Source organism: Nocardia sp. IFM 10818 (genome assembly GCF_054655275.1).
In genome coordinates, this window is record NZ_BAAHJH010000001.1 from 5838737 (window position 1) to 6761482 (window position 922746).

General features: G+C 67.9%; 791 protein-coding genes, 8 tRNA genes, 3 rRNA genes, 2 other RNA genes, 28 pseudogenes and 1 riboswitch (1 of these 833 running past the window's edge). Of the genes and pseudogenes, 384 read left to right on the forward strand and 448 right to left on the reverse strand.

What is annotated here, in order from left to right; translation table 11 throughout:
* Positions 1–773 carry the 5' end (the start) of an N-6 DNA methylase gene (locus ACYQ5L_RS27185; protein WP_459961099.1) on the reverse strand. 1225 nt of this gene lie to the left of the window's left edge, so 773 of the gene's 1998 nt are visible here — the first part of the coding sequence; the start codon lies at positions 771–773; its stop codon lies off the left edge, out of view.
* A 158-nt stretch (positions 774–931) separates the two neighbouring features.
* Here ACYQ5L_RS27185 and ACYQ5L_RS27190 point away from each other — a divergent pair, with 158 nt between their 5' ends.
* The 7 genes from ACYQ5L_RS27190 (at position 932) to ACYQ5L_RS27220 (ending at position 5375) form a co-directional block, all read left to right on the forward strand.
* Positions 932–1534 carry a hypothetical protein gene (locus tag ACYQ5L_RS27190; protein WP_459961100.1) on the forward strand — a complete coding sequence of 201 codons (603 nt, stop codon included), beginning with the start codon at positions 932–934 and terminating at the stop codon, positions 1532–1534.
* A 67-nt stretch (positions 1535–1601) separates the two neighbouring features.
* Complete coding sequence (locus tag ACYQ5L_RS27195) at positions 1602–2099, forward strand: hypothetical protein (protein WP_459961101.1); 498 nt, start codon at positions 1602–1604, stop codon at positions 2097–2099.
* Positions 2100–2153: 54 nt separating this feature from the next.
* Positions 2154–2471 (forward strand): hypothetical protein, encoded by a 318-nt coding sequence (locus tag ACYQ5L_RS27200; RefSeq protein ID WP_459961102.1) that lies wholly within the window; start codon positions 2154–2156, stop codon positions 2469–2471.
* 115 nt (positions 2472–2586) lie between these two features.
* Complete coding sequence (locus ACYQ5L_RS27205; protein WP_459961103.1) at positions 2587–3222, forward strand: DUF4352 domain-containing protein; 636 nt, start codon at positions 2587–2589, stop codon at positions 3220–3222.
* 95 nt (positions 3223–3317) lie between these two features.
* Complete coding sequence (locus ACYQ5L_RS27210; protein ID WP_459961104.1) at positions 3318–4583, forward strand: DNA sulfur modification protein DndB; 1266 nt, start codon at positions 3318–3320, stop codon at positions 4581–4583.
* 125 nt (positions 4584–4708) lie between these two features.
* Positions 4709–4942, forward strand: coding sequence for an AbrB/MazE/SpoVT family DNA-binding domain-containing protein (locus ACYQ5L_RS27215; RefSeq protein WP_459961105.1), 234 nt, complete (start codon positions 4709–4711; stop codon positions 4940–4942).
* Complete coding sequence (locus tag ACYQ5L_RS27220; protein WP_459961106.1) at positions 4929–5375, forward strand: type II toxin-antitoxin system VapC family toxin; 447 nt, start codon at positions 4929–4931, stop codon at positions 5373–5375. The genes ACYQ5L_RS27215 and ACYQ5L_RS27220 overlap by 14 nt, the downstream gene beginning before the upstream one ends.
* Before the next feature lie 50 nt (positions 5376–5425).
* Here ACYQ5L_RS27220 and ACYQ5L_RS27225 read toward each other — a convergent pair.
* Together ACYQ5L_RS27225 and ACYQ5L_RS27230 are read right to left on the reverse strand one after the other, a co-directional pair.
* Positions 5426–5648, reverse strand: a pseudogene (locus ACYQ5L_RS27225) (IS256 family transposase); the annotation flags it as partial.
* Entirely contained in the window at positions 5633–5854 is a 222-nt protein-coding gene (locus ACYQ5L_RS27230; RefSeq protein ID WP_459963689.1) for a hypothetical protein, read from the reverse strand. The gene ACYQ5L_RS27230 and the pseudogene ACYQ5L_RS27225, both read right to left, overlap by 16 nt.
* A 163-nt stretch (positions 5855–6017) precedes the next feature.
* Between ACYQ5L_RS27230 and ACYQ5L_RS27235 the strand changes: the two genes are divergently transcribed.
* Together ACYQ5L_RS27235 and ACYQ5L_RS27240 are read left to right on the forward strand one after the other, a co-directional pair.
* Positions 6018–7211 carry a zinc ribbon domain-containing protein gene (locus ACYQ5L_RS27235; protein WP_459961107.1) on the forward strand — a complete coding sequence of 398 codons (1194 nt, stop codon included), beginning with the start codon at positions 6018–6020 and terminating at the stop codon, positions 7209–7211.
* On the forward strand, positions 7208–8458 hold the full coding sequence (locus tag ACYQ5L_RS27240; protein WP_459961108.1) for a hypothetical protein: 1251 nt from the start codon (positions 7208–7210) through the stop codon (positions 8456–8458). The genes ACYQ5L_RS27235 and ACYQ5L_RS27240 overlap by 4 nt, the downstream gene beginning before the upstream one ends.
* A gap of 81 nt (positions 8459–8539) precedes the next feature.
* Here ACYQ5L_RS27240 and ACYQ5L_RS27245 read toward each other — a convergent pair whose 3' ends face one another.
* Entirely contained in the window at positions 8540–9058 is a 519-nt protein-coding gene (locus ACYQ5L_RS27245) for a hypothetical protein (protein WP_459961109.1), read from the reverse strand.
* Between the two features lie 147 nt (positions 9059–9205).
* On the opposite strand from ACYQ5L_RS27245, the gene ACYQ5L_RS27250 reads away from it, so the two are divergent.
* The 6 genes from ACYQ5L_RS27250 to ACYQ5L_RS27275 all read left to right on the forward strand — a co-directional run bounded on the left by ACYQ5L_RS27250 (position 9206) and on the right by ACYQ5L_RS27275 (position 20297).
* Positions 9206–9727 carry a DUF4365 domain-containing protein gene (locus ACYQ5L_RS27250; protein ID WP_459961110.1) on the forward strand — a complete coding sequence of 174 codons (522 nt, stop codon included), beginning with the start codon at positions 9206–9208 and terminating at the stop codon, positions 9725–9727.
* A 92-nt stretch (positions 9728–9819) separates the two neighbouring features.
* Positions 9820–10833, forward strand: a complete 1014-nt coding sequence (locus tag ACYQ5L_RS27255; RefSeq protein WP_459961111.1) for a hypothetical protein — start codon at positions 9820–9822, stop codon at positions 10831–10833.
* Between the two features lie 148 nt (positions 10834–10981).
* Positions 10982–13867 carry a helicase-related protein gene (locus tag ACYQ5L_RS27260; RefSeq protein WP_459961112.1) on the forward strand — a complete coding sequence of 962 codons (2886 nt, stop codon included), beginning with the start codon at positions 10982–10984 and terminating at the stop codon, positions 13865–13867.
* A 2-nt stretch (positions 13868–13869) separates the two neighbouring features.
* Complete coding sequence (locus ACYQ5L_RS27265; RefSeq protein WP_459961113.1) at positions 13870–18462, forward strand: Eco57I restriction-modification methylase domain-containing protein; 4593 nt, start codon at positions 13870–13872, stop codon at positions 18460–18462.
* 1 nt (position 18463) lies between these two features.
* Positions 18464–18937: a macro domain-containing protein gene (locus tag ACYQ5L_RS27270; protein ID WP_459961114.1), complete on the forward strand. Its 474-nt coding sequence runs from the start codon at positions 18464–18466 to the stop codon at positions 18935–18937.
* A gap of 148 nt (positions 18938–19085) precedes the next feature.
* Entirely contained in the window at positions 19086–20297 is a 1212-nt protein-coding gene (locus ACYQ5L_RS27275) for an HIRAN domain-containing protein (RefSeq protein WP_459961115.1), read from the forward strand.
* A 72-nt stretch (positions 20298–20369) separates the two neighbouring features.
* On the opposite strand, the gene ACYQ5L_RS27280 is transcribed toward ACYQ5L_RS27275, so the two are convergent.
* Complete coding sequence (locus ACYQ5L_RS27280) at positions 20370–20579, reverse strand: DUF397 domain-containing protein (RefSeq protein ID WP_459961116.1); 210 nt, start codon at positions 20577–20579, stop codon at positions 20370–20372.
* Positions 20576–21463 (reverse strand): helix-turn-helix domain-containing protein, encoded by an 888-nt coding sequence (locus ACYQ5L_RS27285; protein WP_459961117.1) that lies wholly within the window; start codon positions 21461–21463, stop codon positions 20576–20578. Before ACYQ5L_RS27285 ends, ACYQ5L_RS27280 begins: the two co-directional genes overlap by 4 nt.
* A 214-nt stretch (positions 21464–21677) precedes the next feature.
* Between ACYQ5L_RS27285 and ACYQ5L_RS27290 the strand changes: the two genes are divergently transcribed.
* From ACYQ5L_RS27290 to ACYQ5L_RS27305, 4 genes are read left to right on the forward strand one after another with little or no spacing between them, the layout of a single operon-like run.
* Positions 21678–21869 carry a hypothetical protein gene (locus tag ACYQ5L_RS27290; protein WP_459961118.1) on the forward strand — a complete coding sequence of 64 codons (192 nt, stop codon included), beginning with the start codon at positions 21678–21680 and terminating at the stop codon, positions 21867–21869.
* Positions 21870–21873: 4 nt separating this feature from the next.
* Positions 21874–22062 carry a hypothetical protein gene (locus ACYQ5L_RS27295; RefSeq protein WP_459961119.1) on the forward strand — a complete coding sequence of 63 codons (189 nt, stop codon included), beginning with the start codon at positions 21874–21876 and terminating at the stop codon, positions 22060–22062.
* 49 nt (positions 22063–22111) lie between these two features.
* Positions 22112–22306, forward strand: coding sequence for a hypothetical protein (locus ACYQ5L_RS27300; RefSeq protein WP_459961120.1), 195 nt, complete (start codon positions 22112–22114; stop codon positions 22304–22306).
* The gene (locus ACYQ5L_RS27305; RefSeq protein WP_459961121.1) at positions 22303–23172 is read left to right on the forward strand and encodes a hypothetical protein; all 870 of its coding nucleotides are present in this window, start codon (positions 22303–22305) and stop codon (positions 23170–23172) included. Before ACYQ5L_RS27300 ends, ACYQ5L_RS27305 begins: the two co-directional genes overlap by 4 nt.
* Positions 23173–23203: 31 nt before the next feature.
* On the opposite strand, the gene ACYQ5L_RS27310 is transcribed toward ACYQ5L_RS27305, so the two are convergent.
* Genes ACYQ5L_RS27310 through ACYQ5L_RS27325 form a run of 4 tightly spaced genes read right to left on the reverse strand, consistent with a single transcriptional unit; the run spans position 23204 to position 25579 of the window.
* On the reverse strand, positions 23204–23470 hold the full coding sequence (locus ACYQ5L_RS27310) for a hypothetical protein (RefSeq protein ID WP_459961122.1): 267 nt from the start codon (positions 23468–23470) through the stop codon (positions 23204–23206).
* Complete coding sequence (locus tag ACYQ5L_RS27315) at positions 23467–24963, reverse strand: WXG100-like domain-containing protein (RefSeq protein ID WP_459961123.1); 1497 nt, start codon at positions 24961–24963, stop codon at positions 23467–23469. Before ACYQ5L_RS27315 ends, ACYQ5L_RS27310 begins: the two co-directional genes overlap by 4 nt.
* On the reverse strand, positions 24960–25247 hold the full coding sequence (locus ACYQ5L_RS27320) for a WXG100 family type VII secretion target (RefSeq protein ID WP_459961124.1): 288 nt from the start codon (positions 25245–25247) through the stop codon (positions 24960–24962). Before ACYQ5L_RS27320 ends, ACYQ5L_RS27315 begins: the two co-directional genes overlap by 4 nt.
* Before the next feature lie 2 nt (positions 25248–25249).
* Entirely contained in the window at positions 25250–25579 is a 330-nt protein-coding gene (locus ACYQ5L_RS27325; protein ID WP_459961125.1) for a WXG100 family type VII secretion target, read from the reverse strand.
* A gap of 372 nt (positions 25580–25951) precedes the next feature.
* On the opposite strand from ACYQ5L_RS27325, the gene ACYQ5L_RS27330 reads away from it, so the two are divergent.
* From ACYQ5L_RS27330 to ACYQ5L_RS27345, 4 genes are read left to right on the forward strand one after another with little or no spacing between them, the layout of a single operon-like run.
* On the forward strand, positions 25952–27106 hold the full coding sequence (locus ACYQ5L_RS27330; RefSeq protein ID WP_459961126.1) for a DEAD/DEAH box helicase: 1155 nt from the start codon (positions 25952–25954) through the stop codon (positions 27104–27106).
* Entirely contained in the window at positions 27012–27704 is a 693-nt protein-coding gene (locus ACYQ5L_RS27335; RefSeq protein ID WP_459961127.1) for a hypothetical protein, read from the forward strand. The genes ACYQ5L_RS27330 and ACYQ5L_RS27335 overlap by 95 nt, the downstream gene beginning before the upstream one ends.
* A 43-nt stretch (positions 27705–27747) precedes the next feature.
* Positions 27748–32307: a helicase-related protein gene (locus ACYQ5L_RS27340; RefSeq protein WP_459961128.1), complete on the forward strand. Its 4560-nt coding sequence runs from the start codon at positions 27748–27750 to the stop codon at positions 32305–32307.
* Positions 32307–34538: a 3'-5' exonuclease gene (locus ACYQ5L_RS27345; RefSeq protein ID WP_459961129.1), complete on the forward strand. Its 2232-nt coding sequence runs from the start codon at positions 32307–32309 to the stop codon at positions 34536–34538. Before ACYQ5L_RS27340 ends, ACYQ5L_RS27345 begins: the two co-directional genes overlap by 1 nt.
* Positions 34539–34592: 54 nt before the next feature.
* Here ACYQ5L_RS27345 and ACYQ5L_RS27350 read toward each other — a convergent pair whose 3' ends face one another.
* The 7 genes and pseudogenes from ACYQ5L_RS27350 to ACYQ5L_RS27380 form a co-directional block, all read right to left on the reverse strand.
* Entirely contained in the window at positions 34593–34916 is a 324-nt protein-coding gene (locus ACYQ5L_RS27350; RefSeq protein WP_459963690.1) for a hypothetical protein, read from the reverse strand.
* A 111-nt stretch (positions 34917–35027) separates the two neighbouring features.
* Positions 35028–35711: pseudogene (locus ACYQ5L_RS27355) on the reverse strand (DUF1998 domain-containing protein); the annotation flags it as partial.
* 842 nt (positions 35712–36553) lie between these two features.
* Positions 36554–36730: pseudogene (locus ACYQ5L_RS27360) on the reverse strand (hypothetical protein); the annotation flags it as partial.
* 104 nt (positions 36731–36834) lie between these two features.
* Positions 36835–37269: a hypothetical protein gene (locus tag ACYQ5L_RS27365; protein WP_459961130.1), complete on the reverse strand. Its 435-nt coding sequence runs from the start codon at positions 37267–37269 to the stop codon at positions 36835–36837.
* 5 nt (positions 37270–37274) lie between these two features.
* On the reverse strand, positions 37275–38543 hold the full coding sequence (locus tag ACYQ5L_RS27370) for a hypothetical protein (protein ID WP_459961131.1): 1269 nt from the start codon (positions 38541–38543) through the stop codon (positions 37275–37277).
* Positions 38540–39529, reverse strand: a complete 990-nt coding sequence (locus ACYQ5L_RS27375; protein ID WP_459961132.1) for a DEAD/DEAH box helicase — start codon at positions 39527–39529, stop codon at positions 38540–38542. Before ACYQ5L_RS27375 ends, ACYQ5L_RS27370 begins: the two co-directional genes overlap by 4 nt.
* Positions 39526–42909, reverse strand: coding sequence for a hypothetical protein (locus ACYQ5L_RS27380; protein WP_459961133.1), 3384 nt, complete (start codon positions 42907–42909; stop codon positions 39526–39528). The genes ACYQ5L_RS27375 and ACYQ5L_RS27380 overlap by 4 nt, the downstream gene beginning before the upstream one ends.
* A gap of 1653 nt (positions 42910–44562) precedes the next feature.
* Between ACYQ5L_RS27380 and ACYQ5L_RS27385 the strand changes: the two are divergent.
* Both ACYQ5L_RS27385 and ACYQ5L_RS27390 read left to right on the forward strand, forming a co-directional pair.
* Positions 44563–45279 (forward strand): annotated as a pseudogene (locus tag ACYQ5L_RS27385) (UvrD-helicase domain-containing protein); the annotation flags it as partial.
* Positions 45280–45743: 464 nt separating this feature from the next.
* Positions 45744–45905 carry a hypothetical protein gene (locus tag ACYQ5L_RS27390; RefSeq protein WP_459961134.1) on the forward strand — a complete coding sequence of 54 codons (162 nt, stop codon included), beginning with the start codon at positions 45744–45746 and terminating at the stop codon, positions 45903–45905.
* Between the two features lie 71 nt (positions 45906–45976).
* Here the strand turns inward: ACYQ5L_RS27390 and rrf are convergent.
* The 3 genes from rrf to ACYQ5L_RS27405 all read right to left on the reverse strand — a co-directional run bounded on the left by rrf (position 45977) and on the right by ACYQ5L_RS27405 (position 51165).
* Positions 45977–46093, reverse strand: a 5S ribosomal RNA gene (gene rrf / locus ACYQ5L_RS27395).
* 122 nt (positions 46094–46215) lie between these two features.
* Positions 46216–49326: ribosomal RNA gene (locus ACYQ5L_RS27400) — 23S ribosomal RNA — on the reverse strand.
* A 322-nt stretch (positions 49327–49648) separates the two neighbouring features.
* A 16S ribosomal RNA gene (locus tag ACYQ5L_RS27405) occupies positions 49649–51165 on the reverse strand.
* Together the 16S, 23S and 5S rRNA genes form the textbook arrangement of a ribosomal RNA operon.
* 519 nt (positions 51166–51684) lie before the next feature.
* On the opposite strand from ACYQ5L_RS27405, the gene ACYQ5L_RS27410 reads away from it, so the two are divergent.
* Positions 51685–52827 carry a sugar porter family MFS transporter gene (locus ACYQ5L_RS27410; RefSeq protein ID WP_459961135.1) on the forward strand — a complete coding sequence of 381 codons (1143 nt, stop codon included), beginning with the start codon at positions 51685–51687 and terminating at the stop codon, positions 52825–52827.
* A gap of 11 nt (positions 52828–52838) precedes the next feature.
* Positions 52839–53114 carry an MFS transporter gene (locus tag ACYQ5L_RS27415; RefSeq protein ID WP_459961136.1) on the forward strand — a complete coding sequence of 92 codons (276 nt, stop codon included), beginning with the start codon at positions 52839–52841 and terminating at the stop codon, positions 53112–53114.
* An 18-nt stretch (positions 53115–53132) separates the two neighbouring features.
* Here ACYQ5L_RS27415 and ACYQ5L_RS27420 read toward each other — a convergent pair whose 3' ends face one another.
* Genes ACYQ5L_RS27420 through ACYQ5L_RS27440 form a run of 5 tightly spaced genes read right to left on the reverse strand, consistent with a single transcriptional unit; the run spans position 53133 to position 56223 of the window.
* A complete protein-coding gene (locus ACYQ5L_RS27420) occupies positions 53133–53840 on the reverse strand; it encodes an enhanced serine sensitivity protein SseB C-terminal domain-containing protein (protein WP_459961137.1) in 708 nt (235 codons plus the stop codon).
* Entirely contained in the window at positions 53827–54186 is a 360-nt protein-coding gene (locus tag ACYQ5L_RS27425) for a hypothetical protein (protein ID WP_459961138.1), read from the reverse strand. Before ACYQ5L_RS27425 ends, ACYQ5L_RS27420 begins: the two co-directional genes overlap by 14 nt.
* Entirely contained in the window at positions 54171–55607 is a 1437-nt protein-coding gene (locus ACYQ5L_RS27430; RefSeq protein WP_459961139.1) for a WXG100-like domain-containing protein, read from the reverse strand. The genes ACYQ5L_RS27425 and ACYQ5L_RS27430 overlap by 16 nt, the downstream gene beginning before the upstream one ends.
* Entirely contained in the window at positions 55604–55891 is a 288-nt protein-coding gene (locus ACYQ5L_RS27435) for a WXG100 family type VII secretion target (RefSeq protein WP_459961140.1), read from the reverse strand. The genes ACYQ5L_RS27430 and ACYQ5L_RS27435 overlap by 4 nt, the downstream gene beginning before the upstream one ends.
* Positions 55892–55893: 2 nt before the next feature.
* Entirely contained in the window at positions 55894–56223 is a 330-nt protein-coding gene (locus ACYQ5L_RS27440; RefSeq protein ID WP_459961141.1) for a WXG100 family type VII secretion target, read from the reverse strand.
* A gap of 290 nt (positions 56224–56513) precedes the next feature.
* Between ACYQ5L_RS27440 and ACYQ5L_RS27445 the strand changes: the two genes are divergently transcribed.
* Positions 56514–57770 (forward strand): IS1096 element passenger TnpR family protein, encoded by a 1257-nt coding sequence (locus tag ACYQ5L_RS27445; RefSeq protein ID WP_459961142.1) that lies wholly within the window; start codon positions 56514–56516, stop codon positions 57768–57770.
* A 5-nt stretch (positions 57771–57775) separates the two neighbouring features.
* Here the strand turns inward: ACYQ5L_RS27445 and ACYQ5L_RS27450 are convergent, their stop codons facing one another.
* The 3 genes from ACYQ5L_RS27450 to ACYQ5L_RS27460 all read right to left on the reverse strand — a co-directional run bounded on the left by ACYQ5L_RS27450 (position 57776) and on the right by ACYQ5L_RS27460 (position 61010).
* Positions 57776–58639 (reverse strand): alpha/beta fold hydrolase, encoded by an 864-nt coding sequence (locus ACYQ5L_RS27450; RefSeq protein ID WP_459961143.1) that lies wholly within the window; start codon positions 58637–58639, stop codon positions 57776–57778.
* Between the two features lie 337 nt (positions 58640–58976).
* The gene (gene tuf, locus ACYQ5L_RS27455; RefSeq protein WP_459961144.1) at positions 58977–60170 is read right to left on the reverse strand and encodes an elongation factor Tu; all 1194 of its coding nucleotides are present in this window, start codon (positions 60168–60170) and stop codon (positions 58977–58979) included.
* A 228-nt stretch (positions 60171–60398) separates the two neighbouring features.
* Positions 60399–61010 (reverse strand): GNAT family N-acetyltransferase, encoded by a 612-nt coding sequence (locus tag ACYQ5L_RS27460; protein ID WP_459961145.1) that lies wholly within the window; start codon positions 61008–61010, stop codon positions 60399–60401.
* Positions 61011–61272: 262 nt separating this feature from the next.
* On the opposite strand from ACYQ5L_RS27460, the gene ACYQ5L_RS27465 reads away from it, so the two are divergent.
* Complete coding sequence (locus tag ACYQ5L_RS27465; RefSeq protein WP_459961146.1) at positions 61273–61863, forward strand: TetR/AcrR family transcriptional regulator; 591 nt, start codon at positions 61273–61275, stop codon at positions 61861–61863.
* Positions 61864–62114: 251 nt separating this feature from the next.
* Here ACYQ5L_RS27465 and ACYQ5L_RS27470 read toward each other — a convergent pair whose 3' ends face one another.
* Positions 62115–62441, reverse strand: a complete 327-nt coding sequence (locus ACYQ5L_RS27470; protein WP_459961147.1) for a hypothetical protein — start codon at positions 62439–62441, stop codon at positions 62115–62117.
* A gap of 57 nt (positions 62442–62498) precedes the next feature.
* Between ACYQ5L_RS27470 and ACYQ5L_RS27475 the strand changes: the two genes are divergently transcribed.
* From ACYQ5L_RS27475 to ACYQ5L_RS27485, 3 genes are all read left to right on the forward strand, one after another.
* Positions 62499–62726 (forward strand): hypothetical protein, encoded by a 228-nt coding sequence (locus ACYQ5L_RS27475; protein ID WP_459961148.1) that lies wholly within the window; start codon positions 62499–62501, stop codon positions 62724–62726.
* 166 nt (positions 62727–62892) lie between these two features.
* On the forward strand, positions 62893–64398 hold the full coding sequence (locus ACYQ5L_RS27480; protein ID WP_459961149.1) for a leucyl aminopeptidase: 1506 nt from the start codon (positions 62893–62895) through the stop codon (positions 64396–64398).
* Between the two features lie 396 nt (positions 64399–64794).
* Positions 64795–65328, forward strand: coding sequence for a thioredoxin family protein (locus ACYQ5L_RS27485; protein ID WP_459961150.1), 534 nt, complete (start codon positions 64795–64797; stop codon positions 65326–65328).
* A gap of 34 nt (positions 65329–65362) precedes the next feature.
* Here the strand turns inward: ACYQ5L_RS27485 and ACYQ5L_RS27490 are convergent, their stop codons facing one another.
* Positions 65363–65698 (reverse strand): oxidoreductase, encoded by a 336-nt coding sequence (locus ACYQ5L_RS27490; protein ID WP_379205262.1) that lies wholly within the window; start codon positions 65696–65698, stop codon positions 65363–65365.
* 444 nt (positions 65699–66142) lie between these two features.
* Here ACYQ5L_RS27490 and sucB point away from each other — a divergent pair, with 444 nt between their 5' ends.
* From sucB to ACYQ5L_RS27525, 7 genes and pseudogenes are all read left to right on the forward strand, one after another.
* Positions 66143–67951 carry a 2-oxoglutarate dehydrogenase, E2 component, dihydrolipoamide succinyltransferase gene (sucB, locus tag ACYQ5L_RS27495; RefSeq protein ID WP_459961151.1) on the forward strand — a complete coding sequence of 603 codons (1809 nt, stop codon included), beginning with the start codon at positions 66143–66145 and terminating at the stop codon, positions 67949–67951.
* A gap of 11 nt (positions 67952–67962) precedes the next feature.
* Positions 67963–68862 (forward strand): TIGR01777 family oxidoreductase, encoded by a 900-nt coding sequence (locus ACYQ5L_RS27500; protein WP_459961152.1) that lies wholly within the window; start codon positions 67963–67965, stop codon positions 68860–68862.
* 126 nt (positions 68863–68988) lie between these two features.
* Positions 68989–69132, forward strand: a complete 144-nt coding sequence (locus ACYQ5L_RS27505) for a hypothetical protein (RefSeq protein ID WP_379196342.1) — start codon at positions 68989–68991, stop codon at positions 69130–69132.
* A 77-nt stretch (positions 69133–69209) separates the two neighbouring features.
* Positions 69210–69722 (forward strand): GNAT family N-acetyltransferase, encoded by a 513-nt coding sequence (locus ACYQ5L_RS27510; RefSeq protein WP_459963561.1) that lies wholly within the window; start codon positions 69210–69212, stop codon positions 69720–69722.
* Entirely contained in the window at positions 69719–70513 is a 795-nt protein-coding gene (lipB, locus tag ACYQ5L_RS27515) for a lipoyl(octanoyl) transferase LipB (protein ID WP_459961153.1), read from the forward strand. Before ACYQ5L_RS27510 ends, lipB begins: the two co-directional genes overlap by 4 nt.
* Before the next feature lie 97 nt (positions 70514–70610).
* Complete coding sequence (lipA, locus tag ACYQ5L_RS27520) at positions 70611–71648, forward strand: lipoyl synthase (RefSeq protein WP_459963562.1); 1038 nt, start codon at positions 70611–70613, stop codon at positions 71646–71648.
* Positions 71649–71879: 231 nt separating this feature from the next.
* A pseudogene (locus ACYQ5L_RS27525) lies at positions 71880–74023 on the forward strand (elongation factor G-like protein EF-G2).
* Here ACYQ5L_RS27525 and ACYQ5L_RS27530 read toward each other — a convergent pair.
* Both ACYQ5L_RS27530 and ACYQ5L_RS27535 read right to left on the reverse strand, forming a co-directional pair.
* Positions 74024–74128 (reverse strand): excalibur calcium-binding domain-containing protein, encoded by a 105-nt coding sequence (locus ACYQ5L_RS27530; protein WP_459963563.1) that lies wholly within the window; start codon positions 74126–74128, stop codon positions 74024–74026. It lies immediately after the preceding pseudogene.
* Positions 74089–74229, reverse strand: a complete 141-nt coding sequence (locus ACYQ5L_RS27535) for a hypothetical protein (RefSeq protein WP_459961154.1) — start codon at positions 74227–74229, stop codon at positions 74089–74091. The genes ACYQ5L_RS27530 and ACYQ5L_RS27535 overlap by 40 nt, the downstream gene beginning before the upstream one ends.
* Positions 74230–74322: 93 nt before the next feature.
* Between ACYQ5L_RS27535 and ACYQ5L_RS27540 the strand changes: the two are divergent.
* Together ACYQ5L_RS27540 and ACYQ5L_RS27545 are read left to right on the forward strand one after the other, a co-directional pair.
* A pseudogene (locus ACYQ5L_RS27540) lies at positions 74323–75065 on the forward strand (DUF4191 domain-containing protein).
* A 202-nt stretch (positions 75066–75267) separates the two neighbouring features.
* Positions 75268–76133 (forward strand): annotated as a pseudogene (locus ACYQ5L_RS27545) (alpha/beta fold hydrolase).
* A gap of 12 nt (positions 76134–76145) precedes the next feature.
* On the opposite strand, the gene ACYQ5L_RS27550 reads toward ACYQ5L_RS27545, so the two are convergent.
* From ACYQ5L_RS27550 to ACYQ5L_RS27565, 4 genes and pseudogenes are all read right to left on the reverse strand, one after another.
* Positions 76146–76922, reverse strand: coding sequence for a DUF6510 family protein (locus ACYQ5L_RS27550; RefSeq protein ID WP_459961155.1), 777 nt, complete (start codon positions 76920–76922; stop codon positions 76146–76148).
* 1036 nt (positions 76923–77958) lie between these two features.
* Positions 77959–78557, reverse strand: a pseudogene (locus ACYQ5L_RS27555) (molybdopterin-dependent oxidoreductase).
* Between the two features lie 156 nt (positions 78558–78713).
* Positions 78714–79640, reverse strand: a complete 927-nt coding sequence (locus ACYQ5L_RS27560) for an alpha/beta hydrolase (RefSeq protein WP_459961156.1) — start codon at positions 79638–79640, stop codon at positions 78714–78716.
* Positions 79641–79766: 126 nt separating this feature from the next.
* Positions 79767–80294, reverse strand: a complete 528-nt coding sequence (locus tag ACYQ5L_RS27565; protein ID WP_459961157.1) for an RDD family protein — start codon at positions 80292–80294, stop codon at positions 79767–79769.
* A 398-nt stretch (positions 80295–80692) separates the two neighbouring features.
* On the opposite strand from ACYQ5L_RS27565, the pseudogene glnA reads away from it, so the two are divergent.
* Positions 80693–82128: pseudogene (glnA, locus tag ACYQ5L_RS27570) on the forward strand (type I glutamate--ammonia ligase).
* 168 nt (positions 82129–82296) lie between these two features.
* Here the strand turns inward: glnA and kstD are convergent.
* Entirely contained in the window at positions 82297–83979 is a 1683-nt protein-coding gene (gene kstD, locus ACYQ5L_RS27575) for a 3-oxosteroid 1-dehydrogenase (protein WP_459961158.1), read from the reverse strand.
* A gap of 177 nt (positions 83980–84156) precedes the next feature.
* Positions 84157–84744, reverse strand: coding sequence for a TetR/AcrR family transcriptional regulator (locus ACYQ5L_RS27580; protein ID WP_459961159.1), 588 nt, complete (start codon positions 84742–84744; stop codon positions 84157–84159).
* 254 nt (positions 84745–84998) lie between these two features.
* Here ACYQ5L_RS27580 and ACYQ5L_RS27585 point away from each other — a divergent pair, with 254 nt between their 5' ends.
* Positions 84999–85823, forward strand: a complete 825-nt coding sequence (locus ACYQ5L_RS27585) for a tyrosine-protein phosphatase (RefSeq protein ID WP_459961160.1) — start codon at positions 84999–85001, stop codon at positions 85821–85823.
* 1 nt (position 85824) lies between these two features.
* Here the strand turns inward: ACYQ5L_RS27585 and ACYQ5L_RS27590 are convergent, their stop codons facing one another.
* The 4 genes from ACYQ5L_RS27590 to ACYQ5L_RS27605 all read right to left on the reverse strand — a co-directional run bounded on the left by ACYQ5L_RS27590 (position 85825) and on the right by ACYQ5L_RS27605 (position 87604).
* Positions 85825–86295: a TY-Chap domain-containing protein gene (locus tag ACYQ5L_RS27590; RefSeq protein WP_459961161.1), complete on the reverse strand. Its 471-nt coding sequence runs from the start codon at positions 86293–86295 to the stop codon at positions 85825–85827.
* Positions 86296–86407: 112 nt separating this feature from the next.
* Positions 86408–86569: a hypothetical protein gene (locus ACYQ5L_RS27595; protein ID WP_459961162.1), complete on the reverse strand. Its 162-nt coding sequence runs from the start codon at positions 86567–86569 to the stop codon at positions 86408–86410.
* 106 nt (positions 86570–86675) lie between these two features.
* On the reverse strand, positions 86676–86750 hold the full coding sequence (locus tag ACYQ5L_RS27600; RefSeq protein WP_371852076.1) for a 50S ribosomal protein bL37: 75 nt from the start codon (positions 86748–86750) through the stop codon (positions 86676–86678).
* A 29-nt stretch (positions 86751–86779) separates the two neighbouring features.
* Positions 86780–87604 carry an SDR family NAD(P)-dependent oxidoreductase gene (locus ACYQ5L_RS27605; RefSeq protein WP_459961163.1) on the reverse strand — a complete coding sequence of 275 codons (825 nt, stop codon included), beginning with the start codon at positions 87602–87604 and terminating at the stop codon, positions 86780–86782.
* A 482-nt stretch (positions 87605–88086) separates the two neighbouring features.
* Here ACYQ5L_RS27605 and ACYQ5L_RS27610 point away from each other — a divergent pair, with 482 nt between their 5' ends.
* The 4 genes and pseudogenes from ACYQ5L_RS27610 to ACYQ5L_RS27625 all read left to right on the forward strand — a co-directional run bounded on the left by ACYQ5L_RS27610 (position 88087) and on the right by ACYQ5L_RS27625 (position 92993).
* Positions 88087–89001, forward strand: coding sequence for an oxygenase MpaB family protein (locus tag ACYQ5L_RS27610; protein ID WP_459961164.1), 915 nt, complete (start codon positions 88087–88089; stop codon positions 88999–89001).
* Positions 89002–89071: 70 nt separating this feature from the next.
* Positions 89072–90727, forward strand: coding sequence for a CocE/NonD family hydrolase (locus tag ACYQ5L_RS27615; RefSeq protein WP_459961165.1), 1656 nt, complete (start codon positions 89072–89074; stop codon positions 90725–90727).
* Positions 90724–92085, forward strand: coding sequence for a M20/M25/M40 family metallo-hydrolase (locus tag ACYQ5L_RS27620; protein WP_459961166.1), 1362 nt, complete (start codon positions 90724–90726; stop codon positions 92083–92085). The genes ACYQ5L_RS27615 and ACYQ5L_RS27620 overlap by 4 nt, the downstream gene beginning before the upstream one ends.
* A gap of 30 nt (positions 92086–92115) precedes the next feature.
* Positions 92116–92993, forward strand: a pseudogene (locus tag ACYQ5L_RS27625) (lysophospholipase).
* Positions 92994–93026: 33 nt separating this feature from the next.
* Here ACYQ5L_RS27625 and ACYQ5L_RS27630 read toward each other — a convergent pair.
* The 3 genes from ACYQ5L_RS27630 to ACYQ5L_RS27640 form a co-directional block, all read right to left on the reverse strand.
* Entirely contained in the window at positions 93027–94463 is a 1437-nt protein-coding gene (locus ACYQ5L_RS27630) for a neutral zinc metallopeptidase (protein WP_459961167.1), read from the reverse strand.
* Positions 94464–94567: 104 nt separating this feature from the next.
* The gene (locus ACYQ5L_RS27635; RefSeq protein WP_459963564.1) at positions 94568–94912 is read right to left on the reverse strand and encodes an endonuclease/exonuclease/phosphatase family protein; all 345 of its coding nucleotides are present in this window, start codon (positions 94910–94912) and stop codon (positions 94568–94570) included.
* A gap of 32 nt (positions 94913–94944) precedes the next feature.
* Complete coding sequence (locus ACYQ5L_RS27640; RefSeq protein ID WP_459961168.1) at positions 94945–96300, reverse strand: zinc ribbon domain-containing protein; 1356 nt, start codon at positions 96298–96300, stop codon at positions 94945–94947.
* Between the two features lie 386 nt (positions 96301–96686).
* Between ACYQ5L_RS27640 and ACYQ5L_RS27645 the strand changes: the two genes are divergently transcribed.
* The 5 genes from ACYQ5L_RS27645 (at position 96687) to ACYQ5L_RS27665 (ending at position 99496) form a co-directional block, all read left to right on the forward strand.
* Positions 96687–97034, forward strand: a complete 348-nt coding sequence (locus tag ACYQ5L_RS27645; protein WP_459961169.1) for a glyoxalase superfamily protein — start codon at positions 96687–96689, stop codon at positions 97032–97034.
* 192 nt (positions 97035–97226) lie between these two features.
* Positions 97227–98117 (forward strand): hypothetical protein, encoded by an 891-nt coding sequence (locus ACYQ5L_RS27650; protein ID WP_459961170.1) that lies wholly within the window; start codon positions 97227–97229, stop codon positions 98115–98117.
* A 215-nt stretch (positions 98118–98332) separates the two neighbouring features.
* Positions 98333–98524, forward strand: coding sequence for a hypothetical protein (locus ACYQ5L_RS27655; protein ID WP_459961171.1), 192 nt, complete (start codon positions 98333–98335; stop codon positions 98522–98524).
* A gap of 256 nt (positions 98525–98780) precedes the next feature.
* Complete coding sequence (locus ACYQ5L_RS27660; protein ID WP_459961172.1) at positions 98781–99158, forward strand: ESX secretion-associated protein EspG; 378 nt, start codon at positions 98781–98783, stop codon at positions 99156–99158.
* Positions 99143–99496 carry an ESX secretion-associated protein EspG gene (locus ACYQ5L_RS27665; RefSeq protein WP_459961173.1) on the forward strand — a complete coding sequence of 118 codons (354 nt, stop codon included), beginning with the start codon at positions 99143–99145 and terminating at the stop codon, positions 99494–99496. Before ACYQ5L_RS27660 ends, ACYQ5L_RS27665 begins: the two co-directional genes overlap by 16 nt.
* 243 nt (positions 99497–99739) lie before the next feature.
* On the opposite strand, the pseudogene ACYQ5L_RS27670 reads toward ACYQ5L_RS27665, so the two are convergent.
* The 3 pseudogenes from ACYQ5L_RS27670 to ACYQ5L_RS27680 all read right to left on the reverse strand — a co-directional run bounded on the left by ACYQ5L_RS27670 (position 99740) and on the right by ACYQ5L_RS27680 (position 106129).
* A pseudogene (locus ACYQ5L_RS27670) lies at positions 99740–102753 on the reverse strand (bifunctional [glutamine synthetase] adenylyltransferase/[glutamine synthetase]-adenylyl-L-tyrosine phosphorylase).
* 290 nt (positions 102754–103043) lie between these two features.
* A pseudogene (locus tag ACYQ5L_RS27675) lies at positions 103044–104383 on the reverse strand (glutamine synthetase family protein).
* Positions 104384–104611: 228 nt separating this feature from the next.
* Positions 104612–106129, reverse strand: a pseudogene (locus tag ACYQ5L_RS27680) (alpha/beta fold hydrolase).
* A 303-nt stretch (positions 106130–106432) separates the two neighbouring features.
* Here ACYQ5L_RS27680 and panB point away from each other — a divergent pair.
* The 6 genes from panB to ACYQ5L_RS27710 all read left to right on the forward strand — a co-directional run bounded on the left by panB (position 106433) and on the right by ACYQ5L_RS27710 (position 111154).
* Positions 106433–107287 (forward strand): 3-methyl-2-oxobutanoate hydroxymethyltransferase, encoded by an 855-nt coding sequence (gene panB / locus ACYQ5L_RS27685; RefSeq protein ID WP_459963565.1) that lies wholly within the window; start codon positions 106433–106435, stop codon positions 107285–107287.
* Between the two features lie 209 nt (positions 107288–107496).
* Positions 107497–107979 carry a hypothetical protein gene (locus ACYQ5L_RS27690; RefSeq protein ID WP_459961174.1) on the forward strand — a complete coding sequence of 161 codons (483 nt, stop codon included), beginning with the start codon at positions 107497–107499 and terminating at the stop codon, positions 107977–107979.
* Positions 107979–108935 (forward strand): prolyl aminopeptidase, encoded by a 957-nt coding sequence (pip, locus tag ACYQ5L_RS27695; protein WP_459961175.1) that lies wholly within the window; start codon positions 107979–107981, stop codon positions 108933–108935. Before ACYQ5L_RS27690 ends, pip begins: the two co-directional genes overlap by 1 nt.
* Positions 108936–109829 carry a CHAD domain-containing protein gene (locus ACYQ5L_RS27700; RefSeq protein WP_459961176.1) on the forward strand — a complete coding sequence of 298 codons (894 nt, stop codon included), beginning with the start codon at positions 108936–108938 and terminating at the stop codon, positions 109827–109829.
* Between the two features lie 68 nt (positions 109830–109897).
* Positions 109898–110209 carry a hypothetical protein gene (locus tag ACYQ5L_RS27705; protein ID WP_459961177.1) on the forward strand — a complete coding sequence of 104 codons (312 nt, stop codon included), beginning with the start codon at positions 109898–109900 and terminating at the stop codon, positions 110207–110209.
* A gap of 162 nt (positions 110210–110371) precedes the next feature.
* Complete coding sequence (locus ACYQ5L_RS27710; protein WP_459961178.1) at positions 110372–111154, forward strand: DUF1963 domain-containing protein; 783 nt, start codon at positions 110372–110374, stop codon at positions 111152–111154.
* On the opposite strand, the pseudogene ACYQ5L_RS27715 reads toward ACYQ5L_RS27710, so the two are convergent.
* From ACYQ5L_RS27715 to rnpB, 4 genes and pseudogenes are all read right to left on the reverse strand, one after another.
* Positions 111148–112597, reverse strand: a pseudogene (locus tag ACYQ5L_RS27715) (RNB domain-containing ribonuclease). The gene ACYQ5L_RS27710 and the pseudogene ACYQ5L_RS27715 sit on opposite strands and share 7 nt — an antisense overlap.
* 16 nt (positions 112598–112613) lie before the next feature.
* Positions 112614–112946 (reverse strand): hypothetical protein, encoded by a 333-nt coding sequence (locus ACYQ5L_RS27720; protein ID WP_459961179.1) that lies wholly within the window; start codon positions 112944–112946, stop codon positions 112614–112616.
* Positions 112947–113439: 493 nt separating this feature from the next.
* Positions 113440–114402, reverse strand: a complete 963-nt coding sequence (locus ACYQ5L_RS27725) for a slipin family protein (RefSeq protein WP_459961180.1) — start codon at positions 114400–114402, stop codon at positions 113440–113442.
* 91 nt (positions 114403–114493) lie between these two features.
* An RNA gene (gene rnpB / locus ACYQ5L_RS27730) (RNase P RNA component class A) lies at positions 114494–114902 on the reverse strand.
* A gap of 191 nt (positions 114903–115093) precedes the next feature.
* On the opposite strand from rnpB, the gene ACYQ5L_RS27735 reads away from it, so the two are divergent.
* Complete coding sequence (locus tag ACYQ5L_RS27735) at positions 115094–115684, forward strand: alpha/beta hydrolase (RefSeq protein ID WP_459961181.1); 591 nt, start codon at positions 115094–115096, stop codon at positions 115682–115684.
* Positions 115685–115829: 145 nt separating this feature from the next.
* Here the strand turns inward: ACYQ5L_RS27735 and ACYQ5L_RS27740 are convergent, their stop codons facing one another.
* The 3 genes and pseudogenes from ACYQ5L_RS27740 to ACYQ5L_RS27750 form a co-directional block, all read right to left on the reverse strand.
* Positions 115830–116786, reverse strand: coding sequence for a YihY/virulence factor BrkB family protein (locus tag ACYQ5L_RS27740; protein ID WP_459961182.1), 957 nt, complete (start codon positions 116784–116786; stop codon positions 115830–115832).
* A gap of 68 nt (positions 116787–116854) precedes the next feature.
* Positions 116855–118081, reverse strand: a pseudogene (locus ACYQ5L_RS27745) (bifunctional RNase H/acid phosphatase).
* A gap of 98 nt (positions 118082–118179) precedes the next feature.
* A complete protein-coding gene (locus ACYQ5L_RS27750; RefSeq protein ID WP_459961183.1) occupies positions 118180–118917 on the reverse strand; it encodes a zinc ribbon domain-containing protein in 738 nt (245 codons plus the stop codon).
* 167 nt (positions 118918–119084) lie between these two features.
* Here ACYQ5L_RS27750 and ACYQ5L_RS27755 point away from each other — a divergent pair, with 167 nt between their 5' ends.
* Complete coding sequence (locus ACYQ5L_RS27755) at positions 119085–119525, forward strand: OsmC family protein (protein ID WP_459961184.1); 441 nt, start codon at positions 119085–119087, stop codon at positions 119523–119525.
* Positions 119526–119565: 40 nt separating this feature from the next.
* On the opposite strand, the pseudogene ACYQ5L_RS27760 reads toward ACYQ5L_RS27755, so the two are convergent.
* Positions 119566–120695: pseudogene (locus ACYQ5L_RS27760) on the reverse strand (Nif3-like dinuclear metal center hexameric protein).
* A 64-nt stretch (positions 120696–120759) separates the two neighbouring features.
* Positions 120760–121884, reverse strand: a complete 1125-nt coding sequence (gene cobC / locus ACYQ5L_RS27765; protein ID WP_459961185.1) for an Rv2231c family histidinol phosphate aminotransferase CobC — start codon at positions 121882–121884, stop codon at positions 120760–120762.
* Positions 121885–122288: 404 nt separating this feature from the next.
* On the opposite strand from cobC, the gene ACYQ5L_RS27770 reads away from it, so the two are divergent.
* The 4 genes from ACYQ5L_RS27770 to sigJ (ACYQ5L_RS27785) all read left to right on the forward strand — a co-directional run bounded on the left by ACYQ5L_RS27770 (position 122289) and on the right by sigJ (ACYQ5L_RS27785) (position 126044).
* Complete coding sequence (locus ACYQ5L_RS27770) at positions 122289–122789, forward strand: low molecular weight protein-tyrosine-phosphatase (RefSeq protein ID WP_459961186.1); 501 nt, start codon at positions 122289–122291, stop codon at positions 122787–122789.
* Between the two features lie 20 nt (positions 122790–122809).
* Positions 122810–123763, forward strand: coding sequence for an SURF1 family cytochrome oxidase biogenesis protein (locus tag ACYQ5L_RS27775; RefSeq protein ID WP_459963566.1), 954 nt, complete (start codon positions 122810–122812; stop codon positions 123761–123763).
* Positions 123764–124007: 244 nt separating this feature from the next.
* Positions 124008–124952: a cobalamin biosynthesis protein gene (locus tag ACYQ5L_RS27780; RefSeq protein WP_459961187.1), complete on the forward strand. Its 945-nt coding sequence runs from the start codon at positions 124008–124010 to the stop codon at positions 124950–124952.
* Positions 124953–125063: 111 nt separating this feature from the next.
* Positions 125064–126044 carry an RNA polymerase sigma factor SigJ gene (gene sigJ, locus ACYQ5L_RS27785; RefSeq protein WP_459961188.1) on the forward strand — a complete coding sequence of 327 codons (981 nt, stop codon included), beginning with the start codon at positions 125064–125066 and terminating at the stop codon, positions 126042–126044.
* A gap of 76 nt (positions 126045–126120) precedes the next feature.
* Here sigJ (ACYQ5L_RS27785) and ald read toward each other — a convergent pair whose 3' ends face one another.
* Together ald and ACYQ5L_RS27795 are read right to left on the reverse strand one after the other, a co-directional pair.
* A complete protein-coding gene (ald, locus tag ACYQ5L_RS27790) occupies positions 126121–127263 on the reverse strand; it encodes an alanine dehydrogenase (protein WP_459961189.1) in 1143 nt (380 codons plus the stop codon).
* A gap of 219 nt (positions 127264–127482) precedes the next feature.
* Positions 127483–128256 carry an MBL fold metallo-hydrolase gene (locus ACYQ5L_RS27795; RefSeq protein WP_459961190.1) on the reverse strand — a complete coding sequence of 258 codons (774 nt, stop codon included), beginning with the start codon at positions 128254–128256 and terminating at the stop codon, positions 127483–127485.
* 71 nt (positions 128257–128327) lie between these two features.
* Here ACYQ5L_RS27795 and ACYQ5L_RS27800 point away from each other — a divergent pair, with 71 nt between their 5' ends.
* The 5 genes from ACYQ5L_RS27800 to ACYQ5L_RS27820 all read left to right on the forward strand — a co-directional run bounded on the left by ACYQ5L_RS27800 (position 128328) and on the right by ACYQ5L_RS27820 (position 131620).
* Complete coding sequence (locus ACYQ5L_RS27800; RefSeq protein ID WP_459961191.1) at positions 128328–129287, forward strand: GlxA family transcriptional regulator; 960 nt, start codon at positions 128328–128330, stop codon at positions 129285–129287.
* A gap of 11 nt (positions 129288–129298) precedes the next feature.
* On the forward strand, positions 129299–129814 hold the full coding sequence (locus ACYQ5L_RS27805; protein ID WP_459961192.1) for a gamma carbonic anhydrase family protein: 516 nt from the start codon (positions 129299–129301) through the stop codon (positions 129812–129814).
* Positions 129815–129953: 139 nt separating this feature from the next.
* Complete coding sequence (locus tag ACYQ5L_RS27810; RefSeq protein WP_459961193.1) at positions 129954–130127, forward strand: hypothetical protein; 174 nt, start codon at positions 129954–129956, stop codon at positions 130125–130127.
* Positions 130128–130221: 94 nt separating this feature from the next.
* Positions 130222–130854 (forward strand): TetR/AcrR family transcriptional regulator, encoded by a 633-nt coding sequence (locus ACYQ5L_RS27815; RefSeq protein WP_459961194.1) that lies wholly within the window; start codon positions 130222–130224, stop codon positions 130852–130854.
* A 52-nt stretch (positions 130855–130906) separates the two neighbouring features.
* On the forward strand, positions 130907–131620 hold the full coding sequence (locus ACYQ5L_RS27820) for a SanA/YdcF family protein (protein WP_459961195.1): 714 nt from the start codon (positions 130907–130909) through the stop codon (positions 131618–131620).
* Between the two features lie 140 nt (positions 131621–131760).
* Here the strand turns inward: ACYQ5L_RS27820 and ACYQ5L_RS27825 are convergent, their stop codons facing one another.
* From ACYQ5L_RS27825 to ACYQ5L_RS27835, 3 genes are all read right to left on the reverse strand, one after another.
* On the reverse strand, positions 131761–132498 hold the full coding sequence (locus tag ACYQ5L_RS27825; RefSeq protein WP_459961196.1) for a sterol desaturase family protein: 738 nt from the start codon (positions 132496–132498) through the stop codon (positions 131761–131763).
* Positions 132495–133220, reverse strand: coding sequence for a FadR/GntR family transcriptional regulator (locus ACYQ5L_RS27830; protein ID WP_459961197.1), 726 nt, complete (start codon positions 133218–133220; stop codon positions 132495–132497). Before ACYQ5L_RS27830 ends, ACYQ5L_RS27825 begins: the two co-directional genes overlap by 4 nt.
* Before the next feature lie 66 nt (positions 133221–133286).
* Positions 133287–134795 (reverse strand): MFS transporter, encoded by a 1509-nt coding sequence (locus ACYQ5L_RS27835; protein ID WP_459961198.1) that lies wholly within the window; start codon positions 134793–134795, stop codon positions 133287–133289.
* 156 nt (positions 134796–134951) lie between these two features.
* Between ACYQ5L_RS27835 and ACYQ5L_RS27840 the strand changes: the two genes are divergently transcribed.
* Positions 134952–135764: an RNA polymerase sigma factor SigF gene (locus tag ACYQ5L_RS27840; protein ID WP_459961199.1), complete on the forward strand. Its 813-nt coding sequence runs from the start codon at positions 134952–134954 to the stop codon at positions 135762–135764.
* A 93-nt stretch (positions 135765–135857) separates the two neighbouring features.
* Here ACYQ5L_RS27840 and ACYQ5L_RS27845 read toward each other — a convergent pair whose 3' ends face one another.
* Entirely contained in the window at positions 135858–136823 is a 966-nt protein-coding gene (locus ACYQ5L_RS27845) for a DoxX family membrane protein (protein WP_459961200.1), read from the reverse strand.
* Positions 136824–136961: 138 nt separating this feature from the next.
* On the opposite strand from ACYQ5L_RS27845, the gene ACYQ5L_RS27850 reads away from it, so the two are divergent.
* The 3 genes from ACYQ5L_RS27850 to msrA all read left to right on the forward strand — a co-directional run bounded on the left by ACYQ5L_RS27850 (position 136962) and on the right by msrA (position 138870).
* Entirely contained in the window at positions 136962–137792 is an 831-nt protein-coding gene (locus tag ACYQ5L_RS27850; RefSeq protein WP_459961201.1) for an alpha/beta fold hydrolase, read from the forward strand.
* A 113-nt stretch (positions 137793–137905) separates the two neighbouring features.
* The gene (gene msrB / locus ACYQ5L_RS27855) at positions 137906–138361 is read left to right on the forward strand and encodes a peptide-methionine (R)-S-oxide reductase MsrB (RefSeq protein WP_459961202.1); all 456 of its coding nucleotides are present in this window, start codon (positions 137906–137908) and stop codon (positions 138359–138361) included.
* The gene (gene msrA / locus ACYQ5L_RS27860) at positions 138358–138870 is read left to right on the forward strand and encodes a peptide-methionine (S)-S-oxide reductase MsrA (protein ID WP_459961203.1); all 513 of its coding nucleotides are present in this window, start codon (positions 138358–138360) and stop codon (positions 138868–138870) included. Before msrB ends, msrA begins: the two co-directional genes overlap by 4 nt.
* Before the next feature lie 62 nt (positions 138871–138932).
* On the opposite strand, the gene ACYQ5L_RS27865 is transcribed toward msrA, so the two are convergent.
* Both ACYQ5L_RS27865 and ACYQ5L_RS27870 read right to left on the reverse strand, forming a co-directional pair.
* Entirely contained in the window at positions 138933–140660 is a 1728-nt protein-coding gene (locus ACYQ5L_RS27865; RefSeq protein ID WP_459961204.1) for a cutinase family protein, read from the reverse strand.
* 145 nt (positions 140661–140805) lie between these two features.
* Positions 140806–141405, reverse strand: a complete 600-nt coding sequence (locus ACYQ5L_RS27870; protein ID WP_459961205.1) for a TetR/AcrR family transcriptional regulator — start codon at positions 141403–141405, stop codon at positions 140806–140808.
* A gap of 74 nt (positions 141406–141479) precedes the next feature.
* On the opposite strand from ACYQ5L_RS27870, the gene ACYQ5L_RS27875 reads away from it, so the two are divergent.
* The 6 genes from ACYQ5L_RS27875 to ACYQ5L_RS27900 all read left to right on the forward strand — a co-directional run bounded on the left by ACYQ5L_RS27875 (position 141480) and on the right by ACYQ5L_RS27900 (position 147399).
* On the forward strand, positions 141480–142040 hold the full coding sequence (locus tag ACYQ5L_RS27875) for a maleylpyruvate isomerase family mycothiol-dependent enzyme (protein WP_459961206.1): 561 nt from the start codon (positions 141480–141482) through the stop codon (positions 142038–142040).
* A 30-nt stretch (positions 142041–142070) separates the two neighbouring features.
* Positions 142071–142802 (forward strand): DUF7873 family protein, encoded by a 732-nt coding sequence (locus ACYQ5L_RS27880; RefSeq protein ID WP_459961207.1) that lies wholly within the window; start codon positions 142071–142073, stop codon positions 142800–142802.
* A gap of 577 nt (positions 142803–143379) precedes the next feature.
* On the forward strand, positions 143380–145026 hold the full coding sequence (locus tag ACYQ5L_RS27885) for a CocE/NonD family hydrolase (RefSeq protein ID WP_379196214.1): 1647 nt from the start codon (positions 143380–143382) through the stop codon (positions 145024–145026).
* Positions 145027–145145: 119 nt separating this feature from the next.
* Entirely contained in the window at positions 145146–145808 is a 663-nt protein-coding gene (locus ACYQ5L_RS27890) for a DUF998 domain-containing protein (RefSeq protein WP_459961208.1), read from the forward strand.
* A gap of 241 nt (positions 145809–146049) precedes the next feature.
* A complete protein-coding gene (locus ACYQ5L_RS27895) occupies positions 146050–146460 on the forward strand; it encodes a nuclear transport factor 2 family protein (RefSeq protein WP_459961209.1) in 411 nt (136 codons plus the stop codon).
* A gap of 87 nt (positions 146461–146547) precedes the next feature.
* The gene (locus ACYQ5L_RS27900) at positions 146548–147399 is read left to right on the forward strand and encodes a hypothetical protein (protein ID WP_459961210.1); all 852 of its coding nucleotides are present in this window, start codon (positions 146548–146550) and stop codon (positions 147397–147399) included.
* 1 nt (position 147400) lies between these two features.
* Here the strand turns inward: ACYQ5L_RS27900 and ACYQ5L_RS27905 are convergent, their stop codons facing one another.
* A complete protein-coding gene (locus ACYQ5L_RS27905; protein WP_459961211.1) occupies positions 147401–148078 on the reverse strand; it encodes a FadR/GntR family transcriptional regulator in 678 nt (225 codons plus the stop codon).
* Positions 148079–148295: 217 nt separating this feature from the next.
* Here ACYQ5L_RS27905 and ACYQ5L_RS27910 point away from each other — a divergent pair, with 217 nt between their 5' ends.
* From ACYQ5L_RS27910 to ACYQ5L_RS27920, 3 genes are read left to right on the forward strand one after another with little or no spacing between them, the layout of a single operon-like run.
* Positions 148296–149762, forward strand: a complete 1467-nt coding sequence (locus tag ACYQ5L_RS27910) for an amino acid permease (RefSeq protein ID WP_459961212.1) — start codon at positions 148296–148298, stop codon at positions 149760–149762.
* Between the two features lie 14 nt (positions 149763–149776).
* Entirely contained in the window at positions 149777–150808 is a 1032-nt protein-coding gene (locus ACYQ5L_RS27915) for an asparaginase (protein ID WP_459961213.1), read from the forward strand.
* A gap of 22 nt (positions 150809–150830) precedes the next feature.
* Positions 150831–152252 (forward strand): aspartate ammonia-lyase, encoded by a 1422-nt coding sequence (locus ACYQ5L_RS27920; protein WP_459961214.1) that lies wholly within the window; start codon positions 150831–150833, stop codon positions 152250–152252.
* Here ACYQ5L_RS27920 and ACYQ5L_RS27925 read toward each other — a convergent pair whose 3' ends face one another.
* From ACYQ5L_RS27925 to ACYQ5L_RS27945, 5 genes are all read right to left on the reverse strand, one after another.
* Entirely contained in the window at positions 152253–153329 is a 1077-nt protein-coding gene (locus ACYQ5L_RS27925; RefSeq protein WP_459961215.1) for a serine hydrolase domain-containing protein, read from the reverse strand.
* A gap of 82 nt (positions 153330–153411) precedes the next feature.
* Positions 153412–154416, reverse strand: coding sequence for a YncE family protein (locus tag ACYQ5L_RS27930; RefSeq protein WP_459961216.1), 1005 nt, complete (start codon positions 154414–154416; stop codon positions 153412–153414).
* A gap of 128 nt (positions 154417–154544) precedes the next feature.
* Positions 154545–155924 carry an FAD-dependent oxidoreductase gene (locus tag ACYQ5L_RS27935; protein ID WP_459961217.1) on the reverse strand — a complete coding sequence of 460 codons (1380 nt, stop codon included), beginning with the start codon at positions 155922–155924 and terminating at the stop codon, positions 154545–154547.
* A 10-nt stretch (positions 155925–155934) separates the two neighbouring features.
* Positions 155935–156702, reverse strand: a complete 768-nt coding sequence (locus ACYQ5L_RS27940) for a S1 family peptidase (protein WP_459961218.1) — start codon at positions 156700–156702, stop codon at positions 155935–155937.
* Positions 156703–156948: 246 nt separating this feature from the next.
* On the reverse strand, positions 156949–158424 hold the full coding sequence (locus tag ACYQ5L_RS27945; protein ID WP_459961219.1) for a glyceraldehyde-3-phosphate dehydrogenase: 1476 nt from the start codon (positions 158422–158424) through the stop codon (positions 156949–156951).
* Between the two features lie 233 nt (positions 158425–158657).
* Between ACYQ5L_RS27945 and ACYQ5L_RS27950 the strand changes: the two genes are divergently transcribed.
* Entirely contained in the window at positions 158658–159554 is an 897-nt protein-coding gene (locus tag ACYQ5L_RS27950) for a bile acid:sodium symporter family protein (protein ID WP_459961220.1), read from the forward strand.
* 281 nt (positions 159555–159835) lie between these two features.
* On the opposite strand, the gene ACYQ5L_RS27955 is transcribed toward ACYQ5L_RS27950, so the two are convergent.
* Together ACYQ5L_RS27955 and ACYQ5L_RS27960 are read right to left on the reverse strand one after the other, a co-directional pair.
* On the reverse strand, positions 159836–161035 hold the full coding sequence (locus ACYQ5L_RS27955) for a lipid-transfer protein (RefSeq protein WP_459961221.1): 1200 nt from the start codon (positions 161033–161035) through the stop codon (positions 159836–159838).
* Positions 161028–161474 carry a Zn-ribbon domain-containing OB-fold protein gene (locus tag ACYQ5L_RS27960; RefSeq protein ID WP_459961222.1) on the reverse strand — a complete coding sequence of 149 codons (447 nt, stop codon included), beginning with the start codon at positions 161472–161474 and terminating at the stop codon, positions 161028–161030. Before ACYQ5L_RS27960 ends, ACYQ5L_RS27955 begins: the two co-directional genes overlap by 8 nt.
* Before the next feature lie 132 nt (positions 161475–161606).
* Between ACYQ5L_RS27960 and ACYQ5L_RS27965 the strand changes: the two genes are divergently transcribed.
* Positions 161607–162395 (forward strand): GTP-binding protein, encoded by a 789-nt coding sequence (locus tag ACYQ5L_RS27965; RefSeq protein WP_459961223.1) that lies wholly within the window; start codon positions 161607–161609, stop codon positions 162393–162395.
* Between the two features lies 1 nt (position 162396).
* Here the strand turns inward: ACYQ5L_RS27965 and ACYQ5L_RS27970 are convergent, their stop codons facing one another.
* Complete coding sequence (locus tag ACYQ5L_RS27970; protein ID WP_459961224.1) at positions 162397–164418, reverse strand: glucosidase family protein; 2022 nt, start codon at positions 164416–164418, stop codon at positions 162397–162399.
* Positions 164419–164429: 11 nt separating this feature from the next.
* Positions 164430–165914 (reverse strand): AMP-binding protein, encoded by a 1485-nt coding sequence (locus ACYQ5L_RS27975; RefSeq protein ID WP_459961225.1) that lies wholly within the window; start codon positions 165912–165914, stop codon positions 164430–164432.
* Between the two features lie 232 nt (positions 165915–166146).
* Here ACYQ5L_RS27975 and ACYQ5L_RS27980 point away from each other — a divergent pair, with 232 nt between their 5' ends.
* Genes ACYQ5L_RS27980 through ACYQ5L_RS27995 form a run of 4 tightly spaced genes read left to right on the forward strand, consistent with a single transcriptional unit; the run spans position 166147 to position 170724 of the window.
* Entirely contained in the window at positions 166147–167394 is a 1248-nt protein-coding gene (locus ACYQ5L_RS27980) for an extracellular solute-binding protein (protein WP_459961226.1), read from the forward strand.
* Between the two features lie 8 nt (positions 167395–167402).
* Complete coding sequence (locus ACYQ5L_RS27985) at positions 167403–168356, forward strand: carbohydrate ABC transporter permease (RefSeq protein WP_459961227.1); 954 nt, start codon at positions 167403–167405, stop codon at positions 168354–168356.
* Positions 168353–169231 carry a carbohydrate ABC transporter permease gene (locus tag ACYQ5L_RS27990; RefSeq protein WP_459961228.1) on the forward strand — a complete coding sequence of 293 codons (879 nt, stop codon included), beginning with the start codon at positions 168353–168355 and terminating at the stop codon, positions 169229–169231. The genes ACYQ5L_RS27985 and ACYQ5L_RS27990 overlap by 4 nt, the downstream gene beginning before the upstream one ends.
* Complete coding sequence (locus tag ACYQ5L_RS27995; RefSeq protein ID WP_459961229.1) at positions 169231–170724, forward strand: beta-N-acetylhexosaminidase; 1494 nt, start codon at positions 169231–169233, stop codon at positions 170722–170724. Before ACYQ5L_RS27990 ends, ACYQ5L_RS27995 begins: the two co-directional genes overlap by 1 nt.
* Before the next feature lie 68 nt (positions 170725–170792).
* On the opposite strand, the gene ACYQ5L_RS28000 is transcribed toward ACYQ5L_RS27995, so the two are convergent.
* Entirely contained in the window at positions 170793–172802 is a 2010-nt protein-coding gene (locus tag ACYQ5L_RS28000; protein WP_459961230.1) for a hypothetical protein, read from the reverse strand.
* Between the two features lie 35 nt (positions 172803–172837).
* Positions 172838–173713 (reverse strand): 5'-methylthioadenosine/S-adenosylhomocysteine nucleosidase family protein, encoded by an 876-nt coding sequence (locus ACYQ5L_RS28005; protein ID WP_459961231.1) that lies wholly within the window; start codon positions 173711–173713, stop codon positions 172838–172840.
* A 115-nt stretch (positions 173714–173828) separates the two neighbouring features.
* Between ACYQ5L_RS28005 and ACYQ5L_RS28010 the strand changes: the two genes are divergently transcribed.
* Complete coding sequence (locus ACYQ5L_RS28010) at positions 173829–174581, forward strand: NUDIX hydrolase (protein WP_459961232.1); 753 nt, start codon at positions 173829–173831, stop codon at positions 174579–174581.
* 49 nt (positions 174582–174630) lie between these two features.
* Here the strand turns inward: ACYQ5L_RS28010 and ACYQ5L_RS28015 are convergent.
* From ACYQ5L_RS28015 to ACYQ5L_RS28030, 4 genes are all read right to left on the reverse strand, one after another.
* Positions 174631–174705, reverse strand: a tRNA-Val gene (locus tag ACYQ5L_RS28015).
* 30 nt (positions 174706–174735) lie between these two features.
* The gene (locus ACYQ5L_RS28020) at positions 174736–175200 is read right to left on the reverse strand and encodes a peroxiredoxin (protein ID WP_459961233.1); all 465 of its coding nucleotides are present in this window, start codon (positions 175198–175200) and stop codon (positions 174736–174738) included.
* An 89-nt stretch (positions 175201–175289) separates the two neighbouring features.
* Positions 175290–175712, reverse strand: coding sequence for a DUF3052 domain-containing protein (locus ACYQ5L_RS28025; protein ID WP_379196378.1), 423 nt, complete (start codon positions 175710–175712; stop codon positions 175290–175292).
* Positions 175713–176064: 352 nt separating this feature from the next.
* Positions 176065–176622 (reverse strand): hypothetical protein, encoded by a 558-nt coding sequence (locus ACYQ5L_RS28030; RefSeq protein ID WP_459961234.1) that lies wholly within the window; start codon positions 176620–176622, stop codon positions 176065–176067.
* A 208-nt stretch (positions 176623–176830) separates the two neighbouring features.
* On the opposite strand from ACYQ5L_RS28030, the gene aceE reads away from it, so the two are divergent.
* The 9 genes from aceE (at position 176831) to ACYQ5L_RS28075 (ending at position 188608) form a co-directional block, all read left to right on the forward strand.
* Positions 176831–179701, forward strand: coding sequence for a pyruvate dehydrogenase (acetyl-transferring), homodimeric type (gene aceE, locus ACYQ5L_RS28035; protein WP_459963567.1), 2871 nt, complete (start codon positions 176831–176833; stop codon positions 179699–179701).
* Positions 179702–179746: 45 nt separating this feature from the next.
* Entirely contained in the window at positions 179747–181045 is a 1299-nt protein-coding gene (locus ACYQ5L_RS28040) for a PucR family transcriptional regulator (RefSeq protein ID WP_379196374.1), read from the forward strand.
* Positions 181046–181173: 128 nt separating this feature from the next.
* Positions 181174–182088 carry an ACP S-malonyltransferase gene (locus ACYQ5L_RS28045; protein WP_459961235.1) on the forward strand — a complete coding sequence of 305 codons (915 nt, stop codon included), beginning with the start codon at positions 181174–181176 and terminating at the stop codon, positions 182086–182088.
* A gap of 106 nt (positions 182089–182194) precedes the next feature.
* The gene (gene acpM / locus ACYQ5L_RS28050) at positions 182195–182494 is read left to right on the forward strand and encodes a meromycolate extension acyl carrier protein AcpM (protein WP_067541463.1); all 300 of its coding nucleotides are present in this window, start codon (positions 182195–182197) and stop codon (positions 182492–182494) included.
* A 9-nt stretch (positions 182495–182503) separates the two neighbouring features.
* A complete protein-coding gene (locus ACYQ5L_RS28055) occupies positions 182504–183754 on the forward strand; it encodes a KasA/KasB family beta-ketoacyl-ACP synthase (RefSeq protein WP_459961236.1) in 1251 nt (416 codons plus the stop codon).
* Between the two features lie 130 nt (positions 183755–183884).
* Positions 183885–185315, forward strand: coding sequence for an acyl-CoA carboxylase subunit beta (locus ACYQ5L_RS28060; RefSeq protein WP_459961237.1), 1431 nt, complete (start codon positions 183885–183887; stop codon positions 185313–185315).
* Between the two features lie 190 nt (positions 185316–185505).
* Entirely contained in the window at positions 185506–185694 is a 189-nt protein-coding gene (locus tag ACYQ5L_RS28065; protein WP_459961238.1) for a hypothetical protein, read from the forward strand.
* Between the two features lie 68 nt (positions 185695–185762).
* The gene (locus ACYQ5L_RS28070; RefSeq protein ID WP_459961239.1) at positions 185763–187526 is read left to right on the forward strand and encodes a penicillin-binding transpeptidase domain-containing protein; all 1764 of its coding nucleotides are present in this window, start codon (positions 185763–185765) and stop codon (positions 187524–187526) included.
* A gap of 104 nt (positions 187527–187630) precedes the next feature.
* Positions 187631–188608: an esterase/lipase family protein gene (locus tag ACYQ5L_RS28075; RefSeq protein ID WP_459961240.1), complete on the forward strand. Its 978-nt coding sequence runs from the start codon at positions 187631–187633 to the stop codon at positions 188606–188608.
* Between the two features lie 3 nt (positions 188609–188611).
* On the opposite strand, the gene ACYQ5L_RS28080 is transcribed toward ACYQ5L_RS28075, so the two are convergent.
* The 6 genes from ACYQ5L_RS28080 to ACYQ5L_RS28105 form a co-directional block, all read right to left on the reverse strand.
* Positions 188612–189025 carry a hypothetical protein gene (locus tag ACYQ5L_RS28080; RefSeq protein WP_459961241.1) on the reverse strand — a complete coding sequence of 138 codons (414 nt, stop codon included), beginning with the start codon at positions 189023–189025 and terminating at the stop codon, positions 188612–188614.
* 109 nt (positions 189026–189134) lie between these two features.
* The gene (locus ACYQ5L_RS28085; RefSeq protein ID WP_459961242.1) at positions 189135–189668 is read right to left on the reverse strand and encodes a DUF3145 domain-containing protein; all 534 of its coding nucleotides are present in this window, start codon (positions 189666–189668) and stop codon (positions 189135–189137) included.
* Between the two features lie 119 nt (positions 189669–189787).
* On the reverse strand, positions 189788–190600 hold the full coding sequence (locus tag ACYQ5L_RS28090; protein ID WP_459961243.1) for a serine hydrolase domain-containing protein: 813 nt from the start codon (positions 190598–190600) through the stop codon (positions 189788–189790).
* 18 nt (positions 190601–190618) lie between these two features.
* Positions 190619–192058, reverse strand: coding sequence for an amino acid permease (locus tag ACYQ5L_RS28095; protein ID WP_459961244.1), 1440 nt, complete (start codon positions 192056–192058; stop codon positions 190619–190621).
* 103 nt (positions 192059–192161) lie between these two features.
* Positions 192162–192425 carry a hypothetical protein gene (locus ACYQ5L_RS28100; protein ID WP_459961245.1) on the reverse strand — a complete coding sequence of 88 codons (264 nt, stop codon included), beginning with the start codon at positions 192423–192425 and terminating at the stop codon, positions 192162–192164.
* Between the two features lie 108 nt (positions 192426–192533).
* Entirely contained in the window at positions 192534–192944 is a 411-nt protein-coding gene (locus ACYQ5L_RS28105; RefSeq protein ID WP_459961246.1) for a MerR family transcriptional regulator, read from the reverse strand.
* A gap of 45 nt (positions 192945–192989) precedes the next feature.
* Between ACYQ5L_RS28105 and ACYQ5L_RS28110 the strand changes: the two genes are divergently transcribed.
* Both ACYQ5L_RS28110 and ACYQ5L_RS28115 read left to right on the forward strand, forming a co-directional pair.
* Positions 192990–193778, forward strand: coding sequence for an alpha/beta fold hydrolase (locus tag ACYQ5L_RS28110; RefSeq protein ID WP_459961247.1), 789 nt, complete (start codon positions 192990–192992; stop codon positions 193776–193778).
* Positions 193779–193945: 167 nt separating this feature from the next.
* On the forward strand, positions 193946–195136 hold the full coding sequence (locus ACYQ5L_RS28115; RefSeq protein ID WP_459961248.1) for a serine hydrolase domain-containing protein: 1191 nt from the start codon (positions 193946–193948) through the stop codon (positions 195134–195136).
* Positions 195137–195176: 40 nt separating this feature from the next.
* Here ACYQ5L_RS28115 and ACYQ5L_RS28120 read toward each other — a convergent pair whose 3' ends face one another.
* Positions 195177–196268 carry an RNA ligase (ATP) gene (locus tag ACYQ5L_RS28120; RefSeq protein ID WP_459961249.1) on the reverse strand — a complete coding sequence of 364 codons (1092 nt, stop codon included), beginning with the start codon at positions 196266–196268 and terminating at the stop codon, positions 195177–195179.
* Positions 196269–196436: 168 nt separating this feature from the next.
* Between ACYQ5L_RS28120 and ACYQ5L_RS28125 the strand changes: the two genes are divergently transcribed.
* Together ACYQ5L_RS28125 and ACYQ5L_RS28130 are read left to right on the forward strand one after the other, a co-directional pair.
* Positions 196437–197549 carry an agmatine deiminase family protein gene (locus ACYQ5L_RS28125; RefSeq protein ID WP_459961250.1) on the forward strand — a complete coding sequence of 371 codons (1113 nt, stop codon included), beginning with the start codon at positions 196437–196439 and terminating at the stop codon, positions 197547–197549.
* A gap of 13 nt (positions 197550–197562) precedes the next feature.
* Positions 197563–198129: a TetR/AcrR family transcriptional regulator gene (locus ACYQ5L_RS28130; RefSeq protein WP_459961251.1), complete on the forward strand. Its 567-nt coding sequence runs from the start codon at positions 197563–197565 to the stop codon at positions 198127–198129.
* Here ACYQ5L_RS28130 and ACYQ5L_RS28135 read toward each other — a convergent pair.
* On the reverse strand, positions 198126–198707 hold the full coding sequence (locus ACYQ5L_RS28135) for a DinB family protein (RefSeq protein ID WP_459961252.1): 582 nt from the start codon (positions 198705–198707) through the stop codon (positions 198126–198128). The two genes, ACYQ5L_RS28130 and ACYQ5L_RS28135, sit on opposite strands and share 4 nt — an antisense overlap.
* Before the next feature lie 153 nt (positions 198708–198860).
* Entirely contained in the window at positions 198861–199925 is a 1065-nt protein-coding gene (locus ACYQ5L_RS28140; RefSeq protein ID WP_459961253.1) for a phosphotransferase family protein, read from the reverse strand.
* A gap of 139 nt (positions 199926–200064) precedes the next feature.
* Between ACYQ5L_RS28140 and pabB the strand changes: the two genes are divergently transcribed.
* Positions 200065–202194 carry an aminodeoxychorismate synthase gene (pabB, locus tag ACYQ5L_RS28145; protein ID WP_459961254.1) on the forward strand — a complete coding sequence of 710 codons (2130 nt, stop codon included), beginning with the start codon at positions 200065–200067 and terminating at the stop codon, positions 202192–202194.
* 15 nt (positions 202195–202209) lie between these two features.
* Here pabB and ACYQ5L_RS28150 read toward each other — a convergent pair whose 3' ends face one another.
* Entirely contained in the window at positions 202210–202707 is a 498-nt protein-coding gene (locus tag ACYQ5L_RS28150) for a hypothetical protein (protein ID WP_459961255.1), read from the reverse strand.
* 120 nt (positions 202708–202827) lie between these two features.
* Between ACYQ5L_RS28150 and ACYQ5L_RS28155 the strand changes: the two genes are divergently transcribed.
* Together ACYQ5L_RS28155 and ACYQ5L_RS28160 are read left to right on the forward strand one after the other, a co-directional pair.
* Positions 202828–204720, forward strand: coding sequence for a TerD family protein (locus tag ACYQ5L_RS28155; protein WP_459961256.1), 1893 nt, complete (start codon positions 202828–202830; stop codon positions 204718–204720).
* Between the two features lie 147 nt (positions 204721–204867).
* Positions 204868–205650, forward strand: a complete 783-nt coding sequence (locus tag ACYQ5L_RS28160) for an SDR family oxidoreductase (RefSeq protein WP_459961257.1) — start codon at positions 204868–204870, stop codon at positions 205648–205650.
* Positions 205651–205815: 165 nt separating this feature from the next.
* Here ACYQ5L_RS28160 and ACYQ5L_RS28165 read toward each other — a convergent pair whose 3' ends face one another.
* The gene (locus tag ACYQ5L_RS28165; RefSeq protein ID WP_459961258.1) at positions 205816–206589 is read right to left on the reverse strand and encodes a hypothetical protein; all 774 of its coding nucleotides are present in this window, start codon (positions 206587–206589) and stop codon (positions 205816–205818) included.
* 156 nt (positions 206590–206745) lie between these two features.
* Between ACYQ5L_RS28165 and ACYQ5L_RS28170 the strand changes: the two genes are divergently transcribed.
* The 3 genes from ACYQ5L_RS28170 to ACYQ5L_RS28180 all read left to right on the forward strand — a co-directional run bounded on the left by ACYQ5L_RS28170 (position 206746) and on the right by ACYQ5L_RS28180 (position 210397).
* Complete coding sequence (locus ACYQ5L_RS28170) at positions 206746–207984, forward strand: MFS transporter (RefSeq protein ID WP_459961259.1); 1239 nt, start codon at positions 206746–206748, stop codon at positions 207982–207984.
* 4 nt (positions 207985–207988) lie between these two features.
* On the forward strand, positions 207989–208357 hold the full coding sequence (locus ACYQ5L_RS28175; RefSeq protein WP_067541431.1) for an ArsR/SmtB family transcription factor: 369 nt from the start codon (positions 207989–207991) through the stop codon (positions 208355–208357).
* A 426-nt stretch (positions 208358–208783) separates the two neighbouring features.
* The gene (locus tag ACYQ5L_RS28180) at positions 208784–210397 is read left to right on the forward strand and encodes a flavin-containing monooxygenase (protein ID WP_459961260.1); all 1614 of its coding nucleotides are present in this window, start codon (positions 208784–208786) and stop codon (positions 210395–210397) included.
* Positions 210398–210406: 9 nt separating this feature from the next.
* On the opposite strand, the gene ACYQ5L_RS28185 is transcribed toward ACYQ5L_RS28180, so the two are convergent.
* Complete coding sequence (locus ACYQ5L_RS28185; protein ID WP_459961261.1) at positions 210407–211444, reverse strand: alpha/beta hydrolase; 1038 nt, start codon at positions 211442–211444, stop codon at positions 210407–210409.
* 308 nt (positions 211445–211752) lie between these two features.
* Between ACYQ5L_RS28185 and ACYQ5L_RS28190 the strand changes: the two genes are divergently transcribed.
* Positions 211753–213135: a serine hydrolase domain-containing protein gene (locus ACYQ5L_RS28190; protein ID WP_459961262.1), complete on the forward strand. Its 1383-nt coding sequence runs from the start codon at positions 211753–211755 to the stop codon at positions 213133–213135.
* 328 nt (positions 213136–213463) lie between these two features.
* On the opposite strand, the gene ACYQ5L_RS28195 is transcribed toward ACYQ5L_RS28190, so the two are convergent.
* Positions 213464–216880: an AfsR/SARP family transcriptional regulator gene (locus tag ACYQ5L_RS28195; RefSeq protein ID WP_459961263.1), complete on the reverse strand. Its 3417-nt coding sequence runs from the start codon at positions 216878–216880 to the stop codon at positions 213464–213466.
* A gap of 186 nt (positions 216881–217066) precedes the next feature.
* Between ACYQ5L_RS28195 and ACYQ5L_RS28200 the strand changes: the two genes are divergently transcribed.
* Positions 217067–217483, forward strand: coding sequence for a PaaI family thioesterase (locus tag ACYQ5L_RS28200; protein ID WP_459961264.1), 417 nt, complete (start codon positions 217067–217069; stop codon positions 217481–217483).
* Positions 217484–217574: 91 nt separating this feature from the next.
* On the opposite strand, the gene ACYQ5L_RS28205 is transcribed toward ACYQ5L_RS28200, so the two are convergent.
* The 3 genes from ACYQ5L_RS28205 to ACYQ5L_RS28215 all read right to left on the reverse strand — a co-directional run bounded on the left by ACYQ5L_RS28205 (position 217575) and on the right by ACYQ5L_RS28215 (position 220156).
* On the reverse strand, positions 217575–217829 hold the full coding sequence (locus ACYQ5L_RS28205) for a hypothetical protein (protein ID WP_459961265.1): 255 nt from the start codon (positions 217827–217829) through the stop codon (positions 217575–217577).
* Between the two features lie 115 nt (positions 217830–217944).
* Positions 217945–219708 (reverse strand): AMP-dependent synthetase/ligase, encoded by a 1764-nt coding sequence (locus tag ACYQ5L_RS28210; protein ID WP_459961266.1) that lies wholly within the window; start codon positions 219706–219708, stop codon positions 217945–217947.
* A 94-nt stretch (positions 219709–219802) separates the two neighbouring features.
* Positions 219803–220156 (reverse strand): Rv2640c family ArsR-like transcriptional regulator, encoded by a 354-nt coding sequence (locus tag ACYQ5L_RS28215; RefSeq protein WP_459961267.1) that lies wholly within the window; start codon positions 220154–220156, stop codon positions 219803–219805.
* Between the two features lie 97 nt (positions 220157–220253).
* Here ACYQ5L_RS28215 and arsM point away from each other — a divergent pair, with 97 nt between their 5' ends.
* Together arsM and ACYQ5L_RS28225 are read left to right on the forward strand one after the other, a co-directional pair.
* Entirely contained in the window at positions 220254–221021 is a 768-nt protein-coding gene (gene arsM, locus ACYQ5L_RS28220; RefSeq protein ID WP_459961268.1) for an arsenite methyltransferase, read from the forward strand.
* Between the two features lie 55 nt (positions 221022–221076).
* A complete protein-coding gene (locus ACYQ5L_RS28225) occupies positions 221077–221460 on the forward strand; it encodes an ArsR/SmtB family transcription factor (protein WP_459961269.1) in 384 nt (127 codons plus the stop codon).
* Positions 221461–221463: 3 nt separating this feature from the next.
* On the opposite strand, the gene ACYQ5L_RS28230 is transcribed toward ACYQ5L_RS28225, so the two are convergent.
* On the reverse strand, positions 221464–221694 hold the full coding sequence (locus ACYQ5L_RS28230; protein ID WP_459961270.1) for a hypothetical protein: 231 nt from the start codon (positions 221692–221694) through the stop codon (positions 221464–221466).
* Positions 221695–221908: 214 nt separating this feature from the next.
* Between ACYQ5L_RS28230 and ACYQ5L_RS28235 the strand changes: the two genes are divergently transcribed.
* Positions 221909–222301 carry an alpha/beta hydrolase family protein gene (locus tag ACYQ5L_RS28235; protein ID WP_459961271.1) on the forward strand — a complete coding sequence of 131 codons (393 nt, stop codon included), beginning with the start codon at positions 221909–221911 and terminating at the stop codon, positions 222299–222301.
* Positions 222302–222341: 40 nt separating this feature from the next.
* On the opposite strand, the gene ACYQ5L_RS28240 is transcribed toward ACYQ5L_RS28235, so the two are convergent.
* Together ACYQ5L_RS28240 and ACYQ5L_RS28245 are read right to left on the reverse strand one after the other, a co-directional pair.
* The gene (locus tag ACYQ5L_RS28240; protein WP_459961272.1) at positions 222342–223604 is read right to left on the reverse strand and encodes an RICIN domain-containing protein; all 1263 of its coding nucleotides are present in this window, start codon (positions 223602–223604) and stop codon (positions 222342–222344) included.
* 44 nt (positions 223605–223648) lie between these two features.
* The gene (locus ACYQ5L_RS28245; RefSeq protein ID WP_459961273.1) at positions 223649–224785 is read right to left on the reverse strand and encodes a hypothetical protein; all 1137 of its coding nucleotides are present in this window, start codon (positions 224783–224785) and stop codon (positions 223649–223651) included.
* A gap of 859 nt (positions 224786–225644) precedes the next feature.
* Between ACYQ5L_RS28245 and ACYQ5L_RS28250 the strand changes: the two genes are divergently transcribed.
* The 4 genes from ACYQ5L_RS28250 to ACYQ5L_RS28265 all read left to right on the forward strand — a co-directional run bounded on the left by ACYQ5L_RS28250 (position 225645) and on the right by ACYQ5L_RS28265 (position 228998).
* The gene (locus ACYQ5L_RS28250; RefSeq protein WP_459961274.1) at positions 225645–227183 is read left to right on the forward strand and encodes a serine hydrolase domain-containing protein; all 1539 of its coding nucleotides are present in this window, start codon (positions 225645–225647) and stop codon (positions 227181–227183) included.
* Between the two features lie 152 nt (positions 227184–227335).
* Complete coding sequence (locus tag ACYQ5L_RS28255) at positions 227336–227524, forward strand: hypothetical protein (protein ID WP_459961275.1); 189 nt, start codon at positions 227336–227338, stop codon at positions 227522–227524.
* 14 nt (positions 227525–227538) lie between these two features.
* Positions 227539–228324, forward strand: coding sequence for a MerR family transcriptional regulator (locus tag ACYQ5L_RS28260; protein ID WP_459961276.1), 786 nt, complete (start codon positions 227539–227541; stop codon positions 228322–228324).
* Positions 228325–228422: 98 nt separating this feature from the next.
* On the forward strand, positions 228423–228998 hold the full coding sequence (locus ACYQ5L_RS28265; RefSeq protein ID WP_459961277.1) for a dihydrofolate reductase family protein: 576 nt from the start codon (positions 228423–228425) through the stop codon (positions 228996–228998).
* A gap of 691 nt (positions 228999–229689) precedes the next feature.
* On the opposite strand, the gene ACYQ5L_RS28270 is transcribed toward ACYQ5L_RS28265, so the two are convergent.
* The 9 genes from ACYQ5L_RS28270 to ACYQ5L_RS28310 form a co-directional block, all read right to left on the reverse strand.
* The gene (locus ACYQ5L_RS28270) at positions 229690–230670 is read right to left on the reverse strand and encodes a hypothetical protein (protein ID WP_459961278.1); all 981 of its coding nucleotides are present in this window, start codon (positions 230668–230670) and stop codon (positions 229690–229692) included.
* Between the two features lie 344 nt (positions 230671–231014).
* Positions 231015–231179 carry a hypothetical protein gene (locus ACYQ5L_RS28275; RefSeq protein ID WP_459961279.1) on the reverse strand — a complete coding sequence of 55 codons (165 nt, stop codon included), beginning with the start codon at positions 231177–231179 and terminating at the stop codon, positions 231015–231017.
* A gap of 107 nt (positions 231180–231286) precedes the next feature.
* Positions 231287–231562: a hypothetical protein gene (locus ACYQ5L_RS28280; protein WP_459961280.1), complete on the reverse strand. Its 276-nt coding sequence runs from the start codon at positions 231560–231562 to the stop codon at positions 231287–231289.
* Between the two features lie 305 nt (positions 231563–231867).
* Positions 231868–232455, reverse strand: coding sequence for a DUF7691 family protein (locus ACYQ5L_RS28285; RefSeq protein ID WP_459961281.1), 588 nt, complete (start codon positions 232453–232455; stop codon positions 231868–231870).
* A 944-nt stretch (positions 232456–233399) separates the two neighbouring features.
* Positions 233400–233780, reverse strand: a complete 381-nt coding sequence (locus tag ACYQ5L_RS28290; RefSeq protein ID WP_459961282.1) for a hypothetical protein — start codon at positions 233778–233780, stop codon at positions 233400–233402.
* A gap of 131 nt (positions 233781–233911) precedes the next feature.
* Positions 233912–234097, reverse strand: a complete 186-nt coding sequence (locus ACYQ5L_RS28295; protein WP_459961283.1) for a hypothetical protein — start codon at positions 234095–234097, stop codon at positions 233912–233914.
* A gap of 63 nt (positions 234098–234160) precedes the next feature.
* Positions 234161–234511, reverse strand: a complete 351-nt coding sequence (locus ACYQ5L_RS28300) for a P-loop nucleotide/nucleoside kinase family protein (protein WP_459961284.1) — start codon at positions 234509–234511, stop codon at positions 234161–234163.
* 5 nt (positions 234512–234516) lie between these two features.
* Entirely contained in the window at positions 234517–235455 is a 939-nt protein-coding gene (locus tag ACYQ5L_RS28305; RefSeq protein WP_459961285.1) for a tyrosine-type recombinase/integrase, read from the reverse strand.
* Positions 235456–235553: 98 nt separating this feature from the next.
* A tRNA-Ile gene (locus tag ACYQ5L_RS28310) sits at positions 235554–235627 on the reverse strand.
* Positions 235628–235743: 116 nt separating this feature from the next.
* On the opposite strand from ACYQ5L_RS28310, the gene ACYQ5L_RS28315 reads away from it, so the two are divergent.
* From ACYQ5L_RS28315 to ACYQ5L_RS28325, 3 genes are all read left to right on the forward strand, one after another.
* The gene (locus ACYQ5L_RS28315; RefSeq protein WP_459961286.1) at positions 235744–236172 is read left to right on the forward strand and encodes a nitroreductase/quinone reductase family protein; all 429 of its coding nucleotides are present in this window, start codon (positions 235744–235746) and stop codon (positions 236170–236172) included.
* A 175-nt stretch (positions 236173–236347) separates the two neighbouring features.
* Complete coding sequence (locus ACYQ5L_RS28320; RefSeq protein ID WP_459961287.1) at positions 236348–237367, forward strand: TerC/Alx family metal homeostasis membrane protein; 1020 nt, start codon at positions 236348–236350, stop codon at positions 237365–237367.
* An 89-nt stretch (positions 237368–237456) separates the two neighbouring features.
* Complete coding sequence (locus ACYQ5L_RS28325) at positions 237457–237912, forward strand: glycine-rich domain-containing protein (RefSeq protein ID WP_459961288.1); 456 nt, start codon at positions 237457–237459, stop codon at positions 237910–237912.
* 534 nt (positions 237913–238446) lie between these two features.
* Here the strand turns inward: ACYQ5L_RS28325 and ACYQ5L_RS28330 are convergent.
* The 10 genes from ACYQ5L_RS28330 to ACYQ5L_RS28375 form a co-directional block, all read right to left on the reverse strand.
* Entirely contained in the window at positions 238447–240216 is a 1770-nt protein-coding gene (locus tag ACYQ5L_RS28330) for an SDR family oxidoreductase (protein ID WP_459963568.1), read from the reverse strand.
* 18 nt (positions 240217–240234) lie between these two features.
* Positions 240235–241344, reverse strand: coding sequence for a PDR/VanB family oxidoreductase (locus ACYQ5L_RS28335; RefSeq protein ID WP_459961289.1), 1110 nt, complete (start codon positions 241342–241344; stop codon positions 240235–240237).
* Entirely contained in the window at positions 241341–242246 is a 906-nt protein-coding gene (locus ACYQ5L_RS28340; RefSeq protein WP_459961290.1) for a metal-dependent hydrolase, read from the reverse strand. The genes ACYQ5L_RS28335 and ACYQ5L_RS28340 overlap by 4 nt, the downstream gene beginning before the upstream one ends.
* Before the next feature lie 81 nt (positions 242247–242327).
* Complete coding sequence (locus ACYQ5L_RS28345) at positions 242328–242468, reverse strand: DUF6374 family protein (RefSeq protein WP_459963569.1); 141 nt, start codon at positions 242466–242468, stop codon at positions 242328–242330.
* A 10-nt stretch (positions 242469–242478) separates the two neighbouring features.
* The gene (locus tag ACYQ5L_RS28350) at positions 242479–244341 is read right to left on the reverse strand and encodes an APC family permease (protein WP_459963570.1); all 1863 of its coding nucleotides are present in this window, start codon (positions 244339–244341) and stop codon (positions 242479–242481) included.
* Between the two features lie 230 nt (positions 244342–244571).
* Positions 244572–245345 carry an N-acetylmuramoyl-L-alanine amidase gene (locus ACYQ5L_RS28355; protein ID WP_459961291.1) on the reverse strand — a complete coding sequence of 258 codons (774 nt, stop codon included), beginning with the start codon at positions 245343–245345 and terminating at the stop codon, positions 244572–244574.
* A 49-nt stretch (positions 245346–245394) separates the two neighbouring features.
* Positions 245395–245814, reverse strand: coding sequence for a MarR family winged helix-turn-helix transcriptional regulator (locus ACYQ5L_RS28360; RefSeq protein ID WP_459961292.1), 420 nt, complete (start codon positions 245812–245814; stop codon positions 245395–245397).
* The gene (locus ACYQ5L_RS28365; protein ID WP_459961293.1) at positions 245804–247180 is read right to left on the reverse strand and encodes an MFS transporter; all 1377 of its coding nucleotides are present in this window, start codon (positions 247178–247180) and stop codon (positions 245804–245806) included. Before ACYQ5L_RS28365 ends, ACYQ5L_RS28360 begins: the two co-directional genes overlap by 11 nt.
* 155 nt (positions 247181–247335) lie before the next feature.
* Positions 247336–248079 carry a hypothetical protein gene (locus ACYQ5L_RS28370; RefSeq protein ID WP_459961294.1) on the reverse strand — a complete coding sequence of 248 codons (744 nt, stop codon included), beginning with the start codon at positions 248077–248079 and terminating at the stop codon, positions 247336–247338.
* 218 nt (positions 248080–248297) lie between these two features.
* The gene (locus ACYQ5L_RS28375) at positions 248298–249287 is read right to left on the reverse strand and encodes a zinc-binding dehydrogenase (protein WP_459961295.1); all 990 of its coding nucleotides are present in this window, start codon (positions 249285–249287) and stop codon (positions 248298–248300) included.
* Positions 249288–249602: 315 nt separating this feature from the next.
* Here ACYQ5L_RS28375 and ACYQ5L_RS28380 point away from each other — a divergent pair, with 315 nt between their 5' ends.
* The 12 genes from ACYQ5L_RS28380 (at position 249603) to ACYQ5L_RS28435 (ending at position 258294) form a co-directional block, all read left to right on the forward strand.
* Positions 249603–249824: a hypothetical protein gene (locus ACYQ5L_RS28380; protein ID WP_459961296.1), complete on the forward strand. Its 222-nt coding sequence runs from the start codon at positions 249603–249605 to the stop codon at positions 249822–249824.
* A 13-nt stretch (positions 249825–249837) separates the two neighbouring features.
* Positions 249838–250098, forward strand: coding sequence for a hypothetical protein (locus ACYQ5L_RS28385; protein ID WP_459961297.1), 261 nt, complete (start codon positions 249838–249840; stop codon positions 250096–250098).
* Between the two features lie 101 nt (positions 250099–250199).
* Positions 250200–250559, forward strand: a complete 360-nt coding sequence (locus ACYQ5L_RS28390) for a hypothetical protein (protein ID WP_459961298.1) — start codon at positions 250200–250202, stop codon at positions 250557–250559.
* On the forward strand, positions 250556–251239 hold the full coding sequence (locus tag ACYQ5L_RS28395) for a hypothetical protein (RefSeq protein WP_459961299.1): 684 nt from the start codon (positions 250556–250558) through the stop codon (positions 251237–251239). The genes ACYQ5L_RS28390 and ACYQ5L_RS28395 overlap by 4 nt, the downstream gene beginning before the upstream one ends.
* 48 nt (positions 251240–251287) lie before the next feature.
* Complete coding sequence (locus ACYQ5L_RS28400; RefSeq protein WP_459961300.1) at positions 251288–251995, forward strand: hypothetical protein; 708 nt, start codon at positions 251288–251290, stop codon at positions 251993–251995.
* 336 nt (positions 251996–252331) lie between these two features.
* Complete coding sequence (locus tag ACYQ5L_RS28405) at positions 252332–254185, forward strand: sensor histidine kinase (RefSeq protein ID WP_459961301.1); 1854 nt, start codon at positions 252332–252334, stop codon at positions 254183–254185.
* Positions 254182–254595, forward strand: coding sequence for a roadblock/LC7 domain-containing protein (locus ACYQ5L_RS28410; RefSeq protein WP_459961302.1), 414 nt, complete (start codon positions 254182–254184; stop codon positions 254593–254595). The genes ACYQ5L_RS28405 and ACYQ5L_RS28410 overlap by 4 nt, the downstream gene beginning before the upstream one ends.
* Positions 254592–254945, forward strand: coding sequence for a DUF742 domain-containing protein (locus tag ACYQ5L_RS28415; RefSeq protein WP_459961303.1), 354 nt, complete (start codon positions 254592–254594; stop codon positions 254943–254945). Before ACYQ5L_RS28410 ends, ACYQ5L_RS28415 begins: the two co-directional genes overlap by 4 nt.
* The gene (locus ACYQ5L_RS28420) at positions 254926–255528 is read left to right on the forward strand and encodes a GTP-binding protein (RefSeq protein ID WP_459961304.1); all 603 of its coding nucleotides are present in this window, start codon (positions 254926–254928) and stop codon (positions 255526–255528) included. The genes ACYQ5L_RS28415 and ACYQ5L_RS28420 overlap by 20 nt, the downstream gene beginning before the upstream one ends.
* On the forward strand, positions 255525–256784 hold the full coding sequence (locus ACYQ5L_RS28425) for a cytochrome P450 (RefSeq protein WP_459961305.1): 1260 nt from the start codon (positions 255525–255527) through the stop codon (positions 256782–256784). The genes ACYQ5L_RS28420 and ACYQ5L_RS28425 overlap by 4 nt, the downstream gene beginning before the upstream one ends.
* A complete protein-coding gene (locus ACYQ5L_RS28430; protein ID WP_459961306.1) occupies positions 256781–258007 on the forward strand; it encodes a cytochrome P450 family protein in 1227 nt (408 codons plus the stop codon). The genes ACYQ5L_RS28425 and ACYQ5L_RS28430 overlap by 4 nt, the downstream gene beginning before the upstream one ends.
* Positions 258008–258156: 149 nt before the next feature.
* Positions 258157–258294 (forward strand): hypothetical protein, encoded by a 138-nt coding sequence (locus ACYQ5L_RS28435; RefSeq protein WP_459961307.1) that lies wholly within the window; start codon positions 258157–258159, stop codon positions 258292–258294.
* A gap of 1 nt (position 258295) precedes the next feature.
* Here ACYQ5L_RS28435 and ACYQ5L_RS28440 read toward each other — a convergent pair whose 3' ends face one another.
* The 7 genes from ACYQ5L_RS28440 to ACYQ5L_RS28470 all read right to left on the reverse strand — a co-directional run bounded on the left by ACYQ5L_RS28440 (position 258296) and on the right by ACYQ5L_RS28470 (position 268472).
* On the reverse strand, positions 258296–259093 hold the full coding sequence (locus tag ACYQ5L_RS28440) for an IclR family transcriptional regulator (RefSeq protein ID WP_459961308.1): 798 nt from the start codon (positions 259091–259093) through the stop codon (positions 258296–258298).
* 22 nt (positions 259094–259115) lie between these two features.
* On the reverse strand, positions 259116–260672 hold the full coding sequence (locus ACYQ5L_RS28445; protein ID WP_459961309.1) for a GMC family oxidoreductase: 1557 nt from the start codon (positions 260670–260672) through the stop codon (positions 259116–259118).
* The gene (locus ACYQ5L_RS28450; RefSeq protein WP_459961310.1) at positions 260669–262216 is read right to left on the reverse strand and encodes an APC family permease; all 1548 of its coding nucleotides are present in this window, start codon (positions 262214–262216) and stop codon (positions 260669–260671) included. Before ACYQ5L_RS28450 ends, ACYQ5L_RS28445 begins: the two co-directional genes overlap by 4 nt.
* Before the next feature lie 76 nt (positions 262217–262292).
* Positions 262293–263789: an aldehyde dehydrogenase family protein gene (locus tag ACYQ5L_RS28455; RefSeq protein WP_459961311.1), complete on the reverse strand. Its 1497-nt coding sequence runs from the start codon at positions 263787–263789 to the stop codon at positions 262293–262295.
* Entirely contained in the window at positions 263783–264919 is a 1137-nt protein-coding gene (locus tag ACYQ5L_RS28460; protein ID WP_459963571.1) for an aromatic ring-hydroxylating oxygenase subunit alpha, read from the reverse strand. Before ACYQ5L_RS28460 ends, ACYQ5L_RS28455 begins: the two co-directional genes overlap by 7 nt.
* Positions 264910–266049, reverse strand: coding sequence for an N-methyl-L-tryptophan oxidase (gene solA / locus ACYQ5L_RS28465; RefSeq protein ID WP_459961312.1), 1140 nt, complete (start codon positions 266047–266049; stop codon positions 264910–264912). Before solA ends, ACYQ5L_RS28460 begins: the two co-directional genes overlap by 10 nt.
* Before the next feature lie 2 nt (positions 266050–266051).
* Entirely contained in the window at positions 266052–268472 is a 2421-nt protein-coding gene (locus ACYQ5L_RS28470) for a GcvT family protein (RefSeq protein WP_459961313.1), read from the reverse strand.
* Positions 268473–268862: 390 nt separating this feature from the next.
* Between ACYQ5L_RS28470 and ACYQ5L_RS28475 the strand changes: the two genes are divergently transcribed.
* Complete coding sequence (locus ACYQ5L_RS28475) at positions 268863–269618, forward strand: class I SAM-dependent methyltransferase (RefSeq protein ID WP_459961314.1); 756 nt, start codon at positions 268863–268865, stop codon at positions 269616–269618.
* 3 nt (positions 269619–269621) lie between these two features.
* Here the strand turns inward: ACYQ5L_RS28475 and ACYQ5L_RS28480 are convergent, their stop codons facing one another.
* Entirely contained in the window at positions 269622–270575 is a 954-nt protein-coding gene (locus ACYQ5L_RS28480; protein ID WP_459961315.1) for a cytochrome c oxidase assembly protein, read from the reverse strand.
* 159 nt (positions 270576–270734) lie between these two features.
* Here ACYQ5L_RS28480 and ACYQ5L_RS28485 point away from each other — a divergent pair, with 159 nt between their 5' ends.
* On the forward strand, positions 270735–271001 hold the full coding sequence (locus tag ACYQ5L_RS28485; RefSeq protein WP_379195964.1) for a GlsB/YeaQ/YmgE family stress response membrane protein: 267 nt from the start codon (positions 270735–270737) through the stop codon (positions 270999–271001).
* 76 nt (positions 271002–271077) lie between these two features.
* Entirely contained in the window at positions 271078–271773 is a 696-nt protein-coding gene (locus ACYQ5L_RS28490; RefSeq protein ID WP_459961316.1) for a nitroreductase family protein, read from the forward strand.
* Between the two features lie 14 nt (positions 271774–271787).
* On the opposite strand, the gene ACYQ5L_RS28495 is transcribed toward ACYQ5L_RS28490, so the two are convergent.
* The 3 genes from ACYQ5L_RS28495 to ACYQ5L_RS28505 form a co-directional block, all read right to left on the reverse strand.
* Positions 271788–272714 carry an asparagine synthase-related protein gene (locus tag ACYQ5L_RS28495; protein ID WP_459961317.1) on the reverse strand — a complete coding sequence of 309 codons (927 nt, stop codon included), beginning with the start codon at positions 272712–272714 and terminating at the stop codon, positions 271788–271790.
* 137 nt (positions 272715–272851) lie between these two features.
* Positions 272852–273397, reverse strand: coding sequence for a hypothetical protein (locus ACYQ5L_RS28500; RefSeq protein ID WP_459961318.1), 546 nt, complete (start codon positions 273395–273397; stop codon positions 272852–272854).
* A 350-nt stretch (positions 273398–273747) separates the two neighbouring features.
* Positions 273748–275502, reverse strand: coding sequence for a hypothetical protein (locus ACYQ5L_RS28505; protein WP_459961319.1), 1755 nt, complete (start codon positions 275500–275502; stop codon positions 273748–273750).
* Between the two features lie 583 nt (positions 275503–276085).
* Here ACYQ5L_RS28505 and ACYQ5L_RS28510 point away from each other — a divergent pair.
* Together ACYQ5L_RS28510 and ACYQ5L_RS28515 are read left to right on the forward strand one after the other, a co-directional pair.
* Positions 276086–276331 carry a hypothetical protein gene (locus ACYQ5L_RS28510; RefSeq protein ID WP_459961320.1) on the forward strand — a complete coding sequence of 82 codons (246 nt, stop codon included), beginning with the start codon at positions 276086–276088 and terminating at the stop codon, positions 276329–276331.
* A 315-nt stretch (positions 276332–276646) separates the two neighbouring features.
* Positions 276647–277195, forward strand: a complete 549-nt coding sequence (locus ACYQ5L_RS28515; RefSeq protein ID WP_459961321.1) for a hypothetical protein — start codon at positions 276647–276649, stop codon at positions 277193–277195.
* A 455-nt stretch (positions 277196–277650) separates the two neighbouring features.
* Here ACYQ5L_RS28515 and ACYQ5L_RS28520 read toward each other — a convergent pair whose 3' ends face one another.
* The 3 genes and pseudogenes from ACYQ5L_RS28520 to ACYQ5L_RS28530 all read right to left on the reverse strand — a co-directional run.
* Positions 277651–278244 (reverse strand): TlpA family protein disulfide reductase, encoded by a 594-nt coding sequence (locus tag ACYQ5L_RS28520; RefSeq protein ID WP_459961322.1) that lies wholly within the window; start codon positions 278242–278244, stop codon positions 277651–277653.
* A complete protein-coding gene (locus tag ACYQ5L_RS28525) occupies positions 278241–278816 on the reverse strand; it encodes a MauE/DoxX family redox-associated membrane protein (protein WP_459961323.1) in 576 nt (191 codons plus the stop codon). Before ACYQ5L_RS28525 ends, ACYQ5L_RS28520 begins: the two co-directional genes overlap by 4 nt.
* A gap of 289 nt (positions 278817–279105) precedes the next feature.
* A pseudogene (locus ACYQ5L_RS28530) lies at positions 279106–279447 on the reverse strand (IS256 family transposase); the annotation flags it as partial.
* Positions 279448–279675: 228 nt separating this feature from the next.
* On the opposite strand from ACYQ5L_RS28530, the gene ACYQ5L_RS28535 reads away from it, so the two are divergent.
* Entirely contained in the window at positions 279676–280791 is a 1116-nt protein-coding gene (locus tag ACYQ5L_RS28535) for a site-specific integrase (protein WP_459961324.1), read from the forward strand.
* A 67-nt stretch (positions 280792–280858) separates the two neighbouring features.
* Here ACYQ5L_RS28535 and ACYQ5L_RS28540 read toward each other — a convergent pair.
* A tRNA-Asn gene (locus ACYQ5L_RS28540) sits at positions 280859–280931 on the reverse strand.
* 175 nt (positions 280932–281106) lie between these two features.
* On the opposite strand from ACYQ5L_RS28540, the gene ACYQ5L_RS28545 reads away from it, so the two are divergent.
* Entirely contained in the window at positions 281107–281352 is a 246-nt protein-coding gene (locus tag ACYQ5L_RS28545; protein ID WP_379196356.1) for a hypothetical protein, read from the forward strand.
* Between the two features lie 146 nt (positions 281353–281498).
* Here ACYQ5L_RS28545 and dnaG read toward each other — a convergent pair whose 3' ends face one another.
* Positions 281499–283427, reverse strand: a complete 1929-nt coding sequence (gene dnaG / locus ACYQ5L_RS28550; RefSeq protein WP_459961325.1) for a DNA primase — start codon at positions 283425–283427, stop codon at positions 281499–281501.
* 97 nt (positions 283428–283524) lie between these two features.
* Here dnaG and ACYQ5L_RS28555 point away from each other — a divergent pair, with 97 nt between their 5' ends.
* The 3 genes from ACYQ5L_RS28555 to ACYQ5L_RS28565 are packed head-to-tail and all read left to right on the forward strand — an operon-like array spanning position 283525 to position 285399.
* Entirely contained in the window at positions 283525–284115 is a 591-nt protein-coding gene (locus ACYQ5L_RS28555; protein ID WP_459961326.1) for an energy-coupling factor transporter transmembrane component T family protein, read from the forward strand.
* A gap of 58 nt (positions 284116–284173) precedes the next feature.
* Positions 284174–284722 (forward strand): biotin transporter BioY, encoded by a 549-nt coding sequence (locus ACYQ5L_RS28560; RefSeq protein ID WP_459961327.1) that lies wholly within the window; start codon positions 284174–284176, stop codon positions 284720–284722.
* Positions 284719–285399: an energy-coupling factor ABC transporter ATP-binding protein gene (locus ACYQ5L_RS28565; protein WP_459961328.1), complete on the forward strand. Its 681-nt coding sequence runs from the start codon at positions 284719–284721 to the stop codon at positions 285397–285399. The genes ACYQ5L_RS28560 and ACYQ5L_RS28565 overlap by 4 nt, the downstream gene beginning before the upstream one ends.
* 165 nt (positions 285400–285564) lie before the next feature.
* On the opposite strand, the gene ACYQ5L_RS28570 is transcribed toward ACYQ5L_RS28565, so the two are convergent.
* From ACYQ5L_RS28570 to ACYQ5L_RS28580, 3 genes are read right to left on the reverse strand one after another with little or no spacing between them, the layout of a single operon-like run.
* A complete protein-coding gene (locus ACYQ5L_RS28570; protein WP_459961329.1) occupies positions 285565–286833 on the reverse strand; it encodes a deoxyguanosinetriphosphate triphosphohydrolase in 1269 nt (422 codons plus the stop codon).
* A 3-nt stretch (positions 286834–286836) separates the two neighbouring features.
* Positions 286837–287502: a YdcF family protein gene (locus ACYQ5L_RS28575; RefSeq protein WP_459961330.1), complete on the reverse strand. Its 666-nt coding sequence runs from the start codon at positions 287500–287502 to the stop codon at positions 286837–286839.
* A gap of 32 nt (positions 287503–287534) precedes the next feature.
* Complete coding sequence (locus ACYQ5L_RS28580; protein WP_459961331.1) at positions 287535–288230, reverse strand: MBL fold metallo-hydrolase; 696 nt, start codon at positions 288228–288230, stop codon at positions 287535–287537.
* A gap of 64 nt (positions 288231–288294) precedes the next feature.
* Between ACYQ5L_RS28580 and ACYQ5L_RS28585 the strand changes: the two genes are divergently transcribed.
* The gene (locus tag ACYQ5L_RS28585; RefSeq protein WP_459961332.1) at positions 288295–290304 is read left to right on the forward strand and encodes a TPM domain-containing protein; all 2010 of its coding nucleotides are present in this window, start codon (positions 288295–288297) and stop codon (positions 290302–290304) included.
* A gap of 382 nt (positions 290305–290686) precedes the next feature.
* On the opposite strand, the gene ACYQ5L_RS28590 is transcribed toward ACYQ5L_RS28585, so the two are convergent.
* The 6 genes from ACYQ5L_RS28590 to ACYQ5L_RS28615 form a co-directional block, all read right to left on the reverse strand.
* Positions 290687–291292 carry a response regulator gene (locus ACYQ5L_RS28590; RefSeq protein ID WP_459961333.1) on the reverse strand — a complete coding sequence of 202 codons (606 nt, stop codon included), beginning with the start codon at positions 291290–291292 and terminating at the stop codon, positions 290687–290689.
* Positions 291289–292485 carry a sensor histidine kinase gene (locus tag ACYQ5L_RS28595; protein ID WP_459961334.1) on the reverse strand — a complete coding sequence of 399 codons (1197 nt, stop codon included), beginning with the start codon at positions 292483–292485 and terminating at the stop codon, positions 291289–291291. Before ACYQ5L_RS28595 ends, ACYQ5L_RS28590 begins: the two co-directional genes overlap by 4 nt.
* A 534-nt stretch (positions 292486–293019) precedes the next feature.
* Positions 293020–294456, reverse strand: coding sequence for a molybdopterin-dependent oxidoreductase (locus ACYQ5L_RS28600; protein WP_459961335.1), 1437 nt, complete (start codon positions 294454–294456; stop codon positions 293020–293022).
* Positions 294457–294799: 343 nt separating this feature from the next.
* Positions 294800–309409 carry an amino acid adenylation domain-containing protein gene (locus ACYQ5L_RS28605; RefSeq protein WP_459961336.1) on the reverse strand — a complete coding sequence of 4870 codons (14610 nt, stop codon included), beginning with the start codon at positions 309407–309409 and terminating at the stop codon, positions 294800–294802.
* A 6-nt stretch (positions 309410–309415) separates the two neighbouring features.
* On the reverse strand, positions 309416–310126 hold the full coding sequence (locus ACYQ5L_RS28610) for a DUF6875 domain-containing protein (RefSeq protein ID WP_459961337.1): 711 nt from the start codon (positions 310124–310126) through the stop codon (positions 309416–309418).
* Between the two features lie 215 nt (positions 310127–310341).
* Positions 310342–311733, reverse strand: a complete 1392-nt coding sequence (locus tag ACYQ5L_RS28615) for a glycine--tRNA ligase (RefSeq protein ID WP_379195691.1) — start codon at positions 311731–311733, stop codon at positions 310342–310344.
* 193 nt (positions 311734–311926) lie between these two features.
* Between ACYQ5L_RS28615 and ACYQ5L_RS28620 the strand changes: the two genes are divergently transcribed.
* The 3 genes from ACYQ5L_RS28620 (at position 311927) to ACYQ5L_RS28630 (ending at position 313784) form a co-directional block, all read left to right on the forward strand.
* The gene (locus tag ACYQ5L_RS28620) at positions 311927–312874 is read left to right on the forward strand and encodes a hypothetical protein (RefSeq protein WP_459961338.1); all 948 of its coding nucleotides are present in this window, start codon (positions 311927–311929) and stop codon (positions 312872–312874) included.
* Between the two features lie 193 nt (positions 312875–313067).
* Positions 313068–313367 carry an ArsR/SmtB family transcription factor gene (locus ACYQ5L_RS28625; RefSeq protein ID WP_067541339.1) on the forward strand — a complete coding sequence of 100 codons (300 nt, stop codon included), beginning with the start codon at positions 313068–313070 and terminating at the stop codon, positions 313365–313367.
* Between the two features lie 3 nt (positions 313368–313370).
* Positions 313371–313784 (forward strand): Fur family transcriptional regulator, encoded by a 414-nt coding sequence (locus ACYQ5L_RS28630; RefSeq protein WP_459961339.1) that lies wholly within the window; start codon positions 313371–313373, stop codon positions 313782–313784.
* A gap of 603 nt (positions 313785–314387) precedes the next feature.
* Here ACYQ5L_RS28630 and ACYQ5L_RS28635 read toward each other — a convergent pair.
* Complete coding sequence (locus tag ACYQ5L_RS28635) at positions 314388–315347, reverse strand: hypothetical protein (RefSeq protein ID WP_459961340.1); 960 nt, start codon at positions 315345–315347, stop codon at positions 314388–314390.
* 103 nt (positions 315348–315450) lie between these two features.
* Here ACYQ5L_RS28635 and ACYQ5L_RS28640 point away from each other — a divergent pair, with 103 nt between their 5' ends.
* Positions 315451–316074 carry a TetR/AcrR family transcriptional regulator gene (locus ACYQ5L_RS28640; RefSeq protein ID WP_459961341.1) on the forward strand — a complete coding sequence of 208 codons (624 nt, stop codon included), beginning with the start codon at positions 315451–315453 and terminating at the stop codon, positions 316072–316074.
* A 54-nt stretch (positions 316075–316128) separates the two neighbouring features.
* Here ACYQ5L_RS28640 and ACYQ5L_RS28645 read toward each other — a convergent pair whose 3' ends face one another.
* From ACYQ5L_RS28645 to recO, 3 genes are all read right to left on the reverse strand, one after another.
* Positions 316129–316536, reverse strand: a complete 408-nt coding sequence (locus ACYQ5L_RS28645) for a CesT family type III secretion system chaperone (protein WP_459961342.1) — start codon at positions 316534–316536, stop codon at positions 316129–316131.
* Positions 316533–317327, reverse strand: coding sequence for an isoprenyl transferase (locus ACYQ5L_RS28650; protein WP_459961343.1), 795 nt, complete (start codon positions 317325–317327; stop codon positions 316533–316535). Before ACYQ5L_RS28650 ends, ACYQ5L_RS28645 begins: the two co-directional genes overlap by 4 nt.
* 100 nt (positions 317328–317427) lie before the next feature.
* The gene (gene recO, locus ACYQ5L_RS28655; protein WP_459961344.1) at positions 317428–318207 is read right to left on the reverse strand and encodes a DNA repair protein RecO; all 780 of its coding nucleotides are present in this window, start codon (positions 318205–318207) and stop codon (positions 317428–317430) included.
* A 133-nt stretch (positions 318208–318340) separates the two neighbouring features.
* Here recO and ACYQ5L_RS28660 point away from each other — a divergent pair, with 133 nt between their 5' ends.
* Together ACYQ5L_RS28660 and ACYQ5L_RS28665 are read left to right on the forward strand one after the other, a co-directional pair.
* Positions 318341–318802, forward strand: coding sequence for a GNAT family N-acetyltransferase (locus tag ACYQ5L_RS28660; protein ID WP_459961345.1), 462 nt, complete (start codon positions 318341–318343; stop codon positions 318800–318802).
* A 108-nt stretch (positions 318803–318910) separates the two neighbouring features.
* Positions 318911–320332 carry an amidase gene (locus ACYQ5L_RS28665; protein ID WP_459961346.1) on the forward strand — a complete coding sequence of 474 codons (1422 nt, stop codon included), beginning with the start codon at positions 318911–318913 and terminating at the stop codon, positions 320330–320332.
* 244 nt (positions 320333–320576) lie between these two features.
* On the opposite strand, the gene era is transcribed toward ACYQ5L_RS28665, so the two are convergent.
* The 6 genes from era to ACYQ5L_RS28695 form a co-directional block, all read right to left on the reverse strand.
* Entirely contained in the window at positions 320577–321518 is a 942-nt protein-coding gene (era, locus tag ACYQ5L_RS28670) for a GTPase Era (protein WP_459961347.1), read from the reverse strand.
* Entirely contained in the window at positions 321515–321925 is a 411-nt protein-coding gene (locus ACYQ5L_RS28675) for a cytidine deaminase (protein ID WP_459961348.1), read from the reverse strand. Before ACYQ5L_RS28675 ends, era begins: the two co-directional genes overlap by 4 nt.
* Positions 321918–323243 (reverse strand): hemolysin family protein, encoded by a 1326-nt coding sequence (locus ACYQ5L_RS28680; RefSeq protein ID WP_459961349.1) that lies wholly within the window; start codon positions 323241–323243, stop codon positions 321918–321920. The genes ACYQ5L_RS28675 and ACYQ5L_RS28680 overlap by 8 nt, the downstream gene beginning before the upstream one ends.
* The gene (gene ybeY, locus ACYQ5L_RS28685) at positions 323240–323794 is read right to left on the reverse strand and encodes an rRNA maturation RNase YbeY (RefSeq protein WP_459961350.1); all 555 of its coding nucleotides are present in this window, start codon (positions 323792–323794) and stop codon (positions 323240–323242) included. Before ybeY ends, ACYQ5L_RS28680 begins: the two co-directional genes overlap by 4 nt.
* A gap of 22 nt (positions 323795–323816) precedes the next feature.
* Complete coding sequence (locus tag ACYQ5L_RS28690) at positions 323817–324887, reverse strand: PhoH family protein (RefSeq protein ID WP_379196350.1); 1071 nt, start codon at positions 324885–324887, stop codon at positions 323817–323819.
* Positions 324888–325087: 200 nt separating this feature from the next.
* Entirely contained in the window at positions 325088–325981 is an 894-nt protein-coding gene (locus ACYQ5L_RS28695; RefSeq protein ID WP_459961351.1) for a LysR family transcriptional regulator, read from the reverse strand.
* A gap of 185 nt (positions 325982–326166) precedes the next feature.
* On the opposite strand from ACYQ5L_RS28695, the gene ACYQ5L_RS28700 reads away from it, so the two are divergent.
* Positions 326167–327399, forward strand: coding sequence for an MFS transporter (locus ACYQ5L_RS28700; protein WP_459961352.1), 1233 nt, complete (start codon positions 326167–326169; stop codon positions 327397–327399).
* A gap of 102 nt (positions 327400–327501) precedes the next feature.
* Here the strand turns inward: ACYQ5L_RS28700 and ACYQ5L_RS28705 are convergent, their stop codons facing one another.
* The 7 genes from ACYQ5L_RS28705 to ACYQ5L_RS28735 form a co-directional block, all read right to left on the reverse strand.
* Entirely contained in the window at positions 327502–328242 is a 741-nt protein-coding gene (locus ACYQ5L_RS28705; protein ID WP_459961353.1) for a 16S rRNA (uracil(1498)-N(3))-methyltransferase, read from the reverse strand.
* Positions 328243–328246: 4 nt separating this feature from the next.
* On the reverse strand, positions 328247–329398 hold the full coding sequence (gene dnaJ, locus ACYQ5L_RS28710; RefSeq protein WP_459961354.1) for a molecular chaperone DnaJ: 1152 nt from the start codon (positions 329396–329398) through the stop codon (positions 328247–328249).
* A 38-nt stretch (positions 329399–329436) separates the two neighbouring features.
* Complete coding sequence (gene hrcA, locus ACYQ5L_RS28715; protein WP_459961355.1) at positions 329437–330477, reverse strand: heat-inducible transcriptional repressor HrcA; 1041 nt, start codon at positions 330475–330477, stop codon at positions 329437–329439.
* Between the two features lie 168 nt (positions 330478–330645).
* On the reverse strand, positions 330646–331212 hold the full coding sequence (locus ACYQ5L_RS28720) for a thioredoxin family protein (protein ID WP_459961356.1): 567 nt from the start codon (positions 331210–331212) through the stop codon (positions 330646–330648).
* Between the two features lie 4 nt (positions 331213–331216).
* On the reverse strand, positions 331217–332362 hold the full coding sequence (locus tag ACYQ5L_RS28725) for an epoxide hydrolase family protein (protein WP_459961357.1): 1146 nt from the start codon (positions 332360–332362) through the stop codon (positions 331217–331219).
* Between the two features lie 100 nt (positions 332363–332462).
* Entirely contained in the window at positions 332463–333245 is a 783-nt protein-coding gene (locus ACYQ5L_RS28730; RefSeq protein ID WP_459961358.1) for an alpha/beta fold hydrolase, read from the reverse strand.
* A gap of 100 nt (positions 333246–333345) precedes the next feature.
* On the reverse strand, positions 333346–334308 hold the full coding sequence (locus ACYQ5L_RS28735; protein ID WP_459961359.1) for an SDR family NAD(P)-dependent oxidoreductase: 963 nt from the start codon (positions 334306–334308) through the stop codon (positions 333346–333348).
* A gap of 142 nt (positions 334309–334450) precedes the next feature.
* On the opposite strand from ACYQ5L_RS28735, the gene ACYQ5L_RS28740 reads away from it, so the two are divergent.
* Both ACYQ5L_RS28740 and ACYQ5L_RS28745 read left to right on the forward strand, forming a co-directional pair.
* Positions 334451–335614 (forward strand): sensor histidine kinase, encoded by a 1164-nt coding sequence (locus ACYQ5L_RS28740; protein WP_459961360.1) that lies wholly within the window; start codon positions 334451–334453, stop codon positions 335612–335614.
* Positions 335615–335667: 53 nt separating this feature from the next.
* Positions 335668–336267 carry a response regulator gene (locus tag ACYQ5L_RS28745; RefSeq protein WP_459963572.1) on the forward strand — a complete coding sequence of 200 codons (600 nt, stop codon included), beginning with the start codon at positions 335668–335670 and terminating at the stop codon, positions 336265–336267.
* 338 nt (positions 336268–336605) lie between these two features.
* On the opposite strand, the gene hemW is transcribed toward ACYQ5L_RS28745, so the two are convergent.
* Together hemW and ACYQ5L_RS28755 are read right to left on the reverse strand one after the other, a co-directional pair.
* The gene (gene hemW, locus ACYQ5L_RS28750) at positions 336606–337826 is read right to left on the reverse strand and encodes a radical SAM family heme chaperone HemW (protein WP_459961361.1); all 1221 of its coding nucleotides are present in this window, start codon (positions 337824–337826) and stop codon (positions 336606–336608) included.
* A gap of 129 nt (positions 337827–337955) precedes the next feature.
* Positions 337956–338363 (reverse strand): SgcJ/EcaC family oxidoreductase, encoded by a 408-nt coding sequence (locus tag ACYQ5L_RS28755; RefSeq protein ID WP_459961362.1) that lies wholly within the window; start codon positions 338361–338363, stop codon positions 337956–337958.
* Between the two features lie 173 nt (positions 338364–338536).
* On the opposite strand from ACYQ5L_RS28755, the gene ACYQ5L_RS28760 reads away from it, so the two are divergent.
* From ACYQ5L_RS28760 to ACYQ5L_RS28795, 8 genes are all read left to right on the forward strand, one after another.
* Entirely contained in the window at positions 338537–338629 is a 93-nt protein-coding gene (locus ACYQ5L_RS28760) for an Ms4527A family Cys-rich leader peptide (RefSeq protein ID WP_354835468.1), read from the forward strand.
* Positions 338630–338748: 119 nt separating this feature from the next.
* Entirely contained in the window at positions 338749–340545 is a 1797-nt protein-coding gene (locus ACYQ5L_RS28765; protein WP_459961363.1) for a nitrite/sulfite reductase, read from the forward strand.
* Between the two features lie 15 nt (positions 340546–340560).
* Positions 340561–341271 carry a phosphoadenylyl-sulfate reductase gene (locus tag ACYQ5L_RS28770; protein WP_459961364.1) on the forward strand — a complete coding sequence of 237 codons (711 nt, stop codon included), beginning with the start codon at positions 340561–340563 and terminating at the stop codon, positions 341269–341271.
* On the forward strand, positions 341250–342176 hold the full coding sequence (gene cysD, locus ACYQ5L_RS28775; RefSeq protein ID WP_459961365.1) for a sulfate adenylyltransferase subunit CysD: 927 nt from the start codon (positions 341250–341252) through the stop codon (positions 342174–342176). The genes ACYQ5L_RS28770 and cysD overlap by 22 nt, the downstream gene beginning before the upstream one ends.
* Entirely contained in the window at positions 342176–343474 is a 1299-nt protein-coding gene (locus ACYQ5L_RS28780; RefSeq protein WP_459961366.1) for a sulfate adenylyltransferase subunit 1, read from the forward strand. The genes cysD and ACYQ5L_RS28780 overlap by 1 nt, the downstream gene beginning before the upstream one ends.
* A gap of 1 nt (position 343475) precedes the next feature.
* Positions 343476–344333, forward strand: a complete 858-nt coding sequence (locus tag ACYQ5L_RS28785) for a sirohydrochlorin chelatase (protein WP_459961367.1) — start codon at positions 343476–343478, stop codon at positions 344331–344333.
* Positions 344334–344531: 198 nt separating this feature from the next.
* On the forward strand, positions 344532–345179 hold the full coding sequence (locus ACYQ5L_RS28790) for an HAD family hydrolase (protein WP_459961368.1): 648 nt from the start codon (positions 344532–344534) through the stop codon (positions 345177–345179).
* A 149-nt stretch (positions 345180–345328) separates the two neighbouring features.
* Entirely contained in the window at positions 345329–346090 is a 762-nt protein-coding gene (locus ACYQ5L_RS28795; protein ID WP_459961369.1) for an SDR family NAD(P)-dependent oxidoreductase, read from the forward strand.
* 143 nt (positions 346091–346233) lie between these two features.
* On the opposite strand, the gene ACYQ5L_RS28800 is transcribed toward ACYQ5L_RS28795, so the two are convergent.
* The 9 genes from ACYQ5L_RS28800 to ACYQ5L_RS28840 all read right to left on the reverse strand — a co-directional run bounded on the left by ACYQ5L_RS28800 (position 346234) and on the right by ACYQ5L_RS28840 (position 357348).
* Positions 346234–348456 carry an Hsp70 family protein gene (locus tag ACYQ5L_RS28800; protein ID WP_459961370.1) on the reverse strand — a complete coding sequence of 741 codons (2223 nt, stop codon included), beginning with the start codon at positions 348454–348456 and terminating at the stop codon, positions 346234–346236.
* 548 nt (positions 348457–349004) lie between these two features.
* The gene (locus ACYQ5L_RS28805) at positions 349005–350591 is read right to left on the reverse strand and encodes an FAD-dependent oxidoreductase (RefSeq protein WP_459961371.1); all 1587 of its coding nucleotides are present in this window, start codon (positions 350589–350591) and stop codon (positions 349005–349007) included.
* A gap of 16 nt (positions 350592–350607) precedes the next feature.
* A complete protein-coding gene (locus ACYQ5L_RS28810; RefSeq protein WP_459961372.1) occupies positions 350608–351612 on the reverse strand; it encodes an AurF N-oxygenase family protein in 1005 nt (334 codons plus the stop codon).
* Between the two features lie 144 nt (positions 351613–351756).
* Positions 351757–352779, reverse strand: coding sequence for an Hsp70 family protein (locus ACYQ5L_RS28815; protein WP_459961373.1), 1023 nt, complete (start codon positions 352777–352779; stop codon positions 351757–351759).
* 334 nt (positions 352780–353113) lie between these two features.
* A complete protein-coding gene (locus ACYQ5L_RS28820) occupies positions 353114–354772 on the reverse strand; it encodes an N-acetylmuramoyl-L-alanine amidase (RefSeq protein WP_459961374.1) in 1659 nt (552 codons plus the stop codon).
* A gap of 268 nt (positions 354773–355040) precedes the next feature.
* Positions 355041–355481, reverse strand: a complete 441-nt coding sequence (locus ACYQ5L_RS28825) for a QcrA and Rieske domain-containing protein (protein WP_459961375.1) — start codon at positions 355479–355481, stop codon at positions 355041–355043.
* 91 nt (positions 355482–355572) lie between these two features.
* Positions 355573–356148: a DUF6529 family protein gene (locus ACYQ5L_RS28830; RefSeq protein ID WP_379202327.1), complete on the reverse strand. Its 576-nt coding sequence runs from the start codon at positions 356146–356148 to the stop codon at positions 355573–355575.
* Positions 356132–356728, reverse strand: a complete 597-nt coding sequence (locus tag ACYQ5L_RS28835) for a hypothetical protein (protein ID WP_459961376.1) — start codon at positions 356726–356728, stop codon at positions 356132–356134. The genes ACYQ5L_RS28830 and ACYQ5L_RS28835 overlap by 17 nt, the downstream gene beginning before the upstream one ends.
* Before the next feature lie 41 nt (positions 356729–356769).
* The gene (locus ACYQ5L_RS28840) at positions 356770–357348 is read right to left on the reverse strand and encodes a sigma-70 family RNA polymerase sigma factor (protein ID WP_379202323.1); all 579 of its coding nucleotides are present in this window, start codon (positions 357346–357348) and stop codon (positions 356770–356772) included.
* Between the two features lie 228 nt (positions 357349–357576).
* On the opposite strand from ACYQ5L_RS28840, the gene ACYQ5L_RS28845 reads away from it, so the two are divergent.
* The 4 genes from ACYQ5L_RS28845 (at position 357577) to ACYQ5L_RS28860 (ending at position 359850) form a co-directional block, all read left to right on the forward strand.
* Positions 357577–357903, forward strand: a complete 327-nt coding sequence (locus tag ACYQ5L_RS28845) for a hypothetical protein (RefSeq protein ID WP_379202321.1) — start codon at positions 357577–357579, stop codon at positions 357901–357903.
* 111 nt (positions 357904–358014) lie between these two features.
* On the forward strand, positions 358015–358236 hold the full coding sequence (locus ACYQ5L_RS28850) for a DUF397 domain-containing protein (RefSeq protein WP_459961377.1): 222 nt from the start codon (positions 358015–358017) through the stop codon (positions 358234–358236).
* A 71-nt stretch (positions 358237–358307) separates the two neighbouring features.
* The gene (locus tag ACYQ5L_RS28855; protein WP_459961378.1) at positions 358308–359057 is read left to right on the forward strand and encodes an SDR family oxidoreductase; all 750 of its coding nucleotides are present in this window, start codon (positions 358308–358310) and stop codon (positions 359055–359057) included.
* 40 nt (positions 359058–359097) lie between these two features.
* Positions 359098–359850, forward strand: coding sequence for an alpha/beta fold hydrolase (locus ACYQ5L_RS28860; RefSeq protein ID WP_459961379.1), 753 nt, complete (start codon positions 359098–359100; stop codon positions 359848–359850).
* Positions 359851–359880: 30 nt separating this feature from the next.
* Here ACYQ5L_RS28860 and ACYQ5L_RS28865 read toward each other — a convergent pair whose 3' ends face one another.
* The 4 genes from ACYQ5L_RS28865 to ACYQ5L_RS28880 all read right to left on the reverse strand — a co-directional run bounded on the left by ACYQ5L_RS28865 (position 359881) and on the right by ACYQ5L_RS28880 (position 364145).
* Positions 359881–361260 (reverse strand): bifunctional lysylphosphatidylglycerol flippase/synthetase MprF, encoded by a 1380-nt coding sequence (locus ACYQ5L_RS28865; RefSeq protein WP_459961380.1) that lies wholly within the window; start codon positions 361258–361260, stop codon positions 359881–359883.
* Between the two features lie 106 nt (positions 361261–361366).
* Entirely contained in the window at positions 361367–362350 is a 984-nt protein-coding gene (locus ACYQ5L_RS28870) for a DUF5996 family protein (protein WP_459961381.1), read from the reverse strand.
* Between the two features lie 56 nt (positions 362351–362406).
* Complete coding sequence (locus ACYQ5L_RS28875; RefSeq protein ID WP_459961382.1) at positions 362407–363054, reverse strand: FMN reductase; 648 nt, start codon at positions 363052–363054, stop codon at positions 362407–362409.
* A complete protein-coding gene (locus ACYQ5L_RS28880; RefSeq protein WP_459961383.1) occupies positions 363051–364145 on the reverse strand; it encodes an LLM class flavin-dependent oxidoreductase in 1095 nt (364 codons plus the stop codon). Before ACYQ5L_RS28880 ends, ACYQ5L_RS28875 begins: the two co-directional genes overlap by 4 nt.
* Before the next feature lie 253 nt (positions 364146–364398).
* Here ACYQ5L_RS28880 and ACYQ5L_RS28885 point away from each other — a divergent pair, with 253 nt between their 5' ends.
* Positions 364399–364755 carry a hypothetical protein gene (locus tag ACYQ5L_RS28885; RefSeq protein WP_459961384.1) on the forward strand — a complete coding sequence of 119 codons (357 nt, stop codon included), beginning with the start codon at positions 364399–364401 and terminating at the stop codon, positions 364753–364755.
* 466 nt (positions 364756–365221) lie between these two features.
* Here ACYQ5L_RS28885 and ACYQ5L_RS28890 read toward each other — a convergent pair whose 3' ends face one another.
* The gene (locus ACYQ5L_RS28890) at positions 365222–366175 is read right to left on the reverse strand and encodes an ARPP-1 family domain-containing protein (protein ID WP_459961385.1); all 954 of its coding nucleotides are present in this window, start codon (positions 366173–366175) and stop codon (positions 365222–365224) included.
* The gene (locus tag ACYQ5L_RS28895; protein WP_459961386.1) at positions 366172–366420 is read right to left on the reverse strand and encodes a hypothetical protein; all 249 of its coding nucleotides are present in this window, start codon (positions 366418–366420) and stop codon (positions 366172–366174) included. Before ACYQ5L_RS28895 ends, ACYQ5L_RS28890 begins: the two co-directional genes overlap by 4 nt.
* Before the next feature lie 815 nt (positions 366421–367235).
* Here ACYQ5L_RS28895 and ACYQ5L_RS28900 point away from each other — a divergent pair.
* Positions 367236–367736 carry a hypothetical protein gene (locus ACYQ5L_RS28900; RefSeq protein ID WP_459961387.1) on the forward strand — a complete coding sequence of 167 codons (501 nt, stop codon included), beginning with the start codon at positions 367236–367238 and terminating at the stop codon, positions 367734–367736.
* 5 nt (positions 367737–367741) lie between these two features.
* Here ACYQ5L_RS28900 and ACYQ5L_RS28905 read toward each other — a convergent pair whose 3' ends face one another.
* On the reverse strand, positions 367742–369586 hold the full coding sequence (locus ACYQ5L_RS28905) for an alkyl/aryl-sulfatase (RefSeq protein ID WP_459963573.1): 1845 nt from the start codon (positions 369584–369586) through the stop codon (positions 367742–367744).
* A 402-nt stretch (positions 369587–369988) separates the two neighbouring features.
* On the opposite strand from ACYQ5L_RS28905, the gene ACYQ5L_RS28910 reads away from it, so the two are divergent.
* Positions 369989–370597, forward strand: a complete 609-nt coding sequence (locus ACYQ5L_RS28910; RefSeq protein ID WP_459961388.1) for a TetR/AcrR family transcriptional regulator — start codon at positions 369989–369991, stop codon at positions 370595–370597.
* 16 nt (positions 370598–370613) lie between these two features.
* Here the strand turns inward: ACYQ5L_RS28910 and ACYQ5L_RS28915 are convergent, their stop codons facing one another.
* Together ACYQ5L_RS28915 and ACYQ5L_RS28920 are read right to left on the reverse strand one after the other, a co-directional pair.
* Positions 370614–371738, reverse strand: coding sequence for an acyl-CoA dehydrogenase family protein (locus tag ACYQ5L_RS28915; RefSeq protein WP_459961389.1), 1125 nt, complete (start codon positions 371736–371738; stop codon positions 370614–370616).
* A 9-nt stretch (positions 371739–371747) separates the two neighbouring features.
* Positions 371748–372911, reverse strand: coding sequence for an acyl-CoA dehydrogenase family protein (locus ACYQ5L_RS28920; RefSeq protein WP_459961390.1), 1164 nt, complete (start codon positions 372909–372911; stop codon positions 371748–371750).
* 129 nt (positions 372912–373040) lie between these two features.
* Here ACYQ5L_RS28920 and ACYQ5L_RS28925 point away from each other — a divergent pair, with 129 nt between their 5' ends.
* The 3 genes from ACYQ5L_RS28925 to ACYQ5L_RS28935 all read left to right on the forward strand — a co-directional run bounded on the left by ACYQ5L_RS28925 (position 373041) and on the right by ACYQ5L_RS28935 (position 376080).
* Complete coding sequence (locus tag ACYQ5L_RS28925) at positions 373041–373994, forward strand: patatin-like phospholipase family protein (RefSeq protein WP_459961391.1); 954 nt, start codon at positions 373041–373043, stop codon at positions 373992–373994.
* Positions 373991–374575: a TetR/AcrR family transcriptional regulator gene (locus ACYQ5L_RS28930; RefSeq protein ID WP_459961392.1), complete on the forward strand. Its 585-nt coding sequence runs from the start codon at positions 373991–373993 to the stop codon at positions 374573–374575. The genes ACYQ5L_RS28925 and ACYQ5L_RS28930 overlap by 4 nt, the downstream gene beginning before the upstream one ends.
* 104 nt (positions 374576–374679) lie before the next feature.
* Positions 374680–376080, forward strand: a complete 1401-nt coding sequence (locus ACYQ5L_RS28935) for a DUF1254 domain-containing protein (protein ID WP_459961393.1) — start codon at positions 374680–374682, stop codon at positions 376078–376080.
* 238 nt (positions 376081–376318) lie between these two features.
* Here ACYQ5L_RS28935 and ACYQ5L_RS28940 read toward each other — a convergent pair whose 3' ends face one another.
* Entirely contained in the window at positions 376319–377644 is a 1326-nt protein-coding gene (locus ACYQ5L_RS28940; protein WP_459961394.1) for a serine hydrolase domain-containing protein, read from the reverse strand.
* A 177-nt stretch (positions 377645–377821) separates the two neighbouring features.
* Between ACYQ5L_RS28940 and ACYQ5L_RS28945 the strand changes: the two genes are divergently transcribed.
* The 4 genes from ACYQ5L_RS28945 (at position 377822) to ACYQ5L_RS28960 (ending at position 380206) form a co-directional block, all read left to right on the forward strand.
* Positions 377822–378151 (forward strand): ArsR/SmtB family transcription factor, encoded by a 330-nt coding sequence (locus ACYQ5L_RS28945; RefSeq protein WP_459961395.1) that lies wholly within the window; start codon positions 377822–377824, stop codon positions 378149–378151.
* Entirely contained in the window at positions 378151–378840 is a 690-nt protein-coding gene (locus ACYQ5L_RS28950; RefSeq protein ID WP_459961396.1) for a cation efflux transmembrane domain-containing protein, read from the forward strand. The genes ACYQ5L_RS28945 and ACYQ5L_RS28950 overlap by 1 nt, the downstream gene beginning before the upstream one ends.
* A gap of 102 nt (positions 378841–378942) precedes the next feature.
* Complete coding sequence (locus ACYQ5L_RS28955; RefSeq protein WP_459961397.1) at positions 378943–379326, forward strand: helix-turn-helix domain-containing protein; 384 nt, start codon at positions 378943–378945, stop codon at positions 379324–379326.
* 73 nt (positions 379327–379399) lie between these two features.
* Positions 379400–380206, forward strand: coding sequence for a DUF1460 domain-containing protein (locus tag ACYQ5L_RS28960; protein ID WP_459961398.1), 807 nt, complete (start codon positions 379400–379402; stop codon positions 380204–380206).
* Between the two features lie 14 nt (positions 380207–380220).
* On the opposite strand, the gene ACYQ5L_RS28965 is transcribed toward ACYQ5L_RS28960, so the two are convergent.
* The 5 genes from ACYQ5L_RS28965 to ACYQ5L_RS28985 all read right to left on the reverse strand — a co-directional run bounded on the left by ACYQ5L_RS28965 (position 380221) and on the right by ACYQ5L_RS28985 (position 387095).
* Positions 380221–381498, reverse strand: coding sequence for a lipase family protein (locus ACYQ5L_RS28965; protein WP_459961399.1), 1278 nt, complete (start codon positions 381496–381498; stop codon positions 380221–380223).
* 197 nt (positions 381499–381695) lie between these two features.
* Positions 381696–382961 (reverse strand): CHAT domain-containing protein, encoded by a 1266-nt coding sequence (locus tag ACYQ5L_RS28970; RefSeq protein WP_459961400.1) that lies wholly within the window; start codon positions 382959–382961, stop codon positions 381696–381698.
* A 288-nt stretch (positions 382962–383249) separates the two neighbouring features.
* Entirely contained in the window at positions 383250–384719 is a 1470-nt protein-coding gene (locus tag ACYQ5L_RS28975) for a tetratricopeptide repeat protein (protein WP_459963574.1), read from the reverse strand.
* Between the two features lie 43 nt (positions 384720–384762).
* Entirely contained in the window at positions 384763–385785 is a 1023-nt protein-coding gene (locus tag ACYQ5L_RS28980) for a hypothetical protein (RefSeq protein WP_459961401.1), read from the reverse strand.
* The gene (locus ACYQ5L_RS28985) at positions 385782–387095 is read right to left on the reverse strand and encodes a hypothetical protein (protein ID WP_459963575.1); all 1314 of its coding nucleotides are present in this window, start codon (positions 387093–387095) and stop codon (positions 385782–385784) included. The genes ACYQ5L_RS28980 and ACYQ5L_RS28985 overlap by 4 nt, the downstream gene beginning before the upstream one ends.
* Before the next feature lie 148 nt (positions 387096–387243).
* Here ACYQ5L_RS28985 and ACYQ5L_RS28990 point away from each other — a divergent pair, with 148 nt between their 5' ends.
* Together ACYQ5L_RS28990 and ACYQ5L_RS28995 are read left to right on the forward strand one after the other, a co-directional pair.
* On the forward strand, positions 387244–387798 hold the full coding sequence (locus ACYQ5L_RS28990) for a lipoprotein LpqH (RefSeq protein ID WP_459961402.1): 555 nt from the start codon (positions 387244–387246) through the stop codon (positions 387796–387798).
* 90 nt (positions 387799–387888) lie between these two features.
* Positions 387889–388680, forward strand: a complete 792-nt coding sequence (locus tag ACYQ5L_RS28995) for a hypothetical protein (protein WP_459961403.1) — start codon at positions 387889–387891, stop codon at positions 388678–388680.
* 88 nt (positions 388681–388768) lie between these two features.
* Here ACYQ5L_RS28995 and ACYQ5L_RS29000 read toward each other — a convergent pair whose 3' ends face one another.
* Positions 388769–389659 carry an ABC transporter transmembrane domain-containing protein gene (locus tag ACYQ5L_RS29000; RefSeq protein ID WP_459961404.1) on the reverse strand — a complete coding sequence of 297 codons (891 nt, stop codon included), beginning with the start codon at positions 389657–389659 and terminating at the stop codon, positions 388769–388771.
* Between the two features lie 87 nt (positions 389660–389746).
* A complete protein-coding gene (locus ACYQ5L_RS29005) occupies positions 389747–390448 on the reverse strand; it encodes a TetR/AcrR family transcriptional regulator (RefSeq protein WP_459961405.1) in 702 nt (233 codons plus the stop codon).
* Positions 390449–391128: 680 nt separating this feature from the next.
* On the opposite strand from ACYQ5L_RS29005, the gene ACYQ5L_RS29010 reads away from it, so the two are divergent.
* Positions 391129–392226 (forward strand): AAA family ATPase, encoded by a 1098-nt coding sequence (locus tag ACYQ5L_RS29010; RefSeq protein ID WP_459961406.1) that lies wholly within the window; start codon positions 391129–391131, stop codon positions 392224–392226.
* Positions 392226–393509 carry a vWA domain-containing protein gene (locus ACYQ5L_RS29015; RefSeq protein ID WP_459961407.1) on the forward strand — a complete coding sequence of 428 codons (1284 nt, stop codon included), beginning with the start codon at positions 392226–392228 and terminating at the stop codon, positions 393507–393509. The genes ACYQ5L_RS29010 and ACYQ5L_RS29015 overlap by 1 nt, the downstream gene beginning before the upstream one ends.
* A 3-nt stretch (positions 393510–393512) precedes the next feature.
* Here the strand turns inward: ACYQ5L_RS29015 and ACYQ5L_RS29020 are convergent, their stop codons facing one another.
* Positions 393513–394274 carry an ankyrin repeat domain-containing protein gene (locus ACYQ5L_RS29020; protein WP_459961408.1) on the reverse strand — a complete coding sequence of 254 codons (762 nt, stop codon included), beginning with the start codon at positions 394272–394274 and terminating at the stop codon, positions 393513–393515.
* 167 nt (positions 394275–394441) lie between these two features.
* Here ACYQ5L_RS29020 and ACYQ5L_RS29025 point away from each other — a divergent pair, with 167 nt between their 5' ends.
* Together ACYQ5L_RS29025 and ACYQ5L_RS29030 are read left to right on the forward strand one after the other, a co-directional pair.
* Positions 394442–394852, forward strand: a complete 411-nt coding sequence (locus ACYQ5L_RS29025; protein WP_459961409.1) for a hypothetical protein — start codon at positions 394442–394444, stop codon at positions 394850–394852.
* 51 nt (positions 394853–394903) lie between these two features.
* Positions 394904–395338, forward strand: a complete 435-nt coding sequence (locus tag ACYQ5L_RS29030; RefSeq protein WP_459961410.1) for a T6SS immunity protein Tdi1 domain-containing protein — start codon at positions 394904–394906, stop codon at positions 395336–395338.
* A gap of 6 nt (positions 395339–395344) precedes the next feature.
* Here the strand turns inward: ACYQ5L_RS29030 and ACYQ5L_RS29035 are convergent, their stop codons facing one another.
* Complete coding sequence (locus tag ACYQ5L_RS29035) at positions 395345–396220, reverse strand: LLM class F420-dependent oxidoreductase (protein ID WP_459961411.1); 876 nt, start codon at positions 396218–396220, stop codon at positions 395345–395347.
* A 195-nt stretch (positions 396221–396415) separates the two neighbouring features.
* Here ACYQ5L_RS29035 and ACYQ5L_RS29040 point away from each other — a divergent pair, with 195 nt between their 5' ends.
* From ACYQ5L_RS29040 to ACYQ5L_RS29050, 3 genes are read left to right on the forward strand one after another with little or no spacing between them, the layout of a single operon-like run.
* Positions 396416–397360 (forward strand): ABC transporter ATP-binding protein, encoded by a 945-nt coding sequence (locus ACYQ5L_RS29040; RefSeq protein WP_459961412.1) that lies wholly within the window; start codon positions 396416–396418, stop codon positions 397358–397360.
* Positions 397357–398160 (forward strand): ABC transporter permease, encoded by an 804-nt coding sequence (locus ACYQ5L_RS29045; protein ID WP_459961413.1) that lies wholly within the window; start codon positions 397357–397359, stop codon positions 398158–398160. The genes ACYQ5L_RS29040 and ACYQ5L_RS29045 overlap by 4 nt, the downstream gene beginning before the upstream one ends.
* A gap of 1 nt (position 398161) precedes the next feature.
* Complete coding sequence (locus ACYQ5L_RS29050) at positions 398162–398989, forward strand: ABC transporter permease (RefSeq protein WP_459961414.1); 828 nt, start codon at positions 398162–398164, stop codon at positions 398987–398989.
* Between the two features lie 78 nt (positions 398990–399067).
* On the opposite strand, the gene ACYQ5L_RS29055 is transcribed toward ACYQ5L_RS29050, so the two are convergent.
* Positions 399068–399916, reverse strand: a complete 849-nt coding sequence (locus tag ACYQ5L_RS29055; protein WP_459961415.1) for a hypothetical protein — start codon at positions 399914–399916, stop codon at positions 399068–399070.
* 239 nt (positions 399917–400155) lie between these two features.
* Here ACYQ5L_RS29055 and ACYQ5L_RS29060 point away from each other — a divergent pair, with 239 nt between their 5' ends.
* The gene (locus ACYQ5L_RS29060; RefSeq protein WP_459961416.1) at positions 400156–400560 is read left to right on the forward strand and encodes a hypothetical protein; all 405 of its coding nucleotides are present in this window, start codon (positions 400156–400158) and stop codon (positions 400558–400560) included.
* Positions 400561–400565: 5 nt separating this feature from the next.
* Here ACYQ5L_RS29060 and ACYQ5L_RS29065 read toward each other — a convergent pair whose 3' ends face one another.
* On the reverse strand, positions 400566–401699 hold the full coding sequence (locus tag ACYQ5L_RS29065) for a DmpA family aminopeptidase (RefSeq protein ID WP_459961417.1): 1134 nt from the start codon (positions 401697–401699) through the stop codon (positions 400566–400568).
* A gap of 82 nt (positions 401700–401781) precedes the next feature.
* On the opposite strand from ACYQ5L_RS29065, the gene ACYQ5L_RS29070 reads away from it, so the two are divergent.
* Positions 401782–402192 carry a nitroreductase family deazaflavin-dependent oxidoreductase gene (locus tag ACYQ5L_RS29070; protein WP_459961418.1) on the forward strand — a complete coding sequence of 137 codons (411 nt, stop codon included), beginning with the start codon at positions 401782–401784 and terminating at the stop codon, positions 402190–402192.
* Here ACYQ5L_RS29070 and ACYQ5L_RS29075 read toward each other — a convergent pair.
* From ACYQ5L_RS29075 to ACYQ5L_RS29085, 3 genes are all read right to left on the reverse strand, one after another.
* The gene (locus ACYQ5L_RS29075) at positions 402174–402848 is read right to left on the reverse strand and encodes an isochorismatase family protein (protein WP_459961419.1); all 675 of its coding nucleotides are present in this window, start codon (positions 402846–402848) and stop codon (positions 402174–402176) included. The two genes, ACYQ5L_RS29070 and ACYQ5L_RS29075, sit on opposite strands and share 19 nt — an antisense overlap.
* Positions 402849–403012: 164 nt before the next feature.
* Positions 403013–404155 (reverse strand): isochorismate synthase, encoded by a 1143-nt coding sequence (locus ACYQ5L_RS29080; RefSeq protein WP_459961420.1) that lies wholly within the window; start codon positions 404153–404155, stop codon positions 403013–403015.
* Between the two features lie 9 nt (positions 404156–404164).
* Positions 404165–404968: an SDR family oxidoreductase gene (locus ACYQ5L_RS29085; RefSeq protein ID WP_459961421.1), complete on the reverse strand. Its 804-nt coding sequence runs from the start codon at positions 404966–404968 to the stop codon at positions 404165–404167.
* Positions 404969–405071: 103 nt separating this feature from the next.
* Here ACYQ5L_RS29085 and ACYQ5L_RS29090 point away from each other — a divergent pair, with 103 nt between their 5' ends.
* Entirely contained in the window at positions 405072–406718 is a 1647-nt protein-coding gene (locus ACYQ5L_RS29090) for a (2,3-dihydroxybenzoyl)adenylate synthase (RefSeq protein ID WP_459961422.1), read from the forward strand.
* 77 nt (positions 406719–406795) lie between these two features.
* Here the strand turns inward: ACYQ5L_RS29090 and ACYQ5L_RS29095 are convergent, their stop codons facing one another.
* From ACYQ5L_RS29095 to ACYQ5L_RS29130, 8 genes are all read right to left on the reverse strand, one after another.
* The gene (locus tag ACYQ5L_RS29095) at positions 406796–407029 is read right to left on the reverse strand and encodes a phosphopantetheine-binding protein (RefSeq protein WP_459961423.1); all 234 of its coding nucleotides are present in this window, start codon (positions 407027–407029) and stop codon (positions 406796–406798) included.
* A 6-nt stretch (positions 407030–407035) separates the two neighbouring features.
* Positions 407036–407872, reverse strand: a complete 837-nt coding sequence (locus ACYQ5L_RS29100; protein WP_459961424.1) for a siderophore-interacting protein — start codon at positions 407870–407872, stop codon at positions 407036–407038.
* Complete coding sequence (entS, locus tag ACYQ5L_RS29105; RefSeq protein ID WP_459961425.1) at positions 407872–409155, reverse strand: enterobactin transporter EntS; 1284 nt, start codon at positions 409153–409155, stop codon at positions 407872–407874. The genes ACYQ5L_RS29100 and entS overlap by 1 nt, the downstream gene beginning before the upstream one ends.
* Positions 409152–410135 (reverse strand): ABC transporter substrate-binding protein, encoded by a 984-nt coding sequence (locus tag ACYQ5L_RS29110; protein ID WP_459961426.1) that lies wholly within the window; start codon positions 410133–410135, stop codon positions 409152–409154. Before ACYQ5L_RS29110 ends, entS begins: the two co-directional genes overlap by 4 nt.
* 65 nt (positions 410136–410200) lie before the next feature.
* Entirely contained in the window at positions 410201–418243 is an 8043-nt protein-coding gene (locus ACYQ5L_RS29115) for a non-ribosomal peptide synthetase (RefSeq protein WP_459961427.1), read from the reverse strand.
* Between the two features lie 147 nt (positions 418244–418390).
* Complete coding sequence (locus ACYQ5L_RS29120; RefSeq protein WP_459961428.1) at positions 418391–419239, reverse strand: ABC transporter ATP-binding protein; 849 nt, start codon at positions 419237–419239, stop codon at positions 418391–418393.
* Positions 419240–419251: 12 nt separating this feature from the next.
* The gene (locus ACYQ5L_RS29125; protein WP_459961429.1) at positions 419252–420301 is read right to left on the reverse strand and encodes a FecCD family ABC transporter permease; all 1050 of its coding nucleotides are present in this window, start codon (positions 420299–420301) and stop codon (positions 419252–419254) included.
* Positions 420298–421311, reverse strand: a complete 1014-nt coding sequence (locus ACYQ5L_RS29130; RefSeq protein WP_459961430.1) for a FecCD family ABC transporter permease — start codon at positions 421309–421311, stop codon at positions 420298–420300. The genes ACYQ5L_RS29125 and ACYQ5L_RS29130 overlap by 4 nt, the downstream gene beginning before the upstream one ends.
* 288 nt (positions 421312–421599) lie before the next feature.
* Between ACYQ5L_RS29130 and ACYQ5L_RS29135 the strand changes: the two genes are divergently transcribed.
* Complete coding sequence (locus tag ACYQ5L_RS29135; protein WP_459961431.1) at positions 421600–422310, forward strand: DUF8020 domain-containing protein; 711 nt, start codon at positions 421600–421602, stop codon at positions 422308–422310.
* Positions 422311–422397: 87 nt separating this feature from the next.
* Here the strand turns inward: ACYQ5L_RS29135 and ACYQ5L_RS29140 are convergent, their stop codons facing one another.
* From ACYQ5L_RS29140 to ACYQ5L_RS29165, 6 genes and pseudogenes are all read right to left on the reverse strand, one after another.
* Positions 422398–422853, reverse strand: coding sequence for a type II and III secretion system protein family protein (locus ACYQ5L_RS29140; RefSeq protein WP_459961432.1), 456 nt, complete (start codon positions 422851–422853; stop codon positions 422398–422400).
* 62 nt (positions 422854–422915) lie between these two features.
* The gene (locus ACYQ5L_RS29145; protein ID WP_459961433.1) at positions 422916–423542 is read right to left on the reverse strand and encodes a TetR/AcrR family transcriptional regulator C-terminal domain-containing protein; all 627 of its coding nucleotides are present in this window, start codon (positions 423540–423542) and stop codon (positions 422916–422918) included.
* A gap of 59 nt (positions 423543–423601) precedes the next feature.
* Positions 423602–423880 (reverse strand): annotated as a pseudogene (locus ACYQ5L_RS29150) (FAD-dependent monooxygenase); the annotation flags it as partial.
* Positions 423881–424003: 123 nt separating this feature from the next.
* Positions 424004–426226: a catalase/peroxidase HPI gene (katG, locus tag ACYQ5L_RS29155; protein WP_459961434.1), complete on the reverse strand. Its 2223-nt coding sequence runs from the start codon at positions 426224–426226 to the stop codon at positions 424004–424006.
* Positions 426227–426264: 38 nt separating this feature from the next.
* Positions 426265–426672, reverse strand: coding sequence for a Fur family transcriptional regulator (locus tag ACYQ5L_RS29160; RefSeq protein WP_459963576.1), 408 nt, complete (start codon positions 426670–426672; stop codon positions 426265–426267).
* 286 nt (positions 426673–426958) lie between these two features.
* The gene (locus tag ACYQ5L_RS29165; RefSeq protein WP_459961435.1) at positions 426959–428452 is read right to left on the reverse strand and encodes an MDR family MFS transporter; all 1494 of its coding nucleotides are present in this window, start codon (positions 428450–428452) and stop codon (positions 426959–426961) included.
* A 337-nt stretch (positions 428453–428789) separates the two neighbouring features.
* Here ACYQ5L_RS29165 and ACYQ5L_RS29170 point away from each other — a divergent pair, with 337 nt between their 5' ends.
* On the forward strand, positions 428790–430022 hold the full coding sequence (locus ACYQ5L_RS29170) for a glycosyltransferase 87 family protein (RefSeq protein WP_459961436.1): 1233 nt from the start codon (positions 428790–428792) through the stop codon (positions 430020–430022).
* Positions 430023–430143: 121 nt separating this feature from the next.
* Positions 430144–434136 (forward strand): arabinosyltransferase domain-containing protein, encoded by a 3993-nt coding sequence (locus ACYQ5L_RS29175; protein WP_459961437.1) that lies wholly within the window; start codon positions 430144–430146, stop codon positions 434134–434136.
* A gap of 108 nt (positions 434137–434244) precedes the next feature.
* On the opposite strand, the gene ACYQ5L_RS29180 is transcribed toward ACYQ5L_RS29175, so the two are convergent.
* Both ACYQ5L_RS29180 and ACYQ5L_RS29185 read right to left on the reverse strand, forming a co-directional pair.
* A complete protein-coding gene (locus tag ACYQ5L_RS29180; RefSeq protein ID WP_459961438.1) occupies positions 434245–435396 on the reverse strand; it encodes an alpha/beta hydrolase in 1152 nt (383 codons plus the stop codon).
* Positions 435397–435542: 146 nt separating this feature from the next.
* A complete protein-coding gene (locus tag ACYQ5L_RS29185) occupies positions 435543–436454 on the reverse strand; it encodes a ketopantoate reductase family protein (protein WP_459961439.1) in 912 nt (303 codons plus the stop codon).
* 147 nt (positions 436455–436601) lie between these two features.
* Here ACYQ5L_RS29185 and ACYQ5L_RS29190 point away from each other — a divergent pair, with 147 nt between their 5' ends.
* From ACYQ5L_RS29190 to ACYQ5L_RS29205, 4 genes are read left to right on the forward strand one after another with little or no spacing between them, the layout of a single operon-like run.
* Positions 436602–437252 (forward strand): ABC transporter permease, encoded by a 651-nt coding sequence (locus tag ACYQ5L_RS29190; protein WP_459963577.1) that lies wholly within the window; start codon positions 436602–436604, stop codon positions 437250–437252.
* On the forward strand, positions 437245–438408 hold the full coding sequence (locus ACYQ5L_RS29195) for an ABC transporter ATP-binding protein (RefSeq protein WP_459961440.1): 1164 nt from the start codon (positions 437245–437247) through the stop codon (positions 438406–438408). The genes ACYQ5L_RS29190 and ACYQ5L_RS29195 overlap by 8 nt, the downstream gene beginning before the upstream one ends.
* A complete protein-coding gene (locus ACYQ5L_RS29200) occupies positions 438405–439154 on the forward strand; it encodes an ABC transporter permease (protein WP_459961441.1) in 750 nt (249 codons plus the stop codon). The genes ACYQ5L_RS29195 and ACYQ5L_RS29200 overlap by 4 nt, the downstream gene beginning before the upstream one ends.
* Complete coding sequence (locus ACYQ5L_RS29205; protein WP_459961442.1) at positions 439151–440137, forward strand: glycine betaine ABC transporter substrate-binding protein; 987 nt, start codon at positions 439151–439153, stop codon at positions 440135–440137. The genes ACYQ5L_RS29200 and ACYQ5L_RS29205 overlap by 4 nt, the downstream gene beginning before the upstream one ends.
* 19 nt (positions 440138–440156) lie before the next feature.
* Here the strand turns inward: ACYQ5L_RS29205 and sigJ (ACYQ5L_RS29210) are convergent, their stop codons facing one another.
* Complete coding sequence (gene sigJ / locus ACYQ5L_RS29210) at positions 440157–441077, reverse strand: RNA polymerase sigma factor SigJ (RefSeq protein ID WP_459961443.1); 921 nt, start codon at positions 441075–441077, stop codon at positions 440157–440159.
* Positions 441078–441280: 203 nt separating this feature from the next.
* Between sigJ (ACYQ5L_RS29210) and ACYQ5L_RS29215 the strand changes: the two genes are divergently transcribed.
* Positions 441281–442747 (forward strand): MFS transporter, encoded by a 1467-nt coding sequence (locus ACYQ5L_RS29215; protein WP_459961444.1) that lies wholly within the window; start codon positions 441281–441283, stop codon positions 442745–442747.
* Here ACYQ5L_RS29215 and ACYQ5L_RS29220 read toward each other — a convergent pair.
* The 4 genes from ACYQ5L_RS29220 to ACYQ5L_RS29235 form a co-directional block, all read right to left on the reverse strand.
* A complete protein-coding gene (locus ACYQ5L_RS29220) occupies positions 442734–443375 on the reverse strand; it encodes a response regulator (RefSeq protein WP_459961445.1) in 642 nt (213 codons plus the stop codon). The two genes, ACYQ5L_RS29215 and ACYQ5L_RS29220, sit on opposite strands and share 14 nt — an antisense overlap.
* 1 nt (position 443376) lies before the next feature.
* Positions 443377–444549 (reverse strand): sensor histidine kinase, encoded by a 1173-nt coding sequence (locus ACYQ5L_RS29225; RefSeq protein WP_459961446.1) that lies wholly within the window; start codon positions 444547–444549, stop codon positions 443377–443379.
* A gap of 5 nt (positions 444550–444554) precedes the next feature.
* Positions 444555–446723 carry an MMPL family transporter gene (locus ACYQ5L_RS29230; RefSeq protein ID WP_459961447.1) on the reverse strand — a complete coding sequence of 723 codons (2169 nt, stop codon included), beginning with the start codon at positions 446721–446723 and terminating at the stop codon, positions 444555–444557.
* A 92-nt stretch (positions 446724–446815) separates the two neighbouring features.
* Positions 446816–447514, reverse strand: coding sequence for a class I SAM-dependent DNA methyltransferase (locus ACYQ5L_RS29235; RefSeq protein ID WP_459961448.1), 699 nt, complete (start codon positions 447512–447514; stop codon positions 446816–446818).
* 160 nt (positions 447515–447674) lie between these two features.
* Here ACYQ5L_RS29235 and ACYQ5L_RS29240 point away from each other — a divergent pair, with 160 nt between their 5' ends.
* Both ACYQ5L_RS29240 and ACYQ5L_RS29245 read left to right on the forward strand, forming a co-directional pair.
* The gene (locus tag ACYQ5L_RS29240) at positions 447675–448982 is read left to right on the forward strand and encodes a M14 family zinc carboxypeptidase (protein WP_459961449.1); all 1308 of its coding nucleotides are present in this window, start codon (positions 447675–447677) and stop codon (positions 448980–448982) included.
* Between the two features lie 40 nt (positions 448983–449022).
* Positions 449023–449640 carry a TetR family transcriptional regulator gene (locus ACYQ5L_RS29245; protein ID WP_459961450.1) on the forward strand — a complete coding sequence of 206 codons (618 nt, stop codon included), beginning with the start codon at positions 449023–449025 and terminating at the stop codon, positions 449638–449640.
* On the opposite strand, the gene ACYQ5L_RS29250 is transcribed toward ACYQ5L_RS29245, so the two are convergent.
* The 8 genes from ACYQ5L_RS29250 to ACYQ5L_RS29285 all read right to left on the reverse strand — a co-directional run bounded on the left by ACYQ5L_RS29250 (position 449626) and on the right by ACYQ5L_RS29285 (position 455628).
* Complete coding sequence (locus ACYQ5L_RS29250) at positions 449626–450018, reverse strand: carbohydrate kinase family protein (protein ID WP_459961451.1); 393 nt, start codon at positions 450016–450018, stop codon at positions 449626–449628. The genes ACYQ5L_RS29245 and ACYQ5L_RS29250 overlap by 15 nt on opposite strands.
* The gene (locus ACYQ5L_RS29255) at positions 450015–450689 is read right to left on the reverse strand and encodes a class II aldolase/adducin family protein (protein ID WP_459961452.1); all 675 of its coding nucleotides are present in this window, start codon (positions 450687–450689) and stop codon (positions 450015–450017) included. Before ACYQ5L_RS29255 ends, ACYQ5L_RS29250 begins: the two co-directional genes overlap by 4 nt.
* 31 nt (positions 450690–450720) lie before the next feature.
* The gene (locus ACYQ5L_RS29260) at positions 450721–451206 is read right to left on the reverse strand and encodes a nitroreductase/quinone reductase family protein (protein ID WP_459961453.1); all 486 of its coding nucleotides are present in this window, start codon (positions 451204–451206) and stop codon (positions 450721–450723) included.
* 1 nt (position 451207) lies between these two features.
* On the reverse strand, positions 451208–452413 hold the full coding sequence (locus ACYQ5L_RS29265) for a lipase family protein (RefSeq protein WP_459961454.1): 1206 nt from the start codon (positions 452411–452413) through the stop codon (positions 451208–451210).
* 33 nt (positions 452414–452446) lie between these two features.
* Entirely contained in the window at positions 452447–453421 is a 975-nt protein-coding gene (locus ACYQ5L_RS29270) for an alpha/beta hydrolase (protein ID WP_459961455.1), read from the reverse strand.
* 125 nt (positions 453422–453546) lie between these two features.
* Positions 453547–453879, reverse strand: coding sequence for a hypothetical protein (locus ACYQ5L_RS29275; RefSeq protein WP_459961456.1), 333 nt, complete (start codon positions 453877–453879; stop codon positions 453547–453549).
* Positions 453880–454035: 156 nt separating this feature from the next.
* Positions 454036–454695 carry an RraA family protein gene (locus ACYQ5L_RS29280; RefSeq protein ID WP_459961457.1) on the reverse strand — a complete coding sequence of 220 codons (660 nt, stop codon included), beginning with the start codon at positions 454693–454695 and terminating at the stop codon, positions 454036–454038.
* 75 nt (positions 454696–454770) lie between these two features.
* Positions 454771–455628: a phytanoyl-CoA dioxygenase family protein gene (locus ACYQ5L_RS29285; RefSeq protein WP_459961458.1), complete on the reverse strand. Its 858-nt coding sequence runs from the start codon at positions 455626–455628 to the stop codon at positions 454771–454773.
* A gap of 48 nt (positions 455629–455676) precedes the next feature.
* Between ACYQ5L_RS29285 and ACYQ5L_RS29290 the strand changes: the two genes are divergently transcribed.
* From ACYQ5L_RS29290 to ACYQ5L_RS29300, 3 genes are all read left to right on the forward strand, one after another.
* Positions 455677–456264 (forward strand): TetR/AcrR family transcriptional regulator, encoded by a 588-nt coding sequence (locus tag ACYQ5L_RS29290; protein ID WP_459961459.1) that lies wholly within the window; start codon positions 455677–455679, stop codon positions 456262–456264.
* Positions 456265–456366: 102 nt separating this feature from the next.
* Positions 456367–457194 (forward strand): DUF4389 domain-containing protein, encoded by an 828-nt coding sequence (locus tag ACYQ5L_RS29295; RefSeq protein ID WP_459961460.1) that lies wholly within the window; start codon positions 456367–456369, stop codon positions 457192–457194.
* A gap of 201 nt (positions 457195–457395) precedes the next feature.
* A complete protein-coding gene (locus tag ACYQ5L_RS29300; RefSeq protein WP_459961461.1) occupies positions 457396–458454 on the forward strand; it encodes an alpha/beta hydrolase in 1059 nt (352 codons plus the stop codon).
* Here the strand turns inward: ACYQ5L_RS29300 and ACYQ5L_RS29305 are convergent.
* The 4 genes from ACYQ5L_RS29305 to hutH form a co-directional block, all read right to left on the reverse strand.
* Positions 458434–459777 carry a formimidoylglutamate deiminase gene (locus tag ACYQ5L_RS29305; protein ID WP_459961462.1) on the reverse strand — a complete coding sequence of 448 codons (1344 nt, stop codon included), beginning with the start codon at positions 459775–459777 and terminating at the stop codon, positions 458434–458436. The genes ACYQ5L_RS29300 and ACYQ5L_RS29305 overlap by 21 nt on opposite strands.
* Positions 459774–460988: an allantoate amidohydrolase gene (locus tag ACYQ5L_RS29310; RefSeq protein ID WP_459961463.1), complete on the reverse strand. Its 1215-nt coding sequence runs from the start codon at positions 460986–460988 to the stop codon at positions 459774–459776. Before ACYQ5L_RS29310 ends, ACYQ5L_RS29305 begins: the two co-directional genes overlap by 4 nt.
* 156 nt (positions 460989–461144) lie before the next feature.
* Complete coding sequence (gene hutU, locus ACYQ5L_RS29315) at positions 461145–462794, reverse strand: urocanate hydratase (protein ID WP_459961464.1); 1650 nt, start codon at positions 462792–462794, stop codon at positions 461145–461147.
* On the reverse strand, positions 462791–464353 hold the full coding sequence (gene hutH / locus ACYQ5L_RS29320; protein WP_459961465.1) for a histidine ammonia-lyase: 1563 nt from the start codon (positions 464351–464353) through the stop codon (positions 462791–462793). Before hutH ends, hutU begins: the two co-directional genes overlap by 4 nt.
* 128 nt (positions 464354–464481) lie before the next feature.
* Here hutH and ACYQ5L_RS29325 point away from each other — a divergent pair, with 128 nt between their 5' ends.
* The 8 genes from ACYQ5L_RS29325 to ACYQ5L_RS29360 all read left to right on the forward strand — a co-directional run bounded on the left by ACYQ5L_RS29325 (position 464482) and on the right by ACYQ5L_RS29360 (position 471607).
* A complete protein-coding gene (locus tag ACYQ5L_RS29325; protein ID WP_459961466.1) occupies positions 464482–465273 on the forward strand; it encodes an IclR family transcriptional regulator in 792 nt (263 codons plus the stop codon).
* A gap of 208 nt (positions 465274–465481) precedes the next feature.
* On the forward strand, positions 465482–466924 hold the full coding sequence (locus tag ACYQ5L_RS29330; RefSeq protein ID WP_459961467.1) for an ATP-binding protein: 1443 nt from the start codon (positions 465482–465484) through the stop codon (positions 466922–466924).
* A gap of 95 nt (positions 466925–467019) precedes the next feature.
* A complete protein-coding gene (locus tag ACYQ5L_RS29335) occupies positions 467020–467373 on the forward strand; it encodes a roadblock/LC7 domain-containing protein (RefSeq protein ID WP_459963578.1) in 354 nt (117 codons plus the stop codon).
* Positions 467370–467714, forward strand: coding sequence for a DUF742 domain-containing protein (locus ACYQ5L_RS29340; protein WP_067541109.1), 345 nt, complete (start codon positions 467370–467372; stop codon positions 467712–467714). The genes ACYQ5L_RS29335 and ACYQ5L_RS29340 overlap by 4 nt, the downstream gene beginning before the upstream one ends.
* A 64-nt stretch (positions 467715–467778) precedes the next feature.
* A complete protein-coding gene (locus ACYQ5L_RS29345; RefSeq protein ID WP_459963579.1) occupies positions 467779–468333 on the forward strand; it encodes a GTP-binding protein in 555 nt (184 codons plus the stop codon).
* Between the two features lie 14 nt (positions 468334–468347).
* Positions 468348–469565, forward strand: a complete 1218-nt coding sequence (locus ACYQ5L_RS29350) for a cytochrome P450 family protein (protein WP_459963580.1) — start codon at positions 468348–468350, stop codon at positions 469563–469565.
* A 19-nt stretch (positions 469566–469584) separates the two neighbouring features.
* Positions 469585–470799, forward strand: coding sequence for a cytochrome P450 family protein (locus tag ACYQ5L_RS29355; RefSeq protein ID WP_459963581.1), 1215 nt, complete (start codon positions 469585–469587; stop codon positions 470797–470799).
* Positions 470800–471190: 391 nt separating this feature from the next.
* On the forward strand, positions 471191–471607 hold the full coding sequence (locus tag ACYQ5L_RS29360; protein WP_459961468.1) for an NUDIX hydrolase: 417 nt from the start codon (positions 471191–471193) through the stop codon (positions 471605–471607).
* Here ACYQ5L_RS29360 and ACYQ5L_RS29365 read toward each other — a convergent pair.
* Complete coding sequence (locus ACYQ5L_RS29365) at positions 471595–472770, reverse strand: MFS transporter (RefSeq protein WP_459961469.1); 1176 nt, start codon at positions 472768–472770, stop codon at positions 471595–471597. The genes ACYQ5L_RS29360 and ACYQ5L_RS29365 overlap by 13 nt on opposite strands.
* Before the next feature lie 74 nt (positions 472771–472844).
* A complete protein-coding gene (locus ACYQ5L_RS29370) occupies positions 472845–473297 on the reverse strand; it encodes a carboxymuconolactone decarboxylase family protein (RefSeq protein WP_459961470.1) in 453 nt (150 codons plus the stop codon).
* A gap of 46 nt (positions 473298–473343) precedes the next feature.
* Between ACYQ5L_RS29370 and pdxR the strand changes: the two genes are divergently transcribed.
* Positions 473344–474792 carry a MocR-like pyridoxine biosynthesis transcription factor PdxR gene (gene pdxR, locus ACYQ5L_RS29375; protein WP_459961471.1) on the forward strand — a complete coding sequence of 483 codons (1449 nt, stop codon included), beginning with the start codon at positions 473344–473346 and terminating at the stop codon, positions 474790–474792.
* 88 nt (positions 474793–474880) lie between these two features.
* Here the strand turns inward: pdxR and ACYQ5L_RS29380 are convergent, their stop codons facing one another.
* Complete coding sequence (locus tag ACYQ5L_RS29380; RefSeq protein WP_459961472.1) at positions 474881–475054, reverse strand: hypothetical protein; 174 nt, start codon at positions 475052–475054, stop codon at positions 474881–474883.
* An 18-nt stretch (positions 475055–475072) separates the two neighbouring features.
* Between ACYQ5L_RS29380 and ACYQ5L_RS29385 the strand changes: the two genes are divergently transcribed.
* The 3 genes from ACYQ5L_RS29385 to ACYQ5L_RS29395 all read left to right on the forward strand — a co-directional run bounded on the left by ACYQ5L_RS29385 (position 475073) and on the right by ACYQ5L_RS29395 (position 477373).
* Positions 475073–475726, forward strand: a complete 654-nt coding sequence (locus tag ACYQ5L_RS29385; RefSeq protein ID WP_459961473.1) for a hypothetical protein — start codon at positions 475073–475075, stop codon at positions 475724–475726.
* A gap of 52 nt (positions 475727–475778) precedes the next feature.
* A complete protein-coding gene (locus ACYQ5L_RS29390; protein WP_459961474.1) occupies positions 475779–476654 on the forward strand; it encodes a DUF2268 domain-containing putative Zn-dependent protease in 876 nt (291 codons plus the stop codon).
* An 89-nt stretch (positions 476655–476743) separates the two neighbouring features.
* Positions 476744–477373 (forward strand): glyoxalase, encoded by a 630-nt coding sequence (locus ACYQ5L_RS29395; protein WP_459961475.1) that lies wholly within the window; start codon positions 476744–476746, stop codon positions 477371–477373.
* On the opposite strand, the gene ACYQ5L_RS29400 is transcribed toward ACYQ5L_RS29395, so the two are convergent.
* On the reverse strand, positions 477339–478580 hold the full coding sequence (locus ACYQ5L_RS29400; RefSeq protein ID WP_459961476.1) for an MFS transporter: 1242 nt from the start codon (positions 478578–478580) through the stop codon (positions 477339–477341). The two genes, ACYQ5L_RS29395 and ACYQ5L_RS29400, sit on opposite strands and share 35 nt — an antisense overlap.
* A gap of 86 nt (positions 478581–478666) precedes the next feature.
* On the opposite strand from ACYQ5L_RS29400, the gene ACYQ5L_RS29405 reads away from it, so the two are divergent.
* A complete protein-coding gene (locus tag ACYQ5L_RS29405; protein ID WP_459961477.1) occupies positions 478667–479140 on the forward strand; it encodes a winged helix-turn-helix transcriptional regulator in 474 nt (157 codons plus the stop codon).
* On the opposite strand, the gene ACYQ5L_RS29410 is transcribed toward ACYQ5L_RS29405, so the two are convergent.
* From ACYQ5L_RS29410 to ACYQ5L_RS29420, 3 genes are read right to left on the reverse strand one after another with little or no spacing between them, the layout of a single operon-like run.
* Positions 479141–479407, reverse strand: coding sequence for a DUF397 domain-containing protein (locus ACYQ5L_RS29410; RefSeq protein WP_459961478.1), 267 nt, complete (start codon positions 479405–479407; stop codon positions 479141–479143).
* On the reverse strand, positions 479313–479507 hold the full coding sequence (locus ACYQ5L_RS29415) for a DUF397 domain-containing protein (RefSeq protein ID WP_459961479.1): 195 nt from the start codon (positions 479505–479507) through the stop codon (positions 479313–479315). Before ACYQ5L_RS29415 ends, ACYQ5L_RS29410 begins: the two co-directional genes overlap by 95 nt.
* Positions 479497–480534, reverse strand: coding sequence for a helix-turn-helix domain-containing protein (locus ACYQ5L_RS29420; RefSeq protein ID WP_459961480.1), 1038 nt, complete (start codon positions 480532–480534; stop codon positions 479497–479499). The genes ACYQ5L_RS29415 and ACYQ5L_RS29420 overlap by 11 nt, the downstream gene beginning before the upstream one ends.
* A 61-nt stretch (positions 480535–480595) precedes the next feature.
* Between ACYQ5L_RS29420 and ACYQ5L_RS29425 the strand changes: the two genes are divergently transcribed.
* The 3 genes from ACYQ5L_RS29425 (at position 480596) to ACYQ5L_RS29435 (ending at position 482509) form a co-directional block, all read left to right on the forward strand.
* Positions 480596–480898, forward strand: a complete 303-nt coding sequence (locus tag ACYQ5L_RS29425) for a hypothetical protein (RefSeq protein ID WP_459961481.1) — start codon at positions 480596–480598, stop codon at positions 480896–480898.
* A 627-nt stretch (positions 480899–481525) separates the two neighbouring features.
* Positions 481526–481741 carry a winged helix-turn-helix transcriptional regulator gene (locus ACYQ5L_RS29430; RefSeq protein WP_459961482.1) on the forward strand — a complete coding sequence of 72 codons (216 nt, stop codon included), beginning with the start codon at positions 481526–481528 and terminating at the stop codon, positions 481739–481741.
* A gap of 72 nt (positions 481742–481813) precedes the next feature.
* The gene (locus ACYQ5L_RS29435) at positions 481814–482509 is read left to right on the forward strand and encodes a hypothetical protein (RefSeq protein WP_459961483.1); all 696 of its coding nucleotides are present in this window, start codon (positions 481814–481816) and stop codon (positions 482507–482509) included.
* Positions 482510–482528: 19 nt separating this feature from the next.
* Here ACYQ5L_RS29435 and ACYQ5L_RS29440 read toward each other — a convergent pair whose 3' ends face one another.
* Complete coding sequence (locus ACYQ5L_RS29440) at positions 482529–483347, reverse strand: bifunctional allantoicase/(S)-ureidoglycine aminohydrolase (protein ID WP_459961484.1); 819 nt, start codon at positions 483345–483347, stop codon at positions 482529–482531.
* A gap of 172 nt (positions 483348–483519) precedes the next feature.
* Positions 483520–484053 carry a hypothetical protein gene (locus tag ACYQ5L_RS29445; protein WP_459961485.1) on the reverse strand — a complete coding sequence of 178 codons (534 nt, stop codon included), beginning with the start codon at positions 484051–484053 and terminating at the stop codon, positions 483520–483522.
* Between the two features lie 205 nt (positions 484054–484258).
* On the opposite strand from ACYQ5L_RS29445, the gene ACYQ5L_RS29450 reads away from it, so the two are divergent.
* The gene (locus ACYQ5L_RS29450) at positions 484259–484687 is read left to right on the forward strand and encodes a helix-turn-helix domain-containing protein (RefSeq protein ID WP_459961486.1); all 429 of its coding nucleotides are present in this window, start codon (positions 484259–484261) and stop codon (positions 484685–484687) included.
* A 4-nt stretch (positions 484688–484691) separates the two neighbouring features.
* Here the strand turns inward: ACYQ5L_RS29450 and ACYQ5L_RS29455 are convergent, their stop codons facing one another.
* From ACYQ5L_RS29455 to ACYQ5L_RS29465, 3 genes are read right to left on the reverse strand one after another with little or no spacing between them, the layout of a single operon-like run.
* Entirely contained in the window at positions 484692–485297 is a 606-nt protein-coding gene (locus tag ACYQ5L_RS29455) for a hypothetical protein (protein WP_459961487.1), read from the reverse strand.
* The gene (locus ACYQ5L_RS29460; protein WP_459961488.1) at positions 485294–486364 is read right to left on the reverse strand and encodes a hypothetical protein; all 1071 of its coding nucleotides are present in this window, start codon (positions 486362–486364) and stop codon (positions 485294–485296) included. The genes ACYQ5L_RS29455 and ACYQ5L_RS29460 overlap by 4 nt, the downstream gene beginning before the upstream one ends.
* 5 nt (positions 486365–486369) lie before the next feature.
* Positions 486370–486855, reverse strand: a complete 486-nt coding sequence (locus tag ACYQ5L_RS29465; RefSeq protein WP_459961489.1) for a M78 family metallopeptidase domain-containing protein — start codon at positions 486853–486855, stop codon at positions 486370–486372.
* Between the two features lie 139 nt (positions 486856–486994).
* On the opposite strand from ACYQ5L_RS29465, the gene ACYQ5L_RS29470 reads away from it, so the two are divergent.
* Positions 486995–487453 carry a hypothetical protein gene (locus ACYQ5L_RS29470; RefSeq protein WP_459961490.1) on the forward strand — a complete coding sequence of 153 codons (459 nt, stop codon included), beginning with the start codon at positions 486995–486997 and terminating at the stop codon, positions 487451–487453.
* Here the strand turns inward: ACYQ5L_RS29470 and ACYQ5L_RS29475 are convergent.
* Positions 487443–488309: an LGFP repeat-containing protein gene (locus tag ACYQ5L_RS29475; RefSeq protein ID WP_459961491.1), complete on the reverse strand. Its 867-nt coding sequence runs from the start codon at positions 488307–488309 to the stop codon at positions 487443–487445. The two genes, ACYQ5L_RS29470 and ACYQ5L_RS29475, sit on opposite strands and share 11 nt — an antisense overlap.
* A 185-nt stretch (positions 488310–488494) precedes the next feature.
* Between ACYQ5L_RS29475 and ACYQ5L_RS29480 the strand changes: the two genes are divergently transcribed.
* The 3 genes from ACYQ5L_RS29480 (at position 488495) to ACYQ5L_RS29490 (ending at position 490837) form a co-directional block, all read left to right on the forward strand.
* Positions 488495–489412: an AraC family transcriptional regulator ligand-binding domain-containing protein gene (locus ACYQ5L_RS29480; RefSeq protein ID WP_459961492.1), complete on the forward strand. Its 918-nt coding sequence runs from the start codon at positions 488495–488497 to the stop codon at positions 489410–489412.
* A gap of 8 nt (positions 489413–489420) precedes the next feature.
* Positions 489421–490413: an AraC family transcriptional regulator gene (locus tag ACYQ5L_RS29485; RefSeq protein WP_459961493.1), complete on the forward strand. Its 993-nt coding sequence runs from the start codon at positions 489421–489423 to the stop codon at positions 490411–490413.
* A 232-nt stretch (positions 490414–490645) separates the two neighbouring features.
* Entirely contained in the window at positions 490646–490837 is a 192-nt protein-coding gene (locus ACYQ5L_RS29490; protein WP_459961494.1) for a hypothetical protein, read from the forward strand.
* Between the two features lie 9 nt (positions 490838–490846).
* Here ACYQ5L_RS29490 and ACYQ5L_RS29495 read toward each other — a convergent pair whose 3' ends face one another.
* Positions 490847–492196, reverse strand: a complete 1350-nt coding sequence (locus ACYQ5L_RS29495) for a lipase family protein (RefSeq protein ID WP_459961495.1) — start codon at positions 492194–492196, stop codon at positions 490847–490849.
* A gap of 255 nt (positions 492197–492451) precedes the next feature.
* Between ACYQ5L_RS29495 and ACYQ5L_RS29500 the strand changes: the two genes are divergently transcribed.
* On the forward strand, positions 492452–494311 hold the full coding sequence (locus ACYQ5L_RS29500) for a CocE/NonD family hydrolase (protein WP_459961496.1): 1860 nt from the start codon (positions 492452–492454) through the stop codon (positions 494309–494311).
* On the opposite strand, the gene ACYQ5L_RS29505 is transcribed toward ACYQ5L_RS29500, so the two are convergent.
* Complete coding sequence (locus ACYQ5L_RS29505) at positions 494281–496200, reverse strand: CocE/NonD family hydrolase (protein ID WP_459961497.1); 1920 nt, start codon at positions 496198–496200, stop codon at positions 494281–494283. The genes ACYQ5L_RS29500 and ACYQ5L_RS29505 overlap by 31 nt on opposite strands.
* A 193-nt stretch (positions 496201–496393) precedes the next feature.
* Positions 496394–496696 carry a hypothetical protein gene (locus ACYQ5L_RS29510; RefSeq protein WP_379198703.1) on the reverse strand — a complete coding sequence of 101 codons (303 nt, stop codon included), beginning with the start codon at positions 496694–496696 and terminating at the stop codon, positions 496394–496396.
* 141 nt (positions 496697–496837) lie between these two features.
* Between ACYQ5L_RS29510 and ACYQ5L_RS29515 the strand changes: the two genes are divergently transcribed.
* Positions 496838–497998, forward strand: a complete 1161-nt coding sequence (locus ACYQ5L_RS29515; protein WP_459961498.1) for a DUF5925 domain-containing protein — start codon at positions 496838–496840, stop codon at positions 497996–497998.
* Between the two features lie 169 nt (positions 497999–498167).
* Here the strand turns inward: ACYQ5L_RS29515 and ACYQ5L_RS29520 are convergent, their stop codons facing one another.
* Both ACYQ5L_RS29520 and ACYQ5L_RS29525 read right to left on the reverse strand, forming a co-directional pair.
* A complete protein-coding gene (locus ACYQ5L_RS29520) occupies positions 498168–499034 on the reverse strand; it encodes an LLM class flavin-dependent oxidoreductase (protein ID WP_459961499.1) in 867 nt (288 codons plus the stop codon).
* Between the two features lie 90 nt (positions 499035–499124).
* Positions 499125–499928 carry a LysR family transcriptional regulator gene (locus tag ACYQ5L_RS29525; protein WP_459961500.1) on the reverse strand — a complete coding sequence of 268 codons (804 nt, stop codon included), beginning with the start codon at positions 499926–499928 and terminating at the stop codon, positions 499125–499127.
* Between the two features lie 80 nt (positions 499929–500008).
* Here ACYQ5L_RS29525 and ACYQ5L_RS29530 point away from each other — a divergent pair, with 80 nt between their 5' ends.
* The 3 genes from ACYQ5L_RS29530 (at position 500009) to ACYQ5L_RS29540 (ending at position 502584) form a co-directional block, all read left to right on the forward strand.
* Positions 500009–500929 (forward strand): EamA family transporter, encoded by a 921-nt coding sequence (locus ACYQ5L_RS29530; RefSeq protein WP_459961501.1) that lies wholly within the window; start codon positions 500009–500011, stop codon positions 500927–500929.
* A gap of 1 nt (position 500930) precedes the next feature.
* On the forward strand, positions 500931–501860 hold the full coding sequence (locus tag ACYQ5L_RS29535; RefSeq protein WP_459961502.1) for an SMP-30/gluconolactonase/LRE family protein: 930 nt from the start codon (positions 500931–500933) through the stop codon (positions 501858–501860).
* A 112-nt stretch (positions 501861–501972) separates the two neighbouring features.
* Positions 501973–502584, forward strand: a complete 612-nt coding sequence (locus ACYQ5L_RS29540) for a hypothetical protein (RefSeq protein ID WP_459961503.1) — start codon at positions 501973–501975, stop codon at positions 502582–502584.
* 236 nt (positions 502585–502820) lie between these two features.
* Here the strand turns inward: ACYQ5L_RS29540 and ACYQ5L_RS29545 are convergent, their stop codons facing one another.
* The 10 genes from ACYQ5L_RS29545 to ACYQ5L_RS29590 form a co-directional block, all read right to left on the reverse strand.
* Positions 502821–503693 (reverse strand): lysophospholipid acyltransferase family protein, encoded by an 873-nt coding sequence (locus ACYQ5L_RS29545; RefSeq protein WP_459961504.1) that lies wholly within the window; start codon positions 503691–503693, stop codon positions 502821–502823.
* Between the two features lie 56 nt (positions 503694–503749).
* Complete coding sequence (locus tag ACYQ5L_RS29550) at positions 503750–504985, reverse strand: DUF1444 domain-containing protein (protein ID WP_459961505.1); 1236 nt, start codon at positions 504983–504985, stop codon at positions 503750–503752.
* A 164-nt stretch (positions 504986–505149) separates the two neighbouring features.
* Positions 505150–506157, reverse strand: coding sequence for a sugar phosphate isomerase/epimerase family protein (locus ACYQ5L_RS29555; RefSeq protein ID WP_459961506.1), 1008 nt, complete (start codon positions 506155–506157; stop codon positions 505150–505152).
* The gene (locus tag ACYQ5L_RS29560) at positions 506145–507317 is read right to left on the reverse strand and encodes a Gfo/Idh/MocA family protein (protein ID WP_459961507.1); all 1173 of its coding nucleotides are present in this window, start codon (positions 507315–507317) and stop codon (positions 506145–506147) included. Before ACYQ5L_RS29560 ends, ACYQ5L_RS29555 begins: the two co-directional genes overlap by 13 nt.
* A gap of 22 nt (positions 507318–507339) precedes the next feature.
* Positions 507340–508386: a substrate-binding domain-containing protein gene (locus ACYQ5L_RS29565; protein ID WP_459961508.1), complete on the reverse strand. Its 1047-nt coding sequence runs from the start codon at positions 508384–508386 to the stop codon at positions 507340–507342.
* Positions 508387–508412: 26 nt separating this feature from the next.
* Positions 508413–509426 (reverse strand): ABC transporter permease, encoded by a 1014-nt coding sequence (locus tag ACYQ5L_RS29570; RefSeq protein ID WP_459961509.1) that lies wholly within the window; start codon positions 509424–509426, stop codon positions 508413–508415.
* Positions 509423–510922 (reverse strand): sugar ABC transporter ATP-binding protein, encoded by a 1500-nt coding sequence (locus ACYQ5L_RS29575; RefSeq protein WP_459961510.1) that lies wholly within the window; start codon positions 510920–510922, stop codon positions 509423–509425. Before ACYQ5L_RS29575 ends, ACYQ5L_RS29570 begins: the two co-directional genes overlap by 4 nt.
* A gap of 27 nt (positions 510923–510949) precedes the next feature.
* Positions 510950–512140, reverse strand: coding sequence for an ROK family protein (locus tag ACYQ5L_RS29580; protein ID WP_459961511.1), 1191 nt, complete (start codon positions 512138–512140; stop codon positions 510950–510952).
* A 146-nt stretch (positions 512141–512286) separates the two neighbouring features.
* The gene (locus tag ACYQ5L_RS29585; RefSeq protein ID WP_459961512.1) at positions 512287–513882 is read right to left on the reverse strand and encodes an MDR family MFS transporter; all 1596 of its coding nucleotides are present in this window, start codon (positions 513880–513882) and stop codon (positions 512287–512289) included.
* A gap of 12 nt (positions 513883–513894) precedes the next feature.
* Positions 513895–514518, reverse strand: coding sequence for a TetR/AcrR family transcriptional regulator (locus ACYQ5L_RS29590; RefSeq protein WP_459961513.1), 624 nt, complete (start codon positions 514516–514518; stop codon positions 513895–513897).
* A gap of 149 nt (positions 514519–514667) precedes the next feature.
* On the opposite strand from ACYQ5L_RS29590, the gene ACYQ5L_RS29595 reads away from it, so the two are divergent.
* Positions 514668–515507 (forward strand): NAD(P)H-binding protein, encoded by an 840-nt coding sequence (locus ACYQ5L_RS29595; RefSeq protein WP_459961514.1) that lies wholly within the window; start codon positions 514668–514670, stop codon positions 515505–515507.
* A 12-nt stretch (positions 515508–515519) separates the two neighbouring features.
* On the opposite strand, the gene ACYQ5L_RS29600 is transcribed toward ACYQ5L_RS29595, so the two are convergent.
* Together ACYQ5L_RS29600 and ACYQ5L_RS29605 are read right to left on the reverse strand one after the other, a co-directional pair.
* On the reverse strand, positions 515520–516200 hold the full coding sequence (locus tag ACYQ5L_RS29600; RefSeq protein ID WP_459961515.1) for a tyrosine-protein phosphatase: 681 nt from the start codon (positions 516198–516200) through the stop codon (positions 515520–515522).
* A complete protein-coding gene (locus tag ACYQ5L_RS29605) occupies positions 516197–518797 on the reverse strand; it encodes a PEP/pyruvate-binding domain-containing protein (RefSeq protein ID WP_459961516.1) in 2601 nt (866 codons plus the stop codon). The genes ACYQ5L_RS29600 and ACYQ5L_RS29605 overlap by 4 nt, the downstream gene beginning before the upstream one ends.
* A 73-nt stretch (positions 518798–518870) precedes the next feature.
* On the opposite strand from ACYQ5L_RS29605, the gene ACYQ5L_RS29610 reads away from it, so the two are divergent.
* From ACYQ5L_RS29610 to ACYQ5L_RS29620, 3 genes and pseudogenes are all read left to right on the forward strand, one after another.
* Positions 518871–519323, forward strand: a complete 453-nt coding sequence (locus ACYQ5L_RS29610) for a MerR family transcriptional regulator (protein WP_459961517.1) — start codon at positions 518871–518873, stop codon at positions 519321–519323.
* Positions 519323–519436, forward strand: a pseudogene (locus ACYQ5L_RS29615) (iron dependent repressor, metal binding and dimerization domain protein); the annotation flags it as partial. The gene ACYQ5L_RS29610 and the pseudogene ACYQ5L_RS29615, both read left to right, overlap by 1 nt.
* Before the next feature lie 109 nt (positions 519437–519545).
* Complete coding sequence (locus tag ACYQ5L_RS29620; protein WP_459961518.1) at positions 519546–519890, forward strand: FCD domain-containing protein; 345 nt, start codon at positions 519546–519548, stop codon at positions 519888–519890.
* 27 nt (positions 519891–519917) lie between these two features.
* Here the strand turns inward: ACYQ5L_RS29620 and ACYQ5L_RS29625 are convergent, their stop codons facing one another.
* Positions 519918–522077: a zinc metalloprotease gene (locus ACYQ5L_RS29625; RefSeq protein ID WP_459961519.1), complete on the reverse strand. Its 2160-nt coding sequence runs from the start codon at positions 522075–522077 to the stop codon at positions 519918–519920.
* A gap of 218 nt (positions 522078–522295) precedes the next feature.
* Between ACYQ5L_RS29625 and ACYQ5L_RS29630 the strand changes: the two genes are divergently transcribed.
* Positions 522296–523150, forward strand: coding sequence for a CE1 family esterase (locus tag ACYQ5L_RS29630; protein WP_459961520.1), 855 nt, complete (start codon positions 522296–522298; stop codon positions 523148–523150).
* A 204-nt stretch (positions 523151–523354) separates the two neighbouring features.
* Here the strand turns inward: ACYQ5L_RS29630 and ACYQ5L_RS29635 are convergent, their stop codons facing one another.
* From ACYQ5L_RS29635 to ACYQ5L_RS29650, 4 genes are all read right to left on the reverse strand, one after another.
* On the reverse strand, positions 523355–523759 hold the full coding sequence (locus ACYQ5L_RS29635) for a hypothetical protein (RefSeq protein WP_459961521.1): 405 nt from the start codon (positions 523757–523759) through the stop codon (positions 523355–523357).
* A 221-nt stretch (positions 523760–523980) separates the two neighbouring features.
* Entirely contained in the window at positions 523981–524322 is a 342-nt protein-coding gene (locus ACYQ5L_RS29640) for a hypothetical protein (RefSeq protein ID WP_459961522.1), read from the reverse strand.
* A gap of 27 nt (positions 524323–524349) precedes the next feature.
* Positions 524350–527715 carry a CHAT domain-containing protein gene (locus tag ACYQ5L_RS29645; protein WP_459961523.1) on the reverse strand — a complete coding sequence of 1122 codons (3366 nt, stop codon included), beginning with the start codon at positions 527713–527715 and terminating at the stop codon, positions 524350–524352.
* Between the two features lie 138 nt (positions 527716–527853).
* On the reverse strand, positions 527854–528624 hold the full coding sequence (locus ACYQ5L_RS29650; RefSeq protein ID WP_459961524.1) for a hypothetical protein: 771 nt from the start codon (positions 528622–528624) through the stop codon (positions 527854–527856).
* 119 nt (positions 528625–528743) lie between these two features.
* Here ACYQ5L_RS29650 and ACYQ5L_RS29655 point away from each other — a divergent pair, with 119 nt between their 5' ends.
* A complete protein-coding gene (locus ACYQ5L_RS29655) occupies positions 528744–529961 on the forward strand; it encodes a TMEM143 family protein (RefSeq protein WP_459961525.1) in 1218 nt (405 codons plus the stop codon).
* Positions 529962–529966: 5 nt separating this feature from the next.
* On the opposite strand, the gene ACYQ5L_RS29660 is transcribed toward ACYQ5L_RS29655, so the two are convergent.
* Complete coding sequence (locus ACYQ5L_RS29660; RefSeq protein ID WP_459961526.1) at positions 529967–531547, reverse strand: peptide ABC transporter substrate-binding protein; 1581 nt, start codon at positions 531545–531547, stop codon at positions 529967–529969.
* A 298-nt stretch (positions 531548–531845) separates the two neighbouring features.
* On the opposite strand from ACYQ5L_RS29660, the gene ACYQ5L_RS29665 reads away from it, so the two are divergent.
* From ACYQ5L_RS29665 to ACYQ5L_RS29690, 6 genes are all read left to right on the forward strand, one after another.
* Positions 531846–532802 carry an NAD-dependent epimerase/dehydratase family protein gene (locus ACYQ5L_RS29665; RefSeq protein ID WP_459961527.1) on the forward strand — a complete coding sequence of 319 codons (957 nt, stop codon included), beginning with the start codon at positions 531846–531848 and terminating at the stop codon, positions 532800–532802.
* Positions 532803–532814: 12 nt separating this feature from the next.
* Positions 532815–533759, forward strand: coding sequence for a glycosyltransferase family 2 protein (locus ACYQ5L_RS29670; RefSeq protein WP_459961528.1), 945 nt, complete (start codon positions 532815–532817; stop codon positions 533757–533759).
* On the forward strand, positions 533756–534958 hold the full coding sequence (locus ACYQ5L_RS29675) for an ATP-grasp domain-containing protein (RefSeq protein ID WP_459961529.1): 1203 nt from the start codon (positions 533756–533758) through the stop codon (positions 534956–534958). The genes ACYQ5L_RS29670 and ACYQ5L_RS29675 overlap by 4 nt, the downstream gene beginning before the upstream one ends.
* Before the next feature lie 481 nt (positions 534959–535439).
* Positions 535440–535952, forward strand: a complete 513-nt coding sequence (locus ACYQ5L_RS29680; protein WP_459961530.1) for a hypothetical protein — start codon at positions 535440–535442, stop codon at positions 535950–535952.
* Positions 535952–537148 (forward strand): hypothetical protein, encoded by a 1197-nt coding sequence (locus tag ACYQ5L_RS29685; protein ID WP_459961531.1) that lies wholly within the window; start codon positions 535952–535954, stop codon positions 537146–537148. Before ACYQ5L_RS29680 ends, ACYQ5L_RS29685 begins: the two co-directional genes overlap by 1 nt.
* The gene (locus tag ACYQ5L_RS29690) at positions 537145–538083 is read left to right on the forward strand and encodes a GNAT family N-acetyltransferase (protein ID WP_459961532.1); all 939 of its coding nucleotides are present in this window, start codon (positions 537145–537147) and stop codon (positions 538081–538083) included. Before ACYQ5L_RS29685 ends, ACYQ5L_RS29690 begins: the two co-directional genes overlap by 4 nt.
* A gap of 3 nt (positions 538084–538086) precedes the next feature.
* On the opposite strand, the gene ACYQ5L_RS29695 is transcribed toward ACYQ5L_RS29690, so the two are convergent.
* Positions 538087–539181 (reverse strand): esterase-like activity of phytase family protein, encoded by a 1095-nt coding sequence (locus ACYQ5L_RS29695; RefSeq protein ID WP_459961533.1) that lies wholly within the window; start codon positions 539179–539181, stop codon positions 538087–538089.
* 97 nt (positions 539182–539278) lie between these two features.
* On the opposite strand from ACYQ5L_RS29695, the gene ACYQ5L_RS29700 reads away from it, so the two are divergent.
* Positions 539279–539677: a hypothetical protein gene (locus tag ACYQ5L_RS29700; RefSeq protein WP_459961534.1), complete on the forward strand. Its 399-nt coding sequence runs from the start codon at positions 539279–539281 to the stop codon at positions 539675–539677.
* 81 nt (positions 539678–539758) lie between these two features.
* Here the strand turns inward: ACYQ5L_RS29700 and ACYQ5L_RS29705 are convergent, their stop codons facing one another.
* Entirely contained in the window at positions 539759–540154 is a 396-nt protein-coding gene (locus tag ACYQ5L_RS29705; RefSeq protein ID WP_459961535.1) for a MerR family transcriptional regulator, read from the reverse strand.
* Between the two features lie 103 nt (positions 540155–540257).
* On the opposite strand from ACYQ5L_RS29705, the gene ACYQ5L_RS29710 reads away from it, so the two are divergent.
* Complete coding sequence (locus tag ACYQ5L_RS29710; protein WP_459961536.1) at positions 540258–541424, forward strand: MFS transporter; 1167 nt, start codon at positions 540258–540260, stop codon at positions 541422–541424.
* Between the two features lie 81 nt (positions 541425–541505).
* On the opposite strand, the gene ACYQ5L_RS29715 is transcribed toward ACYQ5L_RS29710, so the two are convergent.
* Positions 541506–542690: an FAD-dependent oxidoreductase gene (locus ACYQ5L_RS29715; protein WP_459961537.1), complete on the reverse strand. Its 1185-nt coding sequence runs from the start codon at positions 542688–542690 to the stop codon at positions 541506–541508.
* A gap of 202 nt (positions 542691–542892) precedes the next feature.
* On the opposite strand from ACYQ5L_RS29715, the gene sigK reads away from it, so the two are divergent.
* Together sigK and ACYQ5L_RS29725 are read left to right on the forward strand one after the other, a co-directional pair.
* Positions 542893–543552 carry an ECF RNA polymerase sigma factor SigK gene (gene sigK, locus ACYQ5L_RS29720; protein WP_459961538.1) on the forward strand — a complete coding sequence of 220 codons (660 nt, stop codon included), beginning with the start codon at positions 542893–542895 and terminating at the stop codon, positions 543550–543552.
* A complete protein-coding gene (locus ACYQ5L_RS29725) occupies positions 543545–544336 on the forward strand; it encodes an anti-sigma factor (protein ID WP_459961539.1) in 792 nt (263 codons plus the stop codon). Before sigK ends, ACYQ5L_RS29725 begins: the two co-directional genes overlap by 8 nt.
* 7 nt (positions 544337–544343) lie before the next feature.
* On the opposite strand, the gene ACYQ5L_RS29730 is transcribed toward ACYQ5L_RS29725, so the two are convergent.
* Positions 544344–545420: a fused (3R)-hydroxyacyl-ACP dehydratase subunits HadA/HadB gene (locus ACYQ5L_RS29730; RefSeq protein WP_459961540.1), complete on the reverse strand. Its 1077-nt coding sequence runs from the start codon at positions 545418–545420 to the stop codon at positions 544344–544346.
* Positions 545421–545616: 196 nt separating this feature from the next.
* On the opposite strand from ACYQ5L_RS29730, the gene ACYQ5L_RS29735 reads away from it, so the two are divergent.
* Entirely contained in the window at positions 545617–546561 is a 945-nt protein-coding gene (locus ACYQ5L_RS29735; protein WP_459961541.1) for a cyclopropane mycolic acid synthase family methyltransferase, read from the forward strand.
* Here ACYQ5L_RS29735 and ACYQ5L_RS29740 read toward each other — a convergent pair.
* Complete coding sequence (locus ACYQ5L_RS29740) at positions 546524–548179, reverse strand: S8 family peptidase (protein ID WP_459961542.1); 1656 nt, start codon at positions 548177–548179, stop codon at positions 546524–546526. The genes ACYQ5L_RS29735 and ACYQ5L_RS29740 overlap by 38 nt on opposite strands.
* A 168-nt stretch (positions 548180–548347) precedes the next feature.
* Here ACYQ5L_RS29740 and ACYQ5L_RS29745 point away from each other — a divergent pair, with 168 nt between their 5' ends.
* The 3 genes from ACYQ5L_RS29745 to ACYQ5L_RS29755 are packed head-to-tail and all read left to right on the forward strand — an operon-like array spanning position 548348 to position 551395.
* Complete coding sequence (locus ACYQ5L_RS29745) at positions 548348–550033, forward strand: tetratricopeptide repeat protein (RefSeq protein WP_459961543.1); 1686 nt, start codon at positions 548348–548350, stop codon at positions 550031–550033.
* 33 nt (positions 550034–550066) lie between these two features.
* On the forward strand, positions 550067–550501 hold the full coding sequence (locus ACYQ5L_RS29750) for a DUF6196 family protein (RefSeq protein WP_459961544.1): 435 nt from the start codon (positions 550067–550069) through the stop codon (positions 550499–550501).
* A gap of 33 nt (positions 550502–550534) precedes the next feature.
* The gene (locus ACYQ5L_RS29755; protein ID WP_459961545.1) at positions 550535–551395 is read left to right on the forward strand and encodes a haloalkane dehalogenase; all 861 of its coding nucleotides are present in this window, start codon (positions 550535–550537) and stop codon (positions 551393–551395) included.
* 16 nt (positions 551396–551411) lie between these two features.
* Here ACYQ5L_RS29755 and narI (ACYQ5L_RS29760) read toward each other — a convergent pair.
* The 6 genes and pseudogenes from narI (ACYQ5L_RS29760) to ACYQ5L_RS29785 all read right to left on the reverse strand — a co-directional run.
* Positions 551412–552141 (reverse strand): annotated as a pseudogene (gene narI, locus ACYQ5L_RS29760) (respiratory nitrate reductase subunit gamma); the annotation flags it as partial.
* The gene (gene narJ / locus ACYQ5L_RS29765; protein WP_459961546.1) at positions 552139–552825 is read right to left on the reverse strand and encodes a nitrate reductase molybdenum cofactor assembly chaperone; all 687 of its coding nucleotides are present in this window, start codon (positions 552823–552825) and stop codon (positions 552139–552141) included. The gene narJ (ACYQ5L_RS29765) and the pseudogene narI (ACYQ5L_RS29760), both read right to left, overlap by 3 nt.
* Positions 552822–554489, reverse strand: a complete 1668-nt coding sequence (narH, locus tag ACYQ5L_RS29770) for a nitrate reductase subunit beta (protein WP_459961547.1) — start codon at positions 554487–554489, stop codon at positions 552822–552824. Before narH (ACYQ5L_RS29770) ends, narJ (ACYQ5L_RS29765) begins: the two co-directional genes overlap by 4 nt.
* 31 nt (positions 554490–554520) lie before the next feature.
* On the reverse strand, positions 554521–558219 hold the full coding sequence (locus ACYQ5L_RS29775) for a nitrate reductase subunit alpha (protein ID WP_459961548.1): 3699 nt from the start codon (positions 558217–558219) through the stop codon (positions 554521–554523).
* A 16-nt stretch (positions 558220–558235) separates the two neighbouring features.
* Complete coding sequence (locus ACYQ5L_RS29780) at positions 558236–559417, reverse strand: nitrate/nitrite transporter (protein ID WP_459961549.1); 1182 nt, start codon at positions 559415–559417, stop codon at positions 558236–558238.
* Between the two features lie 140 nt (positions 559418–559557).
* Positions 559558–559853, reverse strand: a pseudogene (locus ACYQ5L_RS29785) (DeoR/GlpR family DNA-binding transcription regulator); the annotation flags it as partial.
* Positions 559854–559861: 8 nt separating this feature from the next.
* Here ACYQ5L_RS29785 and ACYQ5L_RS29790 point away from each other — a divergent pair.
* Both ACYQ5L_RS29790 and ACYQ5L_RS29795 read left to right on the forward strand, forming a co-directional pair.
* Positions 559862–560459, forward strand: a pseudogene (locus ACYQ5L_RS29790) (alcohol dehydrogenase catalytic domain-containing protein).
* Between the two features lie 124 nt (positions 560460–560583).
* Complete coding sequence (locus tag ACYQ5L_RS29795; RefSeq protein ID WP_459961550.1) at positions 560584–561300, forward strand: respiratory nitrate reductase subunit gamma; 717 nt, start codon at positions 560584–560586, stop codon at positions 561298–561300.
* Here ACYQ5L_RS29795 and ACYQ5L_RS29800 read toward each other — a convergent pair.
* Complete coding sequence (locus ACYQ5L_RS29800; protein ID WP_459961551.1) at positions 561221–561994, reverse strand: enoyl-CoA hydratase-related protein; 774 nt, start codon at positions 561992–561994, stop codon at positions 561221–561223. The two genes, ACYQ5L_RS29795 and ACYQ5L_RS29800, sit on opposite strands and share 80 nt — an antisense overlap.
* 317 nt (positions 561995–562311) lie before the next feature.
* Here ACYQ5L_RS29800 and ACYQ5L_RS29805 point away from each other — a divergent pair, with 317 nt between their 5' ends.
* The 6 genes from ACYQ5L_RS29805 (at position 562312) to ACYQ5L_RS29830 (ending at position 569972) form a co-directional block, all read left to right on the forward strand.
* Positions 562312–562746, forward strand: coding sequence for a hypothetical protein (locus tag ACYQ5L_RS29805; RefSeq protein WP_459961552.1), 435 nt, complete (start codon positions 562312–562314; stop codon positions 562744–562746).
* On the forward strand, positions 562746–564119 hold the full coding sequence (locus ACYQ5L_RS29810; RefSeq protein WP_459961553.1) for a hypothetical protein: 1374 nt from the start codon (positions 562746–562748) through the stop codon (positions 564117–564119). Before ACYQ5L_RS29805 ends, ACYQ5L_RS29810 begins: the two co-directional genes overlap by 1 nt.
* An 80-nt stretch (positions 564120–564199) precedes the next feature.
* A complete protein-coding gene (locus tag ACYQ5L_RS29815; protein WP_459961554.1) occupies positions 564200–565498 on the forward strand; it encodes a VWA domain-containing protein in 1299 nt (432 codons plus the stop codon).
* A 14-nt stretch (positions 565499–565512) separates the two neighbouring features.
* Entirely contained in the window at positions 565513–566631 is a 1119-nt protein-coding gene (locus ACYQ5L_RS29820) for an ATP-binding protein (protein WP_459961555.1), read from the forward strand.
* Positions 566628–569432 carry a DUF5682 family protein gene (locus tag ACYQ5L_RS29825; protein WP_459961556.1) on the forward strand — a complete coding sequence of 935 codons (2805 nt, stop codon included), beginning with the start codon at positions 566628–566630 and terminating at the stop codon, positions 569430–569432. Before ACYQ5L_RS29820 ends, ACYQ5L_RS29825 begins: the two co-directional genes overlap by 4 nt.
* A gap of 201 nt (positions 569433–569633) precedes the next feature.
* Positions 569634–569972, forward strand: a complete 339-nt coding sequence (locus ACYQ5L_RS29830; RefSeq protein WP_459961557.1) for a hypothetical protein — start codon at positions 569634–569636, stop codon at positions 569970–569972.
* Positions 569973–570045: 73 nt separating this feature from the next.
* Here ACYQ5L_RS29830 and ACYQ5L_RS29835 read toward each other — a convergent pair whose 3' ends face one another.
* Positions 570046–571248, reverse strand: coding sequence for a cytochrome P450 (locus ACYQ5L_RS29835; protein ID WP_459961558.1), 1203 nt, complete (start codon positions 571246–571248; stop codon positions 570046–570048).
* A 268-nt stretch (positions 571249–571516) separates the two neighbouring features.
* Between ACYQ5L_RS29835 and ACYQ5L_RS29840 the strand changes: the two genes are divergently transcribed.
* Entirely contained in the window at positions 571517–573070 is a 1554-nt protein-coding gene (locus tag ACYQ5L_RS29840) for an acyl-CoA carboxylase subunit beta (protein WP_459961559.1), read from the forward strand.
* 1439 nt (positions 573071–574509) lie between these two features.
* Here the strand turns inward: ACYQ5L_RS29840 and ACYQ5L_RS29845 are convergent.
* Positions 574510–575442, reverse strand: a complete 933-nt coding sequence (locus ACYQ5L_RS29845) for a hypothetical protein (RefSeq protein ID WP_459961560.1) — start codon at positions 575440–575442, stop codon at positions 574510–574512.
* A 228-nt stretch (positions 575443–575670) separates the two neighbouring features.
* The gene (locus tag ACYQ5L_RS29850) at positions 575671–576030 is read right to left on the reverse strand and encodes a hypothetical protein (RefSeq protein ID WP_459961561.1); all 360 of its coding nucleotides are present in this window, start codon (positions 576028–576030) and stop codon (positions 575671–575673) included.
* Positions 576031–576170: 140 nt separating this feature from the next.
* Between ACYQ5L_RS29850 and ACYQ5L_RS29855 the strand changes: the two genes are divergently transcribed.
* Positions 576171–576533 carry a hypothetical protein gene (locus ACYQ5L_RS29855; protein WP_459961562.1) on the forward strand — a complete coding sequence of 121 codons (363 nt, stop codon included), beginning with the start codon at positions 576171–576173 and terminating at the stop codon, positions 576531–576533.
* Positions 576534–576631: 98 nt separating this feature from the next.
* Here ACYQ5L_RS29855 and ACYQ5L_RS29860 read toward each other — a convergent pair.
* Positions 576632–576704: transfer RNA gene (locus ACYQ5L_RS29860), tRNA-Ala, on the reverse strand.
* Between the two features lie 113 nt (positions 576705–576817).
* Here ACYQ5L_RS29860 and ACYQ5L_RS29865 point away from each other — a divergent pair.
* The 7 genes from ACYQ5L_RS29865 to ACYQ5L_RS29895 all read left to right on the forward strand — a co-directional run bounded on the left by ACYQ5L_RS29865 (position 576818) and on the right by ACYQ5L_RS29895 (position 584596).
* On the forward strand, positions 576818–577522 hold the full coding sequence (locus ACYQ5L_RS29865) for a phosphatase PAP2 family protein (protein ID WP_459961563.1): 705 nt from the start codon (positions 576818–576820) through the stop codon (positions 577520–577522).
* Between the two features lie 126 nt (positions 577523–577648).
* Entirely contained in the window at positions 577649–578743 is a 1095-nt protein-coding gene (locus tag ACYQ5L_RS29870) for a serine/threonine-protein kinase (RefSeq protein WP_459961564.1), read from the forward strand.
* Between the two features lie 12 nt (positions 578744–578755).
* Positions 578756–578902: a hypothetical protein gene (locus ACYQ5L_RS29875; protein ID WP_379203872.1), complete on the forward strand. Its 147-nt coding sequence runs from the start codon at positions 578756–578758 to the stop codon at positions 578900–578902.
* A 10-nt stretch (positions 578903–578912) separates the two neighbouring features.
* The gene (locus tag ACYQ5L_RS29880; protein ID WP_459961565.1) at positions 578913–580112 is read left to right on the forward strand and encodes a hypothetical protein; all 1200 of its coding nucleotides are present in this window, start codon (positions 578913–578915) and stop codon (positions 580110–580112) included.
* Positions 580109–582319 (forward strand): GAP1-M domain-containing protein, encoded by a 2211-nt coding sequence (locus ACYQ5L_RS29885; RefSeq protein ID WP_459961566.1) that lies wholly within the window; start codon positions 580109–580111, stop codon positions 582317–582319. The genes ACYQ5L_RS29880 and ACYQ5L_RS29885 overlap by 4 nt, the downstream gene beginning before the upstream one ends.
* A gap of 307 nt (positions 582320–582626) precedes the next feature.
* The gene (locus ACYQ5L_RS29890) at positions 582627–583253 is read left to right on the forward strand and encodes a pyridoxamine 5'-phosphate oxidase family protein (protein ID WP_459961567.1); all 627 of its coding nucleotides are present in this window, start codon (positions 582627–582629) and stop codon (positions 583251–583253) included.
* Between the two features lie 98 nt (positions 583254–583351).
* Entirely contained in the window at positions 583352–584596 is a 1245-nt protein-coding gene (locus tag ACYQ5L_RS29895) for an MFS transporter (RefSeq protein ID WP_459961568.1), read from the forward strand.
* On the opposite strand, the gene ACYQ5L_RS29900 is transcribed toward ACYQ5L_RS29895, so the two are convergent.
* On the reverse strand, positions 584583–585761 hold the full coding sequence (locus ACYQ5L_RS29900; protein ID WP_459961569.1) for a cytochrome P450: 1179 nt from the start codon (positions 585759–585761) through the stop codon (positions 584583–584585). The two genes, ACYQ5L_RS29895 and ACYQ5L_RS29900, sit on opposite strands and share 14 nt — an antisense overlap.
* A 114-nt stretch (positions 585762–585875) precedes the next feature.
* On the opposite strand from ACYQ5L_RS29900, the gene ACYQ5L_RS29905 reads away from it, so the two are divergent.
* Positions 585876–586688, forward strand: coding sequence for an SAM-dependent methyltransferase (locus ACYQ5L_RS29905; protein ID WP_459961570.1), 813 nt, complete (start codon positions 585876–585878; stop codon positions 586686–586688).
* 27 nt (positions 586689–586715) lie between these two features.
* Here ACYQ5L_RS29905 and ACYQ5L_RS29910 read toward each other — a convergent pair whose 3' ends face one another.
* Together ACYQ5L_RS29910 and ACYQ5L_RS29915 are read right to left on the reverse strand one after the other, a co-directional pair.
* Positions 586716–587744 carry a polyprenyl synthetase family protein gene (locus ACYQ5L_RS29910; RefSeq protein ID WP_459963582.1) on the reverse strand — a complete coding sequence of 343 codons (1029 nt, stop codon included), beginning with the start codon at positions 587742–587744 and terminating at the stop codon, positions 586716–586718.
* Positions 587629–588288, reverse strand: a complete 660-nt coding sequence (locus ACYQ5L_RS29915; RefSeq protein WP_459961571.1) for a terpene synthase family protein — start codon at positions 588286–588288, stop codon at positions 587629–587631. Before ACYQ5L_RS29915 ends, ACYQ5L_RS29910 begins: the two co-directional genes overlap by 116 nt.
* A gap of 174 nt (positions 588289–588462) precedes the next feature.
* Here ACYQ5L_RS29915 and ACYQ5L_RS29920 point away from each other — a divergent pair, with 174 nt between their 5' ends.
* Positions 588463–589671, forward strand: a complete 1209-nt coding sequence (locus ACYQ5L_RS29920; RefSeq protein WP_459961572.1) for a UDP-N-acetylglucosamine--N-acetylmuramyl-(pentapeptide) pyrophosphoryl-undecaprenol N-acetylglucosamine transferase — start codon at positions 588463–588465, stop codon at positions 589669–589671.
* Positions 589672–589719: 48 nt separating this feature from the next.
* On the opposite strand, the gene ACYQ5L_RS29925 is transcribed toward ACYQ5L_RS29920, so the two are convergent.
* Positions 589720–590241, reverse strand: coding sequence for a PaaI family thioesterase (locus ACYQ5L_RS29925; protein ID WP_459961573.1), 522 nt, complete (start codon positions 590239–590241; stop codon positions 589720–589722).
* A gap of 55 nt (positions 590242–590296) precedes the next feature.
* Here ACYQ5L_RS29925 and ACYQ5L_RS29930 point away from each other — a divergent pair, with 55 nt between their 5' ends.
* A complete protein-coding gene (locus ACYQ5L_RS29930; RefSeq protein WP_459961574.1) occupies positions 590297–590746 on the forward strand; it encodes a winged helix-turn-helix transcriptional regulator in 450 nt (149 codons plus the stop codon).
* A 109-nt stretch (positions 590747–590855) separates the two neighbouring features.
* Positions 590856–591206 (forward strand): ribosomal subunit interface protein, encoded by a 351-nt coding sequence (locus ACYQ5L_RS29935; RefSeq protein ID WP_459961575.1) that lies wholly within the window; start codon positions 590856–590858, stop codon positions 591204–591206.
* 241 nt (positions 591207–591447) lie between these two features.
* On the opposite strand, the gene ACYQ5L_RS29940 is transcribed toward ACYQ5L_RS29935, so the two are convergent.
* The gene (locus ACYQ5L_RS29940) at positions 591448–592554 is read right to left on the reverse strand and encodes an esterase-like activity of phytase family protein (protein ID WP_459961576.1); all 1107 of its coding nucleotides are present in this window, start codon (positions 592552–592554) and stop codon (positions 591448–591450) included.
* A 122-nt stretch (positions 592555–592676) separates the two neighbouring features.
* Positions 592677–593537 carry a helix-turn-helix transcriptional regulator gene (locus ACYQ5L_RS29945; protein ID WP_459961577.1) on the reverse strand — a complete coding sequence of 287 codons (861 nt, stop codon included), beginning with the start codon at positions 593535–593537 and terminating at the stop codon, positions 592677–592679.
* A gap of 55 nt (positions 593538–593592) precedes the next feature.
* Here ACYQ5L_RS29945 and ACYQ5L_RS29950 point away from each other — a divergent pair, with 55 nt between their 5' ends.
* The 7 genes from ACYQ5L_RS29950 to ACYQ5L_RS29980 all read left to right on the forward strand — a co-directional run bounded on the left by ACYQ5L_RS29950 (position 593593) and on the right by ACYQ5L_RS29980 (position 602502).
* Positions 593593–595248 (forward strand): AMP-binding protein, encoded by a 1656-nt coding sequence (locus tag ACYQ5L_RS29950; RefSeq protein ID WP_459961578.1) that lies wholly within the window; start codon positions 593593–593595, stop codon positions 595246–595248.
* Positions 595245–596951 carry an AMP-binding protein gene (locus tag ACYQ5L_RS29955; protein WP_459961579.1) on the forward strand — a complete coding sequence of 569 codons (1707 nt, stop codon included), beginning with the start codon at positions 595245–595247 and terminating at the stop codon, positions 596949–596951. The genes ACYQ5L_RS29950 and ACYQ5L_RS29955 overlap by 4 nt, the downstream gene beginning before the upstream one ends.
* 36 nt (positions 596952–596987) lie before the next feature.
* Complete coding sequence (locus ACYQ5L_RS29960) at positions 596988–597179, forward strand: hypothetical protein (RefSeq protein ID WP_459961580.1); 192 nt, start codon at positions 596988–596990, stop codon at positions 597177–597179.
* A 226-nt stretch (positions 597180–597405) separates the two neighbouring features.
* A complete protein-coding gene (locus ACYQ5L_RS29965; RefSeq protein WP_459961581.1) occupies positions 597406–598071 on the forward strand; it encodes a hypothetical protein in 666 nt (221 codons plus the stop codon).
* 58 nt (positions 598072–598129) lie between these two features.
* Positions 598130–598300, forward strand: a riboswitch (M-box (ykoK) riboswitch).
* A gap of 346 nt (positions 598301–598646) precedes the next feature.
* Positions 598647–599381: a DUF8020 domain-containing protein gene (locus ACYQ5L_RS29970; protein WP_459961582.1), complete on the forward strand. Its 735-nt coding sequence runs from the start codon at positions 598647–598649 to the stop codon at positions 599379–599381.
* A 40-nt stretch (positions 599382–599421) separates the two neighbouring features.
* Positions 599422–601179 carry an ABC transporter permease gene (locus ACYQ5L_RS29975; RefSeq protein ID WP_459961583.1) on the forward strand — a complete coding sequence of 586 codons (1758 nt, stop codon included), beginning with the start codon at positions 599422–599424 and terminating at the stop codon, positions 601177–601179.
* A 39-nt stretch (positions 601180–601218) separates the two neighbouring features.
* On the forward strand, positions 601219–602502 hold the full coding sequence (locus tag ACYQ5L_RS29980; RefSeq protein WP_459961584.1) for an ABC transporter ATP-binding protein: 1284 nt from the start codon (positions 601219–601221) through the stop codon (positions 602500–602502).
* Positions 602503–602515: 13 nt separating this feature from the next.
* Here ACYQ5L_RS29980 and ACYQ5L_RS29985 read toward each other — a convergent pair whose 3' ends face one another.
* On the reverse strand, positions 602516–603532 hold the full coding sequence (locus tag ACYQ5L_RS29985) for a polysaccharide deacetylase family protein (protein ID WP_459961585.1): 1017 nt from the start codon (positions 603530–603532) through the stop codon (positions 602516–602518).
* Between the two features lie 123 nt (positions 603533–603655).
* On the opposite strand from ACYQ5L_RS29985, the gene ACYQ5L_RS29990 reads away from it, so the two are divergent.
* From ACYQ5L_RS29990 to ACYQ5L_RS30000, 3 genes are all read left to right on the forward strand, one after another.
* Positions 603656–604987, forward strand: a complete 1332-nt coding sequence (locus ACYQ5L_RS29990) for a putative glycoside hydrolase (RefSeq protein WP_459961586.1) — start codon at positions 603656–603658, stop codon at positions 604985–604987.
* A 147-nt stretch (positions 604988–605134) separates the two neighbouring features.
* On the forward strand, positions 605135–606457 hold the full coding sequence (locus tag ACYQ5L_RS29995) for a S1 family peptidase (protein ID WP_459961587.1): 1323 nt from the start codon (positions 605135–605137) through the stop codon (positions 606455–606457).
* 77 nt (positions 606458–606534) lie between these two features.
* The gene (locus tag ACYQ5L_RS30000; protein WP_459961588.1) at positions 606535–607284 is read left to right on the forward strand and encodes a glutamine amidotransferase; all 750 of its coding nucleotides are present in this window, start codon (positions 606535–606537) and stop codon (positions 607282–607284) included.
* Here the strand turns inward: ACYQ5L_RS30000 and ACYQ5L_RS30005 are convergent.
* Entirely contained in the window at positions 607262–608803 is a 1542-nt protein-coding gene (locus ACYQ5L_RS30005) for an MFS transporter (RefSeq protein WP_459961589.1), read from the reverse strand. The genes ACYQ5L_RS30000 and ACYQ5L_RS30005 overlap by 23 nt on opposite strands.
* Before the next feature lie 79 nt (positions 608804–608882).
* On the opposite strand from ACYQ5L_RS30005, the gene ACYQ5L_RS30010 reads away from it, so the two are divergent.
* Positions 608883–609506 (forward strand): TetR/AcrR family transcriptional regulator, encoded by a 624-nt coding sequence (locus ACYQ5L_RS30010; protein WP_459961590.1) that lies wholly within the window; start codon positions 608883–608885, stop codon positions 609504–609506.
* 191 nt (positions 609507–609697) lie between these two features.
* Here the strand turns inward: ACYQ5L_RS30010 and ACYQ5L_RS30015 are convergent, their stop codons facing one another.
* The 5 genes from ACYQ5L_RS30015 to ACYQ5L_RS30035 all read right to left on the reverse strand — a co-directional run bounded on the left by ACYQ5L_RS30015 (position 609698) and on the right by ACYQ5L_RS30035 (position 616014).
* Positions 609698–611071, reverse strand: a complete 1374-nt coding sequence (locus ACYQ5L_RS30015; RefSeq protein ID WP_459961591.1) for a dihydrolipoamide acetyltransferase family protein — start codon at positions 611069–611071, stop codon at positions 609698–609700.
* A gap of 14 nt (positions 611072–611085) precedes the next feature.
* Complete coding sequence (locus ACYQ5L_RS30020; RefSeq protein ID WP_459961592.1) at positions 611086–612069, reverse strand: alpha-ketoacid dehydrogenase subunit beta; 984 nt, start codon at positions 612067–612069, stop codon at positions 611086–611088.
* Between the two features lie 17 nt (positions 612070–612086).
* Positions 612087–613175, reverse strand: a complete 1089-nt coding sequence (gene pdhA, locus ACYQ5L_RS30025) for a pyruvate dehydrogenase (acetyl-transferring) E1 component subunit alpha (protein ID WP_459961593.1) — start codon at positions 613173–613175, stop codon at positions 612087–612089.
* 11 nt (positions 613176–613186) lie between these two features.
* Positions 613187–614641 carry a dihydrolipoyl dehydrogenase gene (gene lpdA / locus ACYQ5L_RS30030; protein WP_459961594.1) on the reverse strand — a complete coding sequence of 485 codons (1455 nt, stop codon included), beginning with the start codon at positions 614639–614641 and terminating at the stop codon, positions 613187–613189.
* Positions 614642–614820: 179 nt separating this feature from the next.
* Positions 614821–616014 (reverse strand): PucR family transcriptional regulator, encoded by a 1194-nt coding sequence (locus ACYQ5L_RS30035; protein WP_459961595.1) that lies wholly within the window; start codon positions 616012–616014, stop codon positions 614821–614823.
* 117 nt (positions 616015–616131) lie between these two features.
* On the opposite strand from ACYQ5L_RS30035, the gene ACYQ5L_RS30040 reads away from it, so the two are divergent.
* The 7 genes from ACYQ5L_RS30040 to ACYQ5L_RS30070 all read left to right on the forward strand — a co-directional run bounded on the left by ACYQ5L_RS30040 (position 616132) and on the right by ACYQ5L_RS30070 (position 634670).
* On the forward strand, positions 616132–616929 hold the full coding sequence (locus tag ACYQ5L_RS30040) for a tryptophan 2,3-dioxygenase (protein WP_459961596.1): 798 nt from the start codon (positions 616132–616134) through the stop codon (positions 616927–616929).
* Between the two features lie 4 nt (positions 616930–616933).
* Entirely contained in the window at positions 616934–618169 is a 1236-nt protein-coding gene (locus ACYQ5L_RS30045; protein WP_459961597.1) for a kynureninase, read from the forward strand.
* Positions 618150–619019, forward strand: a complete 870-nt coding sequence (locus tag ACYQ5L_RS30050; RefSeq protein WP_459961598.1) for a PaaX family transcriptional regulator — start codon at positions 618150–618152, stop codon at positions 619017–619019. Before ACYQ5L_RS30045 ends, ACYQ5L_RS30050 begins: the two co-directional genes overlap by 20 nt.
* A gap of 648 nt (positions 619020–619667) precedes the next feature.
* Complete coding sequence (locus tag ACYQ5L_RS30055) at positions 619668–626048, forward strand: type I polyketide synthase (protein WP_459961599.1); 6381 nt, start codon at positions 619668–619670, stop codon at positions 626046–626048.
* On the forward strand, positions 626045–627475 hold the full coding sequence (locus ACYQ5L_RS30060) for an aminotransferase class I/II-fold pyridoxal phosphate-dependent enzyme (RefSeq protein ID WP_459961600.1): 1431 nt from the start codon (positions 626045–626047) through the stop codon (positions 627473–627475). Before ACYQ5L_RS30055 ends, ACYQ5L_RS30060 begins: the two co-directional genes overlap by 4 nt.
* Positions 627476–627672: 197 nt before the next feature.
* On the forward strand, positions 627673–633744 hold the full coding sequence (locus ACYQ5L_RS30065; RefSeq protein ID WP_459963583.1) for an SDR family NAD(P)-dependent oxidoreductase: 6072 nt from the start codon (positions 627673–627675) through the stop codon (positions 633742–633744).
* A gap of 2 nt (positions 633745–633746) precedes the next feature.
* A complete protein-coding gene (locus ACYQ5L_RS30070; protein ID WP_459961601.1) occupies positions 633747–634670 on the forward strand; it encodes a TIGR03564 family F420-dependent LLM class oxidoreductase in 924 nt (307 codons plus the stop codon).
* Positions 634671–634689: 19 nt separating this feature from the next.
* On the opposite strand, the gene ACYQ5L_RS30075 is transcribed toward ACYQ5L_RS30070, so the two are convergent.
* Both ACYQ5L_RS30075 and ACYQ5L_RS30080 read right to left on the reverse strand, forming a co-directional pair.
* Positions 634690–635133 carry a PIN domain-containing protein gene (locus ACYQ5L_RS30075; RefSeq protein ID WP_459961602.1) on the reverse strand — a complete coding sequence of 148 codons (444 nt, stop codon included), beginning with the start codon at positions 635131–635133 and terminating at the stop codon, positions 634690–634692.
* Positions 635130–635360 (reverse strand): ribbon-helix-helix domain-containing protein, encoded by a 231-nt coding sequence (locus tag ACYQ5L_RS30080; protein WP_459961603.1) that lies wholly within the window; start codon positions 635358–635360, stop codon positions 635130–635132. Before ACYQ5L_RS30080 ends, ACYQ5L_RS30075 begins: the two co-directional genes overlap by 4 nt.
* A 458-nt stretch (positions 635361–635818) precedes the next feature.
* Here ACYQ5L_RS30080 and ACYQ5L_RS30085 point away from each other — a divergent pair, with 458 nt between their 5' ends.
* Complete coding sequence (locus ACYQ5L_RS30085; RefSeq protein WP_459963584.1) at positions 635819–636865, forward strand: replication-relaxation family protein; 1047 nt, start codon at positions 635819–635821, stop codon at positions 636863–636865.
* A 448-nt stretch (positions 636866–637313) separates the two neighbouring features.
* Here the strand turns inward: ACYQ5L_RS30085 and ACYQ5L_RS30090 are convergent, their stop codons facing one another.
* From ACYQ5L_RS30090 to ACYQ5L_RS30100, 3 genes are all read right to left on the reverse strand, one after another.
* The gene (locus ACYQ5L_RS30090; RefSeq protein WP_459961604.1) at positions 637314–637805 is read right to left on the reverse strand and encodes a DUF6301 family protein; all 492 of its coding nucleotides are present in this window, start codon (positions 637803–637805) and stop codon (positions 637314–637316) included.
* Between the two features lie 116 nt (positions 637806–637921).
* Complete coding sequence (locus tag ACYQ5L_RS30095) at positions 637922–640741, reverse strand: hypothetical protein (protein ID WP_459961605.1); 2820 nt, start codon at positions 640739–640741, stop codon at positions 637922–637924.
* Positions 640742–641618: 877 nt separating this feature from the next.
* On the reverse strand, positions 641619–642845 hold the full coding sequence (locus tag ACYQ5L_RS30100; RefSeq protein ID WP_459961606.1) for a helix-turn-helix domain-containing protein: 1227 nt from the start codon (positions 642843–642845) through the stop codon (positions 641619–641621).
* A gap of 182 nt (positions 642846–643027) precedes the next feature.
* Here ACYQ5L_RS30100 and ACYQ5L_RS30105 point away from each other — a divergent pair, with 182 nt between their 5' ends.
* The 5 genes and pseudogenes from ACYQ5L_RS30105 to ACYQ5L_RS30125 all read left to right on the forward strand — a co-directional run.
* Positions 643028–643204, forward strand: coding sequence for a hypothetical protein (locus ACYQ5L_RS30105; RefSeq protein WP_459961607.1), 177 nt, complete (start codon positions 643028–643030; stop codon positions 643202–643204).
* 2 nt (positions 643205–643206) lie between these two features.
* On the forward strand, positions 643207–643530 hold the full coding sequence (locus ACYQ5L_RS30110; RefSeq protein ID WP_459961608.1) for a hypothetical protein: 324 nt from the start codon (positions 643207–643209) through the stop codon (positions 643528–643530).
* A gap of 8 nt (positions 643531–643538) precedes the next feature.
* Positions 643539–643886 (forward strand): hypothetical protein, encoded by a 348-nt coding sequence (locus ACYQ5L_RS30115; protein ID WP_459961609.1) that lies wholly within the window; start codon positions 643539–643541, stop codon positions 643884–643886.
* A 362-nt stretch (positions 643887–644248) separates the two neighbouring features.
* The gene (locus tag ACYQ5L_RS30120; RefSeq protein WP_459961610.1) at positions 644249–644467 is read left to right on the forward strand and encodes a hypothetical protein; all 219 of its coding nucleotides are present in this window, start codon (positions 644249–644251) and stop codon (positions 644465–644467) included.
* 170 nt (positions 644468–644637) lie between these two features.
* Positions 644638–645648: pseudogene (locus ACYQ5L_RS30125) on the forward strand (recombinase family protein); the annotation flags it as partial.
* A 577-nt stretch (positions 645649–646225) separates the two neighbouring features.
* Here ACYQ5L_RS30125 and ACYQ5L_RS30130 read toward each other — a convergent pair.
* Positions 646226–646301 (reverse strand) — tRNA-Ala (locus ACYQ5L_RS30130).
* Between the two features lie 176 nt (positions 646302–646477).
* Here ACYQ5L_RS30130 and ACYQ5L_RS30135 point away from each other — a divergent pair.
* Positions 646478–648202 (forward strand): DUF222 domain-containing protein, encoded by a 1725-nt coding sequence (locus ACYQ5L_RS30135; protein ID WP_459961611.1) that lies wholly within the window; start codon positions 646478–646480, stop codon positions 648200–648202.
* 320 nt (positions 648203–648522) lie between these two features.
* Here ACYQ5L_RS30135 and ACYQ5L_RS30140 read toward each other — a convergent pair whose 3' ends face one another.
* Genes ACYQ5L_RS30140 through crcB (ACYQ5L_RS30160) form a run of 5 tightly spaced genes read right to left on the reverse strand, consistent with a single transcriptional unit; the run spans position 648523 to position 652998 of the window.
* Positions 648523–649263, reverse strand: coding sequence for a DsbA family protein (locus ACYQ5L_RS30140; RefSeq protein ID WP_459961612.1), 741 nt, complete (start codon positions 649261–649263; stop codon positions 648523–648525).
* A 45-nt stretch (positions 649264–649308) separates the two neighbouring features.
* On the reverse strand, positions 649309–650514 hold the full coding sequence (locus ACYQ5L_RS30145) for an MFS transporter (protein ID WP_459961613.1): 1206 nt from the start codon (positions 650512–650514) through the stop codon (positions 649309–649311).
* Entirely contained in the window at positions 650507–652147 is a 1641-nt protein-coding gene (pgm, locus tag ACYQ5L_RS30150) for a phosphoglucomutase (alpha-D-glucose-1,6-bisphosphate-dependent) (RefSeq protein ID WP_459961614.1), read from the reverse strand. Before pgm ends, ACYQ5L_RS30145 begins: the two co-directional genes overlap by 8 nt.
* A gap of 47 nt (positions 652148–652194) precedes the next feature.
* Complete coding sequence (gene crcB, locus ACYQ5L_RS30155) at positions 652195–652557, reverse strand: fluoride efflux transporter CrcB (RefSeq protein ID WP_379205330.1); 363 nt, start codon at positions 652555–652557, stop codon at positions 652195–652197.
* 9 nt (positions 652558–652566) lie between these two features.
* Positions 652567–652998: a fluoride efflux transporter CrcB gene (crcB, locus tag ACYQ5L_RS30160; protein ID WP_459961615.1), complete on the reverse strand. Its 432-nt coding sequence runs from the start codon at positions 652996–652998 to the stop codon at positions 652567–652569.
* 151 nt (positions 652999–653149) lie between these two features.
* On the opposite strand from crcB (ACYQ5L_RS30160), the gene ACYQ5L_RS30165 reads away from it, so the two are divergent.
* Positions 653150–654319 carry a lipase family protein gene (locus tag ACYQ5L_RS30165; RefSeq protein WP_459961616.1) on the forward strand — a complete coding sequence of 390 codons (1170 nt, stop codon included), beginning with the start codon at positions 653150–653152 and terminating at the stop codon, positions 654317–654319.
* 160 nt (positions 654320–654479) lie between these two features.
* Here the strand turns inward: ACYQ5L_RS30165 and ACYQ5L_RS30170 are convergent, their stop codons facing one another.
* Positions 654480–655976, reverse strand: a complete 1497-nt coding sequence (locus ACYQ5L_RS30170; protein ID WP_459961617.1) for an MFS transporter — start codon at positions 655974–655976, stop codon at positions 654480–654482.
* Between the two features lie 115 nt (positions 655977–656091).
* Here ACYQ5L_RS30170 and ACYQ5L_RS30175 point away from each other — a divergent pair, with 115 nt between their 5' ends.
* From ACYQ5L_RS30175 to ACYQ5L_RS30205, 7 genes are all read left to right on the forward strand, one after another.
* Positions 656092–656766 (forward strand): TetR/AcrR family transcriptional regulator, encoded by a 675-nt coding sequence (locus ACYQ5L_RS30175; protein WP_379205325.1) that lies wholly within the window; start codon positions 656092–656094, stop codon positions 656764–656766.
* Positions 656767–656799: 33 nt separating this feature from the next.
* Positions 656800–658098, forward strand: a complete 1299-nt coding sequence (locus tag ACYQ5L_RS30180; protein WP_459961618.1) for a D-arabinono-1,4-lactone oxidase — start codon at positions 656800–656802, stop codon at positions 658096–658098.
* Positions 658099–658233: 135 nt separating this feature from the next.
* Positions 658234–658458 carry a hypothetical protein gene (locus ACYQ5L_RS30185; protein WP_459961619.1) on the forward strand — a complete coding sequence of 75 codons (225 nt, stop codon included), beginning with the start codon at positions 658234–658236 and terminating at the stop codon, positions 658456–658458.
* A 10-nt stretch (positions 658459–658468) separates the two neighbouring features.
* Positions 658469–658786 (forward strand): hypothetical protein, encoded by a 318-nt coding sequence (locus tag ACYQ5L_RS30190; RefSeq protein ID WP_459961620.1) that lies wholly within the window; start codon positions 658469–658471, stop codon positions 658784–658786.
* Between the two features lie 87 nt (positions 658787–658873).
* On the forward strand, positions 658874–660430 hold the full coding sequence (locus ACYQ5L_RS30195; protein WP_459961621.1) for a BCCT family transporter: 1557 nt from the start codon (positions 658874–658876) through the stop codon (positions 660428–660430).
* Between the two features lie 58 nt (positions 660431–660488).
* Positions 660489–660938: a large conductance mechanosensitive channel protein MscL gene (gene mscL, locus ACYQ5L_RS30200; protein WP_459963585.1), complete on the forward strand. Its 450-nt coding sequence runs from the start codon at positions 660489–660491 to the stop codon at positions 660936–660938.
* 103 nt (positions 660939–661041) lie between these two features.
* Positions 661042–662598: an MFS transporter gene (locus ACYQ5L_RS30205; RefSeq protein ID WP_459961622.1), complete on the forward strand. Its 1557-nt coding sequence runs from the start codon at positions 661042–661044 to the stop codon at positions 662596–662598.
* Positions 662599–662605: 7 nt separating this feature from the next.
* Here ACYQ5L_RS30205 and ACYQ5L_RS30210 read toward each other — a convergent pair whose 3' ends face one another.
* Complete coding sequence (locus ACYQ5L_RS30210; RefSeq protein ID WP_459961623.1) at positions 662606–663268, reverse strand: GAF and ANTAR domain-containing protein; 663 nt, start codon at positions 663266–663268, stop codon at positions 662606–662608.
* Positions 663269–663388: 120 nt separating this feature from the next.
* A complete protein-coding gene (locus ACYQ5L_RS30215; protein WP_459961624.1) occupies positions 663389–664765 on the reverse strand; it encodes a YhgE/Pip domain-containing protein in 1377 nt (458 codons plus the stop codon).
* 144 nt (positions 664766–664909) lie between these two features.
* Here ACYQ5L_RS30215 and ACYQ5L_RS30220 point away from each other — a divergent pair, with 144 nt between their 5' ends.
* Both ACYQ5L_RS30220 and ACYQ5L_RS30225 read left to right on the forward strand, forming a co-directional pair.
* On the forward strand, positions 664910–665512 hold the full coding sequence (locus ACYQ5L_RS30220; RefSeq protein WP_459961625.1) for a TetR/AcrR family transcriptional regulator: 603 nt from the start codon (positions 664910–664912) through the stop codon (positions 665510–665512).
* Between the two features lie 56 nt (positions 665513–665568).
* Positions 665569–666198, forward strand: a complete 630-nt coding sequence (locus ACYQ5L_RS30225; protein ID WP_459961626.1) for a TetR/AcrR family transcriptional regulator — start codon at positions 665569–665571, stop codon at positions 666196–666198.
* Here the strand turns inward: ACYQ5L_RS30225 and ACYQ5L_RS30230 are convergent.
* A complete protein-coding gene (locus ACYQ5L_RS30230) occupies positions 666195–668327 on the reverse strand; it encodes a prolyl oligopeptidase family serine peptidase (protein WP_459961627.1) in 2133 nt (710 codons plus the stop codon). The two genes, ACYQ5L_RS30225 and ACYQ5L_RS30230, sit on opposite strands and share 4 nt — an antisense overlap.
* A 133-nt stretch (positions 668328–668460) precedes the next feature.
* Here ACYQ5L_RS30230 and ACYQ5L_RS30235 point away from each other — a divergent pair, with 133 nt between their 5' ends.
* The gene (locus tag ACYQ5L_RS30235) at positions 668461–669894 is read left to right on the forward strand and encodes a DUF4132 domain-containing protein (RefSeq protein ID WP_459961628.1); all 1434 of its coding nucleotides are present in this window, start codon (positions 668461–668463) and stop codon (positions 669892–669894) included.
* Here ACYQ5L_RS30235 and ACYQ5L_RS30240 read toward each other — a convergent pair.
* The 4 genes and pseudogenes from ACYQ5L_RS30240 to ACYQ5L_RS30255 all read right to left on the reverse strand — a co-directional run bounded on the left by ACYQ5L_RS30240 (position 669870) and on the right by ACYQ5L_RS30255 (position 673239).
* A pseudogene (locus tag ACYQ5L_RS30240) lies at positions 669870–671019 on the reverse strand (FAD-dependent oxidoreductase). The gene ACYQ5L_RS30235 and the pseudogene ACYQ5L_RS30240 sit on opposite strands and share 25 nt — an antisense overlap.
* Positions 671016–671507 (reverse strand): VOC family protein, encoded by a 492-nt coding sequence (locus ACYQ5L_RS30245; protein WP_459961629.1) that lies wholly within the window; start codon positions 671505–671507, stop codon positions 671016–671018. Before ACYQ5L_RS30245 ends, ACYQ5L_RS30240 begins: the two are co-directional and overlap by 4 nt.
* Positions 671508–671589: 82 nt before the next feature.
* Positions 671590–672273 carry a VC0807 family protein gene (locus ACYQ5L_RS30250; RefSeq protein WP_459961630.1) on the reverse strand — a complete coding sequence of 228 codons (684 nt, stop codon included), beginning with the start codon at positions 672271–672273 and terminating at the stop codon, positions 671590–671592.
* Between the two features lie 108 nt (positions 672274–672381).
* Positions 672382–673239: an SDR family NAD(P)-dependent oxidoreductase gene (locus ACYQ5L_RS30255; RefSeq protein WP_459961631.1), complete on the reverse strand. Its 858-nt coding sequence runs from the start codon at positions 673237–673239 to the stop codon at positions 672382–672384.
* On the opposite strand from ACYQ5L_RS30255, the gene ACYQ5L_RS30260 reads away from it, so the two are divergent.
* Complete coding sequence (locus tag ACYQ5L_RS30260) at positions 673138–673719, forward strand: TetR/AcrR family transcriptional regulator (RefSeq protein WP_459963586.1); 582 nt, start codon at positions 673138–673140, stop codon at positions 673717–673719. The two genes, ACYQ5L_RS30255 and ACYQ5L_RS30260, sit on opposite strands and share 102 nt — an antisense overlap.
* Positions 673720–673745: 26 nt before the next feature.
* On the opposite strand, the gene ACYQ5L_RS30265 is transcribed toward ACYQ5L_RS30260, so the two are convergent.
* Positions 673746–675083 carry an MFS transporter gene (locus tag ACYQ5L_RS30265; RefSeq protein WP_459961632.1) on the reverse strand — a complete coding sequence of 446 codons (1338 nt, stop codon included), beginning with the start codon at positions 675081–675083 and terminating at the stop codon, positions 673746–673748.
* Positions 675084–675265: 182 nt separating this feature from the next.
* Between ACYQ5L_RS30265 and ACYQ5L_RS30270 the strand changes: the two genes are divergently transcribed.
* Complete coding sequence (locus tag ACYQ5L_RS30270; RefSeq protein ID WP_459961633.1) at positions 675266–675925, forward strand: TetR/AcrR family transcriptional regulator; 660 nt, start codon at positions 675266–675268, stop codon at positions 675923–675925.
* Between the two features lie 2 nt (positions 675926–675927).
* On the opposite strand, the gene ACYQ5L_RS30275 is transcribed toward ACYQ5L_RS30270, so the two are convergent.
* A complete protein-coding gene (locus ACYQ5L_RS30275; RefSeq protein WP_459961634.1) occupies positions 675928–676404 on the reverse strand; it encodes a DUF3237 domain-containing protein in 477 nt (158 codons plus the stop codon).
* A 2-nt stretch (positions 676405–676406) separates the two neighbouring features.
* On the reverse strand, positions 676407–676853 hold the full coding sequence (locus ACYQ5L_RS30280) for an ester cyclase (protein WP_459961635.1): 447 nt from the start codon (positions 676851–676853) through the stop codon (positions 676407–676409).
* A gap of 87 nt (positions 676854–676940) precedes the next feature.
* On the opposite strand from ACYQ5L_RS30280, the gene ACYQ5L_RS30285 reads away from it, so the two are divergent.
* The gene (locus tag ACYQ5L_RS30285) at positions 676941–677597 is read left to right on the forward strand and encodes a TetR/AcrR family transcriptional regulator (RefSeq protein ID WP_459961636.1); all 657 of its coding nucleotides are present in this window, start codon (positions 676941–676943) and stop codon (positions 677595–677597) included.
* Here the strand turns inward: ACYQ5L_RS30285 and ACYQ5L_RS30290 are convergent.
* The 3 genes from ACYQ5L_RS30290 to ACYQ5L_RS30300 are packed head-to-tail and all read right to left on the reverse strand — an operon-like array spanning position 677594 to position 680134.
* Positions 677594–678478: a metal ABC transporter permease gene (locus tag ACYQ5L_RS30290; protein WP_459961637.1), complete on the reverse strand. Its 885-nt coding sequence runs from the start codon at positions 678476–678478 to the stop codon at positions 677594–677596. The two genes, ACYQ5L_RS30285 and ACYQ5L_RS30290, sit on opposite strands and share 4 nt — an antisense overlap.
* A 37-nt stretch (positions 678479–678515) precedes the next feature.
* On the reverse strand, positions 678516–679250 hold the full coding sequence (locus ACYQ5L_RS30295; protein WP_459961638.1) for a metal ABC transporter ATP-binding protein: 735 nt from the start codon (positions 679248–679250) through the stop codon (positions 678516–678518).
* Positions 679247–680134, reverse strand: a complete 888-nt coding sequence (locus ACYQ5L_RS30300; protein ID WP_459961639.1) for a metal ABC transporter substrate-binding protein — start codon at positions 680132–680134, stop codon at positions 679247–679249. The genes ACYQ5L_RS30295 and ACYQ5L_RS30300 overlap by 4 nt, the downstream gene beginning before the upstream one ends.
* A 224-nt stretch (positions 680135–680358) precedes the next feature.
* On the opposite strand from ACYQ5L_RS30300, the gene ACYQ5L_RS30305 reads away from it, so the two are divergent.
* The gene (locus ACYQ5L_RS30305) at positions 680359–680709 is read left to right on the forward strand and encodes a VOC family protein (protein WP_459961640.1); all 351 of its coding nucleotides are present in this window, start codon (positions 680359–680361) and stop codon (positions 680707–680709) included.
* 8 nt (positions 680710–680717) lie between these two features.
* On the opposite strand, the gene ACYQ5L_RS30310 is transcribed toward ACYQ5L_RS30305, so the two are convergent.
* Both ACYQ5L_RS30310 and ACYQ5L_RS30315 read right to left on the reverse strand, forming a co-directional pair.
* Complete coding sequence (locus ACYQ5L_RS30310; protein WP_459961641.1) at positions 680718–681191, reverse strand: hypothetical protein; 474 nt, start codon at positions 681189–681191, stop codon at positions 680718–680720.
* Positions 681192–681256: 65 nt separating this feature from the next.
* On the reverse strand, positions 681257–682537 hold the full coding sequence (locus ACYQ5L_RS30315) for a PucR family transcriptional regulator (RefSeq protein ID WP_459961642.1): 1281 nt from the start codon (positions 682535–682537) through the stop codon (positions 681257–681259).
* Positions 682538–682757: 220 nt separating this feature from the next.
* Here ACYQ5L_RS30315 and ACYQ5L_RS30320 point away from each other — a divergent pair, with 220 nt between their 5' ends.
* The 8 genes from ACYQ5L_RS30320 (at position 682758) to ACYQ5L_RS30355 (ending at position 690266) form a co-directional block, all read left to right on the forward strand.
* Positions 682758–683516 carry an ABC transporter ATP-binding protein gene (locus tag ACYQ5L_RS30320; protein ID WP_459961643.1) on the forward strand — a complete coding sequence of 253 codons (759 nt, stop codon included), beginning with the start codon at positions 682758–682760 and terminating at the stop codon, positions 683514–683516.
* Positions 683513–684238 carry an ABC transporter ATP-binding protein gene (locus ACYQ5L_RS30325; protein WP_459961644.1) on the forward strand — a complete coding sequence of 242 codons (726 nt, stop codon included), beginning with the start codon at positions 683513–683515 and terminating at the stop codon, positions 684236–684238. The genes ACYQ5L_RS30320 and ACYQ5L_RS30325 overlap by 4 nt, the downstream gene beginning before the upstream one ends.
* 1 nt (position 684239) lies before the next feature.
* A complete protein-coding gene (locus ACYQ5L_RS30330) occupies positions 684240–685121 on the forward strand; it encodes a branched-chain amino acid ABC transporter permease (protein ID WP_459961645.1) in 882 nt (293 codons plus the stop codon).
* Entirely contained in the window at positions 685118–686086 is a 969-nt protein-coding gene (locus ACYQ5L_RS30335) for a branched-chain amino acid ABC transporter permease (protein WP_459961646.1), read from the forward strand. Before ACYQ5L_RS30330 ends, ACYQ5L_RS30335 begins: the two co-directional genes overlap by 4 nt.
* Positions 686076–687323 (forward strand): ABC transporter substrate-binding protein, encoded by a 1248-nt coding sequence (locus ACYQ5L_RS30340; RefSeq protein ID WP_459961647.1) that lies wholly within the window; start codon positions 686076–686078, stop codon positions 687321–687323. The genes ACYQ5L_RS30335 and ACYQ5L_RS30340 overlap by 11 nt, the downstream gene beginning before the upstream one ends.
* Before the next feature lie 34 nt (positions 687324–687357).
* The gene (locus ACYQ5L_RS30345) at positions 687358–688119 is read left to right on the forward strand and encodes a DUF8020 domain-containing protein (RefSeq protein ID WP_459961648.1); all 762 of its coding nucleotides are present in this window, start codon (positions 687358–687360) and stop codon (positions 688117–688119) included.
* A gap of 221 nt (positions 688120–688340) precedes the next feature.
* A complete protein-coding gene (locus tag ACYQ5L_RS30350; RefSeq protein ID WP_459961649.1) occupies positions 688341–689585 on the forward strand; it encodes a glycosyltransferase 87 family protein in 1245 nt (414 codons plus the stop codon).
* 15 nt (positions 689586–689600) lie between these two features.
* Positions 689601–690266, forward strand: coding sequence for a hypothetical protein (locus ACYQ5L_RS30355; protein ID WP_459961650.1), 666 nt, complete (start codon positions 689601–689603; stop codon positions 690264–690266).
* Here the strand turns inward: ACYQ5L_RS30355 and ACYQ5L_RS30360 are convergent.
* Together ACYQ5L_RS30360 and ACYQ5L_RS30365 are read right to left on the reverse strand one after the other, a co-directional pair.
* The gene (locus tag ACYQ5L_RS30360; RefSeq protein WP_459961651.1) at positions 690251–691309 is read right to left on the reverse strand and encodes a hypothetical protein; all 1059 of its coding nucleotides are present in this window, start codon (positions 691307–691309) and stop codon (positions 690251–690253) included. The two genes, ACYQ5L_RS30355 and ACYQ5L_RS30360, sit on opposite strands and share 16 nt — an antisense overlap.
* Before the next feature lie 236 nt (positions 691310–691545).
* On the reverse strand, positions 691546–691947 hold the full coding sequence (locus tag ACYQ5L_RS30365) for a nitroreductase/quinone reductase family protein (protein WP_459961652.1): 402 nt from the start codon (positions 691945–691947) through the stop codon (positions 691546–691548).
* A 19-nt stretch (positions 691948–691966) separates the two neighbouring features.
* Between ACYQ5L_RS30365 and ACYQ5L_RS30370 the strand changes: the two genes are divergently transcribed.
* Entirely contained in the window at positions 691967–693010 is a 1044-nt protein-coding gene (locus ACYQ5L_RS30370; RefSeq protein ID WP_459961653.1) for an ion transporter, read from the forward strand.
* A gap of 74 nt (positions 693011–693084) precedes the next feature.
* Positions 693085–693780: a DUF899 domain-containing protein gene (locus tag ACYQ5L_RS30375; RefSeq protein ID WP_459961654.1), complete on the forward strand. Its 696-nt coding sequence runs from the start codon at positions 693085–693087 to the stop codon at positions 693778–693780.
* 55 nt (positions 693781–693835) lie between these two features.
* On the opposite strand, the gene ACYQ5L_RS30380 is transcribed toward ACYQ5L_RS30375, so the two are convergent.
* The 13 genes and pseudogenes from ACYQ5L_RS30380 to ACYQ5L_RS30440 all read right to left on the reverse strand — a co-directional run bounded on the left by ACYQ5L_RS30380 (position 693836) and on the right by ACYQ5L_RS30440 (position 704611).
* Positions 693836–694084 (reverse strand): hypothetical protein, encoded by a 249-nt coding sequence (locus tag ACYQ5L_RS30380; RefSeq protein ID WP_459961655.1) that lies wholly within the window; start codon positions 694082–694084, stop codon positions 693836–693838.
* Between the two features lie 252 nt (positions 694085–694336).
* Positions 694337–694709, reverse strand: a transfer-messenger RNA (tmRNA) gene (gene ssrA, locus ACYQ5L_RS30385).
* A 124-nt stretch (positions 694710–694833) separates the two neighbouring features.
* Complete coding sequence (gene smpB / locus ACYQ5L_RS30390) at positions 694834–695310, reverse strand: SsrA-binding protein SmpB (RefSeq protein ID WP_379199494.1); 477 nt, start codon at positions 695308–695310, stop codon at positions 694834–694836.
* Positions 695311–695411: 101 nt separating this feature from the next.
* Positions 695412–696089, reverse strand: a complete 678-nt coding sequence (locus tag ACYQ5L_RS30395) for a slipin family protein (RefSeq protein ID WP_459961656.1) — start codon at positions 696087–696089, stop codon at positions 695412–695414.
* A 349-nt stretch (positions 696090–696438) separates the two neighbouring features.
* Positions 696439–696511 (reverse strand) — tRNA-Glu (locus tag ACYQ5L_RS30400).
* Positions 696512–696626: 115 nt separating this feature from the next.
* Positions 696627–697208, reverse strand: coding sequence for a Uma2 family endonuclease (locus tag ACYQ5L_RS30405; RefSeq protein WP_459961657.1), 582 nt, complete (start codon positions 697206–697208; stop codon positions 696627–696629).
* 473 nt (positions 697209–697681) lie between these two features.
* Positions 697682–699532: pseudogene (gene recQ, locus ACYQ5L_RS30410) on the reverse strand (DNA helicase RecQ); the annotation flags it as partial.
* A gap of 145 nt (positions 699533–699677) precedes the next feature.
* Positions 699678–700583, reverse strand: coding sequence for a permease-like cell division protein FtsX (gene ftsX / locus ACYQ5L_RS30415; RefSeq protein WP_459961658.1), 906 nt, complete (start codon positions 700581–700583; stop codon positions 699678–699680).
* Positions 700583–701272, reverse strand: a complete 690-nt coding sequence (gene ftsE, locus ACYQ5L_RS30420) for a cell division ATP-binding protein FtsE (RefSeq protein WP_379199502.1) — start codon at positions 701270–701272, stop codon at positions 700583–700585. The genes ftsX and ftsE overlap by 1 nt, the downstream gene beginning before the upstream one ends.
* 56 nt (positions 701273–701328) lie before the next feature.
* Positions 701329–701523, reverse strand: a complete 195-nt coding sequence (locus ACYQ5L_RS30425) for an Rv3103c transmembrane domain-containing protein (protein ID WP_459961659.1) — start codon at positions 701521–701523, stop codon at positions 701329–701331.
* Positions 701504–702367, reverse strand: a complete 864-nt coding sequence (locus ACYQ5L_RS30430; RefSeq protein WP_459961660.1) for a mechanosensitive ion channel family protein — start codon at positions 702365–702367, stop codon at positions 701504–701506. Before ACYQ5L_RS30430 ends, ACYQ5L_RS30425 begins: the two co-directional genes overlap by 20 nt.
* Positions 702368–702370: 3 nt before the next feature.
* Positions 702371–703495, reverse strand: coding sequence for a peptide chain release factor 2 (gene prfB, locus ACYQ5L_RS30435; protein ID WP_379199508.1), 1125 nt, complete (start codon positions 703493–703495; stop codon positions 702371–702373).
* Positions 703496–703753: 258 nt separating this feature from the next.
* The gene (locus ACYQ5L_RS30440; protein WP_459961661.1) at positions 703754–704611 is read right to left on the reverse strand and encodes a helix-turn-helix transcriptional regulator; all 858 of its coding nucleotides are present in this window, start codon (positions 704609–704611) and stop codon (positions 703754–703756) included.
* Between the two features lie 165 nt (positions 704612–704776).
* Here ACYQ5L_RS30440 and ACYQ5L_RS30445 point away from each other — a divergent pair, with 165 nt between their 5' ends.
* A complete protein-coding gene (locus tag ACYQ5L_RS30445) occupies positions 704777–705373 on the forward strand; it encodes an NADPH-dependent FMN reductase (RefSeq protein ID WP_459961662.1) in 597 nt (198 codons plus the stop codon).
* Positions 705374–705522: 149 nt separating this feature from the next.
* The gene (gene hisN / locus ACYQ5L_RS30450) at positions 705523–706308 is read left to right on the forward strand and encodes a histidinol-phosphatase (RefSeq protein ID WP_459961663.1); all 786 of its coding nucleotides are present in this window, start codon (positions 705523–705525) and stop codon (positions 706306–706308) included.
* Positions 706309–706661: 353 nt separating this feature from the next.
* Here the strand turns inward: hisN and ACYQ5L_RS30455 are convergent, their stop codons facing one another.
* Positions 706662–708092, reverse strand: coding sequence for a glycosyltransferase family 39 protein (locus ACYQ5L_RS30455; protein WP_459961664.1), 1431 nt, complete (start codon positions 708090–708092; stop codon positions 706662–706664).
* A 193-nt stretch (positions 708093–708285) separates the two neighbouring features.
* A complete protein-coding gene (locus ACYQ5L_RS30460; RefSeq protein WP_459961665.1) occupies positions 708286–708582 on the reverse strand; it encodes a hypothetical protein in 297 nt (98 codons plus the stop codon).
* 231 nt (positions 708583–708813) lie between these two features.
* On the opposite strand from ACYQ5L_RS30460, the gene ACYQ5L_RS30465 reads away from it, so the two are divergent.
* The 5 genes from ACYQ5L_RS30465 to ACYQ5L_RS30485 all read left to right on the forward strand — a co-directional run bounded on the left by ACYQ5L_RS30465 (position 708814) and on the right by ACYQ5L_RS30485 (position 715858).
* Positions 708814–710208 (forward strand): acyl-CoA dehydrogenase family protein, encoded by a 1395-nt coding sequence (locus ACYQ5L_RS30465; RefSeq protein WP_459961666.1) that lies wholly within the window; start codon positions 708814–708816, stop codon positions 710206–710208.
* 27 nt (positions 710209–710235) lie between these two features.
* Positions 710236–711462: an acyl-CoA dehydrogenase family protein gene (locus tag ACYQ5L_RS30470; RefSeq protein ID WP_459961667.1), complete on the forward strand. Its 1227-nt coding sequence runs from the start codon at positions 710236–710238 to the stop codon at positions 711460–711462.
* 88 nt (positions 711463–711550) lie between these two features.
* Positions 711551–712297: a 3-keto-5-aminohexanoate cleavage protein gene (locus ACYQ5L_RS30475; protein ID WP_459961668.1), complete on the forward strand. Its 747-nt coding sequence runs from the start codon at positions 711551–711553 to the stop codon at positions 712295–712297.
* Positions 712294–714261: a molybdopterin-containing oxidoreductase family protein gene (locus ACYQ5L_RS30480; protein WP_459961669.1), complete on the forward strand. Its 1968-nt coding sequence runs from the start codon at positions 712294–712296 to the stop codon at positions 714259–714261. Before ACYQ5L_RS30475 ends, ACYQ5L_RS30480 begins: the two co-directional genes overlap by 4 nt.
* A 121-nt stretch (positions 714262–714382) precedes the next feature.
* A complete protein-coding gene (locus tag ACYQ5L_RS30485) occupies positions 714383–715858 on the forward strand; it encodes an AIM24 family protein (RefSeq protein ID WP_459961670.1) in 1476 nt (491 codons plus the stop codon).
* A gap of 36 nt (positions 715859–715894) precedes the next feature.
* Here the strand turns inward: ACYQ5L_RS30485 and ACYQ5L_RS30490 are convergent, their stop codons facing one another.
* Both ACYQ5L_RS30490 and ACYQ5L_RS30495 read right to left on the reverse strand, forming a co-directional pair.
* Positions 715895–717022, reverse strand: a complete 1128-nt coding sequence (locus ACYQ5L_RS30490) for a metallophosphoesterase (RefSeq protein ID WP_459963587.1) — start codon at positions 717020–717022, stop codon at positions 715895–715897.
* A 146-nt stretch (positions 717023–717168) separates the two neighbouring features.
* Positions 717169–717633: a T6SS immunity protein Tdi1 domain-containing protein gene (locus ACYQ5L_RS30495; protein WP_379199530.1), complete on the reverse strand. Its 465-nt coding sequence runs from the start codon at positions 717631–717633 to the stop codon at positions 717169–717171.
* A 73-nt stretch (positions 717634–717706) separates the two neighbouring features.
* On the opposite strand from ACYQ5L_RS30495, the gene ACYQ5L_RS30500 reads away from it, so the two are divergent.
* Positions 717707–718216 carry an ArsR/SmtB family transcription factor gene (locus tag ACYQ5L_RS30500; RefSeq protein WP_459961671.1) on the forward strand — a complete coding sequence of 170 codons (510 nt, stop codon included), beginning with the start codon at positions 717707–717709 and terminating at the stop codon, positions 718214–718216.
* A gap of 24 nt (positions 718217–718240) precedes the next feature.
* Entirely contained in the window at positions 718241–719134 is an 894-nt protein-coding gene (locus ACYQ5L_RS30505; RefSeq protein WP_459961672.1) for a M23 family metallopeptidase, read from the forward strand.
* Between the two features lie 3 nt (positions 719135–719137).
* Here the strand turns inward: ACYQ5L_RS30505 and ACYQ5L_RS30510 are convergent, their stop codons facing one another.
* Both ACYQ5L_RS30510 and ACYQ5L_RS30515 read right to left on the reverse strand, forming a co-directional pair.
* Positions 719138–720139: a hypothetical protein gene (locus ACYQ5L_RS30510; RefSeq protein WP_459961673.1), complete on the reverse strand. Its 1002-nt coding sequence runs from the start codon at positions 720137–720139 to the stop codon at positions 719138–719140.
* An 18-nt stretch (positions 720140–720157) separates the two neighbouring features.
* Complete coding sequence (locus ACYQ5L_RS30515) at positions 720158–720943, reverse strand: helix-turn-helix transcriptional regulator (RefSeq protein WP_459961674.1); 786 nt, start codon at positions 720941–720943, stop codon at positions 720158–720160.
* Positions 720944–721049: 106 nt separating this feature from the next.
* On the opposite strand from ACYQ5L_RS30515, the gene ACYQ5L_RS30520 reads away from it, so the two are divergent.
* The 6 genes from ACYQ5L_RS30520 (at position 721050) to ACYQ5L_RS30545 (ending at position 728778) form a co-directional block, all read left to right on the forward strand.
* Positions 721050–721892, forward strand: a complete 843-nt coding sequence (locus ACYQ5L_RS30520) for an SDR family NAD(P)-dependent oxidoreductase (protein ID WP_459961675.1) — start codon at positions 721050–721052, stop codon at positions 721890–721892.
* Between the two features lie 107 nt (positions 721893–721999).
* Complete coding sequence (locus ACYQ5L_RS30525) at positions 722000–723646, forward strand: acyl-CoA synthetase (protein ID WP_459961676.1); 1647 nt, start codon at positions 722000–722002, stop codon at positions 723644–723646.
* Positions 723647–724099: 453 nt separating this feature from the next.
* Entirely contained in the window at positions 724100–725761 is a 1662-nt protein-coding gene (locus tag ACYQ5L_RS30530; protein ID WP_459961677.1) for an acyl-CoA synthetase, read from the forward strand.
* Positions 725762–725826: 65 nt separating this feature from the next.
* Positions 725827–726402, forward strand: a complete 576-nt coding sequence (locus ACYQ5L_RS30535) for a hypothetical protein (RefSeq protein WP_459961678.1) — start codon at positions 725827–725829, stop codon at positions 726400–726402.
* 93 nt (positions 726403–726495) lie between these two features.
* On the forward strand, positions 726496–727983 hold the full coding sequence (locus tag ACYQ5L_RS30540; protein WP_459961679.1) for a PepSY-associated TM helix domain-containing protein: 1488 nt from the start codon (positions 726496–726498) through the stop codon (positions 727981–727983).
* An 87-nt stretch (positions 727984–728070) separates the two neighbouring features.
* The gene (locus ACYQ5L_RS30545; protein WP_459961680.1) at positions 728071–728778 is read left to right on the forward strand and encodes a DUF8020 domain-containing protein; all 708 of its coding nucleotides are present in this window, start codon (positions 728071–728073) and stop codon (positions 728776–728778) included.
* Positions 728779–728788: 10 nt separating this feature from the next.
* Here the strand turns inward: ACYQ5L_RS30545 and ACYQ5L_RS30550 are convergent, their stop codons facing one another.
* The 4 genes from ACYQ5L_RS30550 to galK form a co-directional block, all read right to left on the reverse strand.
* Positions 728789–729022 (reverse strand): hypothetical protein, encoded by a 234-nt coding sequence (locus tag ACYQ5L_RS30550; RefSeq protein WP_379199549.1) that lies wholly within the window; start codon positions 729020–729022, stop codon positions 728789–728791.
* 12 nt (positions 729023–729034) lie between these two features.
* On the reverse strand, positions 729035–730711 hold the full coding sequence (locus ACYQ5L_RS30555; RefSeq protein WP_459963588.1) for a sodium:solute symporter family protein: 1677 nt from the start codon (positions 730709–730711) through the stop codon (positions 729035–729037).
* Positions 730712–730880: 169 nt separating this feature from the next.
* Complete coding sequence (locus tag ACYQ5L_RS30560) at positions 730881–731312, reverse strand: group II truncated hemoglobin (protein ID WP_459961681.1); 432 nt, start codon at positions 731310–731312, stop codon at positions 730881–730883.
* Between the two features lie 70 nt (positions 731313–731382).
* Positions 731383–732492: a galactokinase gene (gene galK / locus ACYQ5L_RS30565; RefSeq protein WP_459961682.1), complete on the reverse strand. Its 1110-nt coding sequence runs from the start codon at positions 732490–732492 to the stop codon at positions 731383–731385.
* A gap of 468 nt (positions 732493–732960) precedes the next feature.
* Here galK and ACYQ5L_RS30570 point away from each other — a divergent pair, with 468 nt between their 5' ends.
* Both ACYQ5L_RS30570 and ACYQ5L_RS30575 read left to right on the forward strand, forming a co-directional pair.
* On the forward strand, positions 732961–734481 hold the full coding sequence (locus tag ACYQ5L_RS30570) for a diguanylate cyclase domain-containing protein (RefSeq protein ID WP_459961683.1): 1521 nt from the start codon (positions 732961–732963) through the stop codon (positions 734479–734481).
* Positions 734482–734532: 51 nt separating this feature from the next.
* Positions 734533–734970 (forward strand): hypothetical protein, encoded by a 438-nt coding sequence (locus tag ACYQ5L_RS30575; RefSeq protein ID WP_459961684.1) that lies wholly within the window; start codon positions 734533–734535, stop codon positions 734968–734970.
* A 13-nt stretch (positions 734971–734983) separates the two neighbouring features.
* Here the strand turns inward: ACYQ5L_RS30575 and ACYQ5L_RS30580 are convergent, their stop codons facing one another.
* From ACYQ5L_RS30580 to ACYQ5L_RS30605, 6 genes are all read right to left on the reverse strand, one after another.
* Positions 734984–735757, reverse strand: a complete 774-nt coding sequence (locus ACYQ5L_RS30580; RefSeq protein ID WP_459961685.1) for a DUF6319 family protein — start codon at positions 735755–735757, stop codon at positions 734984–734986.
* A 194-nt stretch (positions 735758–735951) separates the two neighbouring features.
* Complete coding sequence (locus ACYQ5L_RS30585; protein ID WP_459961686.1) at positions 735952–736353, reverse strand: hypothetical protein; 402 nt, start codon at positions 736351–736353, stop codon at positions 735952–735954.
* 128 nt (positions 736354–736481) lie between these two features.
* Positions 736482–736946, reverse strand: coding sequence for an SRPBCC family protein (locus ACYQ5L_RS30590; protein WP_459961687.1), 465 nt, complete (start codon positions 736944–736946; stop codon positions 736482–736484).
* 111 nt (positions 736947–737057) lie between these two features.
* Positions 737058–737936: an SGNH/GDSL hydrolase family protein gene (locus tag ACYQ5L_RS30595; protein WP_459961688.1), complete on the reverse strand. Its 879-nt coding sequence runs from the start codon at positions 737934–737936 to the stop codon at positions 737058–737060.
* Positions 737937–738049: 113 nt separating this feature from the next.
* On the reverse strand, positions 738050–740515 hold the full coding sequence (locus tag ACYQ5L_RS30600) for an MFS transporter (protein WP_459961689.1): 2466 nt from the start codon (positions 740513–740515) through the stop codon (positions 738050–738052).
* 131 nt (positions 740516–740646) lie between these two features.
* On the reverse strand, positions 740647–741306 hold the full coding sequence (locus ACYQ5L_RS30605; protein WP_459961690.1) for a phosphate signaling complex PhoU family protein: 660 nt from the start codon (positions 741304–741306) through the stop codon (positions 740647–740649).
* On the opposite strand from ACYQ5L_RS30605, the gene ACYQ5L_RS30610 reads away from it, so the two are divergent.
* From ACYQ5L_RS30610 to ligD, 3 genes are read left to right on the forward strand one after another with little or no spacing between them, the layout of a single operon-like run.
* The gene (locus ACYQ5L_RS30610) at positions 741287–741487 is read left to right on the forward strand and encodes a hypothetical protein (RefSeq protein ID WP_459961691.1); all 201 of its coding nucleotides are present in this window, start codon (positions 741287–741289) and stop codon (positions 741485–741487) included. The genes ACYQ5L_RS30605 and ACYQ5L_RS30610 overlap by 20 nt on opposite strands.
* Before the next feature lie 5 nt (positions 741488–741492).
* Positions 741493–742668 carry an AI-2E family transporter gene (locus tag ACYQ5L_RS30615; RefSeq protein ID WP_459961692.1) on the forward strand — a complete coding sequence of 392 codons (1176 nt, stop codon included), beginning with the start codon at positions 741493–741495 and terminating at the stop codon, positions 742666–742668.
* Positions 742669–742699: 31 nt separating this feature from the next.
* Entirely contained in the window at positions 742700–743653 is a 954-nt protein-coding gene (gene ligD / locus ACYQ5L_RS30620; protein WP_459961693.1) for a non-homologous end-joining DNA ligase, read from the forward strand.
* A 6-nt stretch (positions 743654–743659) separates the two neighbouring features.
* Here the strand turns inward: ligD and ACYQ5L_RS30625 are convergent, their stop codons facing one another.
* On the reverse strand, positions 743660–744535 hold the full coding sequence (locus ACYQ5L_RS30625) for a DMT family transporter (protein ID WP_459961694.1): 876 nt from the start codon (positions 744533–744535) through the stop codon (positions 743660–743662).
* A gap of 298 nt (positions 744536–744833) precedes the next feature.
* On the opposite strand from ACYQ5L_RS30625, the gene ACYQ5L_RS30630 reads away from it, so the two are divergent.
* On the forward strand, positions 744834–745748 hold the full coding sequence (locus tag ACYQ5L_RS30630) for an NAD-dependent epimerase/dehydratase family protein (RefSeq protein WP_459961695.1): 915 nt from the start codon (positions 744834–744836) through the stop codon (positions 745746–745748).
* 51 nt (positions 745749–745799) lie between these two features.
* On the opposite strand, the gene ACYQ5L_RS30635 is transcribed toward ACYQ5L_RS30630, so the two are convergent.
* The 3 genes from ACYQ5L_RS30635 to ACYQ5L_RS30645 all read right to left on the reverse strand — a co-directional run bounded on the left by ACYQ5L_RS30635 (position 745800) and on the right by ACYQ5L_RS30645 (position 750070).
* Positions 745800–746210 carry a secondary thiamine-phosphate synthase enzyme YjbQ gene (locus ACYQ5L_RS30635; protein ID WP_459961696.1) on the reverse strand — a complete coding sequence of 137 codons (411 nt, stop codon included), beginning with the start codon at positions 746208–746210 and terminating at the stop codon, positions 745800–745802.
* A 276-nt stretch (positions 746211–746486) separates the two neighbouring features.
* On the reverse strand, positions 746487–748952 hold the full coding sequence (gene hrpB, locus ACYQ5L_RS30640; protein ID WP_459961697.1) for an ATP-dependent helicase HrpB: 2466 nt from the start codon (positions 748950–748952) through the stop codon (positions 746487–746489).
* Positions 748953–749083: 131 nt separating this feature from the next.
* Positions 749084–750070: a GlxA family transcriptional regulator gene (locus tag ACYQ5L_RS30645; protein ID WP_459961698.1), complete on the reverse strand. Its 987-nt coding sequence runs from the start codon at positions 750068–750070 to the stop codon at positions 749084–749086.
* 131 nt (positions 750071–750201) lie between these two features.
* Here ACYQ5L_RS30645 and ACYQ5L_RS30650 point away from each other — a divergent pair, with 131 nt between their 5' ends.
* Positions 750202–750792 (forward strand): isochorismatase family protein, encoded by a 591-nt coding sequence (locus ACYQ5L_RS30650; protein WP_459961699.1) that lies wholly within the window; start codon positions 750202–750204, stop codon positions 750790–750792.
* A 428-nt stretch (positions 750793–751220) separates the two neighbouring features.
* Here ACYQ5L_RS30650 and ACYQ5L_RS30655 read toward each other — a convergent pair whose 3' ends face one another.
* From ACYQ5L_RS30655 to ACYQ5L_RS30670, 4 genes are all read right to left on the reverse strand, one after another.
* The gene (locus ACYQ5L_RS30655; RefSeq protein ID WP_459963589.1) at positions 751221–752021 is read right to left on the reverse strand and encodes an ABC transporter ATP-binding protein; all 801 of its coding nucleotides are present in this window, start codon (positions 752019–752021) and stop codon (positions 751221–751223) included.
* Complete coding sequence (locus tag ACYQ5L_RS30660; RefSeq protein WP_459961700.1) at positions 752014–753054, reverse strand: taurine ABC transporter substrate-binding protein; 1041 nt, start codon at positions 753052–753054, stop codon at positions 752014–752016. Before ACYQ5L_RS30660 ends, ACYQ5L_RS30655 begins: the two co-directional genes overlap by 8 nt.
* Positions 753051–753896, reverse strand: coding sequence for an ABC transporter permease (locus ACYQ5L_RS30665; RefSeq protein ID WP_459961701.1), 846 nt, complete (start codon positions 753894–753896; stop codon positions 753051–753053). The genes ACYQ5L_RS30660 and ACYQ5L_RS30665 overlap by 4 nt, the downstream gene beginning before the upstream one ends.
* 73 nt (positions 753897–753969) lie before the next feature.
* Positions 753970–754302 carry a winged helix-turn-helix transcriptional regulator gene (locus ACYQ5L_RS30670; RefSeq protein WP_379199590.1) on the reverse strand — a complete coding sequence of 111 codons (333 nt, stop codon included), beginning with the start codon at positions 754300–754302 and terminating at the stop codon, positions 753970–753972.
* Positions 754303–754367: 65 nt separating this feature from the next.
* On the opposite strand from ACYQ5L_RS30670, the gene ACYQ5L_RS30675 reads away from it, so the two are divergent.
* Entirely contained in the window at positions 754368–755189 is an 822-nt protein-coding gene (locus ACYQ5L_RS30675) for an SDR family oxidoreductase (protein ID WP_459961702.1), read from the forward strand.
* A gap of 6 nt (positions 755190–755195) precedes the next feature.
* On the opposite strand, the gene ACYQ5L_RS30680 is transcribed toward ACYQ5L_RS30675, so the two are convergent.
* The 5 genes from ACYQ5L_RS30680 to ACYQ5L_RS30700 all read right to left on the reverse strand — a co-directional run bounded on the left by ACYQ5L_RS30680 (position 755196) and on the right by ACYQ5L_RS30700 (position 761263).
* Positions 755196–756383, reverse strand: coding sequence for a lipase family protein (locus tag ACYQ5L_RS30680; RefSeq protein ID WP_459961703.1), 1188 nt, complete (start codon positions 756381–756383; stop codon positions 755196–755198).
* 343 nt (positions 756384–756726) lie between these two features.
* Positions 756727–756800 (reverse strand) — tRNA-Met (locus ACYQ5L_RS30685).
* Positions 756801–756873: 73 nt separating this feature from the next.
* Positions 756874–759087, reverse strand: coding sequence for a hypothetical protein (locus ACYQ5L_RS30690; RefSeq protein ID WP_459961704.1), 2214 nt, complete (start codon positions 759085–759087; stop codon positions 756874–756876).
* Between the two features lie 162 nt (positions 759088–759249).
* Positions 759250–760278, reverse strand: a complete 1029-nt coding sequence (locus ACYQ5L_RS30695) for a hypothetical protein (protein ID WP_459961705.1) — start codon at positions 760276–760278, stop codon at positions 759250–759252.
* Between the two features lie 52 nt (positions 760279–760330).
* Positions 760331–761263: an NADP-dependent oxidoreductase gene (locus ACYQ5L_RS30700; protein ID WP_459961706.1), complete on the reverse strand. Its 933-nt coding sequence runs from the start codon at positions 761261–761263 to the stop codon at positions 760331–760333.
* A 119-nt stretch (positions 761264–761382) separates the two neighbouring features.
* Here ACYQ5L_RS30700 and ACYQ5L_RS30705 point away from each other — a divergent pair, with 119 nt between their 5' ends.
* The 4 genes from ACYQ5L_RS30705 (at position 761383) to ACYQ5L_RS30720 (ending at position 764165) form a co-directional block, all read left to right on the forward strand.
* Positions 761383–762345: a GlxA family transcriptional regulator gene (locus tag ACYQ5L_RS30705; RefSeq protein ID WP_459961707.1), complete on the forward strand. Its 963-nt coding sequence runs from the start codon at positions 761383–761385 to the stop codon at positions 762343–762345.
* A gap of 73 nt (positions 762346–762418) precedes the next feature.
* A complete protein-coding gene (locus ACYQ5L_RS30710; protein ID WP_459961708.1) occupies positions 762419–763276 on the forward strand; it encodes an enoyl-CoA hydratase/isomerase family protein in 858 nt (285 codons plus the stop codon).
* A gap of 62 nt (positions 763277–763338) precedes the next feature.
* Positions 763339–763578, forward strand: a complete 240-nt coding sequence (locus ACYQ5L_RS30715) for a hypothetical protein (protein ID WP_459961709.1) — start codon at positions 763339–763341, stop codon at positions 763576–763578.
* Positions 763575–764165, forward strand: a complete 591-nt coding sequence (locus ACYQ5L_RS30720; RefSeq protein ID WP_459961710.1) for a TetR/AcrR family transcriptional regulator — start codon at positions 763575–763577, stop codon at positions 764163–764165. Before ACYQ5L_RS30715 ends, ACYQ5L_RS30720 begins: the two co-directional genes overlap by 4 nt.
* Before the next feature lie 233 nt (positions 764166–764398).
* Here ACYQ5L_RS30720 and ACYQ5L_RS30725 read toward each other — a convergent pair whose 3' ends face one another.
* Positions 764399–765424 (reverse strand): TIGR03617 family F420-dependent LLM class oxidoreductase, encoded by a 1026-nt coding sequence (locus ACYQ5L_RS30725; RefSeq protein WP_459961711.1) that lies wholly within the window; start codon positions 765422–765424, stop codon positions 764399–764401.
* The gene (locus tag ACYQ5L_RS30730; protein ID WP_459961712.1) at positions 765421–766671 is read right to left on the reverse strand and encodes a cytochrome P450; all 1251 of its coding nucleotides are present in this window, start codon (positions 766669–766671) and stop codon (positions 765421–765423) included. The genes ACYQ5L_RS30725 and ACYQ5L_RS30730 overlap by 4 nt, the downstream gene beginning before the upstream one ends.
* Before the next feature lie 227 nt (positions 766672–766898).
* On the opposite strand from ACYQ5L_RS30730, the gene ACYQ5L_RS30735 reads away from it, so the two are divergent.
* Both ACYQ5L_RS30735 and ACYQ5L_RS30740 read left to right on the forward strand, forming a co-directional pair.
* Positions 766899–768848, forward strand: a complete 1950-nt coding sequence (locus ACYQ5L_RS30735; RefSeq protein ID WP_459961713.1) for a sensor histidine kinase — start codon at positions 766899–766901, stop codon at positions 768846–768848.
* A complete protein-coding gene (locus ACYQ5L_RS30740) occupies positions 768845–769216 on the forward strand; it encodes a DUF742 domain-containing protein (RefSeq protein WP_459961714.1) in 372 nt (123 codons plus the stop codon). The genes ACYQ5L_RS30735 and ACYQ5L_RS30740 overlap by 4 nt, the downstream gene beginning before the upstream one ends.
* A 7-nt stretch (positions 769217–769223) precedes the next feature.
* Here the strand turns inward: ACYQ5L_RS30740 and glpK (ACYQ5L_RS30745) are convergent, their stop codons facing one another.
* Positions 769224–770732 carry a glycerol kinase GlpK gene (gene glpK, locus ACYQ5L_RS30745; protein ID WP_459961715.1) on the reverse strand — a complete coding sequence of 503 codons (1509 nt, stop codon included), beginning with the start codon at positions 770730–770732 and terminating at the stop codon, positions 769224–769226.
* A gap of 52 nt (positions 770733–770784) precedes the next feature.
* Positions 770785–771549 (reverse strand): IclR family transcriptional regulator, encoded by a 765-nt coding sequence (locus tag ACYQ5L_RS30750; protein ID WP_459961716.1) that lies wholly within the window; start codon positions 771547–771549, stop codon positions 770785–770787.
* A 276-nt stretch (positions 771550–771825) separates the two neighbouring features.
* Between ACYQ5L_RS30750 and ACYQ5L_RS30755 the strand changes: the two genes are divergently transcribed.
* The 3 genes from ACYQ5L_RS30755 to ACYQ5L_RS30765 are packed head-to-tail and all read left to right on the forward strand — an operon-like array spanning position 771826 to position 775922.
* Entirely contained in the window at positions 771826–772626 is an 801-nt protein-coding gene (locus ACYQ5L_RS30755; RefSeq protein WP_459961717.1) for an MIP/aquaporin family protein, read from the forward strand.
* A gap of 47 nt (positions 772627–772673) precedes the next feature.
* On the forward strand, positions 772674–774188 hold the full coding sequence (gene glpK, locus ACYQ5L_RS30760) for a glycerol kinase GlpK (RefSeq protein ID WP_459961718.1): 1515 nt from the start codon (positions 772674–772676) through the stop codon (positions 774186–774188).
* Positions 774189–774227: 39 nt separating this feature from the next.
* A complete protein-coding gene (locus ACYQ5L_RS30765; RefSeq protein WP_459961719.1) occupies positions 774228–775922 on the forward strand; it encodes a glycerol-3-phosphate dehydrogenase/oxidase in 1695 nt (564 codons plus the stop codon).
* 303 nt (positions 775923–776225) lie between these two features.
* On the opposite strand, the gene ACYQ5L_RS30770 is transcribed toward ACYQ5L_RS30765, so the two are convergent.
* The 26 genes from ACYQ5L_RS30770 to ACYQ5L_RS30895 form a co-directional block, all read right to left on the reverse strand.
* Positions 776226–776492, reverse strand: a complete 267-nt coding sequence (locus ACYQ5L_RS30770) for a hypothetical protein (protein ID WP_459961720.1) — start codon at positions 776490–776492, stop codon at positions 776226–776228.
* Positions 776492–778333: an acyl-CoA dehydrogenase gene (locus ACYQ5L_RS30775; protein ID WP_459961721.1), complete on the reverse strand. Its 1842-nt coding sequence runs from the start codon at positions 778331–778333 to the stop codon at positions 776492–776494. The genes ACYQ5L_RS30770 and ACYQ5L_RS30775 overlap by 1 nt, the downstream gene beginning before the upstream one ends.
* 3 nt (positions 778334–778336) lie before the next feature.
* A complete protein-coding gene (locus tag ACYQ5L_RS30780) occupies positions 778337–779452 on the reverse strand; it encodes an aminotransferase class I/II-fold pyridoxal phosphate-dependent enzyme (RefSeq protein ID WP_459961722.1) in 1116 nt (371 codons plus the stop codon).
* Between the two features lie 166 nt (positions 779453–779618).
* Positions 779619–780746, reverse strand: a complete 1128-nt coding sequence (locus ACYQ5L_RS30785) for an acyl-CoA dehydrogenase family protein (protein WP_459961723.1) — start codon at positions 780744–780746, stop codon at positions 779619–779621.
* Between the two features lie 204 nt (positions 780747–780950).
* Positions 780951–782516, reverse strand: a complete 1566-nt coding sequence (locus tag ACYQ5L_RS30790) for an MFS transporter (RefSeq protein WP_459961724.1) — start codon at positions 782514–782516, stop codon at positions 780951–780953.
* Positions 782517–782594: 78 nt separating this feature from the next.
* Entirely contained in the window at positions 782595–784835 is a 2241-nt protein-coding gene (locus ACYQ5L_RS30795) for an NAD-dependent epimerase/dehydratase family protein (protein WP_459961725.1), read from the reverse strand.
* Positions 784826–785440, reverse strand: coding sequence for a dTDP-4-dehydrorhamnose 3,5-epimerase family protein (locus ACYQ5L_RS30800; RefSeq protein ID WP_459961726.1), 615 nt, complete (start codon positions 785438–785440; stop codon positions 784826–784828). Before ACYQ5L_RS30800 ends, ACYQ5L_RS30795 begins: the two co-directional genes overlap by 10 nt.
* A gap of 11 nt (positions 785441–785451) precedes the next feature.
* Positions 785452–786564: a DegT/DnrJ/EryC1/StrS family aminotransferase gene (locus ACYQ5L_RS30805; RefSeq protein WP_459961727.1), complete on the reverse strand. Its 1113-nt coding sequence runs from the start codon at positions 786562–786564 to the stop codon at positions 785452–785454.
* Positions 786561–787874: an NDP-hexose 2,3-dehydratase family protein gene (locus tag ACYQ5L_RS30810; protein WP_459961728.1), complete on the reverse strand. Its 1314-nt coding sequence runs from the start codon at positions 787872–787874 to the stop codon at positions 786561–786563. Before ACYQ5L_RS30810 ends, ACYQ5L_RS30805 begins: the two co-directional genes overlap by 4 nt.
* Before the next feature lie 13 nt (positions 787875–787887).
* Positions 787888–789270 (reverse strand): wax ester/triacylglycerol synthase family O-acyltransferase, encoded by a 1383-nt coding sequence (locus ACYQ5L_RS30815; protein WP_459961729.1) that lies wholly within the window; start codon positions 789268–789270, stop codon positions 787888–787890.
* A gap of 46 nt (positions 789271–789316) precedes the next feature.
* Positions 789317–789718: a rhodanese-like domain-containing protein gene (locus ACYQ5L_RS30820; protein ID WP_459961730.1), complete on the reverse strand. Its 402-nt coding sequence runs from the start codon at positions 789716–789718 to the stop codon at positions 789317–789319.
* Positions 789719–789726: 8 nt separating this feature from the next.
* Positions 789727–790536, reverse strand: a complete 810-nt coding sequence (locus ACYQ5L_RS30825; RefSeq protein ID WP_459961731.1) for an SDR family NAD(P)-dependent oxidoreductase — start codon at positions 790534–790536, stop codon at positions 789727–789729.
* Positions 790537–790583: 47 nt separating this feature from the next.
* Positions 790584–791345, reverse strand: coding sequence for an SDR family oxidoreductase (locus ACYQ5L_RS30830; RefSeq protein ID WP_459961732.1), 762 nt, complete (start codon positions 791343–791345; stop codon positions 790584–790586).
* Positions 791335–793035, reverse strand: a complete 1701-nt coding sequence (locus ACYQ5L_RS30835) for a (2,3-dihydroxybenzoyl)adenylate synthase (protein WP_459961733.1) — start codon at positions 793033–793035, stop codon at positions 791335–791337. The genes ACYQ5L_RS30830 and ACYQ5L_RS30835 overlap by 11 nt, the downstream gene beginning before the upstream one ends.
* Positions 793032–794267 (reverse strand): isochorismate synthase, encoded by a 1236-nt coding sequence (locus ACYQ5L_RS30840; RefSeq protein ID WP_459961734.1) that lies wholly within the window; start codon positions 794265–794267, stop codon positions 793032–793034. Before ACYQ5L_RS30840 ends, ACYQ5L_RS30835 begins: the two co-directional genes overlap by 4 nt.
* A 20-nt stretch (positions 794268–794287) precedes the next feature.
* The gene (locus ACYQ5L_RS30845; RefSeq protein ID WP_459961735.1) at positions 794288–795040 is read right to left on the reverse strand and encodes a thioesterase II family protein; all 753 of its coding nucleotides are present in this window, start codon (positions 795038–795040) and stop codon (positions 794288–794290) included.
* Positions 795037–796146, reverse strand: a complete 1110-nt coding sequence (locus ACYQ5L_RS30850; RefSeq protein WP_459961736.1) for a saccharopine dehydrogenase NADP-binding domain-containing protein — start codon at positions 796144–796146, stop codon at positions 795037–795039. The genes ACYQ5L_RS30845 and ACYQ5L_RS30850 overlap by 4 nt, the downstream gene beginning before the upstream one ends.
* Positions 796143–800294, reverse strand: a complete 4152-nt coding sequence (locus ACYQ5L_RS30855) for a non-ribosomal peptide synthetase (RefSeq protein ID WP_459961737.1) — start codon at positions 800292–800294, stop codon at positions 796143–796145. Before ACYQ5L_RS30855 ends, ACYQ5L_RS30850 begins: the two co-directional genes overlap by 4 nt.
* Entirely contained in the window at positions 800291–807910 is a 7620-nt protein-coding gene (locus ACYQ5L_RS30860; RefSeq protein WP_459961738.1) for an amino acid adenylation domain-containing protein, read from the reverse strand. The genes ACYQ5L_RS30855 and ACYQ5L_RS30860 overlap by 4 nt, the downstream gene beginning before the upstream one ends.
* Positions 807911–807944: 34 nt before the next feature.
* The gene (locus ACYQ5L_RS30865; protein ID WP_459961739.1) at positions 807945–808907 is read right to left on the reverse strand and encodes a ParB/RepB/Spo0J family partition protein; all 963 of its coding nucleotides are present in this window, start codon (positions 808905–808907) and stop codon (positions 807945–807947) included.
* 644 nt (positions 808908–809551) lie between these two features.
* Complete coding sequence (locus ACYQ5L_RS30870; RefSeq protein ID WP_459961740.1) at positions 809552–810766, reverse strand: MFS transporter; 1215 nt, start codon at positions 810764–810766, stop codon at positions 809552–809554.
* Entirely contained in the window at positions 810748–812472 is a 1725-nt protein-coding gene (locus tag ACYQ5L_RS30875; protein ID WP_459961741.1) for an ABC transporter ATP-binding protein, read from the reverse strand. Before ACYQ5L_RS30875 ends, ACYQ5L_RS30870 begins: the two co-directional genes overlap by 19 nt.
* Positions 812469–814238, reverse strand: a complete 1770-nt coding sequence (locus ACYQ5L_RS30880; RefSeq protein WP_459961742.1) for an ABC transporter ATP-binding protein — start codon at positions 814236–814238, stop codon at positions 812469–812471. Before ACYQ5L_RS30880 ends, ACYQ5L_RS30875 begins: the two co-directional genes overlap by 4 nt.
* An 85-nt stretch (positions 814239–814323) precedes the next feature.
* Positions 814324–815985 carry a (2,3-dihydroxybenzoyl)adenylate synthase gene (locus tag ACYQ5L_RS30885; RefSeq protein ID WP_459961743.1) on the reverse strand — a complete coding sequence of 554 codons (1662 nt, stop codon included), beginning with the start codon at positions 815983–815985 and terminating at the stop codon, positions 814324–814326.
* Positions 815925–816551: an isochorismatase family protein gene (locus ACYQ5L_RS30890; RefSeq protein WP_459961744.1), complete on the reverse strand. Its 627-nt coding sequence runs from the start codon at positions 816549–816551 to the stop codon at positions 815925–815927. The genes ACYQ5L_RS30885 and ACYQ5L_RS30890 overlap by 61 nt, the downstream gene beginning before the upstream one ends.
* Positions 816552–816686: 135 nt before the next feature.
* Positions 816687–817388 (reverse strand): TetR/AcrR family transcriptional regulator, encoded by a 702-nt coding sequence (locus ACYQ5L_RS30895; RefSeq protein ID WP_459961745.1) that lies wholly within the window; start codon positions 817386–817388, stop codon positions 816687–816689.
* Between the two features lie 287 nt (positions 817389–817675).
* Between ACYQ5L_RS30895 and ACYQ5L_RS30900 the strand changes: the two genes are divergently transcribed.
* Positions 817676–818866 (forward strand): nucleotide disphospho-sugar-binding domain-containing protein, encoded by a 1191-nt coding sequence (locus tag ACYQ5L_RS30900; protein ID WP_459961746.1) that lies wholly within the window; start codon positions 817676–817678, stop codon positions 818864–818866.
* Between the two features lie 59 nt (positions 818867–818925).
* Here the strand turns inward: ACYQ5L_RS30900 and ACYQ5L_RS30905 are convergent, their stop codons facing one another.
* The 5 genes from ACYQ5L_RS30905 to ACYQ5L_RS30925 form a co-directional block, all read right to left on the reverse strand.
* Complete coding sequence (locus ACYQ5L_RS30905; RefSeq protein ID WP_459961747.1) at positions 818926–820716, reverse strand: carbamoyltransferase family protein; 1791 nt, start codon at positions 820714–820716, stop codon at positions 818926–818928.
* A 24-nt stretch (positions 820717–820740) separates the two neighbouring features.
* Entirely contained in the window at positions 820741–821259 is a 519-nt protein-coding gene (locus ACYQ5L_RS30910; protein WP_459961748.1) for a flavin reductase family protein, read from the reverse strand.
* Positions 821260–821376: 117 nt separating this feature from the next.
* Entirely contained in the window at positions 821377–822039 is a 663-nt protein-coding gene (locus tag ACYQ5L_RS30915) for a response regulator (RefSeq protein ID WP_459961749.1), read from the reverse strand.
* Positions 822040–822042: 3 nt separating this feature from the next.
* Positions 822043–823089, reverse strand: coding sequence for a sensor histidine kinase (locus ACYQ5L_RS30920; protein WP_459961750.1), 1047 nt, complete (start codon positions 823087–823089; stop codon positions 822043–822045).
* Positions 823090–823124: 35 nt separating this feature from the next.
* The gene (locus ACYQ5L_RS30925; protein ID WP_459961751.1) at positions 823125–824108 is read right to left on the reverse strand and encodes a UbiA family prenyltransferase; all 984 of its coding nucleotides are present in this window, start codon (positions 824106–824108) and stop codon (positions 823125–823127) included.
* Positions 824109–824308: 200 nt separating this feature from the next.
* On the opposite strand from ACYQ5L_RS30925, the gene ACYQ5L_RS30930 reads away from it, so the two are divergent.
* Positions 824309–825688, forward strand: coding sequence for a salicylate synthase (locus ACYQ5L_RS30930; protein ID WP_459961752.1), 1380 nt, complete (start codon positions 824309–824311; stop codon positions 825686–825688).
* 90 nt (positions 825689–825778) lie between these two features.
* Here ACYQ5L_RS30930 and ACYQ5L_RS30935 read toward each other — a convergent pair.
* Positions 825779–825852: transfer RNA gene (locus tag ACYQ5L_RS30935), tRNA-Met, on the reverse strand.
* A 510-nt stretch (positions 825853–826362) separates the two neighbouring features.
* Here ACYQ5L_RS30935 and ACYQ5L_RS30940 point away from each other — a divergent pair.
* Positions 826363–826896: a transglycosylase family protein gene (locus ACYQ5L_RS30940; RefSeq protein WP_459961753.1), complete on the forward strand. Its 534-nt coding sequence runs from the start codon at positions 826363–826365 to the stop codon at positions 826894–826896.
* Positions 826897–826985: 89 nt separating this feature from the next.
* Here ACYQ5L_RS30940 and ACYQ5L_RS30945 read toward each other — a convergent pair whose 3' ends face one another.
* Complete coding sequence (locus tag ACYQ5L_RS30945; RefSeq protein ID WP_459961754.1) at positions 826986–829979, reverse strand: UPF0182 family protein; 2994 nt, start codon at positions 829977–829979, stop codon at positions 826986–826988.
* Between the two features lie 169 nt (positions 829980–830148).
* On the opposite strand from ACYQ5L_RS30945, the gene ACYQ5L_RS30950 reads away from it, so the two are divergent.
* Positions 830149–830757 (forward strand): PPA1309 family protein, encoded by a 609-nt coding sequence (locus tag ACYQ5L_RS30950; RefSeq protein WP_459961755.1) that lies wholly within the window; start codon positions 830149–830151, stop codon positions 830755–830757.
* Here the strand turns inward: ACYQ5L_RS30950 and ACYQ5L_RS30955 are convergent.
* Positions 830754–831779, reverse strand: a complete 1026-nt coding sequence (locus tag ACYQ5L_RS30955) for a YlbL family protein (protein WP_459961756.1) — start codon at positions 831777–831779, stop codon at positions 830754–830756. The genes ACYQ5L_RS30950 and ACYQ5L_RS30955 overlap by 4 nt on opposite strands.
* 85 nt (positions 831780–831864) lie before the next feature.
* Here ACYQ5L_RS30955 and ACYQ5L_RS30960 point away from each other — a divergent pair, with 85 nt between their 5' ends.
* From ACYQ5L_RS30960 to ACYQ5L_RS30970, 3 genes are all read left to right on the forward strand, one after another.
* Entirely contained in the window at positions 831865–833259 is a 1395-nt protein-coding gene (locus ACYQ5L_RS30960) for a zinc-dependent metalloprotease (RefSeq protein ID WP_459961757.1), read from the forward strand.
* 131 nt (positions 833260–833390) lie between these two features.
* Positions 833391–834188: a TOMM precursor leader peptide-binding protein gene (locus ACYQ5L_RS30965; protein ID WP_459961758.1), complete on the forward strand. Its 798-nt coding sequence runs from the start codon at positions 833391–833393 to the stop codon at positions 834186–834188.
* 100 nt (positions 834189–834288) lie between these two features.
* Positions 834289–835638: an ABC1 kinase family protein gene (locus tag ACYQ5L_RS30970; protein WP_459961759.1), complete on the forward strand. Its 1350-nt coding sequence runs from the start codon at positions 834289–834291 to the stop codon at positions 835636–835638.
* Between the two features lie 149 nt (positions 835639–835787).
* Here the strand turns inward: ACYQ5L_RS30970 and ACYQ5L_RS30975 are convergent, their stop codons facing one another.
* The 3 genes from ACYQ5L_RS30975 to ACYQ5L_RS30985 all read right to left on the reverse strand — a co-directional run bounded on the left by ACYQ5L_RS30975 (position 835788) and on the right by ACYQ5L_RS30985 (position 838915).
* Entirely contained in the window at positions 835788–836021 is a 234-nt protein-coding gene (locus tag ACYQ5L_RS30975; RefSeq protein ID WP_379199704.1) for a WhiB family transcriptional regulator, read from the reverse strand.
* Positions 836022–836237: 216 nt separating this feature from the next.
* Entirely contained in the window at positions 836238–836624 is a 387-nt protein-coding gene (locus ACYQ5L_RS30980; protein WP_459961760.1) for a hypothetical protein, read from the reverse strand.
* Positions 836625–836764: 140 nt separating this feature from the next.
* Entirely contained in the window at positions 836765–838915 is a 2151-nt protein-coding gene (locus tag ACYQ5L_RS30985) for an ATP-dependent DNA helicase UvrD2 (protein ID WP_459963590.1), read from the reverse strand.
* A 269-nt stretch (positions 838916–839184) separates the two neighbouring features.
* Between ACYQ5L_RS30985 and ACYQ5L_RS30990 the strand changes: the two genes are divergently transcribed.
* Entirely contained in the window at positions 839185–840375 is a 1191-nt protein-coding gene (locus ACYQ5L_RS30990; protein WP_459961761.1) for a low temperature requirement protein A, read from the forward strand.
* Between the two features lie 26 nt (positions 840376–840401).
* Positions 840402–840653 (forward strand): mycoredoxin, encoded by a 252-nt coding sequence (locus ACYQ5L_RS30995; protein ID WP_459961762.1) that lies wholly within the window; start codon positions 840402–840404, stop codon positions 840651–840653.
* A gap of 86 nt (positions 840654–840739) precedes the next feature.
* Here ACYQ5L_RS30995 and ACYQ5L_RS31000 read toward each other — a convergent pair whose 3' ends face one another.
* From ACYQ5L_RS31000 to ACYQ5L_RS31020, 5 genes are all read right to left on the reverse strand, one after another.
* Positions 840740–841180, reverse strand: coding sequence for a DUF4189 domain-containing protein (locus ACYQ5L_RS31000; protein ID WP_459961763.1), 441 nt, complete (start codon positions 841178–841180; stop codon positions 840740–840742).
* 87 nt (positions 841181–841267) lie between these two features.
* Entirely contained in the window at positions 841268–842173 is a 906-nt protein-coding gene (gene nudC / locus ACYQ5L_RS31005; RefSeq protein ID WP_459961764.1) for an NAD(+) diphosphatase, read from the reverse strand.
* A gap of 32 nt (positions 842174–842205) precedes the next feature.
* Entirely contained in the window at positions 842206–843237 is a 1032-nt protein-coding gene (locus ACYQ5L_RS31010) for a potassium channel family protein (protein WP_459961765.1), read from the reverse strand.
* 126 nt (positions 843238–843363) lie between these two features.
* Positions 843364–847158 carry an ATP-dependent helicase gene (locus ACYQ5L_RS31015; protein WP_459961766.1) on the reverse strand — a complete coding sequence of 1265 codons (3795 nt, stop codon included), beginning with the start codon at positions 847156–847158 and terminating at the stop codon, positions 843364–843366.
* On the reverse strand, positions 847155–850922 hold the full coding sequence (locus tag ACYQ5L_RS31020) for an ATP-dependent helicase (protein ID WP_459963591.1): 3768 nt from the start codon (positions 850920–850922) through the stop codon (positions 847155–847157). Before ACYQ5L_RS31020 ends, ACYQ5L_RS31015 begins: the two co-directional genes overlap by 4 nt.
* A 116-nt stretch (positions 850923–851038) precedes the next feature.
* Between ACYQ5L_RS31020 and ACYQ5L_RS31025 the strand changes: the two genes are divergently transcribed.
* A complete protein-coding gene (locus tag ACYQ5L_RS31025) occupies positions 851039–851827 on the forward strand; it encodes an alpha/beta hydrolase (protein ID WP_459961767.1) in 789 nt (262 codons plus the stop codon).
* An 11-nt stretch (positions 851828–851838) separates the two neighbouring features.
* Entirely contained in the window at positions 851839–852132 is a 294-nt protein-coding gene (locus ACYQ5L_RS31030) for an MGMT family protein (protein ID WP_459961768.1), read from the forward strand.
* A gap of 9 nt (positions 852133–852141) precedes the next feature.
* Here ACYQ5L_RS31030 and ACYQ5L_RS31035 read toward each other — a convergent pair whose 3' ends face one another.
* Together ACYQ5L_RS31035 and ACYQ5L_RS31040 are read right to left on the reverse strand one after the other, a co-directional pair.
* Positions 852142–852933: an AfsR/SARP family transcriptional regulator gene (locus ACYQ5L_RS31035; protein WP_459961769.1), complete on the reverse strand. Its 792-nt coding sequence runs from the start codon at positions 852931–852933 to the stop codon at positions 852142–852144.
* Between the two features lie 208 nt (positions 852934–853141).
* The gene (locus ACYQ5L_RS31040) at positions 853142–853546 is read right to left on the reverse strand and encodes a DUF7144 family membrane protein (protein WP_459963592.1); all 405 of its coding nucleotides are present in this window, start codon (positions 853544–853546) and stop codon (positions 853142–853144) included.
* Positions 853547–853681: 135 nt separating this feature from the next.
* On the opposite strand from ACYQ5L_RS31040, the gene ACYQ5L_RS31045 reads away from it, so the two are divergent.
* Entirely contained in the window at positions 853682–856249 is a 2568-nt protein-coding gene (locus ACYQ5L_RS31045; RefSeq protein ID WP_459961770.1) for a winged helix-turn-helix domain-containing protein, read from the forward strand.
* 34 nt (positions 856250–856283) lie between these two features.
* On the opposite strand, the gene ACYQ5L_RS31050 is transcribed toward ACYQ5L_RS31045, so the two are convergent.
* Entirely contained in the window at positions 856284–858152 is a 1869-nt protein-coding gene (locus tag ACYQ5L_RS31050; RefSeq protein ID WP_459961771.1) for a glycoside hydrolase family 15 protein, read from the reverse strand.
* 116 nt (positions 858153–858268) lie between these two features.
* On the opposite strand from ACYQ5L_RS31050, the gene ACYQ5L_RS31055 reads away from it, so the two are divergent.
* Positions 858269–858868: a potassium channel family protein gene (locus ACYQ5L_RS31055; protein ID WP_459961772.1), complete on the forward strand. Its 600-nt coding sequence runs from the start codon at positions 858269–858271 to the stop codon at positions 858866–858868.
* Here ACYQ5L_RS31055 and ACYQ5L_RS31060 read toward each other — a convergent pair.
* Both ACYQ5L_RS31060 and ACYQ5L_RS31065 read right to left on the reverse strand, forming a co-directional pair.
* Positions 858777–860378 carry an MFS transporter gene (locus tag ACYQ5L_RS31060; RefSeq protein WP_459961773.1) on the reverse strand — a complete coding sequence of 534 codons (1602 nt, stop codon included), beginning with the start codon at positions 860376–860378 and terminating at the stop codon, positions 858777–858779. The two genes, ACYQ5L_RS31055 and ACYQ5L_RS31060, sit on opposite strands and share 92 nt — an antisense overlap.
* Complete coding sequence (locus tag ACYQ5L_RS31065) at positions 860379–860867, reverse strand: DUF1269 domain-containing protein (RefSeq protein WP_459961774.1); 489 nt, start codon at positions 860865–860867, stop codon at positions 860379–860381.
* A gap of 176 nt (positions 860868–861043) precedes the next feature.
* On the opposite strand from ACYQ5L_RS31065, the gene ACYQ5L_RS31070 reads away from it, so the two are divergent.
* A complete protein-coding gene (locus ACYQ5L_RS31070) occupies positions 861044–861802 on the forward strand; it encodes a VOC family protein (protein WP_459961775.1) in 759 nt (252 codons plus the stop codon).
* Here the strand turns inward: ACYQ5L_RS31070 and ACYQ5L_RS31075 are convergent.
* Positions 861781–862065 (reverse strand): WhiB family transcriptional regulator, encoded by a 285-nt coding sequence (locus ACYQ5L_RS31075; protein WP_459961776.1) that lies wholly within the window; start codon positions 862063–862065, stop codon positions 861781–861783. The genes ACYQ5L_RS31070 and ACYQ5L_RS31075 overlap by 22 nt on opposite strands.
* Positions 862066–862098: 33 nt before the next feature.
* The gene (locus tag ACYQ5L_RS31080) at positions 862099–862542 is read right to left on the reverse strand and encodes a hypothetical protein (protein WP_459961777.1); all 444 of its coding nucleotides are present in this window, start codon (positions 862540–862542) and stop codon (positions 862099–862101) included.
* Positions 862543–862762: 220 nt separating this feature from the next.
* Here ACYQ5L_RS31080 and ACYQ5L_RS31085 point away from each other — a divergent pair, with 220 nt between their 5' ends.
* Positions 862763–863644 (forward strand): alpha/beta fold hydrolase, encoded by an 882-nt coding sequence (locus tag ACYQ5L_RS31085; RefSeq protein ID WP_459961778.1) that lies wholly within the window; start codon positions 862763–862765, stop codon positions 863642–863644.
* A gap of 45 nt (positions 863645–863689) precedes the next feature.
* Here ACYQ5L_RS31085 and ACYQ5L_RS31090 read toward each other — a convergent pair whose 3' ends face one another.
* On the reverse strand, positions 863690–864511 hold the full coding sequence (locus ACYQ5L_RS31090) for a helix-turn-helix transcriptional regulator (protein ID WP_459961779.1): 822 nt from the start codon (positions 864509–864511) through the stop codon (positions 863690–863692).
* A gap of 314 nt (positions 864512–864825) precedes the next feature.
* Between ACYQ5L_RS31090 and ACYQ5L_RS31095 the strand changes: the two genes are divergently transcribed.
* Positions 864826–866574: an NTP transferase domain-containing protein gene (locus tag ACYQ5L_RS31095; protein ID WP_459961780.1), complete on the forward strand. Its 1749-nt coding sequence runs from the start codon at positions 864826–864828 to the stop codon at positions 866572–866574.
* 330 nt (positions 866575–866904) lie between these two features.
* Here ACYQ5L_RS31095 and ACYQ5L_RS31100 read toward each other — a convergent pair whose 3' ends face one another.
* Entirely contained in the window at positions 866905–867111 is a 207-nt protein-coding gene (locus ACYQ5L_RS31100) for a hypothetical protein (protein ID WP_459961781.1), read from the reverse strand.
* Positions 867112–867156: 45 nt separating this feature from the next.
* Here ACYQ5L_RS31100 and ACYQ5L_RS31105 point away from each other — a divergent pair.
* Positions 867157–867416: pseudogene (locus ACYQ5L_RS31105) on the forward strand (enoyl-CoA hydratase-related protein); the annotation flags it as partial.
* Positions 867417–867494: 78 nt separating this feature from the next.
* Positions 867495–868313 (forward strand): alpha/beta fold hydrolase, encoded by an 819-nt coding sequence (locus ACYQ5L_RS31110; RefSeq protein WP_459961782.1) that lies wholly within the window; start codon positions 867495–867497, stop codon positions 868311–868313.
* Here ACYQ5L_RS31110 and ACYQ5L_RS31115 read toward each other — a convergent pair.
* The 6 genes from ACYQ5L_RS31115 to ACYQ5L_RS31140 all read right to left on the reverse strand — a co-directional run bounded on the left by ACYQ5L_RS31115 (position 868282) and on the right by ACYQ5L_RS31140 (position 875665).
* Positions 868282–869118, reverse strand: coding sequence for an MmyB family transcriptional regulator (locus ACYQ5L_RS31115; protein ID WP_459961783.1), 837 nt, complete (start codon positions 869116–869118; stop codon positions 868282–868284). The two genes, ACYQ5L_RS31110 and ACYQ5L_RS31115, sit on opposite strands and share 32 nt — an antisense overlap.
* A 539-nt stretch (positions 869119–869657) precedes the next feature.
* A complete protein-coding gene (locus tag ACYQ5L_RS31120; RefSeq protein ID WP_459961784.1) occupies positions 869658–870440 on the reverse strand; it encodes a helix-turn-helix domain-containing protein in 783 nt (260 codons plus the stop codon).
* 254 nt (positions 870441–870694) lie between these two features.
* Positions 870695–872326, reverse strand: a complete 1632-nt coding sequence (locus ACYQ5L_RS31125; protein WP_459961785.1) for a dipeptide ABC transporter ATP-binding protein — start codon at positions 872324–872326, stop codon at positions 870695–870697.
* The gene (locus ACYQ5L_RS31130; protein ID WP_459963593.1) at positions 872323–873135 is read right to left on the reverse strand and encodes an ABC transporter permease; all 813 of its coding nucleotides are present in this window, start codon (positions 873133–873135) and stop codon (positions 872323–872325) included. Before ACYQ5L_RS31130 ends, ACYQ5L_RS31125 begins: the two co-directional genes overlap by 4 nt.
* On the reverse strand, positions 873129–874088 hold the full coding sequence (locus ACYQ5L_RS31135; RefSeq protein ID WP_459961786.1) for an ABC transporter permease: 960 nt from the start codon (positions 874086–874088) through the stop codon (positions 873129–873131). The genes ACYQ5L_RS31130 and ACYQ5L_RS31135 overlap by 7 nt, the downstream gene beginning before the upstream one ends.
* Positions 874085–875665, reverse strand: a complete 1581-nt coding sequence (locus ACYQ5L_RS31140) for an ABC transporter substrate-binding protein (protein ID WP_459961787.1) — start codon at positions 875663–875665, stop codon at positions 874085–874087. Before ACYQ5L_RS31140 ends, ACYQ5L_RS31135 begins: the two co-directional genes overlap by 4 nt.
* A 99-nt stretch (positions 875666–875764) precedes the next feature.
* Between ACYQ5L_RS31140 and ACYQ5L_RS31145 the strand changes: the two genes are divergently transcribed.
* Positions 875765–878077: an arylsulfatase gene (locus ACYQ5L_RS31145; RefSeq protein ID WP_459961788.1), complete on the forward strand. Its 2313-nt coding sequence runs from the start codon at positions 875765–875767 to the stop codon at positions 878075–878077.
* A 32-nt stretch (positions 878078–878109) separates the two neighbouring features.
* Here ACYQ5L_RS31145 and ACYQ5L_RS31150 read toward each other — a convergent pair whose 3' ends face one another.
* Positions 878110–878547 carry a YdeI/OmpD-associated family protein gene (locus ACYQ5L_RS31150; RefSeq protein ID WP_459961789.1) on the reverse strand — a complete coding sequence of 146 codons (438 nt, stop codon included), beginning with the start codon at positions 878545–878547 and terminating at the stop codon, positions 878110–878112.
* Between the two features lie 438 nt (positions 878548–878985).
* Between ACYQ5L_RS31150 and ACYQ5L_RS31155 the strand changes: the two genes are divergently transcribed.
* The 5 genes from ACYQ5L_RS31155 (at position 878986) to ACYQ5L_RS31175 (ending at position 886507) form a co-directional block, all read left to right on the forward strand.
* Entirely contained in the window at positions 878986–882672 is a 3687-nt protein-coding gene (locus ACYQ5L_RS31155; RefSeq protein WP_459961790.1) for a nitrate reductase subunit alpha, read from the forward strand.
* Positions 882673–882744: 72 nt separating this feature from the next.
* Positions 882745–884466, forward strand: coding sequence for a nitrate reductase subunit beta (narH, locus tag ACYQ5L_RS31160; RefSeq protein WP_459963594.1), 1722 nt, complete (start codon positions 882745–882747; stop codon positions 884464–884466).
* On the forward strand, positions 884463–885143 hold the full coding sequence (gene narJ, locus ACYQ5L_RS31165; protein ID WP_459961791.1) for a nitrate reductase molybdenum cofactor assembly chaperone: 681 nt from the start codon (positions 884463–884465) through the stop codon (positions 885141–885143). Before narH (ACYQ5L_RS31160) ends, narJ (ACYQ5L_RS31165) begins: the two co-directional genes overlap by 4 nt.
* Complete coding sequence (gene narI, locus ACYQ5L_RS31170; RefSeq protein ID WP_459961792.1) at positions 885140–885874, forward strand: respiratory nitrate reductase subunit gamma; 735 nt, start codon at positions 885140–885142, stop codon at positions 885872–885874. Before narJ (ACYQ5L_RS31165) ends, narI (ACYQ5L_RS31170) begins: the two co-directional genes overlap by 4 nt.
* A 27-nt stretch (positions 885875–885901) precedes the next feature.
* Positions 885902–886507: a maleylpyruvate isomerase N-terminal domain-containing protein gene (locus ACYQ5L_RS31175; protein ID WP_459961793.1), complete on the forward strand. Its 606-nt coding sequence runs from the start codon at positions 885902–885904 to the stop codon at positions 886505–886507.
* On the opposite strand, the gene ACYQ5L_RS31180 is transcribed toward ACYQ5L_RS31175, so the two are convergent.
* Positions 886504–886761 carry a three-helix bundle dimerization domain-containing protein gene (locus tag ACYQ5L_RS31180; protein WP_459961794.1) on the reverse strand — a complete coding sequence of 86 codons (258 nt, stop codon included), beginning with the start codon at positions 886759–886761 and terminating at the stop codon, positions 886504–886506. The genes ACYQ5L_RS31175 and ACYQ5L_RS31180 overlap by 4 nt on opposite strands.
* A gap of 184 nt (positions 886762–886945) precedes the next feature.
* Between ACYQ5L_RS31180 and ACYQ5L_RS31185 the strand changes: the two genes are divergently transcribed.
* Entirely contained in the window at positions 886946–887605 is a 660-nt protein-coding gene (locus ACYQ5L_RS31185) for a Uma2 family endonuclease (RefSeq protein ID WP_459961795.1), read from the forward strand.
* A 70-nt stretch (positions 887606–887675) separates the two neighbouring features.
* On the opposite strand, the gene ACYQ5L_RS31190 is transcribed toward ACYQ5L_RS31185, so the two are convergent.
* From ACYQ5L_RS31190 to ACYQ5L_RS31210, 5 genes are read right to left on the reverse strand one after another with little or no spacing between them, the layout of a single operon-like run.
* Positions 887676–888455: an SDR family NAD(P)-dependent oxidoreductase gene (locus ACYQ5L_RS31190; protein WP_459961796.1), complete on the reverse strand. Its 780-nt coding sequence runs from the start codon at positions 888453–888455 to the stop codon at positions 887676–887678.
* A gap of 21 nt (positions 888456–888476) precedes the next feature.
* Positions 888477–890222: an N-acyl-D-amino-acid deacylase family protein gene (locus ACYQ5L_RS31195; RefSeq protein WP_459961797.1), complete on the reverse strand. Its 1746-nt coding sequence runs from the start codon at positions 890220–890222 to the stop codon at positions 888477–888479.
* Between the two features lie 6 nt (positions 890223–890228).
* On the reverse strand, positions 890229–891887 hold the full coding sequence (gene casG / locus ACYQ5L_RS31200; protein WP_459961798.1) for a steroid-24-oyl-CoA synthetase: 1659 nt from the start codon (positions 891885–891887) through the stop codon (positions 890229–890231).
* Between the two features lie 17 nt (positions 891888–891904).
* Positions 891905–893062 (reverse strand): serine hydrolase domain-containing protein, encoded by a 1158-nt coding sequence (locus tag ACYQ5L_RS31205; protein ID WP_459961799.1) that lies wholly within the window; start codon positions 893060–893062, stop codon positions 891905–891907.
* Between the two features lie 11 nt (positions 893063–893073).
* A complete protein-coding gene (locus tag ACYQ5L_RS31210) occupies positions 893074–894447 on the reverse strand; it encodes a flavin-containing monooxygenase (protein ID WP_459961800.1) in 1374 nt (457 codons plus the stop codon).
* Between the two features lie 116 nt (positions 894448–894563).
* On the opposite strand from ACYQ5L_RS31210, the gene ACYQ5L_RS31215 reads away from it, so the two are divergent.
* Positions 894564–895196 (forward strand): TetR/AcrR family transcriptional regulator, encoded by a 633-nt coding sequence (locus ACYQ5L_RS31215; protein WP_379200617.1) that lies wholly within the window; start codon positions 894564–894566, stop codon positions 895194–895196.
* A 130-nt stretch (positions 895197–895326) separates the two neighbouring features.
* On the opposite strand, the gene ACYQ5L_RS31220 is transcribed toward ACYQ5L_RS31215, so the two are convergent.
* The 7 genes and pseudogenes from ACYQ5L_RS31220 to ACYQ5L_RS31250 all read right to left on the reverse strand — a co-directional run bounded on the left by ACYQ5L_RS31220 (position 895327) and on the right by ACYQ5L_RS31250 (position 903784).
* Entirely contained in the window at positions 895327–895470 is a 144-nt protein-coding gene (locus ACYQ5L_RS31220) for a hypothetical protein (protein ID WP_459961801.1), read from the reverse strand.
* 97 nt (positions 895471–895567) lie between these two features.
* Positions 895568–896374, reverse strand: coding sequence for a sirohydrochlorin chelatase (locus tag ACYQ5L_RS31225; RefSeq protein WP_459961802.1), 807 nt, complete (start codon positions 896372–896374; stop codon positions 895568–895570).
* Positions 896375–896670: 296 nt separating this feature from the next.
* Positions 896671–897816: pseudogene (locus ACYQ5L_RS31230) on the reverse strand (uroporphyrinogen-III synthase); the annotation flags it as partial.
* Positions 897813–898205, reverse strand: coding sequence for a nitrite reductase small subunit NirD (gene nirD / locus ACYQ5L_RS31235; protein ID WP_379200631.1), 393 nt, complete (start codon positions 898203–898205; stop codon positions 897813–897815). The pseudogene ACYQ5L_RS31230 and the gene nirD, both read right to left, overlap by 4 nt.
* Before the next feature lie 65 nt (positions 898206–898270).
* On the reverse strand, positions 898271–900841 hold the full coding sequence (gene nirB, locus ACYQ5L_RS31240) for a nitrite reductase large subunit NirB (RefSeq protein ID WP_459961803.1): 2571 nt from the start codon (positions 900839–900841) through the stop codon (positions 898271–898273).
* Positions 900842–900866: 25 nt separating this feature from the next.
* On the reverse strand, positions 900867–902324 hold the full coding sequence (locus ACYQ5L_RS31245) for a nitrate/nitrite transporter (RefSeq protein ID WP_459961804.1): 1458 nt from the start codon (positions 902322–902324) through the stop codon (positions 900867–900869).
* Positions 902325–902635: 311 nt separating this feature from the next.
* A complete protein-coding gene (locus ACYQ5L_RS31250) occupies positions 902636–903784 on the reverse strand; it encodes an MFS transporter (RefSeq protein ID WP_459963595.1) in 1149 nt (382 codons plus the stop codon).
* Positions 903785–903990: 206 nt separating this feature from the next.
* Here ACYQ5L_RS31250 and ACYQ5L_RS31255 point away from each other — a divergent pair, with 206 nt between their 5' ends.
* Entirely contained in the window at positions 903991–904662 is a 672-nt protein-coding gene (locus ACYQ5L_RS31255; RefSeq protein WP_379200637.1) for a FadR/GntR family transcriptional regulator, read from the forward strand.
* 200 nt (positions 904663–904862) lie between these two features.
* Positions 904863–906329 carry an MFS transporter gene (locus ACYQ5L_RS31260; protein ID WP_459961805.1) on the forward strand — a complete coding sequence of 489 codons (1467 nt, stop codon included), beginning with the start codon at positions 904863–904865 and terminating at the stop codon, positions 906327–906329.
* Between the two features lie 82 nt (positions 906330–906411).
* On the opposite strand, the gene ACYQ5L_RS31265 is transcribed toward ACYQ5L_RS31260, so the two are convergent.
* From ACYQ5L_RS31265 to ACYQ5L_RS31280, 4 genes are all read right to left on the reverse strand, one after another.
* A complete protein-coding gene (locus ACYQ5L_RS31265) occupies positions 906412–907263 on the reverse strand; it encodes a TIGR02569 family protein (protein ID WP_379200794.1) in 852 nt (283 codons plus the stop codon).
* Positions 907264–907414: 151 nt separating this feature from the next.
* Positions 907415–907612 (reverse strand): DUF4236 domain-containing protein, encoded by a 198-nt coding sequence (locus ACYQ5L_RS31270; protein WP_379200641.1) that lies wholly within the window; start codon positions 907610–907612, stop codon positions 907415–907417.
* 78 nt (positions 907613–907690) lie between these two features.
* Positions 907691–908878, reverse strand: coding sequence for an adenylyltransferase/sulfurtransferase MoeZ (gene moeZ / locus ACYQ5L_RS31275; protein WP_379200643.1), 1188 nt, complete (start codon positions 908876–908878; stop codon positions 907691–907693).
* Positions 908879–908995: 117 nt separating this feature from the next.
* Positions 908996–910150 (reverse strand): DUF3152 domain-containing protein, encoded by a 1155-nt coding sequence (locus ACYQ5L_RS31280; RefSeq protein ID WP_459961806.1) that lies wholly within the window; start codon positions 910148–910150, stop codon positions 908996–908998.
* Between the two features lie 359 nt (positions 910151–910509).
* Here ACYQ5L_RS31280 and ACYQ5L_RS31285 point away from each other — a divergent pair, with 359 nt between their 5' ends.
* Positions 910510–911175 carry an HTH-type transcriptional activator FasR gene (locus ACYQ5L_RS31285; protein WP_379200646.1) on the forward strand — a complete coding sequence of 222 codons (666 nt, stop codon included), beginning with the start codon at positions 910510–910512 and terminating at the stop codon, positions 911173–911175.
* Between the two features lie 185 nt (positions 911176–911360).
* Here the strand turns inward: ACYQ5L_RS31285 and ACYQ5L_RS31290 are convergent, their stop codons facing one another.
* The 3 genes from ACYQ5L_RS31290 to ACYQ5L_RS31300 all read right to left on the reverse strand — a co-directional run bounded on the left by ACYQ5L_RS31290 (position 911361) and on the right by ACYQ5L_RS31300 (position 913592).
* The gene (locus ACYQ5L_RS31290; protein WP_379200648.1) at positions 911361–911588 is read right to left on the reverse strand and encodes a DUF3107 domain-containing protein; all 228 of its coding nucleotides are present in this window, start codon (positions 911586–911588) and stop codon (positions 911361–911363) included.
* 97 nt (positions 911589–911685) lie between these two features.
* On the reverse strand, positions 911686–912387 hold the full coding sequence (locus ACYQ5L_RS31295) for a ferritin-like fold-containing protein (protein ID WP_379200650.1): 702 nt from the start codon (positions 912385–912387) through the stop codon (positions 911686–911688).
* Positions 912388–912557: 170 nt separating this feature from the next.
* Positions 912558–913592, reverse strand: a complete 1035-nt coding sequence (locus tag ACYQ5L_RS31300) for an alpha/beta hydrolase (RefSeq protein ID WP_459961807.1) — start codon at positions 913590–913592, stop codon at positions 912558–912560.
* Between the two features lie 466 nt (positions 913593–914058).
* Between ACYQ5L_RS31300 and ACYQ5L_RS31305 the strand changes: the two are divergent.
* The 6 genes and pseudogenes from ACYQ5L_RS31305 to ACYQ5L_RS31330 all read left to right on the forward strand — a co-directional run.
* Positions 914059–915624, forward strand: a pseudogene (locus ACYQ5L_RS31305) (DEAD/DEAH box helicase); the annotation flags it as partial.
* Between the two features lie 1190 nt (positions 915625–916814).
* Entirely contained in the window at positions 916815–918038 is a 1224-nt protein-coding gene (locus ACYQ5L_RS31310) for an Rv3212 family protein (protein WP_459961808.1), read from the forward strand.
* Between the two features lie 187 nt (positions 918039–918225).
* Positions 918226–918843, forward strand: a complete 618-nt coding sequence (locus tag ACYQ5L_RS31315; protein WP_459961809.1) for an acid phosphatase — start codon at positions 918226–918228, stop codon at positions 918841–918843.
* Positions 918840–919325: a GNAT family N-acetyltransferase gene (locus tag ACYQ5L_RS31320; RefSeq protein WP_459961810.1), complete on the forward strand. Its 486-nt coding sequence runs from the start codon at positions 918840–918842 to the stop codon at positions 919323–919325. The genes ACYQ5L_RS31315 and ACYQ5L_RS31320 overlap by 4 nt, the downstream gene beginning before the upstream one ends.
* Before the next feature lie 93 nt (positions 919326–919418).
* Positions 919419–919766, forward strand: a complete 348-nt coding sequence (locus ACYQ5L_RS31325) for a YciI family protein (RefSeq protein WP_459961811.1) — start codon at positions 919419–919421, stop codon at positions 919764–919766.
* An 8-nt stretch (positions 919767–919774) separates the two neighbouring features.
* Positions 919775–921016: an RNA polymerase sigma factor gene (locus ACYQ5L_RS31330; protein WP_459961812.1), complete on the forward strand. Its 1242-nt coding sequence runs from the start codon at positions 919775–919777 to the stop codon at positions 921014–921016.
* A 101-nt stretch (positions 921017–921117) separates the two neighbouring features.
* Here the strand turns inward: ACYQ5L_RS31330 and ACYQ5L_RS31335 are convergent, their stop codons facing one another.
* Positions 921118–921552 (reverse strand): hypothetical protein, encoded by a 435-nt coding sequence (locus ACYQ5L_RS31335; RefSeq protein WP_459961813.1) that lies wholly within the window; start codon positions 921550–921552, stop codon positions 921118–921120.
* Positions 921553–921657: 105 nt separating this feature from the next.
* On the opposite strand from ACYQ5L_RS31335, the gene ACYQ5L_RS31340 reads away from it, so the two are divergent.
* A complete protein-coding gene (locus tag ACYQ5L_RS31340; protein WP_459961814.1) occupies positions 921658–922620 on the forward strand; it encodes a diacylglycerol/lipid kinase family protein in 963 nt (320 codons plus the stop codon).
* Positions 922621–922746 lie beyond the last annotated feature (126 nt).

The following is a 922746-nucleotide window of genomic DNA, read 5'->3' on the forward strand; positions in this document are numbered from 1 at the left end:
AGGTCGCCCGAGCCCCAATCACGTTGCCCGTAGGGCGGATTGCAGAGCACAGCGTCGACCGCTAGATCAGGGAAGGCATCCGAGGCCAGGCTGTCGCCACTGCGGACGACGGGGGCCAGGCCGGCTTCGGCTTCGAGCAGCAGGCGGGTGCGCTCGACCTGGATCGGCAGGAGATCTTGACCGTACACCTCGCTCACACCCACTCGGGCTGCCGCCAGCAGCAATGATCCGCTGCCGCAGGATGGGTCGAGCGCACTGTGCACCGCCGGCGTCGCGGGTGAGATCAACAGCTCCGCCATAACCTTCGCGACCTCGGCCGGCGTGCTGTACACACCGGTGGCCGTGGTGTCCGCGAGCGCACGGTCGGCGAGCACGTCAAGCGCGGCACGGGTGCCGTGCTCGGCGGCTGCCCGCGCTATCGCATCCGGAATCCTCGCAGCGAGATCGGCATGCACATCGCCGAGCCCATCCATGACCCAGCCGTCGGTCGAGTACCGGAGCGCGGCCAGCACCAGCGCCACCGTGTCCGGTGTGGCGTGCGACCGCACCAACGCACGTAGCTCGGATATCGGCGTTTCCGCTGCCTCGACGCCGTGCTCGGCCAGCCAATCCTGCACCTCGTGCAGGTCGAATACCGGCCGGGCCTCGGTGCCGCCCGTGGCCGGTTTGGGGAAGTCGGCGTGCCGCCTCCGCCAATTGCTGACCGTCGCGCGCGTGACGCCGGCGAGCCTGGAGATCTCCGCGGCATTGACCCTCGATATGGGCTTCGACATGCCTCTCCTCTCGTTTACGTTCCCCCCACCCTGCTGCATGGGTGAGCAAAAATCAATCTCCATATTCGCGTTGACATAGCTTTCACGCACACCGTATGTTTTGCATCGTCGCCGCAGCGACCAGCTCGAAAACGATTGCTCAATGCCAGGAGGTAGACATGATCAGGCACCGCCGCTCGCAGCCCCGTGGACACCGCCGCTTGCACCGCGCCGGAGGCGGGCTCGCACTGCGACACGGCGACGATCTGAAGAAGCGCCCGGCGGGCATTCCCACGACCCGTTGCTTCGTCGGCAAGCGGCGGTATTTCGCACGGCGCGATGCTGAGTTCGTACTGGCCGTCATCGACCGCGGTAACACGGTCCGGCGCGAACAGCGGTCCTACCGCTGCCCGGTGTGCCACGGCTGGCATCTGACCAGCTGGTCGCTGGAGAAGTTCGAGGCCCGCGTGACGGTCGCGAAGGGGGCGACCGGCACGGCCGGGGCGCGGGAACGCCTCGATGCGGGTTCGACCGTCGCGGGCAGCGCGGCCGTGCGGGAACCCTTCGACCTCAGCTGGATCGTGCCGGACCCTTCGGTGGTACCGACACCGCTGGCGGTCGCCCTGCGAACCGCACCGATAAGGCGGGCCGAGGCGGCGCGAGCGCGGGCCGAAGCACTATCGGTCTCGAACAGTCGGCAGCGCAGCACGATTCGCATCACCCTCCGCGCCCGAGTGCACGGCGCACTCCATCGCATGATCCGGCGCCTCCGCCGGATCTGACCTCCAGCCCACCGACACCGCGGCCCGCCAGGAGCCGCGGCGATCACCCACGCCCACAGGACCCGTCATGACCAATCCGCCCGACCATCCGATCGATCTGCGGAAACCCGCTCAGCCGCCCGCACCCGCGGAGTCCGAGGCTCCGACGCCCTTCGATCCCGCCACCACTCCGTATCCCGCACCGTCCGAATCCGAGTCGGCCCCGCGCGACGTGTACCCCCGCCCGATTTCCGAGCAGTCCGCGCCGCCGCCGGTGCCCTACCCGCCCCACCGTCAGCAGTATCCGAACCAGCCCCATCCCTCCGACCCCCATCCGCCCCAGCCTTTTCCGTCCTACCCGTACTCGCCACAGCCCTATCCGGCTCAGCCCCAGCACTATCCGCAGCAGCCGCCCGTTCCGATGCTGAATGTGGTGCAGCAGAACGTGAATGCGGGTATCGGCCACGGCCCGATCGTCATCCGCCCCGCCTTCCCGCACACCGTGCACCTCATCCTCACGCTGCTGACCTGCGGGCTGTGGGCGCCCATCTGGCTCATCCACTACATCGTGTCCGGCAACCGCTGAGACCTGACCCGCCACGACCAACTCAACCGCAATACCGATAAGGAACCGAAAACCATGCACCGCACGCTCTTCACCGCTCTGATCAGCGCCGCCCTCACCGCCCTCACCGCGACCGGCATCGCCCACGCCGACCCGGCCACCAAGCTCCGCGAGGGCATGCAGGTCGTCGGCGAGGACGTCGCGCCCGGCACCTACTACACCCCCGGCCCCCGCGAGAAGGACTACGGCGCTTGCTTCATCGAGTGGCTGCCCTACAAGGGAGCCAAGTCCTCGGAGCTGCTCGATATCGAGTCCTACACGGGCGCTTCGTATGTCCGGCTCAACGCGGGTGACGTCATCGATGTGACCGGCTGCAGCTGGACCCTCGGATAGCCGATCCCGCTCCGGGTGCCGCCTCCGGCGGGCGGCACCCGGCAATTCCTTTCAGCGCCGTCATCGGTCCTCCGGCAGCTCGCCGAAGGCCGCGACCCACGCCTCAGGAGGCCGAATGTCCTACCAGCAGCCCCACCACCAGCAGCCCTACCAGCAGGGCCCCGTCCCGCCGCAGTATCCAGTGCCCGCCCCGCCCAAGAAGTCGAACACCCTCAAGATCATCTTGATCGTGCTCGCCGCGATCGTCGTCCTGTGCGGCATCGGCGGCGCCCTCACCGGCAAGAACGACAAGGCGTCCCGGGGCACTTCGCCCACCGGCAGCCCCGCCGCCGCACCCGCCGAGGACAAGCCGACTCCCGGCCTGAACACCCCCGTGCGCGACGGCAAGTTCGAATTCGTCGTCACCGAGGTCCAGTCCGGCATCCGCACCGTGGGCACCAACGAGTTCCTCCAGCAGACCGCCCAGGGCGCCTACACCATCGTCTCCCTCACCATCCGCAACACCTCCGACAAGCCCTACGGCTTCTCCCCCGCCAACCAGGACCTCTACGACACCCAGAACCGCAAGTTCGGCAACGACGCCGCGGCGGCCATCAACCTCCAGGCCGACACCAGCCTCTACGCGAACATCAACCCGGGCAACACGGTAACGGCCCAGATCGTCTTCGACCTGCCCGCCGACTCCACCCCCGACCATATCGTCCTGCACGATTCCATGTTCTCCGGCGGCGTCACGGTCTCGCTGCGCTGACCACTCCGCGCTCGCCCGATCGGGTCAGGCGCGGACCTGACCCGATCCATCCACCCGCACCAGCCAACGCACCCGCAACCCATCAGGAGACCACGATGACCATCGCGATCGATCCCCGATTCCTTTCCAAGCCACAGGATTCCAGCACCTATCTGGCCCTCAAGACGACCCAGGGCGGCCGGTCCGTCTACTCGACCCGCGTCCCGCTGCTCGACCTGCCCACCATCCTGCCGGTCCCCGACCCGAACAATGTCGACAAGGACAACCGCAAGGTCGATCGCCTGCACGCCAAACACTTCGGCGAATACCTGGACGCCAAACAGGATTGGGTGGCCCCCGCCCTGCTCGCCCGCGACGGCGGCGGCTGCGTCTTCGAGAAGGCCGATGACGACGGCCGGGTCGGCTATCTGACGGTGCCCTGGGCCATCGGCGGCATCGCCACCCTGCGCACCATCGACGGCCAGCACCGCGTCCTCGGCGTCTCCATTGAGAAGCAGCGCATCACCGACGCCATCTCCGCCATCGACCGCGAGCTGGCCCGCAAGGTCAGCGTGGAGAAGGCCGCGAAGCTGCAGGCCGAGCGGGACAAACTGGTCGAGCAGATGAATCGCCTCAAGCGCGAATACGTCGGCGTCGACATCTACGTCGAACCCGACCCGATCAAGGCCCAGCAGATGTTCGTCGACGTCGCCGACAACGCCAAGGGCATCAGCAGCGCCGTCCGCGCCCGCTTCGACAACTACAAGGTCGCCAACCGCACCCTCTCCGACGTCATCGATCACCCCCTCCTCAAGGGCCGTGTCGACGCCGAACAGGACCGCATGACCGCCAAGAACCCGAACCTGCTGGGCGCCAAGCACGTAGCCGACATCACCCGCGCGGTCATCGCCGGTGCCGGCGGTCGCATCAGCAAGCGCGCCGAACAAACCCTCACCGACGGCGAAGTCATCGAACAGGTCAAGGACTTCCTCGACGTCCTCTCCACCGCCTTCACCGACCTCGCCGCCATCACCGAGGAAGACCCCGAAACCCCCCGCACCCCAGGCGAACTCACCCTGTCCCAAAAACTCCGCCGCACCTCCCTGCTCGGCTCGGTCGGCATGCTCCGCGTCCTGGGCGGCGTCTTCCGCGAACTCCGCTCCGGCGACAACCCCGCCGACCTCGGCGACATCACCGAATTCTTCAAACGCCTCGACCCCCACATGTCCGCCCCGGTCACAGAATCCAGCCTCTGGCGCACCAGCGACGCCAACCCCGACTTCGAACCCGACGCCGCGGCCCCGATCATGCGAACGCAGAACATCGTGCACCTGGTGGGTGTGATCGCGGGGTGGTACCGAAAGGCGCCCGGTGGGCTGTAGAGCCGATGCTCGGAGTCCCCGCCGTTCCGCGAGATGACGCCACCAGCGGAGCACCGGAATGGCGGGCGCTCGCCCTCCATCGGCGCTATTCTTACTCTTACGCGTAAGAATCTTACGGAGGACTCATGCGGATCACCTCGAAGGGGCAAGTCACGGTGCCCAATGAGATTCGGAAGCAGCTCGGGTGGCATGAAGGTACCGAGGTCGAGTTCGTGGTAGACGGCAACACCGTGCGAATCGTCCGGATCGAGGGTGCCGAGACCCGGGGCCGCGCACTGGCTCGGAAACTACGCGGACGAGGGGGTGCAAGCGGCATGGGTACCGACGATCTGATGAGGCTGCTGCGTGGCGAAGAATGAACTCACCCTCCTCACCCAACCCGTCACGCTTGTCGACTCCTGCGTCCTCTTCGACCTGCTGACCGAGGACCCGAAGTGGTGCGAATGGTCGGAGTCCGCCCTGGCACAGGCTGCTGACGAGGGCCCACTGATCATCAACCCCGTCATCTACGCGGAGATCGCCGCAGACTTCACTACCATCGAGGACCTCGACGACGCCCTCCCCTCGACGGAATTCCAGCGTGAACCGCTGCCGTGGGACGCCGGCTTCCTCGCCGGCCAGGCCTTCGTCCGGTATCGCCGCCGCGGTGGCACAAAGCGATCACCCATCGCCGATTTCTACATCGGAGCCCACGCGGCCGTACGCGGCTACCGCATCCTCACCCGCGACACGACCCGGTACCGCTCCTATTTTCCCACGGTGCCGCTGATCGGCCCGGATTCGAACAGTTGAGGCATCCGATTCGGCCGTTCGAACTCTCACGCACCGACCTGGATACGCGGCTCCGCGAAGCGGAGATCCCTCATCGCCGCGATCGCACCGGGATGCACCGATTTCGGCAGCGCGGCAGGCGCATTCGCCGACTCGTGGAACGAGCATCTCTGTTCCCGGGTTTCGGGTAACACATCCCCGCAACGCCCATATTGACCCGAGCGAACCGCCACCGACCGACGGCCGTTCTCGTCGACCTGATCGGCGAACCGGTCGATTCAGACCGCGACCTCGGCCTGCGACACCCCGGCCACCGCACCGTCCGGATTGGAGCCGGCGCCACCGTCGATCACCTGTACATGGACGCACCCTCCCGCCCGGCGTTGGCGCGCCGAGACGATCGAAACCTGTTGATACTCAGATGATCCGGGAGGGTTCATGCTCCCGGTCATCGACAGGTTCCGATCATCGATCGCCGGGTACTTCTTCCTCGACGGCACATCTCCATCCTCTCTGACAGATGATGAAGTCTCCGAATATGCCGGGATTCAGACTGGTCTTGCTCGACGGGCACGGTGGCCGAGCGATCGCGGTGCCCTATTGTCCGGTCGGACTTGTCGGATCTTTGTCTTCGTGTCGGGTCATGTCGTTAATGTCGAGCGCATGGACGCGGTGCAGGTACAGAAAAAGCTCGAGCTCACTCCCGATGAGGATTTCATCCTCACGGTGTGGCAATACCGGATGATGCAGCGCGACATCGCCGCATCGAAGGGCAAGCACCTTCCGTCCAAGCGCGAAATCCGCAATGCCTTCCGCGACAAGGTGGTTGCGGCCATCGCGCAGCGCAACGAGGAAGACTGGTCGCCCGCTGTCGCCGAGGTTGTCAGTCAGATCTTGGTGGAGGGCGAGTCTCCGAATCTCGAGGCGCTCGAATCCGCTGGGCCAGAGATCTTCTCGGTGGTGGCGCGAAGGTCTCGCGCTCTGCTTCTGCTCATCGACTTGTATGGCTTCGAGCCCTGGGTGGAGGGCAAGTGGCAGAAAGCGGTACGCACAGAGGCTCTCATCGCAGCTCATGGATCGATGGACCAACTGCATCCCGAAGACCTCCATGCTGTGGAAACCGCATACAAGGTCGCGATCAAGAAGCTGTCGAAAGCCAGTAACTGGAGCAAGTTCGCGCTGCTCGCCGGGGCCGGCCTCGGACTCGGAGTCTTGACCGGCGGTCTCGCCGCACCAGCAATTGGGGGAGCGTACGGAGCGCTCGTTCTCGGCTATTCGGGCGCGGTGGCAACTTCCGCGGGCCTGGCCGCGATCGGCGGCGGATCCCTTGCCGCCGGTGGTCTCGGGATGGCCGGTGGCACCGCCATCATCACCGGTGTCAGCGGCGCGGTAGGAGCCGGGGCAGTCACGCTTGCGGGTAAGGCCGCCGGGCTCACAGCAGCTCGCATCGCTGCCGACGCCATCCGACTCCACGTCGTGACCCAGCTTGTCCTTCGCGATGTCGACGGCAACGAAGAGGCCGCGAAGGCTGTCATTGTCAGCCTCCGCGAGCGAGTCACCAACCTCGGCAAGACCGTTGCGGCCCTCGCCGAGCGAATCGACGATCTTCGTGCGCAGCTCGAGGCCAAGCAGGCGGAGGTGGACGCGGAGCGAGGTCAACGCCTGGCGGCCGAGGATCGCGTCGCCCGCTTCCGGGTCGTCGCCGACCGGCTCAAGGAGCGGGTCACCGGCCCTGAGAATGATGAACTTCAGGCCTTGCTGGCCGAACTCGAGGGCCTCGAGGGCGAGAAGAAGACCGTCGAGAGCCTTGCCCAAGGCGTCTCCATACTCGCAGACGATCTCGAGGATGCCGCGTGAGCACCGCCGACGGCAACTCCAGCGACCGGATCTCGCCGATCGATGACGACTACATCGGCAACTTGGACGCGCTCACGCGTGACCTCGACGACGTTGAAATGATCGCCGCCTCAGCGCTTTCCGGCGAGCCGATCGACCACGCGGTGCGAGAGCGCATCGCGAGCACTCCGACAGACCTCACCTATTCCGAACTCACAGCCCGTCATCAGGATCGGCGCGCGGTCGAGGGATGGGGCGATCCCGAAATAGCCGACATCCTCGACCCGATCGCACTGGAACAGCTCGATAAATGGCGGGCAGCCCAACGGACTACGTGGGAACGAAGCGACCTGGTGGTCGTCGGCATCTCCGGTCTCATCGGCGCACTCGGCAACCTGTACGACAACCACATGGACACTGCGGTCCTCAGTGGACTGTCGTTGTTGAAGAAGAGCGACCTGCTGCGCCGGTGGGAGAAAGAGGCCGCCCGCCTGCCCATCGATTACACCGGTCCGAAATTCGGCGGCCCGGCACATCGCGTCCGATCCGCCGGCCACGACATCGGGCGATTCTTCACCGCCCTCAATCAAATCCGCACCGGAACCTTCGAAGGAACCTGGTGGGAAGACGGGCACCGGATGATCGAATACGTTACGGCAACCCGCTCCGGTCTGCCGTTCACGCAAGCACCCGAGCCGCATCTCGCAGTCGCGCTGTTGCTGAAGCACTGGGCCGCCGACTTTGTCACACCGATGAACCTTCCGCTGCCCGGCTGGACACTTCTCTATGAGATGCCGAACTCCGACTTGCGGAAGTTCGCACATGACGCGTACGCCGGCACGAAATCCGGCAGCGGGCTGAATCTTCGCTCCGGAGTGTTGACACCTGGTCTGGGGATGGTCGCGACCGACGTCGTCGTGCGAACCCACTCACACCTCGGGGCCTACCGTTCCACAGGCACTGCACGCCTGACCACCACCGCGGGGGCCAAACACACGGAGATGCTGCTCGCCGCGCACTCGGTAGCCGGAGCGATCAGCTTATCGAAGACCGCCGCGGCAGCGATCGCTGGTGAAACCGTAGTTGCCGCTCGACATCTCAACATTCCGGTTCTCATGCGGATCGGCATGCTCGCGTTGAAAGTCCACTCCGATGCCGCAGCCCGCGCACAAACCGGAGCACTGTCGTGGGAACAGCTGCTCGCTGCCGAAGCCGCGACTTGGACCCTGCCAGAGGCAGTCACCATCGCGGACCTATTGACGAACTAGCGCACCGGCTCTCACACCCGGAAGTGAGCCTTGATCCACTGGTTCCACCTGACGTGTTCGGCGAGCAATGAGCTGTTCGGTTCAGCGCTTGACCGGTCGAATCTTCGACAGATAGTCGGGAATGAGTTCATCTGGAAGGCCTGCGACCCCGTCCAGCTCAGTACCGATCAGTGTCGCGTCAGCGTCATCGACCTGCAGCAGCGGACGGCGGAGCCGGATTGACCAAGCCCCTGGACGCTTGTCCGGGAAGGCATTCAACCTCGGCAGCAGCGTTGCGAGATCTACCCCGACGAGATAGGGGCACAGCTGATGAATTGTGATACCGCAGCCACGAGTGAAATCGCGCCCGGCGATCGTCACGGGCGCGTCGTACATACTGACCCGGGTGCTCACCTCAGCCGAACCTATAACCCTGGTCCGATCCCGCGTGGGGTTGTGCCAGCAACCACGCGTGGTCAGCAGCAGCAGACGATCGCCGGTTTGCAGTCGGTTCACCTCGGCGCGGTTCGTGGCGGGGAAGGCCATGCGCGATTCGCGCAGTACCCACGCAACAGCCTCCCGTTCACTGAGTATCAGCAGGTACGCGTTCGCCGGCGACATCCCAATCTCCCATGACCAGAGGCATCCTCTTGTTTCACACACAAAGATATTCGCCGACCGCATGACGCCCGCGCTTGCTTGCGTCTAACGTTGAGAAGTAGATCTTGTTCGGGTGGCGCGGTCGATGATGGGGAGGCGACGACAGCCTTGAGCGGCCAGTGGCATTTGGGCGACAAGGACCACCAGGGGTTCTATGGCGAGTGCTTCGTCCAGGCTCTCGCGGCGGCTGCCGGACTGCAGGCCGCCAAGCCCTATCCGGACTGCACCGGCATCGATCTGCAACTGACGCTGCCGACCGAGCGGGAGGGCGACTTTCCCCGGATGGAGGTACAGGTCAAGAGCTGGTCGAAACCGAAAGGCCGAGACGGCTACTGGCACTACCGTGGCCTGACCGAGAAGCAGTTCAACGCGCTCGCTGGAAGGCGGCGGGTGCCGCGGTTTCTGATTCTCGTCGTCGTCCCCGACTGCTCGACGCGATATGCGGTTGCTGCGGAATCCGGGCTGATGCTGGCTCATGCGGCATACTGGCGCTCGCTGGAGGACGAGGAACAGATTCCTGATCCGAGCACGATCGCCCACAAGAAGGTGCTGGTGCCCGAGGCAAATCTGCTCACTGTCGACACGCTGCTCGAGTTGTTCGCACCGCTGCGGGAAGTGCACGAGCCATGACCGAACCGTTGATGCCGATAGCGCCCGCATCCTTGAGCGGGTATCTGGCCAGTCGCGGATGGCGACGGGAGGGGACGTGGCGCGGAGCTCAGGTGTGGGAGCAAGTCGAGGTCGGACGGCTGCTCGTGCCGGCTCGTCTGGAGTATCCCGACGATGCGGAACTCCTGCACACCGCGGTCCGTCAACTCGCGAACATCGAAGGTCGCGCACCTTGGGAGGTCGCACTCGACATCGCCGAGCCCGAGATGGATATCCCGTCGTTCCGGCTGCAACCGGATACTCCGAGCGGAACGATTCCGCTCCCGTCGGCGCTCAAAGCGATGCAGGGCATTCACGATCTGTTGAAGGTCTCGGCGCAGACGGTTGAACTCGGAACGCGCCTGCTCTATGTCGGCCCCCGCTCCAAGCAGGTGGACAACTTCCTGCAACGGGTTCGGATTGGGACGACGCGCCCTGGGAGCTATATCTTCGACGCCCGCGTCCCGGTTTCAACTCCCGCCCAATTGACCCTCGACGCCGAGTGGAGCAATGAGCTGGCTGGACGTGTCGTGACGACCGGCCTCTTCAAAGCGGTGAACGCCGCGCACGCGGCCGCGGCCAGCGTCACACGTGGTGATGCCGGATTCGGATGTTTCGACGATGCGGTCGAGGAGGGGGTTTCCGCGAATCTGTGCGCCGCATTGGGCAATCTGGGTGGCGCTGAGAAGAATCGGCCATTCGAGATCGGCATTGCGTGGGCACGCTCCGAGACGGCGGAATTGCCCTCGCGCACCCTGTCATTCAGCCACCACATGGTGCGCGCACTGGTGTCGGCCAGTTCGGAGCTCGAGAAGCTCGCCAAATCGGGGCACGCCACCATTACCGGCATGGTGGAGACGCTGGACTGGCATGCGAACGAGGAGCCCCGCGTCCGTGTCAAAGGGGAACTTCAGACGAGAGCGGACACGTTTCAGCGCTCGATCTGGATTGTGTTGTCGCAAGAGGACTATCGGCGTGCATTCGCCGCGCAGGAGACACAGCGGCCACTGCGGGTGCGCGGGGAGTTGACCCCGGCGCGCAAGCGCCTCGAGATGCGCCCCGACCCGGACGGGTTCGAAGTGCTGTAAGGCGCGGTCCGTCGCGACCATGACCCACTTCACTCACGACAATTGCGAACTATCGGACGCGACAAGGGCGATACCTGCGGAAACACGTATTCGCCATCAACCGACACTAAGTTGAACAAAGACCATTGACCCACCAGGAGCGCCATTCATGACCGTTGTCGAAGAGCACGATCTCCTCAAAGTCGCACCCGGCTCGATTGTCGTGGTGCGGGACGAGGAGTGGCTGGTCACCTCGGCCGAGCAGGGCTCCGACGGCTGGCTGTTGCGGGTGCGCGGTCTGTCCGAACTGGTGGCCGAAACGACCGCGACGTTCTATTCCAGCCTCGATGACATCGAGGTGCTCGATCCGGCGAAGGCCGAGGTGGTCGCGGACGGTTCCTCCGGTTACCGGGATTCGCGGCTGTGGCTCGAATCGCTGCTCCGCAAGACGCCGTTCCCCTACGGCGATCAGACGCTGACCGTGTCGACCCGGATGTTGGCCGACTCCCTCGGATACCAGCGCGCCGCCGTCGCGAAAGCCCTTGATCCGCAGCATATCCGGCCGCGCATCCTGCTCGCGGACGCGGTGGGCCTGGGTAAGACGCTCGAGATCGGGCTGATCCTGTCCGAGCTGGTGCGCCGTGGACGCGGGGAACGCATCCTGATCGTGACACCGAAGCATGTGCTCGAGCAGATGCAGCACGAGCTGTGGACGCGGTTCGCGCTGCCGTTCGTCCGGCTGGACTCGGCCGGTATTCAGAAGGTGCGCCAGAAGCTTCCGGCGACACGCAACCCGTTCACCTATTACAAGCGGGCGATCATCTCGATCGACACCCTCAAAAGTCCCCGCTACAAAGCGCATCTGGAACGCCAGCATTGGGATGCGGTGGTGATCGACGAGTCGCACAACCTCACCAATGTGGGTACGCAGAACAATGAGCTCGCCCGGGTACTGGCCCCGAACACCGAGGCGTTGATCCTGGCTTCGGCCACCCCGCACAACGGCCGCGAGGAATCGTTCGCGGAGCTGCTGCGTCTGCTGGATCCGACAGCGGTCGCCGCCGACGGCTCGTTCACCAAGGACGATGTCGCCACGCTGCTCATCCGGCGGCATCGGCATCATCCGGAGGTCGCGGCCGAGGTGGGCAGCGACTGGGCCGAGCGCGCCGAACCGGTGCACCGGCTGGTTACTCCGTCGCCTGCGGAAGACGCGGTGGCACAAGAGCTTTCCCAGGTCTGGTTGCATCCTCGCTCCGGCAGCTCACCGTACTCGGGGGAAACCAAAGCCCTGTTCCCGTGGACGCTGGCCAAGGCGTTCCTGTCGTCTCCGGCCGCTTTGCACGAGTCAATCGACCAGCGGCGCAACAAGCTTCAGGACAAGAAGGCTCCGCGCGGACCGGAACAGCTGGGCGAGCTGGCGGCGCTGGACCGGCTGGCCGAGCTGAATGCCAAGGCGTTCAACGAGTCCGCAGGTAAGCAGGCCGCGCTGGTGGAGCGACTCCGTGAGATCGGCATCGGACCGAAATCCGCCATGCGGGCGGTGGTTTTCGCCGAACGTGTCGCCACCTTGAAGTGGCTCACCGAGCTGTTGCCGGGTGCGCTCGGACTGAAGCCGGAGAACGTCGTCATGCTGCACGGCGGGCTCTCCGATGTGGATCAGCAGGACATCGTGGACAGCTTCAAGCTGGAGACCTCACCGATCCGGGTGCTCGTCACCGGTGATGTTGCCTCTGAGGGCGTGAACCTGCACGCGCAGTGCCACAACCTGATTCACTACGACATCCCGTGGTCGCTCATCCGCATCGAACAGCGCAACGGCCGCGTGGACCGGTACGGGCAGAAGTTCCCGCCGGTGATCTCCTCGCTCATCCTGGAGCCGTCCGATCCCGAGTTCTCCGGTGATCTGCGCGTGCTGTCGCGCCTGCTGGAGCGGGAGAACCAGGCTCACACCACGCTCGGTGACGTGGCCTCGTTGATGGGCAAGCACAGCGTCGGCGACGAGGAAGCCGCCATCCGGGATGTGCTGGCGGGCAAGTCGACCCTCGAGGAGCAGGTGCGCAGTATCGAGGAGGTCGTCGAAGGCGATGATGTGGACGCCTTCTTCGCCCAGTTCGATCTGAGCGAAGAGGAGCCGCCCGCGCTGCCGGAAGCGCCGCGCCAAAGCCTCTACGCGGATGACATCAGCTTCCTCGACGAAGCATTGCGGGCTGCCTTCAATGATGTGCCGCATGCCGATCCGGCGGCCGGCGGCATCGGCTGGACCGTCCACGCCAACCACGGCATCGCCGAGCTCATCCCGCCGAAGGATCTGTGCCAGCGGCTCGGGCAGCTGCCGCAGAACTATCTTCAGCACGGTCAAGTGCTGAAGCGGCTCAAGCTGGCCACGTCCAAGGCTGTCGGTGACGCACAGCTGCGCGCCGCCAGGCAGGGCAAAGGCATCAATGACACCACCTGGCCGGAGGCGCACTTCCTCGGACCGCTGCACCCGGTGCTGGACTGGGCGAGCGATCGCGCGCTGAGCGCGCTGGGCCGCAATCAGATCTACGTGATCCGCGGTGAGGTGGAGGCGGTCACCATGCTGCTGATGGGCACCCTGATGAACCGGCGCGGCCAGCTCATCTCCCGTGTTTTCTCCACCGCCGTATTCCCGAATCCGGATAACCCGGTCTTCTGTCTTGTCGAACCCCTCGAAGATCTGGACTTCCTCATCGCCGAAACCGGATTGAAGCCCGGCACCGCGAATCCGGGTCCGGTCTCCGAGCCGGAGCAGTACCGCAGGCTCGTCCCGGTGGCCGTCGAACGCGCCACCGATGTCATGAAGATGGCTCTCGACGAGCAAGAGGAATTCGCGAAGCAGCGTCTCGCCCAATGGCGTAAGCGCGCCGACCGCTGGCATTCGGGCGCGGAGCAACTGGAGCTGTTCGGCAGCCGCAAGAACAAGGTGAGCAAACTGTCCCAGCGCATCGCCGAGGAACAACGCCTCGCCGAATCCCTCGCTCCCACCCAGCAGCTGGTGCGTCCCCTGCTCGTGATCGTTCCCGGTAAGGATCTGTAATCATGGCTTCCTTCGATTCCATCGTCATCGGCGAAGACTGGATCAGCGAGCACTACTTCACCACCGACTCCACGAAGGAGTCCTTCAACGGCAAGGTGATGGAGCTGCGCAAGCTCTGGGACGCCGAGGCCAAGGAGGACCGCCCGACCGTCCGTGCCTCCCTGCTGGCCGCCGCCCGTGACCTGCAAACGGCCCTCGCCGGTCTCGCCGAGAACCCGGACGCAGCGCCCAAAGCGCACGCGCAGGTCCGGGCGGCCCTTGGTTACCAGGGTGAGCTGACCTCCTTCACCGCCGAACGCGCCGGGTCCGATCTGGAGATCCCCGACGCGCAACTCCCCGGCGTGCCGAATGTGCTCTTCCTCCAAGCGAACCCGGTCTCCGCCATCGAAGATCTCCTCGATCCCGAGACCGGCTGGCTGATCACGCCCGGCACCGAGGACGGCAAGCCGATCGAAGCCGTCTCCAAGGCGGTCTCCGCGGCCTTCCGCTCCGACACCCCGCCCGCCTTCATCGTCGTCCAGGCCGGCCAGTGGATACTCCTCGCAGAAGCCGAACGCTGGGCCGAAGGCCGCTACCTGGCCGTGGACATGCTCGTCGTCGCCGAACGCCGCCACGAGGCCCGCGGCGGCGAAATCGACCGCGTCGCGGCCATCTTCGGCTACCAGGCCCTCAAAGAGGATGCCGACGGCAATATCTGGTGGACCGGCGCCCTGGAAGACTCCGTCAAACACACGGTCGGCGTCTCCAAAGACCTGCGCGAAGGCATCCGCCTCTCCATCGAGATCATCGCCAACGAGGTCGTCCGCCGCCGCCACGAACGCGACCTCACCATGGACGGCATCGACGGCCAGGAACTCGCCAAACACTCCCTCCGCTTCCTCTACCGCATCCTGTTCCTGCTCTACGCCGAAGCCTCCCCCGAAATGCAGGTCCTCCCCACCGGCGCGGCCGAATACGAGGAAGGCTACGGCCTCGACCGCCTCCGTGAACTCACCCTCACCGAACTCGTCTCCCAGCGCGCCCGCACCGGCACCCACCTCTACGACTCCCTGAAGAAACTCTTCGACCTCGTCGACACCGGCCACACCCCGAAGACCCGCGAACACATCACCGACGACCCCGCCCCCGGCCTCGAATTCAACCCCCTGCGCGCGGACCTGTTCTCCCCCAAGGCAACCGCCCTCATCGACGAGGTAAGCCTCGGCAACGAAGCCACCCAGCAGGTCCTCGAACACCTCCTCCTCACCAAGGAAAGCAAGGGCCGCAAGGGCGCCGACCGCGGTTTCATCAGCTACGCCGAACTCGGCATCAACCAACTGGGCGCGGTCTACGAGGGCCTGATGTCCTACACCGGCTTCTTCGCCGAGGAGGATCTGTTCGAGGTAGCCAAGAACGGCGACCCCGAAAAGGGCTCCTGGGTAGTCCCGGTAACCCGCGCCGACCACCTCTCCGAATCCGACTTCGTCCGCGCCGAGGATCCGAATACCCACGAACTCAAGCCGGTCGTCCACCGCAAGGGCACCTTCGTCTTCCGCCTCGCCGGCCGCGAACGCCAGCAATCCGCCTCGTACTACACCCCCGAGGTGCTCACCAAGTTCGTAGTCTCACAAGCCCTCGAAGAACTCCTCGACCAAAACGGCACCCGCACCACCCCGGAGGAAATCCTCCAACTCACCATCTGCGAGCCCGCCCTGGGCTCCGGCGCCTTCGCCATCGAAGCCGTCCGCCAACTCGCCACCGAGTACCTGAAGCGCAAGCAGGAAGACCTCGGCAAGCGAATCGACGCCGACAAGTACCCGATCGAACTCCAGAAGGTGAAGGCGCACATCGCCCTTCACCAAGTCTACGGAGTCGATCTCAACGCCACCGCCGTCGAACTAGCCGAAATCTCGCTGTGGCTCGACACCATGGTTGCAGGCTTACAGGCACCCTGGTTCGGTCTGCACCTGCGGCGCGGAAATTCGCTCATCGGAGCTCGACGAGCGGTGTACACACCGAACCTCCTCGCAAAGAAAGCCTGGCTGAAGACACCCGCCACTGACGTCCCTCTCGACGAAGAGATCGGCACGGGCATTCACCATTTCCTGCTGCCCGCTGAGGGCTGGGGTGCGGTAGTCGACACTGCCGAAGCCAAGACTTATGCCCCGGAGAAGCGGGAAGAACTGCGCCTTTGGCGCAATGAGATTCGCAAGTCGCCAAGCAAGGCGATCATCAAGCGTCTAGCTGCCTTGGCTCAACGTGCGGAACGGCTGTGGGAGTTCACTTCACGTCGACTCGAGATCGCGGAGGCCGAGATCCGGCGAGACCTCCACCTGTGGGGCTCGGAACCGGTAGAACACACCCCAGTCGTAACCCGAGAGCAGATCGAGAACGTTCTCAATAACCCGAACGGCGCTTACCAGCGCCTTCGGCGTGTCATGGACGCCTGGTGCGCCATCTGGTCCTGGCCGCTCACCACCGACACCGAGCCACCGGACTGGGACACATGGGTCGGCGGCCTGGAGGCCGTTCTCGGCATCGCGCCGAAGGAAACCGCCGCCGAACGCCGCGGCCAGCTGAGCATAGGCCGCGACGCCAACTGGCAGGAACTCGACGTAGCTGAAGAGAACGACCTGCTGCTTTCCCAAGCCGCTGCCGTGGGCCAGGTAATCCATCAATTCCCATGGCTGGCCGTTGCGCAGGAAATTGCCGAACGCGCGGGCTTCTTCCATTGGGAACTCGACTTCGCACATGCATTTACACGAGGCGGCTTCAATCTGCAGGTTGGCAATCCGCCCTGGGTGCGACCAGGATGGGACGAAGCAGGAATGCTTGCCGAGGTCGATCCCTGGTGGCAGTTGACGGACAAGCCCGCCGAGGACGTCAAGCGCCGAAAGCGTGACGAGACATTGTCGCACACTGGAGCCCTAATTGCATTGCTCGATGAGCGCGCTGAGCAAGCCGGAGCAAATGAACACCTTGGATCCAGCATTTATCGGCCAGCGCTGACAGGGCTGCAGCCGGACCTATATCGGTGCTTCATGGAGCAAACATGGCGGTCAATGAAGCCGAACGGAACTGTCGCACTCATTCACCCCGACAGTCATTTCACGGAACTGCGGGCAGCCATGCTGCGACGAGAAACCTATCGAAGACTGCGGCGTCATTGGCAGTTCCGAAACGAGCTTAGCCTTTTCGAAATTGACCATCACAATATTTTCGGTATCCACATCTATGCGCAACCGTCTGCAATAAACTTCCTGCACGGGTCGACCCTCTATCATCCCGAGACAGTCACAAGGTCATTTCAACACGACGGTTCAGGCTCCGCACCAGGCATAAAAGATGCGGACGGAAGGTGGGATATTCGCCCTCATGCGGAGCGAATAATCCATATAACCGAGGCACAGTTGACAACATGGGCAAGCCTCGTCGATGAACCCGGAACTCCGCCAAGTGAAGCGCGCATGCTTTATCCAGTGAACCGCGCGAGCGAGGACGTGTTACAGAAGATTGCAATGGCGCCGAGGCTTGGCGATGTTGTAAAGAACTGGTCACAAGGGTGGCATGAATCCGCCGATCGAAAGAAGGGCTACTTCGAAGCCCGCTCCGCAGTATCGGATAACTGGCGGGGAGTGATACTCCAAGGTCCGCATTTGAGCGTAGGCACACCGTTATTCAAGCAGCCCAACGAGACGATGCGAAACCGGCTGGACACTTCCCTTATCGATCTCGAATCAGTCGGCGAATCATTCATTCCACGTACGAGCTACCAGATCGCTAGACCATACGATGAATACATCGCGGCATACCCTCATTGGAATAATCAACCCAGCTGCGACTACTTTCGTGCCGCATGGCGCGAGATGGCAGAAACCGGAAATGTCCGAACAATGCATTCCGCGCTAATACCACCCGGACCGACCCACGTCAACACAGTCCAGACCTTCACCCTGATTGATCAGCCCTCTCAACTTGCTTTCATTGTCGGCGTGAGTCACTCAATCGTGACCGACTTTCTAGTCAAGGTCATCGGCAGCGGGCACATCAAGGCTTCGACCTGGTCACAGATACCGTTTCCCTACGAGCACGCCCTTACTCCTCACTTGGTCCATCGCACACTGCGGATGAACTGCCTCGTCAAACCGTATTCCACGCTGTGGGAGGACCTGTTCGACTCCAGTTGGAAGCTGGATTCGTGGACCCCCCATGTCGGCGTGGATTACGCGAATCGCGCGCAACTGGGTGCGGTCGATCAGAAATGGAGTCCGGCTGTACCGCTTCGACGTGCAGCCGACCGTCGTCAAGCCCTAATTGAGATCGATACACTCGTAGCCATCATGCTCGGCATAACCGCGGACGAACTCGTCACGATCTACCGCACTCAGTTCCCCGTCCTGCAGAGGTACGAACGCGAGGCCCTCTACGATGCGAACGGCCGACAGCTTCCCACCAAGCTGGCTTCCGAGTACCGCAAGAGGGGTTCCCTGAAGCCGTCCGATCTCACCGTCGACGGCATCACATACCAGGAACCTTTCGTCGGCGTAGACCGCGAACGCGATATGGAGCTTGCGCACAAGCACTTTTCCGCGCTGCTGGCGGGGATGGAGGAATGACGTGATCCGGGAGGAGCACGGCGATCTGCTCCGGGCGGAGGCGGATGCGCTGGTAAATCCGGTGAATACTGTCGGCGTCATGGGTAAGGGGCTCGCCCTGCAGTTCAAGCGCGCCTATCCGGAGATGTTCCGGGCGTATGAGCGCGCGGCGAAATCCGGTCAGGTGCGTGTTGGTGAGATGTTCGCGTGGGAGACGGGGGTGCCGGACGGCCCCCGGTTCATCGTCAACTTTCCGACGAAGCGGCATTGGCGCTCGGCGAGTCGGCTTTCGGATATCGAGGCAGGGCTTGCGGACATGGTTGCCGTGATCGAGAAGCTCGGCATTCGGTCGATTGCTGTGCCGCCGCTGGGCTGTGGACTCGGCGGGCTGGACTGGGGTGAGGTCGCGCCACTGATCGAGAGGGCCTTGGGGCCCGTCGCGGACACGGTGGATGTGCTCGTCTACCCGCCCGCAGACGTCTCCGCCCGCAGTTGACTGCCGGTCTTGCCGAAACACGTGGCGAATCCTGCTGGAACGTTTCGGCAAGACCCTCCGATCTCACAGTTGCCCACGTCGACCGCAGAACCGGATAGAGCTCGCGCGCACAGGCTTTCACAGAATGGCCGGAACAGGAGAACACCTTATGCACAACAGAGCGGGCGGATGGACACCGTACCCGTTGTGGACGCCGTCCGACGGCTGGGCCGGGCAAGAGGTGGTCGGGACGCACGCGTACCTGAACAATGTGCGGCAGATGTTCGGCCGGGGCTTCGATCCCGCGGGCTCCGAGCTGAATCGGACGGTTCAGCTCATTCCGGAGCCGGAGAACCCGCATGATCGGAATGCGGTGTCGGTCCGGTGCGAGAGCGGGACGATCGGTTATCTGCCCCGCGAGGATGCCGCGCGGTTCCAGGCTCCACTGCTGGAGCTGATGAGTCAGGGGTATATCCCCACGGTGAACACGCGGGTGTGGGCGCGCGAATACGACGACTGGGACGACCACGGTCGCAAGATACGGACGCTCCATGTGAACGCGAACCTGTATATCGCGGACCCGGACACCATGATCCCCTGTAACGATCCCCCCGCGCAGCCGTACACGCTGCTCCCGCAAGGCGGTTCGGTGCAGGTGGCGAAGACCGCAGATCATTTCGATGTGCTCGGCCACTACCGGCCACCGAACGGCGTCGGCTCGCTGATCGTGACCATGGAGCCGATCGAGCAGCGCACCGCGCGAACTACGAAACGGCTGGCCGAGATTCGCCTCGACGGCGCGCACATCGGGCAGCTGACGCCCGCGATGAGTGAGAAGTTCCTCCCCGCGGTCGATCATCTCCTGGCGCGCGGGCTGACACCCGCGATGTTCGCGGTGCTCAACGCCTCCCCCGTGTCCGCGACCGTGTCGCTGCGGGCGCAGAAGGCGTTCGAGCTATCGCCCGAGGTGTTGAACGGGCCGCCCGTGACGATTCCCGCACGCGGCGTACCCCGCCCGGCGCACGCCATCGGAGGCGCCACAACGAATCCCGATGACGCGCCGGCCGTGGAAGTACAGACCGCTACGACGGCCATGGGCAGCCGGATCACCGTCACCGAATCCCCCGCCGACCGGGTCGTGACCGTATCCATCGAGTTCGCCCAGCCACTGACCGCATGGCAGTCGCGGACCGCGACCGATGTGCTCGCCACGGGACAGCGGCTGCTGACCTCGAGCGGATTACCAACTCAGGCACCGCAACTCACCGCGACCAGCCTCACCTCGACGGCTCCGCTCGACCAAGCCCAACCCTTCGTCGACGCATTGCTGGGCATCGACGATTCGGATTTCGGCGCGGCACAGGAGTTCAACACGCGATAGTCGTCGAATCAGCGGCCTGACATCCGTCCATCCGGCGATTCCATCGTGGTTCGACGGCCGATCGTCGGCTGCCTAGACTGGGTCGAATCGTCCGGCCTGCACGGCTTGGTTGAACCGGTCCCACGCCGGGCCGTCGAAGACCAGCACCGGGCTGGCGGTTCCCAGCTTCGAATCCCGCACGCCGACCTTGCCCCCGATCAGGTGGGCCGCCTCGACGCACTCGCCACCCGAACTGCTACGACTCGACTTGAACCAGATGGCTCCGGACAGTTCGATATTCACTTCCGATACTCCTTGGCTATCGACAGCACAAGCTGCCTGGTCGCGGTCTCATTCAACGCTACCCGGCTGATCTCAGCGAACGCGTTCCGATACTGCGTCACCTCGGTCTCCCGTTCCAGGTACAAGTCTCCTGCGTATCCTTCCACGTAGACCATCGGCGGCTCGGTCAATCCCGTGGCGGACAACTTCGGAAACTCCAGTAGCACAAACGATCCCACGCGCGAGCCAAGGTGCCCCGGAGCATCGAAGGGCACCACTCGTACCGACAGGTTCGGCTGCTGCCCAACATCTGCCAGTCTCTCGAGTTGGTCGGCCATCACACCCGGGCCGCCGATCTGATCCCGCAGAACCGTCTCCGACAAGACGATGTCCACCATGAAATCGGGCTCCTCGAGTCGAGCCTGCCGCCGCACGGCCATTTCGACGCGCTTCTCAACCTGGTCGGATGGTTTGCCGGGGTACTCAGTCCATGCAACGGCTCGCCGGTACTCAGGCGTCTGGAGCAACCCCGGAACGATGGCCAACTTCCAGACCGCTAGTTTGCTGGCACCGTCCTCGAGCCCCATGTAATGGTCGAAGCCAGCGTTCATCTCGTCGGCATATGCGCGCCACCAGCGGCCGCCGGACTTCTGGGTCGTCCGAACCTCGAGTGCGAGCTCCAACAGCATTGACCTTTCCGGGTCGGTTGCCGCATACGCGTCGCACAGCGCGTTGATGTAGAGGTCGGAGACCTTGGTCGGCAACCCGTCTTCCATCCGCCCGATGGTCTGCGGTGATACCCCGATGACCCGACCTGCGGCGGACTGGTTCAACTTCTTCGCTTCTCGTAGACGCTTCAACTCCCGGCCCAAGGCTCTGCGGGCGAGCGTCGATCCGGTCCCCATCTCGTTAGCCTCACTATCGGATGCACTGGATTATGGAAAGCCCTGCCGTGGAAACACCCGTGCAGAAAAAGCGGTGCTACTACGACCCGATCGCGCGTTTTTCGATTTCAAACGAATGTGATTGGGAGTGTACTTGCCGTATTCCACGGAGACCGGGAATCCGGTCGGCCCGAACAGAATTGACCGCAGAGAAACGTTGGGGAGGTGACCCGAGATGCTCGACCTGCCGCCGATCAACCATGCCAAGGTGTCCGAATCCACGCTGACGACACCGCGCGCGCATCGAATCATGCAAGAGCACAGGCATTGTCCGATCTCGGTCTGCGCGGCGAAGGCGCAGGCCAGACAGAAACTGATCGCAGCGGGGAAACTGGTGCCCGCCGATGCCCCGCACATCGGGAGCTGAGCCGATGCTTGACAATCCTTCGTTCCATCAAATGCCCGACTATCCGGTTTTGAATCTCGAAGTGGCACAGCATGCTTTGAACCGGCATAAGGACTGCCCGGACGATTGCGAGGCGAAGCGCTATTTCAGCGACCTGGTCCCGTACCTGAAGCGCGGTCACAGCACCTGGAACATCTGGTCGCCACGCCGGTAGCGGCGGCCGCACCCGCTCCACAGCGAACCACCAACGGTAAGGCAGGACAATGATCGGAGAATTCACCTACCTCATGCTCGGCACCGGAATGGGAATCATCCTCGCCTGGCTGAGCACAGCGGTCCGCGGCGCCGGGCACGCCGCACGGCTCGAGCGGGGAACCACCGTCGCCGAAATACAGGCCCGCCTCGAACGGGAGGACCGCTACCGGCGGGCCGCCGCGACCGGCCGACACTGCACATGACCATCGTGGATCGGCCGAACCCGGTCCCGATGGTCCCGCACAACGGAGGCCGATCGAGATCAGTGCCGCCGGTGATGATCTCACCGCCCGACCGACTCGACGTGGCTACGCTGGGACGGGTGGATGGAAGCACCAGCGGTCCACCGGAGGGCCAGCGCCAACGCGGTGGACGATCACCCGGTAGACAACCATCCGGTGAGCGACCACCGGACGGCCAACCGCCGGACAGCGAACCGCCGGGACGACGGCAGGACCCGGCGCGACCGAGCATCATCGAGCTTGGGCCGGTATGGATTACGGCGATCGCCGCATTGATCACCGCGCTGGCCGGCGCCGGATTCTTCCTCGGCCGCGCGACGGATAACCGGTCGGAAACAACCGCCCAGCCCCCGCCTACCACGGTCACCCTGGCACCCTCGGTGTATCCCACCGCTCCCGCACCCAAGGCCGTGGATCCGACCGGCGCGGACACTCCGGACGATGCCCGAGCAGGCATGCTGATCGCAAGCTGCCCGGCCGTGGATTTACCTGTCGGACAATCGATGATCGTCAAGCCGCTGCCGCAGTGCCCCGCACCCGGCGATGCGCACGGAACCGGGATCTCGCTCGCCGTGACCGGCGTGACTTATGCGCAACTCCACGTGCAGGGTGCGACTCGTCAGGCATTCTTCAGCGGCTCGAATCCATCGTATGACGACTGTCAGAACGCCAGTCGCTACATCAATGGATCCTTTCTGGACGCAGGCGATTTCGTGGGCCAGTCCATCTGCGCCACTGCGTCCAGTTTCATGGTCGCCATCAGGGTTGTCGCCGTGGATAATTCGTTCGGGAGTGTCTCCCTGAGCCTGACGATCTGGCAGCGATGACCGCTTCGAGATCCTCCACCCGGTAAATGCGTCAGACCGCTGTGCCGCGGTTGGTGGTAAGCGGCGGAATGATGAGTAGGGAGTCCATCTCCTGACGTCGACATTTTTCGGCGAACTCGACTGCGCTGGCCGGGTCGTGCATGAACTTGTCGAAAGTGGACTGGTCGATCTCGTAATACTCTTCGTAGTCCACGATTTGAGCGCTGACCGGGATGGACAGATAGTGCTTTCCGGTCTCCTCTTCGATGCCGAGCGAGAACCAGTGGTCCCGGGACACGAACTTATCGTCGAATTTCATTTCGCTCCACCTGTCGTGACAACTGATACGTGGTAGTCGACGCCCGAAGTCATTCCGGGTGCGTCGATGATCGCCTCCCGGGCATCTCCGGGCAGTCTTCCGCCGGGGATCCATTGAGAGTTCGCGCCAGCCTCGTTGCCCGATGGTATCCGCAAGCCGTGCGCGTTGGGGTCCGGGATGTCGACGCGCACGAGGGTGTTGTTCTGCAGGAACCCGTCCTGGAGCCCGAGCGCCTTCTCGAGCGCCGCCCGGTCCCCTTTGGTCGCTACGAGCAGGGCGTCCGCCTCGGCCTTGGGCATGACGAATGATGTTCCGTCGCGCTGGCCGATACCGTATTTCGCCAGCCCCGTCTCGCTTTGGAAACGCACTGCGCCGTCCTCGAATTGGGCGAGGTGGTATTTGACGTAGTCGGGTGACAGGTACGTCGTGGGGTCGGGGCGGGAGCCTTTCGGGGTGGCGAGGATATCGTCCGCCACCTGCTGCGTCAGGCCACTGTCGGGTTCTCCACGGCGAAGAAACGGGAGCAGCTTGGGTCTTGCCGCGTCAACCCATTGGCCAACCTTGTCGGCGAGCGCTCGCGCCCGGCCGACGAGAGTCTCGGTGATCCGGGTCGCGATGGCGCGTGCCCTGGTCGCGAGGTTCGCGATGATGGTGGCGATGCGGCGGGCCTTCACCGCGATCCGGGCGGCCATGGCAGTGTTGCCGACAACCTCCGACAGGCCGGCGGTGACCGGTGCGAGCACGGCGAAGGCAACCTCGCCGGCGACGAACTCGACTGCGAATTCCTGGAGTTCTTCGAGGATTTCGTGATGCGCATCGTCGAGGTGCTGGGCATACTCACCGCAGGCGTCACCCACCAGCTGATAAATGTCACCGAGGTTGGTCAGGTCGGATTGGCGTTCGGTACACGCACCGATGGCCGCGGGGATCTCGTCGGATTGCTGGTTTTGCAGCAAACCCACAGCCCGGGGAACCCGGGCCGCCAGCAGACGATAGTCGGCAGCTGCTGTGTGCCAGGCTGTTTCAGCCGAGCGCAATTGGTCCTGATGACCGTTGGGCCACGCCCACCCCACCAGGTCTTTGACGATGGACCAGCCGAACGGCTCGGGGATGCCATCACCCGCTGCCGATGCCACGGAGTCGATCAGACAGGGCGTAGGCAGCAGCTGAGGTGGCGTCGGAGGTGACACGTTGCCGTGATCGGCGGCGGCCTCCGCGACGGCATGATTGTGAACCGAGATGGCGATCAGATCACGGGTCTGCCCGCAGGCGGTGGCGAGATGCCCCGAAGCCGACAGCGCCAGCCCGGCGGCCTGGTCGTAGGCGGCCGCCCATTCCTCTCCGACGCTGTCGCTGCCGGCCATACCCGCGTTGGCGGCCAGTACACCCACCAGACTTGTGTGCGTGGCCTGACCGTCGGTACAAATCTCCCCGAAAACCTCACCGGCGGAGTTGTATTCGTCGGCTCGGCAGAGAATCAGTGGAACGGTCACGGCCACATCCCCTGATTGGCGGGGCCGACCGCACCGTAGGCGCTGTGTGCGGCGTGTAGTTTGCCGCGCAGGTCACGCAGCGCCTCGCGCATCTCGGCGACCGCGGCGACGCGCTCGTCGTGCGCGGCCTTGTGCGCGACGGCAGCCTCGCCGGACCAGTCGACATGCAGTCCGTCGACGCGTTTCTCGATCTCGGCGATTCGGTCCTCGATGGCGGATTCGAGGGCAGCGGCGCCGTCGATCAGCCGCTGCAATCCGGTCAGGTCCACTCGGTAGTCGGCCACGGCTACACCACCGGTGGGAGGTCGAGGCTGGACCCGGCCGCCTCGATCGATCCGGCTCGGGCTCGGTCGGTGGCGGTGTATTCGGCGGCGGCCTGCCGCAGCAGCCCGGCATCGGTGCGGAAGGAGCCGACGATGCGGCGAGCACCGTCCTCCCAGTCGGTCCACGGATTCTCATGGGAGGTCGCGGCCGCACCCTGCCAGTCCGCGCCGAGGAACGCGCGAACTTCACGCATCTGTTTGTCCACCGAATCGGCGATCTCCCGCGCCAGCTGGTCAAGCTGGTCCGCGGTTGCTCGGAGCTCCACCGGGGTGACAGCAACCTCTCCTGCCATACCCAAGAGGCTAACTTCCAGCAATCACCGGTTGCGAGTCGGGTAAGACTCCGCTGAAGACCGCCGGTAAGCGGTCGCCAACTGGCTTAAGCCGCGCGGCGAGCGCCATATCGCCAGTGCATAGCCGGGGTTAAGTGCAGCGACCTAGGTTATGGTTGAGCGAACGACAATTTGCGGATGAAGGAGTGGCGTGACCTGGCCCCGACGGCGGTTCGAAGAGCCACTGCGGAACCCTCGCCCACAGCGAGGCGCCGGTCACACCAGACAGGTGGGATTTCCCACGCCCGCACCTGTTTCGCCTCGGGCGGGCTGATCGAATCGATTCGAAGTCCTGTCCGAATTTCATGACGTAGACAAGGAACCGAGGCGACCATGGGGGCCCTCCTACCGACCCTGCAGGCCAACCGTTTGCGGGAGGGATTGACCGATTACCTCGCTACTACTTTCGCACTCACCGATCCGGACGCGCAGGGCGCTCTGACCGACTTCGTCGGGCACCCGGTGTCGGGGATGTTCAAGGGGCCGTATGTGCGGCTGCGCCTGCCGTTCGCGTCGGCGCGCGGCAACTGGGGGATGCATCTGGACTGGTGGCCCGAGGGTTTCACGCCTTACGGCCACCAGGCGCGGGCTTTCGAACGGCTGTCGACGAAGTTCCAGCAGCGGCCGCAGCCGACCCTGGTCACCACGGGCACCGGCTCGGGTAAGACCGAATCGTTCCTCATCCCGATCCTCGACCATGTGATCCGGGCCAAGAAGGCCGGGGTCACTGGGATGAAGGCGCTGATCATCTACCCGATGAACGCGCTGGCCAACGACCAGGAACAGCGCCTGGCGAAATTGATCACCACGAATCCGGAGCTCGCGGGCGTCACCGCGGGCCTCTATACCGGTGAGCAGTCCTCCGGCGGCCGCACCATGGTCTCCGCGGACGGGCTGATCACCGATCGCAGGCTCATGCACGATTCGCCGCCGGACATCCTGCTCACCAACTACAAGATGCTCGACCATCTGCTGCTGCGGCCCGACCGGGCGGAGATGTGGCGCAAATCGGCGGATTCGCTGCAGTACGTGGTACTGGACGAGTTCCACACCTATGACGGCGCACAGGGCACCGACGTGGCGATGCTGTTGCGGAGACTCGGTCTGACCGTCAAAGCGCACTGGACCGAGGCATCCCCGGTCACGGCGGAGGACCGGGCGCGGCCGCTCGGGCGCATGACGCCCCTCGCCACCTCCGCGACCCTCGGCTCCAAGGCCGCGCCGACGGCAATGCTCGATTTCGCGCACACCGTGTTCGGCGAGACCTTTACGGCCGACACCCTGATCGGCGAAACCCGCCTGACGCCGCATGGAGTGGCTCGCCGACCGGGGCACCACGCTGGATGGCCTTTACAAACCGATACTCCCGCTGATCGAGACCGCTCTCCCGGAATTGGACAAGTTCGCCGCGGACTCGCCGTCCAATGCGGCGCTGACCGCGGCGGTGCTGGCCACCTTGTTCCGGCGCACCGAGAATCCGAGCGATGACCTGCGCCGCGCCGCTGCCGATCTGCGGATGCTCGAGCCCACCGAACAGCTGGACATGCTCAAGGGGCACGGCGAGGTGTTCGTCCCGCTGCTCACCGCCGCTGTCGACGCGGTATCGCTCGCCGACCTGACCGAGACGATCTTCCCCGCCGCCACCGCGGAGCAGGACTCCCCGCGCGCTCGCGCAGCCCGCCGGCGCTACCTCGACTACCTGTTCGCCGCGCTGTCGCACCTGCGCGCGGAGATCGGCCGCAGTGCGCTGAATGTCGATGTGCACCTGTGGATTCGGGAACTTTCCCGGATCGACCGAGCCGTCTCGAACGCCACCAGCTACCACTGGGCCGACGACGGCGCCGCCGAAGATCCGAGCATCATGTACCTGCCCGCCCTGTTCTGCAGGCATTGCGGGCGGTCCGGTTGGGGCGCTCGCCTCGCGCCGACCGGCAATTCACTCGACGTCTCCGACGAATCCATTCGCGCCCACCACGCTTCCGGCGGCGCCCGCTTCCGCGCGCTGATCTCGGCGCCATGGAGGCTCAACTCGGCAAGCAGGTCGAGGGCTGCGCTGGCTACGCATCGACGATCGCGAAATCAGTGACGAGGAACCGGATTCCGAAGGAGCGGAGGTCCTGGAAGGCCGGGTGCTGCCCATCCTCGTGCTGCACGGGTCCGAGGCCGAAGACAATTCGCAGAACGATATGTGCCCGGCATGCGGCAGCGTCGACGGCATCCGATTCCTCGGTAGCGCCGTGGCCACCCAGCTGTCGGTGGCCTTGTCGAGCATGTTCGGCGACGCCGAACTCGACGCCGAGGAGAAGAAGGCGTTGATGTTCACCGACAGCGTGCAGGACGCCGCGCACCGCGCGGGCTTCGTGCAGGTCCGCTCACACACCCTGAGTCTGCGTTCCACGCTGCGAAACGCCTTGGGCGACACGAACTCCGACTCCGGCATGATCACGCTGACCGAACTGTGCCAGGCGGTCATCGAACGAGCCGGCAGCGACCCCATGCGCCGCTACCATCTGCTGGCCCCCGATATCGTCGAGCACGACGAATTCACCGCCTTCTGGCAGCTCGACAAACCGGCAGCCGAACGCCGCAAGGCGAGCCGGAATGTGCAGCGGCGACTGCAATTCGACATCGACCTCGAGTTCGGTCTGCAATCCCGCCTCGGCCGCACCCTGGAACTCACCGGCAGCGTGGTCGCCGAGGTCGACCTCGGCTCACCCGAACGGGTCCGCCGCCTCGGAATGGCGGCGCTGAATGCCACGGCACACCAGCTGAACCTGAACGAGGCCGATTCCGAAACGGTGCTGCCTTGGGTCCGAGGGACCGTCGAACGCATGCGCACCCAGGGCGCGATCCGGCATCCGTGGCTGCGCAAATTCGTCGAGAAGGACGCCAATCGGCGATGGGTGTGGGGCGGCCGCCCCAAGGGGCAAGGTATGCCCGCCTTTCCCAAAGGGCGTCCGGCTCCGGCATTCCCCGCGTTCGGCTCTCGCACCATCCCGGAGGGTTTCGACCCCATCACCGCGGCCTCGTCGTGGTACGCCCGCTGGGCCTCACAGTGTCTGAACGTCTCCCCACCCGAGGGCGGCGCCCTGGCCAGATCCCTCTTCTCCGTGCTGGCCGAGCAGCGGATCCTGTCCGCCGCGCTGACCGAGAACGGCCACACCGCTTACGAACTCGGCGAGGACGCCGTCCTCGTCGGCGTACCCGAGCCCGATGACCTCCTCGGCGGCAAGCATCTCCTTGTCTGCGATGTATGCCAAACCCCCAACCCCGGCACCATGTCTGTCGTCGACCAATTGGAAGGCGCCCCATGCCTTCTCGTGCGCTGCCCCGGAACCCTGCACCGCGCCGCCCGCAAGGACAACTTCTACCGCACCCTCTACGACTCCTCGGAGATGAAGCGGGTGGTCGCCCGCGAGCACACCTCCCTGCTGCCGACCAAGACCCGGCTCGAATACGAGAACAAGTTCAAAAGCGGCGGCGCGGACCCGACCGCACCCAACGTCCTGGTCGCCACGCCGACCCTGGAAATGGGCATCGACATCGGCGACCTGTCCACGGTCATGCTCGGATCCATGCCGCGCACCGTCTCGTCGTATCTCCAGCGCGTCGGGCGCGCGGGCCGCCTCACCGGCAACTCGCTGGTCCTCGCCTTCGTTCGCGGCCGCGGCGAACACCTGCCGAAGCTCTACGATCCGAAATCCGTCATCCAGGGCGATGTCCGCCCGCCCGCGACCTTCCTCACCGCCGAGGAGATCCTGCAACGCCAGTACGTGGCCCACATCGTCGACAGGCTGGCCCGGCAACCGGGTGCCGAGGACCCGGTCGCCGCGCGCGCGGTGCTCGCGGGCTTCGATGAAGGCAGTTGGATGGCAACGCTTCTCGAAACCGCGGACGAGGATGCGGACGAGCTGGTCGACGGATTCCTCGCACAGTTCGGCGGCCTGCTCGACGCCGGCACCCGGGAAACATTGCGCGCCTGGGCGACACCGCCCGGCGGCGGCGCACCCAGCGGTCTGGTCGCGCAGTTGCGCGAAGCGGTGCACCGGTGGAACCGCGATGTCACCGAGCTCACCGCACGCCGCACCGCCATCGAGGCCGCCCTGCCGGAATTCGAGCAGCGCGCGAACTCACCGGCCGCCACCGACGACGACCGGCGCGATCTGCGCACCGCCCAGGGCACCATGCGCCTGCTCGGCGCGCACATCAACCGACTCACCACCGAGCACTGGGTCGGCGTCCTCGAACGCTACGGCGTGCTGCCCAACTACACCCTGCTCGACGATTCGGTGACCCTGGACGTCGGCATCACCTGGATCGACCCGGATACCAATCAGTACACCGGGGACTCGCAAAGCTATCAGCGCGGATCCCGCGTCGCGCTCACCGAATTGGCACCCGGCGCAACGTTTTACGCGCAGGGGCTGGCCGTTCAGATCGATGCCGTCGATCTCGGCGCGGGCGAGTCGAACATCCACACCTGGCGGATGTGCCCGCAGTGCGGCTGGGCGGGCATCAGGCACGCGGGTGAGGAAGCGCCCGCCCCGGTCCAGTGCCCGCGCTGCCACTCCGGGGCCATCGCCGACATCAGCCAGCAGCTGCAGGTGGTCGAGATGTCGCGGGTCTCCGCCGAGGTGCGGCGCGACGAAGCTTCCATCAGCGACGCCCGTGACGAACGCAAGCGGGAGACCTTCACCGTCATCACCGCCGCCGACATCGATCCGGACAATATCGCCAAACGCTGGTTCGTCACCAATCGCGATTTCGGCGCGGAATACCTGCGGCGCATGGACATTCGCTGGTTGAACATGGGCCGCAGGACCTCACAGGGCAGCAAGCGCACCATCGCCGGGACCGAGACGACCAATGGGCTGTTCCGAGTCTGCTCGGGCTGCGGCCAGCTCGACCGCTATGCCGGAACCAATCGCCCGAACGAGCACCGCAGCTGGTGCCGATACCGCAAGGCGACCGACGAAAAGCACGTCCGGGAAATCGCTCTCGCACGTAGCCTGCGCACCCAGGCCGTGCTGCTGCACCTACCGAGCTGGCTCGAATACGACCAGTTCGCGCACCCGAGTCTGAGCGCGGCGATTCTGCTCGGCTTGCGGCAGGTCATCGGCGGTTCCCCGGAACACCTCGACGTCGTCACCATCACCGACGCCTTGCACGCACCCAACCAGCGGGCCCTGCTCATCCACGACACCGTGCCCGGCGGCACGGGCTACCTCGCGGAATTCGCCGACGCCGCGAAGGTGTGGTCGGTGCTGGTGGCGGCGCGCCAGGTGGTCAAGAACTGCGAATGCGCACAACAGGACCGACTCGCCTGCCACCGGTGCCTGCTCCCCTTCGCACCTCCGCACGAACTCGACAAGGTGTCACGCCAGACCGCCGCGAAGGTGCTCGATGTGCTGCTCGATTCGAAGGACATCGAGCCCGTATGGGAGCGGTGGGCGGAGTTCATCACGGAGGAAGAACCCGCGAAGAAGGTCGGCAGCGAGGAATCTCCGCTGGAACGCGAATTCTACGTCGAGTTCATCAAGCGCCTGCGCGCCATGGGCGCCACCGTCAAGGAGAAGCCGGGAACCTACGGCAACTCCGCCACGATCACGCTGCCCGGCAAGAAGATTCGCACCTGGACGCTCATCCCCCAGGTGCTGATGGGCAACGCCAAACCCGATTTCGAGCTGAGCACCGTCGACTCGAACATCCCGATCATCGCGATCTTCGCGGACGGCCGCAGCTTCCACGCCATGCCGGGCAAGGACACCAACCGGGTTGCCGACGACGCCCAGAAGCGCGCCAACCTGCGCTCCGGCCCGGTCCTGGTCTGGTCGTTCGGCCATGAGGATCTACAGCGGTTCAAGAACAACGAGCCGGTGCAGCCCTCCTGGTACACCGAGCAACGCGCCAAGCTCACCATGAGCAACGGTACGCTGAAGCCCGCGGTGTTCAAGCTGGCCACCACCGCCGACCCGATCACCCAGCTCCTGGAGTTCATCTGCGATCCGGACCGGGAAGCATGGGCGAATGTGGGCCGCTGGCTGCCGCTCATGTTCATGCGCAAGGACCAGGCCAAGGGCGACGGCGCCGGCATCGCCGAATGGGCGCTCGACATTCTCGACGGCAAGCAGCCGTCGCTCGCTCCGGGAACCTATGCGTGCTGGTCGTATTCGGACGGCCCGCTCGCCGTCACAGCAGCGCTACGCACGGACACCAAGACCATCTCGGCTGTTCTCGCCCTGGACGATCGGGACGAGAAACTCGAGCTTCGCAACGGCGATGCATGGAAGGAGTGGCTACGGCTGTCGAACTGGTTCGGACTCAGTGACGGAAACCTCGTCACCACCCGAAACCTGCTCTCCGCCAACAGCGCCACACCCGATCACACGCCGGTCGCGACGGGGGACAATCTTTCCCTCGCATGGCAGCAAGTACTGGCCGAAACCATCTCCACCGCGGAGAAGGAACTCGTGCTCGCGCTGGCCGAAGCCGGGACGCCTGTGCCGATGCTGGGCTTCGAAACCGACGAGGGTGAAGTCATTGATCTGGGTTGGCCGGACGCCCGGATCGGCGTGCTGATCAACGACTACGCGGACACGGCTTCTACGATGTCCGAGCTCGGGTGGACGATCTGCCCGCCGGATCCGGCGCAGATCGTGGCGATCTTGAAAACGAACGGGGTGATGTGATGCCGAATATCGTGATGGCGACCAATACCAAGGCCATGGGGAAGCTCGACGGGTCCATCAAACGCAAGGTGTGGGATTTCCTCGAGAAGCTGCAAGTCGACGACACCACACCCGGCCTGCACATCGAACCGCTCAAGGGAGCCGTCGATTCCCGGGTGCGGACGGGGCGAGTCGACCTCCAGTATCGGGCGATCCTGTTCCGGATCGATCCCAAAGGCGGTGACACGACCTACATCTACATGGGTACGTGGAACCACGACGAGGCCAATGCTCTGGCCGAGCGCTCGACGCTGCGGGTCAATCCGATCACCGGCACCCTCGAAGGCATCATCGGCGAACTCAATGGCGAGGCCGATCGCAAGAAGCGCTCGGTCGTGCCCGATGTGCGTGGGGAGATCGGCAAGGCCGTCGCGGAGCAGAAGCAGCCGTACCTCGTCGGGTACACGCTCGCCGAATTGACCGAGCAGCTCGGTCTCGATCCGGTCCTCGCCGAGCGGGCGCTCGCCGCCACCGATGAGGACGCCATCGCCGAGCTCGCCGCCGAAGCCGAGAAGGCGGGCAGCTGGCAGGGCCACGCGTTGTTCGACCTTGCGCTCGGCATCAGCATCGACGACATCCGCGACAAATTCCGGCTCGACGAGAACCCGGTCGACGAGGCTCTCGACGAGGATTCCCAGATCATGGCCGCGCTCGATCATCCGGTGTCGAAGATGCAGTTCACCTATGTCGGCGACGATACCGAGGAATTGCGCCGCGTCATCGAAGGCGGCGATTTCGCGGCCTGGCGCATCTTCCTGCATCCGGAACAGCGCACCTATGCCGAGAAGGGCTTCAACGGCGCGTTCCGGCTATCCGGTGGCGCGGGCACCGGTAAGACGGTGGTCGCTATCCATCGCGCCCGGAACCTGTGGAGAAAGAACCCGGATGCCCGAATCGTCCTGACCACCTTCAACAAGACCCTCGCGATGGGGCTCAAAACAGATCTGAAGATGCTCGAGCCCGGTATCAGAATCGCGCACAAGCCGGGCGACCCCGGGGTTTACGTCGAGGGCATCGACAAACTCGCCAGCGACATCCTGAATCAGGCCGGGGACCTCGGGGCGGCCACCGAAGCGCTGTTCGGCGCCCGCTTCGATGTGACCTCAGCCCGCACCAACAAGGACAAGGTGTGGCGAGATGTCGTGCAGACGGTCAGCAGCGGGTTGGATCATCGCCTCGCGACGCCGGCGTTCCTCGACAACGAATACGTCGCGGTCGTCCTCGCCAACAAGGTGACCACGCTGGAGCAGTACGCGAAAGTGGCACGCGCCGGGCGCGGCGTGCGGCTGAGCCGCCCGCAGCGAATGGCCGTGTGGAAACTGGTGGACGCCTACCGGCGCCGCAGCCGCATGGACGGCAGTCTCAGTTTCCCGGAGGTCCTAGCGCTCGCCGCGGAATACCTGCGGCAGTGCGCGGATTCGGGCGCGCCGTTCCTCGCCGACCACGTGCTCGTCGACGAAGCGCAGGATCTGCATGCGACCCACTGGGCGCTGCTGCGGACCCTGGTGGCCGAGGGACCCAATGATCTGTTCATCGCCGAGGATTCCCATCAGCGAATCTACGGTCAGCCGGTGGTGCTGGGGCGCTTGGGAATCAAGATCCGGGGCCGGTCACGTCGTCTGACGCTGAACTACCGCACCACTGCCGAGAATCTGAGGTTCGCGGTCGACATCCTCTCCGGCGGGCAGTACCACGACCTGGAAGACGCGGATGAGTCGACCTTCGGCTACCGATCCGCCCGGACCGGACCGATACCGGAACTGCGCGCGTGCGATTCGGCCCTCGACGAGCTCAATGAGGTTGCCGACCAGGTGAAGAGGTGGATCGCCGAAGAGGTCGAGCCTTCGACGATCGCCGTGCTCACCCGCGGGCAGAACGACCGCAGCCAATTCGTGCGCGCACTGGGCGAACGTGGCGTCGAGGCCCGCGCGCTCGATGACAACCCGGCGACCTCGGGGCATGTCCAGGTGCTGACAATGCATCGTTCCAAGGGCATGGAGTTCTCGCGGGTGATTCTCGCCGGTATCGACGAAGCGCACGTGCCATCCAGGGCGGCTCTCAATACGGTGCCCGAGGAGGAGCAGTCCGAAGCGCTGCTGCGGGAGCGTTCGCTGCTGTACGTTGCGGCAAGCCGGGCGCGGGATGCCCTGGTGGTGACGTGGAGCGGTAAGAAGTCCGAACTCCTGGGCTGAGGCCCGAACATCGATGTCCCCGCGGGGCGCGGGGACATCGACATCATGATCGATTCAGGCTCGAATAAGCATGGCTGCCAACCGATCCGGATCCGTTTCCTCGACCCCGACGACCTGGTAGCCGTCGACCTCGAGACCGCGGTCACGGTCCGCGTCGACACCTTCGACCAGCGCGACGCCGACATCCGGCCAGACCGCCTCCACGGGCCAGTAATGCGTTCCCAGGTCGACGCCGATCTCGGGCTCGGCCACGCCCTTGCGGGACAGTGCGGCCAACAGGTCGACGACGGCTTTCGACATGAACACGGGGTTCACACCCCATGGCCCCTCCAGCTCGGAGGTGGTGCCGAGCACCTTCAGCTTCGCGAAGATCTCCAACGCTCCCGCACGCGAGAGCCGGTCGTGGACACGATCGTTGCGGAACGAGCGCAGGCAGCCGTAACACGAGGTCTCCGAACCGCAGTCGCAGGAACTGACCCGATCGACCGCGTGCTGGATGACCTTCTCGAGGTGCTCGGCGATCTTCTTCGCCGCCCCCGCCCCGGCCGGCACCGTATCGAAGAGCACGATGCTACGCCGACCGTCGGCACTCCACGACAGGGTGCCATCGATATCATCGCGGCTGATCTCCAACGCCTCGGACGCGCCTTCCAACAGCGCGTAGAGCACCGAGAGCCACTTCGATTCGGACTCCTTGTCGTAGGACATATCCGCGAAGGTGAACTCGGCGACGTCGGTCTCGTAGCGGTGCGCCAGCGAGACCACTTGCAGCGGGCCGCTACAGGAGCTCCCGTAACCGGCCGCGGGTGCGACCCCTTGTGCGGTTTCCCGGTGGCTGCCTGCGCCCATCCGCACCAGTCGCACAGCAGAAAGCCTCGGCCACCGCCATCGGAGATCACCGCCATCCTCGCGCGGGTGCCGGCCCGAGCCTGGATCTCGACGCCGACGGTCGACTGCCACTGGAAGGTCTCGGTCACGTCGCCAACGCTCTCGACGTAGCTGGATCCACCCCATACACGTTGCGGCGGTTCGGATTTCACCTCCTCGACCTGGCGATCGGCCACGAAGCCGAACTCCGGCACGACACAGGTGCGTATCTTGCCGAACTGCTGATCGCAGTTGGGGCACACCGCGGTCACATCGAGTCCGTGACCGCATTCGAAGCGATTGCATTCGCGGCAGACTCGATACTGGAGTTCCTCGAGCTCACGCTTCGGCAATTTGTGCAGCCCCCGCGAGGTCCAGACCTTTCCGCCCGCCACGATCTGATTGCCGGGCGCATAGTCGAAGATGGCTTGACCGAGATCCCGCGACAGCTCCAGCTTGCCGCCGATATCCCCTTCGCAGTGCGCGGTTCGCAGATCGACCGTGTCCACCGGGAAGCCGTACTTCGGCAGGATGTTCTTGTTCGCGAGATAGCCGATGAGCTGTCTGTCCTCGATGGTCCGCAGGGTCTTCTGCAGACGCCCCGCCAGCGAGTACTTCTGGGCGGCGGAAGCCTCCTCGATCAGATTCCGGAAAGTCGTCACGTCATTGCGGATGTCCTGCTCGGCGATGGCGAGCAACTCGCACAGCCGGCCTACCCACGAATCGTCGTCGACACCGATTGCCGCGGCGACATTCACCGGCAGTACGGCCCGCAAGGCTTCCCTGATTCGGAGCGGTACCGGTGTCAGGAAATCCCGGATCTGCGCGGCGGCCGAGTCCGCATCGCCGGGCCCGGGCTCGAAGAACGGACCCGCGTGTCGCCAGATGAGCCCGTCGCGCTCGAATCGATGCCGGAAGTACGCGGCCAGCGCGACCGAATGCGCATGCCTGCGCCCGATCCGCTCATTGTCGATGGGAATCCACGGGATACGCATCTCGCCCGCGATCATCGTTTCCGGCTTCTGGAACTTCGACAGATCGTGAGAGCTGCGCTTGGCATAGGTGAGCACCAGCGCGGCGGATGCCGCGCGGCGGCCCGCCCGACCGGCGCGCTGGACGTAGTTCGCGGTCTTCGGCGGCATATTTCGCAACACCACCGACTGCAGATCGCCGACATCGACGCCGAGCTCGAAGGTTGTCGAGCACGACAGCACGTTCACCTCGCCGGTGATGAATCTGCGCTGGATATCGGCGGCCTCCGTGGCCTCCCACTGCGCGGTGTGCTCCTCCGCGGACAGTGGCGCGGGGACCAGCGTCCGGTACATCGAGCGATAGTGATTCGAGTCCCGCTCCACCGGGGGCAGGACGAACTCGGTCAGCGTTCCGTCGCACGCGCCTTGGGGGCACAGGTTCCGAATGTTGTTGGCAGTCAGCCGACGACAAGCCGAGCACTGGTACCAGGTGCAGTCGTGGTAGCCCGGATCCGCAGTTGTTCATGATCGACCTGATAGACATCGCCGGCGAACTTGTCCCGCTCGAGCACGACGTAGCACTCCTGGACCAGGAACCGCCAACAACCGTCGAGCAGCTTGTCCGCGGGCAGGTGCGAGTCCAGCGCGGCCAGCACCTTGCGCGCGAACAGAATTCGATTGTTCGTCGTGCCCGGCCGACCACCCGGCAGCCAGCTGATGATGCGCCGGGTCCGATCCGAATCCATCGACCGGATCCGGATCCGGGTATTGCGCGGCTCGAATATCGCCTGTTTGATGTCCACCTCCGGGAGCAGGGTCATCGCGCCCTGCAGCCGGACGGTCTTCACCAACTCCTCGAGCAGTCCCCAGCTTTCGGCCGCCGAAAGCCCCAACTGCGTCAGGCCTTTCGGCGGCGCGGTCTCGAGGAGCGGAACAGCGATACCCGCATCATGCCAAGGCCCTCGAGCGATTGGCGCTGATCCATCGTCATCAGCTCGGCCATGATCCACGGATTCACCTCCCGCAGCATGCTGCGCCGGGTTGCCCGCTCATCGAAGTGCTGCGCCTTGACGGCGGCGGCGCGCACATCGGCGGCCAGATCCTCCACCGACAGCTCCTCACCGCCATTGCGCGGATCGAACAGTGCCTGCGTCAGGTAGCGCCGCTCCAGCATTCGACCGTAAGTACGCGCGAGATACGGTGCGGCGAAGGCCGCGGCCTGGCGTGAGTCGGAGAACATCAGCAGCTTCCGGCCCGCGCCGACCTGCTCGGCGGACTCGTCGCTCGCCGCGGGCAGATGCTGATAGAGCGCGGTGGTGATGACCGCCGGCGCGGCATTGACGTCGGTGCGCAGCCGGCGGATCACCTGTCGTGAACGAGCTCCGCATTCCGTGCACTTGCTCATCACCCGGGCCTGCGTGCCATGCTCCCGCACGCGCAGCACGGGCGCGCCGGGACATCGTGGACCGCCGCAGCCGCGCGATCGAGTCGTGAGCGCGCCGCAGCCGGTGCACAGCTGCCGGACGCCGGTCGACGCCTGAGAATCAGCATCCTCCGACAGCGTGACCTCGTCCTCGTCGACCACACCCTCGCTGTCGGAGTCGGTCAGGACCAGCCACCGTACCGATTCCGCGTTGTCGTTCGCGGCGGGCCGGAAGTACTGGCGGCCCTCGTGCGCGCTCAACTGCCCGGCCAAATGGACCGCCCCGCAACGCTGGCAGGTCCCGAACTCGAACACCGCGCGCCCGGTCTCGGGATCGATCTCGTGCCTTCCGAGAAATACTCGCGGCGCACCCTCGGTGAAACTGACGTACGCACCCTCGGTGGCGCGCACGAACATGTGATAGCGCGCCGACAACACCGGATTACCTTCAACATCCAGTACTTTCGAGCCGAGCGCGACGAGCGCCTCGAGTTTGATCGCGGCGTGCGGATCATCCGGCCACAGCTTGGCGGCGAGAGTGTGCACGTCGACCGGACCGCGGGACACGATCGCCTTCAGATCACTGATCCGGCGTTCGTCGTGCAGCGCGTCGGCGACATCACCAGCGGCGGAACGCGATCCGAGCGGGGACAGATCAGCGTCCGCGTCCGCCAATGCGATCAGCTCGTCGTCGTCGATGGTCCAGGTCGGCGCGTCCCGGCGCGGCAGTCGCGTCGCCGTCACCAGATCCTGCTGTCGCTCATCGTCGATGACGAATTCGAAGGAGCATCGAACAACTTGCGAGCGAACAAGGTGGCTTCGGCGCCTTGCGACTCCTCGGTGCTGCCGGTCAGCGAAGCCGACGTCGCGATGCACTGCAAGCTGGAACCCGGGGCGACACGTTCACGCAGACGCCGCAACAGCAACGCCACCTCCGAGCCCTGCGCACCGTCGTACACGTGCGCCTCATCCAGAGCGATGAATCGCCAGGTGCCCGCGTACTCGCCGTCGAAGAGATCGAGATCCGCGGGACGGAGCAGCAGGTATTCGAGCATGGCGTAGTTGGTCAGCAGAATATGCGGCGGGGTGGCGCGCATCTCCTGCCTGCTGAGCAGCTCGTTGGGCAGCCGCCGCTCACCCGGATGCAAGGCCCGGAACATGGATTCCGCCTCGGCGGGCGCCTCTTTCGTCTCCCCGGTGTAGCGGCCGAAGGTGAGATCTGGCATCTGCGCCAAGAGCTCACGCAGTCGCTTCAGTTGGTCGTTGGCGAGCGCGTTCATCGGGTACAACAGCAGCGCCCGCACGCCCGGGCCGAGAGTTCCCGCGGCCCGTTCGGCAACAAGCGCATTGAGGATGGGCAGCAGGAAGCTCTCGGTCTTTCCCGATCCGGTGCCGGTGCTGACCACCAGGTTCCGGCCTGCGACAGCTTTACGAACGGCAGTCTCCTGGTGCCGATACAGCGGCCGGTCCAGATTGACGGTGCCACCCAAGTCGGCGAACCCGGGATGCAGCACACCCTCGGAGATCAACTGCCGCAACGACATACCCGGCGCATAGGGCGGCGTGAGCTCGAGCAGCGGCCCCTTCGTCAGCAAGGTGGTCTCGTCCACGGCCCGATCGAACGCAGCCGCCAGACCCGGATCGCGCGGCGCCAGCAATGTCTTGAGATACCGCTTGTAGCCGGCCTCGATATCGGCGCCCGCGGCCAACGGGTCGAGTCGGTCGGTCATTCATGGTCTCCGATCAGGTCTCCATGGGTCACAAAACTGGCGATCGCATCGGCGATGAGCAAGTCCGTCGCAGCCATCGAGGGACAGAGATCCGCCATGCGAGCCCACGCCTCCCGCATTTCGGACGTCATCGGCGGGCTGTCGAACCGGCCGCGGGCATCCAACCGCGCCAGGGCCGCCATTGTCAGCGACTGCAACGACAACCACATCCACGGGTGTGCGACAACATCAACGCCGTCCAGCACCTCGTTGCGCGCACGGATCACGTCGTACATCAGCGGAGCGGCGTGCTTTATCCGCCGCAGCGCGACCGCCGTGCACGAAGTGAGGATGCCACGGGCAGGCTCGCGGACCCATTGTTCTCGCACGTGGAAGGCCGCGACGGTCGCGCTGGTCCGAGTGTCCCCGTCGAGCAGTGCGCCGGGCACCAGCCGGAAGGCCTCGAACATCGCGTCGACCTGATCGGGTGGGAACGAGTGCACGCGTTCGACATTCTGGTCGAAGACACCGACGCGCGGATCGCCCACCCGGCCTCGCAGCAGGTCGACCAGCCACTCCCCGCCCCGGTCTTCGAGATAGCCCACCGCTCTGGACCGTTCGGTGGGCAATGGCCCGAGTGTAGCGAGATCAGCGATTTCAGCCAGACATCCCACCCAAGGGTTGGCGTGCAGGCCCTCCCGCACGACCTCGGTCGAGTACCCGCGGTCGACCAGTCCCGTGCGAATCAGCAGCGGAACCATCTCATCCGCCGGAATGGTACTGCCGCCCAACGCCTCCAGTGCCGCGCGGGCGTCCGTGGCGAGCACCCGGATCAGCGAGCCGCGCAGGCGCTCGGTGGCCGTGTCGGACCGTTGGGCAGGCAATGTCGCCAGCGCCGCCCACACCTCGCTCATCGCTTCGGCCGATCGCGGGGCAGGACCTGCCGCTGCCAGAAAGCGCGACAGCTCGTCCCGCGCAGGGTCCTCATCGCGGACCCATCCGGATTGCGCGACCCGGATCGCAGCGGGTTCGGGCTTGCGCGGCGCCGGGATGCTGATCCACGGATCGTCCACGAATACCTGGACCAGTAGCGGCCCCGCGTCCCGCAACTCCTCCGGCAAGACCACCCGGCTGCCACTGATGGCGAGTTGTTCCGGTGGCCGCCATGGCGCCGTTGTGGCCCAGACGAAGGCTCCGAGATCCTCATCGGCGAGTGCATCGAAAACGAGCAGTCCATCCTCGATGCGCACACCGCCGCACAACCGCGCCGGTCTGATGTGAGCCATCGTGACCTGATGTGAGCCGCCCTCGGGATCATCGATCCGCGCAACCAACCTGCCCGCGCCGATCCGGCGTACGGTGTCGACAAAGACTCGGCTCGAGATCTGGAAGACGTTGTCCGCCGGAACATCCGGAACCTCGGTCTGCAGCACCGAACCCGACGAATCAAGCAGGGCGAAATCGACCACGACCTCCCCCGGCACCCGCGCGGCAATCAGCGCATGCGCCTCGAGATCGGCGGGGGCGAGCACATGTGCGGCGGTGCGCCATTGGGCGGGTGCGCCGATCACGTCGATCCGGGATTCGACGTGGGGCGGCTCGAGCACCAATTTGTGAACGTAATCCCCACTGCGAACCAGAATCTGAGATTCGCGGGCGTCGACATCGAATCCGACCGATTCCCGATCGACCGACAGCGGCGATTCACAAGCGATCCGGGTTGTACTGGGCGACAGACCACCGGGCACCGGAGAGCGGAAGTAGATGCCGTGGTCGACGGTGAGCCCTTCCGCCATGAACACCATGCACCGCAGATCCGACCCAAGCGGACCGCTCACGATCACCTCGAAATGTCCGAGTAGTCCTCGTGGCAGACCCTCGAAGGGGTCCAGGCAGGCATGGTCCGTGCTCGACTCCCACTCGTCGGTCACCAGCCACTCCGCACGGCCCGAACGGCGCACGCGAACGCGCCAGACCGCGGGCTCGGATCCCATATATGGCGGCAACGTCACGAGCGGCCTGGTGGAATACACCGAGAGCCCGCTCGCCGTTCGCACCCCGTCCAAGGCATCCCCGAGCTCGAGCGTTGGTGCGCCGACGGCGCGCACCTCCCGCACCGCCCCGAGCCCAACGCCCTTCCGGCGCAGCTGAATCGAGCCATGTCGGCTCAAATCGACGCAGTGCGCGAGCCAACCGCGCCACCCGGACGGCATCCGGATGTCCTCGTGCGAGGTCACCGGCTCGCCCGACACGGCATCGACGATGACGGCGTCATGGGGATGGACGGCGAGGACCACATCGCGCGGGAGCGCATGGCGGCGTGCGATGAAGCCGCCCTCGACGTCGAAGAGGAGCAGTGGATCATTCTTGTCCACCAAGGCAATTCGCTGCTGTGCCCCCGATGCGTCGTGACGTAGCACGACTTCGCGGACAGGTCTGGTCACCGGAACCGGTGTCAGTGGATGCTCACCGTCCATGTCCACGGCCCAGCCCCGCTCCGCGTACACCTCACGAGTGTCGCCGTCGAAGGAGACTTTCCACGGCAGCTCCGGCGCACTCAGGGGATACGGGATGCCGACAGTGATCTGGTCATCGTGCATGGAGTACGCGATCGCCGGTGACCTTCCGCGCGCCACCGATACGGTGCCCGCCATGCCGTTCCCGAACGGGCGTTCGCGTAGTCGTTCGATCAAGCCGTCGAGCAGCATGGAGGGCAGTCCGGTTGTCGATGTGTCCAGATCGAGGTCGTTCCATACGCCGGGATGCTCGGCCGTGAACTCGATGAAATCCAGGATTCGATCGATGATGTCCACGGCGATTTCTCCGCCCAGCTGCAGGAAGTTCCGCACCGGAACGTCGAGCTGGCCCATCCGATAGCCCATCCCGGGTTCGGTGAGCCATTCGAACACCGCAGCGCCGCTGGACGCACGCCCATGGGTCAGATGCTGTTCGATCACGTCGATCAGATCGCCGAGGCAATGCACAGGAATCCCGGCGTGCATTGCCATGATTCGGACGTAACTTCCGGCCAGTTCAGGGAACTCCCGCAGTCGGAATCGCCGCAGCAATCCACCCAGTTCGTTCCGTAGAATGTTCTCGAACTCGGGATCACGCTCGAGTCCCAACTCCGCCCAGAAGCTCTCCCAGTAACGCCCCTGCTCGTAGGAGAGGCCGGCGTGTCCGATGAGCGATGTCAAGGTCAACGCCGGAAACTTCCGCACCAACCGTCGGGGACCATGCGCCGGAACGATCTGGGCGGCGACTCGCCCATAGATCTCCTGCGCGCGACGAATATCGTCCTCGTCGAGATTGAGTTCGAAGAACAGTGCGACCCTGTCGAGTTCCCGGCCGAGCCTAAACTCCTCGTCACCTGCCAAATCCCACAGCAACGACCGCCCCACCGGAACTCCCCCAAATCGCTCGAAGTCTCGCCCTCAGACTTTCCCACATCCGTCCGACAAGTCATGAATTTCGAGCCGATGCAATCCGACTTGCGCCGACTCGGTCCAACCCGCGCATGAGGATCATGCAATTCCCACAATTCGAACATATTAGCGAAAATCGTGTTGATGGGCACGAAGCGCCACACCGTCCGCATGGCGACGTGCATGCTCCGAACCCCGATCGGGCAGGCGCCAGACCATGTCCGTGGAGATGCCCGCCTACATCGATCTGCACTGGCCGACGCTGTAGGCCGTTATCACGCTCGGCGGCTCGGCATCCATCGAGGAAGCTCGACAGTGCAGTGATCGAGCGCGAGGGGTTCACCGAGAAGGGGCGCATGGTGCGTCGAGAAGTTCGGCTAGCAGCACGACCAGTGTCGCCGCAGTGCCCTCCCGCACGTTCTCACTGCCTTGGATCTCATACCGCACGATTCGTCGATTCGGAGTCTCCTCCAGGCGTCCCCCATCGATGAGCTCCAGATTCTGCCCGCTTTGCCGACGGCTGCGGCCTTCTCTGCACTGAGCGCCGCCCTCGCCTCCGCAGCCGGATCCCTCCAGCCGGGCGCGATCGGGTTCGTCACCGGCTCAGGTGGGATGGCAGAGCATGAACAGATCCCCGACGTCCACCCGGCGGAACCCTCTGGTTGCAAGTTGAGCAATCAGGTCTTCCGTTGCGATAGGCCCGTTCGCGACAAGCATGCGAATTGCCTTCTGTAGCTCTTCTTTTCGGCCTTGCTTCACTGTTCCCCGGTGACACGGCTGTGCAGAACAGAACATGTTCACACACGCGCCGGGATCCTGCAGCCCGAATACCGAATCCGGGGACCTGCCTCGGCCCGAAGTGGACCTCTGACCGATCGTGCCATTGTCGGCGTTCCCGTATTCGCGCCGGTAGATCCGGAAATACATTGCTACACAGAGCAACTCAATCGATCAGCGGAATGAGCTCCAGCGCAGGGATGGCGCGAGCGGCCACCGCGCTGAGGGAGAAGGGGGACCGCGATGGTCGACATGAGGTTCGAGCGACGGCGTCAGTGGGTGGAGCGGCAGTTGGACGGCTTGCCGTTCTTGTCGGCTGCTCAGCGACGATTTCTGTCGGTGCCACTGATGCGAAGCGGTTGGCATGTGCTGATCGAGAAGGATCGCGGGCCTGCACTCGAAGGTCGCGCAGCCGCATTCGCAGTTGGTCCGGGTGGCGTATTCGCATTCGTGTTCACCGAGGGCATTCCACCGAGGACCGAGCTACGGGAGATCCGCAGGCGTGCGGAGGAGACCTTTGCGAACCTGACCTCGGGGCGAAACCGGTACGTGCCACACATGATCGACCTGATGCTCCTCATGAGCAGCGCTGTACAGACCGCGGCCGAGTCGCAGTTCATCGCAGCGGATCCGACATCTCTGCCACGTCAACTCTTCAGCGAAGCCAAACTGTCGAAACAGAGCGCACGTCAGATCGCCTTCACCGTCGCGGCCCGGAACACCTGGTTCGAGCTGATCTCCAGTGACAGTGCACCGGAGACCGAGGTGCTGGTGGGTGAAGCGCTCTTCACCACCTCATCGCTGCACGAGGACGAGCGAACGAAAGCACTTGTGCGGCCGTTCAAGGAGTGGATGACGTTCCTGGATCCGAGTCAGCTGGAGTTGGTGCACCGAAACTTCAACGGGCCCGCACGATTCAGCGGCCCGGCCGGCACCGGGAAAACCGTTGTGGCGCTGCACAGGATGGCGCGTCTTGCGAAGAACCAGCCAGGCTGGCTGCTATTTACCAGCTTCGTGAAAACCCTACCGGCATATCACCGATCGGGATTCCTGCGTCTCGCCCCGCACGCGGGTGACCGGGCGGAGTTCATTGGGCTGCACGCATGGACCTTGCGATTCCTCAACGACCGGAGGGTTACGGTCAATCTCCAGGAGGGGGCGGTCGAGAACGCGTTCAGCCGGGCTTGGCTCGACACTGCTCGCGATCTGCTCACACCGATCGAGCCGAGTCCGACGTACTGGAAAGACGAGATTCATCGAGTGATCAAGGGACGTGGGATCACTACCTTCGACGAATACAAAGGCATCGAGCGCGCCGGCCGCAACCGTCTGAGTCTCGACGGAGCTCGCCGAGAGATCGTTTGGGAGAGTCTGTTCCTGCCCTATCGGCGAAACCTCGAAGCCCGCAAGCTCGACGACTTCAACGACGTCATCGACAAGGCGATCACCGAGCTGCGGGAAGCACCGATCGACGATCCTTACGCGCTTGTCGTCGTCGACGAGGTTCAGGACTTCACGCTGATGGAACTGAAGCTGGTCCATCAGATCGCCGGCGGTAGCTCGGCTGCTCCCCTGCTTCTTGTCGGTGACGGCCAGCAACAGGTCTATCCCGGCGGCTGGCGGCTCTCCTCAGCAGGAATCCCGATCGTCGGCCGCGGCGCCGTACTACGCACCAACTATCGCAACCGCCAAGCGGTTCACGACTACGCCAAACAGGTCGACGCCACCAACACGGTGGACGACCTTGACGGAGCCCCGGCTTCGTCCTGCGCGACACCGATGTCGTCCTCCCCGGCGGCACCGCCAAGTCCGAAACCTTCCCGCGCCACGAGGCCGGTACCCGCCTCGTTCAAGCAATCTCCGATTGCGACATCGACCGTTCGGATATGGCTGTCATCACCGCTACGAACAAGGACTCCGACCGGTACCGAGCCGCCCTGCGCCGCGCGAACATCCCCACCTTGTCCCTCGAACACTATGACGGGACATACCAAGACGCAGTCAAGGTCGGCACAGTCCATCGCGCGAAGGGCATGGACTTCGCCGCGGTCTTCCACATCACCGAAGCACCATCGAAGCCACTCGAAGAGCTCACCGGCGCCGAACGCGATCGAGCGGAATTGACTGCGCGACAAACCATGGTCGCCCTGACTCGAGCACGGGACTACATCTGGATCGGATTCATCCAAGGCTGACTATCGGATTCCAATTCGCTGTAGATACGCGAAAGGCCCCCAGCTGATGCTGGGGGCCTTTGCGAATGATGTTCCGGCGGTGTCCTACTCTCCCACACCCTGTCGAGTGCAGTACCATCGGCGCAGGTGGCCTTAGCTTCCGGGTTCGGAATGGGACCGGGCGTTTCCCCACCGCTATAGCCGCCGTAACTCTATGAAACCAAGGGGTTCGGGGGCTTAGCCCCCGAAACTCCCCACACGGTCGGAGACCGGAGCCTCCAACACGGTGTGTGTTGTTTCAGATACCGCACAGTGGACGCGTAGCTTCTTTGTTGGTAAGTCCTCGGCCTATTAGTACCGGTCACCTGCACCCGTTACCGGACTTCCAGTTCCGGCCTATCAACCCAATGGTCTGTTGGGGGCCTTACCCCCTCGAGGGGTGAGAAACCTCATCTTGGAACAGGCTTCCCGCTTAGATGCTTTCAGCGGTTATCCCTTCCGAACGTGGCCAACCAGCCGTGCCCCTGGCGGGACAACTGGCACACCAGAGGTTCGTCCGTCCCGGTCCTCTCGTACTAGGGACAGCCTTCCTCAAGTTTCTGACGCGCGCGGCGGATAGAGACCGAACTGTCTCACGACGTTCTAAACCCAGCTCGCGTGCCGCTTTAATGGGCGAACAGCCCAACCCTTGGGACCTACTCCAGCCCCAGGATGCGACGAGCCGACATCGAGGTGCCAAACCATCCCGTCGATATGGACTCTTGGGGAAGATCAGCCTGTTATCCCCGGGGTACCTTTTATCCGTTGAGCGACACCGCTTCCACTTGCCGGTGCCGGATCACTAGTCCCGACTTTCGTCCCTGCTCGACCTGTCGGTCTCACAGTCAAGCTCCCTTGTGCACTTGCACTCGACACCTGATTGCCAACCAGGCTGAGGGAACCTTTGGGCGCCTCCGTTACATTTTGGGAGGCAACCGCCCCAGTTAAACTACCCACCAGGCACTGTCCCTGAACCCGATCAGGGTCCGAGGTTAGAGGTCCAATACGATCAGAGTGGTATTTCAACGACGACTCCCACCACACTGGCGTGTGGCTTTCACAGTCTCCCACCTATCCTACACAAACCGTACCGAACACCAATACCAAGCTATAGTGAAGGTCCCGGGGTCTTTTCGTCCTGCCGCGCGTAACGAGCATCTTTACTCGTAATGCAATTTCGCCGAGTCTGTGGTTGAGACAGCAGAGAAGTCGTTACGCCATTCGTGCAGGTCGGAACTTACCCGACAAGGAATTTCGCTACCTTAGGATGGTTATAGTTACCACCGCCGTTTACCGGGGCTTAAATTCTCAGCTTCGCGCCGAAGCGCTAACCGGTCCTCTTAACCTTCCGGCACCGGGCAGGCGTCAGTCCGTATACATCGTCTTACGACTTCGCACGGACCTGTGTTTTTAGTAAACAGTCGCTTCTCTCTGGTCTCTGCGACCCAACCCAGCTCCAGGAGCAAGTCCTATCACCAGATCGGGTCCCCCTTCTCCCGAAGTTACGGGGGCATTTTGCCGAGTTCCTTAACCACAGTTATCTCGATCGCCTTAGTATTCTCTACCTGACCACCTGTGTCGGTTTGGGGTACGGGCCGTGTACCAACTCACTAGAGGCTTTTCTCGGCAGCATAGGATCACTGAATTCGCCTCAATCGGCTACGCATCACGTCTCAGGCCATGTGTCGTGCGGATTTGCCTACACGACGCCCTACACGCTTACACCAGGTATTCCATCACCTGGCCCAGCTACCTTCCTGCGTCACCCCATCGCTTACCTACTACACCCAGGGTCTCGTGCAGCCGCTTTGAGCCTCCCGAAGGAGGTCTCGCCACATTTGGACGATTAGCACAGATGATTCGATATTTGGCGCGGGTACACGGGTACGGGAATATCAACCCGTTGTCCATCGGCTACGCCTGTCGGCCTCGTCTTAGGTCCCGACTCACCCTGGGCGGATTAACCTGGCCCAGGAACCCTTGGTCATTCGGCGGACGAGTTTCTCACTCGTCTTTCGCTACTCATGCCTGCATTCTCACTCGCATGGCCTCCACGGCTGGATCACTCCGCCGCTTCCCTGGCCATACGACGCTCCCCTACCCATCCGCACTCCTGGCCCGAAGGCAAGATAATGTGCGAATGCCGCGGCTTCGGCGGTGTACTTGAGCCCCGCTACATTGTCGGCGCAGGATCACTTGACCAGTGAGCTATTACGCACTCTTTCAAGGGTGGCTGCTTCTAAGCCAACCTCCTGGTTGTCTTCGCGACCCCACATCCTTTTCCACTTAGTACACGCTTAGGGGCCTTAGCCGCGATCTGGGCTGTTTCCCTCTCGACTACGAAGCTTATCCCCCGCAGTCTCACTGCCACGCTCTCACACACCGGCATTCGGAGTTTGGCTGACTTCGGTAAGCTTGTGGGCCCCCTAGGCCATCCAGTAGCTCTACCTCCGGCGTGAAACACGTGACGCTGCACCTAAATGCATTTCGGGGAGAACCAGCTATCACGGAGTTTGATTGGCCTTTCACCCCTACCCACAGCTCATCCCCTCAGTTTTCAACCTAAGTGGGTTCGGGCCTCCACGACGTCTTACCGTCGCTTCACCCTGGCCATGGGTAGATCACTCCGCTTCGGGTCCATAGTGTGCGACTACAGGGCGCCCTATTCGGACTCGCTTTCGCTACGGCTCCCCCACACGGGTTAACCTCGCCACACACCGATGACTCGCAGGCTCATTCTTCAAAAGGCACGCCATCACCCCACGTCGAAACGAAGGCTCTGACGGATTGTAAGCGCACGGTTTCAGGTACTATTTCACTCCCCTCCCGGGGTACTTTTCACCTTTCCCTCACGGTACTAGTCCGCTATCGGTCACCAGGTAGTATTCAGGCTTATCGGGTGGTCCCGACAGATTCACAGCAGATTTCACGGGCCCGCTGCTACTCGGGAGTCATCCACACAAGCCGTTGCGTTTTCGTCTACGGGATTCTCACCCTCTACGACAGGCCGTCCCAGGCCACTTCGACTAACACAACGGTTTCTGACTTGTGCCTAGTTCGGCAGAACTAGGAAGAATGATCCCACAACCCCGCATGGACAACACCTGCTTACTATCACATCCACACGGTTTAGCCTCTTCCGCTTTCGCTCGCCACTACTCACGGAATCACTGTTGTTTTCTCTTCCTGTGGGTACTGAGATGTTTCACTTCCCCACGTTCCCTCCACACGCCCTATATATTCAGGCGCGGGTAACACGACATCACTCGTGCTGGGTTTCCCCATTCGGACATCCTCGGATCTCAGCTCGGTTGACAGCTCCCCGAGGCTTATCGCAGCCTCCTACGTCCTTCATCGGCTCCTGGTGCCAAGGCATCCACCGTACGCTCTTACACACTTACTAACAAAGATGCTCGCGTCCACTGTGCAGTTCTCAAACAACACACCCGCACCGGATGGGATTCACAAGACCGTCAGAGTGAAAACCCTGGGGTATCAAGGAGATCCGGGCGGATCGTTTTTTGCCTGGAAAGAACGTCTGTTCTTTCAGGACCCAACAGTGTGTCGATATATCTTCTCCAACAACCACATGGGGTTGTTGTTGATGAGAAGAGGTTGTCAGCGTTCCACCCATGAGCGTCCGCAGTCCTACGTGTGAGGACTAAACGGTCTCTGGCACACCAGCTCTCACCTGTGTGAGGCGGTAGTGCAGAAGTGCTCCTTAGAAAGGAGGTGATCCAGCCGCACCTTCCGGTACGGCTACCTTGTTACGACTTCGTCCCAATCGCCGATCCCACCTTCGACGGCTCCCTCCCCGAGGGGTTAGGCCACCGGCTTCGGGTGTTACCGACTTTCATGACGTGACGGGCGGTGTGTACAAGGCCCGGGAACGTATTCACCGCAGCGTTGCTGATCTGCGATTACTAGCGACTCCAACTTCACGGGGTCGAGTTGCAGACCCCGATCCGAACTGAGACCGGCTTTAAGGGATTCGCTCCACCTCACGGTATCGCAGCCCTCTGTACCGGCCATTGTAGCATGTGTGAAGCCCTGGACATAAGGGGCATGATGACTTGACGTCGTCCCCACCTTCCTCCGAGTTGACCCCGGCAGTCTCTCACGAGTCCCCGCCATAACGCGCTGGCAACATAAGATAAGGGTTGCGCTCGTTGCGGGACTTAACCCAACATCTCACGACACGAGCTGACGACAGCCATGCACCACCTGTACACCGACCACAAGGGGGCCGTATCTCTACGGCTTTCCGGTGTATGTCAAACCCAGGTAAGGTTCTTCGCGTTGCATCGAATTAATCCACATGCTCCGCCGCTTGTGCGGGCCCCCGTCAATTCCTTTGAGTTTTAGCCTTGCGGCCGTACTCCCCAGGCGGGGCGCTTAATGCGTTAGCTACGGCACGGATCCCGTGGAAGGAAACCCACACCTAGCGCCCACCGTTTACGGCGTGGACTACCAGGGTATCTAATCCTGTTCGCTACCCACGCTTTCGCTTCTCAGCGTCAGTTACTGCCCAGAGACCCGCCTTCGCCACCGGTGTTCCTCCTGATATCTGCGCATTTCACCGCTACACCAGGAATTCCAGTCTCCCCTGCAGTACTCTAGTCCGCCCGTATCGACCGCAAGCTCGCAGTTGAGCTGCAAGTTTTCACGATCGACGCGACGAACCGCCTACAAGCTCTTTACGCCCAGTAATTCCGGACAACGCTCGCACCCTACGTATTACCGCGGCTGCTGGCACGTAGTTGGCCGGTGCTTCTTCTACAGGTACCGTCACTTGCGCTTCGTCCCTGTCGAAAGAGGTTTACAACCCGAAGGCCGTCATCCCTCACGCGGCGTCGCTGCATCAGGCTTTCGCCCATTGTGCAATATTCCCCACTGCTGCCTCCCGTAGGAGTCTGGGCCGTGTCTCAGTCCCAGTGTGGCCGGTCGCCCTCTCAGGTAAGCTACCCGTCGTCGCCTTGGTAGGCCGTTACCCCACCAACAAGCTGATAGGCCGCGGGCCCATCTCGCACCGATAAATCTTTCCACCACACACCATGCAGTGCGTGGTCATATCCGGTATTAGACCCAGTTTCCCAGGCTTATCCCAGAGTACGAGGCAGATCACCCACGTGTTACTCACCCGTTCGCCGCTCGTGTACCCCGAAGGGCCTTACCGCTCGACTTGCATGTGTTAAGCACGCCGCCAGCGTTCGTCCTGAGCCAGGATCAAACTCTCCGTTGAAGACTCTCAATCGATCCCGAAGGACCAATCAGAAAAATCACGTGAGTCCGAAAACCCAGCAAGATAACGCCAGCCGGAAATTAGCTGACTAAATGTCCGACCCTCACACGGGGGCAAGAGCCGGAACCAAATTAAATATTTGGCACTGACATTCATCGACACACTATTGAGTTCTCAAAGAACACACGCACACAGCATCTCGCGGATTCTTATCCGTTCGATTTCTGCGGCTGCTTCCAAAGCTTAGCCCAGACATTTCAGCGAAACAAATTCGCTGGTAGCCGAACCAATGTGATGGTCAGGCGCTCCTCGTCCAACCTCGTTGTCCCGGACCGCATTTCGCGTCCTGGTCGGTGTCCGTGTCGCTCTGACCTGGAATAATTTACGTGCCACGACGTGCGGAGTCAAATCGCTATCCTGACCAGCACTAACAAGTCGATAGCCGTGTCATGAGCCCGCATCGAGCCCCCGGCGGGGCATCATCAATTCACTGGCACTCTCACAGCAACAGGAGTCTGCGTGGACACATCGGCGGGCATGAAGACATCCGAAGGTGGACAGCCGGCGGGAGCGGACAACCTCGTACACGTCGTCTTCATTACCGCCGCGGCGGCAATGGGCGGATTCCTGTTCGGGTACGACAGCTCCGTCATCAACGGAGCCGTCGAAGCCATCCGGGACAGGTACGACATCGGGTCGGCGGCGCTGGCCCAGGTTGTCGCCATCGCATTGATCGGGTGTGCGATCGGGGCGGCGATCGCCGGGCGGATCGCGGACCGGATCGGACGCATTCATGTCATGCGAATCGCCGCGGCGCTGTTCACCGTCAGCGCACTCGGGTCGGCGCTGCCCTTCGCGCTCTGGGATCTCGCGATGTGGCGAGTGCTCGGCGGAGTGGGGATCGGGATGGCGTCGGTGATCGGCCCGGCCTACATCGCCGAGGTGTCACCGCCGGCCTACCGCGGGCGGCTCGCATCCTTCCAACAGGCGGCGATCGTCACCGGTATCGCGACGTCTCAGCTCGTGAACTGGGCGATCCTCACCTTCGCGGATGGCGAGCAGCGCGGAAAGATCGGCGGCCTGGAGGCCTGGCAGTGGATGCTCGGCGTGATGGTGGTGCCCGCGACGCTGTACGGACTGTTCTCCTTCGTCATCCCCGAATCGCCCCGATTCCTGGTCTCGGTGGGCCGGATCGACAAGGCGAAGAAGGTCCTCTCGGAAGTAGAGGGCAATAGCGTCGACCTCGATGCCCGGGTCCGCGAGATCGAGCGGGCCATGCACAGCGAACACCGATCCACCTTCCGCGACCTGCTCGGCGGCCGGTTCGGTTTCCTGCCCATCGTGTGGATCGGCATCGGGCTGTCGGTATTCCAGCAGCTGGTCGGCATCAACGTGGTCTTCTACTACTCCTCCACGCTGTGGCAGTCCGTCGGCATCGACCCGAAGAGTTCGTTCTTCTACTCCTTCACCACCTCGATCATCAATATCCTCGGCACCGCCATCGCCATGGTGCTCGTGGACCGGATCGGCCGGAAACCCCTGGCGCTCATCGGCTCGGCCGGCATGGCCGCGGCCTTGGCGGCGGAAGCCTGGGCCTTCTCCGCCAAGACCGGATCCGGCGACAGCGTCTCCTCCCCACCACACAGGGAACGGTCGCCCTGATCGCCGCCCACGTGTTCGTGCTGTTCTTCGCCCTGTCCTGGGGCGTCGTGGTGTGGGTCCTGCTCGGCGAGATGTTCCCCAACAAGCTGCGCGCCGCAGCCCTGGGCGTGGCCGCCGCGGCGCAATGGATCGCCAACTGGGTCATCACCGCCAGCTTCCCGAGCCTGTCGGATTGGAACCTCTCCGGCACCTACGTCATCTACACAGCCTTCGCCCTACTGTCGATCCCCTTCGTGCTCAGGTGGGTTCCGGAGACCAAGGGGAAGGCATTGGAGGAGATGGGCTGACGCGTATGCGGCTCCGAATCAGCGTGTCTGATAGATCGCGGGCAGAGCCAGGATCTGGCGGGTGAATTCGCTGTCGGTACCGGATTCGATGAAGAAGATCTCCACCCCGAAGTCGAGCTGTGCGTGCGATGCGATCTGCTGGATCAGGTTGGCCGTCCGATCTTTGACGGTCGAATCCTGATCCAGCAGTTCGATACCGAGGATGAACGTCGGCGACGCGTCATCGACCTGCATGAGTCCGAATCTGGCGGAGCGGATCTCACTGGCAGTCGCGAACTCACGGGTCAGGTGATGGAGGAAATCATCGGGGTGCCGGGCCGGCTGGCCGATTCTGATGTTCGAGCCAGCGGTCACCGTCCCGGAATCACCGCGCAGAACCGCAATTCCGGCGGGAGTGATCGGCAGGCCAGGCGCCGCTGCCCGCCAGTTCAATGCGATACCGACGCCAGGTGGCATCCGGTCCATCAGTTGAACGACCGGTAGCTTTGCCCACGAAACGTCCCCCGACGCGAGCCGGAGTTGTTCGGCCGAGGAGTACGCGGGGACATACTGCGCACCGTCGATCGTCACGCCGGGGAGGGCGACCGAGCCAGCCGACTCGTCATAACCCGCGGTCGGGATGTAGAGACTCGATCCCCGAATGCCGTCTAGCAGCTCAGCGTTCGAAACCCCACCTGCCTTGGCATCCGCGAGCAGGTGCTCGAGCGCGTTCTCAGGAAAGGCCATCGTCGGTTCCTTCAACCAGTATCCGCCGCAGGGTCTTCAGCTCATCGGTGAAGGCCAGGTTCACCTTCCGGCGCTCGTCGAGCTCTTTCCGGGAGATATAGAAGTCACCGATGTTCCGGCCACCGGAATACAGCTGCCGGACAAGCCGCGCCGCCTCCTCGACGACTTCCACGTCATCCGCATCGGGGTCGGCGAGAACTCGCACGATCGCCACGAACCGGGACCGCCAGTAGATGGCTTCGCGGTCCTGCTGCTCCTGCTCCAGCAAGGACACGACCCGGGATGCCGTTGCCGCGGCATCCTGCCGAGTTCGCCGGTACTTTTCACTGCTCATTTCAGCGGCCACGACCTCATGACTTCAGCACCTATGTTCCACGGCTCATGGATGTAAATCTGGTCCACTGTGCCACCCAGGTACACCCCGGACTGGTAGCCAACCGGGCCAACATACACTTCTGTACCCGCTGGGATCTTGATCTCGAAGACGGTGTCGATGGGCGAGGCACCTGTGTACTCACCCGTCTTCGGATCAATCCATTGGGGCTTCACCGCGGTGTCGATTCGTACATTGGCCACCGAGGAGGGTGGTTCGAAGGTGAACCATCGCCCGAACTCCTTGTCGGCGGTTCCACCCCGGTACATGACCACGTCTTCCTTCAAGACCACGCTGTTGTACCTGCCACCGGCGAAGGCCGCGGCCGGGTTGGAATCCAGTGCCGCCAGCGGTCCCGGGTTTTCGATCATGTTGAACTCGTAATGCGATGCGCCCGACCGTGAACCGTACACGGCCAGCCTGCTTCGAGCCGCCGTCACCCACTGGGAAACCTTGCCTCCCAAGGCACGTGCGCGCTCGACCAGTGCGAGGACTCGCGCCGCCACAGCGCGCGCCTTGGTGGCGAGCTCGGAGATGATCTTGGCGATGCGAGTGGCCCGGTAGGCCGCCCGGGCGGCCAGAGCCGCATTACCCGCGACCTCGGATATGCCGGCGGTCACCGGGGCGAGCACGGCGAAGAGCACCTCACCCGCGACCGCCTCGACGGCGAAATCCTTCAGCTCCTCCAGGATTTCGTGATGCGCGTCATCGAGATGCTGTGCGTATTCGCCGCACGAGTTGCCGAGCGCCGCACAGATATCGGCGAGCTCGTTCAGGTCCGTCTGTCGTTCGGTGCAGGCGGCGACGGCGGCGGGGATCTCCTCCGACTGCTGGTTCTGCAGCAGGCTCACCGACTGCGAGACTTGCTGCGCCAGGATGCGGAAGTCCGCGGCGGCGGTATGCCACGCGGTATCCGCGGCCCGCAACTGGTCCTGATGACCGTTGGGCCACGCCCATCCGACCAGATCCTTGACGATGGACCAGCCGAACGGCTCGGGCAGACCGTCGCCCGCCGCGGAAGGAACACTGTTCACGAAGCACGGTGGCGGAAGCAGTTGCGGCGGTTCCGGTGCAGGCACATCGCCGTGGTTGGCGGTGGCTTCGGCGACAGCGTGGTTGTGGACACCGGCCGCGATCAGGTTCCGTGTCTGGGCGCAGGCCGTCGCCAGATCCGCCGAGGCGGCGATGGCCAGTGATGCCGCTTGATCGTAGGCCGCAGCCCATTCCTGGCCGACGCTGTCGCTGCCCGCCATGCCCGCGTTGGCGACCAGCACGCCGAGCAGGCCCTCATGGGTGGTCTGCGCACCGGTGGCGATCGTCCCGAATATCTCGCCGGCAGAACGATATTCGTCGGCACGGCAGACGATGAGGGGAACGGTCGGCGTCGGGCTCACGGCCACATCCCCTGATTCACCGGACCGACCGCACTGTAGGCGGCATGTGCGGTCCGCAGCCGGTTGCGCAGGTCCTGGAGCGCTTCACGCATTTCGGCGACGGCCGCCACCCGCTCATCGTGTGCGTTCCGGTGCGACACCGCCGCGTCGCCGGACCAGTTGATGTGCAGCTCGTCGATACGCTTCTCGACCTCGGTGATGCGGTTCTCGATCGTGGTTTCGAGCGTTTGGGCGCCATCGATCAGGCGCTGCAAGCCGGGCAGATCCACCCTGTAGTCGGCCATCGCTACACCACCGGCGGGAGGTCGAGGCTCGAACCGGCGACCGCGACCGCTTCCGCCCGGGCGCGATCGGTCGCGGCGTACTCGTTCGCCGCCTGACGCAACAATCCGGCATCGGTGCGGAAGGAGCCGACGATGCTGCGAGCGCCGTCCTCCCACTCGACCCAGGGATTCTCATGAGAGGTCGCGGCCGCACCCCGCCAGTCCGCACCGAGGAACGCGCGAACTTCCCGCATCTGCTTGTCGACCGCCTCGGTGATGTCCTGCGCGATCTGATCAATCCAGCCTGCGGCCGCGCACAGCTCCTCCGAGCCGACAACAACCTCTCCTGCCACGCCGAAGAGGCTAACCCGCAGCTACACGATTTGTCGCGCCGCATCCAGTCCGGCTCCCCGTGCTTGCGCGCTCATCCGGCCTGGACGTCGGCGCGGAACGCGACGCTGTGATGACGGACACGAGAATCGGGGGTTGCGGGGGCGGCGGATCCACTACCCTTCGGCTGTGGCGGATAGGGATTCGTTCCGCGAACTCGCCGACGCCCTCAGGGGCGATCCCCTGAGGAGCAGCTTGCTGCGCTTGCGGATCTGTTTCGGCCCGGGGGCCATTCGAGGGCAGGCTGGCGCCGATGCCGGAGTGGCCGCGGCGGGCGCGGCGGGGAGAGACCGCGACGTATCGGGTGCGGGTGGAGTCGGTGCGGGCCAATGGGCGGATCTGGCGGGGGCTGGACGTTGCCTCGGATCTGTATCTCGATGAGGTGCACGAGGTGCTGCAGGCCGCCTATGGGTGGAAGGACAAGCAGCGGTATCGGTTCGGATCGGCGGCGGGGTTCGGGGATCGCGAGACCGAGCACTATTTGTGTCCGATCGAGAGCGGGCAGTGGCGGCAGGGGGTGCCGCAGGATGAGGTGCGGCTGGACGAGTTGCTGGTCGAACCCGGGGACGAGCTGTTTCATCGGTTCGATTCGGGGCAGGGGTGGCAGCGGGTGGTGCGACTGGAGGACGTGCGGGAGTTCGGGGCGGACTCGCCGCGGGCCGTATGCGTGGGCGGGGCACGGGATCTCGGAGCGGTCGATCTCGCGTTGAGTGTGTTCGGGCGCGGGGTCGCGGACGAGTCGGCGATCGACTGCGCCGAGCTGCCGGATGTCTTCGGCCGCATCATCGTGCCGCGGGCGTCGGGACGCACTCGGCGGCAGCTGCGACATCTGTTGGGGCAGGCCATGATCGACCTGCCGGTGCGAATGGACGCGAAGACGGCGGCGGCGGTTGTGCGGCCGTACTCGTGCCTGCTCGAGCATATCGGGATCGACGGGGTCGGGTTGAACGAGTGGGGTGAGCTGCCGCCGGCGACTGCCATGGCGATATTCGCGGAGGCCGCGATGAGCGAGCGGTGGATCAGGCGGCGCAGCGAACCGACGCCGATCGCCGAATTGCGGCGTACGGCTTATCAGTTCGGGCTGACGCGACAGGAGAGCCGGCGGCTGCGGCTGTCCGATGTCGGGTTGCAGGCGCTGGTGGATCCGGTGCTGTTGTGGTGGCATATCGCCGAATACGTGCCGTGCACCGCGCCGAAGCCGGCGGATCGGGATGTGGCGGCGCTGTATGTGCTCGCGGCGGCGACCGATACCGATGATCCCGCGGGCACCGCCGCGCCGCTGCTCGACGGGATGGGGCGGCGATTGGGCGCGCAGACCGTCAGCACCGGGCGCGATGTGGCGGGGATGATCTTCGAGACGCTGCGGATCTTCAAATGCCTGGGCATGACGCCGCGAGACCGCTTCTCGTACTACCGGATTCGGCAGCACGGCACGCGCATGTTCGCGCGGGCGGTGCTACAGCGATGGCCGAGAAGCGATCTGCGGCAGTGGCCCCGGACGGAGACCTGAATTCGTCAACCGGCAAGAACCGCACGGAGTTTCGCGGCGAATGCGTCGGGATCGCCCTGCTGGCCGTATTCGCCGCCGAGGAAGCCGGCGTGATGGCTCGGGAAGATCACCGGCTTGGTGCCCAGGCGTTCCGCGATGCCCTCACCGCCGCGGTAGGCCAGGGTGCCCTCGCCCTCGATGCCCACGGCGAGCACGACATTGGTGGTCGCATCGCGCAGAGCGTCGAAATCGTGCTCGTAGTGGGTGCAGGTGACGATGTTCTGGCCGACCAGTGGATCGTCGCGGGTGCCGTCGTCCTCGGTGGGCAGGCCGAACATGGCCGGATCGACCGGCTGATCACCGAAGTCGGCGGGAATCTCACCCTGAATCGACACCAGGCTGATGAACTTGGCCATCGCCGGGCCCAAGCCGTCACGCAGGTAGGTCTCGTGGATATTGGCGGTCGCGGCGAGCGCGTTCTCGCGATCCTCGAGGACCTGGCAGGCGGGCGGCTCGTGCGCGACCAGCGTGCGGACCTGCTCGGGATGCTCGGCCACCAGGGCGAGCGCGTTCACCGCGCCGCCGCTGCTGGCGAAGATGTCGACCTGGCCGCCGACGGCCTCGATCACCTTGCTCAGGTCGTCGGCGTGCTGATCGGGAGTGGATTCGCTGACCGGATCGGCCTTGGTGCTGCGACCGGTGCCGCGTGGGTCATAGGTGACGATGGTGCGGTCGGGGAACCGCGCGGCCAGGCTGACGAAACCGCTCGCGTCCATGGGCGAGCCGATCAGCAGCAGCGGCGGCTCGTCGGTGGCGGATTCCGGCTGCCGCACGTCATAGGTGAGGACGGCGCCGGGCGCTTCCAGGGTGAAGGTCTTCGGATCGGTCATGGTGGTCGCTCCTTCTCGGGGGTTCGCGATGTAGACGAGCGGCGGCCGTGAAACTCATCGGTCGGAGGGATCGGGGCGGTGCACCGATACCTGAGTGTGCCCGGTACGAACCACAATCCGAGTCTGCCTCGCGAGAGATCCGCCAGGAGGTGATCGACCATTGCCGTTTCGCTTCGCGCCCGGGTCGCCGATCTACTGGGCCGCCGCGTCCGGGCGGCCGCGGTCTGCGCCGCCATGACCGCGGCGTCGGACGCCGCCCGCGCGGGCGATCTGGAGACCGCCCGGCGCTGTGTGCTGCTGGCCGAGACGCTCGTCGCCGAAGCGCGAGCCCATCCGCCTACTTGATGATCTTGGTGATTTGTCCCGCCCCCACCGTCCGGCCGCCCTCGCGAATGGCGAACTTCAACCCGGGCTCCATGGCGATGGGCTGAATCAGCTTCACCGTCATCGAGACATTGTCGCCCGGCAGCACCATTTCGACGGCCTCCGGCAGCGTCACCACGCCCGTCACATCGGTGGTGCGGAAGTAGAACTGCGGCCGGTAGTTGTTGAAGAACGGCGTGTGCCGCCCGCCCTCCTCCTTGGACAGGATGTAAGCCTGCCCCTCGAATTCGGTGTGCGGAGTGACCGAGCCGGGTTTGATGACACACTGCCCGCGCTCGACCTCGTCGCGCCGGATACCGCGCAGCAGCAGCCCGACATTCTCACCGGCCTGGCCTTCGTCGAGCAGTTTGTGGAACATCTCGATACCCGTGACCGTGGTCTTGGACGTCTTCGGATGAATGCCGACGACCTCGACCTCCGCGCCCACCTTCAGCACGCCGCGCTCGATGCGCCCGGTGACCACCGTGCCGCGCCCGGAGATGGTGAAGACATCCTCGATCGGCATCAGGAACGGTCGTTCGACCTCACGGGCCGGGGTATCGATCCAGCTGTCGACGGCGCCGAGCAACTCGACGATCCCCTCGCTCCACTCGCCGGTCGGATCCCGCAGGGCCTGATACGCCGACACCCGGACGATCGGCGAATCGGCCTCGAAATCGTATTCGCTGAGCAGATCGGAGATCTCCAGCTCCACCAGCTCCAGAATCTCCTCGTCATCCACCATGTCGCACTTGTTCAGCGCCACAACGATTTTCGGCACGCCCACCTGACGCGCCAGAATGACGTGCTCCTTGGTCTGCGGCATCGGCCCGTCGGTGGCGGCCACCACCAGGATGGCGCCGTCCATCTGCGCCGCGCCGGTGATCATGTTCTTGATGTAGTCCGCGTGCCCCGGGCAGTCGACATGCGCGTAATGCCGGTTCTCCGTTTGATATTCGATATGCGCGATGGAGATGGTGATGCCGCGCTGCCGCTCCTCCGGCGCCTTGTCGATCGCCTCGAACGGGACGAACGGATTCAGATCCGGATGTTTACTGTGCAGCACATTGGTGATCGCCGCGGTCAGCGTGGTTTTACCGTGGTCGATATGACCGATGGTGCCGACATTCACGTGCGGCTTGGTCCGCTGATACTTCGCCTTCGCCACTGGGATTCCTCCTGCGCGCCGTGGATCCGAAGCGGGCGGCCGGGGGCTCGACACCGCGAGGCTGGCCCGACGACGGTGTCGTTCCCAGCGTATGAGCCGAGGCCGGACAAAGGTCGGGAACTGGGCGAATAGCTGTCCAGGCGCGTTGACGAAAGATGACTCGTCACAAGGACAAAAGGCGGCGGCCGATGAGACACCCGGTCTCGTGGCCGCCGACGCGACAGTGGGTCAGCCGCGGAACCACATGGGCCGCAACGTCGGACCGTTCTCCGGCAACAGGATCGGGTTGCCGTCGCGGACGAAGCCGCAGCGCTCGTACAGGCGGGCCGAGCGTTCGGTGCTGGCCTCCAGATAGGCGGGCACGCCGGCTTCGGAGGCGGCCTTCACCCGATTGGTGATGATCGCCGCGCCCGCACCCTTACCGCGGTGCTGCGGCAGCGTGACGATGACGTGGAGATAGCGGTGCGGGAAGACCGGCGGATGATTCGCCGCCACCGCGGCCGTGACCGCCGCCATGCGCCGGAATGGTTGCAGGCCGGTGTTTTCCGAGAGCTCGCGGGCCTCGGCGGCCTCCCGGTGCGCGCGGTCGAGGGAGGTCACGGTCTGCCACAGCGAGACCGCCCAGATGTCGTCGCCGGAGCCCGCCAGCCAGACCTCGTCGTCGCGCACGGCGTTCTCGATGAGGTCGTGGGCGTGCTGCATCCGGAACTGCTCGGCGACCTCGGCATGATCCTCGAGGATCCACGCGGTGACCACCTCGTCCAGCGCCGCCTCGGCGAAGACCGCCGCGACCGTATCCACTTCGTCCGCCTCGGCGCGGCGGACCAGCAACTCGCTCATTCCAACCTCCTGGTGTGAACAACGTTCTGAACACCAAAGTAGGAAGCACTAGCGGGACTTACGACCATTTCGTCACACTGGAAGATGTGATGAAATCGGGAACCGCCTGTGTGGTCTGCGGCGTACCGGCCGTGCAGCCCGAGCGCGGGCGGCGGCGCCGGTACTGCTCGCGGTCGTGTCAGGCGCGCGCCTACCGGGCCCGTCGCGATGCCACTCCGCCCCGCGGCGGCCACGGGGTACGCGGCTCAGCACCGTCGGAATCGTGCGAGCCGCAGTCGAATTGGCCGATCGCGAGGGCTTGGCGGGCCTGTCCATGCGCCGCCTCGCCACCGACCTGGGCATCGCCACCACCGGTCTGTACCGCTATTTCCCGGATCGGGACGCCCTGCTCGCCCAGATGGCCGAGTTCGCCCTCGCCGAAGCCCCGCCCCCGGCCACCGCGGGCGACTGGAGTGCCCGCCTGATCGCCGAGGCCCGCGCGGAATGGCGGCTCTACCGGCGCCACCCGTGGATGCTGCCCGTTCTCGCCCAGAACCGCCCGCCGATGGGGCCCGCGCTCCTCGACACCCTGGAACGCTCGTTCGCCGCCCTGGACGAGCTGGGCCTGCCGCCCGACACCATGCTCTCGATCTACCTGTCGGTCTCCGGCCTGGTCCAGGGGCTGGCGCTGCTCCCGGGTTCGGAGGGCGAACGCCTGGGCACCGGCTCACCCGCCGCCGAAGCCGAGCGCACGGCCACCCTCGAACAGGTCTCCCCGCGACCCACCCGACCCTCGCCAAGTACTTCGCTCCCGACGGCGACCAGCTGCCCGGCGATTACGACCGCTGGCTCGAAGAGGGTCTCGCGCTGCTGATCGACGGCATCGTCGCCCGCCACCTCACCCCAGCCGCGAAAAACTCCGCCCAGCGGGCTGACCGCGCTCGTCCGTGAACCCTCAGCCGGCCCCCATCGCCGACCGGGCCAACTCCCGCTCGATGGCATCGGGCGGGTGGAGACGACACCCATCACCGCCATTGCCAAACGGTCGGCGCCGACGACCTGAGCGCGCCGGCCGAAACAGCCACGGGCACACAACCGCCCGGCGCACGCGACCAGGGGATCGGCTCAGCGCTCGCCGGGTACCGCGGTCGGCGCGTCGGGCACATACGGTTCGGCATCGTCGCCGCCCTGCTCCTGCGGGATGCAGATCCAGCGGCCGTCGGGAGTCAGACCCCACTGCGCGACGATCCCATCGTGCGAGCAGTCATCGCCGACCTGATGCGGATCCCGGCCCTGCTCCTGCGGGATGCACACCCAGCGGCCGTCGGAGGTCAGACCCCACTGCGCGACGATGCCGTCGTGGGAGCAGTCGTCACCGACCTGATGCGGGTCGCGGCCCTGGCCCTGGGGTTCGCACACCCACGTCCCGTTGCGCAGATTCCATTGCGCCACAATGCCATCGTGCGAGCAGTCGTCGCCGATCTTGCGGGCCGCTGACCGGAGGTCGGTGTGGGCGGGGCGGTCGTCGGCTTGGGTCCGCCGGTGGGCGGGGGTGCGGGGGCCGCGGTGGTCGAGGTGACGGGCGAGGTTGACGTGGTCTTGGTGTCGGAGCCGCTGTCCGAGCGGTTCACCAGAACCCCGATCGCGAAGGCCACCGCGAGGGCCGCGACCGCTACCGCGGCGATGGCCACCGTGCGTGCGGTCTTGTTGCCCTTGTCCGGCGGTGGAGTGTCGTAGCCGCTCGGTGCCGTCATTGCCGATCCCTTTCGTCTCATGCGAACGCTGACCCGAAAGCTCGTGCGATCAGGCACGTTACTCCCATGCCCACCTGCTATGACGACCCGGTCCGACCTGGGGCGCGCCCGCCCGGCGACGGCTGGACACGCCCAGTAACGTGGGGCGCATGACAGCTGTTGCAGATCGTTCGCTCGGACCGGAACTGGCGCGCACCGAGACCATCGGCGAGGCCGATGTCCTCGTCATCGGACTCACCAACTCCGACGACGGACCCGCGATCGCCCCGGCCGACGCGTTCGGCGATGTGCTCGATGCCGACACCCGCGCGGCGCTGCTGACCGCACTGAACGCCGTGGGCGCGAAGGGCAAGTCGGAGGAGCTGACCCGGGTGCCCGCGCCCGCCGGACTGCCGGTGGACAGCGTGCTGGCCGTGGGCCTGGGCGCCGCGGACAAGGTCGACGCCGAGCAGGTCCGCAAGTCGGCCGGTGCGGCCGGGCGCGCCCTGGCCGGGTCCGCCACCGCCGTCACCACCCTGTCCGGCCTGGATCTGGGTGCGGCCGCGGAGGGCTTCTACCTGGGCGCGTACCAGTTCAGCACCTTCAAATCGGAGAAGTCCGCGCCGAAGCCGGGCGATCAGCCCGTGCAGCGGGTCGAATTCCTGGTTCCCGAACCGGGATTCGGTGAGGAGGCGCTGTTCCGCGCGCAGGCCGTGGCCGAAGCCGTCGCCACCGCACGCGATTTCGTGAACACCCCGCCCAATGCCCTGTTCCCGGCCGAATTCGCCAATCGCGCAGCCGAATTGGCCAAGGCCGCCGGACTGCACGTGGAGATCCTGGACGAGAAGGACCTGGAGGCGGGCGGTTACGGCGGCATCATCGGCGTCGGCAAGGGCTCCTCGCGCCCGCCGCGGCTGATCCGCATCACCTACGCGGGCGGCGATCCCAAGGTCGCTCTCATCGGCAAGGGCATCACCTTCGACACCGGCGGCATCTCCATCAAGCCGGCCGCCAATATGGAGAACATGACCTCCGATATGGGCGGCGCGGCGGCGGTCATCGCCACCGTCCTGCTGGCGGCCCGGCTGAGCCTGCCGCTCACCGTCACCGCGACCGTCCCGATGGCGGAGAACATGCCCTCGGCCACCGCGCAGCGGCCGGGCGATGTGCTCAGCCAGTACGGCGGCACCACCGTCGAGGTCATCAATACCGATGCCGAGGGCCGCCTCATCCTGGCCGACGCCATTGTGCGCGCCGCCGAGGACGAGCCGGACTACCTCATCGACGTCGCCACCCTCACCGGCGCGCAGATGGTCGCGCTGGGCACCCGCACCCCGGGCGTCATGGGCACCGACGAGTTCCGCGACCGGGTCGCCCGCATCTCGCAGGCGGTCGGCGAGAACGGCTGGGCCATGCCGCTGCCCGCGGAACTGCGCGCCGACATCAACTCCAAGGTCGCAGATCTCGCCAATGTCGCACCGCACCGCTGGGGCGGCATGCTGTCGGCGGCGATCTTCCTCAAGGAGTTCGTGCCCGAGGGCGTGCAGTGGGCGCACCTGGATGTGGCGGGCCCGGCCTACAACACCGGCGGGCCGTTCGGCTACATCGGCAAGGGCGGCACGGGCGTGCCGGTCCGCACCCTGATCGCCACCCTCGAGGACATCGCGGCGGAGTAGCCCCGAGTGCTGCACGGCCGCACCGACCTTCCGAGGGCGGTGCGGCCGTGCCGACCCTCCGAGGGCGGTGCGGCCGTGCCGACCCTCCGAGTGCCGTGCGGCCGTGCCGACCCTCCGAGTGCCGTGCGGCCGTGCCGACCCTCCGAGTGCCGTGCGGCCGTGCCGACCTCCAAGTGCCGTGCCGCCATGTCGACCCTCGAACGCCCCAGCCCGCAACGGGGTTCGGGGCGGAGGCCCCGACGGGGGCCTTGGGGCTGGCCCCCGACCACCGGGGGTCCGGGGCAGAGCCCCGGGGAAAGGCACGGCCGTGCAACCGAATTGCGGGCGTGTCATAATTTCAGACCGTTGTAGTCGATCGGCGGCTCACCGGTCCGGGCCGTTTCGGGAGGATCCTGGATGGCCACGCGCGCACTGGGCAAGCACGATTTTCAGCAGACGGTGACGAGCAATCACATTGTGCTGGTGAACTACTGGGCGGATTGGTGCGGCTGGTGCAAGCGGTTCGCGCCGGTGTACAAGGCCTCCGCCGAGACCCATCCGCAGATCGTGCACGCCACCGTCGAGGGCGAGGTGGAGCGGGAGCTCTCCGCCGCCATCCAGCTCACCGGCTTCCCGACCATCATGGCCTACCGCGAAGGGCTGCCGGTGTACAAGAACGCCGGCTTCCTGACCTCCGCGCAGCTGGAAGATGTGGTGCAGCAGGTCCTCTGGATGGATATGGACGAGTTCCGGCGCAAGAACGGCATCGAGCAGCAGGCCCAGCAGCAGCGGGCGCCGGCCGCGCGACAGGCCCCCCGAATCCGAACCGCGCCGGGTTGGCCGGCGGCGCGCCGCAATACGGCTGGCCGGGGCTGCGCACCCACTGACACGAGAAGAACAGGCCGCCGCCGGGTGTGTGCACCGGCGGCGGCCTTCGCAGTCGGCGGGTAGATCCCACGATCCGCCGACGGAGCAAGTGAGGACTTCAGATGCCCTCGAGGTCCGATCGCCGCCGCAGGATCCGGCGGCGGGCGTCGTAATCGCGCATGCGCTGCGGATAGCCGACCTTGCGCACGTCGTAGACCGGCACCCCGAGCGAGGCGGAAAGCCGCTGCGCGCCACGTTCGCCCACCACGCGCCGGGTCCACTCGCCATCGTGGGCCACCAGCACCACCGTCACATCGGTGACCGTGGTGCGCGGCTCGACATAGGCCTCCACGCCGTAATGCGTGCGTGCCCACTGCGCCAGATGCGCCGCGTCGGCGGCGTCCACACCGCGCGTGCGCATCGTGCCGCCGCGCAGCTTGTCCAGGAAACCCATCCGGGCAACCTCCTCTCCGGAAATCCCGAACTGCCGGAAATCCGGTCTGTCCTCCTTCGATGGTGCCGTGCTCCGGACCGGCGCGCCGCCTCGCGGACGAATCCGAAGCAAGACCACAGCCGGCGCTCAGCAACGCCTCAGCCGCCGCGACGAAAGATGTATTCGACGTATCCGATGGAAGTCACCGGCTATCACCGCTGTTCGGACACGCCCGATCGGCCTCACGATCGCGTTTGCGACACTGCAAGGTCGACCGAACCGCCGCCCTGTGACACGCCGCACCCGGCGAAGTGCAAGGATGGGTAGCTGGAACAAGAACCAACACGGATCTCCGGTGCCGCCGGAATTAATCGGTGACAATCGGGCCGCCACCACGACCAGTCGTGAACGCCCGCCGAGAGACGAACTGTTTAACCCGACGAGCAGTCAGAGGAGTCAACGGACATGGCCTTCTCCGTCCAGATGCCAGCTCTTGGTGAGAGCGTCACCGAGGGCACTGTGACCAGGTGGCTGAAGCAGGAAGGAGACACGGTCGAGGTCGACGAGCCGCTGCTCGAGGTCTCCACCGACAAGGTCGACACCGAGATCCCGTCCCCGACCGCCGGTGTGCTGGTCAAGATCGTCGCCAAGGAAGACGACGTGGTCGAGGTCGGCGGCGAGCTCGGTGTGATCGGCGAGGCCGGAGAGGCTCCGGCTCCGGCCGCTGCCCCGGCCCCGGAAGCCGCCCCCGCCCCTGCTCCGGCCCCCGCGCCGGAACCCGCCCCGGCCCCGCAGGCCGCCGCCCCGGCTCCCGCGCCCGCCGCGGCCGCGCCGGCTCCGGCCGCCGCCTCCGGCACCCCCGTGAAGATGCCGGAGCTCGGTGAGTCCGTCACCGAGGGCACCGTGACCCGCTGGCTCAAGCAGGTCGGCGATTCGGTCGCGGTCGACGAGCCGCTGCTCGAGGTCTCCACCGACAAGGTCGACACCGAGATCCCGTCGCCGGTCGCCGGCACCCTGCTGGAGATCACCGCGCAGGAAGACGACGTGGTGAACGTCGGCGGTCAGCTCGGCGTGATCGGCAGCGGCTCCCCGGCCGCCGCCCCGGCTCCGGCCCCCGCGCCTGCGCCCGCTCCGGCTCCCGCGCCCGCTCCGGCCCCGGCTCCGGCCCCGGCTCCGGCCGCCGCCGCTCCGGCCCCGGCTCCGGCCGCCGCCGCTCCGGCGCCTGCCCCGGCTCCCGCGCCCGCCCCCGCTCCGGCTCCGGCTCCGGCTCCGACCCAGAAGCCCGCTCCGGTTCCGGCCGGCGCCACCCCGGCCGACGAGCCGTCCTCCAACGGCGGCCCCTACGTCACCCCGCTGGTGCGAAAGCTGGCCGCGGAGAACGGCGTCGACCTGAACACCCTCAAGGGTTCCGGCGTCGGCGGCCGCATCCGCAAGCAGGATGTGCTGGCCGCCGCGGAGGCCAAGAAGGCTCCGGCTCCCGCCGCCGCTCCGGCCGCCGCCGCTGCCCCGGCCGCGCCCGCCGCCACCGCGGCCCCGCGCCCGGCCCTGTCGCACCTGCCGGGCACCACCCAGAAGGCCAGCCGCATCCGGCAGATCACCGCCACCAAGACCCGGGAGTCGCTGCTCACCACCGCGCAGCTCACCCAGGTCCACGAGGTCGACATGACCAAGGTGGCCGCGCTGCGCGCCCGCGCCAAGTCGGCGTTCCAGCAGCGTGAGGGCGTGAACATCACGTTCCTGTCCTTCTACGCCAAGGCCGCCATCGAGGCCCTGGCCGTGCACCCGAACGTGAACGCCTCCTACAACGAGGACACCAAGGAGATCACCTACCACTCGGTGGTCAACCTGGGTATCGCGGTCGACACCGAGCAGGGCCTGCTCTCGCCGGTCATCCACAATGCCAACGACCTGTCGCTGGCCGGGCTGGCGCGCGCCATCGCCGATATCGCCAACCGGGCGCGCAATGGCGGGCTGAAGCCGGACGAGCTGTCGGGCGGCACCTTCACCATCACCAATATCGGTTCGCAGGGCGCGCTGTTCGACACCCCGATCCTGGTTCCGCCGCAGGCGGCCATGCTGGGCACCGGCGCGATCGTCAAGCGCCCCATCGTGATCAGCGACAACGGCAACGAGTTCATCGGCATCCGCTCGATGGCCTACCTGCCGCTGACCTACGATCACCGCCTCATCGACGGCGCCGACGCCGGCCGCTTCCTCACCACCATCAAGCACCGGCTGGAAGAGGCGGCGTTCGAGGGCGACCTCGGCCTGTAGGCGGCAGCCGTATGAAGGTCGTGGTCGCCGGCTCGTCCGGGTTGATCGGGACGGCGCTCGTCGCGGCATTGCGCCGCGACGGGCACGAGGTCACCCGTCTGGTGCGCCGCCCCGCTCGGGCCCGTGACGAATTCCGCTGGGACCCGGCCAGTGCCGATCTGGACGACCGCGCGCTGCGCGGCGCCGACGCCGTGGTGAATCTCTGCGGCGTCGGCGTCGGGCGGCGGCGCTGGAACGGCAGTTTCAAACAGGAGTTGCGCGACAGCCGCATCGTCCCCACCGATGTGCTGGCCTCCGCCGCCGCCACCGTGGGCGTGCCGACGCTGGTGAACGCCAGCGCCGTGGGCTACTACGGGGGCGACAGCGGCGACCGCGTGGTCACCGAGACCTCGCCCGCCGGAACGGGATTCCTGGCGAGCCTGTGCCGGGACTGGGAGGCCGCCACCCGTCCGGCCGGTGATGCCGGGGTGCGGACCGTGCTGTTGCGCAGTGCCATCGTGCTGGCGCGGCACGGCGGGCTGCTCGGCATGCTGTACCCGCTGTACTCGCTCGGCCTCGGCGGGCGGCTGGGCAACGGCCGCCAGTATCAGCCGTGGATCTCCCTCGACGACGAGGTGGGGGCCATCATCTACGCCCTCGAGCACGAGTCGCTCTCCGGTCCGGTGAACCTGTGCGGTCCCGCGCCGGTCACCAATGCCGAGTTCACCCGCGCGCTGGGCCGCGCGCTGCACCGCCCCACTCCCCTGGTGGTGCCCGGCTTCGCGCTGCGGCTGGCGGTGGGCGAGTTCGCGGAGGAGGGAATCCTGCACGGCCCCAGGGCGATTCCCACCGTGCTGGAGGACGCGGGATACCACTTCCAGCACCCCACCATCGGCGCCGCGCTCGCCGCCACGGTCGCGTCCCCGCACTGAATCCGACCTAGAGGTGCCCCTGTTTCACACTGGACGGACGCCCGAGTAACCTGACCATAGCGATTGTCGATAACTCCTCTTACCGGACCCGAGGTTCGTACGGGCCACCGAACAAGGGGGTACTTCATGATCAAATCGATCATCGCCGAGCTCGTCGTCGCATTGGGCGTGCTGTTCGCGGGCAACGCCATGGCGAACGTCGACGACCCGGTTCACTGCGCGGGGCTCATCATGACTCCGGGCAAGCTGCTGCAATGCCTGGACGACTGACCGCGTCGCACATCACACCCCGTATCGATACCGTGTCCACCGTGAGCAACGACCCGACCGTGCTCGCGCCCGCCGATCTGCTGGTGCGCGATGCCCGCGAGAACGATCTGCCGGAGATCCTGGCGATCCACAATCACGCGATCGCCGAGACGACCGCCATCTGGGATACCGAACCGGCCGACCTGGCCGAGCGCCACGCCTGGTTCGAGGCGCGCCATGCCGCCGGCTACCCCATCCTGGTCGCCGAGATCGACGGCCAGGTGGCGGGTTACGCCAGCTACGGCCAGTTCCGGCCGAAGTCGGGATACCGGTTCTCCGTGGAGAATTCGGTGTACGTGGCCGACCGGTTCCACCGGCGCGGCGTGGCCACGGCGCTCATGACCGAACTGCTGGCGCGGGCGCGCGGCGGCGAGGTGCACACCATGATCGCCGCCATCGAGTCCAGCAACGCCACCTCCATCGCCCTGCACGAGAAGTTCGGATTCCGGGTGGTCGGGCAGCTGCCCGAGGTCGGGCTGAAGTTCGGCCGCTGGATGGATCTGACACTGATGCAGATCGTCTTCGCCGAGGGAGTAACGTCGCAATCGTGAGCGAAAGCACTACGGCCACGGCCCCGTTACCCCGTGGGGCATCGGCCCGCTTCGACGAAACACCCATGATCGTCGAGAATCTGGGCCTCATCGACTACCAGCGGGCGTGGGATCACCAGCGCGAGATCGCCGCCGAACGCGCCGAGGGACGCGGCCAGGACCGGTTGCTGCTGCTGGAGCATCCCTTCGTCTTCACCGCCGGCCGCCGCACCGAGGCACAGGACATGCCGATGGACGGCAGCCCGGTCATCGAGGTGGACCGCGGCGGCAAGATCACCTGGCACGGTCCCGGGCAGCTGGTCGGGTATCCGATCATCCGGCTGGCCGAACCGGTCGACGTGGTCGCCTATGTGCGCCGTCTGGAAGAAGCGCTGATCACCGTGTGCGCCACCCTCGGCCTGGAAACCGGCCGGGTGGACGGGCGTTCGGGCGTGTGGGTCGCCGCCGACGAGTTCCGGCCCGAGCGCAAGGTCGCGGCCATCGGGGTGCGCGTGCAGCGCGGGGTCACCCTGCACGGCGTCTCGCTGAACTGCAATTCGAGCCTGGACGGCTTCAACGCCATCGTGCCGTGCGGAATCCGGGACGCGGGCGTCACCACGCTGAGCCGGGAACTGGGCCGCGAGGTGACCGTCGAGGAGGTGCGCCCGCTGGCCGCCGACGCCATCATCCGGGCGCTGAACGGCGATCTGCCGGTCGCCGAGCACATCGTGACCCGCCCCAAGGCGGTCACCGAGGACACTGTCGACTGCTCGATGCCCCTCGCCGCAGCGGTGCCCGCCAAGGCCGAATGATCACGAGCGTAGGGTGGACAAAGTGACCTCCGTCGATACCCCGACATCGAACAACCCGGCCGCAGCCGACCCGAACGCGGCCTCCGCGGGTCCCTCCGTGGTTACGCAAGCTGCCGCCTCCGGGCCTGCCGCTGCGCCCGCCGGCCGCAAACTGCTCCGTATCGAGGCGCGCAACGCCGAGACCCCGATCGAGCGCAAGCCCAAGTGGATTCGCACCCGCGCCACCATGGGCCCGGAGTATTCCGAGCTCAAGGGCCTGGTGAAACGCGAAGGGCTGCACACGGTCTGCGAAGAGGCGGGCTGTCCCAACATCTTCGAATGCTGGGAGGACCGCGAGGCCACCTTCCTCATCGGCGGTGAGCAGTGCACTCGCCGCTGCGACTTCTGCCAGATCGACACCGGCAAGCCCGCCGCGCTGGACCGCGACGAGCCGCGGCGCGTGGCCGAGAGCGTGCAGGCCATGGGCCTGCGCTACTCCACCATCACCGGCGTGGCCCGCGACGACCTCGAGGACGGCGGCGCCTGGCTCTACGCCGAGACGGTGCGCGCCATCAAGGCGCTGAACCCGAACACCGGCGTCGAGCTGCTCATCCCCGACTTCAACGCCGTGCCCGAGCAGCTGGCCGAGGTGTTCTCCTCGCGGCCGGAGGTGCTGGCCCACAATGTGGAGACGGTGCCGCGCATCTTCAAGCGCATTCGCCCGGCCTTCCGCTACGAGCGCTCGCTCGCCGTGATCACCGCCGCCCGCGAGGCCGGCCTGGTCACCAAGTCGAACCTCATCCTCGGCATGGGCGAGACGCCGGAGGAGGTCACCCAGGCCATGCGGGATCTGCACGAGGCCGGGTGCGACATTCTCACCATCACGCAGTACCTGCGGCCCTCGCCGCTGCATCATCCGGTGGATCGCTGGGTCAAGCCGGAGGAATTCGTCGAGCATTCCCGCGCCGCCGAGGAGATGGGCTTCGCCGGCGTCATGGCCGGGCCGCTGGTGCGCTCGTCCTACCGCGCGGGTCGCCTCTACGCGCAGGCCATGCGGCACCACGGTCGCGAAATCGCGCCGGAGATGGCGCATTTGGCCGATGAGGGCACCGCTTCGCAGGAAGCCACCAGCGTTCTCGCGCGCTTCGGCTCGTAAGTCCTGTCGCAATCGAGAAATGTCCGCCCGGATGCATTCGCATCCGGGCGGATATTTCTGCACGGTGAAGCTCCGGAAACACGCCGAGGGAATGCCGGTTAACGCCATCTGGCCGGAATCGTGGACGCGATCGGCCCGGCGGTGGGAAGCTCGAAGTACGGCATCAATCGACCCCGGAGCGAGCCAGATGGTCGAGAGGACGAGCAGCCGGCAGGCGCCAATGGCAGGGCAATAACGGCCGAACGGCCGGAAGACATACGCAATGTGGTGCTGGTCGGGCACAGCGGATCAGGGAAAACCACATTGGTGGAGGCCCTCGCCGTGGCGACCGGAGCGGTGCCCAGAGCGGGCAGAGTCGAGGACGGCACCTGCGTGTCGGACTATGACGATATCGAGCAGCGACAACATCGGTCCGTACAGCTTTCGGTGGTGCCGATGCGGTGGGATCAGATAAAGGTCAACCTACTCGACACCCCCGGCTATGCGGATTTCGTCGGGGAACTCAGGGCCGGTCTGCGGGCAGCGGACGCGGCCCTTTTCGTGCTCTCCGCCGCGGCCGGAGTGGAGGGGGTGAGCGGGGCGACGCTGGCATTGTGGGAGGAATGCGCAATGGTCGGCATGCCGCGCGCCATCGTGCTCACCCATTTGGATACCGCGCGCGCCGATTTCGAGGACATGACCGATACCTGCCGGGAGATTCTCGGCGGCGGGGCGGCGGAAAGCATGCTGCCGCTGCATCTTCCGGTGTACGGGCCCAAGAGCGCCGACGGGCACCGGCCGGTGACCGGGCTCATCGATCTGCTGACCCAGCACGTGTACGACTATTCCGCGGGCGAGCACACCGAAACTCCGGCCTCCGAGGAACAACTGGAGTTGATGGCGGAGGCGCGCAATCGGCTCATCGAGGGCATCATCGCCGAGAGCGAGGACGAGACCCTCATGGAGCGCTATATCAGCGGTGAGGAGATCGATCTCGCCACGCTGGAGGCCGATCTCGAAAAAGCCGTCGCCCGTGGCAGTTTCCATCCGGTGCTGATCGCGGCGCCGCCGCCGGAGGGCGCCAGGCAGGGGCTGGGGACGATCGAGATTCTCGACCTCATCGCGCGCGGATTCCCCACCCCGCAGAACATCCGGTGTCCGCCACCGGCACGACGGGCAAGTCCGCTCCCCTGATCTGCGATCCCAAGGCTCCGCTGGCCGCCGAGGTCATCCGCACCGCCTCCGACCCGTACGTGGGCCGGGTGTCGCTGGTGCGGGTCTTCTCCGGCACCCTGCATGCGGACGATACCGTCCACGTGTGCGGTCACGGCCCCACCGAAACCGCGAATCACGATGCCGACGAACGCATCGGCGCGGTCACCGCTCCGTTCGGCAAACAACAGCGCCCGCTCGGCGAGGCCATTGCCGGCGATATCGCCTACGTCACCAAACTCTCCCGGGCCGAAACCGGGGACACCCTGTCCGCCAAGGACTCTCCGCTGCTCATCGAACCGTGGTCCATGCCCGATCCGCTGCTGCCGGTGGCCATCAAGGCGCACGGCAAGGCCGATGAGGACAAGCTCTCCCAGAGTCTGGGCCGCCTGGTGGCGGAGGATCCGACGGTGCGGCTGGAGCAGAATCCCGATACCCATCAGCTGGTGCTGTGGTGCCTGGGCGAGGCGCACCGCGACGTCGCCCTGGAACGCCTCCGCTCGCGCTTCGGCGTCCAGGTCGACGTCATCGATCACAAGGTGGCGCTGCGGGAAACCTTCGCCACCTCCGCATCCGGCCGCGGACGGCATGTGAAGCAGTCCGGTGGTCACGGCCAGTACGCCATCTGCGAGATCGAGGTCGCTCCCCTGCCGGAGGGGTCGGGCATCGAGTTCGTGGACAAGGTGGTCGGCGGCGTGGTGCCGCGCCAGTTCATCCCCTCGGTCGAGAAGGGCGTCCGCGCGCAGGCGCAGCGCGGCGTGGTGGCCGGATATCCGCTGGTCGATGTGCGGGTCACGCTGTTCGACGGTAAGGCGCACTCGGTGGATTCCTCCGACGCGGCCTTCCAGATGGCCGGCGGCCTGGCCCTGCGCGAAGCGGCCGCCGCCGCCCGCATCAGCCTGCTCGAACCCCTCGCCGAGGTCCGCGTACTGGTCGCCGACAGTTACGTCGGTCCCGTCCTGGGCGATCTGTCCAGTCGCCGCGGCCGCGTCCTCGGCACCGAGCCGGACAGTATGGGCCGCACCGCCATCCGCGCCGAGGTCCCGGAGTTGGAGCTGAGCCGCTACGCCGTGGACCTCCGCAGTCTGGCCCACGGTGCAGCGACATTCACCCGCACCTACGTGCGGCACGAACCGATGCCCGCGCAATTGGCGGACTCGATACGTGAGAAATCGAAGAGCTGACTAGTTCTCGCAGGCGACGCCGTCGCCGTCGCGATCGAGGGCCGGGCGGTATCCGGCCTCGCCCTTCAGGATGGGGGCGGCGCGGCGGCGCGCGCCTCGGAGCAGTTCTTGTAGTACACGTCCTGGGCGGCGGCGCTGTGCGCGCCCAGCACGGTGGCGGCCGTCAGGGTGGCGAGGACGCCGAATCCGGTCACGAGCTTCTTCATTCTGAGCACTGTGGCTTTCTTCGGCGGATTTCGAATCGGCCGGCGGATAGGTCGCTGCCGAGCTGCCGGTACCCGGCCACTATCCTGGGTGCCATGGCAGCAGGTAAGGGCGGCGCCAAGCCGTCGAAGGAAGCGAAGGCCGCGGCGAAGGCGGCGCGCAAACAGGCGTCGAAGGAGCGCCGCCAGCAGCTCTGGCAGGCGTTCCAGATGCAGCGCAAGGAAGACAAGGCGCTGCTGCCGCTGATGATCGGCGCGTTCGTCGGCGTGACGGTGCTCTTCCTGGTGATCGGTCTCCTCTTCGGATTGCAGTGGTTCCTGCTGCCGATCGGCCTGCTGCTGGGCGCGCTGGCCGCATTCATCATCTTCGGACGCCGCGTGCAGAAGAACGTGTACGCCAAGGCGGAGGGCCAAGCCGGCGCGGCCGCCTGGGTGCTGGACAATCTGCAGGGCAAGTGGCGCGTCACCCCGGGCGTCGCCGCCACCACCCAGCTCGACGCCGTGCACCGCGTGGTCGGGCTGCCGGGCGTCATCCTGGTCGCCGAGGGCTCCCCGCAGCGCGTGAAGTCGCTGCTGGCGCAGGAGAAGAAGAAGGTCGCCCGCCTGGTCGGCGATACCCCGATCTACGACGTGGTCATCGGCACCGAGAAGGATCAGGTGCAGATCAAGGATCTGCAGCGCTACCTGACCAAGCTGCCGCGCAATATCGACGCCAAGCGGATGGACCTCATCGAGGGCTCTCCGCGCTGGCGACCCGCGGCGGCCCGGCGCTGCCCAAGGGTCCGCTGCCCACCGGCGCCAAGATGAAGGGCGTGCAGCGCACCATCCGCCGCCGCTGACGAACAGCTCCGAGGCCCGCGTCCACTGAGGACGCGGGCCTCTTTTTGTGCGCATAACTGCTGGTAGAGGACGGATTCGGCTGTCGCCGCGCGGTTCTCGCGAAAAAGTTCGCGCGGGCGGGAACAAAGCTCCCGCTTCTAACCTTCTATAGATCAATAGCTGGTTAGAGATGCTGATCGGCTCGAGCGATAGGACGATGAGATGACGAACGTGCGCCACAACACCGTGGAGATCCAGGGCCGGCAGGTCTTCTACCGTGAGGCCGGCGATCCGGCGAATCCGACACTGGTGCTGTTGCACGGATTCCCCACCAGTTCGGCGATGTTCCGCAATCTGCTGCGCGACCTCGGCGAGCATTACCACCTGATCGCCCCGGACCACATCGGCTTTGGTCAGTCGGCCATGCCGAGCGTCGACGAATTCGATTACACCTTCGACAAACTCACCGAGATCACGCTGGAACTGCTCGACACTCTCGGCCTCGACCGGTTCGCCCTCTACATCCAGGACTACGGCGCGCCCATCGGCCTGAGCATCGCCTCGCGCAATCCGGAGCGGGTCACCGCGATCATCACCCAGAGCGGCAACGCGTACCTGGAGGGCTTCACCCCTTCTGGGAACTGTTGTTCGCGCACGCCGAGGATCACGTCACCCACGAACCCGCGGCCCGCAAACTGCTCGAACTCGACGCCACCGAATGGCAGTACCGGCACGGTGTCCCGGCCGACCGCCTGCCGCTGCTCAGCCCCGACACCTGGACCCTCGATCAGGCCTACCTGGATCGCCCCGGCAACAAGGAAATCCAGCTGAAGCTGTTCCGCGACTACAAGTTCAACCTCGACAAGTACCCCGGTTTCCAGAAGTACTTCGCCGAGCACCGCCCGCCGGTCCTCATCGCCTGGGGCGAGCACGACGAGATCTTCGGCGCCGAGGGCGCCCGCGCCTACCTGCGCGACCTCCCCGACGCCGAACTCCACCTGCTCGACGCCGGCCACTTCGCCCTGGAAACCCACGGCCCCGAAATCGCCGGTCTCATCCACGATTTCCTGACCCGCAAGCTCGCCTGACCACCCGTCGCGCTATGACCGGGCGCCGAGCAGCCAGCCGATCCGGTCATAGGCGAGCACCTGATAGACGATGAGGATCGCCGCGGACACCAGAGCCCACCGCGGCAATCCCGCCAGCCACAGCGCGGCCACCCCACCCCCGAGCACGAGCACCTCGACGAGCAGCCGCACCGGCCCGCTCACGGCCACGCTCGCCTCCCCGCTCCGGCTCGGATCCCCCGGCACCGCGAAAACACCCCACGCCATCGCCGCCAGAAACGGCAGCAGCACAACGAGAACGAACTTCCACGGGGCATCGACCACCCGCCACCCGAGCGCAGCGAACGACCCCAGCGCGACCAGCTCGAGCAGGAATCGCACGCCGAGCATCACGGGATTGAGCGACATGCCCCGCAGCCTAACCCCGAAATGTGAAACATCATCGACCGGGAACTGGTGGCGGCGACACGCCGCGGAACCCCGCCACCAGTTCCCGGTCGGTGTCGTTTCACTCCCCGGGACGGGAAGGCACAGGGAGGCGCCGGGGCCGAAGTCGAGCCAGCGCCCTGCGGGGGTGGCGGTCAGGCGGAGGACGATCGCGGAGCAATGCGCGCAGCGGGCCACGGTGCCGGGGCAGTGGATGTAGACGAGGGCGCGCGCCAGGGGTTCGACGACACCGCATGCGCCGCAACGACATCCGCAACCAGTGAGGTCGGCGGCGAAGATTTCCGACAAGGCACCGGCCAGCGCATTGCCGTCCAGGTGCGACTGCTCGTCGGCTCCGGTGGCGTAGGTGTAAGGGGTCGGCATGGTCACTTCCTGTCGGTCCGAAGCGTTCGGTCTTGATCATGGCCGGATCATGCCCAGCGGAAACCAGTGCTGCGGCGGCGAATTCGACGAAGGGAGTGGGGCCGCAGACGAAGCACGTGACATCGGGGGCAGGTGGAAGGGCGTAGGCGGCGATCTCCTCGGCGGTGAGGCGGCCGGCGGATCTGGTGAATTCGGGTGGGGTGCCGCGGGTGAACGCGAGGAGCAGGTCGATGCCTTCGGCGATCGGGACAGGCCCGGCGCCGCCGAGTCCACTGCCGCTCAGCCCTCCGCCGCTCAACCCGCCATCGCCGTCCGGCCCACTGACACTGCCCGCCCGATTGCGTCCGGCCGATCCGTCACCGTGGTCCGCCGCGCCGTCGTCCTGCCGATCGAATTCGCCGGGCCGACTGGATTCACCGAGGACGCTGCCCGCTTCCGCCCCGCCACCGTGGCCGGGGCCGCGCGGCCGATCGATTTCGCCCGGCGCATCACCGCCGCCGAGGGCGCTGTCCGGCCGCGGCCGATCGCCTTCTCGAGGCCGATTGCTCGCGGACGTGTGGTCACGTCCGACCAGCTCCTCGCGGTAGTACATGTCGGCGGGGTCTCGCAGGGAGTAGATCAGACGGAATCTACTGGTGTTTCCCGACTTTCGCCGAGCACGGAGCATGGCGGCGAGCGGCACTATGCCGGAGCCGCCCGCCACCAGGACGGCGGGGCCGCCGGTTTCCGGGTTCCAGACGAACCAGCCGCCGATGGGGCCGCGGACTTCTATCAGGGCGCCGACGGGGTAGTGGTCGACCAGGTAGCCGGAGACTTCGCCGTCGGGGACGCGTTGGATGGTGATCTCGACGGTGTCGCCGGCGGCGGGGCCGAGAGCGAGTAGCTGCGTTCGGCGCGGTAGCCGTCGGGAGCGGTGAGGCGGACGTCGAGGTGCTGGCCGGGGAGGTGGCCGGGCCAGCCGGGGATGCGGAGGGTGAGGGTGCGGGCGGAGGGGTTTCGAAGTGGGCCGCGAGGAGTTCGGCGGGCTGCCAGCGCATCAGTCGCCCTGGTATCGCTGCTCGCGCCAGGGGTCGCCGTAGCTGTGGTAGCCGGCGGTCTCCCAGAATCCGGATTCGTCGTGGTCGAGGAGCTGGATGGACTTGACCCACTTGGCGGATTTCCAGAGGTAGAGGTGCGGGACCAGCAGGCGGGCCGGGCCGCCGTGCTCGGGGTGCAGGTCCTGGCCGCCGTAGGTGTGCACGATCCACGCCTGCCCGTCGATGAGGTCCGCGAGGGGCAGGTTGGTGGTGTAGCCGCCGTAGCTGGTGATGTAGGCGAATTCGGCTTGGGTTTCGACGTTTTCGAGGAGGATGTCGAAGGAGACGCCCTGCCAGTCGGTGTCGAGTTTGGACCAGCGGGTCACGCAGTGGATGTCGACGTGCGGCCGGTCCTGCGGCAGCGACATGAATTGCGGCCAGCTCCAGCTGTATTGGCGGCCGAGCTCATTGGTGATGCTGAACTGCCAGCGGTTCAGGTCGATGCTCGGGGTGGGGCTACCGACAGGACCGGGAAGTCCTCGGTGAGGTATTGGCCGGGCGGCGTCCGGTCGCTGGGCGGGCGCGGGCGGCCCTGAAAGCCGGGCGAAAAGATGCTCATGCGATCGCTCCTCCGGAGAACGGCAGGTCACTGCATGGATCCACTGCGCTGGAGTCAGCGTACGCCCGTCCTCGGCGGAAACCCGGCCTTTCGGGCAGCCGTGAACGGTGTCCCGCGTTCACCCGGGCCGGTATCGCCGATTCGCCGGGAACTGGGTCAGCCCGCGTACTTCCCCAGGAACCGGACCACATCCGGAGTGATGGTGCGCCAGTACTCCTCGGTGTGCCCGCCCGGCGTCACCAGCCCGACCTCCGGGCGCGCGGTGGCGATGAACCGGCGGCCGCCCTCCACGAACTTGTCGCGGTCGCCGACCCACAGGCCGATCGGAGACGGGCCGAGCTTGTCGATATTGCGCAGCGGGTCGAGGGCGGCCCATTCCTCGGCATTGTCGAAGGCATTGCGCTTGCGCATCTCCGACCACGAGGTGATCAGCCCGGGCGAGATGGTGGCGATGGCCTTGGCCGGGCGACCGCGTTCGGTGCGCCGCCGCGAGTACAGCAGCGCCCCGAATCCGCCCATGGAGGTGCCGGTGCAGGCGAACGGTTCGCCGCCGGGCCCGCCGAGGCCGCGTTCGGCCAGCCAGCGCGGGGCGTCGTCGAGCAGCATGCGCATGGGGTCGTCGCCGCTGTGGTGCTCGTGCCAGTAGTTGTCGCCGCCGTCGACGGCCAGGAAGCCGAAGGCGGGCACCAGGCGGGCGGCGACCATGGCGGCCAGCACGCCGCCGAGGTCGCCGACGGCCGCCTCGTGGGCATTGCCGTGCAGGCCGTGCAGCAGCAGCGACATCGGCAGGCCCTCGGTGCGCACGCCCGGCGGCAGGATGGTGACCACATTGACCGCACGACCGCGCGCGGCGGAGTGCAGCCGCTCGGAGCGGATGATCGGCGCGATGCCGAGCAGCGTCTGCCCCGGCTCGTCCGAGATGTGTCCCGCGTGCAGCACCCGGCGCACGCCGTCGCCGCCGGTCGCGGCGTTCCCTCCGGCGCTCACCGCCGCTCCGGCCGCGGCCAGACCCAGCAGCCCCGTGGATGCGAACAGCGACCGCCTGCTGATCTTTCGCGCGGCAGCTCGATAGTTCTCACCCATTGATCCTCCAACAGCACAGCAACAGCTATCTGCCGTGGCCCGAGCTCAGCGGCCCGGCCACGGCAGACGGCCGCCACGATACCGATCGAAGGCAACGCGCGGTGAACGTTCGGCTACAGGTGATTCTTATCGGCCGTAGACCAGTGCGGTGCCGGTGGCGCGGTCGTGCATGCCGCGGCCGTCGCCATCGGTGAACAGGGCGGGGACGACGAAGACCAGAATGATCTGCCGGGCCAGGGCGCGCACGAATCCGACGGGCACGGCGGCGTCCACGCGGATGACGCGGATCTTGAGGAAGTACTGGCCGGGAGTGAATCCGAACAGGGTCACCGCGGCGATGCCGAGGACGAACCAGACCAGCAGCGTCGGCGTCGACAGCGAGCCCATGACCACCAGGAAGTCCGGCGGCGGCGCCTCGCCGGGCTGCAGGTTCATCTTGCTCACCAGCTCATCGGCATCGGGCCGGATGATGAGGGCCGCGAGGCCCATGGCGATGAACCAGTCCACCAGCAGCGCGGGCACCCGGCGCACCATCGGGGCGAGGGCGCCCACTCCGGATTTCGGCAGCCCCAGCTCCTTGCCCTGATAGTCGTTCGGATCGTTGCCGGAATCGGCGTTGGGTCCGGACAGCCAGGAGCCGGTGATGCGTGCCATGACCTCCACCTTATTCGGCGAGCGGACGGTGGCCGCAGGGCCCTCGCGATCCGGTCGCGGGCAACTTCTCGGCATACGAAGTAGCCGGAAAGCTGCCCAACCGTGAAAATTCTCACCGTGACCGGCCGCCACACGGTAAGACCCCTATCTTTTCAGCGTCTTAACAGCCTTCCCGCCGAGGTCGGTGGCAGGATGTCGGTGCTGGTCGAGCATCTTTCGATGACCGAAGCGGCTGTCTCGCGAACCCGGAGGCACCGTCGACCTCGGGGCCGGCACTACGTGTAACACTGGCGAAACACAGTCTTGATTGCGGGGAAACTTCGCGTCCATACCGTCTGGTCGCGACGAACCCATGCAGTCACCACACTGGCTGGGAACCGATCCGTAAGGAGTACTACGTGGCATTCAGCACTGCCGACGAGGTCATCAAGTACATCAAGGAGGAGGACGTCGAATACGTCGACGTTCGTTTCACCGACCTCCCCGGTGTGCAGCAGCACTTCTCGATCCCGGCAAAGGCGTTCACCGCCGACCTCGCTGAGGAAGGCCTCGCGTTCGACGGCTCGTCCGTCCGCGGCTTCCAGTCGATCGACGAGTCGGACATGCTCCTGCTCCCCGACTTCAGCACCGCTCGCCTGGATCCCTTCCGCGCCGCGAAGACCCTGAACCTGAACTTCTTCGTCCACGATCCGTTCACCCGTGAGGCGTACTCCCGCGACCCGCGCAATATCGCGCGCAAGGCGGAGGAGTACCTGAAGTCGACCGGCATCGCCGACACCTGCTACTTCGGCGCCGAGGCGGAGTTCTACATCTTCGACTCGATCCGCTACGACTCGGCCATGAACGGCGCCTTCTACGAGATCGAGTCGATCTCGGGCTCCTGGAACACCGGCGCCGAGTACAACCCGGACGGCACCCCCAACCGCGGCTACAAGGTGCGCAACAAGGGCGGCTACTTCCCCGTCGCCCCGTACGACCACTACGTCGACCTGCGCGACAAGATCTCGACCAACCTGCAGAACGCGGGCTTCGAGCTGGAGCGCGGCCACCACGAGGTCGGCACCGCTACCAGGCCGAGATCAACTACCGCTTCAACACCCTGCTGGGCGCGGCCGACGATCTGCAGCTGTTCAAGTACATCGTGAAGAACACCGCGTGGCAGGAGGGTAAGACCGTTACCTTCATGCCGAAGCCGCTGTTCGGCGACAACGGCTCGGGTATGCACGCCCACCAGTCGCTGTGGAAGGACGGCAAGCCGCTGTTCCACGACGAGGCCGGCTACGCGGGCCTGTCGGATCTGGCGCGTCACTACATCGGCGGCATCCTGCACCACGCCCCGTCGCTGCTGGCGTTCACCAACCCGACCATCAACTCCTACCACCGTCTGGTGCCGGGCTACGAGGCCCCCATCAACCTGGTGTACTCGCAGCGCAACCGCTCCGCTGCCGTGCGCATCCCGGTGACGGGCTCCAACCCGAAGGCCAAGCGCATCGAGTTCCGCGCGCCGGACTCCTCGGGCAACCCGTACCTGGCCTTCGCCGCCATGCTGATGGCCGGCATCGACGGCATCAAGAAGAAGATCGAGCCCCTGGCCCCGGTCGACAAGGACCTCTACGAGCTGCCGCCAGAGGAGGCCAAGAACATCCCGCAGGCCCCCACCTCGCTGGCGTCGGTCATCGACCGCCTCGAGGCCGACCACGACTACCTCACCGAGGGCGGCGTGTTCACCGAGGACCTGATCGAGACCTGGATCGACATCAAGCGCACCCAGGAAATCGCGCCCGTCAATCTGCGGCCGCACCCGTACGAGTTCGAGCTCTACTTCGACGTGTAAATCGTCGAACGGCAAGCGTTCTCGTGAAGCCCCCACCCGCTCCGGCGGGTGGGGGCTTCGCCCTTTTCGGGCGTCCTGGGCGCAGCCCTTTTCAAGCAAGCGTCGCGGGCGCAGCCCTTGTCAGCGGCCTTGGGCGCAGCTCTTTTCGGGCTCCTCGGGTGCGAAGCCCTATGAGTGGTCGGCGGCGTGGCGGGCGGCCAGGTAGGCGAAGACGAGGGCGGGGCCGATGGTGGCGCCGGGGCCGGCGTAGGTGTGGGCCATGACGGGGGCGCTGGCGTTGCCTGCGGCGTAGAGGCCGGCGATCGGCGAACCGTCTCGGCGGAGGACGCGGCCGGTGGGGTCGGTGGTCAGGCCGCCCTTGGTGCCGAGGTCGCCGGGGACGAGTTTCGCGGCGTAGTAGGGGCCTGTTTCGACGGCGCCGAGGTTGGGGTTGGGGTGTTGGCGAGGGTCGCCGTAGTAGCGGTCGTAGGCGCTGGCGCCGCGGTGGAAGTCGGTGTCGTGGCCGGTTCGGGCGAAACCGTTGAAGCGGCGGACTGTTGCCGTCAGGTGGTCGGCGGGGACGCCGATTTTGCTTACCAGTTCGGCCAGGGTGGGGGCGGTGGTGAGGGCGCCGGATTCGAACCAGGCGCCGGGGAGGGGCTGACGGGGTGGGAGGCCGGCGAAGGAGTAGCGGTTGCGGTAGCGCTGGTCGAAGATGAGCCAGGCCGGGAGGTTTTCGGCCGGGCCGTGGCCTTCGCCGTTGTCGCCGCCGTACATGCGGTGTGTCGCCTCCACGTAGGGGAGGGACTCGTTCATGAAGCGTTCGGCGCGGGCGTTGATGATGAGACTGCCGGGGAGATTGCGTTCGGACAGGCAGAACCAGGGCTGGCGCGGGAGGGGGATGGAGGGGCCCCACCAGGCGTCGGACATGAAGGCCACTGCGGCGCCGAGGGATTGGGCGGAGCGGATGCCGTCGCCGGTGTTGGACGCCGCGCCCACCGTCCATTCCGTTCCGATCGGCTCGCGCTGGTATTGCTTGCGCATGGCCTCGTTGTGCTCGAAGCCGCCGCTGGCGATGAGCACACCGCGGCGGGCGCTGATCACCTGTTCGATGCCATTGCGCCGCACCACGACTCCGGCAACGCGGTCGCCGGTGGTGCGCAGCTCGAGCAGCGGGGTCTCGAGCCACAGTGGAACGTTCGCTTGCAGCAGGCCGGCGCGGAGCATGGCGCTCAGGGCTTGACCGCGGGCCAGGAGGTGCTGGCGGAGCAGGTGTCCCTTGAGCCAGCGACCGGCCAGGCGCAGGCCCCGGAAGGGCGCGCGGGGGTTGCGCAGGCCCAGGTGCAGCTGACGGAAGTCGGCTTGGGTGAGGGCGACGTTCTTCGGGGAGGGGGCGTAGTCGGGTTCCAGGGTGGCCAGTTCCGGGCCGAGGGACTTCGCGTTGTAGATCCTGGGCTCGACCGAGCGGCCGGAGGCGCGTCCGCCGGGGGCTTCCGGGTAGTAGTCGGAATAGCCTGGGACCCATTGCAATTGCAACGGCGAATTGGCCATCAGGAAGTCGAGCGCCTCGGGGCCGCGATCGATGTAGGCGTTGATCCGGTCCGCGTCGCCGTACTCGCCGATGATGTGCGTGAGGTATTTGCGGGCGGCTTCGATATCGTCGCCCGGGTTCTCGCGTTCGAGAACGGAGTTACCCGGGATCCAGAGGCCGCCGCCGGATCGAGCGGTGGAACCACCCCAGTGCGTGGCCTTTTCGACGATGACGGTGGTCAGGCCATGGTGGGCGGCGGTGAGGGCCGCGGCCATACCGGCTGCGCCCGAGCCGACTACGACCAGGTCGAAACTGTCGGCGGGGACTGGATCGTGCTGCATGTGGAGCTCCAGGTTCATTCGTACAGTGCGGCAGTGGATTGTGCCGCGAAAATAGAGGGGGTCCGAGGGGGCGGCGCTCCGCGGGCGCCGGGCCACGGCCCGGGCCGATGATCATTGTGGCCGGATCGCCGCCGGCGAGCGCGTCGCGGCAAGCCATGCGGCCCACCGATCAGGACGTCAATCGCGCCAACGGTCGTCGAGGACAGCGGCGAGCGCGCCTTCGACGCAGATCGCCAGGGAGGCTCCGGAATCGGCCGGGGCGCGCAGCCATTGGAGGTAGCCGAATTCGGCGGCGGCGAGCATGAGGTGGACCAGCAGGCCGGGATTGCTGTCGGTTTCCGGGTCGCGGGACATGCGCCGGGCGATGAGGTCGACCAGGCGGGTGCGGTGTTCGGGGGTGATGAGGGCGACGCGGTCCAGCAGGTGCGGGGCGGTGCGGAAGGCGGCGCGCCATTGCTCGAGTTCCGCGGGGGCGAGGGTGGTGGAGCGAGTCAGGATCGATTGGGCGAGAGCCACATCGGCGGGTTCGGCGTCCGGGCGGGCCTCCAGCAGGTCGGCAATGCCGGCGCCGCCTTCGCGCACCGGGTCCAGCAGCAGGTCCTCCTTGCTGCGGACGTGCCGGAAGTAGGTGCTGGGCGAGATGCCGGCGGCCGCCGCGATCTGCTCGGTGGTGACGGCGTCGAATCCGTTGGCGGCGAACAAGGTGAAGGCCGCGTGCTGGATGTCGGCGCGGATCTGCTGTCGTTGCCGCTCACGTAGTGACATCGGCGCTCCTCCCGCTGTGTGCGACCAGATCGCACGATGAGAGTATCTCCAGATATGAGAGTTACTGTCAATAGCGCAGTTACATCCAGTCCCGGTCAGCGGCCGGAGGATCTCGCTGACCGACAGAACCGTCCCGTAACGCGGATCACACTCCTACTGTCCCGCGCATGAATTTCAATTCGCTTGTACGCGTTAAATTTTCAATAGTTTCCCTCACGGTTGCGGCACTGGCGGTATGCGGGGTGGTTGCGGCCGTGCCCGCGCCGACCGCGACCGCCGAGCCGGTCATGACGGCGGCGACGAGGATCGATTTGCAGGGCGCGGTGAATGTCCGTGATATCGGGGGTTATTGGACTTATGACGGGTCCAAGACAAAGTCCGGGAAAGTTATTCGATCGGATGCGCTGGGGAAGCTCACCGACGCCGATGTGGCCAAACTGGGGACTTTGAAGCTGCAGAAGGCGATCGATCTGCGCACGCCCGCCGAGGTGCAGGGCATGGGCGCGGATCGGCTGCCCGCCGGAGTTCCACTGGTGGCGCGGCCGATCGATGACACCGGCATGTTCGTGAAGATGTTCGAGGCGATTTCGTCGCGGGACCCGCAGAAGCAGCAGGATCTGCTCGGGGACGGCAAGGCCGAGCAGATCATGGGCGATGTGTACCGCAGCTTCTTCACCGCGGATTCGCTGAGCAAGTTCGGGCAGACCGTCAAGGACCTCGCGGAGACCAATACCGTCACGCTGGTCCACTGCACGGCCGGCAAGGACCGGACCGGCTGGCTGACCTATGTGGTGCTGCGCGCGGTCGGTGTGCCGGAAACGGTGGCGCGGCAGGACTATCTGCTGTCCAACCAGTACCGTCAGGCCGCCGACGCAGCGCTGCGCGACCAGCTGAAGCAGGGCGGGATCATGCAGAATCCGGATCTGCTCATCCCCTTGCAGGAGGTGCGCGACGCGTACCTGGATATCGCGGTCGAGCAGGTGGAGCAGGAGTACGGCGACTTCGGGAATTTCCTCACCGACGGGCTGGGCCTGGACGCCTGGACCATTCTGAAGCTGCGGAAGAACCTGGTCGGCTGAATCAGCCGAACCCCGGGCGGGCTATGGGCCCGAGGATGCTGAGGTCGAGATCGCCTGCGGCCTCGGTCCATCCGGTGGCGTGCAGCTCGTCCGGGGAGCCGACGCCGAGCGCGTCGTGCAGGCCGATGGCGGCGGAGCGGGCCAGGTCGATCAGGCTGCTGGGCGGGCGGGGCCACAGCAGGGTGCGGCGCCAATTCTCGATTTCCCGGTTCATGGCCGGGGCGGACCAGCCCAGATCGCGTAATCGTTGCGCGGCGGATTCCGGAATCGGTTCCGCGAGATAGTAATTGCCGGTCAGCTCGGCCGATAGCTTGATGTCGAACTGCTGAAACTGCACGTAGCGGTTGCCGGTGGCGGCGATGACCACCGTCGCCCGCGAGGGTAATTCTGCGAGTAATCGAGCCAGTGCCTGGACGAACTTATCCCATTCCGTTGTCACTGCCCGCTCGCTCTGCCCCCGCATGATGCCCATCGGGGCCGATCCTACGCCGTCAAATCGTCTGGGTCACTGCGAGTTCTACGGCGAAACACACAAGGGAGCCGCGGCTGCGTCGACTGTGCAGCCGCGGCTCCCGGGTGATCGGCTACCGCCGCGCGGCGCCGAGGACGGCGGTCGGAGCGTATCCGGCCAGCCGTACGTCGCGTTCCTCCCGGGTGAGGGTATGGCGCGCAACGAATTCCCGAATCTCACGGCGCAGCGCCTCGAACACCGAGGACGCCGGCGCAGTGCGAACGACAGCAGACATTCCGCTCATTGCACTCTCCCATTTGTGATTTCACGACATCTGGCAAATCATTCTTCCAACGTAGCGACCCGGCGGCCGTAAATCTCCCGTGAAAATTTACGCACCGTCAGGCACCAGGCCGTTTACCGTGGTTGGCCTTCTTCTTACGGCGGGCCCGCTTCTTGGAGGCACGCTTCGACATGGTTGTTCCACTCCGTTCGGTCGGGTGAGCTACCGCTCGGTGTCAGGCGAGCAGCGGCCGGTGAGCTTGGCCAGCCTGGTCCGCGCGGTCGCGTTGTCCACCAGCGCAGCCGGTTTCGCCGGTTCGCGGCGGTCGTAGTAGCCGCCGTTGATCACCGGGCGCTCGGGCGGGCAGTAGTCGGCCAGGATTTCGGCGGCCTCCGCGGGTGACGCGCCCCGGGTGTCGTAGATCCGCAGCAGCGGCGTGCGCACCGTGCCGGGATCGACGCTGACCACGCTGATCTCGCCATTGCACTGCTCGGCGAAGGTGCGGCCGAACATGGTCAGCGCCAGCTTGGCCTGGGCGTATACCGGCAGCGGCAGGTAGAACTTGTTGCGCGCCAGATCGTTCCAGCCGATGCTGCCGGCCTTGTGCATATCGGAGGACACGTTCACGACCCGGCCGCCGACCTCCGCCAGCAGCGGCGCGAGCAGGGTGGTCAGCAGCACCGGTGCGAGATAGCCGACCTGCAGGGTGATCTCGTGGCCGTCCTCGGTGAGGGTGCGGCCCTGCGGGCCCGCCATGGCGGCATTGTTGACGAGCGCGTCGAGCCGCTCGATCGTCCCGAGGACGGTCGCGGCCAGCTCACGCACCTCGCCCAGTCGCGCGAAGTCGGCGACCACCAGACGCAGGCGCAGCGGTTCGGCGCCGTCCTTGACCAGTTCTTCCAGAGCGAGGTCGCCCTCGGCCCGGCTGCGGGCGTGCACGAGGACGGTGGCGCCGTCGTCGACCAGGCGGCGCGCGAGGGCGAAGCCGAGGCCGGAGGTGGCGCCGGTGACGAGCACCGTGCGGGTCGGGTGCGGGAATTCGGACATGACTCCATCCATGAGGGGTCGGCGCACGGCGACTCGAGCCGCACGAGAATGCGGCCCGCCGCCACGCGCGATGAATTACGGAAATCGCCGAATGGCGAACCGGGTCGGGCGATGTGGGAGTGCGCGGAAGTCAGCGGAGCGGGGAACCGGATCGCGGAGGCTCGTCCTCGCTGCCGAATCCGGTGCGTTCCAACTCCGAGGGCACGACATCCCGGGAAACAGGCCATGCGACGCGGCGTCCGGATATCCCGGAGGCGCGGCTCAGCGCGACGGATGCTGCGCATGTGCGGGCCATGTCTACACCGAACCGGAATGGGCGGCGGGCGCGCAAGATTCGCGCCGCCGGATTTACGTTTCCTTTTCAGGGAGCCCTCGCCACGCTGTGACGGTTGCCACCGCGTCGATAGAGTGAGAAGATTTGAGCGTAACTCTCTCAGCCTGTCGGGATGGCGCCGTCAGGACAGTGATCAAAGGAGCTCACCGTGACCGCCGCACTCGCGCAGACCGATCATGAGACCCGGGCAACCCGCCCGGAACGCCGCCCATTCGGCCCGGACTCCCGCATGTGGCAGGACACCGGCCTCATCACGTTCTCGCTCACCGCCGGGTCCGCCTTCCTGCTGCAGACCATGGAGCCGACCATTGCCGCGGTGGTGGACGAGCACTCGACCTTCCGCACCGACGCCATGGGCCGCGCGGCCCGCAGCATCGCCTCGGTCATGATGTGGATCTACGGCGGCGAGGAGGCGCTCGCCGAAGCCGACCGGCTGCGCACCATGCACGCCACCCTGAACTCCACCGACGCCCATGGCGTCAAGCACCGCGCGCTGGCCTCCGGCCCGTGGGCGTGGGTGCTGCACACCGCCGTCTTCGCCTTCACCGAGGGCAACCGGTACTTCTCCAGCGCGAAGCTGACCGAGGCCGAGATCGAGGCGTACTACCAGGAAGTGGTGCAGCTCATGCGCAACTTCTCGGTGGCGCCCAAGGAGATTCCCGCCACGTATGCCGAGTGGCTGCCCTGGTTCGAGGATCAGCTGGAGAACCACCTCGTTCCCACGAACGTGGCCTACGACTACCTGAAGACGGCCCGAACCCTGGCCCCGCCCAAGCAGATCCCCGCTCCCCTGCGCCCGGTCTGGCGCGCCGCCGCCCGCCCGGTCGGCCGGTTGCAGTACTTCTTCACCGTCGGCACGACGCCCGAGGTCATCCGCGAGAAACTCGGCCTGGAGTGGACCGACAACGATGAACGCACCCTGCGCGCCCTCGGCTGGATGATCGGCCACACCGTGCCGCTGCTGCCCGAGCGCGTCCGCTACTTCCCCATCGCCTACGAGGCCCGCCGCCTGGAGCGCGACCGCGCCCGGCTGCGCAAGATGATCGACCTCCGCCCCGTCTGATCATCCCGTTACACCCTTTTTCCGGGGCTGGCCTGCGCGGGCAACACCGACCAAGGTCACTATGGTGAGCATGCGGATGGTGTTGTGGCGGGTCCTGGTCGGCCTGTTGCTGGTGGCGGGGGTTGTGGCGGCGCCGGGACGGGCGGGCGCCGAGACGGGCTATCAGTGGCGGCAGGAGTACATCACCGCGGCGGACGGGACCCGGCTGCACGCCGATGTGCTGCGGCCGGAGGGGCTCGCCGACGACGTGCGGACTCCGGTGATCATGACCGTGAGTCCGTACCGGGCGCATCTGGCGTATCTGAGCGACCCGCGACCCAAGGGCGGGCCGTCGACGGAGAACCTCGAGGTGGGGATGTTCCTCGCCGCCGGCTACACCTTCGTGATCGTGGACCTGCGCGGCTTCGGCGGCTCCAATGGCTGCCCGGACTTCGGCGGACCGGGCGAGCGGTCGGATGTGAAGGCGGCCGTGGAGTGGGCGGCGGATCAGCCGTGGTCGACCGGCAAGGTGGGGATGTTCGGCGTCTCGTACGAGGGCTGGACCGGCCTCATGGGGTTGGCCGAGAAGCCGAGGGGCCTGGCGGCGGTGGGCTCGTTCGAGCCGGTGGTGGATCCGTACGCCTACCTGTACATGCAGGGGGTGTCGTGGAAGTTCTCCGGCAAGCCGATCACCGAATACGGTGTGCGGCCGGGTGATTTCGCGGGGTTGGAGCATCTGCTGATCGCGACCACGCCCGCGCATTGGGCGGATTCGGCCGAGTACCAGGCGAATGCGATCAACTTCGACACCGCCTGCTATTCGAAGTACCTGAACGACACCACCGACCACGACGGGACCACCGCGTTCTGGCGTGACCGCGACCTGGTGGAACGCCTGCGCGGCAATACGATTCCGTTGTTCCTCGGCCAGGGCTTCGTGGACTACAACACCCGCGCGGACCGCGTCTTCCAGGTGTGGAACGGGCTCGGCGCGGGCGAACACAAGGCGTGGTTCGGGCAGTGGGGCCATCGCACCTGCCACACCAAATGCGGCACACCGCATTTCGACACCGAGCTGCTGGCGTTCTTCGACAGGCATGTGGCCGGTAAGGATGTGACGATCCCCGGACCGCGCATCACGGTCAGCCAGTTCGACGGCGGCTGGCGCTCGGAGCAGGCGTGGCCGCCGGCCGACAGCCGCGCGCTGACCGTCGATCTGCGCCCCGGTGAGTACATGGACCGCGGCCTGGTGCCCGGGGCCGATCGGGAGATCTGGACCATCTCGCAGCCGCTCGAATCGGATCAGCACATTTCCGGTGCGGCCTCGGCGACCCTGACGCTGGACGATCCCCCGCAGGCCGCCACGGTCACGGTCGAGGTCTACGACATCGCCCCGGACGGCCGGGCCACCAATATCACCCGCGGTATCGCGCCCGCGACCGCCACCACCCAGGTGCGGCTGCTGGCACAGGACTGGCCGGTCGCCGCCGGGCATCGCCTCGGATTCCGGATCACCGACGTGGTGGACGACGTCTGGTCGCACACCCCCGCCTTCGCCCGCGTCACCGTGACCTCGGCCCAGTTGCGGCTGCCGCTGCTGTCCGAGGTGCGCACCCCGGACCTGCAGGGCGGTCTCACCGAGGGCATCACCAAGTGGCGCGCCGAGCGGTCGACCACGCTCGCGCCGAATCTGATCGACAATGCAACGGTGACCGTCAACTTCCCGCCGAGGACCGGTGACCGATGACCCGAACCGCACCCGCCGCACCCACGGTCGACGATGCCACGGCCGAACGCCTGGCCACGGCCCTGCGCTGCGTCACCCTCTCGCGCGAGGATCCGGCGGAGACCGATCCGGTCGAGTTCGACCGGCTCGCCGAACACCTCGAAACCGCGTTCCCGCTGGTGCACTCCCAGCTGACCTGGGAGACCTTCGGCCACAGCCGGTTGTACCGGTGGGCGGGCACGCCCGACACCAGCAAGGTGGCGGCGATCCTGCTGGCGCACATGGACGTGGTGCCGGTGGACGATGAACAGGGCTGGACGCATCCGCCGTTCTCCGGAACCGTGGACGACGAGTTCATCTGGGGGCGTGGGGCGATCGACGACAAGAGCCGCGTGCTGGCGATTCTGGAGGCCGTCGAGGCGGCGCTGGCCGACGGCGTGCAACCGGAGCGCACCATCTACCTGGCCTTCGGCCACGACGAGGAGGTCGTCGGCGACGGCGGCGCCTCGCGCATGGCCGCGCGGCTGCGGGAAACCGGGGTGCAGGCCGAACTGCTGCTCGACGAGGGCGGCGTGATCACCACCGGCGTCGCCGTCGGCATCGAGCGCCCGGTGGCCACGATCATGGTGGGCGAGAAGGGTTTCGCGACCGTGCGGCTGTCGGTCTCGGCGGTCGGCGGCCACTCCTCCATGCCGGGCCGCCAGACCGCGGTGGGGCGGCTGGCGCGGGCCGTCGCCCGCATCCAGGACAATCCGTTCCCGCTGCGATTGACGCCCGTGACGGTCGATATGGTCACGCGCCTGCGGCAGGTCATGTCCGAGCCGCAGCGCACCCTGCTCGGGCTGGCGAAGGTGGCCGGGCCCGCCATCACCCGCATCCTCGCCATGCGGCCGCAGACCGAGGCCATGGTCCGCACCACCACCGCGCCCACCGTGATCCACGGCGGCGTCAAACCCAATGTGCTGCCGCAGCAGGCCGAGGCCTTCGTGAATTTCCGCATCCTGCCCGGGGATTCGGTCGCGGACGTGGTGGCGCACTGCCGCCGCGTGGTCCGCGACAAGCAGGTGACGATCGAGCTGCTCGGTTCCGCCTCCGAGCCGTCCGCCGACCCGTCGGCGGGTCCCGCCTTCGATCTGGTGGCGGAGCTGGCGCGCGAGGTCGTGCCCGGCATCGCGGTCACGGTCGGCATCGTCCCCGGCGCCACCGACTCCCGCCACTACGACGGCCTGGCCCTGACCCGCTGCAATTTCGCCCCGATCATTCTCACCGCGGCCGATCTCGAGCGCATTCACGGCACCGATGAACGCATCTCCCGCGCCAACTACGCCCGGCTGATCACTTTCAACCGCCGTCTCATCGACCGCCTCGCTCACTCCTGATCCGCAATAGTGCGACAATTCGGGCGGCACATGCTTCGTGGACGCGCGACGAAAGGGAGCGACGATGACCCGGACCGAGACCGGCGAATTCCAGGGCAACGGGGGCGCGTGTTCTGGCAGGCGTGGTTGCCCGACGGGGAGCCGCGCGCGGTGGCCGTGATCGTGCACGGGTACGCGGAGCATTCGGGGCGGTACGCACACGTGGCCGAGCGGTTGAACGACGCCGGGATCGCGGCGTACGCCCTGGACCACATCGGGCACGGGCGCTCGGACGGCGGGGTGAACGCCAATATCGAGTCGGCGGATGCGGCGGCCGACAATGTGGCGACCATGCTGTCGACGGCAGCGCGGCGGCATCCCGGACTGCCGAAGTTCCTCGTCGCGCACAGCATGGGCGGGCTGATCACCGCGTATCTGGCCACGCGGGCGCCGCTCGACGTGACCGGTATCGCGCTGTCGGCGCCGGCGGTCGATATCGACGCGGGCAATGCCGTGCAGAAGCTCCTCGCGCCGCTGCTGTCCCGGTTCACGCCGAATCTGCCAGTGCTGAAGATCGATTCGAATCTCGTCAGCCGGGATCCCGAGGTGGTGCGCGCCTACGACGCGGATCCCCTGAACTATCACGGCGGGCGCCGGCGCGCACGGCCACCGAGATGCTGAAGGCGGGCGACTTCGTCAAGGCGCACGCGAGCCAGCTGACGGCGCCGCTGCTGGTCCAGCAGGGCACCGCCGACGGGCTGGTGTCGATTACGAGCAGCGATGTGCTCGAACAGGGCGCGGGATCCACGGACAAGACCGTGCTGCGCTATGACGGGCTGTACCACGAGATCTACAACGAGCCCGAGCAGGACAAGGTGCTCACCGATCTCGTCAACTGGCTGGAAGCGCACATCCCCGCAGTCGGGTAAGAGTGCGGCACAGGCGGTTTCATTCGAGTTGCCTCAGTTGTAGGTGCTGAGGCAGGTCTGCTCACCATCCAGCACGCCCGTGCGGAAGGCTTCCAGGCGCACGAATCCGCTGGAGACGACCTCGCCGTTGACATCGCTGGCGGCCAGGCCGTCCGACAGCAATCCGGACACCGCCTCGTCGAGATCGTCCGCGGAGAGCCGGATATCGCTGCCGGGCTCACTGAGTGTGGTGGTGAAGGCTCCGGACAGGCAGGCGGTGCGCAGGCCCGCGGTGTCCGCGCCGGTGACGCCCAGGTCCCGATCCTGTTGTACGGCAAGCATGTACCGGGAGATGAGCAGGATGAAGGCGGTGTAGTCGCCGGACACCTCGGCGGGCAGCAGCTCCCCGCTGTCGTTCCCGCGGGAGAGCCTGGCCAGGTCGGGCACATCCATGCCGATCGTGCCGGTGGCCGGGCAGTACGAAACCGGGTCCGTGGCAGTCACATTCGCGCACGGGTCGACCCCGCTGTAGTCGAACAGCAGTTGCGACCGGACCGGATAGGCGCGCGCCAGGGTCTGCCCGACCAGATCCAGCGACTGGCGGTCCACCAGCAGCTGGGCGGATTCCTCGCCCGGCAGGAAGCTGGTGGGCAGGGTGCCGCGGCGCTGTTCCAGTTCGGCGCGGTCGATCTCGATACAGGCCTGGGCGCCGTCGGTGTAGCCGATCTGCACGGCCGTCACGCGTTCGAAGGCGGTGCCGTGCTCGTTCTCCGAGGCGCCGGGCTCCTGATCGCGCACGGCGATGGTCGCGCCGAGCACGCCGTTCAAACCGTCGGTGGTATTGATGGTGAAGTGCCGCGAATTCCCTTCCGCCACATGGCGAAGGAATACGCCTTCGAAGCAGTCGGCCTGCTGTTCGAGCACGACGGTCGGGGTGAGCATGCCATTGAGCCGGGCCATGGCCTGCAGGGCGTGGCCGTATTCGTGGGCCATGACCATGACCACGGACATCTGGCCGAACTTGCTCACCAGTTCCGGCAGCAGCACGCCGCGGTCCCAGCCGATGGACCGGTCCAGGGTGCAGTAGGCGGCATTGATCTGCTCGAAGGTGGTCTCGCGGCAGAAGTCCGGGGCCCGGCCGCGCGGGGCGGCGGCATCCCAGGAGATGAACCCGCTGGGCGGTTCGAAGCCGCCGGGGAAGAACTTCGGGTACTCCGCGCTCCAGAACTCCTGGAGATCGGCCATGGCATTGAGGGCCAGCCGGTCTTCGAGGCCGCCGTCGGTGTTCACGGCGGTGAGCGTGGTGTCCGGAACGCCGGGGCGTAGACCGCTCGGTCCGGTCGCGGAGGAGGAGCCGTTGATATCGAAGGGATTGTCCATCCCGCCCGAAAGATTCTCGGCGCCTTGCTTTATCGCGTCACAACCGGTGAGGGCAACCCCCGCCACCAGCAGAAACGCGACCAGCCCGGCCCGCAGTCGCGAAATCCGCATCTCGCCTCCCGAGTACCGCTCCGGGCAGGCCCCGCACCGGCCCGGGAACTCGGGACGGCGGACTCAGCAAACCCGGCGTCTTCGAGTATCCCCCGGTTTATCGCTCAAAGGCGCAGTCTCGCAACGACGGCGCGATGATCGGTGCCGGGGATGGTGATCGATCGAATTTCAGTGGCGTGCCCGCCCGCGACCAGCACCCGGTCGATGCCGATGAAGGGGCCGGAATCGGTCAGCGCGCCCATGGAGTCGCCGTCCGGCCAGGTCGGCAGCGCGCCGACGCCGAGCAGTTCGGCGGAATCGGCGTAGCGGCCGCGCAGCAGGTCGCGGTAGGGGGCGTGGTCGTAGGTGGCATTGAAATCGCCGCCGACAATGACCTTGCCCGGTGTCTGGTCGAGCAGGTCGCGGATGGTGCGGAGCCAGCACTCGAACCACTCGACAGTATCCAGAATCGTGGAATTCTATGGTCCTGGTTGACTCCGCCTCACGGCGAAGAAGCGGTACTGCATCCGCGTAGTTGTCGCTCCCGAAGATCGGCAGCCCGCACACCCCAGCGGGCACAAAACCGGCTGTCAACCTCCGCAAGAGTTCGCTCCTTGCGCAGATAACGGTAACCGTCCTCGACCCGGGAACGTCCCCGGCCGCTGCGGGCGGCATTGATATCGGCTAGGAGCTTCTTACCGCAGAACCGGCACACGAACCGCTTCTGGGAAGTCCTGTTTCGCTCGTCCACGTACCCGCAGCCGCAGCATTCCTGCGACGTGTACGCCGGATTCACCGCCGTGACGGCGATACCGTGGGACTGCTCGAGATCGGCGAGTTTCGCTTTCACCGCGGCCCGCCCGGCACGGGTCACGATGCGGTTCAACCGCTTCGACAACCCACCCATGCGGAAGTCCAGCGCCTCCACCACGAGCTCACGGATATCGCAGGCGGCCAGCCGGTTGAGGATCCGGTTCACCTCATTGCGCACGTAGGCGCGAATGCGGCGATTCAGGTTCCGAAACCGCTTGCAGCTGCTCGGTGCGATCCCGGCGCGTTGCAGCGCGGCAGCGAGCTCGGTGAGCTCGCGGTCGCGCTCGATCAACCACGAGTACAGACGCTGCCCCAAGATCCGGCCGTCGCTGGTGGTGAAGACATTCGTCAAACCCCAATCGGCCCCGACGATTTCACCGCCCGAACGCGGCGCTGCATCCGCCGACTTCTTCACCAGCCCGAACGACACCTCCCCGCCGCTGACGGTGACCTGACAGAAGTTGCGCACCTGCCCGGCCGCCTCGTCGAAGTAGCCGTAGCCATGCAACGGGATGTACACCGGCTGCCCTGTGACCAGGGTCGAGACCCGCACCCAGTAGTCACCGTGCGCGCCGGCGGCTTGGCCTACCTGCGCGATGGGGCCATCCATCAGCATCGTCCGAACCCGGCTCAAATTCGGGAACGGGTGACGGCGCAGCCACGCCTGGATAAGCTCTGCGGCGAGGGCTATCGCCCGGTCGGACACGGTGACCGCACCCTTGGCATCCAAGATGGGGTTCGTTGTCCACCACGCCCTGTACGCGTTGATCCGGTACAGCTGCATGCGGAGTTCTTCGTCGGTGAGGTCGAGTTCGCGAATCATGTCGCCGATACCGCGTTGCGCGCCAGCCAGCCAGGACTCCAGGGCGGCGTTGACCTGGTTGACGACCGACTTCCATTGCCGCTGCGACAAATAGCCGGGCAACGCCTTGGCTTCCTCGCCACCGATCCAACCCAGCTTGGTCACACCGTCCTTCAGCTTCCGCGTCTGGAGGTACTGCACATGCACCAGCCCGCGCTGCCACAGCGGCAGGATATCGGCCACCGCCGCGAGCTTGCCCGGGTTCGCCGTCGTCGGGAGCTGGTACCCACGCATCATGCCAAGCCCCCGATCCCGCCGTGGTCGATTGCATTCGGTGCTCCGTCCGGGACACTCACGGCTGGTGAGCTCGCGGGGAAGCTTTCGGTGACAGAACACTATCGCGGTGATCGAAAATCCGTTCGAGATCGGTCGAGCGAGTCGGGAATCGCCCGATTCAGCACGGAACTTGGTGTACCGCACGAAGGGCAGCAGTCATCGCCCTACCTGGACCGCGCTTCCACGGCGGTTGACTCGCGCCCGGTCAGGAGATGCCCCTGCACGCCCCGCTCCGATCGTGGCAGAGTCGATCGAGTGGGCGAAGACCTACGCCGCCCACCAGGACCGCAACCGTGAAAGGACACACCGTGAACGAGGCCGTCATCCCGATCCTGCGCGTCGCCGATGCGGCGGAGGCAGTCCGCTGGTACGAGCGCCTCGGTTTCACCAAGCAGTGGGAGCACCGCTTCGAACCCGGATTCCCCGCATTCGTCGAGGTCGCCCGGGGTGAGGTAGCGCTGTTCCTCTCCGAGCACACCGGCGACGCCCGCCCGGACACCCTGGTGTACCTGCGTGTCCGCGATATCGACGCCATCGCAAAGGAATTCGGCGTGGAACCCGAAGAGATGCCGTGGGCGCGGGAGATCGAGCTGAAGGATATCGACGGGAACCGGCTGCGCATCGGTACGCCGACCGAGTAGGCATCCGCACCCGCCTCCCATACGAATCACCACCGATCCGGGCACGCGCTGGAACCGGGTGCGGATTCCGCGCGTCCAATTCCGGTGAATGGAATTCGACAGGAAGGTCGAGGTCGTCGGACCCGACGGCCCGACACCGTTCCCGACGCATCCGATCGGCGTGGGCACGGCCGAGGCGATGGGAGGACGCCGATGGATCCGGAGGCATTGCGCCGCAACGCTCAACAGAGCCAGCGCGGCGCGGAGCAGGAACAGCGGCGGATATCGGGCAGCGCCGTGGACCCGGATTACGTGCAGCGCCTGGAACATTTCGGCGGCCTGTCCCACGAGCAGATCTACGCAGCCGTCCAAGCCATGAACCCGGGCGACATGCACACCGCCGCCGAGACCTGGGTGGATATCGCGGACAACCTCTGCGGCGACATCCACGGCCTGATCATCACCGTGCAGGGCGCACTCGCCGACGGTCTCGCGGGCCGGATCGCCGACGCCGCCGACATCGCGGCCCGCCAGTTCGCCGGCCAAGCCATGGACGTGGCGGAGATCCTGCACAGCACCGGCCATCGCATGGCAGCCGCCGCCTACGGAGCGGAGGCATTACGCAAAACCGTTCCCCCACCCCCGGTCCCCCTGCAAGGCGACCAATCCGACCCCACCGCAACCTATCTCGCCCTCATCCTCGGCGCGGCCCCCGGCGATGCGCACAGCTTCGAAGCCGCCCGCGAGGAGCAATACCGCCTCGCCCTCGCCGCCCTGGAAGCCAACTACATCCCGATCTACCCACCCGCCGGATCAGGCGTCCCCGCGTTCTCCCCGTCGAGATGCCCGGCGCGAACGGCGACGACCCCGCAGGCTCTGCGCCCGGCTCCTCCGCAAGCCTCGGCACCTCACCCGCATTCGTCAGCCCCGTCCGGCCACACCTCGCCCCTTCCGAACCGATCGGCTACGGCAGCACGGACGGCTCGGCCACCAGCCCAGCCGCCGCAACGACCACCGCCCCGGAACCGGCCCCCGCACAGTCGGTTCCCAGCGCAACCCATTCCGATACGGCCTCCTACTCCCCATCGCGCGACCGCGAGATAACCACCAAACCCGCAAGCGTCGACGACGCCGGCCGCCCACTTTCCCCACTCACCCCGGTCCCAACGGGCACTCCCTCCGTCCCCGGATCCCCCGGCAGTACTCCTGCCCCGCGCGCCCCGGGCCGCAGCCTCCCCGGACCCGCCACCCCCGGAACCCCCTCCACCCCATCCCTTTCCAGCCCTCCCCCACGCACCGCCAACCCCACCATGGGCTGGATGCCCGGCATGTACCCACCCGCGGCCCGCCCCACCACCGACTCCGACGCCGCCCACCCCACCCCCGCCTGGCTCATCCGCAACCGCGAACAGGAACTCCTCGGCACCCCACCCTCAGCCATCCCTGCCGTCCTCGGCGCCGACATCCCCTGCGCCCGAACCGACCTCACCACCGAGGACGATCCCACATGAAATGAGAACTCACCCCGGACGAGCTCCTCCCCGCCTCTGGCAGGAAGCCCACACCGACCGCGACCCTGCTCCTCCTGCGCACAGCAAGACGACCACCCCGGCACAGTCGAACCGCTGCCCTTCTTCGCACGGCTGGATCGTCGCAGCCTCACCCCCTTCGTGAACCTCGCAGCAAAACCGCACTCTCCCTGCCCCTCTCCGGCGCCCGCCAATGTCGCCGCGCCCGAACCGACCTCACCACCGAGGACGATCCAGCATGAAATGGGAGCTCACCCCCGACGAGTTCATTCACCTCTGGCAGGAAACCCGCACCGACCGCTACCCGTTTCCCCTGCGCCTGCGCTCCTCCTGCGTCTGGCAAGACGACTACGCCCACCTCACCCGCGCCTTGTCCGCCCGCCACCCCGCAGGCGCAGATCGCGACCTCACCACCGTCCTGCACCTCGCGGCCAACCCCGCAATCTCCCTGTCCCTCACCGGTACCCGCCGCCATCCCCTGCGCGCCTACGCCGCCATCGACAGGAATGCCGCTGTGACGTTGGTCCAACGTCCCAGCCGAGACCCCGGCACCGGCGCGAACATCGTCATCGAGGCGGGCACCCCGCTCTCGTGCCGAAAGTGTTCACGGCGGTAGCGGGCCCCACCCCCGCAGGCCACCTGCCCGCCCACACCGAAACCCGCGAATCCCTCCGCCGCCTCCTCGAATCCACCCTGCCCTCGAGCCACCCCGCAGCCGGGCTCCGAAAACTGCTCACCGCCCCGCGAGGCGCAACCGGCCACATCGCAGCCCACCACGCCCTCCGGTCCCCGACCCCCGCCCCTCCCGAATACCTGAGCTGGTTCGACGTCACCGCCGACGGCCGCTACACCTACCGCTACAACGGCCAGCGCTTCGCCATATCCCCCTGCGCCCCAGCAACTCTCATGCAGGAACTCACCCGCCTGTGCACTCCGCCCGCGCCCGCGCACTGACCGTCGATCAGCCTCACTCCGCCAGCGCGCCGCAATGTCATTACCTGCCAGAGCGCTTCAGGCCTTGCTCTCGGGGTTTCAAGCACACCGGTGCACCGGCCGACCGCGAATCGACGGCCGGGTAACAGGCACGACAGCGCAGGTCCGCAGCCGAGCCGGGGGTGTTGGGTACGGTTCGACGCGGTGACCTCCGATGACGCTGCCGGCGGTCCTCGTCGCGGTCGGGGCGGGGCTGGCGGCGGGCTAGTTCTCGCCGCCGAAAACCCGCTCCACCACCGTTTTCGCGCGGCGGGTGACCCGCATGTAGTGATCCAGGAATTCGCTGCCGTCGTCATTGGGCCAGCCGGCGACCCGGGCGATGGCCGAGAGCAGGCGGCCCGGACCGGGGAGTTGGTCGGCGGGTTTGCCGCGCACCAGGACCAGGGCATTGCGGGCCTTGGTGGCGGTGAGCCAGGCGTCGCGGAGCAGTTCGGCGTCGGCGGAGTCGATGAGTTCGGCCGCCTCGATGGCGTCGAGGGATTCCAGGGTGGAGGTGTTGTGCAGGGCGGGAACCTCGTGGGCGTGCTGGAGTTGCAGCAGTTGCACGGTCCATTCGATATCGGCCAGGCCGCCGCGGCCGAGTTTGGTGTGGGTGGCCGGGTTGGCGCCGCGGGGCAGGCGTTCGGAATCGACGCGGGCCTTGATGCGGCGGATCTCGCGGACCCCTTCGGGCGACATGCCGCCCGCGGGGTAGCGGATGGGATCGATGGTGTGCAGGAAGCGCACGCCGAGATCGCGGTCGCCCGCCACCTGGTGGGCGCGCAGCAGGGCCTGGACTTCCCAGGGCTGGGCCCATTGCTCGTAGTAGGCGGCGTAGGCGGCGAGGGTGCGGACGAGCGCGCCGTTGCGGCCTTCGGGGCGCAGGGCGGCGTCGACCTGGAGCGGCGGGTCGGTGCTGGGCGCGCCGAGCAGCCGCTGGACCTGTTCGGCAATGCCGATGGCCCATTTGACGGCGACCGTCTCGTCCTCGCCGGGGCGCGGATCGCAGACGAACAGGACGTCGGCGTCGGAGCCGTAGCCGAGCTCCGCCCCGCCGAGACGGCCCATGCCGATGACCGCGAAATCGGCGGGCGCGGGCCTGCCGAGTTCGACCTCGCTGGCGCGGATGGCGGCCTGCAGCGCGGCCTCGAGGGTGGCGATCCACACCGACGACAGCGCCGCGCAGACCTGCGGGACGTCGAGCATGCCGAGCACGTCGGCCGAGGCCACGCGCGCCAGTTCGTGGCGGCGCAGCGAGCGGGCGGTGGCGACGGCGCGTTTGGGATCGTTGTAACGTCCGGTGCCGGAAAGGATTCCGCGCGCGACATCGCCGGGCGCGGGCGCCAGCAGCAGCGGGCCGTCCGGGCCGTCGGCGTACATGCGGATGGTCTCGGGCGCGTTGATGAGCAGATCCGGCAGGTATGCCGAGGAGCCGAGCACGATCATCAGCCGCTGCGCGATCGCGCCCTCGTCGCGGAGTTCGCGCAGGAACCAGATCTCGTTGTCGAGCCCCTCTGAGACGCGCCGATAGGCGAGCAGGCCCGCATCGGGATTCGGTGTCTCGCCGAGCCATTCGAGCAGGGTGGGCAGCAGCAGCGCCTGGATGCGCCCCTTGCGCCCGACCTCGCCGGTCAGCGCCTTCAGATGCCCGAGCGCGTTCTCCGGCGCGACATAACCCAGCGCCGCCAGCTGCCGCACCGCCGCCTGCGGGCTGAGCCGCAGATTGTCGGCGTCAAGGCGCGCAACCGATTCCAGCAGCGGCCGGTAGAAGAGCTTGGCGTGCAATCGCCGCACCCGCATGGCATTGCGCTTGATCTCGCTGGTGAGCACGCCGACCGCGTCCTGCCGCCCGTCGGGCCGCATGTGCGCGGCGCGCGCCAGCCAGCGCATGCCCTCCTCGTCCTCGGGGGCGGGCAGGGTGTGGGTGCGCTTGAGCCGCTGCAACTGCAAGCGGTGTTCGAGCAGGCGCAGGAATTCGTAGGAGGCGGTGAGGTTGGCGGCGTCGTCGCGGCCGACGTAACCGCCCGCGGCCAGCGCGGTCAGCGCCTCCACGGTGCCCTGCACGTGCAGTGACTCATCGGCCTTGCCGTGCACCAATTGCAGGAGCTGGACGGCGAATTCGACATCGCGCAGACTGCCGTGCCCGAGTTTCAGCTCCCGCTCGCGCAGATCGGCGGGCACCAGATCTTCGACCCGGCGGCGCATGGCCTGCACATCGGCGACGAAGTCCGGGCGTTCGGAGGCCGCCCACACCATCGGCATGAGGGCGTCGCGATACTTCTCGCCGAGTTCGAGATCGCCGGTGGCGGGCCGCATCTTGAGCAGCGCCTGGAATTCCCAGGTGCGCGCCCAGCGCTTGTAGTAGGCGATGTGCGAGTCGAGGGTGCGCACCAGGGCGCCGGCCTTGCCCTCCGGGCGCAGTGCCGCATCGACCTCGAAGAACGCGGAGCTGGCGACGGTCATCATTTCCGCGGCCAGGCGGGTGGCGGTGGTGTCGGCCGGTTCGGCGACGAAGATGACGTCCACGTCGGAGACGTAGTTCAGTTCGCGCGCACCGCATTTGCCCATGGCGATGACCGCCAGCTGCGACGGCACCGGCCGGTCCGCGCACACCCGGGAGACGGCCACCGACAGCGCCGCGGTCAGCGCGGCGTCGGCCAGATCGGTCAGATGGCGTCCCACCCGCTGGTACGGCAGGACCGGTTCGTTCTCGACGGTGGCCGCCAGATCGATGGCGGCCAGCAGCATGAGCTGATCGCGATACTGCTTGCGCAGCAGCGCGATAGCCTCCGGTCCGGAGATACCGGCGCGGAACATCATGGGGCCGGCGTTGGGGCCGGTCTCCGGTTCCGCCTGGACCGCGGCCAGCAGGTCCGCCAGTAGCTCCTCGCGCGAGGGAGGTCGTGCCGCAGCGAATGCCAGGCGCCGGGATCGGCCACCAGGTGATCGGCGAAGGCGCTGGAGGATCCGATCAGCGCCAGCAGGCGGCCGCGCAGGGCGGAATCGGTGCGCAGGGCGGAATCCAGGATCTTCCAGTCGGTTCCGAGCCGCTCTCGTAAACGGATGAGGGTCAGCAGGGCCAGATCGGCGTCGGGGGAGCGCGACAGCGCCCACAGCAGCGGGACGCTCTCTACGTTGTCCCAGGCCAACTCTCGCAGCGAGTCGGCGGCAGTCGGCTCGAGCAGGCCGAGCCTTCCAACACCTGGGACAGCGGAACGGGCAGTCGGTGGCCGGACCATGTCCATCAAATTACATGTCACCTACTGGGGGCGTCCTGGGCAACCCTCTCATAAGGGACATCGTTGCCGGTTCGCCGCCGGGTCGATGCGGCGGAGGGAACTTCGCCGGGGTGGGGCGGAGCTACGGGGGTCGGCCTACGAGGCTGCGGCGGTTTGCTTCGCTAGAGGTGTTGGGGCTGTGTTCGATCTGTGGGAGACACCCCCACACACCCCGCGGGGGCGCCGCCCCCGCACCCCGCCGGGGCTGCGCCCCGGAACTCCCTTCCAGGGGAATCCGGGGACGGGGAGGGCTACAGGCCCAGGTACTCCTTGAGCTCGTAGGGGGTTACCTGGTTGCGGTAGCCTGCCCATTCGCGGCGCTTGTTGCGGAGGAAGAAGTCGAAGACGTGCTCGCCGAGGGTTTCGGCGACCAGTTCGGACTTTTCCATGTTCTTCAGGGCCTCGTCCAGGCTGGTAAGCAGTTCGCGGAAGCCCATGGCGCGGCGCTCGGCGGCGGTGAGCGACCAGACGTCGTCCTCGGCCTCGGGGGCAGTGTGTAACCCTTTTCGATACCGCGCAGGCCGGCGGCCAGTAGCACCGCGAAGGCCAGGTACGGGTTGCAGGCGCTGTCTGGGCTACGGATCTCGACGCGGCGCGAGGAGGACTTGTTGGGGGTGTACATCGGGACGCGGACCAGTGCGGAACGGTTGGAGCGGCCCCAGGAGGCGGCCGTCGGGGCTTCGCCGCCGTGCACCAGCCGCTTGTAGGAGTTCACCCACTGGTTGGTGACGGCGCTGATCTCGTGCGCGTGCTCGAGAATGCCGGCGATGAAGGCGCGTGCGGTCTCCGAGAGGTTGATCGGATCGTCCGGATCGTGGAAGGCGTTCTGCTCGCCCTCGAACAGGCTCATGTGCGTGTGCATGGCCGAGCCGGGGTGATCGGCGAAGGGCTTCGGCATGAACGTGGCGCGCACGTTCTCGTCGATGGCCACTTCCTTGATCAGGTAGCGGAAGGTCATGACATTGTCGGCCATGGACAGCGCGTCGGCGTAGCGCAGGTCGATCTCCTGCTGGCCGGGCGCGCCCTCGTGATGGCTGAACTCCACCGAGATGCCCATGGACTCGAGCGCGTCGATGGCGTGGCGGCGGAAGTTCGGGGCCTCGTCGTGCACGGCCTGGTCGAAGAAGCCGCCCTGATCCACCGGGATGGGGGTGGAGCCGTCCAGCGGGCCGGGCTTGAGCAGGAAGAACTCGATCTCCGGATGCACGTAGCAGCTGAAGCCGAGATCGGCGGCCTTGTTCAGCTGGCGGCGCAGCACGTGGCGCGGGTCGGCCCAGGACGGGGAGCCGTCGGGCATGGCGATATCGCAGAACATGCGCGCGGAGTGCTGGTGGCCCTTGGAGGTGGACCACGGCAGCACCTGGAAGGTGGACGGGTCCGGCTTGGCCACCATGTCCGCCTCGGAGACGCGGGCAAACCCCTCGATGGCCGAACCGTCGAAGCCGATGCCCTCCTCGAACGCGCCCTCCAGCTCGGCGGGCGCGATGGCGACGGACTTCAGATAGCCCAGGACATCGGTGAACCACAGCCGCACGAAACGGATATCGCGCTCTTCGAGCGTGCGGAGGACGAATTCCTTCTGACGGTCCATGACCGCGAGCGTAGGGAACCGGAGTTAAATCCGTGTTACATGGGGGATGCCAACTCTCGGGACTCTCAGGGGCTTCGCCCCCGAACCCCCGAAAACAGTCGCTACGCTCTCAGGGGCTGCGCCCCGAACCCCGCCGAACTCGTCGCTGCGCCCGCGAGCGCCACACTCCCGAACCCCCGAACTCGTCGCTCCGCCCGCAAGCGCGGGCGGAGCGGACCCGGGGTCGCCTCAGCAAGTGAGGCCCTGGGCGGGTTCCTTCAGGTCTACGAGGTAGGCCATTACCGGATCGTCTACGCACGACTCGCCCGAGAGGGCGATGGTGTGGCGGGTGCCCTTGTAGGTGATCAGCGAGGCGCCCAGTTGGTCGGCCAGGTCGACGCCGGCCTGGTAGGGGTGGCCGGGTCCTCCGTGGTGGAGATCACGACCAGTTTGGGGAGGCCGGGGATCGAAATGCGGTGGGGAGTGCTCGTATTGGGGACCGGCCAGGTGGCGCAGAGTTCCAGGGGGCGGCGTCGCTGCCGTGGCCGTCGTCGATGAAGGGGCCACGCGGCGGTATTCGGCGTCCTGTTTGGCGGCGACGGCGCGGTCGGTGACGGGCGGGTCGTCGACGCAGCGGATGGCGTTGAAGGCGTCGCCGCTGTTGTCGTAGGTGCCGTCCTCGCGGCGGCCGTCGTACATGTCGGCGAGGGCGAGCAGGGTTTCGCCGCGGCCCTGGGCGAGTTCGTTCAGGCCCTTGGTGAGGGCGGGCCAGAAGCGGGTGGAGTAGAGGGTCTGCTGGACGCCGGTGATGGCGTCGCCGTAGTGCAGGCCGCGGCCGTCCTCGGTGGGAACGGGCTTGTCCCACAGGGGGCTCACCAGTTCGCGGAATTCGGCGACGGCCTGGGCGGGATCCTGGCCGAGGGGGCAGGCGGGCTTGGCGGTGCATTCGGCGGCGTAGGCGTCGAAGGCCTTCTGGAAGCTGGCGGCCTGCAGCACCGATTCCTCGACCGGGTCCTGCTGCGGGTCGAGCGCGCCGTCGAGCACCATGGCGCGCACCTTGTCCGGGAACTTCTCGGCGTAGGTGTAGCCGAGGCGGGTGCCGTAGGAGTAGCCGACATAGCTGAGCTTCTCATCGCCGAGGGCGGCGCGGATCACGTCCATGTCCTGCACGACCTCGCGGGTGCCGACGTGGGCGAGGAAGTCCTTGCCGGTGCGCTCGACGCATTTGTCGGCGTACTGCTTGTTGTCGGCCTCGGCGGCGGCGATGCCCGCGGGTGAGTTGTCGGTATTCGGTTCGGCGCGTTCGGCGTCGTTCTCGGTGGCCGTCAGGCAGGTGATGGCGGGCAGTGAGGCGCCGATGCCGCGCGGGTCGAAGCCGATCCGGTCGAAGCGCTCGGACAGTTCGGTGCCGTCGGCGATGCCGGCCATGGACAGGCCGGGCACGCCCGGGCCGCCGGGATTGAACAGCAGCGAGCCGATCTTGTTACCGGTGGCCTTGATGCGCGAGATGGCGATCTGCGCCTGCGCCCCGTCCGGATTCTCGTAATCCACCGGCACTTTCACGCGCGTGCACAGGGCGTCGGCGGGCATCTCGTCCTCGACGAAATCGGCGCAACTGCCCCAATCCAGTTTCTGGCTGTAGTACTGCCCGAGTCCCGCGGGTGAGGTGGCCGACGGGTTCCCGTCCACCGAAAGGGAGCAGGATGTCGCCGCCAGCGCCAGCGCCAGCGCAAGGAGCGCGGCCCGGCCGGTTCGCATCAACGCCATGCCCCGATGTTGCCAGCTCCTCCGCCTCCCCCGATATTCGGCGCCCGGCTGAGAGCCGTTCACAGTTGGCAACGCGTGCCGCCGGATGGGAGCCGACCCGATTTCGGACGTACCCCACGAGTTACCCGGACCTTGCGAAATCAGTCGTCCCGTCACCGCAGGAGTTCGTCGCCACTGCGTGCGGGGGCTGGATGTGAGGAATTACATCCTCGAGCGGCAGCTCTGCGGTGGCACACTGAGGAAAGTCAGACAAACCCGGGGACCCGCGCATGGGCCTCGAGGAACGACGAAAGAGGGACGATGATGTCCGTATCCGATGCGGAAACCCCTGCCTACGGCGCCGCACCGACCAAGACTCCCGCGAAGCGCAAGACGCGCGTGCATCATCTGCAGCAGATGAAGCAGGCCGGTGAGAAGTGGTCCATGCTCACCGCCTACGACTACTCCACGGCCCGGCTGTTCGAAGAGGCCGGTATTCCGGTGCTGCTGGTCGGCGATTCGGCCGCCAATGTCGTCTACGGCTACGACACCACGGTCGCGGTGTCCGTCGACGAGCTCATTCCGCTGGTGCGCGGCGTGGTCAAGGGCGCGCCGCACGCGCTGGTGGTGGCCGATCTGCCGTTCGGCTCCTACGAATCCTCTCCGGAGCAGGCCCTCGCCACGGCCGTGCGCTTCATGAAGGAGGGCGGCGCGCACGCGGTGAAGCTGGAGGGCGGCGAACGCGTCGCCGACCACATCCACAAGATCACCGCCGCCGGCATCCCGGTAATGGCGCACATCGGCTTCACCCCGCAGAGCGTCAACACCCTGGGCGGCTTCCGGGTGCAGGGCCGCGGCGACGGCGCCGAGCAGCTCATCGCCGATGCCATCGCGGTGCAGGAGGCGGGCGCCTTCTCGGTCGTGATGGAGATGGTTCCGGCCGAGCTGGCCGGTCAGGTCACCCGCAAGCTCACCATCCCGACCGTCGGCATCGGCGCGGGCGTGGACTGCGACGCGCAGGTGCTGGTCTGGCAGGACATGGTCGGCTACACCAGTGGCAAGACCGCCAAGTTCGTCAAGCAGTTCGGCAATGTGGGCGCCGAATTGCGCAGTGCCGCAGCCACTTACGCCGATGAGGTGCGGCGTGGGGTGTTCCCGGGACCGGAACACAGCTTCTGAATCGACCGGCCACGGAGGGTGCGGAACGTAACAACTGATCTCGTAAGGTCCGGGTAACTCGTCGGGTACCCCCAAAATCGGATCGGCTCCCAACCGCTGGCACGCGTGCCCAACGGCGCACGGCTCCCCAGCCGTGCGCTGAAGGCGCGGAGAGGCGGGACAGTGGCAGACTCGATTCCACAGAGTCATCGATCGATCAAAGGGAACCAATGTCGAAAACCCGTTGGACGAGCATCCTCCGGAACCGGCGTGCGCCGTTGTTGCTGGTGGCCACGGCGGCGGCCGTCGCCCTGACCGCCGGCTGCGGAGGCGGTACGACCACCGGGTCCGGGCAGCCGAGCGGCTCCAGCGCGCCCAGCACCTCGAAGGCGCCGACCACCACCGGCGGCACCTCGGGCGCGCCCAGCACCGAGGGCGGCAAGGTCAGCGTCTCCGACGCGGCCGCCGTGCAGCTCTGCGATCTCATCCGCCCGCAGCTCTCGGATTGGCGGGTGCAGGGGCCGACCCTGGGCTCCATCGCGCTCAACACCACCGTGCACGAGTGGGCGCTGCGCAATGGCGGCATCAATGTGCAGGTGCTCGGCGACAAGGACGTGGTGGATCGCCTCATGATCGCCAATTGCCCGGATGTGCGGGATCAGGCGCTGTCGGCGCTGAACCTGCAGTCCATGGCCTCGGGAATCGCGTTCTGATGCGCACCCTGTATCCGCCGATCGAGCCGTACGAGCAGGGCCTGCTCGACGTCGGCGACGGCCAGCAGATCTATTGGGAGGTCAGCGGGAATCCGGCCGGCAAGCCGGTGGTGTTCCTGCACGGCGGGCCCGGCGGCGGTACCGCGCCGTTCCATCGGCAGTTCTTCGATCCCGCGGCGTACCGGATCGTGCTGTTCGATCAGCGCGGCTGCGGGCGGTCGGTGCCGCACATTGCCGACGGGGCATCGCTGGAGGCCAACACCACCTGGCATCTGGTGCGCGATATCGAGGCGCTGCGCACGCATCTGGGTGTGGAGCGCTGGCAGGTGTTCGGCGGCTCCTGGGGTTCGACGCTGGCGCTGTCCTACGCGCAGACCCATCCCGACCGCGTCACCGAGCTGATCCTGCGCGGCATATTCCTGTTGCGGCGCAAGGAAATCGACTGGTACTACAATGGCGCCGCGGGATTCGTGTATCCCGACGAGTGGGAGAAGTTCCTGGCACCGGTGCCGGAGTCCGAGCGCGGCAAGGATCTGGTCGAGGTCTACCACCGCTTGCTACATTCCTCCGACGAGAAGCTCGCCACCGACGCGGCGGTCGCGTGGTCAACCTGGGAGGGCGCGACGAGTTCCCTGCTGCCCCAACCGGATCGGGTCGCCGAATCGGCGGATCCGCGCTTCGCGCTGGCCTTCGCCCGCATCGAGAACCACTACTTCCAGCATCGCGGCTTCCTCGACGAGGGCCAGCTGCTGCGCGATATCGACCGCATCGCCCACATTCCCGGCGTCATCGTGCAGGGCCGCCACGACATGGTGTGCCCGGCCGTGAGCGCCTGGGATCTGCACCGGGTCTGGCCGAATTCGGAACTGCACCTGGTGCCCGACGCCTACCATGCCGCCGCCGAACCCGGCATCACCCACCATCTGGTGGAAGCCACGGACAAGTACAGGACATAAATGAGCACCACAGCCGGTCCCGCCCTGATCGCCGCCCTGAACGACGATGTGGACCGGCTGTGCGATGCCGAACCCGATGTGCGCGCGGACCTCCCGGACTCGGTACACCAGATGCGCGTGGCGACCCGGCGGCTGCGCAGTGTGCTGCGCTCCTACCGGCAGCTGTTCCACCGCGAGCAGGTCACCGAAATCCGCGACGAATTGCGCTGGCTGGCCGGGCTGCTCGGCGTCGCCCGCGACGCCGAGGTGCGCGCCGATCGGTTCGCCGCCCTGCTCGGCCAGAACGGCGTCCCCTTCGACGAGCAGACCGTGCCGCTGGGTGAGAAGTCCGCGCCCCACCCGGATTTCGGCGCCCAGCTCATCGCCGAACAGCGGTCCCGCTACGCCGAAGGACACCGGGAAGCGGTGCGGGCCTTCGACAGTCGCCGCTACCGCGCCCTCACCGACCGCCTGCACGCCATGGTCGACGCCCCCACCCTGCGCGCCGCCCACGCGGGCAAACCCGCCGCCGACTTCTTCACCAGCGTCCTCAAACACGACTTCCGCGACCTACGCCGCCTGGTCCGCGCCGAACCCGCCCTCTCCGAAGCCGAGCGCGTGGAACACCTGCACGACATCCGCAAGGCCGCCAAACGATTGCGCTACTCCGCCGACGCCGCCGCCGAAATCCTCGGCGACCCGGCCACCGCTCTGTCGAAGAACGCCAAACGCCTGCAAACCGTCCTCGGCGACCACCGCGACGCCGTCGAAGCCCTGGAAACCCTGCGCGCCCACGCCGCCGACGCCGACGAAGCGGGCTACCAACGCCTCTGCGACGCCGAGGAAGCCGCCGCCGCCAAGGCCCTCGAGCAATACCCGGCCGCCATCGAATTCCTCCGCCATCACGCCCTGTAAGCGGCCAACCGCCGTACTGACCTTGTCGTACGCTGTGCGGGAGTGAGTACGACAGGGGGAGATCGGCTTTGGGGAAACAGAAGCGGGACCGGCACCGGCGGATCCTGGAGACCTTCGAGAGTGTTCGGTCCATGCGTGGTGGCCCGCCGAAGGGCGCATCGGATGCCGAAATCGACCGATTCGGCGCCGAACAGAACGTCGCGGTGGTTCCGGTGGCCGTACGAGAGGTGATGCGGCTGATCGGAGCCGACCCCGGTCCGTGGTTCGTGGGCAGCGATTTCGGGATCAGGATGATCTCCGCCGGCACCAAGTGGCAGGCGGTCGCGACGGTCGAGGAATTGATCACGACATGCGGGACCCGCAGGGGATGCTGGTCCTGAGCAGCCATGGCGGCTACCAGTATTGCGTGATCGACGGGGCAGACCTCCATATGGCCGATCCACCGGTATGGCACATCCTCGAAGACACGCATGCGATACGCCAGTGCCCGCGCGTCTCGGACTGGTTTGCCGAATTCACCCCGAATCGAAGCGGTTCCCACCATGACTGAGCCAGACCTGCGCACACTGCTGCGCGCACATATTCCTGCGGAGTTTCACTCGGATATGGAAATGGCGGTCCGGGAGGGACTGCGGCTACGCCATGCGGGTGGCGGTAAGGAGATCATCGGCTATTTCGGTGGTCTTCCGGAGCTGCCGGACGGATTCCCCTGGCCCGGCGCCGATCACGGGCACTACGAGCACGTGGCCTCCATCGATCTCGGGAAGCTGCCGAGGCTGGATCTGAACCTTCCTTCCTCCGGACGGATTTCGGTATTCGGCGACACCGACGGCTGGTCGGGCGCGTTTCTGTACTTCCCCGATGACACCGTCCTGCGCGAGGTGCCGCTACCGCCGGATCTCGCGGCAGCGGACCGGATCATTCAGCGCACGGAAATGACCTACGCGGTGGTTCCGACGATTCCCCCGACACAGTGGTTCATCGAAAACCTCCTCGACGGCAAGGACCATGATGACGGTATCTACGAACAATTCGAAACGTTCGGCGATGCCTTCTTTTCGCACTCGTGGTCCTGGCATCAGCTCGGCGGATGGGCCACCGAGATCCAGGGTGAGCTGGACCGCGGGCTGCTGCCGGGCTCTGTCGCGGCTCGGCACTTCGAGCAGGCCCGCTCGTCAGGGCCGGTGCTGCTCGCGCAGTTCGACACCGATCTGGAAATCGGCATGGGCTGGGGCGATTGCGGAACGCTGTTCTGCTTCATCGCCCCGGAGGATCTGGCCGCGCATGACTTCAGCCGGGTCGACGTCCACTGGGAGTGCTATTGAGGAGTTGCCTCCGCGGGGAAGGTGAAGGTGACGGTGCGGGTGGTGGGGTCGGAGGTGGTGAGGCGGACTCGGACCTGTTTGCCTTCGGGTGGGGAGCCGGTGCATTTGGCGAGGACGGGTGGGTCGGCTACGAAGATTTCGGCGGGGCGGGTGCCGTTGGCTTCGCGGAGGACCACGGCGTCGAAGTCGGTGCCGAGGCGTTGGGCCAGGACGGTGGATTCGGTGAGGTCGAGGCAGGCGCGTTCGACCTTGCCGGCGGTGGTGTCGGTGCGGCGCATGGTGTCGGCGACGGTGGTGAGGCCGTCGCGGACCCACTGCGGGACCGGGGCGCCGGCGCAGTGGGACAGGCAGATCTCGGTGGCGTAGCGGTCGGCGAGGCGGCGCAGGGGGCGGTGACGTGGGCGTAGGGGGCGCCGATTGCGCTGTGCTGCACGGTATCCGGCTGCTGGCCGTTCAGGATGGTGTAGGAGGCGCCGCGCAGCAGGCCGGTGGCCTCGGACATGAGCACCAGGGCCGGCGGGGTATTGGGGTCCAGGCCGGCGAGCATGCGGCCGACCTGTTCGTCCGCGGGCCAGTCCACGCCCACCGCGGCGGCGGTGCGGCGCATGGATTCGATGGCCGCCGGAGCGGGCGGGGGCATGGTGCGCAGCAGGCCGAGGCGGTCGGAGCCATTGCCGTCGAGCATGATTCGGGCGGCGCAGATGCCGGTGAGCAGGGAGACCTGTTCGTTCCAGTCATCGGCGGCGGTACGGGGTTCGATCACCAGCTGCCAGTGGTTGTCCTTACCGTCCTCGTCGTGGCGGATGACGCTCTGGGCGGGCAGGCGCAGGCTGATGGCGCCGCGCTGCAATCCGGCCTCGATGCGCAGCCGGCCGAACGCCGGCAGTGCGGTGATGGACGGGTGCAGACGGCCGGCGTCGGCGTCGGCCTGCACGGTGGCGTAGTCGAGGCGGGCGCGGGAGCGCACCAGGGCGCGCTCGACCGAATACCGCAGCGGCTCGGCGTTTTCGTCGAGTTCGATGGTCCACAGGGCGGCGGCGCGATCGACCTCCGGAAGCAGGCTGGCGCGCCCCTCGGACAGGACCCGGGGATGTAGTGGGACAGTGCCGTCGGGAAAGTAGAAGGTCTGGCCGCGGGTCAGGGATTCGCGGGCCAACGGCCCGCCGGGTGTCACGAACGCGGCGACGTCGGCGATCGCGTAGTGCAGCAGGAATCCGGTGGCGGTGCGCTCCAGATACAGCGCCTGATCCAGATCCATGGCGCCGGGCGGGTCGATGGTGACCAGCGGAATGTCACGCCGGTCCGTTCGGGACCCCGCGAACGCGTCCACCGCGTCGCGGGCCTCGAGACGGCCTCGGACGGGTAGTCCGAGGCCAATCCGAATTCGGTTCGGACGGCGCCGAAATCAACCGGCGCCGACACGATCCTCTGATGCAGTTCCACTGCGCTGTGCTGTCCCTTACTGGAGGGCCAGCATGGTCCCGTTCAGCTGATCGAACGGACCGTACACGGTGAACACCACCCGGCCGGCCGGATACTGCGACGACAGCACCGCCGCCGAATCCAGCGAAGCGCCGAACGATGCGGCCGAGGGATGCGGCAGGCCCGCGATAGCCATACCGATGTGGTTGTTCGCCACCCACTGCGTATCCGCGGGGCTCAGATCAACCTGCCATCCACCCGGCAGCGGGGTCACCGCGACCGCCGAAGCGGATCCGGCGCCCAGCACAACCGAAACGGAAGCAGCAGCGGCGAGGAGCGCACCCGCTGCCAGTTTGCGAGCAATTCGCATATAGACGAGACCTGCTTTCCGACGTTCGTTGACACCCTTGCCCGTTGCCCTTCGCAACGGAACTTTCCAACGCGCAACACTTTATGACGACGATCACGTCCGGGGCCAGTTCCGAGCAGATCGCCCGCTCGACACGCCGAGCCGCGCCGATACGAATCGTGTGGCGCGTCGCCATTGTCGTCCAACCCGGCGGTTTGTGCACACCGTTACGAGAGCGGCGTCGCTCACGCCACCCGCACACGCGCCCGCGACGGTGAGCCCTAGCCACCGCGGCGTGACGCTAAACCCTTCGCGGCCCGCCTATCTGCCGCGAATCCCGCCCGGCAGCACCGCCGAGAGCCACTTGAACAAGTACGCGACGGCGAACAGCACGAGCACCGCCAGCGGCTGGATCAACATGGACACCGACATCGATCCGCACCTCATCCTTCATTGCCGGACGCGCCGGGATCCACTGCCCGCGGCGGCGCCGCTCTGTCATTCGAACTGGCTATTACCGGCGGGGTGTCGCGCCCGTCCGACCTGGCTCCGGAGGGCAGTTCCGCCGGAGTGGATTCGCCGAGCGCGGCCGGGGACCCGCGCGCCCAGGATCGTTTGCCACGGCCGGGAATTCCGTGCTCGTGGCCGACTCGGCGCCCGTGACCGGCGTGGCCGTACCCGTCTGCGGCTCGGCAACACCCTGCGCGGCCGCCGAGGGGCCCGGCGTCGCCCGCTCCAGGAACCGCAGCAGTTCCACCGGGAAGGGCAGCACCAGCGTCGAATTCTTTTCGGCCGCAACCTGTACGACCGTCTCCAGCAGCCGCAGTTGCAGCGCCGCCGGGGACTGCGACATGCGGGCGGCGGCATCGGCCAGCTTCTGCGAGGCCTGGTACTCGCCGTCGGCGGAGATGACGCGGGCGCGCCGCTCGCGTTCGGCCTCGGCCTGCCGCGACATGGAGCGCTTCATCGAATCCGGCAGCGCCACATCCTTGATCTCGACGCGGTCGATGTGCACGCCCCAGCCCAGGGCGGGCGAATCGATCATCAATTCCAGGCCCTTGTTGAGCTGTTCGCGATTGGAGAGCAGATCGTCGAGATCGCTCTTGCCGATCACCGACCGCAACGAGGTCTGGGCGACCTGGCCGACGGCGTACAGATAGTTCTCCACCTCGACGATCGCGCGCAGCGGATCGATGACCCGGAAGTAGACGACGGCGTCCACCCGCACGGTCACATTGTCGCGGGTGATGCCCTCCTGCGCGGGCACCGGCAGGGTGACGACCTGCAACGACACCTTGCGCATCTTGTCCACCGCCGGGATCAGCAGGCGCAGCCCCGGATCCCGCACCTCGCGCACCCGGCCGAGCCGGAACACCACGCCCCGCTCGTATTGATTGACGACCCGCATCCCCGCGGCGATCGCGGCCGCCACCGCGGCCACCGTCCCGGACGAGGCGATCAGTAAGAGTATTTCCATCGCGTGCCCCGCGAATTTCCCGCAGTGCCACGGATATCGGACCGCGGCCCACCATCCATCATGCACCCGGGCGCGGTCCCCCGGAAAGGGGCGGACGAGTCGGTCTGTAAGCCGGATCCTGTCCCCGGTGCGAGCACCGGGTGGCGACCATCCATCTGGACACACCGTTGCCGGGTGCCTCGAGCAGTCCACCCGCAGGCTCGGGCGAGCAGCCCTCGAACGCCTGCGCAGCCGCACTCTCGCGAATGCGACCTTCGACCTTGCTCCGGGCGGGGTTTACCTAGCCGCGCCGGTCACCCGGCGCGCTGGTGCGCTCTTACCGCACCGTTTCACCCTTACTGGCGTCACCACCAGCGGTTTGTTTTCTGTGGCACTGTCCCGCGGGTTGCCCCGGGTTGCCGTTAGCAACCGCCCTGCTCTGTGGAGTCCGGACTTTCCTCGGCGACGGGCGGCGGCATTCGCATGCCCGTTCCCTTCGCCGCGGCCGCCCGACCGACTCGTCCGCGGGACCCAAGGTACCGTAATGGGCCATGGAGCGTGTCGAGGTGGGGTTCCCCTCCGGTGGTGATCAATGTGCGGGCTGGCTCTATCTCCCGGACGGCCCGCCCAGACCCCGCCCGCTCGTCGTCATGGGACACGGCCTGGGGGCCGACCGGGAAATGGGCTTGACCGCTACGCGCGCCGGTTCGCCATGGCGGGAATGGCGGTGCTGGTGTTCGACTATCGGGGGTTCGGGGCGAGCGGCGGGGAGCCGCGGCAGGTGATCAATATCGCGCGGCAGCGCGAGGACTGGCATGCGGCCATCGCCTACGCGCGCACCATCCGGGGCATCGATGCGACGCGAATCGCCCTGTGGGGCAGCTCCTTCGGGGGCGGGCATGTGCTGTCGGTGGCGCCGGACGACCATTACATCGCCGCGGTGGTGGCGCAGTGCCCGTTCACCAGCGGCTGGTCCTCGGCCATGGCCAAGGGGCCGATCAGCCTCACCAAGACGGGCACCATCGCGCTGACCGACATGATCATCGGGCCGATCATCCGCAAGCCGATCAAGGCGCGGCTGGCGGGCAAGAAGCATTCCGCCGCGCTCATGAGCGCCGCCGACGTGCCCGAGGGCTTCGGGCGACTGGCCGAGGAGAGCAGCCAATACCGTCCGAAAGTCGCTGCCCGGGTGGGTGTGTCGACGCTCTTCGATTCCCCGCCCGCCGCGCCAAGGACATCAAGGCGCCGGTGTTCTACGCCATCTGCGACAACGACACCGTCGCCCCGGCGGGCCCGACGCTGAAGGCCGCCGAGCGCACCAAGCACGCTGTCGTGAAGCGATACCCCATCGGGCATTTCGACATCTACTTCGACGACTGGTTCGAGAAGGCCGTGTTCGACCAGACCGAATTTCTCTCCGCCGTCCTGCGGCCGTGATCGCCCGCGCCTCAGGCTTTCTCGTCATCGGCGGGATCACGGGGCGGTAGGAACGGTTCCTCCTCCGGCGGCAGGCCGCGCTCGATGCCGCGGGCCCGCGCCAGCTCGGCGTCGAATTCCGCACCCAGCAGGACGGCGATATTGGTGAGCCACAACCAGATCAGGAACACCACCACGCCCGCCAGCGAGCCGTAGGTCTTGTTGTACGACCCGAAATTCGCGATGTAGACGGTGAATCCGGCCGAGGCCGCCACCCACACCAGCACCGCCAGCACGCTGCCGGGCGTCAGCCAGCGGAAGCCCAGCTGCCTGGCATTCGGTGCGGCCCAGTACAAGAGGGCGAAAACCAGGCTGATCAGGACCGCGAGCACCGGCCATTTCACGATGCCCCACACCGTGACCGCCGTCTCCCCCAGGCCCAGCCAGTCCCCGACGCGGTCGGCGAGCCCGCCCGTCACCACCACGCCCACCAGGGTCGTGGCGAGCAGCAGGACCAGCAGCGCCGTCAATCCCACCCGCAGCGGCAGCAGCTTCCACAGCGGGCGGCCCTCGGGCATCTCGTAGATGGCATTGCTCGCCCGCATGAACGCGCCGATGTACCCGGAGGCCGTCCACAGCGCGATGAACACCCCGGCGATGGCCAGCGGTCCGGCCAGCGGCTTCGCCTGCTGCAACTCCTCGATGGCGGAGACCACCAGATCGGTGCCGCTGCCCGGCCCGACCTCCCGCACGGTGTCGACCAGCGACTGCGTCGGTTCCGGCCCGAGCAGCCCGAGCACGGCGATGAGCACCAGCAGTCCCGGAAAGATCGACAGCACGCTGTAATACGTCAGCGCCGCGGCCCAATCGGTGATGTTGTCCTTCTGGAACTCGGTGACGGTGCGCCGCAGCACACCCCACCACGACCGACCGCTCAGATCCGATGGACCGTGCGGCGCCCCGGACTCGCCCGCGACCGCTTCCCGCATGTGACTCACCTCCGACGCCGCCGACATACCCGGCAGCGCCGGGCGCAAACACCGGCGTCAGGCGGTGATCACAGGTAGGAGGTGTCGTTCACCAGCCGCACCGAGGATCCGCCGTCCGGATAGAACTCCGCGATCGACAGCGACGCCAGATCCAGGTGCAGGCGATACAGCAGCGACGGCCCCACGCCGAGAGCCAGTTGCAGCAACGTCTTGATCGGCGTGACATGGCTGACCACAAGCACATTCGCGCCCGGATACAGCGCCACCAGATCCCGCCGCACCCCTTCGATGCGCTCCCGCACCTGATCGAAGCTCTCCCCGCCCGGCGCCGGCAGCGCCGGATCCCCCAGCCACCGCGTGTGCAGCTCCGGATCCCGCTCCCGCGCCTCCGGGAACGTCAGCCCTTCCCACTCCCCGAAATCCGTCTCGATCAACCCGTCCAGCACCCGCACCGGCACGCCCAGCGCTCGCCCGGCGGCCTCGGCCGTCTCCTGCGCCCGCCCCAGCGGAGAGCACACGATCGCCTCGATCCCGCCCTTGCCCGCAAGCATTTTCGCCGCCCGGGCCGCCTGCTCCCGCCCCAGCTCCGTCAACGGCGGATTCCCCGCCCCGAATACCGCCGCTGCACCGACAATTCGGTCTGCCCGTGCCGCAGCAGCAGCAATCGCGTCGGCCGCCCGACAGCTCCGGTCCAACCCGGGGCCGCGGCCCCCGCGGACGCCGTCGCTGGACCGCCCGCGGCTGGAGTCCCGGTCGCGCTGTATTCCACGCCGCCCGCACCAGCTGCCGACTTGTCCTCGGCGCCTGTCGAGTCCGCACCGCCGGGTACCGAGTCGGCGGCCGCGGACGACTCCTGCGTCGACAGGGCGGTCCGCACCTCGTCGACGAGGTGCGCGTCGTCCATGGCCTCATTGGCCAGCCGGTCGGCGTGCGAGTTCTCCTTACGTGGAATCCACGCATAGGTCACCCGGTCGAATCCGGCCACCAGCTGCCGGGCCCGCTCGGCGAGCGGAATCATGGCCTCGTGCTTGATCTTCCAGCGGCCGGACATCTGCTCGACCACCAGTTTGGAGTCCATGCGCACCGACACCTCGCGGGCGCCCAGCTCGGCCGCCGCCTCCAAACCCGCGATCAGGCCGCGGTATTCGGCCACATTGTTGGTGGTGACGCCGAGGAATTCCTTGCGCTCGGCCAGCACTTGCGCTCGGTCGCCATCCCACACCACCGCGCCGTAGCCACGGCCCGGGATTACCGCGCGAGCCGCCGTCCGCTTCGACGATCACCTTGTCCGTCACCGCTCACCCTCCATGCCGGCGGGCGACCCGGAACTCGCGGGCCGCCAGTGCATTCCGACCTGCTGTCGATTCCTGTACCGCGCGGAGCGCGCGGTGATTCACAGTCCTGATTGCTTGGTGCGCACCAGGATCGCGTTGCATTCCGGGCAGCGGACTACCACGTCGGGGGCGGTCTTGGCGATGCGGGCGATCTCGCCGCGGTCGAGTTCCATGCGGCAGGCGCCGCAGCGGCGGGCCTGCAGCAGGCCGGCGCCGACGCCGTACCCGGCGCGCTGCTTGTCGTAGGCGGCGAGCAGGTCGGCGGGGAAAGCCTTGGCGAGGGCGGCGCGGTCGGATTCACAGCGCTGCTGGGCGACGGTCAGATCGGCCAGGGCGTCGTCGCGGCGGCGTTCGGCGTCGACCAGGTCCTGTTCGGCCTTGTCGAGGTTGGCGCCGGCGTGGTCGTGATCGGCGGCGGCGGCCTCGCGGCGCTCCATGACCTCGATGAGGTCGTCCTCGAGGACATTGCGGCGGCGTTCCAGGCTGGTGAGCTCGTGCTGCAGCTCGGACAGCTGCTTGGCGCCGACCGAACCGGCGGTCAGCATGCCCTTGTCGCGCTCCTCGCGCTTGCGGACGGCGTCGATCTCACCCTCGAGCTTGCGAATATCGCGATCGAGATCGTCGATGAGGATCTCCACCTTGACCGCGGCATCCTTGCGGGTCGTCCGTTCCGCCTCCAGCTGCCGCACCTCCTGCTCCTCGGGCAGCACCTTGCGGCGATGCTCGATCCTCGTCAGCTCGGCGTCGACAGCGGCGAGGTCGAGCAGCTTGGCCTGGATCGATGGTTCGGCATTCAACGCGGAAGGTCTCCTGGACGCTATGGACGGTTCAAGACTCCCACCGTACCCGCCCGCAGAGCCCGCAATGCCCAACCCCACCGCATGCTGGACATTCGTTCGGCGAGGACCTGGGCGGGTGCGGAAAACGCCGCGCGGCCGGGTGACGGATGTGACATCGTCGCCCTATGGGAGAGCATGTGTACGAGGTCGAGGTGACGTGGTCGGGCGAGACCACCGGGTACCGGTCCTATTCGCGGGACCACGAGGTGCTCGCGGCGGGGAGGCCGCCGATTCCCGCGACCTCCGACCCCAAGTTCCGGGGTAGCAAGGAGCGCTGGAATCCGGAGCAACTGCTGGTGGGGGCGCTGTCGGACTGCCACATGCTCTGGTACCTGCACCTGTGCGCGGAGGCGGGCGTGGTGGTGACGGGCTATCACGACACCGCGGTCGGAGTGATGGACGACGAGCGCTTCCAGCGGGTCACGCTGCGCCCCCGGGTCACCGTGACCGACCCGGAGATGATCGAGCTTACCCTGGGGTTGCACGAGGAAGCGCACAAGAAGTGCTTCATCGCCAATTCGGTGAATTTCCCGGTGGCGCACGAGCCCACGGTGATCGCGGGCTAGCCGACGACGGCCGCCGCTGCCTCTCGGTGGCCGCGGCTGATCAGCCCTCTGCCGCGCCGATACTCCACGGATCGGTGCGCTGCGTGGACACCCGCGTCCCCAGGGACGGCAGCGCCGCGCGGACAATGCCCTCCGCCTGTGCGCACCAAGGGAACTCGGTCGCCCAGTGGGCGGCGTCGACCAGTGCCGGACCGCCGGCGCGCAGATGCTCGTCGGCGGGGTGATGGCGCAGATCGGCGGTGACGTAGGCGTCCACGCCCAGCCGGGCGACCTTGCCCAGGAAGGAATCCCCCGCGCCGCCGCAGACCGCCACGGTCCGGATCACCCGATCCGGATCACCGGCCGCGCGCACGCCCCACGTGGTCGCGGGCAACCCCTTGCGCACGCGAGCGGTGAACTCCCGCAACGACTCCGGTGCGGCCAGCTCGCCGACGCGGCCGATGCCCAGACCCGACGGGAGCGCCGCCCGCTCGGTCACGTGATAGGCGGGTTCCTCGAACGGATGCGCGGCCCGCAAGGCCGCCAGCACCGCCGCGCGCTTGCCCGGGGATGCGACGACCTCGATGCGGTCCTCGTCCTCGACATGCAGTTCGCCGATCGCGCCCAGGGCCGGATTCGCGCCGTCGAGGGGCCGGAACTGCGCCGTTCCCGCTGCGCGCCACGCGCTGTCGTTGTAGTTGCCGTCCGCGCCCGCGCCCGCCGCGAACAGGGCGGCGAGCACCGCCTCGGTGTGGGTGCGCGGCGTCAGCACCGTCCATTTGTCCAGGGCGGTGAGCGGTTTGGGATCCAGCGGCCCGGTGACCGTCAGCCCGATGGCCTGCGCCAGCGCATCCGAGACGCCCGGGTCGGCGGAATCGGCATTGGTGTGCGCGGTGAACAGCGCGCATCCGGACCGGATGAGGCGGTGCAGCAGCGCCCCTTCGGCGTATCCGCCGCCACGGTGTCCACCCCGCGCAGCAGCAGCGGATGGTGCACCACCAGCGCTTGCGCGCCCCATGCGATGGCCTCGTCGACCACGGCCGCGGTGGCGTCCACCGCGAACAGCACCCGCGACACCGCGTCCTCGGGATCACCGCAGACCAGTCCCACCGAGTCCCACGACTCGGCCAGTTTCGGCGGATACGCCGCATCCATAGCCGCCATGAGATCCGCCAGCCGCACCGCCGTCACCACAACCGAACCTCCTCCGAGACAGTCACATTCATACGGACTTCAGCACATCCCCGATGGCGGCTCACAGCCCGATCTCCCGAATGGCCGCCACCAGCCGATCCACGTCGGCGGCGGGCCGCACCGCCAGCCGCAGGAATCCCGGCCCCAAGCCCGGAAAGGTATCCCCGCGCCGCACCGCGATACCCTTGTCCGCGAGCCGCTTCCGCAACAATTCCGCATCCGGGACCCGAATCAGCAGGAACGGCCCCCGGGCTCCGTGCACCTCGACCCCGAGCTCGCGCAACCGCGGAATCATCGCATTCCGATCAGCGGCAATGCCTTCCGCCTTCCGCTGCGACTCCGCCACCGCCCCCGGCTCGGCGGTCGCCGCAATGGCCTCCAACGGCAATGTCCCCAACGGCCAATGCGCCCGCCCGTGATTCAACCGCGCCAGCAGCTCCGGATCCCCGAGCACATACCCGCACCGCAATCCCGCCAACGCCCACGTCTTGGTCAGGCTCCGCAATACCAGCACATCCGGATAACTCTCCCCGGCAAGCGATTCCGGCTCCCCCACCACCGCATCGGCGAACGCCTCGTCCACCACCACGATCCGCCCGGGTCGCCGCAACCGCCGAATGCTCCCGGCCGAATGCAGCACCGACGTCGGATTAGTCGGATTCCCCACCACGACCAAATCCGCCTCGGCAGGTATCACCGCCGACTCCAGCGTGTAGGGCGGCTCCAGCACCACCCGTACGACCGGCACCCCGGCCTCCCGCAAGGCCAGCTCCGGCTCGGTGAACGACGGATGGATCACCGCCGCCAAGCGCAGCCCCCGGCCCTCTCCCGCCGCGCCACCGGGGCCCGCCCCCAACCGCGGCAGCATCGCGAACCCTTCCGCCGCCCCCGCCAGCAACAGCACTTCCTCCGGCCTCCGCCCATGCCGAGCCGCCACGGCCGCCCGCGCCCTCCGCTCGTCGTCGCCGCCCGGATACCGGCCGAGCTCGGTGAGCCGGGCCGCCAACCGCTCCCGCAACCACTCCGGCGGCGCGCTCCCCTGCACATTGACCGCGAAATCGACCATCCCCACCCGCGTCTCGACATCCCCGTGATGCCGCAGCTTCGCAAGGTCGACTTCCCCCGCCCCGGCGCCGCCAGCCGATGCGCTTGCCGCACTCCCAGCTTCGGAACCCGCGGGTGACACCGACGGCGGCGCGTCAGTCGCGCGGATGGCCGCGGCACCCGGTCGCGTTTCCGCAGCGGGGTCCGAGTCGCCGCGCGCAGCAAAGTCCGACTCATGGCCAGTGGCAGAGCCCACGTGGCGGCCAGCGACGGAGCGCAACTCGCCACCAGTGGCGGAGCTCGCTGCGCCGCTGATTGCGGGGCTCGCGGCGCGCGGGGCCACGCAGTCCGCTTCAGGCTCGACGATTCGGGGGCTCTCGCTCATCACCGCGGCGTCATCCACCGTCTCGGCGGCGGCAGGGCTCGAGGCACGGCGTACCGCGGCCTCCGGGGCGTGGGTGGCCGCGGGGGCCGGGGCGGGTTTGGCGGTGTCCTCCGGCACAGCGATCCACCCTACGTGGCCGGGTGCGGGGGCCAACCGACAGAATGGCTGTCGTGGGCGAGCTGCATGTGACCTTCATCTGCACCGGGAACATCTGCCGGTCTCCGATGGCCGAGAAGATCTTCCTGGCGCATCTCGAGCGCGCGGGGCTCGCTGACCGGGTGCGGGTGAGCAGTGCCGGGACGGGGAGCTGGCATGCCGGGGACGAGGCCGATCCGCGGACGAATGCGGAGTTGCGCGCGCACGGGTATCCGGTCGGGCATGCGGCGGCGGTGATCGGGGCCGATCACCGGGACGCGGATCTGCTGGTGGCGCTGGACACCGGGCATGAGCGGGCGCTGGCGCGGCTGGGGGTGCCGTTGGCGCGGCGGCGGTTGCTGCGCAGCTTCGATCCGCAGGCCGACGGGGCGGATGTGCCGGATCCGTATTACGGGGATCAGTCGGATTTCGTGCTGGTGCGCGAGCAGATCGAGGCGGCCGTGCCGGGTCTGCTGGACTGGGTGCGCGAGCAGCTCGGCGAACCCGTGCGGGGTGAGCGGGCATGAGCGGCTCGAGGCTTGCGGGGCTGCGGCGGCTCGGGTTCCTGCTGCGGCCCAGCTGGGTGATCCTGGCCGCGGTGGTCGCCGGGTTCGCGTATCTGTGTTTCACCGTGCTCGCGCCGTGGCAGCTGGGCAAGAACACCTCCACGTCGGAACGCAATCAGCGGATCGCCGACTCGGTGGAGGCCGCGCCGGTCGATATCACCACGATTCTCGGCGGTCCGGGCAAGGACACCGAGTGGCATCGCGTCACCGCCAATGGCAGCTACGTCCCCGATTCGACCGTCCTGGTGCGGCTGCGCCATCTCGACGGCGCGCCCGCCTATTCGGTGCTGGCGGCCTTCCGGCTCGACGACGGCCGCACGCTGCTCGTGGATCGCGGCCAGATCGCCGCGATCAATGGCACCCGCGCGCCCGAGATCCCCGCCCCGCCCACCGGCCCGCAGCATCTCGAGGCCCGCGTCCGCGCCTCCGAGGGCATTGTCGAATCCAAGCCGCCCATGACCGAAGACGGCTACCGCCAGGTCTATTCGACCGACACCGAACAGGTCGCCACCGTCCTCGGCCTCCCGCTCACCCCCATCCCCACCGACGGCCGCGGCGGCTACCTGCAACTGGACCCCGGCCAGCCCGGCGTCTTCACCCCCGTCGCCCTCCCCCAGCTGGACGCCGGCCCCTACCTCTCCTACGGCCTGCAATGGCTGGCCTTTGGCATCATGGCCCCCCTCGGCCTCGGCTACTTCGTCTACGCCGAACTCCGCGCCCGCCGCCGCGAACGCGCCGCCGCCCCAGCCGAATCCGCCGCCACCGCCGGAGCGCCCGCCTCGGCCGAGCCGAAAGCCGCTACCGCGCAGACGCCCTCGGCCGAAGCGAGCGCCCCCGCTCGGCCAACTCCGGCAACCGAGCCGAGCGCCCAGGCTCCGAAACCCACCTCCAACGAGGCCCGCCTCGCCGACCGCTACGGCGGCACCCGCCGCTGACCGCCCCGAAAAACCCCGCGAACCTACTCCCGGTCGAGTGCTCGCCCCGTCGTTCCAGCGCGTCCTGTGCCGGAATCCACCAGGCGGGGTGGAGCCCGGTCACGAGCACGCCTGGATGACGAACGGGACTTCGGTCCTGCCGCTCGGCTCACCCGCTCACGGCGGTTCCGGACCGCATGCCGGCGCGTTCGCTCACCGGGTGCACGGTGGCGGGGCGAATCGGGTGTTCGGCTAATCTCGCCGGGTGCGTGGGACTTCGACTGCGGTGGGACTGGTGCTGGGGTTTGCGCTGGATCGGGCCCTCGGCGATCCGCGCAGAGGGCATCCGGTGGCGGGATTCGGTTCGGCGGCACAGGCACTGGAGAAGGTGACCTATCGCGATCATCGGGCGGCCGGGGTCGTGCACGAGGCGCTGCTGGTGGGGGTCACGACCGGGCTCGGAATCGGCTTGTCGCGAGCGGTGTCCGGGAATCGCGCCGGGGAGGTGCTGGTGACGGGGGTGGCCACGTGGACCGTGCTGGGCGGGACCACGCTGGCGCGCACGGGGCGGGATATGGCGGATCGGCTCGAAGGCGGGGATCTGGCGGGGGCGCGGGCGTTGCTGCCTTCGCTGTGCGGGCGGGATCCGGAGGTGCTCGACGCGGACGGGCTGGCGCGGGCGGCGCTGGAATCCATTGCGGAGAACACCTCGGACGCGACGGTCGCGCCGCTGGTCTGGGGTGCGGTGGCAGGAGTTCCGGGGCTGCTCGCCTATCGCGCCGTGAACACGCTCGATGCGATGGTCGGGTATCGCAATGAACGCTACGGGCGGTTCGGGTGGGCCGCGGCGCGCACCGACGATGTCGCGAATCTGGTGCCCGCTCGGGTGAGCGGCGCGATCACCACGGCCCTCGCACCGCTCGTCGGCGGCCGGCCCGGCGATGCCCGGCGGGCGTGGCGGCGTGATGCGGCCCAGCATCCCAGCCCCAATGCCGGTGTGGCGGAATCCACCATGGCCGGGGCGCTCGGCGTCACCCTCGGCGGCAAGACCGAATACCGCCACGGTGTCGAGATGCGGCCCACGCTGGGCGACGGTCCCGCCCCGGTGGTCCGCGACCTGCGGCGCGCCGTCCGGTTGTCCGAGGCCGTGCAGCTCGCCACCGCTCTCGCCGCCGCGGCATTCGCCTGGACCCGCCGCCGCGGCGCGTAGTCGCCGACCCGCGCGACCGACCAGTCGGATTGGAATGTCACAGTTATCCGGTCTGTTTCGTCGATTCGGTGACTCGCCCGAATGGGCGAGTGGGAACGAACGGTGAGGGCTATGAGCAACGACGAACGGCGGGGTGTACCCGATCAGGCCGAGCTGGCGCGGCAGTTCGAGGAACATCGGAACTACCTGCGGCGGGTCGCTTACAGCACGCTGGGCAGCCTCAGCGACGCCGACGACGTGGTGCAGGAAGCATGGCTGCGGTTGCAGCGGTACTACGAGACCAGCCCGGAGGGCGCGGATATCGAGAACCTGCGCGCCTGGCTGACCACGGTCACCGGGCGGCTGGCCCTGGATCACCTCGGCTCGGCGCGGGCGCGGCGGGAGCAGTACGTCGGCGAGTGGCTGCCGGAGCCGGAGATCACCACCTGGGACGATCCGGCCGATCGGATCTCACAGGACGAGCGGGTCACCACCGCGCTGCTGGTGGTGCTGGAATCTCTTTCGCCCGCCGAGCGCACGGCTTTCGTCCTGCAGGACGTGTTCGGCATGACCGGCCCGGAGGTGGCGGAGGTGGTCGGCCGCACCCCAGCGGCCGTGCGCCAGTTGGCTTCTCGCGCCCGCAAACATGTCGAGGCCGGCACGCCGCGCTTCCCCGCCAGCCCGGACGAGCACGAGAAGGTGGTGTCCGCCTTCGCCGTGGCGTGGCGCTCGGGCGATCTGAGCGCGCTACTGGGCCTGCTCGATTCGGATGTCACCTTCACCGCCGACGGCGGCGGCAAGGTGCAGGCGTTCCTCGATCCGCTGCACGGCGCCGACACCGTGGCCAAGACCTTCCTGGGCTTCCTCAACCACGCCGCGCACGTGGGCGGGGCGTGGGGCCGCTCGGTGCTGGTCAACGGCCGCCCCGGGCTGGTGGTATTCGACGGCAAGCACACCGGTGTCTTCTCGTTCACCATCGACGAGGGCCGGATCACCAATATCGACGTGGTCCGCAACCCGGACAAACTGCAGAACCTGCCCACCGAGGGCGAGCCGGACTGGCAGCTCGGCAGCCCGGAATCCACCGAGGGCTCGGAAAACCCGGCCGACTGATCGCCGAAACGACGGGCCCGCAACCGGATTCGATCCGGCTGCGGGCCCGTCGCCGTCAGCACCGGGTCGCCCCGGATCAGCCTTTGCCCTGCGGGGTGCCGAGAATGCTCAGGAACGTCGTCTTGCCCGCGGGCTGCAGGCCGTGTGCCGCGGCGACTTCGCGGGAGAACAGCTGGCCGCCATCGGCCGTGAGCCCCTGAGCCAGACCGGGATCGGCGTCGCAGGCCGCGCGCCAGCCCTGATCGGCGATGGCGCGCGCATAGGGCAGGGTGGCGTTGGTGAGCGCCCACGTGGAGGTGTGCGGCACCGCGCCCGGCATGTTCGCGACGCAGTAGAACAGCGAATCCGCCACTCGGAAGGTGGGTTTCGCGTGCGTGGTGGGGCGCGAGCTCTCGAAGCAGCCACCCTGGTCGATGGCGATGTCCACCAGCACCGATCCGGGCCGCATACCCGCGACCAGGGTGTCGGGCACCAGTTTCGGGGCGCGCGCCCCGGGCACCAGCACCGAGCCGATCACCAGATCCGCCGCCAGCACCGTCCTCTCGACCTCGGCCGCATTGGAACCGAGCGTCGTGATGCGACCGCCGAACCGCGCGTCCAGCTCCCGCAGGCGCGGAATATTGGTGTCCAGCACGGTGACCCGCGCACCCATGCCGACCGCGACGGCCGCCGCGCTGCTGCCCGCCATGCCGCCGCCGAGCACCACCACATCGGCCTGCCGCACCCCGGGCACGCCGCCGAGCAGGACGCCCGCCCCGCCCTGCGGGGTCATCAGGTGGTACGCGCCGACCTGGGTGCCGAGCTTTCCCGCCACCTCGCTCATGGGTGCGAGCAAGGGCAGCGAACCATCCGCAGCCCGCACGGTTTCATAGGCGATGGCGGTGATCCCGGAGTGCAGGATCGCATCGGTGCACTCCTTGGAGGCCGCCAGGTGCAGGAAGGTGAACAGCACCTGCCCCGCTCGCATGCGCGGATACTCCTCGGCAATGGGCTCTTTCACCTTCAGCACCAGATTCGCCACGTCCCAGACATCGTCTGCCCTGGTCAGCAACTTGGCGCCGACCGCGAGGTAGTCGGCGTCGGCGAACCCGGAGCCGACGCCCGCGCCCTCCTCCACCACCACCTCGTGCCCGTGCCGCACCAACTCCCCGGCCCCCGCCGGCGTGAGCGCGACGCGGTACTCCTGCTCCTTGACCTCCCGTGGGACACCGATCCGCATACCGCCCATCGTGGACCAGAACCCCTGCCGCGGCCATGAGCGCCACGATGCGAGTTCGGATCCGCAATCCGATAGCAATCGGAGGGAGTGCGGGGCTGTGTCCCCGGACCCCCTTAGGAGGGAGAGGTGGCGGGGGCTGAGCCCCCGAACCCCCTCAGCCAAGCCGCCCGACCGAGCCGGGCGACAGTGGGACCGGCCTCAGGCGAGTCCTGCCCTGATTCAGGCTGTCACCGTGAGCAGTTCGCCTGCGACCGGGATGCGCAATTGGTCGGCGCGGCCGGCGTAGTCGAAGTTGCGGACGAGGTAGTCGAGGGATTCGGAGAAGTGGGCCCAGCCTTCGGCGTGCACGGGGACGATGAGGGCGTTGCCGAGGGCGGCGGCGGCTTTGACGGCGGTGCGGCCGTTGAGGGTGACGTCGATGTCGCCGAAGCGTTCGACATTGGCCGCGCCGACGTTCAGGATGGCGAGGTCGATGCGGCCGATGCGGGTGGCGATCTGCTCGACCAGGTCGACGGAGGCATTGTCGCCGGAGACGTAGACCGTGGGCTGTCGGTCGGCTTGCAGGACGAAGCCGGTGACCACGCCGGAGAAGGCTTCGGCGCCCTCGGGCCCGTGCAGGGCGGGCACGCCGGTGACGGTGACGTCGCCGATGCGCACCGACTCCCAGTTCCGCAGGCCCTGAACGCCTTCCATGCGGCCGGCGGCGTCGGGGGTGGACAGCACGCGATCGACCGTGGTCAGGAATTGCCGTCCGGACCTGTCCAGATTGTCGGGGTGCTGATCGTGCGAGAGCAGCACCACGTCCACCGCGCCGATGCGGTCCGCGGGCACGGCCGGGCCGGTCAGCTTGCGCAGCGTGATGCCGACGTCGTAGCTGCCGGGCTCATCGAACGTGGGATCGGTCAGCCAGGTCAGGTTGCCGTAGCGGAAGCGCACGGTGGGCCCGCCGATGTGCAGGATCTCGATGGTGGCGGAAGCGATCGTGTTCGTCATGGCGTCGAGTGTCGTCCGGGGGCAACCACTCCGACAGTGGCCCGAAGGCCGCATGTCGATAATATCGGGCCATGCATTCGGTGGCCGTGCTCGCGTTCGATCAGATCAGCCCCTTTCACCTGTCGGTGCCCAGCCTGGTATTCGGCCGCGTCGGCGCGGGCGAGGAGCACGGCACGCCCTATCAGGTCCGGGTGTGCGCCGAGAGCCCCGGAATCCTGTCCACCCCAGCCGGATTCGACATCATCGTGCAGCACGGCCTGGAGGCGATGCACGAGGCGGACACGGTCGTCGTACCGAGCTGGCAGCGGCACCGCCCGCTGCCCGACGCGAGCCGCGAGGCCCTGCGCCGCGCCCACGAGCGCGGAGCCCGCATCGTCGGCCTCTGCCTGGGTTCCTGGGCGGTCGCGGCCAGTGGTCTCGCCGACGGCCGCGAGCTCACCACCCACTGGTCCGCCGCCGCCGAACTGGCCCGCGCCTTCCCGGCGGTCCGCGTCCGCGCCGACACCCTCTGGTCCGATCACGGCGATGTGATCACCTCCGCCGGCGTCGCCGCCGCCCTGGACTGCTGCCTGCACCTGGTCCGCGCCGACCTGGGCAGCCGCACGGCCACCGACCTGGCCCGCGCCCTGGTTCTGGCCCCGCATCGCAGCGGCTCCCAGGCCCAGTACATCCCGGTGGCCGTACCCGACGCCCTCGACGACGATCCGATGGAGCACGCCATGGTCTGGGCCCGAACACATCTCGACGAAGCCATCGATCTCGACTCCTGGGCCCGCACCGCGCTCATGTCCCGCCGCACCTTCACCCGCCGCTTCCGCGAGCGCACCGGCTCCAGCCCGCAGCAGTGGCTGCTGCATCAGCGCATCGATCGCGCCCGCCTGCTGCTCGAATCCACCGACGACACCATGGACCGCATCGCCTCCGACGCCGGTCTGGGCACCGCGGTCAATCTCCGCCACCACTTCCATCGCGTCCTCGGCACCACCCCGGCAGCCCACCGCGCGCAGTTCCGCCTGCAACCCACCCGCTAGGTTCTGGAGCCATGATCATTCAGCTGGGCGAGCATTCGCCGGAGATCGATGAGAGTGCGTGGATCGCGCCCAATGCCAGCGTGATCGGGCGTGTGCGGCTGGGCGCCGAGGTGAGCGTCTGGTATTCGGCGGTGCTGCGCGGGGATATGGACGCGATCAGCGTGGGTGATCGGTCGAATATCCAGGACGGGTGCGTGCTGCATGCCGATCCCGGGTTCCCGTGCACGGTCGGCGCCGGAGTTTCGGTCGGGCACAACGCGATTCTGCACGGCTGCACGGTCGGCGACGATGTGCTCGTCGGCATGGGCGCCACGGTGCTCAATGGCGCGGTGATCGGCGCGGGCAGCCTCATTGCCGCCAATGCCCTCATTCCGGAGGGCGCGCAGATCCCGCCGGGTTCGCTGGTGGCGGGCATTCCGGGCAAGGTGCGCCGTGAGCTGGGCGAAGCCGAGCTGGACCGGATTCGCCTGAATGCCGCGGCGTACCTGCACAACACGAGCCTGCACCGGGCCGGTCAAGAGCGGTGACCGACGGGGGCCTGTGATAAGGACCACACTGAACAAGCGACCATATAACCCGCTGCTAGCATTCTCGATGCGTTCCCGGCGGCCCGGGTTATGCCGCCGCTTGCCGGGTGCGCGCTCGGGCTAGCAGGAGGTTTCAACGGTGTCGTACGAGCACGACGGTATGCACCGACGGCGGATCAGCGTGGCCGATATTGCGGCCCAGCCGGGGGGCATCGAGGCACTACAGCGCCGGGTTCACGAATTACGTTCCAGCGGTATCGATTTCGCGGCCAATGCGATCGAGAGCGAGATGGCGGCGCTGAAGCTGCACTAGCGGCGGGCCCCACGCCTGCACCGGTGAGGCAGTGAGATAATCGCTGCGCCCCAGCCGCAACGTCGCGGATGCCAACCGATCGACTGGAGACTCGATGCCGTCCGTGCCCGCCATCCTGCAACGCATTCTGGAAAAGCCGCGGGCCGAAGGCGAGCAGCTATTGGAGAGCGCGCTATCGGCGTTCCTCGACTTCGGGATCAAGCGAACCAGCATGGGCGAGATCGCGCGTCGCGCCGGGATCAGTCCCGCGACGCTGTACCGGCGGTTCGAATCCAAGAACGATCTGGTCGAGGCCGTGAGCGTGCGCGAGGCGCAGCAGTTCGTGGCCGAGATCGACAAGCGGGTGCAGGAGGTCGCGCACAATGGCGCCTCGGTCAGCGAGCAGCTGGTGGAGATCTTCGTCGCCTTCATCACCAATCTCGCCAACAACAAACTGCTGCAACGACTCCTGCGCACCGAACCGGACGTGATCCTGCCCCGGCTCACCACCGATGCCGGGCCGGTGCTGGCGGTCGGGCGCACCTACCTGGCCGAAAAACTGCGCACTCTCCAGGAATCCGGCAATGTGAACGACTTCGACGCCGAGCTGGTCGCGGAAGTGCTCGCCCGCCTCGGCCAGTCGCTGGTGCTCACCCCGGACGGGCTCATCCCGCTCGGCGACGAGCAGGCCGCCCGCGATTTCGCCCGCCGCACCATGCTGCCCATGGTCGGCGTGCAGCCGGACTGACCACAAGAGATCGTTAAGCCGATCCTGGGTGCGGCGCTGCCAGACTGACGCCATGAAGCTCCGACCCTTGCCGCAGTCCGTCCGCACCCGGGCCGCCACCTGGCTGCGGCCCCGCCGAATCGCGAAACTGGCGACCGCCGTGGTCCTCGCCGCACTCCTGGTGGGCGCCGGCTCGGTGCTGTGGGTCCGGTTCACGACCGACGAGTACCTCTACAGCGCGCCGAACGTCCCGAACGCCGATGTGGCGATCGTCTTCGGGGCGGAGGTCTACAGCGACGGCACGCCCTCCGAATTCCTCGCCGCCCGGCTGGATCTGGGCAAGCGGCTGCTCGACTCCGGCAAGGTGAAGGCGATCCTGCTCACCGGGGACAATGGGCGCGAGACCTACAGTGAACCCGACAGCATGCGCCGATACCTCATCGGCAAGGGCGTGCCCGCCGCCAAGATCGCGCTCGACTACGCGGGGTTCAGCACCTACGAATCCTGCGCCCGCGCGCACCGCATCTTCGGCGTCGGCAGCGCCATCGTGGTGACGCAGGACTTCAGCCTGCCGCGCACGGTGGCCCTGTGCCGTTCGGTCGGCATCGACGCCCTGGGCGTGGGCGATGACGGCCGCCGGCACGACACCACCTATCGGCGCAACTGGCTGCGCGATCAGCTGGCGACCACCAAGGCCATCTACTCGATTGTCGCGCAACCGGATCCGACCTTCCTGGGCAGGCAGGAGACCACCGTCCGCGATGCCATGGCGGCGGATCCGCGCTAGTCAGGGCCGATCCGACTCGGCCGAGTCCCGCTCCCCCGCCGTCTCGGCTCGCTCCGCGTCCCGCCCGGCGCGGTGGTGCTGCCGCCACTTCCAGCAGATCAGGCCCAGTACCGCGACCACCGCAGCAGACACTCCCTGGTTCAGGCTCCGGCGTGCAGCGCCTTCACCGTCGGCGAGCTTTCCACGGTGGCCGAGTCCGGGTAGGTGCGTAGTACGCGGTCGGCGGTGCCGGAGGTGGTCACGGTGAACCAGTAGTGCTCGTTCTTGAAGTGATGCAGGCGGTGATTGCGCCAGACCGCCTTGAAGAGTGTGGTTTTCGGCTTGTAGTCGGTGTGGATCAGGTAGTGCGTCCACTCGTAGTTCAGGCCGAGCACGCCGAGCACGGTCAGGAAGGTGAGGCCCATCCCGAGCCGGGGGAAGGCCAGCAGGCCGAGGGCGGCGAGGGCGGGCAGCAGCCACAGGAAGGTCTGCCACGGAATGAAGATGAGCGGGATCGCCCGCGGATCGGTGTGGTGCTCGCGATGTTTGCGAGCCAGTAGCGAATCCACGGTCACCGGGCCGAGAGTGCGCGGCCGCCAATGCAGGACGCAGACGTGGATGAGCCATTCGGTGAACGGGAACAGCGCCAGCATGATCACCGGGACCAGGGCGTCGGTCCACTGCCAGTCGCCGGCGAGAATGCGGGCGGTGAGCGCGGTGACCAGCATTCCGGCAATGATCCACGGCGAGGGATGTCGCAGGAATTCCCGGAAGGCCGCCCCGAGGGTCAACTGCTTGCGCCGCGGCCGGGCCTCCTCGGCGGCCAGCCGGGTGCGGGCCCGTGCGTCGATCGCGGCCTCCTTGGCGCGGCGATGTCTGATTCGCGTGGCGACGTTCATTGTTCCGTTTCCTCCATCCGGCGCATCACGGTCTCGAATTCCGTGCCCGCCAAAGCCAAGAGCTCGCCCGCGGACTCGCGAGCGGCGGCGCTGTCCCCGGCCGTCACCGCGGCCGCGAGCCGCCGATACCGGTCGATCTGCCCGACCTCGGCGGCCATGACGCCCGCGAGCGCGACGATCGCGGGTTCGTACACGGCCTTGAGGTTGTTGAACAGCAGCCGGTAGACGATCGAATCCGCGGCATCCACCAGGTGATCCCAGAAGCCGAGCGCCTCGATCTGCTGGGCCACCGGATCCGACTGCGCGGCAAGCGATTCCAGCGCGTTGCCGAGCTCGGCGGCAATCCGCGCGCCGCCGCGCGCCGCGGCCAGGGCCGCGATCTCGCTCCCCATGGCCCGCCGCGTCTCCAGCACGCTGCGAATCACCGCCGGATCCAGCCGCCCCTTGCGAATCAGCAAGCGCGGCAGCAGATCCAGGCCGGCATAGCGCCGGAAGTCGCGGACCGTGGTGGCCCCGCCCTGCCGGACCTCGACCAGCCCGCTGTGCGCCAGTCGCTGCAGCGCCTCCCGCACGGTCGGCCGCGACACCCCGAGGGCCTCGGCCAGCTGCCGTTCGGCGGGCAGCGCCGCACCCGGTTCCAGTTCCCCGTCGAGCACCTCCCCGACGAGTTGATCGAACACGGTGTCCGGCACGGTGCGCCGATCGATTCGCTTGATCGCCATGCCACCGACGGTACGATCCGAGTGGCCAGGTGGTCAAGTGGTCAGACCAATTTAGCTTTATCCAGGTCAGGTCGAGAACGGTGAGCCCGCACCCTCGGATCGGGTCTGCCCGCCCCGCCCGGTGACCGACAGCGGCAGCGCGATGTCCTCGAGCGCGCGGCCCTCGGCATCCACGGCCAGGGCCCGCGCGATCAGCCCGCCGGTGATCATGACCGCCGCGCCCATCAGGTAGCCCAGGAACAACCGGCCCGGTTGCGAGCCGTCGCCGATCAGCGCGCCGTAGATGCCCGGACCGAGCGCCCCCACGCACTGGCCGATGGCGAAGAACACCGCGATGGACTTCGCCCGCACCTCCAGCGGGAAGATCTCGCTCACCGTGAGATAGGCCGAGCTCGCACCCGCGGAGGCGAAGAAGAAGATGACGCACCAGCACAGCGTCTGGGTGACCGCATTGAGCCACCCGGCGTAGAACATGGCGGCGGAGCCGGCGAGCAGCACACCGGAGAGGATGTAGGTTCCCGAGATCATGGTGCGCCGCCCGACGGTGTCGAACAGATGCCCGATGGTGAAGGGCCCCAGCAGATTCCCGGCCGCGAACGCGATCAGGTAGATGGGTGTCTCGGAGGCGGGCACGCCGTAGAACTTGCCCAGTACCAGCGTGTAGGTGAAGAAGATCGCGTTGTAGAGGAACGACTGACTGATCATCAGCGAGGCGCCCAGTATCGCCCGCTGCGGATACTCGCGGAACAGTACCCGGGTCAGCGCCACGAAGCCGATCCGCTCGGCGGGCTTGACCTCCATGGCCTTCGACTCGTCGATCGGCGGCAGCTCGTGCCCGGTCGCCGCCACCTCCCGCTCGATGCCGGCGATGGTGATTTCCGCCGCCCGCTCGTGCCCGTGCATGATCTGCCAGCGCGGGCTCTCCGGCAGATGCCGCCGCACCAGCAGAATCACCACGCCCAGCACCGGGCCGATCAGGAATCCGATGCGCCAGCCCACCGACAAACTCATATGATTCAGCAGAATGTAGGTGCCAATGGTGCCGATAACCGCACCGGCCCAATAGGTTCCATTCACCGCAATATCAACTCGGCCGCGATACCGCGCGGGAATCAGCTCGTCGATGGCGGAATTGATCGCGGCGTACTCGCCGCCGATGCCCATGCCGGCGATGAATCGCGTGACATACAGGAATGCGATCCAGCCGGGCCCATTTCCCAGCGTGAACGCGGTGAGCCCGCTGCCGATCAGATACACGGCCAGCGTGATCATGAACAGATTCCGCCGCCCCAGCCGATCGGACAGATTGCCGAAAAACAACGCCCCCACCACTTCTCCGGCCAGATACACCGTCGCCATCAGTCCCACCGCGGTCGAGGACAGGGCCAGGGTCTCCGGTTCGGTCAGCGTCTCCGCCACCGCGCTGGCCACGGTGATCTCGAGCCCGTCGAGGATCCACGCCACCCCCAGGGCGACCACCATCCGGGTGTGAAAGCGCGACCACGGCAATCGATCGATACGCGCCGGAATCAAGGTCCGAACCGCGCCCTCCGCCACTTCCGGCGACCCCGACATCACGACCTCCCTGAAGTTGAAAACTGCAGTTCGGACTACCCGTCACCAATCCGGCCAAACAAACTGAACCCTACTTCAGTCTGTTATTACGTTTCGATAACACGGGATTGGGTATTCCAGGAAGGTCGGATTCTCTATGAGATCGAGGAGCAGCAGATGCCGATCACCGACGCTCGACCGAATCGGGCGGAACACACCGCCGACCCCTACGAGAACGTCGAACCCTGGTTCGACAAGATGGCCGCGCTGGCGCCGGATGACCCACAGCGCAGGCGAATTCGCGAGGAAGTCCTCGAGATATGCCGCCCGTTGGCCGAGCACGTCGCCCGGCGATTCAGCGGCCGCGGCGAGGAGTTCGACGACCTTTATCAAATCGCATCACTGGGATTGGTCCTCGCCGTCGATCGCTTCGACGTCACCCGCGGCAGCAACTTCCTCTCCTTCGCCGTGCCCACCATCATGGGCGAGGTCCGCCGGCACTTCCGCGACCACACCTGGGCGGTGCGAGTTCCACGGCGCACCAAGGAGATCCAGCATCGCCTCGGCCCGGCCATCGAGCTGCTGACGCAGCGGTACCGCCGCATGCCCACCGCGCGCGAACTCGCCGCCGAGCTCGAGGTCGAACTCACCGAGGTCACCCAGGCGCTGGTGGCGCGCAATGCCTACAAGGCTCATTCCCTCGAGGCCGCCTCGGATACCGACGAGGGCACCGTGCGCTCGGTCGTCAACACTCTCGGCGCAGACGAGCCCTGCTACACGCTGATGGAGGACGCCATGGCGGTGCGCCCGCTCATCGCCGAACTGCCCGAGCGGGAGCGCAGCGTGCTGATCATGCGTTTCTACGAGCACATGACGCAGTCGCAGATCGCGGCGCGCCTACACGTGTCGCAGATGCAGGTCTCCCGCATCCTGAGCCGCACCCTCGCGACCCTGCGCACGCAGGCGCTGAGCGACGGCCGCTGCTCCTGATCCCCCGCGTGGCTCGCGTACCCGATTCGGGTACGCGAGCTTTCGTTTATCCAGCTCCGGAAACCGCCTGCCCGGCCCCGCGAAACCGCCTGCCTAGCTCCGCGACACCCTGGTCTCGACGCCGTCGCGCACCGACTCGACCAGCCGCGTCCCGCGCTCCCGGGCCGTCGCCGCCAGTTCCGGTCCGCGGCCCTTGACCAGTTCGGCCAGTTCCGCCTCCCATTCCCGCACGGCCTCGGCCAGTTCGGCCTCCTTCTCACGCAGGGCCTCCGCCCAGCCGGGGCCGCGGTCCTTGGCCAGCTCGGCCAGCTCCGCGCCGCGTTCCCGGGCCAGCTCGGCCAACTCCGCGCCGCGCTCGCGGGCCAGCTCGGCCAGCTCCGCGCTCCGATGCCGCGCCGTCTCGGCCCATTCCGGCCCACGTTCCTTGGCGATCTCGGCCCATTCCGACCCGCGTTCGCGCGCCAGTTCGGCCAGTTCCGCACCCTTGTCCGCCGCCATTCCCGCCAGCGCCTTGGCGCGAATCGCCGTGTCGTGCAATTGTTCCGTCAAGGCCTCGCCGGTATCGCCGGATGCCCCGACCGGAATCGCCGCCGATACCGCGGCCGCCGCACTGCGCGCCGCCCGCCGCCCGCGCCAGCCCAGCGACGGCTTGCCCTCGGTATCGGCGCTCGCGATGAGCAGGCCCCCGAGCAGGCTCACATCCTTGAGGAACGCGTTGCGCTTGCTGGCCTTCCGCTCCGGATCCTTCTCCGCCCAGAAGTCCTGTTCGATCAGCGCCGAGGGCACCACCGTCGCCGCCAGCACCAGCGCCGCCGCCCGCGGCGCCCGCCCCAGGGCCAGCAGCACCCCGCCCACGACCTGCGCCCCGGCATTGATCCGCACCACCAGCTCCGGATCATCGGGCAGCTTCGCGCCGATGTCCTCGGTGCTGCGGTCCTTGGCCTGCCGCAACAGCACCCCCGCCACCTCGACCCGCTGTTCGGGATGCATCAAGGTGTCGACCCCATCCACCACAAACGCCGACGCCAGCAGCGGCCGCGCAACTCGTCGTAACAACATGAACATCCCCTTTATCTAGATTTGCCTACCGATCGACCGGATACCTCCCCAACCTCGAAGCAAACGCCGAGGACCGGTACGTCAGCGCGGGAAAACGAGCGGATCCATAATCAGGTAGGCATATGTTAACGTCGCGATATGGAGTCGATTCAGCAGCGGGCCGCGGCCTTCGCACGCGACCTGGACCGGAGACACCTGCGCGCGAACGGGCACGACTGGTCCTATTACCGTGGCGGACAAGGCATTCCCGTACTGCTCCTGCCCGGTGGGGCGGGCATCGCGATCAGCTGGCTCGACCTGACGCCCGCGCTGCTACCCGATTTCACCGTGCTCACCGCCGACTATCCCGCCACCGCAACGTCATTCGACGAACTCGCCGACGGCCTGATCGCCGTCCTGGATGCGGAGCACATCGAATCCGTGCACCTGGTCGGCCAATCCGCGGGCGGCATGCTGGCCGAGGTGCTCTCGCGCCGCGCACCGCGACGGGTGGCATCGATCGTGTTCACCGGCGCCGGCCTGTATGGGCCCGAAGACATCGATCGGCTGAAAACCCGTGTGGCAGCCACGGAATCGATGCCCTGGGCGGAGACCCGGGCAGCCGCCCGGCGAGCCTTGCGCGCCGCCTGGCGGGATTCCGCCGAAGCCGAATTCTGGGTCGGACAGGTGGACGCCGCCTACGACCGCGCCGGCCGGCAGGGTTCCGCCAATGCCCTGCGCTGGCTGCTCGATCTGGCCGAGCGCCTGCCCGAGTTGCCACAGCGGCCGCCGTGGCAGGGCCCCACCCTCATCGTCCGATCCGACGACGATCCGCTGATCACCGAGGCCCACACCGGGCGCCTGCGCGCACTGCACCCGCACACCGAATTCGAGACCTTCCCCACCGGGGGCCACTCCCTGCTGGTGACCCGGCCGGCCGATTACGCGGCCGTCGTCACCGGCTTCCTGCGGCGCCGGACAAGCGGATAGCCCGCGCGTACGCTCGGGACAGCGAGAGATGACGGAAGTATGACGTGGCCCGACAGCGGGGAAGGTCGGTGCGGGGGCGTCGGTTGTACGTGTGGCCGAACCGAGGAGGTCAAGTGGCGCAGGAATACAACCGGAATCCGGCGGCGGTCGCGGCGCTGTCGCCCGAGCAGTACCACGTTACGCAGGAGAACGGCACCGAGCGGGCGTTCACCGGCGAGTACTGGGACAACCACGAGCCCGGAATCTATGTGGACGTGGTGTCCGGGGAACCGCTGTTCGCATCGGTGGACAAATTCGACAGCGGGTCCGGATGGCCCAGCTTCACCAAGCCGATCGACGGCGGCAATGTGGTCGAGAAGAAGGATCGCAGCCATTTCATGATCCGCACCGAGGTGCGGTCCACGCACGGCGACAGCCATCTCGGGCATGTGTTCCCCGATGGGCCGCGCGATGCGGGCGGGCTGCGGTATTGCATCAACTCCGCGGCGCTGCGGTTCATTCACCTCGATAACCTCGAGGCGGAGGGCTACGGGCAGTACAAGACTCTCTTCACGAAGGAGGAAGCGTGACCGACACGCGCAAGGCGATTCTGGCCGGCGGATGCTTCTGGGGCATGCAGGATCTGATCCGCAAGCAGCCGGGAGTGGTGTCGACCCGGGTGGGCTACACCGGCGGGGTCAACGACCACCCGACCTATCGCAACCACCCGGGGCACGCGGAGGCCGTGGAGATCATCTACGACCCGGCGCGCACGGATTACCGGGCGCTGCTGGAATTCTTGTTCCAGATCCACGATCCGACGACCAAGGATCGCCAGGGCAATGACATCGGCAGCAGCTACCGGTCGGCCATTTTCTATCTCGATGACGAGCAGAAGCGGATCGCGCTCGAGACCATCGCCGATGTGGACGCTTCGGGGCTGTGGCCCGGCAAGGTCGTCACCGAGGTGACGCCGGCGAGCGAGTTCTGGGAGGCCGAGCCGGAGCATCAGGATTACCTGGAGCGGTATCCGGAGGGCTACACCTGCCACTTCCCGCGGCCGGGCTGGAAGCTGCCCAAGCGGCAGACGACCGCCTGATCGCCTGAAACGAGCACAGCCGCAGGTCGATGACCTGCGGCTGTGCTCGTTCGGTGGAGCGGTCAGTTGGCGGGAGTAGTGGTGACCGGCGCCGTCGTGGTGGTGGGCGCGGTGGTCGTCGGGGCGGTGGTGGTCGGCTGCGTCGTCTCCGGCAGCGCCACCTCCGCGGCGGTGGTGGGCGGGGTGGTCACCTCCGGGGCGGCGGTCGTGGTCAGCGGCACCGCGGGATCGGTGGTGGTCGGCGCGGTCGTCGTCGGCGGCGTCGTGGTGGGCGCGGTCGTCGTGGGCAGCGTGGTCGTCGGACCGGTGGTCGTGGTCAACGCCTTCGGGTCGCTACCCGGGGTGGTGGTGACCGTGGTGGTGCCCGACGTCGAGGTCGTGGTCGACGCGCCCGAGGTGCTCTCCGGCGCGGCGGCCAGCACGGCGGCATTGGCCGACGGCTTGGCGGTCGTGGTGTTCAGCTCGCCGGCCTGCGCCTTCTTCGCCAGCTCGGTGAGCCAGGCCGCCGCGTATTCGGCGGAGGTCAGCGGCTTGCCGTCCGCGGGGTTCGCATCGCGCCAGTAGTCGAAGTGGTGGCCGGTGCCGTTGGGGCCGAGGGTGAGCTTGTACGGGTCGCTCATGATGACCGGAATGGTGTTCTGGTTGGTCACGATGAGGCCCACGATCTCGTTGAAGATCTTCTGCGGCAGGTAGGCCAGCGGCGACATCTGTTCGGCCGCAATGGAGTCCGCGGCCGCGGGGGCCTTCTTCTCGCCCGGCTTGTAGGCCGGATCCGACACGCGCAGCAGCACCGTCAGGAAGGTCTCGTCGCTGGCCATCCAGTTCGGCTGCGAGGCGATGTCCGCGAACGCCGCCATGGCGATGCGGCCCAGCGCGGCGGCGACATCCTGTCCGGTCGCCGGGGTGAGTCCTTCGCGTTCCAGCTGATCGGCGTTCACCTGCCGGCCCACGTTCACCACCAGTTGCAGCAGCGAAATGTTCTGCGGCGCCGAGCAGGTCAGGTCGCCGTCGGAGCAGAACGAAGCGATCTTGCCGTTCAGTTTGCCGAAATCGCCGCTGGTGCCGGGCAGTGCGCCCTGCCCCGCCACCGGCTTCGCGCCGTTCTGATACTTCTGGTCGAACCCGTCGGGGTTGCTGAACGGATCCTGCGCGCCGATGAACGGGCCGTCGCCGGCCTGACGACCGGAGTCGGCGAGGATGACCACGCCGACCACATCGTCCGGATCGACGATTCCGTATTCACCGTTCTGGCCGGGTTCCTGATTTCCGATCTTCATGGCCACGCGGCGCACCACATCCGCGCCTTCGCTGTAGCCGACGATCGAGAACTTGGTATCCGGGCAGGCCGCCGAAATCTCGGTCATCACTCGTTCGGCATTGGCCACACCGGTGTTCACGGCATCTTCGTAGGTGGCCATATTCGCCGGGTAGGCGATATAGACGGCGGCATACGAATCGGGATCGACCGAACCGTCCGGCGCATTCACGACCGGGTCCAGCCATTCGCTGGAATGATCACCTGCCAATGCCGCGGGCAACTCCTCGCCATTGGCTCCCACCAGCAGTTTCGCCTCGCCGGTCCGCGGCGTGTCACCACGTCCGGCGACCGAGATGGTCACCATGTCATGGCATTCCGTGACCGAGGCTTTGAGCTGAGTTTCCGTGGTGTCATCCGGTGTCGACGACGTCACCGAAAACGTCGCTGCGACAGCCACTGCCACACCCAGAACCGCGGGTGCGGCGACGGCGGAGGCTATGCGATGACGCGCGAAAAAATCGCCAAGAGCCATGCCCTTATTCCCCATTCCAAGAACAACTACAAGCGGACGGACAGGCTCCCGACAGACCGGTCCACGAGTCACGGGGAACGTCGGAGTTGGACGCTCGAGTGTTACAACGGCGCTATTGCGGGCGCGTCACGAATTCGCTGAGCTGCTAACTCAGTCCGGCCACGGCCCGCATGGCGGCGCGGCCCCGCTCGGCGGCGGACGGGTCGTTCAGCAGCTGGATCTCCTCGTTGACCGACATCGCGGTGCCGATCAGGACGGTCGCGATCTCGCGCGGCGGCCGGTGCGGTCCGGGCAGCTCGGCCTGCGCGGCAGCCACTTCGGCCGCGAGGAAGGCGCGCCACTCGACGGCGACCGCGGCGAGCCGGTCCCGGAGCGCCCCGGGCCTGCCGTCGAGTTCGGTCGAGGCCGCGGTGACGAAACAGCCACCGGGAAACGGGCACTCGGCCAGGTACTCGATCCAGCCGTCGATCAATCGCGTCACACGATCCGTGCCCGGCGGGAATTCCGCCAGCGGTGCGATGACGGCCGCCCGGAAGATCTGCCCGGCTTGTTCCAGCGCGGCGGCTTGCAACTGTTCCCGGGACCCGAAGGGCCCGACCACGCCCGCCTTGCTCATGCCCAGCCGGTCGGCGAGCGAGCCGATGGTCAAGCCCTCCAGTCCGATTCGCGAGGCTTCGTCGACCGCCGTCCGCACGATCCGCTCCCGGGTGCGGGCGGCATCGGCGAATGAGCTACGCGGAGACATGAATCCGACTATAGCGTCCGATCGTTCGCTATAGTGATAGCGAACGATCGGACGCTAAAACCGGAGAATGCCTGATGAGCGAGCTACTACGACTCGATGCGACGGCCCTGACCTTGATCGGCCATGACATCGCCACCCTCGACGAGAGCGATCTCACCGCGCCGACGCCGTGCGCCGGGTGGAATGTCGCGGACCTGATCGACCACATGAACGAGCGGCACGAGCGGATCATCGAAACCGTGCTCGGCCCGCTCGATGAGCACGCCGCCGATCGGCGCGATGGCTTCGCCCGGATCGCGGCGCGCTGGATGGCCGCCATGGAGCAGACGGGCGATATCGTGCGGCTCCCGCAGACCGGGCCGATCCCCACCGATATGGTGCTGCGGATCCACTTCGTGGACATGCTCGTCCATCGCTGGGACATCTCGCGCGCGCTGGGCCGTCCGTGCCCGGTGCCCGCCCGCCTCACCGAGCTCGCCCTCCCCATGGCGCGGGCCACGACGGCGCCCGGCAGCCCGCTCAATGGACCCGGCGGCGTGTACCACGCTCGCCTGCCCGAGGATGCGTCGCTGACTCCCATGGACAATATCGCCGCACTTCTGGGCCGGGACCCGCGGCGCGAAAACCATTGGTAGGGCGCTCGTATCCGCCGCTACAGTTCCGGCATGACACGTTTGAATCAGATTGTCGCCGTAGAGAAAGGGATCAAGTCCCGGACCTTCTCCGAGCTCACCGAGGCCCATCACAAGCTGGGTAAGAACCCGCTGCTGAGCGGTATTTCGCGCACCTACCGCCCCAAGGACGAGGAGGGCGAGCAGCTGCCGCCCGAGTCGACGCGCGTACAGGTGAAGTCCGAGGAGGTCTTGAAGACCACGGCGGAAATCCTGACCAAACTGTTCGATGTCGTCGCGACCAAGGATTGGGCGAACTGCACCGCCCGCGCCGATGTGGTGGTCGACGGGCGCACACTGATTCAGGACGCGCCGGTCACCTATCTGCTGTTCCTGGAGAAGCAGCTGGTGGACCTGCACACCTTCGTGCGCAAGCTGCCCGTGCTGGATGCCTCGGAGTCCTGGGAGTACGACGCCTCCGCCGACTGCTACGCCACCGAGCCGGTGCAGACGGTGCGCACCAAGAAGATTCCGCGCAACCACGTGAAAGCCGAAGCGACGGAGAAGCATCCGGCGCAGGTCGACGTGTATCACGAGGATGTGGTGGTCGGCTACTGGCGCACCATCAAGTTCTCCGGCGCGCTGCCGGCCAAGCGCGTCAACGAGCTCACCGAGCGCGTCGAAAAGCTGCAGCAGGCGGTGAAGTTCGCCCGCGAGGAGGCCAATAATGCCGAGATCACCCAGCGCAAGCTGGGCGCGGACGTCTTCGGATATTTGTTTGGCTGACCGCCGCGCCACCGGCTACTGTCGGTGGTGCGCAAGGAGCGCAAGCTGAAACAGAAGTTCAATGTGACAGGCACAGCGGCACAGTGGAGGTTCGAATCCTCCTCCCGCCACGCACGGCGGGATAGCCCAACCGGCAGAGGCACCGCGCCCTCAAACTCACGTTATCGCTCCAGTTTCAGCATTCGCCGCCGAACGCCGAATCGAGAGAACGGTTACTCAACGTGAAGGCTGCGGGTTCAACTCCCGCCGGCCCAGCCACCAATGGGCCGTAGCTCAATCGCAGAGCGTCACGTCAACGTGAAACTGATCCCGTTCTTAAACGTGTCGGCGTGTTGCAAATGGGCGGACACCGAAGCCCCGGGGCAGGCTAGGCCCCGGGGTTTCTTCATGGGTTAGCGCAGATGAGACCGGTTGTTACGATGCCGGATTCGACGGTGCGGGTGGGCGACGAGCGGTAGCATCGAAGCCAGGCTGGCCTGACCATTCAAAGTCCTTGTGTCAAACCACATTTCGTGAGTCCTGCGCTGCCGTGATCACGAACGGTGTTCGGGCGGAACAGGATCGAAAGGATGCGGTCATGTCAGAGGCTCGTCAGTATCAGTTGCGCTTGCTGGCCCCCGACCAGGAGGCGATGGCCGACGCGGTCGTCCAGGCCCTGCTCACCGGCTCGACCGCCGGGGTTCCCGAATACCTGGCCGACGATATCGCCGCGGTGCGCGGTCAGAGCAGTCTCGGCGCGGTGACCATCCATCGCGAGAAAGGCGTAGCACTCGACGGGTTCGCCGCGCGGCCACTGCTCGGGGGCCCGCACCCGCTGATCGTCATGCCCGCGGGCTTGGACGCCACCGGCTGGAAGATGTACGCCGGAGCCATCGTTCGGCTGCTGATGCGCGGTTATGCCGTCGTCGCCTATACCGAGCGCGGACTGCCGGGCTCCGGGGGCGAGCTGACCGTCGCCGGGCCCGAGGACGTCGCGGACGGGCTCGCGGTAATCCATTGGGCCATCGGGAACGCCGACCTGAACATCGATGAGAATCGCATCGGCATGGCCGGGATCTCCTATGGCTCCGGCATCAGCCAGCTGGTGGCGAACAATCCCGAATCGAAGGTCAAAGCCGTTGTCGCCCTGAGTACTTGGGCGGATCTCGGCGAAGCACTCTACGACAACCAGACCCGGCACATTCAGGCCGCGAACGCCCTGGGCTCGGTCAGCGAGAATCCCAGTGCCGAACTGGAGAAGGTGCTCGCCGACTTCCAGGCCAACACCAATATCGAAGGGGTCCTGGACTACGCGAAACCCAGGTCGCCCGCGCAGATCCCGGAGCAGGACCTACGGCCCGTGCCGACCTTCTTCACCAGCTTCTGGCACGAGACGATCTTCCCGCAGAACCAGTTGCTCGCCTATTTCGACCGCTTCCCCGGCCCGAAGCGGCTGGACCTGGCGGTGGGCGACCATGGCGCGGTGGAGATTCCGGGTCTCATGCTGGGCGTGTACACCCGCACCACCGAAGCCGCCTACGACTGGCTCGACCACTATGTGCGCGAGCAGGACAACGACATCTCCCGGGACGGCGCGGTCCACACCGAGTCCATGCACGCCTTCACCTCGGCGGCAGCGCCGGATCTGCGCTCCTGGTCGCTTCCAATGCGCCGCTACCATCTCACGGCGCCGAACCCCGAATCCCCCGACGGCACGCTGACACTCAACCAGCCGTCCTCCTTCAGCCACAGCTTCCAGGCGGGCGAGAAGCAGGTCCAAGCCGTGGAGAAGCTCGTCTTCGACGGCTTCGCCGAGCGCCTGCTCATGCCCAAGCGCCAGCGCTTCGCGGAGGTCGACCGCACCGCGGCCGCGGTCTGGACGACCAAGCCCGCCTTCCTCAAACCACAGCACATCGCGGGCATCCCCGCCCTCGAATTGACCGTCACCCCCTCCAGCGAAACCGTCACCCTCGTGGCCTACCTCTTCGACCACAATCCCTTCACCGGCGCCATGCGCATCATCACCCATGCCGCCACCACCGTGCACAACCAGCAGCCCGGCCAGCCGAAACCGGTGCGGTTGCGCCTGCAGGCCACCGACTATCGCATTCCGGTCCTGCACCGCCTCGTGCTGATCATCGACCCGAAGGATCCGCTGTACGGCGATGAAACCGCTGCGGGCGCCACCATCACGCTGTCCAGCGGACAGGACGGGGCCTACATCGACATCCCTATGACATCCTGACCGGACTCCCGCCGAAAGCCCCGGGCCGGTCCCGGGGCTTTCGGCAGATCGGCGGTCAGTTTCGCGCGCCCGCACCGTCTTCATCCGTAGCACCGCACCACGCCGGATGGAGACTCGTCATGACCGTCACAGCCACCACCACATCGGCCCGCCGCCTGATCCCCGCCATCGGCGCCGGCTCCGCCCTGTTCATCACCGCGGGAATCATCGGCGGGCTCACCCGCGCGGGCTTCGACATGGTCAAGAACCCGCTGAGCCAGTTGAGCACCGGCGATCTCGGCTGGCTCAATATCGCCAACTTCGTCGTCTCCGGCCTGCTCATGCTGCTGGGCGCCTACGGCCTGCGCGAGGTCCTCCGCGGGCAGCCCGCCGGGACCTGGGGCCCGCGCTGGATCGCCCTCAACGGCGTCGGCCTCATCGCCGGGGGCGTCTTCGTCACCGATCCGGCCTTCGGCTACCCCGACGGCGCACCCGCACTCGCACCGGACACGCTGAGCTGGCACGGCTGGCTGCACGCCGTCGCACCGATCATCGGCATGATCGGCGCCGTCGGCGCCATGGTCGCCTTCGCCCTGCGCTGGCGCCGCGCCGGCCATACCGGCCTCGCGGTCTACACCGTCCTCACGATGATCGTTTATGTCGTCGGCGGCTTTTCGGTCCAGGCCACCCAGAACGCCGAGGGCTACTACAACTTCATCCCGCTGTGGATCACGGGCGTCATCGCCGCCGTCTGGATGATCGTGCTCTCCGCCCGAGTCCTGTCCGAAACCCGCGCGCAGTAACCGATTTCACTACTCACGGCGCGGCGTCGTCCCGGCGTAGGTCGACCCCGCGCCACCGATGATGGCCAGCAACGTCTTCCGCAGCCGCTGCACCTCGGCCCGCCCGCCCGGTCATGGCCGCAGGGGCCGCCCTGCTTTCGGCAACCGCGCCTCGATCGGCTTACCTCCGAGGTAATCGACGCGCCGCAGACCCTCTGCAAACATCGTCTGTGCCACCAGCCAGCGAGAGCAGGAGAACCGAATGACCGCCGCCGAGGCCACCCGCACCACCGTCGATGCCTTCCTCGCGGCCCGCGCCGCCGCCGACACCGCCGCCATGACCGCCCTGTTCGCCGACGAGGTCGACTGGGTGCTCGCCGAGAATCCCGACGTCCCCTGGATCCGTCCCCGCCGCACCGCCGCCGAATGTGCCGCCCAATTGGACGAATTGATGTCCCACGTGGTCCCCGAGGAGGCCTCGGCCACCATCGACACCTTCCTCGTCGACGGCACCGACGCGGCGCTCTTCGGACACGTCGCCGGTAAGGTCCGCGCCACCGGAAAGACCTTCGAAGGCCCCTTCGCCCTCCGCCTGACCGTCGAGAACGGCCGCATCACCCGCCACCACCTCTACGAGAACAGCCTCTCCATCGCCCGGGCCTGCACGCGGTGAGCACGCGCCGCTGATCGCTCGGCTGTCGGCTGTTTCCGTGGAAGATGGTGACCGGGCCATCTACTCGAGCGAGCCGGAGGAAACGAATTGTCCAGTCCCGCAGCTTCATCGCTGTCTTCAGGGGTCTCCGGTCGTGCGCTCGCCGTGGCGGCCGCCCTCGCCGCGGTGCTCGCCGCGGCCTTCGTACTCGCCCCGCGTCCGCTGGCGGCGAGCGGGCCGGGGGACGGCTTCGCCGATGCGGAGGACATTCGGGCCTCGTTCCGGGCGGCGTTCGTCGAGTATTGGGGTTCCGGCAGTGCGGAATTCCCGTCCGGGATGGCGCGGGTCGTGGATTTCTGGTTTCACTACCACATGGTCAAGGCGGTGATCGCGGCATTGCTGCTGGCCGTGCTCGTCTGGCTCGGCGTGCTGCTGTGGCGGGCATTCCTGACCGCCGGGGGTTTCGGCGCGGGCCGGAAGGCCGTTCTCGCGTCGGGCGGCGTGGTCGTCACGATGCTCGCGCTGTTCTCGGTGGTATTGGTCATGGCCAATATTCAGGGTGCGGTGGCGCCGTTCGCCTCGCTGTTCCCGATGCTGACGGACGGGGCTGCCGATGCCGAGCTCGCCGCGACGCTCGATCGGGTCCGGCAGGGGCTGGGCGACTCCACGGATCGCCCGACCGCACCCGCCCTCGAGGTGATGATCGACGACTTCGCCCGGTATCACGTGGTGATGGCCGTGATCGCCGCGATCGTGGCGGTCGTGCTCATCGGCCTGAGCGCGCTGTCGTGGATCGGCGTCGCACGCTGCTCCGATAGGCGGACGAGACGCGTACTGGGCTCGTTCGGCGCCCTCTCGGCAGTGCTGTCGCCGGTCGCGATCGTTGTCGCGGTGGCGAATACGACCACCGCGGCGGATTCGGCCCCGGCGCTCGCGGCGCTCTTCGAGGGCGGCTGGTGATTCAGTCGCCGATACGGGCGATGGTCTCGGCGACGCGTTCCAGGTGGTCGGCCATGGCGAGGCGAGCCCGTTCCGCGGAGCGGGCCTCGATGGCGCGCACGATGGCCTCGTGCTCGCGGTCGGAGTCGGCGCGGCGGTCCTGGGTCAGGTTGAGGAATTCGGACTGCACGTCCAGGGCGCGGCGGGTGTCGGCCACCATCGAGGTGAGCATGGTGTTGCCGCTGGCCGCGGCGATGGCGGTGTGCAATTCGCCGTCCAGGCGGACCCATTCGTGGGCGTCGGTGGTGGCGGCGAGCTGGTCGAGGATGTCGAACAGGCCGCGCAGCTGCTCGGGCGAGTGGCGGTCGGCGGCGAAGCCGGCGGCGGGGATCTCGACCAGCTGACGGGCTTCGATGAGGTCGCGGGCGTCGATGCCGGCGAAGGTCAGCTTGGCGCTCTCCTTGGTGGAGATGACGAAGGTGCCGCGGCCGGTGTGCGTTTCGGTGAGACCCAGAATGGCGCAGGCCTGCAGGGCCTCGCGGACCACCGGGCGGCTGACCCCGAATTCCTTGGCCAGGGCGATTTCGCCGGGCAGGCGATCGCCCACGGCGTATTCGCCGTCCTGGATCAGGCTCTTCAGTCGACGAAAGACCGCCTCCGTAGCGCCGATGCGCTGCACTTGTCCCTCTCCGACCGTCACGCGACCAGTATGGTGACTCGGCCGATGCGGCGCAAAAGCGCTCGGCCTGCGTTTTCACTGGGTGAGACGCTCGGCTCGCACCGGGTGGGACCCGCGGCATTGACAGCGGGTGTGATCCCAATTACCTTCTACCTGTCTTACAGCCTGACAGCCTTACTGCACGAGCGCTCACCTCCCCGCGCTCACGAGGACTGTCGGGGTCCGAGGAAGGTTTTCCATGCAGCACCAAGAACTGCCGCCGCCCGCGGCCGGCACCCCCGCGCCCCGAGTCGACCTGGGTGACGTCGGCTACCAGAAGGGCCTGCGCAAGCGGCACATGCAGATGATCGCCATCGGCGGTTCCATCGGCACCGGCCTGTTCCTCGGCGCCAGCGGCCGCATGGCGCTGGCCGGGCCGTCGCTGGCCATCGTCTACATCATCTGCGGCATCTTCACCTTCATGGTGGTGCGCGCCCTGGGCGAGCTGGTCATGTACCGGCCCTCCTCCGGCGCATTCGTCTCCTACGCCCGCGAATTCCTCGGTGAGCGCGGGGCGTACTCGGTGGGCTGGCTGTACTTCCTGAACTGGTCCACGACCCTGGTCGCCGACATCACCGCGGTCGCGCTGTACGCGCACTTCTGGTCGTTCTTCGTACCGGTGCCGCAGTGGGTGCTCGCGCTCATCGCCCTGGCGGTCGTGGTGGTGCTGAATGTCGTCTCGGTCCGGCTCTTCGGCGAGATGGAATTCTGGTTCGCGCTGATCAAGGTCGGCACCATTGTGGTGTTCATGCTGGTGGCCATCGGCTTCATCGTCACGGGCACCGCCATCGACGGCAATGTGCCCGGCATCTCCACCATTACCGACAATGGCGGTCTGTTCCCGAAGGGCCTCGCGCCCATGCTGACCATCGCGCTCGGCGTGGTGTTCGCCTTCGGCGGCACCGAGATGATCGGCGTGGCCGCGGGCGAATCCGACAACCCGCGCGCCGTGGTGCCGAAGGCCGTCAACTCCATCATGTGGCGGATCATCCTGTTCTACGCCGGTTCGGTCGTGCTGTTCACGCTGCTGCTGCCGTGGACGGCCTATTCCGGGGACGAGAGCCCGTTCGTCACGGTCATGAGCAAGATCGGCATTCCGCACGCGGGCGATGTGATGAACCTGGTGGTGCTGACCGCCGCCATGTCCAGCCTGAACGCGGGCCTGTACGCGACCGGCCGCACCCTGCGCTCGATGGCGGTGGCCGGGGCCGCGCCGCGCTTCGCCGCGCGGATGAACCGCAATGGCGTGCCCTACGGCGGCATTCTCATGACCAGCGCGGTCGGCATCGCGGGCGTGGTGCTGAACATGGTCATGCCGCACAAGGCTTTCGAGATCGTGCTGAATCTGGCCGGCCTCGGCATCGTCGGCACCTGGGCGTCGATCATGGTGTGCCACTGGATCTTCGTGCGCAAGGCCGAACAGGGTGAATACCAGCGGCCGGAGTTCCGGCTGCCGTTCGCGCCGGTGCTGAATATCGCGACGCTGGGCTTCCTCGTCGCGGTGGTGGTGCTGATGTTCTTCGACGAGGAGATCGGGCGGATCACGCTGGTCGTGTTCCTGGGCGTGGTGGCCGCCATGGTGGCGGGCTGGTTCCGGGTGCGCGGGCGGCTCGATCCCGAGGTGCTGGCGCCCATCGGGGCGAGTGACGAGGCCAGGGGCCTATGAGCGACGGTCTGGGAATGACCGCGGCACAGCGGGTTCCGGAGTTGCGAGTCGACCTCCTCTATACCGGGGGCACCTTCGGGATGATCGATCTCGGCGACGGACTGCGCCCGCGCTCCGGGATCGGCGGTGAGATCGCCGCCGTGGTGGATGAATTCGCCGCCGACCGCGGTATCGCCGTCACCCTCCGGTACTCCGAGCTCGACCAGGTCATCGACAGCGCCAATGCCGACGGCGGTACCGCGCGCCGCATTGGCGCGCGGGTGCGAGCGAATCTCGGCGCGACGCCGTCCGATGGTGTGATCGTCATCCACGGCACCGACACGATGGCCTACACCGGGGCCCGGATGGCCTTCGATCTGCACGACATCGCGGTGCCGGTGGTGCTTACCGGGGCGCAGATACCACTGGGACAGGCGGGCAGCGATGCCCGGGACAATCTGCGCCTGGCCCTGGATTCGATTGCCGCCTATCCGGATCCGGGCACCTTCATCGCCTTCGGCACCACGCTGCATCCGGCGGTGCGGGCCAGTAAGCGCAGCTGCGACGGCTACGACGGGTTCACCACCCTGCGGAAGTTCACGCCGCCCGCGCCGCCGGTCACCATGCCGGCCGGGACCGGTGAAACCCATTTGCCGGTGGGGCTTTTCACCGCGTTCCCCGGTATGGACCCGGACTTGCTCGACGCGGCCCTGCGCATCTATCACGGCGGTGTGGTGCTCGAATGCTACGGCGCGGGCACCATGCCGATGCACGGCTCGGCGACCGTCGAGGCGGTCCGGCGAGCCACCCGGCGCGGCACGCCCGTCGTCGTGATCACCCATTGCGACAGCGGCTCGGTCGATCTCGGCCTGTACGAGCCCGGGCGGGCCCTGCTCGAGGCGGGCGCCATCGGCGGCGGGGACATGACCCGCGAGGCCGCGCTCGCCAAGTTGTCCCATCTCGCCGGTCTCGGGCTGCCCGCGGCCGAGCTGCGCCGGTGGATGACCACCAATCTGCTCGGCGAACTCTCGAATTCCCCTGTCTCCCCATCCATCGACGAAGACTGAACGCGACCGCACGGAGCCGACGATGACCGCTGAAACCCGCACCGAAAACGATTCCCTCGGCACACTCGAGGTGCCCCGCGCCGCCTACTGGGGCATTCACACCGCCCGCGCGCTGGACAACTTCGCCATTTCCGGCGACAGCATCGGGCGGTATCCGGCGCTCATCGCCTCGCTGGCGGCGGTGAAACAAGCGGCCTGCCATGCCAATCGGGAACTCGGGCTGCTCGACGACCGCCGGGCGGAGGCCATCGAGGCGGCCTGCGCCGAGATCCGGGGCGGCGCGCTGCACGATCAGTTCCCGATCGACCCGATCCAGGGCGGCGCGGGCACTTCGACGAATATGAACGCCAATGAGGTCATCGCCAACCGGGCGCTGGAATTGCTCGGCCTCGAGCGCGGGACCTACTCCGAGCTCGATCCGCTCGATCACGTGAACCTCGGCCAGTCCACCAACGACGTCTACCCCACCGCGGTCAGACTCGCTGTCGTCCAGCACATTCGGCTGCTGGTGGACGCGCTGGGACGGTTGATCGATGAATTCGCGGGCAAGTCCGCCGAATTCGCCGATGTCATCAAAATGGGCCGCACCCAGTTGCAGGACGCCGTCCCCATGACCCTCGGCCAGGAGTTCGGCACCTTCGCGGTCATGCTGCGCGAGGACTGCGCCCGCCTCGAGGAGGGCATCGCCCTGCTGCGCGAATGCAATCTCGGCGGCACCGCCATCGGCACCGGAATCAATGGCCACCCCCGCTATTCGGCGCTGGCCTGCGCCCACCTGAGCGAGCTCACCGGCGAGCACGTGATCCCCGCCGAGAACCTCATCGAGGCCACCCAGGACTGCGGCGCCTTCGTCCAGGTCTCCGGCATTCTCAAGCGCGTGGCCGTCAAGCTCTCCAAGATCTGCAATGACCTGCGCCTGATGTCCTCCGGCCCGCTCACCGGCCTGCGCGAGATCAATCTGCCTCCGGTGCAGGCCGGTTCGTCGATCATGCCCGGCAAGGTGAACCCGGTCATTCCCGAGATCGTCAACCAGGTCGCCTTCGAGGCCATCGGCGCCGATCTCACCGTCACCATGGCCGCCGAAGCGGGCCAGTTCCAGCTCAATGCCTTCGAGCCGATTATCGGCTACAGCCTGCTGCGCACCACCGCCCACCTGACCGCCGCCGCCGACACCCTGGCCACCAAGTGCGTCACCGGCATCACCGCCAACCGCGACCTGCTGGAACAGAACGTCCACCGCTCCATCGGCATCGTCACCGCCCTCACCCCCCATATCGGCTATGCCGCCAGCGCCCGAATCGCCAAGCACGCCCTGCAGACCGGTCAACCCGTCAGCGAAATCGCCACGGAATTCGGCCTGCTCGAACCCGAAACGGTGAAAGCCCTACTCGCCCCGCACCGCCTGGCCGGCCTGCCCGCCCCCGAACCGGCCGCCAGTCTCTAGCTATCCGCACACGGCGTCGTGGATCATCCGATCCACGGCGCCGCCGGACGCGCCGGTGATCGAGAGCGTGATCCCACGGCTGCCGTCCGCACTGCGCAGGGCGTGCGAGCTGAATCCGTTGACGTACCCCTCGTGCCCGTAGGCCACGCACCCGTCGCCGAGGTAGTACTCGTAGATCCCGAGACCGTATCCGTAGGAACCGTTCACGGGCCGCACGGCACGCATCTCGTCCAGCAGGTGCGGCGGCAGCAGCCGCCCGCCGAGCAGTCCCGCCAAGAATGTATCGAGATCCCGTGCAGTGGAGACGATTCCACCCGCAGCCCAGACATACGAGGGATTCTGATCGGTCACATCGACCACCCCGCCGCCGTAGTCGTAATACGCGCGAGCTTTGGGCCCCAGGATGGTCTCCGCCGTCTGCGGAACGCTGGTGGCGAACATCAACAGCGGCAGCGTAATTCGAGCGTAAATGTTGGCGTGATAAGGCAGTCCCGAAACTCTCTCGATGAGCAGCCCCGCGAGAATGTAATTGGTATTCGAATACGCCCAGCTACTACCCGGCGTGAACTGCAACGGCTTACTGGTCGCCCAATACACGAAATCCGAAGGCTCCCAATCCCGCCGAATATCGGCCAGCGTATCGCGCACCAACGGCCCATGCCCCGCCCCGCCATTCAGGTAGTCAACCAGCCCGCTCGTCTGCCCGAGCACCATCCGCACGGTGATCCGAGGATCCACCCCATACTCCGGCAACCGATCCGCGACCGCGTCATCGAGCCCGATCCGCCCCTCCCCCACCAACTGCAGCAGTGCGGTAGCAGTCATGGTCTTGGTGACGCTCCCGATCCGGAACCGCCCACCCCCCAGCACCGGCACCAGCCACTCCATATCCTCCACCCCCGCCGACCCATCCCACTCCCCACCCGGCCCGTGCACATGAGCCTGCACCCCCGCGGCCCCCGCCGCGACAATGCGATCCAGCGCCCCCTGCCACCGCCCGGCATCAGCAGCGGCAGGAGTCTCAACAGCGCCCGCGAACACCATCGCGGCGGACAGGACGAGCAGCACTCGACGCATTTCGCGCACAGTAATACCCAGCAAACCCCGAGCATCGGCGACACGCGCAGCCGAGCCGGATGGGATCGGCAGTCGCCGCGAATCAGCCCGCTTCGCCCGGTTTCAGGACGGTCACGTTTCCGGCGAGGAAGACATTGACGTAGACCTTGTGGGAGGAGGGGTCGACGGCTACGGCTTGGGGGCTGTCGCCGACCAGGAGGGTGGCGGTGATGGCGTTGGTGTCGGTGTCGATGACGACGACGGGGCCGCCGTCGCCGCCTGCTTCCTTGGGGCGGACGTCGTTCTTGGTGAGGTAGAGGGCGCAGGCGGCGGGGTCGAGCGACATGCGGAACGGGGTGCCGCCGACCGGGATGGTGGCGAGCAGGCGGCCGGTCCAGGTGTCGATCACGGTGACCGAGCCGTCGTCGTTGGCGCAGTAGACGCGTTGGGTGGCGGGGGCCACGGCTACACCGCGGGGACGGCCGCCGCAGTCGAGGGTGCGGGCGATGGCGTTCGTGCGGGTGTCGATCACGGTCAGGCGGGAGGTGCCGAAGTTGGCCAGGTAGAGGCGGTTTCCGGCGGGGTCGAGTGCCATGTCGTCGGTGTAGGTGCCGATGGGGATGGCGGTGGTGACCGTGCGGGTGACCTGATCGATGACCGAGAGGTAGTCGGCGCCGAAATGCGAGACGTACAGGGAATTGGTCACCGGGTCGAGGGCGAGCACGTCCGGGCGGTTGCCGATGGCGATGGTGGCGGTGAGCGACTTGTCGTCGATATTGACGACCGAGATGGTCTGGGCCTGGTAGTCGGCGGTGTAGAGGGTGCGGGTGTCGGGGTCGAGCGCCAATCCCTGTGCGCCCGCGCCTACTTCGATCTTGTCGATGACCTTGTCGGTCCGGGTGTCGATGACCCAGACCAGACCGAGGAAGTCACTGGCGTAGAGGGCATGGGCGGCGGGGTCCACGGCGAACTTGCGGACCGTGCCCTGCATCGGAATGGTCGTGCCCACCTGGGTGGCCGGGCCGACCATCCCACCCTCGTCGGTATTCGAGCAGGCAATGCTGCCGGCCAGTGTCGCGCCGAGCACGATCGCGCGAACGACTGACATGAACGAGGGCATTCCGAGCCTCCTGCATCACCGGATAACCGGGCGTTGCGAACATTTCCCCCACACGATCGCGTCCCCGGCTTCCGATGTCTTCGAAACCTCGAGAATTCAGCTCGGATCGATAGCATTCATCCCCGTTCATCGCGGCGGACCGCCGTCACGGCCTTGCGGGCGGCCACCAGGACCGGATCCCAGACCGGGGAAAACGGTGGGGCATAACCGAGATCGAGGGCGACCATCTGCTCGACGGTCATGCGGGCGGTGAGGGCCACGGCGGCGATGTCGATGCGTTTGCCCGCGCCTTCGCGGCCGACGATCTGGACGCCGAGCAGGCGTCCGGTGCGGCGTTCGGCGAGCATTTTCACTGTCATGGGGGCTGTACCCGGAAAATAGCCGGAGCGGCTGGTGGATTCGATGACCACGGTCACGAATTGCAGGCCGGCGGCGCGGGCGTCCTTCTCGCGCAAGCCGGTTCGGGCCACCTCCAGATCGCAGACCTTGCTGACGGCGGTGCCCACGACGCCGGGGAAGGTGGCATAGTCCCCGCCCACGCCGGAGCCGATGATCTGGCCGTGCTTATTGGCGTGGGTGCCCAGCGGAATGTGGCGCTGCGAGCCGGAGACCAGATCGAGCACCTCCACGCAATCGCCTCCGGCCCAGATGTTTTCGTGGCCGCGCACGCGCATGGCAAGGTCGGTGAGCAGACCGCCGGAGGCGCCCAGGGGCAGGCCGGCGGCGCGGGCGAGATCGGTGGCGGGGCGGACGCCGATGCCCAGAACGACCACGTCGGCGACGTATTCGGCATCGGCGGTGGCGACGGCGCGTACCCGATTCGCGTCGTCGGTGCGGATCTCGACCACTTCGGCGTCGTCGATTACTCGAATGCCCATGCCCTGCATGGCCTTCCGGATGAGGACACCCATATCCGGGTCGAGGGTGGACATCGGTTCGGGGCCGCGGTTGAGCATGGTGACCTCATAGCCGCGGTTGATGAAGGCTTCCGCCATCTCCACCCCGATATAGCCCGCACCCACCACGATCGCGCGGCGACCCTCGGTGGACTCGAGCGTATCGATGAGCGCCTGCCCATCGTCGAGGGTCTGCACCCCGTGCACTCCCGCCGCGTCGATCCCGGGCAGCGGCGGCCGGATCGGCGTCGCCCCGGTGGCGATCACGAGTTTCCCGTACTCGGTCCAGCCCTCCGCACCGGTCTCCAGATCGCGAGCACGCACCCGCTGCCCGTCGATATCGATCTCGACCACCTCGGTCCGCAATCGCAGATCGATCCGCCGGGCCCGATGTTCCTCGGGCGTGCGCGCGATGAGCTGGTCTCGATCCTGCACATCACCCCCCACCCAATAGGGAATCCCGCACGCCGAATACGAGGTGAAATGCCCGCGCTCGAACACCACGATCTCGAGCTCGTCCGCCTTCTTCAACCGGCGCGCCTGCGACGCCGCCGCCATCCCGGCCGCATCCGCGCCGATGACCACCACCCGTTCGCTCATGCAGACCACGTTACGACCGGACGAAGGCCACATAGGCGGCGAGCCGGGTGTAGACGCCGGGGAATCCCGGGCGAGCACAACCGCTTCCCCACGACGCCAGCCCGGCGAGCACACCGTGCACGAGGGCGGGCCCACCGCTGTCGAAGTTGCAGGTGTCCTGGCCGGGCGCGGCGGCGCACACCATGTGCGCGGGATCGAAGGACGGACCGTAGGCGGCGGCGCAGGCCGAGTCCTCGATGATCGCGACCGTGGTGCGGCGGAGCCGGTCATTGGACGGATCCGCGGCGGAGGTCTGCCCCCAGCCCAGTACGAGGACCGCGGCGCCGGGCGCGTACAGACCGGGCCGATCCCGATCGGGCAGCGCGAGCGTGGCCCGTTCCGGCAGCGGCGGATCAATCGTGACTGTCGCAATGTCGTTGTAGCGGACAGGATTCGACTCTCCGCCCAGCGAAATGAACGCCGAATCCGCGTATCCGGGATGCACACGAATCGCGGTGGCCGTGACCGTCTCGCCCACATCGGTGGTCAGGTCCGCACGCCCGAAGGTCAATCGCAACAGCCCCGGCGCGGCCCGGAAGTGGTGCACGCAGTGCGCCGCCGTGACCACTGTCGTGGCGCTCACCAGTTGCCCGGCACAGAACTGCCCCGACGGCCGGAGCGGTTCCGCGGCAGGAAGCCGGACGGCCGCCAGCCACGGTGGCGGATCCGGCTCGATCGTCCCGCCGACCACCGCTCGCGCCGGCGCGGCCAGGCCCAGCGCCATCGCCGCGATCACCATGATCGAAGCGCGGTTCCATCGTCCAGCCATCCGGGAAGTAGTCATATCAAATGACTATTCTTACTGCTCACATCGGCGGTTCCCGGTATTGGGCGAGGCCGTGGCTTCTCCAATGCGAAAGCCCAGCGGGAACTCGGCTGGGAGCCGAGCTACCCGTCGTAGCGGGAAGGCTTCCGGAAGGAACTCGTATAACAGCGTTCGGCCGCCGCGGAAAACCGCGGCGGCCGAACGGGTTTCGGGTCCGAACTACGCGTCGGCAGCGACCAGCACGGGGGCATCCTCCTGCGCACCCGGTCGCGGGTACGTCGGGTATTCGATGCCCGAGATGTACTGCACCGTACGGACAACCTGGCACGAGTAGCCGAATTCGTTGTCGTACCAGAGGTACAGGATGGCGGTGTCGCCGTCGACGATGGTGGCGTTGGCGTCGACGATGGACGCGGCGCGGGATCCGATGAAGTCGCTCGAGACGACGTCGGTGGCCGCGGTGTAGTCGAGGTTGCGGCTCAGCGGACCCGACAGCGACACCTGGCGCAGGTACTCGAGCACTTCGCTCGTGGTGACCTCGCGCTTCAGCTGCAGGTTCAGGATGGCGACCGAAACATCCGGCGTGGGAACGCGAATCGAGTTTCCGGTGATCTTGGCCTTGAAGTCCGGCATGGCCTTCGCGACCGCCGAGGCGGCGCCGGTCTCGGTGAGCACCAGGTTGAACGGCGCGGAACGCCCACGGCGGTCGGCCTTGTGGAAGTTGTCCAGCAGGTTCTGGTCATTGGTGAACGAGTGCACCGTCTCGACATGCCCACGGACAATGCCGAATTCGTCATCCATCGCCTTGAGCGGCGGCACGATGGCATTGGTGGTGCAGGACGCGCAGGACACGATCTGCTCGGACTGGTCGAGCGCGAGGTGGTTGACGCCGTGCACGATATTCGGGACGTCGCCCTTGCCGGGCGCGGTGAGCAGCACCTTGGCGATGCCCGGCCGCAGGTGCTGCGACAGCCCCTGCCGATCCCGCCACTTGCCGGTGTTGTCGATCAGGATGGCGTTGTCGATCCCGAACTCGGTGTAGTCGATCGTGGTCGGGTCATCGCTGTAGATGAACTTGATCACACTGCCGTTGGCGGTGATCGTATTGTTCTCCGCGTCGACCTTGATCGTCCCGTTGAACTGCCCGTGCACCGAGTCCCGCCGCAGCAGCGACGCCCGCTTGGCCAGATCGCCCTCGCCGCCCTTGCGCACCACCACGGCCCGCAGGTTCAGCCCATTGCCCGACCCGGTCTTCTCGATGAGCAGCCGCGCGACCAGCCGCCCGATCCGCCCGAACCCGTACAGCACCACATCCCGCGGCCCCTGCGCCTCGGCCTTGTTGCCGCCGGTCACCTCCGCCAGCACCGCCGCGGTGAACTCCGGCACCGACAGCCCCCGCGCATCGGTGCGGTACGCCATGACCAACCGCCCGAGGTCGATCTTGCACGGCCCCAGATCCAGGCCGCTGAGCACCTCGAGGAACGGCAGCGTCTCCTCGACCGACAGCTCCTCCCCCTCGATCTGCCGCGCGAACCGATGCGTCCGCAGAATGCTGATCACCGACTTGTTCACCAGCGACCGGCTGTGCAGCAGAATCGTCACCCCCTTCTCGCGATACAGCCTTCCAATAATCGGAATCATCGCCTCCGCGGAAGCCTCGTGAGCGTTCCAGCGGTCAAGGTGGTCGTTAGTCAACACAAGTCCTCGGGGTTTCCTCGATCTGTTTGTCGATCGATGCTATCCAGGGCCGCACTATCACAAGGCTCCGCTACCCCCTTGTGAGGTCAGCCAGCCTTTCGGCGGTGATGCAGGCCACACGGGAGGTCACGCCGCACCGGGCCACCATCTCTTCGGGCTCGCGCTCGGCCGCACCTGTGGCTAACGTCGTCAGCCGGCGTTGTTCGGGGGCACGGTGAAAGGAGATCCACATGGGTTCAACGATTTTCGCGGTTCTATTGCCGATTGCGCTGGCGTTGATAATGTTCGGGCTCGGGTTGACGCTGACCGTCGAGGATTTCGCGCGGGTGCTGCGGTATCCGAAGGCGGCGGTGATCGCGCTCGTGTGTCAGATGCTGTTGTTGCCGGCGGTCTGCCTGGGCCTGATCTACCTGTTCGGGCTCGAGGGAGCGCTCGCGGCCGGGATGATGCTGCTCGCGGCCTCCCCGGGCGGACCTTCGGCCAATCTGTTCAGCCACATCGCGGGCGGCAATGTTGCGCTCAATATCACTCTGACAGCGGTGAATTCGGTGCTGGCGGTGTTCACCCTGCCGCTGGTGGTGGCCCTGTCCTTCAGCTTGTTCCTGGACGATTCGGAATCGATCGGCCTGCGTCCCGACAAGTTCGCCCAGGTCTTCGCGATCGTGCTGATCCCGGTGGCGGTGGGCATGTACGTCCACCACCGCTACACCGCCTGGTCCGAACGCATGCGCGGCGCCGTGAAGATCCTGTCGATCGTGGTCCTCGTCCTGGTGGTCACCGCCGCCGTCGCCAAGAACTTCGACACCCTCACCGAGAACATCGGCAAACTGGCCTCGATCTGCCTGCTCTTCGCCGTAATCAGCCTCACCGTAGGCTATTTCGCCCCCAAACTCTTCAAGGTCGAAACCGACGAAGCCATCGCCTCCGCCATGGAGATCGGCATCCACAACGGCGCCATCGCCATCGCCGTGGCCACCTCGGTCCTGCACAACAATCCGATGGCGGTCCCCGGCGCCGTCTACGGCGTCCTCATGAACATCCCCGCCGCCGCGGCCGCCTACCTCCTGGCGCGCCACACCCGCCGGACTCGGGCGGTCCCACAGCAAACCGCGACGGGCGCCGCCTGAGCCTTGGGCACGGTCCGTGACTACTCCGCTGCCGCGACCGGCATCCTGGTCGCGGCGAGGCCGCCGATTTCCTGCGCGACCGCTGCGGGATCGGCGGCGAGGGTGACATGAGCGATCTGGTCGAGGCGGCCGCGAATCGGGTGATCAGGTGGTTGCGTCGGATGTCCTCATCCCCGCAGCGTATTGATACAGACTTGTGCCTACGAAATCACCCCTGCCACAGCCACGATCGGTAGCCGAGAACCCACTCATGACCTGGGTTCTCGGCCGACTCGACAGGTTCAGCGGGTGACGATGGTCGCCGAGCCGTGGCCGAAAAGTCCTTGGTTCACGGCGATTCCCGCGCGGGCGTTCTCGACCTGGCGGCCGTCGGCCCGGCCGCGCAGCTGCCAGGTGAGTTCGCAGATCTGGGCGATGGCCTGGGCGGGGATGGCCTCGCCGAAGCAGGCCAGGCCGCCGCTGGGGTTGACCGGGATTCGGCCGCCCAATGTTGTTGCGCCGCTGCGCAGCAGTTCTTCCGCGCCGCCTACCTCGCAGAGGCCGATGTCCTCGTACCAGTCCAGTTCCAGGGCGGTGGACAGGTCGTAGACCTCCGCGAGGGACAGGTCTTCGGGGCCGAGGCCGGCCTCTTCGTAGGCGGCGTGGGCGATGGCGGAGCGGAAGGTGTGGGGCGGGGGTTCGACGGCCACGGCGGAGTCCGTGGCGAAATCCGGGAGATCGAGGACGGTTTTGGGGAAGGTCGGGGTGACCGTGGACAGGGCGCTGATGCGGACCGGGTCGGTGATGCCGCGGCGACGGGCGTAGTCCATCGAGGTCAGTACCAGCGCGGCGCCGCCGTCGCTGGTCGCGCAGATGTCGAGCAGCCGTAGGGGATCCGAGACGATCGCGGAGGCGGCGATCTCCTCGACCGAGACCTCCTTGCGGTAGCGGGCGTACGGGTTGTTCAGGCCGTGCCTGGCGTTCTTCACCTTGACCGCGGCGAAATCGTCGAGCGTGGCGCCGTGCAATGCCATGCGGCGGCGGGCGTACAGGGCGAAGTAGATGGGGTTGGTGGCGCCGAGCAGGTGGAAGCGCAACCAGTCCGGGTCGTCCCGGCGTTCGCCGCCGACCGGTTGGAAGAAGCCCTTGGGGGCGGCATCCGCACCGACCACCAGCGCTACATCGCACAATCCGGCCAGGATCTGGGCGCGGGCGTTGGCAATGGCCTGTGCACCCGAGGCGCAGGCGGCGTAACTGCTGGAGATCCGTGCACCCGACCAGCCGAGGGCCTGAGCGAAAGTCGCGCCGGAGACGAAGCCGGGGTAGCCATTGCGGATGGTGTCGGCGCCGGCGATGTACCCGACATCGAGGTGGTCGATGCCCGCATCGGCCAGCGCCGCACGGGCCGCGACCAGCCCGTACTCGACGAAATTGCGCCCCCACTTCCCCCATTGGTGCATGCCCGCGCCGAGGACGGCGACATCGCGATTCGTGTCAGTCATTGACCGGCCTCCACATCCACACCGTGTGCTCTGCCTCGTCGTCCTCGTACAGCGTGCCGACGGTCAACTCGACCGGCATGCCGACGGCCAGGTCGTCCACCGTGATGCCGCGCACGACCTGCCCGAGGATCACCATCTGCTCGACCTCGAGCTCCACGGCCGCGACCACGTACGGCTCGAAGGGATCCGGCGAGACATAGGGCGCGGGCGGCTTGTACCGGGCGTCGGCATACGACCAGATCCGGCCGCGCGTGGAAAACAGGTACTCGCCGAGCTCGGAGCCGTCGTGCGGACCCGTGCACCGGGGATTCCGGCAGGCCAGCGTGTTCTTCGGGAAATACGGCGTGCCGCAGGCGCCGCACCGGCTCCCCTTCAGCCGCACCGCGCCATCGTCCGCGGTGAACCAGTCCGCCACGGCAGGGCGTTGTTCTTTCTGCACAAGCCCGACGGTATAGGAACACGTTCTACTTTGGGGTGGAATTCCGCTCCGCCGACGCGCGGCCGACGGTACGGTGAGTCCAGATTGAGGATGCGCCGACCTCCTCGAGTCGATCTGGAGTACCGCAACGCGATGGGCACCAAAGCCATTGACCCGCAGTCGATCCGCAATGTCACCCTGATCGGCGATCCCGCCGAGACGACCCGGCTGATCCATCGGATCCAGCACAGTTCCGGCAAGCCCGGGTCCGGTTCGGCAGCCACGGTCACCTGGTCGGCGAACCACGTCGAGCACACGATTCGCCTGTCCGAACTGCCGAGCCGCACACCCATCGCCGGCCTGGAACGGTCGATCCGGGTGGCGGACAGCGTGATCGCGGTCGTGAACGCCGCCACCCACGGCATCCCACGCCTCGAAACGATGCTGCGAATCGCGGACGACCATCAAGTCGCGCGGCTGTGCCTGATCACCGGCCTCGATCACCCCGACGCCGACTTCGATCGGTGCGTCGGCGCCATCTCCGCTGTGCGCGGCGCGGTCCCATTGACGCTGCACAACCCGCTCGGCCTCGGCGCCGACTTCGAGGGCGTGATCGACCTGATCGCGATGTGGGGCCTCGAACCGCTGGCCGCCGAAATCTATGGCAGCCATTGGCAGATCGCCGAGCAGCGCTACCGCACCCTCGTGAAAAACCTGGTCGAACAGGGCAGTTCGGACCCAACCGCCTGTGGCTCGCGTGAGATAACCCTCGCCCAGCTCCATGGCCGCATCCGCTACCTCACGCGCATCGGCGACATTGTGCCCGTCCTGTGCAGCGCGTCTCCCACCAGCAATGACATGGCTCCGTTCCTGGACGCCATCGTCCGATACCTGCCCTCCCCCATGGACATCTGCCAACCAGAAGCCGCTCTCGACTACTGACTCAGGCCCCGGGCGGTCGCACCGCGAGATACACGCTGCTCCACAGTTGCGCCGCATTGGATTCGGTGACATCGGCGGTATTCGCCCCGAACGGGGTCGACCGGAATGCGCCGTTCTCGAATCGCCAGCCCCAGAGTTCGGAACTCCGCATATCCGCCGCCGCATTGATCGCACCCCACAGCGAGTCCTGGGCCGCCACCAGCCGATCCCGGACCGGGCCCGGCAGGTCGGTGCGCCGAAGCTGGCGTTCCAGACCGCTGGCGAATGCCGCCTGCACCCAGGACCAGACCACCGTGCCGTGATAGTCGTGCGTGGTGAACCGCGCCTGCAGATCCGGGCTCGCAAATACCGGGTTGGCCACGACCATCCCGGCTCCGGTCAGCAGGCCGAGCGGGAACGGGCGGATCAAGGTGCTCACCTTCGCCTCGAGTTCGTCGGGCGTGGGAGCGCCGAACAACAGGTCGAAGACATCGTCGGAGTGGACGATCGGGATCGGTTCGCCGTCCGCGCCGAGCGAAACTGCCGGGAATGTCACCGGATTCGGCCCGGCCGCCGGGGAGGGAACGCCGATGCCCGTGGCGTAGGCGTCGATCGCCTGCTGGGCCTGTCGCGGGTCGACGGTCACAGTGAACAAGCGCGGCGCCTCGGCCCGCCAGATCTTCGCATGCGGCGCGGCGAACGACAGTTCCAGGCGCGTTTCGTCGTCGAGGAATGGCGCGAGCACGCCGCTGTCCAGCAGCCGCGCCGTCGCCTCCAGCGCGGCGGGCACCAGGATGGCATTGACGTCGTACGGATAGCGACCGCCACCGAGCCCGATATCGCTGTCGCGCCACTGCCCGGAATCCCGGCCCGCCTGCAATGCGATCAGATTCCCGAACCGCGGATCGCCGGCGAAGGCCGCAGCGCTCGACACCACCAGCCGCAGATTGCGGACCAGGGCCTGCCCGAGGTCGCCGCGCAAATAGGCGTCCGCGCGTCCCGCGCCCGCCCGATCGTCGAGCAGGTAGGCGGCGGCAACCGGGGCGAGCAGATAGCTTTCGTCGACCATGTTGTAGTCGAGAATCGGCTCGCCGGTCAGCACCGCATTCTGCTGTTTCCGGGTGAGCACCGCGAACTCCGACAGGGACTCCTCGTGAGCGACAGTCCCGTCCGGGCCGAGCCTGGTCAGCACGGCCCGCAGGCCCGCCTCGGTCGCATCCGGGGCCAGCACAGGCATCAGCATCATCATCGAGATCAGCGTGTCACGGCCGAAATACGTGTTGTATTGCCAAGATCCGCCGAGAAACTTCTCCCGGTAGCTCAGGAAGGTGAGGGTGTTCCTCGCACTCTCGTTGTCGGCCTCCGAACCGTTCAACAGCTCGTTTCCCGCCAGCGGCGCGAGCGGTGTATCGCCGGTCATCGCCGTGACGCGCAGGCCGATCCGGCCGTCGGCACCCGCCGTGATCACCTCGCCGGAAGTCGCCGTGCCGTGCACGACCTCGAGACCGAGCCGGTAGCCCGGCCCGCCGTCGAGCCGGTCACGATCCCAGGTGAGGGTGCTTCCCGAAAGCGTCGGCGGTACAAGAACTTCGGCCGGTGCGATGCCCTTCTGGTTGTAGTCCCGCAGTACCCGGACATTCGAGAGCACGGCCTGCCGCACCGTCAGACTCGGCGCCGCGACCGACGCCTCGAACTCGATCCCGCGCCGCGGCCGCCCACGAGAGTCCGTATCCGCCCGCGCCTCCGGAGCTGCGTCGAGCTCCCATTCGGCCCCGGTGGCGAGCGGTTCGAACCACACCCCGGTTCCGCTGTTCCCCGCCGGAAACGCCACCACGATCCGCAGGTTCTGCCCCGACCGGAGCACCAGATGAGCCGCGCTCTCACCATCCCGGAAGAAGTAGTTGAGATTCGATCCCTCCCGCACCTGGAACCGAAAACCCGTGGCAGCGACATCCTTCGCCCCGGTATAGCCGGTTACCACGAACAGCGCCACAGCGGCGAGCAGCGCGACTCCGTACCTGCCGAACGACCTCGCCACCCGCATGATCGAGCTCCCTAGTCGACGTACTCCGATGTGTACAGCGATCGCAATTGGCGCTTGTAGATTTTCCCACTGTCGTCCCGCGGCAGTGCGTCGACGATCCGAATCGTGGTCGGAATTTTGTAGTCCGCCAGCCGCCCGGTCAGAGCGTCCCGGACGGCGTCGTCGCTGAGCCCCGAACCCGGACGCGCCACAATGTGCGCCGCCACCGCTTCACCGAGATCACCGGCATCGGGAATGGCGAATACGGCGGCATCGTCGACACCATCCAATGCCATGAGCGCATTCTCGACCTCAGCGGGATAGATGTTCACACCCCCGCGAATAATGATCTCGCTACTGCGACCGGTCAGATACAACCAGCCCTCGGCATCGACCCGGCCGATATCTCCCACCCAAATCATGCCTTCCACAAGACTTTCCGGCGCGCCCTGCCCCAGGTAGGTGAATGTCGGCCAGTAATCGGCCCCGCGCACATAGACCCGGCCGACCTCGCCGGCGGGCAGCGGCTTGCCGTTCTCGTCAGCGATGAGCACCGCCGACCCGTCAACCGGCCGACCGACGCTACCCGGGTGCTCGAGCCATTCCGCGGCGCTGATCCAGGTAATGGTCCCGGCCTCCGAGCATCCATAGAACTCCCACAACGCATCCCCCAACATGCTGATAGCAGCCCGTTTCACGCTCGGTGCACACGGTGCGGCCGAATGAATGACGTGAGTCAAGCTGGAAATGTCATAACGCCCGCGAATTTCCACCGGCAGCGACTGCACCCGCGACAACATGGTCGGCACCACCTTCACCTGCTGAATCCGATGCCGATCGATCAACCGCAGGAACTCCTCCCCCGTGAACCGCGGCATGATCACGATGTCCGCCCCCATCCGCAATCCCAAGACCGCCACCGCATTCGGACTCGTGTGATACAGCGGCCCCGCAACCAGCATCCGCACCCCCGGCCCCAACCCCATCCGCTGAGCCGTGGCCCCCGCGATCCCCAGCACCTGCTCCGCCGACATCCGTTCCCGCACCACCCCTTTGGGCGCACCAGTCGTCCCGGACGTGTAGGTCAACCCCAAACTGTCCGCAATAGCCCCCTCGACATGACCGAGCGGCTCCCGCTGCCCCTCGATCCACTCCTCCATCGTCGGAAAATCCACCACCATCGGCGTCACCGCGGCATCCGCCACGGCCGCTTCGACAACCGGCAGAAACTCGGCCTGCGCGAAGACCACCCGCACACCCGCGTCGCCGAGCACGTGCGCCACCTCCCGCGCCCGCCATCGCGTATTGACCGGCACCGGATTGGCCCCGCAATTCGCCGCCGCAAGCGAAATCTCCAGAAACTCAATCGAATTCCGAGCCATGATCGCCACCCGATCGCCGCGCCCAACCCCGGCCCCCACGAGCGCCGCAGCCAACCGCCCAGCCCGCTCGAGCACTTCGGATTGTGTACGGACGAGATCTCCACAGGTGACGGTCGGCGCGCTCGCGAGGCTCATGGTCAGCCAGTCTGGCACGAAATGCCGTGCCGCCCATCGATGTGAAGCAGCCCACATTCGGCTATTGAACGTGATCCAGGTTGATGCTAGAACTTGGTGGCATAACTCGCAATCACCGTTGCATAATTTGCAATCGCCGAGCGTGACTTAGAAGGTACCGATGTCGCACCGAGATTTCCGGCCCAGAGTCGTTGGCGGACTAACGAAACGCGCACTCATCGCTGGAGCGGCGATGTTCCTGTTCGCCGGATGCGCGCCGGTGCAGTCGGGCCCGGCGGGCGAGGGCGGCGACGCGAAGACCGGCACCGTCCGGGTCTGGCTGTTCGACGAGGCCAACCGCGCCCCCAAGGAGGCGGTGATCAACGAGGCCATCGCGGAATTCACCTCGGGCAAGCCGGATGTCGCGGTCGACGTGCAGTGGGTGCCGGTGGCGGCCCGCGCCGACAAGTTCGCGGGCGCGTTCAACGATCCGAGCAATGCGCCCGATCTCGCCGAATTCGGGAATACCGATCTCGCGGGGTATGCCGTCACCGGCGCGTTCGCCGATCTCAGCGCCGATATCGCGTCCTGGCCGGAGGGCGGGGACCTCATCGACTCGGTGCTCGACACGGCGAAATTCGAGGGCAAGACCTACGGGTTGCCGTGGTTCACCGGTATTCGCGCGTTGTACTACCGCACCGACGTGTTCACCGAACTGGGACTGCGACCGCCGGCGACGCTCGCCGAGCTCGCCGATACCGCCCGGCGCATCCGCGCCGCCAAACCCGAGCTGTATGGAATCGCGGTGGGCGGCAAGTACACCTACGCGATGCTGCCATTCCTGTGGGCACACGGCGGCGAACTCGCGGTCAATGACGGCTCCGGCTGGAACGCCGCGGTGAACTCGGATCGGGCGCGGGAAGGCATCACCCGCTACACCGAACTGATCCGTGACGACATCTGCCCGCCCGCCCAGTGCGCCGATCTCACCGGCACTCAGAGCGTCACCGCCTTCGCGGGCGGCAAAGCCGGCATGACCATCGGCGGCGACTTCAACCGCAAGGCCATGGATCAGGGCGCGGTCAAAGGCAATTACGCGGTGATTCCGCTGCCCGGCACCCGAGCCGATTCGGTCGCACCGGCATTCGCGGGCGGCAACCTGCTCGGCGTGTTCAAGGCCAGCGAACGGCGCGGCCTGGCCGTCGAATTCGCCGAGCTGCTGGCGGGACCGAAGTATCAGGAGAAGATGTACCAGGCGATGGGCAACCTGCCGACCTTGCGCGGCGTCCAGAGCAAGCTCGCGGCCAATGATCCGTTCCTGGCGCCGTTCGTCCAAACCCTGCAAGCGGGAACGAAGTTCGTGCCCAGCACGCCGGCGTGGTCGAAGATCGACAGCCAGAACATCCTGCCCACCGCGCTGCAGCGGATAGCCACCGGCGCCGAAGGTCCCGATGCGGCGCTGGACGCCGCGGCGGCCGAGATGAACAAGGCGTTCGAGTAGGCCCACCGATGGCTGTCCAAGAACTACCGGTGCTGAACCCGGCAGCCACGCCCGCCCCGAAACCCCGTCGCCTGAAACGAGATACCGTCACCGCGTGGCTGTACCTCGCCCCCGCCGGGTTGCTGCTGCTCGCGATCCTGGTGTATCCGATCTACCAGATCGTGCTGATCTCCTTCTACGACTACGGGCAGGAGCAGGCCGCGGGCGCGGCGCCGCTGCGCTGGGTCGGGCTCGGCAACTATCGCGCGCTGCTGGGTGACAGTCAGTTCTGGACGGTGCTGGCCAATACCTTCGGATTCGGCGCGGTCTGCGTGATCGGCGCGCTGACGGTCGGCACCGGTCTGGCGGTGCTGGCCACCCGGGTGCGCGCGCTGCCGCGCACGCTGTTGTTCCTCGCCGCGCTCGGCGCCTGGGCGACGCCGGCCGTCGCCGGTTCCTACGTCTGGCTGTTCTTGTTCGACACCGACTTCGGGTTGGTCAACGAGACGCTGTCCGGCATCGGATTCCGCTCGATGGAGGGCCACTCCTGGACCTACGGCACCTTCAGCGCGTTCGGATTGGTTGCCGCCGAGGTGATCTGGTGCTCGTTCCCCTTCGTCATGGTGACCATGTACGCGGGCATCAAGGCGATCCCGCGCGAGGTGCTCGAAGCCGCGGCCCTGGACGGCGCATCGACCTGGCGCACCACGATTTCGGTGATCCTGCCCATCCTGCGACCGCTGCTGTTCATCGCGACGGTGCAGTCGATCATCTGGGATTTCAAGATCTTCACCCAGATCTACGTGATGACCAATGGCGGCGGCGTGGCCGGGCGCAACCTGGTGCTCAACGTCTACGCCTACCAAAAGGCTTTCGCCGGACAGGAATACGGTCTCGGCTCGGCGATCGGCGTCATCATGACCCTGCTGCTGTTGTCGATCACAGGACTCTACGTCCGCACCCAGCGACGGAGCGAGCCATGATCGTGAAACCTTTGTCGCCCAATCGGACTCGCCCTCGCCGAGTAGGTCGTCTGATCACCGAAACGATCACCGTGGTGATCGCCGGCCTGGTCGCCTTCCCGCTGTACTGGATGGTGCTCTCGGCGATCAAACCGCCGGGCGAGATCCAATCGGCCACACCGAAACCGTGGACGCTCGCCCCCAGCTGGGACAGCTTCACCCGGGTGCTGTCGATGAACGGCTTCGGCCGCTACTTCCTCAACAGCCTGCTGGTCGCCGTTGTAGTGGTGGCATTCTCCCTGCTGCTGTCGTTCCTGTCAGCGGTGGCACTGACCCGCTTCCGCTTCCGCGGCCGGACGGTGCTACTGGTCATGATCCTGGTCGCCCAGATGATCCCGGTAGAGGCGCTGACGATTCCCCTGTTCTTCCTCATGCGCTCCATCGGCGACACCGCCCCCGCCTTCGGCCTCAACGAACTCGGCTCGATCATCCTGGTGGACTTGGTATTCAGCCTGCCTCTCGCGATCTGGCTGCTGCGCGGCTTCACCGCCGCGGTACCGATGGAACTCGAGGAAGCCGCCAAAATCGATGGCGCGAGCCGACTCCGATTCACCTGGCAGATCCTGATGCCGCTGGTCCTGCCCGGCCTGGCGGCAGTGAGCGTCCTGTCCTTCATCCACGCCTGGAACGACTTCCTCTTCGCCAAGACATTCATCATCTCCAAAACCGAAAACCAAACGCTGCCCCAAGCGGTCCTGGTGTTCTTCAAACCAGAGGACACCGACTGGGGCGCGGTAATGGCGGCCTCAACCCTGATGACAATCCCAGCGCTGGTGGTGTTCATCCTGGTGCAACGCAAACTCGTATCCGGTCTCGACGGGGCGGTGAAGGGCTGATGTCCAGTGATAAGGGGCTGATCCCAGGTTTCGACACCCTGCTCCCCCGCCCAGTCTCGGCCACCCCGCTACCCGGAACCTGCCCCTACCCCACCGACATCGTGGAGCACACCGACCCCACTGTCCCCGCCGAGGGCTACCGCCTGACCATCACGCCAACCGGCATCGAGCTACACACCTCCGATAACGCGGGCTCGTTCTACGCCCGGCAAACCCTACGCCAACTGGCCGGACCCGACGCCTTCCGCGCCGCCCCCATCCCCGGCCGGCCCCTCACCATCCCGTGCGGCGTCATCGAAGACCACCCCCGATTCGCCTGGCGCGGTTGCCTCCTCGACGTAGCCCGCCATTTCCGCACCAAGTCCGAGATCCTGCGCTTCATAGACCTCCTCGCCGCCCACAAACTCAACGTCCTCCAACTACACCTCACCGACGACCAAGGCTGGCGCATCGAAATCCCCGACTTCCCCCGCCTAACCCAAATCGCCTCCTGGCGAACAGGTTCCATGGTCGGCCGTCACGACGGCCCAGAACGCGACGGCCGCCCCCACGGCGGCTACTACACCACCGACGACCTCCACGAAATAGTCGCCTACGCCGCTGCCCGAGCAGTCACCGTAATCCCCGAGATCGACGTCCCCGGCCATACCCGAGCCGCCATAGCCGCCTACCCCGAACTGGGCCCCGCCCCCGAAAAGCCTTGGGGAGTCTGGACATCCTGGGGCATCAGCACAAGCCTCCTACACCCCTCCGCCCACGCGCTGGACTTCTTCCACCGCGTCTTCGACCACGTCCTCACCATCTTCCCTTCCCCCGTCATCGGCCTAGGCGGCGACGAAGCCCCCGGCTCCACCCCCGCCCACGGCCAATTCGTCGCCGACCTGGCGACCTACCTAAAATCTCGCGGCCGTACCCCTCTGGGCTGGGACGAGGTCCTCGACATCGACACCCTCCCACCCATGGTGATCGGAGTCTGGCGCGACGACGCCGAGGCCACCCGCGCCGCCCACGCGGGCCACCAGATCGTCCTATGCCCGGAAGACCACTTCTACCTAGATCATCGCCAGTCGGACCACCCCGACGAGCCCATCCCCGTCGGCTACCTCCACACCCTGGAACACGTCCACTCCTACACCCCACCGGACGATCCCCACATCCTCGGCCTCCAAGCCCAAATCTGGACCGAACACCTGGACACGGCCCGCCGCGTCGACTACGCCACCTTCCCCCGCCTCTGCGCAATCTCCGAAATAGCCTGGAGCCCACCCCCTCACGACTACACCGAATTCCTCCCCCGCCTCCGCGATCACCACCTCCCCCGCCTAGCCGCCCTAGGCGTCGAATACCGCCCCCTGACCGGCCCCCACCCCTGGCAAACCCGCCCCGACGTCCCGCACTCCGCCCATCGCCCCCTGCCGAACCGGAGTAACGCCCCGCCCGAACAATCACGTGCTTCTCCGGCAGTTTCCGTTCCAGGAACCTCCTCAGCTTGACAGTGCCGGGCCACAAACTGTTCCACGACAACGTGGACCTGATCACGAAATCCAGGTCTAGCGGTATCTCAGTTTGTTCTGGTGTAGGTCACGCCCGTCCGCACGCCTCCTGCCGACGGAGAACTTGTACACCAATTTCGCGCCCACCGCTGTCTGCGCTCCCGGTCACGAGCAATCCAGTCCCGGCCCTCGGTGGCCACCGCTTCGAATATCTGCAAGGCGCTCTCGAATGCCGAGAACTGCGCGTATCTCGCATCCTCAGGCTCGTCACCCGCCACCGTTCCGCCATCTCCTGTCTCTCGGGAGTACTCCCGGACTTCGGCGATGCAGGTGCCGTTGAGCAGGATCAGACGAAACGCTCGCTTGGTGAGGTTGTCGGTTGAGGGATGCCCGTCGGCCCGGAACTTCCGAATTCCCTTCTCCACTACAGAAGCCGATGCGACAGCATCATACGTGCACATCTGGCGCTGTTCATTTCGCACATCGCCGGTGGTGAAATTCAAATATGTTCGCGTAGTTCGCATTCCGTATTGAGTGAGCAGGAAGACATGAACCAGATAGGCCTCATAGCGGGGCGGCCCGTCGATGAACCTGGCTTTGCGGGCGTAGGGCGCCCGTTCGGTCATCACCACGTGCGTCACCAGGTCACGTTCGCGAAGATTCGCTCGCCGCAGCGCATCATTCTTGAGGTGAGTCTTGTCCAAGGCCAGCCAGCGCGCCATCTCCGCATCGGTCGGACGGTCAGCCAGAGCTTGGATCCACCAGTAATACTCTGTCAATTCTTCGGTTAGGAGCACTTCAGCATCCTGATCAAGCAGACCTCGTACTCGTGAGACCGAGCGAATGCGAGCGATACCGCGAATACCCCACCAGCCGCCAACCGCGAGGAGAAGGGCCATGAAGTGGCCGATGCCCGCCAATAAGATTGGTACGCTTCCCCACACCACTAAGCCAATGATCCGCAGGTTTGCGGCCCGTTGCGTACCGGATGACTCTGCCGTTGGATAGTAGTACTGTCGCCCAAACCGCGTGTCATGCCACATGATCAGCCACTTCAGCTCGGCGGAGCGACAGTCGTCAGCATCGTACTGCTGCTGAAGCCTACGTTTGAGACATTCTCGATAGCCTGCTGAAATTTCCCACAGACCGCTGGAATCCCCATCCCGAAAACACTTATCGACCAATTTGCCAAACTCCGTCTCCTGCAGATCGGGCCGCGGCACGCAATTCGCCCACGCGCTATCCGTATGCCGCACATGGGTTTGCCACACTGTGGTGCAACGTATCGCCAGACAGCAACCGACCACGATGGATACCACCCCGATCAGGGAGATGACGGTGATCCCATCGAGCAGCATGGACCCCATCGCCAGTGCTAGTGCGACAGATCCAAAGACCGCGTCCCGCCAGTCGGCAACCGAGGACGGAGTCGGCGGCGTCAACCATTTCGCCGGTGGTCGAGGATCAGCTTCGAAGAACTTCCACGCCCGCCTGGCCCGGTTGCCACTCATCCGTTCCACTGCGACCTGGTGTTTGCGCTCACCGGTAAGCCGCTCCTGCACAGCGCCACCGAGAATCAGGTCCATGTGCCTGGCGATCTCGTCTTGCCGATCCGCGTTCAATGCGCCGAACATCTGCAGCGCGGACGCCAGTTCCTGCTCGACAGATCCCTGACCGAACTCCGCGATGGCGTAACGCAGCAGCCTGTCGACTACCTCGAGCGCTTCCTGCCAATCATCTCTCGGCTCTTTTGCAGCCATGCTCATGACGATGCGGATATCGCGTGACTGCTCGGCGGTGATGTCGGTGAACGGACGGTCGCTGAGCACCGAAAGGACATAGAGGTAGGCGCGTTCGGTGGTCGCGTGACCGTTCATGACCAGATCGCGCAGGATTTCCTCCGCTTGGCGGGGACTGCCGCCGTCGATGTGCGCCCGGGCCACATCTTGCCTGTGGTCCGGTGAATCGCCGGAGACGTAGGTGTAGAACGTCGCATCGTGTAGAACGGCTCCGTCGAGTTGCACACCAACCTGCTGTCCGACATGCGCTTCGCCGGTCGCGGTGACGTCGCTGTCCACCGATATTCCACTTTGTGTGGGGTGAACGGCTGCATTCATATTTGCCCCCAGTTGAGCTGCACACCAACCTGCTTGTCGACCTTCGCCTGATCACGCGCGATCACCTTGCTGTTGATCGCCGGCAAGGTCGATGCCGGCGGAATGGGCGGGGCTGGCGTCGGATCAGGTTCCGAGTCGAGGAGAACGGCCAGCTCAATGGCGAACGCAGCAGCATTTTGCGCGGCGATCGATTGACCGCCTGCGCGGTCCGCACTCGCTTTCATCCCGTCCGCGTGGTCACTGATACCGCGGACCACAACCGCAGGCGCGTGATCGCCGAGGGCGGCCGCATGCGCGAACCCTGACCCCTCCATTTCCACTGCGATCGCGTCGTTGAAGGAAGAGCGGATGCGGCGAGCAAGTTCCGATGTGGTGGAGTTCAACACCACATCCCCCACTGCGATCGGCTCGAAGTGCACATCGGGCTCGGCCGCTCGTTCGCGCTCTGGCAGCGAGCTGTACCAGCTATTGCCTCTGCGCAGCCGCCGAGCCACCTGGTCGATCCGATGTGAAAGCTCCCACGAACGTGGCCGCACCAGAAACGCATCATCCTCACTGCGACCGCCCTGGTACGAATGCACCTTGGTGGCCACCACCACGTCACCGATGGCCAGCCAGTCTCGCAAGCCACCGGCGATGCCGACGAACATCATTGCAGCGGGCGAGAATTCGGCTCGCGCACGTTCGGTGAGCGCCGCCGCACTGGTGGTACCCGCCCCGGTGATCCCCACAGCCACACGATGCCCTGGACGTCCGGCGATGGTACCCACATCGAACAAAGTGCCCTTGTCGTGCGCATGCACTTCGATGTCGACCAGATGCCCCAGAACGGCGTCCTGTTCGACACCGAGGGCAGTCAGAATCACGATCATTGTTTCTCCCCAACGTGATCGGAGCGGAGCATCCATCGAGCCCCTCCGCTGAGCGACGCTATCCGCCTGTATGCTTTACGTCAATAGGACGTAAAGTCTCGAAGAGGAGGCGGACATGACCGAAAACAGCTGGCAAATCCCCGAAGTCGCCATCGCGGTCGACCTTGCTGTACTCACTGTGCGGGATGGCCGGCTGCAGATCTTGTTGGTAGAACGGGGAATCGAACCGTGGCGAGGCTTCCTCGCCCTGCCCGGCGGATTCCTCGACAACAACCGTGAAGACCTGGACACAGCGGCAGAACGTGAACTGGCCGAAGAGACCGGCCTGGACCTCGGCCACGCACACCTGGAGCAACTTCGCACCTATGGTTCACCGAACCGGGATCCACGCAGACGCGTGGTGACCGTCTGCTATTTGGCTTTCGTTCCCGACCTTCCAGCACCGGAAGCAGGCGGCGACGCGCGTGCGGCGGCATGGCTACCCGTCGAATCCGTACTGTCCGCTGGCGGTTCGGTACGCACCCGGCTGGCCTTCGACCACGAGCAGATCATCTCCGACGCGGTCGAGCGAGCCCGAAACAAACTGGAGTACACCACGCTCGCCACCCGGTTCTGCCCAGCGGAGTTCACCGTCACCGAGCTCCGCAGGGTTTACGAGATCGTCTGGGGCGAAACCTTGGACCAGCGGAATTTTCACCGCAAGATCACTAACACACAGGGAGCGTTGATCCCCACCGGGGAGCAGACCAACCGCCACGGTGGCCGCCCCGCAGCGCTCTATTGCCGCGGCCCCGCAGAAATCCTGCATCCGGCAATACTGCGCACAACCACCCAAAGCCAGCTCGAACAGAATCGATCCGAGATCTGATGGGAAATCTTGTTCGGACCGCCGGGCGGTGGTCCGAACAAGATTCTCATGGTGGGCGCAGAGGGGTTCGAACCCCCGACCGCTGGTGTGTAAAACCAGTGCTCTACCGCTGAGCTATACGCCCCGGGTGCGCCGGGTGTGACGGCGCAACGGTCTATGAATCTAGCGCGGTGAGCGCTTTCTCCCAAGCCTGCTGGTCACGGGGCTCTCCGGGGCCGTTCATTTCGGCGAAGCGGATGATGCCGTCCTTGTCTACTACGAAGGTGCCGCGGTTGGGGTAGCCGGATTTTTCGTTGAAGACGCCGTAGGACTGGGCTACTGCGCCGTGGGGCCAGAAGTCGGAGAGGAGGGGGAAGGTGTAGCCCTGTTCGGCGGCCCAGATTTTGTGGGTGGGCGGGGGGCCTACCGAGATGGCGAGGATTTCTGCGTTGTCGTTCTGGAACTTGGGGAGTTCGTCGCGGACCTTGCAGAGTTCGCCCTGGCAGATGCCGGTGAAGGCGAGGGGGTAGAAGACGATCAGGACGTTCTTCTTGTCGCGGAAGGACGAGAGGGTTACTTCCTGGTTGTTCTGGTCCTTCAGGGTGAAGTCCGGGGCGACTACGCCGACCTCTAGTGGCATGCGGGAACCTCCATCTGTCGGGCATTCGGGCAGGCGGCGACTCACCGGGGGTGAGCGCCGTCTGGCGAAAACCTTAGCGAAGACGCGAGTTAGCGCTGCTTCGAGGGCGTTTTGGGCTGGGTGAGTTTGGTACCGGTCCAGGTGCCGAGGCTTACCGGGGTGGTGGAGGTCAGGCCGGCCGGGGTGGCCGATTCTGCGATCTCGCTCGGGTCGACATGCCCTGGCTGGCCGGTTTTGGGGGTGAGGACCCAGACGACACCGTCGTCCGCGAGAGGAGTGATGACATCCATCAGCTCGTCCACGAGGTCGCCGTCGCCGTCCCGCCACCAGAGCAGTACGACGTCCACCACCTCGTCGGTGTCCTCGTCCAGGAGTTCGGAGCCGACGACCTCTTCGATATCCGCCCGCAGGTCGTCGTCGGTATCCTCGTCCCAGCCCAGTTCCTGAACCACCATGCCGTGTGCAATGCCAAGCTTCTGAGCGTAGTTCTGCGCGTCCGCCGCGGCGACCACGGTGGTGTCCTCCTCAACTCCCGAGACAATAGGTAGTTGCAAGCGAACATGGTTATGGGCTTCAGCGCAAGCCGATCGACCGAATTCGCACCCTAAATGTCTTATGTGAGACCCGAGAGTCTGTGCACCGACACGCCGCGCCGGACACATTTCGCCCGACACGCCGCCCATATTCGCCCCGCTCACAACCGGTTTCACCAGACGCGCGCTCGCTTCGCATCGCCTCCAGCGCATGAGTCATCCCGCAAGGCTCGCTTCGCATCGTCTCATGCGGATAGCGAGCCTCGCTTCGCGTCGGCTCGTGCGCGCTGCCAACCCACAGAGCTCGCTTCGCATCGGCCGATGCGAGTCGTCAGCGAGCGGGGCAGGTGCTCCGTACCGCATTGAGCGCGTCGTTGACCGTGCGGCTCGCCTCGTTCAGCGGCGCCACCGACGACGTCGACGACATCTTCCGCACCTCCGCCGCCAGCGCCCGGGCCGCGTTCACGTAGTCGGTCAGCTTCGTCGCCAGGTCCGTCGGCAGGTCCGCGCCCGACGCGTTCACCTGGGTTTCCACGGTGCGCGCCGCGTCGTCGAGGGCATTGGCCGCGGTGTCGCGCTTCTGCGCCTGGTCCGCGGTATTGCCGTCGTGGGCGTCGACGAAGTCGTTGTAGCGGTCGACTGCCGTCCCGGTGGTGGTGCGGAACGGATTGCAGTTGTCGGCTATCGCCTTCGCTTGGGCGGCGGCCTTCTTCGACGAGGTAGCCGCTGCCGAAGAGGAGGCCGCTTCGGCCCGAAACGACGTGGCCGCAGCCTGATCGGCTGTCGGGGTACCCTCGACCGAGTTGGCGCAACCTACGAGAACCAATCCCGCGCCAAGGGTCGCAGTAGTGCAAAACATCCCGAACCCACGCGGGTTCAGCAGCTTCATCGTCCTCCCCGTTCCGCCTAGGCCGGTTCCCTGGAGACCGTACTGGATTTCCGGCTGACATGATGACCTGGGACGCATCATGCACGAGGATGTGAGATGCGCCCCAAACCAATCGTTACGGGTATGCCGTCCATCAGCGGCTACCCGGGGTACTGACGCCATGATGTCCCACCCCTGTGTACGAGGAGCAAATGTCTTGACCGACCTGATGCACCCGATCTCTTCGTCGAGTCCCACAAACGGCCCGGCGCGCAAACCCCCGGCGGGGGGCCGGGTCCGAGTGATCCGCGAGGGGGTGGCGTCATACCTGCCGGACATCGATCCGGAGGAGACCAGCGAATGGCTGGACTCCTTCGACGAGATGCTCGACCGCGAGGGTCCGGGCCGCGCCCGCTACCTCATGCTGCGGCTATTGGAGCGCGCCGGGGAGCGCCGCGTGGCGATCCCCGCGCTGACCTCGACCGACTACGTCAACACCATCCCCACCGAGAACGAGCCCTGGTTCCCGGGCGACGAGGAGGTGGAGCGCCGCTTCCGCGCCTACATCCGCTGGAACGCCGCGGTCATGGTGCACCGCGCGCAGCGGCCCGGTATCGGTGTGGGCGGCCACATTTCGACCTACGCGTCCTCGGCGGCGCTGTACGAGGTCGGTTTCAACCACTTCTTCCGCGGCAAGGACCACCCGGGCGGCGGCGACCAGATCTTCATCCAGGGCCACGCCTCCCCCGGCATCTACGCCCGCGCGTTCCTCGAGGGACGCCTGTCCGAAGACCAGATGGACGGCTTCCGCCAGGAGTACTCGCACGGCGGGCCCGGCCACGGCCTGTCCTCCTACCCGCACCCGCGGCTGATGCCGGACTTCTGGGAATTCCCCACGGTCTCCATGGGTCTGGGCCCGATGAACGCCATCTACCAGGCGCGCTTCAACCACTACCTGCACGATCGCGGCATCAAGGACACCGCCGATCAGCACGTGTGGGCCTTCCTCGGCGACGGCGAGATGGACGAGCCGGAATCGCGCGGCCTCATCCAGGTCGCCGCCAACGAGGGCCTGGACAACCTGACCTTCGTCATCAACTGCAACCTGCAGCGCCTCGACGGCCCGGTGCGCGGCAACGGCAAGATCGTGCAGGAACTGGAGTCGTTCTTCCGCGGCGCCGGCTGGAATGTCATCAAGGTGGTGTGGGGCCGCGAATGGGACGCCCTGCTGCAGGCCGACCGCGACGGCGCGCTGGTGAACCTCATGAACACCACCCCCGACGGCGATTTCCAGACCTACAAGGCCAATGACGGCGCCTACGTCCGCGAGCACTTCTTCGGCCGCGACCCGCGCACCAAGGAACTGGTCAAGGGCCTGTCCGACGGCGATATCTGGAACCTCAAGCGCGGCGGCCACGACTACCGCAAGATCTACGCGGCCTACGCGGCGGCCATGGCGCACAAGGGCCAGCCGACGGTCATTCTCGCCAAGACCATCAAGGGCTACGGCCTGGGCAAGCACTTCGAGGCCCGCAATGCCACGCACCAGATGAAGAAGATGACCCTCGATGATCTGAAGGCGTTCCGCGACGTGCAGCGCATTCCGATCACCGATGCGGAGCTGGAGCGCGATCCGTACCTGCCCCCGTACTACCACCCCGGCCAGGACGCCCCGGAGATCCAGTACATGCTGGACCGCCGCAAGCAGCTGGGCGGTTTCCTGCCCGAGCGCCGCACCAAGGCCAAGCCGCTGCCGCTGCCGGGCGACGAGCCCTACCGATCCATCCGCAAGGGGTCGGGCAAGCAGTCCGTCGCCACCACCATGGCCTTCGTCCGCCTGATGAAGGAACTGCTGCGCGACAAGGAGATCGGCAAGCGCATCGTGCCGATCATCCCGGACGAGGCCCGCACCTTCGGTATGGACTCCTGGTTCCCGTCGCTGAAGATCTACAACCGCAACGGCCAGCTCTACACCTCGGTCGACGCGGAACTGATGCTCGCCTACAAGGAGTCGAGCGTCGGCCAGATCCTGCACGAGGGCATCAACGAGGCCGGTTCGACCTCGAGCTTCACCGCGGTCGGCACCTCCTACGCCACGCACGGCGAGCCGATGATCCCGCTCTACATCTTCTATTCGATGTTCGGCTTCCAGCGCACCGGCGACGGCATCTGGGCGGCCGCGGATCAGATGGCCCGCGGTTTCGTGCTCGGCGCCACCGCCGGCCGCACCACGCTGACCGGTGAGGGCCTGCAGCACAACGACGGTCATTCGCTGCTGCTGGCGTCCACCAACCCGGCGTGTGTGCCCTACGATCCGGCGTTCGCCTTCGAGATCGCCCACATCGTGCGCGACGGCCTGCGCCGCATGTACGGCGGCGGCGTGTCGAACGGCTATCAGGAGGCCCTGCCCGGCACCGATCCCGAGGCGCACTCGCAGCACCACGAGTTCGGCGGCGAGGACATCTTCTACTACATCACCCTCTACAACGAGCCGCAGCCGCAGCCGGCCGAGCCGGAGAACCTGGATGTGGAGGGCCTGCTCAGGGGCATCTACCTCTACAAGCCCGGCGCCGCCGGCGAGGTCCGCGCGCAGATCCTGGTCGCGGGCGTCACCATGCCCGACGGCCTGCGCGCCCAGCAGATGCTGGCCGAGGAGTGGGGCGTGCAGGCGGACGTGTGGTCGGTGACCTCGTGGGGCGAGCTCCGCAAGGAGGCCCTGGCCAAGGAGATCGCCAAACTGCGCCACCCGGAACAGGATCCGGGCCTGCCGTACGTCACGCAGGTGCTCTCGCAGGCGCAGGGCCCGTTCGTGGCCGCCTCGGACTGGATGCGCGCGGTGCCGGATCAGATCCGCCAGTGGGTCCCGGGCCGGTTCATCTCGCTGGGCACCGACGGGTTCGGCTTCTCCGACACGCGCCCCGCGGCGCGCCGGGTGTACAACGTGGACGCGGCCTCGATCGTGGTGGCCGCGCTGTCCGGTCTGGCCGCCGAAGGCAAGATCGACCAGGCCAAGGCCGCCGAGGCCGCCGCGAAGTACCGCATCGACGATGTGAACGCCGCACCGAAGGCGGCACCCGGTTCCGAGGGTGGCGACGCATAACGCACGATTAACACCGTGGAACGTAAACCGCCGAGGCCGCGCCGGATCAACGAAGGCTCCTCCGAACACGAGGTCTACCTCCCGACCGGCGCGCTCTCCCCGAACCGGCAGACCCGCGATCCGCTTCCCGACACGCTGCTCAAGCGGGTGAAGCAGTTCTCGGGCCGGCTGTCCACCGAGGCCGTGGCCTCGATGCAGGAGCGGTTGCCGTTCTTCGCCAATCTGGATGCCGCGCAACGCGCCGGCGTGCAGTTGCTGGTGCAGACGGCGGTGGTGAACTTCCTCGAGTGGTTGCAGGACCCGGAAAGCGATATCCGGTTCAGCCTGGACGCTTTCCAGGTCATCCCGGACGATCTGGCGCGGCGGCTGACGCTGCGCCAGACCGTCGACATGGTCCGGGTGGCCATGGAGTTCTTCGAACAGTGGCTACCGGCGCTGGCGCGCAACGACCGGCAGCTGGTGGCGCTCACCGAGGCGGTACTGCGATACGGGCGTGAGCTCGGTTTCGCGGCCGCCTCGGTGTACGCCAGCGCGGCGGAGTCCCGCGGCGCGTGGGACACCCGATTGGAGGCCCTCGTCGTCGACGCCGTGGTGCGCGGCGACACCGGCCCCGAAATGCTCTCCCGCGCGGCGACTCTCAACTGGGATGCCACCGCCCCCGCGACGGTCCTCGTCGGCACGCCCCCGAAGGATCAGGTGGCCGCCGTGGTCGGCTCGGTGCACGGCATCGCCGCCCGGCACGGCCGCAATGCCCTCGCCGTCGTGCAGGGCACCCGCCTGGTGATGGTCGTCAGCGGCCATCTCGGCGACACCATGTACCCCTCCCCCTTCCTGGCCGACCTGCTCGGCGAGGTCTTCTCCGACGGCCCCGTGGTCATCGGCCCCACGACGCGCACCCTGTCCGCCGCGCACATCAGCTCGGTGGAGGCCATGGCCGGTATGGAGGCGGTGGTGGGCTGGCGCGGCGCGCCACGCCCGGTGCACGCCTCGGAATTGCTACCCGAGCGAGCCCTGCTCGGCGATCGCGCCGCAGTGGAGGCTCTCAACGACAACATTGTGTTACCGTTGGCCGCCGCCGCGGACCTGTCCAATACCTTGGACGCCTATCTGGATTGCGGTGGAGCGGTCGAGACCTGCGCTCGGCAACTGTTCATCCATCCAAATACCGTGCGTTATCGGTTGAAGCGCGTGGCCGACATCACTGGTCGCGATCCGATGAATCCGCGCGATGCCTACGTGTTACGTATCGCCGCCACCATAGGCAGGCTGACACGAACCCGTAACGAATCACCTACTCCTACCTCAGAGATCCCAGTTGTCACAGATCCGAAAGAGGGGATGTAACGCGTCCACCGAATCGGACGATCGGCGCAACTCACCTCCCCTTTTGTGGACACCCCACAAAAGACCTCCGGAAGCTTCATTCGTGCCGACATCTCTGGAGACCGGCCTCACAGTGTTCTCTTAGAGGCGTGATCGCATTGCTCGCCCCTGGACAGGGCTCTCAGACACCCGGCATGCTCACCCCCTGGCTCGAACTTCCCGGCGCTGCCGATCGCATCGCGCTGTGGTCGAAGGCCTCGGGGCTGGACCTGCTGCGGTTGGGCACCACTGCGACCGCTGAAGAGATCACCGATACTGCGGTTACCCAACCGCTGGTCGTCGCGGCTGCCCTGCTTGCTTTCGCGGAAATCCCGCAGGAATCGCTTCCCGCGGACACCATCGTCGCCGGTCATTCGGTCGGCGAACTCGCCGCTGCCGCCGTCGCCGGAGTCATCTCCGCCGACGACGCCGTGGCCCTGGCCGCCCTCCGCGGTGCGGAGATGGCCAAAGCGTGCGCACTCGAGCCGACCGGCATGTCGGCGGTGCTCGGCGGCGACGAAACCGTCGTGCTCGCCCGGCTCGAGGAACTCGGCCTGATCCCGGCCAACCGCAATGCGGTGGGTCAGATCGTGGCAGCGGGTAAGCTCGGGGCGCTCGAAGAACTCGCGGCCAACCCGCCCGAGAAGGCTCGCGTTCGAGCGCTGCCGGTCGCCGGCGCCTTCCACACCGCGTTCATGGCTCCGGCCCAGGACGCTGTCACGGAGGCAATTTCCAAGATCGTGCCCGGCGAGCCGACGCGAGTGCTGCTGTCGAACTTCGACGGCCAGCCGGTCGCCTCCGGCCAGGATGCGATCGACAAGCTCGCCGCGCAGGTCACCCGCCCCGTGCGCTGGGACCTGTGCACCGAGACGATCCGCGCGGCAGGCGTTTCCGCGGTGGCAGAACTGCCGCCGGCGGGCACCCTGGTCGGCATCGCCAAGCGGGAGCTCAAGGGCACCCCGAACCTGGCGCTGAAGACACCCGCGGACCTCCCCGCGCTGGCAGAACTCACAGCCGCGGACTAGCTTGACTCGCGGTCTGCTCCACCAACGGCGATGGGGCGCGTAGACCGCGGCAGGAAATCAACACCCCACATCCCCACTACACGAAGACAAGAAGGGAGCCACCACAGTGGCCGCTCTGACCCAGGAACAGATCGTCGAAGAGCTCGGCAAGATCATCGAAGAGGTGACCGGCATCGAGCCCTCCGAGGTGACCATCGAGAAGTCCTTCGTCGACGACCTGGACATCGACTCGCTGTCGATGGTCGAGATCGCCGTTCAGACCGAGGACAAGTACGGCGTCAAGATCCCCGACGAGGACCTGGCGAGCCTGAAGACCGTCGGCGACGCGGTGGCCTACATCCAGAAGCTCGAGGCCGAGAACGCGGACGCGGCCGAGGAGCTCAAGGCCAAGTTCGGCGACAAGTAAGGCCGACACGTGACCACTCCTTCCACCTTGAATGGGAACTTCCCCAACGTCGTCGTAACGAGCATGGCGGCGACCACGTCGATCGCCGGTGACGTCGATGCGACGTGGAAGGGCCTGCTCAACGGCGAGAGCGGGATCGACGTCCTCGAGGACGACTTCATCGAGGAGTACAACCTTCCGGTTCGGATCGGCGGGCACCTGAAGGTGTCGCCGGACACGCTGCTGGATCGCGTCGAGATCCGCCGCATGGCTTATGTCGAGCGGCTCGCCATGGTCCTCGGTCGTGAGGTCTGGAAGAACGCCGGCTCCCCGGAGGTCGACCCGCTGCGGCTGGGTGTGGCCATCGGCACCGGTCTCGGTGGCGGCGATGCCCTCATCGATTCGGTCGACAAGCTGAAGAACGGCGGCTATCGCAAGATCTCGCCGCTGGCTGTTCAGATGGTCATGCCGAACGGTCCTTCGGCGGTCGTCGGTCTCGAGCTCAAGGCGCGGGCGGGAGTGATCACTCCGGTCTCGGCGTGCTCGTCGGGTTCGGAGGCCATCGCCAATGCGTGGCGGATGATCGTCATGGGTGACGCCGATATGGTCGTCACCGGTGGCGTCGAGGGCTTCATCGACTCGGTGCCGATCGCCGCGTTCTCGATGATGCGCGCCATGAGCACCCGCAATGACGATCCGAAGGGCGCCTCGCGTCCGTTCGACAAGGATCGCGACGGCTTCGTCTTCGGCGAGGCGGGTGCGCTCATGGTCATCGAGACCGAGGAACACGCCAAGGCACGTGGCGCCACCATCCACGCCCGTCTGCTGGGCGCGGGTATCACCTCCGACGGCTTCCACCTGGTGGCGCCGGATCCGGAGGGCAGCGGTGCGGCACGCGCCATGCAGCGCGCGATGCAGACCGCGGGTCTGTCCGCCAAGGACATCACCCACGTCAACGCGCACGCGACTGCCACCCCCATCGGTGACACCGCGGAGAAGAACGCGATTCACAAGGCCGGCGTCCAGCACGCCTCGGTCTACGCGCCCAAGTCCGCCCTGGGCCACTCGATCGGCGCCGTCGGCGCGCTCGAGTCGGTGCTCACGGTCCTCAGCATCCGGGACGGCATCGTCCCGCCGACGCTGAACCTGGACAACCAGGATCCGGAGATCGACCTGGATGTCGTGCACGGCGAGGCTCGCCGCCAGGACATCGAGTACGCGATCAACAACTCCTTCGGTTTCGGTGGGCACAATGTCGCGCTCGCCTTCGGCCGGTACTGACACCAGATCCGGTCAGTAAGACAAGCGGTCCCGGCGGGGGCTCGGATGGCGATCCCGCACCGAGTTCCCCGCCGGGACTTTGACATTCGCAGCCGCTTTCCGCGACCGCACTTCTCACCAGGAGTTTGCGATGACCATCATGGCTCCCGCGCATGCCGATACCGCCACCGATCCCCGTGACCCGCTGGGCCGGTTGCAGCGCTTCTTCGATCCCGGCACCGTGCTCCCGCTGCATCCCCGCGACAAGTCCGGCGTGCTCGCCGCCATCGGCGAGGTCGACGGCGTGCGCACCGTCGCCTACTGCTCCGATGCGACCGTGATGGGCGGCGCCATGGGCGTCGAGGGCTGCAAGCACATCGTCGATGCCATCGATACGGCCATCGAGTCCAAGATTCCCGTTGTGGGACTGTGGCATTCGGGCGGCGCCCGCCTCGCCGAGGGTGTGGAGGCGCTGCACGCGGTCGGACTGGTCTTCGAGGCCATGGTCCGCGCCTCCGGTCAGGTCCCCCAGATTTCGGTGGTGCTCGGCTTCGCGGCCGGCGGCGCCGCCTACGGTCCCGCGCTGACCGATATCGTGATCATGGCCCCCGAGGGCCGTATCTTCGTCACCGGCCCGGACGTGGTCCGCAGCGTCACCGGTGAGAACGTGGATATGGCGACGCTGGGCGGGCCGGTCACCCACGGCAAGAAGTCCGGCGTGTGCCATATCGTCGCCGATGACGAGGCCGATGCCATGCACCGCGGGCGGCGGCTGGTGTCGATGTTCGCCGAGCAGGGCGAATTCGATTTGGCCGCGGCGGCGCACGGCGATGTCGACCTCAAGGCCATGCTGCCGGAGTCGGCCAAGCGCGCCTACGACGTGAAGCCGATCATTCACGAACTGCTCGACAATGTCGGCGAGGAAAGCTCTTTCGAGGAACTGCAGGGCGGGTACGCCCGCTCCATCGTCACCGGCCTGGGTCGTCTGGGCGGGCGCACCGTGGGCGTGCTGGCCAACAACCCGATTCGCCTCGGCGGCTGCCTGAACTCCGAAAGCGCCGAGAAGGCAGCGCGTTTCGTGCGGCTGTGCAATGCCTTCGGCATTCCGATGATCGTGGTCACCGACGTGCCGGGCTATCTGCCCGGCGTGAGCATGGAATGGGAGGGTGTGGTGCGCCGCGGCGCGAAGCTGCTGCACGCCTTCGCCGAGGCCCGCGTGCCGCGGGTGACCCTGGTGACCCGCAAGATCTACGGCGGCGCCTACATCGCCATGAACGCCCGCGCGCTGGGCGCGACGGCCGTATACGCCTGGCCGGGCTCCGAGGTCGCCGTCATGGGCGCCAAGGCCGCCGTCGGCATCCTGCACAAGAAGGCCATCGCCGCCGCGCCGGAGGAGGAGCGCGAGGCGTTGATCGAGCGGCTGACCGAGGAGCACGAGCGGATCGCCGGCGGTGTGGAACGCGCCATCGCCATCGGTGTCGTGGACGAGGTCATCGACCCGGCCAAGACCCGCTCCACCATTGCCGCAGCGCTGGCCGCGGCCCCGGCCCGGCCCCAGCACAACAAGAACATTCCGCTGTAAGCAGTACGAACAGGGAACGCGGGCGGTCTCGCCGTTGAGACTGCCCGCGTTCTTGAAGGTGGAGTACCCAATCCGGCGGCGACTATGCACGCATCCCGCCGAGTGGGACGGCGGGCGGGTATATGGATTTGGTTGCCGTGGGCAACAACGTGGACATCGTGGCTTCACATGCCGCTTCTAGCGTTCCGGCATGTCCGAAACACTCGAGAAGCCCACGGAATCGGCTCCGGTGCGCCCGCCCTGGTATCGCTCCCTGTTCGCGCAACTCGCGGTGGCGGTGGTCGCCGGGATCCTGGTCGGCGAGCGGGTCGAACCTCTCGACGATCCGGATCCGATGTCGGATGCCGCCACCCGGCCGGCGGTACCCGAGTCGGCATGATGCTCGGTGCATCATTCGGCCGAGCGCGTCTGCCTGCTAATACGTGAAGGGTTGGTAGGGTCGCGACGGTGCGTACCCCCACCAGGATTGTCACCCTGCTCGCGGTGCCCGCATTGGCACTGGCCGCCTGTTCCTCGGGCCCGGAGCAGCCGGAGACGGTCGCCCGGCAGTTCGCCGAGGCGTTGAACGCCGATGATGTCGCGGCCGCGGCGGCGCTGACCGATGATCCGAACGCCGCCTCGACCGCGCTCGGCGGGCTCTACGACGGGCTGGGCCACGAGGTGCGCTTCGAGGTGCGCGAGTCCGGGAAGGACGGCGACAAAGGCACTTTCGATCTCACCGCCACCTGGAAGCTCGGGACCGGCGGCGAGCACGAGTGGTCCTACACCACCTCCGGCACCGCGGCCGAGTCCGACGGCTGGAAAGTGCACTGGGATCCGGCCACCGTCGCACCCGGCCTGGATCAGGGTCCGCTGTCCTACGGCCCCTCCTATCCGCAACAGCCCGCCCGGGTACTCGACTCGACGGGCGGCGAGCTCATGGCCCAGCAGGTCGTCACCCTCGTGCAACTCGCGCCCGGTGCGGACACCGGCGCGGTAGCGAGCCTGCTCGGCCCCATCGCCCCCGGCATTACCGCCGCCTCCCTGCAATCGGAACAGGACGGCGCACAGGGGAAGCCGATTACCGCGATCACCCTGCGCCCCGCCGATCTGGCCCCGATCGAAGCGCAACTCGCGGCCCTGCCGAATGTCACCCTGGCGCCGCAGACCCGGCTGCTGACCACCGACAAGTCGCTCGCCTCGCCGACGCTCTCGGGCCTCGCCGAGCTATGGCAGCAGAACACCGACGCCGCCGCCGGCTGGGCGGTGCGGGCGAAGACCGCGGATGGCAGCACCGTCCGTATCGCCGGACAGGATCCCAAGGCGACCACGGACATTCGGACCACGCTCGACCTCGCTCTCCAACAGGCCGCCGAATCCGCCCTCGCCCCGGTCGCGCAGCCCGCCGCGATCGTCGCCGTGCAGCCCTCCACCGGCAATGTGCTTGCCATGGCCCAGAATTCGGCCGCCGACGCGCAAGGCCCGATCGCGCTGACCGGGCTCTACCCGCCGGGCTCGACCTTCAAGACGGTGACCGTCTCCGCCGCGCTGCAAGCGGGCATCGTCACCCCGGATACCGTCGTCCCCTGCCCCGGCAGCGCGAATATCGAAGGCCGCCGCATCCCCAACGACAATAACTTCGACCTCGGCCAGGTCCCGCTGCACACCGCCTTCGCCCAGTCCTGCAACACCACCATGGGTCAGCTCGCGGTGCAGCTGCCCGCGGACGGGCTCACCAATGCTGCGGCCCAGCTGGGCCTCGGAATCGATTACGTCACACCCGGACTCACCACCGTCACCGGGAAGGTGCCGCCCGCCGAGACCCCGGCCGAACGCGTGGAAGCCGGGATCGGGCAGGGCAAGGTCACCGCGACGCCCTTCGGCATGGCGCTCGTCGCCGCCTCCATCGCGCATGGTTCCGTGCCCGCTCCGGCCATTGTCGCCGGGCAGCCCGGCACCCCGGACCGCGTACCAGCGGCACTGCCCGCGGGCATTGCCGAGCAGATCAAAACCATGATGCGCGAGACGATTACCGGCGGCACCGCCACGGCCCTGCGCGATATCCCGGGCTTGCTGGGCAAGACCGGCACCGCCGAGTACATCGACGACAAACATGCGCACGGCTGGTTCGTCGGCATCGACGGCGATCTCGCGTTCGCCGTATTCATCAGCGACGCCGGCAGTTCCGGTCCGGCGGTGGAGGCTGCGGGTCGAATGCTGCGCGCCCGCTAGCCGGGCGTTCATCACGCCGGCTTGGTCGGACGCACACATTCTCGAATCGTGTTCCGGCGTACGGCCATAGAGTGAGTGGTGCGCGTCACCCTACTTTAGATACCATGCGCTCTCTAACTTTATGGCTGACGCCGGTGCTCGTCATCCTGGCCGCGCTCGGGTACGGTCCGGCCCGCGCGGCGGCGGAACCCGCACCGCCCCATCATGTTCCATGGGGTCCGGTGGAGAATCTGGCCGGGATCCTGCCGCATGTGATCGACTTTCGCGGCACGCCCCCGGGGGCCAACGATTGGAACTGCAAACCCGGTGCGGCACACCCGGAACCGGTGGTGCTGATCTCGGGCACCAGCGGCGGGCCCGCGCAGAACTACCGGTACATCTCACCCTTGCTGGCCAACAACGGGTATTGCGTGTTCACGCTGACCTACGGCATCGATCCGAGCACGGTCGCGGGGATGCTCGGCGGGTTGTCGCTACCCGGGCATGCCGATATGCGCGCGGTGGCGGCGAACGAGCTGGCGCCGTTCATCGATCGCGTGCTCGCGGCCACCGGGGCCGAGCGGGTCGATCTCATCGGCCACTCCCAGGGGACGGTGATGCCGCGTTGGTACATCAATGTGCTGGGCGGGCATGCCAAGGTCGCCAAGTCCGTCAACATCACACCGCTGTGGAACGGCTCCACCCTGCTCGGGCTGAATCACCTGTACCACGCGCTGAACGGCATCGGACTGGGACCGGTGACCGATGCCGTCGTCGGGGTCTTCAGCAAGTCCGTGCTCGACTTCCTGTCCGGCTCCGACTATTTGAACACCGTCAATGCCGGCGACCCGTTCCCGGCGAGCATCGAGTACACCAACATCATGACCCGCTATGACGAGGCGGTCATCCCCTACACCAGCGGCATGGCGCCGCCCGCGCCGAACATCACCAATATCGTGGTCCAGGACGCCTGTCCCGCCGACTTCAGCGAGCACATCTTCATGGCCGCCGATCCGATTGTCGGACAGCACATTCTGAACGCGCTCGATCCGGCGCACGCGGAGCCGATCGACTGCGCCGGGGTGCCGCGCAACAGCGGCTAGCCGTCAGGAGATGAGGCGGACCTTGTCCTGGGATTCGTTCTGGCTGGCGCACTGCTGGAAGGGGTTGGGATCGCCCTGGCGTTCGCCGCAGACCCAGCGGATATTGTCGACGGTGACGGGGATATCGCCCTCGGGCTGCTGGTTGCGAGCCTCCGCGTAGGCGTTGACCACGGCCAGGGCGGTGGGGCAGAAGTCGGGGCCCTTGGTGGTGAACGCGACTACAGCGAGGCCGAAGGGGCCGGTGCCGCAGTGGACCGGATCGCCGAGGGTGGGAGTGTCGTCGGCGCGCACGGTGGTGCTGGGTGCGGGGGTGGTGTGGCCCTCGCGGGAGTCGGCATCGTCGGAGCAGGCCGCCAGGGTCAGGGCGAGCGCGCCGGCGGCGATCAGGGTGAGTGGACTACTGGTCCACCGCTTCAAGGGAAACTCCTTTCGTGGCAACCGGTTCGAGACCATCCGGGGTGGAGCGGCTCGGCGCGCTCGATTCGTGCGGGGTCACACAGCGGGGCAGGTCGCCGCGGCCGCCGGATCAGCCGACGTCGCGGCGCAGCCAGGTGATCTCGGCGCCTTCGCCGCCGAGGCGGTAGGGCTCGAGGGCATCATCCCAGGCGGTGCCGAGGGCGCGGTCGATTTCGGCGGCGATGTCGGAGGCGGAGTGGCGACCCTGAGCGCGGGCCGATTCGACAATGGCGCGCAGGCGCATCTCGCCGACCATGACATCGCCATTGGCGCTCATGGCGCCGTTCCAGAGACCGAGGCCGGGGACGAAGCTATAGCGTTCGCCGTCCACGCCTTCACTGGGGTCCTCGGTGACCTCGAAGTAGAGCACGGGCCAATCTCGCAATGCCTTGGCTAACCGGCCCCCAGTACCGACCGGACCGTACCAATCGGTGGTGGCACGCAGACTTCCCGAGGATGCGGACTGCGCGGTCCAGCGGAGTTTGGCGGGCGCCTTGAGCGTCGAGGTGAGCGCCCATTCGATATGCGGGCACAGCGCGGCCGGCGACGCATGAATGTAGACGACTCCAGACGTCGCCTCGGCGAACTGACTAGACGCGCGCACCACTGACACCTCCGGCTTCGACGAGGGACGTCTTCCCCAACGACCCCGAGAGCCGGCGTTGCCCGAGTTTACTGGAGTGCCCGGAGTTACGAGTGTTACTTCTTGGACGTGTCGGAGTTCTACGCAAACTCCGCGATCACGGCATCGCTGAGGGTCGGCCACGCCATCCGCGCCCAGTCACCGAAATTTTCGTCCGCCAGCGCCAGACACGCCATGCCGACGTCCGGGTCAACCCACAGAAAAGTACCGGATTGTCCGAAATGGCCATATGTTCCGGGCGAGTTCGAACCGCCCGTCCAGTGCGGCAATTTGTGATCGCGGATTTCGAAGCCCAGGCCCCAGTCGTTGGGACGCTGCGACCCGTAGCCCGGGAGCACGCCATTGCGATCCGGGAATTGCACTGTGGATGCTTCGGCGAGCAATTCCGCACTCACGATCTCGGGATTCAGCAATTCGACAGCGAACCGCAGCATGTCTGCGACCGAGGAGCGTGCGGCGTGTCCGGCGGACCCCGAGAGCGCCGAGGAGTTCATGCCGAGCGGCTCGAAGACGGCCTCGTGCAGATAGCGGGCGAACGGGATCCCGGTCTGCGCGGCCACGAAGTCGGCCAGCACCTCGAAGCCGGCGCTCGAGTAGATCCGTCGCGCGCCCGGTTCGGCCAGCACCTCGGTGGTGTCGAAGGCCAGGCCGGAGGTGTGCGCCAGCAGATGCCGCACGGTGGAGCCGGGCGGACCGGCAGGCTGGTCGAGTTCGACCGCGCCCTCCTCGACGGCGACCAGAACCGCGTACGCCACAAGGGGTTTGGTCACCGACGCGAGCCGGAACACCCGATCGAGATCACCCTCGGAGTCGACCACTCCCCTGTCCTTGACCGCGACACCCGCCGCCGCATGTCGAACCGGCCACCGTTGAATCTGCTCCAGCGCTCGCACACCAAGAGCCTACGAGCTTTATGGGAGGGGTTCGGGGACGGGGGGTTCGGAGCGGGCGGGCTTGTTCAGGGCGGAGCGGCGGCGGCCGTAGGTGAAGTAGACGACCAGGCCGACGGCCGACCAGAGGGTGAAGGCCAGCCAGGTCACGCCGGGCAGGTGAGCCAGCAGCCAGACGCACATGGCGACGCCGAGCACCGGGACCAGCGGGACCAGGGTGCGGAAGGTGCGGGGCAGATCCGGCTTGGTGCGGCGCAGCACCAGGACGCCGATATTCACCAGGGCGAAGGAGACCAGGGTGCCGATATTGGTGGCGTTCACCAGTTCACCCAGCGGGACCAGCGCCGAGAGGACGGCGACCACGCCGCCGACGACGAGCGTGTTGATGGTCGGCACCCGCTTGGCGCCGACGCGCGAGAGCACCTTCGGCATGAGCCCGTCGCGGGACATCGCCACCAGGATGCGGGTCTGGCCGTAGAGCACGGTCAGCACCACCGACGCGATGGCGATCACCGCGCCCGCAGCGAGAATGGTGGCGGGCCAACCCTTTCCGGTCACCTGCTCGAGAACGGTGGCCAGCGAGGCGCCCGAGCTGCTCACATCGTCCACGCCGACCGCCGCGACCGCGGTCAGCGCCACCAGCACGTATACCAGCGTGACGATGCCCAGCGAGATGATGATGGCGCGCGGCAGATCCCGCTGCGGATTCTTGGCTTCCTCACCCGCGGTCGACGCGGCATCGAAGCCGATGAACGAGAAGAACACCATCGACGCGGCCGCCCCGATACCCGCGACACCCGCGGGCGCGAACGGCTGCAGGTTATCGGAGTGGAAGGCGGTCACGGCCACAACCACGAAGAAGATCAACACCGAGATCTTGATGAGCGTCGTGATGGTCGTGACCCGCGCGCTCTCCCGCACGCCCTCCAACAGCACCGCGGTGGCAATGAGCACGACGACCGCCGCGGGCAGATCGATGATGCCGCCCTCGCTGGGCGCGGCCGACAGCGCTTCAGGAATCCGCCACCCGATCGTCGAACCGAGGAACTCGTTCAAATACGAGCCCCACCCGACGGCGACCGCCGCCACCGAAACGCCGTACTCCAGCAGCAGGCACCATCCACAGACCCAGGCGACAATCTCGCCCAACGTCGCATAGGTATAGGAGTAAGCCGACCCCGACACCGGCACCGCGCTGGCGAGCTCCGCATACGACAGCGCCGAGAACAACGCCGCCAACGCCGCGATCGCGAACGAGATCACCACCGCCGGCCCGGCCAGCGGCGCGGCCTCCCCCAGCACCACGAAAATTCCCGTCCCCAGCGTCGCCCCCACCGACAACGCGATCAGCGGAACCAGCCCCATACTCCGGCGCAATGCGCTGTGCTCCCCATCCGAGGCGAGCTGCTCAACAGGCTTCGTCCGCAGCAATGACGCGGTAATCCGATTCAGTCCCGGCACGTACGGCCACGCTACCTGGTCAAACCCCGCAAACCCGCACAGGGTCCACGTGTCCCCCACCCGTCAGCTACCCAACGGCACCGACTTCACCCACCCGGCGACTTCAACCGCCCTCATCCTCCTCATCGTCCTCGCAAACCTCGGTCGGCTTCGGATCCACTTCCGCGAGGTAGACGTAAGTAATGCCGTAATACAACCCGACCAGCACAAGAGCCACTACCAGCCAAGTCAGCAGCACCGCCGTGGACCCGCCGCCCCCTTCCCGCACAGACGCGGCGATCGAATACGGAACAATCACCAGCACCACAAGCCAGCAGATGGTGAAGACCACGAACCCCGGCCCCGCAGGCGGCTCACGCTCAGCCATGCCCGAATTGTCCGCCTGCCACGGGTTTCCGGCCACAGCCGCAGCTTCGCCACCGCCCGGCAGGCGCGAGACCGCTGCCCACGGGTTCGTATCGGGGCTCGCGAGCGATTACGCGTCCGCGGCGAGTTCGGGGTGGATGGCCGGTTCGGGGTTGACAGGGTTGGCGAGGAGGGATTCTCGGTGGCGGGCGAGGAGGGTGTGGCGGCGGGTGAGGTTCTCGATCTGGGATTCGAGGTGGGACAGGCCGTCGGCGACCACTTTTCGGGAGTGGGCGCAATGCTGGTAGCCGGTGTCGGTGGCGCACGGGAGGAGTTCGCGGATGGCGCGGGTGGGGAGACCCGCCTCGAGGAGGTCGCGGATGCGGGTGACGGTGGCGGGGGCGGAATCGTCGTAGGTGCGGTAGCCGTTGGAGTCGCGGTGCGGGACAAGGAGTCCCTGTTCCTCGTAGTAGCGGAGGAGGCGGGCGGGGACGCCGGTTCGCTGGGACAGCTCGCCGATCAGCACTGTGACCTCCCGCACATCGAATTGACCTTCACACCCATGTGAATCCCTAACGTCGGCGGCATGACGAACATTTCAGCACCGGCCCCCGTCCTCACCACCAGCGTCACCGGCTCCGGCCCGGCGATCGTGCTCGCGCACGGCGCCGGCGGCGGCATCGCGGCCAACTTCGGATCGCTGATTCCGGTGCTGGCGCCGCAGCACACCGTGATCGGGTCCGACTACCCCGCGGATGACACACCACTCGAACTGGATTCGCTCGCCGATGCTCTGGTGGCCGAGGCGGTGGCGGCGGGAGCCGAGGAGTTCACGATCATCGGCTATTCGCTCGGAACCGCGGTGGCCGTGCGCGCCGCGGTACGGCATCCGGACCGGGTGCGCGGGCTGGTGCTCACCGCCGGCTTCGCGCGAGCGGACAATCGGGCGCGCGCCAATGTGGAGCTGTGGCAGCGATTGCTGGCCACCGGTGATCGGGAACTGTTCGCCCGCGTCGCCCTGCTCGCCGGATTCAGCGCGGACTTCGTGAATGCGATTCCGGCCGACCAGCTTCCCGGCCTGCTCGACCAGATGGCCGCCGATGTCCCGGGCGGCACCGCCGCCCAGGCAGCCCTGGTCGCCGCGGTCGACATCACCGCGGACCTCCCCCACGTCGCGGTTCCAACCCTCGTCATCGGCCTGTCCGGAGACCTCCTCGTCGACCCCGCCGGCGCGCGCGAGCAAGCGGCCGCCATCCCCGGCGCCGAGTACCTCGAACTCCCCGGCGGCCATGTGGTGATGATCGAGCAGCCGGACCGCTGGCATGCCGCCATCCTCGAATTCCTGGCGCAATACCCGGCCACCGCGGCAGCCTGATCACCACGCGAAGCAGCCCGACCCCGAGCGGCACGGCTCGTCCATAGGGCGACGCAGCCCGATCAGCAGGCGATCCAGGCCCGACCGGCGAGATGGCATTCGGTGGGCGTGGGGGCGGTCGTCGCTGGGGTGGCATTGCTCGGTGGGGTCGATACGATCTGGGCATCATGAGTGCGCATGTTGAGATCCACGGCGAGGTGGAGTCCGGGTTCGGGCCGGTGGCTGATGCTTTTCGCCGGAACTTCTCCCAGCATGGGGAGATCGGGGCGGCGGTGGCCGTGTACGACGGGGATCGGCCGGTGGTGGATCTGTGGGCGGGGTATCGCGACCGGAGGCGGACGAAGGCTTGGGAGCGGGACACCATGGCTCCGGTGTGGTCGTCTACCAAGGGGATGACCGGGTTCGTGGTGGCGGCGACGGTGTCGCGGGGGTTGCTGGAGTACGAGGCGCCGGTGGTGAAGTATTGGCCGGAGTTCGGGGCGCATGGGAAAGAGTCGATTACCGTGCGACAGCTGCTGGATCATCAGGCGGGGCTGGCGGCGCTGGATCGGCCGGTGCGGTTGCAGGATATGGGGGATCTGGATGGGCTGGCGAGGATTCTCGCTGATCAGAAACCGTTGTGGCGGCCGGGGACTCGGCAGGGGTATCACCCGATTACGGCGGGGCTGTATCACGGGGAGTTGATCCGGCGGGTCGATCCGGAGCATCGGACGCTGGGGCGGGTATTCGCGGAGGATTTCGCGGGGCCGCTGGGGCTGGACTTCTATATCGGCCTGCCCGAGGAGATCTCGATGGACCGGGTCGCGGAGCTGTCGGCGACCGAGGGACTGGATGTGCTGCGGTATGAGCGGGATCTGCCGGTGCGCATCGGGATTCAGTTGTTCGCCAAGCGCGGGCTGTCGTTCCAGGCGCTGAACAGCCCGCAGGTCGGTGCGCCGGCGCGGGCGGCCCGGCGCGAATTCCTGGCCGTGGAGAGCCCGGCGGCCGGTGGTGTGGGTACGGCGCGTGCGCTGGCGCGGGTCTATGGCGCGGCCGCCGGAGCGACCGGTGAGCTGCCGGTCGACCGGGATGTGCTGGAGCGCTTGGCGTCCGCCGAGACCGCCGATGACGTTCCGGCCGAGGATCTGGTGCTGCTCACGCCCAGCCGCTACCACCTGGGTTTCCGGAAGTCGCGGGGCAGTTTCCGTTTCGGCTCGGACAAGCGCGCCTACGGCACCACCGGCTACGGCGGATCGTTCGGATTCGCGGACCCGGCAACGGGTCTGGGCTTCGGATATGTCATGAACCGGCTCGGCATGGCCGTGCTGGACGATGTCCGCTCCCGCAATCTGCGCGCCGCCCTGCTGCTCTGCCGTTGAGCCGATGGGCGGGCGGCCCGTGATCGGGCCGCCCGCTCGCTCACTCGTATTCGGTGCCGCCGTCGCGCAACAGGTAGGCATTGGAGACGATCTTGCCGATGGCGCGGCCGCCGAGAATCGGCGACTGCCGTTCCACCGCCGGGCGAACCACCAGGCCCTCACGGATATTCGCCTCCGACCCGGAGACGGTCTCCTTGCCTTCGGCCAGGTCCAGCAGCAGCTCGGCGTCGTACGGACCCTCGTAGAGCACCGGCACCCGTGGCACGGTGACCCCGAGATCCGCCAGGACAGCACCGATTTCGGCATGGCCGAGCCAGCGCGCCGGCTCCGGCGCGGGATCGATCACCACATCGAACAGCGCGAACCCGAGCGTCTCGTCGTGGGCGGCGGCCGCACCGTAGTGCAGGTCCTGCACGCCCGCGCCGTACACCTCGCCGAAGAACCCGACGCGAGCCAGGCCGAGCGCTTCGCTGAGCTTGCGCGCCGCCTCGACCAGCCCGAACTGCCGGATGGCGCGCCAGTACAGATTGCCGTCGGCGGGCACCAGCGCCAGCGACTGGCCGCCGAGTCCCTTGGAGGACACCAGCACCTGATCGCCCTCGCGCAGATAGGTCATCAGGCAGGCGCTGCCGTGGATCTTCTCGGTGGCGACGACCGGCTCCCCGGCCTCGAAGATGCCCGGGTAGCGCTTGATGTTCTCCACGTCGATCCAGCGGATCAGATCCGGCGCGGACTCCACCTGCCCGGACATCGAGACCGGTACCGGCGGTACCCATTTGGTGACGCCGAGCAATTCGGCGAAGTCCGTCCGATCGGCCTCGGCCGCGGCCAGATCGACGCCGGCCAGCGCGGCCGGCAATCCGACGATGCCCTGCGAGACCTCCCCGCGCAGCCGCACCGTCTTCACCCGATTCTTCTGGGACCCGGCGAGTTTCCCGGTCAGCCCGAGCTCGGTGATCAACTCCTCGGGCAGGATCGCCTGCTCCGGAATGTATATCGCATAGTCACCGGTCTTGAACTGCCCCTTGGCGATAACGGCGCGGTACAGCCCGACCTGGGCCAGCTCGAGCCGGTCCGCGTTGGCGTGCGGATGGACGAGCAATCGTTCGACGGTGACCTGCAGGGTTGACATCAGGAAATCCCCTCCTCTGGATCGCGTCAGCGTAGGTCCCGGCCCCGCGGCCGGTCCACGGGATTTCCAGCGGAATCGGCTTGACTAATTTTTTAGTCAGGATTAGCTTGGTGATCGCCAGCGGGCCACCCGATCGAGCGGGCGGCCGACGAACGAGGAGCGATTGCCATGCAGCGGCGTCAGTTCATGCAGGCCGGAATGGCCGTGGCGAGCGCCGTGCTCGCGGGATGCGGTTTTCCCCCGCGGCAGTCCCCCACCGGTGTGGAGGATGAACGTATGTGGCGTATGCCCGATGAGGCCGCCCGGCACCAGCGCACCTGGATGGCGTTCGGCGCGAGCGCGAAGATCTGGGGCGATGAGCTGCTGCCGGCGGTCCGCCGCGATCTGGCCGCCATCGCGCAGGCCATCGCCCGCTTCGAACCGGTGTCGATGCTGGTGCGCCCCGGCGAGATGGATCTCGCCCGCAACCTGCTCGGCCCGAATATCGAACTCGTCGAGACCCCGATGGACGACCTGTGGCTGCGCGACTCCGGCCCGGTCTTCGTGGCCGGCTCGCACAAGGCCGCGGTGAACTTCAACTTCAACGGCTGGGGCGAGAAACAGGACTACGACCAGGACGCCCGGCTGGCGGCCTTCATCGCCGGGCGGACCGGCGCCGAGTTGCTCGAAACCGATCTGATCCTCGAAGGCGGCGGCCTGGAGGTCGACGGCGAGGGCACGGCGATCATCACCGAGAGCTGTGTGCTCAACAACAACCGGAATCCGGGGTGGAAGAAGGCCGACGTCGAGGAGGAACTGCGGTGGCTGCTCGGCATCGAGAAGGTCATCTGGCTGCCGGGTATCGCCGGGCACGACATCACCGACGGCCACACCGATTTCTACGCCCGCTTCACCACACCCGGTGTGGTGGTGGCCGGGCTGGATCAGAACCCGGATTCCTTCGACTACGACGTGACCCGCCGCCACCTCGACATTCTGCGCGCGGCAACCGACGCGCGCGGGCGGCGGCTGCAGGTCGAGGTGCTCGAGGCGCCGGCCACGGTGCGCTCGGAGTGGGCGGGCGAGGATAACGAGGACTTCGCGGCGGGCTACATCAACTTCTATGTTTGCAATGGCGCGGTCATCGTCCCCGAGTTCGGGGATCCGATCGCCGATCGCGCCGCCGCGACCACCCTCGCGCGACTCTTCCCCGGAAGGCAGATCGTGCTGGTCGCCATTGATGCGCTGGCGGCGGGGGGCGGTGGCATCCACTGCACCACGCAGCAGGAACCCGCGCTGTAGAGAGAGGTTTTTCGTGTCCGACCGCCAGACCCGGATCCTGGAGGCCGCCGTCCACGTCATCGCACAGGACGGCGTCCGCGGCCTGCGCATCGAGAAGGTGGCGGCCGCGGCGGGAGTGTCCACGGCGCTGATCTACTACCACTTCAAGGATCGGCGGGGCGTGGTGCTGGCCGCGCTCGCGCACATCGATCACCGGGCCGCCTGCTACACCGACCGGACCTGCGCCGACGCGGACGCGCGCAGCCAGGTGGAAGAGGTGCTGCTGCTGGAACTCCAGGAGACCGAGGAGGTCCGGGAGAACAGCATCGCCTGGGGCGAGCTGCGGGCCAGCGCGGTGTTCAATACGGATCTGCGGGAACCGCTGCGGGTTTCGACGCAGTCGTGGACGGACTACATCGAATCCCTCATCCGGCAGGCGCAGGAAGAGCAGTCGGTGCCCGCGGGAGTCCATGCGGCCGATGCCGCGGAACGGCTGACCGCCCTGGTCGAGGGCCTGAGCGAGCGCTGGCTCAGCGGCTCGATCACCCTCGACCGGGCGCGCCGGTTGCTCTCCGGCGCGGTGGCCGCCGAGCTGGGCTAGACCTTCTCCACGTCGTGCACATGGTGCACGAGGTCGTGGATGAAGTAGATGCCCAGGGATTCCACGGTGAACCGGGAACCGTTGCTGCGCTTGGCCGTCCGGCCGAGTTCCTCCGCGGGCACCGCGGCGAAGGCGCGGGACACCGCCTCGGCGGCCGTGCCGAGTTCGGTCGCGACCGCGGCGGGCTGCTGGCTGCCGTAGTCCTCGGCAATGGCGGTGACGTCCTGATCCCAGTTGGCGAACATGGGAATTCCGGCGTCATCGATGGTCACCGACGGGTCGTAGCCGCCGATCACCGGCCCGGGCCGCGCGGACGCGGTGCGGGTGATATCGAGCCGATGCTCGAAGATGCGGCAGACGTCGCGGACATGGGCGGCGTACTCCAGGGCCGACCAGGTCGAATCATCCGGGCGCACAGCGGCGTCCGGGCGTTCGAGGGCGGCGCTCAGGCGCGCGGCGCTGTCGCGGGTGAGACCCGGGACCGCCTCGAACGAGGTGGCCGCCGGATCGAATCCGCAATCGGTGCAGGTGCGCTCGAGCACCCAGGTCCAGTCCTTGGCATCGGGAACGATCGACATGACCGATAATCTACGGTGTCAGAATCTTTTTGAACAGCAATATTCTGCCAACGCTCGGCAACATCGCGACAAGTTCGCGGCAGGGCCCACCGAGCAGACGAATCCGCCCCCGCCCGATGTTCTCGGACGGGGGCGGACAGGCGTGGACCGCGCTCAATCCATGAGCTCGTGCGCCTTCTCGAAGAGCTCCAGCGTGATGGCGTGCAGGAAGTCGCCAACCTGCTTGGGCGCCTTGCCCGCCGCCGCGCGCGCATACGTGCCTTCGAGGACGATGCCCAGCTTGAAGCAGGCCAGCACCGTGTACCAGGTGACCTGACTGATGTCGCGATCGGAGAACTTGGCGTAGTGGGCGGCCATCTCCTCCGGGGTGGGCAGGCCGCCGACCGCGCCGAGGCTGCCGACCAGGGCGGCCCCGGTGGTGCCGGGCTCGAAGCGGGTGGCGATCTGCCAGCCGAGATCCAGCAGCGGGTCGCCGATGGTGGACATCTCCCAGTCGACCATGGCGGCGACCTCCGGACCGTCGTAGCGGAACATCATGTTCGCCAGATGGCAGTCGCCGTGCAGGATGCCGGGGCGGGCCGCGGCGGGGCGATTGCGGTCCAGCCAGTCCCCGACGCGCTCGAGGCCGGGGATCTGCGGACCTCCGTAGCCCGCATTGGCGCTGTAGCCCTCGAGTTCGGAAAGCCAGCGCGGGACTTGGCGTTCCAGGAAGCCCTCGGGCTTGCCGTAGTCGGCCAGGCCGAGCGCCTCGTGATCGAGGGAGCCGAGGCGGGCGATGGCCTCGACGGCGGACAGGCCCATCAGGCGGCGGATCTCGGGATCGCCGGCGTGCAGTTCGGGGAGTTCGGTCTGCGGGTTGAAGCCGGTGATCGGCTCCATCAGATAGAACGCCGCGCCGATGAGGGCTTCGTCACCGCAGGCCGCGATGACCTTGGGCGCGCGGATGCCGGTGCCGTCGAGCGCGCCGAGAATGCGGGATTCGCGGCGGATGACATTGTTGCTGGCGGTGCGCAGATGCTTGGGGCCGCGACGCAGGACGTAGTCGCGACCGCCGCGGGCGAAGCGCAGCATGATGTTCTGCGTTCCGCCGCCGAGGGGTTTGACGCCGGTGAATTCGCCACCGGGCAAGCCCTGTTCATCCATCCATTTACCGACGATCGCGAAATCCACGACGTCGCGATCCACCTCGACCGGCTGCGCTACAGACATGCCCAACATTGTGCCGTAGGCCACCAATAGAACTGAAGGCATATGCCAGCAGTATCTACTCCCGAAGAATTCCCCCAGGTCAGGAGCATGCGTGTCGCGGGCACCGGTACGCGCCGGCCACTGCGGGTAGGCGTAATGTGCGTGCCAAATGCGCACGCTGCTGATCGACAACTACGACTCGTTCACCTACAACCTGTATCAGCTGATCAGTGAGGTGAACGGGACCGAACCCGTGGTCGTGCGCAATGACGAGGTGGCCAGGCTGGCCGAACTCGACCTGGACGGCTTCGACAACGTCGTCATCTCCCCCGGCCCGGGACGGCCGGATGTTCCCCGCGATTTCGGTATTTCGGCGGAGGTGATCGCGCGGGCGGAGCTGCCGTTGCTGGGCGTGTGCCTGGGGCATCAGGGGATCGTGATCGCCGCGGGCGGTGTGGTCGCCGCCGCACCGGAGGCGCGGCACGGGTATCCGGATCTCATCACCCACGACGGCAGCGAGCTGTTCGCCGATGTGCCGCAGGGGTTCACGGCGGTGCGCTATCACTCGCTGTGCGCGGCCGCGCCGCTGCCGGACGAGCTCGCGGTGACGGCCACCTCGCCCGACGGCGTGATCATGGGCGTCCGGCATCGCACCCGGCCGCAGTGGGGTGTGCAGTTCCACCCCGAATCCATTGCCAGCGAGCACGGCACGACGATTCTGCGCAATTTCGCGAAGCTGACCGAGGGGCGGCGGAAAGCTCCGATCGCCTTCCGAAGAACCGAAGCGCCGCAGCGCCTTTCGCCCTCATCTACGGAAGGGCGGCCGCTCGACGCCGGTGTCGAGTATCGCGTGGAGCAGATGGTGCTGGAGCGGGCCGTGGACGCCGAGATCGTGTTCGATCGGCTGTATGCCCGGTCCCCCAGCGCCTTCTGGCTGGACAGCGAGCATGTCGAACCGGGACTGGATCGGTTCTCGTTCCTCGGCGACGCCTCCGGACCGCTGGCGGAGACGGTGCGCTACCGGGTGGGCTCGGGGCAGGTGGAGGTCGAATCCGCGGCCGGGCGGCGCTTCGTTCCGGGCGGGGTGCTCGATTACCTGGCCGACGAGCTACGCCGACGGCGGATCGAATTCCCGGACGTTCCTTTCGATTTCGTCGGCGGCTATGTCGGATACCTCGGGTACGAGATGAAGGCCGATTGCGGCGCGACCGCGGCGCATCGCGCACCCACGCCGGATGCGCAGTGGATCTTCGCGGATCGGCTGATCGTGGTCGATCACGAGGCCGGGCGGACCCATCTGCTGGCGCTGGCCGAGGCGAATTCCCTTGCCGCCGCGCGGGAGTGGCTCAGCGCGACGGAAGCCATCCTGGAAACCGTTCCGAATTGGGAGAATCCGCCGGATGTGGTGCTGCGCACCGAGGAGCGCACCGTCGCGCCGCTGCTGACCCGGGGCCGGGACCAGTATCTCGCCGATGTCGAGGCGTGCAAACAGCAGTTGCACGCGGGCGAGTCCTACGAAATCTGCATTACCGACAGCGCGTACGTGCCCGCCAAGCCCACCGCCGGCAGTGCGGGCCTGAGCGTCTACCGCACCCTGCGCCGCTGCAATCCCGCACCGTACGCGGCCTTTCTGCGCTTCGCGGATCTGGAGGTGGCCTGCTCCTCCCCCGAGCGCTTCCTGAAGATCGATCGGGCGCGCACGGTCGAGAGCAAGCCCATCAAGGGCACCGCCCCGCGCGGGCACACCCCCGCCGAGGACGAGGCGCTGGCGGCCGACCTGGCCCTGAGCCCCAAGACCCGCGCCGAGAACCTCATGATCGTCGACCTGCTCCGCAACGATCTGGGCCGGGTCTGCGAGGTGGGTTCGGTGCACGTGCCGAAACTCATGGCCGTCGAGACGTATACGACCTTGCACCAACTGGTTTCGACCGTGCGCGGCACGCTGCGGCCCGATCACGACGTCATCGACTGCCTGCGCGCCTGCTTCCCCGGCGGCTCCATGACCGGGGCGCCGAAACTGCGCACCATGGAGATCATCGACGAGCTGGAAACCGAGGCGCGCGGCATCTATTCGGGCACCATCGGCTTCCTCGGCCTGGGCGGCACCGCCGATCTGAACATCGTCATCCGCACCGCCGTCCGCCACCATGGCCGCTGGCGCGTGGGCGCCGGCGGCGCGATCGTCCTCGACTCCGACCCCGAGGACGAGTACCACGAAATGGTCTGGAAGGCCGCGGCCGCGTTGCGCGCCCTGCCCGGCCTCGGCGTGACGCCGTCCGCGCCGCTCCCTTCGGCCTGACCGAGCGCCGGACGGTTACCTCCGCCGGCCTCGGGGCTTCTCCTGCGGCGGTTCGGGATCGGGGGTGGAGCGGGTGCCGGTGAGGCGGCCCAGGAGCGAGGCGCCGGGAAGTTTGTCGAGGCGGGTGAAGAGCTCCTCGGTGAGGGCGGTGACGCCCTCCAAGCGGGTGAGCATGCGGTCATAGGCCGCGAAGGCGGGTTCGGCCAGCGCCAGGGTGCGGTCCAGGCGGTCGATGGTGGAATTGAGGCGGTCGACCGCGATGGTCAGGTTCTCGATGAGATCGGGAAGCTGGGCGGCCAGCTGAACCGAGGCCGGTGGCAGGCGGACCGCGGTGTCGAAGGCGGTGCTGGCGGTGAGCTGGGCCGAGTCGAGGGCTTGGCCGGCGGCGGTCTGCGCGGCTTCGACGGCGGCCTGGGCGGCCGCCAGGATGTCGGCGGCGGTGGGGACGCGGGAGGTCTGGGGTTTGGCGCGCGCTGCCGGGGGCTTGCGGGCGGGGCCGGTCGGAGTGGTCATGGTTCCACTGTGCATCACGTAGTGGTGCGGGACTGTTTCGGATAGGGCACAGAGTGTTCCCACCGGGCTGTGCTGCGGCCCGGCGGGCGTGTCGGAGTCGCGTGGCAAACTTCGATCACAATGAAACTCACCAAGGGTGGCCATGCGCCGGTTCCGACATCGCTTCTGACGGTTGTCCTTTCGTGGCAGTCGGAGCACGAGGTGGATGCGCATGCCTTACTCCTGTCCGAGGCCGGGCAGGTGCGCTCGGATCGGGATTTCGTGTTCTTCAACGCACCGCGGCACGTGTCGCAGGCGGTGACGCTGGATCTGGAACCGGGGCCGGGAACCGCGCGACTGTCGGTATCGCTGCCGCGCACGGAATCCGAGGTGTCGCGGATCGTGCTCACCGGATCGGTGGAGGGCGGGTCCTTCACCGAGGTGCCGGGTCTGGTGCTGACGGTGTTCGACCACAATCGCCCGGTCGCCTGGTTCGAGATCGCCGATTCGGACGCGGTGCAGGCCATGATGTTCGGGGAGTTCTATCGCCGCGACGGGCAGTGGCGATTCCGCGCCATCGGGCAGGGGTGGGCCAGCGGGCTGGCGGGCATCGTGACCGAGTTCGGCGTCCAGGTGGACGAACCGGGGACGCAGACTCGGACACCGGATCAGGAGCAGCGCACGCCGGATCAGGCGCGGCAGACGCGGGATCGAGAGCAACGCACGGCCGATCGAGACCAGCGGACGCCGGACCGAGAACGGCGCACACCCGATCATGGTCAGCGCACACCGGATCCAGGACGACGCACGCCCGGTCGAGACCAGAGCACGCCGGACCGAGACCAGCCCGCGCCGGATCCGGACCAGCGCACGCCCGATCGGGGGCGCACGCCGGAATCCGGGCAGCGGATGCCGCGGCGCGGGTTCTCGCTCGAGCGCGAACGGCCGGAGATGCCACCGCCGCCGCCGCCGAATCCCGAACGCGCCGACTGGCATCCGGATCCGGAGCAGGCGGGGCGGCTGCGGTGGTGGGACGGGTCGGAGTGGACCGCGGCGACGCGGCCGCAGTTGCCGGTGGACGCCCGGCATTGCCCGCGGTGCGGGCGGCCGCGGCGGTGGCGGTTGTTCGGCGCGCCCGCCCCCTGCCGGGAGTGCGCCGGGGAGATCGACGACTATTTGCTGGCCTGGCGGGGTCGGGTCGAGCGGGTGCTGCGCACGGTGGGCACGCAGGGCGAGGACTGGGACGCGCTGTGGACGGCGCTGCGCTATCAGCAGATCGATGTGACGCGGGCGCTGGAATCCCTGCGGCCGCTCGCGCACGACCATGTGGAGCGGCTGGTGGCTTTCGCCTTCGCCGATGGCGCGATCGAACAGCCGGAGATGGAGGCCTTCGACCGGGCGGTCACCGCGTTCGCGCTGGGCGGGCCGCTCATCGAGGATCTGCGCCGGCGGATGCAGCGCGGCCGCATGCTCACCCGGTTGCGTTCGGGGGAAATGCCGGTGCTGCCGGCCACCGGGCTACATCTGGATCCGGAGGAGCAACTGCACCTGGATGTGCCCGCCATCCATATCCGCCAGCTGGCGCGCGGGCCGAAGCTCACCGAGGGACGCCTCATCTGCAGCAATAAGAAGCTGCGCTTCACAGGTTCCGACACCGGCGCCGAAATGCTGTGGACGCGTGTGGTTTCGGTGACGTCGGAGGGCGGGCGGGTGCTGGTCGCCGCCACCTCGGCGCGCGGCGGGGCGGTCTTCGAGGTGGCCGATCCCGATCATGTGGCGGCGACCATGGAAGGCGCGCTGCGTGTGGCGAAACGGCTCGCGCTCACCCCGGGCCGACGCGACACGCGTTCCATCCCACAGGAAGTCAAGGCGCAGGTGTGGCAGCGCGACGGCGGCAAGTGCGTGGAATGCGGGGACAGCCACTATCTGGAGTTCGACCACATCATTCCGCTCAGCCGCGGCGGGGCGACGAGCGCGGCCAACCTTCAGATCCTGTGCCGCGCATGCAATCGCGCGAAGGGTGCGCGGATCTGACGGCGGTCGCCGCGGCGTCATCCAACCGCACCGACGCGCGGACGGCGCTGGAATGTGGGCCGTCCGACACGATGCGATGAATCATGTTGAGTACCGGTTCGAATGGTCCTAGCGTCCGAGTAGAGCGCATCGGGAAGGGGATTCGACATGCAGGTAGCGGTATTGGGCGGGACCGGAGTGCTCGGCGCCCCGGTGGTGCGCGATCTGGCGGCGCGCGGCCACACCGTGCGCGTGCTCACCCGCACCCCGCCCGCGGATCCCGTGCCCGGAACGGTCCACCATCCGGTGGATCTCGCTACCGGGGCGGGCCTCGACGAGGCTCTCGAAGGCGTGTCCACGGTCGTCGACGCCGCCAACCACACGGGCGTGCGCAGCGCGAAAGTCCTGGTCGAAGGCGTGCGTTCACTGCTGGCAGCCGAGCAGCGCGCCGAGGTCGGCCATCACGTGGAGATCTCGATCGTAGGCTGCGATCAGGTGCCGTTCTCCTACTACCGTTCCAAGGTCGCCCAAGAACACGTGGTCACCCAGGGCCCGATCCCCTGGACCCTGGTGCGCGCCACCCAGTTCCACGAACTCATCGACCGGATCCTGGGCCTGTCCGCGAAACTGCGCCTGGCGCCGCACGGTTCGATGCGCTTCCAGCCGGTCGATGTGACAGCGGTGGCCGCCCGCCTCGCCGACGCCGTCGAAGCCGGACCGTCCGGCCGCGTCCGCGACGTGGGCGGCCCCGCCGTCCACACGCTGACCGAACTCGCCGCTGCCCGCCGCGCAGTGCTCGGCCGAACCCTCCTTCCCGTTCCGGTGCCGCCCCTGGGCCGTGTCGCCCGACGACTGCGCGACGCTGCGCTGTGCCTCGACGACAGTGGCGAGGCGGTGTCGTTCGACTACGCCGAATGGGTGCGGCGCCGGTACGGAAAACCGGGAACCTGATCCGATTTCGAATCGCTGACCTGCCTCCATCCTGGTCGCGCAGCACGCCTTCGAACATCGGGAATTCCCCCGATAAACCCCGTATTCGCGCCCGGGTCGAGTGCGCCGGAAGAGGTAGGCCCGAGCCGCCTGCCATCCGACTTCGAGCCGGTTCGTGTCGGCTGGTCAGCGCATGACGCGGCCGACGGCCGGTTCGGCGCAGAACTGGGCGGTGGCCTCGTCCGGTGTCAGGCCGAGTTCGGAGAGGCCGCCGTCGTCGGTGACCTCGCAGGTGTAGCCGGTGACCGCGCCGCTGCGGTCCTCGGTGGGGCGGACCTCGGCGGTGACGAGGGCGCGCAGGGCATCCGCGTCGAAGGTCCAGAATTCGATGTCCCAGCTGGCGTGGGCGGTGCGGGCGGAGACCACGGTGTATCCGGCTTCGGTGGTGTCGATGGCGATGCCGGCCAGTTCGCCGGCGCGGCGCATGTCGGGGGTGTCGGCTGTGGCGCGGTAGACGGCGTAGCGGGTGTTCGCTTCAGCGAGTGCCAGCGGGATCATGAGCTCGTCGCGGCCGTCGGCGTCGAGATCGCGCACGCGCGGGCCGGAGGGGGCGCTGGTGTCCTTCTCGGTGAGGGTCTGTAATCGGGCGCCGGTGCCGTCGAGCACGGTCACGGTGGTGACGGTGTGCCCGTCGCTGCCGGAGTGCCGGACCTCGAAGGAGAGCCCGGTGCTGTCGCGGGATTCCAGGAGGCAGTCGGGAGGCGTTGCGGCCGTGCCGATATCGCCGCACGGGGGTAGGTCCGAGACCGGCTCGCCCGGGCTCGCCCCGGTCGTGGGTGCGACGCCCGGTCCGGCCTCCGGCGCGCCGGATTCGGGCTGCGCGGTGCCGTGCACGGTGCAGCCGGTCATTGCCAGCGCCGAAACCGCGGCCAGGCAACAGGCCGCCAGGTGCCTCCCCATGAGGGCGAGGATAGCGACGATCTGCCTGGGCCAACGGGGAACAGGACAATTCGGCAAATTCGGTGCACAAATCGTGAGCAGGGACGATATCGTTCGCACCGCCCTTCATGAGACATCATGTGCACACCTGCGCACTCATTGGCCTATAGTGGGCGCATGATTGGCGTACTGCGGCACCGGAGGTTTCGGAGGTTGTACACCGCGCAGGTGGTCGCGCTGACGGGCACGGGGCTGCTGACGGTGGCTCTGGGACTGCTGGCCTACAACCTGGCCGGAGCGGACGCCGGGGTCGTCCTGGGAACCGCGCTGGCCATCAAGATGGTGGCGTATGTCGGTGTGGCGCCGGTGATTTCCGCGCTGGCCGAACGAGTGCCGCGGACCGTGCTGCTGGTGTCGGCGGATGCGGCGCGGGCCGGGATCGCGGTGTTGCTGCCGTTCGTGACGCAGGCGTGGCAGATCTACGTGCTGATCGCGCTCCTGCAGTCGGCGTCGGCGACGTTCACCCCCGCGTTCCAGTCGGTGATTCCCACGGTGCTGCCCGACGAGGAGGACTACACGCGAGGACTGTCGCTCTCGCGGCTGGCCTACGACCTGGAATCGCTGCTGAGCCCGATGCTGGCGGCGGCCCTGCTCACGGTGATCAGCTATCACCTGCTGTTCGTCGGCACGGCAGCGGGTTTCGTGGCCTCGGCGGTGCTGGTGCTCAGCACCCGGCTGCCGCGGCTCAGCGCCGATCGCTCGTCCGCGCCGTTCCCGCGACGGGTCACGCACGGGGCGCGCGTCATGTTCGACCGGCCGGTGCTGCGCGGCCTGCTGGCCATGAATCTGGCTGTGGCGGCGGCGTCTTCGCTGGTGATCGTGAATACCGTGGTGTACGTGCGGGATCGGCTCGGCGGCAGCAATACCGGCGTGGCACTCGCGCTGGGCTGCTTCGGATTCGGGTCCATGGCGGTGGCGCTGACCGCACCGCGCGCACTGCGCGCCTTCGGCGAACGCAGGTTCATGCTGACCGGCTGCCGGATCCTGCCGATCGGCTTGGGCGCGGCCGTGACGATTCCCCTGCTTCCGCCGGTCGCGGGCGCCGGATTGCTGGCCGTCACCTGGGCGGCCCTCGGCGCGAGCACCTCGATGATCAACACTCCGGCCGCCCGCCTGCTGCGCGCCCAGACCGATCCCGGTTCCCGCACCGCCGTCTTCACCGCGCAGTTCTCGCTCTCGCACGCGTGCTTCCTGCTCACCTATCCCATTGCGGGCACCCTCGGAGCAGCGGCCGGCCTGCCGATGACGGCGGTCACACTGGCCATCCTCGCTACACTGGCAGCTACAACAGCTGCCCGCGTCTGGCCGGTATCCGTGCCGGTGGGAGTCGAGGCGGTGGTAGCGGCAGGAAGGTGACTCGATGGTGAGCAAGAGCAATGCGAAGGCGTTGCCCTCCGCCAGCCTCACCCATCCGGTCGACCCGGATCAGGCTCGCCTGGACGCGGCGACCGCCACCTTCCGCATGCTGTCCGACCCCACCCGCCTGCACATCCTCTGGATCCTCGCCGACGCCGAGGCCGATGTCACCGCGCTTACCGAGGCCTGCGGCGCCTCCCGCACCGCGGTCAGCCAGCACCTGGCCAAACTCCGCTTCACCGGCCTGGTCGACACCCGCCGCGACGGCCGCCGCATCATCTACCGCATTCGCGACGGGCACCTGGCCCGCCTGGTCCGTGAGGGCCTGAATCACGCCGACCACGTGGTCACCGGCGAACCGGTCCACGAATAACGTTGGGCCGCACGCCTCCGGATCGGCTCGGCGGAGACGCCCCTCATTGACGCCTCCGCCCAAACCATGCACCGGCCTCACAGGAGGACGCCGGGCTCCGGCGAGTCACTTCTCGCCATAGGTTCATGATTCCCCCTCGCCCGGTGATCACACCACCGAAATCGCAAGTACGGCAATGTCATATCTGCGAAGTGTTCACCTCACCGGCCCCGCGCCCGCCGAGTGAGCCCCCACCGAGCTGGACGAGCGATCACCGGGAAACCATGGCGGCATTTCGCGAGTGCACCCCGCCACCAGTTCCCGGTCGATGATGTTTCACCTTTGTACGGGCTCCTGGTCAGTGGGACGAGGGGTCGCGACCTGGCATTCGGAACTCGACGATATGCCTATTCGAAATACCGCTAGACGAATGTTGAGAGGTCGCGCATGCATCCCAGCGCCGGGCAGGGCAGTCCCCACGATGTGATCATCATTGGCGCCGGATTCGCCGGACTCTATGGCGTCCATCAGGCGGCGCGGGCCGGGCTGAACGTGCTCGGACTGGAGGCCGGGGAGGATGTGGGCGGGACCTGGTTCTGGAATCGGTATCCGGGGGCGCGCTGCGATGTGGAGAGCGTGGACTACTCGTATTCGTTCGATCCCGAGCTGGAGCAGACCTGGACGTGGACGGAGCGGTTCGCGGCGCAGCCGGAGATCCTGGCCTACATCCATCATGTGGCGGATCGGTTCGGGCTCCGGGAGCGGTATCGGTTCAACCGGTTCGTGACGGCCGCGCATTTCGACGAGGCCGAGTCGATCTGGACGTTGCGCACCGAAGGCGGGGAGGAATACCGGTCCCGCTTCGTGATTTTCGCGACCGGCTGTCTGTCCGCGCCGATCAAGCCGAATATCCCGGGCGTGGAAACCTTTGCGGGTGAGGAGCTTTTCACCGCGCGCTGGCCGGAGGAAGGCGTGACGCTGGAAGGCAAGCGGGTCGGCGTGATCGGCACCGGGTCGTCCGGAATCCAGGTCTCCCCCATCATCGCGCGGCAGGCGCGGGCGCTCACCGTCTTCCAGCGGTCCGCCAATTTCAGTGTGCCCATGCCCAATCGGCCGTGGACCGCGGAGGAGCAGGAGCAGATCCGCGCGACATACCGGCAGCGGCGGGAGAAGTCGTTCTACGCACCGGCCGCGACGCCGCACCCCAGCTTGCAGACCAAGGCTCTGGAGCTGAGCGCCGAGGAACGCGAAGCGGCCATGGAGGATCGCTGGAATCGGGGCGGGGTGCTGTTCAACAAGGTCTTTCCCGATCAGAACAGCGATATCACCGCCAATGACCTGGTTCGCGAGTTCGCGGTGGCCAAGATTCGCGCCAAGATCGACGATCAGCGGGTGGCGGATGATCTGATCCCCACCGATCATCCGATCGGCACCAAGCGGATCTGCACCGATTCCGGCTACTACGAGATGTTCAACCGGCCCAATGTGTCGCTGGTGAACCTGCGGCGCGAACCGATCGAGGAGATCACCCCGACCGGCGTGCGGACCGCGGACAAGTTCATCGAGCTCGACACGCTGGTCTACGCCACCGGTTTCGACGCCATGACCGGTGCGCTGCTGCGCATCGACATCCAGGGCGCGCGCGGGTCGCGGCTGGCGGAGACCTGGGCGGACGGGCCGCTCACCTATCTCGGGTTCGGCATCCCCGGATTCCCGAATATGTTCAGCATCAACAGCGTCGGCACCCCGTCGGTCATGGCGAACATGGTGCTGCACTCCGAGCAGCAGCTGGATTGGGTACTCGCGCTGGTAGAACACTGTCGCACCAAGGGAATTCGCCGCGTCGAGGCCAGCACGGAGGCGGCGGTGAAGTGGACCGACCACCTCATGGAGGTCGCCGAGGGCACCCTCTTCGTGCGGGCCAACTCCTGGTACATGGGCGCCAATGTGGAGGGCAAGAAGCGCGTATTCATGCCCTACATCGGCGGATTCGGCACCTACCGCCGCTTCTGCGATGAGGAGCGCGACAACGGCTACCCCAACTTCGAACTCGGCGAGTAGCCGGAGGGATCAGGCGGGCAGGCCCAGTCCGGCCGCCAGCACCGGCCACGACTTCTTCAGGTCGTCCTGCCAGTAGCCCCAGGAGTGGGTGCCGGTCGGCTGGAAGTCGAAGGTGGCGGGAATGCCCAGCTGATTCAGCTTGGCGGCCAGGTTGTGGGTGCAGTAGTTGGTTCCGGCCTCGATGACGCCGCCGACGGTCACCTGATTGGCCAGGCCGCCCGGACCGGGCAGCGTGTGCGGGCCGTCGAGGGTGTCCCACTGGCCGGGGACGCCGGAACCGCTGGAGATGAACAGATTCAGCCCGCGCAGCTGGTCGGCGTGCACGTAGGGATCGTTCTCCGCCCACATGGGATCGCCCTTGGGGCCGTACATATTGTCGGTGTTGCCGCCGCCGGCGGCGACCACCAGATTCACCATGTCATAGCCCAGCGGATCGCTGATCTGCGCGCAGCCGCTGTAGGACGCGACCGACTGGTAGAGCCCGGGCTTCGCGATCGGCAGCTGCAGCACCGAGGTGCCCGCCATGGACAATCCGGCAATGGCATTGCGGCCGTTGGTGTTCAACGCGCGGTCGATGAGCGGCGGCAGTTCCTCGGTGAGGAAGGTCTTCCACTTGTTCACGCCCAGTGTGGGATCCGGTGCGCGCCAATCGGTGTAATAGCTGAATGCGCCGCCGACCGGTTGCACGACATTGACGTTCTTGTCGGCCAGGAAGTTCAGCACATCGGTCTGCTTCTGCCAGGTGGCCTTGTCCTCGCCGCCGCCGGCGCCATTGAGCAGATACAGCACCGGGGTCGGTCCCGAGGGGTCCGCGGCGCGCTGCACATCGACCTCGATGTTCTTGCCCATGGCCGCGGAGTAGACCTGGAGTTTGATCGTGCGGTCGCCGGTGGTCTCGCTCGACGCGATCCGCGAGCCGTCCGCGGAGGTGCCGGCGGCATTCAGCGCGGGCGCCGGAGCCGCGGTCGCGGCGCCCGCGGCGACCGGTAGCAGGACGGTAGCGGTCAACGCTACAACTGCGCCGCCCCAGGTCTTCGATACACGCACGCCGGATAACTCCTCAGCAAATCGGTGAATTTTCCAATCGGAAAGATCAACCGCTCACACTGCCGGAATGCGCTGAGCATTTGCTGGCCTAAAGCTGACAGCAGCCTGAGAGCGCCGTTACACAATCCCGGATCATCTCCCATCGCGCCGCCGGTGTGCGCCGGGTCACCACCGTGCGCGGCCGCGCCGACAGCGGCTGTCGGTGGACTGTCAGCGCGCTATCAGCGGCGGTCGGCACTGTGAGTGCACACCGGATGCCGGGCCGAAAACACCAGGGCCGGGCACGAACTGAGAGAAGGACTGAGGAAATGTCGAACGCTGAGCTGCCGAATGTCGCGCTGTCGGAGATCGTCGAGGCCACGGCCACCAAATTCGGGGTGCCCGGCATGGCGGCGGGCGTGTGGGTGAACGGACAGGCGGTGTTCGCCGCGCACGGTGTGACCAGCATCGAGAACCCGGTTCCGGTGAACGAGGACACGCTGTTCGCCTTGAGCTCGATCAGCAAGTCGTACACGGCGAGCGTGATCATGAAGCTGGTCGACGAGGGCCGGATCGACCTGGATGCCCCGGTGCGCACCTATGTGCCGGAACTGGAGCTGTCCGATGAGCGGATCGCCGCCCGGATCACCGTGCAGCAGCTGCTCAACCACACCGCCGGGCTGGAGTGGAGCATCATCAACGACACCGGCGAGGGCGATGACGGCCTGGCCAAGTTCGTCGCGGAGCTGAAGGCCATCCCGCTGATCGCCGAACCGGGCACCCGCGCCTCCTACAGCCAGGCGGGCTACAACCTGGTCGGCCGGATCATCGAGAACGTCACCGGGCTGACCTACGAGAAGGCCATTGCCACCATGATCCTGGAACCGGCGGGCCTGAACGCCACGTTCTTCGGCCGCGACGAGATCATGACCCGCCGCTTCGCCCTCGGCCACGAGCGCGACGAGGACGGCAATCTGGCGGTGCAGCGGGTGTGGAAGGGCACCCGCGCCAATAATGCGGGCGGTGGTATCGCCGCCACCGCCGCCGACCTGTTGCGCTGGGGCCGTGTGCATCTCGCCGACGGCCGTGCCGAGAACGGCGCCCAGATCCTGCCCGCCGCCCGCGTCCGCCAGATGCAGCAGCAGACCGCCGAACTGCGCGCCAGCGCCCTCGGCGACGGCTTCGGCCTGTGCTGGTTCCTCCGCGAGATCGACGGCGTGCGCACCTACGGCCACGGCGGTTCCGGATTCGGCCAATTCGCCGAACTGCTCATCGTCCCCGACCGCGATGTGGTCATCGTCGTCATGTCCAATGCCAGCCCCGACGGCCTGGGCGCCAACCAGTCCATCGTCCGCTGGGCGCTCGAGCACTACCTCGGCATCATCGACGCCGATCCGCAGCCCCTCCCCCACGACCCGGCCCGCGCCGCCGAGATCAGCGGCCAGTACGAGATCGACGCCATGACCGCCGTCATCGCCACCGACGGCGACACCCTCACCCTGGAGTGCAGGATCCGCCCCGAGATCCGCGCCGCCTCGGAAACCGAACTCCCCCAGGATCACCCGCCGTTTGTCCTCGGCCTCCTCCCGAACGACGAATACATGATCACCGAAGGCTCCTTCCAAGGCCAGCGCGGCTTCTTCAGCCGCAACGAATCCGGCGCCATCACCGGCTTCGACCTGGCCGGCCGCCTCTTCACCCGCACCTCCTAACCCCCCGCCCCGCACCCGACTTCGGCCGGGAATCGGTAGCCGCCTCCGCCAGGAGCCCACCCCCGATTCCCGGCCACCGGCATGCCCGCACTCGGCACCGCTACACCCGATCACTCCTGCGGAGCTTGTCTCGACGCAGTTGCCCAGCGGCGTGCAACCTGCTTTCCGCCCATGCTCGATCGTGCCGACGAGGCTGAGACCACCTGGGCAATGAGTACGCCACCGTCACGGCGCGCGGCGGACGTGTGAGGCCCTCGCGGCGGGACGGTGGCGTGGGCGGTGAACTAGCGGTGCAGCCTCGCGCGGCACGATGCGGGCGGCGACTGCGCTACGGGGTTGTCAGTGGTGGGGCGGAGGCTGCGGATAGGCGGTTCAGGGCTTCTTTCCGGGGCAGGACGGTGCCGCGGCGGTAGGCGGCGTCGAAGGCTTCCCGGCCGAGGCGGGTGACGAGTTCTGTTTCGAGGGTGTGGAGTTCGGGTTCGCCGGAGTCGAAGATGCCGCGGATGGCGACGGTGGTTCCGAGGGTGGTGGCGGCGGATTCCGGGGCGTCTTCCAGGAATTCGAGTGCGGCGAGGAGTTCGGCGGCTCGGGCGGTGGAGTGGGTCGTGGCGGCCGCGTCGCCGCTGGCGCCGATCCCGGACAGGACGTCCGGCAGGAGGGCGCGGGCTTGCGGGGCTTCGCCGGCGGTGAGGCGGTTGGCCATGCGGGCGAGGAGGATTCGATGGGTGGCGGACTGGACGGTGGCCGCGGGCAGGCGCTCGAGCAGCTGTTCCAGGTGGTCGATATCGCGGTCGGCTCGAGCGATGTCACCGGCACGGCGGTGGGATTCGGCGCGGAGGAGCAGGAGCAGAGCGGCCAGGCGGGCGTAGCCCAGGTCGGTCGCCAGGCGCTGCGCGGCTTCGATATCGCGCAGGGCCGCGGGCAGGTCCCCGGCACGCATGCGTTCATTCGCCAATTCGGTTCGGCTGGCCAGGATGTCGTCCTCCATGCCGAGTTCGGAGGCCACCGCCACAGCGCGGGAGAAGGCGGCGATGGCGGACTCGTGGTCGCCGCGCAGTGAGTGATCCCGGCCTTGGGCGAGCAGCGCCATACCCAAGCCCCAGCGATCACCCACGGTCCCGAAGCCGAGCAAGGCTTCTCGCCGGGCATCCGCACCGGCGGGCTGCTCACCGCTGCCGGTCAGCGCGATATCACGGGCGAAATGCGCACTGGCCCGCACCCAGGGATCGGGCCACCCCAGCGCCAGCTCGAGCTGACGCGCCCCGAGTTCGGCATTGCCGGTGCTCGACGCCAGCAGCGAGGCCCACAGCGGCAGCGCCGGGTGGAAGTGCAGCGCCCCGGTGTACTCGCTCTCCGCGAGCAGTGCCTCCGCCGCAGCGAACCCCGCCCCGCCGCCACCGGCCATCGTCTGAATCACCCGCAAGGCAACGCCCGTCGCCGCGGGCAGCGCATGGCCGAGCTGCAGCACCTCGGCGAGGGCGGTCTCGAACTGCGTGCTCATTCCGCGAATTCCCCAGTACCAGAACAGGGCACGCACGAACCGCGCCGCCTGTTCGGCCTCGGGTACCCCCGCGTGCCCGCCCACGACAGCGGCCTGCCCCACCGCGGCCGCGGATCGGTCCCCGGCGCACGGCGCAACGTTCATCGAGTGCATCGATTGATCCGAAACAGCCGCCGAGTCGGAACCGGCCGAGTCAGCGGCCGCCGCTCCGGTTACGGCGGATCCGGTGGTCGCCGCGCCGGTCGTTGCCGCGCCCGTGGCAGACGAGGCCGCGACCGACGAGGCCATGGCAGCCGAGGCCGCGACCGACGGGGCCGTGGCAGCCGGGGTTGCGGCGGAGTTGGCGGCCGGTGCATGACCGACCGGACTCGGGGCCGAGTTCGCGGAGGCAGAGGCAGAGGCGAGCGTAATGCGTAGGGCGGCGGCCATATTGGCGTGTTCAGCGTCGAAAACGGCTATGGCGTGGAGTTGTTCGCCGGTGCGGAGGAGAGGTTCGGATTCCTCGGCCACGGTGAGGAAGTGGGTGGTGAAGCGGGTGGTCAGGTTGTCGCCGGAGCGGGTCAGTTGGTCGGCGGCGTAGGCGCGGACGGTTTCGAGCATGCGGTAGCGGGGGTTGTCGTCGGCGGATCGGGTGACGATGGACTTCTCGACGAGGGTGTCGAGGGTGTAGACGATGTCGTCGGCGGGGAGGTCGGGGGTGGAGCAGATTGCTTCCAGGGCTTCCACCGTCGCGCCGCCGGGGAAGAGGGAGAGGCGGCGGGCCAGGGTTCGTTCGGGGTCTTCGAGGAGGTCCCAGCTCCATTCGACCAGGGCGAGCAGGGTGCGCTGGCGTGGGAGGGCGGTGCGGCTGCCGGAGGTGAGGAGGCGGAAGCGATCGTCGAGGCGGCGGGCGATCTGGTCGACGGTCATGGAGCGGAGTTTGGCGGCGGCGAGTTCGAGAGCCAGGGGGATTCCGTCGAGTTGGCGGCAGATCTCCACCACGGGGGCGACGGTGCGGTCGTCGAGGGTGAAATCGGGGCGGACGGACGTGGCGCGATCGATGAACAGCTGGATTGCCGAGAATTGTTGTGCGGCACCAGGTTCGGGAGTGCCGGCCGGTATTGCCAAGGGGTCCAGATGCCACAGGGTCTCGCCGGTGATGGCCAGCGGTTCGCGACTGGTGGCGAGGATGCGCAGGTGTGGCAGGCGGTCGAGGAGGTGTGCGGCCAGTTCGGCGGCGGCCTCGATGAGGTGTTCGCAATTGTCCAGGACCAGCACGGCGGCACCGACATTCAGGAGTTCGGCGAGGCGGGCGGTCTGGTCGGCGCGGCGTTCGTCGGAGCGGTCGTCGAGGGCGCCGGCTACGGCGTCGGCGAGCTGGTCGGGGGCGCCGACTTCGGCCAGGGGCACGAAAAAGACTGGGCCGCTGGTGTATCGGTCCATGGCCTCGAGCGAGAGGCGGGTCTTGCCCGCACCGCCGGGGCCGACAATGGTGACCAGCCGGGAATCGGTGAGCAAGCGGCCCAGTCGCTCCAGTTCGGTATCGCGGCCGACGAAGCTGGTCAATCGCGCGGGCAGCCGGTGGACGGCGGGTTCCCGTCGCGCCACGGGTGTTTCGAGTTCGCCGCGCAGCAGGGCCAGGTGGGTTTCGCGCAGCTCGGCGGACGGGTCGATGCCCAGCTCGTCATCGAGGCGTGCGCGCATCTCCTCGTACACCGCCAGTGCGTCGGATTGCCGCCCGGCCGCGGTCAGCGCCCGCATCCGCAGCGCCGCCAGCCTTTCGCTGAGCTGATTCTCCGCGGCCGCGGTCTCGAGTTCGCCGAGGATGTCGGCGTACCGGCCAATGCGCAGTTCGGCGTCGAAGCGATCCGCCATCGCCGCGGCGCGCAGGTCGTCCAGTCGCGCGGCGACCGCACGCACGAACGGCGCCTCGGCCACATCGCCCAGCGCCTCCCCGCGCCACAGGCTCAATGCTTCCCGCAGCAGCGAAGCCGCCGCCTCCGCGCGTCCGGCCGCGAGGTCCGTGCGCCCTTGCCGCACCAGGTCTTCGAACCGCTGCGCATCCAGCCGCACCTCCGGCAGCCGGTACCCGCCCGCCCCGAACTCCACGGTTCCCGCACCGCGCAGCGCCTTCCGCAACCGCGACACCAGCGCTTGCAGCGCACCCGCGGCCTCCGCCGGCGCATCCTCACCCCACAGCCCGTCGATGAGCGCCCCCACCGGCACCGCCCCACCGTTCTCGAGCGCCAGCCGAGCCGCCAGCATCCGCACCCTGACCCCGCCGATCTCCACCGGAGACCCGTCATCCGCGACAACCTGAACCGGCCCAAGCACACCTACCCGCACCGGGAGAGTCTCGCAGAACCCCGCCGGCGGCGACACTTCCGCTGCTCGGCGCCTTTACCCGACAGGTAATCGACCCGCCGCACTCCCTGCGGCAGAGTCGATCTCATGACCGATATCGAAACCGTCCTGGATCCCCTCGGCACACAGCTGTTCGCCACCATGCCATTCAGCGGAAAACTCGGCATCGAGGTGCTCGAACACGCCCCCGAGCTGGTGCGCAGCCGATTGGCCTGGGACGAATCGCTGTGCACGCTGGGCGGCACGATCCACGGCGGCGTGCTCATGTCGCTGGCCGATTCCACCGGCGCGGTCTGCGCATTCCTCAACCTGCCCGAAGGCACACAGGGCACCACGACCGTCGAATCGAAGACGAATTTCCTGCGCGCCGTCCGCTCCGGCTACGCCACCGCCTCGTCCCGCCCCATCCACGCGGGCCGCAGCTTCATCGTCATCGAAACAGAAATCCACGACGACGCCGGAAAACTCGTTGCCAAGGTCACCCAGACCCAGGCAGTACTCTGACGCCTACCGCCGGCTCGGGTTTCCAGGAGCGCCGACGGCCGACCCGCCCGCGCGGAGTTTCAGGGGAACCCCTGAGAGTTCCGGGAGTTGATTAAACCGGGGTGCACTCGATCGTCTCGAACTTGGCCTGCCCACGCCATTCCGGGCGGGCCGCGTACCGCGCCTGGTTCTTGCCCTTGCGCACCTCGACGGTGACGGCGGGCAGTGGATTTCCGGACCAGTCCTCCGCGGTACAGGTGTAGGTGTAGCTGACCTCGGCGTTCGCGGTGCCCACGGCGGTGAACGAGAGCGCCGACAGTCCCATGGCGGCGGCGACGGACCAGCGGACGATATTTCCAGTGCGCACGAAATCTCCTGCACGGATCGGGGTCACGAGCACGCCGATTCTCGCATGATCGTCGCGGATTCGCGGCGGGAGGCGAGATATCGGCTGCTCGAGCGCCTGTGCCGGGTGCTCCGGATCAGGCGTACAACTCTTCGATGACGCTCGCGTAGCGCTCGTTGATCGGCTTACGGCGCGGCTTCATGGTGGGCGTGAGGAATTCCCCGCCGGGCTGCCAGAACTCGCTCACGATGCGGAACTTCTTCACCTGTTCGATACGCGAGAGTTTGGCGTTGGCCTGGTCGATGGCCGCGCTGACGAGCCTTTCCACCTCAGGATTCGCCGCCAGCTCCGCGGGATCACAGGCAATGCCGTGCTTTTCGGCGAAGGCGGCGGCCGCGTCCGGATCCAGGGCGATCAGCGCGCAATTGTATTTGCGATTATCACCGATGGCGATGGCCTGCCCGATGAGCGGTGCGAACGCCTTGATCCAGTTCTCGATATTGGACGGCGACATATTCTTGCCGCCGGCATTGATGATGAGTTCCTTTTTACGGTCGACGATTCGCAGGTAGCCGTCGGCGTCGACTTCGCCGATATCGCCGGTGTGCAGCCAGCCCTCCGGATCGATGATCTCTGCGGTCTGTTTCGGCTGGTTGAGGTAGCCCTTCATGATGAGCGGCCCGGCCACCAGCACCTCGCCGTCCTCGGCAAGGCGGATCCGCATGCCGTCCACCGGCTTTCCGACGGTGCCCAGCCGCAGCTGTCCCGGCGGGCACAGCGTCGCCATACCCGACAGCTCGGACATGCCCCACGCGTCGCTGACCTCGATGCCGAGCCCGTTGAAGTAGCGCAGCAGCTCCGGCGAGACCGGCGCGGCGCCGGAGATGGCGACCTTGATGTCATTGAGGCCCAGCGCGGCGCGCACCTTGGACAGCACGAGCGCGTCGGCGATGGCGTGCTGAATGCCCAGCAGCGGGCTCACCTGCCCGCCTTCGAGCCGCGCGTCGGACACGCGGCGGCCGACGCCGACCGCCCAGTGCGCGAGTTTCGCTTTGGCGCCGGTGGATTCGGCCAGCTTGTCCTCGATACCGGTGCGCAGCTTCTGCCACACCTGCGGGACCGCGCCGAGCAGGGTGGGACGGCAGTCGGCCAGGCCCGGCGCGAAACCGGTGCGATCGGCGACGGTCGTGATGGTGCTGCCGACGTACATGCTCAGGTACAGCGCCGACCAGCGATCGGCAATGTGCGCGGACGGCAGGAACGACAGCACCCGCTCGGTATTGTCGGCGCCGGCCAGGGTGACGGTGGCCCGCACCATGGCGACCATATTGGCGTGCGTGATCTGCACGCCCTTGGGCGCGCCGGTGGTGCCGGATGTATAGATGAGGGTCAGCACGTCATCGGGTTGCACCGCGCGCCAAGCGGATTCGAAGTCGAAGTCGGGATCGGCCCGTGCGGTGAGGTCGTCGAGACTCATGGTCTCCGCATCGCCGCCGTCGATGCACACCACGTGCTTGACAGCTGTTCCCTTGCGCCCCTTGGTGATCACCGGCAGGAACTGGGATTCACAGACCACCACCTCGGCCCCGGAGTCGCCGAGCAGGTGCTGGAGCTGCTCCGGCGAGGAGGTGTTGTACATCGAAAACGGCACGGCCCCAAGGTGAACCACCGCGGTATCGATCGGATAGAACTCCGGCCGGTTGGCCAGCATGAGCGCGACCTTGCTGTCGCGCCCGACGCCCAGCGCCGCGAATCCGCCCGCCAGCGTCCGCACCTGCCGGCCCCAGTCGCCGAAGGTCAGCGTGCTCGCGTCCCCGGCCGTGCGTACCGCGACCTCTCCCGCATATCGGGCGATCGTCGCCTGAAACGCCGCGCACATGGTGACCGGTGCTGCTGTCATGGATCCGGGTACTCCTCGTTCGATCGGTTCGACCGCGCGTCAGCATACGCAGGGTGAACCGATTTGCCCGATTCCGGCAGCGAAAGCCCGTTTCTCAGCAGCAGTTCGGATCCAGCACCAGGCACAGTGCCGCGAGTGCGTCACGCCGGGCGCCGTGCTGCACGGTCATGCCCTGCCGCTCGGATTCCACGAAGCCGGCCTTGCGCAATTGCCCCAGGTGATGACTGACGGTGGACTCGGCCAGCTCCACGATGGCGGCCAGTTCGCCGGTGCTCATGGTGCGGCGGGCGGTGAGCAGGATCGACATGAGCCGCACCCGCGCCGGATCGGCGATCGCCTTGAGCCGCAGGGCGACTTCGAGCGCCATGGTGTCGTCGATCGGCTCCGCGGCAACCGGTACGCAACAGACCGGGGCGGACATGTCGATCACGGGCAGAGATTTGGGCACGAAACCACCCTACCGGGGATATTGACATATGTCGAAAGGGTGGCCATGCTGAAAGCGTCCGACTTATTCGATATATGTCTCACAGGTAGGCGAAGCCATGACCGACCCGAACGCGGACCAGATCTACGAGGCCGTACGTGCCCGATACGCCACGGCGGCAACATCATTCAGGCAGGAAGGCACCGGCTGTTGCGGTCCGGGCGGGTGCGGCGGCGCCGAGACCTTCGATGAAGCGGGCTTCGGCAATCGGCTCTACACCGCCGCCGATCGCGAGGCGATTCCCGCCGATGCGGTGGCCGCGAGTCTCGGCTGCGGCAATCCGACGGCGGTGGCCGAGTTACGCGCCGGGGAAACCGTCCTCGACCTCGGGTCCGGCGGCGGTATCGACGTGCTGCTGTCGGCACGGCGTGTCGGGCCGGAGGGCAAGGCCTACGGCCTGGACATGACCGATGAGATGCTGGACCTGGCCCGCGCGAACGCCGCGGCGGCCGGTGCGCGCAATGTCGAATTCCTGAAGGGCGCCATCGAATCCATTCCGCTGGCCGACGCCGCGGTGGACGTGGTCATCTCCAACTGCGTCATCAACCTCTCGCCGGACAAGTCCGCCGTCTTCGCTGAAACTTTCCGGGTGCTGCGTCCCGGCGGCCGCTTCGGCGTCACCGATGTGGTCGCCGAGGACCATCTCACCCCCGCCGACCGCGCCGCTCGCGGCGATTACGTCGGCTGCATCGCCGGCGCCCTGACCATGGCCGAGTATCGCACCGGCCTGGCCGCGGCCGGGTTCACCGAGATCGAACTCATCCCCACCCACCAGGTCGCGCCCGAGATGCACTCGGTGATCGTGAAGGCCGTCAAACCGCGTTAGCTCGGCGGCTGCACGGTGTATTGCCCGGCGATTGGATATGAGTCACTATCGATGAATGCCGAAAGCCGGGCGGCTGCACCTCACGGTCGTGCCCTCCACCTCCTGCGGAGCCACGCCCCTGACGCGAGCACCCCTGTCCGCCGCGGCCGCCACCACCCTGGCCCCCGCCTTCGCCGCCCTCTCCGACCCCCTGCGCCTCCGCATCCTCAGCATGGTCGCCGCCCACCAGGGCGGCGAGACCTGCGAATGCGATCTGGCCACCGCCTTCAATGCCTCCCGCCAAACCCTCGCCCTCCACCTGCGCATCCTCCGCGAGGCCGGCCTCCTCTCCCGCGAACGCCGCGGCCACCAGCTCTACTACCGCGTCGAACCCGAAGTGCTGCACCAGCTTTCCCAGCTCCTGGGCACAACCCTCGATTCGGTGTTCATCGACCGCTGATCCTCACAGCTGCACCGCGCCACATGCCGGGCAGGTCACCGCCCCCTCCTCGAAGTCCGCCGAACTCACCTCCACGGCCACCTTCTGCAGCCGATCCTTGATCTCCAGCACCCGCGCCTCGTACCGCAGATGCCCATCCAGCCAGGCCGACACCTCGAGCCCGCTCTCCGCCGCCATCCGCTCGAGGAACCGAGCCGCCGTCTCCCCCAGCTCAACCGTAATCGGCTTCCGCATAGCGCCAGATCCTACGAGCGCCGCACCCCCACTGCCGCCGAACCCCGCAAACCTGTCCGGAACGTCCCGACTGCAGATCTCTTCCGTGCCATAGTGATTCGATGTTCGGCCTGCGCCTTGCCGCTGTCGCCGCCATAGCGCTACCCGCGCTCGCGCTGACCGCGTGCGAAAGTTCCCCCGATTCAACCGATGCCACCGCATCGTCCGCCTAGCCGTGGAACTCCCCGGCACCTTCGCCGCCATCGCCCCCGTCAGCGGCGGCTTCATAGGCCAAACCGTCGAACCCCCCACCTACAAACCCACCACCCCCACCCCCGTCCTCACCTTCCTGGGCGGCCGCGACCGCACCATCGACCGCTTCGAACAAGGCATCACCCTCTGGCAAGAACGCCTATCCTGCACCCCCGCCACCACCATCGCGACCTTCCCCTGCGGCATCACCCTCACAACGGCAACCTGCGCCGACGGCAGCGAAGTCCAAACCTACCGCCTCCCCGAAATGTTCCACTACTGGCCGGGCGCAACCACCGGCGAACTCAACGACCCCACCGCCGGCCTCACCGCCACCGACCTGATCTGGGACTTCTTCAAAACCCACACCCGCTGACAACTTCTGCCGCAAGGCATTCGACACAATACGAAGCACCTCAAACGAATTCGAGTGTCCACCGCTGGCTGGCGTTGTCCTGCGCGGGGCGGGTGACGACGCGGAAATCGTTGGCCTCGGACTCATGGGCGTCCAGGAATCGGTTGGTGGACAGTTGTTGAATCGTGTAGATCCGCGGATTTCCTGCGATCGACAGCATGGCCCACCGTTGGGTGTCGTCGGTCTGCGCGAGGCGGGTGACGGCCCGGAAATCCTCGGCCGCCGATTCATAGGCGTCGAGATAGCGATCGGTCGACTTCTGCTGCAGGGTGTAGAGGCCTCCGATCGGCGCGAGCAGCCAGAACTGACTGGTGTCGGTTTGCGGCGGCCGGGTCACCACTCGATAGTCGTTCGCGGACGACTCGTACGCGTCGAGATAGCGATCCGTGAATTTCTGTTGCAGGGTATACCCGCCCCCGACCTGTGTCAGGACCCAGTACTGGGTTTCGTCGGTCTGCTGCGGACGGGTGACCGCGCGGAAGTCGTTGACGGACGACTCGTAGGCATCCAGGAATCGACCGTTGGACAACTGCCGGATCGTATAGGTCCGCGCCTCACCGGCAACGGGTGATACGACCCAGCGCTGTGTGTCATCGCCCTGCGCGCCGCGGGTGACGACACCGAAGCTCTCGGCCTGGTACGCATCGAGAAATCGTCTCGTGGACTTCTGCTGAACGGTATAGATCGCACCGATCGGCGTGAGCGCCCAGCGTTGGGTGTCATTGTTCTGCGCCGGGCGGGTCACGGCACGATGGTCCTCGCCCGCCGACTCGTAGGCGTCGAGGTAGCGCTGATTGACCTGCTGCTGGATCGTGTACCGCCCCTGCAAGGGCGGGTCGATCGCATTGGCGAGAAGGAGCTTCGGGTCGCGATGATTGGCGCCGTCGCGAACCCACCCGGGTGACCCCCACACCTCGAAATGCAGATGCGGTCCCAGTGAGGTGCCCTCGCTTCCGACGGCCGCGATCTGCTGTCCCGCGCGGACCTGGTCACCACGGGTGACGAGGATGTCCTCGTGCCGCATATGCCCGAAGATCAGATCGACGCCCGATTCGGCCTGCGCATTGAGCCAGATCCAATTCCCGAATCCGGATACGTCGCCCGGTGGCCGATCCCGTCCCTGCACGACAGTGGCGTCGACCGGCGCATGGATCGGCGTACCCAGCGGCGCCCCGATATCGATCCCGCGATGATCCGGCCGTTCGGGAGTCTGATAGTCCGACGTGATCCGAAAGCGGCTCGCGATCGGTCGGATAACCGCCATTGCCTTCCCTTTTCGCTCGGTGGATCCACGACTCCGGCCCGGTGTCAGCTCGGGCCGATCGCAACACCCTGATATGTCTCGTAATACGGGGAATCGGCGATTTTCCCGAATGCGTCGTAGCAGCGGATGAACACGTCCGTACCGTTCGAGCCCGACGGATGCCAGGACTCGATCTTGCAGTACCTGCCATTGAGGAAGGCCAGCGGCGCGGCGCCCGCCCACACCGAGTTGGGCGTGGATCGCAACGCGCTGTGATGCATGCGGTACAGCCCGACACCCCTGCGGAAAGCTCGATTGACACCGGGCGATTCGGCGATCGCGCCGGTGTTGTACGACCGCGCCGGCGTGTACGAGGCGGTATCCCATCTATCGGCGTAGGCGCGGGCGGCCTGGTGTGCGGGCGGACCGAGACGGGTGACCTCCTGGTCGTAGTTGAGAATGAAATCGGTGTCAACGCGGTCGGTTTTGTCCCACCCATGAACATCGATACGCAATCGCGTCCGATCGGTCGTTTCGACGGGCGGCAACGCCAGACAATGCGTGGCCCCCTCGCCGAGCGCGGTGACCTGGGCGAGCCCCGGATTGGAGGTACCGAGCCCTGGAAGAATCACCCGATAGACACCTTTGGACACGTGTTCGACCGTCGGCAGATCAGACAGCGCCGCATCGGATTTCAGTATCGCGGCCGCGCTCACCGAACTCTCGGCATAACCGCCGTGAATCGGCACCGGTATGCGCGCGATCCTCGCGCCCTTGTCCGCAGTCTGCAGAAATGCCCCGGTGCCCGATAGCCCCGGCCGGTCGAGCGAGATCCCAGTGAAGGAGAAGACGAACTGGGAATCCACACCGTGGCCGTCAGGATTGACACAAGCGACGAAAAAGCGCGTGCACCAGCCGGGGCCGTCGCGGTCCTTGCACGGCCAGGGCAGCGGGCGCGCGTAGAACTTGCTGCGAACATTGTCCGTACCGTAGGCAACGACCTGCGCCTGATACGGCCGAAGCACGTCGTGTGCGCCGACCGTCACGGCATACAGCCCAATTCCGGTGTGCTGCACCGCAATATGCGGCAGAACCCCGTCCGGCCGTGGCGAAGTGTAGGTGGGGTTCGGGTAATACGACTCGCCGAAGTCCGCACCCTTGCGCTCGGCCCAAGCAAATTCCTGGCATCCACTGATGGGCATGACGCCCCTCCCACCACCCGGCATTCGATCTCGGCGCCGAAAACCTGAAAGAGACGGCCCGAGTACAGGATTGCCCGACCAATGCTAGTGCACCAAGGGATTTATACGTTATCCGAATCAGCGTCGGTCCGGCGAGTTCTCCTACACAGCAATCAGTGTCGGCGAACAACGGCGAGCCTCCCCCGAAGGATCGGTTCGCCTTGCCTGCTACCGCAAGCCAGACTGCATACGTGGGCGGGCGGGGCTCGAACCCGCGACCAATGGATTATGAGATCAAAGGAGTCTGGCGCTGTCCTGACCAGCAAAAACGCTGCGTTGCGGCAAGTCTGACACCCAAATACATTGGTCTTCGAGACTAACTCATCGATCTTGCGCGAGACACGAACTTTGCGGCCACAGCCGCATTCGGCGGACTACCCGTGATGCGTCAACTGGAACCATCGCCCGGGACAGGCGTTCGGGCGGTGTGCCTGATCGCGGAATCGGCGATGAGTAAGGTCCTTCCGCCGTGACTACAGCGGCGATCACGAGCAACGCTACGGCGGCGCTGATTCGCCGGAGGGCGGAGGAACGTCTCGGAACCGATCCAAATCTCTGGCGCTGCTGTCATACGGAAAGGCTGTCAGCTGGCCTACGAGCGTCCACATGATTCGTTCGTCATCCAGCGTAGCGGGCGGCAAGAGGCCCATGGCGGAGATAAGAGGCCGCCTTCCGCTCCTGGGCCAGGCTGCCCCCGAAATCCATTCAGGGCTATGTCGTGATGTAGATCACGGTTGCAGTTGACCTTAGGTCAGGGTGGACGCTCTTCGCAGCGGCATGACGCCGACCGGGACACAACCGATTTCGAGGAGAAACCACCATGTCGATCGCCCTTTCCGCCCACGACGAGAGCACCCTGCGGACCGCCGCGTACGGCGCCGTGTCGCTGATGGCCGCCGCCACCGGCTCGCCCCGCACGGCCGCCACGAACGCCACCGTCGCCCTGAGGTCGGCGACCGGTCTGGTCGGGCACGTGCTCGCCGCGAATGTCAAGGACGTCGCGCTGCAGGGCAAGACCGTCGCCGAACTCGCCGACCGGGTACTGCCGGCCCTGACCGCGGCCGTGGAACTGCTCGGCAAGCAGGATCCGGTGGAAGCCGGCAACTTCCGCAGCACCATCCTGCTCGCCCTCGACGCTGCCCAGGGCGATCCCGAAAAGCCCAGCCCCGCAGCGGCCGAAATGGCCCGCAAGGTCGCCGCGGCCCTCGACGCCGCTGACCCGGTGGCTGCTGCGGGCGGTGCTGCCGTGCCGGAGTTCGGTGCTGGACAGGAGCGTCCGGAGCTGCAGCAGGTGATCGAGGAGATCGTCGATTCCGGGTTCGTCGGGGTGTCACTGCGCGTGAACGACGAGCGAGGCGAGTGGGTCGGCAGCGCGGGGTTGGCCGAGTTGGGCGGCACCGCGAAGCCGCCGATCGACGGGCATGTCCGGATCGCCAGCAACACCAAGACCTTCACCGCGACCCTGGTACTGCAATTGGTGGCCGAGGGCATGATCGGGCTCGATGTTCCGGCAGTGCACTACCTGCCCGAGTTCGGGCTGGACGAGAGGATCACGGTGCGAATGCTGTTGCAGCACACCAGCGGGGTCTTCAACTTCACCGGCGAGATCTACGAGGACGGGACGATCGTGCTGGGGATTCCCGCACCGGGCACCCCCTTGGGTGAAGAGTGGGCGGACAAGCGGTTCCACACCTACCGGCCGCAGGAACTGGTGGAGCTGGCGCTGTCCAAGCCGGCGAAGTTCGAGCCGGGCACGGGCTGGAGCTATTCCAACACCAACTACGTGCTGGCGCGGCTGCTGATCGAGAAGGTCACCGGCCGGTCCTTCGCCGAGGAGTTGGGGCACCGGATTCTGAACCCACTCGGGCTGTCGGGCACCGTGGCGCCGGAAACCTCACCGGAGCTCCCCGAACCGTATGCCCGCGCTTACTACCGCTACGAGCGGGATGGCGCCGAGAAGATCCTCGACGTCACCCGCCACAACCCCTCCTGGAACCCCTGCGGCGGTGACATGATCTCGACCACCCGAGACCTGCACACATTCATCTCCGCGCTGCTCAGCGGCAAACTGCTTCCGGCCGAACTGCTGGCCCAGATGTGCACACCGCACCCGACGGGCATCCCGGCCATGGACTACGGCCTGGGAGTGTTCGTGCGGGATCTGGGTCCCGACGGCGGCGCGGTCATCACCCACAACGGCGGCCACGCGGGCTACGCGACGCTGATGTACAGCACCCCCGACGGCTCCAAGACCATGACCGCCTTCCTGACCTGTGTGGACGACTCCGCTATGTCCATCGGCGTGCCGTTCCACGACGCACAGCAACGGCTCCTCGCCGAGGTGTTCGGCGGCGAGTAGACCGATCTCGATGACACCCACGCGATCGGCGCCACACCGCCCACGACCGGTGCGGTGTGGCCCGGCCACGCGTTCTGTCCGCCGGACCCGGCCCGGCGGCACTCTCCGGCTCATTCCAAATACCGCACCCCTATTGACTGTTCGAGGAACTCTTGAAATGCACACCTTGGAGGACGCGCGACCGAACGGAATCCTCGCGCAGCTGCTGGGCGATCGCCCTGCACAAGGACATCCGGCTCTCGATCGAGGACATCCGGCTCTCGATCGGGATGCACGTCGGCGTCACCTCGATCGTGGCGACGCTGGGCACCATCGCGTTTGTGCTGAATCTCCTCTCATGAGCAAGGCTGAGCGCATGAGGAACGGAGTCACGATCGGGCAGGCGGCGGCATTCGTCGGCGTCACGGTGAAGACAGTGCGGCATTACCACAAGCTCGGCCTGGTCGCCGAGCCCGAACGCGACACTTCCGGTTTCCGACGATACGGATCGGCCGAGTTGCTACGGCTGGTGCAGGTCCGGACACTGGCCGCCGCCGGGGTGCCGCTCGCCGAGATCGGACCCATGCTCGACGCCGACGCGACCTCGTTCGCCATCGCGCTGGCTGACGCCGAGCGGCAGCTCACCGCACGGATCGAGGAGTTGATCGCGCGGCGTGACACCCTGCACCGGCTCGCCGACGGTGACCGTGCCCTGCTGGGAGACCGCGCGGTGGCGCTACTGGGGCGGATGACCGGACTCGGCTTCCCCGCCGACGAGGTGGCGACCGCCCGGGAGGGCTGGGTTCTGGCCAAGGCACTGGTCCCGGACGGCTTCGACGACTACCTCACCCATCTCGACCGCGCGCTCGATGACCCGCAGTACGTCGCCCTGATCAAGCGCGCCGCGCAGGCCACGACCTGGGAACCCGACGACCCCCGCATCGCCGAGCTCGCCACCGCGATGGCCGACCACTACCTCGCCAACCCCGAACACCTGAAGGTAGTGACCGCCCTGCAAGCCCGCACCGACACCGCGGCCCGGTACACCCTCATCGCCCACCACGGTGAAGAACAGACCTCGGCCATGGCACGGGCTGCCGCGGTGTTGGAGACCAGACTCCGCGCCGCCGGCATCCGTATCCCCAAACCGGACACCCACTGACTTCGGATCAGAACAGGCTGTCACGGACCCGCAAACCCGCTCGGGCCGTCACGCCCGGGTAATCACCGGCGGTCTCCGCCCATATCTCAGGAGGAAATTTGACACGCGAACTGGTCTACACGGGATTCATGTCGCTGGACGGTGTAGTCGACTCACCAGGCGGCAAGGAAGAGGGACACCGCAGCGGCGGCTGGGTGATGGACACCGAGTTCGTTCCCGAGGCCTACTCGCTCAAGAGCGACGAACTCGCCGACACGACGGCACTGATGTTCGGGCGGCGCAGCTACCAGGCCTTCGCTCCGTTTTGGCGCGAATCCGCCGATCACGCCGCGTACAAGGGCCTTCCCAAGTACGTGGTCTCGACCAGCCTCACCGACGACGACCTCGTCGAGGGGTGGGGTCCGATCACGATCCTGCGGTCGCTCGACGACATCGCCGCGCTGAAGGCCGAGGACGGTGGTGCCATTTTCATCCACGGCAGCGCCGAGCTGGCCCGGCGCCTGTCGGACGCCGATCTGATCGACCGATACAACCTGCTCGTGTTCCCAGTGTTGCTGGGAGCGGGCAAGAGTCTGTTCAGCCGAGCCGACCACGACAAGCAGCAACTGCGCCTGCTGGAGTCGGCGACCTACTCCAACAGCGTGACCAAACTCGTCTACGACGTCGTGCACTGAGCATGAGTTACCGTACGGCATGTCCTGGCGTGCCGTACGGCAACGCGAGATTCAAGTGCGCTGCGCGTTCCCGCTTGTATCTCGGACCAGGCAGCACCCGGCTGATGGAGGTAGCCGAGTGGGCTTGTTTGTGAAATCGATTGGGCCGAAGGCTATCACGACATCACAGCCGTGGACCGTGACGGAAGGCTCCCCGGTGACAACACCGGCGTTCGGTGCACTGATCAGCGACCGCTCTGCGGCATTATGGGATGTCCGGCTGCCGTCGCCACGATCGGCCCGCACAGCAAATCTGGAACGTGTTCCCCGAGGGGTCACCTGTTGCCGGTGGTCCCACGACTGGCAACGTGGTGGTCCCTTCACGTTGGCAGGCGACAGATCTGGCTACCTCGATCCCGGAAGCGAGTCCGGTAGTCGGCTAACTGTTCGGATGCCCGTTCCGTACCGAGAGCGGGGCGGGGCAGGGTGGGGCGCGGAATTGTATGGGTGCCGCCCCCTGCCAGATTCCAGGGTCCGCGCGCCCACTCGACCGAATTTCCCTGCGCCGGTTTGCGATCAATGCCCGGCCCGGTGATGGAAATTCGGTCGGCGCGCCCCCTGGAATCTGGAGCCTCTGCGGCACCCTCGGCGGGCCGATGAGCGGGCAGGCGGTGGCCTGCCCGCCTCATTTCCGCGCCCCACCTCACCACTCCTAGAGACCGCCGGCATCGCGCGCCATGCGAAGTCCGGTCACGGCCGTGACAAGTAGGAGCCCCTCCGCCGCGATCAGGACGCCAAAACCCGGACCGAAGTGGACGGCCCGCGCAGAATCGCCGGTGTCCTGCCAGTAGTAGTTGTTGATGGCTTGTATCGTGACGAGCAGCGCCGAACCAAGCACGGCCCCAGCGGTAAAGAGCGTCCAGCAGCGCATCAGCGCGCGCGACACGGTGAGCCGATACTGGGTGACAATCGCCAACGCTATCGCCACCAGACTCGAAGTCGCGAACCAAACTATCCCGGCCCACGGCCGCCCGAACTCCCATGCATACGTGGCGCTGGTGGAACTCTCACCAGGGGGATACGACCATCGAATAGTTGTCTGCACAAGACAATTCGCGATTGCGACGACCACGCTACCCACCAGCAGGAAGGCACCCAGGAGGCGGTCCGAGATCGCAACCGGCGGCCCGAGCGTCGGCCGCGTGGTTGTCATCGACCCCGCTGTTGGCCGCGGTCTGACGGACACCATCGCACCGACCACAGCTGCGACGACGCTGAGCGCCACCTGCAATGCAGTGACCACCAACAGACCCAGCCGCAGGTACCCGCCGACGTCGTTGTGGAAATACTCGAAGACCAGAGTGTGGTCCACTGCTGAACTAACAGCGCCACCGAGTATCAATCCGAGCGCAAGGAACCCAACAGCCATGGACAGCACGGTGCGGCCGGAGAACAACAGACCGATCGCCACCGCAGCCGCGGCGACGGCGAACGCTGAGGGCAGGTAAGCGAGCATCATGGACCACCACGGACCGAATATCCCGTAACCGCCCAGCCGAAGCAGCAGCGACAGTATGAACTCAACAACCACCAGTACGGCACTGATTAGCAAGAGGACCGCGAAGCCCCGATATCGTCCGGTGGCACTGCTGGCATTTCCGGCCTCCCGGGACCCTTCGATTGGATCGGCCATATCTTCCCCCTGCGAAATGCGTGCTGGCGACCGGCCTAGCCACGAACCGAACCATCAGCCGCGCGGATTCGCCGATTGTGCCCCGTCAGCTGTCGCACCGGCAATTGATTCGGCCACAACCGAATTCCCTTAGCAGCGCCCTCGCCGTGGTGGGAGTGCACGCCCACCGCATACCGCCCTGACCGAAGCGGCTATGGACCACGGCTGCAAGGTAGCTACGTTGATGCCGGGATCGGTGTCGACGGGTGGGCTGGTAGAAATGGGGCGGAGCTCGTGCCATGTAGAAGATGGCACGGGCTCCGCTTGTCGGCGTTCAGTTGGTATTCGGTTGTGTCCGGAGTGGTTCAGCCGAACAAGGTCAGCTGGTGCTGGTGGGCTTTGCGGTCGCAGTCCTCGCGGCAGAGCTTGGCCAGCCGTTGCGTCGTGGTCTTCGATAGCTCGAAGTCGACGGCGAGCGCGACCCAGTTACGGCCCTGGTCGTACTGCTGTTGGATCTGCTTGCCCAGCATCAGTTGCTTGCGGCGGCTGAGTGGTTTCTTACAGGATGTTCCGAAACTGCAGCCTCAGTGGCAGCAAGCGCATCGCGGCTCGGAACTCCTGGTTGACGGCTGACCGGTCAGCCGGTTGAAATGGCCGAACCATGACAGACCATGACCCGACCGAACCAACCCTCGAAATCGCTCGCCAGCTCTACCCGGTTGGCCAGCACGTGACCGGCAGGGTCACGCTGATCCCCCGACCGGGCACCGTGGGGTTGTTCGTCGACTTGGGCACGGGCAAACCGCCATGGGGATTCGTCGACGTACTCCATCTCCCTGACATTCCAGACGAGTGGCCGGCCCTCGGCACCATCACCGAGTTCGAGGTCGTCCACCACACTCACGATGGTCACCAGGTCCGGCTCGTCCCGCTCGACCCTGCATACCGTTCACGTCCCCGACCGCCGATAGACGAGCAACGTCTATACGAGCTGAAGCAGCTCCTTTCGGGCGATCACGCATAGCCACGCCCCGGACAGTTACCGACACGGTCCCTTCCTCATGGTGCGTTCGCTGACACATCCAGGCAGCCGGACATGCAGACTGGGGCCATCAAATTTCGCCGATGCCAAGAGATCTCAGCCGCGCCGTCCGAAGGCATGGTCAGCGTGCGTACACGCCGACGGTGCTCTGCGGCTCACAGGCCCGAGACCGCCCATTATCCGGCCCAGAACACCATGATGTCTTTGTTGGCGGCCTTCGCTGCCCGCATCCACTTGATGCGTGATTCGAGATCTTCGTGCACGTCCACGCGCAACCTGGCACGCACCGCCGGATCCGAATTCTCCCACCGCTCGAGCTGATCGGCGCACAGCTGATTGCCCCAACTGCCGCCGTTGGCCCCGTCTGGTTCGGGCAGACCATGGCGCGACGCGAAGCTGTAGAGCAGATCGATTCTGCCCTCATCATCCATCCCCAACCTCCCGAAAGCCTTGTCGAGCCTCTCCTGGAACGAGTGGTGGAAGTCCTCTTCATCGATGTCCTCGCCGAAGTACGCGCAGATTCGCTCGCACGCGTCCAAGTATGCGTAACCGCAATCCTCGGTGTAAGGCCCGCCGTTGATGACAGCACGCAGCGCGCTCTTGGCATCGAGCGCCACGTCTCCGCACCCGCACATGCGCTCGCCGTCCTCCTCGGATTCATGCCAGTGCTCTGCGATCGCCTTGAACAGCGTCTCGTCCTTCGAACCGATGGCGGCCTCGACGGTAGCGCGATCGACCAAGTACACGGTCATTACGGAACTCATGGCGGCATCCTAAAACGACCGGCCGACAGGGCAACACGGTCCAGATGGTGCCGGTAACCCATCCGGGTGCGGCACCCGACGTCCGCCTGAGCCCGCAGGCATGTGCGGATATTGCGACGGTTCCGGGATAACCCGGGGCGTTGATCTTTGGTTTGGTCGTCCTGACCGCTGCAGGCCGCGCGGGAAGCGGCAATACAGGACGTTTCAACCGCTGCCCCACCCGTCGTGTCTCCGCAGGCCGCTGGGTCGACGAGACGATTCGATCAGGGGCGGTCGTGATCGCCAGATATGGCGTGTCTGGCCAGGCTCTGGATCAGCGGTCACAGTTGATCTCCGGGCCCTGGGCTGGCCGGTTCGGTCCGCACGGTCCGCGACAGTAGCGTACGTTTGCGCCACAGCCGTTCTCGCCGTCCCAGCTACGCTGAGCACACTCCTGCGCCCGCTACCAGGTAGACGGCGTAAAGACATGCAGCACCCGCAGGATTTTCTGGAACCACTGCCACCCCCGCCCGGGGGCGCCTTGCGGATTCATCGTGAAGCTGTCAGCGGGTGATCGGTCGGCCTGCTCGCTCGGCTGGGCATTCACTCGCCATCGACTCCTTCTGCTTGTTCCTGGCAACCGCCATTGTATTGGGTCTATATCGGCTATAGCGGGCCGGAGCACACCGCTCGATGATCGCCCTGGTACATCAACCGGCCGCAGCCTTCTCGCACACCTCGCTTCCGTAGTGCCAGCCGGCGCTGCGCAATCGGACCTTTGGACTGCACGGAATTCGGCATTACAGTGCGTTCGCTGGACACATCAGGAGATCTGCGGACGCGCTGGTCGGCGGGGCCAATATCCGCCGATACCGGCCGATCTCGGCCGCTCCGGTCGATTCCGAAGGCCCCCCGCGAGCTGATACCGGCTCGGTGAACAGCACCGTATGCGATGGCCGAGATCCCTAGAAGGCGAGTGGAATTCGGTCGCTCTCGATCGTGTCGCTGGTGATGCCTTGCAGGTTCCGCCGGAGATGGACAACGGCGAAGAACTCTTCCCCGCCCAACTCGGTGTCGAGGAAGATCTTCGTGACGTTGAAGACGAAGCTTCGTGTTTCCATGGGGCCGGCGGGTTTGAACTCGCGGATGGCGTGGTTCTTGATGTGGTCGTGGTCGCCGCCGAACGGTTCGTCGCTGTCATCCTCGAAAAGCGCAACGCTTTCAGCGAATCCATCGGCGAAAGCGAGGTCTGAGGAATTGAACGATGCGGTGTAGGTGACGGTGAACTCGATGTTGAAACCCACCGGCTTGGCGCTGATAGTGGGCTTCCCGACAAACGATGCCATGACTTGCTCCTCTGGGCTGGGGCTCATGCATTGCCCTGTAACCAGGCATGATGCGGCCCCAAGGTCTGCCGGTCATGAGTAGCTGGCTACTCGAAACCGGCGGACCAGTCATTTGCCGTACTAATACGCGCTCAGTTCTGAACGATGATGTCGACGACTTCCTTTGCGAATGAACCGATACCGGAGTCTAAGACTTCAGTACGGTAAGCCGCCCAATCAGCAAGCTTGGTGTGATCTCGCTCGGCACCGCGGCGGATCATCCTTTCGCGGATCACTTCTGGGGTAGCGCACATCCACACAGTGCGGACGTCCACCACTCGATCGGACCTTCTACTGATGTACCCCGACAAAGACAGTCCCTGGCGGTGAGCCGTCCGCACCTAGTCGATGAATGGTGCATCGACAATCACGGTGTGATGTTCGCCGACTCGCAGCGCGTTCCTCACCAACGTGTCGTAGATATGTGGCCCGAGTACTCGCCGATAGATCGCGCTGTCTCGATCATGCGGGTTACCGGTCAGCTCGGCCATCACGGATTCCTCGAGCGCCGGCGCGAAGGCGTCCTTATCCAACACGAGGGCTGACGTCTCGGTGGCCAGGAGCCGGGATGCACTCGACTTTCCGGCGGCGGGAAACCCGCATACGACTACGACGCCTCGAACGAACCCATGGACTGCATCCAGCAAGGCTGCGCAGGTCGTACCGGACAACGCGGGATGCATATCGGTCATGGGGTTCACCTAGAGTTTGTCGCGAGGCGGGCGCGGCGGTGTGCGGCCTTTGCGCGCTCGTCAGCAACGGACTTGCCGTAGCGATCGAGCATCTGCCGGGACCGCCAGCCCGCGAGCATCATGAGGTCTTGTTCCTGGCCTCCGTTGGCCAGCCAGGTGTGGGCGAACCAGTGGCGGAACTGGTGTGGGTGGATGTGGCCGATACCGGCTGCCGCAGCACGCCGTTCGAGCATCTGGCGGATGCCGTGGTCGGTCATGCGGCCTTGAACGCCCAGCCAGTGTGCTGGTTCATCCTTCTTGGCCTTGGGGTGCTTGGCGCGTGCCCGCAGGTACTTGCGGAGGGAAGCTCTGGTCTTGTCGCCGAACGGGGCGGTACGTGGTCGGCGCCCCTTCCCGAGGACAAGTGCGGTGTTCTCGGCAAAGTCCAGGTGGTCGACATCGAGTCCCGCGATTTCACCTGCGCGGCAACCAGTATCGGCGAAAAGCCGAATGATGGCGGTGTCGCGGAGGGCGTTGAATTCGGTACCGGAGCATTCAGCGAGCAACTGCCGGAGCGCATCGTCGGGCGGGACTGCGACGAGTTGCTCGGGCGCATCGGGAAGGGTCATCTTGTCGAACGGGTCGGCGTGGATGATGTCCTCTGCGGCAAGGTATTTGAAGAACTGCTGCAGGGCTCGGTAGTGGCTGCGGGCGTACTCCGGAGCGAGGGGACGGCCAGTTCGCTTGTTCGGGCGAGTCAGCAAGGACTCGATGAAGGCGCCGAGGTGGTCGCGGGTGATCTCGGGACCGGTTGTCGGCAAGTCGTTCTCGACGAGGAAGTCGATGAAGTAGTCGATGCGTACGAGGTAGCCGTCGATGGTGACCTTGCTGCGGTTCCGTCGACGTAGCTCAGTGGCGAAGTCGTCCTTCAGTTCCCGGAGATCGTCCAAGTTGAACGTCTCCATAGAGGCAGATCCTACGCCAGAATACAACGCTGGCGGAGCTTTGTACTCGAACGTCTTACGATCTTGACTGGCTGTTTATGCTGGTCAAGGGGCGAAAGTGGGGCGGGCGGGGCTCGAACCCGCGACCAATGGATTATGAGTCCACGGCTCTAACCGACTGAGCTACCGCCCCCGACCGCTGGAGATCTCCGCGGGCCTCGCGATGCTACCGCTTCGAGGGGGGCGATGCATACTCGGACGCGGGATGATCTTACGGTGGCGTAGGTAGGTCGCTCATTGGGAGGAATGATGGCGAATCTGTTCGTGCACGTGCTCAGGGCGCATCAGTGGGTTTATGAGAACAGTCGGGGGGTGGTGGGGCATCGGCTGTTGTTCGGGAATCCCACCTTGTTGTTGCGGACGGTGGGGAGGAAGACCGGCGAGGCGCGGACTTCGGCGCTGACGTATGCGCGGGATGGGCGGGATTTCATTGTGACGGCTTCGAACGGGGGGTCGGCGCGGCCGCCGGGGTGGTTGGCGAATGTGAAGGCCGAGCCGGAGTGTGAGATTCAGGTGGGGACGTCGCGGATGGCGGTGACGGCTCGGGCTACGTATCCGGATGATCCGGAGTATGCGCGGCGGTTCGGGTTGGCGGACAAGGTCAACCGGGGGCGTTATGCGCAGTATCAGAGGATGACGTCGCGGCCTATCGCTGTGGTGGTGCTCAGTCCCAGGTAGGGATGGAGCGAACTGGACAGATGAGTTAAGGGTCGGCTATCCTGTGGCGCAGAGGGGAGTACTTCCCAAGAATCATTCCGGTCAGTACGGGTTACGCGGTCGTGGCCCCCGGGTGGTTGCCCACGGACATGGGTGAAGGAGACCTCGGCTGGTTTGCCATGCCCGAGGAGGTCCTGTGAATTCGTCTGTTCTGGCTAGTTCTGCCGCTATCGAGAGTGTCGGTACGCCCTGGTTGTGGGGTGGAACGATCGCTGTCGTGCTGGCGCTGGTGGTGCTGGACTTCGCGCTGACGCGGAAGCCGCACGAGGTTTCCATGCGGGAAGCGATCGGGTGGACGGTCTTCTATATCGCGCTGCCGGTGGCGTTCGGCGTGTTCCTGTGGTTCAACAATGGCGGCACGGCGGGGATGGAGTTCTTCACCGGCTATTTGCTGGAGAAGTCGCTGTCGGTGGACAACCTGTTCGTGTTCATGCTGTTGCTGTCGGCGTTCGCGGTGCCTGCCGCGCTGGCGCAGCGGGTGCTGTTGTACGGCATTGTCGGCGCGCTGGTGTTGCGCGGCATCTTCATCGCGCTGGGTGCGGCGGCGCTGGCGACGTTGGATTGGGCGTTCCTGCTGTTCGGCGTGATTCTGCTGATCACGGCGGTGAAACTGCTGGCGGATGCGGCCGGCGGGCACGAGCAGGAAGTCGATATCTCGAAGATGCGCTCGGTGCGGCTGATGCGCAAGCTCATGCCGGTCACCGATGACTACCGCGGGACGCGGATGACCGTCATGGAGGCCGGGCGGCGCGCCCTCACCCCGCTGGCGCTGGTCGTCGCCGCGGTGATGGCCACCGACGTGGTGTTCGCCGTGGACTCGGTGCCCGCGGTGTACGGCGTGACCGGTGATCCGTTCCTGGTGTTCGCGACCAACGCGTTCGCGCTGCTGGGTCTGCGCGCCCTGTACTTCGTGCTGCACGCGGCGCTGTCGCGGCTGGTGCACCTGGCCTACGGCCTGGCGGTGATCCTCGCCTTCATCGGAGTGAAGCTGGTGCTGCACTGGGCGCACGGCATCTGGAGCGGGGTGCCGACCATTCCGACGGCGGCTTCGCTGGTGGTGATCGTGGTGGTGCTGGTGACGGTGACGCTGACCAGCCTGCGCGCCACTCGCGGCCAGGAGCCGGAGAAGGAAATCGAGCCCTCCACCACTGCCTGACCCCAGAATCGGCGCCATGCGGCCGATACCGGCCCGACGTACCGTGAAGCATGTTGCTGCAACGTTTTCGGCGCCCGGGGATCGACGAGATGAACGCTGTTGTGGACGCACTCGAGCTCCCGGACACCATCTTCAAGAAATGTCCCTGGGGGCCGCGGGAACTCGTGGAAACCGGTCTGCGCCAATGGTTGCGCTGCTGCGGGGCCGCCATGCGGGACGAGCAGGTGATCGGAATGCCGTCGCAGGCGGTCGACGAGGCCTGGCACGGGTTGATTCTGTGCACGCTGCGGTATGCGCGCTTCTGCGAGGCGGCGTACGGGCAGTTCCTGCACCACTATCCGGCCGATGAGGGATCGCGCGATACTTCGGCGGATCCGATGGTGGATCAGCTGGCCCGGACCGTCGTGGCGTGGTCGCTGGTGGCGCGGCCGGGTGAGGAGTGCGTGATCTGGGATCTCGACACCAGGGTCGGGGTGGAGGATCCGTGGGGCATTCCGGCCGAACGGGTCGCCTTCATCGAGCGCTCGCTGCAGGATCGAGCGTGATCGGAGACGGACGAGAGCCGGTGCGGTACAACCGCACCGGCTCTCACGTGTTGGCGGGCGTTACGCCTCAGCAGCCGCCGCCACCTCCGCCGCAGCCGCCGCCTCCGCCGCCGCAGCCTCCGCCGCCACTTCCACCGCCACTGTCTCCGCCGCCGCTGTGGCTTCCGTAGTCGCCGCCGTAGTTGCCGGAACTCCCGGAACTACCGGAGCTGCCCCCGGAGTATCCGGCCCACCGGCGTGAGCGATGGCGATGGTGATAGCCGCTCCGGCTGTCGCGCCACATCGCATACCCGCCGAACACCGCGGCGACGCCGATCAGGACAGCGATGGCGATTCCTACTGTCATCATGGGATTCCCCTCCCCCGCCCACCGGCTACCGGCCGAGTCCCCCTGACTGCGGCTCCCCCGAGCGAGCGGCACTTCCATTGTGCAAGCCGAAAGCTACTGGCGCACCGACCGCTTCGACAGCCCCAGCAATCTGGGGAACCCCACCGGGTGTGAAGGGACCACCCGGTGGGTACGCAGGGTGCCGGTTACGTCAGCTTCACCCGCGCCGCGAAGAACCGGGCGACCGCCGGCGCGAACCGGTTGAACCGGTACTGCATCCATGCCTCGGGCGTCACCGGAACCACATCCCGATCCCGTTCGACCGCCTTGACGATCTGCGCCGCCACCTTCTCCGGACCGTATCGCCGCGCCTGGTAGAGCTTGTCGTACTTCTGCTGCTTGGCGGCCTCCTCCTCGGCGGAGACGCCCGCGAAGCGAGTGGTGGCGACGATATTGGTGTGCACGATGCCCGGACAGATGGTGTGCACGCCGATCCCCTTGCCCGACAGCTCCGCTCGCAGGCAGTCGGAGAACATGAAGACCGCCGACTTGCTGGTCGAGTAGGCCGAGAATCCGCGCTGCGGCGTATAGGCCGCCATGCTGGACAGATTGACGATGTGCCCGCCGAGCCCGCGGTCGGCCATGGCCTTGCCGAAGGCGCGGCAGCCATTGATCACGCCGTGCAGATTGATATTCAGCACCCGGTCGAATTCGGCTGCGGGAGTGTCGAAGAAGTCACCGGCCTGGCCGACGCCCGCATTGTTGATGAGGATATCGGGCACGCCGTGCTCGGCGATGACCGCCGCGGCATGCTCGCTCACCGCGGCATCGTCGGACACGTCCAGCTGGTAGGCATGCGCCGTACCACCCTCGCGCGCAACGAGATCCGCGGTCTCCTTGGCCGAATCGAGATTGATGTCCGACAGCACCACCTCGGCCCCGCCGCGCGCGAACGCCAGCGCCGTCTCCCGGCCGATACCGCTGCCGCCGCCGGTGATGACCAGCAGCTGATCCTCGAATACCCGCTGCTCCCGGCCGACTTCGGCGCGACGCAGTGACCGCGGCATCACACCGGTGCGCAGCGCGTCGATGAGCTCGGCGGTCGCGGTGGCGAGCAGTTCGGGATGCGAGAACGGCAGCCAGTGCCCGCCGCCCACCTCGCGGCGATACAGCGTCGGCGCCCAGTCCCGGGTGTCGTCGTATCCGGCCGGCCGCACCGCCACGTCGCGGCGGGCGATAATGAGCTGCACCGGCACTTCGGTGCGGCGCTCACGCGGTTCGGCCATGCGGCGCAGGATGTTCGCGCGATAGATGCGCATCCCGTCGAAGAAGTCGCGGCGGAACTCCGGCCCGAGTTTGATGTTCTCCGGCGAGGTTTCGTTCATCAGCCCCACGAACCGCGACCACATCTTCTCGGTGCCCAACGGCTTGAGCACCACGCGCGGCACGCCCGGCGTCATGAACAGCCCGGTGTAGGTCGAGGACAGCAGTTGCGTGAGCGGACCCCACACCTTGCCGCGCGAGAGGTTCCCGCGCACCCACGCCCCGAGGTGATCCAGATTCGGACCGGACACCGAGGTGAAGGAGGCGATCCGCGCAGCCGCCTGCGGCTCGCAGACCGCTTCCCACGCCTCGACCGAACCCCAGTCGTGCGCCAGCACGTGCACCGGCCGATCCGGCGATACCGCGTCGGCGACGGCGAACAGATCGGCGGCGAAGTTCTCCAGCCGGTAGTCCTCGGTGCGATCGGTCCGGGTGGAGCGTCCGTGCCCGCGGGTGTCGTAGGTGACGACGTGGAAGCGGTCGGCCAGCAGTGGCACCACCCGATCCCACAGATGGTTGTCATCGGGCCAACCGTGCACCAGCACAATGGTTTCCGCGGACGGCTCACCGTACTCGTAGACGGCGAGCTCGAAATCCCCATTGCGGACGATGCGTTCGGCGGCGGGGATGATGGTCGATTGATCGGTCACGATCTTCTCCTGAAACGGGTGCTAGAGGTCCAGCACCAGGCGGTCACCGTCGCAACGGGATACACAGATGAGCATGTCGCCGGCGTCCCGCTCGGCAGCGGTGAGCACGGTGTCGCGGTGGTCGATGTCGCCGGAGACCACCCGCACCCGGCAGGTGCGGCAGAAGCCCTGGCGGCAGGAATACGGGCTGTCGGGGCGGACTTTGAGGACTTCCTCGAGCACCGACTTGTCCGCGGGAATCTCGACGATCTCGCCGGTGCGGGCCAGCTCGACCCGGAACGCGGTGCCGTCGACGACCGGCGGCGGCGAGAACCGCTCGGAATACAGTTCCACGCCCGGCATGTCGCGCACGGCGTCGGCGATGACCTGGGTCATCACCACCGGGCCGCAGCAGTAGACCGAGGTATCGGTGCCGACGCCCGGCAGCAGCGCCCGCGCGTCCGGCAGCCCGTGCTCGTCGTCGGTGCGGATGGTGACGCGATCGCCGAAACTCTCGACCTCGCCGAGGAACGGAATGGTGTCGCGGCTGCGGCCGGCGTACACCATCGTCCAGTCCACGCCCAGCCGGTGCGCCATGCGCACCATCGGCAGAATCGGCGTGATCCCGATGCCGCCCGCCACGAAATGCACTCGGGCGGCGGAGGATCCGTAACCGGGCAGTACGAACGGGAAGGCATTGCGCGGCCCGCGCACCGTGACCGGCGTACCGATCTTCAGCGCGTCGTGCACCTCCAGCGATCCGCCGCCGCCATCCGGAATGCGCCGCACCGCGATGCGATAGGCGTGCCGATCGGCCGGATCGCCGCACAGCGAGTACTGCCGCACCCGCCCGGACGGCAACTCCAGGTCCAGATGCGCGCCCGGCCGCCACTCCGGCAGCTTCCGCCCATCGGGCGCGGTGAGCAGCAGGCTGATCACATCGGTGTCGTGGGCCTCCACCCGGCGTTCCACGACCACCAGCGGCAGCCGCCGGTCGTCGACCCGGGCCGGCGGTTCCTTCCGATTGACGAAAGTGGTCCAGCGCAACCGGGATTCGGCGATGAAGTCCAGGACCCGGGTGGTGCGGTCGGAGCGGTCCTTGCCGTACAGGTCGAGCGGCGGCCGGCTGGGGACCGGTCGAGTTCCGCTCACGAGGCCATCATCCGGGCCGCCGGGGACTGCGCCAGATAGGCCACCGCCTGGGCGGTCGAGCCCACCGTCTCCGGGGTGTAACCCGGCTTGAACGTCGACAGCGCGCTCACCAGCAGCGACGGAACGCCCGGCACCGCACCGCGCCACATGGACGCGAAGATGCGGAGGATGAGCATCGGATAGCGGTGGTTCGGCAGGTTCGGGTCCTGGTGCACCAGGAACTTGGCGCCGCGCACCAGCAGCGCGATGAAGATCGGGAAGACCATCAGCATGAGCGCGCCCCGGCGGACATAGCCGACGTCGAAGTATTCGGCGACGTCGTGGGCGACCATGCGATGCTCGACCTCCTCGGCGCCGTGCCAGCGGAACAGGTCCAGCATCTGCGGGTCGGCGTCGAACTGCTCCAGATCGGCATTGAGCACCCAGTCGCCGAGCCATGCGAAGAAGTGCTCGAGGGCGGCGATGACGCCGAGCCGCTCGACCAGCTGCTGCTGTTGCGCGGCGGGCGTAGCCATCTCGCGCGGGCCGAGGGTCTTGCGGAACAGGTATTCCGCCTGCCGCACATAGGGTTCCACATCGTACCCGTGCGTCTTCAGCACCTCTTCGAGCGCCCCGTTGTGGCTCTCGGCGTGCATCGACTCCTGGCCGATGAACCCGATCATGGCCTCGCGCAGCTTCTCGTCCCGCACCAGCTCGAGCGCCTCCCCGAAGGTGACCAGGAACATGCGCTCGCCCTCGGGCAGCAGCATGCTCAGCGCATTGAGTACGTGCGACGCGATGGGCTCGTCCTTGATCCACACCGGCTCGGTGCGGGACCAATCGAACTGCACATTGCGGGCATGCAGGGCTACCTCACCGGGTTCGGTCACCACACGGCGGCCCAGCTTCGGAAGTAGCTTCATCGATACTCCTGGTGTTCGTATGTCCGTGACCGGGGCAAACCACCCGCAGCCACCGCATTGCTACGTGAGCGTAGCAACATTCTACCTATGTGTGGAACCAGGAGTTACATCTAGATTCCGCAGCCCGCCGGCCGGCAATTCCGCCATGCGCTCGAGCTGATCGGGCGTCAACCGCTTACCGAACACCGCCGCCTCGAGCAACCGACGACGAACCTCGCTGATCGGAGGTCGATCAGCTGTCCACGTGGACGTGCGGGCGCTGGGAGCGGCGAGGCACCGCCCGGCGCAGGATCTCGCGGGTCACCGGCGCCACTTCGCCTTCGCCGAAGAACATGAAGCGCAGGAGGTTGATCAGCGGGTTGCCTTCCGTCCATTCGAAGTACACGTGCGGGATGACGCCGGTGCGGTCGCGGATGGCCAGGAGGATGGCGGCGATGGAGTTGGGGACGGCGGCGGCTTCGACGCTCAGGATGTGATACTGGGCCACATCCACCTCGGTGACGAGCAGGTGGGTGCTGAATTCCGAAGGGTCCTTGACGATCACCTCGAGGAAGAGGATGGGCTCGGAGTCGGGGATGTGGCTTTCCCGGCGCTGATCGGCTTCCTTCTCGGCGTATTCCTCGGGCTGACGCTGATCGATGTCGTGGGTGACGATGCGGATCTCGCCGCGCGCGGCCAGGTCGTCGATGATCTGTCCGGCCTTGTCGTCGAAGGTCACTTCGACGGCGCGGAGTTCGAAGGCGCGGCGCGCCCGGGAAGCGAAGGACACCGCGATGATCGCGAGCACGAACAAGAGAGCCAGGTGCACGCCTTCGGGTTTGGCGATGATGTTGTCGATGGTGGTGTAGACGAAGATCAGCGACACCACGCCGAAGGCGATCACCCTGGCGCGCTGCTGTTTACGCCAGGCCGACAGCGTCACGGCCACCGCGGCCGAGGTGATCAGCACGAGGACGCCGGTGGCGTAGGCCGCGCCCTGCGCATCCACGCTGGCGTCGAAATACCAGGTGATTCCGAAGGCGACGGCCGCGAAAACCAGTACCAGCGGCCGGATTTGGCGCGCCCACTCCGGAGCCATGCCGAAGCGCGGCAGGTAGCGCGGCACCAGGTTCAACAGACCCGCCATGGCGGAGGCGCCCGCGAACCAGAGGATGGCGATGGTGCTGATGTCGTAGACGGTGCCGAAGGCATTGCCCAGATGCTCGTGCGCCAGATACGCCAGCGCCCGGCCATTGGCCGCACCGCCGGGCTGGAAGGCCGATTCCGGAATCAGGATCGTGGTGATGAAGCTGGACACGATGAGGAAGCAGCTCATGATGATCGCCGCGGTGGTCAGCAGCTTGCGGGCGCCGATAATGCGGCCGCGCGGGAAATCATCGGAATCGCCCGGATCGCCCTTGATCTGCGGCATGACGGCCACGCCGGTCTCGAAGCCGGACAGGCCCAGCGCCAGTTTCGGGAACACCAGCAGCGCCACGCCGATCATGGCGATCGGGCTGCCGTGCTGCGCGGTGAGCAGATGCCCCCAATCGGTCACCAGATGCGCGTTCCGGATCACCTCGATCACGCCGACGACGGCGACCACCAGATTCAATGTCAGGAACACCGCGACCAGCGTGACCGCAATGCCGATGGCCTCGGTGAAACCCTTCAGGAACACCGCCGCCAGCAAGGCCAGCAGCACGAGCGTGATGAGCAGATTGTGCCCGTGCATGAAATCCGGCGTGTACGGGTTCTCGACAATGTGCGCGGCGCCGTCGGCCGCCGACAAGGTCATGGTGATCGTGAAGTCGGTGGCCGCGAAACCCAGCAGCACCAGGATCAAGAGCTTGCCCCACCAGTTCGGCAGGAAGTTGGCGAGCATGGCGATGGATCCGCCGCCGTGCGGGCTCTCCTTGGCCACGCGCCGGTAGACGGGCAGCGCGCCGAGCAGGGTCAGCGCCACCAGCACGAGGGTGGCCAGCGGCGACAGCACGCCCGCGGCGAGCGCGGCGATGCCGGGTTGGTAGCCGAGCGTGGAGAAATAGTCGACGCCGGTCAGGCACATGACCTTCCACCACGGATGGCGATGCTCCTTCGGCGTGTGCTTGACCATCGGTCCGGGCAGCTGCGCCGCCTGCTCGCCGGCATCCTCGAGCAGCCAGGCGGCAAATCGCGAGCGGGACCGTTCAGCGGTCGTGGTCAAGTGTTTCCTCCCCGGAACCCGTCAGTCCGGTTACCCGAAACCAGCAATGTCGTGGCCAATTTACTCACGGCACACCGGACGGATAGCCGCACCGCGCCGTAAGCCGGGCGGGCCGGTGTGGTAGCCGGGCGGGTGCGGGACTAGCCGACGTACGCGGCGATGGCGTCGGCAATGGCGTGCGCGAATCGCGCCCGCCCGTCCGGGGATTCGATGAGCGCGGCATCACCCGGATCACGCATGTTGCCGCATTCCACCAGGGCCGTCGGGCGTTCGGAGAAGTTCAGCCCGGCCAGATCGGGACGCGGGTTCAGCCCCTCGGAGCCGATATAGGTCGACGGCACGAACCCCGCGCCGACCATGCTGTCGCGCAGCATGGTGGCCAGCCGCACGGAGGGCTCGCCCTGTGCGTCGTTCAACGGCGGCGACGAATGGGCGACATGAAAGCCGTGCGCCCCCGCTGCCGCGCCGTCCGCGTGAATGGACACCACGGCCGCCGCGCCGACGGTATTGCCGAGCGACCCGCGCTCGTTCACGCACGGCCCCACTCCGGTGTCGCTGTCGCGGGTCATGATCACCCGAATCCCCCGCAGCGTGAGCGCATCCCGCACGCGCTGCGCCACATCCCAGGTGAAGGCGTGCTCGGCGTAGCCGCTATTGCTGTTGGTGCCGGTGGTATTGCACGGTTTCGTCCCGCCGCGACCATCCGGGACATGCGCGTTGATGACATCGGGTTGCGCGGCGCCGCCGCCATTGTGGCCGGGATCGATCACGACGGTCTGCCCGAAGATCGGCTGCACGGGTGCGGCCGGGTGCGGGCCCGCACCCGTCGGCGCTGCCGCCGCCACACCACTCGCCGCGGTCAGGAGTGCACCGCAGATCGCCGCCATCGCCTTCATCCGTCGCTGTCGCACCATCCCACCGTAGGGGCAGATCGGCGGAAACACGGCCGGGACAGGCCGGAATTCAGGGTTCGAGCTTGTGCAGCAGATCACGCAGCGTGCGCAGTTCCGCCGCGCTCAACTCGGTGACGCGCGGCGGCGCGGGGTCGGGGGTGGCCAGCGCCACGGCCACCACCTCGCGGCCGGTATCGGTGAGCGACACCAGTTTGCGCCGCCGATTGGCCGCGTCGATCTCGCGCACGACCAGGCCGCGCTCCTCCAGATCGGTAATGGCCACGGTGGCCGCGGGGGCGTCCATGGTGGCCGCGTGTGCCAGCTCCTTGACGGTCAGCGGTCCGCCGCGCAGGCGACGCAGAATGCGTATCCGGCTGAACGGCAATCCGGTTCGCTCGATGACCGCGCGCCGGTAGACGTCGCGCGAATCCATCACCACAGCGGTGAGCATTCGCCAGACCTCATCGGGCGTGGGCGAGTCATCCGGCATGGGCGGGGGCCTTCTGTTCGAGCAATGGTGCGACGCGATCCCGGGTACCGTACGCCCACGCGGTATTGGCGGCCACGCCGAGCCCGGTGACAGCGGCGGTCAGCGCCGCGATGGTCCACCACAGACCGCCCCCGGACAGCGCACCGCACAGGGCCACGCCGATGCTGACGCCCACCTGCCGGCTGGTGGAGGCGACCGCCGAGGCCGCGCCCGCCCGATCCAGTGGCATACCGCTGACCGCGGCCGTGGTGATCGGGGCATTGACCATGCCGAAACCGATTCCGAAGACGGTGAATACGACGATCAGCAGCCAGATGGGGGTATCCGGGCGCAGCTGGGTCAGGCCCACCGCGGCCACCGTCATGAGCGCGCCCGCGGCCAGCAGCGAGGGCCGGGTGCCGCGCTGACCGACCAGGCGACCGGACAGTGGCGAGAAGATCAGCATGCCGAGCGCCATGGGCAGGTACAGCAGACCGGTGTGCACGGCCGAAAAGCCGCGGGCGCCTTGCAGATACAGCGACATGTCGAACAGGAAGGCGCCCAGCGCCGCGAAGGCGCAGATCGCGATCACGGTGGCCGAGGCGAACGGGAAGCTGCGGAAGAAGCGGAGATCGATGAACGGCGAGGGGTGCCGGGCCTCGTGCCACAGGAATCCGGCCAGGGCGGCGGCGGTCGCCAGGAAGATCACCGGTTGGCCTTCGATCAGGCCGAACACCAGCGTGAACAGCACCGTGACGGCCAGCAGCTGGCCGATCGGATCGATACCGCGGCGGGTGGCCGACTTCGATTCCGGCACAAAGACAGTCGTGAGGACGAGAGCGATCGCACAGATCGGCAGGTTGATCCAGAACACCGACTGCCAGCCCAGGCTATCGATGAGCCCGCCGCCGACCAGCGGGCCCAGTGCGGTCGAGATGCCCACCACCGCACCCCAGACGCCCACGGCGCGTGCGCGTTCCACCTTCCCGGTGAAGACGGTGGTGATGATCGACATGGCCACCGGATTCAGCATCGAGCCGCCGACGGCCTGCAAGAACCGTGCGCCGATGAGGATGTCGATGGTCGGCGCCAGACTGCACAGCAGCGAGCCGGTCGCGAAGACGAGCAGCCCGATCCGGAACATCCGCTTGCGGCCGAACCGGTCCGCGGTCGCGCCCGAGAGCATGAGCAGGCTGGCCAGCGTGAGCGTGTAGACGTCCACGATCCACTGCAACCGCGACACCGAAGCGCCCAGATCCGTCCGGATGGCCGGCAGCGCCACATTCACGATGGTCGCGTCCATCGATGAGATGAGCAGGCTGAGACAGCACGTCACCAGGATCAACGTCTTCCGATTCTTGCTCAGCTCACCGATAGTTGTAGACACACAATTATTGTGAAACTAAAACTATCCGCCCGGCAAGAGGCGCGCCCAGTGGCCCCCGTCACCCCGCCGAATCCGAAACAGCGCCGACCGGGAACTGGTGGCGGTGGCTACTCGGCCGATGCCGCCACCAGTTCCCGGTGATCGCATGTCCAGCATCAGAACTCGGCGAGGAGGTCGGCGAGGACGGTGGGGAGGGCGGCGAGGACGTCGTCGGTGTGTTCTTCGGAGGTGCCGTAGGTGTGGGCGGCGACGGTGAAGCCGGGGCCGAAGGAGGCCGAGGCCACTTCCGGGACGCCCAGATCCGACCAGCCCCATTTGGTGCCGGTGACGTGCGGGAGTTGAGCGGTGCCCCAGTCCTGGACGGTGCCGTCGATCGCGACCTCGCTCGGATCGGACATCCATTCGAGGACGGGGCTGTCCGGATCGCTGCGCAGTTTCACCAGGAGGAAGTCGGCGACGTCCGCGGTGCTGGTCGAGGACATGGCCCAGTCGTCGTTGCCGCGGGTGGCGGGCAGGTCGTATTCGGCGGCGATGGAGTCGATGGCGTACGGGTACTTCGCCGCGATCACGGCCGCCGCGTTGTCGTCGGAGTCGCGAATCATGCGCTCCCCCAGCTCCTTGTCCTGCGCCGAACCGTCACCGTGCCGCAGCGCGTAGTCGGCCAGGTAGAGCTTGGCGATGGACAGACCGGCCCGGGTCTCGGTCTCGTTCGCGGTTCCCCACCGCACACCCGGCACCACCGAGCGCAGCGAGATGGCCGTGCGCGCGGGCACCGGCTCGACCGCATCCGGCAGCGGCAGGGCGGGATTGGCCTCGCCCGGATCCGCGGCCGCCAGTGGCGCCAGCCAGGCACAGACCCCCACGGCGACCGCCCCGATCAACCCAGCTCGATAGCGCACAGCCACCTCCGCGTCGAGTTCGACCCGCATCCAGCTTGCCCGGCCGCAAGCCGGGGACCAGCAAAAACGTTCCCGACACGCCGGACCTGGGCACCAGGTCCGCCGGAACGAACCCGTGCGGCTCGGGCGGACCCGGCCACGAGACTCGACCGGACCTCTCATGAGGCCCGGCCGATCTGGCCTCGGCTCGGCCGGATCGGACCGACGACTCAGCCGGATCAGACCGTGAGGATGGTGCGGCCGATCGCGTTCCGGGCGGCAATGGCGGCATGCGCGGCGGCCGCCTGTTCGAGCGGGAAGCGCTGCCCGATCACGACCTCCAGCCGTCCGGCGGCGGCATCGGCCTGCGCCTGTTCGAACAGCGCGTTCCAGTCGACCTCGCCGGCGCTGATCTCGAACAGCGGGACGATCGCAATGTCGCGTGCCGCAGCGGCTTCGGTGTCGAAATCGGCGAATCCTCCTGCGGCATTGCCGTATCCGAGAATCCGGCCACCGGTCCCGACGGCCGCCATGGCCGCGCGTCCGATCTCGCCGCCCGCGCCGTCGAGCAGCACCTGCACACCGCCGGTGAGCTGTAGTACCTCATCCACCCAGCCGGCGGTCGAGTAGTCGACCACGGCATGCGCGCCGAGCCGTTGCGCCAGTTCGAGTTTGGCCGTTCCCCGGGCCGCCGCGATCACCCGCGCGCCCGCGTCGCGCGCCAGCTGGATCAGCAGCGTGCCCAATCCGCCCGCGGCGGCGGTGATCAGCACCCATTCCCCGGGCCGGATCGCGGCCCGGCCCATGACCGCCAATGCGGTCCGGCCGTCGTGCACCAGCGCCACCGCTTGCTCTACGGCGAGCCCTTCGGGAACGGCCACCAGGGTGTCGGCCTTCGCGAGCGCCTTCTCCGCATAGCCACCCGTGGGCGTCCCCCGGCCGATGCCGCTGGCGGCCGTCGCGGTGGCCACCCGCTGGCCGACCCATCCGGCGTCCACGCCCGCCCCGACCGACTCCACCACGCCCGCGACCGCCCCGCCCGGCACGAACGGCGGCTCGACCGGGAAGAAGTCCTTCGCCCACCCGCTGCGCATGCGGGTGTCGAGGAACATGACGTCGATCGCCCGCACGGCGACCACCACCTCCCCCTGTCCCGCCACCGGATCCGGCGCTTCCGTCACCACGAGCACCTCCGGCTCTCCGAACGCCGTGGCTTCCACAACCCGCATCGCACTGCCTCTCCATTCGACGTCAACCGACTCCCCCACCCTCGAACCTCGACGGCTGTTGAGGTCAAGCCGTGGCGGGCGGATTACGCCGCGGGCGAACGAACCGAACTACATTTGGCGCACGCCGCGTCATATTCACCGCGCAGTCCGGTGGCGTGTGGCCACCGCAACAATCCGGTTTTTCAAGCCCATGACCTCGGGATCCCGCTTCCCCCCGCTCGATTCTGAGTCATTTTCAAGACATAAAGCCTTGACTTCGAGTCACCACTCCTTTTACCTTCGATTCAGCAACGAACCAGCAATCCGGGAGATCCGATGCAGACGACCCAGCACCGCCTCGACGAGATCCGGGCGGCCACCGCCGCTCGCGAGGCCGCCAGACAGGCCGCCCAGGCCGCCGACGCCCGCTGGCGCGAATCGATCAGGAACGCCACCCTCTCCGGCGAACGCGTCTTCCTGATCGCCAAGGCCGCCGGCGACATCACCACCTCCCGCGTGTACCAGATTCGAGACGGCGTCCGCACGGGCAGCCGCTGAGCCCCACCCAGTCATGCTCAAGCTCTTCCTCATCGCCATCGCCGCCGTCCTCATCGCCATCACCGCCATGTCCGCCCTGCTCATTGCGGGCTGCGGATTCGTCTGGCCGAGCGTCATCGGCGGACTTGCCGACGAAAACGACACGGCTCGAACCTCGACCGCGGTTACCACCGAGCCGCCCACTCTGACGAACGCGGAACTCACCCTCATCACCCACGTTCTGACCCACGGGCGCGCGGTCGCCGTCCCCACGGAAAACAGCACCGGGTCGTGAGCCCGGCGCGGCACCATCGCGTGTTCAGCACGCGCCACCGCGCCTCGGACATGCCCCGCGCCCGAACCGGGAGTGAGACAGCTGCGTGCCATGATTGGACGGTGCACGAGCAGCTGAAACAGTGGGTGGAGGAGCTGACCGGGGGTGACAGCACCCGGGCCATGGCGGTGGTGACCGGGATTCCGCAGGCCACGCTGGCTCGGCATTTGGCCTTGGAGACGCCGCCGGTGGAAACGCTGATCGAGATCGCCCGGGCCTATTCGGCCAACCCGGTCGAGGTGCAGGTGGTCGCGGGGATCATTACCGAAGCCGAGGCGCAGCGCGCCGGATCCGGGAGTGCTATTCGGCAGGCCACCACCCGGCAGCTGCTCACCGAGTTGTTGCGGCGGGACAAAGAGGGCGACGAGCAGGGGAAGCGGAAGCCATCGCACGGGGAGGCCGGCGCGAGGTTGTTCCGGTGAGCAATGCCGTGCCGCTGCTGGCCGCAGCGCTCGCGCTCGCCGCGGCGGCGGTCCGGCTGCCGCGCTGGCGTGTGCCGGAATCACGGCCGTTCACGGTGGGTATCGCCCTGCTGGCCCTGTGGGCGATCCTGCGGACGCCCGCGGTGAATCGCCCGGCGAATGAATTGACCTTGCCCGGTGGGCATTTCGGCGGTCTGCCGGGGCTGGCCGCGGATGTCGCGCTGGTGGCGGCCGGCGGGTTGATCGGGGTGGCGGTGGCCGACGCGTGGGGACGGCCGGTGCTGAAGAAGGCGTTCTATGTGGGGTTGATCGTGGTCGAGGCGACGCTCTTGCTGACCTACGACCCGACGAATCCGACGGACCGGATTCTCGATACCCATTTGTGGATCCTGGCCATTGCCGGAATCGTCGGGAATGCCGCGGTCCTGGTGGCCGCGCTGCTGAGTTATCGCGATGTGCCGGAGCGGTTCCGGCTGCCGCTGGGGCTGTTCATCGCCGGCGGGGTCGCGGGGTTGGTGCTGGCGGTGATCCGGGTGGTGACACTGGTGCGGCCGACGGGGGCGCAGGTCGAGGCGTGGGCGCCGGTGGTGAGCATTCCCATCTTCGCGTTCTCGATCGGTTCGCTCATCGCCAGTGCACGCATGCGGCGGGCACCGGACCGCGAGCCCGCCGCACGATGACGGCGTGGCGCACCCGGGCGAACGGGCCGATTGGGTGAAGCTGTCCCGGTGACCAATGCCGTTCCGATTCTGGCCGCGCTGGTTGTGGCGGTGACGGTGACGATGCGGGCGCGGCGGTGGCCGAACCCGGAATCGCGGCCGCTCACCCTGGGGCTGGCGCTGCTCGGATGGTGGGCATTGCTGCGGACGCCGGCGCTGAACCGGTGGGCCGAGGAGCGCATCGATTCGGCGATCGGGTTGGAACTGCTGCCGGATGTGGTGGCCAGCGCCGCGTACGTGGCGGGCGGGACGCTCATCGTCATCTCGATCGCGCAGGCGTGGTGCAAACCCGGGTTGATCCGGGCGGCCTACACCATGCTCGTGATCGCGGAGGCGGCGATCTTGATCACCTATGACCCGAACGAGCCGGATGCCACGCTCGTGGATGCGCACAAGTGGGTGCTCGGCGTCATCGCGGTCGCCGTCAATGCGGCGATACTCGTGGCGGCGGCGATCAGTTACCGGACGGTGCCGGAGCGGTTCCGCACACCCATCGCGATCTTCATGGTCGGCGGTGCGCTCGGGCTGATCTTCGGTGTCGTCCGCTTGGTGACGCTGCTGTTGCCCGAGGTTCACCTGGGCGATTACAAGGGGCTGATCGGCGGTATCCCGGTGCTGGCGTACGCCATTGCCGCGCTCCTCGGCACCGCCCGCGCCGGAGCCGCGGACGACCCGGCCGCGGAGATCGACGAGTATCCCCTCGACCTGGAGGATTGACCCGGCCACCGCCGGGTGCTGCGGAAACGCCCGCGACACAGCAGATTACAACTCGGTTGCGCGGATCTTGCTCACCGGGATCGCGCTTGTGGCGGGGTTCGCCCTCGGGTAGCGCGGACCGTCTCAGAAGCCTATGCTCGTCCGCTAGGTTCGAATCCTCTTGCCGGTCCGCCTATTTGACGTGGCAACCGGCGGGGCTCGACCGCACCGGTGCAGCTGCCTCGGTGAACGTGAGTGCGGAAGTGCGAAAGCTTGTCGGAGTCATCGAATCCTCCGGACGGTGCGAACGAAGCCGTTCGGAGTGCGCGTCTGCCCGTTCGGACGCTGTGCACGTGTGTGGTGCTCACCGCCGCGGCGGTCGCGGCAGCGGTTTACGCCGCGCCGGAGGACTTTCGGATACCCCTGATCGCGGGCGGCGCGACGGCGGCGGTGTTGCTGTGCGCGGCCGTGACCATGGCGGTGTATTACCGCGGCCAGGTGGCGCGCGCCCGGGATACGGCGACCGCGGCCGAGGCTCGAACCCAGGAAGTCACGGCGACGGCCGAGGCGCGGGCCCAGGCTCGCATCGATTCCTATGCGGCCGAGGCGAACGCGCTGATCGCTGAGCTGCAGGCTCGCATCGAACCGCTGGAGCAAGCCCTCGCCGCCAAGGCGCGCGAAGCCAAGGACAGCGACAACCGCCGTGCCGCCGCCATGGCCGCCTTCGCGGGCGCGGCCGGGCGCATGCAGGCCATGAGCACCAGCATGCTGGCCGAACTGCGGGAGATGGAGCATCGGCACGCGGATCCGAAGGTGCTCGGCGATCTGCTGGAACTGGATCACCGCACCGCGCAGGCGGGCCGGCTCGCGGACAGCATCGCCGTGCTGAGCGGCGCGCGCACCGGGCGGCGCTGGGCCAAACCCATTGGCATGGAGTCCATTCTGCGCGGCGCCATGGGCCGCGTCGCGGGCTATCAGCGGGTGCGGCTGCGCGCCGTGGCCGAGATAGCCATTGCCGGTCACGCCGCCGAGGGCGTCATGCACGCGCTCGCCGAACTGCTCGACAATGCCTGCAACTTCTCGCCGCCGACCACCGAGGTGCACGTGTACGCGGCCGAGGTGCCGGCGGGCGTGGTGATCACCATCGAGGACAGCGGCCTGGTCATGAGCGAATCCGCGCTGCGCCGAGCCGAATCGACGGTCTCCGGCCAGGGCGACCAGAGCTCCGACCTGTCCTCGCTGTCCGGCACCCGCCTGGGTCTGGCCGTTGTCGGCCACCTGGCCCGCAAACACGAACTCACCGTGTCCTACCGGCCGTCGGCCATCGGCGGCACCGCTGTGGTCGTGGTGGTACCGCGCGAGCTCACCACCCGTCTGGAGCGCAACACCGGATCCCTCACGGCCGTGGCGACATTGCCCACCCGCCCGTCGACAGACATCCAGCGCACCCTCACCGACGGTCTCCCCTCCCGCACCACCGCGAGCGAGAGCCGCGAGCTCCCCTCCCGCGTGTCGGCGAGTGCCAGCCGGGAACTGCGGGCCGTTTCCGGCACGGGCGAACGCCGCGTGCTCCCGTCCCGCACGACAGCGGCGGAAAGCCACCACGAACTGCCCTCGCGCACGGACACCGGCGAAAATCTCGCGCTCCCGTCGCGTGCCGAGACCCGCGACAGCCGCGAGCTTCCCTCCGGCGCCGCCGCAGGCGAATACCGCGAGCTTCCCGCGGGCGCCGCCGCGGACGAGAACCGTGCGCTCCCCTCCGGCCCCGTCGCAGGCGAAAACCGCGAGACCCCCGTCCGCGCCGGGTATTCGGACATGGCACAGGGGGCCGCGGTGAGTCCTGCGCTGTCCTCGGCGGATACGGGTCTCTCCGAGAGTGCGCAGGCGCTTTTCGGGACTCCGCCGCCGCTGGCCGATCTCGATCCCGCGCATTCCGCGTACCCGCCGTCGGCCGATATCGCCTCTGTCTCAGGGCAATCCGCCGATACTCCCGCTTCCACCGGTTCCGGACTCCCCAAGCGACGTCGCGGCAGCACGTTGGCCGCCGTTCATCCCGACGGACTGTCCGCACCCGGTACGCCGCAACCTCTCTCTTCGTTCCGCCCGCCATCGCCCTCCAATATGGGCGCCTTCCAGCGTGCGATGAACGGCGGCGAGAATGGCGGCACCGCAACACCTTCCCCGTCCGCGCCCTTGGAGAACGATCGATGACACCCTCCGCCACGCAGCTGGGCTGGCTGCTGGAGCAACTGCTCGTCCGTACCCCGCGCGCCAGGCACGCCCTGCTGCTGTCCGGTGACGGGCTCAAGATCTGCCATACCTCAGAGCTGGGCAATGACAGCGCCGATCAGCTCGCCGCCATCGCCGCCGGTATTCAGAGCCTCTCGCACGGCGCCTCCGTGGAATTCGGCGACGGCCGCGGCGGTGTGCGGCAGTCCATGACCGAGTTCTACGGCGGCATCCTGTTCATCGTGGAAGCCGGTGTGGGCGCGCACATCGCGGTGGTCGCCGCCGAGGACGCCGATGCGGGCCTGGTCGGCCACAATATGCGGGAACTGGTGGAGCAGCTCGGTGAACACCTCGCCGCCGCGCCCAGAGTCCGGGGAGCGAGCGTGTCGTGACCAGGCCAGACGAGAATCCGGACCGGCTGTACACGCTGACCGGCGGCCGCAGCCGCCCGGATTCCGACGCCTTCGATCTCGTCACTCTCGTTGTGAGCGAATGCGATCCGTCGCCGGGCATGCAGTCCGAGCATGCCGCGATCCTCGATATGTGCCGCCGCCCCACCGCGGTGGTGGAGATCGCGGCGGAACTGCGGCTCCCGGTCGGCATCGCCACCATCCTGCTGTCGGATCTGCTGCACGCCGGGAAGATCACCGTGCGGCATCCGCGGTACACCACCGGCGCGTGGAATTCGCTGCCCGACACCACCACCCTGGAGAAGGTGCTCGTTGGACTCCGCAATCTCTGACCCCCGGCCCGCCCGCGCCGACGCACCGCTGAGCGCCAATGCCAGTCAGGGTCTCAAGATCGTCATCGTGGGCGGTTTCGGCGTGGGCAAGACCACCATGGTCCGCTCGGTCAGCGAAATCCGCCCGCTGGATACCGAAGCCACCATGACGCAGGTGGGCTACGGCGTCGACGATCCGACGCTCGCGCCCGGAAAGTCCACCACCACGGTGGCTTTCGACTTCGGCCGCATCACCATCGACGACGAGCACGTGCTGTACCTGTTCGGAGCGCCCGGGCAGGAACGCTTCTGGTTCCTGTGGGACCGGTTGTTCACCGGCGCGCTGGGCGCCATCGTGCTGGTGGATCCGCGCCGCATCACCGACTCCTGGTACGCCATCGACCGGCTCGAGCATCAGCGCACGCCGTTCATCGTGGCGTGCAACAACTTCGGCGACGCCGCCGGCGTGGACGAGGTGCGCGAGGCGCTGGACCTGGATCCGCACGTTCCGCTCATCGAATGCGATGCCCGCTACCGGGATTCCTGTAAGAGCGTGCTGATCACGCTCGTCGAATACCTCTACAATCCGGAGAATCCGCAATGACCTCGCCCGCGCAAGCCGGTGGCTGCCCGGTGCAGCACGGCGTCGTCCCGCTCAGCGGCCCCCGCTTCCACACCGATCCGCATGCCCTCTACCACGAGATGCGCCGCGACCACGGTGCGGTGGTGGCGGTGGAGCTGCCCGGCGGGGTGCCCGCCTGGCTGGTCATCGGCTATCGGGAGATGCATCAGGTCACCAATTCCCCGGAGCTGTTCCCGCGCGATGTGAGCCTGTGGAACCAGTGGGGCAATATCCCCGAGGACTGGCCGCTGCTGCCGATGGTCGGCCAGCCCATGCCGTCGATCTACTTCACCGCCGGGGCCGAGCACCGCCGCCATGTGGCCATGGTGGAACCCGCCCTGGAAGCGGTCGATCCCTTCGAATTGCGCCGTGTCACCGAGAATCTCGCCGATCGGCTGATCGATTCCTTCTGCGGCCGCGGCACCGCCGACCTGGTCGCCGAATTCTCCGAACCGCTGCCGGTGCTGGCGCTGGCCTGGCTCATGGGCATTCCCGACGAGGAGGGACCGCACCTGGCCTGGACCATGAAGACCCTGGCCGACGGCGGCGCGGATGCCCAAGCGGCGCACATGCAATTCGGTCAGGCCATGGGTCAGCTCGTCGCCCGCAAGCGCGCGGAGCCCGGCGATGACGTGGTCTCGCGCATGCTGGCCTATCCCGAGCCGTTCACCGACGAGGAGTACATGCTCGATCTGATGGCCGTGGTGGCCGCCGGTCAGCTGCCGACCTCGGACTGGATCGGAAACTCGGTGCGGCTCATGCTCACCGACGATCGCTTCGCCGCCGCCCTGGGCGGCGGCCGGCGCAGTGTCGGCCAGGCCATGAACGAGGTGCTCTGGGAGGACACCCCCACCCAGATCCTCGCCGGTCGCTGGGCTGCCCGCGATACCCGCCTGGGCGACAAGGTGATTCGCGCCGGCGACATGCTGCTGCTCGGCCTGGCCGCGGCCAATGCCGATCCGCATGTGCGCCAGCAGGTCTCCGATGCGGCCGTGTATACCGGCAACAGCGCGCATTTCGCGTTCAGCCACGGCGAATACCGCTGCCCCTTCCCGGCGCAGCATATTGCCGAGATCATTGCCCGGACCGGCATCGAGGTGCTGCTGGACCGGCTGCCCGATATCGAACTGGCCGTGCCGGCGCAGAACCTGATCCGGCGGCCCTCTCCGTTCCTGCGCGGAATGACTTCTCTACCCGTTGTTTTCAGCCCAGTTCGCGCAGTCGGAGGTTTCCAGTGAGTTCAGCATGCCCGCACGCCATCGCCATCGATCCGATGGTGGGCGACCTGGCCGGGGAGACCGCGCGGCTGCGCGCGGCCGGGGCGCTCACCCGTATCGAGCTGCTGGGGGTGCCCGCCTGGACCGTCACCGACCACCAGTTGGCCCGTCAGCTGCTGGTCGACACCCGGCTGGTCAAGGACATCAACTCCTGGGGCCTGTGGACCTCCGGCGTGGTGACCCGGCAGTGGCCGCTCATCGGCATGATCGATGCCGGGCGTTCCATGTTCACCGTGGACGGGGCCGAGCACCGGCGGCTGCGCATCAAGACCACTCAGGCGCTCACGCCGCGCCGGCTGGAAGCGCTGCGGCCGTCCATCGAGCGGCTCACCAAGGAACTCCTCGATGACCTGGAGGAAGCGGGCCGCGACGGCGCGGTCGTCGACCTCAAGCAGGTGTTCGCCTACCCGCTGCCCATGCGGGTCATCAGCGAGCTCATGGGCGTCGAGCGGTCCGATCAGGCGATGCTGCTGGAGTGGTACAAGAAGTTCTTCTCGATGGTCACCCCGCAGGACGAGCGCCTGCAGGTCATCGAGGACATGCACGTCTACTTCACCGAGATGGTCCGTCGCAAGACCGCCGCACCCGGTGACGATCTCACCAGCGCGCTCATCCTGGCCGACGAGGGCGGCGAGCCGCTCACCGAGGAGGAGGTGGTCGGCAATCTCAAGGCGCTGGTCGCCGCCGGGCACGAGACCACCGTCAGCCTCATCCTGAATGCCGTGCGCGCCTTGCTGACCCGGCCCGAGCAGCTGGCCCTGGTGCGCAGCGGCGAGGTGGAGTGGAAGCAGGCCATCGAGGAGACGCTGCGCTACGACGGGCCGGTCATCCACCTGCTCATGCGCTTCGCCACCGAGGACATCACGCTCGGCGACGCCGTCATCGAGAAGGGTGAGGGCGTGGTGATCTCCTACCGCGCCGTGGGCCGCGATACCGCCATTCACGGCGAGGACGCCGACGAGTTCGATGTCACGCGGCCGACGGCGAACCGCAATATCTCCTTCGGCTACGGTCCGCACATCTGCCCGGGCGCGGCGCTGGCCCGGCTGGAGGCGGCAATCGGCTTGCCCGCCTTGTTCGATCGTTTTCCGGGCCTGCGGCTGGCCGTGCCGCCGCAGGAGATCACCAATCTGCCGGTGCTCACGCAGAACGATGTGGCGGCCTTTCCGATCCATCTGTCCTGAAATGGCGGGCCCCCGTCGGCCGAGCATGACGGGGGCCTCATTCATAGTTGCTGAACATTTGCCCACTTCGGCTAAACTCGTTACTTTCGTAAAGGGTCAGGGTTCAGCAGCGGGTGAAGGGGTCAGCGATGTCAGGGCGGCACAGGAATTTGAACGCATCGACCATGCGGGTGGTGCTGCCGTTCGTCTTCGTACCGCTCTCATTGCTCGCGGCCGCGTTCCTCGGACTGGCGGCGGGCGTGCTGCTCGGGGTCTACGCGCCGGATTCGGTGCCCGTCCCGCACTGAGTCAGCCGGTGTAACCGAGCCGGCGGCCGATCAGCCGGCAGGATTCGACGGCCTGCGCGGCGATATCCGGAAAACGTTCCGGCGCAAGACGATACGACGGTCCGGAGACGCTGAGCGCGGCAATGATCCGGCCCTCGCTGTCCCGGATGGGCGCGGCGACGGCATTCAGGCCGATCTCGAGTTCCTCCTCGCAGGCCGCCCAGCCCCGCGCGCGCACCTGCTCCAGCTGCGCGCGCAGCACGCCGAGATCGGTAATGGTGTTGGGCGCGAAGGACTCCAGGCGACGGGCCAGCCGCGCGCGCAGATCCGCGGCGGGCAACTCCGACAACAGGGCCTTGCCGCTGGAGGTGGCATGCGCCGGGCAGCTCTGGCCGACCCAGGTCCGCAACGCGATACCGGCCGATCCGACCGCCTCGACCACGTTCACTATGCGATCGCTGTCGAGGATCGCCACATTGGTGGTCTCGCCGACGCGGGCGGCCAGGGCGTCGCACACGTCCTGGCTCTGCCGCGGCAGATCCAGATGCGCACTGGTGGATCCGGCCAGCCGCACCACGGTGAACCCGAGCCGGTATTTGCCGCGTTCGGAGAGTTGTTGCACATACCCGCGGGCTTCCAGCACCGCGATGAGCCGCGACACCGTGGATTTGTGCACCCCGAGCTCGGCCGCGATCTCGGTGACCCCGGCCGTCCCCAGTTTGGCCACGATCTCCAGGGCCGCCAGCGCGCGGTCTACCGACTGCACCGCTGCCGCGCCGTCTCGACGATTGCCGGACCCCTCGCCCGCTCGCGTAGCCATAACACGACCAGTGTAGGTGCCGCTAGGTTTTCGTCTTGATCAGCTCGGCGCACTTCTCCCCCATGGCCATGATGGTGATATTGGGATTCACGGCGGGCAGTTTCGGCATGGCCGAGGCGTCGACCACGCGCAGCCGTCGCACACCCTTGACCCGCAGCTGCGGGTCGAGCACCGCCATGGGGTCGGTGACCGCGCCCATGCGGGCGGTGGCGGCCGGGTGATAGACGGTGTTGTGGGTGCGGTGCATGTACTCGAGCAGCTCGTCGTCGGTGACGGCGTCCGGGCCGGGTGCGAGTTCGCGGGCCGCCCAGTCGCGCAGCGGGGACTGCTCGGCCATGCGGCGGGCGAGTCGGATGCCGTGCAGCATGACGCGCTCGTCGTGCCCGTCGGGATCGCTGAAGTAGCGCGGGTCCACCCGCGGCTTGTCGCGGAAGTCGCGGGAGCGCAGCCGCACCGTGCCGCGCGAATGTCCTTGCGTCACATTGGGAGTCAGACAGAAGCCATTGTCGGTGGTGGGATAGCCCCAGCGCACCGTGTTCATATCGAAGGGAACGCTGCCGTAGTGCATCATGAGGTCGGGTAGGGCGAGGCCGGCGACGGTGGTGGCGAAGACGCCGATCTCCCACCACTGGGTGCACGAGGTGATCATGGGCCGGGAGGCTTCCCAGAACACCAGGCCCTCGACGTGATCGTCGAGGTTGGCGCCTACTCCGGGTGCGTCCACGCGTACCGGAATTCCCATCTCCCGCAGGTGTTCCGCCGGTCCGATGCCGGAAAGCATGAGCAGCTTCGGAGTGTCGATGGCGCCGGTGCTGACGATCACCTCCCGCCGGGCGTGCACGGTGTCGAATCCGGTGAGGTCCGGTCGCCGATATCGCGCGCCGATGGCGGAATCGGTGTCGTCGAACAGGATCTCGCTGGTCCAGCAGCCGGTGCGCACGGTGAGATTCGGCCGCCGGCTCATGACGGGATGCAGGTAGGCACGAGAGGACGACTGCCGGATATTGTCGCCATCGGCATTGATCTGGAACCAGCCCGCGCCATTGCGCACGGTCTCGCCCCGATTGAATTGCACCGTGGGCAATCCCACCTTGGCGGCGGCCTCCAGCACCGCATAACCGCACGGGTCCTTCGGCGGCACATCGCGTATCTCGACCGGCCCGCTCCGGCCGTGATGTGCGGCCGCGGCCGTATTGCGTTCGAGCTTGGCCACATACGGCAGCAGCCCGTCCGCGCCCCAGCCGGTGGCGCCCATGGCTTCCCACTCGTCGAGCCCCTCGGCGGGCGGGTGGAAGGCGATGCACGAGTTGTGCGAGGAGCAGCCGCCGAGCACCTTGGCCCGCGAGTGGCGCAGGAAACTGTTGCCGCTGTCCTGCGGTTCCACCGGATAGTCCCAGTCGTAACCGGATTCGAGCAGGTGCATCCAGTCGGCCAGCCGCAGGATCCGGTCGTCGCCGACGTCGGAGGGACCGGCCTCCAGCAGGCAGACCGTCACCTCCGGGTCCTCGCTGAGCCGGGCCGCCACCACGCACCCGGCCGAGCCGCCGCCGACGATCACATAGTCGAAGGTGTCGGTCATGACACCACCCGCGCCGGTGCGGCGGCATGCGCGGCGAGCACGCCGATGACGCGAGTTCCCCGCAGCGCGTACCAGATCAGGCCCGCGGCCAGGATGGCGCCGATGTAGAGGAACGCGCCCCAGGTGTAGTACCAGGGACTGCCGTAGATGGCCGGGCGCGGCCACGCCAGGTTGATCGCCATGCCCAGGCCCCACAGCACGGCGAAGACATTGACCGCCATACCCCAGCGCCCCATGGTGAAGTACCCGCCCGCGGCCAGGTCTTCGGCGGGCCAGTTGCCGCGCAGCCGCTGATAGAGCATGGGCGCGGTGACGCCCAGGTACGCGAGGTAGATCATGATCACGGCAATGGAGGTGATCACCGTGAACACCTTCGGCTGACCGATATTGACCACCAGGATGAGCGCCGCCAGCAGGCCGATCACCACCGCGGGCACCACCGGCGTCTTGTGCTTGTCGCTCACCCGGGCCAGCTGTGCGCTGAACGGGAGCGCATTGTCGCGGGCCATGGCGAAGGTCAAGCGGATGGCGGCGGTGTGCACGGCCAGCGCGCACACGGTCACCGCGATGGCAATGCACACCAGCATGATCTTGCCCAGCGTGCCGCCCATGACCTGCTCGACGATGTATTGCAGACCGCCGCCCGCGGTGCCGAGCATCTCGTCGTCGAGATTCGGCGCGGACAGCACCGCGAACACCAGAATGGCGCCGCCGATCACGAAGGAGGCCAAGAGGGCTCGCAGAATCGCCTTGGGCGCGGTGCGGCGCGGTTCCACCGTCTCCTCACCGAGCGAGCTGGCGGTGTCGAAGCCGTACATGACGTAACCGGAAGCGAGCGTGGCGATCAAGAACGCGCCCAGGTAGCCGCCGCTCTGCTCGGCGCCGTAACCATTGGTGGAGAAGAAGACATCGGGGCCGCGGGTGACGTGCAGGCCCAGAATGATGGCAATGGCCACGGCCGCAATGAGTTCGATGAAGACGCCGGTGCTGTTGATCATGGCCATGAGACGCACCCCGAAGGCGTTCACCACCGTCGTGAACACGATGAGCACGGTGCCGAGAATAACGGCGTTGGTGGCGAAGTCGCGGGTTCCGCTGCCGTCGCCGATGATCTGGAATCCGCTCCACAACCGGGGCAGATTCAATTGCAGCGCCAGCACCACGGCCGCCAGGCTGACAATGGACGCGGTGAGCATGAGCCAGCCCGCCGACCAGCCGACGAACTGATTGCCCAGCTTCTTGGCCCAGTTGTAGACCGAGCCCGCCACCGGATACTTCGCCGCCAATTCCATGAAACAGAGCGCGACGGCGAACTGGCCGACGAATACCAGCGGCCAGGACCACAGATATCCGGGTCCGGCGGTGCCGTAACCGAAGTAGAACAGCTGGAAGGTGCCGGTGAGGATGGAGATATAGCTGACGCCGGCGGCGAAGCTGGAGAATTTTCCGATGCGGCGGCTCAGGGATTCCTTGTAGCCGAAGTCGGCCATGCCGTGGTCGGGGGCGATCGCCGTGGTTGGAGCGGGGGGACGGGTGGTCGTCATGACGGCCCAACTTTCAGAAAAATGATGCAAACGGGATTCGAGGCGAAGCCCTGAGAGTCCCGAGAGTTGGAAATATTCAGTTGTTTCCGGCGAACCAGCCGCCCACCGCGGGTGCGGTGTTGTGCCATATGTGTTTGGTCTCTTGGTATTCGGCCAGGCCGCTCGGGCCGAGTTCACGGCCGATTCCGGAGCGGCCGAATCCACCCCATTCGGCGGCGGGGGTGTAATAGCCGAAGTCGTTGAGCCAGACCGTGCCGTGGCGCAGAGCGCGGACCAGGCGCTCGCCGCGGGCCGGGTCGGCGGTGCGGACACCCGCGGCCAGGCCGTAGGCGGTGTCGTTGCCCAGGGCGATGGCCTCGGCCTCGGTGGTGAAGCGTTCGACGGTGAGAATGGGGCCGAACGTTTCTTCCTGGACGATGCGCATCCAGCGATGGCAGTCGTCGAAGATGGTCGGCAGGTAGTAGCTTCCGGATGCGAGCTCGGGATCATCCGGGCGCTTACCGCCGGTCACCAGTTTCGCTCCTTCGGAAATACCCAGGGCTACATAGGCTTCCACTTTCGCTCGATGCTGCTCGGAGACCAGCGGCCCGGTTTCGCTGGCCGGGTCCAGCCCGGGACCGACACGGATTCGCTCGGCTCGCCGCGCCAGTTCGGCCACCAAGCTCTCGGCGATGGACTCGTGCACGATGAGTCGTGTTCCCGCCGAACAGACTTGGCCGGAATGCAGGAACGCACCGGTGAGAACCGCGTCCACCGCACTGTCGAAATCGGCGTCGGGAAAGACGATGTGCGGGTTCTTGCCACCCAGTTCCAGTGCCACCCTGGTGATGTGAGCGGCCGCCTTGCGGGCAATCGCCTCCCCCGTGGCCGCACCGCCCGTGAAGGAGATCAGATCCACATCGGGCGTGTCCGTGAGCGCGGAACCGACTGTGGCCCCGCTGCTCTGGATCAAGTTGACGACCCCGGCGGGCACTCCGGCGCGATCGATGAGCCGCACCAGGGCAATGGTGCTCAATGGCGTGACCTCGCTGGGCTTGGCCACCATGGTGCATCCGGCGGCCAGTGCGGGCGCGATCTTCCACGACATTTGCAGCAGCGGATAGTTCCACGGCGCGATGAGCGCACACACCCCGGCGGGTTCGCGCACCACGCGGCTGATGATCGCCGGATCACCGGTATCGATGAGCCGGTCCGCGCCGGTGGCGGCCAGCCGGGCGTAGTACCGGAAGACCGCGATCACATCATCGATATCGATATAGCTCTCGCGCAGCGTCTTTCCGGTGTCCAGGGTTTCGATGCGCGCCAGCTCGTCGCGCGTCTGCCCGAGCAGCTCCGCAATGCGCTCCAGCACGGCGATCCGCCCGGCCACCGGCGTGCGCGGCCAGTCCCCGGTGTCGAAGGCGGCGCGGGCGGCGGCCACCGCGGTCACCGCATCGGCGCGATCGGCCTCGTCGACGGTGACGATCACGGCGCCGTCGGCCGGATTCACGATGTCGCGAGTGCCGCCACCGGCCGCATGCACCCACTTTCCGTCGATATACAGATTCGGCGCACCGCAGAGCTCGTCTAGCATTGCGCTTCGCCGATCCGCTTGCGGGTCCACTCGTGGAATTCGGCGATATGGTGCTCGGCGGGCACCAGCACCCCGCCCTTGCGATACGCCCGCGACGACATGGCCGGCTGGGTGCGTTCGCACGCCGCGAAATCCTGTTCGTTCACCCTGTGGAACAGTTCCACGGAATGTTCGAGCGCACCGCCGGATCGGACCACATCCGGCGCGTACAGCCAATCGCATTCCACGATCGTGCGGTCGTGCGCCATGGGGTACATGCGGTGGAAGATGACGTGATCGGGCACCAGATTCACGAATACCGTCGGCCGGATGGTGATGGCGAAATACTTGCGATCCTGCTCCGGCGCCAGATCGGGCAGCGGATCGAAACCGGCGCGGCCGTCGACGGTGAATCCGGCTATGCGCTCGCCGAATTCGGCGCCGCGGCCGACGTAGTACTGCGCGGCATATCCGCCGGCGAACTCCGGCAGCACCTCCACCAACTCGGGGTGGATGGTGGCGCAGTGGTAGCACTCCATGAAGTTCTCGACAATGAGCTTCCAATTGGCGGCCACGTCGTAGACGACGCGTTTGCCGACCATGAGGCGTTCCATGCCGTAGTGGTCGATGGCGGCGGGATCGCCGAGCCGGGCGGTGGCCGCACCCATGACCTCGGCCTCGAAGGACGGCGGTTCGTCGGCCAGGCAGACCCAGGCGTAGCCCAGCCATTCCCGCAGCGCGACCGGGACCAGGCCGTAGGCGACGCGGTCTATGGGGGCGCCCGAATCATCGTGCAGGGACTTGATATTGGGTGCGGCGACCAGCTTCCCGTCGAGTGCGTAGGTCCAGGCGTGATAGGGGCAGCGCAGGGTACGGCGCACCTGCCCTTCGGATTCCGTGCAGATCATGGCGCCGCGGTGGCGGCAGATATTCAGGAAGGCGCGCAGTTCGCCGTCCTGGCCGCGCACCAGCAGCACGCTCTCCCGGCCGACCTGGATGCGCCGGAAGGCGCCGGGCTCGTCGATGTCCGAGGAGCGGGCCGCGCAGAACCACATGCTTTCGAAGATGTGTTCCTGTTCGGCGCGGAAAACCGCCGGGTCGCAGTAGTACTCACCACCGAGGGTGGGGATCAGATCCGAGGTCACAGGGATACCAGCCTTTGCGGAGCGAACAGATCGATGGGGTGGCCGGTCGTTCCCGTCATGGCGAGCTCGGCGAGGATCTCCCCCACGACGGGGACGAATTTGAAGCCGTGACCGGAGAATCCGCAGGCGACGGTGACCGCGGCGTGCGCCGGATGGCGGGCGATGACGAAGTGCTGGTCGGCGGTATTGGAGTACATGCAGGTGGCGGTGTGGATGGCGCGCCCGGCGAGGGCGGGCAGCAATTCGGTGACGCGCGTGCGCATTTCGGTGATCTCGTCGGGATGTACCGTGCGGTCGATGGTTTCGGGGGTGCAGCGGGTGCCCTTGCGGAAGAAGGCGGTCTTCACGCCGCCGTCCGGGCCGTCGATGGCCGGGAAACCGTAGATCTGCGCGCCCGCGGAGTTTTCGGCGATGTAGATGGGGTCGTGTTCGAAGTTCTTGCTGCCGTTGACCGGGTCGAGCCAGTACATGACCTGGCGTTCGATCTCGATGGCGATGCCCAGATCGGCCAGCAGGCCGGGGGCCCAGGCGCCGGGACAGATCACCAACTGTCCGGCGGTATAGGTACCGGAGCCGGTGGTGACGGCGACGCCGCTGCCGCCGTCCGTCCAGTCCTCGACCTGTTCGCCGAAACGCAGGGTCGCGCCCGCCGCGGCGGCCAGCTTCAGGTGTGCGCCCACGGTGAGTTCGGGGCGCGCGAAGCCCGCCTGTTCCTCGTACAGCCCGATGAAGTCCGCGCCGGGCGTGAAATTGGGGAAGCGAGAGCGGATATCGCCGGCGCTCAGGATGTCGTGCGGCAGCGACCATTCCTCGGCGGCGCGGACACTGCCCGCCACGGTCTCGCAATCCGGCGGACCCACGTAGAGGCCGCCGGTGAGCCGGTAGACCTCGTCACCGGAGTCTCCGGCCAGCTGCTCCCACAGCTCGTAGGCGCGCAGCAGCAGCGGCACATAGGCGGGGTCCTCGAAGTAGGACTGGCGGATGATGCGGGAGCCGCCGTGGCTGGAGCCCTTGCCGTGGGCGGGCGTGAACTTCTCCAGGCCCAGGACGCGGTGGCCGGCGCGGGCGAGGTGGTAGGCGGCGGCGCTGCCCATTCCGCCCAGGCCGATGACGATGACGTCGTAGGTGTCGGGCATGGTTACCTCCGGATCAGCGACATCTCGGGATCGACCACGGGTTCGGTGTGCACTCGGCCGGTGAATCTGTGTGTCAGATAGTCGATTTCGACCGCATCGCCGGGCTGGACGGTGCTGGGCAGCCAGGCGTAGGCGATGGTGCGGGCGATGGTGGCGGAATAGCCCGCGCTGGTGACGTATCCGGCGACGGCGCCGTGCACCGTGACCGGTTCCTTGCCGAGCACGACGGCGTGCGGATCGTCGAGAACGATCGACCGCAGGATTTTCCCGGGCGGCGGGGCGGTTTCGAGGGCCTGCTTGCCGATGAACACCGGTTTGCTCATGCGGACGGCGAAGCCCACTCCAGCGGCCTCCGGGGTGTGTTCGGTGGTCATATCCGTGCCCCAGGAGCGGTAGCCCTTCTCCAGGCGCAGGCTGTTGAAGGCGATTCGCCCGGCGGCGATGACCCGATACGGGGCGCCGGCCTCCCACAGCAGATCCCACAGGGCCGCACCGTGTTCGGCGCTGGTGTAGATCTCCCAGCCGAGGTCGCCGACATAGGACACGCGCAACATGGTGACCGGAATGCTGCCCAGATAGGTCCGCAAGGCCTTGAAATACCCGAAGGCCTTGTGCGACAGGTCGTCCGGGCACAGCGGTTGCACCATCGCCCGAGCCTGCGGACCCCAGACGCCGACACAGCAGGTGCCACCGGTGATGTCGCGCAGGGTGACGCTGCCATCGCCGGGCAGGTGCCGGGTGAACCAGTCGAAATCCAGGGGGCCGTTCGCGCCGACCTGGTAGAGCCGCTCACCCAGCCGCGCCACGGTGAGATCGCTGCGGACGCCGCCGTTCTCGTCCAGCAGCAGGGTGTAGGTGACCGCGCCCGGCTTCTTGCCGACATCATTGGTGGTCAGCTCTTGCAGGAAGTCGGTCGCGCCCCGGCCGCTCACCTCGTAGCGGGTCAGCGGAGTCATGTCGTACATGGCGACATGCCTTCGGGTCCAGGCGGCTTCGGCGATCGAGATGGGCGAGTAGAACTGGTTCGACCAGTCGTCGCGAGGCGGGAAGCCGACGCCCTGCGCGGCGAGCTCGTCCACCAGACCGGCATTGGCCTCGAACCAGGCCGGGCGTTCCCAGAGACCGCCTTCGAAGCAGAACGCGCCCAGTTCCCGGTGCCGGGCATGGAACGGGCTGGTGCGCAGATCCCGTGGCGCGGTGCGGTATTGGTGCGGGTGAATGATGTCGTACACCTCGACGAAGGCCTGCACGCTGGTGCGCCGGATGAAATCCGGGCTGCGGGCGGCATCCTCGAAGCGATACAGATCGCCCTCGTGCAGATCGATTCCGGGTGTGCCGTCGACGATCCACTGCGCCACCGCGCGGGCGACGCCCGCCGAATGCGTCACCCACACCGCTTCGGCCACCCAGAATCCGGCCAGGTCGCGGTGCTCGCCCAGGAGGGGGAAGCCGTCCGGGGTGAAGGAGAAGATGCCGTCGAATCCCTCGTCGACCTTGGTGTCGCCGAGTGCGGGCAGCAGTGCGCGGCTCGCCGCCCAGGCGGGTTCGAATTCGGATTCGGTGAACGGGAGCATGGACGGCATCGGCTCGTTCGCGGTGTCGCGCAGCAGATCCGCCATATCGACCGGGCGCGGCTCGTGCCCGTAGTAGCCGATTCCGATGCGGTCGCCGTAGGTGCGGTAATAGAGGTCGGCGTCCTGGTGCCGCAGGATGGGCAGCGGTCGGCCGTCGAGCGCGGGAACCGGTGCGGTCTTGGCGAATTGGTGCGCCATGGGGACCAGCGGCACGGTGAGATCGACCGTGCGTCCCAGCTCGGCGCCCCAGAAGCCGGCGGCGCTGATGATGATATCGGCGGTGAACTCGGTGCCGTCGGCGGTGCGGACGCCCCTCACGCGTCCGTCCCGATGCAGCACCTCGATCACTTCGCAGTCACCGACGAAGCGCGCGCCGCGGGCGACGGCGCGGCGCGCCTGGTCCTCCGCGGCTCGTACCGCCAGTGCCAAACCGTCGGTGGGCGTGTGGAACCCGCCGAGGATTCGCTCCCGATCGAGCAGTGGGAACAGCTTCGCGCATTCCGCGGGGTCCAGCAGCCGGCCTTCGATGCCCCACGAGGTCGCCCAACCGTGCCTGCGGTGCAGATCGCGCCACCGCTCCGGCGTGGTGGCCACCTCCAGCCCACCGACCGGGTCGAAGGCTGCCATGGCGGTGAATTTCTCCACCGTGTACCGGGCCAGTTCGGCCATGGTCTTGGATCCATTGGTCTGGAACACCAATCCCGGTGCGTGCGAGGTGGATCCGCCCGTCCGGAACAGCGGGCCCCGATCCAGGACGGTGAGATCGGTCCAGCCCAGCCGGGTGATCTCCTCCGCCAGGCCCGTGCCCACGATTCCCGCACCGATGATGACGACTCGCGGCTGTATCACCGCGCCTCCAAGTTGTTGCGTATTGCGCACCAAGTGCCGTAATACGCAACTATGCTCCGCCCGGTCGGATAACCTGTCAACCGAAACGACGAAATACGTATTCCCTTTGTTTCCTGCACGTTTCGGGGTCCTGCCAGGGCCGATCCGAGGGCCGGGACGGCGTTGCGCGGCGACAGGCCGCACGCCACCTATCGGCGTACGGCTCCGCGCCCGCTCGGGGGGTCACGGCCACCCGCCCGCGGGACTCGACTACCCGCTCGCGGGACGCCGCCGCACACCCCACGGACCGCCGATCGCGGGCGCAGACTCGCCGGGCGGGGCACGCCGCGATCCGGGCAACCTCTGCCAAGATCAGCAACTGTCCCGCAACTACGCACAGTGAGGTGGGTGATGGCCGACCCGTTCGAGGATGGCGGCGCGCTGACCGCCGAGCGATTGCGACTGCTCGGCGAGATCCTGAACGGGCCCAGCATCGCGGTGCTGCGGACACTGGGCATCCGGCCCGAATGGCGCTGCTGGGATATCGGTTCCGGCGCGGGCCATATCGCCAACTGGATGTCCGCGAGCGGGGCCTCGGTCCTCGCCACGGATCTGCACACCGGACGCATCCGGGTGCCCGACACCGTCGAGGTGTCCGTCCACGACGTGTGCACCGATCCGCTGCCCGGGCAGTTCGATCTCATTCACGCGCGGCTGCTGTTCATGCGGCTGCCCGAGCCCGAGCGGGTGATCGCCCGGCTCGTCCCCGCCTTGAAGCCCGGCGGCGTGCTGGTGGTCTCCGATTGGGGTCGCCCGGAGGCCGACCCGGTCATCAATGCCCCCGATGCGACCAGCGGGGCGGCCGCCGAACGCGTCACCGGCGCGCTGCGCGAGGCGGCGGATGCGGCCGGCATCGATTTCGACTGGGCCCGGCGCACGCCCGCGGCCTTCCTCGCCGCCGGGCTGTCCACCGTGACCACCCATATCGCGAGCACCACCTGGACCGGCAACAGTTCCGGCTGCCGCCTGCTCGCCCTCTACAGCCGGCTGTTCCAAACCTCGCCCGCCGCAACGGCATCGCTGCGCGACGACGCCGCCGCGCTCACCCAGCCGGAACTGATGCTGTGGTCGCCGTGCCTGTACACCACCACCGGCAGGGCGCGCTAGCGGTCAGCGGCCGTGCAGGGTGCGCAGATAGGCGTTGTAGTCGCGCAGCTCGTCCTCGGCGGCCACGGCGGAATAGCGTTCGGCCCTGGCGTTCTCGCGCTGCTCGTCGCGGTGCCAGCGGATGGCGAAGATGGTCACGATGATCAGCGCGGCGGGCTCGCCGTACGACCAGGCCAGTGAACCGGCGAGCTTCTGATCGGCGAGAACGTCCACGGCCCAAGCGGCGGGCGGGTCGGCGAACAGGGCGATCATCGGGGTGGAGGCCATCATCAGGACGACGCCGATGAACACGTGCAGGGGCATCTCGACGAAGATGTCGAAGAAGCGGCCCAGATTGCTCTGCCGCATGGGCAGGGGTCCGGTCGAGAGCACCGGGATGATGAACAGCAGGCCGGACGCCAGGAACAGCACTTCGAGTGCGATATGACCGGGCCAGCGGGATCCGACGGTATCCAGCAGCGGGGTCAGATACAGGCCGTAATAGCTGAACAGGAACAGCGGGATGGTCACGCCGGGATGCAGGAGGATGCGGCCGATCCGGCTGCGCAATCCGGCCAGGGCGGCCACGAGCAGCACGCGGCCCGCACCGTGATGGGCGGTCGCGCGCAGGAGCAGCACGCCGGGCGACCCCAGGACCCACAGCGGCGGAATCGCGATGGACAGTGTCAGATGCTGGAACATCCAAATGCTGAAGAGCTTGTAGCCGTAACCCTCGACGGCCAATCCCGTGACCGCCACCAGCACAGCGCATCCGGTCATGAAGCAGGCGGTCCGCCACCACGGCCAGCCCCGCCCCGCCGCGCGCATTCGCCGCACGCCCCAGCCGTAGAGGACGGCCGCGACGATGCCGATCGCGGGCAGCACCGGCACGGGTTGCGGATTCCAGGCCAGCAAGGCGGGCAGCGTCGGCGCCACCTCCGGCAGATGAACCGCGCCCGCAATCACCATGTCCCGCATCGCTCCCAGACTCGCCATAATCTACGTAGCCAGATAGTAGATCATTCGATTCGCGGAGTTCAGACCGCATGGCACGCTGATGTATTGCGACACGCTCACTGGGTATTCCCACCCTGTTACCGTCGATTACGCGGAACCTCCAAAGCTAAGGAGCACGCCATGTGGGGCATCATCACCATGATCATCATCGGCCTCATAGCCGGTGCCATCGCCCGCCTCATAGTCCCCGGCAAAGAGGACTTCGGCTGGATCCTCACCATCGTCCTGGGCATTGTCGGCGCCTGGGTCGGCGGCACCCTGGGCAGCCTCGTCTTCGCCCCCCACGAATTCACCATCCGCCCACCGGTGGAACACACCTTCATCGGCGCCATCATCGGCTCGATCCTGATCCTATTGATCTACAAGTTCGTCCGCGCCCGCGTCTGAACCGCCGCGTCCCGGTCGGCCGATCCCCCGCGCGATCGGCCGACCCGAACGGTGCCCGCGACATACCCTGACCCCCATGACCAACGACACCGCGGCCCGGGAGCACACCCACCCCTTCGTGCCCTACCAGCCGCCCCGCCTCGACCAGGCCGAGGGCATCACACGCGGCACGGAATTCCACGCCTTCCTCGAATCCCGGCGCAGCGTCCGCTTTTTCGCCTCGGACCCGGTCCCGCGGCGGATGATCGAACTGGCCGTGGCCGCCGCCAATACCGCCCCGTCCGGCGCCCACCACCAGCCGTGGAAATTCATCGCCGTCAGCGATCCGGCGATCAAACACCGCATCCGCGAGGCCGCCGAACACGAAGAGCGGATCAACTACGAAGGCGGCCGGCTCCCCGAGGCGTGGCGGACCGCCCTGGCCCCCTTGGAAACCAGCTCCGACAAGTCCTATCTGGACGTGGTCCCGTGGATCGTGGTGGTGTTCGCCGAAAAAAGCACTCCCCTCCCCGACGGCACCCTTCGCAAGAACTACTACGTCAACGAAAGCGTGGGCATAGCCTGCGGCCTCTTCATAGCCGCCCTGCACACCATGGGCCTGGCCACCCTCACCCACACCCCCAACCCCATGGCATTCCTGAGCGAAATCCTCCACCGCCCCACCACCGAACGCCCCTACATCCTCTTCCCCGTCGGCTACCCCGCCCCCGACTGCGAAGTCCCCGCCCTCACCCGCAAACCCGATCCTCTCGAATTCTTCCCACCCGCCTGAGTCCCCGGAATCGCCTACCGAGATTGCGGTGCCCGCTGCTGGGCATCCAGAAGAGCCAGGTACAACCGAGTCGCGACAGCATCGAACGGCTCGGTTCCCGGGTCCGAATACGTCCGGGCGCCGGGAAGCGAGGCGGCATGGTCGCGTGCGGCGCCGGCCAAGGCGCCCATGATCCCGGCTGACCGCTGAATGGCCGACTTCTTGGCCCACGCAAGCTGTTTCGCGTTCTCCGGCAGGAGGGCCTCGCATGCCATCCGGAGGCAGAGCTTGTCGACCCGTTCTCCCGACCGCTCCCCGAAAAACACCGGGGCAGCCATGGTTTCGGCGGCATCCCAGAACCGGAGAGTCTGGAAGACATGAACGAACCGGTCCGCGTACCGGCCCACGACGCGCGCATAGAAGTCCGGTACGAGCCGGCGGTAGCGGAAGTTGCGGTCCGACTCGTCGCGAATGATCCGATCCAGCTCCTTCGTGGCCTGCGCAGACTCCACCGGATACCGCATCGCCTTGCCGCCACCGGCAATCGCATCGGCGCCGCTACCGGTCAGAATCGACCCGACCTCGAGACGATCCAGCGCGGGAAGCGTGGCCAGCAACGGAATCGCGTACGAAACCTCCCACAATTCCGCGATACCGAGCAACCGCACCGCTTCACCGGCCAACCCGGCCACCGCCTGATCATCGAGCTCGATGAGCTCGTGGGTGAGCCCCAACGCGTCCGCCGCAGCCGCCGCATTCTCCCCATCGGTCCCACCCGTGGCGACAACCGTCAGAGCATGGGGACGAACACCCAGCCGCACGGCCGCCGCGGCAACCAGGATCGAATCGACCCCTCCGGACAACAGCACAACCGGAGTGCCGGAATACGCCCGTAGCACAGCGTCCACCCGCGAGAGCGTCTCCCGCTCGAACACAATCGCGGCAGCGCCGGGATCGGTCAATGTGCGCCGCTGCGGATGAGGTGTACCGATATCCCGGATATCGGCGACGAATTGCATTGCGTCACCGGTCTGCTCGGCCCAGACCGCGCCCCCGTCCCCCTGCCCCGTCATCTCGCCGATCCTCATACCCTGGAACCCTACGAGATCGGTTCCGCACTGGGCCAACGAAACCGCAACTCCTCCCCCACCCCCAGCCCCCGCCACCGAGGTGCCAGCTCATCGAGCCGCCGCCCGATCCGCTCAAAGGCTTCCCGAACGTCCTCATCCACCTCCGCAGCCTTCGGAGCCCACTCCGGCGCCCGCACCGACGGATCATGCCTGCGCACCCAAGCCACAAGCGACAACCCCGCCAGCCGCTCCGACAAACTCATCTGATCCCCCTTGGCATGACCGCCCTCGCGCATCCTCTCCTCCCGCCTCCGCTGCCTCCGCCCCTCCCGCCGAGCCTCCCGCGGATCCTTCCTCCCCTCCCCCACCGCCCGGAACATCCCCCCACCCCGCGCCGCCCGCCCGAACACCGCATCATCCAACCCAAGCTCACACTCGACCACGTAATGCGCCAGATCATGCGGCACAAAATCGTGATACCCCGGCGCCGGATCCAACTCCCGCACCCCATAAACAGCATCCGCCACCACCGTCGAATACCGCCGCACCCCAGTCCGTTTGAACGTCACATCCACAAATCCCACGGTAATCCGCCCCCACCCCCGCAAGCACCCGATTATTCCCCTGCCGCAACTACCCGGCGACAAAAAAACCGGCCCCTGACCTCGCGATTTCTCGCCGGCCAGGGGCCGGATCAGGCTCCCCCATCTGGACTCGAACCAGAAACCTGCCGAGTATTTGCTGATGTCGCTACTATAGACAATCCCAGGCTGTCAACCTCCTTGCAAATCTATTGTGCGTCAATGTAATCCGAGCAAGCGACACAATCTTAGCCAACTCGGAACGACGAGACATAACTCGCATTTCTGGACACTTTCTGGCATCAGCGGTGACGCTGCAAAAAATCCGCCCGACGGAGCCGAATTCATCGCTGGCGCCGAAGTGCACCGGCATGAATCGGCCGTTTCGGTGTGTCGTGATAGGCGTGCACGCGGTCCAGCTCGGTCCTCCAGGCGAGTTGAAGCCCGAAATCGCTGCTGCCCAAGTGAAATCCTACAGCTACTGCCACCTCGCGAAAGAGCGTGCTTGGTTTGCCATCCGGGTCTTTCAACAGAGCGGTGAGCAGTGGCGCTTCTTCCGGTTGTGCTCGTTCGACAGCTATCAGCAGGCCGGAAAGCTCGCTCAGGCCGACTTGCACCTGCTCCAACAATTCGGTGACGGTCATACTCCGCTGGCGCGCTGCTGTCGCCTTAAGCACAGATGTCAGCCGGACGACGGGGTCTTCACAGCCCTGGCGCTGCGGTCGTTCAGCGACATCCCTGCGCACGGTAGCCGGGATCGTGTACTCGCTTAGGTGCTCAGCCACCCAGCCTTCGACCCGGATAAACCTCTCGTGGAATTCTAGTGGCCATCCGTTGCGTAGCTTTCGGATCACTGCAGTATTCAGCGCGAGAATCTCGTGTGCTGCCTGCAGATCATTATTCTGCTTCACCGTTTCCAGCCGTTCGACCAAGTTCATCGCGCGCCTGACTGCCTGAGGAAGTCGGATGACGGTGGGCCGCTCGACCTCCACTGGCTCGGGCCGTATCGGCCTGCGATAGGCTGGGTGTTTCAAGTGCCACTGCATGATCCGTCGAAACAGCCGCTTTTCCTCGTTCAAACCGGATCTGCTCAACAAGTTCAGCAACGCTTGATTGTTGCCACGGATGGTGCTGGCGGCTTGGCAGTCATCTCGATCCATCGCTGACGACAACTCGTCCAGGATCGGCCACAATGCGGCCGCCAGCTTGCGATCTGGTACCGGCTCCGGCCCGGAGAGGCCCGCGAGCAGATCGAGTTCCTCGGCTTTCGTATGGTCGACAGGGGCTTGCCGATCCGAGGGATGAGGTTCGTCTGTTGCCGATTCGGTCACGATGCCGGCACCGGTGAGCGTGCACTCCGCTAATGGAATCCAATCCGTCTGCGCCGAATAGGTTTCCATACGGACCAGCACCTCCCGTTGGCCGTCCCGGAACTCACAGCGAGCGCGCAGGATATAACCATCACGAGCCTTCAAAGCCTTGACCGGACCGTTGACGCCGGGACCAAAGATCCATTGGATGCTCTCGAAGCTGTGTCGCAGTTGCCCGTCCTGAATACGCCAGACATCCTCTGCGAGATCGGTGAACTGCACACGGACAGCGGACTTCTCGTGACGTACCAGCACTGACTCGCATCGACCACCGTGGATCGATATGTCACTGCGGCGCGCCATATTCGAGCAGCCACCGTTTCGGCGAGCCAGGAATACCAGATCGTTATAGACATATAGGTGGTCAGCACTGGTGGCGCCGACACCGTCGTAGCGCGGGCACACCGGCCCGTTCGGCCGATGAGCAAAATGTGATACGCGCAGGCCGTTTCGGGACCGACGGATGCGCAGTGGCCAGCCGCAGCCCCCGAGGAGGATGCCGCAAAAGAAGCCTTCATGGCGGTATCGACGCAGAACTCGGCCAGCCCCGTCGAAGTCAAGCGGCAAATACACTGGCAAGGTCGATTCCCGACTACCGACAACGGCCGTACGGATCAGTCGGTCATCGAGTAACCAACGTTTGTCTTCGACGATTTCAGCCGCTGCATATGGGTCCGATCGATGTCGGGTCGCCCTGGCATACTGTCCGCCTTCGAGGAATTCCCTCACGACTTCGCCCCTCCCGCCGCCCATCCACGCTTGGCTAGCCTGCGCTGCTCACTCAAGCGAAACCCTAACGCACACTTCCGATCTCCGCTGTCGTACCACCTACCGATATAGCTAAGCCAACGCGGCACCGAGCTACCGTTTCGAGTCATCGCCGGATGTGAGGTGAGGAATCCCTGTGGAGGTGTCGGTTCGATGTGTCACGCTGGTGGGGAGAACGAGCAAGCGGTATCCGGCGGCGCTGTCTCTGGTCGACTCGGCCGACGGAGGATCGGGAGATCGGCGAAATGCGTAGCTTCGAAGAGCAGTATGCGGACCTCATCGCGAGGGCGAAGCGAGTCGGTGCACGTGTGGTTCTGCTCCAGTGACGCGACACTCCATCTTGCTGACAAAGTCGGTCAATTGATTAGGTTGGCCGCCGGCTGGGCACGCCGATACCGACGCCCTGTATTTCAGCTACGGTCCCAATGTCAACTGCGCGATAATGGGCGACGGCACGGTCGGATGCGATGTATCTCCGGGTTACCACCTGCTAGTTCCGGTAGGACAAACGTTCCTACCCGTCCCCTTCGTCCCGGTCGGCCAGGTGGTCGTCGATCAACCGTGGTCGCCCGCCCATCCGGGCGGCGCGATCGGAGCCTTCACCCTGCCCGGCGGCAACCCGGACCTGAGCACCGTCAGAACCGGTCAGAGCGACTTCGGAGCCGTCTGGGTCGATCACGCCGGCGCGACCTGCTCGCGATCGGTCCGCCTGAACTGCTCATCCAAGGGGCACGGCTTCGCGATCGACTACGAACCCGGCGGACTATTGACGGGAATCTATATGGCCTGACACCCAGTCTGCCCCGAAGACACTCACGCCCATGAACGCGTTCGGGGCAGATCCTGCTCGCGAAGCCATTCACGCCATCGCGGCTTCCGCCACGACCCGACACCCCACGGTCGAGGCCCAACAGCACAGGCCCACATTCCCCAGCACAGCGTGTGATCGAGAGCCGCTCGGGTGTGCTGCACCATCGGGGAGGGTAGCGCTCGATGTCCGCCGGTGGGCCGCTGAGTTCGAATCGCCGCGGTATGCAGATGCTGAGCAAGGGGTTGTAATCCAGGACAGATCGTGGAATTGACCGCGTGATCTGTCGCCACGCGTTTGCTGACGGTCGACCTCCTCTACACTGATGGCTGGATATGTGGTGCGCTCGACGAGTTCACATTCGGAGACGAGGTGACCATGAAGTCCATTGTCACAATCGCGGGGACCGCTATAGCGTCGTTGGGGGTGCTGCTGTCGCCAGCAGGGACGGCCGATGCTTTACCGACGCAGTTGATGTTCGAGCCTGCCCCGTTCCAGGGCTCGCTTCCCTGGTGTAGAGGCACCGTCTACGCGACGTTTTCCCGGGAAGAGTATCCGCCCGGCGGGGGGCCGGCGCAGGCCAGGATGAATGTGGGGTTCGCCCCGGATTACAGCGTCGGACCGCCTCATCCCCTCTCGCTGTCGGCGGGCACGGTGTGCGCCGTGCGGTCGACAGTCACGATGCAGGATCTGCAAACCGGTCAATCAACCACCCAAACCGTGGAAGTACCGTGGTCGCCGGTATCCGGCGGTGTGTCGAAGGACGTCTTCATGCCCGCCTCGGGGCCGGTGGTAGGCATTGTGAGCACCAACCCCGTGCCGGACCAACTCACCATCGAGGTTTAGCATCGCAGATGCGCATGGATGCAGCACACCGGATAATGTTGCACTGCAATGACTTTGCAGGCAATGCGTCCTACGTCAGGTAGTCGATCGCGCATCGCAGAATATGCGAACCTGCACGCTCGGCGGGGCAGGCGAAGATTAGAGGCACACGGCGACACCGTCGGCAACCTGGATTTTTCCACTACAACAGTAATCGGCCCTGGAGGTAACCGCGCCCGTAGGATAACAGCAGTTCAGGTGGTTGCTTGCGTTAGCGCAGCATACTGACGAGCCGCAACAGTCATCATCCTCTTGGCAGGAGCGGTTAGGGTCTTCGGGGTTGTGGCATCGTGCCGCGTTGGCAGGGGTCGAGGCAAGCGCGGTCAATCCGAGTCCAGCGAGCAGGCTGTGCGCGGCCATCCGGAAGAACCCGCGGCGGCCTTGACTCCCGTACTGGAGGGTTTTGAGTGGATTGGTCATTTCCGGTCTCCTTGAGGTGGCGAAGTTGTGAGAGTGGTTGGACGCGGGACGGCTGTTTCTGTCAGGGACTGAAGCTGCGTCAGGCTGTGGACGTGCTGCGCTGGATTGGCCACTTTCCCGCTGGCGTCGACCGAGAGCGCGGCTGGGGTGGCCTGGATGCTCAACGCTCCCATGATCCGCCGGTCGGAATCGACGAGGATCCGGGCGTCGATGTCGTCATCGGTGAGCCGTGCCGCGTCAGGGGTAACCAACACCAGTGCCGCGTCTTGTAGTGGCCGCTGGCGTCCTTTCAGCTCGGTGAGCAGGGCATGGCATGGGCGACAGCGTGGACTGACGAACAGCAGCACAGTGTGCCCGTTCCACAACTCGCTCGAACGGATTGTTGCTCCCTCAGCGGTCGTAGCCGTGAACGACGGGATTGGGCTGCCAACCGCTGGGCCGAGGTGGCTGGGACCTGGCTGCAGGGTGGCCTTCGAATCGAGACTCTCCAAGACCTCCCCGATCTGGGATAGCAAACCCACCACGATCACGCCGAGGATGATCAGGAGAACTGATTGGGTGAGGATCAGGGCTATCCAGGGCCCACTCATGTTTTCCTCCGTGGGCTCGTCAGCTCGTGCAGGCTATGGGTCTGACCACGTAATTGGTAGGCACGAGTCACCAGCACGAGGCAGAGCAGAGCCCCGCACGTGGCGAGGATGACGGCCATTGTCTCGGGAACAGTGCGGGTCGGGTTCGCTGTCCACAGTTCGTGAGTGCGATCCGTTCGGGAGAGCACGGCGACGATCCCTGCCACCCCTGCCAGAAACAGGTTGCGGATCACCAGCATCCAGCTGATACGGCGGGAGCGACTGCCTGAGCAGCCACATTCGATTCGGCGGCCGCGTATCAGATTGACCGTCATCGCGACAGCGAACGAGATCAAACAAGTCACGACGAACAACGCAGCGGCGACGACGCCGACACCCGTCACCAACAAGACCGCCGCCGCGATTTCAGCAATCGGAAGCCACCTGCCGAGCAGTGTCGCCGTCGTATCAGACACCAACTCGTAGCTCACTATCGCTTGAGTGAAACGGTCTCTCGCGCCGAGTTTGACCACTCCCGCCCCGCCGACGACGACAACGAGGACCACACGCCCCACCAACAGAACCAGATCCATCGGTCAGCACCCAACGTCAAGTGACAGACATGTAGCAACACCTAGTCACGATCATAGCCAGAGAGCATGGGTCTTTTCCCTGAACGGCCCGAGAGTGTCCGGTTTAGGGTCTAAGCCTGCCTCCTTACCTGGTAAATCGGTTGCGCGCGTGCGTCATTCCAGCCGTGGTCGGTATCGGTCGTGCTGGATGCAGCGACATCCACCACTACTACGCGACAGTGGCGTAGACCGGCTTGAACCGCAGACGAGAACCCGAGAGAATTGCCAAAACCTGTGTATCGGTATGTTTTTAGGCGATCTTCTTCGGGCCGTCGACTGACGGCGTACGAGTGATGTCGCGGGGTCGTTCGAGGAGTTCGCTCCTTGTGGAATTAGGGCACCGTTACGGACGAGCGCGACTTGTTCAGGTGCGCTGACCTTGCGCCAGCGGGCTTGGGTGGCCTCGATCAGCTTGTAGGCCATGATGATTCCGGCCGGGCGGGCAGCTGGCCCCTTGGTGGCCTTCGTACGGAGCCGCCCGGTGGCGAAAGGTGGATTCGATCGGGTTCGTGGTCCGCTGGTGGATCTAGTGGTCCGGGTATCTGTAGAACTCGAGCAGCTCGTCGAAGTCGCTCGTGATCTTCGCGACCGCTGATTGTGACAGCCATCGCCGGGAATGCACCGCGGGTTTTGTCGATCGAACGTCGAACCCGGCACTCCAGCCGTTCGTGACGGCGGCGCTTTCTCCCGCCGCCACGAACGGCTGGAGTCGGCGTGAGATATATAGCTATGTGCGCGATAGCCGTCGGGGCACATCGGGCCGGGCGAACCAGCGAAGCGTTTCATCTTGCCCCTGACGGTCTACCGATGAGCACGCCCGTTGTGGCAGCTGTATCGGGCGCACCTGGTGAAGAAGGGCCGCGCCGCCGGCACCCTGCGCCAGTACGATCGGTGGGCAGAAATGCTGATGCGGGACTACGGATATCGCCGCATCGTGCCCGAGGAGTTCCGCACCGCCACCGCGGAGGCGTTCCTGGCCGAGGTCGCCGACGAGCACGGGCGCGGGTCGATGTTGACCGCGCGGTCGATGTTGTCGGGAATGTTCCGATACGCCGTGCGCAAAGGCCCGAATGATGTGAATCCGGTGCGCGAGGCCGAAATTCCCGAGAACGTGGACCCGAAAGGCCGTACCGGCGGGGCGGCGAGCATCGAGGTGGAAGAGCTGCGGTTCATTCTGGCATCGGTGTACTGGTCGACGGTGCCGTGTCCGCGCAAGCTCACCAAGGCCGAACAGAAGCGTGGAATCCGTTCCTACACACCACCGACCGTCGCCGAGTACTGCGAGGACGCGGACCTGGCGGACCTGATCGCGATCATGGCGGCCATCGGCCAACGCCCGAGTCAGGTGCTTGGGCTGGCATGGCCGTTCTACAACCGCAGGAAGAAAACGATCCGCACGGTCGGCAAGGTAGTCCGGGAGAGCGGCAAGGGACTGGTGCGGGTGGTCAAGGACAACGACCCGAAGAATCCGCAAGGCACGATTGCCCTTCCGGACTTCGCGGTGGAGGTCCTGGACCGACGACGGGACCGCCTCGAAGCTCGGAAGCGCGAGAACCCACCGCCGGCGAACTATGCGGTGGACCTCAGCTTTCCGTCGTTCGAGTGGACATTGCGTGATCCGGTGAACGTCAACCATCAATGGCAGCGGGTTCGAGAAGCGTTGGGGTTGCCCGATGATGTGGTTCCGTATTCGTTCCGCAAATTCATGGCGCTGCTGCTCGACGACGCCGGCTTGTCGGCGCGAGTGACCGCCGATGTGTTGCAGCACGCGGACCCCGCAATGACTCAGCGCAAGTACATGGCACGGGGGCGGGTCCACCACAATGCTGCGGCGTTGCTTCACGATGCGGTGATGAACGAGCCGAATGACTCCACCGATGAAGATCACGACGAAAACCAGCGTGCCCGGAGTTTCTGGACACTTTCTGGACGGTAGGGCGTTCCAGGTACGAATTCGGCCCCTGACCGGTGAATTACTCACCCTGGTCAGGGGCCGTTTTCTGCTCCCCCATCTGGACTCGAACCAGAAACCTGCCGATTAACAGTCGGCTGCTCTGCCAATTGAGCTATAGGGGATTGTTTCCCTGTCGGCCGCTCGGGCTGACGGGAAGAAACTTTAGCGTATGGGTTGTTCACTTCCCAAATCGTGGCTCTAGCTGGGGGGATGTGGTCGGTGGGGCGGATCGACAGGGGGGTGGGGTGTCGGGCAGGATGTAGGCGGCGGATGGGCTACTGGGAGGAGTTCTCGGAGATGCTGCGGTTGGTCATCGGTATCGCGGCCGGGTATGTGCTGGGCGCGAAGGCCGGGCGGGCTCGGTATGAGCAGATTAGTAAGACCACGCGAGCTATCAGTGAGAGTCCGGTCACCCGGAAGCTGGTGCAGGTGTCGCGGCAGAAGCTGGCGGACAAGTTGAGCACGCAGCCGAAGCTGGAGCCGATGGTGCCGCTGGATGAGCGGACCACCGTGCTGGTGCCGCACGATCAATTGCGGCGGTAGTTGAGGGAGGGGGCGCGACGCTTCGCGCGCGCCCCCCTTTGTTCGAGGATGCGTGTGTGACCTCCTGCGCGACGCTGCGCGCGCGAACCCCTGGTTCGAGGATGCGCGCGACCCACTGTTGTTGGACGCGCGCTGCGGACGACGCGCTAGCTGCGGACGCTGAAGTCGTCGGAGTTGCCCATGGCTTGCACGAGCAGGCTCTTGCGGTATTGCTCCAGGGCGACCAGGTCGCCGAACAACGCCATGTAGGCGTCGGGCTGTTCGGTGGAGGAGATGCGCTGGAGTTTGGACTTCAGTTCGGCGATCTGGCGGCCTACCCAGGCTTCTTGGGTGCGGGCCAGGACGCCGGTGATGAAGCGGGGGATGGCGTCGGCGGTTTTGACCGGTAGGGGTTCGGCGGCCAGTTCGGAGACCAGGGCGCGCAGGGTGAGGTCGTCGGTGTTGTCGGCGACGGCGTTGACCCATTCGGCGCCGCCGAGGCCCGCGGAGGCGCCGCCGGCTTCGGCGATGGCGGCGCGGACGGCCACGTAGGCGGGGTGTGTAAAGGCTTCGGGCTCCAGGGAATCGAAGATGGGGCCGGCGAAGGCGGGGTATTGCAGGGCCGCGGCGAGGGCCTGGCGCTGCGGGAGCATGACGGGATCGTTGGGGTTGGGGCGAGGGGCGGGCTGCTCGGCGATCGGTTGGCGCACTTCGCGATCGGGAACGGATTTGCCGCCGCCGCGGGCGAGTTTGCGGGCCTCGTCGCCGACGCGGCGGACCACGAGCTGGATATCGTCCCAGCCGACCCAGCCGGACAGCTTGGTGGCGTAGGCCTTTCGCAGGGCGTTGTCCTTGATCTGCGCCACCACCGGCACGGCCTCGCGCAGGGCTTGGACCTGCTGTTCGGGGCTCATGTCCTTGGTGACGGGATCCTGGTACTTCTCGACGATGCCGCGGATCACGAACTCGTACAGGGCGACTCGGCGCGCCACCAGGTCGCGGACCGCGCCGTCGCCATTGCGCTGGCGCAGCTCGCACGGATCCAGGCCGTCGGGGGCGATGGCGATATAGGTCTGGCCGGCGAGTTTCTGGTCGCCGGAGAAGGCTTTCAGGGCCGCGGCCTGGCCGGCGGCGTCGCCGTCGAAGGTGTAGATGATCTCGCCGCGCCAGAAGTTGTCGTCCATGAGCAGGCGGCGCAGGATCGCGAGATGTTCGTCACCGAAGGCCGTACCGCAGGACGCCACAGCGGTTTTCACGCCCGCCAGGTGCATGGCCATGACATCGGTGTAGCCCTCGACCACGATGGCCTGATGGCCCTTGGCGATCTCGCGCTTGGCGTGGTCCAGGCCGTAGAGCACCTGAGACTTCTTGTACAGCACCGTTTCCGGGGTGTTGATGTACTTCGCCGTCATGGTGTCGTCGTCGTACAGGCGACGCGCGCCGAAGCCGACGATATCGCCGCCGAGATTGCGGATGGGCCACAGCAGGCGGCGGTGGAAGCGATCCATGGGGCCGCGCTGGCCCTGCCGGGACAGGCCCGCGGCCTCCAGCTCCTTGAACTCGAATCCCTTGCGCAGCAGATGCTTCGTGAGGGTGTCCCACCCCGACGGCGCGTACCCGCAGCCGAACTGGCGCGCGGCATTGGCATCGAAGTTGCGGTCGGTCAGATACTTTCGCGCCGCCTCGGCCTCGTGCTCGCCCAGTTGCGCCATATAGAACTCGTGCGCGGCGGCATTGGCGGCGACCAGGCGGGCCCGGGTCCCGCGGTCGCGCTGCACTGAGGTGCCGCCGCCCTCATAGCTGATCTTGTAGCCGATCCGGTCGGCCATCTGCTCGACGGCCTCGATGAAACCGACGTGCTCGATCTTCTGCAGGAAGGCGAAGACATCGCCGCCCTCACCGCAACCGAAGCAGTGGTAGACGCCGAGATGCGGGCGCACATGGAACGACGGAGTCTTCTCGTCGTGGAACGGGCACAGCCCCTTCATGGACTGCGGGCCCGCGCTCTTCAACGCGACGTACTCACCAACGACGTCCTCGATCCGAACACGTTCACGAATCGCCGCGATATCGCGGTCAGGAAGTCGGCCGGCCACGCAGCGAGTCTAGCCGCGTCCCGGCGACTCGCTCGACCGGGACGCACGGCTGGACACCGGACCGAATGGCCGCTCGCCGCCATGCCAGGATCTACCGGTGCTCAGCCTCTATCACCCCGCCCGGACACCGGTGCACGCCGTCCCCGCCGGGACGAAGCTGCTGGTGCTCGCGGCGGCGGGCACGGCACTGTTCTTCGTCTCCTCGATCCGGTGGCTGGCGGTCGCGCTGACCGTGGTGCTCGGGCTGTACGCGCTCGCCCGGATTCCGTGGCGCGCGACCGCCCGCCAAACCCTCGGGCTGGCACCGTTCCTGGCGTTGATCATGCTGGCGCAGGTGATCTTCACCGGCTGGCAGGCGGCGGTGCTGGTCGGCGAACGCCTGCTCACGCTGGTATTGCTGGCCAATCTGGTGACCTTGACCACTCGCACCTCGGCCATGATCGACACCGTCGAGCAGGCGCTCGGCCCACTGCGACCGCTCGGCGTCCGGCCCGAGCGCGTCGGCCTGCTGGTCGCCATGACCATTCGCTTCATTCCCGTCATACGCGAACAGGCCGAACTGGTCCGGTCGGCCCAGCGTGCGCGCGGCATCGAGCGCAGCACGGTCTTCCTGGTCCCGCTGCTGATCCGCACCCTCCGCATGGCGGACAACGTGGGCGAGGCGCTCGACGCCCGCGGCCTGGACTGACCATCGCCCGGACAGACGCGCTGGTGGAGGCGGATCAGGATGCCCTTAGGATGCGTCGGTGCGAAGTAGGGATTTGGCGCAGATTGCGCTGTTTGCGGCGATTATGGTCGTGCTCGGGTTCTTTCCGCTGATTCAACTGCCGGGAGCGTTCGCGCCGTTCACTTCGCAGACCCTGGGCGTGATTCTCGCGGGGTCGATTCTGGGAGCCAGGCGCGGCGGGCTGGCGATTCTGCTGTTCGTGGTGCTGGTCCTGGTCGGGTTGCCGGTGCTGCCCGGCGGGCGCGGCGGGCTGTCGGTGATCTTCGGGCCGACCGGCGGGTTCGTGCTGGCCTATCCGATCGGCGCGTTCGTGATCGGACTGCTGACCGAGCGGCTGTGGAAGCGGTACAACCTGGCCATCGCGCTGGCGATCAACTTCCTGGGTGGGGCGATCGTGCTGTACCTCATCGGAATTCCGTGGATGGCGGTCGCGGCGGACATCCCGCTGAGCAAGGCGATCACGACCTCGGTGGCGTTCATCCCGGGCGATGTGGTCAAGACGGTGATCGGCTCGCTGGCCGCCATCGCGGTCCGCCGGGCCTATCCGCTGATCCCGGCGCGCGCATGATCGAGCTCACCGGCGTCTCGCATCGCTTCGGCGAGCGCGAGGTGCTGCGCGGGATCGATCTGACGCTGCGCGAGGACCGGATCGCCGTCATCGGCTCGAACGGCTCCGGGAAATCCACCTTCGCGCGACTGCTCAATGGTCTGCAGGTGCCGACCGAAGGCCAGGTGCGGGTGGACGGGCTCGATACCCGCAAGCAGGGCAAGGCGGTTCGCCGGCAGGTCGGTTTCGTCTTCCAGGATCCGGATGTGCAGATCGTCATGCCGACCGTGGCCGAGGATCTGGCCTTCGGGCTCAAGCATCACGGACTCGGCAAGGCGGAGATCGCCGATCGGGTCACCGAGGTGCTCGGCGAATACGGGCTGAGCGACTACCGCGATCACCCCGCGCACCTGCTCAGCGGCGGTCAGAAGCAGATGCTCGCCATCGCCGCCGTGCTGGCCGTGCGCCCGAGGTACGTGATCTTCGACGAACCGACCACGCTGCTCGATCTGCGCAACAAGCGCCGCATCACCACCCTGCTGCACGAACTCCCCCAGCAGGTCGTGGTCATCTCCCACGATCTCGACCTGCTCACCGATTTCGATCGCGTCCTCGTCTTCGACGAAGGCCGCATCGTCGCCGACGGCGCACCCGAAGCCAGCATCGCCCACTATCTGGAGATGCACTCGGCGAACTGAGGAACCGCGCCGTCCCCGTGTCGGCAACCGGTGGCCACGTATTCGACTCGGCTGGCCAGAGTTTCACTTGTCATCCCGGCATGTTCTCGGCCGGGATCCACACCGGCCGGATGGATTCCGGCCAAAAGCGCGCCGGAATGACGAAGCGGACTTTCGGCCAGAGGTTCAGGGAATTACCGCGGCGACTCGCTCCAACCGGCTCTCGGTATACGAGGCGATCTGGTCGACGATCACCCGCACTCGGGCGGTGTCGTCCTTCGCCGCCTCCCACCAGGGCAGCAGGAGACGGTCGAGACCGTTCGGGGCCACCGCCAGGAGGCGATTGGCCACCATGTGGATGCGTTCGCGCTGACCGGCTTGGCGCACTTGGTGAATGGGGTCGGACAGGACGTAGCGCAGGGCCACGGTTTTGAGGACGGCGACCTCGGCGGCGACTATGCGCGGGACTTCCAGGTCGGCGGCGTAGCGGGAGAGCTGGCGGGCCCCGAAGGCGGCGCGGGTGGCCTCGACCGCCGCGGTGGCGAAGCGGCCCACCAGGTCGCTGGTGAGGCGTTTCAGGGCTACCGAGGCGACCAGGGAACCGTCGTAGTTCGCGGCGGCGACCACCACGGGGAGTTCGGAGAGGCGGCCGGCGGCGGCGATGAGCTCGTCGGCGGTGAGGGAAGGGTGTTGGCGGGCGCCGAGCTCGGCCAGCGCGGCCTGCTCGAGGGGGTCGGACAGGGCGCGCAGATCGATGCGTCCGGCAATGATGCCGTCCTCCACGTCGTGGACCGAGTAGGCGACATCGTCGGCCCAGTCCATGATTTGGGATTCCAGGCATTGGCGGCGCTCGGGCGCGCCCTTGCGGACCCAAGCCAGGCGATCCATATCGACGTCGTAGGCGCCGAACTTCGTTCCGGGACCCGTTCTGCCCCACGGGTACTTGATGACGGCGTCGAGGGCGGCGCGCGTCGGGTTCAGGCCGTAGCTGTGGCCCTGGTCGTCGAAGACCTTGGGTTCCAGGCGGGTGAGGATGCGCAGGTTCTGGGCATTGCCTTCGAAACCGCCGTGGGCGTCGGCGAATTGGTCGAGCGCCTTCTCGCCATTGTGGCCGTAGGGCGGGTGGCCGATATCGTGCGCGAGACCGGCCAGGTCGACCAGGTCCGGATCGCAGCCGAGGCCGTCGGCAATGCTGCGGCCGATCTGCGCGACCTCCAGCGAATGAGTGAGCCGGGTGCGTGGGGTGTCACCGTCGCGCGGGCCCATGACCTGGGTTTTGTCGGCCAATCGGCGCAGCGCCGCCGAGTGCAGCACGCGCGCCCGATCGCGCGCGAACTCACTGCGCCGCGCGGGGGTCGGCGACCAGCTCAATCCGGCGGTGCGGCCGGTTTCGGGAACCAGGCGTTCCCGGTCGTGGTCGGTGTAGACCCGGTCGTAATCGATGCGCGTGTCCATGACTCACTGATCCGCGGTGTACTTGAAGTCGGCCGAATAATGGGTGAGCTTGTACCAGAGCAGGGCGAAGGTCTCACGGAAGATGCCGTGCGCCTGGGATTCCCGCGTGTACACCGCCGGACCGGTGCGGGTCGGCGCGGTCCATGCCGACAGCCCGGCGTCGCGGGCCATGGTGCGGGTGCGCAGGGAATGCCATGGGTCGCTCACCAGTACCACCGAGGTCTTCCCGCGCGCCAGCAGCGCTTTCGACACCGCCTCCACGCTCTGCAAGGTGTCCGAACCGGTTTCCACCGCCAGGATCCGATCCCCGTCGATGCCACGGGATTTGAGGTAGTTCTTCCCCGAGGCGGCCTCGGTGTAGTTGTCGCCGATCTGTTTTCCGCCGACGGTCACGATGAGCGGCGCCACGCCCTTCTGGAACAGCTTGTAGGCCTGGTCCAATCGCGCCTCGAATACCGTGGACGGCGTGCCGTCGTACTGCGCGGCCCCGAGCACCACGATGGCGTCCGCCGGCGAGTAGTCGGTGATCCGGGCCACCTGCCACACCCGCACCGCCGTCCCGCCCACCACCAGCACGCCCATGATGAGCGCCCCGGCCAGCAGCCGCTTGGCCCAGCGCCAGCTACCCGCGACGCAGCCGCGGGGTTCGTCGTCGACTTCCCGAGTCATCCATGCCGGTTCGGGGTCGCGGTTCCGGAGTTTTACCAACCGCGCCGCCGCCACTCGGGCAGTGCGGGGCGTTCGGCTCCGAGGGTGGTGTCGTCGCCGTGGCCCGGGTACACGACGGTGTCGTCGCCGTACCGGTCGAACAGTTTCGACTCCACATCACCGAGCAGTGAGGTGAATTCCTCCGGCGAACCGGTTTTCCCTACGCCACCTGGAAAAAGCGAATCGCCGGTGAAGAGATGGGTGCGGCCCTCGCCGTCGGTGAACGCCAAGGCCACCGAGCCGGGCGTGTGCCCGCTCAGATGGATGACCTCGAATTGCAGCGCGCCAATGCTGATCTTGTCGCCGTCCGCCAGGATCCGCCCCGGCGGCACGGGCAGCGACTCCGCGTCGAGGGCGTGCGCGGCCGTGGGAATCCCGGTCGCGGACACCACATCCTGCAGCGCCCACCAGTGATCCGGATGCCGGTGCGTGGTGACCAGCAGCTCGACCCGATCCGCGGCTTCCTGCCCGATCAGCTCGAGAATCCGCTCCGCCTCATTGGCCGCGTCGATGAGCAGCGCCGCGCCCGTACCCGCGCACTGCACCAGATAGACATTGTTGTCCATCCCGCCGACCGACATTTTCACGATGCGCGCGCCGGGCACCGAGCGCTGCTGCGGATTGGAGCCCGGGGAGACATGACCCGTGTACGGGGAATCGATCGTGATCACCTCACCGATCGTAGTCATCACCGCCGACACGGGTGGCGGGAAGAAACTCCTCGCACCCCATCGCGGCGGATAGATTCGAACCATGCCGCTCCGTAAGCAGCTGTCCGTGATCGCGACCGGCCTCCTGCTGGCCCTGTTCCTCGCCGCCGCGCCGGGCGCGGCGGAGGAGCCGCAACGGCTGCCCACCTATGTGACCGATACCGCCGGGGTGCTCAGCGCCGGGCAGACCGCGGAGTTGCAGACCGCCATCGACTCGCTCTATGCGCAGGATCACGAGCGGCTGTGGATCGTGTACGTGCGCGACTTCGGCGGGCTGGACGCGAATACCTGGGGTGATCGGACCGCGAACGCCTCCGGCTTCGGGGACCGGGACGTGCTGCTGTCGGTCGCGGTCGAGGATCGGGCCTACGCCTTCACCGGCACGGTGCCGGAGTCGGTCACCGACAAGGAATTGGATCGGCTGCTCATCGACAAGGTGGAGCCCAAGCTGCGCGCCGGCGATTGGGCCGGGGCCGGGCTGGCGACCGCGAACGGACTGTCGGAGGCGATGAATTCCGCCGAGGGCGGCGTGAGTTTCCGGACGATTCTGGTGCTGCTGCTGATCGTGGCGCTGGTGGTGGCGGCGCTGTGGTTCTGGTCGCGGATGCGGCGCAACCGGCGGCTGCGCGCCGAGGTGGAGGCCGCGCGGAATGTGGATCCGGCCGATACCAAGGCGCTGACCGCGCTGCCGCTCGCCGCCCTGGATACGCGGTCCAAGGAGATCCTGGTCGATCTCGACAACGCCATTCGGACCAGCTCCGAGGAATTGCGCCTGGCCACAGACGAATTCGGCGCCACCGCCACCGCGCCGTTCACCGCGGCCCTGCAAGCCGCGAAAGACGCGCTCGCCAAGGCGTTCTCGATCCGCCAGCAGCTCGACGACGATATTCCGGAGACCCCGGAGCAACAGCGCACCATGCTGGTGGACCTGATCGGCGGCTGCGGCCGCGCCGATCGTGAACTCGACGCCAAGGTCAGCGAATTCGACTCCATGCGCAACCTGCTCATCAATGCCGGGGACCGGCTGGACGCGCTGACCCGCGATGTCGTGGATCTCACCACGCGCGTTCCGAACTCCGAAACCACGCTGACCCGACTGCTCGCCGCGCACCCGCCGTCGGTGCTCGCTCCCGTCCGCGACAACGTGACCATGGCGAAGGAGCGAATCGCGTTCGCGGAGAGCAGCATCGAGCAGGGCCGCGACGCGGTGGCGAAGCCCGTCGGCCAGCAGGGCGGTGCGGTGGCCGCCATTCGCGGCGCGGAATCCGCTCTCGACGCCGCCCGCACCCTGCTGAACGCCGTGGACACCGCGGCCACCGATATCGAGCAGGCCCGCGCCGGATTGCCCGGCATCATCGAGGAACTGCGCCGCGACCTCGCCACCGCCGCCACTCTCGCCCAGCACGGCGGCCCCGACCTGACCGCGGCCACCACCGGCGCGCAATCCGCCCTCAACCAGGCGACCGCCAATGGTTCCACCAACCCCCTCGGCTCCTTCCAGCAGGCGGTAGCCGCCGACACCCTGCTCGACAAGGCGATCGCCGCCGCCACCGACCGCAAACTCGCCGCCGAGGAACTCGCCCGCCGCCTCGACCAGGCCCTCACCGCCGCCCGCTCACAAATCAACGCGGCCTCCGATTTCATCAGCACCCGCCGCGGCGGCGTCGACGCCGAACCCCGCACCCGCCTGGCCGAAGCCCAGCGCAACCTGGAACAGGCCCAGCAACTCGCCGCCTCCGACCCCACCCAGGCCCTGCAATTCGCCCAGCGCGCAACCGAACTCGGCGCCCGCGCCCTGCACACCGCCCAAGCCGCCGTCCGCGATTGGCAAGCCCAACAACAGACCAGCTCCAACTCCCAAGCCGGAGCAATCCTCAGCGGCGTCCTACTCGACGGCATGCTGCGCGGTATGGGCACCGGCTACCGCAGCGGCGGAGGTTTCGGCGGCGGAGGCGGTTTCGGCGGCGGAGGCCGCCGAGGCGGCAGCTACGGCCCCGGCTCCTTCGGCGGCTCCTCCGGCTCCCGCCGCATCAGCCGCGGCGGACGCTTCTGACCTGCACTGTCGCCGGCCGCCCCAGCCGTTCAACCGGCCGGACGTTCAACCCGTTGATCCAGCCCAGCCGCTCGGCGGCGGGAGCGGCGTCGGCCCGGATCCCGACGCCGCTCTCGCCGGTTCCGCGCGCCTCCGATCATGATCACCGGGAACTGGTGGCGGCATTTCGCGAGAAGCCCCCGCCATCAGTTCCCGGTCGGCGTATTTTCACTCCGCGTCACAGCCGGCCCAGCCGCTCGGTGGCGCAATTGTGTTCGGCCCGAACCTCCGTGCCGCTCTCGCCGATTGCGCACGCCACCGATCATGATCACCGGGAACTGGTGGCGGCATTTCGCGAGAAGCCCCCGCCACCAATTCCCGGTCGATGCATTTCACTTTCGGGTCAGAGCCAGCCGAGGCGTTCGGCGGTGCGGACTGCTTCGGCGCGGGTTTTGGTGCCGGTCTTGCCGATTGCGGCGGACAGGTGGTTGCGGACTGTGCCCTCGGAGAGGTGGAGGGTTTTCGCGATGGCGGCTGCTGTCGCGCCGTCGGCTGCGGCGGCGAGGACTTCGCGTTCGCGGGCGGTCAGGGGTGAGGTGCCGGCGGTGAGGGTTTCGGTGGCGAGGGCCGGGTCGACTACGCGCAGGCCCATATGGACGCGGCGGACGGCGTCGGCCAGTTCGCGGGCGGGGGTGTCCTTGACGACGAAGCCGTCGGCGCCGGCGTCGATGGCGCGGCGCAGGTAACCGGGGCGGCCGAAGGTGGTGACCATGAGGATGCGGACGCCGGGGTGGGCGGCGTGTAGTTGGGCGGCGGCCGAGATGCCGTCGAGGCCGGGCATTTCCACATCGAGCAGGGCGACGTCGGGGTGGGTGCGTTCGACGGCGGCGAGCACCTCGTCGCCGCGGCCGACTTCGGCCACGACCCGTAGGTCGGGTTCGAGTCCGAGCAGGGCGGCGAGTGCGCCGCGCACCAGCGCCTGATCGTCGGCGAGCAGCAGTTTGATCATTCCAACTCCCGTGTCGAGGCCGCCGGAAAGCTGGCCAGCACCTGTAATCCACCGCCCGGCCGGTTCGACACCGTCAGGGTGCCGCCGGTGGCCCGCACCCGTTCCCGCAGTCCGGACAAGCCGGAGCCGAATCGGATTCCGTCCGCCGTGCCCGCGCCATCATCGCTCACCTCGATACTGGTCGGCGACACCCGCACCGTGGCGTGCCGGGCTCCGCTGTGCCGCACGATATTCGTGACCGCCTCGCGCAGCACCCAGCCGAACACCACGCTGTGCCGGATCGGCAAGTCGTCGGAGTCCGGCAGCTCGGCATCGATCTCCGCCGCGCGCAGGGCCGTTCGCGCATTGGCCAGCTCCCCCGCCAGCGACATCTCCCGCAGCCCGCCCACCGTCGAGCGCACCCCCGCCAGTGATTCCCGCGCCAGCCGCTCCACATCCGCCAGCTCGGCCTTGGCCCGCTCGGGATCCAGCGCCAGGAGCCGTTGCGCCAGTTCCGTCTTCACCGTGATGACGGTCAGCGAATGCCCGAGAATGTCGTGCACATCCCGGCCCACCCGCAATCGCTCCTCCGCGATCGCCAGTTCCGTCAACCGCCGCCGCGCCTGATCCAACTGCTGATTCCGCCGGATCAACTGCCGGATCCCGCCCACCGCGACCGCCGCCAGCCCGATCGACTGCATCGACGCCCACGCCGGCCCCTCCCCCGCCACCAGTTGCGGCACCACCGTCGTCGCCAGAATCAATGCGATCAACACCGGCACCGCCCGCCGCACCGGCAGCACGAACGCGATGAACGACGCCGGATACACCGCCAGCCCCAGCGCGTCGAACCGCAGCGTGGCAGCCGCCGCAGCCATGAGCGCGGTCAGCACCACCAACGGCAGCACCACCAACCGCATATCCGGATTGGGCCACACCCCCTGCAGCACAACCGAACTCGACCGCTCTTCCTGCTCCGCCTTGTTTCCCCCGTCGACCTGCCGGTCCGGAACCCGCAACGCGAGCCAGAACGCTCCCACGTAGCAAACCCCGAACGCCACCACCACCGCCACCGTGTACCACCGCGCCGCCGCCCCTTCCAGCGCCCACGCCTCCCGCAGCGGATCGATCAAATAGACCGACCACACAGCGGCGAAGATCCACCCATATCGCCGCCGCCGCGCAATGCTCGCCCGCACCTCGCTGTCCCGCACACCGCCGGACGCTACCCGACCGAACCCGGCCCCGACCCCCCGCAACCCTCCGGCAACGACAACCTCACGCCTCATCTCCCGCCGCCGCACCACTGCCCGCCGCCCGACCCGCAATCTGCAACGTTCCAGGTCATGACCATCTCCTCGACAGATCCCGCCGAGGCCGGAGACAGGGCAGCAGCGCTCACACCCTCACCCTCCGCCACGACCGGCGACGATGCCCCCGATGTTCGTCACGCTTCACCTATGACAAACGTCATGATCACCACCGCCGTCCGAGCCATGCTGGGTCGGCATGCCCACCCTCGGGCCTCCACAGATTGGCGATCACCCGCGCGGAGTTGCTCGATCAGCCCACGACCCCTCGTCACCGGATTGGATGCCCGCATAGCCTCCGGTACGGCACTCGATAGCCGGCTCGGCCGCGAATCGAGCGAGCCGTGCGACGACGGGGCCGATCGATTCACCCTCCGAACGGCTACTGGTGCACATGCATTCGCGGTGAATGCCCGCACCACGACCGGCTCCGGTGGATCAGGCGGTGATGGTGATGGTGTGCAGGCCGCTGGGACCGTTCGGGAAGGGTGGGCGGGTGGTGGCGTCCTGGACTTCGCCGGAGCGGCTGGTCACGCGGGCCTGGATGGTGTGGTCGCCCGGCGGGAGGTCGATGATGGTGCGCCAGCGGCGCCAGGAGGCGGGGGACAGTTCGGCGCCGAGTTCTACTGGGATCCAATCGGTTTCGTCGATGCGGATTTCGACGGCGGAGACGCCCCGGGGTGGGGCCCAGGCGACGCCGGCGATGGTGTGCTTGCCGGAGCCGGGGGTGCCGCAGGAGGCCACGTCGATGCGGGCCTGGGGGGTGACGAAGAGGGGTTCGCTGGTCCAGCCGCGCTTCCACCAGTAGTCGACGTGGGTGTCGTCGGAGAGTTCGAGTTCGGTCAGCCATTTGGCGCCGGTGTACTGGCCGTAGAGGCCGGGAACGAAGACGCGGGCGGGGAAGCCGTGTTCGGGCGGGAGGGGCTCGCCGTTCATGCCGATGACGAGATAGCCGGGCCACTCGCCGGTGCGCAGGGGCTCGAGCGGAATGGAGATGGTGTAGCCGTCGATGGCGCGGGTCACCAGGCGGGTGGCGCCGGATTCGGGCACGGCGTGGTCGAACAGGTCGGTGAGGGGGACGCCGAGCCAGCGGGCATTGCCGGCGCGGCCGGAGCCCGGGGTGTTGTGCACGCAGACCATGACGGCGTCGAATTCGACCGCCTGCTCGGCCAGATCGCGCAGGGACAGGCGCAGCGGGTGGGCGACCTTGCCGGTGATGGACAGTCGCCAGTGGGTGGGGTCGATGCGGGGCGGGCGCGAGTTCACGTCGGCCACATAGAACTTGCCGATCGGGGTGATGAGCGGCGAGAGACCGGGCTCGGTGCCGAAACCGTCCTCGGGAATGGGGGTGTGCGCGGCCCGGGGACCGAGGCGTTCGACCTGCTCGCGATGGCGTTGGTCGGCGCGGCGCACCATTGTTTCGGCGGTGGCCAGCAAGCCGAGTCCGGTTGCCGCCCAGAGCAGCCCGCCGCGGAAGCGGCTCGGTGGGCGGAGCAAGCCCGAGCGCAGGACACCGGCGGCCGCGAGACCGCCGAGCGCGCCCGCCATCGACGGGTTCGGTCCGCGCAGCGCCGTGGCGGCGGCGCCCGCGCCGAAAAGCGCTGCGGCCGGGGTGCGCCAGCGATCCGGCAGGCCGCCCAGCACGGCGGAGGTCGCGACGGCGCCGAGGGCCACCCCGGCGCGCGTGGTCTCCTTGTCGTGTTCGCCCGACATGGCGATGATCGCCTCGACCACCTGCACGGGCGCGGTATCGGCCAGGACCCGGCCGACCCCGTCGATCAGCGACCCGCCCCGGGCGGCGGCGACCAGCTCGCCGGCGCCGAGCGCCCCCAGACCGACCGCTGCCGCACCCAGCAGCCGACCCTTACCGTTCACCGACACAGCTCGACCTTCCCTAACTCCGTTCGTGAAGCGCGTCGAATGTGCCGCACGCTTACACGACCTGGTGAATTGCTCCACCAGGGTTGGCCTGCAACCGTAGTCTCAGGTCTGCTCGTGGCAGTACCATCGCCCAGCAAGCCGGGGCTTACACGGTTTCCAGCGAGCGTTTAACGTCCGACGCAACTCGCCTAGACGATCCTGCAAAGCAACTGCCCGACCTACGGTTTGGTTTTCGCCGCACTCCGGGACTGCCTCAGGCTAGCACCGAATGACATGCCTCCACGCAGAATTCGGACCGGCCATCACCGTAGCCTGTCACGTCGGCGGCCCGGCGGACTCAGCGGCGCAGATACTCGTCGACCAGCGGTCCGATGAGGGCCAGCGCTTCAGGTGTGACCAGTCTGTTGTGACCGAATTCGACCGGATGATCGTGAATCGTGCCCGCGATGTACGGCCGCCAGGTGCTGACATTCGGGGTGGGATCGGTATTGCCGGAGGCGGTGAAGAACAGCAGGTCGCCGTCGAATACCTCGGGGCGGTGCTCGGCGATCTGGCGCAGCAGGTGTTGCAGATCGCTGTAGAGGTGGTCGATTTCGGTGGCGGAGAAGGGGACTCCGGAGGCCGCCAGGAGTTCGGCGGCGCGAGCGGGGGTGATGTCCTCGAATTCCGGTGCGATGTCGATACCGCCGAATTCGGCGAGCAGCATGGACAGCGGCGGGATGGCGGACTCGTCGGGGATGGCGACATCGGCGCGCGCGTCCATCATGATCAGCGAGGGCACCTGCTCACCGCGGCGGCGCAGTTCGACCGCCATGGCGTGCGCGAGCGGGCCGCCCGCGGAGTAGCCGAGCAGGTGATATGGGCCGTGCGGTTGGACGCGGCGGATCTCCTCCACATAGCGGATGGCGAGATCGCGCACGGTGCGGTCGGCGCTGCCGCCATCGGTGACGCCCGGGGACTGCAGGCCGTAGACGGCGTGCGAGCGGTCGATGTACTGCACCAATCCGCCGTAGCACCACGCCAATCCGACCGCCGGGTGCACGCAGAACACGGCCGGGCCGCTGCCGGTCGGGCGCATCGGCAGCAGGACGCGCATGGACGGTTCCACCTCGGGTTGTTCGGCGGCCCGAGCGAATCGGATGGCCAGGGCGGCCGGGGTGGGATCGAGGAACATCCATTGCAGGGGCATGGGGATGCCGGTCTGCTCGCGCACCCGGGTCACCAGCTGAACGGCCGCCATGGAGTTGCCGCCGATCTCGAAGAAGTTGTCGTCGATGCCGATTCGCGGGGCGTTCAGGATGGTTTCGAATGCGGTGGTGAGGGTGTGTTCGATCTCGTTGCGCGGGGCGCGGTAGACCCGCGCGGGTTGCGGGGCTCGCGGATGGGTCCTCACCACGGGCCCGTGCTCGTCGTGAGCCTTCACGGTGAGCGGCGGCAGCCGGTGGCCGGGGGTTTCGAGATCGCCGACCGGAGCGTCCGGGGTCGCGGCCAGCGCGGTGAGGAGGGCGACGAATCCATCGGCCATGGACTGGGCGGTCGATCGGTCGAACAGGTCGGTGGCGAAGGTGAGCGAGGCCGTGATGCCCGCCGGCGCGCCGGTCTCGCCGAACTGTTCGGCCAGCATCCATTCGAGATCGAACTTGGAACCGGGCGCGGGCGCCTCCAGGGGGCGAATGGCCAAGCCGGGCAGTTCGGTTCGCGCGGTTTGCAGGTTCTGGAAGGCGAGCAGCACCTGGAACAGCGGGTGGTGCGCGGTGGAGCGCACCGGCGCCAACGCCTCCACCAGGCGTTCGAACGGGAGGTCCATATTGCCGTAGACGGCCAGGTCATCCTGTTTCGTGGCGGCGAGGACGGTACGGAAATCGGCGGTGGCGTCGATGCGCGAGCGCAGCACCACCGTATTCACGAACATGCCGACGAGATCGTCGAGTTCACCGTCACCGCGTCCGGCCACCACCGAGCCGATGGCGATATCCGGTCGACCGGAAAGCCGCGCCAGCAGAATCGCCAGTGCCGCGTGCATCACCATGAACGGGCTGGCGCCGTGTGACCGGACCAGCACTTGCAGCCGGTCGTGAACCGTTGCCGGAATGGTGAATTCGATGCGATCGCCGATACCGGAGGGCAGGGCCGGGCGTTCCCGGTCGGTGGGCAGGGCGTGGACTTCGGGCAGACCGGCGAGGCGGTCGCGCCAGAACTCCAGCTGTTCGTGCGCGAGGCCGGCGGGGTCGTCGTCGGCGCCGAGCAGTTCTCGCTGCCACAGGGCGTAATCGGCGTATTGCAGCGGCAGCGGCTGCCACTGCGGCTGCGCTCCGGCCGTGCGGGATGCATAGGCCCACAGCACATCTCGTGCCAACGGGGCCATGGACCAGCCGTCGGCGCCAATGTGATGCACCGCCAGCGCGAGCACCGTGCGCTCCGGAGCCGTGTGCAGGATGCAGACACGCAGCGGGACCTCCCGCGTGATGTCGAATCCGCGTGCCAGTTGCGCGGTCAGCACCTCACCGATTGCCGCTGCGCCGACCTCGATCTCGGTGATCGGCGTGAGGCCCGGTGCGGCGGTCAGGATCTCCTGGTACGGCAAGCCTTCCGGACCGATCGGATAGATGGTCCGCAGGGTTTCGTGCCGCTCCACCACATCGTCGACGGCCGCGCGCAGGGCCACGACATCCAGCGCGCCTTCGATTTCGAACGCGCCCGGGATGTTGTAGATCGGCGAGCCCGGGTCGTAGCGATTCAGGAACCACATGCGCTGCTGCGCCGCCGACAAGGGAATTCGATCCGGGCGCGGCCGCGGGCCGAGGCGGGGGCGATCGGTGGCGGCCCCGGAGGTGAGCAGGGCGGCCAGTTCCGCCACGGTCGGCGCGTCGAAGAGGGCGCGCACCGGTACGGCGGTTTCCAGGGCCGCACCGAGCCGGGCGACCACGCGGGTGGCGATGAGCGAGTTGCCGCCGAGCGCGAAGAAATCGTCGTCGCGCCAGACTTGTTCGATGCCCAGCACTTCGGCGAAGACGGCAGCCACCGCCGCTTCGTGTGGGCCGGCGGGAGGCTGCCGGTCACCGGTATCGAGGTGCGGGGCGGGCAGCGCGTCGCGGTCCAGTTTCCCGTTCGCGGTGCGGGGCAGGTCGTCCAGCACGACGATGGCGGAAGGCACCATGTACGACGGGAGCCGTTGCGCCACGGCCTTCTTCAGCCGATTCGAATCGAGCGCCTCGCCCGATTCGGGCGCCACGCCACACGACTCGCCCGGTTCGGACGTCACGGCATTCCGCTCGCCCGATTCGGACGTCACGGCATTCCGCCCGCTCGGCTCGGGCACCACGTAGCCGACCAGCATGCCGCCGCGATCATCGTCCCGCACGAGCGCAACAGCGTGAGCGACGCCGGGTTCGGCGGTGAGCGCGGCTTCGACATCTCCTAGTTCGATGCGCAATCCGCGCAACTTCACCTGAGTGTCGGTGCGGCCCAGGTACTCCAGGTTCCCGGCTCGCCGCCGCACCAGATCACCGGTGCGGTACATGCGCTCTCCGGCCGCGAACGGATCGGCGACGAATCGTGCCGAGGTGAGATCGACGCGTCCGTAGTAGCCGCGCGCCAAGGCGATTCCCGCCAGGTACAGCTCGCCGACCACGCCATCGGGGACCGGACGCAAGCGGCCGTCCAGCACCAGTGCGCGCAGGCCGGGTGCGGGCGTACCGATGGTGATCGGATCGCCCGGGTGCAGCGGCGCGCTGCCGGTGGCCCATACGGTGGCCTCGGTCGGGCCGTAATCGTTGAAGTGCAGGCGTCCCGGTGCGGCCCAGGCCGCGACCAGCTCCGGCGGGCAGGGCTCGCCGCCGGTGATGATCATGCGCAGCGCGTCCAGCCCGGCCGGATCCACGGTCGACAGGGCCGACGGGGTGATGCCGATGTGCGAAACGCGTTCGCGGGCCATGAGTTCACCCAGGTCGGGGCCGGCGAACACGGTGGGCGGCGCGACCACGAGCGTCGCGCTCGCGCTCACCGCCATCAGCAGTTCGAGCACCGAGGCGTCGAAGCTCGGTGAGGCGACGTGCAGTACGCGCGAATCTCGGGTGATGCCGTCGCGTTCGCGCTGCGCCACAGCCAGATTCGCCAGGCCCGCATGGGTTACCACCACGCCCTTCGGCGCGCCGGTGGAACCGGAGGTGAAGATGACGTAGGCCGGATTGTCCGGACGTACTGTCCGCGAAGGCTTCTCGAAGTCCGCGGTGGATCGGGCGGCGGGCCCGTCCATGACCTGATCGTCCAGGCACCACCACTCCACCGTGCCCGGGAGCCGGTCGCGCTGGGTGGAGACCGTCAGGCCGAGCCGGACGCCGGAGACATCGATGATGCGGGCGATGCGGTCGGGCGGGTAGGCCGGATCCACCGGCACGAAGGCCGCCCCGGTGCGGGCGACCGCCCACACCGCGAGAATGGATTCGATCGAGCGGGGAATGCCCACGGCCACCAGCGTTTCCGGCCCTGCACCGGCGCGGGCGAGTTGTGCGGCCAGTAGTTCGGCGCGCTCGTCGAGCTCCCGGTAGGTCAGCTGCCGATCACCGCAGACGACCGCGACACCGTCCGGGTTGGCCGCGACGGCATCCGCCATGAGTTCGGCAAGCGTGCGCGGCGCCGCTGCGGGCGGCGCCGAGACCCGTAGTTCGTCTCGTTCGGCGCCGGTGAGCAGATCGATGTCGCCGACCGGCGAGTCCTGCTCAGCGGTGACTGCCGTGAGCAGTCGCAGCAGCCGATCGGCGAGCGCTCCGACCGTATCCTCGTCGAACAGGTCGGTGGCGTAGACGCAGCGCACCTCGAGACCGTCCGCCGTGCCGATCACGGTGAAGCTCAGATCAAACCGGCTGTTGGTCTGCGGCAGTTCCAGCGGAGCGACGGTCAGCTCCGGCAATTCCAGCTCGGGAATCACCAGGTTCTGGAACACCAGCATGACCTGCACGAGCGGATGCCGCGCCTCCGACCGCGCCGGCGCCAGCACCTCCACCAGCCGTTCGAACGGCACGTCGGCCTGCTCGAACGCGGCGAGATCACCGTCGCGCACCCGATCCAGCAGCTCGCCGAAGCTCTCCTCCGCGCGAATTCCGGTGCGCAGCACCAGCGTATTCACGAACATTCCGACCAGATCGTCGAGTTCGCGCCGCCCGCGCCCGGCCACCGGCGTGCCGATGACCACGTCCGAGGTTCCGCTCAATCGCGCCAGTACCGCCGCCAGCGCCGCGTGCACGACCATGAACGGCGTCGCACGATGGGCCCGGGCAATTCGCTCGATGGCGGTCGTGAGCGCGCCATCCATCCGGGTGGTCCGCTCCCCCGCCCGATGCGAGGCGCGCGCGGGCCGCGGCCGATCCGTCGGCAGCTCCAGGTGATCCGGAATCCCGGACAGGGTCCGCGACCAGTACCCGATCTGCCGTGCCAGCAGCGATTCCGGATCCGCTTCGGCGCCGAGCCGGGCGTGCTGCCATATCGCGTAGTCGACGTACTGCACCGGCAAGGGCTCCCACTCCGGTGTCTGCCCCTCGGCTCGAATCGCGTACGCCGCAGCCACATCCCGTGTCAGCGGCGCCATGGAGAACCCGTCCGTGGCGATGTGATGCGCGACCAGCACGATCACATGCTCGTCCGGGGCGATCCGGAACAGCCGCAGCCGCACGGGAACCGCCGCGGTGACATCGAATCCCGCTGTCACCGTGCGGGCTACCGCACCGGGCAGCTCCGCCACCGTCACCGGCTCCGGTTCGAGATCCAGCGGCACGCCGTCCACCGTCAGCACCCGCTGTCCACCCACGCCGTCGATGTCGGGGTACACCGTGCGCAGCGTCTCGTGCCGCTCGATCACATCGCGCAAGGCATTCCGTAGAGCGTCCTGATCCAGCCGTCCCGAAAGCCGCAGCGCCACCGGCACGTTGTAGGCGGGCGAGTCCGGGTCGTACCGATTGACGAACCACATCCGCTGCTGAGCCGGAGACAATGGCACCGGATCCGGCCGCGGCCCGCGCCCCAGCACCGGCTCCACCGACCCGGCCTCCGCGCCCGCCAGCCGTCGCGCCAGCTCCGCGACCACCGGCGCCTCGAACAACAACCGCACCGGAACGGCTACCTGCAATGCCGCACTCAATCGCGCCGACACCCGCGTGGCGATCAGCGAATCCCCGCCCAGCGCAAAGAAATCATCTCGGGCACCGACCCGCTCCTGACCCAGCACCTCGGCGAAGGTCTCCGCGACCAGTACCTCGGCCCCGGTCGGCGCGATGTATTCCGCCTGCGCCAGAACAGGTTCCGGCAGGGCTCGCAGATCGACCTTCCCGCTGCCGGTCCGAGGCAGCTCATCCAGCACCTGAATGCTCGACGGCACCAGATATCGCGGCAGCCGCCCGGCGATCCACGTGTGCAGTCGGCTCGCGGCCGTCGACTGCTGCGGCCGCACCGGCGACGCCGCCTCGGCCGCCGGGAACGAATCCGGTCCGGCAGTGTCGCCGGACAGCGTGACGTACGAGCACAGCGCCATGACGCCGAGAGTGGTCCGGTGCGCGATCGTGACGGCGGACTCCACCTGCGGGTGCGTCATGAGCACCGCATCCACCTCGCCGGGCTCGACGCGGATGCCTCGGATCTTCACCTGGAAGTCGGTGCGCCCGACATACTCGAAACCCGTTGGCGTGCAGCGCATCACATCACCCGTCCGATACAGGCGCTGACCGGCGGAGTACGGATCCGGGACGAACCGGGCGGCGGTGAGATCGGGACGGGCGGCGTAACCGCGGGCCACGCCGGGACCGCGCACATACAACTCGCCGACCGCGCCCAGCGGGACCGGGCGCAGCCAGCTGTCCAGCACGAGCAATGTCGTGCCCGGCACCGGGTGGCCGATGATCGATGCGGTGTCCGGGGTCATCGGGTCGCTGTAGGTGGCGGCGACGGTGGCCTCGGCCGGGCCATAGGTGTTCACCCAGTGGCGTCCCTCGCCCAGACGGGCGACGAGAGCGGGCGGGCAGGGTTCGCCGCCGGTGGCGATGGAACGGATGCCCCGGAGATCTGCGGCATCGAGAGTGCCCAGCATGGAGGGCGTGCAGATCAGGTGTGTCGCAGCGCTTTCCGTGATCGCGGCCGCCAATTCCGCGCCCGCGTTCGCCTGCGGCGGCGAAACCACCAGGGTGGCTCGAATCGCGAAGGTGGTCAGCCACACCGAGATCGCGGCGTCGAAAGCCGGATTGAGGCAGTGCAGTACACGGGCCTCGCGGTCGATCCGGCAGGAGGCGGCCGTCGCGGCCACCAAATTCGCCAGACCGGTGTGGGTGACCACGACGCCCTTCGGGGTGCCGGTCGAGCCGGAGGTGAAGACCACATATGCCGCGTGCTCGGGGCGCAGCCGTCCCAGCCGCTCGGCATCGGATACGGTGTCGCCGGGCAGTGTGCCGAGTTCGCCGGTGACCGCGGGATCGTCGAGCACGATCCACCGCATGCCCTCCGACACAGCCCGGTCCGAACCCCGGGTTCCCACCGGCGTCGCCGACTCACCCGATTCACCGTGCTCCATTACGGTCTCGATATCCGACGTCGTAATACCGAGAACCGCACCGCATTCCGCGGCCATCGCGGCTGTGCGAGCAGCGGGCTGAGTGATGTCGACTGGTACGAAGGCCGCACCCGTCTTCGCAATCGCCCAGATGGCCACCATGGCCGCCGCCGAGCGCGGCAAGCCCACCAGCACCGCGCGCTCGGGCCCGGCGCCCGCACCGATCAGCAAGCGCGCCAGCCGGTTCGAAATAACATCCAGCTGCCGGTAGGTCAACGGTCCCGGATCCAGGTCCGGGTGCGCCGTCAGGACGGCGGGCGTGTCGGGCGGTTCGCCGGCGGTCAGCAGTTCGGGGAGCAACCGGATGTGGTGGCCGAGCGCGCCGTGGGCGATCGACGGGGTGTCGACCGGGTCGGTGCTGCGGAGCCGGCTGGTGTGGCGGTGCGGGTCCTCGGTGAGGGCTTGCAGGAGGTGGGCCAGGCCCGCGGCGATGGAATCGGCCTGGGCGGGTTCGAAGTAGCGGGGTGAGCGGGTGAGTTCCAGGCGGAGACCGTCGGTGGAGTAGGCGGCCAGGGAGAGGGGGTAGTGGGTGCCGTCGTGGGCTTGGATACCGGTGACCGAGAGCTGGGCCTGGTGGGTGGCGGCGGTGAGGGAGGCGGCGTCCACGGGGTAGGACTCGAAGACGGTGGCGGTGTCGAAGAGCGGGCCGAGGGCGGTGCGGGCGTGGATTTCGTCCAGGCCGAGGAATTGGTGTTCGGCCAGGGCGGCCTGTTCGCGCTGGATGCGGGACAGGAGGGCGGCGATCGGTTCGGCCGGGTTCAGCGTGATGCGCACAGGAACGGTGTTCACCAGCATGCCGATCATGCGTTCGGCGCCGGGGAGTTCCGGTGGGCGGCCGGAAACGGTTGCGCCGAAGACGATGTCGGCGGAGCCGGTCAGTTCGCCGAGGAGGAGAGCCCAGGCGGCCTGCACGATCGTGTTGACGGTGACCTGGCAGTCCGCGGCGGTGGCGCGCAGTCGATCCGCCAAGCCTTCGGGCAACGGGACCTCGTGTGCGACAGGGGCGGTAGCGGCGCCGGCGCGCGGGGCGGTGGGGGCGACCAGGGTCGGGCCTTCCAGACCGGCCAGGGCGCGGGACCAGGCTTGGCGCGCCTTGTCGGTGTCGCGGTCGGACAGCCATTCGAGGTAGCGCCGGAACGGAACCGGCGCTCCGAATCCCTCGGCCGCTCCGCCGGTTTCGTACAGCCCGATGAGTTCGGCGAACAGCAGCGGCATGGACCAGCCGTCGAGGATCAGGTGATGGTTGGTGATGACCAGCCGGAATCTGCGCTCCCCCAGTGCGATGCACACGAATCTGATGAGCGGTGGTTCGTCGACCGCGAAGGGCTTGCGCAGCTCCGCCGCCGCGATCTCGTCGAGGTCGGTCTCGGACGCGCCGAAGGCCTCGCGGTACTCGCACGGCACCGGCACCTGCGCGGCGATCACCTGCACCGCGCGATCACCGGATTGGACGAACCCCGCGCGCAGCACGTCATGGCGGCGCACCAGCGCCTCGGCGGCGGCTCGCAGTCGTTCGATATCGAGGTCGGCCGCCACATCGATGACGGCCTGCACCGAGTATCCGTCGGAATCGCCCGCCGCCAGCTGCGCTCGGAACATCAGCCCGCGCTGCAAGGGCGTCAGAGGCCACACATCGTCCAGGTGTGCGTAATCGCGTTCCCACGACTCGATCTCGGTCTGCGTCGCATCCAGCAACGGCAGATCGCTGGGCGTGAGCCCACCGGCCTGCTCCGCCGCCACCAGCTCGGCGATCTCCCCGACCGCCGAAACCCATTCCCGCGCCAGCTCTTCCACCTCGGCGCGGTCCACGGCCTCCGCCGCGAACTGCCATACGGCCCGAATCCGCTGCTCCCGCTCGGATTCCAAGGTCACCGCATCCACCGAGACCACCGCCGCCAGCGGCATCTCCGGATCCGCGTGCCCGCCCAGCCGATCGGCCATCGACACCGGAACCCAATCCGCCTCGGCCGCCACATCCGGCAGCTGCCCGAGGTAGTTGAACCCGATCTGCGGCTCCCCCAACGCGGCCAGCTTTCCCGCCGTCCGCGGGTTCAGATACCGCAACAGCCCGAACCCGAACCCGCCCCGGGGCACGGCCCGCAACTGCTCCTTGACCAGCTTCACAGCGCCTTCGGCAGACCCGATCCGCGATCGCGCCGAATCCGATTCCGCGACAGCGGCGGCCGACACGAAGTCCGCGGCCTGGCCGGTGTCCGGACCCACCGAGATCATCTCGCCCGCCACAACCGGCCCGAGCCGGACGGGCACCTGCGAGGTGAACCAGCCCACAGTCCGCGACAGGTCCGCCCCCGGAATGGCGGCCTCGTCCCGCCCATGCCGCTCGACGGCCACCAGGGTTTCGCTTGCCGCAGCCTCGAATTGCCCGCGACCCGCACGCCACCGCGCCAATGCCAGAGCAAGCGCGGCAAGCAGCGCGTCCTCCACACCGCACCGGTACACGGCGGCAATCCGCCCGACCAGCGCGGCAGTTTCCGCTGCAGGCACCTCGACCTCGATGCGCCCGGCCGCACGGTGCGTATCCACCGCCGGATCCAACCGCCGCCGCCCCAGCACCGCGTCCGGAGCCAGAACCTCGCGCCAATACCCGAATTCGCCCAGCGGCCAATCCGGCACACCCACACGGTCCGCTGTGCCCACGGCCACCGGGACAGCGCCCGGAACAGCCTCCGCACCTCGCAACTCGTCCACGGCCCGCACAGGCCGCTCTACGACATCTCCCACGCCCGCTGCCGAAGCCCCGGCACCAGCAGCTTCGGGCACCGCCAGTGCCTCGGCAGCACCGGATTTCTCGAAAGCCTCGGGAGCTTCGAGAACTCTGGAACCCTCCGCAACCCCGCGCGCAGCAGCAGCTCTGAGCGTCTCGGACGTCTCGCGCGTCTCGGGCGTCTCGGGCGCTTCCGGAGATTCTGATTCCTCGGGATCTCCGGGAGACTCGGGAGCCGCAAGAGCTTTCGCTGCCGCAGTAGCTTCGCGCCTTTCCGGTGCCGCGAGAGCCTCGGATCCCTCGGAGGCCACCGCCGCTGCGAGTGCCTCGGATGCTGTTGCGAGGCGGTGGAGTGCGTGCGCCCAGGTGCGCATCGAAGTTCCGGTCGCGTCCAGCTCGGGCGTCGTCCCCGCCGAGGTCTGTGCCCAGGCGGACATGAGGTCGGGCAGGAGGATTCGCCAGGACACCGCGTCGCAGGCGAGGTGGTGCACCGCGATCAGGAGTCGGCCGGAAGCTTCGGGTCCGGCGTCGAGCCAGGTCAGGGCGAGCATGCGGCCCGCGCGCGGATCGAGGCGGAGAACCGCGGCGGCGAGTTCGCGCTCTATGAGGTCGGCCTCGACATCGTCTGCCGAGGCGCCGTTTTCGCCGCCCGGCGTCGCATCTGCGGCGGATGGCAGTGCGACGTCGCGCGTTGCTGCGATCCGGTCGGGCGGTTGCGGCGCACTGCTCACGGTGTCCGTCCGGTCGAGCCGCGTGATCAGGTCGGCGGCATCGGCCATATGCGGTGGCGGGACTTCGAATTCGGGGCCGGTCGCGGTGTCCACGATGCGGGTGCGCAACATGTCGTGGCGGTCGAGCAAGGCTTGGACGGTGTGGCGGAGTGCGTCCGGTTCGATGCCGGACGGAAGTCGCACCACCATGGATTGGGCGAAATGCTCCCAGCCGGGGCGGGCCAGCAGCCAGGCGGCAATGGGGGTGAGGGGCAGGCGGCCGATGCCACCGCCGGGGAGTTCCGGGAGTCGCTCGGTGCGGTCCTCGAGTTGATCGGCGACCGCGGCCAGGGCGGCGGGGGTGCGGTGCTCGAAGACCTCTCGGGCCGAGAAGACCAGACCGGCCGCGCGGGCGCGCGTGACGAGGGTGATGGCCATGATCGAATCGCCGCCGAGGGCGAAGAATGAGGTGTCGGGGCCGATGTCGGGGGTGCCGAGCACCTCGGCGAAGAGGGCGCACAGGGTGCGCTCGGTCTCGGATTCGGCCGCGCGGCGGTGAACCGGTTGGCGCACTATGGGTTCCGGTAGGGCGCGCCGGTCCACCTTGCCGTTGGCGGTGAGCGGGAGCGCGCCGAGAACCGTCACGGTGGCGGGCACCATGTACGGCGGCAGGCGACGGGTCGCATGATCGAGCAGGTCGGGCTCGCTGACGGTGACGCCGGCGTGCGGCACGACGTACGCCGCCAGCATGGCGCCGCCGCTCGGGGCGGGTCGCGCCACCGTCACCGCGATCTCCACGGCCGGATGGGCATTCAACGCCGCGTCGATCTCACCGAGTTCGACGCGCATCCCGCGCAGCTTGACCTGGAAGTCCCCGCGCCCGACATACTCGAGCACCCCGGACTCGGTCCAGCGCACCAGATCTCCGGTGCGATACATCCGGGCGCCCGCCGGACCCCAGGGCGCGGGCAGGAACCGCTCGGCGGTCAACCCCGGCCGCCCGGCATACCCGCGCGCCACACCCGGCCCGGTCACATACAGTTCCCCGGCGACACCGGTCGGCACCGGCCGCAGCCAGCGATCCAGCACCAGCATCCCGGCACCCGGAATCGGATCGCCGATGCCCGCGTTCTCCCCCGGCGCCAGGCCCTTGGTGTACGTCACGGCCACCGTGGTCTCACTGGGCCCGTACGAGTTCAGCAGATCCCGCCCAACCCCGAAGCGCGCCACGATATCCGGCGGCGTCGGCTCACCGCCCGAGGACACCGCCCGCACTCCGTCCAGCGCATCCGGTTCCAGCGTGGACAGCACCGCGGGCGTCGAGCACACCTGGGTGATCCCGTATTCCCTTACCAGCTGCGCCAATTCGGGCCCGAGCACCGGATCCGAGTCCGCCACGACCAGTGTCGTGCCGGACGCGAACGCCATCAGCCACTCCAGCACCGAGGCATCGAAACTCGGGTTCAGGCACTGTAGGACTCGCGATCCGGGCGCGACCCGATAAGCGTCCACAATGGCAGTCGCCAATCCGGCCAGACCGGCGTGCGTCACCACGACGCCCTTGGGCGTACCGGTGGAACCCGAGGTGAACACGATGTAGGCCGGATTCGCCACCCGCGCCGAGCCATTCAGCTCACCCGCGACGAGCGGCGCATCGAGCGCCTCCACGGCGGTCGGGGACACACCGTCCGCACCCTGCGGCCCGCCGCCGGTCGGGCCGGGCGCACCCGCGTCCAGCAGATCGTCCAAGGCGAGCCACCGCACCGATCGGGGCAACTCCGCGACGGACTTCTCGAACGTCAACCCGATCCGCGCACCGCATTCGGCAGCGATCCGAGCAACGCGCTCTCCGGGCATACCGGCGCCGACCGGCACGAAGGCGGCACCGGTCTTGGCCACCGCCCACAGCGCCACCATGGCTTCGATGGAGCGCGGAAGAGCCAGCAGCACAGCCGATTCCGGACCGATCGCCGAAGTCGGCACGACATCCGTCCCCAGCGTGTCACTGCGCAACAGCGTGCGCGCCAGCCGATTCGAGAGCGCGTCGAGCTGACCGTAGGTCAGCCGCCGGTCGCCGCACACCACGGCCACGCCATCCCGGCCGGCTTGTTCCAGCCCGGCCGCGAGAATCTCGGGCAGCAGCCGCGCTTGCGGAGCGGGCACACCGTGCGCCCCAGCGAGCAGCGGTTTCTCGTCCGCGGTGCAGTACTCCAGCCCGGCGAGCGGCGTATCCGCCTCGGCCGACAACAGCGAATCCAGCAGCGTCAGGAAGCGCCGGTGATGCCGGCCCAGCGAATCCTCTTCGTACAGGCGGGGATTCGCCGCGAAATCCACATGGATCGGCGCACCCGACCCGTGCTGATAGAAGTTGACGAACAGGTCCTCGATCGGCCCGGACGTCACCACGTGCAGGCTCGACTCCAGCCCCGCGAAGTCGATGCCCGCCGGGAACAACATGATGTTGATGACCGGCCCGACGAGCCCCCGCCCGAACTCGGGCCCGCCCGCGGTCCCGGCCTCCGGTCGCGCCGCTGCCGCGCCCTGCAATGCCGCCTCGTCCGGCAGTGCCGCCTCCTCGGACCGGGCCGCCTCGTCCGGCAGTGCCGCCTCCTCGGACCGGGCCGCCTCGTCCGGCAGTGCCGCCTCGCCGGACCGGGCCACCCCGCCGGACCGGGCCACCCCGCCGGACCGCGCCACCCCGCCGGACTGCGCCACCCCGCCGGACCGCGCCATCCGGCCGGACTGCGCCACCCGGCCGGACGGAGCCGCCCCGCCCGGGCGTGCGGCGGCACCGGCCGGTACCGCCACTGAATCTGCCGGTCGCGCTGCTGCGCCGGTCTCGCCTGTCCCGGCGGCACCCGGCGGAATCGTCTCCACCGCAGCGGTTTCCGCTCGGCCGGGCGCACCCGCGCGCATGTCCTCATGGCGGAATCGCTGGTGCCGCAAGGCTCCCGAGGCGGCGACCCGGATGGCGTCCAGGACCTCGCCCACAGCGCCGTCGCGCGGCACCCGCACGCGCAATGGCACCACATTGGCGATCATGCCGCCGGAGCGGCGCAGCATGGCGGTGGTGCGGCCGGACACCGGGAGGCTCAGAACCACGTCCTCGGTGGCGGTCATGCGGGCGTAGTAGAGGGCCACGGCGGCCATTACGAGGGTGGCCGAGCTGGTCTCGAAGCGGCGCGCCGCACTCTCCAGGCGTGCGGCGGTCTGCTCGGGGAGCTGGGCGCGGGCCTCGCGAGCCAGAGCGCGGGCGGGCGCGGTGGCGGAGACCAGGCTGCAGCGGTCCGGCATGCCGGCGGTGATCTCGTTCCAGTAGCGCTGGTCGGTGGTGAATCGCGACGATTCGCGATAGGCCATTTCGGCTTCGTGGACCTCCAGCAGGGAGGCGGCCGTGCCGGGCGGGGCCTGTTCGCCGCGGACAGCGGCGTTGTAGAGCTCCGCCACGCGATAGAGCATGGTGACCGAGCCGAAGCCGTCGATCAGGATGTGATGGCCGCGGGTGTACCAGAGGTGATGGTCCTCGCCCACCCGCAGCACCGTGGTCAGTCCGGTGCGCGCGCCGAGCAGGTCGATGGGCGCGGCGACATCGGCGCGCATCCATTCCAGGGCCGCCGCCACCGGTTCGGGCCGGTCGCGCAAGTCGAGGAATCCCACCGCCGGTTCGATATTCGGATCGACCATTTGGTATGGCCGGTCGTCGATATCCACCAGCCGCAGCACGCCCGAACCGAATTCACGTCCGGCAATCGCGGCCGCGCGGCGCAGGGCCGCCAGATCCAGGGGCCCGCGCATGTCGATGTACTGGGCCTCCGAGAGCGGCACGCTCGGGTCCAGCTGCTGCGCGTACCACATCCCCAGCTGGGCCGGGGACAGCGGGAATACCGTGGCGGTCTGCTCCGCCGCGAGTTCGCGGGTCATGACACCTCACCGGGTCGCGGGCGAGCAGTCGTCTTCGGGCTGTTCCTCGTACGCCGGCACCCAGGTGTCGGGACGAGAGGTCAAGCGCCCCACCATGACCGCTCGCACATGCGCGGGCACCATGGGTGCGAACTTGCGCACGTACGCGTTCATCCATTCCGGCTTACCGAGCAGGAACGGGAAATCGGTTGTCATCATCGAACGCACCACCAACATCGGCAGCGGCGCGTCCAATGGCCGAAAATCCTTGTTCCACAAGCCCGGCTGATCGCAACCCGGGTAAAATTGCCCGAGCATCGTCCCCTGTTCCACGAATTTGGTCTTGAATTCTTCGTGGATCTCATCGATGAGTGAATAGTCGGTAAGGTTCGGGAACACCGTGATCAATGCGCGCAGGACGGAGGTGGAACTGCCGTTCCCCGTGGGCAGTTCGGGATAAACCTCCAATGCGTCCTTGATGATCGCCCGCACCCACACGGGCCGCGGCTCCGCGGCCGGGACCTGCGCCAGCCACAGCAGATCGCGCCGCATGGACGGCCGGACATACGGGCACACGGGCCCGTCTCGACCCAGTTCGTCACTGGGACGGGTCAGAAAGGATTCAGCCCAAGATCGAAAAGCCGCTACCGTGGACCGGGCGGCTGGACAAGATGATCCGGTGTCCCCCAATGAGACCCATTGCAGCCCCGAGCGGGGGCCAGTAACACGCTCGCTCATGACTCACCTCGGCAGAATCGAGCTACAGCGAAGAGCGCCGTTGCCCATACACCTATTCCATAGTGCGCCGGTCATGGGTCGTTAACACGAGTAGTGCGATACCTGAATTACGCTTTAGCGCCCCAAATTTCGGGGGCAGATGAATAAAGAAAAGACCGGTCAGGCATTGACCGGTCTTTTCTGAATGCAACTGTCAGGTCGTTGCCGACCCGTTCTCAGGCGCCGATGAGACGGGCGGCCAGGTAGCCCTCTACTTGATCAAGAGCGATCCGCTCCTGCGCCATGGAGTCCCGCTCACGCACGGTGACCGCGTGATCCTCGAGCGTGTCGAAGTCCACGGTGATGCAGAACGGGGTGCCGATCTCGTCCTGACGACGGTAACGGCGGCCGATCGCCCCGGAATCATCGAATTCGACATTCCAGTTCTTGCGCAGCTGAGCGGCCAGATCCTTGGCCTTCGGCGACAGATCGGCATTGCGCGACAGCGGCAGCACCGCGGCCTTCACCGGAGCCAAGCGGCGATCCAGGCGCAGCACCGTGCGCTTCTCCATGACACCCTTGGCATTCGGCGCCTCGTCCTCGTTGTAGGCGTCCACCAGGAAGGCCATCAGCGAGCGGGTCAGGCCGGCCGCCGGCTCGATCACGAACGGGGTGTAGCGCTCGCCCGTGTTCTGGTCGAAGAAGCTCAGGTCCTGCCCCGAATGCTCGGAATGAGTCTTCAGGTCGAAGTCGGTGCGGTTGGCGACGCCCTCCAGCTCACCCCACTCGCTGCCCTGGAAGCGGAAGCGGTACTCGATGTCCACCGTGCGGGTGGAGTAGTGCGAGAGCTTCTCCTTCGGGTGCTCGTACAGCCGCAGGTTCTCCGGATCGATGCCCAGGTCGGTGTACCAGGCCATACGGGTGTCGATCCAGTACTGATGCCACTGCTCGTCTTCACCCGGCTTGACGAAGAACTCCATCTCCATCTGCTCGAACTCGCGGGTGCGGAAGATGAAGTTGCCCGGGGTGATCTCGTTGCGGAAGCTCTTGCCGATCTGGGCGATGCCGAACGGCGGCTTCTTGCGCGCGGTGGTCTCGATGTTCTTGTAGTTGACGAAGATGCCCTGCGCGGTCTCCGGGCGCAGGTAGTGCATGCCCTCTTCGGATTCCACCGGGCCCAGGTAGGTCTTCAGCATCATGTTGAAGTCCTTGGGCTCGGTCCACTTGCCCACGGTGCCGCAGTCCGGGCACACGATGAGCTCCATGGACACCGCATCCGGGTCGTCGAGCTTGTGCTTCTCGGCGTAGGCCTCCTGCAGGTGGTCCTGCCGGTGCCGCTTGTGGCAGTTGAGGCATTCCACCAGCGGGTCGTTGAACACCGCGACATGGCCCGAGGCCACCCACACCTGACGCGGCAGGATGATCGAGGAGTCCAGGCCGACCACGTCGTCGCGGCTGGTCACCATGGACCGCCACCACTGGCGCTTGATGTTCTCCTTGAGTTCGACACCCAGCGGCCCGTAGTCCCACGCCGACCGTGTGCCGCCGTAGATCTCGCCGCTCGGGTACACCAGACCCCGACGCTTGGCGAGGTTGGCGACGGTGTCCACCTTCGACTTGGGTGCCACTCGAGATATCTCCATCCGGTCCGGAAGATTGCAAGGGATTGGTTCAAGACTATCTGCACGGTGCTAGCCGTTTTACACCACCTGCGGTCCGAGTGCGGGATAGTGAAAAGGCATAGGCCGCCGAGCGCGGACCGCCGGGGAGGGCGTCGCGCGGTAGCGGCGGCGAGGGACGAAGTTCCGACGGGGGTCGGCCATGCAGAATTTTCCCTTCCAACAGTTCGACGACGCCTGGGCGCGGGCGGCCGAAACGCGCGCGCTGCGCGAGCAGCGGCGGAAGAAGCGCCTGATCGGCATTGCGGTGATCGGCAGTGTGGCGGCGCTGCTGGCGGTCGCCGTGGTCTTGCTGCCGCGGCTCGGCGGCGATGATCCCGCGAGCGCGGTGGCCACGACACGGCCGACCACGGCGCCCACGGCGACCGTCGATACCAGCCGCGTGGATCTGAATCACCCGTACGACGGCACACCCGCGGCGTCGTGGTTCGAAGGCGAGGCGGGCATCGTGCTGCCCGCGGCGGCACCGGTCGGGCGGTATTCGGCGGAGCAGGTCGCGTACGCCATGGAACGCGCGAAACTGCTGATCACCCTGTCGCGGCTCAATGCGTACACGATCCGCTATCACGACGCCGAGCCGGCGCTGAAACTGCTCGCATCGATCCATGCCGAGCGGGATATCCGGCCCCTGCTCGTGCCCGGCGACGAGGAGAAGACCTGGTGGCTGTTGGAGCGCGTGCATCCCGATTACGAGTTGCTGCCGGTGAAACCACGGGTCAACGGGTCGATGACGGTCGCGCTCAACGAGGAGGGTGAGCTGGTGGTGCACACCGATTACCTCATCGCCTACGCCTTCCATACCGATTCCCCGCCGAAGCTGACGGACTACTTCGAGATCATCTCGGTAGTCCGGGATCAGGTCGATTACCTCCTGGTCGACGACCAGAAGTGGACCGACGACTCGCAGGGGATGTGGATCGGCGACGCCAAAGGGTTCGCCTATTCGGTGAACTGTGAACTGGGCGGTGAGGGTTTCCTGGCGCCCAACTACAGCAACCCGCCCAGCACGTACGGCGGCACTCCGGATACCCGATCGCCGGAGTCGTACTTCGATCCGACCTTGCCGATCGCGACCGGAATCGACTGTTGAATCGGAGGCGCTTCGGACCGTTCCCGCGCGCCTATTTGACATGCACACCTGTGCATACGGATACTTGGCATCGATTTCCAATAAGGAGTTGGTTCCGATGACCACGGACAGCGGTGCACCTCTGCGGCGCTCCCGCGTCGCGACCGAGGCCCCGGCCGCGATCCCCCACGACCCATACCCGTACCGGTCGCCCATGCCGCCCGCGGTGCCGTCGCGCACGATTCTCGATTCCGCGGGAGAATTGCTGCGCGCGCTCGCCGCGCCCGTGCGCATCGCCATCGTGCTGCAGCTACGCGAATCACCGCGCTGCGTGCACGAACTGGTCGACACGCTCGGGGTGACGCAGCCGCTGATCAGCCAGCACCTGCGCATCCTCAAGTCGGCGGGCGTGGTGCGCGGCGAACGCACCGGCCGTGAAGTGATCTATGAACTCGTGGACGAACACCTGGCGCACATCGTGATCGACGCCGTCGCCCACGCCGAGGAAGGGTGACCCGTGGGAAGCACCGAGAAGACGGTGGGCGTCCGCAGCACCCGCCAGCGCAGCGCCATCTCCGCCCTGCTGGCGGACATCGACGAATTCCGATCCGCGCAGGAACTGCACGACGAACTCCGCAAACGCGGTGAGGGCATCGGCCTGACCACCGTCTACCGCACCCTGCAATCCCTCGCCGAAGCCGGCATGGTCGACGTGCTCCGCACCGACTCCGGGGAATCGGTGTACCGCCAGTGCTCCACCGGCCACCACCATCACCTGGTCTGCCGCAACTGCGGCAGCACCGTCGAGGTGGAAGGGCCCACCGTCGAAGCCTGGGCCGACTCCATCGCCGCCGAACACGGTTTCACCGACATCAGCCACACCATGGAAATCTTCGGCACCTGCCGCCCCTGCTCCAACGGGAAGCGCTGAAAAGACGCTGACGCTAGGTCGTGGGGGCTTCGCCCCCACACCCCCGGAAGAGAAATCGGGGGCAAGCCCCCGAACCCCCGGATCAAGGGCGGGCCCGACCGCAGCGCCCGCACAGCCGAACCCACAACCCCGCGCGGCCGGACCCACAACCTCGCGCGGCCGGACTCGCAATCTCGCGCAGCCGAACCCACAACCTCGCGCGGCCGGGCTCGCAACCCCGCGCGGCCGGGCTCGCAACCTCGCGCGGCCGGGCTCGCAGTCTCGCGCAGCCGGACCCACAACCTCGCGCAGCCGAGCTCGCAGTCTCGCGCAGCCGGACCCACAACCTCGCGCAGCCGAGCTCGCAGTCTCGCGCAGCCGGACTCACAATCTCACGCAGCCAGGCTCGCAATCTCGCGCAGCCGGACCCACAACCCCACGCAGCCGGACTCGCAATCTCGCGCAGCCGGACCCACAACCCCACGCAGTCGGGCTCGCAGTCTCGCGGAGCCGGGCCCGGAGCCCGGGGCGGCAAGCGTCGAATCTGGCGAGGGCGTACTTTCAAGTCCCTCGATACAACGCGCGCCCCGTGCAGTTTCTGCACGGGGCGCGTTGGGTTTTGGGTCAGGCGGCCGGGGCGAGTTCGGGGGCCTGGGTTGATTCGCGGGTGCGGAGGGTGGCGAAGGTGAGCAGGGCCAGGGCGGCGGCGGACCAGGTTAGGAGGACGGTCAGGGGGGTGGTGGCGGCGGCGCCGTCGAAGAAGGCTACCGAGCGGAGAAGGGAGGCGGCGGCGCCGGGCGGGAGGAGCTGGCCGAGGGCGCCCCAGGGCTGGGGGAGCATTTCGGGGGCGGAAGTGGCTGCGGAGAAGGGGTTTCCGATGAGGAGCATGGTGAGGGCGGCGAGGCCGATGCCGGGGCGGCCCAGGGCGGCGGCGAGGCCGACTACCGTGCCGGCTACGGCGAAGGAGACGAGGGCGGCGATGGCGGCCATGGTCAGGTAGTTGCCGGGGATGAGGGACAGCCAGCCTTGGACGATGGTCATGCTCAGAAGGCCGCCGGCGAGGGCGAAGCTGGTCACCCCGAGGGCGCGGGCGGGAATGGACGGGATGAGGAGGGTGAGCAGGACGCCAGCGGCTATGCCGGACATGACCAGGGGCAGGACCATGGCGCCGAAGCCACTGCCGCGCGGGTCGTCCGGGTCGGCGGCGACCACGTCCTCGGCGGGGGTGGGGACGGCGCCGGAGAGCTGCTGGGTCATGGCCGAAAGCTGCTGGGCCACAGCGGGACTGGCGGCGGAGGCGATCAGGGCGCGGGGCTGGGCGCCGGTGATGATGGCGCCGTAGACCTCGCGGTTCTCGATGGCGGCGCGGGCGGCGGGCTCGTCGGCGAAGGTGCGGATGTCGAAGGCGTCCGGATCGTGGGCGGCCAGTTTGCCGGCGACCGCGGCGGCCTGCGGGCCGGCGACGGCGACGGGGAGGTCGCGGGGGGCGATATTGGCGGCGGGCCAGGCGAAGGCGATGAGCATGACGGCCTGGATGAGGGCGGCGGCGAGTCCGAGGGCAACGGCGCGTTTTGTGGTGTTCATCAGGTCACTTCCAAAAAAGCGAAGGTTCGTTCTTTTTGTTGGGACAACCCTGACATCCAGCTGTCAGCTTGTCAAGAACGGATATTCGTTTTACTTTGGACGCATGCCCCGAGTCAGCGAAGAACACCTGGAACGCCGCAGGCAGCAGATCCTCGACGCCGCGCAAACGTGCTTCGCCCGCAAGGGCCTTCACACCACCACCATGCAGGACGTCTTCGCCGAGTCCGGCCTGTCCGCGGGTGCGGTGTACCGCTACTTCAAGTCCAAGGACGACATCATCTCGGCCCTCACCACCGAAGCCACGGTCGATCTACGGGCGTCCCTCAGCGAAGCCGTGCACAGCGACCCGCTCCCCACTCCCCCGGAACTCATTCGCACCATCGCCGAAACCATCGTCACCCTCAGCGCCCCCGGCGGCCCGGTGCGGCTCATCCCCCAGGCGTGGGCCCTGGCCCTCACCGATCCCAATATCGGCGATTACGTCCGCACCAATATCGGCGGCATCCGCCGGCTGTGGCGCGACTACGCCGAGCGCATGGTCGAGGTCGGCTGGCTCCCGCCGGACGCCGACACCGACGCCGTGGCCAAGGCCCTGCTCGGCGTGCTACCCGGATTCATCCTGCAATACCTCATCCTGGGCGACACCGATCCGGAAACCCTGGCCCGCGGCGTCACCCAGCTGTTCCCCGACTACCGCGCCACCGCCGGCCAAATCACCCACGGCTGAACAAGTTTCGAGGTTCACACCCCTGGTGTGCACCGGCCGCGAGGCGGCGGCCCCTCAGGGCAGCAAGCCCTGCCGCGCCCGCCCGGCTCCGGACAGCACGAGCAGCAGCATCGTCGCCAACGCCTCGTCGTCCAGCCCGGCGGCGGGGAAGGTGTAGCGCAGGATCACATCGGCCTGCTTGTCGTGGCCGACGACGGTGATGGAGCCGAACTGCAGCGCGGCATTGCGCTCGGCAACGCGCTTGTGCAGCTGCGGTTTCAGCGGGCGATCCCAGGCCAGCACGCAGGTCAGCGTGAGCACGTCGAGGCCGGGCGCGAGATTGACCGCGCGCAGCGAGCACAGCGCGCCGTCGAATTCGAATCCGAGGCCGCCGTCCTCGACGCGCACATCGACGTCGTAGCGCAGCAGGCAGGCCCCCGCCCGCGCCTGCAGCTCCTCGGCAGCGGTCAGCTCGTCGCTCACTTCACGCCGCCGAACCGGCGATCGCGCTTGGCGTACTCCAGGCACGCCTCCCACAGGTTGCGCCGATCGAAATCCGGGAAAAGCGTGTGCTGGAACACGAATTCGGCGTACGCCGACTGCCAGATCAGGAAGTTCGAGGACCGCAGCTCACCCGAGGGCCGCAGGAACAGATCCACATCCGGCATATCCGGTTCATCCAGATAGCGTGCGACGGTGGCCTCGTTCACCTTCTCCGGATCCAGCTCCCCCGCCGCCACCCGCCGCGCGATTTCCCGTGCGGCATCGGCGATCTCGGCCCGCCCGCCGTAGTTCACGCACATGGTGAGCGTCATCACCGTATTGTCCTGCGTGAGCTCCTCCGCGATCTCCAATTCCTTGATCACGCTGCGCCACAACCGCGGTCGCCGCCCCGCCCACCGCACGCGCACCCCCATCTCGTGCATCTCATCGCGCCGCCGCCGGATGACATCGCGGTTGAACCCCATGAGGAACCGCACCTCATCCGGGCTCCGCTTCCAGTTCTCGGTGGAGAACGCGTACGCCGAAAGCCACTTCACCCCGATCTCGATGCACCCCTCCACGGTGTCCATCAACACCGCTTCCCCGCGCTCGTGCCCCGCGGTCCGCGGCAGCCCACGATCCTGCGCCCACCGTCCGTTCCCGTCCATTACGAGCGCCACGTGCTTGGGCACGAACTCGGCCGGAATAGCGGGCGGGGTGGCCCCCGACGGATGCGGCGACGGCGGACGCACGGTGCGCAGTGCTGTGGAGGGCTTACGGTTACCGATCACGCCACTATCCTGCCCGATGCCGGAACACGCCCGACTTCGACCACGGGATTCGCACGAGAACTCCACGAACTCCGCACATCGGCTCGGAGCGACCCGGTGATCAGCCGATTGCGGCGGCGGATTCGATCTGGTCGGCGGCCTCGTGCGGGCGGGTGCGCTCGATGAGGGGCAGGGTGCGGAGCTGGCGTTCGAGGTGCCATTGCAGGTGGGCGGCGATGAGGCCGCTGGCTTGGCGGCGCATGTGGTCGGGGATGGCGGTGACGCCGGACCAGTCGCCGCGGTGGAGGGCGCTCATGTGGTCGAGAACGCCGACCATGGGGGTGGCGGCGCCCGGGGGGCGGCAGTGGACGCAGACGGCGCCGCCCGCCGCGACGTGGAAGGCGCGGTGGGGGCCGGGGGTGGCGCAGCGGGCGCAGTCGTCGAGGGCGGGGGCCCAGCCGGCGAAACCCATGGCGCGTAGCAGGAATGCGTCGAGGATCAGTTCGTGGGGGCGCTGGCCGAGGGCGATGGCGCGCAAGGCTCCGGCGGTGAGGGTGTGCAGGCGGGGCGCGGGGGCGCGTTCCTCGCCGGCCAGGCGTTCGGCGGTTTCCAGGACGGCGCAGGCGGTGGTGTAGCGGCCGTAGTCGGCGACGATGTCGGCGGCGAAGGATTCGACGGTGTGCACCTGGGTGACCACGTCGAGGTTGCGGCCGGGGTGGAGTTGCACGTCGATGTAGGCGAACGGCTCGAGGCGCGCGCCGAATTTGGAACGGGTGCGGCGGACGCCCTTGGCGACCGCGCGGACCAGGCCGTGCTGGCGGGTCAGGAGGGTGACGATACGGTCGGCCTCGCCCAGCTTGTGCTGGCGCAACACCACCGCATGATCCCGATACAACCGCACCGCAACAGTCTCGCACGAAGGACCGACCGGGGAGCACAGTGTCGCGGGGCGTGTACCGGCCGCGGGTTTCGGCCGGGTGGCCGGCGATGGTAAATCGCTGGCCGCCGGGCTGGGGGGCGATCATGATGGGGCGGTGACCAATTCGGAAACGGTGTCCGGGGTAGTGCTGGAGGCGCAGCTCAGCGAGGAGCGGCTGGCATTGCTGGAGGAGCGGCTCGACGAGTACAACAGCGCGCATTCGCCGGTGCTGCGGCGGCTGAATCAGCTGCCCGAGCAAGGCGATGAGCCGGTGCAGGTCTACCTGCTCCAGGAGGGGCGGATGATCGGCGGGCTCACCGGGCGCACCTGGGCGGACTGGCTGGTCATCGATATGTTCTGGGTGCACGAGGAGCATCGCGGGGGCGGGCTGGGCGGACGGCTGCTCGCCGCCGCCGAGGAGATCGCCAAGGCGCGGGGCTGCACTCGCGCGCGCACCGAGACCTGGGATTTCCAGTCGCCCAAGTTCTATCTCGGCCACGGCTTCCGGATCGTCGGCGAGGTGCCCGACTTTCCGCCGGGCGCCGTCGAGTACATCCTCGCCAAAGACCTCGCCTGACGCGCGTCTCGGCGGGCTCGCACTCCCGTACCAGTCGGATGACAGGCATTGGACGTGTGACCAGAATCGCGCTACGTTTCCCCGGTACGGCAGGGAGACGGGGTTCACATGACGATGGCGTCGGTTGGCGAATACGGACTGGCGGAGCTGGCGGCGGCGCTGGCGAAGGGTGAGGTCACCTCGGTGGAGGCGACCGGCGCGGCTCTCGATCGGATCGAGGCCAGTCAGAGCACGCTCAATGCCTTCCGGATCGTGCGGCGCGAAGCCGCGCTGGCCGAGGCCGCCGCGGCGGACCGCAAGCTCGCCGCGGGGGAACGGGCCCCGCTGCTCGGGGTGCCGATCGCCATCAAGGACGACACCGATCTCGCCGGGACGCCCACGGCCTTCGGATGCGGCGGCGAGTTTCCGATGAAAACCGAAGACGCCGAATCGGTTCGGCGGCTCCGAGCGGCCGGCGCCGTGATCGTCGGCAAGACCAATACCTGCGAGCTCGGGCAGCTGCCGTTCACCAGCGGTGACGCGTTCGGGCACACCCGGAACCCGTGGAGCGCGGGACACACCCCGGGCGGCTCCTCCGGTGGGTCCGCGGCGGCCGTGGCGGCCGGATTGGTCCCCGCCGCACTGGGTTCCGACGGCGCCGGGTCGGTGCGCATCCCGTCGGCGTGGAACAACCTGGTGGGCATCAAGCCGCAGCGCGGGCGCATCTCCACCTGGCCGCTGCCCGAAGCGTTCCACGGGCTCACCGTGAACGGGCCGCTCGCCCGGACCGTCGCCGATGCCGCACTGCTGCTCGATGCCGCCGCCGGACCGCATCCCGGCGACAAGCACACGCCGCGCGCGCTGCGGGTCTCCGACGCCGTCGGGCGCGATCCGGGCCGGCTGCGCATCGCGCTCTCGCTGCGAATCCCGTTCACCGCCACCAGAACCGCGCTCGATCGCGAGGTGGAAGCGCGCGTCCACGCCACGGCGAACACATTGCGCCGCCTCGGCCACGAGGTGACCATCGCGGACCTGAACTACGGCGTCCTCATGGGCGCGACCTTCCTGCCGCGCTCCATGGTCGGCATCCGGGAGGCCCTGAACCGCCTGCCCGACGCGGTCGTGGACCCGCGCACCAAGTCCAATGCGCTCACCGGCCGCATCCTGGAACCGCTGCTGTTCGCCGCCCGCCAGGCGGAACCCTTGCTGCGCATGCGAATCGGCCGCTTCTTCCACGACCACGACATCGTCCTGGCCCCGACCACGGCCACCCCTCCCCCGGGCGTGCACGAGATCGACGGCATCGGCAACTGGGCCACGGACGCGCTCATCACCGCCGCGTGCCCTTACACCTGGCCGTGGAATGTGCTGGGCTGGCCCGCGGTGAACGTCCCCGCGGGCTTCACCGCGAGCGGCCTGCCGGTCGGCGCGCAGCTCATGGGTCCCGCCGACTCCGAGCCGCTGCTGGTTTCCGTTGCCGCCCAACTGGAATCCGAGCTGAAGTGGTACGACCAGCGCCCCACCGACTGGTGGAGCCGGCCCGTCGCGTGACCCGAATCCGCTGACCCGCACCGGATCCCGTGGCCGCAATCCCTTGCGGTGACGCCCCTGCCGAAGCACGCGGTCACCGCGCAGGAGGCACGCACGACCGCTGGAACAGCGCTCCCGGTCGGCTAAGCGCCTGCTCGAAAGTTCTCCCCGTCATTCCGGCGTGCTTTGGCCGGAATCTCGCACGGCGTGGTGGATCCCGGCCAAAAGCACGCCGGGATGACGAGTGGGACTTCTGTCCACACGCTTAGAAGCCGAGCTTGCCGAGCTGCTTCGGATCGCGCTGCCAGTCCTTGGCGACCTTGACGTGCAGGTGCAGGTAGATGCGCACGCCGAGAATGTGCTCGATCTGCTTGCGGGCATTGGTGCCGACCTCTTTGAGCCGCGCGCCGCCCTTGCCGATGATGATGGCCTTCTGGCTGGGGCGTTCGACGTAGAGCAGGGCGTGGACGTCGAGCATGCCGGGGGCGGAGCGCTTGCCCTCGGATTCGTCCTCGTTCTCCTCGCGCTCGAGCACCTCCTCGATGACCACCGCGAGCGAATGCGGTAGCTCATCGCGCACGCCCTCCAGTGCGGCCTCGCGAATGAGCTCGGCCATGAGGGTTTCCTCGGGCTCGTCGGTGAGCTCGCCGTCCGGGTAGAACGCCGGGCCCTCGGGCATCTTCGAGGCGATGACATCGATGAGCACCTCGACCTGCTCACCCTTGACCGCCGACACCGGCACCACATCGGCCTCGGGACCGAGCAGCTGGGAGACGGCCATGAGCTGGTGCGCGACCTGGTCGCGGTTCACCTTGTCGATCTTGGTGACCACGCCGAGCAGGGTGGTCTTGGGCGCCATCATCTTGACCTGCTCCACGATCCAGCGATCGCCGGGCCCGATCTTCTCGTCCGCCGGGATGCAGAGGGCGATGACGTCGACCTCGGAATAGGTATCGCGCACCAGGTCGTTGAGCCGCTGCCCGAGCAGGGTGCGCGGCCGGTGCAGGCCGGGGGTGTCGACCAGGATGAGCTGGGCGTGCTCGCGGTGCACGATGCCGCGGATGGTGTGCCGGGTGGTCTGCGGGCGCGAGGAGGTGATGGCGATCTTCTGCCCCACCAGGGCATTGGTCAGCGTGGACTTGCCGGTGTTCGGCCGGCCCACGAAACACACGAAGCCCGAACGGAATTCGTCCTTGGAATTGCTCACTCGTATACCTCCGACTCGGTTTCCAGATCGAAGCCCTCGGGAATGCCGGGCCGGGTCGCCGGATCGCCCTCCACGGGGCCCTCCAGCATTTCGAACACCGCGCCCTTGGCGTCGGTGAAAATGACTCGCGCCGAAGGCGATACCTCGCGCACCGCGGCCACGCCCTGATCGGAGAACTTGCCCGCGACCACGACCGCGCACTCGAATCCCTCGGCGCCGCTGGAGACGGCCGCCGCCACCGCGGCCTGCAGGGCGGTCAGCCGCAGCGCCGCCAGGCTCACCTCACCGGCCGCGTAGGTGCGCCCGTCGTGATCGCGCACCGCCGCGCCGCCGCTGCCGCCGGTACGCCCCATCGCGCCACGAGCGAGGATCAGCAGCTTGTTGTCCTCGGCATCCAATTCAATCATCGCCTTCTCCATCCTCGTGTGCGCCGCCGCCCGGCTTGTGTTCGGCCGGTTCGGTTTTGGCTTTGTCCGGGGCGCGCCGCACCACGACCGTGTGCACCCGCACCCGGCCGCGCGCGTCCGCGCCGCCCTCGCCGCGCAATTGCAGGCCGTGGATCACGGCCTTGGAACCCGGCAGCGGTACGCGGCCCAGGGCGTGCGCGAGCAGGCCGCCGACGGTGTCGACATCCTCGTCGTCGATCTCCATATCGAACAGCTCGCCCAGATCCTCCACCGGAAGCCGCGCGGAGACACGGTATTTGCCGTGGCCGATGTCCTCGACCGGATTGATCTCGTCGGTGTCGTACTCGTCGATGATCTCGCCGACGATCTCCTCCAGCACATCCTCGATGGTGACCAGGCCGGCGATACCGCCGTACTCGTCCACCAGCAGCGCCATATGGTTGCGGCGGCGCTGCATTTCATCGAGCAGGGCGTCCAGGGGTTTGGAGTCGGGCACGAAGACGGCGGGGCGCATGACCTCGCGCACCCGCACCTTCTTGCTCCGATCCGCGTACGGCACAAGGTCTTTCAGATACACGACGCCGAGAATGTCGTCGGCGTTCTCGCCGATCACCGGAATCCGCGAATGTCCGGACCGCACAGCCAGATTCATGGCCTGCGAGGCGGTCTTGTCGGCCTCGATCCACACCATCTCGGTGCGCGGCACCATGACCGCGCGGGCGGCGGTCTCGCCGAGCTCGAACACCGACTGGATCATCCGGCGTTCCTCGTCGTCCACCACGCCGCGCTCACCGGCCAGGTCCACGACCTCGCGCAGCTCGATCTCGGAAGCGAAGGGGCCGTTGCGGAATCCCTTACCCGGGGTGATGGCGTTACCGATCAGGATGAGCAACCGGCTCACCGGGCCCAGCATGGTCCCGATGGCCTGCAGGGGCAGCGAGGCGCCCAGCGCCAGCGAATAGGCGTGCTGGCGGCCGAGGGTGCGCGGCCCGACCCCGATCACCAGATAGTCGACCAGCACCATGACCGTCGCGGTCACCAGCAGCGCCTTGACCTCGCCCATCCAGTCCAGCAGCACCGCCGCCAGCAGCACCGTGGCGCTGATCTCGCACAAAATGCGCAGCAGCACCATGAGATTCACATAGCGCGGACGATCGGCGATGATGCGCTGCAATCGCGCCGCACCGGTGCGTTCGGCCCGCACCATATCCTCCACGCGGGCGGCGGAAATGGTGTTCAGCGCCGAATCCAGCGCCGCGAAAATGCCACCCGCGGGCACCAGCACAATGGCCAGCACCAGCAGTACGAATGAATTCACGCCGGGTCCAGCGGATCACCGGCATCGGTGAATCCGGTCTTGCCCAGCAGCCGCCGATCCCGCTCGGCCAGCTCCGCCCGCACCTGCGCCTCGCGCAGGCTCTCGTACCAGCCCTCCAGCAGCGAGGCCTGCAGCGCGAACATCTCCTTCTCGTCCTCGGGCTCGGCATGGTCGTAGCCGAGGAGGTGCAGCACGCCGTGCACGGTCAGCAGCGCGAGCTCGTGGTCCATGGAGTGGCCGGCCTTCTCGGCCTGCTGGGCCGCGAACTCCGGGCAGAGCACGATGTCGCCGAGCATGGAGGGGCCGGGCTCGGCGGCATCGGGCCGCCCGCCCGGCTCCAGCTCGTCCATGGGGAAGGACATGACATCGGTCGGACCCGGCAGGTCCATCCAGCGCATGTGCAGATCCGCCATGGTGTCGAGATCGACCAGCACCATCGACAGCTCGGCCGCCGGATGCACATCCATCTGACCGATCACGAACCGCGCGACGCTGACCAGCTCTTCTTCGGATACCTCGATACCCGATTCATTGGCGATCTCGATACTCACCGGGTAAGCGTATCGGCCGAGATCAGCGTCGCTCCGCGCGGCTCGCGGCACGTCGCTGCGCGCGGTTTCCCGGATAGTGGACCGCCGCGGGCGGGCGGCTCTCCGACTCGTACCGGTCATACGCGTCGACGATGGCTCCGACCAGCCGGTGCCGCACCACATCCGCGCTGGTGAGCTCGGAAATATGGATGTCGTCGATATCGGTGAGGATCTCCGTCGCCGCCCGCAGGCCCGATCGCGACCCGTTCGGCAGGTCGACCTGGGTCACGTCGCCGGTCACCACGATCTTGGACCCGAAGCCCAGGCGGGTGAGGAACATCTTCATCTGCTCGGCCGTGGTGTTCTGCGCCTCGTCGAGAATGATGAACGAATCATTCAGCGTGCGACCGCGCATGTACGCCAGCGGCGCCACCTCGATGACGCCCGCAGCCATGAGCTTGGGAATGGCCTCGGGATCCATCATGTCGTGCAGCGCGTCGTAGAGCGGGCGCAGATACGGGTCGATCTTCTCGTTGAGGGTGCCCGGCAGGAAGCCCAGCCGCTCCCCCGCCTCGACCGCGGGCCGGGTCAGGATGATGCGGTTGACCGCCTTGGTCTGCAGCGCCTGCACGGCCTTGGCCATGGCCAGATAGGTCTTGCCGGTACCGGCCGGGCCGACGCCGAACACAATGGTGTGCGCGTCGATGGCGTCGACATAGCGCTTCTGGTTCAAGGTCTTCGGCCGGATGGTCTTACCGCGCCGGGACAGGATGTCCAGGCTCAGCACCTCGGCCGGAGAGTCGGAGGACCCCTCGGTGAGCATGGAATAGGTGTGCCGGACGGCCTCCGGGGAGACGACGCGATTGCGGGCGGTCAAAGCCACCAGCTGCGCCACCACCCGCTCGGCCAGGGCCACATCGGCCGGCTTGCCGGTGAGGGTGACGGAATTGCCGCGCACATGGATGTCGGCATCGAGAAGCCGCTCGAGTTCACGCAGGTTCTCGTCAGCCGAACCCAGGAATCCGAACACCGACTCCGGTGCCAATTCGATGCTGGAACGAACGGTCCGCCCCGCCGGTCCGGACCCGTTGCCGCCGGCCCCGATGCCGGCAATGGGGGTGTTCTGGTCGCCGATTTCGCCTGGTGTTCTCAAAAGTGGCTATAGCCTGCTTTCCGGTCTCGAGCCTTTGCTTCGTTGATGAAAGTTTAGCGCCGACCACCGACACCGCCCAGTGAATATAGGGCTACCAGCTGCGAAGACGTCCAACCGTCACGGGCTCGAGCCGCGCCGGTGACCGGAACGGCCGCTGGACCTCAGCCCCGCCGGCCCGCCCAGGCGACGGTGAAGTCGCGAAAGCGGCGGACCGCCTCTGACGGCGCGGCGGACGGCGCCCAGACCATGCCGACTTCGCGCACGGCGATCGAATCCGCCAGCGGGAGCAGGACGAGTCCGGGATGCGGGGTGTTCATGGGGGCGTCGTCGAGCGGCAGGATCGAGACTCCCAGGCCGACCGCGATCAGCCCGGCGATGGTGGTGAGATTGCTGCACTCGAAACTGATGCGCGGACGGAAATCGGCTGCGGCACAGAGGTCTTCGAGGACATGGCGCATGCCGAAACCCGGATGCATGGCGATGAAGTCCGATTCGGCGGCGTCGGACAAGTGGACTTGGCGACGGGTGGCCAAGCGGTGGTCGGCCGGAACCGCCAGACCCAGCCGCTGATGTAGCAGGGGTCGCCAACCCACCCGAGGCGCAGTGGGTTTCGGGGAGACCAGTCCGAGATCGGCGGCGCCCGAGAGCACGAGTGCGGTGACGGTGTCGGCGGCGTCCTGGGCGAGAGTGAAGGTGACGCGCCCGGAGGTGCGGCGAAAACCCGCGATCAGTTCGGGCACCACGCGTGCGCCGAGCGAGTGCTGGAAGGCGAGCCGGACCACGCCCTGAGCCGGATTGGCGAGGTCGGCGAGCGCCATTGCGGCAGCGTCCATTTCGGCCTGGGCGCGGCGGGCGTGCTCATAGTAGACGCGGCCGAAGTCGTTGAGAGTGAGCCGTTTCCCGTGGCGATCGAAGAGCTGCACACCCAGACGCCGCTCCAGCCGGGCCAGCACGCGGGACAGAGTCGGCTGTGCGATGTGCAGCCGGTCCGCGGCAGCACCGACGCGCTCGAGTTCGGCGAGCGTGAGGAACCAGGACAGATCGTCGCTGGGCATATCGGCCTCCGGTGCGGCTCGGGAGGAGCGGTCCACGGTGCGGCTCGAGCCGATCGGACTTCGGTGCGACTCGTCACGTCCAACACTGCGGGCTTCGTGAACTACCTCTACTAATGCCATAAGTGCATGAACATCGAGATTATTATGCATTTCCTTTCGATGCACTGGTTATCCATGCTCAGAAAATGACCTCCACCGCCGCCGATGCGCCCGTCACCGCAGTCCCGCACGACCGCCGGATCACGCTCGCACTCTTCGCGGCGGGCCTCACCACCTTCGCCTCGATGTACAGCGCCCAGGCCCTGCTCCCGAGCCTGTCCGCCGCCTTCGGCGCGACCCCGGCACACGCCGCCCTGGCGGTCTCCCTGACCACCGGCCTGCTGGCCGTCGCGATCATCCCGGTGAGTATGCTGTCCGACCGCTTCGGCCGCACCCGTGTGATGCAGGTGTCCGCGGTGACAACCGCCGTCATCGGCCTCCTGCTGCCCTTCGCGCCGTCGCTGGAAACCCTGCTCACCGGCCGCGCCGTGCAGGGCATCGCCGTGGCCGGGGTGCCCGCGGTGGCGATGACCTACCTGGCCGAAGAGATCGGCGCGTCCGGCCTGGGCGCGGCCATGGGCGTCTACGTGGCCGGGACGAGCGTGGGAGGGCTTGCGGGACGGCTGATTCCGGCGGTCACCCTGGAAGCGGCCTCCTGGCGATGGGCCGCCGCGGCGGTGGCGGTGGCAGCGGCGGTGTGCACGCTGTGGTTCCTGAAGGCGCTACCGGAATCACGCGGTTTCAGCCCGCGCCCGCTCGGAATCCGCACGCTGGCCACGGATCTGGCGGGCCATCTGCGCCACCGCACCCTGCTGCCGCTGTTCGGATTGGCCTTCGTGCTGGCCGGCGGATTCACCGCGGTCTACAACTTCCTCGGCTACCGGCTCACCAGCTCCCCCTTCGAATTATCCGAGGCCACAGCGGGTTCGGTCTTCGTGATGTACCTCGCGGGCACCACCGCGGCAGCCTGCGCGGGACGGCTGTCCGACCGCCTCGGCCGCGCCGGAGTGTTGATCGCGGCAATCGGAACCATGGGCATCGGCCTGGCGCTCACCGTTCCCGATCGCCTGCCGCTACTCCTGCTCGGCGTATTGCTCTGCACCGCAGGCTTCTTCGCCGCACACGCGGTGGCCAGCGGCTGGGTCGGCGCAGCCGCCACCGGCAACCGCGCCGCCGCCTCCTCCCTCTACGTCTTCGCCTACTACGCGGGCAATTCGGTGATCGGCGGCGGCGCGGGCCTGGCCTTCGGCAGCCACGGCTGGCCCGGAGTGGCGATCTACGTCGCGGTCCTCGTCTGCCTCGCGGCAGGGCTGGCGGCCTGGCTGCGCATCACCACCCGTATCCGGACAGCCGCCGTCGTGGCAGCAGATCGCGGCTGAGGGCTCACGTCGCGGAATTCGTTCTCGCCCGCGCCTCTGCCCGGCCGCCAGCGCGGCACCCGAACAGCCCTGACGGGAAAGCTTGCCGCCCCACTGCGGTCTTCACCAGCGCGGTGTCAGCGCGCCGAGTGCGCCCAGCGCGACGGCGGCGGCCGTCGAGGTGCGGAGCACCGTGGGGCCGAGGAGGACGATGTCCGCGCCCGCTTCGGACAGTGCGCGCAGTTCGGAGTCGTCGAGGCCGCCTTCGGGGCCGACGATGAGGACGACTTCGGGGACACCTGCGAAAGGCAGGTCCGTGAAGCGGGATTCGCCGGATTCGTGGAGGGCTGCCACTATCGCGCCGTTGGCCTTGGCGGTGCGCACCAACTCGATCAGGTCCCGGGTGGCGTGCAGGTCTGCCACATCCGGGATGTAGGGGCGGCGGGATTGGCGGGCGGCCTGTTTGGCGGCGGCGCGCCATTTCTCGACGGCCTTGTGTGCCTTGGCTTCCCAGTTGGCGACACAGCGGGCGGCCTGCCAGGGGACGATGGCGTCCGCGCCTGCTTCCGTCATCAGTTCGACGGCCAGTTCGGAGCGGTCGTTCTTCGGGAGCGCCTGCACCACCGTCACCTGCGGGGTCACCGGCTCGGCGAGGCGGCGGTTCAGGACCTTCAGCTCGAGGCGGTCCTTCTGGGCCGCAACCACTTCCGATTCGGCGACCACACCGTGCCCGTCGGAGAGGGTGATGGGCTCCCCCGCCCGGATGCGGCGGACGGTGGCGGCGTGGCGGCCTTCGGGGCCGTCCAGGACCGCCGTCGCACCCGGGGCGGGGATCTCGTCGAGGTAGAAGACGGTGGCGGCCACCGGGTCAGCGTCCGCTGAAGGAGGCGCGCAGGCGGGCGAACAGCCCGCTGTTGTGCTCGGACTGCGTGGAGAGCACCTCGGTGCGCTCGCTGGCGCGCAGGCCCTTGTACTTGCGCAGCAGTTCGGTCTGCTTGGCGTCCAGCTTGGTGGGCACCACGATGTCCAGGTGGGCGATGAGGTCGCCGCGGGTCTGGGCGCGCAGTTTGGGCATGCCGTGGCCGCGCAGCACCGACGCCTCGCCGGGCTGGGTGCCAGCGGGGATGGTCAGTTCCACCGGGCCGTCGAGGATGGTGTCGATGACCACGGTGGTGCCGAGGGCGGCGTCCACCATGGGCACGCGAATGGTGCAGTGCAGATCGTCGCCGTCGCGCACGAAGGTGTCGTGCGGCTGCTCCACGATCTCGACGTAGAGGTCGCCGGCGGGACCGCCGCCGGGGCCGACCTCGCCCTGCGCGGCCAGGCGCACGCGCATGCCGGCGGCCACACCGGCGGGGATCGGCGCGGCGATCTCCCGGCGCGAGCGCACGCGGCCGTCGCCGCCGCACTTGCGGCAGGGATCGGGAATGGTCTCGCCCGCGCCGCGGCAGGTGGGGCACGGCCGCGAGGTCATGACCTGGCCCAGGAAGGAGCGCTGCACGCTCTGCACTTCACCGGCGCCGCCGCAGGTTTCGCAGCGCACCGGCTTGGAATTGCCATTGGTGCCCGCGCCCTGGCACAGATCGCACAGGATGGCGGTGTCGACGGTCAGATGCTTGGTGACACCGACCGCGCACTCCTGCAGCGACAGCCGGGTGCGCAGCAGCGAATCCGCACCGGGCTGCACGCGCCCGCGCGGCTTGCGCGGACCCGAGCCGCTCATGCCGCCGAAGAACGCCTCGAAGACATCGCCGAGGCCGCCGAAGCCCGCGCCGGAGAAGCCGCCGCCCATGCCGCCGCCGTTCTCGAGCGGATCCCCGCCCAGATCGACGATGCGGCGCTTCTCGGCGTCGGTCAACACCTCGTAGGCGGTCGACACCTCCCGGAACCGTTCCTGCGCCTCCGGATCCGGGTTGACGTCGGGATGCAGTTCACGCGCCAGCTTGCGGTAGGCGCGCTTGATCTCCTGGTCGGTCGCGTTGCGTGCGACGCCGAGCAGTGCGTAATAGTCCCGTGCCACTTGAGCTCTCTAGTCCTGTTTCGTCTCTGTCAGCGTGCTCACCTTTCGGAGAGCACCTCACCGATATACCGTGCGACAGCCGCGACCGATGCGATGGTCCCCGGATAGTCCATGCGGGTCGGGCCCAAAACCCCCATACCGCCTAGAACGGTACCGGGCATCCCGTATCCGGTGGACACCACGGCCGTGCCACGCATCTGCTCGACTTTGGTTTCCTCGCCGATCTGCACGGTAACCGTACCCGGATGCTGGGCGGCTGCCAGCAGCTTCAGCACGATGACCTGCTCTTCGAGCGCCTCCAGCACCGAGCGCAGCGAGCCGGGGAAGCCATTGCCCGCGAAATCGGAGGCATTGCGGGTGAGATTGGCGGTGCCACCCAGCACAAGCCGCTCTTCGGGATGCTCGACGAGGGTCTCCACCAGCACCGTCGACACCCGCACGAGCACATCGCGCAATCGGGCCGGCGCATGCTCGGGCAGTTCGGCGACCGCGGCGGAGGCGATGGCGAGACGTTTGCCCTCCATCGCCTTGCCGAGCATTCCGCGCAGTGCGGCCAGATCGTCCTCGCCGACCACATTGCCCAGATCGACCAGGCGCTGGTCGACGCGGCCGGTGTCGGTGATCACCACGAGCAGCAACCGCGCCGGATTGAGCGCCACCACCTCGATGTGCCGGACGGTGGAGGCCGACACCGTCGGGTACTGCACCATGGCGACCTGGCGGGTCAGCTGCGCCAGCAGCCGCACCCCGCGGCGCAGTACGTCGTCGAGGTCGACCCCGCTTTCCAGGAATTCCATAATGGCCCGCCGCTCGGCATTCGACAGCGGCTTGACCTCGGAGATGTGGTCGACGAACTGCCGGTAGCCCTTATCGGTCGGAATGCGCCCGGAGCTGGTGTGCGGCTGGGTGATGTACCCCTCGGCCTCCAGCACGGCCATATCGTTGCGGACCGTGGCGCTGGAGACGCCCAGATTGTGCCGTTCCACCAGGGTCTTGGACCCGATCGGCTCCTTGGTCGAGATGTAGTCCGCCACGATCGCACGCAGGACCTCGAGCCGTCGCTGCTCGGTACTCGACATGGGCCCCACCTCCTCGCTCGCCTTCGGGACGCGTGTCACCGCCTCGACGGTCTGGCAGTGATCACACGGATTCCCGGATATCCGAGTCCAGTTTAGTTGCCGATGGTCAAATTGCCTGCGCGCCGGTCGTCACCTGAACGACGCCGGCTCGTCACCTTCGGATCTTCGTCACTTCGGCTCGTTGCCGGGCTTCCATTTGATGCCGCAGCCGATGCTGGGGATGTGCGGTTCGGGGACCGGCTTTCCGGCGAGCACGAGATCGACGGCGGTGCGCAGGGTGGAGCCGTCGGAGGGCACCAGATTGCCGGGCCGGGCGGGATCGAATTGGCCGCGGTAGGCCAGCCGGCGGTCGGCGTCGTAGAGGAACAGGTCGGGCGTGCAGGCCGCGCGGAATTTGCGGGCGACCTCCTGGGTCTCGTCGATCAGGTAGGGGAACACGAATCCGGCGCGCAGCACCTGCTCGCGCAGGCGCTCGGCGTTGTCGTCGGGATAGCGCTCGGTGTCGTTGCTGCAGATGGCGATGGTGGCCAGGCCGCGTGGACGCAGTTCGGCCGTGATCTCGCCGAGCGCGATCTCGATGCGGCGGACGTAGGGACAGTGATTGGACAGGAAGATGACCAGCAGGGCCGGGTCGGTGTCGAAGCTGCCGAGCCAGACCTTCTCACCGTCCACGGCGGGCAGGGTGAAGTCGGGAGCGGGGGTGCCGATCGGGGTCATGAACGATTCGAGCGCCATTGTTTCATTGTGCGCCGGTCAGTTCGGTGAAGAAGGCGCGAATGTCGGCGACCAGCAGATCCGGGGTCTGCATGGCGGCGAAGTGGCCGCCGGTGTCGAATTCGGTCCAGCGGGCAATGGTATTGAGCTGTTCGGCGAAGCGGCGGATGGCCGGATCGGTCGCGAAATTGGCCACCGCGGTCGGGACGGTGGAGCGGGTGGGCTGGCGCTGGGCGTGCAGGGTCTCGTAGTACAGCTGGGCCGAGGAGCTGCCGGTATTGGTGAACCAGTACACCGAGACGGTGGCGAGCAGATGGTCGCGATCGACACGATCCGCCAGCGCGCCTTCGGTGCCGGTCCAGGAGTGGAATTTCTCCACGATCCAGGCCAGCTGCCCCGCCGGTGAATCGGCGAGGGCGAAGCCGAGGGTGTGCGGACGGGTGCCCTGGATCTGGAAATGCCCGCCGTCGGACAGCAGTCTGCCCACCAGCGCGAGCTTCGCCCGCTCACGATCGCTCAGGGTGGCGGCGACCTCATCGGTCATCCCGCCGAACGGTATGAACCCGAACCCGGCGGCATTGACGTGCACGCCGATCACCCGATCGGCGTCGAGGCGGCCGATATTCGGCCCGATGAAGGAGCCGAAGTCCCCGCCCTGCACGCCGTAGCGCGGATACCCCAGGCGGCGCATGAGTTCGGTGTACGCGCCCGCGATCCGGTAACTGTCCCAACCGGTATCCGCGGCCGGACCCGAGAAGCCGAAGTTCGGATGCGACGGAATGATCAGGTGGAATGCCGGGCCGCCGTCCTCGGGATCGGTGAGCGGTTCGATGACATCGAGGTACTCCAGCACCGAGCTCGGCCACCCGTGCAGCATGATCAGCGGCGTCGCATCGGATCGATGGGATCTGATGTGCAGGAAATGAATTCGCGCCCCATCGATCACGGTCGTGTACTGGGGATAGGCATTGATCCGCTGCTCCCAAGCGTGCCAGTCGAATCGCTTGGCCCAGTGCCCCGCCAGCTCCCGGAGATAGTCCACCGGCACCCCGCGATCCCAGCCCACCCCCGGAATCTGTGCGGGCCACCGTGTTTCACTCAACCGCTGCCGCAGATCCCGCCACTGCGCAGGCGAGATCTCGACCCGGAAGGGAACTATGTCGTCGAACATGACGATTTCCTCGCGTACGGGGCATGGAGCTCTGTCGGCAGCAGCGTAGACCCGGCGGCGATCCGACGCGTCCGAAACCGTGCGCGCCCGGATGCGGCGGCTACCCGCGCGCCGCCGCCGCCACGACCGCCGCGACCTCCGCGGGCCGGGTGACGAGGCCGGTGTGCGAGGCGTCGATCTCGCTGGTGTGCGCGCCCATCCGGTTGGCCAGGAAACGCTGCAGCGCGGGCGGGACGACGCGGTCGGCGGCCGAGACCAGGTACCAGTTGGGCGCCGACGTCCACGCCGGCGGGCCGGAGGGCTCGAAATTCGCGGTCGCCGCGAGCGGTTGCTGGTGCGCGATCAGGGTCGCGACGGTCGCGGCGTCGGCGTCCTGCGCGAAGACCGCGCCGAAGCTGCCGGGATCGACGACGGTGTCGACGCCCAGCCCGTCCTCGGCGAGGCTCGGCCGCAATGCCAGCGGCAGCCAGGAACCCGGGAAGCGGATCGGATCCACAGCGATCAGGCCGGTTTCGCCCGCGACGGGCGCGAGTGCCGCCACATAGACCCGGGATTCGACCTTGGGATCGTGGATCTGGGTGATCACCGCACCGCCGTAGGAGTGACCGGCCAGCACCACGGGCCCGGAGATGCCGTCGAGGACACGCTGCACGGCGGCCGCGTCACGGGCCGGGCCGCGCAGTGGATTGTCCACCGCCACAACCCGATAGCCGTCCGCCCGCAGCCTGTCCGCGACGCCGTCCCAGATCCCGGGGTCCGAGAAGGCGCCGTGCACCAGCACGATCGTCGGCGTGGACGCCGCGGTCGCCGGCGCCATCGGGGCGAGCGTGAGCAGCGAAGCCACGAAGGCGGAACGCAGAATTCGGGCCTCGAACGGTTTCATACAACTCCCCCACGACGGTGATTCTGCGGCAAGACGCTAGGGGGCAACGGGCGGAAATGTAGGTATTTCAGACGGTTTCCGCTGTGATGACCGTCATAGATCAGGCATGGGCGGTCTTGCCACCGTCGATGACCAATTGTGCGCCGGTGAGGTACGAGTGCTCGGACGAGGCGAGGGTGAGGGCGAAGGCGGCGATCTCGGCGGGCGTCGCGAGGCGGGCGAGACCTGGGATGTTCAGGCGGGCCCATTGGCGCATGAAGACCTGGTAGGCGTCGTCGGGAACGGCCTCCATTCCCGCTGCGCGGCGGACCAACTCGGTATCGGTGGTGCCCGGCACCAGGGCGTTCACCCGAATATTGTCTCCGGCGTAGTCGAGGGCCGCCGACTGGACCAGGCCCACCAGGCCGCGTTTGGCGGCCGTGTAGGCGGCGCGGCCGCCGTCGGTGGCGAGGGCATTGCTGGAGGAGGTGACGACAATGGTGCCGCCGCCCCCGCGAATCATGTGCGGCACCTGGTATTTCATGGCGAGGAAGGTGCCGCGCAGATTGGTCTCGACGACCCGGTCGAATTCGTCGGCGCTGTATTCGTGCAGCTTCTTCTGAATCGTGATGCCCGCATTGTTGAATGCCACATGCAGGCCGCCGTACTTCGCGACAGCCGTATCGACGAAGTCCCGGACTTCGGCTTCCACCAGCACATCCGCACGCAGATAGGTGGCCTCGCCGCCCGCCTCGCGAATCGCCCGTTCCACGGCCTGCCCGCGTTCGACGCGGCGGCCGCAGAACGCCACCTTCGCGCCTTCGGCGGCGAAGAGTCCGGCTGCCGCCGCACCGATGCCGGAGGTGGCCCCGGTAATGAGAACAACCTTGTTCTCGAAGCGCCGCAGGCCATTCGGTGCCGGGGACGGCGGATTGGAGTCGGCGCCCAACGCGACTCCGGCGGCGAGCCCGGCCGCACCCGCAACTACTCCGGACGCGGCCATAGCGCCCAGCATTTTCCGACGGCTGGGTTTCGCCGCCTTCTCATCGGAGTCGGCTGCGGTGGTGATCGTGTCGTCGCTCATGGCTTCCACTGTCGAGCGCGGCAGCGTCCGGCAGATCCACCCGGCGGCCCGGATTCCGGCCGGTGGGATGACCCGCCTCCTCCCTGGGTAGGAGATGCGCTCCGCGCGAAAAAGGCATGATGGCGACGTGGATTCAACCGGTATGACCCGAGGTGTCGACTGGCTGCTCGACGCGCGGTCACTCCCGGCGCGCATGGTCGTCCTGACCGTGCTCGCGGTCGGTTGCCAGCTGCTGCTCGTGGATTCACCCAGCGCCGTCGACTGGGCGATCGCGCTCGTCTCGATCGCGGCGACCGCAGGAGGAGTCCGCTGGCCGCTGGTCACCGCTCTGGCCACCACTGGTCTGCTGCTGATCGGTTTCGAATTCGGAGACGCCGGACCGCTCGTCGCCAAGGTCGCCGCCGGTATCGCGCTCACCGAGCTCGCGGCCCGGCGCGGCGGCGCGCAACCGCTGGTCGGCGCGGCCGCGCTCGGCGGTGCGTACCTGTTCCATTCGACCGGGGGCGCGGCCGCGACCGGCTATCGAGCGATCGTGATGGCAGGACTACCGCTCGTGCTGGGCTGGCTGCTGCGCACCGCGCGAGAGGCCCTGCACACGGCACGCCGGGAAGCCGCCGAGATCACCCAGCGCCGCCACGCGGAGGTGGCCGCCGCGCGGGCCTGGGAACGCACCGCCATCGCCCGGGAACTGCACGACCTGATCGCCCACCACGTGTCCTCCACCGTGCTGCGCGTCGGCGTCGCCCAGCTCGCCCTGCCCGATGCGCCGCAGGAGGTCCGCGAGGTGCTCGACGATGTGCACACCAGCGGTGTCCAGACCCTCGCCGATCTCCGCAAGCTGGTGATCATCCTGCGCGATCCCCAAGCCACCGGCGAATCCTTCATTGCCCCAACCGATCTGCCAGAGGCCCTGCACGCGGCCGTGGAACGCGCCCGCGCCCTCGGCTTGCGCGTCGAAACCGATATCGATGGCGAGATCACCGCGGTCGACGCCATGACCGCCCTCACGCTGCTCCGGCTCACCCAGGAAGGACTGGCGAATATCGCCAAGCACGCCGGACTGGACGCCAACGCGCGGCTGGGAATCACGGCCGGAACCGACGGCGTGAGCTTCGAACTCCGCGATCGCGGCGGCAATCCCGAGGCCGGCTCGCACGGATCCAAGCGCGCCGGATCGACGGGGCTCGGGCTGATCGGCCTCAGGGAACGAGTCGCACTGCTCGGCGGGACGCTGACCGCCGCCGCCCAGGACGTCGGCTGGCAATTGGCCGCGCATCTCCCCATCGAGGCACGGGAGTCGTTGTGACAGTGCGGATCCTGATCGTCGACGACCAGCAGCTGGTCCGTGCGGGCCTGCGCATGCTCTGCCAGACGGCCGCCGACCTGGAGGTCGTGGCCGAAGCCGCCACCGGCAGCGACGCCGTCCGCCTCGCCGCAGACCTGCGCCCCGACGTCGTCCTCATGGACCTCCGCATGCCCGGCATGGACGGAATCCGCGCCACGGCAACCATTCTCGCCGCCCATCCCGCAACCAAGGTGCTAGCCCTCACCACCTTCGACGACGACGATCACCTCTACCCCGCCCTAGCAGCCGGCGCCTTCGGCTTCCTCGTCAAAGACACCGCCCCCACCAAACTCATCGACGCCATCCGCCGCGCCGCCACCGGCGAACGCTCCTTCTCCGACGACGTCCTGCACCGCGTAGTCGGTTCAGCCGTCGCCGCCCGCACCGGCAATCCCCCCGACCCCACCACCCCCGCAACAGAATTGGGCCTAACCGACCGCGAGTCCGAAGTCCTCGCGCTGGTCGCCGACGGCTTGTCCAACGCGGAAATCGCCCAGCGCCTGCACATCGGCCTCACCACGGTGAAAACCCACGTAACGAACCTCATGGCCAAGACCGGAGCATCAAACCGAGTCCGCCTAGCCGTCATCGGATTACACGCAACCAACACATAACCCGCCACCCACCAGCACTGCATCCACAACACCCAACCCCCAAGATGCTGATGGCCCAAACAGCCCAGCCGGTGTGCCTGTGCGTTTGTCCGCCGAAGGCGAACTGTCAATGAACGGCAGGGATGACAGTTGGTGCATCAACTGTGTGGGTTCGGGGCCGTCTCGATTTTGGACTGAGTGGAGCGTGCGTCGGAGCGGGGGAGCGAAGCGGAGGAGCTCCGGCGTGCGCGGAGGGAGGGAAAAATCGAGACTGTCAGGCCCCGAACCCCGCCGGAGCGAAGCGGAGGCAAATCAAACACAGCCACGAGCGGTCCCGGGTGGATTGCCCCTCCCTGCTGTCAGGCGAGCAATGCGCGAACCACACCGTCCGCAAGCAACCGCCCGCGATCGGTCAAAATCAGCCGCTCACCGCACAGTTCGGCAAGCCCGTCCGCGATCACGCCCCCGGCCGCGATACGACCCGAGGCATCCAGCTCCCCGAGCGGCAGCCCCGTGCGCAGGCGCACGGTGAGCATGACCCGTTCGGTGTACCGCTCCTCGTCGGTGAGCGCCTCCCATCCGGCGGCCGGCAGCCCGCCGAGCGCCACCCGATCCGCGTAACGCGCAGGGTGTTTCACGTTCCACCACCGCATGCCACCGACATGGCTGTGCGCACCCGGCCCCGCCCCGAGCCAGTCGCCACCGTCCCAATAGCCGAGGTTGTGGCGGCAGCGGGCGTCGTCGTTCGCGGCCCAGTTGGAGACCTCGTACCAGCGCAGCCCCGCCGCCTCGAGGCGACTGTCGATGCGTTCGTAGCGAGCGGCGAGAACATCATCATCCGGGGCGGGCAGTTCGCCCCGGCGCACGCGGCGCGCCAGGGCGGTGCCGTCCTCGACGATCAGGGAGTAGGCGGACACATGGTCGACGCCCGCGCTCAGCACCGCATCCAGGCTGGCGTCGAGGTCCGCATCGGTCTCACCCGGCGTGCCGTAGATGAGGTCGAGATTCACATGCTCGAATCCAGCGGCGCGAGCCTCCTTGGCGGCAGCCACGGCCCGGCCCGGGGTATGAGTACGGTCAAGAATCTTCAGCACATGCTGCGCCGCCGACTGCATGCCCAGGGAAACCCGCGTGAACCCGCCTTCCAGCAGCCGCTCGAAGAACTCCGGCGAGGTGGATTCCGGATTGGATTCCGTCGTCACCTCCGCCCCCGGGGCCAGCGTGAAGTTCTCACGAATCGCGGTCATGACATCGGCCAGCCCGTCCCCGCCCAGCAACGAGGGCGTTCCCCCACCCACGAACACCGTCTCAACGGCAGGCACCGCACTCGGCAGCGCCGCGAACTGCTCTGCCGCCGTGGCCAATTCACCGCGCAGCGCCTCGAACCACGACTGCGGCGAGGCAGAGGTCCCCAGCTCCCCCGCGGTGTAGGTGTTGAAATCGCAGTACCCGCATCGAGTCGCACAGAACGGCACGTGAACGTAGATCCCGAACGGCCCACCCCCGAAATCGCGCAGCACCAGCCCGGGCTCATCGCCCGCCGGAGCGGTCACGCTGGTCGAGGTCGCGGTCGTCGTCACCCATCCAGTGTGACCGGTAGCCCACGTCACACCGCAGCCGCACCGTGCGCCCGCCCCGGCGAAGGAGTCACCACCACGGTGCTCGAGGACACCGAATGACCGGTCGCGCCGGGCGACCGGTCGCGCTCGTCAGTGGTCGACGACCGGGGTGTTCTGGCAGAAGGTGAGCAGCCAACGGCCGTCCTCCTTGGTCATGCCGTAGAGCGGGGAGCCTTCGGCCTGCAGTTCATCGTCGTGGTTGAAGTACTGCTGGCGGACCTTCACCGCGGCCACATCGGGGCGGATGAACCGCACGAAGAACGGCGTGTAGGTGGCGTAGCCGTCCTTGGTCGCGCCGACGATGACCTTGCGGGTGAACTCCGAGATCTCGTCGCGGCCATTGAGGAATTTGCCGCCGCCGGTGGTCCAGATCGCCTCCGGGTGGAACAGGGCGAGGAAGGCGTCGGCGTCCTCGGCGCGCTGCGCCTTCTCGACGGCCGCCACCACGGCATGAACGGCTTCGATCTCGGCGGCGGTGTCGATGTCTGCTGTTGTCATGACACCGATCTTTCAACCTGAAGGGCAGTCGAGGTCAACCCTTGCCGGTTTCGGGCGTTGATCTATGAGACGTGTCACAAATCAGGTCGGCTGTCCAGGCGATTTCCCGGTAAAGTGCGGAAAATATTGTCCGGCGGTCGGAGAAACCCCGCTGACATGGCACAATAACCCTCATGACCGGACTTGGAGTACGCCTCGTGGCACGCCGCCACGTCGACTTCAAGCGTGTCTGCAGCGCGAGCTGTCTGCCGGGAAGCCTCCGGTAGAACGGCTCCCATTCTCTCCGGGACGGCGTCGGTCGCGACGCCGCTAATGCCGGTTCGCTGATATCGGAGGCGTGAGCCAGCCCCTCCCGCCTGCCCGCAAGACCTTCAGGAGCAACCCGATGACGTCGAGTACCGACGCCGGTCCTTCCAGTTCCGAGAATGCCCGCCCCGAACGGCCGCAGCGGCCCGCCGGTGAGCGTCGCGTGCGGCCGGACCGTCCTCGTTCGGACGCGCCCGTCGCGCCGCGTGAGCGCACCGGCAAGCCGGTGCGGCGCAAGTCCGAGGGGCAGTGGGCGCTCGGCTACCGGGAACCGCTGAACGCCAATGAGCAGTCCAAGAAGGACGACAACCCGCTCAATGTGCGCGCCCGCATCGAGAACATCTACTCGAAGCAGGGTTTCGACTCGATCGACAAGAGCGATCTGCGCGGCCGCATGCGCTGGTGGGGTCTGTACACCCAGCGTGAAGAGGGCTACGACGGCACCTGGACCGGCGACGAGAACATCGACATTCTCGAGGCCCGCTACTTCATGATGCGGGTCCGCTGCGATGCGGGCGCGCTGAATGTGCGGCAGCTGCGCACCCTCGGCGAGATCTCCACCGAATTCGCCCGCGACACCGCGGATCTGTCCGACCGCGAGAACGTCCAGTACCACTGGATCGAGATCGAGAACGTGCCGGAGATCTGGCGGCGGCTCGAAGAGGTCGGCCTGCAGACCACCGAGGCCTGCGGCGACTGCCCGCGCGTGGTGCTCGGCTCCCCGCTGGCCGGCGAGTCCTTCGGCGAGGTCCTGGATCCGACGCCGGCGATCGAGGAGATCGTCAAGCGCTATATCGGCGACAAGAAGTACTCCAACCTGCCGCGCAAGTTCAAGACCGCCATCTCCGGTCAGCAGGACGTGGTGCACGAGATCAACGACGTCGCCTTCATCGGCGTCGAGCATCCCGAGCACGGTCCCGGCCTGGATGTGTGGGTCGGCGGCGGCCTGTCCACCAATCCGATGCTCGCCCAGCGCCTCGGCGCCTGGGTGCCCCTCGATGAGGTGCCGGATGTGTGGGAGGCGATCGTCTCGCTGTACCGCGATTACGGCTACCGGCGGCTGCGCACCAAGGCGCGCATCAAGTTCCTGGTCAAGGACTGGGGCATCGAGAAGTTCCGCGAGGTGCTCGAGACCGAGTACCTGAAGCGCAAGCTCATCGACGGTCCCGCGCCGGAGAAGCCGGAGCGGCCCATCGATCACATCGGCGTGCAGAAGCTGCGCAATGGCTTGAACGCCATCGGCTTCTCCCCCATTGCCGGACGCGTCTCGGGCACCATCCTGACCAAGGTCGCCGATATCGTGGCGAGCATCGGCTCGGATCGGGTGCGGTTCACCCCGTACCAGAAGCTGATCGTGCTCGACGTGCCCGACGACAAGGTCGAATGGCTCATCGAGGAGCTGAAACCGCTGGGGCTGCACGGGCGTCCGTCGCACTGGCGGCGGAACCTGCTGGCGTGCAGCGGCATCGAGTTCTGCAAGCTGTCGTTCACCGAGACCCGCAAGCGGTCGCAGGTGCTGGCGCCCGAGCTGGAGACCCGGCTGGCCGATATCAATGCCGATCTGGATGTGCCGATCACGGTGAACATCAACGGCTGCCCCAATTCCTGCGGCCGGTCCCAGATCGCCGATATCGGGTTCAAGGGCCAGCTGGTCGACGACGGCAATGGGAATCAAGTCGAGGGCTTCCAGGTTCACCTCGGTGGCAGCCTCGGGCTCGACAGCGGTTTCGGCCGCAAGCTGCGCCAGCACAAGGTGACCAGCGATGAGCTCGGCGATTACATCGAGCGCGTGGTGCGCAACTTCGTCAAGAACCGGGATGAGGGTGAGCGTTTCGCGCAGTGGGCTGTCCGTGCCGAAGAGGCCGATCTGCGGTAGTTGGAGGAAACAGCAATGACCACAACCAAACTCGCCGAAGCCGACCTGCGCGCCCTCGCGGAGAAGGGCGCGGCCGAGCTCGGGCCGGACGCCACCGCCCAGGAACTGCTGCGGTGGACCGAGGAGACCTTCGGATCCAACTACATCGTCGCGTCGAACATGCAGGACGCCGTGCTGGTCCAGCTGGCCGCGCAGGTGCGTCCGGGCGTGGACGTGCTGTTCCTCGACACCGGCTACCACTTCGCCGAGACCATCGGCACCCGTGACGCGGTGGAGCTGGTGTACGGCGTGAACATCGTCAACGTGCAGCCGGAACACACTGTGGCCGAACAGGATCAGCTGCTCGGCAAGGATCTGTTCGCCCGCGACGCCGGGGAGTGCTGCCGCCTGCGCAAGGTGGTGCCGCTGAAGAAGTCCCTGGCCGGTTACAACGCCTGGGTCACCGGCATCCGCCGTGTGGAGGCCCCCACCCGCGCCAACGCGCCCCTGATTTCCTTCGACGAGGCCTTCGGGCTGGTGAAGATCAATCCGATCGCCGCCTGGTCCGATGACGAGATGGCCGAATACATCGAGGCCAATGGCATTCTCGTCAATCCCCTTGTCGAGGAGGGATATCCGTCCATCGGTTGCGCTCCGTGCACACGGAAGCCGGAACCGGGATCCGATCCGCGAAGCGGCCGCTGGGCCGGCCTCGCCAAGACCGAATGCGGGTTGCACGCGTCATGACTTCTCTCGAAACCGACTTCGACACTCTCGCCGCGCTCGAGAGTGAATCGATCCACATCTTCCGCGAGGTCGCGGGCGAGTTCGAGCGACCGGTGATCCTGTTCTCCGGCGGCAAGGACTCCACCGTGCTGCTGCACCTGGCGATCAAGGCCTTCTGGCCCGCGCCGCTGCCGTTCGCGCTGCTGCACGTGGACACCGGGCACAACCTGCCCGAGGTCCTCGAGTTCCGCGACCACGTGGTCGAGAAGTACGGGCTGCGGCTGCATGTCGCCTCCGTCGAGGACTACCTCGCCGACGGGCGGCTGACCGAGCGCCCGGACGGTATCCGCAATCCGCTGCAGACCGTGCCGCTGCTGGACGCCATCAATGAGAACCGCTTCGACGCGGTCTTCGGCGGCGGCCGCCGCGACGAGGAGCGTTCGCGCGCCAAGGAACGCATCTTCTCGCTGCGCGACGCCTTCGGGCGCTGGGATCCCAAGCGGCAGCGGCCGGAGCTGTGGAACCTGTACAACGGCAAGCACGCTCCGGGTGAGCATGTGCGCGTATTCCCCATCTCCAACTGGACCGAGCTGGATATCTGGCGCTACATCGCCCGCGAGAACGTCGAGCTGGCCAGTATCTACTACGCGCACGAGCGCCCGGTGTACCTGCGCGACGGCATGTGGATGACGCCCGGCTCCTGGGGCGGCCCGCGCGAGGACGAGGAGCTGCTGATCAAGTCGGTGCGCTACCGCACCGTCGGCGACGGATCCACCACCGGCGCAATCATTTCCGATGCGGCCGACAACGAGGCGATCCTCGCCGAGGTGGCGGCCTCCCGGCTCACCGAACGCGGCGCCACCCGCGGAGACGACCGCGTCTCCGAGGCCGCCATGGAAGATCGCAAGCGAGAGGGTTACTTCTGATGTCCGACCTACTCAGACTGGCCACCGCCGGCAGCGTCGACGACGGCAAGTCCACCCTGGTCGGACGCCTGCTGTACGACACCAAATCCGTGCTAGCCGACCAGATCGACGCGGTCACCCGCGCCTCGGTCGACAAGGGCCTGTCCACGCCGGACCTGTCGCTGCTGGTGGACGGTCTGCGCGCCGAGCGCGAGCAGGGCATCACCATCGATGTGGCCTACCGCTACTTCGCCACGCCCAAGCGGTCTTTCGTGCTCGCCGACACCCCGGGGCACGTGCAGTACACCCGCAATACGGTGTCCGGCGCGTCCACCGCGCAGCTGGTGATCCTGCTCGTCGACGCTCGCAAGGGCGTCATCGAGCAGACCCGCCGCCATGCCGCCGTCATGGCGCTGCTGGGCGTGCCGAAGCTGGTGCTGGCCGTGAACAAGATCGACCTGGTCGATGATCCGGCCGGTGTCTTCGACAAGATCCGCGCCGAGTTCACCGAGCTGACAACAAAACTCGGCTGGGCGCCGGAGGATGTCGTGGAGATCCCGGTCTCGGCGCTGCACGGCGACAATGTGGCCTCCCGCTCGGAGAACACCCCGTACTACGACGGCCCCTCGCTCATCGAGCATCTGGAATCGGTCCCGGTCGATGCCGACAGCGCCCGCCACCAGGTCGGCCTGCGCTTCCCCGTGCAGTACGTGATCCGCCCCCGCACACCGGAATACCCGGACTACCGCGGCTACGCCGGTCAGGTCTCCGCGGGCACCGTCACCAAGGGCGACGAGGTCGTGGTGCTGCCCTCGGGCACCCGCACCACCATCGAGCGCATCGACACCGCGGACGGCGAACTGGCCTCGGCTCAGCCCGGCCGCAGCGTCACCCTCATCCTCGCCGACGACGTCGACGCCTCCCGCGGCGATGTGATCGTCGCCGCCGGTGACGCCCCCGAACCCATCGACACCTTCGACGCCACCGTCTGCTGGCTCGGCGACAAGCCCCTGCGCCCCGGCGCCCGCCTGCTCCTCAAGCACGGCACCCGCACCACCCAGGCCATTGTCGGCGCCTTGATCGAGCGCTTCGACGAACAGCACCTGGCCGCCGACCCCTCCCCGGAGTCGCTGTCCCTCAACGACATCGGCCGTATCTCGGTGCGCGTGGCCGACCCCATCGTGGCCGACGACTACAGCGTCAACCGCCACACCGGCAGCTTCCTGCTGATCGATCCGGCCGGCGGCAACACCCTCGCCGCGGGCCTGGTCGGCGACGCCCTCACCGCCGTCGAAGTCGGCCCGGAAATCGGAGTCTGAGATGTACCCGCCCGGCACCGGCGCACTCTCGGCCGTCCTGCCGGGCGGGCCGACCCTCCCGCCCCGCGAATCCGCCACGGCCGCACCGGCATTGATCGCGGTAGCCCACGGTAGCCGCGACCCCCGCTCCGCGGCCACCATGCACGCGGTCGTCGAACAGATCGCCGCCGCCCGCCCAACCGTGGACGTCCGCCTGGCCTTCCTCGACCTGAGCACCCCCTCCGTCGAACAGGTCGCAGACGCCGTCGCCGCTGCGGGCCACACCCACGCGATCGTGACTCCCCTCCTGCTGGGCAGCGCCTTCCACGCCCGAGTGGACCTCCCCGGCCTGCTGGCAGCCGCAGCGAACCGCAACCCCCGCCTCCACCTGACCCAGGCCGGCGTTCTGGGCCCCGATCCGCGCCTGGTCGGTGTACTGCGGGAACGGGTGCTGGCGACCCTCGCGGCCGATACGACCCTCGATACGGCACCCGAACGCGACACTCCCGCAATCGGTTCGGCGGCCGACCGGGTGGGCATCGCCGTGGCGGCCGTCGGTTCCTCGTCTCCGGCGGCCAATGCCCGCACCGCCGAGGTGGCGCGCCAACTGGCCGCACTCACCGGCTGGGATACCGAAATCTGCTTCGCCACAACAGAGCCGACAGTGCTGGAGGCGCTCGACCGGCTACGAGCCCGCGGCGCCGACCAACTCCTCGTCGCCCCCTGGTTCCTGGCCCCGGGCCTGCTGACCGACCGCCTCGTCGCCGCGGCCCCGGATCTCCTGCACGCCGATGTACTCGGTCCACACCGAGCGCTCACCGACATCGTCTGGGATCGCTACGAGTCGGCGCGCACCAACGCCCTCGCCCTATCAGCCTGACGCCCTCCCACCGGGAATATGTGAAACATCGCCGACCGGGAACTGGTGGCGGCGACACGCCGAAGAAGCCCGCCACCAGTTCCCGGTCGATGCTGTTTCAGACGAGCGGTGGCTCGGTTCGGTCGGCACGGGTTCGAGCGAGCCGAGAGCCGGTTGTCATCGCGGTGGCGCGTGCGGGCGGGCGGATACGCTGGGCGGATGATCAAGGCCGTAGTGTTCGATGTGGGTGAGACGTTGATCGATGAGACTCGGATTTGGAGTCGGTGGGCGGATCGGTTGGGGGTGCCGCGGTTCGCCTTGTTGGGGGTGATCGGGGGGATGGCGGCTACGGGGCGGCCGTTGGTGGAGGCGTTCGAGCTGGTGCGGCCCGGGATTGATGTGTGGGCGGAGGAGGCCGCTTGGGCGGCGGAGGAGCCGGAGGGGTTGCGGAACAACTTCGATGAAGAGGATTTGTATCCGGATGTGCGGCCGGCGTTGGCGGAGTTGCGGCGGCGGGGGGTGGCGGTGATCATCGCGGGGAATCAGCCGCCGCAGGCTAAGGCGGCGCTGGAGCGGATGGGGCTGCCGGTGGATGCGATCTATACGTCTGCGGAGTGGGGGTTGGAGAAGCCGGATCCGAAGTTCTTCACCAAGGTCGCGGAGGTGGCGGGGGTGGCTTCGGTGGAGATCGCCTATGTGGGGGATCGGGTCGATAATGATGTGCTGCCGGCACGGGAGGCGGGGATGCTGCCGGTGCTGATTCGGCGGGGGCCTTGGGGGTATTTGAGTTCGGAGTTGCCGGGGGCTTTGTACGCGAACGTGGTGGACGACCTGCACGCCTTGCCAGATCTGCTCGCGTCGGCCTGAGATTGGCGCCCGCTCGATCGGCGGGCGTCACAGCCCCTTTGCATGACACGTCAAACGCGAGGGCGGATTTCCGCCAGCGCGAGCCTTTCGACCGGAGTTGTATATGACGTGTCAAGTAAATCAGCTCTTCATCAAAGGGGAACGTAGTCATGGGATCTCGGTTCGAATCGAAGGTTGTTCTGATCACCGGCGCCACTTCGGGGATCGGTGCCGCGGTCGCTCGGCGGGTGGCCGCTGAGGGGGGTGCGGTCGTACTCGGCGCTCGGAGCAAGGACGCCGGGGATCGGGTGGCCGAGGAGATTCGAGCGAGCGGCGGGCGGGCATTGTTCGTGCCTGCCGATGTCACCGTCGAGGCGGATGTGGCGCGGTTGACCGAGGCCGCGATGAGCGAATTCGGGCGGCTGGACGGGGCCTTCAACAATGCGGGGGCGATCAATGCGTTCGGGCCGGTGCAGGACATCGGGGAGGAGGGCTGGCGGGCCGATATCGAGCTGAACCTGACGGCCGTGTTCTACGGTCTGCGGCATCAGGTTCCGGCGCTGATCGCCTCCGGCGGCGGGGCCATTCTGAACAATGCCTCGAATCTGGGCGTGGTCGGAATGGGTTCGGTCGCACCGTATGTGGCGGCCAAGCACGGCGTCGTCGGGCTCACCCGCGCGGTCGCGCTGGAGAACGCCGAGCTGCCGATCCGGGTGAATGCGCTGGTCTCCGGCGCGGTGGACACCCCGGCCTTCCGCGCGTCCATGGGCGCCACCCCGGAGGGCGAGGCGGCGATCGCCGCGCTGCACCCGATGGGCCGCATTGCCCGGCCCGAGGAGATCGCCGCCTTCGCGGCATACCTGCTCAGCGATGAGGCCAGCTTCATCACCGGCGCCGCGCTCGCCGTGGACGGCGGATTCACCGCTCGCTGAACATCATTCGGCGGCCGGATGCGACCGAGCCCACCATCGCGCTGGGCACTGGAGGCGCGAGGGTGGGCCGATCGTTCGCGACGACGGATGGCGCGGAGTGGACCACTACTCCACCGCCGTCCGCGTCGCCGTCCGATGCGGGGCTAGCGGTCGCCGCCCCCGCCGCCTCCACCGCCGCTGGCTCCGCCTCCCCCACCGCCGCCGGCTCCGCCGCCACCGGAACCACCGCCGGAATTGGTTCCGCCACCGCCGGTTCCACCGCCTCCGGTGGAACCGCCCATGCCACCACCGCCGGACGCGCCGCCACCACCACCGAGGCCGCCGGAGCCGCCACTACCCCCGGAGCCACCACCGGATGCGCCGCCTCCGCTGGTGCCGCCACCACCGTTGCCACCGCCACCGGTGCCGCCGCCTCCACTGCCGCCGGTCCCGCCACCGCCAGTGCCGCTTCCGCCTGTACCGCCACCACCGCTGCCGCCGGTCCCGCCACCACCGGTGCCGCTTCCGCCTGTACCGCCACCGCCGGTGTCGCCGCCGGAAGTGCCGCCGGTACCGGTGCCTCCACCGGAAGTCCCTCCGCCCGTGCCGGTTCCACCGGATGTGCCACCGGTCGTACCGCCGGAGGTGTCGCCGCCGGTCGTACCACCCGAGGTCGTATCGCCTCCGGTGCTGCCACCCGTGGCGCCGCCGGTCGTCGTCCCGCCGGACGTGGTGTCGCCACCGGTCGTGCCGCCGTCGGAAGGTGTTCCGCCGGTGGTCGTTCCGCCGGAGGCCGGATCACCGGTGGTCGTGCCGGTGCCCGTCGTCGGATCGGGAGCGGGGGCAGGTTCCGGGGCAGGAGCAGGCTCGGGCGCGGGTGCCGGAGCGGTCTCGGGCAGTGGCGCGGTCTCCGGAGCCGGTGCGCTCGGGAGGGTTTCGGCCGCGGGAACCGTTCCCGGCAGCTCGACCTGTCCGGGTTGCGGCAGGGCCGCGCCCGGCTGGGGCACCTCCGGGAGGTCGGGCAGGCTCACCGAGGGCAGCTGATTCGGAATCGTGCCGATGGCGGTGCTGAGCTCGGAGTACGGCCGGAACGGCAGCGGGTTGACGAAGGTCGCCGGGTTGGAATAGGTCCCGTTGCGGTAGATCGGCGGCTCGCAGCGATCGCCCGGACCATTGCTGGTGAAACCGCGGTTGCGGGTGGTGTCCACCGGTCGCCCGCCGACCCAGGTCTGGGTGACGGTGGGCGCGATCGGGCCGCGCATCGAGGCGGCGGTGACGGCATGCGCACCGCCGCCACCGTAGGCGCCGGTGACCTCGTCGTAGACGATCACATCGCCCTGAGCGATCCCGCCGCCGGGCGCGCCGACCGGTCCGGGCGCGGCCTGCAGGCCGGGCAGCCCGCCGGTGGGGCCGCCGAGCACGGTGGCCGCGGACATGGCCAGCGCGGAAGCCACCGCCGCACCGGAGAATACGGCCGCGCGCGGAGCGTACCGGCCGATGGCGGACCCGGTGTCGACGCTGCGGACGGCGGCGATGGCCGCGCCGATGGCCACGGTGTGCGCGGGATCGGGCGCCATGACAATGGGCCGGCCGAGATCCGACAGCACGCGCGCCACCTCGGCGGGGCGGGCCGCGCCGCCGATCAGCAGCACGCGATCGATATCGTCGAGGTGCAGTCCGGCGCGATGCACGCAAGAGCGGACCAGCCGTAGCGAGTTGCGAATATGCCAGCTGCGCAAGCGATTCGTATCGGAGGCGGGCACCACGGCCGAGACCGGCTGCGAGGCGCCCGGCGCGATGCTGCGGGCGTAGCGGGCGAGCAGGGTGCCCAGGGGGCGACCGCCGTACTCGTGCGAGCGTTCGGCGCGGCCGAGTATGCCGCGCTCCTCGGGATCCTCCTCGGTGCGCACCACCGCGATATCGAGGCTATTGCCGCCGAGGTCGTAGACCAGCGTCAAACCCGCTCCGGAGACGCCGTATTCGGCGTCGAGCCATTCCACCGCCGCCACGGGCTCGGGCATGAGCAGCACATCGGCCGCACCGGACCAGTCCAGCGCCCGCCGCAGCCGGGTGACGTATTTGTCGGGATAGCAGGCGGGATAGGTGGTGACGGCCGGCGCTTCGGGCGCATGCGTCTCGATGAGACCGTTCACCACGGTGGCCACCAGATCGGCCGGCGACCAGATGCGCCCGCCGATGACCACCGGATCCGGCTCGGTCGTGAGATCGGCGAAATCCGTGACAACCGGGGCGAATCGGGGAATTCCCCCGATCCTCGGCCCACCGGCGCTGTCGAATGTGACGGCCGTGCGCCGAACACGCACGGCGGGCCGGGTTCGTTCACCGGTCGTGGTCGCCCACACGGAGTTCACTGTGCCGATGCTCATGCCAAAGCCAACAGTCATCGCTATCCCGTCAACGCACCGAGACCACGGCCTCACGGGCGTACCAACCATGTGGTCGCGGTCGTTTTCCAAACAGCGCGTTCAGGTTAGCTGGCACATGCCGGATGTGAATATCGAATCGGGAGAAAAGATCTCGCGTCCGGTAGCGAAGTTGGCAAAGTACTGGTCAGGAAGCTACGTGGTCGCCACCGAGTCGAACTGGACACCAACACCATTCGCTTGTAGCTACAACACAGCGAACGAATAGTTGATACCAACCGGTTCGCAATGAGAGTCCGAAAAAGAAAACCGCAACGTCAGTTTGGGGGCGCGGAATGCCGATCACTGGTCGGTTGCTGCCGTGGAGTTCCCTACTCGCAACAGCTCATCGCCCGTGACTCGGAGTGAATTCGCCTCTACTGCCTCGGTTGTCGTTGCGGGCAAACGCAGTATTACAACTCACACAACACAATTCGAAATGAAAAAACAAACCGACCGCCCTCGCGAATAATCACCGGGGGCGGTCGGCGTTCGGACCGTTTCGGAGCAGCCTACCGACTGCGCACCAAGAGCGGCAGGCGTCGCCGCGGCCGGTTCACCGCGCCGCCGCGCACCACGTGCGGTTGACGCGCTCCGACCAGTCGGTCGAATTCATAGGCGCCACTACCGGGTTCGGCCAGCCGTCCGGCATTGAAATCGTCCACCAGCTGCCGCACCGTCTGCTGTGCGCAGGACTTGTTGGTCCCGATAAAGCCGGTCGGTCCCCGCTTGATCCAGCCGGTCACATACGCACCGGACACCACCGAACCTCCGGCGCTCTCCAGCACCCGCCCGTCGAGATTCGGGATGATCCCGACATTCTCATCGAACGGCAGCCCGGGCAGCGGCACGCCGCGATACCCGACGGAGGTCAGCACCAGACCGGTCTCCAGGAGGTCGGTGTCCCCCGTCGCCTCGGCCCGCACCACACCGTCGGCCCCGGCGACGAGCCGATTGCGCATCACCTCGACACCCGTCACATGGTCCACGCCCGTGAACGCCGTGGGCGCCGCCAGGTACCGGAACACGATCCGCTTGCGCCCGCCGGCCGGCCGCTCGGCCAGGCCGCGCAGCAGCGTCAGCTTCTGCCGCACCTGCTGCGGCATGTCCGCGGTCGGCTCGGGAATCTCGCCCTCCACCACGATGTCCACATCCGCGCCCAGCAGTCCCACGAATTCCGGGACCGTGAAGGCCGATTCCGCGGGCCCGCGCCGGCCGAGCACGACCACTTCCTCGATCTTGCTGCGCCGCAGCGCCGCCAGCGCCCGGGGCGCGACATCGGTGCCCGCCAGCAGTTCCGGATCGGTGGTCAGCAGCCGCGCCACGTCCAGCGCCACATTGCCGTTGCCGACGATGACCGCGCGCCGCTGCGTCAGATCGAAGTAGCGCCCCGCCTGATCGGGATGCCCGTTGTACCAGGCCACGAATTCGGTTGCGGATACGCTGCCCGGCAGTCCCTCACCCGCGACGCCGAGCTTGCGATCACTGGACGCGCCGACCGCGTAGACCACCGCGTGATGGTGCTCCAGCAACTCGTCGTGCGAAATATGCTCGCCCACGGTCAGATTCAGGTACGACCCGAATCCCGGCTGCGCGGAGATCACGTCGAACAGCTTGGACACCTTGCGGGTCTTGGCGTGGTCCGGTGCGACACCGAAGCGCGCCAGCCCGTACGGGGTGTTCAGCCGATCGATCACCGTCACCGAAACGCCCGGCTGCGTGAGCAATTCGTCGGCCGCGTACATGGCCGAAGGGCCCGAGCCGACAATGGCCACCCGCAACGGTTCCCGCCCGGGCTTGACCTCCGGCGCCGGAATCGGCCGGGCCAGCAGCGGCCGCGGCCGGGCCTGCCGATAGAAGTCGGCATTGATCTCGATGAACGGCTTCTGTTCGTCGGTGAGCTTTTTCGACGACACGATGGCGTCGACGGGGCACGCGGTGGCGCACGCCCCGCAGTCCACGCACGCCTGCGGATCGACGTAGAGCATTTCCGCCGTCAGGAAGTCGGGTTCATCCGGCGTCGGATGGATGCAGTTGACCGGGCACGCGTACACGCACGAGGCGTCGCTGCAACAGGATTGGGTAACAACGTACGGCACTGGACGTCCCTACCCCTCAGGCGACCTTGCCGGAGCGGATGGGCTCCGAACGGTAGCGCGAGGCCGGGCCATCGATGCCGAGAATCTTCCAGACCCGCTTGGCGATCGGGTTCATCAGCCCGATCTCGTGGGCCAGCGCCCGCACATCGATGAAGTAGTCGCTGAAGACCTGCTTGGCCTCCTTGGAGCCGTAGAACAGCTCCTTGCGCACCGACTCCGGGATGTCGAACTCCTGGAAGAACGCCTTGGGCGGGGTCGCGATGGAGCGGCCCAGAATCCACATGACGATCGGCATGGCGATGGAGAGCACGAAACGCTGCGGCATGCCCTGCTCGGGCACGTGCTGCTTGAGGAATTCGTGCGCGAAGGAGATGTGGCGGGCCTCCTCGGCGACGTGAATCGCCATGACGCCGCGCATGATCGGGTGCACATCCTCGCCGGAGCGCAGGATCTGCTTCTGGATGTGGTCGATCGGCTCCTCGCCGGCGAGCACGGCCATGAAGAACAGGTTCGGGAACATGACCGCCACGGGCACGCCGAAGTGGCGCAGCTGCCGCACGATCGGGCCCATGCCTGGGACGTCCGCGCCGATGCGGTTGACCATCTCCTGGAACATCAGGGTGTGGTTGAGCTCTTCGGCCATCTCATGGGTGCAGTACCGGAATTCCGGATCGCCATTGGGCAGCGAGAAGGTGTGCTGAACCATGCCGCTGATGAGGATGGATTCGAACTGCAGGCCCACCTTGGCGACATTGGCCTGGCGGTACTTGCCGATGGCGATCTTCTGCTCGTCGCTCAGCGCCAGGTACCACGGGTGGCGGCCCAGCGGATCGGCGGAACCGGGCAGGATCCAGCGCTCGGGCTTGGTGTTGGCGTCGAAGTCCGGGTTCTCCCAGTCGATGTCCTCGTAGGGATCGAAGTGCTTGTTGACCGATCCTTCCGACAACAGCAGCAGCTTCTGCGCGTACTCCTGCGCTTCGGCAACCACGGGATCGTCGATGGGTGTCGCGGTCGGAGACATCGTCGTCACCTCTCCAGTAGCGTGTTATCTGTACCCCATGGTTACAGCAAATCGGAGTACCGTCAACATGCGCTAGCAGGATGCTTGCACGAGTCGCCCTCGCGCGCCGAGTTTTGCCGAGCAAACCGGCCGGTAACCTGCGGATCAGAGAGCGGCGACGCGCGTCACACGCCGGAACAGGTCTGCTAGCACGTGATGGCGATGGGCCGCCGAATCGTGCGCGAGCACCGACTGCCGGGCCGCGATGGCCGCGCCGTCGGCAATGGTGCGCTCCGGATCCGGGGCCACGGTGACCGGCCGGGCCAGCTGTTCGGCCAGTACCTGGGCGACCTCCGGCGGGCGCGCCGCGCCGCCGACCACCAGCACCCGGTCCACGTCGGCCATGGTCACATCGGCGATGCGCAGGCAGCGATAGACCAGCTTCAGCGAGGCCGTGACGTGCTCGGTGCGCAGTTCCCCGGCGTCGGCGTCGTCGACCACCCGGGAGACGACCGGCCCGTCCGGCGCGCGCCGCAGCTTCCTGGCCACCAGTCCGCCGAAGGCCCGGCCGCCGAAGTCGGCGGAATGCTGCGGTATGCCGACGATCGGATTGCTGGGCGCGCCCGCGCCCACCCGCACCAGCGTCACGTCCAGTCCGGAGCCGCCGAGGTCGTAGACCAGCGCCAGGCCCGGCATGAGCGGACCGCGCTGGGCCTGCAGCCAGGTGGCCGCGGCGATCGGCTCGGCGAGCAGCTCGGCGCACCCCAGCCCCACGCCGTCGAGCGCCGTGCGCAGGTCGGTCACCAGATTCGCGGAGTACCCGGCCGGATGGGTGACCGCGATGCCGGTGTCCGGCCGCGAGCACTGTCCGGCCGGAGCCTTCCCCAGCACCTCCTCGAGCACGCTGTTGGCCACGGTGGCAATGAGATCCGCGGCCGACAGCGCCCGGTGACCGACCCGCGCGACCGGCGCACCGCGCTGGGTGAGATCGGCGAATTCGGTAATGACCCGCCCGTGCCGCGGAATACGGCCGACCCGGGCGGTGCCGGACGAATCGAAGGTCAGGGTGGTGCGCCAAGTGGTCGGCGGGGCTCCCCTGCGGCCCGGTGGGTATTTGCCCGCCCGGTCGGCCGCCGTAGCGCAGACCGTATTGACCGTGCCGATACTGAGTCCCACACCGAACGCCATCACATCCACCTCGATCGACGAGCCGTATATCGAAACCAGTACCGGCACCCGGTCCTGACCCGACCCGAATTCATGCAACTCCTGCGCCGGATGCTTGCCAACCACCGGACACGAAGTTGTCCGCAACTGCGCCTCTCCGCGGCGACAACCTTCGTGGCCAGGCAGGTGATGGAGGACATACCTTCAACCATCCCGGGTCGCGAAGTGTTTGCCCGGCTTCGGCCATTCGCCGCATACGGGATCAGAGCGGCCGAACGGTACGCAAGTGAGGGGAGGCAATGAAATACGCCCCCGCACCGGAGGATTCGGCGCGGGGGCGTACTCGGGAAAGCGACTACTTGGCCTGTGGCGTCAGGACCGACGAGGACAGCACCGACACCAGGGTGTAGGCCAGGTTGACCATGTCGGAGGCGACGCCGTTATTGCCCATGAGCATCTTGGCCAGCGGGCCCAGCATCTGGATGGCGGTCTGCACCAGGGCGCTCATCGACTCCACGTCGACCGTCTTGGAGTTCTTGTCCGACGGCGTCTGGCCACCCGGATTCGTTTGCGCGCCAGGGCTTGTCTGCGCACCCGGACCGGTCTGCGCACCCGGGGCCTGAGCGCCCAGGCCCGAGGGCACGCCCGGATTGCTCTGGCCCGGATTCGCCTGCACGCCCGGGCTCGTCTGCGCACCCGGCGTCGTGCCACCCGGGGCCGTGCCGCCCGGCGCCGGATTCTGCGGAGCCGAGACCGGTTTGACCGCCACCGGCGCTTCGAGAGTCGCCGGGCCGATGGCCGGCGGCGACGGCTCCTTGTCGGCGGGCATCGGTTGCGCCTGCGGCGCCTGCGGCTCTCCGGCCGCCTGCGGTTGTGCTTGCGGCACTTGGGGTTGCGGCGCCTGCGGCTCGACCGGAGCCGCGGGTGGAACCGCCACCTGTGGCGGCGCGGCCTGCGGCTGCGCCTCGGCTTGCGGAGCCGCCTGCGGCTGGGGCGCTGCCTGCGGCTGAGGCGCCGCCTGCGGCTGTGCTTCGGCGCCCGGCTGCGCCGGTTGTGCCTGGCCCGGCAGCGGCGCCTGCGGCGCCACCGGTGCGGGACCGTTCTGCGGCAGTGCCTGCGATTCGGGCGCTGGGGCCTGCGGCGGCACTTCGAACTGCGCGGGCTGCGCCGGCTGGGCGGGCTGGGTCTGCGGCGCGGGCGCGGTGCCGACCTGCTCGCCGCCCTCCGACGGAATCGACAGTCCGAGCAGATAGCCCACGATGCCGGTGGTGATCGTGACCGCGTGCCGCAGTTGGCCTTCCGGCGTCTCCAGCTGCGCCGCGTCCTCGGCATTGGCGCCGTTCCCCATTTCGAGGAAGACGTCCGGCACCCGGGTCAGCGCCGGTCCGGCCACATCGGCGCGGGTTTGCAGGCCGTCCACCGCGCCGTTGTAGGTGGCGGCCGGGAATCCGGCCTGCAGGTAGGCATCGCGCATGGCCCTGCTCGCGGCCAGCCCGGCTCCGGCCTGCACCTCATTGGCCTTGGCGTCCGGGATCGGCAGCTGCGGCACGATGAGGTGGAAGCCGCGGGCCTCGGCGGGCGCGCTGTCGGCGTGGATGCTCACGGCGACGTCGGCGCCGGATTGGTTTGCGGCGGCGGCCCGTTCGTCGATGCAGCCGCCCCAGCCGGTGTCGTCGGGACGGCTCAGCACCACGCGCGCGCCGAGTCCCTCCAGCGAGGTGCGCACCAGCTGTGCCACATTCCAGTTGACGGTGTGCTCGGGTATGCCGTTCAGCGTGGTCGTACCGCTGGTCTGGCAGGCCTTGGTGCCGCCGCGGCCGTCGGTGACCAGGCGCGCGACATCCTGATTGTGGTTGGGCCCCTGATGACCGGGATCCAGGAAGACGGTCTTCCCGACCAGCTTCTGGGGCAGTTCGGGCAGTACCGGATCAGCATGGGCGGTGACCGGCACCAGACCGGCCACTGTCGAGAATGCCGCGGCCGTGACGGCGGTGAAGATACCGGCCTTGACCATGTTCGGCTTCATACGCGGTGACGGCGCTCCCGGGAACGGGGCGCCCCTCCCTTCCCACTAGTAACACCAAACCCAGCTGTTAACTCTGGCAACTCCAGTTACCAATTAGCAAGCCACGTGATCGAACTGTTACCAGTGGTCAGAGGATCAGAAAGCGCTGATCAGCGGTACCGAGACAGCGTCGGGCAACCGACCACTTGCCCAACTATCCCGCAATTCCGGGCGGCCACCGGGGCGACGCGCCCGGGCGATTTGCCGGGACACGCCGCTACCCGGCGAGGATGCGATCTCCCTCGACTCGGACCGCGCGCGCGTCGAGGGCGCGCGGCGCGGGCCCGCCTGCCACGCTGCCGTCCAGATTGAAACTGCTGTTGTGGCATTTGCAGTTGATCTTGCCGTTGCTGACCTCGGCCACCTTGCAGCCCAGATGCGTACAGGTGGAGGAGAAGCCCTGGTAATTGCCCGCGGTGGGCTGGGTGATGACGGTGTCGCCCTTGATGACGCCGCCGCCCACCGGAACCTCGCCGGTGGTGGCGAGCTCGGCGCCCTGCTGCTTGTCCTGCTTGGCTCCGTTGTCGGACGCGGCCGAGGCATTGTCGTTGGCGCCGTAGGTGTCACAGGCGGCGACGGTCACCACGGCGGCGGCCGCGAGGCCGGTGGCGGCCAGGGCGCGCCGGCGATCGAGCTGGACAGGGGTGTGTTCGGTCATGGGAGTACTCCTCCGTCAGGGCAGACTCGTACCGTCGGCCGCTGCTTGTTCGACGTGTGGGCGGGGCGCGGGGTTCACCCGAAGGGCTGATTCAGGATCCGAACCCCTTGACCCGGAAATACCAGACCGCCGAAGTGAACCAGAGTCCGACGAATCCGGTGAACAAAAGCCCGCCCGCCACCGGAAGCGCCCAGCCGGGCAGTCCCTTGCGGGTGAGCAACAGCATCTTGGTCACGAAGATGCCGTAGATCAGGCAACCCAGCAGCGAATGCAGCAGGACGCGGGTGGTGTAGTCCTCGTAGCCGAAGGCGTAGAGGCAGTGCACGGCGACCGGCACGCTCACCAGCACCGCGATCCGGCCGGACCAGACGTGCAGGGGCGAAACCCACTGCCCGCCGCGGATTCCCGGGATCTGCCCGTACATGATGAGCGCGCTGACGACCTGGGTCACCGCCAGCACCACCACCACGGTCGCCAGCCAGGATTTCACCGCGCCCGGACTGGAGAAGCCGGCCAGGCTGACCGCGTAGCCGCGGGGTTCGTGGGTGGCGGCGTAGACGCCGACGACGATGGCGGTGGCCGCACCGGCCAGCACGATCAGCGCGATGGTGAGCGCGGTGGCGCGCCGGGCCGAATCGCGGGGCGTCGGATCAGAAATCGCGGTCATCGCCGTCGACCTTCCGTGCATTGGGGGCGAGATCCGGTGCGGGAACGGTGGATCCGTCGGCCTGGCGGCGGACTCCGGTGATGGAGCCGTCCGGGCGCACGATCCAGCTGTCGCGGCCGGAATCGGAGCGGGCCATGTACAGCCCGGCCGGGGCCTGTACGGGCGGTGCGTTGAATTCGTATTTCTTGTCCGCCAATGTCAGTGTGCCGCTGAGATTTTCACCTTCCAGTCCGGCTTCCAGACTGGAATTGCTGCCCGTCAATGTCATCCGCCCGGAACTGGCCGCGCCGCTGAGCCAGCTTTCGATGGAAACGCCGTCGCAGGCATAGGCGACCGCCTTCGCCCCGGTGACCGTGACCGATAGGGTGATGGGCCGCCCGGATTCGGTCCGGATATCGGTGACATAGTCCGCTTGTGCCGGAAATTCCGAATTAGCCGTGGTTTCAGCGGGATTCGGCGATGTCGCGGTGGGAGCATTGGCCGAGGGATTGTCGGGGCTGGTGACATAATCGGCAATGAGCAGCCCGCCGCCGAGCGCGGCGACAGCGGCCAGGGTGAGGAATGGTCCCGCCCGTTTCATGGCGTGTCCTTTACAAGCAGGGTCCCGAGAGCCGGGGCGAATCAGGCGCTGAGCGGCAGGCGGCGCAGCGAGCGGAGGGCGTAGTGCACGCGGGTCTTGACGGTGCCGACGGGCACGCCGAGATCGGCGGCCACGTCCTGGTAGGCGCGGTCGCGCAGGATGACCTGGACGACGGCGTCGCGTTGCGGATCGGGGAGGTGGGCGAGGAGTTCGGCGACCAGCAGGCCGTCGGAGACGGATTCGGCGAAGTCCGGTTTGGCGTGGCGGCCCTCGGCGAGCTCGCCGATCTCGTCCCAGCTGGTGTCGCCGGGGCGGGCGGCGCGAACACGGGCGATATCGGTGAGCACATTGCGTTCGATGGTGAGCAGCCAGGTGCGGACGCTGCCGCGGGCGGGATCGTAGGTGGCACACGCCTTCCAAGCCCGCAGCAGGGTTTCCTGGACGGCGTGTTCGGCGAGTCCAGTGTCACCCAGGCGGCGCACGGCACGCCAGTGCAACAGCGCTTTATCGGCGGCGAGTACGGCCGAAAGGCCGGAATCGGTACAAAGACGGGCACAATGAGAGGTGCAGCCGGGCGGGCCGGTGGGCACCGCGTCCGGGAGGGGTCGAAGTCTTCTCATGCCCTGAATATCGTTGGCGGTACCTGGAACGACATCGGTGGTTTCTGCCCAATTCCAGCGATCTCCCAAAACAGACCGAGTTTTCTGATAGACCCCTCCCCGGGAGATGCGGGGATCGCCCGAACCGCCCGGCCGTGAGGTTCGGGAGGTCCGCAAGCTCGAGGGAGGAAGACCGTGCGTGGACGCGCGCTTGGAACCGCGGGGGCCTTGGCCGCCGCACTGACACTGATGACATCCGGCCTCGCCGCCGCCGAACCGGCCACCGAGATCACGGTGGACGGCCTGTATCTGGTCAATGTGGATCTGCGGCCGGGGACCTATGTGGCCGACGGCGCCCCGGATCCGGCCACCGGCGGCTGCTTCTGGCGGCGGTTGTGGCACGTCCAGACCGAAACCGATTACAACGACCCGAACTTCTACATCATTGCCAGCGATTTCACCCGCACCAAACCGGTGCGCGTGGTGATCGAGGCCGGCGATGTCGCATTCAGCACCCAGAATTGCGGCGCCTGGCGGCTGGTCCCGGATAAGCCGCACACCGGTTCGTTCGGCTGACGACACGCCCGAATCAATTGGGATAAACCGGACATTGATGTAGAACGGTTTCTTTTGGGTACCCCCGACAGCGGCACCGCATCACGGTCCGTTCCCACCGGAGGTACGACAATGAACGAATCCGATCCGTCCCAGCATCTGCGATTCGCCTGGCGCAAGAGCAGCTTCAGCGGACCCAACGGCAATTGCGTCGAGGCGGCCCGGCTGCCCGACGGCTCCGTCGCCGTCCGCAACAGCAATGACCCGGACGCCGGCATTCTGCTGTTCCGGAGATCGGAAATGGCCGCGTGGATCGCCGGGTGCAAGGCCGGAGAATTCGACGATCTCGCCTAGGTCCGCGACAACCGGAGCACCGGAGAGCCGTCCCGCCGCCGGGGCGGCTCTCCCGTCGTAGGGTGGCCTGCATGACGAGGCGCAAGATTCTCATTACCGGCGCGAGTTCCGGGCTCGGCGCGGGCATGGCCCGCGAGTTCGCCCGGCGCGGCCGCGATCTGGCCCTGTGCGCGCGGCGGGAGCCGAATCTGGAGGAGCTGCGCGCCGAGCTGCTGGCCGCCCATCCGGGCATCACGGTCGCGGTGCGCGCCCTGGATGTGGACGATCACGCGGCGGTGCCCGAGGTCTTCGGCGAACTGCGCGACGAGCTGGGCGGCCTGGACCGGGTCATCGTGAACGCCGGCATCGGCAAGGGCGCGCTCGTCGGCACCGGGCGCGCATCGGCCAATCTGGCCACGGCCACCACGAATTTCGTGAGCGCCCTCGCGCAGGCCGAGGCCGCCATGAGCATCTTCCGCGCGCAGGACGCCGGGCATCTGGTGCTCATCTCGTCGATGAGCGCGGTGCGCGGGCTGCCCGGGAAGAAGGCGGCGTATTCGGCCGGCAAGGCCGGGCTGTCGGCGCTGGGTGAGGGGCTCGCGATCGAGTTGCGCCGCAGTCCGATCAAGGTCACCACGGTGCAGCCGGGCTTCATCGCCACCGAGCTGTCCGCCCGCGCCGGCGACGCCAAATTCGTTGCCCCGCTGGACAAGGGGGTGCAGGCCATGGTGGCCGCCATCGAACGGGAGGCGGTGCGCGCCTCGGTGCCGCAGTGGCCGTGGCGGGTGCTGGCGGCCGTCATGCCGGTGCTGCCGCGCGGCGTCATGGCGCGTATGGGCTGAACCCTCCCACGCCCGCCCGGCCCCAACTAGGTTTGCCGGCATGGCGAAATTCACGACCTGGGACGGCTTGCAGCTCAACTACACGGTGTGGGAGGGCGAGGGCGTGCCGGTGGTGCTGCAGCACGGCATCGTCGCCGATACCAATGCCAACTGGATGAGCGTGGGCGTGGTGGCGGCGCTGCAGCGGGCCGGGCATCACGTCATCTCCCTGGACGCGCGCGGGCACGGGCGTTCGGAGAAGCCGCACGATCCGGCGCGGTACTCCTGGCAGGCCATGGCCGCGGATGTGCGGGCGCTCTACGACGAGCTCGGGCTGGAGCGGGTGGCGCAGGTGGGCTATTCGATGGGCGGCGTCATCTCGCTGCTGGTCGCGGCGGCCGATGCGCGCGTCGAGCGGCTCGCGGTGGGCGGCATCGGTTCCGGTGTGGTGGACTGCGGCGGCATCGACTGGCGCGTCATCGCCGCCGAGGACATCATCACCGCCATGCGCGGCGACGGTTCCGCCGCGCGGCCGCTGGCGCGCATGTTCCGGATCCTGGCCGATGCGGTGGGTTCGGACCGGGAGGCGATCGCGGCGGTCGCGGCGGGGCTGAACGAGGCTCCCATCAAGAGCGTCGCCGAGATCGGCGTGCCGACCCTGGTGCTGGCGGGCGCGTCGGATCCGTTCGCCGCCGAACCCGAACGCCTGGCCGGTGCGCTCCCGGACGCCGGGCTCGCGGTGGTGCCGGGCGATCACCTGATGGCTGTCGCGGATCCGGGTTTCGCACAGGCGCTGGTCGAGTTCCTGGGCTGAACCGGGCTTTTCGATCCGGGTCTCCGATGGTCAGTACTGGCGGCGGTGCGGGACGAATTCCAGGGTGAGCAGCGCCGCCGCGGCGATGAGCACCTCGCGCATGCGGACCAGGACGAACCGCTGCTCGGCGAAGGCATGGAACTTGCGCAGGAAGCGGTACAGCGATTCCAGCCGGATGAGCGGGTCCCCCAGACGCACGGCCAGATACACCAGCTCGGCCGCCCGTGAGCGCCGCGTATCGGCGAAGAGTTCCGGAAAGGCCGCGAATGCCAGCGAGATTCGGGCAATGCCGTGCGCGCGGGCGTAGTCGACCAGATCGAGGATCATCCGCTCGTCCAGGCCGTTCGGCGCGTCACGCCGGCGCCAGGGCACGTCCAGGCTCAATTCCGTACCGTCGCCGGAGATTCCGTAGCGCTGGAAACCGGCGATCCGGCCGTCGGCATCGCGGGCCAGGACCACCAGCATGCCCGGATTCCGGCCGTCCAGCAGATGGTCGAGAATCATCGAGAACCCGCGCGTCTGCCGCCCGCTCCCCCATTCGTCGACAATGCCGAGCAGTGCCTGCCGTTGGTATTCGGTGAGCGCGGACTCGGACAGCACCTCGGTGGTGACGCCGGCATTGCGGGTGCGGCTGACCGCCTGCCGCAGATTGCGGAACCGGCGGCCGACCATATCGAAATCACCGACCTCCAGCACCACATCGCGGCCGACGGCAATGGCGCGCAGCCCGCGGTGGTCCCCGGCGCGCTGCTGCCACAGGCCGGTGAGCTCGGGGCTCGCGCCCAGCACCGCGAGCCGCCAGCCGTGCTCGGCCGCGAAAACCGAGAACTCACCGATCAATTCGGCGAAGGCGCGCCGGTCGCCGATGGGGTCGCCCGCGGCCACGGCAATCCCGAATCGCGTCCGATAGGCGATGGCCGCGGCGCCGTCGGCGGTGAAGAAGTAGCTCTTGGCGGAGTGCAATGCGAACGGGGCCAGCGGATCTCCCGTACTGCGCCGCACCAGCTCGGCCACCCGGGGCAGCTGCTCGGGCTGCGGCCGGCTGCCCACCGGCAGCACCAGCACGAATCCGCTGGCAGCCAGCAGGACGAACCCGAAGGCCGGATGGTGGTAGTGGTAGCCGAGATTCGCCGCCGCCAGCACCACGACCGCGGCGGTGAGGTGCGGCAGGGTGACCGGCCTGCGCAGGTGCAGCCCGCGCGCGAGGCACAGTCCCGCGATCGAGACCGCCAGGAACCACACGTGATCGGTGCCGTGCCGCGGGGTGCGCTCGGCCGCCCACACCAGCACCAGACTGCCGAGCACCAACACGCCGATGAGCGGCATGCGGGTGCTCGGCCCGGCCGAGAACGCCGTCTCGCGATAGCTGGTCAGGGTGGACGGCCGAGGGGCCGCGCGTTGCTCACCCATGCGTTCCCCGCCGCTCCCCCGGCCCGCCGACCAGCCGTTTCCCCATCACCGCTCCCTCCGCTCCTGCCCGACACACTATGTCGGACAAGCTCACCGGGGCATTCGGTTATTCCAGCCACTCCGGGGCCGGGCCCGCCAGCACCGGATCGGTGATACCGCCCGGGCAGGCCAGCGCCGGTGCGTCCCAGCCCGCCAGCTTGGCGCTGTTGGCGTAGACGGAGCGGAAGAATTCCAGGACCGAGCCCACCGGATCGGCGCTGGTGCGCGCCGCGTCGTAGGCGTAGTAGGCCGAACCGGCCTCGACCCAGTGGGCGGCGTCGGGCCGGATCGGCAGGTCGTGCAGACCGGCGGGCTCCGGATGGGCGTAGGAGTAGAAGGTGGGCGCGGGCACGGTGTCGTCGCCGTACCAGAATCCGGCGCTGATCTGTTCGCGCGAATACGATTCGCGCGTCGGCGCTTCCAGGGTCGCGGGCGGGCTGAGCTTGCGGTCGGAGAACCGCTGCACCGCGAGATCGAAGGAGTGCCAGAAGAATTGGACCGGGCTGGTCTTGCCCGAGTACGCGGCGCTGTGCTCCTCGAGAATGCGGCCCACCTGGCTCAGCACCCGGAAGGCCCGCCGCGCGGCCTCCGGATCGTAGTGATGGTGCTCCTCGTCCTGATCGAAGGGCCGTGTGTGATCGGGCAGCTTGTACGGCTGCGGCTGCGCGATGGCGACCTCCACGCCCACCTCGCGCAGGGCGCGCATGCTCTCGGTGTAGAAGCTCGCCACCGACTGCCCGCCCAGCGGCACCTCCGCCTCGATGCCCCGGTCGGTGGCAATGCGCAGCACATGGTCGAAGAAATCGAACTCGCAGGTGAAGACCGGTCCATCGGTGGCGGAGCCGAGCGGCACGGTGGTCCAGCCGCGCGCGGTGAGCCGGTAGGTCATATGCCACCAGTGATTGCGCCGGATGCCCTTGGCCAGGGCCACCTTGCCGATGATCTGCGAGTAGCGGTGCAGCGTCTCCTTGGTGGGCCGCCACTCCTCGTAGGGAAGGGACGGCAGCACCGCTGCGGTAGCGGCGCCGGGGCCAGCGGGGGTTTCGGCCATCTCCCTGCCTTTCGTCGTGAACGATTCGGCACAGCGTGTGCCATGGTACTCAGCTATCAGGTGGCAATGACGTCGGTGCGGCGGTTCGGGCGGCCGCGGTCACCACCCAGCAGTTGCTCGAAAGGCACCGGCTCGGCGTACGGATCGGTGTGCGCGCGGCCCGGCCGCTGAGCCAGCAGATCGGCGAATTCGCCTGCCGCGCGCTCGATTCGATCACTCAATCCGCTGTCGGGTCCGGAGCCCGCCGAACCCCAGTCCGCGGAGGCGGCGTACACCGAGGTGGGCACGACCACGGCGCGCAGATAGCTGAACAGCGGGCGCACCGCGTGCTCCAGGGCCAGCGAATGCCGGGCCGAACCGCCGGTGGCGGCGATGAGCACCGGTTTGCCGATGAGCGAATCCGGTTCCAGCACATCGAAGAACGTCTTGAACAGACCGCTGTAGGAGGCGCTGAAGATCGGTGTCACGGCAATGAGCCCATCGGCGCGCACGACCTTGTCGATCGCCTCGCGCAGCGGTCCGGCCGCGAACCCGGTGACCAGGTTGTCGGCCAGGCCGCGCGCCAGATCACGCAGTTCGATGACGTCGAACTCCACCTCCCGACCGGCCAGGTCCAGCTCGGCGGCGGCGATCAGGCGATCGGCCAGCAATCGCGTCGACGAGGGCTGGGACAGCCCGGCGGAAATGACGGCGATGCGGATCATGCCTCGGCCTCCTCGGCAGTCGCCCGGGCGGCGAGTCGCGCGGCGTGGGTCGGGCCGTCCGGGACGTGCGCCGGACGCAGGGTGTCGAATTCCTTGCGCAACACCGGGATCACTTCCTCGCCGAGCAGATCGAGCTGTTCCAGCACGGTCTTCAGCGGCAGGCCGGCGTGGTCCATGAGGAACAGCTGGCGCTGGTAGTCGCCGAAGGTCTCGCGGAAGGACAGCGTCTTGTCGATGACCTCCTGCGGGCTGCCGACGGTGAGCGGGGTCTGCTCGGTGAACTCCTCCAGCGACGGCCCGTGCCCGTAGACCGGGGCATTGTCGAAGTAGGGCCGGAACTCGCGCACGGCGTCCTGGGAGTTCTTACGCATGAAGACCTGCCCGCCCAGGCCCACGATGGCCTGGTCGGCCGAACCGTGGCCGTAGTGCTCGTAGCGGCGGCGGTAGAGCTCGATGAGCCGCTGGAAGTGCTCCTTGGGCCAGAAGATGTTGTTGGCGAAGAAGCCGTCACCGTAGTACGCGGCCTGCTCGGCGATCTCCGGGCTGCGGATGGAGCCGTGCCAGACGAACGGCGGCAGATCGTCCAAAGGCCGGGGCGTGGAGGTGAATCCCTGCAGCGGCGTGCGGTACTTGCCCTCCCAGTCCACCACGTCCTCGCGCCAGAGCCGGTGCAGCAGATGGTAGTTCTCGATGGCCAGCGGAATGCCGTCGCGAATGTCCTTGCCGAACCAGGGATACACCGGTCCGGTATTGCCGCGGCCCATCATGACGTCCACCCGGCCGCCGGCCAGGTGCTGCAGCATGGCGAAGTCCTCGGCGATCTTCACCGGATCGTTGGTGGTGATGAGGGTGGTGGCGGTGGACAGGATGAGGCGCTCGGTGCGCGCGGCCACGTAGCCGAGCAGGGTGGTCGGCGAGGAGGGGACGAACGGCGGATTGTGGTGCTCGCCGGTCGCGAAGACGTCGAGGCCGACCTCCTCGGCCTTCTGGGCGATGGTGACGATGGCCTGGATGCGCTCGCCCTCACTCGGCGTGCGGCCGGTGGTGGGGTCCATGGTGACGTCGCCGACGCTGAAAATTCCGAACTGCACGGGGGTCCTCCTCGGGCTCTCGTCCACATTTGGTGGACATAGCAACCAACTTAACCGCCGGGCATCCCGCGGTATTCCAGGTGTGACCTGGGCCACCATATCCCCCGCGCGCCACCCGCAAACTGTCTGCGACAACAATGAAACACGCAGTAGTGCAATATCTTTCGAAGTATCCTGAATATTCCCCGCGCAACAAGGCGCGCCGCGAGACGAGCAACATGCGGCCACAACCACGAACAGGGGGTAGATCCGCATGGCGGACATCACCGTCGGGACGGCATACGCCGTAGTCGTCACCGCGGTCGCCGACCCGAGGCAGATCAACGGCCTGGAATGGGACCGCGCCGTGGAGTACCTGCCGAGCCTGGATTCCCGCGCCATGCAGAACTGGGTCCGATCGCAGGAGAAGCGGGGAGCGACGGTCCGGCACGGGGTCGTCATCCCGGGCTCGCATGCCCGGGTCGCACCCCGCCAGCCCTATCGGGAGGTGTGCGTACCCGCGGCGGAGTACCAGTTGTTCAGCGCCGCCGTCCGCGCCCGCCCCCGCCTGGCCTTGGAAACCGCACGGCGGGAGGACGATTCCCGCCATCACTCACTGCTGTCGGCATGACCGCGAGAGGAGAAGGGGGCTCGAGCGCCCTGCGCCCGAGCCCCCTTCTCACTGAGGGGTGAGGCCGGACCCCCGAGCGCACTCGAGGATCGAGGGCGAAGCCCTGAGCACTCGCGGGGTTCGAGGGCGAAGCCCTGAGCACTCGCGGGGTTCGAGGGCGAAGCCCTGAGCACTCGTGGGGTTCGAGGGCGAAGCCCTGAGTGCTCTTGGGGGTTCGGGGGCGAAGCCCTGAGCACTCGTGGGGTTCGAGGGCGAAGCCCTGAGCGCTCTTGGGGGTTCGGGGGCGAAGCCCCTGAGAGCCCCGAGAGTTGGGGGTAGCACGGGACAGGCGGCCGGCGCGAATGACAGGTCGAATCGTTCGCTTAGCAGGCGAATTGCATTCATCATCTGGAATGATGCTGTTCCTGCCGTGCCCGGCTCAGTTCCCGTGCTACCTATTCAAGTCCCTATTCAGTTGTGGTGCAACTCATTTAATTGCGAACAGCGAGGCGTACACCAGGCGGTCGTGCTCGCCGACGAGCTGCCCGGTCAGACCGTCGCCCGTAACGGTGTGCAGTCGCAGGTCGAGGTAGCGCTCCTCCTCCACGGTCTTCACCTCGGTGGCGGCGGGCATCCACGACAGCACCCGCTCCACCTCACGCGCCCGCTCGCGCGCGAGTTCCGCACGCAGCGAGGCGAGATCGCGCGCCGCGAGGGGCTCGGGCTCCCCGGCCTGCGGCTCGGCCTGCCAGGCCGCCACGCCATAGGCGAAGCACACCAACGCCATCCACATCTCGGCGAAGTACCGCGGATCGGGCGCGATCTCCAGGCCCGCGAACTCCTCGCCGACGAAGAACAGCGCGCCCAGCTGCCCGGGCAGCAGCTCCAGCCGGCTGCGGAACTGCGTGAGCACCGCCCGCTTCCGGGTGAGGATCTGCTCCAGATGCCCGCGCGCGGGCAGGCCGTAACCGGCGCTGGTGGTCGAAATGTCGTGCCACAGCTTCGAATAGTCCTCGACGCCGCGCCGGGCCAGGGCCTTGGCGCGCAGCTCCACGGGCAGCACGAAGAACCACTGATCGCGCCCCTCCAGGTAGCCGCCCTGCGCGGCCTGCACGCAGACCGCGTCGTCGAAGCGCCGGGTCTCCCCCGCGCCCAGCAGCGCGGCCGAGCACAGCGCGTGATTCTGCGCGCCCTCCTGGATGTACCCGATGTGCAGCGGCACGATGGCCACGCCCGAGGGCGCGCCATTGTGCAGTTCCACGCTGCCGTAGCCGACGACGCGGTGCAGCTTGAGCCCCGAACGCGGCGGCACGATGCCCGGTCGCTCCGGGCCGTGAATGGGCACCATGGTGAGCGCGCCCGCGCGCTGCGGCTCGCCCAGCCGGTAGCCGGCCAGGTCGACGGGCGCGCGGACGAGGGTGTCGAGCCGGGTGGTGGTCAATGGATTGCTCCTTCCAGTCGGCCGGCCAGGAAGCGCAGCGCGGCGGCGCGAATCCAGGCCGCACCGGACGGGCAGTGGGCGAACAGCCACGGCAGCAACGCGGCGAAATCGTCCTGATGCCAGAACCCGTGCGCGGGCAGGGCGGGTGCGGGATCGCGCAGCGCCAGGGTGTCGCTGCCGGTGAAGGTGGCGCGGCACAGCGCGATCGGGGTGCGGATCTCGAGGTAGCGCAGCGTCTCCACCACGCGGGCGAGGTCGCCGGGCAGCCGGTTCTCGTAGCCGTCGGTGACGACGGCGACGAGATCGGTTCGGCGTCGAGCGCGTCGAGCAGTCCGACGGCCAGGTCGGTGGGCCCGTTCTGCCCGGCCCCGACCTCGATGACGGTGAGCCGCTCGCACACCTCCGCCAGCACCAGCCGCAGCGCCTCGGCCTGCGACAGCAGCGCCCATTCGCGATCGCCGTAGCCGCGCATGGATTCCGAGCCGTCCAGCACCAGCGCCACGTGCGCGGCCAGCCGCGGCAGGTCGCGGGTCGCCGCGGCGACGTAACCGGCCAGCGCGGGCCGCAATTCGGCGATCGGGCCGCCGCGGTACACGTGCACCAGGGTGGCCGCGATATCGCCGCGATTGGTGGTGGTGACGACCTGCTCCCGTTCCCGGGCGGGCTCCAGTGGCGCGATGGGCTGCCGGGGCAGCGGCGCACCGTAGGTTCCGGGCCGGTACAGCGCCCGCACCCGCTCGGCCGCGAGAGCCGGATTCGCACTGAACCGCAACACCTTCCGATGCAGCTCCGCGGAAACACCCATGCTCGGCACCGAGTCAGCGGCACTTCCCGATGAATCGGCAGCCGCCCCAGCCGAAACGGCACCGCCTCCCGATGAATCGGCAACGGCCCCAGCTGAAACGGCAGCGCCTCCGGCCGAAACAGCAACGCCCCCGGCCGCAGCGACGGTGTCTGCCGAGGCGGCGGTATCGGCCGAAGCGACCGCGACACTGTCCGCTGCGGCAGCGCTCTCGGCGAGCAGCCGGGCGCAGCCGCGGGCGGTCGCCTTGCCGAGCGCGTGCTCGAAGCAGTCGACCAAGGCCGGATGCCGGGCCGCGATGAGCTCCTCGGCCTCCGGATGGTCCAGCACGAAGGCGATCACGGCGCGCGTGACGTGCTTGTTATTGACGCGCATGCGGCGCAGCGCCAGCAGCACGGTCACGACCGTCATCGGCGGCAGCCCGAAAAGCAGTGCACGCGTGGTCTTCTCGAGGATGTCACGGCTGCCGTCGCCCATCCCGGCGCGGGAGGCGGCGAGGATCTGCAGCAGCACGCGGGCGCGCTGCTGCTCGTGCACGCCGGGCACCAGCGCCAGCAGCGCGTATCCCTCCGGATCGGCGGCGTAGGCCCGGCGGTGAAGTTCCGCATCGTCCCACGCGACGACACCGGCCCGGGACAGCACCAGGGGCGTGCGGTGGGTGCGGAGGTGGTCGAGCATGACTGCGGTGTTCATTCCCGAAGTGTAGGGATCCTCACACCAGCTGAGCCATTGATTTTCTTTGTGCTACAGACTATTTAGGGCTGTCACGGCGTGACGATCGCGAAATTGGGGTCCGGTTTGTCGAAAAGCCCCTTCAGCTGGGCGAGTACGGCGATATCGCCGTCGACCTTGATATCGCCCTTGGCAATGGCGTCCTGCATGGTGCCGCCGCCGATCATGTTCTGGATGAACCCGCCGCGGGTGAGGGTGATGGTGGCGTCGGGGGCGGGCAGTCCGTCATCCGGCCAGCGGTCGTAGTGGATGAGAACGCCATTGCGCAGTTCCGCGCGGTGCACGCGATCATTGTCGTCGCTGAACTTCCAGTCCGTGGTCACCTTCGTGTCCCAGGCCTTGGGGCCGTTGACGAACAGTGAGATGGCGTCGAAGGCCTGATCCACGGTCAGCGCCGCCAGCAGGCCCTTGGAGTTCGCGGAGGTGGGCGTGCCGAAGGAGCCGTTACGCAGCTCGTACGCGCCGGACAGATAGAAGTTGCGCCAGGTGGCGCACTCCGAGCCGTAGCCGAGCTGTTCGAAGGCGCCGGCCTCCAGGTCTTTCGCCTTCTTGTTGTCCGGGTCGGCGAAGATCACGTAGTTCGTCAGTTGCACGGCCCAGCGGAAATCGGCGTCGTCGTAGGCCTTTTGCGCCTTCTTCAGCACCTCGGTCGCACCGCCCATGGCATCCACATGGCGCTTGGCGGATTCGACCGGCGGATGCTCCCACAGGTGCGCCGGATTGCCGTCGAACCAGCCCATGTAGCGCTGGTAGATGGCCTTCACATTGTGGCTGACCGAACCGTAGTAACCGTGTGTGTTCCACTGCTTTTCGAGTGCGGGCGGCATCCGCATGGCCTCGGCGATCTCGCTGCCGACCATGCCGGTATTGAGCATGCGCAGCGTCTGATCGTTGAGGTAGCCGTACAGATCCCGTTGCGTGGACAGGAAATCCACGATCCGGTCGGTGCCCCAGATCGGCCAGTGGTGCGAGGAGAACACCACATCCGATTGGCGCGCATACAGATTGATGGACTCGGTCAGGTACTTGGACCATACGTGCGGGTCTCGCACCAGCGCACCGCGCAGGGTGAGGATGTTGTGCAGGGTGTGGGTGGCGTTCTCGGCCATGCACAGGATGCGGCGGTCGGGGAAGTAGAAGTTCATCTCCGACGGGGCCTCGGTGCCCGGCGTGATCTGGAAGACCATGCGGACGCCGTCGATGACGTGCTCCTCGCCGGTCTTGGTGACCGATACGGTCGGATCGATGAGGGTGACCGTGCCGACGGAGGTGGTCTGGCCCAGGCCCGCGCCGATCTGCCCCTTCTCACCGCGCGGCAGGGCCGCGCCGTACATGTAGGCCGCCCGGCGCGCCATGGCGGTTCCGGCGTAGATGTTCTCCGAGACCGCGTGCTCGAGGAATCCGGCGGGGGCGACCACCGGGCACTTGCCCGCGGCCACGTCCTCCCGGGTGGTCACGCCCAGCGTGCCGCCGAAGTGATCGACATGCGAATGCGAGTAGATCAAGCCGGTAACCGGTCGGTTGCCGCGATGCTTGCGGTACAGCGCCAGCCCTGCGGCGGCGGTCTCGACCGAGATGAGCGGGTCGATCACGACGACGCCGGTATCGCCCTCGATGATGGTCATCTGCGACAGATCCAGCCCGCGGATCTGATAGAAGCCGGGCGCGACCTCGTAGAGGCCCTGCTTGATGGTCAGCTGCGACTGCCGCCACAGGCTCGGATTGGCCGAGGACGGGCAGGAACCCTGCAGGAACCCGTAGGAGTCGGTATCCCAGACCACCTTTCCTTTGTCGTCGGTGATCACGCCCGGTTGCAGCGCCTCGATGAAACCCCGGTCCGCATCGGCGAAGTCGGTGGTGTCGGAGAACGGGTACATATCGGCGACCTTCCGATTGGCTTCGGCAATGGCATCGGTCGGATCGGTCTGCGTGGCGGACGGACTCACCTCGTCCGATGACCCGCAGGCGCTCAGCGCGCCGCCCACGCCGACGGCGGCCAGTGCCGCCGCGCCGACGCCGAGCATGCCGCGCCGGGACACCCCGCCGGGCCGAGCTTTGTCCGAGTTGTCGATTTCTTCGGACTTGTCATCGAGGGCCACCACGCGCTCCTGTCATTGATCGAGCAGGTACACGCGAACCAGCCAAACACTGATTAGCTGAAAGTTCGCGATACGACACTCACCCTACCTTCTATTGCAGTAACACTGCAATAGTGATCGCAGGCGCGATCGGCGAACCCGCTCTCGCCCGGCCGCGGCGCGCTGTGATCGGATACGGATATGAGTGACGACGGCACGACAGCTCGCCGCCGCAGGCGCAATCCCGAGCAGACCCGCCAGGCGATCCTCGACGCCCTGATCGAGGCGCTGCAGGCGGGGCGGTACAACCCGACCGCCAAGGAGCTGGCCGCCGCGGCGGGCATCTCCGAGCGCAGTGTCTTCGTGCACTTTCCGGATCTGAACGAGCTGCGCATCGCCGCCGCGAGCGCACAATCGGACTATGTCGAGACACTGCTCGTGGCACCGGATCCCGCGCTGCCGCTGGAGCAGCGCATCGACGCCGTGGTGCGGCAGAGCGAGGCCGTCTTCACCGCGCAGCGCAATCCCCGCCCGCTGGGCTTACTGGAGTCCAAGACGATTCCGGCGGTCGATGAGCGAATGCGGCTGACCGACAAGCGAATCCGCGAGGCCCTGGCGAACGCGTTCGCGCCCGAGCTGACCCGGGACGGTACGCAGGACCGGGAGCTGCTCGATCTGGTGGAGGCCACCTCCACCTGGGCCTACCGCCATCAGCTGGTCGATCGGCGCGGGCTGTCGCAGCGCGCGGCCTCCGCGGCCATCGGCCGGGCGCTGCGAGCCCTGCTCGATCCGGATCGAGCTCAGCGCTGATCGGGTTCGACGCGCCTCAGATCTCCACCATCTGATGATCGGCGACCGAGCGGCTCAGGTAGCGCAGGTGGTCGCTGGAGTCACCGAGGGTGTGCTCGATGGCGGTCAGGCGCGCGGTGTAGTGGCCGACCGGGTATTCGGCGGTCATGCCGATGCCGCCGTGCATCTGGATGGCCTCCTGGCCGATGTGCCGGGCGGAGCGGCCGATACGCAGTTTGGCTCGTGAGGCCACGACCGGGTCGACGATGCCGTCGGCGAGGGACATGGAGGCGTACAGGCTCATACTGCGCGCCAGTTCCAGTGAGACGTACATATCGGCGGCACGCTGGGTGAGCGTCTGGAAGGTGCGCAGCGGGACGCCGAATTGCTTGCGGGTCTTCAGGTATTCGGCGGTGAGCCGCAGGGACTCCTCCATGCAGCCGACGGCCTCGGCGCACAGGGCGGCCTGGGCGATGGCAATGGCGGCGGTGACGGCATCGGTGGCGTCGACGGGTTCGCCGAGGGGTTCGGCGGCTGCGCCGTCGAAGGCGATGTCCGCGCCGCGCAGCCCGTCGTGGGTGGCGAAGCCGGTGCGGCGCACGCCGGGGCCGGCCGGATCGACCAGGAACAGGCCGAGGCCGTTCTCCGACTGGGCGGTGACGATCAGCAGATCGGCGCAATCGCCATGCGGGACCGGGTGTTTGCGGCCGGTGAGCGTCCACGTCTCGCCGTCGCGAACAGCCTGGGTGGCGCCCGCGGCGGCGGGCCAGCGCAGGCCGGGCTCGGCGTGCGCGAAGGCCAGGCGCAGCTCGCCCTCGGCGACCTTGGGCAGCAGTTCCTTGCGCTGGGCGTCGGTGCCGGCGCGGGCGATGAGGCCGCCCGGCAGCAGGGCGCAGTCCAGCAGCGGTTCCGGCGCCAGGCGGCGGCCGAGCTCGGTCAGCACCAGCATGGCCTCGATGGGGCCCGCGCCCATGCCGCCGTCCGCTTCGGCGAAAGTCAGTCCGAGCAGGCCGATTTCGGCGAAGGTGCGCCACAGCTGCGGGTCCCAGCCCAGTTCGGTGCCGACGATTTCGGTGCGGCGCTCGGGGGTGTAGCCGCGGGCGAGCACGTCACGCACCGTGTCGCGCAGCATTTCCTGTTCAGTCGTGAGATCGAAATCCATGGCACTGCCTCACAATCCGAGGATCGTCGAGGCGATGATGCTGCGCTGCACCTCGTTCGATCCTCCGTAGATCGATGTCTTGCGGTAGTTCAGGTAGGTGGCGGTACTGCGGCGCGCCCAGTCCGGGTTCGACCCGTCCTCGCGGGCCAGGGAATCCGGTCCGGCGATATCGACGAGCAGTTCGGTGACGGCCTGCTGGAGTTCGGTGCCGCGCAGCTTGAGGATGGACGACACCGGATTCGGCTTGCCGTCGGCGGAGCCGGCGGCCACGCGCAGCTGCACCAGTTCCAGTGCCAGCAGCTCGTTTTCGAGCTCGGCCAGGCGAGCGGCGAACAGCGGATCGTCCAGCAGGGTCTGCTCGCCCAGCCGGGTCTGCTTGGCGTGCTCCTTGGCCAGCCACAGCCGGACCTTGGTCTGGCCGACGGCGGCGATGCCGGTGCGCTCGTTGCCGAGCAGGAACTTGGCGTAGGTCCAGCCCTGGTTCTCCTCGCCGACGAGCTGATTCGCCGGAACCCGCACGTTCTCCAGGAAGACCTCGTTGACCTCGTAGCCGCCGTCGATGAGTTCGATGGGCCGCACGGTCACGCCCGGGGTGTCCAGCGGAAACAGCAGCATGGAGATGCCGGCCTGCTTCTTGACCGCCGGATCGGTGCGCACCAGGCAGAACATCCAGTCGGCGTGCTGCGCCAGCGTGGTCCAGGTTTTCTGGCCGTTGACGATGTAGGAGTCGCCATCGCGCACCGCGGTGGTGCGCAGCGAGGCCAGATCCGAACCGGCCTCCGGCTCGGAAAAGCCCTGGCACCACCAGATGTCGAGGTTGGCGGTCGCGGGCAGGAAGCGCTCCTTCAGCTCCTGCGAACCGAAGTGCGCGATTACCGGGCCGATCATGTTGGCATTGAAGGTGAGCGGCTCCGGCACCGAGGCCAGCTGCAGTTCGTCGTGCCAGATATGGCGCTGTACCGGCGTCCAGTCCCGGCCGCCCCATTCGACCGGCCAGTTCGGCACGGCCAGCCCGTGCGCATTGAGGATGCGCTGACTGGTGACGATGTCCTCCCTGCTCAGGTGCTGCCCGTGCCGGGCGCGATTGCGGATCTCGGCCGGAATCTCGTTCCGGAAGAAGGCGCGGAGCTCGTCACGGAACGCGAGCTCGTCGTCGGTGAGCGCCAATTGCATGCGTTGACCTCCAGTTTCGTTCGACCGGGACACAGCCGGGCGGTGACCCCGTCGATGGCGAATATGATACATAGAAGGTCCAACGTCTCAAATACCCTTATACGATGAGATCGACAGAAGGGAGCATCCGTGCCGAACAGCGACCCCACGCTCGGCGTCGGGGACCTCGTCGCCCGCCGGCACCGGGAGGGCAGCAGGCCGGGCCGCCGCACCGACGGCCATCGATTGGCCCTGGTCATCGAGGGCGGCTCCGCGCGCGGCGCCTATTCACACGGCATGGCCATCGGGCTGGAAGAACTCGGCGTGCTCACCTGTTTCGATGCCGTCTACGGGGCGTCGGCCGGTGCGCTCAACGGCGCGTGGCTGCTCTGCGGGCGGGCCGGAATCGCCCGCCGGGCCTGGAATCCCGAGGTGATCAATCGCGTCATCTCCCCCGCGCGCGCCCTGCGCGGCGGCATCGTGGTCGACACCCGCTATCTGGTGCACACCGTCTACGAGCGCATCGTGCCCATGGATTTCCCGGCCATCCTGGCCAATCCGATCACCTTCCACCCCATGGCCACCGATGCCGACACCGGTGCGGCGGTGGATCTGCATTCCGGGCTCGCCGATGTCCCCGCGGTCCAGGCCGCGCTGCGCGCCACCACCTGCCTGCCGATCCTGGCCGGGCGGCCGGTGCGCATCGGCGGTCGTCGCTACGTCGATGCCGGGCTCTCCGAATCCGTGCCCATCCGAACGGCATTCGCACAGGGCGCCACCCGGGTGCTGGTGCTGCGCACCCGCCGGGCGAATGAAACCTCGCGCCCGCCTTCGGGATTGGAGAGCCGCGTGGTCGCCCGCTTCCTGGCCCGGCACGCGCCGGGCACCGTCGAGATCTGGCTGTCGCGCTCGGATCGCTATCAGCGCGACGAGCGCGAATACGCGACCGATCCGGCGGTATTGCAGATCCGCCCGCCGCACGGCGCACCCGATATCGGGCGCGTGGCTCGCGATCACGGCGTGCTGAGCCAGGCCCTGGAACTCGGCCGCGCGGCCACCGCCCGTGCCCTGGCCCCCTTCCTGACCCCTATGCTTTCCGCGTGAGCAGTGGCGTGGGGACCAGGACACCGGGGCGGCCGGCCTCGGCCAGTCCGGAGGATGTACTGAAGGCCGCCACCGCGGTATTCGTCGACGGCCAGCGCATCGACGTGAACGCCATCGCCACCCAGCTCGGCGTCAGCCGCGCCAGCGTCTACCGCTGGTTCGGCTCGCGCGACGGACTCGTCGGGGCGGTGCTGAGCCGCCAGCTCGAACGCATGGTGGCGCACACCGACCGCCGCTGCCGCAGCACCGGTGAGAAGCGCCTGGAGGAGGTGCTCAACACCACCGTGCAGTGGCTGGTCGACCACGATTCGCTGCGCACCTATTTCGACAACGAGTCCACCGCCGCGCTGCGCATGATCACCCGCAGCGACGGTCCGGTGCACCAGGCCGCGGTGGCCATGGTCGAGCGGCTCATCGAAAGCGCCGAGGCGCAGGGCTATCGGCCGCCGATCGAACGCGGCACCCTCGCCTACGCGCTGGTGCGGCTCTGGGAGGCGTTCCTCTACAACGACGCCGTGGCCGGATTCCGCGGCGATGTCGAGCGGCTGCGCCAGGTTCAGACCGCATTGCTGCGGGCCTGAGCGGACTCCGCTCGAAACACGGTCCGTCTCGGAAAGCGCCTCGGGTCGAAATAGCCGATCCATAGCTATGCTCCGGTGCAGCCATCCGACGAATGGAGAGCGACGTGCGGGAACCTCAGGTGACGCGGCGCGCGATGCTGGGCATGAGCGCCGCGGTCGTGACGGGCCTCGCTCTGGCCGCCTGCGGCTCGGACGACGAACCGAGTTCGTCCGGCGGCACGTCCGATGATCCGAAAGCCATTGCCGCCGACGCCTATACGTTCGGATACCCGCTGGTGCTCATGGACGCCACCCATGCGGCGCTGGGCACCACCAACCAGTTCGTGAACTCCACGACCCTGCCCACCCCGGCCGACCGGCTGCTGGTGCGGATGAATCTGGACACGCTCTACTCGCAGGCCTGGCTGGACCTGCGCGACGGGCCGCTGGTGCTGCAAGTGCCCGATATGGCCGATCGGTACTGGCTGCTGCAGATCCTGGACGCCTGGAGCAATACCCGGCAGAACCCGAGCAGCCTGCATCCGCGGACGGCGTCCGGGGTCCAGGCCCCGCCCTACACCTACCTGGTGGCCGGGCCCGGCTGGTCGGGTCCGGTGCCGGACGGGATGACCCGGCTGGATGTGCCGACCAATAGCGCCTGGGCAATCGGCCGTATTCAGGTCAACGGCCGCGAGGACGTGCCGCGGGTGCAGGAGCTACAGGATCGGCTGAAATTGGTGCCGCTGAGCGCCTGGTTGCGCGGCGAAACCGATTCCCCCGGCCGCCCGCTCGTCCCGGACCCGGGGCAGACGCCGCCGCCCGCACAGGTCGCCGCCATGGACGGCCCCACCTTCTTCGATCGCATGTGCGCGCTCATGGCCGCCAATCCGGCCGCGCCCGCGGATGCTCCCGCGCTGGAGCGATTCGCGACGATCGGCATCAAACCCGGTGCGACGACCGCGGGGCTCGCCGCGGAGGTGCTGAACGACGGTGCCGCGCACGCGAAATCGGAGATTCCGAAGTACGACGATCCCAGGACCAAGAAGGAGAACGGCTGGACCTTCTCCGCCGATCTGGGCGCCTACGGCACCAATTACGCGCTGCGCGCCCGGACCGCTATGCAGGGGCTGGGCGCGAATCTGGCGCAGGATGCGGTGTACCCCAGCATTTTCGGCAAGGCCGATGACAACGGCCAGGAAGTCCGCTATCGCCTGCACTTTCCGGCGGGGCAGCTGCCGCCGGTGGACGCCTTCTGGTCACTCACCGCCTATGACGCGAACAGCTATCTGGTGCCCAACGCGGCGGGCATCTACGCCATCGGGCACGAGGTGCCGATCGTGGTCAATTCCGATGGCACCGTCGATATCGCGGTGCAGAACGACGATCCGGGTATCGCTGTGCCCCAGGGCAATTGGCTGCCGATCCCGGAATCGGGAAACTTCTCGCTCACCATGCGGCTGTACGGGCCGAAGCAGGAGGTGCTCGACGGCGGCTGGAAACCACCGGCGCTCACCCCTGCTCGCTGACAGGCGTCGCCTCAGGCGAGACCCCAAGCCTTCAACAGGTAGGTGACGTTGGCGGCGAGAGCGGTCACCGAGTTCGCCAGGTCGAGCGCGGCGGAACCGAGGTTGATGATCGGCATAGCGTTCTACTTTCGATTCGGAGGCACAAGCGCCTTCCACCGTAGTTACGCGCGCTAACGACCTGCACCGTGAATCGACTCACCCTCGCCGGAGGCTATGGCCGGGCCCACAACTCGGCCGCTCAGCGGATGCCGGGCGTCGCGGGATCGGAACCGAAGCAGCCGACGACGTAACAGCCGGGCGGCCAGTCCGAGACGGGCGGGGCGAGCGGCTTGTCGAGGCAGGTCAGCAGGCCGCAACCGGGATAGGCCATGGGGCCCAGGCCGAGAGCGGCGAAGGTGGCGTCCGGATTCGAAATCTGCGGATCGGCCAGGCTGATATCGGGTTTCTGCTGGTAGGGGCCCGGATCGGCGAGCGTGGGCACGCGGAAGGACGCCTCCAGGGCGCGCAGCACCTCGTGCGGGAAGCTGACCGCGCTGCCCGGGACCGTGATGCCGGTCCAGCTGACCATGAGGCCCAGGCTAGGGACGATGATGTTGTCTTGGCGCATCATTCCCGACATCTGGATCGCATCGGCGGGCAGGCCCGGAAAGCCCGAGGCGCAGTCGGGGCCGTTGACCACGAACAGGAAGCCGTAGCAGTCATTGGCGGCGGTGGCGGTCGTGGTGGCCTCGGCCAGATAGTCCGCCGAGATCACCCGGGTGCCGTTCCAGTCGCCGTGGTTCATGACGAGCAGGCCCAGCTTGGCGAAGTCGTCGGGCGGGAGCACGAGATGGGCGTAGCCGTAGGTGTTCCCGCTGCGGTCCCGGGCCCAGTAGTAATCGGTCTCCGGAATGCCCAAGGGCTCGAAGAGGTTTCGTTGCGCGAAGGCTTGAAAGTCTTCTCCGACGGCCTGTTGCACCACATAGGCGAGCAGGTCCACGGCCCGCTGGCTGTACTGCCACGTGGTGCCCTGCTCGTAGGCGATCGGCATGGCGACGGCCTGGGCCACCACATTCGGATCGAGTTGTATCAGACCGGTGACGCCCTCCGAGGCGACCGCGACCTGCATGCCCGAGGTCTCGGTGAGCAGGCTGCGCACGGTGATCGCGCGATGCGCCGCATCACCCAGGCCCGCGGGCAGATAGCGGTCGATGGGATCGTCGACGCGCAATCGGCCCTGGTCCACCGCGATGCCGGCCACCATGGCCACCACGCTCTTGGTGCTGCTCCACATGTTCCACGGCATGCCGCCGGCGCGGTCATTGGTCGGGCCCTCGGCGATCAGGCAGTTGTTGCGGTACACCGAGAAGGTGAAGCGGGTGCGGTCGGCGGCGAATTCGGTCGCCTTGCGCAGGGCCGCCGAATCCAGGCCCACCTCTTCGGGTGTCGCCCGCTGCGGCTCCCGCCCGCTGCTGACCTCGCACCATTTCAGCCCATCGGGTGCGGCCTGCGCCGCGGGCATGACGACCAGCATCATCGCCGCCGCGAGCGCCGCCACCGATAGGCCCGCCAACCATCGAAACACCCAGTCCTCCTCTGCCGCACTTCCGTTCGACTCATCGGCAGTCTCGGGCACTCGTTATCGATTCGTAGCCCCCGAATTACAGGGGCGAAAGTTTCCGGGGCGGGTCCGTGACCTCGGTTTCCCCAGCTTCTGAGTACATAATTTTCTGAATACAGAATCTGATGTACTGTCTGTCCCGTGGACACGCTCCTGCACATCGACGCGCTCAGCCGGTTCGGTCATGCGCTCTCCGACTCGACCCGGACCCGCATCCTGCTGCGGCTGCGCACGGGTCCGAGTTATCCGTCCGACCTGGCCGATCACATCGGCGTCTCCCGGCAGATCCTCTCCAATCACCTCGCCTGCCTGCGTGGTTGCGGGCTGGTGGTGGCGGTGCCGGAAGGGCGGCGCAGCCGCTACGAACTGGCCGATCCGAAGATCGGCCACGCGCTCGCGGATCTGCTCGGCCTGGTGCTGGCCGTGGACCCGAACTGCTGCCCCGACGCCGCGTCGGACGGGTGCTGCTGATGAGCGCGCCCTCGGGCATGCCGTCCATCGCCGGACCATCGCCGCGGCGGCGCGCGGTGCTGGCCCGGCGCATCCGGCTGCTGGTCGCCGCGACCATCGCCTACAACGTCGTCGAGGCGATGATCGCGCTCGCCGAGGGAACCCGCGTATCCTCCACCGCGCTCATCGGTTTCGGCCTGGACTCGGTGATCGAGGTGTCCTCGGCGGCCGCGGTGGCCTGGCAGTTCTCCGCGCGCGATCCGCAGCGGCGCGAGCGAATCGCCTTGCGCGTCATCGCGTTCTCGTTCTTCGCGCTGGCGCTGTACGTGAGCGTCGACGCCGTGCGGTCGCTGCTCGGCCTCGGGGAAGCGCGGCACTCCCCCATCGGAATCGCCTTGGCCGCGGTGAGTCTGGTCGTCATGCCGGTGCTGTCGTGGGCGCAGCGCCGGGCCGGGCACGAGTTCGGTTCCGCCTCGGCGGTCGCCGATTCCAAGCAGACGCTGCTGTGCACCTATCTGTCGGCGGTGCTGCTGGCGGGTCTGCTGCTGAACAGCCTGCTCGGATGGTCGTGGGCCGATCCGCTGGCCGCGCTGGTCATCGCCGCCATCGCGGGCAAGGAGGGCCTGAATGCCTGGCGCGGCGACCCCTGTTGCGCCACACCGCCGCTCGGCGCCGCCGCGGCCGCGGACGACTGCGCCTGCTGCGACTGATCAGCCCGCGGTCTCGAGCCGCCACTCCCGCCCGATCTGGCGCAGCAGCACGGGACACACCAGCGCGTATCGCCGCGCATTCATGCGCTGACGCGCGAGCAAGTGCGGCGGCTGCTGACCGGCGTCACCGCGGATTTCGATCCGGGGCGCCTGCGCCACGCGGTGCACACCGTGTTCGGGCAGTCCCCGCTGGTCGATCCCCGGCTCCAGCGGGTGCTGTACGCGCTCGGCGAGAATGCCGAGATGGACGAGCTGGCCGATCGCGTCGGGCTCTCGCCGCGCCGGCTGTCCGCCGAACTGCTCGGCGGTCCGCTGGTGAAACTCCGCCGCTGGCATCGGCTCCGCGAGGCCGGTCTCCAACTGCCCTTCCTGCCGGCCGCCGAGGTCGCGGCCCGCACCGGCTTCACCGACCAGCCGCATCTCATTCGCACCATGGTCGCGCTGTGCGGGCGCACCCCCACCTCGAGTGCGGTGCACTGGCGCTGAGACTTGCCGGGCGGGTGGGCGGCATGGCTAGGGTGGGTGCGAGGGATTCGCTCTAGGAACCGCTGGAGGTACCGTGCACGTGATTCGCCGACTCCTGTTCGTCCTGCTCGCGCTGGCCGGATGCGTCGCGCTGACGCTGCCCGCGGCGCAGGCCACGCCGACGGTGAATCTCGACGATGCCACGGCGCGCAAGCTCGACGAGGCGCTGGCGGCCCGGGCGGGAGCGGGCGGCGTGAGCAAAGGGGAGCTCGCCGAGGTGGTCTCCCGGCAGTTCCTGGGCACGCCGTATGTCGCCAATATGCTCGTCGGCTCGGCGAATCAGCCCGAGCAGCTGGTCATCGACTTCCGAGGGCTGGATTGCTTCACGTATCTGGATTATGTGGCGGCGCTGAGCAAATCGAGTGATCGCGCGCAGTTCGTGCAGAACGTGGTGCAGCAGCGGTACGTCGACGGGCAGATCGATTTCGCGCATCGCAAGCACTTCTTCACCGACTGGGCGCACACCTCCCCGGTCAATGCCAGGGACATCACGGCCACGCTGAGCCCGCACGCGGTGACGGTGGACAAGGCGCTCAATGCGAAGGGTGACGGCAGCGCCTACCTGCCGGGTCTGCCGGTCGTGCAGCGCGGCATCACCTACATCCCGAGCCGGTACGTCGATCAGAACCTGGTCGGCCAGCTGCGCAATGGCGACTTCATCGGCGCCTACACCGACCTGCCCGGCCTCGATGTCACCCACACCGGATTGTTCGCGATGACCGCCTCCGGCCCGGTGTTCCGCAATGCGTCGTCCTTGGCCGCCAATAACAAGGTCGTGGACTCGCCGTTCTTCGACTATGTGAATTCGGTGCCGGGCATTGTCGTGCTCCGCGCCGAGTGATATCGGACCGAGCGTCAGTTTCCGGGCAGCGGGATATCGGCTTTGAAGCGCGGGCCGGGCGAGAGGCCGCGGAGGACGGCGCTGGTCCAGGCCACCGCGGGCGGCCAGCCCGCGACGGCGTTCACCACGTGTTCCGGTAGCGGCATGGTGTAGAAGCGCAGATCCGCGCCCCGGTTCCAGTAGTCGTTGACCGTCGGCAGTACCGCGGAGGTGGGGATCAGCTCGTCCCAGATTCCGTGCCACCAGAAAATGGGCGTATCCGGGATGTGCTTGCCCAGGCTGTTGTCCCGGAGAACCTGCATGACCGCCGGGGATGCCTCCAGGGATTTGCCCGGCTGGAAATAGGCGCTGATCGGGCGGTACATGCCGGTGGGGGCGATGGTGAGGACGCAGCGGCTGCGGAAATCGTCGAGGATGGCTTGGCCTTCCTCGGTCAGCAATTCCTCGGCATTGAAGGCGTCCGGGTATTCCCGGGACAAGGCGGCGAAGCCGAGCCACATGGTGAAATTGCTGATTCCGGTGAGGCCGGGCTGTTGCTGGATCGCGAAGCGGGCCTGCTCCACCAGATTGGCGGGCATACCGCCGATCGCGGTGCCGAGGAGTTGGACGTCGGGGGCGTAGGTTCGGCGGAGTTCGGCGGCGCGAATGGAGCCGGAGCCGCCGCCGGAGTAGCCGTAGAGGGCGATGCCGGAATTGGTCAGGCCCAGGCTGGGTTCGTTTTTCATGGCGCGGAGGCTGTCCAGCACCATCTTGCCTTCGTCGTAGGTATTGAAGGTATTGAACTTCCCGTCGAAGTCGGGGACGTTGATGGCGAAGCCCTGCGCCAGCCAGTATTGCGCCAGCGCGCTTTCCTTCATGGTGCCGACCTGCAAGGTATAGGACGGATTGCAGGAGGAGTCGGTGGAGTCGATGGCCTCCTGGAAGGAGACCACGGGGCGCGGGCTGCCGATCCACGGAATGCCCGGGGTGATCACCGAGGTCGCGGTGGCAATGGGGTTTCCGTGCACGTCCTCGCTGCGGTACAGCAGCTGTCTGGTGTCGACCGGGAACGGAATGCCGAGCAGCCGGGTCTGCACCGAGCGGGTGCGGATGATCTGGCCGGGTGCATACGATTCCAGGTCCGCCGGATCGTCGTACCACGGATCCTCGTCGGGAACCGGAATCGGCAGCGCGTCATAGAGCTGGGGCTCGGACGGCAGCTGCGGCAATTGATTCTGATCCGGCGGGAACACCGGCAGCGGATCCGCGACGGCGAGGCCACCGCCCGCCAGTGTCACGCACAGTGCGGTCACGGGAGTCGCAACCCATCGGCAAAGCCCCGACGCTTTCACCATCTGTCTCCATTTCGGCGAGGGCGTCGCCATTGACGCCCATACGAATCGGATATCAGTACACCGCGTGGCGTGCGTCACCCGTATCCGGAATTCGACAGACTTTCGGCGGCGCGTTTGGTCGAGTGCATAAATCCCGGCGCGATTCCGCCGATCGGTCAGCGCGCGTCGACGGTGGCGAACCCGGCCCAGACCAGCGGTGAATGCGCGATATCGCCGTTCTCCCGCCAGATCGACAATTGGGTGCGCTGCCAGTCGTTCATTGCGCCGACCGGGTCCGGGGACTCGTGGGCGGCATCGATCGCGCACACCGCCTGCTGCAGCGGGCGGCTGTCCGGCCTTGCACCGCCGAAGCGCTGCAAGGCCAGATCGGTGGGCAACGGCCAGCGACCCGCGGTCACAAGCTCCGCGCCCCCGGTGAGCATGGCGGCCACCAGGCCGAGCGGTTCGCCGAAGCGCAGATCGCCGCCGCTCTCGCAGGCGATGAGCGCGACCCGGCTCGGAATCGGCCAGAGCGCCGGGCCGCTGCGGGGATCATCGGACAGCGTGTGCGTGCCCAGCAGCAGATCCCGCGCGGACAGTGGGCGGTGGTCGCGCTGCGCGGGTGCGAAGCCCACGGTGTCCGCCGTGCACGCCAAATGCAGTGTGGCCGACTCACTCCGGCCCGACGCCGGCGCCGCCGCCGTCACATGGCCGACGTAGAGCAGCCGAGACGCCCCCGCCCGCAATGCTTCCCCGAGCCACGCCCGATCCACATCGGTGCGCCGGAAGGCCGCGACCGGATCGTCCACCCGCGGCGCCAACCGCTCCGCACCGGCGTACTCGGCCACTCGCACAGCCAGAGGCGCGGCCGAGTCCATCCGGCCGAGCACCGATCCGAGCGCGGAATCGGCGCGAAACCCCGGAATGCGCGGGTCCAGCACGGCGACCACCGGCAACTCCCGGGTCCGCTCCCAGGACCGGCCGATCCGCGCGGGCGCGTGCACGATCCCCGTCGGCGCGAGCACGCTCACATCGGCGATATCCACCAGCCGCAGTCCGGGATCCGGGGCGATCAGCTCCCACGGAATCTGCGCCACCCGCGGTGACGGCTGAATACGCAAGTGCGGCCGCACACCCCGCACAGAGAGCTCGTGCAGCTGCTCGGCCAGCCTGTACGGCAGGAACGCCGCCGAAAGCGCCTGCGCCAGCTCATGTTCCGCCTTATAGGAAGCCAATTCGCCAGTACCGAGCGCGGCTTCGAGCCCGCCGGGCACTCCGGGCGCGGGCAGCGCGGCCCCGAATCGCCGCACCACCTCCTCGGCCTGCGCCTCGGGCACTACGCCCACACCCGCCGCGGCACTGTCATCCACCCAGCGCCAGGTGACGTACAGATCCCCGGCATCCGCCATCCGCACCAGCGCGGTGGGCTGCTCAGCAGTCATCGTCGGACCTCCCGAGTAAGTACCTGGTCTGCGGTTCTCCGCGCCATTCCGGTGCGGGCTCTCCGCGCCATTCCGGTGCGTCCTCTCGTCATTCCTGCGCGTCTCTCGTCATTCCGGCGCGCTTTTGGCCGGAATCCACCGCGCCGTTGGAGATCCCGGCCAAAAGCATGCCGGGATGACGAGGCGGCATGTCGGGATGACGAGGAAACGCGCGGGGACGACGAGGAAACGCGCAGGGACGACGAGGGAGACTGCCGGGACGACGAGGGAGGCTGCCGTCTGCGCCGATCATGCGGGGATCACTCGGTTGTCGCGCAGTGGGCGGCCGTAGCGGTGTTCGGCGGCGGTGATCCAGTCGTCGAGGGCTATGTGCTCGCCGGGGGTGATGGCGATGCGGGGCGGGAGGGTGACCGGTAGGCCCGCGCTCGCGGCGACGGCGGCCAGGGCGGTGCCGAGTTGCAGGGCTGCGGGGAGGGGGGCGAGGTTCGGTTCGGGCGGGGTTGGGGGGTTGAGGGTGTCGTACGGGAGGCCGGGGGCGGTCAGGCGGTCGAGGTCCAAGGTGGTTCCCGCGCAGATTGTTTCGATGAGGTCGGCGAGCAGGCGGGCGTCGGCGGCCAGGTGGGCGTAGCGGAAGGCCAGGCGCAGGGCCGGGTCGGCCATGCGGCGGTTCCAGTTCTCGCGCTGGGCGCCGTCGGGGAGTTCGTAGCGGACGGCGTCGAGGGCGAGGGCCGCGGGGACGGCGAGGTCGAGCGCCCGCGGCAGGAGGGCGGGGGTGTTGTCGAGGAGAGGTTCGAGGAGGCCGGCGTGCCAGAAGTCGAGTTGGGCGCAGTGCAGGCCGAGGCCGCGGTCGGCATAGGTGCGGCGGGCGGCGGCCAGTTCGGCCTCGCCGGTGGCGTGGTCGCCGACGATGCACGCCACGGTGGCCAGGCGGACGCGGACGTCGGCGGCGTCGATTTCCGCACCGGACTGCTCGAAACGTTCCAGGGCCTGGCGGTATCGGGTGGTCGCCGTGCGGGCATCCTGCCGGTGTTCGGCGATGAAACCCATGACTTTCCAGCCGATTCCGGCGCGGTAGGCCAGGCCGGCCGCCTCGAAGTAGTCCTGGGAGGCGGTCAGCGGTGGTTCGGCTGCGTCGAAACGGCCGCTGCGGGTGTGCATCAGGGCGAGGTTCTGGCGGGTTTCGGCACTGCCGTCGAGGTCGCCGGCGGCGTCGAAGGCCTCGAGGGCCCGGCCCGCGAAATCCTCGGCGAGATCCCAGCGGCCGGTCTCGAAATGCGCGGCGGCCAGGTTCATCAAGGGATGACCGGCTTGTTCGGGTGCGAACAGCGTTGCCGCGTCCAGGGATTCGTTCGCCAATTCGATGGCGCGCGCCCACTGGTGCCGGTGCAGCGCTATGGCCGTCGCCGAGACGCCGCAGGCGAAGCGCAGATCGCCGGGGGCGTCGTCGGCGGCCAGCCCGGTCCGGGCCTGTTCGAGCACCTCCTGGGCGGCATCCAGGTCACCGAGGTGTTGCAGGGCCTGTGAGAGGCCGATCAACGCCCCGGGCCGCATGCGGGGTGCGTGGGCGGGCATCTGCCCCAGGGCTTCCCGGAATCTGGCCACCGCCCCGGCGTGATCACCGGAGTGGTCGGTCACCACCGCGGCATTGACCAGGGCGGCCACCCGCACGTCTCCGGTGGCCGCGCGCGCCGCATCCTCGAAGATGCGCAGGGCCGCACCGAGATCGCCGCGCGCCATGGCGTCGGCCCCGGCCCGCATCAGATCCCAGCCGGGCTCGGGCTCGCTCGTCGTCTCCGTCACCTCAGAAGTCCGAATCCTCCGCGGCGGCCGCGATCTCGGCGAGCAAGGGCGCGTCCGGAGCCTCGGCATCGGTCGCGGTACCGGCCGCATGGTGCAGGCGCGCGGCGGCGAATTCCCGGATCCGGCGGCGCAGTTCGGTCGCGGCCGGGTCCGGATCGGCGGGGACGCCGAAGCCGGGCAGGTGAATGTCCACGTGCACGGCGGTCGCGGACGGCACCACGGCTTCCCCGGTCCACGCGCCACCGGCGAGCTCCAATCCGGTCTGCTCTTCTCCCCCACTGGTTTCGATGCGCGCCCAGGGCCGCAGGTACGCCGGTACCGTGGCGGGCGCTCCGGGCGCGGCGACGGCGCTGACCGCGACCGTGGTGACTCCCGCATCGCGAATCACCTGCCAGGACACGGCCCGTTCGGAGGCGTCGAGCAGGCGCGGCGGGCAGCGCCGCCAGTCCCAGCCGCCGCTGCCCCGGGCCAGCACCAGCGCCCCCGGGTGGGCTTCGTCACCGGCGGCGAGGGCGTAATCGGCGGCGCGGGGGAAGGATTCGACCAGCGCGGTCACGGTCGGCACGATGGCGTCGGCGCCGTCGACCAGGTATTCGCACTCGGTGGTGAGGGCGGCGATGTCCTGATCGAGCAGGACCGGATCGAGCGCCGGGATTCCGTCCAGCGTGGAGGCGGGCCACCATTGGGATGCCCAGTGCGCGTACGCGAGTCGCCGGGCGCTCGCCGCCAGGGCGGGCAGCGCCGGCGCGGCCGTCAGCTCGGTCATGCGGCCGTCGTCCAGGGCGAGGGCGACGGGTTCGCCGTAGACGGCCCACACCCATTCCTGGGCCTGGTCGGTGTCGTGGATGACGGCGGCCGGAATCGGCTGTCCGGCCAGCACATTCCAGGTGAGATGCCCGCCCGCCACTTCGAGGACCATCACGTCCACGTCGGCGGTGGCGTCGAGCGCGGTGGGCGCGCCCGGCGGGGCGACGACCCGCAGGCCGTCGGCGTACTGCTGAATCAGCACAGTCGAATTCGTCATCCTGCCCTCGATTCCATCGGATCGAGTTCCGTTGTTCCCGGATCGCCCGCCACGGCCGGAGCCGTGGCGGCCAATGCCTTCTTCACCCGCTGGCGGTGGTCGAGAATGACCGACCGGGCCACGCCGTCGAGCACATCCCACAGTTCATCCGGTGTGAACACCGGCATATCGCGCACATCCCGGCCGTGCAGGCGCGGCCACAGCCGCCGTAGGTAGGGCCGCCACGGCACCCGCAGCTCGGCGGCGATGGCGGCCAGTGGTCCCGCATCCTCCGGCGCGTTCTCGCGCACGGTCATCCGGCGGGCCTGCAGCGCATAGGCTTCCCGCTGCCACCGGCCATTGACAATGCGCGCGGCCGCCGAATTCGACGCCGAGCCGTCGGCCGGTCGCAATTGCACCGCGAGCGCGACCCCGGCGGCGGCCGCCACCCGCAGCGATTCGTCCAGCAGCGCCCACGGCGCGCAGGCGCGCGCGATTTCGGCGGTCACGAGCTCGGGAATCGGCGGCAGCTCGGCGCGTTCGCTGGAAGCCTGCAGCACGGTGAACACCCGCTCGTGGATGGTGCGGTCGAACGGCAGGCTCAGGCCCGCCTTCGATGCCGAGGCGCCGACCGCGGGCGGCTGCGGCCGCGGATGCAGGGTGAGACCGAGCCGCTGCGCATTGTCGGTCTGCCACAGCCCGATTCCGATATGGGTGCCGACCAGCGCCGTCACCAGCTCGTCGAGCTCGGTGTCGCCGGCCGGTTCGCCGAATCGTCCCGCCGCGCAGGCGTCCAGCAGATCGGCCAGCGCGGCACTGTGATCCGGGGTGTCGGTGAGCGGCCGCCGCCGCCAGGCGGTGCCGATGAGCGCGGTTAGTTCGCGCGTGCGCTGCGGATCGGCCAGGTATTCCTTGAGGGCCTGCGTGGTGCGGCCCGCGGTCAGATCGTGGATCTCGCGCAGTGCGGCCTCGGCCGCGGCCCGATCCCGCATGAGATCCGGCATTCCGGACACGGTGGCGAGTTCGAAGCAGCGCTGGAAGTACAGATCCTGGGCATTGCCCTCGGTGATGCGCAGGGCCCGCCGCGTCTGCTTGAGCAGCGTGAACCAGGCGGCGGTCGCGCGCAGCACATCGGCGGCGGCGTGAATCCGGGCCGCCAGCAGCGTCGCCCCGTCCGCGCTCAGGATCGATCCGGCGCACAGGGGATGCTGCACCGGCCGGATCACCAGCGGATCCAGGATCAACTTCACCGTGCGCCGCAGTGGCCCGCCGTGTGGTCCGCTCAGCGCGTCCACACCGTCGAGGCGGCGCCAGACCTCATCCAGCACCATGGCCCGCGGTCGTCGCATTCGCCCAGGTTAGCGGAGTTTCCGGGTGCCGCGCGCGGCGAAAGTTGGGATCGGTAGGACGATCACCGATTCCTACTGTTCCGGCATCGGCTCCACCGGGAAGCCGAACGGACCAGAACGAGGAACCATCATGAACACCACGTCGATTCGCCTGACCGCCGCCGTCGCCGCCGCCTCCGCCGTCGCCCTGCTGGTGACGGGCTGCGGTGACAATTCCGGCAGCAAGCCCGCCACCACCGCCGCCACCTCGGCCGCTCCGGCGCCGGGCAGCACCGGGCCCGGCGCTGCCGAGCCGGCGGGCAAGTCGTCCGCCACGGTGGACGGCAAGGCGCTCACCGCCAAGTTCGAGACCACCTGCGTCGAGCAGGCGGGCACGCTGGCACTGGCCTTGACGGACACCGCCAATGCCACCTACGGCGAGCTCGCGGTGAGCGCGACCGTATCCGGCGACACCGTGCAGGCGGTCGGCATCGCCGGCAGCAAGGGCGGCGAGAACGGCCTGCCGTACGCGCTGGGCTTCGGCAATGGCATGCCGGGCGGTTCGGCCAAGGTCGTCAAGTCCGGCACCACCTACACCGTCACCGGTGAGGGCGTGGGCACGCCCGACCTCACCAATCCGCTGGCCGGGGCCAAGAACTCGACCTTCGAAATCACCTTCGCCTGCAGCGGCATCATCGGCGGCTGATCCCGCCCCGCCCCGCTCATGCCGTACGGCATGAGCGGGATTCCCCCTCTCCACCACATCGGCTCTCCCACCACTGATTTCGAGGACATCATGAAAACCCGCATCCGCGCCGCTGCTCTCGCCTTTCTCGCCGTCTCCTTCGGCTACTACTTCGTGCACATCCTGCTCTCCGACGACATGTTCGCCTGGGCGGGCTGGCAGATGGCGCCGCCGATCATCGCGATCACCTTGGTGCCCTTCGCTTTCGCCTTCACCGGCGACAGCATTCTGTCGGCGCTGACCGGCGCCAACAGCGCCGAGTTCCGGGATGGCCTGATCGGCATCGGCACGGTCGAATCCTTCCGGAACACCGGCGTCACGCTCAATGATCAACCGCAGGTGCGCATCGAATTCCGGGTCGAGGGCGCGGACGGCAAGACCTTCCCCTCGCACGCCACGATGATCGTCCCGCTCACCGAGCTGGCCCTGCTGCGCCCCGGCGTGGTGCTGCCGGTCCGCTACCTCCCCGGCCGCACCGACCGCGTCGAGGTCGACCTGTCCGGCGACACCTCGGCGGCGCAGCAGGCCATGAACGCGGCCATGATCCGCAAGGGTTTCACCACCCCCGCCAAGCTCGATATCGCCGAGCGCGGCATTCCCGCCCAGGCCGTGGTCCGCTCCCTGTCGGTCCCCGGCGAGATCCGCGACGGCCACACCCGCCTGGACCTGATCCTGCTGGTCACCCGCCCCGACGGCAGCACCTTCGAAACCCACACCGAGAAGTTCCTCCCGCCCGTCGGGGTCTCCCAGGTCCAGATCGGACGGGTGGTGCAGGTCCGCTATCTGCCCGAGAACGAGCAGGAGGTGGTGCTCGTCCTGGCTGCCAACGCGTCCATTCCATAACTCCCGCACCATCTTCCGATCACCCGAGAAGGCCGGACCCGTACACCCCGGGTCCGGCCTTTGGTCGTGATGATGGCCGGATCTCGGTCTATCCGGTCAGCCGCCAGCCCCGCGCGCGTTCGCGTTCGCGCCAGAAGTCCTGGTAGCGGCCGGGTTCGGTGAGCAGGGTGTGATGGGTTCCGCGCTGGGTGACGGCCTCCAGCCGCTGCATGGGCCCGGCCCAGGCGCTGAGGAAGCGGGCGAGGTCGTCGCCGGCGCGGCGATAGCGATCCTGCGCCCGCCCGGCCTGGCCGAAGGCCTTCACCACCGCGATGCCGTCGACGTACTCGACCACCGCGGCATTGACCTTGTCCAGCGCCGCGGTCCACCGCCGCATCTGCACTTCCTCGTCGCGCATCATGAATACGTTGATGGCGAACCAGAGCGCCAGGGGCGCAAGGCATATCAGAGCCAGGCGCCAGTCGAGCAGGAACAGGTACACCAGGGTCACGACCGGGAAGATCACCGCGGCCACCAGATCATTGAGCGCGTGGGCCACCACGTGGTGCACCGCGGCCACGTCATCGGACAGCGCCCGCTTCACCCGCCCGGAGCTGCGTTCGGTGAACCAGCCCAGCGGCACCCGGCCCAGCCGCGCGGCCATCTCGCGCCGAATCCGCAGGCCGACATCGGCATCCGCGATATGACCGAGGGTGTAGGCGGCGCCCGAGCAGGCGGTCCGCAGTGCGAATCCGGCCACCGCGACCATTACCCACAGCCACACCGCACCGCGATCGGCCGTTGTGCCGGTGAGGAATTCGCGCGCGATCTCGACCACGGCGAGATAGGGAGCCAATCCGGCGAGCGCCGCGACCGCCTGCAGTCCGGCTGCCACGGCCAACCGCCCGCGCACGGGTGCGAGCACCACGCCCAGTCCGGAGCCCTTGGTGGGCGGCGATTCCTCGACGACCGGGACCTGATCCATAACCGCTGTACTCATGAGCTCTCCACAGACGTATTAGATCACTGTTCTAATTTTGAGGCTACAGCGGAGTTCGCGGTGCCGGCAAGGGTGCGCGGGGTCGGCTCAGCGCTGGGCGGAACCTGCGGATTTCAATGCGTGCAGCCGGGCCTCGAGCCCGTCGAGCACACGGTCGAGGGCATAGCGGCAATACTCCCGGCGCGCGGCCGCGACCGCTTCGGCATCGCCGGTGAAGCGTGCGGCCAACTCTCGCATGCGCTCGGCTCCGGGCCCGGCTTGCGGATGGGTTTCGATCGTGCGCTGCAGGCCGGTCAGCCCGGTCTCGCCGCTGTCGACAGGCTGATCACCCAGCGCGATCAATCCGAGGCAGGTATTGAAGGCCACCGAGTAAGCGTCGGCCGCCTCGTCGCCCCATCCGGCCTCGATCATGCGGGTGACCCCCGCCTCCATGACCGGCACCAGGCCCTCGGTCTGCGGGCCGTTGCGCAGCAGCCAGGCCGCGACTCCCGGATAGCGCGCCAGCTCGTCGATCATCGGCGACAGCACGCCGGAAATCTGTCCCCGCCAATCGGTTTCCTCGATCGGCAGCGCCATGTCGGCGTAGATCCGGTCGACCACCGCCGCGCACACCCGGCCCCGATCGCCGACGTGGTGGTAGATGACCGACAGCGAGGTGTCCAGCCGGCCGGTGAGATCGCGCATGCTCCACCCGTCGATCCCGCGCTCCGCGGTCAGCGCCACGGCGGCCTCGACGATCATGTCGCGCGACAAGCCGGTGCGGTAGGCGCGCCTGGGAGCTTTGGACATTCCGCTGACCTCATCTTTCGCCGAGGAATTGGAACACCTATCCAACACTAGCCCGATCCCGCACTCGCCTGCGGCACCGGCGATCTCGGTGTATACCTGGGCGTGGGGGCCGGGCGGCTCGACGGTGATTCGGGCCGGAGCGAAATCCGCTGACCGGGCGCGGGACAACGAGGAATCCGACTGTGATCTACCAGCACAATGATCGGCCCGGCGACCGGGCGGGGGCGGACAACACTACCACTGCGAACTCCACAGCGGCGACCGCGGACACGAGTCCGGGGGCCGCGCCCACAGACCCCGCGACCGCGCCCACGGACTCCGCGACCGCGACCACGGGTCCGGGGACCATGACCACGGGTCCGGCGACCGCACCGACGGGTTCGGCGGCCCCGGACACAGCTTCAGCGACTTCGCACACCGCTTCCGCGAATACGCACACGGCGTCCACGAATACGCACACGGCGTCGGGCAATGCGCACAACGCGTCGGGCAATGCGCACACGGCGTCGGGCGATGCGCACGCGGCGTCGGGCGATGCGCACACGGCGTCGGCGAATGCCTCCGGCCCTGCGCCCGTATCGTCTGCCGCTGCGCCCGTCCCGCCGCCGGCGCTGGCCGCGGCGGACGCATTGCTCGAGCGCTGCACCGATTACCGCTTCGAACCCGCGGAGAGTCCGGCGGTGTCCGCGCTCGCACTGGCGGTCGGCGCGAACCTGCCGGTATTGCTCTGGGGCGAGCCGGGAATCGGGAAGACGGCCGCCCTGCGGCAGCTCGGCGCCGGGCTCGGCATCGCCGTCGAGACCGTGATCGCGAGCGTGCACGAGCCCTCGGACTTCTCCGGCCTGCCGATTGTCGGCCCGGATCCCACCGTGAACGGCGTGCCCATGGCGCCGCCGGACTGGGCGGTCCGGCTCGGGCGGGCCGGGCACGGCCTGTTGTTCCTGGACGAGCTGTCCTCCGCCCCGCCCGCGGTGCAGGCCGCCTTGCTACGCGTGGTGCTGGAGCGCCGGGTCGGCAGCCTCGATCTGCCTCCGCCCGTGCGGATCGTGGCGGCGGCGAATCCGGCGGCGAGCGCGGCCGACGGCTGGCATCTGAGCCCGCCGCTGGCCAATCGCTTCGTGCATCTGGATTGGGTGCACGATCCGGCGGTGGTGTCGCGGGGGCTGGCCGGGACCTGGCCGGCGGTGACGGTGCCGCGGGTGGATGCCGCGGCCGGGACCTCGGCGGTCGCCAAGGCGCGCGGCCTGGTGGCCGGATTCCTGTCCGCGCGACCGACTCTCACCCATCGGCTGCCCTCCGATACCGAGGAGCGAGGCCGGGCCTGGCCGTCGCCGCGCACCTGGGAGATGGTGGTGCGGCTGCTCGCCTTCGGATTCGCCGCGGGCGCGGACGATCAGGCGGTCGCGCTGGCGGTGTCCGGCGCGGTCGGGCCGGGCGCCGGACTGGAACTGCTGTCCTTCATCGCCGAGCTGGATCTGCCGGATCCGGAAGCGGTGCTGGCCGATCCGGCGGCCTTCGCGCTGCCGCGGCGCGGCGACCGGCAACTGGCCTTCCTCACCGCCGTGGTGGCGGCGGTGCAGGGCCGGGTGACGCGGGAACGCTGGGAGGCCGCCTGGGAGGTGCTGGGCAAGGCGGTGCATGCCGGATCACCCGATGTGGCGGCGCGCGCCGCCTTCGATCTGGCGGCGCTGCGCACCGGATTCGATTGGCCCGCACCGGCGGTGCTGGATGCCTTCATCGAGGTGCTGCGGCTGTCCGGGCGAATGCCGGCGCGCTGATGGACGTTTCGCGCGAGCTGGATCGGACCAAGTTGCTGGCGGCCAGGTTTCGCGCCGCCTCCGATCGGCCGTATCTGGCTACAGCCTTGTACGCGCTGACGATGGTGCCCTCCGAGCTGGTGCCGACGCTGGCGGTGGACGCTCGCTGGCGCTGCTATGTGAATGCGGAATTCGTTGCGAGCACCGAGGTTCCGGCGCTGGCCGGGGTACTCATCCACGAGGTGTCGCATCTGCTGCGCGCGCACTTCGAGCGGGCGGCGCAGCTCGCCGAGCCGGTGCATCCGATGCTGGTGAACATCGCGCAGGACTGCGAGATCAATGACGACCTGCTCGAGGACGGGCTGGCGCTGCCCGAGGGCGTGGTGCATCCCGGGCTGTTCGACTGGCCGGCGGGACGGCTGTTCGAGGAGTACCTGCGGCTGCTCGCCAAAGCCGTTGAGGACGCGAAGGATTCGGGTGGCTCCTCGGGTTCCGGGGATGATGACGGGTCCGGCTCGGCGGACCGTCTGGCCGACCGGTTCGGGTTCCCCCTGGGTCCGCGCAACGACTGCGGTTCCGGCGCGGTTCCGGGCGCCCGGCCCTGGGAGTCCGCCGCGGATGCGGAGACGCCCGCCGTGCACGCCGCCGAGGCCGCCGCCCTGCGCAAGTCCACGGCCGAGGCGATCCGCGCGCACGATCGCACCGCCGGTTCGGTCCCGGAAGGCTGGCTGCTGTGGGCGGATCAGACCCTCGAACCCGTCGTCGATTGGCGCACCCGGCTGGCCGGCGGTCTGCGCGAAGCGGTTTCGTGGGCCAGCGGCGCCATCGACTACACCCGCCGGCGTCCCGCGCGCCGCGGTGTCGCGGTGCCGCGCGTGGTCCTGCCCGCCCTGGCGCGGCCGCTCCCCCGGGTGGCGGTCGTCATCGACACCTCCGGCTCCATGCTGCCCGCGGACCTGGCCGCGGCCTATGGCGAGATCACCGGCATACTGCGGACCGTGGGCCTGGGCGGTGATCGCATCACCGTCCTGGCCTGTGACGCCGAGGTCCACTCGGTCCGCCGCATTCACCGCATCGAGGACATCGAGTTGCGCGGCGGGGGCGGCACCGATCTCACCGTCGGCATCGAAGCGGCGCTGCGGCTTCCGCACCGTCCCCAGGTCATCGTGGTGCTCACCGACGGCTATACCCCCTGGCCCGAAGCCGCGCCCGGAGCCCGGTTGATCGCGGTGCTCATCGGCGCCGATCCGCCGCGGCCGCCCGCGTGGATCGAATCCGTCACGGTCGAGCACGCCGGGTCCTGATCCTCAGGCCAGCAGCATGGCCGCTCCGAAATGCCCCTGCGCCATGGCCTCCTGCGCGGGCGTGCACCCCCGCTTGTTCACCAGATCGCGATCGGCTCCCGCGGCGAGCAGGAACATCACCACACCGGACTGTCCGTTGGCGGCCGCCACATGCAGTGCCGTGCGGCCCGCCCCGTCCCGGAAGTCGACCTCCACTCCTTCGTAGAGCAGCATCCCCACGATCTCGGCCCGCCCGTATTCGGCCGCCACGTGCAATGGCCGATCCGGTCCGGCCAGCGGGTCCGCCCCGAATCGCAGCAGGACCCGAACCATCTCCGAATCGCCTACGGCACAAGCCATTCGGAGCGGAGTGCCGTGACGCTCCGCCTGTGCCTCGACATTCGCCCCCACGCCGAGCAGGACCTCCGCGATATCGGCCCGCCGGCTCTGCACGGCCCGATGCAGCGGCGTGAACTGATTTCGCGGATCCCGGCGGTTCGGGTCCGCCCCGCACCGCACCAGCTCTCCCATTTCCTCGACCGCGGCGACTCCCTCGCGCTGCAATGCGCGTTCCATCCGCTGCGCTATCCACGCCTGATATCCCCCGAACAGCAAGGCGAAGCACCCGTCCGCCGTTCCCCCCAGCGCCACCAGCGCCCGTTCCCGCTCCACCGCGACCTCATCGTGCGCGGGCGCCGTCACCCGCCCGTCGCGATACCCGACCTCATGTTCCGCGCCCTGGCACAGCACCTTTTTCGGCATGAGCAACACGCGCCATGGTCGCACTCGGCTCATTCCGGCGCAATGGGATTCGGCAGCGCTCGAATTCCGGTACCGGCGAAGGGATGTCGAGTGCGGCGGCCGTCAGCGGAGTGTCGGTGGGCTGTCAGCGGGGGCGGCGACAGTGTGCAGTACGCCGGATGCACCGCGCGGAGACCGATAGGGAGACAACGATGAACACCGTCACGCTGAGCAAGGACGACCAGCACACCCTGCAGACCGCGGCCTACGGGGTGGTCGCACTGCTGGCCGCCGGGGATGCCGAGTGGAAGATGTCGGCGCGCATCGGGGCGGCCGCCGGGAATGTGGTGCGGACGGCGACCGGGCTGGTGGGTCACGTGCTGAACGACAAGCGGCCGCGGCCGTACCTGAAGGGCCGCACGATCGCCGATATCGCGGACGTCGCGCTACCGGCGATCACGGCCTCGGTGCGGATCCTCGAGGCCCAGGCGCCCGGCGAGGTGGAGAACTTCCGGCGGACCATCGCGACCGCGATCGAGGCGGCCGACTGCTGCCTCGAGGGCCGGGCCAATCCGGCGGCGACGGAGATCATGCGGAAGATCGCCGGGGCGCTCGCGGGCTGAGGTGCAGACTGGGCGGTCGGGAGAGGGTCGGGCCTCTGGTTGGATGGGCACGTGACGAGCGTGCCCTTCCGACTGATCGAATCCGTCCGCATCGACCGGATCATGCCGGCGTGGGCGGAGCACTTCCCGCAGTTCGACACGGTGGTCGGCTATACCGACCTGGGCCACGCCTTCCTGATGAGCAGCCGCACCGGCGAGTACGGAGTGCTCGACCCCTACAGCGCCGGCGCCAAACGCTACGGCGTCTTCACCGAGGTCACCGACTTCATCGACAAGGTCCTCTTCGACCCGTCCTTCGTGACCTACGTCCTCCAGCCCGACCATGTCGCCGCGATCCGCAAACGCCTGGGCCCCCTGGCTGCCGATGAGGTGTACATCGCCACCCCCTACCCCTTCCTGGGCGGCTCCGAGCACCCCGACTCCTACGACAAGGGCGGAGTCTGGGTCTTCTTCGACCTCGTGGCCCAAGCGCACGGCTTCGAATAACCTCGCCTACCCGAGTTCGGCCAGCCGCGGAACCACGGGCGCAACACGGTCGATCCATGCCGCGGGCGACCCACCGGGCGGCATGACAATGGCGGTATCGATCCCGAGCTTGGCGAAATCAGCCATACTCCGGACGAATTCGTCACGCCCATTAGGGTTTTCATACGGGTAGTACGCGAGCACGGTCTTGCGGATCTCCTCGTGATCCCGTCCCACCTCATCGCAATGCCGCCGCAACACCTCGAGCTTGTGCTCGACCTCCGCGCGATCGGAGGCGAACACATTGCACGCATCCCCGTACTGCGCAACCAACCGCAACGTCTTCCGCTCCCCCGCCCCACCGATCAGCACCTTGGGCCGATGCAACGGCTGCGGCGCGCACAAGGTCTCCGCGAGCTGGTAATGCTTCCCCTCGAACGGCCCATTGTTCTCCGGATCCCACATCTGCCCGCAGATCCGCAACGCCTCTTCGAGCCGCTCGAACCGCTCGGCAACCGGCGGATACGCAACCCCCAGCGCCCGATGCTCCCGCTCGAACCAGGCCGCCCCGATCCCCAGCGCCGCCCGTCCGCCGGACAGCACATCGAGCGTGCTGACAATCTTCGCGAGCAACCCCGGATGCCGGTAGGTCACCCCGGTGACCAACAGCCCGAGTTCGATCGAGGACGTGTGCGCCGCCATGAACCCGAGCGTGGTGTACCCCTCCAGCATGTTCGACTCCGCGGGCAACCCGGTCGGCTCGATCTGAAAGAAGTGATCCATGAACGACAGCCATGTCGCCCCCGACGCCTCCGCCGCAACCCCGACCCTCGCCAACTCCCCAGCGATAGCCGTTGCGCCCCCGTCGATCTCGAATATGGGCAAATGAAATCCGAGCTCCATGAGTTCCTCCGATCCAGTCGATGCCCTCATTCTTCTGCCCCGCCCCCACCGCTTCCACGGACTGTCGATCCCTTGCTATCCACCCCGACTTGTGTTGCCCGCCATCGATCGGCACGGGGCGGTTCCAGATGACGCGCCGATGGCCGGCGTGGCGGTTGCCGGATGTTGTCGGGACTGGCCCCTAGGGTGCGTGACGTGGCGGTGTCAGCAGAGGATTCGGTATTGGTGGCGGCAACGGGACTGGTCAAGCACTTCGGTGAGGTCGAGGCCGTGGCCGGGATCGATCTGGCCGTGCGGCGCGGCGAGGTGTTCGGGTTGCTCGGTCCGAACGGAGCGGGGAAGTCGTCGACCATGCGGATGATCGGGTGCGTTTCCCCGCGCAGTCGTGGCGAGTTGCGGGTGCTGGGGCTGGATCCGCAGGTGGCGGGGCCGCGGGTGCGGTCGCGGCTGGGTGTGGTGCCGCAGCAGGACAATCTGGATGGCGAGCTGACCGTCAGGCAGAACCTCGAGATCTACGGCCGGTATTTCGGGCTGTCCAAGGCCGCGGTGCGAGCCAAGGCGACCGAACTGATGGAATTCGCTCAGCTGTCCGAACGCGGCGGGGACCGGGTGGAGTCGCTCTCGGGCGGGATGCAGCGGCGGTTGACCATCGCGCGGTCGCTGGTCAACGACCCGGAACTGCTGCTACTCGACGAACCGACCACCGGCCTGGATCCGCAGGCCCGGCATGCGCTGTGGGACAGGCTGTTCCGGCTCAAGACCGCAGGCGTCACGCAGATTCTCACCACCCACTACATGGACGAGGCCGAGCAATTGTGCGACCGGCTGGTGGTCATGGACGGCGGCCGGATCGTGGCCGAGGGTTCGCCGGCGGACCTGATCGCCCGCTACTGCACGCGCGAGGTGGTGGAGTTGCGCTTCGCCGCCGGCGAGCACGACACCGCCGTGCGCCGGGTCGACGGCGTGGGTGACCGGCTCGAAGTGCTGCCGGATCGAATCCTGGTCTACGACAACAATGGTGAGGCGGCCCTCGAACAGGTTTATGCGCGGGGTTCGCGGCCGCTGTCGAGCCTGGTGCGGCGCGCCACGCTCGAGGATGTGTTCCTGCGGCTCACCGGCCGGACGCTGGCGGATCGATGACGACGACCTCCACGGGCCGCGTCGTCGGCGCCTGGCGGGGCGCCTGGCTGCGGGTCGAGGCGTATTGGGCTTGGTATCGGCGGTATTGGACGGCCACGCTGTTCTCGTCCACGGTGCAGCCGCTGCTGTTCCTGCTCACCATGGGCCTGGGTGTCGGCTCCCAGGTGGATGCCGGCGCGGCGACGGGCGGGGTGTCGTATCTGCGGTATATCGCCCCCGCGCTGCTGGTGGCGGGCGCGATGCAGCAGGGGATCGCCGATTCCGGGTATCGGGTGCTGTCGGGCTTCACCATGCAACGCGACTTCGTCGCGGTGACCGCCACCCCGGTGACACCCGGTCAGATCCTCGGCGGCCATCTGCTCTGGAACGCCGTGCTGCTCACCCTCACCGGGTCCGTGTACGCGCTCGTCGCAGCGCTTTTCGGGGCGTGGTCGAATGCCGGTGTGCTCGCGGTCGTCGGGGTGGGCGTGCTGACCGGGTTGGCGTCCGCGACCCCGATGACCGCGCTGGCGGCCCGGACCTTCGACGAGGGCGGCCGTTTCGCGCTGGTCTTCCGGTTCCTGGTACTGCCCATGACCCTGCTCGCGGGCACGTTCTTCCCCATCACGGCGCTCCCGCTGGTCCTGCGCTGGGCGGCCTGGATCTTCCCGCTGTGGCACGGCATCCAGCTGGCGCGAGCGGCCACGATCGGCGGTGTCGGCGGCTGGGCCGTCGCCGGGCACCTCGCCTATCTCCTCGCGGTCTTCGCGCTGGGATGGGTTGCCGCGCACCGGTTCTTCTACCGCCGGCTGGTGTACTGACATGACCGCAGGCATCGCACCGGCCCGCCGCGGCCTGCTGACCCGGGTGCTGCCGCCCGGCCTGTACAGCGGTCACGTGGGCGCGATCGTCGAACGATCGATCCTGGTGAACCGGCATTCCTGGTTGATGCTGATCTCCGGCGTCGTCGAGCCCCTGGCGTACCTGCTCGCCTTCCGACTCGGCTTCGGCGCGCTGGTCACCCACGTGGACGGCCCGGACGGGCGGCCGATGGGCTACGCCGCCTTCGTCGCGCCCGCCCTGCTGGCCGCCGCCGCGATGAACGGCGCGGTCTACGAGTGCACCTACAACGTCTTCCTGAAATTGCGCTACACCAGGCTCTACGCCGCCATGCACGCCACCCCGATCGGCCCCGCCGATATCGTGCTCGGCGAAATCGGCTGGGCCATCGGACGTTCCGGCCTCTACGCGAGCGCGTTCCTGGCCGTCACCGCCGCCCTGGGTCTGTTCGACTCCTGGTGGGCGCTGGCGCTGCTGCCCGCGGCCGTGCTGGTCGCGTTCACCTTCGCCACGCTCAGCATGGCCCTGGTCACCTACCTGCGCTCCACCGCCCAGTTCGACTTCGTCAACCTGGCCCTGGTTCCCATGTTCCTGTTCTCCACCACATTCTTCCCGCTCACCGTCTACCCCGCCCCGATCCAATGGCTGGTCCGCTGCCTGCCCCTCTACCAGGGCATCGACCTCATGCGCGCCCTCGCCGCCGGCGCCCTGCACGCGGGCCTGCTCGTCAATATCGCCTACCTGACAGCCTTGGGCGCTCTCGGCCTCTACGGCGCCATCCGACGGCTCGACGCTCTCCTCCAGAACTGAGCCGAACTGAACGGACGCGGCCGGTGCGGCTCAGGAGAGCCGCACCGGCCGCGTCGTTCGGACCGTGCCCGCGAGCGGTCAGGGCTTCGGGGCGCAGTTGGGGGGCTGCACGACGCCCTGATTGGCGACATTGTCGCCGAGGAGGACGGTCACCTTCGCTTCGACGGTCTGACCGTTGGCGGTGATCTTGACGGTGAAGGTTTCGGTCTTCTCCTGGGCGGTGGCGGTGCAGAGGGCGGACCAGGCGATCTTCTGGCCGTTGTCGATGATGGAGGACATGACGTAGCCCTTCTTAGGTTCCGCGCTGGTCACCAGTTCGATCTTGGGGGTGACGCCGGCGGGGGCGTCCACCAGGTCGGAGATGGGGGTTTCGGCGCGGCCGAAGGTGTTCACCGAGGCGCGGTCCTCCTTGGCGGTGAGCTTGCCGCCGCCTTGACCGGCGCCGTTGGTCGTGGTGGTGAGGGTATTGGAGGCGGCGGTGGTGTCGAAGGCGCCGTTGGGGGCGAAGCCCTTGACTACGGCTTCGCTGGAGATGGCGGTCTTGTCGGGGGTCTTGCCTTCGACCATGACGATGAGGGTGGCGGATCCGCTCTTGGCCTTGGTGATTTCGCCGAGGTTGAAGACCACCTTCTGGGTGCCCTGGAAAGCGCCGCCGGACTGGTAGACGGTGCTGCCGGGGAGGGTGACTTCGGCGACGACATTGGTGAAGGTGTCGTTGCCGGTGGTGCTCACGGTGAGGGTGCAGGCGACCTCGTCGCCGGGGAAGAGGCTGCCGGGGGTTTGGACGTCGCGGCATTCGTATTTCGAGGTCGGGCCCGCGACGGCGTAGGCGGGGGCGGTGCCGAGCTGCAGGGCGCCGGCGGCGAGCGCGAAGGCCGAGGCGGCCATGGCGGCGCGTTTCAGGGCGGGCTCGAGGGCGATGGTCATGGTCTTCACACCTTTCTGGTGGGTTGATCAGCCCCACGTCGACTGCGGTTCGGATCACCCGTGCTTTTGTTTCCGCACCGATGGTCCGAGGCGCGACTCTGCATCCACCAATGAACGACTAACGGTCCCGAAAACCCTTGTCAGCGGGTGTCGGTGCGCTGTCAGGCCGCTGTCAGCGGCGGCGGGCACCGTATGAATCACGCCGAACGGCGCCACACCGACCGAAAGGGAGCAAGACAATGAGCACCATCACCCTGAGCCAGGACGACCAGCGGACCGTGCAGACCGCCGCGCACGGAGTCGTCACCCTGCTGGCTTGTGCCGATCGGGGCCGTGCCGGAGCCATCAGCATGGCAGCGGCCACAGCGCTGACCTCGGCGACGGGGCTGGTCGGGCACATCGTCAATGACAAGAAGGCGAAGCCGAATGTGAAGGGCCGCACCGTGGCCGACATCGCCGATATCGTGCTGCCCGCCCTCACCGCGTCGGTGCGGATTCTGGCGGCCGAGGCCCCGGAGGAGGCCGACAACTTCCGCGGCACCATCGGCACGGCGATCAGCGCCGCCGAGCAGGTGCACGGCGGGCGGCCGCATCCGGCCGCCGCCGAGCTGATCCGCAAGATCAACGGTGCGCTCGCGGCGTGAGATCCCTACTGCTTCAGCAGTTCCAGCAGGGCTCGGTGCGGCAGGGCGGGCGAGAAGTTCCCGTCCCTGCCGGTCATGTCCCGATTGACGATGAGCGAGTTCAGGACCGCTTCCTCGACGGCGTGCGCGGTCGCCGCGTAGAAGAGGTTCATACGGTTCCACGGCATCATCCGGTGCGATTCGATCTCGGTCTCCGAGATCTCCCCGACGGGAAAGTTCGTGGTGGATTCGCGGTCGTCGGCGGTGGAGAAGGCCAGGAAGATGTCGCCGGAGAAGAAGCTGCCGGTGGTCCCGGTTCTGGCCAGCCCCATGGGAACCCGGCGCGCGAGCGCCTTGCACTGCCCGGGCGAGAGCGGGGCATCGGTCGCCACGATGGCGATGACCGATCCGGCGCCGGCCGGGGCGGGCGGTTCGGGGCGCAGCGGCGCCCGCATCGGATCGGGTACGTCGAGCCGGGTTCCGACGGGGCGGCCGAGCACGGTCAGTTCCGCGCGGGCGCCGAAGTTGGCCTGAACGAAGACGCCGAGGGTGAAAGTCTCTGCGCCGAAGGCGATTCGGCGTGAGGAGGTGCCGCTGCCGCCCTTGAAGCCGTAGCAGTTCATACCGGTGCCGCCACCCACCGAGCCCTCGGCGACCGGGCCGGAGCGTGCCGAGTCCAGAGCGCGCCGCACCACCGCGGGCGTCACGTGCCCGCCATTGATGTCGTTGAGGTAGCCGTCCCAGGTCTCCGCGCACACCGGCAGCAGCCACTCCCGGCCCCGGCCCGCGTGCACCTCGTTGACCCACTCGATGACGCCCGTATGGCACTCGCCGACCGCGTGAGTGTTGGAAATCGTAATGGGCACAGCCAATTCCCCCACCTCGTCGATCCAGGTGGTGCCGGTCATCTCGCCATTGCCATTGAGCGAGAACCACCCCGCCGAGCACGGCCGCCCCAGCCCGGCCCGCCCGCGCGGCAGGATGGCGGTGACCCCGGTGCGCACCGGTCCGCGCCCGACCGACAGCGCGCCCTCGCCTTCGATGAGCGTCCGATACCCGACCTCGACGCCCGCCACATCGGTGATGGCATTGAAAGGCCCGGGTGTACCGGGAAATTCGAGTCCGATATCGCGCGCCCGCGGTTGCCCTGTCGATGTCATGCGATCCACCGAACCACATTTCGAGCGATCCGGCCGGAAACCTCCGGGAAGCTTTCCGGCCGGAACCTCTGTTGCAGGGGAGATGAACGAGTTCAACGAGAACGTGATCGCCGAGTTCCGCGCCAATGGCGGCAAGGTCGGCGGCACCTTCGAGGGCCGGTACATGGTCCTCATCACCACCACGGGCGCCAAGTCGGGCCGCCAGGTCACCAACCCGCTGGTCTACGTCCCCGACACCGATCGCATCGTGCTGATCGCCTCCAATGGCGGATCCGACAAGCACCCCGCCTGGTATCACAATCTGCGCGCCAACCCCCGGCTCACGGTGGAGCTCGGCGCCGAAACCTACACCGGCAAGGCCGAATTCCTCACCGGTGACGAGGCCGAGACTCTTTTCAACCGCATGGTCGAGCTCCTGCCGGAGTTCGCCAACTACCGCGCGAAGACCACCCGGCGGATCCCCGTGATCGCCGTCTACCGCGAATCGGCCTGACCCGCACCGGCCGAGACCGGGACGCCGCCCAACTGGTGCAGCAGGTCGGCGGTGGTCGCCACCGCCCCGCAGCGGCGGGTGACGTAGTTCAACGCCATCAGATGCTCGTCACGCGTGAAGTCCGCGGTGGCGTCCTGCACCAGGAACGGGTGGATATCGGACATGAACGCGTCCGCCGCGCTCAGCATGCAACCCATGTGGGTGTACACGCCGGTGACGATCAGCTGATCACGGTTGTAGAAGCTGAGCAGATCACGCAGGTCGGTGCGCTGAAACGCGGAGTACCGCCACTTGGTGACCTGAATGTCGCGCGGCGTGGGCCGCAGTTCCTCGATCACCTCGGTGTCCGGGCCCACGGACATGCCGCTGCCCCAGAAGTCGGCCAGAATCCCACGCCGGGAAGGATGCTGGTTACCGGGCTGCATGGTGTAGATGACCGGAACGCCGAGGTCGTGGCAGCGGGCGCGCAGGGTCGCGATGTTGTCGATCAGCGTGCTCGCGGGATCGCGTGTGGTGTCGTAGGCCGAGATGAAGTACTGCTGCATATCGTGGATGAGCAGCGCCGCACGGCTGGGATCGACGGTCCAGTCGACCTGATTCGGGGTTACCTCGTCGACGGTCGGCATGGAGTAGGGAGCGATTGGCGGGATAGGCATGGAAACTCCGGTGATCGTTTGTGGATCGGCGACCCACTGATTTCGTAAGGGCCGGGTAACTCATCGGGTACGTCCAAAATTCAGCCACCCGCCCGACCGCCGGCACGCGTGCGCGTCTCCGACGGCTCTCGGCCGGGCGCTGAAGTTCCGGGGAGGCGGGGCAGTCAGGCGACGGTGACCGGTACGTCGGAAATTCCCAGGGGGCCGAGGATGCGCTGGAATTTGCCGGTGGTCTCGGCCAATTCGGCGGCCGGATCGGATTCGGCCACAATGCCGCCGCCCGCATGGGCGAGCAGGCTGCGGCCGTCGGCGGCGAGTTCGGCGCAGCGAATACTGACCATCCATTCGCCATTGCCTTCGGCATCGCACCAGCCCACCGCGCCCGCGTAGAAACCGCGGTCGCCCTCGAGATCCGCGATGAGGCGCGCGGCCGCGGCGGTCGGAGTGCCGCAGATCGCGGGCGTGGGGTGCAGCGCGGCCGCGAGTTCGAGCGCGGACGGGCCGTCGACCGGCACGGTGGCAGTGATGGGGGTCCCGAGATGCCACATCTCCGGAGTGCTCGTGAGCTCCGGACCGGCGGGGGTGTGCACGGTGGCGCAGCGGTCGCGCAGCACACCGCTGACCTGATCCACCACATAACCGTGCTCGTGCTGGTCTTTGGCCGAGCCGAGCAGATTGTCGGCGGCCGCGCGGTCGGCGTCGGAATCCGGTGCGCGCCGGGCCGAACCCGCCAGCGGATGGCTCAGCACCTCCGATCCCGCACGGCGAACCAGGATTTCAGGGCTGGATCCGACCAGATGCTTGCCGTGATACGCCTCACCCGCACCGGACAGGTCGACCAGGAATCCATTGCCGACCGGATCGGTGGCGACGAGCAGATCCAGCAGTTCGGCGGCCCGGATGGGCTGCTCGGCCCGTGCGCGAATCGACCGCGCCAGCACCACCTTCCGGATCGAGTGAATCGGATCGGCCAGCAGGCGGACCGCGGCGGCGACGCGCTCCATATGAGCGCTCGGCGGCACCGCGGAATCGATCTCGAACCGGGGTAGGCCCTCCGGCGCGGCGGGCCGGTAGGCGGTGTCCCGCACCGACACCGACTGCGGCGCGAACAGTGCGGCGGGCGCGCCGACCTCGAAAGGCAATGCGCCGACAATGTATTCGACCTGCCCGCTGCGCAGCGCGGCGACGGCCTCGGCGGCGGAGTTGAATACCCGGCCGATGCCGTGCGCGACCACGGTCCGGTGCGGACGGGCCAGGATAAAGGCGGGTTCCGAGGTATCGGGGGTGGTGGCGGAAATGGGGATCATCCTCTCGGGTCACATGTCGAGCGTCGCGCCGCCGTCCACCCGCAGATCGTGCAGGGTGATGTGGCGGGCGTCGTCGGATACCAGGAAGCGGACCGCCGCGGCGATATCGGCGGGAGCGGCAATGCGCCGCAGGGGAATTCCGAGGCGGTAGGCCGTCGGATCACCATCGAGCAGAGCGGTGTGCGATGCCGCGTCGAGCGGCTGGTCGCCGTCGGCGAACATGCCGCGCAGCATGGGGGTGTCGGTGGAGCCGGGCGAGACCAGGTTCACCCGGACGCCGTGCGGGGCGACCTGCAGGGCGAGGGCGCGGGTGAAGGCGGTGGCCGCGGCCTTGGAGGCGCAGTAGGCGGCCATGCCGACGCGCGGAGTGCTTGCGGCATTGGAGGATACGACGACGATGGCGCCGCCGCCCGCCGCCACCATGTCATTGGCGGCGCGCTGGATGACGTGCACGGTGCCGGTGGCATTGACCGCCAGCGAGCGCTCCCAATCCTCCGGCGTGGTGTCCAGGCCGGTGCCCGCGAGCATGATTCCGGCGGCGTGCACCACCACATCGGCCGGGCCGTGCACGGCCACCAGTTTGTCGAAGGCGTCCGCGACTGCGCTACGGTCGGTGACGTCCACCTGCACGGCGGTGACGGAAGCTTGTGTGCCGGAGCTTATTTCCCGTGCCACCTGGTGGACCCGCGGATCTCGGTCCCACAGCGATATCGCGCCGGCGTCGCTCGCGAGGGCCGCCGCGACGGCGGCTCCGATACCCGCGGCGGCTCCGGTCACGACGACCACGCGCTTACCCGAATCGATCATGACCATAAGGTTAGCCTAACCTGATAAGAATAGGTTGCGCTCGTTCGCAAAGTTGGCTTTCCGCCGCCGAGCGCGCCGTCCGGAATCTGCTGAAAAGAGGTGTCCTGCAATGTCATCGACCGTGCTCCCCGGCTTCACACCGTGGCCGGCGGCCGACGCCCAGCGGTATCGAGAGCTCGGCCTGTGGACCGGAGAGACCTTCGGGGACATGCTCGCCGCCCGGGCCGCCGCCACCCCCGAGGCCGTCGCCGTGGTCGATACGGCCAATTCCTGGAGCTACGCCGAACTGGATCGGCGCTCCCGATCGCTGGCCACCGGATTGGCGCGCCTCGGCATCGGCCGGCGGGACCGGGTGCTGGTGCAGCTGCCGAACCGGGCCGAATTCGTCGAGGTGATCTTCGCGCTGTTCCGGCTGGGCGCGCTGCCGGTGTTCTGCCTGCCCGCGCATCGGCAGGCCGAGCTGGCGCCGATCGCCACGGCCAGCGCGGCGAAGGCCATGATCACCTGCGGTGAGCATCAGCTGTTCGACTATGCGGCGCTGGCGGATTCGATCCGGCAGCAGGTCGCGTCGCTCGAGCACCTCGTGGTCGTGCGTGATGGCGATACTGATCTGCCCGAAGGCGCGCACGATATCGCCGAGTTCCGCGACGAGCCGGGCGAGCTGCCCGTGCTGGATGCCGGTGAGGTCGCGTTCCTGCAGCTGTCCGGCGGCAGCACGGGCATTCCGAAGCTCATCCCCCGCACCCATGACGACTATCTGTTCAGCGTGCGGCGCAGCGCCGAGATCTGCGAACTCGGCAGCGACAGCGTGTATCTCGCGACGCTGCCGGTCGCGCACAACTTCCCGATGAGCTCGCCCGGCATTCTGGGTGCGCTGTGGGCGGGCGGCACCGTGGCCATGACGCCGGATCCCACTCCGGCGACGGCGTTTCCGCTCATCGAGAAGTTCGGGGTGACCATTACCGGTCTGGTGCCGCCGCTGGCCCGGCTGTGGGTGGAGCGGGCCGAGGCCGGGAACACGCCGGACCTGTCCAGCCTGCGGGTGGTGCTGGTGGGCGGTGCGCGCTGCCCCGAGGAGCTCGCCGAACGGGTGGGACCGGCGCTGGGCGTGACCCTGCAGCAGGTGTTCGGCATGGCCGAGGGTCTGGTCTGCTACACCCGATTGGACGATCCCATGGACGTGGTGATCGCCACCCAGGGCCGCCCGATGTCCGAGCACGACCGGGTCAAGGTGGTCGACGACCAGGGCGTCGAGGTGCCGCCGGGCACGGACGGCAATCTTCTCACCCAGGGCCCGTACACGATTCGCGGCTACTACGACAATGCCGAGGCCAATGCCCGCAGCTTCACCGCCGACGGCTGGTACAGCACCGGCGATATCGTGAGCCTGCGCCCCGACGGCAATCTCGAGGTGCGCGGCCGGGCCGGAGACTGGGTCAATCGCGGTGGCGAGAAGGTATCGGCCGAGGAACTCGAGGGACACTTGCTCGCGCATCCGGGCGTGCGCGACGCCGTGATCGTGGGTACGCCGGATCCGGTACTGGGACAGCGCATCTGCGCTTTCGTCCAGCCGGTCGACGCGGAGGCGAAGCTCACCCTCATGACCGTGCGCGCCTTCGTGCGGGAGCGCGGCGTCGCGGCCTGGAAGATGCCGGATTCGGTGGTGGTCGTGGCGAACTTCCCGGAGACCGGCGTCGGCAAGATCAGCCGCAAGGAACTGCGCCGGGTGCTCGCCGAAGGGGCGCACCAGAACTGACGGCAATAGCCGCACAGCCCGCGGGGGCCGTGCGGCTACCGCACCGCGGGGTGGCGCGGAGACGGCCGCGCCACCCGTCAAGACAGCACGTCGATCCACGAACCCAACACGGGATCCGCTGCCAGGCTGGGGAAGTCGACGTGCTCGAACCCGTCGGCCCGCCACTTCTCCACCAGCGACATGATCCGCACCGAATCCAGGCCGGCGTCGAGGAGATTCGTCTCGACGGTCAGCTCATCGGCGCTGACGCCCAGCGCCGCTGCCACATCCTCGATGACCCGCTCGGACAGGGCGGTCGTTTCGTTCGTCATGATCCCTCACTCGTCTCGGTCGTAGTCGGCGACGCCGCGCTTCCAGTACCCGGCGATCAGGCAGTCCTTGGGGCCGATGCCGAGCTCGGTGCGCACCCAGCGGCGCATCGGCTTCAGCACGCCCGACTCACCGGCCAGCCAGGCGTAAACCCGTTCCCCGGCAGTAATTTCCACCGTGCGGGCGGCCTTCTCCAGCGCGTCGCCGGTGCCCGGCTCGGCGTCACCGCGGTGCACCCAGTGCACGGTGAAGCCCGGCGGGGCGTCGATGGCGATCTCCTCATCGGGTCCGGTCACCTCGATGAACGCCCAGCCCGCGGATTCGCGCGGCAGCCATTCCAGCCAGCGGGCAATGGCGGGCAGCGCGGTGATATCGCCGATCAGCAGATACTTGTCATAGGTCTTGGGCACCACCACGCCACCGGGCGGGCCCGCGATGTGCATAGGGGTGCCGGGGACGGCCGCCAGCGCCCATTCCGAGGCCAGCCCGCCGGGGTGGATGGCGAAATCGATATCCAGCTCCCGGTCTTCGGCGCTGAAGCGGCGCACGGTGTACTCGCGCGACACCGGGCGCGGGTTGCCCCATTCCAGGGACAGGCCGTCCTTCTTCGGCAGCCGCAGCACCCCGTCCTCGCCCGGGAAGACCAGGCGCACATGCTCATCCGGCACATAGCTGTGGAAGCCGGCGAGATCCGCACCGCGGAAGGTGATCCGCACCAGCCCCGCGCCCACCGGCTCGGTGCGCGCCACTTCCACGGCGCACAATCCGATCGGATAACCGACCTTGTGCCCGTGCTCGCCGGCGAGCACTTCGGTGATGCGTTCGGCGTAGGCCGCGCGATCCATCAGTTTTCTTCCTTTCCATGAGACGGGGCCGGGGCGGGAACCGGTGCGGGGCCGTCGTTTCCGCCCAAGCGGTACAGCGGACCGGCGAAGGCCGCCGCGAGCCCCGCCAGCACCAGCGTCGCGACGCCGTAGGCGAGGAACGCGGTGTCCGGCGCGAAGAGTTGTCCCACCACACCGGCGGCCATCGAGCCGATCGCGGAGCCGGTGACCGCCTGCACCATCAGCAGACCGGAGATCCGGCCCCGGAATTCCTCCGGGGACTGCTGCTGCAGCAGCGTGTAGCGCAGCACCATGCTGACCGCGCGGGCCAGCCCGAAGGCGGCCAGGCCGAGGAAGACCCAGGCCGCATGGGCCCACAGCCCGGCCGCGATCACGCCGAGCGGCATGAGGGCCACCGCGAGCAGCAGCGCCCGGCCGGGGCGGCCGGAGCGGCCGATCCAGCCGCTGGTCAGCGAACCGAGCACCGCGCCCGCGCCCGGCGCGGCATACAGCAGGCCGAGCACCGTGGGGCCGCCGCCGAGTTCCACGTCGACGAAGGCCGGGAGCAGCACCAGCGGGCCGCTCACCAGCATGGCCACCAGGCCGGTGCAGAGGACGGCGCGAATGAGGTTGTGCCGCATGGCGAATTGGATGCCGGTGGCGAGTTCGCGCAGCGGATGCTGGGTATTCCGGGCCGGCGCCGGGGCGGGGCCGATGGCGCGGATGAGCCCGACGGTCGCGGCGGTCGCGGCGGCCGCGATGAAAAAGGCCGGGCCGACACCGGTTTCGGCAATGAGCAGACCGGCCAGGGCCGGGGTGATCATCGTCCCGAGGTCGGAGGTGAGCGCGGTCAGCGCTCCGGCGGCGGCCAGCTTGTCCCGGCCGACCAGTTGCGGGACCAGCGCCATGAGCGCCGATCCGCTGATACCGCCGGCCAGGCCGTCGACCACGCCGGCGGAGTAGATCACGGCCAGTTGCGGATCCGGCAGCAGCGCGTTCACGCCGAGCGCCAGGAAGCCCAGACCGGCCGCGCTGCGCGACCATTGGATGACATCGCGCCGGTCGTACCGGTCCGCGATCACCCCGCCCGCCAGGCTTCCGGCGAACAGGGCGACCGCGGTGACCGTGGTGACGCCGGCGACATGCAGGGAGGATCCGGTGAGCTGGTAGACCTGCACGGGCAGGGCCACCATGAGCAGGCCGATCCCGAGCACCGATACCAGCCGGGCCGCGAAGGCACAGCGGAATCCGCGGCTGGCTTTCAGGGGCGAGGTATCGATGAGCAGGCCGCCGACGGCTGTCACTTGAAGCGCTCCCCCAGCAGATCGAGGGTCGCCATGGTGTTGCGGTAGTCGGGACGCTGCGAGGTGGCGGGCAGCTCGTAGACGTGGCCGGACTGGAAGGCCGGGAGCTTGGCGATGACCGGGTCCTCCTTCAGCTGGGCGATGCTGCGGCCGCCGTCGAGCTGCACCACGAACAGGTTGGGGGCGTCGACGACGGTGCTCGCCAGTTCGGGGCTGAAGTTCACCCAGTCGGCGGCCGCGGGGCGGGCCGGGTTGCCGGCCTTGGCCTCCACCTTGTCGTCGACGGTGAAGCCGACCGCGGTCAGCAGGCCGAACAGCGGGGTGCCGGGTGCGATGACCGAGGGCTTCTGATCCTTGCGCGACTGGTACACCGATACCGCGCCCTGCGGCACCTTGATGGTGGCCTTCACCGCGGCGACCTTGTCGTTGTACTTGGCGACCATGCCGTCGACCTTCTCGGACCGGTTCACGATGTCCGCGACGGCCTTCAGCTGGTCCTGCCACTGCAGCAGGTCCGAGGGCACCAGCGCGGTGGGGGCGATGGCGGTCAGCTTGTCGAAATTGTCGATGGTCTGCTGACCCGGGAAGCCCAGGCCGCCACCGATGATCAGATCCGGCTGCTGGGCCGCGATGAACTCCAGATTGAGATTGTCACCCGACGGCACCACCTCGGTGCCCTGCTGCTTGGCGTCCTCGGACCAGGCGGCGGGGAACTCGCCCGGCTTCAGCGTCACGCCCAGCACGCGCGGATCCGCGGCCTTCACCTTCACGCCCAGGTCGAACAGGTAGCCGGCGAGCGAGCCGTTCAGGACCACGATGCGCTGCGGATCGGCGGGCACGGTGACCGCGCCCTTGGCGGTCTGCACCTCCCGGGTGCCGGACTTGCCGGCCTCGTCGGAGGTGGAGCTACTGCAGCTCGCCACCACCGCGACCAGCGCGAGGATGAGCAGCGCGACGGCGGCGCGCACGCGAGCCGTCATTCGGTACAACGTCATTGGATTGGGTGTTCTTTCTCTTTCGGTGTGGAAATCCTTGAGCGGGAGGCTCATCCGGCGATCGCGGGATCGACGTCGAGCAGCGCCGCGACCTCGGTCCACCCGGCCGGGGACACGATGCCGAAGTGCGAGTACGGCAGCCGCCGGACCACCAGCCGGGCCCCCGCCGCCCGCCAGCCGCTCACCTGCGCCTCGGTGCGCGCGGGCGCCGAACCGTCGTCGGCGGCATACAAATTCATGGCCCCGCCGTACCGCGGAGTCGCCGAACCCCCGACCATGCCGAGCAGCTCGGCCGCCGCCGATCGCACGACTGCCGCGAGTTCCGGTGCATCCTCGGGCAATTCAGGCAACAGCTCGTCCAGCGCCGCCGCATCCCCCAGCGCCCGCCCGGCCTGCTCGACCAGATTGGCCAGCGGATGCGAATCGACCAGCCCCGCAAAGGCCACCGACTCCCCCGCCGCCTCCAACCGCGCCGCGATCGCATGCACCACATTCCCGCCCAGCGAATACCCGAGCAGGTGATACGGCCCCTCCGGCTGAATGCTCCGAATAGTGCCCAGGTAATACCCGGCCAGCTCCTCCAGCGACCCCGCCCGGAAGTCATCGCCCCCCAACGCGGGCAACTGCAACCCGATAATCGCCCGATCCGCCCGCAACACCCGAGCCAACGGCCCGAACTGCCACGCGGTCCCGCCGACCGGATGCACACAGAACAACGGCGCGCCCGCACCACCGGAACGCAACTCCAGCACATGATCGAGACGACTGCCCATCATGGCGAGCCACTCGGAGCGTTCCGCGGCAGCCACTGCGCCGAGTCCGAGGTGCACGCTCGCAGCGCCCGCCGAGCCGTGCGCCATCCCGGCCAAGGGGTCCGGCCCAACGGCGGACGCGGCCGGTGCGGCGGTCGTGGAGTCCGAAGGCACACCGCTGTCGCGGCCACTCGCCGTGTCGGCCGCGGAATCCGGCACCGCAAGGGCGGCAGCCGAGCGTGCTCCCGACGCGGCGATCGCCGCCGAATCCGGACTGGCAGAGCCGGATCGGTCGGCGGCGCCGGGGTCGGACGCCGCGGTGAACGCGAGGCCGGTTGTCGGGAAGGTCGTGGAAATCCTTGCCGCCAGTGCGCGCGGGGTGGGCGCGGCGAATACGTCGTCGAGGACCGCCGCCACTCCGCCGCGCCGCAGTCTGCCGATCAGCCGCACCGCGGTGAGCGAATGCCCGCCGGCGGCGAAGAAGTCGTCGTCCGCGCCGATTTCGGGGACCGAGAGCACCGCGGCCATGGCGGCGCGGATGTCGGCGAGCGAACCTGCCTCCGTCATTCCGGCGTGGGTTTGGCCGGAATCCACCACATTTGGTGGTGTGCTGGGGGTCCGGATCCCGGCCAAAAGCACGCCGGGATGACCGGGGAACGCCTCCACTGCCGGGGGTGCCCCGGGTGCGGATGCGGGTGCGCCGCCGGGCATGAGCACACCACCGGGCGCGGGCACGCCACCGGGCACGAGCACACCACCGGGCGCGGGCACGCCACCGGGCACGAGCACACCACCGGGCGCGGGCACGCCACCGGGCACGAGCACACCACCGGGCGCGGGCACGCCACCGGGCACGAGCACACCACCGGGCGTGGGCACGCTACCGGGCGTGGGCACGGTGTTCTGCCCCGGAGCGGGGAGCGCCTTGCGGTCGATCTTTTCGCTTGCCGTGCGCGGGATGTGGTCGAGCACGACGTAGGCGGCGGGGATCATGTAGGCCGGTAGGAGTTGGGTCAGTGCGGATTGCACTGCGGCGGTGTCGAGTTCGGCGCCGGAGCGGGCGATGAGGTAGGCGACCAGGCGTTGGTCGCCCGGGGTGTCCTCGCGGAGGAGGACGGCGGCTTGGGCGACGCCCTCGCAGGTGAGGAGGGCGGATTCGATGTCGCCGAGTTCGATGCGCTGGCCGCGGAGTTTGACCTGGCTGTCGGCGCGGCCGAGGTAGTCGAGTTCGCCTTGGGGGTTCCACTTCACGAGGTCGCCGGTGCGGTACATGCGGTCGCCGTGGCCGTGCGGGTCCGCGACGAACGAGCCCGCGGTCAGGGTGGGCTTGGCGAGGTAGCCGCGGGCCAGCTGGATGCCGGTGAGGTACAGCTCGCCGATCGTTCCCGCTGGGACGGGACGCAAGTGCTCGTCGAGGACGCGGACTCCGGCCCGGGTGGCGGGGCGGCCGATGGGGACGGAGAGCGTGTCGGCGTCGGTGGTGTCGTGGTAGGTGATGCAGACGGCGGCCTCGGTCGGGCCGTAGAGGTTGTTCACGTGGGCGCCGGTGAGGGCGCGGACGCGGTGGGCGGTGGCGGGCGGGAGGGCCTCGCCGCCGGTGATGACGCAACGCAGGGCGGTGCAGGCGGTGAGGTCGGTTTCCTCGGCCAGGACCGTGAGCATGGAGGTCGTCATCTGGACGGCGGTCACCTGCTCCTCGGCCATGAGCTGAGCCTGGTAGTAGGGGTCCTTGTGGCCGTTCGGTCGGGTGAGGACGATGCGAGCGCCGACCAGCAGGGGGAGGAACAGCTCGAGCAGGGAGGCGTCGAAGGTGGGCGGGGTGCGGTAGAGCACGGTGTCGCCCGGGCCGAAACGCTGTTGGCGCTGTAGCCATTCGAAGGTGTTCACGATCGACTCGTGCGCGACGGTGACGCCCTTCGGCACACCGGTCGAGCCGGAGGTGAACAGCAGATAGGCAGAGTTGGCGGGGCGCAAGGGTGCGACTCGCTCCGCGTCGGTGATCTCGGTGTCCGCGAATACGGTGATATCCAGCTGGTCGACGGCGACGACCGGGGCGCGCCCGGTGTCGAAGCCGTCGGCGGTGATAGTCAGAATCATTGCCGGAGCGGCGGTTTCGAGAATGCCGTCGATCCGCTGGGCAGGCTGTTCGGGATCGATCGGCAGGTAGACGGCGCCGGATCGGACAATGGCGTGGGCGGCGATCACCGAATCGGCGCAGCGGTGCATTGCCACCGCGACCACGGTTTCGGGACCGACGTTCTGCGAAATCAACCAGTGGGCAAGGCGATTCACGCGGGCATGGAAGTCGCCGTAGTCGATCGTCACGCCTTCGGCCGTCACCGCGGGTGCGGCGAGATCAATGGTCGCACCCCACGTGGCGAGGGTGTCGCCGTGGCTTTCGCGCTGACGGGTCGTCTCGGTTACCGCCGCGACGGTGGCGTCCGGATCGGCGATCAGCGCGGTGAGCACGGCCCCGAGCCGGTCCGCCAGCTCGGTGGCCACCACCTCCGGCACCGCCGCCGGATCGTGGTGCAGCAGCAGGTCGAAACGCTCACCCGGCCGCGCGGTCACCACGATCGGGTAGTGCGTCAGGCTGTGCACGAAGACGTCGGCCACCCGCAGCTCGTGCGATTCCGGCTGGTGCAGACCGGATTTCGGGAAGTTCTCGAAGACGACCAGGCTGTCGAACAGGTGGCCGAGGCCCACGGCCCGCTCGACCGTGGCCAGTCCCAGGTAGCCCTGGGCCTGCATCTCGAACGAGGTGCGCTGGAAGTCGACGAGCTGATCCGGCAACGACCGCCGCGAATCCAGCGGCAGGCGAACCGGAACCGTATTGCTGAACAGCCCCACGGTGGTCTCGACATCCGGCAGATCCGCCGGGCGACCGGAGACGACCGTGCCGAAGACCACGTCGGTGCGGCCGAGATGAGCGGCCAGCACCATGGACCACGCACCCTGCAGCAGGGTGTTCATGGTCAGGCCGAAACGACGGCCCATGTCCTCCAGCGCGGTGGCGGCATTGTCCGGCAACGGCACTCGCAACCCGACGGCATGCGAGCGCTGTCCCGGGATGCCGATCAGAGACGGCGCGGGTACACCGAGCAGGTAGTCGCGCCAGCGATCGACGGCCGCCTCGGTGTCGCATGCTCCGAGCCAGGCCAGATAGTCGCCGTAATACCCCGGGACAGGCAGCATTTCGCCTTCGCCGTGGTACAGCGCGAGCGTCTCGCGCAGCATGATCGGCACCGACCAGCCGTCCGCCAGCAGGTGATGCGCGATCAGCACCAGCCGCTGCGAGGTATCGGTCACGCGAATCAGCAGCACCCGCAACAGCGGCGGCGCGGCGATATCGAACCGCTCGGCCCCGGCTTGCTGTTCCAGCTCCACCGCGACCCGCTCGGCCTCGTCGACCGCGAGGCCCCGCAGATCCTCCACACGCCAACCCGATCCGGGCGTGCGCGGCACCACCTGCACCGGCTGATCGAACTGCTCGTAGCAGAACGCCGCACCCAGATTCGGATGCCGCGCCAGCATGCGCTGGAACGCGACCTCCAGCCGATCCGGGTCGACCGCACCGGCCAGCTCGAAACGCGCCGTCATGGTGTAGATGTCGTCGTCACCATCACGCAGCGCGTGGAACAGCAGCCCCTCTTGCAGCGGCGAGAGCGGCAGCACATCGGCGACCGGCCCGTACTGTGCCGCCAGCTCGTCAATGCTCCACTGCGGCAACGCCATAGAGATCCCGCGCTCCGCCTTCGGGGCATCGGTGGTCGCAGCGGAGATCGCGGCCGCAGCGGCAGTCGCCGCGAGCTCGGCCAGCGGTCGCCTGGTCAGCAGGTCCTGCGGCGACAGGATCAGCCCCCGCTCCCGCAACCGGCTGCTCACGCTGATGGCGGTGATGCTGTCGCCGCCGACCCCGAAGAAGTCGTCGTCGATGCTCACCGCATCATGGCCGAGCGCCGCGGCCACCACCGTGCAGACGGACTGCTCGGCGAGCGTTGATGCCGCTCGCCCACCGGTCTCCGACGGCGGCTCGGGCAGCGCCGCCCGGTCCAGCTTGCCGTTGACGGTGTGCGGCAGCTCGTCGAGAAAGACGAGCCTCGACGGCACCATGTGATCGGGGACCAGATCGGCCAGCTTCGAACGCAATTCGACCGAATCCAGCGCGGTCCGCCCGGGCGCGAATTCGCCCGCGGAACCCGCGGGCCGACCGGAACCCGAGGCGATGTCCGCGCCCGCCACGACATATCCGATCAAGGTCGGCCGCCCGGCGATCTCCCGGATATCGGCCGCCGCGGCGCGCACCTCGGGCAGCCCGCCCAGCGCGGCCTCGACCTCGCCCAATTCGACGCGATGCCCGCGAATCTTCACCTGATTGTCGATGCGGCCCAGATATTCGTAGCCCCGGCCCGGCACCCAGCGCGCACGGTCGCCCGTGCGGTACATGCGCGCCCCGGGCGGACCGTACGGATCGGCCACGAACCGATCCGACGTGGCGTCCGGCCGCCCGAGATATCCGCGCGCCAGCTGCGGCCCCGCCAGATACAGCTCCCCGATCCGGCCGTCCGCGACAACCTGCAAACCATTGTCGAGCAGGTAGATTCGCGTCCCGGGCAGCGGCTGCCCGATATGCGGCGTCGCATCCCGCACGACCGCGGTGATCGCGTCGACGGTGGACTCGGTCGGCCCGTACAGATTGACCGCCGCGATCCCCGCCCGCTGAATCCGCTGCCACAATTCCGGCGAGCAGGCGTCACCGCCGAGCGCCAGCAACCGCGGCGCGATATCCGCCAGCCCGTGATCCAGCAGCCCCGCCGCGAAAGCGGGCGTCCCGTCCACGACATCGATCCGGTCCCGCCCGAACGCCGCAACCAACGTGGCAGGATCTCGCCGAATCTCACTGTCGTACACCCGAACACAATGCCCATCGAGCATCCACAACAGCGGATCCAACGCCGCGTCGAACGCGAACGACGTCGTATGCGCCACCCGCAACGCCCGCCCGGCCCGCTCCGCCGTCTCGGCATACATCCCAGCCCGATGCGCCGCCACCAACCGCGCCAGCGCCCCGTGATCCACCAGCACGCCCTTGGGCCGCCCGGTAGACCCCGACGTGTAGATCAAATACGCGCCATGACGCGAATCCACCCGCGCGCCAGCCTCATCCGGCCGCCGTGAACCGGGGCAGGCTTCCAGCCGCGACTGGAACTCCACGCTGCCGATATCCACCACGCGGTGCCGCTCGCCGCGCCTGCGATCTCCAACCGCATCCGCAGCAGACGCGATATCGCCGGTGCGAGTGCCGGTCCCACCGGCACCGGTCCGCCTGTATTCCACGTGAGTCTCGTCAGCACCGGTTTCGGTGTCGGCCACACCGGCCCCGCCTGCGTCGGCGTCACCTGCGGAATCGCGAGCGCCCGCCCCCGCCTCGTCAGCACCGGCTGTGGTCTCTATCGCGCCGGTCCGGGCGGCGTATGCGGTGGGGCGGATACCGGCCACACCGGCCGCCGCATCGCGCGCACGGTCTCCGGGGTCGAGCGCGCCGAGCCCGGCGCCGGCCGTTTCGGACGGTGATTCGTGCGGGCCGGCGGCGAGGTCCGCTGCCAGCTGTCCGGCGCTCAGCACCAATTCCGGTGCGGCATCGGCGATCATGCTGCGCAGGCGGGGTACCGGGTGTTCGGGGTCCAGGGGCAAGTAGATGCCGCCTGCCTGCCAGATCGCGAACAGGGCGACTACGAATTCCGCTGAGCGTGGGAGGGCTACGCCGACGACCGAGTCGGGGCGAATTCCATTGGCGCGCAGGTAGTTGGCGAGGCGGTTGACGTGGGAGCCGAATTCGGCGGCGGTCCACTCGATGTCGCCGGAGGCGAGCACGATCGCGTCGGGGTGGTTGGCTACCAGGCGGTCGAACGCCTCGGGAACCAGCTCGACGGTGGTGGCGGGTGCGGGCACCGAACGCGTGGCCAGCAACTGCGTCCGCTCGGCGGGGTCGAGTAGTTCGAGGGCGCCCACGGGGGGCTTGTCCGCGCCGGTGAAGGCGTTGATCACGCGCATCAGGCCGTCGACGCGGCGGCGGACGGAGTCGCCGTCGTTGGTGCGGGCGTCGGATTCGAAGCCGATCAGGACCGTGCCGTCGGGCAGGGGGGTCACGACCACGCCGAGGTCTTCGGGCGGGCCGCCCGCCACATTGCGGAGGACGCCGCGGGAGCCGTCGAAGTCGAGGGAGAAGTCGAAGACCTTGAGGTTCATGCCGACGCCGTGCAGGAGTTCACCGGCGCCGTAGCCGTGGAAGTCGCGGGCCAGGTCATCGCCGCTGTAGCGCTGGTGGGCGCGGACTTCGCGCAGGGTCGCGGCGACGCGCGGGGCGAGTTCGCCGAGGCGGTCGTCGGCGCGCACGGTCAGGCGCAGGGGCAGGACGTTCACGGCCATGGATGGCGTGGACAGGGCGGCGCGGCCGACGCGGCCCATGAGCAGCATGGACAGGACCACATCGGAGCTGCCGAGTTCGCGGTCGATGAAGGCGGCGTAGCAGGCGACGAGGACATCGGCCCAGGTGACGCCGTAGTTGTCGGCGCATTCCTTCAGGGTGGCGAGGGTGTCGGCGGTCAGGATCGCCTCGCCGCGAACGGTCCGCTCCACCGCGCCGCCGACATGCCGTCCGCGTCCGTCCAGGGAGGGCCACGGGGTCAGCTGGTCGCGCCAGAACTGGCGGTCCTGTTCGAACTGTTCGCCGGCGCGGTATTCCTGCTCCTCGGCGACCAGGGCGGCAATGGTGCCGAAAGTCTGTTTGGGCGGCTTGGTTCCGCGGCGCATGGAGGTGTAGTGACCGGCCACGCGGCGGGAGAGCAGGGCCGCGCTGTAGCCGTCGACGATCAGGTGGTGGTAGAGCTGCACGCACCACACCTCGGTGTCGCTCAGCCGGATCAGCGTGTAGATGTACAGCTGCCGATCCACCATGGCCTTGCAGTGTTCGGCGGCGCGCTGCCGTTCCAGGGCCACGGCCTCGTGGGCGAGGGCCAGCGGATCGGCGGCCGCCCGCAGGTCGATGGTCGGTCGCAGTTCGGCGGCCGCAGCGGTGACGAATTGCCGTGGCCCGTCGGCGGTTTCCCGGAAGCGCAGCCGCATGTTCTCGGATTCGGCGACGGTCTTGCGGATGGCCTCGGCCAGCAGGTCGATGTCGATGGGCCGGTCGCCGGAGATCTCGAGGACCTCGCCGACGAGGTAGCGGCCGGATTCCGGATCGAATCGCTGAGCGTTCCAGATACCCAGCTGCGGCCCGGTGAGCGGCAATCCCGCCCCGGCCGCCTCGGCCTGGTCGGCTCCCGAGCCGTTCCGATCCACCGGCAACTCCCTTCACCCTCAACGACATTCGGCCCCTCCCTCGGTCCACCCGGGCTCGATGAGTCCAGCGAGGGAGGGGCCAAAATAGGTTAGCCTAAGTTTAATTCCAAGTGGGAACCTTCCTGTTCCGGCTGGTCAACGAGGGGTTCAGACCACCGGCGCGGCATTCTCGGCCAGGGGTATGACCAATGGCGCGCCGGTTTCCGGATCGTCGATGATGCGACAGCCCAGCGCGAAGACCTCGCGCACCAGCTCGGCGGTGACGATCTGCTTGGGCGGACCCGCCGCGATCACCCGCCCGTCCTTCATGGCGATGAGATGGTCGGCGTAGCGGAAGGCGTGGTTCAGATCGTGCAGGACCGCGACCACGGTGCGCCCGGATTCCCGGTTCAACCGCCGGCACAGATCCAGCAATTGGATCTGATGGGCGATGTCCAGATAGGTGGTCGGCTCGTCGAGCAGGATGATCGGGGTGTCCTGGGCGAGCACCATGGCGATCCAAACCCGTTGGCGCTGACCGCCGGACAGCTCGTCGACCAGCCGCGCCGACAGCTCGGTGACGCCGGTCGCGGCCATGGCGGCGGCCACCGCCTCCTCATCGGCCTTGGACCACTGCCGCAGCAGGGTCTGATGCGGGAACCGCCCGCGCGCCACCAGATCGGCGACGCGAATGCCGTCCGGGGCGGTGGAGGTCTGCGGCAGCAGACCGACCCGGCGCGCGACCTCCTTGGCCGGATACGAGCCGATTGCCTTGTCGTCCAACAACACCGCCCCCGATTCGGGTGCGAGCAGGCGCGCCAGGGCGCGCAGCAGCGTGGACTTGCCGCAGGCGTTGGGTCCGATCACGACCGTGAACTCCCCGTCGGGAACGGCCACCGAGAGCTCGTCGCTGATGGTCCGTCCCCGGTACCCGAGGCGAACCCGATCCGCCCGCAGCCGTGCGGTTTTCGCGTCCTCGGCGCCCGGCTCGGCGACGGGACCGTGCTTTTCGTGCATCAACAGCTTCCTCTAGTTCCTTCGAGCCTCGGCCACCAGCAGATACGCCAGATACACCCCGCCGATCGAGACGGTGACGACGCCCACCGGCAAGGTGGTGGGCGCGAAGATGCGCTGCGAGATGAAATCGCAGACCACCAGCAGCAGCGCGCCCATGGCCGCGGCCGGGAACAGCGCGGTGGAGGGCGTGCGCGCCAGGCGGCGGCCCAGCTGCGGCGCGGCCAGCGCGACGAAGGCGATGGGTCCCGCCACCGCCGTGGCCGCGGCGGTCAGCGCCACGCTCAGCATGATGAGCAGCAACCGGATTCGGCTCACCTCGAGACCGAAGGATCGCGCCAGGTCATCACCCAGTTCCAGGGTGCGCAAGCGGGGCGCGGCCGGAATCGCGGCCAAGCCGAGCACAGCCAGGATGAGCAGCGCGGGCGCGACCTGCGACCAGGTCACGCCATTGAGCGTGCCCACGCCCCAGGCGGCGGCCGACATGGCCGATTGGAGATCGGCGCGCAGGATCAGCCAGGTATTGATCGAGGCCAGCATGGCGCTCACGCCGATACCCACGATGATCAGCCGGAAGCCGGTCACATTGTGGCGGAAGGCGAGGAGTTGGATGATCAGCGCGGAAGCCAGGCCGCCGACCAGAGCGCCGAGCGCCGCCGGGAAGGGTCCGCCGCCCATGGTCAGAATGACGATGAGCGCGCCGGTGTAGGCGCCGGTATTGAAGCCGACCATATCGGGGCTGCCGAGCGGGTTCCGCGTCACCGATTGCAGGATCGCGCCGCTCACCCCGAGCGCCGCGCCCAGCGCCAGGGCCAGCACCACGCGCGGAAACCGCCACTCCCACACCACGAGCCGGTCGAAGCGCTGATCGCCGAACAGGAGCGCGCGCACCACCCGGTCCGGCGGAATCGGGTAGTCCCCGCTGCCCAGCGACAGCACCGCCACGGCCAGCGCCGCCACCAGCAGCACCGCGCACACCACCACGGTCCGCACCCCCACACGCGCGGTCAGCCCGCGGGTGCGAACCACCAATTGGCTACGCCCGAAATCGATTCCGGTACTCACGCCGCCGCCCCCGCTCGCGCCCGCCGGGCCAGATAGATGAGCACCGGCGCGCCGAGGAAGGCGCTCACCAGTCCGGCGGGCACCTCATCGGAGGGAATGAGCACGCGGCCCAGCACATCCGCGCCGATCACCAGGATCGGCGCGAGCACCATCGAATAGGCCACGATCCAGCGCTGATCCGGTCCGACGATCCAGCGGGCGATATGCGGCACCGCCAACCCCACGAAGGTGATCGGGCCGACCGCCGCGGTGGCGGTGCCGCACAGCAGGGTCAGCGCCGCCGCGGTGAGCAGCCGGGTGCGGCCGACATTGACGCCCAGCGCATGCGCGAGGTCCTCCCCCAGCGCCACGGCATTGAGCGAGCGCGCGGCGACGATCGCGGCGACCAGGCCGATGGCGATGAACGGCGCGGCCCCGGCGATCACGTCGTAGCCGCGGCCGGTCAGCGAGCCCGACTCCCAGTGCCGCCATTCCTCGAAGGCTTTGGCGTTCAACAGGATCAATCCCTTGGTGAGCCCGGACAGCACCGCGGTCACGGCAACGCCGGCCAGGGTCAGCCGCACCGGGTCCGCGCCCTGCCTGCCCGCGGTGCCGATCCGGTACACCACCAGCGAGACCACCGCGGCCCCGGCGAAGCCGAACCACACATACGAGGTGATCTCCGCCGCACCGAGAAACGCCACCGCGAGGGTGATGCCGAAGGCCGCTCCGGCATTGATGCCGAGCAGTCCCGGATCTGCCAGCGGGTTGCGGGTGAGCCCCTGCATGAGGCATCCGGCCACGCCGAGGGCGATGCCCGCGAGCAGTCCGAGCAGCGTCCGCGGCACCCGGTACTGGGTGACGATCAGGTGATCCGGTGATTCACCGGGTCCCCACAATGCGTTCCAGACCTCACCGACCGGAATGGATTTGGTGCCGACGAGCAGGCTGAGCAGCGCGGCGGCCGCCAGCGCGGCCACCGCCAGCAACCATCCTGACCAGGGCCGGGACCGCGAATGCGGGCTGTCCATAGGGTCGTTTCTCTCCAGTGATCCACGCTGCGCGCCGGGCCCCGCGACCCGTCGGGCCGGGCCCGGGCGCAGCACTTCCAAAATGAAGCTCTTGCTACTTAGGCTTACCTACCCTAACGTGTCCGCTGTCCGGCTCACAGCTGACGTTCAGCAAAACGTCAGCTGTTTCCAAGCCCCCGCCGGCCGGACGAAGCCGTGTTCGCTTGGCCCGCACTGCGATTGACCACCGATGGCACCGGGCCGGATGACGCATGTCCTGATGAGGGAACAGAAAGAGGTTCACCCCCCGTGAGATTCACCAAGGCCGCCCTGGTCGCCGCCGCGCTCGCCGTCGCCACGACCGTCACCGCCGGAGCGAGCCACGCTGCGCCGCAGGCCGATTCCGTCGAGGCCGACGCGATCAGCTACACCCTCACCAACAGTGAGACCAACACCATCATCCGGACCGACGCCGGTTCGATGGTGGTCGAGGACGGCGTCTTCAAGGTCAAGGCCGCCAACGGCGCGACCGTCGCGGGCACCGAGCTGAAGTTCCGGGTCGACGAGTTCGAATTCCCGATCGCCGCCGAGATCTCCGGCAACACCGCGACGCTGACCCCGAAGTTCGAGATCGACAAGGCCGTCTACAAGCCGGTAGCCCTGCCCTACGAGGACAAGGCTCCCTGGAAGTCCGAGTACGACCGCGAGGTCGCCGCCTGGTCCCGCATGACCAGCACCATCGCCCTCGGCGCCTCCGTCGCCACCCTGGTCGGCGGTATCGGCGGCGCGGCGGTCGGCTGCGTCATCGGCGGCATCGCCGGTGCCGCGCTGACCGGACCCCTGGCACTCATGTTCGGTGCCGGCCCCCTCGCCGGATGCCTCATCGGCGCCTCCTCCCTCGGCTTCCTCGGCACCCTGGCGGGCCAGATCTTCGTCACCGCCCCGGTCGCCATCCTGGCCGCCGCGCAGTACTTCACCACCATCAACTCGCCGATGCCCAACGCGCAGTCGGCCAAGTAAGAGCAGCACAGGTCAGGCCCGGCAGTTCACTGCCGGGCCTGATCTGCGTTGCGCGGCAGGCCGATCAGGCTTGTGCCGCTGCGTAACTCAGCGCAGCGCCGGGTCGGTCACCCGATCGCTGCTCCCCGCGGCGGCGAAGGCGCGGTCCTGCAGATCGAGGATCGGATTGCCCGGCTGCACCTCGACATAGCCGCGCCAGATCACGCCGCCTTGCGGGCACCACACCATGACGTGCGCCCGGCCCGCGGCAATGCCCTCGGCGACAAGGGTTCCCGAGGCCGGAACCGGCAGGCTCTGGGTGTGCCGCTCGGAATCCGGGTCGACGAGGCAGCGATCAGCCGGGTATTCGGTGCCGGCGACCGCGATCTTGATGCGCTCCCGGCCGCCGACCACCTGCACGGACGGCTCGGCCGCGGCCAAGGCCGGATCGGCGAGCATGAGGGCGCCGGCCGCCACCAGCGTGGAAAGGATTCGAGCAGAGGTCACGAGCCGCTCCTGCGAAGTCGAGGGATATGAATCGATATCGAGCAAGATCTCGATCATCGCGCATCCACCCAGCAACCACTATCGGGCAGATGCCCCATTCCCGTGCGCGTGCCGCGCCACTAGGCCCTCAGCGAGGCCAGGATCAGGCCGAGACCGTATTCGAAGCGTTCGTCGAATGAACTGTCGCGCAGGTGATCCGCGACACGCGTCAGCGCCGGATAGACCCCGGAGGAGAAATGCTCGGCCATCCGGGTCGTGTCGGCGGCCGGGTAGCCCTGCTCTTCCTGCACGAGGCCGACCACGAAATACACGATGGTCCAACAGGCCCACGCCGCGCGCTTGGGGTCGAGGCCGCCGTCGAGCAGGGCCGCGACAAGGGCGTCGGCGACCCGGAGGGTCCCGGGCTCGGGCGAGTAGGTGCCCGCCACGACCGCCGCGCCGTCGCGGTAGGCGAGCAGCGAGCGCCGGATGCGGTGCGTGAGCTCGCGCAACCGGTCGTCCCAGGCATCCGGCAAATTCCCGGTGTCGGTGGCGCCGAGGATCGCGTCCGCCATCAGTTCGAGCAACCGGTTCTTGGTCTTGGCGTGCCAGAGGACTGTATTCATGCGCACGCCGAGGCGGTCCGCGATCGCGCGCATGGACACCGCGTCGCGGCCCTTCTCGTTCAGGATCTCCAGGGCCGTCTCGACCACCGACTCCCGAGCCAGTCCCACGCGCGCGGTGCGCACCGGTTGCTTGTTGGTCACTGACCCAGTCTAGGACGGGAGACCGGCGGCCCCGAGTGCGCCCGGCAGGTCCGCGGGATCGGCGCCCACCCGCGAACGGTCGCCGCGAGCTTCCAGCCCAGATTCATGGCGTCCTGGATCCCGACATTCATGCCGACCCCGCCGGCGGGGAAATGCTGATGCGCCGCGTCACCGGCGAGCAGCACCCGGCCCTGCCGATACCGCTCGGCCTGGCGGCTCGCATTCCCGAAGCGGGACAACCAGATCGGGGAATGCATCCCCCAGTCGGCGTCCGCGAGCTCCCGCACGCGCGCACGCACCTCGTCGATGGTCAGCTCGCCGGGCCGGTCCGTGCGAATATCCTGCAGTTGGTCACTGACCAACAACACTAGGTCACTGACCAGGAGCAGGCAAGAGACACATGAGGAAACCCCGCGAGCCGGGTGGCTCGCGGGGTTCCGTTCGTGCGGATCGGGTCCGGATCAGGCCAGATCGAAGCGGTCCAGGTTGGACACCTTGGTCCACGCCTTGACGAAGTCCTCGACGAACTTCTGCTTGTTGTCATCCTGGGCGTAGACCTCGGCCAGGGCGCGCAACTGGGAGTTGGAGCCGAAGACCAGGTCGACGCGGGTGGCGGTCCACTTGGGCGCGCCGGTGACGCGATCGGTGCCCTCGTAGGTGCCGGCCTCGGGGGAGGTCGGCTCCCACTTCGTGCCCATATCGAGCAGGTTCACGAAGAAGTCGGTGGTGAGCGCCCCGGGGTTGTCGGTGAAGACGCCGTGCGCCGACTGCTTGTGGTTGGCGCCCAGCACGCGCAGGCCGCCGACCAGGACGGTCATCTCCGGCGCGCTCAGGGTGAGCAGGTTGGCCTTGTCCAGCAGCAGGTACTCGGCGGGCAGACGGGTGCCCTTGCCGAGGTAGTTGCGGAAGCCGTCGGCCGCGGGCTCGAGCGCGGCGAAGGACTCCACATCGGTCTGCTCCTGGGTGGCGTCGGTGCGGCCCGGGCTGAACGGCACCTCGACATCGAAACCGGCTGCCTTGGCGGCCTTTTCGACGGCGGCGGCGCCACCGAGCACGACCACGTCGGCGAAGGAGACCTTCTTGCCGCCGGTCTGGGCGGAGTTGAAGGACTCCTGCACGCCCTCCAGGACGCGGATGGCCTGGGCGAGCTCATCGGGCTCGTTGGCCTCCCAGCCGGCCTGCGGCTGCAGGCGGATACGACCGCCATTGGCGCCGCCGCGCTTATCGCTGCCGCGGAAGGACGAGGCGGCGGCCCAGGCGGTCGAAACCAGCTGGGCGACGGTCAGACCCGAGGCGAGGATCTGCTCCTTGAGCGCCGCGATATCCGAGGCGTCGACCAGTTCGTGGTCGACGGCGGGAACCGGGTCCTGCCACAGCAGGGTCTCCTCCGGCACCTCGGGACCGAGGTAGCGGACCTTGGGACCCATATCGCGGTGGGTCAGCTTGTACCAGGCCTTCGAGAACTCCTCGGCCAGCTCCTCCGGGTGCTCGAGCCAGCGCCGGGTGATCTGCTCGTAGATCGGATCCACCCGCATCGACAGGTCGGTGGTCAGCATGGTCGGCAGGTGCTTCTTCGAGGAGTCGAACGCGTCGGGGATGACGGCCTCGGCGTTCTTGGCCACCCACTGGTGCGCGCCGGCGGGCGACTTGGACAGCTCCCACTCGTAGCCGTACAGCGTCTCCAGGAAGGAGTTGTCCCACTTGGTCGGGGTCGGGGTCCAGGTGACCTCGAGACCGGAGGTGATGGCGTCCTTGCCGACGCCGGTGCCGAAGCTGGACTTCCAGCCCAGGCCCTGCTCCTCCAGCGGGGCGGCCTCGGGCTCGGGACCGACGTGATCGGCCGGGCCGGCGCCGTGGGTCTTGCCGAAGGTGTGGCCGCCGACGATGAGCGCCGCGGTCTCCACATCGTTCATGGCCATGCGGCGGAAGGTCTCGCGAATGTCGACCGCCGCCAGCTGCGGATCCGGATTGGCGTTGGGGCCTTCCGGATTCACGTAGATCAGGCCCATCTGCACCGCGGCCAGCGGGTTCTCGAGATCGCGCTGACCGGTGTAGCGCTCATCGCCGAGCCAGGTCTGCTCGGGACCCCAGTACACGTCCTCCTCGGGCTCCCACTGGTCGACGCGGCCGCCGCCGAAGCCGAAGGTCTGGAAGCCCATGTCCTCCAGCGCCACATTGCCGGCGTAGACGATGAGGTCGGCCCAGGACAGCTTGTTGCCGTACTTCTGTTTGACGGGCCACAGCAGGCGGCGGGCCTTGTCCAGGCTGGCATTGTCGGGCCAGCTGTTCAGCGGCGCGAAGCGCTGCATGCCGGCGCCGGCTCCACCGCGGCCGTCATTGATGCGGTAGGTGCCGGCGGCGTGCCAGGCCATACGAATGAAGAACGGGCCGTAGTGGCCGAAGTCGGCGGGCCACCAGTCCTGCGAGGTGGTCATGACCTCGATGATGTCCTGCTTGACCGCGGCCAGATCGAGGGTCTTGAACGCCGCGGCGTAGTCGAAGTCCGCGCCCAGCGGATTGATGACATCCGGGTTCTTCTGCAGGATCTTCAGGTTCAGCTGATTGGGCCACCACTCACGGTTGGTGCTGCCGCCCTCGGTCGGGAACTTGAGCCGACCGGTGACGGGGCAACCTGCGGCGGGTTCCGTGCTGGCTTCTCCGATTGGCGGGTGTTCCTGGGACACGGGGATTCCTTTCGGGAGTTGGTATTTCGGGCTGCTGTTCAGGAGGGTTGCTGCGCTGCCCGGCAATCCGGGCACAGTCCCCAATAGATGACTTCGGCCTCGTCGAGGGCGAATCCGTTGTCGTCCGAGGCGGTCAGGCAGGGCGCTTCGCCGACGGCGCATTCGACGTCGGCGATCACTCCGCAGGAGCGGCAGACGACGTGATGGTGGTTGTCGCCGACGCGCGTCTCGTAGCGCGCCACCGAGCCCATGGGCTGGATCCGGCGCAGTAGGCCGGCGTCGGTGAGGGCTCGCAGGACGTCGTACACCGCCTGATGGGAGACGGCGCCGAGCGTCTCGCGCACGCGCTGCAATATGGAGTCGGTATCGGAATGAGGGTGCTCATGTACTGCGGTCAGCACCGCAACCCGCGGTGCCGTCACCCGCAGCGCCGCGCCACGCAGCATGCCCTGAAAATCCGCAGCTGTGGACACGTTCCGAATTATGACTGATTCAAGTCTTCAGCGCAGCTGAATCGGGGAAGATATACGATTTCAACGAGAAGAGGCCGGGCCAGACCAACGTCTGACCCGGCCTCCGGCCGGTATTGGGGAGAGGGGGCTAAGCCCCCAACCCCTTAGTGGGGGCTTGGCCCCCACACCCCCGGGCGTAGCCCCACGGCCCCTTGGGGCCTAGCCCCGCACTTGGTCTTGGGGCCTAGCCCCGCACTTGGTCTTGGGGCCTAGCCCGCACCTAGTCCTTGACGAGCTTTGGTGTGGTCTCGAGGGCGAGTTCGTCTTCGACGGTGAGGCCGAGCTCGTCCGACTCCTCCGGGGCGGGGGCGCGGTTGGGGAGCAGGACCGCCATCACGATGACGACCAGGGAGAGCACGGCGGAGAGGCCGAAGGCGAGTTTCATGCCGGAGAGCAGGGCTTCCTTCGGGCCGGTGCCGGACTCGATCAGGGACTCGCTGCGGGTGGACATGACGGTGACCACCAGGGCCGTGCCGAAGGCGGCGGCGACCTGCTGGAGGGTGCCGAGCATGGAGCTGCCGTGCGAGTACAGGTGCGGCGGGAGGGCGCCCAGGCCGAGGGTGAAGACCGGGGTGAAGGCCGCGGCGAGCGAGATCATGAGCAGGATGTGCAGACCCAGCAGCGCCGCGTACGGAATGGACATGGAGATGAAGGCGAAACCGGCCAGAGCGACCGAGACGCCGATCGAACCCGGGATCACCAGCACGCGGCCGCCGAACTTGTCGAAGATGCGGCCGACGGTCGGGCCCAGCAGACCCATGGCCAGACCGCCCGGCATGACCAGCAGACCGGTCTGCAGCGGCGAGAGACCGCGCAGGTTCTGCAGATACAGCGGCAGCAGGATCATGGAGCCGAGCATGGCCATGAACGCGACCGACATGAGGATCAGCGCCTTGGTGTAGGTGCCGGCCAGCAGCACGCGCAGATCCAGCAGCGGCGAACCATTGCGCTGCAGCTGCAGCTGACGCAGCACGAACACCGCGACCAGCGCCAGGCCCACGACGGCGATCAGGATCGGCGTGGTGGCATGGCCGGTCTCGAACTTGCTGAGGCCGTACACCAGGCTGCCGAAGCCGAGCGCCGCGAACACCACGCTGGCCCAGTCGATCGAACCGGTCTGCGGCTCACCGACATTCTCCAGCTGCCGCAGCCCGAAGAAGGTGACCACGCCCGCGATCGGCAGCACCAGCACGAACAGCCAGCGCCAGGACGCGATCTGCAGCACCAGGCCGGAGATGACCGGGCCCATGGCCGGGGCGACCGAGATGGCGAGGGTGACATTGCCCATGACCCGGCCGCGATCGTGCTCGGCCACCACCGTCATGAGGGTGGTCATGAGCAGCGGCATCATGACCGCGGTGCCGCCGGCCTGGATGATCCGGCCGACCAGCAGGACGGCGAAGTTCGGCGCGATGGCCGAGAGCGCGGTGCCGGCCAGGAAGACGCCCATGGCGATGGCGTAGGCCTGACGGGTGCTGACCCGCTGCAGGAACCATCCGGTCACCGGGATGACCGCTGCCATGGTGAGCATGAAGGCGGTGGAAACCCATTGGGCCGACCGCTCGGTGACGTGAAGATCTTCCATCAGACGCGGAATCGCGTTGATCATGATGGTTTCGTTCAGGATCACCACGAACGTCGCGAGCACCAGGAGGCGGATGACGACGGGCGTCTTCCCTCCGGTTGCGGTGCCGGCGGATATTTCGGGGGTCAAGGGGTTACCTCCGGGGGCATAGTGCTGGACGACGTGTGGCCCGATGCGAGTCGACGTGTGGCCGGAGGCGAGGTATTGCCTCGTCCCGGCTCCACACGAGATCAGACGGCAATAGTTCGCTCAACTCATCGGTCGCGAAAAAGTATTCCTGTCGGGTACGACACGTTTCACCCCAATTTTCGGGGGCACCACGGTCATAGCTCGTTGAAATCAGCTGCTCACCAGCGACTCTCACGAGCGTTCAAGATCGCGGGGTGAGGCTGGTCACGCCCCCTGACGCGACACCCCAGCTCCGTGGGCATGATCCCCGCCCCCTGCTTACGTAGGGTAACGAGCTGTGGGTACAGGGCGGGGGTCGGAAGTCACGCGTTCGCGGTGGACCCTCGTGCTGCTCGCCGCCGGGGCCGGACTGGCGCTGATTCTGCTGTTCACCACGGTCGATCCGTGGATGGACAAGGCCGGGATCCTGGCCGGCGGGCTGGACGCGCACATCTATCGGGACGGGGCGCTGAAGGCGCTGAACGGGGACCCGCTCTATACCGAGCCGACGCTGTACGGGCTGCTCTATACCTACACGCCGTTCTCGGCCATCGCCTTCACCCCGATCGCGGCGGTGCCGTGGGCGTATGTCACCTACACCTGGATGCTGCTGAATCTGGGTGCGCTGTACGGGTGTGTGCTGCTGAGCTGGCAGCTGCTGGGGTATCGGCTGAGCGGGCGGATCGCGGGGGTCAGCGCGCTGCTGGCGATGACGTGCCTGTTCCTCGAGCCGGTGCGCACCACGCTGTTCTACGGGCAGATCAATCTGATGCTGATGCTGCTCGTGCTCTGGGGCTTCTCGCGCCCCGAGGGCAGCAGGCTGCGGGGTGTGGGCGTCGGGATCGCCGCGGGGATCAAGTTGGTGCCCGGCTACTTCATCCTGCAGTTCCTCGCACTGCGGCAGTGGCGTGCGGCCGGCGTCGCGGCGGCGACCTTCGCGGGGACGGTGGCGCTGGCCTGGATCGTGCTGCCCGATGATTCGCGGCAGTACTGGTTGAAGACGTTCTTCGAATCGGATCGCATCGCCCCCGATGACATTCCGGCGAATCAGTCGATTCGGGGGGCCCTCGCCCATCTCGCCCATGGCGAGGCGTCGACGTGGTTGTGGCTGGTGCTCGCCGGAACCGTCGCCGTGGTGAGCCTGGTGGCGACGAGCGCGCTGTACCGGCGCGGTGAACGCCTGCTCGCGGTGACCCTCGCGGGCCTGACGGCGTGCGCGGTCTCCCCGTTCTCGTGGGGCCACCACTGGGTGTGGTTCGTCCCGCTGTTCGTCTACCTCGTCCATCGGGCCCAGGCCCGGCCGTACTGGTGGATCGCGGCGGCGGTGCTGTTCGGCTCGATCGGAGCTTGGGCGTACACCTGGAACACGGAATACGTGTCGATCGGCCTGTTCCTGTACCCGCAGTGGTGGACGATCGCGCCGGTGCTGCTGAACATCTATGTCATCGTGTACGCGATCGTGCTGGCGTTCGGAGTACGAAAAAGCCTTCCACCAGGGGTTTTTCAGCGCATACAACGCAGTGTCGGTTAACTGGCGCGCGGTTTTCCGGCCGTGATGGCTAGAGTCGGACCTCGTGCGTGCAGATTCACCTCGGTTCGCCCGAGTTCGAGTAATCGCCGCCGTATCGGGGGTTCTGGCAGTTCTGCTGGCTGTGGCTACGCCGCTGCTCCCGGTCCGGCAGCAGCAAGCGAGCCTGGATTGGCCACAGCCGCAAGCGGTTCAGCTGACCGCCCCCCTGGTCGACTACGTGCCGCTGTCACTGGATGTGACCATCCCCTGCACGGTATTCCGGGACGCCCCCGGCGGAACCGTGCTGTCGACCATTCCGGCCCAAGCTCCGGGAGCGGCCGAGAAGGGTCTGCTGGTCCGTGTCGAGGACGAACCCGATACCGGGCGCACCCTGTCGGTCCTGCTCCGCAACAATCCGCTGCTGACCGCCTCGCTCACCGAAATCATCGGCGCCGGAACAACACCCGAGGGCGAGCCGACCGCGCCTGATGGCAGCGGGGTGGGCGCCGGACCCACCGCCGCGCCCGCGACCACCGCACCCGGCGCGGCCGCACCCGGCGCCATCCCCCCGGGCGTGACCCCGACACCGGGATCCACACCGCCGCCCGGCACCACTCCACCGCCGGGATCCACTCCCCCGCCTGGCATTACCCGGCCTGGCGGAATCGGCCAGCCGGGGGCTACGCCGCCATCAGGTGAAACTTCGCCGCCCCCTGGCGATTCGGCGCTCAGCCCCGGGGCCGCTCCCGGTGTCGATCCGAATGTCGTTGCGGCTCCGCGCTGTGCGGCACTCGTCGTGCAGTCGACGTCCACCGCCACCACGGCCGAGCTGACCGGCCTCACCCGCGCGGACGGTTCGGCCTTCCACACTGTGGTCGAATCGGATATACGTCCCCAAATCGTCGGCGTCTACACCGATCTGGAGCGCGCCCGACTAGGCGATGCCCGCCTGCACGCCGAGATCGACGCCCGCTTCTCCTCCAGCCCGAGCCCACTGAAACTGGCCGCCATCGCCGGTGCGGTGCTGTTCACCCTCATCGCCCTGATCGCCCTCCACCTGCTCGACACGACCGACGGCCGCAGCGCGCGCCGCTTCCTGCCCGCCCGCTGGTGGCGCCTCACCCCGCTCGACGGTGTGGTCGCCGGCGCCTTGGCGCTCTGGCATGTCATCGGCGCCAACACTTCCGACGACGGCTACATCCTCACCATGGCCCGCGCCTCCCGCGAGGCCGGTTACACCGCCAACTACTACCGCTGGTTCGGCGTCGCCGAAGCCCCCTTCGGCTGGCCCTACGAAGTTCTCGCCCAGCTGACCCGTTTCACCGAAACAGGTCTGTGGCTCCGCCTGCCCGCACTGCTCACCGGCTTGCTGTGCTGGTGGGTGATCAGCCGGGAAGTCCTGCCGCGCCTGGGTTCCCGAGTCCGCTCCAGCACCGTGGCCCGCTGGACCGCGGGCCTGGCCTTCCTGTCCATCTGGCTCCCCTACAACAACGGCCTGCGCCCCGAACCCCTCATCGCCCTGGGCGCACTGCTCACCTGGTGCTCGATGGAACGCGCCATCGCAACCAGGCGTCTGCTCCCCGCCTCCATCGCGGTCCTGATCGCGGCCTTCTCCTTGGCCGCCGGACCGAGCGGCCTGATCTGCGTGGCAGCCCTGATCGCAGGCTCCCGGACGGTCCTCCGCACGATCATTGTTCGCGCCAGGACCGGCGCCGCCGGCCTCGGGCAGGGCCGGAACATGCCCAGCGTCGCGAGCGCCGCCTACCGAAGCGGCAGCAAGCCCATCCGCTCCAGTGGCGACGGTAACAGCGCTCGCGACGAGCTCAGCGGTGCTGGTACCGGCGGCAGCGGCGACGCCAACGGCGGCAACAGTGGCAGAGGCGGCGCAGGCACAGGCGGCGGCGCTCGGGCCGCTAACGCGCGCGAGGACAGAACTCGAGCTGGCAGGCTCACCGGCGCTCCCGGCCACGCCGGTGACGGCAGTAGCGGCGACGAACTCGCCAGCGCGAACACTGGCATCCACGCCGAAATCGGCGGTGTGGGCGTAGACAATGCTCGCGGCGGCAGGGGTGCGGGCTCGCCCGCCCGTGCCGGTGGACGTGTGAGCAGGGCCGGCGACGCGGTGGGCCGCGGTGGTTCGGGCTCGGGTTGGCGGAAGGCGCTGGCCTACAGTGCGCTTGTCGCGCCGGGGTTGGCGGCGGGGCTGGTGGTGCTGGTGGTTGTGTTCGCGGATCAGACGCTGGCGACGGTGTTGGAGGCTACGCGGGTGCGGAAGGCTGTCGGGCCGGATCTGGGGTGGTCGGATGAGCTGACGCGGTGGGAGTCGTTGTTGTCGTTGACGCCTGATGGGTCGGTGGCGCGGCGGTTCGGGGTGCTGGTGATGCTGCTCTGTCTGGGGACGTGCGTGCTGGTGGCGTTGCGGAAGGGTGGGCGGATTCCGGATACCGCGCGGGGGCCGGTGGCGCGGGTGCTCGGGGTGGTGTTCATGGCGCTGGTGTTGATGATGTTCACGCCTACCAAATGGACGCATCATCTCGGGGTGTATGCGGGGCTGGCGGCGGCGGTGGCGGCTGTGACGGCGGTTGCGATGGGGAGCAATGGGGTTCGGGCCCGGCATTACCGGACGCTGTTCGCGGCGGCGGTGTTCTTCCTGCTGGCTGTTGCGTTCACCGGGTCCAGTGGGTGGTGGTACGTGTCCGGCTACGGGGTGGCCTGGCCGGATCGGGCGCCTGCGGTCGGCGGGGTCGCGGTCGCGACGGTATTCCTCGGACTCACGGTCGTGTGCCTGCTGGTCGCCGTGTGGCGGTATTACCGCGAGCCTCGGTTCACCGCCGGCGATGCGGATTCGAAGGTGTCCGACCGCTTCGCGATTCGGCCGTTGACCGCGGCTCTGGCGGCGCTGGTGCTGTTCGAGGTGGGGACCATGGCGGTGGCTGCTTATCGGCAGTACCCGGCCTATTCGGTGGCGCTGTCGAATCTGCGGGCGCTGGGCGGGGATTCGTGCGCCATGGCGGATGACGTTCTCGTGGAGCGGAATACCGGGGATTCGTTGTTGCAGCCGTACACCGGGTCGGTGGCGGATGGGCTCGCGGCGCAGAACACCGGGTTCACGGCCAATGGGGTCGGCTCGTTGATTCCGGATGCGGGTGGGCCCGGCGGGGATCAGCAAGGTCCGCCGCCTGGAGATGGCTCCGGAGCGCCGGGGGGACCCGGCGGCTCGGGTGCCCCCAGCGGCGCAGGCGCACCAGGCGGCTCAAGCGCACCGGGCGGCGCGGGGGGACCCGGCGGCGATCCGCGTGCGGGACAGCCCGGAATCAATGGCAGCACCGTTGCGCTGCCGTTCGGGTTGGATCCGGTGCGCACGCCCGTGCTGGGCAGCTACGCGACCGGAGAAGCGAAGCCCGCCGAGCTGACGTCGCAGTGGTATCGAATCGATCTGGCTGCCGCACTGCGGGATTCGGCCTACCGAGTGCTCGTCCTGACTGCGGCCGGTCATATCGCGTCCGTCGACGACAACGGCCGGGAGCTTCCCGGACAGCGGTTGCGGGTGGAGTTCGCGCATCGGGCCGAGGACGGGACCGTCCGGGCACTGGGCGAGTTGACGCCGCCGACCATCGGCGGCGCGCCGATGTGGCGGAACATGCCGATCGAACTGGGTCGAATTCCCGAGGGAGCCAATGCGATTCGGCTGGTCGCCAGGGTGGACGATCCAACGGGGCGGCAGTGGATCGCCGTCACTCCGCCGCGCCTGCCGAAGCTGGCGACATTGGGTTCGGTGGTCGGCACGGATCCGGTGCTGGCGGATTTCCAGGTGGGATTCGCCTTCCCGTGCCAGCGCCCGTTCGACACCGAGGACGGCGTCGCCGAGCTGCCGGTGTGGCGGATTCTGCCGGACAAGCTCAATGCGCGGGTCGCGGAGACCTGGCAGGGCGATACCGGCGGCGGGCCGCTCGGCTGGACCAACGTGCTGATGCGGTCGCGCACGGTACCCAGCTATCTCGAGCACGATTGGACTCGGGACTGGGGTGAGTTGCAGTTGCTCAACCGGTTCCTCTCGGTGCCGACCGCCACCATCGGCACCCGGGTCGAAACCCGTTGGGGCTGGGCGGATGAGGCGCCGATCACGACCGGCTGACGGCGGCACGCCGTCGGCAGAGATGCCGAAAGAGGCGTGCCCCGGGCCACGGACCCGATGTCCGCACCCGGGGCACGCCCCCGAATTGCTTCCGGTCTTTCCCCGCCGCTAGTTCTGCGGCTGCACCTCGCCGGGCGGCTGGCCCTCGCCCGGCGGCGGTCCCGCGGGCGCCTGACCGGCGGGCAGCGGCTTGCCCACGTACTTGGCGATATCCGGCAGCATGCGGTTGGCCACCTGCTGCCAGTTGCCCCAGTTGTGCACGCCGATGCTCGGGAAGTCGTAGGTCACCTTGTCGTAGCCCAGCGCTCCCAGCTTCGATTCGAACGCACGGGTATTCGCCAGCGCGATCGCCTCCAGCGGCATGCCCTGGATGATGGCGTCGGCCGAGGACAGGTCCTGCTGCGCCGGCTGACCGCTACCCGCGGAGATGTAGAGCTGAGTGCCATTGGCCCGCAGCAGATCCACGAAGTTGTACGGATTCATCCGCCGCCACTTCTCGCTGCCCTCCGGCGCCATGGAATCGATGTTGTAGCCGCCGGCGGCGATCATGGCCAGCCGCAGGGCTTCTCGCATACCCGGCGCGGACATGTTCAGGTAGCCCGACAGCGAACCGGCGTACACGAACTGCTCCGGATGGTAGGCGGCCATCATGAGCGAGGCGCTGCCGCCCATGGAGAGCCCGAACACGCCGTTGCGAGTCTTGCTGAATCCCAAGCGATTCTGCAGCGCGGTCGGCAGGTTCTGGGTCAGGAACGTCTCCCACACATAGGTGCTGGTCTTGCCCGAGGTCTCGGTCCAGCCGGAGATCGCCGATCCGGAATCCGCGCCCGGCAGGGCCGATCCGTCGATGTTCACGCCATTGAAGCTGCTCGGCGCGTCCCAGTCCACATAGAAGCTGGACATGCCGCCGACCGGCATCACCACATTGATATTGAACTTGGCCAGTGCCGCGGGAATGGTGGTGTATTCCTCCCACCCGTTCATATCCGATTCGGCGCGCTCACCGTCGAGCAGGTACACCACCCGATCGGTATTGCCGTCCGCCGCCCGCAGGATCCGAGTCTTGATCGACCCCATGCTGGAGTCCACCCAGAAGTCGAAGGCGGCCGGATCGTATTCCGCCGCAGCCGGTCCAGCTCCCACCGACGCCCCGAACGGTAGCAGCGCGGCCACCACGGCACCGACCACGGTCCGCTTGACCCACCCACCCCGGGATCTGTGTGGGCGCTCCTGCGCCCCTCGCACAGCCACGCCACGCATATCCTGTTTTGGCCTTTCTATTGTGCGGCCCTACCCGGCCGCGCCTCCCCGATCACCCGTCGCGGCCGGAGCCCGGCGCGAGGGTCGCCGTGCAGCATAACGTGCCCATGATGCTGGGGTCTCCCCGAATCCGAATGCCGCCGGGCCTAGGCGGCCGGGCCCGACCGCGCGACCTCGTCCACCAGACGTGCGGTGAGCGGCATGGCGACGCCGTGCCGCAGGGCGGTGCGCAGCAGCGCGCCGCCGAGGGCGTCCACCTCCAGCGGGCGGCCGGCTTCGGCGTCGCGCAGCATCGAGGATTTGGTCTCCGGCGGGAAGGTGTCGCAGAACCGGAGTACCGCGTCGACATCCGCGGGGAGACCGGCTATCCGGCTGAGCTCGGCGAGTTCGTCGAGCAGGGCGACGAACTCGCCGCGATGCTCGGTGCGGATGACGCCGACCGGGCTGCGGTAGCGGGTGGTCATGAGGGCGACGGGAGCGATGAAGAGGAGTTTGCCCCAGAGCGCGGCCGCCTCGTCTTCCATTGTCCGCGTGCGTATTCCGGCGCCGCTCAGGATCCCGGCCAGAGCGTCGAGACGTTCGGGCGGGGCGGTGGCGCTGGCGAGCTCGATATCGACGAACGGGCTGCCCTGCACGATCTCGCCCGGCGACACGCGGGTCGATTCCACTCGAATAACGCCGGGCGCGACCAGTTCCGGGCGATACCGGGCCCGCAGCTGGGCGGGGTGTTCGATGCCATTGAGCAGCGGCACGATCAGGCCGTCTCCCAGCGCGTCCGGTGCTACCCGAGCCAATGCGGCGGTGAGGGAAGTCTGTTTGACGCTGACCAGGCAGGCGTCCACCGGTTCCCGCAGTTCGGTATCCGCCTCGACTTTCACGGTGAAGTCGCCGAACTGCCCGCTGCGCACCTGAATCCCGTGATCGTGCAGGGTCCGGGCGGTTTCCGGGCTGCCGAGGAAGATCACCCGGTGTCCGGCGCGGGCGAGCAGCGCGCCCACCAGTCCGCCGACGCCGCCGGGTCCCAGTACCGCCACGGTCCACGGTTGCTTTTCGGTCATGTGTTTCAGTGTGCGCGCACGGCGATCTTCCGGAGCTGTGAGATTGTTCGCCCCGCGGGACATGCCAAGCCGACCCGAAATGCCGGACGGCGTGGTCTGTTTGCCGATATGCTCACCGCGTTGCCGACCCGAGGGGAGGGCTGGGCACTGGATACGCTGTGGACCTATATCACCGACCACCGCGAGCAGCTGGTGACGGATTCCTATCTGCACGTCTCCGCGGTGGTGCAGTCGGTGCTCATCGCCGCGATCGTGTCGATCGTGATCGGTGCGCTGGTCTACCGCAGTCCGCTCGGCTCCGCGGTCTCGACGGCGACGGCAAGCATCATCCTGACCATTCCGTCCTTCGCCCTGCTCGGAATTCTGATTCCCGTTCTGGGACTGGGTGTTCCGCCGACCATTACCGCGCTGGTGCTCTACGCGCTGCTGCCGATTCTGCGCAATACCATCGTGGGGTTGTCCGCGGTGGATCCCGCGGTCACCGATGCCGCGCGCGGGGTGGGCATGAACCGGCTGCGAGTGCTCACCGCGATCGAACTGCCGCTGGCCTGGCCGGCCATTCTCGCCGGTATGCGGATCAGCACTCAGCTGATCATGGGCATTCTGGCCATTGCCGCCTATGCGAAGGGCCCCGGCCTGGGCAATCTCATTTTCTCGGGCCTGTCGCGGCTGGGCACGCCGACCGCGGTGCCGCAGGCGCTGACCGGCACGGTGCTGATCATCGTGCTGGCGCTGCTGCTCGACGCCCTGCTCGTCCTCGCCGGACGACTGACCACTCCCGGGGGTATACGTGACTGAGACCGTCGAACCGGCCGTGTCCGGGGTCGAGATCGTGCTCGACTCGGTCACCAAACGCTATTCCGGGCAACGGGATCCGGCGGTGGAGAACGTGTCGCTGACGATTCCCGCCGGGGAGACGGTGGTGCTGGTCGGGCCGTCGGGCTGCGGCAAGACCACCACCATGCGGATGATCAACCGGCTCATCGAACCCAGTTCGGGGACGATCACCATCGGCGGACAGGATGCCGCGGCGGTGAATCCGGATCGGCTGCGGCGCGGGATCGGGTATTCGATCCAGCAGGCCGGGCTGTTCCCGCATCTCACCGTCGCCAAGAATGTGGCGACAGTGCCGGGGCTGATCGGCTGGGATCGCAAGCGGATCGGCGATCGGGTGGATGAGATGCTCGATCTGGTCGGGCTCGATCCGGGGACCTTCCGCGACCGGTATCCGCGTCAGCTCTCCGGCGGTCAGCAGCAGCGGGTCGGGGTGGCGCGGGCGCTGGCCGCGGATCCGCCGGTGCTGTTGATGGACGAGCCGTTCGGGGCGGTCGATCCCATCACCCGCGGGCTGCTGCAGGACGAGTTGCTGCGGCTGCAAGCGGAATTGCGCAAGACCATCGTGTTCGTCACCCACGACTTCAATGAGGCGGTGAAGCTCGGTGATCGAATCGCGGTGCTGGGCAATCGGTCTCGCATCCTGCAGTACGACACACCCGGTGCCATCCTGGCCAAGCCCGCCGATGCGACGGTCGCCGGATTCGTGGGCGCGGATGCGGCGCTCAAGCAGCTGACGCTGACCCGCGTGCAGGACGTCGAACTCGGTGCGTGCGCCACCGCGCTGGAGACCGACTCGGTGGAGTCGCTGCGCACCGCGCTCGCCGGGAGCGGTAAGGACTTCGGGCTCGTGCTGGACGAGCAGCGCCGCCCGCTGCGCTGGGTCACGCTCCCCCAGCTCGAACGGGCGTCATCGCTGCGGGACGCGGGAACGACCGTGGGCGAGGGCGTTTCCCTGCGCTCCACCTTGCAGGAGGCCCTGGAAGCGCTACTGGCCGACAGCACGGCGAATGCCGTCGTCACCGGCCGGCGCGGCGTGTACGCGGGCCTGATCACCATCGACACCCTGGTCGCGCACCTGTCGGCCATCCGCACGCATACCGGAAACGGCTCGGCATGACCGCGCAGACCGAACGCCGCGCCGAACGCATCCGGCTCTTCGCGCAGCCGGCGCTCGCCCTGCTGCTGAGCGCCGGAGTGCTGGTGTGGGCCTTCGCCCGGGAGCTCACCGCCACCCAGCAGGCCAGCCTGAGCGCGGGCAATATCGCCACCGTCACCTGGGAGCACGTGCTCATCACCGCGACCGTGGTGGCCATTGTCATCGTGCTGGCGGTTCCGCTCGGCACCGCGCTCACGCGTCCCCGATTCCGCCGTCTCACACCACTTTTCGTGGGAATAGCCAATATCGGGGCGGCGGCGCCGGCCATCGGCCTCATCGTGCTGTTCTACCTGATCACCCGCACCACCGGGTTCTGGATCGGCGTGGCCCCCATCGTGCTGCTGTCGCTGCTGCCGGTGCTGCGCAATACGATCCTCGGCTATCAGCAGGTCGATCCCACGCTCATCGACGCCGGTCGCGGACAGGGCATGTCGGCCGCCACGGTCCTGCGCCGCATCGAATTCCCGCTCGCCGTGCCGTACATCCTTGCGGGACTGCGCACTTCGCTGGTGCTGGCGGTGGGCAGCGCGACCCTGTCGTTCCTGGTGAGCGCGGGCGGGCTTGGCATTCTCATCGATACCGGCTACAAGCTGCGCGACAATGTCACGCTCTGGGTGGGCGCGCTGCTGGCGGTGGCGCTGGCGCTGCTCGTCGACTGGGTGGGCGCGCTGGCGGAGCGCTTCCTCGGACCGAAGGGGCTGCGATGAGGGCCCGGATCCGGTGCGGCTGTGCGCTGTTCGCGGCGGCGCTCGCCGTGCTGCTGCTCTCCTCCTGCGGTCTGGAAGCGGGCCGTTCGGTGCCGCTGCGGGTCGAGCCCGGCAGCATCCGGCCGATTCCCGAATTGCAGGGCGTGCGAATCACGGTCGGCTCCAAGGATTTCACCGAACAGGAAACCCTCGGCCTGATCATCGCCTTCGCCCTCGACGCGGCCGGCGCCGAGGTCCGCGATCTCACCGATATCGTCGGCTCCAACAGCCTGCGCGACGCCCAGCTCCGGGGCCAGGTCGATATCGCCTACGACTACACCGGCACCGGCTGGATCAACTACCTGGGCAACGAATCTCCCATCCCGGGCTCGGACGCCCAATTCACGGCCGTGCGCGACGCCGACCTCGCCGCGCACGGAATGGTCTGGGCCGCCATGGCTCCCATGAACAACACCTACGCCATCGCGACCAGCGCCCGCACCGCGGAGGAAACCGGCGTCCGCACCCTGTCCCAGTACGCCGCCCTGATCAATACCGATCCAGCAGCCGGATCCACCTGCGTAGGAACCGAATTCAACGTCCGCCAAGACGGTTTCCCCGGCCTGGCCCGCAAATACGGCATCGACACCGCCAAGGTCCAGAAACAGGTGGTCGACGACGCCATCGTCTACCAATCCACCGCCGACGCCCGCCAATGCCGCTTCGGCTCGGTCGCCGCCACCGACGGCCGCATCCCCGCACTCGACCTCCGCCTGCTCGAGGACGACCTCGGCTTCTTCCCCCGATACAACGCCGCCCTCGTCATGCGCGAAGACTTCGCCCGCGCCCACCCACAGGTCATCGAGGTCCTCACCCCCATCTCCCGCCTGCTCACCAACGAGTCCGTCACCGACCTCAACCGCAAGGTCGACGTCGAGGGCCGCGAACCCGCCACCGTCGCCCGCGAATGGATGGCCGCCCAGGGCTTCATCACCATCCCCTGATCGGCATCGGCCCGAGTGCTCAGTTGAAGCCGTCGATGTGGGAGAGCTTGTCCGGGTTGCGGACCGCGTAGATGCCGCGGACCAGCTCGGTGTCCGGGTCGATGTCGAGGACGACGACGGCGTAGGGGGAATCGCCGGACATGACGACGGCCGAGGGGTCGCCATTGACCCAGCGGTGCGTGATGCCGAGATCGGGGACGCTGTCGACGACCAGGGGGCTGGTGATGAGGCGGGCGATCTTGTCGGCGCCGTGGACCGGGCGCAGGGCGGCGCGGGATTTGCCGCCGCCGTCGGACCAGAAGGTGGCGTCGGGGGCGAGCAGGGCGAGCAGGGCGGTGACGTCGCCACCCACCTGGGCGGCCAGGAATTTCTCGGTGACGGCGCGCTGGACCTGCGGGTCCGCCTGGTAGCGGGGGCGACGGGCGTGCACGTGGGAGCGGGCGCGGTGGGCGATCTGGCGGATGGCCGGGGTTTCGCGGGAGAGGATTTCGCCGATCTCGGCGTGCGGGTAGCCGAAGACGTCGTGCAGGACGAAGACCACGCGTTCGAGCGGGGTGAGGGTCTCCAGGACCACCAGCATGGCCAGTGACACCGTTTCCGCGCGCAGGGTGGGATCGGCGGCGTCGGCGCTGTCGCGGACCTCGGGGAGGTCGCTGACCAGGGGCTCGGGCAGCCAAGGGCCGACATAGGTTTCGCGGCGGCGGGATTCCAGGGTGCGCCGGGACAGCGCGTGGTTGACGGCGATGCGCACCAGATACGCACGCGGGCTGGTGATCTCCTCGGCGCCGGGGCGATTGCGGCCGACCCAGGCCAGCCAGGTGTCCTGCAGCACGTCCTCGGTGTCGGCGACGCTGCCGAGCATGTTGTAGACGATGGAGAACAGCAGTTCGCGGTGGGCGGCGAAAATCTCGGTCGCCTCGTGATCGGTGCTCTCGCTCATCGCATCTCCTCGGGGTCCTGCCGTCATCTTGCCGCACGGCGGCACGGGGGTATCGCTTCGCTGGTGGGAAACGGCGCGGAAAACGTGACGTCCCGATGCCGGATGTGATGTGAATCGCTCGGTGTCACGCTCCCCGGCCCGTGCGGCTCTGGGTTGGCGAACGGACGACAACGGTCCGTCCCCCGAAGTGAAGGACACCGCCAGTGCTCCCATCCACCGAAACACCCTCGTTCCTGGCGACCCGCCGCGGCAAACTGACCTTGGCGCTGCTGTGCACGGTCGCATTCCTGGATTTCGTCGACGGTTCGATCGTCAATGTCGCGCTGCCGACCATCCAGCACGAGCTGGGCATGTCCGTGTCGACGCTGCAATGGGTCACCAGCGGTTACATGCTCACCTACGGTGGGTTGCTGTTGCTGGGCGGTCGGCTGGCCGATCTACTGGGCCGCCGCCGGGTGCTCATCACCGGCACCGTGCTCATCGCGATCGCCTCGGCGACCGGCGGGCTCGCCCGGGACGGCGGCCTGCTGATCGGCTCGCGGCTCGCGCAGGGCGTGGGCGCCGCGCTCATGCTGCCCGCCGCGCTGTCGATCCTGACGACCAGCTTCCGTGAGGGATCCGATCGCAATACCGCCCTGGGCATCTGGGGCGGCGCGGCCGGGCTGGCCTCGGCCTCCGGCGTGCTGCTGGGCGGCCTGCTCACCCAGGGACCGGGCTGGCGCTGGGTGTTCTACGTCAACACCCCGGTGTGCCTGCTGGTGCTGGCCGCGATTCCGGCGCTCATTCCCGATGACAGCCGCAATGAAATCCGCGGCGGCTTCGACGTTCTCGGCACCGCGCTCGCCACCAGCGGCCTCATGCTGCTGGTCTACGCCCTGGTGAAGGCCCCCGATCACGGCTGGGGCGACGCCCGCACCCTCGTCATGCTCGCCGTCGCCGCCGCCCTGCTGATCGCCTTCGTGGTCAATGAATCCCGCGCCGCCGCTCCCCTGGTCCCGCTGTCCATCTTCCGCATCAAGGGCCTGGCCGCCGCGAACCTGGCCTACCTCAGCATCGCCGCCGGCATGCTGGCCATGTTCTTCTTCCTGACCCTCTACATGCAGTCGGTCCTCGATTTCAGCGAACTCGAAGCGGGCCTGGCCTACCTCCCGTTCAGCCTGGTGCTGGCCGTCGCCGCCGGCCTGTCGGCAAAACTGTTCGCCCGCACCGGCACCCGCCCGTTCATCGTGGTCGGCGCGGCGATCACCGGCCTCGGCCTGCTGTGGCTGTCCCGCATCCCCACCGACGGCTCCTACCTCACCGACATCCTCCCCGGCATGCTGGTCATGGCCGTCGGCGCGGGCGCGGTCTTCGTCGCCGCCAACACGGCCGCCAACGCCGGAGTCCCCACCGAACAAGCGGGTTTGGCCGCGGCCCTGCTGAATACGGCCCAACAACTCGGCGGCGCACTCGGCATCGCGATCCTCACCGCCATCGCCACCTCCCGCACCACCGACGAACTCACCGCGGGCGCCCCCACCCCGGACGCCATGACCTCCGGCTTCCAACTAGCCCTCCTCGTCGGCGGCTTCCTCGCCCTGGCCGCCGCCGTCATCGGCGTACGCACCGCCGACACCCGCGGCGCAGACCCCGAACCCGCCCCCTCGGGCGCGGAAGTCATTGCCGCATAACGCGGGGCAGGAGGCCACGGTCCATGGCGACGACCACGGCGTGCGTGCGGTCGCTGACGTCGAGTTTGGCGAAAATGCGCAGCAGGTGGGTCTTGACCGTGGCCTCGGCGATGGTGAGGCGCTTGCCGATGTCGGGATTGGACAGGCCGGCGGCCACGGCTTGCAGGACGTCGATTTCGCGGGGGGTCAAGGGGATCGGGTCCGGGCGGCGCATGCGGGCGATGAGCAGGTCGGCGACTCGTGGGGCGAGGACGGTGCGGCCGCGGGCGGCGGCCCGGATGGCTTCGACGAGTTGGTCGCGGGTGGTGTCCTTGAGCAGGTAGCCGATGGCGCCGGCTTCGATGGCGCGTTCGATGTCGGAGTCGGTGTCGTAGGTGGTGAGGATGAGGACGCGGGTGCCGGTGCGGGCGGTGATCTCGCGGGTGGCGGCGACGCCGTCGAGCACCGGCATGCGCAGATCCAGCAGGGCCACATCGGGTTTCAGGGCCTCGGCGAGTTCGATGGCGGCGCTGCCGTTTTCGGCCTCGCCGACAATGTCGATGCCGGGTTCGGCGGCCAGCAGGGCGGCCAGGCCCGCCCGCAGGACGATGTGGTCGTCGGCGAGGATCAGGCGCAGGGGTTCGGGCATGTCAGCTCCGATCGGGGTGGGGTAGCAGGGCGAAGACGCGGGTGCCCTCGCCGGGCGCGCTGGTCACGGTGAGCTCGCCGCCGAGTTCGGCGAGCCGGTTGCGCATGCCGTCGAGCCCGAAGCCGCGGGCCGCGCTCGGCGTGAATCCGAGTCCGTCGTCGGTGATTTCGAGTTCGAGCCCGGCGCAGGCATCGGTCAGGACGAGGCTCACCGTGCTCGCCCCCGCATGTTTGCGCACATTCGCCAGCGACTCCTGCGTGCAGCGCAGCAGCGCGATGCGGGTGGGCTGATCGCACTCGACGTCCGCCAGATCGGCGAGCACGGTCAGCCCGGTGTCCTCGGCGAAACGGTCGAGGACGCGCCGCAGCGAGGGCGCGATCCCACCGGTCGCGCCGCCGGAGGCCGGGGCCGAGCCGACGAGAACGCGGGCCTCCGTGAGGTTCTCGCGGGCGGTGCGCTCGATCGACAGCAGCTGCTTGGCACTGGTCGCCGGGTCGTTCTCGATCCCGTTCCGGGCCGCCTCCGCCAGCATGATGATGGAGGCGAAACCCTGCGCGAGCGTGTCGTGGATTTCCCGCGCCAGCCGTTCGCGCTCCTCGGCCGCACCCTGCCGCTGATGCGCCGCGGCCAATTCCGATTGCGCCCGTTCCAGTTCGGCCCCGAGCACGCGGGCGCGCTCGTCGCCCTGCCTGATCACCCGGTCCATCCACAGCCCGAGCAGGATGCCGCCCGCCAGGCCCAGCAGGGTGAAAACCGTATTGCCCGGCGAATAGATCGGCCCGATGAGGGTCCCGATCAGCGTGGCCACCGCGGCCGCGACGGTGAACCCGACCGCCCGACGCGCGGTCCGCGTGTGAATCCAGAACATGGGCAGCGACACGATGAAGAACGCCGCGCCGCCTTCGAGGGGGATGGCCGTCGCGCCCAGTACCAGGATCAGCACCGCCAGGAAGACATTCGGCCGCAGCACGGGATTACGCGGGAACATCAACAGGATCAGGTAACTCACGCCCAGCACCGCCACCAGCGCGAAGACCACCGCCCGGGTGGCCGGATCGCGGTCGTGCATGGCGACCAGCGGCGGCCACAGGCCGCCCAGCACCCAGAGGCCGATGTACCACCGCCGCAGCATCCGGATCCGGAACCGGTCCTCGGTGCGCGGGCGGTGGTTCATTTCGCTCAGCTTACTTTCACCGGCGTGCGGCCCGCCGTGGCGGCGACGGGCCGGACCGGCCACCAGGTGCGTTCCCCCAGCAGGAGCAGCACGGCGGGCAGGATGACGATCCGGATGACGAACGCGTCCAGCAGCACGGCCGCGGCCAGCGCGAAGCCCATCTGCTTCATCTCCAGGATGTGCAGCGGGATGAAGCTGGCGAATACCGTGACCATGACGAAGGCGGCGCTGGTCACCACGCCCGCCGAGGCGCCGATGCCGTCCAGCACGGCCCGGCGGGCGGGCGCTCCGGCGTCCACGGCCTCCTTGATCCGGCTCAGGACGAAGACCTGGTAATCCATGGACAGCCCGAACAGGATCACGAACAGCAGCAGCGGAACCCGCGACCCGATGCTGCCGGTCGAGGTGAAGTCCAGCAGGTTCTCGGCCCAGGAGCGCTGGAAGACCAGCGTCAGCAGGCCGAGCGAGGCTCCGGCCGACAGCAGGTTCAGCACCACTCCGATCGCGCCGAGGATCACCGACCGGAAGGCCACCACGGTCAGCGCGAACGTCACCAGCAGCAGCGCCCCGATGATCAATGGCAGCTTCGCCTTCTGGTGCGCCGGGTAATCGGCGTAGCGGGCGACGTCGCCGGTCACCGCGTAGTCGATATCGGGGAGCGCGCCGATCGTGGCCGGGAGGTAGTCCGCGCGCACCCGCTCGAGCGAGGCGGTGGCCGCCTTCTCGCTGACATGGTGCGGGACGGGCAGTTCCAGCAGGCTGACCCGGCCGTCCGCCGAGGTGCGCAGTGCGGCGCCGCCGGTCAGGCCGGGATCGGTCGCGGCCCGCTCGGCGAGGGCGCGCAGTGCGCTCGTGACCTCGTCGGCCCGGGCCGGGTCGGCCGCCACGACCACCTGGTGCATCGACTTCAGTTCGGGGAAGGCGGCATTGAGCCGGTCGAAGGTCCGCATGGCCGGGATGATGCGCGGATGCGTCTCCCGTCCCATATCGGTGAGCTCGAGACCGAGCAGCGGCATCGTGAGCGCCAGCATGGCGAGTACCGAAACCAGCAGTCCCGCACCGGGCCTCGCCGCGATCCGGCGCAGCACGAAGCCGGTGAACCGCCCGCCGTCCGACGATTCCCGGTGCGCGCGTGCGGGTCCGGCCGATTTCCGGGCGGCCCGGCGGTCGGCTCGTTCGGTGAGCACCGTCAGCAGTGCGGGCAGCGCGGTGAGCGAGCTGACCATCGCCACCAGGGTGACCAGGATCGCGGCGGTGGCGATCGAGGAGAAGATCACGTCATCGGCGAGATACAGCGTCGCCGTGGAGATCACGACCGCGAGCCCGGACACCACGACCGCCCGCCCCGAGGTCGCCGCCGCCAGTCCCACCAGCGCCCGCGCGTCCAGCGCGCCGCCGGAACGCGCCTTCTCCTCCCGCGCGCGCTTCAGATAGAACAGCGTGTAGTCGACCCCGACCGCCATCCCGATGAGCAGAATGATATTGGCGCCGATCCCATTGTCCGGGAACACATGTGAGGCCACCATCGACAATCCGATCGCGGCCGCGATGGACGATACGGCCAGCAGCACCGGCACCAGCGCCATGGCCACCGAGCGGAAGACCAGCAGCAGCGTGAGCAAGGTGACCGGCAGCGCGATCATCTCGGTACGCGCCAGATCCCGCCCGCGCAGTGCGTCGACGCCGCTGCTGATCGACGGCCCGCCGGTCTCCTCGATCAGCAGTCCGGGATTGACCCGCTGCACCTCGGCGGTCTGCGCCCGCAGCGCGCCCACGTGCTTGTCGCCGTCGAGTTCCGAGCCGGTCACGGTCACATCGACCCGCAGCGCGGCGCCGTCCGCCGAATACACCGGTGCGGCAACGGACTCCACTTCGGGCAGCGCCCGCATCCGAGCGGATATCTCCTGTGCGGCGCGCTCGGCGGCTCCGTCCAGCCGCGCCCCGTGATCGGTGATCAGCACCCGCTCCACGGCCCGCTGCTGCAATCCGCCCGAGGCGGCGAGCGCCTCGCCCCGCCCGGCCTCACCGATCCGGAAATCCTCGGTGGCGGCGTCCCGCCCGCCGATTCCCGCCCCCACCGCGAGGCACAACGCGACGAACACGAACCATCCGACTATGGCGAGCCACGGACGACTCGCGCTCCAACCGGCTATGGCCACCAGGCGATTTCGCATACGTGAATGCTGCTATCCGGCCTCCGGCCCCGGACAGCCCCGACCGGTCGAACCTCGTGTCCACCGACCGGTGGACACGAGCCCGCTCCGCGTCAGTCCGCGAGCGTCCAGACCTGCGCCATCGTGAACGGATGCCCGCGCAGCTCCGCCCATTTCGGCTTCGCCTCGAGCCAGGCGTCGTCCACCAGCGCCTCGCGCATCTCGGTCAGCCGCCATCCGGCCGCCACGCCCGCGGTGACGTGATCGCTGAACAAGTGCAGGTTGGTGGTGATCGCCAGCGGCTCCCCCGATCCGGCGGTGTAGTGGGTGGGCATTCCGGTGACCATCATGAACTGCGGGTGATAGCTCACCAGCACGAATGTCGCGCCGGGAGCGGCCAGCCGCCGCGCCTCGGCGTAGAACGGCCGCAGGTCCGGCAGGTGCTCGTCCACCAGCGAGGAGATGACCAGATCGTAAGCGCCGCCGGTCAATCCGCTCTCCCGCACATCCGCCTGGGCGAGGGTCGTGTGCGCTCCCCGTCCCAGGGCCAGCGTCAGCATTCCGGAACTCGAATCGACGCCGTCGATCTCGGTGATCCCCTTGCCCCGCAACCAGCTCCCGGTGCGCCCGGTTCCGCACCCCAGATCGGCCGCCCGCCCGATCCGGTCCCAGCGCACGTCGAGGCGATCCAGCAAGGCCAGGTCCATCTCGTCCATGACGGTCTGCTCGTAGGTGGCGGCCCAGCCGTCGTATCCGGTGACGGCATCAACGGTGCGATAGTTCCGGCGATCGAAATCCGCGAAGGTTGGCATGCCCGGCAGTATTCCGCCCGAGACCGGCCGCCGCCCAGCCATTTACAGCGGCGTCCACTTATCGTAATTTAATTACGGTAGTAGTTTGATTACTAGTCCAACGTGAGCGCTGGAGGCGGCCATGGACGAAATCATGCGAAGTGTCGGGACCGTGGAGCCGATGACGGCATACCCCACCGTGGACGAACTGAACGCGTTCATCGACCGGTTGGCCGCCGAGCAGCCGACCCTGGTGCAGATCAACGAGATCGGGCGGTCGCGGGCGGGTGATCCGATTCGGGACGTGCAAATCGGTTCCGGGCCGCGACAACTCGTGGTGCTGGGCAATCCGCATCCCAACGAGCCGATCGGGATGGCGACGATCCGGCATCTGCTCTCGCGGCTGGCCGGGGACGAGGACCTGCGCAAGGGACTGGGAGCGACCTGGCATTTCGTGCCGTGCATCGATCCGGACGGCACGCGCCTGAACGAAGGCTGGTACCGCGGCCCGTTCACTCGGACACACGTGTCGCGCAATGTGTTCCGGCCGCCGGGCGTCGAGCAGCCCGAGTGGTCGTTCCCGGCCCGCTGGCGGGACCGGGAGATCGGAACGCCCATGCCGGAGACCCTGGCGTTGATGAAACTGATCGACTCGGCCCGGCCCGAGTTCATCGCCTCGCTGCACAATGCCGATTTCGGCGGCGGGTTCTTCTATACGACCGGAGGCGACGAGGACTACTGGTCGGCGCTGACCGGGCGGCTCCTCGAGCACGGCGTGCCGATCCATCAGGGCGAACCCGATGCGCCCGGCGCCGGTCTGCGCGCGCCCGGGGTATTCGAACTGCCGACCGTGGCGCACATGTGCGATGCCCTGGCCGAGACGGGCGCGGACCCGCTGGCCGAGTTCACCGGCGGCGGCGCCCACGATTACACCCTCGATTACGGCACCGCCGTGCTGGTCTGCGAACTGCCGCTGTGGACCGACCCGCGCGTATCGGACGACTCACCCGGTGATCGCCCCTTGGCGGAGGTCCTGCGGTCCGCCGCGGCGCATTACGAGGACACCGCGCAGGCCGTGAGCGCGGTCCTGGACCGGGTCGGCGCCGAACCGGCCGTAGCCAATCCGTTCCGGCCGGCCGTCACGGCCCTGCTCGGATCGGTCCGGAATTTCGCCGCCGCCAAACGCGCCGCCCGCGCTCCCGAGCGGAATGCCACACGGGCGGAGATCTTCGCCGAGCAGTACCAGTGGGCGGCGCTGCTGCGATTGCGGCTGGGCGGCATGCTGGTTCGCATGCTCGCGGCGGAATCCGCCGTCTCACCCGCGGCCGAGGCGGAGCGCGCGCGGTTCGGCGCCCTCTTCGAGCGGTGGTGCGCCGAGATCGAACGCGAGGCCCCCGGCGAGCCGGTACGGCTGGACCGCCTCGTCGCCATTCAGGCCGCCGCCATCCTGACGGCGGTGACCAGGCTGCGCGACGGCCTGCCGATCTGACCGCTACTGTCGGAGCCGTACCGCCGACCGAAGGGATGCGATGCGCCTGACCCGCGCCGAGGCCCGGCAACGCAATCGGGCGGCCCTGATCGAGGCCGCCATTGCCGAAATGGCGGCCAAGGGCTACGCCGCCGCCCGGCTCGAGGACATCGCCGAGCGCGCCGACGTCACCACCGGGGCCGTCTATTCGATCTTCGGCAGCAAGCAGCAACTGCTGGCGGCCACCGTGGAGCAGGTCGGCGACCGCATCGACGCCTCCACGGCGGAGCTGGAGGATCCGGACCTCACCGTGACGGCGGTGCTGCACGGCCTCGCCGCCCACTACTTCCGAACGGCCACCGACGACCGGGCGCGCCGGCACATGGCCTTCGAGCTGGAATTGACCAGTGCGGCCCTGCGCGATCCGGCCATCGGCGAGATCCTCGTCGAGGCCATCACCGGCGCCGGCGACAAACGCATCTCCGAACTGCTGACCGATCGCCGGCTCGCGGCCGATCCCGCCGCGCCCCGCACGAATGCCGAACAGGCGCACCGGATCGCGGTCGCGGTGAACGCGCTGCTGGGCGGCCTCGCCCAGCGCGCGGTACTCGCCCCGGACACCGTCACCGAGGACGATTTCCACAGCGCCGCAGCGGCACTGGCGTCACTGGCGCACTGAGAGCGCGGTGAACTCGTCCAGCGCGGCCAGATCGAAATCGCCGTGATCGCTGCCGAGTCCGCGCGCCACCTGCGCGGCCGCGGCACAACCCAATACTGCGCCCGCGCGCGGATGGCGGCCCAGACCGATAACGCGCAGGAACCCGGCGGAGAACGCGTCACCGCAGCCGACGGTGTCGACGACCTCGACCGGGAAGGCCGGCACGGCAATGGTTTCCGAGGCCGTGACGACCAGCGCGCCCGCGGCTCCATCGGTGACCGCCACACAGCCGACGCCCCGGTCGACGAGCTGCGCGCCCCGCCCCTCGGGGATGGCGTCGACCGGCCGGACCTGCACGTCGAAGACGTGCGCGCCGAGACAGATGACGGTGTGCGTCATGAGCTTTCCTTCGTGTCGAGCTGCCGGGGCTTGCCGTATCCCCGGGCGAAGGCGGCCGCGATGACCGCTTGCTGCTGGGCCTGGTCGAGGGCGCGCGGGGTACCGAGCGCGGCGGCCGTCAGGTAGAGATCACACGCCCATTCCAGCAGCAGCACGTTCTCCACCGCGGCGTCGAGCGTCGGCCCGAGGGCGACCGCGCCGTGATTGGCCAGTAGGGCGGCCTGTTTGCCGTCGAGCGCCGCCAGCACCGATTCGGCCAGTTCGGTGGTGCCGAAGGGCGCGAACGGGGCGACCCGGATCGCGCCGCCGAGGAGGAGCTGCTGATAGTGCACACAGGGCAGCTCGTCGAGCACCAGGGACAGCGCGGTGGCCTTGGGCGAGTGGGTGTGCACGACGGCTCCGGCGCCGTAGCGCGCGTAGATGCCCAGGTGCAGTTCGAGTTCCGAGGTGGGGGCCAGCTCCCCGGCCACCGCCGTGCCCTCGGCGTCCACCACCGTCACCTCGTCGGTCGTGGTGTGCGCGAGCACCACTCCGGTCGCGGTGACCGCGATCAGATCGTCCGCGCGGGCGCTGACATTGCCGGCAGTGCCGATCAGCAGTCCTTCGGCAGCGAGCCGTCGTCCGGCCGCCGCCACCTCCGCACGGATTCTCGTGAGCTTCGGGTCGTCCACAAGGCCACACGCTAACCGAACGTCCGCTCGGTCAGCGTGGGATCCGCCCGGCTGTCCGCGAGCGCCGGGTCTCGCGGCGGCGCGGCACGCGGTGCAGGATCACCACGGGTACTGTCCGATTCGGGTCGGCGAGGTGCTCCCGGAAGTCCGGGGCCCGTTCGATGATGCGGGCGATCAGGTCGTCGCGCTCGGCGGCCGGGGCGATCCTGGCCACGCCATCGTGGATCTCGGCGCCGATCTCCACGGTGACCGCGGGGTTCGCGCGAATGTTGTGGTACCAGGCGGGGAGTCGCGCCCCACCCAGTCCACGGGCGACCACCACGGGGTGGCCGCCGACCTCCACGTACGCCAGCGGATTGGTGCGCCGCAGCCCGGTGCGGGCGCCGACGGTGGTCAGCAGCACCAGGCTGGTCCCGGCGAAGCGGCCGCCGACCCGGCCCCCGTTCGCGCGGAACGCCGCGATGACGCGCCGCTGGAATTGGTGATGGTCGCGCTCGGGCAGGGTCGGGGTGTGCATATCAGCAGTTGCTCGGGGCGGGTTCGCCGCGGAAGCGGGCATCGATCCAGCTGACCGCGGACGGGATGCCGAGCACGGCGGTGCTGAGATGGTCGGGGCTGGAGAACAATTCCGACAGCACCGGCACGCCCGCCGTGCAGTAGCGGTGCATGGTGTTGTCGATGGCGTCCACCGGAATGAGCGCGTCCTGCGGGGCATGCCACTCGTAGATGGGGGCCATCGGAATGCCGTCGTGCAGTTCGAGGCTGTTGGCCTCCACCACCTCGCGCGCCTCCGCGTCGCCGATGAGCGAGATGGAGGTGGCGACGTCCATGACGCCGCGGCCGGCCCCGGCCAGCAGGATGTCATTGGTGCATCCGTTGGCGATGCTGTCGCGAATGGCCAGGCCGGTCGGGTTCATGTGGTCGCTGATGGGCAGCTGTTCCGGATACTCGCGTTCCATGCCGATGGCGGCGGCGATGGCCAGGCCGAAGACCGGATGGCGCTGATAGCCGAGGCCCTCGATCATCTTCACCAGGTTCATCGGCACGCCGCCCTCGGCCGCGCCGACCAGGTTCAGTTCCGGGGCGTACTCGCGCTGCAGCGCCGCGGCCCAGGCGGTGGCCATCCCGCCGCCGGAATAGCCGAGCATGGCGACGGGGCTGGCGCCCAGGCCGAGTTCGGCCACGCGCTGTACGGCGCGAATGCCGTCGAGGGTGATCAGGCCGCCCAGGCGCGCCGCGCCGTAGGCGAAGTTCGGGCCGAGGTGATCGGGCAGCGCGATCGACCAGCCGCGCGCGAGCACGGCATTGAGCGCGGGGGCCTCCTTGACCTGCAGGTTCGGGTCCGAGGTGTAGAGCACCTGGGAGACAGCGCATTTCGTGCCGAGGCCATTGATGATGTGCTGATAGGACAGCAGCGGCGCGCCGGGCCGGTGGTTCATGGGGGTGAGCACCGTGGTGGTGGCCGCGATCGGTGCGCCGGTGGAATTGGTCGACCGGAATTTGACCAGGGTGACCCGGGCGCCCGGGAATGTGAACAGCGGCGGCATCGGGCGCACCGCCAATACCTCACCGGGCGCCTTGGAATCGATATCGGGGGGTGCGGCGAAGAATGGATCGGGATTCGGTATCGGATAGATCGGCGCCGCCGCCGCGGTGGCCGGAGCCAGCAGCAGCGCGGGCAGAGCGGTCAGCAGCAGGAAATGCTTTATTCGAGCTGACGGCATTGACCATCCTCCATTCGACGTTTGCTGACGATTTCAGTGATCCAGGGCCGCCGCCATGAACGGCCAGGAATCGTGGAGATCCTGCTGCCAATACGGCCAGGAATGGGTGCCGTCCTGGCGCAGTACGAAATTGGCCGGTACGCCGACCGCGGCGATCCGACGCTGGAAATCCAGTGTGCAGTCGTGAATTCCGTATTCCAGGATCGCGCCGAAGGTGACCGCCTGCGGCATGAGCGGATCGGTGAGGCTGGCCGGTCCGGGCACTCCGTTGCCGGACGACACGTACACCGCCTTGCCCGCCAGCGCCGCGGCATTGGTCATGGGATCGTGCGCGGCCCAGGCCGGGTCGCCGTCCCAGCCCCACATATTGTCCGGGTTGCCGCCCACCCAGCCGATGGCATGCCGGATTGCCATGCGCGCCTCGTTGCTGAGCGTGTCCGGGCAGCCGCTGAACATGGCCAAACCTTCGTAGAGCCCGGGATGCCGGGTGGCGAGCACGGCGGCGGAGGCTCCGCCCATGGACAGCCCGCCGATCGCATTGCGACCGGTGCCGTGGAACCGCTCGTCGATGAGCGGGGGGAGCTCCCGGGTCAGGAAGGTCTCCCATTTGAGCACGCCGCCCAGGGCGGGTTCGGGCTGCTGCCAATCGGTGTAATAGCTGCCTTTTCCACCGATCGGCAAAATCACGTTCACGTTCTTGTCGGCGAAGAACGGCACGATGTCGGTCTTCTGCGTCCAATTGGTCTCCGACGGACCGGTATCGACGCCGTCCAGCAGATAATAAGCCGGTCGCGGAGCGGTGCCGACCGGGTGCAGCACATCGACGGTGATCACCCGCCGCATGGCGGCGGAATACACCGCCAGCTGAGACCGCTTGGGGCTCAGTTCCGTTATTCGGACGATCTCACTGACATTTACCGGTTCGGCCGCGACGCTGCGGGCGGTGACGAGCAGCAATCCCATTGTGAGGACCGCCACGAGGGTTGCTCTGCGTTGTTTCACGGTCATCGACTCCCACCATCGGGATGTCTATCCGGACGCCGGTCACACAATATGTGAAGAATTCGCGTCTGCGCCGGATATGTCCGATCCGCGTGTCGAATGCGCCGTGCGCCCTCAGGACCGGCGCGCCCTCAGGACTCGATGCGGAACGAGGCGCTGCGCCCGCGCGCCTCCAGCCGTCCGTCGCCCCAGCTCGCGCTGCCGTAAGCGTCGACCTCGATGGCGTAGTCGCCCGTGGTCAGGGCCGCGGGCAGCCGCATCGAGGTCCACGGATGCCGTTCCACGATGTCCAGGTAGGTCCGGTGCGCGGCATCGCCCAACGCCACCAGGAAGATTCGCGCGTACTCGAACTTCTTGTGCGTCCCGGTTTCCGGGGACCACGTGATGCCGAGCGAGCGGCTGTCGGTGAATTCGATGGCGACCCGCAGCCTCGCGGCCTGCTCGAGCCCGGCCTGGTGCCTCACGACTTGCCTCCTACGAATCTCTGCATCCAGGCTGGCACGGACCGTGCGGTGAGGCAATGCGAATGGTCACGGGCACACCGGTGGTGCACACGGCCGCCGGGCAGCCGCGCGGCCGCCGGTGTGCACGCTGCGACCTGTGGTGAATTTCGCCGGGGACTACGGGACGAACTGGAGGGTCGAGGACTTGCCGGATTCGAGGGCGGCGGTGTGGGCGGCGATGGTGAGGCCGTCGCTCAACGTCTCACCGGCGTCGAGTTTTTCGATGAGGCGGGCTTCGGCTTGCTTGATGGCGGCCGCCGCATCGAGGAGGGAATCGGCGTCCTCCGGATCGACCACGACCACGCCCTCGTCATCGGCGAGGATCAGATCGCCCGGGGATACCGGCACGCCGCCGCAGGTGACGCGGACCTGGAGTTCACCGAGTTCGGAGGTGGTTCCGGCCATGGGCGTGATGAACCGGCTGTAGATCGGCAGCTCGCAGGTGCGGACATAGCCGATATCGCGGTAGCCGCCGTCGACGATGATCCCGCCGAGCCGGCGCACCAGCGCCCCGCGCGCGAAAAGCTCGCCGGCGAGGGCGATCTCGCTGCCCCCGCCGTCCACCACCACGACATCACCGGGCGCGGCGGCCTCGATGGCCCGCAGCGCGCCGAAGAAGTCGGCGGTGCAGCGAACGGTGAAGGCGGGACCGAGGATTCGCGTGGCGGCCGACCGCGGGCGCATGGCGCTGTCCATGACCCGCAGCGACTTGTCCGCATCGCACAGGGCGGTCGTATCGACGGAGCGGAATTTCTCGGTAAGTCGGTCGGCGACCATCGGCAACGCCCTTTCGAGGCTCGAAACGGGTGGGCCACCCGACTCTACTGACCGGGCGGCCCATCCTGCGGCGAATCACGAGGTGGCCGAGGAGATCTCCAGCAGGCGCTTCGGGTGCATGCCGTTCACCTGGCCGATGAAGGGCGGATGGATGCTGTACCCGAGCATGCGGCGGATGTCCTCGCTCACCGCACGGACAATGTCGTGCGGCGTGGAGAGGGTGAACGCCTCCTGCGGGCGCAGCCAGGGTTCGCAGTATTGGGCGGTGAGAGCCAGGCGGGACTCCGGTGAGCGGTTCGCGCCGCCGCCGTGCCAGAGGGTGCCGAGGAAGAAGACGCAGGACCCGGCGGGCATGACGACCGGGACACGCTCGTCGGACTCCGCGGGCAGCCGGTCGGGCCACTCGTGACTGCCCGGGACGATGTCGGTCGCGCCGTTGACGGCGGTGAAATCGTCTATGGCCCAGATGGTCGCTGCGCTGAGGGCCCGGCGCGGGCGCGGCAGCGGATAGAAGCCGTCGTCGGTGTGCAGCATCTGCGCGGCCTCGCCCGGCCGGATATTGATGACCTGCAACATCGACAGCAGATAGTTGGGCATGAGCAATCGGTCCAGGAGCGCCAGCACCCGGGGATGCTCGACCACCCGATCGCAGCTGCGGGTCTTGTTGAGCACGCTGTAAACCCGTTGCGTGCCATGGCCTTCGAAGTTGTTGCGGCCGGTGCGATCGAGCAGCGGTGTGACCTCGCCACGGATCTCGTCCAATTCGCCCGGCGTCAGCAGGTTCTCCAGGATCACGTGACCATCGCGCAGCACGGCGACCAGGTCCGCGTCGGCGACGGCCGGATCCACCGTTCTCCCGGCGCTTTCCGTGCGGCGGTATTTCCCGGCGAGATCACCGGTCAGATCGACGACGGACGAAACCTCGGCGCTCATGACGCCCTCCGATCGGAAACATAACTGAATTCTGTTATTGTTCTGACTGTGGCACGTGCACCGCTGGGACGTCAACAGCTGCTCGACGCAGCCCGCGCCGAACTCCTGGAAGGCAATGGCGTGGTCGATCTGCACGCCCTCAAACGCCGCTCCGGCCTCAGCACCGGCGCGCTCTATCACCACTTCGGCTCCAAGGCCGGCCTGCTGGTCGCCGTCTACGAGCGCTTCCACGCCGGGCTGGTGGCAGCCATCGCCGACGAGACGCTGCCCGCCGGGGCGCGCTGGGGTGATCGCGAACGACTGCGTACCCGGCATTTCGTCGCCTACCACTTCGGCGATCCGCTGGCCGAGCTGCTGCTGACCCGCATTGTGCTGGAGCCCGAGGTGGCCGAACTGGAGGCGGGCGCGCTCACCCGGCTCAGCGCCTCGGCGGGCCGCAATATCGCGCAGGGCCAGCTCGACGGGGATATCGACCCGTCGATCGACGCCGAACTGGCCGGGGCCTGCATAATCGGCGCCCTGCGCTACGGAATCGCCGATCAGCTGCGCCGCGACCCCAGGCCCACCGTCGAGGAAGCCAGTGCGCGGCTCTGGGGCGTCATCGCGGGCGCGCTGACGCCGAATTCGGCAGGCTGACCGGATTCCCCACCGCGCGCTGCAGGCCCCGGAGGCGTGATACTGGGTTACATTCGCCTGAATCGATGACTTCGTAGCTTCACCCGATCAGGGAGGCCCGCGATGACAGTCCCCGAAGGTTACCCCGTTCCCCCGCCGCTGCAGCCGCCCATGCAGGAGCCGACGGTTGATCTGGATGTCTTTCCGCCACAGCAGCATTCCCGCTGGACCGTGCTGCTGCGCCTGATTCTCATCATTCCGCAGGCCATTGCGGTCTGGGCGCTGGGGATCGCGGCGCTCGTGGTGGTGATCTGCGGCTGGTTCGGCGCCCTGTTCACGGGCCGCCTGCCGCAATGGTGCGGCGATTTCCTGCGCGGATACACCGCCTACACCACCCGCGTCTACGGCTACGGCATGCTGCTGGTGGACGACTATCCGCCGTTCTCCTGGGCGGCGCCGGACTACCCGGTGCGCGTGTTGTTCCATCCGCCGACGGAGCTCAATCGGCTGGCGGTGCTGTTCCGATTGATCCTCGCCTTCCCGATTCTGGTGCTCTCCAGCTGGCTGACCAGCGGGTGGGCGGTCATCTCGATCATTCTGTGGCTGATCGTGCTGATCACCGGCCGGATGCCGCAGGCGGTCTTCGAATCCACCGCCGCGGTGCTGCGCGCCCAGCTGCGCACGGGCGCCTACACCTATCTGCTGACGCCCACCTATCTGAAGGGCGTCTTCGGTGACGGGCAGGCGTCGACCGGGCCGGTCATGCCCACCGGGCAGCCCGCGCAGTCCCCGACGCGGCCGCTGCTGGTCTCCGGCGCCGCGCGGGTGCTGCTCATCGTCATCCTCGTCGTGGGCATTCTGACCAGCTTCGCCCAGTCCGCGGTGAACACCTCCAGCTATGACGACGGGACCGACACCGTCTCCTCGTCGCACCACGTCAATAGCCGGTAGCTATTCATGTGGCGGTAAACACAGCGATTCTGGCTAATTCCAAGCAACATTCAGCGTCGCCCCGCCGATACGTTCACACAGAGCATGCGCGACAACGGCTTTTCGCTGTTGTCGCGCACGCATGTGTAGTGCCCGGTGCGGGGGCCGGTTCCGAACAGCCCTGCGGTCATTGCGACCGCGCGAGCGAAAGGACCGGAATCGATGCGATCGATTCATGGAGTGTCGGACTCGTCCAGACCCGGGAGCCGGTGGGCTCGCCGGACGGGGCTGGGAGTGGTGTTGTCGGTGCTGGCATCACTGCTGGTCGCGCTGACCGGCGGTGGGACGGCCGCGGCGGCGTTCAATCCGGCCGCATTCGACTTCTGGGTGGAGTCGCCCACCATGGGACCGATCAAGACGCGCATTCTGCGCGCGGCGGACGGCAATACCAATCGGGTCGTGTACGCGCTCGACGGAATGCGGGCGCGGGAGGATCTCAACGGCTGGGAGATCGAGACCACTATCGCCGAGGCGATGGCGGCGGCGAATATCAATGTGGTCATGCCGGTGGGCGGTCAGTCCAGCTTCTACACCGATTGGAACGCTCCCAGCGAATTCTTCGGCATCCCGGCGGGAACCGGGTCGGCCAATACCGGATCCGGTGCGACGGACGCGCTCTCGGGCGGGCCGGGCAAGAGCTACCGGTACGAGTGGGAGACCTTCCTGACCCGTGATCTGCGGTGGGCGCTGCGGGATCGGCTGGGCTTCAATCCGAATCGCAATGGCGTGTTCGGGCTGTCCATGGGCGGCAGCGCGGCGCTGACCATGGCCGCCTACCATCCCGATCAGTTCAGCTTCGCGGGTGCATTCTCCGGGTATCTGAACATCTCCGCGCCCGGTATGCGGGAGGCGATCCGGCTGGCCATGATCGACGCGGGCGGGTACAACGTGGATTCCATGGCGCCGCCGTGGGGGCCGCAGTGGCTGCGCATGGATCCGTTCGTATTCGCGCCCAATCTGGTCGGCAACAACACGCGTCTCTACATCGCGGCGGCCAGCGGACGGCCGACGGCCATGGACGGGCCGAATATGGGCACCGTGAACGGTATGGCGCTGGAAGCCTTGGCGCTGGCCAATACGCGCGCCTTCCAGGTGCGCATGGCCACGCTGGGCGGCGGCAATGTCGCGTACTCGTTCCCCGAGTACGGCATTCACGCCTGGAACAATTGGCAGGACGAGGCGTATCGCATGCTGCCGGATCTATCCGCCAATATCGGTTAGCGCCGCGATAGAGGTTTCGAAGGCCGCCGGCACATCGGCGATGCGCAGGTGTGCGCGGTCCCGGACCACCCACTCCCCCGCGACCATGACGTCGGTGACATCGGATGCCGTTGCCGCGTATAGGATTCCGTCCCGGTCCGCGCCCGCGGTGCGGAGTGAGCCGGTGTCGACGCAGACCAGGTCGGCGCCCTGGCCGGAAGCGAGTTCGCCGAGGCCGGACCAGCCCGAGGCAGCGTGCGCGGTTGCGGCGGAGCGCAATTCGCCGGGGGTGAAGCGGCCGCGGCGGGCGCCGGCGAGGCGCTCGTGCCATTCGAGGGCCCGGGCCTCGAACCACGGGTCGATGACGGACTGACCGTCACTGCCCAGGCAGAGGCGCACGCCCACGTCGGCCAGCCGGCGGGCGGGGCCGATGCCGTCGCCGAGATCGGATTCGGTGCTGGGGCACAGGCAGACCCAGGATCGGGCCAGTGCGGTGATATCGGCCGGGTCGAGGTGGGTGGCGTGCACGGCGACCGTGCGTGGGGTCAGCGCACCCGCCGCGGCCAGCAGACCGGTGGGCGTACAGCCGTGCCGGGCCAGGCATTCCGCGTTCTCCCGGGGCTGTTCGGAGAGGTGGACGTGCAGGGGCCGGTCGGCCGCGCCGTGCACCACGGCGGGGAGCTGCTCGGCGGGCACGGCGCGCACCGAGTGGATTGCCGCGCCGACCACCACGAGACCGCTCGCGGGGCGGAAGGATTCGAGGCGGTGCGCCCAGGCGTCGGCGTCGCTGTCGGCGAAGCGCCGCTGGACGCCGGTGGGCGGCCGGTCGAATCCGCCTGCCAGATAGCAGACATCCAGGAGCGTCAGGCGGATACCGGCCTCCGCGGCCGCGGCCGCCAGGGCGTGGGAGAACGCGTTGGGGTCGTCGTAGGGGCGACCGCCCGGCCGATGGTGCAGGTAGTGGAATTCGGCCACGCTGGTGTACCCGGCCAGCACCATTTCGGCGTAGACGGCGCGGGCCAGACGGTAGTAGGAATCCGGCTCCAGGCGTTCGGCCAGGGCGTACATGCGGTCGCGCCAGGTCCAGAAGCTGCCGCGATCATCGTGGGTGCGCCCGCGCAGCGCGCGATGGAAAGCGTGTGAGTGGGCATTGGCGAAGCCCGGCACGACGAGACCGGGAAGAACCGTGCCGGTGGGGGTTTCATCGACGGTCACGCCGGTGATCACGCCATCCGCGATCTCGATGCGCACCCCGTCCGTGACTCCGGAGGGCAGCCAGGCCCGACGACACCAGTACGTCTGGACCGCGCTCCCGGCGGCGGCCACGCCTCCCATGCCGCTCATCCGGCCAGGCTCCGCAGCACCCGCGCCAATTCCGCGGTGCCGTGGTCGATATCGGCGGGCTCGGCGAATTCCTGTGGCGCATGGCTGATTCCGCTCGGATTGCGGACGTACAGCATGGCCGTGGGGACGAAGGGCGCCAGCACCGCGGCGTCATGCCCCGCACCGGTGGGCAGCACCGGTGCGCCGCCGAGCAGCGTGGTGAGCTCATCGCGCAGCCGGGGATCGAAATCGGCCCTGCCCTCGAACGACTGCTCCACCACGTCCAGCCCGCACCCCTCGAGTTCGGCCGCGGCCCTCGCCTGTTCGGTGATCGCGGCGACCAGCTCGCGAACGTTCCCCGGTTCGGGCAAGCGCGCGTCGAGCCAGACGTCGACCTGCGAAGCAATGACGTTGGTGCCACCCGGTGTCGGCACGAGCCTGCCGACCGTGGCCCGGGCCTCGGGTACGGCGGCGGCCGCACGACGCACCGTGCGAATCATGTCCGCGGCGGGCAGCATCGGGTCGCGGCGATCATCCATGAGCGTGGTCCCCGCATGATTGCCCTGCCCGGTGAACGTGAACCGCCAGCGCCCGTGCGGAATGATGTTGCTGCCCACCGCCAGCGGCGAATCCAGATGAACGAGCCCCCGCCCCTGTTCGACGTGCAGCTCGACGAAAGTCCCGATCCGCCCGAGTGTTTCGTCATCCCGGCCGAAATGCTCCGGCACCTGCCCGGCCACCCGCGCCGCCTCGGCGAAGGTAGTGCCGTCCGCATCGCGCAGCACAAGGGCTTCCGCCGGATCGAGTGTGCCGGTCAGCAACCGGGATCCCAGACACGGCACCCCGAACCGCCCGCCCTCCTCCTCCGCGAACACCACGATCGCCAGCGGCCGCCGCGGCACGAACCCCTCCGCCCGCAGCACGTCGAACGCGGCCAGCGCACTCACCACCCCCAACGGCCCGTCATAGGCCCCACCCCCCGGCACCGAATCCAGATGACTCCCGGTCACCACGGCATCCGGCCCCGGAGCCCCGAACCACGCCCACACATTCGCATTCCGATCCACCTGCACATCGAGCCCCCGCGCCCGCGCCGCCGCCGAGAACCACTCCCGCAACTCGGAATCGGCCGTCGTGAAAACATGCCGCGAGTAGCCCCCGCGCGCTCGATCGGCACCGACCGCACTGATCTCGGCCAGCAGATCGTTGGCGGACACCGCCGCCGGGCTCATGCCGCCACCCCGTCCACCAGCGCGAAAACAACAGCCCCGCCCGCCGGCTCACCACGATCCAGACCCGTCATCCCGGCGTCGCCCGCACGAGGGCCGGGGCCAGGGCCAGGGCCAGGGAGACTTTCGGCCGGGCGCTTGGTTGAGTTGCTCATCGGTTCACCGCTCCCACATCGGAATTCGAAGGCCTTTGGCGCGAGCGACGGCCTCCGCTTCCGGGTAGCCGGCGTCCACGTGTCGTAGGACGCCCATCGCCGGATCGTTGGTGAGGACTCGTTCGATCTTCTGGGCGGCGAGGGGGGTGCCGTCGGCGACGGTGACCTGGCCGGCGTGGATGGAGCGGCCCATGCCGACGCCGCCGCCCTGGTGGATGGACACCCAGCTGGCGCCGGAGGCGGTGTTGACCAGGGCGTTGAGTAGGGGCCAGTCGGCTATGGCGTCGGAGCCGTCGGCCATGGCTTCGGTTTCGCGGTAGGGGGAGGCGACCGAGCCCGCGTCGAGGTGGTCGCGGCCGATGACGATGGGGGCGGCGACTTCGCCGGTGGCGACCAGTTCGTTGAAGCGCAGGCCGGCGCGGTGGCGTTCGCCGTAGCCGAGCCAGCAGATGCGAGCGGGCAGGCCCTGGAAGGCGACGCGGTCGCCGGCGAGGCGGATCCAGCGAGCCAGGGACTCGTTCTCGGGGAACAGGTCGAGGATGGCGCGGTCGGTGGCGGCGATATCGGCCGGATCGCCGGAGAGGGCCACCCAGCGGAAGGGACCCTTGCCTTCGCAGAAGAGGGGGCGGATGTAGGCGGGGACGAAGCCGGGGAAGTCGAAGGCGCGCTCGTAGCCGGCCAGCTTGGCTTCGCCGCGAATGGAATTGCCGTAGTCGAAGACCTCGGCCCCGCGGTCCAGGAAGCCGACCATGGCGCCGACGTGCAGGGCCATGGAATCGCGGGCGCGGCGGGTGAATTCGTCGGGTTTGCGGCTCGCGTAGTCGTCCCAGTCCTCGAGGGCGATGCCGATGGGCAGGTAGGTGAGGGGATCGTGGGCGGAGGTCTGGTCGGTGACGATGTCGGCCTCGACCTCGCGGCGCAGCAGTTCGGGCAGGATCTCGGCGGCATTGCCGATGAGCCCCACCGACAGCGGACGGCGGGCCTTCTTGGCGGCCGTGACCCGGGTGAGGGCGTCGTCGAGGTTGTCGGCGATCTCGTCCAGGTACCGGGTCTCGACGCGGCGGGCGGCATGGCGCGGATTGCATTCGATGCACAGCGCCACGCCCTCGTTCATGGTGATGGCGAGCGGTTGCGCGCCGCCCATACCGCCCAGACCCGCTGTGACGGTGAGGGTTCCGGCGAGGCTGCCGCCGAAGCGCTTGGCCGCCACCGCCGCGAAGGTCTCGTAGGTGCCCTGCAGAATGCCCTGGGTGCCGATGTAGATCCAGGATCCGGCGGTCATCTGCCCGTACATGGTCAGACCGAGCTGCTCCAGCCGCCGGAACTCCGGCCAATTCGCCCAATCGCCAACGAGATTGGAATTGGCGATGAGCACGCGCGGCGCCCATTCGTGGGTGCGCAGCACGCCCGCCGGCTTGCCCGATTGCACCAGGAGCGTCTCGTCGTCGGCGAGACCGGTGAGGGTGCGGGCCAGGGCGTGAAAGCTGTTCCAGTCCCGCGCCGCCTTTCCCGTCCCGCCGTAGACGACCAGATCCTCCGGCCGCTCGGCGACTTCCGGATCCAGATTGTTGTGCAGCATCCGCAATGCCGCCTCGGTCTGCCAGCTGCGGGCCGTGCGGGCGGCGCCGCGGGCGGCTCGGACGATATCGGTCATTGTTTCGAAACCCCCAAGCGCGGAGAGGCGGAGCGGTCGAGAATCTGATTCACCGCACCGGAGCGAATGAGCCGCTCCACTGCCGCGATATCGGGCGCCAGATGACGATCCGGCCCGGGCCCGGGTACCCGCTCCCGCACCAGGTCCCGCACGGCCGCGGTCACCGGCGCGGGCCGCAGCGGTGCGCGAAGGTCGAGAGCCCGTGCCGCGGTGAGCAATTCGATGGCCAGCACACTGGTCAACCCGTCCACGGCGCGGCGCAGCTTGCGCGCGGCGGCCCAGCCCATGGACACATGGTCCTCCTGCATGGCGCTGGACGGAATGGAATCCACCGAGGCCGGCGCCGCGCAGCGCTTGAGTTCGGAGACGATGCCCGCCTGGGTGTACTGGGCGATCATGTATCCGGAGTCGACGCCCGGATCGTCGGCGAGGAAGGCGGGCAGCCCGTGTGAGCGGTGCACGTCCAGCATCCGGTCGGTGCGCCGCTCGGCGATGCTCGCCACATCCGCGATGGCGATGGCCAGGAAGTCCAGCACATAGCCGACCGGCGCGCCGTGGAAGTTGCCGTTGGATTCCACCCGCCCGTCGGTCAGCACGACGGGATTGTCGATGGCGGACGACAATTCACGTTCGGCCACGGTTTCGGCATGGGCCAGGGTGTCGCGCGCGGCCCCGTGCACCTGCGGGGCGCAGCGCAGCGAGTAGGCGTCCTGCACGCGCGGGCAGTCCTCCCCGCGATGGCTGGCGACGATCTCCGAATCGGCGAGCGCCGCCCGCATATTCGCCGCCGATACCGCCTGCCCGGGATGCGGCCGCAGCTGCTGCAGATCGGCCGCGAACACCCGGTCGGTGCCCAGCTGCGCCTCCACGCTCATGGCCGCGGTCAGATCGGCGAGATCGAACAGCCGGTGCAGGTCCGCGATGGCCAGCAGCAGCATGCCGAGCATGCCGTCGGTGCCATTGGTGAGCGCCAGGCCTTCCTTCTCGGCCAGCGTCAGCGGTGTCAGCCCGGCCTCGGTCATGGCCTGCGCCATGGGCCGCTCGCCGTCGGGCCCGAGCACCGCGCCCTCGCCCATGAGCGCCAGCGCCACCGCGGCCAGCGGCGCGAGATCGCCCGAGCAGCCCAGCGAACCGTATTCGGGAACGACCGGAATCAGCCCGCTGTCGAGCAGTTCCGCCAGCGCCCGCGCGGTCTCGGGCCGCACCCCGGTGTGCCCGGTCATGAGGGTGCGCAGCCGCAGCAGCATCATGGCCCGCACCACCTCGGGCTCCACCGGCGCGCCCGCCCCGGCGGCGTGTGAGCGGATGAGCGAGCGCTGCAGATCGGTCCGCCGTTCCGGCGGGATGTGCCGCAGGGCGAGGGCCCCGAATCCGGTCGACACCCCGTACACCGGCCGCTCGCTGTGGGCCAGCTCGTCGATGTGCCCGCGCACCTTGGCCAGCCGGTCGAGCCCCTCCGGGGCCAGCTCCACCCGCGCGCCCTCCCGCGCGACCGCCACCACCTGCGCGGCCGTCATCGGCCCCGCGCCCACCACCACCCGCTGCGTCCCGATCGTCATGGGCACCATTCCAGTCCTCGAGACCGTCGGATTCGAGCACCCACACCCGGGTTTTGTCTGGTATTTCAGACAGTACGAAGAATGCGAGCGCGAGGCGGTGCCCAGATGAGTCGCAAGGCGGTGCCGGGATGAGTACCGATATCCCAGCCCTGCGGCGCGGCCTGCAGATCCTCGGCCTGCTCGCCCAGCGCCCCAATCCCATGCCCGCCGGGGCCATCGCCCGCGAGCTGGCCATTCCCCGCTCGTCCACCTATCAGCTGCTCGGCGAGCTGCAGCACGCCGGATACGTGGCGTACCTGCCCGATGAGCGCCGGTACGGCCTCGGGGTGGCGACCTTCGAACTCGGGTCCGCCTATCTGCGGCACGACCCGCTGGAGCGTCTCGCCGCGCCGCTGCTGCGCACCCTGGTCGACACCGCCGGCTGCACGGGCCACCTGGGCATCCTGCACGGCAATGAATCGCTGTATCTCCTGGAGCAGCGCCCGCCCCGCCCGCAGACCCTGGTCACCGATGTCGGGGTGCGCCTGCCCGCCCACCTCACCGCCACCGGCCGCGCCATGCTCCGCCACCTCGCGCCCGCGCATGTGCGAGCCCTCTTCCCCACCAGCTCCGCCTTCCCGATGCGCACCGCCCGCGGCCCGCGCGATCTCCGTCAACTGCGCCGCATCCTGCGCGCCGAGACCGCACGCGGCTGGTCGGTCGAGGACGGTTACATCACTCCGGGTTTCGCCACCGTCGCCGATGCCGTCTTCGACCACGGCGGGCGCCCCATCGCGGCGCTGAGTCTCACCCTGCGCCACCACTGCCCGGACGAGGCCATCGAATGCGGCGAAACCTGGCCGGAATTGGCCGCCGCGGTGCGCATTGCCGCCGCCGCATTGACGACCGCAATCGGCGGCCGCGTGCCCGCCCGATCCTGATGCCGTCTGTCTCAGTCGATTCCGATGCTTCGCCAAGCGACGACCAGCGGTTTTGTGCAGTTGCGCGCCGCGTTGTGTGCCTCTTTCCGACAGATCCGGGGTGAAAGTGACGCGGTGATAACGAAATAGGTATGTTGTTGGCTACCGTCGGGCAGTTTGCGCGAGTCGCCCGATCCGTGTGTAGCCGACAGGATTGACGAAACCCCATATGGCAGTGATGTTTCTCTGGATACTCGTCCCCGTACTTGTGCTCGCGATCGCGGGGGCCGGGTATACGGCAGCGCGGTTGCGCGCCGAAAGCGCGCGCGCCGACAATCTGGCCGCTCAGCTCCGCGGTTCGGAATACCTCATCGATCAGCTTGTCCGCAAGACGCTTCCGTCCATGACGGAGTCGGCACGCCGCCCGGGGCTGCCGGTGAGCGGACTGGAAATTCCTCCGGGCCTGGAGCATTCGAATACCGCGACGCTGCTGCGGCAGGCCGTCGAGACCTACGCCGACGACCTGCGCCTGCTGTGGGCCGAGGCGCTCGATCACGGCCGTCGCGAGGCCGAGGAGCGGGCGCGGCAGGCAATCGCCAACGCGGAGCAGGCCGTTCGCGCCGAGGCGCAGGGCGCCTCGCGGGATGTGACCGGCGCCGCGGTGCGCTCCTTCGGCACCTCCGTGGTGAGCCTGGGCGCGGACGTCGGCAAGGTGGTCAGCGTGGCGCTGCGCGAGCACCGCGATGACGCCGTCTACGAGACGCTCATCCGCATCGATCACAGTGTGCAGCAGATGATCCGGCAGGCGCAGTCCTACGTGATCGTCAGCGGCGGCCTGCCCGGCCGCCGCTGGCCGCAGCAGTCGGTGACCGATGTGGTCGGCGGCGCGGTCGGCCGCGTGCGCGACTACCTGCGCGTGCGTTCGGCCCAGGCCGACCGGGTGGTCTCCAGCCGTGTGGTGGAGCCGCTGGTGCACACCGTGGCGACGCTGCTGGACAATGCGCTGCGCTATTCGCCGCCGACCTCCTTCGTGGACATCAGCTTTCAGGAGGGTCACCACGGCGTGACCATCCTCATCGACGACGCCGGCGTGCGCATGAGCCCGGAGCAGTTGGAGGATGCCCGCCAGGTGCTCTCCGGTGAGCGCGATATCGACATCCTCGAGCTCGGTCCCGCCCCGAAGATCGGTTTCCCCAGTATCGCCGCCCTGACGAAGCGCTACGGCTTCAGCGTCTACATCGACGGGCCCAATATGTACGGAGGTGTGCGCGCGATGGTGTACATCCCCGAACAGCTGCTCGTCGCCCCGCAGGATGTGCGCGAGCAGCCGGTCGCGGTCCCGCCCGCGAACACCCCGCCGGCGGTCGCGCCCGTGCAGCGGCCCGCGGAGGAGTCCGAGGTGGCCGCCGCGCTCACCGCCAGCGGACTGGCGAAGCGGCGGCGGCGCACCGTCGTTCAGCCGACCACCTACACCACCGGCCCGCTGCCCGTCCTGCAGCCGGCCCCGGCCCCGGCGCCCGAGCCCGCGCGGCAGTCCGCCCCGACGCTTCAACTCGCACGACCCGATATCGCGGTGGCGTGGCACACCGGTTCGGTCAGCGGTCGCAATGCCGCCGCCTCGGCCGACCAGAGCGCCGCCGACTCCGATCAGACCGAAGGGAAGATCTCGTGAACTCACCGACTGCGACCAACCCGCAGGGCACGGCGCCGGTCTCGAACCTGGAAGAGGGGCCCAACCGGCTGAGCTGGCTACTAGCCGAGCTGGATATGCCCGGGGTGCGGTTCGCGGTGCTGCTGTCCGAGGACGGCTTGCGAATGGCGCACTCGGGCACCATCACCCGCGACAATGCGGAGCGATTCGCCGCCGCCGCATCCGGATTGCGTTCGCTGGGCAAGGCGCTCGGCGAATTCTGCGGGGGCCCCGGGGACAATGTGCGCCAGAACGTCACCGAATACGACGGCGGGATGATCTTCATCACCGCCGCCGGGGTCGGTGCCGTGCTGGGCGTGTCCACCACTCCGGAGGTGGATGTCGCGCTGGTCGCGCACCGGCTCAATGAACTCGCCACCCGGGTCGGGCACGAGCTCGGCGCGGTACCGCGCGGGGGCGCCCGGCCATGACCGGGCCGCGACGTGATCCCGACCTGGTCCGGGCGTATGTGCGCACCGGTGGGCGTTCGCGTCCCACTCGTCATCTGGACCTGGTCACCGTGATCGTCGCCGCCGGGACACCATTGCAGGGGGGCTCTCCCGACGCGCGTCGGATCTTCACCTTGTGCCGCAGTGCGCTGTCGATCGCCGAGATCGCGGCCCACCTCGACCTGCCGCCCTCGGTGGTGAAGATCGTCATCGCCGACCTGATCGACAGCGGTCACCTGATCACCCGGACGCCCGAACACACGTTGCCGGACGTCAGTTTGCTGGAAGAGGTACTGAATGGGCTTCGCGCCCTTGCGGTCTGAGTCCGCCACCGCGGAATCCGGCCCGCACACATCGCCCGCGCACGTCGACTACCTGCCATCCACCATCACCCGATCGGTGAAGCTGTTGGTGGCAGGCAGTTTCGGCGTCGGCAAGACCACCTTCGTCGGGAGCGTCTCGGAGATCAAGCCGCTGCGCACCGAGGAGACCATTACCGAGGCCAGCATCGGCGTCGACGACATCACCGGGCTGGGCAGCAAGACGACCACCACGGTGGCCATGGATTTCGGGCGCATCACGCTCAATCCCGAACTGGCGCTGTATCTTTTCGGCACTCCCGGCCAGCGGCGCTTCCTGCCCATGTGGGAGGAGCTGGCGCTGGGCGCGCTGGGCGCGCTGGTGCTGGTCGACACCCGGCGCATCGAGCAGTCCGACGAAGTGCTGTCGGTGCTGGAGGAGCGCGCCGTGCCGTACGCGGTGGCGGTCAACGAATTCGAGGGCGCGCAGCGCTATCCGCTCGAGGAGGTGCGCGATGCGCTCGACCTCACCGCGGAGACGCCGCTGACCGCCCTGGACGCCCGTGATCGCCGCACCTGCGTGCACTCGCTCATCACCCTTGTCGAATACCTGTTTCAATCGCGTCAGGAGTCTCGCCTTTGACCACGTCGACTGGAATGCCGGTCGGACCGTCCACCCTCGCCGACGGCACCCACTTCCCGCTCTACACCGAGGAATTCGCGGCCGACCCGCACGGCAGCTACCGCGAGATGCGGCGGCGCTACGGGTCCCTGGTGCCGGTGGAGCTGGCGCCCGGGGTGCCCGCGACCCTCGTGATCGGGTATCACGACGCGGTCCGGATCCTCAATGATCCCGAGCATTTCCCGGCCGATCCGCGGGTGTGGCAGGAGACGGTTCCGGACGACTCCCCGGTCAAGCCGATGCTGCAGTGGTATCCGAACGTGCTGCGCAATTCCGGTGCGGTGCACGCCCGGTACCGGCAGGCCAATGTGGCCGCGGTCGACGGCGTCGACCTGCACGGCCTGCACGCCATTGTGGAGCGCGAGGCGCTGCCGCTGATCAACTCCTTCTGCGAGCAGGGCGAGGCGGAGCTGATCAGCCAGTACGCCATGCCGCTGGTCTTCGCCGGGCTCAACGACATGCTGGGCTGCCCACCGGATATCGGCGCGCGGGTGGCCGCGGGCATGGCCGCGCTGTTCGATTCGGTGGACGAGAACGCGGCGCTGGGCATGCAGATGCTCAGTGAGGCGCTGCTGGAGCTGATCGCGCTCAAGCGACGCGAACCCGGCGACGATATGGTGACCCGGCTGTTGCAGCACGACGCCGCGCTCGACGACACCGAGATGCTGTACAACATCATCAGCATCTACGGCGCCGGGCTGGAGCCGCAGCAGAACCTCATCGTCAATACGCTGCGGCTGATCCTCACCGACGATCGTTTCGCCGGTGACGTGCTGGGCGGAAGCCTGTCCACCCGTGACGCTTTGGACGAGGTGCTCTTCAACGACCCGCCCATGGCCAACTTCTCCGTCTCCTATCCGCGCCAGCCCATGCTCATCAACGGCACCTGGCTGCCGGCGCATCAGCCGGTGGTCATCAGCATGACCGGCTGCAACAACGATCCGGCCATCAGCGGCGGCGAGCGCATCGGCAATCGCTCCCATCTGGCCTGGAGCCTGGGGCCGCACGCCTGCCCCGCGAGATCCGTTGCCTCGCTGGTGGCTCAGGAGGCCATCGATCAGTTGCTGGATGCGCTGCCCGAGTTGCGTCTCGCCGTTCCAGTCGATGAACTGGTCTGGCGCCCAGGGCCTTTCCACCGGGCGCTGGCAGCGCTGCCGGTGGTCTTCCCGGCGTGCCCGCCACTGAATGTGTGAGTAGGAGAACGCTGTGACGATGGAACCCTTGGCGCTGGATCTCACCGGTGTCGACATTCAAGGCGAGAACGCCCGCATTCGTGCCCGCGGCCCGGTGACCCTGGTCGAGTTGATGGGCGTGCCCGCCTGGTCGGTCACCGACGCCGAGATCCTCAAGCGGCTGCTGGCCGATCCGCGAGTGTCCAAGGCCGCGTCGCAGCACTGGACGGCCTTCCGCGAGGGCGAGGTCACCGCGGACTGGCCGCTGTTCCCGTGGGTGGCGGCGGAAAACATGTTCACCGCGTACGGTTCCGATCACCGGCGGCTGCGCAAGCTGGTGTCGCCCGCCTTCACCCACCGTCGCACCATGGCCATGCAGCCGCGCATCGAAGAGCTGGTGACCGCCCTGCTGGACAAGCTGGCCGCCGCGCCCGCCGGTGAGATCGTGGACCTGCGTGAGGGTTTCGCCTACCCGGTGCCGATTCAGGTGATCACCGAGCTGCTGGGCGTCCCGGAGGAGCGGGAACCGGCCCTGCGCGTCTGCGTGGCCCGTTTCTTCGACACCGAGATCAGCCCCGAGGCCGCGCTCGCCAATTACATCGAAATGGGCGAGCTCATCGCGGATCTGGTGGCCTTCCGCCGCGACAATCCCGGCGACGACGTGACCAGCGTGCTGATCTCCACCCGCGACGAGGACGGCGAGCGGCTGACCGAGAAGGAGATGATCGACACGCTGATGCTGGTCATCAACGCCGGGCACGAGACCACGGTCAACCTCCTCGACCAGGCCATCTTCTCCCTGCTGACGCATCCCGAGCAGCTGGCGGCCGTGCGCGCGGGCACCGTCACCTGGGAGGACGTCATCGAGGAAACGCTGCGCTACGAATCCCCCGTGGCTCACCTGCCGCTGCGTTATGCGGTGGAGGACATCGAAATCGACGACATCACGATCGCGAAGGGTGAAGCCATCCTGGCCTCCTACGCGGCGGCCGGACGCGACCCGAAGATCCACGGTGCGACCGCCGACAACTTCGATGTCACCCGGGTCAACAAGGAACACGTCGCCTTCGGACACGGCGCGCATCACTGCATCGGCGCCCCGCTGGCCCGCATGGAGGCGAGTATTGCCCTCCCGGCCCTGTTCAACCGCTTCCCCGACCTGCACCTCGCGGTGGATCCCGCGGATGTGCCCCCGGTAATCGGCTTCATCTCCAACGGCCACCGCGACCTCCCCGTCCGCCTCACCGCGGAGTAGCCGTCCTCGAGTGGGCAATGGTGGCGGCGATTTGCCCGTTCGACACCGTTCGGCTCCCAGACAATGCGGCCGACGCCGTGGTGGTCTGCGACAACTGAGCCCGGCTTGAATGCGAAGTGGTCGCTGGACCACTTCGCATGTCGCACGTCGACCGGCCGATCAGCGGAGTTGACCGACCGCCAGGTCCGTCTCCGGTTGGTCACGAAAGATTTCCTGATGGAACATCGGTTCGGTTGATATGCGCCGATTCTGGCGTATTCAGCTGCCGCTGAATGCTTCTCGGGCGGTAGCGTTGACAGGGTACTGGTCGAGGATGTCCGGTGTTACGGGATGCGGGTGTGCAGTGCAGGGTTTCGAGTTGTCGCCCAGACAATCTGTCGGGGAATCGGTATTGGCCGAGCTGTCGGAGAAGGCCGCTGCCGAGGGAGTGGCATTGCGCGTAGGCGTCGTGCTCGAGCACGACGGCGCGGTGCTGCTACTGGAGCGCGACGAATACGCCGAGGGGCGCAGCACGCTGAGCCTGCCGGGCACCATCGTGCGCGCCGGGGAGCCGCTGGCCAAGGCCGTGGCGCGGGCGGTCGCGGAGGAGACCGGGCTGACGGTGGTCGACATCCACCGCCACCTCGGCAGTTTCGATTACCTCTCCAGCGCCGGAAAGCCGGTTCGCCGCGAGCATTTCGCGGTCGATGTCGCCGCGTTCGCGCCGATCCAGCTCACCAACTACGCGGATTACCGGTGGCTGCCCCTCGACGGCCACCTACCCGTCACCTCCTCGATCCGCGCCATCCTCGCGGCCTACCGGGCGTGAGTCCGGCCGATGATGGGCAGCGCGAGCAGGACCAGCGCCGCGCCGATCCAGAGCACGCTGGTGGTCGCGATGCCGTCGACCGCGAAGCCGCCGAACAGCGCGCCCAGGGCGATGGAGATATTGAAGACCGAGACGAACAGGGATGATGCGGCTTCCGTCGTGTCGGGTGCCGACCGCATGATCCAGGTCTGGAAGGTCACCGGCACCGCGCCGTAGCCCAGGCCCCAGAGAATCAATGCGGCGGACGCGGTGATCGCGGTGTGATCGGCGATCGCGAGGATCACCATGGCCAGGATGAGGGCGGCGGCAATGGCGGTGGTGATCCCGCGCAGGCCCTTCGAGATCAGCGCGCCGGCGAGGAAGTTGCCGGAAATCCCGGCGATGCCGAAGACCAGGAGCAGCACACCGATCACGCGTTCGTCGATGCCGTCGCCGAGCAGGATGGGGCGGACGAAGGTGTAGGCCAGGAAGTGTCCGGTGATGACGAGGAAGGTCAGGGCGAGCGCGGCGCGAAGGCTGGCGTTGGAGCCGAAAACCTTTGGCAGATCCGCGAATCCGATGGTGCGCTGGGCGGGGAGGCTGGGCAGCAGGAAGGCCATGCAGATCACCGAGATCAGGCCGAGCAGCCCGACCACCGCGAAGGCGGCGCGCCAGCCGCTGAGATCGCCGATGAATGTCCCGGTGGGAACGCCGAAGACGGAGGCGGTTTCGACGCCGCCGAAGATGACGGCGGTGGCGCGGCCGACCTGATGCTCCGGAACCAGGCGCAGCGCGATACTGCCCGCGATGGACCAGAATCCGCCGACGGCGATGCCGATCAGGAAGCGCGCGATGAGGATTACGGTGAAGCTGGTCGCCATGCTGGAGGCGAGATTGGCCGCGCCCATGAGCGCGATCAGGACCACCAGCACGATGCGGCGGTCGATGCGGCCGGTGATCACGGTGATCAGGGGCGCGGAGAAGGCGGCCACCAGTCCGGGCACCGTGACCATCAGGCCCGCGGCGCCTTCGGAGATGTGCAGGGCCGAACCGACCGGGGTGAGCAGGCCGACGGGCAGTAGTTCGGAGGTCATCAGGGAGAAGATGCCGAGCGTCACGGACAGCACGGCGAGCCAGCCCCGGACGGAAGTGCGCGCGGGGGCGCTGGGGTGGAGGGCGGTCATGGCGAAAAACCTTTCGTGCACAAGTGGTCCCGGGGCGGCTCGCGGGGAGCCGCCCGTCGCGGTGACAGCGGGAGTTACAGGGTTCCGGGGGTCTTGCGGGTGGTGACGTTCATCCGGTTCCAGGTGTTGGTGGTGAAGATGAGGGCGATGAGCTGGGCCAGTTCGGATTCGTCGAAATGTTCGGCGGCCTCGTTGTAGACGGCGTCCGGAACTCCCCCGGGGAGGCGGGTCACGGCTTCGGTCAGGGCGAGGGCGGCGCGCTCGCGGGCGGTGAACAGGCTCGATTCCTCCCAGGCGCTGAGCTGGTAGATGCGCTCCTCGGCTTCGCCGGCCTTGCGGGCGTCGGTGGTGTGGTAGTCGATGCAGTAGGCGCACCGGTTGATCTGCGAGGCGCGAATCTGCACCAGTTCCAGCAGCACCGGGTCGATGCCCTGGCGGGCGGCGGCGTCGAGGGCCATGACGGCCTTGAAGACCTTGGGGGCGACGGCGGAGAAGTTCATGCGTTCGGCGATCCGGATCGTTGTCATGACATAAACCTACGGTCGGAAAGACCCACGTATAGGGTTCATTCCTATGGCAGAAGCATGGGTCAATTCTCGGCGGTCTCCGCAGCTGCCCGAGGCGGATCAGGGCGTCGACCTGCACCTCGAGCTCGCGGGTGCGGGCAACCGGCGGTCCGCGCTCATGGCCGCACTGCGCGAGGCCATTCGCTCCGGACGCCTCGCACCCGGCACCCGGCTGCCCCCGTATCGCAGTCTCGCGATCGACTTGGGCATTGCCCGCAATACCGTGGCCGCGGCCTATGCCGAACTGGTCGAGGAGGGCTGGCTCACGGCCCGCCAGGGCTCGGGCACGCGAGTGGCCCAGCGCGCCGTGCCCGCCCCCGATGAGCGCACCGGCCGTCCCTATCGCCCGGCCCCGCGCCGCGTCAGCCACGACCTGCAACCCAGCTCCCCCAATGCGGCGGCTTTCCCGCGCACCGACTGGATCGCCTCGACCCGCCGCGCCCTGTCCGCGGCCCCCAATGACGCCTTCGGCGTGGGCGATCCGCGCGGCCGCCGCGAATTGCGCACCGCCCTGGCCGAATACCTGACCCGCGCCCGCGGCGTGCGCACCGAACCCGACCGCATTGTCATCTGCTCCGGCTTCGCCCACGGCCTGCGGCTCATGGCGTCCGTTCTGGACGGCCCGATTGCCATGGAGGCGTACGGATTAGGCTTCTACCGCGACATCCTGCACGGCGCGGGGCAGCACACCATCCCGCTGACCGTCGATCCGCACGGCGCACACACCGAGGAACTCCCCACCACCGGCGCTCGCGCCGTTCTGCTCACCCCCGCTCACCAGTATCCCACCGGCGGCCCCTTGCACCCGGAACGCCGTGCGGCAGTGATCGATTGGGCCCGTTCCACCGGCAGCGTGATCCTCGAGGACGACTACGACGGCGAATTCCGCTACGACCGCCAACCCGTCGGCGCCCTCCAGGGTCTGGACCCCGACCGCGTCGTCTACCTGGGCTCGGTCAGCAAAAGCCTCTCCCCCGCCCTGCGCGTCGGCTGGATGGTCCTCCCCGCCCGCCTGATAGACAATGTCCTGTCCGCCAAGGGCTCCCGCGAAATGCAATGCAGCGCGGTGGACCAGCTGACCCTGGCCGACTTCTTCACCTCCGGCGCCTACGACCGCCACCTGCGCCGCACCCGCATCACCTACCGCCGCCGCCGCGCCCAACTGGTCCACACCCTCGCCACCCGCGCCCCCCACATTCGCATCTCCGGCATCGCCGCGGGCCTGCACGCCGTCCTCGAACTCCCGTCCGGCACAGAGGATTCCACCCTCCACGCCGCCCGCCGCCAGGGCCTCGCCCTGGACGGCCTCACCCCGTACCGCCACCCCGCCAGCCCCATGCCCACCCGGGACGGCCTGGTCATCGGCTACGGCACCCCCTCCGACCACGCCTTCACCCCCGCCCTCGAAGCCCTCTGCCTGGCCCTCCCCGACCCCGGCACCCGGTCCCGCATGTGAAACGACGCCGACCGGGAACTGGTGGCGGCAAAGGTCGAGAGGACCCCGCCACCAGTTCCCGGTCGATGGTGTTTCACACGGGACGCGGTTAGGGGTTGGTGTCGGCGGGCGGCTCGGGCTGGTCGGCGAGGCGGGCGTGCAGGCGGTCGCGGACCTGGTCGGGGGTGTAGGCGCGACGTTTGCGTTCGGAGCGGACGATGACCACTCCGGTTGCCGCTACACCTGCGGCGCCTGCCAAGCCGAGCACTTTCCACCAGCGCATGCGCCTAGGCTAGTCGGCGTGCCAGGCGAAGCGCTGTCGAGTATCGGGTTGGATGAAGCGGTGGAGCTCACGCGGACGGGGGATCTGTGGCTGTTCCGTGGGCATTCCGGGGCTGATCGGGCGATTCGGGGGCTGACCAACAGTCCGGTGAATCATGTCGGGATGGCGGTGGTGATCGATGATCTGCCGGCTTTGATCTGGCATGCCGAGCTCGGGAAGGCGCTGCCGGATATCTGGTCGGGCAATCATCATCGCGGTGCGCAGCTGCACGATATGCGGGCCGCGGTCATGCGGTGGGCCAACGAGTACGGGCAGCAGGCGTGGGTTCGGCAGTTGGATCGGCCGGTGACCCGCGAGATGGAGGATGCGGCGCTGCGGATGGTGGCGCGGCTGGACGGCATGCCGTTTCCGTCGACCAGCGCGCTGGCGGGGCGGTGGTTGCGCGGGCGGGTGCCGTTGCCGAAGCGGTCGAGGGCGCGCGAGGCCGAAGCCGGGCTGGAGAACGCGTACTGCGCGGAGATCGTGGCCATGACGTACCAGGCCATGGGGTTGCTGCCGGAGAAGCGGCCGAACTGGTACGACCCGGGCAGGTTCTGGAGTGGCGACAATCTGCAGTTGACCGAGGGCTATCACCTCGGCGGGGAGATCGCGGTGAACGTTCCCGAGCGCTAGCGGATGCGCGGTGTTTGACCCTCACGTTACGTGAGGGCCTAGTTTTCGGCGGGTGACGATAACTGTTCTCGACTCGTATACCGCTATGCGGGAGATCCTGCGGGCGCCGGTGGGTGATCGTGAGGGCATGCTGCGATCGATGCTGGAACCGATTGCGGGGATGTACCGGCACTTTCCGGGCGACGTTGATTTGGTGGCGTTTCATCGGCAGGCGGCCGGGTTCCCGATCGATCGCGATGAGGAGCGGTGCCTGGACGCGCTGGAGACGATGGCGGCGGCCGGGGCGTGGGAGCGGATGCAGACGGCGCTCGATGAGGCGGCGAGCGTACTGACAGAAGCGACACCGGGATTCAGTGCGCCGGATATCACCGTGCTGCTGGTGCTCGGGGATCCCGGGGACGCCAACTTCATGGGTCCCAGCTTGGGGGTCACCGGCTTCGGCGGCATCTCCGGGTACATCACGATTCCGTTCTGGCCGTACCCGGAGAATCTGGAGCGGCTGGAGAGCACGGCGGTGCACGAGCTCAATCACAATCTGCGCTACAGCCCCGGTGGCGTGGTGTGGGATCCAATGACGGTCACCGTCGGCGAGCATGTGGTCGGTGAAGGATTGGCCGATGCCTTCGCGCGCCAGCTCTACGGCGACCTCGGGTACACCCGGATCGGCACGCCCACCTTGCACGACGATGCGGTGTTCGCGAAAGTCGTTACCGGACTGGATATTACCGGGATGCAGAACTTCACGGCCTGGGTGCACGGTGACACCATCGCCGAGCACTTCGGGGTGACCCCGGTCGGATTGCCGACGGGGGCCGGGTACTCCGCCGGCAACCGGCTGGTCGACGCCTACCTCGCGGCGACCGGCAAGACCGCGGCGCAGGCATTGCACGCCGACAGTGCGGAGATCATCGCCACCGCGCTCGGGTAGCCCGCAACAGCGGTACGTGGCCGGTTACGTGGCGGAACCCGTGTTCGGCACGGATGTCGCTGGTCCAGGCGAAATTTAGCGTTATAGCCATGACGAACACCACCGCCACCGCCCCCACCACCGAAATCACCGTCAGCCTCGAGGTCGCCGATCCGACCGGCATCGCGGCCGCCTACGAAGCCGCCTTCGGCCTCGGCGGCAAGCTGAGCTTCCGTCCCGCGCAGGCCGCGTCGGAAGGCTTCCGCGGATTCATGATGTCGCTGGTGGTCGCCCAGCCCGGCACCGCCGACAACCTCATCTCCGCGGCCCTGCGCAATGGCTTCACGTTGCTCAAGCCCGCCAAGAAGAACCTCTGGGGCTACGGCGCCGTCATCCAGGGCCCCGACGGCACCATCTGGAAGGTCACCACCTCGCAGAAGAAGGACACCGGACCCTCCAGCCGCGAGGTCGACAGCGTCGTGCTGCTGCTCGGCGTCGAGGATGTGAAGGCCAGCAAGCAGTTCTACGTCGAGCGCGGACTGACCGTGTCGAAGAGCTTCGGCGGCAAGTACGTCGAGTTCGCGCTGCCGGATTCCCCGATCAAGCTGGCCATGTACCCGCGCAAGGCGGCCGCCAAGGATGCCGGTGTCTCACCCGATGGGGCGGGCTCGCACGGGATCGTGGTCAGCGGCAATACCGGCTCCTTCACCGACCCCGATGGGTTCGTGTGGGAAGCCTGACAGATGCGCCCTCCTCGAGATGCTCACCCGCCGCAGCTGCCCTGCGGCGGGTGAGTTGCGTTATGGCCCACAGGATCAGGGCCGACAGGGAGAAGGCGGCGCCGGTCAGGCAGGCGGCGGGCCAGCCCCAGGCGGTGTACGCCCGGGTGGTTGCGACTGCGCCCAGGGCGGATCCGAGGGAGTAGAACGCCATGTAAGCGCCGATGACCGTGCTGGCCCGGTCGGGATAGGCCGTGGTGAGCAGATGCTGGCTGCTGACATGGACGGCTTGGACGGCGAAGTCCAGCAGGACGATGCCGATGATGAGCAGCCACAGCGTTGACTCGGTGCGGGATATGAAGAACCAGGACACGGTGAGCAATGCCAGCGCCGCACCCGTGATCGCTTGTGCGTGACCGGAATCGGCCCAGCGTCCGGCGCGCGCGGCGCCCAGGGCTCCGGCCAGCCCGGCCAAGCCGAACAAGCCGATTTGCGTGGTGGTGAGGTGCCAGGGCGCGGCGGCCAGGGCAAGGGCCAAGCCGCTCCAGAGGGTGCCGAAGGATGCGAAGAGGAAGAAGGCGATCAGCCCGCGGGACAGGAAGAGGCGGTCCGAGCAGACCAGTCGGCCCATTGTCGCCAGGGCCTGGCGGTAGCGCGGGCCGGGGGTTCTGCGGTCCGGGGCGAGGACGGCGTGCACGAGGAAAGCCAGTGCCAGGCAGAGGATCGCGAGCAGCGCGTAGACGGCCCGCCAGCCGGTCGTATCGCCGAGGACGCCCGCGAGGATGCGGACGCCGAGAATGCCGAGCACCACGCCCGAGGTGACCGCGCCGATATTGCGGCCGCGTTCGTCCGGCGCGGAGACCGCTGCGACGTAAGCGACGGTCACCTGCACCACGACGGCGAAGAATCCCGCAATCGCCAAGCCCGCCAGCGCGATTGGACCGTTCGGGGCGATGGCCGTGACTGTCGCGCCGACCGCGGTGAGGGTGAGGTGCGCGGCAATGAGGCGGCGGCGGTTGAGGATGTCGCCGAGCGGAACCAGCAGGATCAGCCCGAGGAAGTAGCCGATCTGCCCGGCCGCCACCAGCCCACCGAGCGATTGCGGGGCCAAGCCGAGGTCGCGGCCCGCCGCCTCCAGGACGGGCTGGATGGCGTAGATCGTCGATACCGCCGCCGCGCACACCAGGGCCAGGACGAACCGCCGTGAGCCTGTGACTGCTGTTGGCACAACACCTCCCAAAATCAGTAGCAAAATGCAACTAATCGAGGATAGGTACAATCGGTTTCGAATTGCAACCGATTGCATGGAGGGCCATGAGCACGACACCCGGTCTCACCCGCGAGTGGACCGACCCCACCTGCCCGGTCGCGCGCACCGTGGACCTGGTCGGCGACCGCTGGAGCCTGCTCATCGTGCGCGACGCCATGGACGGCGCGGCAACCTTCACCGAGTTTCAGCAGCGCCTGGGAATCGCCCGCAACATCCTCACCGACCGCCTGCGCAAACTGGTCGACCACGGCATCCTCACCACCGCCACCACCCCCGGCGGCAAACGCCACACCTACGAACTGACCGCAACCGGCCAAGACCTCTTCACCACCATCGTGGCCCTGCGCCAATGGGGTGAACGCCACGCCTTCACCCCCAACGAACCCCACTCCACCCTCGTGGACACCGAAGGCACCCCAATCCCCCAGCTACGCCCGGAAACCCGCACAGGCAAACGCGCCACCATAGCGACAACCCGAGTCCGCAAGGTGGGAGACCGCCACGAGCCCACCGTGTGATCAGAGACCCGCGATGAACGCGTCCCACTCCCTCGACCCGAAGATCAGCACCGGCCCGCCAGGGTTCTTGGAGTCCCGAATACCAACAGAGGCCGCATCGAGGAATGCGACTTCCACACATTGGCCCCCGGACTCGCTGTACGTGCTCTTGAACCAGCACGCGCCCAGCGCGTCAGCGATCGTGCACCACACTGTCCGTGAATGCTTTCCACTGGGCGGAAGTGAAGACCAACGCTGGCCCGGCTGGATTCTTGGAGTCGCGGACACCGACCTTGCCGCTGGCCAGATAGGCGACCTCGACACACTCCTGGCTGCCGCCGCTGTAGCTGCTCTTGAACCAGTGAGCTCCGGATAGTTCACCGTTCACGCTCGTACTCCCTTGCCGCCTGACGAAGCAGATCACGACTGCGCTGCGCATCCAACGCTACCCGCCGCAACGCCTCATGCGCTGCCCGATAACGCTCAACAATGTCGACATCATCGAAATACATTGCACCGGTGTAGCTCTCAACGTAGACAACGGATGGCTCGCGCGGCTCTTTATCGTCGTCCTCGCCGAAGTCCAGGATGATGAACGGTCCAGTGAGATCGCCGAGCGGCATCCCCGCGGAGTAGGGCAGCACGCGGATCGTGATGTTCGGCTTCGTCCCAGATTCCGCCAGATGGCGCAACTGTGTAGCCATGATTCGCCGACTACCGACCACCCGGTGCAACGCCGATTCGTCGAGAAGCACATCGAAATTCGCTGGCTGAGCTCGTCGAGTGACCAGTATCTGCCGGTGCATTCGCATCTCGACGCGACGCATGATCTCGGAGTCGGACTCGCCCGGGTGCGCCAAACGGATCAGCTCCCGGGCGTAGTCCGCGGTCTGAACCAGGCCGGGAACCAGCTCTTGCAGCGAGCTCACTGCCACCGCCGCGGATTCCAACCCCATGTACACATCGAAGTTGGCTGGAATCAGATCGCCGTACTGATGCCACCAGTTCTTCGCATTGCCTTGCTGTGCAAGTCCCATGAGCGCGGCCGCTTCAGTTTCGCTGGCTCCCAGCACATGGCATATGGCCTCGATGTCCGCTAGGCGGATGTTGTCGGCTCGCCCGGTTTCGAGCCGCTGCACCGTGCTGACTCCGCGTTCGATTCGCCGGGCGACCTCCGCGAGGGTCATCCCCGACTGCTGGCGCAACTCCCGCAGGTAGCGCCCGAGCTGGCGCCGCGGGACTGTGGAACCGGTCTCGACCATTGCTGAATCTCCAGGATGGATGGCGGAACACCGTTTCTTGGTAAAAGTGACCCCGGATTTTGGTAATTGATCATGGAATTCGTGGATCGCGTGCTGGGCTTTCGGAGCAATTGCGGTGAATTCAGCAAGTTTATGCCCCTCTTCGCTGGTCACGGGGGTCTTCTGGGGGCGCACAGCGCAACCCGCCGGATACCGAAGCAAGGAGTTCGAGCCAGTGGCCACCAACCCCGACAATCCAGACCAGATCGAGATCCAGGTCATCCGGGACGTCATCGACGCCGCCGAGGCTGTGCTGCAACACCTCGAGATCACCGGCAGCTCGAGCATCGTGTCCCGGCCCGACGCCTACGCGATCTTCATCCACGCCGTCATCGCCAGCGCCCGCTCGACCGGCTACTACGGCCCGGGCAGCCTGATCCACGCCCCGCTGCTGGACGCCATTTTCACCGGAACCGACGCGACCCCCTGGGACACAACGACCTTCGCCGCGCTCGTTCAGCGTATCGCCCACGACTGACCTAAGGAGACGACCATGGACATCGGGTTTTGGCTGCTCAGTTTCATCCCGGTCGCCGCTGCCGGTTTTCGCGCCGGCACGTGGTGGCGGGCCGTGTCGACCTATGGGCGGCATGCGGTCGGCAACAGCTGAACCGGCGCCGATCCACCGCGCCCGGCACGCGGCGATGGCGCCACATCTCGGCTGACCGAACGTGCGGCACAACGACTTTGGAGACTCTCCATGCCCGTATCAGCGCATGCGCGCAACTCCCCGCACCGGCACTCGCCGAGCACGCACGGGTTTCCGTCGCCGTTCCGCCCCTCTCCACAACGGTTCGTATTCACCTGCCCGCTTGATCGGCCGCATTCGGCATGCCATCCGAGCACAGCCCGAAGGCCGGTAGTACGGCGCATATCCAGCAAACCAGGCGATATGCTCCGTCATCTCGTTCCTGGTGTGGTTCGCCGGCCTCGGCGCGATGGTCCTGCTGTGGAACCCGCGGTCCGGCGCCTACTTCCGCCCCTCTCCCACCCCGATGCCCGGCTACCCGCCTTACCCCGGGCAGCACCCCCCGGAAGCACCCTGAGTGACCGAACCCGGTGCCGGACAATGTGTCCGGCACCGGGTTCGGCGGCCAGTCAATCGATGACGGCGAACGCCCGGCTCGAGCGCAAGGGGATGATCGAGCGCGTCGTCACCGGAACCCGCCCGATCGCCGTCGAATACCGCATCACCGCGCTGGGACGGACCCTGCAGGAACTCATCGACGCCCTGCTGAACTGGTCCACCGTCGCCTTGCCCGAGGTCGAGCACGCCCGCGCCCACTACGACGACCGATTCGACTCCGATCACATGCCCTAGCCGATCCGCGCATTCGGCCCACCTCGCCGACCTGAGACCGGCGCGGGCGCGCGGCACCTGGATGATGGGCGCATGCTTCCCACCGACCACCTGGACACAGCGGATCGGCGCCGGGCCGTGATCGACACGCCCCTCGGCATTGTCGGATTCTCCGTCACCATCGGATCGGACACGCTGACGCCCGAACCGGATGCCCTGTGGCGCTTGCCCAATGACTCGCAGCTGCACCGGTGGACGCATCGCAGCGCAACGGTCGATCTGCTGATCGGCAGCATCGAGGTACCGGCCTGGGACGGCGGCGCGCCGGTGCCGATGTGGGCCGCGATCTGGCAGGTGCGGGCACACGCCGACGTGCCCGGACTGTGCATCTCGGCCGAGATGACCGATCTGCCCGCCGATGCCGTCGGCGGGCCGGATCCGGGCGAATGCCTCGCGGCCGTGAGCGTCGAGAACGAGCATTTCCTGGTGTCGGTCGGCGGCCCGGATTCCGAACTGCTCGGCATGCAGGCCGCGGACGGCCGGCTCATGCCCTACGGCTGGGCGCACCTGCTGCCGAACGGCGCGGACGGTTCCGCCGAATACGGTGTGCGCTACGCGGATCCGGCCACGATCACCTGGCGCCTGCCCGGCCTGGCCGGTACGGAAGCGGCCCGGCTGTGCATCGCGACCGCGTGGTCGCCGCGCGACGACGATCGCCCCGCGGCCTGGTTCGCGGTCGACATTCCCCTGGACACCGCCTACCACCACCTCATTGCCGAGCCGGGCTGATCGCCGCCGCGAGGCGACGTCAGGTCAGCTTGATCTGACGGTTGACATCCTTGTACAGCAGGTAGCGGAACTTGCCGGGACCGCCCGCGTAGCAGGCTTGCGGGCAGAAGGCGCGCAGCCACATGAAATCGCCCGCCTCGACCTCGACCCAGTCGTCGTTGAGGCGGTACACCGCCTTGCCTTCGAGGACGTAGATGCCGTGCTCCATCACATGCGTCTCGGCGAACGGGATCACCGCGCCGGGCTCGAAGGTCACGATATTGACGTGCATATCGTGGGCGAGATCGTTGGGGTCGACGAAACGGGTGGTGGCCCAGGCGCCGTCGGTGTCGGGCATCGGCGTCGGCTCGACGTCCTGCTCCTGCACCGCGAACGCCCGCGGCGTGTAGCCCGCCAGCGGTTCGTAGGCCTTGCGGACCCATTGGAAGGTCGCCGCCGCGGCGGACTCGTTGGCCACCGACCAGCGCGCGCCCGCGGGGAGGTAGGCGTACCCGCCCGGCGTGAGGGTGTGCTTGTCACCCTCGATGACGACGTTCAGGGTGCCGGTCAGCAGGAACAGCACCGATTCGACACCGCGCTCGGGCTCGGGCTCGGAGCTGCCGCCGCCGGGGGACACCTCGACGATGTACTGCGCGAACGTGGTGGCGAAACCGGCGATCGGCTTGGCGAGAATCCACGTGCGGGTGTTGGTCCAGCCGGGCAGATTGCTGGTCACGATATCGCGGAGCACGCCGCGCGGGATGACGGTGTACGCCTCCTTCACGATGGCCCGGTCGGTCAGCAGCGTGGTCTGTGACGGCAGGCCGCCCTCAGGTGCGTAGTACGTCGGCTCGCTCAAGTGCGCCAGCTCCCATCATGTCGATGCTCATACGCCGCCGCGCAGTGCCTGCGGGGGGCGTCCGCGAGGACCAACGTATTCACCGCGAGCGGATGGAGGCAATCGTGTGAACCACCATGCTTGGCGCCTTCGATCCGGCTCGGAGCCGTAGCTTCACCCCGGGGGCTGCGGCCTAGTTCTTCCGCAAGGTGGCCGTGACGGCCGCGCCCGCCGGTGTGGGCGCGACGTACTCGGCGGACCCGTCCGGTCGCAGGGTGATCACCATTCGCCTGCCGTCGTCGCCGCACTCGGCGCCGCCGACCAGCCGCCCGGAGAAGGTGAGCTTGTCCGCGGTCATGGTGATGACTCGATCGACCCATTCGCAGCGCAGGCCCGAGCGCGCATCGCTGTCCAGGGTGCGGGCGATCTCCTCGCTGTTCTTGCCCGGATCGATGGTCAGCACGATGTCGTGACCGGCGGCCGTGCCCGTCCATTCGCCCAGGAAGGCCGACGGCACATTCCAGACGGCGGCCAGCGGGGTCGTATCGTCCGGCGCGATGAGCGAGGTGCCGGGCGTGGTCGGTTCGGTATCGCCCGGTTCATCCAGGGAGAGAACGGTGATCAGCGCGGCGGCGAGGACCGCGAGGGCGACGGCCAGGGCCCACCACACCCACGCCGGTGGCCGCCGGACGGTGGGCTTTCGGTGTTCCGCCAGATTCTGGCCCACGGGTCCGAGTGTAATCCGGTGCGAATGGACCGTATTCGGTTCGCTCGCCCCCTTCGCGAGCGAACCGAGGTACGGCTACAGTGACCCTAAGCTACGGCAACTTGCAGTAGCAAGTTGCAGTAGCAAGTTGCGGGGCGGTCGCGGCAGCGACCAAGATCAGCCGATCGGGCGGATGATCAGGTGATGAAGGAGAAGGGGGCGAGGGATGCCGGACCGCGAAAACGCCGACGCGGCAGGGGAAGCCGAGGCCGATCCGGTATTCGCCGATCGGCTGCGGTTCCTGTTCGAGACGGTGCATCCGCGGGGGCGCGGGCCGTACAGCCAGACCGAGATCGTGGACATGATCCGCGCCAATGGCGGCCGGATGACCACCGGGTACATGTCGCAACTGCTGTCCGGGAAGCGGCGGGCGCCGACACTGCCGACGGTGACCGATATCGCGGCCGTATTCCAGGTGCCGATCGACTATTTCGGGTCGAGCGAGGGATACGAGGAGATCCGGCGGCATATCGAATGGATTGCGGCGCTGCGGGATTCGGGAGCCGAACAGGTGGCTGCCCGCAGTTATGACCCGACCCGGGTGTTCCAGGTCGGGTTCCGGGAACTGCGGCGCGAAAACGACGGGGAGCGCTGAGGATTCAGGCCACGAGCAGGTAGGCGGCCGCGGCGAGGGCGGCGCCGAGGAAGGCGCCGACCGTCACCTGGCCCCTGGTGTGATCGCCCAGCCACACGCGTGACCAGCCGTTGACGGCGGTCAGCGGCAATGCGATCAGGAACCACGGCGAGGCGAGCAGGGCCAGCAGGACGGTGGTGCCCGCGCCGACCGCGGTGTGCACGCTCACCTTCCATTTGCCGATGACGGTGATGATGCCGATGCCCAGCAGCACGACCAGTCCGGAGACGGTCCAGGCGATCAGTTCGCGGGGTGCGCCGGCCAGGATCTCGACGATCAGGCCCGCGCCGCAGATGGCCAGAATCGCCGGGATCACCCAGCGGCGGCCGTCGATATCGGTGACATGGTGATCGCTGGCGATGCCGCGCCGGACCCCGGCCAGAATGATGATCATCGGAATGCCGCCGGTAATGGCCGCGACGAAAAGTCCCCAGCCGACCGCTCCGAGGGCGAATCCGGCAATCGTCGAGGTGACGATATTGATCACCCACGGCGCCCCGAGCTCGGTGATCACTCGCGCCGCCCGCGCTCGCAGCGGTGTGGGCGCCTGCTCCCGCTTGGTTTCCGTCACTCCGAAATCCTCCGTTGTCCCTCTCGATACTCCCTTGCCAGCAGCAGCGCCCAGCCGCGCTCCAGGCCCGCGTCGAGGGCGGCGGATCGAATGCCCGCGGCATTGAGCGCGGGCGCCTGCCGTCCGTGCAACAACCACTCCGACACCGCCGCGGCCACGTCGGACGCAGCGGCCGCCGACCCGGTGGCCGGGACCCTGTTCTCGGCCTCCATGCTCAACGCGTCCAGCAATTCGGTGATGCGGTCCTCGGCGCGTTCATCCGCGCCCGCGCCCCGCCGCGACGGCCGCCGCACCCCGGGCCAGCGGGACACCAGCTCCCGATGCATCGGGGCGATCGCCCACAGCACGCGTTTCGCGCGCACCCAGGACAGGACCGGCGACAGCATCATGCCGACGAAGATCACCAGCACGCCGAGCGCGGACACCCCGCGCGTCACATCGAATACCGCGGGCGTCGGCGTCGCATCGAAGTACCGCACCGCCACGAAATACAGCAACCGCAGCCACGCCCACACGGTCGCGGCCGCCATACCGGCCGACAGCAGGGTCAGGCTCCAGCCGGTCACACTGCGCACATCCGCGCCGCGGGCCGTGATCACCATCAGCACCGGGCACAACAGGGCCGGAAACACCGCGGCGGCAATGCCCGCCTCGGCATAACCGGGCAAATGCCCATAGGCCCGGTCGAATTCGAATCCGCCCGCCGCCTGCGGTATCGGCGGCGAACCGAGGAAGATCGCCACCGCCGCCACGGAGGCGAGCACCGCGATCACCCCGAGCACCCGCGCCCCGCGCCGCACCCGCTCCGGATCGCTGGTCACCGCCAAGGCCAGCACCCCCGAGGTGGCGGCGATCAGGTTGTACACCACCATGCGCAATCCAATGGAGAAGTTCGTCACCGGCGCGACGGCCCGCACCCCGGCCTCCACCACGGGAATGCTCAATGTCAGATGTGCCGCGACCACGGCCAGCGCCACGGTCGTGCTCCCGAGCACCCAGCTGCGCGACCACCACCACCGCCACGCACGGCCGATCACGGCGACCCACATCAGGGGCGCCAGCACCATGGCGATCACCCCAGCGCCTCACCCCAGCGCGACCGCAACCGCGGCTGTTTGCCGCCGATGCTCTGCAATCGATTCAGCAGCAGGCTCGCGAACTGCTCGGCGGCCGACTCCTCTTCTATCCCAACCGCATTCCCGCACTCGCGGCGCAGCATGAGCGCCGCCATATCGTGGATGCCCGCGGGCAGCGCATCCCGCGCCAGCTCGAGCACGGGCCGCCCCTGATGGCCCAGCAGTATATGCCCCAGCTCGTGTGCGACGGTCCGATCCCGGGTCTGCACCCAGGACGCGAAACTCACCTCGTCACGATCCCGATAGTGAATCCATTGCCCGAACACCCCCGCCGGCATCCCCGGATCCTCGATCACCCGCAACGGCCGCCCCCGCTCCCGCGCCACCGCCGCCACCAGCCCGTCCAGGCTGGTCGACTCCCCCGCCGTCGCCATGGCGAAGACACGATCGACCGCCGAATTGACCGCCGACCCGAAACTCACGCCCACATCCAACCACACCCCGACACGCCGCACCCGGCGTCAACACTCCTGGCAACACCCGGATGCCGCCGAGCCGATATGGTTTACGAGGCATCCCGTGGAAGGGCTCGGGGATGCGCGACACCGAGGGGAGCGGTACGTGTCGGAGGTACAACTGTCGAGTGTGCAGCAATCGGCTGTGCAGCAGCAGGATTCGCAACAGCAGCAAGCGCAGCCGAGTGCGCGACCGGACGACGACCTCGGGAACGCCGAGCTGCCCGTGGCGCCGCTGACCCGCCGGGAGCGGATCGTGGCGCTCATGCTCGGCACCACATCCGGAACCACCGGCATTGTCGCCGTGTTCGTATCCGGCAACCAAGCGGGCACGGCCGCGCTGTTTCTGATCTCAACGGTGTTGCTGCTCATGGGAATTCAAGGCACACCGCTGACCCGGGTCGGCTCCGGCGTGCACAGCGCGGAGTTCGCGCGCCGCCGCTGGGCCCGCGCCCTACTGGAGGTGGCGGACCGCGAGCAGGATCCCAAGGTGGCCGCGGGCGTGGTGCGGGCCGCCGAGGTCATCGCCCGGCGCCCGCAGCACTCGGCTCGTATTACTCGGTAACCGTCAGCGGTTGCACGGCGCCGTCGAGCACCGCCAGCGTCGGCTGCCGGGTCCAGTAGACGGTGCCGTGCTCGAATCGCTGGTACACGCCTGTCTCGCAGGGGATTTCATCGCCTTCGGCCCAGCCGAGCGGACCGTTCTCGAAGCCCGAGCGGTTCCAGCATTCGCGGACCGCGCCGCGCAGGACGTAGGCGGGTCCGCCGTGGCGGCGGTAGATGGCGCCGTGCTGGAAGCCCTGGACCACGCCCTGTTCGGCGCCGGCGGCATCCACCAGCACGGTGTGATCGTTCACCGGATAGCCCAATTCGCCTGCCTCGTGCTTCATTTCGGCGAACTTGTCCCACAGCGAGGCCGGGACGGGGTGGGCTTCGGTGCGCGGGTGCCAGTAGACGTAGCCGTGCTCGAATTCGGCGTAGCGGCCCTCGCCGTCGGGGCAGGTGTTCTCGCCCCGGGTGATTCGGTTGCCGAGCCAGGGGGTCTGCGCCGCCTTCTCGTCGATCATGTTGCGCGCCGGTTCGTCTCCGGCGGCGAACTCGGCGACGAAGTCGGCGAAGACGTCCCAGGGGAAATTCGGGCCCACGTCCCAGTGGGTGCCGAAGCCGAGAACCCGGGTCACGTAGTTGTGGTCGGAAATGCCGTCGCGGCGGGTGTAGGGCGGGGCGATGACGAACGGCTCGAAGCCGCAGTCGCGGGCATCGCGGACGGCGATCCAGGCCGCGATGCGCAGGTCGGACTCGCGTTCGAGCCATTGCTCGCGGCTCTCCCTCCCGGGTGCGGCCGACCACGCCGTCCTCGATGGCCCACGCGCACACCCGGGAATGCCCGTAGATGCCGGTCCACTCCCGCCCGATGGCATCGTTCACGCCCCGGAAGAAGTGCACCGCCGTGTCGTTCCAGTCGTCGAGGCACAGTAGCCGCGAGCGAGCCGAATACCGAGATCCGCGCGAAACAACGGGCCGCAGAAAAACAAGGACCGGCAACCGATCTCACAGTTCGGCGAATTCCCAGTTTCCACCGCCCGTTTCGCCGCACCATTGACTGATGCGCACCTCCGACACCGTTCTGATGCCCCGGCTCATCCTGTCTCGCGCGGCGGCGGCCGGTATCGACCCGACTCGGCTGGCGCGCGAGGCCGGTATGCCCTCCTGGCTGCTGGCCGACAAGAAGGCCCGGGTGCCGAGCGACTACTACCCGAAACTGTGGGAGCTGCTCGAACACGCCACAGGCGACCCGAATTCGACGCTGCGCGTGGTGGGCGGCTATCGCGTCGGCGAACTCGGCCTGTTCGACTACCTGATCTCCACCGCCGACACCCTCGGCGAGGGCCTGGAGGTGGTCGGCCCCTATGTCGGCTCCGTGAGCTCCAACTTCCGCATGGATCCGGGCGAGCAGACCGAGACCGAGTCCACCTTCAACCTCTACATGATCAATGCCGAGGGCCGCGGCCGCGAGCTGAGCATCCAGTCCTCGCTGGGCATTCTGGTCTCGCGCATCCGCCAGATGACCGGCCGCCCCGTCGATCCGGTGCGGGTGGCCTTCACCCAGCGGGCCCCGGCCAAGCACGACGCCTTCACCGAGCATTTCGGCACGGCCACAATCGATTTCGGCGCACCCGTCGACAGCATGACCTACCGCCTGGCCGATTTCGAGCTGCCGCACGTCACCGCGGACCCCATGCTGGCGGCGGTGCTGCGCCGCTACGCCGCCGCCATGCCCCCGCCCCCGCCGCGCGCCACCGAATGGCCGGACCGGGTGGCGGGCGTGCTCGAGCAGATCATCGACGACGGCGAACCGGCCCTCGACCAGGTGGCGCGCCGGCTGTTCACCAGTTCGCGCACCCTGCAGCGCCGCCTGGCCGAATCCGGCACCTCCTGGAAGCTGGAAGTGGAGCGCGCCCGCAAACGCCACCTCGAACAACCCGCACCGGCCGGCGTCGTCCGGCTCGGGACGCCACGGTGAGGTAGCCCGTGAACGAGACAGCGGAGCCGGCCGACAGCATTCTCATGCCCCGATTCGTGCTCGCGCGCGCGGCGCAGGCGGGACTCGACCCCGACCGGCTCGCCCGCCGCGCCGGCGTACCCAACTGGCGCGACGGCGGGGAGGCCACCCGGGTATCGCACCGGCACTGCCCCAGGCTCTGGGAACTGGCCGAGGAGGAATCGAACGATCCCGGCCTCGCCCTGCGCTGCGCCGATGAGAGCACCGTGGGCGAACTGGGCGTGCTCGAATACCTGTTCCTCTCCGCACCCACCCTCGGCGAGGCCCTGACCGCCGTCATCGAGCATTCGGGCTGCCTGACCACCAGCTACAGCATGCGGCTCGGCGATCGCACCGACCAGGAGGTGGTCCTGGAACTCGCCGCGGCCGCCGACGACGGCCGCGGCCGCGAACTGCTCATGCACGCCGCCTTCGCGCTGCTGCTCGGCCGCGCCCGCTGGGCCACCCGCTACCCGGTGGTCCCGACCAGGGTCGCCTTCCGCCAATCCGCGCCCGCCGAGATCGATGCGTTCGTCGAGTTCTTCGGTACCGCCACCATCGATTTCGCGCAATCGGCCGACAGCCTCACGCTGCGGGCCGAGGATCTGGCGCTGCCGATGAAGACCGCGGACCCGGACCTGGCCGGGGTGCTGCGCGGCTACGCGGCGACCCTGCCCGCCACCCCGGATCTGACCGTGTCCTGGATCGACCGGCTCGCCCTCGTGCTGGATACGAGCCTGGCGAACGGCACCGCGACCCTGGAGTCCGTCGCCCGGCAACTGCACACCTCCCCGCGGTCTCTGCAACGCCGTCTCACCGATTCCGGAACCAGCTGGCGGCACGAACTCGACCGCGCCCGCCTGCGCCGTTTCGAGCAAGCCGCCCACCTTCCCCGCACCCGGCAAGCGGAACTGCTCGGCTATGCCGATCCGGCCAGCCTCCGCCGGGCCGTGGCGCGCTGGCAACGCCCTGATCCTGGCTGACGACTAGGCAATCCGGCTACCTGGTAGCAGCATTTTGGCGCGGTAGCTGTCCAGTTGGCGTGTTCTGCACTCCCGGTCGCGCGGCGCCGCAAAGAAACTGGACGGAAACGCCTGCGTCGCCACGCGCCGCGCGAGCAGGCGTTCGAGATGCGTGGCCGTGGCCGACGACGTCCGCGGCCACGCATTGCTTCGGTGCGCCTCGTCCGGCCAGGTAGTCGATTGGAGCCGTCCCATGCCCCACACCGCAGAAACCGCCACCGCCTACGTCATCACCGCCCTGGAGGCGCGCGGCACCGCGACCCGCGAGGATTTCGATATCCCGGCGATCGTCACCGTCACCCATACGCTCACCGACACCTGGGATTTCCACAGCGTCGACCGATCCCTGTTCTGGAACGTCGCGGCCACCTTCATCAAGACATAGCGGTCGCGGCTACGCCGGAACCCGCTCGGTGAGCGGCCGGCCGGTCAGCACCCGCCCGGCGACGCCGAGCAGACTGCGGTAGCCCCGCAGCGCGCGTCCCGAGAAGCCCACGGACCACACGGTTTTCGGCCCGTCGGGCGCCAGGGGCTTGCCTTCCAGGCGATCGGCCAGCCAGTCCACCACGATCGGCAGCGCGATCACCGCCAGGGTCACATGCCCGCTGAGCCGGTCGCGAATGTATTGCACCGGAGTGCCTTCCGCGCGATACCGCCACACCTGCTCGTCCATGTCCTCGACGCGGACGACGATGTCATTGGTGGCCTGCACCACCAGCATGGGGAAGGCCGGCGCCTTGCTGACCGGCTTCAGCTCCTCGAAGACCGAACGGAACTGCGGGCGCGTCATCAGCTCGGCGACCTCGACATCGGTGTGCCTGCCGATATCGCGGCCGATGCTGCGAAAGAGGATGGGGAAGATGGTGTTCGCTTCCGCATGCGACATCAGGTCGAGGAAGGTCCGGTCGAAGTGGGTGCGCACGGCCCGGTCCAGATCCGGGTAGGCGCGGCAGAGGGCGGCGAGGACCAGCGGGATGAGCCCGGACAGCACGGTACCGTTGAGCTTCGAGAACGCGCTCTGCGGATCGCCGACCGGTGAGCCCGCGGAGGCGCCGACGATATCGATCTCGGGGGCGTATTCGGCGGCCATTTCCGCCGCCCAGGTGGTGGCCAGGCCGCCGCCGGAGTAACCCCAGAGCGCGACGGGGGTTTTCGCCTCCAGGCCCAGCGGTTCGAAGGACAGGGCCGCGCGAATTCCGTCCAGAATGCGATGCCCGGGTTCGCGGGGAACGCCGAAATGCCCGTCGCTGCCGACATGATCCGGAATCGACAGCGTCCAGCCGCGGGTGAGCGCATTGGCGAACAGGAATATCTCGAACTGCGGGAAGGAGCCGAACGCGCTGGCGCCGTGGCGCAGGTTGTAGGACGGCAGCCCGCGGTCGACGACCACATCGATGGCGCACTGATAGGACACCAGCGGGCGGGGCTTGGCCGGGTCGGCGTTCCACGGCCGCAGCACCGTGGTCACCACGGCCTCCGGCTCGCCGTTCAAATCGTTGCTGCGGTAGAGCAATTGCCATGCGCTGACCTGCTGCGGGATCACGCCGAGCAGGCCGAGTTCGACCCGCCGGAACCTGATGATCTCGCCCGGCGCGTAGGACGCCAGCTCCGGCGGGGCCTGGTAGAACGGATCCTCCCCCGGCAACAGCGGGCCGCCGGCCGTCGGTTCGCTCTCGACGGCCAGGCGCAGCGGCACCACGTCCGCGGATACGGCATCCGAAGGTTCCTCGAGATCAACAGTCATGGAAACGCCCCTCCTGCTTCATTCAACGATGAACTGATTCAAGACGGTAACAATCTCGGTGATCGAGACTTCGAGTTTCGAATGCGCACGAGCACAGGTCATTCGGCGCAGCAACCCGGCATGCACCCCGCTGGAATGCCGGGTTCGCACATGACGCGAACCTTGCGCAATCACGCTCGCTAGGGGGCGCGTAGGGGTCGACGCAGAATGTAAACCGTTGTGCGCCAAGGAATTACGGAACTACCGTAATTCGTCATGGCCGTTCCGACGCACCCGTTCGAATCGCTACCCCCCACCGCTCGCTTCGATATCGGGCCGGAGTTGTACGAGCGCGTACACCTATTGCCCGACATACCGATTCGCATGCGCGACGGCGTCGCGCTCTCCGCGGATCTGACCCGCCCCGCCGACGGGACGGGGCCGATAACCGAGCCGATGCCGGTCGTCGTCAGCTTCACGCCCTACAACAAAAGGTTCTTCCGCGCCCTCGGCGGGCCCCGGGTCCGGGCCTTCGGCCGCTGGATCGGGCCCTCCGACCGGCGTCGCTTCACCGGCCGCGACGCACTGCACACCCTCGCGGGCGGCGTATTCGACGTGCTCGGGGTGAGCCGGACGCTGGTCACGCGCGGCTACGCCTACCTCATGGTCGACGTCCGCGGCACCGGAACCTCCGCCGGCCGCTGGGACTTCTTCGGCGAGGACGAGCAACTCGACTATCTGGAGGTGCTGCGCTGGGCGCGGGAACAGCCCTGGTGCAATGGGCAGATCGCGCTGACCGGCATCTCCTACAACGCCATCGCGGCCCTGCTCGCCGCGGGGCGGGAACCGGATGGGCTCGAAGCGATCTTCGCGGTCGAGGCCGGGGAGAATCCGATTCGCGAGCTGGGCTTGACCGGCGGCGTGCCGACACCCGGGCTGGGCGTATGGCTGGTGGGCGTGAACACCGTCAAGTGGATGCCGTCCATCGGCGGGCTGCTGGCCTCCGGGGCGGCCTGGGAATTCCTGCGCGACCGGCTCGCCGACCCGGTCAGCTGGCTGTTCCGCTCGCTGGGCATCGCCCTGGCCGAACGGCACGACGACGCGTATCTCAATGACAACTGGAACGCCAAGCTCGCGGAATTGGAGAAGATCAAGGTCCCGACCTGGCTGCACGGCAGCTGGCACGATGTCTACGCGCGGTCCAATTTCCGCATGTACAACCGCATTTCGACCGATCCCGGCGCCAAGCAGCTGGTGGTGGACGACGGCTATCATCTGACCCCCGGCTCCGGGCTCGGGGCCGCCGACGCGCCGCAGGCGCTGGATGAGCTGCAGTGCGCGTGGTTCGACCGCTGGGTCAAGGGGATCGACAATGGGATCGACCGCTACGGCCCGATCACGCTGCGGCAGTTGGGCGGTGGCTGGGTCGCACGCGCGAGCTATCCGGCGTCGACCGCGCGCCCGCACCGGCTCTATCTGCATCCGAGCGCACCGGAATCCGCCGGGCTGGCCCCCGAACCGCCCACCGTCGAGCAGCGTTCGACCCTGCCCCGGACCTTGCCCAGCCTGGCCTCGAGCAATACCGCCGTCATCTCCATGGGTCTGTCCACTCTGCTGGGCAGGCGATTCGGCTCCGACGACCGCTGGGCCGAGGCCGCCGCGCTCACCTTCACGACCGCGCCGTTCGACACCGATGTCGTGCTCTCCGGCCCGATGAACCTGCACCTGTGGGCCGAAGCCGCCGGCACCGAGGCGTTCTGGTCGGTCACGGTCACCGATGTCGGTCCCGACGGCGCGTCGGCGGCCATATCGCGGGGTGCGCTGCTGTCCTCGCTGCGCGCCGTCGACGCGGACCGGAGTGGTTACGTCGACGGCGAATTGGTGGCTCCGGAACACCCGATGACGGCCGAGTCGGTGCTGCCCGTGACACCGGGCGAACCGTTCGCCATCGATATCGATCTCCATGCCACCGAGGCGATCCTGTACGCGGGCCACCGGCTGCGGGTGGCCGTCAGCGGGTCCGGCTTCCCGCGCCATCTGCTGAGCCTGCCGCAGCTGCGGAAGGTCAAGGGCCAGACCGTCATTCTGGCCCCCGACCGGCCCAGCTACCTGACCTTCACCGCCGACGGGCTCTGAATCGCCTGGAAGGCGAGGTATCCCGGCTCGGCCGGATCCAGCACGATGCTCTGGCCGAGGATCTCGCGCTGCTTCCAGCGCGGAATCAGATGCCGCGGGAAGCTGGTGCGGCTCACCGCGATCCGCAGCCGATGGCCGGGGCGCAGCAGCGCCTCGGTCGGGTTGATCTCGATATCCAGGTCGAAAGGCTCGCCCGGCCGCACCGGCTGCATCGAGTCCGCGGTCAGCGGGTGGCTGGCGAACAGCAGCTCACCGTCGACGTAATAGCTGGACTCGGGATCGGTGTAGCGCAGCGAGGACAGCAGCGCCCCGCGGGTGATCGGGACCGAGAGGCCATCGGGATACACATCGCAGACGGTGACCGACCAGAAGGCGTCGGTGCCGTCGGCGACGGCGCGCAGGTGCAGGTTCATGGGACCGGTGAGCGTCAGCTCGCCGTCCATCGGCGCACTGGTGAAGGTGACGGCGGTGGCCTCGCTGCGGCGATCGTCATTGCCGTGATCGGGGCCGAACAGCAGGGTTATGCCCATGCTCATGACGGCGCTGTTGCCCGAGGCCGCGCTGACCCGGCCGACCGGAACCCGCAGGTGCTCGCGGCTGCCGTCCGGGGTCGGCGAGAGTCCCGCGTCGATGGCGGCATGCGGTGCGGTGCCGGTGTTCTCGGCGGTCAGGTAGAGCCTGCGGACCTGTGCGACGGGATCCGGGAAGCGCTCCCGCTGCACCCAGCGGCCGTCGCCCTGACGGCGCACCGTGACGGGGCCGTACCGGTCGATGCCATTGTCGATGCCCTTGACCCAGCGGTCGAAGAAGGCGCACTGCAATTCGTCGAGGGCCTGCGGATTGCCCGGATCACCGAAACCGGCGCCCGGGGTCAGGTGGTAGGAGTCGTCGACCAGGATCTGTTTCGCGCCGGCGGGCACTGGAATGCGCTCGTACATCCGGAAATTGGAGCGGTTGTAGACGTCGTGCCAGCCGCCGTGAATCCAGGTGGGCGCGTCGATCTGTTCGAGCTGCGGTATTTTCGCCGCCCACATCGCATTGAGATAGCCGTCGGGGGAATCGGCGAGGCCGATGCGCGCCGCGCGTCCCAGCCAGCCGGAGCGGGCGGTCATGCGGTGGCGCAGGAACTCTCGCGTGAGCCCCTCGCGCACGAGCCCCGGCAGCGCCGGAACCATCTTGCCGCTGTTGACCGCCAGGATCCACAGCAGCATGCCCGGTGTGGGCACCCCGCCGGTGAGACCGAGTTCGCGCGGCGGGTTCTCCCCTGCCTCGATGGCGAAGACCGCCTTGAGGCCCTCCGGCCGCTGGGCCGCGGCGTGCAGCGCCGAGATGGCGCCGTAGGACAGGCCCATCACCGCGATATCGCCATTGCACCAGGGCTGTTCGCGCACCCAGCGCAGCACCTCGACATAGTCGAGCTGCTCGCGCGGGCTGAAGAAATCCCAGGCGCCCAGGGATGTTCCGGTGCCGCGCACATCGACCATCAGGCCGACATAGCCGCGCGAGACCGCGGTGCGATTGATGGCGAACGGCTCCAGCACGCCGCCCGCGGGGGTGCGCAACACATCTCGCGCGGTCATCCGGGTGCGATCCGAGGCCCGCACCCGGCCCGCCAGCCAGCGCAGCGCGGTGTTCGCCCGCATGGTGTGGCGATTGAACATCTTGTTGTAGGGCGTGAAATTCACAATGGCGGGCAGCGGTTCGGCCGTCGCTCCACGCGCGTCGCCCGGCCGCAGGATATCCGCGGAGAGCAGCACCCCGTCCGACATGCGAATCGGAACCGTATTGTGCGCGAACAGCTTCGGGTATCTGACCGGGCCGATATCGAATCGGGTATCCGGCGGCGCCTGCAGCTCGCGCGGAACGGCGGTGGACAGGGGTTCGGTCATCGCGAGTCCTTCGTCGACGTCGGTGTCGATGTGGAGCGCCGGGTCGGACGACCCGTTCTCCCGTCCCTAGGATAAATAGTCTGAGACAGTTTCCAAAGGGGTCGCGATCCAGTGCCCTGACACGCGACTGCGTGCGTCGGCGGAATCAGTCGTTGGCGGAGCCGGTGTTTCGGACCGGCTCCGCCCGGGTGTCTCAGGCGCGCCGATCCACCGCGGCCCAGGCGGCCAGCGCGACCACGCTCGACACGACCGCGACCGACGGCCACGCGCCGATCTTCTTGGCCAGCGGATGCGAGGCGCCCATGGCCCCGATCGACACGCCGGTCAGCGCCGCCGCGCCGCCCGCGCCGACCGTCTTGTACCACTGCGGCACGGCGGCGAGGGTGCCCGCCGCGAATACCGCACCGCCCAGCTGCCGCTTCTTCGTCGCCTGAGCAAGCGCGAAGCCACCGGTGAGACCACCGGCGACCAGTGCAGACGTGGGAATACGAGCCATCTTCACAACCTCCAGCACAGATCCAACAACTCTCTCGACCATAGCCCCGGCGCGCCGACGTCCTGATTCGGCCTACTACACGAGCCCGTAGACGACCGAAAATCGTTGGACCACCGCCCGGTATGTCCGCATGATCGTCGGATGACCTCGACTCCCCAGGAACGCCTCAGGCTGGTCGGCCGCGAGCAGCCGGCCGCCGCCCACGAGGCGCTGTCGTGGGTGATGAACATCGACGATGCCGACACGCCCCGCGACATCATCGACGCGCTCGGCCTCGCACCGTTTCTCAGTGGTGAACAACCGCACGCGGTGACGAAGGAACTCGAGCACGTGAAGCCGGACGCGCCGCTGCTGCCCGCCGGCGCGCTCGTGCTGCGCACCAGCGAGGACGAGGGCACCCGGACGGTCCTGTCCACCGGCGACGGCTGGACGCTACGCGTGGACCGCCGCACCAGCGGCAATGCCGTGCTGCACATCAGCGCCACCACCGAGGCCCTCGCCCGCGAGATCCTCGACGCCTGCACCGCCGATGCCACGGTGGCGCCCGAACCCGACGAGAGCCACGTCTCGATGGGCTTCTGGCACTACGGATCCCACGGCCCGCAGCGCCGCGAGCGCACCATCACCGCCGCCGCCTGGTCCGAGGTCGAACAGAACTACGCCACCGCCGTCGGCGAGGCCATCGGGAAACTCATGGCCACGCGCGCCGACAGCGTCTCCGGCCGCCTGCTCCTGCTGCACGGGCCGCCCGGCACCGGCAAGACCTCCGCGCTGCGCGCCCTGGCGCGAGAGTGGACCGACTGGTGCCAGGTCGACTGCGTGCTCGATCCGGAGGTCCTGTTCTCCACACCCGGCTACCTCATGGAGGTGGCCATGGGCGTGGACACCTACGACGAGGCCAAGCGCCGCTGGCGGCTGCTGGTGCTGGAGGACTGCGACGAGCTGATTCGCGGCTCCGCCAAAGAGTCCACCGGACAGGGCCTTTCGCGCCTGCTGAATCTGACCGACGGCATGCTCGGGCAGGGCCGGGACGTGCTGGTCGCCATCACCACCAACGAGCACCTCTCCCGCCTGCACCCCGCCGTCATCCGGCCCGGCCGCTGCCTGGCCCAGCTCGAGGTGGGACCGCTCTCCCCCGCCGAGGCCGCCACCTGGCTCACCCGCGAACTCGACGACCGCCCGCACCCGGCGATAGGGCCCGACGGCATGACGCTGGCCGAGCTGATCGAAGCGCGAGACAACCGCTCGCGCATTCACTCCGAGCCCGCTCCCGACCTCACCGGTTCCGCCGGCTACCTGTAGCCCGCGAGGCGACCGAACATGCAGACAGCAACTCTCCCGACCTCGTGCGACAGCCTCTCCCGTCATCCCGGCGCGCTTCTGGCCGGGATCTCCTACGACGCGGTGGATTCCGGCCAAGAACGCGCCGGAATGACGAGGGGATGTTCGACCGGGCAGTTCGGCCGCGTGGTCAGGGGACGAGGGGCCGGACCTTTTCGGCGACGAAGCGGACGAAGCCGGCCGGATCTGGCTCGTCGGAGGTGGGTTCGAGGATGACGCTGGTGGCGCCCGCCTCGGTCCAGCGGACGATGGCGTCCGCAATGGCCCGGGCGTCGCCCGCTACGCCGGATTCGTCGGTGTAGTTGTTTCTGCGGCGGTCGGCGGCGACACGGTCGGCGGCATCGGGGCCCGTGGCCGCGAGCAGGTAGACGACGACCGGATACGGCTGGGCGGCAGCGCTTTCGGGGCGGGCGGCGCGCAGGGCGGCAACGGCGGCGCGAATACGGTCCGGTGGGTTGCCGCTGGTCAGAATGACGCCGTCGGCGGCCGCGCCGACCAGGCTCAGGGTGCGCGGGCCGCCTGCGGCGGAAAGGATCGCGGGGGCGCTGGCGGGCGGGTAGTCCAGGGCGACATCGTCGAGCTGAATGTAGCGGCCCTTCACGGTGATCCGGTCACCGGCGAGCAATCCGCGCAGGGCGTCGAGGTATTCGCGGAGCAGCGTCAGCGGTGAGGCGGCGCGCACGCCCGCCTGGCCCATCCAGTCCAGGACGCCGTGGCCCACGCCCCAGATACCGCGGCCGGGGAACATCCGTTCCAGCGTGGCGATTTCCATGGCGGTCAGCGCGACATTGCGCAGCGGCACCGGGAGCACGCCGACCCCGACGCGCATCCGCTCGCTCCACGCGAGGGCCGCGGCGGCGCTCGCGATTCCGCCTTCCTGGAAGCAGTCCTCCCACAGCCACAACTCCTCGAGCCCCGAATCCTCGGCCGCGCGAACAACTTCGCGCATGCGCTCCGGCGGATTCTCGGGACGGAACACGGCACCCAGCGTCGTCATGCTCCATGCCTACCAGAATCGGTCAGCAGGGGACGCCGAGAACGGAGAGGAAGGCGGTGGCGGCCGGGGTGCGGGTGGCGCGGTTCCAGATCACGTACTCGATGCGATCCGGGGCGTCGGTGATCTCCAGGGTGACCACGCCGGTGAGTTTCGGGCGTAGGTGGCGGGAACCATGGCGACGCACAGGTTCTGCTCGACCAGGCGGGCCATGTAGTCGGCGGTGCTCACTTCGAAGGCGACGTCGCGGACGAGACCGGCGGCGGTGAAGGCCTGGTCGGTCTGGATGCGGCCGGCGGTGCCCGCGGGCAGATCTACGAATACCTCTTCGGACAGCCGTCGCAGGTCGGCCGCGGGTCCGGCGGCCAAGGGATGGTCCGGCGCCACCACGGCCACGAGGCGGCCGCGGGCCAGCTCGTGCGCGGCCACGCCGTGCGGGCGAGCGGTGATCGGCAGGCCCAGGAAGGCCACATCGAGCGTGCCCTGCTTGACCTTCTCGACCAGATTGTCGCTCGCGCCCACGCACAGGCCGATGCGCACGTGCGGGTACCGGCCGCGAATCTCGCGCAATGCACCGGGGACATCGACGGCGGCGACGGTGGGAATCAGGCCGACGGCCAGGCGGCCGCGGATCTCGCCGACGGCCGCGGCGACCTCGGCGGCGGCGCGCTCGGCGGCCTCCAGGCATTGCCGCGCGGCGGGCAGGAAGGCCGCGCCCGCCGGGGTCAGCCGCACCCGGCGGCTGGTGCGCTCGAACAGCTTCGCGCCGAGTTCCCTTTCCAGGCGGGCGATCTGGTGGCTGAGAGCGGATTGCACCACCAGGCAGCGCTCGGCCGCGCGGGTGAAGCTATTGGTCTCGGCGACGGCGACCACATAGCGCATCTGCTGGAGCTCCATCTATCAATCGTGATTCACGATCGATGAATTGACAAACATGTGTTGGACTCATCGATCCTGCGTGCGCGAGACTCGAGAGTGTGAAAAGTACCGCAGCACAGCCGGTTTCCGATGCGTACGGCAGCGAACCCCAGCGGGCGACGCTGTCCCGGGTCGCGCTGACTGCGATCGCTCCCCTCTCGTGGGGCACGACCTATGTGACCATCACCGAGCTGCTGCCGGCCGGTCACCCCATGTTCGCGGCGCTCATGCGGGCACTGCCCGCCGGGCTCATCGCGCTGGCGTGCACGCGGGTGCTGCCGCGCGGCAGCTGGTGGGTGAAGACCGCGGTGCTGGGCGTGCTGAATATCGGGCTGCTCAATGCCCTGGTCTTCATCGCGGCCGAACGCCTGCCGGGCGGCATTGTGGCGACCTTGGCGGCGGTGCAGCCGCTGCTCGTCGCGGTGCTGGTCGTCGTCGTGCTCGGCGAGAGTCCCTCCGCGTGGCGCTTCGCCTGGGGGATCGCGGGCGCGGTCGGCGTCGGCCTGGTGGTGATCGGGCCGGATGCCGCCTTCGATCCGATCGGGGTCGCGGCGGGACTGGTCAGCGCGGGGTCGATGGCGCTCGGGCTGACGCTCACCAAACGCTGGGGGCGGCCGCCCGAGGCCGGGCCGACCGCGTTCGCGGGCTGGCAGCTCGCGGCGGGCGGGCTGTTCCTGGCGCCCGTCACATTGCTGGCCGAGGGGCCGCCGCCCGCCATCGATCCCATTGCCGCGCTCGGCTATCTCTGGCTGGGCGGAACCGGCGGGCTGATCGCGTACGTCGTGTGGTTCCGCGGCATCGCCACCTTGCCGGTCGCCTCGGTCGCGGTGCTCGTCCTGATCTCGCCGCTGGTGGCCGCGGCGCTCGGGGCGGTGCTGCTCGGCCAGACCTTCGGCCCGGTCCAGTTGGCCGGATTCGGGATCGCCCTCGCCGCAATCGTCGCGGGACAGCTTCCCGCGCCTACTCGCAAAGAAAGATGAGATGAAACGGATTCTCGGTATCACGGCGGCGCTCGGCTGCCTTGCTCTGTTCACGCCCGCCGAACCGGCGGCGGCACAAGGACTCTTCCCGACCACGATCGAACTGCCCGCCGGATTCCGGCCGGAAGGCATTGCCATCGGGACGCTGCCGGTGGCCTATATCGGCTCGATGGCCGATGGGGACATCTATCGCGTCGACCTGATCACCGGGCAGGGCGGGGTCTTCAGCGAAGGGCCGGGGACGCAATCGCTCGGGCTCCTGCTCGACGATCGCGGGCGGCTGTTCGTGGCCGGTGGCACCGCGGGCGATGCGCGCGTGGTCGACACCCGCACGGGAGCGGTGCTGGCGAGCTATCGATTCGGCACGGCGCCGGACACATTCGTCAATGACATCGTGTTCACGGGCGCGGGTGCGTGGTTCACGGATTCGCGCAGTCCTGTGCTCTATCACCTGCCCATCGGGCCCGATGGCGCGCTGCCGCCGCCCGAGGCGGTGGTGACGGTTCCGTTGAGCGGCGATATCGCTTATGTGCCAGGGGCTTTCAATGGCAATGGGATCGTGCGCACGCCCGACGGTTCCGGGCTGGTCATGGTGCAGTCGGAGACCGGGCAGCTGTTCCGGATCGATCCGGATACCGGCGTGACGACGCGGATCGATATCGGCGGGGAGAGCCTCGTCGATGGCGACGGGCTGCTGTTGCAGGGCGATCGGCTGTTCGTGGTGCAGAACCGGCTCAATGCGATTGCCGTGATCACCCTCGACGATGCGGGTACGACGGGCAGGGTCGAACGGCGCGTCACCGATCCGCGTTTCGATGTGCCGACCACCTTCGGGGTCTTCGGCGGGCGCCTGTACCTGCCCAACGCGCGGTTCGATACGCCGCCGGAGCCGACCACCACCTACAACGTCGTCGCCATCGATCAGCCCTGAGCCCCGCGCTATGAATAGGGCATCCGTCCGATACCCGCTGGCGCCGCGGCCTTTTAGCCTCTGATACAGGTCGGGGGTGGGCTGCTGCGGCAGCGGGAGGAAGAGAGTTCCGATGATACGGACGGGTAGTCGGCTGCGCGCCGTCATGGGTGTGCTGCTGGGTGCGTTGGCGCTGGTGCTGGTGTTGTCGGCGTGCACGACAAAGGAATCCGACTCCGGAGCGCCGGCGTCGAGCACGGCGTCGAAGACCTCGGTCAGGGCGACGAAGACGGTAACCCCAACGAGTTCGGGCGCACCGCAGGGCAATCCGGGCGGCAACGGCGGCCAGGACGTGTCTCAGCCGGGCGGCGGCGGCAATGGTGGCGGCGGCGGGACGGATCAGGGGAACGTGCCCACCGCGCCGAACGAGTGCGGGCCCGATATTCCCTACTGCGGGACGGACAATTGCGATTCCGGCGTCATCTGCGGCGATCCGAACCAGGTGAAGTGCACGGAGAAGATCGACTACCGAGGTGATCCGCGGTCGAGTGCCGAGATCGACTCACAGGGTGAGCGGGACGGGCGGTGCCCCGATCCGATTCGTCTCACCACCACGGTCGCACCGGTGCCGACGACCACACCGCCCGTGGTCACCACCACGACCGGGGCATGGGTCACCACGACGACCGGAGCATGGGTCACCACGACGACCGGGGCATGGGTCACCACGACGACCAATCGCTAAGCGGCGCATATCGGTTGTGGTGCGAGCGCGGCAATGAACTCCCCGACCGGTAGCTCGTCCGGCGCACAGGCGCCGGACGAGCTATCGGGTTCGGCGCCGGCGGTCGGATCCGAAGTGTCATGAGTGGCCAGGTAGACACGTTGCAGGCTGTTGATGCACATGCGTTCACGCTAGGCGCGGCGCGGATTCGGCCGCTTCTCGATTCCTGACCACTCGTGCCGGAATACCGCTCGCCGTCAGCCTAGTACGGGCAGTTGGCGTTCGTCGGCGAGCTTGCTCAGCTTCCGCTGCATGACACCGGTGACGAGCTCATAGGCGGCATCCCAGTCGTCGGGTTCCTTGCCGGCGTCTTCCAGCGCCGCCCGCACGTCGATGGGGTCGCGGAACTCGACAATGATTTTGGCGGGCAGCGGGATATGACCGAGGGCGTCGCTGATATTGAGTCCCCACGGCAGTGCGAGCGAGATGGGGAACACCTTCACTCGGAACAACCGGTCCAGCCGTAGCGCCCGCGCGATGCGATCCCCTCTCGTCAGGATGAACAATGTCTCCTGACCGCCGATCGTCACCACCGGCACGATCGGCACGCCCTCCTCCACCGCCAAGCGCACGAACCCCTTCCGCCCCGCGAAGTCGATCCGATCCTGCTCGCAGGTCGGCCGCATGACCTCCCAGTCCCCACCCGGATACACCAGCACCGCCGCCCCCACCCGCAGGGCCTTCCGGGCATTCTCCGGGGCCGCCGCCAAGGTCCCCCACTTCCGCGCCGCGTCCCCCACTCCCGGCGCGACCATCAGCAAGTCGTGCGCCAATTGATAGAATGCCCGCTCCACCCCGAAATGCCGCACGAACCCCAACGCGGTCACCGGCACCTCCGGCGCGGTGATTCCCCCGGTGTGATTGCCCACCAGCAGGACCGGCCCGTCCGGCGGCACCTTCTCGATCCCGCGCACCTCGGCCCGGAAATACACCCGCACGATCCGCCACCCGAGATCAACTGTGCGAGCGATGAATTCCGGATCCCGGTCGCTCAGCTTCCCCTCGGGCACCAGGCCCCGCACCCACGCGCTCACGGCGTCGATCGGCCGGGTCCACACTCTCGTATCCATCAATCCGGCTGTGCCCCCTCACGCGCGCCTGAAACGCTCCCGCGCGTACACCGCCGTCATTGCATCCCGGATCGAGACCGCAGCCACCCCATGACCTCCGGGTCCGGGTGGTGTTCCACGCGGAACCGTGGCGGATAGATGCCCGGGACAGGCCGCAAATCCACTGCGGCGGCGAGGATTTCCCAGGTGACGCCGAAGGTCTCGCCGGTGTCGGCATTGGTCAGGGTGACATTGCCGACCTTCGGCAGCAGGGTGGGAACGGTATCCGTCCACGGCGCCACCGTCGTCTCGACGCCGTCCTTGGAACGAACATGCATCAGCTTCGCGGCCCGATCCTCGGTCAGGCCGGCATCCAGATCGGCGCGCAGATGCTCGTACTGCCCGCCGTACACCGCGGCGGCCAATGTCGCCTCCGCGGACCTGATCTCGCGCCACGCGGCATGGTCGCCGCGCACCCGATACGGGATCAGCCCACCCGCCGCATCAATGGTGTACGGCATCGGCGACACCGGCCGCACCGCGTCATCGAACAACCGCCGCGCCGTGTTCACCAGCCACAGCACATGCTGCTCCGAGAACTCCGCGCCCACCAGCACGCCCACGTTCTCGGCGATGAACACGATCGGCCGGGCCCCCGCCTTGGCCCCGATCCCCGCCAGCCACCCGTCCACCAACGGCAGCGACCCGGCATACAGATCCCCGCTCACATCCGGAATGTGCAGCATCCCGCTGTTCGCACCCGGATCGTAGGCGGCCACCGTATCGAGCGCGAGCTCCGCGAGATTGGCCCGCGCGGTCGCGAATACGGCATCCATATCCAGCCCCCACTCCGCCACCTGCCCCGGATCGAGGGTCCGCATGGATGTCGGCAGATCCACCACCACGCTCTCCATCAAGCACGGCAGCACCGGCCGCCACACCGAATGCTCCGCGACCCGCATCCCCTCGACCCGCATGGCGAGACTGTCCGCCTGCCGCACCAACGGACGCAACCGCGGCGCGATCTCACCCCACCCCCCGGATTGCTCCGCCCCACCCAGAGCCGGGCTCACCGCCACGAAGTCGAACAGCATATGCGCCGCCTCCGCCTCCGAAACCCCCCGGCATCTCTTGAACACGGTCGTGAGATCGATCCGCCCGTACTCCCCGTCGTGCAGCCAGTAATCGATGCGAAATTCCCCGGCCTCGAATTCCGCCCGAGCCACCGCACTCTGCCCGCGCACCATGGCCAACGCCTGCTGCCCGAACCGCGCCCGCTCTTTCGCCCCGAAGCCCCCACCCAGAAAACCCATGCGCCGCAACGTACCCCACCCGATCCCCACCCCAACCGCCCCGACCGATCCACCGACCGATTCGCGGCGGCCGTCAGCGCGGCGTGCGCGGGGCGCGGCGGACGGTGCGGCCGTCGGCGACGGCCAGGACGAGGGTTCGGGTGTCGCCGGTGTGCGAGTCGGCGCTATTGGTTGGTGTTGAAGGCGGCGTCGAAGGCGGTGGGGGGTGGGGTGATGGCGTTGTAGCGGCGGATGAAGGTCAGGGCTTCGGGGGCGCCGGAGAGGCGGTCCATGGCGGCGTCTTCCCATTCGATGGAGATGGGGCCGGTGTAGTTGATGGCGTTGAGGGCGCGGAAGGAGTCTTCCCAGGGGACGTCGCCGCGGCCGGTGGAGACGAAGTCCCAGCCGCGGCGGAGGTCGGACCAGGGGAGATGGGAGGAGAGGCGACCGCGGCGGCCGTCGCCTACGCGGAGTTTCGTGTCCTTGCAGTCGACGTGGTAGATGCGGTCGGGGAAGTCGAGGATGACGGCCACGGGGTCGAGGTCTTGCCAGATGAAGTGGGAGGGATCCCAGTTGAGGCCGAAGGCGGGGCGGTGGTCTATGGCTTGCAGGGTGCGGACTGTGGTCCAGTAGTCGTAGGCGATTTCGCCGGGGTGGATTTCGTGGGCAAAGCGGATGCCTTCGGCGTCGAAGACGTCGAGGATGGGGTTCCAGCGGTCGGCGAAATCCTGGTAGCCGCGGTCGATGTGGGATTGGGGGACCGGGGGGAACATGGCGACCGTGTGCCAGATGGAGGAGCCGGTGAAGCCGACTACCGTGGTGACGCCCAGTTCGGCCGCGGCCCTGGCGGTGTCGGCCATTTCGGTGGCGGCGCGCCGGCGGACGCCTTCGGGGTCGCCGTCGGACCAGATGCGGGCGGGGAGGATGGCGCGGTGGCGGTCGTCTATGGGGTGATCGCAGACTGCCTGGCCCACCAGATGGTTGGAGATGGCGAAGACCTGGAGACCGTACTTTTCCAGGGTTTTGCGTTTGGCGGAGATGTAGGCGGGGTCGGAGAGGGCCTTGTCCACTTCGAAATGGTCTCCGGAGCAGGCGATTTCGAGGCCGTCGTAGCCCCAGCCGGCGGCCAGTTCGCAGACCTTCTCGAAGGGGAGGTCGGCCCATTGGCCGGTGAACAGGGTTATCGGTCGCATGGTTGGTCTCCTGCGATGGTGGTCCAGCGGCCCGCGTCGGCGGCGCTGGATTCGACTGCGGCGAGGACGCGTTGCACGGCCAGGCCCTCGGCGAAGGTGGGTTCGGGATTCTTGCCGGCGGCGATGGCGATGATCAGGTCGGCGACCTCGTTGGTGAAGGTGTGGTCGTAGCCGAGGGCGTGACCGGGGGGCCACCAGGCGCCCGCGTAGGGGTGCTGGGGTTCGGTGACGAGGATGCGGCGGAAGCCGGCGGCGCCGGCGTCGGCGGTGTTGTCGTGGAACCACAGCTCGTTCATGGCCTCCAGATCGAAGGCCAGGCTGCCGCGAGTTCCATTGAGCTCCAGGCGCAGCGAGTTCTTGCGTCCGGTGGCGACCCGGGTGGCCTCGAAGGAGGCCAGGCCGCCGCCGGAGAGGCGGCCGAGGAACAGGGCCGCGTCGTCGACGGTGACGGGGCCGCTGCCGGGGCCGTCGGGCAGGGGGCGTTCGGTGACGAAAGTGTCCAGCAGGGCCGAGACCCCGGTCAAGGCTTCCCCGGTGACGAACCGGGTGGCGTCGATGATGTGCGCGCCGATATCGCCGAGGGCCCCGGAACCCGCGCGCTCACGATCGAGCCGCCAGCTCATGGGCGTGCGCGGATCGGCGAGCCAGTCCTGCAGATAGTGCGCCCGCACATGCCGGATGGCGCCGATCCGCCCCTGCGCCACCAGCTTCCGGGCCAGTGACAGCGCGGGCACGCGCCGGTAGCTGAAGCCGACCATGGACCGGACCCCGTGGCGGGCGGCCCGCTCGGCCGCGGCGGCCATGGCCTCCGCCTCGGCCACGGTATTGGCGAGCGGCTTCTCGCACAGCACATGCTTGCCGGCTTCCAGTGCGGCAATCGCGATTTCGGCGTGGCTGTCGCCGGGTGTGCAGATATCGATGAGATCGACATCGTCGCGTTCGAGCAGATGCTTCCAATCGCCCACCGCGCTCCCCCAGCCGAGTCGGGCGGCCGCCGCGGCCGCCCGCCCGGCATCGCGCCCGGCGAGCACGGAAAGCACCGGCTGCCACGGCAAATCGAAGAACGCGTCCACGCTGCGCCAGGCGTGGGAGTGGGCGCGCCCCATGAAGGCATGGCCGACCAGGCCGATGCCGACGGTAGGCCGGTTCGTCGAGCTCATCGGGCTCCGTTCGGGTCGGGTGTCAGTAACCGTTGGCCAGGTACTGATCCACGTTGTCCTTGGTGACGACCGCGGAGAAGGTGGTGATCTTCGCGGGCACATCGTGTTCGGCGAGATCGCCGAGCGCCTTGCGCTGCCCCAGCAGCCGGGCCAGCGCGACGGCGGAGGAGGCCATGGCGGGGCTGTAGAGCACGGTCGCCCGCAAGGGCGAGTTCCCGCCCTTGATCTCGTTCATGGCCTGGGTGGAACCACCGCCGCCGACCATGACGAATTCACCGGCGCGATTGGCCTGCCGGATGGCGGCGAGCACCCCGATGCCCTGATCGTCGTCGTGGTTCCACATGGCGTCGATCTTCTTGACCGCCTGCAACATCTGGCTGGCCACCTGCTGCCCGCCCGAGGCGGTGAAGTCGGTGGACTGCCGGGCTTCGACGCGGAATCCGGCGGCCCCCAGCGCATCCCGGAAGCCTTGGCTGCGTTCCTGGGTGAGCTGGAGGTTGTCGATCCCCGCGATCTCCACGATCACCGGGTCGGCAATATTCTTCTCCCGCATCCTGGCGATGATGAAATTGCCCGCATTGATGCCCATTCCATAGTTGTCGCCGCCGATCCAGGTGCGATACGCCAGCGCGGAGGCGAACACCCGATCCAGGTTGATCACCGGAATCCCCGCCGCCATGGCCGTTTTCGCGATCTCGGTGAGCGCATTGCCGTCGAACGGCAGGATCACCAGCACATCGACCTTCTGATTGATCAGCGTCTGCACCTGCTCGATCTGGCGAGCGACGTCATTGGTCCCCTCGGTCAGGCTGAGCTTCACATCGCTGAGCCCGTCGGCCTGCGCCCGGGCATTGCGGGTGACGGCCGCGGTCCAGCCGTGATCGGCCGAGGGCGCGGAGAATCCGATGTTCACCTCCGCCCCCGCGGCCGCATTGTCGCCGGTATTGCCCGCGACCTGGGTGGTGGAGGTGCTCTCGTTGGAGGTGCAGGCCGCCGCGAACAGGCCCGCGCCGGCCGCCAGCCCGCCGAGCAGGATGCCGCGTCGGGAGGGGGAATGGGTGGTGCTCATGGTATTCCTTAGTGCTTCAACAGTTCTCACGTGAGAGTGGGGACGGCCCGGGCGCGGCCGAAGCGCTGGAACAGCAGGACCGCGACGATGATCGCGCCCTTGCCGATCGCCTGGATGGGTTGTTCCAGGTTGTTGAGGATGAACAGGTCCTCGATGACGGTGAAGACCAGCACCCCGAGGATCGACCCGGTGATGGTGCCGAATCCGCCGCTGAGCAGCGTGCCGCCGATGACCACCGCGGCGATCGCATCCAGTTCGTAGAGCTGGCCGTTGGTGCTGGCCCCGGTGGTCGTCTGCGCGGTGAGCATGATGGCCGCGATACCGCAGCACACGCCGGAGATCACGTAGAGCAGCAGCGTGTGCCGCCGTACATCGATGCCGGCCAGCCGGGCCGCCTCCGGATTGCCGCCGACCGCGCAGCTGCGCCGCCCGAAGGTGGTGCGCTCCAGCAGGATCCACCCGATGGCCACCACGACCAGGAACAGGTACACCAGCAGCGGAATGCCCAGCACCCGCTCCTGCGCCAGCGCCAGCAGATCGGTGGTGACCAGCTGCGACTGCCGCCCCGAGAGCTGTTCGGCCAGCCCGCGCGCGGCCACCATCATGGCCAGCGTCACGATGAACGGCACCAGCTTGCCGTAGGCGATGAGCGCGCCGTTGAGCAGCCCGCAGGCCGCGCCGACGGCCAAGGCGCTGAACACCATTCCGGCCACGCCGTAGGACTGCGTCGCGGTGGTCGTGCACCACACCGAGGCCAGCGCGATGATCGCACCCACCGACAGGTCGATGCCGCCGCCGATGATCACGAATGTCATGCCGACGGTGACCACGCCGATCACCGACGCCAGCGTGAGAATGGTGATCATATTGCTGGCGCTGAGGAAGTCCTCGCCCTTGGTCACCGCCCCGACCGCCAGCAGGGCCAGCAGCGCCACCACCAGCGTCGCGTGTTTGCGAATCTCGCGGCGCGCCTTGCCCGGTGCGGCCGCCGCCGGTCGATCACCGGGCGGGGCCGTCGTTTTCGCCTGCACCTCGCTCACAAGGCGCTCCCTTCCATGATCATGGCGACGATGTCGCGTTCGCCGAGCTCGGCCGCGGCGGCCGCGTGGATCACCACGCCGTCGCGCAGCACCAGCACCCGGTCCGCGAGCGCGAGCAGTTCCGGCAGATCGCTGGAGACCAGCAGCACCGCCACGCCCTGCTCGGACAACCGGCGGATCTGGGCGTACACATCGGCGCGCGCACCGACATCCACCCCGCGGGTGGGTTCGTCCAGCAGCAGCACCCGGGCGTCGTCGAGCAGCCAGCGCGCCAGAATGGCCTTCTGCTGATTGCCGCCGGAGAGTTCGCGCACCGGATGCGCGGGATCGGCCGGGCGCACCCCGACCCGGGCCAGGGCGGCCCGGGTGTCGGCGCGTTCGCGCCGCCGGTCGAACCAGCCGAAGCGGGAGTAGCGCGGCAGCGAGGCGGCGGAGATATTGCGCCCCACCGATTCCAGCAGGAACAGCGCCTGTGATTTGCGCTCCTCCGGTGCGAGACCGAGCCCGGCGGCCACCGCGGCGCGGGTGCTGCCGGGCCGGATGCGCCGCCCGTCGACCAGCACCCGTCCCGCCGACGGACGCCGCGCGCCATAGACGGTCTCCAGGATTTCCGAGCGCCCGGCCCCGACCAGCCCGGCCAGTCCGACGATCTCCCCGGCGTGCACGGTGAACGACAGATCGTGGAATCGGCCCGGCAGCGCGAGCCCCTCCACCCGCAGCACTTCCCCGCCCGCGATGCGCGATGTCCGCGCCGCCGCCTGCCGGAGATCGCCACGCCCGGTCATCAGCGACACCACGTGCTCGGTGCTCGTGGTCCCGGCGGGCAGTCCGGCGGCGACCGTGCGCCCGTCCTTCAGCACGGTGATCCGATCGCCGATCGCCCGGATCTCCTCCAGGCGATGCGAAATGTACACCACCGCAACGCCTTCGGAACGAAGCTGCCCGATGATGCGAAACAGGTTGGCCACCTCGTCATTGCCCAGCGCCGCCGAGGGCTCGTCCATGACGATCAGCCGCGCGTCGTGCGAGAGCGCCCGCGCAATGCTCACCACTTGTTTGGCGGCGGCGGGCAGGGCGCCGACAGCGGTATCGGGCCGCAGCTCCGCATGCCCGAGCCGCCCGAGCAGTTCGGTGGTGGCGCGGGCGGCCGGGGCGCCCCGGGTGAATCCGGCCCGCGAATGCTCGTGTCCGAGAAAGATGTTCTCCTCGATGCTCAGCCCATCGCACAGATCCAGCTCCTGATAGATGGTGGCGATGCCCAGCCGCGTCGCCGCCGCGGGCCCGGACAACCGCACCGGCGAACCGCGCCAACGCATGTCGCCCCCATCGGGTTGATGCGCTCCCGACAACACCTTGATCAGCGTCGATTTCCCGGCCCCGTTCTGCCCGAGCAGACAGTGCACCTCCCCCGCCCGCACCTCCAGATCGACGTGATCCAGGGCCCGCACACCCGGGAATTCCTTGACGATGCCGCGCATGGTGAGCACGGTGTCCATGGCCGGCCTCCTCGCCGGCGCCGCGGATCAGGCGACGCTGAAGACGTGATCGCTGATGAGCCGGGCCGCGCCGATGAGCCCGCCGACACCGGCGAGCTCGGACAGCACAATCGGCAGATTGCCGGTGGCCAGCGGCAGCGACCGCCGGTAGACCACGCTGCGGATCTCCGCGAGCAGCGGATGCCCGAAACCGGTGACGCCCCCGGCGATCACCACCAGCCCGGGATTGAAGAAACTGACCAGACCCGCCAGCACCGTGCCGAGATGCCCGCCCGCCTCGCGAATCATGGCCACCGCCACCGGGTCTCCCGCCGCGGCGGCATCGGCCACATCGACGGCGCTGAGTGTGCCCGCCGTCGCCAGCCGCTCGGCGAGGAAGGCCGAGCGTCCGGCCCGCGCCGTGGCCACCGCCTCCCGCGCCAGCGCCGCCCCGCCCGCGTACGCCTCCAGACAACCGGCATTGCCGCAGGCGCACACGGGCCCGTCATCACTGATCCGGATATGCCCGATATCCCCCGCGCTGCCGGAGACGCCGCGATAGATCCCGCCGCCCACCACGATCCCGCAGCCGACGCCGGTGCCGACCTTGACCAAGAGGAAGTCTTCGACGGAATGCGCTGATCCGGCATGCATTTCGCCGAGCGCCATAATGTTGACGTCATTGTCCACCAGCACCGGGCAGCCCAGTTCCTGTGCGACCGCCTCGCGCACCGGAAAGCGGTGCCAGCCCGGCATGATCGGCGGCGTCACCGGTATCCCGTCGCGAAAGCTCACCGGACCCGGCACGCCGATCCCGGCCCCGTGCAAGCGCCCGCCCGCCGCGTGCTCCTCGCGCAGCTTGCCGACCAGGTCCAGCACCCGCTCGAGCACCGCCGCCGGCCCCTGCCGGATATCGCACGGCTCGGAAAGCTTTCCGAGCACCCGCAATTCGCCGTCCGTCACGGCGACATCGATCGAAGTGGCCCCGATATCCACCGCGGCGAACCGCAATCCGGAGGCCAGCCGCGCAATGGCCGACCGCCGTCCCCCGCTGGAGGCCGCGAGCCCGCCCGCCTCCACCAGCCCCAGCTCGGCCAGCCGATCGAGCTCGACCGCGAGCTTGGACCGGGACAACTCCATGGGATGCCCGAGTTCCGACCGCGATTGCGGCCCGCGATCCCGCAACAGCCGCAATAGCCGTACCTGGTGGGCGTTTTCGGGTCGAGCCGCGATCCGCATCGGGTCCTTCTTTCCTACGGATACCGCGATTCAACGCCTCTTTGTCGCCTCTTGTCCCGACTTTCGACGAATTCGTACAAAGTTTGTTCTGTGTCGAGACAAAGTGGTGGGCGCCCTTGGGCGCCCACCACTTTCGACTCAGCGGATCAGGACTCCTTCACCAGATCCGTATCCTTCGGCAGGTCCTCCTCCAGCACCGCCTCACCGCGCGCGACCATGCCGGCCTCGTCGGAGAGCTTCAGGTGCGGGATGAACAGGGCCAGCAGGAAGGCCAGGGCCACACCGGGAATCAGGTACCAGAAGCCGGGGACCAGGGCGTCGACGTACGCGCCGACAATGGCGTCGTGCAGCTGCTCGGGCAGGTGCTTGACCACCGACGGCACCAGGGCGCTCGGATCGAGCCCGGCCGCCTGTGCGCCATTGGCCCGGAACGCCTCCCCGAGCCCCTCGGCCAGGCGGTTGGTGAAGATGGAGCCGAAGACGGCCACGCCGATCGCGCCGCCCATTTCGCGGAAGTAGTTGTTGGCGCTGGTCGCGGTGCCGATCTGGTCGGGGGTCACCGCGTTCTGCACCACCAGCACGATGATCTGCATGATCAGGCCGAGGCCCGCGCCCATGACGAACAGCATGCCCGAGACCACCCACATGGAGGTGTTCGCGTTCAACTGGGTCAGCCACAGCATGCCCGCACCCATGATGAGCGCGCCGATCGGCGGATAGACCCGGTACTTGCCGGTCTTGGTGATGGCGCTCATGGAGGAGATGAGCGTGGCCATCATGCCGACCATCATGGGAATGAGCAGCAGGCCCGACACCGAAGCCGAAGCGCCGGTGGCCATTTGCAGATAGGTCGGGATGAAGGCGAGCGCCGCGAACATGACCAGGCCGACCACCAGGCCGATGGCCGAGGTGAGCACGAAGGTCCGGTTGCGGAACAGCCACAGCGGCAGCATGGGCTCCTCGGCGCGCGACTCCACCACGATGAACGTGCCGACCACCAGCGCCAGCGCCGCGATCATGGACAGGATGACCGAGGAATCCCACTCGTAGCGCTTGCCGCCCCAGTCGGTAATGAGAATGAGCAGCGTGGTCGCCGCCGACATGAGCACGACGCCGAGGTAGTCCGGCTTGGTCTTGGGCCGGTGGCTGGGAATGCTCAGGTATTTGAACGCGATGACCAGCGCCGCGATACCGATGGGCACATTGATCCAGAAGCACCAGCGCCAGCCGGTGTGATCGGCGAAGAACCCGCCCAGCAGCGGACCGGCCACCGAGGTGATGCCGAAGATGGCGCCCATGGGCGCCATGTACTTGCCGCGATCCTTGGCGGGCACCACATCGGCGATGATGGCCTGCGCCAGGATCATCAGACCGCCGCCGCCGACGCCCTGCAGGCCGCGGAAGGCGATGAACTCCCAGAAACCGGTGGACAGCGCCGCGCCGACGGAGGCGAGGGTGAACACGCCGATGGCGAACAGGAACAGCCAGCGGCGGCCGAACAGATCGCCGAACTTGCCGTAGATGGGCATGACGATGGTGGTGGCCAGCAGGTAAGACGTTGCGGTCCAGGCCATTTCGTTCACGCCGCCGAGCTCGCCGACAATGGTCGGCATGGCGGTGCCCACAATGGTCTGATCGAGGCTGGCCAGGAACATGCCCGCGATCAATGCGGAGAAGATGAGCCAGATTCGTTTCTGCGTCAGGACGATAGGCGCCGGCGGCGACTCGGCCGTCGTGGTCATCGGTCGTGCTCCTTATCTGTTGTCGGGTCTGCGAAACAGCTCGGCCGCCAGAGCGGACTGCGCGCGTATCGCGTCGCCCAGGGACCTATCGGGGTTGGCGGCCAGCGACATCGCGGCCCGGGTGCTGAGGGTGGACATGATTCCGGCTGTGACACCGGCGAATTCGGCGTCGACCTCGTCGCCCTTGCGCGCGGACAGCAGTTCCCGCACGGCGGCCTCGTGCCGTGCGCCGGCCGCGAGGAAGGCCGCGAGCACGCGCCCCTCGGTCTTGATGATCTCCGCGACCAGGGCGATGCTCTCGCGCACTTCCTCCTCCGGCTCGTAGTCGGAGGCGAACAGCGCGATCAGATCGTCGATGAGCACCCCCGTGGGCCCGCCCGCGATGAACTCCGCGCGCGCCTGCGGCGTCCCGATCTCGGTGACCGGCCCGACCACGGCGTCCAGCTTGGTGTCGTAGTAGTTGAAGAACGTCCGCGGCGACACCCCCACCGCCTTGGCGATGTCGTCGGTGGTCGTCGCGTCGAGCCCGCGTTCCACGGTCAACCGGCGCGCGGCCATACACAGAGCGAGCCGCGTCTGCCGTTTCTTCCGCTCCCGCAGCCCGAGCTCCGGCTCATCGCCCTTCGCAGCACCCATGCCCGAAAATTTAGCAGGAACTGCAATTTTTCAGAAACTGCAATTTGCTGAGGTGCTCATCACACCGCAGCGGGACTGGTGGACGAACTCCTATGGACTGTGGACGGTGATCCATGGCCGGGGCCGCTCACCTGGACTGGAATCGAGTCATGGCACAGCACAACGATGAGATCCTCGTCCTCGCCGCCACGGGCAAGACCGGCCGCCGGGTGGTCGAGCAGCTGCGCGCCGCAGGCGCCCGGGTGCGACCGGTATCGCGTTCCAGCGCAATCCGTTTCGACTGGTCGGACAGCACCACCTGGGCACCGGCGCTGGCGGGCGTCGGCGCCGTCTACCTGGTGGCGCCGGAGGAACCGGAACCGATCGCCGGCTTCGTCGAGCAGGCGGTGGGCGCGGGCGTGCGCCGCTTCGTCGCGCTGTCCGGCCGCGGTATCGAGCACATCGACGAGCATTTCGGCCAGGGCATGGCCGCCGCCGAAGCGGCGGTGCGCGGCTCGGGCGTCGAGTGGACCATCCTGCGCGCCAACAACTTCCTGCAGAACTTCACCGAGGACCTCTGGCACGCTCCGCTGCGCGCGGGCCGACTCGGCCTCCCCGTCGGCGGGGTGCTCGAACCCCTCATCGACGTCGACGACATTGCCGCGGTCGCCGCCACGGTCCTCGTCGAGCCCGGCCACACCGGCCGGATCTACGAGCTGTCCGGCCCGCGCCGCCTGACCTATCCCGAGGCGGTGGCCATTATCGCCGCGGCGGCCGGTCGCGAAATCCGCTTCGAGGAACTGACGCCCGAGCAATACCGCGCCGAACTTCGCGCCGAAGGCTGGGACGAGGTCGGCGTCGCCGCCATGGACAGCCTCTTCGCCGTCATGCGCGCAGGCCACCTGTCCGACCTGGCCGACGGCGTCCAGCGCGTGCTGGGCCGCGCGCCGAACGGCATCGAGGAGTGGGCCGGAAAGGCGGCCGCCACCGGGATCTGGTCCCAGTCCTGACCCTTCCCGGCCCTAGCCCTGCGGCGTGGTGATGATCAGGCTGCGGCGCAGGCGGAGAACGGCGGCGTTCGAGATCCCGGCGTAGGTGGCCCAGCCGGCGAAACCGCCGAAGTCGCGATCGATGGCGTCGAGCAGGGCGGTGATGGCGGACTCCGGACAGCGGAAGAGGTGCTCCGGCAGGTTGTAGTCGCGGAAGCGCTCGATGACCCGGGACATGCTGTCGGCGCTGCGCAGGTAATCGCGGATGATCGCCTCGCGGGGCACCCCGGCCAGGCCCAGGGTGATCGCGATGACGATGCCGGTGCGGTCCTTGCCGGAGGCGCAGTGCACGACGGTGGGGCGCGGGAGCAGACCGGACAGGGTTTCGATGGCCCGCGGGAGATTGACGTCATTGGCGAGATGATCGACGTAGATGTCCTCGAGCCGGGACGATCGACCGCTTTGCACGGCGCGCAGCGGGACGTGGGCGTAGCGGGCGCCGGGTAGCTCCGCCACGCCTTCGGCGAGCGTCTCGGACTCCGAGCGCAGGTCGAGAATGCAACGGACGCCGAACCATTCGATCAGCAGCTCGCGGTCGGCGTCGGTCAGCGCCTGCAGGGTGTCGCTGCGGTACAGCCGGCCCCGGCGGATCCGGCCGCCGCCGGTGTCGCGGAAGTTGAACGCGCCGGTGAGCGGCGAGGTGACCATGGTCATCGGACGTCTCCTTCCTCCGGTGCGCCCGTGTCGAAGGTGATGGTTCCGGCGGTGCCGTCCACCGCGATCCATTGCCCGGTGCGGATTTTCCGCGTGGCCTCAGGAACGCCCACCACGGCCGGGATGCCGTATTCGCGGGCGACAGTGGTGCCGTGCGAGATCATGCCGCCGGTCTCGGTCACCAGCGCCGCCGCGGTCAGGAACAGCGGGGTCCAGCCCGGATCGGTGGTGGCGGCGACCAGGATCTCGCCGGGCTCCACCCGCGCGCCGGATGGATCCTCGACCACGCGGGCCCGCCCGGTCACCGCGCCCGCGGCCGCCGCCAGCCCGGTCAGATCGGCGGTCCGTGCCGCGGAACCGGTTTCGAGCTGGGGCGCGGTGCCGTCGGAGATCAGGATCGACGGCACCCGGGGCCGCCGCGATTCCCGGTCGTGGATGGCGCGCCGCGCGGCCACCTCCGCCCGGAAGTCCCGGCCGTCCACGGCCGCACGGACTTCGGCGAGCTCGAGGAACATGACATCGTCCGCGCGCTCCAGCCGTCCCACGGCGGCGATCTCCGCGCCGATGAGCAGCAACTGTGCGCGCAGCAGGGCGAAACCGCGCATCAGGCACAGCTTGGGGAACTCCCGCAACCCGCGCAGCCGCCGCGACCGGCGCAGCAGGAATCCGGCCATCAGGGCTTGCGGCGCACGGGTTTTCGGGACCCGGCCGATCAATTCCCCGATCGTCGCCTCGGCGGCGGCCTCGGCCGCGGCGAAGCGGGCCTCGGCATCCTGCTCCGCGCCGGAGGCGCGCAGGAAGTTGGCCAGCATGGCGAAGATCGGCTCCGGATCATCGGACCAGCGCGGCACCCCGAAGTCGATCTCGGCGGTGGCCCGGCAGCCGTAGTCCCGCAGGAAATCCGCCACGCCGTGCTGCACCAGATCGGGCAGGGTGCCCGCCAGCTGCTTGGCGGCCAGCTCGTCGGGGGCCGTCTCGAGCAACAGGCGGGAGGCCGTGCCGTCACGGCGAATGCGCGCCGCCAGCCGCCACAGCACGAGGTCCATCTCGGTGGTGGGATTGTGCGGGACGCCGCGGAATACGGCATTGATCTCGGCCTGAGAGGCGTAGCCGCGCAGCAGGTCGGCCGCCAGCTGGGCGCCGACATGGCCCGCCGTATTGGCGTCGCGCGGGAGATCGGCCTCGATCCGGCAGACATCGCGCCGCACCGATTCCACGAACGCGAGGCGTTCGCGGGCGCTCGCCTCGACCGGTCCGGCGAAGGCGCGCAGGCGTTTCTCCGCATCCCGGAGCACCCGGCCGCGCGCCGTATCCGGCCACAGCCAGGCCGGAATCATCCGCTCCCAGCGCCGCCGCCGCGGCCGCGGTGGCGTGTCGTTCTCCGAACCCGCTGGGAGAGCGGGGAATCGCGGGTCCGTGCCGAGTTGTTCGACGATCCGCCCGGACGGCGCGGCGAGACTGTCCACGAACGCGGCCATCTTCGGGCGCTTGGCCGGGCTGCGCACGCCGTCGGTGATATCCCAGAACAGCCAGCCGTGCACATCGGTGATGAAGGCCGAGAAGCCGAGGGACTGCATAGAGGTCTGCATGCCGCGCTGGCGTTCGCGGATCATATCGGCGCCCATGGGCGTGAACGGCTGGCTGATGCCTTGATAGACATTGACCGACCAATAGGCGCGCGGGGTGGAGTGACCGGAGTGCGGCACCGGGAACAGCGTGGTGATCGGCCGGGACTGGGTCAGCCACAGGTCGCTGTCGCGGTTGAACGCCCACTCGATGTCCTGGGGAACGCCGAAGTGCCGCTCCAGTTCACGGCCCATGGCCACCAGTTCGGCCTGCTGAGCCGCCGACAGGCAGCCGTCCTCCGGAGTCTCGATCGGCTCGCCGTCCACGGTCAGGCTGTAGTGATCGGGTGTGACGGTCCCGGAGACGACCGCCTCCCCGAGACCGGGCGTGGCCTCGACCACGATCTCGGATCGCTTGCCGGTCACCGGATTCGCCGTGTACAGCACCCCGGCGCCGGCCGCGTCGACCATGCGCTGCACGACCACGGCGATGGCCGGGTAGTGGTCGGTGTCGTGGGCCGCCCGGTAGCACGTCGCCCGCTCGGACCACAGCGACGCCCAGCACTGCCGCAGCGCGTCCAGAACTCCCTGAGCCCCAGCCACATTGAGATAGGTGTCGTACTGCCCGGCGAAGCTGGCATCGGGGAGATCCTCGGCGGTGGACGACGACCGCACCGCGACCGCGACGGGTTCGCCGCCCGAAAGTTCTTCGTAGGCGCGGACGACGGCGGCCTCGAGCGCGGGCGGTATCGGCGTCGCGAGAATGAAGTCCCGCAGCTGCCCGGCGAGTTCGCCGAGGCGTTCGGCGTCCTCGGCCGGAGTCCGCGCGAGCGCGTCGAGCAGTTCGTCCGCCGAGACCGCCTCCAGGTACGCGGCCGTCGTCACGCAGAACCCGTCGGGCACCGGGAACCCCGCGGCCAGCATCTCCGCGAGGTTGGCGGCCTTCCCGCCCACCAGGTCCCGCAGACCGCTTCCGACCGCGGCAAGGCCGAGGACAGCGGGGGCCGTCCGGTCGATGTCGTCGATCGTCACGTCCATTACCTCCCATGAGTGTTTGATTAGGCTCAGCTTGCTTTCTCAACCTGGGTTGAGTTCAAATGACGCGATGGAGTACACCTCGATCAGGGACGTCACCATCCGGTTCGACCTGCCTGTTTCGACGCTGCACTACTGGGAGCGCCGAGGGCTGATCACACCGCACCGCCGGTCCGGCTGGCGCTACTACGACCGCGATCAGCTGTATCGGATCGCCTTGATCCGGCTGTGGCGCGATACCGGTCAGCTGAGCCTGGACGAGATCGCGACCGTGCTGGCCGGCCGCACCGCGACCCACGACTGGCGGGACACGGTGGCCGCGCGGATCGAGGCGGTGGACTCCCAGCTGCGCAAGCTGAAGACCACCCGCGCCTACCTCACCCATCTGCTCGAATGCCAGCGCGACAACGCCCTGGAGCAGTGCCCGGAGTTCCGGTCCACGGTGGAATTGCCCGGCTCCGAACCGGGTTCGGAGAGCAGCTGCGGCTCTCGCCGGAGGGCAAACGCCTCGCGGTGCGGGTGATGTGCAAGCACCGCCTCGCGGAGGTCCTGCTGCACCGCGTGATCGGGCTGGACTGGGCGCAGGTGCACGCCGAGGCGTGCCGCTGGGAACACGTGATCTCCGAGGATGCCGGACGCCGCATCTTCGAGCTCTGCGGCGGCCCCCGGTTCTGCCCCTACGGCGCGCCGATTCCGGGCCTGGCCGAACTCGGCGTGACCGACGCGCCCCCGCCGCCGGTTCCCCGTGGGATACAGCAGCTTTCGACGGCCGGGCGCACCGGTCGCCGGGTGGTGCAGCTGTACCGGATCAGCGAGCGCATTCCTGCGAAAACTGCTGGCCGCGGGGCTCACTCCGGGTGCGCTCGAACGCCAGGCCGCCCGGGCGGCGGCGCAGCGGCGCACCGATGCGGACCTGGCTCGAATTAGGCAGACCCTGGCGAATCAGCACGCCGCCCGCGAGAACGCCGACACCTCCGGTCACGAGGCAACGGTGCTGTCCACCATCCGGCGCGGCGGCAATGCCGCACTGCGCTTCCGCACCCGGGTCGGGGCGCTGCACTGCGCCGGAGGCGCGGTCACCTGGCCATGACCGCCGACGCCGCGTTTCCCCAAGGGCTCATTTGCCTCCGCGGCGTTTGCCCGGGACGGACTTCGCCTTGGCCCGGATGTCCTGGAGCACATTCGGATTCACACCGCGGGCGCCCAAGTCCTCGGCGAGGGCGACCAGTTCCTGGCGGGCGAGTTCCGGATCACCGTTGGCGATATGGAGATTCGCGCGCAGGGTCACCAGCTCGTTGTAGGTGAGGTTCGCCGATCGGTCGTCGGATTTGCGGTAGCGCTGCAAGCCCGGTTCCGTGACCGCCAGAGCGGCGGCGGGATCGGCCTTGTGGCGTTGCACCATCTTGTCCTCGCCGTCGGTGATGGTGCGGCCGAAGAAGTCCCGGCCCACGCTCTTGGCGACGGTGGTGGCGACCTTGGCGCCGAGGTCGTCGTCGGCGAAACGGTCGGCGGCCTCGGTGAGGGTCCGCATGCCGGTCGCCAGATACGGGGACATGGAGCCGCCGAAGGTGAGCGCGAGACCGACCTGCCTGTCGAAGAATTCGGCGGCGAAGCGGTCCTGCTCCTTGGTGGCGGGCTGGCCGATGCGGACGCCGAGGGTATTCGACACCGCGTACTGGTTGCCGCTGGAATAGACGGCCCGGAGTTCGTACTGGCCGGGCTCGTCGAAGACGAACCCGCGCTTGCCGAAGGTGAGCGGCACAAGTTCGCTGTAGCGGTCGGGGCCCTGCGCGCCGTCGGCGGCCGGGGCCAGCACCCGCGTCTCGGGGAGACCGTAGAGGCACATCACCGAGTTGAACTGCACCATGGTGCCATTGGGTTTGCGGACGAGCACCGTGGTCGTGCCGTGGTCGGGCGACAGCCGGACGTCGACCGACTGCGGCACCGGCAGCAGATTGCGCAGGCGGAACTCGATTTCGACCGGTTCCATATAGGAGAAGTACGACGGTGCGCGCAGCAGCAATTCCAAGGACTGGTCCGGGCCGAGCCGGGTGGCGCGGAGGGCCGGGGATTCCAGGTGCCCGCCGGAGGCCCACGGGTCGCCGCCCATCATGACCGAGGCGAGATCGCCGTGCCGCAGGTGCACGAGTTCCTCGTCGTCGAAACGGAATCGGAAATCGGCCCAGAACTTGTCCTGGCCATTGATCATGTCGTAGCGCCAGTCGTAGTTCATCCACGACAGCGAGTTCGGGCGCGCCTTGTCCCAGGAGTGCAGGAAGTTGAAGGCGTGGCCCGCCTCGTGCACCCAGGTGTAGAGGAAATGCCGCATGGCGCGCGCCTGGGCGAGGGTCTGCGGCGGGCCCGGCGCCAGGTCGTCGAACCAGGTGTGCTTGCGGAACACCGCGAAACCCTGCCGCTCCGGGGAGCGTCCCGCACCGCCGAATCCGGCGTCGGCATCGAACATGATGCCGCCGACGGTCGGTCTGTCGAAGGTGCCCGCCTGCAGGCCCCACATGCTCCAGGCCGGCCAGGCGCCATTGATGCGGCTGAAGGCGGTCTCCATGGCATCGTGCAGTTCGGCGGGGCTCCAGCTGGCGAAACCCGTTGCGCTGTCGTCGATTACGGTGCGCACCGGGTCGACGGTCAGTCCGACGCCCGCCTCCCGGTAGGCCGTTTCCAGGGTGAGGGTGCGGCGTCGGGTGCCGCCGGGCCGGTTGGGGTGGCTGTGCGTGTCGTACACCGGCGCGTGCGGTGCGATGTTCACCGAGGAGGCGTAGTCGAGTTCGAGCACCATGGTGCGGAAGTCGTCGGAGCGGTAGTTGCAGAGATAGGCGGCCGTGGTGGTGCCTCCGGTGCTGAACTCCACCATGGCCGGGCCGATCGCCGCACCGGACCAGGGCACCGTAATCCGCACCTGGACAGCCGGATTCGGACTGCGCCGCCAATACCGGACCGCGCCGCTGACGACCACCCGGTCGGCGGACCAGGTGACGGCGGGATTGTCGACGATCCAGGATTCGATATAGATCGGCTGCGCGGGCGGGGCGGGCGGCGGGCTCCCGCCGAGCAGCTGGAAGAAGTCACCGCTGACCCGGTTCATGACCGGCGAGTCACCCGAGTAGCGGGTATCGATATCGATGCGCAGGTCGAGCAGGCTGGTCCGGGTGCCGAGCTCGGTGCCGAACCCTTCGTATCGGCCGCTGACCGGACCGCGCTGCAAGGCGAGCGGATCGGATGGGCTACCGTGCTCTGCCGGCGGGCCACTGTGCTGTGTCATGAATTCCCCCAGGACGGCGTGACATTGATGCTCCGCGACGATTTGCGGGCCGTTTCATCATTTCACCGCCGCCTGCCCGGCACACGAGTACGCACTACCCGCATCCCGGACCGCCACTACTCACCGGACCGTCGCCGCATCGATTGCTGACAGATGGCTGTATGGTGTGCCGATCCTATGTCTGCCCGGATTGTCGCTACCGAAGGAGTACAGCTCCGATGGCGCTGCGGTACGTCTGCACAGGCCTCGCCGGCATTGCCATGCTGACCTTGATCAGCATGGCCACACCCGCCTCCACCTCGCACGCAGCCCCGAGCTGCGGCCTGGAGCCAACGGCCGGAACGATCACCCGCACCATCGGCGCACGCCCCTACCGCCTACACGTCCCACCCGGCCTGACCTCGAAATCGGCCCCGCTGCTGATAAGTAACCACGGCGGCGGAAACACCGCAGCCGTGCACGAGCTCGTCACCGCCTGGACCCCCTACGCCACCGAGCACCACTTCATGGTCGCCTACCCCGAAGCCCCCACCACCTACTGGAACTTCGACCAGCACTCCCCCGATGTCACCTACCTGCGCGACGTCGTCTCCGATATCCGATCCACCTGGTGCGTAGACCCCCGCCGCGTCTTCATCGACGGCTTCTCCAGCGGCGCCATCATGTCCCAGCGCATGGCCTGCGACGCCCCCGACCTCTTCGCCGCCGCCACCTCCTGGGCAGGCTTCGACCCCACCGACCCCAATGTCGGCTCCGGCCCCCACCCCACCCCCTGCACCCCCGCCAGCCCCATCCCCCTCGCCCTCTTCCAAGGCGAACACGACTTCAGCTCCACCCCCGCGATAGGCCAGGCCAACCTCGAAAAGTGGCTGACCCGCACCCACAACAACCCCACCCCCCAGACCTCCACCGACGCCTTCGCCACCCTCCGGAAATACGCCCCCGGCAAATCCGGAGCCACGATCTGGTGGCGCACCTACAAGAGCGTCACCCACCTCTGGCCAGGCGGCGACACCGGCCAAGACCTCCGCGACCACATCTGGCAATTCCTGGACGCCCATCCCCGCCCCTAGCGTCCGGCCTCCCTGGCGGCGCCGTCCCCGCCAGGGCACACGAAAGTGGCTACCGCGACCGAAGCCCCCGGCAGCCACTTCCGCACCAATAAAGCCCATACCGGACCGTGAGGACAAGCCGGGCAAATAGCCCTGAACAGGGTCTGTGAATCAGGTATCAAATCACCACAATGTGCGAATGACTTCGGCGACCGGCGTCACGTCCTAGTTCTTCGCGCACCCGCTGACCGGTTGAAGCGTGACGATATCGGCAGGGGGCACGGTAACCTCGCCCGAAACCGTCTTCAGCACAACGGCCCCGGATGGATCGACACGGATCGGGGTTCCACATGCTGTGCCCTGTGATCGGGTATTGATCTCCAGCACAGGAGGTTTGGCAGCCGGGCCGTACCAAGTCACGGCAATAGCGGCGATCAGGAAAGCGCCACACGTCAACGCCGTACCGACGCCACGACGCATCGCACGTCGTGAAAGGGCGGCCTCGATATGTTCCGAGGTAACCCGGTGCAGGGCCGTTTCAATCGGTGTTCCCCGTGTGGGACCACTGGCTGCGCGGATGAGCCACAGCGCCGCGATCGTGCCGCACAACAGCGCCAGGAACAACAGCACACCAACGGCAACTGCCCAGGGGCGGGCGAGGGTAGAGATATCCGAGCGCCCGCGGATGACGCTGAACCCGACCACACCGGCGAGTAGCCCGCCGAGTCCGTTCCGCCACGCGGACGCAGTCGCGCGGACCCTGGACAACTCGTCACGCAGCAGCTGGGCACGGAGACGAGCCCTGTGCAGGTCAGCGAGGCCGGCCGAAGGGCCTGCGACGAGGCGACGGCTCACGAGGACTCCGATTGGATTCGCAGCATCCAGTACGCTCCACAGCCGATCTCACCGTCGGGTCGGCCATCGTGCTCGTACTCGCATGAGCACACCAGCACTTCGACCGGATCACGCTCGGGCCCGGTTCCCGAGCGCCGGAACAACTTGCCGATTCCGAACCGCCGGTAGATCTCCGTCACCACCGGAGATTCCATCTCACCGCGACATCGTGGACACGGTCCGCGCAGCGATTCGATCCCGCCGACGTGGGAACACAGCTTGAAGGTCGCTTCGGCCGATACCGCGAAATCAGGGCTGGTCACTTCGATGTACGGCACGGATTCATGGACGTCCGCCATACGAATCACCTTCCGGAACTGATTGTTTCAAGGACCTATGTGCACGAACGGCAACCACGCGCCGAGCCGGTTCGGCTCACGTGCGCGGAACTCGTCGATCACCGCGTGCAGCGCACGCGCCGAATTCGCAGGTGCGAAGACGCCGTCGACGGTCAGTCGCCGATAGACCGCGATCGCGAGCTCGACCGACCGGTCGTCGAGAACCGACCACAAACTGCCAACAATGTGCCGGTAGCCGCGATAGTGCAGCGCCGCAGCCATGGTGACCACTTCGTCGGCGAGTACGGTTCCCCCTGTGGCGGTCTTGCACGCAGCCAAGAACGCGAATTCACCAGTGGACCGCATGGACCCGATATCCGCGATTGTCACGGCACCGTCTCCCAATAAAAGACGTCCTCGAAATGGTGCGGCCAGATCCTGATCGCCATGACAGCTGAAATGCACCCGCGGGTACTTCGGGAGGAGAGCCAGCACGGACTCGACCGTCGCATCGCGGCCGCTCAACTGAGTGAATCGACCGGCGAAATACGCGCTGATCGCCTCTGCTTCGTCGCGCGCCGCCGGCAGGGGTGGCGCATCGGGTGGCTCCGGTACCGACACGATCAGAAGGTCCCGCGCACCGTCCCCGGTAGCCTCTGGTGCGGAGGCCGCCTCGTACAACGCGCGCAGAGTCGGTGTGTACGACGGCACCACACGGCTGGAGATCGTCTGCCGTGCCGTGCCAGGTGCGGCGTAATCGCCCGCGGCGTGCAGCGGCAGTAGGTTGAGTTTTCCGGTGGGACACCACCACAGTCGCGGCAATGCCTGCGGGTCGCCGGTGAGGCTCGCAGCCGCGCAAACCGGTACCGCGATCCGCTCCCACAACCAAGCGCACACCGCCTGTAGCTCGTTCTCCATATCGTCCCGAGTTCGGACGTAATCAGCATTCGCCCGCGCGTTTCGACGGGCGAGCGAGGCAGGGAATTCCCCCGCCGCGATCTCCTGCTCTCGTCGCTCGATCTCATTCCGTACTTTCGCGAGGCTCTCACCGGCGCGCTCGAAGGCCATCAACGCCGCGAGGTAGGCCTCCACCCGCTCGTCGACCGCGCCCGCCGTCACACCGGGGAGCGGGACCGGCGTGATCCGATCCGCGCCGACGATCAGGGCGTCGCAACGGGCCTCGCTGATGTTCACCATCACGACGAGTCCATCGCGAGCAGCACGCTGAAGGGTGGGAAGGCGCGGTGGCAGCAGAAAGTCGCCCAGGCCCGGAAGCTCGCGGACCTCGTCGAGGAGTTCTCCCAAGCGCCGCTCGGCGGCGATCGTCGTCTCGCGGCGCGCGATCACGCTGGAGGCATCACGCATCCTCTGCGTATCATCCATCCACGCGGTCTCCATGACCGCCAGTTGAGCCTCCACCGCAACGGCCAGATCCTCTCGCCGCCTGCGCAGTTCGGCGAGGTCGCCACGATCGACGAGCAGCCGCGACCAGAGCACCGCACGGCCCTGCTCCAGCAATTCCACCGCCGCTTCCGGTCGGCCGATAGCGATTGCGTGCGCGGCCGCCTCCGCCGCCAAACCGGTCCATTCGCCGAGCTGATGTTCGCTGTCCACGCGAGGCAGCCCGCGCAGCACCACACGAGGCAACAACTCGACCGCAGTGCGATAGCCGGCGTGCGCGTCCTCACCCGCTGAACAATCGACCGCTGCCCGCGCCCATCGACGTGCTGCGGTCAGCCGCACTGTGGTCGCCCCGGTATGCGCTTCAGCCGCTGCCCGGCTGTGCTCGACAGCGGCGCGTGCGTCAGCCAGGTCCCCGGTCACCGCGAACCTCGTGTGGAACGCAATTCCGAGGTTTGCCACGATCTCGGCGTAGTCGGGATGATCAGCGTGTACCCCCGCCAGCGCCTGCGCTCCGACCTCGATGGCCTCCTCGATCTCGGCCGGATCGCGCGTGCATTGATACGCTGCCGTCAGGACGTTGCTCAGATTGGAGCGGCGGCGTGTGAGTGCGGGATCGTCCGCCGACGTCGAGGCCACGGACGCACGCGCCTGCTTCAACGCTTCGTGAAGATCGCTTGCCGCACCGAACCGTTCGTATCGGATCAGCAAGGCGATCTGCAGGTTGGTGCGATAGCCGGCGCGACTCGGACGGTCCGCCGGAGATCGGTCGACCGCCGCGCGTGCCAGTTCGACCGACTCGTCGAGATTTTCTTTCTGGCCCGTTCGCTCGAATCGGATGCGCAGGGCCTTGCTCAGATTCGTAAGGTGTCCAGGACGATCGGGATCATTCTCGGCGCACACCTCCACCCCACAGCGAGCGGCCGCGATCGCATCATCGAGGTCCGCCAGCCTCCGCCCGCTGTGAAAACGCAATTGCAGCGAGACCGCAAGGTTTCCGGCATACCCCGCCAAGCGGGGGTGGCCCTCGGGGACCGCGGAAACCGCCTGCCGCGCAGCCGCGATCGACTCGTCCAGCGCCGAAGCTCGGCCGGTGTACTCGAAGTCGTCCTGCAAAGCGACAGAAAGGTAGGAAAGATACAGGGGTCGGTCCGCATGATCGTCACCAGCGAGATCGACGACCCGGCGAGCGATGTCCCTCGCCTCGGTCATATCAGCGCTCCCGCCCCGGGCACGATGACGAATTCCCAGTGCCAGGCCGAGGTTCGCCAGATGGCCCAGAAACACCGGCGCCGACTCCGGAATCGCACTCACGGCAGCACGCTGCAGGTCTATCGCGGCGTCGATATCCGTGTTCCTGCCGGACCGCTTGAACCGAATCTGCAGCATCGCACCGAGATTCGACGACATCACCGGCCGACGCGGATCGTCCTGAGCGATCACCGACAGCGCCTCGCGCACGGCCTCGATTGCCTCGTCGAGATCGTCCGGCCGACCGAACCGCTGAAATCGGAGAGTCAAGGCGATCGCAAGGTTCGCGCGATGGCGGGCGATTTCGGCGGGCTCCGGCCCGGATCTCCGGGCCGCTGCGCGCATCGCCTCGATGCCTTCGGCGAAATCCGATTCCGCGCCGGCGGTGTGCTGTGCTCGGCGCAGCAAGGCCGTCCCGAGTGAAGACCATACGGTGGCCGCTTCCGTGTACCCGATGGGCAGGGCATCAACCGCCGACCGTGCGACGGAGATGGCATCCGCCAGATCGGACAGGGCGCCGAAGTGCTCGAATCGTGTTCGGAGCAGATGGGAGAGATTGGAGAGATACGGCACCCTGTCTGCCGGCTCATCGTGTGATGCGGCCGCCGCCTTGCGCGCACAGTCGATCGCCTCATCCAGATCGTTGCGCCCACCGCTGTCACGGTAACGATTACTCAAAAGTTCGGCTTTGTCACTCCATTCGCGGGCACTCGCCTCATTCGCGGCCTCACCATCGGTCTCCCCCTGCGCGTCCTCGTCCATAGGCCTCTGTCCACAACCTCAGCGGAGCATTCCGGCGCCAATCCCACCCGGCGCAGGGCAAGGGTATAGCCGAGTTCTTCTGACGGAGGCTGGATTCAGCGGGCTGAACAGCGGCCGGTTCGTTGCAGCCGCCTCACCTCACCACAATGGGCGCACCGCGTCGGCGACCGGCAGGACGGTCTGGCCGGTGACGAAGCGGCTCCAGAGGCCGAACTTCAGTGGCTGGCCCGGGAGGGCGAAGGATTCGAGGAAGCTGTGGGTGCCGGTGGGGTCGGTGTGGACGGCGCCGAATTGGACGCGGAAGCGGGTGGTGGCGGCGCGGTCCTGCGGGGGTAGGGACGAGGGGAGGAGTTCGTCGAGGGCGGGGCCGTAGTCGGCGCTGTAGGCATTGGTTACCGGTTCGAGGGTGTTCTCGAGGATAGCGCCGGTGGCGGGGATGGTGATCAGGACGCCGCGGTCGCCGGTGGCGTGGCGGGTGTTGAAGACCAGGACGTCGGCGGTTGTGCCGGAGTGGATGTCGGCCTTGCCGGCGCCCACCTGGGAGCCGGCGGGGCAGCCGGAGGGGCCGAGGCGGGTGAGGTCGGCTCGGGAGCAGGTGGGGAAGCGGTCGACATTGATTCTGATGGACTTGTCGAAGAGGAAGACGAACTGAGTTGCGGCGGCGGGCTTCTCACCTGTTTCGGTGCGGCTGGTGCGGTCGAAATCCACTGTCACGCCGGTGAGGTGACCGTGATCGGGGCGGACCGCCACCGCCAGCGCGTCGAGGTTGGCGGGACCGGCGACCGCCGTCTCGGCGGAGGGAATGGGGCCGGCGGGCGTGGGAGGTTCGGGGGCCGCCGCGGCGGGGCCGGAAGCGGCGAAAAGCAGTGCGGCGCAGGTGGTCAGGGTGACACTTGATCGTTGGCTCATGCCTCGCGACGGTATGCGGCGGGTGGGCGGCGGCATCAGGGCGGCGAACGACCTGGATCGAAGGCGCTCGGTGTGGTACCCGATGAGGCAGCGGGCTCGCCTGCCGAGAGGAGTTGCCGATGGGTACCGAGAACTATTTGCCGTTTCGCAAGAATGCGGTGATTTCGCTGTGTGCGGGAGAGCTGCCGGAGGAGGAACGGGAGTCGTTCGCGGAGTTCGCGCGGATGCTGGCGGCTCTGGCGCACTATCGATTTCAGGCGCGGGGGGATGCGGTGCTCGATGCCTATCATCTGGTGGACCCGGCCGAGGATGTGCGGACCGTGGGCACCGTGACGGCGAAGGACCGGGCCGTGGCGCGGGAGACGGTGGAGGCGGAGCTGGTGGCGCTGGCCGAGGCCGCCGAATTCACCCGGATCGATGCGGCGGAGATCGCGCGGGCTTTTGCCGAGGACTCGCTGGTGAAGGTGCGGTTGGCGGTGGAGGACGAGGGCATCGACACCGTCATGTTCTTCCGGCGCGGGGTGTCGCAGCGCACCGAGGAGGTGAAGTCGCTCTACGGGTTGCGGCGGCGGCGGATCGAATTCACCAACTACGCCAAGGTTCTGGTGTACATCGCCTTCGCCGAGGACAGCCCGAGCCGTCCGCCCGGTACGGGCTCGGTGCTGCTGAAGCTGTTCCAGAATGTGCCGCGCAACGATCTGGAGATGCTGTATCCGAATGTACGAGTCCGGATGCGCACCCGGGACAAGCTGTTGATCGGGGTGCCGGCGGTGATCTCCGGCATCGTCGTGATCGCCACCAAACTCATTGCCTCACTGGGTGTGCTGGCGCTGCTGCTCGCGTTCTGGATCGGGCTGCGCGAGGAATCGGTGCACTTGGACAAGACCGCGCTGGTGACCCTGGTCGCGGGGCTGGCGGCCTTCGGCGGCTATCTGTGGCGGCAGTTCTCGAAGTTCAAGAACCGCAAGATCAAGCTGATGAAGTCGCTCTCGGAGCACCTGTACTTCCGCAACCTGGACAATGACGCGGGCGTCTTCCACCATCTGCTGGGTGCGGCCGAGGAAGCGGAGGTGAACGAAACCCTGCTCGCCTACCACTTCCTGGACACGGCCGAGCACCCGCTGACCGCCGCGGAGCTCGACGAGCGAATCGAGGGCTGGTTCCGCCGACGCTGGGACACCACCTTCGATTTCGAGATCCGCGACGGCCTGGACAAGCTCCGGGAGCTCGACCTGCTGACCGAGGACGAGCACGGCCGGCTGGGCGTGGTGCGGCTGCCCGAGGCCAAGCGACGGCTGGACCGCCGCTGGGACAACCTCTTCCGCCACAACCGGTGACCGCGCTACTTCACGATGTTCTCGAAATCGAACAGCCCGGCCCAGGTCAGCTCCGCCTCCTTGATGTGCTCCGACCGCCCCGCGGTGGAGATGTAGTTGAGGATGGGGATATCGGCCATGTCCTTGATGAGCACGGTCTGCGCCTGCGCGATCTTCTCATAGGACGCCTCCGGCGACGACGCGGCCTGCGCCGCCGAGAGGAGGGTGTCGAACTCTGGGCTGGAGTACTCGATGTCGTTGGTATCCGAGGTCGAGAGGTATTGCGCCACCAGGAATTCCAGCATCGACGGGTAATCGCCCTGCCAGCCGTAGCGGAACGCCTTGCCGATGGACCGGGAATGGATGAGGTCGCGGATCTGCTTGAAGGTCGGGTACGCCACCGCCACGGCCTCGATGCCGAGCGTGTTCTTGATGCTGTTGGCCACCGCCTCTATCCACGCCTGATGACCGCCGTCGGAGTTGTAGGCGATCTCGAACCGCCCCGACCACGGCGCGATGGCGTCGGCCTGCGCCCACACCTTCTTGGCCTCATCGGGGTTGTAGCGCAAGGTTTCCGAACCGGGCAGGTTCTCCCGGAACCCGGGCAGCGTGGCGGCGGTGTAATCGGTCGCCGGAATCTTGGTGCCGTTGAAGATGGTGTCGCAGATCTGCTGCCGGTTGATCGCCATGGAGATGGCCTTGCGGCGCAGCAGGCCCTCCTGGCCGCCGAAGTGGGGCAGGTTCGGCTGAATGCCGAGATGCTCGTTCTGCGCGGTCGCCTTGGTGATGGCGCGATCCCCGAGATCCTGCTTGTAGGTGGACAGGGCGTTGTCCGGGATGGTGTCCAGCACATCGAGATTGCCGGCCAGCAGATCCGCGTACGCGGTGTCGAACGACTGGTACATCTTGAATTGCAGCCCCTTGTTCTTGGGCTGCCGCCCGCCCTGGTAATCCGGGTTCGGCACCAGGTCGATCTTGACATTGTGCTCCCAGGCATCCGGCCCGGCGAATTTGTACGGCCCATTGCCGATCGGGTTCTTCCCGAACGCCTCCATATCCTTGAACGCCGCCTCGGGCATCGGATAGAACGGCGCGAAGCCCAGCGAGAGCTCGAAATCGATCGAAGGATGCTCCAGCTCAATGGTGAAAGTGCGGTCGTCGACCACCTTCAACCCCGACATGGTCTGCGCGACAGGCGGTTCCGCCGCCACATCGGCATACCCCTTGATCGAGGTGAATACCCAGTTCTGCAACTGCCCATTGGTGCCGAGCGCACCGTAGTTCCAGGCGTCCACGAACGACTTCGCCGTCACCGCGGTGCCATCGGTGAACTTCCAATCCGGCTCGAGCGTCACCTTGTAATGCTGCCGATCCGTCGTCTCGATCGACTGCGCCACCTCATTGTGCGCGACGCCCTCCGCGTCGTAATACTTCAATCCCGCGAACAGCCGGTCCACCACCCGGCCGCCGAAGAACTCATTGGTATTGGTCGGCACCAGCGGATTCTGCGGCTCCCCGCCGTTCACGGTCACCACATCGCTGTGGCTCTCGTTCGAGGAACATCCGGTCAGCGCCAGGCTCGTGGCCAGGACCGCCGCCGCGGTCATCGCACCCCATCGTAGAAATCTCAACGCCCTCTCCTGTCCTCCGGGCATGAGTGATCGTGCGCGACACGCGGGTTCGCCGAGGCCCCGCCCGATCACGTCGGAATTGGTTCGCACCCTAACCGTGTGAAGGGGACTTGTCAGCGCATCCGGCGAGAAGCCCCGTGAAACCGAGCCTTTCACAGCGAGTCTGTGCCTAGACTACGCAGATCCGAGATTAATCCGGCGGATTGGGCCAAAAGCCTGGCAATCTGCCGGAATAACCGGCGAATAGCCGGATAATATGCGAGGCAGGCGTCAGATGAGAGTTGGCATCACGGGCGGGTCGGGATTCATCGGCTCCTATGTGTGCGAGGAACTCGCCCACCGGGGTCACGAACCCGTGATCTTCGACCACCGGCGCCGCGCGGGCGCCCAGCCGTACGAGGTCATGCTCGGCGATATCCGCGACGCGACCGCCATGACCGAGCTCGCCGCGCACTGCGACGGCATCATCCATCTGGCCGCGGTACTCGGCACCCAAGAGACCATACGCAGACCCCAACCGGCGGCGGAGACGAATCTCAGTGGCGGCCTGAACTTTCTGGAGGCGGTGGCGCAATACGAGCTGCCCGGCGTGTACATCTGCGTCGGCAATCACTGGATGAACAACAGCTATTCGATCTCCAAGACCGCCGTCGAGCGGTTCGTGCACATGTACAACGCCTACCGGGGCACCCGGGTGGTGAATGTGCGGGTGGTCAATGCCTACGGCCCGCGCCAGGTGGCCGCCGCGCCGTTCGGGGCGGGCAAGGTGCGCAAGCTCACCCCGGCGGTCATCTGCCGGGCGCTGTCCGGATGGCCGGTCGAGTTGTACGGCGGCGGCGTGCAGCGCTCGGACATGGTGTGGGTGGGCGATGTGGCGCGGGCGCTGGTGGCGGCGCTGGAGACGTCCGCGCACGGCACGGTGCCGGAGACCGTCGTGGAAGTCGGTCCCGCACAGTCGCATTCGGTCCGGTCGGTCGCCGAACTGATTATCGACCAGTGCGTCGAGCTGGGCTATCCCCGGGTTCCCATCCTGAGCCTGCCGATGCGGCCGGGCGAGGTGCCGGGAGCCACGGTTTCGGCCGATCCGAGCACCCTGACGGCCATCGGGATCGATCCGGATTCGCTGCGGCCGCTGGCGGAGGGCATGCGCAGCACCGTCGAATGGTTCTCCGAAACCCGTGGCGCCCACTGGCTTCCACAGCCCGCGCCGGTCCCGTCGGCGACGGTGTGAGGCGCGTCCGCCATGCTGAGCCTCACCGTGGTCGTCCCCTGCCTGGACGAGGAGGACACCGTGCTCGCCGCGCACCGGGCGATCGTCGCCGAATTGGGCGGGCACGACCTGGAACTGGTGTTCGTCGATGACGGCAGCACCGATGCGACCCTGCGGCTGCTGCGCGATCTGACCTCGAACGACGCACGCGTGCACTACATCTCGTTTGCCCGCCGGTTCGGCTTCGAGGCCGCCTTCGCCGCGGGCTACAAGTACGCGAGCAAGGACTGGGTGCTGCACATGGACGCCGATCTGCAGGGCCATCCGGCCGAGGCGCACCGGCTCATCGCGGCGGCGACCGATCAGGTGGATGCGGTCTTCGCCGTCCGCGACCACCGCGACGATCCACGGCTGCGGCGCTGGGGATCCACGCTGTCGGACCTCATCGCCCGCCGGCTGCTCCGGATCGAACTGCCGCGCGGCGCGACCACCTTCCGCCTCGTCCGGACCGGCGTCGCCCGGCGCGTGGTCGAATTACGGCGTCCAGCACCGTATTTCATGGCCACGCTGCCGCGGATAACCAGCCGGTACACCACCGTGCGTACCGCGCACCGAGCCCGCCGGGCGGGGCGGTCGAAGTTCACCATCGCCCGCCTGGCCGGGCACGCCCTCGACCTGTACGTCGGGCACTCGACCGCCCTGGGCGCCGCCGCCACGGTCGCGTTGGCAACCGGGACGCTCGCCTCGCTCGCGGCACTGGCACTGCTGGGCTCGGCCGGAAACTCCCCAGCGTTGGCCGCATTGCTGCTCGCTCAATCGGCCATGCTGCCCACCGTGGCTCTACTGCTGCGATATTCGATCCTGGCGATGGGCCGCTACGGCCCGGCGCTGTATTACGTGCGCGAATCCGATCTGCCCATCGAGAGCTCGGATCGGCTGGAACTCGAGCGCGCCGAGATCACCGGTGGCGCGCGATGACCGGCACCTTGGTAATCCTCGGCGGCGCGGACGGTTCCCTCCCCACCTACCGCCGCGCCCGCGAACTCGGCTACCGCACAATCTGTGTGGATCGGCGTCCCGATGTCCTCGCACGCCCGCTCGCCGACGAGTTCGTGCAGCTCAGCATTCACGATCCGGAGCCGATCGCGCGGGCGCTCGACGGCCGCACCGATCTCGTGGGCGTGCTCTCCCCGGCCAGCGACACCGGCCTGCCCGCCCAGCGCGGGCTGATCCGCCACTGGCGGCTCCCGGGCGCGCCGGCGGAGGCGGTCGTGCGCGCGTCCGGCGACAAAGCCCATTTTCGCGCCGTCTGCGACGGTCTCGGCTTCGCACACCACCGCTACGTCGCGGGCCTCGTCGATGCGCATCTGCCGATCCGCGCCGCGTCCCTGCGCTTTCCCGTGCTGGTGAAGCCGATCGACGCGCAGAGCAGCCGCGGCATCCAGGTCTGCACGGACGCGCATCAAGTGACGGCCGCGGCGGCGGCGGCCAGCGGCCACGCCAGCGACGGGAGAGTGATCGTGGAGGAACTCATCGCCGGAAGGCATTACAGCGCCGAAGCATTCGTCGACCGAGGCCGCATCGCCTTCGTCGGCGTGAGCGCCAGAACCCTCACCCCTCCCCCGCACTTCGTGACCACGGCGCATCGGGTTCCCGCCGATCTCGAGGCCGCCCGCGTGAACGAGCTGACCGGTATGCTCGACGCCCTGGTCGCCGAACTCGGCTACCAGCGCGGCCCACTGACCGTCGATCTCCTGGTCGACGACGCTGACCGAATACACCTGATAGAGATGGGCGCCCGCGTAGGCGGCAACAGCCTCGGCGACCTGGTCCGCCACGCGTACGGCGTCGACCTCATCGCCGCATCCATCGCGGCGGCCACCGCACAGCCCGCCGACCTCACCCCCACCCGCGCTCGCACCGCCGTCGCCCAGATCCTGTTCGCCGACCGAGCGGGCACGATCAGCCGAGTAACCGGCGCCGAGACCGTCGCGACCATCCCCGAACTGATGGAACTCACCCTGTTCGCCCGCCCCGGCCACCCGGTGCTGCCCTACGACAATGCGGCGAACAAGCTGGGCCACTTCGTCATTGCGGCCGATTCCGCACAACAGGCCGCCGCCGCGACCACCCGGGTCCAGAACGCACTGCGCGTCGAACTCAGCGATGCCGCATGAACCGCGCGATCCACCGTACGGTCCCTGATGCGCCGGCGCCCGAGACGGCCACGGTCACGGATACGGCCGATGCGCCGCAGCGGACCGCAGCCGCGACAGCACGGGCGGCTCGACGTACTGCGGCTCGACCTCAGAAGTGCCGCATGAACCCGGCGCCCCGCAGTAAGGTCCCCGGGGCGCTCGCACCCGAAACAGGCGCAGACGCCGGCCTGGCCGATTCGCCACAGCGAGCCGCCGTTGTCGCCGAGCGTCCGGTCGAGAGTTCTGCTCGTCATTCCGGCGCGCTCTCGGCCGGAATCAACCGCGCCGGACAGCATGGCGCACCGCGCCTCGAGCTCAGGGGGGCCGCATGAGCGCCGGGATACGCAGTGCGGTGCTCGGGGCGCTCGCGGTCGTGACGGCGGCGGGTGTCTGGCTGACGGGTGGGCAGGAGCAGGAGCTCGGGAATCTGTGGGCGTTGGCGGTGCCGTTGGTTCCGTTCGTGTTCGCCACCGAGACGATTGCGAGTGTGCGGCCCGAGTGGTTTCGGCGGGGGCGTTTGGTGGAGGTGGCAGCGCTCGGCGCGTTTGTGGCGGTGTTCTGCTTTCTGGTGCCGAAGATTTTCGCGGCCGCGATGGATGGTGATTTGGATCGGCATTACGCGTGGATGCGGGTATTGGTGCCGACATTGATTCTGTGCCTGGTCTTCGCGCTGCGGCTGGGTGGGGGTGGGGCGGCGACGGTGCGCAGGGTCGGGTATGCGGGGATTCTCATTATGCTGTCGGGGATCGAGGATCTGACATTTCAGTTGTTGCGCGGCAATGGGGTTGCCGAGCAATGGGATTGGGCCGATCACATGACGGTGGTGCTCGGGCATGTCGCGAGCCGGACCGAGGCGTACGCGTTCATCGCGGTGCATCTGATCATCGCCGTGGTGGTGGTTTGCCTGCCGGATCGGTTGTGGCATCGGGCCGGTGGTGAGGTGCAGCGGCGCGTGCGCGCACGGACACGGTGATGGTTGCGGCCCCGGAGCGGGTGACGCTGCCCACGATCGGCACCGTGCTGTCGCTGCTGGCCGGGCGGGGCGCATTCCGGATCGCCTACCACACCATGGCTTTGATGTTGCTGGCGTTTTGGGGAGCCGAGGTGTTCGGGGTGTATGCCGGGGCGGTGGGTGCGACGGCCTGGATCGCGCTGCTGAGTTCCGGGGCGGAGAAGACCGTACTCAAGTTGGTGCCGCGCCTGCCCCGCACCGCGAATGCCGTGGTGCGCACCGCCGTACTGACTTCGGCTGCGCCGCTGGCGATTGCCGCGCTCTGCACCGTGGTCGCGGCGGGTTCGGCGGCAGTCGTCTATCCGCTGGCGGCGGCGTGGAGCGCCGGGCTCGGGTTGCTCACCGTGGTGGTGGCGGTCCATCGGGCAGCCGGTCGGCCATCGCGGGACAGCCGGGGGTTTCTGATGCTCACGGCACTCCTGCTGATCGCCACGGGTGCGGGAACGAGACTGACTCCCGCCGGTCAGCTACTGCTGCTCGCGATGATCACCTGCGGCGCTGCGTTGTGGTCGGCCAGGGGAATCGGCGTGGCTCTGTCGGCGACATCCGCCCGACCACGGCGGCATGTCACGGCGGCGGTATTGCGTTCCGAACTGCTGCTCGGCCTGTACGAGCCGCTCGGCGCGGCGTCGGTGGGGGTGCTCTATGCGGTGCTCGCACTCGGGAGCCGGCATGGCGACAGCACCACGTTGTATCTGGCGCTGCTGGTTTCCAGCGTCGTGGGATCGCTGCTGCTGTACCTGCTGCGGATCTATCAGCCCGCGTCCTCGGTGCGGCTGCGCGGGACGGGGGCGCGCGCGGGAATCGACATCGCCCGAAGGCTTTTCGTCATCGCGCTGGCCGGGAGCGGGGTGGGGTGCGTACTGGCCGCCGTGGCCGCCGGACCCTTCTCCGGCACAGCACTCCTGGTGGTGCTGCTGTGTTTCGAGATCCCGCTGCACGCGCTGGTCAGCCTCGCGCTGTTCCTGCTCGAGAACACCGGTTCCCGTGAGCTGATCATCGCCGCCACCGGCGCCGCGGCCCAATTCGCCGCGGTGGTAGTGCTCGCTCCGCTGCTGATCCCCGCGCACGGACCCGTCGCGGCGCTCTGGGCGCTGGTGGCCTCCTACGCCGTGCTCGCGGCAGCGGCCCTGGTCAGGCTCGGGAGGTCGGTGTGACCGTCGAAGTGTTCGACCCGAACCGGGATGGCGAACCCGTCTGGTGGGAGGAGTTCCGGCGCGCCAACGGGCTTCGCGCGACCTGGGCCTGGGACGTCCTCGCGGCCGCCGGACCGCGGCTGGGCCTGGCCGTGGTGCGCGACGGCGGAACCCCGGTCGCCATGGCCGCGGCTCGCTGGACCTATGGCGTCGCGAACGTCGCCGCACCGGGCAGCACCGGACAGCCCGGCTGGTGGGTGGCCGACCCCGAACGGCACACCGAGATGCTGCGTCTCCTTGCGGGCGGGCTGCGGTCCCGGTTCCGGCATGCGGTGCTCGGCACATTGTGGCGCGAACTCGACCGCGAACAGGCCGCTGCGCTCGGCCACGTCCGCATCCTCAGGGAGGTGAATCCCCTTGCGGTGCTGCCGATCGAATGGCCGGATGAGGACGGATGGCTGGGGACACTGTCGTCGAATCGACGCAGGAGCCTACGAAAAGGCGCCCGACTACTTTCGGCTGCAACGGATCTCGTTGCCGGAGACGGCTCGGCGAGCGAGCTCGACACCGAGCAGCTGATCGGATTGTTCCGCCGCACCGAGATCAAATACCAGGGCGTGCGGCAGCCTCCGCGCATGTCCGATCGGTGGTTGCGCACGCTGCTGGCCCACCCCGAGGTCCGGTCGGTGTCCTATCGCGATGCGGCGGGAAATCTCTTGGCGGCCTTCACCATCCTCGACCACCCGAGCTGGCCGCTGGTGCACCGGTGGGGTGCGCTGCCGGCCGACGCGGGCGGACACCGGCACCTGTACTTCGACGGCGTCCGCCGCACCGTCGCCTGGGCGGCCGTCTCCGGAAAACAGGGCCTCATCTGGGGCAAAGGCCTCGACGAGGTCAAGCAGCGCCTCGGCTGCCGCCTGCTGCCCCGCTATGCCGTCGCCCTGCCGGGGCGCTGACCGCTAGCGGACCGCGAGGGCGACGACCTGGGTCACCTGTTCGGCACTGAAGTTGTTGTCGCTCACCAGGATCAGGGTGCGTTCACCGGAAGGCAGGCGGGGTCCCCAGGTCATGCCCTCCACATTGTCGATGTGGGACAGGCCGACGTCGTCCAGATCGACCAGGAGTCGTTTGGTGACAGCGCGGGCACCGGCCGTTCCAGCGCCGTACACATTGGTCGCCGAGCTCAGATCGGCTTCGTAGATGCGGATCCTATTGCCGACCGCGGGGACGAACGAGCGTTCCATGACGAGCAGTTTCGAGGGGCTCGTGGAATCGGCGGCGAGGATGGAGACGATCCCGTTGCCGCCCTTGCCCGGTTCGGGCCGGGATTCGGCGAAGACCGGGTCGGCCGGATACAGATACTGGGCGAGGATCGGGCCGAAGCGGGCCTGGACGGTCAGGCGGTTGAGGGAACCCGTGGTGGTGGTCGGATCGAGGCCGTCCTGCAGGAGTGGGCCTTCCAGCGCGGTGACGAACAGGGTGCCGCCCACCGCGAAGGTGGCGCCTTCGAGTGCCGCATTGCGCCGCGGCCCCGAATCCGGGCGCATCCGTTCGTTATCGGGGATCGGCAGCTCGCCCGCATAGGAACCGTCGGTGCGGGCGATGCGGACCGACGGATCGATCAGCACGCCGTCGGCGCGTTCGCCTTCCTGGGTCCAGAAGTAGTCGCCGGTCCACGGGTCGATCCGGATCTCCTCGGGGTCAACCGATTTCGCGGGGTAGCCCGCGCCGGACGAGTTCAGCAGCAGACGGGTGCCGGTGAAGGCGATCGGCCCGAGTCCGGACCCGTCGACCGCGAATCGCGCCGTATAGAACCGCGCCGGATTCTTCTCCGAACGGTCATCGCTGATCAGCACGTAATCGCCGGTGCTCTCGCGGAAGTCGATTCCGGACAGGCCGCCGACCACGGTGCCCTGGAAATCCAGGTCGTGTGCGATCACCTGCTCGCCGAGCAAACGCACCGCCGGCGTCTCCGCCTGAGCGGCCGGAGCACCGAGCGCACCCACGACCGCAACCGCCAATACCGCCTGTCCAACCTTCAGCTGTCCGCGCACGGGCCAACACGCTAGCGACATGCCGGGACCGGCAGGTGAACGGCCGGGAACCACCCGGCGCCATTCCTGCGCCGGGGCCGGGGAGGAGACTACGAGGGTGAGGGATGACAAGGCCCAGTTGATCGTTGTGGATGCCGCGAACGTGGTGGGGTCACGGCCGGACGGGTGGTGGCGCGATCGGGCCGGGGCCGCGCGGCGGTTGCTCCTCGCGGTGGCCACCCTCCGAGATCGCCTGGACTACCCGGTCGATGTGATCGTCGTGCTCGAAGGCGCGGCGAAAGCGGCCGATCCGGAAGGGGCCGGCGTCGATGGCGTGCGCGTGCTCCTGGCCGACGGCTCGGGCGATGACGCCATCGCCGACACCGTGGCGGCTGCCGCGGCGCAGGACGGTGACCGGCCCATCACGGTGGTGACGGCCGATCGCGGACTCCGCAACCGCGTGGAAGCCGCCGGAGCCGCCACGGTCGGTCCGCGCTGGCTACTGGACCGCATCTGACTCCGTGCCGCCGGTGTCCCCACACTGTGAACCATCACCGACCGGGAACTGGTGGCGGCGACACGCCGTCGCAGCCCGCCATCAGTTCCCGGTCGATGCCTTTTCGGATTTGCGGCGGTCGCCGTCGAGGACGGCTTCGACGTATTCGGCTATGGCGTCGCGGTTTCGGGTGAGGACCTCGATGCGGGTGGTCATGCGGGCGAGTTCGCATTCCAGCGTGGCGAGCATCTCAGGGGTGGCGTCGGAGAAGTGGATGACGCGGGGTTTGTCGAGGCAGGGCAGGATCTGCTTGATGATGCGGGTGGGCAGGCCCGCGTCGAGCAGGCCGCGGATTTGCAGCACCCGGTCGACGCAGGCCTCGTCGTATTCGCGGTAGCCGTTGACCTGGCGCTGCGAGACGATGAGGCCCTGCTCCTCGTAGTAGCGCAGCAGGCGGCGCGAGGTTCCGGTGCGGGCCGACAGTTCTCCGATGCGCATATGGGATCCCTCACAGGACTTCGGGTTGACCTTCACATTAATGTGAGGGTTTCAGCATACGTACATGGTCAATCGAACGTCCGCTCAGAACGATTTCCGAGTCGTGAAAAACGATTCACGACTACCGCTTTCGGCCCTGCTGGCCTTGACGACCGCCGCGTTTCTCACGGTGCTGACCGAGGCGCTGCCGGCGGGTGTGCTGCCCGCCATGAGCGCTGGACTGCACGTCGGCGAAGCGGCGACCGGGCAGCTGGTGACCGTCTACGCGATAGGTACCGCGCTGTCGGCGATCCCGCTATCGGTGGCCACGGCGGGCTGGCGGCGCAAGCAGTTGCTGCTGGCCGGGATCGCGGGGTTCCTGGCGGCGAATACGGTGACCGCGGTGTCGCTGAGCTATCCGCTGACCCTGGCCGCCCGTTTCGTCGCCGGCATCGCGGCCGGGGTGGTGTGGGCCCTGCTGGCCGGATACGCCCGCCGGCTGGCGCCGGAACCATTGCAGGGCAAGGCGATCGCCATCGTGATGGCGGGCATTCCGCTGGCGTTGTCGCTGGGGATTCCGCTGGGAACCTTCCTGGGCAAGGCCGTCGGCTGGCAGATCACCTTCGGCCTGATGTCGGTGATCGCGATGCTGCTGATCGGCTGGATCGCGGCGGCCGTGCCGGACTTCCCGGGGCAGGGCCGGGCAACCCGAATCCCCTTGCTGGCCACGGCGAAACTGCCCGGCGTCGGTGCGGCGCTGTTCGTCACCCTGACATTCGTGCTGGCACACAACATCCTGTACACCTACGTGGCCACCTTCCTCGACGAGGTCGAGTTGAGCGATCACGTCGACGCGGTGCTGCTGGTGTTCGGCATCGCCTCCATGGTGAGCATCTGGTTCACGGGCGCGCTGATCGACCGCCATTTGCGCGGGTTGACCATTGCCGCAACGATTCTGGTCGCCATCGCCGTGGCGCTACTGGCCGCCGTCTCCGGCAGCGCGGTCCTGGTGTTCATCGCCGCGGCGCTGTGGGGCCTGGGCTGGGGCGGCGTGCCCACCCTGCTGCAGACCGCGGCGGCGATCGCCGGCGGCGAGGCCGCCGACACCGCGCAGGCCATGCTGGTGACGCTGTGGAATGCCGCGATGGCGGGCGGCGGCATTGCCGGCGGCGTACTGCTGGACGCGTTCGGACCGCGGGTGTTCCCATGGAGCGTCCTCGTCCTGCTCGCGCCAACCTTGTTGGTGGTCATGGCCGCTCGGGCGCACGGGTTCCCGGCTCGCGCACGCTGAAGGATCCGGATCAGCAGGCAGATCGGCGCGCTGATGCCAAGTCGTCGGCGCGCCGGTACCCAGTCATCGGCGTGCCGGTACCTAGTTGTTGGCACGCCGGATCGAGCGTTGCACCAGGCTTCGGAGGCCGGGCAGCTGGATCGCGCGCAGCATCATCTCACCCATCCACACCTGCGCCCTGCTGGACGGCACGAATCGCGCCATCCCCTTGCGCGCCAGGGCTTGTCGCTTCGCGACCTCGGGCCGCAGCTCGGCCTCCCATCCGGCGAGAGCGGCGGGGATATCGCCATTGCCCGCCGCCAGCGCCGCACCCAGCCGGTCGGCGCCGTCGAGCGCGAGAGCCGCGCCGTATCCGGCGAATACGGTGACGCACCAGGCCGCGTCGCCGAGCAGCACCACGCGCCCGCGACTCCAGTCGTCCAGCACCACCTGGGTCACGGAATCGAAATAGGCCGCCGCCGGATCGGCCGCGAGCTGCGCCAGCGCCTCGGCGACGCCCCGCCCCAGATCGCCGAAGGCGGCGGTCAGCGAATCCACCGGCCCGCGAGCCAATTCCGCCTCCGGATCCGCGCTGCCGTAGGTGAAGAACGCCGACGACCGCCCCGCACCGAGATTCATCACCGCCGCCGTCCGCCCCGGCCCGAGGAAGGTCGTGCCGACCCCCTGCGGCACATGCTCCGGGATTTCGGCGAGCGGGAAGGCTCCCACCATAGTCCCCATATCGACCAGACACTCCGTGCCGGAGCCGAATACGAGTTCCCGGATGCGCGAATGCAGCCCGTCTGCCCCGATGAGCAGATCGGCGTCCACCTCGTGGCCGTCGCTCAACCCTACAAGAATCCCCTTGTCGTGCTGGTGGATCGACTTTGCCGTGATACCGAAGCGAATCGTCACGAGATCGCGGACCGCCTCGTACAACACCGTTTCCACATCACCCCGGAAGACGCTCAGCGCCCGATCCCCCACCGCCGCCCGCGCGACCGCGGCCGGCACCGTCAACTTCTCCCGCCCATCGGCGTGCACCAGCACCGAGGTGAAGAATCCGATATCCCGCGGCCCGAGCGCGGGCAGCAGCCCGAGCCGCTCCGCCGCGTCGATTCCGGGCCCGTGCAGGTTCACCAGGTAACCGCCGCTGCGCCGCCCCGGCGCCCGCTCGAGGACCAGCACCTCCCAGCCGTCCCGCGCGAGCCGCAGCGCGGCGGCCAGACCCGCGATCCCGGCGCCGACGATCACCACACGGTGCGCCGCGTTCTCTCTCACGTCCATGTGTCAACTAGTAGTTGACGATTATCAAATGGTCAACCATTAGTTGACGATCTCGTCGGGCGAGGTCTCACCCGAAGCCGTCGGCAACGCCCGCGGAAGTTGCGAAGTTGCACCCATATCCGGTGGTCCGCGGCTATTGTCCCGGGGAGCCGCACCGCACGAGTCACCGTCGAGCTACACCTACTCACGGAAGACGCATCGCATGGCCGACGAACAACGCCTGCCCGTGGTTGCCTCGAGGCATCCCCGGGATCGCGTCAGCGACGACGCCTGCCCGGTCCCGCCGTCGCGGATCGCACCGGAGGCGGCCCGCGGGCTCGCCGAACTGCTGGCGGGCATCGCGGCCGGGGACCGGGAGGCCTTCACCGAGTTCTACCGCGCCACCCAGCACCGCGTATTCGGGCTGGCGCTGCGCATCCTGCGCCGCCCCGCCGCGGCGGAGGAGATCGCGCAGGAGGTGTACCTGTACGTGTGGAATGCGGCCGGGCACTACGACCAGCGGCTGGCCACCCCCATCGGCTGGCTGATGATGCTGACGCACCGGCGGGCCGTGGATCGGGTGCGGCTCGAAAGGTCGGCCGCGACAAGGGATCTCGCGTACGGGCACCGGCAGATCGGGCGCGATCACGATATCGTCGCCGAGACCGTGGACCAGCGGTCGGACGAACGGGCGGTCCTCGACTGCCTGGGCACGCTCACCGATACCCAGCACGAGACGATCGCGCTCGCCTATTACGGCGGACACACCTATGCCGAGGTGGCCGACCGGCTCGGGGTTCCGCTGTCGACGGTGAAAACCCGGATACGCGACGGTCTCCGGCGATTGCAGAACTGCCTGACGGGATCGGTGACCGATGCCTGACATCACACGATCCGGCGACCTGGCCGAATTCGCCCATCCGTACGCGCTCGATGCGCTCACCGAGGCCGAACGGCGCTCGGTCGAGGCATTATTGAGCCGCGCCGACGAGGTGGACGCGGCATCGTTCCGGGCTACCGTGCGGGAGATCCGCGAAACCCTGGCAACCATGACGGCAGTGGACGCGCAGGACGCACCGGCCGCACTGGAAGCGTCGATTCAGCGCGCCCTCGATGAGCAGATCGCCGCGGAGGCTGCGGCGGAACGGTCCGGGCGAGCCCCGGGAATGACGCCCGAGCCGCGTGAGGGAATACGGCCGGAGCGGGCCGCAGCGCTGCGTTCGCGGCGGGCACTGGGGTGGCTTGCCGCCGCCGCGGCCGTCGCCGCGCTCGTAATCGGCGGGCTCGTCGTCAAAGACCTGGTGCAGCACCGTGATTCGGAGACGCTCACCGCCGAGCGGATTCGCACGGAACGCGATGCCCGCACCGAGACCGCGGGGCTGGCCGGGGGCGGCAGCGTCACCGTCGACACCTCCCGGGTGCTGGATGCGGCGCTGGTGTTCTTCGATGGCGTGCCCGCCCCGGCGCCGGGCCGGGCCTACCAGCTGTGGCTGATTCCGGAGGGCGGAACGCCGGTGTCGGCGGGCGTGCCCGAGACGCTGCCCACCGAAAACGCACCACTGCTGGTGCGACTGGGCGATGCGCGGACCCTGGCGGTATCGATCGAGCCGGTGGGCGGGTCTCCGCAACCGACCACCGACCCGATCGTGGCCGTACCGCTGAGCTGAGGGCGGATCAGGACAGTGCGATCACCGCGGTGGCGCGGCCGAAGATGCGGCGGCCGTCCTGGGTGGCGGTGATCGCCACCGTGGCCGTTCCGCTCTTGCGGTGCAGGGCAATGACCTTGCCGCCGAACTCGATGGTGCTCGCCGTGCCCGGGACCACATAGACCGGCCCGGTGATGCGGACGCTGTACTGGCGCATGGCGCGCGGGTCCTGCGCCCAGGAGGTGAGGTAGCCCGCGCCGAGGCCCATGGTCAGCATGCCGTGCGCGACCACGCCGGGGCCGAGGCCGACGAGCGCGCCGGTCGGCTCGAACCAGTGGATCGGGTTCGGATCACCGGCGACGCCGGCGTAGTGCACCAGATCGCCCAGGGTGAGGCGATAGCTCCGCACCGGCAGCTGGTCCCCCACGGCGACCCGGTCCCTGCTGCGGCCGCGCATCCGGAACTGCTGCACGGCAGGGGTTTTGGTATTCGTCGGCACCTCGTCCACCGCGGGCGGCGCGATGGCGAGGACATCGTGGCGCAGCACGCCGGCATTGAGTTCCGCCAGCCGCAGGCCCAATTCCGCCGCGCCGGTGCGGGCGATAATGCTGGTGTTTCCGATGAGGACGACCTCGCCGTCCCGATCGGTAATGGTGTTGGTGACCGCCAGCAGGTCGCCGCCGAAGGCCTCGCGATGCGATTGCAGCGAGACGGTGCTGGTGAGCCGATCGCCGACCATCATGGGGCGGTAGAAGTCCATGACCTGCTGGGTCTGCACGGCGGTGGTGAGATCGCAGCCGGTGAGCAGGCCCGCCAGGGCTTCCTGCGCCGCGCCGGCGAGCAGGGCCGCGAAGGTGGGCGGGGCGAGCAGTCCGCGGTAGCCGAGATCGGCGGCGGCAGATTCACTGACATGCGCGGGATGGTCGTTCTGGACGGCGCGCGCGAACGCCCGGACCTGTTCGCGGCCGACTTCGTAATCCTCCCGGAGCCGGTAGCTGCGGCCGACCATGGACCGTAGCTCGCGCAGCCGTTCATCGGTTCCCGGAACCGCGGCCGTGGGCGGCTCGAGCACATCGTCGCGAGGGGCGTTCCCGAGGGCAACCACCAGTCTGTCTCCTCCAGTCGTGCGAATGCGGATACCAACTAGTCGCGACGGATCCTGCTCCGGTTTGGTCATCGGCGGGGCCATTCGCCTGATGTGATCCACATCACAGTGAATCGGCCAAACCTGAGGTCCGGGCGTAACGACCAACTGGCGACCGCTAGTGCCCAGCCATCGACGCCGCCCGGAGGTTGCCCGCATGACCCGTCACGCCCCGTTCTACGCCGAGGTACAAGCGCACTACGACCTCTCCGACGACTTCTTCGCCCTGTTCCTCGATCCCACCCGGACCTACAGCTGCGCGTACTGGGAGCGGCCGGACAGCACCCTCGAGCAGGCGCAGATCGCGAAAATCGATCTGGCGCTGGGCAAGTGCGATCTGCGGCCGGGCATGACCCTGCTGGACATCGGCTGCGGGTGGGGCTCCACCATGCTGCGGGCGCTGGAGGCATACGACGTGAACGTCATCGGCTTGACGCTGAGCCGGAATCAGCGCGATTACATTCAGGCGCAGCTCGACAAGCGCGAATTCCCCGGCCGCCGTGCGGAAGTCCGGCTACAGGGCTGGGAGGAGTTCGACGGGCAGGTCGATCGGATCGTCAGCATCGGGGCCTTCGAGCACTTCCGGCAGGAACGTTACGAGGACTTCTTCGGATTCGCCTATTCGACCCTGCCCGCCGATGGCGTGATGCTGTTGCACACCATCGTCATGTACGGGCTCAACCACCTGCGTGCGAACGACATCCCGCTCACGCGTGAGGATATCGGCTTCATGCGGTTCATTCGCACCGTGATCTTCCCGGGCGGGCAGCTCCCGCTGCCGTGGGGGCCGATCCCACGGGGCGTGCGGGAGTACGCGCAGGAGGCCGGATTCACCGTCACCCGTACGCATCCGCTGCGACTGCATTACGCGACCACGCTCGATCACTGGGCCGAGGCCCTGAGCGCGCATCGCGACGAGGCCATTGCTCTCGCGAGCGAGGACACCTACGACACCTATATGCGCTACCTGACCGGTTGTGCACACCATTTCCGTGCGGGCCACATCGACGTCATGCAGTTCACCTGCGCCAAGGATCCGCAGCCCGATATCGCGTGCGCTCCGCTCAGCCGACGGGCAGTGGATTCACGGCCAGGGCTCTAGCGGCCTCGACCGCGGTCAATGCGTTGACGCGGCCGAAGCCGTATTTGCTGCTGTGGCCGTCCGGGCCGTAGGCCCCGCCCTGCGGGTCGATCTTGTCGCAGGAGCCCTTCAGGAGGTTCTTGACCTCGTCCCAGGTCAGCTCCGGGTTCACCGACAAGGCGAGGGCGACCACGCCGGCCGCGCCCGGACAGGCGCTGGAGGTGCCGCCGAAGCTATTGGTGAAATTGCCCGCGGCGTCGCCCAGTTCGGCGTCGCCCGGGTTGTAGCCGTCGGCGTCGTGGCGATCGACGGTCCAGATGCCCGTGGTGCGCGGCTCCGGATGCGAGAACGGCTCGTGGCCGAAGTCGTTGCTGGGGAAGGCGCACCAGACCGCTTTGCCGAAATCGCTGTAGACACTGCGCTTTCCGGTGTCATTGCAGGCGGCGACGGCGATCACCCTGGCGTGGCCGGCGTAGCCGTCGTTGTCGACGGATTCATTGCCATTGCCCGCGGCGAACAGGATGACGCAGCCCTTCCCATCGCGGCCGTTGGTAATGACGTGCTCGATGGCCAGGCGGGTGCTGGCGGGCATCTGCACCACCTGATTGTGCGCCGGATCATTGGGACGGAACCAGGCGCCGTCGGCGGGGCCCCAACTGCACGAGATGACGTCCGCGCCATGGTCGGCGGCCCATTTGAAGGCCTGGGCCTCGGCCTGGGAGCCGAGCCCGGAGGCGAGGCGGATGGGCATGAGCGCGGCCTCCGGGGCGACCCCGGACGCGCCGACGGCGCCGTTCGCGCAGGCCACGCCCGCGCACGCGGTGCCGTGGTTATCGCCATTGTCCGGGCCGGTGCCGAAGGCGTCCTTCGGGCGCGGGTCGTCGGTGCGCAGTGTCGCGTCGCGGGGCGCGACCACCTTTCCTGCACCGGCGAACTCGGGGTGATCGATGTCGACCCCATCGTCGATAATGGCGATGGTCACCCCCGCCCCACGCGTGAGCGCATGCGCCGCTTCGACATTCGCGTGCGCGTCGATGGTGACGCCGCCGATGGAGGTCTTCTTCAGATGCCACTGCCGGGTGAAGATCGCCTTGCGGGACCGGCGGCGGATCAGCTCCGGATGGCTGTATTCCACGTCGGCGCGGTCCAACAGGGTATTCGCGATATCGAACACCCGCTGCCCGGTGCCCTCCGGCGCGGCGGCGAAGTACGCGTTGTCGGCGTAGTCCACCCGCTCCTTGACCCGCAGTCCGGCCTCGCGCAGCACCGCCAGGCAGTGCTCGGGATCTGCCTCGTCGACGAACTTCACGAAAATGTTCTCGGTGTAGAGCACCGGTTCATCCGTGCCCGGATCCACCAGGACGCTGCCGGCGAACCGGACCTCCGGCGCGGCGTCGATCCGCGGTTTGCGTTCGGCCACCGAGGGGGAGCCCGGCGGCACCCGGTACACCTCGACGCCCACCTCCGGGTGGGCCTGCACCAGCGTCGCGTCATCGAGTTCACCGGCGACGGCGGTGCGCACCGACCCGATCTTGCGCGGCACGCCGCGCCCTCGATGCGCCCGCACCACAATCAGATCCGGACTCTGCTCGAGTTCGAAACCGGGCTCGTCCTTCGTCCCGAAATTCGCGGTAGGCACCATGACTCCCTTCGCCATATGACCCGAGCACTACCCACAATGTAGCCGCGGCAACCCCGCAAGTAGCGAGTACCGCGGTACTCCAATACCGGCGGGGAAATGCCCGGCAACCGAGTGTTCGCGCGCTATCGGCTGCCGAAGCCCGGAGCCCGGTGAGACGATCATCGAATGACCGGCGACTATTACGAACTCGGTACGCATACCCGGCGCATCACGACCGCTTCCGCGACCGCGCAGGTGTGGTTCGACCGGGGCCTGGTCTGGGCCTACGCCTTCAATCACGAAGAGGCCGCGCAGTGCTTCTCCCGGGCGCTGGACGCGGACCCGGACTGTGCCATGGCCTATTGGGGGCTGGCCTACGCACAGGGGCCGAACTACAACAAACCGTGGGAGTTCTTCGACGAGACGGAACTGGCCGCGACGGTCGCCGATACGCATGACGCGATGCGGCGGGCGACGGCCCTCGCGGGGTCCGCGACACCGGTGGAGCGGGCCCTCATCGAGGCCCTCGCCGCCCGGTACCCGCGGACTGCGCCCGAGGGCGACGGCTCGGCCTGGAACAAGGACTACGCGGAAGCCATGCGCACCGTCTACGAGCGCTTCCCGGATGACCCGGACGTGGCGGCCCTGTGCGCGGACGCCCTGATGAACCTCACCCCGTGGGCGCTGTGGGATCAGCGCACCGGTGAACCGGCCGCCGGATCATGCACCGTGGAGGCCAAGGCCATCCTGGACCGCGTCCTCGACTCCGAAGCGGGGCGGGCCCATCCGGGCATCCTGCACCTGTACATCCATCTGATGGAAATGTCGCCGACCCCGGAAACCGCGCTGCCGGTCGCGGACCGCCTGCGTGGCCTGGTGCCCGATGCGGGTCACCTCGAGCACATGCCCACCCATCTGGACGTGCTCTGCGGCGATTACCGCAGCGTCGTCCGCTCCAACTCGGCCGCCATCATCGCGGACGAGAAATTCGCCCGCCGCTCCGGCGATCTGAACTTCTACACCCTCTACCGCGCCCACGACTATCACTTCAAGATCTACGGCGCGATGTTCCTCGGCCAATCCGCTGTCGCCTTGGAAACTGTTGCGCAACTGGAGAACTCCATTTCCGAAGAACTGCTGCGCGTGACTTCTCCGCCCATGGCCGACTGGCTGGAGAGCTTCCTCTCCATGCGCGTCCACGTCCTCATCCGCTTCGGCCGATGGGCGCAGATCATCGACCTCCCCCTCCCCGCGGACCGCGACCTCTACTGCGTCACCACCGCAATGCTGCACTACGCCAAGGGTATCGCCTATTCGGCGACGAATCGCCTGGCCGAGGCCGCCCACGAGCAGCAGCTCTTCCACGCCGCCTACGCCCGGGTCCCCGAATCCCGGACCCTGTTCAACAACACCTGCCGCGATATCCTCGCCATCGCCGCCGCCATGCTCGAGGGCGAACTCCAGTACCGGAATGCCGACTACGACAAGGCATTCGAAGCCCTCCGCCGCTCCATCCACCTCGACGACAACCTCCCCTACGACGAGCCCTGGGGCTGGATGCAACCCACCCGCCACGCCTACGCCGCCCTGCTGCTGGAACAAGGCCACATCGCCGAAGCCGAAGCCGTCTACCGAGCCGACCTGGGCCTGGACGACACCCTCCCCCGAGCCTCCCAGCACCCCGGCAATGTCTGGAGCCTGCACGGCTACCACGAATGCCTCACCCGCCTCGGCAAATCCGAACCCGCCCAGATCATCGCCCAGCAACTGAAACTGGCTCTGGCCCAGGCCGACATTCCCATCGAAGCCTCCTGCTTCTGCCGCCTGTCCACAGCACGGACCGGGTCTTCCGGCGAACCCTGCTGCCACTGATCCACTCCACCGCAGCCCCGATACTGTGGCGGAATGGTCGACATCAGTCAGGAGACGCCGGAGCAGACGGACAGCCGTCTTCGCAAGGTCATCGCCGCCGCGGATTTCGTAGTCCACGAGGGCGAGTGGTGGTTCCGGGAATCGCCGATCACCGAGCCGCCGCGGCTGAGCGAGCAGACCCTGGCGGTGGTGCGGGATGACGAAAGCTGGAGTGCGCTGACACCGGTCGGCGGGGAAAACCTCGCCGACGCCGTGGAACGTTTCGGGGTCTTCTCCTTCCACTTCCCGCCCGGCGTGGACAACAGCGGCTTCGTCGGCTGGCTGGCCACCCACTTGAAGCAAGCCCTCGGGACCGGCGTGTTCGTGATCTGTGGCAGCAACAGCAAGCGCGGCGGTATCTACGACTATTGGGGATGCCCGGCCAGCCTGCTGGCTCAGGTCGAGACCGAGATCCGTTCTCTCCGTTAGGCACAGGTAACCTCTCCTCCGAGGGAGGGCCCAATGCTGATCGACTTTGTTCCCGACGGGGATCTCTATCCGTTCCGGTCTCGGTGGTTCGACTCGTCCGCCGGACGGGTGCACTACATCGACGAAGGGATCGGTCCGACGATCCTGTTCTGTCACGGCGCTCCGGCGTGGAGTTTCCTCTACCGCCACATCGTGCAGGAGCTTCGTGATCGGTACCGGTGCGTCGCCGTCGACTACCTGGGTTTCGGATTATCGGAACGCCCCGAGAGTTTCGGCTACACCATCGCCGAGCACACCGCCGTGCTCGGCGAGCTCATCGACCACCTGCGGCTCGACGACTTCCTTGTCATGGGACACGATTGGGGCGGGCCCATCGGCCTGGGCGCGGTGGTCGCGCGCGCGGACCGGGTGCGCGGAATCGTGCTGGGCAACACCGTGTTCTGGCCGGTCGAGGCCATGGCCAATCGCGCTTTCAGCGCGATCCTGAGCAGCCGGCCGATGCGCCGGCGGATTCTGGAACGGAATTTCCTCGTCGAACGGGTCCTGCTCGCGGAGCTGGGGCGCGGGCTCACCGCGGCCGAGGCCGACCACTACCGCGCGGTACAGCCCACCGCGGAAGCCCGGCGCGCACTCGCCGTGACGCCCGGGGAAATTCGCGCCGCGCGCCCATTGCTCGAGCGACTCGCCCGAGACGTGCCCGCCGTGCTGGGCGACAAGCCGACCCTGCTGGTGTGGGGCATGCGGGACATGGCATTCCGCCCGAACGCCTGTCTCCCGCGCATGCGTGCCGCCTTCACCGATCTGGAGGTGGTGGAGCTGCCCCGCGCGCAGCATTTCATACAGGAGCATGCCCCGGGTGAGATCGCGGCGGCGATCGCGAAGCGATTCCCGTGACTACGGCCGGGAACGCCTACCAGCCGCGGCGCTGGGCGGTGGCGGCCATGGGCTTCGAGGTTTCGGCGCGGGTGCGGTAGATGATGTAGGGCCGGAAGAGATAGGCGATGGGGGCGCTGAAGGCGTGGACCAGGCGGGTGAAGGGCCAGATGGCGAAAAGGGTCAGTCCGATGGCGACGTGGATGTGGAAGGGCAGGGGGGCTGCGGCCATCAGGTCGCCGCGGGGTTGGAGGATCCAGATGGAGCGGAACCAGGGGGAAACGGTTTCGCGGTAGTTGTAGGCCTCGCCGCCTACGCCGGCGCCGATGAAAGTGGTGGCGACACCGGCTACCAGCGCGGCGACCAGCACCAGGTACATGATCTTGTCGTTGGTGGTGGTGGCCATGAAGACCGGGCCGGTGGTGCGGCGGCGGTAGATGAGCAGCAGGATGCCGATCAGGGTGGAGACGCCCGCGATGGAGCCCAGCGCCACGGCCTGGACGTGATAGGCGTGCTCGCTCAGACCCAGTGCGCTGGTCCAGGATTCGGGGATGACCAGGCCGATGATGTGGCCGAAGATCACGACCAGGATGCCGAAGTGGAACAGCGGGCTGGCGATGCGGAGCAGGCGGGATTCATAGAGCTGGGAGGAGCGGGTGGTCCAGCCGAATTTGTCGTAGCGGTAGCGCCACCAGGTGCCGACCACGAAGATCGCCAGGGTCACGTAGGGGACTATGTCCCAGAAGAGTTCGCCTGCGGCCATGTCAGTGAGCCCCTTCGGGTCGGGCGGCCCGGGTGGCGCGCCGTGGCGGGACGGTCAGGGTGAACGGCTCCAGGCCGATGGACTCGGCGGGCGGGCCGGTCAGCGAAAGCTGTTGTGCTCGTTGTGCTTCGCGGTCGGTGACGGCGGGCAGGGTTTCACAGACGGCCGCGATGGTGTGCGCGTAGGGGGAACCGCGTCCGGCCAGGGCCGTGCGGAGGACGTCGATGGGCACCCGGTGGGCCGTCAGCAGGCGTTCACCCGCTTCGGGGTCCACGGTGGCGGCGAATTCCAGGACCACCGGGAGATAGTCGGGGGTTTCGCCGAGCGGCGGCGGGAGGCCCGCGTCGCGGTAGGCCTGTGCGAAGGCGTGGATCTCCGCGCCGCGATTGCGGGTGTCGCCGCTGGTCCAGTAGGTCAGGTACATGGTCGACTCGCGGCGCAGGTCGAAGGTGTCGACGAAATGCTGTTCGGCGGTGAGGAGATCGACGCCGCGGAGTGCGGTCAGAGTGCGGGAGAGCAGTTCGGCCGGTGCGCCGCTGAGGTTGTCGATCAGCCGCTCGGCAATGGCGAGGCGGTCGGGCCAGCGCTCGTCCGGGTAGGACAGCAGCAGGGAGGCCGACTGGCGGATCACCTGGTAGCGCAGGGCGCGGTCGGCCGCGCTCTCCTTGCGGCTCAGCAGGGTTCTCATCGATCGGATCCCCCCTCGCGGCCACCCGGGAACATGCCTGCGGGCGTACCCTTTCCATCCCAGTTGAGTAGGTTCACCCGCGATGGCCGGCTCGCATTGGCGGCCATCTCCTCGCTGGTCTGCCGCTGCCGCAGCGCGTGGAAGGTCTCCACCGCGACCGGCACCGGCCCGCCGCTGGCCTCGCCGAAGGGTCCGGAGTCGTACATGCCGGGACCGCCGTCGTAGGACAGCGCGCAGTCGGTGGCCGTCTCCTGCAGCCGATGCCCCTCCACCGCGTAGGCCGTCGGAATCACATAGCGCTCTTCGTATTTCGCCAGCGCGAGCAGTCGATACATCTCGTAGATCTGTTCCTCGGTGAGGCCGACAGATTCCGGGATGTGCGGCTGCGTCTCCCGGCCGAGGTTGATATCGCGCATGTACGAGCGCATGGCGGCCAGCCGGCGCAGCACGGCCGCGACGGTGTCGGTATCGCCGGCGGTGAACAGTTCGGCCAGATACTGCAAGGGAATTCGCAGCGATTCGAGCGCGCCGAACAGGTTGCCCAGATCCTCCCCGTCGTGCCCGTCGCGGCTGACCGCGTCGACCACCGGTGACAGCGGCGGCACGTACCAGACCATCGGCACGGTCCGGAATTCCGGATGCAGCGGGAGCGCGACCTGATAGGTGTGGATCAGCGCGTACACCGGTGAGCGCTGCGCGGCCTCGATCCACTCCTCGGAGATGCCGCCGGCCCGGGCCGCCGCGATCACCTCCGGATCGGTGGGATCGAGCAGGATATCGCGCTGCGCCCGATACAGGTCGGTGTCCTCCTCCACCGTCGCGGCCTCGAGCACGCGATCGGCGTCGTAGAGCACGAGCCCGATATAGCGCAGCCGTCCCACGCAGGTCTCCGAGCAGACCGTCGGCAGTCCCACCTCCACGCGCGGATAGCAGAACGTGCACTTCTCGGCCTTGCCGGTCTTGTGGTTGAAGTACACCTTCTTGTACGGGCAGCCGGATACGCACATGCGCCAGCCGCGGCATCGATCCTGATCGACCAGCACGATGCCGTCCTCGGCCCGTTTGTACATGGCCCCGGACGGGCAGGAGGCGACGCAGGCGGGATTGAGGCAGTGCTCGCAGATGCGCGGCAGGTAGAACATGAAGGTCTGCTCCAGCTCGAGCTTCACCTGCTCGCTGACCTTCCGCAGAATCGGGTCCCCGGCGAGGATCTCGGTCGAACCGCCGAGATTGTCGTCCCAGTTGGCCGACCATTCGACCTTCATGGGTTTGCCGGTGATGAGGCTGCGCGGCGGCGCGACCGGAATGTTCTTGCCCAGCGGGGCGGTGGTGAGATTGTCGTAGTCGTAGGTCCACGGCTCGTAGTAGTCGCTGATACTGGGCATCTTCGGGTTGGAGAAGATGCGCATCAACTTGTGCAGCCGCCCGCCGTCGCGCAGCCGCAACCGGCCCTTGCGATCGCGGATCCAGCCCCCGCGCCACCGGTCCTGATCCTGATAGGTGCGCGGATATCCCTGTCCCGGACGGGTTTCCACATTGTTGAACCACACGTACTCGGTACCGGAGCGATTGGTCCACGTCTGCTTGCACGTCACCGAACACGTATGGCAGCCAATGCATTTGTCGAGGTTCATCACCATCGCCAACTGCGCCATCGGTTTCAATTGCGCTCCTCACATGTTCGGATCGGCTGCATCAGTAGGTCACCTCCTGCGAGCGACGACGAACCACGGTCACCTCGTCGCGTTGATTGCCGGTCGGTCCGAGATAGTTGAAGGCGAACGCCGTCTGCGCGTATCCGCCCGCCAGATGGGTGGGTTTGATCAACAGGCGGGTCAGCGAATTGTGAATGCCGCCGCGCTTGCCGGTGGTCTCGGTGAGCGGCACGTCGATGGTGCGTTCCTGCGCGTGATAGACGTAGACGACGCCTTCGGGCATGCGGTGCGAGACGATGGCGCGGCAGACCACGACGCCGTTGCGGTTCACCGCCTCGACCCAATCGTTGTCGCGCACTGAGATTTTCGCGGCGTCGGCGGGGCTCATCCACATGGTCGGGCCGCCGCGCGAGAGCGAGAGCATGAACAGGTTGTCCTGATATTCGGAGTGGATCGACCACTTCGAGTGCGGTGTCAGGTAGCGCACGGTCAGGCCCACGCCGTCGCGGCCCTGCTCCCCCACCCCAGGTTCGCCGAACAGCCGCGACATGTCCAGCGGCGGCCGATATGTCGGCAGCTGTTCGCCGAGTTCCTCGATCCAGTCGTGATCGACGTAGAAGTGCATGCGCCCGGTGAGGGTGTGGAACGGCTTGAGCTCCTCGATATTCACGGTGAAGGGCGCGTAGCGGCGGCCGCCGGTCTCACTGCCCGACCATTCCGGGCTCGTGATCACCGGGACGGGTCGGGCCTGGGTGTCGGCGTAGCTGATTCGCCGTTCCTCACTGCCCTCCGCGAGATGCACCAGCTTGCGGCCGGTGCGCTTCTCGAGTTCGCGGAAGCCTTCCACCGCGAGGCGGCCATTGGAAGTGCCCGACAGCGCGAGTATGGCGTCGGCCATGCGCTCGGCGCTGGTGATCGCCGGACGGCCCTGCGCGGCACCGGAATCCATGACGCCGAACTTGGCGGCGAGCTGCTTCACTTCTTCGTCGGGGTGGGTGGTGATGCCCTTGGTGGTCAGCCCCAAGGTATCGACGAGCGGGCCCAGGGCCGACCACTTATCGAAGATGGCGGCGTAATCGCGTTCGACGACCGCGAGCGGGCCCATGGTCTTGCCCGGCACCGGAATCTCGCCCGTGACCCGCCAATCATGGTGAGTTCCACCGGGATACGCCATCGCACCGGGAGTGTCGTGCTGCAAGGTGCCCATCACCACATCGGTGCGCTTACCCAAATGGTTGCCCGCCAGCGCACTGAACATGCGAGCGATGGCCCCGAACGCCTCGTAGTCCGAGCGCGTCTCCCACGGCGGATCGATGGCGGGACTGAAGGCGTGGATGAACGGATGCATATCCGTGCTGGACAGATCCGCCTTCTCGTACCAGGTGGCGGCCGGCAGCACGATATCGGAAAGCAGTGTCGTGGAGGTCATCCGGAAGTCCATCGACAGGAGCAGATCGAGCTTGCCCTCCGGAATCTCCTCCTCGTCGCGCCAGGCGACCTCGCCCGGCCGCAACTCCGCCCGGGTCGGCTCGGCCTGGAGGTTGGACCCGGTGCCGAGCAGATGCTTCAGGAAGTACTCGTTGCCCTTGCTGGAGGACCCGAGCAGATTGGCCCGCCATACGCTCAGCACCCGCGGCCAGTTCCGCGGATCATCCGGATCGGTGACCGCGAGCTTCAGCTCACCGGCGGCGAGCCGCTCGGCGACATAGGCCGGGATTTCCTGGCCCGCCGCCCGCGCCGCATCGGCGACCTCCAGGCTGGACCGGTCGAACTGCGGATAGAACGGCGTCCAGCCCATGGCGACCGCGGCGGCCAGCACATCCATGGTGTGTTTGTCGCGGAATCGCCCGCGGCCCAGGGGACTTGCCAGCGCATCGGCGCGATACCCGTCGTAGCGCCATTGATCGGTGTGCGCGTACCAGTAGGAGGTGCCCGCCATCTGCCGCGGCGGCCGCGACCAGTCGGTGCCCATGGCCATGGCCGCCCAGCCGGTGACCGGGCGGCATTTCTCCTGTCCCACGTAGTGCGCCCAGCCGCCGCCATTGCGGCCCATGGATCCGGTGAGGATGAGCAGCGCCAGCACCGCGCGGTAGGTGGCGTCACCGTGGAACCACTGGCAGATGCCAGCGCCCATAATGATCATGGACCGGCCGCCGGAGTCCTCGGCATTGCGGGCGAACTCCTTGGCGACCCGAATCGCCTGTGCGGCAGGCACTCCGGTAATGGATTCCTGCCAGGCCGGGGTGTACGGCTCGGACGGATCGTCATAGCCGGTGGGCCAGGCGCCGGGCAGACCGGGGCGGGCCACGCCGTACTGGGCGAGCATGAGATCGAAGACGGTGCACACGCGATGCTCGCCGACCCGCCGCACGGGCACGCCGCGCTCGATCGTCTCCCCGTGCCCGTCAACGGTATCGAAGGCGGGCAGGTGGATCAGCGCCGTCTCGTCCACGGCCCCGTGCCGGGGCGCGACGGTGAGGGCGGGCGCCAGATTCCCGAGGTCGAGATTCCATTTGCCCACCCCGTCCTCGCCGAAGCGGAAGCCGAGCGAGCCGTGCGGGACCGCCGCCGTGCCGGTGGCCCCGTCCAGCAGCACCGGCTTGAACGCCGCGTTCTCCACGTCCTGGCCGAGGTCGGCGGCGGTGAGGTTCTTGCCCGGCACCAGTTTGCCGTCCCGCTCCTCGAGCTTGATCAGGAACGGCAGATCGGTGTATTGCCGGACATAGTCGACGAAGAACGGAACACGCTGCCGGACAAAATATTCGGTGAGGATAACGTGACCCATGGCCATGGCGAGCGCGCCGTCGGTGCCGGCCGCGCACGGCATCCACTCATCGGCGAACTTGGTGTTGTCCGCGTAGTCGGGGCTGACGGTGACGACCTTGGTGCCGCGATAGCGCACCTCGGCCATCCAGTGCGCGTCCGGAGTGCGGGTCACCGGAACATTGGAGCCCCACATCATCAGATAGGAGGCGTCCCACCAGTCGCCGGACTCCGGGACGTCGGTCTGGTCGCCGAACACCTGCGGGGAGGCCACCGGCAGGTCGGCGTACCAGTCGTAGAAGGAGGTCATCACGCCGCCGAGCAGCTCGATGAACCGCGATCCGGCGGCGAAGGAGACCATCGACATGGCCGGAATCGGGGAGAAGCCCGCGACCCGGTCCGGACCGTATTCCTTGATGGTGTGCACGTGCGCGGCGGCGATCATCTCGGTGGCCTCGGCCCAGCCGATGCGCACCAGACCGCCCTTGCCGCGGGCCTTCTGGTATTTGCGGCGGCGCTCCGGATCGTTCTGGATATCCGCCCAGGCCAGGACCGGATCCCGCAATCGCGACTTCGCCTCGCGATACATCTCGACCAGCACGCCGCGGGCGTACGGATAGCGCACCCGGGTCGGCGAATAGGTGTACCAGGAGAAGGCCGCCCCGCGCGGGCAGCCGCGCGGCTCGTATTCGGGCCGGTCCGGGCCCACCGACGGATAGTCGGTCTCCTGGGTCTCCCAGGTGATGATCCCGTCCTTGACATAGATCTTCCACGAGCACGAGCCGGTGCAGTTCACGCCGTGGGTCGAGCGGACAACCTTGTCGTGGCTCCAGCGGTCCCGATAGAAGATGTCCCCGTCGCGGCCGCCGCGGCGCGTCACCGTGCGCCCGTCCGCCGATACCTCGCCCCGGGTGAAGAATTGCCCGCTGCTGCGCAGCAAGTCCTCGACAGGGCCGCCGATCTTGTTGGCACTCATACGATTTCCTTCCCGGCTAGGCACGGGGCGCGGGGATTTCGATGGGCTCCTGGGTCTTCAACCGTAGCGCGGTGTACAGCAGGGCGACCACGGCCGCGGCCACGAGCAGCAGCAGCCCGATCGTGTAGTCGTTGCCCTCCTCGTTGTAGGTCGCGCCCATCACCAGCGGCGGGAAGTAGCCGCCGAGCCCGCCCGCCGCGGCCACGATGCCGGTGACCGAGCCGACCGATGCGGCGGGCGAGCGGCGCGCCACCCAGGCGAAGACGCCGCCGGTGCCGACGCCGAGGAAGATGGCCAGCAGGATGAAGGTGACCGCCGACCACAGATCCGGGGGCGGTTGCAGCACCGCGACCGCCGCCATGACGGCCGTGCCCGCCAGCGAGGCCAGTACCACGTACTTCGGGGCGATGCGGTCCGACAGCGCGCCGCCGACCGGGCGCGCGATCACCGCCGCGAGCGCGAAACCCGCGGTGCGGCTGCCCGCGTCGACCGCCGAGAAGTCGTAGACGTTCTTGAGATAGGTGGGCAGATAGGTGCTGAACGCGACGAAGCCGCCGAAGACGACGGCGTACAGGAACGACATCTCCCAGGTCACCGGAAGTTTCAGCGCGGCAACCAGTTTGGGCACGACCGGATCGGTATTGGGCTGGAACTCCGGCGAGTTCCGCATGACCAGCACACAGACCCCCGCCGTCACGGCCAGCGCGATCGCAATGATCACATGCGTGGTGAGCAAGCCGAACCAGTTCACGAATCGCGGCGTGAAGAACGCCGACAGCGCCGTGCCCACCATGCCCGCGCCGAACACACCGGTGGCGAACCCCCGCCGGCTGGGCTCGTACCAGCTGTTCGCGAACGGAATCCCGACCGCGAAGATGGTGCCCGCGATACCGAGCAAGAACCCGAAGACCAGCAGCAGCGGATACGACTCCGCCTCACCGGCAATCCCCACCGCCAGCACCGGCAGGATCGAAGCCAGCGAGATGGCGATGAACATGATCCGCCCGCCGTACCGATCGGTCAGCGCGCCGGCCACGATCCGCCCGAGCGATCCCACCAGGATCGGCGTAGCCACCAGCATGGAAGCCTGGCTACTGCTCAGCGACATATCCTTCGCATACGTCGTGGACAATGGCCCGATCATGTTCCAAGCCCAGAAGTTGAGAGCAGAAACCCACGTCGCAAGCGCGAGATTCATGCTCTGCCGTGAACCGTTATCCAATCCGGAAGCAGTCACCAATACAGGAAACCATGACAATTCCCGCGCGTCCGAACTTTGAAGCAACCGCGTCCAGCGTGTCTAGTTACCTCGAAGCAACCGTCAGGCACGAATAGCGGTGGGCCTAGGGCTTCGAAACGCCCGGCCTCGGCCGGCGCCAATTCCGTGCCGGTCACCAGCGCCTCGAAATCCGAGATCTCGGCGAAGCGGCAGAAGCTCGACATGCCGAATTTGCTGTCGGCGGCGACCAGGACGCGGCGTTTGGCGCGGCGCACCGCCAGGCCCTTCACCACGGCACGGCCGGGTCCGGCGTGGTCAGGCCGTGTTCCGCCGAGACGCCGTTGGTGCCCAGGTAGGCGAGGTCGATGACCAGTTCGCCGAGCATGCGCAGGGCCCAGTGGTCGACGGTGGCGAGGCGGATGGTTGGAGGACATCCCCGAGCCCGAGTGCGGTCCGGGCGAGATCGAACTCCGGGTGCGCAACTGCTCGACCTGCGGAACGGATGTGAAGATCCGGCACAACGGGCACCAGAACCTGACTCCGCCGCGCACCCTCGGCCATGAGATCGCGGGCGACACCGTCGTGGTCTTCGGCGCCGGCCCCATCGGCTGTATGCACATTCGTATTGCCCGCGGCGTATACCGTTGCGGCCCGGCATTTCTCGTCGACGTCAATGCCGACCGCCTGAAGTTGTCCGCCGCCGCGGTGCGCCCCGACGAGGTGATCGACGCGTCCCGCACCGATGTCGCGGCACGGGTGCTGGAGCTGACCGGTCGGCGGCCTCCCCAAGACCAACCCCACCATCACCTGCGACTCCAATGTCGTGCACTGCCGCCAGCTGCACATCCACGGCGCCAATGGCTCGGACCCCGAACACAATCGGCGCGCCCTCGAATACATCGCCACGGGGCAGGTTCCGGTGCGGGATCTGATCACCCATCGCATCCCGCTCACCGAGGTCCTCGACGCCTTCTCGGTCGTCGAGAACGGCGAGGCCATCAAGGTGACCGTCGAACCCTGAGCCGGAGTGTCCGGCATGTTTGCCATTCGGAAGCGACGGATGCCTTTCGGCTCTTTCGCGACACCGTCGGCCGTGGGACAGTGTTTCGCGTTCGCGGGATCGGATCGCATGAGGAAGACGCACCGTGGTGTACCTGTTGTGGGTTGTCCTGCCCGGCATTGCCGTGGCTTCCTGCCTGGCCGGGCACCTCTGGCGGTATCAGCACGACCGCTTCCTCGGCTATCTCTACGGCCCGCACGCCGATCGGGCACAGCGCTTCGGGAGCCTGGCCTTCCGGATCGGCGTGCCACTGCTCTTCGCCGTCCGGATCACCGAAGCCCTTGCCGCCGGGCCGCATTCGCGCGCCACGGGCGTCCCGGCGGTCATCTTGACGGCGGGCCAGATCATCGCCATCCCGCTGGCCATGGCCGGTGCGTGCCTCATCCTGATCCCACCGCTCATCGACGCCGATCCGCGCCCCCGGATCACGTCCATCGACCGCATCACCCTGCCGGTCCTGGCCGCCACCCTGCTCTCCGGATTCCTCATCACCTTCGACCCCTACTCCACCGAAACCCGCTACCGCACAGCGGAATACCTCTTCGCTTGGGCGCGATCACTGGCCACCTTCCGGCCCGAGCCGGAAGTCATGCAGCACGCACCGGCCATCTACCAGGCGCGCGCCCTGATCCTCGTACTGCTCATCGCCATCTGGCCCTATACCCGCCTGGCGGGCATCTTCACGGTCCCCCTCTCCCGCCTGTACCGGCGCACCGCTCGCCTCAGTCGGGCCAGATGGGCGGGCGCTTCTCCAGAAACGCCTGCATTCCCTCTTTGGCGCCGGGTAGTTGGGAGGCAGTAGCCATGACCTCCAGCGTGATCGCGTAAGCGTCCGCCTCCGGCCGATCCAACTGGGCATACACGGTCCGCTTCCCGAGCGCTTTGCTCGCCCGGCTCCCGCGCGTGGCCCGGCCGAGCAATTCGGCCACGGCCTCGTCCAGCCGTTCCAGGGGCACAACGTAATTCACCAACCCCCACTCCACCGCGACATCGGCGCCGACCGCGTCCCCGGTGAGTACCAACTCCATCAGCCGCTTGCGCCCGATGGACCGCGCGACCGGCACGGCGGGCGTATGACAGAACCACCCGCCCTTCCCGCCCGGCAGCGCGAACCCCGCGGAGTCGGCCGCCACCGCGAGATCACACGAGGCCACCAACTGACACCCGGCCGCGGTAGCCAGCCCGTGCACCCGAGCCACCACCACCTGGGGCACCGACTGAATCGTCCGCATCACCTCGGTGCACAGCGTCAGCAACTCCCGCACCCCCTCGACATCGCGCGCCGCGACATCGGCGAAATCGTGCCCCGCCGAGAACACCGGCCCCTCGGCAGCCAGCACAATGCCGGAGGCATCCGACTCCCCCGCCTCCCGGAATGCGCCCAGCAACTCCCCCAAGTGCTCACCGGACAGCGAGTTCCGCCGCTCCGGCCGGTTCATGGTGATCCGGACGGTGTCGCCGGTGCGGTCGACCAGAATATGCCGATACTGCGCCATACCCATGACGGTAGCCGCCAGGTGTGACATTCGGAGACCGATCGACGCCCGCGAGCTCGGCGCCGCGAGTGCGGTCTGCGGCGTTGCCGAAGCGCCCTCGCCGACAGGTCTGCACGACCGGCCCGAATACAGCTCGGCCGAGGTCGGCCCGCGGCCGTCATCAGCGGGTTCGGGGGTGGGGCGGCACTTGTCGGTGGGGTCACCTACCTTGGGCGCATCGTGATCGACCGGGAGGGAGAACGATGGCCTCGAATACGAGTGCCACGCCGGGTGAGCCGGCTTGGGAAAGTGCTTCTGTCGTAAGGGTTTTGCCCGCTGTGGCGCCTCGCAAACTGAACAAGGTGCCGTTCGTGGAAATGGCCGACGGGCGCTTGCAGGGCGTGGTGTCGAGTGGGTCCGATATCTCGCGCGTGTACGTGGCGTCGGTGACGGCGGGGACGCACGGGCTGAGCTGCAGCACCAATAACAACCGGCCGTGTGGCGGGTTGAACCAGGGGTGGGCGTGCAAGCATCTGGATGCGCTCATCGATGAAGCGGTGTTGCAGTACGGGCAGGAGCGGGTGGCGCGGTTCCTGCGGGTCGAGGTGCCGGAGGGTGCTCGACTTGCCAACTGCCTCAAGGGGACTCGGGACCCAGCGCCGGCCGCGGCGGTGTTCAGCCGGTTCCTGCGGCATCTGACCTATCTGGAGCTGCCGGGGAGCGCGATGCCGATTCCGGAGCTGCACTGGTTTCCGGCGGGGGTGGGGCGCTGATGCAGGAAGTACAACTGGCCGCGCTGGCGGATGCGCCGGTCGGCGTCGAAGCGGCAGTGGATGCGGTGAGCGGTTTCGATACCGCGCTGGTCAACGGCTTCGCACGGGTTTCCGAGCCGCAGGGCGCGGCGCTGGCGGCGCTGGGCGGGGCGGTGGCGGGCTCGCCGCTGGCGGAGGCCGCGGCGGCCGCGGTGGCGAAGGTGAGTACCGGGGCGATCGGGCCGGATGAGCTGTCGGCGCTGGCCGCCGCGCGGGCCGCCCTGCTGGGCGCGGTGCACGACGCATTGGTCGATCAGGCGGATACGGCCTTGGGCCGCAACCGATCCGAGTGGACGGCCATACCGGGCGCCGATGCTGCGAGTCCGCTCGCGGCGGGTTCGCGGGCCTGGCTGGGCGAGCTGGCCATTGCCGGATGGCGGGGCGTGGACCACGAACTGGTGGCGGCCGCGGATCAGACAGTGGAGGCGCTGCTGGCCGAACCCGGGCTGTGGCGGCTGGCAATGCTGCTGGACGGCTTCACCGCCGAGTTGGGGGCTTCCGCGCCGATCGCCACCATGGACCGGGTGCCCGCGCGGCGCTGGGCGGATCTGTGGGCGCGTGCGCTGCTGCTGTCCTGGCGTGGCACGGAATCCACTGCGGTCGAGTCGGTTTCGGGTCGGCTGCTGCCGCTGGGCGTGGATGTGCACGAGCACGGGACCGTGGTGCAGGCACAGGTCCACGGCGTGCTGGAGATCGCGGGCGCGCCGGCCCGCCGGGTGCGAGTGTCGGTGGCGGCGGCCAAGGTGGACACCATTGTGGGACCGGCGGTTTGGCAGTTGCTGGGTGCACATCGGCAGTTGCTCACGGCGCTGGCCGAGCGGCGCGCGCTGGAACTCACCGAGATGCCGCTGACAGCGGGCGGTGATCTGCTGTGGGAGGACGATCGGGCCAGGGCCGGGGAGGACGCCGATCCGTTCGTCACCGCCACCGTGCAACTACCGCAGGCGCTGGCCCCGGCGGTCGCGCCGCTGGATCGCGATCCGGTGCATATCGCCGAACCGGTTTTGTTCGAGGGGTACCGGTTCCGCGACGGTGTGCTGGAGGTCGGTGAGCAGCGGATTCGGGTGGAAATGGACGCGCTGCCGTCCGCCGGACCGCTCACTTCGACCGGAGTGACCGGCTCCAGCGGCATGATCGGATTGCTGCGCTGGGACGGCGGCTGGTCGGTGCGGCCGCTGGCCGTGCAGCGCAAGGTCAAGAGTGCGCTCACCGCTTTCCACAATGGTGATTGGGCGCTCGGCCCGACCGATGCGAAAGTCGCCAAGGCGCAGGCGAAGTCGGGCGATGCCGTGGCGGTATTGCGTGAGCGGGCGGGACGGTTGCTGCGCAAATGAATATTGCATCGCGAAGCGATTCCGTGGGGGGTGGCGGTCGGGTGACGGGTGGGCCGAATCATGAGACGCGGCGCCAGGTCTTGTACTGGCGTCTACTGGCCGGTGTCTTCACCGGGGATCAGCAGCCGACGCTGGAGCAGGCGAGCGCGGGGATCGTCGACGATCTGGGATTGCCGCTGGCGGTGCTCGATCCGGGCATCTCCATCGACAATGTGGTGCAACGGTATCCGGAGATGAAGGACGAGTTCGAACGCCTCGACTTCTCCGAGAGCAAGGAGTCCGAGACCGCGGACTCGGCAGCCGACGACTCCGGCAACGATGCACCCCGGCCCATCGGCGCCGCCGATGTCCGCACCGCCGCACTGGTTTCCAAGCTGCTGCTGAATGTCTTCGCCACCGGCTCCGGCCAGGTCAGCGCCACCCAACTGGCGGGCTGGCAGTCCGATGCCAAGTGGCTGCGCCGCTGCCTGGGCGAAGAGCAGGCCGGCGCCGTGCACGGCGTGCTCACCGGCCTGGAGGGCGAGCTGGTGTCCCGCATGCGATTGCGCGAAGTGCTGGCCGATCCGCACCTGGCCGCCCAGCTCACCCCGAGCATGTCGCTCATCGAACAACTGTTGCGTGACAAGCACAACCTGTCCGGCGTGGCCCTGGCCAATGCCAAACGCCTCATCCGCCGTTACATCGACGAGGTCGCCGAGGTGCTGCGCACCCAGGTGCGGCAGACCAGCGTCGGCGCCGTCGACCGCTCGGTCCCGCCCAAGCGCATCCTGCGCAATCTGGATGTGGACCGCACCATCTGGAAGAACCTGCCCAACTGGAATCCGCAGGACGAGCGCCTCTACGTCGATCGGCTCTACTATCGCCAGACCGCCAAGCGCACCGTCCCCGCCCGCATGATCGTGGTGGTGGACCAATCCGGTTCCATGGTCGACTCCATGGTGAACTGCACCATTCTGGCGTCGATCTTCGCGGGCCTGCCCAAGGTGGATGTGCACCTCATCGCCTACGACACCCGCGCCCTGGATCTCACGCCGTGGGTGCACGATCCGTTCGAGGTGCTGCTGCGCACCAATCTCGGCGGCGGCAATGACGGCCCGGTCGCCATGGCCATGGCCCAGCCCAAGATCACCGATCCCAAGAACACCGTGCTGGTGTGGATTTCGGACTTCTACGAGTTCGACCGCTCGCAGCCGCTGTTCGAGGCCATGGAGGCGGTGCACCGCTCCGGGGTGAAGCTCATCCCGGTCGGCTCGGTGAACAGCTCCGGCCATCAGAGCGTCAATCCGTGGTTCCGTGAACGGTTCAAAAACCTTGGCACCCCGGTGATTTCCGGACGCATTCAAAAGCTCGTGCACGAACTCAAGAACTTCCTCGACTAGGAGAACAAGCCATCATGAACGACGTTTTGCGCGCACCCGCCGAGGTCAAGTACGCCGAGGAACTGGATTGGCTGGAGTCCATCGACGACGGCCCCAAGCCGTTCGCATGGCGGCTGAGCCCGAAGATGGTGCGGCTGTTCATCCTCGGCTCCGAACGCGCCGACGGGCTCGACCGCGAGGTGGAGCAGAAGTGGTTCGGCGACCGCAGCTTCGTCGAGCGCAGCATTGTCACCCTGGCCTCGGACCGGGGTCTGCTGCTCATCGGCGATCCGGGCACCGGCAAGAGCTGGCTGGCCGAACTGCTGGCCGCGGCCATCAGCCGCAATTCCACGCTGGTGGTGCAGGGCACCGCGGGCACCACCGAGGATCACATCAAGTACTCGTGGAACATCTCCATGGTCATCGCCAAGGGGCAGTCGCGGGAGTCCATGATCCCGTCCCCGATCATGACCGCCATGGAGCAGGGCGTGATCGGCCGCTTCGAGGAGCTGACCCGCTCCACCAGCGATGTGCAGGACGCGCTCATCTCCATCCTGTCGGAGAAGTATGTGTCCATTCCCGAGCTCGACGATGACAATGTGGTGTTCGCGCAGCCGGGCTTCTCCATCATCGCCACCGCCAACAGCCGCGATCGGGGTGTGAACGACCTGTCCTCGGCGCTCAAGCGGCGCTTCAACTTCGTGCGCATTCCGGTGGTGTCCAATAAGAAGAGCGAGGCGGAGATCGTGCGCTTCCGCACCGCGGAACTGCTGCGTCGTCATTCCATCGAATTGGAGCTGCCGCCCACGCTGCTGGACATCCTGCTGGAGAGCTTCGCGGATCTGCGCGCCGCCGCGGCCGCCGCCACCAGCGATGACGACAAGCTGGAGTCGGCGCTGTCGACCGCCGAGCAGATCGGCGTGCTCGAGGACGCCATCCTGCACAGCCAGTTCTTCGGTGAGCGGGAACTGCGCGCGGAGACCCTCGCCGGGTCGCTGGTCGGGTCGCTGGCCCGGCGTCAGCCCGAGGACCTGGCCATTCTCAACAAGTACCTGCACGGCGTGGTCGAGCCGCGCAGCAAGGACAAGAAAGGCGAGATCCCCTGGGGCGAATTCCTGGAGGGCGGCCGGGCCGCGATCGCGAGGCTCTCGTGACCGTCTCCGATATCCGGCCCGCACCGAATACCTTTGCCGCACTGCGGGATCAACTGGCGGACGCGGCCGTCGCGTTCGCCGGCGCGCCCGGGGCGGCGGGCGACATCCTGGCGGGCATGATCGATGATGTCGACCGGGCGCTGTCGGAGCGGCTGGAGATCTTCCCGGTCTGCCACCACTCCCCCGCCTCCGGTCTGGCCATGGTGCGGCGGCTGCGTGAGAAGCAGCCAGCCGTCATCTATCTGGAACTGTGCGAGGACATGCGGCCGCTGCTGGACGAACTGCGCAACTGCCGGTTGCCGGTGGCCTTGCAGGCTTTCGCCACCGATACCGAGGGTTTCCCGGCGGAATGGGCGCCGCTGTCGGTGGTCGCGCCGATCACCGAATCCTCGGCCGAATACCAGGCCATCGCCTACGCGCTCGATACGCCGGGCGTGGAGCTGGTGCTGGTGGATCGCTCCACCGATCACGTCTTCCAATGGGCGCCAAAGGAATCGGATTCGGCTGAGGCACCGGCCGACGATGAGAAGCCCGAGGACGACGGCCTGCACGGCTCGGCGGTGGGCATCGAAATCGGCGATCTGCGACCGCGTTTCGCCGAACTGGAAGAACACCTGCTGCACCACGGCAAGGTCCGGCACTGGTCGGAATGGTGGGACCAGTACGTCGAACAGCCCCTCGCCGACGCCGATTACGACACCTACCGCCAGGTCATGGTGATGATCGGCAGCCTGTTCCGCCGGCTGCGGCGCGGCAGCACCGCCGAGGACGAGGATCGCGAGCGGTACATGTGGACCCGCATGCGGGAACACTTGTCCGCCAATGACATCGACCCCTCTAAGGCGCTGTACATCTGCGGCGCGGCCCATGCGGCCAGCCCTGTCGAGCAGTTCGGAATCGACTCGGACGCTCCGTTCGAGATCTCGCCGCGCTCTGCCACCAGCTGGCACTACGGACTGATTCCCTCCAGCCACTCCGCCATCGAGGCCCAGTTCGGGCTGGCCGGCGGCGCGGTGTCGATCGCGGCGGCCACCTGGGCGAAGGGCCTGCGGCGCGGCACAGTGCAGTCGTTCCAGCTGGAAGGCCAGCAGGGCGCGAAGAAGCGCGCCAAGAAACCGCTGCTCCCCTCCGAATCGGAAACCGAAGTAGCGGACCGCCTTTCGGGCTTCCTGTCGCGCCCGCCGGTGCTGGACCCGCTCGACGAGGCCGAACTCCTGGAATGGTCGGTGGACATCGTCCGCCTGGCCCGGCGCAACGGCTATCTGGCCAGCACCGCCGACGCCATCGCCATTTTCGAAACCTCGATCCTGCTGGCGGGCTTGCGCAATCGCGCCCGCCCCACGCCGTACGACTTCCAGGACGCGGCGGTCACCTGCATCGAGAAGGACCGCGTCCCCGGCCGCCGCGATGTCCGCCGCCTGTGCGAAATCCTGCTCGGCGGCGACCGCATCGGCCAAGTCGGCTACGCGGCCCTGCCACCCCTGGCCCGCGATGTCCTCGACCGCCTGGAACCACTGGGCCTGGACCTGTCCAAGCGCACCCTGCAACGCGCTCTGCTGGACCTGAAAACCAACCCCGGCCTGCGCCCGTGCTCGGACCTGCTGTGGCTGCTGCGCAGGCTGCTGCCCCAGGACGCACTGCGCCCCATCATGGGCTCGCGCGGCCTGGGCGAAACCTCCATCCAGGAGAGCTGGGATATCGGCCTCGGCAAATACCAGCGCTCCCTGGTGGAACTCGGCTACGAGGGCGTCTCGGTCGAACAGGTTCTCGAGCAGCGTCTCCGCCGCGCGGTCACCGCCCCCGACGCGACAGCCGCCGTGGCACTGGCCGCCGTCGAAGACGCCCTGGTCTACCTGAAATCGGTCCGCCTGGCCGACGAGCTGGGCAACCGCGCCGTCGAACTCCTGGCCGCCGAACGCACGGTAGACGACGCCCCCGTCGTACTCCGCCGCATCCGAGTGCTGCTCAATTACTTCCGCTCGACCGAAGACGGCCTGCCCTCCTGGTGCGAACGGTTCGTGACTGCCGGCTACGCCCACTACTGCACCCTCCTCCCCACGGCCTTCGCCGCCGAGGAAACCGGCCCGTCCCAGGTAGCCGCCATGCTCGGCTTCCTCTTCGGCATGGAGAACCTGGCCCTGTCCCTCGGCTGCGACCACACCCAGCTGGAACTGGCCGTCCTGCAGTCCCATCCGGAGGCCCCCGCCAAGGTGGCCCTCCTCTGGGCAGCCCGCTTCCAGCTGGGCATGCTCACCATGTCCGACCTGCGCACCCGCTGCGACACCATGCTCTCCAACCCCCTGGTGCTCCCCACGGTTCCGCAATACGTCAGCGGTTTCGTCCAAGCCATCGACCCGGCCCCCGCACTGAAACCCTTTGTGGTGGAGCTATTGTCGAAGGCCTTCGGCACCCTCCCGGACGCAGTCCTACTCCCCTGGCTGCCGAAGCTCATCACCACCCTGAAGGACCACACAGCCGACCTGATCCCCGGCCTGGTCCGGGAAGCAGCCCGCACCTTCCCCGGCTCCCTACCCGCCGTGGACGCCTTCATCCCACCCTGGTCAACCGCACCCACCACGTCCACGACACCAGCGGTGGCCGCACCACGCGGTCCCGTCACCGACCTGCTGGCCACCCACCCCACCACCTGTGACGCACTAGCCGGTCTGCTCGGCATCGAAGGCGGCTGGCAGGAATCCGGCCCAACCGGAAACCGTGAGACAACCGATCTGCTCGCCCGTTTCCCCGCCACCGCGGCAGCACTGGCGGCGCAACTCGGAACGGCAGCCCCACGCGGCTGACGCTCGAACCCGAGAGGTCAGGCTCGGTGATTCGCCGGGCCTGTCCTCGTGGTCGGATCCTGTGTAACGCGGGGACAACTATATGTGACGTATGTCACGTAAGGGTGGTTTGTCGCGGAGTGCCGTGCGCCGCCGAATTTCGAATAGCGCGTGGGCCTGTCAGGGTCGGGGCGTCGAGCCCCACGCTGGTGGGAGGTTGTGATGAGGTCGGTCGGTAAGAAGATGCTGGTGAGCGCGGCGGCGACGGCGCTGCTGGGTGCGGGGGTCGCGGTGGGCGCGGCGCCTGTTCAGGCGCAGCCGTGGCAGCCGGGGTGTGCGGCGTATCCGGTCAACAACAGTGCGGCGTTCTCGACGTGCTATTGGCCGGTCTGGCATCAGGTGAAGATCGAATGCCGGCACTGGTGGGGCTGGTTCGGCAGTAGTTGGGCCACCTATGAACGCCGCGGTCCGGTCGTGTGGGACGGCCAGCAATCCTGGGCGCACTGCGATACACCGGGCACGCTGCAGCATTGGGAGGTCGTGACCTTCTGGTGGTGGTGACGCACCGCCCACCAACCGAATAGCAGCAGATCCGGCGGGAGGCCCGGCCGGTCGGCGCCGACAAGTTCGCGGGTTACCAGGCGACGGGCAGTGATTTCGGCCCCCGTACGAGAAGGCCTGTCTTCCACGGCACTTCGTCGACAGGGACGGCCAGGCGCAGGGTTGGGAATGCGCGTAGCAGGGAGGCCATGGCGACCTGGAGTTCCAGGCGGGCCAGCTGGGCGCCGAGGCAGTGGTGGGCGCCGTGGCCGAATGCCATGTGCGGGTTGTCGGTTCGGGTGAGGTCGAGCTGTTCGGGGTCGGTGAAGACGGTTTCGTCACGGTTGGCGGCCTGGGTGTTGACGAAGACGGCCTCGCCGGCACGCACGGTGATGCCGCTGAGTTCGACGTCCTCGGTGGCGATGCGGGCGAAGGCGCCGCCGGATCCGAGCTGCACGTGGCGCAGCAGTTCCTCGACCGCGCCGGGGACCAGTTCCGGGTTGCGCCGCAGCAGTTCCCACTGCTCGGGGGCGGTGAGCAGGACGTAGGTGAAGTTGGCGATCTGGTTGGCGGTGGTTTCGTGACCGGCGATGAGCAGACCGACGCCGAGGTTGACCAGTTCGAGCTCACTGAGCCGGTCGTCATTGTCGCGGGCGGCGACCAGTGCGCTGAGCAGGTCATCGCGCGGCTCGGCTCGACGTTGCGAGATCAGTTCCGCCAGATACGCTTCCAGGCCCGCTCGGGCTGCGATGATCTGCGCGCGAGTGTAGGCGGTGGTGGACAGGATGGCGTCGGAGAATTCCCGGAAGCGATGCTGCTGTTCGGTCGGCACACCGAGCATTTCGCAGATCACGGTGACCGGCAGCGGCAGCGCGAACTGTTGCACCAGGTCCGCCGGTGGGCCGGACCGCTCGATTGCGGCGAGATGTGCGTCCACGATCTGCTGGGCGCGCGGGCGCAGCAGCTGAACCCGGCGGCCGGTGAACGCCTTCGCGACCAGCTTGCGCAGCCTGGTGTGCTCCGGCGGATCCATGCTGAGCAGTGAATCGCCGCGCGGCGGTTCAGGTGTCGAGCGCGGCAGGTCCTCCCGGTCGACGGTCGCGGCCCGGCTGAAGCGCGGATCGGCCAGCACCAGCCTGACATCGTCATAGCGGGTGACCAGCCACCCCTCCCCGCCGTACGGGAGCCGGATCCGCGCCACCGGCTCCTCCCGCCGCAGTTGCGCCAGCAGTGGATGCATATCGAGCCGGACGGGCTCGCCGAACGGATAGTCGCGGACCTCGAGATTGGTTGCCATCACGATCTCCCTTCCCCGAAGCCGACCGGGCCGCGGAGACGAAGCGAATTGCTTTCCCAAGCTAAGTAAACGCCCGGCCTACCGGCCCGTCAACGATTTCTATTCCAGCGCTGGGTGATTGAGCACTGCGCAGCCGACGGATCGCGCCTGCGCGAGTCCGGCCTCGACTGTGATCAATCCCCTATGTCCGATTTCGTGACCTGTTCGGTATCGACAGCGCTTAACGTGCGCGGAGCACAAACAGTTTGGTTGGAAGGTGGCAGTAAGCGTGATCGGTACGCGGGCGAAGCTCGATGAACTGACCAAGATCCTGGCGATCGCCGCGGAACCGGCGGGTGACGCCGGTATCGCCAAACGGGAGAAGAAGGGCATCCCCAGCGTTCGCGAGCGGGTGCACATGCTGCTCGACCCCGGGACGTTCATCGAGACCGGCGCGCTGGCTCGCCAGCCCGGCCAGCCGGACGCACTCTACGGCGACGGCCTGGTCACCGGTCACGGGCTGATCGGGGGCCGTCCGGTGGTGGTGATCTCCCATGATCAGACCGTGTACGGCGGGTCCGTCGGCGTCACCTCCGCGCAGAAGTTCATGCGGGCGCTGCGTTTCGCGTTCGACAACGCGTGCCCGGTGGTGACGATCAACGATTCGGGCGGTGCGCGCATTCAGGACGCGGTCGGTTCGATCGCCTCGTTCGGTGACATCTCCCGGGTGCTGGAGAAGCTGTCCGGGTACGTGCCGCAGGTGTCGATCATTCTCGGCAAGTGCGCCGCGGGCTCGGTGTACGGGCCGATCAATACCGACGTGCTCATCGGCACCAAGGATTCCTACATGTTCGTGACCGGACCGGACGTGATCAAGGCCGTCAATGGTGAGGACATCAGCGCCGAGGAGCTCGGCGGCGCCGAGGTGCAGGCCAAACGCGGCACCCTGCATCATGTGGCCGACACCGAGCAGGAGGCCTACGACTGGGCCCGCGAGTACCTGAGCTATATGCCGACCAGCTGCCTGGAACAGCCGCCGATCGTGAATCCCGGTCTGGAACCGGAGATCACGGCCAGCGATCGAGAGCTCGACACGATCATCCCGGACTCCGATCGCGCGGGATACGACATGCACGAGATCCTGCTGCGGATCTTCGACGACGGTGAGTTCCACGAGATCCGGGCCGCGTTCGCGCCGAATCTGATCACCGGCTTCGCCCGCGTCGACGGATATCCCGTCGGCGTGATCGCCAATCAGCCACTGGTCCTCGGCGGTTCCATCGACGCCGCCTGCTCGGACAAGTCGACCTACTTCATCCGGCTGTGCGATGCGTTCAATATCCCGCTGATCTTCGTCGCCGACACCCCGGGCGTGCTGCCGGGCCTCGCCGAGGAAGCCGCCGGCGTGATCATTCGCGGCGGCCGGGTCCCGCGCGCCATCATCGAGGCGACGGTGCCGATCATCAACCTGGTGGTGCGCAAGTCCTACGGCGGCGCCTACGGCATGATGGCGGCCCGGCAGGTCGGCGCCGATATCAGTTTCGCCTGGCCGACCGCCCGGATCGCGGTGATCGGCGCCGAGAGCGCGGTCGACCTGCTCGGCAAGCGGCAGTTGGCGGCGGTGCCGGAGGAACATCGGGCGGCGGCGCGCGAGTTCATGGTCAACCAGTACAACGAGACCATCGCCACCCCGTGGATCGCCGCCGAACGCGGCTATATCGACGCGGTCATCGAACCCTCGCGCACCCGCCTGGAAATCCGGCACGCGCTGCGTCTGCTGCGCGACAAGCCGCCGGTCAAGCCGGAGTTCAACCCGCGTAAGCATCCGGTGTACCCGATGTGATCGGGCCGTTCGCGATCACCGGCCTGCCGCGTCCGAGGAGAGTTCTTGTGCCACAAGGCTGTCCACCAGGTCGTTCAGTTGCGATACCAGTGCGGCAGCACCGCCGTGGTGCGCGAGGTTGTGTAGTTCGAGCGGATCCTCTCGGCGGTCGTAGAGTTCGTACTCGTATTCCGAGCGCGGTCCCTCGAGGTTCTGCTCCGTGGAGTATCGGCCGAAGCTGTAGCGCGGTGTGATCGCACCGCGCAGGACGCAGTTGACGCCGGTACTTGTCCGCCACTGGATTTGGCGTCCGAGGTGAGCAGCAAGGCGGATCTGACCGCGGCGTCCGGGTTGGCCAGCAGTGCCGTGAGGTCACGCCCGGCGACCGGAGGCACCGTGCCGGCACTGGCTCCTGCGAGGGACGCCAGTGTCGGCACCAAATCCACGTGAGAGGTCAGCGCGGTCACCGTCTTGCCATGCATCGCAGGGTTTCTCGGGTCCGAGATCACCAGCGGCACCCGATTGTTCTCGACGCCGTAGGCCGCTTCGTCCGATCCGCCCCGATGCCGTCCCACGGCACTGTCCGCCCGACCCCCGGCACCGAACAGAACTCCCTGCAACCGCCTCTACCCGAAGGCAGTTCGACAGCCGAAGTGCGCGATCGCCGCCGGGGAAATCACTCTTCCGGCTGACCACCGCCCATGCCTCCACCGTCGGGCCGGCCACCGCCCATGCCACCGCCATCGGGCTGACCCCCACCCATGCCACCACCGTCGGGCTGACCCCCACCCATGCCACCACCGTCGGGCTGACCCCCACCCATGCCACCACTATCGGGCTGACCCCCACCCATGCCACCACCGTCGGGCTGACCACCGCCCATGCCACCACTGTCGGGGACCTGCACGGGAACGCAGACCCACTTCGCCCCGGTCCACTCCCATTGGCCACGCCCCGAGCCGTCGTAGGGGCACGGGTCGCCCGCCTTCGGTTCGCCACCGGTCGGCGGTGTGGAAGTCGCGGGCGGCCGTACGGGACCGGTGGTTCGACCCGGCGTCCCGGGCCGCGGTGACTGACCGGGCACAGCCGGGACCGAACCAGCGGTGGTTGCGGTGGTCGAGGTCGCCGGCTGATCCGGCCTCCCATCCGAGCCTCCACACGCCGACAGCACGAACGCGGTCGCGCCCGCCATGGCCGCACCGACGATTGCTCGGGGCATTGTTCGGCATTTGCTGGCAAACATTTGCATACCAATCCTTTCATCGCGCAGCGACAGAGATCCACATTGATGAATGGCGAGAAGCGCGCTCATGCTCGGCGCGACAATCAAAGCTAACGAAACCGACATTCCGAGATGGATAGCAGTTGGTTAGAAAAGAGTTAGAACAGACGACGTTGAATCAACACCCATTCCGCTTTGCCCATCCTAAATCACCGCTGGCAGGCACGGTGCGCGACGCTCAAGCGCACGATCCGGCGGCGGCACGGTCGAATGCCTCCGACCAATCGGCGGGCGAGGAAAACAGCGGCGGCGGCATTTGAGCCCGCATGGCCGGGAGCCCGCCCGGAAAGTTGTCCATTTGATTGAGGATTCCTTGGCAGAACCCGCGAATGGTGGCCTCGCGCAGGTCGGTCGGTGGTGCGGGTTGCTCGGGTGGTGCGGGATTCGTGGGATCGGGCTCGACAGGCCTCGGCGCGGGCGGCGCGGGCGGCGCCGTGATAGTCGGGGCGGGCAGCGCCGTGGTAGTCGGGGCAGGCGGCGTGATGATGGGCGGCGGCTCGCTGGTTTCCCGTGGGGGTGAGGCCTCCAGCGGCAAGTCCGGTTTCGTGATTCCGGGCTGCGCGGGGTCGCCGCCACCCGTTGCGGGGCTGAAGACGATGGCCGGCCGCAGTGTCGTGGGTTGCGGCGTGGTGGATGCCGCCGCGGCGCTCGCCGTGTTGTCGCCACGGGTTGCGGCGATGACAGCTGTTGCCCCACTGGCGATTACGATGGCCAGCGCGACACCGGGCACCCAGAAACGGGAGGCTCGGCGGGCTCGCGGCGGCTTCCTGTCGGCCGTATCGTGCGCTACGGCGGCCGAAATCGGTATCAGCCGTACCAGATTCGCCGGATACCCCACAACTTCCGCCGCCTGCGCGAGCATCCCGGCGTGCACGGCCAGCCACTCATCCGGACACGCCAGAACAAGCCCAGCAGGCGCCTCCGCACCCCGCCCGACCCCCGCGGCCGCAAGCGCCGCCCGAAGCACCCACACCACGGCCTCCGGCTCCGGCGGAATCTCCCCCGCACCGGGCAACCCAATCGGCTTCACGTGCCGCACAGCCAGATCCAGACCGGCCGCAGCGGCCCCCGCCCCGCCGAACGCCACACCCAACAGCCAGTTGCCCCCCATCCATTCCTCCTGGACGGTCGGATAAGGAAGCCCAGTATCCCATCACGCTCACGTCCGCGGTCCCGATCTAGAACAATGAGCCGCCGGGAGGTGCCGACACCAATACCCCGTCCCGGTCTACGCCCCCAAACGCGCTGGGGCGTAGTCGTTTACGGGCGGAACCGGATGTGAACGAGCGTCTCGAGCCCGGCGGGTTGGCTGGAGGCGGCCCGAGTCATTTCGTCGCGGTCACGAACGTTTGCACTTCTCGGCGGTCCAGTATGGTCCGTTGGAGTCGTTGTCATTCACATCGGATCCGCCGACATGGACGATGCACACCACCCGATCGCCTGCGCGCAGGTCTGGTATTCCGCTGGAAATCGCCGATTGGCTGATGGTTCCGCTCGGCCTTCCGTCGCGAGCCATACGCGGAGTATGTTCGGCCTCGCTCTCGAGCAAGCAGGCGCCACCCGGTTCCGGTGGGCAGCGGACGATGAAGGGCACTTCGCCATCCCACCGGGGGTCTTGGAGCGAGAGTAGCTTCCAGGCGCCCACCGCGGCCCCCGCCGCGACCAGGCAGGCGAACACCACACCGAGCAGAATCGCCATCGCATCGCCGAATATCTCTCGCGTTCTGCCCATTTCATCCCTCCCGTACCGTCGCATCGCTGCGAATTGTGAATCTCTATATATGCGGTCTGTTTTCGGACCACAATCGGGGGTCTTGGAAGAAACCCCAGGAGGGCACCATGATTCGCAAGATCGCTGCTACCGCGGCCATAGCCACCGCACTCATCGGCGCCGGCGCCGGTCTCGCACAAGCCGAAACCCCCGCAGCCGAGGCCATCCAGCCAGCCGTCGCGGTACAGCCGGTCGCCGCGGGACAGACCCAATCCCTCGTCGGCCAGCAGGTCGGCACCGTCGTCGGAACGGTTATCGGAGTCGGTGTCGGCGCCGTCGCGGGCGGCGCCATCGCATGTGCGGCCACGGCGCCCGTCTGCCCGTTCGGCGCGGTCGTCGGTGCCGGCATAGGCGCCGTCGCGGGTGGCGTGATCGGCGCGGGCCTCGGCGCCGGAGCCGGAGCGGCGATCGGCGCGCAGATCCCGGGCTAGACCGAAACGCCCGGCCTAGTCCGGAAACGACATTGGGGCCGGTACCGCTGCCGCGGTACCGGCCCCAACGGGAACGGGTCGTGCATTGACACGATCGGTGGAGCTAAGGGGACTCGAACCCCTGACCCCCACACTGCCAGTGTGGTGCGCTACCAGCTGCGCCATAGCCCCGGATGGTTGCTCTCGGGTGTCCGAGTGCGGGGATGAAATTACACAGTGGGGGTGGGGAATGACAAATCGCGTGGGTGGGTGGGGTGGGTGGGGAGGTATCGCGGTGGTTGATCATGGAGGGCATGTCCGGGATTACGCGTGTGGCGGTTCGGCGGCGGGGTATGGCGGCGGTGGGGGTGATCGCGGTGTTCATGCTGTGGACGGGGTGGGTGGCGGCGTCGGGGTGGGTGACGGGGTGGGATGCGGGGGTGTTGCGGTGGTTTGTGGAGCATCGGTCGGGTGGGTGGACGGATGTGGCGAAGGGGATCACGTTCTTGGGGAATCCGCGGCATGCGACGGTGATCACGGCGGGGGTGGCGGGGTTCGTGTGGTGGCGGTTCCGGGATTATCGGCCGGCGGTGCTGGTGGGCGGGACCGTTATTTGTGCGGCGTTGCTGGGGACTTTGACGAAAGTGCTGGTGGGGAGGGAGCGGCCGCCGGTGGAGACGCGGTTGGTGATGCACAGCAATATGTCGTATCCGTCGGGGCATGCGACCGCTACGACGGCGCTGGTGGGTGTTGTGGTGTTGATGTATCTGATTTCTCGGCCGGGGAGGGTGCGGGCCACATTCGCGGTGGGGGCGGCGGTGGTGGCGGTGGTTGTGATGTCCATGACTCGGTTGTATTTGGGGGTGCACTGGCTCAGTGATGTGGTCGGGGGTGCGTTGCTGGGGACGGCGGTGGTGTTGATTGCGGCGGTGGTGCAGGTGTTTTGGTGGCCGCGGGCGGTTGCGGAGGTTGCTGAGGAGGAGGCGGCGGACCAAACGGTTGGGCGGTGAGGGGGCGCGGGACGGGTGAAATCGAGACGTGCGCAGTGGAACCGCGCGCGTAGACTCGGCGGTGATTCGGAAGGTCCGGGGTGGGGCGGGCAGGACGTGCCACCGGTGTGAAGGGATCTCGCGCAGTTGAGGCTGATCAATGGTCGTTACGAGCTTCGGGGACTCGTGGGCCGCGGGGGGATGGCCGAGGTCTGGGATGCGTGGGACCGGCAGCTGCGGCGACAGGTCGCCGTGAAGGTGCTGGATGCCGGAATTCTGCCGGTGGGACAGCAGGATGAGCAGATCGCGCAGAAGCGGTTCCAGTACGAGGCGTACATCGCGGGCAAGATGAGCTGCGGCAATATCGTCACCGTGCACGACGCGGGAGTGTTCGTGGACAACGGGCGGCGCTCGCCGTTCCTGGTGATGGAGTTCATTCACGGCGAGAATCTGCGCGAACACCTCCGCAATCGCGAGAACTGGTCGCTACCCGGCCTTTTGCGGGTGCTGAACGATGCCTTCGCCGGACTCGTCTACGCGCATTCCAAACAGGTGGTGCACCGGGATATCAAGCCCGAGAACATCATGATCTGCCGGGACGGGACCGCCAAGCTCACCGATTTCGGGATCGCCATCGAACTGCGGGAGAACTTCCAGCGGCTCACGCGCGAGCATCGCGCGCTGGGCACCGAGCAGTACGCCGCGCCGGAATACCTGCGGCACGGGCAGTGCACCCATCTCAGCGATGTGTACTCCCTCGCCGTGGTGTGCCGCGAGGTGCTCGAATGCGCGTACGCGCCGATGCCGATACCCGGCCGGGTGAAAGCCGTACTGGATCGCGCGCTCTCACCGGCCCCGCAGCTGCGCTATCCCTCCGCCGAGGAGTTCCGGCACGAATTCCGCGAGGCCGTCGCGCACGCCGAGACCCCGGCGCACCAGCCCGCGCCGAGCCCGCGGCCCATGCGCCCGGCGCCCGCGCCGACCGTCACCATGACCCTCGGAGATCTCCCGATCCACGACCCGGAACCCCCGCCGCCCCCGCTGGCGTACGCATCGACGAAGGACTTCTATCTCGAGCCGATGATCGGCACCCGCCAGCGCTTCCTGGCCGGACTGCATCGCAACAGCCCCTGGCATATCGCCGTCCTGCTCACCACCGCGGCGACGACCGGGATGCTGCTCGGCGGGCTCGTATTCCTGATTCTCACATGGGTGATGGTCAAGCTCGCGGGACTGTGGTGAGGTGCGCAAGATATGAGAGATCGACCGACCGGCAGGGCCTGGCAGTTGTACGTGCATCCGGGCTCGCGGGCCTCGCATTGGCTGCGGATCGGGTGGAAGGTGGGGCTCGGATTCTTCATCGGCACCCTGGTGCTGCTGACCTTCGCCGTGCTGACCTGAGGCCGCGGGTATGCGCACCGTCTGCCTGAACTGCCTCACCGAATTCCGCTTCGACCGCGACCGCGACCGCTGGTACACCGTCATCCGGCAGCGCAACGGCGGCTACGCGAAGCAGATCGAAACCTATTTCGACAAGCTGAATCTGCGCTGCCCGAAGGGCTGCGACATCGATCCGGTGACGCTGGACCATCCGACGAAGGTGATCGGCTTCGTGGGCGAATCGGCCTCGTCCAAGAGCCATCTCATCGTGTCCATGATCCATTCGATGATGAACGACCCGCATCTGGCCGGCCGGTACTCGTTCATCGTCTCGCCCAAATCGGCCAGCCTGTGGACCTCACTGGAGGCCCGGCTGCTCAACCGCCGCGCGCTCGACGCCACCGGCCCGCGCCGGGTGACGGTGGCGCAGACGCAGCACATCCGGCCCGACGGCATTGCCATGCCACAGCAGCAGGCCCAATCCCAGGGCCACGCCTGGGCCGGGCTGGAACAGCGCAAACCGCTGGTGGTGACGGTCTATTCGCTGCAATCCACCCGCGCGGTGAACCTCGCCTTCGTCGATGTGGCCGGCGAGGACATCACCGACGGCGCGGTGGCGGCGCGGGTCAGCCCGCACCTGGCGGTCGCGGATTTCCTGTGGTTCGTGGTGCCCTCCACACTGAACAAGCAGTACCTCGCCTATATGCAGCAGTACGCCGAGCCGGCCGTGCAGGAGAGCCTGCGCAATGCCGTCGAGCATTCGCAGACCATTGGCCGCACCAATCTGATGATCGATCAGATCGCCAAACTGTGGCGGGCCGCCAACAGCTATCCCGAGCGCCTGCCGATCGAGCCGCCGCGCGTGCACGTGTCGACGATCATCGCCAAGTCCGATCTGCTCTCGCTCATCGATCTGCCGGAGGTGAGATCGGTTGCCCCGCCGTCCACCTGGGCGGACAGCCCGATCAGCGCGAACGGCGCCGGCAACGCCTACGATCCGCCCCTCATCATGGATCGGTCCCAGACCACGAAAAGCCTGGTGCGCAAGCTGTTTCCGCTCGTGGACACCACCTTGTCGATTCACTTCCCGTGGAATCTGTACTTCCCGGTTTCCGCGGTCGGCTGCGGAAAACGCGATGACGGCACCTATCCGGTGTTCAAGCCCTACGGCGCCGCCGATCCGGTGATCTACATGCTGGAGATGATCGACGAGCTCAAGGCCGGGCGATGACCGGATTCCCGCAGCTGCTGTGCGGCTGGGCCTTGGTCAACCTGGAGTCCTCGGGTGCGGGAGTGGGAGTGGTGGCGCGGTCCGGAAACTGGCCCGCCGCACTGGGATCCACCGCGCGGGAGCTCGGCGGGCTGGTCAGCCCGCCGGTCGGCGAGCAGTCCGCGGACAGTTTCGCCCTGGAATTCACCATCGCCAATGGGCTCGCGGTCGCCGGATTGAAGACGCCCTCCGATGCGCGGCCCGGGACCTGCGTGACGCATCTGATCGCGGGCGAGCCCGGAATGCTCGATGGCGCAACGGCTCTGGCGCTGTTCGAATCCGGCGGTTTCGTGACCGCGCTCAATGGCTCCGTCTCCCCCACCGAGCACTGGCAATCCGCGCCGGCGCCCGAGGGCGACAGCTGCGCGGCCACCGCCGACGCCATGCTCGGCCAGCCGTGGCTGCCCGTGCTCATCGGCGCGGTGCTCGCCCACCTCGCCGGTCAGGGCCCGGCCATCGCGCTGCATGTCGAGCACACCGACGACGCCGTCACCATGCTGAAGGCGCTCTACGGCATCCTGCCGCGAAACACGCTGCGCGAGTTGACCTTCGCCACCAGCGAACCGTACTCCCCTGAGCTGCCCGCCATCGCCGCCGTCATCGGCGGCGCGGCCGTCCCGCCGCCCGACCGGCACATCATCGCCCCGGAGAGTTCCACCGACGGGGCCGACACCTATCCGGCCGTCGGCCGCGCCATCGTCGAGCATCGCCGCGCCGGAATCACCCTGCCCGACACCATCGCAACGGTGCACCAGATTCGCGAATGGTGCTACCACCAGCATTTGCGCACCGTCGATCCGATGCTGCTCGACGACGCCCAGCTGACCCAGGTCATCACCGATCCGGACCTGACCGCGGACTGGTTCACCGCCGACGTCATCGCGCGCCGCGCCATCGACCTGGCCATCGAACGCCCCGGCGTCGCACGGGCATTGGCGGAGATCGACCACCATCCGGACACCCGCGCCGCCTTCGAGCAGGCCCTGACCGAGCACATCATGACCGGCCGCGACCACACCCGCGCCACCCGGGTCGCCGACCAGCTCGGCTTCGACCTCGGCGCCGTCGTGATCGCCGCCGCCTGGCAACGGCTCGACTCCGGCACGCTCGCCCCCGGCGACGCCGAGATCATCTGGCCGCAGCTGCACCAGGATTGGGCCACCGGCGAGGCCCCCGAGCGCGACCGGATCATGCACCACCTGCGGCAGCACCGCACGCTGCGCGATCTCGCCATCGGCGCGCACGACCGGTTCCTGGTCTACGAGACCATCCGCGCCGAGATCGGCGATCCGGCCGTGCACGCCGGCAGCAGCCGCTTGCTCCACACCGCCATGTACACCCAGCTGCCGATCCTGGCCCAGTTCATGGTGAACGTCTCCGCCGCCGCCCGTGATCGCTATGTCCTGGAACAACTCCTGGCCTGCGCGCCCAATGACCGCCTGCCCGCCCTGCTCGCCGAATGCGCCCGCTACCCGGCGCTCGACGCCCCGGAACTCCTCGAGGCGCTCACCATGACCCGCGCCGAACCCGAGGAACTGGTGGCGGTCCTGCGTCCCGGGTGGAAATCCCTGCGCGCCTTCCTGGATCTCCCCCACCCGATCGAGGTCCTGACGGTGCTCGATGCCGCCGCTCCCGACGAACAGCGCGGCCGCAGCGGCCGATTCCGGCTGTCGCGCAGTCCATTTCAGCGCGCACGCCGCAGCAGCTGGACCCCGGCGGAGGTTTCGGCCATTTTCCACACCGCCGCCGCCGAACCCGGCGTGGTCGAGGAACATGCCGAACTACTACGCGCCGCAATCGATTCCGATATCGAGTTCGTCGCCACCTGTATGGCCGACCACTCGCACGCCCCGACCGGCGCCGCCGTCCTGCACCAGGTACTGGCCTGCACCAGCCGGGACCGCCTGCCCACCCTGCTCACCGCCGCCGCACAGCACCGCGATATCGAGCCCTTCGCCCTGCTGGACGCCGCCGCCGCCCTCGACCTGGACGCCGCCGGCCTGGCCGCGGCCCTGGACGGCGCCTGGCCCCACCTGCGCACCCGCCTCGACCTGCCCCGCCGCATCGCCACCCTGCTGGTCCTCGACCCGGCCGCCGCCGAACCCGCTCGCCCGCGGCCCCTCGAATCCGCCTCGAAACCGCGCCGCCGCGCCCAATTCTGGCGCTGACCAGCTATCGGTGGTGGTATCCGACCTGCCTCCCCGCCCAAGCGGCCGTCACCGCCGGCGCCGCGCCGGCGGTGACACTGCCGCCGCCGCACGCCGGGTTCGACTGAGCATCGCGCTCCGAGACATGGACGCCTCCGCCCCGGGCGAACCCGGCTACGTGCGAGAGTCCTGCTGAAACCCACTCGCGGAAAAATTTCGCCGTTCGGGAATGTTCCCGCCGATTATAACCTTCTATCTATTAATAGAAGGTTAGAACGATGCACTCGGAGGCGAGCATGACCGATATGCACCAGCGAAAGCCGTTGAAATGACGGGCCATTACGCGCAGATCGCCTTCACCGACACGGTCCGCGAACATCAGCGCACCCACGGCAGCCTGCGCAGCTACGAGCGCATGGCGGCGGTGCCCGCGGTCGCGGACCGGCTGACCCAGGACGAAGCGTGGTTCATCGCCGAGCGCGACAGCTTCTACCTGGCGACGGTGAGCGAGACCGGATGGCCCTATATCCAGCATCGCGGCGGGCCGCGCGGCTTCTTGAAGGTGCTCGATGCGCACACCCTCGGATTCGCCGATTTTCGCGGCAACCGGCAGTACATCAGCCGCGGCAATCTCGACCACGACAATCGGGTAGCGCTGTTCCTCATGGACTACGCGGCCCGCACCCGGCTGAAGATCATGGGGCGGGCCCGGATCGTGGAGGCCGGTGACGATCGCGAGCTCATCGCGGCCCTGAGCACCGCGGATTACAAGGCCCATGTCGAGCGCGCGGTGTTGATCGAGGTCGAAGCCTTCGACTGGAACTGCAGCCAGCACATTCCGGAGCTGTATCCGCGCGAGGAGGTCCTCGAGGCCGTCCAGGGCATGCGCGAGCGGATCGAGGAGCTCGAGCGCGAGAACGCCGGGCTGCGCCGGATGCACGCCGGCGACGACTGATCGATTCCGGCCCTTCACCAGGACGGCCCGGCCCAGCGCCGGGCCGCCGTCTTCGTCATGTCTTCGAAACCTCTTGATTCAGCAGGGAGTTGATCACGATGCGCCAGGAGCGGATCGCCTGGGCGGGACTGGCGGCAATGACCGTGTCCTTCGGCCTGAATTTCACAATGGGCGTCTTCTTCGCGCCCACGGCAGCGTCCTACGGCGTGAGCGCCTCGGCCCTGGCCGTCGCCGCCGCACTCGGCACCACCGTCACCGGCCTGGCGCAGCATCCCGTCGGCCGGCTGCTCGACAGCATCGGCCCCAAGCGGGTGCTGCTCGGCGGGCTGACGCTGATCTCATCCAGCTACCTTGTACTGTCAGCGGTCACCCGCACCTGGGAATTCATCGCCGCGTACATGCTGCTCGGCGGGCTCGGCTTCGCGGCGTCGTCCACGCTCGCGGTCACCACCCTGCTCGCCCGGTCCTACCGCGACCAAGCCGGTCCGGCGCTCGCCCGCGCGGCGCTCGGAATCAATCTGGGACAACTGATCACGCCGTGGGCCGCCACCGCGCTGTTCGAACCCATCGGCATCCGCGGCGCCTACGCACTGCTCGGCGGAATCGGGTTGACCGCCACGGCACTGCTGTGGCTGGCACTGCCACGAGACCCGCGTGCCGCGGTCGTCACCGATCGCGGAGAATCACTGAGCGGTCGATGGAAGATGCTGACCTCCTTCGGATTACACGCCGCCACCCTCTACGTCGTGATCCTGATGCTGCCCAAACACGCGGCGGAGAACGGCTGGACGGTCGCCGCCGCCGGCCGCCTGGTGGCGCTGGCCGCGCTCGCGGCGGGACTCACCTCGATCCTGATGTCCCGGCTGCTGCGCACCCATCGCCCCGAAAACCTGCTGCGCACACTGTATCTCGTGCGGATGCTGGCCCTGATCCTGATGGTCTTCGTCCCCGGACCCGCCGTCCTCATCCCGGTGGCCGTACTGTTCGGCGTCGCGTCCTTCCCGGTCATCCCGCTGACCATGGCCATCCTCTCGCGCGGCCTCGACCCGGCCAGGATGGGCCGGACCCTGGCCCCCGCCTGGATCATCCACCAGCTCGCCGCCGCATCCGGCCTGGCGATCGCGGGCCTGATTCACGCTCGAACCGACAGCTACCGAGGCTATTTCGCGCTCGCCTTGCTGTTCACCCTGGCCGCGCTGGCACTGCTGACCGCGACGGACGCAGCGCCCGGCGCATATCGGCCCGGGACGCGAAGGAGTCCGGGCGCCGAAGATTCGACGCCCGGACTCGTGGTCGAGCTCCGATCGAATTCCCGCGACAGCGCCGGACTCAGCGCAGGGTGACCGTGGTGGGCAGGCTCGCGAAGCCGCGATTGTTGGAGGCGTGGATGCGCACGAGTCCGTCGCCGTCGACGTCGTAGTCGGAGATGGCGGACACGATCTCGCCCAGTGCGATCCGCAGTTCCAGCAGTCCCAGGTTCGAGCCGAGGCAGTGGTGGCGGCCGCTGCCGAAGACCAGGGACGCGCCGGTATCGCGATCCAGGTCGAAGGTGTCCGGGTCGGGGAAGACCTCCGGGTCGCGGTTGGCCGAGCCGGTCAGCAGCAGTATGCGCGCATTCGCCGGGATGGTGACGCCGTGCAGTTCCACGGCCTCGGTGGTGGTGCGCAGCTGCGTCTGTGTCGACGGATCCCAGCGCATCGCCTCGGCGATCCAGTCGTCGATGCGGCCGTCCAGCGCTTGGCGGCGGGCGTCCGGATGCAGCCAGCCCGCGTGCCAGATATTGCCGAGGCTGAGCATGGCGGCCTCGATGCCCGCGCCGACCAGCAGGATGATCACGCCGACGATCTCCTCGGGCGTCAGCCGGTCCTCGCCGTCGGCCGCTCCGAGCAAGCCGGACAGCAGATCGTCCTGCGGCCGCTGCGCGCGTTCGATGGTCAGTTCGGTGTAGTACCCGACCAGTGCGCCGATGGCGGCCATGGCCTCGGGCCGCAGATCGGTGGACTCCTCCTCGGTGTACATGATCTCCATGCCGAGCTTGCGAATCATGTCGCGATCGGCGGCGGGGACCCCGACCAGCTCGGATATCACCTCGGTGGGGAAGGGTCCGGCGAAATCGGCCATGAGGTCGAAGCTGCCGCGCGCCAGCAGCGGCTCCAGCAGTCCCCGGGCGATCTCGCGTAGTCGTGGCGCGAGCGACTGCACCCGATGCGCGGTGAAGGCGCGCGTGACGAGGCCGCGCAGCCGGGTGTGCTTGGGCGGATCCATGGCGACGAAGGAGAAGAAGCGCTCGGCCTGCGGCCCCCAGAAGGCGGGTTCCATCCGGAAGCCGTTCACGCTGGAGTATTTCTCGGAGTCCCGCATCGCCGCCCGCACATCCGCGTGCCGCGACAGCGCCCAGAAATCGTCGGTCTCGTTGCGGTAGACCGGGGCCTCGTTTCGCAACCTGGCATAGTACGGATACGGATCGGCATGGACTTCGAAGTCGTACGGGCTATAGCGCAACTGCATGACAAGCCTTCCGGGGCGGGGCCTCGAGGACGGGATCCGGCAGCGGCCCCCCGCTACCGGTTCGCAACTGGTGCTGACATGATGAAACAGTAGTCGAGATGGATTGGGGGCGTTGTGGACTCGGATTCAGCAGCAGCGCGGATAGACACCACCAAACCGCATCCGGCGCGGCGCTACGACTATTGGCTGGGTGGCAAGGACTACTTTCCGGCCGATCGGGAATCAGCCGACGCGGTGGCGGAGGCATTTCCCACCGTGCGCCTGGCCGCGGTGGAGAATCGCAATTTCCTGCGGCGGGTGACGGGCTATCTGGCCCGGGAGGCGGGCATCCGGCAATTCCTGGATATCGGCACCGGGCTGCCCACGGCCGGCAATGTGCACGAGATCGCCCAGGAGATCGCGCCGGAATCGCGGATCGTCTATGTGGACAACGACCCGATCGTGCTGCTGCACGCGCGTGAGCTCCTGGACAGCGCACCGCAGGGCGCGACCACCTACCTCGACGCCGATCTGCACGATCCGCAGCGCATCCTCACCCACCCGGATCTGCTGGCCACCCTCGACCTCACCGAGCCGGTCGCGCTCATGCTGGTCGCGGTCATGCATTTCATTACCGATGATCAGCAGCCGTACGAGATCGTGCGCACACTGTGCGACGCGCTGCCGTCGGGAAGCTATCTGGTCATGTCGCACGCCACCAACGACTATCTCGAGGAAGAGGACCTGGAGAAGACCGACGAGGCCAATCAGCGCAGCGGCGTACCGTTCCGGCTGCGCTCCGGCGCCGAGTTCGCCAAATTCTTCGCCGGGTTCGAATTCGTGCCGCCGGGCATTACGGCGGTGACGGAGTGGCGGCCCGAGGAATGGCGGGCCCATCCCCGAGCCGCCGCGGTCTCCATGCTCGGCGCGGTCGCGCATATTCCCTGAGCGGCGGTCGCGCGCATGTCGTGCGCGTCAGTGATCGCGGTGCAGGACGCAGTCGGCCAGCTCCATCAGGTCGTGCGCGCCGCGATAGCCCGCGATGCACGCCTTGGCGGCGCGCACGTGCCGCACGGATTCGGCGCGCGCCCAATCCCTTCCGCCCGCCCGGGCGATGAGGTCGGCGGCGTGCTCGACGGCCGCCGCATCGAGAGGCGCGCCGGAGCAATACAGCTCGGCGAATTCGCGCCCGGCGACCGTCGGCGATTCCAGCGCCGCCACCACCGGCAGACTCCGCTTGTGCCGCAGCAGATCGCTGCCCACCGGTTTGCCGGTGCGGGCCGGATCGCCCCAGATGCCCATGAGATCGTCCACCAGCTGGAAGGCGACGCCGAGTTCGCGGCCGAAGCGTTCCATCGCCTCGACCATGTCCGCCGGAGCCGCCGCCGCGAGCGCGCCGAGCGCGCAGGCGCACCCGAGCAGCGCACTTCCTTTGTGGCGCAGGGTGCGCAGGCAGTCCTGGAGGCCGACCTCCGCGCTGGTCTCGCAATCGCAGTCGTGATGCTGACCCAGGCACAGCTCGATGACGGCGTCCTCCAGCCGCGCGATACCGGACAGCGCCGCGACCGGCGCGGCCGAGAGGGTCCAGACGGCCAGGCCGTGCAGGGCGTCCCCCGCCAGGATGGCATCGTCGACGCCCCACACCCGCCACACCGTCGGGCGGCCGCGCCGCATGGTGTCGCCGTCCATGACATCGTCGTGGATGAGCGTGAAATTGTGCACCAGCTCGACCGCCACGGCGGCATGCAGCACGGCCTCCGGCGGGCAGCCCGCGGCCCGGGCTGCGGCCAGCACCAGCGCGGGCCGCAGCCCCTTCCCGGATTCGGCGGGCACGGCTATGCCATTGGCGTCCCACCAGCCCAGGTGGTAACCGGCCATGAGCGCCAGCTCATCGGGCAAGGTCTCGACCGCCGCGCGGAGCAGCGGCCGGGTCAGCTGCTGCGCCCGGGCCAGGATCTGCTCGCCCCGCGGCGCCGATAGTCGCACGCTCCCATGGTGATTCACCCCTTCCCACGGCATGCCGAATGCGGGCTCGGCCGCTGCCGACGAACTCATGGCCAACCTCCAGTGACTCGCGGACTCCGGTGACTTCGGACGCTCGATGGCCAGTCGATGCGACTCCCCGCCGCGATCGAATGCCCGCCGCGGTGGCGAGCGCGCCGCCGAGAGGTCCGTGCGGTATGCCGAGCTTCGGCTTCGAATACCATTCCCGCAGTGGGGATTCGGGGTGGCTGCCGGTCGTGGCGGATAGTCCCGTGCGCACCAGGTGATCGAACTGGCGCAGCCGCTCATCGGCCAGATCGGCGACCATATTCTCCAGCTGCCGAATCACACTGGAGTCGGCGATATCCCGGATCTCCGCCACGCCCGGCGTCGCCAGCGCCGAGACGTTCTCCGGCACCCATTCCCACGCTTCGATCATTCCGGTGAACGCCGTGCGAAGTCGTCGCAGCGAATCGCCATCCGCCGTCTCCGCGGTCGCGCGCCACAGGTCCGCCAGTCCGGCTTCGAGCGGCTGCATGGATGCCCTCTCGCTGGAGACGTGCAATTCGCGTGGCGTACAACAACGTGATCAGCGTCACACCAATGGTAAAGGCCCATTGGCCGATAGCCAACACCTCGCAATCGCCTACGACCGACCGGTACCTTCGGCGCCACCTCTCCGGACCGCCGCACGCTAGCCTGGGGCTCGACATTCGCACCTACCGCAGGAGGCCCACCCATGACCGGTCCCGACCTCGATCGCGCCGCGATCCTGAAGCGCGTCGCCGCACGCGGCCAGGTCCGCGTCATCGTCGCGGGCGGCGGCACCGGCGGGCACACCTACCCGGCCGTGGCGGCCGTGCGGGCGCTGCGCGATCTGGTCGACGAGGCCGGTGCGACGGCCGACGTGCTGTGGGTCGGCACGCCCGACAGCCTGGAGCAGCGGGTGGCCGCGGAGAACGAGGTCGCCTTCAGCGGCATCAAGGCCGGCAAGCTGCGCCGCGACCGCAATCCGCTCAAGATGCTCAATGCCGCCAATGCCAAAGACGCGCTGCGCGTTCCGATGAGCGTGGTCGAGGCGCAGGGCCTGGTCCGCCGGTTCCGCCCCGATGCCGTGCTGTGCACCGGCGGGTACGTCTGCGCACCCATCGGCATGGCCGCGGCGCTGCGCCGCCGTCCGCTGGTCATCCACGAACAGACCACCGGGCTCGGCAAGGCCAATCAGCTGCTGGCGCGCATGGCGACCCGGATCGCCCTCAGCGCCGCCGCCTCCCTGGACATGCTGCCCGCCAAGCTGCGCGCCCGCGCCACCGTGACGGGCAACCCGATCCGGCCCGCACTCACCACCGGCGACCCGAAAGCGGCTGTCCCGGCGCTGGATTGGCCCGGCTACTCGCCCGACCTCCCCTTGGTCTACGTCACCGGCGGGGCCCAGGGCGCGGTCCAGATCAACGAGCTCGTCGGCGAACTCCTGCCGGAACTGCTGACCGTGGCCAATGTGATTCACCAGTGCGGCCGCAACAACTACGACAAGGTCAGCCAGGCCGCGGCCGGACTCCCCGCGGAGCTGCGCGCCCGCTACCTCGTCCGCGACTTCCTCGGCAGCGAGCTGCCCGACGTGCTGGCGCTCACCGATATCGTCGTATCCCGTTCCGGCGCGGGCACTCTCGCCGAACTCACCACACTCGGCAAGCCCTCGGTCCTCATCCCCTACCCGCATTCGGTCGGCGGCGAACAGGCCCGCAATGCCCGCATCCTCGCCGACGAGGGCGGCGCCCGCGCCCTGGTCGACGGGGACGCCACCGTCGCCAACCTGCGCACCGCCCTGTTCGAGCTGCTCACCGATCCGGCCGCACGCCAAGCGGTTTCGGAAGCCGCGCTGGCCATGGGCCACCCGCACGCGGCGGAGGAGCTCGCACTCAACGTCCTCGATCTGGCGGCGCGCTGACCGCGCACCGAATCGCGCCCCGCTCCGCCATCCCGGCGTGGGCTGCGTTCAGCCGCCGATGATCAGGCAGGTGCTGGTGGCGGTGGCCAGCAGCACCCCGTCGGCATCGCGAATATCGCCTTCGGCGAAGGCGACTCGCTTGCCGGGCTTGGTGACCCAGCCGTGGGCGAACAGTTCACCCGTGCTCGCGTGGATGGGGCGCAGGTAGTTGATTTTGATCTCGATCGAGGTGTAGCCGACGCCCGCGGGCAGGGTGGTCTGCACGGCGCAGCCGGTGACGGAATCCAGCAGGGTGCAGGCGGTTCCGCCGTGCACGGTGCCGATGGGGTTGTACATGGATTCGTCGGGGGTGCAGGCGAAGACGATATCGCCGCGGTCGACGCTGACGGGTCGCATGCCGAACAGGCCGGCGATGGGCGCGCCCGGAATCGCGCCTTCCATCATGCCGGTGAGGTACTCCAGGCCGGTGAGCCCGCCGGCCAGCGCCTCCAGCCCGGCCTTGGGGTCGTACCAGGTCACGGTCTTGCTGCGGGGCTCGCCCCAGGCGGCGGGCGCTTCGAAGGTCGTCATGGCGATCACCATAACCCACTGAGTTCATATTGTGAATCCAGATAGAATGGTCCGCATGGCACGGAACTGTTCGGTGGCGGCCACGCTCGCGGTGGTCGGGGAGCAATGGGCGCTGCTCGCCCTGCGCGAAGTGTTCCTGGGCGTGCGCCGGTTCGACGCGATACAGGAGGCGACGGGCGCGCCGCGGGCGGTGCTGGTCAAGCGTTTGAAGAGCCTGGTCGAGGCGGGAGTGCTGGAGCGGCGCGACTACCGCGAGCCCGGGGCGCGGACCCGGCAGGAGTACCGGCTCACCGAGGCGGGCCGTGAGCTACAGCCCGTGCTGACCGCGCTCATGCAGTGGGGCGACAAGCACCTGGCCGGACCGGCGGGTCCGCCACTGGCCGTCACGCATTCCGAGTGCGGGGCTCCGGTGCGCGCCACTCTGTGCTGCGCGAACGGACATCAGCTCGCCGATACCGGTCGCGAACTCACCGCGACCCCTAATCAACGCGTCCGGTCGGGTTGACGGTTCCCACCTCGACGGTGACATTTCCGACCAGCGGGCGTTCCGGATCGGAGGTAGTGTCGGTGGTGTCAGCAAAATCTCGGCTATTCCGAGAGATTGGAGATGTGCCATGCAAATCCAGGTCTTCGCCGACAAGCACATCGGCGGCGGCGCGGCACTCATCGAGCAGGCCCAGGACGCCATCGGATCCATCCTCGACCGCTTCACCGACCAGCTCACCCGCGTCGAAGCCCACATCACCGATGTGAACGGGCACAAGAGCGGTTCCGAGGACAAGAAGTGCACCCTCGAAGCGCGCATCAAGGGCCAGCCCCCGGTCGCGACCAACCACAAGGCTCCCACCGCCGAGGAGGCCTATCTCGGGGCCGCGGAGAGCATGGCGCATCTACTCGACAGCCGCTTCGGGCGGCTGCACCACACCAAGGGCGGGGAATCCATCCGCTACCTGCACGCCGACTAACCCTCCACCAAGGTAGCGAAGGTGGGTTTCAGGGGCCGCGCCCCTGAAACCCCCGCGGGATGTGTGGGCTCAGGGCTGCGCCCTTGAACCACCCTGTGAGGCACAGAGGTTGGGCCCTGGAACCATAGGCGTGCGGCGAGCCCGAGGGCTTCGCCGTCGAAATGACAGCGTTGGAGTACGCCCGCTCTACGCCACGACCACGGCGGCCTTCTGCACGAGCTGACCGGCGGCGCGCCGCGGATCAGAGGCCGCCGACCGCCAGCAGGTGGAAGGTGGTGCGACCGGCGCGGCCGAAGTTGTTGTCCGCCACGACGATCAGTGAGCGCGAACCGTCCGCCAGGGTCGGCCCCCAGGTCATGCCCTCCACACACTGCGGGTCTATGCCCGCGGCGCGGAAGTCGAAGAGCAGGCGCTTGGTCATGGGGACGGCATCGGCCGGAGCCGAGTCCTGCCCGGTGACCGCGGTGGCTCCGGCGGTCGAGGATTCGAAGAGCCGCGCGGTGAATCCCAGCACCGGGACCACGCTGCGCTCGAGGGTGAGATAGCGGTCGCCGCCGAGGGCGAGAATCTCGGAAACGCCCGTGGTGGAGGGAATCTCACCGAGGCCGACCCGGCTCACCGGGTAGAGGTACTCGGCGAGCTCCTGCCCGCTGCCCCGCTGGAGCTGGACCAGGCGCGCGCGGCTCTCGGCCTCCATGGACGCCGCCGGACCGTCCTGGACGAGGGCGTTCTCGCTCACCGCGACCACGGTCGAGCCGTCACCGGCCAGGTCCATGCTCTCGAACCCGAGGTTGTCGCGGATACCCGAAACCTGTTGTCGGGCAGCGTCGGCGGCAGGGGTGAAAGCATCCGGGACCGGAACTTCCCGGACGAAGGAGCCGTCCAGCGTCGCCTCGCGAATGAACCCGGGCTGCCCGCTCTCGGCCTCGCCTTCGCTGGTGTAGACGAACCCCTGGTGATCCGGCGTCCACCGGATCGACTCCGGATCCAGCGTCCGCGCCGCGTACGGTGCGCCGTCCCGGTCGAGAAGCTCGATGAGACCACGGAATTCGGGCACCCCGAGCTTCCCGTCCTCACGCACCGGAATATTCAGCGTGTACGCCCGCGCCGGGCCTTCCTCACCGCGGTTGTCGCTGATGGCGAGATAGGCGTCCCCGCCGGCCCAATAGTCGATGCCCGACAGCCCGCCCACCCGATGCCCGCCGAAGGTGAGATCGTCGGCGAAGGTGATCTGATCCAGATGCCGGACCTTCGGCGCCTCGCCCGCCACGCTCTCCTCGGCCTGCGCCGTGCCGCCCGCACCCAGAATCGCCGCCAGCGCCACCGCCGTGACACGGAGAGTACGCATCGGTCCAGGACCGCCTTTCCCGCTTCGGACAACCGGACCCGGCACGACACCGGGCCCCGATGTTCCTATCAGGTCGGCGCGAATCCTTCATCTCGAACCGGTCAGCGCACATCTCGGCCAGGTCAGGGCAGCAACCCCAACCGGCGCGCACGGACCACGGCCTCGTGGCGGGTGTGCGCACCCAGTTTGGTCATGGCGCTGCGCAGATAGCTCTTCACCGTCTCCGCCCGCAGCGAAAGCCGCAGCGCCGCCTCCACATTGGTGCAGCCGAGGGCGATCTGGGCGAGCACGTCGAGCTCGCGCGGGGCCAGTTTCACCGGCTCGTCGGCGTCGATCACCCCGGACACCACGCGCGCCAATTTGTCCGACACCTCACGCAGTTTGGCGCGGGCGGTGGCATCGGAGATGCCCTGGGTGATGCCGCGCAGTTCGGCGTGCAGATCCCGGAGCTGTTCGGCCACAATCGCATCCGCGGCCACGGCGGTATCGCGGGCCTGGTGCAGGCGCAGCCGCCGGTCCACCTCGTCACGGATAGCCAGCTCGATGCTCAGCCGCCGACCGGCCTGCACCATCTCCTCGGCGATGCGATCCCCGATGGGTCCGCACTCGCGATTGGCGGCATAGAGCACCGCCCGCGCCTCGCCGCCGACCACCACCGGCACGGCCACCACCGCGCGCAGGCCCTCCCCCAGCACGGGTCCGTCATAGTGATGTGTAATCGTCGACGCCGAGCGATAGTCGGCCACGGAGGTGGGCCTGCGGTCGGCCACCACCATGCCGCCGAGCCCGGAACGCGGCGCGACCGCCAGGCCGCGCATCCCGTTGGTGCGGGTGCCGACGAACTCGCTGAGCACCAATGTGCCCTGGTGAACCTGCCCGCCGAAGACCACGGGCACGCGGGCGATGGCGGCGATGTGCCGTAGCTCCGCCCGCAGCGCGTCGGCATCGCGCGGTCGCAACAGGCCGTCGGAGGGCGGGATCATCGAGTACCCCTTTCCGGGGGTGGCTACGGGCGAGTGTGACGTGGATCCTATCGAAGTGAGCACAAGCACGGGCCGGCTCGGGTCGGCGAGCTATACCTACGGGGTCTGGGGCGCACCGCTGCTCGGGGACACCATCGGCGCCAATCTGGATCGCACCGCGGCCGCGCACCCGGACCGCGAGGCCTTGATCGACTACACCTCCGGGGTGCGCTGGACCTATCGCGAGTTCGTGGCGGAGGTGGACGCGCTGGCCCGAGGTTTGCTGGCGGCCGGGCTGGGTAAAGGTGATCGGGTGGGGGTATGGGCGCCGAACTGTCCGCAATGGACTCTGACGCAGTACGCGACCGCGAAGATCGGCGCCATCCTGGTGAACATCAATCCGGCCTATCGCGCGCACGAACTGCGGTACGTACTGCAGCAGGCCGGAATTCGCGCGCTCATCGCCGCGCCGGAGTTCAAGGGCTCCGACTACGCGGCCATGATCGGGGCGGTGCGCCCGGAATGCCCGGAACTCGAGCAGGTGGTGCTGCTCGACAGCACCGAGTGGCGGCAGCTGTTCGAAACCGGCCGGGTGGCCGATCCGGCAGCGCTGGCCCAGGCCCAGGCGAGCCTGTCGCCCGACGATCCGATCAATATCCAGTACACCTCGGGCACCACGGGTTTCCCCAAGGGCGCGACGCTGTCGCACCACAACATTCTCAACAACGGCTACTTCGTGGGCGAGCTGTGCGGATATACCGAGCAGGATCGCATCTGCATTCCGGTGCCGTTCTATCACTGCTTCGGCATGGTGATGGGCAATCTGGCCGCCACCAGTCACGGCGCCGCCATGGTGATCCCGGCGCCGTCCTTCGACCCGCGGGCGACCCTGGAAGCCGTTGCCGCGGAACGTTGCACCTCGCTGTACGGGGTGCCGACCATGTTCATCGCCGAACTGGCCGACCCGGAGTTCGATACCTTCGATCTGTCCGCACTGCGCACCGGGATCATGGCCGGATCGCCGTGCCCGGTGGAGGTGATGAAGCAGGTCATCGAGCGCATGGGCATGCGCGAGGTGAGCATCTGCTACGGCATGACCGAAACCGCGCCGGTGTCCACGCAGACCCGCGCCGACGACACCCTGGTGCAGCGCACCGCCACCGTGGGCCGGGCCGGGCCGCACATCGAGATCAAGATCGTCGACCCGGTGACCGGCCTGACCGTGCCGCGCGGCGAACCCGGCGAACTGTGCACACGCGGCTACTCGGTCATGCTCGGCTATTGGAACGATCCCGAGAAGACCGCGGAGGCAATCGATTCCGCCCGCTGGATGCACACCGGCGACCTGGCCACCATGGATGGGGACGGGTATGTCGCGATTACCGGCCGCATCAAGGACATGGTCATCCGCGGCGGCGAGAACATCTACCCGCGCGAGATCGAGGAATTCCTCTACACCCACCCCGATATCCTGGACGCCCAGGTCATCGGCGTGCCCGACGCCAAGTACGGCGAGGAGCTCATGGCCTGGATCCGCATGCGCGAGGGCGCGGACGCACTGACCGCCGAGACCCTGCGCGAGTTCTGCCTCGGCAAGCTGGCGCACTTCAAGATTCCCCGCTACGTCCACGTCGTCGACGAGTTCCCGATGACGGTGACCGGCAAGATCCGCAAGGTCGAGATGCGCGAGGTCAGCGCGCGCCTGCTCGGCCTATCCGAGGAGGACGCGTGACCGCACCCGACAACACCGCCGCCTACCGGGCGGCTCGCGACGGCCTACTAGCCGTCGGCGCCGACTACGACGCGGCGCTACGCACGTTCGAATGGCCGCGGTTGACCGGCGTATTCAACTGGGCCACCGACTGGTTCGACGCCATCGCGCGCGGCAACGACCGCCCGGCGCTGTGGATCGTCGAGGAGGACGGCAGCGAAGTGCGCATCAGCTTCGACTCCATGGCGCAGCGCTCCGATCAGGTCGCCACCTGGCTGGCCGGGCTGGGCGTGGCCAAAGGCGACCGGGTGATGCTCATGCTCGGCAATCAGGTCGAGTTGTGGGAGGCCATGCTGGCGGTGGCCAAACTCGGCGCGGTCATCATGCCGACCACCGCGGCGCTCGGCCCCGACGATCTCACCGACCGGATCGTGCGCGGCGGTGCGGGTTTCGTGATCGCCAATACCGCCGACACCGCCAAATTCGACCGTGTGCCGGGCGACTACACCCGAATCGTGGTGGGCGAGCGGGTATCCGGCTGGCATTCCTACGCCGAGGCCGCCATGACCATGTCGGCGGGGCCGTACTCGGCGATCACCACCGTCGAGGACCCGCTGCTGGTGTATTTCACCTCCGGCACCACGAGCAAGCCCAAGATGGTGCAGCATTCCCAGATCAGCTATCCGGTCGGGCACCTGTCGACCATGTACTGGATCGGGGTTCGCCCAGGCGATGTGCACCTGGCCATCAGCGCGCCGGGCTGGGCCAAGCACGCCTGGTCGTGCTTCTTCGCACCCTGGCTGGCCGAGGCCACCATCTTCGTCTACAACTACGCCCGATTCGATGCCGCCGCCCTGCTGGAACAGCTGCGCCGCGCCCAGGTGAACACCTTCTGCGCCCCGCCGACCGTGTGGCGCATGCTGATTCAGGCCGATCTCGGGGAGCGGCCCGCCGGGCTGCGCGAAATCCTGGGCGCCGGTGAGCCACTCAATCCCGATGTCATCACGCAGGTGGAGAAAGCCTGGGGTCTCACCATCCGTGATGGGTTCGGTCAGACGGAAACCACACTGCAAGTTGGGAATACACCGGGGCAACCGATCAAGCCCGGTTCGATGGGCCGACCGGCGCCCGGCGTTCCGGTAGTGCTCGTGGACCCCATTACGGGTAAGATCAGCGACGAAGGGGAGATCTGTCTCGACCTTTCCGCCACACCAGTGAACCTGATGACCGGCTATCTCGGCGACCCGGAACGCAATGCCGCCGTCCTGGCCGATGGCTACTACCACACCGGCGACGTGGCTTCCCGCGACGACGACGGCTACATCACCTATATCGGCCGCACCGACGACGTCTTCAAATCCTCGGATTACAAGGTGTCACCGTTCGAATTGGAATCCGTCCTCATCGAACATCCGGCCGTGGTGGAAGCCGCCGTGGTCCCGCAGCCGGACGACACCCGCTTGGCCGTGCCCAAGGCGTATGTCGCCCTGGCCGCCGGCTGGGAGCCCACCGCCGAAACTGCCCGCAGCATCCTCGAATACGCGCGCGATCACCTGGCCCCCTATCTGCGGGTGCGACGCGTCGAATTCGCGGAGCTGCCGAAAACCATCTCCGGGAAGATCCGCCGCGTCGATCTGCGCCAGCGTGAGGCCCAGGCGCACGCGGACGGCAACCTTATTCCAACCGAGTACCGCTATGAGGATGTTCTGACCGAGAAGCACTGATCCATATCCCTATCCGGACGACCGATTGGAGCCTTGGTGTCCCACACCGTGGAAACCGCGACCGCTTACGTCATCGCCGCCCTGGAAGAGAAGGGCACCGCCACGCGCGAAGACTTCGACGTGAGCGGGATCGTCACCGCGACCCGCAATATCGCCGAGACGTGGGATTTCCACTCGGTCGACCGGAGGAGGTTCTGGAATATCGCGGCCACATTCATGCGGGCGTAACCGGACACGCCCGGGCGAACACCACGCGCACAATGGATTTCGGACCTGCGCGAAGCGCCGAAACACCAGGTCGGACGGCGCTACACTGGGGTCCTGCCCAGCTGAGCGCGCTCTTCGGCTCGTCCCGTGGCAGCTCACCGGAGAGGGCGTGCGATGTCTACGGTTACCCGTCGGAGCGACCGTCGCACCGCACGCCCGGGCCCGAGTTGACGACCGGGGGGCGGGGATGCGGGTGCCGCCGTTCACCGATCGCACCGAGGCGGGCCGGCAGTTGGCCGGGCTGCTCACGGCCTTTCGCGGCCCTGACGTGGTGCTGCTCGCACTCCCCGGCGGTGGGGTGCGGGTCGCCTCCGCCATTGCCGCCGAACTGCACGTAGTGCTCGATGTCATGCTGATCCGCGCCCTCGCCGTGGCCCGCCGGCCCGATCTGGTCTACGGAATTCTCGGCGAGGACTCCGCCCGCATCGTCGATACGGCGGTGCTGGCGGGCGGCGGCCTCGGCGCGCCGGAACGCACGTATGCCGAAGCGGCGCAGGCGCTGCGCCTGCGCCGCGAGGCCTCCGCCTACCGCGGCAATCAGCCGCGGGTGGCGCTGGCCGATCGCACCGTCGTCCTGGTCGACGACTGCCTCACCGACACCACCGCGCTGCGCGACGCGTGCCGAATGGCGCGGGTACAGGGGGCGATTCGCATTGTGGTGGCCGTCCCGGCGGGCAGTTACCAGGATTTACACGCGCTCACCGCCTACGCCGACAAGGTGGTCTGCCCGCACGCCACCACCCAGCCGCCGGCGGCCGCGGGGTGCTATCGGCACGACATCGAAACCGGCGCCGCCGATATCGCCGCGCTGCTGAGCGCGAATACGCTGCCGTGGCTGCCGGATCCGCGGTGAAAGTCGTCACGTCGCCGAATACGAATTGACTTTCTCCCGAGCCGTCTCTACGTTGAGTTGTGCACCTCGATAGGCGAGGCTCCTGTACGAACACAGGCCACTGATCTGACGACGTCGAGAGACGCCCAAGGTTAGGACAGATAGCTCCGGATTAAGGGGTTATCCAAAGTGGCTTTCCCATTGCGGAACACGTCGTGCAGTGCCGAAGCTCTGACGAGAGGGGTGTCCGCCCGAATACGGTTCCACCGGGCCTTCTCCCCCTTGTGCGCCGACGTATCGCGTATCCGTAGTGAGGAGGTCGGGGCAGCCGTATGACGCCCGCTGATAGTCCGGAATCGCCGGACCGGCCCCACCCCTCCGGCGCGGGCCGATAAACACCACACCATAATTCACCGACATTTCGACAGCGCCGCGCGCTGCCGGAATTCGCGCCTGCGAAATTCACGCTGAATACCGGATTTCGCCGATCACCGCTGCCGTCCGCACGACCGTGCGCCGACGGTAATCGAGTCTGCCCGAACACAGCCCTGCCCGGAAAACAGCCATGGGCAGCAGTATGCAGAGGGACGAACCCCATGAGAATTCGCACCATTATCGTGACCACCGCGGTGACCATCGCGGCCGTACTCGGCACCCAGGCCGCCAGCCTGGCCCAACCTCCGCGGTCGCCGCAGCCCGCCACCGCCGTCGAGAACGGCCGAGTCAGCGGCGAGGCCCGCATCGTCGACCGAAAGGTCGTGCTGCGCACCGATATCGGCAGCCTGCGCAGCACCGGCGACCAATTGCAGATCGTCGGCCCGGACGACGTCGTGGTCGGCGTCATCCCATTGACCATCGCGCGAGGGGACACCGCGTATCCCATCGACGCCCATATCGACGGCACCACCGCCACCTTGACTCCGCGCCTGGACCGGGGCCGGGCCGTCACCGACGCGGAGCGGCACGAGATGGCCGCGGCGCAGGCCATTGCCGCGGACAGTCCGGAGGACCGGTTCAACACCGCCATGGGCAATGTGAACAACGAGCTCACCGTGGCGCTGGCGGTGGGCACCCTGCTCGGGGCGATCGTCGGCGCACCCCTCGGCTGTGTGGTGCTCGGCCTGCTCGGCCTCACCGCCGCCGGCTTCCCGAGCGCCTTCACCCTGGCGCTGCCCGGCGCCGTCGTCGGCTGTCTCACCGGCGCGGCGACCGGGGCCGGTATGGGCGTGGTCGTGTTCAACCTGCTGATCGGCGTGCCCGCGCTGATCGCCTCGGCCGTGCACTTCTACAACGTCATGACCGCGCCGCCCGCCGTCGCGGCGAACGACTGACCAAGGGCGGCAACGCCTCCCACCGAGGGGAGAACTCACCATGACTGCCGAACTGGCAATTCCGAACCACCCCGGGACCGCCCCGGACCGCATCCGGGCGCGCGGGCGGCTGCGCCCGGCGGACTATCTGCTGATCGCGGCCGGCGTCGCGCTGACCATCCTGGTGCTGCGCCTGTTCCGCGATATGTCGGTGCCCTGGACTCCGGGCGCCGGCTCCGACACCGTCTCCACCGATCCGCGCGAATTGCCCTACTACGCGGCGCGCACCACGCTGCGCATGTTCCTGGGCCTGATCGCCTCGATCGTGTTCACCCTGATCGTCGGCCAGTGGGCGGCGCGGTCGCGGCGGGCGGAGAAGGTGCTGATTCCCATGCTCGACGTGCTGCAGTCGGTGCCGGTGCTGGCGCTGGTGTCGATCACGGTGACCGCCTTCGTCGCCATGTTCCCGGGCTCCTTCCTGGGGGCGGAGGCGGCGTGCGTGTTCGCGATCTTCACCGCCATGGCGTGGAACATGACCTTCGCCTACTACCAGGCGCTGCGTAATATGCCGCGCGAGCTCGACGAGGTGACCCGCATGATGCGGCTGACCCGATGGCAGCGGCTGGCGCGGCTCGAGGTGCCGACGGCCATGGTCCCGATGATCTGGAACGGCATGATGAGCTTCGGCGGCGCCTGGTTCATGCTGGCCTCCTCCGAGGTGATCAGCGTGGCCGGCAATGACGAGGCGCTGCCCGGTATGGGCAGCTTCATCGCCGCGGCGACGGCCGAGGCGGCGGTGGGCGATCTGCTGCTGGGCGCGGCGGTCATGGTCGCCACCATCGTGCTGGTCAACGTGCTGTTCTGGCGGCCGCTCACGGCCTGGTCGGAGCGGTTCCGGGTGGAGCACACCGAAAGCGCCTCCGCGCCCAGGAGTCTGGTGCTCGATCTGCTGCGGCGCACCACCGTGCCCGCGCGGATCGGACGGCGGCTGCGACCGGCGGCCGACGGGATCGACCGTGCCATGCGGGTTTTCGGGCGCAGCACCAAATCCGCTTATGACCGGGCCGATTCGAGCCTCGCCGGTGACGTGCTCTTCTTCGGGGTGCTGTTCGCCGCGATCGGCTGGGGCATCTGGACGCTGGCCACCTACTTCGAAAGGACGGTCGGGCTGGCGGAATTCGGGCCGACGGCGCTCATGGGCCTGGCCAGTCTCAGCCGGGTGATCGTGCTGCTGGTTGTTTCTACCCTCGTCTGGGTTCCGGTCGGCGTGTGGATCGGCATGAACCCGCGTATCTGCCGGTTCGCGCAGCCGGTGGTGCAGGTGCTGGCCAGCTTCCCGGCGCAGTTCCTGTACATCTTCGTCATCGCCGCGCTGACCTACACCGGGATCTCGCTGAATATCGGCGGCACCGTGCTCATGGCGCTGGGCGCGCAGTGGTACGTGCTGTTCAATGTGATCGCGGCGGCCGGGCAGATCCCCACCGATCTGCGCGAGGCCATGGACGATCTGGGCGTGCGCGGTGTGCAGCGCTGGAAGTCGCTGATCCTGCCTGCCATCGCGCCCGGCTATGTGGTCGGCGCCATCACCGCCTTCGGCGGCGCGTGGAACGCGACCCTGGTCGGCGAGGTCGTCGACTCCGGGAGCACCCATCTCGAGGCCTTCGGGCTGGGCGCGTACATCACCAATGCCACCGCCGACAACGACTTCGCGAAGGTGCTGCTCGGCACCGTGGTCATGAGCATCGTGACCGCGACCATCAACCGCCTGATCTGGCGGCGGCTGCAGCTCACGGCGGAGAAGCGCTTCGCCCTGCTCTAGGCCCCCGTTCCCTTCCCGCACTCCGATAGGAGGACCGACATGACCACTCCCGTCATCACCGTCGACCGCGTCACCAAGAACTTCACCAACCCCTCCGGCGCGCAGCTGCCGGTGCTCTCCAATGTCTCCCTCGAGCTGCGCGACGGCGAAATCGTCGCGCTGCTGGGCAAATCCGGCTCCGGCAAGTCCACCCTGCTGCGGATCATCGCGGGCCTGGTGCGGCCCTCGGCGGGCGTGGCGCGCTACCGCGACAGCGAGATCAGCGCACCGAACGACGGCACCGCCATGGTGTTCCAGACCTTCGCGCTGCTGCCGTGGCTGACCGTGCAGCAGAATGTCGAGCTCGGGCTGCGCGCCCTGGGCGTGCCCGAACCCGAGCGCACCCAGCGCACCATGGCCGCCATCGACATGATCGGCCTGGACGGTTTCGAGAACGCTTATCCCAAGGAGCTTTCCGGCGGTATGCGCCAGCGTGTGGGCTTCGCCCGCGCCCTGGTGGTGCAGCCGGAGGTGCTGCTCATGGACGAGCCGTTCTCGGCGCTGGACGTGCTGACGGCGGAGAACCTGCGCGGTGAGCTCATCCGGCTCTGGGCGCAGAGCGACTTCCCCACCAGGACCGTGCTGATGGTCACCCACAATATCGAGGAGGCGGTGCAGCTGGCGGATCGAATCCTGGTGCTGGACACCAATCCCGGCCGTATCAAGGGCGAGATCCGCGTCCCCCTGGAGCATCCGCGCGACACCCGCGGCCGGCACTTCCTCAATATCGTCGATCAGGCCTACCGCATGCTCACCGATACCGCCTTCGACGGCGACCGTTCGATCGCGCCCACCCCGGCCACCCGCCCGCTGCCCGATGCCAGCGTGGACGGCATGGGCGGCATGCTGGACCTGGTGGCCGCCGACGGCGGCCGCGCCGATCTGCCCAAGCTGGCCGGCGATCTGCGCTTCGAGCTCGACGATCTGATGCCGCTGGTGGATGCCGCCACCCTGCTCGGCCTGGCCGTGACCACCGACGCCGATCTCGAGCTCACCCTCGACGGACGCAATTTCGCCGAGGCCGACATCGACACCGCCAAAGGAATTTTCGCCCGCCTGGCCCGCACCAACGCGCCCTTGGTCGCGGCCATCGACCACGCCCTGTCCAGCGCGCCCAACCATCGTCTGCACGACGGCTTCTTCCTCGACCTGCTGCGCCGCGGCTTCACCGAGGACGCGGCCCGCCGCCAGCTCCGCATTGCCGTCGACTGGGGCCGCTATGCCGAGCTCTACGAATACGATGCGGGCGAGCATCTGCTCACCCGGGACCCGCTCGCGGCGTGACCGGATGCGGCGGTCAGTAGGCCCGGGCCTGCGCCGCCCAGCGGGGAGCGAGGTCGCCGGTCAGGTGCTGGGGGAAGGAGATTCGCAGCGGGTCGCCGTCGGAGGTGTAGCGGTCGGCGGGATTCGCGGCCAGCCGGTCCAGCCAATAGGCCGAATCGAACGGCACGGTGTCGTGGCCGGACCGGATGCGGGGCACACCGGCCGGATCCACCGGACCGTACGGTGCGGGAGCCGGATTCGAGCCGACCAGCATGACCGCGTCGAAGGCGTAGGAGGCGCCGTCCCAGCTCCCGGCGGTGGCCAGGGCACGATCGCGGGGCTGAATGCCGAGCGGTAATGCCATGGTGCGCACCGTGATTCCCGGGGCGGCGGCGGTGATGGCGCGGATGTTCTCGACCAGTTCTCGCTGCACGCCGTCGGCGTCCAAGCCCGCGAGGTTGGCGTGGTTGGCGGTGTGCGCGCCGATTTCGTGTCCCTGCGCGACCAGCCAGGGCAGGGCGCGCGGGTCGCCGCCGAAGGGTTCGTTGTTGATGTAGAAGGTGGCCGTGGGGTTGAAATCTGGGTAGCGGGCGGCGAATTCGGCGAGGATGCCCGCGGCGCAGTTCGGGTCGACGGCTCCGGTGTCGGTGAAGGCGAGCTGGCTGCGGGTGGAGTCGTCGAAGGTGAGGACGACCGGATGGGCGCCGGCGGGCAGGTCGATCCGGCCGGAGATGTACTGGCCGGCGGTCACCGGGCGGTAACCCTCGCGGTAGAGCCGCTCCAGCTCGTCGCGGAACTCCTCGGGGGTCTGGTCGTACTCGCCCGCCGGGCGCGGCGAGAGCTGGTGGTACATGAGCACCGGCACGAGACCCAGTTCATTGGCGGCGATCTCGGCCGGATCGGGCGGCGGCTGTGCCGATTCCGTTGCCGTTCCGGGTGCCGCCGTCGGCCGCGCCGGAACCGTTTCGTTGCCTGCCCCGCACGCGGTGAGCCCGCCGAGCAACAGCACTACCGAGACCAACCGCACGACGGTGACCGAACCCCGCACCATCAAGGGAACGTTACGCGGCAACAACGGTTTTCAGTTGATCTTCGAAAAACCGGGAGTCCGCAGCGGAACTGCGGGATAGTGGCCCTGACACATACCTGGTGGAAGTTGGTGTACGCGTTGCTTATGCGGCTCCGGTCGGCCAATCGGCAGCGATTGGCGATCATCGCGTTCGGTGCTGTCCTCACCGTCCTGGTGGTTTCACTGGTCGCCGGTTTCGCACTGGGCAGACCGTCCAGTCCCCCACCCGCCGATACCACCCCACCGGGACTGCAGGTGAGCGCGCCCGAGGCCGTGACCTCGTATCGCGGCCCGGTTGTGTTGCGCGGCACCGCAACCGACGCCGCCCGGGTGTCGATCGGCACGGTGACGGTGACGCCCGGTCCCGACGGAGCCTTCGAGATCGCCGCGCCGTGGGCGCCCACCCTGGAGGTGGTCGCGGCGGATGCGGCGGGCAATCAGAGCAGCCGCACCATTGCCCCGACCGTCACGCTGCCGCGCCTGCGCGCCGTGCACGTGACCGCGCACGCCTGGTCGCACGAGGGGCTGCGGGAAGCCGTGCTCGACCTGGCGCGCGAGGGCCGGATCGACACCGTGCAGCTCGATATCAAGGACGAGGACGGCGTCGTCGGCTACGACTCGCAGGTGCCGCTCGCCCGCGAATCCGGCGCCGCCGCAGGCATCTATGACGCGCCCGCGGCACTGCGGCAGCTGCACGACATGGGTTTGCAGGTGGTCGGCCGCATCGTCGCATTCCGCGATCCGACCATTGCCGCGTGGGCCTGGCACAATGGGCGGCCCGACTGGGTGCTGCAGAACCCGTCGGGTCAGCCGTATTCCAGCCATTACGGGCCCATCGCCTTCTCCAACTTCGCGAATCCCGAAGTCCGCCAGTACAACATCGACCTGGCGGTGGAGGCCGCGCGGCTCGGTTTCGACGGCGTCATGTACGACTACATCCGCCGCCCGGACGGCAGCCTGTCGAGCATGGTCTTCGCCGGCCTCACCGAATCTCCCGCCGTCGCCATCGCGAATTTCCTGGCGCAGAGCCGTGATCCGGTGCACCGGGCCGGTGCGCACCTGAGCGCCGCGGTCTACGGCATCGCCGCCACCCGGCCGGACGAGATCGCCCAGGACATTCCGCTCATGGCCCGCAATGTGGACTTCGTCGCGCCCATGCTCTACCCGTCGCACTGGAACTCCGGCGAGTACGGCGTGGCGCATCCCAACGGCCAGCCCTACGACATCATCTTCCGCTCGCTGCAGGACTTCCACGCTCGCACCGCGGGCACCGGCGCGAAAGTCGTTCCGTGGCTGCAGGATTTCAGCCTCGGCGTGAGCTACGGCGATGCCGAGGTCCGGGCCCAGATCGATGCCACCCGCGATGCGGGCATCGACAGCTTCTTCCTCTGGAATGCCGCCACGCGGTATCACGGCGGCGGCATCGACCTGCCGTGACAGCGGCGGCGCCGATCCCCGGACGCAGCGCGCAGAGGGACGAGCAATCCCGGGTAAAGCGATATTTCGGGCATACAGTGAAGGCGGTCGTCAAGATCGGATCGGGCGAGAGGCAGATCGATGGGCTGTCCCACCACTGTTCGCCGCATGATCATCGGCGCGTGCGCACTGCTCGTGGCCGCCGGCACGGCTATGCCGGTCGCCGGGGCGCAACCACCGCGCGGCACGCTGCCGGCCGCCCTCATCGCCGCGATCGAGCGCGATCTGCGCATCGACTCCGGTGAGTACTTGCGGCGGGCCGCCATCGCCCATCGGCTCGCCGAGTTCGAGACGAGAGCACAGCGGGACTTCGCGGCGGTGTGGGCGGGCGCGCGACTCGACGACCAGGGGCGGCCGATCGTCGCCCTCACCGCGGGCGCCGAGGAGGGCGCGGCGCGCCGGGCGGCGCTCGCGGCCGGGTTCGGCACGACACAGGTCATGCACAGCGCGCAGACGCTGCGCGCACGCCGGCTCGACGTGGAGCGCTGGTATGCCGCGCAGCAGCCCGAGATCGCGGGCAGCCTGGTCGCCTCGGCCATCGATGTGGAGCGCAATACCGTCGCGATCTATACCACCGGCCGGCCGATGCTGCCCGAGACGCTCGGACCGGCGCTGGTCTCGGCGGGCCTCGCGGCGCCCATCGGACCGGCCGTGTCGGGGCCCGCGCGGGCCGCGGACATCGCCGGACACGCCCCCGGGCGGGAGTTCCACGGCGGGCACGAGTACGGCGTCGAGTTCGGCGACCGGAATGCCTTGTGCTCGCTCGGCTTCCACGCCACGACGGCCGCCGGCGACACCCTCACTATCAGTGCGGGACACTGCGATCCGAACAATATCGCGCGGCCGGAAGCGCGGACGGGCGAGCGGCGGCAGATCTTCGAGACCCTCGGCGACGAACGCGGCGAGGCGATGGGCCATTTCGTCAAGGCGGTCATGGGTCCGCGCGATTACTCGATCATCGGGATCAATGAGCGGTACCGGGCCGGATTCCAGAACAACCTGGTGTCCACGGAGCTGCGCGAACTGCCGACCGAAACCCCGGTCACGGCGGCGGTCGCGGTGTTCACCACGGTCGCGCCCCAACCGCTGCCCGTCGACGGCGTCGCCATGCCGGTCGTCGGGGCGCCGGTCTGCAAGGCGGGACGGACCACCGGATTCACCTGCGGAACCATTCTCGAGATCGATCGCACCCTGTACGCGGGCGGCCTGCCCGGACGGCCGCTGGACCGGGTGCGGCTGGAAGGCATGTTCGCCGCCAGTATCTGCACCATCAGCGGCGACAGCGGCGGCGCCGGCATTACCGGGACCAGGGCGCTGGGCATTGTGAGCACGGGCAGCCACAACTACTGCACCCCGGAGAACGTCAGCAACTTCCAGCCCGTGCACACCGTGCTGAGCGAGAATCCCGAGGTGCGGATCCGCGTGCATTGATGGCCGGTGTGCGCCACCGACGCGCCCAATGAGCGAATACCCGACTGCCGGGACCGCCGATCTTCCACAATCTGAACATGCCCAAGCCCTGCCTGCTGCTGCAGCTGCGACCCGAGGCCGCCGCGGCGGACGACGAGTACCAGGCCATCCTGCGCGCGGGCGGGCTCGCGGTGAGCGAGGTGGCGCGGGTGCAGATGGATCAGGGGTATCCGGATCTCGACCTCGACGACTATTCGGCGGTCATCGTGGGCGGCGGGCCCAGCAATGTGAGCAGTCCCGAGGCGAAGAAGTACGACTATCAGCGGGAGTTCGAGCCCAAGCTGAAGAAGCTGGTCACCGAGGTGGTGGAACGCGACTTCCCCTATCTGGGCGCCTGCTACGGCCTGGGGATACTCGCGGATGTGCTGGGCGGGCAGGTGGGCACCGGGCGGTACAGCGAGACCGCGGGGGCGACGACCATCGAGCTGACCGAGCAGGGGCGGGCGGATCCGCTGGTGCACGGGATCGAACCGGCTTTCCGGGCCTTCGTGGGGCACAAGGAATCCTGTCAGCAGGTGCCGCCCGGGGCCGTCCTGCTGGCCGGATCGGCGGGTTGCCCGGTTCAGATGGTCCGGGTCGGCGCCAATGTGTACGCCACCCAGTTCCATCCGGAGCTCGACGGCGCGGGGCTCGCGCTGCGCATCGAGATCTACCGCCACGCGGGCTATTTCGATCCCGGCGAGGCGGACTATCTCACCGAACTCGGGCATCGCGAGACGATCACCGAGCCCATGCGGATCCTGCGCAGATTCGCCGCCCGGTACATCAACGGGGGCGACGCGCCGTAGCTCGGCGGCGCGGGCGGCCCGGGGCCCACACCGCGATCGCCACCGCAGCTGCCAGCATCAGCATGCCCAGGACTGTGCCCGCTTGCTGAAAGCCCTGCAGGAAAGCGGTTTTGGCGAAGTCGATCAGCGGCTGAGCCGGTGGTCCGGCGCGGTCGGCCACCTGAAGGGCGGCGGCGAGCGAATCGCCCACCGGGCCGCGCGCGGCCTCGGGCAGCCGGGGCAGGGCGGGCGCGATGTGATGGGAGTACCCGGCGGCCAGCACGCTGCCGGCAATGGCTATGCCCAGGGCCGCGCCGATTTCGCGGGCGGCGTCGTTCACGGCGGCGGCGACACCGTGTTTGGCCACGGGGGTCCCGGCGACAATCGCGGCCGTGGCGGGGGCGCTGCACAGGCCCATCCCCGTGCTCATGATCAACAGAGAACCGAGTACGTCGAGATAGCCGCTGGAGAGATCCAATCGGGCAATGGCCAGCAGGCCGCCGCCGACCAGGGTCAGGCCGGTGAAGGTCACCGCGCGCAGGCCGAAACGATCGACCAGGCGATGGGTGAACAGTGAAACCGCCACCAGGGGAACGATCATCGGGCCCATGGCCAGCGAGGCGAGCAGCGGTGAATAGCCGAGGATCAGTTGCAGGAACTGGACCAGCAGCATGAACAATCCGAAGGACACCAGGAACTGCATGGTCAATGACACTGTGCCGCTGCCGAATCCGCGGTCGCGGAACAGGCGGACATCCAGCAGCGGGTGGGTCTTGCGCACTTCGATCAAAACGAAGACCGCGGCCGCGGCGACACCGCCGCAGAGCGTGCCGAGCACCAGCGGATCCAGCCAGCCCCGCGCGGGCGCCTCGATCGCGGCGACGACCACCAGGCCGACGGCCATGGCCACCGTCGAGGAACCCCACAGATCCAGCGGAGGTCGTTCGGCCGCAACCGACTCGGAGACGGTGCAGCTCGCCGCCAGCAGCAGCGCGCCGACGACGGTCATACCGATGAAGATCGATTGCCAAGGCAGCCACTGCAACAGCAGCCCGGAGCCGATGATCCCCAGCGCGCCACCGGATCCCGCCACACCCGCCCACACGCCCACCGCCTGGCCCCGGCGTTCTTCGGGAAAGCCGGCGGTGAGCAGCGACAGGGTCGACGGCATGACGAACGCGGCGCCCACACCAGCGACCGCTCGCGCGGCGATCAGGCCGATCGGGCCGTCGAACAGCAGTGGCGCGGCCGAGCCGAGGGTGAACACCGCCATCCCGGCTATGAGCACCACCCGCCGTCCCCATCGATCGCCCAGCGCGCCCGCCGGCAGGACCAGACAGGCCAGCGCGAGGGTGTAGCCGTCGACGACCCAGGTCAATTGCTGCTGGGTGACACCGGTTTCGGCGGCGATGCCGGGTAGTGCGGAATACAGTGCGGCCATGGCCGCGACCACCAGCGCCACCGACAAGCCGGATACCGCCAGCATCCAGCGGTGCGCCCGCGAGAGTCGTGGCGCGGCGCTCTGCCCGGTGGACACCATCGGGACCTCCCCGACAAACAGTACTAACAGTATCGCTACGCTACTCCCAGTAGCGAAACCAGGGAAGGAGTGAATTCCGTTGTCCCCCTCGCGCGACGACGACACCGACCCGGACGCCATCGACCCCCGCCGGGCCCGCTCCCGGGCGCGCCTGCTGGACGCGGCCACCACCCTGCTGAAATCCGGTGGCGTGCACGCGGTCACGATCGACGCCGTCACCAAGCTGTCGAAGGTCGCCCGCACGACCCTCTACCGCCACTTCGATTCCTCGGCCGACCTGCTGGCGGCCACCTTCGAACGCCTCGTACCGCCGGTCTCCCCGCCGCCGGACAGCGGCCCGCTGCGCGATCGGCTCATCGAGCTCATCGCCCGCCAGACCGTCCTGATCGACGAGGCCCCGGCCTACCTGACCACCGTCGCCTGGCTGGCCATGGGCGCCCCGGAATCGAAAGGTCAACCCCCGCAGACATTCACCAATCTGCGCGACCGCATCATCGAGCAGTACCGCAAGCCCTACGACGAGCTACTCGAGCTGCCCGAAGCCCGCGACCTGCTCGGCGACTACGACACCACTCTCGCCCTGTCCCAGCTGCTGGGGCCCATCGTCTTCGCCAAGCTCACCGGCCTGCGCCACTTCACCCGCGACGACTGCGCGCACCTCGTCGACGACTTCCTTCGCGCGCGCCGCACCGGCCACCCCTGACCTCGCAATGCGATCACCGGGAACTGGTGGCGGCATTCGCCAAGAAGGGTCCGCCACCAGTTCCCGGTCGGCGGCGAGTTCGCCGTCGAGGAGATCGATGATCAATGGCACCGCCCCAGGCCAACTGGTCCGGGAGTCAGACCGCGGTGAACAAGCTGAGGCCGGGGCGGTGCGCGTTCGGATGCCGCCGGTCAGGCGACGATGCGGAGCGGGTGCTCGATCAGATCCCGCAACTGCTGCAGGAACTTCGCGGCCACCGCACCGTCGATGGCGCGGTGATCGGCGGACAGGGTGACCCGCAGGATCTTGCGGACGATCACCTCGCCATCCGCCGGCCGCAGCTCGTCCTGGGCCGCACCGACCGCGAGAATCGCCGACTCCGGCGGGTTGATGACCGCGGTGAACTGTTCGATCCCGAACATGCCCAGGTTGGAGATGGTGAAGGTGCCGCCGGACATGTCCTCGCCGCGCAGTTTGCGATCCCGGGCGCGGGTGGCCTTGTCGCGGCTCTCGGCGGAGATCTCCGAGACGCTCTTGCGGTCGGCATCGTGGATCACCGGGACCAGCAGGCCGGCCGGGGTGGCGACCGCGATGCCGAGGTTGACGGCCTTGTGCCGCAGCAGCTTGTCACCGGCGAAGCTCACGTTCACCGAGGGATCGGTGCGCAGGGTGGTGGCGACGGCCTTGACCAGCAGGTCGTTCACGCTGACCTTGCCCTTGCCGGCGTCCTCGAGAGTCCGGTTGAGCTGCGTACGGAACTCGAGCAGGTCGGTGACGTCGATGGCGCTGGTCAGGTAGATGTGCGGGGCCTGCTGCTTGCTCTCGGTGAGCCGCTTGGCCGACACCTGCTGGATGGTGGTCAGCGCGACCTCGTCGTAGTCGCCCGCCGCAAGGACGGGGGCGACCGACGGAGCCGCGGCGGGTGCCACCGGCGCACTCGCGGCGGGTGCGGAAGCGAGTGCGGCGGCGGCCGATTCGACATCCTGGCGGGTGATCCGGCCGCCGGGGCCGGTGCCGGTCACGGCCGACAACTCGACGCCGAGCTCACCAGCGATCTTGCGCGCCAGCGGCGACGACTTCTTGCGCTCGCCGCCGACGGCGGAATCGGCTGCGGTAGGGGTGCTTCCATCGCCCGACGGCGGCACGGCCGCACTTTCGGCGGCCACAGGCTGCGCGGCGGGCGCGGGCTGCACGGCAGGCACAGGCTGCGCCACCGCCGCGGGCTGCGCCGCAGACCCCGATTGTGTGGCGGACACGGGTTGGGCGGCAGGAGCGGTACCGCTGGCAGCGGCTGCCGGGGCGGGCTTCGCGCCGGGCGCGGCGGCCCCGCTGCCGTCGCCCACGATGCCGATCGGCTCGCCGATCGGCACGCGCGTACCGGCCTCGGCGAGGATCTGCTCCAGCACGCCGTCCTCGTAGGCCTCCAATTCCATGAGGGCCTTGTCGGTTTCGATCTCGGCGATCACTTCACCGGCGGCGACCTGGTCGCCCACTTTCTTGAGCCAGGCCGCGATGACGCCGTCCTCCATGGTGTCGGAGAGGCGGGGCATGGTGATTTCAGGCATCGAAGTCTTTCTCCTCAGCGGCGGCGGCCGACGGCGGCCAGGGTCTCCAGCGCCGCGGTGTAGAGCGAATCGGCCGAGGGCAGTGCGATCCGCTCCAGCGGTTTGGCATAGGGCAGCGGCACTTCGGCCATGGCGACGCGGCGTACGGGGGCGTCCAGATAGTCGAACGCACCGTCGGAGATGGACGCCGCCACCTCCGCGCCGATGCCGTAGGTCAGCCAGTCGTCCTCGCCGATGACCGCGCAGCCGGTCTTGCGCACCGAGGCCACGATGGTGTCGCGATCCAGCGGCCGCAGGCTGCGCAGGTCCACGACCTCCGCCGAAATGCCTTCCGCGGCAAGTCGTTCGGCGACCTGAGTGGCCACGGTGGCCATGCGCGAATAGCCGATGAGGGTGATGTCGGTGCCCTCGCGGGTGACCGCCGCCTTGCCGATCTGGGCGGGCGGCAGATCCTCGGGCACCTCGCCCTTGGTGTTGTACAGCGACAGGTTCTCCAGGAACAGCACCGGATCGTCATCGTCGATGGCGGCCTTGAGCAGCGCGCGGGCATCGGCGGGTGTGGACGGCGCGACCACCTTCAGGCCGGGCACGAACGCGTAGTACAGCTCGATGTTCTGCGAATGCGTGGCGCCCAGCTGCTGGCCGCCGCCACCCGGGGTGCGGATGACCATGGGCACGCTGGTCTGGCCGCCGAACATGCCGTAGATCTTGGCGGCGTGATTGACGATCTGGTCCAGCGCCAGCAGCGAGAAGTTGATCGTCATGAGCTCCACGACCGGGCGCAGCCCGAGCATGGCGGCGCCGATCGCGGCGCCGACGAAACCCTCTTCGGCGATCGGGGTGTCGCGCACCCGCTTCTCGCCGAACTCGGCCAGCAGGCCGGCGGTGATCTTGTAGGAGCCTTCGAAGACGCCGATCTCCTCCCCGATCAGGAAGACGTCGTCATCGCGCCGCATCTCCTCGCGGAGGGTCTCCCGCAGCGCTTCACGGTAGGTCATGACTGGCATTGGAATCCTCAGAAGGTGAAGAGCGGATCGGCGGGCAGGCGGCGGGAATCGCCGGGCACCGGGGTGGCGTAGTTGTAGTCGAACAGGCTCGACGGATCCGGATGCGGGCTGGCATCGGCGAATTCCACCGCCGCCGCGACGCTTTCGCGGACCTCCTGCTCGATCTCGGCCACGGCCTGTTCGGTCAGCACCCCGGCCTCGAGCAGCGCCGCGCGCCAGCGGTCGATCGGGTCGTGCTCGCGCGCCGACGAAACGGCCTCGGCAGTGCGGTATTTGGCGGGATCCACCACCGAATGCCCCTTGAGCCGATGGCTGACCGCCTCCAGCAGCGCCGGTTTGCCTTCGCGGCGAGCGGCTTCGATGAGCTCGCTCGCGGCATCGCGCACGGCCAGCACATCGGTGCCGTCCACGCGCTCGCCGCGCATGCGGTACGCCGCGGCCCGCTTCCACAGATCCGGTTCGGCCGAGGACATCTCGACCGTGGTGCCCATGCCGGTGCCATTGTTGATCACCAGGAACACCACCGGCAGACGCCACAGCGCCGCGATGTTGAGCGACTCGTGGAACGCGCCGATATTGGTGGTGCCCTCACCCATCTGGCACACCACCACATCGTCGCCGCCGCGGTAGTCGATGGCCAGCGCCGCGCCGATGGCCAGCGGAACCTGGCCGCCCACAATGGCATAGCCGCCCAGCAGCCGGGTGGCGGTGTCGTACATGTGCATCGAACCGCCCCAGCCCTTGGAGGTGCCGGTGGAGCGGCCGTACAGCTCGGCCATCACCCGGCCGGGCTCGATGCCCTTGGCCAGGGCGTAGCCGTGCTCGCGGTAGTTGGTGAACAGGTAGTCGGTGGGGCGCATGGCCGCGCCCAGGCCGATCACGGTGGCCTCTTCACCCAGGTTGAGATGGCAGTAGCCGCCGATCTTGGCCTGCTGATAGGCCTGTGCGGTGCGCTCCTCGAAGCGCCGCACGAACAGCATGTCGCGGAAGTAGCCGCGCAGGGTGCCGGCGTCCTCCACGGCGAGCCGGGCGGCGAAGGCGTCGGCGGGGCGGGCCTTCGACTTGGCGGTCTTACGCGGTGCGGTGGTGGTGGTCATCGTGGGACTCCTCAACGCTTCCGCGGCGCGATGTGTACCGGCAGGCCGAGACCCACCAGGGCGGCCTCCATGCCGATCTCGCCGAGGGTGGGGTGGGCATGAATGGTGTCGGCGAGCTCGTCCAGCGTCGCCTCGAGCGCCATGGCCAGTGCGCCTTCGGTGATCAGATCACTGGCCGAAGGGCCGATGATGTGCACGCCGAGCACCTCCCGGTGCCTGGCGCCCGCCACGATCTTCATGAATCCCTCGGTGTCGCCGAAGGTCTGGGAGCGGCCCAGGGCGGCGAACGGGAACTTGGCGGTGATCACCTCGTGCCCGGCGGCGCGCGCGGCGTCCTCGGTGAGCCCGACGCTGGCGATCTCCGGGTGGGTGAAGGTGGCGGCCGGGATGACGTTGTAGTCGATGTGGGCGGGGTGGCCCGCGATCACGTCGGCGGCGGTCAGGCCCTGATGCGAGGCGACATGCGCGAGCAGTGCCTTGCCGGTGACGTCGCCGATGGCGTAGACGTGTTCGACCGAGGTGCGCAGCTGCTCGTCCACGGGAATGAATCCCCGTGCGTCGGTGTCGATTCCGGCGATGTCCAGGCCGAGGTCCGCGGTATTGGGGCGGCGGCCGACGCCGATCAGCACGACATCGGCGTCCAGCTGCCGCGCCTGCTTGCCGCCGACGGTGACGCTCAGGCCGGAGGTGCTCTCCGCGATCGCCTCAACGGTCGAGCCGGTGAGCACGGTGATGCCGCGCTTGCCGAACGAGCGGCCCAGTGCGACGCCGATCTCCTTGTCCTCCAAGGGAACCAGGCGATCCTGCAACTCGACGACGGTGACCTCGGTGCCGAAGGTGGCGAACAGGCTCGCCCACTCCGCGCCCACCGCGCTGCCGCCGACGACGACCAGGCGGCGCGGCACCTCGGTCAGGCCGAACGCGCCGTCGGAATTGATCACGCCGGGCAGGTCGGCGCCCGGGATGGGCAGCCGGGCCGGGGTGGAGCCGGTCGCGACGATGACATCGCGGGCGCTGATCTCCCGGACCCGGTTCTCGGTCGGCGCGGCGGCATAACGGGGACCGCCGGCGAAGACCGGCGACGGGCCGGCCTCGTACACCTGCACGGTGGTGGGACCGGTGAACCGGGCGTGGCCCTCGATGACGGTGACGCCATTGGCCTTGAGCAGGCCGGCGACGCCGTCGGTCAGACCCTTGACGATGCCGTCCTTGCGCTGGCGGACGGCGGCGAAATCGAAGCGGACATTATCGGCGTGCACGCCGAAATCCGCGGCGGCGGTGACGGTGTGGAAAACCTCGGCGGAGCGCAGCATCGCCTTGGTGGGGATACAACCCCAGTTCAGGCAGACCCCGCCGGGTCGCTCCTTCTCCACCAAGCCCACCGACAGGCCCCGTTGGGCCGCGCGGATGGCGGCCACATAACCGCCCGGGCCGCCACCTATCACCAGCAGCTCGAAGTCAGGCACTCGTGGTGCTCCTCACTCAACGTGCCACGCACCCGGATTGTGGTGCGGGTCATTCCGTCGAGTCTTGGCCTGACGGGCTGCACAATCAAGCACGCGGAAGCCCAGTAATCGGGCCTTGAAATTGGGCGCAGCGCCCAATATTGACTCGCCAGTAGGCGGCCCTGCGGTGGCCCTCGGGATCAGGCCCGGTCGAGGTCGAGCGCCGTGAGGGCGAGGGAGAGTTCCAGATACGAGCGCTGCCCCTCGAGCGGCCGCCCGAGCAACTCGGTGACGCGCTGCAAGCGATTGATCACCGTATTGCGATGGCAGTGCAAGCGGGTCGCCGCGTGCGCGGCCGAGCGGTTCTCCGCCAGCCAGGTCGAGAGGGTGCGCAGCAGGATCTCGCGCTCCTTGACCGGCAGGGCGAGCACCGGGCCGAGGGTGTGCCCGACCAGCAGCTCGCGTAGGTCGGGCGAACGCACCAGCAGCGCTTCGGGATAGCGCTCGTCCAGCGCCATCAGCCCGTTCGCCGCACGCGGCAGCGTCTCCAGGGCGAGCAGGGCCAGCGCGTGCGCGGAATTCACCTGCGCCAGACCGGGAACTGCGGGCGATGCCCCGGCCCGGCCGCGTACCAGGGGACGCAGCCGGTGCAGCACCGCCTCCGGATCGTGACGTTCCAGCGAGACCAGCCCGATCGTGGTGTCGACCCGGCTGTGCCAGACCGAGCGAATGCCCCACGCGGACAAGGCGGTTTCCGGTCCGGCGAGCACGGCCCGGCCGTCCGCGCGGGCCTGTGCGGCCACCACCAGGTACGGGCCCTGCGCGGGCAGTTCCAGCTCGCGGGCGGCCCGGGCCGCGAAGGTGGCGTCGTGCGCGCGTCCGCCCAGCAGGTCCTCGATGAGGGCGTGCCGGTGCCGTTCGTCGCGGCGTACCTGCTCGAGTTCGGTATTGCGGTAAGAAGTGACCAGTGCCGAGGACAATCCGTCGACCACCGCCCACATGGCGGTCCCGGCCTCGCGGATGTCCTGCGGCCCGACGCCATCGGCCTTGTCCAGCAGCGCTTCCCACACGATGCCCCCGCCGAGGCGGAAGGTGCGCAGCATGGCCTCCAGCGGCACGCCCTGTTCGGCGCGCTGCTTGCCGATCGCGGCCGCCACATCGTCGTGCTCCGGATCGCCGTCCGCTCCGCCGAGCAACTCCAGGATCCGGGTCAGATATTGCCGGCAGCCGTCGCGCAGCTGGGCCCTGGGGACGGAGGTGTAGTCGGTCCACTCGGGGTTGTCGGTGAAGATCGCCGACAGCAATCGCTTGGTCAGCACGGGGATATCGGCCCGGCGAGCATCCGCGAGCCTGCGGGTGCTGGGGGTCGAATGCGCTGGTAGCGGCGATGCCATGACAGCCAACCTACCTTTTGCCGGGCGGATCGAAACCGATATGACATTTTCATGCCGGGCGTCACGAGTATGTACTACCGTCGAGAGGGTCAGCATCGGATGACCGGGGAACCTGCCATGACTCTCACCTACAGCTCCTATCTCGAGCTGCCCACGCTGCTCGGCGCCCAGCATCCCGTCAGCACGCCCCCGCAGCACGACGAAATGCTGTTCATCATTCAGCACCAGACCACCGAGCTCTGGCTCAAGCTGGTGCTGCACGAACTGCGCGCGGCGCGGTCGGCATTCGAGGCCGATGAGCCGGAGGTCGCGCTCAAGGCCATTGCCCGGGTCAAGCACATCCAGCGGACGCTGACCGAGCAGTGGTCGGTGCTGGCGACGCTGACGCCCACCGAGTACTCGCGGTTCCGGCGGTTCCTCGGGACGTCCTCCGGGTTCCAGTCCCATCAGTACCGCGCCGTCGAGTTCCTGCTCGGCAATAAGAATCCGGCGATCCTGCCGGTGTTCGCGGCCGATGCGCGGGCACGGGCGGAGCTGGAAGCGCTGCTGGCGGAACCGACGCTGTACGACGCGTTCTGGCGGCACCTGGCGCGCACCGGGCTGGCGGTGCCCGAATCGGCGCTGGCGCGCGATGTGGCCGCGCCGTATGCGCAGAATCCGGAGCTGCTGCCGTTGGTGAAGTCCATTTATCAAGCCCCGCACGAGCATTGGCCGGTGTACGAGGCCTTCGAGGAACTGGTCGATCTGGAGGAGAACTTCCAGCTGTGGCGGTTCCGGCATCTGCGCACCGTGCTGCGCACCATCGGCGCCGCGCGCGGCACCGGGGGATCCAGCGGCGCCGGATTCCTGCAGCGCGCCCTGGACCTCAGCTTCTTCCCGGAATTGTTCGCCGTCCGCACCGAAACGGGGATCTGACGCCATGACCACGGCACCGACCGACTTCGCCACCCGCGCGAGCACGCTGGACGCGGAGGATCCGCTGGGCGATTTCCCACGCCGCTTCGTGGGCAGTGATGATCCCGAGATCGTCGCCTATCTGGACGGCAATTCGCTGGGCCGCCCCACCCGCGGGACCGCCGAGCGCCTGGCCGCGTTCGTGACCGACGCCTGGGGCGGGCGGCTGATTCGCGGTTGGGACGAGGAGTGGTTCGAGCTGCCGCTGACGCTCGGCGACCGGATCGGCGCGACCCTGCTCGGCGCGGCTGCGGGACAGACCACCATCGGCGATTCCACCAGCGTGCTGCTGTACAAACTGGCCCGCGGCGCGCTCGCGCTGCGGCCCGGGCGCACCGAGATCGTGCTGGACCGCGACAACTTCCCCACCGACCGCTATCTCATGGAGGCCATCGCCGCCGACCTGGGTGTCACGCTGCGCTGGATCGATGCCGACTTCGCCGGTGGCGTCACCGCCGAGGAGCTGGCCGCCGCGGTCTCCGAACGCACCGCCCTCGTCGTGCTCAGCCACGTCGCCTACCGCTCCGGTTACCTGCTCGACGCGCCCGCGATAGCGTCCGTCACCCACGATGCGGGCGCGCTGCTGCTGCTCGACGTCTGCCATTCGGTGGGCTCGGTGGAGATCGAACTCGATTCCTGGGGTGTCGATTTCGCGGCGGGCTGCACCTACAAATACCTCAATGGCGGCCCCGGCTCCCCCGCCTTCGCCTATGTCGCCGCCCGGCACCTCCCGCACTTCCGGCAGCCGATCTGGGGGTGGATGGGCCGCGAGAACCCCTTCGAGATGGCGCAGGGCTATATCCCCGCCCCCGGTATCCGGCGGGTGCTCAGCGCCAGTCCCGGCATTATCGGCATGCTCCCGATCCAGGACATGCTCGACCTCATCGAGGAGGCCGGTATGCCCGCCGTGCGCGCGAAATCGCTGGCGCTCACCGCATTCGCCCTCGACCTCGTGCACGACTGGCTGATCCCGCGCGGCGTGACCATCTCCTCACCCCTGGATCCGGCCCGGCGCGGCGGCCACGTGACCATCGACCACCCCGCCTTCCGTGAGATCACCGCGCGACTGTGGCACCGTGGTGTGATGCCCGACTTCCGCCGCCCGCACGGCATCCGCCTCGGCATGAGCCCGTTGAGCACCACCTTCCGCGAAGTCCTCGCCGGTATCACCGCCGTCCGCGATGAACTCGACGCGAGCTGACGCCGCGCCCGCCACCGCGAGCGCCATCCTCGACGATATCGACGCCCGCCCCGGCAGCGTCACCTCCCTGGCCCGCACCGTCCTCGGCCTCTACATTCGCGACCTCGGCGGCTGGATAGCCATCGCCGACTTCAGCGCCCTGATGGCCGGTCTGGGCGTCCCCGAACAGAGCGCCCGCACCGCCGTCGCCCGCCTCAAGGTCAAAGGCGTTCTCGACCCCGAAACCCGTTCCGGCCGCAGCGGTTACCGCCTCACCCCCGCCGCCGAAGCCATGTACACCCGCGGCGACCCCCGCATCTACGGCTTCCGCCAGATGACCGAATCCGATGCCTGGCACCTGATCTCCTTCACCATCCCCGAATCCGCACGCCCCGCCCGCCACCAACTCCGCCGCCGCCTGACCTCCATCGGCTGCGGCACCGTCTCCCCCGGCCTCTGGATCTGCCCCCACTACCTGGCCTGCGAAGCCACCGCCATCATCACCGCCCTGGACCTGGACCCCTACGTAACCACCTTCCGCGCAACCGATCTCACCATCCCCGACACCCCCCGAGCCGCCGCCGCCCGCTGGTGGGACCTCACCACCCTCGCCGACTTACACCGCTCGTTCCTCGAAAACCACCACGCCATCACCCAAGCCGGCGACCTCACCGACGAACAAGCCTTCCGCCTCTTCGTCCCCCTCCTCGACGAATGGCGCATCATCCCCTACCTCGACCCCGGCCTCCCCGACGCCATGCTCCCCACCGACTGGCCCGGCCCCGCCAGCGTCCGCCTCTTCGCCGAAGCCCGAACCCGCTGCCTGGAACCCAGCCGCCGCTGGGTCCGATTGCACACCCTCCGCCGATGACTTGTGGCTCCGGCGGTAATCGCACTCTCGCACCGGCCCAGCAATGCCCTCGATGCCACGCTGCCGGCTGATGACGGCGGCGCGCTCGGCGTCGGTGAAGACCCCGGTCTCCCGCCACACGGCCACCAGATCGAGGCGCGCAGCGGTCTGCTCGTGCCGATGGGTCGAACAAGAGCTGCCGGCGACCCGATTCCTGTGACATCGGTGCTGAATTGTCTTGGACGGCAAGGACTGTCGGGCCGGAAAGCGTAGGCGATGAGCTGGCGCAATGCAATGGCGAGGGGAAATGTGATTTGACACAAAGCTGTCCGGTTGCCGTGTGACTACTCTCGGGTAATCTACCGGCCAGTAGGCTGATCTGGGTACGGGTCAGCATGCGTTCGAAGGACGGTCCGGTAGGCAGGTCGGATCGGGCACGGCAGGGTAAGGGGCACGCAGCGTGATATCGGTGAGATGGTGCGGGTTGTCGCCGGAGCGTTCGCGTACGACCCGACCGAGGCTCCGTGTTCCCGGCGAATCGACGGCAATGGGCCGGAAATGAATGTTGCTGCGCGCGGCCCGGTGTGGGGCGTCGCGTTGTAGCGGTCTCGCGGGATGCGATCCCGCACATCACTTCTCGGGGGGATTCGAGTTTACCGAGGAGACTCAGTGTCTGACATTGCCATTGTCGGTATCGGATGCCGTTACGCAGGCGGCATCGATTCACCGGAATCCTTCTGGGAGTTCGTCGCCGGCAAGCGCGACGGCGTCGTGGACATTCCGGCGGAGCGTTGGGACTACCGGCGCTATTACGATCCCGACAAGCGAACGCCCGGGCGCATGTACACCAAACGCGCGGCCTTCCTGACCGGTGATCCCTGGGAATTCGATCCCGACTTCTTCGGAATCTCGCCCCGCGAGGCGACCTCGATGGACCCGCAGCAGCGGGTGGTGCTCGAGGTGTCCTGGGAGGCCCTGGACGACGCCGGTGTCGCGGGCCGGGTCGCGGGGACGCCGCTCGGGGTGTTCGTCGGCGCGTTCACGCTGGACCAGCTCGCGGTCTCGGTGGCCGATGCCGCCCTGCCGCACGTCGACATGCACACCGCCGTCGGCGCGTCGTACACCATGCTGTCGAACCGAATCTCCTACGTGCTCAACCTCATCGGACCCGCGATCACCGTCGACACGGCGTGCTCGTCGTCACTGGTCGCGCTGCACCTGGCGTGTCAGGCGATCGAGAGCGGCGACTGCGAGGTCGCGCTGGCCGGCGGCGTCACCATGCTGATGCAGCCGGAACCGTTCGTCTCCATGTGCAAGGGCGGCTTCCTCGCCGCCGACGGCCGCAGCAAGCCGTTCGACGCCTCGGCCGACGGCTACGGCCGCGGCGAGGGCGCCGGCATGGTGGTGCTGAAGAAGCTGGCCGACGCCGAGCGCGACGGCGACCGGATCTACGCGGTGATCAAGGCGACCGGCTCGAACCAGGACGGCCGCACCACCGCGATCACCGTGCCCAATGCCGATCTGCAGGAGGAGCTGGCGAAGACGGTGACCCGCCGCGCGGGCATCGAGCCGCACGAGGTCACCTATGTCGAGGCGCACGGCACCGGAACCCCGGTCGGCGATCCGCTGGAGCTGCGGGCCATCGGCCGGGCCTACGGCTGCGTGCCCGGCCGCACGGCGCCGGTGGGCGTCGGCTCGGTGAAGGCACAGCTGGGCCACACCGAAGCGGCTTCCGGTATCGCGAGCATCATCAAGTCCGCCCTGGCCATCTCGAAGCGGACGATCGCCCCGCAGGGCTGGCTGGAAACACCGAACCCCGACATCCCGTTCGACGAGCTCGGCATCAAGCTGCAGCTGGACCTGCAGCCACTCGGCCCCGAGGTGGAGCGAATGACGGTGGCGGTCAACGGATTCGGCTACGGCGGCACCAATGCGCACGCGATCCTGCAGGAGTACGCGGGCGCCGGACCCGGGCACGAGCCGAAACACTTCGGCGTACTGCCGATCTCGGCGCGATCCGAGCAGGCCACCCGCGAACTGGCCCAGCGCTTCGCCGAACTCATCGCCGACGGCGCCGAACCGAGCCATCTCGCCGAGGCGGCGTGGACCCGCCGCCAGCATCATCCGATTCGCACCGCGGTGACCTTCGGCGACGACACCGAATTGGTGCGCGCCCTGGTGGAATTCGCCACCGGATCCGGACGCGGCGCCACGCGCGTCATCGGCAGCAAGGCCGCCGAGCCGGTCTTCGTGTTCACCGGAATGGGACCGCAATGGTGGGCCATGGGACGTGAACTGCTCGGGGCCGGTGGCACCTTCGCCACCGAGGCGGCCCGGATCGACGCCGTGTTCCGGGAGATCTCCGGCTGGTCGATCGTCGAGGAACTGCTGCGACCGGAAGAGGAGTCGCGAGTCACCGAGACCGCGGTCGCCCAGCCCGCCAACTTCCTGGTGCAGGTCGCGCTGTTCGCCCTGCTGCGCGAGCTCGGCGTGACCCCGGCGGCCGTGGTCGGCCACAGCGTCGGCGAGGTGTCCGCGGCCTACATCACCGGCATGCTCTCCCTGCACGACGCCCTGCTGGTCAGCTACCACCGGGCGCGATTGCAGGCCACCACCGCGGGCTCCGGCGGGATGCTCGCGATCGGGTTGTCCGAGGCGGCCGCGCGGGAACTCATCGACGGCGACGACCGCATCGATATCGCGGCGATCAACAGCCCGACCGCGGTGACGCTGGCCGGCGACGAGCAGCGACTGGACCTGATCGCGGAAACCCTCACCGCACAAGGGATTTTCGCCAAGCGGCTGCACGTCGAGGTGCCCTATCACAGCTACCTGATGGAGCCGATTCTCGACGAATTGCGCACGGCCCTGGCCGATCTCACCGTCTCGAAGCCCACTGTCCCGCTGTACTCGACGGTCACCGGCGCACCGGTGACCGAGGCGGACTGGGACGCGGAGTACTGGTGCGGGAACGTCCGTCAACCGGTTCGCTTCGCCGACGCGATCACCGCGCTGATCGGCGCGGGCAGCCGGGTGTTCCTCGAGGTCGGCCCGCATCCCGTGCTGGCCGCCAATATTCGCGAGATCCTGCTGGGCGCGGGCGAGACGGGCACCACCGTCGCCACGCTCAACCGGAAGCAGACCGATGCGGACAGCATCCGGCAGACCATCGCCGGGCTCTACACCGCGGGTGTGCTCGATATCGACGCGCTGTTCGCCGGAACCCCGGTCACCCCGCACATCGGCCTGCCGCGCTACCCGTGGCAGCGCACCCGGCTGCGCAATGAGATCCCGGAATTCCGGCAGCGCCGGCACGGCACCCCGGATGCCTACCCCATGCTCGGGGATCCGGATCTGGACAACCCGTCGACGGTGTGGACGGTGCAGCTGAGCGTCGCAGCGCTGCCGTGGCTGGATGATCACGTGATCGGCGGCGCCCGAATCCTGCCCGGCGCAGCGTATGTGGATGCCGCGCTGAGCGCGCTGGCGCTGCGCGCGGATGCCACCCGGGCCGCCGTGGAAGACGTGCATTTCATCGCCCCGCTGATCATCGACGAGGGTGAGGCGCCGATCGTCGAACTCCGCGTGGAAGAGTCGACCGAGCGGTTCACCATTCGCTCCCGGGGCGCGGCGGGCACGGTCTGGACGGTGCACGCCACCGGACGGTTGATCACCGGCGTCTTCGAGCCGACCAAGGTCGACGTACCCGATATCGAGGAGATGCAGGAGGTCGACCCGGCGGCGTTCTACGCCGGCCTGGCGGCCCGGGACCTGCACTACGGCCCCGCATTCCAGCGCGCGACCGCGGTGCGGATCTCCGGGTCCACGGTCGTGTCGACCCTGGACGGCAGCATCGCCCGCGACTCCGGCCATTTCGCGCACCCGTGCGTCGTGGACGCCGCCTTGCAGAGCGTGGCCGCGCTGCTGGCGGGCACCGGCGCGAGCGCCGAATTCAAGACCGGCGGCGCCCAGGACGGCGCGATGGTGCCGGTCGGCGTCACCCAGGTGCGGGCGTTCGCGGCCATTCCGGACGAAGTGACGGTGGTGGCGCGCCTGGATGTCACCGGCACGCAGCCCACCGCCGATATCGACCTGCTCGATGCCGAGCACAATGTCGTCCTGCAGATCATCGGCATGCGATTCGGCTCGATCGCACCCGGACGCGGTCCGCTGCAACGGATGTCGGACTTCTTCTACGAAGACCGCTGGGAGCTGCGGGATCCGGTCGACACCGCCGGGCTGCCCGCCGCCGCCACCGCGTTCACGCTGATCGTCGAACTCGGCGCCGCGGCCGGGGAGCGCGCCGCGCAGGTGGCGCGGACCGCTGCCCGCGCGGAGGTGCTCGCGGTCGGTGATCCGGCCCGCACCGACCTGGAAGACGTGCTGCGCGAACGACTTCGGGCCGCGGCCCGGCTCGACGGCATCGACCGCGTGCACCTGGTCGTGGTGGCCGGCTCGGACTACTCGGATATGGACAATCTGTGGACGCTGCGCAGGCTGGCCGTCACCGCGGACGAATTCCTGGACGCGTGGCTGGACGAGCGCGGCGACGAGACATCGATGACCGGCGACGGGTCGATCCACGCCACCCTCATCACCGAGCAGGCCTTCGCCCATCCCGAGGGCGACGCCCTGCCGAATCCGGGTCATGCCGCGCTGGCCGGCGCCCGCCGGGTACTGCTCAATGAGCAACTGCGGCTGCGCTGGCGGCTCGTGGACGTCGAATCCGAGGTCACCGACGCCGATCTCGCGGCCGAGCTCGCCATCCCCGGCGCCTTCACCTATGACAATTCCGATGAGGTGTTCCTGCGCAACGGCCTGCGCTGGGTGACCGTGGTCGACGCCTCGCTGCCCGGCCGGATCGAGGCCCTGGATCAGGCCACCCCGCTGGATGATCCCGAGGCGAACTTCACCCTGGAGGTCCCCAAGTCGCGGGTGCTCTCCCGGCTCGGCTGGCGCCGCTGCGACCGGCGCGCCCCGGAGGCGGGCGAGGTCGAGGTGCGGATGCGGGCCATCGGCCTCAACTACAAGGACCCGCTCAAGGTGCTCGGCGTGCTCGGTGAACGCGACCTGGCCGGAACGTTCTTCGACACCACGCCGGGTATGGAGGGCACGGGCACGGTGGTCCGGGTGGGCGCGGGCGTCACCGATATCGCCGTCGGCGACCAGGTCATCCTGGTGTCGAAGGGCCTGATGAGCCGCTACCACACCACCGAGCGCGACCTGCTGTTCCCGGTCGACGCGCACGCCGAACCCGGCCATTGCAGCAGCAACACCGCGTTCTCCACCTCGGAGTACGCGCTGCTCGAGCTGGCCCGGGTGCAGCAGGGCGAGGTCGTGCTGGTGCACGGCGCGGCGGGCGGTGTCGGCGCGGCGGCGGTGCAGATCGCCAAGCTGCACGGCGCCGCGGTGATCGGCACGGCCAGCACCGACGAACGGCGCGCGTACGTGCTCGCCCAGGGCGCGGACCATGTGCTCGACTCGCGGTCGCTGAACTTCGCCGACGATGTGCTCGCCCTTACCGACGGCCGCGGCGCCGATGTGGTGATCAGCACCGCGCCGGGTGAGATCCTGCGGCAGAACTTCAAGGCCGTGGCCGAATTCGGCCGCATCGTGGAGATCGGCAAGGCCGATATCTACACCGGCGGCATGCTCGATATGCGGCACTTCGACAAGAACGTCTCCTATCACTCCTTCGACCTGGACCGGATGCTGGCGCGGCGGCGCCGGGCGACCATCGAACTGGGGCAGCGGGTCAATGCGAAGCTGGACGCGGGAACCTATCGGCGGCTGCCGTACACGCTGTACGACACCAACGATGTGGCACGGGCATTCGAGGACGTCGCCCGCTCGAGCCAGCTCGGCCGCATCGTGCTGAGCCTGGAAAGCGATGCGCCGCTGGTGCGTCCGCAGATCCCCGAGGTCACCGTCGATCCCGCGGCGCAGTACCTGATCACCGGCGGCTTCGGCGGCTTCGGCCTGGCGATCGGGCGCTGGCTGGTCGGCAAGGGCGCAACGCATCTGACCCTGCTCGGCCGCGGCGGCGCCCGGACCGAAGCGGCCCGGCGGCAGCTGGCGGCCTGGCGGGCGCTGGGCGTCGAGGTGGTCACCGAACTGGTCGACGTCACCGACACGGCGGCCATGGCCGCGGTCGTGAGCCGGGCGCACCGCCCGGAACACCCGCTGAAGGGCGTGTTCCACACCGCGGGAATCGTTGACGACAAGCGCATTTCGGTAATGGATCGCGACAGCCTGGCCTCGGTGTTCGGCCCGAAGATCGACGGCGTGCGCGCGCTGCTGCACGGGATCGACACCGCCGGAGCCGAACTCGATATGTTCGTGCTGTTCTCCTCCGGCAGCGCGATCTTCGGCGGCATCGGCCAGTACTCCTACACCGCGGCGAATATCGCCTTGAACGCCGTGGCCGACCGGATCGTCCGCGGCGGCGGGAACGCGCTCGCCGTCGGGTGGGGGCATATGTCCGGCGGCGGCATGGCCGAGGCCGACGAGAACCTGGCGCGCTACCTGATCACCACCGGGTTCGATACCGTCGATATGGACGAGGGCACCGAATTCCTGGAGGCGGCACTGACGCTCGGCCTGCACCATCAGACCGCGATCATTCCCGTCGACTGGGGCAAGGTGGTCGCCGGCGGACCGCACTTCGCGCGAACCGGCCGCATGATCGAGCAGATCGCGGCCTCGGCCGAGGACGATTCGGCCGCCTCGCAGCTGGTTTCGGCGCTGCGCGAGCTCGACGAGGGCAAACGCCGGGATGTGGTCGCGCACATGCTCGCCGAGCAACTGGCGGTGGTGATGGGTGTCGCCGCGGATTCGATCGATCTGACCGTGCCGGTGCCGGAGCTCGGGCTCGACTCGCTGATGGCGGTGGAGTTCAGCGCCCTGGTGACGAAGGCGCTCGGTGTCGATCTGACGACATTGAAGATGGGGCGCTCGTTCACCCTGGAGCAGGCGGGCGCTCAGGTCGCCGAGTTCTTCGTCGCGGGCACCTCCGCGGCCGGAGCGCAGCAGAGCGGGGTGATCGCATGACCGAGTCGGCGCGCGATCTGGCCCGGAAGCTGCTGGCGGGCACTGCGGCAACACCTGCGGCGGGTGCGAGCATCCGCCCGGCCGGTGCGAGCGGGACCGCGAGCGGCGCGAGCACACCGCGTCCCGCCGTGTCGGTGGCGCCCACGGCGCCGACCACATCGGCCCCGAAGGCGCGGCGGGGCCCCGGCCGCCAGTTCGCCGATCATCCGGAAGTGGCTGCCGCCGTGCGGAAATGGGCGGCCATCGACGCGATCACCGCGCAGTCGGACATGGCCAACCCGCTGTTCCTGCCGCGGAACAGCCCCAACGACACGGTGATCCGGGCGCTGGACACCGAGCTGGTGAATTTCAGCGCCTACAACTACCTGGGGCTGGCCAACCATCCCCGGGTGATCGACGCGGCCAAGCAGGGCCTCGACCGGTATGGTGCGTCGGCCGCGGCCAGTCGCATTGTCGCGGGCGAGATTCCGCTGTACGGCGAGCTGGAGCGGCGCTTGGCCGAGATCTACCAGGTCGGCGATGCGATGGTGACCACGAGCGGCTACCTGACCAATGCGGGCGTCATCGGATTCCTGCTGGGCGAACGCGATGTGGCCATTTGCGATGCGCTGATCCACGGCAGCGTCGTCTCTGGTACGCAGTGGGCCGGATGCCGCCGGATCAACTTCCGGCACAACGATCCCGAGTCGCTGCGTTCGGTGCTGCGCATGTCGCGGTCGGGCTTCGATCGGGCGCTGGTGGTGATCGAAGGTCACTACAGCATGGACGGCACCGTGGGCCGGGTCGACGAATTGGCGGCCATCGCACGGGAATACGACTGCGCGGTCATGGTCGACGAGGCGCATTCGTTCGGCGTGTTCGGAGCGCACGGGTTCGGCATGCGGGAGCACTTCGATATGGCCGGCGCCGATGTCGACATCTGGATGGGCACGCTGTCGAAGGCGCTCGGCAGTTGCGGCGGCTTCATCGCCGCCGACGCGGATCTCATCCGAGCGATGAAGGCGAGCGCCCCCGGCGTCGCCATGCTCACCGGAGGCCCTGCACCGTCGACCATTTCGGCCGCGCTGGCCGGGCTCGACGTGCTCACCGAGGAACCGCAGCGGGTCGCCCGGCTGTGGCACAACACCACGCTGTTCAATGCGGCGCTGCGGGAACGCGGCATCGACCTCGGGGTGTCCCAGGGCACCCCGATCTGCCCGGTGATCGTGCCCGGCGAGATGCGCGCCGGATTCGTTTCGGCGACGCTGCTGCAGCGCGGGGTGTACGCGGGCGCGATCTCGGCTCCCGCGGTACCGGTCGGCAAGGAGCGGCTCCGGTTCTTCGTCACCTCGGAACACACGGAGCGACAGCTCATCTCGACCGCCGACCTGCTGGCCGAGACCATTGCCGAGGCGGCGCGAATCCCGGAGCACGCGGCCGCGGTCTGAGCGCGGCCGCGGCGGAATGAACATTTGGACCTGATCGACGAGGAGTTCGGCCCAGCATGAGCAATCCCGGCACCGGTAATCCGAGCACCAGCAACGAGGAACGTCTCAGCCGGTATCTGCGGAAGGTCACCGGAGAACTACGCACCGCCAACAAGCGGCTCCGGGACCTGGAAGAACGTGCCGCGGAACCGCTCGCGATCATCGGCATGAGCTGCCGGTATCCGGGCGGCGCCGACACACCCGCCAAGCTGTGGGAAGTGGTCTCCTCCGGCGCCGACGCGGTCGGTCCCTTTCCGGACGACCGCGGCTGGGACCTCGAGCGCCTGTTCGACAGCGACCCGGACACCCCGGGCACCGTGTACACGCGAGAGGGCGGATTCCTCTATTCCGCAGGCGATTTCGACGCGGGATTCTTCGGGGTCCCACCCAGCGTGGCCGAGACGATGGATCCGCAGCAGCGGCTGTTCCTGGAAGCCACCTGGGAAGCGCTGGAGGACGCCGGAATCGATCCGGCGTCGCTGCGCGGCGGCGACACCGGGGTGTACGCGGGCGTCATCCATCAGGACTACGGTCCGCGGATCGGGTCACCGGGGCTGACTCCCGAAGCGGAAGGCCAGGCGTACCCGGGTGTTTCGGCCAGCATCCTCGCGGGGCGCGTCGCCTTCACCTTCGGGTTCAAGGGGCCGACGCTCTCGGTGGACACCGCGTGCTCCTCGTCGCTGGTCGCCCTGCACCTCGCCTGTCAGGCCCTGCGTCTGGGCGAAACCTCGCTGGCCTTGGTCGGCGGGGTCACCGTCATGTCCGACCCCACCCTGCTGATCGCCTTCGCCCGGCAGCGCGGGCTGTCCCCCGATGCCCGGTGCCGGGCCTTCGCGGCGGCGGCGAACGGGACCGGATTCTCCGAGGGCCTCGGCATGCTGGCCGTCGAGCGATTGTCGGACGCACAGCGCAACGGGCACCGGGTCCTCGCGGTCATCCGCGGCACCGCCATCAACCAGGACGGGGCCAGCAACCGCCTGACCGCGCCGAACGGCCCCTCCCAGGAAAAGGTGATCGCGGCGGCCCTCGCCAATGCCGGTCTGACACCCGCCGACATCGACGCGGTCGAGGCGCACGGCACCGGCACCACCCTCGGCGACCCGATCGAGGCGCAGGCGCTCATAGCCGCCTACGGCCGCGATCGCACCGGGGAGCCGCTGCGCATCGGCTCGCTCAAGTCGAATGTCGGGCACACCTCCGCGGCGGCGGGCGTCGGCGGCGTGATCAAGATGGTGCAGGCGCTGCGCCACGAAATCTTGCCCCCGACACTGCATGTCGATGCTCCGACCACGCACGTGGACTGGTCGGCGGGCACGGTGCGGCTGCTCACCGCCGCCGAACCGTGGCCCACGGGCGAGCGGGTGCGCCGCGCCGGCGTGTCCTCCTTCGGCGCCAGCGGCACCAATGCGCACGTGATTCTGGAAGAGGCCCCTGCTCCGGCACAGACTCCCGCCGCGATGCAGGCCCCCGCTACGGCACAGGCTCCCGCCGCGGCACAGGCCTCGGCGTCGGCGGGGGCTTCGGGTCCGGCGGAGAGCTCGGCTGAACCGGTGGAGGATGCCGACGGCGGCGGCGCACCGGCAGTGGCGTCCGGTGTCATCCCCTGGCTGCTCTCGGCGAAGACCGAGGACGGTCTGCGGGCACAGGCTGCGAAGCTGCTGAGCTGGGTGACCGAGAATCCGAGACTGGCAGTCGATGACATCGGCTACTCACTGCTGACGACCCGCGCCCGGTTCGACTGGCGAGGCGCGGTGCTCGGCGCGGACCGCGACACCTTGCTGGAGGGGCTCGCTGCGCTGGCCCGAGGCTCTGTCGATGTGGCTGCGGGACGGGCGGTTTCGCGCAAAATGGCGTTCTTGTGCACCGGAGGCGGCGCGCAGCGGGTCGGTATGGGGCGTGAACTGTACGAGGCGTTTCCGGTATTCGCCGCCGCGCTGGATGAAATCTGCGAGCAGTTCGATCCACTGCTGGGCGGATCGCTGAAAACCTTGATGTTCACCGGTCAGTGGGGCGACGACGGCGCTACCGATCCCGGCGCGAGCGTGCTGCATCGGATCGACTTCTCCCAGCCCGCGCTGTTCGCCTACGAGGTCGCACTGTTCCGGCTCCTGGACTCGTTCGGCGTGAGACCCGCTGTCCTGGTGGGACATTCGACAGGTGAGCTGGCCGCGGCCCACCTCGCCGGAGTGTGGTCGCTGCCGGACGCCTGCCGGCTGATCGCGGCGCGCGGTCGCCTCATGGGGCTTTCGCCCGAGGGCGGCGCGATGCTGGCCATCGGGGCGGACGAGCGCGAGGTATCCGAGGCGATCGCCGGCCACGCGAACCGGGTGTCCATCGCCGCGCTGAATGCCCCTGACGCCGTGGTGGTTTCCGGCGACGAGGACGCGGTGACGGCGGTCGAGCGGTGGTTCACCGATCGTGGGCGCGAGACCTCGCGATTGCGGATCTCGATCGCCTCCCATTCCCACCGGATGGACCCGATCCTCGATGAGTTCGCCGCTGTCGCACGGGAAGTGACCTACAACCGGCCGTCGATTCCGTTGGTGTCGAACGTTTCCGGCCGAATCGCCGGTGATGAGGTGCTGGAGCCCGATTACTGGGTGCAGCACATCCGCGGGACCGTTCAGTTCGCCCGGGGCATAGAGACCCTGGTCGACTGGGGCGCACGACGATTCGTTGAGATCGGCCCGGATGCGGCGCTGACGGCGATGACCCAGCAGAACCTGCCGGCGGATATCGCGGCGCAGTCGCTGGTGATCGCCGCGGCACGGCGCGGGCGCGGCGAGGTCGACCAGTTCCTGGCCTGCCTGGCGCGCGCGTACGCCGCCGGTGTGGAGGTCGACTGGCAGGTGTGCTTCGCCGGCCGCCCGGTCTCCCGAGTGTCGTTGCCCACCTATGCTTTCCAGCGTCGCCGCTACTGGCTCGCACCCGCGCGCAGCACCGCCGGTATCGAAGCCGCGGGTTTGAACGTGCTCGACCACCCCATGGTGCATGCGGTCCTGCCGATGGCGGACGGCGGTTTCGTCCTGACCGGGCAGCTGTCGGCGCTGTCGCAGCCCTGGCTGGCCGACCATGCCATCGGCGGGGTCATGGTGTTGCCGGGCACCGGGTTCGTGGAGCTGGCCTTGCGTGCCGGCGCCGAAACCGGGTACCCGCTCGTCGAGGAATTGACATTGCAAGCGCCGCTGGTCTTTCCGGCGAAGGGCGGGGTGCGGATCCAGATCGTGGTCGGGCCGGAATCCCCGCAACGGCCGCTGTCGATCTACTCCCGTGGCGAACACGATCGCGACGGACAGTGGGTGCTGCACGCCCGCGGGCTGCTCGGTGACCGGACCGACACGACCGCACCCGAATCCGAAACCTGGCCGCCCGCCGCGGCCACCGAGATCGATGTCGCCCACACGTCCCTGACACCCGATTACGATATGGGCCCGGCCTTCCGGAACGTGCGGGCGCTGTGGCGGCACGGCGCGGAGGTGTTCGCGGACATCGCCCTCGACCCCGATACCGGGGTGCAGAGCGACGGATTCGGAATTCATCCGGCCTTGCTGGACGCGGTGATTCAGGCGGGACTGCTGGCCGATGCGGTCGAGATCCCGGCGGGTCACGTGGTGCTGCCGTTCTCGTGGGAGTCGGTGGCGCTGTACGCGACCGAAGCGTCGGCCTTGCGTGCACAGCTCACCGTCAACGGAGCGTCGGCGGCGCTGTGGGTGACGGATGAGAAGGGGCAACCGGTGTTGTCGGGCACGGTGACGAGCCGGCCGATGCCCCTCGGGCAACTCGCCACAGCGAGCGGCACGGCCACCCCGGTCCTGGAACTGGTGTGGTCGCCGATCCGATCCGCGGCCGATGCGGGGGCCACCCATGCCGTCGCAGCCGGTCGGACCCGCGACCTGAAAGACGCCGACGGACTACGCACCGGGGACTCGGGTGTGGGCTGGTGGGACCGGCTGGCTCCGGAGGAGCCGGTACCCCCGGTGGTGGTCGTCGAAGCCGGAGGCGGATGGAGCGACCACACCGGTACCGACGTGGTGGGCGCGACCCACGCCGAGGCCGCGCGGATCCTCGAAGTGGTGCAGGCGTGGCTGGCCGATGACCGGTTCGCCGCGAGCACCCTGGTGGTCGCCACCCGCGGCGCGGTCCCGCTGCCCGGCGTGGACTGCACCGACCTGGCCGGGGCCGCGGTATGGGGTTTGGTGCGCACCGCGCAGACGGAAGACCCGGGCCGGATCGTGCTGGTGGACGCGGACATTCGCGTCGACGAGCAGCTCGTGGCCGGTGTCGTGGCCAGGAATGAACCCCAACTGGTCGTGCGCGACGGCATTACTCACACCGCCCGGCTCATCCGGCCCGCGATCGCGTCCCCGCAGGGCGATGTCGCTCCCTGCTTCGGCGACGGCACGGTGCTGATCACCGGCGGCACAGGCGGTTTGGGCGCGGCCGTGGCCCGGCACGTGGTCGTCGAGCACGGCGTGACATCGGTAGTGCTGGTCAGCCGCAGCGGCCCGCAAGCCGAAGGTGCGGCGGCCTTGATCGCTGAACTCGAGCAGCTCGGCGCGCAGGCGCGGGCGGTGGCCTGCGATGTCGGCGATGCCGACGCCGTGGCCTCCCTAGTGGCCGACCTCCCGGCCCAGCCGCCGTTGACCGGCATGATCCATGCCGCGGGCGTACTCGACGACGGCACCATCGGGTCCCTCACCGCAGCGCGGCTGGACGCGGTCCTCGCGCCGAAGGCCGACGCCGCCTGGCACCTGCACGAGGCCACCGCGGACCTGAATCTAGCGGCGTTCGTGGTGTTCTCATCGGTATCGGGCACGATCGGCGCTCCCGGACAGGCCAACTACGCGGCCGCGAACACCTTCCTCGACGGATTGGTGGCGCACCGCAAGGCCCGTGGGCTCGCCGGGCAGTCCCTGGCATGGGGCCTGTGGGCGCGCACCAGCGGTATGACCGGTGGGCTCGGCGCGGCGGACGTGGCCCGACTGAGCCGCGGCGGCTTCACCGCGATGCCCGATGAACAGGCGTTCGCCGGCTGGCGCGCGGCACTCGAACGAGACTCCGCCCATACGGTGATCGCCGCGGTGGACACCACCGAACTCCGCGCTCGAGCCGAGAGCGGAGTCCTGCCACCGGTACTGCGGGACCTGGTACCGGCCGCGAATCGTCGCCCGAGGGCGACCAGGCAGCCTTCGGCGACTCCGGCGATCGTGCCCGGTCAGCGACAGACGGTCCTCGATACCGTCCTCACCCACTTCGCAGCCGTACTCGGCCACGACAGCGCATCCGCGATCGACCCCGAACACCCGTTCGCCGACCACGGCTTCGACTCCCTCGGCGCGGTCGAGCTGCGCAACCGCCTGCAAACCGCCACCGGCCTGTCCCTCTCCCCCGCGATCGCCTTCAAACACCCGACCCCCACCGCACTCGCCGACCATCTCCACGAACAACTCGCCGAGGTCCACGAGCAAACCCCGGCCCGCTCCATCGATGCGGCATTCGACGAACTCCAGGCCGCACTGGACGCCGGGGACCGAGACGATCCGGAAAAGCAGCGAATCGCCACCCGCCTGCGCGCCATGTGGAACCAGTCGGTCACCCCGGTGGTCCGTCGCGCCACCGAGGCCGACATCGAGGACATCGTCCGAGTCGTAGCCCGAGCCTTCGACGAAGACGACCCGATCGAGGAATACGTCTTCCCCGATCCAGCAGTGCGCCGCCGCCGCGCCCCCGACATGATCCGCATCATGATCAAATACCGGTTCCTGCCGGTCAACGGCGCCGCCGTGGCCACCGTAAACGGCGAAATCGTAGCCGCCCTCCTCTGGTACCCCCCGCACTACCGCAACTCCCTTCTCCGAGAAGCAATCTCGGGCCCCCTACTCCTGAAAGCCATGGGCCCCGCAACCCCCCGCGGCATGGACGTCGACGCCGCCATAGCCCGAGTAACCCCACCCCAACCCCACACCACCCTCGTCTACCTCGCCTGCGCCCCCGAATGGCAACGCGCCGGCGTAGGCATGACCCTGGCCGCCTGGGCCATCGCCGAAGCCGACGAACAAGGCGCCTCCGTAGGCGGCATCTGCAAAGACGAAAACATCCCCTTCTACGAGGCCTTCGGCGGCAAATTCGTCACCAAAATCAGACTCGGCCGCACCGGCCCGGAAGTGAACTACGTACTGCGCCCGGCGATTACGCCAGGAACAGCCGAGGGCGCGCGCAGGTTGCCCTGAGCATGACTCTCGGAATCGCGCTCGCCGCAACGAATGCGGACAACTACGTCGACGCGATCGTGGCTCAGGCCCGATCGGTTCGGGAATTCGGTGTCGGGTCGGTGTGGCTCGGACAGCGACTGGACTACGACTCGCCCATGCTGGCCGCCATCGTGGGCCGGGAGGTGCCTGGACTGCAGGTCGGCACCTCGGCCATCCCCGTGGTCGGACGCCACCCACTACTCGTCTCCGCGCAGGCGCAGACCGCCCAGGCCGCGACACACGGCCGCTATCACCTGGGGTTGGCCGTCGGGTCGACGCTCGTCGCCGGCGCGTTCGGGAGTCCGTTCGATCGGCCCATCGCCCGCTTGCGCGAGTTCCTCACCGCGATAAAACAATTGCTCGACCCCGGGACCGCCGAATTCCACGGCGAATTCCTGACCGTCACCCCACCCCTGCCGACCGCAGTGCCCGGAGCACAGCCGCGAACCCCGGTCCTGGTAGCCGCGATGGGCCCGCAGGCGCTACGCGTCACCGGAGAACTCGCCGACGGCATCCTCCCGTATCTGGCCGGCCCGAAGACCCTGACCAACCACATCCTGCCGACCATCACCCGCGCATCGAACACCGCACCACGTGTAGTGGCCTTTGTACCCGCCGTAGTCACCGCCGACACCGACGCCACCCGCGCCCAAGCACTCGACAAACTGTCGTTCTACGAGCAGGTGCCGTCCTACCGCCGAGTCATCGACCTCGAGGGCGCCTCCCGCGCAGCCGACCTGGCCCTGATCGGCGACGAGGAAACCGTAGCCGCCGGAATCCAGCGCTACTACGACGCCGGCGCCACCGAAGTCGTACTGACCAGCACCGACCTGGGCAGCCCCGCAGACGAACGCCGCACCTGGGCCCTGGCCGGTCAACTCACCCCCACCCCGACATCCCTCTAGCGCCACGCCGCAGGGCGATTCAGTCGCCCTGCAGCAAGAGCCGGAACGACCGATGAGCGGGCGTCAAAGGCCGGACGGCGCGAAAGTCCTTCTCATCCAACGTCAATATGTCGTTGGTGAGATAGCGCTCGGCGAGCACCACGGTGACCGCATCGGCCAGGTCCAGCCGCAGACCGCGATACTGCTCGATGATCTTCTGAGCCACCCGGAGATCATCGCGATCCACCGGTGGCACGAGCACCGCGCCCTCTTCGGCCGAGGTGAGCAGGTCATCGAGGACGAGATCGGCTATGCGGCGGTCTTTTCCGAATCGCGCGACGAGCAGATGATCAACCTCGTCCAGCATGAGTGGCGAGACGACCGCGACGGACGTGGCGAGGAATTCACGCGCCTGCTCATGCAGTTCGGCGGCACGATCGTAGGCAGCGATTATGGCCGAGGTATCGGCGATGAAGAAGCTCACTCGCCGTATGCCTCGCCCAGCAAGTCCTCACTGTTGGCGGCGAACCCGGGATCCCCGGAATCGAACGACGGCCACGGACGGGTACGACGAACCTTATGTGACCGCATCAGCACCAGTTCGATCCCCTCGCGGATCAAATCAGCTTCCGATCGCCCCGTCGATTCGGCAGCCTCCTTGAGACGGGCAGCCTGCTCAGGATCCAGGTACACGCTCGTTTTGGCCTTCATGAACGTAGGGTACCGCGTAGGGCACACGCCGGGTCCGTCCATCGCCGGAAACAAATAGAGCCACAGGTCAGTGACCTGCGGCTCTCTTGTGAAGTGGACCTGACGGACCAGCATACGAACCGGGCGGTGCTGGTCGACGGGCCGGACATCATGATTCGACCCGTAGGTTCCCGGCAGGTGGCGGGCGGTGGTGCCCGATGAACGGCCACGATGACCGCGGGGCTGCGGATGGATCGGCGGATGGTGCTGCGTTTGGGTCGGCGTTTGCTCGGCGTCCTATATCCGCCGCCCCAAACGCCGAACACGGTTACAGCATCCGCGCCGCTCAGAAGCGTGAACCGGGAGTGGGTGCGAAACCCCGACTCAGTATCAATCCTCATACATATTCACACCCCCGGCGGCGCGGCGGACGCACCGTCCACAGCGGCGGGCATCCAGACGCGGGTCCATGGTTCCGTCTGCTCGACCGTGACCGACGACTTCTCGCACTCCTGGCCGAACACAAAGTGCTCACCACCGACCAGATCGCCAGCCTGGAGTTCACCTCCATCCGACGCGCGCAGGATCGGCTGCGCCAACTCCGCGAGATGGGCATGGTGTTCGCCTTCCGCGAGTCCCTCTACGGCGGCGGCACCAGCCAAACCCGCCACGCCCTCGGCTATCTCGGCGCACGCCTCGTCGCGGCCCAGCGCGCCCAGAAACCACCCACCCCGGCCGCGCACGCCCTCGGCCTCGAACGCCTGGCCTGCTCTCCGACCCTCGGGCACCGCCTGGGCGTCAACGGATTCTTCTGCGCTCTGGCCGCCCACCGCAACCCCGCCCGCCACCGCGGCACCGAGAACCCGAACCCGGTGGTGAAGGGGTTGACGCAGTGGTGGTCGGAGAAGCAGTGCGCCGACGTCTTCTGGAACACTTACTCCGACACCGATGACCACATCCGCCCCGATGGATACGGCTGCTGGGAACACCACGGCCACGCCGTGCGGTTCTTCCTCGAATACGACACCGGCACAGAGTCATTGAGCACAGTCACCAGGAAACTCGCCGACTACCAGAGCTTCCCGACCGACAGTTTCGGGATTCTGCTGTTCTGGCTGCACTCTGCCCGACGCGAAACCGGATTGCGGGCCGCGCTGGGCCGCACGCTCGGTGCGTTCGACCCCGGCATCGTGATCGCGACCACCGCCAGCGAACTCACCGGACTGCACGGCCCAGCGGGACCGGTCTGGGCACTGTGGACCGGCCACAACGGCGACACCGCCACCGACCGCCTACGGCTGGCCGACCTATCCGAACGCGGCCCGCGTATCGCCCACCACCCCAGCACGGGCCAGCCCTACAACGAAGCCTCGTTCGACCACTACGATCCGCAGGTCCACGACCTCTTCCGACCCGGACAGACCCGGTCCATCACACCAAGCCCTGACCAGACCATCCTCGAAAGCCCTTATCCGACTGACCATGACGCAATCGAGATCGAAATCCCCAGGCAGGAGAGCGATTGAGCATTGATGAGCGACCGGACGCACCCAGCAGGCACAGAAGACATATCAACACCCGCGTTGCCACCAGCTACATGTAACTAATTCAGAACCCCCAGCTGGTGCACCGGCCGGACATCCGCACGCGAACATGTGATTCCGTCTGCTCGACTCCGACCGACGCATCCTGTCGGTTCTTGCCGAACTTGAGGTGCTCACCACCAACCATATCGCCGCCCAAGATTCACCTCCGTGTGCGGCGCGCTGGACCGACTGTCGCCAATTGCGAGAAATGGGGGCGCAGTTCACATTCCGCGAGTTCACCCCGGCGGCGGCACCTCCCCCGGGGTGGAACCATAGATGTCGACCTTACCGTCGATGTCGGTCCTGACCAGCCGGTGTCCGACCGTAGTCGAATCTTCGTTCTGCACGGTGTCGCACATGCCGCGGTCGATGAGCCACTGCGGACGAATCAGTCATCGTCCATCTCGAAGTAGAGTTCCTCATCGTCCGGGCTCTCGAGCCACATGTCATCGGCGGGATTCACGATGATGATGTGAACTGCGGCGTCACTGGCCGACAGCTGCACCACGACCTTCGGCAGGTCCCACCGCCGGTCAGGCGCTGGCCCGGTCCTTCGCATGGTTGGAGTGCCCAGTCCTGCCCAGATGTGGCGGCTCATCTCGTCGAAGGTTTCGGTGAGTTCTGGTGCTACGGTCGGATCGTCGAGGACTACGTCGGTGACGTAGAAAGAGATCCGATTCAGTTGTGGTGATTGACCGGGTTTCGTCCAAGGGGCGATAGACACTGACGCGTCGGTGCGGTTGACGTCGAGGTTGGTGGTGAGGGTGACTCGCTGGTTGTTGTGCTGGGTGAATTGCCAGCCGACGAGGTCGGCGAATCTGGGCACGTCGTCGAGGGTCCAGGTCCAATCGAATTCGGTTGCCGCGCGCACAGCTTGCACGGCACGGTCTATATCGACACGCATGGGTTGATCATTCCTTCTTGGTTCATCGAGTGCGATAGCCGGGTCTGTTGGTCCCGAAGGCGCTTCTCAGAGGATCTATTGCCCACGGTCGGTCAGGTGATCGAGTAGGTCTGGCCTTTGAGCAGTTCTGCTGGGGAGATGTCGTGATCCTCCTTCTCCTTGGGTGTGATGGTGACGGTCAGGGACTGATTGGCCGGTGCACGGCGTGGCCACGATCCCGGTTGCAGAACAGGCACAGCGGGTACTGAGACCGCGAGCTGGGCGATCGCGGAGGTATCGTGTTTGCGGCCTTGGAGGAGGTCGGCAAGCCAAGCGCCAGCGGGCCCGAGAAGGTCGTCGAGCGGCGATGTACTCGTCGGTGCCGTTGGCTGCGGCTCGAAAGCCAGTGGTTGTGCGATTCCGTGGAGGGTGGGGCCAGGGTTGGGCGGCGTGCCTGGCTTGGTGCCGGTGGTCTTGCCGATGTCGGTACCAGGGGGGACACCGCCGTTGGCTTCCTGTTGCGTGGAGCCGTAGACAACGATGTTGCCGTCGGTGTCGGTTCTGATGAGCCGGTAGCCGACCGTGGTGGCGTCGCGGTTCAGGATCGCGTCCCACATGCCGTGTCCCTCAAGCCACTGCTTGAATTCGGGGTCGTTGAGGCCGTCCTGATAGAGCTTGCCCCACAGGTAGGGGTCGGTCATCTGGGTGGCGAGGATCTGCTCCGTGCTGCCGGGCCAGGTGGGAACCCATGCCTTGCCGACGCCGGCCGAGCCGGGTTTGCCGCCCTTGGCTTCGATCACGATCATCTGGCCGTCCTTGATGGCGAGGATGTCGTGCTTGTTGTTGCCCGCCGGGCGGACCTTCACGTTCCAGCCGTCGGATTCCAGCACCGCGATCGCACCGGTATGACCGAGCAGTTCGCTGGCACGATCGGTCGCTGATTCGGCACTCCACCATGACTGGACGGCCGCATCGAGCAGTTCGAAGGGCAGACCGCGATCCCTGATCCGGAGCAGTTCGGTTTGGCGGTCCTTCTTGGATCCGGTGAGTTTGTCGAGGTCGGCACCGAGGATGTTGGCCATTGTCTCGAGTAGACCGTATTGGAACTGGCTGTAGAGTTTGGCGCCGTTGAGCGCCGCCATGGCCGCCATGATCGACGGCCGATACTGGTCCGGAATGTCGTCGAAGGACCAGGACATCAGTTTGAACAGCCTGCCCTGCAGAACGATTTTGCCGTCGCGCAGCACGAAATCTCCGGGTTTGTAACCTTCGGGCGTTAGGTCCGGGTCCTTCCAGTGCAGGGTGTCGCCGGTTCCGTTATTGCTCCACTCGGCACCCGGAACAGGGCTTTCCTTCTTCAGGACACCGTTGTCCCAGTAGTATCCCTCGATCGGCACGTTGGGCTGGCCTGGTCTGGTGCTGGGGAAGCTCACCCGTTGGTGAACCGTGCTGGGATCGTCGCTGGGCAGGGCGGGTGCTGCTGTGGTTGGGTCTACGGCATTCGGATTCGGTTGCAGTACTGCAGGGCCTTGATGGGTCCATGGGTTCACGCCGGGCGTGAAAGATCTGTTGACGTTGGGTCCCGACTCCTGCCCGGTGCCGGAAGTGTGGGGGCGCATGGGGCTCAGGTCGATGCCGCTGGTAACGGTTGGGAGGAGCAGGGCCGGGATCATCAACGCGGCACCGGCGGACAGCGCTGCCGCCATGACACCGCCGGTTTCCGCGGCGGTGGCAGCAGCAGCGCCCGTGCCCGCGGCACCACCGCCCAGCAGGCTGGCGGCCGCTTCGGTCGACAGGGCGCCCGCTCCGATGGCACCGGGTGCCAGCAGCGACCACGCGACGCCGGGACCACCTGGTACAAGGGCGCTTTCGAGGGTTGTGGGGTCGACCGGTGTGCCATCGCTGGTCGAGAGGACGAGTGCGGGCGGGATGGCCTCGCCCGACCCGGCGGGTGCGACCTTGTCCATTTGTGCGAGCCGGTCACCGAGTGCGTTGTCGAGGGGGATTCCGGCGTAATTGAGTCTCAGCCGGGCGGCCATGGTCTGTTGCCACAGGACGGCGTCGGCCTGGTCTCGCGGGATGCCGCTCTGTACAAGTGCGTCGATCCGCGCTTGGCGGGCGGCAGTGCGGTCGGGATTGTCCGGCGACATGTATGCGAGGGCGGCGGTCTCCTGATCGGCGTTCTGCGCGGCAGGGGTGTAGAGGTGTGGGCGCAGCCGCTCGAGTGCTTCGGTGCGTAGTTGTTCGCCGTTGCCGTCGAGGGTTCCGGTGGTGCTGGCCAGTGCCAGGTCGTTGGCGAGTTGGCCGGCGCTGTAACTGGCGTCGGGCAGGATGGTCGTGCCGTCGGCCAGCCACAGGCCGCCGCGCTGCCAATGCTGGTTCAGCCGTTGCTGCGCCTCGGCTGTGGCGGTGCCGCTGGGGTCCTGCACGCGGCCAGCGAGTAGGTCGAGGTCGCGGTTGCGTTGCTCGGCGGTGTAATTCGCGTCCACGGCGAACAATCCGGCGAGCTGGTCGTTGGAGAACCCTTGCACCGCTTTGGGACCGGAGCTGCTGGGCTCGGCCTCGCCAGGCAGGGTGATGAGAGTTTCGTGCGTGGTCAGCCCGTTCTGCAACGGAACCGACTGCTGCTGGATCTTCGTGCCGCTGGGCAGCGTCACCGGTGGACCGTCGTTCTGTGGCCCCTCCTCGAGGAGCCCGACCAGGTCTTCTACGCCACCGACAGGAGCGGGTTGCTGTGGTTGGCCTGTGGCCCCCTGCCCCAGAGCAAGATCCGCGAGTTCCTGCTGCTCCGGGGTGAGCCCCGACGGCGTGGACTCGTTACCCTTCGGTTTATCAGGTTGTGCGGGTGGTTTGCCCTTCGGCGGAATCTGGCTCTCGGCTATTGTGGGGCCGTAAACGGGAAAGGGGCCGTAGACAGGGTCTTTGGGTGCCACCGTGAGATACCTCGGCAATCATGAAAACGGCCGCTCCCTCTGTCTGGGAGCGGCCGAGGAGCAGGAAATGGCAAGGCGCTGTACCCAATCGAGGCGATTCAGCACAGCGCCGGGATATAGCTGGCGGACAGGGATCAACAGCGCGACGGCAGCGGAAACGGCTGAGGCGAATGAGAATCATTCAGTTCGCGGACTCTTTGATAATCCGCTTCTCAGCTACAGGACCTGCCAGGGCCGGTGGACTCGGTGAAATCCGTGCTGGACTGGGCCCGGGTGTCAGCAGTCCTTCCATATCTGGCATGACAATCCGAAGCCCGCTACCCGGGACTTTGGGATCAAAGGGATCGTGCCGTTCGGCGGCCGAAGGCAGCCGCAACAAACCGAGATTTGCTCGCCCGCAAGAGTCGAGCAAGGCACCACCGCAGGGATGATGGCGATGCAGCGCTGGGCGCCAACGCCGGATGCAATCCGCCTCTTGGGCATTCACGTCCAGCGGCGAACGCACGTGGGAGTCGACGGATTGTTCCTGCCCGACATCCTCTATATTGTGCGGTCGATACCAGCGGTGGATCGCAGTGGCGTATACGCGAGTACGGACGGATTGTGCCGACACTGACGTCTAGGGAAGAGGATTCGGTGATTCTCACTGTGAAAGACACAGCTGTACCGCTGGTAAGAGCTTGACTTAAGAGATCAACAGTGTCAACACATGGGGCGGAATTTCACCAGAATCGGCAGGTAGAACACATTCTCGCCGACAGGTAGCTCGGACTTGCTTGACGATGCCATCGCATCCCGTCGTCGCGCACCGGGTCAGGCTGCCGCCCGTCTGACCAATGAGGGATTCAAGGACCTGGGTTCGCTACCGCAGCCAGGTTCAGGCGCGGATGCCCACTCGCTGGCTCAGCTCGCGGACGTCGGTGCGCATGCCCGTCGGTGGCTTCTTCAGCAGGTCGCGGAGCATGTCGCGGGCGAACCCGTTGTAGCGGATCGTCTCGGGGGCAGTCTGTTCCGACTTCACTAGCATCGTGAGCGCCGCGGTGTCCTCGTCGCGTTGCATGTAGGCGCGGGCGACTTCGATGAGGTGGCGGCCGCGGCGGGGCACGGACACGATGTGGTCGGCGTCGATGGAGCGCGCCGCGCGCAAAGCCTCGCCGGGCTGGCGCAGTTCCACACCGAGAGTCGTTGCGTGCGCGGCCATCACCGGCTGGGAGAAGCTGGTCTGCACGTGCCGATACGTAGGACCGAGTTGCTGGGCGATGCGGGCGGCCTGCTCAAGACCACGCCACGCGTCGCCGGAGCGGCCACGCCGGCCGTGGACGTAGGCGATCTCGAATTCCAACGCCCCAGCGATCCCGTGCCAATCGTCGGGCGCTTCGGCGCGGTCGAGATAGGGGGTGATCTGGTCGATAGCGTTGCGGGCCAACGCGATTGCTTCCTCCCACCGGCCGGAATCGCGCAAGGCTTGCACCATCGCCCAGGCGCTGCACGCGATCACATACGGGTCGTCGGCCTCATAGCCCTCGTTCACCGCGCGGTCGGCGACCATCCACACCAACTCCGGGGCGGGCTGATAGGCGACATAGAAATCCGCCAACTGATACACACCAGCCAAAGTGCGACGCGCGGCGCGGCGGTCCTCGGCAGTGCGGGCGGCGGTCTGGGCATCGCGGATCAGACTCGGCAGCAGCGCACCCAGCTGTGAGCGGTGATCGGGGCTGGAATGGCGGATCCGCCACGCCTTGCGCAGCCGTTCGGCGAGATGGTCGAGGCTGACCGGCCGGTCGCTGGAGATGATGCGGTAGTCGGTCAGCGCGGCCTGCACGTCGGAGAGTGCGGCGTGGCGTTCGCCCGCGAATACCGTGACCGGCACGGCGTGATCGTCTCCGGTGAGGGTGGCGAGGTCATCGAGGTCGAGGACGCGGGCGATGCGCAGCAGCAACTCGAGGCTGGGTGTGCGTTGAATCTTGCCGTTCTCCAGGGCCTTCAGCCACTCGGCGGAGCGGCCGATCTGCGCGGCCAGCACTGGCCGTGCCATGCCGAGGCGTTCTCGGTGCGACCGGACTCGCTGTCCGATCTCGGTGGGAGTTGCTGAACCACTCACGGGAACCGCCTCCTCGTGCTGTGACGACAATCGCCAGCGTAACGGCATTGGGGGTACGTTCGTACCCGTTCACGACGCCGGCCGGGCCTACGGTCCACATTGCCCCGACGTCGGTTCGATCACCAGTCCCCGGCGTCGGGTGCACTCCACCACCGTTGCAAGGGACATGGAGAACACCCGACATGGAAATCATCGTTGCCGCCACCATCATCGCGCTAGTGCTGGTTTTCCTCGCCGCCCACACACTGCCGGACACCGAGCGCCCCCAGCGGCCGAAGCGGCTGACCGTCGCCGACATTCAGGCCCGACTCGCCGCCGAACCGCCACGCACCTACCTCCCGATCAGCCGGGGGTGGTGAGCATGGGCCTGCTGCCCTCCGCCGTGGGTTTCCTGCGCAGTGATGTCTCGGGGCTGAACCAGCCGCGCGATGAGCTGCGAATCCTCGCCGCCGCCAGGAGAACTGGCTACGACCTGCGGAAAACGATCGTGTTCAGCGAACACACCGAGGATCGGATGCGCCGATTGCGGGTGGCGATCGCCCGCCTGGGCGTGAATGCCGTCATCGTGCCGAGCACTGAGCATTTCGACGATCGTACGATCCCCGAGGAACTGCTCGAGGTCGCGGCCGTGATCACCGTGTCGCCCGGGAGCGCCTGGTGCCGAACCCCTCGCAGCACGAGCTAGGCACCGCGATGTCTGCCGAGGGCGTGGCAGCGCTGCTGAACGGGGACCGACCCGCCGGTTGGCTGCAATATCACGACGGGTCCTGGGCACCTGTCGGGCACGACGGCCGAGTCGGCCCGCCGATCACAACAGACGACCTACTCGCGGTCGCGCGCGACGATCTGGCCACGCTCGAAGAGGCCGGACTGATCACCCAGGTTATCGATGTCGAGCCGCTCGAGGTCATCGACTTCGAGTACCAGAATCTGAACGGAGGCGCACGGAGTATCCAACTCGCCCTGGATCGCGGGTCATCGGACCTCGCTCAGCGGCGGGATCAAGGTGGTCGGCCGAGGTCATCGGTATCAGCCGAGTAGGGCAGCAGGCGTAGCGAAACGCGCCCCGACGACCACAGGCGGGGCGCGTTTCACTCACCGCCGCGACCATATCCAGAGCGCCCCAGGGACAAGACAATTGCCCCTGGGTGCCCTCCTGTGGCCACACCGATCGTTATCGAACCGTTTCACACTGAAATGTCGAAATCGGGGCCTTTCTAGGCAGTTAACAGGCGCACCGAGCTCATTTGCCGAAACCCTGCGGTCCCCGTGATCGTTTCCGAACTTTGACCACGGAACGTGGAATTACATCAATTCCGGTCCCGTACCTGGATAGACGCGGGTTCCCCTGCCAGTACATGGGTGACGCCACTCCAAACGCCGAACATCCCACAGGAGCCCCGATGGAACGCCCCGACTCTCGAAAACACGCCCCGAACGGCACCGAACCCACCAAGCCGCACGCCCGCGACTGCGCCCACCAACGCTGGCACATTGACCGAATCGACACCGAACCCCTCACCACCCCCCAACACGACCACGCCGTTACCCTCCTCGCCGACCTCATCACCGCATGGACCCACCGCCACCACACCGACAACGGCGAACGGAAAGCCGCATGAAACGCCACGATCGAAATACCCACCACACCAATACATTCGAAAACCAATCGAGGGACAATAGACCCGGCGGCAAACCGGACCGAACCCCGATACCGAAATCCGTACGGCCACACATTGTTTCGGACATCAATGCTTGCGAAAAGCCCGTATCGATCGGAAGGACCGGCAGCATGGCAGGCACCAAGAAATCCTCAACTTCGCGTATCTCCACCGACATTGCCGCATGGGAACAGGACCTGCGGGTAGGGACGTACGCCCGCCGCTCCACCACCGAAGACAACCAGCCCTACTCCATCGAAGCCCAGGACACCCGGCTGGACTCCTACATCGGTTCCCAACCTGGCTGGCGGCACTCCGCTTCCTTCACCGACGACGCCTCCGGCGCAAGCACCGAACGGCCAGGTCTGCAGCGTGCCCTGCAAGCTGCGCGCGCCGGGGCCATCGACGTGCTGGTGGTCTACCGAGTCGACCGCTTCTCTCGCAGCCTGCGCGACCTCGTCACCCTGCTCGACGAACTCGACCAGGCCAAAGTCGTATTCCGCTCCGCCACCGAACCATTCGACACCTCCACCCCCATGGGGCGCATGCTGGTGCAAATGCTGGGCATGTTCGCCCAATTCGAACGCGACAGCATCATCGACCGCGTCATCGCAGGCACGGAACGCAAAGCCGCCAAAGGACTTTGGAAAGGCGGCAAACGACCCTACGGCTACCAAGTCGACAAGACCACCCAAACTCTGGTCGTTGACGAGGCCGAAGCCGTGGTCGTGCGCATGATCTTCGACCTCTACGCCCACCGCCGTCTCGGAGCCCACGCCGTCGCCGCGGAGTTGAACACACGCGGGCATCGCGCCAGCACCGGCCGCGAATGGTCCGGCCATCACGTGCTGCGGATCCTCAATAGTCGTATCTATCTCGGCGAGTTGACCTTTCGCGATACCACCGTCACCGAAACCCACCCTGCCATCATCGACACCACCACCTTCGACCGCGCCCAATCAGTCCTCGAAGCACGCGGAGAATCCCACGCCCACCGCGCCGCCAACTCCTCGGACTACCTGCTGACCGGCCGCCTGCGCTGCCCGCGCTGCGGACGCGCCATGATCGGCACCCGCGCCACCGGCCGCTCCCGCACCTACCGCTACTACACCTGCTTCAACCGCGCCCGCTATGACACCGACAAATGCGACTTCACCCGACTCGATGCCGACTCCGTGGACACGGCAGTACTCGAAGCCCTGGGCAAGTTCTACCGCACCCGCCACGACCTGATCAGCCAAGCCATTACCGCCCAGAAGCGCCATCACCGCGACGCCAGCAGCGGCACCCGTGCCGAACTGGCCACCGTGAGCGGCGAACTCGCCAAGGCCCAGCAGGCGATCGACCGCTACCTGACGGCCTTCGAGGACGGCACCCTCGACCCCGAACTCCTCGCCGGACGACTCACGGAGTTGCGCACCAAGACAAGCCAGCTCGCCGCCCGCCGCGACCAACTCACCGCCACATTGGCCAACGAACCCACCGCCCCGGAACCCGCCACGCTGGATGTCATCGCCGACCACATCGCGGAAATCATCGCCACCGGCACCCACACCCAGGCCAAGGCGCTCATCGAGTCCCTCGTCGCCCAGGTCGCCATCACCGGTCCCGATCGCCTGGTCCCCACCTTCCGCATCCCCCAACCCGGAAACGACATTGGGGCTGGTACCGCTTCTGCGGTACCAGCCCCAATGGAGTTGGTTCGTGCAATGACACGATTGGTGGAGCTAAGGGGACTCGAACCCCTGACCCCCACACTGCCAGTGTGGTGCGCTACCAGCTGCGCCATAGCCCCGTGTTCAGTTTTCGCTCGCGGGGTGGGCCCCGCTTGCTTGAACGAAGTTACACGACTGCTGTCGAACAAACCAAATCGCCTAGAAATCGCCTGGAAATCGGGGGGATTTGTGCTGGCGATGGCGATCTTTCGGGAGTATTGTCGAACACATGTTCGATAGCCGAGAGGTGGAGGCGATGGCTGACGAAGAGCTGATCGACGCGCTGCGGCGGGCACATGGAGCAGCGGCGTTCGCCCAGGCGGCGGAAATCACAGCGGTGCGGGAGGTGTACAGGAGGCATCGCGCGGGGAATGTGGAGCCGGGGCCGAACGGGGTGCGGGCGGGGGAGTTCGCGGCGGCGGAGATCGCGGTGGGGGCGCATGTGTCGGAGGCGGTGGCGACGGCGATGATCGATATCGGGCTGGCGCTGGACTCGCTACCGCAGACTCGGCTGGCGTTCGCGGCCGGGCGGATCGATCTGCCCAGGGTGCAGGTTATTGCCGAGAGCATGCGGGGGTTGTCGAAGGAGTTGCGGGAGACGCTCGAACCGAAGCTCATCGAGACGGCTACGCGGTCGGATCCGGCGCGGTTGCGGCAGACCGCGCGGCGGTGGGTGACGCGGCTGGACCCGGAGGGTGAACAGCGGCGGCGGGAAGAGCGGGAGGACGACCGGGATATTCGGATTCGTGCGGTGCAGGACGGGATGGCGGTGTTCGACGGGCAGTTGCCCGCGGCCGGCGCGCAGACCGTGGCGATGAGACTGCGGGAGATGAGTCTGCAAGTGTGCGAGGACGATCCGCGCACCATGCAGCAGCGGCGCGCGGATGCGCTGGTCGCGCTGGCCGATGGGTCGGGGCGGCTGCGCTGCGGGTGCGGGCGCGGGAAGTACTGCCCGAAATCGGAGACGCCCGGCACGCCGCGGCGGCCGCTCATCCAGGTCGGCGTGCCCGCCGAAACGCTGCTCGGACTGCGCGATGATCCGGCTTTCCTGTCCGGATACGGCCCGATCGACGCCGCGCTGGCTCGCAAGCTCGCCGAACATGCCCGCTTCCAGGTCATTCCGGAGTACTTCCCCGCGGACATGAAGTCTCCCGCCCCGGCGGTCGAGGCGGAGCGGATTGCGGGCGGACCGGAGCAGGTCGCGAGCGAGTCGGGACGGATCGCGGGCGAGCCCCAGCGGATTGCGAGCGAATCGAAGCGGATCGCGGACGAGCGCCAGCGGATCGCGGACGAGCCACAACCGATTCCGGACGAGCCCCAGCGGATTGCGAGCGAATCGATGCGGATCGCTGACGAGCCTCAGCGCATCGCAGATGAGACGGACCCGATCGCCCACACCTCGACGACCACCGGCGCGGCGCAGCGCCGGATCGCGCAGACCGGCACGACGACTCCCGGTCCGGACACCGTGCGTCCGTTCTCGGCGGCCCCGCCGCGGGAGATCCGCGCCGTCGATGGCCTCTGCCGCTTCCCGGGCTGCACCATGCCCGCCGCCGAAACCGTTGTCACCCATTTCGATCCGCTCCCGGCCGCGCGCACCCATCCGTCGATCGCCACCCGCGCGGTGCTGTGCTCACATCACTACCGCCTGAAGGTCCTGGCCGACAGCGGTAAACAACCGTGGCGCGTCTACCTCGCCGACTCCGATCGCATGCGCTGGATCGACCCCACCGGCGAACCGCACGAAACCATTCGCGAGGGCGCCCGATACCTCTTCCCGCACACCGATATCGACGCCCCGGCCAAACCCGCGCGCCACCCGTTCCGCTCCCTGACGGAACCGCCCGAACCCGTGGCTCCCCCACGCCGCTTCACCGGCGATATCGCGTACCCCCTCGAGGACCACGTGCTGCTGCATCCCCAGCTGGCGCGCAGCACCCCGGACAACGAGATTCCCGAGTCCCGGACGGCCACTCGCTGACCGGACCCGGATAAGCACTTCCGGTTTCACCCCAGCCGTGGAAAGCCGTGCCCTGCACACGGTTTCCCACCGGGGTGCGGCTCGCTCCACACCCTCGAACCGAGCCGCACCCCACCCACCTCTCGGATTCCACCCCGCGGTCACTCCCCCGACCAAGGAGCCGCGCCCCCCCGCGGCGCCCCGCCAGGGGTGCGGCTCGGTGTCGTCCCTCCGAGCCGCACCCCACCCCATTTCCCACAACGCACCCATCCTCGCGCGTTTCCCCCGCCAAGTCTTGCTTTTCGAGTCTTTCGCCATCCGCCACCGGATCGGCCGGGGCCTTAGCCGGCGGCGTTGGCGACCCAGTTCTCGTCGTTGACATCGACCTTCTTGCCGTCGATGAAGACCGACGGGGTGGCGGCGCGATCGCCGAGGGCGGCGGTCAGGGACTTCATGGCCGCTTCGGCGTGATTGCGGGCGGTGTCGATGCCGTCGGCCTTGGTGATGCAGGCGACCGTCTCGTCGGAGGCGCCGGATTCCTTTGCCAGCGCGGCCAGTTGCTGGTTGTCGAGGTCGGAGCCGCGCTCCTCCGGCTGCTTGGCGGTGAACAGCTGATCGTGGAACTTCGCGAAGACGGGTCCGTTGCCGGTCTGGGCGACGCACTCGAAGGCGGCGATGGCGCGCGTCGAGTAGTCCTTGCTGCCCGACTGCGGGTCCAGGAAGTTCACCATGCGGTATCGGACCGCGAACTTGCCCTCGTCCAGCCGCTGCGCAATCTCCTGCCCGTAGATGCGCTCCAGCTGCCCGCAGGCGGGGCAGATCGGGTCCTCGTAGATGTCAATGGTTTCGGTGATGCCGGGCTTGCCGAGCACGATGCCGCCGTCGGAGTCCATGGCCACGGACACCGCGGCATCGCGCACCGGCCCGTAGCCGTCATTGCGGATCTCGTCGCCGCCGCCGCGATTCCACTGGAACACCGCGAACACGATCACCGCGACCACCACGACGGCCAGGCCGCCCAGGGCATAGGTGGTCTTGCTGGAGACCGGCTGCGGGGTGTGCTTCGAAGTCGGGTTGCTCACACCGCCCACTCTGCCCGAACCTTTCCGGACCGCGCCTGCCGGGGGCTAGGTCCGGGCGACCGCGACGGCTTCCTTGCGCGGCAGCGTTTCCGGAACGAACAGCCACACCGCCGAGGCCGACGCCAGAACGAGGCCGGTGACGCCGAGCGCCACACCGTAGGACACATTGTCGGCGAGCAGGCCGATCAGGTACGGGCCGAGGAAGGTGCCCAGGTCGGCGGACATCTGGTAGCCGGCCAGGACCGGGCCGCCCCGGGTCCGGGGGCCGACGATATCGGCGACGGAGGCTTGCAGGGTCGGCGAGAACATGCCCGAGCCGACACCGGCGACGGCGGAGGCGATCAGGAACCACACCAGATTGGGCGCCAGGCCCAGGCCCGCCGTGCCGACGGCGCAGATCAGCGTGCCGGAGATCAGGAAGGGCTTGCGACCCAGCCGATCCGAGAGGCGGCCGGACAGGAACAGCACCGCCGCATTGCCGATGGCGAAGACGGTCAGGGCCACGCCCGCGACCTTGGCGTCCTGTTTCAGCACCTCCACCACGACCAGCGGCACCAGCGCCATGCGCACGCCGAAAACCGCCGCGCCATTACCGAAATTGGCCCACAGCGCCGCCCGATAGGCGGGCCGCGCCAACCCGTCCCGGAAGGTCATGACGGGCGCGCCGTCGGCCGACTCGGGCGCGACCAGCGGCGAATCCTTCAGCGCCACATACACGATCAGGCTGGCGATGAGCAGCGCCACACAGTAGATGAGGAACGGCGCGCGCAGCCCGAACCCGGCCAGCGCACCGCCGACCAGCGGGCCGAGAATGGATCCGATGAGGAAGCTGGTCGAGTACACCCCGGAGACCCGCCCGCGCTCCAGCGGCGGCGACATGCGGATCACCAGCGCCAGCGAGGACACCGTGAACATGGTGGACCCGATACCGCCCAGCGACCGCAGCACCAGCAGCTGCCAATACGTCTGGGCGAACGCGCACGCGCCGGTGGAGACCGCGACGATGATCAATCCGGTGAGGTAGACCGGCCGCTCCCCCAGCTTCTGCATCAACCGCCCGCTCATGGGCGCGAACAGCAGCCGCATCAGCGCGAAGGCGCTGACGATGAACGAGGCGGCCGCGACGCCCACGCCGAAACCGCGGGCGAACTGCGGCAGTGCGGGCGCGACGAGTCCGAATCCGATGGCGATCGTGAAGGCCGACCCCACCAGCACCCAGATCTCGACCGGCAGGGCCTTGGATCTACTCACCGGACAGGGCCCGTCCCACCATTTCCTCCGCGGCCGCCTGCACCTGGGTCAGGTGCTCGGGGCCTTGGAACGATTCCGCGTAGATCTTGTACTTGTCCTCGGTCCCGGACGGGCGGGCGGCGAACCAGGCGTTCTCGGTGGTCACCTTCACGCCACCGAGCGCGGCGCCATTGCCCCGGGCGCGGGTCTGAATGCCGGTAATGGGTTCCCCGGCGATCTCCGTCGCGGTAATCATGTCCGGCGTCAACGCCGCGAGCCGGGCTTTCTGTTCCGCGGTGGCATTCGCGTCGACCCGGTTGTAGGCGGGCGAGCCGTAGCGCTTCTCCAGTTCGGCATAGCGGGTGGAGGGGCTCTGCCCGGTGACGGCGGTGATCTCCGCGGCCAGCAGGGCGAGCAGGATGCCGTCCTTGTCGGTGGTCCACACGGTGCCGTCCATGCGCAGGAAGGAGGCCCCCGCGGACTCCTCGCCGCCGAAAGCCAGGCTGCCGCTGAACAATCCGGGCACGAACCATTTGAACCCGACCGGCACCTCGTACACATCGCGGCCGAGCACGCCGACCACGCGATCGATCATGGACGAGGTCACCACCGTCTTGCCGATCTTGGTGAGCGCGTCCCAGCCCATCCGGTTGGCGATCAGGTACTCGATGGCGACCGCCAGATAGTGGTTCGGATTCATCAGCCCCGCATCGGGAGTCACGATGCCGTGCCGGTCCGCGTCCGCGTCGTTGCCGGTGGAGATGTCGTAGTCGTCGCGAATCGCGACCAGCGATGCCATGGCGTAGCGCGAACTCGGATCCATCCGGATCCGCCCGTCGCTGTCGAGGGTCATGAACCGCCAGGTCGGATCGACGAACGGATTCACCACCTCGAGCTCGAGGTCGTAGCGCTGGCCGATCTCCTCCCAGTAGTCCACGCTGGCCCCGCCCATGGGGTCCGCGCCCAGCCGAATCCCGGCGCCGCGTATGGCATCCAGGTTCAGCACATTGGGTAGGTCGCCGATGTACTTGTCCAGATAGTCGTAGCGCTCCACCTTGGTGGCGAGCGCGTGCGCCAGGCTGGTGCGCCGCACCTCGGCCAGCCCGCCGCGCAGCAGCTCATTGGCGCGCGCGGCAATGGCGTCGGTGGCGACGGTATCGGCCGGGCCGCCGTGCGGCGGGTTGTATTTGAAGCCGCCGTCCCGCGGCGGATTGTGCGAGGGCGTCACCACGATGCCGTCGGCCTGATGCCGGGTGCCGCCCCGATTGTGGCGCAGCACGGCATGGCTCAAAGCCGGTGTGGGCGTGTACCTGTCGCGCGAGTCGATAATGGCGGTGACGTCATTGGCGGCGAGCACCTCGAGCGCCGTGGTCCAGGCGGGCTCGGACAGCGCGTGGGTGTCCCGCGCCAGATATACCGGCCCGGTGATGCCGCGGGTGGCGCGATACTCCACGATCGCCTGCGTGATGGCGAGAATGTGCGATTCGTTGAATGCGCAGTCCAGGCTGGATCCGCGATGCCCGGAGGTGCCGAAGGACACCAGCTGCGCCGGATCCGACGGATCCGGAATCCGGCTGTAGTAGGCCGTGACAAGGTGCGCGATGTCCTCGAGGTCCGTGGCGCGTGCCGGCCGCCCGGCTCGATCGTGCGCCATGCTCGCACCTCCCTTCCGTATCGCCTGTGCCCGGCTGGTCATCAGGATCACGGCCACACCCACTGCCCGAACGAGGCACCGAGACAGGCCGCGGCCAGACTTGCCGCAATGCCGATCACGATGTTCGCCACCGCATAGCTGTAAGCGCCCTCCTCGGCCAATCGAACCGTTTCGTATCCGAACGTACTGAACGTGGTCAGCGCCCCGCAGAACCCGGTTCCGGCGGTCGCGAGCAGCCAATGGTTTGCTCCCGCACCGATCAACAGGCCGAGCAGGGCCGAACCGGTCACGTTCACCACCAGTGTGCCCAGTGGGAAGACACTATCGAATCGACGGGCCACCGCGCGATCCACCAGATAACGGGTCGGCGCCCCGACCATCCCGCCGACGATCACCAGCACCGCCGTCACCGCCGCACCTCATTCATCGCCTGCCCCCAATCGTCGTGCCGTGCGTACTGCCCACCGCGTCGCGCCCAGCCCGAGCACGACCGCTCCCAGCGACATCACCACCGTCCCCCCGAGGTAGCCGAATGCGGAAACCATTCGGCCCGATTCGAGCAGTCTACGAACTTCGACGGCGTACGTGGAGAAGGTGGTGAAGCCGCCCAGCACACCGACGCCCAGAAACGGCCGCACCAGCCGATGCGCGGACCGGAACTCGGTGATGACGGCCATGAGGACGCCGATGGCCAGACAGCCGATCGCATTGACCGCCAAGGTCTGCCACGGAATCCCGCCCGCCTCGGGCACGACCAGGCTGGTGCCGTAGCGCAGCAGCGCGCCGATGCCGCCGCCCAGGGCGATGACCGCGAGCATCAGCCCGTCGACCTCGCGCGTTCTCGCTGCCACCACCCTCCCTTCGCGATTGCTAAAAAGTTGCTGTTCGGCGTGTTGCTGAGCGCTAACAGCACCCGGGAACTGCGAGGATAGTGCCGCTTGCCCAGAGTTGTCCCATCGGCCTCGAGGAGCCAAGTTGGCGGTCCGGCAGGGAATCAGAAGGATGCTGGTCCAGAGCCTGAGTACCGCGGCGATACTGCTGGCCGCACTGGCGGGCGCACCACCCGCCCACGGCGCCGTGTACCCGATCGGAGATCCGGACGGGTTCTATTACGCCCCACCGAATATCGGGGATTTCGCACCCGGCGACATCGTCCGCTCCCGCCTCGTGCCCGCGCACGGCTTCGCCGGTGCGACGGTGTGGCAGCTGGGCTTTCGCTCCAACGACTCGCACGACGGCCCGATCATGGCCGTCACCACCCTGATCGTGCCCGGCGGCGGCGGGCCGCGGCCGCTGGTCTCGTATCAGCCGTTCGTGAATTCCCTGGGGATGCAATGCGCTCCGTCGCACGCCCTGTTCGACGGCGGGCTCAAGGAATCGGCCGCGCTGAACCTGCTGCTGATGCGCGGCTGGGCCGTCGCCGTGCCCGATCATCTCGGCCCGACCAGCGCCTACGGGGCGGCCCGGCTGGGCGGCCAGATCACCCTCGACGGCATTCGCGCCGCCAAGCGCTTCCCGCCGACGGGACTGGGTGATTCGCCGGTCGGCCTGGCCGGGTACTCCGGCGGCGCGATGGCCACCGGCTTCGCCGCGGTACTGGCCCCCGATTACGCGCCCGAGCTCCCCATTGTCGGTGTGGCGCAAGGCGGTGTGCCGGTGAATCCCGGCAAGATCGCCATCGCCAACGGCAATGCCCCGCATCCGCTGTTCGGGCTCGGCTTCGCGCTGGGCGTCGGCATGGAACGGGAGTACCCGGGCGAAATATCCATGGACCAGTCGCTCACCCCGGCGGGCTTCGCGCTGCGCGACCGGATCGCCAATTCCTGTGTGGACGACATCATCTCGGCCGGGGCCAACAAGACCCTGAGCGAGGTCTTCTACCCGGGCCGGGAAACCGATCCGACGCTGTACCGGATCTTCCACGAGAACGCGCTGGAGATCTATCCGGGCGTCCCGCGCGCGCCCCTCTACCAGTGGCACGGCAGCAATGACCAGGTGCCGCTGGATCTCGCCCTCGGCACCGCCGGCCGCTACTGCGCCGCCGGGACTCCGGTGCTCTTCGAGATCATTCCGGGCGCGGACCACGGCACCGCCATCTTCCCCGGAGCGGCGAACGCCATCGGCTACCTGAGCGATCGCTTCGCGGGCCTGGCGCCACCGTCCAACTGCTGACAGCCGGAGGATGAACCCGCCCCGCTCACTGTCGTGAGCGGGGCGGTCCTCACTCTCGATAGCCGCAGCGGTTCTCACCCCTCCATAGCTCCCTCCATAGCTACGGCCCCACTCACCTTGGTGAGCGGGGCCGTTTCCATTCGCGTCGCAGACGCGAATCTCAGTGCGCCAGCACCGGTTCGCCCTCGGCGGGCACCGGGGCCTGGTTCGGCATGATGAATCCGGTGATCACCGCACCCACCACGAAGATCGCGGCCGCCCACCAGAACGTGGTGGTGTAGCTCTCCACCGCGGCCTCCGCCAGTACCGCGGGCGACGGCGGGACGTGTTCGCCCACATAGTCGTTGAACGCGGTGGCGGCGAGCGTGCTCAGCAGCGCGGTGCCGATGGAGCCGCCGACCTGCTGGCTGGTGTTGACCATGGCCGAGGCCACGCCGGCGTCATCGTGGTGCACGCCCGAGGTGGCGCCGATGAAGGCGGTGGACATGGCGGTGCCGAGGCCGATGCCCATCAGGATGAGGCTGGGCAGGATATGGGTCGCGTACGCGGTGTCCACGCCGATCTGGGTCAGCAGCGCCATTCCCAGTGCGGAGACCAGGAATCCGGCCACCACCGTCACGCGCGGGCCGACCCGGGGCACCAGCAGCGACGGCACCGTGGTCGAGGACGCCACCATGCCCGCCACCATGGGCAGGAAGGCCACGCCGGTGATGATCGGCGAGTACGCCAGCTGCTGCTGCATGTAGTAGGTCAGGAACAGGAACATGGCGAACATGCCGATGCCGATGGAGAACACGGTGATGTAGGACGCGCCGCGGGTGCGGTCCAGCACCACGCGCATGGGCAGCAGCGGATGCGCGACCCGCCGTTCGATGGCCACGAATGCCGCCAGCAGCGCCGTGCCGCCGATCAGGAAGGCGAGGGTGACCGAGTTGGTCCAGCCGTCGGATTCGGCGTGCGAGAAGCCGTAGACGATGGCGAACAGCGCGGCGGTCACCGTGATGGTGCCCGGAATATCCAGCCGCGGCCGTTCGGTGGTCACATGCTTGGCCAGCAGCATGACCGCGCCGACCAGCGCGACGGCGGCGAAGACCAGGTTCACGTACATGACCCAGCGCCACGAGGCCCATTCGGTGAGCGCGCCGCCGAGCAGCAGCCCGAGCGCGCCGCCGGCGCCGGCGATGGCGCCGAAGATGCCGAAGGCCTTGGCGCGTTCGGCCGGTTCGGTGAAGGTCACGGTGAGCAGCGACAGGGCCGCCGGCGCCAGCAGCGCGCCGAACACGCCCTGTGCCACGCGGGCGCCGACCAGCACCTCGAAGTTGGCCGCGGCGCCGCCGACCGCGGAGGCGACCGCGAAGCCGACCAGGCCCGCGATGAAGGTGTTGCGGCGGCCGAACAGGTCGGAGAGCCGTCCGCCGAGCAACAGCAGGCTGCCGAAGGCGAGGGCGTATCCGGTGATGACCCACTGCCGGTCGGCATTGGAGAACCCGAGATCCAGCTGCGCCTCGGGCAGCGCGATATTCACGACGGTCGCGTCCAGCACGACCATGAGCTGGGCCACGCCGAGCACGGCCAGCACCCACCATCTGAGGGCGTGGGAGCCACGCCGCCCGGTTGCGGCCGGAGCGGCCACGTCTTTCTCCAGAGCTGTCGTCATTGGTTTCCTCGTCCCCTATACTTAACGGAGAACCGATCTCCGCTTACGGTCAGAAGTTACCATCTAAACGGAGATATCGCCTCCGGTTAATCCCGCCGCCTGTTAGGATTGGGCTGTGAATCACGTCACTACCGCGCCCCCACCTCGGCGTTTGCGCGCCGATGCCGCCCGCAATCAGCAGCGCATCATTGCCGCCGCGCGCGAGCTATTCGCCGATCGCGGCCTCGAGGTCACCCTCGACGATGTGGCCGAACGAGCCGGCGTCGGCGTGGGAACCGTCTACCGCCGGTTCGCGAACAAGCAGGAGCTCATCTCCGAGGTCTTCGACCAGATGGTCACCGAACTCGGCGAGGCGATCGATTCCGCACTGGCGCATACGGATCCGTGGGAGGGCCTGGTCGAGCTGTTCGAACACGCCTGCCGGCACATGGCCGCCAATCGCGGGTTCAGCGAGGTCATGCTCGAAATGCACGACAGCATGGAACGTTTCGCGTGCATGAAGGACCGCATCCGCCCCGGCTTCCAGGCCGTCATCACCCGCGCGCAGGAGGCGGGCGCGCTGCAGCCCGATATCGAGACCGGTGACTTCTTCGCCATGGTCAATATGGTCGACGCGGTCGCGGGTTTCGCGCGCCCGGTCAATTCCGAGGTCTGGAAGCGCTACGTGCCCCTGGTGCTCAATGGCGTCCGCGGCGACGGCATCCCGCGCCTGCCGATGACGCAGCGCGCACTCACCGATGAAGAGGTCGAGGGCGCCAAGGCGGCCATGTACGCCTGCCGCAAACGGTAGCGCTCCTCACACTCGCGGTTTAAAGTTGGTCGCATGACCAACTCTTGGGTGAACTGGGCCGGAGATCAGAGCTGTACTCCGGCGTCCATCGCCGTACCGGGCTCGCCCGAGGAAGTCGCCGCAGTGCTCGCCCAGGCCGAAGCGGCCGGCCACACCGTCCGCGTCGCCGGATCCGGACACTCCTTCACCGAGACCGTGCTCACCGACGGCACGCTCCTGCGGCTGAACAAGCTCGACAAGATCCTCTCGGTGGATCGCGAGACCGGACTGGTCCGCGCCGAAGCCGGCATCACCCTCAATGCCGCCAGCAATGCGCTGCACCCCATGGGCCTGGCCTTCCCCAACCTCGGCGATATCGACGTGCAGTCCATCGCGGGCGCCACCGCGACCGGCACCCACGGCACCGGCGCGAAACTGCAGAACCTCTCCGCCGCACTGCAATCGGTGGAACTCATGACCGCCGACGGCAACCGGGTGGAGCTCAACGAGCAGACCGACCCGGACGGCTGGCGGGCCGCGCGGGTGAATGTGGGCGCGCTCGGCGTGGTCACCGCCGTCACCGTGCAGATGGTCCCGTCCTTCGTGCTCGAAGGCGTGGAACGGCCGGTTCCGGTGGAGGAGGTGCTCGCCGACCTCGACACCTACGTCGACGGCAACGAGCACTTCGAGTTCTATATGTTCGCGCACAGCCCGCTGGCCATGACCAAGGCCAACAATGCCGTCGACCTGCCGGAACAGCCGCGCGGCAAGGCCGTGGACTGGTTCTCCGACATCCTGGTCACCAACTACGCCTTCGACGCGCTGTGCCGCCTGACCCGCCGGCGCCCGAGCCTCATCCCGTACGTGCAGCGCGGCGCGGCCTACGCAGGCAGCTACCGGCGGCAGGTGGAGCGCTCCTACAAGGTCTTCGCCAGCCCGCGGCTGTTCCGCTTCACCGAGATGGAATACGCCGTCCCGCGCGAGCATTCGGCCGACGCCATTCGCGAGATCAAGGAGGTCGCGAAGCGCTTCGACACCGCCATGCCGATCGAGGTGCGCTGGGTCGCGCCCGATGACGCCTTCCTCTCCCCCGCCGGCGGCCGCGACACCTGCTATATCGCGGTGCACCAGTACCAGGGCATGGAGTACGAGGCGTACTTCCGCGCCTGCGAGCGGGTCTTCGATCGCTACGACGGCCGCCCGCACTGGGGCAAACGGCACTTCCAGACCGCCGAGACGCTGCGCGGGCGGTACCCGGAGTGGGAGAAGTTCGCCGAGGTCCGCCGCCGCTTCGACCCGAAGGGCCGGTTCACCAATGCCTACATCGAACGGGTGCTCGGACCGGTGGGGTGAACCTCGCCGAGTGCGCGATGTGACTCGAGCGACTAGTATCGGTTGCTGAAAGATCGCTGTACCTGCAGTCCTGCTCGTCGAAGTACCCCGTCATGCACCCCGGACCCCGGGAGTGACACACCTAGGGAGGTTTCGATGTCTCTGAAGGACAAGGCCAAGGAAATGGCCGACAAGGCCAAGCAGCAGGCCCAGCAGATGGGCCAGAAGATCGATAACGAGGCCGACGAATTCGAGTCGAAGTTCCACGACGGCATGCAGGACGCCAAGAACAAGATGCAGAACGCCGGCCAGGACATGCGGAACATGGCCGACGACACCATGCAGAAGGCCAAGGACAAGTTCGGCGGCGGCGCGAAGTAGGGAACCGACCATGCCGACGAATGACAACGCCAGCTCCTCGCCCGATATCAGCGGCGCCGCCACCGACCTGGCCGCCCAGGCTCAGGCCGCCGCCGGGCAACTCGCCGAGAAGGCCAGCGGCGCCGCCGCCGAACTAGCGGACCGGGCCAGCACCGCGGCCGCCGATCTCGCCGATATGGCGAAGGCGTTCGCCGACAAGCTGAACACCGACGATATGCAAGGCACGCTCGAACAGGTCCGGGCGAATCTGGAGCACGCCGCCCAGGACGTCATGGCGGCGGTCAACGAGATCGTCAATGCCATGAAGGACAAGGTCAGCGGAAAGTAGCTGCAACAACCCCGATTCCGGTCCTACGGCCGCGGCCCGGAGTCGGGGTTGCCGCATGTCGGCCCCCAACCACACAGAGGACTGCAGTTGAGCGCACCGAGCAGCACACCCTCCGGCACGACTCCGGCGCACCATCGGGCGGCGGTGGCGCCCAGGGTGTTCTGGCCCGCGGCGATAGTGGTACTGGCATTCACGGTGTACGCCATCGTGTTCCGGGATCTCGCCGCTCGGCAGGCGAAAGCATTGCAGGACAATGTGATCGGCGGCTTCGGGTGGTACTACATCGTGCTGGTGACGCTGTTCGTGGTGTTCGCGATCTGGCTGGGGCTGAGCCGGTTCGGCGGCATCACCCTCGGCGAAGACGGGGAGCGGCCGCAATACTCCATGGGCGCATGGCTTTCCATGCTGTTCGCGGCGGGCATGGGTATCGGGCTGGTGTTCTGGGGTGTGGCCGAACCGCTGTTCCACTACGAGGATCCGCGCCCCGGGGTCGGGGAAACGCCCGCACAGCGCGCCGATGCCGCCATGGTGCAGACATTTCTGCACTGGGGCGTGCATCCGTGGGCGATCTATGTGGTGGTGGGCCTGGCCATCGCGTATTCGATCCACCGCAAGGGGCGGCCGGTGTCGATCCGCTGGTCGCTGGAACCGCTTGTCGGGGATCGGATTCGGGGCTGGCGCGGGGATGTCATCGATATCGTGGCCGTCATCGGCACCGTATTCGGCGTGGCCACCTCGCTGGGACTGGGCGTCCTGCAGATCTCCGCGGGCCTGAATTTCCAGGGCTGGCTGGACGAACCGGGCAAGGGCCTACAGGTGGTGCTGATCATCGCGGTCACCGCCCTGGCGACCGTCTCGGTGGCGACCGGCGTGGACAAGGGCATCAAGCTGCTGTCCCAGGCGAATATGGGCGTGGCCGGGCTGGTGCTGCTCTATGTGCTGATCGCGGGCCCGACGCTGTTCATCGTCAACGATCTGGTGCAGAACATCGGCACCTACGTCCAGCAGCTGCCGAAGATCAGCCTCTACACCGGCGCGACCGAGGGGCCGACGGGCACCGGCTGGACCAATCAGTGGACGGTCTTCTACTGGGGCTGGTGGATCTCCTGGGCCCCGTTCGTGGGCGTGTTCATCGCGCGCATCTCGCGCGGGCGGACGGTGCGCGAATTCGTGGCCGGAGTGCTGCTGGTGCCGACGATCCTGACCTTCGTCTGGTTCGCGGTCTTCGGCGGCGCGGGCCTGCATCGCGAAATGTTCGGCGGCGGCGGGCTCGTCGGCCCGGACGGGCCCGATCGCGACAGCGCCCTGTTCGCCCTGCTCGACACCCTGCCCGGCGGTTCCCTTACCGCGGGTCTCGCGATCCTGGTGATCGTGTTGTTCTTCGTCACCTCCGCCGATTCCGGCGCGCTGGTGGTGAACATGCTGTCCTCCGGCGGCAATCCGGAACCGCCCACCTGGAGCCGCGCCTTCTGGACCTGCGCGCAGGGTGCGGTGGCCATCGCGCTGCTGGTCGCCAGCGGCTCCGGGACCCAGGCGCTGACCACGCTGCAGACGGTGGCGATTCTCATTGCGCTGCCGTTCAGTGTGGTGATGCTCGCAATGTGCGCCGCACTGGTTCGCACGTTCCGAGCCGAGCGCGGCTAACCCTTAGACTTCGGCGCGAACATTTCTGAATCGTCTTCGGATGGGATTTTCCAGCGTCATGCTCAAGGGTTTCAAAGACTTCCTGATGAGGGGCAATGTCATCGATCTGGCGGTCGCCGTCGTGATGGGCACCGCCTTCACCGCGATCGTCACCTCGATCACCAAGGGTTTGCTCGAACCGCTGCTCGCGGTGCTCGGCGGCAATGCGGAGTTCGGGCTGGGCTTCCAGATCCTGTCCGGCAAGCCCTCCACCTTCGTGGCGGTCGGGCCGATCATCAGCGCCTGCATCAACTTCGTGGCGGTCGCGGCGGTGCTGTACTTCGTGCTCATCCTGCCGATGAACCACCTCAAGGCGCGGCTGTCCAAGCCGACCGAGGTCAAGGCCGACCCGACCGAGCTGGAGCTGCTCACCGAGATCCGCGACCTGCTGGCCCGGCAGGCGAGCGCCGGCGGCGCGAGCATGAGCGAGCTGCTCGACGCCGATGGCGGCAACGGCCTGCGCAAATAGTCGCGAGCCGGGCCCGGCCGGAATACCGCGCTCCGCGCAAGCGCGGGCTATCGTCTAGCCAGGATTGTTGCTGATCGATAGCCATCGCGCCCGAGGAGTCGCCATGCCCGACGCCAGCCGAAGCGGTCACCTCGCACAGCCGGGGCCCGACGCCTCCGCCGGTCACCGCCCGCGCGGGCGCTGGGCCATGCTGGCGGTGCTGTGCGCCAGCCTGCTGCTGGTGGCCATGGACGCGACCATCCTCAATGTCGCGTTGCCGTCGCTCATCGACGATATGTCGCCCAGCCCCATGGAACAGCTGTGGATCGTCGACCTCTACGGGCTGGTGCTCGGCGGGCTGCTCATCACCTGCGGCGCGATCGGCGACCGGTACGGGCGCAAGCGGCTGTTCATCGCCGGGTTCGTCTTGTTCGGCCTGGCCTCGGTGGTCGCCGCCACCGCGCAGACGCCGTGGCAGCTCATCGCCGGGCGCGCATTGCTCGGCGTGGGCGGGGCCATGGTGATGCCGTCCACGCTCTCGCTCATCCGCAATATCTTCACCGACGACCGCGAGCGCACCCTGGCCATCGGCATCTGGGCCTCGGTCGCCGGCGCCGGCGCGGCGGTCGGCCCGCTGGTCGGCGGTGTGCTGGTGCAGCAGTTCGGATGGTCGGCCGCCTTCTGGCTGAACGTGCCCGTGGTGGTGGTGACCGTGGTGGCGGGACTGTGGCTGCTGCCGGAATACCTGGCCCCCGCACACGGCAGCCTCGACTGGTTCAGCGCGGTGCTGTCGGTGCTGGGCATCGTGGCGCTGGCCTGGGGCATCAAGCATGTGGCCAAGGGCGATCCGGCGGCGCTCGACCTGGTGATCCTGCTCGCGGCCATCCTGCTGCTCGGGCTGTTCGCCTACCGGCAGCTGCGCTCGGCCGATCCGCTGCTGGATGTGCGGCTGTTTCGCAATCGCGCCTTCACCGCCGCCGCGCTCGCCACCCTCATGGCCATGCTCGCCATCGGCGCGGCGCTGTTCCTGATCTCGTTGTGGCTGCAATACATTCACGGCTACACGCCGTCGGAGGCCGGGTTGCGCACCGTGCCCGCCGCCATCGCCACCCTGCTGGGTTCGCTGTCCACGCCGTGGCTGCTGCGGCGGGTGGGGGTGCGGCTGCTGATGGCCTTCGGATTGGGCGCGCTGGCACTGGGTTTCCTGGTGCTGGCCGCTATTCCGACCACCACCTATCCGCTGGTGGCGTTCATCCTGGTCTGCCTGGGCGTCGGCGACGGCATCGCCATCACCACCGCCGCCGCGGTGCTGGTGGCCGCGGTGCCGCCGGAACGCGCCGGACAGGCGGGCGCGGTGGAGGAAACCAATTACGAACTCGGCATCGGCCTCGGGGTGGCGCTGCTGGGCAGCATCCACGGCCGGCTGTTCACCTCCCACATGACCGATCTGCCGCTGCAGGGCGAACAGCTCGACACCGCGCGCGGATCGGTGGGCGGCGCCGCACATCTGGCGCACGAGATGGGCGGCGAGACCGGCGCGCAGATCCTCCGGATCGCCCAGCACGCCTACGATTCCGCGCTCACCACCACCTCGTGGATCTCGGCGGGGCTGGTCGCCGCGGTCACGGTGCTCACGGTGATTCTGGTGCCGCGCGGTTTCACCGCCACCTCCGCGCACTGAATCCGGTTCATTCGGGGTCGATGCGGACCCGGCGATCCACCACCCGGTGCGCCACCTCCACCAGCGAAAGCCCGTGTGTGAAGGCGTATCCGCGCAACCGGGCATAAGCGTCGACGAGTTCGATGCCGAGCTGAGCGCTGGTCAGGCCCGCCGCCTGATGGATCCACCGGCTGGTCACCGGCTGCGCCCACTGCCGCGTCACATCGCCGGCGGCCAGCACCAGACTGGCCGTGACCAGATCGGCGACATGCAGGGCGGCCGAGGTGAACCGCGGATCGGGCCGCCCGATGGCCTCGCGATACAGATCCACCGCGCCGATCCGGATATCGCCCAGCCGCAACGGCACCGCCAGCAGCGAGCCGGATACCGGTGTGCCCGAGAGGGCTTCGGCGAAGCCGGGCCAATCCTCGCAGTCCGCGGTCAGATCGGTGACCAGTACCGGAATGCCCTCGTGCACCGCGGAGACCGCCGGGCCCTCGCCCGCGGTGGCCTGGGCGGTCTCCACCCGGCGGGCCGAATCGTCACTGGCACACCAGGGTTGTATGCCGGCGTCGTGCTCGTCGAGCAGAATGGCGGCGCGCCGCACCGGCAGTACCCGCACGCATGCCGCGCACACCGCCGGCAGCCCGCCGCCGGCGGCGTGCACCGCGTGCAGAAACTGCTCTGTCACTTGGTCGAACTGCGAAGAAGCCATCGAACGAACCGCCCCAACCATCGTCGCGCCGCGATGTGTTATTCGGTGCCCCGGGCCATTATCACGTCACAACCGCACAACGAACAGGGCCGAAAGTCACGCCGTCACGGGGGATTTCACCGGCCGGTGCGACACACCGAGGCGGTACAGTCCGCGCAGGTCGTAGGTGTGTGTGGCGATCGCGCCCAGCAGCAGGCCCAGACCCAGGCCCAGCACCGTCATCCAGACGCCGGTGCCCAGCCCCGCCGCCAGATTCCCGTCGAAGAACAGCAGCGCGCGCACCGCGAGGTACATCTGGTGCATGGGTTCGAAGGTCGCCATATTCGCGATCCAGCGAGGCGTGGCCTCGATGGGGATGCTGCCCGAGGAGGACGGCAGGCCCAGCACCACGAACACGATCATGTTCACGATCAGGCCGATGGTGCCGAAGGCCGCCAGCACCGACAGGCCGGTCACCGAGACCGCCGCGATGGCGAGCGTGCCGTAGAGGAACAGCGGCAGCGGATGCTCGATCGACATGTCCAGCAGCGTCCCCACGCCGAGGAAGACCCCGGACACCAGCGGTGCGGTCACCACCGCCATCGCCCATTTCACGAGCAGCGTGCGCCACCGGCTGATCGGCGCCGGGGCCAGATGCCGGTACCAGGGCCCGTATTCGGCGGGCACGTAGCCGAGCACATTGTCGACCATGGCGTGAATGATGAGCGCGCAGCTGAAGCCGGAGAACAGCAGGACCAGGGTGTAGAAGAAGGCCGACAGTCCCTGACCCGTGCCCGCCGGCAGCGGGTGATAGGGGCTGACCACGATGTCGATCGGCTGCGCCAACTGCAACCGCGCCGCGCCGCTGAGCTCGGTGGACCCCAGCTTCGCCCGCACCTGCTCGGTGAGCTGCGTGCCGACGGTGGTGTCCACCTCGGCCAGGGCGCGATTGCTGATGCGCTGCATGATCGTCGAGGCATAGGTGCCGGCGCGCGGATTGGTGTGCACATTGATGACCGGACGCTCCACCTCGCCCGGTACCACCGCGGACGCGCCCAGGATCGACAGTCGTTTGGAGAAATCGCTGGGAATCACGATGGCGCCGTAGATCTGACCGTTCTGCAGCTGCCGGTGCGCCTCGGACATGCCGAGCAAGCGCAGGTCGACCTTGTCGGCGGGCACCTGCGCGGCCATGGCCTCGGCGATCTGGTCGCCGATGTTCACCTGCTTGCCGTCGAGCACATCGCCGTCGTCCTGATTGACCAGTGCGACCGGGAAATCGTGCAGATTGCTGTCCGGGTCGGCGGTGAAGCCCAGGTACATGGTGCCCATGAGGGCGGCGAGCACCGTGAGCACGAGGATCGGCGCGACCCAGCCGCGCAGCGGCACCCGGCCGCCGTGCGGGTTGGCGACCGTCTCGGCGGCGACCGTCTCGGCGGCGACCGTCTCGGCCTTTGCGGTGGTCACCGCGTCGGCCTCGGTTGCATCGTCCACTGCTGCACTGCCCTTCTCACCTAGGGGTGCACCGTCTTTCGGTGCGGACACGCTCTCGTTCGTCATAGCTTTGGCCAATGTAGGCACCGACTACAAAGTAGTCAACGCCAACATTGAAAGTGTGTCCGATATCCTGCACTCACCATGTCCATCGCACGCCGCGCCGGTTCGCGCTCCTATCACCACGGCGATCTGCGGGCCGAACTACTGCGCAGCGCCGAGGCGACGCTGCGCCGCTCCGGGGTGGACGGGCTGTCGCTGCGGCAGCTGGCCCGCGATACCGGCGTCTCGCACGCCGCGCCGAGCCGGCACTTCCGCGACAAGCAGGCGCTGCTGGACGCGCTGGCGGTATCCGGCTTCGAACGGCTCGCGGGGATCATCGACAGGGCGGCCGCCACCGGTACCTTCCTGGACCGGATGACCGGCATGGCGCACGCCTACCTGCGCTTCGCCATCGACAACCCGGCCCTGGTGGCGGTGATGTTCGCGCGCAGGCACAGCCCGTCGCCCGCCATGGACGAGGCCGTGAACCGGACCCTGGCCGCACCGATCGCGATGATCGTCGACGGCCAGGAGCGCGGTGAGGTGGTCGCGGGGAATCCGCGCAATATCTGCCTGTCGGCCCTGGCCACCCTGCACGGCCTGGCGTCCTTCGCCGGGTCCGGGCTGCTGTCGGAGGCGGAGATCGAGGGCCGTTTCGAGGATGCCGTGAGTTACATGCTGGACGGTTTGCGTCCCCGTCGCTGAGCCGACGGCGGATCCGGCTACCGTTGAGAAGAAACCATGACTACCACCGGCGGGCAATGACGATCACAGGCAGACAATACGGCGGGCGCGCCGTCACCGAGCGGAAAGCCGAACGCCGCCAGCGCTTCCTGGATGCCGCCATCGAGATCTTCGGCGAACGCGGCTACGCCAACTGCGCGCTGGCCGATGTGTGCGCCGCCGCGGGGCTGTCCAAACGGCAGTTCTACGAGGAGTTCAGCACCCGCGAGGACGTGCTGGTCGCCGCCTACGACCGGATCCAGGACGAGGCCGGGGCCGCACTGGCGCAGGCCCTCACCGAGCTGCCGCCCGATCCCGATATCGCCGAGAAGGTGACCCGGGCCATGACCGCCTACCTGGGCTCGGTCGGCTCCGATCCGCACCGCGCCAAGGTCGCCTTCGTCGAGGTGGTGGGCGTCAGCGAGCGCATGGAGGAGCACCGCCGGGCCCGGCGGCACATCTGGGTCGCCATCATCCAGGCCGCCCTGGGCCCGCTGGCCGGACCGGGCGCGCGCACCCGGATGAATCCGGAGCTGGCGGGCAGCGCGCTCATCGGCGCCATCAACGGCCTCGCCCACGAGTGGCTGCTGTCGGATCCGCGGCCGCCGGTCAGCGATCTGGTGGAAGTGCTCGTCCCCATTGCGGTTTCGCTGATCGTGCGGGACTAGCGCGGCTGCTCCGGCAGCAGTTGGCGCATGAAGTAGGTGTACTCCAGCGCTGCGGTGCGCGCCTCCTCATCGATATTCGCGCCCGCGCCGTGCCCGCCCTGGGTGGCCTCGTAGAAGAGGTAGGGGTTGCCCAGGTCGGATAGCTTGGCGGCAAACTTGCGGGCATGCTGCGGGCCGACGCGGTCGTCCCTGGTGGTGGTCCAGACGAACGCCTCCGGATAGTGCACGCCCTCCCTCAATTGCGCATACGGCGAAATGGATTCGAGGAATCGGCGTTCCTCGGGATTCGCCGCCGAACCGTACTCGCCCACCCAGGACGCCCCCGCGGCGATCTGCTCGTAGCGCACCATGTCCAGCAGCGGGACCTGGATGTCCACGGCATTCCACAGCGCCGGGCGCTGGGTCATGGCCACGCCCACGAGCAGGCCGCCATTCGAGCCGCCTTGAATGCCCAGATGCCGCGGCGTGGTGATATTGCGGATGATGAGGTCATCGGCGACGGCGACGAAATCGTCGAAGGCGCGCTGCCGGTTGGTCTTCAGCGCCGCCTCGTGCCAGGCCGGGCCGTATTCGCCGCCACCGCGGATATTGGCGATGACGTAGACGCCGCCGCGTTCCAGCCACAGCCTGCCCAGCAGTCCGTCGTAGGTGGGCGTGACGGCGGCATTGAAACCGCCGTATCCGTACAAGATGGTCGGATTGGTTCCGTCATAGGGCATACCGGCGCCGCGGACGATGAAATACGGCACCTGTGTGCCGTCCGGGGAGGCGGTCTCGAGCTGATCCACTACGAAACGGGACGAATCGAATTGCGCTGGTTCGTTCTTCACCATGTCCAGGCGGCCGTCGGCGGTATCGATGCGCCACAGCGCGGTCGGGGTGAGGAACGAGGTCACCGAGAGGTAGGCGGTAGTGCCGCGGCCGTCGGCGGCCACGGCCTCGACGGTCGCATTGTCCGGCAGCGGAATCGGTGCGGCCGACCAGGCGCCGCCGGGCTCGGGGGTGTAGATGGCGGCGCGCCCGCGCACGTCGTGGAGCGAGGTCACGATGAGCCGATCGCGGGTGGTGAGCACACTCCGCAGCGTCTCCCGCGGACCGGGGGCGTAGACGACGGTGGCCCGCAATCGATCCGGCGCCGAGATCATTTCGTCGGCATCCAGCGAGACCAGTGATCCGGAGGCGAAGGTGGTGCCGTCGGTCGTCCAGTCCTGCCGCAGCGAGACCAGCACCCGATCGCCGAGAATGCCCTTGATATCGGCATCGGGCGGCAGCGCCAGCCGCACCGTCCGGTCGTCCGTGACCAGGTCGAACTCCGCCTGGTAGAAAGAAGAATGGCGGACAACGAGATTGAGCAGCCGCTTCTTGCCGCCGTCGAGCAGCACCGGTTCGGTGCCCAGGCCGTCCGCCGGATCACCGCGCAGCACTTCGACCGCCCGCTCGAGCGGCTGTCCGCGTTCCCACCGTTTGACGACATAGGGATATCCGGAGGCGGTCTTCTCCCCCGTCGCCCATTCCCGGGAGACCAGCAGCGCGTCATCGCCGGTCCAGGAGACGAACTGCTTCCCTCGTTCCAGCTCGAACCCGCCGGCCACGAATCCCCGCGCGGCCCGGTCGAACTCGCGGACGGTCACCGCGTCCTCGCCGCCCTCGGACAGGAACACCAGGCACCGGGTGCGCGTGACCGGCGAGCAACTCGCCCCCTTCCACACCCAGTTGCGGTTCTCGGCGCGCGCCAGCGCGTCCAGGTCCAGCAGCGTGCTCCAATTCGGCTGCGGCGTCTCGTAATCGGTAATGGTGGTCTCGCGCCAGATACCGCGTTCGTGTTCGGCGTCCCGCCAGAAGTTGCCGACCATCCCGCCCTGGAATTCCGGCTCGGGCAGCCGATCGGGCGCGTTGCCGAGCTCGATGGCCTGGGCGAGGTTCTCGGCGTGCCGCGGATCCCGCTCCAGCACGCCGAGGGTCTTGGAGTTCTCCGCCGCCACCCAGGCCTGCACCCGCGGACTGTCCCAGTCCTCCAACCACAGATAGGGATCCGCGGCGCCACTGGAACTGCCGCAAGCCGCGATGAGCAGTAGCACCGCGGCCGCCACCGCACCGCGCCGCGCCCCGTCGATGCGTACCCCACCCATGGCATTCCCCCTCGAATGTGCATGCGGCTGCGCCTCGAACAAGGCGATGTAAGCACCATAGCGCGGTCGTCCGACGAAATTGTCGGTGGCGACGGGCAAGATCGGAGCCGGTATCAATCCCGGAGAGGCCGAAATGACGAGCGAGGACGAGTGGCTGCGGCCCGCCGGGCCGCGGGCCAAGCCGCCGCGGCTACCGCGCTGGCTGGCGGTCGATCAGCTGCCGCGGATCCGACGGCGCGACGGTGGCGCGGCGCTGCCCGATTCGGCCGCCACCCGGGTGATCGCCATGCTGATGACCGCCGCGCCGGACGATAGCCATCCCGGTCTCGCCGCGGTTGCCGAGGCCACCGATCCCGCCTCGCTGGCCGAATTCACCTGGGCGATCTTCGAAGCCTGGCAGGCGGCGGGCTACCCCGCCAAGTGTGGTTGGGTGCTGGATGCCCTGGCGCGGACCGGCAATGACGACACGGTGCGGCGGCTGGTGCCGTTCATTACCGCCTGGCCGGGCAAATCCGCGAGTGCGCGGGCCGCGGCGGGGCTGAACGTGCTGGCGGCGATCGGCGGCGAGACCGCGCTCATGCATCTGCACTCCATTGCCGAGAGCTCCCGCTTCGAGGGCTTGCGCACCAGGGCCCGGGAGAAGGTCGAGGAGTACGCCCGCGCGCTGCACCTGAGTGAGGCGGAGCTGGCCGATCGGATCGTCCCACGACTCGGGCTCTCGGCCGAGGGCACAACGACGGTGAATTACGGCCGGCGGCAATTCGATATCGGCCCGGATCACGAGCTACGGCCCAGGATCAGTACCCGAGGCGCCCGGTTGCGCACCCTGCCCAAGCCCGCCGCGGGCGATGATCCGGAGCTCGCTCCCGCGGCCTATCGCTCCTTCCGCGACTTCGCGAAGGAGCTGAAAACCGTGACCTCCGACCAGATCCGGCGTTTCGAATCGGCCATGCTGGACGGCCGCCGGTGGCGGGCGAGCGCGCATCGCAGCCTGGTCGTCGAGCATCCGGTGCTGGGGCAGCTGGCCCGGCGGCTGGTCTGGGCGGTCTTCGACGCCGACGGCACGTCGACCGGATCGTTCCGTGTCGACAATGACGGCACCCTCGCCGACGCCGCCGACGAACCGTTCGAGCTGCCCGGGGACGCGCTGGTCGGCGTGGCGCATCCCCTGCACCTGGGTGATGCGGTCGCGCGGTGGCGGGAGGTGTTCGCCGATTACGAACTGCTGCAACCGTTCGAACAGCTGGACCGCGCGGTGTACCGGCTCACCCCCGCCGAGGCGGCCTCGGACGAGCTGTCGCGCTTCGCGGATCGGATGGTGCCCACCCGCAGGCTCTACGGGCTGCGGCAGCGCGGCTGGGAGCTGTCCCACGGAGACATCAGCCGGCCGTTCGGAGTCCTGATGCGCGTGCGCATCACGCTGGACCCCGGCCTCCGGGGCGGCTACCGCTACGAGGCGGAGGAGCAGCGCATCGTCGCCGTGCGGATCAACAGCAGCCGCTTCGGCGTCCTGGACGCCCTCGCCGCCTCCGAGCTGCTCCGTCAGCTGGAGCGGCTGGCGGCGTGACGGCCGGCGCGCCGGCCGAAGAACGAGCCCGCGCCGAGCTGCGTGCCGCTGGCATAGCCCTTGCCGTCCTGGGCCAGGGTGGCCGCCGTGGCGCCCGCCGCGTACAGGCCGGGGATGGGTGAGCCGTTGTCGCGCAGCACTTCTCCGTCGACGGAGGTGCGCAGACCGCCCAGCGTGAAGCCCGCGTAGAGCGCCTTGCCGAGCGTCAGGTCGAACGCCCCCCACGGCCCTGCCTCCTGGGGTTCCAGCCATTCCGCGCTCTTGTGGAAGTCGGGGTCGGCACCGCGGGCGGCATTGGCGTTGTAGCCGTCGAGGGTGGATTGCAGTGCCGCACTGGGAATTCCGAGCGCGGTGGCCATCCCCTCGACGGTCTCCCAGCCGTCGATGAAGGGTGCGAGCGGGATGGCCGGGCGTTCCATGTGCGCCGAGTCGACGATCAAATAGGCCGCCGCGCCGGGCTGTTCGAGGACGAAGGCCGAGGTGCGCGCGTGATAGGAGTCCTCGGCGACGAATCGGCGGCCGTCGCGATTCACGATGATCCCCGCCAGCAGGGACGACGGCGGATAGACCGGCGCGGTCACGAAGGCCTGCTCCATATTCCGCGTCGCGGCGGGTGTCCCCGGGTACCGGCACCTTGTGCCCGCGCGGGGCCGGAATCGCGGCTTCCCGGTAGGGCCAGACCTTTTCGTTGCCGGTGTACATCAGCCCCTGGGTGCGCGGCTGGATGACCGCCTTCTCCGGGTAGTAGCTGCGCTCGAATTCGAAGCCGAGTCCCTCCAGCCAGCCGAAGTGCTCGACACTGCCGTCGCAGTAGGCGCGGATCTTGTCGTGCTCCGGCTCCCGCGCCACCGCCACGAGGTACCGGTACATCTCCTCGGCCGAATCCTCGTGCCCGGTCGCCCGTTGCACCGCGGTGCCGCCCCCGAGATAGAAGTGCCCGCCGGCGAGGGCCGTGGTGCCGCCCGCCACCGCGGCCTTCTCCAGCACCAGGACGCGGGCGCCCCCTGCCGCCGCCGCCACGGCCGCGCAGCCGCCCGCTATGCCGAAACCGGCGACCACCACATCGAATTCGCCGTCCCAGATCACCGACTCGGCCGCGACGAGTTCCGGAATCCGGTCGCTCATCGTGCGCCCTGTTTGATCCGGTCGAAGAACAGCCGCATATTCGGGCCGATCTCGGCGAGTTCGAGGAACGGCACTCCCGCCGCCGCGCCGTCGAGGTACGCGAACCGCATCTGCCCGCCCATATCGCCCTGCTGCACGATCTCGATCCCCTGCGCCGCGGCGTCTTTCAGCGCCGCGTCGAAATCCGCGGGCTCCAGGCAGATGTGGTGCAGCCCGGGGCCGCTGCGCTCCAGGAACTCGGTATAGATCGACCTCCCGCGCACCGGCTGAATCAGCTCGAGTTGCGTATCCCCTTGGTAGGCCAGCGCGATGTGCGCCGTGAAATCCGCCGGTTCGCCACGGTAGGTGCAGGTTTCGGGCCCGAAGTGCACCTCCGGCATCCGGGTCCACGCACCCGCGCCCATGGTCGCGCCCAGATACTTCTCGGCCGAGCCCACATCGGCCACCACCCAGGCGATCTGGGTGACGGGCCCATCGGCCACGCTCATCGCAACTCCGCTCGACGACCGAAGGGGCGCGGACCGTTTCCGGCCCGCGCCCTCCCCTCTGCTCGAAGTTAATCACATTCGCTTAATCAGTGGCGGGGTTCCGTTGCCGCAACTTCTTGACGGTCCGGATATTGACGGCCATCAGGACGCTCATGGTCGCCACCATCAGCACGCTGGACAGCCAGGCCATGGTGGAAACCGGCAGCCGATAGGCCAGCACGATGCGCAGCACGGCCTCGCCGAGCAGCCCGGCGCCCCACATGACGGAGAGCCGGATGTGGGTGCGGGAGACCGATGCGACGGTGCGGTAGGCCTCCTCCATGGCCGGCAGGTGGGCCGGATCGGTGGTGGCCAGGAACTTGCGCGCGGCGACGTAGGTCAGCGGCCGGGAAATCACGGCGCTGACAAGGAAGGCGAGGCCGACCGCGGCCGTGCCGAAGGAGTCGCGAATGATCAGCGTCCGCGCGTCGCCGCTGATCATGGATCCAATGAGGCCGATGACGAAGCCGCCCAGCACGATTGCCGCGAGCGGGTCGATGCGGCGCGCCCGGACGGCCTCGACGACAACGATCATGGCCGAGCACACCGCACCCAGCAGCAGCGCCAGGAAGTCGGAGTATCCCAGCGCCTTCAACAGGAAGTATGCGGCGACCGGGACCGCGAGATCGCGGATGATCGGGGCCAGCAGCCGCAGCAGCGTCGGACGAACGGGCGGCGGGGTGACAGATCCGGCGGCGGCCTCCGCGGCGGTGACTGTGTCGTTCATTTCCGGACTCCTGCGATTCGACTGTGCGCTACGGAAAATGACGCTACGGACGCGCCGGCCGCGCCGGATCTGCCAACCATCACCTCTCGGGCATGACAGTTGTCATGCTCAGGCCGCGCGCTCGACCGCGGTGTCCGTGGTCGCCATCTCGAACACCTGCTCGGCCAGCTCATCCGGACCCACGCGCACGATCTGCCCGGCGTCCACGCTGTCGAAATGCCCGGAGTCCAGCAGCGCGGCCGCCGCGCGGCCGTCGATCAATCGTCCGATCTGGAGGCTGCCGACCCGCACGCCCCGCGACCGCACCTGCGCATCGACGGCGTGCAGGAAGTTCACCAGCCCGGCCTGCGGGACGCTGACGCTGGCCAGATCCGGCTTCGGATGCCGGATGGAGGCGCCGTGCCCGAAAACGACCGCGCCGTGGCCGCGTTCGGCCATGGCGGGGATGAGCGCGTGCAGCAACTGGACGGGCGTCAGCAGGTGCAGCGGCAGCCAGGTGCGCAGGGTGTTCGCGTCCAGGGACAGCACGTTCACCGGCAGCCGGCCGACATCACCGGGGCTGTAGACGACGACATCGGGGGTGCCGTGCCGGACGTCGAGTGCGCGCAGGGCCGCGGCGACCCGATCGGCCTCGGCGAGGTCGGCGGTGAGCACGTCGGCCACCAGTCCGTCCGAGGTCAAGCCGGTGCGGAGTTCGTCCAGCGTGGCGGCGTTGCGGCCGATGAGCGTGACCGAATAGCCGGCCTTGCCGAAGCGGCGGGCGGTGGCGAGACCGAGGGCGGGACCGGCTCCGAAGACGGCGAGATGCGGCGGACCGCCCCGCGCCCGCGCCGCCGCGACGCGCTGGACAACCGGGACCGGGTACTGGCCGCGGCCCGGGAACGTTTCCGCACCGAAGGGCTGGAGGCCTCGCTGGCCGGCATCGCCCGCGATGCCGGGGTCAGCATCGGAACGCTCTACAACCACTTCCCGACCCGGGATGCGCTCATCGACGCGGCCCTGCACGATCTGGTGGCCGAATCCGTCACGCGGGCGGAAGCCGGACTGCGCGAACCGGATCCGTGGGCCGGGCTGGTCACCCACCTGCTGTGGCTGGCCGAATCACAGGCCGGGGACCGGGGTTTCACCGATATCTGCGTGCGATCCCTGCCGGACGGCTCCCCCATCGAGCAGACGAAGGCGCGCGGCCACGACCTGTTCCATCGGCTGGTGCGCCGCGCACAGGACAGCGGTGCGCTGCGGGCCGATGTGGACGTCACCGATATCGGACTGCTGCTGTGGTCGGGAGTGCGTGCCACCGAAGGGATTCGGATCGCGGCCCCGGACGCCTGGCGGCGGCATCTGGCGATCCTGCTCGACGGCCTGCGCAGTGCAGCGGCCCATCCGCTGCCCGGCGCTCCGCTCGATCCGGACCAGGTGCGCGTCGCGATGGCTCTATCGCAATAGCGGCGATGACGGTGCCGCGGTAGCGGTTACGCCGCGGCCTCTTCCAAGGTGTTGCCCTTGGTCTCCGGCGCGCCCCACACACAGATCCCGAAGCCGACCGCGGTCAGCGCGGCCGCGTAGAGGAAGGTCGGCCCCATGCCGAGGTTGTCGAGCGACCAGGGCAGCAGGTAGGTGCCCAGGGCCGCCCCGACGCGGCTGATGGAGGTGGCGAAGCCGACGGCGGTGGCGCGAATGTGGGTGGGGAACAACTCGTTCGGGTAGGTCCAGTCCAGCACATTGGGCCCGCCGCAGAAGAACGCGTACAGGCACAGCATGACGAAGGCCAGCATGGCGGGCATGGCCGGCCAGATGCCGATGAACAGCACCGGAATGATCATCAGGCCGAAGCACCAGATGATGGTGGGGCGGCGGCCGACGGTGTCGATCAGGCGCATGGCCGGCAGGCAGCCGACGAGGAAGACCATGCTGATGATGGCGGTGCCGAGGGTGTCCATCCAGGTGCCCTCGGGCATGCCGAAGGAGGCCAGGATCTGCGGGCCGAAGGTCAGCATGGCGAACAGCACCGCGACCTGGCACAGGAAGAAGCCGCTGCAGAAGATGGTGCGCTTGCGGTACTTCGGGCGGAACAGCTCGCGCAGCGAACCGTGTTGCGCCGGATGCGATTCCTCGCCCGATTCGACGAGCGAGGCCGGCGTCACCCGCACGTGCAGGAATTTCTCCACCATGTGCGCGGCCTGCTCGGCCTTGCCGTGCTGGGCCAGCCAGCGCGGTGATTCCGGGGCGGTGGACTGGCGGACGATGAGGAAGAACGCGCACAGCACGGCGCCGCTGGCCAGCTGCCAGCGCCAACTGCCATTGCCGCCGAAGGTGAGGAACAGATAGCCGACCACATAGGCGAGCACCGATCCGGCGTACCAGGCCACGATCTGGAATCCGAGCAGTCTGCCGCGCTGCTTGAGCGGCAGCCACTCCCCAAGCAACGAGGTGGCGATCGGATAGTCGGCGGCCACGGCCATACCGAGCACGAAGCGCAGGATCACGATGAGCCAGACCGATTCGGCCCAGAACGACAGGATCGAGCAGAGCGCCATGACCACCAGATCGGCGGTGTACATGACCTCGCGGCCGATCTTGTCGGTGAGCACGCCGAACAGCGCGCCGCCGACGAACATGCCGACCAGCGCCGCGGCGCCGATCCACTGGGTATCGGCGGTGGTCAGATTCAGCTCGGCGGTCATGCCGATGAACGCGGTGCCGACGATGCTGAGGATGTAGCCGTCCAGCAGCGGCCCGCCGGAACAAGCGAGCGCGAGCCGTTTGTGGAAGCCGGTGAAGGGTGCCTCGTCGATGACAGTGGTGCTCATATCGCCCTCCTCGGCCGACCCCTCGACCATTCGGAACATTCAGAGCTAGTACTCGGCAAACCGCGAACCTACCCGGCTCGGCGCGCCCGGCCCGCCACTGACACGCAGTGCGGCGGCATTCCATGACGAGACGACATCCGGGCGAATACCGCGATCGGCCGCATTGGCATACGATCGATCGTATGGTTAGCGCAGCCGCCGAGCGGTTCCCGGACGGCGAATCCGATGCGGCCGATCCGGAGGACATCACCGACCGCCGCCTGCGCCGCGGGGCGCGCTCCCGCAAGGCCGTCACCCGCCACGCCGTCGACATCGCCTCCGCCGAGGGCCTCTACGGCCTGAGCTTCGGCCGGCTCGCCGACGATCTGGGCATCAGCAAGGCGGGCATCCAAACCCTGTTCCGCACCAAGGAACAACTGCAACTGGCCACGGTCGACGAGGCGCTCACGGTCTTCGTCGACGCCGTCATCCGCCCGGCCGCCCCGGAGCCCGCCGGTGCGGCGCGCCTGCGGGCCGTGGTGGAGCACTGGCTCGCCTACGCGTCCGAACCGCTGTTGCCCGGCGGCTGCTTCTGGTCGGCCAACCTCGCCGAATTCGACAGCCGCCCGGGCGCGGTCCGCGATGCCCTGGCACAGCAGCACCGGAATTGGATCGCGGTGCTGGCCGCGGAATTGCGCACGGCGGTCGAGAGCGGCGAGATCGCCCCGCTGGACCCGGATCTCGCCGCCTTTCAGCTGGCCGCCGTCTTGACCGCCACCAATATCGCACTGCGCCTGGAGGATCCGGACGCGGTCGGCAGGGCCCGCCGAGCTCTGGACACCCTGCTCGCTCCGCCGCGGTAGCGCTACACCACTTCGCAGACCCGATAGGCGATCCCGCCCTCCACCGGATACCCGGTGCCGACGCAGACGATGTCGTTGAGCCAGAGGTATTCCCGCGCACCGGTTTCGAACAGGGGCGCGGTCCGGAAGTAGTAGCGCGCCGGGTCGACGAGGTGCCGGGTGGCCGGATCGCCGATCTCCGCCCGCACCTCCTCCGGCATGACCCACCGCCCGCCATAGGTCATCTGCACCAGGGCCCCGTCCTCGGTCCGCAGGGTGAGCCGCACATCGAGGGTCATACTGCCGTCCGGCCGGAACGTCGCCCAATCCCCGCCGCCGGGCACCACCTCCCCGCGCAGCTTCGGACCCTCGAACGAGCCGCCGCCGGCGCGGAACAGCACCCGCCCGCCGCCGGTAGCCAAGGGCGGCTCCAGATCCACGACCACATCGAACAGCTGCCTGGTCTCGATCGCCGCGACATCGCGCACTCGGTTATCCATGATCATTTCCCTCCGAACAGCATTCGCCGAACCGCGTCGGTGGAGATCCCCGATTGGTCGCACAGTTCGGACAGATCGAAAAAGAACCGTTCACTCGCGATCAGGTCGTCCGCGAAGGTGAACTGGATGAAGACCGGCAGCTCGGCGGTGCGGCCATTGGGCGTCACTCCGAAACCGTTGCCCGTCATGGTCATTCGCGCGGCGCCCCAGCACACCAGCGTCTCGCCGTCGGTCGCGTGCCCGGCCAGTTCCACCCGATAGTCCGGGAACACCGCGAAGAACCAGCGCAGCGCCGCCTCGTTCGCCGCGAGCCCGCGTACCACCGAGCCGAAAGCCGGTGTCTCCAGGACCATCCCGGAATGGCAGAGCCGCACGGCGGCCGCCGCGTCCTGCTTGCTCTTGACCGCCGCGAGCCGCTGCGCGAGCCCGAACATTCGCCCGTCATCCATGACCCAACTATACGGTCGGCCGTATGTTTTGTCGATGGTCGAAGTGATCGGGCAAATCCGGCGCCACAACCTCGATACAGTGAAGCGGTGCAACTCGATCCACCGGTCACCCAGCGACTACGGCCGGGTCCCAGCGCATTGAGCCGTGCGGAAGTGCTGGCCTCGCAACGGGGGCGGCTGGCGCTGGCCGCCTTGCAGACGGTGGCCGCGGCCGGATATCAGCCGACCACCATCGCGGATATCACCAAGCGGGCGCAGGTATCGAAACGCACCTTCTACGAACTGTTCCGGAGCAAGGAGGAGTGCTTCCTCGCCGGGCTGGAGGGCGGCGTCGCGGTCGCCCAGCATCATCTCGACGAGGCGCTGGAACCGGCCGACCGGCTCGACTGGCGGCGGCTGGTGCGGCGGTCGCTGACCGTCTATCTCGAATTGCTCGCGGCCGAACCCGATGTGGCGCGCGCACTGCACCTCGAGGCGGTCGCCGCCGGCGGGGAGATCGCGCACTTCCGGGCGCGGATGAACGGGGTGTTCGTCGATCGCATGCGCGGGGCGCACCGGGTGGGCGTCGAGCAGGGTGAGCTCAGCGGCGAACCCGCCGAGGGGATGCTGGCGTTCCTCATCGGCGGGATCGACGATCGAATTCGCCAGCAGCTCATTGCTTCCGGGCCCGAGGACCTGCCCGCGCTGGGGCCGGACATCTGCGCCGCGGCCATTGCGATCCTGCGGATGTCCGGGACGGATTAACCCGCGAGCGCCGCGGCGGTCTCGATGCGGCGGTGCCGGGCGGCGGCGAGGCGACGGCCGATGACGCCCTGCCGCGGCGCGAACAGGTAGACGAGGGTGAAGACCACGCCCTGCACCACGACGACCATGCCGCCGGGCGCCGTATCGAGGTGGTAGCTGATGTAGAGACCCGCCACCGCGCAGGCCACCGAGACGGCGGGGGCGATCACCAGCATGCGGCCGAAACGGTCGGTGAGCAGGTACGCGGTCGAGCCCGGAATGATGAGCATGGCCACCACGAGCACCACGCCGACCGCCTGCAGGGCGACCACCGCCGTCAGCGCCAGCAGCCCGAGCAGCGCGGTGCCGAGCAGCCGCGGATTGAGCCCGATGGCGTGCGCGTGCGTCTGATCGAAGGCGTACAGGGTGAAGTCGCGGCGCTTGAGCACCAGCACCGCGAGGGTGACCGCGGCCAGGATCACGATCTGGACGAGTTCGCCGCGGCTCACCCCGAGCAGATTGCCGAAAACAATGTGGTTGAGGTCGGTTTGGCTGGGCGTCACCGAGACCAGCACCAGGCCGAAGGCGAACAGCGTGGTGAAGACGATGCCGATGGCGGCATCCTCCTTGATGCGGCTGGTGTCGCGGACGATGCCGATCAGCGCGACCGCCAGGAACCCGAATACGATGGCGCCCACCGCGAACGGCACGCCCAGAATGTAGGCCAGCACCACGCCCGGCAGCACCGCGTGCGAGACCGCGTCGCCCATGAGCGACCAGCCGATGAGCACCAGCCAGCAGGACAGCACCGCGCAGACGACGGCCGCGGTCACGGTGGTCGCCAGCGCCCGCACCATGAACTCGTAACGCAGTGGATCGATGAAGATTTCGGTGACGCTCATCTGACTGTCTCGTACTCGCTGTCCAACTCGGCCGGGGCTAGACCCGGTTCAGCACGTCCAGGCCGAAGGCCCGGGCCAGGTTCTCGGGTAGCAGCACCTCATCCGGATCGCCGTGGGCGAGAACGGTTTGCATGAGCAGCACCGCCTCGTCGGCCAGTCCGGGCAGGGCGTGCAGATCGTGCGTCGACACCAGAATGGTGGCGCCGTCGGCGGCCAGCTCGCGCAGCAGCGTGGTGATCGTCGCCTCCGAACGCTTGTCGACGCCGGCGAACGGTTCGTCGAGCAGCAGGACGGTGGCGCCCTGTGCCAGGCCGCGGGCAACGAAGGCGCGTTTCTTCTGCCCGCCGGACAGCTGCCCGATCTGCCGGTCCGCCAGCTCGGTGAGCTCCACGCGTTCGAGCGCGTGCTCCACCGCGTCGCGATCGGCCCGGCGCGGGCGGCGCGTCCAGCCCATGTGCCCGTAGCGGCCGGTCATCACCACATCGCGCACCGAGAGCGGGAAAGTCCAGTCCACGTCCTCGGCCTGCGGCACATAGCCGAGAATGCCCGCTCGCCGTGCGGCTTTCGGTGTGCCGCCATTGATCCGGACCGAGCCGCGCCCGGGTTCGACCAGGCCCATGATCGTCTTGAACAGGGTCGACTTGCCCGAGCCGTTCATGCCGATCAGACCGCAGACGCGGCCGGAACCCAGTGACATGTCGACGTTTTCGAGCGCGAGCACGTCGCCGTAGCGGACGCTCACGCCACTGACTTCGATGGCCGGCGTGCTCATGACCGCTGTCCCGTCAGAGCCGCGCCGATCGTCTTGGCGTCGTGGCGAATGAGATCCAGGTACGTCGGCACCGGCCCATCGGCCTCGGAGAGCGAATCCACATACAGCACACCGCCGTACACCGCACCCGAGGCTTCGACCACGCGCTGCATGGGCGCATCCGAGACGGTGGATTCGCAGAACACCGCGGGCACCTGGTTCTGCTTGACGAAGTCGATGGCGGAGGCGATCTGCTGCGGCGTGGCCTGCTGTTCGGCATTCACCGCCCAGATGTACTTCTCGGTCAGCCCGGCATCGCGCGCCAGGTAGGAGAACGCGCCCTCGCAGGTCACCAGCGCCCGCTGGTTGGCGGGCAGCGCGCTGAGCTTGTTCACCAGCTCGGTCTGCACCGCGCCCAGTTCGGCCTTGTACTTCTCGCCATTGGCCCGGAAGTCGGCGGCGTGCTCGGGGGCCAGCTCACCGAAGGCGCGCACCATATTGTCCACGTAGATCTGCACATTCAGCGGCGACATCCACGCGTGCGGATTGGGTTTGCCCTGGTAGGCGTCCTCGCCGATATTGATCGGCGCGACGCCCTCGCTGACCACGACGTGGTCCACCTTCACATCGGATAGGAACTGGGTGAACCACGCCTCCAGGTTCAGCCCGTTGTCCAGGATCAGATCTGCCTTCGACGCCTTCTTGATATCGCCCGGCGTCGGCTCGTAGCCGTGAATCTCCGCGCCCGCCTTGGTAATCGACTCGACGGTCAGATGATCGCCCGCCACGTTCCCGGCGATATCGGCCAGCACGGTGAACGTGGTCAGCACCGTCGGTTTCCCGTCGCCGTCGCCCGCACCACTGCCGCACGCGGTCGCGGCGAAGGCCAGCATGCCCACCACCATTGCCCCGATCGAGCGACGCACAAAACGAACGGGCAAACGGTGGAGCCAAACCTTCATCAACCAAGATTAATGTTCGGCGTCCCGAACTTTCAAGTTCGATGTCGAAAACCCCACATCGGGCCGATCCTTTCCGATCCCGTTCGCTCCCGGCTGTCGAAATCCCGGCGCCCTGCGCGTCGGAACGAGTAGGAGTAGCCGTATCCCCCCGCCGAAAGGACACCGAGATGAAACCGACCAGCGTGACAGTGGGCGTGCCGGTCACCGATCTGGCCGCGGCCCGCCAGTGGTACGAGCGCGTCTTCGACCTGCCCGCCCCCGACCTCGAACCGGTCCCCGGCGTGGCCGAATACCTCGTGTGCGGCGCCTGGCTGCAGCTCATGGAGGTCGAGCGCGGCGGCGGGCCGTGGGTGTTCCGGCTGGAGGTGCCGGATGTCGCCGCCGAGCACGAGCGATTGACCGCCCTCGGCCTCACCCTCGGTGAGATCGTCGAGGTCGAGGGCTTGATCGACTTCTTCGAATTCGCCGATCCGGACGGCAATCAGCTCAATCTCTACACCGACAAGACCAAGCCCTGAACGGGCCGTCAGTACACGGCGAAGGTCGTGACGCTCGGGCTGTGCGGCAGATCGGTCTTCAGCGTGAAGGTCACCTGGCCGGGCCCGGTGACAATGCGGAGGTTGCCCAACTGCGGGCCGCCCCACCAGAACGGGAACCCATTGCCGCTGCCGAGGAAGACCGATTCCGATCCGGAGGCGCCGGTGTCATTGTTGTGCCAGTCGACGATGGCGGTGACCGAGCACCACGGCGCGGGCACGCCGAGGACCTTCAGCCAGCCCCTCAGCTGCAGGATGACGGTTCCGGGGACGTCGCCGTCGGGGTAGACATTGCCCTCGGCCCAGACGTCACCGGAGCAGCCGAGGCCGTGCGCTCCGGTGGTGGTCAGCGGCAGGCTGACGGGGATGTAGTTCGAGGCGGCGGCGGGTGTGCTCGCGCCGATGAGCGCTGCGATCGCGACGGTGGTGATGGCGGTTATCTTGCCGAGCTGCCGGTAGGACATGCGAACCCCTTGCGTCGGTTAATGATCTTCCGATTCATCGTCACCGACGCGGCGAACGCTACCGATCACCGCCGCGCGGTGCGATCCCCGTGCAGTTCGATGGCCACCAGCAGATCGATGAGATCGCTGATACCGCGCGGGTTCCGGCCGGTCATCTCCTGAATTCGACCCAGCCGGTATTTCGCGGTGTTGTGGTGGATGCACAGGGCGTCGGCGGCCTCGCGCAGGTTCATATCGGCGGCGGCGAAAGCGCGAATGGTGGCGGCCAGGACGCCGCCGCGCGAGCTGTCCTCGGACAGCAGGGCGGCGATGCGCGGATCCACGAGGTGACGGGCGGTCTCGTCGGCGCGCAGCATCAGATAGCGGAAGGGCGTGAGATGCGGCAGCGACAGAACGCCGCCGCCCTCGGGCAGGAGATCCAGCGCGGACCGCGATTCCTGGTGCGCCCGTGGCAGATCGGCTATGCGGTGCACCACGGGGCTGACGCCGATCGCGAGCCGGATTCCGGCGGCCAGCAGTTTCTCCCGGGTGGCGCGCAGCCGCTCGCGCAGGTCGTCGACGGTGCCGTGGCGGCCGAGCGCGGGAATCGCGACCACCTCGGAATGATGGGATCCCGCCAGGGTGCGCAGGCCGTTCACGCCGATCCGCGCCAGGGCGGCCGAGGTGAGATGCATTGCGTCGGTATCTGTTCCGTGCAGATCGAGGACCGCCGCGGTGACCACCACCATGGGCGCCTCCGGTTCCACGCCGAGACCGAAACCGTGCGCCAGCGACAGCTGCGGGCCGCGATCGGGCAGCGTGCCGCCGAGCAGGGCGTCCAGCAATTCCCGGCTGCCCGTGCCGTTTTCGGACTGATACTGCTGGAATTCCAGGTAGGCATTGGCGGCCTGGGTGCTGATCAGATCGCAATACCTGTTGAGCGGCACCACCATCGACAGCGCGGCCTCGCGATCGTCCTCGGAGTCGCTCGCGTAGTTCATCAATGATTTCCACAGCGCCTGCTGACCCAGCCGGAAGGCATTGATGTAGTCCAGGAGCGTGAGCCCGGCCCGCGCGCGCCGCGCCGCCGCCCGCCGGATGTGCGCGAAGTCGCCGGCGGTGACCTTGCGGTCCTCCAGCAGCGCCCCGAGCCCGGCCCGGCACAGCTGGGCGAGCTGATCGTGCACATCGGCGTAGAAGGACTCGTCGCGCGCGGCATAGGCGGGAATCTGACCCATGATGGCCGAGACGCCGATATCGGCCATATCGTTCACCTGGTCGAACAGCCGGCTCACGATGCGGGTGCGCGCCGCCAGGACGCTCTCGGAGTAATTCGCGATCGCGACCGATTGTGATCCGGCATACATGGGACCGGATTAATCCACGTCGACCCCGGCGTGTCAACGCGAGAGCGCCCGCCGACCATGTCCACGGGAGACAAATGCCGCCCGCCAAGTTGGTCCTTCGCGTCCAATGTGCGGGCTGACCTGCGACTTTACGCTGATCGAGTTCTATCCCTCCGGTCGGAGCCGCGGCTCGCGGACCGTACCGATCTCAGCTCGCCGGTTGCGGCGGGCCGGAGGACGCATGCTCGAAATCTCCCAATTGACGCTCCGCTTCGGCGGCATCACCGCGCTGCAGGATGTCGGATTCGGCGTGGCGGCCGGCGCCATGGTCGGGCTCATCGGGCCCAACGGCGCGGGCAAGACCACGCTGTTCAACTGCCTGACCCGGCGCTACACACCCGATGCCGGAACGCTCACCTATGAGGGCGCATCGCTGCTGGAGCAGCCGCCGTATGCCCTGGCCGGTCTCGGCATCGCCCGCACCTTCCAGAATCTCGGGCTCTTCCAGCGGCTGTCGGTGCGCGACAACGTCCTGGTCGGGGCGCATCACCGGGCGCGAGGCGGATTCCTGTCCACGGGTCTGCGGCTGCCCGGCGTGCGCCGCGCGGAAGCGGAGCTGCGGGCGGAGGCCGACGAGCTGCTGCGGCGGCTCGATCTGGCCGAGGTGGCCGATCGCCCGGCCGCCGGACTGCCCTTCGGCACGCTCAAGCGCATCGAATTGGCGCGGGCGCTGGCGGTGCGGCCCCGGCTGCTGCTGCTCGACGAACCGGTCAACGGTCTCAGCCACGGCGAGGTCGACGAGTTCGCGGACCGGCTGCGGGCGCTGCGCTCCGACTTCGAGCTGACCGTGATCGTGGTCGAACACCACATGGGTTTCGTCATGAACACCTGTGATCGCGTGATCTGCCTGGAGTTCGGGCGGGTCATCGCCGATGGCGAACCCGAAGCGGTACAACGCGATCCGGCCGTGGTGGCGGCCTATCTGGGGAGCGCCGCATGAGCGAGCCGCAATTCCTGACCATCGACGATCTACATGCCGGTTACGGCGGCGCGCGAGTGCTGCACGGCGTGGACTTCGGGGTGCGCCGGGGTGAGGTGTGCGCCATTCTGGGGCCCAACGGCGCGGGCAAGACCACGCTGCTACGGGCCCTGTGCGGAATGGTGAAGGCGCGCGGCGAGATTCGCCTCGACGGCGCCGAGATCACCGGTCGCGCACCCGAATCCGTGGCCCGGCTGGGCGTCGCCCACGTGCCCGAGGGCCGGGGCACCTTCACCGCCTTGACCGTCGAGGAGAACCTGCGCGTCGGGGCCTACACCCAGCGCGATCGCACCCGCGCCGAGGCCGATCTGGCCCGGGTCTTCGACTTCTTCCCCATCCTGCGGGACAAGCTGCGCGAACCCGCGGGCGGACTGTCCGGCGGGCAGCAGCAGATGCTGGCCATCGGCCGCGCGCTCATGCTGCGGCCCCGGCTGCTGCTGCTCGACGAACCGTCGCTGGGACTCTCGCCCCTGGTCACCCAGGAGCTCTTCCAGATCGTGCACACCATCAATGCCGAGGAGCGCACCACCGTGATAGTCGTCGAACAGAATGCGCACCTGGCGCTGGAAGTCGCCCACCACGCCCATGTGATCGAGAGCGGCCGGATCGTCCTGTCCGGCACCGCGGCTCAGATCCGCGCCGACGAGCAGGTGGCGCGGTCCTACCTCGGATACCGGGTGTGATGTGACCGGGTTGCTGCAACAGATCATCGAAGGGCTCAGCGCCGGAGCGATTTACGCCGGACTGGCGCTGGCCATGGTGCTCATCTACCGGTTCACCGGGATCGTCAACTTCGCGCAGGGTGAGCTGGCCATGTTCTCGGCCTTCCTGGCCTGGCAGTGCGTCGAGGCGGGAATGCCGTTCTGGCAGGCGCTCATCGTGGCGCTCGCGGTGTCGTTCCTCGGGGGCATGCTCATCGAGCGGGTGGTGATCCGCCCGGTGGAGGGCGCGCCCGAGCTGACCCTGGTGATCGTCACCGTCGGCCTCTACTTCTTCGTCAATGCCGCGGCCGGCTGGATCTGGTCGTATCAGGTGAAGTCCTTCCCGAATCCGTTTCCGGACGGGGCATTACGGGCCGGCGGCGTCACCGCCGGATACGGCAGCCTCGGCGTGATCGCGGTCGTCGCCCTGGTGATGGCGCTCATCTATCTGCTGTTCCGCTACACCAAGATCGGCCTGGCCATGCGGGCGGTGGCGAGCAATCCGGTCTCGGCCCGGCTCTCCGGAATTCGCGTCGGGCTGGTGCTGGCGCTCGGGTGGGGGCTGTCCGCGCTGGTGGGCGCGGTGTCCGGGGTGCTGTCGGCGCCCGTGCTGTTCCTCGAACCCAACATGATGGGAGGGGTTCTCATCTATGCCTTCGCCGCGGCCACCCTGGGTGGCTTCGACAGTCCGGGCGGCGCGGTGGCCGGTGGGCTCATTGTCGGCGTCGCCGAAACCCTCACCGGCGCATACGTGGACGTCATCGGCACCGAGCTCAAGATCGGTGTGCCGCTGGTGATCATTCTCGGCGTGCTGCTGCTGCGGCCGCAGGGGCTGTTCGGGCGAGCGGTGGTGGAGCGGGTATGAATCACCGGCATTCGATCGCCATTGCCGCGCTGCTGGCACTGGCCTGCTATGCGCCGTTCCAGCTCTCGCCGTTCCACACCTTCCAGCTGTCCATGGCGCTGGTGTACGCCGTCGCGTTGCTCGGCATGAATCTGCTCGTGGGACAGACGGGTCAGATCTCGCTGGGGCACGGAGCCTTCCTCGCGGTCGGCGCGTACGCCACCGCGGTCATGCTGGAGCGCTGGGACGCACCGCATATCGCGACCCTGCCCGTAGCGGCCGGGCTGACCTTCGTGCTCGGTCTGGCGCTGGGGATTCCGGCGCTGCGGTTGCGGGGACTGTATCTGGCGCTGGTCACGCTCGCCATCGCCATCTTCCTGGTGCCGTTGCTGAAGCGCTTCGAATCGCTGACCGGCGGGTCCATGGGGCTGCCCGTGCCGAAGCCGGAAGCGCCGGAGTGGACGGGGCTGGCCGAGGATCAGTGGCTGTATTTCCTGGCGCTGGGCGTCGCGGTGGTGAGCTTCCTGTTCGTCGCGGGCGTGCTGCGGTCGCGAGTCGGGCGGGCGCTCAACGCCATTCGCGATCACGAGACCGCGGCCGAGGTCATGGGGGTGCGGCCCGCGCAGTACAAGACCCTCGCCTTCGCCTGGAGCGCGATGTTCGCGGGCATGGCCGGATGCGTCTACACGTGGGTGATCGCTTATGTCTCACCGGATTCCTTCGCCACCGGGCTGTCCATCACGCTGCTAGCGGGACTGGTGGTCGGCGGGCTGGGGTCGCTGTGGGGACCGCTGCTGGGCGGATTCTTCGTCATGTACGTCCCCAGCCTCGCCCAGGACGTCAATCAGGCCGCGCCCGGCGTGGTGTTCGGGCTGCTGCTCATTGCCGTCATGTACCTCGCGCCGACCGGCTTGGCCGGGCTCGCCGGTCGATCGGCGGAGTGGATCGGAAGTTTCGTTCGGAAAGGGAAAACCAATGCGCACTAGGGCCATTCGCGTCATCGGAGCCGCGGCGGTGCTGCTCGCGGCCACGGCCTGCGGCGGGCGCGGCGAGAGCGGCGACTCCGTCGCCCAGGGCGACTGCAAGGGTCAGCAGACCGTCGGCATCACCGATACGAGCATCAAGCTGGGCGGGGTGTATCCGCTGTCCGGGCCGGCCTCCGCCTTCGGGGAGATTCCCAAGGGCGCCCGGGCCTACTTCGACTACCTCAATGCCGAACAGGGCGGAATCGATGGCCGCACAGTCGAATATCTGGTGCGCGACGACGGCTACCAGCCGCCCAAGACCGTGGAGGAGGTGCGGCGGCTGGCCGAACAGGATCAGGTGTTCGCCATCTTCCCGACCCTCGGCACCTCCACGTCCTCGGCGGTCTGGGACTACCTGAACCAGCGGCAGGTGCCGCAGGTCTTCGTCCTGGGCGGCGCGACCAAGTGGGGGTCGGATACCGATCATCCCTGGACCATCGGCTGGCAGCCGAGCTATCGAGCCGAGGGGCGAGCGTTCGCGGAGTACGTGAAGAAGGAGAAGCCCAATGCCACCGTGGCGGTGCTGTTCCAGAACGACGACTTCGGAAAGGATCTGCGCGACAGCTTCACCGAGGCCGTGAAAGGCAGCGGCGTCTCGGTCGTGGCCGAACAGAGTTACGAGGTCACCGATCCCACCGTCGATCCGCAGCTGCGCAATCTGGCCAATGCCAATGCCGATGTGCTGCTGAACTTCTCGACACCCAAGTTCGCCTCGCAGGCACTGGCCGGTGACGCCCGCAATCCGGACTGGAATCCGCTGCACATCGTGTCCATGGTGGCCAATTCGGTGAGCGTGCTGAAGCCGGTCGGCTTCGAGAACGTGCAGGGGGTGGTGTCGGGCGCGTTCACCAAGGACGCGGCCGATCCCGGATTGGCCGAGGATCCGGCGATCAAGCTGTACAAGGAGAAGCTGGCCGAGTACGCGCCCGGCGCGGATCCCACCAATAACTACACCCTGATCGGCTGGGCCGCCGCGGACAGCTTCCGCAAGACCCTCGAGGCCGCGAAATGCCCCACCCGCGAAGGACTTCGCGATGCGGCGCGCTCACTGTCCGGCATCAGCATCGACACCCTGCTGCCCGGCATCACGCTGAAAACCGGGAAGGGCGACGCCTTCCCGATGGAGGCGGTGCAGATCCAGCGTTTCCAGAACGACCGCTGGTCCCACGTCGGTGCCGTCATCGACACCGGCAAATAACAACAGTTCCCACCCCGATCAACGAGGATCACCCATGAAGTTGCGCACTACCGTCGCGCCCGCCGCCCTCACCGCCCTCGCCCTCGCCGTCGGCGCGGGCACCAGCGCCGCCGAACCCGCCGCCGCACCCGTGCAGACCGAGGTGCACTACGAGGTGAGCCGCCAAGGGGATGCGGCCGTCCTGAAGACCACCGACGGCGTGCTGAAAACCGTCGGCGACCAGCTGGTGCTGACCGATAAGGCGGGCACTCCGGTGGCGGCCATCCCGCTCACCTATCGGATGGACAACGCCGCCTATCCGATCGCGGCCGAAATCAAGGACGACACAGCGATTTTGACGCCTTCACGGGAAGGCGGAACACCGCTCGCGGATATCGCCGCGAGCGAGATCGTCACCGTGGAGCAGGCCGCCGCGCCCATCGCCGAATCCTTCACGCCCCGTGACCAGTCCGCCCTGGGCACCTTCGCCCAGCGGCTGACCATCGGCAGTGCCGTCAGCGCCATTGTCGGCGCGGTCCTCGGCGGCGGCGTCGGCTGTCTGGTCGGCGGCGCGGCCGGCGCCACCATCGCCAGCCCCGTCATCGCTCTGCTCCTCCCCTGGGTCGGCGCCGCCGTCGCGGGCTGCGTCCTCGGCGCCGCCACCCTCGGGGCCGTCGGCGCCATGGTCGGCCTGGTCACCGTCGGCGGCCCGCTGGCCCTGTTCTCCGCCTTCCAGTACTTCAGCACCATCCTGACCCCCTGCCCGCCGGAGCTGGCCTACTGCAAGGACCCGTCCGTCCCCGCCCCCGCCAAATAGCCCCTCCCCAGCGTTGCCGCCGGACGCCGAACACCTCGCCGGCCCCGGCCAACGGCACGAAGGCCCCCTGACTCCCTGCCCCGAGTCAGGGGGCCCGAGTGTGTCCGACCCCTGACACGCCACCCCCGATTCGGCCACCATCGCCCGCCAACAGGTACCGTGACCCCCGCTTGGAGTTCGATGTACCGCGATATGGTGAAGGTCGAAGGGAGCCCACTGGCGTGCACGATCAGCGTCCGGAGCCTTCCCTCACTCGCACAACACTTTTCGTCCTCGCCCTCACCGCCCCCTTGGCGCTGGTCCTGGTAGCGGTCACCTGCGACCCCTGGCTCCCCAATGTGGGCATCCTGGTAGGCGGCATGGACGTCCACGTCTACCGCGACGGCGCCTTCCGCATCCTGCACGACATCCCCCTCTACACCGAGCCCACCTTCCGCGGCCTCCAGTACACCTACACCCCGTTTTCGACCCTCGTCTTCACGTTCTTCTACCTCATCCCGTGGGCATGGGTGAACACGGTCTGGCTCTGGATCAACCTCGGCATCCTCCTGGCCTGCGTCCTGATGTGCTGGCGCATCCTCGGCTACCGCCTCACCCCCGAGCTCTGCACCGCCAGCGTCCTACTGGCCACCACCTGCATCTTCCTGGAGCCGGTCCGCACCACCCTCTTCTTCGGCCAAATCAACCTCCTCCTCATGCTCCTGGTCCTCTGGGACTTCTCCCGCAAGGACGGTTCCCTCCTCCGAGGCATGGGCGTAGGCATAGCCGCCGGTATCAAACTCGTCCCCCTCTACTACATCGTCCAATACCTGGCCCTCCGCCAATGGCGCTCCGCCGCCACCGCCTCCGCCGTCTTCGCCGCCACGGTCCTCGGCTCCTGGCTCCTCTTACCCGCCGACTCCCGCGAATACTGGACCTCGACCTTCTTCGAATCCTCCCGAATCGCCCCCGACACCCATCCGGCGAACCAATCCCTCCGCGGCGCATTGGCCCACCTCACCGGCAACGCCGCCCCCCTCTGGCTCTGGATCCTCGTAGCCGGTGCAGTCACATTGGTGAGCCTGTTCGTCACCACCCGCCTCTACGAACAAGGCAACCCCCTCCTCTCCATCACCCTCACCGGCCTGACCGCCTGCGCCATCTCCCCCTTCTCCTGGGGCCACCACTGGGTCTGGTTCATCCCCCTGCTCGTCTACCTGCTCCACCGAGCCCAATCCAACGCGCGTTGGTGGCCGGCCGCCCTCTCCCTCTACATCAGCACCGCCGCCTGGACCTACACCTACGCCCCCGGCCAAGTAGCAGTAGGCCTCTTCCTCTTCCCCCCAACCTGGCCCATAGCCCCACTCATGCTGAACATCTACTCCCTCGTTTACCTGATCACCCTCATCGCAGCAGCGGCGATCACCATTCGCCGTGGTCGGGCTGATAAGAGCAGCGTGCCTTCGACCCGAACCGTCTGTTGTTGATCTACTCTTGCCGCCGTGACCACTGGTGGCCTTCGCCTCGCCATGCCGAAAAGCGCCGCGCGAGTGGCGACAGCACGCCTCCTCGATCAGATCATCGATCGCAAAACTACGATCAACGCCTTGCTTCATCCCCTCGGATTCATTTGCTATCCGCTGGAGCGTGACGGTCACCGTGGTGTATGCCTGCATGCCTGGGATGACGAGTTGTGGCAGGGACAGCCGCACACCGAGCTGACCACATCGCCCATCCATTCGCATTCGTGGGACATGGTCTCCTATGTCGTCCACGGCACGGTGTGCAACAGCGTGATCGAAATCAGCGATGCAGACACTCAACCCGAGTTCCGGGTGGCGGAGATCCACAGCGACGGTGATATCGACATGATCCGCCCCACCGATCGACTGGTGCGCGCGACCGTCGTCGCATCCGAATGGCACTCGGACGGCGATGTTTACCGGCTCGACGCGAGGGTCTTCCACACCACGTCCGTGACCGGCCCGGCCGTCACGCTCGCCTTCGGCAGCGGCAATCGCGGGGCGGTTGACCTGTCGCTGGCCCCGCTCGAGGTCGTTCCCCACGCGGTTCACCGCACGCGGTGTGATGAGGAGACAACCGTGCGATTCGCTCGCGCGATCCGGGAAAGGATCGCGGACCCGGCTCCGGTTCAGCGATTCCGGTAGTCGCCGGCGCCTCGCAAGAACGGATTGTCGTCGCGCAGCGCTTTTTCCACGATCATCTCGACTTCGGCATCGGTGTAGTGGTCGGGCAGGGCGAGCCCGAGCGCCTCGAACAGGCTGCGAGCCTCTGCGACGGTGGGATCGGATCCCAACTGCACCGCCAGGGCACGATCCATCGGCACCTTCCGAGCTTCGGCGAAGCTGGTTCGCAGCTCAATGCTCCACGAATCGTAATAGGGCTGGCCTTTTTCCACGATCATCGCCGGGAAGCGCGGGCCACGCGTGGTGACGATCAGCAGTCGTGAGGACAGATCCCAGCGGACCATCGACACCACCGAGGTCAGTCCGATCTCGATATCCAGTAGGTGCGCAGATCGCTGTTTGTACCAGCAGGCCGCGAAAATTGTTGCGTACGACTCGATCTGCGTACCAACCCCGCTCCAGGTGTGTGCATCGTCGTCCGCGCCGTCCGCCAGCGACCGATACAATCTCGCGAACCGTTCGCACGCCTGAAGGTCGGTGGGATCAAGAATCTCCATCCGCACCAGCAACTCTCGGCGCACGTGTACGGCGTGCTTGACGCAGTGCGGCAGCGTCACCACCCGGGTGAAAGCGCCCGTGCCGCCCTTGAAGATCCAGCGATCGGTGTCATTCCTCGCTTGTTCCAGGGCTTCCGACACCTCGGCGCCGCTGGCGAACCGCACCGCCGCGAATCTCTCCATCACCCGCTGCGTACTGGTCAGCAGCCCCTCCAGCTGACCGACACGCTCAACGCACTCGCGCACCTGCCCCAGTGCAGCATTGGCTTCGGTAGCGGCTTGCAGCATCCGCGCATTCGCCGCCTCTTGTCGCCACCGATCACGAAGCACCGCAAAGGCAACGACACCGAGAGTGAGCGGAATGACCTTGCTGACCAGCTCCACCGGTACCAGTTCGACGAGCCCCAGCACACTCATCGTCACCGCGAGACCGATCGCGACCATGCCCTCGGTATTCGCTTTGATCCAGTCCAGATCGGCTCGCAGCCGTGTAGAGAACCGCCCCATCCCTATCCAACCTTCGGAGCTTCGAGCGCCCCTCTGGTCGGGGGGTGGGTCCGGCGCGCGAATTCAGCTCGAGCCGACGGAGGCCCTCCACCGAGAGGTGACTGAGCGGGCGATTCAGTTCAGGTATAAGACCAGAATAGCCAGCCCGGGCACTGTCCAATCCGGCTCGTCCGCTGCCACAACGGGTTGTTCCACTGCCCTTGGCAGCACGTGTCGCTCAGATGTGGTCGGGTGTTTCAGGAGGTGCGTGGGGTGAGGATGACGATCGGGATCGGCCAGGAGACCTTGGCTTGGAGGTCGGTCAGGAAGTCCCAGTGTTCGATTTGGTTGTCCCAGAGTCTGGTTCGCTCTTCCGGGGTGGCCGGCGAGGCGGTTACCGGGAGGGTTTGGGTGCCGACTTCGACTTCGGCGTGGGGGTTGGCGAGGAGGTCGTGGTACCAGTTGGGGCCGCTTTCGCGGCCGTCGTCGGCGGCGAAGACGATCAGGCGGTCGGCGTCGCGGGCGTAGCCGAGGGGCACGGTGCGTCGGGCGTCGGCGGCGGGGGTGGTGGTGAGGAGCAGGACGTCGAGGTTCGCGAGGGGGCCGCTGAGTTTGCCGGCATTGGCGCGGAACTCGGCGATGATCTCCTGGTTGGGCATCCGCCGATGGTAGTCATAGATGCGCCAGTGCCGGCGATCGCACAGTGACGACAGGAGGCTGTCCGTTTTGCAGCGCGAAGGGGTACGAAATCTGGTCGAATCACCTCGGTTTCAGCGGTTCGTCATTGCGGTGATCTTGGTCAATGCGGTTGCGCTGGGGGCCGAGACCTCCGACTCGGTGATGGTGGTCGCGGGCGGGGTGGTCCGGCTGGTCGATACAGCGGCTCTTGGCGTCTTCGTCGTCGAGATGCTGCTCAAGCTGTACGGCTATGGCCTCGGATATTTTCGAGATCCCTGGAACTGCTTCGATTTTCTGGTGGTAGCCGTGGCATTGCTGCCTGCGACCGGCGGGCTGTCCGTACTGCGGGCCTTCCGCATCCTTCGGGTGCTGCGGCTGGTGTCGGCGACCCCGAGCATGCGGAAGGTGGTGGCGAGCCTGCTCGCGGCGTTTCCGGGCATGGGATCGATTCTCGGGCTGCTCGCCTTGGTGCTGTACGTGGCAGCCGTGCTGGCGACCAAACTGTTCGGGACCGTGACTCCCGAATACTTCGGCAGCCTCGGCGCCTCGATGTGGACGCTGTTCCAGGTCATGACCGGCGAAGCCTGGCCGGATATCGCGCGCACGGTCATGGCGGAGGAGCCGCTCGCGTGGATCTTCTTCCTCGTCTACATCCTCGTGTCGACGTTCGTGGTGCTCAATCTGTTTCTCGCCGTAATGGTCAGCGCCGCAGAGGATGTCCGCGTCGGCGAGAGCCGCGAACACACCGATCGGCCCGCGCGGGACGACGATGCCGTCCTGGCCGCGATCCTCGCCGAGCTGGCGGCGCTGCGCGCGGAACTCCGCTCATCGCGCCCCGGTCCGGCCACCGTCGTCAGTACCAGCCCGGCTCACAGTCGCCGTCACCTCGACGACACCGAAATCGCGCAGGCCGTCGCCCTCTACCGCCAAGGCCAACCCCTGGCCCACATAGCCGACCGAATCGGCGTCACCCACACCACCCTCCGCGACACCCTCCAGCGCCGCCGCGTGCTCCGCCACCAAGCTCCCGCCCGCCGCACCTGAAACCGATGAATTCGGCGCCTGCGCGCGGTCCACACCTACAGCACGCATTCTGCGAACAAGGTTTGGGAGGACCCATGAGCACCACTGCACTTCCGCCCGTCGTCGACGCCGACACCTGGCAGCGCGAACTCGACGCCCTGCGCATCCGCGAGAAGGCCGCCACCCGTGAGCTCGACGCCATCGCCGCCCAGCGCCGCCGCCTGCCCATGGTCGAAATGCCCGACTACACCCTCGAGGGCGAAAAGGGCCCGGTACGGCTGGCCGACATCTTCGCCGGCGCATCACAACTGATCGTCTACAACCACATGTGGTTCCCCGGCGAGGAATGGCAATGCGGCGGCTGCACCGGGTTCACCTCACAATTCACCCGCCTGGAATTCCTCGACAACTACGACGCCCGCTTCGTCATCGTCACCCAGGGCCCCATCGACGAAGCCCTCGCCTACAAACGCCGTGTAGGCAACAAAATGACCTGGTACTCCACCGCCAACAGCCCCTTCGGCACCGACGTCGGCGCCCCGCCCGGCGGCGGTTTCGCGATCAACGTCTTCCTCCGCGACGGTGACACCGTCTACCGCACCTGGCACACCACCGGCCGCGGCACCGAACAACTCAGCCACTCCTTCCCCCTCATCGACCTCCTCCCCTACGGCCGCCAAGAGGAATGGCAGGACTCCCCCGAAGGCTGGCCCCAATCCCCCACCTACAGCCGCTGGAGCAGCTCCAAGGACATAGCCGCCGCCTACGGCGAACCCGACGGCGCGGCCTGACAACACGAAACGGCCCGGTCCTGCCGGACCGGGCCGCTCGCGTCCTCCTACCGCATCACGCGAAGGCCCCGAAAATCGAGTTGATCAGCCCGACGATCGCCGTCGCCAGATCCAACCCGCTTCCGACCACCCCGGACCCACTGTTGAGGACCGAGGAACCCGCGTCTCCGATAAAGCTAGCCATTTCAAACCACCTGTACTGCTCGGGAATTGTTGGGGGTGCAGAAAAGCTAGCACCGACAATTTTCGCCGACCAGCCGATAGCCTCGAATGCGCGCAATACGATCAGAATTAGCAAAACCATAGAATCCACCAAACCAGAGGCTTCACCAGCAGCTATAGCACTGACGCATGAGATCCCCATTCCATCTTGTTGGAATTACATTAACCCCTAGTTCAACACCGATTCTTTTATTCTCCTCGAGCAAAATAATCGACGACCACACACCGATTTGGATAAACACCGCAATCCCGACAATTTACCGCGCATGGGGCGCACGAATGCAGGACCATGTATGAAAAAGCCCCCGACCTGCTGGTACCAGGTCGGGGGCCTTGGTGGAGCTGCCGGGAATCGAACCCGGGTCCTCCGCCGCATCTTCAGGGCTTCTCCGTGTGCAGTTCGCTGTGCCTCTGCTCGGATCTCTCGGTCACGCGAACAAGCCGAGATGACGATCCCAGCCGCTGTTGGATGTCCCGTCCGACGCCGCGGCCGCGTCGGACGGTAGAGCCCTCTAGCTGATGCCAGGGACCGGGTCGAGGGCGAACCCGGGCTGACAGACACGCTTCGTTGCTTAGGCAGCGAGAGCGTAGTCGCGCTGATGAGAATCGGCGCTTATAGGGTTACAGCGACGCTTATACGGTGGTCTCCTGCCTGCACCGACACGCTTCCCCTGAATCAACGTACGCAGTCGAAACCGTTCAGCCCCGTCTTCGTTCACTGATTCAGAACGATCCCGGCTTTCACCGGGACACCAATGGTAACACCGCGCAAACGTCGGATCATCCCAATATTCGCGCGTCGAGCGGCGGATCCGCTACCAGGGCAAACGGTCAGCCGCTCATGCCCTTGATGCGGCGGCCCACCTCGCGGGTGACCTCGCGCTCGACGGTGCGACGCAGCTGATCCTGCCGCTTGTCGTAGTCCTGCTTGCCTCGGGCGAGAGCCAGCTCGACCTTGACCTTGCCGTCGGAGAAGTACATCGACAGCGGCACCAGGGTCAGGCTCGACTCCTTGGTCTTGCCCAGCAGCTTGTCGATCTCGCGGCGGTGCAGCAGCAGTTTCCGGGTTCGGCGCGGCGCGTGGTTGGTCCACGAGCCGTGCGAGAACTCGGGCACGTGCAGGTTGCGCAGCCACACCTCGCCGTCGTCGATGCTGGCGTAGGCATCCACCAGCGAGGCTTTACCCTCGCGCAGGCTCTTCACCTCGGTGCCGACCAGCGCGATCCCGGCCTCGTAGGTGTCGATGATCGCGTAGTGGTGCCGCGCCTTGCGGTTGGTCGCGATGACCTTGCGACCCTTCTCTTTCATACAGACACCGCCTTCATAACGTCCAACATTAATGGCCCGTGCCAACCGAATATTCCGGGAGTCGCCCGGAGGTCGCTACCTCCGGGCGACCACGGGCCCGGTCATGCGCCCTCGCGCGGGTCCAGGACCACCTGGGTGCCCGGCGCGGCGGCGACCTGCAGGGTGCGCAGGCGCAGCAGGACCGGGTTGTCGTCGAGCAGCTTGGCGGTATTGGCCAGCGACCGCAGGGCGGCGGCCTCGGCGCGGGCCCGCTCGAGCTCGGCGCGGCCGCGCTCGCGGGCGAGGACCGTCTCCAGGGCGGCCTTGCGCAGCTCGCCCGGCAGCATGAGGTCCTTGGCTCGCATACCGTTCACCCGGATGCCGAGGTTCTCGACCGCCGCGGCGACCTGCTCCGCCCCGCCGGCCAGCAGTGCGCGATCGGCGACCAGCTCGTCGAGGGTGTGCGCGGCGATCATGTCCCGGCCCGCCTCCTGGACGGCGCCGTAGAGCACGTGCTCGGCGTACTGCGCACCGGTGGTGAAGGCGACCGGATCGGTGACGACCCAGTCCACGGCGAAGCTCACCCGCAGCGACAGCCCGTCCTTGGTCAGCAGTTCCTGCCCGCCGACCTGCAGCAGCCGCGGCCGGATATCGACGCAGACCAGCGTGCAGCGCTCCGCGTCGTAGCGGTGCCGGCCCGGCTCCAGCACCGTTTCCAGGGCGCCGTCGCGGTACAGCAGGGTACGCTGCCAATCCATGACCGTCGTATAGGTCTTCGTGAACAAAGTCTTCGTGAACATTCCCGATCTCCTTCCCCCGCTTGGCATCCGGCCCGAACGGATACGCCCCGCCCGGCCACGACGGCGCGGCGGGGGCCTCCCCCGTCCGAGGACGGAGAGCCCGCAGAGCCACGCCGTCGCAGGCGACCGGGCAGGGCGTATCGCTACAAGGATTCGAACCTCGGCGGATTGCTCCGCGTCACCAGTTGAAAGAGCCGCCCCGACACGGGGTACGCGATCCGGAGATTCCGGGGCGCCCCTTGGTACGGCCGAGATCAACGGTAACGACCGCATCTGCCCGCACGCCAACGATTTTCCGCGCCTCGCAATGAGAAAGGCCCTCCAGCCTGTGGCTGAAGGGCCTTCACAGTAGTCCCGACGGGATTTGAACCCGCGCTACCGCCTTGAGAGGGCGGCGTCCTAGGCCGCTAGACGACGGGACCAGGTCGCTCGCTGCGATCCGTGGACCGCGGCAGCTCCGAAAGCTTATCCTGCCGACGCCCAGCAACCAAATCCGCTGACCAGGCCGCTGTGATCACCGAACTCCTGAGCGAAGCCTCAGTGCACCCAATCCTTCAGCGGTTCGGTATCCAGAACGACACCGACCGGATCAGGCAGTTCTGCGGATGCACCGAAGGGAACAGTTGCGATCAGCTCGTAACGACCGCCGTTCGGCTTGCTGTGCACCTTCAGCACGCAGGTATCCCGATCGATCAGCAAGTAGACCGGGATACCGGTCTCGGCATAGGCTCTCGGCTTCTCCTTCCGATCGCGACGGTCGGTGTCCTCATCGTCGGATGTCACCTCGACAATCATGAGGACCGGCGCTGGATCGGCCCACTCACCTTGACCAACAAAGGCATCGGCGTCGGCCAACACCGCATCGGGCCGTGCGCGGCCTTTCCGGTACTGGGCTACTTTCAGCCCCTGCTCCGGAGTCAGGAACAGTTCAGGACGGAGCGCTACAAAGATGCGAATCAACCACTGGAGAATTCGACCGTGGTCGCCATCCGGCATCGCCTTCGCCCCCAGCTTCCCGTCGATGAATTCGAGCCGCACACCCTCCGCAATACGATCTGCCGCCCGGGCGAGTTCCTCGAACTGCTCGGTCGTCATGAGTGACTCATGCACGGCGGTCATGTCCTCACGGTACGGCGGCTTCGGCGCCGATCGACGGGAAATACGTAGCCAGGGTAGCGCGACACACTGGTGCAGCGGCGGTTCGCACTCGACTCGCCGCTGGTGGCTGAGCTACGCATCCCTCCTGGACACCGTCAGCCCCACGCCCTGGGATCTGGGGGCAGTTCGTCGAAGTCCGGCGGCGCTTCGTCCGGCCACGGAACCTCATCGAGGTGAGCCGCCGGTGGCGCGGGTTCGAACCTGGAGTTGCGCGGAGGTGTGGCCGTCCGCACCGTGGATCCGCCTGCACGGCCGCGCTCGCGGGCGACACCGCCACCGCGAGTGACGTTCGCATCCGGTGACTTCAGCGCCTTACCAGAGACGTCGAAGAGCTGGTCACCAGCCGTACCACTGGGCTGCGCAGCCGATGCCGCCGGGGCGGGCCCGGCCGATTCGCCGGGTGCGGCCGGGGGCGATGCGGCGGGACCGGCACCGGCGGCGACGACTTCGAGGACGCCTTCGCCGTATTTGGCGCGTTTGGCTTCGCCGATGCCGGAGATGGTGCCGAGGTCGGCGATGGTTGCCGGTTTGCGGGAGGCGATTTCGCGGAGGGTGGCGTCGTGGAAGACGACGTAGGCGGGGACGCCCTGTTCCTTGGCGGTGGCGGCTCGCCAGGCTCGGAGTTTTTCGAAGAGGTCCGAATCACCCGGGGACATGTCGGCGGCGAGGCGGGAGGCCTTGGCGGGCTTGGGGGTTCGGGCGGCCTTCGCGCGTTCGGGCTCGCGACGGAGCATGACCTGGCGGCCGTCGAAGAGGACCTCGTTGCTGGATTCGGTGAGGGTGAGGACGCCGTAGTCGCCGTGGACGGCGAGGAGGCCCTGGGCGAGGAGTTGGCGGACCACGCCGCGCCATTCGATGTCGCGGAGTTCGGTGCCGACGCCGAAGGTTTTGAGTTCGTGGTGGGCGTGCTGTTCGACCTTGGGGTTGCGTTTGCCGAGCAGGATGTCGACGAGGTGGCCGGCGCCGAAGCTCTGGCCGCGTTCGCGCTTCAGGCGCAGGACGGTGGAGAGGAGTTTCTGGGCGGGGACGGTTCCGTCCCAGGCCTCGGGGGCATTGAGGCAGGTGTCGCAGTTGCCGCACGGTTTTCCGGATTGGCCGAAGTAGGCCAGGAGCTGGGTGCGGCGGCACTGGACGGTCTCGCAGAGGGCGAGCATGGCGTCGAGGTGCAGCTGGAGCTGGCGGCGGTGGGCGGCGTCGCCGTCGGAGGAGTCGATCATCTTGCGCTGCTGCACGACATCGCTGAGGCCGTAGACCATCCAGGCGGTGGAGGGCAGGCCGTCGCGGCCGGCGCGGCCGGTTTCCTGGTAGTAGCCCTCGACGGATTTCGGGAGGTCCAGGTGGGCCACGAAGCGGACATCGGGTTTGTCGATGCCCATGCCGAAGGCGATGGTGGCGCAGACGACCAGGCCGTCCTCGCGCAGGAAGCGGGACTGGTTGCGCGCGCGGGTGCGGTTGTCCAGACCCGCGTGGTACGGCACCGCCTCGATGCCGTTGGCGGTGAGGAAGGCGGCGGTCTTCTCCACCGAATTGCGGGACAGGCAGTAGACGATGCCCGCGTCACCGGCGTGCTCATTCTGGATGAACGCCAGCAGCTGATGTTCGGGCCGGTTCTTGGCCTCGATGCGGTACTGGATATTCGGCCGGTCGAAGCTGGCCACGAAGTGCCGGGCCTTGGTCAGATCCAGGCGCTCGGCGATCTCCTTGCGGGTCGCCTCGGTGGCGGTGGCGGTGAGCGCGATGCGCGGCACGTCCGGCCAGCGCTCGTGCAGCACCGACAGCGCCAGATAGTCGGGCCGGAAATCGTGACCCCACTGCGAGACACAGTGCGCCTCGTCGATGGCGAAGACCGAGATCTTGCCGCGGTCGAGCAGTTGCGCCGTGGACTCCAGCCGCAGCCGTTCGGGCGCGAGGTAGAGCACGTCCAGCTCCCCCGCCACGAATTGCGCCTCGACCGTGCGCCGTTCGTCCGGGAACTGGGTGGAGTTGAGGAAGCCCGCGCGCACGCCGACGGCGTTCAGCGCATCGACCTGATCCTGCATGAGCGCGATGAGCGGGGAGATGACCACGCCCACGCCGGGCCGCACCAGCGCCGGAATCTGATAGCACAGCGATTTGCCGCCACCGGTGGGCATGAGCACCAGGGCGTCCCCGCCGGAGATCACCTGCTCGACGATCTCGCGCTGCGGCCCGCGGAAACTGTCGTACCCGAAGGTCTTCCGCAGAACCTCATGCGCCGCAACACTTCCGGCGTCCCCGACGGACTCGCTGACTCTGGCGGTCTCCACCTCCGGTGCACTCACGACGGCAATCCTACGGACACCACCCGACACCGGTCCTCTCTTCCGAACGTCCCTGCGAACTTCGCACCCCGGCGCGCGCTCTCGCATCCCTTATGAGCGGAATGCGAGAGTCCAACCGGGGTGCGCGATCTCACTCGCGAACGTAATACCGCAGTGCGACATAGGCGGCGAGCGCCGCGAACCCGACACCGATCGGCGTGATGACCAAGGCCACCGCCGCGATATCGTCACCCGTGATCCGCGGCAGGATCTGATCATTGAACAGACTGCCGAGCGCACGGTTGATCACCAGCGGCTGCGCGACGAACAGACCCGCCACCGCCAGCACCGAACCGACCAGTGCGGCCAGCACCGCTTCCAACAGGAACGGCAGCTGCGTGTACCACCGCGTCGCGCCCACCAGCCGCATGATCCCGACCTCGGTCTTCCGCGCCAATGCCGCGACCTGCACCATATTCGCGATCAGCAGCAGGGCCGCCAGCGCCTGCAAGGCCGCGAGACCGAAGGCCGCATTGCGCAATCCGACAAAGAAACTGACCAGCCGGTCCACGATGTCCATGTCATTGAGCACCGTCATGACGCCCTCCCGCTTGGAGAAGTCGTCGTAAATGGACTTGTACTGCGTGACATCGTCGAGCTTCACCCGGAACGACGCCGGCAGCCCGTCCTTGCTGACCTCGTCGGCCAGACCCGGCTGATCCTTGAAGGTCGTCTCCTTGACCTCCTGCACCGCCTCCTGGCTGTTGACGAACTGCACGCTCGCCACATGGTCGTGCTTCTTCAGATCCACCAGCAGCGACTTGCACGGCTCCTGCGTGCAGTCCAGGTCGGTCCGCGACACGTTGTCGTCGAGATACAGCCGGATCTCGACCCTTTGGACGTAGTAGTCCTGAATCTTGTCCGCCATCCGCACCGCGAGCAGACCGCCGCCGAGCATGGTCAGCGAGACCGCGGTGGTGAGGACCATGGCGATGGTCATGGTGACATTGCGGTAGAGGCCGCGCGCGACCTCGCCGAAGAGGAATCCGAATCGCATTACCGGCCCACCCCGTACACGCCCATCTCCTCATCGCGAACCAACCGGCCGCGATCGAGCTCCACCACCCGCCGGCGCATGGCGTCGACAATGGTGTTGTCGTGGGTGGCCATCACCACCGTCGTCCCCGTGCGATTGATCCGTTCCAGCAGCGTCATGATGTCCTGACTGGTATCGGGATCCAGATTGCCGGTGGGCTCGTCGGCGAGCAGCACCAGCGGCCGGTTCACGAACGCGCGCGCCAGCGCCACACGCTGCTGTTCACCACCGGACAGCTCGCCCGGCAGCCGGTCGGCCTTGCCCGCCAGCCCCACCATGTCGAGGGCCTCGGGCACCGCCCGGTCGATGAACCGCCGTGGCTTGCCGATCACTTCGAGCGCGAACGCCACATTCTGTTCGACCGTCTTCTGCTGCAGCAGCCGGAAGTCCTGGAACACGCAGCCGATGCGCTGGCGCAGCTTGGGCACCTTGCGCCCGGGTAGTTTGTCCACCCGGAAATCGGCCACCCACACCTCGCCGGTGCTGGGCTTCTCGTCCTTGAGCAGCAGCCGCATGAACGTCGACTTCCCGGATCCGGAGGGTCCGATGACGAAGACGAATTCGCCCTTGCCGATATCGACGGAGATGTTGTCCAGGGCGGGTCGCGTCGAGGTCTTGTAGGACTTGGTGACGTTCCGCAGGGTAATCACGGGGAGCCAGTGTAGCCACGACCGCGCGGCGCTCCATCGCACCGCGCGGCGGCGAATCAGCGGGGTTCAGGCTCCTTGGCGTCGGGCACCAGGTTGCTGAGCACCGTATTCGCAACGGGCGTATAGCCCGGGTTGGTCGGTGTCTCCGGCTTGACGAAGGAGTAGAGCACGAACGTGGCGAGCCAGACTGTGATCAGGATCGCCGTGGACTTACGCGGTTTCGCTGTGGACTTACGCAGACTCAGTTTCACTCAAACCCTCCCGGCGGAGCGCCGCGGCTACCCGCACGCGCAGCTCACGTCCGACTTCGAACTGTTTGCCCGGAAGCGTCCGGGCCACCATCTTGATGTTCATCTGGTCGACGGTGAGATCTTCGACACCCATGACGGTGGGCTCGTCCAGCAGCAGCGATTTCAGCTTGCGATCGGCGAACGCCTTCGCGCCGACGTCGTGCAGGATCTCGTTGACCCGGTTGATGTCGGCGCTCGCGGGTACGGGCACGTCGATGGCGGCGCGAGCCCAATCCTTCGACAGGTTGGTAACTTTCACGATCTGACCGTTCGGAACCGTGATGACTTCTCCATCAGCGCTACGCAAAGTCGTGATGCGCAACGTCACGTCCTCAACCGTACCCTCGGCCTCCGCCGCGGATCCAGTGACCGAGATGCGCACGACATCGCCGTAGCCGTACTGCCTTTCGGTGATCAGGAAGAATCCGGCGAGCAGATCCTGCACGATGCGCTGGGCGCCGAAACCGAGCGCGGCGCCGAGCACCGCGGCCGGAGCGACGAGACCGGAGATCTGAAATCCCAAGCGCTTCAAGACTTCCAAAGCCACCAAGAAGTACACAAGGGACAAAACCACCCACGTGACCACCTGCGCCAGCGCGTGCCGGTGCTTGGCCGCCTCCGACCGCACCAGCGCATCGCTGCTGCGGAAGCCGGCATCGATCTTGCGCGTGATCCGGTCGCGCACATAGGTGACGGCGCGACTGAACAGCATCGCGCCGACGATCAGCAGGACGATCTCGAGGCCGCTGGACCGGAACCAGTTTCCGAGATCGGATCCGGTGCCGGCGGCATAGATCGAGCTCATGTATTACCCCTGTGCTGTCTGCTGTTCCCGCATGCGCCAACGGATTCCGGATTCGATGAAAGCATCGATATCGCCATCGAGCACGGCGGACGGGTTGTTCACTTCGTAGGAGGTCCGCAGGTCCTTGACCATCTGGTAAGGGTGCAGCACGTACGAGCGCATCTGGTTGCCCCAGGACGCGCCCTCATTGGTCTTGAGCGCGTCCATCTGGGCGCGCTCCTCCTGCCGCTTGCGCTCCAGCAGCTTGGCCTGGAGCACGCGCATGGCCGAGATCTTGTTCTGCAGCTGGGATTTCTCGTTCTGGCAGGTGACCACGATGCCGGTGGGGATGTGCGTGAGGCGCACCGCGGAGTCGGTGGTGTTGACCGACTGGCCGCCGGGGCCCGACGAGCGGTACACGTCGACGCGGACCTCGTTCTCCGGGATCTCGATGTGGTCGGTGGTCTCGACGACCGGGAGCACCTCGACCTCGGCGAAGGAGGTCTGGCGGCGGCCCTGGTTGTCGAACGGGCTGATACGGACCAGTCGGTGCGTACCCATTTCCACCGAGAGCGTGCCGTAGGCGTACGGCGACTTCACGGCGAAGGTGGCGGATTTGATGCCCGCTTCCTCGGCGTAAGAGGTGTCATAGATTTCGACCGGATACTTGTGCCGCTCGGCCCAGCGCACGTACATGCGCATGAGCATCTGCGCCCAGTCGGCGGCGTCCACGCCACCCGCGCCGGAGCGAATATTGACCAGCGCCTCGCGCTTGTCGTACTCGCCGGACAGCAGGGTGCGGACTTCCATGGCTTCCACGTCCGCGTGTAGCGCGGCGCGTTCGGCATCGGCGTCGGCGAGCGCCGCGGTGCGGTCCTCGCCCTCCTCGGCCTCGGCCAATTCATAGAGCACCGGCAGGTCCTCCAGGCGCTGGCGCAGCTCCTGGACCCGGCGCAGCTCGCTCTGCGCATGCGACAGCTCACTGGTCACCTGCTGCGCGTGTTCCTGGTTGTTCCAGAGCTCCGGATCCGCCGCCTGGTGCTCCAGTTCGTCGATGCGACGAGCCAGCTCATCGATATCCAGCACGGACTCGATGGTCTTCAGAGTCGTGTCGAGTTCGGCCAGATCAGCGGATACGTCAGGATGCACGAGAGTCAAGGCTACCGTTCTCCTCCGCCTCCCCGAAACTTCAGCGCCCGGCCGGGTGCCGTCGCTCTCGTGCCCGCGCGCCAGCGGTTGAGATGCAATGCGATTTTGGACGTACCCCATCAGTTACCCGCTCCTTACGAAATCAGTTCTCACCTCTCGATCAGTCGCGCGCGGCGATGCCGCGCCACGCTGCGATCAAGACGGTGTGGCGTGGAGAGGCGGCGGAGCGGCGGGCGGTTCTAGCAGACCGCCTCTTCGTCAACCAGCGACAGCGCGCAGGCTGCCCGGCTTGCGGCCGATCAGGCGATCCAGGGCGGCGGCGGTGGCCTCGTCGGCGGGCAGCTTGACGATCAGGTGCTGGTCGTCGTCGGCGGAGAGGTCGAGGGTTTCCTGGGCCAGGCGCAGCGGGCCGGCCTCGGGATGGTGGATGCGGGTGATGCCATTGGTCTCGGGCAGGCCGGGGATGCGCTCCAGGCGGCCGGTGAACTCGTCGCCCGCGGTGAGGGACAGCTCGTCGATGAGGGCCGAGACGACCGGATCCGAGCGGAAGGGGCCGAATTTCAGGGTGGCGACCATCTTGTCGGCGGCGTGCTCCCAGTCGGGGTGGGTCACGCGCGCTCGCGGGTCGGTGAAGATGTAGCGGGCGTAGTTGGCGGGCATGCCCTCGTCGAACAGACCGGTCGGGCCCATCACCGCGCGATAGCCGTCGGTGCAGGCCACGACCTCACTGAGCCGGTTGATCACCGCGGCGGGCGCGGGCTCGAGCTGTTCCAGAATGGCCAGCACGGCCGGGCGCACCACCCGCGTCGGCGACAAATTGCCATTGCAGCTGAAACCTGGCGTGGCCGCCTTCGTCAGGCGATGCAGGTGGACTCGCTCGCTCGGAGTCATGATCAGCGCGTTGGCCAGCGCCGTCAGCACCGCGGACGAGGGATGCCGGTCGCGCCCCTGCTCCAGCCGGGTGATGTATTCGACGCTCACCCCGGCCAACGTCGCGAGCTCGGAGCGACGCAGGCCGGGGGTGCGCCGGCGCGGACCGGCGGGCAGCCCCACCTGCGCGGGCGAGACCGCCTCGCGCCGGACGCGCAAGAACAGACCCAGCTCGTTATCGCTCACCTTTCGACCGTAGCAAGGATCACGAGGTGAACGCAGCCCGATTCGGGCGCTCAGACTATCCCTGCCACTACCACTCTCAGCGAGGTCTCCCTACCGACTGCCACGGACAGCAGAGTCGTTGGCAGCGGCCGATCCGGTCGCCCGGAACTCGAAGGAGAACCCCCAATGACCAGCACGCCTCTGCGCCTCGCGGTGATCATCGGCAGCGTCCGGGAAGGACGCTTCGGTCCGGTGGTCGCGAACTGGTACGCCGAACAGGCGCGCAAGCACGGCGCGTTCGAGATCGACCTCATCGATCTGGCCGACTACCCGCTGCCGCACGCCCTGCCCGCGGTGTCCCCGCTCATGGAGCCGAACCCGATCCGCCCGGCCGGCACCGAGGAACTGGCCGAGCGGCTGGCCGCGGCCGACGCCATGGTCATCGTCACCCCCGATATCAACCGCTCCTACCCGGCCTCGCTGAAGACCGCCATCGACTGGCACTACACCCAGTGGCGGCACAAAGCGATCGGCTTCGTCGGCTACAGCGGCAATAGCGGCGGCCTGCTCGCCATCGAGCACCTGCGCCAGGTCTTCAACGAACTGCACGCCCACACCGTCCGCGAATACGTCTCCTTCCCCCGCTTCTACCTGCACTTCGCTCCCGACGGCAGCCTCCTCGACCCCGCCGGCTTCGAACAGGCCGCCACCGAGATGCTCGACCAGATGCACTGGTGGGCGAGCGCACTCGCCGCCGCCCGCGAACTCCCCGTGTCCGCGTGAATGTGAAACAGCACCGACCGGGAACTGGCGGCGGGGTCCACTCGGCCGATGCCGCCATGGTTTCCCGGTGATCGCTTGACCAGCAGGGCGAGTGCCGGAAGTTCGCTGCCGGCGCGCGGGGGCGGGATGGAGGGGCTAACGTTTGGCGGGTGACCGCATATGACGCTGATCTCGAACTCGCGCTGAAGCTGGCCGATGCGGCCGACGCCATTACCCGGGACCGGTTTCTCGCACTGGATCTGAAGATCGACTCGAAGCCGGATCTGACGCCGGTGTCGGATGCCGATCTGGCCGTCGAGCGGGAGATCCGGACCATTCTGGGTTCGGACCGGCCCGGAGATCTGGTGCTCGGGGAGGAGTTCGGCGGGGATGCCGAATTCGCCGGGCGGCAGTGGGTCATCGATCCGATCGACGGGACCAAGAACTTCGTGCGCGGCGTGCCGGTGTGGGCCTCGCTCATCTCGCTGTTGGAGGACGGCGTGCCGGTGGTGGGCGCGGTGAGCGCACCGGCGCTGTCGCGGCGCTGGTGGGCGGCGTCGGGGGCGGGTGCGTGGACCAGCTTCGAGAAGGGTGCGCCGCGGGCCATTTCGGTGTCGGCGATCGCCGAGCTGGGTGCGGCGAGCCTGGCCATCTCCAGCCTGTCGGGATGGCGGGCGCTGGGGCGCCGGCACAAGCTGCTCACGCTGACCGATGAGGTGTGGCGGGTGCGCGGGTACGGCGACTTCTTCGGCTACACGCTGCTGGCCGAGGGCGCGGTGGACATCGTCACCGAACCCGAACTGTCGCTGTGGGATATGGCGGCGCTGGACATCCTGATCCGGGAGGCCGGGGGCACCTTCACCTCGCTCGACGGCGAACCGGGACCGCACGGCGGCAGTGCGGTGGCCACCAACGGGCACCTGCAGGATCAGGTGCTGGCCGCGCTCGCCGCCTGACATCACAACACCGCAAACAGCGAACACCCCCCGCGGTAACGACGGGGGGTGTTCGTTTTCAAGCCGTTTCGCGATTAGCCGGCAGAGCCGCCGCCGCCTCCGCCACCGGGGGTGCCGATGAGCACCCCGACGAGACCACTGAGCAGGCTTGTTACAACTGAGACGAGTCCTGACAACATAACCATTCCTCCTTTCGTCTCCACCCAGAACCGTAGGCACGCTTGACAGCCGGAGTGATCGGAACGAAATAACAGTAGTCAAGTCCCGCATTTTCAAGATCCACTACGCAGCGAATTGCCGTGTGCACAACCACTTTTCACGGATTACATACGCAATTTCATTGAGCTGCAAGCTCATCCGAGTTGTCGCAGCGTAGACCAGGTTTCCGACCATGGCGAACGCGGTGTGCGGCACAGGAACAGCTGCCTGTCCTGTTCGTCGTTCTCGATGCCGAGCCCGTTATCGATGCGGCCCACCGGTTCCGCGTCCGCGCAGACGCGGAAGGCGCGCTCCAGGCCGACGCCGACCAGCAGCACCGGCTTACCCTCCGGCGGCGGACCCCACCACCAGTAGGAGTTGTGGGCGCTGTGCGGCGTCGGGAGACCATAGCGCCCGCCGTAGTGCTCGATCGCCCCGGCCTCACCGTAATTCGCGGTGAGCAGCTCGGCGTCGGGCGCGACCCGGGCGCGGGCGGCGGCAACCTGGGCGACGAACTCCGGCCAGCCGACGGTCTCGCCCGCGTCGTAATTGACGGCCAGGACCGGAGAGTCGCGCAGCGTGCTGACAGGTAGCACCGGAAGGAACAGCAGCGCCGAGGCGGCGGCGTTCACCATCACGGCGGAAGCCACTGCGCCGCGCCGGATTCGGCTGTCGGCCAGCCGGGGTTCGAGCCCTACGGCGCCGGCCGCCAGCAGCAGCGGATACATGCCGGCGAGGTAGTAGGCCTTGCCTCCGGTGAGCAGGAAGAAGGCGAAAAGTCCCGCGTAGGCGAGGACGAAGGCGCGACAGCGGGGCCGTCGCCACAGGCACCACAATCCGAAGATCCACAGCGGCACCATGAGTGGGCCCATCAGGCCGAATTGCAGCAGCACGAACTCGATCGAGCTGTCGGAGGTCCCCGAGGAGCCGCCGGCGATGGCGCGGCCGAGCTCCCACTGCGGCCAGTCGTTGCGCGCCTGCCACCAGAGGTAGGGCGACCAGATCAGCGCGGCGAGGCCGATCGCAAACGGAAAGTACCTGGTGGCGAATATTTCTCGCGGGCCGATCGCGGCCAGAGACAGCGCGAGGAACAGGATGGGCACCGCGAGCAGCGCCTTGTTCTGCAGCCCGAGCCCGGCGGCCAGGCCGATCAGCAGCCACCAGCGCCGATCCGCTTCCGGCCGGAGCAGTTTCACCACCATGAGCACGATGACCGACCAGGCGAGGAGATCGAAGATGGTGGTGCCGAGCGTATGCCCCCCGCCCATCAGGACCGCGGCGGAGGCCACGGCGGCCGCGGCCAGCGCCTGCGCCGGACGCCCGCCGCCCAGTTCGCGTGCCATGAACCCCGCGCAGATCACCACCAGCGTGCCCGCCGCGATGGCGGGAATCCGCAGCAGGACCAGCGAATCCGCGTCGATGGCCGAGACGCCGCGCGCGATCAGCGGCACCAGCGGCGGCTGATCGGCGTAGCCCCAGTCCAGTCGCCGCCCGGAGGCCAGGAAGTAGAACTCGTCGCGGTGATAGCCGTACCGATTCGATACCGCGAGCATCACCACCGCGAAGACCGCTGCCACCCAGTACATTCCGCCACCCTGTCGAACTCCGGTGAACGCCGGGTACTCGTGCCGCCCCCTCATCACGAATACTCGCACCCCCGTGGTCCGCGCGCACCGGTTTGGCGCTGAAATACCCCTGCCGGAGTACTCGGCCCTCCCCCGCCGGATGTAGGCGCGCCGTCCGGCGCGGGGCTGCGGTCCCCGGCGCCGGGAGTCATGGTCAGAAGGGAATCGGCAGCCCGATGCCGGAGCCGCTGCCGCCCGATCCGGTGCCACCGGATCCGGTCTGGCCCGAGCCGGTGCCGATGCCGGATCCGGTCTCGCCGGAGCCGGTGTCGCCGCTGGATCCCGCGGCGCCGGAGCCCAGGTCGATGCCGCCCTGGGGCGCAGAGCTCTCGGTGCCGATGCCGATGGGTTGCGCGGGCCGCAGTGGAATCCCTTGGGCGGCAGCGTGCGGCGCGTTCGCCAGCAACAGTGCGACGGCCAACGCGCCGGTAGTGCCAACCAGTGTTCTCATGGGCAAGACCTCCATTCGGGGGGGCGGACGGTGCCGCCACGCTAGCCCACCCGAGGCTCATCTGAAGCGAATTTGTTTCACTAATTGCCCGAACCTTCGCCCCTTCCGAGAACCACCGCCGTGACCTGCCGATTCGACAACCCTCGACGACTGTTCTTACTCTGAAGTAAGATAGTCTTACTCTGGAGTAAGATTGCTGGGCAGGATCACCCTCCGCACTCAAGAAAACTGGTGATTATGAGCACTCGAGACACCGCAAAGACGCGACGTCCGGATACTTCCGCCGTGGGCCTCAACCCGGTCAAGCGCGACTGGATGGGCGCTGCCATGCGGGTCATGACGACCATTACCGGGTCGGAACTCGCCGAGAAGTACAACCTTCGCAAGCCGATCGACCGGATCACTTACGAGGGCACCAAGACCGGTTTCCGCACCCTCGGCGCGGCCACCCGGGTGTTCGAGAAAGTTGCCGGCGGCGGTGCGCCGAAGCGGCTGCCCGCCAATGAGTCCCGGGGCAAGGACTACTTCGATCTGACGCCGACCGACGAGCAGCAGATGATCGTGGAGACGGTCCGCGAGTTCGCCGCCGAGATCCTGCGCCCGGCCGCCTACGACGCCGACAATGCCGCCAAGGCGCCGCGCGATCTGCTGGAACGGGCCGCGGAGCTGGGCATCACCCTCATCAATGTGCCCGAGGAGCTGGACGGCGCGGCCTCCGAGCGAGGCGCGGTCACCAACGCGCTGGTCGCCGAGGCGCTCGCGCACGGCGATATGGGTTTGGCGCTGCCGATCCTGGCGCCCAGCGGTGTCGCGGTCGCGCTGTCGCAGTGGGGCACCGACGCGCAGCAGAAGACCTATCTGGGCGCTTTCACCGGGGAGAACGTGCCGCAGGCGTCGGTCGTCATCTCCGAGCCGCAGGCGCTGTTCGATCCGTTCGCGCTGAAGACCAAGGCCACCCGATCCCCCAGCGGCTACCGCATCAACGGTGTGAAGAGCCTGGTTCCGGCCGCCGGCGACGCCGAGCTGTTCATCGTGGCCGCCGAGCTGGATGGCCGCCCGGCCTTCTTCATCATCGAGTCGGATACCAAGGGTCTGGTCGTGGAGGCCGATCCGTCCATGGGCCTGCGCGCCGCGGGCCTGGGCCGCCTCATCCTCGACAATGTGGCCGTACCGGCCACCGCCCTGCTGGGCGATGCCGAGACCGCGCAGCGCGCCGAGGACTACGCCGACGCCGTCCGCCTGGCCCGCCTGGGCTGGTCCGCGCTGGCGGTCGGCACCGGTCAGGCCGTGCTGGACTACGTGATTCCGTATGTGAAGGAGCGCGAGGCGTTCGGTGAGCCGATCGCCCACCGGCAGGCGGTCGCGTTCATGGTGGCGAATATGGCCATCGAGCTAGACGGCCTGCGGCTCGTGACTCTGCGGGGTGCGTCACGCGCGGAGCAGGGTCTGTCGTTCGCCCGCGAGGCGGCGCTGGCCAAGAAGCTGGCCACCGACAAGGGCATGCAGATCGGCCTGGACGGTGTGCAGCTGCTCGGCGGCCACGGCTTCACCAAGGAGCACCCGGTGGAGCGCTGGTACCGCGACCTTCGCGCCATCGGCGTTGCCGAAGGCGTCGTCCTCCTCTGACCCGACTTCTCAACGGAGAGATACCAAATGATCAATCTCGAACTCCCCAAGAAGCTGCGGGCCAGCGCCAACCAGGCCCACCAGGTCGCCGCGGAGATCTTCCGCCCGGCGTCGCGCAAGTACGACCTGGCCGAGCACGAGTACCCCATCGAGCTGGACACCATGGCCGCCATGGTGGAGGGCCTGTCCGACTCCGGCGGTGACGTCTCCGGCGCCACCGGCGGCCGCAAGACCGAGGGCGAGAAGGACGAGCACGCCACCGAACTGCTCGGAAACAGCAACGGCGGCAACATGTCCGCGCTCATGAACGCCCTCGAGACCTCCTGGGGCGACGTCGGCCTCATGCTGTCGATCCCCTACCAGGGCCTGGGCAATGCCGCCATCGCCGCGGTCGCCACCGATGAGCAGCTGCAGCGTTTCGGCAAGGTATGGGCCGCCATGGCCATTACCGAGCCGTCCTTCGGCTCCGACTCCGCGGCCGTCACCACCACCGCCACCCTCGACGGCGACGAGTGGGTTCTCAACGGCACCAAGATCTTCGTCACCGCCGGCTCGCGCGCCACCCACATCGTGGTCTGGGCCTCGGTCGACCGGTCGCTGGGCCGCGCCGCCATCAAGTCGTTCGTGGTGCCGCGGGATGCCAAGGGCCTCACCGTGTCCCGCCTCGAGCACAAGCTGGGCATCAAGGCCTCCGATACCGCCGAGATCCGCTTCGAAGACTGCCGCATCCCGAAGGACAACATTCTCGGCAGCCCGGAAGTCAATGTGGAGAAGGGTTTCGCGGGCGTCATGCAGACGTTCGACAACACCCGCCCGCTGGTGGCCGGCATGGCCGTCGGGGTCGGCCGCGCCGCCCTCGAAGAGCTCCGCAAGGTCCTCACCGACGCCGGCATCGAGATCTCCTACGACAAGCCGGCCAACAACCAGCACGCCGCCGCCGCGGAATTCCTGCGCATGGAAGCCGACTACGAGTCCGCCTACCTGCTCTCCCTCCGCGCGGCCTGGATGGCCGACAACAAGAAGCCCAACTCCCTCGAGGCTTCCATGTCCAAGGCCAAGGCCGGCCGCATGGGCACCGACGTCACCCTCAAGGCCGTCGAACTGGCCGGCGCCACCGGCTACTCCCAGCGCACCCTCCTGGAGAAGTGGGGCCGCGACTCGAAGATCCTCGACATCTTCGAAGGCACCCAGCAGATCCAGCAGCTCATCGTCGCCCGCCGCATCCTCAACCTGGGCAGCGACAAGCTGAAGTAAGTTCCGGCACAACGGGAGACCGGTGCGGGCCGCATGGCTCGCACCGGTTTTCCGTTGTTGCGGCGTGTGGGGGTGGAGAATCGGGCGCATGCTGCAGGCTTGTTTGAACGGGGCACGACGGCGGAGTGAGCATGAGCGGTTGCCGGTGACTCCGGAGCAGGTGGCGGGCGATGCGCGGGAGGTGGCGGCGGCGGGGGTCGGGGCGGTGCACATTCATCCGCGGGATGACGGTGGGGCGGAGACTCTCGAGGGGGTGGGGGTCGGGGCGGTGGTGCGGGCCGTGCGGGAGGTCTGTCCCGGGGTCGAGATCGGTGTGACCACGGGGGCGTGGATCGTGCCGGATGTGGAGCGGCGGGTGGAGATGGTGCGCGGGTGGGCGGGGTTGGCGGGGGATCGGCCGGATTCGGCGTCGGTCAATGTGTGCGAGGAGGGGTGGGAACAGGTGTGTGCGGCGCTGGCGGATGCTGGGATCGGGGTTGAGCTGGGGGTGTGGTCGGTGGCGGATGCGGAGCGGGTGCGGGCGGGTGGGGGGCCGCCGCGGGGGACGCGGCGGGTGCTGGTGGAGGTGCAGGATGTGCCGGGTGAGCTTGCCGTTGCCGAGGCGGGGCGGATTTTGGGGGCGTTGCGGCTGGCGGAGGGGGTTCCGGTGTTGGTGCACGGGGAGGAGCGGTCCATGTGGCCGGTGCTGGCGGAGGCGGTGCGGAGGGGGATCGATACTCGGGTGGGGCTGGAGGACACGCTGGTATTGCCGGATGGGAGGCCTGCCGAGGGGAACGTGGCGTTGGTGCGGGCGGCCTTGGGAATCGCGCGGGGCGAATTACGATCTATGGGGTGAAGGTGCTGGGTGCGTGTCCGCTGGACTGTCCCGACGGGTGCTCGTGGGTGGTGACCGTCGAGGACGGGGTGGCGGTCGGGTTGCGGGGGAATCGGGAGCATCCGGTCACCAGGGGCGCGCTGTGTGTGAAGGTGAATCGGTACCTGGAGCAGCTGAAGTCGGATGAGCGGATGCTGCATCCGATGCGGCGGGTGGGGCGCAAGGGCGAGGGGCGATTCGAGCGGATCAGCTGGGATGAGGCGCTCGGGGAGATCGCGGAGCGGGTGGGCGGGATCGTCCGGGAGCACGGGGGTGAGGCGATCTGGCCGTTCCACGGGACCGGGAGCCTCGGGTATATCCAGGGGCTGGAGGGGTTTTCGGGGCGGCGGTTCTTCAATGCGCTGGGGGCGTCGCTGCACGATCCGACGATCTGCTCGGTGGCGGGGACGACGGGGCTGAAGTACACGCTGGGGACTTCGGGCGGGATGGATCCGGAGGACTTCAGCGAGTCGAAGCTGATTCTGCTGTGGGGGACGAATCCGCTGACGTCCGGGCACCACGTGTGGAAGTTCATTCAGGACAGCGGGGCGTACACCATTGCCATCGATCCGGTGCGGACTCGCACGGCCGAGCGGTGCGATGAGCATCTGGCGCCGCTGCCGGGGACCGATGCGGCGCTGGCGCTGGGACTGATGCATGTCATCGTGTCGATGGGGGCGGAGGATTCGGCGTTCCTGGCCGAGCATACCGAGGGGTGGCCCGAATTCCGGGCGCGGATAGCGGAATTCACGCCGGAGCGGGTTGCGGGGATCACCGGATTGCCGGTGGAGAAGATTGTGGAACTGGGTGAGCGGATCGCCGGTACGCGGCCGACCGCCATCCGTGTCTCGCAAGGCATTCAGCGCCACGACGGCGGCGGGATGGCTTTGCGTACGCTGGCCTGCCTGCCGGGCATCACCGGCGACTGGGCGATTCCCGGTGGCGGACTGCACTATTCGACGAGCGGGCACTTCGAGCTCGATCTGCCGAGTCTGGTGCGGTTCGATCTGCTGCCGCATCCGGTGCGGACGCTGTCGATGACCCGGCTCGGCGAGGGGCTGCTGGAGGTCGACGATCCGCCGGTAAAGGCGCTGTTCGTGATTGCGGCGAATCCGGTCGGGTCCAATCCCGATCAGGTGAATGTGCGGCGCGGCCTCGAACGCGAGGACCTGTTCACCGTTGTCCTGGAACACTTTCCGACCGACACCGTCGACTATGCCGACATAGTACTGCCCGCCACCATGCAGCCCGAGCATCTCGATGTGCTGGCCGCGTACGGGAATCTGTATCTGGTGTGGAATGAACCGGCGGTGGCGCCGCCCGGTGAATGCCTGTCCACCACAGAGACTTTCCGCCGGTTGGCGCAGCGCATGGGGCTCACCGAACCGGCCCTGTACGAGTCCGACGAGGAGTTGGCGCGGCAGTTGCTGAAGGGCTACGACGTCGAGCGACTGCGTGCGGAGGGGTTCCTGAAGATCAGCCCGGGGCCGGTGCCCCGCGGGAAACTCCAGTTCGTATCGCAGCGCGCCGCACGGGCCGGGCACGACCCGCTGCCCGGGTACACGCCGCCCGGAGATCCGGGAGACGGGCTGGTATTGATCTCGGCCGCCTCCCACTACTTCCTCAACACCACCTTCGGTGCGAATCCGGAGCTGCTGCGGCGAGCCGGGGAACCCACCGTCACCATCCACCCGCGGGATGCCGCCGCACTCGGAATCGCGGATGGCGCACAGGTTTCCGTCGGCAATGCCCGTGGTTCGTTCGAGGCGGTGGCCGAGGTCTCCGATCGGGTCCGGCCCGGCGTGGCCGCCACCACCAAGGGACGCTGGGCCAAACTCTCCGGCGGGGCCACGGTCAACGCCACCATTGCCGAACGCGACGCCGACTTCGGCGGCGGAGCCGTGTTCCACGACAACCGGGTGCACATCTCGCCGATCGGTGCGTGAGCCGCATGGGGCGGATGCGGCGCGGCCGGGGGTGGTCGTGGCGTGTTCGGCGGCAGCGGGGCAGACTCGACAACGTGGATCGCATGACATCGGAGCGGGACTTCGGCGGGGGTGGTTCGGTGTGAGTTCGCTGGCTCGCGGCGAGAACCGGCCCGCGCCCGGGGATCGGATGACCGTCACGGTGGCTTGTTCGGCCGCCGTCGACGTGTCGGCGCTATTGCTGGGGGCCGACGGGAAGGTGCGGTCGGACGCGGATTTCGTGTTCTTCAACCAACCGGCCGGGCCTGGAGTCACCTATCGGCACGGGCGCGGCAGTGGGGACATGGTCGATGTGGAGACCAGCGCGCTGCCCGGCGATGTGGACAAGGTCGTGGTCACCGCCAGCCTGGACGGCAGCGGGCCAGCCACCTTCGCGGGCGTGGGGTCGCTGACCGCCACCATCGGCTCCGAGGCCGGGGCGCTGACCTTCCCGATGACCGGACTGACCACCGAGACCGGCGTGGTGTGCGTGGAGATCTACCGGCGGGCAGGCGCGTGGAAGGTCCGGGCCGTCGGCCAGGGGTACGACGACGGGCTGGCCGGAATCGCCTCGGCCTTCGGCGTGAATATCGACGATGAGCCGGAGCAGCCGGTGGCGCCGTCCCCGGGGGCCGTGAGCACCCCTGCGACGCAGTCGTATTCGCCGCCCGCCGCGCGTCCGGCTCCGCCCGCGCACTCGGCGCCACCGCCGCCCGCGTACTCGGCGCCACCGCCACCGGCATATTCGGCGCCGCCCACCCCGCCGCCCAATTACTCACCGCCGCCCGCGTATTCGGCGCCGCCGCCACCCATGCCACCTCTGCACCAAGGAGCGCAGCCCATGCAAAGCGATCTGTTCGATCCCCGCCATGCCGAGGTGAACGGGATGGGGATTCAGAAGCAGGGCAGCAAGATGATCAAGGTCGCCGTCAACGGGGAGGTCATGGCCCGCGCCGGGTCCATGGTCGCGTATCAGGGCGATATGCAGTTCAAGGCGCTCGGGTCCGGCGGAATCGGCCGGGCCATTCAGCAGCACCTGACGGGTGAGGGCGTGCCGCTGATGAAGGTGTCGGGGCGCGGAGATCTGTTCCTCGCCAATGGCGCCGCGGATGTGCACACCATCGATCTGGACGGCTCGGATGGGCTGACCATCAATGGATCCAATGTGCTGGCCTTCGATCCGACCCTGAGCTACAGCATCAAGCGGGTGCAGGGCGCGGCCGGATACGCCTCGAACGCGGGCCTGTTCAACTGCGTGTTCACCGGCCGCGGGCGAATCGCCATCACCACGCACGGCGCGCCGGTGGTGCTGAATGTGGATCAGCCGACGTACGCGGACCCGCAGGCGGCGGTGGCGTGGTCGTCGAGCCTGCAGACCGGGATCAAGCGCAATGACTCGTTCGGGCTGGGCCGGCTCATGGGCCGCAGTACCGGTGAGGGCCTCACGCTGGCGTTCTCGGGCCGCGGGTTCGTGATCGTGCAGCCGTCGGAGCTGCCGCCGGGCGGTCTGCTGGGCGGCACCGGCGGCGGGCAGCAGGCGGGTCAGAGCGGCGGCATGCTGGGCGGGATTCTCGGATGACCGTTGCGGGCGCGGATGATCCGCGCCCGGCCGCGGTCAGTTCGCCGGTTCCGGATGCAGCACCAGAACGGTGATCTCGCTCGGCGCGAACACCCGTAGCTGCGGACCCCAGAAGCCGGTGCCCCGGCTGGTGTAGAGCTGGGTGTGCTCGCCGTGCCGGCTCAGGCCCGCCACCACCGGCTGGTCGAGCCGCACCAGGTAGTGGAAGGGCCAGATCTGGCCGCCGTGCGTGTGGCCGGAGATCTGCAGCGCGACACCGCCTTTCACGGCATCGGTGATCTGCTTGGGCTGATGAGCCAGCAGGATGACCGGCAGCTGCGGGTCCGCACCGGCGAGGGCCGCCGGGAGATCCGGGCCGTGCCCGGGCAATGACGTACCGGTCGGATCGTCGATGCCCGCGATCACCAGCCGGTCGCCGCCGCGCTCCAGCGTCTCGTGCTGATTGCGCAGGGGCTGCCAGCCGATCGAGGTCATATGCTCGATCCAGCCCGGCGCGTCACCGAAATACTCGTGATTGCCGGTGATGTAGAACTTGCCCAGCGGGGCCTCGACCTTGCCGAGCGGGTCCACCTGCGCATGCCGCTTCGACACCGACCCGTCCGCGAGATCACCCGCGTGGCAGGCGATATCCGGCTTTTGCGCATTGACGATATCGACGACCTTCTCCGACCAGCGCAACCGATCCAGCGCCGCGAAGTGGGTGTCGGTGACGACCACCATCCGCAGCCCGTCCAGTCCCGGAGCCAACCCGCGAATCCCGACATCCACGGTGCGCACACGCGGCACCCGGCGCGCCTCGAAGACGCCGTACGCGACCACGACCGCGGACACCACCGCGACCGCGGCGGCCACGATCCGGGACCGCGCCGGATCGTCCACGACACCGGCCAGCGCCGGTCGCCCGAGATTGCCGATCACCGACCAGCTGAACAGCACCCACATCACGCCGAGCAGGGTGTCGCCCACGATCGTCGCCGCATCGGCCTGCCGCGGGCCGTGCCCGAGGAACATGGTCGCCGGCAACGTCACATATCCGAGCAGGAACAGCGCCGACCCGGCCCAGAACAGCGGCCCGGTCCCCTCGGTCGGCGCCGCGACCAGCGTCCACCAGGGCAGCGCGAAGAGCAGGGCGGGTATCGCCAGGAAGAGAATCAGGCGCGGCACATATTTCAACGGGTTCGTCCTCGCGAGCACGGAATGAGCGCGCCCGGTCTGCGCCCGGCGCACTGAACTACTTCGACAGTAGAGCGTCCGAGCGGCGGTGATTGTTCCCGCGACGAGCGCGGGCGCTGACCGGATGGGCGGCGAGCTCAGTCGAATTCGATGCCGGAGATCTCGGTGCCCGGGGGCAGGCCGCGGACCTGGTCGTGAATCTGGCCGAGCATATTGAGGCTCATGTCCATGGTGGCGACCTCGATGTTCTCGACATCGAGTTCGCCGCCGAGGACCGGCGGGTGGGAGAAGTCGTAGATCTGGTTCTCCGCGGGGACCAGGCCGGTTTCGGCGACCGCGAGGGCGAGACCGGCGAGGAGGTATTTGTCCTGGCCCTCCTCGCTGTTGAGGGCGGCTTCGACCTCGTCGACGCTGCCCCATTCGTGGGTCAGTTCGCCGGTGATGGTGTCCAGCCACCACACGCCGTCGTCGGCGAGGAAGAAGACGTCGCCGAACAGGGAGGAGCACATGGGGGTCTTCCCCTCCAGGCCGAGCCAGGCCCAGGACTCCAGACCGCTCGCGTATTCCTCCGCGGTGAACGTCTTGATCAGATCCAGCTCCACCCGCCGCACACTACCGCGCGCCGGGGCCGATCCCGTGTTGGCAGAATTTACGTAATTACGTACTATTGGAAATGTGGATCTTGACCAGCGCTTCGAGGAGATCGATCGGCGACTCGCCGCACTGGAGAATGCGCGCGCACCGCGCGACATCCCGGCCGCGCCGGGCGACGACGATTTCTGGGCGCTGAATCGGCTGCAGGAGGAGCTCGCGGCGAACGGCGTCTCCAACGGCGGCGTGCTGTTCACCGGTTCGGTGCGGCTGCCGACCGAGGAGCAGTACGGGTGGCAGATGGCATTCACCACCGACGCCCTGCTCGACGGCGATATCACCGAGGCGGCGGAATCCCTCGCCGCCCTCGGCAATCCGGTACGGCTGCGCCTGCTGCGCGAGATTCTCGGCGGCCGGCGCACCGCGGCGGAGCTCACCGAGCTCGACGGGCTCGGCACGTCCGGTCAGATCTACCACCATCTCCGGCAGCTCACCGCCGCCGGTTGGCTGCACACCGCCGGACGCGGGCGCTACGCGGTGCCCGGCGGGCGGGTGGTGCCGCTGCTCATAGCGCTGGCGACGACCCGGCGCTGAAGGATCACAACCTGGGGAGGACAGATGATCCGCACTCTCGCATTGCAAATCTTCCACTGGACCCGGCTCGCGGCCACGGCCGTGGTGCTCGTCGATCTGGTCCGGTATTTCGGCCCGCTGGACTGGTCCTGGACGGTCTGGGGTGAGCCGACCGGAGTGTGGCGCTGGATTCGGGAGGGGGCCACGCTCTTGATGCTGACCTATCTGGTCGAACTGGTCTACAACATCGCGACGGGCCGCCGCCGCGCCCGCGCCGAGGAGTCGGCGGCGGCCGTCCCGCTCACCGGCGATCGCAGCGGGGATCCGCGGGCCACGGTTCCACTGGCCGCGCCGATCTCCGGCGAATGGACCGCCGTGAACAGCCCGGCCGATCGCGTGCCCAGCCACGGCACCCATTGGGGCGGCCAGAGCCACGCCATCGATCTGACCGGAAACGCGGACGCCGCACCGAGTTTCAGTTACTGGCGGCTGCGCCGCCCCGAGGAGTTCCCGGCCTTCGACAGCCCGGTGCTGGCCCCGGCGGACGGCACCGTCGTGAAGGCCGTGGACCTGCGCCGCGATCACCGCGCACGCACCAGCATCCTGGGCCTGCTCTACTTCTTCCTCGTCGAGCAGATCGTCCGCTCCTTCGCGCCGGACAGCTTCACCTTCGGCAATCACGTCGTCATCGAACTCGCCGACGGGGTCTTCGCCGAACTGTGCCATCTGCGTGCGGGTTCGATTCTGGTCCGGCCCGGCGACAGCGTGCGCGCCGGGCAGCCGGTCGCGCGGGTCGGCAACTCCGGCAACAGCACCGAGCCGCATCTGCACTTCCAACTGATGGATTCGCTGGATCCGGCCAGTGCTCGCGGCATTCCGTTCACCTGGACCGGCATCGGCGTCCCGCGCACCGGAGAGCGATTCGCGGTACCGGCGTAGTCGCTACCCGTGCCCGGCGATCAGCTCCCGGTACACCTCGAAGGCGGGCTTGGGGTGGTAGTCGCTGGTTGTGATGCCGAGCTGCGCGGTGGGTTCCGGGCGAGCCGAATCCGCGTCGCGCAGGCCGAAGAGCTCGCAGTGCGTCACCTCGAGCTCTTCGCGCAGGGCGACGATGCGGCGGACCAGGTGGCCGATGCTGTCGGCCTGATGATCCGGTGTGCGCTCCGGCCCGGTGGGGCTGCCGATCTCGGCGATGTGGATGGGCACATCGCCGAGATGCACTGCCGGCAAACAGTTCTCGCGCAGATGCCGGATGCCGTGCTCGACGAGGGAATCGATATCGCCCGGCATACCGTGGGGCGCCACCGGCGAGAACGCGTCCGGGTAGAGCGCCAGCCCGACATAGTCGATGAAGTCCGCGAATTCGGCCCGCGGCACCTCGGCGAGATGCTCCCAGAAGGCGTCGTCACCGCCATTCCATTCCTGCGGTTCGGCCACCGAGAACCCGATCCGGACGTCGCCGTGACCGGCCGCGTCCAGGGACTTACGGGCATGGGGCACACCGCGAATCAGCGCCTCCATGACTCCGGGCGAGCTGCCGTCGATCCACGGGATATCGAAATTGGGTTCCAGCGTGATCTGCAGATAGCGGGCGACGGCGCCGTAGCGCTCTATGGCCCGGTCGATGAAGGCCAGCCAGCCCTCGACATCCGCGGTGACCGGCAGGTAGCACAGCACCAGGTCCAGTTGCCTGCCCTGCTCGCGATACCACTGGTCGGGCATGGTCAGCTCGGTCCGGACCCGGTCCGGATGCAGCACTCCCGCTCGCTCCGGATCCGGCGGGTCACCCAGGAAGTGCAGGTATTCGCGCACGACGAACGGGGCGTCGCCCTGGAGAAGCCTGACCAGGCTGTCGATGACGACCCGGTTGTCGGGCGGGCCGCTCACCGTGCTCACCTGTCCCGCCGCGTAGACGCCGAAGGTCATTCCGCTCGAGGAGGTCACTCCTCGATACAACCACGTTCAGGCGGCGGTGAAGCGAAGCGCCAGTTGCGTGCGCGTGCTGCAACCGGTTTCGGCGAGCACGCGGGTGAGGTGCTTCTTGACGGTGTCGGTGCTGATGAACAGGCGCTCGGCGATCTGCCGGTTGGTCAGGCCCTGCGCGGCGAGGTCGGCGACATCCCATTCCCGCGGCGTGAGCCGCCAATTCGCGGTGGCCGCACGGCGATCGCGATCCCGGTCGAGTTGCTCGACCACCAGGGGCGCGAGCAGCCGGCGCAGTGCGTGCAGGACGGCCATGTCACGCTCGGAGACGCGGGGCGCGCCGGCGACGGCCATGCCGATGAACAGCACACCGGACGGACGGGCGTCGACCGCCATGGCGGCCTTATCGGTAATACCGTTCGGGCGCAGGAACTCTCGCACGAATCGGGAGTCGGGAGCGAGCTCGCCGAGGCGCCCGACGCCGCGTGACAGAATCGCCTCGATGGTCGCGGCGCTGCGGAACGGATCGGAATCCGCCCAGCGCTCGGCATAGTCGGCCAGGAAATCCTGGGAGTAACCGCCCTGCACGCCACAGCCCTGCCGCACCGCGTCGGCGAGCGTATCGCCGTGCAGCACAGCCACTCCGGTGAAGCCGAACCAGCTCTGCAGCGCGTGCACCAGCCGCTCCCGGAATTCCGGCAGATCGGCGGCGCGGTCGACCGCCTCCAGCACGCCGACCAGCCGCCGATGATCCTCGGCCGAGAGCGGCTCACCGTCCGGGAGCGGGCGGGGTCGACGGAAGGGGTTGGTCAGTGCGCCGGTCACGCGTCAATCTTCCACCTTCGGGCCATACCCGGCCAGGCCTCGCGGCGGCATCCTGAATGGCGAGCGCCCCGGGAAAACGTCCGGGGCACAGCGAAAAGGACCGACCATGAGTGCAGACAACACCCCGCGCCGCTGGCTGATCACCGGGGCCAACAGCGGTTTCGGCACAGCCTTCACCCACGCCGCCCTCACCGCCGGTGACGAGGTCGTCGCCGCCGTGCGCCGACCGGAGAGCATGGCGGATATCGTTGCCGCCCACCCGGATCGGGTACGGGTGGTGCAACTCGACGTGCGCGACGCCGCGGCCGCCGAGCGCGCGGTGAAGGAGGCCGGGCGGGTGGACGTGCTGGTGAACAATGCCGGATACGGCATTGTCGGCGCCATCGAGGAGACCGCCGAGGCGGATGTGCGCGATGCCATGGAGGCCATGTTCCACGGCCCACTGCGGCTGACCCAGCTGGTGCTGCCGCAGATGCGGGAACGCCGCAGCGGCGCGATCGTGCAGGTGAGCAGCATGGGCGGCTTCATGTCCTTCGCCGGCGTCGGCATCTACAGCGCCGCCAAGGGGGCGCTGGAACTGGCCAGCGAGGCCCTGGCCGCCGAGGTGAATCCGCTGGGCATCCAGGTCCTCATCGTCGAACCCGGCGCGTTCCGAACCGGTTTCGCCAAACCGTCCGCTCTCAGCGTCAGCTCCGAGATCGCCGATTACGCCCCGACCGTCGGCGCCATTCGCGATGGCCTGCCCGCCTCCGATCAGCAGCAGCAGGGCGATCCGGACAAGGCCGCGGCCGCGGTCCTGGCCACCCTCGGCCGGGCCAATCCGCCGCTGCGCCTGGCGCTGGGCGCGGATGCCGTCGAGGCCATTCGCGGCAAGCTCGCGACCGTCACCGCCGACCTGGATGCCACCGCCCATCTGGGCCTGACCACCGCATACGACACACCCGAGTGAATGTCCGGCATGACCGTATTTGTGTAACGCCGATCACACTCCACTGCTACGGTTGCGGCACCTGCCAGTTCCGGATGGCGGGTGCACGTTCTCTCGGAGGTGGCGAGATGGCCTCGATTCTTCATTCGGCGCAGCGGAAGCTGGTTCTCACCGGCGAGGCGTTCAAGGCACTGGGGACGTTGCGGGAGAAGGGGGTCACCGATCCCCGCGACCCGCTGGAAACCTTGCGGTCGATCCGGGATTCCCGGGTGTTCGGCCCGCCGGCCACGGCCGTGCGGCATGCGGCGCGGACCTGGCCGGAGAATGTCGCGGTGGCCGATGAGCGCGGCGAGCTCACGTATCGGGAGCTCGACGAGGGCTCCAATGCGGTGGCGCGCGGGTTGCAGCGGATGGGGGTCACGCCGGGCACGGTGATCGGGTTGCTCGCGCGCGATCATCGCGGGCTGTTGCTGGCCACGGTGGCGGCCGGGAAACTGGGGGCGCGACTGGCGCTGATGAACACCGGGTTCGCCAAACCGCAGTTCGCGCAGGTGTGCGAGCGGGAGAACGTGAAGGCGGTGCTGCACGACAGCGAGTTCTTCGGACTGCTCGACGCCCTGCCGCCCGAGCTCCCACGGGTGCTCACCTGGGTGGACGAAGGCGCCGAACTGCCCGAGAACGCAACGACTCTCGATATGCTCATCGCGGCCAATGCCAAGGCTCCGCTGCCCGCCCCGAAGCAGCCGGGCGGGGTCATCATTCTGACCAGCGGCACCACCGGACTGCCGAAAGGCGCTCCGCGCGACAAGGTTTCGCCGCTGGCCACCGCACAGCTGGTGGACCGCATCGACTTTCCGCGCCAGGGCACCATGGTGATCGTCTCGCCGATCTTCCACAGCACCGGCATGGGCACCTGGCTGGTGGGCGTGGGACTGGGCAACAAGGTGGTGGTGGCGCGCCGCTTCGATGCCGAGCAGACGCTGCGCATGATCGCCGACCATCACGCCCGGATGCTGGTGGCGGTGCCGACCATGCTGCATCGCATGGTGGAGCTGGATCCGGCGATTCGGGAGAAGTACGACCTGTCCAGCCTGAAGGCCATCGTCATCGCCGGTTCCGCGCTCTCGCCGGAACTGTCCAATCGCACCGCCGAGGTCTTCGGGCCGGTGCTGTACAACCTCTACGGCTCCACCGAGTGCGCGGTCGCGACGGTGGCCCGCCCCGAGGATCTCGCCGTCGCGCCCGGCACGGCGGGCCGCTCCCCCATCACCTGCGAGGTCGCCCTCTTCGACGAGGACGGCGCCCGCATCCACGACACCAATGTCACCGGCCGCATCTTCATCCGCTCCGGCGCACCCTTCAAGGGCTACACCGACGGCCGCCACAAGCAGATCATCGACGGCTACATGTCCAGCGGCGATGTCGGCCATTTCGACGAGCGCGGCCTGCTGTTCGTCGACGGCCGCGACGACGACATGATCGTCTCCGGCGGCGAGAACGTCTTCCCCCAAGAGGTCGAGAACCTCCTCCTCGAACGCAGCGACATCTTCGACGCCGCCGTGGTGGGCGTGGACGACGTCGAATTCGGAAAACGCCTGCGCGCCTTCGTGGTCCCCGAACCCGGCGAACAACTCGACCCCGACGAAATCAAAACCTTCGTCAAGGACAACCTGGCCCGCTACAAGGTCCCCCGCGACGTCTACTTCCTCGACGAACTCCCCCGCAACGCGACAGGCAAGCTCCTGCGCAGAGTCCTGGTGGAGTACGAGCCCTAGGGCGTTCAATGTGCAGCCCCAGGGCGGCGAGGGTGCGGCCATATGACGACGCTGCGCAGTCCTCGGAGATGCCGGGCGCAGCCCTCATGGCGTGCCCGGCGCAGCCCTCATGGCGTGCCCGGCGCAGCCCTCATGGCGTGCCCGGCGCAGCCCTCATGCGGTGGCGGGCGCAGCCCTCATGCGGTGCCGGGCGCAGCCCTCATGCGGTGGCGGGCGCAGCCCTAAGGGGGTTCGGGGGCTTAGCCCCCGTTCCCCTTCTTCGGGGGTGTGGGGGCGGAGCCCCCACCGTGCGACCCCCACCACGACGTGGGGACCCTATGCGCTACCGCCGGTAACAGAGACCTCCACCACAACCGCAAGCCTCCTGCTTGCTAGTGTTAGCACCGCACTGGATCTCGAGGTTGCGGTCCGACAGCCGACTCGTCAGGCAGGGGATCGCGGAAGGTTGTACCCATGTCACTAGCCCTTCCAAAGGCAGGCACGGTTCTGCGCAAGGCAAGCGATGCGGCACTCAGCGTCAATGCCATGGTTCGCGGGGGTCTGTTCAATCCGCTGCGCCCCGATCACGCGGTGCGCTCGGCGCTCAATGTCCTCAAGTTCGGCCCGTTCGCCGGTGCGTTGGTGCACGCCGCGAGCACCAATCCGAAGGCCGCCGCCATTGTCGATGAGCGCGGCGAGCTGACCTTCGAACAGCTGGACCAGCAGTCCAACGCACTGGCCCGGGGGCTGGCCGCGCGCGGTCTGCGGCCCGGTGACGTGATCGGCATCCTGGCCCGCGACCACCGCGGCATGGTGCTCACCATTGTGGCCGCCGGCAAGCTGGGCGTGCGCGCGGTGCTCATGAACACCGGTTTCGCCAAGCCGCAGTTCGCCGACGTGACCGCCCGCGAGAACGTCAAGGCGGTACTGCACGACAGCGAGTTCTTCGATCTCATGTCCGCCATTCCGGACGAGATCCCGCGCATCCTCACCTGGGTCGACGAGAAGGACGATGTCGATCCGTCGATCCCCACCATCGAATCCGTCGCGGCCGGGCAGGACACCTCGCCGCTGAGCCCGCCGGAGAAGCCGGGCGGCATGGTGATCCTCACCAGCGGCACCACCGGCACTCCGAAGGGCGCGCCCCGCGACAAGGTCAGCCCCTTCATCACGGCCCAGTTCCTGGACCGGATTCCGTTGCCGCGCAACAGCACAGTGGTGATGGCCGCGCCGATCTTCCACGCCACCGGCCTGTCCCAGTTCACCATCGCGGTGGCCCTGGGCAATCGCGTCGTGTTCCAGCAGCGCCGCTTCGATCCGGAGCAGACCCTGGCGAACATCCAGAAGTACCGGGCGCAGGGCCTGACCGTGGTGCCCACCATGCTGCAGCGCATCCTGGACCTGCCGCCGGAGGTTCTGGCCAAATACCAGCCGAGCGAGACGCTGAAGGTGCTCTTCGCCGCCGGCTCGGCCATCCCGCCGGACGTGGTGACCCGCACCCTGGACTACTTCGGCGACAGCCTCTACAACGTGTACGGCTCCACCGAATGCGCCGTCATGACCGTGGCCACCCCGGCGGAGCTGCGCAAGGCCCCGACCACCGCGGGCAAGGCGCCGGTGGGCATTCGCATCGCGCTCTACGACGAGAACCGCAAGCGCATTACCGAACCGAATGTGACGGGCACGATCTTCATCGAGAACGGGCACTCGTTCAAGCAGTACACCGACGGCCGCACCAAGGAGTACGTGGACGGCCTCATGTCCAGCGGCGATGTCGGTCATTTCGACAATGACGGGCTGCTGTTCATCGACGGCCGCGATGACGACATGATCGTCTCCGGCGGTGAGAACGTCTTCCCGCAGGAGGTCGAGAACCTGCTGTCCAATCGCCCCGATGTGCTGGAGGCGGCGGTGGTCGGCGTGGACGATCGCGATTTCGGCAAGCGGCTGCGCGCCATCGTGGTTCCGGGCCCGGATTCCAAGCGGGACGTGCAGGAGATCAAGGATTACGTGAAGGAGAACCTGGCCCGCTACAAGGTGCCCCGGGAAGTGATCTTCCTCGATGAGCTGCCGCGTAATGCCACCGGAAAGCTGCTGCGCAAGCCGCTGATCGAAATGTCGGTCCCCGCCGAATAATTCCGGACCGAATCCGGAATCCGCGGCCGTGAAAACGGACCGTGGCCCTCGGCTATCATCAGCGCGTGAGTTTCGAGCCCGGCCGGTCCACGGCGCCTGCCCGCAGTGATGCTGCGGTGTTGCGCGGTGGGGCGGCCGGTTCGATTTCCGGGGCGCTCGCGGTCGCCGCGCACGGCTGGATCTCGGGCGCGGCGCCGCTGGAGTCGGGTCCGCTGACCCTGCTGGTGCTGGCCTCCATGGGCGTGGGCGCGCTGGTTCCCCGGATCGGCGCGCTGCGCTCGACCGGGCTCGGGCTGGTGCTGGCCCTGGTGGGCGGTCAGCTGCTCGGGCATTTCAGCATGATGTGGGGCTCGCCCGGCAGCAGTCATCACCATCATCACCAGGCGTCGATGTGGAGTCCGGCCATGCTGGCCGCGCACCTCACCGCGGCCGTCGCCGCCGCGATCGTCATTCTCGGTGCGGAGGCCGCCTATCGGATCGGCACCACCGTGCTGGCCTGGGCACTGCCCGCCCCGATTGCCGTCCCGGTGCTCGGCGGGCCGCCGCAGCTGTCGATCGCGCACCGCGATCGGGTCGTGCTGCGCATTCTCGCCGCCGATGCCTTCCGCACCCGCGGTCCACCCGCCGTCGTTCGAGGCTGAATTCATCCACACCCCGCGCACGGACTTTCGCGTCCGTGCCAGTTCGCGTATTCGGCGTACCCGGGGTTTCCTCGAACATCGGAAAGATCGCTCGTGACAATCACAGAAAGCGGTGCCGAAACGACGGCACCGCCGCCCTCCCCTACCCATTCGACGGAATCCACTCCGCCGGCCGGTTCCATCAAACGCAGTGCGGGCAATGCCTTTCAGGCGCTGATGCTGCGACTGCATTTCTATGCCGGCGTCTTCGTGGCGCCGTTCATCCTCATCGCGGCCGTCACCGGCGCGCTCTACGCGGTGTCGCCGACGCTGGAGAACATTGTCGACCGCGGTCTGCTGCACACCGATTCGACCGGCGCGGCCCGGCCGCTGTCGGAGCAGATCGCCGCGGCCACCGCGCTGCGGCCGGACCTGCCGCTCAATGCGGTGGCGCCCGGGCAGAATCCCGGCGACACCACCCGCGTGATCTTCTCCGACAGCTCGCTCGGCGAGTCCGAGCGGCGCGCGGTGTTCGTCGATCCGGTCACCGCGCAGCCGGTGGGCGAGAGCGTGGTCTACGGCAGTTCGGGTCAGTTGCCCGCGCGCACCTGGATCGACAAGCTGCACCGGGATCTGCACCTCGGCGATATCGGCCGCTACTACAGCGAGTTCGCCGCGTCCTGGCTGTGGGTGATCGCCCTGGCCGGGCTGGTGCTGTGGTTCCGCCGGGTGCGGGCGCGGCGCGAGAAGCGCTCCGCGGGCTGGCTGCTGCGGCCGGACCGGTCCCGGCCCCGCGCGCGCACGCTGAATTGGCATGCGGTGGTGGGCGTCTGGATCCTGCCGGTGATCCTGCTGCTGTCGGCCACCGGTATGACCTGGTCGAAGTACGCCGGTGAGAACGTCGCCGAATTGCGCAAGGCCATGAGCTGGACCACCCCGTCGGTGAGCGCCAAGCTGCCCGGGGCGACCGGTCCCGCGCCCGCGACCGGTGAGCACGCCGGGCACGGTGGCGCGGCGGCTCCGGCGGCCGCGCCCGATGCCGCCAATGCCGGGGTCCGGGTCGACACCGTCTACGCGGTGGCCCGCGCCAATGGCCTGGAAGGCCCGCTGGAGATCACCATTCCGGCCAAGGACGGCGTCGCCTTCGTCGCGAAAGAACTGCGCCGGCCCTACGTCTACACCCAGGACGCCATCGCGGTGAACGGGCAGACCGGTGTGGTGACCGATATCCTGCGGTTCTCCGACTGGCCGCTCATGGCCAAGGCCACCAATCTCGGCATCGGCCTGCACATGGGCGTGACCTTCGGCCTGATCAACCAGTTGGTGCTGCTGGCCGTCATGATCGGCCTGATCACCGTGATCGTGCGCGGCTACCTCATGTGGTGGCGACGCCGCCCGACCAAGGACGCGGGCCGAATCACCGTGGGCGGCAAGGCCCCTCGCCGGGCGCTGGCGCAGACCCCGCTGTACCTGATCGTGCCGCTGGCACTGGCCGCGGTGGTCGTCGGCTGGTTCGCGCCGATGATCGGGATTCCCCTTTCGGTCTTCCTGATCGTCGATATAGCAGTGGGATTGGCGGCTCGCCGCCGCGCCACCGCCTAGGGAACACTTCAAGATCGAAAACGTTGCGCGACACGGCCTCCCGGCCGTGCCGCCGGCCCCCTCTACCCTCTCGAGGAAACACACCTGATGAAGATCAACAAGATCGCCCTGTCCGCCGCCCTCGTGTCGAGCGCGCTCGTCATGTCCGCTGGAACCGTGCACGCCGACGCCGGAACGGCTGCGCCGGAGGTGATCAACTACTCCACCACCAACAGCGCGACCAACACGATCATCCACACCGACGCGGGCTCCATGGTGGTCGAAGACGGCATCTTCAAGATCAAGGCCGCCGATGGGACCACGGTCGCCGGCACCGAATTGAAGTTCCGCGTGGACGATTTCGAATTCCCCATCGCGGCCGAGATCTCCGACCGCACCGCCACCCTCACCCCCCGGTTCGATCTCGCCCACGCCGAGTACAAGCCGGTCGCTCTCCCCTACGAGAACGTCGCGCCGTGGAAGACCGAATACGACCGCGAGCAGGCCGCCTGGTCCCGCATGACCAGCACCATCGGCATGGGCGCCTCCATCGGCACCCTGGTCGGCGGCATCGGCGGCGCCGCCATCGGCTGCGTCATCGGCGGCGTCACCCTCGCCACCGTCACCGGCGCGCTGTCGGCCATGTTCGGCGCTCTCCCGGCCGGCATCTTCGGCTGCATCGTGGGCATGAGCGCCATCGGCTTCATGGGCACCCTGCTCGGTCAGATCTTCGTGACCGCCCCGGTCGCCATTCTGGCCGCGGCCCAGTACTTCACGACCATCAACCAGCCGTTCACTCCGCCGGCCGCCAAGTAGTCCGCCGCCGCTACTCTCCCGCGGATTTGTCCGTGGGAGAGTCGGGGCGGACCGGGCGTAGGAGAACCCAGGCGAAGAAGATGGCCGCGACGACGACCATGCCGATGCCGGCCCAGAGGTTGACGTCGATGCCATTGGTCTTGGCGCGCTGGATGCCCGGATCGTAGGTCACGGAGACCACGATGAGGATGACTCCGTAGCAGGCGAGCAGGCCGCCGACGATGGTGCGAATGTCGAAGAGCATGGCATCCCTTCCTTATCCGACGAAGATGTTGAGGGCGATGACGAGGATCAGGGCGATACCGGCGAGGAGGGCGGGGCGCTGGTACCAGGGGAGGGCATCGGCGTCGGGGTCGGTGAGCTGGTCCTTCGGGGTTTCCGAATAGACCAGGCCAACCAGTTCGGCGGCCGGTTTGGGGTGGGACATGTGGGTGACGATGACGCTCACGGCGATATCGACGGCGAAGGCTACGCCGGCGGCTACGAAACTTGTGCCCTGGCCGGACAGTTCGAAGACCTTGGTTTCGCCCATTATGAAAACGACTATGGCGGAGGCGGTTCCGGCTAACAGGCCGGACCAGCCTGCGGCGGGGGTCATGCGTTTCCAGAACATGCCCAAGATAAAGGTTGCAAACAATGGTGCGTTGAAGAAGCTGAACAAGGTTTGCAGGTAATCCATCATGTTGCCGAAATTGCCTGCGATGAAGGCGGTTCCGATGGCGGCGACGGTCGCGCCGACGGTGGCGAGGCGGCCGATGCGCAGGTAGTAGCCGTCCTCACGGTCACGGACGACGTAGCGCTGCCACAGGTCGTAGCTGAAGACGGTGTTGAAGGCCGAGACATTGGCGGCCATGCCGGCCATGAAGGCGGCCAGCAGACCGGCCAGGCCGACGCCGAGCAGGCCATTGGGCAGGGCGTCCTTCATCAGGTACAACAGGGCCTGGTTATAGGTGACATCGCCCTTGAAATCCGGGTTCATCGCCATTTGCGCCTTGTAGTCGGCGATCTGGGGCACCAGGACCGCGCTGATCATGCCGGGGACGACCACGATGAACGGGACGAACATCTTGGGGTACGCCCCGATGATGGGGGTGCGCCGCGCGGCGGAGATGGAATGCGTGGCCAGCGCGCGCTGCACCTCCACGAAGTTGGTCGTCCAGTAGCCGAAGGACAGTACGAACCCCAGGCCGAAGACGATGCCGATCACCGAGGCGATATTGCTGGTGAAGCCGGTGAGCTGATCGCCCGGCCAGGCGTGCAGCTGCTCCGCCCCGCCCGTGCCCTCGATCACCTTGTCGCGCAGGCCGTCCCAGCCGCCGACCTTGTGCAGGCCGACCAGCGTGAGCGGCAGCAGCGCCGCCACGATGATGAAGAACTGGAGCACCTCGTTGTAGATGGCCGCCGACAGCCCGCCCAGGGTGATGTAGGACAGCACGATCACCGCGGCCACGATGACCGACACCCACAGCGGCCAGCCCAGCAGCACATTGAGGATGGTGCCGAGCAGGTAGAGGTTCACCCCGGCGATGAGCACCTGCGCCACCGCGAAGCTGAGCGCGTTCACCAGGTGCGCGCCGGGACCGAAGCGGCGCAGCATGAATTCCGGGACGCTGCGGACCTTGGAGCCGTAGTAGAACGGCATCATGACGATGCCGAGGAACAGCATGGCCGGGACCGCGCCGATCCAGAAGTAGTGCATGGTCGGCATGCCGTATTCGGCCCCATTGGCGGACATGCCCATGATCTCGACCGCGCCCAGATTGGCGGAGATGAAGGCCAGGCCGGTCACCCAGGCGGGCAGCGAGCGCCCGGACAAGAAGAAGTCGACGCTGGTGGACACCCGCAGGCGCGCCAGCCAGCCGATGCCCAGGACGAAGACGAAATACAGTGCTACCAGCGCATAGTCAATGGGATCGGCATCCAGTCGCAGCATCTCACCCGCGGCCGCCACAGCGGGCGCGGGCATGCTGAAGTCGAACGGCATACGGATCTCCTGTCGAAACGATCACGAGATGACGCGAGCACGACTGTGACGCGCAATACTAGCCGCGAGTTCGCTCCGCCTCGGGAGGCTCGGCGCGACATTTGTACGTGTCCGGTGATTACCAGGTCCAGTGCGGGACTTCCCGCAGTGGATGCAGTTGCTCATCGGTTTCGGCCCGCGAGTTCCGCTGTGCGACCTGTGCGCCGAACTCGACGTGCTCGCGTACGGCCGCCCGGAATTTCTCGTCCGCCGGGAGCCCCGCCTCGTCGAGCGACTCCAGGTACACGTCAACGAAGCGCTGCCGCTGCGCATCGGTGATCTTCAGCCCGCGGTGGGCGTCGATAAGGTAGGGGAAGCCCAGTTCCCGCGTGAAACGGTCTGGGCCGCCGAAGGATTCGGCGGTGAACCAGGTCAGATGGTCGACGTGGGTGGGGACCCGCACCGGAAATAGCTCCCGCAGCACGGGATCGGCCAGGGCCTTGTCGTAGAAGATTTCCTCGAGTTGGTGCAGGGCGTCCTCGCCGCCGGCGAACTCGTACAGACTCACCATGGCTCACTCGTTCCTGAGGTGCGGTGATCGTTGCCGTTCCAGGCTAACCGCGTACGCCCGCCGCCGTTGGCTATTCGAGGCGATGCGCACCCGCGGCGGGTGTCACGGTGAAGCTGCGCGGCGCGTCGAAGTGGCTGTGTACGAAGGCATCTCGCACCGCGGCGGTAATGGCGGGCGCGCGGTCGTGATCGACGAGGGCGATCACGCTGCCGCCGAAACCGCCGCCCACCATGCGGGCGCCACAGGCCCCGTTCGCCACCGCGGTTCCGACGGCGAGATCCAGCGGCGGCGCGGACACCTCGAAATCGTCGCGCAGGGAGGCGTGCCCGGCGGTGAGGACGGGGCCGATGACGCGTGGATCCGCGCCCGCGCGCAATCGCTCGGTGACCGCCAGCACGCGGGCGTTCTCGGTCACCACGTGCCGGGCGCGGCGGCGCAGGACCGGATCGGCCAATCGGTCCAGCGCCTCGAGCGATGTCACGTCCCGCAGAAACGGAACGTCCAGTTCCTCCGCCGCGGCGGCACATTCGGCCCGCCTGCGCGCATATTCCCCGTCCACCAGCCGATGCGGACTGCCGGTATCGAAAACCAGCAGCTCCAGCCCGAACCGGTGCAGGTCGAAGGGAATCTGCTCGGTGGCGGCGGTGCGCACGTCCAGGAACAGCAGGTGCCCCGCGGTGCACAGCATGGCCGCCGACTGATCGAGCACGCCGCTCGGCACACCCACATAGACGTTCTCGGCGCGCCGCGCGATATCGATGATCTCGGCCGCGGACACGCTGGGCGCGAACAGGTCACGCAGGGCGAGGGCCACCGAACACGACAGCGCCGCCGAGGAGGACAGACCCGCGCCCATGGGCACGGTGCCGTCGAACTCGAGCTCCACACCGGGAATCTCGTGGCCGCGCCGCTCGAATTCCCTGATCACCCCGAGTGGATAGTGCGCCCACCCGGGCAGTTCCTGCCAGCCGGAGGTACCGATCGCGCACAGCGTGGCATCCACCTCGTCGCAGGGCGCCTGCCGAGATCGCAACCGCACCTTACCGTCCGGGCGCACCGCCGCCGTGCAGGTCACGCCCAGCGGCACAGCCATCGGCAACACATATCCGTCGTTGTAATCGGTGTGCTCGCCGATGAGGTTGACCCGCCCCGGCGCATGCCAGCGACCCGCTGTGTCCAACTTGCCTCCGCTTCGCTCCGGCCGTTCGCGGCCCTCGTAACCCGGTTCTTCCCTCCCTCCGCTCCCCCGCTCCACTGGTCCGGAACCGGGCGGGCCGCGAACCCAGAGCATTTCAGCAACGTACAGGGAGTCACCAGTGGGCAGTTCGACGAGTCGTGCAGGCCGTTCGGTTCGATTCGCAGGGAGCATAGCGAGTCTCGCAAACAGCGATCCTGCGGGTTCGCTCAACTCCCCTACGAACTGCGGCATTTCGTGTCATGATCGATCCGGTTGCCCAGATCTCGACGGCGCGTTTATTCGAGTGGCCGCGGATTCTGCGGGACCTATGCTCGTACAGCAATACTCGGTTCACGATCACCGGCACCCTTCGAGCTCTGCTCGGTGAGCCGGCGGTCGTGTATTCGTGGTTGATGAGGTAGCGACGAAAGCGGCACGGTCACCGGGGACGGAGCGGACAAAGGGGGGCGGGTGGGTACAGACGTAGAACCGGCCGGTCAGTCCGGGCGGCATCGCAGAATCTGCTGGCGCAGCCTGCTGTTCGGCTGCGGCATTGTCATCCTCTCCCTGCCACTGGTCATCGACTCCCGCATGCTGGCGCTGGTCACCCTCTTCGGGTCGGTCACCATCAGCCTGGTCATGATCGGCGCGGGCCTGCACCGCTACAAGCCCGGTCACCCGCTGCCCTGGTATCTGCTCTCGGCCTCGGCGGTGCAGTTCACCATCGGCACCGCGCTGCGCGATATCACCGATTCGCAGCATCATCCCTTCGACGATCTGTTCACCCTCAGCGGCTACTGCTGTATCGGCGCCGCCGCCGTGCTCTGGCTGCGGCCGCGGCAGAACAGCACCGACCACGATCTGCTGCTCGACTCCGGCCTCATCGGACTGGGCGCGCTGCTGCTGTCGTGGACCTTCCTCATCTCGCCCATTCTGCACAAAGCGCCGGGCCTGAACTTCACCACCGTCACGGCCGTCACCTATCCCGTGGTGGACGCCCTGCTGCTCACCGTGATCGCGCATTCGGTGGTCACCTCCGCCCGCTCGGAGACCTCGCTGCGGCTGGTGTATCTGGCCATGCTCGTCATCCTGGCCGGCGATCTCGGCTATTCCCTGGAAACCGCCGGCTCGGCCGAGCTGGGTCGCCAGATCCTGCTCATGCCACTGCAACTCGCGTACACGCTGATCGGCGCGGCGGCGCTGCATCCGAGCATGGTGGTGCTGGGCGGACCCCGCGATATCCACGCGCACCGCTCGCGCCAGCGCGCCAGCATCATCGCCATTGTCATGATCGTGGCCTCGCTGGTGCCGGTGGTGGGCTCCAGCCTGGACATGATGGACCGCGTGGTGGTGTCCTCGCTGTTCGCCCTGCTACTCGGCGGCGTGCTGCTACGCTCCGAACGCGCCATCGAACGCAGCGCCCGCAGCGAACGGCGCGCGCAGTATCAGGCGGACCACGATATGCTCACCGGACTGCTGAACCGCGCCGCCCTGCTGCGGGCGCTGCATCGTAATCGGGATCGCTGGGGCGATCAGCAGCTGGCGCTGCTTTTCATCGATCTGGACGGCTTCAAGCGGGTCAATGACAATTACGGGCACGCGGTGGGCGATGAGTTGATCGCCAATGCCGCGGCCCGGATTCGCCGCATCATCCGCCGCGACGACGCGGCCGCCCGCTACGGCGGCGACGAATTCGTGGTGCTCGCCCCGCTGGGCCGCCAGCAGGCCCTGCTGCTGGCCGAACGACTACTGGCGGCGCTGGGTGAGCCCTTCGAACTCAGCGCCGCCGAGGTGCGCATCGCGGCCAGTATCGGAATCGCCTGCAGTGGCCCGCGCGGCGCGGATACCACCGTCTATGAGCTTCTGCGAGAAGCCGATTCGGCTATGTACCATGCGAAGGAATATTCCCTGGGGTACGTTTTCCATGCCGATGTCAGGCATGGCCACCCGGAGTCCGGACCGCGCACGTGGCACCGGGAGTCCGCGGTCTGACGTCATAATCTCTGTCACCGCACGGATATTCGGGTAAATATGCAGTTCTCTGTGTCATCGCGTACCGCCGCCGCCGCTGTTGCCTGCGCGGCCGCATTAACTCTCGGCTCGGCCGGTACGGCACTCGCCATTCCCCTGGAACCCGCCCCCACCACCGATGTCACCACGCCGGTGGGCACCGGGGACATCGTCGGCGTCGACGGTACCGGTTCCGCCTCATTGTCCGCCGATACCGGCTCTGTGCAGAATCTCGTGTCCGGATCGGCCTCGGGGTCGGGCGCCGGCGGAACCGGTTCGGGTGGAAGCGGTTCCGGCGGCGGTGTGCCCGGCTCCGGATCGGCCAATTTCGGCAACCGGGTCGCCCAAATGGGTCCCGCCATTGCCGGCGGCATCGATCAGCTCATGCGCGCGCTGGGATTCCGGCCCGGTCCGCTCCCCGCATGCCCGGAGGGGCTGGAGCGCACCGGTGACGGACTCACCTGCCGCTGAGCGTAACTAAGGTTCAGCCCGCCAAGTCGTCGAGTAGCCGACGGGCATTCTCGAGTTCCGCCTGGAGCTGCTCGACCTTGGCGCGCTGCTGCTCCCGCACCGCCTCCAGAATCGAATCCACCACCTCGGCGACCTCCGGGTGCAGGATCTTGGCCGCCTGCGAGACGGCGGAACTCGGCACGGACAGGCCCTTGATGGTGCGCTTCTTGCCGTTCACCACATCCAGGGTCCACTCGCCGTCGGCGGTGCCGCTGAGCGTGACGGTCACCTCGGGAGCCTTGGGCTTGCGCGCCGCGGCGCCGGCCGCGGCGGCATTGCGCGCGGGGCGGGAGCCGCTCTTGGCCGCGGGCTTGTCCGCGCTCGCCGCGGCGGGCTCGGGCGCGCTGGGGGCTTGGGGCGCCTCGGCTTTCGGCGCCGGGGCGGGCGGCGGCACGATCGGGACGCTCGGCGGGGCGGTCACGGGCGACGGCATCGTCACTGTGGAGTCCTTCCTGGTTGCCGTTTTCGGTTTCGTCGCACCGGCCGCGTCTTTCCGGGCCGGTTTGGTCAGGGTCACCTCGGTGGGGCCGAACGACAGCACATCCTTCGAACCGGTCGGCTTCACCTGCAGGAAATCACCCTCGGACGGATCGCCGAGCGAGATCACCTTGCCGGAACGGCCTTCCGGTACGCCGACCGCCGCCGCCGTGAACCACACCATCGGCGGTTTGCCCGCGTCGATTTCCGCGGCGATATGCCGAATCTCGGTCTCCGACAACGGCTGTGGCTTGGTGGTACGGGACGACATGGGGCTCTCCGAGCGGACGGTTGGACATCTGCGTGCACAGAGCATGCCCCATGGCACCGACAAATCCACATCCGGAGATTGCGCACCACCCTCGCCGCACAGGTCAGCGAACGTTCAGCCATTCGATTCGTGCGGCCCACGGAGCATGGCCGGCGACTCCGATCGTAGGCCCACACCGCCACTCTCGCGCAACTTTATAGTTGTTCCACTCCGCGCAGCACGCACTGGACGGTCTCCGGCCGGGTGACCGGATCCAGCCGGGTCTCGGTGACGAAACCCTGCGTCGCGCCCGGCGGCACCACCACTTCGGTGCTGGTGCGCTCCAGTACCGCCGATTCCGGCGTCAGGAAGCTCACCACGACCAGATAGCGGTGTTCGACCGCGTCCCGGTTGCTCACCACCCCGGCGGCCTGCCAGCCCGCCGGGGTGCCGCCGCAGGCGGTGACGAAGGCGCTGCGCTGCATTTCCGGCATATCCGCGGTGTCGAGTTCGGGCGCGGGGTCCCCCGCCCGGCTACAGCCGGACAGCAGGGCCGCGGCCCCGCAGACGAGGGCCCCGCCGACGACACCGACAAGCCTCAGGTAGGGGGCGATCACGAATCTCCCTTTCCACCGCGCACTTCCGCCCCCCGCAACACCGTTGCCATTCGTTAGCTGCGCGCAGAGTACCCCACCTCGACCGCGTGTCGTCACATGACACGACTTGCGTGTCGCGTGACACGCCGTCAGGCGTCCACTTTCGATTGCCGGTACAGCTCCTCCAGAATGTGCACCAGCTTGGCCTCGGTGTGCTTGATGGCGATCGAGATGAACGGCTCGATGGCCTTGCCCAGCGCCTTGCCCGCGAGCCCGCCCGGCAGCTGGTACCACACGTCCACGGTGACCGCCCCCCGCTCGGGCCCCAGAGCCTCGAACCGCCAACGGGATTGATTGCTGAAACCGGACACCGACTCGCTGGCGAACACCTCGTTCTCCACGTACTCGGTCAGCTGCACTGTGGCCTTCAGCACCACCCCGAGCTTCATGGCGCCCTCGTAGAGCGCACCGACCTGCCGGTGCGGCACATCCCCGACCAGCGTGAAGCTCTGCAGCCCGTAGACGAAGTCCTTCCAGTTCGACATGTCCGCCATGTACGCGAAGGCGAAATCGGCCGGGACCGCCGCTTCGCCGCGATGATGAATGTGCACCATGGCCCGTCTCCCATCCCCCCGCCGCGGCCGCCGAGCATCCGCGGCAAGATCCAACAGTCGAAATTTACAGCACGGTATCAGGGCCCGGAAACCGGCGCAGCACAGCGAATCTCAGCGCACGCCCAGCGTTTCCAGCACGCGCCGGGCCTGATAGTCCGCGCCGAGCTGATTCGGATGGAAGGGCACCGCGGGTCCGACCGGGTGACCGGAGAACGGGATCAGGCCCTCCACCCAGCGGGTGCCGACCGGCTGGCAGGCGTCGTGGCCGTGACTGCCGCTGTAGGTGTCCACGAAGTCCACGCCCGTGGTGGCGGCGACCCTGGCGAGCATGTGGTGCAGTTCGAGCAGGTTGGTGCCCAGCCAGATGGCATCGGCGTCCGAGATGGGGATCTCGGGGAAGCAGCCGCCGTCCAGGTCGACGGCCTCGAAGTAGTCGAGCAGCAGGATGCGGGCATTGGGGGCGCGATCCTTGATGCCTTCCACGGCTGCGACCACGCGGGATTCGGCGGTGGCGATACTGGCCGACATCTGATCGACGCCGCCGGAGACGAGCGTGCTCAGGCAGGGGCTCACCGCCGGATCGACTGTCACGCAATCCATGACGGTATCGGCCAGCCCCGCGTCATTGCCGCCGATGCTGAGGGTCACCAGATCGGTGGCGGGCGAGAGCCGGTCGAACTGCGGTGGGTTGCCGCGCTGTGCAGCGGTCATGTTCACGGTGGTCGCGCCGCCGCAGGAGGCGTCGCGGAATTCCGGCACGGCCAGCGCGGCCGCCACCTGCCGGGCGAAATTGCCCGCGCTCTGGACGCAGTTCACCGGCGCGAACTCGGTGGTGATCTGCGTGATCGTGGCATCGGCGGCCCACGAATCACCCAGTGCCACATATTCGGTGAAGGCCGGACCGGCGGCCGCCGGCTCGGCGTGCGCGACGCCGACGGGCAGTACCGCCGCGATCGCCACGGACGTCAGCAGTACACGTGAAATTCTCATCTGCGCTTTCCTCGACCGGCCCCGGATGACGAACTGGTCCCTGGACCAGTTCCGGGTGGTCAAGCTAACAGCCGCCGCTCGGACCGTCCACCGGGGTGCCGGAAGGGGCTGCGTCACACCCGGTCCGCCGATTCCACGCGCTCGTATCCCAGCAGCACATCGTGATACAGCTCGCCGTCGGCCACCGTCACGCGGCTGAAGACCGGCGGGTAGCCGCGCGCCATGACCGTGTACCGGCCCTCGGCCAGATCGGGGACCTGATAGCGGCCCGCATCGTCGGTCCGGGTGATGGCGACCAGATCGCCCTCCTCGTCCAGGATGGTGATCTGGGCATCCGGAATCACCCGCCCCGCATCGGTGCACGCCGATCCGGCGAGCACGGCGCGCGGGGCCAATTCGATGTCGTGGCACAGCATTCCGGTCTCGGGCACCACCAGGGTGGTGGCCGACGGGCGCATATGCTCGGCGACCGCCACCAGGGTGTAGGCGCCGGCCAGGACGCCGCGGCAGCTGTAGGCGCCGTCGGCCGCGGTGGTGGCGGCGGCGATCACGTCGCCGTGCGCATCGGTGAGCGTGACGGTCGCCTCCGCCAGCGGAATTCCGCGGCCCGCCAGTCGCACCACGCCGGAGATCTCACCGGCGCCGGTGAGGACCACATCCAGCTGATGCGGCCGCTTGCCGACGGTCAGGGAGACCGCACTGGGCTGATACCCGGTGGCCGACACGATGAGCACATAGGCGCCGGATCGCGGCGCACCGATGATGTAAACGCCCTCGTCGTCCCCGATGGCGCGCGAAACCTGACGTCCGCGTTGGTCTATCAGCGTCAGCACGGGATCGGCGACCGCATGGCCGTCCTCGCGATGCACCCAGCCGGCAATGGACAGACCGCGCGGCGAAACCACGCGCAGGGCGTCGTCGGCGACCGGCTCCGATTCCGGTTCGGGTTCGGGTTCGGGTTCGGGTTCATAGGCGACCTCGGGCGCGGCCTCGGCCATGGCGGGCATCGGCATCTCCTGGAGCGGCAGCTCTTTCATGAACATGAGCACGATCGCCGCCAGCACCGCGACGGCGGCGGCCACGTAGAAGACCCCGCTCATGGCGTCGGTGAAGCCGATCAGGATGGGCGTCTGCAGATGCGGCGGCAGATCCACGACGCCGCTGGTATTGCTCTGGATCCGGCCGAGCTGGGCGGGTGAGAATTCGGGGGGCAGCGCACCGCCGAAGGCGTCGATGATCCGGCCCGGCAACAGGTTGAACAGGACCGTCAGGAAGACCGCCACGCCCAGCGTGCCGCCCATCTGCCGGAAGAAGGTGGCCGAGGCCGTCGAGACGCCCATATCGGCATGCGGACTGGCGTTCTGGGCGGCGATGATCAGCGTCTGCATGCAGCCGCCCAGGCCGAATCCGATGACGCCGCAGTACACCAGCGGCTGCCACAGCGGGCTGTCGTACTCGACGAGGGCGAACAGCACCGAGCCGATCGCGATGACCAGTGCACCCAGGATGGGCAGCACCTTGTAGCGGCCGGTGAATTTGGTGACCAGACCGGCCAATTGGGCGCCGATCATGATGCCCGCCACCAGCGGCAGCATCATCAGCCCGGCCTTGGTGGGCGAATATCCGCGCACCACTTGGAAGTACAGCGGCACCAAGATGATGGCGCCGAACATGGCCACGCCGACAATGGTTCCGCCGAGGATGGCGATGCTGAAGCTGCCGCTGCCGAACAGCCGCAAGGGAATCAGCGCGGCGTCCTTCATGAGGAATTCGGCGAGCAGGAACAGTGCCAGCCCGGCCGCCGCGACGCCGTAGCAGAGGAGGGCGCGGTCGGACTGCCAGCCCCATTCCCGGCCCTGCTGGGCGACCAGCAGCAGCGGGACGGTGCCGATGGCGAGGGTGATGGCGCCGGCCCAGTCGGTGCGCTGGGGCTGTCGCTGGAACGGGAAGTCCAGCACCTTGGCGACGACCAGCAGGGCCAGCAGGCCGATGGGCACATTGACCAGGAAGACCCAGCGCCAACCTTCAAGCCCGACCAGTCGGTCCGCATTGGAGAAGAACCCGCCCAGCACGGGGCCCAGCACCGTGGCGATACCGAAGACCATCATGAAATAGCCCTGGTAGCGCACTCTTTCGCGAGGCGGCACGATATCGCCGATAATGGTGAACGCCAGCGACATGAGCCCGCCCGCGCCAATGCCCTGTATGGCGCGGAACACCGCGAGCTGGGTCATATCGGTGGCGAAGGTGCAGGCGATCGAACCGATCACGAACACCCCGATGGCAATGAGGTAGCACGGTTTGCGGCCGTGGATATCGGCCAGCTTCCCGTACAGCGGGGTGGAGATGGTGGCGGTGATGAGGTAGGCCGTGGTCGCCCAGGCCTGATCATCGAATCCGTGCAGGCTGTTGGCGATCCGCACGATCGCCACGCTCACGATGTTCTGGTCCAGGGCCGCCAGGAATACCCCGAGTAGCAGCCCGGACAAGATGATCATGATTTGCCGGTGCGACAACACATTTCCGCCGTCGGCGTCCGGGGTGGGGATGACGCGTGGCGCTTGCGTGGTATTCGTCATGTTTGGGGCCCTTGTCGGATTTCGGCTGTCCGGACATGCGGTGCTACTCGAAAAGACCTCGCCATGAAGCAATTCGGGCAGCTTACCCGTGCCGATCAGGGCCCCTGACGGCACGTCCCCTTTTGCGGCGGTTACCCCTCCACTTGTGCGTACAGCGGAATACCGGTGTGGAAGAACCGGATGAGCTGCCCGATCCGTACGCAGTGGTCGGTGCAGCGGCCGAAGTGGTGCATGAGCATGGCGATATCGATGGCCATGGCCGACCCGTGCGGCCAGCCCGGATCGGCGGCGGCCTCGGATACCGTGGCGCGCAGGCGATCCATGGCGCTCTCGCGCGGCACCAGAACCTGGTCGCGCGGCGGATTGTGCGCCGCGATCACTTTCACCACTTCGCCGGTCAAAACGACTATGGCGTCGGCTATCTGGTCGATCTGGCCGAGAATCTCCTGCGGCGCAACCGATTCCGGATACCGTCGCACGACGATGTCGGCGATCCGGCTGAGCGAGGTTCCAATGTCCAGCAAGTCGTCGGCAATCTGGATGGCGGTCACCACATGCCGCAGATCCCGGGCCACCGGAGCCTCCAGCGCGAGCAGGATGACCGACCGGTCCTCGCACTTGGCGTGCTCGACCTGTACCTGCTCCTCGAGCGCGAACACCTCGTAGGCGGCGGTGAGGTCACTGCCCCCGAGGGCCGCCGCAGCGCGCTCGGCCGCCTCCTGGGTCAACCGCGCCATATGTGCCAGCTCATCGGTCAATGCCATGAGCTCGATGGAGAATTTCGTCCGCACCCGCATATCTTGTCCGCCCGACACCACACCTGCACAATATCGCGGCAAAACCTTTATCTCTGAATGCTTCTCGGCCTGTCCGCGTGAAATTAACCGACCGCCCAGCCTGATGAACAATCCGGAACAAAAGACCGACCGGTGCGTCGATTACGGGCAAACTCCCGGCGGTGGCGCAGACTGACCCTCGTGGCCGACAACTCCGTTCCCGGGCAGAACGAGGCGAGCGCCTCCGCGGGCAGCCGCATGCCGCCCTGGCTGCCCCGCGCCATGATCCTCGCGCTGGTCCTGATCGGCGTCTTCGAAATAGCGAACTGGGCGGCCTACCGGCTCATTGACATCGGCATCATCATGACGGTCGCCTTCTTCATCTCGCTGGCCATGGAGCCGGCGGTGGACGCGCTGGCCGCGCGCGGCATGCAGCGCGGGCTCGCGGTCGCCGCCGTGTTCATCCTCGTGTTCGCCTGCACCGTCGGCTTCATCGCCACGCTCGGCGTGCTCGCGGTGGAGACCGTCGGCAATATCGCCACCGAACTCCCCCGGCTGCTCGACGAGCTCATCGCGTGGGTCAACAAGACCTTCCGCCAGGACTTCACCATGGATCAGCTGCGCGATCGGCTGTTCAAGGACTCCGACGTGGTCACCCAGTACGCCGAGCGCGCCGCCGACAATGCCTGGGGCCTGTCCAGCAGCGTGCTCGGCGGGCTGGCGCGGGTGCTGACCATCGCGCTGTTCAGCATCTACATGACCGCCGACGGGCCGAAGCTGCGCCGATCGCTGTGCTCGTTGCTGCCGCCGGCCAAACAAGGCGCGGTGCTGCACGCGTGGGATCTGGCCATCGACAAGACCGGCAGCTATCTCTACTCCCGGGCGCTGCTGGCGGTCATCTCGGCCATTGCGCACGGCGCGTTCCTGGCGCTGCTGGGCATACCCAATGCCTTCGCCCTCGGCATCTGGTTCGGCGTGGTCGCGTCGTTCGTGCCGACGGTGGGCACCTATATCGCGGGCATCCTGCCGATTCTGGTGGCGCTCACCGTCGCTCCCCTCGACGCGGTGTGGATCGTCATCTTCGTGGTGGCCTACCAGTGGATCCAGGACTATGTGCTGCAGCCGCGCATCACCGCCCGCACCGTGGACGTGAATCCGGCGGTGGCGCTGCTGGCGGTCATGATCGGCGCGGCGCTGCTCGGCGCGGTGGGCGCGGTGCTCGCCATTCCGGCCACCGCGACCCTGCAGGCGTTCCTGGGCGAGTACGTCAAGCGCTACGAGGTCGCCGAGGATCCGCGCATCGACCGGCACGAGCGAAAGGGCAAGGGCCGCGCCGGGACCGCGCCGCGGGGCAGCACCGCGACCGGGGGTTCTTGACCGCATCACGGGTGCGGGCCATGGTGGTGCGATGGGCACCGAAGAGGTTCGCGACGGCGTCAAGCTCACCAATCTGGACGCACCGCTGTTCGACGGGGCGGACGCCACCAAGCGGGATCTGATCGGCTACTTCGAGGCGGTCGGCGACCGGCTGGTGCGGCAGCTGACCGGCCGGCCGCTGTCGGTGATCCGGGTGCGGCCCGGGCAGGAGCCGTTCATGCAGAAGAACCTGCCCAAATACACGCCGGACTGGGTGCACCGGGTGACCATGTGGGCCGACAGCTCCAAACGCGAAGTGACCTATGCGCTCTGCGACGACGTGCGCACGCTGCTGTGGTTCGGCAATCAGCGCGCCATCGAATACCACACGACGCTGCTGCTCGCCGATTACAGCGCGGGGCCGACGCATCTGGTGCTGGATCTGGATCCGCCGCCCGGCGAGAACTTCCGGCAGGCGGTGCGCGCGGCCGAGCTGGTGCGCGCGGCATTGGCCGACGACGGTCTGGCGGGTGCGGTGAAAACCAGTGGGGCCAAGGGCGTTCACGTGTTCGTGCCCATCGTGCCCGGGACCGGTATCGAGGATGCGGCGGCGGCCACCCGCGCCATTGCCGTGCGCGCCGAACGCCTCGATCCCGAGCTCGCCACCACCGCGTTCATCCGGGAGGATCGCGGCGGCAAGGTGTTCATCGACTCCACCCGCGCGGGCGGTGCGACCGTGGTGGCCGCGTACAGCCCGCGCATCCGGCCGGGCACGCCGGTGTCGTTCCCGGTCGGCTGGGCCGATCTGGGCGCGGCGGCGCCTGGTGATTTCACCATCCGCAATGCCGCGAAACTGCTCGGCGACCGCGACCCGTGGGTTCAGGAAATGCCCGAGCCGCAACGCCTTCCCGAGGATCTGCTGGCCGAGGGGCACACCATTCCGGTGGCCCGGGTCCAGGCCATGCACGAGGGCAAGCGCCGGGCCCGGGCCACACGCGAGAACTGATCCGAATCAGGCGGGCGCGGGTTCCTTCACCACCGCCTTGGCCTTGGCGGTGCCCAGGATCGAACCGACGATCACCAGCGGGAAACCGATCGCCATACCCGCGGTGAGCGGTTCACCCAGCAGCGAGACGCCGATGATGAGCGCGACCGCCGGATTGATGTAGGTGAAGACGGTGGCCCGCGCCGCGCCGACCTCGCTGATGAGGGCGAAGAACACCACGAAGGCCAGCGCGGTGCAGATCAGCCCCAGCCCGACCACCGACCAGGTGGCGTCGGCGGGAAAGTGGGTGGGCATGCGCCACACCGAGAACGGCAGGTAGATGACGGTGGCGAAGACCAGCGAGGCCGTCACCACCCCGATCGGCGGCAGGTCCGACAGCTTGCGGTCGATGATGATGGCGCCCATGGCGTAGCCGATCACCACCAGGCCGATCGCCGCCATCGCCCACAGGTTGGAGGTGTCGATATCCAGCCCGACCAGCGCCGCCACACCCGCGAATCCGATGAACAACCCGATGATCCGCCGCGGATCCAGCCGCTCGTGCCCGATGCGCGTGACGATCACCATCGCCACCAACGGCACCCCCGCGATCAGCAGCCCCACCGTCGAACTGTTCAGCTTCGTCTCGGCCATGCCGATCAGCAGCCACGGCCCGGTGATCTCCACCAGCGTGTACGCCAGCACCCACCGCCAGTGCTGCAACGCCTGCGCGAAAACCTTGGTGTACAAGGCAATCGGCAACAGCACCAGCGTGCCCAGCAGCGTCCGCCCGAACGCCACCACCACCGGATCGAAATCCTCCACCGCCACGCGAATCATCGCGTACGGCACACCCCAGATGACCCCCATTGCCAGGAACAGCACCCAGCCGCGCTTGCTCATGATCCGGCCCCGCAGATACCGCAGCCCATTACCGCACTCCTTCCGATCCTCCGGGAGCGTATGTCACAGCTGTGACATGTCACCCGGCACACGAAGAACCACCCCGAGGCGCACCCGCGCCACCGGCATTGTCAGGTCGAACCCCCGCGGCTCGCACGCCATTCCGTCGCGCGGCCGGAAATCCACCACCGGCGCGCCAGCGCATGATCGCCCATTACGGCGAATCCACTCCAAGGCCGGAAGTCCGCCATCCGGGCACATGGCAACATGATCATCCGATCCGGCGAAGGAGGAGCACGTGCGAGTACTGGTCACCGGCGCGGGCGGCTATCTCGGCCACGCGGTCCGCACCGCCCTGGCCGCGCACGGCCACAACCCGATAGCCATGGTGCGCAACCACACCGACCCCATCCCCGACGCCGGCGAGACCCGCGCGGCCGATCTCTTGGCCCCTGTGGCCCTGCGCCGAGCCCTCACCGGCGTGGACGCCGTCTGTCACCTGGCCGGCATCACCCGAGTCCGCGAATCCCTGTCCGATCCGCTGCGCTACTTCCGGATCAACACCACCGGAACCCTCGGACTCCTCGCCGCCATGGCGGACGCGGGGGCGCAGCACCTGATCTTCGCCTCCACCTGCGCCATCTACGGCTCCCCCGCCACCCAGCCCATGACCGAGGACCTCCCCGACGCCCCACCCCACCCTTACGCGGCCAGCAAGCTGGCCGCCGAACTGGCAATCGAGGCCCAAGCCCGCACCGGCGCACTCGCCGCGACGATCCTGCGCCTGCCGAATATCGCGGGCGGCCACGACCCGGACCCCACCCGCCTGATCCCCCGCACGCTCGCCGCCGCGGCCTCGGGCGCCACCCTCGAAGTCAACGGCGACGGCACGGCGGTCCGCGACTACCTCCACGTCGCCGACGCCGCCACCGCCTTCACCACTTGCGTCGATCACGCGCCGCCACTCGGCACCGCGACCCGCTACAACCTCGGAACCGGCCGCGGCACAAGCGTTCTGGACATCGTCGCAGCCGTGGAACAGGTGACCGGCCGCCCGGTCGCGTTGCGGCACGGTCCCGCAGCTCCCGAACCAGCGGCCCTGGTCAGCGACCCGACCCGTATGACCACCGAAACAGGCTGGGCCCCAAAGCATTCCGGCATTACCGAAATAATCAGCGATACCTGGCAGCAGATGCGCCGGCACGACCGGTAGCGCCCCGCCTCCGCGCCCGCTCGGTGATCGGCAGAAGGAGTGTGGCTGTGCTCAGGTATCGGCGAGGAACGAGAGCCGCACCTGACGCTCCGGATTGTCGACATTGAGGTCGACGAATGCGATCGACTGCCAGGTGCCCAGCGCCAGCGCACCGTCGATGACCGGAACCGTGGCATACGGCGGAATCAGCGCGGGCATCACATGCGACCGCCCGTGCCCCCGCGACCCGTGCGCATGCCGCCACCGATCATCGGCGGGCAGCAGATCCCGCAACGCGGCCAGCAGATCGTCATCACTGCCCGCCCCCAACTCGATGATCGCGATCCCAGCCGTCGCATGCGGCACGAAAACGTGCAGTAGCCCGTCACCCCCGGCTTCCCGCGCGAACGCGGCACACTCCCGGGTCAGGTCGTGCACGACTTCGGTTCGTCCCGTCGTCACCGTCAATACCGTGCTCTTCATACCTGCCATGATCGGCCATCCACTCGGCGTCGTATGCGGCCACGCCGACAGTTGGCGTTGCACGCCGGTAGGAAGCTCGCCCCACCGTCTCGTCGACGACCGCAGCTCGGACGCGGCTGATAGCCGCAGGTTGTGCGCCTGGGGCGGGAGCCGTTGCGGCACGTCGGGACCGGGAGCGCGCCTACGCGGGCCACGGCGATCGGCGCCGACGCGGTCCGTCCGGCGGATCAGAATGAATTGAGTCCGTGTCGCACACTGCCTGAAGATGCGGCGCCGTCAGCGACCCTCGGCGAGGCGGCGGGCGGTGCCGCGGTGGGGGACGACGGTGGCCGGGTCTTCGGGCCAGGAGTGTTTCGGGTAGCGGCCGCGGAGGTCGGCGCGGACCTGGGGCCAGCCGGTGCGCCAGAAGGAGGACAGATCGGCGGTTACTGCTACCGGGCGCTGAGCCGGGGAGAGCAGGTGCAGGAGGAGGGGGACCTTGCCGTCGGCCAGGGCGGGGGCGTCGGTCCAGCCGAAGACTTCCTGGACCTTGACCGCGAGTACCGGCTGGTCCGCGGTGTAGTCGACGCGAATCTTGCTGCCGGAGGGGACTTCCAGGCGTTCGGGGGCCAGTTCGTCGAAGCGGACGGCATCGGGCCACGGCAGGAGGCGGCGGAGGGCTTGGCCGGCGTCGATGCGTTCGAGGTCGGCGCGGCGACGGGCGGTGCCGAGCTCGGGGCCGAGCCAAGCGTCGAGGTCGTCGAGCAAGGCTTCGTCGTCGACGGCGGGCCAGGGTGCGCCGAGGGTGCGGTGCAGGAAGTCCAGGCGTTGCCGCAATGCTGTCGCATCAGCGTCCCAGCGCAGCATTCCCAAGCCGGCCGAGTTCAGGCCGGCGCGCAGGGCGGCCGCGATCAGCTCACGGCTCGGATCTCGTAAAGGCTTCTCCGACAGCACAATCGAGCCCAGACGTGCCACGCGGCGGGCCACCACGTCACCGTCGATCCAGTCCACTTCGTCGGCAGTTGCGAGCAAGGTCGGTGCGGCTCGGCGGGCCAATTCGAGATCGGCGTTGGCGGCCAATCGGATTCGGCCCTCGGACCTGCCCGGGTCGCGCGCCGCGACCGCGACGGCCAGCCACTCCGAATCGGCCAGACCGGAGCCGGGCGGGAGGGTCACCGCCGTGCCCCCGGCCATGAGGTAGCTCGCCGATCCCGGCGCGCGCCGCCGGGCAAGGCGCTCCGGATGTGCCAGCGCGACAACGAAAGCCGGATCATCGACTCCTATTGGACCGCCGACGTCCAGCGGCGCATTGCCGACCAACCGGGCGAGGCGTTCGGCTTCTCGTTTCCACCGCGGGGGTCGTTCCCGGCGCAGGGTGCGAATGGCTGCGACTACATCGACGCCGGGCGCGAGGCTGTCGTCGTCGAGGAGGGCGACCACCTCCGCGGCGGCCTTCGCGCCGACCACACTCGCGCCGTCGAGTAGCGCTCGGGCGAGTCGGGGATGCAGGCCGAGGGCGGCCATTCGTCGACCTCGGTCGGTGACCGCACCGTCACCGGAGATAGCACCCAAGGCGCGCAGTACTTCTCGGCCCACCGCCAGCGCACCGGCGGGCGGTGCATCCCACCAGGCGAGGCCCTCGCCGTCGGGTGTGCCCCAGCAGGCGAGTTCGAGTTCCAGGCGAGTCAGGTCGGCGGTGCGGATCTCCGGTTCGGGGTAGGCGGGCAGGGTGGCGTGCTCGTATTCCGGCCAGCAGCGCCAGACCCGGCCCGGCGCTTCACGACCCGCGCGGCCGGCGCGCTGGTCGGCGACGGCGGCCGAGACTCGGACCGTGGCCAAGCCGGACATGCCGCGGCGGTGGTCGGTGCGCGGGACGCGGGCCAGGCCGGAGTCGACGACCGCGCGGACGCCAGGGACGGTGAGGCTGGATTCGGCTACGGCCGTGGACAAGACGACTCGTCGCCGCGCACCCGGGGCCAGCGCGCGGTCCTGCGAGGCCGCCGACAGCCGCCCGTGCAGGGGAAGAACGTCGACATCGCGGACGTCGGAGAGCAATTGGGCTGTTCGCCGGATCTCCGCCGCACCCGGCAGGAAGACCAGCACATCACCATCGCCGCCATCGAGAGCGGCCCGCGTCGCACGGGCCACCTGCGCTTCGGCCTTCTCCCCCTTGAGCGGTGGCACGTAGGCGATGTCCACCGGATACGCCCGGCCTTGGACCTCGAGGGTCGGTGCGGGCCGATCATCGCCGAGCAGATCCGCCAGCCGCTCGGCGGCCACCGTCGCCGAGGTGGCGAGCACTCGCAGATCCGGTCGCAATCCTCCGCGCGCGTCGAGCAGCAAGGCGAGCAGCAGGTCGGCATCCAGGTGCCGCTCATGGCATTCGTCGAGCACCACCACATCGGCTCCGGCCAGTTCCGGATCGCCTTGCAACCGCCGCACCAGCAGACCGGAGGTGACCACCTCGATTCGCGTGCTCGCGCTCACCCGCCGGTCGCCGCGCACCGAATAGCCGACGGTCGCACCCACCTGCTCACCGAGCAGCGCGGCCATGCGGGCGGCCGCCGCCCGCGCCGCCAACCGCCGTGGCTCGGCCACCACCACGCGGCCGGTGGTCGCGGCAGCCAAGGCCAGCGGCACCAGCGTCGTCTTACCGGTGCCCGGCGGCGCGACCAGCACCGCGGTGCCGTGCACCGCCAGCGTCTCGCACACCTCGTCCAGTGCCGCGCGAACGGGAAGATCAGGAAGCTCGGGCAGTTTCATCGCCGTCCCAGTCTGCCGGTCCGCCCACCCGCCCGCCCCGGCGGCCCGGAGTGAAACGACATCGACCGGGAACTGGTGGCGGGGCCTTCTCGTGAAATGCCGCCACCAGTTCCCGGTCGGCGTTGTTTCACTTACGCCATGCGGAAGCGGTTGCGGTATTCGGTCGGGGTGATGCCGAGGGTGCGGCGGAAGGCTCGGGTGAGGGTGTCGGTGGTGTTGAAACCGCAGGTGGATGCGATGCGGTCGAGGGTGTCGTCGGTGGTTTCCAGGCGGTTGCGGGCCACTTCGACGCGGGCGGATTCGATGTAGGCGGCGGGGGTGGTGCCGAGTTCGGTTTTGAAGAGGCGGGCCAGCTGGCGTTCGCTGACGTGCGCGTGCTCGGCGAGATCGGTGACGGTGAGCCGGCCGGCGATATTGCGCATGATGTGGTGGCGCAGGTCGTCCATGCGGCGGGTCGTGGACGCCGGTTCCAGGGTCACGCTGAATTGGCTTTGGCCGCTGGGTCTTTTGAGGTAGACCACCAGCTGGCGGGCCACGCGCAGCGCCGCCGCCTCGCCGAAATCCTCGGCCACCAGGGCCAGCATGAGATCGAGGACGGCGCTGATTCCCGCGCCGGTCCACACGTCCCGATCGCGGATGAAGATCGGGTCGGCGTCCACCTCGACGGCCGGATGCTCGGCGGCCAGCTGGCGGGCGGTGGACCAGTGCGTGGTGGCCCGCCTGCCGTCCAAGAGCCCGGCGGCCGCGAGGGTGTGCGCGCCGACGCAGACCGAGGCCACCCGCCGCGCCCGGCCGGCCAGCCGCCGCACCCAGTCGACCACGACCGGATCGGTGACCGCGCGCACGCGGCGGTGCTCGTCGACTTCGACCGCGCCCGGCACGACCAGGGTGTCGATACCGCGCGTGGCGATATCGGCGAAGGTCGTATCGGGCAGCACGCGGACGCCGGCGGAGGTGGTGACCGGGTCCATGGTCGCCGCGGCCAGGACGACGCGATAGCCGGTCGGGTCGGGCAGCTCGCGCTCCAAGAGCGAGAACACTTCCGGCGGTCCGGCGACGTCCAGGCCGTCGACCCGGTCGAAGAGCACGACGACGATGAGCCGCTCCACAGTGCTCACCGCGCCTCCGTCCTGATGTCCGAATCTGCATGCTACATGACATTTCCGACACAGCCCGGCGGTCATAGCGTGGAAAACAGCCGCTCACAGCGGTGCCGAACATCCGCTACGCACTCCGAGGAAGAGCATCGATGACCACGCAGACCCTGCGCGAACTCAGCGAATTCGATCAGACTCCGGCGGCCCTGGCCGACGCGACGCTGGTCCTGATCGACTACCAGAACACCTACACGCGCGGGGTGATGGAGCTGACCGGGTGGGAGGCCGCCCTCGACGCCGCCGCCGAGCTGCTCGCCAAGGCGCGCGCGGCGGGGGCGAAGATCATCCACATCATGAACGACGGCGGAGTGAGAACGCCGTACGACATCACCGCCGAGATCGGGCAGATCCACCCGCGCGTCGCACCGGTCGAGGGCGAACCGGTGGTCGTCAAGACCGTCCCCAATGGTTTCGTGGACACCGATCTCGCCGAGCGCATCGACGCGGCGGGCAACAAGAACCTGATCATCGCCGGTTTCATGACCCACATGTGCGTGACCTTCACGACCGAGGGCGCATTCCTGCGCGGCAATCACCCCACCGTCGTCGCCGACGCCTGCGCCACCCGGCCACTGCGGACGGCGGTCACCGAGGTCTCCGCCGAGGCGCTGCACAACAGCGCACTCGCCACGATCGCCGACCTCTACGCGGTCGTCGTCGCCTCCGCCGACGCGCTGAACTGAGCGCCCCGCGCATCGGGCCTGGGCCTGGACCCGGACCCCGACCTGGCCCCGGACCCGGACCTGGCCCCGGACCCGGACCTGGACCTGGACCTGAGTCTGGGCCGGAGCCGGAGCTGGGCCAGGTGCCGGGCCGGGGCCGGGACCTGAGCTGGGGGCCAGGCGCCGGGCTGGGGCTGGGACCTGAGCCAGAGCCAGAGCCGGAGGGCCGGGACCTGAACCAGTGCCAGAGCCAGAGCCGGAGGGCCGGGACCTGAACCAGAGCCAGAGCCAGAGCCGGAGGGCCGGGACCTGAACCAGAGCCGCGCGCCGTGAGCCAGAGCCACGCAGGCCGCAGGCCGCAGCCGCAGCCGCAGGCCGCAGGCCGCAGGCCGCAGGCGTGAGCCTGAGCCGAGCCGGAGGTTTCTCGATCCTCCGGCTTCGGCGACTCCTCACGCCGCGGCTGCCGCCTTCACCGCGCGGCCCACCTCGCGCCGCAGTTCGAGGAATTCCGTCGACGCCCGCAGGTCGTCGGGATCCACTCCGGCCCTGGGCAATTCGACCGGCAGATCGAGCGCCACCCGCCCGGGACGTCTGGTCAGCACCACGATCCGGCTGCCCAGGAAGGCCGCCTCGTCGGCGCTGTGGGTGACGAATACGCTGGTCCGGCCCGAGGCCACGCTCACCCGGCGCAGGTCGTCCTGCAACCGCTCCCGGGTGAGGGCGTCCAGCGCCGCGAACGGTTCGTCGAGCAGCAGCAGCGAGGTCTCCGCCGCCAGCGCGCGGGCAATGGCCACGCGCTGCTGCTGCCCGCCGGAGATCTCCCAGATCCGCCGGGCCGCAGTGCCTTCCAGGCCGACCCGGGCGAGCAGCTCCTCCCGTCGCCGCGCCCGGTGCTCGTGGGGCACGCCCGCGTATTTCAATGCCAGCTCCACATTTCCGCCCACTGTCTGCCAGGGGAACAGCCGCGGCTGCTGGAACACCACGCCCGCGGTATCGCCGGGTCGGGGCGCGGCGCCGGAGACTTCGATGCTGCCCTCCGTGGCCGGTTCGAATCCGGCAATGAGCCGCAGCAGTGTGCTCTTTCCGCATCCGGACGCGCCGACCAGGACCAGGAACTCCCCCGGCGGCACCTCGAGATCGACCGGGCCGAGCGCGGTCACCGCGGCCGGGCCGCGCCCGTAGCGATGCGAAACCCGATGCAGCCGAATGCCTCCCGCGGTCCGGGTGCGCGCCGCGTCGAGCTCACTGATCGAGGACACCGGGCAGTCCCTTCACATAGATCGCGTCCTGGAAGGTCTGCGCCGGCGGTGCGGCATCGATCTGCCGCTGCGCCGCCAGGAATTCCGCGGCACTGCGCAGATTGGCGGCGATATTGCCGACCGCACCCTCACTGCCGAGCCAATCGGCGGATGTCAGTTGGGTTTTGGTGAGGAACACACCTTGCTTCAACTGCTGGGCCGCCGCATCCGGGGTGATTCCGATTTCGGCCGCCACGGCCTGCGCGGCCTCGCCGGGATTGTCGCGGATGGTGTCGAGGGCGCGCGCCTGAATCCGCCGCCAGGTGTCGACCACCTCCGGATGCTGTTGCGCGAACCGCGTGGACACCACGCCCAGATCCAATGTCGGCTTACCGGCGGTGGCGAGCTCCCGGCTGGTGATCAGCGTCTTGCCGGTCGCACGCAGCTGATCCAGGGTCGGCAGCCAGGTGTAGACCGCGTCGACGTCCCCGCGATCCCACGCGGCCAGCGAGGCCTGCGGCTGCAGATCGACCAGCTGAACATCGCTGGCCCGCACGCCGTTCCGGTCGAGGGCGGCGAGCAGGCTGTAGTGCGCGGTCGAGGCGAAAGCGGTGGCGATGCGCTTGCCGCGCAGATCCGCGATGGTCTCGATCCCGGTTCCGTTGCGCGCCACCAGGGCTTCATTGTCACCGGCCACATCGAGCACGAAGGCGACCTGATACGGAATGTTCAATGGCGCCGACAATCCGCGCGCCACCGGGCTGGATCCGAGCGCCCCGAAATCGACCTGCCCGGCAATGAACGCGGTATTGATATCCGCGCCGGAATCGAACTTCGTCCAGGCGATGTTGTAGTCCGGCAGCGCCCGCTCCAGCCACCGATTGTGCTTGACCACCAGATCACCGCTCGGAAACGTCTGGTACGCAATGCGAATCGTCGGCTTGGTGGCGTCCTGCCCGGAGTGGTCGATCGCGCACCCGCTGACCGCCAGGGTCGCGATGCCCGCCAGCGCGGCGGCCAGCAGCCGCCACCTCGTGAATCTCATACTCTGCCTCTCCAGGGGACGACGCGGCGCTCCACCGCGCGCAAGAGCCCGTCGATGACCAGACCGGATATGCCGATGGCGAAAATGCCGACCAGCACGACGGGAGTGTTGTTGTAGTTGCTCGCGTCCTTGACCACGCCGCCGATTCCGGGCAGCCCGTTGAACAGTTCGGCAGCGACCACCGACGAGTACGCCATGCCGACCGCCAACCGGATACCGGTGAACGTCTCCGGCAAGGCCGCCGGGAATACGACATCGCGAATCACTTGTCCGCGAGTGGCTCCCAGCGCCCGCGCCGCCTCGATCAGCCCGACGGGCGCGGCCAGCACCGCGGCCGTGGTCGCCACCGCGGTCGGCGGCAGCGCCGCCAGCGCCAGCAGCGTGATCTTCGGTGCGTCATCGATACCGAGCCAGATCACCAGCAGGAAGAAGTACGCCGGCGGCGGCAGCGCGCGCAGAAACGTCAGCCACGGCTCGAGAATGCTCCGCACCCATCCGATCGTCCCCATGGCCAACCCCAGCCCCACCCCGGCCAGCACCCCGATGAGCACGCCCGCGAACACTCGCCGCAAGGTCATGTACAGGTGCTCCCACAGCAGGTAGCCCTGATACCCCCGAACCCCGTCGTGCGTGGTCGACACTTCCGCGAACGCCCGCCACACCGTCGACGGGTACGGCACGAACGTCTCGTTCCACACCCCGCTCGCGGCGGCCACCTGCCACACCGCCACGAACACCGCCACCGACAACAGCGGCAGTCCGATGCGATGAAAACCCGCGCGCACCCGCCCGGATCTCGCGGCCGGAACAGGCACGGCAGCGTCAACCTCGGTCGTCTGCATTGCCATGTTGTACCGCCGCCGCGAGCCCGCGCCCAGGGTTGCGCTCAGCGCGGATCAAACGTCGGCGATCTCGTCAAACGTCGGCGGTCTCGGCCCAGTCGGCGATCTCGTGCAGGATGTCGCCGAGCCGGTAGCCCTTCTCGGTGAGGGTGTATTCGACGCGGGGCGGCTTGTCCGGATAGACCGCGCGCACGAGCAGGCCGTGTTGCTCGAGGGCGCGCAAGCGTTCCGCCAGGGTCTTCGGGCTGATGCCGGGCAGGGCGCGCTGCAGTTCGCCGTAGCGCATGGTGCCGGTGTGCAGGTGGTAGATGACCAGTGGGGTCCAACGGCTGCCGACCAGGTCCAGTGTGCGTGTCACCGGACACACGGCCGGGTCCATCGACACTCCTGCCTGCATACTTCCCATTTCGAAAGTATATGCGGAGAAAGTGCGTACTTCACATAATGAAGTAATGGTCACACGCTGGGGTTATGACATCGAAAACAGCAGTCGTCCACGGCGCCGGCGGAACGCAGGGCGCGGCCATCGCCAACCGCCTGCGGGCAGCGGGCTGGGAGGTCCGCGCGCTCGGGAGCGCCACGGTGGATCTCACCGACCTCGATTCGGTTCTCGCCGCGTATACGGGAGCGGATGCCGTCGTGGTTCAGCTCCCGCTCGAATTCACGCCCACCGCGGTCACTTACGCCGAAACCATTCTGGCCGCGCTGGCGAAATCCCCGGTCCCGCAGGCCATCCTGAACCCGGGATCACCGCTGCCGCCCGAACCGATCGGCCGGCCCTATGTCGATGCGCGCGTGCTGCTCGCCCGGGGTCTCCCCGCGGCCGTCGATCGCGCCGCCGTAATGGCCCCGGCCGGACCGTATCTGGAGAATCTCGTCCAGCCGTGGTCCGTTCGGCGCGTCCGATCGACCGGCGAGCTGGCCTACCCCTTCCCCGCGGACCTGCCCATCGCCTGGTCCACCCTGGACGACCTCGGCGATCTGATCGCGGCGGCCCTGGCGGGCAGGCACCCGAATCCCCTGTCCCTGGTGACGGGCCCGGAACCGCTCACCGGCCACGACATCGCCGCCGCGGTCGCCACGGCCACCGGCCGTGACGTCCGCTGGACCCCGGTCACGCCGCCCGCCTACGGCGAACTGCTCGTGCCCGTCATCGGCGCTGCGGCCGCCGCCGCGATCGCGGCCATGTACGAGCAGCAGGCCACGACCCCGCCGCCCGCGCTTCCGGCCGAACTGCTGCACCGGGGCCCGACCACGGTCACCGAATGGGCGCGGCGGCAGGGCTGGGCCTAGCGATCGTCAGCAGTTGGTGGGCGCCGGATCGCCCCGGAACCTGGCCTCCACGTAGTCCCAGGCTTCCGGGAATCCGGCCACGGCCGTCGTGAGGTGCTCGGCAATGTCGTACGGGCGGAACATCAATGGCACTCCGGCCCGGCAATAGCGCTGGGCGACCTCCTCGACCGGCCCGAAGAAGGTCATGGTGTCGAAGCGGCCCTGCCAGAAGTAGGTGGGGACGGTGGGGACGCGATCGTCGTAGCGCAAGCTGTTCTCCCGCAACACCGCATGCGCCTCGGGACTGTTCATCATGTCCTTGGACGCGGCCAATTGCGCGGCATTGCGGGTGATGCCGTGGAACAGCAGGAATCGCCGGCAGGCGTCCTTGGTGAAATCGCGGAACCACAACCCGCTCTCATTGAGCTGATCGGACACCGGCAGGCGATTGGGGTACTCCCGCTCCAGCCCCATGGCGGCCGCGAAGGCCAGCCCGAAGCCCGGGTGCGGGTCGAATCCCAAGGCCAGCGCCATCTCTCGCAGATCGGCGGGAATGCCGCCCGCGACCACGGCGGCCAGCTTCAGGTCCGGAGCGTAGGTCGGCTGCAAGGCTCCCGCCCACGCCGTGGCCATGCCGCCGCCCGAATACCCGGCCAGCACAACGGGAACCTCCGCCAGCCCCAGTTCGGCGACCTGCCGGACCGCCTTCACACTGTCGAGGGTCACCATGCCGCCGAGCTTGGCCGCACCGTAGGCGACATTGGGCCCGAGGTAGTCGGGCATGGAAATCGCCCACCCGCGCCCGAGCGGCAGCATGGCTCCCACCGAGTCCTGCAGCTCCCCATTGAACAGCGACCGCGACGGACTGCACTGCGTGCCAAGCGAATTGATCAATGCCTGGTACGACACCAGCGGCGGGTTCTTCACCCCCGGCGGCATCAGCACCGTCGTCACGGCCAGGATCGGATTCCCCGCGGAGTTGGTGGACCGGAACGCCACCTGCCACCCGTCGCTACCGAGGAACAGCGCGGTATCGGTCCGCCGCACGCGCACCACCTGCCCGGGCTGCATGCCCGCCAGATCGGCCGGCTCGCGATAGAACGGATCCGGATCAGGCGTCGGATACAGCGGATTCGCCGTCGCGGGCGCGACCAGCCACCCAACCGACACCACACTCAACACCAAGATCAAAAATCTGACAGCGGCTCTCAACATGCCAACCTTCGGAAGTATTCAGCCCCGGCCAAATCTGACCGGCGACAAGCCCGCGCCAAAAATAGCCGCCCTCCGGCACTGAGTGCCAACTCACACATCATGATCTAGTCACGAAACAACGCCGGATACCCGGCAATGTCAACCGTCACAACGAGACAACCAGCGCGAATCCCCGGCCTCACCGAACTCTGCGGAAGATCACGGGCTTGTCGTCGGCTTCCTCGCGGTCGATGATCGGGAAATCCACCGAGATGGACGGATCGGCTCGACCCCGCCCACAGCGGGTCTGTCACCTGAACGCGAAAACGGCCCGGAACCTCTTGGTTCCGGGCCGTTTCCCTAGTAGCGGGGACAGGATTTGAACCTGCGACCTCTGGGTTATGAGCCCAGCGAGCTACCGAGCTGCTCCACCCCGCGTCGGTGAGGACAACACTACCCCGGGGTGTCGGGAAAACTGAAATCGCCTGGTGGCGCGGGGGATGACCTGGGGTTATGCCTTGCTGGCGGTGACGGGTTCGCCGCGGGGGACGGTCTCGTGGGCGGCCGGGGGGAGGTCTGTGAAGGGAAGTTCGTGGGTGCGGCGGCGGGTGCGGAGGTAGGCCCAGTGCAGGAAGCCCAGGCCGGTGAGGCCGGCGGTGGCGGTGGTCAGGCCGATTTCCCAGCCGGGGGGCATCCAGGTGAGGGTCAGGTCGGCATTGGTGGTGCCGGCGGGGATATCGACGGCCAGGAAGCTGCCGGCGAGGGTGGTGTACGGGATTTCGGTGCCGTTCAAGGTGACTCGGTGGCCGGGCCAGGCCAGGCGGGAGAAGACGACGCGGCCGCCGGTGGCGGAGGTGACGCGGGCCTCGGCGGTGGAGCCGTCGGTGGTGGCGGCGGTGACGGTGACGTCCTCGGCGTGGGCGATGGCGCCGTTGGTGTCGGAGATCAGGCCGGTTTCGCGTTCCAGGACGGCGATGAAGCGTTCGCGGCCCGGATAGGGCGCCCATTTCCAGCCGGTGGGGGCCGGGTCGGCGCCGGCATGGGGGTACTGGGCGCGGTGCAGGACCACGCGGTCGACCTTCATCAGGTCGACAATCCTTGCGCCCGTGGTGGGTTCGATGTCGAAGGCGCGGCGGGCGGCGTCGGGGCAGGTGCTGCCGTCCCAGGCCATGCACAGCAGGGCGCTGAAGGCGGCGTGGCCGACGGGGGTGTAGGCGTTGACGTAGCGGGGGCCGAAAGCCTTGGCGTAGCTGCCGACCGAGAGGGAACCGTAGGCGCGGTCGAGGCTGCGGTCTGCGGGGGCGATCATGGCGCGGTCGGCCAGCTGGAGGGTGAGGCCCGGGAAGTCGGGGAAGGCGGCGGCCATATCCGAGCGCTTTTCCGGGAAGTGGTAGGACAGTGGGGTTTCGGGGGCGGCCTCCACTTGCGCGAAGGCAATGGGGAACATGGCCAGGATGGTCAGGGTGCACGCCAGGACGGTGCCCCGGAACCTGGCAGCCCAGAGTACGGCGGCGCCGAGGGCCGCCACCGCGGCGACCGCGATCAGATGCCGCAGCCACAGATCCGGTGCGGCCGAGAACGATCGCACGAACAGCAGGCCGATCAGGACCGCGGCCGCGATCTCGCGACGGCGCGCGGACTTGAAATCGCCATGGCGGCTGAGCAATACGCACACCAGCACCAGCAGCCCGACGGCCACCAGCGGCAGCACGCGCGCCGGCCAGCGCAGCGGACCCACCGCACCGGGTCCGGCGGTCCACATCAGCATGCCGCCCGCGAAGACGGCGATCCCGCTGTACTCCCGCGCATGCCGCCACACCGCCGGCCAATCGATGAAGGCCAGGGCGGGAATCAGGAACCAGGCGATGTACACCATGGGCAACGGCTGCACGAAACCCCACCAGCCCTCGAAAGCCGGTGTGGTGCTGGGCAGACTGGCATTCAGCGACTCCGACCACGGCACCGTCAGGAAGGACTCGTTGCGGATGCGCGCATCACCGCGCCAGGTCACCTGAGAAGACAGCAGCAGCGGCAGATTCGCGATCAGCCCCGCGAGTCCGGCGCACCCGGCCGCCAGCGCCAGCCGCAGCGGCCCCGCCCAGCCCCGCTGATGGATGACCTCACCGGCCACCACCGCCAGAATCATCAGCGCGGCTTCCACTCCCGGAAACACGTACTGGATGGTCAAGGTCAGCCAGAGGAAGACGAAGACCGGAATCGGCCCGCTCTTGCCGCGCGCGTAGAGCACCGCCGAGGCCCACGCGTGCAGCAGCCACGTGGTGCCCGTCTGCGAGGTGAACCAGCTGGCCTGATCGAAGAACAGGAACCATCCGCTCAGCGGAAACGCAATGCCCGCCACGGCGCCCCATGCCGGTTTCGCCACATACGCGAGGCACACCCGGTATACCCCGAGGCCCGCGATGATCGAGAAGACCAGCTTCACCACCGTGGCGTAGATCGCCAGATTGTTCACCGACGGCGCGATCAGATAGACCAGCAGCTGCGGCGGATTCAGCAGCGCCGCCTCTTCCAGCGAGTAGTTGCCCGCCATCCACTCCCACGGCACCAGCGCCGGGAACCGCCCCTCCCGTAGTTCCGTCCCCAGCAGCACCCACATCGGCGCGTACTGCGCTTCGGTGTCATCGGTGTAGTAGTGCCGGGCGTCGGCCAGCAATACCGCCAGATATCCGGCGACGACTCCGAGCGCGGTGATCGCCCCCCACACGCGTACATCTCTTCGCGGTTCGATCTCCGCGCTAGTCCTCACGAAGACCGGAGGCTAGGGCAGTCTCGTGAACGTGGCAAGAGCGCCTGATGGACACATGAGCGACGCGCCGGAGGCCATGACGTGAACATGACCACGCCACAACCGGTGCCGGCCGTGCCATTACCGCGGGTCGGGGCGGGTGATCCAGCTCAGCGTGGTCGGCCAGAGCAGGGCCACGCCCGCCACGGCCAGCGCCGCCAGCGCCGCGCACACCACCGCGCCGTGCACTTCCGGCAACCAGGACGGATCGACCTCGACCCGCCAGCCGGTGGGCAGGATCCCGCCCTTCGGGGTCAGCAGCAACAACATGCCCAGCAGTCCCGACCACAGCAGCAGGCTCAGCCCGGACAGCGTCAGCATCGGCGCCGCCGCGGCATTGCCCCGCCACAGCGCCTGCGCCTGACGCAGCGTCCCCATGGCGAAGACGACGGCGAGCACCGCGACCACATACGTCATGATCTGAGTGCCGGAATCGACCCGCACCAGTTCACCGGTGCGCTGGTGCTGCTGGGCGGTGGTGGCAATGGGCACGACCGTCGCCGCCAGCAGCGTCGCGCACACCGCCAGCACGGTCAGGCCGATGGCGGCCACCGTGGCGGCGCCCGGCCGCCGGGGCACGGGAGCGGCGGCGGCGTGCAGGCGGCGGGTCATGGCGGGCGAGCACGCCAGCGCCACCGCACCCATGAAACACAGCGTCAGCAGCGCCATCAGAGCTATCCGCGCCGGCCGGTACCACCCGGGCCCCGGTGCGGCCTCGTAGGTGATGGCGTCGCAGATCCCGCAGGTGGTGTCCAGGAACAGCGGATACAGGGACCATTGCAGCAGGGCCAGCGCTCCGGCGAGGGGCAGCAGCGCCACGCCCAGCCACACCAGCCCTGCGCCCCGCATGCGGTCGAATCGCCTGGCCAGCAACATGCTCGGGGTGACGGCGGCCGCGAGGGCGGCCAGGTATGCCGCTACCAGCGGTGCTCCGCCCGCGGAGGCCCAGACGAACGTCACCTCCGCACCGGCGGCGTGCGGCTCGCCGGGAAACGCGACCGGCACTCCCCCGCGCCACACCAGCACCACCGTCGCGAGATCGACGAGCAGCAGCACGCCGGCCAGTAATACGTTCGCCGCCGCCAATCGCCGTGCCACCACGGCGATCACTCTGCCACGGTGTCGCCGATCATGACCTGCCAGCCGAGCCGCGCCGCGGTCCTCAGTCCACGACCGAGAGCACGATCTTCCCGGAAGTCCTTCCGCTGTCCGCGATTTCGTGCGCCTTGCCCGCCAGCTCCAGCGGCAGCACGGTCTCGATGCGCGGCGTCAATCGACCGGATCCGGCCAGCGCCGCGATCTCCCGCATCCCGGCCCGATCCGCTTCCACGATCATGAACCGCGCCCGCAATCCCAGCGGCTCGGCCGCCTCGGCCAGCCGCGCCTCCGCGGGCGAGGCGAGCGAGACGACGATGCCGCCCGCGCGCAGGGTGCGCAGCGACCGCGGGCCGTACTCGCCACCGATGGTGTCGATCACCGCGTCGACCTCGCCGACCACCTCCGCGAAATCCACCGCGGTGTAATCGATCACCTCGTCCGCGCCGAGCTCGCGCAGGAAATCGTGCTTGGCCGCCCGCGCCGTCCCGATCACATACGCCCCGCGCGCCTTGGCGATCTGCACCGCCAGATGCCCCACGCCACCGGCCGCCGCATGAATCAGAACCCGCTGTCCCGCTTGCACATCCGCCACATCCACCAGCGCCTGCCAGGCGGTGAGCGCCGCTAGGGGCAGTGCCGCCGCCTGCACGTGCGACAGCCCCGCCGGCTTGCGCACCAGATGCCGCGCGGGCGAAACCACGTACTCCGCATAGGTTCCCGCGGGCAGCGGATGCCGCGGCAGCCCGAACACCTCGTCCCCGGGCGCGAACAACGTGACCCCCGGCCCGACCGCCTCGACCACACCGGACACGTCCCAGCCCAGCCGCACGATCCGCGCCGCCAGCCCGCCATTGAACCGATGCCAGGAATCGGTCGGATTCACCCCGGCCGCATGCACCCGCACCAGCACCTCCGCCGGTCCGGGCTCCGGCCGCTCCACCTCGACCACCCGCAGCACCTCGGGCCCGCCGAACGTGTCCTGACCGATTGCGCGCATCGCATTACTCCTGTTCTCCGGGCTGTTCGTCGATCGATCAGCCGCTCACGGAACAGATTTCCGCATCCGCGCTCCGCGGGCGAGTGGCAAGGATGCCAATATCTGGAAGGATCTTGCCAATGCACCACGTCGTCGTCCTGGCCCTGGACGGGGTCTACCCGTTCGAGCTGAGCATCCCTGTCCGCATCTTCGGTACCGCCGCGGCCGCCGACGACAGCCCGCTCTACCGGGTCAGCACCTGCACCCTCGACGGCGAACCGGTGCGCACCAGCGCCGATTTCACCGTCGCGGTCGCCCACGACGCCGAAATCCTCACCACCGCCGATACCTTGGTGATCCCGCCCTTCACCTGCGGCGACAGTCAGCAACGCAACTGGCTGCCAACCGAATTGGCCGCGGCGCTGCGCCTGCTGCGCCCCGAGGCCCGCATCGTCTCCATCTGCACCGCCTCCTACGTGCTCGCCGCCGCCGGCCTGCTCGACAATCGTCCCGCCACCACCCATTGGAACGAGGCGGCCCACTTCCAGCGGGCCTTCCCGCAGGTGCGGGTGGACCCCGACGTCCTGTTCATCGATGACGGCCGCGTCCTCACCGCGGCGGGCGTGGCCGCCGGCGTCGACCTCTGCCTGCACCTGCTGCGCCGCGATCACGGCAGCGAGGTGGCCAACCGCGTCGCCCGCCTCTGCGTCGTCCCGCCCTGGCGCGCGGGCGGCCAGGCCCAATTCATCGAACGGCCCGTCCCCGAGCCCACCGCGTCCACCACCGCCGCCACCCGCGAATGGGCCCTCCGGCAACTGAGCCGCCCCCTGACCCTCGCCGAACTGGCCGCTCACGCCCGCATGAGCGTCCGCACCTTCTGCCGCCGCTTCCGCGACGAGGTCGGAATGCCACCCGGCCAATGGCTGACCCAGCAACGCCTCGACCACGCCCGCCGCCTCCTGGAAACCACCGACCTCCCCGTCGACCAGGTGGCCGCCGCCGCGGGCTTCGGCACCGGAGCGGCTCTCCGCCAGCATCTCTCGGCAGTCCTGGGCGTCTCCCCCATCGCCTACCGCCGAACCTTCCACCGCGCGTCCCGATAGCGGCGCCGACTCCCATTACATTACAAGGTATTACGTAATAGAGTCAGGCCGTCGCACTGGATGAGGAGGACACATGACCGCGGTACGGCTCGAAATCGACGGCGGAGTCGCGGTTCTCACCCTCGATCGGCCCGAGCGCCGCAATGCGTTCACGCCGGAGATGGGCAGCGCGCTGGGTGAGTACTACCGCGCCTTGGACAGCGACGACGCGGTGCGGGCGATCGTGCTGACCGGTACGCCCCCGGCGTTCTGTGCGGGCGCCGATCTCTCCGATCGGGGCGAAACCTTTCGGGCCGCTCACAGTCCCGGGTTCAGCGCCTCCCCCGTGCACCCGCCGGCCTTCGACCTGCGCAAGCCGGTGATCGCCGCCATCAACGGGCACGCCATCGGGATCGGGCTGACCTTGGCTCTGCAAGCCGACATTCGGATCATGGCGACCGAGTCCGATTACGCCATACGGCAAGTGCGGCTCGGGGTCATCCCCGATGCGATGTCGCATTGGACACTGCCGCGGCTGGCCGGGATGGCGGCCGCCGCCGAAATCATGCTGACCGGGCGTACTTTCAACGCCGAGCGCGCGGTCCAGCTCGGATTGGCGAGTCTCGCACTGCCCGCCGCAGAGGTGCTCCCGGCCGCGCTGGAGATGGCCCGCGATATCGCCACCCATGTCGCCCCGATGTCCGCGGCCCTGTGCAAGCGCGCGCTGTGGGATACCGCGCGCCACAATCTCGGTCCGGATGAGGTCGAGCAGCTCGAGACCGAGCTGCATCGGCGAGTCATGGGCAGTCCGGATGCCACGGAAGGGGTGCGAGCGTTCCTCGAGCGGCGGCCGCCGCACTGGTCGGCACGCCTGAACGCCGAATGGCGAGAGCTCTCGATCCCAGCGGGCGGCGAATCCACAGGCCGCCACCGCGAATACGAGCGGTCATGACGGACGGCACTGGCACGGTCGCACGGCGATGCCCGGCGGCTGGGTCGACGCACGATGCAGCAATGACCGCAGCGCAGCGCGCGCTGTGGGATTCCGCGCGGTACAACCTCGTCCCGGATGCGATGGAGGAACTCGCGACCGAGCTGCATCGGCGGGTGATGCGCAGTCCGGATGCCGCGGAAGGGGTTCGCGACTTTCTCGAGCGACGGCCGCCGCGCAGGTCGGGGCGGGTGCACGAGGAGTCGCGAAAGCCGTCGGGCAGCGGAATCCGGTGGCTCGACCGACGTACGATGCAGCGATGACCGCAGCGCAGCGCCCGCGGCCGGGACGGCCCCGCGACAGCGACAAGGACCTCGCCGTGCTCGTGGCCGCGCGAAAACTGCTGGCCGAGGTCGGGTATCGGCAGGCCACCGTGGTGGCCATCGCGCGGCGGGCCGGGGTCAATACGCCCGCGATCTATCGCCGCTGGCCCACCCGGGAGGCCCTGCTCGAAGAGGCGGTGCACGGCCCGGGCGGGCATGAGCTACCGGAACCGACCGGGGATCTGCGGGCGGACCTGCGCACCTGGGCACAGATCTTCCTCGCGCGGGCGGCCAGCCCGGCCGCCCGCGCCGGAGTGCCGGGACTGCTGGCGGACTCCCAGACCGAGGAAGCCCGTCAGCGCCTGCTCGCCATCGGCACACCGGTCCGCGACGCATTCGCCGCGCTGCTCGGCAATGCGGTCGCCGATGGGCGGATCCCGCCCGGGGCCGATCCGGAGGTGATGTTCGAAATCCTCTCCGGCGCAACAACTTTCCATGCACTGTCACGCGGCGGCGATGTGCGCGACGGCTTCGCCGAGAAACTGGCGGATGCGCTGCACGCCATGGCGACGCACCCCGACGCGTGAGATGCGCTGCGCATTGCCACGCACGCCACGCGCGGGGCCGACGTCGCGGGAGCGAGGCCGCCCGCAGCACGACGCCGCGCAATGCCACACCCTCCAGCCGAGGGGCGACATCGCAGCAGCGAAGCCGCCCGCAGCACGACGCCGCGCAATGCCACGTGCTCCTCACGGGGTGATATCGCGGAGCGAGGTCACCGCTGTAGCTCCGCCGAGCAGTTGCGTCGATTTCAGTGGCGCTACGGCGAAATCGGTTGAGCCGCATGCAGTAATCGAATGAGGTCCGCAATGTGCTCGTCGCGCGCCGTGTATCCCGGGAAGTAGCAGCACACGCGGTCCGCATGCTCGCCGAAGCGCTCGAGAATCGTGGCGGCGCACTGCTCCGGGGTGCCGTATGCCGCCAGCGTTTCCAGCATCTTGTCGTCGATCAACGCCGTCATGTCGGCGTAGGCGCCGCGGCGGGCCAGGGCGGCGAGTTCGGGTTGCAGCTCCGCGCGGCCTTCGACCTCCAGTACCGGCCGGTACGCCGCGGTCGAGCCGTAGAACGCCAGCAGGCCCCGCACCCCGCGGGCGGCGGCCGCCAATTCCTCCGATGTCCGGCCTACGCCGACGATGATCTGCGGGTAGATCCGCAGTTGCGCGCGTTCCCGACCGGCGCGCGCGAGCCCATCGGCGACCGCGGGGAGGGTGCGCTCGCGAAAGTGCCGGGCGCTGTTGAACGGCATCACCAGCAGCCCGTCGGCGACTTCGGCGGCGGTGCGTGTCATGCGCGGACCCAGTGCGCCCAGGCAGATCTCGGGTCGGCCGTAGGGATGCGGGCCCGGGTCGAACATCGGGGGCATCAGCGTGTGCCGGGTGTAGCGGCCCTCGAATCGCAAGGGGGACCGGCCTTCCCACGCGTCGAAGATGGCGTGGACGGCCAGCACGGTCTCCCGCATCCGGCCGACCGGATCGGACCACTCGGCGCCGTAACGTCTTTCGATGTGCGCCTTGACCTGTGACCCCAGCCCCAGCCGGAACCGGCCCTTGCTGAGGGTGTGCAGATCGTAGGCGAGATGCGCCAGGTGCAGCGGGCTGCGCGGCAGCGCGACGGCGATATTGGTCATCAGATCCGCCGTGACCGCCTGGGAAGCCAGTGCCAGCGGCAGGAATACGTCATTGGGGCCTTCGAAGGTGAACAGCCCGTCCGCGCCGAGCGCGATCAGGGCCCGGGCCCGCTCGGCGGAGTCCTCCAGCCGCCCGTCCAGTTGCAGGTCGACCTTCATCGCCCGGTCCGGTAGTCCACCCGAAACTCCTTGATGCCATTGAGCCATCCGGATCGTAACCGCCGCGGATCACCCAGCCGGGCCATATCGGGCAGGTGGTCGGCAATGGCATCGAAGATCAACTCCACCTCCAGCCGCGCCAGGTTCGCGCCGACGCAGTAGTGCGCGCCCGTACCGCCGAAGGACAGATGCGGATTGGGGTCGCGCCGGATGTCGAAGGTGAACGGGTCGGTGAAGACCTCCGCGTCGAAGTTCGCCGACCGATACGCCATGACCACCCGGTCCCCCTTGCGGATTCGCACCCCGCCGAGTTCGGTATCGGCCACGGCGGTCCGCTGGAACGAGCTGACCGGCGTGGCCCAGCGGATGATCTCGTCCGCCGCGGTCCGCGGACGCTCACGCTTGAACAGCTCCCACTGCCCGGGATGATCCAGGAACGCGATCATTCCGTGCGTAATCGCATTGCGCGTAGTCTCATTGCCCGCCACCGCCAGCAGCATGACGAAGAACCCGAACTCCTCCGAAGTCAGTGCCTCCCCGTCGATATCGGCGTTCACCAGCTCGGTCACGATATCCCCCGCCGGGTGCGCCCGCCGCTGCTCGGCCATATTCCACGCGTACCCCAGGATCTCGGTGGCGGCGGCGACCGGATCGATGTGCGCGTACTCCGGATCGTCGTATCCCGTCACCTCGTTCGACCACCGGAACAACCGCTGCCGATCGCCCTGCGGCACCCCGAGCAGTTCCGCAATGGCCTGCAAGGGCAACTCACACGCCACCTGGGTGACGAAGTCCCCCGAGCCGGCCGCCGCCGCGGCCTCGACAATGTCCTTGGCGCGCTCCGACAATCGCTCCCGCAACCCGTTCACCGCCCGCGGGGTGAACCCCTTCGAAATCACCCTCCGCATTCGCGCGTGCTCCGGATCGTCCATATTGATCATCGACAACCGCTGCAGCTCAACCTGTTCGCGCGTCATATCGTCGGCATACCGTGGAATAGCGGTGTTCTCGTAACTGGAGAACAGGTCGTTGCGCCGGGACACCTCCTTCACATCGGCATGCCTGCTGACCACCCAGAACCCCGTATCGGCGAACCCGCCGACCGTCGTCGGCTGCGGGTTCCACCACACCGGCGCGACCGCCCGCAGCTCCCCCAGTTCCCGGTCGGGTATTCGCTGCGCCCACAGCCCCGGATCTGTCACATCGAACCCCTCCGGCAACGGAACCGGAATCTCATGAGCACTCATATAAATTACATAGCACTCTGTAACGTTTCTCGAGTCCGTTTCCGCACATCGGCGCTCCTGGCCGTAATCGGCGAAAGTGTTGCGGGGGTGGCGTTTCAGTGACTAGCTTTGCGAGAACCGCTGGCGGGTAGCCAGACCTGTGAGTAGGCGAGAATTCGGTGATCGGCAGCAGATTCCTCCATAAGATCTCAGCACGGTGGCGGCCGGCTGTCAGCGTCCGGACCAGAGTGCTGGTCATCGTGCTCATTCCGAGTATCGCGCTGCTCGCGATCGGGGTCGGCGGATCCGCCTACCTGGTGCAGAGCGGCCGGGAGGCCAATCGGTTCGCTGAACTGGCGCGCGGCACCTCCGGGCCGTCGATCATGATGATCGAGGCGTTCCAGGAGGAGCGCAGGCTTTCGCTGTTGTTCCTGGCCGGGGACGACTCGGCCGGATTCGCCTTGCCGGCGGCGCGCAAGCAATCCGATGCGGGATACGCGGCGGTGGTGGCCCAGGCCAATGCGCTGTCGGAGCTGCGGCCCGACCTGAAGGACGGGTTCTTCCGGGTCGGCGTCGGCCAGAAGGTGCCGGCCCTGCGGGCCGCCGTCGACGCGCGCACGATTCCGGCCGCGGAGGCGTTCACCGCCTACAGCATGGCGGTCGCCGCCATCATCAACGGCTGGCTTATCTCGGCGGACGTCGCGCCCGAATCCCATATCGCGGTCGAACTGTACAAGTCGGTCCATGCGCTGCGGGCCGCCGAATCCATTTCGCGGACCAGCGGTTTGGGTTCCCTGGTCATGCTCACCGGGCAGCTGTCGCCGGAACTGCTGGTGGAACTGGCCGGATATATCGGCGACGGCCGCGGCGAGGTCGCCTACGTCGGGTCGGTGCTGCAGGGGGCGCACCTCGACCAATGGAAGGCGATCACCGCCAGCACTGAATGGCAGCGGCTACGCGCCCAGGAGGACGCCCTCATCAAGCGCGGCCCGGTCACCGCGCCCAGCGGTGGCCGATCCTCCGGCGAATCCGCCGATCCGCTACCGCTGACGCTGACCGAATGGCAGCAGGTCGCGGGCAAGGTCCGGCGAGACCTGCTGACCTTGTGGGAAAACCAAAGCGTTGACGCGCATTTCGAGGCGACCGCACAGGGCAACCGACTCAACCGGAACTCGCTGTCCGCCGGGGCGGGCGTGCTCTCGCTCGCACTGCTGGCATTCCTCGGCGCGCTGGTGCTGGCCAACAAGTTCATCGCGCGCCTGCGCCGGCTGCGCCGGGACACCCTGGAATTGGCCGATGAACGATTGCCCGACACCATCCGCCGGCTCTCGGCCGGCGAGGAATTCGATCAGGACGCCGACCGCTTGGACTTCGGGTCCGACGAGATCGGCCACGTCGCAGACGCTTTCAACCGCGCGCACCGGGCGGCCGTGGACGCGGCGGTGGCCGAGGCCAAGACCCGGGCGGGCGTGAACGCGGTATTCGTGAAAATCGCCCACCGGTCCCAGGGCGTGGTGCACCGCCAACTGGCCCTGCTCGACAAGGCCGAGCGGGAGGAACCGGAACCGGACCGGCTGAAATTGCTGTTCCAGCTCGACCACCTGGCGACCCGGGCCCGGCGCAACTCCGAGAACCTCATCGTGCTCGGCGGCGAACAGCCGGGACGCAAGTGGCGCAACCCGGTGCCGCTGGTCGACGTGGTCCGCGGCGCGGCCGCGGAATCGCTGGACTACACCAGAATTCACGTCCGGAAGCTGCCGGACACGCAGATCGTCGGACCCGCCGTCACCGATATCATCCACCTCCTGGCAGAACTGGCCGACAATGCCAGCACGTTCTCCCCGCCGGAGTCACCCGTCGAGGTCACCGGCGGTCTGGTCGGCAAGGGCATCGCCATCGAGATCTCCGATCAGGGCCTCGGCATGACCGAGGAGGACCGGGCCGCCCGCAATGCGCTGCTGGCGCAGCCACCGGATTTCAGCGTCGCGACCCTGGCCGGAGATATCCGGCTCGGGTTGTTCGTGGTCGCGAAACTGGCGGCGCGCCACGGTATTACGGTGCGGCTCGCGGAATCCGACTACGGCGGCGTGAAAGCCGTCGTGCTGATCCCGCGCGCGCTCACCACCGCCGCCCTGGATATGGGTACGGCCGATCCCGTACGGCAGCAACGAATTCCGGCACAGCCCGAGTACACATGAACGATTCACAGGATTCGTGGTACGACGAGGACGCCGGGCCGGTGGTCCGGCTCTACGCGGTGACCCGGGGCCGCTCCGGGACCCGACGCACCGATGTGGACATGGTCACCCGGGTGGTGGCTTCGAGCCTGGGCAGGCTGCGCCGCCACGAACCCGAATACGCGGCCATTGTGGAGCTGACTCGCTCGCCGCTCTCGGTGGCCGAGATCGCCGCCCGGCTGCGGCTGCCGATCACCGCGACCAAGATCCTGGTCGGGGATCTCATCGGCGACGGCGTCCTCGACTTCCGCGCTCCCGCCGCCGGCCCGGACGCCGCCGACGATCTCGCCGTGCTCCGCGCGGTCCTGAAAGGGATTCAGGCACTGTAGGACATCCCTAATTCGGCGGCTGGGACCACCCGAAGGTGAGTTCGACGGCGCGCTTCCAGTTGCCGTACTCGGCCTTCACGTGTTCGGCATCCGCCTGCGGCTGCCATTCGGCCGCGCGGTGCCAGTTGCGGCGCAGCACCTCGAGGTCGGCCCAGTAGCCCACGGCCAGCCCGGCCGCGTAGGCCGCGCCCAGGGAGACGGTCTCGATGACCATGGGCCGCTTGACCGGAACGTCGAGCACATCGGCGACGAACTGCATGAGCAGGTGATCGGTGGTCATGCCGCCGTCCACCTTGAGCGCGGTCGCCTGCAGCCCGGAGTCGGCGTTCATGGCGTCGACGACCTCACGGGTTTGCCACGCGGTGGCCTCGAGCACGGCCCGGGCCAGGTGCCCCTTGGTGACATAGGAGGTGAGCCCGACGATGATGCCGCGGGCCTCGCTGCGCCAGTGCGGCGCGAACAGTCCGGAGAAGGCGGGCACGATATAGCAGCCGCCATTGTCGTCGACGGTGCGGGCGAGTGTCTCGATTTCCGGTGCGCTGGAAATCAATCCGAGCCCGTCGCGGAACCACTGCACCAGCGAGCCGGTGACGGCGATGGATCCCTCCAGCGCGTACATGGCCGGTGCGTCGCCGATGCGGTAGCCGACGGTGGTGAGTAGTCCATGGGTCGACCGGACCGGCGACCGGCCGGTATTCATGAGCAGGAAACCGCCTGTGCCATAGGTGCATTTGGTGTCCCCGCGGGAGAAACAGGTCTGCCCGAACAGCGCCGCCTGCTGATCGCCGAGCGCGGCGGCGATGGTGATGCCCGGCACCACGCGGCGCGTGACGCCGTAGACCTCGCTGGAGGAGCGGATCTCCGGCAGCATGGCTCGGGGAATATCGAAGAAGGACAACAACTCCCGATCCCATTCGAGGGTCTCGAGGTTCATCAGCAGGGTCCGGCTGGCATTGGTGACATCGGTGAGGTGGATGCCGCCGTCGACGCCGCCGGTCAGATTCCAGATCAGCCAGGTCTCCATGGTGCCGAACAGAACATCGCCGCGTTCGGCGCGGGCACGCAGTCCGGGGACCGAGTCGAGCAGCCAGCGCAGCTTGGGCGCGGAGAAGTAGGTGCCCAGGGGCAGTCCGCTCAGCTCGGGCACACGGTGCGCATCGGGCCGATCGCTCAGCGACCGCACCAGATCCGCGGTGCGGACGTCCTGCCACACAATGGCCTTGCCCACCGGATGTCCGGTGTGGCGGTCCCAGACGACGCTGGTCTCGCGCTGATTGGTGATGCCGAGCGCGACGATCTGATCGCGGGCGACACCCGCGTCGCGCAGCGCGCGGGGAATGATGCGATCGACATTGCGCCAGATCTCCATCGCATCCTGTTCGGCCCAGCCGGGTTTGGGAAAGTAGTGCTGGTGCTCGCGCTGTGCCACCGAGACCAGCCGACCGGCGGAGTCGAACACTATGCAGCGGGTCGAGGTCGTCCCCTGGTCGATGGCCATCACATAGCGCTGCGTCATTGGGCGCGCCTTTCTGCGGGTAGAGCGAACCGGGGCCCTCGCGCCCCGGGATTTACTTGTTCTCGACCAGATCCCGCGACACCGCGCGGGCGGCGTCGCGCACGTACCCGAGCAGCGCCGGGTCCGGACCTCGGCCGGTCGGGAAGATCCGTTCGGCGGCGCCGGAGATGCCGATCGCGCCGACCACCAGGCCGCCGTGCGAGCGGATCGAGGCGGCGATGCTCGCCTCGCCGGGCTCCAGCTCGCCGTATTCACCGGCCCACGCGTTGTCCCTGACCTCCGCCAGCGATTTGGCGAGCAGCGCCGGTTGGATCACGGTCCGGCGGGTGAGCGATTCGAGCCTCCCCGCCCGGATCCGGGTCGCGAGATCGCTGTCGTAGGCGAGCAGGATCTTGCCGAGCGCGGTGGCGTGCAGCGGCAGCAGCGCGCCCACATCGAGGGTCTGCGGGGTGTCGTCCGGCCGGAATACGTGGTGCACCACGAGCACACGGTCCTGCGACGCCACACCGATCCGGACGGCCTCACCGCTGCGCGCGGCGAGGGCGTCGGCCCAGTTGATCGCCCGGGAACGCAGTTCATTGGCATCCAGGTGACCGGCGCCCAGGCGCCGCAGCGCCGTACCGAGCCGGTATTTCCCGCCGCCGCGGTCCTGTTCGACGAAGCCGATGGCCTGCAGGGTCCGCAGGATTCCGTGCGCGGTGCCCTTGGCGAGTTCGAGCGAGCTGGCGATATCGCCGACACCGAGACCGCTCGAACTGCGGGCGAGCAATTGCAGCATCGCGCCCGCACGCTCGATCGATTGCACCGGGCCCGGCATAGCGGACAACGTATTCCACCGAGCGGGTCCGACAATGTCGAACGCCGAACCGACGGGGGCCCGCGGCCGCCGCCCCCATTGTGACCTGCACCTTCGCCAATGTGATCTAGGTCATAGTGCCTTTCGGCAGCGTAGCGCGCAGATCCGGTCGAATCGGGCGTTCGGCATTGTCGAACCGACCGGATTGAGTGTGTGCCACATCACCGTAGAGTTCTGCGCACTTTCAGGGTCCGGGCAACGTGGCCCGGGACCGCCCCACGGAAGATTGGAGAAATCGTGGGTCTCGCAGAGGTTTTCGTCAGCGAGGTGTTCGGCACGGGAGTGCTGATACTGCTCGGCGGCGGAGTCGTGGCCAATGTCTTGCTGGCGAAGTCCAAGGGCGCCGACGGCGGCTGGCTGCTGATCAATTTCGGGTGGGGCTTCGCCGTCATGGCGGGCGTCTACGTCGCCTTCAAGTCCGGCGCGCACCTCAATCCCGCGGTGACGCTGGGGATTCTGAGCAGCGGAGCCGAGGAGTACGCCCCGGGCGTCGCCATCTCGTTCGGATCGACCGTGGTCTACGTGGCCGGCCAGCTACTCGGCGCGTTCCTCGGCGCCTGCCTGGTATTCGTGGCCTACAAGCAGCATTTCGACGCCGAGACCGACGAGGGCAAGAAGCTGGCCGTCTTCTCGACCGGCCCGGCCATCCGCAACTACGGCTGGAATCTCGCCACCGAGGCGATCGGCACCTTCATCCTGGTCCTGGTGGTGCTCTCGTTCGGGAAGACGCCCTCCGGCCTCGGCCCGCTCGCGGTCGCGCTGCTGGTGGTCGGCCTCGGCGCCTCGCTCGGCGGCCCGACGGGCTACGCCATCAACCCGGCCCGCGACCTCGGCCCGCGCATCGCGCACGCGGTGCTGCCGCTGCGGCGCACCGCCCCGGAGCCGGTCCACGCGCACTCCGCGAGCCTGGGCGCGGCCGCCGAACCGGCGCCCGAACCCGCGGCCGGATCCAGTGACTGGGCCTACTCCTGGGTCCCGGTCGTCGGCCCGGTGATCGGCGGCGTGCTGGCCGGACTCGTCTCGCAGCTCATCTTCTGATCGAATCACGCGCAGCACCAAACAGTTTCGCCGAAGGAGAAAACCCCATGTCACGATACGTCGCAGCGATCGACCAGGGCACCACCTCGACCCGCGCCATGATCTTCGACCACGCGGGCACGGTCATCGCCGTCGACCAGCGCGAGCACAGCCAGATCTTCCCGCGCGCGGGCTGGGTGGAACACGATCCGGCCGAGATCTGGGAGAACACCCGCGCGGTGGTCGCCGGCGCACTGGCCAAGGGTGATCTCACCGCGGCCGACATCGCCGCGGTCGGCATCACCAATCAGCGCGAGACCACCGTGGTCTGGGATCGCGCCACCGGGGAGCCGGTCTACAACGCGATCGTGTGGCAGGACACCCGCACCGACCGCATCGCCGAGGAGCTGGGCCAGCTCGGCGGCGGGCAGGAACGGTACCGGGAGAAGACCGGATTGCCGCTGGCGACGTACTTCTCCGGACCGAAGATCAAATGGATTCTGGACAATGTCGAAGGCGCCCGGGAGCGCGCGGAGGCGGGCGAACTGGCCTTCGGCAATATGGACACCTGGATCCTGTGGAATATGACCGGCGGCACGGACGGCGGCGTGCACGCCACCGATCCGACCAATGCCTCGCGCACGCTGCTGATGGATCTGGAGACGCTGCAATGGGATTCGGAGATCGCGGCGGAGATGGGCGTGCCGCTGTCGCTGCTCCCCGAAATCCGTTCGTCCTCCGAGGTCTACGGCACGGTGCGCGCCCGCGGCGCACTGGCCGGCGTGCCCATCGCGGGCATTCTCGGCGACCAGCAGGCCGCCACCTTCGGCCAGGCCTGCCTGTCCCCCGGTGAAGCCAAGAACACCTACGGCACCGGCAATTTCGTGCTGCTCAATACCGGAACCGACAAGGTGCTCTCGAATAATGGCCTGCTGACCACGGTCTGCTACAAGCTCGGCGACGCCAAGCCGGTGTACGCGCTGGAGGGCGCCATCGCGGTGACCGGTTCGCTGGTGCAGTGGCTGCGCGACAACCTCGGCATGATCGGTTCGGCGGCCGAGATCGAGGAGCACGCCCGGACCGTCGAGGACAATGGCGGCGCGTACTTCGTGCCCGCCTTCTCGGGTCTGTTCGCGCCCTACTGGCGCTCCGACGCCCGCGGCGCGATCGTCGGGCTGACGCGCTTCGTCAACAAGGGCCATCTCGCACGGGCCGTCCTGGAGGCCACCGCCTTCCAGACCCGCGAGGTCATCGACGCCATGAACGCCGACTCCGGCGTCGCGCTCACCTCGCTCAAGGTGGACGGCGGGATGGTCGTCAACGAACTGCTCATGCAGTTCCAGGCCGACATCCTCGGGGTCGAGGTCATTCGCCCGGTCGTCGCGGAGACCACCGCGCTCGGCGCCGCCTACGCCGCCGGTCTCGCCGTCGGATTCTGGGAGAGCGAGGACGCCATCCGGACGAACTGGGCCGAGGACAAGCGGTGGCAGCCGGCCCTGGACGAGACCCGCCGGGAAGCCGAGTACCGCAACTGGAAGAAGGCCGTCACCAAGACCTTCGACTGGGTCGAGGACGAGGCCTGACAGTCCGGCGAATCCGCCCCGCTACCAAGGAGAAAAGGAATGCCCGCCCCACGTCTCGGCCCCGACTATCGCGCGACCGCGTTGCGCAAGCTGGCCACCGATGAGTTCGACGTGCTGGTCATCGGCGGCGGCGTGGTCGGGGCGGGCGCCGCACTCGATGCCGCGTCGCGCGGATTCTCGGTCGCTCTGGTGGAGGCGCGGGATTGGGGAGCGGGCACGTCCAGCAGGTCCAGCAAATTGATCCACGGTGGCCTGCGGTATCTGGAGCAGCTCGACTTCAAGCTGGTCTTCGAGGCCCTCAAGGAGCGAAGGCTGCTGTTGAACAAGCTCGCTCCGCACCTGGTGCGCCCGGTGCCGCTGCTCTTCCCGCTGCGACACCGGGTCTGGGAACGCGGCTACGCGGGGGCGGGGGTGCTGCTCTACGACCTGATCGGCCGGACCCGGCAATTGCCCCCGCATCGGCATCTGTCCCGCGCCGGCGTGCTGCGCGCGGCGCGCGGACTGGACCCGCGGGCCATGGTCGGCGGTATCCAGTTCCACGAGGCGCAGGTCGACGACGCGCGCCACACCATGACACTGGCCCGCACCGCCGCCCAGTACGGCGCGACGGTGCTCACCGGGGCGCGGGTGACCGAGCTGGTCCGGGCCGGGGAGCGGGTCACCGGGGCGGTGGTGCGCGATGCGGAGTCCGGCGCCGAGATCACCGTGGCGGCCCGGCGGGTGATCGGCGCGACCGGGGTGTGGACCGATGAGACGCACCACATCGCCGGTGTGCCCGCGCCGTTCACCGTCCGCATGTCCAAGGGCGTCCATCTGCTCGTCCCGCGCGACCGGCTCGACCTCGGCAGCGGGCTGATCATGCGCACCGAGAAGAGCGTCCTGTTCGTCATTCCCTGGGATCGGCACTGGATCATCGGCACCACCGATACCGACTGGGACCTCGACCGCGCCCACCCGGCGGTGAGCCGGGCCGACGTCGACTATCTGCTCACGCGCGTCAACGCCATGCTCGCCGAGCCGCTGACCGTGGCCGATATCGTGGGCGTCTACGCGGGCCTGCGTCCCCTGCTGGCCGGAGAATCCGCCGAAACCGCCCAGCTGTCCAGGGAACACGCGGTCGCCGAGCCCGCGCCCGGCCTGTTCGTCGTCGCGGGCGGCAAGTACACCACCTACCGGGTGATGGCCGCCGACGTGGTCGACGCCGCGGTCCGCGGCTTCGGGCGCGCCGCGCCGAAATCGCTGACCGAGCACATCCCGCTCCTGGGTGCGCTGGGATACGACGAAATGTGGCGCGAGCGCGGCGATCTCGCGAACCGTACCGGACTGGCCCCGGCCGCCGTCGAACACCTGCTGCGCCGCTACGGCGCTCTGGCCGGTGAACTGTTCGACCTCGTCGCCGAGCGCCCGGACCTGGCCGAACCGCTCTCCGGTGCACCCGACTACCTGCGGGCCGAGGTGGTCTACGCGGTCACCCACGAGGGGGCGCTGCGACTGGTGGACATCCTGACCCGGCGCACCAGGATCTCCATCGATCAGCCCGACCGCGGACTCGCGGCGGCGGCGGAAGCCGCGCGGCTGGCGGCGCCGCACCTGGGCTGGGACGCCGAGCGCGAACAGGCGGAGATCCTGCACTACGCCCAGCGGGTCGAAGCCGAGCGCGCGGCCCAGCAGGCCGCCGACGACCAAGCGGCCAATGCCGCGCGGCTGGCCGCCGGGGAACCGTCACCGGCCTGAACAGCGGCGGGGCCGCCATCAGCGCCGACTGTCGGATGACCACCGAGAAATCGCGGATTGCCGCGCCGCCGGGTGTCGTCGAGCGCGACTCCATCTGCGCATCACGGGCAGTTCTATCCCTCGGTAGAGCAGCCAGGCGGCGCCTCCGGTAGTAGCAGAGAGCATTTCCGAACCCTTCGGCATGGACATACCCGTTGGGCATCAATCGCAGCATGACATGGGTGAACACGACCATCGCCGCCGCGATGAACCGCATTCCGGTCAGCGAGGGAAGCGGCGGCCGCGCGGTGGTTATCGGTGCGCTCACGAGTAGTGCCATCGAACTCGGCGATCGCGACCGTCCACCTCACGCGTGGCGTAGGTGGCGGCTGTCACCGCCGCTCGGGCAATCCCCATCATCTCCACGGCCGAACCGGTATTCGGCTCCTCGAGGATGGCGACCGCCTCGATGGCGCATTCGACAAGCCGCGCGGCCGCCGAGGACAACGGTTCGTCACCGGGGTTGGCGTTCAGCTTTTCGTGGGCGGCGCGAAGCAGCTGCGCTACTTCGGTGTGCAAGGTGTCTGTCATCAGAATGTCGCTTCGTCGAGCTCCATGATGTCGTTGTCGAGATTCGACAGCACGGCACGCATCGCGGTCAGTTCGGGCAGGACGTTGCGCGCGAAGAACTGCGCCACAGCGACTTTGCCGAGGTAGAACGGCTCGTCCGCACCGGTCGCACCGCTGTCGAGAGCTAGGCTGGCGATCTCGGCCTGGTGCAACAGTTGCCAGCCGATGAGCAGATCACCGACCGCGAGCAGATAGCGGACCGACCCCAGCCCGACCTTGTACAGCTCCGTCGGCCGCTCCTGTGCACCCATCAGGTGACCGGTCAGGGTGGCGGTCATGGATCGCACGTCCTCGAGCGCGGTGGCGAGTAGTGCGCGCTCCTCCTTGAGGCGCTCGTTGGCCGATTCGGAGTGCAGGAAGTCATCGATCCGAGCTACCACATGGGCGAGGGCGACACCGCCGTCCCGCGCAATCTTGCGGAAGAAGAAATCCTGCGCCTGAATGGCGGTCGTGCCCTCGTACAGTGTGTCGATCTTCGCGTCACGGATGTACTGCTCGATCGGATAGTCCTGCAGATAGCCCGAGCCACCGAGGGTTTGCAGCGACTCCGCCAGATATTGGTAAGCCCGCTCCGAACCGACGCCTTTGACGAGCGGGAGCAGCAGATCGTTGACCCTGGCGGCCAGCTCGGCATCCGCGCCCGACACCCGTTCGGCCAGCGCGACATCCTGATGGGCCGCGGTGTAGAAGTACAGGGCGCGCAAACCCTCGGCGTAGGCCTTCTGCATGGCCAGGCTCCGGCGGACATCAGGATGCCGAATGATCGGAATCTGTTGTCGCGCGGCATGACCCCGGCGCACGGCGATATCGTGGCCCTGGACTCGGGATTTCGCGTACGCGAGCGCGTTCAGATACCCGGTCGACAGGGTGGCGGCCGCTTTGACGCCCACCATCATCCGAGCCTGCTCGATCACCTGGAACATCTGGGCGATGCCGTCGTGCACCTCACCGACCAGCCAGCCCTTCGCCGGAATACCGTTGCCGCCGAAGGTGAGTTCACAGGTGGCGGAGACCTTCAGACCCATCTTGTGCTCGACACCGGTCACGAACACACCGTTGCGTTCGCCGAGCGCTCCGGTGCCGGGATCGAAGTGGAACTTCGGCACGAAGAACAGTGACAACCCGCGCGTACCCGGCGCCGCGCCCTCCGGCCGTGCCAAGACCAGATGCATGATGTTCGGGAAGAGATCGTCGGAATCGGCGGACGTGATGAACCGCTTGACGCCCTCCAGATGCCATGACCCGTCCTCTTGCCGGATGGCCCTGGTGGAACCGGCGCCGACATTCGAGCCGGCCTCGGGCTCGGTGAGCACCATTGTTGCGCCCCAGCCCTGTTCGGCGGCGATTCGCGCCCACCCCTTCTGTTCCTCGGTGGCGTTCGCATGAAAGATATTGGCGAACGCGGCACCGGCGATCTCGTAGAAGAAGGCGGCCGGTTGCGCCCCGAGGATCAGCTCGCCGACCGCCCACATCACCACTCGGGGAACCTTGACGCCCCCGAGTTCCTCGTCGAGGAACAGTCTTTCCCAGCCGCCGGCTCGGAGCGTCCGGCAGCTCTTCTTGAACGCCTCGGGTAGCCGGACCCGGTGCGCGACCGGATCGAAGACCGGTGGATTCCGGTCGGCCGCGGCGAATCCCGCTCCCAGGGAGCCCGCGGCGAGCTGATCGACCTCCGCGATCATCGCCGCGACCGTGCCGGTATCCAGATCGTCGAAGGCTCCGGATTCGAAGACCGAAGCCAAGCCCAAGACCTCGAACAGGTTGAACTCGAGGTCGCGAACATTGCTCTTGTAGTGCCCCATCGGTCAATCGACCATCGTGGCGGCCAGCGCGTTGCTGATGATGTCGGCGACCTTCGCGAGGTCGTCGGGACTGTGCGCCGCCGACACGCACACGCGCAGCAGCGCCCTGTCACGCGGCACGGCCGGATACAGCGCGACGCCGACATACGCTCCGCCACGCAGGATTTCATTCCAGGTCGCCACCGCCTTGTCGTCGTCGCCGATGACGATGGGGATGATCGGCGACCAGTGATCGGTGGCCCCCTCGACCTTGATCCCCTTCTCTATGAGCAGTCCGGTCAGCGATCGCGAGGACTCCTCGAGCCGGGCCGCCAACTCCTTACCCTCATCGCTCATCACGATGCGGATGGACTCGTTGGCCGCGGCCACACTCGCCGGGGTCGCCGACGTGCTGAAGATCAGGCTCCGGGCCGATCCGCGCAGGCCGGCAATGAGTTCGGCGCTACCTGCAATGAAGCCGCCGACGCTGCCCATGCCTTTGGACAGTGAGCCCATGAGAACATCGACGTCGGCCAGCACGCCGCACTCCTCGGCCCACCCGCGACGGTTCGGACCGTAGATGCCGAGCGAATGCGCCTCGTCCACCATGAGGAGGGCACCCGCCGCCTTGGTGAGATCCACGATATCGGCCAGCGGCGACAGACTGCCCTCCATCGAGTAGAGACCGTCCACGATGACCAGCACCTCGCCGGTACCGCCGACCTCTGCCAGAGCGGCACGCAAGCTGTCGACGTCATTGTGCTCGAACCACTTCAAGCGTGCGCCCGACTGGCGCACGCCGTCGATGATCGACGCGTGCGCGTAGGCGTCCACCACCGCGACGTCCTCGCGGCCGAGCAGCGCGGAGATGGTCCCGACATTGGCGGTGTACCCCGAGGTGAACACCAGCGCGCCGTCGGTGCCGTACCACTCGGCGAGCCGCTGCTCGATCTCGGCGTGCAGACCGACCGATCCATTGAGCAGCCGACTGCCCGTTGTCGCGCTGCCGAATTCGTGAATGCCCTTGTTCGCCGAGTACAGCACCCGCGCTTCCGCGGCCAGGCCGAGATAGTTGTTGGAGCCGAACATCATCACCGATTGGTCGTCCAGCTGCACCCAGGGTCCAACGGCCGATTGCATTGTTCGGAAGAATGGCGAGACCGACTTCGCTTCCAGCTCACTGATCAGCCGTGGCGTGTACTTGGCAGCGAGTCGTTCGACCAGTTTATGCGACATTCCACTTCAGCTTTCGTTCGATCATTGAAATGCGAATCGGCGATGTTGGGAGGCCGATTCGGGTGGCGGACTATATGAATGCGAACTCGCGTTCGTTCCGCAGCCACGCGACCAGGTTCGCACCGCAGTCGCGCATCGACGGCGGATGGAATCGGTGCACCGTGCAGACCTCGGCCAGATAGCCGATGTCGGGGTTCACCATGTAGGCGATGCCTCCCGCCGCCAGTTTGACCTTGCCCACGAGGGAATCGACGCATTCGTCGAATGCCTCGCGGAGAGCCAGCAATTCGGCCGCGGAGTCGGCCGTGACGGACTTCGCGTCGAATTCGGTGGCCAGACCGATGAGCGAACTCTCCACGGCGGCCAGAAAACCCGACATCGCGGCAATGCCCTTGGCGTCCAGGTTGCCCTCGCGAGCGAGCGCCGCGTCGAGCAGCGCGTAGGCCGCGCCGAGGTAGGTGGCCAGGATGAGCAACCCGAACCACTGGTACCCGAGCAGTTCGCTCGTACCGTCGGGATCTTCGAGCAGATTCTCGACCACCAGCCCCTCGGGGCAGAACACCTCATCGAGCTCGAGCAGGCACGACTCCGCGCCGCGCAGGGTGGTCGCGCGCCAGAACGGGCGCACGGTCAGGTTCTCCGAGTCGGCGGGAACCAGCGCGACGGCGCGCTCCCCCGATTCCAGCTCCACGCTGGCGACCAGGACATCCATGGATTCGGCGAGTGAGCAGGGCGCCTTGCGGCCGGACAGCAGATAGCCGCCCTCGCACGCGGTGGCCCGCATCGTCGGACGGAAGATCGACCCGCCCGGCTTGCCCTCGGAGAATCCGGAGGCGAGCACCCGGCGCTCGACGGCGAGCCGGCGGATCAGCTCCCGCTCGGCCTCGGTGGCCTGCTCCGCGAAGACGGCCAGCGTCGCGATGGACAGGTGATGCATGGTGGCCGCGGCGCCGAGCGCCGGCGCGACGGCCCCGATCGCGATGTGGACCTGGACCGCTTCGACCGCCGAGGCCCCGAGACCGCCCAATTCGCGTGGCGCGACGAGCAATGGCCCATTGTTGCGCACCCACACGGGAACGAGGCTGTTCGAGTCGCGCTCGGAAATGGTTTCCGCGACGCCGACAAGCTCGTCGAGCAGGCCGGGATGCAGGCGGTCGGCTGTTTTCCTAGCTACCTCCAGAGCGGATTTGGCAGCCATTCCGATTCCCCTTTCGCAACCGAACAAAAGTTCTCTCACACGCCATCAACGAAATGGCATTTGACGAAAGAGTACGTGAGTTACGTTGTGCCTCAAAGCATCTGACGTTCCGCACGCGACCGGCCGCTACGGGAACGACCCAGAAACAGGAATCGCCTGGTGCATGACGAATGCGTCATACACCAGGCAAGCCGTAGTGAGTTGTCAGAGTGCGGATTTCACCGGAGATTCCTCAGCGCTGATCGTGGCCGGCCGCCGCGAAAGCCACGGCACCACGACAGCCAGTCCCAGCATTGTCGCCGCCGCCGCGACCGCGGCTATCGAGAACCCCGACGAGAACGCCGATCTCGCACTGTCCAGCAAGGCGTCACCCAACTCCACCGGCAGGCCCGTAGCGATCTGATGAGCACCGGCGAGGGTCTCCCCCGCCGCGTGGTCGACCTCCTCGGGCAGCCCGGGCGGGACCTCCACCGATACCCGATACACCGCGGTGCCGATCGATCCCAGAACCGCGATGCCGAGCGCACCGCCGAGTTCGGAGCCGGTCTCCGAGATGGCCGAAGCCGCGCCCGCCCGGTCTTCCGGAGCCTGTGACACAACGGATTCGGTGGCAGGGGTGATGACGATCGTCGCACCGGCGCCGAGCAGCATCCCGCCGGCCAGCAGGATCCACACTCCGTCCGCCGCATGGCTGAAGGCGACCACGATCAACCCCACCGCGCAGATGAGGAATCCGACGCCGAGTGTGCGGCCGAAACCGGTGGCCTTCAACAGGCTCGGCGCCACCGTGGCGCCGACGCCCGCGGCCACGGTCATCGGCAGCATCCACAGCGCCGACTCGAAGGGACCCATATCCAGAACGAGCTGCAGATACTGCGCGAAGAACAGGTTGGGCCCCATCATCGCGAGCATTCCCAGCGTCACCGCCACCACACCGGCCAGGAAGGCCGGATTCCGGAACAATCGCGCGTCCACCAGAGGGTCCGCGGTGCGGCGCTGGTGCAGCACGAACGCGCCGACGAGCACGACCCCGAGCAGGAGCGCCACGGTGGTGGCGGCGTCGAGACCCATGATCTCGGCGCCGCGCTTCATCGCGTAGACGATGGACAGAATCGCGGTGAGCAGCAGGACGGCGCCGAGGATGTCGAACTTCGCCCGCACGGGGCTGCGGTACTCGGTCACCAGCAGCGGCGCGAACACCAGCAGCACCAGGATCACCGGAATGTTGATCAGGAACACCGAACCCCAGCTGAAGAAGTCCAGCAGAATGCCGCCGAGGACCGGCCCCAGCGCGCCGCCACCGGCGAAGGCCGCGGTCCAGACGCCGATCGCCTTCGTCCGGTCGGCCGGATCCTCGAAGGTATTGCGGATCAACGCGAGTGTGGACGGCATCAGGGTCGCACCGCCGATGCCCATGGCCGCTCGCGCGCCGATCAGTACCGCGGTGGTCGGCGCGAAGGCCGCGACCGCCGACGCGACACCGAACACCGCCGCGCCGATGAGCAGCAGTTTGCGGCGGCCGATTCGATCGCCGACATTGCCCATCACGATCAGCAGACTGGCGAGGACGAAACCGTAACTGTCCAGGATCCACAGCATCTGACTGCCGCTGGGCTCCAGATCCTTTGCGATGGACGGTATCGCCAGGTAGAGCACCGACATGTCCATCGCGACCAACACGACGGGCAGCACGAGGATCGTCAGCGCGATCCACCGTGCCGAGCCAGCGCGCGAGGGCGGCGTTGGGTCCTTTTCCGTCGAGCCGAGCATCTTTCGGACTCCCCTTCGTCGAAGATGGCAAATTAGATCACTGTTACAATTTAGCGGGCCGAGCGCTCCGCGTAAAGGTCACAGCGTCCGTACCTCCGGCACGTAGACCAGCCACCGGCCACCGCGACGGGCGAACTCCCGCTCCTTGGCCAGGATTTCCTCCGCGTGGTTCCAGGCGAACAGCAGCACGTAATCGCCGTCGTACTCGGCGAACCCGGCAGCGGGCACGACCGGGATGTGTGAACCGGGCATGAGCCGGCCGATCTTGGCCACGGTCGTGTCGAACACGCACGCGACGAGATCCGGGCCGATGCCGGCGTAGTTCGTGACCGTCGCGCTCTTGGCGGTCGCCCCGTATCCCGCCACCTTGACACCACTGTCGCGAAGCTCGGTCAGCGTGCGCACGAGGTCGTGACAGATCTGGTCGACCTCGGCGGCGAACTTCCGCAGTGTCGGCAACTCGGCCAGGCCACGCGCGTCCTCGGCCGCAATGAGCTCGCCCACCGCGGTGGACCGCTGCCGGGCCCCCGCGCGCGCGATCGTGTATCGCACCTCTCCCCCGTGCACCGGCAGGCGCGCGACGTCGACGAGTTCGAAGCCGAATCGCTCGGCCATCGCCGCCACCGACCGCGCCGAGAACAGGTAGAAGTGCTCGTCGTAGATCTGGTCGAACGAGACCTTCTCGACGATGTCACCGAGGTAGGGGTCCTCGAAGACGAAGACACCGTTCGGGGCCAGCAAGGCGTCGATGCCGCGAAAGATCGAGTCGAGGTAGGGGATGTGGCAGATCGTGTTCGCCGCGTAGATGACATCCGCGGGACCGTCCTGCGCGGCGATATCGATGCCCGCCGACTCCTCGAAGAAGCTCGAGCGCACCCGGATGCCGCCTTGGCGCGCGATATCCGCGACGCCGCCGCACGGTTCGACGCCGAGGTGCCGCACGCCCGCGTCCTTGACGGTGCCGAGCATGGTCCCGTCGTTGGAACCGATCTCGACGATGAACGGATCGGGCCCGGTCAGTTCGGTGGCGAGGAATTCGCGTGCGGTCCTCGCGAAGTGCTCACGCATCCGGGCCGACCCGGCGGAGCGGTACGGATAGGCGTCGTCGAACATCCGCTCCCTGGGCACCTCATCCAGTTGCTGCACCATCGCGCAGGACTCGCAAACACCGACCCTCAGGTGGTAGAAGAACTCGCCGGCGGTCTCGCCCGGCGCCGGGAAGGCATCGGACAGCGGCTGCCGGCCGAAATCCATGAACTCCTGCACGGTTCCGCCACAGATACGGCACATGTTTCCTCTATCGATCGTCGGAAGTTGTTGTTGTGCTGGGATTTTCATCGCCTCCGCGAAGAAGGCGACAGTGCTGCGCAGGGCCTCGTCGAGGCGGACGGCCGGCGACCAACCGGTGATCTCCCGGAAGGCCGAGGAATCGACCGTGACGCTGCGGAAGTCGCCGGGCTCGGCGTAGTCGGGCGGTGGCACCGATACGACCGGCACGGTGACCCCGGTGTACTCGGCGGCGAGATCGGCGGTCCGGCGAAACACCTCGCCCAGCGGCATGCCGATCCCGGACCCGATCAGCCACGCCCGGCCACACAGTTCGCCGATGTGCCGGCAGGCGGCGACCAGGGCGCGCGCGACATCGTCCACGTGAACGAGGTCCCGGCGCACCGATCCGTCGTGCCACATCGTCAGGGGCTGTTCCGACAGCGCGCGACGCGCCATGACGGCGACCACTCCGCGGACCATGTCCGGGGCGTGCGGCGCGTGGCCGAATACCGTTGGCAGCCGTAGCGATGTGGCCGCCAGGACACCGTCGTCGGTTGCCGCGAGCAGGAGCCGCTCCGCCTCGAGCTTCTGCCGGTCATAGCCACCGGTGGGCCGATCGGGCTCGGATCCGTCGAGAATCTCCCGATCGGCCCGGCCGACCTGGGTGGTCGTGGCGGCGAACACGACACGCAACAATCGGTCGGCGGCGGGGCGGGCGGCCGCGGCCTCGATGAGATCGCGCACCAGGCCCACGTTGACCCGTTCGGCCTCGGCATCACCGCGGTCGACCCGCCAGCTCGACGCACCCGCGATATGCGCGACCGCGTGCACGACCACATCGGCCTCGGCGATCGCCGTGCGCATCGCTCCGGGCTCGGTGAGATCCAGTGGCAGGACTTCGATTTCGGCAACGGCGCGGGCCGGCACGGGCACCGGTTTCCGGGATACCGCGCGGATGCTGAGCCGGTGCGCGGCCAGTTCCCGCAGCACCGCCGATCCCACGAATCCGGAGGCGCCCAGAATCACGACCCGATCGGGAATCACGACCATAGTTCCACCTCGGCGTCTCGGCAGGCTTGATAGGTGGGCAGCATTCCGCGCTCGACGGCCTCGGCGAGCGTCGGCGCGTGCCGATCGCGATCCGACAGTGCGAGCGGGGTGTCGCGTGGAATCGACAGGCCGAGTCGGGGATCCAGCGCCGAGACGGCGAGTTCGTGCTCTTGCGTGTACTCCTCGGACATCGCGTAGGCGATCACCGAATCGTCGGCCCGGGACAGGAAGGCGTGCCCGACGCCGATGGGAATGTAGAGCGCACGGCCGCGATCACCGACGAGTTCGGTGACATCACAGCGACCGAAGGTCGGGGATCCGATGCGCAGATCGACGAGGTAGTCGGTGACTCGCCCGTACGGGCAGTACACGTACTTCGCCCGACCCGGCGGTGTGGTCGTGAAATGGATACCACGCAGCACACCCCGCGCGGACACGTTGAAGCTGATGTCCCGGACCGCGAACATCGGCCGGCCGGAAGCGGATCGGAACCGGGATGCGCGCAACGGCGTCGTGAACAATCCGCGGTCGTCGCGATGGACCGGCATGGCGAACTCGAACGCGCCCTCGATCGCGCATTCCCTGAAGGTCGGCGCTTCGATCATGTGCTGTCTTCTCATAGCTCGGCGATCACGGTGCGCAGGGCCGCGATGACACGGTCTTGCTCGGCCTCGGGCAGCGACGGATACATCGGCAGCGAGAAGATCTCACCGGCCAGCCGCTCGGTGACCGGCAACGAACCCGCTTCCCAGCCGAGGTGCGCGAAACCGCTCATGGTGTGCACCGGCCACGGGTAGCTGATGTTCAGCGCGATGTCGTAGGCGCGCAAGGCCTCGATGATGGCGTCACGAGCGGGGTGGCGCACCACGTAGACGTAGTAGACATGGCTGTTGCCCGGATTCGTCCGGGGCAGCAGCAGTCCCTCGATATCGCCGAGGTGCTGCTCGTACCGGCGGGCGACGCGACGGCGTCCCTCGAGATAGTCGTCGAGCCTGCGCAGCTTCCGGCGCAGAATCTCGGCCTGCAGTTCGTCGAGGCGGGAGTTGTGGCCGGGCGACTGAACGACGTAGTACGTCTTGTCCATGCCGTAGTAGCGCAGTCGCCGCAGGTTCCGGTCGACCGTCTCGTCGCGGGTGATGACCGCTCCCCCGTCTCCGTACGCTCCGAGCACCTTGGTCGGGTAGAAGGAGAAGGCCGCCGCATCGGACATCGTTCCGGCCAATCGTCCACCCTGCCGCGCCCCGTGTGCCTGGGCACAGTCCTCGAGGATTCGCAGATCGTGCTCGGCCGCCACCCGCTCCAGCGCCGTCATATCGACGCATTGGCCGTAGAGGTGAACCGGCACAATCGCTTTCGTGCGGGGGGTCACCGCCGCGGCGATCTGGCCGGTGTCCATCAGGAAATCCTGTTCGCGGACGTCGACGAACACCGGTGTCGCCCCGGCGCCCACGATCGCGACCACCGTGGGGGCCGCGGTATTGGACACCGTGATCACCTCGTCACCGGGGCCGACGCCGATCGCCTCGAGTCCGAGCTTGACGGCGTTCGTGCCGTTGTCGACACCGGTCGCGAAGGGCAGCCCGTGGTAGTCGGCGAATTCGTTTTCGAATCCACGCACGCTCGCGCCGAGAATGAGTTGCCCGGAATTGAACACCGTCTCGACGGCGTCGAGGATGTCGTCTCGCTCTTTGGCGTACTCGCCGAGGTAGTCCCACACTCGTGTGGTCATGATGTCGCCTCCTGCGGGATCAGGTCGGTCATGCAGCTGAGCAGGCACCGCGCGCCGACGTTCACGTGATTCGAGTAGCGGGTGAATCCGGTGAGCTGGTCGATGGTCATCCAGCAGTAGTCGTGTGGAACCTCCACCGGAAGGTCGTCGTCGACGACGACGAGATAGCGGCTCTCCGCGTGATAGAAGCGTCCGCCCTCCTCGGAGTGGACGACATCGACGAGAATCTGTGCGGCGCTTGCCCGGGTGACGATGTCGAGATAGCGCGGCCGCACCGCATTCGTCCCCTCGGCATAGTTGGACGGGATGCACGCCACCGTAGGCCCCATCTCCACGATGTCGGTGGTGCCCGTCTCGGTGCGCGCGTGCACCAGAACATGGAAGACATCGTCGAAGTGCCGGCCGAGGAAGGCGATGACGCCTTGGCCCGCCGGCTGGAACATCGGCTGGGACCAGCGCCGAACCTCGCGGTTACTCGCCTGGACGTCGACGCCGATCACCGAGAAGTACCGCCCGTCCCGACGACGGATCGCGTCGGGGCCGCGCTCCCATTCCGGCAGCCGGTTCAGGGGCACCAGGGTGCGGTCGAGATGATTGCGCGACTTGACTTCGGTGAACCAGCTGAGGATGTCGCCGAGCGAGTGTCGCGCACGGCCGGAGCGCGCCGAATCGCCAGTGAGAAAAGGGATTCCGGACAGGACCGTCCGGGAATCCATGTTCACCAGATTCGGGATCCGGATCAACTCGGCCAGCTGCTCCACGCTGAGCCAGCAGAAGTCCGGAAGTACCGGCACATCGTCGTCGACCTCGACGATCATGTTGCGGTTGCGCTTACCGAGAAACCACGAACCCTGCTCCGATTGCAGCGAATCGAAGATCGGGCGGCCGTGGTGCGGGGTGCGGAAGTAATCCAGATAGGGCACGGCATTGCCGCGGTGCACCCGGGTGAAGTTGCTGCGCGTCGCCTGCACGGTGGGCGAGAGCTGCAGGACGTTGATGTTGCCGGGCTCCATCTTCGCCTGCATGAGCAGATACCGCACACCGCCCATGCGTTTGGCGATGATGCCGAGTATCCCGATCTCCGGCTGCCGGATGATCGGTTGCGACCACGTGATCGGCGCCCGGCTCGCGGTGCTGGCCCGGACTCCGACGATCGAGAAGAACTGTCCGCTGCGGTGGTGCAGGTTCCCGGTCTCCGGATGGGTATGCCACCCGTCCATCGCGTCCAGCGGTACGAGGTTCACCCGGTAGTCGTTCGCATGGCCGCGGGAGGCCAGCCAGTGGTGGAACTGCGTCAGGGTGTCGAACATGGCTGCGTCCCGCTCATCCGATCCGCCGGTCCGTGCTCGCGGCGAGAGCGTATTCCAGCGCGTCGAGCGCGGCATCGGTGTGCCGGGCGATCCTCTCGATGCCGGGCACCGTGTCCGGACAGCAGTGGAAACCGATCCCGAAGGTCCCCGAGATCGTCAGTGCCGCAACGATGAGCCCGCTGCCGTGGTAGAGCGGCCCGATCGGGAACATCGCGTCCAGGTGCGCGCCCGCGTAGTGGAGGTCGGTGTCCGGACCCGGGATGCAGGAGACGATGGCACTGAAGGGCGGCGCGATTCGTCCCGCGAGCCCGGTCGCCTGATTGAGCGCGAAGGTCCCGCCGATCAATGGCGAGTACATCACCGCGACCTCCGGCGCCCGGCCGCGGATGTCGTCCTTGGCGATGGCGCTCGACCGCGCGACCGCGCGCAGCCGCTCGACCGGATCCGCGATGTCGGTGAACATCGTGATGAGGATCGTGCTGTACGCATTGAGGGTCGCGTCGTCACCGGGCATCCGGATGTTGAACGGAACACTCGCGACGAGCGGCTGGGCGGGCAGTTCGCCACGCTCGCGCAGATATTCACGCAACCCGCCGGCGACGCTGCTGACCAGGACATCGTTGACGGTGACGTCGCCGCGCTTGGCGATATCGCGAATTCGGCTCAGCGGGTGACTGATCATCGTCGCGCGACGACGCTGTGTCAACCGGCCGTTGAGCACGGTCTTCGGGACCCGATACGGTGCTGCGACTTCGGGCGGAGCGTGCTTCGCGTTGCGCTTCATGTACTTTCGCGCCTCGAGCACATCGCGCAGCGGCGCCGGGCTCGGTGGCGCCGCGGGCGCAGAGGTCGGGCCGATCGTCCAGATCGGCCGCAACGCCTCGGTCTCGGGGTCCTCGGTGACCGTTCGCGCGAATCGCTGGTTCCAGCCGACACCGTCCATGACCGCGTGGTGGAACTTCATGTAGGTGGCGAATCTGCCGCCCTCGAGACCGTCGATCAGGTGGTACTCCCACAGCGGGCGATGGAAATCCATGCGCCGCGAATGCAATTCGGCGATCAAGTCGTCGAGCTGCGCTTGACCGCCCGGAGCGGGCAATCGGTGGTATCGCAGGTGGTGGCCGAGATCGACCGCGTCGTCGCCGAGCACACTCATCGATGCGGCGACCTTTCGCAGGGCGGGCCGATCGAGGACGTAGTTGAACGGCGGTGCGAAGGTGCGGATTTCCCGCAGTCGTCGCAGCAGCCGGGTCGCGAACCCGGCGTCCGCGCCCGCCGGCGGCGTGAAGACCGCGACCATGGCCACGTGCTGGCCCGCGGTGGCGGAATCGACTACGAAGAAGAACTTCTCGCTCATGGCGATAGTGGGGCGATCATGGCTGTTCGAATCGTTCATTCGGCGGTGCGCCCTTCGAATCGGCGGTCGTTGATACATGTCGGCCTCAGGCGCACAGCACCATGGCCACGCTCTGCTCGTAATGGGATGTGCGCGCGGCCACCGTCAGGCTCGTCGCCCGCAGTGCTCGAAAGCCACCGGCGAGGCTCATCACCTGCCGCAGGCCGCCCAGGCGCAGGTCCACGGCGACGGCATCGGCCCGCTCACCCGACGAGCAGACGAGGATCCACGCGCCGATGCGCTCGCGCGCCAGGGAAATACAGGAGGTACTCCGCGGATCGAGCTTCTGCTCGACAACGTTGATGCCGATCGCCAGCGCGCCCGGCAGCGTGCCTTCGCGCGTGCGCTGGCACTGTGTGCGGATATCGATCACGATGCCGCCGCGAGCCAGGGCCCCGGGTAGTTCCTCGACGGTCATCCGGTGATCGAGTAACAGTTGGTCGAGCATGACACGACTCAGCCGCCGGCGACGGCCGTGCCCTTGAAGGGATTGAAGTCGCGTCCGAACCGATACATGACATTGGCCGTCATCGGTCGCGTCAGGTAGGCGAAGACCTTGTTCGCCGTGCCGGGAATGCAGACCGGGGTGCCGTCGGACACGGCCTTCCAGCCCGCGGCCGCCACCTGCTCGGCCGACTGCCACAGGAAGGGCGGCATCTTGTCCGCGATCTCGCGCACACCCATCACATCGTGGAACTCGGTGCGGGTCTGCCCGGGACACAGTGCGGTGACATGGATTCCCTGCGGCTTCAGCTCCATATCCAGCGACTGCGACATGTGCAGGACGTAGGTCTTGATCCCGGTGTAGAGCAGGCTCTGGCCGGGGGGACCGAATGCGGAGACCGAGGACAGATTGACGATGCGGCCCCAGCCGTTCGCCCGCATGTGCGGTAGCGCGCGGTGGGCGAGCTCGGTCACCGCGGTCATCATCGATTGGATCTCGCCGGCCAGCGACTCCCACGACGCGTCGGCGAAAGTGTGGTTGGGGCACTGGCCCGCATTGTTGATCAGCACGTCGACGCCCCGGCCGAGTTCGTCCAGCTTCGCCAGGATCTTTTCCGGCGCACCGGGTTCGGTCAGGTCGGCGGCGATCACCGCGCTGTCCGCCCCGTGCCGGTCGCGCAGTTCCCGCGCCAGTTCGACGAGCCGGTCCTCGCGCCGGGCCACCAGGACGGGTGTGTAGCCACGCTCGGCGAGCAACCGGGCGAAGGCGGTTCCGATTCCGGACGACGCGCCGGTGACCAACGCGGTTTTCGAAGACGACATCTTCTAACCTCTCTGAACTGAATTCCATGGATCCCGCGACCGTCGCCTCAGCGCGACGCCGAGATCCCGCCGTCGACGGGGATGACCGTCCCGGTGACATAGGTGGACGCGGGGGAAGCGAGAAAGCGGACGATGCCCGCGATATCGTCGATTCCGCCGTGGCGGCGCATCGGAGAGCGTGACCCGATCTCGACGGCCAGATCGCGCTCGAGCATGTCGGAGACGAACGGCCCCAGTGCCATGGCGTTGACCGTGATCCGCGGCGCCAGCCGGGTCGCCAGATGCCGGGTCAGATGATGCATGGCGGCCTTGCTGGCCCCATACGAATACGTCTCGGCCGCAGGCACGTTCAGTCCGTCGATGGAGCCGACATTGACGATCCGGGCCGGGTCCGCCGGCGTCGAGGCCGCGGTGAGCAGTGGCCGGAGGAACTTCGTAAGGTGGAACACGGCTTCGAGGTTGACCGCGAGCGTGTCACGCCAGCCGGTCTCGTCGAACTCGTCGATGGGCGCTGCGTGCAGGACGCCCGCATTGTTCACCAGCAGGTGCAGCACTGCGGACTCGGCGGCGAAATCCGTTGCCAGCGTGCGGCATCCCGCTTCGGAAGACAGATCGGCGGCCAGTGGCCGGCACTCGCCCAGCAGCGACAGCTCGGCCGCCGCCCGCTCCGCGGCCACGGCCTCCCGGGACGTGATGAACACCCGAGCGCCCGCCTCCACCAATGATTGTGCGATCAGCGTGCCCACCCCGCGCGCGCCACCGGTCACCAGTGCGACCTTGCCCTCCACCGAGAACAGGTCAGCTGCCATCGCCGTCATGGTTCGTCCTCCCCTCCGCGCGCATCCGCAGCGCCTTCTTGTCCACCTTGCCGACCGCCGTGAGCGGGAACTGCTCGACGAATTCGATGTGGTCGGGAATCTTGTAGGCGGCCACTCCACGCTCGCGCAGATACTTCGCGACCTCGCCGTGGCCCAGCGGGCGGTGCGCGATCACGAAGGCGGAGATCCGTTCGCCGAGAATGTTGTCCGCCCGCCCGACGACCGCGACATTGTGGATCTGCGGGTGGTCGGAGAGCATCTCCTCGATCTCCTCGCACGCCACCTTCTCGCCGCCTCGATTGACGATGTCCTTGGCGCGGTCGACGACGATCAGATGACCGGAATCCAGTCGGCGCACGATATCGCCGGTGCGGTAGAACCCGTCGGCGGTGAATGCGCGCCGATTGTGCTCATCGGCGCGGTAGTAGCCGCGGATGGTGTACGGGCCTCGGGTGAGCAGGTGCCCCGGTTCGCCGTCGGGCACCGGCCGGTCGTCGTCGTCGACCACTCTGATCTGGTCACCGGGCGACATCGGGATGCCCTGGGTCTCGACGATGACCTCCGCCGGATCGTCCAGCCGCGTGTAGCAGATGAGCCCCTCGGCCATACCGAAGACCTGTTGAAGTGTGCAGCCGAGAGCGGGCCCGACCCGTCTGGCGGCCGACGGCTTGAATCGCGCGCCACCCACCTGCAGTACACGCAGACTCGACAGGTCGTGCGGTGCGCCATCCGAGGCGTCGAGCCACCGCAGGGCGACCGGTGGGACCACCGCCGCGACGGTGACCCGATAGCTCTCGATCAGCGGAAAAGCGCTGTCCGCGTTCGGACTCGGCGACAAGACGACAGCTGCGCCCGCGGTGAGCGCGCCCAGCACCCCCGGCGCGCACAGCGTGAAATTGTGCGCCACCGGCAGCGCGGCCAGGTAGACGTCCTCCGGGCCGAGCGGGCAGGCACCGAGACTCGCGCGGGCGTTGTAGGCGTAGTCGTCGTGGGTCCGGGGAATCAGCTTCGGCACTCCGGTCGACCCACCCGACAATTGCAGGACCGCGATATCGCCCGGATCGGGCTCGCTCCGCCGGCGTGGTTCGAGGTAGAGATCCGCCAGCGCGATATGGGAACCCGGATCGCCGTGCACGATCGTGGTCCGCAGACTGGGGCAGACGCCCGTGATTCGCTCCGACATCGCCCGGTAGTCGAAGCCGCCGTGCCGGTCGGCGACCACGTGGGCCACCGCATCGCTCTGGTTGCAGAGCTGGGCGATCTCGTACTCGCGATGTGCCGGCTGGGCCAGCACCGGGACCGCGCCGAGGCGGAACAGTGCGAAGCACACCACGACGAACTCGCCGACATTGGGCAGTTGCACGATGACTCGGTCACCGAAGCCGATGCCGAGGCTGTCGAATCCCGCCGCCAGGCGGTTCGCGTCACGGTCGAGCTGCCGGTAGGTCCAGCTCCGGACCGAATCGATGACAGCGATCCGATCGCCATGGCGACTCGCCGAAACCGCCAGCACTTCGCCGAGCGTCGTACCCGCCCAGAAACCCGCCGCCCGGTACCGCGCGGCGAACTCGCGCGGCCACTCGGTCAGGTCGACGCCCCGCTCCGAGAGCAGTTGCTCGGCGCGCCCGCCCGTCGCCCGGCCGGCTCCCCTCATCGAATCGCTGAGCGATGCTGTACTCATCGGCCGGCCCCCTGCAAGCTGGGATCCATCGCGGCGGCGTCGTCGAGTCCGACCGCGGACAGGAAGGTCCGGAATTTCGCGCTCGTCTCGGCGAGTTCGCTTGCCGGGTCGGAACCTTCGACGACGCCGGCGCCCGCATACAGGCGCAGCCTGGTGTCGGCGACTTCGGCGCACCGCAGGGCGAGCACCCATTCGCCGTCACCGGCTTCGTTCATCCAGCCGACAAGTCCGCTGTAGTACTGCCGGTGGAATGCCTCCGATTCGGCGATCACCCGTCGCGCGAAAGCCGTGGGCCAGCCGCAGACGGCCGGAGTGGGATGGAGGGCGGCCGCGAGTTCGAGCGCATTGGGCAGCGGATCGGCGAGCACGCCGCGCACCCGGGTGGACAGGTGCCACATCGTCGAGGTGTGCACCAGCGACGGACGCGCGGGCACCTCCAAGGCCGCACAGTACGGACGCAGGGCATCGGCGACCGCATCGACGACAATTCGGTGCTCGCGCAGATCTTTCGCCGATCCTTGCAGCTCCGATGCCCGTCGGCGATCCTCGACGGGGTCCGCGCTGCGCGGCGCGGATCCGGCGAGCGGATTCGATACCACGCTGCGACCGACGCGGCGAACCACCAGTTCGGGACTCGCGCCCACGAGCGTGCGACGGGCGCCGGTCCGGACCGTGCCCACCGGCACCGCGAAGACCGTCGCGTCCGGTTCACTGCGGATCAGGCTGCGGACCAGATCACGGGCGCGAGCAGGCTCGGCCGTGATGACGTCGATGGCTCGGGCCAGCACCACCTTGTGCTGGCCCGACCCCGCCAGCCGCGCCACCGCACGCTCGACGCTGGTGAGATACCGGTCCGGCCACGGCACCAGGTCCACCCGGACCGTGCGCGGAATCACCGGCGCCACAACGGTATCCGTGTAGGTCACCGGATTCCGCCGAATATCGCGGGCCACGACGAGCTTCGCGGGCGCGTCCGGCAGGAAGGGAATGGCGCCGACCAGCAGTGGTCCGCCGCACGCGCGATCCCGGGCGCTCATGTCCCGGGCGCAGTCGGCGAGCAGGGCGGTGCTGTTCTCGGCCGCCGCCGCGAGCGGGCCGGCGGTGCTCGCCGCGATCGCGTCGCGGGCGACGAGTGTGGTGGTAGGTGTCGCGAGGAAGAGTTCGGATTCGTCGACGACTTCGGTCGGGTCGAATGCCTCCGGCCGGTGGGCCTCGATCACTTCGGCGGTCATGCCGTTCTCCTTTCGGTTCGTCAGGGCGTCGACGGCCAGTACGCGTCGGACGTGGTCAACTGCTGCGACAGCCAGTCGATGAAGTCGTGGCGGCGTTCGACGAGGGCGAAGTGGTTGCCGGGCATGGTGTGCAGCTCGAAGCCGGCCACGGTGCAGTCCCGCCACGCGCCGGCCTCGTCCACGGTGATCTCCGGATCGTCGGTTCCGATCACCGCGGTGATCGGAATGTCGAGCGGGGTGACCGGGCCGGGCTGGTACCGCTCGATGAGGCGGTAGTCGCTGCGGATCGTCGGCAGCATGAGCTCGCGGATCTCCGGGTGGTCGAACAGCGCCGGGGAGACGCCGCCGAGACCGCGCAGCTCGTCGAGCAGTCCTTGCTCCGTCCGCAGATGTACATCGTTGGGGCGCAAGCGATGTGGTGGCGGATGCCCGGAAACGATCAATCGCTCCGCCCGGTGGGGCGCGCGGCGGGCCACCTCGAATGCGACGGCGGCGCCCATACTGTGGCCGAACAGCACCAGCGGCGCGCCCTGCGGCAGAGCCGAAACGAATTCGCAGGCCAGGTCTTCGAGGGTGTCCGGATGCGCGTCTACCAACCGGTCCTCACGACCGGGGTAGATCGCGATCGCCAGTTCCACACCGTCGGGCAGCAGTTCGACCCACGCGCGGTAGTAGCTCGCCGAGCCGCCCGCGTGCGGGAAACACAGCAGCCGCAGCCGCGGGGCTGGATCCGGTCGGTAGACCCGGAAACGGGACTGGTCGGCGGTTCTCATATCGATCCTTCGTCGAGTGCGATCAGCGCGTCGAGCGCGAGGTCGTGTTCGGACAGATGCAGGACGGCCGGGTCGGCGGACAGATCGTCGACTACGCGAACGGGTGCGAGAACCTCGGCCGCGAAATGCACGCCAGGATCGATCTCGCCCGCCGTCATCGCGAGGATCGCCGGTACCGCCGCGGCCGCGACGAGCGTCGTGGCGCCCTCGGCACGCAGGACCAGCGACCGGGTGACCGCGCGGCCGGCATTACTGCCGTCGAGCTGAAACAGCATGGTGGCGTGCCGGGTTCGGCCCAGAGCGTCGAATTCGGCTGCCCGCCGTACCTGCTCGGCCATGGCGCCGATCTCGGCCGCCGCGACGCCCGGGACCTGTTGCAGCACGAGCGGCAGCCGTTCACCGTCCAGCACCGAGTACCAGGTTCCCGATGCGATCCGCAGGTCCGTCGCGGTCCGGCGGGCCTCGGGCGACAGGTAGGGCTGGGCGGTGACGGGCTCGGGGAAATGCGGCAGCCGCAGGTCGATTCGACGCCGCACCGCGTCTTCGCGCGGACCGCCCCGCCACGCCGCCAGCGGGGTGTCGTCCCCGGACCGGATGCCGACGACGTAGTCGTAAGCCGAGGAGTACCCGAAGCTGTCGCGCGCGCCGTGGTACACCGTCAACGACTCGACGGCATCACAGCCCCGGGCCAGATAGCGCGGGAGCAGCCCGGTCAGGCCGGGAATCATTCCAGCGGAAAGCACTGCGCACCACTGGGTGTCGCCGTCCAATCGGTCGTGGACCGGGTGGTCGCCGCCGATGTCGATATAGGGCACGCCCACCCCGCGCGCCGCCACCGCGACGCGATCCAGGATCAGCCGCGTCGGCCCCGCGCAGTTGACGACGACGTCGCACCGTGCGCAGAACCGCGCCAGCGCTGCGGCATCGAACAGGTCGAGCTCGGTGAATTCGCCCGCGCCGCCGAGCACGTCGGTGATCAACGCGCGACCGGCGGCCGGGTCGCGCCCGGCGATCGACAGCTCGCCCGCCGCTCGCTTGTGCAGCCGCTCCGCGATGAGCGCGCCGACTGCGCCGTACCCGCCGAGGAGTCCGATTCGCGCGGTCATGACGGCTTGCCGTTCAGCAGCGCCGCGAGCACCGCCATGGTCTCGTCCCGCTCGGGGTGGACGATGAGATCGCCGAGCCCGGCGGACAATTCGTCCACCAGACCCGCCAATTCGGGTTCCGGCGGCGACCCCACCACGACGACCTCGCCCGCGTAGGGCCGTACCCGGTAGTCGCGCAGCGCCTCGACGGTGGCACGGAAGATGTCGTAGCGTCCGGCCGTGGTGATGTCGGTGGCGATCTGTACCGATGCGCCGATCGCTTCGATCCGCTCGGCGGCGGTCGTCGACAACGGATGCTCCGGCACCTGCGCGAGCGCCGGCGGGAAGCCGACGGTCTCCGGCGCGACACCGATTTCCTGGGCGAACAGATACTCCAGTTCGGTCTCGGCGCGCGCCTGGTCGGCAATGCGGTAGGGATTCACGAGCACGACCGTGTCGACGGGTGTGCCCGCCGCGACGAGTTCGCGGGCGAGTTCGAACGCCAGCACCGCGGACGAGCCGTAACCGACCACCTGGACTCGTTGTGGACGCTCCGCCCGGACGAACCGCGCGTACGCGGCGGCGCGGCGCTCCAGCAAGCGTTCGGGCCCGGTGCGCAGGTACGTGTCGGCGTCACCCGCGGTGAGCCCCAGCACTTTCCGAGCCGGATCGAGCAGAGTCGGGAGGGCGGCGAAGTTGTAGAACTTGCCGGTGCCGTCGTGCACGAGCACGATGACGGGGTCCGCTGTGCCCTCGCCGAGACGCACCAGCGGCGAGGTGATCCGGCGCCGGGCGGGCTCCGGGCTCACGGCCAGAGCGGCGCTCGCGAGGTAGCGCGCCATGGCCGCCACGGTCGGGTCGGGGAGCAACTCCCGCACCAGGGTGTCGAAGTACATGCTCGCCGCTTCGGGTACCCGGTCGCGCAGCTTGGCCACCAGCTGGGTGGACAGCAACGAGTTCCCGCCGAGGGCGAAGAAATCGTCGGTGCGGCCGACCCGCTCGATCCCGAGCACCTCGGCCCACAGCTGCGCCAGTGTCGTTTCCAAGCCCTCGGCGGGTTCATCGCCGCCGGTGGCCGCGACCTCGGTGTGGTTGCGCAGCCGCGCGGCCAGGGCGGCGCGATCGACCTTGCCGTTCGCGGTCACCGGTATCGCCGGCACCTCGTGGAACGCCGCCGGGCACATGTAGCCGGGCAGCAGTTCGCGCAGGTACTTCGCCAGATCCGGCTCGCCGAGCGGCTCGATGACCGTGATGAACGCAGCGAGCCGGCGGCGCATGGTCTCGGTGCCCTCGACGAGCACGACGACGCCGGAGACGGCCGGATGCGACAGAATCGCCGACTCCACTTCCGCGAGTTCGATCCGGTGGCCCCGGATCTTTATCTGACTGTCTTCCCGGCCGAGGAACTCGATCGCCCCGGATGGCAGATATCGGCCGAAATCACCTGTGCGATACAGTTTTTCGCCCGTCATAGGATGGATCAGGAAGCGGTGCCCGGTGCGCTCCTCATCGTTCAGATACCCGAGGGCGACGCCGACGCCGCCGATGTACAGCTCACCGGCCACCCACTCCGGACGGTCACGCAGCGCCTGGTCGTAGACGTGAAATGTTTGGTTCCGCAGCGGATAGCCATAGGGGATGCTCGCCGCGCCAGAGTCGACCGTCTCGATCGGGTAGTGGATCGACCAGATCGACGCTTCGGTCGCGCCGCCGAGGCTGATCAGCCGCAGCCCGGGAATCCGCGTCCGTATCTCGTCGGGCAGCGTGACCGGAATCCAGTCGCCGGACAGCAGTGCCACCCGCAGCGACGACACTTCCACCTCGGTGTTCGCCGAGAGGTAGTGGCTCAGCATCTGTAACTGGGCGGGCACCGAGTTCCACACCGTAATGCCGTGCCGCGCGACCAGTTCGGCCCAGTGCGCGGGATCGCCGCGCCGGTCCGGATCGGGCAGCACCAGCGCTCCGCCCGCACCGAGGGCGCCGAAGATGTCGTAGACCGACAGATCGAATCCGAGATTGGCCAGACCGAGCATCCGATCCTCGGCCGTGACATCGAAGCGCTCGGAGATGTCGGCAATGGTGTTCATGGCCGCACGGTGGCTGATCATCACGCCCTTGGGCGTCCCCGTCGAGCCGGATGTGTAGATCACGTAGGCCAGGTCGTCGGGTGTGCGCCGGCGCGCCGTGAGGTCGAAGTCGGAACCCTGCACCGGGACGGCCGCCATATCGATACAGGTGACCGAATCCGGTGCGGTGGCGTCCATCCGGGCGCTGACGAGGAAAGCGGCGCCGGAGTCGTGCAGAATGCGGTCGCGCCGGGCTACCGGCTGTCCGGGGTCGACCGGAAGGTACACCGCACCGGCCGCGACCACACCGAGGACCGCCGCGATCTGGTCGAGCCCCTTGTCCACCGCGATGGCGACGATGCCGCCCGGTCGAACTCCGGCAGTGGTCAGCGCCTCGGCGACGGCGCCGGCCCGCGCGGCCAACCGGCCGTAGGTGTGGCCACCGGCCGAGTCGACCACCGCGATCCGATCGGGGTGACGCCGCGCGGCCGTGAACACGGGCTCGTGCAGGAGTGCGTCGGGCACCGGCCCCGCTGTCGCGTTGACCGCGGCGCGCCGGTTCGCCTGATCGGGTGACAGCGACACCGGAGTCTTCGCGTGCCAGGCGTTCTCATCGCGCGCCAGGCTGCCGAGCAGATCCTCGAAGGCGGCGAACATGTCGTCGACCAGCCCGTCGGGGAACACCTCGGTGCGCACGTCCCAATTCAGTTGCAGCGCGCCGTTGCGCTCCAGGGCCTGGCAGTCGATCCACACCTGTGGCGTCTGGCTGATGCCGTAGCCCAGCCGTCCGGAGGAAGGTTCGTCATTGCCGTTGTCCAGGCCGATGGACCCGGTGAAAACGACCGGCATCAGCGCTTCGTCCTGGCTGCGCCGGCGAGCGACCTCACGAATCACCTCGATACCCGAGAAGAGTCGATGGTCCATATCGTCGAACAGCTGGGTGCCGAGCCGCTGTGCCCGTTCGGCGAAGGTCTCCGCTCCCCCGGGCCGCACCTCGAGCAGGGTGACCGAGGTGAAGTCCCCGACCAGCTTGGGCACGTCCGCGTGCAGTGGCAGCCGGTTGAGCAGCGTGAGATTCAGCGTGAAATCGGGCCGCCTGGACCACATTCCGATGATCTCGGCGTAGGCCGCGAGCACCGCGCCCGACGCGGTGACGCCGATTCCGCCCGCACGCCGTTTGAGCGCGGCCCAATCGCCGGGCCCGAGGTGCAGAACCCGGCGGGTGAAGGTGGGAACCTCGTCCTCGCGGGAAGCGATCGGCAGTTCGGGGGCGGGCGGCAGCTCGTCGACCCGGGCGAGCCAATAGTCGCGATCGATGCGATACTGCGCGGCGTCGCGCATGCCGCGCTCGGTGATCACGTAGTCGCGGAACGACACCTCGGTCTGCGGCAGTGGATGATTCGGGTCCCGCTCGAGGCGTTCGATCTGATCCAGCAGCATGGAGATGCTCACCCAGTCCGCGAGCAGGAAGTCCACCGAGACGTGCAGCACGGCCCGGTCCGGTGTCCGGGTGAGGCGCAGTTCGAACAAAGGCCAGCGACCGGTGTCGATCTGCTGATGGCCCAACTCGTCGCGGACCGTCGCCAGGAAGCTTTCGACGGTTTCCGCGGTAGCGGCCCGCAGGTCGGCCTGCGCGATCCGGTAGTGCGGAACCTCGGGCAGCACCTGCTGGGAGCCGTCTTCGTGCACGATCGCGCGCAGCATCTCGTGGTGTGCGATCAGCCGGTTCCACGCCTGCTCGAGGCGAACGGGATCGAGGTCGTCGTACTCGACCTCGACGTACATGTGGCAGGCGATGCCGCCGAAGGCATACCGGTGCCTGCGTCCCATCAGGTACGCGGTCTGTACGTCGGTGAGCGGGAACGGCTCGTGTGCGTTCCCGGAATCGGCGACTATGGCGGGTAGTCCCGCGCTGCGCAGCGCCTCCAGGATCGCGGGTTTGTGTGCGCGCAGGGTGGCGATGTGCTCGCTGGTCATCACACCCTTGGGCGCCCGGAATCGGATCTGCCCCGATTCCTCCCACAGATGCACGCCCACCTTTGCCAGTTCCGTGATCAGTTGCTGGGGAGTCGATTCGGCGCTGCCGATTGTCAGCTCGCTCATATCGTGCCGTCCTCCATTGAATCGTCGAGCTGGGCGGAGATCATGTCCGCGACCGCGGTCACGGTGGGGTCGGCGAACATCTGCCGCAGCGCCAGGGCGACGCCGAACCGGCGGCGCACCGCCTCGGCGAAATGTGTTGCGGTCAGGCTGTCGCCGCCGACTGCGAAGAAGTTGGTACGCCTGCCGATATCGGCGCTCACCGCCGGCAGCAGGGCGGTCCACAGTTCGACGACGGCACGTTCGAGGTCGGTGCTCGCGGGTTCGCCGGCCTCCTCGCCGTCGCCGGTCGAGGCGAGCATCTCCGCTACGCGGGCCCGGTCGACCTTGTCGCGAGCGCTCAGCGGCAGCCGAGGCAGCACGGTCAATCGCTCGGGCACCATGTAGGCCGGCACCTCGCCGCGCACTCCGGCGAGCACCTGCTCCACATCGAGCACCGGGCGGTCGACCGCCGAGCGCGCGGCCAGTAGCAGCAGCGCGGAGTCGTCGTGTTCGACGATCTCGATCTCGGCCAGATCGGCGGCGGTCATGGCGTCGGTCCACCGCATCCGGTCCAGCATCGGGCTACGTCGCGTCCCGCCGAATCCGCGCTCGAGCACTGCGGCGGTGAGCAATCCGATCGGTGCGAGTTCGCTGTGCTCGATACCGAGCAGCAACCCGCGCGGGGCGAGCAGGTCCGCGGCGACCAGTACACCGTCGACCGGATCCCGGTAACGATGCAGCGCGACGACGGTGAGGACGACATCGAAGCGGTTGCGCAGGTCGGCCGGTAGCAGCCCGCCGGGCAGCGGCTGGAACGACCGCTGGTGAGGCAGGCCGTCGAGGCGTTGCGCGGCCAGGTCCAGCAGCCGTGGCGAGTCGTCGAGCAGGGTGAATTCGATGACGTCGCCGTCGAGATTCTCGAGCAGCCGGCGCGCGGCCATACCGGTGCGACAACCGAGTTCGGCGACTCGTACGGGCCGGCCGAGTTCGGCCGCGATCGCGGTGATGGTTCGCGCGATCCGCTCGATCGCGGCCAGGACGTCCGGTTGCCGCGCGACCAGCGACTCCGGCGCCAGTACCGGATCCTCTATCAGGGTCAGCGGTGAGCGGTCTCCCCGCAGAATCTCCCTGAGGTCGCCGTCGGCGACGAGCAGGCGTTCGGCGACCGACTGCATGAGGCTGCCGTGCGCCGCGGCCACCTGCGCTGTCCAGTTGGCGTGATCACGGACTTCGTTCCAGCGCTCGCCCGGTTCGAATCGACTCGAGCGCGCGATGACCACGTCTCGCTCCGTGAGCCAGTCGAGCCAGAGCCGGAGCAGATCACGGAAGTCGTCGGCGGCGCCGAGCGCGGCGGCGATGTCGTCCACCGAGGCGGGGCCCGATTCGATTCCGGCGGCGAGCAATCCGGCGATTCTGGCCTCCACGATCGACGCCTCGACCGCGCGGTCGGTGAGCGGGACTCCCCCGGCGTGCCGGTCGGCGAGCACCACGTCGAGCAGCGCCATCCCTTCGGTCGCCCGTGCTCCGCCGTGATGCGCGGCCGTGACGGCCGCGGCAAGCCGGCTGTGGGCGCCGCTGCCGACGGTGGTCACCACCGCATGCTCGATGTGCGGGTGCGCCTCGAGAGCGGTCTCGATCTCGCCCAGCTCGATTCGGTGGCCGCGGACCTTGACCTGGTGGTCGAGCCGGCCCAGGAACTCGAGGGTGCCGTCGGGCCAGCGCCGTGCCGCGTCACCACTGCGATACCAGCGCTGTCCCGCCCGGACCACGAACTTCTCGTCGGTCTTGGCCGGGTCGTCCCGATATCCGCGCGCGAGACAGACTCCGCCGATCCACAATTCACCGGGAACCCAGTCGGGGCAGTCCCGTTCCAGGGCGTCGACCACCCGGTGGCATTGATTGTGCAGAGCGAATCCGTAAGGGATGGAACGCCATTCGGGATCCATCTCGGTGACCTCATAGGCGTTGGACCAGATCGCGGTCTCCGTCGGCCCGCCCAGCGCGACGAATCGGCCATGCGGGTTCCTGGCCCGGTATCGCACGGGCAGATCCATGCCGACCCAGTCACCGGCCAGCAGCACCAGACGGATGAGATCGGGTGCGCTGTCGGCTTCGGCAGCGGTGAGATACATGTCGAACAGCGCGGGGACGCTGTTCCACACCGTGACCCCGTGCGTGCGGCACAGTTCGACCCAGCGGCGGGCCTCCCGGCGGTCCTCTTCGCTGATCAGCACCAGCGCGCCACCGACACCGAGCAACCCGAAGAGGTCGTAGACCGACAGGTCGAAATCCGCCGCGGACAAGGCGAGCGCCCGATCCTCGGCGCCGACGCCGAAGCGTTCGTTGACGTCTTCGATGGTGTTCACCGCGGCGCGATGTGGCACTTCGACGCCCTTGGGCCGGCCCGTCGAGCCCGAGGTGAATATCACGTACGCCGACGCGGTGACGGCTACCCGCACCGGACCCGGCAACGCCGCTCCGCCCGGAGCCGTCGGCGAGACGATCCGAATATCGGGTGACCATCCGGCGCCGGGCTCATCGGTCACCACGTACCGGACCCCGACCGATGCGTACATCCGGTCACGCCGTTTCGACGGCTGATCCACGCCGACCGGTACATAGACCGCGCCCGCCGCGAGCACACCCAAGATCGCGGCCACCTGATCCGGCCCCTTCGGAAGGGTCACCCCGACCAGATCGCCCGGGCGCACCCCGCGGGCCACCAGACCGCCGGCCACCGCCAGGGTTCGCCGCGCCAGACTCGCGTAGGACAGCTGACCGCCGTCGGCGAGAATCAGCGCCACCCGATCCGGATCACGGTCGGCCCAGTCGAAGAATCCATCGTGCAGCAGGCGACCGCTCTCCTCACGCCACGCCGGCAGCGAGTCCCGCTGTGGCAGCGCCACCGGCATGACGGCCGACCAATCACCGTCGGCCAGCCAATCGAGCGCGGCGCGATAGGCTGTGAACATCTGGTCGATCACCCCGGCCGCGAAGAGTCCTTCGACGAAGTCCCAGCTCACCGCGACCCCGTCCGCGTACTCCCGGACCTGAAGGTCCAGCGAAACCTGTGGCGTGTGCGAGATCTCCCAGGAGGTTTCGGCGTAGGCCGACGCGGCGCTGGTATCCAGTCCATCCAGAACGCCCAGCGCACTGGTGAATACGACGGGCATGCTCATCTCGGCGGCTCCGGCCCGCCGCGCCATCTCACGCAGCGCCCATGTCGCGGACACCGCCTGGTGGTCGAGGCCCCGCCACATCTGTTCCTGCAGACCGCGGGCCCGCGCGGCCAATCCCGCGTCCGAGTCCGGGTCGTAGGCGACCAGCAGGAGCGAGGTGAACTCGCCGAGGATGTTGTCCACATCGGGATGGATGGGATTGCGCTGAAAGGTGGTCAGCGTCAATGTCATGTCCTGCCGGGTGCTCCACGCTCCGAGCACCTCCGCATAGCAGGCCAGCAACAGGGCCGACGGCGTGATCTCGTGCTCGCGTGCGCGCTCGGTGATCCGCGTCCAGCTCGCCCTGTCGATAGAGGTGTCCCGGCGCGCGAAGCGTGGTTCCCGGATCTGCGCGGGATCGGTGGCCAGCGGCAGGTCCGGCGGTGGCGGCAGCCGGTCGATGAGCTCCAGCCAGTACTCGCGGGCGGCGGTGACGGCGTCCGGGGTCGGCCGGGTGTTGAGTTCGTAGTCGCGAAAGGTGATGCCGACCGGACGTAGTCGCGCCGCGGGATCCTGGTACAGCAGTTCCAGTTCCGCGAGCAGGATGAAGATGCTGAGCGCGTCGACGATCAGGTTGTCCAGGTTGACGCCGATCCGGACCCGGGATCCGTAGCGGACGGCGCGCACATCGAACAGCGGCCATCGGCCGGGTTCGAAGGTGTGGTGCGCCATATCCTCCCGCAGCGCCGCGAGCACCGCGTCGGCCTCGTCCGCGGATGCGTCTGCGACCGGGATGACGAACCTCTCGACCTCGGGCCGCACCCATTGCCGCTCGTTGCCGTCGAACACCGTCCGCAGCATGTCGTGCCGCTCGATCAGCGTGTTCCACGCGTGTTCCAGCCGATCGAGATCGATGTCCTCGCCGTCGAATTCGGTGTAGAAGTGGGTGCCGATGCCGCCGAGGGTGAATTCGGGCCGGCGACCGATGAGGTAGGCGCGTTGTACGTCGGTGACCGGGAAAGGCTCGAATCGGGCGTCCGGATCCGGCTCGTACGCGGCCGCCGCGGTGTCCCCGACGGCCAGGGTAGCCGCGAAGCCGGCCACGGTCGGGTTCGCGAACAATCCGCGCAACTCGGCACCGGTGATGCCGAGGGCGCTCAGTCGCGCGACGAGCCGGGTGCCGATGAGACTGTCCCCGCCGCAGCGGAAGAAGTTGTCCGTCCGACTCGTCTGTTCGATCGGCAGCAGCTCCAGCCACAGTTCGGCGACGAGCTCCTCCATCCGCCCTCGCGGCGGCGCGTCCGCCGGTCCGCCGGTGATCTGGGCCCGGGCCAGAACGGTGGCCACCGCGGCCCGGTCGACCTTGCCGTTGCCGGTCAAGGGCAGGGCGGCAACGGTGACGAACTGCTCCGGGATCATGTGCCCGGGCAGCCGCTCGCGCAGCCACTGTTCCAGGTCCGCATCGGCGGGCTCGGTGACGCCGGCAAGAGTGACGGCGGCGGCGATCCTGCGGTGCGCGCCGAGGTCGACGGTGGTCACCACCGCACGTTCCACGCCGGGATGGGTCTCCAGTGCGGATTCGATCTCGCCCAGCTCGATTCGATGACCGCGCACCTTGACCTGGTGGTCCAATCGACCGAGGAATTCGAGTGTGCCGTTCGGCCAGAAGCGCCCCATATCGCCTGTGCGATACCAGCGTCGTCCCTGCCACCACACGAATCTCTCGGCGGTTTTGGCGGTGTCGCCGAGGTAGCCCTCGGCGAGCCCGATTCCGCCGATCCACAGTTCACCGGCCGCCCAGTCGGGGCAGTCCCGTCCGTCGGCGTCGACCACCCGGTAGCACTGGTTGCGCAGCGCGAAACCGTATGGAACAGAACGCCATTCGGGTTCAACCCAGTCAACTTCGAAGGCGTTGGACCAGATCGCGGCCTCGGTCGCCCCACCCAGGGCGATGAATCGGCCGTTCGGGCACCGGTCGTGGTACCGCCCCGGCAGATCGAGACCGATCCAGTCACCGGAGAGCAGCACCACCCGGATCACGTCCTGCCCGGCAACGGCGTGGGCCGCCGTCAAGTACATGTCGAACAACGCCGGCACGCTGTTCCACACGGTGACGCCGTGGCGCCGGCAGAGCTGCACCCAGCGCTGCGCTTCGCGCCGATCCGCTTCGTCGACCAGCACCAGCGCACCGCCGACGCCGAGCAGTCCGAACATGTCGTAAACCGACAGGTCGAAATCCGCCGCGGACACGGCCAATACTCGATCCTGGGCGCTGACGCCGAACCGTTCGTTGATGTCCTCCACGGTGTTCACCGCGGCTCGGTGCGAGACCTCGACGCCCTTGGGCTGCCCTGTCGACCCCGACGTGAAGATCACATACGCGGTGCCGCCGACGCCGACCCCCACCGGCCCCGGCAACGCGGGACCGTCGATCTCCGCCACGGGGCAGACGCCGATGTCGGACGGCCAGTCCCGGTCGGCATCGTCTGTCAGCACGTATCGGACGTCGGCCGCGGCGAAGATCCGATCGCGCCGCGCCGCAGGTTGGTCGATGCCGACGGGCACGTAGGCCGCGCCCGCGGCGAGCACGCCCAGGATCGCCGCGATCTGATCGGGCCCCTTCGGCAACGTCACGCCGACGAGGTCGCCGCGGCGCACACCGAAGGCGATCAGCCCACCGGCGATCCGCAATGCCCGGTCCGCCAGCGCGCCGTAGGAACACTGCCCCTCGTCGCCCCACAGCAGCGCCGGGCGTTCCGGCTCCCGGGCCGCGCGCTGAAAGAAGGCCTCGTGCAAGAGGCGTCCGGGCTCGAGACCCTCGGTCGTGCCGACCACCTCGCGCACCACCTGCTGCGACGACGGCAATTCGATCGGCACCGCGGCGGACCAGTCGGCGTGCGAGAGCCAGTCCAGCACACCGCAGTAGGCGTCGAACATACTCTCGATGACGCCCTCGGGAAACAACTCGGGCACGTAGTCCCAGTTCAGGTACAGCCCGTCGTGCATCTCCATCAGCTGGTGGTCCAGCCACACCTGCGGCGTCTGCGACACCATGAACCCCAGCTCGCCGAAGGATTCCCGGAAGTCGTCGCCGAGCAGGTCCCCGCTATTGAGATTGCTGGCGAAGACCACCGGTGCGCCGGCATGCCCGCCGTCGTGGCGCGCCAGGTCGCGCAGCACGTCCAATCCGGAGTACGCGCTATGGGAGATGTCGGACTGGAACCGCCGCTGGGTGCGGCGGACTCGCTCGAGGAAGCCTTCGGCGCCGAGATCGACATCGAGCAGGATCAGGTTCGTGAAGTCGGCGACCACCTCGGAGATGTCCGGGTGCAACGCTTTCCGGTCGAAGATCGGAACATTGAGCAGCATCCGCGAAGTGCCGCTCCAGCGCCCGAGCACCTCGGCGAACGCGGTCGCGAGCGTCATGGCGACGGTGACGCCGTGTTCGCGGGACCGGGCGGTCAGCAGCCGGTAGGCGAAGGGATCGAGCCAGCGCGCGATGCGCCGGAAGCGGGGGGACACGATTCGTTCGGGTTCGACGGCGAGCGGCAGCGGCGGTGCGGCGGGCAGTTCCGCCAACCGGGAGGTCCAGTACGCCCGATCGCGTTCGACGGTTCCGGCACGCTGCGCGGCGAGCTCGGCGCGGTAGCGCGGAAACGAGTACGCCAGGGGCCGCAGTGCTTCCGGTCCGCCGCGATAGGCCGCGGCGAGGTCGTCGAGGAAGATGTTGAAGCTCAACACGTCCGCGACGAGCAGATCGAGTTCGATGTGCAGTCTCGTCCCGGCGTTCGGCAGCAGCGACAGCTGCACGTCGAACACCTCGCCGCGCTCGACATCGAGCCGGCGGTGCGACAACGTGTCCCGCAGGCGGCTCAGCACCTGCGCGCCATCGCCGCGATCACGCAGATCGTGCACTCGAAGCCCCGGCCGGTCCGACTGCGGCGAGATCTGCTGTGTCCCATCATCCAGGATCCGGACCCGGAGCATCCCGTGCCGTGCGACGACAGCATCGATCGCGGTGTCGAGCCGAGCGGGATCGATACCGTCGCCGTCGATTTCGAGATAGACATGGCAGCCGATGCCGCCCAGCGGCTGGTCGTCGCCGCGCCCCACCCGGTAGGCGTGCTGAATCGGGCTCAGCTCGAACGGGGCGAATTCATCGACGACGACCGCGACGACATCGGCCGGACGCTCCGGTGTGCGCGCGGCCACCAACTCCCACCAATCGGCGACCGTCGGTCGTTCGAACAGTTCCGCGAACTTCACGCCGAGACCCCGGCGGCTCCACGAATCGACCACCTGCATGACCCTGATCGAGTCGATGCCGGCCTCGATCAGGTTCGCCGCTGGATCGATGTCCTCCGGCTCCTCGCCGAGCAGATGCGCGACGAGCAGCACGATGTCGTGCCGACTCTCCGGAATCTGCGAAGTGACCGTCGCGTCGTCCGCGACCCGGGGTACGGGCCCGTTGAAAACCATTGCCTCTCCCACCAAATCCATCGTTGCCAGACCGTCAACAGGCGTATTCGCTGCTGCGACTGTCGAGCGTGTCCGCGAACCGCTGCCAGTCCGCCGCGCACAGGCGGGCGAGATCGACGATGGCGCGGGTACAGTGCTGCGGGACATTGCTTGCGACGGCGTCCCATTCGTCGCCGTCAGCGCTCAGCGCTTCCAGCCAGCGCAGCAGTGTGCGACCGGATTCGGAGAACCGCATCGATGGATCCGAGCGGAGCCTGCGCACCACGGAACGGCGATCGATGGCCGGTGTCACCGGGAGCGGAGCGACGACGGCGTCGGCCCCGGCCTCGGTGCGGTACTGCTGCGGAACCGGGCTCTCGCCGCGGCGGATCCGTGCCCGGACATCCTTGGCGGTGGTCGCCGAGATTCCGGCGGCCCGGGCGACCTCGCGCGCCGACGCGTGCGGGTTCTCGGCGAAGAGCTCGCTCGCGCGAATCCGGCCGTCGACTCGGTTGCGCGGGTGGTAGCGACCGTCACGGCCCAGTCGCTCCGACGGCACGATATCGCCTGCTTCGCCCCGCAGCGAGGCGACGGTCTTGTCCGAGATTCCGGCGATGCCGGCGATCGCGCGATCGGACCACTCCGGGCGGTCCTCGATGATGCGCACCGCCGCGGCCTTGCGGTCGGCCAGCGTGAGCGGCAGACCGTGTGCGCTGTTCAGCTTGACCGCGAGCACGAAGGCATCGCGCTCGTCGCCGTCGAAGAACAGGACATCGATGGTCTCGTCACCGCGGAGCTGCGCCGCCCGCAGTCGATGTCCGCCATCGACCACCCGCATGGACGCGCGGTGCACGACGATCGGCGGCAGCTCGGCCTTCACCGATGCGAGAGATTGGATGTGTGCGACGTTCTCGGCCTTCCGGGGCGAATCGCCAAGAATTAACTCACAGATCTTTACTTCAGCCCTATCGCCGCTGTTGAGAAAGCCTGCCGAAGTATCTTCTGCGATCGAAAACATCTCGCCTCTTTTCCTGCGTTGAACCCCGAGTCAGCATGATCAATCGACGATCTGTACGGCAATAGGAAAACAACGGACTGCACCTATAAGGCCACTCGGGCAAGCGGATAGGTGAGCCTCCGTTACTACTTTCGGCCCAAACGATAGGAAACAGCATTCGCCGATATCAGAAGGCTGATACAAGGCCGATCGATTCACAGAAAACGGAGGCATGCCAGCAAGGCCGGCGCGGTGATCAATTCAGTCACCGCGCCGGCCATGGAAGATGAGCACACAGAAAAACAGCCTGTTACCAGCACATACGAGAATTCGAATTCGAAGTGGACACCTCATTAGAGAGTATCGCGGCATCGCGCCGGATACCCGCGCAGCCGCAAGTCCGGAAACTGGTCGCTAAAGACCGTAGATCCATCCCGCGCCACTCGGGCGATAGCCGGAAGTCATATTGCAGACACACGGCGAGTCGTCAATATAGCAAGGCACTACAATTTAGATTCGAATCATGGGAATAAATTCCACACAGGAGGGCAGAGTTTCTTAGCATGCTTCGCCAAATCAATTGGCGGGAATTTTGAGAAGCTCTGCAGCGTTCGCCATCACCTTTATTCCAAAAGAGCCAGACACCAGTCCGTTGCATATGCCAATTATTTGCTAAACATTTCAATGGTGGCAGGCCCGGGTGCTATGGCAGAATCGCCGTCCCGATACCAGCGCGCGGCGACAACAACTCCGAGCAAGGCGACCAGTGCCGCACCCGCCAGCGTCGCGGCATACCCCAGCGGTTCGGCGAGCGCGGTCGCGATGATCCCACCGACGATGCCGACGAACAGCACGAAGCTGGTGACTACCGTGAAGTCGGTGCCCGCGCTGTTCTCACCGCACATATCCATGGTGATCGTGAAGACCATCGTCATCGTCGCGGCCATGGCGGCCTGCACCGCCATGGCCGCGACCAGGACAATCGTCGAGGACGACGACAGCCCTGCGAGAGCGAGCAGCGCCAGTACCGGCACCTGCGCACACTGCGTCCAGACCAGCATCGATCGCCGTGGGTACCGGGAGATCAGCATCCCCGCCGCGATACCGGCGACGATGCCGACGAGTCCGCCGAGCGCGTTGGTGGTCACGCCGACCGAGGTCAGAGACCACCCCCTGTCCACGAGCATCGGTGACAGGAGCGCGTAGCCACCGTAGAGCCCGGCGATGCAGGGCGGCAGGATGATCAACATCCACCGGGACATCCCGGGGCGGCGGAACACCGAACGCAGGCGCACCCGGCGGATCGCCGGCCCGACCGGCGGTTCGGTGAACCCGGCGATCTGCGGCATCGGCAGCACCGTGGCGATCGCGAGTGTGACAATCGCTGCCGCCCAACCGAGCCGGTCGTAGACGACGAGCGTCAGTCCGCCGCCGAGGACTCCGCCGAGATAGCCGCCCGCTGTCTGCAATCCGTTGCCGAATCCGCGCTGACCGGCCGCGAGTATCCGCACGGCGATCGCGTCCGTCGCGATGTCCTGTGTGGCGGACAGCAGCGCGACGACACCCACGATCAGCATCAACAACCCGAGGTCGTCGACGGGATCGAGCGGGGTGGCCAGCAGCAGTGCGGCGGCCAGTGCCGGTTGCAGCACCAGCAGCCAGCCGCGATACGAGCCGAACCGATCGACCAGCGGCGCCCAGAGCGGCTTGAGAACCCAGATCAGCGCGACGGTCTCGACCGCCGCGATCTCCTCCAGCGAGGCGCCGCGGTCACGCAGGATGGCGATCAGCGCCACGCCGAAGAACGAGAATCCCAGATATTGACTGACATACAGGGCCGTGAGCAGGCCATAGTTATTCTTCATACGGTCAGCCGCCAACCCTTCGCTCTTTCTCGTTCCCGCCAGAAGTCCTGGTAGCGCCCCTGCACCGCGATGAGTTCGTCGTGCGTCCCGGTCTGCACGATCCGGCCCTCGTCCAGCACCAGGATCTGGTCGGCCGCGGCGACGGTGTGCAGTCGATGTGCGACCACGAGCAGCGTCCGATCCGTGGCGAGCACCCGCATGGCGGCGGCGACCGCCGCTTCGTTGTCCGGGTCCAGGGCCGCCGTCGCTTCGTCGAGCAGCACGATCGGAGCCTGTTTCACCAGTGCCCGTGCGATCGAAACCCGTTGTCGCTCACCGCCGGACAGGCTGACCCCGCCTTCGCCGACGCGGGTGTTCCAGCCGTCGGGCAACCGATCGACGATCTCGTCCACGCGCGCCAGCCGCGCCGCGTCGCGGATCTCCTCGACGGTGGCGTCGGGGCGCCCGAGCCGAATATTGGCCTCGATGGTGTCGTCGAACAGGTACACGTCCTGGAACACCATGGCCAGCTGGCCCATCAACGCCTCGGTGTTCAGTTCACGCACGTTGGCGCCGCCGACATGGACGGTGCCGGCATCGACATCCCAGAAGCGCGCGGCCAACCGCAACAGGGTCGATTTGCCGGAACCCGACCGGCCGACGATCGCGGTCAGCGTTCCGGGTCGCGCGTCGAAGGTGACATCGTGCAGGACAGGGTGGTCGTCGTAGCCGAAGGCCACGTTCCGGAAGCTGACGCCGCCCGGATCGACGGGCTCGCCCCCGGCCCCCTCGGGCAACGGTTCGACGGCGAGCACCTCGTCGATCCGGTCGATGTCCTCCGACGCCATCCGCAACGCGGCCGCGTGATCGACGATCTCGATCAACGGACCGATGAAGCGGGCCACGAGCACGAGCAGCGCGATCAATTCGGCGGCATCGAGCGAACCGCTCAGCGCGAGCGCGACACCGATGGCGATCAGCGCCACGAACGCGGCCTGCACGACGACCGAGAAGGCCAGCAATGCGGAGACCGCATCGCGGTTCAGCTGGTCGTACGCGCGCCGTTGACCCAGCAGCGCCTTGTCGAGCAGCGGGTTGTCGGCGCCGGTGCGACCGAATGCCCGCAGCACGGGCTGGCACTGCGCGAACTCGACCACCCGGCCCGCCGACTCGACCGCGGCCTGGTCTATCGCACCGAAACTGCGTGCGATGGCGTTCTGCGCCCAGATGTGCGTAGCGAGCAGGACCGATCCGGCGACGAACAGCGCCGCTGCCAGACGCCAGTCGAACAGCAGCGCACCGAAGGCCACGACCACGGGCGTGACCGCCGCGCTGATGACGGGCTGCATCAGGTGGGCCGGTACGCCGATGATGTTCGCCGTCCCCTGCGACATCGACTGCGTCAGACGCCCTGTGCGGTCGGTTCCGAACCAGCTCAGCGGCAAGCGCGTCAAGTGGTCACCGACCCGGTGGTGCATCCCCAGTAATAGATCATCGGCGATCTGCTGGCCGTGCATCGCCTGGGCGTAGAACACCCCGCAGGTCACGGCGGTCGCCAGCGCGAGCGCGAGCAGCCACGGGACCGCGGCGTCGCGGTCGCCGTCGAAAAATGGGCGCAGCACTGGCACGACCAGCAGAACACAGATGCCTTGCAGCGCCGAGTAGGCGACGATCAAACCTATCCACCGTACGAACCGCGGCCGATCGCCGGGGTCGACGATGCGAAACAGCTTGCGAATCATACTGATTCCTCTCGGCTCACCGACTGCGCGTCCCACATTTGCCGATATCGGCCGCCGGCCGCGATCAATTCGTCGTGTCGTCCCGCTTCGATCACCCGGCCCTGCCCGAGCACCACGATGCGGTCGGCGGCACGGATCGTGTGCAGGCGGTGGGCGATCACCAGCAGGGTCCGGCCCGCTGTCAATTGCGACAGCGCATCCTGCACTGCGGCTTCGGATTCCGGATCGGCGAAGGCTGTCGCCTCGTCGAGCACCAGCACGGGAGTGTCGGCGAGGATGGCCCGCGCGATCGACACTCGTTGCGCCTCACCGCCGGACAGATGGGCGTCCTCGCCGATCGCGCTGTCGTACCCCCGGGGCAGCGCGGTGATCCGGTCGTGAATCTGCGCCGCGCGCGCGGCCGCCTCGATCTCGGCGAAACCGGCGTCGGGCCGGCCGAGTGCGATGTTGTCGCGAATGCTGGTGCGCAGCAGCAACGTCTCCTGGAATACGAATCCGACGTGGCGATAGAGATCGCGCTCGGACATCTCCCGTACGTCGACACCGCCGATACGCACAGCGCCCTCGCCGACATCCCAGAAGCGGGGAAGCAGCCGCGCCAGCGTCGACTTGCCGGACCCCGAGGGGCCGACGAGTGCGGTGACCGTACCGGGCTCGAGCACCAGGTCGACACCATTGATCACCGGTGTGCGCCCGTCGTAGGAGAAGTGCACGGACTCGAACTCGACACGCGCGCCACCGGGGGTCCGCGGCCGCGCCGTTCTCGGGAGTTCCGGAGTCGAGAGCAGCCTGGCGACCCGTCCGGCGGCGTCCGACGCGACCTGCATCGCCGCGGCGCCGAATCCGAGGGCCAGGACCGGTGCGCCCAGACCCACCGCGAGCATGACGAACGCGATGATCTCGGCGGGATCGGCATCGAGCAGCACGCCGCCCCCGAGCGCGACGAGCAGCAGCACCGGCGCCGAGATGATCAGGGAGGCGATGGCATCCAGCTTCCGCATCGGGCCGGCCCACTCCGCGAGGAAGCGGGCGAGATCATCGCCGGCTCTGCGATAGCGATCCTGTGCGCGTCCGGCCTGGCCGAACGCCTTGACCACGGCGATGCCGTCCACGAACTCGACGACTGCGGCATTGACCTTGTCCAACTCGGCGCTCCAGCGCGCGGTCCGCGCATCCTCGTCGCGCATCATGTAGGCGACCAGGCCGAACCAGATGAGCAGGGGCGCAAGACAGATCAGCGCAAGCCGCCAGTCGAGCCAGAACAGGTACGCCAGGGCGACGATCGGCGTGACCACGGCGGCCACCAGATCGTTGACCACATGCGCGACCGCGTGGTGGACCGAGCCGACGTCATCGGACATCACGCGTTTCACCTGGCCGGAACTGCGCTCGGTGAACCATCCGAGCGGAACCCGGCCGAGCCGCTCGGACATGCTGCGCCGGATGTGCAACCCGACATCGGCGTCGGCGATATGGCTGATCGTGTAGGCCACCGCCGCGAGAACGGTGTGGATGAGGAAGCCGACGGCGGCGACCGCGACCCACGTCCAGACCCGGCCGCGATCGACCGCATCGCCGGTGAGGAATTCGCGCGCGATCTCGACCATCGCGACGTAGGGAGCGAGGCTCGCCAGCGCCCCGACGAATTGCAGAGCCGCCGCCACGGCCAATCGAACGCGCACCGGTGCGAGCAGAACGCCGAGCCCGCCCGGTTCTTCGGGCGGTGTCTCCACGGCGGAGGACGTATCCAGAACGGCCGTACTCATGGTCTCCCTCCGGGCAGTTAGATCACTGTTCCAATTTGGATCTTACCCAAACCGCCCGCGACCGCAACGGAAGTGCCCGACCTCGTCAGTCAGCGGAAAAACGCTGCCGCAGAGCCTTCTTGCTCACTTTCCCGACCGCGGTGAGTGGCAGGGCGTCGATGAATTCGTATCGTTCGGGGATCTTGTAGGCGGCCAGGCCGCGATCGCGCAGGAACGCCTTCAGCTCCCCGGCCTTCGGTGGCGCGGCGTTCGGCACGATGAACGCGAACACGCGCTCGCCGAGCACGTCATCAGGTTCCCCGACGATCGCCACATCGCGGATATCAGGGTGTGCGGCCAGCTGCTCCTCGACCTCTTCGCTCGAGACCTTCTCGCCACCGCGGTTCACCACATCCTTGGCACGGTCGACCACGATCAGATTTCCCGAGGGGAGTCGCCGGACGATATCGCCTGTGCGATACAGCCCTTCGGCCGTAAACGCACGGGCATTGTGCTCCGGCGCCCGGTAGTAGCCACGAATTGTGTACGGCCCCTGGGTCAGCAGATGTCCCGGCTCACCCTCGGGCACGTCCACGTCGTCGTCGTCGACGATGCGTATCTCGTCCATCGGGGACATGGGCCTGCCCTGAGATTCGATGACGATGTCGGCCGGATCGTCGAGACGGGTGTAGTTCACCAACCCCTCCGCCATCCCGAACACCTGCTGCAAGGCGCAGCCCAATACGGTCGGCACCTGTGCGGCGACCGCCGGTTTGAGGCGCGCTCCGCCGACCTGGAGAACCCGCAGGCTCGACAGGTCGTACCCGGTCGCGGGCGCGGCGCCCAGCCACAGCATCGCGATCGGCGGCACGACCGCGGTGACGGTCACCCGATGCCTTTCGATCAGGGCGAATGCATCATCCACACTGGCAGTCGGTGAAAGGACCACCGTCGCACCGGAGTACAGCGCACCGAGCACGCCCGGCGAGCTCAGCGGGAAGTTGTGCGCCACCGGCAGCACCGAGAGGTACACGTCCTCCGCACCGAGCGGGCACACCTCGAGGCTCGCGCGCACGCTGTAGGCGTAGTCGTCGTGCGTGCGCGGAATCAGCTTCGGCGCCGAAGTGGTTCCACCGGACAGCTGCAGCAGTGCGATGTCGCCCGGGTCGGGGTCCGGCAGCGGGATCGGGTCGCGGTACAGGTCCGCCAATGCCAGGTGGTCGCCGGCGTCACCGTGCACGATGGTGTGCCGCACACTCGGGCATCGGGCGCGGACACGTGTACTCAGCTGCCGAAAATCGAACCCGAGGTGCCGGTCGGCGATGATATGCGCGACCGCTTCGCTGTGCGTGCACAGATGCCGGATCTCGTGGTCGCGATGCATCGGTTGTGCCATCACCGGAACAGCGCCGATTCGGAACAATGCGAAGCAGACGATCACGAACTCGGCGATGTTCGGCAGTTGCACCACGACCCGATCGCCGGATCCGATGCCGAGCCCGGACAGGCCCGCGGCGAGCCGATGGGCCGCGGTATCGAGGCGACCGTAGGTCCACTGTCCCGCGGAGTCGATCACGGCTGTGCGCTCACCGTGCCGTTGCGCCGACTCGGAGAGCACGCGGCCGAAGGTCGTCCCGGCCCACAGTCCCGCCTCCCGGTATCGACGAACCGATTCGGCCGGCCATGGCGTGAAGGGGGTACCCGCCCTCACGACCGCGCACCGGCCAGCGCTTGCCGCACCGCGGCCGAGCTCACCACCGCGCCGCATCGGGTGGCTATGTGCTCGAGCGCGCCCATATGGTGCCGCAAGGAGAAGTCACCCATGGCGTCGGCAACCGCGAACGGCTGAATATCGTTCATGAAGGCATCGAGAATTGTTGCCAGACAACCGATGTGGGCGTAGACGCCACATACGAGCAGCTGGTCTCGCCCATGTTCGGCGAGCAGCTCGAGCAGGGCCGTCCCATGAAAGGCGCTGTATCGGCGTTTGGTCAGGATGATCGCGTCGCCGGGCGTCAACTCGGCGGGGATGTCGACGCGCGTGTCGGGACCCGAGCCCCAGAAGTCGAGCAACAAGCCGCGCTCCGACCGATCTTGACGACCCGGCTGCACGGTGAAGATGACGGGAATTCCAGCGTCGGCGCAATACTTGCGGAGCAGTGTTATTCGCTCGATGAGTTCCCATTTGGAATCCGCGAAGGGGTCCAGGAAATATTGCTGCATATCGTGTATGAGCAATGCACACCGACCGGGATCGAGTTGCCACGATACGGTATTCACTGGCAGTCGCTGCTCCTCGGGAAACGGATAGGGAGCAATTGCGCGAATCACCATTGTTCGACTGTTCCTTTTCCGGGCGGATGACTTTGTTTCGGATCGTACGGCGCGCACATGGTCAGCCCAAGGGGTCGACGATCGACGAGCCGCCGCCGTCCGCGGAAAATCCGCAAGCGCCCGGCCGGGCGGACCCTACCCGGGTGCGACCCGCCCGCTCGCGATCTGATCGAGCCGCGCTTCCAGACCGTCGAGTACCCGGTCGAGCGCGTACAGGCAGTAGTCGCGCCGGGCATTGTCACGCTCGGGCGGCTCGGCGGTGAACCGCTCGACCATCTGCTGCATCCGCTTGGCTCCGGGGCCGGTCGTCGGGTCCGAAGCGATCAGGGCGGCCAGGCCTTGGAGTCCGGGATCGGCAGCCCCGACCTGCTGGTCGCCGAGCGCGATGAGGCCCAGGCAGGTGTTGAACGCGACCGAATAGGCGATCGCGGACTCCTCACCCCAGCCGGCGTCGAGCATCAGGGTCATCCCCGCGTCGAGCACCGGGATCAGCGCCTCGGTCTGGGGGCCGTTGTGCAGCAGCCAGGTTGCCACACCCGGATAGCGGGCGAAACCGTCGATCATCAACGACAGCACTCTGTGCAGTGACAGTCGCCAATTCGGGGAAACCATCGTCAGATCCATATCGGCGCAGACTCGATCGACAACGGCGGCACACACACTCCCCCGGTCACCGACGTGGTGATAGATCACCGACAGTGACGTGTCGAGGCGAGCCGCGACATCACGCATGCCCCATCCGCCGAGGCCGCGCTCGACCGTCAGCGCCACCGCGGCATCGACGATCGGCTCTCTCGACAGCCCGGTGCGATAGGCGCGCCGTGAACCAGTTGACATCAACTAACCTCACTCCCCAGAAGGATTAGAACACCGATCCAATGATAGGCCCGCCACGGCGGACGGATCATCACGGGTACGGTCGGCGCCCATCCTCGCGCCCCGCCGTGGAGGCCGGAAAGAGGGTCGCGTCCATCGGATTTGTCCGGTGCCGTCGTGCAGCCCTCCTCCGTACCCTTCCGGGAATGGGACATTTCATTCTCGCCAGTTCTCCGATTATCGGGCATTTGGCTCCGTTACTGCCCGCCGGAACCGAACTCGCGCGCCGGGGCCATCGAGTACAAGTCTTGACCGGTCACGCATTCGCCGAACAAGTCGTCAATGCGGGGCTGGAGCACGTGGCGATGCCGAAAGAATGCGACTTCGACGCGAGTGATCTCGACCGCGCATTTCCGGAGCGGACGAGGAAGAAGGGCCTGGCGCAGCTACGGTTCGATATCAACTCGCTGTTCGCGGATCCGATGCCACATCAATATCGTGCGCTGCAAGCAATGCTGGCGCCGGGCACGGTCGACGCGGTGCTCGTCGATTCGGCGTTCTGCGGCGCCCTCCCGCTCGCGCTGCAACCGACATCGCAGCGCCCGTCGGTGTTCACCCTGGGCGTGGTGCCGATCTATGTGTCGAGCAAGGACACACCGCCGATCGGACTGGGCTTGCAGCCGATGCGGGGCATGGCCGGCCGAGTCCGTGACCGCCTGCTCGATGCGCTCGTCCGCAAGGTGATCTTCGCTCCGTGCCAACGGGTTTTCGCGGAGCGGCTGCGCGAGGCATGCGGCGCGGAACTACCCGGGTACTTCATGGACGGCTCCACCAATACCGACGGTATCTTCCAATTGACCTGCGAGTCCTTCGAGTTCCCGCGCACCGACCTGCGGCCCGGCCTCATCAGCTTCGTAGGTCCGGTATTGCCGCCCGCCCCAGCGGCTTTCGAGCCACCGCACTGGTGGGCAGAGCTGGATTCCGGAAAGCCGGTGGTACTGGTGACACAGGGCACGATCGACAACAACGATGCCGGTCGCCTGCTGCTACCGACGCTGCGAGCGCTGTCCGACCTGGATGTCATCACCGTCGCGACCACCGGCGGGAAGCCGTTGACCGCCGAGATTCCGGCGAATGCCCGTGTCGCGGAGTTCATTCCGTACGCGCACCTGATGCCGAAGGTCGACGTCATGGTCTCCAACGGCGGATACGGCGGCATCCATTTCGCGCTGACGAACGGTGTGCCGTTGGTCGTCGGCGGCGACAGCGAGGGGAAGCAGGATGCCGCCGCGCTGGTGGCCTGGTCGGGCACCGGTATCGATCTGCGTACCGGATCCCCCAAGCCGAAGGCCGTTCGCAAGGCCGTCGAGAAGGTGCTCGGCACACCGTCCTACCGGACCAGGGCCCGGGAGCTGCAGCGCGAGCTCGCCGCGCTGTCGGCGGTCGGCACCATCGCCGATCGAATGGAAGCCGCCATGCGAGTGCCGATGTCGTCCTGAACACCGGGCCGGCCGGTACCTCCGTGGCTACGGGGGTACCGGCCGGCCCCAGCGGGAAGCTAACTCGCGCGCTTCCGAAGGAGCAATCGGCCGAGCACCAGATAGTCGATCTCGGTACCGAGGAAGCACTCGATGGCGTCGGTGGGTGAGCAGACGATCGGCTCGCCGGCAACATTGAACGACGTGTTGATCAAACAGGCCACGCCCGTGTTCTTTTCGACCTCACGCAGCAGTTCCGCGACCAACGGGTTCTGCTCATCGGAGACCGTCTGCACCCGCGCGGTGCCGTCGACATGGCACGCTCCGGGAATCTTGTCGACGAACTCCGTCCGGACCGGAACGACGAAGGTCATGTACGGCGAGCTCGGCAGCTTGCCCATCTCGAACAGCTTGTCGGCCGAGGACTCCAGCACCATCGGCGCGAACGGCCGGAACGGCTCGCGGTGCTTGACGCGCAGATTGATGATGTCCTTGATGTCGTCGAACATCGGGTTGGCCAGAATGCTCCGTGCACCGAGTGCTCGGGGACCGTACTCGGCCGCACCCTGGAACCAGCCGATGACCACCTTGTCGGCGAGTAGCTCCGCCACCCTGGTCGCCACGTCAGCGGCGGCGAGTTCGGTGACGCTGATGCGGTCACCGTAAGCCTTTGTCGCGGTGACCATTTCGTCATGGGTGTAGGCCGGACCGAGGTAGGTTCCGGCGGCCTTGGGCGTGACCTTGCCGCGCTGCCGGCCGACGTGTGCCGCCGCGCCGATCGCCAACCCGGTATCGCTGGCGCCGTAGCTCACATTCACCGAGTCGAAACCGCTGTTCTCGAGGAGCTTGGTGTTGTTCACACAGTTCAGCGCGACACCGCCCTCGACGATCAGGTTGGGGAGCGAGGTCAGCTTCGCCAGGGCCGAGACCTGGTGCGCGGTGGCGATCTCCGTGAGATCCTGGGCGGCACGTGCGACCCGAGCCCGGTATTCGAACGATTCACGGATGGCGTCGTTACCGCCGAAGATGGCATCGAAGTAGGCCCGGTAGGGGTGCTCCCCGCGCGCGTTGTCCGTGGTGACGGCGAACTCGATGCGACCATCGTCCTGTAGTGAGATCAACTGGTCGATGATGGCGCGGTCGGTGGGGGTCTGACAGTACGCCGACAGCCCCATCACCTTGTACTCGTCGTTGTTCGGCAGGAAGCCCAGGTAGCGAGTGATGTTGTTGTAGAACAAACCGACCGAGTTCGAGCTGGTCATCGTCATTTGATCGAAGCGGGTGATCTCACCGTCCACGATCTGCCCCGCGATGGCGGATTCGCGTTCGCCGCGGCCGTCACTGATGAAGAAGGCCGAGTCCCCGCCGCCGCGAATCTGGTAGCCGCACATCAGATGTGCCACGTGGTGCGGCACGAGGATCAGCTTCTCCGGCGGCACGTCGAAGCCGGTCCGCTCCCGGAAATCCTGCGCAATCGATTCCGGCGCGAGCAGTTTCGAGTACAGCTCGCCGATCTCGGCGGTCAGCGCGAAAGCGATGGTCGGATGCGGTGACAGATTGAAGATATCGAGCACGATGGACGTGATCACCTCATCGGTCACCGCCCACGGGAAAGCGAAGTAATCCACATCCTTCAACTCGATACCGCTCTTGGCGAGGCACCAGTCGATGGCATTGGTCGGGAATTGAGAGGTCTTCTTCTCTCTGTTGAGCCGCTCCTCCTCGACCGCCGCGACCACCGTACCGTCGATAATGACCGCCGCCGCGGCATCGTGGCCGAGGACGTTGTACCTGTCGATATCGCCGGTGCCGTGGTCAGAGATCCTGATCTCACGACTGTGCGTAAATCCGTTGTAACCCAGGACGATCATACGAAAACTCTCCTCCACGCTGATCTATTTGCGCACCGGTAACAGGTGCGGACGATGATAATTTCCGTTGTGGTATGTCAATGGATCGAAATCCTCAGCCGCGTCGGCAACCACTCGGCGTACCAACCCCACCGCGATGAAATGGTCGCCAACGGGGATCAGCCGTGCCACATCGGCATGGAGCACGATCGGCGAATCCTCGAGTACCGGCTCCCCGGTCTCGGCGATCCGCCAGCTCGAGCGGTCGGCGAAGCGGTCGGCGGCGGCGCCGGAGAATCGGCGCGCCAGCGTCTCCTGATGGGCTCCGAGCACATGCACCGCAACCCTTCCGGCCTTACGAATCGCCGCGATACTCGAGGAATTATTGGCAATATTGAACGAGATGAGCGGCGGCCGGAGCGATACCGCGGTGAACGAACTCGCGGTGAATCCGACCGGCCCCTCGGCAGACATTGTCGTAATGATGGTGACGCCTGCGGAATGTCGGCGCATCACGTTCCGGAAATTCTCTGCGAACGAATCGATTCGATTCCCGTCGATCAATGTTTCGCCTCCTCATCACGCGCAGCTCACCGCAGCCATGAGCCAGCATGCACAAGGAGAAACTCGCATTCAAGTGAATGACCGACCGCACGCGACCGGGAGGTCCGCCCAGCCCGGTCAGAGGCCGGACGGCAGTGAAATCAGCCCCAGCGCGGCGGCTCGGTGCACGGCATCCAGGCGCGAGCGGGCATTCATCTTCCGATAGGTCCGGGTCAGGTGCCGCTTCACGGTGGATTCACTGATGTACAACTGCTCGGCGATCTGCGAATTCGGGAGAGCGCGGGCCACCAGTTTGAGAATCTCGAGCTCCCGCGGCGACAACGTCGGCCCTTCCACCTCGTGGGGTGAGGGCATCGCCGACCTCGGTACGTACCACATGACCAGGTGGTCGTCCGCCACGACCGACCGAATGCTGGCGCACAATTCCTCTCGCCCAGAGGTTTTCGCGATGTACGCCGACGCGCCCGCGGAGGTCAGCTCGCTGACCAGATCCTTGCTCGCATGCATCGACAGCACGACGATACGGGTCTGCGGGGAAACGCCGTGCACACGCCGAATGGTCGGCACCGCACCGTCGCCGGGCATCTCCACGTCGAGGAGCAGCACCTCCGGCTGATGCTCGGCGGTGAGCTCCACAGCCTCCGTACCCGTCGAGCCTTCGCCGACCATCTCGAAATCCGGCTCCGCCGAGAGGATCTGGCACACGCCTTGCCGAAACAAGGTGTGATCATCGGCGATAACGATCCGATGCCGCTCGTGGCACACTGTTCCTCCCACCATGGATCACAAACGCACATGAGCGGTCACCCGTGCTCCGGAGCCGGGCGAACTCACGATCATCAAAGTACCTCCGAGAATTTCCATCCGTTCCCGCATCGACGTCAAGCCACCCCCCGATCCGCGCTCGCCGTTGGTCCGATTCTCGAGATCGAAACCCTCACCGAAATCCTCTACCACCGCCTCGAAGACATCGTCCGATACGGAGATGCGGGCCAGAATCCGGGCCGACCGAGAATGCACCGCCGCATTGCGAATCGCCTCGCGTACAACGAAATACAATTCGTCGCGGATCTCGAGCGAGATGGACTCCAGGTCACCCTCGATGTCGAGATGGATGTCGACGCCCTTGACGGCAACCATCTCTGCGTAGCGGTGCAAAGCGATCTCGAGTCCGCCGCGGGTCGGCGATCGGCGCAGATCTCCCGCGAGTTCACGAACGATGTTCAAGGCTTCGACCATTGATTCCCGCAGTGCTGTCAATCGTTGCTCAGCACTGACATCATCACGCCGGCGCTGATCGATCGATCTCAGATCGAACTGCTGGAGTCCCACCGCCATTGTGTGCGCGACCTGGTCGTGGAGCTCACGTGCTATCCGGCGCCGCTCGAGCTGGTGCGACTCGTGCACCTGGTCGAGCAGCATATCCATATAGGCCACCGCCGCGACCACGACCCGTTCATAGATGGCATCGTGCAGTTCGGTGACGACATCCACGAACTCATCGAGGGCGCCGGCCGCCGTCACGACCCGGTAGGCGACGGGGAGTGCAGCCTCGAACAACAATGCCGCCGCCCGCATCGAATCCGCCGGGCGCACACCGTCGGCCGCTCTCCTCTTGCCGATCGCCCGACTCAGTTCAGCCGCCTCCGACGACCTGTCCTCCGCGAGACTCCACAGAATCGAGTGCGCCTGGGCCACCACTGCATCGATCACCTCGGGACGGACGAGCGGACTGTCGATCTCTTCGAGCCGTCGCACATAGTCTGCAACAATTGGTCCCGCGTGTGCGCTGATCGCGGCGCGCAGACGTGAATGTTCTTCTGGCTCCATCCATCCTTCTCCCCCGGCTATCTTACCCGGGACATTCAGTTACCAAGGGAGACTATGGAATTGGGGTCTTTCCAAGCTGCGACGAGTTCAGCCGCACAGCCCAGATACGCCACGTACTGCGTATGCATGAACATTCGGTACGGCCCCCTCCGTCCCCGCGCCGTATACAACCACGATCCTCGCCAAAGTCTATGCCACAGCCCGATCGAACCAACGATCAACGCGGCTGCCGCCGCATCGACGGGAAGATCGGTCGTGACCGAAAGGTAGGTCATGCCGCCCGTCGGTACGGCGGCTATGAATCCTACGGTGACACAGCCTTTCAGGTACCCGACACATGCGAAGAACGGGCGGCGTCCGGCGGCGAGGTCGCCTGGTAGCTCATCGAGGTCCTTGACCAGGCCACCGACGACCATCCAGAGCGTCAGGCCGCCGGCGAAAGCCACGAATTCGACCGTCAATCCGCCTTCGCACGCAATCCTGCCGGCGTCGAACGTCAGCAGACCGATCACGACGACGGTCACGGTCACGCCGAACGGTCCGCGTTTGAGCGCGTTCCGGCCGAAGGAGTACACGCAGCCCAGCACCAGCGCGCCGATCGCGTGGAGCAGCAGGTTGATCGACACCAGTGCGCTCAGCCCGACACTCATCAGCGCGAGAGCCGCCGCGATCCGCAACGCGGATGATCGCCGCAGGCGGCCCGTGGCCAGCGGACGAGTCGATCCATTGATGCGGTCCGCCACGAGATCCGAGCATCCGTTCAGGAGGTACGCGCACATGATCGCGAAGAACCACGCCAGGCATCCGATCAGGAACCGCGCATCCAGATGCGGCGCGCCGCAAAGTATGCCGCCGCCGAGGAAGCGCAGCACGAACAGCACTTGGACGCAGGGGCGAGCTTCGTGGAAGCTCAGTAGCAGATTCCGGCCCGCCGCGAACCCGGCGGCCGAGGGTGACTGCGGAAAATCCGCAGTCGTCAGGACCGCGCCGTCGCCACCGGCGTTCTCCGACGAGCGCATCGCCACCTCCAGAACGCCGCGAGACGCCCGAGCGTTCCAGCGCCATCCCCTGCAGTGAAATACGTTGCACAACAGTACCTTTTGCTTGCAGTGTCATACGAGGACCGCACCACGGTCGACACTCCCTTGGAGCAATACGTTGCCCGCCATAGGATCTCGACTTGGCGTTCTGCCGCGTCGCCGACCCGAGGGGAATCACGGTGAATCCACTATCCGCTACGTGCGTTCAGGAGCTGACGGTCCCACTGCTGGATGACCCACTGATCGCTGTCGCGCGCCTGGCCTCCGCGGCCGCCGACAACGAATTTGTCGCATACGAATCCGGGCGGGTGTGGACCTTCGCCCAGGGTTGCCTGGCCGAAGTCGTCGCCGATCGCCGGGGTATTCGACTCCTGGGACCGGTGCGCACCGAGTTGGCATGGGACGACGCGCCCCTGTTTCGCGTGCAGCAGTTGCTCGACAGCGTGGGCATTCCCGGTTGGCAGGCGTATGGCTGGGCCGCCTTCGAGCTGACCGATGCCGCCCACGGCACCATGACCGAGGACCACCCGGTCCTGCATCTGACGATCCCGCGCATCCAGGTTCGGATCTCCGATGGATATGCCTCCATCAGATCCTCCGACCGCGACGCGGCCACTGCGGCGGCGACCATCCTGCTGGACCGGCAGCCGATCACGAGTGCACCGGCCCAGCCCATCCCGGTCCGTGAGCAGAGCACGACCGCGTACCGGGGCCGGGTGGAACGGGCGATCGAATCGATCGCGGGACACGACTTGGAGAAGGTCATCCTGTCGCGGCGGATCACTGTCGGCGACGACATCGATCTGATCAGCACCTATCTCACCGGGCGGCGCGCCAATACCCCTGCCAGATCGTTTCTCTTGCGATTGGGCGGAATCGAGGCCACCGGGTTCAGCCCGGAGATCGTGCTGAATGTGGCCACGGACGGCCGCGTCGCCACCCACACGCTCGCCGGCACGCGTGCGTTCACCACCGACGACGCACACAACGAACGATTGCGCGCGAGCCTGCTTCGGGACCCCAAAGAGATCTATGAGCACGCGATTTCGGTCAGGATGACCGTCGAGGATCTCACTGCGGCGTGTGAACCCGGCTCCATTGCCGTGGAGGAGTTCATGACGGTTCGCGAACGGGGATCGGTGCAGCACTTGTGCTCACGGATTTCGGGGCGGCTCGCGGCCGGCCGGACCGCATGGGATGCGTTCGCGGTGACCTTCCCCGCCGTGACAGCTACGGGGGTACCGAAAGAAGCTGCCCGGCAATATATTCGAGACTCCGAGGACGGTCCGCGCCGATTGTACGGCGGTTCGGTTCTCACCGTCGGGCACGACGGCACGATGGACGCCGCCCTGGTGCTGCGCGGGGTCTACCGCGAGAACGGCTCGACCTGGTTGCAGGCGGGCGCCGGGATCGTCGGCCAATCGAATCCGAACCGCGAGGTCGAGGAGACGTGCGAGAAGCTCGACAGCGTCGCACGCTACCTCGTCCCCACCAACCGGTCACACCCCGGCGGTCGCGGCCGGAGTACCGGGTTCGAACCGGCGACCCCTCGCGTGTGAGGTGTGCCGCGGCGTCGCCCGGCTGCCGAATCCGTCGCTGATCCAATGAAAACGGCCCCGGAACCAGTGATTCCGGGGCCGTTCATCTAGTAGCGGGGACAGGATTTGAACCTGCGACCTCTGGGTTATGAGCCCAGCGAGCTACCGAGCTGCTCCACCCCGCGTCGGTGAATACAACATTACACACGGCTGCGTAGAAGCTCCAAATCGGCAGGTCAGGCGCATGTTCGGGGATGTTAATCCGATCTTGCCGAGCGGGGCGGGGCCGATTCGGGAGGCATGCGCTGCGCAAGGCCCGGATCGAGGCCCTCGTGCGCGCGTTGACCGTCCATAGGGCTTGAAAACGTGACTCACCTCACAAAATCATAGTGAGTTGAGTCACATCACGAGCGTATAACAGACCATTCGGAATTTCGAAATGCAGCATAGCCAACCTGCATCGACGGTGTTTTTTCGGTTATTCGCTTCATGCAATTCCGAAGTTATCAAGACGTGATCTGCCGAGATTTGCTCGTTATCGTCAGGAGCGGCCCGGATCAAACCTGTGATGGGCTCCGACCCGAACCGCCGCACACCGGAAACCCTGTCCCGCGGTCGGGTACCCCGAGTCCTGGGGACAGGGACACGGCGCGGCACACAGCGCCGGGGCCGGTGGGCGCAGGGAGGGACACCATATGAAACAGAACCGGAAGATCAACACCCGCGTCCTCGGTCTCGCGGCCGTCACCGGCGCCCTTGTTGCCGTCCCGTTCGGCTTCACAGCGACCGCTTCCGCCGCCACGCACGACTGGGACGGCGTCGCCCAGTGCGAGAGCGGCGGCAACTGGGGCATCAATACCGGCAATGGCTACTACGGTGGCCTGCAGTTCTCGCACAGCACCTGGGTGGCCAACGGCGGCACCGGGTACGCGCACAATGCGAGCAAGGACGAGCAGATCCGCGTGGCCGAGAATGTGCTCGCCACGCAGGGTGTCGGCGCCTGGCCGGTCTGCGGCCAGTATCTGCGCGCGGGCGTTTCCGAGCCCGCCCCGGCGCCCGAGCCGGAAGTCGTTCCGGTCGCTCCCGCCCCGGTCCCCAACGATCGGCAGGCGCTCATCGAGCAGGCCAAGCAGGTGGCCGGCGATTACGCCGAGCAGTTCGGCGTGCAGGCGCAGTACCAGCAGGTGCTGGAGCAGAACGCCGCGCTCATCGAGTCCTGGGGTCGCTGACCAACCACAGACTCCTTCCTCGTACCGGGAGAAGCAAAAGGCGCTGCCGTCAATGGAGACGGCAGCGCCTTTTGGTTTGCGACGGGTGGTTAGCCGCCTGCCTTCTCGTAGGCGTCGACGGCTGTTTGGAGCTGTTCGAGCGCCTTGCCCAATGCACCCAGGTCACCGGACTTCTGGGCGTCGGTGACCGCGCGGAGGGCGTCGTCGATCTGTTTGACCGCGGCGTCCTTGCCGACCGTGGGCGGGGTGACAGTGCCGCCCTGGTCGGGTGGGGTCGTGCCCTGGTTCGGCGGGGTGGTGCCCTGTTGGTTGGGCTGGGTGGTGGCGGCGCTGCCGCTGCCGGGGAGGACCTTGTTGAGGGCTTCCTCGACGGTGGAGCCGTAGCCGACCTTGTCGCGGTAGCTGGCGAGAACCTTCACCAGCTGGGGGTAGGACGGGGCGTTGGTGCCGCCGGTATTGCGTTCCAGATACCAGGGCTCGATATAGAGGATGCCGCCGTCGCCGACCGGGAGGGTCAGCAGGTTGCCGTACCTGATCTTGTTGACATTGCCGCCGGTCAGCAGATTCCGGTCACGGGACACTTCATCGGAGGTCGTCATCGACGTCTGTGTCTGGCCGGGGCCCGGCGTCTGCGAATCCACCGGAAGCTTGTAGACCGTGATCTTGCCGTAGTTCTCCGGATCCGAGGCGGCCTGGATGTAGGCCGACAGGAAGTTCCGCTTGTAACCGACCATGACGCTGGTCAGGTTGAACGACGGCTTGCCGGTCTTGGGATCGCCCAGCAGCACGTAGTACGGCGGCTGATGCGCGCCCGCGGCCGCGCCCTCCTGGGTCGGGTCGTTGGAGACCGACCAGAAGGCGTTGTTGGTGAAGAACTCTCGCGGATCGTCCACGTGGTACTTCGCCAGCATCTCGCGCTGCACCTTGAACAGATCCTCCGGATAGCGGAAGTGCGCCCGCAGATCCGGGCTGATCTCGCTCTCCGGCGTGACCGCGCCCGGGAACACGCCCATCCAGGCCTGCAGCACCGGATCGCTCTTGTCCACCTCGTACAGCTTGACCGTGCCGTCGTAGGCGTCGACGGTGGCCTTCACCGAGTTGCGGATGTAGGAGACCTCCTTGCGCGGCAGCAGCCGGCCGGTGGTCTGGTCGATGCTGTCCTCGATGACGCCGTCCAGCGAGGTGTGCTGGGCGTACGGGAAGTTGTCGAGGGTGGTGTAGGCGTCCACGATCCATACGATGCGCCCGTCCACCACGGCCGGGTAGGTGTCGCCGTCGGCGGTCAGCCACGGCGCCACGTTCTGGACGCGGTCGCGCGGATTGCGGTTGAAGATGATCTTCGAATCCTCGCCGATGGCGCCGGAGAACAGAATGTTGCGCTCGGCGTACTTGGCCGCGAACGCGAACCGGTTGAGCCAGTTGCCGATCGGCACGCCGCCCGCGCCGGTGTAGGTGTACTGCGAGGTGTCGGTGTCGTATTCGCGCGGCGCCTGGTTGTTGCCGCCGACAATGGCGTAGTCGGCATCCGACTTGGAGATCAGCTCGCCGTAGTAGATGCGCGGCTGGGTGACCTTGATGGCCTGCTCGGCCTCCGGGGTGCCCAGATCGCTGACCGTCTTCAGCGTGGTTCCGTTCGGCCCCGGCACGTCGAAGACCGGATAACCGTAGCCGCCGCTGCCGGAATCGGTCTGCGCCGCCTTGGACGCGTCCGTCGGAGGCGCGACGTTCACCCGGTTCGCCGGGGAGGCGACGAACCCGTTGCCGTGGGTGTAGACGGTGTGCTGGTTGATCCAGTCCTTCTGGTTGTCGGCCAGGTTCTGCGGCTGCAGTTCACGCGCCGCCACGATGTAGTCGCCCGTCTCACCGTTGATGGTGTAGCGGTCGATATCGAGCGGATCGGGGAACCCGTAGATATTGCGCAGCTGCAGGTTGCGCTGAATGAAGGTCGGCTGCAGCAGGTTCGGATCCAGCAGGCGGAGGTTCTCGATGGTCGCGCGGTCCGCGGGCAGGCTGACCGGATCCTTCTGCGCCACGCCCTTGTAGTCGACGTACTCCACCTTGTCCGGGGTGATCCCGTAGGCCGCCCGGGTGGCCTCGATATTGCGCTCGATGTAGGCGCTCTCCTTGTCGGCCGCGTTGGGCCGCACCGAGAACTGCTCCACCAGCAGCGGCCACACCGCGCCCACGAGCACCGAGGACAGCACCAGCAGCGCCGCCGCCATGGCGGGAATCCGCAAGTCGCGCAGCACGACTCCGGCGAAGAACGCCAGCGCGCAGATGACCGCGATGGACAGCAGGATCAGCTTGGCCGGCAGCACCGCGTTGATATCGGTGTAGGAACCGCCGGTGAAGGTCGGCTCCTTGCGCGTGCTCGACAGCAGCGCATACCGGTCGAACCAGTACGCGATCGCCTTGAGCAGCACGAACATTCCCGCCAGCACCGCCAGCTGCACCCGCGCCGCCGTGCTCAGCGTGCCCTCGCGACCGGACAGCCGCACGCCGCCGAAGACGTAGTGCGTCACCAGATTCGCGAAGAACGCGATCACCACGGCCACGAACAGCCAGTTCAGCACCATGCGGTAGAACGGCAGATCGAAGGCGTAGAACCCGACGTCCAGATTGAACTGCGGATCCTTCATTCCGAACGAGCCGCCGTGCAGGAACAGCTGCACGGTGACCCAGCTCGACTGCGCCACCAGCCCGGACAGCACGCCGATCAGCAGCGGGATGCCGAGCCCGAACAGGCGCAGATGGCTCATGGCGGTGGTGCGGTACCGGGCGATCGGATCGCCCGGCCCGGACACCGGCACGAAGACCGGCCGGGACCGGTAGGCCAGCAGCAGGGCCAGCCAGATGATGGCCGCCACCACCAGCGTGACCACGAGGAACAATAGGATCCGCGTCAGCAGCACCGTGTGGTAGACGCCGCGGAATCCCACTTCCCCGAACCACAACCAGTTCGTATAGGCGTCGGTGAGACGCGGCCCGACGAGTAATAGAGCCGCAAGCACCAGGGCCGTCACCAACAGCACACGGCTGCGGCGGGACAGCGAAGGTAAGCCTGTCGCAGGGCGCATGCCCACGATGCCACTCTCCCAGGGTCCGGCGGCGCAGCCGGGTTCGCCGACGCGCCGCAGTCCGATGATGAGTTGGTCCCAATGGACCGTTCGCGCCCCACTCTACGTAAAACGCCCGGAGTCGGGCCCAACACCCGCGATCGGTTGCTCGCGGCGGCGGTGCGAGGATTGGGCGGTGAACCCTGAGCAGTGGGCCGCGTCCGCCCTGTATCGCTGTATTCGCGAAGTCGCGGAGTATGTCGACGGTGAGGGCTGGGATCGCCCGCCGCAGATGTTCGCGCTGGTCCCGACCGCGGATCTGGTGGCGGCGGAGCCGTCGCTGCTGGATCAGGTGGATGCGGGGGACGCGCTGACGCCCATTGCGCAGGAACCGTTCCCGGAGGACATCGCCGGCGAGGCCGATGCCAGGGCGCTCGACGAATTCCTGGCGACCACCAGCTGGCCGCCGTCGGTGGAGGGGTGCGTGCTGGTGCAGCAGATCGTGGTGCTGCCGCCGGCCGCGGAGCAGACGCTCGACGATGCCATCGCGCCCTTGCTCGCCGATCGCGATGCCGCCGACCGCGCCGCCCGCCGCGCCGCGGTCACCCACCCGGGCCGCCGCGATGCCCGGCTGTTCGTCGGCGTGCTGCGCGACGGCACGTCACTGTCGTTGCTGCAGGTGCGGCCTTCCGCGGACGAGGAAGATCCCTGGGGCGATCTGGAACTGCGCACGGCGCCGAACCTCGCGCCGAACCTGGTCGAGGCGCTGCGGCACACCCTCGAAAACGATCCCGACGACTTCTAACCGCAGCTCGGGGTGTCCCGACCGGCGTTCAGGTTGTCGAGCGCTTCGACTGCGCCGGTGAGGTTTTCGACCTTGATCAGGCGCAGGCCGTCGGGGGTGCGGGCGGTCGCTTCGTTGCAGTTGGCTGCCGGGACGAGGAAGGTTTCGGCGCCGGCCGCGCGGGCGGCGATCATCTTGTACTGGATGCCGCCGATGGGGCCGACCTTGCCGTCGGGGTCGATGGTGCCGGTGCCGGCCACGAACTTGCCGCCGCTGAGTTCGCCGGGGGTGAGTTTGTCGATGAGGGCGAGGGTGAACATGAGACCGGCGGAGGGGCCGCCGATTTCGGCGAGGTTGAAGTCGACCTGGATGGGGCCGACCGCGAATTCGCCGGGGGTGATGCCGAGGTAGCCCTTCTCGGCATCGTCGGGGCGGGCGCCGAGGGTGATCTCCGCGGTCTGTTCCGCGCCGTCGCGGCGGAAGGTCACCGGGATCGTCGCGCCGGGCTTGGCCGAGGACACCGCGGTCACCACGTCCTTGGTGGTGGTGACGGGCTTGCCGTCGACGGTGAGCAGTTCGTCGCCCTGGCGCAGGACGTCCTTGGCGGGGCCGTCCTCGGTGACCGCGCGCAGCCGCACCACCGTGGGCATCTTCAGATAATGCAGCGCCGCCAATTCCGCATTGTCCTCGGAATCCTTGAACTCCTGCTGATTGGATTTGTCGATCTCGTCACGCGATACACCGGGCGGATACACCTCGGCGCGCGGAACAAGACCGTTCTCGCCATCCAGCCACAGGCCCAATGCCTCGAAAATATTCAGCTGATCGCGAACGGAGACCGTCGTCATATTCAGATTGCCGGTGGTCGGATCGACCGGCACATCCCGCACCTCGACCACCTGTTTTCCATTGACTTCGCCCAGCGTATTGAAGGTCGGCCCAGGTCCGAGCGCCACGAACGGAACGGTGACGACACTGCCCACGAGGCCGAGCACCAGAATCGGGATCAGCGCGGCGAGCAGGGTGAATATGCGGCGAGTCACGGCAGCAAGGGTACTGGTGATGTGGGTGATTGCCGCGCTCCGCTCGCCGGTTCGACGCGTTCGCGGCTCCAGTACCGTAGATGGCATGAGTGACTTTCCGTTCGGATTCTCGAATCGCGACGACGATCCGGAGCGCAAGCCCGGCGATCAGTCGAGCGGTTCCGGTGCGAACAACCCGTTCGGACTCGGCGGTCCGGGCGGCGGCGGATTCGATCCCTCGCAGCTGGGTCAGATGCTGACCCAGCTGGGTGCCATGTTCACCAGCATGAGCCAGCCGGGCGCCACCTCCGGCCCGGTCAATTACGACATCGCCAAGCGGCTGGCCCGCCAGCAGCTGGGCGCGAGCGTCACACCGGTGAGCCAGGGCGCGCAGCGCGCCGTCACCGATGCCGCGCACCTGGCCGAACTCTGGCTGGACGCCGCCACCACCTTCCCCGCCGGAGCGACCAAGACGGTGGCCTGGACCGCCAATGACTGGATCGAGGAGACGCTGCCCACCTGGAAGCGGCTCTGCGATCCGGTGGCGCAACAGGTTTCGGGCATGTGGACCGCCACCCTGCCCGAGGAGGCCAAGGAGTTCGCGGCCCCGATGATGGGCATGCTGAGCCAGATGGGCGGGCTCGCCTTCGGTTCGCAGCTGGGCCAGGCACTGGGCCAGCTCGCCAAGGAGGTGCTGACCTCCACCGATATCGGTCTGCCGCTGGGCCCGGCCGGCACCGCCGCGCTGCTGCCCGCGGCCGTCTCCGAGTTCAGCGACGGGCTGGAGCAGCCGGAGAGCGAGATCATGGTCTTCCTGGCCGCGCGCGAGGCCGCGCATCAGCGGCTGTTCGCGCATGTGCCGTGGCTGCGGCCGCAGGTGCTGGGCGCGGTGGAGGACTACGCGCGCGGCATCAAGATGGACTTCTCCGCCATCGAACAGGCCGCCCAAGGTCTGGACCCGATGTCGCTGGCCGATCCGTCCAAGCTGGAAGAGCTGCTCTCCCAGGGCACCTTCGAACCGCAGACCACCCCGGAGCAGAAGGCGGCGCTGGAACGCCTGGAAACCCTGCTGGCCCTGATCGAGGGCTGGGTGGAGACCGTGGTGGCCGATGCGGTCGGCGACCGGCTGCCCGGTGCGGGCGCGCTGGCCGAGACGCTGCGCCGCCGCCGCGCCACCGGTGGGCCGGCCGAGCAGACCTTCGCCACCCTGGTCGGTCTGGAACTGCGCCCGCGCAAGGTGCGCGAGGCCGCGGCCCTGTGGCGGCGGCTCACCACCGACGCCGGGGCGGAGAAGCGCGACGGGGTGTGGGCGCATCCGGACCTGCTACCCGATTCCTCCGATCTGGATTCGCCCGCCGGGTTCATCGATTCGGTGATCGGCGGCGGCGCGAGCTCCTTCGACGATCCACTGGCCCAGCTCGCCGAGACCGAGGAGCGCGAGCGGCTGGAGAAGAAGCAGGCCGAGGAGCCGGGCGACGACGAGGGCAAGCCCTCCGCCTGACACCGTGGGCAAGCCCTCCGCCTGACACCGTGGGCAAGCCCTCCGGCTGACTTGTGGACAACCCGCGAAAGCGCTGATCGTCGAGTGTTTTCGCGGGTTTTCGCGTCTCCGGGATCGTGCACACTGCGAGGATGACCACCCTCGCGCCCACGCGCGGCCCGCGGCTCGATCCGCGAATCCCGGTGCTGCTGCGCCCCGATGGCACGGTCCAGCTCGGCTGGAGTTCCGGGCACGCGCTCATCGTGCACGCTCCCGGCCCCGTCCCCGCCTTCCTGCGCCTGCTCGACGGCTCCCGGACCCGGCCGCAAATCCTCTGGCACGCCCGGGAACTGGGTTTCGGCACCGAGATCGCGGCCGGACTCCTCGCCGAGCTGGCCGCCACCGGCCTGCTGGTGAGCGACGGACCGGGCGCTCGGCTGCACACCGTCCGCATCCACGGCCGCGGCCCGCTCGCGGACGCCCTCGGCGCCGGACTGCGCCGAATCGGCCTGCGCCCCACCCGTTCCCGGGCCGACCTCACGCTCCTCGCCGACACTCTGGTGCCGGATCCGGTGTTCGTGGCCGAGCTGGTGCGCGGCCGGGTCCCGCACCTGCCCGTGCGCCTGCGCGACGGCCGCGGCCTCATCGGCCCGCTCGTGCTGCCCGGCGCGACCAGCTGCCTGCGCTGCGCCGATCTGCACCGCTGCGACCGCGATCCGGCCTGGCCGCGTGTGAGCGCGCAACTGCTGGACCGCGTCGGCCACTGCTCCCCCGCCGGCGTCGCGGCCGTTGCGGCCTTGGCGCTCACCGAGATCGAGCGGATCGCCCAGGGCAACCCCGCCCGCCCGCCGGCGACCCTGAACGCGACCCTGGAGCTGAATTTGGATTCACACCATCTCGACCACCGTCCCTGGTTTCCGCACCCACGCTGCGATTGCGCCGGAAGATAGCCGGAAAGCGGCCATTGTGACCGATACCACTAACCTTCCTGACCCGGTAGAACACCCGAATCCCCTACCGGACCGTCTGGGACATCGGCATGATGGGAACGTGTCAGAGATTGTGAGCAAGCGCTCCTCCCGCAATGCCAAGTTGGCCAAGATTCCACTCGGCATCGCAGGGCGGGCGGCCGTCGGGTTCGGCCGCAAACTTGCCGGGGGCGACAAACAGGAAATCAACGCGGAGCTCAATCAGAAGGCCGCGGAACAACTGTTCGCGGTCCTCGGTGAGCTCAAGGGCGGCGCGATGAAGTTCGGCCAGGCCCTGTCGGTCATGGAGGCGGCGGTCCCCGAGGAGTTCGGCGAGCACTACCGCGAGGCGCTGACCAAACTGCAGGCCGCGGCCCCGCCCATGCCGGCCGCCGCCGTGCACCGCCAGCTCGACCAGCAGCTGGGAACCGGCTGGCGGCAACGATTCCGGCATTTCGACGACGAGCCCACCGCCTCGGCCAGCATCGGCCAGGTGCACAAGGCCGAATGGTCCGATGGCCGCGTTGTCGCGGTGAAGGTGCAGTATCCGGGCGCGGACGAGGCGCTGCGCGCCGATCTCAAGACGCTCAATCGCATGGCGAGCATGATCGGCGCCCTGATTCCCGGCGCGGACGTCAAGCCGATCCTGGCCGAGATCAGCGAGCGCACCGAGGAGGAACTCGACTATCGCATCGAGGGCGGGCACCAGCGCCAGTTCGCCAAGGCCTTCGACGGGCATCCGCGCTTCCTGGTGCCGAAAGTCGTTGCCAGCGCGCCCAAGGTGATCGTCACCGAGTGGCTGGACAATGCCACCCCGGTCTCGAAGATCATCCAGCGCGGTATGGAGGATCCGGAGGGCACCTACGAGCTACGCAATACCGTGGCCGCACTGATGGGCGAATTCCATTTCAGCTCACCGGCCATTGCCGGGCTGTTGCACGCCGATCCGCATCCGGGCAACTTCATGTATCTCGAGGACGGCCGCCTCGCCGTCATCGACTACGGCGCCTGCGCCCCGCTGCCCAATGGCTTCCCGCCCATTCTCGGTCAGATGGTGGCCCTCGGCGTCGAGGAGCGCTACGACGAGCTGACCAAGCTCATGTACGACAACGGCTGGGTGATTCCCGGTAAGACGGTGAGCCACAAGGAGATCGAGGACTACCTGCGCCCTTTCACCGATCCGATCCGCACCGAGACCTTCCACTTCACCCGCCGGTGGATGCAGCGCGTGGCCGGCAAGGCCACCGACATCACCAATCAGGACATGATGAAAACCGCTCGGGCCCTGCAACTTCCGGCCGAGCACGTCATGATCTTCCGCGTCCTCGGCGGCTCCATCGGCATCTGCGCCCAGCTCGACGCCGAACTGCCGTTCATGAAGCTCATGCAGGACTGGGTGCCCGGCTACAAGGAATACCGCACCGCCAGCTGAAACCCACTGCCCCATAACGCAAAACAACCCGCCGTCCCGTTCGGCGGGTTGTTCGGTTCGGCCCCGGACGCAAAACAACCCGCTTGCCGTCAGGCAAGCGGGTTGTTCTGGTTCGTACTTCCAATCGTATCCCCCCGTTACGGGGGTTCTCATGCCACCGCGACCTTGCGCGGGCGGCCACGGGGACGCTTGCGGGCGATCACGACACCCTGGTCGAAGATCTCACCGCCCCAAACACCCCACGGCTCACCGCGATCGATGGCGGCGGACAGGCAGCCCTGCCGGATCGGGCAGCTGGCGCACAGCGCCTTGGCCTCTTCCAGCTGAGCCGGGCTCTCGGCGAACCACAGGTCCGGGTTGCCGACCCGGCAGGGCAGGGTCATGGTGACTCCCCGGCGGACGCGGGTAGTGGGGGCCACGGTGGTGCGGCATGTCACGCGGTCACGGGTAACCGTGGTGGACACGTCGGTCTCCTTTTACTCGTGCAACGGTTCGTTTCTGTGCTGCGAAACCGGTGCCGGTGGCCGGAGGCCGATAAAACTATGGCCACGGTTTCGCTGTCGGGCGATCCGTGGCCAGTTGGTCCGGGGAGTGGTCCCCTACCTGAGTCGACTTCGGTGTCGACTCCTGTTCACGGTCGCAAGGTGGGTGTGACGGAGGCGGGCTGCCAGCAGATCCACCGGGTTCGTTCCGGTTTCAACCGCGAAGCGGCCGGTAGCGCCATAGGCGGCTGCCGGATGCCAGGCCTCCATGGGCTTGTCCTGCTTGATGACGATGTTGCTCATCGGCGCTTGCACTTTGCTTGCAAAGATCTGAAACACCGTGCTTGCAAAGACCTGAAGACCAAGATCGCCACCGCTGGACAGACGAATCCCCTGCTGCGCAAAGGAGTTGCCCCGGGAGGCGGACACGTCGGACAGCACACGCGGCATCGCCACAGTGCTCTGAATGGCCTGCGTCGATGCGGTGCTCGTAATGCTCAACATTTGTCTGCCTCCCTCCTGTACTCGTTGCCGTTAGGTCAAATGCGCGCCGGGAATCCTCCCCGGGTGCATGCCAACCACCCTAGGGAGTCATACGGATGCGCACAACCTATTTTTGACCAGCAGTTTTGCGGTCTTGCGCACTATTGGTTCCGTATGCGAGAACGAACGATGGCGAGCACGTCCGCGCCGTAGGTCTGCAGCTTCTTGGCGCCGATGCCCGGAATCGCGACCAGCGCCCGGTCATCGGCGGGACGTTGTTCCGCGATGGCGGTGAGCGTCGTATCGCTGAACACCACGAAGTGCGGGAGCTTCAGCTCGTCGGCCTTCTCCCGGCGCCACTCCTGCAGTGCGCTCAGCAGCTCCGGATCCACATCGGCCGGGCAGCGCGAGCAACGGCCGAGCATGGTGGCCTGGGTGTTCAGCAGCGGGCGGCCGCACACCCGGCAGGTCGGATGCACCCGTTTGGGGCCGCGCCGATCGGTGGTGTGCTGGGCGATGCGCGAGGCCGGCGAATCATCGGGCACCAGGCCGATGAGGAAGCGCGACCGCCGCCGCACCTTGCGGCCGCCCTCGGAGCGGGCCAGCGCCCAGGACAGGTGCAGGTGCTCACGGGCGCGGGTGACGCCGACATAGAGGAGTCGGCGCTCCTCCTCGAGGGACGCCTCATCGGCGACCGATCCGTCCGGACCGAGCACATGCTGGATGGGCAGCGTGCCGTCGGCCAGACCGACCAGGAAGACCGCATCCCACTCCAGGCCCTTGGCCGCGTGCAGCGAGGCCAGGGTGACGCCCTGCACGGTCGGTGGGTGCCGGGCCTCCGCGCGGGCGGCGAGCTCGCGCAGCAGGCCGGTGAGTTCGAGGTCGGCGTCGTGGCCGGTGAGTTCCTCGGTCAGCTGGACCAGCGCGACCAGCGAGGACCAGCGTTCCCGGGCCTGCACGCCCGCGGGCTCCTCATTGGTGAGTCCGAGCTTGGCCAGCACCGCGCGCACCAGGGTCACCAGGTCGGCGCCGCGCGCATCGGGCAGATCGTCGCGGGCCGCGGCCTGCCGCAGGGCCTGCACGGCCTGGCGCACCTCGGTGCGCGCGAAGAAGCCCTCGCCGCCGCGCACCTGATACGGGATGCCGGCCTCGGTCAGCGCCTGCTCATAGGCTTCGGACTGGGCATTGATGCGGTAGAGCACCGCGATCTCCGCGGCGGGCACGCCCTTGCCCAGGAGCTTGGCGATGGCCTTGGCGATCGCGGCCGCCTCGGCGGGTTCGTCGTCGTATTCGGCGAAGACCGGTTCCGGGCCGTCGGCGCGCTGGCCGATCAACTGCAATCGCGTGCCCGCGATCCGCCCGCGCGCCGCGCCGATCACCCGGTTGGCCAGCGATACCACCTGCGGAGTGGAGCGGTAGTCGCGTTCCAGCCGCACCACCGTGGCCTCCGGGAACCGGCGCGAGAAATCCAGCAGGAAGGCCGGGCTGGCCCCGGTGAAGGAGTAGATGGTCTGGTTGGCGTCGCCGACCACGGTCAGATCGTCGCGATCACCGAGCCAGGCGTCGAGCACGCGCTGCTGCAGTGGGGTGACGTCCTGATACTCGTCGACCACGAAACACCGGTAGCGGCCGCGGAACTCCTCGGCGACCGACGGGTAGTCCTCGAGCGCGGCGGCCGTGTGCAAAAGGAGGTCGTCGAAATCCAGCAGCAGCCCGTCGGCGGTGGTCTTCAGCTTCTCGTAGGCGGAGTAGACCGCCGCGACCTTCGACGCCTCGTACGGCGCGTCGCGCTGAATCCGCGCCACCGTGGCCGCATAGTCCTCCGGCGCGATGAGCGAGCCCTTCGCCCACTCGATCTCGCTGGACAGATCCCGCAGCGTCTCGGTGTCGGTGGACAGTCCCGCCCGCCCGGCGGCCTGCGCCACGATGGGGAACTTGCTGTCGAGCAGCCGCCACGGCACATCCCCCACCACCTGCGGCCAGAAGTATTTGAGCTGCCGCAGCGCCGCCGCGTGAAAGGTGCGCGCCTGCACCTGCCCGGCCTCCCCGCCCAGCCCCAGCGCCCGCAGCCGACCCCGCAACTCCCCCGCCGCCCGCGCCGTGAACGTCACCGACAGCACCTGATCGGCCTTCACATGCCCCGCCGACACCAGATGCGCGATCCGATGAGTAATCGTGCGGGTCTTGCCCGTTCCCGCCCCGGCCAGCACACACACCGGCCCACGGGGAGCGCGCACGGCCGCCGCCTGCTCGGCATCGAGTTCATCGAGCGCGAGCTTCGGCTGAATCGGCGCGGCAGTCACGCGCACCATCATGACAGCCGCCCCCGACAGCCTCCGCACCGTGCGCGCCGAGGAAGAAGGTTTCGAACGACCCGCGGACGGCGGCCACCCACTCGGCGGCGCATTCGTCGAGCGCGAGCTTCCTCCGAGTCGGCGCAGCGATCACGCGCTCGATACGACCGCGGGGATCCGGCCGACGCCGGCACTGCGCGGTAACAGGGGGCTGCGGGCGGGCGCGCCCGTCATGGTGCTCGCCTCGCCTCCGACAGCTGCCGCCCGGACCGGGCTAGCGTGCGGTGGTGGCCAATGACGCACCCGCGACCCACGATCGGCACGCGACCTGGATGGAGCTGTTCTTCGATCTGGTCGCGGTGGCCGGGATCGGCCAGCTCACCCATGTGCTGCACGGCTCGCCAGGGCTGGGCGACGCCGGGTTGTATGTGGTCCTCTACCTGGCGTTCTGGATGGTCTGGGCGTGTATCACGCTGTACGGCAATATTGCCCGGGACCGCACCCGGGTGCCGCTCATGCTGGCCGCCATGCTCGGGCTGGGGGTCATGGTGGCGGCCGCGGCCGGGATACCGGCGCGGCATGCCACCGCGTTCGCGGCGGTCTATGTGATCGTGCGGATCGGCGCGTCGCACCTCTGGGGCCGGGGCAAGATCGTGGTGGACTGGCCGGCGGTGCAGCTCACCGTGGGCGTGCTGCCGTGGATCGCCTCGCTGTGGGTGGGCGAGCCCGGGAAATTCTGGCTGTGGGCGGTGGGCCTGGCGCTGGATGTGTGGATCATGTTCACCGTCACCGGCGACCGCGTGCTGGAACGCGCCCGCGAGGGGTTCGACCGCAGGGTCGCGTCCATGCGGCGCACGCGCGACATCGATGTCGACCGCATACCCGAACTCGAGGCGCTGCACGCCGATCCGGCGCATCTCGGGGAACGGCTGGGACTGTACGTGATCATCGTGCTGGGCGAGGGCGTCATCGTCGTGGTGGGCGCGGTAGGCGGGGTGGCCTGGACGGCGACGGTGCTCGGCCTCGGATTCGCCGCGTTCGTCATCCTCGCCGGGCTGTGGGCGCTCACCCTGATGTACGGATTCATTCCCCGGCTGGTCACCGATGCGGTGGCGGCGGGCGATCAGCCGTGGCGGCGCGTCATGCTCACCCATTGCGGGATCACCGGCGCCATCGCCGCCCTGGCCGCGGGCCTGGGCATGAGCATCGACCATGCTTCCGGCCGGCTGACCACCGGCATCGCCTGGACGCTGTGCGGCGGCGCGGCGGCGTATTTCGTGATCGTGGGACTGAGCGGCGCCCGCAGCGGCGCGGGGTGGCGCTGGACGCTGGCCTGGCCGCTGCCGTGTGCGGTGCTCGCGCTGCTGCTCGGCCTGTCCGGTCCGCGGCTGAGCGCGCTCCCCGTGGTCTGCGCGCTCGCGGTCCTGGTCCTCTGGCCGCTGCTGTGGGAGACCTGGGTGGCGGGCAAGGGAACATGATCCCGGGTGATCTCGTTGCACCCTCCGTGACTGCAACGGACCTGACCATGTACTCGACCACCTGGTGCGGCTATTGCCGGCGGCTGAAGAAGCAGCTGGACGAGGCCGGGATCACCTATGAGGTGATCGATATCGAAGAGAATCCGGATGCCGCCGAATTCGTGGGCAGCGTCAACAACGGCAATCATGTGGTGCCGACGGTGAAGTACCGGGACGGTTCCACCGCCACCAATCCGAGCCTGGTTCAGGTGAAGGAAGCGCTCGCCGCCATCGGCTGAGCCGAGAATGCGCGCGCGTCGAATCGAAAGAAGCCGCACCCAATGGGATGCGGCTTCTTTGTGCGTTTCCGGATCGCGTTAGCGGGTCAGTATCCGTCGGTGCACTTGGTCACCAGGATGGTGCCGCGCTCGGGCTGGCTGGACCCGGTGAACGGGAACGGCAGCTGCGGCTTGATACCGGCCAGGCTGGTCAGCGCCATCTGCTCGGCGGCGGCGCGGGAGCTGCCGTAGCCGCCGTAGAAGCGCAGGCCGTCCTCGCTCTGCGCGACCGAACCGCAGCCTTCGTTGAATTCCACCAGGACCTTGCAGCTGTGCCCGCATTCCTCGAGCGCGCCGCCATTGGCCTCACCCTGGTTCGGGTAGTTCCAGGCCGCGCCCCAGCTGTCGTCATTGTTCAACGTGCTCACGGCGATCGCACCGTAGAGCCGGCCGTCGGGCCCGCGCTCGGCATTCGCCGCCGCCGAACCCAGGGACGTGAGGGCCGCAACCGAAGCGACGACCACGGCGGCCTTGCGCCATACAGACATCGAGAATCTCCCCATCAAGAAAAGGCTTCCGAAAACGAAGCCACGCATGATCTTGCTCGAGAGATCCCGAATTGTCCAAATTATTGATCAATCTGCGGCAGCCCAGGATTCGACGATGGTGCGCGCAATGGAAATCGAGCCCGGCAGCAACAGACGGGCATCCGACTTGACGCCCCACGCGCCGGCCGCGAGCGCCTCGCGCACCTCGGTCCTGGTGAACCAGTGCGCCTCGGCGATCTCACCGTCGTGAAAGGTCAACGGCTGCTCGGGATCCGCGACCGCGGCGAAGCCCAGCATGAGCGAGCGCGGGAACGGCCAGGGCTGGCTGCCGAGGTAGCGGATCTCGCGGACGTCGACGCCGACCTCCTCCCGAATCTCGCGCTCCACACAGCGTTCCAGCGATTCGCCCGCCTCCACGAAACCGGCCAGCAGCGAGAACAGGCCCTCCGGCCAGGTGTGCTGGCGGGCCAGCAGCACGCGGTCGCCGCCGTCGTGGATGAGGCAGATGACGGCCGGGTCGATGCGCGGGAATTCCTCGTGCCCGGATTCGCTGGTGCGCGACCAGCCGCCGGAGCTGAGCGCGGTGGGGGTGCCGTCGGCGGCGCTGAAGCCGGCCTTGTCGTGCCAGTTCAGCAGGGCGATGGCGGTGGACAGCAGACCGGTGCCGAAATCATCGAGTTCCAGGGTCGCGCCGACGGCCCGCAGATCGGCCAGTTCGCCCTCGATGTCGTTGTCGCGCACCGCCCACAGGTGGATTTCGCCGTCCACGCCGAGGAAGACCGCCGTCGGCGCCGGTTCGGCGGCGAGGGTGGTGGCGAGGTCCAGCACGACCGTGCCGTTCTCGACGCGCACCTGCCCGCGCTTGTTCATTCGCACCAGTCTGGCCTGCCCCCAGCCCTCTTTCAGGGAATGTTCATCGCTGCGAAGATGCTCCGCCCGATCGAGGGTCGTGCGCGAGAGGACCGGAACCGCATTCAGCTGAAAACCTGACACGGGTTCGAGACTAGCCGGGCCGGGTTCGGGGGTCAGTTGTGGACGCGGCGGATGTAGAGCAGCTTGTCACCCGATTCGAGGGCGTCGACCGGCTCCTCGCCGACGCGCACCAGGGTGCCGTCGCGGACCACGCCGAGCACGATATCGCGCAGGTGGCGCGGGGAGCCGCCGATCTCCTCCGGCTCCACCTCGCGTTCGGCGATGGCGAAACCGGCCTCGGGGGTGAGCAGGTCCTCCACCATCTCCACCACGCTGGGGGTGGTGGTGGCGATGCCGAGCAGGCGGCCGGCGGTCTCGGAGGACACCACCACCGAATCGGCGCCGGACTGGCGCAGCAGGTGGGTGTTCTCGGCCTCGCGCACGGCGGCGGAAATCTTTGCCTTGGGATTGATTTCGCGGGCGGTGAGGGTCACCAGCACGGCGGTGTCGTCGCGATTGGCCGCCACCACGATGGAGGACGCGTGCTGCACGCCCGCCAGCCGCAGCACATCGGAGCGGGTGGCCGAGCCGTGCACGGTCACCAGGCCGGCATTGGCCGCCGCCTCCAGCACCTGCGGATCGGTGTCCACCACCACGATGTCGGCCGGTTTCACGCCATCGCCGAGCATGGCGTCGACGGCGGTGCGGCCCTTGGTGCCGTAACCGACGACCACGGTGTGATTGCGCACGGTGCGCCTCCATCGTTGAATCTTGAAAGCTTGCCGGGACCGTTCGGTCAGCACCGAGATGGTGGTGCCGACCAGGACGATGAGGAAGAGCACCCGCAGCGGGGTGATGACAACGATATTGACCAGCCTGGCATCCGGGGACACCGGCGTGATGTCGCCGTACCCGGTGGTGGACAGCGAGACCGTGGCGTAGTAGGCCGCGTCCAGGACCGACAGCTCATTACCGGAATTGTCGCGATATCCGTCGCGGCCGAAGTACACCACGAAGGTGGCGATCGCCAGTAGCAACACCGCCAGGAACACCCGCCGGGCCAGCAGCCGCCCCGGGCTGGCCTCGTGCGCGGGAATCCGCAGAATGCCCACGAGCGCGAAATCCGGACGCTCGGTGAGCCTCATCAGACCGCGCGAGGAATCACCGAACACGCGAATCACCAGCCATTTCGGGGATGTCTACCTGCGGCACAGGACCGCAGCGTACCGGGCCGAGCGCGACATAGGGAGTTGGGCGGGGGCGCGTCGCGCTCAGCCGATCGGATCGGGGGGCAGGAAATCCGGGTCCGGCGGGGGCTCGAAATCCGGTGGCGGCTCGATATCGTCCGGCTCGGGTTCGGGCGGGGGCGGGCTCTGCGGTGCGGCGGTCGTAATGAGCTGGGCCAGTTCGCCGGGACCCGGGAGATGGTCCGGGGCGATGGTGCGGCCGGTGCGGACATAGTGGAAGGCCGCGCCGGTGCGGGCCAGCAGTTCGTCCTCGGTGCGGCCGGTGCGGGCGGCCTCCAGGCGGGCCCAGGCCAGCCGGTACACGGCCAGCTGGACGGCCACCGATTCCTCTTCGGCCGGTTTGGGTTCGCCGCCGGTCTTCCAGTCCACGATGACCCAGCGGCCGCCGGGTTCGGCGAAGACGGCGTCCATGCGGCCGCGAATCACAGTGCCCGCGAGGGTGGTTTCGAAGGAGACCTCGACCTCCACCGGATTGCGGTCGGCCCACGGGGAGGACAGGAACGCCTCCTGCAGGCGCATGAGCTCGGCGTCGGTGTCGCTGGTGTCGGCCGCACCCGGCAGTTCCTCGAAGCCGAGCAGGCGGCCGGCGCCGAACCAGCGCTGCACCCAGGCGTGGAAGGCGGTGCCGCGGCGGGTGAACGGGCTGGGCGGATACGGCAGCGGGCGGCGCAGGCGCGCAGCGAGTTTCGCCGGATCGGAGCGCAGGTCGACCAGGGATGTGGCGGCGAGCTGGCCGGGCAGTTCGACCTCGCGGACGGCCTGCTCGGCGGCGAGGTGCTCGGCGATCAGGGCGTCGACGTCGGTGGACCAGCCCTCCGGATCGGCGTCGTCCGCCGCGGATTCCGCTGCGGGATCGTCGAATTCGGGTCCGAAATCGAAGGCGGCCTGTTGCGGCCGATCGGCGGCGCGCAGGGCCGTCAGCGCCGCCTTGACCAGGGCCGCGCCCTCCTCCACGGTTTCCCGGCGCGGGCCGAGCGGATCGCGCGGCCAGTATGCCGTCGGCGGATTGTCGGTGAACGGGTTCACCTCGTCCGGCGGCGGCGGGTCGTCCCAGCGATCGATGCGCACCGCGCGCGACAGCTCCGAACCGGGGACCTCCGTCGCCTGCTTCAGCTCGAGCAGAAAGTCCGAGGGGCCCTTGGGTTTCGACCCGGTCTCCGCCCAATGGTGCGCCGAGACGTACAGCACCCGTTCGGTCCGGGTCAACGCGACATAGAACAGCCGGCGCTCTTCTTCGAGACGACGCCGGGCCAGGGCCTTCTTGTGTTCGTCGAGGACGTGTTCGAGGTCCGCGCGGTCGTACACCTCCGACAGGTCGAGCACCGGGACCCCGTCGCCGGCGTCGTCCTGCTGCCGGTCGCCGCGCAGCTGGGTGGGCAGTTCGGCGAGCGCGCCCATCCAGGTGGTCGTGCCGGTGCCCGAGGGGAAGGTGCCGTCCACGACGTGCGGGACCGCCACCACTTCCCATTCCAGGCCCTTGGCGGCGTGCACGGTCAGCACCTGGACGCGGTCGTGCGCGACCTCCACCTCACCCGGCTCCAAGCCGCCTTCGACTTCCTCTGCGGCAGCGAGGAAATCGAGCAGGCCGGCCAGCGACGAACGGTGGTCGGCCGCGTACCCGGCCACCACGTCGGCGAAGGCGTCCAGGTGTTCGCGCCCCGCGGCGGCCATGGCGCGGCGGGTCTGCGTCTCCACCCCGACCCCGATGGTGCGCTCCACATCCGCGACCAGTTCCGGCAGCGACTGCCCGGCGCGTTCCCGCAGCGCCGACAGCTCCCTGCCGAGCTCGACGATTCGCGCATAGCCCGCCGGCGAATACTGTTCCGCCGCACCCGGATCCGCGATGGCATCGCCCAGCCCCGCCCGTTCCGACGGTTCGGGCGCGACCTCCCGCAGCGCTTCGTCCAATCCCGCCGCATCGGCGATCTCCGGATTCTTGCCCGCCGGCCGCGAAATCGACAGCTCCCGAGCCCGTTTCGACAAGGCCGCAATATCCGCGACCCCGATGCGCCAGCGCGCCCCGGTCAGAATCCGCACCGCCGCGCTGCCCGCCGACGGATCCGCGATCAACCGCAGCGTCGCGACGATATCGGCGACCTCCGGCGTATGCAGCAACCCGCCCAGCCCGACGATCTCCACCGGCAACCCGCGCTCCCGCAATGCTTCCGCCAGCGGCGCCGCATCCGCGTTCCGCCGCACCAGCACCGCCGACGTCGGCGGCGACTCCCCCGCGTCCGCCTTCGCCTCCCATTCGGCGGCGATCCGCTCGGCGATCCAATCTCGCTCCACCGCAACGGTTTCCGCCAACGCCAAGGCCACCACACCCGCGGTGGCATCCGGTCTGGGCCGCAGCGCGTCCACCGTCACCCCGCCGTCTTCGGCGGCCCGATGCCGCAACGGATCCGCCACCAGATTCGCCAGATCCAGCGCCTCGGGCGGATTTCGCCAACTCGTGAGCAGGGGCAGAATCGGCGCGGGAACGCCTGGGGCAGCGGGGAAGTCGGTCGCGAACCGCGGCAGATTTGCCGCCGACGCACCGCGCCATCCGTAGATGGACTGCATCGGATCACCCACCGCCGTCACCGCCAACGGCTGCCGTCTCCCTGCCGCCGGATCGTCCCCGGCGCCCTCGCCCGCCCGAGCCACGGATGAGACGGCGGTCCCCATAACCTCGCCACTCGGCCGCGGGTCGGCGTCCGCGTCACCGGTGGCGGCTCCTGCGATGTCCGCGGGAGTTCGCCTGGCCGCGGTGGGGGCGGCCTCGCCGTGTCCCGTGTTCGCGCCCTCCGACCGCGGGGCGGCGCCGCCACCGGTGGCGGGCCGCGAAGGAGCGCCGGTACCGCGATCACCAGCGGGGCGGGCCGCGCCGAAGAGGGCGGAGAGCAGGATGCGCTGGGAGTGGCCGGTGTCCTGGTATTCGTCGAGGAGGACCAGGCGGAAGCGGGCGCGTTCGGCCGTGCTGACCTCGGGGTGGCGGGCGGCGAGGCGGGCGGCCAGCGACATCTGGGCGCCGAAGTCGAGCGCGCCGCGGCGGCGGAGTTCCTCGGCGAGGCGGTTCACCAAGGGGAGCAGGGCCACTCGTTCGTGCTGGGTGTCGATGATGTCGAAGAGGGCCTTCTTCGGACCGCCGCGCTGGCGCGGGCCGGCGGGGAGCGTGGTGATGAGGCGCTCCAATTCCAGGTGGGCGGTGGCCAATTGGCGGGGTTCCACGAGGTGTTCGGCGAGCTGGCCGGAGAGGGCGAGGACGGCTTCGGTGACCGAGACGGGGGTGCGGTCGGTGTCGAGATCGCCGTCCCAGGTGGAGACGACGCGGTAGGCCAGCTGCCAGAGCTGGGTTTCGGTGAGCAGGGTGGCGGTGGGTTCGACCGGCAGCAGCAGGCCGTATTCGGACAGCAGGCGGCCCGCGTAGGAGTGGTAGGTGCTGATCTCGGGTTCGGAGGCGGTGAGCAGGCCGCGCAGACGGCCGGTGGGGTCGATATCGCGCAGCAGCGGGGCGCCCGCCAGGCGGGCCAGGCGGGTGCGGATGCGGGTGGTCAACTGCTGGGCGGCTTTCCGCGTGAAGGTGAGGCCCAGCACCTGATCGGGTTCGACCAGGCCATTGGCGACCATCCAGACCACGCGGGCGGCCATGGTCTCGGTCTTGCCCGCACCGGCGCCGGCGACGACCAGGGTCGGACCGGCGGGGGCGGCGATGACCGCGGCCTGTTCGTCGGTCGGCGGCGGCAGGCCCAGTGCGTCGGCGAGCTGGCGCGGGGTCACGCGGCCGCCCGCCGCCCGGCCGCCACCCCCCGCGGAATCGTCAGGCGATGCGGCATTCACTCGTCGGTCACCTGCCGCCCGGTGTCCTGCACGGGGCAGCTGCCCGCCACCTTGCAGTGGCGGCAGCCGTCATTGCGCATGGCCAGGTAGCTGGGGCCCTTGGAGGCCGCGGCGGCGTCGTGGATGACGCCGCGCCAGTCGTCGACGCCCTGGTCGTCGAGGGCCTGCTGCAGGCGCTGGGTGGCGCCCTCTTTGGCGGAGGGCTTGGCCACGTAGATCAGGCGCGCGCCGCCCGGTTCGCCCTCGCCGAGGGCTCCCGCCGCGGCCGCGATCTGATAGGTGGCCAGCTGGGCGTGGTCCTCGGCCGCCTGTTTGGAGATGGGGGTCTTGCCGGTCTTCACATCGACGATGACGAAGCGGCCCAAGGCGTCTCGCTCCAGCCGGTCCATGCGGCCGCTGATCCGCACCGGCAGCTCGCCCGGTTTCCGCGCGGGCAGGACGCAGTCGATCGGCACCTCCACGCCGAGGGCGGTGAGCTCGTCGCGGGTATTGCGCAGCCACGCCAGGAAGGTGTCGACCATGGACTCGGTGCGGCGCAGTTCCGCCCGGGAATGCCAGTTCTCGCCGTGCTGGGCGCTGGGATCGACCTTCTTCCACGCCTTGGCGAGCGCGTGTTTGACCTGGTCCTCGCTGACCTGGCCGGCGAGGGCCTGCACCAGCGTGTGAACCAGATTTCCCTTGAGGGCGTGCGGGTTCTCCCCGTCGCCGCCGCCGTGCCGTTCCAGGGCCCAGCGCAGCGGGCAGGTCTTCAACTGCTCCACCGTGGACGGCGAGAGATTGATCGTACCGTCCTCGCTGTCGAACAGCGGGTCGGTGGAGGACAGTTCGGCGGTGCCGTACCAGTCGTCGGGATGCGCGCCGCGCACCCCGGCCTCGGCCAGGCGCGCCAGCTCGTGCGCCGCCCGCGCCCGCCGCTCGGCCGTCGAATCGGGATCGCAGGCCGCACTGCGCAATTCGGCGATGAGAGCGTGCACGGCCAGCGCCCGGCCGGGATCCACCGCGGGCGGAATCCGCCCCGGCTGCCCATCCTCGGCGTCCGCGTCGAGTTCGGCCAGGAATCGCGACGGCACCAGATCCTGGTCGCCGGTGACGGATTCGACGGCCGTCACCAGCAGTGACCGCCGCGCCCGGCTGCACGCCACCAGCAGCAGCCGCCGCTCCTCGGCCAGCAGCGGCGCGGCCCGGCTCACCTTCTCCCCCGCACCTCGCACGCCCGCGACGAGATCCACCAGATCCTCGACGCCCAGCAGGGTGCCGCGCGGCCGCAGGTTCGGCCAGATCCCCTCCTGCACCGCCGCCACCGCCACGGTGTCCCACTCCCGCCCGGCGGCCGCGTGTGCGCTGCAAATGGTCACCGCCTCCCCCGGCTCGGTCTGCGGCGCATTGTCCTGCGGAATCTCCTGCTGCTCCAGGTATTCCACGAACCCCTCGGCGGTGGCGTGCGGCAGCCGGTCCACATACGCCGCGGCCGCCTCGAACAACCCCACCACCGCGTCCAGATCCCGATCGGCCTGCATGCCGACCGCGCCCCCGCGCTCGGACTGCCCGACCCACCGCCGCTCCAGATTCGACCCGGTCCACAACCCCCACAGCACATCCTCGAGCCCGCCGCCCTCGCGCCGCGCCTTCCGCGCCCGCCCCAGCGCCTTCAGCACCCGCTGCAACGGCGCGGCCTCGACATCGGTCAGCCGCCCGAGAATCGCCCGGTTCCCCTCCCCCACCAGCAGATCCCGCAGAATCTCCGCCGACGACCGATCCAGATCCGCGAACCGCTCCGCCGCCGCGAACTCCCCCTCCGCCCCGAATTCCCGTCCACCGGCACCGGCCGTCCTGGCATTCGACCGTCCTCCGGCCGCACCCGCGTCCTGGGCACGCCCGCCGGCGTCGGCGGCCACCGTCTGCCCCGCCGCACGGGACCCGCCGGCGACAGCATCGTCCGCCATACCGGCCGGACCACCGGCCGCATCGGCAATGCCGGATTCCTCAGCCGTCGCGTCGCCTCCCCTTCGGGCTGTGCCACCGGTGGGGCCGAAGTCGGCGGCGACCGAATCATGCCGCTCGGCAATGACATCGGTGTGTTCGTCGTCCTCGGTGTCGTCGGTGCGATCCGGATAGCCGAGTTCGATCACGGTGCGGCGGATGCCGCGGCGCAGGCGGCGGAGGCTGATCTGGTCGGCGCCGCCGAGCGGTCCGGCGAGCAGATCGAGCGCGTCATCGGCGGTGAACGGGATGGGTCGCGGGTTGCGGAGGCGCGTGGGGTCGCCCGCGGTCACGGCGCGCAGTGCGAGCAGCATCCAGGACGCGCCGCGACGGCGGGCCAGCGGGACGTCGGCGGGCGGCTGGCGCAGGGGAACGCCCGCGGCGAGCAGGGCGCGGCGCAGCGGAGCCAGCGACAACGGGACGGAGCGGAGGATCACCGCCATGCGCGACCAGGGGACGCCGTGCGTCAGGTGGGCGCGGCGCAGGTGGTCGGCGATCAGCGCGGCTTCCTTGGCCGGGGTGGTGAGCACCTGCACGCGCACCTCACCCTCGGATTGCGCGCTGTCCCAAGGGTTCTCGATCGGCAGATCGTTCGGATCAGGTGGCGGGTCAGTTGCGCCGCGCGAGTTTCCGCCCGCGCCGTCGGGCATTATCTCGTCCAGAAAACGCGTGGAGCCATTGCACGGTTGCGGATCGGCGGGCGGGATGCGGTGCGCGCTCGCACCGGGCAGGCGGCTCGTGATGCGGTCGGCGACTTCCTGGATGACCGGGGCGGATCTGTGGTTGTGGCGCAGGATGATTCGGCGGTCGGCCGGGGCATCCGGGTCGATTGCGAAGCGGGCGTCCGCCCCGCGGAAGGTGAAGATCGACTGGTCGGGGTCGCCGGCGATGACGGTGGTGGCCAAGCCGCTGCCGATGGCTCGGATCAGTTGGGCCGCATGGGGATCCAGGTGCTGGGCGTCGTCGACGAGGACGCAGTGCAGGCGGGCGCGTTCGGCGGTGAGCAGGTCGGCGTCCATGATCAGGGCATCGATGGCGGCGCCGATCAGCTCGGCGGCGTCGAGGGCGGGCGCGCTGGCCTCGGGCACGTCCATGCCCACCGACCAGCGCAGCAGCATGATCTGCTCGTAGCGTTCGAAGAACCGCCCGGCGGCCACCCACTCCGAATGACCGTGCTCCCGGCCCAGCTCGATGAGGTCCTCCGGACCGAGCCCGCGCTCGGTGGCCCGCAGCATGAGATCCCGCAATTGTTCAGCGAATCCGGCCGCGCCCAGAGCCGGATGCAGGCGCTCGGGCCAGTGGGGTGCGCCGTCGGCGAGTTCGCCGCGCAGCATTTCGCGGACCACGATGTCCTGCTCGGATCCGGTGAGCAAGCGCGGCGGCGGATTGCCGTGGGTGGCGGCGAGGGTGCGCAGCAGGCCGAACGCATAGGAATGCAGGGTGCGCACCAGCGGACCGCGCGTGGCCCCGGGCACCCCGCCCAGTTCCGGATCGGCCTCCGCGATCCGCGCGGTGATGGTATTGCGGACCGCGCTCGCCGCGCGTTTGGAGTAGGTCAGCACCAGGACCGAATCCGGATCCTCCCCCGCCAGCATCCGGCTCGCCGCGATATCGATCAGCAGCGCCGTCTTGCCCGTCCCCGGTCCGCCGAGCACCTGCCACGGCCGCCAGCCGGGATCGATCTCGAGGCCGGTGAGCAGCGGTGCGATGGCGGCATCCCACTCCCGAGGGCGGGAGACTGCCTCGACCCGGCGCACCAACTGCACCGAGCTATCCGATCGCATCACGGGAGCTATTTCAACAGACCGCCCCGACAGTCTTTGTTTGCCGTGAGTTCACCGTGCCGCCGATCACAGCGCCGCGCGCGCGACTGTCGGTGCGGGTGAGCAGAATGGACCGGGTGTCCGAGCTGCAGTCCGATCTTCATATTCATCATTTCGGTCCCTCGACCGGTCCGGTGGTGCTGGCCCTGCACGGGCTGACGGGTCACGGCGGGCGCTGGCGCGCACTGGCCGAGCGGCATCTGCCCGATGTCCGGATCATTGCACCGGATCTGCGGGGACACGGGAGGTCGACCGGCGTGCCGCCGTGGGATTTCGAAACCATCGTCGATGATCTCGTCGCCCTGCTGCGCGCCGAGACCAGCGAACCGGTGGTGGTGCTCGGGCATTCCTTCGGCGCGGCCACGGCGCTGCACCTGGCCGACCGGCATCCGGAGCTGGTGCGCGGGCTGGTGCTGCTGGACCCGGCCATCGCGCTGGATCCGGAACTGCTGCTGCGCATCGCCCGCGCGACGCTCGACAACCCGGATTACGCCGATATCGATCAGGCCCGTTTCGACAAGCTGGAGACTGCGTGGGCCGATGTGGACGCCGACATCCTCGCGGCCGAACTGGCCGAACACCTGGTCCCGACGCCCGCGGGCCGCATGGCGTGGCGGCTGACCTTCCCGGCGATCATCGCCTACTGGGGTCAGCTCGCCCGCGAATTCGTCCTGCCCCCGGCGCATCTCCCGGTGACCCTGGTCCAGGCCATGAAGGTGCAGCCGCCCTTCGTGACCCCCGCCTTCCGGGCCGCCCTCACCGCCCATCTCGGCGACAATCTGACCGTGCACGAGTTCGACTGCGACCACATGGTCGCCCAGGCCCGACCCGCCGAAGCCGCCGCCCTCGTGCGCGCCGCCCTCTAGGATTCGCGGCCATGGCCACCTCCGAAGCCGATATCGAACGCGTCCGCGAACTGGTGGCATCCATCCCGCCCGGCCGGGTCGCCACCTACGGCGATATCGCGGCCGCGGCGGGCCTGTCCACGCCCCGCACGGTCGGCTGGATCATGCGCACCGATGCCGCGGACCTGCCCTGGCATCGGGTGCTGCGCGCGAACGGCACGCCCGCACCGCATCTGGCGGATCGGCAGCTGCGCAAGCTGGCCGAGGAGGGGTGTCCGGTCACCGACGGCCGGGTGGATCTGCGCGGGGCGCGCTTCCACTTCTGAGGTCGCCGGTCACGGCTCCAGCGCATCGGAGTGGGTGAGGATCGCCGTCTCCAGTTCCTGGAGCCGCCGTCCCGGATTCACCCCCATCTCCTGGATCAGATACTCGCTGGCGCGGCGCAGCGTGGCCAGCGCATCGGTCTGCTGGCCCAGCCGGTATTGGGCGGTGGCCAGCAGGCGTGTGCTCTCCTCTCGCTCGGGATACCGTTCCACCAACGGCCGCAGCCCGGTGACCACCTCGGTGGGCCGATCCAGTTCCAGCGCCGCCTGCGCCCGCAATTCGGCCGCCAGCAGGCGTAAGTCGGTGAGCCGCGCCACTTCCGCCTCCGCCCAGCGGGCGTCCGGGAAAGACTCCAGGGCCGGGCCCTGCCAGCAGTCGAGGGCCTCGTCGAGCAGTTCGCACCGCTGCGCGGCATCGAAATCGGCCGCGAGGTCCCGGACGCGTTTCTCGTAGCCGCCCAGCAGGGCTTCGAAACGCCAGGCGTCCACCTCCTCCGGTGCGAGCCGCAGCGCGTAGCCGTGCGGTTCGGACACCAGGACGGTGGCGGGCGCCCGGCGCGGGCGCTGCGGTTCGAAAACCCTTCGCAGATTGTGGATCTGGACCTGCAGCACCGCGACGGCGCTCGGCGGCGGCTCACCCTCCCAGATATCGTCGATCAGCCGCCCGGTGGAGACCACCTGCCCTTGGGCGATCACCAAGCGGCCCAGCAGGGTTCGCTTGATCCGGCCCCGGATGTCGACGGGGGCGCCGTCGATCACGACCTGTAATGGCCCCAGCACCCGCACCTGTCGCTTCCTCATCATGACACCGGCTCGCTCATGCGCTCTCTCGCAGCTAGATAGGGGCCACCCACCCTGTTCAGTCGCTGAATATTAGCTATTTGCCGGATATTCGAGTGAACATGCGCATTGCGTGTCGTGGGCGCGGCGACCGTATAGCGGCGGGAAAGTCGCCGAGAAGTCCCGGCGCGGATGCTGCTGGAGCGGTCCGATGACTAGGAGGTCACCCGATTCACGCCGCTCGTGCCGAATCGCCCTTCCAGGTGGTGACGGCCCAGATCACGACGATATCGAGCGCGATGATGAGCACCGACCACCACGGGTAGTAGGGCAGGAAAAGGAAATTCGCGATGATCGACAATGCCGCGACGCAGATCGCGGCGATCCGGCCCCACGTCGTCCCGGCCATCAGACCGCCGCCGGCGAGCATGAGCACGGCGCCGAGCCCGATATGAACCCAACCCCAGGTGGTGGTATCCAGCTGGTAGATGTATTCGAAGCCGACGACGTACAACGTGTCCTCGGCCACCGCGGAAATACCCGACAGCACCGATAGCGCTCCCACGGTGATCAGCAGGATCGCCGCCCCGATCGAAGTGCCGGCCGCAATACCATGTCGCACGGGATGTTCGGTCATTGTGAACTCCTGATCTGTTCGGTGATGGTGGAGCCGTTCGAATGTGCGCCGGACGGCGGCGGCGCGCCTCACCCATCGCGGATTACTCCGCTGCCGGTGCGCGAGCAGGAGAAGTCGAAATTGGTAATTCCGGAATTGTCATTCCCACCGATCGATCGGCCCGAACTGTACGACCGGCTCGACTCCGCCCGGCGCGGCGGCGGGCGGGTGCTGCTGCTCTGCGCTGCCGCCGAGAGCGGCAAGACCGTCGCCGTCGCGGACTGGATCCGGCGCCGCTCCGCCGGAACCGCGACCGCGGTCGGATGGGTCACCGTCACAGCCGAACTCGATCGCGCGGAGCGATTGTGGGCCGCGGTGTGCGACCGCCTGGGCCTGCCCGCCGCCGCCCCGGCGCACACCGGAGGCTTCACCGCTCCGGATACGCTCGCGACGAATCTGGTTGCCGCGCTGCGGGAGACGACCGTCCCCCGACTACTCGTCCTCGACGACGCGCATCGCATCACCGATCCGTTCGCGCTGGCCGGGCTGGAATACCTGCTGCGGCATCTCCCGGCCTCGGTCACCGTGATCGTGTGCGCCCGTTTCGATCCGCCCATGCGCTGGCACGAGCTGGAGCTGGACGGCCGGGTCATTCGGGTCGGTTCCGGGCAGCTGGCGCTGACCGCCGCGCAGGTCCGCGCGCTGTGCGCACAGCACGAATGCGAACTCGACGACGCCGAATTGGCGGAGGTCATGCGGCTGACCCGGGGCTGGGCGGGCGCGGTCCGCATAACCGCCATACATCTGGCGGCCCATCGCGGCGAGCGGGCCGCGGCGCTGGCCGCGCTGGCCGAACCGTCGATCGTGTCGGACTTCCTGAGCGGTGAGCTGCTCGACACCCTGACTCCGCCGCTGCGCCAATTCCTGCTCTACACCTGCATTCCGGAGTCGTTCACCGCACCGCTGGCCGAGGCGCTGGCCGGGCCCGCGGCGCGGCATCTGCTGCGCGAGCTCGAGCGCATCAACTTCCCGATCACCCGTACCCTGCGCGGCGACCAGCTCTGGCTGAGCTACCACCCGCTGCTGCTATCCCACTTCCGCGACGAAATCCGTTACGCGGGTGCGGAACTGGTCGACGATCTGAATCTGCGCGCCGCGGCCTGGTACGACGGCGCGCGCTTGCCGCTGGCGGCGCTGCCGCATCTGCTCGGCGACGGCACCCACGACCGGCTGGCCGAATTCCTGCGGCAGCGCGGCATGGCCATTGTGCTGGACGGCGACGGCGCGGCCCTGTTCGACCGCATCGACGGCGCCGGTTCGGCATTGGCCGATGATCCCTATGTCTGGCTGTTGCGCGCGATCGACGCGCTCACCCACGGTGACGCCGCCGAGGCCCTCGGCTACCTCACCCTGGCGCGCAGCCGCCCCGCCGCGGACCGCGAGCACATCGTGCCCGCGTCCTGGCTCGTACCGCTCACCCGGGCCGCCCTGGTGGATGCGTCGGTGCTCTCCAACGCGATCGCCGACCCGCCCGTGCCCGCACCGGCCGAGCCGGTGGGGCATCCGGATATCGATTGCTATCTGGCCACGCAGCGCGCCACCGCGCTGCTCCTGCGCGGCGATCGCGAGGGCGGCGAACGGCAGCTGCGGCGCGGGCTGGCGCTGGCCGCGACCGCGAATCAGCCACTGCTCACGGTGCGTTCGGTCACCCGGCTGGCGGTGGCCGCCGGATTCGCCGGGGATGTCACGGCCATGCGCGACCGGGCCACCAAGGCGCTCGGCATTGCCGCCGACCACGATCTACCGGATTCCGCCGATGCCGGGCAGGCCGCGGCCCTGGCGGCCTTCGGCGCGTATCTGCGCGGTGAGCCGTGGCGGGAGGACGCGGCCGAGGCGCTGCTGAGCACCGAGGAACAGAGCGACGGCTCGGTCCTGCCGGCGGCCGGATGGCCGGCGCACGTCATCGGCCGACTGCTCGCCTTCGACACCGCGGCCGACCGCTATCCGGCCGCGGAAGCGCTGCGGCACAGCATGCTCGCGGCGCTGGAGCAGGGCGGCCCGTTCCCGGTGACGGTCGCCGCCCTGCTGCCGCATGTGGTGTGGGCGCTGCTGGCGGTGCGGGAGCCGCGCACCGCGCACCTGTTGACCGAGCGGGCCCGCACGCTGCTCGGGGAGGTGCCGGAGGTCGAATTATCCAGGGCGGCGGTGGCTCTCGGCATCGGCAGAGCGACGGTGCTGGATACCCTGCTGGACCCCATGCTGGCGCGGGATGCGAGCTCGGGCACGGTCGATCGGGTGACCATGTGGTTGTTGTGCGCGGCCCGGAACACCGCGCACAACCCCCACCGGGGGCGGGTCGCGCTGGAGCGCGCACTCGCCTGCGCCGAACCGCATCTGCTGGTCCGGCCGTTCCTCGACGTGCCGGGCGCGGTCGGGCTGCTGGACGGTCAAGCCGGAAGTTTCGGGCGGCACGAGGATTTCGTCGAGCGCGTCCGGCATCATCCCGGCGCCCGGCGGGCGATGGCGGACGCGCAGCCGCTGACCGTCACCGAAACGACGGTGCTGCAACGGCTTCCGTCCGGGCGGACCGCCGCCCAGATCGCGGCCGATCTGGGCGTCTCGGTCAATACCGTGAAAACCCATCTGCGCGGCATCTACGCCAAGCTCGGCGTGAATTCCCGCACGGCGGCGCTGGAGCGGGCGCGCCGCCTCGGATTGCTCTGAGCGAGCGGCCATGTGGACCGCACCGGTGCGGTGTTCAACCGCGAAGCGGCGAGCCCGCTCCGACCAGCAGCCCCTCATCGGCCGGCTGCCCGGAGTCCATGGCGTGGTCGAGCGCGATGGCCGCGTCGATGAGCGACAGGTGCGTGAACGCCTGCGGGAAGTTGCCGAGCTGTTCGCCGGTGAGGTCGATCTCCTCGGCGTACAGCCCCACGTGATTGGCGTAGGTCAGCATCTTCTCGAACACCAGCCGGGCCTGCGCCAGCTTCCCGGCGCGGGCGAGGGCATTCACATAGCTGAACGTGCACAGCGAGAAGGTGCCCTCGGTGCCGCGCAGCCCGTCGGGCGAGGCGAGCGGGTCGTAGCGGTAGACCAGGCTGTCGGTCACCAGTTCGTCGGCGATGCCGTCCAGGGTGGACAGCCACTGCGGATCGCGCGGCGCCACGAACCCCACCTGCGCCATGCGCAGCAGCGACGAATCCAGCACATCGGAGTCGTACTGCTGGACGAAGGCCTGCCGGTGCGGATTCCAGCCGCGCTCCCACAGCTGGTCGTAGATCCGGTCCCGATGCCGCTGCCACTGTTCCACCGGGCCGGGCAGGCTGTGCTCGGCGGCGAGCCGCACCGCGCGGTCGAAGGCCACCCAGCTCATCAGTCGGCCGTAGGTGAAATCGGCACGGCCACCGCGGGTTTCCCAGATGCCCTCCTCGGGCTGGTCCCAGTTGTCCGCGAGCCAGTCGAGCAGTTCGACCACATCGTGCCAGCCCCGGTGACCGATGCGCAGCCCGCGCTTGTCCGCCTGGTAGATGCTGTCGAGCATTTCGCCGTAGATGTCGAGCTGGAGCTGCCCGGAGGCGTCGTTGCCGATCCGCACCGGCGCCGATCCGCGGTAGCCCTCCCAATGGCCGAGCGTCTCCTCCGGCAGGTCCCAGGAACCGTCCACCCGGTACATGATCTTCAATGGCCCACCGTGCGAGCGGTAGCGATCGCGCAGCCAGCCGGCGAAGTCCGCCGCCTCCTCGGTGAAGCCCAGGGCCAGCAGCGAATACACCGAGAACGACGCGTCCCGGATCCAGGTGTAGCGGTAGTCCCAATTGCGCGATCCGCCGATCTGCTCGGGCAGTCCGGCGGTGGGCGCGGCCACGATGCCGCCGGTCGGGGCATAAGTCATGAGCTTGAGGGTGATGGCCGACCGGTGCACCATCTCGCGCCAGCGCCCCCGGTAGGTGGACTGCGCCAGCCACGAATGCCAGAACCGCACCGCCTCGGCGAACATCTCCTCGATCTCGGCCACCCGGATCGAGCGCGGCGCCGTTGCCGCGCCCGACTCCAGCACCAGGCCGCGAATCTGCCCGGATGTCAAGGTGATCGAGCCGCGCAGCTGCCCGCCGCTCACCGCCTGGATGTGCGCCAGGCGGGTGTCCCCGGGTTCGCGCACCGCGTGCATGACGAGCCCGAACTCGCCGCCGTCGAAGACCGCGCCGTCCTCGAGGATGTGGGTGGTGTGCGGCCGGCGGCCGTAGTCGAAACGCGGCGCCAGCTCGAGTTCGAAGCTGATCCGGCCGCGCACGCAGCGCAGCATCCGCACCAGCTTGTGATTGTCGGTCGGGGTGCGAGCGGTGATGGGCGGCATGAAATCCACGATCTCGCCGGTCCCGGTCTCGGTCATGAATCGGGTGATGAGAATGGCGGTGTCGGGGAAGTACATCTGGGTGCTGCGGTAGCTCTCCGCGGGCCGGATGCGGCAGTGCCCGCCCCGATCGCGGTCCAGCAGCGCCCCGAACACGCTGGGTCCGTCGAAGCGGGGCAGGCACATCCAGTCGACGGTGCCGTCGGTGGCCACCAGCGCGGCCGTCTGCAAATCTCCGATGAGGCCGTGGTCGGCGATGGGCGGGTAGTGGTCCACGAGCAAACTCCTTGTCCTCGGGCCGGATGTGAGAACACCGTGGCACCGTCCGCCACGCCGGCCGTCACCCGTGCGGGATGAATCGCCCGGCTGCCGACGCGGGTAGCGTCGCAGGCGTGATCCGCAGGGGCGCTTCGCAAGACGAGCCGGCATCGAGCCGGCGGCGGGCGCTGCGGCGCTCGATCCTGCGCCCGGTGGGCACGACCGCGGTGCTGCTGCTGGCCTATTTCCTGTTGCCGTTCGCCCGGTGGGACCGACCGCGCACCGTGCTGCTGCTGGTCGCGGGCGCGCTGGCGGTGGGCGCCCTGTGCGCGTGGCAGGTCCGCCGGGTGCTGCGCGCCGAGTATCCGATCGCGCAGGCGGTCGAGGGTTTCGCCGCGGTGTTCGGCTTGTACCTGGTGGGCTTCGCGACGGTGTATCACGCACTGGCCAACTATGATCCGGGCAATTTCAGCGAACCGCTGACCCGCCTCGACGCCCTGTATTTCTGCGTGACCGTCTTCGCCACGGTGGGCTTCGGCGATATCACCGCCGTCACCCAGCCCGCCCGGGCCGTGGTGCTGGTTCAGATGATCGGCAATCTGGTGCTGATCGGCGTGGCCCTGCGGCTGCTCACCACCTCGGTCACGCTGCGCCGGAATCAGCTGCGGCAGCGCGGATCCGGCGGGGCAGGCGGCCCGTCCCGAACAGGGCCGCCACCGACAGCACCGCGGTGACCGAGAGCGCCGTGCGCAGGGCGTCGAAGCGGGCGTCGGTATTGATCTCGACAAGGGCCGACGCCGTGGCGTCGGACACCCCCGCGGCGGCCAGGGATCGGCTCAACTGGGTATTGGAGACGAACGGAACGCCTTGCGCCAGTTGCGTTGTGGCCTGTTGCCGCACCGAGTCGGGGATATCCGGATTGTTCTGGATATCGGCCAGTACGGAGGTGGTCAGCGTGCCGATCAGCACCGAGCCGATCAGGGCGGTCCCCAGCGACGCGCCCAGGCCGGTCGCGGTGTTCTGCAACCCGCCCACCTCGTCGCCGCGGGTATCGGGCACCGCCGACACCGTCGTCGCGCCGAGCTGGGAGGACAGCGCGCCCAGCCCGAGGCCCAGCAGCAGCATGGGAATGGTCACCACCCGCGCGTCCGCGCCCGGATCGAGACCGGCCACCAGCACTACGATTCCGGCGCTCATCAGCAGCAGTCCGGCGCGCACCGTACGGCGGGGGCTGGCATCCGGCCACGCCTTGGGAATGCCCAGCGCCGCGAGCACCAGCGCCGCGGACAGCGGCAGCACCCGCAATCCCGTTTCCAGCGCGCTGAGTTCGAGCACCACCGACAGATACAGCGGTACCGCGAAGAAGACCCCGGCCTGCACCAGGAACTGCGCGAAGAACATGCCGAGCCCGCCGGTGAGCTGCCGATTGCGCAGCAGCGCCACATCGAGCAGCGGATCGCGGCCGCCCGCGGCGCACCGGGTCTCCCAGCGCAGGAAACCGTAGAGCGCCGCCAATCCGGCCAGCAGCAGCCAGATCACCGGCGACAGGCCGAACCAGTGCGGCCCGCCCGGCGCGGCGCGCACCCAGCCCCATTCCCCGGATCGCAGTACCGCGAACACGATCAGGCCGAGTCCGAGCATCGACAGCAGCGAGCCGAGCGGGTCGAGCCGGCCCGGTTCCGCCGCGACCGGCGCGATCCGCCGGACCGCCAGCAGGATGATCACCACCAGCACGACCTCGCCGAGGAAGACGTAGCGCCAGGACGCGAAGGTGGTCACCGCCCCGCCGATGAGCGGTCCCGCCGCCACCGCCGCGGCGCCGGCCGCGGCGATCGAACCGTATGCGGCGGTGCGCTTTCCGGCCGGGAAGTTGCCCGCCACCAGCGCCACGATGGCGGGCATGATGAGCGCCGCGCCGAGTCCCTCGAGCACCGACCAGCCGAGCAGCAGCACACCGAGATTCGGAGCCAGCGCGGTGGTGAACGAGCCGGCGCCGTAGACGATCAGGCCCCCGGCCAGCGCCCGGCGGTGCCCGAGCAGACCGCCGAGCTTGCCGCCGGTGATCATGGTCGATGCCATGACGAGCGTGTACAGCGTTATGGCCGTTTGGATTCCGGTGATGGTGGTGCCGAGATCGGCCGCCACGTGCGCCATCGACACGTTCATGACCGAACTGTCCAGCGTCATGAGGAACTGGCCGGCGGCGAGCGCGGTGAGCACCACTCCCGAACGCGCGGACGACATCTACTCGGCGAAGACCTCGCGCAGAATTTCCTCTTGCTCATAGGAGAGATTGGTGGCGATCAGCTCCGCCTCTTCTCCCGGAAAGCGTTCTTTGACGCGGTCGGCCACCGCGTCCGAGGTCAGGACGAACAGCGCCGAGGTGCCAGGGGTGATCTGTTCCTTGACTCGATTGATGAAGCCGTCGTCGATGCCGATATTGGCCATGGCGCCGGTCAGTGCGCCGAGGCCGGCGCCGATCGCCACACCGAGCAGCGGAATGAAAAAGAGCAGGCCGAACAGCAGGCCCCAGAATGCGCCGCCGAGCGCGCCCATGCCGGTGCCGGTGCGCATTTGCCGGGTCTTGGGTTTCTTGGCGCCCTCGGGCCAAGTGACGACGGCTCCGTCGCGCACGGTGATCAATTCTTCGCGTTGCAGTTCCTCCAGCGTCGCGAGTGCGGACTCGGCGCCGGTGGTCGTCGGGAATTTCCACACGGTCAAGGTCCCTGCCATCGGATTCTCCTAGCGTGCCGGTCGAATGGATCGATACCAGCGACGACCGTAGGACCGGCCGGCGCGGGCGGGCTCACACGTTTCGGATGAAGGGCCGCAGCTAGTGCTCGGCAACACGGGGATTCGGTTCGTGAAACCCGGCCCGCGGGCACCCGGGCGGCGGCTACCGTGGATGGATGTCCACCCGGCTGGCGTGCGTAGTCTTCGATGCGATCGAGCCGAGGAACGTGGCCCGGTTCTGGGCCGAGTTGCTCGGCTGGGACGTGACGGTGGACCGCCCGGAGGAAGTGGACGTGGCCGCGCCCGATCCGGACGGGCTGGACGTGGCGCTCACCTTCCTGCCGGCCCGGCGGGCCAAGTCCGCGAAGAACCGCATTCATCTGGACCTGGCCAGCCGGTCGATCGACCATCAGCGACTACAGATCGACCGCGCCCTGTCCCTGGGCGCGCGGCGGGTGGATATCGGCCAGGGCGTCGTGCCCTGGGTGGTGCTCGCCGATCCCGAGGGCAATGAATTCTGCGTCCTGGAGCCGCGCGAGCACTACGTCGACACCGGCGCGGTGGCCGCCATCGTGGTGGATACCGAGAATCCGCTACGCCTGGCCGAATTCTGGTCGACGGCGGCGGGGTGGCCCATTACCCACGACGATCCGCACTATGCCGGTATTCGGTCGGCGACCGGGCAGGGGCCGTGGCTGGAATTCCTGCGGACGCCCGCAGCGCTCGGCGAACGCAGCCGGCTGCACCTCGATCTCATCGCCTTCCCTTCCGATGATCCCGTGGAAGAAGCCGCCCGCCTGTGTGCGGCGGGTGCATTGCCGATCGATCCGGGCGCCGTGCAGGCCAATGGTCCGATCGTGGTGCTCGCCGATCCGGAGACCAACGAGTTCTGCCTGCTGCGGCCGGCCGCCGATCAGGCCGCGCCGCGGTCGTAGCGCCGCCGTTCCCGCGGTGAGAGGCCGCCCCAGATGCCGAAGCGCTGATCGTGGACGAGCGCGTAGTCCAGGCATTCCTTCTTGACCTCGCAGGACCCGCAGATCCGCTTCGCCTCGCGGGTGGAGCCGCCCTTGTCGGGGAAGAACGCCTCCGGATCGGTTTGCGTGCACAGCGCCCGCTGATGCCAGGCCTCGGGCTCGAAACTGTCCCGGCGGGCCAAGGTCTCGAACATCGCGTCGAAATTGGTGAATAGCAGTTTCACGTCGTCCACCTCTTCACTACGTCGCAATAGGGATCAGGCGCGGCCGAGCATCGAGCAATCGCTGCCGACGGCGGCCAGCCGGGCCTGATCGCCGGAGACGAAAACGCGGCGGGCGTGCACCGCGGCGGGGGTGGAGGACCACGGCGCCAATGCCGTGGTGAACATGAGCTCGCACCACGACAGTGCGGGAACCTCGCCGCACGCCAGCGTGTTGAGCAGTGACAATTCGGTATCGCTGTCATTCCAGGCGGCGAAAAGCCAGGAGGCGTCGAGCCGGCCGAGAAATTCCTCGGCATCTTCCGGCGGGCCGAGCGGCGCGTCGACGGCGAGATGGACGACCGCCGCAATGGCATGCCGCATACGGGCATCCAGGCCGACGCCGTCGTGCAGTAAGAGCCCTTCCAGCGAATCGCGCAGTCCTGCTCCTTGATCGACTCGGAAGTCGTTGGATCGGGTCGCAGCGGTGACGTCGAACATTGTTTCCTCCCTGTGGAATTGCGCTTGTCGCGAAAGCGCCACGACCTGATTACAAATGCCGAACCCTGACGTTGTCCAGCTCTCAGGCAATCTGGAGCAAACCCCTAGCAGTACTGACACTGGCCAGTGTTGGTACCCGTCGGGAACAGCACGGAAGGGTGTCCGGCACCGATGCGGCAAATATTAGGAAGCGGCCAGTTCCACCCTTTACGGTCTGACCATGCCTTATGTGCGATCTGGCTCAGCCACAGTTCATTTCGTTGCCGGTAACACGTCCGGTCCGACCCTGTTGCTCGCCCACGGTTTTCTCATGGACGAATCCATGTTCGAACCCATGCGCGAACCTCTGGCAGCGGCCGGTATCAATCTCGTAACAGTCGACGCGCGCGGTCACGGACGCACGCAGTCACCGGATGGGGAACAGTTCAGCTATTGGGATATGGCGCAGGACTGCCTCGCCGTACTGAACGAGATCGGCGTCGAGAAAGCCGTCATCGGCGGAATGAGCCAGGGCGGATACACCGCACTGCGAATGGCATTGCTGGCCCCCGAACGCGTTCAGGGCCTGGCCCTGCTGGATACCGAGGCCGGGGAATGCACCCCGGGCGAATTGGCGTGGTATCGCGAATTCTTCGAGCGCTGGTGCGGTCCGGAGCCGATGGCCCCGCTGGTCGCCGAATTGGCACCGCAACTGATCGGCGGCACCGATCCGCGGCAGTGGCGGGCGTGGACCAGCCGCTGGTATTCCTCGGACCGCCAGGCCATCCGGGCGGCCGCGCAGTGCCTGATGGAGCGCCGCTCGGTCCTGGACCGCCTGGGTGAGATCACCGCTCCCGCACTGGTGGCGCGCGGTAGCTACGACGGTTCCAGCACCGCGCAGAAATCCGACGCCCTGGCCGCGGGCCTGGCCGGCGCGGACGGCGTGGTCACCATTCCGGGCGCGGGTCACGCTGCGGCGTGGACGCATCCGGACGTGGTCGCGCCACTGCTGATCCGGCTGGTGCGCCGGGCCACGGCCCGGCCGGGCAATGCCCTGACCCAGGCGCTGTCTGCCCCGTGGACGAAAGGCCGTGCGGCGCGCGGCGTCCAGGCCGCGCGGTAATCTCCGGCCCACGCGGTAATACGGGAGCGGCCGTGCCCGGCCGGCCTATTCGTCCGGGGACGGTCGCGACGCCCCCGGTCCGTGCGGATCGGCGCACCAGGTGGGGATGCCGAGGTAGATCTGGATCTGGGTGGGGTAGGCCGCGCAGAAGACGCTGAACATCTGCACGGCGATGGCGCTGCACCGGCCGCTGATGGTGTCGCGGAGGTGCATGGTCGGGGTGGGCCGGCCATAGAGCGCGACGCCCTCGTCCCACAATTCGCGGAACAGGGCGAACTGCCCGAGCTCGGCCAGGAAATCCAATGACCAGGTGGTGTCGCCGGATCCGGCGATCAGCCCGCGCAGCCAATGCACGGTCAGCCGGACCTCTTCCTCCCACTCCGGCATGACCTCGCGCGAGAGCGGGTTGCCCAGCAGCCAGCGCAGGATATTGACATCCTCTTCCAGCCCCGGGAAGGCCTTGCGGTAGCTGGCATTACAGGCCAGCACATTCCAGCGCGTATCGACATACGCGGCCAGATTGGGTTCGTGCAGATCCAGTGCGCGCCGCATGTCATCGGTGATTTCCGCGCGCAGTTGCTCGACGGTGGGGAATTCGCTCACGCCGAGCCCGGCGAGATCGAGCAGGTGCCGGCGTTCCACCGCCGAGAGCGGATCTATTCGGTCCAGATACCGAACCAGCGCATCCACCACTTCCCGGGTCGGATGGCCGCGATCCCCCTTCTCCAAATGGCTGATGTAGCTGGCGCTGACTCCGGCATTGAACGCCAGCCTTTCGCGCGATACTCCCCGGGCATCCCGCAGCCGACGCAGCAGCAGGCCGAATGTGGGCGGCTGGAGCTCATCCGAGTCTCGATTAGGCTGCACGCTCAGCACCACGCCGTTCCCTCTCCACAAACATTCAGCTAACCAACCTTCATCGATCCAGTACTACCCGGTACCGGACAGTGGAACGCGCTGGAACGCCTGTCTCTGGCACCGGATACTGCCATATGTCATTGCAGGTAAGTCAAAAACATCACCATTTCTACTATGTGTCGCGACACATGTCATAACGACGCATAGGCGAGCAATTGCTTAGCAAGTCATGGATTCGGGCCCGATGCGCCCACGTGAAGGGTTGCCGGACATCCACCACTACGATCTTCAACCATGATGTGTCCCGCCGCTGTTTCCGCCTCGTGACAACTGTCGACGCGATCGTGCTCGCCGGTGGCCGCGCCAGCCGGATGGGCGGCGTGGACAAGCCCGCCATCGTGGTCGGCGGGCAATCGATGCTGGATGCGGCGCTGACCGCGGTCGCGGACTGCGCCCGCACGGTGGTGGTCGGACCGCACCGGCCGGAGCTGCCGCCGGAAATTCTTCAGGCACAGGAGATACCGGCCGGCGCCGGTCCGGTGGCGGCCATCGCCGCCGGTTTGCACGCCCTGTCCGGCTGTGAATTCCCGGCGGGGCTGATCGTGGTGCTGGCCGCGGACATGCCATTTCTCACTGCCCGCACCGTCGGCGAATTGCTGCTGCACGCAAAGGAATCCGGCAGTGACGCGGTGTTCGCCGCGGATGCCTGCGGCCGGCCGCAATATCTGGTCGGCGTCTGGCGGCGCAGTGCGCTCAGCGCGGCGCTGAACGGCCTGGACTCCCTGGTGAACCGGCCGATGAAGGCGCTGGTGCCGGTGGACACGGTCATGGTCCCGCTGGGCGGGGTCGAGGATTGCGATACCCCCGACGATGTCCGGCACGCCCGTGCGGCCGCGGGCCGGGCCACCGCGCCGCTGCCGCTCGACGAGGCCCGGGAAGTACTGCGCCACAGCATCTCCCCGCTGCCGATCCACCGGGTCCGGCTCGCCGCGGCGCGCGGCGCGGCGCTGGCCGAACCGCTGGTGGCCGCCGAGGCGCTGCCGCGCTTCGACGTCTCCGCCATGGACGGCTATGCCGTCAGCGGCGACGGCCCCTGGCAACTGCGCCGCGATATCGGCTTCGCGGGCGGGCAGCGCCCGGTGGGCCTGCTGGCCGGGGAGGCGGTGCGCATCGCCACCGGCGCCCATGTCCCCGATGGCACCAGCACCGTCGTCCGCGACGAGTTCGTCGAGATCAGCGCGGACGGCCTGCTGCATCGCCTGCCGGACACCCCGATTCGCGACGATGTCCGCCGCCGCGGCGAGGATTGGCTGCCCGGCCGCGAACTGGCGCCCGCCGGCACCCCGGTCACCGCCGCTCTCATCTCCGTCGCCGCCGGCGCCGAGGTCGGCACGGCCGCGGTCCGCGGCCCGGTGCGGGCGCGAATCGTCATGACCGGCGACGAGATTCGCAGCGAGGGCCCGCTGCACACCGGCCAGACCCGCGACTCGCTCGGCCCCATCCTGCCCGGCCTGCTCGCCGGATACGGCGTGACCACCGTCGATCGCGTGCACCTGCGCGATACCGACAATGCCTTCGACGAGGTCTTCACCGCGGCCGCCGACTGCGATCTGCTGGTCATTGTCGGCGCCACCGGCGGCGGCGCCGCCGATCAACTGCGCGGCGCGCTCGACCGCGCCGACGCCCGGCTGCTCATCGGCCGCCTGCTGTTGCGTCCGGGCGGCTCCACGGTGGCGGCCCAACTGTCCACCGGCCCGGTGGTTCTCGGGCTGCCCGGCAATCCCTATGCGGCCGTCGCCACGCTGCTGGCGCTGGTTCACGCGCTGCTGGAGGGCCTCACCGGCGGCGCACCGACTCGCCCGCTCACCGGCCCGCTGCACAATGCCGCCGAGATCTCCGGACCCGCACCGCGAATCGTGCCCGCCCGCGCACAGCCCGGCGGCGGCTGGATCGGCGACCCGAATCTGCGCACCGCGCACCTGGCGGGACTGCTCGACCGCGACGGCCTGGTCATCGTGCCCCCCGCGGCCGTCAATGGCGAAATGGTGGAATTCATACCGCTGCGTGGGTGATTCGGAAAGAGCGATGCCGCCGGGCGAAGGGGGGAGTTGGCCCGGCGACATCGACATCACCGGCGGTCGCCGGCCCGAGGCCGGAACTCACCGCCGTATTTCCGGGCCGCCGCCGTGGGGGGGTTACGGTTCGGCCCGGCTGAATCTTACGGGCAACCCCCTGTCCTCGCGCAACTCCTGAGGCGGTGAGAAAGAATGAAATCCCCTGAAACGCAAGGGAGAACAGCGCCGGGCGACAGTGGCGCCGATCACAAGATCATGTACCGCGCGGTTTGTAATTGTCATGCGAGCGCCTATCTGTGATCGAGTGTTCGCGTGGCAGACGAACTTTCAGCATTCGCCGGACAAGGCGACATCGGAGATGCCCGGCGAGAACGCGTCAGCCTCGGGGGCCGAATCGACGATTTCGGCACCTATCGGTTCCGGTGCCCGACACCCGGGTGCGGATGGTTTCGCGATGAGAACACCACCCTCGAAAATCCGGATTGGCGCGAGCGCGTCGAAACGGCCATCGATGCGCATCTCGCTGCGGCACATCCGCATTGGATACATCCCGATTACGACTAGCGCGCCATCTCACTAGCGGTCAACGCCGTCATCGACCACGACCACCTCGAAGACGCCGCCCTGGAATGGACCGCGAAATCCTCGGCAAATCCCCCCAAGCCATCCGCATGCTCAAATACGCCATCAACCTCACCGACGACGGCCTCGTCGGCCAGCAACTCTTCGCCGGCGAAGCCACCCGCCTGGCCTACATGACCGACGAAGCCGTCGAAGGCCGCGACGCCTTCCTGCAAAAACGCGACACCGACTGGAAGCCCTACCCCTGGTACTTCTGATCCGGCCCGGGACGACCTCTGCACAGAGTGCCTTCCGGGCCGCGACAGCCGGCCGAACGCGCGGCTACGCTACGGGCCATGCCGTACGTCAGTACCGATGGGGCCCGCGTGTTCTACACCGATTCCGGTGATCGGACGCGGCCCGCCGTGGTGTTGGGCCATGGATTCTTCATGGATCTGTCGATGTTCGCACCGCAGGCGGAGTACTTGGAGGCCAAGGGTTTCCGGGTGCTGTGCTGGGATGCCCGCGGGCACGGCGGCACCACCGTCACCGATCCGGGCGGCTCGTTCACCTATTGGGATTCCGCCCGCGACCTACTGGCGGTCATGGATGCCGCCGGCGTGGACCGGGCCATCCTGGGCGGGATGTCGCAGGGCGGATACACGGTGCTGCGGGCGGCCCTGCTGGCCCCGGAACGGGTCAGCGCGCTGCTCCTGCTGGACACCGAGGCCGGCGCCTCGTCCGCGGAGCAGCAGGCCGAGTACCGCCGGTTGTTCGACGCCTGGACCAATCCGGAGGTGCCGATCACGGCGCTGGCGGACAATCTGGCGCCGGGCCTGATCGGCGGCACGGCGGCCGATCAAGCGCCGTGGCGGGCGAAATGGGCCGCCAGTGACCGCTCCGCCATCACAGCGGCCGCCGACTGTCTCACGACGCGGGAGTCGATCCTGGATCGGCTGCCCGAGATCACCTGCCCCGCACTGGTGCTGCGCGGTGAGACCGATGCGGCGAGCACGGCCGAGAAATCCGCCGCGCTGGCGGCGGGACTGCCCGGCGCCGATCCGGTGGTGACGATTCCGGGCGCCGGGCACGCCGCGAACTGGACGGCTCCCGACCTGGTCAATGCGGCGATCGGCGGATTCCTCAGTCGGCAAGCAACCCCGGCGGCCCGTTGAACGGCTGCCGGATGCCGATGAACCACTGGAAGGGCGCGTCCACTCCCGGGACATCGGTGATCCGCACCCGCACGCTGTAGGGCTCGCGGGTATCGGGATCGCGCAGGTGCATCAACGGCTGGTGCCGCTCGAAATCGACGCGCTCGGCCAGATACATGGTGCGGAACGCCTCGCAGGAACTGAGCCGGTCGAGCAGATCCAGGGCCCACTGCGGATTCTGATATCTGCCCATGTGCCAGCGGAACCAGTTCACCGTGAGCCGCGCCTCATCCTCCCACTCCATCATCACCTGGCGTGATTCGGGGACGAGGAAGAACCACACCAGGATGTTCACGACCTCGAGCAGTCGCGGATAGGCGCGGTCGTAGACCTGGTTGGCCCACAGCACATTCCAGCGCTCGTCGACGTAGCCCGACAGGTGCGGGCTCAGATCCGCGGCGGCGGCGCGCAGATCGGCCGTGATCAGCTCGCGCATACCGGCCACCGGCAGCGGCGCGTGGGTGCGCGGGCCCGGCGTCTTCGGGGCGGACAGATTGTGCATGTGCTGCCGCTCGGCCGGTGTCAACGCCAGCGCGCGGGCAATGGCGTCCACCACTTCCGGACTGGGCGCGGTCTTCTCCCGCTGCTCGATCTGCGCGATATAGCTGGCGCTCACGTCACTGATGCCGGCCAGGACCGGGCGGCTGAGGCCACGGGGATGCTCCGGCCGCGCGCGGGTGCGGTGGGTGCGGACGAAATCGGCGAGATTGGGGGCCAGCAGCCGGTCGGCCCCGACTCCCCCCGAGACAGAGTGGCCGGCGTTCACGGCCTGCAGAATACCCGCCGGGGGCGATCCCGGCGCGGCCGAGTGTGACCTCGGACACCACGGAAAGCCAAGCGGCAGCGTGGATCCCGCTGATTCTCCGGTCCACCCACTGGCCAGAGGTCCCTCTGCACGGCGTGCGTCCGGCGTCTTTACCCTCTCGAACACCGAATGGTCTGATTGCTCCATCACCGCCCATCAGTCGCCCCGCCCGTATTCGGCCGGGGGCTCGTCCGCGAGGGCTGCGCGAAGGGGGCCCAGCCCTCGCGGACGCATTGCGTCAGAGATTGGTCGATATGAGAACGGTCCTGCTATGTCCCGCATGGTGTGACGAGCACGACGACCCGGACCCCTTCGAACCCGGCGACGGCGGCCGGCATTGCGGCCACGAATTGCCCGTGCTGGTGGGCGCGCCCGCGCGGTTCGGGCTGCCCGTGCTCTTCGTGCAGCTCAATGCGCACGACTGTGACGGCCGGCGGCACAGCTGGATCGATCTGGTGGCGCCGACCCGGAGGGCAGGCTCGCGCCACCGGACTGAGCCGTCAGGCGGGCAGTCCCAGGACCGCGAGCAGCTGCCCGGGGTAGTCGATTCCATCCAGCCGGCCGGCCTGGGCGTAGATCTTGCGCCGCAATCCGGTCACCGGATTGCGCAGGTGCAGGGTCCACACGTGCGGGGCGAACTCGACGCCGCCCTCGGCCCAGGCCTGTCGGAAACTCGGGAATTGGCCGAGTTCGTGAATCAGGTCGGTGAATACGGCGGTATTGCCGGAACGGCCCATGAGGCCGCGCATCCAGCGGACCACCTGCCGCACATCGGATTCCCAATTCACCATGACGCGCTTGGCGGTTTCGCTGCTGAAGAACCAGCGCAGCAGATTGCCGTCGGCGGCCGCGCCCGGGAAGGCGTCCTCCCAGCTGTCGTTGCAGGCCAGGACATTCGCCCGGACATCGACATAGGCGGCCAGATTCGGCCGGTGCAGGGTGAGCGCCTGCGCCATATCGGGGGTGATGGCGGCGCGCAATTGGTCGACGGTGGGCAACTCGTCCAGCCCGAGTCCGGCCAAATCACCCAACTGCCGGCGATCGGCTCCGGTGAGCGGATCGAGGCGATCGAGATATCTGGTAAGCGCCTCGACCACTTCCCGGGTCGGGTTGCCACGGTCGCCTTTCTCCAAATGCGTGATGTAGCTTGCGCTTACACCGGCATTGAAGGCCAGCCGTTCCCGCGACACTCCGCGGTCATCACGCAGGCGGCGGAGCAGATTACCGAATGTGGGCGCTTCCAACCCTCGAAAATCACGCCCGTACGCAGCATGTGCGACCACCGCCGTCCTCCTTCTTCAGATTTCCGGCGACGGGTCTCGAACTCCCCTGGACCCCGCCGCATTCACACTCGGTGTGGATACTCCCACAACGGACAGGGAGATTCTGCGTCGAAGACTGTCCCTATCTGTATCACCGAATGCCCCTATCGGTATCTGCAGGAGAAATCGTCCCATAAGACCGAGCGGTATGCATGCCGAGTTTTTCCGGGGCTATCGCGTCCTTTCCGCTGGTGCCGACGCTGTTCCGGAGTCCCTCACGCACCCAGCGCGAGTGTCCGCGCGGCGGGCGACGCCGCCGGCACGGCAGCCAGCAACCGGCGGGTGTACTCCGCGCGCGGACGGCGGAAAACCGCACTCGCGGGACCGGTCTCGACAATACGGCCCTGCCGTAGCACCACCACGCGATCGGCGACCCGGTTGACCACGGCGAGATCGTGACTGATGAACAGGCACGCGAAGCCGTATTCCTCCCGCAGATCGGCGAACAGGTCGAGCACCTGCGCCTGCACCGACACATCGAGTGCACTGGTGGGCTCGTCGGCCACCAGCAGCCGCGGCGCCAGGGCCAGCGCCCGGGCCAGCGCGACCCGCTGCCGCTGTCCGCCGGACAGCTCACCCGGCCGTCGATCGGCGTACTCGCGCGGCAAGCGGACGGATTCGAGCAGGTCACCGACCTTGGCGCGGAGCAGCGTGCCGGAGGCCGCCCGGTGCACCAGCAGGGGCTGGCCAATGGACTCCGCCAGCGTGCGGCGGGGATCCAGCGAGGCGGTCACATCCTGATGGACCAGCGCCACGTGCTTGCGCAGGCCGCGCAACTCGCGCCGCCCGAGCCCGCGCAGCGAGATTCCCTGTAGCTCCACCTCCCCGGCCGTGGCCGGCACCAGCCCCAGCGCCGTGCGGCCGAGAGTGCTCTTGCCCGAGCCGGATTCGCCGACGAGACCGATCACCTCGCGCGGGCCAACAGTCAGCGACACCTCGTGCAGGGCCCGGAATTCCTTGCGGTGCCGCCGATATACGACGGTCAGATCCGTAATCCGCAGCACCGGTTCAGCAACCGGCTCCGGCTCGGCGGCGACCAGCTCGATGCCATCCCCCGAATCCGGCAGCGCCGGAACGGCATCGAGCAATGCCCGAGTATAGGAATCCCGCGGTTTCACAAAAAGATCGTGTACCGGCTGGGTTTCCACCACCCGCCCGGAACGCATCACCACCACCCGGTCGGCGATGGCCGCCACCACGCCCAGGTTGTGGGTAATGAAGAGAATGGCTGTTCCCTTGTTTCGCTGCAGATCTCGCAGCAACTCGAGAATCTCGGCCTGCACGGTGACATCGAGTGCGGTGGTGGGCTCGTCGGCGATCAGCAGATCCGGTTCACCCGACAGTGCCAGCGCGATCACGACGCGTTGTTTCTGCCCGCCGGACAGTTGATGCGGATACCAGTCGATGCGTTGTTCCGGCTCCGGAATATCCACCAGCGCAAGCAGTTCGATGGCCCGGGCACGGGCCCGCGCCTTGTCGATCGCGCCGTGCGCCCGCAGGGCCGCGACGAGCTGCGTCCCGATCCTCTGCACCGGATTCAGCGCGGTCTGCGGTTCCTGGAACACCATGGCTGCGCGGGCGCCGCGCAGCGGGCGCAACTGCGCGTCCGGCGCGCCCACGATCTCGGTGCCGCCGAGCCGGATGGATCCCGCGGCCGCGGCCCCGGCGGGGAGCAGGCCGAGCACCGCCCGCGCCGTGAGCGACTTGCCGGATCCCGATTCCCCGACCAGCGCGACAGTCTCCCCGGCCCGCACCCGCACGCTCACTCCGTCGACGACCCTCCGGTCGCCGAATGTCACCACCAGGTCCCGGATGTCGAGCAGGGGTGCGGTGTCGTCAGAGCTCATCCGATCCTCCGGGCGCGGCCCAGTGCCTGGGCGATCAACAGGAATCCGAGGGTCAGTCCGGAGACGACCAGCAACGGTCCCACCGCGAACGCCGGATTGGCGTCCAGATCGGCGAGGGACTCGGCGATGATCGAGCCGAGCGAGGGGTCCGGCGGCCGCACCCCGATGCCGATGAAGCTCATGGCGGCCTCCACGAATACGGCAATGGACATGGACAGCGCCAGCTGCACCGACAGCGGTTCGATCACATGGGGCAGCACATGCTTTCGCAGCGTCCACCAGGTGCCCGCGCCGATCACCTCGGACGCCTCCACGAACGGCTGCTCGCGCACCGCCAGCACCGCGGTGCGAATCTGCCTGCCGAAGACGGGGATCTCGGCCGCGATGATCACGATGATCACCGCGTGCGCGCCCGGCCCCGTGATGGCGGCCAGTGCGATGGCGAAGATCAGCGCCGGGAAGGCCAGGATCAGGTCGAAGACGCGCTGTGCGATCACATCCGCGACCGCGTGCACGCTGGCCAGCAGCCCGGCCAGCGCGCCGAGCAGCGCGCCGATGGGCACCGCGATGAAGGCGATGACCAGATTGACGCGAATCCCATTGAGCACCCGCGAGAACAGATCCCGGTTGACATTGTCGGTGCCGAGCCAGTGCTCGGTGCTGGGCCCGAGCAGGTTGGCGTTCGGAAGCTGAACCAGCGGATCGTATTTCGCGAGCAGCCCGGCGGCGAGCCCCGCCGCGGCGATCACGCCGACCAGCACGATCCCGGCCAGTCCCTGCCCCCTGCGCAGCACTGAAACGCTCACGATCGTCCTCCGATCCGGATCCGCGGATCGAGGTAGGCGTGCACGAGATCGGTGGTCAGCTGAATGGCCACGAACACCGCCACCGAGAACAGCAGCAGCGCCTGCACCACCGGATAGTCGCGCCGATTGATGCCCTGCTCGATCAGCTGCCCGATGCCGGGCCACGCGAAGGCGGCCTCCACCAGCACCGCCCCGCCCAGCAATTGCCCGGTCTGGATGCCGACCACGGTCAGCATGGTGGGCAGCGCATTGCGCAGCGCGCCGCGGGTGACGATCTCCCGATGCGAGAGGCCCAGCGCCCGCGCGGTCAGCACATAGGGCTTGCGCAGTTCGGTCCGCAGCGATTCGGTGAGGAACCGGGTCAGCGCCGCCGTCACCGGCAGCGCCAGGCAGATGGAGGGCAGCAGCAGATACTGCACCGCGATATCCGGATGCGCGATGAACCCGTCCGGCGGGACGCCGCCCGCGGGCAGGATCGGAATCGCGACGGCGAACACCAGCACCAGCAGCACGCCGGTCACGAATACCGGCAGCGAGACGGCCACCGTATTCGCGGCGGCGACAATCGCGTTCAGCCAGCGCTTGTCCCACAGCACGGCGGCGACGCTCACCAGCAGGCTCACCACCACGGCCAGCAGCAGCGCCGACGCGGTGAGCACCAGGGTATTGGTGAGCCCGCGCCCGATGAGATCGGCGATCTGCCCGCCGATCACATAGGAGCGGCCGAGGTCACCGGTGAGCACGCCCTGCAGCCAGGTCAGATACTGCGCCGGAATCGACGCGTCGAGACCCAGCTGATGGCGGATGGCGGCAATCGTCTCCGGGGTGGCGTCCGGTCCGGCCAGCGTGGTCGCCGGATCGCCCGGCACCAGCCGCAGCAGCAGGAAGATCAGTATCGAGGCCGCGAACAGCACCGCCAGCGCGGACGGCACGCGGCGCAGCAGATATGCGGTCATGCCAGGAACGCCTCGGTGAGCTGGATCTCGCGGCGCTTGGTCCAGCCGAGATCGTGCAGCTTGCGGGTGGCCGCGCCCTGCGGGAAGCGGACGCCGATCTCGATGAGGAACAGGCCGTCGAGCAGCTGATCGCTGACCGCCTGATAGGCCCGGACCGCATCCGGCCCGGTGCCCTGCGGCAGCTTCCAGGCGGCGTCGGCGGCCGCGACGTAGGCGGGCGACTCGTATTTGGAGGCGTTCTTGCGCGCATTGAAGGGATAGGCGCTGACGGTGAGCGTGGACGGCACGAACTGCGCCCACGAGTGATCGGTGATCCACAGGCCCGGGAACTGCGCCCCGATCAGCTGTTTGACGAAGGTCGCGCTCTCGGTCGGCACCAGTTCGACCTCGATGCCGATCTCGGCGAGATTGGCCTGCACGATCTGCGCCGACGCCTCATGGGTGGCGACATTGGAGCTGAAGGCCAGCGGCAGTTTCGGCGGCTTCGGCACCTGCGCGAGCGCCTGCTTCGCCTTGGCGGTGTCGCGGGCGTAGCGGGTGTTGCGGGTTTCGTCGAAAGCGGGAGATGTCTTGGGCCACGGCAGATTCGCCGGATACCCGGAACCGCGGAAGACCTCGGTGATGATGCGCTCGCGGTCGATGGCGTAGGCGATGGCCTGCCGCAGCCGCACATCCGACAGGGCCGGATCCTGCACGTTCGCGCCGACGTACACCTGCAGCTCGGAACCCTCGAAGGTGATGGCGCGGTAGCCGTCGGTCTTGGCGAGATTCTCGATATCGCGGTAGGTGATTCCATCGGCCGCCAGGTGAATCTGCCCGGACTTGAGCGCGTTGAGCTGTGCGTTGTTGTCGGCGATGACGGTGAATTCGACCCGGTCCAGGTACGGCCGCCCCGGCACCCGGTAGTCGGCGTTTCGCTCGAATATCAGCTGCGAGTTGGGGATTCGCTGCACGAACCGGAACGGACCGGTGCCGATGATCTTCTCCCCGGTGCCGAGCTGCTCGATGGATTCGCTGTCCAGAATGGGCGCGGTATCGAGCAGGTCGAAGATATTGCCCAGCGGATGGGCGAAGGTCAGCGTGATCTTGTGCGGATCGGTGGTGTCGAATCCGGTGATGGCGGCCGCCGTGCTCTTGAGCTGCGCCGACCACTTGGGATCGGCGTAGGTCCGCAGCGCGAACTCGACGTCCTTCGACGTGAACGCGCGTCCGCTGTGGAACTTCACGTCATCGCGCAGTTCCAGGGTGATCGACTGCCCGTCGGGCGCCAGCGTCCACGTCTTCGCCAGCAGCGGTTGCGGTTCCAGCTTGTCGTGCGGGTAGCGCACCAGGGTTTCGAAGACGAGCCCGACGACATACGGCGTGGTCCCGGTATTGGTGAGGATATTGGCCGGCACCAGATCCACCAGCACGCCGTACTTCAGGGTGCCCCCGCGCACCGGCTGCGCGTTCTCGTCCCCGCCGCCCCGCTGCTGGTTCACCGCCGAGGTGCAGGCGGCCAGCGCCCCACCGCCGAAGATGGCGAGAGCGGCCATGCCGGAGCTGCGGAGGAAACGACGACGATCCAGATTGTGCATGGGCGGGGACGGTAATCAGGGCCGCCGCCGATGACACCTATTTCCCGCAGCGTGCGTGAAAATCTCGCCGACCGGCGCTTCCGGCACTTTGCTGGGACGATGCCTGTTCCTCCCCATGCTCGTGGATACGAGAACTTCACCGGCGCCATCGGACGCACCACCGCGGATTCGACGCCGGAATGGAGCTACCCGCCGACCGCCCCGGACGGCGCGCCCAACATCATCGTGATGCTGGTCGACGACATGGGATTCAGTGATGTGGGGCCGTTCGGCTCCGAGATCGAGACGCCTACGCTGGATCGGCTGGCCGCGAACGGGTTGCGGCTCACCAATTTCCACACCACGCCGCTGTGCTCACCGTCGCGGGCGGCGCTGCTGACCGGTATCAATTCACACCGGGCGGGATTCGGATTCGTCGCCAATGCCGATCCGGGCTACCCGGGCCTGCGGCTGGAGCTCGCCGACGATGTGCTGACGCTGCCGGAAATACTGCGCGCCAATGGATATGCGACCTATGCCGTCGGAAAGTGGCACCTGGTGCGCGATGCCACGCTGCACCCGGCCGCCAACCGCGATTCCTGGCCCACCCGGCGCGGATTCGACCGCTACTACGGGTCCCTGGAGGGACTCAACTCCTTCTATCACCCGAATCAGCTGGTCTCCGACAATTCGCCGGTGAACACCGAGGAGTACCCGGAGGGCTACTACCTCACCGACGATTACACCGACCGCGCCATCGGCTATATCAAGGACCTGCGCGCCCACGACGCGTCCAAGCCGTTCTTCCTCTACTTCGCCCACACCGCCATGCACGGGCCCTTGCAGGCCAAGCCCGAGGACCGGGACAAATACCGGGGCAGGTACCGGGAAGGCTGGGATCGACTGCGGCAGAGCCGGTTCGCCTCGCAGCTCGCACAGGGCCTGTTTCCCGCGGGCACACAGCAGAAGCCGCGCAATACCGAACCGGGTTACGAAGCGCAGGAATGGGATTCGCTCACCCCCGAGCAGCAGTCCCGCTTCGAGCGCTACATGGAGGTCTACGCGGGCATGGTCGACAGCATCGACCAGAGCCTGGGCCGCATTGTCGACACGCTCGAGCAGTTCGGCGAACTCGACAACACCATCATTGTCTTCACCTCCGACAACGGCGGCACCGCCGAGGGCGGCCCCGAGGGCACCCGCACCTACTTCGCGCAATTCGCCCAGGTCGACGAACCGGACTGGGAGCGCGACGTCCCGCACGACGACGAGCTCATCGGCACCGCGAAGCTCGGCGTGCACTATCCCCGCGGCTGGGGCCAGGCCTCGAATACGCCCTTCCGCTTCTACAAGGGCCAGACCTTCGCGGGCGGCGTCCGCGTGCCCTTCATCCTGTCCTGGCCGAAGGGCCTGCCCCGCACCGGCTCCGACACCGGCATCCGCCAGGAGTACACCTACGTCACCGATCTCGCGCCCACCCTGCTCGAGCTCGCCGGAGTGCGGCGGCCCAGCGTCCGCAACGGCGTGCCCGCCAAGGATTTCGACGGCGTCTCCGCGGTGGAGGTGCTCCGCGATCCGGCGGCCGTCTCCCGCCACACCGAGCAGTATTCGGAGATGACCGGCCATCGCGGCTTCTACCGCGACGGCTGGAAACTCCTGGCCCTGCACGAGCCCGGCCGCGATATCGACGATCCGCGCTGGCAGCTCTTCGACGTCCGCACCGACCCCACCGAATTGCACGATCTGTCCGGGCAATTCCCGGACAAGGTCGCCGAGCTGGCCGCCGCCTGGGACGACGCCGCCTGGCGCAATACGGTTTTCCCGCTCATCACGCGCCAGGACCTGGCCCGGCGGCGACCCGAGGAGGCGCGGTTCACCGAACGGGTCCGCATCCTGCCCGGCACCCCCGTCCTGGAGCGCTACCGCTCCCAGCGCCTGATCGCCTACCGCGACTTCACCATTGCCGTGGAACTCGGCGCGTACCGCCGCGGCGATGAAGGCGTCCTGGTCGCCCACGGCGATACCCTCGCCGGTTACCTGCTCTACATCGAGAACGACCATCTCCTCTTCGGCTACAACGCCTACGGCCGCTACACCGCCGTCGACGCCGGGCTGATCCCGCCCGGCGCCCGTCACCTCACCCTCTCCGCGACCGTCCGGCCGAAGCTGCGCTGGGACTTCACCCTCGGCGTCGACGGCGTACCCGCCGCCGACCTCCCCGACCAAGTTCAGCTCGTGGGCATGGCCCCCTGGACCGGCATCTCGGTCGGCCTCGACGCCCGCGGACCGGTCTCCTGGGACCTGCGCGAGCGCCGAGGCGTCTTCCGCTACACCGGACCGCTGCGCTCCGTCACCTATTCACCCGGAGCCGTCGGCGTCCCGGAAGAGGTTCAGCGAGTATTGGATTCGGAGGCGGAGCTGGTCGCGGAGTAGGACCGCTCCGGCCGCGGACCGGCGGGAGATGGTCAGCCGGCGAGCGTCTCGAGCAGTTTCACGATGCGACGGGCCCGGGTCTCGGGGCGTTTGGCCTCGGTGATGGCATCGATCCGTTCGCGGCGGCGCGAGTAGCTCAGCTCGTCGAAGGCCGCGCGCAGGCCGGCCTGCGCGAGCGCGGTCGCGACATCCTCGGGGACGTCCACGGTGCGCTCGGCGGTGTCGCGTTCGACGGTGACGGCGACCGCGTCGCCGGGCTCCTTGCCGAGTTCGGTGCGGATGGCCTTCAACAGGCCCAGGCACGGACCCTCGCCCATATTGACGATGGAACCGGTGTAGGCGATGCCGTCGAAGGTGGCGCGGACGGGAATGCGACCGCCCCCGCCGAGGGCCGCCACCACCTCGGGCGGAATGGGGATATACGCGCCGCCACCGTCGGCCGCCTGGATTCTGCCCTCGAATCGCTGCATGCCAGCACCATATTCGGCGCGGGCGACAGGATGCGGGATATAGGTCCGCGATCGGACAGCTAATGCCGCCGGAGTGCGGTAAGAAGGTGTTTGCGGCGGGCATCACAAGTTTGCCGGGATGGCGGATAAGCGCGGACCGGCAACCGTCCGAAACGTGTTAACAAATGTAAAGCGCGGGAGAACCAGCCGTTTCCAAAGCTTCACCGGAACCCGGTCGAAACCTCTTCCGGAGGGCCTGTTTCACGTGTTCGGACACGTAATCGCAGGTCGGCCCGCAAGGTCGGGCACAGTGCCGCAATCCCGCAGTGACCGGCACGTTGCGGCGATCTCACAACTCACAGCCGCGACAAGCGCACTGTGAGAGAATCGTTTTGACGCCCGCAACGACGTCCTTACAGTCGACGAAGCAGCCCATTTTCCGCACTCGATTGGGGCGTCATGGCTAACTCGCAGACCGGGTCTTCGTCCGCAGCGGCACTGCTCCGACTGGGCAAATATTTCCACCGCGGTGAGGTGTCGGCCGATCTGCGCACCCTGCACAAGGTGGGCGGGCGCGGCGCGGACGAGTTCTACCGCGACCGCTGGGCGCACGACAAGGTGGTGCGGTCCACGCACGGAGTCAACTGCACCGGCTCGTGCTCGTGGAAGATCTACGTCTCCGACGGTGTGATCACCTGGGAATCGCAGCAGACCGACTATCCGTCGGTGGGCGCGGACAAGCCCGAGTACGAACCGCGCGGGTGCCCGCGCGGCGCCTCGTTCTCCTGGTACACCTATTCACCCGCGCGGATCCGGTATCCGTATGTGCGCGGCGCGCTGCTGGAGCTGTACCGCGAGGCCAAGACCCGGCTCAAGGATCCGGTGCTGGCGTGGGAATCCATTGTCGAGGACGCGGACAAGGCGAAGGCCTACAAATCCGCACGCGGTAAGGGCGGATTCGTGCGCGCCGAATGGTGGGAGGCCGCCGAGATCGCGGCCGCCGCGCACGTCTACACCATCAAGCAGTACGGACCCGATCGCGTGGCCGGGTTCTCCCCCATTCCGGCCATGTCGATGGTCAGCCATGCCGTCGGCGCCCGCTTCATCTCGCTCATCGGCGGCTCCATGCTGTCGTTCTACGACTGGTACGCCGATCTGCCGGTCGCCTCCCCGCAGGTCTTCGGCGATCAGACCGACGTACCGGAATCCGCCGACTGGTTCGACGCCGGATACCTCATCATGTGGGGCTCCAATGTCCCGGTCACCCGAACCCCGGACGCGCACTACATGACCGAGGCCCGCTACCGCGGCCAGAAGGTCGTGGTGGTCTCCCCCGACTACGCCGACAACACCAAGTTCGCCGACGAATGGGTGCCCGCCCGACCCGGCACCGATGCCGCGCTCGCCATGGCCATGGGCCACGTGGTGCTCAAGGAGTTCTTCGTCGACCGCAGCACCGAGTACTTCGACGACTACATCAAGAAGTACACCGATCTGCCGTACCTCATCACCCTCGAGGAGAAGGACGGCGTCTGCGTGCCCGGCAAGTTCCTCACCGCGGCCGATCTCGGCCACAGCGGCGAGGGCGTCGAATTCCAGACCGTGCTGCTGGACCGGTTCGGCACGCCCAATGTGCCCAATGGCTCACTGGGCCACCGCTTCACCGAAGCCGGCAAGGGCCGGTGGAACCTCGATCTCGGGGGCGTCGACCCCCTGTTGACCCTGCACGGCCGCACCGATGACGCTGCGGCCGTGCAGCTTCCCCGTTTCGACGGCGACAGCGCCGATGTGCTGACCCGCGGCGTGCCGACCACGGTGGTCGCGGGCAAGCGGGTGACCACGGTGTTCGATCTGCTGCTCGCGCAATACGGGGTGGCGCGGCCCGGGCTGCCGGGCAGCTGGCCGACCGGCTACGACGATGCGAGCGAGCCGTACACGCCCGCCTGGCAGGAGACCATTACCGGCGTGCCGGCCAAGCAGGCCGAACGCATCGCCCGCGAATTCGCCGCCAATGCCGAGCAATCCCAGGGCCGGTCCATGATTCTCATGGGCGCGGGCACCAACCACTGGTTCCACTCCGATCAGATCTACCGGTCGTTCTTCACCCTCACGCTGCTCACCGGCTGCCAGGGCGTGAACGGCGGCGGCTGGGCGCATTACGTCGGGCAGGAGAAGTGCCGTCCGGTAACCGGCTGGGCCACATTGGCTTTCGGACTGGACTGGCAACGACCGCCGCGGCAGATGCAGGGCACCGTGTTCTGGTACCTCACCAATGACCAGTGGCGCTACGACCCGTTCACCTCCGAGGCGTTCGCCTCCCCGCTCGGCGCGGGCGCCTTCGCGGGCCGGACCGCGGCGGACAATATCGCGCTGGCCTCGCGGCTGGGGTGGATGCCGTCCTACCCGACGCTCAACCGCAATCCCCTCGACCTGGCCGATGAGGCCGAGCAGGCGGGCAAGTCCGCGGCCGATTACGTCGTGGCCGGACTGAAGTCCGGCGACCTGCGCTTCGCCTGCGAGGATCCGGACGCGCCGGAGAACTTCCCGCGGGTCCTCACGGTGTGGCGGGCCAATCTGCTCGGCTCCTCCGGCAAGGGCAACGAGTACTTCCACAAGCACCTGCTGGGCGCGGACTCCAATCTGCAGACCACCGAGGCCACCGGCGTGCGGCCGCAGGAACTGGAATGGCGTGACCAGGCCGCCACCGGCAAGCTGGATCTGCTGCTGTCCCTGGACTTCCGGATGACCAGCACCACGCTGTTCTCCGATATCGTGCTGCCCGCCGCCACCTGGTACGAGAAGCACGATCTGTCCTCCACCGATATGCACCCGTTCGTGCACGCCTTCACCCCGGCCATCTCCCCGCCGTGGGAGGCGCGCACCGACTTCGAGGCCTTCCACCGCATCGCGCGCGGCTTCTCCTGGATGGCGGAGAAGCATCTGGGCAAGCGCAAGGACATCGTGGCGGTGCCGCTGCAGCACGATACGGCCGACGCGCTCGCCCAGGCGGGCGGGCGGGTGCTGGACTGGAAGAAGGGCGAATGCGAGCCCATTCCGGGTAAGACCATGCCGAAACTCATTGTGGTCGAGCGGGATTACCCGAGCGTCGGCGAGAAGATGGCGGCGCTCGGACCGCTCGTCGACACGCTCGGCCTCACCACCAAGGGCGTCACCACGCTGCCCGATGCCGAGGTCGAGTACCTGAAGGGCATGAACGGCACCGTGGTTTCCGGTGTCGCACAGGGTCGTCCGTCGCTGGCCAAGGATGTGCACGCGGCGGAGGCCATTCTGGCGCTGTCCGGCACCACCAACGGGCGGCTCGCGGTGGAGGGCTTCCACGCGCTCGAGAAGCGCACCGGAACCCAGCTCGCGGATCTGGCCGCCGAACACGAGGGCAAGCGAATCACCTTCGCCGACACCCAGGCCCGGCCGGTGCCGGTCATCACCTCGCCGGAATGGTCCGGCAGCGAGACCGGCGGGCGGCGGTACTCGCCGTTCACCATCAATACCGAGCGGCTCAAGCCCTGGCACACGCTGACCGGGCGGCAGCACTTCTACCTCGATCACGACTGGATGATCGAACTCGGTGAGCAGCTGCCGATCTACCGGCCGCCGCTGGATATGACCGCGCTGTTCAGTGAGCCGGGCATCGGGTCGGTGAACGAGAACGGCGTGACGGTCCGGTATCTGACGCCGCACTCCAAGTGGTCCATCCACTCCGCCTACCAGGACAACCTGCACATGCTCACGCTCTCGCGCGGCGGGCAGGCCATCTGGATGTCGGAGGTGGACGCCGCCAAGATCGGTGTGGCCGACAACGATTGGATCGAGGCCATCAACCGCAACGGCATCGTGGTGGCGCGGGCCATCGTGTCGCACCGCATGCCCGAGGGCACCGTGTTCATGTACCACGCGCAGGACCGCGCCGTGAACGTGCCGCGCATCGAAGGCGCCGCGGACACCACGGCGGGCAAGGGCAAACGCGGCGGCATCCACAATGCGCTGACCCGCATCATGATCAAGCCCTCGCACCTGATCGGCGGCTACGCCCAGCAGGCCTTCGCCCTGAACTACCACGGGCCCACCGGAAATCAGCGCGACGAGGTAACCACCATTCGCAAGCGCAATCAAGAAGTGGAGTACTAACCATGGGCGCGACGAAGTCACACTGCGCCGTTGGCAAGCGCTCGCAGGAAGTGGAGTACTGACATGAGAGTCATGGCGCAACTGGCCATGGTCATGAACCTCGACAAGTGCATCGGCTGTCACACCTGCAGCGTCACCTGCAAGCAGGCGTGGACCAATCGCGCCGGCACCGAGTACGTCTGGTTCAACAATGTGGAAACCCGTCCGGGACAGGGCTATCCGCGCCGCTACGAGGACCAGGAGAAGTGGAAGGGCGGCTGGACCCTCGACAAGAAGGGGCGGCTCACCCTGAAGTCCGGGTCGCGTATGAAGCGACTGCTCAATATCTTCGCCAACCCGGATCTGCCCACCGTGTCGGACTATTACGACCCGTGGAGCTACGACTACGACAATCTGCTGTCCGCCCCGCAGATGGACACCACGCCGGTGGCCAAGCCCAAGTCGCTCATCACCGGTGAGGACACCAAGGTCACCTGGGGCGCCAACTGGGACGACTCGCTGGGATCCGGGCCGGAGCAGGTCGGCAAGGATCCGCTGCTGGCCAAGCTGTCGGACAAGGTCAAACTCGAATTCGAGGAGACCTTCATGTTCTACCTGCCGCGCATCTGCGAGCACTGCCTCAACCCGTCGTGCGCGGCGTCGTGCCCGTCCGGGGCGATCTACAAGCGGTCCGAGGACGGCATCGTGCTCGTCGACCAGGACAAGTGCCGCGGCTGGCGGCAGTGTGTGACCGGCTGTCCGTACAAGAAGATCTACTTCAACCACAAGACGGGCAAGGCGGAGAAATGCACCTTCTGCTACCCGCGCGTGGAGGTCGGCATTCCGACGGTGTGCTCGGAGACCTGCGTCGGGCGGCTGCGCTATATCGGCGTCATGCTCTACGACGCGGACGCGGTGCTGGAGGCGGCGTCGGTCGAGGACGACAAGGACCTGTATCCGGCGCAGCTGGGTGTGTTCCTCAATCCGCACGACCCGCGGGTGATCGCCGAGGCCGAGCGGGCCGGGATCTCGCCGGAATGGATTCAGGCGGCGCAGGATTCGCCGGTCTACAAGCTCATCGTGGACTATCAGATCGCACTGCCGCTGCATCCGGAGTACCGGACCATGCCGATGGTCTGGTACGTGCCGCCGCTGTCGCCGGTGGTGGACGTGCTCACCGAGACCGGGCACGACGGCGAGAATGTGAACAACCTGTTCGGGGCCATCGACGCGCTGCGAATTCCCTTGGAGTACCTGGCCGAACTGTTCACCGCGGGTGAGCTCGGGCCGGTGCGGGCGTCGTTGCAGCGGCTGGCGGGCATGCGGTCGTTCATGCGGTCGATCAATCTCGGGCAGGAACCGGATATGTCGATTCCGGAGTCGGTGCGGCTGGAGCCGGAGGAGATCGAGGCCATGTACCGGCTGCTGGCCATCGCCAAGTACGAACATCGATACGTGATTCCCTCCGGGGCGACATCGCGGGCGCACGAACTGGATTCGCTGGCCACCGGATGCAGTCTGGACACCGACGGCGGACCGGGCATGACGGCCTTCGACTACATGGCGGACAAGTTCCATTTGACCGATACCAATGGCGCTGCGCCGGAGGAGAAGTCGAATCGGGTCAACCTGCTGAACTGGGACGGCAAGAGCACCAAGGGATTGCTGCCCACCAATGGCAATGGCTCGGGCGGCGGAACGGCCAATGGCAATGGCGCCAATGCCCATCATGGCAATGGGGCCAACGGGCACACCGGATCCGGCGATGGCGCGGCCGCCGATATCGCGCCCGAGCCCACCGGAGCGACGCGATGAGCCTGCTGAAACTGCGGCGGCGGCCCGAACCCGTTGTCGCGCTGGACGACCGCGACCGGCGGCTGGTGTGGCGCATCTCCGCGCTGCTGCTCGACTATCCCGGCGAGCAGACCCTGGCCATGCTCGACGAATTGAGCAGCGCGGTCGCCGAACTGCCCGAACCGGTGCGCGGCTACCTCGAGGGCTGCCTCGCCCACCTGCGCGCCACCGGCCCCATCGCGCTCGCCCAGCAGTACGTCGAGACGTTCGACATGCGCCGCCGGGCCAGCCTGCACCTGACCTTCTACGCCTACGGCGACACCCGCAAACGCGGTATGGCGCTGCTGCGTTTCAAGCACGCCTACCGGCACGCCGGCGTCGAGCTCGACGACAGCGAACTGCCCGATCACCTGGCGGTGCTGCTGGAATTCGCCGCCACCGTCGATCCCATCGGCGGGGAACGGCTGCTCGGCGAGCATGTGCCGGTGCTGGAACTGCTGCGACTCTCGTTGTCCGACAGCGGTTCCCCCTATTCCGGTGTGCTCGCCGCGGTCACCTCCACGCTCCCGCCGGTCACCACCGCCGACCGCCGCCGCATTGCCGAACTCGCCGCCCAGGGTCCGCCCGAGGAAGAGGTCGGCCTGGAGCCCTTCGCCATGGACCCCCTGACCTTCGCCGCATCGGAAGGCCGCAGATGACCACCACCCTCTGGATGACGCTGCCCTACGTGGCCTTCACCTCGTTCGTGCTCGGCCACCTGTGGCGCTACCGCAATGACCAGTTCGGCTGGACCACCCGGTCCTCGCAGGTCTACGAATCCCGGCTGCTGCGCCTGGGCAGCCCGCTGTTCCACTTCGGCATGCTCGGCGTCATCGGCGGGCACGTCCTCGGCGTGCTCGTCCCGGCCTCGTGGACCGCGGCGATCGGCATCTCCGAGCACACGTACCACCTGCTCTCGGTGTCGGCCGGAACGGTCGCGGGCGTCGCGGTCATCGTCGGCATCGCCATCCTGATGTATCGCCGCGTCACGGTGCCCGCCGTCCGCAAGGCCACCACCGCCAACGACAAGTTCATGTACGTGCTGCTGGCCGGTGCGCTGATCACCGGCCTGCTCAATACGGTCGGCAGCAATCTGCTGTGGGGCACCTACAACTACCGCGAAACCGTATCCCCTTGGTTCCGCAGCCTTTTCACCCTCCATCCCGAGCCCGAGCTCATGGTCGGCACTCCTTGGACCTTCCAGGCCCACGGCCTCATCGTGCTGGCGTTGATCGGCGTGTGGCCCTACACTCGCCTGGTCCACATGTTCAGCGCCCCCATCGGCTATTTCGTCCGCCCCTACGTCGTGTACCGCAGCAAGGAAACCAACGCCGCCGACAAGCGCCGCTTCGCCCGCGCCTGGGACGCCCCCGTGGTCCCGCCCCGGTAGTCCGGTTCGCGGCGGTAGCCTCGAAACATGGCCGACCGCACACTGCTTCGCGAGTTGTTCGAGTCCTGGGTCGAGCGCGGGGAGAACCTCGCCAAGGAACAATGGTCCGCCCCGACCCGCCTGGGCGACTGGACCGTCACCGACCTCTACGCCCATATGGCCGCCGACCGCACCGCCTTCCGCAAACTGCTCGCCACCCGCGGCGACAAACCCCCGGTAGCCACCACCGGCGCGGAGGTCCTCCGCGCCCTCAACATCCCCGGCGGCCCCGCCGAAACCTTCGCCCCCGCGGTGGCCGAACGCGCCCGCGCGGAAGCCGCCGCCCACACCCCCGCCGACCTCCTCGACAATATGCGCGCCATGCTCGCCGACGGCTTCGAATACATCGACATCGCCGACGGCACCATCGATTACGTCATCGGCCCGGTAGCCATCACCGCCGTCCTCGAGGTAGCGGTAGTCGAAGCCACCGTCCATCTCCTGGACCTCATCGCCGCGGTAGGCGGCGACCCGGCCCCGCCCGCCGCCGTAGCCCGAGCCTGCGAAATCGTCCTGGCGGTCCCCGATCCCCTGCCCCTCCTGGAGGCAGCCACGGGCCGTAGCACCACCTCGCCGTTCCCGGTCCTGCGCTAGCCGCGGGCCTCGGCCAGCTCCTTCAGGTGATCCCGAGCCGACCGCTCCGCCAGTAACGGCAAGAAGGTCTCCACCTTGGCATCCTTGGAGAAGTGGTCATAAGCCGACGTCACCAGCCGCTCGATCGTGGCCCGATCGGTCAGATCGGCGAATTCCTTCTCGAGACGAGCGGCGGCCGCATCCAGGGCCAATTTCTGATCGAGCGGAAGCTCCCCACGAACGTGCTGGGCATGCCCCACAGGCGATTCGGTCATCGCGAACTCCGATGAACTCGACGGTTCGTATGGTTGTGGCGCGCGGACGCACCTACCCATCCAAGTAACCGCGGAGGTCTTGCGGGAACACGAACAGTAAGTGAACTTCGCCCCGGCATATGCCGGTCGGTCGCTTCCAGCGAACCTTCGGCGACTGGGTGGCGGGCGCGTTTACGATGGCCTCATGTCCGTGTGGCAACCCGAACATCCCGAGCTCCCCGAAAACATGACCTGGGAGGAACTCGAGAGATTGCCCGAGGAGATCGCCGAGCAGATCGAACTTTGGAACGGCCGTCCAGTATGGGTGCGCCGTGGTCCCGCCGAGCACCAGGACTATTCAGTAGAGTTGCGCAACGCATTGCGTCGCTGCGCCCGCCAGTCGATGTCGGAGCTGCCCCAGCAGTGTTGGCGAGTCACAACCGAGACCAACGTATTCTTCGGCACAAGCGGCAAATCCGACTTCGTGACCCCGGATTTCATGATCTATCGCTGTCTGCCCGAGCCCTATCAAGACGTCCGCAGTGATGATGTGCTGCTTGTGGGCGAAGTGCTTTCACCCAGCAACCGGGACAGCGATATCGAGGCGAAGAAGGTCAAGTACGCCGGAGGGGGCATTCAGTGGTACTGGGAAGTCGCCCTCTCTCGCGAGCCGAATTCGATCCACGGTATCGACACGGTCCGCGCCTACGGCCTCATGTCCGGGTTCAGCGGGATAGAGGGTGTACGCCCCCTCCATCCCACCAACTACGTCCTCATCGACGAGTGGTCACCGAAGAACACCCCTGGCATCCAGATCGAATTTCCCTTCCTCATCGATATTCCCTGGCAAGAGCTCGCGCCCTGAGCGTTCGAGCTCCGCGAGATCCCGGAGGACAGTCTGCCGGGCTGATCGTTGCGGGCCGGTCGATGAGGGCTCAACCTGCGAGTTCGGCCAGGTTGGGGAAGTTGGAGAGTTCCCAGCCGCCGTCGATGACCATGTCTATGCCGGTGATGTAAGAGGCGTCGTCGGAGGCCAGGAACAGACAGGGGGCGGCGATTTGTCCGGGGGTCGCGGCCGCGCCGAGTGGGATGCGTTCCAGGAACATTTGTTTAGCGGGTTCGTAGCCCATGATGGCGGCGACCAGTGGGGTGTCGACGAGGCCGGGGAGGACGGCATTGACTCGGATTCGGTGTTGGGCCAGTTCGAGGGCGGCGTTCTTGGTGAACATGACTACGCCCGCCTTGCCGGTGGCGTACGGGCTGCCGCCGGGCATGGGGATGCGACCGTCCAGGGATGAGATGTTGACGATGGAGCCGCCGCCGGAGTCTCGCATCAGGCGGGATTCGTGTTTGGTGCAGAGGAAGACGCTCTTCTGGACCAGGTCCACGGTGAAGTCCCAGTCCGCTTCGGCCAAATCGGTGATCGCACCTATGCGGGAGCCGCCCGCTACGTTGAAGGCGGCATCGAGACGGCCGAAACGGGTTGCCGCGGTATTGATTCCGGCTTCGACCTGGGCCTCTACAGTTACGTCGGCTATTACGGGGATGAAGGAGTCGCCCAGGTCGGCGGACTTTTTCTCGAGGCCGGGCTCGTCGATGTCGAGTCCGACTACATTGGCGCCCTCGGTGATCAGAGCGGTGGCGATGGCGGAGCCTATGCCGGAGGCGGCGCCGGTGACGACGGCTACCTTGCCGTCGAATCTGGCTGCGGTCATGGGGTCTTCCTTGACTCGAGGCTAGCGGTGGCCGGCGCGGAGGAAGCGGCCGGCGCGTTGCTTGCCGAGGGTGGGTGACTTCTCGCCGCGGCCGAAGACGTAGTCGCCGTTCACGAGGACCGCGGTGACGGTGGCGTCATTGCGGTTGACCATGCGGGAGAGGTTGTCGTAGGCGGGGACCGGGTGTTCGGCGTAGGCGTCGAGGGTGTCGTCGAGGTGGGCCGGGTCGATGATGACGAGGTCGGCGCGGTCGCCTTCGCGGAGGTGACCGGCATCCAGGTCGTACCAGTCGGCCAGTTCGCCGGTGACGCGGTGGATGGCGTGTTCGACCGTCATGAAGGGACGGCCGGACTGCTGGGCGCGGTGGACGCGCTTCAGCAGGCGCAGGCCGAAGTTGTAGAAAGCCATATTGCGCAGGTGCGCGCCCGCGTCCGAGAAACCAAGTTGCACACTGGGATCGGCGGCCAGCCGGTCCAGGACCTCGGAGCGGTGGTTGGATATGGTGGTGCGCCAGCGGACTTTCGTGCCGTGTTCGACCACCAGGTCGAGGAAGGCGTCCACGGGATGCACGCCGCCGCGGTCCACGCCGACCTGGCCGAAGGTCTTGCCGATGACGGATTCGTCGGGGCATTCGGTGATCTCGGCGTCGAAGAAGTCGCGGTGCCAGACGCGCGGGCCCCACCTCTTGTCGTAGTCCTTGCGGAACCAGCGGCGGTAGTTCTCGTCGGAGAGCAGTTCGCGGCGCTCCTCGAGCTGGTTGGACAAGTGCAGAGCGGCTGCGCCGGAACCGAATTCCTCGAAGACGGGCAGGTCGATGCCGTCGGAGTAGACCTCGAACGGCACGGGCAGATGCTGCCAGCGGAAGTCGCCGCCCAGCCCGTTGAGGATCTTGGCGATGAGCGGGAAGATCTTGACGATCCCCGGAATCGCCTTGATGTCGGCGGCCGAGAGCAGGCTCACCTTCAGGTTCGGGCGGAAGATGCCGAGGCTGGAGGCGGCCATGGCGACCAGGCTCTGCGGCCGCGCCACATCGGGCCCGCCTTGCAAGGCGCGTTTGCGGTCGCGCAGGATGCGGTTGAGGCGGCGGCGTTCCCGGGTGGTGGCATAGGTCGAGGGCAGGGTGCGGGACCGGCACACCTCGCCGTCCAGCTTGTCGAAGAGCAGTTGCTGTGAGGACATGCCGATGAATCCGGCGTCGAGTGCTTCGGACAGCTTGTGCTCCATGGCCTTCAGCTCCGCCTCGGTGGGCTTCACGTCCGGTCGGGTGGCGCGTTCCAGGCCCAGTTGCGCGGCGCGGATATCCGAATGGCCGATGAACGCGGCGAGATTCGCGCCCAGCGGCAGGGCCTCCAGGGCGTTCACATAGCTGTGCGCGCTGTTCCAGGTCTTGAGCTCGTCGATCGCGCCCACCACATGCTTGCGCGGAATGGCCTCCACGCGGCCGAACAGATCACCGGCGTCGGACCCGTCCACATGCACGGTGGACAACGAGCAGGAGCCGAGCAGAATCGTGGTCACGCCGTGCCGCAACGACTCCGACAGCGTCGGATCCAGCAGGACCTCCACGTCGTAATGAGTGTGGATATCGATCATGCCGGGCATGACCCACTGCCCGGTGGCATCGATGACCCGGCCGCTGCCGGTCTCGTCGAGCGCTTCGGCGCTGACCGTCGCAACCCGCCCGTCCCGAATGCCGAGATGTCGCACGGCCGACGGCGCGCCGGTGCCGTCGAACCAGCGACCGTTCTTGATAATGGTGTCGTACATGGCTTTTCAGTCCCCTATGGAGAGTTCGCGGCGCAGCACCTTGCCGGTCGCATTGCGCGGCAGGGCATCGGCGGTGATCAGCCAGCGTGCGGGCACCTTGAAATACGCGAGCCGCTGTGCCACGTGATCGCGCAATTCGTCCTCGGTGAGCGCCTCCGGATCGGCGACCACCACAATGGCCGCCACCTCCTGCCCGAGATCCTCATGCGGAACCCCGATCACGGCCGATTCCAGGACGGCGGGATGCTCGTCGAGCGCGTTCTCGATCTCGGTCGGATAGACGTTCTCACCACCGCGCAGAATGAGATCCGAACGGCGACCGGCCATGTAGAGCTTGCCTTCGGACACGTAGCCGAAATCGCCGGTGCGCAGCCGGCGATCCGGGTCGATGCTCGCGGCGGTGGCGGCCGCGTCGTTCCAATAGCCGAGCATGACGTATGGACTGCGAATGCAGATTTCACCCTCCGTGCCGTCGGGCACGACAGTCCCCTCGGGATCACGGACCTCGACGGCGACGCCGATAATGGTGCGGCCCACCGTTTCCGGGTCGGCCGCCAACTCCATCGGGGTGGCGACCGTTGCCGCGGTACCGCTCTCGGTGCAGCCGTAGCTGGTGGTCAGCGCCACCTGGGCGACCGGCAGCCGTTCCCGCAGCCGCTGCTGCAATGCGGGCGAGGACGGTGCGGCATTGAGCGAGAAGGCGGCCAGCGAGCTCAGGTCGTACTGCGTCAGATCGACCGCGAGCAGCCGGCTGGCCATGGTGGGCACGGCGGCCCAGTTGGTGATGCGCTCGGACTCGACCAGCCGCAGCACCTTGTCCGCCTCGAACGCGCCGGTCTGGAACACGACGGTGTCACCGGTGACGAGCCGCGGCACCGCCAGATTGTGCAGGCTCGCGATGTGGAACAGCGGCGACGTGGTGAGGTAGCGGCGGCCCGTGGGCGAGCCGTCCCACGGCAGGCCGCGGAAGCCCGCCGCCAGCGCGTCGGTGAAGCGGTGATAGTCGCTGACCGCCACCATGTTCCGATGCGAGTGCACCACGCCCTTGGGGCGGCCGGTGGTGCCGCTGGTGTAGAGGATGCACGCCGGATCATCCTCGGCCAGTGCGGTTTCCGGGTACTCGCCCGCGTATTCCTCGACCAGCGTCGGCAGGTCGCGCTCCATGGTGAGCACCGGGATCCGCGTCCCCGTCCGCGCGAGCAGCTCGGCCCGCTTGGCGTCGGCGATCACCACCACCGGCTGGGTGTGGTCGAGCCCGTACACGACCTCCTGCGGCGCCCACCACGCGTTGTAGCCCACCGGAATCGCGCCGAGGCGCTGCGCCGCCCAGAAGGTCAGCACCCATTCGGGCGAATTGGCGGCCAGAATGCCGATCCGATCGCCCTTCCCGATCCCGTAGCGCTGCGCCAGCGCCGCCGCCAGCGCGCCCGCCGCCTCGTAGTGCTCGGCGAAGGTCATGCGCTTCTCCGCGGACACCAGATAGTCGCGGTCGCCGAGCTCGCGTGAGGCCTCCAGCAGTTCCAGCAGCGATCGGCGCCGATGGCGGAAGACCGGAATCTTCGCGCCCAGCACCTCTTCCACCGTCATCTCGAACGGCCCGCCCGGACCGGTGAGCTTGCCGGCGATCTGCGCCGCGAGGGCCTGGAGGTCAACAGCTTTCGTCATGATCAGATCCTTGATGATTATTGGTGCTGTCGTACTGCTTTTTCGCCGAAGACCGCCTTCAGATAGGCGTCGCAGCGTTCGGATCCGATCAAGCCCGGAGCCATATTGTTCATGGCGTAGGCGAAGGTGATCCGCCGGTCCAGGTCATTGACGACCATGGACCCGCCGAGCCCGCCCCACCAGCACACCCGGCCGTCCGGGACGTGCGGCGCGGTCTGCGGCTGCGGCAGCCCGTAGCCGAGCCCGAAGCGCAGCGGCACGAAGAGGGCCAGGTCCACGCCATCGGACTGCTGCTCGAAGATCAGGTCGATGGTCTTGTCCGACAAGAACTTCCGGCCGCTGAGCTCGCCGCCATTGCTCACGATCGACTGGACGCGAGCAATGGAGCGAGCGTTCCCGTGGCCATTGATGCCACCCAGTTCGGCCTGCCGCCAGCCGGGCGTATTGCAGAACTCGAAATCCAGCAGCGGCTGGAACAGCGTCTTGTACAGGACGCTGTCCCTGGGGATCACGGACTGGTCGAATTGTGCGAACTCCGGCGGCACCAGTGTCGCGATGCGTTCGAGATCGTCCGCGCTCGTGCCGATGTGGAAGTCCGCACCCAGCGGGCCGGACAGCTCTTCGATGAAGAACTCGCCCAGCGTGCGGCCGGTGATCCGGCGGATGAGCTCGCCGACCAGATGCCCATAATTGAGCGCGTGATAGCCCGAGGCCGTGCCCGGCTCCCACCACGGCGGCTGTGCGGCCAGGCGCGCGGTGGACGCCGCCACATCGTAGATATCGGGTATCTCGATCGGCGCTTCCCAGCCCGACACCCCGGACGTGTGCGAAAGAATATGCCGCACTTCGATATCGGCCTTGCCATTGGCGGCGAACTCCGGCCAGTAGTGCGCGACCTTCTCCCGCACGTCCAGCTCGCCGCGATCGACCAGCAGCAGCGCGCACAGCGCCGTCATGGTCTTGGTGATGGAGAAGGTATTGACCAGGGTGTCCGCGCCCCAGCGCCTGGTCCGCTCGGGATCGGCCCAGCCGCCCCACAGGTCCACCACCGGATCGCCGTCCACCGTCACGCACAGCGAGGCCCCCAACTCGGCCCCGGAAGCCACCTGTTCGGTGAAGGCCGCACGAACATCGGCGAATTCGTCGATACAGAAGCCCGCGACAGTACTGCTCATCTGTTCCGCCCTCACTGTGAGACTTCGGATACCGCCCGCGCCGGCACCGGCAGCGCGTGGCCGTAGGTGGCGGCGCGCTTGGCGCCCCGGGCCATTTCGCGTTGCAGATCCCGGACGTAGGGTTCGAATTCGATCTGGATGGTGTGGCGCGGCGAGTCGTAGTAGCGGCCGGTGCGGGCCTGCTCGGCCTGCGCGATGGTCTCGAGCATCTCCGTCTGCGACGGCAGGCGGTAGTTGCCGGTCAGGTACGCGGCGACCAGCTTGGACTGCTGCTCGGCGAAGTTCACCAGCGTCGGCAGCGGCTGGGCCAGGCCCAGGTAGAAGAGATTGTCGATGCCGGGCTTGACCATCTGCTTGAAGAGCGGCAACCGGTTCTGCGCATCGGGCAGCAGTTCCGAATCGGTGAAGAACGGGAAGCTGATGTGATAGCCGGTGGCGCACAGCACCACATCGACCTCTTCCACGCTCCCGTCGGCGAAGTGCACCTTGTCGCCATCGAGGCGGGTGATGGCGGGCTTGAACGTGATGTCACCGCACCCGGCCCGGTGCAGGAACTCCTCGCTGGCCGAGGGATGCGCCTCGAACGGCAGGTGATCGGGCTTCGGCAGCCCGTAGTCCTCCATATGACCGCGGTTCTTGACCACGAAGCGCTGCTTGAGTTTCAGCCCGAGCTTGGGCGGCATCCACGCCGGCATGGAGCGCTTGTCGCCGACCTGGCCGTTGACGTATTTCGGCAGCACCCACACGCCCCGGCGGGCGGACAGATAGAACTTCGAGGCGATGAACCGCTGCGACAGTTCGGTCGCGATATCCAGGCCCGAATTGCCCATGCCCACCACGACGATTCGCTTGCCGCGCATATCGATCGGATCGAACGGGTCGTTGTAGGCATGCGAATGCATGAGGACGCCGTCGAATTCGCCCGGGTAGTCGGGCATCCGGGGATCCCAGTGGTGGCCGTTGCAGACCAGCAGCACATCGTAGGTCTCGGTGCGACCGGTGTCGGCGGTGACAATCCACAGGCCCTCGGCATCGCGCTTGGCCTCGATCACCTTGGTGTTGAAGATGATCCGGTCGCGAATGCCGAAATGATCGACATAGTCCTGAAAGTACTGGTGCAACTGTGAGTGATGCGGAAAGTCCGGCCACTCGTCGGGAGCCGGGTAGTCCTCGAAAGCCAAACGGAACTTCGACGTGTCGATGTGCAGGCTCTGGTAGCAGGCCGACATCCCATTGGGGTTCTTGAAATACCAGTTGCCGCCCACCTCATCGGAGGCTTCGTAGCAATCGAAGGGAATGCCGTACTCGGCCAGCCGTTTCGCGACGGTGATGCCGGAGGGACCCGCGCCGATGACGCACACCCGGGGCAACTCACGTGTATCCAATTCACTCTCCCTGTTCGGCGCCGGGACTCGATCCCCGCCGGACGTGACCTGGCACACACGCTAACACTCACTAGACACCGTGTCTAGTGAGTGAACGTACGTCTATTATCGACCTCATGCAGACCGAACAGGCTCCCGACGCCGGCCGGCGCACCTCCCTGCGCGACGAGCAGAAGCGACTCACCCGCAGCCGCCTCATCGAGGCCGCCAAACAGCTGTTCACCACCCAGGGCTACGCCCCCGTCCGCGTCGACGACATCGCCGCCGCCGTCGGTTGCAGCCGCGCCACGTTCTATCTGCACTTCACGGGTAAGCCGGATGTGCTGCGCGCCATCGCCGAACAGGGCACGCTGCCCAGCGTCCAGCACTTCTACGAGGACCTGGACCACGTGCTCGACACCGGATCACGCGAGGAATTCGCGGCCTGGATGCGCCGCGCCATCGAATGGTTCCAGGAGTACAAGGATCTGCTCCCGGCCTGGGACGAGGCCACCGCCCTCGAACCCGAATTCCGCGAGGTGGCGCGCGAGGGCATCATGTCCCTCCCGAATGTGATGACCTCGTACCTGTCCCGCTGGCCCGCCGACCGCCAGGAAGAGGCCCGCCTCCGCATCGAGCTACTGGTGGCTCAACTGGAACGCTTCTTCACCCGCTGGGCCATGCAGGGCACCATCGACGTCTCCGCCGAAGAGGCCGCCACCGTCCTCACCGACATCTGGTTCCCCGCCCTGCAAACCCCCGGAGCCTGACACCGGGTCGATCGACTCCCCTCAGCCGAGGGGCGTCGCCCACGCCCGCCCGAGCTCCCAGAATGCCCCGCAGCGCAACAATTTTCCCCTCGCTCACCGGCACCGGCCCTTGCGGACGTGTTCGATCTCGTCACCGCGGCCAGTTGCGATACATGTAGGGGTCGGTGCCGGACATGATGTGCTGGTCGGCGCGGCGGTCGGGCTCGCCGGCGTCGTAGGATCCGCCGGGCTGCGGGTCTAGGTTGCGCAGCCGGTCCAGGCGGCTTCGGATCACCGCCGATCGTTCTCGAATCTCTGTTCTCATTGCCCGAGCATGACGAACGGGCGGCCCACCGCGCCATTGAATTTCGCGGGGTGGGCCGCCCGTGCGGTCAGGCGACGCGGGCGGCGGTGAGGGTGCGGGCCGCGGTGCGGTAGCGGTCGGCGATGAGGCGGACCACGGCCGGGTGGACGCCGATGGGCTCGGCTACGCCGTCGGCGCCGGCCTCGTGCAGGCGTTCGTAGAACAGCCCGTGGGCCAGCAGGTACGAGGCGATGAAGACGCGCTCGGCGCCGGACTTGCGGGCTGCGGCAACGACTTCGGGGACGCGGGGTTCGCCGGTGGCGATGTAGGCCAGGCGGACCGGGGCGCCGATCTGCTCGGCCAGCATGCCGGTGGCGCGCTGAACATCCTGGCGCGCACGCGGATCGGAGGATCCGGCGGCGGCGAAGACCACCGCGTCGCCGGGCCGCCAGCCCGCGGCGCGCAGCCGCATGCGCATGATGGCGGCCAGCGCCGGATCCGGACCCATGGCCTGGGTGACCGCGACCGCCGGATGGGCACTCGCGGCCACCTCTCGCGGCACGTCCTGATAGACGTGGTAGCCGGAGGCCAGGAAGGCCGGGACCACCACGGCGGGAACGGGATCCAGATCGCTCAGCACCTCGGACGGGGACGGCCCGAGGACATCGACGAAGGCGGTGCGGACGCGGGGAGCGTCCGCTGCCAGGGTTTCACGCAACGGTGTCGATGCGGCCCCGAAAACGGCACCGGCACCTGTCTCGGGAGCGCCGAGCTCTCGGGCCGTGACGGGGGCGCCGAGCTCTCGGGCTACCGCCTCCGCGAGGGAGGCGATCATCTGGACGCCCCGGGTGCTCCTGGTGCCGTGGGCGACCAGGACCAGGGCCGGGGCGCTCACCACGCCCCCGCGACGGGGGCGGGGCGAACCGCGCGGACCGGGGAGCCGGAACCGGTGACCGGCGGCAGCTCGGCGGAGTGCTGCGCGCTCGCCGGGAAGACCGGGCGGGCGGGAGCATTCACGACGGGCAGGTCGGCGGGGTTGCGGGGCGGGAAGGCCGGACGGGCCGCACCGTTCCCGGGACCCCGGTCGGCCGGGCGAGCCGATGACGGCCGGGCGGGAATGTCCTGGCGGGCACCGAAACCCGTGGAGCGGGACGGGACCTGCCGGGCGGCGGGCGGAGGTTCCGGGTGCGGGTTGTCGATGCATTCGGCCGGGTCGAGGGCGAGGCGGTAGCCGCGCTTGACCACGGTCTGAATGGCCTTCGGCGTGCCCAGACCCGCGCGCAGGCGGGCGATGGCGGTTTCGACGGCATGGGTGTCGTCGCCCCCGCCGGGGAGGGCAGCGAGGAGGTCCTCCCGGGAGACCACGCGCCCGGGCTGCCGGGCGAGCGAGCGCATCAGGGCCATGGGCGCGGGCGCCAGCTGGCGCACCTGGCCGTCGACCACGACGCAGGCGCCGCGGACGCTGAGCACATGTCCGGCGGCCTGAATCCGGTTGGCGCGGCGCGGAAGTTCCTCGGCCACATGGCGGGCCAGCGCGCCCAGGCGGGCGCGGCCGGGCATGGAGGTGGCCACGCCGAGCTCCTCCAGCGGGGCCGCGGTGATCGGGCCGACGCAGGCGGCGAGCACGCGACCGCGCAAGGCGTGCAGCACCGCCTCCAGCAGGCCGGTCTCCTTGGCGCGCATCAGCAGCGAGGCCACGGCGGGCGCGGAAGTGAAGGTGACGCAGTCGATTCCAGCGGTGACGATGGCCTCGATGAGGCGGTCCATCGGCGTGCGATCCTCCGGCGGGATCCAGCGGTACACCGGAACGGGCACCACATCGGCTCCGGCGCAGCGCAGGACCTCGCAGAAGTCGGGGACCGGTTCCCATTCGGTGGTCGCGCCGTGCAACTGCACCGCGATCCGGACGCCCTCCACCCCTTGGGCGAGCAGGTGATCCAGCACCTCGGCGCTGGATTCCGAAGCGGGAGACCATTCCTCACGCAGTTCGGCGGCGCGGATGGCGCCCTTGGCCTTCGGGCCGCGGGCCAGCATCCGGGTGGAGCCGAGGGTATTGCGCAGGTCCTCGGCCAGGCCCCAGCCCTCGGCGGCCTCCATCCAGCCGCGGAAGCCGATACCGGTGGTGGCGACCGTGAGCTGCGGCGGATCCGTCACCAACTGCCGGGTGACGCGTTCGAGTTCGGTGTCATCGGCCAGCGGAATGATCCGGATGGCCGGGGCGGAGACGATATTCGCGCCGCGGCGCGCCAGCAGGGTGCCGAGTTCGTCGGCCCGGCGCGCGGCGGTGATGCCGACGGTGAAACCAGCAAGCGGGGTACCCGCATCGACCTCGGTCATGCCGAACCGCCAGGGAAGACCACGGGCTCGTTGGCCACCGCGACCACACCGTCCGCCACCCGCACCGCGTACACCGGCAGCGACCGGGTCTCATCGTCGAGGCAACGCCCGTCGATGAGCGAGAACGCCTGTTTGAGCAGCGGAGACGCCACCACGGGCACGCCGCCGCGGTCGCCGACGATGCCGCGCGACATGACCGCCGCCCGCCCGAAGGGATCGATATTGCCGACGGCGTAGAGGGTGCCGTCCGGGAGCAGGAACAGGGCCGCCTGCCGGCCACCCTTCAGCAGAACCGCCACGCCGCGGCCGGGAATCAGATAGTCCAGCCGGCAGGCCTGGGTCCAGCCGCTGATGCTGGTCGCGGTGCCGGGTGTGTCGATCACGGTCATCGGTAACTCTCCTCCGAACGCCTTACCTATTGGTACCGGCGTCCTGTTTCCAAGCGGTTAAGCAGTCATTTCCCGTGCGTGGCGGAAGTCGTGTCGGCGGTCACCGTGGCCGCGCCGACCGGGATCTCCGGGATGCCGAGCAGCACGGGCACCTTGCGCTCACCGCTCTCGTCGAATCCGATGGTCGGATCGGACTCCTCCGGCGCGTTCACGAAGGACACGAAGCGCGACAGCTTGCCCTCGTCCTCGAGCACGGCCGCCCACTCGTCCTTGTACCCGGCGACATGGCGAGCCATGGCCGCTTCCAGGTCCGCGGCAATGCCGAGGCTGTCCTCGCAGATGACCTGCTTCAGATAGTCGAGGCCGCCCTCCAGGGCCTCCTGCCACGGCGCGGTGCGCTGCAGCCGGTCGGCGGTGCGGACGTAGAACATCAGGTACCGGTCGATGTAGCGGATCAGCGTCTCGTCATCCAGATCGCCGGCCAGCAGCACCGCGTGCTTGGGGGTGAGGCCGCCATTGCCGCCCACGTACAGGTTCCAGCCGTGCTCGGTGGCGATGACGCCGACGTCCTTGCCGCGCGCCTCCGCGCACTCGCGCGCGCAGCCGGAGACGGCCAGCTTCAGCTTGTGCGGGGAACGCAGACCGCGGTAACGCTTTTCGAGCAGCACCGCCATGCCCACCGAATCCTGCTGGCCGTAGCGGCACCAGGTGGAGCCGACGCAGGACTTCACGGTGCGCAGCGACTTGCCGTAGGCGTGACCGGATTCCATGCCGGCGTCGACCAGCCGCTTCCAGATCAGCGGCAGCTGCTCCACCCGGGCGCCGAACAGGTCGATGCGCTGACCGCCGGTGACCTTCACGTACAGGTCGAATTCCTTGGCCACCTCACCGATGGTGATGAGCTGCTCGGCGGTCACCTCACCGCCGGGCATGCGCGGCACCACCGAATAGGTGCCGTTCTTCTGCATGTTCGCCAGGAAGTGGTCATTGGTGTCCTGCAGCGCGGCCTGCTCGCCGTCCAGGATGTGATCGCTGGAGGTGGACGCCAGGATGGAGGCCACCGTCGGCTTGCAGATATCGCAGCCGGATCCCTTGCCGTACTTGGCGATCAGCTCCGAGAACTTGCGGATGCCGGTGGACTGCACAATGTGGAACAGCTCGGCGCGCGACTGCGAGAAGTGCTCGCACAGCGACTTGGAGACCGCCACGCCCGACTGCTCCAGCAGCTTCTTGAGCATGGGAACGCAACCGCCGCAGGAGGTTCCGGCATTGGTGCAGCTCTTGATGGCGGGCACGTCGCAGGCGCCCTCGGCGATGGCGCCGCAGATGGAGCCCTTGGAAACATTGTTGCAGGAGCAGATCTGGGCGTCGTCGGGCAGCGCGTCCGCGCCCAGCTCCGCACCGGCCGGGGAGATCAGCGCGGCCGGATCCGCCGGCAGCGGGCGGCCGACCAGCGGGCGCAGCGCCGAGTACTGGGTGGCGTCGCCGACCAGGATGCCGCCGAGCAGGGTCTGCGCGTCATCGGAGACGACGAGTTTGGCATAGGTGCCCTTGGCGGCGTCGTGCAGCACGACCGAGAGCGCGCCCTCGGTGGCGCCGTGCGCGTCACCGAAGCTGGCCACGTCCACGCCGAGCAGCTTCAGCTTGGTGGACAGATCCGCGCCCGGGAATTCGCCCGCGCCGCCGAGCAGCCGGTCGGCGACGACCTCGGCGGTGCTGTAGCCGGGGGCGACCAGGCCGTAGCACACGCCCTCGACCGCGGCGACCTCACCGATGGCGTAGATGTTCGGGTCCGAGGTCTGCAGGCCCAGGTCGGTGATGACGCCGCCGCGCGGGCCGACCTCCAGCCCCGCGCTGCGGGCGATTTCGTCCCGGGGCCGCACGCCGGCGGCGAAAACCACTAGGGCGGCGCGCAATTCGCGCTCATCGGACAGGGTGACCTTGAGCCGCTCCGCGGGGGCCGCGCCCTCCACGCTCTCGATGGAGGAGGTGCCGACGCCGGTGTGCACGTGCAGGCCCAGCTGGGTGACCAGCGATTCCAGGATCGCGCCGCCGCCCTCGTCCACCTGCACGGGCATCAGCCGCGGCGCGAACTCGACCACGTGCGGGGTCATGCCCAGCAGCCGCAGCGCGTTCGCGGCCTCCAGGCCGAGCAGACCGCCGCCGACCACGATGCCGACCGCGCCCGGACCGGCGGCCTCGGCCGCGGCGCGGATGCCGTCGAGATCGTCGAGGGTGCGATAGACGAAGTTGCCCTCCAGATCGTGGCCCGGCACCGGCGGCACGAAGGCGTACGAGCCGGTCGCGAGAACCAATGCGTCGTAACCGATCACGTCACCGGTGGAGGTGGTGACCTTGCGGGCGGCCTTGTCGATGGCTTCGGCCTTCACGCCCAGCCGCACCTCGACCAGGTCGTCGCCCTCGTACTCATTGCCCGGCAGCGCCAGCGCGGAGGTCTCCCAGACGCCGACGTAGGACGACAGCCCCACGCGGTCGTAGGCGGGCAGCTTCTCCTCGCTGAGGACGATGACCTGCCAGGCGCCGGCCTCGTCGCGGGAGCGCAGCGCCTCGACGAAGCGGTGGCCGACCATGCCGTGGCCGATCACCACCGCGGTCCTGCGTTCGGTGTGGGTCATGACAGTCCCTTTCCTGGATGGCGGGTCAGGCTCGCGCCGTGGACGAGGCAGAGGTGGCTTCGGCTTCCAGCACCAGGGCTTCGGCCTCGACGACGACGTCGGAGTCGGTGACCCCGGCCGCGCTCGGGCGGCGCAGGAAGACGGTGAAGCAGACGGCGGCGCAAACCACGTAGAAGGTGGTGAACACCCAGAAGGCGGTGGTGGCGGAGGCGGTGCTCGCGTAGGAGGAGCGCAGCATCAGGTTGATGCCGACGCCGCCCAGCGCGCCGATGGCGCCGACGAAGCCGATGAGCGCACCGGAGGTGTTCTGCGCCCAGGCCGCGCGGGTCTTCGAATCACCGGGCAGGCTGCGGGATTTCGCCTCGAACACCGACGGGATGATCTTGGTGACCGCGCCGTTGGCGATACCGGAGATGACGAACAGGGCGATGAATCCGGCGATCAGCAGGCCCAGCACCGCACCGGTGGGGCGGCCGGCGGCATCACCGAGGGTGGACGCCGTCGCCACGATCGCGGCGGCGGTGGTCATGGCGCCGAACATGTACAGGGTGACCCGGCTGCCGCCGATACGGTCGGCCCACTTGCCGCCGTACGGGCGGGCCAGCGAACCCAGCAGCGGGCCGATGAAGGCGATGGATGCGGCGTGCAGGGCCGCCTCGGCGGCGGTGGCGCCACCGGCCTTGAAGTTGATCTGCAGCACCTGGCCGAAGGCGAAGCTGTAGCCGATGAAGGAACCGAAGGTGCCGATGTAGAGGAAGGCGATGGCCCAGGACTGCGGGACCTTCAGCGCCGTGATCATGAAGGACAGATCGGCCTTCTGATTGCGGACATTGTCCATGAACAGCGCCGCGCCGGTCGCCGCCACCACGATGAGCACCAGGTAGACCGCGCACACCACCGAGGCATTGCCGTAGGCGTTGCCCAGGGCGGCGATGACCGCCAAGCCGATCAGCTGGATCACCGGGACGCCGATATTGCCGCCGCCCGCGTTCAGGCCCAGCGCCCAGCCCTTGAGCCGCTGCGGGTAGAAGACATTGATATTGGACATCGACGAGGAGAAGTTGCCGCCGCCCAGGCCCGCGAAGGCCGCCACGATCAGGAAGGTCGTGTACGAGGTGCCGGGCTGGTTGATGAAGTACAGCGTCAGCAGCGTCGGGACCAGCAGCGCCAGCGCGCTGAAGATGGTCCAGTTCCGGCCGCCGAACTTGGCGGTCGCGACGGTGTAGGGAATGCGCATGAAACCGCCGACCAGGGTCGGCACCGCGCCCAGGAAGAACTTGCCCGCGGTGTCGATGCCGAAGACATCGGCCGGCATGAACAGCACCATGACCGACCAGATCGACCACACCGAGAAGCCGATGTGCTCGGCGAACACCGACCAGATCAGATTGCGGCGAGCAATGTGCTTACCACCGGCTTCCCATGCCTCGGTGTCCTCGGCATCCCAGTGTTCGATGTCGCGATTGCGCGTCAGCAACTTCAACTCGGCCCTCCTGAAATCTGGATGACCTCAAGGTAGGAAACCGGTATTGCCGCAATGCTGCGCGAAATGTCCGGCAAATCAACGGTTGCTCACGAATCACGGAGAAACGCCGTGAGAATCGGCCGTATGTTTCAACCATGTGACACAACGGTTTCCGTTGGTCACCAAACGCCCGATCGCGATCGAGACAGCCGTGAGGTGAGGTATTCGCCACACAGCATGGCGAATACCTCACCGTTCGGCAACTCCAACAGTGATTCAAAACCCCCTGCGCCCGTCGCGCGAAGCGCGCCGGGCGCGAGATTTCAGAGTCACCAAGTGTCCTCGAGCATCTGCGGCTTGCACGCCAGCCAGGCGCCGCCGAGCATGACGAAGACCGCGACCACGAGGAATCCGAAGGGGGCCAGCCAACCTCCGGTCATCGTGTGCAGCGCGCCGAACAGCAGCGGACCGACGCATGCCACGGTGTAGCCGACGCCCTGGGTGAAACCGGACAGCGCGGCCGAACCGGCGCCCGTGCGGGTGCGCATATTGATCAGCGTCAGCGCCATCGGGAAGGTCGACGGGCCCAGGCCCAGCAACAGCACCCAGACCAGCGGCGCGCTCATGGGAGCGATGAGGATTCCGGCGAAACCGACGAAGTAGCAGAGCGCACAACCGATCACGACCGGGAACGGATTCCGCATCCGGCTCACCACCACCGGCGCCGACAGCGCGGCCACCAGACCGATGAGCGCGAAGATGCCGACCATGCTGCCACCGAAGGACGCGCTGGCCCCGGCGTCGGAGAAGATCGTCGGCATCCAGGTGAACAGCGAATAGGTAATGAGCGAGGTCATGCCGAACATGAGGGCCATGCCCCAGGCCAGCGGCGACCGCCATGCCTTGCCCGCGGCCTCGGCGGGCTCGGCCGGCAGGTCGGTGGTGTCCACCCGGGCGTGATCACGCCGGATGCGCAGCACGCCCAGCCACGGCAGCGCCGCCGCGGCGGCCAGCACCGCCCACATGCCCAGCGAGAACCGCCAGCCGTGCGCGTCCGCGACCGGTACCGCGATCATGGCCGGAATGACCGTGCCCAGCTGCACCATGAGGATGTAGACCGAGCTGAGGATGGCCAGCCGATCGGAGAAGTAGCGCTTCACCAGCGGCGGGATCACCACATTGCCGATGCCCATACCGGTCAGCGCCAGCGCCGAGAAGGCAAGCAGCTCCCAGGTATTCGGGACGACGGCGCGCACGGCGGTGCCGAAGGCGGTCATCACCATGGCGATGAGCACGGTCATCTCCAGGCCGAATCCGCGAGCCAGGATCGGGGTCAGCAGGCCGGCGATGGCGAACATGGCGGTGGGCAGCATGCCGAACACGCCGACGACGGCGATGGAGTACCCCATGTCCGAGCCGATCTCGGCGGCCAGCGGGGTGAAGGCGGTGACGGCGACACGCAGGGTGAGGGCCGACATGACAATGGCGGCGAGTACCAGCAGGCGGCCCTCGAGCAGGGATCGCTTCCGGTCGCGCCGCAGGTCGACGAGGGACTTCTGCCGGGCGGCAGAAGAAAGGCCCCGGTCGGGGGCCAGCTGGTCATTCGTCGTCACAGTCACCCAGAAATCATAGGATGACCCGATGATGTGATGCAAAGAATGTGAGGCACGGTACGCTGTCAGGCGTGCAACCAGTCCGGCGCACGAGCCTCATCGCCCAGGTGACCGAGCAGCTTCGTGCCGAAATACGCTCCGGCCGTTGGGCCGTCGGCTCACGAATCCCCACCGAGCCCGAGCTCACCGAGCTCACCGGGACCGGCCGCAATACCGTGCGCGAGGCCGTGCAGGCGCTCGTGCACGCGGGCATGCTGGAGCGCCGCCAGGGCTCGGGCACCTACGTGATCTCGACCTCCACCCTCGGCGGCACCCTCACCGAGTACTTCGCCGACGCTCAGCAGCGCGATCTGCTCGAGCTGCGCCAGGCCCTCGACACCACCGCCGCCGCGCTGGCCGCGCAACGCCGCGACGATGTCGACATCGCCAACCTGGAGCAACTGCTCGAGGCCCGCCGGCGGGCCTGGGACGACGACCTCGAGACCGCCATCACCGCCGATGTGCAACTGCACCGCGCCATCGTGGTCGCGAGCCACAATGCCGTGTATCTCGAGTTCTACGATTCGCTGCTGCCCGTCATCGAAGCCGGCATCCGGGCCCGCTCCGAGAAGGCCGGCGAGGCCTACCACGCCGAGCACATCGAACTGGTGCAAGCTGTCATCGCGGGTGATTCGGAACGCGCGGCCCGCACCGCCAGTTGCTTCTTCGGCTCGCTGATCGCCGAATATCCGGACACACGATAAATCTTCCGGGTAACCGAAAGGTCACCACGGCGCGTCGCGAAGCGTGAGCCGGAATTACCTCGCTCGTCACCCAATGCCATGTCGGCGTAATCACAGCTTCGTACGGTGGTACGCGACCGCAGGCACCGTCCCGCAACTCCTTACGCGAGTACGGAACGCCACGATGAGGACGGTCGCACCGCTCGAGAGGAACGCTGCTCATGGCAACGGTTGAGGCGCCGACGAAGGCATTCGAATACCAGAAACGCGGCCGGTGGATCGATCACTGGGAGCCGGACAACAACGAATTCTGGGAAAACGGAGGTAAACAGACAGCCCGCAAAAATCTGATATTTTCCGTATTCGCAGAAAATCTCGGGTTCAGCGTCTGGGTGATCTGGGGCAGCATCGTCACCGCCATGGGCGCGGCCGGATTCCCGTTCCTCGAAGGGCTCGGCAAGGGCAATCCGACCGCGGTCAGCAATGCCCTGCTGCTGACCTCGACCCCCACCCTGGTCGGCGCGGCCCTGCGCATCCCCTACACCTTCGCCATTCCCAAGTTCGGCGGGCGCGCGTTCACCATGTTCAGCGCGGCCATGCTGCTGGTGCCCACCCTGGGCATCGCATTCTTCGTCAACCAGCCCGGCACGCCCATGTGGGTCTTCGTGCTGCTGGCCGCGGTAGCGGGCGTCGGCGGCGGCAACTTCTCCTCGTCCATGTCCAATATCAACTTCTTCTTCCCCGAGGGGAAAAAGGGTGCGGCCCTTGGCATCAACGCCGCCGGCGGCAATCTCGGCGTCGCGCAGACGCAGCTGTTCGTGCCGCTGATCATCACCCTGGGCACGCACATCCTGGCCAAGGACGCGGCGGGATACCGCTTCGGCATCACCCTCGCCGTGCTGGTGTGGATTCCGTTCATCCTGGTCGCCATGTTCGGCGCGCTGCGGTACATGGACTCGCTCTCCAGCGCCAAGGCCGACGGCAAGTCCTACAAGCTGGCGCTGGCCAACCGCCACACCTGGGTGATGTCGGTGCTCTACATCGGCACCTTCGGCTCCTTCATCGGCTTCTCCTTCGCCTTCCCGACGCTGCTCAAGGCCAACTTCCCGGATATGGCGAAGATCGGCTGGATGAGCACGCTGGGCAATCTCGCCTTCCTCGGCGCGCTGGTCGGGTCCTTCAGCCGTCCGTTCGGCGGTCTGGTGTCCGACAAGGTCGGCGGGGCCAAGATCACGTTGTATGTGTTCGGCGGCATGTCGGTGGCGACGCTGCTGATCGTCGCGGCCTTGGCGGCCAAGAGCTTCCCGCTCTACCTGACCGCGTTCCTGCTGCTGTTCGTCCTCACCGGCATCGGCAACGGGTCCACCTACCGGATGATCCCCATGATCTTCTCCGCCGAGGCCCGGCGCTACGCCTCCGAGCACGGTGAGGACATCTCCGAGGCGCTGGCCTCGGCCAAGCGTCAGGCGGGTGCGGCCATCGGCGTCATCGGCGCGGTCGGCGCTTCGGGCGGGTGGCTGGTGCAGCAGGCGCTGCGCCTGTCCAACATCAACTTCAAGAGCATGGATCCGGCCTTCTTCGCCTACTCCGGTATCTTCCTCGCTATGGCGGTGGCGACCTGGTGGTTCTACCTGCGGTCGTCGTTCGCGGTGCAGCGCGTGCCGTCGTTGGCCTACGCCAACGTCTAGATCCCCCTGCAAGGGAAAGCCTGTCGCGCCGAGTGGACTCGTTCACTCGGCGCGACAGTCGTTTTCGGCGGGCACTGCCCGGCTAGAGAATCAGGCGCACCATATCGGCGGTGCGGGCCAGGCCCGGGAAGGCCTCGGGCGTCGATCGCGGATGCAGGGCGTGCACCGCGAGCCGGAACATGACCGCGCGCACCAGCATCTGCGGCCACTCGGGCAGATCGCCCCAGCGCTCCAGCAGGCCGTCGTCCGCGCCGCCCCAGGACAGCGCGTCCACCACGATGACCGCCGCCGCCCATGGCGCGGGCCGCCAATACGGGGTGATATCGGTGAGCCCCGGCGCGAAAGTCCCCGAGAACAGCACGGTTCCGAACAGATCGCCGTGCACCAGCTGCGACGGCGAGGTCACCGGCTTCCGCAGCGTCGACAGCTGCGTGATCATGTGCAGGCTGCGATCCCCGTCCGGCGAGGTCGCCGGCAGCATGCCCCCCAGCTTGAGGCTGCGCAATGGCACCGCCTCCCAGGCCGCCCGATCCGCGGCCGCGAACACGTCCACATCCACCCAGGGCGCGATCGGCGGCTGCGATAGGAACCGCGGCCGCTCCAGCTGCGCCGTCACCTGATGTAGTCGCAGCGAGACCGACACCACCTCGTCGTGCCGCGGCTCCGGCGTGCCCTCCAGATAGGTATCCGCCCGCCACCCCGACACCACGTACCGCCCATCGGTGGCCCGCACCGGCCGCGCCAGCCGCAATCCGTCCACCCGCAGGTTCTCCCGCACCTTGGCCGACCAGGCGGCCCGCGCATGATCGGTGACGGGACTCAGCACCACATCCCCGCACCGCCACCCGCCATCCCAGTTCCCCAGCGGAACCGGCGCTTCCTCGCGCAACCCGAAGGTCGCCCGCACATGCTCGGGAGGTTCCACAGCAGTCATGGTCACGCGCGTACGGTACCGCTGTCCCCGTTTTCGAATGAGAAGCCACACCGAGAAACCGGCAGGTCGGCGGGCCAACCTCGGAGCCGGAACCAATGCCGGACAGCCCCACCGTTATTGGGGGCCGATCGGCGTGGCGGCGCCGCGTGCGTCAGCGACGACGCCTCGTGCGGGTGCGCCGCCAGCCGAACGGGCCCGGCAGATCCATCGAGGTCGTATTGCGGCCGGTGCTGCTGCGGGTGTGGCGCGGACCGTGCTTGCCGCCGTAGGTGATCGACCACGAGCCCTTGCCGATATTGAGCCGGACGCCGGGGAAGATCGGGATGCTCTTGCGGAACGTGAGGGGCATTGATTCCTCCTTACCTCGTAGCCGAGGTACCCGCTGGGCGCCGACGAATGCATCGGCGGCCCAGCGGGTTCGGGAGAATCAGTAGACCGGCAGCGAGGGATCGACCTGATTGGCCCAGGCGATGATGCCGCCCTGCAAATGAGTGGCGTCGGAGAAGCCCGCGTTCTTCAGGGCGGCGAGGGCCTCCGCGGAACGGATTCCGGTCTTGCAGTGCAGCACGATCGGGGTGTTCTGCGGGAGTTCGGCCAGGGCTTCACCGGTGAGAATACGGTCCTTGGGGATCAACGTCGCGCCGTCGATGCGGACGATGTCCCATTCCACCGGTTCCCGGACGTCGATGATGGCGACCGGCTTGCCGGCGTCGAGCATCTCCTTCAGCTCGCGCGCGGTGACCGTGGAGCCGATGGCGGCGGCCTGGCCCTCCTCGGAGACCACACCGCAGAAGGCGTCGTAGTCGATCAGCTCGGTGATGGGCTGACGCTCGGGATCGCGGCGCAGCTTGATCGTCCGGTAGGTCATGTCGAGTGCGTCGTAGACCATCAGACGGCCCAGCAGCGGGTCGCCGATGCCGGTGATGAGCTTGATGGCCTCGGTGACCATGATCGAGCCGATGGAGGCGCACAGCACGCCCAGCACGCCGCCCTCGGCGCAGGAGGGGACCATGCCCGGCGGCGGGGCCTCGGGGTAGAGGTCGCGGTAGTTGATGCCGCGGCCGTCGGGGGCGTCCTCCCAGAAGACGGAGACCTGGCCCTCGAATCGATAGATGGAACCCCAGACGTACGGCTTGCCGGCCAGCACCGCCGCGTCGTTGACGAGGTAGCGGGTGGCGAAATTGTCGGTGCCGTCGACAATCAGGTCGTAGCGGGAGAACAGCTCGATGGCATTGTCGGGCTCGAGGCGAATCTTGTGCAGTTCCACGGTGATTCCGGAGTTGATCTCCAGAATGGAATCGCGCGCGGAATCGGCCTTGGAGCGGCCGATATCGGATTCGCCGTGAATGATCTGGCGCTGCAGGTTGGAGGCGTCGACCTCGTCGAATTCGACGATGCCGAGCGTGCCGACGCCGGCGGCGGCCAGATAGAGCAGCGCCGGGGAGCCGAGGCCGCCGGCGCCGATGACCAGCACTCGGGCATTCTTCAGGCGTTTCTGCCCGTCGACCCCGAGATCGGGAATGATCAGGTGGCGGCTGTAGCGGGCGACCTCGTCCCGGGTCAGCTCCGCGGCCGGCTCCACCAGGGGCGGCAGGGACTGATGCGTTGCTGTCACGACTTGCGGACTCCTCAATCGAATTCGCCGATTACTCGCGGCCACAGATGCAACACCGCGGATCGGAGCGTTCTTCCCCAAGCGTAGGCGTCGATCGCTGCCCGAATACGGGCAGGGCTAGCCGCGCGGGTAGGGCCAGGGGTTGAAGCGGCATTCGCGGGAATCCATCGGCACCACGCCGTGCGGGTCCAGGGCCGCGATCTCGCTGTTCTTCGTGCCGAAGGTCTGCTGCATCATCACCGGCGCGAGGCCGCCGTCGGATTCGCACGGCTGGTGCTCGTGGTAGCCGATGGCGTGCCCGACCTCGTGGTTGATCTGATACTGGCGGTAGGAGCCGATATCCCCTTCGAAGGACAGCGCGCCGCGCACCCAGCGCGCCTCGGAGAGCACCACCCGGCCGAGATCGGCGTTGTAGCAGGACGAGTCGATGGGAATCTCGAACCCGCACACGGTGCGAGTGGTTTGCCGGGAAGTCAGAGAGATGCGGAAATCCGGATCGCCGGCGTCGACACGCCGGAAGGCGAAACGCGAATCCTGTGTCCAGCTCTTGGGATTGGAGAGCGTCGCGTCGACCATGCGGACCACCGAGGGATCACCGCCGTAGGTGGACGTATCGACGCCGTCCTCGATCTCGACCGTGTAGGTGAAGATGTGCTCGGTGCCGGCGCCCACCTGTCCGGTGCCGCCCGGCAGCACGTGCCAGGCGCCGGTCCCCGCCTCGGTGAACGGCCCGCCCTCGGGCACCGTCCCGGTCGGAAGATCCGCGGCGAACTTGCCATCCCCCTTCGGCGGGCCGCCGAGGATGCCCGTCGTGCCCGCGCTGTCGCTCAGATGGCCGAATCCGGGCACTCCGGCCACGGACTGTCCTCCGCCGCGCAGGGCGTCCACCGCCACCAGCACCGTCACTACCAGCAGCACCGGCAGCGCGTAGGCCCGCCAGCCGTAGGTGGAGACGAACCGTCCCAGCGCGCTCTGCTTCTTGGTTTCCCGGTCGGGTCGTTGCCGGACCCGGGCGTCCTCGGGTGGTGCGGTGGGGTCCCAGCGCGCCCGGAGCGGCTGATACGGCTGCGGCCGCCGGTCACCGGAGGTGGCGGGGAGCCCGGCGGGGCCGGTCCGCGATCCGTCGTTCTCGGTGTACAGACCGAGCGGATCGTAGATCGGCCCGCTGGGTCTCCCGCGGCGCTTGGAACCGGCGGCACGCGGCGCGCCTGCGCCCACGGGGCGGCGTGAATCGCGCCCGCCGGAAGATCTGCCCCCATGGTCGGTCACCAATCAAGACTCTCACAGAGTGGACGGGCGCACTCGGGGGCCGGGGTCGCGGCCGTATTCGGCGGGGGCCGGGCCGGGGCGCGACCCCTATTGCTCGGAGATAACCCCTATAGATAGCGACAGATCTCACAAATCGGGATTAGAGTTCCACTTCTGTGATCCGGCTCGCATAATCGACGGAGCGATCACACGGTCCGGATCGATCTCCGATCCGGCGCCGATCGATACATCCAGTGCTGATCGGCAACATCCAGCACACCAAAATTCGGAACCTGGATCGGCATCGGCACCCCGAACGAGTATCGTTCGGTGGATACCCGGTGACATCCTTCCCGCCGGGAATCGACTGGGAGATTCGGACAATGACAGACCTCGTGGACCGGATGAGCGCGCACCGCACGTCATCCGAGGCCATGGCGCCGAGCAAGCGCGGCACCCGCCTGCCCCGCGAGGCGCGCCGTGCTCAGCTACTCGCGGCGGCCGGCGAAGTCTTCGTGCTACGCGGCTACCACGCCGCCGGCATGGACGAGATCTCGCAATGCGCCGGGGTCAGCAAACCCGTGCTGTACCAGCACTTCTCGAGCAAGCTCGAGCTGTACCTCGCCGTCCTGCAGAACTATGTCGACGCCCTGGTGTCGAGCGTGCGGCAGGCGCTGCGCTCCACCACCGACAACAAGCAGCGCGTGAAGGCCGCCGTCCAGGCGTATTTCGACTTCGTGGATCACGAAACCCAGGGATTCCGACTGGTTTTCGAATCCGATCTCACCAATGAGCCGCAGGTGCAGCGGCGCGTGGAACAGGCCACCGAGGCGTGCGTGGACGCGGTATTCGATCTCGTCGCGCACGATTCCGGTTTGGATCCCTACCGCGCCCGCGTGCTCGCCGTGGGACTCGTCGGCGCGAGCCAGTTCAGCGCGCGCTATTGGCTGGAGGCCGACCGGCCGATTCCCAAGGAAGAGGCGGTCGACACCACTGTCGCATTGTGCTGGGGCGGCCTGAAGCACGTCCCGCTGCACCCCATCGATTGATCGACAAAGTCAAAAAATTGCCCCGCCGAGTAGTAACTCGGCGGGGCAATTATTTTGTGGGGGTGGGGGCAAAGCCCCGTCGCCTCCAGGGTTTGGGGCGAAGCCCCCGTTGCCTCCGAGGTTTGGGGCGAAGCCCCGCTGCCTCTTGGGGTTTCAGGGGCGAAGCCCCTGAGAGTTCAGAGAGTTCAGACAGCCGCGAAACCCACGCGGCCGGAGGACGGGGTGCCGATCTCGACGTAGGCGACCTTGCTGGCCTGGATGAGGTACTTGCGGCCCTTCTCGTCGGTGAGCGCCACGACGCCGGCCTCACCCGTGAGCGCACCGGTAACCAGCGCCTCGACCTCGTCAGGGGTCTGCGAGCTGTTGATGATCAGCTCACGCGGGCTATCCGAAATACCGATCTTGACCTCCACGGCCAACCTCCGAACCTAGAGTCCTGTGCTGTCCCCGCCAACGCTAGCGCAGCGGCGCAACCCGCCGGCGGTCAGCGCCTGCGCTGTCAGCGAACAGCTAGCCCAGACCCAGCACCCGCATCCGCTCGGCGTGGCTGTCCTGCATGTGCTCGAACAGCGTCGCGATGCCGTTCAGGTCGCCGGTCGCGGTCAGCACCAGCTCGGTCAGCTCGTCGCGCTGCGCCATGACGTACTGCGCCTGCGTGATCGCCTCGCCCAGCAGCCGCCGGCCCCACAGCGTGAGCCGGTCGCGCTCGGAGCGATTGGCGGCCACGGCGCCGCGCACCTCCTCGATCACGAACTCGGAGTAGTCGGTCTCGGCCAGCACATCGCGCACCACGGCGGCGACCTCGGGAGTCAGGGCGCCGGCGATCTCGGTGTAGAAGTCGGCGGCGATGCCGTCGCCGACGTAGAACTTGACCATCGACTCCAGCCAGGTGGAGGGGTCGGTGGAGGCGTGATAGGCGTCGAGGGCGCGCACGAACGGGGCCATGGCGTCGAAGACGTCGATACCGCGGCCGGCGAGCGCCTGCTCGAGGGTCTGGAAATGCTCCATCTCATTGGCGGCCATCTTGGCGACCGAGACTTTCCCGCGCAGCGTCGGCGAGAGCTTCGCCTCCTCGGTGAGGCGGTAGAAGGCCGAGATCTCACCGTAGGCGAGCACGGCGAACAGGTCGGTGACTCCCGGATTGTCGGCGGCGATCCGGCCGTCGGCGGACTCCGACGCGGCGCCCAGCGCGAATGACGAGTTTGCTCCCATAGGTCTCCACCCTAGCCCGCAACCGTGAACCGCATTCACCCATCGGCGAACCAATCGGTGACGCCCCCTCGATCGGCATGTAATTCGTTGCGGCACAAAATACTTCATGATCAACCGGGCGACTCGTGGCTACCGGCGCGAAAACTCCGTTCCCGAATGCGAACGTGTGATCAGGCGAGATCGCGCAGGAATTTGTCCAGGTAGGTCCACGTGGTTTCGCGGGCGGTGAGAATGCCGAGGTGAGAGCCGGGTGCGGTCTCGTATCGCACCTCCGGGGCTCCGGTCAGCGTTTTCAGGCCGTGTTTCACGGCTGCGGCCGCGGTGATCACGTCGTTGGGGCCGCCGACCAAGAGCACCGGCACATTCACATCGGCCAGGGCGATGCGGCGCTCACCCAGATGCACGACGCCCTTGCCGATGTCGTTGTTGAGCATGAAGCGGCCCCACAACTGGTTGTAGAAGCGGCCCGGATAGCCGGGCAGCGAATTCTGGAACCGGTCAATGGTCTCCATGCGCGCCAGCGTCGCGGTGTCGGCGAGATTGCTCGCAATGAAGAAGGGGCGCTTGATCTCTCGATCCCAGGCGGTGGCGCGGTAGGCGAAACGGGTGAGCTGCGCGGAGACCCCGCCCACCGCGCGGATGGCGGCGGTGGCGGTGCGGCCGCCGTCCAGGCGGGTGAGCCGGCGCAGTTCCTTGACGCCGAGCATGTGGTCGTAGCTCAGCGGGGCGCCGACGGCGGTGATGGATCGAATCGGCAGGGTCGGATCGGCCGCGGCGGTGAGCAGTTCCAGCACGCCGCCGATGGACCAGCCCACCAGATCCACCGGACGGCCGCCGCGATCGGCCGACACCTGGCGAATGGCCTCGGGCAGGATGTCGTCGATCCAGGTCTCGAAGCCCATGCGGCGGTCGTCGAAGGTGATGTCGCCGTAGTCGACTAGATAGGGCGCGCGGCCGACCTCCAACAGGAAGCGGGCCATGGACAGGTCCGGGCGCAGATCGAAGCAGAAGGCGGGCGCGGCCAGCGGCGGCACCAGCAGCACGGCCTCGGCGTCCTCCGCCGCTCCGTCATAGCGGCTCAGCAGGCGGTGCGGCGCCTCCGACAGTACGGTCGAGGGGGTGGGTTCGGGCGCCTCGATGCCGTCGCCGAAAGTCAGGGCCCACGCATTGCGCGCGGCGGTGGTCACGGTGTCTGCCAAGCTCACCCGCACAACTTCGCATATCCCGATACAGGTTGTAACAGGTATGTGAGCAATCCAACTCGGTGACCGGCCGCGCATACCGCGCGCGTGACCCAATTGCGATGCGGCGCAGTCCTTAACGACGCTGCTAAACCGAGCGCCCGGCCGGCGGCGCCCGCCCGGCACCGCGCCTACCAGCGCAATAACGCCCGCCATTAACGGTGGCGAAAACAGGGCGAAGGGCGTATGACGCTACAATCTCCCCGGGCAGTGGAAATTGCCGCTCGAACGCGTTTGCCGGATACACGATGAACCGGCGCTCGAGCGCCCGCAGTCCACGGAAAATGTGCGCGCACTCCGATCCGAACATTGTGCGCCGCGTCAGGTCGATGCTCCCGAAACCGGACAAGCATCCCGCAGCGGCGATAACGGGTCAGTGGTCGTCGCGGACCGCCCGGGTCCGCCCCACACCTCGTGCGCGCGAGACGCGATAACGAGGAAAGGCAAGAACCTGAGCAAGATCACCGTAGAGCAGGAACCCGGTCTGGCCGATACGCTGCTGACCGCCGAGCTCGACGAAACACATACCGCTCCCACCTTCGCCGAATTGGGCGTGCGCGAGGAAATCGTGCGCTCGCTGGCCGAGATCGGGATCGAACGCACCTTCGCGATTCAGGAACTCACGCTGCCGCTGGCGCTGGCCGGCGAGGATCTGATCGGCCAGGCCCGCACGGGCATGGGCAAGACCTTCGGTTTCGGCGTGCCGCTGCTGCACCGCATCACCACCTCCGGCTCGGGCACCATCGAATTGGACGGCACGCCGCGCGCGCTGATCATCGTGCCGACCCGGGAGCTGTGCATCCAGGTCACCGCGGATCTGGAGAACGCCTCCAAGCATCTGACCAAGCTGCGCGTCACCTCCATCTACGGCGGCCGGCCCTACGAGTCGCAGATCGCGGCGCTGCGCTCGGGCGTGGACGTCGTGGTGGGCACCCCGGGACGACTACTGGACCTCGCCCAGCAGGGTCACCTGATCCTGGGCAAGGTGCAGGTGCTGGTTCTCGACGAGGCCGACGAAATGCTCGATCTGGGCTTCCTGCCCGATATCGAGCGCATTCTCACCATGGTTCCCGAGCAGCGTCAGACCATGCTGTTCTCGGCCACCATGCCGGGCCCGATCATCACCCTGGCCCGCACCTTCCTGAACCGGCCGACCCATATCCGCGCCGAGGAGCCGCACGATTCCGCGGTGCACGACCGCATCGCGCAGTTCGTCTACCGGGCGCACGCGCTGGACAAGACCGAACTGCTCGCCCGCGTGCTGCAGGCCGAGACCCGCGGCGCGACCATGATCTTCGCCCGCACCAAGCGCACCGCGCAGAAGGTGGCCGACGATCTGGCCGAACGCGGCTTCTCCGTCGGCGCCGTGCACGGCGACCTCGGGCAGATCGCCCGGGAGAAGGCGCTCAAGAAGTTCCGCGAGGGCAAGATCGACGTGCTGGTCGCCACCGATGTCGCCGCGCGCGGCATCGATATCGACGACGTCACCCACGTGGTCAACTACCAGTGCCCCGAGGACGAGAAGACCTACGTCCACCGCATCGGCCGCACCGGCCGCGCGGGCCGCGCGGGCGTCGCGGTGACCCTGGTCGACTGGGACGAACTGCACCGCTGGGCCTCCATCGACAAGGCCCTCGACCTCGGCATCCCGGAACCGGTCGAAACCTACTCCCGCTCCCCGCACCTGTATGCCGACCTCGGCATCCCGGAGGGCTCCACCGGCCAGATCCGCAAACCCAAGCCGCAGCGCGACGAGGACGCCGTGGTCGTCGACCGCGAATCCCGCTCCCCCCGCAAGCGCAACCGCCGCCGCACCCGCGCCGGCCAGCCCATCGACGGCGAGACCACCGCCTCGACCCCCGATTCGCCTGTGACCGAGGAGGATTCGGCCGAGGTTTCGGACAAGCCGGGCCGCCGCCGTCGCCGCCGCCGTCGCGGTGGCAATGCCGACACCCCCGACGCCACCACCACGCAGGTCGCCGCCGAGACCGCCAACCCGACCGCCGATGCACCGGCCGGTTCAGAGTCGGACGAGACCGGCACCCGCAACCGCCGCAACCGCCGCCGCAACCGCCGCGGCAAGGGCTCGACCGACACCGCCGCGACGGTGAACGACGCCGCAGCGTCGAACGGCACGGCCGAGTCCAACGGCACCACTGCGGCGAGCGGCATCGGCACCACCGCCGATTCCAACGACGCCGTGGTGGCACCCGCTGCCGCCCCGGCCGAGCCCATCGCCTCGTCGACCCCCCTGGCGGCCGTCGCCGCCGACTCGGCCGAGGAGCCGAAGGCCGCACCGCGCAAGCGCACTCGCCGCACCACCAAGACCGCGAGCGAGGCCGTGAACGGTTCCGGCGATATCGCGACCGACCCGGTCACCGATCCCGACACCACCGTCACGACGGCCGAAAGCTCCGCCGAGCCGGCAAAGGCCGCACCGCGCAAGCGGACTCGCCGCACCGCGGCGACCGAAGCCGTCGCCGAGCCGCAGGCGGCTACCGAAGCGACCGGCCCGAGCGACGCTGATGCGACCACCGAGCCGAAGAAGCGCACCCGCCGCACCACCAAGACCGCCGCTGCGCCAGTGAACGAATCCGATCCCGCCGCAAGCGTTTCGGAGGCGGTGGCAGAGGTCGCCGAAACCACACCCAAGAAGCGGGTCCGGCGCACCACCGAGGCGGCCGAGACCGCCGCCGACCCCGCACCCGCCGTCAATGTCCCGGCCGAGGGTGAGGTCGCGCCGAAGAAGCGCGTCCGCCGCACCGTCAAGCCCACGGTCGAGGCCGAGGCAACGGCGAACGGTTCGGCCACCACCGCCGAGGAGACGCCCAAGAAGCGCACTCGCCGCGCCATCAAGCCCGCGGACGCGGCCGTGAGCGATTCCGAGACCGCCGCCACCGCGGAGGCCGCCGCCGCAGCGCCGAAGAAGCGAGTCCGGCGCAGCACCAAGGCCGAAACCACCGAATCGGCCGCCGCCGAAGGTGATTCGAGCGAATCCGTAGCCGTGCGACGGCCGCGGCGGCGAAAGGCCGAAGTGAGCGCGGAGAACGCCACCGCCGCGACCGACACCGCCGTCGCAGCCTCGGCATAACAGCGAGGCAGACCACAGCCGACACCCCGCCGCCGCCTCAGCGAGGCGGCGGCGGGTCGAGCAGGGCTTGCGGGGGATCGGCTACTCTCGCTGACGTGCTCGCACCGGAGCGGCGGACACGCGCCGATATTCTGACCGCTGTCGCGATTGCCGCTCTGCTGGTGATCGCGGCGGTTGTGGTGTGGTGGAACAGCGCTGCGCGGGGGACCGAGTCGGTGACCGCTACGGAGACGTTGACGCCGCCGCCTACTTCGGCGCAGTTGCCCGCGCGGATGGCGGAGCTGTGGCGGGCGGCGGATCCGGCGGCGGAGCGGTCGCTGGCGGTGGGCGGGGTGGCCATCACCGGTGCTGAGGGGACGGTGACCGGGCGGAATCCGGTGACCGGGGAGCAGGTGTGGAAGTACGAGCGGGATCTGCCGCTGTGTGCGGTGGAGGTGCAGTTCGGGACGGTGATCGCCACCTATCGGGACGATCGCGGATGCAGCCAGACCACGCTGTTGAACGCGGAGAACGGGTCGCGGCTGACGGCGCGGTCCAGCTATATGGACGATGCGGTGACACTGACCCCGGACGGGACCTATGTGCTGGCGCTGGGCAAGGATCGGCTCGAAATGTGGCGGTCGGATCTGGTGCGCACCCTGGAATACGGGTACGTCGACGCGCCGGTGAACCCGCGCACCCAGCCCCGGACCGGCTGTGAGCTGGTCTCGGCCGCTTCGGCGCCGAGCCGGCTGGCGGTGCTGGAACGCTGTCCGAAGGACACCGCCGATCGGCTCACCGTGCTCAATCCGGCGCCCAAGGACGGCACCGTGCCCGAGGAATACAGTTCGCACGTTCTCACCGAACCCGGCGGCGCGGTCGGGGGTGCGCGCGTACTGGCGGTGTCCGACAGCCGGATCGCGCTCTACCTACCCGGAACCCCGTCCACCGCACCGCAAATCGCGGTCTACGATATCTCCGGCAATCCGGTTGCCACCCACCAGCTTTCGGCCCCGCTTGCGGACGACGCCGCCGTCGCCCACCTGAGCTCCGCCTACTTCGTGTTCACCGGCGACACCCTGATCGCCCTCAATGCCAGCACCTTCGACCCGCTCTGGGGCGTCCCGAACGTGCTCGGCACCCCCGCCCTGCTCTCCGGCCAGGTCCTGGTCCCCGTCCCCGGCGGCCTGGCCGCCCTGGACCCCGCCACCGGCGCCCAGCGCTCCCGAATCACCGTGCAGCGCAGCGACTACCACGACGAACTCATCTCCCTGGCCACCGTGGGCCCCACCGTTCTGGAACGCCGCGGCACCACCCTTCACGCCCTCGGCGCAGAGTAGGGCGCTCGGTCGAGAGTCCCCCTCGTCATTCCGGCGCGTTCTTGGCCGGAATCCACCACATCGTCGGAGATCCCGGCCAAAAGCACGCCGGGATGACAAGGCTGGTCCTCGAGAGGGCGAGCTGGTCCTCGAGAGGACGTGGACTCGCTGTACGGCGTCGGCGCCGCGGTCCGGCATGATCGAGTGCATGGACGACGGTGAGTTCCGGCTGATTCTGCTGCGGCACGGCGAGACGGAGTGGTCGGCGACGCGGCGGCATACGGGGCGGACGGATCTGCCGCTGACCGCGGCCGGTGAGGCGCAGGCGGTGGCGGCCGGGAAACTGCTCGCCGGACTGGGGCTGCGGAATCCGCTCGTGCTGAGCAGTCCCCGGCAGCGCGCCCTGCGGACGGCCGAACTGGCCGGCCTGCCGGCCCCGGTGATCGACGACGACCTGGCCGAATGGGATTACGGCGAGTACGAGGGCCTCACCACCACCGAGATCCGGCGCATGGCGCCGGGCTGGACCATCTGGACCGGTACGGTGCCCGAAGGCGAGACCGCCGGGCAGGTGCGGGCCCGCGCCGACCGCGTCCTGGCCACCGCCACCCTGGAGGTGGCCACCCGTGAGGTGGTGCTGGTCGGCCACGGCCATTTCTCGCGGGCCCTGATCGCCCGCTGGGCGGAGTTCGACGTGATCGAGGGGCGGCGTTTCTTCCTGTCCACGGCCGCGGTTACGGTACTGGGGCATGATCACGGCGCTCGAACCGTGCTCGCGCACAACCTGGTTCCACAGCTGGACCCGATGGAGGGAGCTGCCCGATGATCCGCCGCGCCACGCCCGCCGATATCCCGGCACTGGTGAAACTCGTCTACGACCTGGCCGAGTACGAGAAGGCGCCGGACGAGTGCAAGCTCACCGAGGACCAGCTCGAGCAGTCGCTGTTCGGCCCCTCCCCCAAGGTGTTCGCGCACGTCGCCGAGGGCCCGGGCACCGCGGGCGTGGTCGGCTGCGCCATCTGGTTCCTGAACTACAGCACCTGGACCGGAACGCACGGCATCTACCTGGAGGATCTGTTCGTCAAGCCGGAGGCGCGCGGCCTGCACCTGGGCCGCGATCTGCTGGCCGCGCTGGCGCGCGAGGCGGTGGCGAACGGCTACGCCCGGGTCGACTGGTCGGTGCTGGACTGGAACAAACCGTCCATCGACTTCTACGAGGCCCTCGGCGCCGTCGCCCAGGACGAGTGGACCGGCTACCGCCTGACCGGCCCCGCCCTCACCCGCCTGGCCACGCACGCCGACGACTGAATTCCCGTCCTCCGGGTTGTCGATTTCGCACCCGCTCCCGCGTCGAAGAGTTGGATGGTCCGAAGAGCGGACCGCACGACCGGAGGAGCAACGATGTCGAAATACCTGGCGCTGATCTTCGACGACGCCCGCTGGGAACACCCGGATCCGGATGAGCTCACCCAGGTGCTCGGCGAGCACACGCGGTTCGAGGAGAAGAACCGCGAGGCCATCCTGGGCGGTGAGGCGCTGGCCTGGCGCACCACGGCCACCAGCATCCGGCCGGACGGCCGGAACGGATTCCTGGTCACCGACGGGCCTTTCGTGGAGACCAAGGAGAATCTCGGCGGCTACTACCTGCTCGAGGCGGCCGATCTCGATGCCGCCATCGCCGTCGCCAAGCAGATCCCGATGCCGCCGGGGTGCGGCGTCGAGGTCCGGCCCATTATGGAATTCGACTGAGCGGCACCGTGAATCACGCCGCTGTGGCCGCCGCCGTGGCGGATGCGCACCGGCGCGAGTGGGCCTTCGTGCTCGCCGCGACGGTGCGCGTCACCCGCGATCTGGATCTGGCCGAGGAGTGCGTGCAGGATGCGTACGCGCAGGCGCTGAGCCGGTGGGGTGAGCAGGGCGTACCCGCGAAACCCGCGGCGTGGCTGACCACCGTCGCCCGCAATCGCGCCCTCGATCTGCTGCGGCGGCAGTCCACCATGCGCCGCGCGCTGCCCCTGCTCGTCGAATCCGCCGAAATCGATGATGTCGCGGAAAACGCTGCGGCGGAATCGATTCCCGATGACCGGCTGCGATTGATCTGCACCTGTTGCCATCCCGCGTTGTCACCGGAAGCCCAAGTGGCACTGACGCTCCGGCTGGTCTGCGGTCTCACCACCGCGGAGGTGGCGCGCGCCTTCCTGGTCAGCGAATCCACCATGGCCGCGCGAATAACCCGCGCCAAGAAGAAGATCGCCGCCGCCCGCATTCCGTATCGGGTGCCCGCCCCGGCCGAACTGCCCGAGCGTGTGGACGCCGTGCTGACGGTGGTGCATCTGCTGTTCACCACCGGTCACACCGCGCCCTCCGGCGCGGAGCTCATCCGCCGCGATCTCACCGAGCGCGCCACCGACCTGGCTCGGATGCTGCAGCTGCTGTTGCCCGAAAATCCGGATGTGACAGGGCTTCTCGCGCTGCTGCTGCTCACCGACGCCCGTCGCCCGGCCCGCACCGATGACGACGGCGGCATGGTGGCGCTGCGTGATCAGGATCGCTCGCGCTGGGATCGGGCCAAGATCGCCGAGGGCATCGCCCTGGTCCGCACCGCCCTCACCCACCGGCCGGGCCGCTATGCCCTCGAGGCCGCCATCGCCGCGGTGCACGGCGAGGCCCCGAGTTTCGCGGCCACCGATTGGCGGGAGGTGCTCGGTCTCTACGACGTCCTGATACAGCTGTGGCCCTCCCCCGTGGTGGCGCTCAATCGCGCCGTCGCCCTCGGCATGGCGCGGGGCCCGTCCGCCGGGCTTGACGCCCTCGAGGCGCTGGCCGCCGAGCCGCAACTTTCCGGCTACGTCTACGTGCCGGCCGCCCGCGCGCACTTCCTCGCCGCCCTCGGCCGGACCGCCGAGGCTCGCGCGACGTATGCGGAGGCCGTCGAGCTCGCCGCCAACACCGCCGAGCGGGACTTCCTCATGACCCGAATGTCCAAAATCAGCGACTGACCGGCAACCGCCTGTTCGCCCGTTTCAGCTGCCCCCGAAACTGGGGGCACACCCATGTGTGGACGGACGACCAAAAACCGCTCAGCGGCGAATTCAGCGGCTCATTCGGACGTGTCGTAGCCCGCGGCCATCCACTGGTTCGACGCCGGTGCGAACAAGAACCCCAGTGCGACGAGCGCGACCAGCGTGACGGGCGTCCCCAATTCCGGTCGGCCCGAGGTGAACATGTACCAGGCGACGCCGAGCAGCAGCAGCTGCGTGAGCACGGCGATGGCCCGCCCCCAGCGCTTGCCGCGCAGCAGCCCCAGCCCCGCCGCGAGCACCGCGCCGCCGACGATGACCGCGTACCCCGCGGTGAGATAACTGTTCTTGGCGCTCTGCGCGGACCCGGTCAGACCGGTCACCACCAGCGCGATCGCGGCGATCAGGCCGAGCGCGCCCTCGAACGCCACCAGTGCGCCCGCGCCGCGCACGGTCGTCGGCACGCCCGCACCGCTCTGCCGCGTCTTCTTCTCGCCGGAGTTCTGCTCAGCCACCCGCCCAGCCTACGACCCGCACCTCGCAGCGAAACGCGAGCCTGTGAACGGGAAATCGCGGCGGCGGGCGTTCGCCGTTGAACGTCGGTCAGTAGCATGCGGGGGGTGCGGACCCTGCTGATCGTGAACCCGAATGCCACCTCGACGACCCCGGAAACTCGCGATCTGCTCGCCCACGCCCTGGAGAGCCGCACCCAGTTGACCGTCGCGCACACCGAACATCGCGGACATGCCGCGGAGCTGGGCAAGTGGGCCGCCGACACCCGCATGGACCTGATCGTGGTGCACGGCGGCGACGGCACCGTGAACGAGACCATCAATGGTTTCCTGCCGCTGCCCGGCCGGCCGGAGCGCGAATGGCTGCCGCGGCTCGGCGTCATTCCCGGCGGTTCGGCGAATGTGTTCGCGCGCTCGCTGGGCATCTCCCCCGATCCGGTGACCGCCACCAATCAGCTCATCGATCTGCTCGCCGTGGACACCGACCGGCGCATCGGGCTCGGCCTGGTGCACAGCGCGCAGGTGGACGCCGACGACGATCGCTGGTTCCTGTTCAGCGCCGGCGTCGGCCTCGACGCCGATGTGTGCGAGGTGATCGACCACAAGCGCGCCAATGGAAAACCCGCCACTCCCGCGCGCTACCTGCGCACCACGGTGAAACAGTTCTTCCGCGCCAAAGGCCGCGATCCCCATGTGCGCCTCGAGATTCCAGGTCACGAACCGGTCACGGAGGTGCATTACGCATTCGTGACCAACGCCAGTCCGTGGACCTACCTCGACAACACGCCCGTCGTCACGAATCCGGGAACCTCGTTCGAAACCGGTCTCGGGGTGTTTGCCATGCGCACGATGGGTGTCGTGCCGACCCTGCTGGTCGCCCGGCAGTTGCTCTCCTCCGGTGGAAATCCCCAGGGCCACAAATTGTTTCGAGAGGATGACGTGCCGTCGGTGCAGATCACGGCGGCGGAGCCCATCGGGTTGCAAATCGACGGCGACTTCATCGGCCGACGCAACATGGTGAATTTCACAGCGGTTGCGGATATCCTCGATGTGGTCGCGCCGAAGCCGTAGCGGGCCCGACACACCTGAGAACAATCGCTGTTGTGCTGCGAAAACCCGCTCGACCGAGTACAAATGACACGGCAGGCCCCCGATGTAGGGGTCTTACAGCGTGAGCTTCCCCACGGTGCACCAGGT

Coding starts and splice junctions, on each gene's coding strand:
- ACYQ5L_RS27190 (WP_459961100.1), top strand. CDS start 932: ATGATCAGGCACCGCCGCTCGCAGCCCCGTGGACACCGCCGCTTGCAC.
- ACYQ5L_RS27195 (WP_459961101.1), top strand. CDS start 1,602: ATGACCAATCCGCCCGACCATCCGATCGATCTGCGGAAACCCGCTCAG.
- ACYQ5L_RS27200 (WP_459961102.1), top strand. CDS start 2,154: ATGCACCGCACGCTCTTCACCGCTCTGATCAGCGCCGCCCTCACCGCC.
- ACYQ5L_RS27205 (WP_459961103.1), top strand. CDS start 2,587: ATGTCCTACCAGCAGCCCCACCACCAGCAGCCCTACCAGCAGGGCCCC.
- ACYQ5L_RS27210 (WP_459961104.1), top strand. CDS start 3,318: ATGACCATCGCGATCGATCCCCGATTCCTTTCCAAGCCACAGGATTCC.
- ACYQ5L_RS27215 (WP_459961105.1), top strand. CDS start 4,709: ATGCGGATCACCTCGAAGGGGCAAGTCACGGTGCCCAATGAGATTCGG.
- ACYQ5L_RS27235 (WP_459961107.1), top strand. CDS start 6,018: ATGGACGCGGTGCAGGTACAGAAAAAGCTCGAGCTCACTCCCGATGAG.
- ACYQ5L_RS27245 (WP_459961109.1), bottom strand. CDS start 9,058: ATGTCGCCGGCGAACGCGTACCTGCTGATACTCAGTGAACGGGAGGCT.
- ACYQ5L_RS27260 (WP_459961112.1), top strand. CDS start 10,982: ATGACCGTTGTCGAAGAGCACGATCTCCTCAAAGTCGCACCCGGCTCG.
- ACYQ5L_RS27265 (WP_459961113.1), top strand. CDS start 13,870: ATGGCTTCCTTCGATTCCATCGTCATCGGCGAAGACTGGATCAGCGAG.
- ACYQ5L_RS27275 (WP_459961115.1), top strand. CDS start 19,086: ATGCACAACAGAGCGGGCGGATGGACACCGTACCCGTTGTGGACGCCG.
- ACYQ5L_RS27285 (WP_459961117.1), bottom strand. CDS start 21,463: ATGGGGACCGGATCGACGCTCGCCCGCAGAGCCTTGGGCCGGGAGTTG.
- ACYQ5L_RS27290 (WP_459961118.1), top strand. CDS start 21,678: ATGCTCGACCTGCCGCCGATCAACCATGCCAAGGTGTCCGAATCCACG.
- ACYQ5L_RS27295 (WP_459961119.1), top strand. CDS start 21,874: ATGCTTGACAATCCTTCGTTCCATCAAATGCCCGACTATCCGGTTTTG.
- ACYQ5L_RS27300 (WP_459961120.1), top strand. CDS start 22,112: ATGATCGGAGAATTCACCTACCTCATGCTCGGCACCGGAATGGGAATC.
- ACYQ5L_RS27305 (WP_459961121.1), top strand. CDS start 22,303: ATGACCATCGTGGATCGGCCGAACCCGGTCCCGATGGTCCCGCACAAC.
- ACYQ5L_RS27310 (WP_459961122.1), bottom strand. CDS start 23,470: ATGAAATTCGACGATAAGTTCGTGTCCCGGGACCACTGGTTCTCGCTC.
- ACYQ5L_RS27325 (WP_459961125.1), bottom strand. CDS start 25,579: ATGGCAGGAGAGGTTGCTGTCACCCCGGTGGAGCTCCGAGCAACCGCG.
- ACYQ5L_RS27330 (WP_459961126.1), top strand. CDS start 25,952: ATGGGGGCCCTCCTACCGACCCTGCAGGCCAACCGTTTGCGGGAGGGA.
- ACYQ5L_RS27345 (WP_459961129.1), top strand. CDS start 32,307: ATGCCGAATATCGTGATGGCGACCAATACCAAGGCCATGGGGAAGCTC.
- ACYQ5L_RS27375 (WP_459961132.1), bottom strand. CDS start 39,529: ATGACCGACCGACTCGACCCGTTGGCCGCGGGCGCCGATATCGAGGCC.
- ACYQ5L_RS27390 (WP_459961134.1), top strand. CDS start 45,744: ATGGACTTCGCCGCGGTCTTCCACATCACCGAAGCACCATCGAAGCCA.
- ACYQ5L_RS27420 (WP_459961137.1), bottom strand. CDS start 53,840: ATGGCCTTTCCTGAGAACGCGCTCGAGCACCTGCTCGCGGATGCCAAG.
- ACYQ5L_RS27435 (WP_459961140.1), bottom strand. CDS start 55,891: ATGGCCGACTACAGGGTGGATCTGCCCGGCTTGCAGCGCCTGATCGAT.
- ACYQ5L_RS27445 (WP_459961142.1), top strand. CDS start 56,514: ATGCCGGAGTGGCCGCGGCGGGCGCGGCGGGGAGAGACCGCGACGTAT.
- ACYQ5L_RS27450 (WP_459961143.1), bottom strand. CDS start 58,639: ATGACCGATCCGAAGACCTTCACCCTGGAAGCGCCCGGCGCCGTCCTC.
- ACYQ5L_RS27460 (WP_459961145.1), bottom strand. CDS start 61,010: ATGAGCGAGTTGCTGGTCCGCCGCGCCGAGGCGGACGAAGTGGATACG.
- ACYQ5L_RS27480 (WP_459961149.1), top strand. CDS start 62,893: ATGACAGCTGTTGCAGATCGTTCGCTCGGACCGGAACTGGCGCGCACC.
- ACYQ5L_RS27485 (WP_459961150.1), top strand. CDS start 64,795: ATGGCCACGCGCGCACTGGGCAAGCACGATTTTCAGCAGACGGTGACG.
- ACYQ5L_RS27490 (WP_379205262.1), bottom strand. CDS start 65,698: ATGGGTTTCCTGGACAAGCTGCGCGGCGGCACGATGCGCACGCGCGGT.
- sucB (WP_459961151.1), top strand. CDS start 66,143: ATGGCCTTCTCCGTCCAGATGCCAGCTCTTGGTGAGAGCGTCACCGAG.
- ACYQ5L_RS27500 (WP_459961152.1), top strand. CDS start 67,963: ATGAAGGTCGTGGTCGCCGGCTCGTCCGGGTTGATCGGGACGGCGCTC.
- ACYQ5L_RS27505 (WP_379196342.1), top strand. CDS start 68,989: ATGATCAAATCGATCATCGCCGAGCTCGTCGTCGCATTGGGCGTGCTG.
- ACYQ5L_RS27535 (WP_459961154.1), bottom strand. CDS start 74,229: ATGAAGAAGCTCGTGACCGGATTCGGCGTCCTCGCCACCCTGACGGCC.
- ACYQ5L_RS27550 (WP_459961155.1), bottom strand. CDS start 76,922: ATGCCGACCCCTTACACCTACGCCACCGGAGCCGACGAGCAGTCGCAC.
- ACYQ5L_RS27560 (WP_459961156.1), bottom strand. CDS start 79,640: ATGGGTGAGAACTATCGAGCTGCCGCGCGAAAGATCAGCAGGCGGTCG.
- ACYQ5L_RS27565 (WP_459961157.1), bottom strand. CDS start 80,294: ATGGCACGCATCACCGGCTCCTGGCTGTCCGGACCCAACGCCGATTCC.
- kstD (WP_459961158.1), bottom strand. CDS start 83,979: ATGCAGCACGATCCAGTCCCCGCCGACAGTTTCGACCTGGTCGTAGTC.
- ACYQ5L_RS27580 (WP_459961159.1), bottom strand. CDS start 84,744: ATGTCACTACGTGAGCGGCAACGACAGCAGATCCGCGCCGACATCCAG.
- ACYQ5L_RS27590 (WP_459961161.1), bottom strand. CDS start 86,295: ATGGGCATCATGCGGGGGCAGAGCGAGCGGGCAGTGACAACGGAATGG.
- ACYQ5L_RS27595 (WP_459961162.1), bottom strand. CDS start 86,569: ATGTCTGCTGTCGTTCGCACTGCGCCGGCGTCCTCGGTGTTCGAGGCG.
- ACYQ5L_RS27605 (WP_459961163.1), bottom strand. CDS start 87,604: ATGTCCGAATTCCCGCACCCGACCCGCACGGTGCTCGTCACCGGCGCC.
- ACYQ5L_RS27615 (WP_459961165.1), top strand. CDS start 89,072: ATGCGGATGGTGTTGTGGCGGGTCCTGGTCGGCCTGTTGCTGGTGGCG.
- ACYQ5L_RS27620 (WP_459961166.1), top strand. CDS start 90,724: ATGACCCGAACCGCACCCGCCGCACCCACGGTCGACGATGCCACGGCC.
- ACYQ5L_RS27630 (WP_459961167.1), bottom strand. CDS start 94,463: ATGCGGATTTCGCGACTGCGGGCCGGGCTGGTCGCGTTTCTGCTGGTG.
- ACYQ5L_RS27650 (WP_459961170.1), top strand. CDS start 97,227: ATGGATCCGGAGGCATTGCGCCGCAACGCTCAACAGAGCCAGCGCGGC.
- ACYQ5L_RS27655 (WP_459961171.1), top strand. CDS start 98,333: ATGCCCGGCATGTACCCACCCGCGGCCCGCCCCACCACCGACTCCGAC.
- ACYQ5L_RS27660 (WP_459961172.1), top strand. CDS start 98,781: ATGAAATGGGAGCTCACCCCCGACGAGTTCATTCACCTCTGGCAGGAA.
- panB (WP_459963565.1), top strand. CDS start 106,433: ATGTCCGTATCCGATGCGGAAACCCCTGCCTACGGCGCCGCACCGACC.
- ACYQ5L_RS27690 (WP_459961174.1), top strand. CDS start 107,497: ATGTCGAAAACCCGTTGGACGAGCATCCTCCGGAACCGGCGTGCGCCG.
- pip (WP_459961175.1), top strand. CDS start 107,979: ATGCGCACCCTGTATCCGCCGATCGAGCCGTACGAGCAGGGCCTGCTC.
- ACYQ5L_RS27700 (WP_459961176.1), top strand. CDS start 108,936: ATGAGCACCACAGCCGGTCCCGCCCTGATCGCCGCCCTGAACGACGAT.
- ACYQ5L_RS27710 (WP_459961178.1), top strand. CDS start 110,372: ATGACTGAGCCAGACCTGCGCACACTGCTGCGCGCACATATTCCTGCG.
- ACYQ5L_RS27720 (WP_459961179.1), bottom strand. CDS start 112,946: ATGCGAATTGCTCGCAAACTGGCAGCGGGTGCGCTCCTCGCCGCTGCT.
- ACYQ5L_RS27725 (WP_459961180.1), bottom strand. CDS start 114,402: ATGGAAATACTCTTACTGATCGCCTCGTCCGGGACGGTGGCCGCGGTG.
- ACYQ5L_RS27735 (WP_459961181.1), top strand. CDS start 115,094: ATGGCGGGAATGGCGGTGCTGGTGTTCGACTATCGGGGGTTCGGGGCG.
- ACYQ5L_RS27740 (WP_459961182.1), bottom strand. CDS start 116,786: ATGCGGGAAGCGGTCGCGGGCGAGTCCGGGGCGCCGCACGGTCCATCG.
- ACYQ5L_RS27755 (WP_459961184.1), top strand. CDS start 119,085: ATGGGAGAGCATGTGTACGAGGTCGAGGTGACGTGGTCGGGCGAGACC.
- ACYQ5L_RS27770 (WP_459961186.1), top strand. CDS start 122,289: ATGGCTGTCGTGGGCGAGCTGCATGTGACCTTCATCTGCACCGGGAAC.
- sigJ (WP_459961188.1), top strand. CDS start 125,064: ATGAGCAACGACGAACGGCGGGGTGTACCCGATCAGGCCGAGCTGGCG.
- ald (WP_459961189.1), bottom strand. CDS start 127,263: ATGCGGATCGGTGTCCCACGGGAGGTCAAGGAGCAGGAGTACCGCGTC.
- ACYQ5L_RS27795 (WP_459961190.1), bottom strand. CDS start 128,256: ATGACGAACACGATCGCTTCCGCCACCATCGAGATCCTGCACATCGGC.
- ACYQ5L_RS27800 (WP_459961191.1), top strand. CDS start 128,328: ATGCATTCGGTGGCCGTGCTCGCGTTCGATCAGATCAGCCCCTTTCAC.
- ACYQ5L_RS27805 (WP_459961192.1), top strand. CDS start 129,299: ATGATCATTCAGCTGGGCGAGCATTCGCCGGAGATCGATGAGAGTGCG.
- ACYQ5L_RS27815 (WP_459961194.1), top strand. CDS start 130,222: ATGCCGTCCGTGCCCGCCATCCTGCAACGCATTCTGGAAAAGCCGCGG.
- ACYQ5L_RS27820 (WP_459961195.1), top strand. CDS start 130,907: ATGAAGCTCCGACCCTTGCCGCAGTCCGTCCGCACCCGGGCCGCCACC.
- ACYQ5L_RS27825 (WP_459961196.1), bottom strand. CDS start 132,498: ATGAACGTCGCCACGCGAATCAGACATCGCCGCGCCAAGGAGGCCGCG.
- ACYQ5L_RS27830 (WP_459961197.1), bottom strand. CDS start 133,220: ATGGCGATCAAGCGAATCGATCGGCGCACCGTGCCGGACACCGTGTTC.
- ACYQ5L_RS27835 (WP_459961198.1), bottom strand. CDS start 134,795: ATGTCGGGGTCGCCGGAAGTGGCGGAGGGCGCGGTTCGGACCTTGATT.
- ACYQ5L_RS27840 (WP_459961199.1), top strand. CDS start 134,952: ATGCCGATCACCGACGCTCGACCGAATCGGGCGGAACACACCGCCGAC.
- ACYQ5L_RS27845 (WP_459961200.1), bottom strand. CDS start 136,823: ATGTTGTTACGACGAGTTGCGCGGCCGCTGCTGGCGTCGGCGTTTGTG.
- ACYQ5L_RS27850 (WP_459961201.1), top strand. CDS start 136,962: ATGGAGTCGATTCAGCAGCGGGCCGCGGCCTTCGCACGCGACCTGGAC.
- ACYQ5L_RS27865 (WP_459961204.1), bottom strand. CDS start 140,660: ATGGCTCTTGGCGATTTTTTCGCGCGTCATCGCATAGCCTCCGCCGTC.
- ACYQ5L_RS27870 (WP_459961205.1), bottom strand. CDS start 141,405: ATGTCTCCGCGTAGCTCATTCGCCGATGCCGCCCGCACCCGGGAGCGG.
- ACYQ5L_RS27875 (WP_459961206.1), top strand. CDS start 141,480: ATGAGCGAGCTACTACGACTCGATGCGACGGCCCTGACCTTGATCGGC.
- ACYQ5L_RS27880 (WP_459961207.1), top strand. CDS start 142,071: ATGACACGTTTGAATCAGATTGTCGCCGTAGAGAAAGGGATCAAGTCC.
- ACYQ5L_RS27885 (WP_379196214.1), top strand. CDS start 143,380: ATGTCAGAGGCTCGTCAGTATCAGTTGCGCTTGCTGGCCCCCGACCAG.
- ACYQ5L_RS27890 (WP_459961208.1), top strand. CDS start 145,146: ATGACCGTCACAGCCACCACCACATCGGCCCGCCGCCTGATCCCCGCC.
- ACYQ5L_RS27895 (WP_459961209.1), top strand. CDS start 146,050: ATGACCGCCGCCGAGGCCACCCGCACCACCGTCGATGCCTTCCTCGCG.
- ACYQ5L_RS27910 (WP_459961212.1), top strand. CDS start 148,296: ATGCAGCACCAAGAACTGCCGCCGCCCGCGGCCGGCACCCCCGCGCCC.
- ACYQ5L_RS27915 (WP_459961213.1), top strand. CDS start 149,777: ATGACCGCGGCACAGCGGGTTCCGGAGTTGCGAGTCGACCTCCTCTAT.
- ACYQ5L_RS27920 (WP_459961214.1), top strand. CDS start 150,831: ATGACCGCTGAAACCCGCACCGAAAACGATTCCCTCGGCACACTCGAG.
- ACYQ5L_RS27925 (WP_459961215.1), bottom strand. CDS start 153,329: ATGCGTCGAGTGCTGCTCGTCCTGTCCGCCGCGATGGTGTTCGCGGGC.
- ACYQ5L_RS27930 (WP_459961216.1), bottom strand. CDS start 154,416: ATGTCAGTCGTTCGCGCGATCGTGCTCGGCGCGACACTGGCCGGCAGC.
- ACYQ5L_RS27935 (WP_459961217.1), bottom strand. CDS start 155,924: ATGAGCGAACGGGTGGTGGTCATCGGCGCGGATGCGGCCGGGATGGCG.
- ACYQ5L_RS27940 (WP_459961218.1), bottom strand. CDS start 156,702: ATGGTGATCGCGGCGATGGCGCTGGGCCTGGCCGCGCCGGCGCGAGCG.
- ACYQ5L_RS27950 (WP_459961220.1), top strand. CDS start 158,658: ATGGGTTCAACGATTTTCGCGGTTCTATTGCCGATTGCGCTGGCGTTG.
- ACYQ5L_RS27955 (WP_459961221.1), bottom strand. CDS start 161,035: ATGACTGACACGAATCGCGATGTCGCCGTCCTCGGCGCGGGCATGCAC.
- ACYQ5L_RS27965 (WP_459961223.1), top strand. CDS start 161,607: ATGGGCACCAAAGCCATTGACCCGCAGTCGATCCGCAATGTCACCCTG.
- ACYQ5L_RS27970 (WP_459961224.1), bottom strand. CDS start 164,418: ATGCGGGTGGCGAGGTCGTTCGGCAGGTACGGAGTCGCGCTGCTCGCC.
- ACYQ5L_RS27975 (WP_459961225.1), bottom strand. CDS start 165,914: ATGAGCCTCGCGAGCGCGCCGACCGTCACCTGTGGAGATCTCGTCCGT.
- ACYQ5L_RS27980 (WP_459961226.1), top strand. CDS start 166,147: ATGTTCCTGTTCGCCGGATGCGCGCCGGTGCAGTCGGGCCCGGCGGGC.
- ACYQ5L_RS27985 (WP_459961227.1), top strand. CDS start 167,403: ATGGCTGTCCAAGAACTACCGGTGCTGAACCCGGCAGCCACGCCCGCC.
- ACYQ5L_RS27990 (WP_459961228.1), top strand. CDS start 168,353: ATGATCGTGAAACCTTTGTCGCCCAATCGGACTCGCCCTCGCCGAGTA.
- ACYQ5L_RS27995 (WP_459961229.1), top strand. CDS start 169,231: ATGTCCAGTGATAAGGGGCTGATCCCAGGTTTCGACACCCTGCTCCCC.
- ACYQ5L_RS28005 (WP_459961231.1), bottom strand. CDS start 173,713: ATGATCGTGATTCTGACTGCCCTCGGTGTCGAACAGGACGCCGTTCTG.
- ACYQ5L_RS28010 (WP_459961232.1), top strand. CDS start 173,829: ATGACCGAAAACAGCTGGCAAATCCCCGAAGTCGCCATCGCGGTCGAC.
- ACYQ5L_RS28020 (WP_459961233.1), bottom strand. CDS start 175,200: ATGCCACTAGAGGTCGGCGTAGTCGCCCCGGACTTCACCCTGAAGGAC.
- ACYQ5L_RS28030 (WP_459961234.1), bottom strand. CDS start 176,622: ATGAAGCTGCTGAACCCGCGTGGGTTCGGGATGTTTTGCACTACTGCG.
- aceE (WP_459963567.1), top strand. CDS start 176,831: ATGCACCCGATCTCTTCGTCGAGTCCCACAAACGGCCCGGCGCGCAAA.
- ACYQ5L_RS28060 (WP_459961237.1), top strand. CDS start 183,885: ATGACCATCATGGCTCCCGCGCATGCCGATACCGCCACCGATCCCCGT.
- ACYQ5L_RS28065 (WP_459961238.1), top strand. CDS start 185,506: ATGTCCGAAACACTCGAGAAGCCCACGGAATCGGCTCCGGTGCGCCCG.
- ACYQ5L_RS28075 (WP_459961240.1), top strand. CDS start 187,631: ATGCGCTCTCTAACTTTATGGCTGACGCCGGTGCTCGTCATCCTGGCC.
- ACYQ5L_RS28100 (WP_459961245.1), bottom strand. CDS start 192,425: ATGGCTGAGCGTGAGCCGCCTGCGGGGCCGGGGTTCGTGGTCTTCACC.
- ACYQ5L_RS28110 (WP_459961247.1), top strand. CDS start 192,990: ATGACGAACATTTCAGCACCGGCCCCCGTCCTCACCACCAGCGTCACC.
- ACYQ5L_RS28115 (WP_459961248.1), top strand. CDS start 193,946: ATGAGTGCGCATGTTGAGATCCACGGCGAGGTGGAGTCCGGGTTCGGG.
- ACYQ5L_RS28120 (WP_459961249.1), bottom strand. CDS start 196,268: ATGTCAACCCTGCAGGTCACCGTCGAACGATTGCTCGTCCATCCGCAC.
- ACYQ5L_RS28125 (WP_459961250.1), top strand. CDS start 196,437: ATGCAGCGGCGTCAGTTCATGCAGGCCGGAATGGCCGTGGCGAGCGCC.
- ACYQ5L_RS28135 (WP_459961252.1), bottom strand. CDS start 198,707: ATGTCGATCGTTCCCGATGCCAAGGACTGGACCTGGGTGCTCGAGCGC.
- ACYQ5L_RS28140 (WP_459961253.1), bottom strand. CDS start 199,925: ATGTTGGGCATGTCTGTAGCGCAGCCGGTCGAGGTGGATCGCGACGTC.
- pabB (WP_459961254.1), top strand. CDS start 200,065: ATGCGCACGCTGCTGATCGACAACTACGACTCGTTCACCTACAACCTG.
- ACYQ5L_RS28150 (WP_459961255.1), bottom strand. CDS start 202,707: ATGACCACTCCGACCGGCCCCGCCCGCAAGCCCCCGGCAGCGCGCGCC.
- ACYQ5L_RS28155 (WP_459961256.1), top strand. CDS start 202,828: ATGAAACTCACCAAGGGTGGCCATGCGCCGGTTCCGACATCGCTTCTG.
- ACYQ5L_RS28160 (WP_459961257.1), top strand. CDS start 204,868: ATGCAGGTAGCGGTATTGGGCGGGACCGGAGTGCTCGGCGCCCCGGTG.
- ACYQ5L_RS28165 (WP_459961258.1), bottom strand. CDS start 206,589: ATGGGGAGGCACCTGGCGGCCTGTTGCCTGGCCGCGGTTTCGGCGCTG.
- ACYQ5L_RS28170 (WP_459961259.1), top strand. CDS start 206,746: ATGATTGGCGTACTGCGGCACCGGAGGTTTCGGAGGTTGTACACCGCG.
- ACYQ5L_RS28175 (WP_067541431.1), top strand. CDS start 207,989: ATGGTGAGCAAGAGCAATGCGAAGGCGTTGCCCTCCGCCAGCCTCACC.
- ACYQ5L_RS28180 (WP_459961260.1), top strand. CDS start 208,784: ATGCATCCCAGCGCCGGGCAGGGCAGTCCCCACGATGTGATCATCATT.
- ACYQ5L_RS28190 (WP_459961262.1), top strand. CDS start 211,753: ATGTCGAACGCTGAGCTGCCGAATGTCGCGCTGTCGGAGATCGTCGAG.
- ACYQ5L_RS28195 (WP_459961263.1), bottom strand. CDS start 216,880: ATGCTGGCGGCTCGGCTGGCGCTCGAGAACGGTGGGGCGGTGCCGGTG.
- ACYQ5L_RS28200 (WP_459961264.1), top strand. CDS start 217,067: ATGACCGATATCGAAACCGTCCTGGATCCCCTCGGCACACAGCTGTTC.
- ACYQ5L_RS28210 (WP_459961266.1), bottom strand. CDS start 219,708: ATGACAGCAGCACCGGTCACCATGTGCGCGGCGTTTCAGGCGACGATC.
- arsM (WP_459961268.1), top strand. CDS start 220,254: ATGACCGACCCGAACGCGGACCAGATCTACGAGGCCGTACGTGCCCGA.
- ACYQ5L_RS28225 (WP_459961269.1), top strand. CDS start 221,077: ATGCCGAAAGCCGGGCGGCTGCACCTCACGGTCGTGCCCTCCACCTCC.
- ACYQ5L_RS28230 (WP_459961270.1), bottom strand. CDS start 221,694: ATGCGGAAGCCGATTACGGTTGAGCTGGGGGAGACGGCGGCTCGGTTC.
- ACYQ5L_RS28240 (WP_459961272.1), bottom strand. CDS start 223,604: ATGGCGGTTATCCGACCGATCGCGAGCCGCTTTCGGATCACGTCGGAC.
- ACYQ5L_RS28245 (WP_459961273.1), bottom strand. CDS start 224,785: ATGCCCATCAGTGGATGCCAGGAATTTGCTTGGGCCGAGCGCAAGGGT.
- ACYQ5L_RS28250 (WP_459961274.1), top strand. CDS start 225,645: ATGTCGATCGCCCTTTCCGCCCACGACGAGAGCACCCTGCGGACCGCC.
- ACYQ5L_RS28260 (WP_459961276.1), top strand. CDS start 227,539: ATGAGGAACGGAGTCACGATCGGGCAGGCGGCGGCATTCGTCGGCGTC.
- ACYQ5L_RS28270 (WP_459961278.1), bottom strand. CDS start 230,670: ATGGCCGATCCAATCGAAGGGTCCCGGGAGGCCGGAAATGCCAGCAGT.
- ACYQ5L_RS28275 (WP_459961279.1), bottom strand. CDS start 231,179: ATGCTGGGCAAGCAGATCCAACAGCAGTACGACCAGGGCCGTAACTGG.
- ACYQ5L_RS28285 (WP_459961281.1), bottom strand. CDS start 232,455: ATGAGTTCCGTAATGACCGTGTACTTGGTCGATCGCGCTACCGTCGAG.
- ACYQ5L_RS28290 (WP_459961282.1), bottom strand. CDS start 233,780: ATGGCATCGTTTGTCGGGAAGCCCACTATCAGCGCCAAGCCGGTGGGT.
- ACYQ5L_RS28300 (WP_459961284.1), bottom strand. CDS start 234,511: ATGACCGATATGCATCCCGCGTTGTCCGGTACGACCTGCGCAGCCTTG.
- ACYQ5L_RS28305 (WP_459961285.1), bottom strand. CDS start 235,455: ATGGAGACGTTCAACTTGGACGATCTCCGGGAACTGAAGGACGACTTC.
- ACYQ5L_RS28315 (WP_459961286.1), top strand. CDS start 235,744: ATGGCGAATCTGTTCGTGCACGTGCTCAGGGCGCATCAGTGGGTTTAT.
- ACYQ5L_RS28325 (WP_459961288.1), top strand. CDS start 237,457: ATGAACGCTGTTGTGGACGCACTCGAGCTCCCGGACACCATCTTCAAG.
- ACYQ5L_RS28340 (WP_459961290.1), bottom strand. CDS start 242,246: ATGAAGCTACTTCCGAAGCTGGGCCGCCGTGTGGTGACCGAACCCGGT.
- ACYQ5L_RS28350 (WP_459963570.1), bottom strand. CDS start 244,341: ATGGTCAAGCACACGCCGAAGGAGCATCGCCATCCGTGGTGGAAGGTC.
- ACYQ5L_RS28355 (WP_459961291.1), bottom strand. CDS start 245,345: ATGGTGCGACAGCGACGGATGAAGGCGATGGCGGCGATCTGCGGTGCA.
- ACYQ5L_RS28360 (WP_459961292.1), bottom strand. CDS start 245,814: ATGCCGGATGACTCGCCCACGCCCGATGAGGTCTGGCGAATGCTCACC.
- ACYQ5L_RS28375 (WP_459961295.1), bottom strand. CDS start 249,287: ATGCGGGTTGTGGAAGCCACGGCGTTCGGAGAGCCGGAGGTGCTCGTG.
- ACYQ5L_RS28380 (WP_459961296.1), top strand. CDS start 249,603: ATGCAGACGACCCAGCACCGCCTCGACGAGATCCGGGCGGCCACCGCC.
- ACYQ5L_RS28385 (WP_459961297.1), top strand. CDS start 249,838: ATGCTCAAGCTCTTCCTCATCGCCATCGCCGCCGTCCTCATCGCCATC.
- ACYQ5L_RS28410 (WP_459961302.1), top strand. CDS start 254,182: ATGACACCCTCCGCCACGCAGCTGGGCTGGCTGCTGGAGCAACTGCTC.
- ACYQ5L_RS28425 (WP_459961305.1), top strand. CDS start 255,525: ATGACCTCGCCCGCGCAAGCCGGTGGCTGCCCGGTGCAGCACGGCGTC.
- ACYQ5L_RS28440 (WP_459961308.1), bottom strand. CDS start 259,093: ATGGCTACGCGAGCGGGCGAGGGGTCCGGCAATCGTCGAGACGGCGCG.
- ACYQ5L_RS28445 (WP_459961309.1), bottom strand. CDS start 260,672: ATGACCGACACCTTCGACTATGTGATCGTCGGCGGCGGCTCGGCCGGG.
- ACYQ5L_RS28450 (WP_459961310.1), bottom strand. CDS start 262,216: ATGACGACCACCCGTCCCCCCGCTCCAACCACGGCGATCGCCCCCGAC.
- ACYQ5L_RS28455 (WP_459961311.1), bottom strand. CDS start 263,789: ATGCTAGACGAGCTCTGCGGTGCGCCGAATCTGTATATCGACGGAAAG.
- solA (WP_459961312.1), bottom strand. CDS start 266,049: ATGCCCGACACCTACGACGTCATCGTCATCGGCCTGGGCGGAATGGGC.
- ACYQ5L_RS28475 (WP_459961314.1), top strand. CDS start 268,863: ATGGCCGACCCGTTCGAGGATGGCGGCGCGCTGACCGCCGAGCGATTG.
- ACYQ5L_RS28480 (WP_459961315.1), bottom strand. CDS start 270,575: ATGCGGGACATGGTGATTGCGGGCGCGGTTCATCTGCCGGAGGTGGCG.
- ACYQ5L_RS28485 (WP_379195964.1), top strand. CDS start 270,735: ATGTGGGGCATCATCACCATGATCATCATCGGCCTCATAGCCGGTGCC.
- ACYQ5L_RS28490 (WP_459961316.1), top strand. CDS start 271,078: ATGACCAACGACACCGCGGCCCGGGAGCACACCCACCCCTTCGTGCCC.
- ACYQ5L_RS28520 (WP_459961322.1), bottom strand. CDS start 278,244: ATGAGTGGGCCCTGGATAGCCCTGATCCTCACCCAATCAGTTCTCCTG.
- ACYQ5L_RS28525 (WP_459961323.1), bottom strand. CDS start 278,816: ATGGATCTGGTTCTGTTGGTGGGGCGTGTGGTCCTCGTTGTCGTCGTC.
- ACYQ5L_RS28545 (WP_379196356.1), top strand. CDS start 281,107: ATGCTGCGGTTGGTCATCGGTATCGCGGCCGGGTATGTGCTGGGCGCG.
- ACYQ5L_RS28565 (WP_459961328.1), top strand. CDS start 284,719: ATGATCGAGCTCACCGGCGTCTCGCATCGCTTCGGCGAGCGCGAGGTG.
- ACYQ5L_RS28570 (WP_459961329.1), bottom strand. CDS start 286,833: ATGGACACGCGCATCGATTACGACCGGGTCTACACCGACCACGACCGG.
- ACYQ5L_RS28575 (WP_459961330.1), bottom strand. CDS start 287,502: ATGACTCGGGAAGTCGACGACGAACCCCGCGGCTGCGTCGCGGGTAGC.
- ACYQ5L_RS28580 (WP_459961331.1), bottom strand. CDS start 288,230: ATGACTACGATCGGTGAGGTGATCACGATCGATTCCCCGTACACGGGT.
- ACYQ5L_RS28585 (WP_459961332.1), top strand. CDS start 288,295: ATGCCGCTCCGTAAGCAGCTGTCCGTGATCGCGACCGGCCTCCTGCTG.
- ACYQ5L_RS28590 (WP_459961333.1), bottom strand. CDS start 291,292: ATGATCAAACTGCTGCTCGCCGACGATCAGGCGCTGGTGCGCGGCGCA.
- ACYQ5L_RS28605 (WP_459961336.1), bottom strand. CDS start 309,409: ATGACCCGCGAACTCGCGGCGGAGCAGACCGCCACGGTATTCCCGCTG.
- ACYQ5L_RS28610 (WP_459961337.1), bottom strand. CDS start 310,126: ATGAGCGAGCGTGTTACTGGCCCCCGCTCGGGGCTGCAATGGGTCTCA.
- ACYQ5L_RS28620 (WP_459961338.1), top strand. CDS start 311,927: ATGCAGAATTTTCCCTTCCAACAGTTCGACGACGCCTGGGCGCGGGCG.
- ACYQ5L_RS28625 (WP_067541339.1), top strand. CDS start 313,068: ATGCCGCCCGCGGTGCCGTCGCGCACGATTCTCGATTCCGCGGGAGAA.
- ACYQ5L_RS28635 (WP_459961340.1), bottom strand. CDS start 315,347: ATGAACACCACAAAACGCGCCGTTGCCCTCGGACTCGCCGCCGCCCTC.
- ACYQ5L_RS28640 (WP_459961341.1), top strand. CDS start 315,451: ATGCCCCGAGTCAGCGAAGAACACCTGGAACGCCGCAGGCAGCAGATC.
- ACYQ5L_RS28665 (WP_459961346.1), top strand. CDS start 318,911: ATGACGATGGCGTCGGTTGGCGAATACGGACTGGCGGAGCTGGCGGCG.
- ACYQ5L_RS28675 (WP_459961348.1), bottom strand. CDS start 321,925: ATGATTGAATTGGATGCCGAGGACAACAAGCTGCTGATCCTCGCTCGT.
- ACYQ5L_RS28695 (WP_459961351.1), bottom strand. CDS start 325,981: ATGCCCAGCGACGATCTGTCCTGGTTCCTCACGCTCGCCGAACTCGAG.
- ACYQ5L_RS28700 (WP_459961352.1), top strand. CDS start 326,167: ATGACCTCCACCGCCGCCGATGCGCCCGTCACCGCAGTCCCGCACGAC.
- hrcA (WP_459961355.1), bottom strand. CDS start 330,477: ATGTCGAGTACCGAGCAGCGACGGCTCGAGGTCCTGCGTGCGATCGTG.
- ACYQ5L_RS28720 (WP_459961356.1), bottom strand. CDS start 331,212: ATGGCGCTCGAATCGTTCATGACCCCGATCGGCACCCCCGCTCCCGAC.
- ACYQ5L_RS28725 (WP_459961357.1), bottom strand. CDS start 332,362: ATGTTCGACGACATAGTTCCCTTCCGGGTCGAGATCTCGCCTGCGCAG.
- ACYQ5L_RS28730 (WP_459961358.1), bottom strand. CDS start 333,245: ATGAAACCGTTCGAGGCCCGAATTCTGCGTTCCGCCTTCGTGGCTTCG.
- ACYQ5L_RS28735 (WP_459961359.1), bottom strand. CDS start 334,308: ATGAGCGACGACACGATCACCACCGCAGCCGACTCCGATGAGAAGGCG.
- ACYQ5L_RS28740 (WP_459961360.1), top strand. CDS start 334,451: ATGACCCGAGGTGTCGACTGGCTGCTCGACGCGCGGTCACTCCCGGCG.
- ACYQ5L_RS28745 (WP_459963572.1), top strand. CDS start 335,668: ATGCTCTGCCAGACGGCCGCCGACCTGGAGGTCGTGGCCGAAGCCGCC.
- ACYQ5L_RS28755 (WP_459961362.1), bottom strand. CDS start 338,363: ATGACAACAGCAGACATCGACACCGCCGCCGAGATCGAAGCCGTTCAT.
- ACYQ5L_RS28760 (WP_354835468.1), top strand. CDS start 338,537: ATGACCGGACTTGGAGTACGCCTCGTGGCACGCCGCCACGTCGACTTC.
- ACYQ5L_RS28765 (WP_459961363.1), top strand. CDS start 338,749: ATGACGTCGAGTACCGACGCCGGTCCTTCCAGTTCCGAGAATGCCCGC.
- ACYQ5L_RS28770 (WP_459961364.1), top strand. CDS start 340,561: ATGACCACAACCAAACTCGCCGAAGCCGACCTGCGCGCCCTCGCGGAG.
- cysD (WP_459961365.1), top strand. CDS start 341,250: ATGCGGGTTGCACGCGTCATGACTTCTCTCGAAACCGACTTCGACACT.
- ACYQ5L_RS28780 (WP_459961366.1), top strand. CDS start 342,176: ATGTCCGACCTACTCAGACTGGCCACCGCCGGCAGCGTCGACGACGGC.
- ACYQ5L_RS28785 (WP_459961367.1), top strand. CDS start 343,476: ATGTACCCGCCCGGCACCGGCGCACTCTCGGCCGTCCTGCCGGGCGGG.
- ACYQ5L_RS28790 (WP_459961368.1), top strand. CDS start 344,532: ATGATCAAGGCCGTAGTGTTCGATGTGGGTGAGACGTTGATCGATGAG.
- ACYQ5L_RS28795 (WP_459961369.1), top strand. CDS start 345,329: ATGGGATCTCGGTTCGAATCGAAGGTTGTTCTGATCACCGGCGCCACT.
- ACYQ5L_RS28800 (WP_459961370.1), bottom strand. CDS start 348,456: ATGAGCATCGGCACAGTGAACTCCGTGTGGGCGACCACGACCGGTGAA.
- ACYQ5L_RS28810 (WP_459961372.1), bottom strand. CDS start 351,612: ATGTCTCCGACCGCGACACCCATCGACGATCCCGTGGTTGCCGAAGCG.
- ACYQ5L_RS28815 (WP_459961373.1), bottom strand. CDS start 352,779: ATGGCGTTCGGTGTGGGACTCAGTATCGGCACGGTCAATACGGTCTGC.
- ACYQ5L_RS28820 (WP_459961374.1), bottom strand. CDS start 354,772: ATGGTCAAGGCCGGTATCTTCACCGCCGTCACGGCCGCGGCATTCTCG.
- ACYQ5L_RS28825 (WP_459961375.1), bottom strand. CDS start 355,481: ATGACCGAACACACCCCTGTCCAGCTCGATCGCCGGCGCGCCCTGGCC.
- ACYQ5L_RS28830 (WP_379202327.1), bottom strand. CDS start 356,148: ATGACCGCGATTTCTGATCCGACGCCCCGCGATTCGGCCCGGCGCGCC.
- ACYQ5L_RS28835 (WP_459961376.1), bottom strand. CDS start 356,728: ATGAAACGGGCGGGACCATTCCTCACCCTGGCCGCTGTCGCCGCGCTC.
- ACYQ5L_RS28840 (WP_379202323.1), bottom strand. CDS start 357,348: ATGAGAAGACTTCGACCCCTCCCGGACGCGGTGCCCACCGGCCCGCCC.
- ACYQ5L_RS28845 (WP_379202321.1), top strand. CDS start 357,577: ATGACATCCGGCCTCGCCGCCGCCGAACCGGCCACCGAGATCACGGTG.
- ACYQ5L_RS28850 (WP_459961377.1), top strand. CDS start 358,015: ATGAACGAATCCGATCCGTCCCAGCATCTGCGATTCGCCTGGCGCAAG.
- ACYQ5L_RS28855 (WP_459961378.1), top strand. CDS start 358,308: ATGACGAGGCGCAAGATTCTCATTACCGGCGCGAGTTCCGGGCTCGGC.
- ACYQ5L_RS28860 (WP_459961379.1), top strand. CDS start 359,098: ATGGCGAAATTCACGACCTGGGACGGCTTGCAGCTCAACTACACGGTG.
- ACYQ5L_RS28865 (WP_459961380.1), bottom strand. CDS start 361,260: ATGGGTGAGCAACGCGCGGCCCCTCGGCCGTCCACCCTGACCAGCTAT.
- ACYQ5L_RS28870 (WP_459961381.1), bottom strand. CDS start 362,350: ATGGCCGAAACCCCCGCTGGCCCCGGCGCCGCTACCGCAGCGGTGCTG.
- ACYQ5L_RS28875 (WP_459961382.1), bottom strand. CDS start 363,054: ATGATCCGCATCGCCGTCATTTCCGCCGGGCTGTCCCAGCCCTCGTCG.
- ACYQ5L_RS28885 (WP_459961384.1), top strand. CDS start 364,399: ATGGCGGACATCACCGTCGGGACGGCATACGCCGTAGTCGTCACCGCG.
- ACYQ5L_RS28905 (WP_459963573.1), bottom strand. CDS start 369,586: ATGTACCCGTTCTCCGACACCACCGACTTCGCCGATGCGGACCGGGGT.
- ACYQ5L_RS28910 (WP_459961388.1), top strand. CDS start 369,989: ATGAGTGACGACGGCACGACAGCTCGCCGCCGCAGGCGCAATCCCGAG.
- ACYQ5L_RS28915 (WP_459961389.1), bottom strand. CDS start 371,738: ATGGATTTCGATCTCACGACTGAACAGGAAATGCTGCGCGACACGGTG.
- ACYQ5L_RS28920 (WP_459961390.1), bottom strand. CDS start 372,911: ATGCAATTGGCGCTCACCGACGACGAGCTCGCGTTCCGTGACGAGCTC.
- ACYQ5L_RS28950 (WP_459961396.1), top strand. CDS start 378,151: ATGAGCGCGCCCTCGGGCATGCCGTCCATCGCCGGACCATCGCCGCGG.
- ACYQ5L_RS28970 (WP_459961400.1), bottom strand. CDS start 382,961: ATGACTGCTGAGCAGCCCACCGCGCTGGTGCGGATGGCGGATGCCGGG.
- ACYQ5L_RS28975 (WP_459963574.1), bottom strand. CDS start 384,719: ATGCGGGCCGGGGCCGACGCCATGGCGCGCGGCGATCTCGGTGCGGCC.
- ACYQ5L_RS28980 (WP_459961401.1), bottom strand. CDS start 385,785: ATGACGAATTCGACTGTGCTGATTCAGCAGTACGCCGACGGCCTGCGG.
- ACYQ5L_RS28985 (WP_459963575.1), bottom strand. CDS start 387,095: ATGGTGCTGGATGAGGTCTGGCGCCGCCTCGACGGTGTGGACGCGCTG.
- ACYQ5L_RS28990 (WP_459961402.1), top strand. CDS start 387,244: ATGAACACCACGTCGATTCGCCTGACCGCCGCCGTCGCCGCCGCCTCC.
- ACYQ5L_RS28995 (WP_459961403.1), top strand. CDS start 387,889: ATGAAAACCCGCATCCGCGCCGCTGCTCTCGCCTTTCTCGCCGTCTCC.
- ACYQ5L_RS29000 (WP_459961404.1), bottom strand. CDS start 389,659: ATGAGTACAGCGGTTATGGATCAGGTCCCGGTCGTCGAGGAATCGCCG.
- ACYQ5L_RS29005 (WP_459961405.1), bottom strand. CDS start 390,448: ATGTCCAAAGCTCCCAGGCGCGCCTACCGCACCGGCTTGTCGCGCGAC.
- ACYQ5L_RS29015 (WP_459961407.1), top strand. CDS start 392,226: ATGGACGTTTCGCGCGAGCTGGATCGGACCAAGTTGCTGGCGGCCAGG.
- ACYQ5L_RS29025 (WP_459961409.1), top strand. CDS start 394,442: ATGAACACCGTCACGCTGAGCAAGGACGACCAGCACACCCTGCAGACC.
- ACYQ5L_RS29035 (WP_459961411.1), bottom strand. CDS start 396,220: ATGGAGCTCGGATTTCATTTGCCCATATTCGAGATCGACGGGGGCGCA.
- ACYQ5L_RS29045 (WP_459961413.1), top strand. CDS start 397,357: ATGACGACGACCTCCACGGGCCGCGTCGTCGGCGCCTGGCGGGGCGCC.
- ACYQ5L_RS29050 (WP_459961414.1), top strand. CDS start 398,162: ATGACCGCAGGCATCGCACCGGCCCGCCGCGGCCTGCTGACCCGGGTG.
- ACYQ5L_RS29055 (WP_459961415.1), bottom strand. CDS start 399,916: ATGACCATCGCCCTCGAGCCCGCCCTGAAACGCGCCGCCATGGCCGCC.
- ACYQ5L_RS29060 (WP_459961416.1), top strand. CDS start 400,156: ATGAGCACCATCACCCTGAGCCAGGACGACCAGCGGACCGTGCAGACC.
- ACYQ5L_RS29065 (WP_459961417.1), bottom strand. CDS start 401,699: ATGACATCGACAGGGCAACCGCGGGCGCGCGATATCGGACTCGAATTT.
- ACYQ5L_RS29070 (WP_459961418.1), top strand. CDS start 401,782: ATGAACGAGTTCAACGAGAACGTGATCGCCGAGTTCCGCGCCAATGGC.
- ACYQ5L_RS29075 (WP_459961419.1), bottom strand. CDS start 402,848: ATGCCTATCCCGCCAATCGCTCCCTACTCCATGCCGACCGTCGACGAG.
- ACYQ5L_RS29080 (WP_459961420.1), bottom strand. CDS start 404,155: ATGATCCCCATTTCCGCCACCACCCCCGATACCTCGGAACCCGCCTTT.
- ACYQ5L_RS29085 (WP_459961421.1), bottom strand. CDS start 404,968: ATGGTCATGATCGATTCGGGTAAGCGCGTGGTCGTCGTGACCGGAGCC.
- ACYQ5L_RS29090 (WP_459961422.1), top strand. CDS start 405,072: ATGTCATCGACCGTGCTCCCCGGCTTCACACCGTGGCCGGCGGCCGAC.
- ACYQ5L_RS29095 (WP_459961423.1), bottom strand. CDS start 407,029: ATGACGAACGAAACGACCGCCCTGTCCGAGCGGGTCATCGAGGATGTG.
- ACYQ5L_RS29100 (WP_459961424.1), bottom strand. CDS start 407,872: ATGGATCGCGCGGCCTACGCCGAACGCATCACCGAAGTGCTCGCCGGC.
- ACYQ5L_RS29110 (WP_459961426.1), bottom strand. CDS start 410,135: ATGACGGCTCGCGTGCGCGCCGCCGTCGCGCTGCTCATCCTCGCGCTG.
- ACYQ5L_RS29120 (WP_459961428.1), bottom strand. CDS start 419,239: ATGCACGAAAAGCACGGTCCCGTCGCCGAGCCGGGCGCCGAGGACGCG.
- ACYQ5L_RS29130 (WP_459961430.1), bottom strand. CDS start 421,311: ATGGACAGCCCGCATTCGCGGTCCCGGCCCTGGTCAGGATGGTTGCTG.
- ACYQ5L_RS29140 (WP_459961432.1), bottom strand. CDS start 422,853: ATGATCGAGATCTTGCTCGATATCGATTCATATCCCTCGACTTCGCAG.
- ACYQ5L_RS29160 (WP_459963576.1), bottom strand. CDS start 426,672: ATGCTGCGTGGCGCGGCGCTGCGGGTGACGGCACCGCGGGTTGCGGTG.
- ACYQ5L_RS29180 (WP_459961438.1), bottom strand. CDS start 435,396: ATGCGTGGCGTGGCTGTGCGAGGGGCGCAGGAGCGCCCACACAGATCC.
- ACYQ5L_RS29185 (WP_459961439.1), bottom strand. CDS start 436,454: ATGACCGAAAAGCAACCGTGGACCGTGGCGGTACTGGGACCCGGCGGC.
- ACYQ5L_RS29200 (WP_459961441.1), top strand. CDS start 438,405: ATGACCGCGCAGACCGAACGCCGCGCCGAACGCATCCGGCTCTTCGCG.
- ACYQ5L_RS29205 (WP_459961442.1), top strand. CDS start 439,151: ATGAGGGCCCGGATCCGGTGCGGCTGTGCGCTGTTCGCGGCGGCGCTC.
- sigJ (WP_459961443.1), bottom strand. CDS start 441,077: ATGAGCGAGAGCACCGATCACGAGGCGACCGAGATTTTCGCCGCCCAC.
- ACYQ5L_RS29220 (WP_459961445.1), bottom strand. CDS start 443,375: ATGCCCGAACCCCTGCGCCTGATCCTCGCCGACGACCACATCGTCCTG.
- ACYQ5L_RS29225 (WP_459961446.1), bottom strand. CDS start 444,549: ATGAACCACCGCCCGCGCACCGAGGACCGGTTCCGGATCCGGATGCTG.
- ACYQ5L_RS29230 (WP_459961447.1), bottom strand. CDS start 446,723: ATGCGAAATCGCCTGGTGGCCATAGCCGGTTGGAGCGCGAGTCGTCCG.
- ACYQ5L_RS29235 (WP_459961448.1), bottom strand. CDS start 447,514: ATGCCAACCTTCGCGGATTTCGATCGCCGGAACTATCGCACCGTTGAT.
- ACYQ5L_RS29240 (WP_459961449.1), top strand. CDS start 447,675: ATGACGGCATACCCCACCGTGGACGAACTGAACGCGTTCATCGACCGG.
- ACYQ5L_RS29245 (WP_459961450.1), top strand. CDS start 449,023: ATGCGCCTGACCCGCGCCGAGGCCCGGCAACGCAATCGGGCGGCCCTG.
- ACYQ5L_RS29250 (WP_459961451.1), bottom strand. CDS start 450,018: ATGACGCACACCGTCATCTGTCTCGGCGCGCACGTCTTCGACGTGCAG.
- ACYQ5L_RS29260 (WP_459961453.1), bottom strand. CDS start 451,206: ATGCACACCCCGACCCTGCCCGAGCGCGACCATCACCAATTCCAGCGG.
- ACYQ5L_RS29265 (WP_459961454.1), bottom strand. CDS start 452,413: ATGCCGTCAGCTCGAATAAAGCATTTCCTGCTGCTGACCGCTCTGCCC.
- ACYQ5L_RS29270 (WP_459961455.1), bottom strand. CDS start 453,421: ATGACCGTGAAACAACGCAGAGCAACCCTCGTGGCGGTCCTCACAATG.
- ACYQ5L_RS29280 (WP_459961457.1), bottom strand. CDS start 454,695: ATGGTCGCCGACCGACTTACCGAGAAATTCCGCTCCGTCGATACGACC.
- ACYQ5L_RS29285 (WP_459961458.1), bottom strand. CDS start 455,628: ATGAGCGCCGAGGTTTCGTCCGTCGTCGATCTGACCGGTGATCTCGCC.
- ACYQ5L_RS29295 (WP_459961460.1), top strand. CDS start 456,367: ATGACAGTCCCCGAAGGTTACCCCGTTCCCCCGCCGCTGCAGCCGCCC.
- ACYQ5L_RS29300 (WP_459961461.1), top strand. CDS start 457,396: ATGCGATCGATTCATGGAGTGTCGGACTCGTCCAGACCCGGGAGCCGG.
- ACYQ5L_RS29305 (WP_459961462.1), bottom strand. CDS start 459,777: ATGAGCGGCATGGGAGGCGTGGCCGCCGCCGGGAGCGCGGTCCAGACG.
- ACYQ5L_RS29310 (WP_459961463.1), bottom strand. CDS start 460,988: ATGAGCCCGGCGGCGGTGTCCGCCAACGATCTGCTGGCCGAGATCAGT.
- hutU (WP_459961464.1), bottom strand. CDS start 462,794: ATGACCGATATCGTCCGAGCCGCCCGCGGCGCCGCCCGCACGGCCCGC.
- hutH (WP_459961465.1), bottom strand. CDS start 464,353: ATGACGATCGGGACGCAGCGGGTGGTGGTGGGCGCGGGGCCGATGACG.
- ACYQ5L_RS29325 (WP_459961466.1), top strand. CDS start 464,482: ATGAGTACCGATATCCCAGCCCTGCGGCGCGGCCTGCAGATCCTCGGC.
- ACYQ5L_RS29330 (WP_459961467.1), top strand. CDS start 465,482: ATGGCAGTGATGTTTCTCTGGATACTCGTCCCCGTACTTGTGCTCGCG.
- ACYQ5L_RS29335 (WP_459963578.1), top strand. CDS start 467,020: ATGCCCGGGGTGCGGTTCGCGGTGCTGCTGTCCGAGGACGGCTTGCGA.
- ACYQ5L_RS29340 (WP_067541109.1), top strand. CDS start 467,370: ATGACCGGGCCGCGACGTGATCCCGACCTGGTCCGGGCGTATGTGCGC.
- ACYQ5L_RS29350 (WP_459963580.1), top strand. CDS start 468,348: ATGCCGGTCGGACCGTCCACCCTCGCCGACGGCACCCACTTCCCGCTC.
- ACYQ5L_RS29355 (WP_459963581.1), top strand. CDS start 469,585: ATGGAACCCTTGGCGCTGGATCTCACCGGTGTCGACATTCAAGGCGAG.
- ACYQ5L_RS29365 (WP_459961469.1), bottom strand. CDS start 472,770: ATGACCGCCCTCCACCCCAGCGCCCCCGCGCGCACTTCCGTCCGGGGC.
- ACYQ5L_RS29370 (WP_459961470.1), bottom strand. CDS start 473,297: ATGACAACGATCCGGATCGCCGAACGCATGAACTTCTCCGCCGTCGCC.
- pdxR (WP_459961471.1), top strand. CDS start 473,344: ATGGCAGAAGCATGGGTCAATTCTCGGCGGTCTCCGCAGCTGCCCGAG.
- ACYQ5L_RS29380 (WP_459961472.1), bottom strand. CDS start 475,054: ATGCGCTGGTGGAAAGTGCTCGGCTTGGCAGGCGCCGCAGGTGTAGCG.
- ACYQ5L_RS29395 (WP_459961475.1), top strand. CDS start 476,744: ATGACGAACACCACCGCCACCGCCCCCACCACCGAAATCACCGTCAGC.
- ACYQ5L_RS29405 (WP_459961477.1), top strand. CDS start 478,667: ATGAGCACGACACCCGGTCTCACCCGCGAGTGGACCGACCCCACCTGC.
- ACYQ5L_RS29430 (WP_459961482.1), top strand. CDS start 481,526: ATGACGGCGAACGCCCGGCTCGAGCGCAAGGGGATGATCGAGCGCGTC.
- ACYQ5L_RS29435 (WP_459961483.1), top strand. CDS start 481,814: ATGCTTCCCACCGACCACCTGGACACAGCGGATCGGCGCCGGGCCGTG.
- ACYQ5L_RS29450 (WP_459961486.1), top strand. CDS start 484,259: ATGCCGGACCGCGAAAACGCCGACGCGGCAGGGGAAGCCGAGGCCGAT.
- ACYQ5L_RS29460 (WP_459961488.1), bottom strand. CDS start 486,364: ATGGTGCTGGCGCCCCTGATGTGGGTCGCCGTGATCGGCCGTGCGTGG.
- ACYQ5L_RS29475 (WP_459961491.1), bottom strand. CDS start 488,309: ATGCCATCGGGCGGGAGTGGACCGGCATCTACGGGCATTCCCGGGTGT.
- ACYQ5L_RS29480 (WP_459961492.1), top strand. CDS start 488,495: ATGCGCACCTCCGACACCGTTCTGATGCCCCGGCTCATCCTGTCTCGC.
- ACYQ5L_RS29490 (WP_459961494.1), top strand. CDS start 490,646: ATGCCCCACACCGCAGAAACCGCCACCGCCTACGTCATCACCGCCCTG.
- ACYQ5L_RS29495 (WP_459961495.1), bottom strand. CDS start 492,196: ATGACTGTTGATCTCGAGGAACCTTCGGATGCCGTATCCGCGGACGTG.
- ACYQ5L_RS29500 (WP_459961496.1), top strand. CDS start 492,452: ATGGCCGTTCCGACGCACCCGTTCGAATCGCTACCCCCCACCGCTCGC.
- ACYQ5L_RS29505 (WP_459961497.1), bottom strand. CDS start 496,200: ATGACCGAACCCCTGTCCACCGCCGTTCCGCGCGAGCTGCAGGCGCCG.
- ACYQ5L_RS29510 (WP_379198703.1), bottom strand. CDS start 496,696: ATGGCTCGTATTCCCACGTCTGCACTGGTCGCCGGTGGTCTCACCGGT.
- ACYQ5L_RS29515 (WP_459961498.1), top strand. CDS start 496,838: ATGACCTCGACTCCCCAGGAACGCCTCAGGCTGGTCGGCCGCGAGCAG.
- ACYQ5L_RS29520 (WP_459961499.1), bottom strand. CDS start 499,034: ATGACGACGCTGGGTGCCGTGTTCCGTCCCGAGAATCCGCCGGAGCGC.
- ACYQ5L_RS29525 (WP_459961500.1), bottom strand. CDS start 499,928: ATGGAGCTCCAGCAGATGCGCTATGTGGTCGCCGTCGCCGAGACCAAT.
- ACYQ5L_RS29535 (WP_459961502.1), top strand. CDS start 500,931: ATGAAACGGATTCTCGGTATCACGGCGGCGCTCGGCTGCCTTGCTCTG.
- ACYQ5L_RS29540 (WP_459961503.1), top strand. CDS start 501,973: ATGATACGGACGGGTAGTCGGCTGCGCGCCGTCATGGGTGTGCTGCTG.
- ACYQ5L_RS29545 (WP_459961504.1), bottom strand. CDS start 503,693: ATGGATACGAGAGTGTGGACCCGGCCGATCGACGCCGTGAGCGCGTGG.
- ACYQ5L_RS29550 (WP_459961505.1), bottom strand. CDS start 504,985: ATGGGTTTTCTGGGTGGGGGCTTCGGGGCGAAAGAGCGGGCGCGGTTC.
- ACYQ5L_RS29555 (WP_459961506.1), bottom strand. CDS start 506,157: ATGCGACCGATAACCCTGTTCACCGGCCAATGGGCCGACCTCCCCTTC.
- ACYQ5L_RS29560 (WP_459961507.1), bottom strand. CDS start 507,317: ATGAGCTCGACGAACCGGCCTACCGTCGGCATCGGCCTGGTCGGCCAT.
- ACYQ5L_RS29565 (WP_459961508.1), bottom strand. CDS start 508,386: ATGAGCACCACCCATTCCCCCTCCCGACGCGGCATCCTGCTCGGCGGG.
- ACYQ5L_RS29575 (WP_459961510.1), bottom strand. CDS start 510,922: ATGGACACCGTGCTCACCATGCGCGGCATCGTCAAGGAATTCCCGGGT.
- ACYQ5L_RS29580 (WP_459961511.1), bottom strand. CDS start 512,140: ATGCGGATCGCGGCTCGACCCGAAAACGCCCACCAGGTACGGCTATTG.
- ACYQ5L_RS29585 (WP_459961512.1), bottom strand. CDS start 513,882: ATGACCACGACGGCCGAGTCGCCGCCGGCGCCTATCGTCCTGACGCAG.
- ACYQ5L_RS29590 (WP_459961513.1), bottom strand. CDS start 514,518: ATGGGTGCTGCGAAGGGCGATGAGCCGGAGCTCGGGCTGCGGGAGCGG.
- ACYQ5L_RS29595 (WP_459961514.1), top strand. CDS start 514,668: ATGGCACAGCACAACGATGAGATCCTCGTCCTCGCCGCCACGGGCAAG.
- ACYQ5L_RS29600 (WP_459961515.1), bottom strand. CDS start 516,200: ATGACCATGGTCACCTCGCCGCTCACCGGCGCGTTCAACTTCCGCGAC.
- ACYQ5L_RS29610 (WP_459961517.1), top strand. CDS start 518,871: ATGGAGTACACCTCGATCAGGGACGTCACCATCCGGTTCGACCTGCCT.
- ACYQ5L_RS29625 (WP_459961519.1), bottom strand. CDS start 522,077: ATGACACAGCACAGTGGCCCGCCGGCAGAGCACGGTAGCCCATCCGAT.
- ACYQ5L_RS29630 (WP_459961520.1), top strand. CDS start 522,296: ATGGCGCTGCGGTACGTCTGCACAGGCCTCGCCGGCATTGCCATGCTG.
- ACYQ5L_RS29640 (WP_459961522.1), bottom strand. CDS start 524,322: ATGGCGGACGTCCATGAATCCGTGCCGTACATCGAAGTGACCAGCCCT.
- ACYQ5L_RS29645 (WP_459961523.1), bottom strand. CDS start 527,715: ATGGACGAGGACGCGCAGGGGGAGACCGATGGTGAGGCCGCGAATGAG.
- ACYQ5L_RS29650 (WP_459961524.1), bottom strand. CDS start 528,624: ATGAGCCAACGATCAAGTGTCACCCTGACCACCTGCGCCGCACTGCTT.
- ACYQ5L_RS29655 (WP_459961525.1), top strand. CDS start 528,744: ATGGGTACCGAGAACTATTTGCCGTTTCGCAAGAATGCGGTGATTTCG.
- ACYQ5L_RS29660 (WP_459961526.1), bottom strand. CDS start 531,547: ATGACCGCGGCGGCGGTCCTGGCCACGAGCCTGGCGCTGACCGGATGT.
- ACYQ5L_RS29665 (WP_459961527.1), top strand. CDS start 531,846: ATGAGAGTTGGCATCACGGGCGGGTCGGGATTCATCGGCTCCTATGTG.
- ACYQ5L_RS29670 (WP_459961528.1), top strand. CDS start 532,815: ATGCTGAGCCTCACCGTGGTCGTCCCCTGCCTGGACGAGGAGGACACC.
- ACYQ5L_RS29675 (WP_459961529.1), top strand. CDS start 533,756: ATGACCGGCACCTTGGTAATCCTCGGCGGCGCGGACGGTTCCCTCCCC.
- ACYQ5L_RS29685 (WP_459961531.1), top strand. CDS start 535,952: ATGGTTGCGGCCCCGGAGCGGGTGACGCTGCCCACGATCGGCACCGTG.
- ACYQ5L_RS29705 (WP_459961535.1), bottom strand. CDS start 540,154: ATGCGCATCGGAGAACTGTCGGCCCGCACCGGAACCTCGCGCCGCCTG.
- ACYQ5L_RS29715 (WP_459961537.1), bottom strand. CDS start 542,690: ATGGACGTGAGAGAGAACGCGGCGCACCGTGTGGTGATCGTCGGCGCC.
- sigK (WP_459961538.1), top strand. CDS start 542,893: ATGGCCGACGAACAACGCCTGCCCGTGGTTGCCTCGAGGCATCCCCGG.
- ACYQ5L_RS29725 (WP_459961539.1), top strand. CDS start 543,545: ATGCCTGACATCACACGATCCGGCGACCTGGCCGAATTCGCCCATCCG.
- ACYQ5L_RS29735 (WP_459961541.1), top strand. CDS start 545,617: ATGACCCGTCACGCCCCGTTCTACGCCGAGGTACAAGCGCACTACGAC.
- ACYQ5L_RS29745 (WP_459961543.1), top strand. CDS start 548,348: ATGACCGGCGACTATTACGAACTCGGTACGCATACCCGGCGCATCACG.
- ACYQ5L_RS29750 (WP_459961544.1), top strand. CDS start 550,067: ATGGTCGACATCAGTCAGGAGACGCCGGAGCAGACGGACAGCCGTCTT.
- ACYQ5L_RS29755 (WP_459961545.1), top strand. CDS start 550,535: ATGCTGATCGACTTTGTTCCCGACGGGGATCTCTATCCGTTCCGGTCT.
- narJ (WP_459961546.1), bottom strand. CDS start 552,825: ATGAGAACCCTGCTGAGCCGCAAGGAGAGCGCGGCCGACCGCGCCCTG.
- ACYQ5L_RS29775 (WP_459961548.1), bottom strand. CDS start 558,219: ATGAGTGCCAACAAGATCGGCGGCCCTGTCGAGGACTTGCTGCGCAGC.
- ACYQ5L_RS29780 (WP_459961549.1), bottom strand. CDS start 559,417: ATGAATCTCGCGCTTGCGACGTGGGTTTCTGCTCTCAACTTCTGGGCT.
- ACYQ5L_RS29800 (WP_459961551.1), bottom strand. CDS start 561,994: ATGGCGCAGTATCGGCATATTCTGGTCGACCGCACCGGCGACACCGTC.
- ACYQ5L_RS29810 (WP_459961553.1), top strand. CDS start 562,746: ATGCAGGAAGTACAACTGGCCGCGCTGGCGGATGCGCCGGTCGGCGTC.
- ACYQ5L_RS29820 (WP_459961555.1), top strand. CDS start 565,513: ATGAACGACGTTTTGCGCGCACCCGCCGAGGTCAAGTACGCCGAGGAA.
- ACYQ5L_RS29830 (WP_459961557.1), top strand. CDS start 569,634: ATGAGGTCGGTCGGTAAGAAGATGCTGGTGAGCGCGGCGGCGACGGCG.
- ACYQ5L_RS29835 (WP_459961558.1), bottom strand. CDS start 571,248: ATGGCAACCAATCTCGAGGTCCGCGACTATCCGTTCGGCGAGCCCGTC.
- ACYQ5L_RS29845 (WP_459961560.1), bottom strand. CDS start 575,442: ATGGGGGGCAACTGGCTGTTGGGTGTGGCGTTCGGCGGGGCGGGGGCC.
- ACYQ5L_RS29850 (WP_459961561.1), bottom strand. CDS start 576,030: ATGGCGATTCTGCTCGGTGTGGTGTTCGCCTGCCTGGTCGCGGCGGGG.
- ACYQ5L_RS29855 (WP_459961562.1), top strand. CDS start 576,171: ATGATTCGCAAGATCGCTGCTACCGCGGCCATAGCCACCGCACTCATC.
- ACYQ5L_RS29865 (WP_459961563.1), top strand. CDS start 576,818: ATGGAGGGCATGTCCGGGATTACGCGTGTGGCGGTTCGGCGGCGGGGT.
- ACYQ5L_RS29875 (WP_379203872.1), top strand. CDS start 578,756: ATGAGAGATCGACCGACCGGCAGGGCCTGGCAGTTGTACGTGCATCCG.
- ACYQ5L_RS29880 (WP_459961565.1), top strand. CDS start 578,913: ATGCGCACCGTCTGCCTGAACTGCCTCACCGAATTCCGCTTCGACCGC.
- ACYQ5L_RS29885 (WP_459961566.1), top strand. CDS start 580,109: ATGACCGGATTCCCGCAGCTGCTGTGCGGCTGGGCCTTGGTCAACCTG.
- ACYQ5L_RS29890 (WP_459961567.1), top strand. CDS start 582,627: ATGACGGGCCATTACGCGCAGATCGCCTTCACCGACACGGTCCGCGAA.
- ACYQ5L_RS29895 (WP_459961568.1), top strand. CDS start 583,352: ATGCGCCAGGAGCGGATCGCCTGGGCGGGACTGGCGGCAATGACCGTG.
- ACYQ5L_RS29900 (WP_459961569.1), bottom strand. CDS start 585,761: ATGCAGTTGCGCTATAGCCCGTACGACTTCGAAGTCCATGCCGATCCG.
- ACYQ5L_RS29920 (WP_459961572.1), top strand. CDS start 588,463: ATGACCGGTCCCGACCTCGATCGCGCCGCGATCCTGAAGCGCGTCGCC.
- ACYQ5L_RS29925 (WP_459961573.1), bottom strand. CDS start 590,241: ATGACGACCTTCGAAGCGCCCGCCGCCTGGGGCGAGCCCCGCAGCAAG.
- ACYQ5L_RS29930 (WP_459961574.1), top strand. CDS start 590,297: ATGGCACGGAACTGTTCGGTGGCGGCCACGCTCGCGGTGGTCGGGGAG.
- ACYQ5L_RS29935 (WP_459961575.1), top strand. CDS start 590,856: ATGCAAATCCAGGTCTTCGCCGACAAGCACATCGGCGGCGGCGCGGCA.
- ACYQ5L_RS29940 (WP_459961576.1), bottom strand. CDS start 592,554: ATGCGTACTCTCCGTGTCACGGCGGTGGCGCTGGCGGCGATTCTGGGT.
- ACYQ5L_RS29945 (WP_459961577.1), bottom strand. CDS start 593,537: ATGATCCCGCCCTCCGACGGCCTGTTGCGACCGCGCGATGCCGACGCG.
- ACYQ5L_RS29965 (WP_459961581.1), top strand. CDS start 597,406: ATGCGGGTGCCGCCGTTCACCGATCGCACCGAGGCGGGCCGGCAGTTG.
- ACYQ5L_RS29970 (WP_459961582.1), top strand. CDS start 598,647: ATGAGAATTCGCACCATTATCGTGACCACCGCGGTGACCATCGCGGCC.
- ACYQ5L_RS29975 (WP_459961583.1), top strand. CDS start 599,422: ATGACTGCCGAACTGGCAATTCCGAACCACCCCGGGACCGCCCCGGAC.
- ACYQ5L_RS29980 (WP_459961584.1), top strand. CDS start 601,219: ATGACCACTCCCGTCATCACCGTCGACCGCGTCACCAAGAACTTCACC.
- ACYQ5L_RS29985 (WP_459961585.1), bottom strand. CDS start 603,532: ATGGTGCGGGGTTCGGTCACCGTCGTGCGGTTGGTCTCGGTAGTGCTG.
- ACYQ5L_RS29990 (WP_459961586.1), top strand. CDS start 603,656: ATGCGGCTCCGGTCGGCCAATCGGCAGCGATTGGCGATCATCGCGTTC.
- ACYQ5L_RS29995 (WP_459961587.1), top strand. CDS start 605,135: ATGATCATCGGCGCGTGCGCACTGCTCGTGGCCGCCGGCACGGCTATG.
- ACYQ5L_RS30000 (WP_459961588.1), top strand. CDS start 606,535: ATGCCCAAGCCCTGCCTGCTGCTGCAGCTGCGACCCGAGGCCGCCGCG.
- ACYQ5L_RS30005 (WP_459961589.1), bottom strand. CDS start 608,803: ATGGTGTCCACCGGGCAGAGCGCCGCGCCACGACTCTCGCGGGCGCAC.
- ACYQ5L_RS30015 (WP_459961591.1), bottom strand. CDS start 611,071: ATGCCTGAAATCACCATGCCCCGCCTCTCCGACACCATGGAGGACGGC.
- ACYQ5L_RS30020 (WP_459961592.1), bottom strand. CDS start 612,069: ATGACCTACCGTGAAGCGCTGCGGGAGACCCTCCGCGAGGAGATGCGG.
- pdhA (WP_459961593.1), bottom strand. CDS start 613,175: ATGACCACCACCACCGCACCGCGTAAGACCGCCAAGTCGAAGGCCCGC.
- ACYQ5L_RS30035 (WP_459961595.1), bottom strand. CDS start 616,014: ATGGCATCGCCGCTACCAGCGCATTCGACCCCCAGCACCCGCAGGCTC.
- ACYQ5L_RS30040 (WP_459961596.1), top strand. CDS start 616,132: ATGACTCTCACCTACAGCTCCTATCTCGAGCTGCCCACGCTGCTCGGC.
- ACYQ5L_RS30045 (WP_459961597.1), top strand. CDS start 616,934: ATGACCACGGCACCGACCGACTTCGCCACCCGCGCGAGCACGCTGGAC.
- ACYQ5L_RS30050 (WP_459961598.1), top strand. CDS start 618,150: ATGAACTCGACGCGAGCTGACGCCGCGCCCGCCACCGCGAGCGCCATC.
- ACYQ5L_RS30060 (WP_459961600.1), top strand. CDS start 626,045: ATGACCGAGTCGGCGCGCGATCTGGCCCGGAAGCTGCTGGCGGGCACT.
- ACYQ5L_RS30070 (WP_459961601.1), top strand. CDS start 633,747: ATGACTCTCGGAATCGCGCTCGCCGCAACGAATGCGGACAACTACGTC.
- ACYQ5L_RS30080 (WP_459961603.1), bottom strand. CDS start 635,360: ATGAAGGCCAAAACGAGCGTGTACCTGGATCCTGAGCAGGCTGCCCGT.
- ACYQ5L_RS30105 (WP_459961607.1), top strand. CDS start 643,028: ATGGAAATCATCGTTGCCGCCACCATCATCGCGCTAGTGCTGGTTTTC.
- ACYQ5L_RS30110 (WP_459961608.1), top strand. CDS start 643,207: ATGGGCCTGCTGCCCTCCGCCGTGGGTTTCCTGCGCAGTGATGTCTCG.
- ACYQ5L_RS30115 (WP_459961609.1), top strand. CDS start 643,539: ATGTCTGCCGAGGGCGTGGCAGCGCTGCTGAACGGGGACCGACCCGCC.
- ACYQ5L_RS30120 (WP_459961610.1), top strand. CDS start 644,249: ATGGAACGCCCCGACTCTCGAAAACACGCCCCGAACGGCACCGAACCC.
- ACYQ5L_RS30135 (WP_459961611.1), top strand. CDS start 646,478: ATGGCTGACGAAGAGCTGATCGACGCGCTGCGGCGGGCACATGGAGCA.
- pgm (WP_459961614.1), bottom strand. CDS start 652,147: ATGGCGCACGATCGAGCCGGGCGGCCGGCACGCGCCACGGACCTCGAG.
- ACYQ5L_RS30165 (WP_459961616.1), top strand. CDS start 653,150: ATGCTGGTCCAGAGCCTGAGTACCGCGGCGATACTGCTGGCCGCACTG.
- ACYQ5L_RS30170 (WP_459961617.1), bottom strand. CDS start 655,976: ATGACGACAGCTCTGGAGAAAGACGTGGCCGCTCCGGCCGCAACCGGG.
- ACYQ5L_RS30180 (WP_459961618.1), top strand. CDS start 656,800: ATGACCAACTCTTGGGTGAACTGGGCCGGAGATCAGAGCTGTACTCCG.
- ACYQ5L_RS30185 (WP_459961619.1), top strand. CDS start 658,234: ATGTCTCTGAAGGACAAGGCCAAGGAAATGGCCGACAAGGCCAAGCAG.
- ACYQ5L_RS30190 (WP_459961620.1), top strand. CDS start 658,469: ATGCCGACGAATGACAACGCCAGCTCCTCGCCCGATATCAGCGGCGCC.
- mscL (WP_459963585.1), top strand. CDS start 660,489: ATGCTCAAGGGTTTCAAAGACTTCCTGATGAGGGGCAATGTCATCGAT.
- ACYQ5L_RS30205 (WP_459961622.1), top strand. CDS start 661,042: ATGCCCGACGCCAGCCGAAGCGGTCACCTCGCACAGCCGGGGCCCGAC.
- ACYQ5L_RS30220 (WP_459961625.1), top strand. CDS start 664,910: ATGTCCATCGCACGCCGCGCCGGTTCGCGCTCCTATCACCACGGCGAT.
- ACYQ5L_RS30225 (WP_459961626.1), top strand. CDS start 665,569: ATGACGATCACAGGCAGACAATACGGCGGGCGCGCCGTCACCGAGCGG.
- ACYQ5L_RS30230 (WP_459961627.1), bottom strand. CDS start 668,327: ATGGGTGGGGTACGCATCGACGGGGCGCGGCGCGGTGCGGTGGCGGCC.
- ACYQ5L_RS30235 (WP_459961628.1), top strand. CDS start 668,461: ATGACGAGCGAGGACGAGTGGCTGCGGCCCGCCGGGCCGCGGGCCAAG.
- ACYQ5L_RS30245 (WP_459961629.1), bottom strand. CDS start 671,507: ATGAGCGTGGCCGATGGGCCCGTCACCCAGATCGCCTGGGTGGTGGCC.
- ACYQ5L_RS30250 (WP_459961630.1), bottom strand. CDS start 672,273: ATGAACGACACAGTCACCGCCGCGGAGGCCGCCGCCGGATCTGTCACC.
- ACYQ5L_RS30265 (WP_459961632.1), bottom strand. CDS start 675,083: ATGAGCACCACTGTCATCGACGAGGCACCCTTCACCGGCTTCCACAAA.
- ACYQ5L_RS30270 (WP_459961633.1), top strand. CDS start 675,266: ATGGTTAGCGCAGCCGCCGAGCGGTTCCCGGACGGCGAATCCGATGCG.
- ACYQ5L_RS30275 (WP_459961634.1), bottom strand. CDS start 676,404: ATGGATAACCGAGTGCGCGATGTCGCGGCGATCGAGACCAGGCAGCTG.
- ACYQ5L_RS30280 (WP_459961635.1), bottom strand. CDS start 676,853: ATGGATGACGGGCGAATGTTCGGGCTCGCGCAGCGGCTCGCGGCGGTC.
- ACYQ5L_RS30290 (WP_459961637.1), bottom strand. CDS start 678,478: ATGAGCGTCACCGAAATCTTCATCGATCCACTGCGTTACGAGTTCATG.
- ACYQ5L_RS30295 (WP_459961638.1), bottom strand. CDS start 679,250: ATGAGCACGCCGGCCATCGAAGTCAGTGGCGTGAGCGTCCGCTACGGC.
- ACYQ5L_RS30300 (WP_459961639.1), bottom strand. CDS start 680,134: ATGGTGGTGGGCATGCTGGCCTTCGCCGCGACCGCGTGCGGCAGTGGT.
- ACYQ5L_RS30305 (WP_459961640.1), top strand. CDS start 680,359: ATGAAACCGACCAGCGTGACAGTGGGCGTGCCGGTCACCGATCTGGCC.
- ACYQ5L_RS30310 (WP_459961641.1), bottom strand. CDS start 681,191: ATGTCCTACCGGCAGCTCGGCAAGATAACCGCCATCACCACCGTCGCG.
- ACYQ5L_RS30315 (WP_459961642.1), bottom strand. CDS start 682,537: ATGTATGCCGGATCACAATCGGTCGCGATCGCGAATTACTCCGAGAGC.
- ACYQ5L_RS30320 (WP_459961643.1), top strand. CDS start 682,758: ATGCTCGAAATCTCCCAATTGACGCTCCGCTTCGGCGGCATCACCGCG.
- ACYQ5L_RS30325 (WP_459961644.1), top strand. CDS start 683,513: ATGAGCGAGCCGCAATTCCTGACCATCGACGATCTACATGCCGGTTAC.
- ACYQ5L_RS30335 (WP_459961646.1), top strand. CDS start 685,118: ATGAATCACCGGCATTCGATCGCCATTGCCGCGCTGCTGGCACTGGCC.
- ACYQ5L_RS30340 (WP_459961647.1), top strand. CDS start 686,076: ATGCGCACTAGGGCCATTCGCGTCATCGGAGCCGCGGCGGTGCTGCTC.
- ACYQ5L_RS30345 (WP_459961648.1), top strand. CDS start 687,358: ATGAAGTTGCGCACTACCGTCGCGCCCGCCGCCCTCACCGCCCTCGCC.
- ACYQ5L_RS30360 (WP_459961651.1), bottom strand. CDS start 691,309: ATGGGGCGGTTCTCTACACGGCTGCGAGCCGATCTGGACTGGATCAAA.
- ACYQ5L_RS30365 (WP_459961652.1), bottom strand. CDS start 691,947: ATGCCCAACCAGGAGATCATCGCCGAGTTCCGCGCCAATGCCGGCAAA.
- ACYQ5L_RS30370 (WP_459961653.1), top strand. CDS start 691,967: ATGCGCCAGTGCCGGCGATCGCACAGTGACGACAGGAGGCTGTCCGTT.
- ACYQ5L_RS30375 (WP_459961654.1), top strand. CDS start 693,085: ATGAGCACCACTGCACTTCCGCCCGTCGTCGACGCCGACACCTGGCAG.
- ACYQ5L_RS30380 (WP_459961655.1), bottom strand. CDS start 694,084: ATGGTTTTGCTAATTCTGATCGTATTGCGCGCATTCGAGGCTATCGGC.
- smpB (WP_379199494.1), bottom strand. CDS start 695,310: ATGAAAGAGAAGGGTCGCAAGGTCATCGCGACCAACCGCAAGGCGCGG.
- ACYQ5L_RS30395 (WP_459961656.1), bottom strand. CDS start 696,089: ATGTTCACGAAGACTTTGTTCACGAAGACCTATACGACGGTCATGGAT.
- ACYQ5L_RS30405 (WP_459961657.1), bottom strand. CDS start 697,208: ATGACCGCCGTGCATGAGTCACTCATGACGACCGAGCAGTTCGAGGAA.
- ftsX (WP_459961658.1), bottom strand. CDS start 700,583: ATGCGATTCGGATTCCTCTTCGGCGAGGTCGCGCGCGGCCTCTACCGC.
- ACYQ5L_RS30430 (WP_459961660.1), bottom strand. CDS start 702,367: ATGAGCTCGATCTATGCCGCCGGCACCGGATCCGATCTCGGAAACTGG.
- ACYQ5L_RS30445 (WP_459961662.1), top strand. CDS start 704,777: ATGACCAGCACGCCTCTGCGCCTCGCGGTGATCATCGGCAGCGTCCGG.
- ACYQ5L_RS30455 (WP_459961664.1), bottom strand. CDS start 708,092: ATGTACTGGGTGGCAGCGGTCTTCGCGGTGGTGATGCTCGCGGTATCG.
- ACYQ5L_RS30460 (WP_459961665.1), bottom strand. CDS start 708,582: ATGAGAACACTGGTTGGCACTACCGGCGCGTTGGCCGTCGCACTGTTG.
- ACYQ5L_RS30470 (WP_459961667.1), top strand. CDS start 710,236: ATGATCAATCTCGAACTCCCCAAGAAGCTGCGGGCCAGCGCCAACCAG.
- ACYQ5L_RS30475 (WP_459961668.1), top strand. CDS start 711,551: ATGCTGCAGGCTTGTTTGAACGGGGCACGACGGCGGAGTGAGCATGAG.
- ACYQ5L_RS30505 (WP_459961672.1), top strand. CDS start 718,241: ATGATCCGCACTCTCGCATTGCAAATCTTCCACTGGACCCGGCTCGCG.
- ACYQ5L_RS30520 (WP_459961675.1), top strand. CDS start 721,050: ATGAGTGCAGACAACACCCCGCGCCGCTGGCTGATCACCGGGGCCAAC.
- ACYQ5L_RS30525 (WP_459961676.1), top strand. CDS start 722,000: ATGGCCTCGATTCTTCATTCGGCGCAGCGGAAGCTGGTTCTCACCGGC.
- ACYQ5L_RS30530 (WP_459961677.1), top strand. CDS start 724,100: ATGTCACTAGCCCTTCCAAAGGCAGGCACGGTTCTGCGCAAGGCAAGC.
- ACYQ5L_RS30545 (WP_459961680.1), top strand. CDS start 728,071: ATGAAGATCAACAAGATCGCCCTGTCCGCCGCCCTCGTGTCGAGCGCG.
- ACYQ5L_RS30550 (WP_379199549.1), bottom strand. CDS start 729,022: ATGCTCTTCGACATTCGCACCATCGTCGGCGGCCTGCTCGCCTGCTAC.
- ACYQ5L_RS30555 (WP_459963588.1), bottom strand. CDS start 730,711: ATGCTGCGACTGGATGCCGATCCCATTGACTATGCGCTGGTAGCACTG.
- ACYQ5L_RS30560 (WP_459961681.1), bottom strand. CDS start 731,312: ATGGTGAGTCTGTACGAGTTCGCCGGCGGCGAGGACGCCCTGCACCAA.
- ACYQ5L_RS30580 (WP_459961685.1), bottom strand. CDS start 735,757: ATGTCGTCCCGTACCACCAAGCCACAGCCGTTGTCGGAGACCGAGATT.
- ACYQ5L_RS30590 (WP_459961687.1), bottom strand. CDS start 736,946: ATGGTGCACATTCATCATCGCGGCGAAGCGGCGGTCCCGGCCGATTTC.
- ACYQ5L_RS30595 (WP_459961688.1), bottom strand. CDS start 737,936: ATGAGAATTTCACGTGTACTGCTGACGTCCGTGGCGATCGCGGCGGTA.
- ACYQ5L_RS30600 (WP_459961689.1), bottom strand. CDS start 740,515: ATGACGAATACCACGCAAGCGCCACGCGTCATCCCCACCCCGGACGCC.
- ACYQ5L_RS30610 (WP_459961691.1), top strand. CDS start 741,287: ATGGAGAATTTCGTCCGCACCCGCATATCTTGTCCGCCCGACACCACA.
- ligD (WP_459961693.1), top strand. CDS start 742,700: ATGGGCACCGAAGAGGTTCGCGACGGCGTCAAGCTCACCAATCTGGAC.
- ACYQ5L_RS30625 (WP_459961694.1), bottom strand. CDS start 744,535: ATGAGCAAGCGCGGCTGGGTGCTGTTCCTGGCAATGGGGGTCATCTGG.
- ACYQ5L_RS30635 (WP_459961696.1), bottom strand. CDS start 746,210: ATGAAGAGCACGGTATTGACGGTGACGACGGGACGAACCGAAGTCGTG.
- hrpB (WP_459961697.1), bottom strand. CDS start 748,952: ATGAAACTGCCCGAGCTTCCTGATCTTCCCGTTCGCGCGGCACTGGAC.
- ACYQ5L_RS30650 (WP_459961699.1), top strand. CDS start 750,202: ATGACCACGCAGACCCTGCGCGAACTCAGCGAATTCGATCAGACTCCG.
- ACYQ5L_RS30660 (WP_459961700.1), bottom strand. CDS start 753,054: ATGAGATTCACGAGGTGGCGGCTGCTGGCCGCCGCGCTGGCGGGCATC.
- ACYQ5L_RS30665 (WP_459961701.1), bottom strand. CDS start 753,896: ATGCAGACGACCGAGGTTGACGCTGCCGTGCCTGTTCCGGCCGCGAGA.
- ACYQ5L_RS30670 (WP_379199590.1), bottom strand. CDS start 754,302: ATGGGAAGTATGCAGGCAGGAGTGTCGATGGACCCGGCCGTGTGTCCG.
- ACYQ5L_RS30675 (WP_459961702.1), top strand. CDS start 754,368: ATGACATCGAAAACAGCAGTCGTCCACGGCGCCGGCGGAACGCAGGGC.
- ACYQ5L_RS30680 (WP_459961703.1), bottom strand. CDS start 756,383: ATGTTGAGAGCCGCTGTCAGATTTTTGATCTTGGTGTTGAGTGTGGTG.
- ACYQ5L_RS30700 (WP_459961706.1), bottom strand. CDS start 761,263: ATGCGCGCAATCGGTCAGGACACGTTCGGCGGGCCCGAGGTGCTGCGG.
- ACYQ5L_RS30705 (WP_459961707.1), top strand. CDS start 761,383: ATGCACCACGTCGTCGTCCTGGCCCTGGACGGGGTCTACCCGTTCGAG.
- ACYQ5L_RS30710 (WP_459961708.1), top strand. CDS start 762,419: ATGACCGCGGTACGGCTCGAAATCGACGGCGGAGTCGCGGTTCTCACC.
- ACYQ5L_RS30715 (WP_459961709.1), top strand. CDS start 763,339: ATGACCGCAGCGCAGCGCGCGCTGTGGGATTCCGCGCGGTACAACCTC.
- ACYQ5L_RS30720 (WP_459961710.1), top strand. CDS start 763,575: ATGACCGCAGCGCAGCGCCCGCGGCCGGGACGGCCCCGCGACAGCGAC.
- ACYQ5L_RS30725 (WP_459961711.1), bottom strand. CDS start 765,424: ATGAAGGTCGACCTGCAACTGGACGGGCGGCTGGAGGACTCCGCCGAG.
- ACYQ5L_RS30730 (WP_459961712.1), bottom strand. CDS start 766,671: ATGAGTGCTCATGAGATTCCGGTTCCGTTGCCGGAGGGGTTCGATGTG.
- ACYQ5L_RS30740 (WP_459961714.1), top strand. CDS start 768,845: ATGAACGATTCACAGGATTCGTGGTACGACGAGGACGCCGGGCCGGTG.
- glpK (WP_459961715.1), bottom strand. CDS start 770,732: ATGACGCAGCGCTATGTGATGGCCATCGACCAGGGGACGACCTCGACC.
- ACYQ5L_RS30750 (WP_459961716.1), bottom strand. CDS start 771,549: ATGCCGGGCCCGGTGCAATCGATCGAGCGTGCGGGCGCGATGCTGCAA.
- glpK (WP_459961718.1), top strand. CDS start 772,674: ATGTCACGATACGTCGCAGCGATCGACCAGGGCACCACCTCGACCCGC.
- ACYQ5L_RS30765 (WP_459961719.1), top strand. CDS start 774,228: ATGCCCGCCCCACGTCTCGGCCCCGACTATCGCGCGACCGCGTTGCGC.
- ACYQ5L_RS30770 (WP_459961720.1), bottom strand. CDS start 776,492: ATGACAGACACCTTGCACACCGAAGTAGCGCAGCTGCTTCGCGCCGCC.
- ACYQ5L_RS30775 (WP_459961721.1), bottom strand. CDS start 778,333: ATGGGGCACTACAAGAGCAATGTTCGCGACCTCGAGTTCAACCTGTTC.
- ACYQ5L_RS30780 (WP_459961722.1), bottom strand. CDS start 779,452: ATGCAATCGGCCGTTGGACCCTGGGTGCAGCTGGACGACCAATCGGTG.
- ACYQ5L_RS30785 (WP_459961723.1), bottom strand. CDS start 780,746: ATGGCTGCCAAATCCGCTCTGGAGGTAGCTAGGAAAACAGCCGACCGC.
- ACYQ5L_RS30790 (WP_459961724.1), bottom strand. CDS start 782,516: ATGCTCGGCTCGACGGAAAAGGACCCAACGCCGCCCTCGCGCGCTGGC.
- ACYQ5L_RS30795 (WP_459961725.1), bottom strand. CDS start 784,835: ATGGTCGTGATTCCCGATCGGGTCGTGATTCTGGGCGCCTCCGGATTC.
- ACYQ5L_RS30800 (WP_459961726.1), bottom strand. CDS start 785,440: ATGATCGAAGCGCCGACCTTCAGGGAATGCGCGATCGAGGGCGCGTTC.
- ACYQ5L_RS30805 (WP_459961727.1), bottom strand. CDS start 786,564: ATGACCACACGAGTGTGGGACTACCTCGGCGAGTACGCCAAAGAGCGA.
- ACYQ5L_RS30810 (WP_459961728.1), bottom strand. CDS start 787,874: ATGTTCGACACCCTGACGCAGTTCCACCACTGGCTGGCCTCCCGCGGC.
- ACYQ5L_RS30815 (WP_459961729.1), bottom strand. CDS start 789,270: ATGAACGATTCGAACAGCCATGATCGCCCCACTATCGCCATGAGCGAG.
- ACYQ5L_RS30820 (WP_459961730.1), bottom strand. CDS start 789,718: ATGCTCGACCAACTGTTACTCGATCACCGGATGACCGTCGAGGAACTA.
- ACYQ5L_RS30825 (WP_459961731.1), bottom strand. CDS start 790,536: ATGTCGTCTTCGAAAACCGCGTTGGTCACCGGCGCGTCGTCCGGAATC.
- ACYQ5L_RS30830 (WP_459961732.1), bottom strand. CDS start 791,345: ATGGCAGCTGACCTGTTCTCGGTGGAGGGCAAGGTCGCACTGGTGACC.
- ACYQ5L_RS30835 (WP_459961733.1), bottom strand. CDS start 793,035: ATGAGTACAGCATCGCTCAGCGATTCGATGAGGGGAGCCGGCCGGGCG.
- ACYQ5L_RS30840 (WP_459961734.1), bottom strand. CDS start 794,267: ATGACCGCCGAAGTGATCGAGGCCCACCGGCCGGAGGCATTCGACCCG.
- ACYQ5L_RS30845 (WP_459961735.1), bottom strand. CDS start 795,040: ATGAGAACCGCCGACCAGTCCCGTTTCCGGGTCTACCGACCGGATCCA.
- ACYQ5L_RS30850 (WP_459961736.1), bottom strand. CDS start 796,146: ATGACCGCGCGAATCGGACTCCTCGGCGGGTACGGCGCAGTCGGCGCG.
- ACYQ5L_RS30855 (WP_459961737.1), bottom strand. CDS start 800,294: ATGAGCGAGCTGACAATCGGCAGCGCCGAATCGACTCCCCAGCAACTG.
- ACYQ5L_RS30860 (WP_459961738.1), bottom strand. CDS start 807,910: ATGGTTTTCAACGGGCCCGTACCCCGGGTCGCGGACGACGCGACGGTC.
- ACYQ5L_RS30865 (WP_459961739.1), bottom strand. CDS start 808,907: ATGTTTTCGATCGCAGAAGATACTTCGGCAGGCTTTCTCAACAGCGGC.
- ACYQ5L_RS30875 (WP_459961741.1), bottom strand. CDS start 812,472: ATGATTCGCAAGCTGTTTCGCATCGTCGACCCCGGCGATCGGCCGCGG.
- ACYQ5L_RS30880 (WP_459961742.1), bottom strand. CDS start 814,238: ATGAGTACGGCCGTTCTGGATACGTCCTCCGCCGTGGAGACACCGCCC.
- ACYQ5L_RS30885 (WP_459961743.1), bottom strand. CDS start 815,985: ATGCGGCGCGGTGGTGAGCTCGGCCGCGGTGCGGCAAGCGCTGGCCGG.
- ACYQ5L_RS30890 (WP_459961744.1), bottom strand. CDS start 816,551: ATGGTGATTCGCGCAATTGCTCCCTATCCGTTTCCCGAGGAGCAGCGA.
- ACYQ5L_RS30895 (WP_459961745.1), bottom strand. CDS start 817,388: ATGTCAACTGGTTCACGGCGCGCCTATCGCACCGGGCTGTCGAGAGAG.
- ACYQ5L_RS30905 (WP_459961747.1), bottom strand. CDS start 820,716: ATGATCGTCCTGGGTTACAACGGATTTACGCACAGTCGTGAGATCAGG.
- ACYQ5L_RS30915 (WP_459961749.1), bottom strand. CDS start 822,039: ATGGTGGGAGGAACAGTGTGCCACGAGCGGCATCGGATCGTTATCGCC.
- ACYQ5L_RS30920 (WP_459961750.1), bottom strand. CDS start 823,089: ATGGAGCCAGAAGAACATTCACGTCTGCGCGCCGCGATCAGCGCACAC.
- ACYQ5L_RS30925 (WP_459961751.1), bottom strand. CDS start 824,108: ATGCGCTCGTCGGAGAACGCCGGTGGCGACGGCGCGGTCCTGACGACT.
- ACYQ5L_RS30940 (WP_459961753.1), top strand. CDS start 826,363: ATGAAACAGAACCGGAAGATCAACACCCGCGTCCTCGGTCTCGCGGCC.
- ACYQ5L_RS30960 (WP_459961757.1), top strand. CDS start 831,865: ATGAGTGACTTTCCGTTCGGATTCTCGAATCGCGACGACGATCCGGAG.
- ACYQ5L_RS30965 (WP_459961758.1), top strand. CDS start 833,391: ATGACCACCCTCGCGCCCACGCGCGGCCCGCGGCTCGATCCGCGAATC.
- ACYQ5L_RS30975 (WP_379199704.1), bottom strand. CDS start 836,021: ATGACCCTGCCCTGCCGGGTCGGCAACCCGGACCTGTGGTTCGCCGAG.
- ACYQ5L_RS30980 (WP_459961760.1), bottom strand. CDS start 836,624: ATGTTGAGCATTACGAGCACCGCATCGACGCAGGCCATTCAGAGCACT.
- ACYQ5L_RS30985 (WP_459963590.1), bottom strand. CDS start 838,915: ATGGTGCGCGTGACTGCCGCGCCGATTCAGCCGAAGCTCGCGCTCGAT.
- ACYQ5L_RS31000 (WP_459961763.1), bottom strand. CDS start 841,180: ATGTCTGTATGGCGCAAGGCCGCCGTGGTCGTCGCTTCGGTTGCGGCC.
- ACYQ5L_RS31010 (WP_459961765.1), bottom strand. CDS start 843,237: ATGAGGCTCACCGAGCGTCCGGATTTCGCGCTCGTGGGCATTCTGCGG.
- ACYQ5L_RS31020 (WP_459963591.1), bottom strand. CDS start 850,922: ATGCGATCGGATAGCTCGGTGCAGTTGGTGCGCCGGGTCGAGGCAGTC.
- ACYQ5L_RS31030 (WP_459961768.1), top strand. CDS start 851,839: ATGGCCACCTCCGAAGCCGATATCGAACGCGTCCGCGAACTGGTGGCA.
- ACYQ5L_RS31035 (WP_459961769.1), bottom strand. CDS start 852,933: ATGATGAGGAAGCGACAGGTGCGGGTGCTGGGGCCATTACAGGTCGTG.
- ACYQ5L_RS31040 (WP_459963592.1), bottom strand. CDS start 853,546: ATGACCGAACATCCCGTGCGACATGGTATTGCGGCCGGCACTTCGATC.
- ACYQ5L_RS31060 (WP_459961773.1), bottom strand. CDS start 860,378: ATGTCGTCCGCGCGTTCGGGAGTGGTGCTCACCGCGCTCGCCGCCGGC.
- ACYQ5L_RS31065 (WP_459961774.1), bottom strand. CDS start 860,867: ATGGCAGGGACCTTGACCGTGTGGAAATTCCCGACGACCACCGGCGCC.
- ACYQ5L_RS31070 (WP_459961775.1), top strand. CDS start 861,044: ATGTCCACCCGGCTGGCGTGCGTAGTCTTCGATGCGATCGAGCCGAGG.
- ACYQ5L_RS31080 (WP_459961777.1), bottom strand. CDS start 862,542: ATGTTCGACGTCACCGCTGCGACCCGATCCAACGACTTCCGAGTCGAT.
- ACYQ5L_RS31085 (WP_459961778.1), top strand. CDS start 862,763: ATGCCTTATGTGCGATCTGGCTCAGCCACAGTTCATTTCGTTGCCGGT.
- ACYQ5L_RS31100 (WP_459961781.1), bottom strand. CDS start 867,111: ATGTGCCGCAGCGAGATGCGCATCGATGGCCGTTTCGACGCGCTCGCG.
- ACYQ5L_RS31110 (WP_459961782.1), top strand. CDS start 867,495: ATGCCGTACGTCAGTACCGATGGGGCCCGCGTGTTCTACACCGATTCC.
- ACYQ5L_RS31125 (WP_459961785.1), bottom strand. CDS start 872,326: ATGAGCTCTGACGACACCGCACCCCTGCTCGACATCCGGGACCTGGTG.
- ACYQ5L_RS31135 (WP_459961786.1), bottom strand. CDS start 874,088: ATGACCGCATATCTGCTGCGCCGCGTGCCGTCCGCGCTGGCGGTGCTG.
- ACYQ5L_RS31140 (WP_459961787.1), bottom strand. CDS start 875,665: ATGCACAATCTGGATCGTCGTCGTTTCCTCCGCAGCTCCGGCATGGCC.
- ACYQ5L_RS31145 (WP_459961788.1), top strand. CDS start 875,765: ATGCCTGTTCCTCCCCATGCTCGTGGATACGAGAACTTCACCGGCGCC.
- ACYQ5L_RS31150 (WP_459961789.1), bottom strand. CDS start 878,547: ATGCAGCGATTCGAGGGCAGAATCCAGGCGGCCGACGGTGGCGGCGCG.
- ACYQ5L_RS31155 (WP_459961790.1), top strand. CDS start 878,986: ATGGCTAACTCGCAGACCGGGTCTTCGTCCGCAGCGGCACTGCTCCGA.
- narH (WP_459963594.1), top strand. CDS start 882,745: ATGGCGCAACTGGCCATGGTCATGAACCTCGACAAGTGCATCGGCTGT.
- narJ (WP_459961791.1), top strand. CDS start 884,463: ATGAGCCTGCTGAAACTGCGGCGGCGGCCCGAACCCGTTGTCGCGCTG.
- narI (WP_459961792.1), top strand. CDS start 885,140: ATGACCACCACCCTCTGGATGACGCTGCCCTACGTGGCCTTCACCTCG.
- ACYQ5L_RS31175 (WP_459961793.1), top strand. CDS start 885,902: ATGGCCGACCGCACACTGCTTCGCGAGTTGTTCGAGTCCTGGGTCGAG.
- ACYQ5L_RS31180 (WP_459961794.1), bottom strand. CDS start 886,761: ATGACCGAATCGCCTGTGGGGCATGCCCAGCACGTTCGTGGGGAGCTT.
- ACYQ5L_RS31185 (WP_459961795.1), top strand. CDS start 886,946: ATGTCCGTGTGGCAACCCGAACATCCCGAGCTCCCCGAAAACATGACC.
- ACYQ5L_RS31190 (WP_459961796.1), bottom strand. CDS start 888,455: ATGACCGCAGCCAGATTCGACGGCAAGGTAGCCGTCGTCACCGGCGCC.
- ACYQ5L_RS31195 (WP_459961797.1), bottom strand. CDS start 890,222: ATGTACGACACCATTATCAAGAACGGTCGCTGGTTCGACGGCACCGGC.
- casG (WP_459961798.1), bottom strand. CDS start 891,887: ATGACGAAAGCTGTTGACCTCCAGGCCCTCGCGGCGCAGATCGCCGGC.
- ACYQ5L_RS31205 (WP_459961799.1), bottom strand. CDS start 893,062: ATGAGCAGTACTGTCGCGGGCTTCTGTATCGACGAATTCGCCGATGTT.
- ACYQ5L_RS31215 (WP_379200617.1), top strand. CDS start 894,564: ATGCAGACCGAACAGGCTCCCGACGCCGGCCGGCGCACCTCCCTGCGC.
- nirD (WP_379200631.1), bottom strand. CDS start 898,205: ATGACCGTGATCGACACACCCGGCACCGCGACCAGCATCAGCGGCTGG.
- nirB (WP_459961803.1), bottom strand. CDS start 900,841: ATGACCCACACCGAACGCAGGACCGCGGTGGTGATCGGCCACGGCATG.
- ACYQ5L_RS31250 (WP_459963595.1), bottom strand. CDS start 903,784: ATGTCGGCCCTCACCCTGCGTGTCGCCGTCACCGCCTTCACCCCGCTG.
- ACYQ5L_RS31260 (WP_459961805.1), top strand. CDS start 904,863: ATGGCAACGGTTGAGGCGCCGACGAAGGCATTCGAATACCAGAAACGC.
- ACYQ5L_RS31265 (WP_379200794.1), bottom strand. CDS start 907,263: ATGACTGCTGTGGAACCTCCCGAGCATGTGCGGGCGACCTTCGGGTTG.
- ACYQ5L_RS31270 (WP_379200641.1), bottom strand. CDS start 907,612: ATGCCCCTCACGTTCCGCAAGAGCATCCCGATCTTCCCCGGCGTCCGG.
- ACYQ5L_RS31285 (WP_379200646.1), top strand. CDS start 910,510: ATGACAGACCTCGTGGACCGGATGAGCGCGCACCGCACGTCATCCGAG.
- ACYQ5L_RS31295 (WP_379200650.1), bottom strand. CDS start 912,387: ATGGGAGCAAACTCGTCATTCGCGCTGGGCGCCGCGTCGGAGTCCGCC.
- ACYQ5L_RS31315 (WP_459961809.1), top strand. CDS start 918,226: ATGGACGACGGTGAGTTCCGGCTGATTCTGCTGCGGCACGGCGAGACG.
- ACYQ5L_RS31320 (WP_459961810.1), top strand. CDS start 918,840: ATGATCCGCCGCGCCACGCCCGCCGATATCCCGGCACTGGTGAAACTC.
- ACYQ5L_RS31325 (WP_459961811.1), top strand. CDS start 919,419: ATGTCGAAATACCTGGCGCTGATCTTCGACGACGCCCGCTGGGAACAC.